The 922,746-nt window shown below is 56.2% G+C and carries 822 protein-coding genes, 15 tRNA genes, 1 other RNA gene and 11 pseudogenes (2 of these 849 running past the window's edge); 497 read left to right on the forward strand and 352 right to left on the reverse strand.

What is annotated here, in order from left to right:
- Nucleotides 1-423 carry the 3' portion of a histidinol-phosphate transaminase gene (hisC, locus tag R1T46_RS10340; RefSeq protein ID WP_317308175.1) on the forward strand. Its footprint begins 633 nt before the window's first position, so 423 of the gene's 1,056 nt are visible here — the last part of the coding sequence; its start codon lies beyond the left edge, outside the window; it ends in the stop codon at nucleotides 421-423.
- Nucleotides 424-457: 34 nt separating this feature from the next.
- On the forward strand, nucleotides 458-1,201 hold the full coding sequence (locus R1T46_RS10345; protein ID WP_317308176.1) for a Nif3-like dinuclear metal center hexameric protein: 744 nt from the start codon (nucleotides 458-460) through the stop codon (nucleotides 1,199-1,201).
- A 3-nt stretch (nucleotides 1,202-1,204) separates the two neighbouring features.
- On the opposite strand, the gene R1T46_RS10350 is transcribed toward R1T46_RS10345, so the two are convergent.
- A complete protein-coding gene (locus tag R1T46_RS10350; protein ID WP_317308177.1) occupies nucleotides 1,205-1,642 on the reverse strand; it encodes a YhcB family protein in 438 nt (145 codons plus the stop codon).
- Between the two features lie 263 nt (nucleotides 1,643-1,905).
- On the opposite strand from R1T46_RS10350, the gene zapE reads away from it, so the two are divergent.
- The 5 genes from zapE (at nucleotide 1,906) to R1T46_RS10375 (ending at nucleotide 10,776) form a co-directional block, all read left to right on the forward strand.
- Nucleotides 1,906-3,003 (forward strand): cell division protein ZapE, encoded by a 1,098-nt coding sequence (gene zapE, locus R1T46_RS10355; protein ID WP_317308295.1) that lies wholly within the window; start codon nucleotides 1,906-1,908, stop codon nucleotides 3,001-3,003.
- A 65-nt stretch (nucleotides 3,004-3,068) separates the two neighbouring features.
- Complete coding sequence (locus R1T46_RS10360; protein ID WP_317308178.1) at nucleotides 3,069-4,253, forward strand: thiolase family protein; 1,185 nt, start codon at nucleotides 3,069-3,071, stop codon at nucleotides 4,251-4,253.
- 242 nt (nucleotides 4,254-4,495) lie between these two features.
- Entirely contained in the window at nucleotides 4,496-6,397 is a 1,902-nt protein-coding gene (locus tag R1T46_RS10365) for a DUF1302 domain-containing protein (RefSeq protein ID WP_317308179.1), read from the forward strand.
- 33 nt (nucleotides 6,398-6,430) lie between these two features.
- Nucleotides 6,431-7,792, forward strand: a complete 1,362-nt coding sequence (locus tag R1T46_RS10370; RefSeq protein WP_317308180.1) for a DUF1329 domain-containing protein — start codon at nucleotides 6,431-6,433, stop codon at nucleotides 7,790-7,792.
- Between the two features lie 287 nt (nucleotides 7,793-8,079).
- A complete protein-coding gene (locus R1T46_RS10375; protein ID WP_317308181.1) occupies nucleotides 8,080-10,776 on the forward strand; it encodes a LuxR C-terminal-related transcriptional regulator in 2,697 nt (898 codons plus the stop codon).
- Nucleotides 10,777-10,804: 28 nt separating this feature from the next.
- On the opposite strand, the gene R1T46_RS10380 is transcribed toward R1T46_RS10375, so the two are convergent.
- The 11 genes from R1T46_RS10380 to pilB form a co-directional block, all read right to left on the reverse strand.
- Entirely contained in the window at nucleotides 10,805-11,701 is an 897-nt protein-coding gene (locus R1T46_RS10380; protein WP_317308182.1) for an acyltransferase, read from the reverse strand.
- Between the two features lie 49 nt (nucleotides 11,702-11,750).
- Nucleotides 11,751-12,677: a glucosaminidase domain-containing protein gene (locus R1T46_RS10385; protein WP_317308183.1), complete on the reverse strand. Its 927-nt coding sequence runs from the start codon at nucleotides 12,675-12,677 to the stop codon at nucleotides 11,751-11,753.
- Nucleotides 12,678-12,755: 78 nt separating this feature from the next.
- Nucleotides 12,756-14,957: a hypothetical protein gene (locus R1T46_RS10390; RefSeq protein WP_317308184.1), complete on the reverse strand. Its 2,202-nt coding sequence runs from the start codon at nucleotides 14,955-14,957 to the stop codon at nucleotides 12,756-12,758.
- Nucleotides 14,958-15,112: 155 nt separating this feature from the next.
- Nucleotides 15,113-15,667 (reverse strand): YfaZ family outer membrane protein, encoded by a 555-nt coding sequence (locus R1T46_RS10395; RefSeq protein ID WP_317308185.1) that lies wholly within the window; start codon nucleotides 15,665-15,667, stop codon nucleotides 15,113-15,115.
- A 101-nt stretch (nucleotides 15,668-15,768) separates the two neighbouring features.
- A complete protein-coding gene (gene yacG / locus R1T46_RS10400) occupies nucleotides 15,769-15,957 on the reverse strand; it encodes a DNA gyrase inhibitor YacG (protein WP_317308186.1) in 189 nt (62 codons plus the stop codon).
- A 20-nt stretch (nucleotides 15,958-15,977) separates the two neighbouring features.
- Nucleotides 15,978-18,338 carry a response regulator gene (locus tag R1T46_RS10405; RefSeq protein WP_407070164.1) on the reverse strand — a complete coding sequence of 787 codons (2,361 nt, stop codon included), beginning with the start codon at nucleotides 18,336-18,338 and terminating at the stop codon, nucleotides 15,978-15,980.
- A gap of 32 nt (nucleotides 18,339-18,370) precedes the next feature.
- Nucleotides 18,371-19,117, reverse strand: a complete 747-nt coding sequence (tsaA, locus tag R1T46_RS10410) for a tRNA (N6-threonylcarbamoyladenosine(37)-N6)-methyltransferase TrmO (RefSeq protein ID WP_317308187.1) — start codon at nucleotides 19,115-19,117, stop codon at nucleotides 18,371-18,373.
- Between the two features lie 5 nt (nucleotides 19,118-19,122).
- The gene (gene coaE, locus R1T46_RS10415; RefSeq protein ID WP_317308188.1) at nucleotides 19,123-19,725 is read right to left on the reverse strand and encodes a dephospho-CoA kinase; all 603 of its coding nucleotides are present in this window, start codon (nucleotides 19,723-19,725) and stop codon (nucleotides 19,123-19,125) included.
- Entirely contained in the window at nucleotides 19,726-20,601 is an 876-nt protein-coding gene (locus tag R1T46_RS10420; protein ID WP_317308189.1) for an A24 family peptidase, read from the reverse strand.
- Between the two features lie 74 nt (nucleotides 20,602-20,675).
- Complete coding sequence (locus tag R1T46_RS10425; RefSeq protein ID WP_317308190.1) at nucleotides 20,676-21,893, reverse strand: type II secretion system F family protein; 1,218 nt, start codon at nucleotides 21,891-21,893, stop codon at nucleotides 20,676-20,678.
- Nucleotides 21,894-21,895: 2 nt separating this feature from the next.
- Complete coding sequence (gene pilB, locus R1T46_RS10430; protein WP_317308191.1) at nucleotides 21,896-23,611, reverse strand: type IV-A pilus assembly ATPase PilB; 1,716 nt, start codon at nucleotides 23,609-23,611, stop codon at nucleotides 21,896-21,898.
- A gap of 310 nt (nucleotides 23,612-23,921) precedes the next feature.
- Between pilB and R1T46_RS10435 the strand changes: the two genes are divergently transcribed.
- The 5 genes from R1T46_RS10435 to R1T46_RS10455 all read left to right on the forward strand — a co-directional run bounded on the left by R1T46_RS10435 (nucleotide 23,922) and on the right by R1T46_RS10455 (nucleotide 30,054).
- Nucleotides 23,922-24,380 (forward strand): pilin, encoded by a 459-nt coding sequence (locus R1T46_RS10435; protein WP_317308192.1) that lies wholly within the window; start codon nucleotides 23,922-23,924, stop codon nucleotides 24,378-24,380.
- 1,209 nt (nucleotides 24,381-25,589) lie between these two features.
- Nucleotides 25,590-26,018 carry a pilin gene (locus R1T46_RS10440; protein WP_317308193.1) on the forward strand — a complete coding sequence of 143 codons (429 nt, stop codon included), beginning with the start codon at nucleotides 25,590-25,592 and terminating at the stop codon, nucleotides 26,016-26,018.
- 45 nt (nucleotides 26,019-26,063) lie between these two features.
- The gene (locus R1T46_RS10445) at nucleotides 26,064-28,034 is read left to right on the forward strand and encodes a hypothetical protein (RefSeq protein WP_317308194.1); all 1,971 of its coding nucleotides are present in this window, start codon (nucleotides 26,064-26,066) and stop codon (nucleotides 28,032-28,034) included.
- A gap of 20 nt (nucleotides 28,035-28,054) precedes the next feature.
- Nucleotides 28,055-28,921: a glycosyltransferase family 2 protein gene (locus R1T46_RS10450; protein ID WP_317308195.1), complete on the forward strand. Its 867-nt coding sequence runs from the start codon at nucleotides 28,055-28,057 to the stop codon at nucleotides 28,919-28,921.
- A 59-nt stretch (nucleotides 28,922-28,980) separates the two neighbouring features.
- Nucleotides 28,981-30,054 carry a UDP-N-acetylglucosamine 2-epimerase gene (locus R1T46_RS10455; protein ID WP_317308196.1) on the forward strand — a complete coding sequence of 358 codons (1,074 nt, stop codon included), beginning with the start codon at nucleotides 28,981-28,983 and terminating at the stop codon, nucleotides 30,052-30,054.
- Here R1T46_RS10455 and R1T46_RS10460 read toward each other — a convergent pair.
- Nucleotides 30,023-31,168 (reverse strand): glycosyltransferase, encoded by a 1,146-nt coding sequence (locus R1T46_RS10460; RefSeq protein ID WP_317308197.1) that lies wholly within the window; start codon nucleotides 31,166-31,168, stop codon nucleotides 30,023-30,025. The two genes, R1T46_RS10455 and R1T46_RS10460, sit on opposite strands and share 32 nt — an antisense overlap.
- 228 nt (nucleotides 31,169-31,396) lie before the next feature.
- On the opposite strand from R1T46_RS10460, the gene asnB reads away from it, so the two are divergent.
- The 12 genes from asnB (at nucleotide 31,397) to R1T46_RS10520 (ending at nucleotide 42,846) form a co-directional block, all read left to right on the forward strand.
- Nucleotides 31,397-33,046, forward strand: a complete 1,650-nt coding sequence (asnB, locus tag R1T46_RS10465; RefSeq protein WP_317308198.1) for an asparagine synthase (glutamine-hydrolyzing) — start codon at nucleotides 31,397-31,399, stop codon at nucleotides 33,044-33,046.
- On the forward strand, nucleotides 33,037-33,453 hold the full coding sequence (locus R1T46_RS10470) for an adenylyltransferase/cytidyltransferase family protein (protein WP_317308199.1): 417 nt from the start codon (nucleotides 33,037-33,039) through the stop codon (nucleotides 33,451-33,453). The genes asnB and R1T46_RS10470 overlap by 10 nt, the downstream gene beginning before the upstream one ends.
- 1 nt (nucleotide 33,454) lies before the next feature.
- Complete coding sequence (locus R1T46_RS10475) at nucleotides 33,455-34,615, forward strand: CDP-glycerol glycerophosphotransferase family protein (protein WP_317308200.1); 1,161 nt, start codon at nucleotides 33,455-33,457, stop codon at nucleotides 34,613-34,615.
- Nucleotides 34,616-34,619: 4 nt separating this feature from the next.
- The gene (locus R1T46_RS10480; protein WP_317308201.1) at nucleotides 34,620-35,816 is read left to right on the forward strand and encodes a glycosyltransferase; all 1,197 of its coding nucleotides are present in this window, start codon (nucleotides 34,620-34,622) and stop codon (nucleotides 35,814-35,816) included.
- Complete coding sequence (locus R1T46_RS10485; RefSeq protein WP_317308202.1) at nucleotides 35,813-37,129, forward strand: oligosaccharide flippase family protein; 1,317 nt, start codon at nucleotides 35,813-35,815, stop codon at nucleotides 37,127-37,129. The genes R1T46_RS10480 and R1T46_RS10485 overlap by 4 nt, the downstream gene beginning before the upstream one ends.
- Nucleotides 37,130-37,399: 270 nt before the next feature.
- A complete protein-coding gene (locus R1T46_RS10490) occupies nucleotides 37,400-38,350 on the forward strand; it encodes a Gfo/Idh/MocA family oxidoreductase (RefSeq protein ID WP_317308203.1) in 951 nt (316 codons plus the stop codon).
- A gap of 75 nt (nucleotides 38,351-38,425) precedes the next feature.
- Nucleotides 38,426-39,001 (forward strand): acyltransferase, encoded by a 576-nt coding sequence (locus R1T46_RS10495; RefSeq protein WP_317308204.1) that lies wholly within the window; start codon nucleotides 38,426-38,428, stop codon nucleotides 38,999-39,001.
- Nucleotides 39,002-39,078: 77 nt separating this feature from the next.
- Entirely contained in the window at nucleotides 39,079-40,158 is a 1,080-nt protein-coding gene (locus R1T46_RS10500) for a DegT/DnrJ/EryC1/StrS aminotransferase family protein (protein WP_317308205.1), read from the forward strand.
- A 108-nt stretch (nucleotides 40,159-40,266) separates the two neighbouring features.
- A complete protein-coding gene (wecB, locus tag R1T46_RS10505) occupies nucleotides 40,267-41,343 on the forward strand; it encodes a non-hydrolyzing UDP-N-acetylglucosamine 2-epimerase (RefSeq protein WP_317308206.1) in 1,077 nt (358 codons plus the stop codon).
- Nucleotides 41,344-41,391: 48 nt separating this feature from the next.
- A complete protein-coding gene (locus tag R1T46_RS10510; protein WP_317308207.1) occupies nucleotides 41,392-41,631 on the forward strand; it encodes a BrnT family toxin in 240 nt (79 codons plus the stop codon).
- Nucleotides 41,615-41,920, forward strand: coding sequence for a BrnA antitoxin family protein (locus tag R1T46_RS10515; RefSeq protein WP_317308208.1), 306 nt, complete (start codon nucleotides 41,615-41,617; stop codon nucleotides 41,918-41,920). The genes R1T46_RS10510 and R1T46_RS10515 overlap by 17 nt, the downstream gene beginning before the upstream one ends.
- A 227-nt stretch (nucleotides 41,921-42,147) precedes the next feature.
- Nucleotides 42,148-42,846, forward strand: a complete 699-nt coding sequence (locus R1T46_RS10520; RefSeq protein ID WP_317308209.1) for a Fic family protein — start codon at nucleotides 42,148-42,150, stop codon at nucleotides 42,844-42,846.
- Nucleotides 42,847-42,938: 92 nt separating this feature from the next.
- Here R1T46_RS10520 and R1T46_RS21625 read toward each other — a convergent pair whose 3' ends face one another.
- Nucleotides 42,939-43,172, reverse strand: a complete 234-nt coding sequence (locus tag R1T46_RS21625) for a hypothetical protein (RefSeq protein WP_407070154.1) — start codon at nucleotides 43,170-43,172, stop codon at nucleotides 42,939-42,941.
- A 132-nt stretch (nucleotides 43,173-43,304) separates the two neighbouring features.
- Here R1T46_RS21625 and R1T46_RS10525 point away from each other — a divergent pair, with 132 nt between their 5' ends.
- The 26 genes from R1T46_RS10525 to R1T46_RS10645 all read left to right on the forward strand — a co-directional run bounded on the left by R1T46_RS10525 (nucleotide 43,305) and on the right by R1T46_RS10645 (nucleotide 70,352).
- Nucleotides 43,305-43,673 carry a type II toxin-antitoxin system ParD family antitoxin gene (locus tag R1T46_RS10525; RefSeq protein ID WP_317308210.1) on the forward strand — a complete coding sequence of 123 codons (369 nt, stop codon included), beginning with the start codon at nucleotides 43,305-43,307 and terminating at the stop codon, nucleotides 43,671-43,673.
- 66 nt (nucleotides 43,674-43,739) lie between these two features.
- Nucleotides 43,740-44,504 carry a 3'(2'),5'-bisphosphate nucleotidase CysQ gene (gene cysQ / locus R1T46_RS10530; protein WP_317308211.1) on the forward strand — a complete coding sequence of 255 codons (765 nt, stop codon included), beginning with the start codon at nucleotides 43,740-43,742 and terminating at the stop codon, nucleotides 44,502-44,504.
- A gap of 84 nt (nucleotides 44,505-44,588) precedes the next feature.
- On the forward strand, nucleotides 44,589-44,864 hold the full coding sequence (locus R1T46_RS10535) for a type II toxin-antitoxin system prevent-host-death family antitoxin (RefSeq protein ID WP_286930017.1): 276 nt from the start codon (nucleotides 44,589-44,591) through the stop codon (nucleotides 44,862-44,864).
- 14 nt (nucleotides 44,865-44,878) lie between these two features.
- Nucleotides 44,879-45,310: a putative toxin-antitoxin system toxin component, PIN family gene (locus tag R1T46_RS10540; RefSeq protein ID WP_317308212.1), complete on the forward strand. Its 432-nt coding sequence runs from the start codon at nucleotides 44,879-44,881 to the stop codon at nucleotides 45,308-45,310.
- A 68-nt stretch (nucleotides 45,311-45,378) separates the two neighbouring features.
- The gene (gene rfaH, locus R1T46_RS10545; protein WP_317308213.1) at nucleotides 45,379-45,870 is read left to right on the forward strand and encodes a transcription/translation regulatory transformer protein RfaH; all 492 of its coding nucleotides are present in this window, start codon (nucleotides 45,379-45,381) and stop codon (nucleotides 45,868-45,870) included.
- Between the two features lie 113 nt (nucleotides 45,871-45,983).
- Nucleotides 45,984-46,745: a Wzz/FepE/Etk N-terminal domain-containing protein gene (locus tag R1T46_RS10550; protein ID WP_317308214.1), complete on the forward strand. Its 762-nt coding sequence runs from the start codon at nucleotides 45,984-45,986 to the stop codon at nucleotides 46,743-46,745.
- Nucleotides 46,746-46,965: 220 nt separating this feature from the next.
- The gene (locus tag R1T46_RS10555) at nucleotides 46,966-48,459 is read left to right on the forward strand and encodes a capsule assembly Wzi family protein (RefSeq protein WP_317308215.1); all 1,494 of its coding nucleotides are present in this window, start codon (nucleotides 46,966-46,968) and stop codon (nucleotides 48,457-48,459) included.
- An 82-nt stretch (nucleotides 48,460-48,541) separates the two neighbouring features.
- Nucleotides 48,542-51,037 carry an SLBB domain-containing protein gene (locus R1T46_RS10560; protein WP_407070153.1) on the forward strand — a complete coding sequence of 832 codons (2,496 nt, stop codon included), beginning with the start codon at nucleotides 48,542-48,544 and terminating at the stop codon, nucleotides 51,035-51,037.
- Nucleotides 51,037-51,993: a Wzz/FepE/Etk N-terminal domain-containing protein gene (locus tag R1T46_RS10565; protein WP_317308217.1), complete on the forward strand. Its 957-nt coding sequence runs from the start codon at nucleotides 51,037-51,039 to the stop codon at nucleotides 51,991-51,993. Before R1T46_RS10560 ends, R1T46_RS10565 begins: the two co-directional genes overlap by 1 nt.
- Before the next feature lie 187 nt (nucleotides 51,994-52,180).
- Nucleotides 52,181-53,437 carry a hypothetical protein gene (locus tag R1T46_RS10570; protein ID WP_317308218.1) on the forward strand — a complete coding sequence of 419 codons (1,257 nt, stop codon included), beginning with the start codon at nucleotides 52,181-52,183 and terminating at the stop codon, nucleotides 53,435-53,437.
- On the forward strand, nucleotides 53,434-54,270 hold the full coding sequence (locus tag R1T46_RS10575) for a polysaccharide pyruvyl transferase family protein (RefSeq protein ID WP_317308219.1): 837 nt from the start codon (nucleotides 53,434-53,436) through the stop codon (nucleotides 54,268-54,270). The genes R1T46_RS10570 and R1T46_RS10575 overlap by 4 nt, the downstream gene beginning before the upstream one ends.
- A complete protein-coding gene (locus R1T46_RS10580; protein WP_317308220.1) occupies nucleotides 54,263-55,180 on the forward strand; it encodes a glycosyltransferase family A protein in 918 nt (305 codons plus the stop codon). The genes R1T46_RS10575 and R1T46_RS10580 overlap by 8 nt, the downstream gene beginning before the upstream one ends.
- Before the next feature lie 18 nt (nucleotides 55,181-55,198).
- On the forward strand, nucleotides 55,199-56,245 hold the full coding sequence (locus tag R1T46_RS21630; protein ID WP_407070152.1) for an EpsG family protein: 1,047 nt from the start codon (nucleotides 55,199-55,201) through the stop codon (nucleotides 56,243-56,245).
- A gap of 396 nt (nucleotides 56,246-56,641) precedes the next feature.
- A complete protein-coding gene (locus tag R1T46_RS10585) occupies nucleotides 56,642-57,919 on the forward strand; it encodes a hypothetical protein (RefSeq protein ID WP_317308221.1) in 1,278 nt (425 codons plus the stop codon).
- Nucleotides 57,916-58,746, forward strand: a complete 831-nt coding sequence (locus R1T46_RS10590) for a glycosyltransferase (protein ID WP_317308222.1) — start codon at nucleotides 57,916-57,918, stop codon at nucleotides 58,744-58,746. The genes R1T46_RS10585 and R1T46_RS10590 overlap by 4 nt, the downstream gene beginning before the upstream one ends.
- A 171-nt stretch (nucleotides 58,747-58,917) precedes the next feature.
- Nucleotides 58,918-59,874, forward strand: a complete 957-nt coding sequence (locus R1T46_RS10595) for an SDR family oxidoreductase (protein ID WP_317308223.1) — start codon at nucleotides 58,918-58,920, stop codon at nucleotides 59,872-59,874.
- A 56-nt stretch (nucleotides 59,875-59,930) separates the two neighbouring features.
- Nucleotides 59,931-60,488 (forward strand): sugar transferase, encoded by a 558-nt coding sequence (locus tag R1T46_RS10600; RefSeq protein WP_317308224.1) that lies wholly within the window; start codon nucleotides 59,931-59,933, stop codon nucleotides 60,486-60,488.
- 35 nt (nucleotides 60,489-60,523) lie between these two features.
- Entirely contained in the window at nucleotides 60,524-61,690 is a 1,167-nt protein-coding gene (locus R1T46_RS10605; protein WP_317308225.1) for a nucleotide sugar dehydrogenase, read from the forward strand.
- A gap of 186 nt (nucleotides 61,691-61,876) precedes the next feature.
- Nucleotides 61,877-63,859 carry a nucleoside-diphosphate sugar epimerase/dehydratase gene (locus R1T46_RS10610; protein ID WP_317308226.1) on the forward strand — a complete coding sequence of 661 codons (1,983 nt, stop codon included), beginning with the start codon at nucleotides 61,877-61,879 and terminating at the stop codon, nucleotides 63,857-63,859.
- A 164-nt stretch (nucleotides 63,860-64,023) separates the two neighbouring features.
- Nucleotides 64,024-64,230 (forward strand): hypothetical protein, encoded by a 207-nt coding sequence (locus R1T46_RS10615; RefSeq protein ID WP_317308227.1) that lies wholly within the window; start codon nucleotides 64,024-64,026, stop codon nucleotides 64,228-64,230.
- Nucleotides 64,221-64,562 (forward strand): type II toxin-antitoxin system PemK/MazF family toxin, encoded by a 342-nt coding sequence (locus R1T46_RS10620; RefSeq protein ID WP_317308228.1) that lies wholly within the window; start codon nucleotides 64,221-64,223, stop codon nucleotides 64,560-64,562. The genes R1T46_RS10615 and R1T46_RS10620 overlap by 10 nt, the downstream gene beginning before the upstream one ends.
- Nucleotides 64,563-64,606: 44 nt before the next feature.
- Nucleotides 64,607-65,227 carry an adenylyl-sulfate kinase gene (gene cysC / locus R1T46_RS10625; protein WP_317308229.1) on the forward strand — a complete coding sequence of 207 codons (621 nt, stop codon included), beginning with the start codon at nucleotides 64,607-64,609 and terminating at the stop codon, nucleotides 65,225-65,227.
- A gap of 6 nt (nucleotides 65,228-65,233) precedes the next feature.
- The gene (locus R1T46_RS10630; protein ID WP_317308230.1) at nucleotides 65,234-67,003 is read left to right on the forward strand and encodes an SLC13 family permease; all 1,770 of its coding nucleotides are present in this window, start codon (nucleotides 65,234-65,236) and stop codon (nucleotides 67,001-67,003) included.
- 54 nt (nucleotides 67,004-67,057) lie between these two features.
- Nucleotides 67,058-68,455 carry an MBL fold metallo-hydrolase gene (locus tag R1T46_RS10635; RefSeq protein ID WP_317308231.1) on the forward strand — a complete coding sequence of 466 codons (1,398 nt, stop codon included), beginning with the start codon at nucleotides 67,058-67,060 and terminating at the stop codon, nucleotides 68,453-68,455.
- Nucleotides 68,456-68,490: 35 nt separating this feature from the next.
- Nucleotides 68,491-69,753, forward strand: a complete 1,263-nt coding sequence (tviB, locus tag R1T46_RS10640; RefSeq protein WP_317308232.1) for a Vi polysaccharide biosynthesis UDP-N-acetylglucosamine C-6 dehydrogenase TviB — start codon at nucleotides 68,491-68,493, stop codon at nucleotides 69,751-69,753.
- A gap of 230 nt (nucleotides 69,754-69,983) precedes the next feature.
- Nucleotides 69,984-70,352, forward strand: coding sequence for a histone-like nucleoid-structuring protein, MvaT/MvaU family (locus R1T46_RS10645; protein WP_317308233.1), 369 nt, complete (start codon nucleotides 69,984-69,986; stop codon nucleotides 70,350-70,352).
- A gap of 50 nt (nucleotides 70,353-70,402) precedes the next feature.
- Here R1T46_RS10645 and R1T46_RS10650 read toward each other — a convergent pair whose 3' ends face one another.
- Nucleotides 70,403-71,368 carry a diguanylate cyclase gene (locus tag R1T46_RS10650; protein ID WP_317308234.1) on the reverse strand — a complete coding sequence of 322 codons (966 nt, stop codon included), beginning with the start codon at nucleotides 71,366-71,368 and terminating at the stop codon, nucleotides 70,403-70,405.
- Nucleotides 71,369-71,370: 2 nt separating this feature from the next.
- The gene (locus tag R1T46_RS10655) at nucleotides 71,371-72,387 is read right to left on the reverse strand and encodes a response regulator (protein WP_317308235.1); all 1,017 of its coding nucleotides are present in this window, start codon (nucleotides 72,385-72,387) and stop codon (nucleotides 71,371-71,373) included.
- A 147-nt stretch (nucleotides 72,388-72,534) separates the two neighbouring features.
- Here R1T46_RS10655 and R1T46_RS10660 point away from each other — a divergent pair, with 147 nt between their 5' ends.
- Nucleotides 72,535-73,395 (forward strand): hypothetical protein, encoded by an 861-nt coding sequence (locus tag R1T46_RS10660; RefSeq protein ID WP_317308236.1) that lies wholly within the window; start codon nucleotides 72,535-72,537, stop codon nucleotides 73,393-73,395.
- Between the two features lie 48 nt (nucleotides 73,396-73,443).
- Nucleotides 73,444-74,889, forward strand: coding sequence for an exodeoxyribonuclease I (sbcB, locus tag R1T46_RS10665; protein ID WP_317308237.1), 1,446 nt, complete (start codon nucleotides 73,444-73,446; stop codon nucleotides 74,887-74,889).
- Nucleotides 74,890-74,961: 72 nt separating this feature from the next.
- Here sbcB and R1T46_RS10670 read toward each other — a convergent pair whose 3' ends face one another.
- The 4 genes from R1T46_RS10670 to R1T46_RS10685 all read right to left on the reverse strand — a co-directional run bounded on the left by R1T46_RS10670 (nucleotide 74,962) and on the right by R1T46_RS10685 (nucleotide 81,259).
- Nucleotides 74,962-78,264, reverse strand: a complete 3,303-nt coding sequence (locus tag R1T46_RS10670; protein ID WP_317308238.1) for an SNF2-related protein — start codon at nucleotides 78,262-78,264, stop codon at nucleotides 74,962-74,964.
- 51 nt (nucleotides 78,265-78,315) lie between these two features.
- Nucleotides 78,316-80,313, reverse strand: a complete 1,998-nt coding sequence (locus R1T46_RS10675; protein ID WP_317308239.1) for a hypothetical protein — start codon at nucleotides 80,311-80,313, stop codon at nucleotides 78,316-78,318.
- 318 nt (nucleotides 80,314-80,631) lie between these two features.
- Nucleotides 80,632-81,018 carry a type II toxin-antitoxin system VapC family toxin gene (locus R1T46_RS10680; protein WP_317308240.1) on the reverse strand — a complete coding sequence of 129 codons (387 nt, stop codon included), beginning with the start codon at nucleotides 81,016-81,018 and terminating at the stop codon, nucleotides 80,632-80,634.
- 1 nt (nucleotide 81,019) lies between these two features.
- Entirely contained in the window at nucleotides 81,020-81,259 is a 240-nt protein-coding gene (locus tag R1T46_RS10685) for a type II toxin-antitoxin system Phd/YefM family antitoxin (protein WP_275704463.1), read from the reverse strand.
- A gap of 125 nt (nucleotides 81,260-81,384) precedes the next feature.
- On the opposite strand from R1T46_RS10685, the gene R1T46_RS10690 reads away from it, so the two are divergent.
- Nucleotides 81,385-82,791, forward strand: a complete 1,407-nt coding sequence (locus R1T46_RS10690) for a plasmid pRiA4b ORF-3 family protein (protein WP_317308241.1) — start codon at nucleotides 81,385-81,387, stop codon at nucleotides 82,789-82,791.
- Between the two features lie 310 nt (nucleotides 82,792-83,101).
- Here R1T46_RS10690 and R1T46_RS10695 read toward each other — a convergent pair whose 3' ends face one another.
- The gene (locus tag R1T46_RS10695; protein ID WP_317308242.1) at nucleotides 83,102-84,952 is read right to left on the reverse strand and encodes a flagellin; all 1,851 of its coding nucleotides are present in this window, start codon (nucleotides 84,950-84,952) and stop codon (nucleotides 83,102-83,104) included.
- 473 nt (nucleotides 84,953-85,425) lie between these two features.
- Between R1T46_RS10695 and R1T46_RS10700 the strand changes: the two genes are divergently transcribed.
- The 6 genes from R1T46_RS10700 (at nucleotide 85,426) to R1T46_RS10725 (ending at nucleotide 92,350) form a co-directional block, all read left to right on the forward strand.
- Nucleotides 85,426-87,009: a flagellin gene (locus tag R1T46_RS10700; protein ID WP_317305293.1), complete on the forward strand. Its 1,584-nt coding sequence runs from the start codon at nucleotides 85,426-85,428 to the stop codon at nucleotides 87,007-87,009.
- A gap of 72 nt (nucleotides 87,010-87,081) precedes the next feature.
- Nucleotides 87,082-87,522, forward strand: a complete 441-nt coding sequence (locus R1T46_RS10705; RefSeq protein WP_317305295.1) for a flagellar protein FlaG — start codon at nucleotides 87,082-87,084, stop codon at nucleotides 87,520-87,522.
- Nucleotides 87,523-87,767: 245 nt separating this feature from the next.
- Nucleotides 87,768-89,759 carry a flagellar filament capping protein FliD gene (gene fliD, locus R1T46_RS10710; protein ID WP_317305296.1) on the forward strand — a complete coding sequence of 664 codons (1,992 nt, stop codon included), beginning with the start codon at nucleotides 87,768-87,770 and terminating at the stop codon, nucleotides 89,757-89,759.
- Nucleotides 89,760-89,848: 89 nt separating this feature from the next.
- Nucleotides 89,849-90,250, forward strand: coding sequence for a flagellar export chaperone FliS (gene fliS / locus R1T46_RS10715; RefSeq protein ID WP_317305297.1), 402 nt, complete (start codon nucleotides 89,849-89,851; stop codon nucleotides 90,248-90,250).
- Nucleotides 90,251-90,265: 15 nt separating this feature from the next.
- The gene (locus tag R1T46_RS10720) at nucleotides 90,266-91,063 is read left to right on the forward strand and encodes a transporter substrate-binding domain-containing protein (protein WP_317305298.1); all 798 of its coding nucleotides are present in this window, start codon (nucleotides 90,266-90,268) and stop codon (nucleotides 91,061-91,063) included.
- A 75-nt stretch (nucleotides 91,064-91,138) separates the two neighbouring features.
- Nucleotides 91,139-92,350 (forward strand): argininosuccinate synthase, encoded by a 1,212-nt coding sequence (locus R1T46_RS10725; protein ID WP_036210071.1) that lies wholly within the window; start codon nucleotides 91,139-91,141, stop codon nucleotides 92,348-92,350.
- A gap of 202 nt (nucleotides 92,351-92,552) precedes the next feature.
- Here the strand turns inward: R1T46_RS10725 and R1T46_RS10730 are convergent, their stop codons facing one another.
- Both R1T46_RS10730 and R1T46_RS10735 read right to left on the reverse strand, forming a co-directional pair.
- The gene (locus tag R1T46_RS10730; protein ID WP_317305300.1) at nucleotides 92,553-92,708 is read right to left on the reverse strand and encodes a hypothetical protein; all 156 of its coding nucleotides are present in this window, start codon (nucleotides 92,706-92,708) and stop codon (nucleotides 92,553-92,555) included.
- A gap of 282 nt (nucleotides 92,709-92,990) precedes the next feature.
- Entirely contained in the window at nucleotides 92,991-93,959 is a 969-nt protein-coding gene (locus R1T46_RS10735) for a response regulator (protein ID WP_317305301.1), read from the reverse strand.
- A gap of 146 nt (nucleotides 93,960-94,105) precedes the next feature.
- On the opposite strand from R1T46_RS10735, the gene R1T46_RS10740 reads away from it, so the two are divergent.
- From R1T46_RS10740 to R1T46_RS10750, 3 genes are read left to right on the forward strand one after another with little or no spacing between them, the layout of a single operon-like run.
- Nucleotides 94,106-94,588: a YajQ family cyclic di-GMP-binding protein gene (locus R1T46_RS10740; protein ID WP_269400033.1), complete on the forward strand. Its 483-nt coding sequence runs from the start codon at nucleotides 94,106-94,108 to the stop codon at nucleotides 94,586-94,588.
- A 39-nt stretch (nucleotides 94,589-94,627) separates the two neighbouring features.
- Nucleotides 94,628-95,989: an AmpG family muropeptide MFS transporter gene (locus R1T46_RS10745; protein WP_410797523.1), complete on the forward strand. Its 1,362-nt coding sequence runs from the start codon at nucleotides 94,628-94,630 to the stop codon at nucleotides 95,987-95,989.
- Nucleotides 95,986-96,297 carry an MGMT family protein gene (locus R1T46_RS10750; RefSeq protein ID WP_317305302.1) on the forward strand — a complete coding sequence of 104 codons (312 nt, stop codon included), beginning with the start codon at nucleotides 95,986-95,988 and terminating at the stop codon, nucleotides 96,295-96,297. Before R1T46_RS10745 ends, R1T46_RS10750 begins: the two co-directional genes overlap by 4 nt.
- 187 nt (nucleotides 96,298-96,484) lie before the next feature.
- Here the strand turns inward: R1T46_RS10750 and R1T46_RS10755 are convergent, their stop codons facing one another.
- Nucleotides 96,485-97,246 carry an SDR family oxidoreductase gene (locus R1T46_RS10755; RefSeq protein WP_317305303.1) on the reverse strand — a complete coding sequence of 254 codons (762 nt, stop codon included), beginning with the start codon at nucleotides 97,244-97,246 and terminating at the stop codon, nucleotides 96,485-96,487.
- Nucleotides 97,247-97,343: 97 nt separating this feature from the next.
- Here R1T46_RS10755 and R1T46_RS10760 point away from each other — a divergent pair, with 97 nt between their 5' ends.
- The 6 genes from R1T46_RS10760 (at nucleotide 97,344) to gspD (ending at nucleotide 103,893) form a co-directional block, all read left to right on the forward strand.
- Complete coding sequence (locus R1T46_RS10760) at nucleotides 97,344-97,931, forward strand: FxsA family protein (RefSeq protein ID WP_317305304.1); 588 nt, start codon at nucleotides 97,344-97,346, stop codon at nucleotides 97,929-97,931.
- 162 nt (nucleotides 97,932-98,093) lie between these two features.
- A complete protein-coding gene (gene groES / locus R1T46_RS10765) occupies nucleotides 98,094-98,381 on the forward strand; it encodes a co-chaperone GroES (RefSeq protein ID WP_007155569.1) in 288 nt (95 codons plus the stop codon).
- 65 nt (nucleotides 98,382-98,446) lie between these two features.
- A complete protein-coding gene (gene groL / locus R1T46_RS10770) occupies nucleotides 98,447-100,099 on the forward strand; it encodes a chaperonin GroEL (protein ID WP_292047545.1) in 1,653 nt (550 codons plus the stop codon).
- A 166-nt stretch (nucleotides 100,100-100,265) separates the two neighbouring features.
- The gene (gspN, locus tag R1T46_RS10775) at nucleotides 100,266-101,060 is read left to right on the forward strand and encodes a type II secretion system protein N (protein ID WP_317305305.1); all 795 of its coding nucleotides are present in this window, start codon (nucleotides 100,266-100,268) and stop codon (nucleotides 101,058-101,060) included.
- Nucleotides 101,061-101,065: 5 nt separating this feature from the next.
- On the forward strand, nucleotides 101,066-101,908 hold the full coding sequence (locus R1T46_RS10780) for a type II secretion system protein N (protein ID WP_317308298.1): 843 nt from the start codon (nucleotides 101,066-101,068) through the stop codon (nucleotides 101,906-101,908).
- A gap of 32 nt (nucleotides 101,909-101,940) precedes the next feature.
- On the forward strand, nucleotides 101,941-103,893 hold the full coding sequence (gene gspD, locus R1T46_RS10785) for a type II secretion system secretin GspD (RefSeq protein WP_317305306.1): 1,953 nt from the start codon (nucleotides 101,941-101,943) through the stop codon (nucleotides 103,891-103,893).
- An 18-nt stretch (nucleotides 103,894-103,911) separates the two neighbouring features.
- Here gspD and R1T46_RS10790 read toward each other — a convergent pair whose 3' ends face one another.
- The 6 genes from R1T46_RS10790 to purE all read right to left on the reverse strand — a co-directional run bounded on the left by R1T46_RS10790 (nucleotide 103,912) and on the right by purE (nucleotide 111,313).
- A complete protein-coding gene (locus tag R1T46_RS10790; RefSeq protein ID WP_317305307.1) occupies nucleotides 103,912-105,888 on the reverse strand; it encodes a M48 family metallopeptidase in 1,977 nt (658 codons plus the stop codon).
- 11 nt (nucleotides 105,889-105,899) lie between these two features.
- Entirely contained in the window at nucleotides 105,900-106,487 is a 588-nt protein-coding gene (locus R1T46_RS10795) for a LemA family protein (RefSeq protein WP_317305308.1), read from the reverse strand.
- Between the two features lie 45 nt (nucleotides 106,488-106,532).
- The gene (locus tag R1T46_RS10800; RefSeq protein ID WP_317305309.1) at nucleotides 106,533-108,593 is read right to left on the reverse strand and encodes a putative bifunctional diguanylate cyclase/phosphodiesterase; all 2,061 of its coding nucleotides are present in this window, start codon (nucleotides 108,591-108,593) and stop codon (nucleotides 106,533-106,535) included.
- Nucleotides 108,594-108,850: 257 nt separating this feature from the next.
- Nucleotides 108,851-109,429, reverse strand: a complete 579-nt coding sequence (gene sodB, locus R1T46_RS10805; protein ID WP_036210113.1) for a superoxide dismutase [Fe] — start codon at nucleotides 109,427-109,429, stop codon at nucleotides 108,851-108,853.
- Nucleotides 109,430-109,527: 98 nt separating this feature from the next.
- Nucleotides 109,528-110,643 (reverse strand): 5-(carboxyamino)imidazole ribonucleotide synthase, encoded by a 1,116-nt coding sequence (locus R1T46_RS10810; RefSeq protein WP_317305310.1) that lies wholly within the window; start codon nucleotides 110,641-110,643, stop codon nucleotides 109,528-109,530.
- Nucleotides 110,644-110,821: 178 nt separating this feature from the next.
- On the reverse strand, nucleotides 110,822-111,313 hold the full coding sequence (gene purE / locus R1T46_RS10815; protein ID WP_317305311.1) for a 5-(carboxyamino)imidazole ribonucleotide mutase: 492 nt from the start codon (nucleotides 111,311-111,313) through the stop codon (nucleotides 110,822-110,824).
- Nucleotides 111,314-111,492: 179 nt separating this feature from the next.
- Here purE and R1T46_RS10820 point away from each other — a divergent pair, with 179 nt between their 5' ends.
- From R1T46_RS10820 to R1T46_RS10845, 6 genes are all read left to right on the forward strand, one after another.
- Nucleotides 111,493-112,452 carry a hypothetical protein gene (locus R1T46_RS10820; RefSeq protein ID WP_317305312.1) on the forward strand — a complete coding sequence of 320 codons (960 nt, stop codon included), beginning with the start codon at nucleotides 111,493-111,495 and terminating at the stop codon, nucleotides 112,450-112,452.
- A gap of 137 nt (nucleotides 112,453-112,589) precedes the next feature.
- Nucleotides 112,590-113,468 (forward strand): DUF2846 domain-containing protein, encoded by an 879-nt coding sequence (locus R1T46_RS10825; protein WP_317305313.1) that lies wholly within the window; start codon nucleotides 112,590-112,592, stop codon nucleotides 113,466-113,468.
- A gap of 87 nt (nucleotides 113,469-113,555) precedes the next feature.
- Complete coding sequence (locus R1T46_RS10830) at nucleotides 113,556-113,834, forward strand: hypothetical protein (protein WP_317305314.1); 279 nt, start codon at nucleotides 113,556-113,558, stop codon at nucleotides 113,832-113,834.
- Between the two features lie 139 nt (nucleotides 113,835-113,973).
- Nucleotides 113,974-114,049 (forward strand) — tRNA-Val (locus R1T46_RS10835).
- Nucleotides 114,050-114,118: 69 nt separating this feature from the next.
- A tRNA-Asp gene (locus tag R1T46_RS10840) sits at nucleotides 114,119-114,195 on the forward strand.
- A gap of 19 nt (nucleotides 114,196-114,214) precedes the next feature.
- A tRNA-Val gene (locus R1T46_RS10845) sits at nucleotides 114,215-114,290 on the forward strand.
- Nucleotides 114,291-114,300: 10 nt separating this feature from the next.
- Here the strand turns inward: R1T46_RS10845 and R1T46_RS10850 are convergent.
- Nucleotides 114,301-115,707, reverse strand: coding sequence for a 3-oxoacyl-ACP reductase (locus R1T46_RS10850; protein WP_317305315.1), 1,407 nt, complete (start codon nucleotides 115,705-115,707; stop codon nucleotides 114,301-114,303).
- 166 nt (nucleotides 115,708-115,873) lie between these two features.
- On the opposite strand from R1T46_RS10850, the gene R1T46_RS10855 reads away from it, so the two are divergent.
- From R1T46_RS10855 to nhaD, 7 genes are all read left to right on the forward strand, one after another.
- Nucleotides 115,874-117,211, forward strand: a complete 1,338-nt coding sequence (locus R1T46_RS10855; RefSeq protein WP_317305316.1) for an acetyl-CoA C-acetyltransferase — start codon at nucleotides 115,874-115,876, stop codon at nucleotides 117,209-117,211.
- Between the two features lie 101 nt (nucleotides 117,212-117,312).
- A tRNA-Met gene (locus R1T46_RS10860) sits at nucleotides 117,313-117,389 on the forward strand.
- A 153-nt stretch (nucleotides 117,390-117,542) separates the two neighbouring features.
- Nucleotides 117,543-117,875 (forward strand): hypothetical protein, encoded by a 333-nt coding sequence (locus R1T46_RS10865; protein WP_317305317.1) that lies wholly within the window; start codon nucleotides 117,543-117,545, stop codon nucleotides 117,873-117,875.
- An 81-nt stretch (nucleotides 117,876-117,956) separates the two neighbouring features.
- Complete coding sequence (locus R1T46_RS10870; protein ID WP_317305318.1) at nucleotides 117,957-118,559, forward strand: CBS domain-containing protein; 603 nt, start codon at nucleotides 117,957-117,959, stop codon at nucleotides 118,557-118,559.
- A gap of 77 nt (nucleotides 118,560-118,636) precedes the next feature.
- On the forward strand, nucleotides 118,637-120,058 hold the full coding sequence (locus R1T46_RS10875) for an acetyl-CoA carboxylase biotin carboxylase subunit (protein ID WP_317305319.1): 1,422 nt from the start codon (nucleotides 118,637-118,639) through the stop codon (nucleotides 120,056-120,058).
- Nucleotides 120,059-120,078: 20 nt separating this feature from the next.
- Nucleotides 120,079-121,875: a sodium-extruding oxaloacetate decarboxylase subunit alpha gene (gene oadA, locus R1T46_RS10880; RefSeq protein WP_317305320.1), complete on the forward strand. Its 1,797-nt coding sequence runs from the start codon at nucleotides 120,079-120,081 to the stop codon at nucleotides 121,873-121,875.
- 237 nt (nucleotides 121,876-122,112) lie between these two features.
- The gene (gene nhaD, locus R1T46_RS10885) at nucleotides 122,113-122,520 is read left to right on the forward strand and encodes a sodium:proton antiporter NhaD (protein ID WP_317305321.1); all 408 of its coding nucleotides are present in this window, start codon (nucleotides 122,113-122,115) and stop codon (nucleotides 122,518-122,520) included.
- On the opposite strand, the gene R1T46_RS10890 is transcribed toward nhaD, so the two are convergent.
- Both R1T46_RS10890 and R1T46_RS10895 read right to left on the reverse strand, forming a co-directional pair.
- Nucleotides 122,510-123,982 (reverse strand): amidase, encoded by a 1,473-nt coding sequence (locus R1T46_RS10890; protein ID WP_317305322.1) that lies wholly within the window; start codon nucleotides 123,980-123,982, stop codon nucleotides 122,510-122,512. The two genes, nhaD and R1T46_RS10890, sit on opposite strands and share 11 nt — an antisense overlap.
- A 39-nt stretch (nucleotides 123,983-124,021) precedes the next feature.
- Nucleotides 124,022-125,029, reverse strand: a complete 1,008-nt coding sequence (locus tag R1T46_RS10895; protein ID WP_317305324.1) for a hypothetical protein — start codon at nucleotides 125,027-125,029, stop codon at nucleotides 124,022-124,024.
- Nucleotides 125,030-125,300: 271 nt separating this feature from the next.
- Between R1T46_RS10895 and R1T46_RS10900 the strand changes: the two genes are divergently transcribed.
- Both R1T46_RS10900 and R1T46_RS10905 read left to right on the forward strand, forming a co-directional pair.
- Complete coding sequence (locus R1T46_RS10900) at nucleotides 125,301-127,019, forward strand: autotransporter assembly complex family protein (RefSeq protein WP_317308299.1); 1,719 nt, start codon at nucleotides 125,301-125,303, stop codon at nucleotides 127,017-127,019.
- Nucleotides 127,016-130,759, forward strand: a complete 3,744-nt coding sequence (locus R1T46_RS10905) for a translocation/assembly module TamB domain-containing protein (protein WP_317305325.1) — start codon at nucleotides 127,016-127,018, stop codon at nucleotides 130,757-130,759. Before R1T46_RS10900 ends, R1T46_RS10905 begins: the two co-directional genes overlap by 4 nt.
- 9 nt (nucleotides 130,760-130,768) lie before the next feature.
- On the opposite strand, the gene R1T46_RS10910 is transcribed toward R1T46_RS10905, so the two are convergent.
- Nucleotides 130,769-131,455, reverse strand: a complete 687-nt coding sequence (locus R1T46_RS10910; protein WP_317305326.1) for an SIMPL domain-containing protein — start codon at nucleotides 131,453-131,455, stop codon at nucleotides 130,769-130,771.
- Between the two features lie 18 nt (nucleotides 131,456-131,473).
- On the opposite strand from R1T46_RS10910, the gene R1T46_RS10915 reads away from it, so the two are divergent.
- Complete coding sequence (locus R1T46_RS10915; RefSeq protein WP_317305327.1) at nucleotides 131,474-131,668, forward strand: hypothetical protein; 195 nt, start codon at nucleotides 131,474-131,476, stop codon at nucleotides 131,666-131,668.
- On the opposite strand, the gene R1T46_RS10920 is transcribed toward R1T46_RS10915, so the two are convergent.
- Together R1T46_RS10920 and R1T46_RS10925 are read right to left on the reverse strand one after the other, a co-directional pair.
- Nucleotides 131,653-132,417, reverse strand: a complete 765-nt coding sequence (locus R1T46_RS10920) for a type 1 glutamine amidotransferase (protein ID WP_317305328.1) — start codon at nucleotides 132,415-132,417, stop codon at nucleotides 131,653-131,655. The two genes, R1T46_RS10915 and R1T46_RS10920, sit on opposite strands and share 16 nt — an antisense overlap.
- The gene (locus R1T46_RS10925) at nucleotides 132,410-133,405 is read right to left on the reverse strand and encodes an amidoligase family protein (RefSeq protein ID WP_317305329.1); all 996 of its coding nucleotides are present in this window, start codon (nucleotides 133,403-133,405) and stop codon (nucleotides 132,410-132,412) included. The genes R1T46_RS10920 and R1T46_RS10925 overlap by 8 nt, the downstream gene beginning before the upstream one ends.
- A gap of 177 nt (nucleotides 133,406-133,582) precedes the next feature.
- Between R1T46_RS10925 and lexA the strand changes: the two genes are divergently transcribed.
- Nucleotides 133,583-134,191, forward strand: a complete 609-nt coding sequence (gene lexA, locus R1T46_RS10930) for a transcriptional repressor LexA (RefSeq protein WP_036204787.1) — start codon at nucleotides 133,583-133,585, stop codon at nucleotides 134,189-134,191.
- An 87-nt stretch (nucleotides 134,192-134,278) separates the two neighbouring features.
- Complete coding sequence (locus tag R1T46_RS10935; protein WP_317305330.1) at nucleotides 134,279-134,767, forward strand: cell division inhibitor SulA; 489 nt, start codon at nucleotides 134,279-134,281, stop codon at nucleotides 134,765-134,767.
- Nucleotides 134,768-134,770: 3 nt separating this feature from the next.
- Here R1T46_RS10935 and R1T46_RS10940 read toward each other — a convergent pair whose 3' ends face one another.
- Complete coding sequence (locus tag R1T46_RS10940; protein ID WP_292047576.1) at nucleotides 134,771-135,031, reverse strand: hypothetical protein; 261 nt, start codon at nucleotides 135,029-135,031, stop codon at nucleotides 134,771-134,773.
- 51 nt (nucleotides 135,032-135,082) lie between these two features.
- The gene (locus R1T46_RS10945) at nucleotides 135,083-135,559 is read right to left on the reverse strand and encodes a DUF6586 family protein (RefSeq protein ID WP_317305331.1); all 477 of its coding nucleotides are present in this window, start codon (nucleotides 135,557-135,559) and stop codon (nucleotides 135,083-135,085) included.
- Between the two features lie 262 nt (nucleotides 135,560-135,821).
- Between R1T46_RS10945 and R1T46_RS10950 the strand changes: the two genes are divergently transcribed.
- From R1T46_RS10950 to flhB, 24 genes are all read left to right on the forward strand, one after another.
- Nucleotides 135,822-137,186, forward strand: coding sequence for a DUF1329 domain-containing protein (locus R1T46_RS10950; RefSeq protein ID WP_317305333.1), 1,365 nt, complete (start codon nucleotides 135,822-135,824; stop codon nucleotides 137,184-137,186).
- Between the two features lie 64 nt (nucleotides 137,187-137,250).
- Nucleotides 137,251-137,577, forward strand: a complete 327-nt coding sequence (locus tag R1T46_RS10955; RefSeq protein ID WP_317305334.1) for an SOS cell division inhibitor — start codon at nucleotides 137,251-137,253, stop codon at nucleotides 137,575-137,577.
- Between the two features lie 71 nt (nucleotides 137,578-137,648).
- Complete coding sequence (locus tag R1T46_RS10960) at nucleotides 137,649-139,100, forward strand: sigma-54 dependent transcriptional regulator (protein WP_317305335.1); 1,452 nt, start codon at nucleotides 137,649-137,651, stop codon at nucleotides 139,098-139,100.
- 225 nt (nucleotides 139,101-139,325) lie between these two features.
- Nucleotides 139,326-140,615: a sensor histidine kinase gene (locus tag R1T46_RS10965; RefSeq protein ID WP_317305337.1), complete on the forward strand. Its 1,290-nt coding sequence runs from the start codon at nucleotides 139,326-139,328 to the stop codon at nucleotides 140,613-140,615.
- A 12-nt stretch (nucleotides 140,616-140,627) separates the two neighbouring features.
- Nucleotides 140,628-142,094 (forward strand): sigma-54 dependent transcriptional regulator, encoded by a 1,467-nt coding sequence (locus tag R1T46_RS10970; RefSeq protein ID WP_317305338.1) that lies wholly within the window; start codon nucleotides 140,628-140,630, stop codon nucleotides 142,092-142,094.
- Nucleotides 142,095-142,873: 779 nt separating this feature from the next.
- The gene (gene ltrA / locus R1T46_RS10975) at nucleotides 142,874-144,151 is read left to right on the forward strand and encodes a group II intron reverse transcriptase/maturase (protein WP_317305339.1); all 1,278 of its coding nucleotides are present in this window, start codon (nucleotides 142,874-142,876) and stop codon (nucleotides 144,149-144,151) included.
- Nucleotides 144,152-144,397: 246 nt separating this feature from the next.
- Nucleotides 144,398-144,766, forward strand: a complete 369-nt coding sequence (fliE, locus tag R1T46_RS10980) for a flagellar hook-basal body complex protein FliE (protein ID WP_036204822.1) — start codon at nucleotides 144,398-144,400, stop codon at nucleotides 144,764-144,766.
- A 15-nt stretch (nucleotides 144,767-144,781) separates the two neighbouring features.
- Nucleotides 144,782-146,482, forward strand: a complete 1,701-nt coding sequence (gene fliF, locus R1T46_RS10985; protein ID WP_317305340.1) for a flagellar basal-body MS-ring/collar protein FliF — start codon at nucleotides 144,782-144,784, stop codon at nucleotides 146,480-146,482.
- Nucleotides 146,475-147,515: a flagellar motor switch protein FliG gene (gene fliG / locus R1T46_RS10990; protein ID WP_300495388.1), complete on the forward strand. Its 1,041-nt coding sequence runs from the start codon at nucleotides 146,475-146,477 to the stop codon at nucleotides 147,513-147,515. Before fliF ends, fliG begins: the two co-directional genes overlap by 8 nt.
- Nucleotides 147,515-148,366, forward strand: coding sequence for a flagellar assembly protein FliH (locus R1T46_RS10995; RefSeq protein WP_317305341.1), 852 nt, complete (start codon nucleotides 147,515-147,517; stop codon nucleotides 148,364-148,366). Before fliG ends, R1T46_RS10995 begins: the two co-directional genes overlap by 1 nt.
- Nucleotides 148,338-149,729, forward strand: a complete 1,392-nt coding sequence (gene fliI, locus R1T46_RS11000) for a flagellar protein export ATPase FliI (protein ID WP_407070130.1) — start codon at nucleotides 148,338-148,340, stop codon at nucleotides 149,727-149,729. Before R1T46_RS10995 ends, fliI begins: the two co-directional genes overlap by 29 nt.
- Nucleotides 149,729-150,169: a flagellar export protein FliJ gene (fliJ, locus tag R1T46_RS11005; protein ID WP_317305343.1), complete on the forward strand. Its 441-nt coding sequence runs from the start codon at nucleotides 149,729-149,731 to the stop codon at nucleotides 150,167-150,169. The genes fliI and fliJ overlap by 1 nt, the downstream gene beginning before the upstream one ends.
- 124 nt (nucleotides 150,170-150,293) lie before the next feature.
- Nucleotides 150,294-150,599: an STAS domain-containing protein gene (locus R1T46_RS11010; protein ID WP_317305344.1), complete on the forward strand. Its 306-nt coding sequence runs from the start codon at nucleotides 150,294-150,296 to the stop codon at nucleotides 150,597-150,599.
- A 32-nt stretch (nucleotides 150,600-150,631) separates the two neighbouring features.
- On the forward strand, nucleotides 150,632-152,398 hold the full coding sequence (locus R1T46_RS11015) for a SpoIIE family protein phosphatase (RefSeq protein ID WP_317305345.1): 1,767 nt from the start codon (nucleotides 150,632-150,634) through the stop codon (nucleotides 152,396-152,398).
- A complete protein-coding gene (locus R1T46_RS11020) occupies nucleotides 152,395-152,739 on the forward strand; it encodes an Hpt domain-containing protein (RefSeq protein ID WP_317305346.1) in 345 nt (114 codons plus the stop codon). The genes R1T46_RS11015 and R1T46_RS11020 overlap by 4 nt, the downstream gene beginning before the upstream one ends.
- A 129-nt stretch (nucleotides 152,740-152,868) precedes the next feature.
- A complete protein-coding gene (locus tag R1T46_RS11025) occupies nucleotides 152,869-154,101 on the forward strand; it encodes a flagellar hook-length control protein FliK (protein ID WP_317305348.1) in 1,233 nt (410 codons plus the stop codon).
- 167 nt (nucleotides 154,102-154,268) lie between these two features.
- Nucleotides 154,269-154,778 carry a flagellar basal body-associated protein FliL gene (gene fliL, locus R1T46_RS11030; protein ID WP_317305349.1) on the forward strand — a complete coding sequence of 170 codons (510 nt, stop codon included), beginning with the start codon at nucleotides 154,269-154,271 and terminating at the stop codon, nucleotides 154,776-154,778.
- Between the two features lie 103 nt (nucleotides 154,779-154,881).
- On the forward strand, nucleotides 154,882-155,880 hold the full coding sequence (gene fliM, locus R1T46_RS11035; protein WP_317305350.1) for a flagellar motor switch protein FliM: 999 nt from the start codon (nucleotides 154,882-154,884) through the stop codon (nucleotides 155,878-155,880).
- Nucleotides 155,873-156,388, forward strand: a complete 516-nt coding sequence (gene fliN / locus R1T46_RS11040; RefSeq protein WP_317305351.1) for a flagellar motor switch protein FliN — start codon at nucleotides 155,873-155,875, stop codon at nucleotides 156,386-156,388. Before fliM ends, fliN begins: the two co-directional genes overlap by 8 nt.
- A 64-nt stretch (nucleotides 156,389-156,452) precedes the next feature.
- Nucleotides 156,453-156,869: a flagellar biosynthetic protein FliO gene (gene fliO / locus R1T46_RS11045; RefSeq protein ID WP_317308300.1), complete on the forward strand. Its 417-nt coding sequence runs from the start codon at nucleotides 156,453-156,455 to the stop codon at nucleotides 156,867-156,869.
- Between the two features lies 1 nt (nucleotide 156,870).
- The gene (gene fliP / locus R1T46_RS11050) at nucleotides 156,871-157,635 is read left to right on the forward strand and encodes a flagellar type III secretion system pore protein FliP (RefSeq protein WP_292047595.1); all 765 of its coding nucleotides are present in this window, start codon (nucleotides 156,871-156,873) and stop codon (nucleotides 157,633-157,635) included.
- 13 nt (nucleotides 157,636-157,648) lie between these two features.
- Nucleotides 157,649-157,918 (forward strand): flagellar biosynthesis protein FliQ, encoded by a 270-nt coding sequence (gene fliQ, locus R1T46_RS11055; protein ID WP_292047596.1) that lies wholly within the window; start codon nucleotides 157,649-157,651, stop codon nucleotides 157,916-157,918.
- Between the two features lie 6 nt (nucleotides 157,919-157,924).
- A complete protein-coding gene (gene fliR, locus R1T46_RS11060) occupies nucleotides 157,925-158,707 on the forward strand; it encodes a flagellar biosynthetic protein FliR (protein ID WP_317305352.1) in 783 nt (260 codons plus the stop codon).
- A gap of 15 nt (nucleotides 158,708-158,722) precedes the next feature.
- The gene (gene flhB / locus R1T46_RS11065; RefSeq protein ID WP_036204851.1) at nucleotides 158,723-159,859 is read left to right on the forward strand and encodes a flagellar biosynthesis protein FlhB; all 1,137 of its coding nucleotides are present in this window, start codon (nucleotides 158,723-158,725) and stop codon (nucleotides 159,857-159,859) included.
- Between the two features lie 391 nt (nucleotides 159,860-160,250).
- Here flhB and R1T46_RS11070 read toward each other — a convergent pair whose 3' ends face one another.
- From R1T46_RS11070 to upp, 3 genes are read right to left on the reverse strand one after another with little or no spacing between them, the layout of a single operon-like run.
- The gene (locus tag R1T46_RS11070; RefSeq protein ID WP_317305353.1) at nucleotides 160,251-161,126 is read right to left on the reverse strand and encodes a class I SAM-dependent methyltransferase; all 876 of its coding nucleotides are present in this window, start codon (nucleotides 161,124-161,126) and stop codon (nucleotides 160,251-160,253) included.
- On the reverse strand, nucleotides 161,107-162,363 hold the full coding sequence (locus tag R1T46_RS11075; RefSeq protein ID WP_317305355.1) for a uracil-xanthine permease family protein: 1,257 nt from the start codon (nucleotides 162,361-162,363) through the stop codon (nucleotides 161,107-161,109). Before R1T46_RS11075 ends, R1T46_RS11070 begins: the two co-directional genes overlap by 20 nt.
- Before the next feature lie 2 nt (nucleotides 162,364-162,365).
- On the reverse strand, nucleotides 162,366-163,004 hold the full coding sequence (gene upp / locus R1T46_RS11080; protein ID WP_317305357.1) for a uracil phosphoribosyltransferase: 639 nt from the start codon (nucleotides 163,002-163,004) through the stop codon (nucleotides 162,366-162,368).
- A gap of 223 nt (nucleotides 163,005-163,227) precedes the next feature.
- On the opposite strand from upp, the gene flhA reads away from it, so the two are divergent.
- From flhA to R1T46_RS11150, 14 genes are all read left to right on the forward strand, one after another.
- The gene (gene flhA / locus R1T46_RS11085; protein ID WP_317305358.1) at nucleotides 163,228-165,402 is read left to right on the forward strand and encodes a flagellar biosynthesis protein FlhA; all 2,175 of its coding nucleotides are present in this window, start codon (nucleotides 163,228-163,230) and stop codon (nucleotides 165,400-165,402) included.
- 59 nt (nucleotides 165,403-165,461) lie between these two features.
- Nucleotides 165,462-166,760, forward strand: a complete 1,299-nt coding sequence (flhF, locus tag R1T46_RS11090) for a flagellar biosynthesis protein FlhF (RefSeq protein ID WP_317305359.1) — start codon at nucleotides 165,462-165,464, stop codon at nucleotides 166,758-166,760.
- 46 nt (nucleotides 166,761-166,806) lie between these two features.
- Nucleotides 166,807-167,619, forward strand: coding sequence for a MinD/ParA family protein (locus R1T46_RS11095; RefSeq protein WP_317305360.1), 813 nt, complete (start codon nucleotides 166,807-166,809; stop codon nucleotides 167,617-167,619).
- A 30-nt stretch (nucleotides 167,620-167,649) separates the two neighbouring features.
- Nucleotides 167,650-168,381 carry an RNA polymerase sigma factor FliA gene (locus R1T46_RS11100; protein WP_317305361.1) on the forward strand — a complete coding sequence of 244 codons (732 nt, stop codon included), beginning with the start codon at nucleotides 167,650-167,652 and terminating at the stop codon, nucleotides 168,379-168,381.
- A gap of 176 nt (nucleotides 168,382-168,557) precedes the next feature.
- Nucleotides 168,558-168,941, forward strand: coding sequence for a chemotaxis response regulator CheY (gene cheY, locus R1T46_RS11105; RefSeq protein ID WP_300495349.1), 384 nt, complete (start codon nucleotides 168,558-168,560; stop codon nucleotides 168,939-168,941).
- Between the two features lie 20 nt (nucleotides 168,942-168,961).
- Nucleotides 168,962-169,750 (forward strand): protein phosphatase CheZ, encoded by a 789-nt coding sequence (locus R1T46_RS11110; RefSeq protein ID WP_317305363.1) that lies wholly within the window; start codon nucleotides 168,962-168,964, stop codon nucleotides 169,748-169,750.
- A 17-nt stretch (nucleotides 169,751-169,767) separates the two neighbouring features.
- Nucleotides 169,768-171,930 (forward strand): chemotaxis protein CheA, encoded by a 2,163-nt coding sequence (locus tag R1T46_RS11115; protein ID WP_317305364.1) that lies wholly within the window; start codon nucleotides 169,768-169,770, stop codon nucleotides 171,928-171,930.
- A gap of 32 nt (nucleotides 171,931-171,962) precedes the next feature.
- On the forward strand, nucleotides 171,963-173,108 hold the full coding sequence (locus R1T46_RS11120; protein ID WP_317305365.1) for a chemotaxis response regulator protein-glutamate methylesterase: 1,146 nt from the start codon (nucleotides 171,963-171,965) through the stop codon (nucleotides 173,106-173,108).
- Complete coding sequence (locus R1T46_RS11125) at nucleotides 173,108-173,845, forward strand: flagellar motor protein (RefSeq protein ID WP_317305366.1); 738 nt, start codon at nucleotides 173,108-173,110, stop codon at nucleotides 173,843-173,845. The genes R1T46_RS11120 and R1T46_RS11125 overlap by 1 nt, the downstream gene beginning before the upstream one ends.
- Before the next feature lie 28 nt (nucleotides 173,846-173,873).
- On the forward strand, nucleotides 173,874-174,656 hold the full coding sequence (gene motD, locus R1T46_RS11130) for a flagellar motor protein MotD (RefSeq protein ID WP_317305367.1): 783 nt from the start codon (nucleotides 173,874-173,876) through the stop codon (nucleotides 174,654-174,656).
- 245 nt (nucleotides 174,657-174,901) lie between these two features.
- Nucleotides 174,902-175,699 carry a ParA family protein gene (locus tag R1T46_RS11135; protein ID WP_317305368.1) on the forward strand — a complete coding sequence of 266 codons (798 nt, stop codon included), beginning with the start codon at nucleotides 174,902-174,904 and terminating at the stop codon, nucleotides 175,697-175,699.
- Nucleotides 175,692-176,480 (forward strand): chemotaxis protein CheW, encoded by a 789-nt coding sequence (locus R1T46_RS11140; RefSeq protein ID WP_317305369.1) that lies wholly within the window; start codon nucleotides 175,692-175,694, stop codon nucleotides 176,478-176,480. The genes R1T46_RS11135 and R1T46_RS11140 overlap by 8 nt, the downstream gene beginning before the upstream one ends.
- A gap of 132 nt (nucleotides 176,481-176,612) precedes the next feature.
- Nucleotides 176,613-177,101, forward strand: coding sequence for a chemotaxis protein CheW (locus R1T46_RS11145; protein ID WP_007153948.1), 489 nt, complete (start codon nucleotides 176,613-176,615; stop codon nucleotides 177,099-177,101).
- Between the two features lie 68 nt (nucleotides 177,102-177,169).
- Entirely contained in the window at nucleotides 177,170-177,562 is a 393-nt protein-coding gene (locus R1T46_RS11150) for a DUF2802 domain-containing protein (RefSeq protein WP_317305370.1), read from the forward strand.
- Nucleotides 177,563-177,579: 17 nt separating this feature from the next.
- On the opposite strand, the gene R1T46_RS11155 is transcribed toward R1T46_RS11150, so the two are convergent.
- A complete protein-coding gene (locus R1T46_RS11155; protein ID WP_317305371.1) occupies nucleotides 177,580-177,882 on the reverse strand; it encodes an EscU/YscU/HrcU family type III secretion system export apparatus switch protein in 303 nt (100 codons plus the stop codon).
- Nucleotides 177,879-179,252, reverse strand: coding sequence for a flagellar hook-length control protein FliK (locus R1T46_RS11160; protein ID WP_317305372.1), 1,374 nt, complete (start codon nucleotides 179,250-179,252; stop codon nucleotides 177,879-177,881). Before R1T46_RS11160 ends, R1T46_RS11155 begins: the two co-directional genes overlap by 4 nt.
- A 109-nt stretch (nucleotides 179,253-179,361) precedes the next feature.
- Here R1T46_RS11160 and ccmA point away from each other — a divergent pair, with 109 nt between their 5' ends.
- From ccmA to ccmI, 9 genes are read left to right on the forward strand one after another with little or no spacing between them, the layout of a single operon-like run.
- The gene (gene ccmA, locus R1T46_RS11165) at nucleotides 179,362-179,988 is read left to right on the forward strand and encodes a cytochrome c biogenesis heme-transporting ATPase CcmA (RefSeq protein WP_317305373.1); all 627 of its coding nucleotides are present in this window, start codon (nucleotides 179,362-179,364) and stop codon (nucleotides 179,986-179,988) included.
- Nucleotides 179,985-180,716, forward strand: a complete 732-nt coding sequence (ccmB, locus tag R1T46_RS11170; protein WP_407070129.1) for a heme exporter protein CcmB — start codon at nucleotides 179,985-179,987, stop codon at nucleotides 180,714-180,716. Before ccmA ends, ccmB begins: the two co-directional genes overlap by 4 nt.
- A gap of 21 nt (nucleotides 180,717-180,737) precedes the next feature.
- Nucleotides 180,738-181,481, forward strand: coding sequence for a heme ABC transporter permease (locus R1T46_RS11175; protein ID WP_317305374.1), 744 nt, complete (start codon nucleotides 180,738-180,740; stop codon nucleotides 181,479-181,481).
- Between the two features lie 4 nt (nucleotides 181,482-181,485).
- Nucleotides 181,486-181,713 (forward strand): heme exporter protein CcmD, encoded by a 228-nt coding sequence (ccmD, locus tag R1T46_RS11180; protein ID WP_317305375.1) that lies wholly within the window; start codon nucleotides 181,486-181,488, stop codon nucleotides 181,711-181,713.
- A 14-nt stretch (nucleotides 181,714-181,727) separates the two neighbouring features.
- Nucleotides 181,728-182,204: a cytochrome c maturation protein CcmE gene (ccmE, locus tag R1T46_RS11185; RefSeq protein WP_317305376.1), complete on the forward strand. Its 477-nt coding sequence runs from the start codon at nucleotides 181,728-181,730 to the stop codon at nucleotides 182,202-182,204.
- Nucleotides 182,205-182,242: 38 nt separating this feature from the next.
- The gene (locus tag R1T46_RS11190; RefSeq protein ID WP_317305377.1) at nucleotides 182,243-184,255 is read left to right on the forward strand and encodes a heme lyase CcmF/NrfE family subunit; all 2,013 of its coding nucleotides are present in this window, start codon (nucleotides 182,243-182,245) and stop codon (nucleotides 184,253-184,255) included.
- Nucleotides 184,252-184,788: a DsbE family thiol:disulfide interchange protein gene (locus R1T46_RS11195; RefSeq protein WP_317305379.1), complete on the forward strand. Its 537-nt coding sequence runs from the start codon at nucleotides 184,252-184,254 to the stop codon at nucleotides 184,786-184,788. The genes R1T46_RS11190 and R1T46_RS11195 overlap by 4 nt, the downstream gene beginning before the upstream one ends.
- Nucleotides 184,788-185,267, forward strand: a complete 480-nt coding sequence (locus tag R1T46_RS11200; protein ID WP_317305380.1) for a cytochrome c-type biogenesis protein — start codon at nucleotides 184,788-184,790, stop codon at nucleotides 185,265-185,267. Before R1T46_RS11195 ends, R1T46_RS11200 begins: the two co-directional genes overlap by 1 nt.
- A gap of 42 nt (nucleotides 185,268-185,309) precedes the next feature.
- Nucleotides 185,310-186,587, forward strand: a complete 1,278-nt coding sequence (gene ccmI / locus R1T46_RS11205; protein ID WP_317305381.1) for a c-type cytochrome biogenesis protein CcmI — start codon at nucleotides 185,310-185,312, stop codon at nucleotides 186,585-186,587.
- A 4-nt stretch (nucleotides 186,588-186,591) separates the two neighbouring features.
- Here the strand turns inward: ccmI and R1T46_RS11210 are convergent, their stop codons facing one another.
- The 6 genes from R1T46_RS11210 to R1T46_RS11235 are packed head-to-tail and all read right to left on the reverse strand — an operon-like array spanning nucleotide 186,592 to nucleotide 193,564.
- Nucleotides 186,592-188,343 carry a BatD family protein gene (locus R1T46_RS11210; protein ID WP_317305382.1) on the reverse strand — a complete coding sequence of 584 codons (1,752 nt, stop codon included), beginning with the start codon at nucleotides 188,341-188,343 and terminating at the stop codon, nucleotides 186,592-186,594.
- A complete protein-coding gene (locus tag R1T46_RS11215; RefSeq protein ID WP_317305383.1) occupies nucleotides 188,337-190,148 on the reverse strand; it encodes a VWA domain-containing protein in 1,812 nt (603 codons plus the stop codon). The genes R1T46_RS11210 and R1T46_RS11215 overlap by 7 nt, the downstream gene beginning before the upstream one ends.
- On the reverse strand, nucleotides 190,141-191,163 hold the full coding sequence (locus tag R1T46_RS11220) for a VWA domain-containing protein (RefSeq protein WP_317305385.1): 1,023 nt from the start codon (nucleotides 191,161-191,163) through the stop codon (nucleotides 190,141-190,143). The genes R1T46_RS11215 and R1T46_RS11220 overlap by 8 nt, the downstream gene beginning before the upstream one ends.
- A complete protein-coding gene (locus R1T46_RS11225) occupies nucleotides 191,157-191,627 on the reverse strand; it encodes a DUF4381 domain-containing protein (RefSeq protein ID WP_317305386.1) in 471 nt (156 codons plus the stop codon). Before R1T46_RS11225 ends, R1T46_RS11220 begins: the two co-directional genes overlap by 7 nt.
- A gap of 19 nt (nucleotides 191,628-191,646) precedes the next feature.
- The gene (locus R1T46_RS11230) at nucleotides 191,647-192,591 is read right to left on the reverse strand and encodes a DUF58 domain-containing protein (RefSeq protein WP_317308302.1); all 945 of its coding nucleotides are present in this window, start codon (nucleotides 192,589-192,591) and stop codon (nucleotides 191,647-191,649) included.
- Nucleotides 192,592-192,601: 10 nt separating this feature from the next.
- Nucleotides 192,602-193,564 carry a MoxR family ATPase gene (locus tag R1T46_RS11235; protein WP_317305387.1) on the reverse strand — a complete coding sequence of 321 codons (963 nt, stop codon included), beginning with the start codon at nucleotides 193,562-193,564 and terminating at the stop codon, nucleotides 192,602-192,604.
- A 144-nt stretch (nucleotides 193,565-193,708) separates the two neighbouring features.
- Here R1T46_RS11235 and R1T46_RS11240 point away from each other — a divergent pair, with 144 nt between their 5' ends.
- The 6 genes from R1T46_RS11240 (at nucleotide 193,709) to R1T46_RS11265 (ending at nucleotide 203,031) form a co-directional block, all read left to right on the forward strand.
- On the forward strand, nucleotides 193,709-198,595 hold the full coding sequence (locus tag R1T46_RS11240) for an NAD-glutamate dehydrogenase (RefSeq protein ID WP_317305388.1): 4,887 nt from the start codon (nucleotides 193,709-193,711) through the stop codon (nucleotides 198,593-198,595).
- Between the two features lie 65 nt (nucleotides 198,596-198,660).
- Nucleotides 198,661-199,338 (forward strand): carbonate dehydratase, encoded by a 678-nt coding sequence (can, locus tag R1T46_RS11245; RefSeq protein WP_292047636.1) that lies wholly within the window; start codon nucleotides 198,661-198,663, stop codon nucleotides 199,336-199,338.
- Nucleotides 199,339-199,462: 124 nt separating this feature from the next.
- Entirely contained in the window at nucleotides 199,463-199,636 is a 174-nt protein-coding gene (locus R1T46_RS11250) for a hypothetical protein (protein ID WP_317305391.1), read from the forward strand.
- Between the two features lie 107 nt (nucleotides 199,637-199,743).
- On the forward strand, nucleotides 199,744-200,790 hold the full coding sequence (locus R1T46_RS11255) for a class I SAM-dependent methyltransferase (RefSeq protein WP_317305393.1): 1,047 nt from the start codon (nucleotides 199,744-199,746) through the stop codon (nucleotides 200,788-200,790).
- 82 nt (nucleotides 200,791-200,872) lie between these two features.
- Nucleotides 200,873-201,724 carry a UDP-2,3-diacylglucosamine diphosphatase gene (locus R1T46_RS11260; RefSeq protein WP_317305395.1) on the forward strand — a complete coding sequence of 284 codons (852 nt, stop codon included), beginning with the start codon at nucleotides 200,873-200,875 and terminating at the stop codon, nucleotides 201,722-201,724.
- A gap of 164 nt (nucleotides 201,725-201,888) precedes the next feature.
- Nucleotides 201,889-203,031, forward strand: coding sequence for a class I SAM-dependent methyltransferase (locus R1T46_RS11265; protein WP_317305398.1), 1,143 nt, complete (start codon nucleotides 201,889-201,891; stop codon nucleotides 203,029-203,031).
- Here the strand turns inward: R1T46_RS11265 and R1T46_RS11270 are convergent.
- Nucleotides 203,010-203,624: a riboflavin synthase subunit alpha gene (locus tag R1T46_RS11270; RefSeq protein WP_317305400.1), complete on the reverse strand. Its 615-nt coding sequence runs from the start codon at nucleotides 203,622-203,624 to the stop codon at nucleotides 203,010-203,012. The genes R1T46_RS11265 and R1T46_RS11270 overlap by 22 nt on opposite strands.
- A gap of 209 nt (nucleotides 203,625-203,833) precedes the next feature.
- On the opposite strand from R1T46_RS11270, the gene R1T46_RS11275 reads away from it, so the two are divergent.
- From R1T46_RS11275 to R1T46_RS11295, 5 genes are all read left to right on the forward strand, one after another.
- Nucleotides 203,834-204,748 carry a hypothetical protein gene (locus R1T46_RS11275; protein WP_317305401.1) on the forward strand — a complete coding sequence of 305 codons (915 nt, stop codon included), beginning with the start codon at nucleotides 203,834-203,836 and terminating at the stop codon, nucleotides 204,746-204,748.
- 61 nt (nucleotides 204,749-204,809) lie between these two features.
- The gene (locus tag R1T46_RS11280) at nucleotides 204,810-205,484 is read left to right on the forward strand and encodes a TetR/AcrR family transcriptional regulator (RefSeq protein ID WP_317305402.1); all 675 of its coding nucleotides are present in this window, start codon (nucleotides 204,810-204,812) and stop codon (nucleotides 205,482-205,484) included.
- A gap of 57 nt (nucleotides 205,485-205,541) precedes the next feature.
- Entirely contained in the window at nucleotides 205,542-206,048 is a 507-nt protein-coding gene (locus R1T46_RS11285) for a L,D-transpeptidase (RefSeq protein WP_292047644.1), read from the forward strand.
- A 32-nt stretch (nucleotides 206,049-206,080) separates the two neighbouring features.
- Nucleotides 206,081-207,334 (forward strand): mechanosensitive ion channel family protein, encoded by a 1,254-nt coding sequence (locus R1T46_RS11290; protein WP_317305403.1) that lies wholly within the window; start codon nucleotides 206,081-206,083, stop codon nucleotides 207,332-207,334.
- Nucleotides 207,335-207,336: 2 nt separating this feature from the next.
- Entirely contained in the window at nucleotides 207,337-208,122 is a 786-nt protein-coding gene (locus tag R1T46_RS11295) for an S-methyl-5'-thioinosine phosphorylase (protein ID WP_317305405.1), read from the forward strand.
- On the opposite strand, the gene R1T46_RS11300 is transcribed toward R1T46_RS11295, so the two are convergent.
- Both R1T46_RS11300 and mfd read right to left on the reverse strand, forming a co-directional pair.
- Nucleotides 208,103-209,014, reverse strand: coding sequence for a CsiV family protein (locus tag R1T46_RS11300; RefSeq protein WP_317305407.1), 912 nt, complete (start codon nucleotides 209,012-209,014; stop codon nucleotides 208,103-208,105). The two genes, R1T46_RS11295 and R1T46_RS11300, sit on opposite strands and share 20 nt — an antisense overlap.
- A 53-nt stretch (nucleotides 209,015-209,067) precedes the next feature.
- Nucleotides 209,068-212,577, reverse strand: coding sequence for a transcription-repair coupling factor (mfd, locus tag R1T46_RS11305; RefSeq protein WP_317305408.1), 3,510 nt, complete (start codon nucleotides 212,575-212,577; stop codon nucleotides 209,068-209,070).
- 259 nt (nucleotides 212,578-212,836) lie between these two features.
- On the opposite strand from mfd, the gene R1T46_RS11310 reads away from it, so the two are divergent.
- The 10 genes from R1T46_RS11310 (at nucleotide 212,837) to sthA (ending at nucleotide 223,313) form a co-directional block, all read left to right on the forward strand.
- Nucleotides 212,837-214,240 carry a glyceraldehyde-3-phosphate dehydrogenase gene (locus R1T46_RS11310; RefSeq protein ID WP_407070131.1) on the forward strand — a complete coding sequence of 468 codons (1,404 nt, stop codon included), beginning with the start codon at nucleotides 212,837-212,839 and terminating at the stop codon, nucleotides 214,238-214,240.
- 345 nt (nucleotides 214,241-214,585) lie between these two features.
- Nucleotides 214,586-215,932 (forward strand): Na(+)-translocating NADH-quinone reductase subunit A, encoded by a 1,347-nt coding sequence (locus R1T46_RS11315; RefSeq protein WP_317305410.1) that lies wholly within the window; start codon nucleotides 214,586-214,588, stop codon nucleotides 215,930-215,932.
- Nucleotides 215,933-215,936: 4 nt separating this feature from the next.
- Nucleotides 215,937-217,142, forward strand: a complete 1,206-nt coding sequence (locus R1T46_RS11320) for an NADH:ubiquinone reductase (Na(+)-transporting) subunit B (protein WP_317305411.1) — start codon at nucleotides 215,937-215,939, stop codon at nucleotides 217,140-217,142.
- A complete protein-coding gene (locus R1T46_RS11325) occupies nucleotides 217,135-217,938 on the forward strand; it encodes a Na(+)-translocating NADH-quinone reductase subunit C (RefSeq protein WP_317305413.1) in 804 nt (267 codons plus the stop codon). The genes R1T46_RS11320 and R1T46_RS11325 overlap by 8 nt, the downstream gene beginning before the upstream one ends.
- Nucleotides 217,939-217,940: 2 nt before the next feature.
- A complete protein-coding gene (locus tag R1T46_RS11330) occupies nucleotides 217,941-218,606 on the forward strand; it encodes an NADH:ubiquinone reductase (Na(+)-transporting) subunit D (protein ID WP_007153910.1) in 666 nt (221 codons plus the stop codon).
- Nucleotides 218,606-219,214, forward strand: coding sequence for an NADH:ubiquinone reductase (Na(+)-transporting) subunit E (nqrE, locus tag R1T46_RS11335; protein WP_007153909.1), 609 nt, complete (start codon nucleotides 218,606-218,608; stop codon nucleotides 219,212-219,214). The genes R1T46_RS11330 and nqrE overlap by 1 nt, the downstream gene beginning before the upstream one ends.
- Nucleotides 219,215-219,251: 37 nt before the next feature.
- Entirely contained in the window at nucleotides 219,252-220,478 is a 1,227-nt protein-coding gene (gene nqrF, locus R1T46_RS11340; RefSeq protein WP_317305415.1) for an NADH:ubiquinone reductase (Na(+)-transporting) subunit F, read from the forward strand.
- A gap of 9 nt (nucleotides 220,479-220,487) precedes the next feature.
- Complete coding sequence (locus tag R1T46_RS11345) at nucleotides 220,488-221,537, forward strand: FAD:protein FMN transferase (protein ID WP_317305416.1); 1,050 nt, start codon at nucleotides 220,488-220,490, stop codon at nucleotides 221,535-221,537.
- Nucleotides 221,538-221,549: 12 nt separating this feature from the next.
- Nucleotides 221,550-221,798, forward strand: coding sequence for a (Na+)-NQR maturation NqrM (gene nqrM, locus R1T46_RS11350; protein ID WP_036204968.1), 249 nt, complete (start codon nucleotides 221,550-221,552; stop codon nucleotides 221,796-221,798).
- A 123-nt stretch (nucleotides 221,799-221,921) separates the two neighbouring features.
- A complete protein-coding gene (sthA, locus tag R1T46_RS11355) occupies nucleotides 221,922-223,313 on the forward strand; it encodes a Si-specific NAD(P)(+) transhydrogenase (RefSeq protein ID WP_317305418.1) in 1,392 nt (463 codons plus the stop codon).
- 92 nt (nucleotides 223,314-223,405) lie between these two features.
- Here the strand turns inward: sthA and R1T46_RS11360 are convergent, their stop codons facing one another.
- The 5 genes from R1T46_RS11360 to dusA all read right to left on the reverse strand — a co-directional run bounded on the left by R1T46_RS11360 (nucleotide 223,406) and on the right by dusA (nucleotide 227,936).
- Entirely contained in the window at nucleotides 223,406-224,206 is an 801-nt protein-coding gene (locus R1T46_RS11360; RefSeq protein WP_317305419.1) for a glycerophosphodiester phosphodiesterase, read from the reverse strand.
- Nucleotides 224,203-225,330, reverse strand: coding sequence for a 3-deoxy-7-phosphoheptulonate synthase (locus tag R1T46_RS11365; RefSeq protein ID WP_317305420.1), 1,128 nt, complete (start codon nucleotides 225,328-225,330; stop codon nucleotides 224,203-224,205). The genes R1T46_RS11360 and R1T46_RS11365 overlap by 4 nt, the downstream gene beginning before the upstream one ends.
- Before the next feature lie 16 nt (nucleotides 225,331-225,346).
- Nucleotides 225,347-225,793: a TerB family tellurite resistance protein gene (locus R1T46_RS11370; RefSeq protein WP_317305421.1), complete on the reverse strand. Its 447-nt coding sequence runs from the start codon at nucleotides 225,791-225,793 to the stop codon at nucleotides 225,347-225,349.
- A 34-nt stretch (nucleotides 225,794-225,827) separates the two neighbouring features.
- A complete protein-coding gene (gene tal, locus R1T46_RS11375) occupies nucleotides 225,828-226,793 on the reverse strand; it encodes a transaldolase (RefSeq protein WP_317305423.1) in 966 nt (321 codons plus the stop codon).
- A gap of 120 nt (nucleotides 226,794-226,913) precedes the next feature.
- Complete coding sequence (dusA, locus tag R1T46_RS11380; RefSeq protein WP_317308303.1) at nucleotides 226,914-227,936, reverse strand: tRNA dihydrouridine(20/20a) synthase DusA; 1,023 nt, start codon at nucleotides 227,934-227,936, stop codon at nucleotides 226,914-226,916.
- 245 nt (nucleotides 227,937-228,181) lie between these two features.
- Between dusA and R1T46_RS11385 the strand changes: the two genes are divergently transcribed.
- The 3 genes from R1T46_RS11385 (at nucleotide 228,182) to R1T46_RS11395 (ending at nucleotide 230,770) form a co-directional block, all read left to right on the forward strand.
- Complete coding sequence (locus tag R1T46_RS11385) at nucleotides 228,182-228,961, forward strand: CLCA_X family protein (RefSeq protein ID WP_317305425.1); 780 nt, start codon at nucleotides 228,182-228,184, stop codon at nucleotides 228,959-228,961.
- A gap of 41 nt (nucleotides 228,962-229,002) precedes the next feature.
- Nucleotides 229,003-229,773: an SDR family oxidoreductase gene (locus R1T46_RS11390; RefSeq protein ID WP_317305426.1), complete on the forward strand. Its 771-nt coding sequence runs from the start codon at nucleotides 229,003-229,005 to the stop codon at nucleotides 229,771-229,773.
- An 82-nt stretch (nucleotides 229,774-229,855) separates the two neighbouring features.
- Nucleotides 229,856-230,770, forward strand: a complete 915-nt coding sequence (locus R1T46_RS11395) for an AEC family transporter (protein WP_317305427.1) — start codon at nucleotides 229,856-229,858, stop codon at nucleotides 230,768-230,770.
- On the opposite strand, the gene R1T46_RS11400 is transcribed toward R1T46_RS11395, so the two are convergent.
- Nucleotides 230,750-231,727, reverse strand: a complete 978-nt coding sequence (locus tag R1T46_RS11400) for a zinc ABC transporter substrate-binding protein (RefSeq protein ID WP_317305428.1) — start codon at nucleotides 231,725-231,727, stop codon at nucleotides 230,750-230,752. The two genes, R1T46_RS11395 and R1T46_RS11400, sit on opposite strands and share 21 nt — an antisense overlap.
- Before the next feature lie 162 nt (nucleotides 231,728-231,889).
- On the opposite strand from R1T46_RS11400, the gene gltX reads away from it, so the two are divergent.
- The 3 genes from gltX (at nucleotide 231,890) to R1T46_RS11415 (ending at nucleotide 233,645) form a co-directional block, all read left to right on the forward strand.
- Complete coding sequence (gene gltX / locus R1T46_RS11405) at nucleotides 231,890-233,374, forward strand: glutamate--tRNA ligase (RefSeq protein ID WP_317305429.1); 1,485 nt, start codon at nucleotides 231,890-231,892, stop codon at nucleotides 233,372-233,374.
- 112 nt (nucleotides 233,375-233,486) lie between these two features.
- Nucleotides 233,487-233,562 (forward strand) — tRNA-Ala (locus R1T46_RS11410).
- A gap of 7 nt (nucleotides 233,563-233,569) precedes the next feature.
- A tRNA-Glu gene (locus R1T46_RS11415) sits at nucleotides 233,570-233,645 on the forward strand.
- Between the two features lie 81 nt (nucleotides 233,646-233,726).
- On the opposite strand, the gene R1T46_RS11420 is transcribed toward R1T46_RS11415, so the two are convergent.
- Complete coding sequence (locus R1T46_RS11420) at nucleotides 233,727-234,578, reverse strand: 6-pyruvoyl trahydropterin synthase family protein (protein ID WP_075194771.1); 852 nt, start codon at nucleotides 234,576-234,578, stop codon at nucleotides 233,727-233,729.
- A 107-nt stretch (nucleotides 234,579-234,685) separates the two neighbouring features.
- Between R1T46_RS11420 and R1T46_RS11425 the strand changes: the two genes are divergently transcribed.
- Nucleotides 234,686-235,297, forward strand: a complete 612-nt coding sequence (locus tag R1T46_RS11425; RefSeq protein ID WP_317305430.1) for a nucleotidyltransferase family protein — start codon at nucleotides 234,686-234,688, stop codon at nucleotides 235,295-235,297.
- On the opposite strand, the gene R1T46_RS11430 is transcribed toward R1T46_RS11425, so the two are convergent.
- From R1T46_RS11430 to R1T46_RS11440, 3 genes are all read right to left on the reverse strand, one after another.
- Complete coding sequence (locus R1T46_RS11430) at nucleotides 235,280-236,377, reverse strand: response regulator (protein ID WP_317305431.1); 1,098 nt, start codon at nucleotides 236,375-236,377, stop codon at nucleotides 235,280-235,282. The genes R1T46_RS11425 and R1T46_RS11430 overlap by 18 nt on opposite strands.
- Nucleotides 236,378-236,426: 49 nt before the next feature.
- Nucleotides 236,427-237,659 (reverse strand): MORN repeat-containing protein, encoded by a 1,233-nt coding sequence (locus R1T46_RS11435; protein WP_317305433.1) that lies wholly within the window; start codon nucleotides 237,657-237,659, stop codon nucleotides 236,427-236,429.
- Nucleotides 237,660-237,818: 159 nt separating this feature from the next.
- Nucleotides 237,819-238,340, reverse strand: a complete 522-nt coding sequence (locus tag R1T46_RS11440) for a hypothetical protein (protein WP_317305435.1) — start codon at nucleotides 238,338-238,340, stop codon at nucleotides 237,819-237,821.
- 98 nt (nucleotides 238,341-238,438) lie between these two features.
- On the opposite strand from R1T46_RS11440, the gene R1T46_RS11445 reads away from it, so the two are divergent.
- Nucleotides 238,439-241,363 (forward strand): insulinase family protein, encoded by a 2,925-nt coding sequence (locus tag R1T46_RS11445; protein ID WP_317305436.1) that lies wholly within the window; start codon nucleotides 238,439-238,441, stop codon nucleotides 241,361-241,363.
- Between the two features lie 75 nt (nucleotides 241,364-241,438).
- On the opposite strand, the gene R1T46_RS11450 is transcribed toward R1T46_RS11445, so the two are convergent.
- A complete protein-coding gene (locus R1T46_RS11450; protein WP_286810919.1) occupies nucleotides 241,439-242,254 on the reverse strand; it encodes a pyruvate, water dikinase regulatory protein in 816 nt (271 codons plus the stop codon).
- A gap of 153 nt (nucleotides 242,255-242,407) precedes the next feature.
- Between R1T46_RS11450 and ppsA the strand changes: the two genes are divergently transcribed.
- Nucleotides 242,408-244,801, forward strand: coding sequence for a phosphoenolpyruvate synthase (ppsA, locus tag R1T46_RS11455; protein WP_410797362.1), 2,394 nt, complete (start codon nucleotides 242,408-242,410; stop codon nucleotides 244,799-244,801).
- A 25-nt stretch (nucleotides 244,802-244,826) separates the two neighbouring features.
- Complete coding sequence (rraA, locus tag R1T46_RS11460) at nucleotides 244,827-245,309, forward strand: ribonuclease E activity regulator RraA (RefSeq protein WP_317305438.1); 483 nt, start codon at nucleotides 244,827-244,829, stop codon at nucleotides 245,307-245,309.
- Nucleotides 245,310-245,373: 64 nt separating this feature from the next.
- Here the strand turns inward: rraA and R1T46_RS11465 are convergent, their stop codons facing one another.
- The 3 genes from R1T46_RS11465 to R1T46_RS11475 all read right to left on the reverse strand — a co-directional run bounded on the left by R1T46_RS11465 (nucleotide 245,374) and on the right by R1T46_RS11475 (nucleotide 246,945).
- Nucleotides 245,374-245,676, reverse strand: a complete 303-nt coding sequence (locus R1T46_RS11465) for a PilZ domain-containing protein (RefSeq protein ID WP_317305439.1) — start codon at nucleotides 245,674-245,676, stop codon at nucleotides 245,374-245,376.
- Between the two features lie 180 nt (nucleotides 245,677-245,856).
- On the reverse strand, nucleotides 245,857-246,528 hold the full coding sequence (locus R1T46_RS11470; RefSeq protein ID WP_317305440.1) for a TIGR04211 family SH3 domain-containing protein: 672 nt from the start codon (nucleotides 246,526-246,528) through the stop codon (nucleotides 245,857-245,859).
- 117 nt (nucleotides 246,529-246,645) lie between these two features.
- Nucleotides 246,646-246,945: a YciI family protein gene (locus tag R1T46_RS11475; RefSeq protein ID WP_317305442.1), complete on the reverse strand. Its 300-nt coding sequence runs from the start codon at nucleotides 246,943-246,945 to the stop codon at nucleotides 246,646-246,648.
- Nucleotides 246,946-247,031: 86 nt separating this feature from the next.
- Between R1T46_RS11475 and R1T46_RS11480 the strand changes: the two genes are divergently transcribed.
- Complete coding sequence (locus R1T46_RS11480; protein WP_317305443.1) at nucleotides 247,032-247,910, forward strand: PHP domain-containing protein; 879 nt, start codon at nucleotides 247,032-247,034, stop codon at nucleotides 247,908-247,910.
- On the opposite strand, the gene R1T46_RS11485 is transcribed toward R1T46_RS11480, so the two are convergent.
- Together R1T46_RS11485 and rne are read right to left on the reverse strand one after the other, a co-directional pair.
- Nucleotides 247,907-248,446 (reverse strand): YecA family protein, encoded by a 540-nt coding sequence (locus R1T46_RS11485; protein ID WP_041333755.1) that lies wholly within the window; start codon nucleotides 248,444-248,446, stop codon nucleotides 247,907-247,909. The two genes, R1T46_RS11480 and R1T46_RS11485, sit on opposite strands and share 4 nt — an antisense overlap.
- Nucleotides 248,447-248,449: 3 nt before the next feature.
- Complete coding sequence (rne, locus tag R1T46_RS11490; protein ID WP_317305444.1) at nucleotides 248,450-251,632, reverse strand: ribonuclease E; 3,183 nt, start codon at nucleotides 251,630-251,632, stop codon at nucleotides 248,450-248,452.
- A gap of 596 nt (nucleotides 251,633-252,228) precedes the next feature.
- Here rne and rluC point away from each other — a divergent pair.
- The 3 genes from rluC to R1T46_RS11505 are packed head-to-tail and all read left to right on the forward strand — an operon-like array spanning nucleotide 252,229 to nucleotide 255,051.
- Nucleotides 252,229-253,278, forward strand: coding sequence for a 23S rRNA pseudouridine(955/2504/2580) synthase RluC (gene rluC / locus R1T46_RS11495; protein WP_317305445.1), 1,050 nt, complete (start codon nucleotides 252,229-252,231; stop codon nucleotides 253,276-253,278).
- 50 nt (nucleotides 253,279-253,328) lie between these two features.
- Nucleotides 253,329-253,976, forward strand: coding sequence for an HAD-IA family hydrolase (locus tag R1T46_RS11500; protein WP_317305446.1), 648 nt, complete (start codon nucleotides 253,329-253,331; stop codon nucleotides 253,974-253,976).
- A gap of 25 nt (nucleotides 253,977-254,001) precedes the next feature.
- The gene (locus tag R1T46_RS11505; RefSeq protein ID WP_317305447.1) at nucleotides 254,002-255,051 is read left to right on the forward strand and encodes a S49 family peptidase; all 1,050 of its coding nucleotides are present in this window, start codon (nucleotides 254,002-254,004) and stop codon (nucleotides 255,049-255,051) included.
- Here R1T46_RS11505 and R1T46_RS11510 read toward each other — a convergent pair.
- Entirely contained in the window at nucleotides 255,018-255,653 is a 636-nt protein-coding gene (locus tag R1T46_RS11510) for a nucleoside triphosphate pyrophosphatase (RefSeq protein ID WP_317305448.1), read from the reverse strand. The genes R1T46_RS11505 and R1T46_RS11510 overlap by 34 nt on opposite strands.
- 151 nt (nucleotides 255,654-255,804) lie before the next feature.
- On the opposite strand from R1T46_RS11510, the gene R1T46_RS11515 reads away from it, so the two are divergent.
- The 13 genes from R1T46_RS11515 to putP all read left to right on the forward strand — a co-directional run bounded on the left by R1T46_RS11515 (nucleotide 255,805) and on the right by putP (nucleotide 269,669).
- Nucleotides 255,805-256,359, forward strand: a complete 555-nt coding sequence (locus R1T46_RS11515) for a YceD family protein (RefSeq protein ID WP_317305449.1) — start codon at nucleotides 255,805-255,807, stop codon at nucleotides 256,357-256,359.
- Nucleotides 256,360-256,430: 71 nt separating this feature from the next.
- Nucleotides 256,431-256,610, forward strand: coding sequence for a 50S ribosomal protein L32 (rpmF, locus tag R1T46_RS11520; protein ID WP_041333767.1), 180 nt, complete (start codon nucleotides 256,431-256,433; stop codon nucleotides 256,608-256,610).
- A gap of 44 nt (nucleotides 256,611-256,654) precedes the next feature.
- Nucleotides 256,655-257,656, forward strand: coding sequence for a phosphate acyltransferase PlsX (gene plsX / locus R1T46_RS11525; RefSeq protein ID WP_317305450.1), 1,002 nt, complete (start codon nucleotides 256,655-256,657; stop codon nucleotides 257,654-257,656).
- Nucleotides 257,657-257,785: 129 nt separating this feature from the next.
- Complete coding sequence (gene fabD, locus R1T46_RS11530; RefSeq protein WP_317305451.1) at nucleotides 257,786-258,721, forward strand: ACP S-malonyltransferase; 936 nt, start codon at nucleotides 257,786-257,788, stop codon at nucleotides 258,719-258,721.
- Nucleotides 258,722-258,737: 16 nt separating this feature from the next.
- Complete coding sequence (gene fabG / locus R1T46_RS11535) at nucleotides 258,738-259,481, forward strand: 3-oxoacyl-ACP reductase FabG (protein ID WP_041333768.1); 744 nt, start codon at nucleotides 258,738-258,740, stop codon at nucleotides 259,479-259,481.
- Nucleotides 259,482-259,613: 132 nt separating this feature from the next.
- Nucleotides 259,614-259,847, forward strand: coding sequence for an acyl carrier protein (acpP, locus tag R1T46_RS11540; protein WP_007154069.1), 234 nt, complete (start codon nucleotides 259,614-259,616; stop codon nucleotides 259,845-259,847).
- Nucleotides 259,848-259,962: 115 nt separating this feature from the next.
- Nucleotides 259,963-261,210: a beta-ketoacyl-ACP synthase II gene (gene fabF / locus R1T46_RS11545; RefSeq protein ID WP_091644337.1), complete on the forward strand. Its 1,248-nt coding sequence runs from the start codon at nucleotides 259,963-259,965 to the stop codon at nucleotides 261,208-261,210.
- Nucleotides 261,211-261,217: 7 nt separating this feature from the next.
- Nucleotides 261,218-262,036, forward strand: a complete 819-nt coding sequence (locus R1T46_RS11550) for an aminotransferase class IV (RefSeq protein WP_091644340.1) — start codon at nucleotides 261,218-261,220, stop codon at nucleotides 262,034-262,036.
- A 4-nt stretch (nucleotides 262,037-262,040) separates the two neighbouring features.
- Complete coding sequence (gene mltG / locus R1T46_RS11555; RefSeq protein ID WP_317305453.1) at nucleotides 262,041-263,108, forward strand: endolytic transglycosylase MltG; 1,068 nt, start codon at nucleotides 262,041-262,043, stop codon at nucleotides 263,106-263,108.
- Nucleotides 263,105-263,737 (forward strand): dTMP kinase, encoded by a 633-nt coding sequence (gene tmk / locus R1T46_RS11560; protein ID WP_091644344.1) that lies wholly within the window; start codon nucleotides 263,105-263,107, stop codon nucleotides 263,735-263,737. Before mltG ends, tmk begins: the two co-directional genes overlap by 4 nt.
- A 67-nt stretch (nucleotides 263,738-263,804) precedes the next feature.
- Complete coding sequence (locus tag R1T46_RS11565; protein ID WP_041333774.1) at nucleotides 263,805-264,584, forward strand: AraC family transcriptional regulator; 780 nt, start codon at nucleotides 263,805-263,807, stop codon at nucleotides 264,582-264,584.
- A gap of 199 nt (nucleotides 264,585-264,783) precedes the next feature.
- Complete coding sequence (putA, locus tag R1T46_RS11570; RefSeq protein WP_317305454.1) at nucleotides 264,784-267,963, forward strand: bifunctional proline dehydrogenase/L-glutamate gamma-semialdehyde dehydrogenase PutA; 3,180 nt, start codon at nucleotides 264,784-264,786, stop codon at nucleotides 267,961-267,963.
- A gap of 215 nt (nucleotides 267,964-268,178) precedes the next feature.
- Nucleotides 268,179-269,669, forward strand: coding sequence for a sodium/proline symporter PutP (gene putP, locus R1T46_RS11575; protein WP_317305455.1), 1,491 nt, complete (start codon nucleotides 268,179-268,181; stop codon nucleotides 269,667-269,669).
- A gap of 293 nt (nucleotides 269,670-269,962) precedes the next feature.
- Here the strand turns inward: putP and acnB are convergent, their stop codons facing one another.
- Nucleotides 269,963-272,557 (reverse strand): bifunctional aconitate hydratase 2/2-methylisocitrate dehydratase, encoded by a 2,595-nt coding sequence (gene acnB / locus R1T46_RS11580; protein WP_317305456.1) that lies wholly within the window; start codon nucleotides 272,555-272,557, stop codon nucleotides 269,963-269,965.
- Nucleotides 272,558-272,773: 216 nt separating this feature from the next.
- On the opposite strand from acnB, the gene R1T46_RS11585 reads away from it, so the two are divergent.
- A complete protein-coding gene (locus R1T46_RS11585) occupies nucleotides 272,774-273,355 on the forward strand; it encodes a tRNA-(ms[2]io[6]A)-hydroxylase (protein WP_317308304.1) in 582 nt (193 codons plus the stop codon).
- A 13-nt stretch (nucleotides 273,356-273,368) separates the two neighbouring features.
- On the opposite strand, the gene R1T46_RS11590 is transcribed toward R1T46_RS11585, so the two are convergent.
- On the reverse strand, nucleotides 273,369-274,304 hold the full coding sequence (locus R1T46_RS11590) for a LysR family transcriptional regulator (protein ID WP_127401590.1): 936 nt from the start codon (nucleotides 274,302-274,304) through the stop codon (nucleotides 273,369-273,371).
- Nucleotides 274,305-274,423: 119 nt separating this feature from the next.
- Here R1T46_RS11590 and R1T46_RS11595 point away from each other — a divergent pair, with 119 nt between their 5' ends.
- The 3 genes from R1T46_RS11595 to R1T46_RS11605 all read left to right on the forward strand — a co-directional run bounded on the left by R1T46_RS11595 (nucleotide 274,424) and on the right by R1T46_RS11605 (nucleotide 276,759).
- A complete protein-coding gene (locus R1T46_RS11595) occupies nucleotides 274,424-275,194 on the forward strand; it encodes a ferredoxin--NADP reductase (protein ID WP_127401588.1) in 771 nt (256 codons plus the stop codon).
- 101 nt (nucleotides 275,195-275,295) lie between these two features.
- Nucleotides 275,296-275,625 (forward strand): DMT family transporter, encoded by a 330-nt coding sequence (locus tag R1T46_RS11600; protein ID WP_127401587.1) that lies wholly within the window; start codon nucleotides 275,296-275,298, stop codon nucleotides 275,623-275,625.
- A gap of 24 nt (nucleotides 275,626-275,649) precedes the next feature.
- Nucleotides 275,650-276,759: a hypothetical protein gene (locus R1T46_RS11605; RefSeq protein WP_317305457.1), complete on the forward strand. Its 1,110-nt coding sequence runs from the start codon at nucleotides 275,650-275,652 to the stop codon at nucleotides 276,757-276,759.
- Here the strand turns inward: R1T46_RS11605 and R1T46_RS11610 are convergent.
- Together R1T46_RS11610 and R1T46_RS11615 are read right to left on the reverse strand one after the other, a co-directional pair.
- The gene (locus R1T46_RS11610) at nucleotides 276,753-277,475 is read right to left on the reverse strand and encodes a DUF2182 domain-containing protein (RefSeq protein ID WP_317305458.1); all 723 of its coding nucleotides are present in this window, start codon (nucleotides 277,473-277,475) and stop codon (nucleotides 276,753-276,755) included. The genes R1T46_RS11605 and R1T46_RS11610 overlap by 7 nt on opposite strands.
- Nucleotides 277,476-277,515: 40 nt before the next feature.
- Nucleotides 277,516-278,121, reverse strand: a complete 606-nt coding sequence (locus tag R1T46_RS11615; protein WP_317305459.1) for a DUF1326 domain-containing protein — start codon at nucleotides 278,119-278,121, stop codon at nucleotides 277,516-277,518.
- A gap of 128 nt (nucleotides 278,122-278,249) precedes the next feature.
- Between R1T46_RS11615 and R1T46_RS11620 the strand changes: the two genes are divergently transcribed.
- Nucleotides 278,250-280,229, forward strand: coding sequence for a winged helix-turn-helix domain-containing protein (locus R1T46_RS11620; protein ID WP_317305460.1), 1,980 nt, complete (start codon nucleotides 278,250-278,252; stop codon nucleotides 280,227-280,229).
- Here R1T46_RS11620 and R1T46_RS11625 read toward each other — a convergent pair.
- Both R1T46_RS11625 and R1T46_RS11630 read right to left on the reverse strand, forming a co-directional pair.
- Nucleotides 280,210-282,006: a glycerophosphodiester phosphodiesterase family protein gene (locus R1T46_RS11625; protein WP_317305461.1), complete on the reverse strand. Its 1,797-nt coding sequence runs from the start codon at nucleotides 282,004-282,006 to the stop codon at nucleotides 280,210-280,212. The two genes, R1T46_RS11620 and R1T46_RS11625, sit on opposite strands and share 20 nt — an antisense overlap.
- Nucleotides 282,007-282,039: 33 nt before the next feature.
- The gene (locus R1T46_RS11630; RefSeq protein WP_317305462.1) at nucleotides 282,040-283,908 is read right to left on the reverse strand and encodes an LTA synthase family protein; all 1,869 of its coding nucleotides are present in this window, start codon (nucleotides 283,906-283,908) and stop codon (nucleotides 282,040-282,042) included.
- A 99-nt stretch (nucleotides 283,909-284,007) separates the two neighbouring features.
- On the opposite strand from R1T46_RS11630, the gene R1T46_RS11635 reads away from it, so the two are divergent.
- From R1T46_RS11635 to R1T46_RS11655, 5 genes are all read left to right on the forward strand, one after another.
- A complete protein-coding gene (locus R1T46_RS11635) occupies nucleotides 284,008-284,889 on the forward strand; it encodes a hypothetical protein (RefSeq protein WP_317305463.1) in 882 nt (293 codons plus the stop codon).
- Nucleotides 284,890-285,149: 260 nt separating this feature from the next.
- Nucleotides 285,150-286,175: an amino acid ABC transporter substrate-binding protein gene (locus R1T46_RS11640; RefSeq protein ID WP_407070128.1), complete on the forward strand. Its 1,026-nt coding sequence runs from the start codon at nucleotides 285,150-285,152 to the stop codon at nucleotides 286,173-286,175.
- Between the two features lie 93 nt (nucleotides 286,176-286,268).
- The gene (locus R1T46_RS11645) at nucleotides 286,269-287,456 is read left to right on the forward strand and encodes an amino acid ABC transporter permease (protein WP_317305464.1); all 1,188 of its coding nucleotides are present in this window, start codon (nucleotides 286,269-286,271) and stop codon (nucleotides 287,454-287,456) included.
- Nucleotides 287,456-288,541 (forward strand): amino acid ABC transporter permease, encoded by a 1,086-nt coding sequence (locus R1T46_RS11650; protein WP_091641431.1) that lies wholly within the window; start codon nucleotides 287,456-287,458, stop codon nucleotides 288,539-288,541. The genes R1T46_RS11645 and R1T46_RS11650 overlap by 1 nt, the downstream gene beginning before the upstream one ends.
- Before the next feature lie 95 nt (nucleotides 288,542-288,636).
- The gene (locus R1T46_RS11655; RefSeq protein ID WP_087149016.1) at nucleotides 288,637-289,347 is read left to right on the forward strand and encodes an amino acid ABC transporter ATP-binding protein; all 711 of its coding nucleotides are present in this window, start codon (nucleotides 288,637-288,639) and stop codon (nucleotides 289,345-289,347) included.
- A gap of 47 nt (nucleotides 289,348-289,394) precedes the next feature.
- Here the strand turns inward: R1T46_RS11655 and R1T46_RS11660 are convergent, their stop codons facing one another.
- Nucleotides 289,395-290,120 (reverse strand): UDP-2,3-diacylglucosamine diphosphatase, encoded by a 726-nt coding sequence (locus tag R1T46_RS11660; RefSeq protein WP_085680119.1) that lies wholly within the window; start codon nucleotides 290,118-290,120, stop codon nucleotides 289,395-289,397.
- On the reverse strand, nucleotides 290,117-290,626 hold the full coding sequence (locus tag R1T46_RS11665) for a peptidylprolyl isomerase (protein ID WP_085680121.1): 510 nt from the start codon (nucleotides 290,624-290,626) through the stop codon (nucleotides 290,117-290,119). The genes R1T46_RS11660 and R1T46_RS11665 overlap by 4 nt, the downstream gene beginning before the upstream one ends.
- 138 nt (nucleotides 290,627-290,764) lie before the next feature.
- Here R1T46_RS11665 and R1T46_RS11670 point away from each other — a divergent pair, with 138 nt between their 5' ends.
- The 3 genes from R1T46_RS11670 (at nucleotide 290,765) to R1T46_RS11680 (ending at nucleotide 296,188) form a co-directional block, all read left to right on the forward strand.
- On the forward strand, nucleotides 290,765-292,441 hold the full coding sequence (locus R1T46_RS11670; protein WP_085680123.1) for a glutamine--tRNA ligase/YqeY domain fusion protein: 1,677 nt from the start codon (nucleotides 290,765-290,767) through the stop codon (nucleotides 292,439-292,441).
- A gap of 40 nt (nucleotides 292,442-292,481) precedes the next feature.
- On the forward strand, nucleotides 292,482-293,864 hold the full coding sequence (cysS, locus tag R1T46_RS11675) for a cysteine--tRNA ligase (RefSeq protein ID WP_317305466.1): 1,383 nt from the start codon (nucleotides 292,482-292,484) through the stop codon (nucleotides 293,862-293,864).
- A 143-nt stretch (nucleotides 293,865-294,007) separates the two neighbouring features.
- Nucleotides 294,008-296,188, forward strand: a complete 2,181-nt coding sequence (locus R1T46_RS11680) for a malate synthase G (RefSeq protein WP_317305467.1) — start codon at nucleotides 294,008-294,010, stop codon at nucleotides 296,186-296,188.
- Nucleotides 296,189-296,242: 54 nt separating this feature from the next.
- Here R1T46_RS11680 and folD read toward each other — a convergent pair whose 3' ends face one another.
- Complete coding sequence (gene folD, locus R1T46_RS11685) at nucleotides 296,243-297,100, reverse strand: bifunctional methylenetetrahydrofolate dehydrogenase/methenyltetrahydrofolate cyclohydrolase FolD (RefSeq protein WP_317305468.1); 858 nt, start codon at nucleotides 297,098-297,100, stop codon at nucleotides 296,243-296,245.
- A 164-nt stretch (nucleotides 297,101-297,264) separates the two neighbouring features.
- On the opposite strand from folD, the gene R1T46_RS11690 reads away from it, so the two are divergent.
- The 11 genes from R1T46_RS11690 (at nucleotide 297,265) to ltrA (R1T46_RS11740) (ending at nucleotide 308,642) form a co-directional block, all read left to right on the forward strand.
- Nucleotides 297,265-297,341 (forward strand) — tRNA-Pro (locus R1T46_RS11690).
- A gap of 50 nt (nucleotides 297,342-297,391) precedes the next feature.
- Nucleotides 297,392-297,468: transfer RNA gene (locus tag R1T46_RS11695), tRNA-Arg, on the forward strand.
- A 94-nt stretch (nucleotides 297,469-297,562) separates the two neighbouring features.
- Nucleotides 297,563-297,638 (forward strand) — tRNA-His (locus R1T46_RS11700).
- A 55-nt stretch (nucleotides 297,639-297,693) separates the two neighbouring features.
- Nucleotides 297,694-297,778 (forward strand) — tRNA-Leu (locus R1T46_RS11705).
- A gap of 316 nt (nucleotides 297,779-298,094) precedes the next feature.
- On the forward strand, nucleotides 298,095-299,399 hold the full coding sequence (gene tig / locus R1T46_RS11710) for a trigger factor (protein WP_317305469.1): 1,305 nt from the start codon (nucleotides 298,095-298,097) through the stop codon (nucleotides 299,397-299,399).
- A 198-nt stretch (nucleotides 299,400-299,597) separates the two neighbouring features.
- Nucleotides 299,598-300,233, forward strand: coding sequence for an ATP-dependent Clp endopeptidase proteolytic subunit ClpP (gene clpP / locus R1T46_RS11715; protein ID WP_036205091.1), 636 nt, complete (start codon nucleotides 299,598-299,600; stop codon nucleotides 300,231-300,233).
- A gap of 77 nt (nucleotides 300,234-300,310) precedes the next feature.
- On the forward strand, nucleotides 300,311-301,594 hold the full coding sequence (gene clpX, locus R1T46_RS11720; RefSeq protein ID WP_007154039.1) for an ATP-dependent Clp protease ATP-binding subunit ClpX: 1,284 nt from the start codon (nucleotides 300,311-300,313) through the stop codon (nucleotides 301,592-301,594).
- 159 nt (nucleotides 301,595-301,753) lie between these two features.
- A complete protein-coding gene (gene lon / locus R1T46_RS11725) occupies nucleotides 301,754-304,171 on the forward strand; it encodes an endopeptidase La (RefSeq protein ID WP_317305470.1) in 2,418 nt (805 codons plus the stop codon).
- Nucleotides 304,172-304,409: 238 nt separating this feature from the next.
- Nucleotides 304,410-304,682, forward strand: coding sequence for an HU family DNA-binding protein (locus R1T46_RS11730; protein WP_036205867.1), 273 nt, complete (start codon nucleotides 304,410-304,412; stop codon nucleotides 304,680-304,682).
- Between the two features lie 173 nt (nucleotides 304,683-304,855).
- Nucleotides 304,856-306,709 carry a SurA N-terminal domain-containing protein gene (locus R1T46_RS11735; RefSeq protein ID WP_317305471.1) on the forward strand — a complete coding sequence of 618 codons (1,854 nt, stop codon included), beginning with the start codon at nucleotides 304,856-304,858 and terminating at the stop codon, nucleotides 306,707-306,709.
- Between the two features lie 541 nt (nucleotides 306,710-307,250).
- Nucleotides 307,251-308,642 (forward strand): group II intron reverse transcriptase/maturase, encoded by a 1,392-nt coding sequence (gene ltrA / locus R1T46_RS11740; protein WP_410797373.1) that lies wholly within the window; start codon nucleotides 307,251-307,253, stop codon nucleotides 308,640-308,642.
- Nucleotides 308,643-308,705: 63 nt separating this feature from the next.
- On the opposite strand, the gene R1T46_RS11745 is transcribed toward ltrA (R1T46_RS11740), so the two are convergent.
- The 4 genes from R1T46_RS11745 to R1T46_RS11760 all read right to left on the reverse strand — a co-directional run bounded on the left by R1T46_RS11745 (nucleotide 308,706) and on the right by R1T46_RS11760 (nucleotide 315,094).
- Entirely contained in the window at nucleotides 308,706-309,137 is a 432-nt protein-coding gene (locus R1T46_RS11745) for a hypothetical protein (protein WP_075196280.1), read from the reverse strand.
- A gap of 76 nt (nucleotides 309,138-309,213) precedes the next feature.
- Entirely contained in the window at nucleotides 309,214-312,372 is a 3,159-nt protein-coding gene (gene pulA, locus R1T46_RS11750; RefSeq protein ID WP_317305473.1) for a pullulanase-type alpha-1,6-glucosidase, read from the reverse strand.
- A gap of 245 nt (nucleotides 312,373-312,617) precedes the next feature.
- Nucleotides 312,618-313,943, reverse strand: a complete 1,326-nt coding sequence (locus R1T46_RS11755; protein WP_317305474.1) for a carbohydrate porin — start codon at nucleotides 313,941-313,943, stop codon at nucleotides 312,618-312,620.
- A gap of 278 nt (nucleotides 313,944-314,221) precedes the next feature.
- On the reverse strand, nucleotides 314,222-315,094 hold the full coding sequence (locus R1T46_RS11760; protein ID WP_036205103.1) for a MurR/RpiR family transcriptional regulator: 873 nt from the start codon (nucleotides 315,092-315,094) through the stop codon (nucleotides 314,222-314,224).
- Nucleotides 315,095-315,308: 214 nt separating this feature from the next.
- Between R1T46_RS11760 and zwf the strand changes: the two genes are divergently transcribed.
- Genes zwf through R1T46_RS11775 form a run of 3 tightly spaced genes read left to right on the forward strand, consistent with a single transcriptional unit; the run spans nucleotide 315,309 to nucleotide 318,175 of the window.
- On the forward strand, nucleotides 315,309-316,784 hold the full coding sequence (gene zwf / locus R1T46_RS11765; RefSeq protein ID WP_041335525.1) for a glucose-6-phosphate dehydrogenase: 1,476 nt from the start codon (nucleotides 315,309-315,311) through the stop codon (nucleotides 316,782-316,784).
- On the forward strand, nucleotides 316,771-317,490 hold the full coding sequence (pgl, locus tag R1T46_RS11770; RefSeq protein WP_407070144.1) for a 6-phosphogluconolactonase: 720 nt from the start codon (nucleotides 316,771-316,773) through the stop codon (nucleotides 317,488-317,490). Before zwf ends, pgl begins: the two co-directional genes overlap by 14 nt.
- A gap of 37 nt (nucleotides 317,491-317,527) precedes the next feature.
- A complete protein-coding gene (locus R1T46_RS11775) occupies nucleotides 317,528-318,175 on the forward strand; it encodes a bifunctional 4-hydroxy-2-oxoglutarate aldolase/2-dehydro-3-deoxy-phosphogluconate aldolase (RefSeq protein ID WP_317305476.1) in 648 nt (215 codons plus the stop codon).
- A 463-nt stretch (nucleotides 318,176-318,638) separates the two neighbouring features.
- Here R1T46_RS11775 and pyk read toward each other — a convergent pair whose 3' ends face one another.
- Nucleotides 318,639-320,087, reverse strand: coding sequence for a pyruvate kinase (gene pyk, locus R1T46_RS11780; RefSeq protein ID WP_317305477.1), 1,449 nt, complete (start codon nucleotides 320,085-320,087; stop codon nucleotides 318,639-318,641).
- A gap of 70 nt (nucleotides 320,088-320,157) precedes the next feature.
- The gene (gene gap / locus R1T46_RS11785) at nucleotides 320,158-321,165 is read right to left on the reverse strand and encodes a type I glyceraldehyde-3-phosphate dehydrogenase (protein WP_317305478.1); all 1,008 of its coding nucleotides are present in this window, start codon (nucleotides 321,163-321,165) and stop codon (nucleotides 320,158-320,160) included.
- A 168-nt stretch (nucleotides 321,166-321,333) separates the two neighbouring features.
- Here gap and edd point away from each other — a divergent pair, with 168 nt between their 5' ends.
- From edd to R1T46_RS11800, 3 genes are read left to right on the forward strand one after another with little or no spacing between them, the layout of a single operon-like run.
- Complete coding sequence (edd, locus tag R1T46_RS11790) at nucleotides 321,334-323,154, forward strand: phosphogluconate dehydratase (RefSeq protein ID WP_317305479.1); 1,821 nt, start codon at nucleotides 321,334-321,336, stop codon at nucleotides 323,152-323,154.
- Entirely contained in the window at nucleotides 323,151-324,116 is a 966-nt protein-coding gene (locus R1T46_RS11795; RefSeq protein ID WP_317305480.1) for a glucokinase, read from the forward strand. The genes edd and R1T46_RS11795 overlap by 4 nt, the downstream gene beginning before the upstream one ends.
- Nucleotides 324,117-324,173: 57 nt before the next feature.
- On the forward strand, nucleotides 324,174-324,770 hold the full coding sequence (locus R1T46_RS11800) for a uracil-DNA glycosylase family protein (RefSeq protein ID WP_317305481.1): 597 nt from the start codon (nucleotides 324,174-324,176) through the stop codon (nucleotides 324,768-324,770).
- Between the two features lie 28 nt (nucleotides 324,771-324,798).
- On the opposite strand, the gene glpD is transcribed toward R1T46_RS11800, so the two are convergent.
- Both glpD and R1T46_RS11810 read right to left on the reverse strand, forming a co-directional pair.
- Complete coding sequence (gene glpD / locus R1T46_RS11805) at nucleotides 324,799-326,328, reverse strand: glycerol-3-phosphate dehydrogenase (protein ID WP_317305482.1); 1,530 nt, start codon at nucleotides 326,326-326,328, stop codon at nucleotides 324,799-324,801.
- A 199-nt stretch (nucleotides 326,329-326,527) separates the two neighbouring features.
- Nucleotides 326,528-327,286: a DeoR/GlpR family transcriptional regulator gene (locus R1T46_RS11810; protein ID WP_317305483.1), complete on the reverse strand. Its 759-nt coding sequence runs from the start codon at nucleotides 327,284-327,286 to the stop codon at nucleotides 326,528-326,530.
- A 221-nt stretch (nucleotides 327,287-327,507) separates the two neighbouring features.
- On the opposite strand from R1T46_RS11810, the gene glpK reads away from it, so the two are divergent.
- Entirely contained in the window at nucleotides 327,508-328,980 is a 1,473-nt protein-coding gene (glpK, locus tag R1T46_RS11815) for a glycerol kinase GlpK (protein ID WP_317305484.1), read from the forward strand.
- Nucleotides 328,981-329,016: 36 nt separating this feature from the next.
- Here the strand turns inward: glpK and R1T46_RS11820 are convergent, their stop codons facing one another.
- Nucleotides 329,017-330,915, reverse strand: a complete 1,899-nt coding sequence (locus R1T46_RS11820) for a sigma-54-dependent Fis family transcriptional regulator (protein WP_317305485.1) — start codon at nucleotides 330,913-330,915, stop codon at nucleotides 329,017-329,019.
- A 344-nt stretch (nucleotides 330,916-331,259) separates the two neighbouring features.
- Here R1T46_RS11820 and R1T46_RS11825 point away from each other — a divergent pair, with 344 nt between their 5' ends.
- From R1T46_RS11825 to R1T46_RS11855, 7 genes are all read left to right on the forward strand, one after another.
- A complete protein-coding gene (locus R1T46_RS11825) occupies nucleotides 331,260-332,354 on the forward strand; it encodes an ABC transporter ATP-binding protein (RefSeq protein WP_317305486.1) in 1,095 nt (364 codons plus the stop codon).
- Nucleotides 332,354-333,457: an ABC transporter ATP-binding protein gene (locus R1T46_RS11830; protein ID WP_317305487.1), complete on the forward strand. Its 1,104-nt coding sequence runs from the start codon at nucleotides 332,354-332,356 to the stop codon at nucleotides 333,455-333,457. Before R1T46_RS11825 ends, R1T46_RS11830 begins: the two co-directional genes overlap by 1 nt.
- The gene (locus R1T46_RS11835) at nucleotides 333,454-334,320 is read left to right on the forward strand and encodes a sugar ABC transporter permease (RefSeq protein ID WP_317305488.1); all 867 of its coding nucleotides are present in this window, start codon (nucleotides 333,454-333,456) and stop codon (nucleotides 334,318-334,320) included. Before R1T46_RS11830 ends, R1T46_RS11835 begins: the two co-directional genes overlap by 4 nt.
- Before the next feature lie 10 nt (nucleotides 334,321-334,330).
- Nucleotides 334,331-335,137, forward strand: coding sequence for a carbohydrate ABC transporter permease (locus tag R1T46_RS11840; RefSeq protein WP_317305489.1), 807 nt, complete (start codon nucleotides 334,331-334,333; stop codon nucleotides 335,135-335,137).
- A gap of 11 nt (nucleotides 335,138-335,148) precedes the next feature.
- Nucleotides 335,149-335,424, forward strand: coding sequence for a DUF2160 domain-containing protein (locus R1T46_RS11845; protein WP_317305490.1), 276 nt, complete (start codon nucleotides 335,149-335,151; stop codon nucleotides 335,422-335,424).
- Nucleotides 335,424-335,549: a hypothetical protein gene (locus R1T46_RS11850; protein ID WP_317305492.1), complete on the forward strand. Its 126-nt coding sequence runs from the start codon at nucleotides 335,424-335,426 to the stop codon at nucleotides 335,547-335,549. The genes R1T46_RS11845 and R1T46_RS11850 overlap by 1 nt, the downstream gene beginning before the upstream one ends.
- A gap of 140 nt (nucleotides 335,550-335,689) precedes the next feature.
- Nucleotides 335,690-337,438: an ABC transporter substrate-binding protein gene (locus R1T46_RS11855; protein ID WP_317305493.1), complete on the forward strand. Its 1,749-nt coding sequence runs from the start codon at nucleotides 335,690-335,692 to the stop codon at nucleotides 337,436-337,438.
- Nucleotides 337,439-337,544: 106 nt separating this feature from the next.
- On the opposite strand, the gene R1T46_RS11860 is transcribed toward R1T46_RS11855, so the two are convergent.
- From R1T46_RS11860 to R1T46_RS11870, 3 genes are all read right to left on the reverse strand, one after another.
- Nucleotides 337,545-338,795: an ABC transporter substrate-binding protein gene (locus tag R1T46_RS11860; protein ID WP_317305494.1), complete on the reverse strand. Its 1,251-nt coding sequence runs from the start codon at nucleotides 338,793-338,795 to the stop codon at nucleotides 337,545-337,547.
- Nucleotides 338,796-338,961: 166 nt separating this feature from the next.
- On the reverse strand, nucleotides 338,962-339,849 hold the full coding sequence (locus R1T46_RS11865; RefSeq protein ID WP_317305495.1) for an aldo/keto reductase: 888 nt from the start codon (nucleotides 339,847-339,849) through the stop codon (nucleotides 338,962-338,964).
- Between the two features lie 2 nt (nucleotides 339,850-339,851).
- Nucleotides 339,852-341,675, reverse strand: coding sequence for an alpha-amylase (locus tag R1T46_RS11870; RefSeq protein WP_317305497.1), 1,824 nt, complete (start codon nucleotides 341,673-341,675; stop codon nucleotides 339,852-339,854).
- A gap of 262 nt (nucleotides 341,676-341,937) precedes the next feature.
- Between R1T46_RS11870 and malE the strand changes: the two genes are divergently transcribed.
- From malE to malG, 3 genes are all read left to right on the forward strand, one after another.
- Nucleotides 341,938-343,137, forward strand: a complete 1,200-nt coding sequence (gene malE, locus R1T46_RS11875) for a maltose/maltodextrin ABC transporter substrate-binding protein MalE (RefSeq protein WP_317305500.1) — start codon at nucleotides 341,938-341,940, stop codon at nucleotides 343,135-343,137.
- 110 nt (nucleotides 343,138-343,247) lie between these two features.
- Entirely contained in the window at nucleotides 343,248-344,741 is a 1,494-nt protein-coding gene (gene malF, locus R1T46_RS11880; RefSeq protein ID WP_317305501.1) for a maltose ABC transporter permease MalF, read from the forward strand.
- 10 nt (nucleotides 344,742-344,751) lie between these two features.
- A complete protein-coding gene (malG, locus tag R1T46_RS11885; RefSeq protein WP_036205165.1) occupies nucleotides 344,752-345,642 on the forward strand; it encodes a maltose ABC transporter permease MalG in 891 nt (296 codons plus the stop codon).
- A 445-nt stretch (nucleotides 345,643-346,087) separates the two neighbouring features.
- Here malG and malK read toward each other — a convergent pair whose 3' ends face one another.
- A complete protein-coding gene (gene malK, locus R1T46_RS11890) occupies nucleotides 346,088-347,203 on the reverse strand; it encodes a maltose/maltodextrin ABC transporter ATP-binding protein MalK (protein ID WP_317305502.1) in 1,116 nt (371 codons plus the stop codon).
- Between the two features lie 36 nt (nucleotides 347,204-347,239).
- Nucleotides 347,240-348,853 carry an alpha-glucosidase family protein gene (locus R1T46_RS11895; protein ID WP_317305503.1) on the reverse strand — a complete coding sequence of 538 codons (1,614 nt, stop codon included), beginning with the start codon at nucleotides 348,851-348,853 and terminating at the stop codon, nucleotides 347,240-347,242.
- Nucleotides 348,854-349,099: 246 nt separating this feature from the next.
- On the opposite strand from R1T46_RS11895, the gene R1T46_RS11900 reads away from it, so the two are divergent.
- The gene (locus tag R1T46_RS11900) at nucleotides 349,100-350,092 is read left to right on the forward strand and encodes an FAD:protein FMN transferase (protein WP_317305504.1); all 993 of its coding nucleotides are present in this window, start codon (nucleotides 349,100-349,102) and stop codon (nucleotides 350,090-350,092) included.
- Between the two features lie 42 nt (nucleotides 350,093-350,134).
- On the opposite strand, the gene R1T46_RS11905 is transcribed toward R1T46_RS11900, so the two are convergent.
- From R1T46_RS11905 to R1T46_RS11915, 3 genes are read right to left on the reverse strand one after another with little or no spacing between them, the layout of a single operon-like run.
- Complete coding sequence (locus R1T46_RS11905) at nucleotides 350,135-351,691, reverse strand: hypothetical protein (protein ID WP_317305505.1); 1,557 nt, start codon at nucleotides 351,689-351,691, stop codon at nucleotides 350,135-350,137.
- A 12-nt stretch (nucleotides 351,692-351,703) separates the two neighbouring features.
- Nucleotides 351,704-352,156, reverse strand: a complete 453-nt coding sequence (locus R1T46_RS11910; RefSeq protein ID WP_317305506.1) for a hypothetical protein — start codon at nucleotides 352,154-352,156, stop codon at nucleotides 351,704-351,706.
- Nucleotides 352,144-352,794 carry a hypothetical protein gene (locus tag R1T46_RS11915; protein WP_317305508.1) on the reverse strand — a complete coding sequence of 217 codons (651 nt, stop codon included), beginning with the start codon at nucleotides 352,792-352,794 and terminating at the stop codon, nucleotides 352,144-352,146. Before R1T46_RS11915 ends, R1T46_RS11910 begins: the two co-directional genes overlap by 13 nt.
- Here R1T46_RS11915 and R1T46_RS11920 point away from each other — a divergent pair.
- The gene (locus tag R1T46_RS11920; RefSeq protein ID WP_041657592.1) at nucleotides 352,793-353,737 is read left to right on the forward strand and encodes an IS5 family transposase; all 945 of its coding nucleotides are present in this window, start codon (nucleotides 352,793-352,795) and stop codon (nucleotides 353,735-353,737) included. The genes R1T46_RS11915 and R1T46_RS11920 overlap by 2 nt on opposite strands.
- A gap of 422 nt (nucleotides 353,738-354,159) precedes the next feature.
- Here R1T46_RS11920 and R1T46_RS11925 read toward each other — a convergent pair whose 3' ends face one another.
- Nucleotides 354,160-354,798, reverse strand: coding sequence for a hypothetical protein (locus R1T46_RS11925; protein WP_317305510.1), 639 nt, complete (start codon nucleotides 354,796-354,798; stop codon nucleotides 354,160-354,162).
- Nucleotides 354,799-355,101: 303 nt separating this feature from the next.
- Entirely contained in the window at nucleotides 355,102-356,472 is a 1,371-nt protein-coding gene (locus R1T46_RS11930; protein ID WP_317305511.1) for a sodium:solute symporter family transporter, read from the reverse strand.
- 134 nt (nucleotides 356,473-356,606) lie between these two features.
- Here R1T46_RS11930 and R1T46_RS11935 point away from each other — a divergent pair, with 134 nt between their 5' ends.
- The gene (locus R1T46_RS11935; protein WP_041334219.1) at nucleotides 356,607-356,927 is read left to right on the forward strand and encodes a TraR/DksA family transcriptional regulator; all 321 of its coding nucleotides are present in this window, start codon (nucleotides 356,607-356,609) and stop codon (nucleotides 356,925-356,927) included.
- 7 nt (nucleotides 356,928-356,934) lie between these two features.
- Here R1T46_RS11935 and malT read toward each other — a convergent pair whose 3' ends face one another.
- Nucleotides 356,935-359,700, reverse strand: a complete 2,766-nt coding sequence (malT, locus tag R1T46_RS11940; protein WP_317305512.1) for an HTH-type transcriptional regulator MalT — start codon at nucleotides 359,698-359,700, stop codon at nucleotides 356,935-356,937.
- Nucleotides 359,701-359,952: 252 nt separating this feature from the next.
- Between malT and R1T46_RS11945 the strand changes: the two genes are divergently transcribed.
- From R1T46_RS11945 to R1T46_RS11960, 4 genes are read left to right on the forward strand one after another with little or no spacing between them, the layout of a single operon-like run.
- A complete protein-coding gene (locus tag R1T46_RS11945; RefSeq protein WP_317305513.1) occupies nucleotides 359,953-360,753 on the forward strand; it encodes a C39 family peptidase in 801 nt (266 codons plus the stop codon).
- Between the two features lie 59 nt (nucleotides 360,754-360,812).
- Nucleotides 360,813-361,823 (forward strand): transporter, encoded by a 1,011-nt coding sequence (locus tag R1T46_RS11950; protein WP_317305514.1) that lies wholly within the window; start codon nucleotides 360,813-360,815, stop codon nucleotides 361,821-361,823.
- A gap of 37 nt (nucleotides 361,824-361,860) precedes the next feature.
- A complete protein-coding gene (locus tag R1T46_RS11955) occupies nucleotides 361,861-363,486 on the forward strand; it encodes an OmpP1/FadL family transporter (protein ID WP_317305517.1) in 1,626 nt (541 codons plus the stop codon).
- 35 nt (nucleotides 363,487-363,521) lie between these two features.
- On the forward strand, nucleotides 363,522-364,571 hold the full coding sequence (locus R1T46_RS11960) for a MalM family protein (RefSeq protein ID WP_317305518.1): 1,050 nt from the start codon (nucleotides 363,522-363,524) through the stop codon (nucleotides 364,569-364,571).
- Between the two features lie 3 nt (nucleotides 364,572-364,574).
- Here the strand turns inward: R1T46_RS11960 and R1T46_RS11965 are convergent, their stop codons facing one another.
- The 4 genes from R1T46_RS11965 to R1T46_RS11980 are packed head-to-tail and all read right to left on the reverse strand — an operon-like array spanning nucleotide 364,575 to nucleotide 366,979.
- Complete coding sequence (locus R1T46_RS11965) at nucleotides 364,575-365,345, reverse strand: polysaccharide deacetylase family protein (RefSeq protein ID WP_317305519.1); 771 nt, start codon at nucleotides 365,343-365,345, stop codon at nucleotides 364,575-364,577.
- Nucleotides 365,284-365,610 carry a hypothetical protein gene (locus tag R1T46_RS11970; RefSeq protein ID WP_317305520.1) on the reverse strand — a complete coding sequence of 109 codons (327 nt, stop codon included), beginning with the start codon at nucleotides 365,608-365,610 and terminating at the stop codon, nucleotides 365,284-365,286. Before R1T46_RS11970 ends, R1T46_RS11965 begins: the two co-directional genes overlap by 62 nt.
- Before the next feature lie 34 nt (nucleotides 365,611-365,644).
- Nucleotides 365,645-366,307 (reverse strand): DNA-J related domain-containing protein, encoded by a 663-nt coding sequence (locus R1T46_RS11975; RefSeq protein ID WP_136633166.1) that lies wholly within the window; start codon nucleotides 366,305-366,307, stop codon nucleotides 365,645-365,647.
- Nucleotides 366,308-366,334: 27 nt separating this feature from the next.
- Nucleotides 366,335-366,979, reverse strand: a complete 645-nt coding sequence (locus R1T46_RS11980) for a TetR/AcrR family transcriptional regulator (protein ID WP_041334226.1) — start codon at nucleotides 366,977-366,979, stop codon at nucleotides 366,335-366,337.
- Nucleotides 366,980-367,053: 74 nt separating this feature from the next.
- On the opposite strand from R1T46_RS11980, the gene ttcA reads away from it, so the two are divergent.
- The gene (gene ttcA / locus R1T46_RS11985; protein ID WP_317305521.1) at nucleotides 367,054-367,965 is read left to right on the forward strand and encodes a tRNA 2-thiocytidine(32) synthetase TtcA; all 912 of its coding nucleotides are present in this window, start codon (nucleotides 367,054-367,056) and stop codon (nucleotides 367,963-367,965) included.
- A gap of 29 nt (nucleotides 367,966-367,994) precedes the next feature.
- Here ttcA and R1T46_RS11990 read toward each other — a convergent pair whose 3' ends face one another.
- The 9 genes from R1T46_RS11990 to ccoN form a co-directional block, all read right to left on the reverse strand.
- Nucleotides 367,995-368,693, reverse strand: a complete 699-nt coding sequence (locus R1T46_RS11990) for a sulfite exporter TauE/SafE family protein (RefSeq protein ID WP_085680187.1) — start codon at nucleotides 368,691-368,693, stop codon at nucleotides 367,995-367,997.
- On the reverse strand, nucleotides 368,693-368,920 hold the full coding sequence (gene ccoS / locus R1T46_RS11995; RefSeq protein WP_041334231.1) for a cbb3-type cytochrome oxidase assembly protein CcoS: 228 nt from the start codon (nucleotides 368,918-368,920) through the stop codon (nucleotides 368,693-368,695). The genes R1T46_RS11990 and ccoS overlap by 1 nt, the downstream gene beginning before the upstream one ends.
- Nucleotides 368,921-368,962: 42 nt before the next feature.
- Nucleotides 368,963-371,410 (reverse strand): heavy metal translocating P-type ATPase, encoded by a 2,448-nt coding sequence (locus R1T46_RS12000; RefSeq protein WP_317305522.1) that lies wholly within the window; start codon nucleotides 371,408-371,410, stop codon nucleotides 368,963-368,965.
- The gene (locus R1T46_RS12005) at nucleotides 371,407-371,937 is read right to left on the reverse strand and encodes a FixH family protein (RefSeq protein WP_227517904.1); all 531 of its coding nucleotides are present in this window, start codon (nucleotides 371,935-371,937) and stop codon (nucleotides 371,407-371,409) included. The genes R1T46_RS12000 and R1T46_RS12005 overlap by 4 nt, the downstream gene beginning before the upstream one ends.
- Nucleotides 371,938-371,966: 29 nt before the next feature.
- A complete protein-coding gene (ccoG, locus tag R1T46_RS12010) occupies nucleotides 371,967-373,400 on the reverse strand; it encodes a cytochrome c oxidase accessory protein CcoG (protein WP_317305523.1) in 1,434 nt (477 codons plus the stop codon).
- Nucleotides 373,401-373,532: 132 nt separating this feature from the next.
- Nucleotides 373,533-374,423 carry a cytochrome-c oxidase, cbb3-type subunit III gene (gene ccoP, locus R1T46_RS12015; RefSeq protein ID WP_228209736.1) on the reverse strand — a complete coding sequence of 297 codons (891 nt, stop codon included), beginning with the start codon at nucleotides 374,421-374,423 and terminating at the stop codon, nucleotides 373,533-373,535.
- Nucleotides 374,420-374,605, reverse strand: coding sequence for a CcoQ/FixQ family Cbb3-type cytochrome c oxidase assembly chaperone (locus tag R1T46_RS12020; RefSeq protein WP_036205261.1), 186 nt, complete (start codon nucleotides 374,603-374,605; stop codon nucleotides 374,420-374,422). The genes ccoP and R1T46_RS12020 overlap by 4 nt, the downstream gene beginning before the upstream one ends.
- Before the next feature lie 5 nt (nucleotides 374,606-374,610).
- Entirely contained in the window at nucleotides 374,611-375,219 is a 609-nt protein-coding gene (ccoO, locus tag R1T46_RS12025; RefSeq protein WP_317305525.1) for a cytochrome-c oxidase, cbb3-type subunit II, read from the reverse strand.
- 15 nt (nucleotides 375,220-375,234) lie between these two features.
- Nucleotides 375,235-376,665, reverse strand: coding sequence for a cytochrome-c oxidase, cbb3-type subunit I (ccoN, locus tag R1T46_RS12030; protein ID WP_007153696.1), 1,431 nt, complete (start codon nucleotides 376,663-376,665; stop codon nucleotides 375,235-375,237).
- Between the two features lie 228 nt (nucleotides 376,666-376,893).
- Between ccoN and R1T46_RS12035 the strand changes: the two genes are divergently transcribed.
- On the forward strand, nucleotides 376,894-377,556 hold the full coding sequence (locus R1T46_RS12035) for an alpha/beta family hydrolase (RefSeq protein ID WP_052479672.1): 663 nt from the start codon (nucleotides 376,894-376,896) through the stop codon (nucleotides 377,554-377,556).
- 1 nt (nucleotide 377,557) lies between these two features.
- On the opposite strand, the gene R1T46_RS12040 is transcribed toward R1T46_RS12035, so the two are convergent.
- Entirely contained in the window at nucleotides 377,558-379,399 is a 1,842-nt protein-coding gene (locus R1T46_RS12040; RefSeq protein ID WP_085680193.1) for a diguanylate cyclase, read from the reverse strand.
- Between the two features lie 112 nt (nucleotides 379,400-379,511).
- Here R1T46_RS12040 and rlmM point away from each other — a divergent pair, with 112 nt between their 5' ends.
- Nucleotides 379,512-380,588, forward strand: a complete 1,077-nt coding sequence (gene rlmM / locus R1T46_RS12045; RefSeq protein ID WP_317305527.1) for a 23S rRNA (cytidine(2498)-2'-O)-methyltransferase RlmM — start codon at nucleotides 379,512-379,514, stop codon at nucleotides 380,586-380,588.
- A 20-nt stretch (nucleotides 380,589-380,608) separates the two neighbouring features.
- On the opposite strand, the gene R1T46_RS12050 is transcribed toward rlmM, so the two are convergent.
- Complete coding sequence (locus R1T46_RS12050) at nucleotides 380,609-380,893, reverse strand: antibiotic biosynthesis monooxygenase family protein (RefSeq protein ID WP_317305528.1); 285 nt, start codon at nucleotides 380,891-380,893, stop codon at nucleotides 380,609-380,611.
- A 92-nt stretch (nucleotides 380,894-380,985) separates the two neighbouring features.
- On the opposite strand from R1T46_RS12050, the gene tusA reads away from it, so the two are divergent.
- A complete protein-coding gene (gene tusA, locus R1T46_RS12055) occupies nucleotides 380,986-381,225 on the forward strand; it encodes a sulfurtransferase TusA (protein ID WP_317305529.1) in 240 nt (79 codons plus the stop codon).
- 10 nt (nucleotides 381,226-381,235) lie between these two features.
- Here the strand turns inward: tusA and dsbD are convergent, their stop codons facing one another.
- A complete protein-coding gene (gene dsbD, locus R1T46_RS12060; protein WP_317305530.1) occupies nucleotides 381,236-383,149 on the reverse strand; it encodes a protein-disulfide reductase DsbD in 1,914 nt (637 codons plus the stop codon).
- Nucleotides 383,150-383,299: 150 nt separating this feature from the next.
- On the opposite strand from dsbD, the gene R1T46_RS12065 reads away from it, so the two are divergent.
- From R1T46_RS12065 to pdxB, 3 genes are read left to right on the forward strand one after another with little or no spacing between them, the layout of a single operon-like run.
- On the forward strand, nucleotides 383,300-383,878 hold the full coding sequence (locus tag R1T46_RS12065; protein ID WP_317305531.1) for an elongation factor P hydroxylase: 579 nt from the start codon (nucleotides 383,300-383,302) through the stop codon (nucleotides 383,876-383,878).
- A 6-nt stretch (nucleotides 383,879-383,884) separates the two neighbouring features.
- A complete protein-coding gene (locus R1T46_RS12070; protein ID WP_041334245.1) occupies nucleotides 383,885-385,171 on the forward strand; it encodes a DEAD/DEAH box helicase in 1,287 nt (428 codons plus the stop codon).
- Nucleotides 385,172-385,190: 19 nt separating this feature from the next.
- A complete protein-coding gene (gene pdxB / locus R1T46_RS12075) occupies nucleotides 385,191-386,345 on the forward strand; it encodes a 4-phosphoerythronate dehydrogenase PdxB (RefSeq protein WP_317305532.1) in 1,155 nt (384 codons plus the stop codon).
- Nucleotides 386,346-386,385: 40 nt separating this feature from the next.
- Here the strand turns inward: pdxB and htpX are convergent, their stop codons facing one another.
- The 3 genes from htpX to R1T46_RS12090 form a co-directional block, all read right to left on the reverse strand.
- Complete coding sequence (gene htpX / locus R1T46_RS12080; protein ID WP_317305533.1) at nucleotides 386,386-387,267, reverse strand: protease HtpX; 882 nt, start codon at nucleotides 387,265-387,267, stop codon at nucleotides 386,386-386,388.
- A gap of 97 nt (nucleotides 387,268-387,364) precedes the next feature.
- Nucleotides 387,365-387,826, reverse strand: coding sequence for a hypothetical protein (locus tag R1T46_RS12085; RefSeq protein ID WP_317305534.1), 462 nt, complete (start codon nucleotides 387,824-387,826; stop codon nucleotides 387,365-387,367).
- Nucleotides 387,827-387,836: 10 nt separating this feature from the next.
- Nucleotides 387,837-389,051, reverse strand: coding sequence for a pyridoxal phosphate-dependent aminotransferase (locus tag R1T46_RS12090; RefSeq protein ID WP_317305535.1), 1,215 nt, complete (start codon nucleotides 389,049-389,051; stop codon nucleotides 387,837-387,839).
- Between the two features lie 240 nt (nucleotides 389,052-389,291).
- On the opposite strand from R1T46_RS12090, the gene R1T46_RS12095 reads away from it, so the two are divergent.
- On the forward strand, nucleotides 389,292-389,777 hold the full coding sequence (locus R1T46_RS12095) for a glutathione peroxidase (protein ID WP_317305536.1): 486 nt from the start codon (nucleotides 389,292-389,294) through the stop codon (nucleotides 389,775-389,777).
- A 3-nt stretch (nucleotides 389,778-389,780) separates the two neighbouring features.
- On the forward strand, nucleotides 389,781-390,251 hold the full coding sequence (locus R1T46_RS12100; protein WP_317305537.1) for a MarR family transcriptional regulator: 471 nt from the start codon (nucleotides 389,781-389,783) through the stop codon (nucleotides 390,249-390,251).
- Here the strand turns inward: R1T46_RS12100 and R1T46_RS12105 are convergent.
- Both R1T46_RS12105 and R1T46_RS12110 read right to left on the reverse strand, forming a co-directional pair.
- Entirely contained in the window at nucleotides 390,211-392,553 is a 2,343-nt protein-coding gene (locus R1T46_RS12105) for an ATP-binding protein (protein WP_407070160.1), read from the reverse strand. The two genes, R1T46_RS12100 and R1T46_RS12105, sit on opposite strands and share 41 nt — an antisense overlap.
- Before the next feature lie 59 nt (nucleotides 392,554-392,612).
- The gene (locus tag R1T46_RS12110; protein ID WP_317305538.1) at nucleotides 392,613-393,386 is read right to left on the reverse strand and encodes a hypothetical protein; all 774 of its coding nucleotides are present in this window, start codon (nucleotides 393,384-393,386) and stop codon (nucleotides 392,613-392,615) included.
- Nucleotides 393,387-393,619: 233 nt separating this feature from the next.
- Here R1T46_RS12110 and R1T46_RS12115 point away from each other — a divergent pair, with 233 nt between their 5' ends.
- The gene (locus tag R1T46_RS12115) at nucleotides 393,620-394,630 is read left to right on the forward strand and encodes a LysR family transcriptional regulator (protein WP_317305539.1); all 1,011 of its coding nucleotides are present in this window, start codon (nucleotides 393,620-393,622) and stop codon (nucleotides 394,628-394,630) included.
- Here R1T46_RS12115 and R1T46_RS12120 read toward each other — a convergent pair.
- The 8 genes from R1T46_RS12120 to R1T46_RS12155 all read right to left on the reverse strand — a co-directional run bounded on the left by R1T46_RS12120 (nucleotide 394,619) and on the right by R1T46_RS12155 (nucleotide 401,688).
- Complete coding sequence (locus R1T46_RS12120; protein WP_317305540.1) at nucleotides 394,619-395,584, reverse strand: GNAT family N-acetyltransferase; 966 nt, start codon at nucleotides 395,582-395,584, stop codon at nucleotides 394,619-394,621. The two genes, R1T46_RS12115 and R1T46_RS12120, sit on opposite strands and share 12 nt — an antisense overlap.
- A 29-nt stretch (nucleotides 395,585-395,613) precedes the next feature.
- The gene (locus R1T46_RS12125; protein WP_317305541.1) at nucleotides 395,614-396,765 is read right to left on the reverse strand and encodes a cupin domain-containing protein; all 1,152 of its coding nucleotides are present in this window, start codon (nucleotides 396,763-396,765) and stop codon (nucleotides 395,614-395,616) included.
- A gap of 3 nt (nucleotides 396,766-396,768) precedes the next feature.
- Complete coding sequence (purB, locus tag R1T46_RS12130) at nucleotides 396,769-398,136, reverse strand: adenylosuccinate lyase (RefSeq protein WP_317305542.1); 1,368 nt, start codon at nucleotides 398,134-398,136, stop codon at nucleotides 396,769-396,771.
- A gap of 79 nt (nucleotides 398,137-398,215) precedes the next feature.
- Nucleotides 398,216-398,860: a high frequency lysogenization protein HflD gene (gene hflD / locus R1T46_RS12135; RefSeq protein WP_199447002.1), complete on the reverse strand. Its 645-nt coding sequence runs from the start codon at nucleotides 398,858-398,860 to the stop codon at nucleotides 398,216-398,218.
- The gene (mnmA, locus tag R1T46_RS12140; protein WP_317305543.1) at nucleotides 398,857-400,017 is read right to left on the reverse strand and encodes a tRNA 2-thiouridine(34) synthase MnmA; all 1,161 of its coding nucleotides are present in this window, start codon (nucleotides 400,015-400,017) and stop codon (nucleotides 398,857-398,859) included. Before mnmA ends, hflD begins: the two co-directional genes overlap by 4 nt.
- 49 nt (nucleotides 400,018-400,066) lie before the next feature.
- Nucleotides 400,067-400,516: an NUDIX hydrolase gene (locus R1T46_RS12145; RefSeq protein ID WP_317305544.1), complete on the reverse strand. Its 450-nt coding sequence runs from the start codon at nucleotides 400,514-400,516 to the stop codon at nucleotides 400,067-400,069.
- Complete coding sequence (locus tag R1T46_RS12150) at nucleotides 400,513-401,154, reverse strand: pseudouridine synthase (RefSeq protein WP_317305545.1); 642 nt, start codon at nucleotides 401,152-401,154, stop codon at nucleotides 400,513-400,515. Before R1T46_RS12150 ends, R1T46_RS12145 begins: the two co-directional genes overlap by 4 nt.
- Nucleotides 401,155-401,364: 210 nt before the next feature.
- Entirely contained in the window at nucleotides 401,365-401,688 is a 324-nt protein-coding gene (locus R1T46_RS12155) for a cold shock domain-containing protein (protein ID WP_317308308.1), read from the reverse strand.
- 316 nt (nucleotides 401,689-402,004) lie between these two features.
- Between R1T46_RS12155 and clpS the strand changes: the two genes are divergently transcribed.
- Together clpS and clpA are read left to right on the forward strand one after the other, a co-directional pair.
- Nucleotides 402,005-402,364 carry an ATP-dependent Clp protease adapter ClpS gene (clpS, locus tag R1T46_RS12160; RefSeq protein WP_317305546.1) on the forward strand — a complete coding sequence of 120 codons (360 nt, stop codon included), beginning with the start codon at nucleotides 402,005-402,007 and terminating at the stop codon, nucleotides 402,362-402,364.
- Nucleotides 402,365-402,382: 18 nt separating this feature from the next.
- The gene (gene clpA / locus R1T46_RS12165) at nucleotides 402,383-404,653 is read left to right on the forward strand and encodes an ATP-dependent Clp protease ATP-binding subunit ClpA (protein WP_317305547.1); all 2,271 of its coding nucleotides are present in this window, start codon (nucleotides 402,383-402,385) and stop codon (nucleotides 404,651-404,653) included.
- Nucleotides 404,654-404,732: 79 nt separating this feature from the next.
- On the opposite strand, the gene infA is transcribed toward clpA, so the two are convergent.
- The 9 genes from infA to R1T46_RS12210 form a co-directional block, all read right to left on the reverse strand.
- Complete coding sequence (gene infA / locus R1T46_RS12170; protein WP_007153725.1) at nucleotides 404,733-404,951, reverse strand: translation initiation factor IF-1; 219 nt, start codon at nucleotides 404,949-404,951, stop codon at nucleotides 404,733-404,735.
- 78 nt (nucleotides 404,952-405,029) lie between these two features.
- Nucleotides 405,030-405,743 (reverse strand): arginyltransferase, encoded by a 714-nt coding sequence (locus tag R1T46_RS12175; protein ID WP_317305548.1) that lies wholly within the window; start codon nucleotides 405,741-405,743, stop codon nucleotides 405,030-405,032.
- Nucleotides 405,744-406,457, reverse strand: a complete 714-nt coding sequence (aat, locus tag R1T46_RS12180) for a leucyl/phenylalanyl-tRNA--protein transferase (protein WP_317305549.1) — start codon at nucleotides 406,455-406,457, stop codon at nucleotides 405,744-405,746. It lies immediately after the preceding gene.
- Between the two features lie 202 nt (nucleotides 406,458-406,659).
- Nucleotides 406,660-407,610 (reverse strand): thioredoxin-disulfide reductase, encoded by a 951-nt coding sequence (gene trxB / locus R1T46_RS12185; protein ID WP_317305550.1) that lies wholly within the window; start codon nucleotides 407,608-407,610, stop codon nucleotides 406,660-406,662.
- A 164-nt stretch (nucleotides 407,611-407,774) separates the two neighbouring features.
- A complete protein-coding gene (locus tag R1T46_RS12190; protein ID WP_317305551.1) occupies nucleotides 407,775-408,686 on the reverse strand; it encodes an AAA family ATPase in 912 nt (303 codons plus the stop codon).
- A 7-nt stretch (nucleotides 408,687-408,693) separates the two neighbouring features.
- Entirely contained in the window at nucleotides 408,694-409,617 is a 924-nt protein-coding gene (locus R1T46_RS12195) for a carbon-nitrogen hydrolase (protein ID WP_317305552.1), read from the reverse strand.
- Nucleotides 409,614-410,648 (reverse strand): agmatine deiminase family protein, encoded by a 1,035-nt coding sequence (locus R1T46_RS12200; RefSeq protein ID WP_317308309.1) that lies wholly within the window; start codon nucleotides 410,646-410,648, stop codon nucleotides 409,614-409,616. Before R1T46_RS12200 ends, R1T46_RS12195 begins: the two co-directional genes overlap by 4 nt.
- Before the next feature lie 92 nt (nucleotides 410,649-410,740).
- Complete coding sequence (locus R1T46_RS12205) at nucleotides 410,741-411,049, reverse strand: hypothetical protein (protein WP_317305553.1); 309 nt, start codon at nucleotides 411,047-411,049, stop codon at nucleotides 410,741-410,743.
- A gap of 156 nt (nucleotides 411,050-411,205) precedes the next feature.
- Entirely contained in the window at nucleotides 411,206-411,793 is a 588-nt protein-coding gene (locus R1T46_RS12210; RefSeq protein ID WP_317305554.1) for a PilZ domain-containing protein, read from the reverse strand.
- Nucleotides 411,794-411,907: 114 nt separating this feature from the next.
- Between R1T46_RS12210 and R1T46_RS12215 the strand changes: the two genes are divergently transcribed.
- Both R1T46_RS12215 and R1T46_RS12220 read left to right on the forward strand, forming a co-directional pair.
- Nucleotides 411,908-413,149 carry a lipoprotein-releasing ABC transporter permease subunit gene (locus tag R1T46_RS12215; RefSeq protein WP_317305555.1) on the forward strand — a complete coding sequence of 414 codons (1,242 nt, stop codon included), beginning with the start codon at nucleotides 411,908-411,910 and terminating at the stop codon, nucleotides 413,147-413,149.
- Nucleotides 413,142-413,852, forward strand: a complete 711-nt coding sequence (locus R1T46_RS12220) for an ABC transporter ATP-binding protein (protein WP_317305556.1) — start codon at nucleotides 413,142-413,144, stop codon at nucleotides 413,850-413,852. Before R1T46_RS12215 ends, R1T46_RS12220 begins: the two co-directional genes overlap by 8 nt.
- Here R1T46_RS12220 and R1T46_RS12225 read toward each other — a convergent pair.
- Nucleotides 413,840-414,412, reverse strand: a complete 573-nt coding sequence (locus R1T46_RS12225; RefSeq protein WP_317305557.1) for a DUF2062 domain-containing protein — start codon at nucleotides 414,410-414,412, stop codon at nucleotides 413,840-413,842. The two genes, R1T46_RS12220 and R1T46_RS12225, sit on opposite strands and share 13 nt — an antisense overlap.
- 95 nt (nucleotides 414,413-414,507) lie before the next feature.
- Between R1T46_RS12225 and R1T46_RS12230 the strand changes: the two genes are divergently transcribed.
- The 9 genes from R1T46_RS12230 (at nucleotide 414,508) to murB (ending at nucleotide 423,333) form a co-directional block, all read left to right on the forward strand.
- Entirely contained in the window at nucleotides 414,508-416,889 is a 2,382-nt protein-coding gene (locus tag R1T46_RS12230; protein WP_317305558.1) for a DNA internalization-related competence protein ComEC/Rec2, read from the forward strand.
- 92 nt (nucleotides 416,890-416,981) lie between these two features.
- Entirely contained in the window at nucleotides 416,982-417,608 is a 627-nt protein-coding gene (locus tag R1T46_RS12235; RefSeq protein ID WP_007155358.1) for a MotA/TolQ/ExbB proton channel family protein, read from the forward strand.
- A 5-nt stretch (nucleotides 417,609-417,613) separates the two neighbouring features.
- On the forward strand, nucleotides 417,614-418,039 hold the full coding sequence (locus R1T46_RS12240; protein ID WP_317305559.1) for a biopolymer transporter ExbD: 426 nt from the start codon (nucleotides 417,614-417,616) through the stop codon (nucleotides 418,037-418,039).
- Nucleotides 418,032-419,807: a lipid A export permease/ATP-binding protein MsbA gene (msbA, locus tag R1T46_RS12245; RefSeq protein ID WP_317305560.1), complete on the forward strand. Its 1,776-nt coding sequence runs from the start codon at nucleotides 418,032-418,034 to the stop codon at nucleotides 419,805-419,807. Before R1T46_RS12240 ends, msbA begins: the two co-directional genes overlap by 8 nt.
- Nucleotides 419,804-420,814 carry a tetraacyldisaccharide 4'-kinase gene (lpxK, locus tag R1T46_RS12250; protein ID WP_317305561.1) on the forward strand — a complete coding sequence of 337 codons (1,011 nt, stop codon included), beginning with the start codon at nucleotides 419,804-419,806 and terminating at the stop codon, nucleotides 420,812-420,814. The genes msbA and lpxK overlap by 4 nt, the downstream gene beginning before the upstream one ends.
- A 10-nt stretch (nucleotides 420,815-420,824) precedes the next feature.
- Nucleotides 420,825-421,013 (forward strand): Trm112 family protein, encoded by a 189-nt coding sequence (locus tag R1T46_RS12255; protein ID WP_286810329.1) that lies wholly within the window; start codon nucleotides 420,825-420,827, stop codon nucleotides 421,011-421,013.
- Nucleotides 421,014-421,025: 12 nt separating this feature from the next.
- Complete coding sequence (gene kdsB, locus R1T46_RS12260; protein WP_317305562.1) at nucleotides 421,026-421,826, forward strand: 3-deoxy-manno-octulosonate cytidylyltransferase; 801 nt, start codon at nucleotides 421,026-421,028, stop codon at nucleotides 421,824-421,826.
- Nucleotides 421,823-422,302 carry a low molecular weight protein-tyrosine-phosphatase gene (locus R1T46_RS12265; RefSeq protein WP_317305563.1) on the forward strand — a complete coding sequence of 160 codons (480 nt, stop codon included), beginning with the start codon at nucleotides 421,823-421,825 and terminating at the stop codon, nucleotides 422,300-422,302. The genes kdsB and R1T46_RS12265 overlap by 4 nt, the downstream gene beginning before the upstream one ends.
- Nucleotides 422,299-423,333 carry a UDP-N-acetylmuramate dehydrogenase gene (murB, locus tag R1T46_RS12270; protein ID WP_317305564.1) on the forward strand — a complete coding sequence of 345 codons (1,035 nt, stop codon included), beginning with the start codon at nucleotides 422,299-422,301 and terminating at the stop codon, nucleotides 423,331-423,333. Before R1T46_RS12265 ends, murB begins: the two co-directional genes overlap by 4 nt.
- 37 nt (nucleotides 423,334-423,370) lie before the next feature.
- Here murB and R1T46_RS12275 read toward each other — a convergent pair whose 3' ends face one another.
- Nucleotides 423,371-425,104 carry a proline--tRNA ligase gene (locus tag R1T46_RS12275; protein WP_317305566.1) on the reverse strand — a complete coding sequence of 578 codons (1,734 nt, stop codon included), beginning with the start codon at nucleotides 425,102-425,104 and terminating at the stop codon, nucleotides 423,371-423,373.
- Between the two features lie 108 nt (nucleotides 425,105-425,212).
- On the opposite strand from R1T46_RS12275, the gene R1T46_RS12280 reads away from it, so the two are divergent.
- Together R1T46_RS12280 and R1T46_RS12285 are read left to right on the forward strand one after the other, a co-directional pair.
- Nucleotides 425,213-425,641, forward strand: a complete 429-nt coding sequence (locus R1T46_RS12280; RefSeq protein ID WP_286810324.1) for a PaaI family thioesterase — start codon at nucleotides 425,213-425,215, stop codon at nucleotides 425,639-425,641.
- A 10-nt stretch (nucleotides 425,642-425,651) separates the two neighbouring features.
- A complete protein-coding gene (locus R1T46_RS12285) occupies nucleotides 425,652-426,266 on the forward strand; it encodes a TetR/AcrR family transcriptional regulator (RefSeq protein WP_286810323.1) in 615 nt (204 codons plus the stop codon).
- A gap of 4 nt (nucleotides 426,267-426,270) precedes the next feature.
- Here the strand turns inward: R1T46_RS12285 and R1T46_RS12290 are convergent, their stop codons facing one another.
- A complete protein-coding gene (locus R1T46_RS12290) occupies nucleotides 426,271-426,768 on the reverse strand; it encodes an Lrp/AsnC family transcriptional regulator (RefSeq protein ID WP_317305567.1) in 498 nt (165 codons plus the stop codon).
- A 146-nt stretch (nucleotides 426,769-426,914) separates the two neighbouring features.
- Between R1T46_RS12290 and leuA the strand changes: the two genes are divergently transcribed.
- Entirely contained in the window at nucleotides 426,915-428,615 is a 1,701-nt protein-coding gene (gene leuA / locus R1T46_RS12295) for a 2-isopropylmalate synthase (protein WP_317305568.1), read from the forward strand.
- A gap of 77 nt (nucleotides 428,616-428,692) precedes the next feature.
- On the opposite strand, the gene R1T46_RS12300 is transcribed toward leuA, so the two are convergent.
- The 3 genes from R1T46_RS12300 to xseA all read right to left on the reverse strand — a co-directional run bounded on the left by R1T46_RS12300 (nucleotide 428,693) and on the right by xseA (nucleotide 432,562).
- On the reverse strand, nucleotides 428,693-428,902 hold the full coding sequence (locus R1T46_RS12300) for a cold-shock protein (protein ID WP_008169155.1): 210 nt from the start codon (nucleotides 428,900-428,902) through the stop codon (nucleotides 428,693-428,695).
- 318 nt (nucleotides 428,903-429,220) lie between these two features.
- Complete coding sequence (locus tag R1T46_RS12305; protein ID WP_317305569.1) at nucleotides 429,221-431,095, reverse strand: propionyl-CoA synthetase; 1,875 nt, start codon at nucleotides 431,093-431,095, stop codon at nucleotides 429,221-429,223.
- A 111-nt stretch (nucleotides 431,096-431,206) separates the two neighbouring features.
- Complete coding sequence (gene xseA / locus R1T46_RS12310; RefSeq protein ID WP_317305570.1) at nucleotides 431,207-432,562, reverse strand: exodeoxyribonuclease VII large subunit; 1,356 nt, start codon at nucleotides 432,560-432,562, stop codon at nucleotides 431,207-431,209.
- A 228-nt stretch (nucleotides 432,563-432,790) separates the two neighbouring features.
- Between xseA and guaB the strand changes: the two genes are divergently transcribed.
- On the forward strand, nucleotides 432,791-434,254 hold the full coding sequence (gene guaB, locus R1T46_RS12315; protein WP_317305571.1) for an IMP dehydrogenase: 1,464 nt from the start codon (nucleotides 432,791-432,793) through the stop codon (nucleotides 434,252-434,254).
- Nucleotides 434,255-434,319: 65 nt separating this feature from the next.
- Entirely contained in the window at nucleotides 434,320-435,897 is a 1,578-nt protein-coding gene (guaA, locus tag R1T46_RS12320) for a glutamine-hydrolyzing GMP synthase (RefSeq protein ID WP_317305572.1), read from the forward strand.
- A 21-nt stretch (nucleotides 435,898-435,918) separates the two neighbouring features.
- On the opposite strand, the gene R1T46_RS12325 is transcribed toward guaA, so the two are convergent.
- Entirely contained in the window at nucleotides 435,919-437,130 is a 1,212-nt protein-coding gene (locus R1T46_RS12325) for a hypothetical protein (RefSeq protein WP_317305574.1), read from the reverse strand.
- A gap of 348 nt (nucleotides 437,131-437,478) precedes the next feature.
- On the opposite strand from R1T46_RS12325, the gene tadA reads away from it, so the two are divergent.
- From tadA to R1T46_RS12345, 4 genes are read left to right on the forward strand one after another with little or no spacing between them, the layout of a single operon-like run.
- On the forward strand, nucleotides 437,479-437,979 hold the full coding sequence (gene tadA, locus R1T46_RS12330) for a tRNA adenosine(34) deaminase TadA (RefSeq protein ID WP_317305575.1): 501 nt from the start codon (nucleotides 437,479-437,481) through the stop codon (nucleotides 437,977-437,979).
- A gap of 9 nt (nucleotides 437,980-437,988) precedes the next feature.
- Complete coding sequence (galE, locus tag R1T46_RS12335; RefSeq protein WP_317305576.1) at nucleotides 437,989-438,972, forward strand: UDP-glucose 4-epimerase GalE; 984 nt, start codon at nucleotides 437,989-437,991, stop codon at nucleotides 438,970-438,972.
- A 50-nt stretch (nucleotides 438,973-439,022) separates the two neighbouring features.
- A complete protein-coding gene (locus tag R1T46_RS12340; protein WP_317305577.1) occupies nucleotides 439,023-440,366 on the forward strand; it encodes a UDP-glucose/GDP-mannose dehydrogenase family protein in 1,344 nt (447 codons plus the stop codon).
- A 1-nt stretch (nucleotide 440,367) separates the two neighbouring features.
- Nucleotides 440,368-440,808, forward strand: a complete 441-nt coding sequence (locus tag R1T46_RS12345) for an HIT domain-containing protein (RefSeq protein ID WP_269399940.1) — start codon at nucleotides 440,368-440,370, stop codon at nucleotides 440,806-440,808.
- Nucleotides 440,809-440,835: 27 nt separating this feature from the next.
- Here R1T46_RS12345 and fabR read toward each other — a convergent pair whose 3' ends face one another.
- Complete coding sequence (fabR, locus tag R1T46_RS12350) at nucleotides 440,836-441,453, reverse strand: HTH-type transcriptional repressor FabR (protein ID WP_075196207.1); 618 nt, start codon at nucleotides 441,451-441,453, stop codon at nucleotides 440,836-440,838.
- 194 nt (nucleotides 441,454-441,647) lie between these two features.
- On the opposite strand from fabR, the gene aspS reads away from it, so the two are divergent.
- The 15 genes from aspS to nadA all read left to right on the forward strand — a co-directional run bounded on the left by aspS (nucleotide 441,648) and on the right by nadA (nucleotide 453,701).
- Entirely contained in the window at nucleotides 441,648-443,453 is a 1,806-nt protein-coding gene (gene aspS, locus R1T46_RS12355) for an aspartate--tRNA ligase (protein WP_317305578.1), read from the forward strand.
- A gap of 53 nt (nucleotides 443,454-443,506) precedes the next feature.
- Complete coding sequence (locus tag R1T46_RS12360) at nucleotides 443,507-444,256, forward strand: YebC/PmpR family DNA-binding transcriptional regulator (RefSeq protein WP_317305580.1); 750 nt, start codon at nucleotides 443,507-443,509, stop codon at nucleotides 444,254-444,256.
- A 9-nt stretch (nucleotides 444,257-444,265) separates the two neighbouring features.
- Nucleotides 444,266-444,796, forward strand: a complete 531-nt coding sequence (gene ruvC, locus R1T46_RS12365) for a crossover junction endodeoxyribonuclease RuvC (RefSeq protein WP_317305581.1) — start codon at nucleotides 444,266-444,268, stop codon at nucleotides 444,794-444,796.
- A 30-nt stretch (nucleotides 444,797-444,826) separates the two neighbouring features.
- Complete coding sequence (ruvA, locus tag R1T46_RS12370; protein WP_317305582.1) at nucleotides 444,827-445,459, forward strand: Holliday junction branch migration protein RuvA; 633 nt, start codon at nucleotides 444,827-444,829, stop codon at nucleotides 445,457-445,459.
- 167 nt (nucleotides 445,460-445,626) lie between these two features.
- Nucleotides 445,627-446,655, forward strand: a complete 1,029-nt coding sequence (gene ruvB / locus R1T46_RS12375; RefSeq protein WP_317305583.1) for a Holliday junction branch migration DNA helicase RuvB — start codon at nucleotides 445,627-445,629, stop codon at nucleotides 446,653-446,655.
- Nucleotides 446,648-447,091 (forward strand): tol-pal system-associated acyl-CoA thioesterase, encoded by a 444-nt coding sequence (ybgC, locus tag R1T46_RS12380; protein ID WP_317305584.1) that lies wholly within the window; start codon nucleotides 446,648-446,650, stop codon nucleotides 447,089-447,091. The genes ruvB and ybgC overlap by 8 nt, the downstream gene beginning before the upstream one ends.
- Nucleotides 447,092-447,105: 14 nt before the next feature.
- Nucleotides 447,106-447,795, forward strand: coding sequence for a protein TolQ (tolQ, locus tag R1T46_RS12385; RefSeq protein ID WP_007152467.1), 690 nt, complete (start codon nucleotides 447,106-447,108; stop codon nucleotides 447,793-447,795).
- Between the two features lie 43 nt (nucleotides 447,796-447,838).
- Complete coding sequence (tolR, locus tag R1T46_RS12390) at nucleotides 447,839-448,285, forward strand: protein TolR (RefSeq protein ID WP_317305586.1); 447 nt, start codon at nucleotides 447,839-447,841, stop codon at nucleotides 448,283-448,285.
- A gap of 21 nt (nucleotides 448,286-448,306) precedes the next feature.
- Nucleotides 448,307-449,338, forward strand: a complete 1,032-nt coding sequence (gene tolA / locus R1T46_RS12395) for a cell envelope integrity protein TolA (RefSeq protein ID WP_317305587.1) — start codon at nucleotides 448,307-448,309, stop codon at nucleotides 449,336-449,338.
- 17 nt (nucleotides 449,339-449,355) lie between these two features.
- A complete protein-coding gene (gene tolB, locus R1T46_RS12400) occupies nucleotides 449,356-450,681 on the forward strand; it encodes a Tol-Pal system beta propeller repeat protein TolB (RefSeq protein ID WP_317305588.1) in 1,326 nt (441 codons plus the stop codon).
- A gap of 73 nt (nucleotides 450,682-450,754) precedes the next feature.
- Nucleotides 450,755-451,333, forward strand: a complete 579-nt coding sequence (gene pal / locus R1T46_RS12405; RefSeq protein WP_317305589.1) for a peptidoglycan-associated lipoprotein Pal — start codon at nucleotides 450,755-450,757, stop codon at nucleotides 451,331-451,333.
- A 12-nt stretch (nucleotides 451,334-451,345) separates the two neighbouring features.
- Nucleotides 451,346-452,122 (forward strand): tol-pal system protein YbgF, encoded by a 777-nt coding sequence (ybgF, locus tag R1T46_RS12410; protein ID WP_317305590.1) that lies wholly within the window; start codon nucleotides 451,346-451,348, stop codon nucleotides 452,120-452,122.
- 85 nt (nucleotides 452,123-452,207) lie between these two features.
- Nucleotides 452,208-452,283, forward strand: a tRNA-Lys gene (locus R1T46_RS12415).
- Between the two features lie 66 nt (nucleotides 452,284-452,349).
- A tRNA-Lys gene (locus R1T46_RS12420) sits at nucleotides 452,350-452,425 on the forward strand.
- A 214-nt stretch (nucleotides 452,426-452,639) separates the two neighbouring features.
- The gene (gene nadA, locus R1T46_RS12425) at nucleotides 452,640-453,701 is read left to right on the forward strand and encodes a quinolinate synthase NadA (protein WP_317305591.1); all 1,062 of its coding nucleotides are present in this window, start codon (nucleotides 452,640-452,642) and stop codon (nucleotides 453,699-453,701) included.
- Nucleotides 453,702-453,703: 2 nt separating this feature from the next.
- Here nadA and R1T46_RS12430 read toward each other — a convergent pair whose 3' ends face one another.
- Nucleotides 453,704-455,182 (reverse strand): M48 family metalloprotease, encoded by a 1,479-nt coding sequence (locus R1T46_RS12430; protein WP_317305592.1) that lies wholly within the window; start codon nucleotides 455,180-455,182, stop codon nucleotides 453,704-453,706.
- A 154-nt stretch (nucleotides 455,183-455,336) separates the two neighbouring features.
- On the opposite strand from R1T46_RS12430, the gene R1T46_RS12435 reads away from it, so the two are divergent.
- Together R1T46_RS12435 and R1T46_RS12440 are read left to right on the forward strand one after the other, a co-directional pair.
- Complete coding sequence (locus R1T46_RS12435) at nucleotides 455,337-455,564, forward strand: sulfurtransferase TusA family protein (protein ID WP_317305593.1); 228 nt, start codon at nucleotides 455,337-455,339, stop codon at nucleotides 455,562-455,564.
- Between the two features lie 30 nt (nucleotides 455,565-455,594).
- On the forward strand, nucleotides 455,595-456,674 hold the full coding sequence (locus R1T46_RS12440; RefSeq protein ID WP_317305594.1) for an AI-2E family transporter: 1,080 nt from the start codon (nucleotides 455,595-455,597) through the stop codon (nucleotides 456,672-456,674).
- On the opposite strand, the gene R1T46_RS12445 is transcribed toward R1T46_RS12440, so the two are convergent.
- Nucleotides 456,671-457,138, reverse strand: a complete 468-nt coding sequence (locus tag R1T46_RS12445; protein WP_317305595.1) for a peroxiredoxin — start codon at nucleotides 457,136-457,138, stop codon at nucleotides 456,671-456,673. The genes R1T46_RS12440 and R1T46_RS12445 overlap by 4 nt on opposite strands.
- Nucleotides 457,139-457,212: 74 nt before the next feature.
- Between R1T46_RS12445 and dapA the strand changes: the two genes are divergently transcribed.
- Genes dapA through R1T46_RS12485 form a run of 8 tightly spaced genes read left to right on the forward strand, consistent with a single transcriptional unit; the run spans nucleotide 457,213 to nucleotide 464,616 of the window.
- Complete coding sequence (gene dapA / locus R1T46_RS12450) at nucleotides 457,213-458,088, forward strand: 4-hydroxy-tetrahydrodipicolinate synthase (RefSeq protein WP_300498271.1); 876 nt, start codon at nucleotides 457,213-457,215, stop codon at nucleotides 458,086-458,088.
- Nucleotides 458,089-458,125: 37 nt separating this feature from the next.
- Nucleotides 458,126-459,223, forward strand: coding sequence for an outer membrane protein assembly factor BamC (bamC, locus tag R1T46_RS12455; protein ID WP_317305596.1), 1,098 nt, complete (start codon nucleotides 458,126-458,128; stop codon nucleotides 459,221-459,223).
- Nucleotides 459,224-459,267: 44 nt separating this feature from the next.
- Entirely contained in the window at nucleotides 459,268-459,981 is a 714-nt protein-coding gene (gene purC, locus R1T46_RS12460; protein WP_041334317.1) for a phosphoribosylaminoimidazolesuccinocarboxamide synthase, read from the forward strand.
- A gap of 35 nt (nucleotides 459,982-460,016) precedes the next feature.
- A complete protein-coding gene (locus R1T46_RS12465; protein ID WP_041334320.1) occupies nucleotides 460,017-460,751 on the forward strand; it encodes a TIGR04219 family outer membrane beta-barrel protein in 735 nt (244 codons plus the stop codon).
- A 19-nt stretch (nucleotides 460,752-460,770) separates the two neighbouring features.
- A complete protein-coding gene (locus tag R1T46_RS12470) occupies nucleotides 460,771-461,778 on the forward strand; it encodes an NAD-dependent epimerase (protein WP_317305597.1) in 1,008 nt (335 codons plus the stop codon).
- Between the two features lie 44 nt (nucleotides 461,779-461,822).
- Nucleotides 461,823-462,821 carry a TRAP transporter substrate-binding protein gene (locus tag R1T46_RS12475; protein WP_317305598.1) on the forward strand — a complete coding sequence of 333 codons (999 nt, stop codon included), beginning with the start codon at nucleotides 461,823-461,825 and terminating at the stop codon, nucleotides 462,819-462,821.
- Nucleotides 462,821-463,360, forward strand: a complete 540-nt coding sequence (locus R1T46_RS12480; RefSeq protein WP_317305600.1) for a TRAP transporter small permease — start codon at nucleotides 462,821-462,823, stop codon at nucleotides 463,358-463,360. The genes R1T46_RS12475 and R1T46_RS12480 overlap by 1 nt, the downstream gene beginning before the upstream one ends.
- On the forward strand, nucleotides 463,357-464,616 hold the full coding sequence (locus tag R1T46_RS12485) for a TRAP transporter large permease (RefSeq protein WP_317305602.1): 1,260 nt from the start codon (nucleotides 463,357-463,359) through the stop codon (nucleotides 464,614-464,616). Before R1T46_RS12480 ends, R1T46_RS12485 begins: the two co-directional genes overlap by 4 nt.
- Nucleotides 464,617-464,692: 76 nt before the next feature.
- On the opposite strand, the gene R1T46_RS12490 is transcribed toward R1T46_RS12485, so the two are convergent.
- The 6 genes from R1T46_RS12490 to R1T46_RS12515 form a co-directional block, all read right to left on the reverse strand.
- Nucleotides 464,693-464,769, reverse strand: a tRNA-Val gene (locus R1T46_RS12490).
- Between the two features lie 55 nt (nucleotides 464,770-464,824).
- Nucleotides 464,825-465,781 (reverse strand): DMT family transporter, encoded by a 957-nt coding sequence (locus tag R1T46_RS12495; RefSeq protein ID WP_317305603.1) that lies wholly within the window; start codon nucleotides 465,779-465,781, stop codon nucleotides 464,825-464,827.
- A gap of 137 nt (nucleotides 465,782-465,918) precedes the next feature.
- Nucleotides 465,919-467,004 (reverse strand): hypothetical protein, encoded by a 1,086-nt coding sequence (locus R1T46_RS12500; protein ID WP_317305604.1) that lies wholly within the window; start codon nucleotides 467,002-467,004, stop codon nucleotides 465,919-465,921.
- A gap of 29 nt (nucleotides 467,005-467,033) precedes the next feature.
- Nucleotides 467,034-467,423, reverse strand: a complete 390-nt coding sequence (locus R1T46_RS12505; protein ID WP_317305606.1) for a hypothetical protein — start codon at nucleotides 467,421-467,423, stop codon at nucleotides 467,034-467,036.
- 98 nt (nucleotides 467,424-467,521) lie between these two features.
- Nucleotides 467,522-468,124, reverse strand: coding sequence for a YceI family protein (locus R1T46_RS12510; RefSeq protein ID WP_317305607.1), 603 nt, complete (start codon nucleotides 468,122-468,124; stop codon nucleotides 467,522-467,524).
- Nucleotides 468,121-468,840 carry a CDP-alcohol phosphatidyltransferase family protein gene (locus R1T46_RS12515; RefSeq protein WP_317305608.1) on the reverse strand — a complete coding sequence of 240 codons (720 nt, stop codon included), beginning with the start codon at nucleotides 468,838-468,840 and terminating at the stop codon, nucleotides 468,121-468,123. Before R1T46_RS12515 ends, R1T46_RS12510 begins: the two co-directional genes overlap by 4 nt.
- 156 nt (nucleotides 468,841-468,996) lie before the next feature.
- Between R1T46_RS12515 and R1T46_RS12520 the strand changes: the two genes are divergently transcribed.
- The 4 genes from R1T46_RS12520 to R1T46_RS12535 are packed head-to-tail and all read left to right on the forward strand — an operon-like array spanning nucleotide 468,997 to nucleotide 473,290.
- Nucleotides 468,997-469,995 (forward strand): zinc-binding alcohol dehydrogenase, encoded by a 999-nt coding sequence (locus R1T46_RS12520; RefSeq protein WP_317305610.1) that lies wholly within the window; start codon nucleotides 468,997-468,999, stop codon nucleotides 469,993-469,995.
- Nucleotides 469,996-470,027: 32 nt separating this feature from the next.
- Nucleotides 470,028-470,426: a 6-carboxytetrahydropterin synthase gene (locus tag R1T46_RS12525; RefSeq protein WP_317305611.1), complete on the forward strand. Its 399-nt coding sequence runs from the start codon at nucleotides 470,028-470,030 to the stop codon at nucleotides 470,424-470,426.
- Entirely contained in the window at nucleotides 470,413-472,359 is a 1,947-nt protein-coding gene (locus tag R1T46_RS12530; RefSeq protein WP_317305612.1) for a glycosyltransferase, read from the forward strand. Before R1T46_RS12525 ends, R1T46_RS12530 begins: the two co-directional genes overlap by 14 nt.
- 1 nt (nucleotide 472,360) lies before the next feature.
- Nucleotides 472,361-473,290 (forward strand): lysylphosphatidylglycerol synthase transmembrane domain-containing protein, encoded by a 930-nt coding sequence (locus R1T46_RS12535; RefSeq protein WP_278367572.1) that lies wholly within the window; start codon nucleotides 472,361-472,363, stop codon nucleotides 473,288-473,290.
- Here the strand turns inward: R1T46_RS12535 and R1T46_RS12540 are convergent.
- Nucleotides 473,265-474,137: a RibD family protein gene (locus R1T46_RS12540; RefSeq protein WP_278367470.1), complete on the reverse strand. Its 873-nt coding sequence runs from the start codon at nucleotides 474,135-474,137 to the stop codon at nucleotides 473,265-473,267. The genes R1T46_RS12535 and R1T46_RS12540 overlap by 26 nt on opposite strands.
- Before the next feature lie 134 nt (nucleotides 474,138-474,271).
- Between R1T46_RS12540 and R1T46_RS12545 the strand changes: the two genes are divergently transcribed.
- On the forward strand, nucleotides 474,272-474,688 hold the full coding sequence (locus tag R1T46_RS12545; RefSeq protein WP_317305613.1) for an XRE family transcriptional regulator: 417 nt from the start codon (nucleotides 474,272-474,274) through the stop codon (nucleotides 474,686-474,688).
- A gap of 4 nt (nucleotides 474,689-474,692) precedes the next feature.
- On the opposite strand, the gene galU is transcribed toward R1T46_RS12545, so the two are convergent.
- Nucleotides 474,693-475,529, reverse strand: coding sequence for a UTP--glucose-1-phosphate uridylyltransferase GalU (galU, locus tag R1T46_RS12550; protein ID WP_041334853.1), 837 nt, complete (start codon nucleotides 475,527-475,529; stop codon nucleotides 474,693-474,695).
- 380 nt (nucleotides 475,530-475,909) lie between these two features.
- Between galU and R1T46_RS12555 the strand changes: the two genes are divergently transcribed.
- The 10 genes from R1T46_RS12555 (at nucleotide 475,910) to prpF (ending at nucleotide 489,444) form a co-directional block, all read left to right on the forward strand.
- Nucleotides 475,910-477,070 (forward strand): ShlB/FhaC/HecB family hemolysin secretion/activation protein, encoded by a 1,161-nt coding sequence (locus R1T46_RS12555; RefSeq protein WP_317305615.1) that lies wholly within the window; start codon nucleotides 475,910-475,912, stop codon nucleotides 477,068-477,070.
- A 136-nt stretch (nucleotides 477,071-477,206) separates the two neighbouring features.
- Nucleotides 477,207-478,760, forward strand: a complete 1,554-nt coding sequence (locus tag R1T46_RS12560) for a glucan biosynthesis protein G (protein WP_317305617.1) — start codon at nucleotides 477,207-477,209, stop codon at nucleotides 478,758-478,760.
- A gap of 15 nt (nucleotides 478,761-478,775) precedes the next feature.
- Nucleotides 478,776-479,033 (forward strand): hypothetical protein, encoded by a 258-nt coding sequence (locus R1T46_RS12565; RefSeq protein WP_317305618.1) that lies wholly within the window; start codon nucleotides 478,776-478,778, stop codon nucleotides 479,031-479,033.
- A complete protein-coding gene (mdoH, locus tag R1T46_RS12570) occupies nucleotides 479,026-481,137 on the forward strand; it encodes a glucans biosynthesis glucosyltransferase MdoH (protein WP_317305619.1) in 2,112 nt (703 codons plus the stop codon). The genes R1T46_RS12565 and mdoH overlap by 8 nt, the downstream gene beginning before the upstream one ends.
- Before the next feature lie 29 nt (nucleotides 481,138-481,166).
- On the forward strand, nucleotides 481,167-482,753 hold the full coding sequence (locus R1T46_RS12575) for a glucan biosynthesis protein (protein WP_317305620.1): 1,587 nt from the start codon (nucleotides 481,167-481,169) through the stop codon (nucleotides 482,751-482,753).
- Nucleotides 482,754-482,881: 128 nt separating this feature from the next.
- Nucleotides 482,882-483,562: a GntR family transcriptional regulator gene (locus R1T46_RS12580; protein WP_317305621.1), complete on the forward strand. Its 681-nt coding sequence runs from the start codon at nucleotides 482,882-482,884 to the stop codon at nucleotides 483,560-483,562.
- 29 nt (nucleotides 483,563-483,591) lie between these two features.
- Nucleotides 483,592-484,479 (forward strand): methylisocitrate lyase, encoded by an 888-nt coding sequence (gene prpB / locus R1T46_RS12585; protein ID WP_317305622.1) that lies wholly within the window; start codon nucleotides 483,592-483,594, stop codon nucleotides 484,477-484,479.
- A 32-nt stretch (nucleotides 484,480-484,511) separates the two neighbouring features.
- The gene (gene prpC, locus R1T46_RS12590; protein ID WP_317305623.1) at nucleotides 484,512-485,642 is read left to right on the forward strand and encodes a 2-methylcitrate synthase; all 1,131 of its coding nucleotides are present in this window, start codon (nucleotides 484,512-484,514) and stop codon (nucleotides 485,640-485,642) included.
- Between the two features lie 29 nt (nucleotides 485,643-485,671).
- Nucleotides 485,672-488,269, forward strand: a complete 2,598-nt coding sequence (gene acnD / locus R1T46_RS12595; RefSeq protein ID WP_317305624.1) for a Fe/S-dependent 2-methylisocitrate dehydratase AcnD — start codon at nucleotides 485,672-485,674, stop codon at nucleotides 488,267-488,269.
- Entirely contained in the window at nucleotides 488,266-489,444 is a 1,179-nt protein-coding gene (prpF, locus tag R1T46_RS12600; protein ID WP_317305625.1) for a 2-methylaconitate cis-trans isomerase PrpF, read from the forward strand. Before acnD ends, prpF begins: the two co-directional genes overlap by 4 nt.
- A 93-nt stretch (nucleotides 489,445-489,537) precedes the next feature.
- On the opposite strand, the gene R1T46_RS12605 is transcribed toward prpF, so the two are convergent.
- Together R1T46_RS12605 and R1T46_RS12610 are read right to left on the reverse strand one after the other, a co-directional pair.
- Nucleotides 489,538-489,792, reverse strand: a complete 255-nt coding sequence (locus R1T46_RS12605; RefSeq protein WP_317305626.1) for a PEP-CTERM sorting domain-containing protein — start codon at nucleotides 489,790-489,792, stop codon at nucleotides 489,538-489,540.
- A 458-nt stretch (nucleotides 489,793-490,250) separates the two neighbouring features.
- Nucleotides 490,251-492,236 carry a PA14 domain-containing protein gene (locus R1T46_RS12610; RefSeq protein ID WP_317305627.1) on the reverse strand — a complete coding sequence of 662 codons (1,986 nt, stop codon included), beginning with the start codon at nucleotides 492,234-492,236 and terminating at the stop codon, nucleotides 490,251-490,253.
- 274 nt (nucleotides 492,237-492,510) lie between these two features.
- Between R1T46_RS12610 and prpD the strand changes: the two genes are divergently transcribed.
- The 13 genes from prpD (at nucleotide 492,511) to R1T46_RS12675 (ending at nucleotide 507,255) form a co-directional block, all read left to right on the forward strand.
- Complete coding sequence (gene prpD, locus R1T46_RS12615; protein ID WP_317305628.1) at nucleotides 492,511-493,995, forward strand: 2-methylcitrate dehydratase; 1,485 nt, start codon at nucleotides 492,511-492,513, stop codon at nucleotides 493,993-493,995.
- A gap of 307 nt (nucleotides 493,996-494,302) precedes the next feature.
- Entirely contained in the window at nucleotides 494,303-494,896 is a 594-nt protein-coding gene (locus R1T46_RS12620) for a PEP-CTERM sorting domain-containing protein (RefSeq protein ID WP_317305629.1), read from the forward strand.
- A gap of 150 nt (nucleotides 494,897-495,046) precedes the next feature.
- Nucleotides 495,047-495,739: a PEP-CTERM sorting domain-containing protein gene (locus R1T46_RS12625; RefSeq protein ID WP_317305630.1), complete on the forward strand. Its 693-nt coding sequence runs from the start codon at nucleotides 495,047-495,049 to the stop codon at nucleotides 495,737-495,739.
- 191 nt (nucleotides 495,740-495,930) lie between these two features.
- Nucleotides 495,931-497,343 (forward strand): TIGR03013 family XrtA/PEP-CTERM system glycosyltransferase, encoded by a 1,413-nt coding sequence (locus R1T46_RS12630; RefSeq protein WP_317305632.1) that lies wholly within the window; start codon nucleotides 495,931-495,933, stop codon nucleotides 497,341-497,343.
- Nucleotides 497,344-497,404: 61 nt separating this feature from the next.
- Nucleotides 497,405-498,049, forward strand: coding sequence for an XrtA/PEP-CTERM system exopolysaccharide export protein (locus tag R1T46_RS12635; RefSeq protein ID WP_317305633.1), 645 nt, complete (start codon nucleotides 497,405-497,407; stop codon nucleotides 498,047-498,049).
- Between the two features lie 60 nt (nucleotides 498,050-498,109).
- Nucleotides 498,110-499,636: an XrtA system polysaccharide chain length determinant gene (locus R1T46_RS12640; protein ID WP_317305634.1), complete on the forward strand. Its 1,527-nt coding sequence runs from the start codon at nucleotides 498,110-498,112 to the stop codon at nucleotides 499,634-499,636.
- Nucleotides 499,636-500,562, forward strand: a complete 927-nt coding sequence (locus R1T46_RS12645; RefSeq protein ID WP_317305635.1) for a polysaccharide biosynthesis protein — start codon at nucleotides 499,636-499,638, stop codon at nucleotides 500,560-500,562. Before R1T46_RS12640 ends, R1T46_RS12645 begins: the two co-directional genes overlap by 1 nt.
- On the forward strand, nucleotides 500,555-501,844 hold the full coding sequence (locus R1T46_RS12650) for an outer membrane beta-barrel protein (RefSeq protein WP_317305636.1): 1,290 nt from the start codon (nucleotides 500,555-500,557) through the stop codon (nucleotides 501,842-501,844). The genes R1T46_RS12645 and R1T46_RS12650 overlap by 8 nt, the downstream gene beginning before the upstream one ends.
- A gap of 46 nt (nucleotides 501,845-501,890) precedes the next feature.
- On the forward strand, nucleotides 501,891-502,751 hold the full coding sequence (locus tag R1T46_RS12655; protein WP_407070159.1) for an XrtA system polysaccharide deacetylase: 861 nt from the start codon (nucleotides 501,891-501,893) through the stop codon (nucleotides 502,749-502,751).
- A gap of 22 nt (nucleotides 502,752-502,773) precedes the next feature.
- Nucleotides 502,774-504,087 (forward strand): FemAB family XrtA/PEP-CTERM system-associated protein, encoded by a 1,314-nt coding sequence (locus tag R1T46_RS12660; RefSeq protein ID WP_317305637.1) that lies wholly within the window; start codon nucleotides 502,774-502,776, stop codon nucleotides 504,085-504,087.
- Nucleotides 504,087-505,061 carry a GNAT family N-acetyltransferase gene (locus R1T46_RS12665; RefSeq protein ID WP_317305638.1) on the forward strand — a complete coding sequence of 325 codons (975 nt, stop codon included), beginning with the start codon at nucleotides 504,087-504,089 and terminating at the stop codon, nucleotides 505,059-505,061. Before R1T46_RS12660 ends, R1T46_RS12665 begins: the two co-directional genes overlap by 1 nt.
- A gap of 6 nt (nucleotides 505,062-505,067) precedes the next feature.
- Entirely contained in the window at nucleotides 505,068-506,189 is a 1,122-nt protein-coding gene (locus tag R1T46_RS12670; RefSeq protein WP_317305639.1) for a glycosyltransferase family 4 protein, read from the forward strand.
- 25 nt (nucleotides 506,190-506,214) lie between these two features.
- Nucleotides 506,215-507,255: a polysaccharide deacetylase family protein gene (locus R1T46_RS12675; RefSeq protein WP_317305640.1), complete on the forward strand. Its 1,041-nt coding sequence runs from the start codon at nucleotides 506,215-506,217 to the stop codon at nucleotides 507,253-507,255.
- On the opposite strand, the gene R1T46_RS12680 is transcribed toward R1T46_RS12675, so the two are convergent.
- Both R1T46_RS12680 and R1T46_RS12685 read right to left on the reverse strand, forming a co-directional pair.
- A complete protein-coding gene (locus R1T46_RS12680; RefSeq protein WP_317305642.1) occupies nucleotides 507,216-508,385 on the reverse strand; it encodes a hypothetical protein in 1,170 nt (389 codons plus the stop codon). The genes R1T46_RS12675 and R1T46_RS12680 overlap by 40 nt on opposite strands.
- An 8-nt stretch (nucleotides 508,386-508,393) precedes the next feature.
- A complete protein-coding gene (locus R1T46_RS12685; RefSeq protein ID WP_317305643.1) occupies nucleotides 508,394-509,569 on the reverse strand; it encodes an ATP-grasp domain-containing protein in 1,176 nt (391 codons plus the stop codon).
- A 129-nt stretch (nucleotides 509,570-509,698) separates the two neighbouring features.
- Here R1T46_RS12685 and R1T46_RS12690 point away from each other — a divergent pair, with 129 nt between their 5' ends.
- The 7 genes from R1T46_RS12690 to R1T46_RS12720 all read left to right on the forward strand — a co-directional run bounded on the left by R1T46_RS12690 (nucleotide 509,699) and on the right by R1T46_RS12720 (nucleotide 518,613).
- Complete coding sequence (locus R1T46_RS12690) at nucleotides 509,699-510,322, forward strand: hypothetical protein (RefSeq protein WP_317305644.1); 624 nt, start codon at nucleotides 509,699-509,701, stop codon at nucleotides 510,320-510,322.
- Entirely contained in the window at nucleotides 510,315-511,616 is a 1,302-nt protein-coding gene (locus R1T46_RS12695; protein ID WP_317305645.1) for an O-antigen ligase family protein, read from the forward strand. The genes R1T46_RS12690 and R1T46_RS12695 overlap by 8 nt, the downstream gene beginning before the upstream one ends.
- A 68-nt stretch (nucleotides 511,617-511,684) precedes the next feature.
- Nucleotides 511,685-512,878 carry a glycosyltransferase family 4 protein gene (locus tag R1T46_RS12700; RefSeq protein WP_317305646.1) on the forward strand — a complete coding sequence of 398 codons (1,194 nt, stop codon included), beginning with the start codon at nucleotides 511,685-511,687 and terminating at the stop codon, nucleotides 512,876-512,878.
- The gene (locus R1T46_RS12705; protein WP_317305647.1) at nucleotides 512,875-514,161 is read left to right on the forward strand and encodes a hypothetical protein; all 1,287 of its coding nucleotides are present in this window, start codon (nucleotides 512,875-512,877) and stop codon (nucleotides 514,159-514,161) included. The genes R1T46_RS12700 and R1T46_RS12705 overlap by 4 nt, the downstream gene beginning before the upstream one ends.
- Before the next feature lie 29 nt (nucleotides 514,162-514,190).
- Nucleotides 514,191-515,960 (forward strand): hypothetical protein, encoded by a 1,770-nt coding sequence (locus R1T46_RS12710; RefSeq protein ID WP_317305648.1) that lies wholly within the window; start codon nucleotides 514,191-514,193, stop codon nucleotides 515,958-515,960.
- Between the two features lie 265 nt (nucleotides 515,961-516,225).
- Nucleotides 516,226-517,710, forward strand: coding sequence for a hypothetical protein (locus R1T46_RS12715; protein ID WP_317305649.1), 1,485 nt, complete (start codon nucleotides 516,226-516,228; stop codon nucleotides 517,708-517,710).
- A 51-nt stretch (nucleotides 517,711-517,761) separates the two neighbouring features.
- Nucleotides 517,762-518,613: a hypothetical protein gene (locus R1T46_RS12720; RefSeq protein WP_317305650.1), complete on the forward strand. Its 852-nt coding sequence runs from the start codon at nucleotides 517,762-517,764 to the stop codon at nucleotides 518,611-518,613.
- Between the two features lie 208 nt (nucleotides 518,614-518,821).
- On the opposite strand, the gene R1T46_RS12725 is transcribed toward R1T46_RS12720, so the two are convergent.
- Both R1T46_RS12725 and R1T46_RS12730 read right to left on the reverse strand, forming a co-directional pair.
- Nucleotides 518,822-519,937 carry a glycosyltransferase gene (locus R1T46_RS12725; RefSeq protein ID WP_317305651.1) on the reverse strand — a complete coding sequence of 372 codons (1,116 nt, stop codon included), beginning with the start codon at nucleotides 519,935-519,937 and terminating at the stop codon, nucleotides 518,822-518,824.
- Complete coding sequence (locus R1T46_RS12730; protein ID WP_317305653.1) at nucleotides 519,934-520,965, reverse strand: polysaccharide deacetylase family protein; 1,032 nt, start codon at nucleotides 520,963-520,965, stop codon at nucleotides 519,934-519,936. The genes R1T46_RS12725 and R1T46_RS12730 overlap by 4 nt, the downstream gene beginning before the upstream one ends.
- A 127-nt stretch (nucleotides 520,966-521,092) precedes the next feature.
- On the opposite strand from R1T46_RS12730, the gene R1T46_RS12735 reads away from it, so the two are divergent.
- Entirely contained in the window at nucleotides 521,093-522,229 is a 1,137-nt protein-coding gene (locus R1T46_RS12735) for a glycosyltransferase family 2 protein (RefSeq protein WP_317305654.1), read from the forward strand.
- A 24-nt stretch (nucleotides 522,230-522,253) separates the two neighbouring features.
- Nucleotides 522,254-523,411: a DegT/DnrJ/EryC1/StrS family aminotransferase gene (locus R1T46_RS12740; protein WP_317305655.1), complete on the forward strand. Its 1,158-nt coding sequence runs from the start codon at nucleotides 522,254-522,256 to the stop codon at nucleotides 523,409-523,411.
- Here R1T46_RS12740 and R1T46_RS12745 read toward each other — a convergent pair.
- From R1T46_RS12745 to R1T46_RS12755, 3 genes are read right to left on the reverse strand one after another with little or no spacing between them, the layout of a single operon-like run.
- Nucleotides 523,402-524,298: a hypothetical protein gene (locus R1T46_RS12745; protein ID WP_317305656.1), complete on the reverse strand. Its 897-nt coding sequence runs from the start codon at nucleotides 524,296-524,298 to the stop codon at nucleotides 523,402-523,404. The two genes, R1T46_RS12740 and R1T46_RS12745, sit on opposite strands and share 10 nt — an antisense overlap.
- Before the next feature lie 19 nt (nucleotides 524,299-524,317).
- Nucleotides 524,318-526,138 carry an ABC transporter ATP-binding protein gene (locus R1T46_RS12750; protein WP_317305657.1) on the reverse strand — a complete coding sequence of 607 codons (1,821 nt, stop codon included), beginning with the start codon at nucleotides 526,136-526,138 and terminating at the stop codon, nucleotides 524,318-524,320.
- Nucleotides 526,135-527,292, reverse strand: coding sequence for a glycosyltransferase family 4 protein (locus tag R1T46_RS12755; protein ID WP_317305658.1), 1,158 nt, complete (start codon nucleotides 527,290-527,292; stop codon nucleotides 526,135-526,137). Before R1T46_RS12755 ends, R1T46_RS12750 begins: the two co-directional genes overlap by 4 nt.
- 703 nt (nucleotides 527,293-527,995) lie before the next feature.
- On the opposite strand from R1T46_RS12755, the gene R1T46_RS12760 reads away from it, so the two are divergent.
- Nucleotides 527,996-528,877 carry a glycosyltransferase family A protein gene (locus R1T46_RS12760; RefSeq protein WP_317305659.1) on the forward strand — a complete coding sequence of 294 codons (882 nt, stop codon included), beginning with the start codon at nucleotides 527,996-527,998 and terminating at the stop codon, nucleotides 528,875-528,877.
- A 246-nt stretch (nucleotides 528,878-529,123) separates the two neighbouring features.
- Nucleotides 529,124-529,240 (forward strand): annotated as a pseudogene (locus R1T46_RS12765) (transposase); the annotation flags it as partial.
- A 231-nt stretch (nucleotides 529,241-529,471) separates the two neighbouring features.
- On the opposite strand, the gene R1T46_RS12770 reads toward R1T46_RS12765, so the two are convergent.
- Nucleotides 529,472-530,488, reverse strand: a complete 1,017-nt coding sequence (locus R1T46_RS12770; RefSeq protein ID WP_317305660.1) for an IS110 family transposase — start codon at nucleotides 530,486-530,488, stop codon at nucleotides 529,472-529,474.
- 334 nt (nucleotides 530,489-530,822) lie between these two features.
- Here R1T46_RS12770 and R1T46_RS12780 point away from each other — a divergent pair.
- Nucleotides 530,823-531,718: pseudogene (locus R1T46_RS12780) on the forward strand (IS3 family transposase); the annotation flags it as partial.
- Nucleotides 531,719-531,854: 136 nt separating this feature from the next.
- Here the strand turns inward: R1T46_RS12780 and R1T46_RS12785 are convergent.
- The 13 genes from R1T46_RS12785 to R1T46_RS12845 form a co-directional block, all read right to left on the reverse strand.
- Nucleotides 531,855-532,676, reverse strand: coding sequence for a TIGR04325 family methyltransferase (locus tag R1T46_RS12785; protein ID WP_317305661.1), 822 nt, complete (start codon nucleotides 532,674-532,676; stop codon nucleotides 531,855-531,857).
- 37 nt (nucleotides 532,677-532,713) lie between these two features.
- A complete protein-coding gene (locus tag R1T46_RS12790; RefSeq protein ID WP_317305662.1) occupies nucleotides 532,714-534,528 on the reverse strand; it encodes a CocE/NonD family hydrolase in 1,815 nt (604 codons plus the stop codon).
- Entirely contained in the window at nucleotides 534,525-535,373 is an 849-nt protein-coding gene (locus R1T46_RS12795; RefSeq protein ID WP_317305663.1) for a serine aminopeptidase domain-containing protein, read from the reverse strand. The genes R1T46_RS12790 and R1T46_RS12795 overlap by 4 nt, the downstream gene beginning before the upstream one ends.
- Complete coding sequence (locus R1T46_RS12800) at nucleotides 535,370-536,113, reverse strand: hypothetical protein (protein ID WP_317305664.1); 744 nt, start codon at nucleotides 536,111-536,113, stop codon at nucleotides 535,370-535,372. Before R1T46_RS12800 ends, R1T46_RS12795 begins: the two co-directional genes overlap by 4 nt.
- A gap of 16 nt (nucleotides 536,114-536,129) precedes the next feature.
- Nucleotides 536,130-540,632 carry an amino acid adenylation domain-containing protein gene (locus R1T46_RS12805; RefSeq protein WP_317305665.1) on the reverse strand — a complete coding sequence of 1,501 codons (4,503 nt, stop codon included), beginning with the start codon at nucleotides 540,630-540,632 and terminating at the stop codon, nucleotides 536,130-536,132.
- A complete protein-coding gene (locus tag R1T46_RS12810) occupies nucleotides 540,629-547,315 on the reverse strand; it encodes a polyketide synthase (RefSeq protein WP_317305666.1) in 6,687 nt (2,228 codons plus the stop codon). The genes R1T46_RS12805 and R1T46_RS12810 overlap by 4 nt, the downstream gene beginning before the upstream one ends.
- Before the next feature lie 295 nt (nucleotides 547,316-547,610).
- Nucleotides 547,611-549,110, reverse strand: a complete 1,500-nt coding sequence (gene xrtA / locus R1T46_RS12815; protein WP_317305667.1) for an exosortase A — start codon at nucleotides 549,108-549,110, stop codon at nucleotides 547,611-547,613.
- A 9-nt stretch (nucleotides 549,111-549,119) separates the two neighbouring features.
- Nucleotides 549,120-551,816 (reverse strand): tetratricopeptide repeat protein, encoded by a 2,697-nt coding sequence (locus R1T46_RS12820; RefSeq protein ID WP_317305668.1) that lies wholly within the window; start codon nucleotides 551,814-551,816, stop codon nucleotides 549,120-549,122.
- A 52-nt stretch (nucleotides 551,817-551,868) separates the two neighbouring features.
- Nucleotides 551,869-553,242: a PEP-CTERM-box response regulator transcription factor gene (gene prsR, locus R1T46_RS12825; protein ID WP_317305669.1), complete on the reverse strand. Its 1,374-nt coding sequence runs from the start codon at nucleotides 553,240-553,242 to the stop codon at nucleotides 551,869-551,871.
- Between the two features lie 121 nt (nucleotides 553,243-553,363).
- Nucleotides 553,364-555,496, reverse strand: a complete 2,133-nt coding sequence (prsK, locus tag R1T46_RS12830; protein WP_317305671.1) for an XrtA/PEP-CTERM system histidine kinase PrsK — start codon at nucleotides 555,494-555,496, stop codon at nucleotides 553,364-553,366.
- Between the two features lie 61 nt (nucleotides 555,497-555,557).
- Entirely contained in the window at nucleotides 555,558-556,505 is a 948-nt protein-coding gene (locus R1T46_RS12835) for an SDR family oxidoreductase (protein WP_317305672.1), read from the reverse strand.
- Complete coding sequence (locus tag R1T46_RS12840) at nucleotides 556,505-557,320, reverse strand: lysophospholipid acyltransferase family protein (RefSeq protein ID WP_317305673.1); 816 nt, start codon at nucleotides 557,318-557,320, stop codon at nucleotides 556,505-556,507. The genes R1T46_RS12835 and R1T46_RS12840 overlap by 1 nt, the downstream gene beginning before the upstream one ends.
- Nucleotides 557,321-557,327: 7 nt before the next feature.
- A complete protein-coding gene (locus R1T46_RS12845) occupies nucleotides 557,328-558,221 on the reverse strand; it encodes a D-hexose-6-phosphate mutarotase (protein WP_317305675.1) in 894 nt (297 codons plus the stop codon).
- Between the two features lie 154 nt (nucleotides 558,222-558,375).
- Between R1T46_RS12845 and R1T46_RS12850 the strand changes: the two genes are divergently transcribed.
- The 21 genes from R1T46_RS12850 (at nucleotide 558,376) to R1T46_RS12950 (ending at nucleotide 577,494) form a co-directional block, all read left to right on the forward strand.
- Complete coding sequence (locus R1T46_RS12850; RefSeq protein ID WP_317305676.1) at nucleotides 558,376-559,068, forward strand: 2OG-Fe(II) oxygenase; 693 nt, start codon at nucleotides 558,376-558,378, stop codon at nucleotides 559,066-559,068.
- Nucleotides 559,069-559,138: 70 nt separating this feature from the next.
- Nucleotides 559,139-559,235, forward strand: an RNA gene (ffs, locus tag R1T46_RS12855) — signal recognition particle sRNA small type.
- Between the two features lie 119 nt (nucleotides 559,236-559,354).
- Complete coding sequence (gene dnaX / locus R1T46_RS12860; RefSeq protein ID WP_317305678.1) at nucleotides 559,355-561,268, forward strand: DNA polymerase III subunit gamma/tau; 1,914 nt, start codon at nucleotides 559,355-559,357, stop codon at nucleotides 561,266-561,268.
- A gap of 59 nt (nucleotides 561,269-561,327) precedes the next feature.
- Entirely contained in the window at nucleotides 561,328-561,651 is a 324-nt protein-coding gene (locus R1T46_RS12865) for a YbaB/EbfC family nucleoid-associated protein (RefSeq protein ID WP_348122286.1), read from the forward strand.
- A 13-nt stretch (nucleotides 561,652-561,664) separates the two neighbouring features.
- Nucleotides 561,665-562,267, forward strand: coding sequence for a recombination mediator RecR (recR, locus tag R1T46_RS12870; RefSeq protein ID WP_317305680.1), 603 nt, complete (start codon nucleotides 561,665-561,667; stop codon nucleotides 562,265-562,267).
- 19 nt (nucleotides 562,268-562,286) lie between these two features.
- Nucleotides 562,287-563,435, forward strand: a complete 1,149-nt coding sequence (locus tag R1T46_RS12875) for a ribonuclease D (RefSeq protein WP_317305681.1) — start codon at nucleotides 562,287-562,289, stop codon at nucleotides 563,433-563,435.
- Nucleotides 563,432-563,725, forward strand: a complete 294-nt coding sequence (locus R1T46_RS12880) for a YcgL domain-containing protein (protein ID WP_317305682.1) — start codon at nucleotides 563,432-563,434, stop codon at nucleotides 563,723-563,725. Before R1T46_RS12875 ends, R1T46_RS12880 begins: the two co-directional genes overlap by 4 nt.
- Nucleotides 563,722-564,168 (forward strand): YcgN family cysteine cluster protein, encoded by a 447-nt coding sequence (locus R1T46_RS12885; RefSeq protein ID WP_317305683.1) that lies wholly within the window; start codon nucleotides 563,722-563,724, stop codon nucleotides 564,166-564,168. Before R1T46_RS12880 ends, R1T46_RS12885 begins: the two co-directional genes overlap by 4 nt.
- Nucleotides 564,168-564,512: a hypothetical protein gene (locus R1T46_RS12890; protein WP_317305684.1), complete on the forward strand. Its 345-nt coding sequence runs from the start codon at nucleotides 564,168-564,170 to the stop codon at nucleotides 564,510-564,512. The genes R1T46_RS12885 and R1T46_RS12890 overlap by 1 nt, the downstream gene beginning before the upstream one ends.
- A 38-nt stretch (nucleotides 564,513-564,550) precedes the next feature.
- Nucleotides 564,551-566,524: a VWA domain-containing protein gene (locus R1T46_RS12895; protein WP_317305685.1), complete on the forward strand. Its 1,974-nt coding sequence runs from the start codon at nucleotides 564,551-564,553 to the stop codon at nucleotides 566,522-566,524.
- Between the two features lie 108 nt (nucleotides 566,525-566,632).
- Nucleotides 566,633-567,475, forward strand: a complete 843-nt coding sequence (locus R1T46_RS12900) for an AAA family ATPase (protein WP_036205447.1) — start codon at nucleotides 566,633-566,635, stop codon at nucleotides 567,473-567,475.
- Nucleotides 567,476-567,497: 22 nt separating this feature from the next.
- Nucleotides 567,498-568,676 (forward strand): VWA domain-containing protein, encoded by a 1,179-nt coding sequence (locus R1T46_RS12905; protein ID WP_317305686.1) that lies wholly within the window; start codon nucleotides 567,498-567,500, stop codon nucleotides 568,674-568,676.
- Between the two features lie 304 nt (nucleotides 568,677-568,980).
- Nucleotides 568,981-569,541, forward strand: a complete 561-nt coding sequence (locus R1T46_RS12910; protein ID WP_317305687.1) for an AraC family transcriptional regulator — start codon at nucleotides 568,981-568,983, stop codon at nucleotides 569,539-569,541.
- 9 nt (nucleotides 569,542-569,550) lie between these two features.
- Nucleotides 569,551-571,194: a hypothetical protein gene (locus R1T46_RS12915; protein WP_317305688.1), complete on the forward strand. Its 1,644-nt coding sequence runs from the start codon at nucleotides 569,551-569,553 to the stop codon at nucleotides 571,192-571,194.
- Nucleotides 571,191-573,995, forward strand: coding sequence for a tetratricopeptide repeat protein (locus tag R1T46_RS12920; protein ID WP_317305689.1), 2,805 nt, complete (start codon nucleotides 571,191-571,193; stop codon nucleotides 573,993-573,995). The genes R1T46_RS12915 and R1T46_RS12920 overlap by 4 nt, the downstream gene beginning before the upstream one ends.
- Nucleotides 573,985-574,452, forward strand: coding sequence for a tetratricopeptide repeat protein (locus R1T46_RS12925; RefSeq protein WP_317305690.1), 468 nt, complete (start codon nucleotides 573,985-573,987; stop codon nucleotides 574,450-574,452). The genes R1T46_RS12920 and R1T46_RS12925 overlap by 11 nt, the downstream gene beginning before the upstream one ends.
- Entirely contained in the window at nucleotides 574,453-574,803 is a 351-nt protein-coding gene (locus tag R1T46_RS12930; RefSeq protein WP_317305691.1) for a hypothetical protein, read from the forward strand.
- A gap of 18 nt (nucleotides 574,804-574,821) precedes the next feature.
- Nucleotides 574,822-575,466, forward strand: a complete 645-nt coding sequence (locus tag R1T46_RS12935; protein WP_317305692.1) for a MotA/TolQ/ExbB proton channel family protein — start codon at nucleotides 574,822-574,824, stop codon at nucleotides 575,464-575,466.
- Nucleotides 575,467-575,481: 15 nt separating this feature from the next.
- Nucleotides 575,482-575,997, forward strand: coding sequence for a biopolymer transporter ExbD (locus R1T46_RS12940; RefSeq protein ID WP_317305693.1), 516 nt, complete (start codon nucleotides 575,482-575,484; stop codon nucleotides 575,995-575,997).
- Nucleotides 575,994-576,488, forward strand: coding sequence for an ExbD/TolR family protein (locus R1T46_RS12945; RefSeq protein ID WP_317305694.1), 495 nt, complete (start codon nucleotides 575,994-575,996; stop codon nucleotides 576,486-576,488). Before R1T46_RS12940 ends, R1T46_RS12945 begins: the two co-directional genes overlap by 4 nt.
- Nucleotides 576,481-577,494: an AgmX/PglI C-terminal domain-containing protein gene (locus R1T46_RS12950; RefSeq protein WP_317305695.1), complete on the forward strand. Its 1,014-nt coding sequence runs from the start codon at nucleotides 576,481-576,483 to the stop codon at nucleotides 577,492-577,494. Before R1T46_RS12945 ends, R1T46_RS12950 begins: the two co-directional genes overlap by 8 nt.
- Nucleotides 577,495-577,513: 19 nt before the next feature.
- Here the strand turns inward: R1T46_RS12950 and R1T46_RS12955 are convergent, their stop codons facing one another.
- Nucleotides 577,514-577,999: a MaoC/PaaZ C-terminal domain-containing protein gene (locus tag R1T46_RS12955; protein WP_317305696.1), complete on the reverse strand. Its 486-nt coding sequence runs from the start codon at nucleotides 577,997-577,999 to the stop codon at nucleotides 577,514-577,516.
- Nucleotides 578,000-578,193: 194 nt separating this feature from the next.
- On the opposite strand from R1T46_RS12955, the gene R1T46_RS12960 reads away from it, so the two are divergent.
- The 3 genes from R1T46_RS12960 (at nucleotide 578,194) to R1T46_RS12970 (ending at nucleotide 585,175) form a co-directional block, all read left to right on the forward strand.
- Complete coding sequence (locus R1T46_RS12960) at nucleotides 578,194-579,870, forward strand: long-chain fatty acid--CoA ligase (protein ID WP_317305697.1); 1,677 nt, start codon at nucleotides 578,194-578,196, stop codon at nucleotides 579,868-579,870.
- A gap of 155 nt (nucleotides 579,871-580,025) precedes the next feature.
- On the forward strand, nucleotides 580,026-583,952 hold the full coding sequence (gene hrpA / locus R1T46_RS12965; protein WP_317305698.1) for an ATP-dependent RNA helicase HrpA: 3,927 nt from the start codon (nucleotides 580,026-580,028) through the stop codon (nucleotides 583,950-583,952).
- Nucleotides 583,953-584,053: 101 nt separating this feature from the next.
- Nucleotides 584,054-585,175 (forward strand): beta-ketoacyl-ACP synthase III, encoded by a 1,122-nt coding sequence (locus R1T46_RS12970; RefSeq protein WP_036205456.1) that lies wholly within the window; start codon nucleotides 584,054-584,056, stop codon nucleotides 585,173-585,175.
- Between the two features lie 24 nt (nucleotides 585,176-585,199).
- On the opposite strand, the gene R1T46_RS12975 is transcribed toward R1T46_RS12970, so the two are convergent.
- Nucleotides 585,200-585,607: an acyl-CoA thioesterase gene (locus R1T46_RS12975; RefSeq protein ID WP_075195252.1), complete on the reverse strand. Its 408-nt coding sequence runs from the start codon at nucleotides 585,605-585,607 to the stop codon at nucleotides 585,200-585,202.
- A 95-nt stretch (nucleotides 585,608-585,702) separates the two neighbouring features.
- Here R1T46_RS12975 and R1T46_RS12980 point away from each other — a divergent pair, with 95 nt between their 5' ends.
- From R1T46_RS12980 to dinG, 5 genes are all read left to right on the forward strand, one after another.
- A complete protein-coding gene (locus tag R1T46_RS12980) occupies nucleotides 585,703-586,494 on the forward strand; it encodes a VacJ family lipoprotein (RefSeq protein WP_041333267.1) in 792 nt (263 codons plus the stop codon).
- A 36-nt stretch (nucleotides 586,495-586,530) separates the two neighbouring features.
- Nucleotides 586,531-588,018 (forward strand): DUF3336 domain-containing protein, encoded by a 1,488-nt coding sequence (locus R1T46_RS12985; protein WP_036205459.1) that lies wholly within the window; start codon nucleotides 586,531-586,533, stop codon nucleotides 588,016-588,018.
- Between the two features lie 98 nt (nucleotides 588,019-588,116).
- Nucleotides 588,117-589,829 (forward strand): AAA family ATPase, encoded by a 1,713-nt coding sequence (locus tag R1T46_RS12990; RefSeq protein ID WP_199480488.1) that lies wholly within the window; start codon nucleotides 588,117-588,119, stop codon nucleotides 589,827-589,829.
- A gap of 1 nt (nucleotide 589,830) precedes the next feature.
- Nucleotides 589,831-590,598, forward strand: a complete 768-nt coding sequence (locus R1T46_RS12995; protein WP_041333270.1) for a general secretion pathway protein GspB — start codon at nucleotides 589,831-589,833, stop codon at nucleotides 590,596-590,598.
- Nucleotides 590,598-592,787, forward strand: a complete 2,190-nt coding sequence (gene dinG / locus R1T46_RS13000; RefSeq protein ID WP_041333272.1) for an ATP-dependent DNA helicase DinG — start codon at nucleotides 590,598-590,600, stop codon at nucleotides 592,785-592,787. Before R1T46_RS12995 ends, dinG begins: the two co-directional genes overlap by 1 nt.
- 291 nt (nucleotides 592,788-593,078) lie before the next feature.
- Here dinG and R1T46_RS13005 read toward each other — a convergent pair whose 3' ends face one another.
- Nucleotides 593,079-595,802, reverse strand: a complete 2,724-nt coding sequence (locus R1T46_RS13005) for a LuxR C-terminal-related transcriptional regulator (RefSeq protein ID WP_317305699.1) — start codon at nucleotides 595,800-595,802, stop codon at nucleotides 593,079-593,081.
- 248 nt (nucleotides 595,803-596,050) lie between these two features.
- Here R1T46_RS13005 and cysB point away from each other — a divergent pair, with 248 nt between their 5' ends.
- Nucleotides 596,051-597,028 (forward strand): HTH-type transcriptional regulator CysB, encoded by a 978-nt coding sequence (gene cysB, locus R1T46_RS13010; RefSeq protein ID WP_317305700.1) that lies wholly within the window; start codon nucleotides 596,051-596,053, stop codon nucleotides 597,026-597,028.
- Nucleotides 597,029-597,042: 14 nt separating this feature from the next.
- Here cysB and R1T46_RS13015 read toward each other — a convergent pair whose 3' ends face one another.
- Nucleotides 597,043-597,765: a phosphoadenylyl-sulfate reductase gene (locus R1T46_RS13015; protein ID WP_007152588.1), complete on the reverse strand. Its 723-nt coding sequence runs from the start codon at nucleotides 597,763-597,765 to the stop codon at nucleotides 597,043-597,045.
- Nucleotides 597,766-597,964: 199 nt separating this feature from the next.
- Between R1T46_RS13015 and thrH the strand changes: the two genes are divergently transcribed.
- The gene (thrH, locus tag R1T46_RS13020) at nucleotides 597,965-598,576 is read left to right on the forward strand and encodes a bifunctional phosphoserine phosphatase/homoserine phosphotransferase ThrH (protein WP_007152589.1); all 612 of its coding nucleotides are present in this window, start codon (nucleotides 597,965-597,967) and stop codon (nucleotides 598,574-598,576) included.
- Between the two features lie 64 nt (nucleotides 598,577-598,640).
- Here thrH and pabB read toward each other — a convergent pair whose 3' ends face one another.
- Nucleotides 598,641-599,939, reverse strand: a complete 1,299-nt coding sequence (gene pabB, locus R1T46_RS13025) for an aminodeoxychorismate synthase component I (RefSeq protein ID WP_317305702.1) — start codon at nucleotides 599,937-599,939, stop codon at nucleotides 598,641-598,643.
- 163 nt (nucleotides 599,940-600,102) lie between these two features.
- Between pabB and R1T46_RS13030 the strand changes: the two genes are divergently transcribed.
- Together R1T46_RS13030 and R1T46_RS13035 are read left to right on the forward strand one after the other, a co-directional pair.
- Nucleotides 600,103-600,660 (forward strand): hypothetical protein, encoded by a 558-nt coding sequence (locus tag R1T46_RS13030; protein WP_144402168.1) that lies wholly within the window; start codon nucleotides 600,103-600,105, stop codon nucleotides 600,658-600,660.
- A gap of 186 nt (nucleotides 600,661-600,846) precedes the next feature.
- Nucleotides 600,847-601,797, forward strand: a complete 951-nt coding sequence (locus tag R1T46_RS13035; protein ID WP_041333282.1) for a DUF6160 family protein — start codon at nucleotides 600,847-600,849, stop codon at nucleotides 601,795-601,797.
- Nucleotides 601,798-601,937: 140 nt separating this feature from the next.
- Here the strand turns inward: R1T46_RS13035 and R1T46_RS13040 are convergent, their stop codons facing one another.
- The gene (locus tag R1T46_RS13040) at nucleotides 601,938-602,570 is read right to left on the reverse strand and encodes a hypothetical protein (protein WP_317305703.1); all 633 of its coding nucleotides are present in this window, start codon (nucleotides 602,568-602,570) and stop codon (nucleotides 601,938-601,940) included.
- 225 nt (nucleotides 602,571-602,795) lie between these two features.
- Here R1T46_RS13040 and R1T46_RS13045 point away from each other — a divergent pair, with 225 nt between their 5' ends.
- From R1T46_RS13045 to R1T46_RS13090, 10 genes are all read left to right on the forward strand, one after another.
- The gene (locus tag R1T46_RS13045; RefSeq protein WP_317305704.1) at nucleotides 602,796-603,839 is read left to right on the forward strand and encodes a DUF58 domain-containing protein; all 1,044 of its coding nucleotides are present in this window, start codon (nucleotides 602,796-602,798) and stop codon (nucleotides 603,837-603,839) included.
- Complete coding sequence (locus tag R1T46_RS13050; protein ID WP_317305706.1) at nucleotides 603,836-605,917, forward strand: transglutaminaseTgpA domain-containing protein; 2,082 nt, start codon at nucleotides 603,836-603,838, stop codon at nucleotides 605,915-605,917. Before R1T46_RS13045 ends, R1T46_RS13050 begins: the two co-directional genes overlap by 4 nt.
- Nucleotides 605,918-605,942: 25 nt before the next feature.
- A complete protein-coding gene (gene holB, locus R1T46_RS13055; RefSeq protein WP_317308311.1) occupies nucleotides 605,943-606,947 on the forward strand; it encodes a DNA polymerase III subunit delta' in 1,005 nt (334 codons plus the stop codon).
- Nucleotides 606,948-607,093: 146 nt separating this feature from the next.
- Complete coding sequence (locus R1T46_RS13060; protein ID WP_007152597.1) at nucleotides 607,094-607,444, forward strand: PilZ domain-containing protein; 351 nt, start codon at nucleotides 607,094-607,096, stop codon at nucleotides 607,442-607,444.
- Nucleotides 607,445-607,452: 8 nt separating this feature from the next.
- The gene (locus R1T46_RS13065; protein WP_317305709.1) at nucleotides 607,453-608,370 is read left to right on the forward strand and encodes an alpha/beta hydrolase; all 918 of its coding nucleotides are present in this window, start codon (nucleotides 607,453-607,455) and stop codon (nucleotides 608,368-608,370) included.
- Entirely contained in the window at nucleotides 608,360-609,262 is a 903-nt protein-coding gene (locus R1T46_RS13070; RefSeq protein WP_317305710.1) for a DUF4892 domain-containing protein, read from the forward strand. The genes R1T46_RS13065 and R1T46_RS13070 overlap by 11 nt, the downstream gene beginning before the upstream one ends.
- The gene (locus R1T46_RS13075; protein WP_317308312.1) at nucleotides 609,262-610,473 is read left to right on the forward strand and encodes a patatin-like phospholipase family protein; all 1,212 of its coding nucleotides are present in this window, start codon (nucleotides 609,262-609,264) and stop codon (nucleotides 610,471-610,473) included. The genes R1T46_RS13070 and R1T46_RS13075 overlap by 1 nt, the downstream gene beginning before the upstream one ends.
- A gap of 94 nt (nucleotides 610,474-610,567) precedes the next feature.
- Nucleotides 610,568-611,452, forward strand: coding sequence for a 50S ribosomal protein L3 N(5)-glutamine methyltransferase (gene prmB, locus R1T46_RS13080; RefSeq protein ID WP_036205478.1), 885 nt, complete (start codon nucleotides 610,568-610,570; stop codon nucleotides 611,450-611,452).
- A 24-nt stretch (nucleotides 611,453-611,476) separates the two neighbouring features.
- Entirely contained in the window at nucleotides 611,477-612,571 is a 1,095-nt protein-coding gene (aroC, locus tag R1T46_RS13085) for a chorismate synthase (RefSeq protein ID WP_036205479.1), read from the forward strand.
- Nucleotides 612,572-613,266: 695 nt separating this feature from the next.
- Nucleotides 613,267-614,025 (forward strand): hypothetical protein, encoded by a 759-nt coding sequence (locus R1T46_RS13090; RefSeq protein WP_317305711.1) that lies wholly within the window; start codon nucleotides 613,267-613,269, stop codon nucleotides 614,023-614,025.
- Between the two features lie 374 nt (nucleotides 614,026-614,399).
- Here R1T46_RS13090 and R1T46_RS13095 read toward each other — a convergent pair whose 3' ends face one another.
- Nucleotides 614,400-615,503, reverse strand: coding sequence for a hypothetical protein (locus R1T46_RS13095; protein WP_317305712.1), 1,104 nt, complete (start codon nucleotides 615,501-615,503; stop codon nucleotides 614,400-614,402).
- A 489-nt stretch (nucleotides 615,504-615,992) separates the two neighbouring features.
- On the opposite strand from R1T46_RS13095, the gene R1T46_RS13100 reads away from it, so the two are divergent.
- Entirely contained in the window at nucleotides 615,993-617,495 is a 1,503-nt protein-coding gene (locus R1T46_RS13100) for an alkaline phosphatase D family protein (protein WP_317305713.1), read from the forward strand.
- A 322-nt stretch (nucleotides 617,496-617,817) separates the two neighbouring features.
- Here the strand turns inward: R1T46_RS13100 and R1T46_RS13105 are convergent, their stop codons facing one another.
- From R1T46_RS13105 to R1T46_RS13145, 9 genes are all read right to left on the reverse strand, one after another.
- Nucleotides 617,818-618,606 carry a hypothetical protein gene (locus R1T46_RS13105; RefSeq protein WP_317305715.1) on the reverse strand — a complete coding sequence of 263 codons (789 nt, stop codon included), beginning with the start codon at nucleotides 618,604-618,606 and terminating at the stop codon, nucleotides 617,818-617,820.
- A gap of 402 nt (nucleotides 618,607-619,008) precedes the next feature.
- A complete protein-coding gene (locus R1T46_RS13110) occupies nucleotides 619,009-619,533 on the reverse strand; it encodes a hypothetical protein (protein ID WP_317305716.1) in 525 nt (174 codons plus the stop codon).
- Nucleotides 619,534-619,625: 92 nt separating this feature from the next.
- Entirely contained in the window at nucleotides 619,626-620,198 is a 573-nt protein-coding gene (locus R1T46_RS13115; protein ID WP_317305717.1) for a hypothetical protein, read from the reverse strand.
- Nucleotides 620,199-620,571: 373 nt separating this feature from the next.
- Nucleotides 620,572-621,171, reverse strand: a complete 600-nt coding sequence (locus R1T46_RS13120; RefSeq protein WP_317305719.1) for a hypothetical protein — start codon at nucleotides 621,169-621,171, stop codon at nucleotides 620,572-620,574.
- A 114-nt stretch (nucleotides 621,172-621,285) separates the two neighbouring features.
- Entirely contained in the window at nucleotides 621,286-621,825 is a 540-nt protein-coding gene (locus R1T46_RS13125; RefSeq protein WP_317305721.1) for a hypothetical protein, read from the reverse strand.
- Between the two features lie 303 nt (nucleotides 621,826-622,128).
- Nucleotides 622,129-622,539 (reverse strand): TetR family transcriptional regulator, encoded by a 411-nt coding sequence (locus R1T46_RS13130; protein ID WP_317305723.1) that lies wholly within the window; start codon nucleotides 622,537-622,539, stop codon nucleotides 622,129-622,131.
- Nucleotides 622,523-624,376, reverse strand: coding sequence for a tyrosine-type recombinase/integrase (locus tag R1T46_RS13135; RefSeq protein ID WP_317305725.1), 1,854 nt, complete (start codon nucleotides 624,374-624,376; stop codon nucleotides 622,523-622,525). Before R1T46_RS13135 ends, R1T46_RS13130 begins: the two co-directional genes overlap by 17 nt.
- Nucleotides 624,373-626,019 (reverse strand): hypothetical protein, encoded by a 1,647-nt coding sequence (locus tag R1T46_RS13140; RefSeq protein WP_317305726.1) that lies wholly within the window; start codon nucleotides 626,017-626,019, stop codon nucleotides 624,373-624,375. Before R1T46_RS13140 ends, R1T46_RS13135 begins: the two co-directional genes overlap by 4 nt.
- The gene (locus tag R1T46_RS13145; RefSeq protein ID WP_317305727.1) at nucleotides 626,016-627,155 is read right to left on the reverse strand and encodes a tyrosine-type recombinase/integrase; all 1,140 of its coding nucleotides are present in this window, start codon (nucleotides 627,153-627,155) and stop codon (nucleotides 626,016-626,018) included. The genes R1T46_RS13140 and R1T46_RS13145 overlap by 4 nt, the downstream gene beginning before the upstream one ends.
- Before the next feature lie 103 nt (nucleotides 627,156-627,258).
- Here R1T46_RS13145 and R1T46_RS13150 point away from each other — a divergent pair, with 103 nt between their 5' ends.
- Entirely contained in the window at nucleotides 627,259-628,398 is a 1,140-nt protein-coding gene (locus R1T46_RS13150) for an MFS transporter (RefSeq protein WP_051946840.1), read from the forward strand.
- Nucleotides 628,399-628,426: 28 nt separating this feature from the next.
- Here R1T46_RS13150 and R1T46_RS13155 read toward each other — a convergent pair whose 3' ends face one another.
- Complete coding sequence (locus R1T46_RS13155; protein ID WP_286811172.1) at nucleotides 628,427-629,293, reverse strand: LysR family transcriptional regulator; 867 nt, start codon at nucleotides 629,291-629,293, stop codon at nucleotides 628,427-628,429.
- Between the two features lie 165 nt (nucleotides 629,294-629,458).
- Here R1T46_RS13155 and leuC point away from each other — a divergent pair, with 165 nt between their 5' ends.
- From leuC to cobA, 20 genes and pseudogenes are all read left to right on the forward strand, one after another.
- Nucleotides 629,459-630,877: a 3-isopropylmalate dehydratase large subunit gene (leuC, locus tag R1T46_RS13160; protein WP_317305728.1), complete on the forward strand. Its 1,419-nt coding sequence runs from the start codon at nucleotides 629,459-629,461 to the stop codon at nucleotides 630,875-630,877.
- A 17-nt stretch (nucleotides 630,878-630,894) separates the two neighbouring features.
- Nucleotides 630,895-631,542 carry a 3-isopropylmalate dehydratase small subunit gene (leuD, locus tag R1T46_RS13165; RefSeq protein ID WP_317305729.1) on the forward strand — a complete coding sequence of 216 codons (648 nt, stop codon included), beginning with the start codon at nucleotides 630,895-630,897 and terminating at the stop codon, nucleotides 631,540-631,542.
- A 44-nt stretch (nucleotides 631,543-631,586) separates the two neighbouring features.
- Entirely contained in the window at nucleotides 631,587-632,660 is a 1,074-nt protein-coding gene (gene leuB / locus R1T46_RS13170; protein WP_317305730.1) for a 3-isopropylmalate dehydrogenase, read from the forward strand.
- Between the two features lie 119 nt (nucleotides 632,661-632,779).
- Nucleotides 632,780-633,895, forward strand: a complete 1,116-nt coding sequence (asd, locus tag R1T46_RS13175) for an aspartate-semialdehyde dehydrogenase (protein WP_317305731.1) — start codon at nucleotides 632,780-632,782, stop codon at nucleotides 633,893-633,895.
- 383 nt (nucleotides 633,896-634,278) lie between these two features.
- On the forward strand, nucleotides 634,279-637,497 hold the full coding sequence (locus R1T46_RS13180; protein WP_317305732.1) for a FimV/HubP family polar landmark protein: 3,219 nt from the start codon (nucleotides 634,279-634,281) through the stop codon (nucleotides 637,495-637,497).
- A 106-nt stretch (nucleotides 637,498-637,603) separates the two neighbouring features.
- Nucleotides 637,604-638,500 carry a tRNA pseudouridine(38-40) synthase TruA gene (gene truA / locus R1T46_RS13185; protein ID WP_317305733.1) on the forward strand — a complete coding sequence of 299 codons (897 nt, stop codon included), beginning with the start codon at nucleotides 637,604-637,606 and terminating at the stop codon, nucleotides 638,498-638,500.
- Nucleotides 638,501-638,507: 7 nt separating this feature from the next.
- Nucleotides 638,508-639,137 carry a phosphoribosylanthranilate isomerase gene (locus R1T46_RS13190; protein ID WP_317305734.1) on the forward strand — a complete coding sequence of 210 codons (630 nt, stop codon included), beginning with the start codon at nucleotides 638,508-638,510 and terminating at the stop codon, nucleotides 639,135-639,137.
- Nucleotides 639,130-640,338, forward strand: coding sequence for a tryptophan synthase subunit beta (gene trpB / locus R1T46_RS13195; protein ID WP_292050214.1), 1,209 nt, complete (start codon nucleotides 639,130-639,132; stop codon nucleotides 640,336-640,338). The genes R1T46_RS13190 and trpB overlap by 8 nt, the downstream gene beginning before the upstream one ends.
- Nucleotides 640,339-640,411: 73 nt before the next feature.
- Nucleotides 640,412-641,224 (forward strand): tryptophan synthase subunit alpha, encoded by an 813-nt coding sequence (gene trpA, locus R1T46_RS13200; RefSeq protein ID WP_036205493.1) that lies wholly within the window; start codon nucleotides 640,412-640,414, stop codon nucleotides 641,222-641,224.
- A gap of 40 nt (nucleotides 641,225-641,264) precedes the next feature.
- A complete protein-coding gene (accD, locus tag R1T46_RS13205; RefSeq protein ID WP_317305735.1) occupies nucleotides 641,265-642,191 on the forward strand; it encodes an acetyl-CoA carboxylase, carboxyltransferase subunit beta in 927 nt (308 codons plus the stop codon).
- Nucleotides 642,175-643,500 (forward strand): bifunctional tetrahydrofolate synthase/dihydrofolate synthase, encoded by a 1,326-nt coding sequence (folC, locus tag R1T46_RS13210; protein WP_317305736.1) that lies wholly within the window; start codon nucleotides 642,175-642,177, stop codon nucleotides 643,498-643,500. The genes accD and folC overlap by 17 nt, the downstream gene beginning before the upstream one ends.
- A gap of 112 nt (nucleotides 643,501-643,612) precedes the next feature.
- Entirely contained in the window at nucleotides 643,613-644,296 is a 684-nt protein-coding gene (locus R1T46_RS13215) for an SPOR domain-containing protein (protein WP_317305737.1), read from the forward strand.
- Between the two features lie 95 nt (nucleotides 644,297-644,391).
- On the forward strand, nucleotides 644,392-644,961 hold the full coding sequence (locus tag R1T46_RS13220) for a CvpA family protein (RefSeq protein WP_292050156.1): 570 nt from the start codon (nucleotides 644,392-644,394) through the stop codon (nucleotides 644,959-644,961).
- A 35-nt stretch (nucleotides 644,962-644,996) separates the two neighbouring features.
- Nucleotides 644,997-646,520, forward strand: a complete 1,524-nt coding sequence (purF, locus tag R1T46_RS13225) for an amidophosphoribosyltransferase (RefSeq protein ID WP_317305738.1) — start codon at nucleotides 644,997-644,999, stop codon at nucleotides 646,518-646,520.
- 29 nt (nucleotides 646,521-646,549) lie between these two features.
- Nucleotides 646,550-647,791 (forward strand): O-succinylhomoserine sulfhydrylase, encoded by a 1,242-nt coding sequence (locus R1T46_RS13230; RefSeq protein WP_317305739.1) that lies wholly within the window; start codon nucleotides 646,550-646,552, stop codon nucleotides 647,789-647,791.
- 6 nt (nucleotides 647,792-647,797) lie between these two features.
- Nucleotides 647,798-650,377 carry a DNA translocase FtsK gene (locus R1T46_RS13235; RefSeq protein WP_317305740.1) on the forward strand — a complete coding sequence of 860 codons (2,580 nt, stop codon included), beginning with the start codon at nucleotides 647,798-647,800 and terminating at the stop codon, nucleotides 650,375-650,377.
- A 12-nt stretch (nucleotides 650,378-650,389) separates the two neighbouring features.
- The gene (lolA, locus tag R1T46_RS13240) at nucleotides 650,390-651,046 is read left to right on the forward strand and encodes an outer membrane lipoprotein chaperone LolA (protein WP_317305741.1); all 657 of its coding nucleotides are present in this window, start codon (nucleotides 650,390-650,392) and stop codon (nucleotides 651,044-651,046) included.
- Nucleotides 651,046-652,389 carry a replication-associated recombination protein A gene (locus tag R1T46_RS13245; RefSeq protein WP_317305742.1) on the forward strand — a complete coding sequence of 448 codons (1,344 nt, stop codon included), beginning with the start codon at nucleotides 651,046-651,048 and terminating at the stop codon, nucleotides 652,387-652,389. The genes lolA and R1T46_RS13245 overlap by 1 nt, the downstream gene beginning before the upstream one ends.
- A 90-nt stretch (nucleotides 652,390-652,479) precedes the next feature.
- Complete coding sequence (gene serS, locus R1T46_RS13250; RefSeq protein WP_317305743.1) at nucleotides 652,480-653,754, forward strand: serine--tRNA ligase; 1,275 nt, start codon at nucleotides 652,480-652,482, stop codon at nucleotides 653,752-653,754.
- Between the two features lie 14 nt (nucleotides 653,755-653,768).
- A pseudogene (gene cobA / locus R1T46_RS13255) lies at nucleotides 653,769-654,590 on the forward strand (uroporphyrinogen-III C-methyltransferase); the annotation flags it as partial.
- A gap of 2 nt (nucleotides 654,591-654,592) precedes the next feature.
- Here cobA and R1T46_RS13260 read toward each other — a convergent pair.
- A complete protein-coding gene (locus R1T46_RS13260) occupies nucleotides 654,593-655,666 on the reverse strand; it encodes a 3-deoxy-7-phosphoheptulonate synthase (RefSeq protein WP_317305744.1) in 1,074 nt (357 codons plus the stop codon).
- Between the two features lie 124 nt (nucleotides 655,667-655,790).
- On the opposite strand from R1T46_RS13260, the gene R1T46_RS13265 reads away from it, so the two are divergent.
- Both R1T46_RS13265 and R1T46_RS13270 read left to right on the forward strand, forming a co-directional pair.
- A complete protein-coding gene (locus tag R1T46_RS13265; protein WP_317305745.1) occupies nucleotides 655,791-657,614 on the forward strand; it encodes a DUF1631 family protein in 1,824 nt (607 codons plus the stop codon).
- A 29-nt stretch (nucleotides 657,615-657,643) separates the two neighbouring features.
- Nucleotides 657,644-658,054 carry a PilZ domain-containing protein gene (locus R1T46_RS13270; protein ID WP_317305746.1) on the forward strand — a complete coding sequence of 137 codons (411 nt, stop codon included), beginning with the start codon at nucleotides 657,644-657,646 and terminating at the stop codon, nucleotides 658,052-658,054.
- Between the two features lie 48 nt (nucleotides 658,055-658,102).
- On the opposite strand, the gene R1T46_RS13275 is transcribed toward R1T46_RS13270, so the two are convergent.
- The 7 genes from R1T46_RS13275 to gloB all read right to left on the reverse strand — a co-directional run bounded on the left by R1T46_RS13275 (nucleotide 658,103) and on the right by gloB (nucleotide 667,276).
- Entirely contained in the window at nucleotides 658,103-658,888 is a 786-nt protein-coding gene (locus tag R1T46_RS13275; protein ID WP_317305748.1) for an enoyl-ACP reductase, read from the reverse strand.
- 105 nt (nucleotides 658,889-658,993) lie between these two features.
- A complete protein-coding gene (locus R1T46_RS13280) occupies nucleotides 658,994-660,583 on the reverse strand; it encodes an ABC transporter ATP-binding protein (RefSeq protein ID WP_317305749.1) in 1,590 nt (529 codons plus the stop codon).
- Nucleotide 660,584: 1 nt separating this feature from the next.
- A complete protein-coding gene (locus R1T46_RS13285; RefSeq protein ID WP_317305750.1) occupies nucleotides 660,585-661,607 on the reverse strand; it encodes an ABC transporter permease in 1,023 nt (340 codons plus the stop codon).
- Nucleotides 661,608-661,609: 2 nt separating this feature from the next.
- Nucleotides 661,610-662,695 carry a microcin C ABC transporter permease YejB gene (locus R1T46_RS13290; RefSeq protein WP_317305751.1) on the reverse strand — a complete coding sequence of 362 codons (1,086 nt, stop codon included), beginning with the start codon at nucleotides 662,693-662,695 and terminating at the stop codon, nucleotides 661,610-661,612.
- Between the two features lie 38 nt (nucleotides 662,696-662,733).
- Entirely contained in the window at nucleotides 662,734-664,503 is a 1,770-nt protein-coding gene (locus tag R1T46_RS13295) for an extracellular solute-binding protein (RefSeq protein ID WP_407070161.1), read from the reverse strand.
- A 79-nt stretch (nucleotides 664,504-664,582) separates the two neighbouring features.
- Nucleotides 664,583-666,307, reverse strand: coding sequence for a LysM peptidoglycan-binding domain-containing protein (locus tag R1T46_RS13300; RefSeq protein ID WP_317305753.1), 1,725 nt, complete (start codon nucleotides 666,305-666,307; stop codon nucleotides 664,583-664,585).
- 174 nt (nucleotides 666,308-666,481) lie between these two features.
- Nucleotides 666,482-667,276 carry a hydroxyacylglutathione hydrolase gene (gene gloB, locus R1T46_RS13305; RefSeq protein WP_317305754.1) on the reverse strand — a complete coding sequence of 265 codons (795 nt, stop codon included), beginning with the start codon at nucleotides 667,274-667,276 and terminating at the stop codon, nucleotides 666,482-666,484.
- A gap of 93 nt (nucleotides 667,277-667,369) precedes the next feature.
- Here gloB and R1T46_RS13310 point away from each other — a divergent pair, with 93 nt between their 5' ends.
- The 4 genes from R1T46_RS13310 to R1T46_RS13325 all read left to right on the forward strand — a co-directional run bounded on the left by R1T46_RS13310 (nucleotide 667,370) and on the right by R1T46_RS13325 (nucleotide 671,342).
- On the forward strand, nucleotides 667,370-668,191 hold the full coding sequence (locus tag R1T46_RS13310) for a class I SAM-dependent methyltransferase (protein ID WP_317305755.1): 822 nt from the start codon (nucleotides 667,370-667,372) through the stop codon (nucleotides 668,189-668,191).
- Nucleotides 668,191-668,637: a ribonuclease HI gene (gene rnhA / locus R1T46_RS13315; protein WP_317305756.1), complete on the forward strand. Its 447-nt coding sequence runs from the start codon at nucleotides 668,191-668,193 to the stop codon at nucleotides 668,635-668,637. The genes R1T46_RS13310 and rnhA overlap by 1 nt, the downstream gene beginning before the upstream one ends.
- A 37-nt stretch (nucleotides 668,638-668,674) precedes the next feature.
- Entirely contained in the window at nucleotides 668,675-669,385 is a 711-nt protein-coding gene (dnaQ, locus tag R1T46_RS13320; RefSeq protein WP_317305757.1) for a DNA polymerase III subunit epsilon, read from the forward strand.
- A gap of 250 nt (nucleotides 669,386-669,635) precedes the next feature.
- A complete protein-coding gene (locus tag R1T46_RS13325; RefSeq protein ID WP_317305758.1) occupies nucleotides 669,636-671,342 on the forward strand; it encodes a chemotaxis protein in 1,707 nt (568 codons plus the stop codon).
- A gap of 91 nt (nucleotides 671,343-671,433) precedes the next feature.
- Here the strand turns inward: R1T46_RS13325 and R1T46_RS13330 are convergent, their stop codons facing one another.
- Entirely contained in the window at nucleotides 671,434-671,748 is a 315-nt protein-coding gene (locus tag R1T46_RS13330) for an SCP2 sterol-binding domain-containing protein (protein WP_007154761.1), read from the reverse strand.
- Nucleotides 671,749-671,979: 231 nt separating this feature from the next.
- Between R1T46_RS13330 and sohB the strand changes: the two genes are divergently transcribed.
- Entirely contained in the window at nucleotides 671,980-673,044 is a 1,065-nt protein-coding gene (sohB, locus tag R1T46_RS13335; RefSeq protein ID WP_317305759.1) for a protease SohB, read from the forward strand.
- A 24-nt stretch (nucleotides 673,045-673,068) separates the two neighbouring features.
- Nucleotides 673,069-674,067, forward strand: a complete 999-nt coding sequence (locus R1T46_RS13340) for a YhdH/YhfP family quinone oxidoreductase (protein WP_317305760.1) — start codon at nucleotides 673,069-673,071, stop codon at nucleotides 674,065-674,067.
- A 223-nt stretch (nucleotides 674,068-674,290) separates the two neighbouring features.
- Here R1T46_RS13340 and R1T46_RS13345 read toward each other — a convergent pair whose 3' ends face one another.
- The 4 genes from R1T46_RS13345 to metH all read right to left on the reverse strand — a co-directional run bounded on the left by R1T46_RS13345 (nucleotide 674,291) and on the right by metH (nucleotide 680,788).
- Nucleotides 674,291-674,794, reverse strand: a complete 504-nt coding sequence (locus tag R1T46_RS13345; protein WP_317305761.1) for a DUF934 domain-containing protein — start codon at nucleotides 674,792-674,794, stop codon at nucleotides 674,291-674,293.
- Nucleotides 674,787-676,439 (reverse strand): nitrite/sulfite reductase, encoded by a 1,653-nt coding sequence (locus R1T46_RS13350; RefSeq protein ID WP_317305762.1) that lies wholly within the window; start codon nucleotides 676,437-676,439, stop codon nucleotides 674,787-674,789. Before R1T46_RS13350 ends, R1T46_RS13345 begins: the two co-directional genes overlap by 8 nt.
- A gap of 331 nt (nucleotides 676,440-676,770) precedes the next feature.
- Nucleotides 676,771-677,037 carry a DUF2970 domain-containing protein gene (locus R1T46_RS13355; protein WP_317305763.1) on the reverse strand — a complete coding sequence of 89 codons (267 nt, stop codon included), beginning with the start codon at nucleotides 677,035-677,037 and terminating at the stop codon, nucleotides 676,771-676,773.
- A 43-nt stretch (nucleotides 677,038-677,080) separates the two neighbouring features.
- Nucleotides 677,081-680,788, reverse strand: a complete 3,708-nt coding sequence (gene metH / locus R1T46_RS13360; protein WP_317305764.1) for a methionine synthase — start codon at nucleotides 680,786-680,788, stop codon at nucleotides 677,081-677,083.
- 185 nt (nucleotides 680,789-680,973) lie between these two features.
- Here metH and nfuA point away from each other — a divergent pair, with 185 nt between their 5' ends.
- The 3 genes from nfuA to R1T46_RS13375 all read left to right on the forward strand — a co-directional run bounded on the left by nfuA (nucleotide 680,974) and on the right by R1T46_RS13375 (nucleotide 683,431).
- A complete protein-coding gene (gene nfuA / locus R1T46_RS13365) occupies nucleotides 680,974-681,561 on the forward strand; it encodes a Fe-S biogenesis protein NfuA (protein WP_317305765.1) in 588 nt (195 codons plus the stop codon).
- A 326-nt stretch (nucleotides 681,562-681,887) separates the two neighbouring features.
- The gene (locus R1T46_RS13370) at nucleotides 681,888-683,054 is read left to right on the forward strand and encodes a hypothetical protein (RefSeq protein ID WP_317305766.1); all 1,167 of its coding nucleotides are present in this window, start codon (nucleotides 681,888-681,890) and stop codon (nucleotides 683,052-683,054) included.
- Nucleotides 683,055-683,101: 47 nt separating this feature from the next.
- Nucleotides 683,102-683,431 carry a hypothetical protein gene (locus R1T46_RS13375; protein ID WP_317305767.1) on the forward strand — a complete coding sequence of 110 codons (330 nt, stop codon included), beginning with the start codon at nucleotides 683,102-683,104 and terminating at the stop codon, nucleotides 683,429-683,431.
- Here the strand turns inward: R1T46_RS13375 and R1T46_RS13380 are convergent.
- The 5 genes from R1T46_RS13380 to R1T46_RS13400 form a co-directional block, all read right to left on the reverse strand.
- Entirely contained in the window at nucleotides 683,426-683,743 is a 318-nt protein-coding gene (locus R1T46_RS13380; protein WP_317305768.1) for a TusE/DsrC/DsvC family sulfur relay protein, read from the reverse strand. The two genes, R1T46_RS13375 and R1T46_RS13380, sit on opposite strands and share 6 nt — an antisense overlap.
- The gene (tusB, locus tag R1T46_RS13385; RefSeq protein ID WP_317305770.1) at nucleotides 683,743-684,024 is read right to left on the reverse strand and encodes a sulfurtransferase complex subunit TusB; all 282 of its coding nucleotides are present in this window, start codon (nucleotides 684,022-684,024) and stop codon (nucleotides 683,743-683,745) included. Before tusB ends, R1T46_RS13380 begins: the two co-directional genes overlap by 1 nt.
- Nucleotides 684,025-684,056: 32 nt before the next feature.
- On the reverse strand, nucleotides 684,057-684,407 hold the full coding sequence (locus R1T46_RS13390) for a DsrE family protein (protein WP_317305772.1): 351 nt from the start codon (nucleotides 684,405-684,407) through the stop codon (nucleotides 684,057-684,059).
- Nucleotides 684,408-684,414: 7 nt separating this feature from the next.
- Nucleotides 684,415-684,831, reverse strand: a complete 417-nt coding sequence (gene tusD / locus R1T46_RS13395; protein WP_317305774.1) for a sulfurtransferase complex subunit TusD — start codon at nucleotides 684,829-684,831, stop codon at nucleotides 684,415-684,417.
- Nucleotides 684,832-684,948: 117 nt separating this feature from the next.
- Nucleotides 684,949-685,644 carry a Bax inhibitor-1/YccA family protein gene (locus R1T46_RS13400; protein ID WP_007152095.1) on the reverse strand — a complete coding sequence of 232 codons (696 nt, stop codon included), beginning with the start codon at nucleotides 685,642-685,644 and terminating at the stop codon, nucleotides 684,949-684,951.
- Between the two features lie 219 nt (nucleotides 685,645-685,863).
- Between R1T46_RS13400 and R1T46_RS13405 the strand changes: the two genes are divergently transcribed.
- Nucleotides 685,864-685,954, forward strand: a tRNA-Ser gene (locus tag R1T46_RS13405).
- A gap of 57 nt (nucleotides 685,955-686,011) precedes the next feature.
- Here the strand turns inward: R1T46_RS13405 and R1T46_RS13410 are convergent.
- From R1T46_RS13410 to R1T46_RS13420, 3 genes are read right to left on the reverse strand one after another with little or no spacing between them, the layout of a single operon-like run.
- The gene (locus R1T46_RS13410) at nucleotides 686,012-686,746 is read right to left on the reverse strand and encodes a 5-oxoprolinase subunit PxpA (protein ID WP_317305775.1); all 735 of its coding nucleotides are present in this window, start codon (nucleotides 686,744-686,746) and stop codon (nucleotides 686,012-686,014) included.
- 1 nt (nucleotide 686,747) lies between these two features.
- Nucleotides 686,748-687,857, reverse strand: coding sequence for a ferrochelatase (gene hemH, locus R1T46_RS13415; RefSeq protein ID WP_317305776.1), 1,110 nt, complete (start codon nucleotides 687,855-687,857; stop codon nucleotides 686,748-686,750).
- Nucleotides 687,858-687,903: 46 nt separating this feature from the next.
- Entirely contained in the window at nucleotides 687,904-688,335 is a 432-nt protein-coding gene (locus R1T46_RS13420) for a TIGR01244 family sulfur transferase (RefSeq protein ID WP_317305777.1), read from the reverse strand.
- A gap of 417 nt (nucleotides 688,336-688,752) precedes the next feature.
- On the opposite strand from R1T46_RS13420, the gene R1T46_RS13425 reads away from it, so the two are divergent.
- Nucleotides 688,753-689,172 (forward strand): phasin family protein, encoded by a 420-nt coding sequence (locus R1T46_RS13425; RefSeq protein ID WP_292050191.1) that lies wholly within the window; start codon nucleotides 688,753-688,755, stop codon nucleotides 689,170-689,172.
- A gap of 22 nt (nucleotides 689,173-689,194) precedes the next feature.
- Here the strand turns inward: R1T46_RS13425 and R1T46_RS13430 are convergent, their stop codons facing one another.
- The 10 genes from R1T46_RS13430 to R1T46_RS13475 all read right to left on the reverse strand — a co-directional run bounded on the left by R1T46_RS13430 (nucleotide 689,195) and on the right by R1T46_RS13475 (nucleotide 697,674).
- Nucleotides 689,195-689,824: a TetR/AcrR family transcriptional regulator gene (locus R1T46_RS13430; RefSeq protein ID WP_317305778.1), complete on the reverse strand. Its 630-nt coding sequence runs from the start codon at nucleotides 689,822-689,824 to the stop codon at nucleotides 689,195-689,197.
- A 22-nt stretch (nucleotides 689,825-689,846) separates the two neighbouring features.
- Nucleotides 689,847-690,659, reverse strand: a complete 813-nt coding sequence (gene xthA / locus R1T46_RS13435) for an exodeoxyribonuclease III (protein WP_317305779.1) — start codon at nucleotides 690,657-690,659, stop codon at nucleotides 689,847-689,849.
- Between the two features lie 107 nt (nucleotides 690,660-690,766).
- Nucleotides 690,767-691,498 carry a hypothetical protein gene (locus R1T46_RS13440; protein WP_317305780.1) on the reverse strand — a complete coding sequence of 244 codons (732 nt, stop codon included), beginning with the start codon at nucleotides 691,496-691,498 and terminating at the stop codon, nucleotides 690,767-690,769.
- Nucleotides 691,495-692,016 carry a DUF2878 domain-containing protein gene (locus R1T46_RS13445; protein WP_317305782.1) on the reverse strand — a complete coding sequence of 174 codons (522 nt, stop codon included), beginning with the start codon at nucleotides 692,014-692,016 and terminating at the stop codon, nucleotides 691,495-691,497. Before R1T46_RS13445 ends, R1T46_RS13440 begins: the two co-directional genes overlap by 4 nt.
- Nucleotides 692,013-693,281 carry a cyclopropane-fatty-acyl-phospholipid synthase family protein gene (locus tag R1T46_RS13450; protein ID WP_317305783.1) on the reverse strand — a complete coding sequence of 423 codons (1,269 nt, stop codon included), beginning with the start codon at nucleotides 693,279-693,281 and terminating at the stop codon, nucleotides 692,013-692,015. Before R1T46_RS13450 ends, R1T46_RS13445 begins: the two co-directional genes overlap by 4 nt.
- Nucleotides 693,269-694,192 carry a DUF1365 domain-containing protein gene (locus R1T46_RS13455; protein ID WP_317305784.1) on the reverse strand — a complete coding sequence of 308 codons (924 nt, stop codon included), beginning with the start codon at nucleotides 694,190-694,192 and terminating at the stop codon, nucleotides 693,269-693,271. The genes R1T46_RS13450 and R1T46_RS13455 overlap by 13 nt, the downstream gene beginning before the upstream one ends.
- Before the next feature lie 2 nt (nucleotides 694,193-694,194).
- Entirely contained in the window at nucleotides 694,195-695,460 is a 1,266-nt protein-coding gene (locus R1T46_RS13460) for an NAD(P)/FAD-dependent oxidoreductase (protein WP_317305785.1), read from the reverse strand.
- Entirely contained in the window at nucleotides 695,457-696,257 is an 801-nt protein-coding gene (locus tag R1T46_RS13465; protein WP_317305786.1) for an SDR family NAD(P)-dependent oxidoreductase, read from the reverse strand. The genes R1T46_RS13460 and R1T46_RS13465 overlap by 4 nt, the downstream gene beginning before the upstream one ends.
- Nucleotides 696,254-696,721 carry a nuclear transport factor 2 family protein gene (locus R1T46_RS13470; protein ID WP_317305787.1) on the reverse strand — a complete coding sequence of 156 codons (468 nt, stop codon included), beginning with the start codon at nucleotides 696,719-696,721 and terminating at the stop codon, nucleotides 696,254-696,256. The genes R1T46_RS13465 and R1T46_RS13470 overlap by 4 nt, the downstream gene beginning before the upstream one ends.
- Nucleotides 696,718-697,674, reverse strand: coding sequence for an acyl-CoA desaturase (locus R1T46_RS13475; RefSeq protein WP_317305788.1), 957 nt, complete (start codon nucleotides 697,672-697,674; stop codon nucleotides 696,718-696,720). Before R1T46_RS13475 ends, R1T46_RS13470 begins: the two co-directional genes overlap by 4 nt.
- 117 nt (nucleotides 697,675-697,791) lie before the next feature.
- Here R1T46_RS13475 and R1T46_RS13480 point away from each other — a divergent pair, with 117 nt between their 5' ends.
- Complete coding sequence (locus tag R1T46_RS13480; RefSeq protein ID WP_317305789.1) at nucleotides 697,792-698,805, forward strand: NAD(P)/FAD-dependent oxidoreductase; 1,014 nt, start codon at nucleotides 697,792-697,794, stop codon at nucleotides 698,803-698,805.
- Nucleotides 698,806-698,812: 7 nt separating this feature from the next.
- On the opposite strand, the gene R1T46_RS13485 is transcribed toward R1T46_RS13480, so the two are convergent.
- Nucleotides 698,813-700,279 carry a phosphohydrolase gene (locus R1T46_RS13485; RefSeq protein WP_317305790.1) on the reverse strand — a complete coding sequence of 489 codons (1,467 nt, stop codon included), beginning with the start codon at nucleotides 700,277-700,279 and terminating at the stop codon, nucleotides 698,813-698,815.
- Nucleotides 700,280-700,393: 114 nt separating this feature from the next.
- On the opposite strand from R1T46_RS13485, the gene R1T46_RS13490 reads away from it, so the two are divergent.
- The 6 genes from R1T46_RS13490 to R1T46_RS13515 all read left to right on the forward strand — a co-directional run bounded on the left by R1T46_RS13490 (nucleotide 700,394) and on the right by R1T46_RS13515 (nucleotide 705,040).
- Nucleotides 700,394-701,602, forward strand: a complete 1,209-nt coding sequence (locus R1T46_RS13490) for a PP2C family protein-serine/threonine phosphatase (RefSeq protein ID WP_317305791.1) — start codon at nucleotides 700,394-700,396, stop codon at nucleotides 701,600-701,602.
- 14 nt (nucleotides 701,603-701,616) lie between these two features.
- Complete coding sequence (locus R1T46_RS13495) at nucleotides 701,617-702,108, forward strand: STAS domain-containing protein (protein WP_292050204.1); 492 nt, start codon at nucleotides 701,617-701,619, stop codon at nucleotides 702,106-702,108.
- A 79-nt stretch (nucleotides 702,109-702,187) separates the two neighbouring features.
- Nucleotides 702,188-703,255 carry an NAD(P)H-dependent glycerol-3-phosphate dehydrogenase gene (locus R1T46_RS13500; protein ID WP_317305793.1) on the forward strand — a complete coding sequence of 356 codons (1,068 nt, stop codon included), beginning with the start codon at nucleotides 702,188-702,190 and terminating at the stop codon, nucleotides 703,253-703,255.
- Nucleotides 703,256-703,281: 26 nt separating this feature from the next.
- On the forward strand, nucleotides 703,282-703,731 hold the full coding sequence (locus R1T46_RS13505; protein ID WP_292050206.1) for a SixA phosphatase family protein: 450 nt from the start codon (nucleotides 703,282-703,284) through the stop codon (nucleotides 703,729-703,731).
- Between the two features lie 74 nt (nucleotides 703,732-703,805).
- Nucleotides 703,806-704,375 carry a DUF1285 domain-containing protein gene (locus R1T46_RS13510; RefSeq protein ID WP_317305794.1) on the forward strand — a complete coding sequence of 190 codons (570 nt, stop codon included), beginning with the start codon at nucleotides 703,806-703,808 and terminating at the stop codon, nucleotides 704,373-704,375.
- Between the two features lie 203 nt (nucleotides 704,376-704,578).
- The gene (locus R1T46_RS13515; RefSeq protein ID WP_317305795.1) at nucleotides 704,579-705,040 is read left to right on the forward strand and encodes a peptidylprolyl isomerase; all 462 of its coding nucleotides are present in this window, start codon (nucleotides 704,579-704,581) and stop codon (nucleotides 705,038-705,040) included.
- Between the two features lie 68 nt (nucleotides 705,041-705,108).
- On the opposite strand, the gene R1T46_RS13520 is transcribed toward R1T46_RS13515, so the two are convergent.
- Nucleotides 705,109-706,761, reverse strand: coding sequence for an electron transfer flavoprotein-ubiquinone oxidoreductase (locus R1T46_RS13520; protein ID WP_317305796.1), 1,653 nt, complete (start codon nucleotides 706,759-706,761; stop codon nucleotides 705,109-705,111).
- A 418-nt stretch (nucleotides 706,762-707,179) separates the two neighbouring features.
- Between R1T46_RS13520 and R1T46_RS13525 the strand changes: the two genes are divergently transcribed.
- Both R1T46_RS13525 and R1T46_RS13530 read left to right on the forward strand, forming a co-directional pair.
- On the forward strand, nucleotides 707,180-707,929 hold the full coding sequence (locus R1T46_RS13525; RefSeq protein ID WP_036207392.1) for an electron transfer flavoprotein subunit beta/FixA family protein: 750 nt from the start codon (nucleotides 707,180-707,182) through the stop codon (nucleotides 707,927-707,929).
- Entirely contained in the window at nucleotides 707,930-708,871 is a 942-nt protein-coding gene (locus R1T46_RS13530; protein ID WP_036207389.1) for an electron transfer flavoprotein subunit alpha/FixB family protein, read from the forward strand.
- A 41-nt stretch (nucleotides 708,872-708,912) separates the two neighbouring features.
- On the opposite strand, the gene R1T46_RS13535 is transcribed toward R1T46_RS13530, so the two are convergent.
- A complete protein-coding gene (locus tag R1T46_RS13535; RefSeq protein WP_036207386.1) occupies nucleotides 708,913-709,377 on the reverse strand; it encodes a hypothetical protein in 465 nt (154 codons plus the stop codon).
- Between the two features lie 8 nt (nucleotides 709,378-709,385).
- Entirely contained in the window at nucleotides 709,386-709,715 is a 330-nt protein-coding gene (locus R1T46_RS13540; RefSeq protein WP_036207383.1) for a hypothetical protein, read from the reverse strand.
- Nucleotides 709,716-709,840: 125 nt separating this feature from the next.
- On the opposite strand from R1T46_RS13540, the gene R1T46_RS13545 reads away from it, so the two are divergent.
- Nucleotides 709,841-710,266 (forward strand): hypothetical protein, encoded by a 426-nt coding sequence (locus R1T46_RS13545; RefSeq protein WP_041333373.1) that lies wholly within the window; start codon nucleotides 709,841-709,843, stop codon nucleotides 710,264-710,266.
- 27 nt (nucleotides 710,267-710,293) lie between these two features.
- Nucleotides 710,294-711,535: a saccharopine dehydrogenase family protein gene (locus tag R1T46_RS13550; protein ID WP_317305798.1), complete on the forward strand. Its 1,242-nt coding sequence runs from the start codon at nucleotides 710,294-710,296 to the stop codon at nucleotides 711,533-711,535.
- A 5-nt stretch (nucleotides 711,536-711,540) separates the two neighbouring features.
- Here R1T46_RS13550 and cydC read toward each other — a convergent pair whose 3' ends face one another.
- The 4 genes from cydC to R1T46_RS13570 are packed head-to-tail and all read right to left on the reverse strand — an operon-like array spanning nucleotide 711,541 to nucleotide 717,255.
- Entirely contained in the window at nucleotides 711,541-713,154 is a 1,614-nt protein-coding gene (gene cydC / locus R1T46_RS13555) for a thiol reductant ABC exporter subunit CydC (protein WP_317305799.1), read from the reverse strand.
- Nucleotides 713,147-714,820 carry a thiol reductant ABC exporter subunit CydD gene (cydD, locus tag R1T46_RS13560; RefSeq protein ID WP_317305800.1) on the reverse strand — a complete coding sequence of 558 codons (1,674 nt, stop codon included), beginning with the start codon at nucleotides 714,818-714,820 and terminating at the stop codon, nucleotides 713,147-713,149. The genes cydC and cydD overlap by 8 nt, the downstream gene beginning before the upstream one ends.
- On the reverse strand, nucleotides 714,821-715,822 hold the full coding sequence (cydB, locus tag R1T46_RS13565; protein ID WP_151982247.1) for a cytochrome d ubiquinol oxidase subunit II: 1,002 nt from the start codon (nucleotides 715,820-715,822) through the stop codon (nucleotides 714,821-714,823).
- 2 nt (nucleotides 715,823-715,824) lie between these two features.
- Nucleotides 715,825-717,255 carry a cytochrome ubiquinol oxidase subunit I gene (locus R1T46_RS13570; RefSeq protein ID WP_317305801.1) on the reverse strand — a complete coding sequence of 477 codons (1,431 nt, stop codon included), beginning with the start codon at nucleotides 717,253-717,255 and terminating at the stop codon, nucleotides 715,825-715,827.
- Nucleotides 717,256-717,436: 181 nt separating this feature from the next.
- Between R1T46_RS13570 and R1T46_RS13575 the strand changes: the two genes are divergently transcribed.
- The 8 genes from R1T46_RS13575 to R1T46_RS13610 all read left to right on the forward strand — a co-directional run bounded on the left by R1T46_RS13575 (nucleotide 717,437) and on the right by R1T46_RS13610 (nucleotide 724,472).
- Nucleotides 717,437-718,069, forward strand: coding sequence for a class I SAM-dependent methyltransferase (locus R1T46_RS13575; RefSeq protein WP_317305803.1), 633 nt, complete (start codon nucleotides 717,437-717,439; stop codon nucleotides 718,067-718,069).
- Between the two features lie 89 nt (nucleotides 718,070-718,158).
- Nucleotides 718,159-718,245, forward strand: a tRNA-Leu gene (locus tag R1T46_RS13580).
- Between the two features lie 194 nt (nucleotides 718,246-718,439).
- Nucleotides 718,440-719,414, forward strand: a complete 975-nt coding sequence (locus R1T46_RS13585; RefSeq protein ID WP_317305805.1) for an ATP-binding protein — start codon at nucleotides 718,440-718,442, stop codon at nucleotides 719,412-719,414.
- Nucleotides 719,415-719,429: 15 nt separating this feature from the next.
- Nucleotides 719,430-721,856 (forward strand): S8 family peptidase, encoded by a 2,427-nt coding sequence (locus tag R1T46_RS13590; RefSeq protein WP_317305807.1) that lies wholly within the window; start codon nucleotides 719,430-719,432, stop codon nucleotides 721,854-721,856.
- Between the two features lie 47 nt (nucleotides 721,857-721,903).
- Complete coding sequence (gene tnpA, locus R1T46_RS13595; protein WP_317305808.1) at nucleotides 721,904-722,191, forward strand: IS66 family insertion sequence element accessory protein TnpA; 288 nt, start codon at nucleotides 721,904-721,906, stop codon at nucleotides 722,189-722,191.
- The gene (tnpB, locus tag R1T46_RS13600) at nucleotides 722,188-722,532 is read left to right on the forward strand and encodes an IS66 family insertion sequence element accessory protein TnpB (protein ID WP_317305809.1); all 345 of its coding nucleotides are present in this window, start codon (nucleotides 722,188-722,190) and stop codon (nucleotides 722,530-722,532) included. The genes tnpA and tnpB overlap by 4 nt, the downstream gene beginning before the upstream one ends.
- Nucleotides 722,486-724,213, forward strand: coding sequence for an IS66 family transposase (gene tnpC / locus R1T46_RS13605; protein ID WP_407070138.1), 1,728 nt, complete (start codon nucleotides 722,486-722,488; stop codon nucleotides 724,211-724,213). Before tnpB ends, tnpC begins: the two co-directional genes overlap by 47 nt.
- Complete coding sequence (locus R1T46_RS13610; RefSeq protein WP_092031717.1) at nucleotides 724,203-724,472, forward strand: hypothetical protein; 270 nt, start codon at nucleotides 724,203-724,205, stop codon at nucleotides 724,470-724,472. Before tnpC ends, R1T46_RS13610 begins: the two co-directional genes overlap by 11 nt.
- 415 nt (nucleotides 724,473-724,887) lie before the next feature.
- Here R1T46_RS13610 and R1T46_RS13615 read toward each other — a convergent pair whose 3' ends face one another.
- The 3 genes from R1T46_RS13615 to R1T46_RS13625 all read right to left on the reverse strand — a co-directional run bounded on the left by R1T46_RS13615 (nucleotide 724,888) and on the right by R1T46_RS13625 (nucleotide 729,544).
- Nucleotides 724,888-727,071 (reverse strand): OsmC domain/YcaO domain-containing protein, encoded by a 2,184-nt coding sequence (locus R1T46_RS13615; protein WP_317305811.1) that lies wholly within the window; start codon nucleotides 727,069-727,071, stop codon nucleotides 724,888-724,890.
- Between the two features lie 129 nt (nucleotides 727,072-727,200).
- Entirely contained in the window at nucleotides 727,201-728,073 is an 873-nt protein-coding gene (locus R1T46_RS13620; RefSeq protein ID WP_126812648.1) for a DMT family transporter, read from the reverse strand.
- A gap of 4 nt (nucleotides 728,074-728,077) precedes the next feature.
- Nucleotides 728,078-729,544: a patatin-like phospholipase family protein gene (locus tag R1T46_RS13625; RefSeq protein ID WP_317305813.1), complete on the reverse strand. Its 1,467-nt coding sequence runs from the start codon at nucleotides 729,542-729,544 to the stop codon at nucleotides 728,078-728,080.
- 40 nt (nucleotides 729,545-729,584) lie between these two features.
- On the opposite strand from R1T46_RS13625, the gene R1T46_RS13630 reads away from it, so the two are divergent.
- Entirely contained in the window at nucleotides 729,585-730,376 is a 792-nt protein-coding gene (locus R1T46_RS13630; RefSeq protein WP_036207584.1) for an enoyl-CoA hydratase, read from the forward strand.
- 5 nt (nucleotides 730,377-730,381) lie between these two features.
- Here R1T46_RS13630 and R1T46_RS13635 read toward each other — a convergent pair whose 3' ends face one another.
- Genes R1T46_RS13635 through R1T46_RS13645 form a run of 3 tightly spaced genes read right to left on the reverse strand, consistent with a single transcriptional unit; the run spans nucleotide 730,382 to nucleotide 732,564 of the window.
- Nucleotides 730,382-730,858 (reverse strand): DUF192 domain-containing protein, encoded by a 477-nt coding sequence (locus tag R1T46_RS13635; protein WP_317305814.1) that lies wholly within the window; start codon nucleotides 730,856-730,858, stop codon nucleotides 730,382-730,384.
- A complete protein-coding gene (locus tag R1T46_RS13640) occupies nucleotides 730,855-731,616 on the reverse strand; it encodes an ABC transporter permease (RefSeq protein WP_036207335.1) in 762 nt (253 codons plus the stop codon). The genes R1T46_RS13635 and R1T46_RS13640 overlap by 4 nt, the downstream gene beginning before the upstream one ends.
- Nucleotides 731,617-731,643: 27 nt before the next feature.
- Nucleotides 731,644-732,564, reverse strand: a complete 921-nt coding sequence (locus R1T46_RS13645) for an ABC transporter ATP-binding protein (RefSeq protein ID WP_041333389.1) — start codon at nucleotides 732,562-732,564, stop codon at nucleotides 731,644-731,646.
- 122 nt (nucleotides 732,565-732,686) lie between these two features.
- On the opposite strand from R1T46_RS13645, the gene R1T46_RS13650 reads away from it, so the two are divergent.
- Together R1T46_RS13650 and R1T46_RS13655 are read left to right on the forward strand one after the other, a co-directional pair.
- Nucleotides 732,687-733,169: a hypothetical protein gene (locus tag R1T46_RS13650; protein ID WP_317305815.1), complete on the forward strand. Its 483-nt coding sequence runs from the start codon at nucleotides 732,687-732,689 to the stop codon at nucleotides 733,167-733,169.
- A 77-nt stretch (nucleotides 733,170-733,246) separates the two neighbouring features.
- The gene (locus R1T46_RS13655) at nucleotides 733,247-733,564 is read left to right on the forward strand and encodes a hypothetical protein (protein ID WP_317305816.1); all 318 of its coding nucleotides are present in this window, start codon (nucleotides 733,247-733,249) and stop codon (nucleotides 733,562-733,564) included.
- Between the two features lie 19 nt (nucleotides 733,565-733,583).
- On the opposite strand, the gene R1T46_RS13660 is transcribed toward R1T46_RS13655, so the two are convergent.
- The gene (locus R1T46_RS13660) at nucleotides 733,584-734,189 is read right to left on the reverse strand and encodes a hypothetical protein (RefSeq protein WP_317305817.1); all 606 of its coding nucleotides are present in this window, start codon (nucleotides 734,187-734,189) and stop codon (nucleotides 733,584-733,586) included.
- A 233-nt stretch (nucleotides 734,190-734,422) separates the two neighbouring features.
- On the opposite strand from R1T46_RS13660, the gene R1T46_RS13665 reads away from it, so the two are divergent.
- A complete protein-coding gene (locus R1T46_RS13665) occupies nucleotides 734,423-735,748 on the forward strand; it encodes an IS1182 family transposase (RefSeq protein ID WP_317305819.1) in 1,326 nt (441 codons plus the stop codon).
- A 187-nt stretch (nucleotides 735,749-735,935) separates the two neighbouring features.
- Here R1T46_RS13665 and R1T46_RS13670 read toward each other — a convergent pair whose 3' ends face one another.
- Genes R1T46_RS13670 through R1T46_RS13680 form a run of 3 tightly spaced genes read right to left on the reverse strand, consistent with a single transcriptional unit; the run spans nucleotide 735,936 to nucleotide 738,947 of the window.
- A complete protein-coding gene (locus R1T46_RS13670; protein WP_317305821.1) occupies nucleotides 735,936-737,402 on the reverse strand; it encodes an ABC transporter permease in 1,467 nt (488 codons plus the stop codon).
- A 25-nt stretch (nucleotides 737,403-737,427) separates the two neighbouring features.
- Nucleotides 737,428-738,078 (reverse strand): phosphonate ABC transporter ATP-binding protein, encoded by a 651-nt coding sequence (locus R1T46_RS13675; RefSeq protein WP_317305823.1) that lies wholly within the window; start codon nucleotides 738,076-738,078, stop codon nucleotides 737,428-737,430.
- Nucleotides 738,078-738,947, reverse strand: a complete 870-nt coding sequence (locus R1T46_RS13680; RefSeq protein WP_317305824.1) for a putative selenate ABC transporter substrate-binding protein — start codon at nucleotides 738,945-738,947, stop codon at nucleotides 738,078-738,080. Before R1T46_RS13680 ends, R1T46_RS13675 begins: the two co-directional genes overlap by 1 nt.
- 176 nt (nucleotides 738,948-739,123) lie before the next feature.
- Between R1T46_RS13680 and senB the strand changes: the two genes are divergently transcribed.
- Nucleotides 739,124-740,101: a selenoneine biosynthesis selenosugar synthase SenB gene (gene senB / locus R1T46_RS13685; RefSeq protein ID WP_317305826.1), complete on the forward strand. Its 978-nt coding sequence runs from the start codon at nucleotides 739,124-739,126 to the stop codon at nucleotides 740,099-740,101.
- Here senB and selD read toward each other — a convergent pair.
- The 5 genes from selD to R1T46_RS13710 all read right to left on the reverse strand — a co-directional run bounded on the left by selD (nucleotide 740,091) and on the right by R1T46_RS13710 (nucleotide 746,422).
- Nucleotides 740,091-742,367, reverse strand: coding sequence for a selenide, water dikinase SelD (gene selD, locus R1T46_RS13690; protein ID WP_317305828.1), 2,277 nt, complete (start codon nucleotides 742,365-742,367; stop codon nucleotides 740,091-740,093). The two genes, senB and selD, sit on opposite strands and share 11 nt — an antisense overlap.
- Nucleotides 742,367-743,137: a helix-hairpin-helix domain-containing protein gene (locus R1T46_RS13695; protein ID WP_317305829.1), complete on the reverse strand. Its 771-nt coding sequence runs from the start codon at nucleotides 743,135-743,137 to the stop codon at nucleotides 742,367-742,369. Before R1T46_RS13695 ends, selD begins: the two co-directional genes overlap by 1 nt.
- Before the next feature lie 47 nt (nucleotides 743,138-743,184).
- Nucleotides 743,185-743,583 (reverse strand): hypothetical protein, encoded by a 399-nt coding sequence (locus tag R1T46_RS13700; RefSeq protein ID WP_317305831.1) that lies wholly within the window; start codon nucleotides 743,581-743,583, stop codon nucleotides 743,185-743,187.
- A gap of 146 nt (nucleotides 743,584-743,729) precedes the next feature.
- Nucleotides 743,730-745,277, reverse strand: a complete 1,548-nt coding sequence (locus tag R1T46_RS13705) for a bifunctional GNAT family N-acetyltransferase/carbon-nitrogen hydrolase family protein (protein ID WP_317305833.1) — start codon at nucleotides 745,275-745,277, stop codon at nucleotides 743,730-743,732.
- 221 nt (nucleotides 745,278-745,498) lie between these two features.
- On the reverse strand, nucleotides 745,499-746,422 hold the full coding sequence (locus tag R1T46_RS13710) for a hypothetical protein (RefSeq protein WP_317305835.1): 924 nt from the start codon (nucleotides 746,420-746,422) through the stop codon (nucleotides 745,499-745,501).
- A gap of 176 nt (nucleotides 746,423-746,598) precedes the next feature.
- Here R1T46_RS13710 and R1T46_RS13715 point away from each other — a divergent pair, with 176 nt between their 5' ends.
- The gene (locus tag R1T46_RS13715) at nucleotides 746,599-747,150 is read left to right on the forward strand and encodes a DUF4442 domain-containing protein (RefSeq protein WP_317305837.1); all 552 of its coding nucleotides are present in this window, start codon (nucleotides 746,599-746,601) and stop codon (nucleotides 747,148-747,150) included.
- A 12-nt stretch (nucleotides 747,151-747,162) separates the two neighbouring features.
- On the opposite strand, the gene recQ is transcribed toward R1T46_RS13715, so the two are convergent.
- Nucleotides 747,163-749,019 (reverse strand): DNA helicase RecQ, encoded by a 1,857-nt coding sequence (gene recQ / locus R1T46_RS13720; protein WP_317305838.1) that lies wholly within the window; start codon nucleotides 749,017-749,019, stop codon nucleotides 747,163-747,165.
- A 178-nt stretch (nucleotides 749,020-749,197) separates the two neighbouring features.
- Between recQ and R1T46_RS13725 the strand changes: the two genes are divergently transcribed.
- On the forward strand, nucleotides 749,198-750,409 hold the full coding sequence (locus tag R1T46_RS13725) for a lysophospholipid acyltransferase family protein (protein WP_317305839.1): 1,212 nt from the start codon (nucleotides 749,198-749,200) through the stop codon (nucleotides 750,407-750,409).
- Nucleotides 750,410-750,424: 15 nt separating this feature from the next.
- Nucleotides 750,425-751,084, forward strand: coding sequence for an alpha/beta hydrolase (locus R1T46_RS13730; RefSeq protein ID WP_317305840.1), 660 nt, complete (start codon nucleotides 750,425-750,427; stop codon nucleotides 751,082-751,084).
- Nucleotides 751,085-751,135: 51 nt separating this feature from the next.
- On the opposite strand, the gene R1T46_RS13735 is transcribed toward R1T46_RS13730, so the two are convergent.
- Complete coding sequence (locus tag R1T46_RS13735; protein WP_317305842.1) at nucleotides 751,136-752,551, reverse strand: TrkH family potassium uptake protein; 1,416 nt, start codon at nucleotides 752,549-752,551, stop codon at nucleotides 751,136-751,138.
- 251 nt (nucleotides 752,552-752,802) lie between these two features.
- On the opposite strand from R1T46_RS13735, the gene R1T46_RS13740 reads away from it, so the two are divergent.
- The 5 genes from R1T46_RS13740 to R1T46_RS13760 all read left to right on the forward strand — a co-directional run bounded on the left by R1T46_RS13740 (nucleotide 752,803) and on the right by R1T46_RS13760 (nucleotide 755,776).
- Nucleotides 752,803-753,348 carry a porin family protein gene (locus tag R1T46_RS13740; RefSeq protein WP_317305844.1) on the forward strand — a complete coding sequence of 182 codons (546 nt, stop codon included), beginning with the start codon at nucleotides 752,803-752,805 and terminating at the stop codon, nucleotides 753,346-753,348.
- A 67-nt stretch (nucleotides 753,349-753,415) separates the two neighbouring features.
- On the forward strand, nucleotides 753,416-753,997 hold the full coding sequence (locus R1T46_RS13745; RefSeq protein ID WP_317305846.1) for an ACP phosphodiesterase: 582 nt from the start codon (nucleotides 753,416-753,418) through the stop codon (nucleotides 753,995-753,997).
- On the forward strand, nucleotides 753,991-754,587 hold the full coding sequence (locus tag R1T46_RS13750) for an ATP-dependent zinc protease (RefSeq protein ID WP_317305847.1): 597 nt from the start codon (nucleotides 753,991-753,993) through the stop codon (nucleotides 754,585-754,587). The genes R1T46_RS13745 and R1T46_RS13750 overlap by 7 nt, the downstream gene beginning before the upstream one ends.
- Before the next feature lie 98 nt (nucleotides 754,588-754,685).
- Entirely contained in the window at nucleotides 754,686-755,087 is a 402-nt protein-coding gene (locus R1T46_RS13755) for an antitoxin Xre-like helix-turn-helix domain-containing protein (protein ID WP_292047256.1), read from the forward strand.
- The gene (locus tag R1T46_RS13760) at nucleotides 755,084-755,776 is read left to right on the forward strand and encodes an RES family NAD+ phosphorylase (RefSeq protein WP_317305849.1); all 693 of its coding nucleotides are present in this window, start codon (nucleotides 755,084-755,086) and stop codon (nucleotides 755,774-755,776) included. Before R1T46_RS13755 ends, R1T46_RS13760 begins: the two co-directional genes overlap by 4 nt.
- Nucleotides 755,777-755,784: 8 nt before the next feature.
- On the opposite strand, the gene R1T46_RS13765 is transcribed toward R1T46_RS13760, so the two are convergent.
- Nucleotides 755,785-756,669 (reverse strand): LysR family transcriptional regulator, encoded by an 885-nt coding sequence (locus R1T46_RS13765; protein ID WP_317305850.1) that lies wholly within the window; start codon nucleotides 756,667-756,669, stop codon nucleotides 755,785-755,787.
- A gap of 103 nt (nucleotides 756,670-756,772) precedes the next feature.
- Here R1T46_RS13765 and R1T46_RS13770 point away from each other — a divergent pair, with 103 nt between their 5' ends.
- From R1T46_RS13770 to R1T46_RS13805, 8 genes are all read left to right on the forward strand, one after another.
- A complete protein-coding gene (locus R1T46_RS13770) occupies nucleotides 756,773-757,015 on the forward strand; it encodes a hypothetical protein (RefSeq protein WP_317305851.1) in 243 nt (80 codons plus the stop codon).
- A gap of 409 nt (nucleotides 757,016-757,424) precedes the next feature.
- Nucleotides 757,425-757,958 (forward strand): YfiR family protein, encoded by a 534-nt coding sequence (locus R1T46_RS13775; RefSeq protein WP_317305852.1) that lies wholly within the window; start codon nucleotides 757,425-757,427, stop codon nucleotides 757,956-757,958.
- Nucleotides 757,955-759,409 (forward strand): ATP-binding protein, encoded by a 1,455-nt coding sequence (locus R1T46_RS13780; protein WP_317305853.1) that lies wholly within the window; start codon nucleotides 757,955-757,957, stop codon nucleotides 759,407-759,409. Before R1T46_RS13775 ends, R1T46_RS13780 begins: the two co-directional genes overlap by 4 nt.
- Nucleotides 759,410-759,433: 24 nt before the next feature.
- A complete protein-coding gene (locus R1T46_RS13785) occupies nucleotides 759,434-759,922 on the forward strand; it encodes a response regulator (protein ID WP_317305855.1) in 489 nt (162 codons plus the stop codon).
- 10 nt (nucleotides 759,923-759,932) lie between these two features.
- Complete coding sequence (locus R1T46_RS13790; protein WP_317305856.1) at nucleotides 759,933-761,624, forward strand: EAL domain-containing protein; 1,692 nt, start codon at nucleotides 759,933-759,935, stop codon at nucleotides 761,622-761,624.
- Nucleotides 761,625-761,680: 56 nt separating this feature from the next.
- Nucleotides 761,681-763,417 (forward strand): thiamine pyrophosphate-binding protein, encoded by a 1,737-nt coding sequence (locus tag R1T46_RS13795; RefSeq protein ID WP_317305857.1) that lies wholly within the window; start codon nucleotides 761,681-761,683, stop codon nucleotides 763,415-763,417.
- A gap of 15 nt (nucleotides 763,418-763,432) precedes the next feature.
- Nucleotides 763,433-764,263, forward strand: coding sequence for a citryl-CoA lyase (locus R1T46_RS13800; RefSeq protein ID WP_317305858.1), 831 nt, complete (start codon nucleotides 763,433-763,435; stop codon nucleotides 764,261-764,263).
- Complete coding sequence (locus R1T46_RS13805; RefSeq protein ID WP_317305859.1) at nucleotides 764,260-765,057, forward strand: hypothetical protein; 798 nt, start codon at nucleotides 764,260-764,262, stop codon at nucleotides 765,055-765,057. Before R1T46_RS13800 ends, R1T46_RS13805 begins: the two co-directional genes overlap by 4 nt.
- A 14-nt stretch (nucleotides 765,058-765,071) precedes the next feature.
- Here R1T46_RS13805 and R1T46_RS13810 read toward each other — a convergent pair whose 3' ends face one another.
- A complete protein-coding gene (locus tag R1T46_RS13810; protein WP_317305860.1) occupies nucleotides 765,072-767,201 on the reverse strand; it encodes a TonB-dependent receptor in 2,130 nt (709 codons plus the stop codon).
- 349 nt (nucleotides 767,202-767,550) lie between these two features.
- Nucleotides 767,551-767,694 (reverse strand): DUF3703 domain-containing protein, encoded by a 144-nt coding sequence (locus R1T46_RS13815; RefSeq protein ID WP_407070145.1) that lies wholly within the window; start codon nucleotides 767,692-767,694, stop codon nucleotides 767,551-767,553.
- A 134-nt stretch (nucleotides 767,695-767,828) separates the two neighbouring features.
- On the opposite strand from R1T46_RS13815, the gene R1T46_RS13820 reads away from it, so the two are divergent.
- Nucleotides 767,829-768,626: a tyrosine-type recombinase/integrase gene (locus R1T46_RS13820; protein ID WP_317305861.1), complete on the forward strand. Its 798-nt coding sequence runs from the start codon at nucleotides 767,829-767,831 to the stop codon at nucleotides 768,624-768,626.
- A 374-nt stretch (nucleotides 768,627-769,000) separates the two neighbouring features.
- Here R1T46_RS13820 and R1T46_RS13825 read toward each other — a convergent pair whose 3' ends face one another.
- Nucleotides 769,001-769,891 carry a LysR family transcriptional regulator gene (locus R1T46_RS13825; protein ID WP_036211945.1) on the reverse strand — a complete coding sequence of 297 codons (891 nt, stop codon included), beginning with the start codon at nucleotides 769,889-769,891 and terminating at the stop codon, nucleotides 769,001-769,003.
- A gap of 182 nt (nucleotides 769,892-770,073) precedes the next feature.
- Here R1T46_RS13825 and R1T46_RS13830 point away from each other — a divergent pair, with 182 nt between their 5' ends.
- Nucleotides 770,074-771,063 carry a zinc-dependent alcohol dehydrogenase family protein gene (locus R1T46_RS13830; RefSeq protein WP_317305862.1) on the forward strand — a complete coding sequence of 330 codons (990 nt, stop codon included), beginning with the start codon at nucleotides 770,074-770,076 and terminating at the stop codon, nucleotides 771,061-771,063.
- 448 nt (nucleotides 771,064-771,511) lie between these two features.
- On the opposite strand, the gene R1T46_RS13835 is transcribed toward R1T46_RS13830, so the two are convergent.
- A complete protein-coding gene (locus R1T46_RS13835) occupies nucleotides 771,512-772,432 on the reverse strand; it encodes a LysR substrate-binding domain-containing protein (protein WP_317305864.1) in 921 nt (306 codons plus the stop codon).
- A 161-nt stretch (nucleotides 772,433-772,593) separates the two neighbouring features.
- On the opposite strand from R1T46_RS13835, the gene ycaC reads away from it, so the two are divergent.
- The 3 genes from ycaC (at nucleotide 772,594) to R1T46_RS13850 (ending at nucleotide 775,014) form a co-directional block, all read left to right on the forward strand.
- Nucleotides 772,594-773,220: an isochorismate family cysteine hydrolase YcaC gene (gene ycaC, locus R1T46_RS13840; protein WP_317305865.1), complete on the forward strand. Its 627-nt coding sequence runs from the start codon at nucleotides 772,594-772,596 to the stop codon at nucleotides 773,218-773,220.
- Nucleotides 773,221-773,297: 77 nt separating this feature from the next.
- Nucleotides 773,298-773,975 (forward strand): hydrolase, encoded by a 678-nt coding sequence (locus R1T46_RS13845; protein WP_317305866.1) that lies wholly within the window; start codon nucleotides 773,298-773,300, stop codon nucleotides 773,973-773,975.
- A gap of 175 nt (nucleotides 773,976-774,150) precedes the next feature.
- Nucleotides 774,151-775,014, forward strand: coding sequence for a pirin family protein (locus R1T46_RS13850; protein WP_317305867.1), 864 nt, complete (start codon nucleotides 774,151-774,153; stop codon nucleotides 775,012-775,014).
- Nucleotides 775,015-775,114: 100 nt separating this feature from the next.
- Here R1T46_RS13850 and R1T46_RS13855 read toward each other — a convergent pair whose 3' ends face one another.
- Genes R1T46_RS13855 through R1T46_RS13865 form a run of 3 tightly spaced genes read right to left on the reverse strand, consistent with a single transcriptional unit; the run spans nucleotide 775,115 to nucleotide 779,895 of the window.
- On the reverse strand, nucleotides 775,115-778,144 hold the full coding sequence (locus tag R1T46_RS13855) for a Tn3 family transposase (protein WP_286811120.1): 3,030 nt from the start codon (nucleotides 778,142-778,144) through the stop codon (nucleotides 775,115-775,117).
- Between the two features lie 7 nt (nucleotides 778,145-778,151).
- Entirely contained in the window at nucleotides 778,152-779,411 is a 1,260-nt protein-coding gene (locus R1T46_RS13860; RefSeq protein WP_317305868.1) for a site-specific integrase, read from the reverse strand.
- On the reverse strand, nucleotides 779,401-779,895 hold the full coding sequence (locus tag R1T46_RS13865) for a hypothetical protein (protein WP_036207242.1): 495 nt from the start codon (nucleotides 779,893-779,895) through the stop codon (nucleotides 779,401-779,403). Before R1T46_RS13865 ends, R1T46_RS13860 begins: the two co-directional genes overlap by 11 nt.
- A gap of 205 nt (nucleotides 779,896-780,100) precedes the next feature.
- Between R1T46_RS13865 and R1T46_RS13870 the strand changes: the two genes are divergently transcribed.
- Nucleotides 780,101-781,087: a DNA-binding protein gene (locus R1T46_RS13870; RefSeq protein ID WP_317305872.1), complete on the forward strand. Its 987-nt coding sequence runs from the start codon at nucleotides 780,101-780,103 to the stop codon at nucleotides 781,085-781,087.
- 140 nt (nucleotides 781,088-781,227) lie between these two features.
- Here R1T46_RS13870 and R1T46_RS13875 read toward each other — a convergent pair whose 3' ends face one another.
- The 26 genes from R1T46_RS13875 to R1T46_RS14000 all read right to left on the reverse strand — a co-directional run bounded on the left by R1T46_RS13875 (nucleotide 781,228) and on the right by R1T46_RS14000 (nucleotide 806,587).
- Nucleotides 781,228-782,622, reverse strand: a complete 1,395-nt coding sequence (locus R1T46_RS13875; protein ID WP_213480007.1) for a diguanylate cyclase domain-containing protein — start codon at nucleotides 782,620-782,622, stop codon at nucleotides 781,228-781,230.
- 588 nt (nucleotides 782,623-783,210) lie between these two features.
- Nucleotides 783,211-783,606 carry an ectoine synthase gene (locus R1T46_RS13880; protein WP_100690089.1) on the reverse strand — a complete coding sequence of 132 codons (396 nt, stop codon included), beginning with the start codon at nucleotides 783,604-783,606 and terminating at the stop codon, nucleotides 783,211-783,213.
- A 169-nt stretch (nucleotides 783,607-783,775) separates the two neighbouring features.
- Complete coding sequence (locus R1T46_RS13885; protein WP_317305873.1) at nucleotides 783,776-784,000, reverse strand: hypothetical protein; 225 nt, start codon at nucleotides 783,998-784,000, stop codon at nucleotides 783,776-783,778.
- Nucleotides 783,987-785,492, reverse strand: a complete 1,506-nt coding sequence (gene istA / locus R1T46_RS13890; RefSeq protein WP_213480004.1) for an IS21 family transposase — start codon at nucleotides 785,490-785,492, stop codon at nucleotides 783,987-783,989. Before istA ends, R1T46_RS13885 begins: the two co-directional genes overlap by 14 nt.
- 432 nt (nucleotides 785,493-785,924) lie before the next feature.
- Nucleotides 785,925-787,121: a phenylacetate--CoA ligase family protein gene (locus R1T46_RS13895; protein WP_213480003.1), complete on the reverse strand. Its 1,197-nt coding sequence runs from the start codon at nucleotides 787,119-787,121 to the stop codon at nucleotides 785,925-785,927.
- A 27-nt stretch (nucleotides 787,122-787,148) separates the two neighbouring features.
- Nucleotides 787,149-787,958, reverse strand: a complete 810-nt coding sequence (locus R1T46_RS13900) for an enoyl-CoA hydratase/isomerase family protein (protein WP_100690113.1) — start codon at nucleotides 787,956-787,958, stop codon at nucleotides 787,149-787,151.
- A 33-nt stretch (nucleotides 787,959-787,991) separates the two neighbouring features.
- Nucleotides 787,992-789,143, reverse strand: coding sequence for an acyl-CoA dehydrogenase family protein (locus R1T46_RS13905; protein WP_228301474.1), 1,152 nt, complete (start codon nucleotides 789,141-789,143; stop codon nucleotides 787,992-787,994).
- On the reverse strand, nucleotides 789,143-790,264 hold the full coding sequence (locus tag R1T46_RS13910) for an acyl-CoA dehydrogenase family protein (RefSeq protein WP_100690112.1): 1,122 nt from the start codon (nucleotides 790,262-790,264) through the stop codon (nucleotides 789,143-789,145). The genes R1T46_RS13905 and R1T46_RS13910 overlap by 1 nt, the downstream gene beginning before the upstream one ends.
- Complete coding sequence (locus R1T46_RS13915) at nucleotides 790,251-790,700, reverse strand: MaoC family dehydratase (RefSeq protein WP_100690111.1); 450 nt, start codon at nucleotides 790,698-790,700, stop codon at nucleotides 790,251-790,253. Before R1T46_RS13915 ends, R1T46_RS13910 begins: the two co-directional genes overlap by 14 nt.
- On the reverse strand, nucleotides 790,697-791,416 hold the full coding sequence (locus R1T46_RS13920; RefSeq protein WP_213480001.1) for a transglutaminase-like domain-containing protein: 720 nt from the start codon (nucleotides 791,414-791,416) through the stop codon (nucleotides 790,697-790,699). Before R1T46_RS13920 ends, R1T46_RS13915 begins: the two co-directional genes overlap by 4 nt.
- 546 nt (nucleotides 791,417-791,962) lie before the next feature.
- Nucleotides 791,963-792,184 carry a hypothetical protein gene (locus tag R1T46_RS13925; protein WP_227521172.1) on the reverse strand — a complete coding sequence of 74 codons (222 nt, stop codon included), beginning with the start codon at nucleotides 792,182-792,184 and terminating at the stop codon, nucleotides 791,963-791,965.
- Nucleotides 792,184-792,282, reverse strand: a complete 99-nt coding sequence (locus R1T46_RS13930; protein ID WP_227521171.1) for a hypothetical protein — start codon at nucleotides 792,280-792,282, stop codon at nucleotides 792,184-792,186. The genes R1T46_RS13925 and R1T46_RS13930 overlap by 1 nt, the downstream gene beginning before the upstream one ends.
- Entirely contained in the window at nucleotides 792,279-792,683 is a 405-nt protein-coding gene (locus R1T46_RS13935) for a transposase (protein ID WP_227521170.1), read from the reverse strand. The genes R1T46_RS13930 and R1T46_RS13935 overlap by 4 nt, the downstream gene beginning before the upstream one ends.
- A gap of 39 nt (nucleotides 792,684-792,722) precedes the next feature.
- Nucleotides 792,723-793,505: an enoyl-CoA hydratase/isomerase family protein gene (locus tag R1T46_RS13940; protein WP_100690109.1), complete on the reverse strand. Its 783-nt coding sequence runs from the start codon at nucleotides 793,503-793,505 to the stop codon at nucleotides 792,723-792,725.
- A gap of 11 nt (nucleotides 793,506-793,516) precedes the next feature.
- Nucleotides 793,517-794,329 (reverse strand): enoyl-CoA hydratase/isomerase family protein, encoded by an 813-nt coding sequence (locus tag R1T46_RS13945; protein ID WP_317305874.1) that lies wholly within the window; start codon nucleotides 794,327-794,329, stop codon nucleotides 793,517-793,519.
- A gap of 59 nt (nucleotides 794,330-794,388) precedes the next feature.
- Nucleotides 794,389-795,639, reverse strand: a complete 1,251-nt coding sequence (locus tag R1T46_RS13950; protein WP_213480000.1) for an ABC transporter substrate-binding protein — start codon at nucleotides 795,637-795,639, stop codon at nucleotides 794,389-794,391.
- A 90-nt stretch (nucleotides 795,640-795,729) separates the two neighbouring features.
- A complete protein-coding gene (locus tag R1T46_RS13955) occupies nucleotides 795,730-796,977 on the reverse strand; it encodes an ABC transporter substrate-binding protein (protein ID WP_213479999.1) in 1,248 nt (415 codons plus the stop codon).
- Nucleotides 796,978-797,197: 220 nt separating this feature from the next.
- Nucleotides 797,198-797,644, reverse strand: a complete 447-nt coding sequence (locus R1T46_RS13960; RefSeq protein WP_213479998.1) for an ABC transporter substrate-binding protein — start codon at nucleotides 797,642-797,644, stop codon at nucleotides 797,198-797,200.
- A gap of 31 nt (nucleotides 797,645-797,675) precedes the next feature.
- A complete protein-coding gene (locus tag R1T46_RS13965; protein WP_198515543.1) occupies nucleotides 797,676-798,494 on the reverse strand; it encodes an ABC transporter ATP-binding protein in 819 nt (272 codons plus the stop codon).
- A gap of 6 nt (nucleotides 798,495-798,500) precedes the next feature.
- Complete coding sequence (locus R1T46_RS13970) at nucleotides 798,501-799,574, reverse strand: branched-chain amino acid ABC transporter permease (RefSeq protein WP_213479997.1); 1,074 nt, start codon at nucleotides 799,572-799,574, stop codon at nucleotides 798,501-798,503.
- 3 nt (nucleotides 799,575-799,577) lie between these two features.
- The gene (locus R1T46_RS13975) at nucleotides 799,578-800,465 is read right to left on the reverse strand and encodes a branched-chain amino acid ABC transporter permease (protein WP_213479996.1); all 888 of its coding nucleotides are present in this window, start codon (nucleotides 800,463-800,465) and stop codon (nucleotides 799,578-799,580) included.
- The gene (locus R1T46_RS13980) at nucleotides 800,466-802,385 is read right to left on the reverse strand and encodes an AMP-dependent synthetase/ligase (protein WP_100690215.1); all 1,920 of its coding nucleotides are present in this window, start codon (nucleotides 802,383-802,385) and stop codon (nucleotides 800,466-800,468) included.
- Nucleotides 802,378-803,184, reverse strand: coding sequence for an ABC transporter ATP-binding protein (locus R1T46_RS13985; protein WP_213479995.1), 807 nt, complete (start codon nucleotides 803,182-803,184; stop codon nucleotides 802,378-802,380). The genes R1T46_RS13980 and R1T46_RS13985 overlap by 8 nt, the downstream gene beginning before the upstream one ends.
- An 81-nt stretch (nucleotides 803,185-803,265) precedes the next feature.
- Nucleotides 803,266-804,120, reverse strand: a complete 855-nt coding sequence (locus R1T46_RS13990; protein WP_100690213.1) for an SDR family oxidoreductase — start codon at nucleotides 804,118-804,120, stop codon at nucleotides 803,266-803,268.
- A 99-nt stretch (nucleotides 804,121-804,219) separates the two neighbouring features.
- Nucleotides 804,220-805,386 (reverse strand): acyl-CoA dehydrogenase family protein, encoded by a 1,167-nt coding sequence (locus R1T46_RS13995; protein WP_213479994.1) that lies wholly within the window; start codon nucleotides 805,384-805,386, stop codon nucleotides 804,220-804,222.
- A complete protein-coding gene (locus R1T46_RS14000; protein WP_317305876.1) occupies nucleotides 805,364-806,587 on the reverse strand; it encodes a CoA transferase in 1,224 nt (407 codons plus the stop codon). The genes R1T46_RS13995 and R1T46_RS14000 overlap by 23 nt, the downstream gene beginning before the upstream one ends.
- A gap of 184 nt (nucleotides 806,588-806,771) precedes the next feature.
- On the opposite strand from R1T46_RS14000, the gene R1T46_RS14005 reads away from it, so the two are divergent.
- Nucleotides 806,772-807,032 carry a hypothetical protein gene (locus R1T46_RS14005; RefSeq protein WP_213480021.1) on the forward strand — a complete coding sequence of 87 codons (261 nt, stop codon included), beginning with the start codon at nucleotides 806,772-806,774 and terminating at the stop codon, nucleotides 807,030-807,032.
- A 61-nt stretch (nucleotides 807,033-807,093) separates the two neighbouring features.
- On the opposite strand, the gene R1T46_RS14010 is transcribed toward R1T46_RS14005, so the two are convergent.
- Genes R1T46_RS14010 through R1T46_RS14030 form a run of 5 tightly spaced genes read right to left on the reverse strand, consistent with a single transcriptional unit; the run spans nucleotide 807,094 to nucleotide 813,296 of the window.
- Nucleotides 807,094-808,260 (reverse strand): acyl-CoA dehydrogenase family protein, encoded by a 1,167-nt coding sequence (locus R1T46_RS14010; protein ID WP_100690210.1) that lies wholly within the window; start codon nucleotides 808,258-808,260, stop codon nucleotides 807,094-807,096.
- Entirely contained in the window at nucleotides 808,257-810,263 is a 2,007-nt protein-coding gene (locus tag R1T46_RS14015; RefSeq protein WP_213479993.1) for an acetyl/propionyl/methylcrotonyl-CoA carboxylase subunit alpha, read from the reverse strand. Before R1T46_RS14015 ends, R1T46_RS14010 begins: the two co-directional genes overlap by 4 nt.
- Nucleotides 810,260-811,054, reverse strand: a complete 795-nt coding sequence (locus R1T46_RS14020; RefSeq protein ID WP_213479992.1) for a crotonase/enoyl-CoA hydratase family protein — start codon at nucleotides 811,052-811,054, stop codon at nucleotides 810,260-810,262. The genes R1T46_RS14015 and R1T46_RS14020 overlap by 4 nt, the downstream gene beginning before the upstream one ends.
- Before the next feature lie 10 nt (nucleotides 811,055-811,064).
- On the reverse strand, nucleotides 811,065-812,663 hold the full coding sequence (locus R1T46_RS14025; protein ID WP_100690207.1) for an acyl-CoA carboxylase subunit beta: 1,599 nt from the start codon (nucleotides 812,661-812,663) through the stop codon (nucleotides 811,065-811,067).
- A gap of 12 nt (nucleotides 812,664-812,675) precedes the next feature.
- Entirely contained in the window at nucleotides 812,676-813,296 is a 621-nt protein-coding gene (locus tag R1T46_RS14030) for a TetR/AcrR family transcriptional regulator (protein WP_100690206.1), read from the reverse strand.
- A 454-nt stretch (nucleotides 813,297-813,750) separates the two neighbouring features.
- Here R1T46_RS14030 and R1T46_RS14035 point away from each other — a divergent pair.
- From R1T46_RS14035 to R1T46_RS14050, 4 genes and pseudogenes are all read left to right on the forward strand, one after another.
- A pseudogene (locus R1T46_RS14035) lies at nucleotides 813,751-814,490 on the forward strand (acyl-CoA dehydrogenase family protein).
- A 10-nt stretch (nucleotides 814,491-814,500) separates the two neighbouring features.
- Complete coding sequence (locus R1T46_RS14040) at nucleotides 814,501-815,355, forward strand: SDR family NAD(P)-dependent oxidoreductase (protein ID WP_100690205.1); 855 nt, start codon at nucleotides 814,501-814,503, stop codon at nucleotides 815,353-815,355.
- 243 nt (nucleotides 815,356-815,598) lie between these two features.
- Nucleotides 815,599-816,081 (forward strand): PaaI family thioesterase, encoded by a 483-nt coding sequence (locus tag R1T46_RS14045; protein WP_100690204.1) that lies wholly within the window; start codon nucleotides 815,599-815,601, stop codon nucleotides 816,079-816,081.
- The gene (locus tag R1T46_RS14050) at nucleotides 816,081-816,482 is read left to right on the forward strand and encodes a PaaI family thioesterase (protein WP_228301471.1); all 402 of its coding nucleotides are present in this window, start codon (nucleotides 816,081-816,083) and stop codon (nucleotides 816,480-816,482) included. The genes R1T46_RS14045 and R1T46_RS14050 overlap by 1 nt, the downstream gene beginning before the upstream one ends.
- 32 nt (nucleotides 816,483-816,514) lie before the next feature.
- Here R1T46_RS14050 and R1T46_RS14055 read toward each other — a convergent pair whose 3' ends face one another.
- Nucleotides 816,515-817,876, reverse strand: coding sequence for a TetR/AcrR family transcriptional regulator (locus R1T46_RS14055; protein ID WP_213479989.1), 1,362 nt, complete (start codon nucleotides 817,874-817,876; stop codon nucleotides 816,515-816,517).
- Between the two features lie 108 nt (nucleotides 817,877-817,984).
- On the opposite strand from R1T46_RS14055, the gene R1T46_RS14060 reads away from it, so the two are divergent.
- The 4 genes from R1T46_RS14060 to R1T46_RS14075 all read left to right on the forward strand — a co-directional run bounded on the left by R1T46_RS14060 (nucleotide 817,985) and on the right by R1T46_RS14075 (nucleotide 822,217).
- The gene (locus R1T46_RS14060; protein WP_062363467.1) at nucleotides 817,985-818,746 is read left to right on the forward strand and encodes a glucose 1-dehydrogenase; all 762 of its coding nucleotides are present in this window, start codon (nucleotides 817,985-817,987) and stop codon (nucleotides 818,744-818,746) included.
- 112 nt (nucleotides 818,747-818,858) lie between these two features.
- Entirely contained in the window at nucleotides 818,859-820,796 is a 1,938-nt protein-coding gene (locus tag R1T46_RS14065; protein ID WP_100690238.1) for an AMP-binding protein, read from the forward strand.
- Entirely contained in the window at nucleotides 820,793-821,647 is an 855-nt protein-coding gene (locus R1T46_RS14070; RefSeq protein ID WP_100690237.1) for an SDR family oxidoreductase, read from the forward strand. The genes R1T46_RS14065 and R1T46_RS14070 overlap by 4 nt, the downstream gene beginning before the upstream one ends.
- 114 nt (nucleotides 821,648-821,761) lie before the next feature.
- On the forward strand, nucleotides 821,762-822,217 hold the full coding sequence (locus R1T46_RS14075) for a PaaI family thioesterase (RefSeq protein ID WP_062363478.1): 456 nt from the start codon (nucleotides 821,762-821,764) through the stop codon (nucleotides 822,215-822,217).
- A 122-nt stretch (nucleotides 822,218-822,339) separates the two neighbouring features.
- On the opposite strand, the gene R1T46_RS14080 is transcribed toward R1T46_RS14075, so the two are convergent.
- Entirely contained in the window at nucleotides 822,340-824,379 is a 2,040-nt protein-coding gene (locus R1T46_RS14080) for an FAD-dependent oxidoreductase (RefSeq protein WP_213479988.1), read from the reverse strand.
- Nucleotides 824,380-824,479: 100 nt separating this feature from the next.
- Here R1T46_RS14080 and R1T46_RS14085 point away from each other — a divergent pair, with 100 nt between their 5' ends.
- The 5 genes from R1T46_RS14085 (at nucleotide 824,480) to R1T46_RS14105 (ending at nucleotide 829,235) form a co-directional block, all read left to right on the forward strand.
- Nucleotides 824,480-825,661, forward strand: coding sequence for an acyl-CoA dehydrogenase family protein (locus tag R1T46_RS14085; RefSeq protein ID WP_100690260.1), 1,182 nt, complete (start codon nucleotides 824,480-824,482; stop codon nucleotides 825,659-825,661).
- Nucleotides 825,658-826,437, forward strand: a complete 780-nt coding sequence (locus R1T46_RS14090) for an enoyl-CoA hydratase/isomerase family protein (RefSeq protein WP_100690259.1) — start codon at nucleotides 825,658-825,660, stop codon at nucleotides 826,435-826,437. Before R1T46_RS14085 ends, R1T46_RS14090 begins: the two co-directional genes overlap by 4 nt.
- A gap of 104 nt (nucleotides 826,438-826,541) precedes the next feature.
- On the forward strand, nucleotides 826,542-827,453 hold the full coding sequence (locus tag R1T46_RS14095) for an alpha/beta fold hydrolase (protein WP_198515546.1): 912 nt from the start codon (nucleotides 826,542-826,544) through the stop codon (nucleotides 827,451-827,453).
- A gap of 202 nt (nucleotides 827,454-827,655) precedes the next feature.
- The gene (locus R1T46_RS14100) at nucleotides 827,656-828,081 is read left to right on the forward strand and encodes a PaaI family thioesterase (RefSeq protein ID WP_100690252.1); all 426 of its coding nucleotides are present in this window, start codon (nucleotides 827,656-827,658) and stop codon (nucleotides 828,079-828,081) included.
- Between the two features lie 677 nt (nucleotides 828,082-828,758).
- Nucleotides 828,759-829,235 carry a hypothetical protein gene (locus R1T46_RS14105; RefSeq protein WP_317305888.1) on the forward strand — a complete coding sequence of 159 codons (477 nt, stop codon included), beginning with the start codon at nucleotides 828,759-828,761 and terminating at the stop codon, nucleotides 829,233-829,235.
- A 159-nt stretch (nucleotides 829,236-829,394) separates the two neighbouring features.
- Here R1T46_RS14105 and R1T46_RS14110 read toward each other — a convergent pair whose 3' ends face one another.
- A complete protein-coding gene (locus R1T46_RS14110; RefSeq protein WP_205475308.1) occupies nucleotides 829,395-829,838 on the reverse strand; it encodes a TetR/AcrR family transcriptional regulator in 444 nt (147 codons plus the stop codon).
- Nucleotides 829,839-830,180: 342 nt separating this feature from the next.
- Between R1T46_RS14110 and R1T46_RS14115 the strand changes: the two genes are divergently transcribed.
- The 8 genes from R1T46_RS14115 to R1T46_RS14150 all read left to right on the forward strand — a co-directional run bounded on the left by R1T46_RS14115 (nucleotide 830,181) and on the right by R1T46_RS14150 (nucleotide 839,723).
- Nucleotides 830,181-830,372 (forward strand): hypothetical protein, encoded by a 192-nt coding sequence (locus R1T46_RS14115; protein WP_062363718.1) that lies wholly within the window; start codon nucleotides 830,181-830,183, stop codon nucleotides 830,370-830,372.
- A gap of 213 nt (nucleotides 830,373-830,585) precedes the next feature.
- The gene (locus R1T46_RS14120; protein ID WP_100690260.1) at nucleotides 830,586-831,767 is read left to right on the forward strand and encodes an acyl-CoA dehydrogenase family protein; all 1,182 of its coding nucleotides are present in this window, start codon (nucleotides 830,586-830,588) and stop codon (nucleotides 831,765-831,767) included.
- The gene (locus tag R1T46_RS14125) at nucleotides 831,764-832,543 is read left to right on the forward strand and encodes an enoyl-CoA hydratase/isomerase family protein (protein ID WP_100690259.1); all 780 of its coding nucleotides are present in this window, start codon (nucleotides 831,764-831,766) and stop codon (nucleotides 832,541-832,543) included. The genes R1T46_RS14120 and R1T46_RS14125 overlap by 4 nt, the downstream gene beginning before the upstream one ends.
- Before the next feature lie 9 nt (nucleotides 832,544-832,552).
- On the forward strand, nucleotides 832,553-833,713 hold the full coding sequence (locus R1T46_RS14130; protein ID WP_062363169.1) for an acyl-CoA dehydrogenase family protein: 1,161 nt from the start codon (nucleotides 832,553-832,555) through the stop codon (nucleotides 833,711-833,713).
- A 33-nt stretch (nucleotides 833,714-833,746) separates the two neighbouring features.
- Complete coding sequence (locus R1T46_RS14135; RefSeq protein WP_100690035.1) at nucleotides 833,747-835,138, forward strand: phenylacetate--CoA ligase family protein; 1,392 nt, start codon at nucleotides 833,747-833,749, stop codon at nucleotides 835,136-835,138.
- Nucleotides 835,135-836,742: an acyl-CoA carboxylase subunit beta gene (locus R1T46_RS14140; RefSeq protein WP_100690034.1), complete on the forward strand. Its 1,608-nt coding sequence runs from the start codon at nucleotides 835,135-835,137 to the stop codon at nucleotides 836,740-836,742. The genes R1T46_RS14135 and R1T46_RS14140 overlap by 4 nt, the downstream gene beginning before the upstream one ends.
- Nucleotides 836,743-836,752: 10 nt before the next feature.
- Nucleotides 836,753-838,759 carry an acetyl/propionyl/methylcrotonyl-CoA carboxylase subunit alpha gene (locus R1T46_RS14145; RefSeq protein ID WP_317305890.1) on the forward strand — a complete coding sequence of 669 codons (2,007 nt, stop codon included), beginning with the start codon at nucleotides 836,753-836,755 and terminating at the stop codon, nucleotides 838,757-838,759.
- 4 nt (nucleotides 838,760-838,763) lie between these two features.
- Complete coding sequence (locus tag R1T46_RS14150) at nucleotides 838,764-839,723, forward strand: hydroxymethylglutaryl-CoA lyase (RefSeq protein ID WP_062363157.1); 960 nt, start codon at nucleotides 838,764-838,766, stop codon at nucleotides 839,721-839,723.
- A gap of 130 nt (nucleotides 839,724-839,853) precedes the next feature.
- Here the strand turns inward: R1T46_RS14150 and R1T46_RS14155 are convergent, their stop codons facing one another.
- The 4 genes from R1T46_RS14155 to R1T46_RS14170 are packed head-to-tail and all read right to left on the reverse strand — an operon-like array spanning nucleotide 839,854 to nucleotide 843,944.
- Nucleotides 839,854-840,684, reverse strand: a complete 831-nt coding sequence (locus R1T46_RS14155; protein WP_062363156.1) for an HpcH/HpaI aldolase/citrate lyase family protein — start codon at nucleotides 840,682-840,684, stop codon at nucleotides 839,854-839,856.
- Between the two features lie 33 nt (nucleotides 840,685-840,717).
- Nucleotides 840,718-841,917, reverse strand: a complete 1,200-nt coding sequence (locus tag R1T46_RS14160) for a CaiB/BaiF CoA transferase family protein (RefSeq protein ID WP_100690032.1) — start codon at nucleotides 841,915-841,917, stop codon at nucleotides 840,718-840,720.
- Nucleotides 841,918-841,943: 26 nt separating this feature from the next.
- Nucleotides 841,944-843,107 carry an acyl-CoA dehydrogenase family protein gene (locus R1T46_RS14165; RefSeq protein ID WP_062363137.1) on the reverse strand — a complete coding sequence of 388 codons (1,164 nt, stop codon included), beginning with the start codon at nucleotides 843,105-843,107 and terminating at the stop codon, nucleotides 841,944-841,946.
- A complete protein-coding gene (locus R1T46_RS14170) occupies nucleotides 843,108-843,944 on the reverse strand; it encodes a MaoC family dehydratase N-terminal domain-containing protein (protein ID WP_213480067.1) in 837 nt (278 codons plus the stop codon).
- A gap of 161 nt (nucleotides 843,945-844,105) precedes the next feature.
- On the opposite strand from R1T46_RS14170, the gene R1T46_RS14175 reads away from it, so the two are divergent.
- Both R1T46_RS14175 and R1T46_RS14180 read left to right on the forward strand, forming a co-directional pair.
- Complete coding sequence (locus tag R1T46_RS14175) at nucleotides 844,106-845,014, forward strand: LysR family transcriptional regulator (RefSeq protein WP_100690031.1); 909 nt, start codon at nucleotides 844,106-844,108, stop codon at nucleotides 845,012-845,014.
- A 340-nt stretch (nucleotides 845,015-845,354) separates the two neighbouring features.
- Entirely contained in the window at nucleotides 845,355-846,038 is a 684-nt protein-coding gene (locus R1T46_RS14180) for a nitroreductase (protein ID WP_317305891.1), read from the forward strand.
- Nucleotides 846,039-846,147: 109 nt separating this feature from the next.
- On the opposite strand, the gene R1T46_RS14185 is transcribed toward R1T46_RS14180, so the two are convergent.
- The 10 genes from R1T46_RS14185 to R1T46_RS14230 all read right to left on the reverse strand — a co-directional run bounded on the left by R1T46_RS14185 (nucleotide 846,148) and on the right by R1T46_RS14230 (nucleotide 858,153).
- Nucleotides 846,148-846,930 (reverse strand): enoyl-CoA hydratase/isomerase family protein, encoded by a 783-nt coding sequence (locus tag R1T46_RS14185; protein ID WP_062362678.1) that lies wholly within the window; start codon nucleotides 846,928-846,930, stop codon nucleotides 846,148-846,150.
- Nucleotides 846,931-846,947: 17 nt separating this feature from the next.
- The gene (locus R1T46_RS14190; protein WP_213480066.1) at nucleotides 846,948-848,039 is read right to left on the reverse strand and encodes an acyl-CoA dehydrogenase family protein; all 1,092 of its coding nucleotides are present in this window, start codon (nucleotides 848,037-848,039) and stop codon (nucleotides 846,948-846,950) included.
- Nucleotides 848,040-848,075: 36 nt separating this feature from the next.
- On the reverse strand, nucleotides 848,076-849,236 hold the full coding sequence (locus R1T46_RS14195) for an acyl-CoA dehydrogenase family protein (RefSeq protein WP_213480065.1): 1,161 nt from the start codon (nucleotides 849,234-849,236) through the stop codon (nucleotides 848,076-848,078).
- A 33-nt stretch (nucleotides 849,237-849,269) separates the two neighbouring features.
- Nucleotides 849,270-850,496, reverse strand: a complete 1,227-nt coding sequence (locus tag R1T46_RS14200) for a CoA transferase (protein WP_062362668.1) — start codon at nucleotides 850,494-850,496, stop codon at nucleotides 849,270-849,272.
- A 68-nt stretch (nucleotides 850,497-850,564) separates the two neighbouring features.
- A complete protein-coding gene (locus R1T46_RS14205; RefSeq protein ID WP_062362665.1) occupies nucleotides 850,565-851,422 on the reverse strand; it encodes a MaoC/PaaZ C-terminal domain-containing protein in 858 nt (285 codons plus the stop codon).
- Between the two features lie 86 nt (nucleotides 851,423-851,508).
- On the reverse strand, nucleotides 851,509-852,429 hold the full coding sequence (locus R1T46_RS14210) for an SDR family NAD(P)-dependent oxidoreductase (protein WP_062362662.1): 921 nt from the start codon (nucleotides 852,427-852,429) through the stop codon (nucleotides 851,509-851,511).
- 92 nt (nucleotides 852,430-852,521) lie between these two features.
- Entirely contained in the window at nucleotides 852,522-854,189 is a 1,668-nt protein-coding gene (locus tag R1T46_RS14215) for an acyl-CoA dehydrogenase family protein (RefSeq protein ID WP_213480064.1), read from the reverse strand.
- A 77-nt stretch (nucleotides 854,190-854,266) separates the two neighbouring features.
- On the reverse strand, nucleotides 854,267-855,466 hold the full coding sequence (locus tag R1T46_RS14220; RefSeq protein ID WP_062362653.1) for an acetyl-CoA acetyltransferase: 1,200 nt from the start codon (nucleotides 855,464-855,466) through the stop codon (nucleotides 854,267-854,269).
- Nucleotides 855,467-855,494: 28 nt separating this feature from the next.
- Complete coding sequence (locus R1T46_RS14225; protein WP_213480063.1) at nucleotides 855,495-856,940, reverse strand: 3-oxoacyl-[acyl-carrier-protein] synthase III C-terminal domain-containing protein; 1,446 nt, start codon at nucleotides 856,938-856,940, stop codon at nucleotides 855,495-855,497.
- A gap of 73 nt (nucleotides 856,941-857,013) precedes the next feature.
- On the reverse strand, nucleotides 857,014-858,153 hold the full coding sequence (locus R1T46_RS14230) for an acyl-CoA dehydrogenase family protein (RefSeq protein ID WP_100690025.1): 1,140 nt from the start codon (nucleotides 858,151-858,153) through the stop codon (nucleotides 857,014-857,016).
- A gap of 532 nt (nucleotides 858,154-858,685) precedes the next feature.
- On the opposite strand from R1T46_RS14230, the gene R1T46_RS14235 reads away from it, so the two are divergent.
- The 3 genes and pseudogenes from R1T46_RS14235 (at nucleotide 858,686) to R1T46_RS14245 (ending at nucleotide 861,030) form a co-directional block, all read left to right on the forward strand.
- Complete coding sequence (locus R1T46_RS14235; protein WP_213480062.1) at nucleotides 858,686-859,690, forward strand: LysR family transcriptional regulator; 1,005 nt, start codon at nucleotides 858,686-858,688, stop codon at nucleotides 859,688-859,690.
- Nucleotides 859,691-860,129: 439 nt separating this feature from the next.
- Nucleotides 860,130-860,343 (forward strand): annotated as a pseudogene (locus R1T46_RS14240) (reverse transcriptase domain-containing protein); the annotation flags it as partial.
- A gap of 228 nt (nucleotides 860,344-860,571) precedes the next feature.
- Nucleotides 860,572-861,030, forward strand: coding sequence for a group II intron maturase-specific domain-containing protein (locus tag R1T46_RS14245; RefSeq protein WP_213480061.1), 459 nt, complete (start codon nucleotides 860,572-860,574; stop codon nucleotides 861,028-861,030).
- Between the two features lie 234 nt (nucleotides 861,031-861,264).
- Here R1T46_RS14245 and R1T46_RS14250 read toward each other — a convergent pair whose 3' ends face one another.
- The 7 genes and pseudogenes from R1T46_RS14250 to R1T46_RS14280 form a co-directional block, all read right to left on the reverse strand.
- Nucleotides 861,265-861,591 (reverse strand): histidine triad nucleotide-binding protein, encoded by a 327-nt coding sequence (locus R1T46_RS14250; protein ID WP_286809947.1) that lies wholly within the window; start codon nucleotides 861,589-861,591, stop codon nucleotides 861,265-861,267.
- Nucleotides 861,592-862,040: 449 nt separating this feature from the next.
- A pseudogene (locus tag R1T46_RS14255) lies at nucleotides 862,041-862,327 on the reverse strand (IS3 family transposase); the annotation flags it as partial.
- Nucleotides 862,328-862,622: 295 nt separating this feature from the next.
- Nucleotides 862,623-862,832, reverse strand: a complete 210-nt coding sequence (locus R1T46_RS14260; protein ID WP_198515525.1) for a TRIC cation channel family protein — start codon at nucleotides 862,830-862,832, stop codon at nucleotides 862,623-862,625.
- A 101-nt stretch (nucleotides 862,833-862,933) separates the two neighbouring features.
- Nucleotides 862,934-864,115 carry an acyl-CoA dehydrogenase gene (locus R1T46_RS14265; RefSeq protein WP_317305892.1) on the reverse strand — a complete coding sequence of 394 codons (1,182 nt, stop codon included), beginning with the start codon at nucleotides 864,113-864,115 and terminating at the stop codon, nucleotides 862,934-862,936.
- A gap of 43 nt (nucleotides 864,116-864,158) precedes the next feature.
- Entirely contained in the window at nucleotides 864,159-865,313 is a 1,155-nt protein-coding gene (locus tag R1T46_RS14270; RefSeq protein ID WP_213480056.1) for an acyl-CoA dehydrogenase family protein, read from the reverse strand.
- A gap of 9 nt (nucleotides 865,314-865,322) precedes the next feature.
- Nucleotides 865,323-866,519, reverse strand: a complete 1,197-nt coding sequence (locus R1T46_RS14275) for an acyl-CoA dehydrogenase family protein (protein ID WP_213480055.1) — start codon at nucleotides 866,517-866,519, stop codon at nucleotides 865,323-865,325.
- A gap of 23 nt (nucleotides 866,520-866,542) precedes the next feature.
- Entirely contained in the window at nucleotides 866,543-867,319 is a 777-nt protein-coding gene (locus tag R1T46_RS14280; protein ID WP_213480054.1) for an enoyl-CoA hydratase, read from the reverse strand.
- 213 nt (nucleotides 867,320-867,532) lie between these two features.
- On the opposite strand from R1T46_RS14280, the gene R1T46_RS14285 reads away from it, so the two are divergent.
- The 5 genes from R1T46_RS14285 (at nucleotide 867,533) to R1T46_RS14305 (ending at nucleotide 872,560) form a co-directional block, all read left to right on the forward strand.
- Complete coding sequence (locus R1T46_RS14285; protein ID WP_213480053.1) at nucleotides 867,533-869,197, forward strand: AMP-binding protein; 1,665 nt, start codon at nucleotides 867,533-867,535, stop codon at nucleotides 869,195-869,197.
- Between the two features lie 35 nt (nucleotides 869,198-869,232).
- Nucleotides 869,233-870,000: an SDR family NAD(P)-dependent oxidoreductase gene (locus R1T46_RS14290; RefSeq protein WP_213480052.1), complete on the forward strand. Its 768-nt coding sequence runs from the start codon at nucleotides 869,233-869,235 to the stop codon at nucleotides 869,998-870,000.
- 32 nt (nucleotides 870,001-870,032) lie between these two features.
- Complete coding sequence (locus R1T46_RS14295) at nucleotides 870,033-870,815, forward strand: enoyl-CoA hydratase-related protein (RefSeq protein ID WP_213480051.1); 783 nt, start codon at nucleotides 870,033-870,035, stop codon at nucleotides 870,813-870,815.
- A 24-nt stretch (nucleotides 870,816-870,839) separates the two neighbouring features.
- Complete coding sequence (gene aliB, locus R1T46_RS14300) at nucleotides 870,840-871,979, forward strand: cyclohexanecarboxyl-CoA dehydrogenase (protein ID WP_213480050.1); 1,140 nt, start codon at nucleotides 870,840-870,842, stop codon at nucleotides 871,977-871,979.
- Between the two features lie 83 nt (nucleotides 871,980-872,062).
- Complete coding sequence (locus R1T46_RS14305) at nucleotides 872,063-872,560, forward strand: MarR family winged helix-turn-helix transcriptional regulator (protein ID WP_213480049.1); 498 nt, start codon at nucleotides 872,063-872,065, stop codon at nucleotides 872,558-872,560.
- 145 nt (nucleotides 872,561-872,705) lie between these two features.
- Here the strand turns inward: R1T46_RS14305 and R1T46_RS21635 are convergent, their stop codons facing one another.
- From R1T46_RS21635 to R1T46_RS14325, 5 genes and pseudogenes are all read right to left on the reverse strand, one after another.
- A complete protein-coding gene (locus tag R1T46_RS21635; protein WP_100690011.1) occupies nucleotides 872,706-872,924 on the reverse strand; it encodes a GGDEF domain-containing protein in 219 nt (72 codons plus the stop codon).
- Nucleotides 872,925-873,954: 1,030 nt separating this feature from the next.
- Entirely contained in the window at nucleotides 873,955-874,080 is a 126-nt protein-coding gene (locus tag R1T46_RS14310) for a hypothetical protein (RefSeq protein WP_266099147.1), read from the reverse strand.
- Between the two features lie 334 nt (nucleotides 874,081-874,414).
- Complete coding sequence (locus R1T46_RS14315; RefSeq protein ID WP_213480047.1) at nucleotides 874,415-875,344, reverse strand: electron transfer flavoprotein subunit alpha/FixB family protein; 930 nt, start codon at nucleotides 875,342-875,344, stop codon at nucleotides 874,415-874,417.
- Nucleotides 875,345-876,094, reverse strand: a complete 750-nt coding sequence (locus R1T46_RS14320; protein WP_213480046.1) for an electron transfer flavoprotein subunit beta/FixA family protein — start codon at nucleotides 876,092-876,094, stop codon at nucleotides 875,345-875,347.
- 30 nt (nucleotides 876,095-876,124) lie between these two features.
- Nucleotides 876,125-877,310: pseudogene (locus tag R1T46_RS14325) on the reverse strand (acetyl-CoA C-acyltransferase).
- A gap of 500 nt (nucleotides 877,311-877,810) precedes the next feature.
- On the opposite strand from R1T46_RS14325, the pseudogene R1T46_RS14330 reads away from it, so the two are divergent.
- From R1T46_RS14330 to R1T46_RS14345, 4 genes and pseudogenes are all read left to right on the forward strand, one after another.
- Nucleotides 877,811-878,811, forward strand: a pseudogene (locus R1T46_RS14330) (ABC transporter permease).
- 181 nt (nucleotides 878,812-878,992) lie between these two features.
- Nucleotides 878,993-879,208 (forward strand): hypothetical protein, encoded by a 216-nt coding sequence (locus R1T46_RS14335; protein WP_317305894.1) that lies wholly within the window; start codon nucleotides 878,993-878,995, stop codon nucleotides 879,206-879,208.
- 88 nt (nucleotides 879,209-879,296) lie between these two features.
- A pseudogene (locus tag R1T46_RS14340) lies at nucleotides 879,297-880,235 on the forward strand (IS5 family transposase); the annotation flags it as partial.
- Between the two features lie 208 nt (nucleotides 880,236-880,443).
- Nucleotides 880,444-880,839, forward strand: coding sequence for an ectoine synthase (locus R1T46_RS14345; protein ID WP_091703156.1), 396 nt, complete (start codon nucleotides 880,444-880,446; stop codon nucleotides 880,837-880,839).
- Between the two features lie 756 nt (nucleotides 880,840-881,595).
- Here R1T46_RS14345 and R1T46_RS14355 read toward each other — a convergent pair.
- From R1T46_RS14355 to R1T46_RS14410, 12 genes are all read right to left on the reverse strand, one after another.
- Entirely contained in the window at nucleotides 881,596-882,681 is a 1,086-nt protein-coding gene (locus R1T46_RS14355; RefSeq protein WP_213480045.1) for an aldo/keto reductase, read from the reverse strand.
- An 84-nt stretch (nucleotides 882,682-882,765) separates the two neighbouring features.
- Nucleotides 882,766-883,572, reverse strand: coding sequence for a dienelactone hydrolase family protein (locus R1T46_RS14360; RefSeq protein ID WP_213480044.1), 807 nt, complete (start codon nucleotides 883,570-883,572; stop codon nucleotides 882,766-882,768).
- Between the two features lie 144 nt (nucleotides 883,573-883,716).
- Nucleotides 883,717-884,283, reverse strand: coding sequence for a TetR/AcrR family transcriptional regulator (locus R1T46_RS14365; RefSeq protein WP_150994175.1), 567 nt, complete (start codon nucleotides 884,281-884,283; stop codon nucleotides 883,717-883,719).
- A 44-nt stretch (nucleotides 884,284-884,327) separates the two neighbouring features.
- Nucleotides 884,328-884,996, reverse strand: a complete 669-nt coding sequence (locus R1T46_RS14370; protein ID WP_213480042.1) for a cupin domain-containing protein — start codon at nucleotides 884,994-884,996, stop codon at nucleotides 884,328-884,330.
- A 62-nt stretch (nucleotides 884,997-885,058) separates the two neighbouring features.
- Complete coding sequence (locus R1T46_RS14375; protein WP_104417610.1) at nucleotides 885,059-885,679, reverse strand: glutathione S-transferase family protein; 621 nt, start codon at nucleotides 885,677-885,679, stop codon at nucleotides 885,059-885,061.
- 229 nt (nucleotides 885,680-885,908) lie between these two features.
- Complete coding sequence (locus tag R1T46_RS14380; RefSeq protein ID WP_213480041.1) at nucleotides 885,909-886,376, reverse strand: GbsR/MarR family transcriptional regulator; 468 nt, start codon at nucleotides 886,374-886,376, stop codon at nucleotides 885,909-885,911.
- Nucleotides 886,360-887,796 (reverse strand): efflux transporter outer membrane subunit, encoded by a 1,437-nt coding sequence (locus R1T46_RS14385; protein WP_213480040.1) that lies wholly within the window; start codon nucleotides 887,794-887,796, stop codon nucleotides 886,360-886,362. The genes R1T46_RS14380 and R1T46_RS14385 overlap by 17 nt, the downstream gene beginning before the upstream one ends.
- Nucleotides 887,786-890,953 carry an efflux RND transporter permease subunit gene (locus tag R1T46_RS14390; protein WP_317305896.1) on the reverse strand — a complete coding sequence of 1,056 codons (3,168 nt, stop codon included), beginning with the start codon at nucleotides 890,951-890,953 and terminating at the stop codon, nucleotides 887,786-887,788. Before R1T46_RS14390 ends, R1T46_RS14385 begins: the two co-directional genes overlap by 11 nt.
- On the reverse strand, nucleotides 890,950-892,182 hold the full coding sequence (locus tag R1T46_RS14395; protein ID WP_407070127.1) for an efflux RND transporter periplasmic adaptor subunit: 1,233 nt from the start codon (nucleotides 892,180-892,182) through the stop codon (nucleotides 890,950-890,952). Before R1T46_RS14395 ends, R1T46_RS14390 begins: the two co-directional genes overlap by 4 nt.
- Before the next feature lie 77 nt (nucleotides 892,183-892,259).
- Nucleotides 892,260-893,258, reverse strand: coding sequence for a lipid A deacylase LpxR family protein (locus R1T46_RS14400; RefSeq protein WP_064227903.1), 999 nt, complete (start codon nucleotides 893,256-893,258; stop codon nucleotides 892,260-892,262).
- A 270-nt stretch (nucleotides 893,259-893,528) separates the two neighbouring features.
- Complete coding sequence (locus R1T46_RS14405) at nucleotides 893,529-893,975, reverse strand: MarR family transcriptional regulator (protein ID WP_064227879.1); 447 nt, start codon at nucleotides 893,973-893,975, stop codon at nucleotides 893,529-893,531.
- 173 nt (nucleotides 893,976-894,148) lie between these two features.
- A complete protein-coding gene (locus tag R1T46_RS14410; RefSeq protein WP_317305897.1) occupies nucleotides 894,149-894,367 on the reverse strand; it encodes a hypothetical protein in 219 nt (72 codons plus the stop codon).
- Between the two features lie 183 nt (nucleotides 894,368-894,550).
- On the opposite strand from R1T46_RS14410, the gene R1T46_RS14415 reads away from it, so the two are divergent.
- Nucleotides 894,551-895,135 carry an antibiotic biosynthesis monooxygenase gene (locus tag R1T46_RS14415; protein ID WP_317305898.1) on the forward strand — a complete coding sequence of 195 codons (585 nt, stop codon included), beginning with the start codon at nucleotides 894,551-894,553 and terminating at the stop codon, nucleotides 895,133-895,135.
- A 139-nt stretch (nucleotides 895,136-895,274) separates the two neighbouring features.
- The gene (locus R1T46_RS14420) at nucleotides 895,275-895,844 is read left to right on the forward strand and encodes an NAD(P)H-dependent oxidoreductase (RefSeq protein WP_317305899.1); all 570 of its coding nucleotides are present in this window, start codon (nucleotides 895,275-895,277) and stop codon (nucleotides 895,842-895,844) included.
- 70 nt (nucleotides 895,845-895,914) lie between these two features.
- On the opposite strand, the gene R1T46_RS14425 is transcribed toward R1T46_RS14420, so the two are convergent.
- The 14 genes and pseudogenes from R1T46_RS14425 to merT form a co-directional block, all read right to left on the reverse strand.
- Nucleotides 895,915-897,630: a protein adenylyltransferase SelO gene (locus R1T46_RS14425; RefSeq protein ID WP_317305900.1), complete on the reverse strand. Its 1,716-nt coding sequence runs from the start codon at nucleotides 897,628-897,630 to the stop codon at nucleotides 895,915-895,917.
- Nucleotides 897,631-897,676: 46 nt separating this feature from the next.
- Nucleotides 897,677-898,087, reverse strand: coding sequence for an ACT domain-containing protein (locus R1T46_RS14430; RefSeq protein ID WP_317305901.1), 411 nt, complete (start codon nucleotides 898,085-898,087; stop codon nucleotides 897,677-897,679).
- Between the two features lie 70 nt (nucleotides 898,088-898,157).
- The gene (locus tag R1T46_RS14435; protein WP_317305902.1) at nucleotides 898,158-898,835 is read right to left on the reverse strand and encodes a LysR substrate-binding domain-containing protein; all 678 of its coding nucleotides are present in this window, start codon (nucleotides 898,833-898,835) and stop codon (nucleotides 898,158-898,160) included.
- A 22-nt stretch (nucleotides 898,836-898,857) separates the two neighbouring features.
- Nucleotides 898,858-901,830 (reverse strand): Tn3 family transposase, encoded by a 2,973-nt coding sequence (locus tag R1T46_RS14440; protein ID WP_273681880.1) that lies wholly within the window; start codon nucleotides 901,828-901,830, stop codon nucleotides 898,858-898,860.
- Nucleotides 901,831-901,911: 81 nt separating this feature from the next.
- Nucleotides 901,912-902,658 carry a sterol desaturase family protein gene (locus R1T46_RS14445; protein WP_218972799.1) on the reverse strand — a complete coding sequence of 249 codons (747 nt, stop codon included), beginning with the start codon at nucleotides 902,656-902,658 and terminating at the stop codon, nucleotides 901,912-901,914.
- 68 nt (nucleotides 902,659-902,726) lie between these two features.
- Nucleotides 902,727-904,028 carry a Glu/Leu/Phe/Val family dehydrogenase gene (locus R1T46_RS14450; protein ID WP_119516124.1) on the reverse strand — a complete coding sequence of 434 codons (1,302 nt, stop codon included), beginning with the start codon at nucleotides 904,026-904,028 and terminating at the stop codon, nucleotides 902,727-902,729.
- An 88-nt stretch (nucleotides 904,029-904,116) separates the two neighbouring features.
- Nucleotides 904,117-904,512 carry a group III truncated hemoglobin gene (locus tag R1T46_RS14455; RefSeq protein ID WP_015077961.1) on the reverse strand — a complete coding sequence of 132 codons (396 nt, stop codon included), beginning with the start codon at nucleotides 904,510-904,512 and terminating at the stop codon, nucleotides 904,117-904,119.
- A 63-nt stretch (nucleotides 904,513-904,575) separates the two neighbouring features.
- The gene (locus R1T46_RS14460) at nucleotides 904,576-904,818 is read right to left on the reverse strand and encodes a mercury resistance system transport protein MerF (RefSeq protein ID WP_348121071.1); all 243 of its coding nucleotides are present in this window, start codon (nucleotides 904,816-904,818) and stop codon (nucleotides 904,576-904,578) included.
- 59 nt (nucleotides 904,819-904,877) lie between these two features.
- Nucleotides 904,878-905,279: a MerR family transcriptional regulator gene (locus tag R1T46_RS14465; RefSeq protein ID WP_273195536.1), complete on the reverse strand. Its 402-nt coding sequence runs from the start codon at nucleotides 905,277-905,279 to the stop codon at nucleotides 904,878-904,880.
- Nucleotide 905,280: 1 nt separating this feature from the next.
- Nucleotides 905,281-905,904, reverse strand: a complete 624-nt coding sequence (merB, locus tag R1T46_RS14470) for an organomercurial lyase MerB (RefSeq protein ID WP_015077958.1) — start codon at nucleotides 905,902-905,904, stop codon at nucleotides 905,281-905,283.
- 13 nt (nucleotides 905,905-905,917) lie between these two features.
- Nucleotides 905,918-907,321 carry a mercury(II) reductase gene (gene merA, locus R1T46_RS14475; RefSeq protein WP_288372397.1) on the reverse strand — a complete coding sequence of 468 codons (1,404 nt, stop codon included), beginning with the start codon at nucleotides 907,319-907,321 and terminating at the stop codon, nucleotides 905,918-905,920.
- Nucleotides 907,322-907,326: 5 nt separating this feature from the next.
- A pseudogene (merF, locus tag R1T46_RS14480) lies at nucleotides 907,327-907,543 on the reverse strand (mercury resistance system transport protein MerF).
- Nucleotides 907,544-907,561: 18 nt separating this feature from the next.
- Entirely contained in the window at nucleotides 907,562-907,858 is a 297-nt protein-coding gene (merP, locus tag R1T46_RS14485) for a mercury resistance system periplasmic binding protein MerP (protein ID WP_023659522.1), read from the reverse strand.
- Nucleotides 907,859-907,895: 37 nt separating this feature from the next.
- Nucleotides 907,896-908,246 (reverse strand): mercuric ion transporter MerT, encoded by a 351-nt coding sequence (gene merT, locus R1T46_RS14490; protein WP_273195526.1) that lies wholly within the window; start codon nucleotides 908,244-908,246, stop codon nucleotides 907,896-907,898.
- A 73-nt stretch (nucleotides 908,247-908,319) separates the two neighbouring features.
- Here merT and merR point away from each other — a divergent pair, with 73 nt between their 5' ends.
- The 4 genes and pseudogenes from merR to dmeF all read left to right on the forward strand — a co-directional run bounded on the left by merR (nucleotide 908,320) and on the right by dmeF (nucleotide 911,218).
- Complete coding sequence (gene merR, locus R1T46_RS14495; protein WP_015077956.1) at nucleotides 908,320-908,748, forward strand: Hg(II)-responsive transcriptional regulator; 429 nt, start codon at nucleotides 908,320-908,322, stop codon at nucleotides 908,746-908,748.
- 213 nt (nucleotides 908,749-908,961) lie between these two features.
- On the forward strand, nucleotides 908,962-909,660 hold the full coding sequence (locus R1T46_RS14500; RefSeq protein ID WP_008295674.1) for an MBL fold metallo-hydrolase: 699 nt from the start codon (nucleotides 908,962-908,964) through the stop codon (nucleotides 909,658-909,660).
- Nucleotides 909,661-909,848: 188 nt separating this feature from the next.
- The gene (locus R1T46_RS14505) at nucleotides 909,849-910,286 is read left to right on the forward strand and encodes a TIGR01244 family sulfur transferase (RefSeq protein WP_008295672.1); all 438 of its coding nucleotides are present in this window, start codon (nucleotides 909,849-909,851) and stop codon (nucleotides 910,284-910,286) included.
- 251 nt (nucleotides 910,287-910,537) lie between these two features.
- Nucleotides 910,538-911,218, forward strand: a pseudogene (gene dmeF, locus R1T46_RS14510) (CDF family Co(II)/Ni(II) efflux transporter DmeF).
- 22 nt (nucleotides 911,219-911,240) lie between these two features.
- Here dmeF and R1T46_RS14515 read toward each other — a convergent pair.
- Nucleotides 911,241-912,230: a site-specific integrase gene (locus R1T46_RS14515; protein ID WP_023659524.1), complete on the reverse strand. Its 990-nt coding sequence runs from the start codon at nucleotides 912,228-912,230 to the stop codon at nucleotides 911,241-911,243.
- 195 nt (nucleotides 912,231-912,425) lie between these two features.
- Here R1T46_RS14515 and R1T46_RS14520 point away from each other — a divergent pair, with 195 nt between their 5' ends.
- Together R1T46_RS14520 and R1T46_RS14525 are read left to right on the forward strand one after the other, a co-directional pair.
- Entirely contained in the window at nucleotides 912,426-913,481 is a 1,056-nt protein-coding gene (locus R1T46_RS14520; protein ID WP_023659525.1) for a DNA-binding protein, read from the forward strand.
- 70 nt (nucleotides 913,482-913,551) lie between these two features.
- Nucleotides 913,552-913,941, forward strand: a complete 390-nt coding sequence (locus tag R1T46_RS14525) for a YkvA family protein (RefSeq protein ID WP_008295667.1) — start codon at nucleotides 913,552-913,554, stop codon at nucleotides 913,939-913,941.
- Nucleotides 913,942-914,019: 78 nt separating this feature from the next.
- On the opposite strand, the gene R1T46_RS14530 is transcribed toward R1T46_RS14525, so the two are convergent.
- On the reverse strand, nucleotides 914,020-914,289 hold the full coding sequence (locus R1T46_RS14530; protein ID WP_317305911.1) for a LysR family transcriptional regulator: 270 nt from the start codon (nucleotides 914,287-914,289) through the stop codon (nucleotides 914,020-914,022).
- Nucleotides 914,290-914,429: 140 nt separating this feature from the next.
- Between R1T46_RS14530 and R1T46_RS14535 the strand changes: the two genes are divergently transcribed.
- Together R1T46_RS14535 and R1T46_RS14540 are read left to right on the forward strand one after the other, a co-directional pair.
- Nucleotides 914,430-915,305, forward strand: coding sequence for a PhzF family phenazine biosynthesis protein (locus R1T46_RS14535; RefSeq protein ID WP_317305912.1), 876 nt, complete (start codon nucleotides 914,430-914,432; stop codon nucleotides 915,303-915,305).
- 173 nt (nucleotides 915,306-915,478) lie between these two features.
- Nucleotides 915,479-915,622 (forward strand): hypothetical protein, encoded by a 144-nt coding sequence (locus R1T46_RS14540; RefSeq protein WP_164732124.1) that lies wholly within the window; start codon nucleotides 915,479-915,481, stop codon nucleotides 915,620-915,622.
- A gap of 126 nt (nucleotides 915,623-915,748) precedes the next feature.
- Here R1T46_RS14540 and R1T46_RS14545 read toward each other — a convergent pair whose 3' ends face one another.
- Nucleotides 915,749-916,318 (reverse strand): pyridoxamine 5'-phosphate oxidase family protein, encoded by a 570-nt coding sequence (locus tag R1T46_RS14545; RefSeq protein WP_317305914.1) that lies wholly within the window; start codon nucleotides 916,316-916,318, stop codon nucleotides 915,749-915,751.
- A 240-nt stretch (nucleotides 916,319-916,558) separates the two neighbouring features.
- Complete coding sequence (locus tag R1T46_RS14550) at nucleotides 916,559-917,599, reverse strand: zinc-binding alcohol dehydrogenase family protein (RefSeq protein ID WP_317305915.1); 1,041 nt, start codon at nucleotides 917,597-917,599, stop codon at nucleotides 916,559-916,561.
- 101 nt (nucleotides 917,600-917,700) lie between these two features.
- Here R1T46_RS14550 and R1T46_RS14555 point away from each other — a divergent pair, with 101 nt between their 5' ends.
- On the forward strand, nucleotides 917,701-918,630 hold the full coding sequence (locus tag R1T46_RS14555; protein WP_317308314.1) for a LysR family transcriptional regulator: 930 nt from the start codon (nucleotides 917,701-917,703) through the stop codon (nucleotides 918,628-918,630).
- On the opposite strand, the gene R1T46_RS14560 is transcribed toward R1T46_RS14555, so the two are convergent.
- The 4 genes from R1T46_RS14560 to R1T46_RS14575 form a co-directional block, all read right to left on the reverse strand.
- Nucleotides 918,627-919,574, reverse strand: a complete 948-nt coding sequence (locus tag R1T46_RS14560; RefSeq protein ID WP_317305916.1) for a LysR family transcriptional regulator — start codon at nucleotides 919,572-919,574, stop codon at nucleotides 918,627-918,629. The two genes, R1T46_RS14555 and R1T46_RS14560, sit on opposite strands and share 4 nt — an antisense overlap.
- Nucleotides 919,575-919,593: 19 nt before the next feature.
- Entirely contained in the window at nucleotides 919,594-919,917 is a 324-nt protein-coding gene (gene trxA / locus R1T46_RS14565) for a thioredoxin (protein WP_007152208.1), read from the reverse strand.
- Nucleotides 919,918-920,035: 118 nt separating this feature from the next.
- Nucleotides 920,036-921,019: a lipid A deacylase LpxR family protein gene (locus R1T46_RS14570; RefSeq protein WP_317305917.1), complete on the reverse strand. Its 984-nt coding sequence runs from the start codon at nucleotides 921,017-921,019 to the stop codon at nucleotides 920,036-920,038.
- Nucleotides 921,020-921,286: 267 nt separating this feature from the next.
- Nucleotides 921,287-922,746, reverse strand: partial view of a class I poly(R)-hydroxyalkanoic acid synthase gene (locus R1T46_RS14575; protein ID WP_317305918.1) — the 3' portion only. It continues 439 nt past the right edge of the window; only the last 1,460 of its 1,899 coding nucleotides appear in the window; the start codon falls outside the window, past its right edge; its stop codon occupies nucleotides 921,287-921,289.

A 922,746-nucleotide genomic window follows, 5' to 3' on the forward strand; every position in this document is an offset into this window, starting at 1 on the left:
CGTTCCCTGGCGGGATTGCGCGTTGGTTTCGCGATTGGAAGTTCGGAGGTTATTGAGGCCCTGAACCGCGTCAAGAACAGCTTTAACTCCTATCCTCTCGACCGCCTGGCCCAGGCGGGCGCCATTGCTGCCTTCGAGGACGAAGACTGGTTCCGTGCCACCTGCGAAGGCGTGATCGGTGAGCGGGGATGGGTGACCTCTGAACTGGAAGCCCTGGGCTTCGATGTGTTGCCCTCGAAGGCCAATTTTATCCTTACGCGCCATCCGGATCACGCCGGCGAGTCCCTGGCGAAGGGGCTGCGGGAACAGGGTGTGATTGTGCGTCACTTCAATAAACCCCGTATTTCGGATTTCCTGCGCATCACCATCGGCACCGCCGACCAGAACAAGCGGTTGATTGAGTGCCTGAAAACGTTGGTGTGACACAACATACTCAAGGCAATATCACGGAGGCTGCATGGCTTCACGCACTGAGATACTCCGCACACTGAACGACTGGCTGGCCCCGGAAAACTTCAAGGACTATTGCCCCAACGGTCTGCAGGTTGAAGGCGCGGAAGAGGTCAACACCATTGTCAGTGGTGTCACTGCTTCCCGTGCGCTCGTGGACGCGGCAATCGACGCGAATGCCGACATGATCCTTGTGCACCATGGCTACTTCTGGAAAGGGGAAGATCAGGCTATCCGTGGCATGAAGCGGGACAGGATCAAGCGCTTGTTGGACCACGACATTAACCTGGTTGCTTACCACCTGCCGCTGGATGATCATCCTGAGTATGGCAACAATCGCCAGTTGGCCGACGTTCTGGGTATTCTTAATCCCCGTCCGTTGGGCGGGCTTGTTTGGCAGGGTGAACTGGAAGCTCCGATGGCGCCGCAAGCGTTCGCAGACCTGATTGGTGAGCGTTTGGCGCGGGCACCGCTCCGGGTTGGAGAGGGGCCGGTACAGATTTCCCGGGTTGGCTGGTGTACTGGCGCGGCACAGGGATTCATTGGCAGCGCATTGGACGCGGGGCTGGACGCCTACATCAGTGGCGAGATCTCAGAGCCGACCACCCATACCGCCCGCGAATGCGGTATCCATTACTATGCAGCAGGGCATCACGCCACAGAGCGCTATGGCGTTCAGGCCCTGGCGCGGGCTCTGGAGAAAACGTTCGGGATAAGTCACCGGTTTATCGACTGCGATAACCCGGTGTAAGCGTCAGGCTTTCTGCTGCTTCTCGGCCAGGCCAAAGTCCTCGGCCAGGGTGCCTTTTTCCTTGGGGTCGCTCTTCGGGGCGTAGTCCCGGGGCGGCTCTGCATTGTCTTCGCTGGCGGCGCCTTCCAGGCGAGCCTTGGCGTTTTCTTTTTCAAGCTCCAGCAGCCAGTCCTCGTCGTTGCAGAGGCGGTTGGCACCTCGCGCCATGTGCTGGTTCACGTCCCGGTAGGTGTCGTTGAAACGGCGCAGCAGGTGCGCGGATTCCATAAAGTGCTCATTAACCTGCGCCTGGTAGCGAGTGTACTCGTTTCTCAGCTCCTCAATCTGCTGTTCCGCCCGGCGCTGCCGCAGGGTGGAGCCTTGACCAGACCGGCCAACCAGAACCCCGATGACAATGCCAACAATCAATGCGGCGATGGCTGCCAGAATCAGGTTTGTCATAAGCTGTGTCATCCTTTTGATGAATAGGAATTCCTTCCTAAAGTATATCGTCTCAAGGCCCTTTCACGCACGAATGCTCAGTGCGCCAATCGTCGTATTGCGTCGTGTGTCGGGCTTGCCCCCCCGCTGCAGCGGTCTCCGGGAGTGCCGAACGTGGCGAATAAAGCCAAAATCGGCCACAATACGCCGCCGTTATGAATGACCATACTTCGGGAAACGCCTTAATGACACCCCAAAAGCGAATCCGTATGACCACTACCCATATGACCCCATGGGAACGATACCAGCAGGACCTTGAGCGGCCCGAGTTTCACAAAGACCCGGCCCAGGAAGATGCGGTCCGCCGTTTGCAGTCACTTTACGACAAACTGGTGGCGGCGGAAAGGGAGCGTGACAAACCGATGGTCAAACTTCGCCTCAAGTTCAGGAAGGGCAAAGAAGATCCGGTGAAGGGTTTGTATTTCTGGGGCGGCGTGGGTCGCGGTAAAACTTACCTCATGGATACGTTCTATGAAGCTCTGCCCTTTGATCGCAAGATGCGAGTGCACTTCCACCGGTTTATGCAGCGTGTTCACAAGGAACTGAAAAGCCTGAAAGGCGAGAAAAACCCGTTGGATATCGTGGCGAAAATGTTTGCGGACGAAACCCGGGTGATCTGCTTTGACGAATTTTTTGTCTCTGACATCGGTGACGCCATGATACTGGCAACGTTGATGGATGGCCTGTTCAGCCGTGGTGTGACCCTGGTCTGTACCTCCAATATCGTGCCTGACGGGCTTTACAAGGATGGCCTGCAGCGTGCCCGCTTCCTGCCCGCCATCGCGCTGGTCAAGAAGCACACCGAAGTGGTGAACGTGGATGGCGGTGTGGATTATCGCCTGAGAACCCTGGAGCAGGCCGAGTTGTACCACTTTCCCCTGGATGAGGACGCCGACAAGAGCCTTCAGAAAAGTTACGACGGGCTTGCGCTTGAGGCGGGCAGCCACAGCCTGGAGTTGGATATCAACGGCCGAAAGCTGACCGCCCTCAGCCACGCCGATGACGTGGTCTGGTTTGATTTCAGGACCCTGTGCGATGGCCCGCGCAGCCAGAACGACTACATCGAGCTGGCGCGGGAGTTTCACGCAGTGATCATCAGCAATGTCCCGGTGCTGGGAAAAGACAAGGACGATCAGGCCCGGCGATTCATAAACATGATTGACGAATTTTACGATCGCAACGTCAAGGTGATCATTTCCGCAGAAGCTTCGATTACGGACCTGTATGCCGGCGGGCGGCTTGGTTTTGAATTTGAACGAACGGAGTCCCGGTTGCTGGAAATGCAATCCAGGGAATACCTCGAGGCACCTCACAAGGCCTGATAGACGTCGGACTAAATGAAGTCCAATCCGATAACGAACTACCCAAACGATAGAGAGATCAAGTAATGAGCACAGACAACGTCGTCATCGTCAGTGGTGTACGCACCCCCATGGGCGGATTCCAGGGCAGCCTGGCCGCGGTTTCCGCACCGGAGCTGGGTGCTATCAGTATTACCGAAGCTATCCGCCGTGCCGGGTTGCAGCCGGCAGACGTGCAGGAAGTGATCATGGGCAATGTCCTGCCGGCAGGGCTCAAGCAAGGGCCGGCTCGCCAGGCCATGCGGCAGGCGGGGCTACCGGACAGCACTGGTGCCACGACGATCAATAAGCTTTGCGGTTCGGGCATGAAAGCCGCCATGTTTGCCCACGATGTGATCAAGGCCGGCACCAACGATATTATGGTTGCCGGTGGCATGGAGAGCATGTCCAACGCACCGTACATCCTACAGGGCGTTCGCGGTGGCTATCGCATGGGGCCAGGCCAGGCGCCTCAGGACCATATGTTCCTGGACGGCCTTGAAGACGCGGAAACCGGTCGGCTGATGGGGGCTTTCGCTCAGGAAATGGCCGACAAGAAAGGCTACACCCGGGAAGAGATGGACGAATACGCGATTACCTCCCTGACCCGAGCCAAGAAAGCCATTGAAGAAGGGCTACTGAAAGACGAAATTATCCCGGTTACCGTCAAGACCCGCAAAGGTGAAGTGGTGGTTGAGGACGACGAGCAGCCCCACAGCGCCAACATCGAAAAGATCCCGAGCCTGCGCCCGGCCTTTGCCAAAGACGGCACTGTTACCGCGGCCAATGCCTCGTCAATATCGGATGGTGCCTCTGCACTGGTGTTGATGCGTGAATCCGAAGCCGAAAAGCGCGGCCTTAAACCCTTGGCGCGGATCGTTGCCCATAGCACCCAGTCCCAGCATCCGGCTGAATTCACCTGCGCTCCGGTGGGTGCCATCGAAACCCTTTTCGCCAAAACCGGCTGGACAAAAGACGACGTGGACCTGTTTGAGATCAACGAAGCCTTCGCCATGGTCGCCATGATGCCCATCCGCGAGCTCGGCCTGGACCCGGAGAAGGTCAACATCCACGGTGGCGCCTGCGCTCAGGGTCACCCTGTCGGTTCCACTGGCTCCCGCCTGCTGGTGACGCTGATGCACTCCCTCAAACACTATGGCAAGAAGAAGGGCGTTGCAGCACTGTGTATTGGTGGTGGCGAGGCGACGGCGATGGCTATTGAAATGCTGTGATTTGGGCCGGCTGGTTGCATCCAAATTTGTTGACTATAGTGAGTCAGTGCGAGGGAAGTCTGCCGCAGAGAGGGGCGTACCAGAGAGGGGCGGAATCGTAAAATCATACTTTTGACTGATCAAAGCGTTCGATGGCGTTAGCTATAGTGCCAACATCACGAGCACTGTGCATGAAGCCTCCAAACATCGTGAACACCAATAATCAGAGCAGCGACTCAGAACAACAATGGAGTAGCCTTCCAATGACAAGAAAAACACATCAATGGCAGCAGTGGACTAAATTGCCGCTGGCCGTAGCAGTTGCAGCCGGAGTATCCGGGCAGGCAGCTGCCTATTCATTTTACGTGGGGGATGTGGAAGCCTCTTTCAACACGACGCTGTCGGCGGGCGTTGGCTGGCGAACCGAGTCACAGGACAGAAGGTTGATTGCCCAGGGTAACCTGGGGCCTGAATACGCTCCCGGTCAGCCCTTGGCCAACATCGGTGCTTCTACCAACAACTATGACGACGGTAACCTCAACTTCGAGAAAGGGGATACCTACTCCAAAATCGTCAAGGGTAACAGCGAACTTTTTCTCAGCTACGATGTGGATAGCGACACGCTTACCCGGATAGGTGGCTTTGCGCGGGGGCGTTACTGGTATGACTTCGAGTTGAAGGATGAGAGCAGAGCGGTTGATCCTGTTGGTCAGCGTCGCGAACTGAACGAAGAGGCCAAAAAATATGCCTCCGGCGGCGAAATTCTTGATGCCTACGTATTTTCCGACTGGTATTTTGGTAATGTGCCGGTCAGCCTGCGCTACGGCAAGCAGGTGTTGAGCTGGGGTGAGAGTACATTTATCCAGGGGGGCATAAATACCATCAACCCGGTTAACGTACCTGCCTTCCGGGCACCAGGCTCCGAACTGAAGGATGCGCTGTTGCCGGTTGAGATGTTTTACGCATCCGCAGGTATTACGGAAAATGTGACTGTTGAGACCTTCGTGCAAGCTGATTGGGAGCCGGTTCGCCCAGATGATTGCGGCACGTTCTTTTCCACAAACGACTTCGCTGCTGACGGTTGTGGTCCAGTTTTGCTAGCAGGTCAGTTGCCTGATTCTCAAGCGGCGGCGCAGGGGTTCATTGCTCCTCGTCTTGCGGACCGTGAGGCAGATTCCAAAGACCAGTTTGGTGTCGCGTTGCGCTGGTATGTGCCAGCCCTGAACGATTCAGAGCTTGGTTTCTACTACATCAAGTACAACAGCCGTCTGCCGTATGTCAGTGGTCTGGTGAACAACCCGTCTTCACCCAGCGGCAGCCAACAGAACGATCCGAATGAGCCGAACTCCACGTTTCCGAGCTACTTTATTGAGTATCCCGAAAACATCAATCTCTATGGTATCAGTATCAACACCACGACCCCGGGTGGTTGGTCTCTGGGTGCTGAATACAGCTTCCGTGATAACGTTCCGCTCCAGTGGAACGCATTTGAGCTGATCTTTGGTGGTTTGCAGCAGCGTGGTCCAAACGGGGAAATTCTAAGCAAGCTGGAAAAACAGCGGCTCGAAGAATCCGGTGGAGCCAATCTGGCTGGAAAGCCTGTTGACGGCTACGACCGGTTCAATGTTTCCCAGGCGCAGTTCACGCTGATCAAGTTCTTCGACCAGGTCATGGGAGCAAGCCGCCTGTCCCTGATCACTGAATTTGGTGCCACCTACGTTCACGATCTTCCGGACGAAGATGAAGCCCGTTACGGTCGCTCAGGCACCTTCGGTATCGGTACGTTGCCGGTGGACGGCTCCAACTTCACGGGTGATTTCTGTGAGGCAGGCGCCAACATCAATACCAACTATTGTAATAACGAGGGCTTTACCACGTCCTTTTCCTGGGGCTACCGTACCCGTCTGGTGTGGAGCTACCTGAACGCGTTCTCTGGCATTAACCTTTCACCACAACTGGCCTGGAGCCACGATGTGCAGGGTTACGCGCCTTCTCCGGGCGGTAACTTCAGCGAAGGCAACAAGGCCATTGGTCTGTCATTGCAGGCTGAATACCAGAACCGTATAACCGGTAATATCGGTTACACAAACTTTTTCGGTGGCAAGCCGTATAACGAGTTGACCGACCGTGATTTCGTGAGTGCGAGCGTTTCCTACTCATTCTGATTCGGCCTGAATTCGTTTAACGAGGTAATTTAAATGAAACTGAACAAGAAGCTACTGGCCACTGGCATCCTGTCTGCAACGTTGATTGCGGGTAACGCCTTTGGCGCGGTTTCCGCACAGGAAGCGGCCAAGCTGGGTGACTCGCTCACGCCAATGGGCGCTGAGAAAGCGGGTAACGGAGGCGCTATTCCGGCCTGGGATGGCGGTCTGACAACGCCTCCGGCGGGCTACAAAAACGATGGTATCTACGTGAACCCGTTCCCGAATGAGGAACCTAAGTTCACCATCAACCAGAGCAACGTTGACCAGTACGCGGAAAATCTCTCCCCTGGCCAGGTTGCGATGATCAAGCGTTATGACGACTACGTCATGCCGGTATACGAGACGCATCGTTCTGCTGCGTACCCGGAACAGGTCATGAAGGATACCGTTGACAACGCTACGACGGTGGAGCTGATCAAGGATGGTAACGGCCTGGGTAATTACCAGACGGCCACTCCATTCCCGATTCCGCAGAATGGTCTGGAAGTGATCTGGAACCACATCACCCGTTATCGTGGTGGCTCGGTCCAGCGTAACGTTGGGCAGGTCACACCAACCGAAGATGGTGCTTTCAGCGTAGTAAAATTCCAGGACGAACTGACATGGAAAACGTACCTGGAAGATTACGAGCCAGGGCAGGACCCGAACGTACTGTTCTACTTCAAGCAGGCCATTACTGCGCCTGCGCGACTGGCCGGTAACGTCCTGCTGGTTCACGAGACTATTGACCAGGTTGAAGAACCGCGTCGTGCATGGGTATACAATGCCGGTCAGCGCCGGGTTCGTCGCGCACCGCAGGTAGCTTATGACGGCCCTGGTACCGCTTCAGACGGCATGCGTACCTCCGACAACTTCGATATGTTCAACGGTGCGCCTGATCGTTACAACTGGGAACTGGTTGGAAAGAAGGAAATGTACATCCCGTACAATTCCTACAAGCTGGTCGACCGTAGCCTGGACTATGACGAGATCATCAAGGCCGGTCATATCAACCAGAATCTGACCCGTTATGAGCTGCATCGTGTCTGGCACGTGCGTGCCACCCTGAAGGATGGTGAGCGTCATATCTACGCCCAGCGTGACTTCTACATTGACGAAGACACATGGCAGGCAGCGGTGATCGATCACTACGATGGTCGTGGAGAACTGTGGCGTGTGGCTGAAGCGCACAGCATGCAGTTCTACGATCAGATCGTGCCCTGGTACGCCATTGAAACTCTTTACGACCTGCTGTCTGGCCGGTATCTGGTCCTGGGGTTGACCAACGAAGAGTCCAACCCGTATGAGTTCGGTGTTGACCGAAGGTCACGTGACTACACGCCTGCTGCACTTCGTCGCGCAGGTACGCGGTAAGTCGTCATTATCCGGGAGTGATCCCGGGTGGCTTAAAAACGGCGGGCCCTGGCCCGCCGTTTTTTTATTAAAGCCTTTGATTTTCCCCGATTGTTGGAAATCTGCCGGTGTTTTGTAACCTTCCCGTCAAATTTTTGCAGCCTACCCCTGATTTGGTTTAACCTCTCCCTACTAATACTAAAGGCGTACCCGATGCAGGGCGCCACAGCAACGACAAAGCAGAGATCACATTTGCCGGAAAAGGGCCCACCGGGCTCATAGATTCCGGGTTTTCAACGGGGCAAAGAGTGAAACCATTCGATGATGGCTGTGCGGCCAACGATGAGTTCCAGTCAACATTAGGCGGTGCTCATCGTGGTGAGTTGATCAGGGATTTGCTGCGCCAGCGGGTACGGATGCCGGAGCCCGTTCCGAATTATCTCAGAAGGCCCGCGCTAACCGAGAAGCTGACTGCCACCATAACGCCGGGGTCAACCCTGCTGCTGGAGGCGCCATCCGGTTTTGGAAAAACCCATGCCCTGAGTGCGGCGTTCCGTGAAACTTCCCGCACCCCTGAAACCCTTCGGTGGCTGGGCCTGACCGGGCAGGAAAACGATGCCGGGCGTCTACTGGCCTTGCTGGAAATTGCGCTGACCCCACCCGGTGCAACCTCCCGGCCGTCCGGGCAACAAAAAGCCTCCAGTAATACGGACGCGCTTGCCCTGTTACTGTCTGACCAGCATTGGAACACCCCGGCCGGCGATAGCGTACTGGTGATCGACAACGTCGGCACGGTGGTCAACCCAGCAGCCATCGCGTTGCTCCAGCAACTCGTTGCCAGCATTCCTCCTGGTCTGGCTTTGGTGATGGTGTCCAGAAAACCGTTGCCCTTTGAAACCCACACGTTTGAACTGGAAGGCCGATTCAACAGAATCGGCACCGACTCCCTCGAGCTGACACGGCTGGAAACCTTCGAGTTTTTCCACACATTGGTCAATCGAAACCAGTTGACCACAGTCGCCGTGGAGCACCTCAATTCGCTAACGGAGGGGTGGATTACGCCGTTGGGGCTGTACCAGCGGGAACTGGAATCCACACCGGAATCGCGATTGCCGATCCAGGAAACGTTCAGTGTGGAGCGTTTCCTCAGGGACGCCGTGCTGATCCACCTGACGCCTGGTCAACAGCGTTCCCTGCGAATCATGGCGGAAATGGAAATCGTGTCGGACGAACTGTTCCTGGCGTTGGCTGATGCAGGGTGTGATCACGCCTTTCGGCCTTCAGCGGCGTCGGAAAGCGGTATTCCCCTGCGCCCATTACCGGGGCGCGGGCGTTGGTACCGCTTGAATCCATTGCTCCATGACTGGTTGCAGACGCCTGCCCTGGACGGGTCGAGGGAGCGTGCCCTGAAGGCCAGCCGCTGGTTCAGCGAGCGCAACCAGTTTCCCGAGGCGCTGCGCTATGCCCTGGTCAGCGGCAACCTCGAAGAGTCGGTCCGGATAGCGTCGGAAGGCTCCGAGGCCTTGTTGATTGGACAGGATACCGCTTCGTTGCTGCGACTCCGCAGGTCGCTGCCAGCGGGGCTGCTGGAACGCAGCGCACGCCTGAAAATTGTCTACGGCTGGGTTCATGCCATTGGTGGCCAGTTCAGCCAGGCAAGAACGTTGATCAACGATCTGGATAACGGAGAGTACCCTGAGCTTGCCGGCCGAATCGACGCGCTCAGGGCCTTTATCCTCCGTGGTGAAGGCAGCGTTGATGAGGCGTTGGCGGTAGCGGACAGGGCCCTGCAGGCGGAAGAACTGTCTACTCAGGGCCAGTTGGTGACGCAACTGGTCAGGTCCAGTGCGTTGTGCGCCGCTGGCAAATTTGGCGATGCCAGGGAAGCCAACCGCATTGCCGCCAGGCTGGCCAGAGAGGCGGGAGACGCAGGCTCGGAGATTCTGGCAGTCTATGCCCACGCGCGGATCGAACTTGGAAAAGGCTCACTGAAGCACGCCGAGCAACTGTTGCGCACTGGCCTGGACACCGCCATGAACGAGTCCTCACGGCCCGCCCGTGTCGGCGAAACGCGCCTGCAGTTGAACCTGGTGATGGTGCTTTGGCATCAGGGGAGGCAAGCGGAAGCGGACCGCCTGCTGGTAACCTGCATCCGCCATGGCGAGCAGACCCGGGATCTTGGGTTGCTACTGGCCATGGCGTTGCGGGTATTGATCTGTCGCACACAGAACCGCATGGACGACGCGTTTGCCTGGATTGGTCGTGCCGAACGCACCATGCAGTCGTGGCAAGTGGATGAATCCGTGTACGTGCCTGTGCTTGAGGCCCTGAAAATCAGCGGGTGGCTGACACTGGGGCAGGCGGACACAGCGGCGCAGGCGATGGAACGGCTCAAACCATGGCGGGAAGTGAATTGTGTGCCAGAAATGTTCCCGATGATGCCGGGCATGCTGCAGTGCCTGCAGGCGCGGATCGAACTGGCACGGGGCGACGACATCAAGGCCGCTGAAACCGTCCGGAACATTCGTGATAATAGCGGTGATACACTGCCGTTCGGGCTGGATATCTATTCCAGGCTTCTGGAAAGCGTCCTTAGTTGGCGCCAGAAGGGCCCCGCCGCTGCCCAGAAAATGCTGGCCTCCACCATGGCCCTGGCGGGAGAGGAGCATTACATCAGCCCCTTCGCCGAGCTCAGGGGAGAGCTTCAGGAGCTGCTCGAGAAAACCTGGCCCCACTTACCGGATACACCGTTTGTTGAAGCGATAGGTACGCTGTACGGGCTCACCGACATGAAAGAGCAGGCGCCTCTCGCGGAACCGATCAGTGATCGGGAGCAGGGGGTTCTTGAGTTGATTGCCCAGGGGCTGTCAAACCAGGACATTGCCGACCGCCTGCACATCTCTCTGCATACGGTGAAAACCCATGCCCGTCGTATCAACGCCAAACTGGAGGTGAAGTCACGCACGCAGGCCATCGTCCGCGCCCGCGAACTGGGGCTGTTGTAGCTGTTGCCATAAGGGAGATCTAAGGTGCTCAGTTGGGCTGTTTCAGCTCGTCTATCAGGGCATCCTTTTCTTCCCAGATCTGGCTCACCCAGCGTTGGAAGTCTGCTCGCGTTTCACGGTTGTTTTCATAGTCCATGCCCAAGAACCGTGGCGGAATTTCCCGCCTTCGTATGTCAACCACAATCCGTTGGACCCGGCCACACAGATAATCCCAAATCCCGGACTTGCCGTTGGGGTACACGATGGTCACATCCAGCATGGTGTGCAGGGATGCGCCCATCGACTCCAGCACGAAGGCCGTGCCACCGGCGCGGGGCCTGAGCAGATGTCTGTGGGGTGAATTCTGGCCCTGGTGTTTGGCCGGCGTGAATCGCGTCCCTTCCATGAAGTTGAAAATGGTCACCGGCGTATAACGGAACTTCTCACAGGCGGCCCGGGTGGCTTCCACATCCCTGCCTTTCAACTCCGGGCGGCTGGCGATCTGCTCCTTGGTGTGGCGCTGCATGAAGGGGAAATCCAGCGCCCACCAGGCCACACCCAGTAAGGGTACCCAGATCAATTGCTGTTTGAGGAAAAATTTCAATAGTGGGATGCGGCTGTTCAGTACGTGTTGGATGGCGGGAATATCGGCCCAGCTCTGATGGTTGCAGGTGACGAAATACCAGTGTTCGTGACTCAGGCCCTCAGCGCCGCGGACATCCCACTCGATGTTGTGAAGCACGTCAGCCAGCACATTGTTGAAGCCAATCCAGACCCATGCGATGCGGTTCAGCACAATGGTGCAGCCTTTGCGAACCGAAGGGGTCGGGATCAACAACTTGATCACGGCAAACACCATCAGGATCGGGAATAACCAAAGGGTGTTAAGAACAATACAAAGCACTGCAAGCACACCTTTGACAGGTGTGGGCAAGAACCTGGACATTGACCGATGTCTCCGGAATGCGAATTAGCTTGGTTGTGTGATGGTGGGGTTAGCCTTCCCCACTGGTTTCGTCATCGCTAGCGGCACCGGGCAAGAGTACCTCTTCCTTGCTTGTCGCAGCCAGTTCGGACAGTTTGCGGGAATCGGATTCCTGAACAATAACCTGGAAGTCCTCATCGTAATAATCCAGATTGTTGTGGCGGATCATACTGCGAATTTCCTCCACATAGTCTTCGCCGCGTTCGGAATAGCCCAGCAAACCGGCGGCAAGACTTGGCCCACTAGCAATATCATCACGGTTACGAGCTTTCAGGCGAATGTCCCTGAGCAACTGGTAGGTCGGATGGCGATTCAGGTTCTGGATGTAAGAGCGCACGGACAGATAAGGTGAGGAGAAACTTGCCACTTCATGGCTGGCGCCCTCAACGCGCCCCCGGGGTACCAGGCCGCAACCCTGCGAGAAACACCATTGTCCGAACAGGTTATTGCCTCTGCGCGCAAAGCGGGAGGTGCCCCAGGCGGATTCATTGGCGGCCTGTGCCAGCACCAGCGACGGTGGGATTACATCAAGACGGTTTCGCAGGCGCCGGAACATGCTTTCGCTGGCGGGCTCTTCATCCACCCTCAGCCGTTCGGCCTGATTTTTCAGCCAGGTCAGTTCCGATTTACTGAGTTCGTCCTTGCTGGCCAGGCTGTCCAGGTACTCACGCTCGATCAGAATGCGTGAGTTTGCCAGCACAATACGTGGGTACAGAAACGAGAAAAACGCGGCCTTCTTCTCGGTGGTATCACGATAGGCGGAGAAATCCGGCAAGTCAGCTCGTGACCAGCCAGGGAGTGAAGGCAGTTTGGCCAGGGCGATATCCGAGTCTTCGTTGTCTCGGTCGTGGTCTGGGTCAGGGGTGTGCAGTGTGCCCCATAAACCAAAAACCACCAGCGGAACTATCAACCACAGCGCCCGGATACCAGAAGACATAAAACCTCTCGTTACAATCGATATGACAGCAATTATAACAGGTTATACGCCGACGTCGCCCGGGTGGTTTGCTGCCCGCTATTCTGGCAGGCGTGTCGCCATGAGCAACCCGAGCACCTCTTCCTGGCCGTCTGTCTGCCTGAGTTGCAGGAAAAACTGGTCCTGATCGCGGGTGAAAAAGCCATCCAGCGTCAGGTTGCCTGCGCTAAACGTGGCTGCTCCACTGTTGCTGGCTATGTACGCCAGGGAGACCGTTCCGGGTGACTGTGCCTGTGGAGTGGAAACGGATTCGGCATCGACTTGATGGATAATGTCGAGTGTCCGGCCCTCGAGACGAGCGCTGCTGGAAGACTCAATGACGAGCAAGGCATTATCGAAATGCGTCAGCCGGTTTCTGGCCTGCTCCATTCCCAGCCCCACGCCTTGAAGGCGGTAGCGCCCTTGGCCGGGCGGTGAGGTATTGGCCTGCTCGGCGGCCACCAGAATTCCGTCACCAATAGCATTGGTGTCCAGGTTGAAGGCCATCAGGGAGCCGTCTGGCGTTGACGCACCGACGGCAATATCCGGCTTCTCATCCAGGCCGGAGGCGCTATCACGGTCCAGATTCAGGCGTCCGTTGCTGACGACACGGTTTCCACTGTTTGGGTCATACACCCGCGACGGGCGCTCACTGATGACCCAGTTGGCATCCCGTTGGCCAGGGTTGTCCGCCGGTACGGAAACCGTGACGGTGCCCGTATTGTCCCTGCGCAGTGTGGTGGTCGCCATGGTCTGGGTGACGTCTGGGCCACTGATCTGCCAGTTCCCAATACCGGACTCCACCACAAAGGGCTCGCTTTCATCGCCCATGCGGGTGGACAGGTAAACCACGTTGTAGTCACGACCGTCCAATGTCTGCCGCTGGAACCCTTCTTTCCTTAGCAGGTTCAGTTCGAACACGGACAGGTAGTGATCTTCCAGTGTGCGTTCTCGTTTCAGCTCGCCGCTTTCGGAACGCAGTTCAATGGCTTTCCCGGCACTGAAATACCCACTAAGGACACGATCGGGCTGCTCGGTGCCGCCGCCGACATAGGCGTCCAGGAAATATGGATTGCGGGTCCAGCCGATGATCCGGGAGCTACTACGGCCGGTGATGCTCTGGTAGAGGGCCCGGCCGGCCAGCAGGCGAATGTCGTCCTCCACAGTCGCGGCACCGGGAGAGGAGGAATGGGTATTGAGATCCCAGGCCGGTCGGTCGAAGAATTCATTACCATCGGCGTGTATCAATGCCCGACGGTCATAGGGGATATCGCTGGCCAGGGACGTAACCCGAATATTGAAGGCGTCGAGGGAGGTTAACGTCATGCCCGGGTAAAGATAGCCGGTGCCGTTCTGGTCGGTAGTGGTTTCCTCGCGCGCGATACGCACGCCCCATTGGCCGGATCCGGCAATACTGGATTCGAGGAATGTCTGCCCCAGCTCCACGCCCCAGAACACCGAATGGTAATTCGCAGAGCTTGCCTCTATCTTGCCGGACGAGCTCTCTCCCAGAAGCGCATAGTCAGCCATGGCGTCGACATACCGGGCGAAGTCTCCTCGTTGCTCAAGCAGGGCGAGTGCGCCGTCGACATCCAGGGTGCCAGGTATGTTGATCTCAAAATCATGGACCTGGTCGGCGAGGGTGGGCCAAACGTATTTGTTCAAACAAAGGTTGCCATTGGCATCGTTCACACAGTCCATGATCTGGGAGAATTCACCAGAGCTGTAGCTGTCGAGGGTGTTGGCCACCAGGAATTCCGAAAACGGATTCACCTTCACATCCCGGTCCTCATCGGCAGCCAGCGATCGCATACGGCTGTTGCCATAGGTGGCTTCGATGACGACATTCGGCCCGATCGGTCGTCCATTTTCAAAACGGACAACCGTCCGCCCACTGTCTTCCCGGCGGGACCGGGTGTCTACAGAGGCGAGCGCGCGGAGGGTCTGGTCGGTTTGGTAAACCCGGATGGTGTCCGGTTCCACTATTCGCAGGTTGCGGCGGGTCAACTCTCCGCCCGGTGCAACCGATTCCGGCACCTCCATGGTGATTCGCACTTCATCTTCTGCCAGGCCGGACGCATTGTTGGAGTCACCGGTGGAGCCGGGTGTGAAGTCGTCGATCGCATTCTTTGTCGGCGGGAAGCTGTTTTCCCGGCCCGCCACGTCGTCGTTGGCGTCGCCACTACCGTCGCAGCCGGCCACCAATGTGAAAGTGGAGAGAGTGAAAACAGCGGCGAATGCCCGTGCAGCTAAGTGAAACATAGGGTTGTCCATGCCTGATAAACGTTCCCGGAGCGTGAGCCAGAAGTCTATCAAGTTGGCAAGGCACAAAGAGTGAGGAAGGGCACGAAAATGGGGAGTGGTAACCCCGCCCTGGTAGGGGCGGGCGGGGTAATGTCGTGAGGGTCAGGGCCGGATCAGAAGAAGATCTTCATACCGGCCATGACGCCTTCATCCAGGTTCAGGTCACCACGACCGTCAAATTCGGTGTTCAGGTAGCGGTAACCGGCAAACAACTCGGCGTTGCGGATAACACGGTAGCTGCCGCGAAGCTCGAGGCTGGTGAGGTCGTCGGAATCGCCAAAGGAAAGGATGCTGGGCGCATAGTGAAGCCCGCCAGTGAACGACAACCCGGGTACGTTGGGCACGTTCACGGTGGCAAAGCCGCCAAGAGCCACGGCGCCGCCGTCCAGCCGATCATCGTCCCAGCCAAAGGCGCGAACACCAATGCCCGCTGTGGTCGGCAGATTGCCAATGGCCGTGCGGCCCTGGGCGTGGAAATCCACGTTGCCGATGTGGCGGCTGCCTTCGTGATAGGTATAGCCGGTGCCTACCTGGAGGTCGGAATTGGTGCCGAAGAAGTTGACCTGGCCCTTGACCGAGTCGTTGGTCAGGCTCAGGTCCACATCGGAGGCGTATACAGGTGCTGCCGCAAGCGACAGAACGATAAGGGGGATTCGGGACGCTTTCATTCTTCGACCTTCTTAATGTTTGAATGTAACCGCCGGAATGTTAACGGTCCGGCTTTGGTGGCTCAACTTAAAACGGGTTAAGGGCGGGTTAATACGGGCGATCAATGGGTGGTTGTGTCGCCGCCCTGGTCCAGATCGTCGGGGGACGCATTTTCTGCAGGAACGCGGTATTCCTCATTGGCCCAGGCGCCCAGATCAATCAGTTTACAGCGTTCGGAACAGAAAGGGCGAAACGCGTTGTTCTCATTCCATTCCACGGACTTCTTACAGGTGGGGCATTCTACGTTCATGGTGGCCTTGTGTCGGGTATTCAGGTGGATGCGGAGGCTTGGCAGTATTGTTCCAGAACCGCCCGCAACATTTCAATATTGACCGGCTTGGCAACAAACGAATCCATACCCGCCTCGCGGCAGCGCTCCTCATCCTTTTCCATGGCGCTTGCCGTCAGCGCCACCACGGGCACCCGGTCGCGGCCGTGGTCCTTCTCCCACTGGCGAAGGCGGCGGGTGGCCTCGAAACCATCCACCCGGGGCATCACGCAGTCCATGAAAATCAGATCGAAGGGGTGCCATTGCCAGAGGCTGGAGGCGGCCTCGCCGTCGTTCGCCGTCATCACATCGCAGCCCAGTTTTTCCAGCAACCGGCGGGTAAGAGTGCGGTTAACCGGGTTGTCTTCCACCAGCAGAACCTTCATGCGCCCGCACGGCAACTCCTGGCGGCGGGTGTTGTCGCTCACCGCCTGCAGCGAGAAACGGGTCAGGAACCGGCGTTCATTCCGGGTGGAGTCCGAAAACAGTTGGTGCAGAATCGGTGTCAGGCACGATTCCCGCAGGGATTTGCTAAGGAAGGCATCGGCGCCGGCCTGGCGGAAATGCTCCGCATCCCCACGCTGGGGGTTGGATGACAGGATCAATAGCCGTGTATGGCCCCATTCCGGATTGCTGCGGATCTGGCGGCACAACAGGTCACTGTCCATATCCGGCACAAACCCGTCCAGCACCAAGGCATCAAAGGGTTCGTGGTTGTCCGAGGCCAGCCGCAACGAGGTCAGCGCCTCGCCGGCGGATTTTACGGCTTCAATATCCAACTCGTGGCGGGACAGCATTTCCAGGGTAATCTTGCGGGACAGTTCGTAGGAGTCCACCACCAGGATGTGTCTGCCGCGGATCATGCTGGTATCCGGTCGGCCGCGGGAGGCGCTTTCCGGCGCTACCTGCAGGGAGAGCTCCATCCAGAACGTAGAACCTTCGCCGGGTTTGCTCTCAAGGTCCAGGGAGCCGTCCATCAACTGAACTAGCTGGCGGCAGATGGTCAGGCCCAGCCCGGCGCCCGGCAGCTGGCGCTGAAAACGCTGGCCGAGTTGCACGTAGGGTTCATACACCAGGGGGATGTCCTCCGGGTTGATCCCCACGCCGGTGTCTTCAACGGCCATTCGCAGGCGCACATTGTTGTCCCGCCGCCCCAGCACCTCAATGCTGATCAGCACGTGGCCGGAATCGGTGAACTTGATGGCGTTGGATGTCATGTTCAGCAGGATCTGCCGCAGTCGCACCGGGTCGCCCTTCAGCGCCCATGGCAGGTTCTCGTCAATCCTCAACTCCAGTGCAAGGCCTTTCTCCCGCGCCCGGGCGCCCAGCATATGCACCAGATCGTTCAGCGTGTCGCGCAGGTCGAATGGAATGTCGTCCAGCACCAGCTTGCCGGCCTCCATACTGGAAATGTCCAGCAGGTCATTGATGATGGCCGACAGCCCCTCAGAGGCATTGAGCAGGGTATGAACGTACTCCCGCTGGTCCTGGTCCAGGGGGGTGTCTGACAAAAGGTTGGCGTAGCCCAGCACGGATTGCAGTGGAATGCGCAGCTCATGGCTAACATTGGCAAGGAACTGGTTCTTGGCGTGGTTCGCCCGCACAGCCTCGTCCCGTTCATCCTGGGACTGAATGGACGTCTGGCGTAGTGAGCGTGTGTCTTCCAGCAGTTGCAGGCGCATGGTGTTGAGTGCCTGTTCCAGCTCGCTCAGTTCGTCCCCCCGCTTGGGGCGCTTGCGGCGAAGCTTCAGCGGTTCAATCAACGCATCCAGGTTCAGCCGGGCAGCATAGTCCGCGATGGTTTCCAGGTGGCGGGAAAGGGTAAGCCGAACAATAACCAGCAGCCCCAGGGTGCCCAACATCACAATCATCGACTGGAACAGCAGCGTGAGCAGTGCCCGGTCCATCAACTCGTTGTAGACCGTTTCCACGGAAGAAGTCACAGTAAGTGTGCCCATCGCTTCCGGGTCGCTGATGGAAGCGCGGCTGAAAACAAGGGGAAACGACTGGGTGATCACCCGGCCATCGGGATAGGTGCCGGTACTGAATTCTTCGCCAGCAGCCGTGATCACTCGGGCGTGCTGGATAACCGGAATGGCCCGCATGTCATCCAGGCTGTTGGCCACCTCGCTGTAGTTCATCAGCCAGAGGTTGTTGCTCATACTGCCGGCAACCAGTTCCGCCGCGCGCTCCTGGGTGCTGCGCAACTCTTCCGTTCTGCGCTCGAACTCGCCAATCATCTGCACGCCCGTGGCAGCCAGCGACAGGATAAGGCTGAACAACAGAACGTAAACCAGCAGCCTGGCAGCCAGTGGCCGTACACCTATTCGTCTGAATAACCGGATCGGAGGCAAGGCACGCATTCCCTGTGTCGAAAAAACAACCGATCTGCAGTTTAACAGACCGTTAGCACTTCGACACGTTCCTGTGATTCATCATGGAAAAAGCGAAAGCGCACATTCAGATCGTACAGATGCGCCCCGTAGATTCGTTCTTCATCCCGGCCTCGCCGGAACGACGGGCGGGGATCATAGCTCACCACGTCTTCTATCAGGCCCCGAAAATCCGGGTACTGTTCCGCTGGCAAGGCCGCGAGCTGTTGCTCGGCCTCATCCAGGAACACCACGGGTAACCGCTCTGTGGGCGCCGAATCGGCCCAGCCCAGTGTGGCATCCGGCACCGAATCCGAGAACGGCAGATAGGGTTTGATATCCAGGATGGGCGTACCGTCAATCAAATCATGGTCACGGATTCGCAACACCAGCCGACCATCCGCATCCCGCATCAGCCCCTCATTGCGTACTACCGACAGCCCCAGGCTGTTAGGGCGAAACGGTGACCGGCTGGCAAATACCCCAATCTTTTTATTGCCACCTAGCCTTGGCGGCCGCACCACGGGGCGCCATTCCGCCCGAATGGCCTCATGAAACTGAAACGTCAGCCATAGGTGGCTCGCCGTCTCCAGCCCTCGAAACGCATCCTCCCGGTCGAATGGTGGCTCAATTACAAGGTCGGCATGTGCATAGCGGGTTAACCCCGGCTGGCGGGGCACACCAAACTTGTCCCGAAAACAGGAGCGGGTGAGGGCAATCGGCGCCAGCGTTAAGGCCTCAGCGGCCGGGCGGGAAGGGTGTCGGCTCATAAACGTCAGCGCCCGAAGGCTGCCAGAAACGTTTGGTGCAATGCTTCAACTTCTTGTTCAACATCGGCCATCGGCAGGTTGTTGTCCACCACGTTATCGGCTTTCTGAAGCCTTTGCTCGCGTGGCATCTGGGCCGCGATGATTCGCTCAACCTGTTCCCGGTCGTTGGTATCCCTGGCCATGGTTCTTTGGACCTGCACATCCACCGGCACATCCACCACCACGATTTTCTCAACCAACTCATGCTGGTCGGTTTCCAGCAACAATGGCGACACCAGCAGCACGTAGGGCAGGGCATAGCTGTCTGGATGCAATTGCCGCATCAGTTCTTCGCGGATTACCGGGTGCAACAGCCCCTCCAGCCAGGCACGCTCCTCCGGCGCATCGAATACGATCCGCCGTAAGGCCGACCGGTCCAGCCCGCCATCCGGCAGCAGAATATCCTGCCCGAAGTGCTCCGCAATCTTCGCAAGCGCCGGTGTTCCGGGCTCGACGACCTCACGGGCAACGTCGTCAGCGTCTACCCAATGTACACCCAAGGCCCCGAACAGCCGTGCAATCGTGGATTTGCCAGAGCCAATCCCGCCGGTAAGGCCTATGACTGCCATTCAGACCCCCAAGTAGGCATACCAGGCCGCCTGAATCTCGGTACCAAACCAGAGGCACAGCAGCCCCGCCGCCGCTAAATAGGGCCCGAACGGAATCGGCACCTCACGCCCGTGCTTGCGGAACACCATCAAACTGATCCCCACAATGGCACCAACGACAGACGACAACAAAATCACCGCTGGCAGCAACTCCCAGCCCAGCCAGGCGCCCAGCGCGGCCAACAACTTGAAATCGCCATGGCCCATGCCTTCCTTGCCCGTTACCAGTTTGAACAGCCAGTACACAGACCAAAGCGACAGATAACCTGCCACCGCGCCCCAGAAGGCACTGCTGAAATCTGTCAACACGCCGAAATAGTTCAGAATCAGCCCCAGCCACATCAGGGGCAGAGTCATGCTGTCTGGCAGCAGCTGGGTGTCAAAATCGATCACCGTCAGCGCGATCAACACCCACACCAGCAACAACGACCAAAGAGCAGCTTCTGTCGGCCCTATGACCAGAACGGTCACCACCGAAAACAGGGCGGTAATCGCTTCAATAATCGGGTAACGCGGCGAAATCCCGGATTTGCAGGAAGCACATTTGCCACCCAAAATCAGGTAACTGATCACCGGGATGTTCTCCCATGCGCGGATCTTGTGGCCACAGGACGGGCAGGTGGAAGCCGGCTTGGAGAGCGTGATCGGCTCATCACTCTTACGCTGCCCATCAGGAAGTTCCAGGAAATCCTCACACTGGCAACGCCAATCCTGCTGCATCATCTTTGGCAGGCGAAGTATCACTACATTAAGGAAGCTACCAATGCAGAGGGAAATAAAGACAACAACGATATAGAGAAGCCAGGGAGTGGCCAGAAACGTATCAAAGGAAACCATCAAAACTCTCAAGTAGCGCCATCAAAGCCCCTCTCCCCTCGCGGGAGAGGGGTTGGGGAGAGGGCGAAGGATAATTAAACCACCTGCCCCATCTGGAAGATCGGCAGGTACATACCGATGATAAGGCCACCCACCAGAACACCCAGAACCGCCATAATCATCGGCTCCATCAGGGCGGTCAGGTTATCAACCATATCGTCAACAACGCCCTCATAATGGTCAGCTACCTTCTCCAGCATCTCATCCAGATTACCGGATTCCTCACCAATAGAAGTCAGCTGTACGGCCATTACCGGAAATACGCCAGTAGTCTTCATGGAGGCCTGAAGCTGCGTGCCGCTGGATACGTCATCCTTGATTTTCATGACGGCATCACGGTAAACCGCGTTACCGGTGGCACCAGCAACCGAATCAAGGGCATCTACCAGGGGAACACCAGAGGCGAAGGTAGTTGAGAGTACCCGGCCAAACTTTGCGACGGCAGACTTATCCAGTATTTCACCAACCACGGGAAGTTTTAGTACATATTTATCAACAAAATCTGAGAACTTCAGTGATTTTTTCTTGGCTTCTTTGAAGAGGAAAACTGAGCCAACTATGCCCAGAAGTACAATAAACCACCATTTTTGCATCCATTCTGATATGCCAATGATGAACTGAGTGAATACAGGCAGGTCCGCGCCAAAGCCCTGGAACAGGCTCTCAAACTGCGGTACCACCTTAACCAGCAAAATAGCCGTTACCACGATCGCAACCACCACAACAGCGATGGGGTAGGTCATGGCCTTCTTGACCTTCTTCTTGAGGGTTTCCGTTTTCTCAAGATACATCGCAATCCGGTCAAGCATTTGCTCCAGCGCACCGGCCTTTTCGCCAGAATCCACCAGGTTGCAGTAAAGGTTGTCGAAATGCTTTGGGTGCCGGCGCAGGGCATTGGCGAAACTGGTACCTGAAGCTACATCGTTCCTGACAGCCGCAATCAAGTCTCTCAGCCCTTGGTTTTCCAAGCCATCGGTAACAATATCGAAGCTCTGTACCAACGGCACGCCCGCCTTCATCATCGTCGCCATCTGCCGGGTAAACATGGCAATATCGAACGGTGTAATCTTCTTGCTGCCGCCAAACAATGGTTTCGGTTTCTTCTTGACCCTGTCCGGAATAATGCCCTGTTTACGCAATTGGGCTTTAACCAACGCAAGGTTGGTACCGGATATCTCGCCCTTGGTTTTGCTGCCCTTGCGGTCTTTGCCTTCCCAGACGAACGCCTGAAGTTTCTGTGCTTTTTCTGCCATGCTTAATCCTTCGTCACGCGATTGGCTTCCTCAAGGCTGGTCACACCCTCAATCACTTTCTTGAGAGCCGACTGCCGCAAATTAGGGAAGCCCTCGGCCAGTGCTTGCTTTGCAATTTTAATCGAACTGGCCTCTTCCATAATCATGTTTGCCAGTTCGTCGGTAACCTTGACCACTTCGTATATCCCAACGCGGCCTTTATATCCTCCATTGCATTTATCACAGCCCTTGGGGCGGTACAACGTGAACCCTGTATCAATTTGTTCTTGTGTGAACCCTTCCGCCAATAGAAGGTCCTTGGGGACGTCGGCAGGTTGTCTGCAAGAGTTACACAGTCGCCGGCCCAGGCGCTGGGCGATGATCAGGCTCACGGACGTGGCAATGTTGAAGGCCGGCACACCCATATTCATCATACGGGTCAACGTTTCTGCCGCGCTGTTAGTGTGAAGGGTTGAAAGTACCAAGTGGCCGGTTTGCGCGGCTTTAATGGCAATATTTGCGGTTTCCAGATCCCGAATCTCACCCACCATGATAATGTCCGGATCCTGACGCAGGAAGGCACGCAGCGCCTCCGCAAAACCCAGGCCTACCTTGTTGTTCACGTTGACCTGGTTAACACCCTCCAGGTTTATCTCCGCCGGGTCTTCTGCGGTGGAAATGTTCCGTTCCGGGGTGTTTAGAATGTTGAGCCCCGTGTAGAGTGAGACCGTCTTACCGGAACCCGTCGGGCCCGTAACCAGTATCATGCCCTGGGGCTGTTCCAGGGCGTCCATATACAGCTTCTTCTGCTCTTCTTCATAGCCAAGCACATCAATGCCCAGTTTAGCCTGGCTCGGGTCGAGAATCCGCAGAACAATTTTTTCACCCCATAGAGTGGGCAGGGTATTCACTCGGAAGTCGATGGCTTTTGTTTTCGACAGCTTCATTTTGATCCGGCCATCTTGAGGCACTCGGCGCTCCGAAATATCCAGTTGCGCCATGATCTTTACACGGGCTGATATCTTTGGTGCCAGCTTGATGGAGGGGCGGGACATCTCCTTGAGAATGCCATCAGTCCGGTAACGCACGCGGTAGGTTTTCTCGTAAGGCTCAAAGTGAACGTCGGACGCACCGCCACGAATGGCATCAAGGAGCATTTTGTTCACATACTTAACAATAGGCGCGTCGTCTACATCTGTGGCAGCGACAACAGCGTCGTCTTCCTGCTCTCCCCCCTCGGTTTCCACGCCTTCAAGATCGGCATCATCCAGATCACCCATGGAGCTGTCTTGAGATTCAAGATATTTGTCTATCGCAGCGCGGAGTTTGGCGTCATCTACCAGAATGGCATCCGTGCTCAAGCCCGTATTGAACTTGATCTCGTCCAGCGCCTGAATGTTGGTCGGATCGGAAACCGCGATGAACAATCGATTTCCCCGTTTGTAGAGCGGCAGTGCATTGTGTTTGCGAATCAACTTTTCGTCGACGACCTTCTCCGGCATCATGTCCGGAAGGAATACCCCAAGGTCCAATACGGAAACGCCAAACTCCATGGCAGCCGAAAAGGCCAGGCCGCCACTGTTTGCCAGTTCGTTCTGTACCAGATAGGTAATAAGCGGAATCTTGTTCTGGGAAGCCTGAATAAAGGCATCTTTAGCCGTCGCCTCTTCCAGAAGACCGTCTTCCACAAATCGTCGGGCAAGCCCCGTCAACGTCACGTTGGAATTGTTAGTAGCCATAAAGGATTTAAGAATGCCGCCTAAGTTGCTGAAATTTTGTCAGGTGTGAATCACTCAGAGTTTAGATGGATGGAGTGGGTTTGGAAAGTCGGTGTTTGAGATAGGAGAGGTGACCAAAAACGTCACTGGTTGACGTTGACAGACATTGTGAGGCGCCTCTTAGATATGTAGTGTGTAAGGTCATGTTACTTCTAGATTGCTGATAGAGATAAGGAAATTGACAAAATGTTGCATTTGGCACGCACCATGCTTGTGACAGTGCAGGCTGCTCCTAACTGGAGTGTGACTGACGAAATTTCGGAGACAAATTATGAAAAAAGTTCAACAGGGTTTTACTTTGATCGAACTGATGATCGTTGTAGCGATCATTGGTATTCTGGCGGCGGTTGCTATTCCGGCTTATCAGGACTACACCATTCGTGCGCAGGTTTCTGAAGGTCTGAGTCTTGCATCCGGTGCGAAGACTGCTATGGCTGAATTTTATAACCAAACTGGGCGCTTCCCGACTGGCACGAATGCCAACGCATCTCTCGGCCTCTCAACTAATACTGATATTGATGGCTCGTACGTATCACAACTTGATGCGGGCACCAACACAGGAGGAGTTATTGAGGTCACGTATGGCAATGATGTGAACACTCAGATCGAGAACGCCGTTCTGGCAATCTCAGCGGTTACTTCGGCCGGTAGTATTCAGTGGACTTGCCGAGACGGTGGTTCTGGCGCTACTTCGCTTGAAGCTAAGTACCTGCCGACTAACTGCCGTTAATGATGGGGTGAAATCACCCAATGAATCCAAGGCCTGCGCGAATGCGGGCCTTTTTTTTGGTGCGCCAGGCATGGCGCGTAGCGCCTTGACGGGCGCTGTTCCGGTACAGGTGGTGCTGGCCGGATGACTTGGGGGTGCAAGTCCCCTGTGGGCCCGGCAAGGGTGTCCACCGCGAGGTGGAATCTGAAGGAAGCCGCAGGCAAAGCACTGGCCCGACGAACAGAAATCGCATTAGGCGGTCGCACCGGGTGAGACGGCCAATATCGTCAAAGCCCGATACTTGCACGGAAGGTACGGACGTAGATGCGGCGGGCATAAGTGTGAAGGTCACGCGTCTTACCCTGGGATCTCTGGTGGTCTGCCGCTGTGCTACTCACCTCGTGAGAGGTGGGGATGGGCCGCCAGAACTCAGCAGAGGCCATAGTAGGTGCGTTACCGCGTACTGAAGGGCTGAACCCACTATGAGTGGATAGTCGGATCTTATCTCTGATTAGAGCTTGCAGATGCCTCAAGCGAGGGCTCGCAACAAACGTGGACGAGGCGGAACCTCGAAGACAGTTGCAGTGCAAATCACTCTGACAGGCGGGAGATCAACGGAACGCAGCTCGCCCAGCAATGGGAGGTGGGAACCGCCGTGGTACGGAACCGTATGCCCGGTGGTGTGAGAGGACGGGGGAGGCGACTCCCCCTCCTACTCGATCGCCCGGTGGTACGAGCGCACTCTTGGAGGAACAAGTCCTCCTGTAAGCTGGGCCATAGCGAACGAAGTGAAGCGCGGTTGCAGAAGAGAGGGATCGAACGTTGGGGGAGCTATGGATCGTGAACCGATGGACAGGAACGGGAGAGCACAGGCATCCCGAAACCGGACGGAAGTGAACCGGAACTGCGCAGCTGTAATTGACCGTCTGAATAGATGTGTGAACGACACCGGCATCATCCTGTTGGCCAAGTCGTAGGTCCCTTGGATATGCCTCTTGACAGGCTGGGGGTGAGGAGCCCTTGAGTCACCGTTGGTAGAATAACAATTGAGATGCCACCAGCAATTTGCTAGGGGTGAAGAAGCTCTGCGATAGTTGCCAGTTTCTGACGTTTGTGGTCAAAAATGGCAATTTGTAGGCAGTGGATGAAATTGTAACACATTGATAATAGGGTATTTGTTTTGGCGCGTGATGTGCTTGACTCGTTGTACTGTGGTAGAAGGATGCAAGCATGTCTAGTATTAAGGGTTTTACGCTTATAGAACTGATGATCGTCATTGTGATCGTTGGGATCCTGTCGGCACTGGCTATTCCGGTTTATCAGAACTATGTAGCACGTGCCCAACTCTCTGAGGCGATGACGATTTCCGGGGGTATTAGAAGTGAGATTGCCAGTACCTTTATGGGGACGACTGGGACCTTTGTCGGAATCGATAGCGGATCAAGCGGTATCCCTGTTGCCGCGGATGTCCAGGGCAGTTACGTTGAGTCAGTCTCTGTTACTGATGGTATTGTTTCAGTTACTCTTGGAAATGAGGTGTCGGGATTTCTGAGCGGTGAAATTCTCACATTAACCCCTACGACAACGCCGGGCGACACAATTATCTGGAGTTGCTCGTTTACTGGCAGCACTCGCTACCTGCCTCAAAGTTGCCCATAATAGACAACTAATTGTTACAACCATATTTTTTCACAGGTATTACGCTTGTCTCTCAGCCGTTACACATCGCCTTTAGCGGCCCTAAGCTGGTCCTTCTTAATTCTGCTTGGCTTTGTAGTCTATTATCCCGGGTTGTACGGAAGCTTTATTTTTGATGACTACCCTAATCTGAAAACCTTAGGGTTATATGGTGGCGTCACCGATTGGGAAACCTTTCATTCATTTGTTTTTGGTGGATTTTCTGGTCCCACCGGCAGGCCAATATCCCTCCTTACTTTTTTGCTGGATGCTAATAATTGGCCAGCAGAGCCGTATGATTTCAAGTACACCAACGTAATGCTTCATCTTTTGAACGGAACGCTTTTGTTTGCGGTGACTCTGCAAATTTTGCGGCTTCGGGAGTCGCTTGCCTATCAGCAATGCATTTGGATCGCTGTGATGGCGGCAGGGCTATGGTTGCTCCATCCATACTTGATTTCAACCACGCTGTACGTGGTTCAACGAATGGCGATGCTATCGGCAACGTTTTGTCTCGTTGGCATCTGTTTGTACCTGTATGGCCGGTATAGATTGACGGTGAGCCCGATAAAAGGGTACGCCTTTATGACGATAGGTGTGGGTTTAGGGACGGTCCTCGCCACATTTTCAAAAGAGAACGGTGCGGCCCTTGCTCTCCTGGTGCTATGCCTTGAAGTGACAGTTGTTAGCGCCAACAGTGAGATTTCGCCACTCAATCGGCTCTGGAAGTGGGCGGTTCTTATCATTCCGTTTATTGCGCTTGGTTTATTATTGTTAAAAGGGCCGGTTACGGGGAGCTGGTTTCAGGATTATGGAACAAGAGATTTTTCACCATACGAACGGGTGCTGACACAATTCAGGGTTGTTTTGTCTTACCTACATAGCTGGTTTGCTCCAAGTTCTTCTGGAGGGCAGATATTCTATGATGATCTCGTGACTAGCCGCGGCTTCTTCACGCCGTTTACGACTATTATCTCTGTTGCGTTGGTCGTTGGCCTGATTAGCATTTCGATCATTAAGCGAAGGGTTTGGGCGGTCACGTCGTTTGCTATGCTTTTCTATTTCGCTTCTCTTGTCATCGAGTCTACAACGATCGGTCTCGAGATGAAATTTGACCACCGCATCTATCTGGGCAGTTCGTTTCTGTTTCTTCCGATTGTATTGTGGGTGTCTCAAAGTCTGAAGCCGTTTTTGAAAACGGCCCTAGGAGTTGCAGTTATCTCTATGATGGCGGGGCTTACATTTTCAGCATCCATGTTGTGGGGAGACTATCAGAAACTAACAATGGTGTGGGCGACTCAAAAGCCTCATTCTGTCCGTTCCCAGACAGAAGCAGCACAAATGTTGTTCTCGCGGGGGCAAGCGCTTGAGTCGAGAGGGCTGCTTAATCAGGCTGCGGAACGGATCCCGGATGATTTCCGATTGCGACTCACGCAGGTGCTAGTTCAGTGTATGGTTGGGGGCGCTAAGCCTGAAGATCTCATGGCAGTGAAGTCACTCTCGGAGTCGGGTCCCTACAGGCACACTGATTTTAACCTTTTAAACAGCCTGTTAACCAACGCATCAAAGGATAGCTGTCAAGGGATAACATTGCAGGACGCGTTGGTAATCACGGAAAAATTACTGAATAGTTCGTCCTATACGTCTCCCAACGCGTTGGCATATGCCCACCTGCATTACTACTATGGATTGGCCTTGCTACAGGCCGGTGAGCGCAAAAAAGGGTTGGTAATGCTCGATAAAGCACTTGAATCCCGCTCGTCCCTGCATATGAGAATGAATATTGCGGCTTATAAGGCCAGTGCCGGACTTTATGAGCAAGCACTGAAGGATGCACGCTTTGTTGCAGAAAGGCTTCAGTCAGGTGAAATAATTGGACGTGCAGCTGTGGAGTCTCCACCTATCGATGAGGTTGAGCATTTTATCCAGGTAGTAGAAGATGACATCGCAGGCAACAAGCTGCCGCCTGAAGACCAAAGCAAGCCTGGGTTACATTAATATCTGAGGTAAACGCGCACATGGAAGCTTCTGTGGTTATCCCCGCAAAGAATGAGTCGGGTTCATTGCCCTTACTGATAGAGAAGTTACTGGCTTTGCCTGACTTGAAAGAAATTGTTGTTGTTGATGATGGTTCAACTGATGGCACGGGTGACATCGCAGAAAAGCTCGGGGCAAAAGTTGTTCGTCACCCCTATTCAAAAGGCAATGGGGCCGCAATCAAGAGCGGAGCAAGAGCTGCATCAGGAGATGCGCTTCTATTTATGGACGCTGATGGACAGCATTCCCCAGAGGATGTTCACCGCTTGTTACAAAAGCTCGATCAAGGGTTTGATATGGTCGTAGGTGCCCGTCAGGTGGGTTCTCAGGCGAGTTTGGGCAGAGGCTTTGCCAACAAATTTTACAATCGGCTGGCGAGCTATATGACGGGACAGAAAATCGAGGACCTGACTTCAGGATTTCGAGCAGTCAGGCGTCAGAAATTTCTAGAGTTTCTATATTTGTTACCAAACGGCTTTTCGTATCCTACGACTTCAACAATGGCGTTTTTTAGGGCAGGTTACACGGTTGGATATATACCCATTGATGCGTCCAAGCGTTTTGGAAAGAGCCATATTAAGCCGATACGAGATGGGGTGCGTTTCCTTTTAATTATTTTTAAAGTCGGCACATTATACTCTCCTCTAAAGATGTTTTTGCCAATCGCGTTTGGTTTGTTCATTTTGGGTGCCGGATACTACGGGTATACCTTTTACTATTTTGGAAGGTTTACGAACATGAGTGCATTGCTTTTCACTACATCACTTACCGTATTTCTGGTCGGATTGGTTTCGGAACAAATTACCGCATTGATGTACTCTGGAAGTGATCAAGATCACCAAGGTTGAAGCGTTAGTTTCCGCAAGCTGCGGTCGTTTGACCATCTCTCCCTCTCCAGGCTTTTCCTATGATCCACATTCTAATTGGCACCAAGGCGCAGCTCATAAAAATGGCGCCAATCATGAAAGCGCTTCAGGAGAGGGGGGTTCCCTATAACTTCATTCATTCAGGTCAGCATCAGGAGACCATGGCTGGCATTCTCGAGGACTTTGGGCTTCCTGAGCCGGATTCATACATCGTAGATGGCCCAGATATAAAAGTTAAGGTTCAGGTGCCTAGATGGCTCTATCGTTGTGAAAAACGGACTAGACGTTTCTCAGACTGCTGGGCTGGTCGTAGTAAAGGTAGCAGGGATATTGTGTTGGTGCATGGCGATACGCTTTCTACTCTGGTAGGGACGCTAGCGGCAAAAAGAATGGGCTTCGAATGTGGCCATGTAGAGAGTGGTCTCAGGTCATTCAACGTTTTCCATCCGTTCCCAGAGGAGTTGGTGCGCCTCATGACTTTCAGGTTGGCGGATGTGCTGTATTGTCCCGATGAGGCTTCAATCAGCAATGTTGGTTCATACGGTAAGAGGATGGTTCATACTCAGGGCAATACCATGTTTGATGCCACACGTCTCGCCATTACAATGCGACGCCAGACTGGCCTTTCTGACTACGGAATTGTCTCAATTCACAGGTACGAAAATATTTTCCGTACTGATCGTTTGAGGTGGATTGTGGAGAGTATCATTGAGATTTCACGTGACCACAAGATTCTTTTTATTATGCATCCACCCACTGAGCAGCGGCTTAGAAGTTCTGGGCTTTATAAGCGTCTTGATGCCGAGCCGGGAATCGAACTTCGAAAGAGATTGAGTTACTTCGAGTTTGCAGGTGTACTGGCTCGGGCGCGATTTCTAGTTACTGACGGAGGTAGTAATCAGGAGGAAAGCAGTTATTTAGGGCTGCCATGCCTCGTAATGCGAAAGGGCACTGAGCGTAAAGAAGGTATTGGCAAAAACGTTGTGCTATCCAACTACTCAAGGGAAATAATCTTAGAATTTTTTGAGCACTTGGAAAAGTATCGCACACCACCTTCCCCATGTCAGGCCAGTCCATCTGAAATTATCGTTGACGATCTCGAGCCATACTACTAGCTTGCTTTGTCATATCATCACAGACTTGAGCCGCTCGGCTCGTCCAGGTATGCTTTTTTCTAAGCTCGACCAATTCCTTTTTCTTTTGTTGTAGTAGCTCAGGCTGTTCTGCCAATTCTTGAAGAAAGTCAGCAATATCCTCTGCGTTTCTGACCCAGCCAAGGCCTTCTGAGTCAACTCTACGAGCAGTTTCATCACCGGAGCTACACAGTATAGGCAGCCCAAAGCCAATTGATTCATAGACTTTAGTTGGTACCGCAAAATCTAGGTAACTATTTTGATACCTTACAATCGTAAAAAGATCACTCTCGCTATATAGTGGTACGAGCTCTTTGCCTGACCGATGAACGATGTTGATTCGATCAGTGAGATAGGCCTGATATACACTGTTCACTTTGATCCATTCTTTTTCTCGGCAGCATATTGTTAGTGATACGGGTGACTCGGTATGTTGAACAGCGATCAGGAGTGGTCTTAGATCGTAGGTAGGTGGTTCGATACCACCTACATAGAATAATTTGAGAGTGCCGGAGTGCTGGGAGTAATCGATAGTTCCCGTGATTTCAGCGCCTGGTGGTAAGCCCCTGATATGGTTAAATTGTTCGATCCAAGGTAATTTCATGCCCATGGCCTCCGAGGGGAGGTACAGCGTGTGTAGATATCTCAGATGCCACCACCAGTCGTACCAGTAAAGGGGGACCGTGATTATACGCCCCCACCATGGGAGCATTTCACGGTAGGATTTGTCTCGCCAATATGCGTCTCTGTAGAACATTGAAACTTGAATGCCGCTTTTGTGGCAGAACGCAAGGAATCGATGGTCGACGAGCGGGTGAAGTGGCAAACGATGACTTTCAGACATCGCGAACGGGACAGTTAGATTCTCCGAATACACGAAATCAAAATGTTCGCCCTTCAGTATCCGTTCCCTGATGGTGTGCATGATTGCTGAGCGAACTTTGGCGTCCCCAGTAACCTCCACCACATCAGCGCCGAGATCTTTGAATGCATTAAGCATCTTGTAGGGACGAACTTGACTTCCGGAAAGGCCGGTATCGGTAATAGGACGAGGATGATGATAGATGATCCTAAGCTGCGAATAATCTCTCGCCATGACGTCCTCTAGTTACTGTGATTTGCGCAAGTTCTTCACGGTCTAAGTAACCCAGAATCCACCCGAAGCCTGTATCTGCCAACAAACAGCAGGAACCGGTTACCGTGCCCGCAGCCACGAGAAAACAGAGGCTCTTAGCTCATCCTTGCGATAATTTTGCTGTGTTGCGGTATTATACTCATAATAGACAATAGCTGTTGATCTGACAAAAAGGATTTAAGGCAACGTGTGCAGTTCACACCCAGCTTTAAGGTCAATTCAGACATACTATCGCATGTTGGGCTAGGGAAGTTCGGTGGTTCCGGTTCGACTTGGTCAGCTTCAATTAAAAAACGACTAGGTATTTGGCTTCCTATGTGTGGAATACTCTTTGAGCAAGATCAACGCGTCATCGATCTGGATTCATTTCGAAAGACCCTTTCTGAAATTAACTGGAGAGGACCCGATAACCAAGGAGTGCTTCAAGCAAATGAACATACCTTTTTGGGGCATTGCAGGCTATCTATAATAGATCCTACCAGTCAATCTGACCAGCCAATGGTTTCCGGGTGCGGCCGGTATACTATCATATTCAATGGTGAGATATATAACTACCGGGAAATCAGAAAGAATCTAGAATTAAACTGTCGTACCAATAGCGATACTGAAGTTATTCTTGAAGGTTATGTGAAGATTGGTTTGAAAATACTGAACTATCTGGATGGAATGTTTGCTTTCGTTATTCACGACAGAATAAGTGATCACTGGATTTGTGCGAGAGACCCATTTGGAATCAAGCCGTTATTTTATTCATCAATGAATGGGCGCACACTGATTTGTTCCGAAGCTTCGCCTATTGCCAGATGTTTTGCCTGTAAAGCTTCTGAATATGCGATTCAGGAATGGCATCTCTTGAGAAGTCCGGTGCCGGGGTATAGTTTTTTTGAGAATATTTACCAACTTCTGCCCGGATACTATATGACGTCTGATCTTAAGTGCAGGTCATATTGGAGTTGGGAGAGAACCATGGAAAAATTCGATGAATCAGAGTTAGAAGGATTATTGATCGATTCAGTGCGCAAGCACGAAATGAGCGATGTCCCTGTGGTAAGCCTTTTAAGTGGCGGGATAGATAGTGCAATTATAACAAAATTGAGCGACGTAAAAAAAAGTTATAGCGTTGGCTTGGTCGATAACAACGAGTTTGAAGGAGCAAGGTTGTCTGCGGCAGAATCTAAAAAGTCGCTGAAAGAGGTCTGTACTACTGCGAATAATCTCGTGCAGAACTGGAGATATTTAACGCGTCTGCGAGGGGAGCCACTAAGCCTTCCCAACGAAGGCCTGATCTACGAAGTCTGTAAAGCAATGGATATCAATGAGAAGGTGGTCCTTACTGGAGAAGGGGCTGACGAATTGTTTTTTGGATATGACCGTATTTTTCGTTGGGCGTCAGGGTGCGCCGAACTATCGGTTCAGAGGTTCCTAAAGCGTTATGGATATTCTGAAGTTAATGCTACTCCACGATTGATGGATTATCTGAAATCGTTGTCTTCGGACAAGACAACTATTGAATTTGTTGAGGATTTCTTTCTTCAGTATCATTTGCCTAATTTACTACGAAGAATGGACTTCTCAGCTATGGCGGCATCTAAGGAAGCCAGAGTTCCTTTTGTAACGAAGGAATTAGTGAGTTATATGTATCGCCAACCGTTGGATTTTCGCTTAAGTAGTAATGAGACTAAAGTACCATTGAGGAATATTTGTAGAAAATTAGGTTTGATAGGTACTTTGAGTAGAAGAAAAGTGGGGTTTGATGCTCGACTATCGAGAGATAATGGAAGAAGGGATAGTTATAGTAGTTTTCAAAATCTTGTGTTAGGAGAATTAGGATGGTTATAGGTTACACTACGGGAGTTTTCGACCTATTTCATGTTGGCCATGTGAATATTTTACGAAATGCTAAAGCTATGTGCGACAGGCTGATTGTTGGGGTGACGATTGACGATTTAGTGTCATACAAAAACAAAAAAGCAATTATTCCTTTTGAAGAAAGAATAGAGATTGTCCGATCTTCGAAGTACGTTGATCTCGCAGTTCCTCAAAATAGCATGGATAAAATGGATGCTTATAATAGATATAAGTTCAACATTATGTTTGTGGGAGATGATTGGTACAAAACAGGTAAATGGGAAGATTACGAGAAGAAACTTATAAACGAAGGTGTAAAGATTATTTATTTTCCATACACGTCCACAACGTCATCGACACTGATCAATGATACACTAAAAAATCTAAGAGAATCGTAAAATGACGGTTTTCGTAAAAAGGCTTTGCGAGGATGCTTTATTTCTTCTAGCAAAATTCGTTGGAATGTGCACAAAGTGGCTTTCTCGCTCAAACTCCGTGATTTTTTCCCAAACTCAAAGGCACGAATATTCTGGGAACTCCCGATATTTCTATGAATTTATAAATGACAGTGCTGATCTTGACGTGAAATGGCTAGTAAGTAAGAGTCGGGTTGGGTCATTAACCGGCCCGAACTTCGTCGCTAGAAATTCATTTTCAGGGATTTGGTGTTTAATTCGCAGTAAGTATGTTGTTGTCAGTCATGGGATAGGTGATTTTGGAGTTTTAAAAGGTATTGCCAGTGAGAGAATTGTTTTAGTTGTATGGCATGGTACTCCGATCAAAAACATTGGGCTTTACGACCCATTTCTGGCCAAGAGTCAGTCGAAAATAAGAAGACTTTTGAGAGAAACGAAGACGTGGGATTTTTTTTTCGTTAATTCTGAAATTGAAAAACACTATATATCCTCTGCGTTTGCTCTGTATCCAGAAAAAGTTTTCGTTACTGGCTCGCCTAGAAATGATATCCTGTTAAGAGCGCCTGAATTAGGGATAGAAGCTAGTAACAAGATACCTGTACTATTATATGCACCAACTTTCCGAGATGATGCTTCTGAGGGCGCTTTTTTTCCCTTCCCAGATGTTTGTTACGAGCATTTAGCGGAGATGTTTTTGAAGGTTGGTGTTCGCGTGCATCTCAGGCCCCACCCTAATGACATGCTTTCTAAACTTCAGGCAAATGAACTGGCCAAGCGATTTCCTTCCACCTTTATCTTTGATCCCTCCAATACGTTTATAGATCAAATTTTATTGTCTAGCGTCGCTTTGATTACTGACTTCTCGTCAATATACTTTGATGCATTACTCATCAAGAAACCCGTTATACTGGTCTCCGGGGATATTTTTAATTATTCAAATAGTCGTGGGTTGGCATATCCTTGGGAGTTCGTATCAGCTGGGCTGAGTGCCGGTACCCTTTCTGATTTTTGCGTGTTGCTAAAACAGGTTTTGACGAGAAGTGATAGCGAAGCGAAGTATGATTATCTTAGGAATGCTTTTTTTGAGCACGTGGATGATTCAAGCAGTAGAAGAATAGCTCAACTCCTCGAACGTGATAGTTAGAACTATGCATATACTTATAATTCCCTCCTGGTACCCCAGCCGAAAAGGCGACGTCAGCGGGATTTTTTTTCGAGACCAGGCGATAGCTCTGCAAAAGGCCGGTTGCAAAGTAGGTGTTTTAACCCTTCAACAGCGATCCTTGGTCGATCTCAAATCCATCCTGACGGGGCGTTATGATGCCTCATATGAGCTAGATAGTGGAGTCCACACATACAGTCAACATACCATGAAGTGGTTTCCAGGGTTTCCAAGTTTGCACGCCCTAATGTGGAGGGTGCTTGGCCTCCGTTTGTTTTCAAAATATGTAAAGGAGCAAGGTTGGCCGGATCTAATACATGTTCATTCTATGGTGAACTCTGGAATCATTGCCAATGCTATTCGGGAAAAGTTCGATATACCCTATGTTGTCACAGAGCATAGTACTGACTTCGCTCGTGGCAAGGTTACTGGCAAAAAGCGTCTTATTATGAAGAAAATAGCTAAAGGTGCCAGCCTTAGGTTTGCAGTAAGTTCGCCGTTCGGTAGGCTATTGACTATTTTTTTTGGCAGTGAGGCTTCAGAGTGGAAAACTGTTCCAAATGCTGTAAATGAAAAATTTTTCCAAGTGTCGGATAGCGTTTTTAACGAAGATGGGTTTATATTCTTAAATATTTGTCTATTAACAGAAAAAAAGGGTGTTGATCTTTTATTGAGAGCTTTTTCCAAGGCATTTAAAGATTTGCCTGATGTAAAGCTCAGAATCGGTGGGGATGGTCCACAGCGAGAGTTTCTGGAACAACTCGCTCAAGATCTTAATATCAGTGATCAAGTCACTTTTTTAGGAATGTTAAGTAGAGATCATGTATATGATGAAATGGGTGCAGCAGACGCGTTCGTTTTAAGTAGTGTATTCGAGACTTTTGGAGTAGTAGTTGCCGAATCTCTTGCAAGAGGTAAACCTGTAATTTCGACTTGTAGCGGAGGGCCGGAGGATATAGTGCAAGAAGATGATGGGATACTTGTACCAGTCAACGATATTGAATCATTGGCAAGTGCAATTTTTAGGCTATATGAACAATATGGCATCTATGATGCTGATAAAATTCGAGTATCTTGTTATCAACGCTTCAGTGAGCAGGCTGTTTCTAGGATTCTGATGTCGCATTATCATAATGTGCTTGAGGGCGGGAATAATAGCTCGTGGCTGGATAGTCATAAATGAAAGGGCTAGGTCTTCGTAAGTTAGCGAATAATGTCTTAAAAACGCTCGCCCGTCAGATCGGCGCAGGGTTGCTTCAGCTTGTTACACTTGTATTAATTGCGAGAATTTACGGTCCAGAGGGTAATGGTGTATATACAGTTGCGCTTATTTTTCCGGCAATGCTAGCTTCGTTTCTGAATCTAGGTATCTCTCCAGCCAACGTATATTATCTTGGAGCAGGTAAGGTATCTCCATCTGTTGCCTGGCGAAGCTCATTTTTAATTTTTTCGGCTATTACCGTTTTGGGCTTATTCGTTGGAAGCTTCATGATAATTGTATTTTCAGAGCAGTGGTTTCCTGGCGTTTCATTCCCGTCGCTCTGGGTGGCTTTGCTAGTTTTTCCTGTCGCATTGCTGCAATCAATAATATCAAGCTTCTTTCAGGGACTTCAAAATTTCAGGAAATTTAATAGTATTTTATTGCTCCAACCATTTTTGACTTTATTAGGCATAGCCTTATTGATGTTTTTGGGTTTTCACGAAATTACTTTGTTGTTGTGTGCTTACCTTTTGGCTTCTATTGTAACATTAATTATCGCACGATTTCTGCTCCAGCCTTATCTTTCCATTACGAACTACCCTGACTTTAATCGATATAGTCTTACAATGCTTAATTATGGGTATAAGGCACATTTGAGCAATATTTTGGCATTTGTTAATTATAAGTCTGATATATTTTTAGTAAATATGTTTCTAGGACCTGCTGGAGCCGGTATATACACGATAGCGGCTCAAATTTCGGAACGTCTTTGGTTGCTTTCTCAGGCCGTAAGTACAGTTTTGTTACCAAGGCTTTCCCAGCTTTCAAGTGACGAATCCAAGCGAAAGCAGCTGACGCCTTTGCTTACTCGTTGGGTGTTGTGGATAACCTGTCTAGGGGGGATATTTTTGGCGACTGTAGCTTACCCGCTAATAGTTTGGGTTTTCGGCGAAGAATTTTCAAGCGCATACTGGGCGCTTGTTCTACTGCTACCCGGTATGATTGCAGGTTCTGCTTCAAGAATACTGGCTAATGACATAGCCGCACGAGGTCGTCCAGAATTAAATATGTATACTTCCTTTATAGTTGTAGTTCTAAATATCGTTGGCAATCTTCTATTGATTCCATTGTTTGGTCTTCTAGGGGCGGCCATTGCAACCTCGCTTGCATATTTTATCAATTTTTTGATGCGATTGATCACGCATCGCTATCTGACGGAAGTGTCCATTCTTTCTAATATTCTAATCAGACGCGATGATATAATGCTTATTCGATCCCTAATGTCCTCTGAGTGATTTACGACCGGCGCTCGAAAGGAGGGTCAAGCTTACGATTAGCTTTGGATTTAGAGCGAGGTGAGCTTAAAGATGCGAAAAGCATCACTTGGTTCGTCGCCAAGCGCCTAGGTACTCTTAAGAAGCTGGATACTGACAAGCTGAAAGCGGAAGAAATCAAGGTCAGTGTTATCTGATTGTTTTTGCCAGCGCTTTCATAGAGTCAGTGGTACTATTAACGCGTATTTTATGTTTATCCGGGGCTCATCCGGGATGGTAAAAGGAACTAGAATGTCAAGTCAATTTGCTCTGATCGGTGCAGCCGGTTACATCGCGCCCCGTCACATGAACGCCATCAAACACACCGGCAATCTTTTGGTGGCCGCTCTGGACAAGAACGACTCGGTTGGCATTATTGACAGCTTTTTCCCCGAATCAGATTTTTTTACCGAGTTTGAACGCTTTGATCGTCATATTGACAAATTGCGAAGAGCGAGCGGTAACCGGGCAGTAGATTACATGTCAATTTGTTCGCCCAACTATCTGCATGATTCCCATGTGCGTTTTGCCTTGCGCTCGGATTCGGATGCAATCTGCGAGAAGCCCCTAGTCCTCAATCCTTGGAATATTGATGGCTTGCTCGACATTGAGAGAGACACTGGCCGCAAGGTTAACACGATATTACAGCTGAGGGTGCACCCATCGATTATTGCATTGCGGGACAAGGTAAAGAACGAACAGCGGCCCAGTAAACATGAAGTGGATCTGACCTACATAACCTCCCGGGGGTGTTGGTACCAGCAATCCTGGAAAGGTGACGAAAGGAAATCCGGTGGTATTGCGACCAATATAGGTGTCCATTTCTATGACATGCTGCACTTTATTTTCGGAGCCCTCCAAGAAAACGTCGTACACCACAGCGATAGTACAACAGCCGCAGGCTATCTGGAGTATGAAAGAGCCCGCGTTCGCTGGTTTCTGTCTGTGGATAGCAAACACGTACCAGAGTATGCCCTTGCAGAAGGCCAGAGAACGTATCGCTCCATTACGGTAGATGGAGAGGAAATTGAATTCTCTGGCGGCTTCGCGGATCTCCATAATCGCAGTTACGAAGAGATTCTTGCGGGCAGAGGGTTTGGGCTTGAGGAAAATCGGGTAGCGATTGAAACTGTTGCAGCCATTCGCAATGCTACTCCTTCAGGCTCAAAAGGTGAGTATCATCCATTCTTGAAGTCTGTATAGAAACGTTCTTCCGCCTGCTGGATAAGACAGAAAAGGGAAGGTGACTAACCGCCCGCCAATGTTGAAGGAGCTGCAATGGCCGTGAAAGTTCATCCCAGTGCGATAGTAGATAAAGGAGCACAGATCGGCGAAGGCTCCCGTATATGGCACTTTGTTCATATATGCGGGGGCGCACAGATTGGTAAAAACGTGTCGATGGGGCAGGGTGTTTTTGTGGGCAATAGAGTCACAATAGATGACAATTGCAGAATCCAGAACAACGTATCTGTTTACGACAACGTTCACCTGGGCGAGGGCGTATTTTGCGGACCAAGCATGGTATTCACCAATGTCTTCAATCCCCGCGCACTCATCGAGCGCAAAGACGAATACCGGGATACGTTGGTAAAAAAGGGTGCCACGCTGGGTGCCAATTGCACTATCGTGTGCGGAGTAACCATCGGTGAATATGCCTTTGTGGGCGCAGGTGCCGTTGTCAATAAAAATGTCCCGGCATATGCTCTGGTGGTGGGTGTGCCTGCCAGACAGATTGGCTGGATGAGCGAGTACGGCGAGCAGTTAGACATACCCTTAGAAGGGCATGCCGAGATAATATGTCCCCATACCGGTGCTTGCTACAAACTTATCGGAAACAAAGTTATTAAAGGGTAGCGTTACTAACTTTCCTACCGTTTGTTTCCATTTCTTTGAGTAAACAGTAGATTCCGCGGCTAATAAGGTCACTCCAAGTGCAGTTCGTCGATCTCGCAGCGCAGCAAGCAAGAATCAAGGACAGAATTGATAACAATATCCAAAAAGTTTTAGCCCACGGTCAGTACATCCTTGGCCCGGAGGTCGAGGAGTTGGAGGAAAAGCTTGCAGCGTTCTGTGGCGCAAAACATTGCATCACAGTGGCTAATGGCACCGATGCTCTGCAGATAGCTCAGATGGCCCTTGGGGTAGGGCCGGATGATGAGGTTGTCGTGCCGGGCTTTAGCTATATAGCCACGGCAGAAACTCCAGCGGTATTGGGTGCGAAACCCAAATACGTGGATATCGATCCACGAACCTACACCATGGACCCTGAAAAGCTGGAAGCCGCTATTACGCCACGCACTAAAGCGATCATTCCGGTTTCCCTATACGGTCAATGTGCTGACATTGGCGTTATTAACGCCATTGCCAAAAAGTACAATCTGCCAGTCATTGAGGATGGTGCACAAAGCTTTGGAGCCACCTATAAGGGCGGAAAGTCCTGCAATCTAAGTACGATTGGCTGTACTAGTTTTTTCCCTTCGAAGCCGCTTGGTTGCTATGGTGACGGCGGTGCGCTATTTACAAACAATGATGAACTGGCGGTTATCTTGCGACAGATTGCCCGTCATGGCCAAGACAGACGTTATCATCACGTTCGCGTGGGCATGAACAGTCGGCTAGATACCCTGCAGGCAGCCATTTTGCTGCCTAAACTGGAAATGCTTGCTGAAGAAATCACGCTGCGGAATCAAGTGGCTGAAAGCTATGCGAGGCTACTGAAGGCCGAGGCCGTCGAGGCAACACCTCATATAGAGGAATTCAATATTTCTGTCTGGGCACAGTACACAATACGGGTGCAGAACCGCGAGTATTTGCAGAAGAAACTAAAAAATGTGGGTATACCCACCGCAGTACATTACCCTATCCCGCTGAACAAGCAGCCTGCGGTAGCTGATGAATCGGCGTACTTACCCGAGGGGGACAGGGCTGCAGCTATGGTTATGAGTTTGCCGATGCATCCTTACATGACCGATGACGACATCGAAATAGTGGTTCGGGCGCTCTTGAAATGAAGGTGTCAGTAGTAAGCTTTTATGGCTTATCCATTGTGGTGCCTCATTCAGATTGAGATTTCGAGCGGCACGCTGAAGTTGAATATTTCGGAATAAAGAGAAGTGTTTATGAAAGTAATGACCATCATTGGCGCTCGGCCCCAATTCATCAAAGCCGCCGTAGTTTCCCGTGCCTTCAAAGAACACCGTCCAGATGTGCAGGAAATTATTGTACACACGGGCCAGCACTACGATGCCAACATGTCCGAAGTGTTCTTTGATGAACTGGAAATCCCTCGGCCTGATCACAACCTTGGTATTGGTGGTGGCACTCATGGACAGAACACCGGACGTATGATCGAAAAGCTCGAAGGCTTAATGATTGAGATTATGCCGGAATGGGTGCTGGTTTATGGGGATACAGACAGTACTCTGGCTGGAGCCTTGGCTGCCTCAAAACTGAATGTTCCCGTGGTACATGTGGAAGCGGGGTTGCGGAGCTTTAATCGAAAAATGCCTGAGGAAATCAACAGGGTTCTAACCGATCATGTTGCAAATTTACTATTTGTACCAACGGAAACCAGTCTCCAGAACCTGCTCAACGAGGGAATTGCAAACGAAAAAATGAAGCTTGTTGGCGACGTAATGTATGACGCCGCTTTGTTTTACAAGAGAAAATCTCGAAAACCGGATTTACCTGAAGGATTGAATATTGAGAGTAACGGGTTTGTTCTTTGTACCATTCACAGGGCAGAAAATACAGATGATCCAAAACGACTAGGCAGCATACTCGAAGGTCTTGGCAATACTGGTCAAACCATTGTGTTACCACTGCATCCCAGAACACGCTCAAAAGTGGCTGATTACGGAATCTGTATTCCCGGGAATGTGTGGGTTATCGAGCCAATAGGTTACCTGGAGATGGTGTGGCTTGAAGTGCATTGCCGGTTGATTGCGACTGACTCTGGCGGTATCCAGAAAGAAGCATACTTTCACGGTAAGCCTTGTTTAACCCTTAGAGACGAAACTGAGTGGGTTGAGCTGGTTGATGAGGGGGTGAACCTGTTGGTTGGTGCCGACGCGAGTAGAATAGTAAGTTGTTTCGATAGCATTCTGAACGTCAGCGTGGGCGGAAAGCCATTATATGGAAACGGTAACTCAGGCGTTCAGATAGCAGAGGCCCTGCTATCTGTGCAACTGGCTTAGTTTACTTTTGTCCAGCTATCTGGCTCTCAGTGCATTTGGCCAGGCAAAATGTCTTGGGGTCTGACTCGCGGTGTTTCTTTGGCTGATGCGGCTTTACTAGAATGGGAATGGGTATGGGCCACCGAGGACGTTCGAGGCGATTATGGTGAGCGACGAATGATTGGGTATGCACCAATTGGTTCTCGTGTTTACTGCGTTGTCTTTACCAAAAGAGGTGAGGCCCGACGAGTAATCAGTCTCAGAAAGGCCAATCGACGAGAAGTGAGGCTTTATGCAGATAAAATCTAAATCGGATCGGGACTTTGAGTTGCCGTCGGATCAGGAAGAGGCAGACATTAACGCCGGCATAGCTGCTGATCCAGACACCCGGGAGCTTACGGACAAGGAGTTTCAGCAACTTCGTCCTATGGGGAGGCCAAAAGCGGAGATCACAAAGGAGCGTATAACCATCCGCCTCTCACCCGACGTTGTTGCCAAATTTCGAGCCACGGGCAGCGGCTGGCAATCTCGTATGGATAAGGCGTTGCGGGAGTACCTGCGAGACCACAATCGGGAAGATATTGAGAGGCTGGGTTAGGCGCTGGGGTCAGACCCTCAAGCTACAGTTCGATTTCATTGAACTCTGGCCATGAAAGCCCGGGTGCGGTTAGCATCAGATCAATATCGGAGTTGTATCGATAGGTCCCTTTGGCCCAGGCGTGAATATCCACCTCGCTCGACAAAATGCACTGGGGTCTGACCCCAACACAGGTTGCTCCTGTGCTAATATCTTCCCTTTCAACAGTCAGTTAACGGCAGCCAGCAATGCAGAAACCAACGGACCGCCACTGGGGAATGCCTCCCAATAAGGCAAAGGCGCTCATGCTCGCCCAGCGGGACGTGTCCGTTTTTGTGTATGACGCCGTGCAACTGGAGGGCATCAATTTTACGCTGCCAGAGGTTCAAACGCTGCTGCAGGGAATCACCATCGGCGGGCACAAGCTGAGTGACCAGCAAATTGCGGTTAATCAGGGCGAGGCCTGGAAGGAGCTCTTCAAGTTGTTGAAGATGGGTAAATTTGAGGTCTCGCAGGCCTGCGCATGCCAGCTTCATGCCATTGCCGCAAAAGAAGAGGCGCTTGAATGGGGGCAATTTCGCACCGGTGGCGTCTTGATAGCGGGAACCGAGTACGAACCCCCAAACGCGAGCGCATTGCCTGCACTGTTTAATCAGATGGTTGAAAACATGGCTGCCTACAAAGACGTTTATGACCAGGCGATCCACGTTTTTCTGACCATGGCCAGGAACCAGTTCTTCTATGACGTCAACAAACGGATGGGGCGCCTGATGATGAATGGACACCTGCTGTCGATGGGCTTCCCGGCGATCAACGTACCAGCAACCCGGCAACTGGAGTTCAACCAACTGATGCTCTGGTTTTATGAAAGCGGTGATATGGGCGAAATGAATCAGTTTATGAGAAGCTGTTTAAACCCAAAAGCAATCAGGATTATGAGGGAATAAATAAGCATGGGGTCAGACCCCAAAACGGGTCTGCATTCGTTCCTGAAATTCCTCAGTTCCAAGTGGCTTGCCAGCAATCGCGGTGTATTGAATCAAATCATCCATGCCCTCCGGGGCAGGGCCGGCCACAAAGGACCGATAGCTTTCAAGGCGCCGATCCGGATCCGGCTGGTAATCCAGGTAGCAAGTAGGGGGCGTGTGAGAGTGCCAGAGCGCTCATGTTTATGGTTGAAGTACTGTGTATAGCGCTGGCCCAGAGCTTTCATGAACCAGGACAGCGCCCGATCCGTTCGCGGTGTCACCAATAGATGGGTGTGATTGCTCATCAAAACCCAGGCATGAATATCCACTTCATGCTCTTGCCGGTATCGGGCAAGAAAGGCTAAGCACAACAATCTGCCCCACCCGGCCACCAATTTCAAGTCGGGGTCAGACCCCAGTGCAGTCTTCCCGACAAAATGTCTTGGGGTCTGACCCTTGATTCGTTGCCTCTGGCCACTTGTATTGAGCTTTCAAATTTGGCAAATATTGGCAATAATTGTCATGTCGAACAAGAGATCGAGGTGACCATGGCTACTATGAATGTTTCATTGCCAGAACCGTTGAAAGAGTGGGTAGAAACTCAAGCCAAATCTGGTCGATATTCCAATACCAGTGACTACGTGCGAGATTTGATAAGAAAAGAGCAGGATCGGGCGGAGAAAATTGAAAATATGCAGCGGCTGATTGATGAAGGGCTGGAAAGTGGCGAGGGCAGCCAGTCAAAGGAGGATCTGCGTAATCGGGCTATGACTGCACTGGGGTCTGACCCCAAATTATTCGTTTGATTGTATCCTCAGGTCTCAGGCAGACTTTGGGGTCTGACCCCATTTGACGCAGGAAGCCGACCCCTCATGCACTACAGCTCCATCCTCCCCGATGTTCTTAAAATTGCCGACGCCGCCAGTGAAAAAGTCCTCAGCATCTACATGACGGACTTCAAGGTAAACTTCAAGGCAGACGAGTCGCCGATTACCGCTGCAGACATCGCCAGCCATCGGGTAATCGTCGAGGGCCTGCGCAATCTCAGCCATGACATTCCCGTGCTCTCGGAGGAGGGCGCCGAGATCCCCTGGAGCGAGCGCAAGCAGTGGCACCGGTTCTGGCTGATTGACCCGATCGACGGCACCAAGGATTTCACCCAACGCACCGGCGAATTCACCGTAAACATCGCATTGATCGAAAACGGCGAGCCTATTCTCGGCGTGGTGACGGCGCCGGCCTTAAAAGAAGCCTACTGGGGCCTGAAAGGCGAGGGCGCCTACAAGCGGGACCGCACCGGTCATGTACGGCGGATCAGCGTCGTGGAGCCCGGTGACACCAAACGCGTTGTTGCCAGCAAGAACCACCTGAACGAAGAAACCAGAGCCTTCATAGACAAGCTGGGCGTCCATGAACTGGTGCAGGCGGGCAGTTCCCTCAAGTTCTGCAAAATCGCCGAAGGCCACGCAGACATTTACCCAAGGCTGGGGCCAACCTGCGAGTGGGATACCGGTGCGGCCCATGCGGTGCTTTCAGCGGCCGGGGGCAAAGTGGAAACGCTGGAGGGCGAGCCCCTGCAGTACGGCAAGGAAAACGTACTGAACCCTCATTTTGTCGCATCCGGTACCTGGTATTGAATGAATAAGCCTATACATGGTAGCTCGTGGTGTTTTTCCTAGACCATGATATGATCAGTATGATCAATATGATTGGAGGTGGGCATGATTACGGAAACCAGCGCTGTTAAATTTCGCCAGAACCTCGGCGAGATGATTAACCAGGTCCAGTATCGACACGATAGTGTTCTGATAAAAAAAGATGGCAAGCCGGTGGCTGCTCTGGTCGATGCGCGCCTGTTTGGGAGAATCAGAAGGATGGAAGCGCGCTTTGAAGCTTTGAGCTCGCGATTGGAAGAGGGATTTGCTGGTATACCTCAGGATGCAGGTATGCGGGAAATCGAAGAAGCGATCGCGAGCGAACGTTCCGCAGACAAATAGGAAAGGGCCCAGGGATGGCATCCATTCAGGTGGTACTCGACACGAATGTCATTATATCCGGTATGGCGTATACAGCCAGCGTGCCGGGAAAGATTATGCAGGCCTGGCGTAGTGGGGCCATAGAGGTTTATCTTTCCGACTATATTCTCGACGAAGTTCGCAGGGTTCTTCCCCGGCTGCGTCACCGGCATGGATTGTCAGATGCGGAAGTTGATGATCTCGTAGATATTCTGTCGTTTCTGGCTGAAGTTATTGAGCCTGTGGAATTGCCGCTTAATACAGTGAGAGACCTGAACGACACGCCAGTGCTAGGAACATTGTTGACCGGTATTGAGCGTCATTCGGTGGACTACCTCGTTACCGGTGATAAGGATCTGCTCGCATTGGCCGAAAGCTATCCGGTTGTTTCACCCTCTGAGTTCTGGAACCGGCATGGTGGTTTGTAAAAGCAATTGATTATCCGGCTCATAGCAGTGCCAGCAACCACGAAACACGCTCCAACCAAGAGGCACCAATGACCTGGTACGCCCTACAACACAAGCCCAGCCAGGGCGACCGCGCCCTGACGCACCTGCAAAATCAGGACATCGCCTGCTTCTACCCCAAAATCACGGTAGAAAAAATCAAGGCGGGCAAGCGCACCAAAAAGCTGGAACCTCTGTTCCCCGGTTACCTGTTCGTGAACCTGGAACACACCGATCCCATGTGGGGGAAACTGCGCTACACGCGAGGAATCCTGCGCATCGTCAGCTTCGCCAACAAACCCGCCGCCATCCGGGATGACGTCATCCAGCACATCAAAGACAGCCTGCACACCGTGGCAGAGCAGGGCGGCATCAAACCCGGCCAGACCGTAGAGCTGGAAGATGGTCCCTTCAAAGGCATCAGCGCCATCTTCCAGGCCTACGACGGCGAAGAACGCGCCATTGTCTTGATCAGCTTCATGCAAAAACAACAAACCGTAAAAGTCTCCCTCTCCACCCTTCACCGCCGTAGGTCGGATTAGCAAAGCGTAATCTAACAATCCATATCTCAAGCCCAAAAGGACCTTTTGTTCACTTCTATTCGTCCTGCAAACGGTCATAATGTCATTAACTCTTAACAAACGATGGTTATGTAATGGTAGAGCCGCCCCAAGGGCCTTCGCGCCCCCAATACGACGACGAAATCAGCCTGGTTGATCTGGCAACGACATTTTTTAAACGCCGACGGGTGTTCTACGTCGTATTCATAATGGTCTCTCTTGTTGGCGTGGCCTACGCATTGTTTGCGCCAGAAAAATACGAGTACGTCACCCTGATGAAGTTGGCTGAAAAGTCGAACGGAAGATACATCGAAGAGCCCGCTAACATCATCGCCGAACTGGACAGCCTCTGGGTGCCGGATCTACAGGCCACCTATCACGCAGAACACAGCAGGAACCTGCCTTTCAAACTAACGGCCAGTAACCCGGAGGATACCGGACTTGTTAGAATCGTTTCCGAAGCCTCGCCCTCCTTGGCAGAGCTTATAGAGAAGAATCATCGGAAGCTGATCGAGCGGCTAAGCTCTGAACAAGGGCAGGCATTGTCTATGCTGCGCAAGAGCCTTGAGAAGCAGGTTGCATCCCTGGATTCGACCATCAAAATGCTCGAAGAAGGGGAGAACACTGGCGATGCAATTGCGTCCGCCGTAGAAAAGCAGCTTTCACTGGAATCAGATCTGGAGTCACTGTCACCCTTTGAGGCGTTGGTGGTTAGCCGGCAAAGTGGAGAAAACTCAGGCCCGTCGCGAAGCTTGATTGTTGTTTTGGCAACCCTGCTCGGGCTAATGGCGGGGGTTTTTACGGCTTTCTTCGCAGAGTTTATCGGGTTGGTGAGGGGGAATATCTCTGAAATGTAACTTTAAACATACATTTCGAAAGTTGTTTAACAATTTTTTACCTCATCCGGGCCTGATATCCGGCATGTCGGGGTTATTGTCTCTTGCGTGTCATATGGGATGCCGTAGAATCCTCACGCTTCCGAAACAGATTCTTCATTAACCGACAGGGATACAGTTGGGATTCAATTGTTCCCTCCATTTATTGGTTCCTGTCCATTTATTAAGCAGTTACAGGTGTATGACCTCAAAACACTGGACCCTGGTCGGTGGGGCGGTAGCGTGCCTGATCACCTCTGCGTATTCTTCAACAGCTTTCGCTGCCCCCTGGCTGGAACCCGGTGACAACCGTGCCCGCTTCGCCCTGCAGAAACTGGCGGACCGGGGCCACCTGAACCGCACCACATCCACCTGGCCGGTGATGATGGGCACCGTACACAGCGGCCTTGGCCGGGAAACCGGCAGCGACTCCCAGGCCGTTGGCGGCCCCCTGGCCTACCTCAAATTCGAAATGGACGAGCAGGGCAAGCAGGGTTGGCGCGCGGAATACGAACTGGGCGCCACCAGTGAGCCGACGTTTGTGAGAGGCTTTCAGGCCGGCCCTCGTGAAACGGCGGAAACAAGCCTCAACGTGCAGTGGCAGGGTGAATCCTGGGCTTTCGGTTTAAAGCCTGCCTTCGCTGCCAACCCGGAAGACGATGAGTCCCTGCGCCTGGACGGCTCCTACCTCGCCGCAACCGCCGGCAACTGGGTGTTTGGCGCCGGCGCCATCGACCGCTGGTGGGGCCCGGGGTGGCAGAGCAGTTTGATCCTTTCCAACAACGCCCGCCCAATGCCCGCCGTCTGGCTGAACCGTAAAGACGCAAGTGAACCAGAAACCAACTGGTTGAAATGGATCGGCCCCTGGCAGTTCACCGTATTTGCCAGCCAGTTGGAAGATGAGCGCGCTGTGCCGGAAGCCAAGATGATTGGCATGCGACTAACGGTAAGGCCCATTGACGGCCTGGATATTGGCTTCTCTCGTGCCATCATGCTTGGTGGCGAAGGCAGGCCGGAAGGCGCCTCCACAATCTGGAATGCCCTGATTGGCCGCGACAATGGCCAACTGGAAGAGAACGACCCCGGCAACCAACTGGCCAGCATCGACGCCCGCTACGGCTTCGCGATTGGCGACCAGGCCATGGGCGTATACGCCCAGATGATGGGTGAAGACGAAGCCGGTGCCTTCCCGGCCCGCAAATCCTGGCTACTGGGCACCGACTGGACCACCCAACTGCTGAGTAGTGACCAGCAATGGTTCGTCGAATACAGCAACACCCTGGCCGACGACTTCCTCGGCAACGCCATGCCCAATATCACCTACGACCATTCTCGCTACCGCACCGGCTATCGTTACAAAGGCCGCAACATGGCCTCTACCTTTGACGGCGACGCAGAAACCCTTACTTTAGGCGTATTCAATTTCTTCCCGGATGGCCGTAACCTCTCTGCCTCCCTGGGTTACCTGGACCTGAACAAAGACGGCGGTAATCGCACTGTCATCACCGATAGCGATATTTTCTATAACGTACCGAGCGGCAACCAGAAAGCCGCCGTGGTATCCGTGGGTTACGGCACACAATTTCTCAACGGCTGGCTGGACCTTACGGCCCAGGCCACCGACAAAAAGATAGAATTCCTGAGCGGCGAAAAAGACCAATGGTCTGTCGGCGCCGCCTGGCGTTATCGCTTTTAGGTAAAGGGTCTGACCCCAAAGGGGTCTGACCCTAAAATATTGACCAGCTCAAACCAATCACCAAACCTGGACCCCAACCCCCGTGAATCCCAACAAGCTTTTATTCACGCTAGCTCTACTGCTACCGGCCTTAACAACCGCCCAATCCATAAGCCAGTCCCAGATTGAACAGTTCAAGAGTATGCCCCGGGCCCAGCAGGAAGCCCTGGCCAGCCAGTACGGGGTGGACCTGGATTCAATCGCCGGCTCATCGGGCCAGCAGAACCAGCGACCACAAAGTGTGAATGTGGTTGAGCCAGTGGACGCCATCTCCGATGAAGAAAGGGAGCGCGCCCAGGAAGAGCAGGAAAACAACGAAGAACAGGACCGCAAGAACGGTGGCTTGAAGCCCTTCGGTTACGACCTGTTCGCCGGCAGCCCCACAACCTTTGCGCCGGTCACGGAAATACCCATTCCCAACGATTACACCCTGGGCCCCGGCGACGTACTGCGGGTACAGCTCTGGGGCAAGGAAAACCAGCAACTGGAACTGCCCGTCTCCCGGGCTGGCACCATCAGCTTTCCGCAGTCCGGCCCGCAAACCATCGCCGGCCTGAGCTTCGATGAAGCCAGGCAGCAAATCAAGAAGCTGGTCTCCGAACAATACATAGGCGTGCAAGCCAGCGTCACCCTGGGTGAGCTGCGCAGTATGAGGGTGTTTGTGCTGGGTGAGGCAAGAAACGCCGGTTCCTACACCGTCAGCTCACTCTCCACCATTACCAACGCACTCTATGTGTCCGGCGGCATCAAACGCACCGGCTCCCTGCGTAAAATCCAACACAAGCGGGACGGCAAGCTGGTCGGCGAACTGGACCTGTACGACCTGCTGCTGGCAGGCGACACCTCCAACGACAACCGTCTGCAACCCGGAGACGTTATCTTCATCCCGCCAGTAGGCGACCGCGTAGGCATAGACGGCGAAGTCTACCGCCCCGCACTCTACGAATTGAAAAACGGCACTAATCTGCAGGAATTGGTGAACCTGGCGGGAGGTCTCACGCCCCAGGCCTATCCGCAATTGGTGCGTATTGAGCGCAACAACGACGATTTTCTGCGCATCATCGCCGAAGCCAACCTCACCACGCTAAAAGGCAAACAAGCGAAGGTTAGGCCCGGTGACCGTATAGAAGTCGCCTCCATCTCCGATATCACTGGCCATTATGTGGAAGTGAAGGGTGCGGCTACTCGCCCCGGAAAGTTCGCCTGGGTACCTGGCATGAGGGTGAGCTCGGTGATCAGTAATCTGGATACGGATCTGGTGCCAGTGGCCGATCAACGGTATGCCGCCATTGTCCGCACCGATCCAAAGACCGATGAAGTATCCGTGTTGAACCTGCGGCTGCGTGACGCCGTTCAGAACCCCGGAAGCGAACAGGACATGCTGCTTGAAGAACAAGACCGCCTACTGATCTTCTCAGACGCCGGCAAGGTGAAAGGCGGCGAAGAAGGCCGCAACTTCACCCGGCAACAGTTGTTCAGCCCGGTACTGCAAAGGCTGAAATCCCAGGCCAAACCCGGCGCACCCGAGCAGACCATCCGCGTAACTGGCCCGGTGCGTTACCCCGGCGAATACCCATTACCCGCCTCAAGGCAGGTGGCAGACGCCATCTACGTAGCCGGCGGCCTGAAGGACTCGGCATCCCTATACACCGCTGAACTGGCACGTTTCGGGGTGGACGACGAAGGCACCGGTAACACCAGGATCCAGAACCTGGACCTGCAGGCCGTCATGGAAGGCCAGGTGTCTGTCAACCTGAAGAGCCGGGACCGCCTGCTGATCAAATCCATACCGGAATTCGCTCAAGCCAAAACCATTGAGCTTAACGGGGAAGTGCGTTACCCCGGCCAATACACCATCCGCGATGGCGAAACTCTTCGCGATGTAATCAAACGCGCAGGCGGTCTCACCGACAACGCCTTCCCCGAAGGTGCCGTATTCACCCGCGAAAAACTCCGCCAACTGGAGACCCAGCGCCTGCGCGAAGCGGAAGAAAGGCTGCAGGGCGATCTGGTAGGCGTACAACTGGAAGGCGACGACTTTGGAGGCAAGAACGCAGAACGTACCCAACAGGTACAAGACCTGTTGGAAGAGGTGCAGGACTCCCGCCCCGTCGGCCGAATGGTGATCAACCTTACATCGGTTGTGGAGAGCGATGACTACCAGCCCATTCGCCTGCAGGATGGTGACACCCTAACCGTGCCAATCATCCCGCAAGCTGTCAGCGTATTTGGCGAAGTTCAGTTCCCGACCAGTCACCTGCACACCAACGGCCTGACCGTGGATGACTACCTGGAACGCAGCGGCGGCCCCACACGACAGGCGGATGAAGAAAGGGTGTATGTAGTGAAGGCCGATGGCTCCGTAATGCTGCCTGAAAAAAGTCGCTGGTTCGGCGGGCGCAGCCAGCAACCGGCGCCGGGTGACACCATTATCGTGCCCATTGATGTGGACAGGCTGAACCAGTTGGAGCTTTGGAGCAATGTGAGCCAGATTGTCTATCAGATGGCGTTGGGTGCGGCGGCAGTGGGGAATCTTTAATGACTCGTTACGAACGTATACCAGAACCGTCTGAGGCCAGGTATCAGCCAGATGACGAGATTGATCTTCGGGAGCTCTTTGCCACCCTGTGGGCCGGTAAATGGATTATTATCCTGATTACCATACTCTTCGCCGCCGCCGGCGTTGCCTATGCGCTTTGTAAACCTGATATTTATCAGTCCAATGCGCTCCTTGCGCCAGCGGATGGAGAGAGTGGTGGTCGACTCGGTGGGCAGCTAGGCAGCCTGGCCAGTCTGGCTGGAGTGAATATCGGCGAGGACGGCTCCAGTAATACCGTTATAGCCAAAGAAGTACTTCAATCAAGAGCCTTTCTGACCGAGTTCATTCGTCGCCATGAGCTCGAAGCCCCAGTTGTGGCAACAAAAGCTTGGAACACCCGGCAAAGCGAGTGGGTATATGACCGAGAGATCTACAACCCCGAAACGGGTGAGTGGGGTACCGGTGAAAACGGAGATAGCTTACAGCCTACAAACTGGGATCTCGTTAAGACGTTCAAAGCAAACCATTTGAGCGTCAGCGAAAATAAAGACAACGGCATGGTCACCGTGAGTGTAAAAAACCTCTCACCCTTGGCAGCGAAACAATGGACCGAATGGTTGGTGAAAGACATCAATGAGCACATGCGCGCCACAGACATTGAAGAAGCGGAAGCAAGCATCAATTATCTTAAAGTTAAGTTGGATGAAACCAAAATAGCGGGAATGCAGCAGGTGTTTTACCAGTTAATAGAACGTGAAACACGGACAGTGATGTTGGCCAATGCACAGCAAGAGTACGTATTCAAAACCGTAGATCCTGCAGTGGTCCCACAAGAAAAAATAGAGCCCAAGCGGATCTTAATAGCAGTATTGGCCGTAGTAATGGGCTGTATGTCCGGCGTGTTGGTCACGTTCATAAAATCATTTTTTTGGCCTGAGAGGCGGAGGTCTATCTAAAGTTGAAGTAGCCTTGTGTTTGATATCGAAACAGATCCAAAGCATCGCTTTCTAACCCTACCTAAGTTAAGCAGGTCCATCTGTTTCCATAAAGGTGGGCTGATATCTAAATATAATAACAGGAAAACATAATTATAAAATATGTTAGGACATTGTCTGCTTGAATGCATCCAGATTCAGTTAAATCATGAAAAAGTTATTCGGAAAAAGTGAACTAGCTGTATATTTTTTAAAGTCTATACAAGCTCTTTCAAGCGTGCTTCTTACGTTTTATATAAGCTGGGCCTATTCATTAGAAGAGGTCGGTAAGTTTTCAGGCATACAAGCTTCTGCAATAGTGCTTGCCACATTGGCGTTAGCTGGAACAAATGAAAGTATTATCTATTTTGTTGCAAAATCAAAAGCAAAGATCGCAAGAAGTTATCTAAAACTATCATGCGCCTATTTCTTGTTGCTGTTATTAGGTGCTGGATTGTTAGGCCATATAGCGCTTTCATATTTTGATTTTACCAGTTTCGACATGCTTTTGGAAATCATTTACTTGGCCCTTCCGTTAGGGGTAATTATGATTATATCTGGATATTGTCGAGGATTAGATAAAGCAGCTAACGCCGCATTTTATGAGATTGGCATAATCGCTTTTCTAACGTTGTTAGCATTATTGCCACTGAACTATATGTTTAGTGAAGTTGATATACTGCTTGTATATACGTCGATCACTTGGATTATGCTTTTTGTGTCAATAATTCAAGTAGCATTTGCAACTGTTGGGGCCGAAAGCAGCGGGTCAAACGAAGGCATTAAGGCTTCAGAATATTTGCTCGGCTCATTACATTTTTCAGTTTTCTCAATTGTAGGGATGTCCACGTCTTACTTTACGATAATGATCTGTTCTGCATTTCTAGATTACGAAGCGGTTGGGCTAATAAAAATTGCTCAACAATTATGTATATTAGTGTCTTTTGTTCTGGTGCTGGGAAATTTCGTTCTTCCCGTAAAGTATTTAAGATTGTATGAGAGCAATAGACTCTTTGAGCTTGAGAGTTTGGCAAGGAAGTCCTCATTAATCATGTTTTGCGTTGGGTCGTTTATAGCTATTATATTGTTTTACTCTTTAGAATATATTTTTTTGGTGTTTTCAGTAAATATCAAAGACGATTCGTTTGTTTGGCTGATGGTTGGTGGGCAGTTAGTTAACGTTGCAAGTGGATCTGTGCTGACACTTCTAAAAATGACTGGTTTTGTACGTGTTGCTTCAATTCTTTCTATTGCGACGGCGATTAGTTATTTTTTAATGCTTGTAATTTTCGTCAGGTTCGATGGAATAGATGGTGTTGGCTATTCTATGCTCGTATTCTTTTTCTTCCAAAATGTAACCGCGTTATATTTGGTGCACAGGTTTATAGGTATTAATCCGGTTTTCTTTTTAAGGAGGGTTGAGTGAAATTAAAAGGAGTAAAAACCAAGGCGCTTGAGTACTTAGAGGAGCTTAGAACTCTAAATTATCCACTTAAACTAAATTATTGCATAGAGCAGAATGCAGGAGATTCATTTAACAAAGACTTTATCGGTGACTATTTTGGTGTCTGTGTAGGTAAAAATACAATGCTAGCCAAAAAGCATTATCTATTCTGTGGCAGCGTCCTTAGCAGATCCAATAATAACAGCATTGTAATAGGTGCTGGTCTGATATCCGATGAAGTTCGATATAAAGGAAGTGCCAGAATCCTCGGGGTACGTGGCGAATTATCGCTAAAAAAAGTTAGGAAGTTTCAGAATATAGATGAGGATATATTTCTTGGTGATCCAGGCAGCATGATAAGAGAAATTGCTCTACTCAATGATGATAGGAGTTTAACTAACTCGGGTAAGAAATATAAGCTAGGGATCATACCGCATTTTGTTGACTATCCGTACGTTCAGCGCAGTTTCTATAATGATCCTTCGGTGTTAGTCATTGACATAAAAAATAGATATGATCTTGTTGCAAAAAAGATCAAAGGTTGTGAGGCAATTGTATCAAGCTCCTTGCATGGCTTGATATTTTCTGATGCTATCGGAGTTCCTAACTCATGGGTATCCATCTCTGATCGCATTGTTGGTGGTGATTTTAAATTTAATGACTATTATTCGGTTTGTGATCTAGGGAAAATAAAAAACACTTGTCGAGACAAAAAGAGCATAATGAACGCTTCAGAAAGGTCTTTTGTTTCGAATCCACTCTTTTATTTCAAAATGAAAAACCTTGTGAATAATGAGTTTTTCAAATATGCCTGATCCTAGTATATCGGTAGTCATTCCCCTTTATAACAAAGAGAAGTATATTTGCAAAAGTTTAGAGTCTGTGTTGAGTCAAACCTATTCTCCTCATGAAGTTATTATCGTAAATGATGGATCAAAAGATAATAGTATTGATGTGTTAACAGACTTTTTGGATAGTCGTTTTTTTGAAAATTGTGTAAAAATAGTAGACCAAAATAATAAAGGAGTGTCTTCGGCTCGAAACTTAGGTGCCAGATATGCAACTGGCGATTACGTCGCATTTCTCGATGCTGATGATATATGGGATCGATCTTTCATCGAAAAGATGGTCCGTTTAATATGCACTCATCGTGGGTTTGCCATCTATTCATGTGGTCATGTTGTCAATAAGTTATCATCAGGGACGTATAGCTACAAATGTTATGGTAAAGAAGTGCAAGAGTTTAGTCGTGAGGCATTTTCACAAGTCATGAGCAGATGCAGTTTGGTCAATAGCTCGAAAGTAATTATCGATAAATCGCTATTTTTTGAGATTGGAGGATTCCCGGAAGGTATAAAATACGGTGAAGATTTATACGTTTGGCTTAGATTAATGCAAAAATATCGATTATGTTATCTACCTGATGCTTTAGTTACGATTAACCAAGACTTTGATCCTGAGCGAGCTAATCGAAATTCGCAAGTCATATATCCTTTAATATATTTCTCGGATGAACGGTCTATGTTGGTCAATTCGGAAAAGATCTATCTTAATAAAATTTTCTTTAGAAGCTTTTTTGTTAAGTTAGCTTCTGGTGATTGTGGGGCTGCACTGCGTACCGTCCACTATTACTCAAAGATCAGAGGTAAACGAGCGTTCCTTTATCTACCACTTGTGTTGTTACCCTCGTTTATTTATAGATATTTCTACAAAATACTTTGGTGACCAGTGATCTCGACTTATATGCCATATTTGGCATTGTTGTTACTTTACTTCTATTTCATTACATTGAGGCTCTTGGTAAAACCGAGCGGATATAGTTTTCTATATCTTTTCGCTTTCTGTCTTGTTGCTTTTTCAGGCCTTAGGCACTCTGTTGGCACTGACTATTGGACATATGTAAATTTCATTGTAGATATTTATAAGGGATACGATAGTTACATGGAGCCTGGTTTTGAGGCTATGGTCCGAATTGTTGGTGAGCCTCGCTTTGTCTTTTTTCTATCTTCATTATTGACAGTCTGTGGGTTCTTTTCGTATTTTAAACTATATCCCCCTGGGGTTGCTATATCCTTGGGGTTGTTCTTTTTGCTACCTATATTTTATTTATCCTCTTTTAATGGAGTGAGGCAGTTTATTGCAGTAGGTATCTTTCTGGCGGCATTAAGGTTTGTTGTTAATCGGCGCCTTGTTTTATATATCTTCGCTATTCTTTTGGCTGGTATATTTCATAAGTCCGCAATTCTTTTGTTGCCGGCTTATTTCGTTCTAAGATCAAGATATCTGCCATTAGTCCTAGTTGTATTTTCATTTTTATTGTTTGAAATGTCATATTTAATTCGTGACTTTACTATAATTTTCGGGTTTTCCGATAAATATTTTGGAGACGGTTTTTCCAATGAAGTTAATTACAAAAGTCTTTTTGTTGTGCCAGTCTATCTTTGGTTTTTAAAGACTTTCGCCCATCTTCGGTGTGAGCTAGTCTTAAAAACTGTGCTTGTTAATATGATGGGTGTTTCATCATTATTAGCGGTCGTTCCGCTTCTCATCGAGATACCTTCAAGTATTGTATTAAGAATGTCTACTTATTTTACTCCTGCGATTCTTCTATTGGTTCCAGTATATTTTTACTCGATTCGCGATAAATTTATAAGGTTTTCGTTTCTGGTATTTATTTACGTTTTCGCGATGCTATATTTTTTTGTTGTTGTGTATTTTCAAGGCCAGCATTATCAATTAGTTCCCTACTGTTTTTCATTTTCTTCAGAACCTTTCTGGGGTTGCCATTAAGCTAGCGATGATCTTATGTTTTTCCCGGTTAGTAGCGTTTGAGAAAAGTCTTTTATTATCGAGATTATTTTTAAAGTTGTTAGCTTTAATCTGCGCTGTAACCTTTAGTTTCGGTCCTTCTCGATATGGGTAGTTTTCTGCATGGTGCGTCTAAACCTTCCTTGCCTATGAATATTGTCTACCAACCAAGCTATCACTTGTGCGAAGATGTTTCAGGAATTTTAGATTTTTCTTCTCTAGATAGTATCAGTACTTGAACGGTGTTTAATATGTAAGTTTAGGTCATGTCTGTTGGAAACTAACTTCTTTTTTTGTTTTTTTAGCATATTGACGCAGTTCTAGTGGCTTTTACATCTATTAAAAATTATTGCATATAATAATATGAGGTAAGGTTCAGTGATTGATACCGAAATAAGTGTTGAAAAAATATCTACGATAGCAAAATATATGATATGCCCAAAGAGCCTTGATTGTGGCAGCTCTATTGAGAGTATGTCTGAACAAGGTCTCTCTGATTTCGAAGAATACGATTATCGGATGGGTTCGGTGTCTTATCAACCCGGAAATAGTGGTGATGTTGATGCCTTGCTGAATGCGATTAAACGATCTCTACAGAAAATCGATTCGTCTAAGCACCCGCTGCTACTTCTAAGTGATGGTAAAGACTCAATGGCCCTAGCGGTGGGTTATTCCAGATTAGGTGAAAGCGTAGAAACTCTCACTTTTTTGCGTCGCGAAGATCATGGGATGAAAGAATACATTACTAAGGTTTGTCGAAAACTTGGGCACCGACCGTATTTTGTTGAAGTTGATCATATATTGAACCAATTTAGCAAGGAAACATTCGTGGGTGCATGTGGTGTAATGGAGTCTCCTGTTCTTGATCAAGGTTTCATGTTTTTTTTGTATGGTTTGAAATCTTTTTTTGGTGAAGGCACTCGGAATGCTGACGAATATGTGGTGATTGACGGGCTAGGTAATGATGAGACTTTTGGTTATTTGCCTTCGTCTAATCAATACCGATCTTTCTTGTTATCTAAGCTTGGCTTGTGGAAGTTAATCCCTACCAATCTCAGAGCGCTTAAATGGTATATTAGATCACCATGCGAGTCTCATGGTGATCTATCGACTCTTGGCTGTATTTTCCCCATTCCGAAGAGTTTTGATCTTAATCAATATTTTTCTAAGGTTAAGAAATCATCAGAGCCAGTTTCCTTTGTGGATTTTAGGGCATTTTCGCGAGGCGCCTTTCATGATCACCAATGCATGATGGGTAAGACTAAAGCCGCTACTACTTATCTGGGCGCTGATGTCGTTTTTCCTTGGATAGATACTGAGTTGGCAAATTTTGTTTTTAATTTACAGATTGAAGATAAATTTGATTTTAGCTCATTAACTAATAAGTTGCTTCTTAGAAAATTGCTTTTAGCAGAGATAGGTTGGGAACAGAGTAAACGTGGTGTCGATTTATACTATGATCTCGAAGAGAAGTGGTTCAAGTCTGAGGTGCTGGCCTCTATTGTCCCATTTGAGTTGATTTCTATTATAGATAGTAACCTTATCCTGCCGAACTATGCAAAAAAAAGAGCCTACCTAGAACTTTTGAATTTATATGGTTTTTGCCTTAACCAAAAGATGACTCACGATGAGATTAAAGAGCTGTTGCTTGGATGAATAAGTTTTCTGTTCTGATGTCGGTTTATTTAAGAGAAGAGCCACACTGGTTAAATCAGGCTTTGCGCAGTATTTTAGAAGAGCAAACTCTTCGCCCTAGTCAGATTGTACTTATATGTGATGGCCCCTTGACCGAGGCTCTTGATTCTATAATCGCTAAATGGGCGGCTATTTCATTAGTCGACTTCGTTGTTCATCGGTTTAAGAATAATTATGGTCTCGGGTATTGCTTGCATGAAGGTCTTAAACTTTGTAAATATGATTTAATAGCAAGGATGGACGCAGATGATATTTCGTTTTCTGGTCGTTTTGAGAAGCAGGCGAACTTCTTAGATAGCCATTCCGATATTGATATTGTTGGTAGTTTCGCAATAGTGATTGATGGTGACGGAAATGAAAAAGAAATTCGGAAGTTGCCGGAGACTTGTCAAGATATTATCTCGTTAATATGGACATGTCCATTGATCCATCCCTCTGTTATGTTTCGGAAGTCTACTGTTGTTCAGGCTGGGTCATACTCTAAGACTCTTAAGCGCCGGCAGGATTACGACTTATGGTTTCGGTGTGCTATCTTGGGTGCCCGTTTTTATAATATACCCGAACCATTGATATACTATAGGATAACCGATAGTACTTATGGTAGAAATAGCTTTTCCGTCGCTTGGACGCAGGCGATTATTGGCTACAGGGGCTGCAGAAAGCTCTCTCTTGGAGCAAAGGCCTATGTAGGTGTTTTTTATCCTTTATTAAAGGCAATTCTTCCTCTTACTTTAAGGAAAAGTTTGGAGAGCTTTGTAAGGAAATTTGATCCTAGAGAAAGAAAGTAGCGACCTTTTCTTACGGAGGTGTTCGCTTTTTCTTATTTTTGGATTAATAAGGCGGTTTATCTATTGTCCAAATTGGATTTTCAACTGATATATGAATATTTTTAAGCCGTCGGATTTTTCTCATATTGGTTTCTGTGTGCATCATTTTCTATATCAAGGAGTTGTCAACTGTTGAGTAACCATACGAATGTGCTGGTAACTGGAGCCTCCGGCTTTGTTGGTAGGTACTTGTCAAAAACACTCTTAATAAGAGAAGATGTTAGCTTAACCGGCGCTGTAAGAGTGGTTGGCCCCTATGATTTTCCAAGTTCAGTTCCGGTCGGTGAGATTAATGAAGAAACAGATTGGTCATTGGCTCTGCCAAATAAACAAGTTGTAGTCCACACTGCGGCCCGGGTTCATATCATGAATGACGAGGTTGCTGATCCAATAAATGCTTTCCGCCAGATAAATGTCGCTGGCACGCTCAACCTTGCACGCCAGTCTGCTGAAGCCGGCGTTCGGCGGTTCCTGTTCCTCAGTTCTATAAAAGTGAATGGTGAAGAAACTCCATTAGGTACGCCATTTACAGCCTCAGATTCCCCCATGCCCAAAGATGATTATGGCACTTCGAAAATGGAAGCGGAGCTAGGTTTGTTGAAGATTTCGCGTGAAACCGGCATGGAGATTGTTATCATACGCCCACCTTTGGTGTACGGGCCGGGTGTTAAGGGTAATTTTGCAACTATGGTAGAGTTGGTAAAGAGAGGTGTTCCGCTACCCTTCGGCTCCATTCGCAACAAACGTTCGTTAGTAGGATTGGATAATTTGGTTGACTTGGTTATTACCTGTATCGACCACCCTGCTGCTGCCAACCAGGTTTTTTTGGCCGGAGACGGAGTCGATCTTTCCACTACAGATCTATTTCGTGGCATTGCCGGGGCTTTGGGCAAAAGTCCACGGTTGATTCCAGTGCCGCCGGGTTTGCTTAAGTTTGGTGCAACTATGTTGGGCAAAAGGGCGGTTGCTCAACGTCTGCTGGGTTCTTTGCAGGTAGATATTTCGAAAGCCCGCGATTTGTTAGGTTGGCGGCCACCGGTATCCGTGGAGGAGGGGCTAGCTTCGGCTGTGCGGGGCAAGGTTGTTTAATCTAAATTTCTGTGTAAGAAGCAGAGATAGTGAGCACTTTATATAGGATGGCATCTGTGATTCGGTTTCTTGATTTCGTGTTTTCCCTGTTTGGACTTGTTTTGGGTTTTCCAGTACTGCTGACGCTGACAGTGATAGGCCTATTTGATACAGGTTCGCCTTTTTTTAGTCAGGAACGGGTAGGTCGTAGTAGAACGCCGTTTACTTTGATTAAGTTCCGCACTATGAATAAGGATACTGCCTCGATCGCCAGTCATCTGGCGAGTGCAGATGCGATTACCTCCTTCGGAAGGCTTCTGCGCCGCACAAAGCTGGATGAATTACCCCAGTTGTGGAATGTGTTAAGGGGAGATATGAGCTTAGTTGGGCCCCGGCCTTGTTTGTTCAGCCAGGAGGAGTTAATTTCCGAAAGGGAGCAGCGTGGGGTTTTTGCCGCTCGCCCTGGCATTACTGGACTTGCGCAGATCAAAGATATTGATATGTCGACACCACAGTTACTTGCGGAAACTGATCAGAAGATGCTTGAAAACCTTACTATGAGTGCTTACTTCAAATACATTTTTATGACAGTTAGCGGTAAAGGGGCTGGTGATCGAGTTCCCGGGAAAGAATAAGTGTTTTCTAATTTGTTTTCTCGGAGTTTTACATTATGAGAATTGCCATCGTTGGCACGGGATATGTTGGCCTTTCTAACGCCATGCTGCTGGCGCAGCATAACGAGGTCGTCGCTCTGGACATCAACCCGGAGAAGGTCGAGTTACTGAACAGTCGCAAGAGCCCGATTATCGACACTGAGATTGAAGACTTTCTGGCCAACAAGGCACTCAACTATAGTGCCACGCTGGATAAAGAGCGGGCGTACAAGGGCGCGGATTATGTGATTATCGCCACACCCACGGATTACGACCCGCAGACCAACTATTTTGACACCAAGTCGGTGGAGTCTGTAATTCGGGATGTGACGGCCATTCATCCGGATGCGGTAATGGTGATCAAATCCACCGTGCCGGTGGGGTACACCAAGGATTTCTGCCAGCGTTTCGAGACCAGGAACATTATCTTTTCGCCAGAGTTTCTGCGCGAAGGCAAGGCGCTGCACGACAATTTGTATCCATCTCGTATTATCGTGGGTGAGCGCTCGGAACGTGCAGAGGTGTTCGCCAACATGCTGAAAGAAGGTGCTATCAAACAGGATGTGCCAGTGTTGTTCACCGACAGCACCGAAGCTGAGGCCATCAAGCTGTTTTCCAACACCTATCTGGCAATGCGCGTTGCGTACTTCAACGAGCTGGACACATACGCTGCCCGCCATGGACTGAACAGCCGCCAGATTATCGATGGCGTTGGCCTGGACCCGCGTATCGGCGATCACTACAACAATCCGTCTTTCGGCTATGGCGGTTACTGCTTGCCCAAAGACACCAAGCAGCTATTGGCCAACTATGAAGACGTCCCCAACAATCTGATCAAGGCCATTGTTGATGCCAACCGAACCCGCAAAGACTTCATCGCCGACGACATCCTGAGCCGCAATCCGAATGTGGTAGGGGTGTACCGCCTGGTGATGAAATCCGGCTCTGACAATTTCCGTGCTTCTGCCATTCAGGGCATCATGAAACGCATCAAGGCCAAGGGCATTGAGGTGATTGTGTATGAACCGGAGCTGGATGAAGGCGAGTTCTACCATTCCCGCGTGATCAGTGACCTGGCGCAGTTCAAACGCGAAGCGGACGTTATTGTTGCTAATCGTCGCAGTGAAAATCTGGCAGATGTCGGTGACAAGGTTTATACCCGCGACTTGTTTGGTAGTGACTGATAACGTTGCCGCGCCTCGATTCCGGGGCTCAAGGGTTTCAAATGTTTAATTCCGCGATTATTGCAACTCCCTCCTATACTCGATACTGGGTTCGTCATTTTTTGAAGAGGGGTAGTTTTCTGATTTGGGCTCTGGTCCGTGGGCAGCTGTTGGGCTTTCCATTCCGTATGGTGAGGGAGATATCTTGTGGACAGGGATAAACGGAATAAACACTCGGGCAGTAATCCTGTTGTTAAGGCCTTTCTGAACCTTCCCCGGTTCCAGAAGCGAGTTGTCTCTGTACTTTCAGATGCGTTTGTTCTGTTTTTTGCCATCTGGGCCGCATTTGCGCTGCGGTTGGAGCAGCACCTGTGGTTGCCAACCCAGGAGCAGTTGACGGTGGCAGCGATTACGGTGGTGTTTACGATTGCGGTGTTCATTCGCCTCGGATTGTATCGGGCGGTCATACGCTATCTCGGGGACAGGGCTTTTCTGACCATCATTTATGGAGTTGTGGCTTCTGCAACTACCCTAATTGTTTTGGGCTATCTGTTGCAGGTGTTCGTGCCCCGTTCTGTGCCCATCATTTATGGTGCCCTGGCTTTCCTGTTCGTGAGTGGTACCCGCCTGGGTGTGCGGATGATCGTGAACCACCCCAAGCAGCGGGCTAAAGAGGCTGTTGCCATTGTGGGTGCTGGTGAAACCGGCATGCAACTGGCGTCGGCGCTGGAGCAGGGTACTGAATACCGGCCGGTAGTGTTTGTGACGTTTGACCGTGCCAACCACAAATCCATGATCAACGGCTTGCCGGTTGTGAGCATTAATCACATTGCCAAGCATATGCCGAAGTACCGTGTGCAGCGGATATTACTGGCACTGGATGAGCATTCACAGATTGACCGCAAGAACCTGCTGAAGCAACTGGAGCCATTGTCGATTCCGGTTCAGACCGTTCCTTCCATGTCGGAACTGGTGGCAGGCCAGGCGCGGATTAACGACATCCGGGATCTGGAGATTGAAGACTTGCTGGGGCGGGACCCGGTTCGGCCGGATTCGGCTGTTGTTGCAAAGAGTCTGTATCAGAAATCGGTGATGGTGACGGGCGCTGGCGGTTCGATTGGTTCCGAGCTGTGCCGTCAGATTATTCGCCATCGCCCGCGCACGCTGGTGCTGTTTGAGCAGTCCGAGTTTTCCCTGTATGCCATTGAGCGGGAGTTGAGTTCCATCAACCAGGTTGAGGGGCTTGGGGTGGAGCTGCATCCGCTGCTTGGTAACGTGAGCCATCGCCGCCGGTGCGAGACTGCGATGCGTGCTTTTGGTGTGGAGACGGTATATCACGCCGCCGCTTACAAGCATGTGCCGCTGGTTGAGCACAATGTGATTGAAGGTGTACAGAACAACGTGTTCGGGACCTGGCACACCGCCGAAGCAGCAATTGCTGCGGGGGTTGAGCGTTTTGTATTGATTTCCACGGACAAGGCGGTTCGCCCCACCAACGTGATGGGAGCCAGCAAGCGGCTGGCGGAGCTGGTGTTGCAGGCGCTGGCGCAGCGGCAGCAGAAGACAGTGTTCTCCATGGTGCGTTTTGGTAACGTGCTCGGCTCTTCCGGTTCCGTGGTGCCGCTGTTCCGGGATCAAATTCGCGATGGTGGCCCGGTTACGGTCACCCACGAGGATATTATCCGTTACTTCATGACCATCCCCGAAGCCAGTCAGTTGGTGCTGCAGGCTGGCAGTATTGGCCTGGGTGGTGAGGTGTTTGTGCTGGATATGGGCGAGCCAGTGAAAATTGCGGACCTGGCCCGCAAGATGATTCACCTAATGGGGCTGGAAGAGAAAACGGAGAGTAATCCGGTTGGCGATATTGAGGTAACGTTTACCGGCCTTCGCCCGGGGGAGAAGCTCTATGAAGAGCTGTTGATTGGTGACGACCCGCAGGGTACCTCACACCCACGGATTATGATGGCGAGGGAGGTGTCCCTGCCCTGGGAGCAGGTTGAAGATTTCCTCAGCCAGCTACAGCGTGCCAGTCAATCCTTCGATTGCGGCGCAATTATCGACGTGCTGAAGAATGCCAAGACGGGCTACGCGCCCAATGGCAACCTGGAGGACCTTGTGTGGTGCAACGGGCAGTCAGACGTGGTGACAACAGATCGCCAGGACGAGAAGGTACGCCGTTTGTCAGTGTAGGTCGAATTAGGCGAAGCCGTAATCCGACAAAACTCGTAGCCTGATGGGTTCCGGGCCGTTTGAGCCTTCGGGTATCGGCAGGCACTTAGAAAGACTATTCAGTCAAAGCACGTTCCAAAGTATATTGTTATGATGGTTCGAAAGTCTTGGTAGCGGAGGGAAGCATGTACGCTGTCGAATTTGAAGCTGATATTCGTGATGGTGTAGTCAAGATACCTGAGGAATACGCCCGCTTAAAAAATACCCATGCACGAATTGTGGTTTTACTCGAGGGTGAAAGCTCGGATTCAGAGCTGCATGCACTTTCAAACCATGCGGCGGGGAATGTTGAAGAATGGAAGGACCCAACAGAGGATGAGGTATGGAGGTAGAGCAGGGAGAGCTTGTGCTATGCGAATTCTATTTTTCAGATCTTGGTGCCAGTAAGCGAAGGCCAGTTATCGTTTTTCGGGATAATCTTCCGTTTGATGATTTTGTTGGCATTCCAGTGAGTAGTAAAATCAACATGCTGCACCACGATGAGTTTTTGCTCGAGTCTGAACATATTGTTGAAGGATCATTGCCGAAAGTTTCAAAGGTTATGGTTCGGAAAACACTAGTTATCTCAAAAAATGTCATCACAAAGAAATACGGAAAGTTAACCCCTGAACGCCTCCATAAGTTGCATGCAGATTTTTGTAGATACTTTGAGTGCTGTGACTGATCGCCAGAATAGATAACGAAGTTCCACAAGCAAGGTTGCTGTTCATGTCTGAAAATATCGTCTGGCATCACCAGAAAGTCACCCGGGCGGACCGGGCCTCCATCAAGAACCAGAGCCCGTGCCTGCTATGGTTTACCGGGCTGAGTGGTTCCGGCAAGTCTACGATCGCGAACGCACTGGATGTAGCGCTGTTTGAGCGTGGCTATCACACCTTCCTGTTGGATGGTGACAATGTGCGCCACGGCCTCAACAAGGACCTCGGATTTTCCGATGAGGGTCGTGTTGAGAACATCCGCCGTATTGGCGAGGTCAGTAAGCTGTTTACGGATGCCGGAGTGATTGTGCTTAGTGCGTTTATTTCTCCTTTTACCACGGACAGACGCTTGGTACGCAACCTGTTCCCGGCGGGTGAGTTCATCGAAGTCTTTATGGATACGCCTCTCCAGACCTGTGAAGAGAGGGACCCCAAAGGTCTCTATGAGAAGGCCCGGGCCGGTAAGATCAAGCACTTTACGGGCATCGACTCCCCCTATGAGGCCCCCGAGCGGCCGGAAGTGCGCCTGGATACGTCGCAGATGTCGGTGGATGATTGTGTGAATCGGCTTATCAGCTACCTGCTTGATCGACAGCTGATTTTCACGTCGTCGCAAGCGACTGGAGCGTAAGCGCCTATGGCGTGGGAAGCCATTGTTACCCTGTTGACACTGTTCTCGGTTCTTGCAGCGCTGGTGATTACACGAGTATCTGCAGATCTGGTGTTGATGTCGGCTCTGGCGTTCCTGCTGATTACGGGTATCCTCGGGCCGGCTGATGCGTTGGCAGGGTTTGCCAACCCCGGCGTGATTACCATCGCAACGCTTTACGTGGTGGCTGCCGGCCTGAAAGAAACCGGGGCCGTCCAGTGGATTGCCCGTCTGCTGCTCGGGCATCCGAAGACCGAAAAAGGTGCGCAGCTACGTATGCTGGCGCCCACCGGTATTCTCAGTGGTTTCATGAATAATACGGCCGTTGTTGCCATGTTCATCCCCGCCATCCAGGACTGGGCCCAGCGCCTGGGTATTCCATCCTCCCGCCTTCTTCTGCCCCTGAGCTATGCCGCTATTCTGGGCGGTACTTGCACGCTGATTGGTACCAGTACCAACCTGGTGGTGGACGGTATGCTGCAAGCGCGCCTGGGGATAAATCTGGGGTTGTTTGAATTGGCCTGGGTTGGCGTGCCCCTGTTGTTGGTGGGCGGTTGCTACCTGGTGTTGGTGGCCTCCCGGATACTGCCGGACCGGGGTGGCATGCGGGAGGAACTGGAGCAGGTTCGGGAATACGGTGTAGAGGTGGAAGTGGATGGCAATGGCCCGTTGGTGGGCAAAACCGTGGCTCAGGCTGGTTTACGGGCGCTCAATTATGGCTACCTGACAGAGATCGATCGGGGAGGCCGGCTGATTACGGCGGTAGAGCCGGACCGCATGCTGCAACCAGAGGATAAGTTGTATTTTGTGGGAGCGCCGGAGTGCGCCAGCGAGCTTCGACGGATTCAAGGTCTGAAGCCTGCCCATGCCAGTATCCAGAAACTGGACCTGGCCAATCATCAGCGCTGTTTGGTGGAGGTGGTCTTAGGGCAGGAATTCACGGCGCTGGGGAAGACAGTACGGGAGAGCCGTTTTCGTACTCGCTTTAACGCCGCGATTCTTTCGATTTCCCGTGAGGGTAACCGGGTGCCGGGAAAACTGGGCGATATCACCTTCCGGATGGGCGACACCTTGTTGCTGGAAGCCAGCCACCAGTTTGTGGAGCAGTATCGCTTCCGCCGGGACTTTCTGTTGGTCAGTGCCCTGAATGATTCCACGCCACCGGATTTCCACAAGGCGCCTCGCGCCCTCGGAATTCTGTTGCTGATGGTCGTGGCCAGTGCCACCGGCTTGTTGCAGATCATCGAGGCTGCGTTCCTGGCCGCGGGCGCGATGATTGTGACGGGCTGCATTACGGCAAGCCGCGCCCGCCGCAGTGTGGATTTGCCGGTGCTGGTGGTGATTGCGGCCTCCTTTGCGCTGGGCAATGCCATGACGGAAACTGGCGGAGCCGAGTGGGTAGCGACCAGCCTGCTGGGCCTGTTCGGCCCCCTGACGCCCTGGCTGGCGCTGGCGTTGGTTTATATCCTTACGGCGGCGTTTACCGAAGCCATCACCAATAACGCGGCGGCGGTGCTGATGTTTCCCATCGCGTTGGCGGTGTCTGAACAATTGGGCGTTCATTTCCTGCCGTTTGCGGTGGCCGTGATGTTCGCCGCTTCTGCCTCGTTTATTACGCCGCTGGGTTATCAGACTAATCTGATGGTTTATGGTCCCGGCCGATATCAGTTCATGGATTACGTGCGTTTGGGCTTTCCATTGAGCCTTCTCGTAGGTTCGACCGCAATTGGTTTAATCCCCCTTGTCTGGGGGTTTTGAGCGGATTGGGGATATACTGACAAAAGCGGTTTATGAACAACAAGGATGTGTTTGATGATCGAGATAAAACACCACGGAGCGGTGACCGGCGTAACCGGCTCCTGCCATGAACTGCTTGTTGGCCGTTCTGGCATTCTGATTGATTGTGGCCTTTTCCAGGGCGACGATTCGAGTAACGGCGCCAATGCCTCGGATCTTTCCATTGATTTTCCCATTGACCACATCCGTGCGTTGGTGGTCACCCATGTACACATCGACCATGTCGGTCGCATTCCCTATCTTCTTGCCGCCGGATTTGAGGGGCCGATTATCTGTTCGGAACCTTCGGCCATTATGTTGCCGGAAATTCTCGAGGATGCCCTGAAGATTGGCTTCACGAGGGACCGGGCGTTGATCGAGCGAGTGCTGGGACTGATTCGATCTCGCCTCGTGCCGGTTCCCTATGGGCAGTGGCATCCTGTGTTTGACGGCGAGGGAGCATCGCTTTCCGTGAGGTTGCAGAGGGCAGGGCATATTCTGGGCTCGGCTTACGTAGAATGCGAAGCCGAGTGTGACGGCGACTTCGAGCGGATTGTGTTCAGTGGAGACCTGGGCGCACCCCATGCGCCGTTATTACCAGAGCCTCAGTCGCCAGAGCGGGCGGACCGGGTGGTGATTGAGAGTACCTACGGTGACAAGGACCATGAGAGCCGGGAAGAACGGCGCTATCGGCTGAAGGCAGTGCTGGAACATGCCCTTGAGGATGGTGGCACGGTGCTGGTGCCTGCCTTTAGCATTGGGCGAGCGCAGGAGTTGCTGTACGAGATTGAAAGCCTGATCCACGAGTTCGGCAGTGATGACGTCGCCCCGGACTTGCCATGGCGGGATCTCGAGATTGTTGTGGACTCGCCGCTGGCCGCTACTTTTACCCGTATCTACCGGGACCTTAAACCCTTCTGGGACGCCGAAGCCACCGAATTGGTCAGCCAGGGTCGGCACCCGCTGTCGTTCGAACAACTCACGGTGATCAACAGCCATGAAGACCACCTCAATGCCGTCGATTACCTGGCAAAATCACATCGCCCCTGCGTGGTGTTGGCCGGTTCCGGTATGTGCGCTGGAGGGCGCGTGGTGAACTACCTTAAGGCGATGTTGGCGGATGAACGCAACGATGTGCTGTTCGTCGGCTATCAGGCCAAGGGCACGCCGGGCAGGGATATTCTCACCTATGGGCCGCGTGGTGGTTGGGTAGAGTTTGACGGCCAGCGTTACGACATTCGTGCCCGGGTTCATCAAGTTGGTGGTTACTCCGCCCACGCAGGGCAATCGGATCTGCTAAGGTTTGTGAGCGGTATTGAGCCGCTACCAACGGAGATCAGGATTGTGCATGGAGATGCGCAAGCCAAAGAATCGTTGAAAGGTCAATTTCATTCCTTGGGATTAACGGGGATAATGATTCCCGGTTTGGCCTGAATCATTCTATATGTCATTAAAGGATTGATGGGATCATGAAGAGAATTGCCGTAATTGGTTTGGGGTATGTTGGTCTGCCCTTGGCAGCAGCGTTTGGCGTAAAGCACGATATTGTCGGCTTTGATATCAATCCGAAGCGAATCGCCGAATTAAAGGACGGTGTCGACTTTACCCGGGAGGTTTCGAAAGAAGAGCTGTCGGCTTCGAAAGGCCTGTCTTTTGCAGATTCCCTGGACGGTATTCGCGCTTGTCAGATCTATATTGTGACAGTTCCTACTCCGATTGATGAATTCAAATCCCCGGATTTAACGCCATTAGTCAAGGCCAGTGAGAGTGTGGGGAAGGTGTTAAAGCGTGGCGATATCGTTATTTACGAGTCCACGGTCTATCCTGGAGCCACCGAAGAAGTGTGCGTCCCCATTCTGGAAAAAGTATCCGGCCTTGTCTTCAATCAGGACTTTCATGCCGGCTACAGCCCGGAGCGAATTAACCCCGGTGATAAAGAGCATCGTATTACCACAATCAAAAAGGTGACTTCGGGCTCTACTCCAGCCATCGCTGATGAAGTGGATGCGCTTTATGCCGGTATTATTACCGCCGGCACTCACAAGGCCAGCTCCATCAAGGTGGCTGAAGCCGCCAAGGTGATTGAAAACACCCAGCGCGATTTGAACATTGCGTTGATGAATGAGTTGTCAATGATTTTTTCCAAGCTTAAAATTGATACTCACGAAGTAATAGCCGCCGCATCGACCAAATGGAATTTCCTCCCGTTCAAGCCGGGGCTGGTTGGCGGGCACTGCATTGGGGTAGACCCGTACTACCTGACCCACAAGGCCCAGGCCATTGGTTATCATCCGGAAATTATCCTGTCTGGACGACGTGTGAACGACAATATGGGCCCGTATGCGGCGTCTGAATTGGTGAAGGCCATGATCAAGGCAGGGCATACTGTTGCCAATGCTCGCGTGTTGATCATGGGCTTTACATTTAAAGAGAATTGCCCGGATTTACGTAATACCCGCGTCATTGATGTCGTTAAAGAGCTATCCGAGTTTGGTTGTCGGGTAGACGTAACGGATTGCTGGGCAAACAATGAAGAGGCTGAACACGAGTACGGCATTACATTGAGCCAGAACCCGGAAAAAGCACAGTACGATGCGGTTCTTCTGGCGGTTCCGCACCGGGAATATGTTGGGCGTTCTTCCCATGATCTGCGCGAATACATGAAAGACAATGGGGTGTTGTTTGACCTGAAAGGCGTGTTGCCTTTAGGTGAAGCAGATTTGCGTTTGTAAATTTCATAGGTATTTAAATAAAACCAGCCTGCGGGCTGGTTTTTTATGGGTTACTTTTTCGTAAATGAATTACTTTGCCATGACTTGATTTATAGATTACTATTTTCAGTGACTTTTGGTCATATCCAAGAATTATCCATTCGAATGTACTGTACTTACTCCTTCGAGCTAATGTCAGCCTTCGAATATCGGCAAGTCAATAGTAGTTACTTAAATAAGGGTTTGTGTCCATGGCAAAGATTAACGATTACTACCAGAAAAAACAGCTTATGGAAAAGCTCTCTGAAGAACTGGCGAAATTGGAGCAGGATCAGGCACTGAAAAGCGAACTTGAGTTTGAAAACAAGGTTCGTGACCTGATGAAGAAGTATGACAAGTCGCCGAAAGATGTTCTCCAGATTCTGGGCGCCATTGATCCGTCCATTTCCGGAGCCAAAACTGACACGTCCACAGGTAGCCGTCCCAAGCGTCCGATGAAGACCTACAAGAACCCGAACACGGGTGAAGTGGTCAAGACACGTGGCGGCAACCACAAAGTATTGAATGAGTGGCGCCAGAAGCATGGGAAAGAAACCGTGCAGAGTTGGCAGCAGGACTGATTTTCCGCCCCCTCTCCCCCTGCCCCTCTCCCGCGAGGGGAGAGGGGAGCTTATGTTCCCTTCCCAAATACCACCACCCGATTTCTTCCTCCTTCCTTAGCCGCATACAACGCCTCATCTGCCTGCTGTAACCATTGCATATGATTCTCCGGCCCATCCGTTAAGGGCGCGATACCGATGCTGACGGTGTACTGAATTGGCGCTACTGTGGTTTGAACGATGCTGTTCTGGATGGCTTCTCTTATGCGCTCGCAAATTACCCTGGCACCTTCAATGTCGGTTTCCGGCAGGATGATGCCGAATTCTTCGCCGCCGTAGCGACCGGGACTGTCGGATTGCCGAAGGCTGTCTTTCATAACTTTGGCGGTGTACTTGATGACTTCGTCTCCGGCGAGGTGGCCGTGGGTATCGTTCACCGCTTTGAAGTGGTCTATGTCGAACATAACCAGGCAGGTATTGTGGCCGTAACGGCGGTACCGTTCGTATTCGGCGTCGAGCAGGTTCTCCCACGTGCCTCGGTTGAGCAGGCCGGTCAGGCGGTCGGTCATGCTCAGCTTGGCGAGTTGCTCGTTAGCGGTTTCCAATGCCCGCTTACTGGTGGCAATGTCGGTGACGTCGTAGACCATCAGGCAGATTTTCTCGACCTGTCCATTCGGCCCGGAGAGAGGGCTGATAGTCAGGTTCTGGAACATGTAGTCTTCGGTGCCGGTGATCGGCCGGGTATTGCGAAAGCGGAATAGGTAGGGCCGCTGTTCCCAGGAGGTGAATGCCCGGGTGTTGAGCATGGCGACTGAATCCACCTTGCGGGTTAGCCAGGCTTTGGGGATGTCCGGGAACACGTCAAACAGAACCTGCTCGCGAATCTTGCTGGCGGTGAGGCCGCTGTGGTGTTCCATAAAGCCGTTCCAGGCCTGCACCCGGAAATCCAGGTCCAGCACCACCAGGCCGACTTCCACCGATTCCAGCATGTCCACCAGCCAGTGGAAGGTGCTTGCTTGTATCTCTTTCATGGCCATGGTTAATCCACCAGGTACTGTAGTCGTTGTTCAAGGAAGGGTACTGAGTCTTCCGTCAGCAGTACCAGCATGTCGCAACGGATGTCCCGGTCTTCCAGTTCATAACTGATTTCAATGCACAGCAGCTTTTCCTGACGGGTGCTGTGGTGTTCCAGAAGATCTCCGATCTGTCGATGTTGTCCCAGGACGGTCGGATGACCAAGGCCGAGCTTGAGGTCTAATTGGTCGCCAATGCCCTTGAGGAAGGCGCCAAACAGGATGCTGGACATGTCCATGAGCACCTCCACCTGGATGCTTTCGGTGTCCATGTCGTCGTAATGGAGCAGTTCGGCCATGTCGTTGAAGCTGGCGTCGGCAAATAACAGAAGGGCTTCACCCGCAATGCCTGCGCCGGTAAATCCCTGGCAGACGGCGGAGTAGTTGCTGTCGGCATGGGCGACGGAGATCGCCATGCTGAGTTCCGAGCGGGCAATCATTTCCACCCGGGGTATGGGCTGTTTGACAAAGACACGCAGCAGTCTTGCCAGCAGGTCGGACGAGCGGCCCATGGCAACGTTGGCGATTTCCTGGAGATAGTCGTTCAGGGTGACCGGGGCGTCTGCTGAAGGGAGGTCAGTGATGGCCTGCTCCTGGTCTTTCTCCAGATCTTCAGCGCGCAAAAAGCCGTAGTCCCGAAGTAGCTGTAAAACCAGGTCAGTGTCCGTGGGTTTTTTAATGAACTCGATGGCGCCGAGCTTACGGACTCGAGCGCGAGCTTCCGGTTGGATATCGCCGGAAACGACGATCGTCAACACCGGGAGATCCTCTTTCAGAATGGCGTCCAACACCTGGTAGCCATCCATCTCCGGCATGTTGAGGTCCAGAAACATCAATTCGCCGGCACCGGCACGGAGTTTTTCCAGGGCATTACGGCCATCGAATGCGAAGGTAACTTCAGCGTTCCAGTTTTTGGGTAGAGCGCGGGCCATTTGTTTTCGGGCAAGTGAGGAGTCATCGCAGATTAGAACGCGAGTGGTCATGGGGGCTCCGTTTTATTTTTTCGCCTCAGTATAGCAGCGCCTGATCCGAATTCTATGCCCTGTGAACTATCTCACTCTATTGGGCCGGTTGCCTGGGATATAGTGCTTCTGCGGTCATAACAAGAATTGATTCAGAGACACGACACTATGAGACAGGATGCTTGTTGGTATGCTGTCCCTCTCACCATATGCCTGGGTATGTCGCCTGTTGCCCTGGCAGAGTTGGAGCCTATTTCCGAACAGGAGATGAGCCAGGTGCAAGGGCAGGCAATGATGACGGTGGATCATGTGGATGGAGTGAACCACCGGTTTACCCGCGTGACACTGGGTGTGGACGCAGAAACCCGGCTGAACGCAGATGGTGTGGTGATGGGCGGGGATGATTCCGGTGCCGATCTCGACATCAAGAATTTCGCGCTCGGCCACTATGTGCGTGACGACACCCGTGTGCAGATTGACGGCAACACCTACAACGTGGACGACGTGGTTCCATTTGAGGGTGTTGAGCCCTATCTCGAACTGGCTGAAAGGGAGGGTCAGCTCTCCGGTTTTCGTTTTGGCCTGAACCAGGCTCGGGGCACGCTTTCTGGTGAGATCGCCAGCTTCAGCGGCAATCTGAACCTGAAAATCAACGATGCCGACGGCAACCCAGTAGACGCCATGCTGTTCGATGATGCCGGAGTGGCCACCAATCACCGGGCAACACAGATAGGCCTGGCGGGTGACGACGGAACCTGCAGCCAATGTGTGCCGCTGACCAATCTATTGTCCATGGATATTGGCGTGGACAATGGCGATGGCACTGTTGGCTTTACGGAAGACCTGTTTCTGGCGTTCCAGCGCGAGTCCGTGGACTGGCAAGACCTGGGCGGTGCAGGCGCTATCCAGGGGCCGGAAGGTGTGTTCCTGAATTTGCCCACCAGCATGACGCTGGACATGCAGACCCTGCAAAACGGCGTTCAGCGGGAGCGCACGCATTACGTGGATCGCGGTACCGGGATGTTTTGATTACACTACCCTGCATTCAATCATTCACGTAATGCAGGAGTTCTCTCGGTGATCCGCTCTTTCTACTGGCACGACTACGAAACCTTTGGTGTCGATCCCTTGCACGATCGTCCGTCCCAGTTTGCCGGTGTGCGTACCGATGCGGACCTGAACATCATCGAAGACCCTCTGATCATCTACTGCGCGCCTGCGGACGACTACGTACCGTCGCCGGAGGCCTGCCTGATCACCGGTATTACTCCGCAAAAGGCGCTGGAAAACGGCTTTCCCGAGGCGGAGTTTATAGCTCAGATCAATGAGGCTTTCAGCCAGCCTGGCACCTGCGCTGTGGGTTACAACAGCCTGCGTTTCGATGACGAAGTATCTCGCCACACCCTGTACCGCAATCTTCGCGATCCCTATGCCCGGGAATGGCAGAACGGCAATTCGCGCTGGGACATCATTGATATGGTGCGCCTGACCTACGCGCTGAGGCCGGAGGGCATCCACTGGCCAAAGAAGGAAGACGGTAGCCCCAGTTTCAAGTTGGAAGAGCTCACGGTCGCCAATGGCATCGCCCATGAAGCCGCTCACGATGCCCTGTCGGACGTGGAGGCCACCATTGCGGTGGCGAAGCTGATCAAGGAGAAGCAGCCCAAGCTGTTTGAGTTTGTACTGCAAAACAAGGACAAGCACTCTGCCCGCGCCATGCTGGATACCGCCAGTATGAAGCCGGTATTCCACATTTCCGCAAAGTACCCGGCCACCCGTGGCTGCTGCGCAATGGTGGCGCCCGTTGCGGATCACCCCAGCAACAAGAACCTGGTGATCGCGTACGACCTGCGCGAAGACCCCAGCGAGCTGATCCACGCCACGCCTGAGCAGATTCGTGAGCGGGTATTTACTTCCCAGGCAGAGCTAGGGGAGGGCGTGAGTCGTTTTCCACTCAAAGGCGTGCAGCTGAACAAGTGCCCGGTACTCGCTCCGGCCACCATGCTGAAGTCCCTCTCTGAAGAACGGCTTGCCGAATTAGAACTCGACGGCGCCAAACTGCGGGAGCACCTGGCCATCCTCCGCAAAGCCCCGGACCTGCCAGCCCGAATTGCCCAGGCCTTCGACCAGCCCCATGAAGGCGACCTGACGGACCCGGATGAACAGCTTTACGCTGGCGGCTTTATCAGCAAAACGGACCGCGAGAAGCTCAACTGGCTATTGCAACAGCCGGTGGAAACCCTGGGAGAGCAGGAAGTACGGTTTGAGGATGGGCGCCTGGAAGAGATGCTGTTTCGCTATCGGGCGAGGAATTACCCTAATACGCTGATCGGTGACGAGATGGAGCGCTGGGAAGAATTCCGCAGTCAGCGCTTGATGAATCCGAAAAAAGGTTGGCGATCACTGGAGGAATTTGGGCATGAACTGCAACGCCTGGCCGCCGATCCGGAGCTCACGCCGGATCGGCGGCACGTTCTGGAGGAGCTTCACCTTTATGGTGAGTCGCTGATTCCTTACGTTTAGCGCCTGCGCTGTAAAAATGGGGTCAGACCCCAAGACATTTCATTGTGCCAAATGTCCGGGGGCCTGACGCCATTATTTTTCGAAAAGCACGGAGATGTCGTCGGCTGTTATTGCGGAGCTGAAGGTGTCTGCGTTGCCGTACAGGCCGTCGGCCAGTTTGCTTTTCCGGGCTTGCAAGGCCTGGATGCGCTCCTCTACCGTGCCTTCGCTAATCAGGCGGTATACGAAGACTGGTTTGTCCTGGCCAATGCGCCAGGCGCGGTCGGTGGCTTGTTGTTCCACTGCGGGGTTCCACCATGGGTCGTAGTGGATCACGCAGTCGGCCGCGGTGAGGTTCAGGCCGGTGCCGCCGGCTTTCAGGCTGATGAGGAAGATCGGGCTTTCGCCGCTCTGGAAGCGTTTGACCGGAGTGGCCCGGTCTCGGGTCTGGCCGGTGAGTTTTTCATAGCGGATTCCCGCGCTCTTGAGGGCGTTCTCAATCAGCGCCAGCATGCTGGTGAACTGGGAGAACAGGATAACCTTCCGGCCTTCTTCCAGCAGTTGTGCCAACATGTCCATCAGGTACTCAAGCTTGGCGGAGCCTGCGGTTTCATCGCCGTTGAGCAGGGCCGGGTGGCAGCAGATTTGTCGGAGTTTCAGCAAGGCATCGAGTATTTCAATCTGACTGCGGGCGGCGCCTTTATCGGCCAGCAGTTTCCGGATGCGTTGGTCCATGGTGGCGCGAACGGTTTCGTATAGGTCCCGCTGCTGGCGGTTCAGCTCCACGTGGCGGACGATTTCGGTTTTCGCTGGCAGCTCTGGTGTCACCTGATCTTTGGTGCGGCGGAGCATGAAGGGGCGAACCCGGCGGCTGAGCTCGGCCCGGCGGGCGCTATCTCCGTTCTCTTCAATGGGCTTGCGGTAGTAATCCCGGAAGGTTTTCTGGTCGGCCAGATAGCCCGGGAGCATCAGATCGAACAGCGCCCAGAGTTCCCCCAGGTGGTTTTCCATGGGCGTGCCGGTGAGCGCAATGCAGTTCTGTGCAGGCAGCCTGCGTGCTGCTTTGGCCATGATGGTGGCCGGGTTTTTCAGGTACTGGGCTTCGTCGAAAAAGGCCAGGCTGTAGCTCTGGTTCTTGTGCTGATCAATATCCCTGTGCAGTAACGGATAGCTGGTGATGACCAGGTCGGCGCTGGCTACCTGGTCAAATAACGGTTTTCGGCGGTTCCCGTGTATTACCAGGCAATTCAGGCCGGGGGTGAACTTTTCCGCTTCCGCTTCCCAGTTGGCAATCAGGGTGGTGGGGCAGACCACTAGCGCAGGTGCATTCAGACGAGCGTTGGATTTTTCAGCCTGAATGCAGGCCAGGGCCTGCAGGGTTTTGCCCAGTCCCATGTCGTCCGCCAGAATGCCGCCCAGGCCATATTCCCGTAGAAACTGCAGCCAGTTCAGGCCGTCCTGCTGATAGTGGCGCAGTTGTGCTTTTACTTCTTTGGGCAGCGGCACCTCGGCCAAGGCCTGGAAGTTGGTCAGTTTTTCGCTCAGGGCGCGCAGTTCGGCACTGCTTTGCCAGTTGGCATCGACCTCCCCCATGACCTGTGCCGCATCCAACTTTGGCAGCTTCAGTGTGCCGTCACTGTCCCGCGCCATCAGGCCCAGAAGGGTTTGCGCCAGTGGCCGGATGCGGTCCGATGGAACCCGGATCAGCGTGCTGCCGTTGTGCAGCCAGAGGGTGTCTGGCAGGGTGTCTTCGTTACCGGCTTCGATGTCCAGATACGCCAGTGCCTGTTGTAGCAGCGGAATCAGATCAAGGCGGGTGCCGTTGTAGTCAATGCCCACTTCCACATCGAACCAGCCGGGCGCGTCGTCATCCGGGCGCAGGTTGCCGTGGAGTTCATCAATGTCAACAACGGGCAGGTCAAAACTGTCGTCCATTTCGATCTGCCAGCCCTCAGTATCTAACTGTGGAAGTTCGAAGGCGATGAAATTGAGCCAGGCTTCCCGGCTGGGCAGCGTGAAATCAAGGAAGGCGCTCTGGGGGAGCGCATTGAGTATGTCGTCGTCAAACTCATCTCCCATGACACCGATCATCTGGAAGTCTGGCAGGCCATGGTGCAGAAAATCTATCTCTTCATCTTCATCCCGAATGATCAGAACAGGTCCTTCGGGCGTTTGCACCAGGATGCGCGCTTCCTGCTCGGCAAACGGTATCCGGTGCTCCTCGTAGCTGAAGACGAGGCGGGCCATCAGCAAGGGCGGCTGGGTGCCCGGTTGCGGGTGTTCAAGACTGTAGAGCTGCAAGATGGGCTGGGGATCGGCCTCGATAATCTCCGGTGCCTGGAAGGATTCCGGCAGTAACGCTCCGGTTTTTTGCATCAGTGGGGACAGATCCGGCAGGGCTTCCTGTAATTGGGCCTCTGTGAGTGGAGGGCACTGCTCCAGTAATGCGGCTGTGTCTGCGTCCAGATTGCTTTGTACCCGGCCGATGCTGTGTGCCTGTTCATCCAGATAATAGGTCGGTGCTGTGTCCAGTAATTGAATGTGTGACGGTAGTTCCTTGCTGACCAACTGCCAGTGGCGGCTCTCGGGTAACTGTAGCCACTCGAAGCCGGTTTCAATGGGCTCTCCCGGTTGCAGCGGCGGGCTGCTGGTGGAGCCGATGAACAGGCGGCCGGTTTGCAGTGCCGCCTCAAGAAAATGAGCACCGCTGGTGCCTTCCAGCACAGGTTCAACCCGGAAAGACGTCGGCAGGGCGTTCAGCCAGGTGAGCGGTGCAATGTCACTTTCCTGCAGGTATTTCGGGCGGTCGTGTTCCAGATTTCGGCGGCCCCAGGGAATGGTTTTGGAACCGGCAGACAATCCCCCTGTTTTGCGTTGCCGCACTTTATTGACGGTTACCGTTGGCCTGCGCTGATGGGGGCCGACATGCAGCAGGTACGCCAGGCATTCGTTACTGTTGCTCCGGGCGGCCTCGCTGGTGAGCTTGCCGATTCGCTCCAGCCAGATTTCGGCTGTGTGCTCGCTGTTTCTGGGCCGGGCCTCCTGTACCTTACTGGCATCCACCATCGCTGCATCGTGATTCGCCTGAAAGATGACAGCGACTGCATGTTTGCATTGGAAACTCACGGGGCAACTGCAGAAAGTGTCGATTTTGTAGGGTGTATAGCGATCAAATCTCACTACCGTCTGATATTGCTGGTAATGGCTGCCAGCGACCTCGGCCCGAAGGACCTGAATGCTCATGCCCTCCACTTCCCGAACCAGATTCTGTACCCGGTTCTGGCTGAAATAGCGTTTTCCACGCTGGATGCTGTTGGTGTCGAAGGTAAGGTTCAGAGTATCGGTGTCAATGAGCATGGTTAGCCGGTTGTCGATATTGGTTGCGGGAGCTGGCAACCTACCTCAATGTTCGGGATTGCTCAAGATGGAGTTGGGCTCAGACCCCAATCAACGCCGCCGCTGAAAATAGACACTCAACCCTTGCCCCATCAGACTCTGCACCTCACTCCCCAGCGCTTCGGCCTGGATCTGCTTCTGCACAGGCTTGGTGGCCAGGCTATGGCAGTCGGTATCCCGGGCCTTGACCAGCTTCCATTCCACCTCGTTACTCACCAGCGCCATTAACTCCTTCAACTGGGCGGTATCCTGTTCACTAAACCACCGGTCGCGGCAGCCGCCCAGGCCGTAGAAGTCGTTTTCAGCGATCAGGGACTGCCATACGGGATCCTGCCGGTTGGTTAGTACCATGCGGCGGAGCTGGCGGAGGGCAGTGCGGGTGGGCTGCAGGCCGTGTTGGGCGATCAAGCGGCGGATCTGTTTGTCGCCGTCGGTCTGTTCGTTGACAGCGGTGTGCATGTGGACGACAGCACCGTTGCCAGTCGCTGAGCTGACCAGTGCCGCCAGGGATACGTCGGTCATGGTTTTTGAGGGCAGACGGTCGACTTCGATCCAGTGCACCTTGTGGTCGTCGGCGACGAATTGCTGGGCGATGGACCAGGGCCAGAACACGATATTGTTGATGCCCATTTCGCCTGAGAGCCGCGTTGCCTTGGCGATGTTGGCCAGGGATTCGTCTACGGCGATTACTTCCACGTCTTTCAGGTAGTGCGCCAGTTCCATGGCGCGCTGGCCGGACTGTGCGCCACACACCATGATCCGCAGTGTTTCCGGCAGTTGTTCGGTATTCATGCCCAGCTCTGTCGCCATCATGGTTTTCAGGCTGGATTCGGTACGGTATGCAAGCTTGGACCAGTTGGGCCATGCCTGGGGTACGTCGGTTTTGTCCAGGCAAAGCTCGGCTGATTTCTCGTCGAAACTCTGTTTGATGGCTTCTTCCGAGGCACGGTTGTAGTAGCTGGCGGCCATCATCCCCTGCATGGCAACCGGCCAGTCCACCAGGTTCCAGCGGCCAAGCTGCACAGCATACTTCTGATGGAACAGAGCGCCGTACATGGCACTGACGATCAGCGAACCGATCATGCCGTCCTGGTGCTCGCCCATGGCAAGCTGGGCGCAAATGCTGTCGTTGATGGCGGAGGCCAGCCGCTCTTCGTCGTCCTCCGCTGTCAGGGCGTAACCGGTGCGATCGGCGTAAACCGCCAGCGCCAGCGCCAGCGGCTGGAGTTCGTCCCGCAGTTCAACGGTTTGTGCCACTTCGGCAATGATCGCCCGGCGCAGCAGGGTGGCCAGCTCTTCCACGGCTGGATCTGGCATCAGGGTTTTTTCCAGTGCCAGGATCAGCAGTTCGTCCTCGCTGGCGGCGTCCAGAGCCACTTGAGCATTCGGGTTTTCCAGATCGTATTGCTGGCGGATGATGGTACCCACGAACCGGCCGATTTCCTGGTGGGGAAGGCCGTCATGACGCAGCAGGAGGATCGCGTCCCTAACCAGTTTGGTATCGACCCTGTTGACATCCAGGTGCTCGGCGCAGGTCAGCATACCGCTATAAATGGACGGCCATTCCAGGCCGGTTTCCAGCAGCTTACGGTAATGCAGGTAAGCCACATCAAACTGGCCCTGCAGTCGCTTGGCATGGGCAACACCGCAGAAAGCGGCGGCGGATTGCCGGTCCATCTCCAGCGCCTGAATGAAATATTGCTCTGCCAGGGCCGGGCGTTCTGATTTGATGGCCCAATAGCCGAGGTTGGTGAACTGCTGCGGTTGGGCCGGGTCCTGGCTGAGGCTGTCTGTGAACAGGGTATGTGCTTTCTGCAGCGCCCCGTCGTCCATTTCCACCCGCCCCAGCAAGCCGAGTGCCCCGGCATTGCCGGGTTCCTGCGCCAGTACTTCGTTCAGGTAGCCGCGGCATTCATAACGTGCCTTGACGCGCTGGACCAGCGACACGGGGCTGTTGGACTCGCCATAAGCCAGATTCGCCTGCAGCAGAAGCCGTGCGATATGAGCCTTTTGTGCATCGGTGGCGTGAACGTTGTGCTGTGCTTGCATGGGACACCTCGTAAAACCCAGCCGCGGCAACCGAGCGGCAATGGTCTGCAGTTTTTTGACGTTTTGCAGTGCTTTGAGGTGGAAGTAGCGAAACCCGTGCCAACCTGTAGGATTAGGCAAAGCCGTAATCCGACATTTTTTGGCCTGATGGATTCTGGGGCTGGCCCGGCGGAGGGGATACCTTTTCTTTGGAAAAAGAACTCGCTGCGCTCAGACACCTTTTTCTGGCAGAAAAGGTACCCCCACCCCCGGGCCGATCAAGTCTTTGGGGTATCCCCCGTAGGTCCAAAATCGGGGTCAGACCCCATTTAATTAGGCCTAAACCAGCCGAACAGGCCCCGGGTAGCGCCCAACTACATCATCAGAGGTAAGCAACAGGAAGCCTTCAGTTTCGGCCTGGGCGACCAGAATGCGATCGAAGGGATCTTTGTGAATGTCGGGCAGGTGGCTGACGGCAAGTGTATGTTGTGATGATATCGGCAATTCCAGATAACCATTGTCTACAAGGCCGCGTCTTAGCAGGTGCGGATCAACATGAAAATCGGTTCGGCCCAGGCTATTCTTTATAACCACTTCCCAGAGACTGGCTGCGCTGAAATACAGCCGGTTTTCCGCATTGCCGATGAGGGTTGCCGCTTCGGGAGAAAGCTTATCCGGCTGGGCCGCTGCCCATAGCAAAATGTGAGTGTCCAGAAGCAGGTTCACTTCAGCCTCCGAACATCTCAACGATTTCGTCCTGGCCCATCCGGTCGAAATCGTCCGGCACTGTGAATTCCCCTGCCATGAAGCCAATCCTTTTCTGCTGGCTTTCCTCGGGAGAATCGAAAGCCGTTACCCGGGCAACCGGCTTTCCCGCTTTGGCGATGATGAATGCTTCGCCCTTGGCGGCCCGGGCAACGAGTTGCGAAAGGCGGGTTTTCGCTTCGTGCATGTTGACGGATTCCATCGTGCACTCCGATTGGTTAGCTAGGTTTGGTTAGTCTATCATTGTTGAGTTCACTGAACTATCACATAATCGGACCAGAAAGTAAGCTGCGACGCATTTTAGCTATTCAAATCTCAGGAACCCCTATGTCTACCGAACCCCAAACCGCCTACCAACTTAAAGTGACCCTCTCCGGGGCCAAGCCGCCGATATGGCGGCGTTTGCTGATTGAGCCTGGCACCACTTTCCAGGACCTTCACCGCATTATTCAGATGGCCATGGGCTGGCAGGCCTCGCACTTGCATTTGTTCGAGGCAGAAGGCGGCATGCTGATTGGCGACCCGGCCGAGGACTTTGATGGCATGATGGAGTTCCGGGATGAGGCCGTTGTGCCGGTGTCCGCTGTGGTGTCAGAAGAAGGGCAGGCGCTGCGTTACGAGTATGACTTCGGCGATGGCTGGGAGCATCAAATCGTGCTTGAAAAGATCGCAGCCGTTGAGGTCGGTAGCGATACACTGCCACGCTGTATCAAGGCCGTGCGCCAATGCCCGCCGGAGGATGTGGGCGGATTGCCGGGCTTCTATGACTTTCTCGAGGCCATGGAAGATATGGCCCATCCCGAACACATCGCCGTTCGCGAGTGGTGCGGCGAATGGTTCGACCCGGACTTTGTCGATCTCGAACAGATTAACGCAGACCTTACCGAACGCGATGACTGGTTCCCGGAGGATCCTGAGCATGGCGCGCCCGCGGCCAGTGATTTTCGGGGTCTGAGCCCGGCCCAGGTGCATGAGTTGTTGCAAAACCCGCTGAACTGCCCCTCGGTTTTCAACCCTCTTTTTAATGCGGAGTCGGTGAACGAACTGCTCGATACCGCACCGGTTATCCGCATGGCCCGGGTGCTGGTGGAGGCGATGAAAGGAAAAGGCATTCGCCTGACTGGCAAAGGCAACCTGCCGCTCAAACACGTGAAGGCAATGATCGACGCAGGTGGGGAATCCGTTGTGGCGCCGATGGCCAGGTATTCACCGATTCGCTCCGAAGAACACGTGCTGGCGGTGATCCTTACCCGCATGTTGCTGGAAATCGCCGGCTATACCAAAAAACAGAAAGGCGTACTCTCCCTCAAGAAAACTGCCGGAACCAGGATGGAGAAAAAAGGCTGGCTGACCGTATACCGGGACCTGTTCTCCACCGTTCTAACTCGGCTCAACTGGGCCTCCATCGACCACTACGAAGGCCTGGATGAAGTGCACTACACCGCACCATTCTGCTTCTGGCTGCTGTCGGAGAAAGGCGGGCAGTGGAGACCAGTGGATGAATACCTGGACGACATGCTCAAAGCCTTTCCCCGGCTCCCGCTTGCCGCCTACCCGGTGGTCTACATGAGCGATGAGGAGCAGGCACGGTCTGCGCTGCGCTCGAGAATGCTGACGCTGTACCAGCTCCTAGGCCTGATCGATCTGGATCCGGAGCATGCACGGTTGCGGGATGAGGGTGAGCAGGTGATGCGGCGGACGGCGTTGTTTGAGGGGCTGTTTCTACGAAATTAATACCACGTTAGCCAGATTTCAGAATTGCCCGGAAAGTAATCTGAAATTCTGTACTGATGCAGTCGTTGACAATTCAGCAGGGAATTGCCGGTGGAGAAGGGGCTCGTTCAATGGGTGAGCTCAGAGCCGCAGCAAAGTATTTAGCCAGGGATGGAGACGCCAATGAATTAAATTCTCAGCAGGAAGGCTGAAGAAGATATTATCTCTATCTTTCACCACGAACGTGGAGGTTGGCTATGAATCCGGGTAGAACTCAAGAACCAAAACGGCCAGGTTTTAATCCCGGCCGTTTTGGTTTCACTAAGCAGGTTTAACCTTGCAACAACTGCAACACCTGTTGTGGCCTTGCGTTTGCCTGGGCCAGGACCGAGAGGCCGGCAGATTGCAGCACCTGTGTGCGGGCCAGTTCGGCTGTTTCGGCCGCGAAGTCCGCATCACGGATTCGGCTATTAGCGGCCGATAGGTTCTCGGATGTTGTACTCAGATTGGCTATGGTGGACTCGAAGCGGTTTTGCAGTGCGCCCAGCTCCGCTCGGAAGCCATTGATTTTGTCGAAGGCATAGTCGATAGCGACCAGGGCCTCTTCGGCGCCTTCCGGGGTTGATATGTTCAGTTCGTCCACGGTGACCGTGTTGTCCTCAACTGTCGCATCGTAATCTTGCTGCAGATCCACCGGGTCGCCGTTGGTGTCGAGAAAGTTCGGAGTGGTGATGGATACTGTGTAAGGTTCCCCAAACTGTGATGAGAAGATGATTTCATCGTTCGCTGAGTTCAGGTTAGCGCGAATGCCGGTGTCGACGGTTTCTGCATTCACTTTTGAAACAACGTCGTTCAGTGAGGTGGCACCTTCGATCAGAATATCCGTGTCATTGAGTTGGACATTGATATCAATTGGGGTCGCAGTTTCAAACTTATCAGCTAGCGTTACATCTTCGGCCGCAGCGATGCTGAAGTTAGGGTCGACGACTTCGTTCACGGTACCGCCATCGCTCGCTGTGGTACTGGAAATGTCATATGTGGTGGCGACGTCGTTTGACAGCTGAATTACAGTCCCATCATTTGTTGCGCCAAGGTCAGTATCGGGAGTAAAACCTGCGGCAGTTAAGCCGGCGTCCACGGCATCCGATAGATCGTCCAATGTGTTTCCGGTACCTGCTGCCAGAGAGAAGGTAACCTCTGTTGTGTTTGAGCTATCGTCAACAACAGTGAAAGAACCCTCGACACCCAAGTCCAGGTTCATAGCACCCGGATCGAATAGTGTAACGTTTGTGGTGCCGCCCGCAGCTGTCGAACCGTCAGTTGTTGAAACGGGTGCGCCCGTTACAGATACTTGGGTGCCCGTATCATCGGAAACATTGATGTCAGCATCGACAGCCGTATTATCGGTATTTGTGAAGACAATGGAGTTGCCATCATCGGAGACTCCGGCACTAATATCTGTCGAGGTTATAGCACCGTTAACGGCAGTTGCCAGTGCTTCGACATTCGCATAGCTGCCTGAGACGTTCACATCCTCACCACCGATAGTGGAATCGAACGTGATCGTGTTCGAGCCATTGAATGCCAGGCTTGAAAGATTAAGTGGTGTTTCCGCCGCTTCGCCCGCTTCCAGTGCTGAGGAAGAAAGACCTGACGTATTGGTGATAACTGACCCGATCTGGCTGCCCCGTGAGTCCAATCCACTCACTCCGATCGTTTCACCAGCGTTAGCGCCCACCTGAAAAGTTTGCTCACCAAAGGTTCCGTCCAGAACTTTCAACCCATTAAAGCTCGTCTGACTCGCCACGCGGTTTATTTCAGCAATTCGCTGCTGGACTTCCTGGTTGAGTGCCTCCCTGTCCGATGTGCTATTGGTGGCATTGGCCGACTGCACGGACAGTTCTCGAATCCGCTGCAAATTGTTGGTCACTTCGTCCAGCGCGCCCTCAGCGGTCTGGGATAGAGAGATGCCGTCGTTCGCGTTACGGGACGCCATGTTGATACCGGTGATCTGAGCTGCAAATCGGGTAGAAATGGCCAGGCCAGCAGCATCGTCTTTCGCCGAGTTGATACGCAGGCCAGATGAAAGCCGCTCCAGCGCCACATTGGCATCGCCCTGTGAAGTATTCAGGTTTCGCTGAGCATTCAGCGAAGCAATATTTGTGTTAATGACCTGAGGCATATCTTTTCTCCCTGCTCAGAGTTGCCGAACCCGGTGCCCGGTCAGATTGGGCGCCTTGCCGGCAGGAATTCAGTAAATTGCCGTTTTGCAGGGAGCCAAGCGAACGGCGTGCCAGTTTTAATATTTAGATTTTAATGCCATGAAATATATGGCGAAAAATGTGATTCAGTAGCTCCTGGATGAGACCATCCTGCCACATTGTCGTCACAGAGGAAGGAAGGCATTTGCCGCTTTTTTGGTCGGTTGGCCCGCTTGCTGGGGTCAGACCCCAGTGCATTTGGCCCTACGAAATGTTCTAGGGTCTGACCCCAAACTTAACGTTTTACATTCCTTTACAAAAACGACAGTTTTTTTTCTAAAGCAACCGCAGGGGGTGCCGTTAAGCATTGCAACAGGGCGGCGCTCCCAACCAAAAAAGAACGGGCGCCACACCTTTTCCATGAAATAACGACACATGTCGAAGGAGAAGCAATATGGCTCTCGGTATCAACACTAACGTAGCCTCACTGTCCGCTCAGAACCAGTTGAGCAGGTCTCAGGGTCAGAATGACCAGGCTCTGGAGCGTCTGTCCTCTGGTCTGCGTATCAACTCTGCTAAAGACGACGCCGCTGGTCTGGCGATTTCCACCCGTTTCAGCTCTCAGATTTCTGGTCTGAACGTTGCCACCCGTAACGCTAACGACGGTATTTCTCTGGCGCAGACTGCAGAAGGCGCTCTGAACGAAATCACCAACAACCTGCAGCGCATTCGTGAGCTGGCAGTTCAGTCTGCTAACTCCACTAACAACACTTCTGACCGTGAAGCGCTCAACGATGAAGTTACGCAGCGCATTGAAGAAATTGATCGGATTGCCAGTCAGACTTCTTTTAACGGCTTGAAGGTGCTGGATGGCTCTTTCAAGGATGCCGGGTTTCAAGTAGGTGCCAACGCTGGCGAGGTTATCAGTCTTGACTTGAGTGATAGCGCCCGTAGCGATTCTATTGGTTCTAAGGCGTCACTAGAGGCAGCTGATTTGAGCGCTACGTTCCAAACTGCGCAAGATGCGGTAGCATCGAGTTCGGGGGCAGTCAGCTTTTCAGCTTCCAGTGTCACTGAAACAGCCAGCTCAGATGCAACTTATAATGTTCAACTGACGGACGCCGATGGCAATGCCCTTCTGACTGGTGCTGAGCAAACAGTTTCTGCTGATGGTGCTTTGTCGAACACTCAGTTGTCGGATGCTATTGCAGGAATGGGGTTTGCTGCTGATGGCGACACCGAGAGCGGTTTCACCATCGACACTGGCGGAGCCACAATTGCTGACGCGGTGGCCAGTGGAACGATAACTTTTACTCGTGAAGACGGTCAGAACTTTGAGTTTGAAGCAGTGACAGGCGGCGCTGGTACATTAAGTGGCGATGCGTTCACGGCCATTGATACATCGTCAGAGTCAAATGGTGAAACCGCGGGTACTGTTGCTGTTGCAGCCGGTACCACCCTTGCCGCTGACGCATTTACCGTTAAAATCGGTGATTCCGAAGCCGTGGACTTGGAAGGCACCTACGAAACCAAGCAAGATTTAGCGGACGCTATTAACTCCAAAGTGAGTGGTGCTTTTGCTCAGGTAGATGCAGAGTCGGGCGCGTTGTCCATTGAGTCAGCAGAAGAAGTTACTATCGGCGGCAGCAATGCTACTCTAATCGGTGCATTTGATGGTGCGCTTGATGCAGATACAGGTGATATGACTGCAGCTGCAACTTCTGGGAGCCTAGACGATATTGATGTTGGAACAGTTGGCGGTGCCAACGATGCGATTCTGCGAGTTGACTCTGCTATTCAGCAAGTAAACGAACAGCGTGGCCAGCTCGGTGCGATTCAAAACCGCTTCGAATCCACCATTGCCAATCTGAGTACTTCTGTAGAGAACCTCAGCGCCTCCAACAGCCGCATTCTGGACGCTGACTTCGCGGCAGAAACCGCCAACCTGGCCAAGTCTCAGGTACTGCAGCAGGCTGGTATTTCGGTACTGGCACAGGCCAACGCACGGCCTCAGCAGGTTCTGTCCCTCCTGCAGTAATCGGGGCATAGCGGTAAAGCCGGGGCTCTCCAGCCCCGGTTTAACGCCGTTTGAGGATAGCGAGGTAAAGCTATGAATGACGTTAACCTGAACAGCCCGGATTTGAAGCTGGTTCGTTCCAGTGAACAGGCTCCGGTAAGGGCAATGTCGTCATCTCAGGCCGAAGGCAGGAATGCCTCAGCCCAAGTTGCTTCTTCATCCGTTGGTCGAGTGGACCGTGCACAGTCTCCTGCCCAGGCTCAGGAACCTTCTAAAGCTGAACGGCTTGAGAAACGAAATGAAGCTCAGAGGGAGCAGTTGGATGACGCGGTGTCGCAGCTGAACGATTTTGTTCAGACCGTCCAGCGGGATCTGCAGTTTGAAGTGGATAACGATCTTGGAAAGACGATCGTGAAAGTGGTTGATCAGTCCACACAGGAAGTGATTCGCCAGATTCCGGATGAGGTTGCATTGAGGTTGGCAGAAAACTTGCAGCAGGATGAACCGCTGACGCTGTTTAACATCAAGGTTTAGGGCTTTGCCGCTTTTGGCTTGATGTAAACGACGGACTTTCAGCACCGCCGCACCCGAGAGGGGCCGGCGGTGTTCTGCGTTTGGAGGGCGGGGTCTTATTCCCCCCCTCTCCCGCGAGGGGCGAGGGGAAGTAAAACGCCAGTTACGTGGGGTTACAAAAAGGTGAGTGAAAAAGGCAAAGTTTTGCCGCCTTTTGCCGATAAACTGATCAGTATCGATTTTCGCCCCCTTGAGGAGGCATGGTTATGGCAAGCATTTCATCGTTGGGTATTGGTTCCGGGGTTCTTACCTCGGATTTGGTAGATCAGTTGGTTGCAGCAGAACGCAAACCGACTGAAACCCGCCTGAACCAACAGGCTCAGCAAACTGAGACGCTATTGTCCGCCTATGGCAAGCTCCGTAGTGCTGTAACCGAGCTACGCCTGCCCATGCGTCAACTCAGCTCACCAGATAACCTGAAGGCCTTTTCTGCATCTTCCTCCAATGGGGATATCGGGGTATCAATCGACAGCACCAAGGCCAGTCGGGGTACTTACAGTGTTGAGGTGACTAGCTTGGCGTCAGCGCAGGCCCTGGCGTCCCAGGCGGTATTTGCAGACCGGGATTCGACCAGCGTTGGCCAGGGAACCCTGAAGCTTTCTGTGGGTGACAAGGTCACCGACGTCACAATTGATAGCAGCAATGATTCGTTGCAGGGATTGGCGAATGCCATCAATGAATCCGACGCTGGTGTTTCTGCCGGTGTAATCGATACCGGTAACGGTTACCAACTGGTGCTTTCAGCTGACGAAACCGGCACCGCCAACTCTGTAAGTATTTCTGTTAGTGGTGATACGGGCGGTACCAATACGGATAACGAGGGACTATCACGGTTCGCGTTCAACGACACCATGGATGCAGATGCTGGCCTGCAACAAACCATTGCCGCCAGCGACGCTGTGATGAAGGTCAACGGCGTTGAAGTTACCCGCTCAACTAATACTTTTGAGAATGTGATCGATGGTTTGACCTTTGATATCACTGCCGAGGGTGCATCGACCATCAAGGTTGAACAGGACTTGGGTGCAGTAGCGGACCGGGTTCAGGGTTTTGTCGACAAGTTCAATGCTCTGCAGTCCACCATCGATAGCCTCGCCGGATTCAATGCTGAAGCAGGACGAGGCAGTGTGCTGACGGGCGATTCCACGGTTCGTAATATCCAGGGCCAGTTGCGCAATATTCTTACCCGTGTCGTTCCGGGAATGGAGAACGCCAGTGTTCGCAGCCTTGCGGATGTTGGGATCACCACTAACTGGGAAACCGGCGGGCTCGAGTTTGACCAGGAAAAGTTCGAGGAGCAGCTCAAGGCCAATCCGGACGATGTTACTGCGCTGTTCGCTGAGCAGGGCAGAGTCTCTGATGGCCAGGTTGAATTTGTGCGCAGTGGTCTTGATACGCAGCCGGGGGAGTACGACATAAACGTGACTCAGGCTGCCACCCGTGGCCAGCTTATGGGTGGTTCTGCGTTGGGCGGCAGTTTCGATATCACCGACACCAATGATGAGCTGACCCTGAATGTAGACGGTAATATTACTGTGAACCTGGCTTTGACCCAGGGAACCTACGCCGACCAGCAAAGCATGCTGGACGAGATTCAGGCCCAGTTGGATTCCAATAATGCATTGAATGCGGCTGGCGTTTCGGTTCAGGCCGGGGTGGATGGTTCAGGTAATCTGAATTTCACTTCCTCCAGCTATGGCAGTGAATCTGGTGTTTCGCTGTCTTCTGCGGAAAATGCCGCGACTTTCGGCCTGGATACCAACACCAGTACTAAGGGGCTGGATGTGGCCGGCACCATTGGTGGCAGAACAGCCGAAGGTGATGGTCAGGTTCTGTTCTTGTCCAGTGGTAACGGGGGTGCTTCCGGGCTGCAGGTCCGGATTATGGGTGACCAGACAGGCGATCGTGGCTCCATCAATTTCATTGAGGGGGTGGGTGAGCGAACGGTAGACCTGGTCAGCAGTATGGTGGGTGTCGGTGGCGCTTTCGAATCACGCACAGACAGCCTTAACAGAGAGTTGGAGCAGATCCAGGAAAGCCGTATCAGGCTGGAAGAGCGGGTCACAGCCTACCAGGAGCGCCTGGTTAGCCAGTTCAGTGCAGCTGATTCGCTGATTTCACAGCTTAACAGCACCCGGGATTACGTCACCCAGCAGTTGGCGGCCTTGGCACCCAACGCGAACAATGGCAACAACTAAAGTTGCTAAATAGATTCGGACTCAGCCATACCAAGGGTATGGTGGCCAACACGGCATAACCGGAAAGCCGGTAAAAAAAGAGGTTGATTATGAACGGTTTACAGGCATACCAACGCGTAAACACCCAAACCAGTATCACCGATGCAGACCCGCACAAGCTGATCCAACTGCTCTATAACGGAGCTCTGGAGCGCATTAATATGGCCAAGGCCCGGATGCAGGCTAGAGACATAGAAGGCAAAGGCAAGCTGATCTCAAAAGCCATTGAAATCATCGGCGGCCTGCGCGGCTTTCTGGATCTCGAGAAAGGCGGTGATCTGGCGGTGCGCCTCGAATCACTCTATGATTACATGGAGCGCAGGTTATTTGAGGCCAACGCCCAAAACGACGTAGCCAAGCTTGATGAAGTAGCAGACCTACTGCGTTCGATTAAAGACGGCTGGGACGGTATCCGCGAAGAAGCGACCTCTCTGCAGCAAACGGCGGTGTGAACACGAGATCTTCTATTGAGAATCATCGGATGGTTGCTGATTGCTGTGTCATTGATGCCCTTGTCAGCAGCATCTGCGGCTGAGAGTGAGCACTCTCTGTCGCCTGGCGAAGCGGTTATCTTTTCCATACCGGATGTTTGGCCCTGGGCCTATGAAGACGATGATGGCAAGTTCAGAGGCGGTCTCGTTGAAGTCGCCCACCGGCTTTCCGAAATCTCCGGGGTGCCAATCTCACCCCAGCTAAGGCCTCTGCGCCGTGCGATTGTTGAGCTTCGCTCAGGGCATGCGAATTTCACCATCCTGTTTCAGAGTCCCGATCTGGACAACGAAGCTATCAATGTAGCCACAATCATCCGTGTCAATATATTGCTGGCCGCGATGGCGGATACGGCCTACCCACTTACGCTTGCGGATTTGAAAGGCATGAAAGTGGCCTATATTCGGGGCACGTATCTTGGCGATGCGTTTGAGCGAGACACGGAAGTTGCAAAAGTGCCGGTGAACGCGATCCGCCAGGCGGTTGAGCTGCTTTCGATGGGAAGAATTTCTGCCATACTGGCCAGCGAACACAACCTCCGGCAAACCCTGTCAGCGGAGGGTCTGAGCCCGAGTATGTTGAGGTACTCGGTGCATGTTCCCGAACAAGTGGGTGCGCTCTATATGTCCCGGGTTTCAAGCTTGCCGGACGTGGCCGTTAAGTTTAAGGCCGCCATTGCGACAATGAACGCGAGCGGGGAGCTCAACAGAATTTTCTATGGCGGAGTCGGAGAGCGCAGCGCTTCGCAGAACGACCTTGCCCGCCCCACCCAATAGCCATTCCCCCCGCTGTCCCGTACAATACGCTCCTTATTTTTGATACATCCATTCTGTTCAGTCTGGAGCAAGGGCATGTCTGATATTAAAAAGGTGGTTCTGGCGTATTCCGGTGGCCTGGATACCTCGGTAATCGTTCGCTGGTTGCAGGATACCTATGAGTGTGAGGTGGTGACGTTCACCGCCGACATCGGCCAGGGCGAGGAAGTTGAGCCGGCGCGTGAGAAAGCGAAAGCGCTGGGCGTGAAGGAAATCTACATTGAGGACCTGCGCGAGGAATTCGTTCGTGACTACGTGTTCCCGATGTTCCGCGCCAACACCATCTACGAAGGGGAGTACCTGCTGGGTACCTCTATCGCGCGTCCGCTGATCTCCCGTCGTTTGATTGAGATTGCCAACGAAACCGGTGCGGACGCTATTTCCCACGGTGCTACCGGCAAGGGCAATGATCAGGTCCGTTTCGAGCTGGGCGCTTACGCGCTGAAGCCGGGTGTGAAGGTGATTGCTCCCTGGCGGGAGTGGGATCTGAATTCCCGTGAGAAGCTGCTGGCCTATTGCGACGAGCGCAATATTCCGGTGGAGAAGAAGAAGGGCAAGAGCCCGTACTCCATGGATGCCAACTTGCTGCATATCTCTTATGAAGGCATCAACCTGGAGGACCCCTGGGCGGAAGCCGAGGAAGATATGTGGCGCTGGAGTGTGTCTCCGGAAGCAGCGCCCGACACGCCTTCCTATATCGAAGTGACCTATGAGAAAGGCGATATCGTGGCGATTGATGGCCAGGCCATGAAGCCTCACGAGGTGCTTGAACACCTGAATAAGGTCGCCGGCGAGAACGGGATTGGTCGTCTGGACATTGTTGAGAACCGTTATGTGGGGATGAAATCCCGCGGTTGTTACGAAACTCCGGGCGGCACCATCATGCTGCGCGCCCACCGTGCGATTGAGTCCATCACCCTGGACCGCGAAGTGGCGCACCTGAAAGACAGCATCATGCCGCGTTATGCGGAGGTGATTTACAACGGTTACTGGTGGTCCCCTGAGCGGGAAGCGCTGCAGGCGCTGATCGACCAGACCCAGACTTATGTAAACGGTACCGTGCGCCTGAAGCTCTACAAGGGCAACGTGGATGTGGTTGGCCGTAAGTCTGACGATTCGCTGTTCGATGAGAAAATTGCGACCTTCGAGGAAGACCAGGGCGCCTACGATCAGAAGGATGCTGAAGGCTTTATCAAGCTGAATGCGCTTCGGTTGAGGATTGCGGCTGGCAAGGGCCGCAAGCTTTAAGGTCTGAATCTGTGCCTGACCAAGGCCGGTACAGGTTCCCAGAAAACGCCCGTGAATACATCCATGTAGGGCTCGGTCGCGCCATCCTTGGCGCTCCACGTTTCTGGGAACCTGTACCGGCCTTGGCCGTTCTGGCCTCGAGTTATAGCGCGTTTAATTGACGGAACTCTCCCGGGGTCTTCCCCGTTTCTGCTTTGAACTTTCACTGTTCACCGTTTATACGTCCGTCGTCGGTTTGGAGAACGGATGGCTCAAGTCCTGCTTTGCGGAACAACGCAGAGGTGTCGATGTTACGGGCATCAGCGGCGCGAACGTATTGTCTGAGGGCTGCTACGGAGGCGGTTCCGAGGGTCTTCATGGTTACGGCAACGTCTTGGGGTTATTGTTGCCATCAGTATAACGGAAGCTGAAAAGAAAAAAGCCAGCTAAGAAGCTGGCTTAAAAACAAGGAAAGAACGAAAGTGCCTGAAAAATTCGTTACTTCTGTGGACTTTCCCCATTTGGCGGCGGAGGTACTACTCGGCTCCTCCGCCATGGGGGATACTGCTTAAATCCACAATTGCAGAATAGGGCTTTCGCTCATGGAAGTCTGTTTGTGATGTGTGTCGCAGTGTTACGTAGCGTAATCCGACACTCCACGTCAGGTTTTCTCCAGCTCCGGTCTCGTCTCGGTAAACCGCCGGGTCTCATACGCATCCACCAAGCCCTGAACCGCCGCACGCTCCATCTCCTGGACCGAGGGGGTGCCGTTTTGGGCATCCGCACTGCAAAGCACTATCCCCGCTTCAACGGAAATATAACCGGCAGTGGTCTTCAGGGCTTTATGGTTGATGCCGTCAAATACGCGGCGAAAGGCTGTTGTGGAGCAATGGTCGCTGTTTGGGAAGTGGGCAATGATTGCGTACTGGTTGTCGCCCACGCGGCACAGGGAATCCATGGGCCGGATCAGGTTGCTTAGGCGTCGGGCGATGCCAACGGCCAGCTCACTCATCACCGAGGGCGCATGCTTGCGCTTGAGTTCCTGCCAGTTACGGATGCCACACAGCACATAGGCAGAGGCGCCGCCACGGGACTCTGCCTGCCGCAGACATTTGCCCAGCTTGTTCCGGGCATAGCGGTTATTGCAGAGACCTGTTTCAAGATCAATGATGTTGCTGCTTTCCAGTTCGCGGTTGTTCTCAATCAACAGGGAATTGGCGCGCAAAAGGGTGTTCTGGCGGTCCGCCATGCGGTCGGCCGCGAAAATTCGTGGAATCAGCTGCTTGGTCATGTCCGACTTGTAGATAAAGTCGTCGACGCCACGGTCGAATGCTTCTGACAGGGCCTCCACACTCTCCCGGGCGGTGAGCAGGATCACGTAGGTATAGTGGTTGTTCTGCTCATCCTGCTGGCGAACCTGATCGGTCAGTTCCAGCCCGTCCATCTCCGGCATCAGCCAGTCGGCAATCAACACACTGACCGGGCGCTGGTCGATAAATTCAAGCGCGGCAGGGGCATTGTTGGCGATTCGTACGTCGCGGTACCCTGCATTACGGAGGGTTCGACCTACCACCATGCTGCTGAATTTGGCATCGTCTACCACGAGGATGGGAAGATCAAGATTCGGCATTGTTATCTACTACTCACCAGTCCATTGTCAGATGCGGTGCCGGCCCGGTCTTGGTATGCTTTGGCACCTTGCGCAATCAGAAGGGCACCAGTATAGCGTTTTGTGCGTGCCCTGACGTGGATAATTGTAAAAAGTGAGAACACATCATGCCCTCTTTTGACATTGTTTCTGAAATCGACATGCACGAAGTGACCAACGCCGTGGACCAGGCCAAGCGCGAGCTGGGCAATCGCTGGGACTTCAAGAACGTGGACGCGGACATCGAACTGGACGACAAAGGCATCACCGTCAGCGCGGAGCAGGAATTCCAGTTGGAGCAGTTAATGGACATGCTGCGAATGGCCTTCGCCAAGCGCAATATCGATTCCCGGGCGCTGTCTGAAGACGGCGAGAGCAAAGCCGGCAAGCTGGTCAAACAGCACCTGCAATTGAAGCAGGGGATCGAAACCGACATGGCCAAGAAGATCGTCAAGATGATCAAGGACGGCAAGCTCAAAGTGCAGGCCAGCATTGAAGGTGACAAGGTGCGGGTGAAAGGGAAAAAACGCGACGACCTGCAGACAGCCATCGCCTTGCTGAAGGAAGCGGAACTGGATATCCCGCTGCAGTTCAACAATTTCCGCGACTGAACCGGGAGCAATACCATCTTATCCGGCAACACCCTGGCACTGCTCAAGGAAACTCTCCACACCTACACGCGCTGGCAGGTTGTCGCGTTGTTGTTTCTCGGTTTTTCGGCCGGCCTGCCATTTCTGCTGGTGTTTTCCACGCTGAACGCAAGGTTGGCGGATGTAGGGGTGGAAACGGCCACCATCGGTTTTTTCAGTTGGCTGGGTATAACCTATTCCATCAAGGTGTTCTGGGCACCGGTGGTAGACCGATTGAAATTGCCACTTCTCGACAGGCTTTTGGGCAAGCGCCGGAGTTGGATATTATTGGCCCAGGCGGGCATCGCAACGGGCCTGTACCTCATGGCCCACGTGGACGCCACCGTGGCCCCGGAGATGATGGCATTCTGCGGTTTGCTGGTGGCTTTTTCATCGGCCACCCAGGATGTGGCCATTGACGCCTACCGGATCGAAATCGCAGAAGAGCGCCTGCAGGCCGCGCTGGCGGCCACCTACATCTTCGGCTACCGGCTGGCTTTGCTGGTCGCCGGGGCCGGAGCCTTGTATCTTGCGGAATTCTGGTCCTGGCAGGTGTCTTACGAAGTCATGGCGCTGCTCGTTGGCGTGGGTATGGCGACGGTACTGATCGTACGTGAGCCTGGGGTCAATCACTTTGCCGCCGCTCAGGACATCGCCGAAAAGATCGAGCACGAAGCCAGCAAACGAACCCATCTGAACCCGCGCCTGGCCAGGTTTGTGGGTTGGTTCTATGCCGCCATCGCCGGACCGTTTCTGGATTTTTTTCGCCGCTACAAAGAGCTGGCAATCCTGATACTGGTCATGGTCGCGGTGTACCGCATTTCTGACATTGCCATGGGGGTTATGGCCAACCCTTTTTACCTGGACTTCATGGGCTTCTCCAAAACCCAGGTGGCCGACGTCACCAAAATCTTCGGCTTCTTCATGACCATCGCCGGTTCGCTGGTGGGCGGCGTTCTCGTAGTTCGATACGGTGTGCGTCGCATCCTGCTGGCCGGCGCCATCATGACCGCAGCCACTAACCTGCTGTTTGTCGTTCTGGCGCAATACCCGCCCAACATCGCCACATTGGCACTGGTGGTTAGCGCCGATAATCTCAGTGGTGGCATCGCCAATGTGGCATTGATAGCGTGGCTGTCCAGCATGACCAGCGCGGCCTTCACCGCCACCCAATACGCCCTGTTCAGCTCCCTGATGACACTGCCCGGAAAATTCATCGGTGGCTTCTCCGGCATCGTCGTGGCCGGATTCGGTTACGCGGAATTTTTCCTGGTCGCCGGCATAATGGGCGTTCCCGCCATACTGCTGGCCATATACATGATGCGCAAAGGCGAACGCCTGGACGCCCTGGCACCGCGGAACGAAGCTGTCGAGTCGTCATGACCGAACCCACCAAAGACCAAAAAATCTGGCAAGTTGTCGCCGCCATCCCCGTCGGCCGGGTCGCCAGCTACGGCCAGGTTGCCAATATGGCTGGTCTGGGCCGACAGGCGCGTTACATTGGCAAGGCCCTGGGTAAGCTGCCTGAAGGGCACGCCATTCCCTGGTACCGCGTGATCCGCAGCAACGGGCAGATTGCGTTTCCGATTGGGAGTGAGGCATTTGAGGTGCAGGCGCAGAGTTTGCGGGAGGAGGGAGTTGTGGTTGTTGATGGCAGGATTTCGATGAAGCAATTCCAGTGGCGCCCGTAACTTCTAGCGTGGTGTAGCTTGGAGTCACGTAGCGATCCCACCAGAAGTCCAGTCGGGCAGGGGGTGATGCCAAATTTTTCTGCCAGAAAAAGATGTTTGAGCAAAGCGAGTTCTTTTTCAAAGAAAAATTTGGCATCACCCCCTAGCCAGCCCCCAATCCCTCCAGGCTAGGGACGCAAGTCAAACGCTAAAGTCGAAGCGCCCCATCAACCTCAATCATCCGCCCCGACATATAGTCATTCTCAAAAATAAACGCCGCCGCAGACGCAATTTCCTCCGGCTTACCCATACGCTTCAAGGGAATACCAGCGGTCATCTTCTCAAGGGCCTCCGGTTTCATCGAAGCCGTCATCTCAGTCTCGATAAAGCCAGGCGCAATCCCCATGCACCGAATGCCATAACGGGCAAGCTCCTTGGCCCACACCGGCACCAACGCCGAAACCCCCGCCTTGGCAGCGGAATAATTGCTCTGGCCCATATTCCCGGCACGGGAAATCGAAGCAATATTGATAATCGCACCCTGATCGCCATTCTTGATCATCTGCGTGGACGCCTCGCGGCCGCACAGGAAAACCCCCGTCAGATTTACATCGATCACCGACTGCCACTGAGACAGCTCCATGCGCTTCTCCACCTGGCCGTCCTTAACCTTCACCATCAGCCCATCCCGAAGGATACCCGCGTTGTTAATCAACCCGTTAAGCTGACCAAAATCCGCCACGATGGCCTCAAACGTCTTCTCAACATCTTCTTCTTTGGCAACGTTGCAAACATAGATTCTGGCGTCTCCCCCAGCTTTTTTACAGGAAGCTGCAGCTTCCTCCAGCTTCTCCGGCATCAGGTCAATCAGCGCCAGGCGTGCGCCTCTTGCGGCCAGGTATTCAGCCATGGCTCGGCCCAGTCCCTGGCCGCCACCGGTAATCGCAATCACGGAATCTTGAAGTTTCATGTTTTGCCCTAAAGTTAACCATTAGCGAAAGCGGCGAGTATATCAGAGGTTTTTACGGTCGCAGCAACCAGACTACTGTTCACTCCGGGAGGCTCATTTGGGCATTTTTCTGTTTCTATTCATTGTTATGCCCATCGTCGAAATGACGATTCTAATCAAAGTCGGCACCATGATTGGCGCCCTGAACACCATTGGCCTCGTTCTCTTGACGGCCATCATTGGTGCCGCCCTGCTGCGGCAACAAGGGTTGGCAACCCTGCTGAAGGCCAATCAGCGCCTCAATAGTGGGGAGTTGCCGGCCAAGGAAGTGGCGGAAGGCCTGATCCTGGCCGTAGGCGGTGCCTTGCTACTGACACCGGGGTTCGTCACTGACACCGTAGGTTTCCTTTGTCTGATTCCCGGTACCCGCCACTGGTTCGCTGCCCAGGCCCTGAAACGGATGGTGGTGGCCGGCCAATCCGGCGGCTTCACATTTACCGGAGGCCAGCAAGGGCCTTTCCAGGGGCAGGGACCCTTTGGGGGTAACGAAGGGCCGTTCGGGCGTCAAAGTCCTTTCGACAGGAACGATGACATTATTGAAGGGGAATACCGCGACGAAACCGAGCGAGACTACGATCGCCTGAACCGGAACACCGATGGCCGAGCGGGTAGTGATCAGGAGGATGATCGACCGAAAAAAAACTGAAAAATTTTTTCGGCGAAGTGTTGAAAACGCACCGGCCACCCCCACATAGGATTCACAAGTTCGCTGCGGGCTAATAACCGCTGTAAAACAGTTGGTTAAAGGCTCCGGCTTTTAACGCAACCATCATTGCCAAACCTAACCTGACATTGGAGATATCGAGCAATGAAAATTCGTCCGCTACACGATCGTGTTGTCGTGCGCCGTAAGGAAGAAGAAGAGAAAACAGCTGGTGGCATCGTGCTGCCGGGTAATGCCAAAGAGAAGCCGTCCCAGGGCGAAGTTATCGCCGTAGGCAATGGCCGTATTCTCGACAATGGCGAAACCCGTGCGCTGGCGGTAAAGGTGGGTGACACCGTAGTCTTTGGCCAGTATGCCGGTAACACCGTAAAGGTTGATGGCGAAGACCTGCTCATCATGAGCGAAAACGACATTTTCGGCGTTCTCGAGTAAGCGCTCGGTTACGCAGCAATCCGATTGAACGATTGAATTGGGTTTAACGAACAGGAATAGATGACATGGCAGCAAAAGACGTTAGATTCGGTGACAGCGCCCGTAAACGCATGGTTCAGGGTGTCAACATCCTGGCGGACGCAGTTAAGGTAACCTTGGGCCCGAAAGGCCGTAACGTGGTTCTGGACAAGTCCTTTGGCGCACCAACCGTCACCAAGGACGGCGTATCCGTCGCCAAGGAAATCGAGCTGAAAGACAAGTTCGAGAACATGGGTGCCCAGATGGTCAAGGAAGTTGCTTCCCAGACCAACGACACTGCTGGTGACGGCACCACCACTGCGACCGTTCTGGCGCAGGCGATCGTAAGGGAAGGCATCAAGGCCGTGACCGCCGGCATGAATCCGATGGATCTCAAGCGTGGCATCGACAAGGCGACCACCGTTGCCGTCCAGGCCATCCGCGACCTGTCCAAGCCTTGCGACGATAGCCGCAATATTGCCCAGGTAGGCACTATCTCTGCCAACGGCGACGAGACTATCGGTCAGCTGATCGCAGACGCGATGGAGAAGGTTGGCAAGGAAGGCGTCATCACCGTTGAGGAAGGTCGTGGCCTGGAAGACGAGCTGGACGTAGTGGAAGGTATGCAGTTCGACCGTGGCTTCCTGTCTCCGTACTTCATCAACAACCAGGAAAACATGTCCACCGAACTGGATGACCCGTACATCCTGCTGGTTGACAAGAAGATCTCCAACATTCGTGAGCTTCTGCCGGTTCTGGAATCTGTGGCCAAGGCTGGTAAGCCTTTGCAGATCATTGCCGAAGACATCGAAGGTGAAGCGCTGGCGACTCTGGTCGTGAACAACATGCGCGGCATTGTGAAAGTAAATGCTGTGAAGGCGCCCGGCTTCGGCGACCGTCGCAAGGAAATGCTGCAGGACATCGCTATCCTGACCGGCGGCACTGTTATTTCCGAAGAAGTCGGCCTGTCTCTGGAAAACACCTCCATTGATGACCTGGGCACTGCCAAGCGTGTCAACGTCACCAAGGAAAACACCACCATTATTGGCGGTGCTGGTGCCCAGGGTGATATCGAAGCCCGCGTTGAGCAGATCCGCAAGCAGATCGAAGACAGCTCTTCCGACTACGACAAGGAAAAGCTCCAGGAGCGCGTGGCCAAGCTGGCTGGCGGTGTAGCCGTCATCAAGGTAGGCGCCGGTTCCGAAGTGGAAATGAAAGAGAAGAAGGCCCGCGTTGAAGACGCTCTGCACTCTACCCGCGCTGCGGTTGAAGAGGGCATTGTGCCAGGCGGCGGTGTTACCCTGATCCGTGCCATTGCGGCACTGGACAAGGTGGATGCCATCAACGAAGAGCAGAAGGCTGGTGTGAACATCCTGCGCCGTGCCATGGAAGCTCCGCTGCGCCAGATCGTGACCAACGCCGGTGGCGAAGCCTCCGTTGTGGTGAACAAGATTCTGGAAGGCGAAGGTTCCTTCGGCTACAACGCGTCTACCGAAGCGTTCGGTGACATGCTCGAAATGGGTATCCTTGATCCCGCCAAAGTGACCCGCTCTGCGCTGCAGGCCGCCGCTTCCGTGGCTTCCCTGATCATCACCACCGAGGCGATGATTGCGGATGAGCCGGAAGAAGAAGGTGCCGGCGGCGGTATGCCGGACATGGGTGGTATGGGCGGAATGGGAGGTATGGGCGGCATGATGTAATGCCAGCCTGACCCGGACCAATTCTCAGTTGTTGAGAAATGGCCCCATAAACCCGAAAAACCCCGCGTTGGTTCACACCGACGCGGGGTTTTTTGTTTTTTTGTCATGAACTTGCGAAATGGCTTTGCTAGACTCGGCAACCGGCCATTCATCTTTGTGACACTGTATGAGCGAAACCCCTGCAAAAGCCTTTCTCAGACCCGGCAAGATGTTACTGCTGGCCTTTGCCGGGGTGCTGATTTATCTGCTGGCGCTGGTGGTTTTTGTGCCGGCTGGATGGCTTTGGCATCAGGCGTCTGCCTATGTTGCTCTTCCACCGGAAGTTCAGGTCAGTCAGGTGTCTGGTAGAGTCTGGTCGGGCGCGGCCGGTGTGGTGGTTGCCGGTTACCCTCTGAGGCTTGAGTGGCAGTTGGGCGCGCCATCTGTTTCGGGATTATCGCTACCTGTCGACTTTTCACTGTCGTCGTCACAGTCTTCCGTGGGTGGCAATGTTAGTCTCGGTTGGCAAGGGGCAGGCACCCTGAACGCCAGTGGTGATCTGGCGGTGGTTGAATTTGAGGACCTGATCCGACGCAGCGGTGGGGCGGTTATTGAAGGCGACGTCACCATTGATCGATTGGTGTTGTCCTGGCAGGACAACCGTGTGACCCAGGCAGATGGTGTGGGTCGTTGGGCAGGAGGCCAGGTGACCTGGCCCATGGGGAATAACGTTGGCCAGGCGGATTTCCCGCCCATGCGGGCGACGATGGACAGTACGGCCGATGGTATTGCGCTGGTCGTTTCAGAGCAGGGTGGGGGTGGCCCGGCAGCCGATGCCGAGATCCGCTGGAACGGCATGATGGAGTTGCGAGTTTATAAACGCATGATCGACCTGGCGGACCAGCCCTGGCCGGCTTCAGCAAGCCCCAGTGATGTCGTGTTCAGGGTCAAACAGCCGTTAATCCCGGGAGGTGCGTTGTGACGGCGATGGCGGCTGTAGCTGGTAGTCGGCGACTTCCCCGGTTGCTGGCCAATTTGTTACTGGTGGGTCTCGTGGTTTATGTTGCGCTGGTACTGGCGCAAACAACATGGCTCATCGCCTGGGACGACCGCCCGGTGGCCATGGCACCCGCCCTGGACAGCAGAGCGACTGTTTCAGGTGGCGGCCGATTACAGCCACTGGCAGCCCATCAGGTGTTTGGCAGGGCAGAGGAACAACCCCGTGTCGCGGAGGTGGTGCGTCGGTCGGCACCGGAAACCAGGCTTAACCTCAGGCTTGAAGGTGTGCTGGTAGCAGAGCGCCCGGAAGACTCGGGTGCTATAGTTGCGGGAAGCAATGGCGTAACAGAGCACTATCGTGTGGGGGACGTTTTACCCGGTAACGCGGAACTGGCGGAAGTGGAGCCGGGCCGGGTGCTGATTCGCAGGAATGGGCAATACGAAACCCTGACGTTTGAAGAACAACTTTCTACGGGCCTGGTTGAGGGCGTGGAGGAACGTTCGGCGTCCTCGCCAGAGCAATTCCTGAGTGAGGCACGTGAACAGCTTGGATCCCAGGGGGTTGCGGCGCTTGCACCATACGGACTGAGTCCGACAGGAGAGGGCGGCACTTCCGGTTATGTGTACGATGGTTCCAGTGCCATGCTCAATGCCGTCAATCTCCAGGCCGGAGATGTGATTACCGCTGTTAACGGGCAGCGCCTGGGCGACCTTGAGCAAGATATGATGCTTTTTGAGAATTGGCGGTCTGAGCCGCAACTGGAAATAGAAATCGAACGGGACGGATCCATTCTGACCGTAAGCTATGCCATACCTGAACAGTGGCGATGAACGGATTTAACGATACAGGACAATAACGCCAGATGCTTAACCACAGATCCAAACTATTCCGGGCCTTTATTCTGGCCCTGCTGATGCCCCTGATGTCTGTAGCTTACGGGCAGGAAACGGAAACCTGGCGACTGAACCTCAAGGACGCGGACATTCGCGCCTTTGTGACCCAAGTGGCGGATATCACCGGCTACAGCTTTGTCGTGGATCCACGGGTGAAGGGTAAGGTGACCGTCCTGTCCAGCGCCCCCATGAACAAGGACGAGATTTACGATCTGTTCCTGGCTGTGTTGCAGGTGCATGGCTTCACCGCGATTCCCGGTGAAGAAGTGATCAAGGTGGTTCAGCAAGTGGACGCAAAGCAATCCGCTGAGTCGCTGGAGCGGTTTACGGAGGTACCCTCAGAGCAGCTGATCACCCGCGTTATCCAGATCGATAACGCCAATGCCCTTGAACTGGTGCCCATCCTGCGGCCGCTCGTGGCCAAGTATGGCCACCTGGCGGGTGTGGCGGCTGCCAACGCGCTGATCGTCAGCGACCACTCTTCCAATATCCGGCGCATCGAACAGATTGTGAGAGAGCTCGACAGCCCGTCCAAATACGAGGTGGAAGTGATCCAGCTTGAAGAGGCCTGGGTGGGTGATATGGTCGAGTTGCTGCAGGAACTGGCCCCGGCGGAATTGGGCCAGGGTGGTGGCGATAATGCCGCTCGCAAGTACAGCGTAACGGCCGATGAACGCAGCAACCGGCTTATCCTTAGGGGTGATGAAACCTTCCGTGACAAGATGCGGGAGCTGATCAGGAAGCTGGACCAGCCCTCAGCCACAGGTGGCACGACCAAGGTCATTCGCCTGAGCCATGCCGACGCGGAGAATCTTACTGAAATTCTCAAGGGCGTGATGGGGGAAGTCGCCAAAGAATCGACCGGTGGTGCAGGTGGCAGCAGCGGAGGTTCGGGAAGTGGACGTAACACCAACTTTTCGGTATTCGCAGATGAAGGGCTGAATGCCCTGGTCGTGCGTGGCGAGCCGTCAATGATGCAGGAAGCCGAGATGATCGTTCAGGCGCTTGACGTGCGCCGGGCTCAGGTGATGATTGAGGCAGCCATTGTCGAGATCAGCGATGAGCTGGGGCAGGACCTGGGCGTTCAATTTGCGCTTGGCAGCGAATCTAGTGGTTCTACACCGGTAGCCGGCTCTAACTTTGAGAACGTCGGCAACAGCCTTGGCGACGTTCTCGGCGCGATTCTATCCGAGTCGCTTATTGAACCTGCTGCCGGCGGTATCACTATTGGCGCCGGTCAGCGTAACGAGGATGGCGTGTCCTGGGGTGTCCTGTTGCAGGCGTTGTCGACCTCGGCGGCGGCAAATCTGCTGTCCACTCCCAGTATCATTACCCTGGATAATCAGGAATCCGAAATCATCGTTGGCCAGAACGTACCCTTCCGGACCGGCCAGTCCACAGTGACCGGCGATGGAACCACCAATCCGTTTACTACCATTGAGCGTCGCGATATCGGCTTGACCTTGAAAGTCACGCCGACCATCAGTGCCGACGGTCTGGTGCGCCTGGTGGTGGAACAATCCACGGAAAGTATCGGTGACAGTATTGAAGCCGCCTCGGACATTATTACCAACAAGCGGGAAATCAAGACTACTGTCCTGGCGGATGATGGCGAGACCATCGTTCTGGGTGGCCTGACGACCGATGACTTGCAGGTGAACAAAAGCAAGGTTCCCCTACTGGGCGACATCCCAGTGTTGGGCCGTCTGTTTTCCTCTGAATCCGAGCGCCGGGTGAAGCGCAATCTCCTGGTGTTCCTGCGCCCGAAGATCATGCTTGGCAAGGCCGACGCCGTTGCCGCCACGGATGAGAAATTCCAGAGCTTATGGGAAATCAATCTCGGTGTGCGCAAGAAGCTGGGACTGCCGGACCCCGAAAGGCCGCCCACGAAAGACTCCCTGTTCCGGCCCCAGTCTAACTGATCGCCCAAGAGGTTGATCTCAGGCCGCCAGTGGCGGCATCGGGCAGTCCAGTTGATCCGCCACCAGGCGGATCAACTCGTATTCCGTGGTCTTGATCTCTCCATCTGCAACCACGCAATGACCGCAGGCATCGAGAATGGCGGGCTTTAGCAGTGGCGACAGGGTGTTCAGCACCAACAGCGCATCGCGCAGATGCTTGATGGATACCGTCTCCAGAAGCTCTGCTTGCTCCCGCCCGGCGGTAAAACCCGCCATCGCCTCAGCGAACAGGCCCTGGCTGTCGATGCCCTGTTGAGCACCGGCCCGTGCCATCAGGCTGAACAACACTCGCAGTTGGCCGGTTACTGTCCGGTAGCCGCGGTGGCGTACCGGAACCACGCGAGCCGAGTCTCCCGCAAGGTGGCGGCGAAGAAAGGTATGCATGGCCAGTTCATAGAGGCTCAGACGGTTGTCTGCCCTGATCAATACCTCCGTACACGACATTAACTGGCTGCGCTCTTCGGGGTCGAGCTTTCTGAGGGCGGGCATGGCCAGTTCCAGCGCCGGAAATCGTATTGCGTCGCCCAGTGTGGTAAGGGCGGGCAGCAGCTTGTGCAACAGGTCGGCGTTGGGCGCAAAGAGGGAGTCGGCGGTGACCAGCGCCAACCGCTTCTGTTGTAAAGGCTCAGGAAGCTGATAAATCAGCAGCGCATAGCACAGCTGAATGGCGCCGGCCCGGGTATAGAGCAAGTTGCGAAACGTTGAAGGCAGCCGGTTGAGGAGGTCCACGGCATAGTCTTCGCTGCGTTTGTTCACGGTACCCACTGAGGTCGAGAGATTCTCCGGTAGCCGGGTATTCAGGGGCGATGTTGCTGCGCCTGTTCCACCCGCGCTGAAGCCGGAAGCCGCACCGTGGGCCGTTGCTGCACTGGCTACGGAGGGTTGGGGAGAGCCCGCGGATCGAAGTGCGTTTGCGGGCTCGCTGTCTCTCAACCGGCTGCGAAGGCGGGCAAACATGCCCGGCTGGATGGCTTCGATGCGCTCCTGCACCGGGGGGTGGGACGCCAGCAATGCCGCGAACTTCATACGTGCGCTTTCGCCAAAACACATGTGGTTCATGTCACTGGCATGGCTGGTGGTGTCCAGGTAGCCTCCTTTTAGCCCAATCTTGAACAGCGCGCCGGCAATGCCCTCGGGGTTACGAGTAAACTGTACCGAGGAGGCATCGGCCAGCATTTCCCGCTGTCGCGATACTGCGGACTGGATCAATCTTCCGAAGAATACGCCCACATAACCAATGACCAGCAGCGCCACGCCTACCAGCCCGAAAACCGCCTGGCCTTTCCGGTCACGAGATGAGTGGCTGGATACATGGGAGCGGTGGAAAGATGCCCTGAGCAGGAAGGCGCCAATCTGTCCGATCATCAGGATGCCGGCCAGGATGGCGATCAAACGTACGTTCAGGCGCATATCGCCGTTTAGGACGTGGCTGAACTCGTGGCCAACCACACCCTGGAGCTCGTCACCGGTGAGTTGTGTCAAGGCCCCATGGGTAACCACCATAACGGCCTCACCGGGCGTATAGCCTGCCACAAAGGCGTTGATGCCGGTTTCGTGATCCATCACATAGAGGTCTGGCACGCTGATGCCGCTGGCGATGGACATTTCTTCCACAATATTACGCAGCCTGCGCTCGTCGGTGTCCTTTGTGGCCGGGTCAATGGCGCGCGCTCCCACCATTTTTGCGACCCGCTCGCCACCACCGGACAGGTCCGCCCAGCGGATCAGGGAGCCAACACCAATCAGGGCAACGACTGCTGCGGCCGTATACAGTCCATGGCGGCTTAACAACCAGTCGGCGAAGGCCAGTCCCGTGAACTCGCTGCGGGTTACCAGGTAACCCACCAGGCACACGGATAGCGTGATGATCACCACGGCCGCCAGAAACAGGACCACCAGAAGGCCGGTGTTCCGACGGGCGCTGGCCTGGCGCTGGAAAAATCCGGGATGTGCCATGACTATCGGTCTCAGAAGGCGATTTTGGGCGCCTGGCGGGCTTCAGGAGACTCCAGTTCCAGCTGAGAGGAAGGTTTGAAAGCGAACAGTCCGGCCACGATGTTGTTAGGGAATTGCTCACGAAAGATGTTGTAGCCCATAACGCCGTCGTTGTAGGCCTGGCGGGCAAAAGAAACCCGATTCTCGGTGCTGGACAGCTCTTCCATCAACTGCTGGATAGTCTCGTTGGCTTTCAGTTCCGGGTAGTTTTCCGCCACGGCGTAAAAGTTGGCGAGGGCTTTGGAGAGCATGTTCTCTGCGCTCCCAAGGCGCTGAATCTTACCGCCGTCCGCTGGGTCACCAGCAGCGTCTTTTTGGGCGCTGACAGCGTTGTTTCGCGCTTCCATCACTTCGGTGAGGGTATTGCGCTCGTGGGAAAGGTAGGCCTTGGCCGATTCAACCAGGTTGGGAATCAAATCATGGCGGCGCTGGAGTTGGACATCTATCTGGGCGAATCCGTTTTTGAACTGGTTTCTCAGTGATACCAAGCGGTTGTAGATAAAAACGATGTAGACAACAACGACGGCAATAACAATCAGACCGATCAGTGTGGTTCCCATGGCGGCTCCTTGCGTTTCTGGTGGCAGGTGATTAAGTGTGGTGGGTCAGGCGTTATTCTCGACAAGTTTGCGATGAAAACCAGCAACAAATGTCTCAAAGTCACTGGGCTTCAGTGGCCTGGAGAAGAAGTAACCCTGTGCCAGCTTGCAGCCCCTTTGCGCAAGATAATACTCCTGCTCCGCAGTCTCGACGCCTTCCGCGACCACGGTCAGGTTCAGGCTCTTGCCGAGGTCAATAATGGTGTTGGCGATACGCGTGTCTTCTTCGTTGACAAGCAGGTCTCGGATGAACTGCTTGTCGATTTTCAGATGCTGGACCGGCATACGTTTAAGGTAGGTCAGGGAAGAGTAGCCGGTGCCAAAATCATCCACAGCAATGCTGATGCCAGCCTTGTGCAGACGTTTCAGTTTCTTTACGGCGTCTTCCAGGTTGGTCATGAAACTGGTTTCGGTCACTTCCAGTTCAAGGCGCCCGGCGGGGATGTTGTGGCGTTTCAGGGTGTCCAGAATGTCGTCCACGATGCTGTTCTGGCGTAGCTGCACAGCTGATAGGTTGATCGCTATACGCAAGGGCATGTCATCGATGGCCCAGCGCGCAGCCTGCCAGCAGGCCTGGTCAAGAACCCACTGGCCAATTTCCACGATGCTGCCATTCATCTCGGCCACCGGTATGAAGTCATCGGGCGGCACAAGCCCCTTTTCCGGATGTTCCCAGCGAATGAGCGCTTCCGCCCCAATGATCCGGCGGGTTTCCAGGTTGATTTGTGGTTGGTAGACCAAGTGGAACTGCTGGTTGTGGAGCGCGATGGAGAGATCCTTTTCCAGCTGTTTGCGTTCACGAATTTCCTGGTCAACGCTGGCAACGTAGAACTGGAAATAATTGTGTCCGCCTTCCTTGGCCAGGGCCATGGTTTGTTCGGCGTTTTGCAGTAACCTGTCGGCTTTACTCGCGTCACCGGGGAACAGGGCGATGCCGAGGGTGGCGGTCATGGTAATCGTCTGGTCATCGAAGACCATTGGGCTGCTAAGCGAAGCCAATATGCGATCGGCAGTGTCGGCCGCCTGGAATCCATCCCTCAACCCCTTTTCCACGACAACAAACTGGTCACTGCCCAGTCGAGCAATGGTAAAACGAGTACCACCGAGCTTCTGAGTGAGACGATCGGCCACGGTTTGCAGGATCATGTCGCCCGTGCGGAAACCGCATTGCTCGTTGATGGACTTGAAGTCATCAATGCCACAACAGATCAGTGACAGGACCAATTTGTCCTCACTGGCGTCTGCAATATCGGCCTGAAGCAACTCCATGAAGGTGTCACGGCTGGGCAGACCTGTCAGCTGATCGTACCTTGATAGCCGTGTCACACGATCTTCTGCTTCCCGGTGGCGGGTCTGGCTGTCGCCAATTGCAACCAGGAGGTTGTTGGTGGCGTTGACCCAAAGGCCCAATTCATCTTTCTGGTGGCCGTGAGGCAGGTGGATCAGGTTGTCGTCGGGGTGATCCGGGTTGACCTGTTTAACAGAGCGTACAATTCGTAGTAGTGGACGCGTCAGCAGTAGATGGAAAACCACAAACAGCACCATTCCGAGAATGACGGCAATAGCGATGCCGGAGGCGAAGGTGATGGACGCACGTTCAAGCCAGGTTCGCGCCGCCGGACCGGTGTCATATTTTAGCTCAAGGTACCCATAAACATTATCGGAGCCAGTGTCTCGGGAAAGCTCTATACGATAGTAACGCTCCGATTCGAAAATTGGGTCGGTAATCTGGCGGGAGGTGCTTTTCTTTAGAGGGCGGTCACGACTGCCGAGAGGTTCGCCATCGGGATGGGTAATACGTGCGACTCGTATCGCTTCCTGAGCAAACAGGCCATCGACCACCTGTTGGGCAAGGTCAGCATCGATACTGAAAACGGCCTGGGTTGATGCGTCCTTGACCAGCGCCATGGTTTGTCGCGCTTGATCGTCGAGAGACTGTGATACCCGTCCCGCATCGAGGATGACCTGTACGGTGCTGACAACAACCCCGCTAATTAACGCCACAGCGAGCACCCACCGCAGAACCCGGTACCCCAGGCGATGTTCTACCTCATAAGAGTTTTGCATGGAGGCCTGTTTGATTTGTTCCAACTGAGTGAGACCCGGTACCGCTCACCTGGGGCAAAGGGGCTCTCGGCTGATATTTTCTTTTTCAAGTATGGTTCAGTTTTCACCTACTGTACCCAGTATCGGCAATTCTTCCAGATAATTCAGGCTATGGGTGTATCAATTTGTAAGATCGTTTGTATCACAGATACGAAAACGCCCGCGAATGTGCGGGCGTTTGTGTGCAGGTTGTGTCCTGCAAGATATCGGAAGCGCTGTTACGCCAGGTTTTCGTTGACGAAATCCCAGTTAACCAGTTTCCAGAACGCTTCCAGATAGTTCGGACGGGAATTGCGATAATCGATGTAGTACGCGTGTTCCCAGACGTCGACCGTCAGTACCGGCTTATCGGCGGTCGTCAGCGGCGTTTCGGCATTGCTGGTATTAACAATGGCAACGCTGCCGTCTGCCTTCTTAACCAGCCAGGTCCAGCCGGAGCCGAAGTTGTTGGCGGCCTTGTCGTTAAACTCTTTCTTGAAGTCTTCGAAAGAGCCAAACGCTTTTTCGATCGCGTCCTTGGCCGCTCCCGTAGGCTCACCACCACCGTTCGGGCTCAGGCAGTGCCAGTAAAAGGTGTGGTTCCAGACTTGGGCAGCGTTGTTGAACAGTGGGCCACTGGCGCTCTTGATAATGTCTTCGAGCGACTTGTTGGCGTTGTCGGTACCTTCGACCAGGCCGTTGAGCTTGGTTACATAGGTGTTGTGGTGCTTGCCGTAATGGTACTCAAGAGTCTCCTGAGAGATGTGTGGTTCCAGTGCGTTCTTTTCGTAGGGCAGTGCGGGAAGTTCAAATGCCATGAGGTCGTTCTCCCTGATTCTCTCTGTTTATGTGCATGTAAGCCATTATTAAATATAGGGGCGCTTGGAGCTATATCAACCCCTTGTGTGCTTCCTGCCTACTGTTCAGACAGGGTACTTTTAAACTCTGGACAACCGGGTAAAAACTGGGCGCAGTTTTTTACCCGCCAGACCAATTCTTCGTAGCTGTCCGCCAGAACGGTCACATGGCCAAGTTTCCGGCCCGGGCGCTCGCCTTTATTGTAGAGGTGTACATGAGCGTAAGGCAGTTCAAGGATTCGTTCAATGTCGCCGTGCTCGGCAATAATATTGATCATGCAACTGACACCGCGAGCGTCGGTGCTTCCCAAGGGGTGGCCGCTCACGGCGCGGATGTGGTTCTCGAACTGGCTGGTCATGGCGCCCTCGATAGTCCAGTGCCCAGAGTTGTGGACCCGCGGTGCCATTTCGTTGGCGACCAGACCATCGGCGGTTTCAAACAGTTCGAGCGTCAGTACGCCGACGTAATCCAGCTCGTTCAGTAGTGCCTTGATGTAACGTTCGGCGTCTTCCTGGATGTGTTTCTCGAGTTTGGGGGCCGGGGCGATGGCGTAGCGCAGAATACCTTCGTGGTGAGAGTTTTCGGATATAGGGTAAAAAGCCAGTTCACCGTCTTCGGCACGAACGGCAATAATGGAAGCTTCGCGGCGAAACTCGACGAATTTTTCGACGATCAGGCGCGGATGACCAATGGATTGCCAGGCCTCTGCTGCGTCTTCCGGTGAACGAAGAACTGCCTGCCCCTTGCCGTCGTAACCTTCGGTGTTGGATTTCGCGACAACCGGACAGCCAAGCGCTTCCGCTGCTTCCTGTAGGGATTCTACGCTGTCCGCAATTCTCCATTTTGGTGTGGGTATGCCTAGCTCGCCGAATAGTGTTTTTTCGGCTTCTCGGTTCTGGCATACCTGAAGCGCACGCGGGCAGGGGTGAACCGGTTTCTCCTTGGCGATTCGCTCTGCTACGTCGACCGGTAGGTGTTCGAATTCGTAGGTAACGCGATCTACACGGGAGATAAAGTCATCCAGATATTGACTATCCCGGTCAATAATCACTTCACCCAGCCCGGCACTGGGATTACCTGACATATCATAGAAAACAAACGTCTTGGCCAACGGGTAGCCAGCCAGAGCCAACATCCGGCCAAGCTGACCGGCCCCTAAAACACCAATTCTCATTCGTTATCTCCTGCCTTTAATTAGGCATCTGCATTAGTTCGGGGGGTGGGTGGGGGATGCTTTCCAAAACTGTGCGGAGCCATGGATGGCGAAGCCCAAGCACCATATGGATGTGCCGCAAGGAGCGTGTTTTGGAAAGCATCCCCCACCCGCTCCTGCACCAGAGTCCGATTCCTGATTATTGATCGCTGGGATCAGGATTATCCAGAATTGTCTGTGTCTGTGTAGCACGAAATTCATCGACCGCTTTACGGACATCGTCCTTGAACGTACCGATAATCTGCGCCGCCAGCAGGCCAGCATTGATGGCACCGGCTTTACCAATTGCCAGGGTGCCAACCGCAATGCCGCCGGGCATTTGTACAATGGAAAGCAGCGAATCAAGACCGTTGAGTGCTTTGGACTGGACTGGAACACCAAGGACCGGCACTGACGTTTGTGAAGCGACCATGCCAGGCAGGTGTGCGGCACCGCCCGCGCCGGCAATGATCACCTTCAGCCCCCGATCAGAGGCCGTCTTGGCATAATCGAACAGTAAATCCGGCGTGCGGTGGGCAGAGACAACCTTCGTCTCGTAAGGCACGCCCAGCTTGTTCAGCATTTCGGCAGCGTGTTCCATGGTGGGCCAGTCAGATTTCGAGCCCATGATGAGTCCTACAAGCGGCTGCATATGCAACAGTCCTGATATGTGAGAAAGCCGGACATTGTATGTAAGGCCCCGTGGCCATGCAAACGGTCGATGGTCAAAGAGCGCATACTGTCCGCTCTCCTGGCCTTCATTTTGCTGAGCCGCAAGGTACGGGTATTATCGTGCTTTATTAACGTTACCGTCCATATACCGGAGCTGTTATGGAACCAATCCGTCCAGATGATGATGAAGTACGTACCGGCGAGCCCGGCAATAACGTGGAAGAGCGCAAAAAACGCGAAGCGCCCGTGCGCGAGTCGGCCGGCAATGGCGGCCCAGACAAGCCTGCAGGAAGAAGCAGGAAAGCGTCTGGCGGTGGTGGTTCGGGTCGCAGCGCAGTGCTGTTGATCGCGTTGTTGATTGTTGCCGGAGCAGCGGGTGCTGGCTGGTATCAACAAGAGCAGCGTATACAAGCGCTGGAAGGGCAGCTGGAGGAGGCTGATTACTGGGCGCGCCAAAGTAAACTGGCGCTGGCACGATTCGAGGGGGAGCTTTCCGAGACGGGCGAGAATCTGCAGGAGAGAGGGCAATCCATTGAAGAGACGCTGGTATCCCACAAGGAACGCCTCAACACGGCTGACAGCGAAATCGCCAAGCTATGGGGGGTGGCTAATGACCGCAACCGCAAGCGTCTGGATGAGCACAAAGCCGAACTCGAATCTTTGCGGGCAGATTTGGACAGCGGCAGCGGCCAGCGGGAAGCATTGTCTGCTTCGTTCAAGAAACTGGACGCAACCGTGTCTTCCCGGTTGGATAAGGTTCAATCGGACCTCGAGCGGCAGCTTACCGCCGTTCGCGAAACTGGACAGGAGAATGCCTCTCGATTGACGAAACTGGACGAATCCCTGGCCGGCATCGACCAGCTGGTGGAGCGCCAGTTGTTACGCTTCGAGCGAGAGCAAAACCTCACCATTGATGGCCTGGAAAGCCGTATTGCAGCGTTGGAAAAGGCCACCAATAACCTGTCCAGCGGCAGTCAGCTGGATGTCGTTCGCAAAGATCTGGCGGGGCTGAAGGAAACCGTTTCTTCGATTGACTCTTCGCGGGCGCAATTGACCTCAAGGCTGGTTCGCCTGTCGGAAGAGGTCAATGATCTACGCTCGCGGATATCCGGCCAATAGAATCGGCACAGCAGGGCAGGGAGGGCCTGCTGTGCTTTGTAACAGTTTGTATTCATCCCTTGCGGTAGCTCTCAGTTCCGCAAGATGGCAGTTGTTATGATCGGGACAACTCGCGAAAGGATGAAGAGTGCACAACAATGACAACCCGATTTCTTTTTCCCGGTTTTCCCCGGCCACTGGCGGCCGTACTCGTGGCTTTGCTATTGGTTTCCGGTGCCGGCTGCACGGTATACCAGTCCATCGGTAAAAGCGTTGGCTCGTTTTTGCACCCGGTATCCGGGCATGACTTTGTCCATATCGGCAATGATGAGTGGGATCGCAGCAATGCGGTTCTCTATTTCTACCGCACCCATTCCCAGTGGGCTGCCGACGAAATTGAGGCGCCAAGCGTTTACATCGACGACCATCACTATTTCAATATTCGAAACGACAGTTTTACCTGGCTTGAAGTTGCCCCCGGGGAGCGGCACATTGCCATCCGCCGGCCGTTGCTGGGGCTTGAGGGGCTGAACTCGTTCAGCCTGAGTCTGATTGCAGACGCCACGCTCAAGGTCGAACCCGGAAGGGTGTATTACCTGCGTTACAACGAATTGCAAGAGCCGGAAACTAACCATCCTGAACTCGCCGAGGACCATCCCCTAAGGTCTGGCGACTTGCAACTGGTGACCCGTGACTACGCCATGCAGGCCAAAGAGATTGTTTCCACGCGTTTTCTGAATAGCGATTTGCTCGCTCCTAACCATGCCGCGACCTCCATTGTTGAGGTGAACGAGGACGCAGACTACGAGCGCAATCTGGTTCTTCTGGAAGAGGAGCGAGCGGCTGAAATTGAGCGCTTGAGAGAGCAGGGGAAGTATGACGAAACGCCTTGGTACTGGCCCTTTGGAGGCGGCCCTACGGTACCTCTTGAAAGCGATCGTCGATTGCGAGAGCTGGATCGCGAGTATGCGGCGTTGGAGCAAGAGCGGGAGCGCCGGGAAGAGGCGGAATCCGGTGACGGTTGGTGGATATTCTAACGTCGCCGATCTGGCGCACCGTGAATTGTTGTTTCCGGTTTCGGTTACTAGACTGTGGGGTGTCCGTATTCAGAAGGTGGCCGGATCATGTCGCTGAGAGATTCATTACAACAAACGTTTCGCCGGCTTTCCGGGGAATTGCTTCCCGAGGCACTGGAAAACGCAGGCCATCGGATAGCTGGCCTTAGAAAGCGCCTTGATCACCTCAACTGCTCGCTGGCGGAACGGGCATTGCCGGCGGATCGAAAGTCGCGTGTCAGTGAACTGTCGCTTGATCACAAGGCGAAGCAGGCAGGGCAGAAAGCCACACGGCTGAAGGCTGTGAAGACGGCAAAGAAAACCGGGGTGACAAACAGGTCTGATTGAAAATCATACGCTTTTTAACAAGTTGCGGGTTTTTTGAGAAAAACCCTGGAAAAAATTTGACACCGCCAGACAAATGCTTAAAATGCGCGTCTCACTTGGTTGAGACAGCAACGCTGACTCACCAGTGTGCTGTGAAAGTGGGCGGTTAGCTCAGCTGGGAGAGCATCGCCCTTACAAGGCGAGGGTCACTGGTTCGATCCCAGTACCGCCCACCACTTTTCAGCATCACCGGGCCACCCCGCCCGGTTTCAGGTCCCTAAGGCCGTTCAGGCCGGGATTGATGCGGAGCGGTAGTTCAGCTGGTTAGAATACCGGCCTGTCACGCCGGGGGTCGCGGGTTCGAGTCCCGTCCGCTCCGCCATTTTTTGTTTCCAGATCCCGGGTGGTTAGCTCAGCTGGGAGAGCATCGCCCTTACAAGGCGAGGGTCACTGGTTCGATCCCAGTACCACCCACCATTTCCCCCTGTTACTTTCCAATCAGCGACTGTCCGCAAACCCGAACAACGTTCCCGTTCACGCCATTTGATGCAGGATTGCAGTACCACGCAATGGCTTCGGCCACGTCGACTGGCAAACCGCCCTGGGACAAGCTGTTCATGCGCCGGCCGGCCTCGCGAATGGTAATCGGCATGGCGGCCGTCATCTGGGTTTCGATGAACCCGGGCGCTATGGCGTTGATGGTCACACCGTTCTTCACCTGTTTTGCCATCGCCTCTACATAGCCGATCACGCCGCACTTGGCGGTGGAGTAATTGGTCTGGCCAAAGTTGCCGGCAATGCCGCTGATGGAAGAAATACAGACAATGCGTCCGTTCTCACGCAGCAGTTCCTGGTGCATCAGCTCTTCGTCGATCAGTTCCTCGGCAGTCAGGTTGACGGCAATGGTCATGTCCCAGAAATGCTCGGGCATGTTGCCCAGGGTTTTGTCACGGGTGATGCCGGCGTTGTGGATGACCAGATCAATGCCTTCGAAATGTTCCTTCACAAAGTCTGCAATCTGTTTTGGCGCTTTCTCATCCGTAATATCACACGCCATCGCCTTACCCTTGATGGGGGCCATAACTTTCTGCAGGTCCTCAAGGGCCGGTGGGATATCCAGGCCAATGACCGTGGCGCCATCCCGCGACAGGGTTTCGGCAATAAACGCGCCAATGCCGCGGGACGCACCGGTTACCAGTGCAATCTTTCCGGCCAGCGGCGCGACAGGGTTGCTGGCGTGAGCGGTCGCTCCCTTACTGATGCGGGTTACCTGGCCAGAGACATAGGCCGATCGGGGCGATAAAAAGAACCGGATGCTGGACTCCAGTTGCTGTTCGGCGCCGGGGGCCATCCACAGTAGGTTCGCGGTAGCCCCTTTCTTGCCGACTTCCTTGCCGACACTGCGCACGAAGCCTTCCAGTGCCTGATGGGCAGCGGCCTTGGCGGGTTGGCGACAGGTGCTTGGGTCCTGGCCTATCACCAGCACTCGACCGTTGCCCGCCAGCTTGCGGATGGTGGGGTGAAAGAAATCGTATACCGCTTTCAGATCGGTGGTGTCTTTCATACCCGTGGCATCAAACACCAGGGCGGAGAATTTACCATCAATGTCTGTGTTCAGAGGCAATGCTTCGGCCTTGTTGCCGCTTTTGGAAGAATCGTTCAGAGTATCCATGGCGCTGGCATGAAAGAGTTTTGCAGCGCTGGCGCCCAGCACCTTTCCAACCGTCGAGACCGCTTTACTACTGTTGGCAGCGCCGATCAGCACGTCGCCCTCAATAAACGGCTGGTCGGCGCGCTTCCAGCGTTTCAGGGGGACCGGGGCGGGCAGCCCCAGGGACTGGGCAGCGGTCTTGCCAAACGCAGTATTGACGAACTTGAGATAACGATCAGACATGGCATTTTCCTTTTGCGAAACGAATATCGGCGTACAGGTTAAAGAATCCGGCCGCTTTTGAATTGACTCAATGCCCTGTTACGGTTGTCAGGGATGCCAATGAGCCGGGCCCGGTTGGCGCTAGACTGCAACGCAACGGATACACTCGTTTAAACAGGACATCATCATGGCACAGGCACCGAAAAGCACCCAAAAGAAAACGTCGACGGCAAAAAAGACCACGGCCGCTAAAAGCGATATCCGCCGGGTTGCCATTATTGGTGGCAACCGGGTTCCTTTTGCCCGCTCCAACACCGCGTATAGCAAGGTCAGTAACCAGGAGCTGCTGACCAGTGCGCTGCGAGGACTGGTTGATCGCTTCGGGCTGCAGGGGCAGCGCCTTGGAGAGGTCGTAGCTGGCGCGGTTATCAAACACTCCAGGGATTTTAATCTGACCCGGGAATCCGCGCTGAGTAGCGGCCTGGCGCCGGAAACGCCCGCCTACGATATCCAGCAGGCCTGCGGTACGGGTCTCGAAGCGGCCATTCTTGTGGCTAACAAGATTGCGTTGGGGCAGATCGAGTGCGGCATCGCTGGCGGCACCGATACTACCTCCGATGCGCCGATCGGTGTAAGTGAGGGCCTGCGGGAGATTCTCCTGGACCTGAATCGCGCAAAGACGGCTGGTGAACGCCTGAAAGTGCTCAGTCGTTTTCGTCCGAGCCATCTGAAGCCGGAAATTCCGCAGAACGGCGAGCCCAGAACGGGGTTGTCCATGGGGGGGCACTGCCAGATCACCGCCCGCGAGTGGTCCATTCCCCGTGACGAGCAGGACAAGCTGGCCTATGAAAGCCATCAGAAGCTGGCGTCCGCCTATGATGAAGGTTTTTTCAAGGACCTGATGACCCCATTGGCGGGCCTGGAAAAAGACAACATTTTGCGCCCGGACACGACCCTTGAAAAACTGGCAACGCTCAAGCCCGTGTTTGATCGTGAGAGCGGGACCATGACCGCCGCCAACAGCACCGCGCTGACGGATGGTGCCTCATGTGTGCTGCTGGCCAGTGAAGAGTGGGCAAAGGCCAACAACATGGAGATCAAGGCGTTCCTGACGTTCTCCGAGGTGGCTGCAGTGGACTTCGTCGACAAGAAGGAGGGCCTGCTGATGGCGCCGACCTACGCTGTGCCACGCATGTTGGAAAAAGCCGGGCTGACGCTGCAGGATTTCGACTTCTACGAAATCCATGAAGCGTTCGCCGCCCAGGTGCTCTCCACCCTGAAGGCCTGGGAAGACCCCGCGTTCTGCAAGGATCGCTTGGGTCTGGAAAAGCCGTTGGGGAGCATTGATCGCGACAAGCTGAACGTGAAGGGCAGCAGCCTTGCAACAGGCCATCCGTTCGCGGCGACCGGTGGGCGTATCGTGGCCACTTTGGCGAAGTTGCTGGAAGAGAAGGGCAGCGGCCGTGGCCTGATCTCCATCTGCGCCGCAGGCGGACAGGGGGTAACGGCCATACTTGAGCGGTAAGTTGGCGAAAAAATTCATTTTTCCCTTTGACAGATGCCGCAGTGCCCCGTACTATTCGCACCTCGTTGATCGGGGCATTACCCGGTCAACCACCAGTTTGATGCGGGGTGGAGCAGTCTGGTAGCTCGTCGGGCTCATAACCCGAAGGTCGTAGGTTCGAATCCTGCCCCCGCTACCATATCAATAAGGGCCGGTCTTTGACCGGCCCTTATTCGTTTCAGGACAAGCTTTTCCCGTATTGGCCACGAAAGCTTGCATTGCCACCATCCCCTGGGGTTATCATTAGCCGTCGCCCCTGCATTAGTTAGGCAACTACTAACACGGTGAAATGATGCCCCGTCGCTCCGAAAACACATTCAGTCTGTCTGGCAACCTCGTTGCGTTGCTGGCACTGATATTTGTTGTCTGGACGTCGGTTACCGTTGCGGTTCCCACCCAGGATGATCACGTTGCCACCACCGTCGCGCTGAGCGATTGGCAAGGCAGTTCCGAATCCTCAGAAGGAGCCTCGTCACCCGGCGATGTGTCGCCGCTGTCGCCCACCTTCGTTTATCCACCGTCGGCGTTGACATCCCGCGCCCTTCACCAGTTGGCCTTTGACGGTCCCCCCAGAAGAATTCTCAGTTACCCAGGCCAGTCACAGGCACCTCCCTCCCAGCTATAGACATTTGAACTGATTCAGGCGCTGCAGCCCTACGTGGGTGCCCCGCGCCTGGAGAAATGGTCTTTAGCCAGGAGAATTGCCATGGGCAATCAATCAAGCGTTCAAGCGTCCCTGTCTGCCGGAGCCAGATATCGGCTTGTTTCACAGGAAGACGAGGACACTCTCACCAATGACGCCGCCGCGTCGGAACTGTTGAAGGACTTCACCAGGCAAGCTCCGGTGATAGCCCGGTCATCGCGGGAGATCCAGGAGGTCAAAAAGACACTGGATGTTTCCGGAGAAACCTTTTGTGTGGTTATCAATCGAAATGATGAGGTGGTCGGGATAGTGACCCTGAAGGACCTGATCGGTTCGTGGCCCATGAGCCTTGCCAACCAGCGTGGAAGTACCATCGCCGACATTGTTGCGCGGGACATCATGCGACCGGTGTGGCGCTTGCCAACGATAGAGCTCGGTAAGCTTCAGGACCTGAAAATTGATGAATTAATCGCCATTTTCAAGGGGCTTCATTCGGACTATCTTTTGGTAATGGACACGGTCGCCGTTGGGGCAGAGGAGCAGGTCATTTGCGGGCTGCTGTCCTCTGACGATCTCAGCCGTCGCCTTGGTATTCGAGTGAACCCCGATCCCGGCCCGGGATCTTTCTCCGATATCGTTCACGCAGTGCGGAAAAACCCCGGGTAAAACGTCGCAACGCTGCAGCCTGCCGTTGCGGGCTGCAGCTTTCTTCCGTTAATGACTATTACTTGAAGGAAGCTTCCATGGCCATTAAGAAAGTGCTCATCGCCAATCGCGGCGAAATTGCCGTTCGCATTGCGCGGGCCTGCAAGGAGTTGGGCATTCGCTCTGTCGCTGTTTATTCAGAGGCGGACCAGTACTCCCTGCACGTCAAGAAAGCGGATGAGTCCTATCAGATCAGCAAGGACCCGCTCAGCGGTTACCTGAATCCCCATCATCTCGTGAACCTGGCGGTCGAGACCGGCTGTGATGCTCTGCACCCGGGTTACGGTTTTCTCTCCGAGAATGCCGAGCTGGCAGCCGTCTGCCAGCAGAGGGGGGTAACGTTTATCGGCCCGTCATCCGAGGCAATCAGTGCCATGGGCGATAAGACTCAGGCTCGCCAGACCGCCATCGCCGCGGGGGTGCCTGTTACACCGGGCTCCAAGGGCAACCTGGATGACGTGGAAGACGCCGTACAACAGGCGGGAGATGTTGGCTATCCGGTTATGCTCAAAGCGACATCCGGTGGTGGTGGCCGGGGCATTCGCCGCTGTGACAATGAGAAGGAACTGCGGCAGAACTACGAGCGGGTGATTTCCGAGGCCACCAAGGCCTTTGGCAGTGCCGAGGTTTTCCTGGAGAAGTGCATCATTGAGCCTCGTCATATCGAAGTACAGGTATTGGCCGACCACCACGGCAATGTGGTGCACCTGTACGAACGTGACTGTTCCATCCAGCGCCGCAACCAGAAACTGATCGAAGTGGCACCATCGCCACAGTTAAGTGAGGAGCAGAGAGAAACCATTGGTAATCTGGCCATTCAGGTCACCCGCCAATGCGGTTATGCGAATGCCGGCACCGTCGAGTTTCTGCTGGATCACGACGACAGCTTCTACTTCATGGAGATGAACACCCGGGTGCAGGTGGAACACACCATCACCGAGGAAATCACCGGCATCGATATCATAAAGGCGCAGATCCGAATTGCGTCCGGCGAGCCGCTGGAGTTTTCCCAGGCCGACATCAGTTATCGCGGTTTCGCCGCCCAATTTCGCATTAACGCGGAAGATCCGAAAAACGGTTTTCTGCCCAGCTTCGGTCGCATCAGTCGCTATTATTCCGCCGGCGGCCCGGGTGTACGCACTGATGCCGCCATGTACACCGGCTACGAGATTCCCCCTTACTACGATTCTATGTGCGCCAAGCTGATTGTGTGGGCGCGGGAATGGCCGGAACTGGTGGCCCGGTCCCGCAGAGCGCTCAGCGACATGGCTATCTACGGGGTACACACCACGATTCCCTACTACCAGCAGATCCTGAACCACCCGGATTTCCAGGCCGGCACGTTTAATACCGGTTTCGTGGAGCGTAATCCGCAGTTGCTGGAGTACAGCGACAAGTCCCGACCGGAATCCATTGCCACAGCCGTTGCCGCCGCCATCGCAGCTCAGGCTGGCCTGTAACACGAATATTGGAGAGCATTATGAGTAAGAGAAAAATTCACATCACCGACGTCATCCTGCGGGATGCCCATCAGTCCCTGATCGCCACGCGTATGCGCACTGAGGATATGCTGCCGGCCTGTGAATGGCTGGATCAGGCCGGTTACTGGTCACTGGAATGCTGGGGCGGCGCCACGTTCGATGCCTGTGTGCGGTTTCTTAAGGAAGACCCATGGGAGCGCCTGCGAACCCTGCGCAAGGCTCTGCCCAACACCCGCCTGCAAATGTTGTTGCGTGGCCAGAATCTGCTCGGGTACCGCCATTACGGCGACGATGTAGTGGAAGCGTTTGTTGAAAAGGCCGCAGAAAACGGCATCGACGTGTTCCGTATTTTTGATGCGCTGAACGACGTGCGCAATCTGGAGGCCAGCATTAAAGCTGTGAAGAAGGCCGGCAAGCATGCCCAGGGTACACTGTGCTATACGGTCAGCCCGGTGCACGATGTGAAAACCTTCCTGGCTCAGGCCGAGACCATGGCAGATATGGGCGCTGACAGTATCGCTATCAAGGATATGGCGGGCCTGCTAACGCCAGCGGTGACCGCCGAGCTGGTCAGCGGACTGAAGAAGAACCTCAAACTGCCGGTGTTCCTGCACTCCCATGCCACCTCCGGCATGGCACCCATGTGCCAATGGGCAGCATTGGAGGCCGGCGTGGATCATATCGATACCGCGCTGTCGGCGTTTGCGGGCGGTACCAGTCATCCTCCGACCGAATCGTTGGTGGCGGCGTTGCACGATGCGGGCTGTGAAACCGGCCTTAACCTTGAGTTGTTGGACAAGGCTACCCAACACTTCCGTGAGGTTCGCAAGAAATACCATCAGTTCGAGAGTGACTACAATGGCGTAGATACTTCCGTACTCCTGTCGCAGGTTCCCGGTGGCATGATGTCCAATCTGGCCAACCAGCTGAAGGAACAGGGCGCCCTCGACCGGATTCAGGAAGTATTCGAGGAAATTCCCCGAGTACGTAAAGACCTGGGATACCCTCCGCTGGTGACGCCCACCTCACAGATCGTCGGCACCCAGGCGGTGATCAATGTGCTGGGCGGCAAGCGCTATGACACCATCACCAATGAGGTGAAGAAATACATGCAGGGCTGGTATGGCAAGGCGCCTGCAGAGGTGGACGCACAGCTGCAACGCCGCGCAGTGGGCGAGGAAGAGTTAATTGAAGAGCGCCCGGCCAACCTGATTCCCAGGGAGTTTTCCGAACTGCGCAAAGAGCTGGGTGATCTCGCCAAGAGCGAGGAAGACGTACTGACCTACGCCATGTTCCCGGACCAGGCTCGAACGTACCTGGAGCAACGCCGCGACGGCACCCTGCAGCCGGAAGCCCTGGAGCCCATCGCCAACGGTAAGACCGGGGGCAGTGTGTCCACTGAGTTCCGGATCACGGTGCACGGTGAAAGCTACGATATCCATGTGACCGGCGCCAACCCGGTGAGCGAGACCGAACGCCGGTTCTATATGACGGTGGACGGCGTGCCCGAGGAAATTCAGTTGGAATCCCAGGGCGAAGCCTCTGAAAATACCCGCAAGGGCGGTCGTGCCAGAGCCACCGGAGAAGGCCAGGTGACCACCACCATGCCGGGCAACATCGTTGATGTGCTGGTGAGCGAGGGTGACGAGGTATCTGCCGGTGACGCGGTGCTGATCATCGAAGCCATGAAAATGGAAACCGAGGTTAAAGCCACCAAGTCTGGTATCGTCAAGGCGGTGAATATCTCGAAAGGCGACCGGGTGGCGCCTGGTGAGAGCCTGATCGAAATCGAATAACCAAATCCCCCGGGACAATCGTCCCGGGCATACCGCGCCGCGGGCGCCAATGGCGAAGTCGAAGAGGCCATACGGCACAACTTCCTGGAATACGCGGAGCTGTTCTTTTTCCTCCTGGTGGCGATGACCTACATCAACGCCATGCTGGAACGGGGGTCTTCGACCAGTTGCGGATATGGCTGCTTGGCAAGGGGTTTGGCTACCGGCGTCTGTTCTGGATCACAGGAATCCTGGCATTTGGTCATCTGCGCTCTGTTCTTGCTGACTATCGCCACCGCCATCAGTTTTCACCAGTTCCTGCACATTCCCCCGGTGTTCGGCATGATGACGGCCACGCTTTACGGTGACCTTGGGCCGACCGCCGCCAACATCATGGTTGGCGTGATCTCAGCGCTGGTGGACAACATTCCGGTGATGTTTGCGGTGCTGACGATGAATCCGGCCATGCCGGATTATCAGTGGTTGCTGGTTACGCTAACGGCCGGGGTTGGTGGCAGCCTCTTGTCCATAGGCTCTGCGGCGGGCGTCGCACTGATGGGGCAGGCCAGGGGGCAGTACACGTTCCTCAGTCACCTGAAATGGACACCGGCGATTGCGCTGGGTTACGGGGCCAGTATCTGGGTGCACTTCCTGGTCAATGGCTGAGGTCTGGCGGCTGCTGGAAGCCGGCAAGTCCGCTGGCTTCCAGCAGCTCTGCGAACCGGATCGTCGTCAGGTCCATCCCTGGCGCACCGATGACCTGCACATTGAACGGCAACCCATCCGCTGTTCTTCCGATAGGTACGGAGGTAGCGGGCAGCCCGAGCAAGGTAGCCAGGGCAATCCAGCAGAACTGGTCCATATACGCCCTGGGCTGACCTGCAACGGTGATCTGCCGCTTGAACACTGGATTGCTGTGATCGTGGCGAATGGCCGTGGTTGGGGTGATCGGCGTTAACAGCACATCGAATTCGTCAAACAGAGTGGTGATTTCGGCCCGCATCTTTTCCCGCATTTCGCTCCAGGCCATCCATTGGTGTACCGGCTGATTCACGCCGCGGCCGTATTCCCCGATAAAGGCCGTAACAGGGCCAAACAGGTGAAGCCAGCGTTCAAGCCGTGAGATCCACATCATTTGCCGGCGTTGGGCCGGTTTCATGGACGTGCTGAGAAGGCTGCCCAGCAAGTTGAAATAGGCAGGCAGGATGTGTTCCAGGTTGAGCAGTTGATGCCGGGCTTCGGCAACCAGTGTTCCCTTGCTTTCAAGTGCCCGCCCGAGTTTTTGGTAGCCGTTCAGTAATTCGTCGTCGATAGGGCACAGCGGGTCTTTCAGCCAAAGGCCCACCCGGGCCTGTTCCAGGGAATGGATAGTGGCGGGTGTCATGGCCAATTGCCAGCTGTTGCGTTCCCGTTCAGCGGGACCGGCCATCACGCTCAACAGCAGTTCCAGATCCTTTGCCGAGCGCGCCAATGGCCCGCCTTCGGCCAGGTCCGGCCGTGACTCTGTGCCCGGTGGCCCTGGAATGTGACCACGGAAGGAGACCAGGGCACGGGAAGGCTTGTGCCCGAAAACGCCGCAGAAATGCGCTGGTGTGCGGATGGAGCCCGCGAGATCACTGCCCACTTCCAACGGTGTCATGCCTGCCGCGAGCGCTGCGGCAGCGCCCCCGGACGAGCCTCCGGGGGTATGGGCCAGGTTGTGGGGATTGTTGGTGACACCGAAGAGCTTGTTGTAACTCTGGAGGTCGGTGGCGTAAATGGGGACGTTGGTCTTCCCCAGGATGATCGCACCGGCGTCTTCCAGGCGCTGGACCACATCGGCGTGTTTCGTCGGGATGTAGTCTTTCAGCGCGGGTGCACCGGCGGTACAGGCCATGCCGGCAACCTCCCAGGTATCCTTCAGGGTCAGTGGCAGGCCGTGAAGTGGTCCAACGGAATCGCCACGCGCCAGAGCTTCGTCAGCCTCCCTTGCTTTCCCGAGAGCGTTTGTTTCGTCCAGTGTCACAACCGCATTTATATCGCCATTACACTGTCGAATCCGGTCCGCGAACGCTTGAGTGACATCAACACTGGTTAGCTTCCCGTTTTTGAGGTCGCTAACAAGTTCTGCAGCTGGTCGATAGTACATTGGGTTCATGGAATCCTCGGTGTTGTTGGCTGAACAGGTTCAGGTCAGTTCGCTACGCCAGTGTTTGACCTTGACTTGGCTTTTGACCGCATCCAGTACTTCAACAATCAGGTTGATCAGGGCCTCGTTGTGTTCGCCGTTTTCGTCTTCGTTATCGGGCGATGGCAGGAATACATTCACGATGTCTTCGATGAACGCGTGATTGGACGCGGAGGCGAGGTCTTCAAGAATCTGGTGAATCACGTTGGCGACGATGTCCCCCACGGCTTCTTCCAGGGTTTCCTGGATGGTGGGCCCGACAACGGGCAGGTATTTCAGCCTCGATAACTCAAGGTTCTGTTTGAGTGCGTTGTCGACGCGGGTTTCCAGGTAGCTTCGCAGGGCGCCGCGATTGGGGATGTACCCTTCACGGGCTGCGTCTGCAACTCGTTGTGATACCCAGTCTGACAGCATTTCCCGCCTCGGGTAGAGGATGTCGTTCTGAATGCGCTCGAACAAGGGTGAGCCCTTGCGAATCTCGTCTTGAGCACCGGTGAGCACTTTGATGACAATGCGGTCGGAGAGCTCTTCCATGAAGGCTTCGTAGTAAAAGTTGAAGAACTGGAAGGCTCGGGTCTGGGTGACGTCAATCACCTTGTACTGGTGCAGTCGGTAGATGATGGAGATAACCCGCAGTATCCGCAGGAAGCGGAAGCTGCCAACGGGGATGCAGCCGATGATGTCGTACCAGTGGATGAACGGATAGAAGTACCAGCGGTCGTAGACTTTGGCCTTGATGGCGTAGCCCCAGCGCACGACGAACTCGGTCAGGAAGATGCTGACGAAGATGAGGTCGTAGAACAGGAAGTTTTCGTGGATGGGGTGGTAGAGCTCTTTGACAAGCGGTGCGTGTTCAGCGAGCAGGTTCTGGACGCCGGTGAGGTTGTAGATGGAGTCGAAGATGATGAAGGCCAGGTTGATAATGAGCAGGCCGAGCATCAGGAAGTCTATGATGAACCAGATGAGTTGGTGGCTGGTTTTCAGGTTTTCTCGATTTATTTTCAGCATTCAGTGATCCGGGACTACCTGATTTTTCGACGCTTTCACACAGGTTAGCTTATTTCAGCTCTGCCGGCGACGATGGAGCGAGGGCATCGGGCATCCACGCCATTGGCATAGAGCGCATTACAGGCAGGCAAGATGGTCAATTGGCATGGATTAAACGGACCGCTACCCGGTACACTCATATACGGTTAATGCGCCTTTTCACCCACTTTCACTGAAGTAACGCTGCTTGATGTGTTCCCACATTAGACTCCTGTTTCTCCGCACTGTCGGGATGGTCTGCCTGGTGATATTGGCAACGCCGGGATTGGTCTGGGCGCAACAGGTGGAGGTGAATGTGGAGGGCGACTATCCACAGCTTCAGGATAATGCGGAAGCCTTTCTGGGTGAGGTTGAGGGGCGCAGCGCTGGAAGCCTGAGGCGATACGCCAGCACCGCCGAAGCGCAAGTGGAAGAGGCACTCCGTGCGCTGGGCTACTATAGCCCGATGATTCAGTGGGAGGTGGTTGAGCAGCCCGGCGATGGCGAAACACCCGCTCGCCTGGTATTGACCGTGCAGCCCGGTGAACCCATTCGCGTTCGTTCCCGACAGGTGTCCATTGAAGGCCCAGCCAGTCGGGATCCCGATTTCGTGGGAACCCTGCCGGAAAAACCAGCAGAGGGGGATGTGCTGAACCACGGCCAGTACAGCACATTGCGCCAGACCATCCAGAACCGAGCCTCCCGACTGGGGTATTTTGATGGCGAGTTCACCACCCGCCGGCTGGAAGTCAACCCAGAACAACGCACGGCAGATATCTCCCTGGTCTTTCGCAGTGGTGTGAGGTATCGCCTTGGGGAAGTGAGTTTCAAGGAAGGGCATGGCTTCGAGGAACAGTTGCTTGAACAGTTCGTGCGCTTTGAGCCCGGTGAGATTTATCACGCCGACAAGGTGGCGAGGCTAAGCGGCGATCTCTCCAACAGCGGCTACTTTTCCGGTGTGGATATCGACGCTTCGCCTGGTAAAGCCGAGGAGGGAGTGATACCCGTATCGGTGGACCTGACCACTCGTCCTCCACGCTCGGTCGCCGCTGGTGTTGGTTTCTCCACGGATGTGGGGCCGCGTTTGAGCGGTAACTGGCGGGAGCACTGGATCAACCCCATGGGCCATCGCCGCGGCGCGCAGACAGAACTTTCGGCGCCGCGCCAAAACGTGGGCGCCTGGTACGAATTGCCCCTTGATCCTCCCATGACCGATTCCATTCGCCTTTCCGCCGGTTATCAGCGGGAGGATATTGAGGACGTGGAGTCTGAGCTGCTTACCCTTGGCCAGCAGTGGAAACACCAGCTCGATAACGGCTGGTTGCAGGTTGCCTCGATCCGCTGGGAAGGTGAGCGTTTTCGCATCGGCAACGACGACCCCGAGCAGAGCAGCCTGTTGCTGCCCGGACTGGGGTATTCGAAACTGCAGGCGGACTCCCCGTTGGATCCATCCCGGGGATATCGTATCCAGTTCGATGTGACCGGCTCCCACCGTGCTGTCATCTCCGACGTGGATATTCTCCATGCCAATGTTCTGGTAAAGGGGCTCTACACCCTGGCGGACAACCACCGCTTCCTGTCCCGGTTCCAGTTTGGTGGCGTGGCCACCAATCGCTTCTCGGATGTGCCGCCGTCATTGCGGTTCTTTGCCGGTGGCGACCAGACGGTGCGGGGGTATGGCTATGAGACGCTGTCACCCCGGAACAGCGAGGACGTGGCCATTGGTGGCCGTTACCTGATGGTAGGCAGTGTCGAGTATCAGTACGAGTTTACCGAAAACTGGCGGGTCGCGGCGTTTGTTGACGAAGGCAACGCCATGGATGACCTGTCGGACCCACTGGCGACGAGTGTCGGCCTGGGCATTCGCTGGATCAGCCCGGTCGGGCCGCTGCGCCTGGACGTCGCCAAAGGCCTGGATCCCGAGTTTGGCGGTGAATGGCGCATTCACTTTTCCATGGGGCCGGAGTTATGAGCGACGAAGCGAAAACTCCAACACCAAAACGGTCAAAACGCCTGAGAAACGGGTTGTTGGTGGCGCTGGCCGTTATTGTCCTGCTACCGCTGTTATTGATTGGGTTGTTGGTGCTGGCGCTGCGCTCGGAAACCGGCACCGCCTGGGTGATTGATCAGGTTCCCGGCCTCGAGGTTGAGCAGGGGCAGGGTTCGTTGCTGGGGCAGTGGCAGGCAGCCTCCCTGACATGGCAGGGCTACGGTGTTGGGCTACAGGTAGAGTCGCCGGTCGTTGACTGGTCGCCCACCTGCCTGTTCAACAAACAGCTCTGTCTGGAGCGGCTTCTGGCAGACAGCATTGATCTGACTCTGCAGCCATCGGGCGAGCCCAAAGAAGACAGCGGTGATATTAGTCTACCCAGCGTCGACCTTCCGTTGGGGCTGGTGGTCCGGGACGTGAACCTTGGCCCCTTGATGCTCAACGATGCCAAGGTCTGGGACCGGCTCCAGCTCAAAGCTCAGGGTTCCGGTTCGGACTGGCATCTGCAGAACCTGGCCTTTGTTCGGGATGATATCAGCATTGATGCCTCCGGCAGGCTCCAGACCCGGGGCGACTGGCCGCTGGATCTGGAGGTTGGCCTGATGCTGCCGCCCCCGTATGGCGCTGATTGGCAATTGGCACTCAATCTGACCGGGAGCGCAGCAGACCTTAGAATAAAGGGCCAGAGCAGCGGTTATCTTGCTGCCACGCTGGCTGGTCGGGTGGCGCCGCTGGACAGCTCCCTGCCGGCGGAACTGACTGTCCGTTCCAGCCGGTTCGTCCCGGCGGAGGGGTTACCGAAAACCCTGGTGCTGACAGACACCGTGGTTGCCTTGAAAGGCAGCCTTGAGAACGGTTTCCGCTCGGACTCCCGCACCGTGCTGCCCGGATCCACAGGCGATATACCCGTGTCATTGAAGGGGTTGGTGACTACAGAGGGCCTCGAAGGGTTGGAGCTCGCGCTGACCGGTCCCGGCACCACGGAGGTCGAGACAGGCCGCCTCCTGGTCACCGGTAACGTAAGCTGGGAGCAAGCGCTTCAGGCAGATGCCAAGGTAAGTCTCAACGCGTTTCCCTGGTACAGCCTGATTCCGGATTTTGAACAGCCGCCGGTCACTTTGCGCCAATTCAATGGCGATGTTCAGTACCAGGGGGGAGCCTATAAGGCGAGCATTGACGCCAGTGTCAGCGGCCCCATGGGCGACGCCGATATGGCGGGGGATCTTGAGGGTGACCTGGAGTCCGTTGCGTTGACGAACCTGCGCGTCAATACTGGCGCGGGTTTCCTCGGCGGCCGTGCGGACGTGGCGTTTGCTGATCAATTGTCCTGGGACGCAAGCCTGACGCTGGACAGCTTTAACCCTGGTTTCTGGCTCCCCGCCTTGGAAGCGAGCCTAAGCGGCGACGTGGATACCAGCGGACGTCTGCAGGAGGAAGGGACGCCTACGCTGCAGGCTCAATGGGACGTTTCCGGAAGTTGGCAGGCCAATGAGGCGCTGATACGGGGCGCGCTGAAAAGTGATGCCGGCAACTGGACATTGTCGGACCTGGAGCTTGAGGTCGGGGACAACCGAGTGACAGGCCAGGGCCGCTGGGGGCAACAGATCGACGGCAACCTGGAGTTGAACCTGCCGGCGCCGGAAACCTTCCTGCCGGGGCTGGCGGGTTCGGTCAATGGTACTGCATCGGTTTCTGGCACCGTGGACCAACCCCAGGGCAAGGTAGCACTAACCGGCACCGACCTGGCATGGCAGGACCAGTTGAGCCTTGCCAGCCTGGACCTGACGGCCTCGCTACGCGAAGGATTCAACATCCAGGCGGATCTTCGGGGAACGGAAGCGCGTTATGGCGAACAGCTATTGGAAGATTTGTCGCTGGCGCTGACGGGAACTCGGGATGATCACCGACTCAGGCTCAATGCCCGCCACAAAGAGGCGGAATTGTCGCTGTTGCTGGCCGGGGATGCCTCGGAAAGCTGGAACGCCTGGGCAGGTGCGCTTGAACAGGGGCAGATAAGTGTGCCCGCCCATAGTCAGCAGTGGACGCTGTCAGAGCCCGCGGCCCTTGAGTATACCGAAGCCGGTAGGCTCACACTGGGGCAGCACTGCTGGCAATGGCAGCAGGCCTCTGTCTGTGCCGAGAACCAGACTCTGCTACCGACTCAAGACATCGCCTACCGCATTGAAAACTTCCCGACCACGGCGTTAGCCCCCCTGTTGCCGGCATCCCTGCGTTGGGACGCAACATTGAACGCTGACCTGCAAATGGTCATGACGGAAGACGGACCAGACGGCCAAGTATCCATCGACGCCGGTTCCGGCGAGTTTGAGGTGCAGGTGAGGGACGAATGGGAGAGTCTGAGCTACAACACCTTCACCACCCGCCTGAGCTTGAAGCCGAACGTCGCGGAGTTGGACCTGCAGTTAGAGGGGCCCGATATTGGTAATCTCTCTGTCGGCATGTCGGTTGACCCGAATAGCGATGCCCGTGATGTCGATGGGCAATTCAGCATCGAAGGCCTGGATATTGCCATGGCCGGTATATTTGCCGGGTTGGAAGTTGTTGAAGGGGAGCTTAACGGCGATGGGACGCTGTCTGGGCCGCTAATGAAGCCGGCGGTGAATGGCGAGCTTGCACTCTCAGGAGGCCACATTGCCGACCCACGATTACCGATTCCACTTGAGGATCTGGTCATTAGCCTTGAACTGAAGGGTTATAGTGCGGATTTGTCCGGGCGCTGGCGCAGTAACGAACGTGGAAGCGGCAATATAGAAGGGGTGTTGGCCTGGGAGGCGGAACCCTCGGTGGAGGTTCGGCTGACCGGTGACCGGTTGCCCTTTAGCTATGAACCGTACGCCCAAGTAGAGCTGGTGCCGGATATCACTATCGCCTACGAAGGTGGCAACCTGTCGGTTTCCGGTAACCTGAACGTACCCCGGGGCACGATCGAAATCCGCGAGCTGCCCGCCCAGGCGGTTTCCGTATCCGAGGATGAGGTCGTCGTCGGCGCCGAAGAAAAGGAAGGTGGCCTACGCGCCCTGAATATGGACGTCACCGTGGTAGTGGGTGAAGATGAAGTGAGTTTCAGTGGCTTTGGTCTGACAGGCAACCTTGAGGGTACGCTGCGTATCGGCAACAACCTGGATACCAGAGGCGCCCTGCAACTGGTTGAAGGGCGCTACGAAGCCTATGGGCAGGAACTTGATCTGCGTCGCGCGAGGCTGGTGTTTGTGGGCCCCCTGTCAGAACCGTATCTGGACATTGAGGCGGTGCGGACCGTGGATAACGTAGTGGCCGGCATCCGGCTCAGTGGCCCGGTCAGTGCGCCTCAGACTGAAGTCTTCTCCGAACCCGAGATGCCCCAGACCGATGCACTTTCTTATGTGATTCTGGGCCGTGCCCCCCAAAGTCGGGGTGACGAGGGCCAGATGAGTCGGGCGGCCATCTCCCTGGGGCTAACCCAGGCCAATAAGGTAACCCAGGGCATTGGCGAGGAATTCGGGATTCGTAACCTGACGCTTGAAGCGGAGGGTTCCGGCGATGAATCGGCTGTGGTGGCAAGCGGCTATCTGACGGACGAGCTGAGCATTCGCTATGGGGTCGGGATCTTCCAGCCGATTACCACCGTAGCGTTGCGCTACGACATCGGTCGGTATTTCTATCTTGAGGCTGCCAGTGGCCTGGCAGCCTCCCTGGATATTTTCTACACCCGAGATTTTTAAGCGGGCGGTTTACTCCAGCTCAAAGGTCGCGCTTACCCGAGCCTCCAGTTCGCGGGAACCGACCTCGGAGACAGCGTCCGAGGTGCCTCGCATTTCCGCCATCATTGGCATCGGGGGTTGGTGGCGGCCATCGACGTTAATGGTCATCACCTCGCCGCACTGTTTGTCCAATTCTCTGGCAACAAAATCGCAGCGTGATTTCGCATCGGCAATGGCGTCCGCCAGGGCCTGTTTACGTAAACCGACTTCATCAGAATGGAAAAACTGATGGGGGCCGACGTTGTAGTCCATACCCAGCGATTGCGCCTGCGCAAGAATCGGGTTGAGCAGCGAGAGGTCGTCGATGGTGAAGCTGACTGTTTGCGAGGCAACGGCCACTCGCCGGGGTTCTTCGTGACGCTCTGGCGATGGAATCGAACGGCTGTAAAGGTTCAATGAGGCGTCGCTGTAGGATTTGAGCTGGCCGCGGAAGTCCTCGATGCTCTCCCGCCACTTCTCCATCTGCTCGTTGACTTCCTCAGTGGCCGTCTCGGGAAGCTTGTGCTCGGCGCGGGCGGTAAACTGCAGCCGTGCGCTGTCTGGCGTATACTTGACTGAGGCCTGACCGCTCAGGCTGACTTCTGCTGCTGATGCGCCCAGGGGAAACACGATCAGGGCCGTGGAGGCCAGCAGGTATCGATGGATGCTGTGGAACATAGTTGGATCTCCATGTTATTGCACGAGAATCAGGTCAGGTTGACGCCCCGGGAGCGCGATATCCTGTTCAGGCTGACCGGGAGCGACCCCCATTATGTGACCACCCGCGCGCAACTGAAAGAGTGGGCAGCCCGTTATTTAACGGCTCTGCCCGACGACGCCCGGGAAATTCGTGAAATCAAGGCTGTGTTACAGCGTTACCTGCCGTTTTGAGCCACATACCCATCGTCTTCCCCGGCTTCGACAGGTTCATCCAGCCGAACCAGTTTCCTGTCCTCCGCAGCCTGTACGAAATGGCTGAAAATCTGCCGGTGGCCGCCGTGATAAAGCAGGTATTCCGGGTGCCATTGGATGCCCATCAACCATTGCCCACGTGTATTCTCGATCGCTTGCACAAACGAGTCGTTGTCCACGGCGACAACGCGTAGATCCGTGCCCAGTTTTTTGATGCTCTGGCTGTGGATGCGGTTCGCGCCAATGACCGGGCTGCGCATCACCTGTCCCAGGCGGCTGTCACTGACGACCCGCACAGTCTGTAGCGGTAACAGTAACGGGCGATGGCGGGTGTTTACACGCAGGGGCGTCACGTTCTGGCATAGCGACCCGCCGCGGAAAATATTGATGAACTGTGCACCACGGCAGATACCCAGTACCGGGATGTTCAGTTCTTCAGCACGGGACAGCAGGCGGACATCGGTTTCGTCACGGCGGAGGTCATAACGAGCGGTCACCTGGGGCGTCTGTCCGTACCGTGAAGGATGCACGTGGGTGCCACCGGAGAGCACAAGGCCGTCGAGCAGCGAGACGTCGACCTTTGACCCCGGGCGAATAAAATGGGTACGCGCGCCATGGAGGCGCAGTGCAAAGGTGATCAGCCGGTGGGCGAGACTGCGACGTGCCGGGCCGCTGATACCAATCGTAAGGCCCGGATGTTCAGGCTTATCTACCGGGCTTTCAGACATAGTTTCCGGACCGAAGCCACTGGTCGGACGTGTCTATCCAGCTGTGGGTCAGGTTGTGGAGGCTCAGTTTGCGACTGTTGCGAAACTCCGTAACCAGTTTTGATAAGTCATCAGCGTTGGCCACCAGTTGTTCCAACACAACCCAGTCATTCCAAACCGTGGAAAAATGCCAGTCAGGGTTATCAATGTCGCAGTCGGGTAGCCGGTAATGCAGTGTTGGCCGGCTTTTGATGCGTTCATCCTCAACGTATTCTGCCAGTAAACCGCTGTTCAGGTGTGCGAACAGCGGGAGAAGGTCCAGAGCCTTGTTCCGGGTAGGGTTGTAATGCAGGTAGTCCCGCATCAATTTCTCCATGTCTGGCGCATAATCCTCGGAAATCAGAAGGTCAATGTAGGTGCTGCTCCATGGCTCAATGTAGCTGGTCAGCTTACGGCTGAAATCAATCTGGTGGCGTGCCTTCAGCCATTCATAGAGAGCAGCGAAGGCCTGTAGGTAGCGAACCAGCGTTGTGGCACTGAGGTCTGGTAGCTCCGGATTCAATTGCAAACCGAAGGCGTAATAGAGCGCCTCCCGGCTGCCCAGTGCGCCGGCTCTGCGAAGCTCATCGCAAAGTGTCTCTATACGTTCCAGCTTACTGAAAGCCAGCGGAGGACTGACGATTTCCAGAGGCACGATTTTCTCGGCGGCTGCGTCGATCACGCTCATGGCTTGACCGCCAAGTTCCCTGACGGACTCGGGAAGACGCTCGTCTGCCAGATCAAGGTCCTTGATCGGGTCTGAATCCAGTTCGATGGTAAAGTCACCGAGTTCCGTTTCAACCTCGGACACATAGCGCGCAACAGATCTTCCAGTGCCTCCCAGCAGTTTTGCGGACAGCGAGACAAGATCTTCGTAACCGAGGCCGGACAACTCAATTTCAACGCCAACTCTGCGTTCCTTGCCGTCATCCGTCTTGAGGATGTCCGGTAACCTACATCTGTTGCTCATTCAAGCGACTCCCTAATTTGGTTGTGATCACCTTAACACAGTCATGCGCCAAGGCGCGGTGGACCGCCATTCAGTCCGGCTTAAGGAAAAATTGCGTTTACAGGGTTTACACTGGATAAAACACTGTATATAGTCAAACCACTGTATATAAAAACAGGGCTAACCGGGGCAACCTAAATGAAGCTGACAGCTAGGCAGACACAGGTACTGGATATTATTCGTCGCTACCTTGACGAGACCGGGTATCCGCCGACCCGTGCAGAAATTGCCGCAGAACTTGGATTTCGTTCTGCCAATGCCGCAGAAGAACATCTGCGGGCGCTGGCCCGAAAGGGAGCGATCGAGATGGTGCCGGGAGCCAGCCGGGGAATACGTCTTCCCGATGTAGAGGCTGACCTTGGTTTGCCGGTGATCGGTCAGGTAGCGGCCGGCAGTCCGATACTGGCACAGGAACATATCGAAGATCATTGCACCCTGCAGCCTGAATTTTTTTCGCCCTCGGCGGATTATTTGCTCAGGGTACGCGGCATGAGTATGAAGGACATTGGCATCCTTGACGGCGACCTGCTGGCGGTGCACCGAACCCACGATGTGCACAACGGCCAGGTGGTTGTGGCGAGGGTGGGTGAGGAAGTCACGGTCAAGCGATTCCGTAAGGAAGGCTCGAAAGTGTATTTGATCGCCGAGAATGAGGAATTTGAACCCATAGAAGTGGATCTGACAGAACAGGAACTCTTCATTGAGGGGCTCGGCGTCGGGGTTATACGGCGCTCGGACCTTCACTGACACCCCCAGGGTGTCCGGACATATCCGGCTGTGTTTCGTTGAGTGTTGAACACCGCGGACGCGGCTTAACGGCAGGTGAGGCTTATCATGGAACAACTCAGCTTTAATCAGAATCTGGCCTATGCTCACGGAGGCGGCAGGTTTGTCGCTTCAGAGGTTGCCGGTATAAGCGGCCGTGATACTGCCAGGGCGCCTACTGCCAGGAGTCGCCCAGCCAAACCGGCAGGCAATGTCACAGAGATCATTCTGCCGGAAGGGCAGGTTGAAAACTTCCAGCTATTGCTGCCTATGCTCACGCAGTTGAATCAGGAAAAGCGTTGGTTAGCCTGGATTGATCCGCCCCAAAGCCTCGTCAGTAAGTGGCAGACCATGCGTGGCATCGTTGCGGGCGAGTTGTTGGTGTTGAGGTCCACTCCAGATTATCCGGCCGGGGAGCTTGCCGAGCGGGCGCTGAGCGCTGGCACCTGTCACGCAGTAGTCATGTGGACGCACAAACTCGGACGTGAAGCGCTCGCATCATTGGAACAGGCTTCGGCCCGGGGTAACAGCCATGGTGTGGTGCTGCGCCAGCGCTGATCGTCAGTGAAGTGTATAGGAGGGCCGGATGTCTTGGGCGTCCGGCTCTTCGTCTTCCCAGTCAATATCATGGGCAACGTTACCGACCGCTTCAATGCCGGCCGCAATCATAGCTTTGGCAACGTTCATGTCCCGGTCTTCCATCATCTCCCTGGCTTCCGTCGAAAATGATATCTGCACCAGCGGTGCACTGTCGTCGTCGATACGGCGAAGCGCATAGTCTCCGTTGCTCAGTTGTACGATTTCGAAAAACGATGGTGACATTAAGCTAGCCTTTCAGTTCATTCCCGTTGGCTTCGGCAACGGCGAGGTTCTTTACCACTCGCTGTGCCGGTCCTCGAGGATATCGATAAAGTGTTTCATCGCGCCCAGAGTGGTTGCCAGGGCCTGTTTTGAGCGATCCGGGCCGGTGTCAGCTGCAACGGCAATCACGTTTTCACTGCTGACCGTTTTTCGCGCCATCGGTGGATTGCCCTGATACCGCTCAAGTTGTTCGAGGTGATTCCACCAACTTCGCCCGTCATTGGCCAACTGATTCAGTTCGGCTATTTCCGGGCTGTGGGTTCCGATCAGCTCACCCAGTGCCTCAAGGTCATCAGGCTGGCTATGTTGGTGCTGATACATTCTGGCGATCATCACCAGCACCAGTTTTCGAGCCCTGAGTGCCAGCTCGATGGTCCCTTGCAATAGCGCTTCTTTCGCTGGAACGCTGTCGCTGTTTTCCAGTTGCCCCAACAGGTTGCGAGCCAGGAATATTTTCTGGGAAACCAATGAGTGCCACTGTGACGCCATGGTAGTACCTGAGGGTGGTTCCACTGCTGTGCGATGAATTAATCGCCTACTATAACATTTTCCTTTGTGAATTTCTCCTCCCCCCGTTGGTTTGGCGGTTTTGACAAGAAACTACAAAGATTCACTTGAAACGATCGTTTGAATTTGGCAAAAAGGCGCCCCGATTGAATAACATACGATCGCCTGTTGTGGTTTCCTGCGTGGATATGCCAAACCGTGGATGACACATGGGTTGATCGTTTACCTTGGAGGTAGATAGGGAATGCGGAACCAATGGGAATGGATCGCAGGTTGTGCAGTGGCATTGTTTGGGTTGTCGGGAATTGCACTGGCAAAGGTCAGTGAATCCGAAGTTGAGCGGTTGGGCAGCGATTTGACGCCAGTTGGAGCTGAACGAAAGGGTAATGCCTCAGGTAGCATTCCGGCTTGGACGGGAGGGCTCACCAAACCGCCCGCTGATTGGAAGCAGGGAGAGGTGGAAATTAACCCGTTCCCCGACGACGAGCCCCTGTTTGTTATCACTGGCGACAATGTGGACCTGTACCGTGACAAGCTCACCGACGGACACATCCGTATGCTTGAGCAATATGGCCCGGGCTTTGTGATGCCGGTGTATCAAACCCGTCGAAGCGCGGCTTTCCCGGAAGATGTGTACGAAAAGTCCCGGGAAAATGCCCGCAGCGCGGAACTTCTGGCCAATGGTAACGGTGTGCGTGACACCATCATGACCAGCCCATTCCCGATTCCAAAGAATGGCCTGGAGGTGATCTGGAACCACATTCTGCGCTATCGCGGGGAGGAGCTGTCGTTTCGTAGCGCTTCAGCGACGCCCCAGGTGAACGGTTCCTATAACCAGGTTGTTAACCAGTACGACTATTTCTTTGCCTACAGCCGCCGCGGTGCGAACCTCGCCGATATTGATAACAAGATTTTTTACCTGAAAACAGACACCATCGCGCCATCCAGTCTCGCGGGCACCATCACTCTGGTTCATGAAACCCTGGATCAGATTCGCTCACCCCGGCTCGCATGGCGATACGATGCCGGCTCAAGGCGACTGCGCCGGTCACCGAACCTGGCCTATGAAACCGATCTTCCGAACTCGTCATCGCTGCGCTCAGTGGACCAGAAAGACATGTACAACGGCGCCCCTAACCAGTACGACTGGGAGCTGAAAGGCAAGCGTGAGATCTTTGTACCTTACAATGCCTACAAGCTTCACGACGCGGATGTCGAGCCGGACGATGTCATTCGGCCCCAGCACATTAACCAGGAATTGGCCCGGTATGAGCTGCATCGGGTATGGGTTGTCGAAGCGAAACTGCGGACCGGTATCAGCCATATATATGCCCGCCGGGTGTTCTACGTCGACGAAGATAGCTGGCAGATTCTTGCGACGGAGGAGTACGACGGCAACGATCAACTCTGGCGAGTGTCCGAAGCTCACAATATCAGCTATTACAGTGAGCCGGTATTCTGGACTACCATGGAGATGACTTACGATCTAAGCGCTCAGCGCTACTACATTGATGGTCTGGATAACGACTTCCCTGCCTACGACTTCGAGCCTGGCTTCCGCGGCAATCAGTTCTCTGCCTCGGCGGCCCGCAGAGCAGCCCGCCGCTGATGGCCGGCAGCCCCGGGCCGGTTGAGGCACGGGGCTGCCGGCCCGTTTTCAAGGAGATGCAATTATGTCGGTACCGGAACAGCTTGAGGCAGTGGATACCCTGGTTGAACACCTGAAGACCGCGCTTGCGGAGAATAACTGGGACGAGCTGTCCCGTCTGAATGGCCTGGTCAAACCAACGATCGAGCCGGTTATGGCGGCCCTTGAGGCCGGCGAGTTGAGCCCTGAGCCGGTCAGGGAGCGGTTGGCAGCTCTGCAGACATTCTGTGACCGTGCCAATATTTCGGCAAATGAAGCCAAGGCGGAAGCTCAGAAAGCGCTCAAAGGGGTGAATCAGAATCGCAGCGCTGCAAAAGCCTATCAAAACGTCTCGTTAAATCGCCCGAAATAGCGTCATAAAATTGACTCGAGCGCACTTACAGTCTTAAATACCGCACAAATCCCCGCAAGAGATTCGTTTGGATGTCGAAGAATAATAAGGTGCTGGTGCTCAGCGAGGACGATGCGAAACGACGTGATATTTCCACCATCCTTGAGTTTATCGGCGAGGAGGGTGTTGTCGTCGGGGCCGATGCTCATTCACTGCTGAGCGGCGGTGACGCCGACGAATTGGAATCCATTACCGTTGCCATCGTCAACGGCGAGGATGATGGCGTGGCCACTGCTATTTCCAAGGTGTGTGCGGCCGCGAAGGGTGTGCCTCTGCTGTTGGTTGGTGACCCCGATTTGGCCGGCCTGTCCGACGACGAGATCAGCCGGGTGATCGCCCGCATGGAATGGCCGCTCAACTATACCAAGTTCGTGGACTCTCTCTACCGTGCGCAGATCTACCGGGATCAGTTTGCACGTTCTCGTGAACGGGGCCAGCAACGTGGTCTGCAGCTTTTCCGCAGTCTTGTCGGCACGAGTCGAACAGTACAATCGGTGCGCCGACTGATGGAGCAGGTGGCCGACAAGGATGTGAGTGTACTGATTACGGGGGAGTCGGGGACCGGTAAAGAGGTGGTGGCGAGAAATCTTCACTATCATTCCCCCCGTCGCGGCAAGCCCTTCGTGCCGGTCAACTGTGGTGCCATTCCGGCAGAACTGCTGGAGAGTGAATTGTTCGGGCACGAGAAGGGCGCATTTACCGGTGCGATCACCTCACGGATCGGTCGGTTTGAAATGGCCGAGGGTGGCACCCTGTTTCTGGACGAGATCGGGGACATGCCGTTGAGCATGCAAGTCAAGATTCTGCGGGTTCTGCAGGAACGGACTTATGAGCGTGTTGGCAGCAGTCGGACCCAGTCAGCCGATGTCAGGGTCATTGCCGCGACCCATAAGCACCTCGAAGACATGATCGAAACGGGCGATTTCCGTGAAGATCTCTATTACCGTCTGAATGTTTTCCCCATCGAAATGCCCGCTTTACGTGATCGGGTGGAAGACATTCCGCTGCTGATCAATGAGTTGATTTCGCGCATGGAAAAGGAAAAGCGCGGCTCTGTCAGACTGAACTCGGCGGCGATCATGAGTCTTTTCCGTCACAATTGGCCGGGGAATGTCCGCGAACTGGCGAATCTGGTGGAGCGGTTGGCGATTATGCACCCTTACGGTGTCATCGGGGTTCAGGAGTTGCCCAAGAAGTTTCGCTACGTGGACGATTACGATGAGAACCGGCCAGTGGAAGACTCCGGAATGCCATCCAGTATCCCTGGGCTGGTGGGGCTGGATGCGCCAGCCCTGCTGCCGGTAAACGGCATCGATCTGAAGGATTACCTGTCCAACCTTGAGAAGCAGTTGATTCAGCAAGCGCTGGATGAAGCCGGGGGAGTGGTGGCTCGGGCGGCCGAGAAGCTGCGGATTCGGCGGACGACACTGGTAGAGAAGGTTCGGAAGTATGGGCTTCGGGATGAGGAGTCCGAGGAAAGCTGATCGATCCCTCTCAAAGTAGGTTTCTGATGGCGTCAAAGGTTTGTAACCTTCGGCGCCATCGTTGTTTCTGGGTGACGGAAATCCGTCATTTTACACTTTCCGTTATATCTTTCTTGTTGAAAAATAAACAAAAATTAAAGTTGGCATGACGCTAGCTTAATCTCGTCCAAACGATCCATCCGATTGGTACGGGCCGGGTTCAAGGCCCGGTCAGAGGGCGAGTGTATGAGTCAGTTGCAATTTGTTGGTTTGTCGTCGGCGAAGGCATCCTCAGCCAGTAAGGAGTCTTCGGCCAATGCGGCGGCTGATGTCAATGACAAGGTGACGGCGCTGTTTCCCGAGCAGGACGATGAAGCCGTGGGTACGGCGCTCGAGCTCTTCAATCAGATGTCGCGGCAGATAACTGACTCCTACCGTACGCTCGAGTCCCGCGTGAACCAGTTGTCCGGTGAGTTGTCGGCAGAGTCCCAGCAGCGCCAGGCGGAGCTGGAGCAGAAAGAGGAGCTGGCGGACCGGCTGTCGACGTTGCTGCATGCGCTCCCGGCAGGGGTTGTGGTACTCGACAGCCAGGGTGTGGTGACGCAGACCAATCCGGCCGCGATCATGCTACTGGGGGAGCCCCTTGATGGAGAGCGGTGGGTGGATGTCATCCGTCGCTGTTTCGCGCCCCGGCGTGATGATGGCCATGAAGTGTCACTCAAGGATGGTCGTCGGGTCAGTATCGAAATTCGTACCATGGAAAACCAGCCTGGGCAGTTGATTCTACTGACGGACCTTACAGAAACCCGCCATCTACAAGCCCAGCTCGCCCATGCCCAGCGTCTTTCCGCCATGGGCAAGATGGTGGCCTCCCTGGCCCATCAAATTCGTACACCGCTCTCAGCTGCGATTCTCTATGGTGGACACCTCAGCCAGGAAGACCTCGACGAAGAGATGCGTCAGCGTTGTGCCTCCCGGTTGATGTCCCGTTTGACGCATCTGGAGCAACAGGTGCGTGACATGCTTATTTTCGCCCGAGGCGAGACGAGGTTGGCTGAGGAGTTGTCTGTCGACACCCTGGTCCAGGCGCTGGCTTCGGCGCTGGAAGGATTGAAACTTCCTGCTGGTGTGTCGGTGGAGTTGAGTAACCAGGTGAGCAGTGCGGCGCTGATGTGCAATCGCGATGCTTTGGTTGGCGCCTGTACCAACCTTGTGAATAACAGTGTGGAGGCAGGGGCAACAGAGATTGAGGTTGCCGTTGTGTCCGTCGAAGACGAGCTTGTGGTTCGCGTGAGCGATAACGGCCCCGGGTTTACCAGGGAGGAGGCAGGTCAATTGCTGGAAGCATTCTATACCACCAAATCCCATGGCACCGGGTTGGGCCTTGCCGTGGTCCAGGCGGTGGTGAAAGCGCACCAGGGTCGGTTTGCGATTGATGCACCTGTCACCGGAGGCGCCGTCGCCATTATTTCCCTGCCATTGGTGCGTTCGTTGTCGACGGCTGACCGTCGGCAGCAGCCACTAAAAACTGACTGATCGGAGGCTACCATGGCCAAAGCCCAAATTCTGATTGTTGAGGATGACCAGGATCTTCGAGAAGCACTGGTTACCACCCTTGAGCTGGCAAAGTTTCGTGTGCGCGAAGCGGCTAATGCGGAGCAGGCCCTGGCACAACTTGCCGAGTCGCCGGTGGATATGGTTGTCAGTGATGTGAACATGCCTGGAATGTCCGGCCACGAATTGCTGCACGAAGTGCAAAGACGGTATCCCGGCCTGCCAACTATGCTGATCACCGCCTATGGTCAGATCAGCCACGCCGTGTCCGCGATGCAGTCCGGTGCTATCGATTACCTGGTCAAACCGTTCGAATCCTCCGTGCTTGTGGATGCTGTGACCAGAGTGGTCGGCGGCGGACGCCAGAAAAATGTCGATCAGCCCGTTGCGGAAGATCCGATTAGTAAGCGGATGTTCCAGCTGGCGGCGAAGGTGGCAGCCAGTGACTCAACGGTGATGATTTCCGGCGAAAGTGGTACCGGTAAAGAGGTGTTGGCGCGCTATATTCACCAGCAGTCTCCCAGGTCTGACCAGGCGTTCGTGGCGATCAACTGCGCGGCAATCCCCGAGAATATGCTGGAGGCCATCCTGTTTGGTCACGAGAAGGGCGCCTTTACCGGTGCGGTTGCATCTTCCCCGGGTAAGTTCGAGCAGGCCAACGGTGGCACCATCCTGCTGGATGAGATTTCGGAAATGGATCTCGGCCTGCAGTCCAAGCTGTTGCGAGTGTTGCAGGAGCGTGAGGTAGAGCGCGTCGGTGGTCGCAAGACCATTGCCCTGGATGTGCGGGTTATCGCCACCACCAACCGGGATCTGTCCGATTACGTGCGGGAAAACAAATTCCGCGAAGACCTGTACTACCGGCTGACGGTCTTCCCCATGCACTGGCAGCCACTGCGCGAACGTACACTGGATATCATGCCGCTGGCGAATGCATTGCTGAAAAACCATTGCCGCAAGATGAAACTGACCGGCGTGACCTTCGCACCTGACGCCAGGGATGCGCTGATGGGTCATCAATGGCCGGGCAACGTTCGCGAGCTGGACAACGCGATACAGCGGGCTCTGGTGTTGCACCAGGGAAACGTCATCCATGCTGGTGACCTTTGCCTGGAGCTCGGCATTACCGGGCGTATGGAAAGCGGCCCCGCTGGCACGACATCTCCGACCTCGCCACACCCGGTCGTGTCCGAATCCGGGGCCGAGTCACCTGATCGGGACGCTCAGGATACCTATGCCGAGGAAAGCCTGTCGGGCCTCGGAGCGCTATCTTCCACGTCACTGGGTGACGAAGTTCGGCAGCGTGAATTCCGGATTATCATCCAAACGTTGAAAAAAGAGCGTGGTCGACGCAACCGGGCGGCGGAGCAGTTGGGTATCAGCCCGCGCACGCTCCGATACAAACTGGCCCAGATGCGCGATGCCGGCATCGATCTGGATGCAGAACTGGCCGCCGCCTGACCACAGCCAACAGGCTCCTTCGTTCGGCACCCAAGGGTGCCGTTTTTTGTTTGCCCGGCGAAGCCGGCAAACCCGGCCATCTGAAAGAAGGTGGCGTCACCCCGACTGAGGGGAAGACAATCCGACTGGCAAGGGCGTCACTGGCCAACGGTGGGGTCTGAAGGAAGCCATAGGAAGTTAACGGTACACAACGCAAGTGAACCTGTTTCGGCAGTCCAGGTGGGTCAGCGTGCAAAATAACGCGAAGCCCGATACTCAGTCAGACCTGGGCTGTGCTTGAGGGTGGCATCGTTAACAGGGAGCCGGTGCAGTAACCGGGGAAGCCTGACACCGAATCCGGCGACGCCGGAGGCTGTGGCGCAAGGCGAAAGCCGAGGCCGCAGTCGGTGCGAGGTGGCAGATGATGCCGTAGTAGTGAGGAAGTTCCGGCCTGAGAAGCCTGGTAACAGCGTGGAGGACAAAACCGGAACGACCGCTGACGGAGGTTCAGCGGACCGGCCAGGGTCAAAAGCTCTGGTCGGATGCGAAGGGCGGAAGTCATTAACGAGAGTGACGGACGACGAGCGAACAGGTGGACGCTGCGCTCACAAGCTGCCCGACGGGGCAGGGACGTGCATTGAGGTGCTGCGGGAACGTAGTGGCTTCGGTGTTCTCCGGGCAAGGGAGTAAAGCGATACCGTGGCGGCAGATTGCCAGAGTGCTAGTACCCGGACGGATTGCTTGAAACAGACCGGCAGCCAGACCGATCCTCGAAGCCGTCACCACAGAGATGAGCAGGCATGAGGAAATACTACAGTCTGTACGGGCAATTGCTGTCAAAACAGCGCCTGTATGAAGCCTTCAGACACATCAAACGCAACAAGGGCGCGGCCGGAATCGATGGGCAGAGCCTGAGTGCGTTTGAGGCGGATCTGGAGGTGGAGCTGTCGTGCCTGTTGCTCGAGCTGAAGGAAAAGCGCTATCGGGCGCAGCCAGTCAGACGCGTAGCCATCGCCAAGGATGACGGCGGTGAGCGTCTGCTGGGCATTCCGACGGTTCGGGACCGGGTGGTGCAACAGGCGTTGCGCAGCATCATCGAACCGATCTTCGAGCCGGACTTCCACCCGTCGAGCTACGGGTACCGTCCGGGACGCAGTGGTCACCATGCCATTGGCAAGGCGGAGCGGTTCATCCGCCGCTACCGTCGTGACTGGGTTGTGGATATGGACCTGTCGAAATGCTTCGACACGTTAAACCACGATCTGATCATCCGCCAGTTCCGCCAACGGATCACGGACGGCAGTGTTCTGTCACTGTTGCGCCAGTGTCTGGAAAGCGGGGTGATGGTGGGGTACCACCTTGAAGACACGGAGCTGGGAAGCCCGCAGGGCGGCGTGATCAGTCCGCTGATTGCGAACGTCTATCTGGACGCCTTCGACCAGTTCATGAAGGCGCGGGGTCACCGGATCGTCCGCTATGCGGACGACATCCTGATCCTGTGCGGTTCACGAGCGGGCGCGGAGAATGCGTTACGGGTGGCCCAAAGCTACCTGGAAGGGAAGCTGAAGCTGACGGTTAACGCCACCAAAACCCACATCGCCCACAGCGATGAGGGGGTGAAGTTCCTGGGCGTGGTGATCCACATGAACTACACCCGCATCCAGGACAAGAAGGTGGTGAAGCTCAAGCAGACGCTGAAAGCGCTGACGAAGCGAAACCGGGGCATCGGGCTTGCGGCGATCATCCGCGAGCTGAACCCGGTGCTACGGGGCTTTGCCAGCTACTTCCGGGTGGCAAACTGCGCGCGGGTGCTGAAGCAGGTGATGAGCTGGTTAAGGCGGCGACTGCGCTGCATCCAGCTCAAGCAGTGGAAGAAGCCGAGCCGGCTGCATCGGAGGCTGAAACAGTTGGGCTACAAGCCCCCGTTCCGGCACATCAAGATGCAAAGCTGGCGCAATGCGGCGTCCCCACTGGCCAGTCTGGCCCTGCCCAACACCTACTTGCACAATGACCTGAAGTTGATGGATCTTACGAAGGTCAAAACCGGCATCACTGTTCCCGAGTTCGGGGTAAGTTAATGGCATGAGCCGTATACGTGGCCCGTATGTACGGTTCTGTGAGAGGGATGAGGCGGTGTCGCCTCACCCTACTCGATGTGCCCTCGTCAAAAGACCGTCACTGCCTTTCGCTTTTCTCTCCATCTGTTCATTAACATTATGAAAATTAAGAAATAATACATGTTGGCCTGTGGTTTGCTTTGACCTGTTCAGATATGTCCAGGTCAATGGCTTGCCTATTTATACGGCGGGCCGGGAGAGTGAATCATGGTTCAGCGTGCTGACATCAACAGTGTCCTTTCAGAAATTCGCAATATGCGCTCGCAGATGATGGAGAATCAGCGGGTTGAACAGGACAACAACATTCGCGGACGGATGGACGGGCCGTCCAAGGTCCAGGAAACCTCCGACACTCCCAAATTCAGCGACATGCTCAGCCAGGCTGTGGGTTCTGTGAACGAACTCCAGCAAACATCCAGTGATATGAAGACGGCGTATGAAATGGGCGATCCGAACATGGATATCTCCCGCGTCATGATCGCGTCTGAAAAAGCATCCATCTCCTTCGAGGCATTGACCCAGGTCCGTAACCGGGTGGTGAAGGCCTACGAAGACATCATGAATATGCCGGTTTGATAGCGGAGCGGACCCATGGCCAGCGTACCTGCTGAAACCTCATCCTCGAACATGCCCGCGGCGCGGGGAGACGATACCGGCGAGAGCCGTAGCGACCTGATTTTCGGCTTCAACCGGTTGAACCTGCTGCGACAGGTGGGCCTGATGGTGGGGCTTGCCGCCAGTGTTGCCCTTGGCGTTGCCGTGGTTCTCTGGGCCCAGGAGCCCAATTACCAGCCTGTGGTGGGGGATATGTCCGGCTACAACCCACAGGATGTCACGACCATTCTAGATGCCAACAACATCGACTACCGTATGGATCCACGCACAGGCGCATTGCTGGTGCCCTCCGATGAGGTCTATAACGCCCGCCTGAAACTTGCAGCAGAGGGCGTGACGGACGAGCAGACCATGGGCTACGAACTGCTGGACCAGGACCGTGGCCTTGGAACCTCCCAGTTTATGGAAACCATCAGTTTCCGCCGTGGCCTGGAAGGCGAGCTGGCACGAACGATTGGCAGCATGCGCACGGTTCGTGCCGCTCGGGTTCATCTGGCGATTCCGGAGCGCTCGGTGTTTGTCCGCGACGCGCGCACGCCGACAGCGTCCGTGTTCCTTGAAGTAATTGCCGGTCGTCGCCTGGAGCAGGAGCAGATTGCCTCGATCGTGAACCTGGTTGCCGGCAGCATTCCGGAAATGAGCAAGGACAATGTGACCGTGGTCGACCAGAGTGGAAACCTGCTCACCGGTCGTGATGATGGCGGTGACAGCCAGCAGATTGAAGACCAGTACGATTACACCTCCCGCGTTGAGGATCGCCTGGCTCGTCGGGTTGCCTCCATGGTCAGGCCGGTGGTGGGCGACGGTCGTTTCCGTGCGGAAGTGACGGCTGATCTCGATTTCTCCTCGGTGGAACAGGCTGAGGAGCTGTTCAATCCCGAACAGCAAGCTGTGCGCAGCGAGCGCCAGATGTCCGAGCGGCGTGCCGGTGGCGGCGCCAGTGGAATCCCCGGCGCCCTGTCCAACCAGCCGCCCGCTCAGCCGACAGTTCCGGAACAGGCAACCGCCGATGACGAGGGCAACGTCCAGGCGCCGCCGGTGAACGTGCGTGAAGAGTCGACCCGAAACTACGAAATGGACCGCACTGTCAGCTATATCCGCCAGGAACTTGGCCGCATAAAACGTTTGTCGGTAGCCTTGGCGGTTGATGATATGAAAGTGGTGGATCCCCAGACCGGCGAAGTCAGCTATGAACCCTGGCCGGAACAGGAACTGCAGCGCCTGACTATGTTGGTGCGTGATGCCGTGGGGTATTCGGCTGCCCGGGGTGACAGTGTTACGGTGATGAATACCGCGTTTGCCGCCGAAGAGCAGATTGAATTCGAAGCACCGGCGTTCTGGGAGCAGCCCTGGTTCTGGGACCTGATGAAGCAGGTGCTCGCAGGCCTGGTCATTCTGGTTTTGGTTCTGGGTCTGTTGCGACCCACCCTGAAAAGTCTGTCTGGCGGCGGCCGCAGCGAACGCAGGGGTGAGTCCGGTAATGACGGCTATGACGGGCTCGATGGCATTGAGGGCGGAGACGCGCTGCGGGAGGCCATGCATTCACAGGACGATCTGCTTTTGCCAGGCGCGACAGACAGCTATGATAGGCAATTGAATGCACTGAAAGGCCTGATTGCGGAAGACCCCGCGCGGGTTTCCCAGGTGATGCGCCAGTGGGTGAATGTCGATGACTGATGAGAACAACCGCCAGCCTGAGTCGCCGCAAAAGCCCCAGCGCAAGATTCCGCGGGTGGAGCAGGCTGCGATCCTGTTGATGTCACTGGGTGAAAACGATGCCGCCGAGGTGCTCAAGCATATGGGGCCGAAAGAGGTCCAGCGGGTTGGCGTGGCCATGGCCCAGATGAAAGATGTCAGCAAGGACGACGTTACCTATGTCCTGAACCAGTTCGTCGAGGCCGTTGGCGGCCAGACCGGCCTGGGGGTTGGCAACGATGATTACATTCGCACCATGCTCACCCAGGCCCTGGGGGACGACAAGGCCTCCAGCCTGATCGACCGTATCCTTATTGGTGGCAACACCACCGGTCTGGATACCCTGAAGTGGATGGAACCTCGTGCGGTGGGCGATATTATCCGCTACGAGCACCCCCAGATTCAGGCCATCGTTATTTCCTACCTTGATCCGGACCAGGCCGCGGAGATCCTCGGCACGCTGGACGACAAGGTGCGCCTGGATGTAATGATGCGGGTAGCTTCTCTGGAAAGTATCCAGCCGCAGGCATTGCAGGAACTCAACGATATCCTCGAGAAGCAGTTCTCCGGTGGCTCCGCTGCCCAGACCAGCCGCATCGGCGGGGTCAAACGGGCGGCTGACATCATGAACTTCATGGATCGCAGCGTTGAAGGCGGCCTGATGGATTCCATCAAGGATATGGATCCGGACCTGGCCTCGACAATCGAGGATTTGATGTTTGTCTTCGATAACCTCAAGGACATTGATGACCGTGGTATCCAGGCGTTGCTGCGGGAAGTGTCTTCCGAGGTGCTGGTCGTCGCGCTCAAGGGCGCTGATGATGCCGTTCAGGAGAAAATCTTCAAGAACATGTCCAAGCGGGCTGCAGAACTTCTGCAGGATGACCTGGAGGCCAAGGGGCCGGTGCGGGTCAGTGAGGTGGAGTCCGCCCAGAAGGACATCATTACCATTGCCCGCCGTATGGCTGAAGCCGGTGAGATCACCCTTGGCGGTGCTGGCGAAGAAATGATGTGATGAAAGATCCCCGTCGCAACCTCGATCGCATTCCCAAGGAAAACCTTACGGCCTACGAGCGTTGGGAGCTTCCGCTGTTGGATGCGCGTGGCAATGAAATCGCGCAGGAAGAAGACCGCGATGTAAAGCCACTGACCGCCGCTGATATCGAGGAGATCCGCCAGGCGGCCCGTGAAGACGGTCATGCGGAAGGCCGTGACGCAGGGTATCAGGCGGGTCTGAGTGAAGGTCGTGAACAGGGACACCGGGAAGGTTTGGAAGCAGGGCTTGCGGAGGGCCGCGAGCAGGGCGCCGAGAAAGGCCTGACGGACACCCGTAAGGAGGTGGATGCCAAACTGGATCGTCTGGAGCATTTGCTTGGCGAATTACTGGAACCTGTCAAGCGTCATGAAGACGAGGTGGAAACCGCATTGGTCAACTTGACCACGGTTCTGGCACGCTCAGTGGTGTTCCGGGAGCTGTCACTGGATTCTTCCCACATTACCGATGTGGTCCGCAAGGCGATGGCTGCGCTGCCATCCACAACGGAAAACGTACGCCTACATATTCACCCGGATGACTATCAATGGGTCAGCGAGGTTGCCGACAGGTTCGAGGCGGCGACATCTATTGTTGAGGATGCTTCTGTTCTCAGGGGAGGTTGCAAGCTGGAAACCCGCCACAGCCTGGTCGACTTCACAGTGGAAAAACGCTTCCAGAAGGCTGTTCAGGGCATGCTGGACCGACAACTGGATACCGAAGTCGCCGGCGAAGGAGAAGAACTGGGCGCCATGATGGGCGACCTTACCGACTTCCGGCACGATGTGCTTGACTCCGACGAGGATGAAGGCCATGACGGCACACCTGGCTGAACGCCTGACACGACTGCAGGATTATTTTACCGAAGACCCCCAGCCGGAACTGTCCGGGCGGCTGACTCGCATGGTAGGCCTTACCCTGGAGTGTGTAGGCTGTCCCATGGTGGTCGGCGACCGCTGCGTTATTACCGGGCAGGGCGCAGGCACTGTGGAAGCGGAAGTGGTGGGCTTCGAAGATGACCGTGTCTATCTTATGCCGCTCACAGCGATAGAGGGGCTGCGTCCTGGCGCCAGGGTAGTGCCGTTGTCCGCGGCCAGTCGGGTGCCTGTCGGGCCGGAACTGCTGGGGCGGGTGGTGAACGGCAACGGTGAGCCGCTGGATGGCAAGGGGCCGCTGCAGGCGGAAGCCCGGGTGTCCCTCAGTGGCGATATTATCAACCCGCTGGACCGTGCGCCCGTGCGTCAGTCCATGGATGTAGGTATCCGGGCCATCAATTCACTGATGACCGTTGGTCAGGGCCAGCGTCTGGGATTGTTTGCCGGCAGCGGCGTCGGTAAGAGTGTGTTGCTGGGCATGATGACCCGCTTCACCAACGCGGATATCACGGTGGTTGGCTTGATCGGCGAACGGGGCCGTGAGGTGAAGGAGTTCATCGAGGATATCCTCGGCGACGAGGGGCTCACCCGTTCTGTCGTCGTTGCCTCCCCCGCAGATGATTCACCGCTGATGCGTCTGCGCGCTGCCATGCTGACCACCCGTATTGCAGAGTATTTCCGTGACCAGGGCAAACGGGTATTGTTGTTGATGGATTCCCTCACCCGTTACGCCCAGGCCCAGAGGGAAATTGCTCTGGCCGTGGGTGAGCCACCGGCCACCAAAGGCTACCCGCCCTCGGTCTTTGCCAAATTGCCGCAACTGGTGGAGCGTACCGGCAATGGCAGGCCCGGTGGTGGCTCCATTACTGCGTTCTATACCGTATTAACGGAGGGCGATGACCAGCAGGATCCTATTGCGGATGCTGCGCGGGCGATTCTGGATGGCCACATTGTGCTGTCACGACGATTAGCCGAGGAAGGCCATTACCCCGCCATTGATGTGGAGGCGTCCATCAGCCGGGTAATGCCGCAGGTTACCGAGACCGAACATTTTGCCCGCGCCCAGCGCTTCAAACAGGTCTACTCCCGCTATCAGCAGGCCAGGGACCTGATCAGTGTCGGGGCCTACGTAAAGGGCTCGGACCCGGAGACCGATTTTGCGATCACCCATATCGGCAACATGGGGCAGTTCCTGCAACAGGGTTTGAGTGAAAGCGCACCTCTGGGGGACAGCATCCAGCAGTTGTTGGCGGTGGTGCCAGAAAGACGCTCGCCTGATCGCTCCAAGACCCCGCCTGTGGCCGACGGAGGTGGTAGGTGATGTTGCGGTCACAACGCCTTGCGGTTGTGCTTGCCCTTGAGGAACGGAAAGAAAAGGCCGCGCTGGAAAAAATGGCGGAGGCCCAGCAGCATCATGAAGCCCAGCGCCAGCAGATCGAAAACCTTGAGCAGTATCAGCAGGAATACCGGGAGCAGATCCGTCGCAGCCAGCAAGGTGTGGTCTCCGTTGCCCGGCTTCAGGGTTGGCAGGCGTTTATCGCCCAACTGGATCAGGTTATCGTGCAGCAACAGAAACTGCTGACGCAGGCGGAAGAACGGCTTCAGGTGTGCCGGGAAGAATGGCAGAATGCCTGGGAGCGGCGCCGGGGCATGGAAAAGTACATAGAAACCTGCCGCCGGCACGAACAGCGTGAGCAGGACCTCAGTGAGCAGAAACAGATGGACGAAGCCGCCGGGCGGATCTTGGCAAGGCGGCGTTGAGAATGTCATGGGAATGCGAACCGCGGATGCAAATTCGGTGTCGTGAGCTATCCTTTACCTCAGGGTGCCCCGGGCACGCCTGTCATTTCCCGTTACCCGGCACGCATACCATGGAGGTTCCGGAATGCCGATTCATACGCATCGCAGTTACGATGGCCAGACCCTGACTATAAAAATTGAAGGGCGTTTCGATTTCAGCACCCATCAGGCGTTTCGCGATGCGTACGAGCACGGCGACGAAAATGTGGACAGCTTTATCGTCGATCTCTCGAACACCACCTACCTCGACAGTTCTGCCCTTGGCATGCTGCTGTTGCTGCGTGACTACGCGGGAGGGGATCGTGCACGGATACGCATCGAAAACTGCAACAGCGATGTGCGTCGTATTTTGTCAATTTCCAATTTTGAACAATTGTTCGCGATTCGCTGAATCATCTGAGGAAGACGTCACGGAGGCCCGACGTGGACGATCCACTCCCAGAAAACCGGCCACTCCGGATTCTCATTGCCGATGACAGCGACAGTGATCGCCTGATTCTCAAAACCCTGTTACGTCGCCTTGGCCACAAGGTTGAAGACGCCGAAAACGGACTGGAAGCAGTCAATATTTTCCGCAAGTCAGCGCCAGACATCGTTCTGCTGGATGCACTGATGCCGGTCATGGACGGGATGGAGGCCGCCCGCCAGATCAAGGTGCTGGCGGGAGAGCAGTTGGTCCCCCTGATTTTCCTTACATCCCTGTCGGACGCCGGCGCGTTGGCTCGTTGTCTGGAGGCTGGCGGTGACGATTTTCTGACCAAACCCTACAATCGCATCATCATTGAAGCCAAGATCAACGCTTTCAATCGCATGCGGCTGATGCATCGTACCCTCAGCCACCACCGGGATCTGATCCGAGAACGCAATAGCAAGCTACTGGAAGAGCAGGAGATTGCCAAGCGGGTGTTTGACAACGTTGCCCATACCGGTTGCCTGGATGCGCCCAATATCCGCTTCCACGCGTCGCCGATGTCAATTTTCAACGGCGACGTGCTGTTTGCCTGTCCGCGTCCGGCTGGCGGCATGCAAATACTGATTGGGGATTTCACCGGTCATGGCCTGCCCGCCGCCATCGGGGCCATGCCTGTGGCGGAAATATTCTATGGCATGACCAGCAAGGGGTTTAGTGGTAGCGATGTACTCAGGGAGATCAACCAGAAGCTGGGTCGGATACTCCCCACCGGCATGTTCTGTTGTGCGGCCATGATCCAGGCGGATTTCCACCTGAACCAGCTGCAGATCTGGAATGGAGGGCTCCCTGACGGAGTGCTACTGAGAAAGGATGGCATGCGTGAAACCGTTGTTTCACGGCACCTGCCCTTGGGCGTAGTCGGTAATGCACGTTTTGACGCGGGTATGGAGGTGTTCCATACCGAACCGGGTGATACCTTGCTGATGATGACAGACGGCGTGATGGAGGCTGAGAATCGGCAGGGAGAGATGTATGGAGAGCAACGCCTTATCCGCTCGCTCGATGAGATGAGCCGGCAGGAGTCGCCATTTGAAACCATTATGTCCGGTATTCGTACCTTCACTGGAAATCAGCCCGAACAGGACGACCTGACGTTGATCACCCTGCGAATGGCGGAAGACGCAGAACTGGCCGGTATCTCCGATCGACTGCCTCAGTCGGCGCTGGAGGGCCCGGCGGAGTGGCGCTGTGTCTACGAGGTTCAGGATCGAACCCTGGGGCAGTTCAGCCCCCTGCCTTTGCTGCTGCACATCTGCATGGAGGTGCCGGGATTACGCCGGAAAAGTGGTGAGATATATACGCTCTTGGCTGAGCTGTACAGCAACGCACTGGAGCACGGTGTGCTTGGCTTGTGCTCGGACTGGAAGGCAACACCCGACGGATTCGGGCATTACTACGCTGAACGTGAGCGGAGGTTGGCTGATGTGGCGGGCCACTTTATACGCTTTACGTTGACCCATACCATGACAGGTCAGGGCGGGCGGTTGGCCATTGTCTGCGAAGATAGTGGCAGTGGCTTTGATTTCAGCAGGACACGTCTGGAGGCCGGCGATGAACGCCGCTATTCAGGCAGGGGGTTGCTGTTGATACAGAAGATTGGGCGTTCCCTGAACTACCGGGAACATGGCACCAAGGCTGAAATTGTATATGATTGGTATTTTTCTGAGGTTGCTGGCCGTGAGGGCAGTACCACCCAACAACCAGGGGGTTGGTCATGACGGACAAACCACACCTTGATGAAGAAGCGTTGGCCGAGTTGCAGGAAGTTATGGAGAATGAGTTCGACATTCTGATTAACACCTACCTCCATGATTCCTCTGACCGTATTGCACATTTGCGGGCGGCACTCGAAAAATCGGACGCCGACGCGTTCGCAAAATCCGCTCACAGCTTTAAAGGCAGTTGCATCAATATTGGGGCTCCTCGATTGGGCGAACTTTGTTTCGAGGCGGAAAAGGCGGGCCGTGACAACCAATTGTCACAGGCCGGAGCAATGCTCGACGATATCGAGAATGAATTCCGACAGGTTGAGGGCACGCTCAAGCGTTTTATTGCGTGACGGGAATGAATGGCATCGCTTTTGCTTTGACACCGTACAGGTACGCTGAAAAGCAGAGTAAGCGTACTGAAAAGGGGTCTGCAGCGTTCAGATACCACCGTCATTCAGTAAAAGCGGCAAGAGGTTGCCATGTCCCAAATGGTTCTTCCCCAGGCTTCCCCACAGGGCCCACAGGCCGATAACGGTTCGAAAAGCATCTCAGGCAACCGGGAAAAAAACGGCGAGAGTCCGTTTGACTCGGTTTCGCGGGCGGAGCAACAGCGGATCGACCGGAAACAGGCTGAAAAGCGTGACCAGGCGCACGCCGCTGACGATGCCCGCAGCGAGAAAGCCGGTCTGAATAACCCTGAAAGCGCGGGTTCTGATGACCTTGAGGAATCGTCAGCCGATACACAGGCTCGCAACGTGGATGCCCAAGGTAACGCGGATACCCAGGGTAAAGGTACGTCATCAAACCCATCCGCCGACGGAGAGGAATCTGACCAGGCCCCGGAAACGCTCTCTCCGCTGTTAACGGATCAGGAGGTTCCGGAGGAGGTCGTTCCCCTGACGTTCTCTGATTTGCAGGCCCTGCTGATGCCGGCGGGGGGCAATACGACGTCCGCGGCAATCGCTAACCCAGGCACGGGCAACGGCGCGATGCCGGGTGTGCAGGCCTTTGCCGGAATGATTGCCGGTTTGCCCGGGAATACCGCAGGCAAACACAGCCTGTCGACGGGTCAGGGAGCGGGGGCAAGTGCCTCTCAGGGGCTGGCATTGACTGAGGCTTTGCTGTCGGGCGTGGGGGCCGAGGGATCCCGTCCTCAGGAAACACCGTCGCTGCAAGGGGCTATACGCTTCCAGTCTGCCGTGGAACTGGCTAATCAACAGATGGCCAACCCCAACGCCGCAAAGCTGCCCGCCGAGGCCACTGCCTTACGGGGATACGCCACCTCCATTGATGTGCCGGTCAATCATGCGGAATGGGGCGACAAGCTCGTTGGCAAACTGACCTGGCTGACGGCCAGGAATATGTCGGTCGCCGAAATACATCTCACTCCGCCTGATATGGGGCCGATGGAAGTCAGGGTTCAGGTTCAGCAGGAACAGGCTCATATTACCGTCCATTCCGCCAACCCGGCCGTGCGAGACCAGCTTGAACAGCATAGCCACCGCCTCAGGGACATGCTGAGTGAGCAGGGGCTATCACTGGACCAGTTTGACGTCAGTGACTCGTCGCAGCAGCAAGCCGGTGAGGATAATGCCGAGGAGGGCAACAGGGGTGACGGACCGGCACTCGCCGATGTCGGTTTGGACGAGCAGGATCTGACGCCTGAATCCCTTGATCTGACCTGGAAAGGCGAAGTTGATATCTTTGCCTGACCTTGGAAGCCCGTCACCCGATGGTCGTCCATGACTCTCCCTTTGCCCATCCTCCCCAGCAACGCTAAACTGCTGTTCCGATAGGGAGGATTGGGCTATCTGGCCCGTCCTTTGCTTAAACCTCTTTATAACCGTTCCGGTTGACGGATTTCTGGCAGATCTACGTTATGGCTGAAAACAATGCGCCCCCTGAGGCGCCGGCAAAAAAAGGCAAGCTCAAGCTGATACTGATGCTGACAGTGGTGCTTGTTCTGGCGGTCGGATTGTCGGTATTAGGTACGATGTGGTTCTTGGGCGGCGGCATCCCAGGCATGGGCGACGCAGAACAGGAAGACAGTGCGGAGCAGGATGAAGTGTTTGTGCCCAGCACCTACACGGTGCTGGAAAAGGCCCTGGTCACGACGGTGCAGGCGGAAGGTCGGCAGCGCTACGCTCAGGTGTACCTGGCTTTCGAGTCTCAGGACCCGGCAGCGCTGGCTGCGGCCGACCGGCACATGCCATTGCTTCGCAGCCAACTGATCGGTGTGCTCGGCGGCCGGGACTTTAATGAGCTACAGACACCGGAGGGCCGGAAGTCGCTGGCCAATGATATGCTGACAACCGTCAACAGCGCGCTTGAACAGGAAGGGGAGCCGCCCTTGCTGGCCGTGCTGTTCAGGAACTTTGTCGTTCAGTAGAGAATGCGTTAGAAATGCATTAGCGATGTACTAGAGACAATCTAGGGCAAGCTAAAGAATGCAACAGCGCCCGGTAGGGCGGACATCACAGGCAGAGAAACGTATGCAGGACTTACTGTCACAGGACGAAATTGACGCGCTCCTCCATGGTGTGGATGACGGCGACATTGATACCTATGATGAAACCGACGAAGCCGGTATCAAGTCCTACGACCTTGCCAGCCAGGACCGCATTGTCCGTGGCAGGATGCCCACGCTGGAAATGATCAACGAGCGTTTCGCCCGCTACACCCGGATCAGCCTGTTCAATCTGTTGCGCCGCAACGCCGATGTGTCCACCGGTGGTGTTCAGATCATGAAGTTCGGCGAGTACATCCATACCCTTTACGTGCCCACCAGCCTCAACCTCTGCAAGGTCCGCCCGCTTCGGGGGACCTCGCTGTTTGTGTTGGACGCCAAACTGGTCTTTAAGCTGGTGGACAACTTCTTCGGTGGGGAAGGCCGACACGCCAAAATCGAGGGCCGCGAATTTACCCCGACGGAAACCCGTATCGTACAGATGGTGCTTGATCAGGTGTTTCATGACATGCGGGAAGCCTGGCATGCGGTGTTGAAGGTGGATTTCGAGTACCTCAGTTCCGAAGTCAACCCGGCCATGGCCAACATCGTCAGCCCCAGTGAGGTGGTGGTTGTGAGCACCTTCCACATTGAGCTTGATGGTGGTGGTGGCGAGCTGCACATGGCGCTGCCGTACTCCATGATTGAACCTATAAGGGATGTGCTGGACGCTGGCGTCCAGAGCGACATTGACGACGTGGATGAACGCTGGGTCAGTGCGCTTCAGGAAGACATCAAGGACGTGAATGTTCCCATTAATACCACGGTTTGCCGCCGACGCATTTCTCTTCGCGATATTGCCAAACTGAAGGAAGGCGACATCATCCCCGTGGAAATTCCCGAGTTACTGACCCTGACTGCCAATGGCATTCCGGTCTACAAAGCCACAATGGGAACCCGTGATGGCAAGCTGGCGCTAAGGATTCATGATCGGGCGACGGCGCCCAAAGTGAAAAAACAACTGAAGGTGGGACGCAATGGCTGACGACGATAAGAAAGACGAGCAGGAACTCAGCGAAGACGAGAAGCTTGCCGCAGAGTGGGAATCCGCCATGGAAGAGTCGGGGGATGCCGACGAAGATGGCCGCGAGGACGAGTGGGCTGCGGCCATGGCAGAGGCTGGAGAAACCGACGACGATGACGGCAGCGAGGACGCCAAAGACAATGTCCGTGCGGCACCCATGGAAGAGTTTCCGGAGGGATCGAACTTTAGCCAGGGTACAGGCCCCGCACCGGACCTGGATGTCATCCTCGATATTCCCGTGACCATTTCCATGGAAGTGGGTAACACCCAGATTCCGATTCGCAACTTGTTGCAGTTGAATCAGGGCTCGGTCATTGAACTGGACCGGCTGGCGGGTGAACCGCTGGACGTGCTGGTCAATGGCACCCTGATTGCCCACGGCGAAGTGGTCATGGTGAACGAAAAGTTCGGTATCCGCCTGACGGACGTCATTAGCCCCGGCGAACGCATCAAGCGGTTGCAGAAATAGTATGGCGCGGATGCATCGGTCAGCTGTCCGTTATGGCCTTACCGGCGTTTTATTGACGCCGGTTATGCCCGTTCTGACGTTCGCCCAGGAACAAGAGGGGCCGTCTGGGGAAGCCGCCACCGCACCGGATACTCTGGTCACCATGCTGACGTTGGGGGTGGGCCTGCTGGCGGTGATCGCCATTATCTTTGGTTGCGCCTGGATTGTAAGGCGCATGAGCGGCATGACGGGTGGCAATACCCGGGCCATCAAGGTGGTCTCGGTGATGCCCATGGGAACGCGTGAGCGGATTTCCCTGATCGAGGTCGGCGGCAAACAGATTCTGATTGGCGTTACGCCATCGGCCATTCGAACGTTGCATGTGTTTGATGAACCGGTGGTCAGTGCCGGTGACCCTGTGCCCAGCGATTTCGCCCGTAAACTCCAGGGCATGATCGGAAAATCCTGGGGCTCCGGTTCTTCATCGAAGGAAGGTTCCTGACATGGGAGTGCATGTGTCCGGGCGCATTCTGGCTTTGCTGACCCTTTTCACGCTTACAGCCTGGGCTCCCGCTGCACTGGCGGATATCCCCGGTATCCCAGCCTTCACCGTAACCCCGGGCGAGGAAGAGGGCGTTCAGGAATACTCCGTTTCCCTGCAGATCCTGGCGCTGATGACGGCGCTGACGTTCCTGCCTGCCATGCTGATGATGATGACATCGTTTACTCGCATCATCGTGGTGTTTGCGATCCTGCGTCAGGCTCTTGGTTTGCAGTCCACACCTTCCAACCAGATTCTGCTAGGTCTAACCCTGTTCCTGACCATCTTCATCATGAAGCCGGTACTGGAAGAGGTGAATGAAGTGGCGCTGCAGCCCTACATGCAGGAAGAGCTTAGCTCTTTGGAGGCGGTGGAGCAGGCCAGTCAGCCCTTCCGGAATTTTATGCTGGCACAGACACGGGAGAGTGACCTGGGATTGTTTATGCGCATCGCGGACGAACAATACGAGACTGCTGAGGATGTCTCCTTCTGGGTACTCTTACCAGCGTTTGTGACCAGTGAGCTCAAAACCGCGTTCCAGATCGGTTTCATTCTGTTTATTCCGTTTCTCATCATCGACATGGTGGTCGCCAGCGTTCTCATGGCCATGGGTATGATGATGCTGTCGCCAATCATTATTTCGCTACCGTTTAAAATCATGCTCTTTGTGCTGGTGGACGGCTGGGCCCTGATCATGGGTACCCTGGCTGCAAGTTACGGGATATAGGGGAAGCAACGCCATGACACCCGAAACCGTTATCGATATTCTGCGTGAAGCTCTGTGGATGATCGTGCTGTTAGCGAGTCTGATTATTGGGCCCGGCCTGGTGATCGGTCTTGTGGTCAGTACCTTCCAGGCGGCCACGCAAATCAACGAACAGACATTGAGTTTTCTGCCTCGCTTGCTGGTTACCCTGATCACCATCATCGTGGCGGGCCCATGGATGTTGACCCAGCTTCTTGATCATGCGAATCGACTGATCACCAATATCCCTTATTTGATTGGCTGACCGCGCATGCCCACGGAAATATCAGCCGACCTGATCAACCAGTGGGTAGGTCAGCACCTGTGGCCGCTGTTCCGGCTGGCCAGTTTCATGATGGTCATTCCCTTTATTGGCACCCAGCTTGTCCCGGCACGGGTTCGCTTGGGGCTCGCTCTTATTATCACCATCCTGGTGGTGCCCATGATCCCGCCAGTGCCTCAGGTGGACGCCTTCAGTGCTGACGGGGTGGTGATCACCTTGCAGCAAATCCTCATTGGTGTGGGGATGGGATTTGCCCTGACGGCCCTGTTCCAGCTGTTTGTTGTTGCCGGACAGATGATTGCCATGCAAATGGGGCTTGGTTTTGCCTCCATGGTTGATCCGGCCAACGGCGTGAGTGTGCCGGTATTGGCGCAGATCTACACCATCACCATTACTCTGCTGTATCTGGCGATGAACGGGCACTTGGTCGCATTCGAAGTCTTTATTGAGAGCTTCCGCACCATCCCCATTGGCCTGGAAGGTCTGGGGCAGGCTGGTGTGTGGCAGCTCGCCCATCGCATCAGTTGGATATTCGTGTCCGCTGTCTTGCTGGCCCTACCTGCTGTCACCGCCGTGTTTATCGTCAATATTTCCTTTGGGGTTATGACACGTGCTGCTCCCCAGATGAACATTTTTGCCCTGGGTTTTCCGATTGGCCTGATTTTTGGATTATTTGCCATATGGGTGCTGCACGCCAATTTTCTGCCACATTTCGAGCAGTACACCCGGGAGACGTTTGAGTTCATGCGAAACCTGCAAGGGCAGCCTTAGTAGCGACGGAAAACCATGGCCGAAGAAAACGACAACAGCCAGGAAAAAACCGAAGAGGCCACCCCCCGAAGGCTTGAGAAAGCCAGGGAGGACGGCCAGACTGCGCGTTCCAAGGAACTGGCGACCATGGCTGTTCTGTTGGCTGGTGCCGGCGGCCTGCTGATGTTTGGCGCGTCAATGGGCGCTTCCCTGGAAAGTATCATGCGCGACAGCTTCGTGTTGGAGCGCTCCGCCATCTTCGACACCCGGCATATGAGCGTCCAGCTGATTGCCTCCACCAAGGAAGCCGCCCTGTCCCTGGCGCCCTTGCTGATCCTCTTGCTCGTCGCTGCAGTCGCAGGCTCGATTGGTATTGGTGGTCTGCTGGTCAGCGGAAAAGCCATCGCCCCCAAGCTTAATAGAATGGACCCTCTCAAAGGTCTCAAGCGCATGTTCTCCATGCGTTCGCTGATTGAACTGGTCAAAGCCATCCTGAAAGTCGGCCTGGTGATGGCGGTAGCGATCCTGATATTGAACCTGCGTACGGATGACCTGCTTAGCATCGCTGAAGAGCCTGCGAGATCGGCCATGGAGCATGTTGTGTGGACCATGGCCTGGAGCTTTTTCATCCTTGCCTGTGCCACCATCGTCATTGCCGCGATCGACGTGCCGTTCCAGATCTTTGATCACCAGAAAAAGCTGCGCATGACCAAGCAGGAAGTGAAAGACGAATACAAGGATACGGAAGGCAAGCCGGAAGTGAAGGGTAAGATCCGTCAGTTGCAGCGTGAGATGGCTCAGCGTCGGATGATGCAGGATGTCCCGGGCGCGGATGTGGTGATCACTAACCCGACGCATTATGCGGTGGCGTTGAAGTACGATCAAAAGAAGATGGCGGCGCCGATTGTGGTGGCGAAAGGGTCGGACGAAACGGCTTTCAAGATCATGGAGATTGCCCGCGAGAACAAGGTGGAGATTCTCCGCACGCCACCTTTGGCGCGGGCGGTTTACCACAACACTGACATCGGGGGTGAAATCCCGGATGGTCTGTACATGGCGATCGCCCAGGTGCTCGCCTATGTGTTCCAGCTTCGTCAATTCCGTAAGGGACGGGGCGAGAAGCCCCAGATGCCGAAGTTTCCGATTCCTTCGGATTTGCGGCGCGACGTTTGAGTTGGGTGCTGGCCTGTTGGTACCTAGCCTGTTGGTTTGGGGGAGGTGGTTCTGCGGGCGGGCTGCCCAAAACACGCTCCTTCGGCACATCCATGTGACGCTTGGACTCCGCCATCCATGGCTCCGTACAGTTTTGGGCAGCCCACCCGCAGAGCCACTTCTTTCATCATAGATATCGCCAAAATCGTCAAAACCTTTCTCGGGTTTCCTATTATTCGACCTTGCCTGCTTGCGATAACGCCGTTGATCGAGGGGGTGTGGGGAAGGGACTCCCAAAAACGTGGAGCGCCATGGATGGCGCGACCGAGCCCTACAGGGATGTATTCACGGGCGTTTTTTGGGAGTCCCTTTCGCACACCCGTTAACGCCAAACCGGAAGGCTAAAAGCAGGTTACACCGAGGCCTCAATAACCCGAACCATAGGATCACGGCGGCTCTCCGGAATTGGGAGTTGGCCGTAGAGGTCAGCAGGGTTGTGGACGGTAACGGAGGGAAAGCCGCAAGCACCGAAGTGCTCAGCCGCTTGTTGGTCGTCCAGGAAATGGAAGCTGACATCACTGCGGGTAACCGTGCTTAGCAGTCCGCCGAGGGATTTCAGGGCACCGCGTAACAGTGGCTGGTTTGGCATCAGGTAGCTTTCGGACAGGTAGACCGATCCCGGGCGCTGTTGCAGCAGTGCAGCCAGGCGTTTCCAGAATTCTGAAATAACCGGCAAGGAGAAATAGCTGGTCAGTCCCTCGGTGACGACAACCACCGGTTCTTTGCTGTCGAACGCTCTCGCGACAATCGCCTCCAGCGTCTGTTCACCGGATTCCGCCAGGATGTCGATGGGCATTACCTGATGGTGGTCGCCCAGGCGACCGGAGGCCAGGAGTCTTGCGGCCTTTTTGGTGGCCATGTCGGGGAGGTCGGCTTCCACCATATGGAGGTGTGGGTGCTTTTCCCGCAAGCGGATGCCTCTTGGAGACATTCCGCAGGCAATTTCCAGAACCTGGGTGACGCCACGCTCAAGGGCCTGTTCGATAAGGTGATCGATGATCAGGTGGCGCTGCATCAGGAAGGTGCGGATGTTGCCACCGATGAGCGTTTTGCTTCCTACCTCGAACGGAGTCATCAGGTGATACAGCCAGCGCCCCTCATCCGTCGCAAGCACGTCGTCGGAGAGACCGTACCGGTGCCATACGGCACCGGTATAGAGAGCGGTAAAGCTGATGCCGGAGCTGCCAGCTGCTTTCATTGGTCGGTTGTCAGTGGGTGTCTTGCTCATGAATCCGTGCGCCCCATGCCTCGCCCTTGCCTGGCAGGATCAGGTTGAGGGCTATGGCAACCACCGCGCAAAGGGCGATGCCCTCCAGGTTACCAATCGCCATGCCACCAATCCCGAAGACCAGAGTGACGGCAACGATGACCAGGTTGCGTGCCTGCGACAGGTCGACCTGGTGCCGGATCAGGGTATTCAGGCCGACAACGGCAATAGAGCCGAACAACAGGCACAGGATACCGCCCATGACCGGCGCCGGGATGGTTTGGAGCGCTGCGCCGAATTTGCCGATGAACGCCAGCACGATGGCAATGCACGCCGCCCAGATCATGACTTTGGGATTGAAGTTCTTGGTCAGCACCACCGCGCCCGTAACCTCTGAATAGGTGGTGTTGGGCGGGCCACCAAGGGCTGAGGCAGCACTGGTGGCAAGGCCGTCGCCTAGCAGGGTGCGGTGCAGGCCGGGTTTCTCAAGGTAGTTTTTGCGGGTGACGGTACCGATGGCGAGGATGTCGCCAATGTGCTCAATGGCTGGTGCGATGGCCACAGGAATCATGAACAGGATGGCTGCCCAGCTGAACTCCGGCGCCACAAAGTTGGGGATGGCGAACCAGGGCGCGTTGGTAATGGGTGACAGGTCCACGATGCCAGCAAAGGCGGAGAGTATGTACCCGACGATAATGCCGAACATGATCGGGATCAGGCGGAAGATTCCGCTGGACCAGACCGCCATAATCACGGTCACGGCCAGGGAGATCATCGCAATCCAGATGGCGGTGTCGTAGGGCACCAGTTGTTGCGCGCCATCACCGGTGCGGCCGGAAGCCATGTGGACAGCCACCGGCGCCAGGCCAAGGCCAATCACCATAATAACCGGGCCGATAACCACGGGAGGCAACAAGCGGGTGATGAAACCGGTACCGCGCAGGCGTACAGCGCCACTCAGGATGATATAAAGGATGCCCGCGGCCATCAGGCCACCGAGTGTTTCCTCAAGGCCGAAGCGACCCTTGGCGGCAATGATCGGGGCGATAAAGGCGAAGGATGAGGCCAGGAAAATGGGAATCTGGCCGCCGGTGACGATGTGGAAAATCAGCGTGCCAATGCCGGCGGTGAACAGCGCAACGTTGGGATCGAGGCCGGTAATCAGGGGCATCAATACCAATGCGCCAAAAGCCACCAGCAGCATTTGTGAGCCGGCGATGGCCTGTTTCCAGACCGGGTCGGTGCTATGGTCCTGCATGGTTAGACGTCCTTCTGCTTGGTGCCGAAGATTTTGTCGCCGGCGTCGCCAAGCCCCGGAAGGATGTAACCTTTCTCATTTAGCCTGTCATCGATTGATGCGGTGTAGATCGACACATCTGGATGTTTCTCCAACACTTTTTTTACGCCTTCTGGTGCTGCAACCAGGACGAGTGCACGAATTTCGGTACTGCCGGCTTTCTTTAGCACGTCGATGGTGGAGATCATGGAGCCACCGGTGGCCAGCATGGGGTCGACGATCATGGCCATGCGCTCATCCAGTTCGCCTACCAGCTTTTCAAGATAGGTGCTGGCTTCCAGGGTTTCTTCGTTGCGCACTTGGCCGACAACGCTGACCCGGGCACCGGGAATCAGGGTGAGTACGCCGTCCAGCATACCCAGGCCGGCCCGAAGGATTGGCACGATGGTGGTTTTCTTGCCCTGGATCTGTTCAATCTCCACCGGCCCGGCCCAGCCTTCAATGGTTTTCTTCTGCAGTGAAAAATCCTTGGTGGCCTCGTACGTCAACAGAGCACCGACTTCCTGAGCGAGCTCCCGGAAATTTTTGGTGCTGATGTCTGAGCGGCGCATCAGGCCGAGTTTATGGCGGATAAGAGGGTGCTTGACCTCGTGAATTGGCATGGGCTCACCTTTGCGTCTGGGTCGATGATGTGATTGGGCGCAGTAAAGACGCCAGCAAATGGCGCAAGGATACCGTATCTTGCCGAGTCCGTCAGGCGTGGTAAAAAGAAAAGCCGTGAGGGCTGGTACGGATCTTGCGAATACCTCGTCAAACGATGCGTCTGCGTCAAAAAAACGACCCGCACACCCCTGCGGTTTACCGCCAATCGGAGAGTTTCCCGGCATGGATCGAGCGCTAGTCTTCAACAATGTCAAATCCCTGACGCGGGGTAATATTGGCATTCCCGTGATGTTGATGGGGTTGCTGGGCATGATGATTCTGCCCATGCCGGCGTTCATGCTGGACGTGTTCTTCACCTTCAACATTACCTTGTCGATCGTGATCCTGCTGGTGTGTGTCTACGCCTTGCGGCCGATGGAGTTTGCATCCTTTCCGACTGTTCTGTTGGTGGCAACACTGTTGAGGTTGGCGCTCAACGTTGCATCCACACGGATTGTTCTGCTCAACGGCCATGAAGGCGGTGATGCGGCCGGTAAGGTGATCGAGTCGTTCGGCGCGGTTCTTATCGGCGGTAACTACGCGGTTGGCCTGGTGGTCTTCGCCATCCTCATGATCATCAACTTCCTGGTGGTCACCAAAGGTGCTGGCCGGGTGTCGGAAGTAAGCGCACGTTTCACCCTGGATGCCATGCCGGGTAAGCAGATGGCCATCGATGCCGATCTCAATGCCGGTCTTATCAACCAGGAAGAAGCCAAGCACCGTCGCTCTGAAATTGCCCAGGAAGCAGACTTCTACGGCTCGATGGACGGCGCCAGTAAATTCGTCAAGGGCGACGCCATCGCCGGCCTGTTGATCCTGGCCATCAACCTGATCGGTGGCATTGCCATCGGTATGCTCCAGCACGGCCTCGATTTTGGTACGGCTACGCAGAACTATGCACTGCTGACCATTGGTGACGGTCTGGTGGCTCAAATTCCGTCACTGCTGCTGTCGACGTCTGCAGCGATCATGGTTACCCGGGTAACGTCCAGCCAGGACATGGGCGGGCAGATACTGCAACAAATGTTCAACGCCCCCAAGGCGCTGGGTATCGCGGCCGTTATTCTCATCATTCTGGGCCTGATTCCTGGCATGCCGCACGTAGCATTCCTCGGTCTGGGGGCGATTGCGGGTGGTATTGCCTGGTACATATGGCAACAGGAACGCCAGACCGTTGAGGAGGATGGTGTGTTCCCGATCCGGGGCGGTGGTGCTCGTCCGGCAGGCCCGGGGCGCGACTTGCCACCTGGCGGTGAGGGCGGTGAACAGAGTGCCCAGCTGCCGCCGCCGGGAGAAACCCGGGAACTCGGATGGGACGATGTGGCCACCGTGGATATCGTCGGCCTGGAGGTGGGCTATCGCCTGATTCCCCTGGTGGATAAATCCCAGGGCGGTCAGCTTCTCAGCCGTATCAAGGGCGTTCGCAAAAAGCTCTCACAGGATCTGGGCTTCCTGATGCCTTCGGTCCATATCCGCGACAACCTCGACCTGATGCCCAATGTCTACCGAATCACCCTGATGGGCGTCACCATTGCCGAGGCAGAAATCCATCCAGACCGTGAACTGGCGATTGACCCAGGTCAGGTGTTCGGCAAGATCGAGGGGATAGAGGGCAAAGACCCCGCCTTTGGTCTGGACGCCAGTTGGATCGAGCCGGATAAAAAAGACCAGGCACAGACCCTCGGTTATACCGTCGTGGACGCCAGTACCGTGGTGGCGACACACCTCAACCAGATCCTTCAGAGACACGCCCACGAACTGCTTGGCCATGAGGAAGCTCAGAAATGGCTGGACCAGCTCGAAAAAGTGTCACCAAAGCTGGCGGAAGAACTGGTACCCACCACCATTTCCATCAGCCTGCTGCTGAAGGTGCTACAGAATCTGCTGAAAGAGGAAGTGCCGATCCGTGACATGCGCTCTATTGCGGAGGCCATTGTGAACGTCCACCCGAAGAGCCAGGACCCGAAACTGCTGACCACGGTTGCTCGCCAGTCACTTCGCCGGATGATTGTCCAGAGTATCTGTGGCAACGACGCGGAGATCCCGGTGATTACTCTGGATCCGGACTTGGAACAGTTATTGCTAAAGTCCATGCAGCAGAGTCAACAATCCGGCGGTCAAGAAGACATCGGGCTGGTGCTGGAGCCAAATATGGTTGAGAAGCTTCAACGGTCGCTCCAGGACAGCGTCCAGCGCCAGGAAATGCTGGGCAAGCCGGCGATTCTCCTGGTTTCCGGGCCCTTGCGCCCGGTACTGGCGAAGTTTGCCAGCTACGGAGTCGAGCGCCTGCATGTACTGTCGTATCAGGAAATTCCGGATAACAAACAGATCACTATTGTCGCATCCGTCGGCCAGTAAAGGCCGCGGCTGGAAAGGCGGAAGACGCTGGGAAGCGTTGACCGAAAGGAGGCATCATTATGAAAGTAAAGCGGTTTTTCGCCAAAAGCATGGCAGAGGCACTGCGTCAGGTGCGGGATCAGATGGGGCCCGATGCCGTGATCCTTTCCAATCGTCGTGTTGATGGCGGCGTCGAAATTGTGACAGCGCTCGATTACGACGAAAACATGGCGCGTCAGCGTCTCGGAGACGCCGCACGGGAAGCCACCAATGGCTCACGGCTAGCCGAGTTGCAGGCGGAACAGCATCGCCGCCTGGAGGACGAACTCGGCCGCTCCCGCGATCGCATTCGTGAAGTGCGTGAAAAGCGTGCGGCGTTTGGTAGGACGAGTGTGGGTGGTGAGTTTGGTGACGCTGGTCTTTCTGAGGAAGCACTCGCCAACGACGATACTGTGGTTGTTGAAGAGCCGTCGACCGCACGTGCTGCCTATTCCGGCGAGCTTGCGCAAATGCGCGCGGAAATCAGTTCCCTCCGTGACTTGGTCAGTGCCCGCAACGGCGGTGAACCCGAACAAACAGCGGTAAACGCAGTACAGCAGAGGCTGTCTGAAAAGTTGCAGGAATTCGGTCTCGGACTGGAGCTTGCCAATTCTCTGTCCCGGCGTCACCGGGCAGGCCGGCTTGAAGATGGTTGGAAACAGTCTCTGAAAATGCTGGCCGCCGGTGTAAAGACTACGCGCACCGAGTGGGCGGAAGAGGGTGGTGTCTATGCTCTGGTGGGACCAACCGGGTCCGGCAAGACGACGACCATCGGCAAGCTGGCCGCACACTACGTTCTGCGCCACGGCCCTGACTCTCTGGCACTGGTCACAACCGATCGCTATCGGGTTGCGGCACACGAGCAATTATTCGTGTTCGGGCGCATACTGAACGTTCCGGTTCGGGTTGTGGATGAAACCCATTCCCTGGACGACATACTGGACGAACTGTCGGACCGGCACCTGGTGTTGATTGATACCGCAGGCCTGACCAGCACCGACAAGGGCTACGAGGAGCAGCTTATGGAGCTGGCTCGCAGTCACCATCGGATTCGAACCCATCTGGTGGTTTCGGCAACCAGTCAGCCGCGCATCATGAAATCCGTCTGGCATTGCTATAAGATGGCAAATCTTACGGGTTGTGTGATGACCAAAATCGATGAAGCACTGACCCTGGGTGAATCGCTGGGATTCGTCATGGAAACGGGATTGCCGGTGGCCTATTACACCGACGGGCAGAAAATCCCGGAAGACTTGCACCACGCTGAGTCCATCCCGCTGGTGCGTTTAGCCGTGGAGAGGCTGAAGAAACTCCAGCAGCAACAGGCAGTCGCTGTTTAAAAACAACACAGCCTGCGGTTAAACGCGGCAAGAGATCAGAGTCAGTATGAGCAGACCACATCCGGTACAGGTTATTGCCGTTTCCGGCGGGAAAGGGGGCGTTGGCAAGAGCAACGTATCAGTAAACCTTGGCATCGCCCTCGCGCAAATGGGGCGTCGGGTGGTACTGCTAGACGCCGATCTTGGTCTTGCCAACATTGACGTGCTTCTGGGTATTACCGCCAACCGCAACATACAGGATGTCATTGCCGGGGATTGCGACTTGCGGGATGTGCTGGTCAATGGACCCGGTGGCATTAAAATCGTGCCTGCCTCCTCGGGGACTCAGCGTATGACTCAGCTTTCCACGCTGGAGCATGCTGGCCTGATCAACGCTTTCAGTGAACTGGGTGACCAGATCGATGTGCTGATTGTTGATACCGCTGCGGGTATTTCCGAATCGGTGGTGAGTTTCCTCCGAGCCTCACAGGAACTATTGCTGGTTGTCTGTGATGAACCTACGTCTATTACCGACGCCTACGCCCTTATAAAGCTCATGAACCGGGATTACGGCACCAACCGCTTCCGTATACTGGCCAACCAGGTCAGGAATGAGCAGGAAGGTCGCCACCTGTTTGAAAAACTGACCCGGGTTACCGAGCGCTTTCTTGATGTGGCACTACAATATGTGGGTATCGTGCCGTATGACGAGGCCGTAAAAAAGGCGGTACAGCGGCAGCGTGCCGTGCTGGATGCCTACCCTCGGGCAAAAGCATCGTTGGCAATCAAGAGCCTTGCGGAGAAAGTGGATAGCTGGCCGCTGCCATCGTCGCCCCGGGGGCATCTGGAATTCTTTGTGGAGCGGCTCGTCGAAGTCTGATTTTGATCCTGTCACTGAATAGCCGGATACATGACATTGGCGAAAGAACTTGGAATCTACAACCGGACGGGTACACGCGGACCTTCCCAGCTCGTTGAGGAACAGGCCCCGCTGGTCAAAAAAATAGCGCTTCATCTCATGGCGCGGCTGCCGGCATCTGTCCAACTGGATGATCTTATGCAGGCAGGCATGATTGGTTTGTTGGAAGCTGCACAGCGATACAGTTCCGACAAGGGGGCTACCTTTGAGACATACGCCGGCATCCGGATCCGCGGGGCCATGGTGGATGAAATTCGCAAGGGTGACTGGGTCCCTCGATCCGTCCACAGGAATTCCCGCCGCATTGCCAAAGCCATCAAGGCTGTCGAGGATCGCCTGGGCCGGGAGGCCCAAGACTCGGAAGTAGCCGAAGAGCTCGGGTTGGACCTCGACGAATACTATTCCTCCCTGAGCGATGCCAACAGTGGTCGACTTTTTAGTCTGGATGAGCTCAATGAATCCGGCGAGCTGCCGATAGAAGAAACAGAAGGCAGCGATAACCCACTGGATGGCTTGGCGTCTGACAACTTCCGCAAGAACCTGGCCACCGCGATTAGTGATCTGCCCGAGCGAGAAAAGCTGGTGCTCAGCCTTTATTACCAGGAAGAGCTGAACCTGAAGGAAATCGGTGCCGTGCTGGGTGTTAGCGAAAGTCGGGTCAGCCAGATTCACAGTCAGGCCGCGCTCCGTCTGCGGGGGCGTCTCACTGGTTGGCAGCACTGAACAGGCCATCGCCCTGTTGAACGGCGTTACCAGGCATTCTTTACTGTAGCCTTTTGGTAACCGGCGCTTTACAACCGGCCCAAAGGCCACACAATAAGCGGTTAAACTACCCGGCCTGCTAGACTGTGAGCCGGGAGCCAAAAACGAATTCCGGGCGTTTTTAACTGGAGGTCCCATTGGACAAGAATATGAAAATCCTGATTGTGGATGACTTCTCCACAATGCGACGGATCATTAAGAACCTGCTTCGTGATCTTGGTTTTACCAATACTGACGAAGCGGACGATGGCAATACCGCACTGCCGATGCTCAAGAGCGGAAAGTACGATTTTCTGGTAACCGATTGGAATATGCCAGGGATGTCCGGGCTCGATCTGCTTAAGGAAGTCCGTGCCGACGATAACCTGAAGACCCTGCCTGTGCTTATGGTGACCGCCGAGGCGAAGCGGGACCAGATCGTCGCCGCTGCGCAGGCCGGCGTGAACGGCTATGTGGTTAAGCCCTTCACGGCAGCCGTACTCAAGGAGAAGATTGAGAAGATCTTCGAACGCATCCAGTAATCAGAGGTCGGACGGCTCCCATGAGCAATAGCAATAAAGACCCACAGGGGCTCGACCCGGAGGTTACGGATAAGCTCCGCAGCCAGGCGGCCGAGTTGGTCGAGCAGGTCAACGCTGGGGAATACGGCCGCGCGATGACCCTGATCAATGAGCTGAGCGAGGTGAGGGACCAGAGCCTGTATCGGGAAGTAGGGCGACTGACTCGCAGCCTCCATGAGGCGATCCGCAACTTCCAGATTGACCCCCGTAACGCTGAACAGTCCGAAGCCCTTTCGAAGATGACCGATGCGTCGGATCGTCTGGAGTACGTGGTTCAGATGACCGGTAAAGCGGCCAACCGGACCATGGACCTGGTTGAGGAGGCCATGCCCAAGGCCAGCGCCCTCCGCGACGAGGCCGCGGAGCTGAGAGACCAGTGGCAGAAATTGCGCCGCCGTGAGATGGCCCCGGCGGAATTCCGTGAGCTCTATGCCCGTATCGATACGTTTTTCGTTACCTTGAACACCGATGCAGGAGCGATGTACGACAATCTGTCGGAGATTCTCCTGGCTCAGGATTTTCAGGACCTCACAGGGCAGGTGATCCAAAAGGTCACCACTCTGGTTAAAGAGGTGGAAGAGCATCTGTTGAGCCTGGTAGTGATGGCGAGCCATGTGGACCAGATGACCGGCACCGTCCATGAACTGGAAGAACAGGAAAAGATATCGGCAGAACAGGGTGTTGGTCCACAGATCAAGGCCGAAGAACGCGAAGATGTAGTATCGGGACAGGACGATGTTGATGATCTTCTGTCCAGTCTCGGTTTCTGAATAAAAGAGGGTAACGCATGGCGTTTGATGCCGATGAAGAGATCCTGCAGGACTTCCTTGTTGAGGCAGGCGAAATACTCGAAAAGCTGTCGGAGCAACTGGTCGACCTGGAGCAAAATCCGGACGACAGCGATCTGCTCAACGCCATCTTCCGGGGTTTCCACACCGTAAAGGGCGGTGCTGGGTTTCTGCAACTCGATGCCCTGGTGAACTGTTGCCATTCCGCGGAAAATGTTTTCGATATCCTGCGTAACCACAAGCGCAAGGTAGATTCCGAATTGATGGACGTGGTGCTGGAAGTCCTGGATCACGTCAATGCCATGTTTGAACAGGTTCGTCATCACGAAGAACCGACGCCAGCTCCCGAGGAGCTGATCGCCGCCCTCGACGCATTGGCGCAACCGGCAGGGGAGTCGCCGTCGGCAAACGCAGCGGTCGCTCGCGAAGAACAGAACGAGAGCAACGAAGCCAGTTCTGGAGACGATGGCGGTGATATTACCGACGACGAATTCGAGCGGTTGCTGGATGCCCTGGAAGAGGAAAAGACCAGCGCTCCAGTTTCCAGTGGCGACGGCAATGAATCTTCAGGCGGTGACGGAGCGAGCGGAGACGACATCTCCGATGATGAATTCGAGGCCCTGCTGGACCAATTGCATGGCAAGGGCCAGTTCTCAGGCCCGCCTGAAACCGGCAAGGCAGCCCCTGACAGCCAGGATGCCTCGGGCGACAAGGTTACCAGTGATGAGGCGAGTGACAGCAAGGGTGGCGACGACCTGATTTCGGACGACGAGTTCGAAAAGTTGCTGGATGACCTGCACGGCAAGGGTGGTAGCCCCACGGCAGAAACTGCCAAGCCGGCCCCTGGGCCTGCTGCAAAGCAGCCGTCGGCCACGTCTCCCAGTGCCATGGCTGACGAGCCCGCGCAACCGGCTGGTAAGCCTGAAAAAGTGCCTGCGGAAAACGGCAAGACGAGTGCAGCACCTGCGATGCCAGCACGGGACGCCAACGCGCCTGTGGCCGAAACCTCTGTACGGGTGGACACCAAGCGCCTGGACGACATCATGAACATGGTGGGTGAACTGGTGCTGGTGCGTAACCGCTTGCAGCGTCTGGGCGCCCAGAGTGAAGACGAGCATATGCACAAGGCGGTCTCCAACCTGGACGTGGTGACCACCGATCTTCAATCCGCTGTGATGGCGACGCGGATGCAGCCCATCAAGAAAGTGTTTGGCCGCTTCCCGAGGGTGGTTCGCGACCTGGCTCGCAGCCTGAAGAAAGAAATCAACCTTGAGATGCACGGAGAAGAGACCGACCTGGACAAAAACCTGGTGGAGGCGCTGTCCGATCCTCTGGTCCATCTTGTTCGCAACTCGGTTGATCACGGTATAGAGGCACCCGATGTTCGTGAAAAGGCGGGCAAGCCTCGCCAGGGCCGTGTAACTCTGTCTGCCGAGCAGGAAGGGGACCACATTCTATTGTCCATCGAAGACGACGGTGCCGGAATGGATCCGGATGTGTTGCGCCGAAAAGCGGTGGAAAAGGGCATCTACGAACAGGATGCTGCCGATCGACTGACCAACAGCGAGTGCTACAACCTGATTTTCTCCGCCGGATTCTCCACCAAGGACCAGATATCCGATGTGTCCGGTCGCGGTGTCGGCATGGACGTGGTGAAAACCAAGATCAGCCAGCTCAACGGGCAACTGAGCGTGGAGTCGGAGCTGGGCAAGGGGTCTCGCATCGTCATCAAGGTGCCGCTGACCCTGGCCATCATGCCTACCTTGATGATCATGCTTGGCGACCAGTCCTTCGCGCTGCCACTGGTGAACGTGGTCGAGATTTTCCATCTGGACCTTAGCAAAAAGAACATAGTGGATGGCCGCGAATGCATTGTGGTTCGAGACAAAGTCTTCCCGTTGTTCCACATCAAGCGATGGCTGGTCAAAGGCGCCGCTGGTCAGCCGGAACCAGAGAATGCTCACGTGGTTATCGTGGCGATGGGAACACGACGCGTCGGTTTTGTGGTGGATCAGTTGATCGGGCAGGAAGAGGTGGTGATCAAGCCCCTGGGCCGGGCCCTTCAGGGAACGCCGGGTATGGCGGGTGCAACCATCACTGGCGACGGCCGAATTGCACTCATTATTGATGTTCCGAGCCTGCTGCAAAACTACGGCAAATAACGTTGCGGCGGGCCCAGGTTTAGGAGAAATGGATGACGGTTTCTGTCCTGGTCGTTGATGATTCAGGTTTTTTCCGCAAGCGACTGACGGAAATCCTGACCGCTTCCGGTCAGATCAAGGTGGTTGGCGTGGCCACCAATGGGCGCGAAGGTGTCGAGCTGGCTGAAAAGCTGAGGCCTGACGTCATCACCATGGACTACGAGATGCCCGTCATGGACGGTATCAGCGCCGTCCGTGAGATCATGAAGCGACATCCGGCGCCGGTATTGATGTTCTCCTCCCTCACCTACGAGGGTGCCCGGGTAACCCTGGATGCCCTTGAGGCAGGTGCCGTTGATTTCCTGCCCAAGAATTTTGAGGAAATTGCCCGAGATTCCAGTCAGCTTCAAAAAATACTCATTGAGCGCGTACTGGATGTCGCTGGCAGCCGCCCTGGTGCAAAACCGTCGGCGCCGCCTCCCACAGCTCCGCCGCCTTCGCCCCGTAGCCCTTCACCGGCAAGGCGCAGCGTCCCCGAGCGGCCGGCGGTACCGGACAGGTCCTCTCGCCCCAGCGCCCCAGAGCCTGAAGCACCGGTCCGTCGTTCGATTCGCCGCGGGCCGGCGAAACACTACAGTGTGGTTGCCATCGGCACATCCACCGGCGGCCCGGTGGCCTTGCAACGTGTACTAATGGCGTTGCCGGCTGGGTTCCCCGCGCCTGTGGTGCTCGTTCAGCATATGCCGGCCAGTTTTACCCCGGCGTTTGCCGAACGGCTGAACAAGCTCTGCCAGATTCAGGTGCGCCAGGCTGAAGACGGCGAAATGCTGAAGCCGGGCGTCGCGCTGCTTGCCCCCGGGGGTAAGCAGATGATGATTGAAAACCGGGGTGGCCAGGGCAGAGTCAGGATTCTTCCCGGAGATGACCGGCTTAACTACAAGCCTTGTGTGGATGTGACGTTCGGCTCCCTGGCCAGGAGTTTTCCCGGCAAGACCCTGGGCCTGATCCTGACGGGCATGGGCTCGGATGGAAAGGAAGGCTGTCGCCTGATGAAGCAGTCAGGCTCCGATATCTGGTCCCAGGACGAAAAAACCTCGGTGATCTACGGTATGCCCATGGCCGTGGCCAAGGCCGGGTTGTCTGACGAAATCCTTGCGCTCGATGACATTGGTTCCCGCCTGGCGGATGGGGTGAGCTGATGGATATTCTCAGCCTGCTGGGCGTCATTCTTGCCTTTGTGGCGATTCTCGGTGGAAACCTGTTGGAAGGCGGCGCCATCAGCTCGCTGTTCAATGGCCCGGCCGCGCTGATCGTCATTGGTGGTACGCTCGCAGCCACCATTCTCCAGACCTCCTGGCCGCTGTTAAAGCGGGCCTTTTCCCAGGTGCGCTGGGTGTTCTTTCCGCCCTATATCAGCCTGGAAGATGGTATCGGCAAGGTCATTGACTGGAGCGTCAAGGCCCGTAAGCAGGGTTTGCTGGGGCTGGAAGGGTTGGCTGAGAAAGAATCTGAACGCTTTGCCCGTAAGGGGCTGCAGCTGCTGGTGGACGGCGCTGAGACAGAAACCATCCGCAGCATCATGGAGGTAGACCTGGAATCCCGCGAACAGCGGGATCTGGAATCCGCCCGGGTGTTCGAGGCCATGGGTGGTTATTCGCCCACCATTGGCATCATTGGCGCGGTGATGGGGCTGATTCAGGTGATGACCAACCTCGAAGACCCCCAGTCACTGGGCAGCGGTATCGCCACCGCGTTTGTGGCCACCATCTACGGTGTAGCACTGGCCAATCTGCTGTTCTTCCCGGTTGCCAACAAGTTGCGCGGCATTCTGCGGGAGCGCACCCGTTATGAGGACATGATGATCGACGGCATCATCGCCATAGCCGAAGGCGAGAACCCTAAATCCATCGAGTTGCGCCTACGGGGCTTCCTGTAGTGCCGGCTCCGGAGCCAGGGGTAAGCTGATGAGACGACGCAGGCAACAGGATGACGACCTTCACAACAAGGAACGCTGGCTGATTTCCTACGCCGACTTCATCACCTTGTTGTTCGCGTTTTTTGTCGTAATGTATTCCGTGTCGTCGGTGAATGAGGGCAAGTACAAGGTATTGTCTGAAACCCTGACCGGCGTCTTCAATGCCCCCCAGCGCTCCTTCCAGCCTATCGAAGTGGGCGACCAGCCCCGGCGCGCGACGCCGCAGGCCGCCGAGGATGTGATTAACCCGCCGGTGACTGAAGCTCCGCAAAACCCCTCCATGAGTGCAGAAGGGCGCACCGAGGCGCTGCGTGCCATGGCGGACCAGTTGGCTTTGGAGTTCGACGAGCTGATCAATCAGGGTGTGGTTACTCTGGAAACCAGCGACGAGTGGTTGGAGCTGAGCCTCCGCAACAGCCTGCTTTTCGGCAGTGGCGATGCCGAGCCCCATTACGATGCCTTCGACGTGGTGGAAAAAATTGCCGCTGTACTCCGCAACCGGGATAACGCTACCCGGGTTGAGGGCTTCACAGATAATCGCCCGATAAACACCGGTGTCTTCCCCTCCAACTGGGAGCTGTCCGCTGCGCGATCAGCGGCGGTTGTGCGCATGTTGTCGATGGAGGGTGTTGAGGCCGAGCGGCTGGCCGCTGTTGGGTACGGCGAGCACCAACCGGTGGCCCGCAACGATACCGAGGAAGGCCGCCGTCGCAATCGACGCGTGGTCCTGTTGATCTCCCGCGACGCCAGTATTCGTGGCGCGATGCGATAACACCTTTCCGATCATCACGTTGCAGAGTCATGGCGGAAGGTGCTATAGGCGAGTTGGCACAATATCTGTATTAGCGTCTGTACATCTTTAGATCCCGGCAAGCTCTTGCCGGATTGTTTTCAAGTTGAACGGATCATGGCCGATAACACGGTAGGCGTGCGACGTTTCCGGAGCGGGTATTTCTGGAGAATCAGTGTGGTGACGAGGTTGGCGATGAATTTTGTGACGGATATGGAGTGCACAGCGTGCGCATCTGGGCAGTAGCCAATCAAAAGGGCGGTGTGGGCAAAACCACATCGGTTGTCGCCCTAGGTGGCCTCTTGGCCGAGAGCGGCAAGCGCGTTCTGGTGGTCGACCTGGACCCTCACGGATCACTGACCAGCTGGTTCGGGTATGACCCGGACACCATTCCCCACAGTGTGTTCGATCTGTTCCAGCACCAGGGTAAAGTACCGGATGGTCTGCCGGCCCAGTTAATTACCGAAACCAGCTGTCCGGGGCTATCCCTGTTGCCGGCCAGCACAGCGCTGGCAACTCTCGAACGGAGAATGGTCGGTGTTGAAGGCATGGGGCTGATTGTATCCCGGGCCCTGACCCAGTTGTGGGGCGATTTCGACTACGTCCTGCTGGACAATACGCCCTCGCTGGGCGTGCTGATGGTGAACGCGCTTGCCGCTGCCCAGCATCTGATTATTCCGGTACAAACCGAATTCCTGGCCATCAAGGGCCTTGAACGGATGCTGCACACGCTCACCATGATCATGCGCTCCCAGAAGAATCAGCTTTCCTACACCATCGTACCGACGCTGTTTGACCGGCGTACGCAAGCCTCGGTGAAGAGCCTTAACCAGTTGCGAAAGACCCACAGCGATACGCTCTGGCGTTTTGCCATTCCAGTGGACACCAAGTTCCGCGATGCCAGCCAGGCGGGGGTCACCCCATCGTCCATGGATGCTGAAACCCATGGTGTCCGGGGATATGCCCGCCTGCTGAGCGATCTACAGGAAATAACACGCTCGGTCGCGGAGCGTCGGCATGGCTGACAAAAAAATGACACAGGTGGCGGACCCTGGCTCTGCCATTGCCAGCTATCTGGACGAACTGCTGCATACGGCGACAGATAGCGCTCTGCGTGAGGAACCGGAACCGCCAAAACCGGTGGCTCGTGAACGCACTCGCATCGCGCCGAAGCCTGCGCCCATTGTGGCTCGTCCGGTCGCGGAGGCGAAGTCTGAGTTGCGAAAGCCGGTAACACCGGCCCCGGTGGCGGAAAAAGCACCGGAGGTGGAGTCGCCCCCGGTTGAGCACAAACAGGCCGCCGATATTCCGTCGCCTCCTGAGGTGGAGCCCCCGGGGCGGCCGGAATGGTCAGACAAACCGTTCGAATGCCTGATCTTCACGGTGGCAGGGCTGCAGCTGGCAGTGCCGTTGATACTGCTCGGCGCCATTCATCGAATAGAAGAGCCGGTGAAGCCGATCCCCGGCAGCCCCCGCTGGTATATGGGCATGCGCCCGGACCAGGACCATAATCTCCGAGTGGTGGATACGGCGGAATGGATCATGGTGGGCCGGGTACCTGCGGACGCACGGGACAACTATCGCTTTGTGATTCGCCTGGACAGCAGTGAGTGGGGGTTGGCCTGTGACGATGTCGCGCAGTCGTTTACCCTGCAACCGGATGAAGTACGCTGGCGCACGGCCCGCAGCAAGCGGCCGTGGCTGGCGGGCACGGTCATTGACCATATGTGTGCGTTGATCGATGTGAAAACCATGGCGGACTTGCTGGTTCGCGCCGAGCGGGAGCACCACCTCGATCTGAGTTAGCAATTTACGGTTACCGAATGAAACCGTGCTCTGCTGGCACGGTTTGTGCCCTTAACTATAGTATTGGGCACTGATGATGAATTTTTGACGATCAGGTTGCCCGCCGGGCGGCCGAACAGGAGACACAAGGCTATGGCATCCCCGAGCGGACAGCAAAATCAGGCCCAGGATGATCAGGTACTGCAGTATGTAACCTTCAGGCTGGATGACGAAACCTATGGTATCGACGTCATGCAGATCCAGGAAGTGTTGCGATACACCGAGATCGCGCCGGTTCCAGGTGCCCCGGATTACGTTTTGGGCATCATCAACCTGCGAGGCAATGTGGTCACCGTTATTGACACCCGTCGTCGCTTTGGCCTGGCGGATGCGGAAGTAACAGATGCAACACGCATTGTGGTGATGGAGTCGTCCAACCAGGTGATGGGTATCCTGGTGGATTCGGTTGCCGAGGTGGTGTACCTGAAAGCCAGTGAAATCGAGACCGCGCCCAACGTGGGGAACGAGGAAAGCGCCAAGTTCATCCAGGGTGTGTGTAACAAGAACGGCGAACTGATCATATTGGTCGAGTTCGACAAGATGTTGTCAGACCACGAATGGGCTGAAATTTCCTCACTGTAATGCCGGCTTTGGCCGGACAGCAGGCTGGATGGGCGCCCCGTGGTTTCAACTAACCGAGGACGTCCATCATGTTTGCAGAAATCTCTTCCCTGGCCCCGTGGCTTCTGACAGCCGCTGCCCTGTGCCTACTGTTCGCCCAGGGTATGGTGCTACGCCGTGAAAACCGAAAACTTCGGGAGCAAATGAAAGAGCGCTGCGAAACCCTTGGCCGCGAGCTCCACGCAACAGCCAGTGGCAGTATGGGGGTTGGGCAGCGAGTGGTCACGTGCGAGCGCCAGCTTCATGAATTGCGCGGCATGCTTGATGAAATGCGCCAGAACGATCCGTTGAGAATTTCCTACGATGAGGCCTCACGGTTAGTGGACCTGGGGGCGGATATCGAGGACCTGATGAATACCTGCGGTATTTCGCGGCCGGAAGCCGAACTGGTATCAGCGCTCCGTAAGCGCCAGGCGGCCTGACCTAAGGGTTTATCCGTCTAATCTTCACGGGGCCGTCCGACGTCCTCTGGCGTACGGCCCTGAAGATTGAAGGCAAAGGCGAGGATTTCAGCCACCACCCGGTAGAGTGTCTCCGGGATTTCGTCGTTCAATTCCAGTCGAGCCAGTATGCTGGCCAGCTCCGGATTTTCGTACAGCGGCACATTATGCTCACGGGCAATGCGGATGATTTCCTCCGCCAGTTCGTGGGTACCGCTCGCCGCAATGACTGGAGCCCGTTCGCCATCGTATTTCAGTGCCACCGCCGCCGGCGAATCTGTTTTCTGATGATCTTTGCTCATACCCGCGTGTCCACCAGCCGGTGCTCAAGACGGGTGTTTGCACCCCTTGGTGTCCCTCGCCGGCACTCCAGGTCCACCACATCCAGGCCGATATCCGAAAGGCCCTTTCGTAATTGTGGCAGATCTTCCCGCACCTGACGCAGCGTGGACTGGTTCTCCGCCCACACCTGCGCAGACACCTGATCCTGCCGCAGTGATACATCAAAATGCAGAGGACCGGCTTCGTCCAGGTCCATGGCCAGTGAAAGACGCCACTCCGTTGCCCGGGGGGTGCCAGAGGTTTTCTGGCCGCTGTCTGCCGGGTCCTGTTCGATTCGCAACTGGGCGATCCGTGGTTCGTTGTTGGGGTTGAGCCAGGGGAGCTCCAGCAGCATGGTTGATACCGGCGTTGGCGCCTCTGCCGTGGTCCGTGTGGAGAGTATCTGGCTGTGTAACTGATTTACGGTAATACGATTGAGCATGCCAGCCAGCAGCCTCAGCATTTGCCCAACCGTTGGTTCTGTAGATCCCTGTGGTGGCGGAGGTGGAAACGTATTGGGAAACTGAAGCGGTGCCTGCACCAGTTCCGGACTTGCCAGCGGTGTAAAGCGGTTGAAGGCGTCGGGGCCGCTCCCCTGTTGTGCGAGCAGGGTGGTAATCACCCGGCCGATAGCCAGCTTGAGATCGGGTAGGGCAGCCTGGGGTGCTCTCGCCAGCCGCGATTCGGCGAACAGCCCGCTTTCCTCAACCCACTGCCGTAACTGGTTGGCCGCACCGGGTTGAGTTCCGGCGCCTGGCGTCAGTGACTGGCTGGAGGGCAGCCGTGATACCAGTTGTTCAATAGCCTGCCTCACCGGTTGGGGCAGTGGCTGTGACGGATTGTTGATGGGTGTTCCAGTGGGCACAACGCTGTCGGGTCTCGCACCGCCGGTGAGCGTTGTCAGAATTCTGGCAAGGCCAGCATCGATGGACTGCTGCCAGGGCAGGCGCTGCGCCAGCGCCCGGGAGATAGTGGTTTCCGGCGTCTGGGCCAGCTTGCCCATCAGTTGCAGTTCATTGCCAGCACGCATGACCTTGACCCAGTCACCGGTTTCCAGGGATGTGTCTCCGATGGCCGCCTGAACGGTCAGCGACTGGCCACGAATCTCCAACAACAATTGCGCGCCGGCGGAGGATTGTCGGTTGATCACGTCTGCCACCCGAGCGAGTGTTGCCTCGCGATTGGCAAGCTTGAGCTGGTCAAGCTGCACGCGGGCGGAAGCCGCGTCCAGCGCCGCCGAAGGTTGTCCGCCGGCTGGCCGCTGAACGATCGGCGCCGGCGACTCGGTTTTGGGTGGTGGTGTGGGGTTACCGTTTGGTAATTTCATTGCCACTGATTTGATGTCAGACAAGAGTATTCCTGAGGCGCTTTCGCTATAATACGCCCCGCCGGTAAGTATTGCCTTTCCGAACGTCTGAACCCGCCGGGTCAGTAATGTGTACACCAGCTCTGGGGCCCCGATGTCTGAGCCGTTACTACAGGCTGTTAATCTGCAGTGTGAGCGTGATGACCGGATACTGTTCCGGGATCTTTCTGTCTCCATACTGCCCGGTACTCTGACCCGTGTCGAGGGGCCTAACGGCTCTGGCAAGACCACGTTGCTTAGAATTCTTGCCGGACTGAACGACAGTTACAGTGGTGACCTGCTCTGGCGGGGAAGGCCTCGTCATACCTACCGGGAAGAATTCCTCCGCAATATGCTCTACCTTGGCCATCGCCCGGGTATCAAGCCGTTGCTTACCCCCATGGAAAATCTCCGCGCCCTGATGGCCGGGCGTCGATATGTGGCCGATAAGATGCTCTGGCAGGCATTGGAAGGCACTGGCCTGGGTGGTTTCCAGAACGTACCCAGTCGTAATCTGTCCGCCGGACAGCAACGTCGGGTGGCGCTTGCCAGGTTACTGGTTGCGGATGAACCCCTGTGGATTCTGGATGAGATATTCACCGCCATTGATGTCCACGGTGTGGCTGCCCTCGAGCGATTGCTGGTGGAGCGGGTAGCCAGTGGCGGCGCGATCGTGGTGACCACACACCACGACCTTAATCTACCGTCGATGCACCGAATTACCCTGGGGGGGAAGTCATGACCATGGCCTCTGAAGCCGGGCTTCCTGTTCGTACACCGAAGGAGTCGGTAAGCGTATTGTCGGCCATGAAAGCGGTATTCTCGCGGGATCTGAAAACCGCCTTTCGCCAGCCCCAGGATCTGCTTAATCCGCTACTGTTTTTCGTCATGGTCGTAACGCTTTTCCCCCTCGGGGTTAGCCCCGAAGTATCATTCCTGCGGGAGGCGGGTAGCGGTATCCTGTGGGTTGCGGCCTTGCTGTCCGTGTTATTGTCGCTGGATCATCTTTTCCGTCATGATTTCGACGACGGCACGCTTGAGCAACTGGTACTGCAGCCCCAGCCGCTGTTTTTACTGGTACTGGCGAAGTCACTGGCCCATTGGGTGCTCACTGGCCTGCCACTGGTGATGCTGGCGCCTGTTCTGGGGGTGATGGTGCATCTTGAGGGGAACTCTGTTGCCATTCTGTGTCTAACGCTGCTGATCGGAACACCGGTCCTCAGCTTGATCGGTTCCATTGGTGCGGCATTGACCCTCGGACTGAGATCGGCAGGCGTGCTCTTGTCCCTGCTGATCATTCCGCTGTACATTCCGGTGCTGATATTCGGCACAGGCACGGTGATGGCTGCGTCTGAGAGCGCGCCGGTGGGTGGACAGCTCGCGTTGATGGGGGCGTTTCTGGTGTTGGCGCTGACACTGGCGCCGTTCGCATCGGCGGCGGCCCTGAGGATCAGTCTGTCCAACAGTTAAAGGTAAAAAGGTAACAACCTGATGTGGCAAATTTTTCACAAGCTGGGGTCGCCAAAATGGTTCTTCGGCATTGCCTCAGCACTGATGCCCTGGCTGCTCGTGGTGGGGGCAGCCCTGTTGTTGACCGGTATTGTCTGGGGGGTGGTGTTTGCGCCACAGGATTACCTGCAGGGTAACAGTTACCGCATCATCTTCATTCACGTACCGTCTGCGTTTCTGGCCCAGTCGGTGTACATCATGATGGCCGTTGCGGCGCTGGTTACCCTGGTTTGGCGTATGAAACTGGCCGATGTTTTCGTCAAGGCCGTGGCACCGGTTGGTGCGGTGCTGACCTTTCTGGCCCTGTTTACCGGCGCGGTGTGGGGGAAACCCACCTGGGGAACCTGGTGGATCTGGGATGCCCGGCTTACCTCGATGCTGATTCTGCTGTTTCTTTATTTTGGGGTGATGGCGCTGGGAGCGGCCATCTCCGATGAGAAATCCTCGGCACGTGCCGTGGCCGTGCTGGTACTGGTGGGGGTGGTCAATATACCGATCATCAAGTATTCCGTGGAGTGGTGGAATACCCTGCACCAGCCAGCGACGTTCAAGCTCACGGAAAAACCGAGTATGCCTGCGGAAATGTGGGTGCCCCTGTTGCTCTCGATATTGGGTCTTTATCTGATATTTGGCTGGCTCGCCTGTCTGCGCATGCAGACCGACATACTGGCGCGTGAAGGCCGCACACGCTGGGTAAAAGAACTGATTCAGGTACGGGAGAATTGACGCAATGGCATTCGACTCATTTGGCGCTTTTCTGGCGATGGGCGGCCACGGCCCATATGTCTGGTCCTGTTATGCGGTGTTTTTCCTGCTGATGGGAGTCATGACGTGGTGGTCGCTGCGTCAGCGGCGGGTCGTGATCGCGCAACAGCGACGCCGCATGGCCCCCATTCCGTCGGCCGACGAGCGCCCAGCGGCGGCCAGCTTTACCCGAATTGAATCTTCACAAGACTGACTGGTAGATCAAACATGCACCCGATCCGAAAAAAACGGCTTATCATTGTCCTTTTTCTCCTTGTCGGGGTGTCGGTGGCCGTGGCCCTGACCACCTACGCGTTGCGGCAGAATATCAACCTGTTTTACGACCCGAGCCAGATTGCCGCCGGCGAAGCGCCGGTGGACGTTCGTATCCGTGCTGGCGGCATGGTGGAAGAAGGATCGGTCGAGCGTGATCCAGAGAGCCTGAAAGTGGAATTCAAGGTGACGGACTTTACGTCGTCGGTATTGGTTGAATACACCGGCATCCTGCCGGACCTGTTTGCTGAAGGGCAGGGCGTTGTCGCGATGGGACGGATGGACGGCAATGGCCGTTTTGTCGCGGACCAGGTGCTGGCAAAGCACGACGAGAATTATATGCCACCGGAAGTGAACGACGCCCTGGAAAAGGCCGCCGGCAAGCGGGCTGCCATGCCTGGGGGAATCGGTGAATCCAGCGCCGGTTACTAGCGTTGCTGGCCCACGTTTAAGAGAGTTGGAGAATCCTAATGTATCCGGAACTCGGACAGATCGCCCTGATACTCGCGCTGTTGCTGGCAGTGCTCCTTTCCGTGGTCCCCCTGGTAGGCTCGGTGACGGGTCGTGACCAGTTGCTGGCCTTCGCCCGGCCGCTGTCAGCGGGCCTGTTCGTCTTCGTTGCCCTGGCCTTTGGTCTCCTGACCCACGCGTTTGTGACCGATGACTTTTCCGTGGCCTATGTCGCCAACAACAGCAATAGCATGCTGCCCTGGTACTACAAATTCAGTGCGGTGTGGGGCGGCCATGAAGGCTCACTGTTGCTTTGGGTGCTGATGCTCGTTGGCTGGACGCTGGCGGTCGCCGTGTTCAGTCGACGCCTGCCGTCGGTGATGGTGTCCCAGGTGTTGTCGGTGCTCGGAATGGTTGCGGTGGGCTTTCTACTGTTTACCATCATGACCTCCAACCCCTTCGATCGTACGCTCCCCAACATCCCAGCCGATGGCGCCGACCTGAATCCGCTGCTGCAGGATTTTGGGCTGATCGTGCATCCACCCATGTTGTACATGGGGTATGTGGGCTTCTCGGTAGCTTTTGCCTTTGCCATTGCCGCGCTGATCAATGGCAAACTGGATGCGGCCTGGGCTCGTTGGTCCCGTCCCTGGACCACAGTGGCCTGGGCTTTCCTTTCCCTGGGCATTGCGCTGGGTAGCTGGTGGGCCTATTACGAGCTGGGTTGGGGCGGCTGGTGGTTCTGGGACCCGGTCGAGAACGCCTCGCTGCTGCCCTGGTTGTCGGGAACGGCGCTGATGCACAGTCTGGCTGTCACCGAGAAGCGCGGCGTATTCAAGAGTTGGACTGTGCTGCTGGCCATCGTAACCTTCGCCCTGAGCTTGCTGGGAACCTTCCTGGTGCGTTCCGGGGTGCTGACCTCTGTCCACGCCTTCGCCTCTGACCCCGATCGGGGGACATTCCTGCTGGCGCTACTGGCGATTACTATTGTTTCGAGCCTGACCCTGTATGCGTTCAGGGCGCCGGTGGTGCATGTGCGCTCCCGTTACGGCAGCCTGTCCCGTGAAATCTTCCTGTTGATGAATAATGTGTTGCTGGTTGCAGCAACCCTGTTGGTGTTGGTGGGGACCCTTTATCCATTGGTCCTGGACTACCTGGACATGGGGCGGCTGTCCATCGGTGAACCCTTCTTCAACCTGACCTTCAGCCCCCTGGGGATTGCTGCCGGCTTGCTATTGGGGGCAGGCATATTCTCCCGCTGGAAGAAAACCGACGGCGGCTGGCTGGGCCGCAAGCTGCTGTGGCCGTTGGCTGTCAGTATGATCGGGACCAGCGCTGTGCTGGTCGGGTACGGCACGTTCGAGCCTTGGGCGTTTGGGGGCCTGTTCTCAGCGATGTGGATTACGGTGGCCACCCTTTGGGATCTCTGGGAAAAGTCGGGGTCACGTAAGGGCCGTCTCCATGGCCTCAGGCGCCAAAGCCGCAGTTACTACGGCATGGTGTTCGGGCATCTGGGGCTAGCCATCACCATGGCGGGTGCGACGGTCGCCTCCAATTACGGCATCGAGCGGGATGTACGCATGTCACCCGGCGACACCGCGATGGTGGGGGATTATCGGATTGCGTTTGCCGAGATAGGTAACCGAAGAGGGCAGAATTTCACCGCGGAATACGGTCGTTTTGAGGTTTACGATTCGGATGGCGGTCTGATATCCACGCTTTACCCGGAGAAACGCCGATACATGGTTCAACGCAACACGATGACCGAGGCCGGTATTGACGGCGGTCTGTTCCGGGATATTTTTGTCGCCATTGGTGAGCGGGTGTCTGATGATGCCTGGGCGATCCGGCTTCAATACAAACCGCTGGTCCGCTGGTTGTGGCTGGGGGCGCTGTTTATGGCCGCTGGCGGCTTCCTGGCCATTTCGGATCGCCGCTATCGCATTCGCGACAAGGTTGCGGAAAACCGTAAGGCCAAGGCACCGAATACAGGCGGTGAGCGCGGCGCAGACCCGGCAGGAGCGGTGTCATGAAGCGGCTGCTGCTGTTCACGCCGTTGATCCTCGCCGTGGTGCTCGGAGTGGTCCTGTTCGCCGGTATTGGTAAGGACCCCAACAAGCTGGAGTCGGCGCTGATCGGCAAACCGGTGCCCGAGTTTTTGTTGACGGATCTCCACAACGAAAGTCGCGAGCTGACTCGTGAGGTTTTTGAAGGGCATGTGTCCCTGCTGAATGTCTGGGGTACCTGGTGCCCGGCCTGCCGAGATGAGCATGGTGATCTGGTCTGGCTGGCGGAAGAGAAAGGCGTGCGTATCGTTGGCCTTAACTATAAGGACAACCGGGATGATGCCCTGGTCTGGCTTGATCGGTTGGGCGACCCGTATCAGGTGTCGATCTACGATCCCCGTGGCAGCCTCGGGTTTGACTTGGGAGTTTATGGCGCGCCGGAAACCTATGTCATTGATGTCGAAGGTATTGTGCGTTACCGCCACGTTGGCGTGGTCAATGAAAAAGTATGGGAGCGGGACATCAAGCCCATCGTCGACCGGTTCAGGGAGAAGATCTGATGTGGCGTCCGGTGTTTGCATGGCTGTTGCTGATGACAATTGCTCCGATGTCGGTGGCGGATGCCCGCGACGTATACGGGTTCGATACGCAGGCGCAGGAGCAGAGGTTCCAGACCCTGATTTCGGAGTTGCGTTGCCCGAAGTGCCAGAACCAGAACATCGCCGATTCCAATGCGCCGATTTCCAAGGATATGCGCGAGGAGGTTTACCGGATGATGTCTGACGGCGCCAGCAACGAGGAAATTGTCGGAGCACTGGTCGACCGCTTTGGTGAATTCGTGCGATACAAGCCGGAGGTGGATAGCCGCACCATCCTGCTGTGGGCAACGCCAGCCATTGTCGTCCTGGGTGGCCTGATGGTGGTGGCCGGGATTGTCATCCGCTCCCGCAGGGCAGGCCAGGACGAGCCGGCCCTGACCGACGAAGAGCGTGCACGGGCATCCAGAATGCTCGATGGCGATGATTCGAGCCGCACCTGATTTCAAACAACACTCTTTCTCAACCGGATTAATGACCGTTCTATGACACAGACCTTCTGGCTGACGGCCGCTGTATTAATCGTACTTGCCCTGGCGTTTGTAGTGGCGCCGTTGTTCCTGCACCGTTCCGGCCGGCGCGCGGAAATGGATCTGCGCAACCAGAACCTGCTGGCATATCGCAGCCGAATGGCGGAACTTGATCGCGAGTTTGACGCCGGCGCGCTGGACGAGGAAAGCTATCAACAACTCCGGGAAGAGCTGGCCGGCAGCATGCTCGATGATGTCCCGGATGCTGAACGTGGCGTTATTGACTCACCGGACCGGGCCAGGGGCGGGAAAAGCGCCATCGTCATTGCGATTGCCAGCCTCGCGGTGATTCCTGCCGCTGCGGTATTCCTGTACGGACAGTGGGGCGCTATGGACGACGTCGAGCAGTTCCGCGCCATGCAGGAAATGATGGCAGCTGACAGCGATCGCGTGGGCCAGATGCAGGAACTGACGGCTCAGCTTCGCGAGCGGTTGGAGGACAATCCGGAGAACACCGATGGCTGGGCCATGCTGGGGCGTAGCTATATGCGCATTGAGCAGTATGAGGACGCAGCGTGGGCCTTCGAACGGCTGGCAAAGAGTATTGAGGATGATGAGAGCGGCAAAGCTGTCGCCTGGGGATTGTCAGCCCAGGCTGCATTTTTCCTGAGCGAGGGTGACCTCAACCCAGCGGTGTCGAACGCCATTGAAAAAGCCAGGTCGCTGAATCCGGACGAGGTCAATTCCCTTGGCCTACTCGGTATCCATGCATTTAGCCAGCAGAACTTTGAGGAGGCGATCCGGTATTGGGAGCGCATCGTGTCGGTGGCGCCCAATCATCCCCAGATTGCCTCCATCCGCCAGGGCATTGAGCAGGCCTATCAGCGCCTGGGTCGGGAGATGCCACAGGAGCAGCCGCCAGAGGTATCCGGGGCCGGCGTGACCGTCCGGGTGGAAATAGACGAAGCATTCCAGGGCGAGATTCCTGACGACACCACCCTATTTGTTCTGGCGCGTCGGGCGAATGTCCAGAGCGGGCCACCGCTGGCTGTGGCACGGCTGAGTGCGGGACAGTTACCGATGGAGATACGATTGGACGACCGCTTCAATATGTCCGCGAATGCAAAGCTGTCGGAGGCGGGTGAAGTGCGCCTGCAAGCGCGGCTGTCGCGCTCTGGCAACGCCAGGCCCCAGGCGGGTGACTGGCAAGGCGAGGTGGATCAGCCGGTGCCGGTGGGTGAAGGCGAAAACGAGCCTGTTACCCTGGTGATCGACACCCAGCTGGTGCAATGATCTGTCACCGGCTGGTGCTCAGGCCCTGCGGGTAGAGCGGCGGCAGCTGATCCCCGGGAGCCGATTCACTGGCGGTTCCACGCACGCGGATCAGCGCTGCCACAAGCCGTTCTCCCTGCCACGGCTCTGACGTGGCCGATTCACCGGGTGTCCCGAATAATCGCTGTTGAAGCTGTTCGATCTCGGCGGCCAGTTCCGTGTCGTCCAGAAAACGGTTCACATCCGTTACGCTTTGGAAGGTGCGTTCCGGATGCCTTTGAGACATCCAGCGCACAAGCCGGTCGGTGGTTTTGGGCGATCCCGCCTGCGCTGCCTCGCACAGATCCCGGAATAGCCCCTTTTCCCGGTTGTCCCCCTGACTCGCCACGACCTTGCCAGCACTGGTGCGGCGCCTGCTGTACCACCAGGCCGCCAGTGTAATCAGCCAGCCCGCCAGGACGGTCAGGGTGGCTAACGGCCAGAATCCGACACCGGATTCCCCGTCAGGCTCATTTGATATCGGGTCATTGTTGGGCTTGGTACCCGCTTCCGAGGCGTCTTCCAGTTTATCGGGCACCGAGTCGATCTGGCCGGGAATCCCCTCAACAACCAGCGTGTGTGCAGGAATAACCGCTACTTTTTCGCTGTCGCTTTCAGTATCCCACCAGGGGATCCGGATTTCGGGCAATGTTAACTTTCCTGGCTGCACCGGTACCAGTGCCGTGGTCTGGGTCAGTGTCGAGGCCAGCCCGTCGGGGCCAGGCGTGGTCGTGCGCTCGGGCTTCTCCGGGTAGGCCCGTATGCTATCGGGTGTCTGTTCCGGGAACGGAGGTAAGGATTCGGCAGGCAGGCCCTCCGCCCTCATGGTGAGGCTTCTGGTGAGATTCTGGCCCGCTGTCAGGTTCTGGTTTCGTGGCAGTCCGGACTGATCCAGCTCCAGCGTGCGGGCGGGCAACCAGGTGTCTCCGCTGAATCCCGCTGGCACACCCTTGACGGTGATATCAAACAGGTTGGCGCTGTCGCGCAGAAACTTCAGTTGGCCCTGCTCATTCCGGGCCTGGCCCTCAAAACGGATGGGTTGCAGGCTGAGTTGTCCCTCCCTCTGGGGAAACAGTGCGTAACGGCGCTCAACCACACGATAGCGAACACCGTCCCGGTAGCGGGTGTACTCGTTCTGCTTGCCCAGCGATTCGACAATGGCATTCGGGTGCTCCGGCTCGGAGAGCTCGCCGCGAATGAGGTTACCGGTGAAAAACAGTTTGATGGTGAACACCAGTTGTTCCTGGACATACACCTCCTCCTTGTCCGCGGCCAGCTCGATAAAGCTGTCCCTCTCGGCGTCGGGCTCCTGATCGGGTGGGGTGCCGCTGATCACCTTGATGGCGACCGGGGCTGAGCGGGCGTCGCGGAAGCTCAGGGATGGAATGGTCAGCTTGCCTGTCTTTTTGGGCGCGAGCTGGTAAGTCCATGTGATCTCGCCCATCATCTCATTGTTGACGGTGCGGATAGAGTATTGCTGATTGCGGGCGAGAATCTCGAAGTCGCCTTCCACCTTTTCGATGTCCGGTTTTGGCAGGTTCGACAAGTCAAAATCGAACAGGTTTCCCAGATTGATATCGATTTTGGTGCTGCCCTTGACGCTCAGGGTAAGCACTTCTCCTTCGTAAAGGCGGGTTCTGTCGGGTTCAGCGATCAGATCATTGGCTGCCATGGCCGGCCCTGCCATGGTGACAAGCAGCAGTATCAGAATAAACGGACCGGTCAGCCGGCTTACCATGGTGTATCGCCCTCGTCAGATGGTGTTTCCCGTTCCTGGTATTGTTGCAGGAATTTGCGCCTCAACAGGCCGCCCGGATTATCGGGCACGCGCCGGAGCCATTGTTCCTGCCCCTGGGTCAGTGGAGAGGTGTCCAGTTCCGCCGGTGCCCTGGATACCTGTCCGTCGGCTTCCGAAGAGTCGGCATCACGCTGGCGGTGTTGATCGCCCTCCGCCTGGTTTTCCTGTTCGTCGCTTTGGCCGTTCTGCTGGCTATCCTGTGGCTCGTTGTTCTGCTGTCCATTCTGTTGATTATCCGGCTGGTTCTGCCCCGCCTGATCTGACGGGTCGCCGTCCTGGTTCTGGGTATCTGACCCATTCTGTGAGTTCTGCTGGTTACCCTGCTGCTGTTGATCGCCCTCCTGGTCTGACGATTCACTGCCGTCCCCGCTTGATTGGCTCTGTTGCTGCTCCAGCAGCTGTTTCACCAGGTCCCGGTTGAACAAGGCGTCTTCATGTCCAGGTTGCTTCGCCAGCACATTCTCGTAGGCCTTGAGGGCTTCTTCCAGCTTGCCGGCACGGGCCAGGGCGTTGCCGCGGTTGTAGCTTGCCCTGGGTGTGTCTTCGCTGGCGAACGTGCCCGCTGCGGACTCATAGTCACCTGAGCGATAGAGTGCGCTACCACGCCACTGGGGATTGTCGAGAACCTTGGCTGCCCGTTCCGGGTCTTCTTCGATCAGCGCGGGCGCACGCTGATCCTCCCGGGACCAAAGGGCGTCCCAGTCCACGGCCATTGCGGGACGAGGGGTGAGGGGCAGAAGTGTTAGCAGTACCGCCACCATGGCACCGCGACGCCAGCCGAGCAATGCCAGTGGTGCGGCCAGCCACAATAGCCAGTAGCCATCATCCTGCCAGCGGTTGACCATCAGGTCGCGCTCGCTGTCTTCCCAGTTGTCCGAGTCGATGGGGCGCAGTTCCAGGGCGCGGATGTCCTCGTCCGTAATGGTCAGGCTATGACTGTCTCCACCATTGCTCTCCGCCAGTTCCGCCATGGCTGAGGGGTCCGCATGGGTAATCACGATGTCGCCGCCGTCACGAATGAACCCTTGGCGCGCCAGTGGTATTGGGCCGCCCTCTGAGGTGCCAACGGTCAGAGTGCTGAGTATGAACCGGCTATCCGTCATGGCGTCGTTGATGCGGGTAAGGTAGCGCTCGTCCACATTGTCTGCAATCAGTAACAGTCGTCCGGTTCCGGGGGCGCCCTGTTCCAGCAGGTCAAGGCCACGTTGTACGCCGAGGTCGGTTCGGTTTCCCGCAGCGGGCATGATCACCGGTTCGAGTACCTCCAACATGCCCTCGATGGTATTGCTGTCATCCGTCAACGGTGTGACCGCATGAGCGTCCGCGGCATAGACCACCAGGGCCGTCAGGCTGCCCTCCCGCGCCTTCAGGATATCGCGAATCTTGCGCTTGGCCATGGTCAGACGGTCGGGTTCTACATCAGTGGCAAGCATCGATAGCGATAAATCCAGTACGATGACGAGACTATCATTCTGCTGTTGCAGTGGCGTGGGCGCTTTGCGCCACGACGGGCCGGCAAGGGCAACGGCAAGCACCATGATGGCGGCAACGACCGGCAACACGGGCGAGCGTTTTTGACCGCCAGCAGTACCAGACTGACTGATCAATGGGCGCAGCAGTTGCGGCGGTATCACGCGGCTCCAGCCACTGTCGCTCTGGCGGACCCGTTTAAACACCAGCGGCAGGACAAGGGCCACAAGAAGTAAAAGTAGCCACAGTGGGCGCAGGAAGTGAAAATCAGCCATGGTTCCCTCCCCGTGCGTTGTTTCTGGTCTCAAGCCGGTTGCTGGCTACTCTGGCGCTCTGGAGTAGCAGCCAGATCAGGACTGCAATCCCGGCGGGCCAGACGTACAGTTCAGTCACCGGTCGATAGTGCTTGCCTTCCAGTTCGATGGGTTCAAGCTGGTTGATACTTTCATAGATCAGTTCCAGTTCAGGCAGGCTGCGGGCCCGGAAGTACTCACCGCCGGTCTGCTGGGCGATTCGCGTCAGCAAACCTTCATCAAGGTCGCGGGATGGGTTGACCCGGCGGGAGCCGAGCAACCCACGCTGAACCATGGTTTCGGCACCAATCCCGATCGTGTAGATGCGTACGCCGGCGGCTTTTGCAATCTCCGCCGCCTTGTCCGGCGCTATCTCACCAGCGGTGTTGGCGCCATCGGTCAGCAGGATCACCACGCGTTGCTCCTGGGGGCGATCACGAAGGCGCTTGACCGCCAGACCAAGGGCGTCGCCGATGGCTGTGGCCCGACCGGCCATGCCGATACCTGCCTCATGCAGCAGCGTGCGAACGGTGGCGAGGTCAAAGGTCAGCGGCGCCTGGATATAGGGTTCCGTACCGAACAACAGCAGTCCCAGGCGGTCACCTTTACGGCGCTGGACAAAGTCATCCAGCACGCGCTTCACCGCCTGTAGTCGATTTATGCTGCGGCCCTGGATAACCATGTCTTGTTCGTCCATTGACGGGGAGATATCCACTGCCAGAAGCAGGTCACGGCCGCTGACTGGCAACTGTACCTGTTCGCCGACGTGTTGGGGGCGTGCCAGGGCCACGACCAGCAGCAGCCAGATCAGCAATAGTGCCAGTTGCTGCCAAAGGGGAGTGTGGCTGCCGCTACGGCTGACGCCCGGCAGGTCCGACAACCAATGCCCGACAGGGAAAACAGGTGCCTCCACAGCCTGAGCACTGCGCTTGCGTAGCCGGATAATCAGGGGCACTAGAGCCAGTAACAGGGCCCATGGAAATGCAAGGCTCAGCATTTCTGGCCTCCCAGCCAAACGCGGGCGAACGCGACAGCATCACTGGTATGGCACTCGGGTGTCGGTTGCCAGCTGCTGTTCACCATGGCTTCTACCACCGGGCGTGAGGCTATGCGATCCTTCGGGCTGGTTTCCAGAAGAAAGCGAACCCAGGGTTCGCCGGACAGGGATTCCGGGAGGCGTTCTGGGTAGCGGATGCGCGCGGCTTGTTTCAGTAAAGCGTTCAGCGCACCGAACCATTGGCTGTTGGGTGTTGCGGCCTGCTCCAGTCTGTTCAATTCTGTGTTGGCGGTTTTCAGCCAGCGGTTTCTGCGCCGTTTCCGTCGGATCAGCAAGAACGCCAGAGTGGCCAGGGCAATAGCAATAGCCATTAGCAACCACCAGCCTGGCGCCGGTGGCCAGAAGCCTCCGGATTGTGGCAGGTGAATGTCTCTGAGCTGGCTCAGTGGGTCCTGTTCCATCATGGGGTCTTTGTGGTTCCTGTCATCCGATGTGCCCTCGGGGGCCAAGCAGTGCCTGCAACGCCAACGCTGGCTGATCGCCGGTCATGACGCTGGCGGGCTGGACACCTGCCGTTCGAAAGCACTCCTCAAGGGCCTCTGTATGCTGGCGAACCTTGTCCGCATAGGCCCTCTGGAAGCGGGGGTTGCTGCTATCGAACCACACCGGTCCGTCTTCGCCAGCAATGGCGAAACGACCGCTTTCAGGCAGCTTCAGTTCCAGCGGGTCTACAACTCTCAGTGCGCTGACAGTGTTGTGACGTGCCAGTGAACCGAGTAGCCGCGACGTTTCAGCGGTAATGGTCAGGAAGTCACTGATGACGAAAATGCGGCTACCGGTATGGGCCACACGGCGCGCTTCCCCTAGGGCGGTATCCAGGGTGGCGTTTTCCACGCCGTCGGCTGCAGTAACATTCGCGTCGCGCGTGCTTCTTTGCTGTCTTGCCACGGTGTCGAGGAACTGCAGTACCGATTTCTTGCGCCGCGCCGGGCGTTGTACGGTAAGTTCGTTGCCGTTGAAAACGATTCCTCCCACCTGGTCGCCAGACCAGAGGGCAAGCCAAGCCAGGATGCCGGCAATTTGAGCACCGCGGACCTGTTTGTAAGCACCGGTGCTGGCGAAAAACAGTGAAGGCCCGAGGTCGCAAAGCAGGAGCACGGGGCGCTCGCGCTCTTCCTCGTAGAGCTTCGTGTGCGGCGACTGCCGTCGGGCGGTCACCCGCCAGTCGATGCTGCGGATATCGTCCCCGGGTTGATACTGGCGCACCTCAGCAAAGGCCATGCCCCGTCCGCGCCGGGGAGAGCGTTGCAAGCCGGCCTGCCGGGATCTTACCGGGCGCGCAGCAGGCAACTTCAATGCGCGGGCATCTGCCTGCAGGCGAATGAGACCGGAAAGGGGAATATGGGTCGCTGGCTCTTCGGGCGTCATGGTCACGGTGTCAGGCTGTTACCGGAACGCGGTCTATCAGGCGCTGGATAATGGCATCTGCAGTCAGGCCTTCGGCTTCGGCTTCGAACGTCAGCAATATACGATGGCGAAGGACGTTGAAGGCAATGTTACGGACATCGTCCGGGCTGACGTAGTCCCGTCCTTCCAGCCAGGCCATGGCCCTGGCGCAGCGATCCAGCGCGATGGTGCCTCGTGGGCTGGCTCCGAAGGCAGTCCAGCGGGCCAGTTCAGGGTCGAGTGACGCCGGGTCACGGGTGGCCAGCACCAGAGCCAGCAGGTATTGCTCGACGGGCTCTGACATATAGATGTCGGAAACCGCATGCCGGGCCTCGAAAACCTGGTCGGCCGTCAGGCGGACTTCAGCGGCCACCTGTCCACGGCGGTAATCGTTGCGCGCAAGGTGAAGAATCTCTCTTTCGGCCACGGCGGATGGATAATCAATCACTACATGCATCAGGAATCGGTCGAGCTGGGCTTCAGGCAGGGGGTAGGTGCCTTCCTGTTCGATAGGGTTCTGGGTGGCCATTACCATGAACAGGCGATCCAGCGGGAAGGTGCGCATGCCGACACTGACCTGGCGTTCGCCCATGGCTTCGAGTAACGCTGACTGTACCTTGGCCGGCGCCCGGTTAATTTCATCGGCCAGCACCAGGTTATGGAAGATCGGGCCATGCTGAAACTCGAACTGTCCCGTTTCGGCACGATAGATCTCACTGCCGGTCACGTCGGATGGCAGCAGGTCCGGGGTGAACTGGATACGGTGAAAGTCGCCTTCGAGGTGATCGGCGAGGGCCTTGATGGCGGTGGTTTTGGCCAGGCCGGGAGCGCCCTCTACCAGCAGGTGGCCATCGGCCAACAGGGCAATCAGCAAACGGTCCACCAGTTTTTCCTGGCCAATAATCCTTTTTGCTAACTGAGACCTGAGCTCTCCAAACGTATGCTGTAATGCCATGGGGGGTGTCCACTCCTACTGCAGAGACGGTTCGCGTAAGTAGATGCCGCAGTTTTCGCATCTGTGGGGCAAAAATCAAGGCTTTGACTATGCTTATGTGACGGTACACCGATTACGTTTATTTCACACTCACAGAGGTCGACTATGAATGCGCTGACGATCGCCAGCAAGGAACAGTTTTTCCAACAGCTGGACGAAGCTTTCGCTGAAAAAATAGCGAAAACCGAAGCGAAAAAGATCAGTGAATTCGCGAAGCAGCATTATGCTCACATTCCTCTTGAAGAACTTATAAGTCGACGATTTTCCGATACCTATGGGGCTATCCTCGCGGCCTGGCAGTTTCTTCAGAAACGGTCCGCCGAGGAAACCCCTGTGTCCGTGTTCAATCCGGACCTCGAAAGTGATGGCTGGCAGTCAACTCATACTGTCATTTTTATTCTTCATCCGAACATGCCGTTTCTAATCGATTCCCTGCGAATTGCCATTAACCAGCGGGAAATCGGTACCCACTCGATTCAGCACTCCATACTTCAGGTGGAGCGGGACACTCAGGGCAAACTGAAAAAACTGCATCCTCCGAAAAAGAAGTCCGCCAATGCCAGCTACGAGGCGTTCATTGTGCTGGAGATTGACCGGCATAGCAGCCCGGAAGACCTGAGATCGCTTGAAGAGGTTCTGCAAACCATTCTTCATGAAGTCCGCATAGCGGTCAGTGACTTTCCGATTGTGACTGAAAAAGTCAATGAAATCAGTCGGGAGCTGGATAATACCACGGCCGGTATTGACGAGGAGGAAAAGGAAGAGGCGAAGGCGTTCCTGGCGTGGCTGGTCAAGGACCACTTCACCTTCCTCGGCTACGACGAATACGATTTCGCCAAGGACAAGAACGGGTTGGTGGTCCGCCGTGTGGAGAATTCCGAACTGGGTATCCTGCGGGTGAATAACGAGCGCCCGGATCGCGTTCGGCTCAATGAACTGCCACAGCGAACCCGGCACGAAATGACCCGCACCGATGATATCTTCATTTTCGCGAAGTCGGCCCAGCGTTCGCGGGTTCACCGTCCGGCCTATCCGGACTACATCGCCGTCAAGAAGTTCAACAGTAAGGGCGAAGTGGTCGGCGAGCGCCGTTTTCTGGGTTTGTATACCTCACGGGTCTACAACGAACGCCCGGATGAGATTCCCCTGCTGCGCCGCAAGTTCCAGACGGTCATGCGGCGTTCGGGGTTCCTGCGCGATGACTATGCGGGTAAGGAGCTGGATCAGATCCTCACGGTGTACCCCCGGGACGAACTGTTCCAGATAGAGCCGGGAGAACTGCTGTCCATCGCCAAGAGCATTCTCTACATCCAGGAACGTCGTCGTATCGAACTGTTCATGCGGGAAGACGTGTATGGCCAGTTCGTGACCTGCCTGGCGTTCTTCCCCAGGGATATTTACAACACGGAGTTGCGCCTTAAAGTCGAGCAGGAGTTGCTGGAGACCTTGGGCGCCGAAGACATCGAATTCGTGACGCATTTTTCCGAGTCGGTTCTGGCGCGGGTGCAGTTCACGATACGGGTGCCCCAGGTGGAAAACCGGCAGCTTCCGATTTCCGAGATTCGCGACAAGGTGATCGGGTTGGCCCAGTCCTGGCGTGATGGCCTTCTGGAAGCGCTGACCGAGGCCTATGGCGAAGAGCAGGGTAACGAGATGTTCCGCGTGTACTCCGGCGGTTTCCCTGCCAGTTACAAAGACATGTTCTCGCCCCGGCGTGCTGCCATTGATCTCGAGCATATATCCGGCGCGGCGGGGGAAAAGCATCTCACCATGAGCTTCTATCGGGCTCTGGAAGAGGATGAAAGCACACTCCACTTCAAACTTTTCTATCCGGATGAGCCGTTGCCACTGTCCGATGTCATGCCGATTTTCGACAATCTCGGGTTCCGGGTGATCGGCGAGCATCCCTTTGAAGTCAGTGACCGGAAAGGGCAGACGGTATGGATACATGACTTCACGCTGCAGGCCCACAGTGGGAAAGTGGTGGATATTCACCGAATCCGTCCCATTTTCGAGGATCTGTTCCGTCGCGTGTGGTACGGCGATGCCGAGAATGACGCTTTCAACCGGCTGCTGCTGTCCTCCTACATGAGCTGGCGGGAGATTGCCCTGCTGCGGACCTACGCCCGCTACATGCGTCAGATCCGTTTTTCCAACAGCCAGACCTTTATCTCCAACACTCTGGTTAACCATGTGGACCTGACGCGGTTGTTGCTGGAATTCTTTGAGGTGCGCTTCAATCCGGAGCGTTATCAGAGCGAGGGCAAAAGTGCGGCCGCGCAACAGAAGCTTGAGATCGAGTTCAACGCCGGGCTTGATGAGGTAGAGAACCTGAGTGAAGATCGGGTCCTACGTCTGTTCCTGGAGCTGATGCAGGCTACCCTGCGTACGAATTATTACCAGCCTGACGGTGAAGGTCATACAAAGCCGTATATCAGTGTGAAATTCGACCCCTCCTGCATTCCGGATATGCCGCTGCCCATGCCCATGTTCGAGATTTTCGTCTACTCACCGCGGGTTGAGGGTGTGCATCTGCGTGGTGGCAAGGTGGCTCGAGGTGGTTTGCGCTGGTCCGATCGTTTCGAGGACTACCGCACCGAGATTCTCGGGCTGGTCAAAGCCCAGCAGGTCAAGAACGCGGTAATCGTACCAGTCGGTGCCAAGGGTGGTTTCGTGGCCAAGCGCCTTCCGGACATGTCGGATCGCGAGGCCTTCCAGGCGGAGGGCATCGAAGCCTATAAGACCTTCATCCGTGGCCTGCTGGACATTACCGACAACCTGGTGGACGCAGGTATTCAGCCTCCAGCCTCAGTGATCCGTCACGATGAGGATGACCATTACCTGGTCGTGGCTGCGGACAAGGGGACTGCAACCTTCTCGGACATCGCCAATGGTCTGGCGGCGGAGTACGGCTTCTGGATGGGGGATGCCTTTGCCTCCGGTGGCAGCAACGGCTATGACCACAAGAAAATGGGCATAACCGCTCGTGGTGCCTGGGTGTCCGTGGAGCGCCATTTCCGCGAGCTGGGCATCAACCCGGCGCTGGATGAGTTCACCGCCATCGGTATCGGTGATATGGCGGGAGACGTATTCGGTAACGGCCTGCTTTCCTCGGAAAAGACAAAGTTGGTCGCCGCCTTCAACCATGTGCACATTTTTATCGACCCGGCGCCGGACGCGGCCAAAAGCTACAAAGAGCGTAAGCGTTTGTTTGAGTTACCACGCTCATCCTGGACTGATTACGACACCAGCCTGATTTCCAAAGGCGGTGGCATCTTCAATCGCAGCGCCAAGTCCATTCCCGTCAGCCCGGAAATGAAAAAATTGCTGGGTATCAAATCCGACCGGGTGCCGCCCAACATGTTGATTACCCACATCCTGAAGGCCCAGGCCGACCTGCTTTGGGTGGGTGGCATTGGGACCTACGTCAAGGGTCACGGCGAGTCCCACGGGGATGTTGGGGACAAGGCCAACGATGCGGTTCGTATTAACGGTTCAGAGCTTCGCTGCAAGATTGTGGGCGAGGGTGGGAACCTGGGCCTGACGCAGTTCGGGCGTATCGAGTTTGCGTTACGCGGCGGCCGGCTCAATACAGACTTCATCGACAACTCCGGTGGTGTGGATTGCTCCGACCACGAAGTGAACATGAAAATCCTCCTGAACCAGGCGGTTGCGATGGGGGATCTGACTGATAAGCAGCGCAACATCATGCTGGAGGAAATGACGGATGATGTGGCCGCCCTGGTGCTCAAGAACAATTATCGGCAGACCCAGGCCATCAGTATTGCCAGTGTGGGGGCCATTACCCGGCTCGAAGAATACCGCCGGCTGATGAACACCATGGAGAGCGAGGGTAAGCTGAATCGCAGCCTGGAGTTCCTGCCCGACGACGAAACCCTGTCCGAGCGCAAGCTGGACAAGAAAGGGTTAACCCGTCCCGAACTGTCCGTGCTGATTTCCTACGTCAAGGGTGACCTGAAGCAAACCCTGATCGACAGCAGCCTGCCGGATGAGCCCTTGTTGGCAGGGGAGATGTACAAGGTGTTTCCTCAGGACCTGACCCGCAAGTTCTCCAAAGAGTTGGGTGAGCACCAATTGCGCCGTGAGATCATTGCGACGCAGATTGCCAACGACATGGTCAACCACATGGGGATCACCTTTGTGGAACGGTTGAAGCAGTCAACCGGCGCCGATGCGGCGTCGATTGCGCTGGCCTGGATCATCGCTCGTGATGTCTTCCGGCTGGACACCTGGTGGGACAAAGTGGAGTACCTGGATTTCTTTATCCCGGCCAAGATTCAGATGGATCTGATGGGCGACCTGATGCGATTGATTCGCCGCGCTGTTCGCTGGCTGCTGCGCAACCGCCGGGCAGACCTGGATATTCAGAGCCACATGGAGCGTTTCGCCGACAGCGTCTGGAAGATCACGGCCGACCTGCCGGATTACCTCGGTGAACAAGCCTGTGCTGATTGGAAAAAACGCCATGACGAACTGGTCGAGTCTGGCTTGCCTGCAGATCTGGCCTCTGTAGCGTCTGGGACCAGCTATCTTTATTCCTCACTCGGTATCATTGAGGCCCGCGAGGCAACAGGAATGCCTTTGAAAACCGTTGCCAACCTCTACTATGATCTCGGCGACAAACTGGATCTGAACTGGTTTGCCAAAGCCATTGCAGCTCTGGTGCCTGCATCTCACTGGCAGGCCCTGGCGAGGGAGAGTTTCCGCGAGGACCTGGATTGGCAACAGAGGGCTCTGACCACCGGTGTGCTCAAGCTGGCTACGAAGCCTGGAGATGTCAGCAGCGCTGTAGACAACTGGATGGCGCGGCACAGCACCATGATCAGCCGTTGGAAATCCATGCTGACGGAACTCAAAGGGGTACGTGAACCGGAGTATGCGATGTTTTCTGTGGCGTTGCGGGAGCTACTGGACCTGGCTCAGACCACCATGCACGAACATCACGATAGCCACCTGACTCAGACCAGTTGATGATTGATTTATGTTGCGGATTGCCGTTCAATTCCGGGCAATGTTGATCATTAGGAGGAGGTTTGATGGGGCAGCTTGATCATTTGCTGGACAAAAACAAGGCTTGGGCTGATGGCATCAAGAGCCAGGACCCTCAGTTTTTTAACCGCCTGTCCAACCAGCAGGCGCCGGAGTACCTCTGGATTGGCTGCGCGGACAGTCGGGTTCCGGCCAACCAGATCGTTGACCTGATGCCCGGTGAGCTGTTTGTGCACCGAAACGTGGCCAATGTGGTGGTGCATACAGACTTCAACTGCCTGTCTGTACTTCAGTTCGCCATTGACGTGCTCAAGGTCAAGCACATTCTCGTCGTCGGTCATTATGGCTGCGGGGGGGTTAAGGCGGCCCTGAACAACGAGGGCTTTGGCGTGATTTCGAACTGGCTTCGGCACGTCCAGGACGTTCGCGACAAACACCAGGGCATCCTCGATGGCCTGGCGACCGATCAGGACCGTGTGGACCGCCTGTGCGAATTGAACGTGGTGGAGCAGGTTGGCCATGTCTGTCAAAACAACATTGTGCAGGAGGCCTGGCGTCGCGGGCAGGCGTTGACCGTGCACGGATTCGTTTACGACGTGGCCGACGGCATCCTTCGGGATATGGGGCTGTCCATCAGCTCCGAGGCCGATCACGAGGCAGTCAAACAAAACAGTATTGATGAACTGGTGTTGAGGCCGGTCCGTGCGGGTCGCCATAAAAATTGACGCAAAAAATGTCAAATTGTGTCAATTATTCGTGACAGGCGTCACTTTCTGACCCGGTACGTCATCACAGTTAACCTCCTGAAGGATTGTTACACTGAATTCGTAACATATCAGGAGGTTAACCATGCGAGAGATCGTTCAAAAAGCGCTCAGTGCCATGAGTCAGCGTAAAACGACGCAGTCCACCCAGGCTCGTCGCCGCACCAGTGAAACGACGCCGCAGCCCGAATTGGCGGAAGATTGGGGCATGTCGCCAGAAGACGCTTTGCGAGCCAACACGGTTGCCCGCTACAAGTAGGAGGCCGGAGCTGTAATCTGCCGGTTTCTGACCGCCCGGGCCAAGACTCAGGGCTCAATTCCGGTTAGAGTATCCCGCCTGATACGAACGCCGGGATACGCTGATCAATGTCTGCATTGCCTAATTCCCACGAAGTCCTGCTCAAGAACCAGAATCTGTTGCGTGGTCGCCTGGCCATTATTGGCGTGGTTGATCCTGCGTTGCTTCCCCTGTTGCCGGGTCGGGGACTGACGATTTCCGAACATTTTGGCAATTACCAACAACTGCTGGCCGTCAGTGACTGGACGGCGGCCTTTGGTTATGACGCTCCGGAGTTGTCACCGGGCATGGCCGATACCCTGGTGGTGTTCCTCCCCAAGGCCCGAGCTGAGTTGTCGGTGAGGCTTGAGTTGGCACTTTGGCTGGCGGCTGAAGGTGCTCGACTGGTCCTGGTGGGCGAAAAGAAAGAAGGTATTGCGGGCGCTGTGAAACAGCTGAAGGAGCTTTCACCTCAAGCATCGAAGGCAGACAGTGCCCGTCACTGCCAGGTCTGGCAAGCCGATAGCCTGCCCAGGCGTCCAGCGTTTGACCTTCAACGTTGGCTTCAGTGGCATCCGGTTGAGTGCGAGGGAGTTGGCTTCAGGGTGGCCGGCTTGCCGGGTATATTCAGTGACGGTGAGCTGGATGATGGTACCGCCATGCTGTTGCAAACCCTCGCTGACTCACCGCTGGAAAAAGGACCCGTGCTGGATTTTGCCTGCGGCGCAGGTGTTATCGGCACCTGGTTGCAGTTGCACCAACGAGCCACGGAGCAGGGCGGTTTTCCGGTCGACGGCGTAGACGTGCAGTTCCAGGCCGTTGCCTGTGCTCGTGCGACCTATCGGGAGGCGGGCGTGGATGGCTTGATTCACGCCTCCGACGGGTTGTCCGGCGTCGACGGCCGCTACGCCGCAGTTGTCACTAATCCGCCATTCCATACCGGTATCCGTACCGATACATCCATGACTGAGCGGTTCCTGCAGGGTGTGGCAAAGCACCTGGAACCCGGCGGTGAGTTGCGCCTGGTGGCGAACACGTTTCTTCCCTATGAAGCACTGATCCGTCGTCATGTCGGGCCGGTCAAGGCGATCGCTGGCGACCGACGCTTCACGGTGTGGAGCGCCCGCCGTCACTGAATTGTCGTCTGGCTGTCATACGGTCGTCATTGCCATCGGACAAGGTATGAATAATCCTTGAGCAGGCCGGTGGGGGAAACCGATGCATCAGTACCGGAGCGTTTTCATTTCCGATGTTCACCTGGGGTCCGCCGATTGTCAGGCGGACTATCTTCTGGATTTTCTCGACAACGTCAGCTGCGAGACCCTGTACTTGGTCGGGGATATCATTGATCTAATCGCCATGCAACGGCGGGTGCACTTCCCGGAAAGCCATCAGGCGGTTGTGAGGCGGTTTATGGCTATTGCCGCTGCCGGCACGCGGGTGGTTTATGTGCCTGGCAATCACGATGAATTTCTGCGGCACTTCTGCGGCCAGACGTTGGCAGGTATCGAGTTGAAGCAAAAAGCCATTCATACGACGGCGGACGGTCGCCGATTCGTGGTCTGCCATGGCGACCAGTTTGATCAGGTGGTGCGCTGCAGCCCCTTGATGCTGCTGGTAGGCGATCGGGCTCATGGCCTTCTGCTGCGCCTGAACCGCTGGTTCAATGCCTGGCGGCGCTTACGCCGCAAGCCATACTGGTCCCTGGCGGCCTGGGTCAAAAGCCGTATCGGCAAGGCGCGGTCATTCATTCGACGCTTCGAACTGGCTGCTCTGACGGCGGCAGAACGCGGACACTATGATGGTTTTATCTGTGGTCACATCCACTCAGCAGGCTTTCTGCGCAGCCAGGAAGGACTCTACTGTAACGACGGTGACTGGGTAGAGCACTGCACGGCGCTGGTGGAGCGGCACGATGGTAAGCTGGATATCCTGCACTGGTCCGAACAGCCGGGCATCCTTGCTTCGGAGCCAGCACAGCCCGCCCCTGAATTCAGCGGCGGCCAGCGCCCCGTCATCGACGTGCTTTCGCCAGCGTTTATCGAAAGCATCAATGCGGCGCCAAAATAGCGGTTTTTTCCGGGAATAAAAAAGCCCCTGGGGTGAGGGGCAAGAAGGTTTGCTACCACAACAAACGGCGCAACCTGAAATCGTTCTGTCAGAGTAGGGTTAATTTCTAGAGTAATCAGCCTAGAATGTCCGCAGTTTTCTGAACGACGATGCGGATGCCTAAAATGACAAGTGAGGTTCTAACATTCAGTGGTGGGCGCTTGCCCCTGAAGCGCCCCGGTGGAGGCCACACCCTTCGGGCCTGGGATGCCGCTGACGAGCAGTTGCTGGAGCAGGTTCTGGAGCGTTGCACGCCGCAGAGCCACCCACGGGTGTTGATCATTGACGACCAGTTTGGGGCTTTGACCCTCGGTCTGGCGCCTTTCTCCCCTGTTTCCTTTGCAGATAGCTGTCTCCTCTCTGAGTCCCTGGTTATTAATGCTCCGGCCGATCTGTCTATTTCGGCACCAAAGAGCTGGCTGGAGCCGCCGGAAGGGCCCTTCGATCTTGTCGTTATGAGGATTCCCCGGCAACTGGACTACCTGGTGTGCCTGTTGCGGTGGGTCAACAGCGTTCTGGCACCCGAAGGCAAGCTGGTTGCCGGTGGCATGATCAAGCATCTGCCGTCACACAGTGCTGATGTGTTCGGGGAACTGGTCAACACCCGGGAAGTCTGTCCCGCGCGCAAAAAAGCGAGGGTGGTGGTTGCCGCCCGGGGTGAGGATACGTTGCGGGACTGGCCGGATTTCTGGCGGGGATACAGGTTGTCGTCCCGGTACGAGCTATCGGGTATGCCAGCGGTGTTCGCCAGAGGAAAGCTGGATATCGGTTCGCGGCTGTTGCTACCGGTCATTGAGCGGAAGATTGCGGATCTCCCCCCTGAAGCACGGGTAATGGATCTGGCTTGCGGAAACGGTGTGCTCGGGCTCACGGCCCTGGACCGTAATCCGGCGCTTGAAATTGCGTTCGCGGACGTTTCCAGTCAGGCGGTTGCCAGCGCACGTCACAATGTCCTGACGGCTTTCCCGGACGCTGTCGCGAGCTTTTACCACAGTGACGGTATTCCGGAGGCGGCTGACCGTTATGATCTGGTGCTGTTAAATCCGCCATTTCACGAAGGCGGTGTGGTCGGTGACCATATCGCGCTTCGACTCTTCAGTCAGGTGGCCCGGCACCTGTCTCCTGGCGGATGCATGTTGTTGGTGGGGAATCGGCACCTGGGTTACCACCGCAGTCTCCGTCACTACTTTGGCCAGGTGCGACAACTTGATGCGGACCCGAAGTTTGTGGTGTTCGAGGCCTCTGTTCAGGAGGGTGGCCGGTCGTAACCCATGCGTGCCAGGGTATCGACAATGGTCTGGGTCTGACTGTCGATCTCGATGTTAACCCGGTCGCCGACAGTCATATCGGCAAAGGTGGTGGCCCGCAGGGTCTCGGGAATCAGGTGAACGTTGAAACGATTATCAGTGACGTCGCCAATGGTCAGGCTGGCTCCGTTGATGGCGATGTAACCTTTGGGAAAGATATAGCGAGCCCATGCCTGCGGCACCTCGAATTCAATCGTGCAGTTGTTCTCGGGGCGGTCGATCGCGACGATATCGGCCGTGGTGTGCACATGGCCGGAGAGAAGGTGCCCGCCGATTTCGTCGCCTATCCGGGCCGCACGTTCGAAATTGATGCGATCCCCTGGCTTCAGCTTTCCCAGGGTGGTCAAGCGCAGCGTTTCCTGCATGGCATCGAAATAGAGGTTTTGACCTTCCTGTCGGGTCACCGTCAGGCAAGTCCCGTCGATGGATACTGACGCACCTATGGTCACGTTGTGAGCCTGATCCTCCGGAAAACGAATGCTAAAGCTGCTCAGACCGGGCACGGCAGAAATCTCGTCAACGATGGCAATACCCTGAACAATGCCTGTAAACATGTCTCAACCTCGACTACTGGTGTCTGTAGCCGTATAGGGCCACACTTGATGGGGGCAAGGATAGCGATCCTGCGGGCCGGTGCCAAGCCATCATGACCGTCTCAGGCATGTCGCCGTGACTCAAGGATCCCGGTCGTTGGCCGATAAACGGTAGGGATAGGATTCGGACGGCGGCAACTGTCCCGGTAATTTATGACGGACTATCAACCATGGCAGAGAACGAAAGTGTACGTCAGAGAACCAGTGATACCGCGCGCGGGGGAGAGCCCTTGCTGCGTAGAGGGCGGCCCGCGGACCCGCACCCGAAAGCGGGTGATGGAGCGCGGTCGGACGACGCTGCCACTGGCGCCGAAATTCCTGCCAACCGACCGGAGCGGGGTGCAACGGCTCCCGCAGGTCGGCTTGAGACTGACGACACTCCAGCGAGCAATGAGGCTGCCGAGGAATCGTCGACGGGTGAGAACCCTCAGAACATCGAAAAAACCCTGGCGGAGTCGCGTCAACGTAAGCTCCGTCTGATGCTACGCCAGTGCGACCGTGTGTTGTTGCTGGATTTCGACTTGTTGGCTCTGCCTGACTGGCCCGACAATTACACCGTTGCAACGGCCCGGCGCAATCGTGACATCTGGCTGTTTGGCGCGTTGCTGGCAGCGGTGGTTTTTCTCAGCGGCCTGACCGGCTTTGTCCCCGCGTGGATTGCTGGTGGTGGCTTCGGTGCCTTTGTGATTATCCTGCTATTGGGGGTGCCGGGTATTCGCCGTCTTTACACGTTACGGTCCTCCTATCTGGACCTCGTCATCCGCCGTAAGAGGCTGCTTCGGGATGCGCGCAAGCATGTCGAACACCTGGAAGGGAAAGAGGGGCTGGTGTGGCAGTGTGCGCGGATGGCCGAATTCAACTCGACGCTCAAAGCAACCCGTTTCAGTGAATTGCTGGCGTTGTCGGAGCGGCGGGTATTGGCTCGAAATCTGACTCGGCGGGAACATATCCGCCTCTATCTGATCTATCTTCTGGAGGCTGAGAAAGCTTATACCAGGGCGCAGCAGGCTTTCTTCGAGGGCCACCAGCAGGCCATTGACCAGGGTTGGTCTTCGGTAGCGGCGGAGCCGGAGGGCAGAACTTGACATAACTTCCGGTCAAACGTATGTTTAAAACAGACGTTTGCTTAGAGGCACTGATAATAAAATGGCTCAGTCTGATACGGTTGACCGAATTCTTGATGCAGCGGAAGAGCTCTTCGCCGAGCGAGGGTTCTCCGAAACTTCCCTTCGCATGATCACCAGTAAGGCTAAGGTAAATCTCGCCGCTGTCAATTACCACTTTGGTTCTAAAAACGCCCTGATCCATGCGGTTTTTGCCCGCTTCCTGACGCCATTCTCCGCCACGCTGGAGGATGCGTTCGACGATCTGGAGGCGAAATGCGACGGCGAACCGCCAACGTTGAACCAGACGCTATGGGCGCTCACTGAAAGCGCAGTACGCATGCCGCAGCGCAATGAAAAAGGTATTTCCATATTCATGCGTTTGCTTGGCCTCGCCTATACGCAGTCCCAGGGCCATCTTCGGAAATTTCTTGAGCAGGAATATAGTCAGCCGTTCAGTCGCTTTATGCGCCTGCTTAAGGAAGCGACGCCGCAATTGTCCGCGGTAGACCGCTACTGGCGCATTCAGTTCATGCTTGGTGCCACAGCGTTTACCATGTCCAGCAGTGATGCCCTGCGGGATATTCTGCAGAACAAGCTGGGTGTGGAAACCACGGTCCAGGAAATTGCAGCACGACTTGTGCCCTTCCTGGCGGCAGGTATGCAGGCTGATGACGCCATGCTGGCACCGCCTGCCCATAAAACCTCGGTTGCCTGAGTCGCTCGCTCTCGGTTAGGCTTCCGGTTGGTTTGTTCGCCGGGAGCCTGACACTGCATGCCAAGTAATCCTGTTTTCTCGCCTGTTCCCGGAATCGAGATCAGTCTCAGCGCGCAAACGCTGACATTGTTTCCGGGGGACTCGTCAACGCCTCTATCCTATCCCGTTTCGACAGCCCTGAAAGGTCCCGGTGAAGGCCAGAGCACTGGATGTACACCCAGAGGGAGGCATTACGTGCGCGCGATGGTGGGTGGTGGTCTTCCATTGAATTCGGTATTCATTGCCCGCCGCCCTACCGGAGAGGTCTATTCCGAAAGACTGGCGCGTCAGTTTCCCGAGCGTGACTGGATTCTGTCCAGGATCATCTGGTTATGTGGGCTTGAGTCCGGGAAAAATCGTGGCGCTGGGGTCGATAGTTTCCGTCGGTTCATATACATTCACGGCACACCGGATACCGAACCCATGGGTGTTCCGCGCTCCCATGGTTGTATACGCATGAGGAATACCGACGTTGCTGAGCTGTACGACCGTGTCTGGCCGGGCATACCCGTCACGATACGATAGGGCCGGCGGTTGTTAACAAACCGAGGGAAACGATGATCGAAGAAGCACCTTCCATACTCAATACCTGGATTCAGGACTGGAATCTGCTGTCAGAGAGTTGGCGAGTGGGTATCGTGGTTTTCGCCCTGGTGGCCGTCACGGCCGTGGTTGCCTACATTGCGAGTTTCATCGTGGGCGCTGTCGAACGTCGTTTCCGGAAGACCGACAACCTCTGGGATGACGCCTTGCTTCACGCCGCGAGGAAGCCGGTGGTGGCGTTTGTCTGGCTGCAGGGCGTGTATTGGGCGGCGGAGGTCGCTCACCTTTACTCGGAAGCCGAAATCTTCTCGGTCAATAAAACCATCTTGCAGATCGGCTTTGTTGTTCTGCTGGTGTGGACGCTGCTTCGGCTGATCAAGCAGGGGGAGCAAATTCTCGCCTCACCCCTGAAAATGAAAAAGCCAATGGATTACACCACGGTCAATGCGGTGAGCAAACTGTCCCGGGCCGTTGTTATCATCACTGCTGTATTGATTGCTATGCAATCCCTTGGCTACAGTTTATCCGGGGTGCTGGCCTTCGGCGGTGTTGGTGGAATCGCTGTGGGTTTTGCCGCCAAGGATTTGCTGGCCAACTTTTTTGGCGGGTTCATCATCCATCTGGACCGGCCATTCAAGGTCGGCGACTGGGTTCGCTCCCCCGATCGGAATATCGAGGGTGTGGTGGAGCACATCGGCTGGCGGCTGACCACGCTGCGTACCTTTGACAAGCGCCCGCTCTACGTACCGAATGCCGCCTTTACGACCATTGCAGTAGAAAACCCTTCGCGCATGCACAACCGCCGTATCTCTGAAACCATTGGTATACGCTACGTGGATGTCAGTGGCATGGCTGAGGTTGTGGCGGACATCCGGTCCATGCTGGCGAACCACGAGGACATCGATCAGGACCAGACCCTGATCGTGAACTTCCTGGCCTTTAACGACTCGTCGCTGGATATCATGGTTTACACCTTTACCAAAACCATCGAATGGGTGAGGTTTCATGAGGTCAAGCAGGACGTACTGCTGAGGATCAGCGAGATCATCGAAAGCCATGGTGCCGAGGTTGCCTTCCCCACCCGTACGCTTCACCTGCCTGACGGTGTGCGTGTCGCGGCGAACGGCAAGCAAGCAAAAGACCGCGGCGATTCGGATTCCTCAAATGAGGCCGTTGATGAAGACGTTGAGCAGGGGCGTGCGCCGGTCTCGGGGAGCGAACACTCCTCGGAAACACGTGGCGATAGCAACCAGGCGGACGGGGACTGATCATGGATGTGAATGGCCGAATCGCCCCTGTCGGGATCATCGGGGGAACCGGGCTCACGACGTTGTCGGGACTGAAGATCACGGGTGAGCGGGTTGTTGATACACCCTGGGGTGAGCCGTCGTCGGTTTTGGTGGACGGGCTCCTTGGGGATCAGCCGGTGGTGTTCCTGTCACGCCACGGAAATCCCCACCGTATTCCTCCGCATCAGGTGAACTATCGCGCCAATCTCCATGCACTCCATAAGGCGGGAGTGCGTACGGTGGTCGGTGTTAACGCCGTTGGCGGGATCCATGCCGATATGGGGCCTGCCCATATCGTGATTCCCGATCAGATCATTGACTACACCTGGGGCAGGGCGAGTACGTTCTTTGAGGGCGAGTTGGAGGAAACCACGCACATTGACTTCACCTTCCCATATTCGGAGTTGGCCCGGGCGCTGTTGATTGATGCAGCTCGTACAGTGGGTTGTCCGTTCTCGGACTTCGGTGTTTACGGTGCAACACAGGGGCCCAGACTGGAGACCGCAGCGGAAGTGCGTCGCCTTGAGCGGGACGGCTGTGACCTTGTCGGTATGACGGGAATGCCAGAAGCGGCTCTGGCGGCGGAACTGAAGATGAATTACGTTTGTCTGGCGCTGGTGGTCAACCGCGCGGCAGGGAAGTCGGATCACATCATAACGATGACTGAGATCGAGGTCGCTATCGACCAGGGCATGTCCGGCGTCAAGCGGATCCTCGAAATCGCCATTGGCGGGCTGGGCGGCGCCCTTACTCCTCAATCTTCTTGAAGAACACCAGCACGCCAATGGTGGGGGAGTCGAGGAAATGGACTTCCTCGCTCCGCATGCGGCGTGTTTCCCGTATCCAGGTGATTAACTCCGCCTTTGGCTGGCTGGCGCTGGAAACCGGCGCCTGATCCGTTCCCGCAACGTCGCCTCCCGTTGCCATTGAGGCCAACGAGTCCGCAGCCTTGTCATTTCCGGGGTCTGACTGGCCCTCGACTGGAGCTTCTTGCTCTGTGCCGTCGTCCATCGGCTGATTGCTACCGCTTGCAGTGTCTTCTGCGTCTGAACCCTGGCTCAGCGTGGTCTGTTGCAATGACAGGGGCTGCCAGTGGTTAAGGTGGGCATCCACGTGGAGATAGCGTTGTCGATCGATGGTGATATGGCCCTCTACTTCGCGGTGCCCGGCATCGGCCAACCAGTCGCCAATAGCGACCCTCAGGGGTTCTCCGTCAAAGTCGGGGGGGAAAGACTGGTACCACCCTGCTGCCAGGAGTATCCGGAAGCGACCACTGTTTTCCAGCCGGTTGGCGGCTGTTTGCAGGTGGAGCTCATTCCGGGGAACCAACTGCCGGGTGGTTTCCACGGTGCCGTTGCGGTCCACGGCCCGAAGTATTTCGTTGATGTCCGGCTTGGGTGGCTCAGGGTTCCGGCTGGCCATTTTCTCGTTGACATTAGCCGGGTCGACAATCCTTTCCAGGATCACGAACTCAGCGCGGTAGTAGTCCTCACGGGGCGGCTGGGTCTGTGACGCAGCGTTATCACGACCTTGTTCTTCGGATGTTGCGCCTGCGGCTGGCCCGGATGATTCTTGGGCCGACACCCAGGGTGACAGGGCCAGTAGGGCCACCAGAAATAGGGCGGGTGTTCCGTACAACGGTTTACCAAGCGTAGGCAAGGGCAATGCTCCAATGTTCCTGTTGATCATCAGGGGGCGCTGAACCGGGTGTGTCAGGAGGCCAGCTGCCCCAGCATGTCGGAAATGCCGTCGAGTTTACCACTGGTTGAGGCATCCTTCAGCCGGAAACGGAAACTGTTGGCGCCTTCCAGCCGATACTGGTCTGGAGAGGATTGCACTTTTTTAACCAGAACCAGCGGGTCCACCGGCGTAGAACTGCCGAATTCCAGCCTGGCCCATTCCTTTCCAGCGTCCACCTTCACGATTCCCAGGGCTTCTGCGTGGATTCGGAGCTCGGACTGCCGAATCAGATTCTTTGCCGGTTCCGGTAATAGTCCGAAGCGGTCGATCATTTCAACCTGAAGTTCTTTTAATCCGTCCTTGTCGTTCACGCTGGCGATGCGCTTGTAGAGCATGAGCCGATTGTGGACATCGGGTAGGTAGTCCTCGGGTATCAGCGCCGGTATGCGAAGGTTCATTTCCGTGCCGTGGCTTAGCGGCAGCTCTGCGTTGGGGGTTCTGCCGTCACGTATTGCCTCCACGGCTTCGTCCAGTAGCTGCATGTAGAGCGTAAAACCAATGCTTTCAATCTGGCCGCTTTGCTCTTCCCCCAGCAGCTCTCCAGCGCCGCGAATCTCGAGATCGTGGGTGGCCAGCATGAAGCCTGCACCCAGGTCCTGTGCCTCCGAGATGGCTTCAAGGCGCTTTTTCGCGTCGGCGGTGATGGACCGGGGTGGTGGTGTCAGCAGATAGGCATAGGCCTGATGGTGAGAGCGCCCGACGCGGCCGCGGAGCTGGTGCAGTTGTGCCAGCCCGAACTTGTCCGCGCGTTCGATGATAATGGTGTTGGCGCTGGGAATGTCGATGCCGGTTTCAATAATCGTGGTGCACACCAGCACGTTGAAGCGCTTGTGATAGAAGTCCGACATGATCTGTTCCAGCTCGCGCTCGCGCATCTGGCCATGGGCAACTCCCACACGTGCTTCCGGGATCAGTTGGCGCAGGTCCTCGGCGGTTTTCTCGATGGTGGCCACATCGTTGTGCAGGAAGTACACCTGGCCGCCACGCAGTACCTCCCGCAGGATGGCTTCCTTGACCATCGCCTCGTCCCGCTGCCGCACAAAGGTTTTTACCGACAGGCGTCGCGCGGGAGGTGTGGCGATGATCGACAGATCCCGTAGGTGCCCCATGGCCATGTTCAGGGTGCGGGGGATCGGCGTGGCTGTCAGGTTCAGCATGTCCACCTCGGCACGCAGGGCTTTCAAGCGTTCCTTCTGTTGGACACCGAACCGGTGTTCTTCATCGATGATCACCAGTCCCAGGTTCTTGAACTTGATGTCACCCTGGAGCAGCTTGTGGGTGCCGATAACAATATCGGCTTTGCCGGCTTCGATGGCGGCCATCGCCTTGGTGGTTTGCCCGCCGCTACGGAAACGGCTGAGCAGCTCGACATGAACGGCGGTATCCGAGAAGCGGTCGCGAAAGGACTCGTAATGTTGCTGAGCAAGCAGGGTGGTCGGCACCAGCACAGCGACCTGCTTGCCGGAGTATGTCGCCATGAAGGCCGCGCGCATGGCGACTTCTGTCTTGCCGAAGCCAACATCGCCACAGACCAGGCGGTCCATGGGTTTTTCACTGACCATGTCCTCGAACACAGCCTCAATGGCCGCCTGCTGGTCCGGGGTTTCCTCAAAGGGGAAACCGGCGGCGAAGGCGCGGTAGGCTTCCTTGGGGTCTTCAAAGGCAAAGCCCTTGCGGGCCTCCCGGCGCGCGTAGACATCCAGTAGTTCCGCTGCAGTATCGCGGATTTTCTCCAGAGCCTTTTGTTTGGCGTTGCTCCAGCGATCCGTGCCCAGCTTGTGCAAAGGCGCGTGATCAGTATCCGAACCGGTATAGCGGGAAATCAGATGCAGGCTGGAAACCGGTACATAGAGTTTCGAGCCGCCGGCGTATTCCAGCATCAGGAATTCGCTGGCTTCGCCTTCAACCGTAATGGTTTCCAGGCCCTGATAGCGGCCAACGCCATGGTCTATATGAACCACCGGCGCGCCAATGCGTAGCTCGGACAGGTCCCGGTAGCCGGCATCGTCCGCCTCGGTTGGTTTCTCCCGGCGCCGCCGCTGCAGCACCCGTTCACCGAAGAGGGCTGTTTCCGTGATCAGAGCGAGGTGATGGTCAGGCAATAGCAACCCATATTCCATGGGTGCGACGGTAATGCCGAGGGTGGCGGACGGGTCGCTGACAAAGGCCTGCCAGTTTTCCAGAGTCGCCAGTTTGAGGCCATGGTCGGCCAGGTTCTCAATCAGCGCCTCACGTCGGCCAGAGGACTCCGCACAGATCAGGACCCGACCGTGGAGCTCATTGATAAAGCGCTTGAGGCGCCCGGCCGGGTCCGCGGCACGGCCATCCATCGCGACATCCGGCATAATGTCGGTCTGGCAATTGCTGCCGCCGGTGGACTCAGTGGCTTCCGTGGTCATTGTTACCCGGGGAAATCCCTTGAGCAGGCCGAACAGCTCGTCCTTCTGGAGGAAGAGTTCTGCTGGCGGCAGGATAGGGCGCATCCGATCGTGGCGACGATCCTCGTAGCGGGCGCGGGTGTCGGCGTCGAAGGCGCCGGCCGCGTCGTTGAGCCCCGACGCCGTGAATACCAGGGTTTCGCCAGGCAGGTAGTCAAACAGCGTTGCTGTCTGTTCGAAGAACAGGGGTAGATAGTACTCGATCCCCGGCGGTGTAATGCTGTGGGTGACGTCCTGGTAGATCGGGGCGTCTTTATCGGCATGGGGAAACTGCTCAAACCACCGGTTACGGAACCCTGATCGGGCTTCTTTGTGCCAGGGAAATTCGTTGGCGGGCAACAGCTCAATGCGTTCAATTCGGTCGATCGAGCGCTGGGTTTCCGGATCAAAGGTTCGCAGTGTTTCAATTTCGTCATCGAACAGGTCGATGCGGTAGGGGCGGGTGGCGCCCATGGGGAAGATGTCCAGGATAGCCCCGCGCACCGCGTACTCGCCGTGTTCATAGACATTATCGGCGTGCCGGTATCCGGCCGATTCCAGCTGCATGCGCCAGTTGTCGATATCCAGTGACTGGCCAACCTCAAGAAGCAGGGTGTTGCCCTGCAGGTAACTGACCGGCGGCAACCGGTGCATCAAGGTGCGGGCCGGCACCACCAGGACACCGTGGTTTGTCGTTGGCAACCGATGCAGGGCCCGGATTCGACGGGAGGTAATGTCCTGGTGTGGCGAAAACAGGTCGTAGGGCAGGGTTTCCCAATCCGGCAGTGACAGCAGCTCGAGGCCGTCCGGTGTAATGGCCGGTTGATCTTCATCGGTGGGCAGGCCCAGGTAGAATCGCATGGACTGCTCGAGGCGGATGGATTCCTCGGTGCTGCGGGTTATTACCAGTGTCAGGCCCTGGTGGGCCCTGGCGCTCTCGCAGATGGCCAGGGCGTCACTGCTGCCATGCAGTTGCCCCCAGATGCGATGATCCGCAGCCTTGACAGGTGCGACCGGCGCGACCAGTGCGGAATGTCTGTCGGGGTGGGCGGCGGCGTGCGTCATGGGCTGGTTCTTTCTCCTGAATACAGTGTGGGGCCTGGGAGCGGTGAGGCGCGTATTCTACCGGCCCGATGTCTCGCTGTCATGACAGCCGGTCGACAGTTACGAAAGGATTAACGGAGTGTATTTGCTGTCTGAGAAATAACGTTGGATAATACTGCCCCAATTTTCAGGTTCCAACTGCAGAGGTTCAAGCGTGAGTCACGAACAGATCAATCAGCACCTGTCTAACTGGACGGAAAGAGAATCCACTGCGGAAGCCATGATTCCGCTGATCGGCCGTCTCTACCGTAAAAACAATGTGGTCACGTCTGTGTATGGCCGGTCCATTATCAACCAGTCGGTCATCGACATCATTCGCGCGCACCGCTTTGTGCGTCAGGTTGAAGACAGCGAGCTGTCTGTTCACAACACCCTGCCGATCCTGCAGGCAATGGACAAGATGGAGCTGGGGCGCGGGCACGTCGATATCGGCAAGCTCGCGGTGAAATTCAAGGAAGAAGGCGGATCTCTTGATGATTTTCTCAAGCGTGAGATTGGCCCGATTATCGGCCAATATCAGACCCAGTCTCAGGAAGATGCCGAAAACGACACCAAAGACGTGGTGCTGTACGGTTTCGGGCGGATCGGGCGGCTGCTGGCCCGGATCATGATCGAGAAGGCCGGTGGCGGTAACAACCTGCGCCTGCGTGCCATCGTGGTTCGTCAGGGTGGGGCAAACAATGACCTCGAAAAGCGCGCCAGCCTGCTGCGCCGCGATTCGGTTCACGGCCCCTTCAACGGTACGATCACTGTGGACGAAGAAAACTCTGCGCTGATCGCCAATGGCAACTTTATCAAGGTGATCTACTCGCCGGGCCCTGATCAGGTGGATTACACCCAATACGGCATTAACAATGCGATTATTATTGACAACACAGGTATCTGGCGCGACGAGGCCGGGCTTGGTCTGCACCTGAAATCCAAGGGGGTCAGCCGGGTTCTGCTGACAGCGCCGGGTAAAGGTGACATCAAGAATATTGTGCACGGGATTAACAACGACTGGATCACCAGTGAAGACCGGATTCTGTCTGCTGCATCCTGTACCACCAACGCCATCACACCGGTGCTCAAGGCCATTTACGATGAGTACGGTGTCGAGGACGGTCACGTCGAGACGGTTCACTCCTACACCAACGACCAGAACCTGATCGACAACTACCACAAGGGTAGTCGTCGTGGTCGCAGTGCCCCGCTAAACATGGTTATTACCGAAACCGGTGCCGCGAAGGCCGTCTCCAAGGCGCTTCCGGAATTGAAGGGCAAGCTTTCCGGTAACGCCATTCGCGTTCCCACTCCGAACGTGTCCATGGCAATCCTGAATCTCAACCTGGAAAAAGACGTAACGGTGGAAGGTGTTAACGAATACCTTCGCGATATGGCGCTGCACTCCGAGTTGCAGAAGCAGATCGACTTCGTCAACTCGCCGGAAGTGGTTTCCACCGATTTCGTCGGTTCCCGCCATGCCGGCATTGTGGATGCGCAGGCCACCATCGCCAATGGCAAGCGCCTGATCCTCTACGTTTGGTATGACAATGAGGCTGGTTACAGCGCCCAGGTGATTCGCGTGGTTAATCAGATGGCGGGTGTTACCTATCCGATCTTCCCGAAGCGGGTTAGAGGCTGACGGGCCCAGAAGTGCTCAGAGGCAGTTAAGAAACCCCGGTCGTTTTCGCGACCGGGGTTTCTTTTTGGGCCCATGTAAACCACTCTCTGATTACGTTAAGGCACAAACTCCGTAGGGTTTCTGGTGGAAATAGTATTCCTTAATCTCTATAATTGGCGCGATTTTGGGTACGTCTGACACCCGCTTCCCATCGCTTTTCCTTAACCGGATGCCTGGCTGTGATTAACGCCGGTGGATCCGTTGCCCTGGCGCCATCATTCGGTTCAGGCCGGATTGGCACAACTGGGCGGCACGCGTCGGGCGTTACAAATCCATCGAATAGTTTCTGATGATTGGATGAGGCTAATGATCAAGATCAAAAAAGGCCTGGATCTTCCCATCAGCGGCGCTCCTGAGCAGACCATTACAGACGGCAAACCCGTTCGCCATGTGGCGTTGATCGGTTTTGACTACGTAGGCATGAAGCCAACGATGGCTGTGAAAGAAGGTGACCGTGTAAAGCGCGGCACGCTGCTGTTTACGGACAAGAAGACCGAGGGCGTTCGTTATACTTCACCGGCAGCCGGTGTGGTCAAGGAAATTAACCGCGGCGAGCGCCGTGTGTTTCAGTCGGTTGTCGTTGAAGTCGACGGCGACGAAGCTGAGACCTTTGCGCGTTACGATGCGTCTGATGTTGCTGGTCTGGAGCGTCAGCAAGTCGTCGATAACCTGGTCGAGTCCGGGTTGTGGACAACCTTCAAGACCCGTCCCTACAGTAAGGTGCCTGCCATTGATACGGCGCCGCATTCCATCTTCGTGTCCGTCATGGACACTAACCCGCTGGCAGCGGATCCCACGGTGATCATTCGTGAAAACGGTGCGGCCTTCGAGCAGGGGCTTAAGATTCTCTCCAAGCTGACCACCGGTAAGGTGTTTGTGGCCGGTAAGCCGGGCTCTGATGTACCGGTTCCGTCTGACGACAGCGTGGAAGTGCAGCAATTTGAGGGTGTTCATCCGGCGGGTAACGTAGGTACTCATATCCATTACCTCGATCCCATTGCCGGGGACAAAGTGGTATGGAGTATCGGCTACCAGGACGTCATTGATATCGCAAAGCTGTTTGAGACCGGCGAGCTGTCGGTGAACCGTATTGTTGCGGTCGGTGGTCCGAAGGCCCTCAAGCCGCGCCTGATTCGTACCCGTGTCGGCGCCAATCTTGATGAACTTCTCGATGGTGAAATTGCCACGGACTGCGAGGTTCGCAAAATTTCCGGCTCTGTGTTCGGTGGTCGTCGTGGTGACGGGCCTTGTAACTACCTCGGTCGCTTCGCCAACCAGATCTCGGTTCTGGAAGAGGGCAACAAACGAGAGTTTATGGGCTGGCTGTCACCGGGAGCCAACAAGTTCTCGGTTATGAACATCTATCTGTCCAAACTGGTCGGCGGAAAGCGGTTCGACATGACGACCACGACCAACGGCAGTGAGCGGGCGATGGTCCCAGTGGGTGTGTACGAAAAGGTCATGCCGCTGGACATTCTGCCGACCCAGTTGTTGCGGTCTTTGATCGTGGGCGACACTGAAATGGCACAAAAACTGGGTGCGTTGGAGCTGGATGAAGAAGATCTGGCGCTGTGTACCTTCGTGTGCCCGGGTAAATACGAGTACGGTCCGATTCTCCGTGAGAACCTGACCAGAATCGAGATCGAGGGCTAAAACGATGGCAATCCGACAGTTTCTCGATGGTATCGAGCATCATTTCGAAAAAGGTGGCAAATACGAGCGCTGGTATGCGCTTTACGAAGCGGTGGATACGATTTTCTATTCGCCGGCGAGCGTGACCTCCACTACCTCTCATGTGCGTGATGGTATTGATCTTAAACGCATCATGATTACGGTCTGGCTGTGTACCTTCCCCGCAATGTTCTTCGGTATGTGGAACATTGGCTTCCAGGCCAACAGCTTCCTGGCTGAGAATCCGGACGCTCTGATGGGTGACGGTGGTCTGCGTACTGCCTTTATCAGTGCCCTGGCCGGCAATAACGCCGCCAGCATCTGGGACAATTTTGTCTACGGCATGGCGTACTTCGTACCCATTTACTTCGTTACCTTCGTGGTGGGTGGTTTCTGGGAAGTGTTGTTCGCCACCGTTCGCCGTCACGAAGTGAACGAAGGCTTCTTCGTAACTTCCGTGCTGTTCGCACTGGTTTGCCCGCCGACCATTCCGCTTTGGCAGGTCGCCCTTGGTATCACTTTTGGTGTAGTCATTGGCAAGGAGGTGTTTGGCGGCACTGGCAAGAACTTCCTGAACCCGGCCCTCACCGGTCGTGCGTTCCTGTACTTTGCTTACCCGGCCCAGATTTCCGGTGACACGGTATGGACAGCGGTCGACGGTTTCAGTGGCGCGACGGCGCTGAGCTGGGCGGCCAGTGGTGGCCTGGAAGCGCTGGAAACGCAGATTGGCTGGATGTCAGCCTTTATGGGCTCGATCCAGGGTTCCATGGGTGAGACCTCTACGCTGGCAGTGTTGATCGGCGGCATTATCCTTCTGGGGATGAAAATCGCGTCCTATCGTATTGTCGGTGGGGTGTTAATCGGCATGATTGCCATGTCGCTGCTGCTGAACGTGATTGGCTCGGATACCAACCCAATGTTTGACGTGCCGGCACACTGGCATCTAGTGATGGGTGGCTTTGCCTTTGGCATGATGTTCATGGCGACCGATCCGGTGTCTGCGGCGATGACCAACACCGGGCGCTGGTGCTTCGGTATCCTGGTCGGCGTGATGACCGTGCTGATTCGCGTCATCAACCCGGCGTTCCCGGAAGGCATCATGCTGGCAATCCTGTTTGCCAACCTCTTTGCACCGCTGATGGACCACTATGTGGTTCAGGCCAACATCAAACGGAGGCTTGCCCGTGGCTAAAGCTAAAGAAACTGTCTCCAGAACGCTGATGGTTGCGCTGGTGCTGAGCGTTGCGTTCTCTGTCGTGGTGTCGACAGCGGCGGTAATGCTTCGACCGGCGCAGGTCCAGAACCAGAATCTGGATATTCGTTCCAACATCCTGGCGGCGGCCGGCATGCTGAAAGAGGGCGCTACGGCTGAAGAAATCGAAGAAACCTTTTCTCGTTTCGACGTTCGGCTGGTCGACCTGGAGTCCGGAGACTATGTTGATTCCGAGGCGGTCGGTGTAAAGGAACCGATGAAGTACGACATGTACAAGGCGGCTTCTGATCCGTCCATGTCTATCGATATTCCTGCATCGGAAGACAAGGCCGGCATCAAGCGCCGCCCGAACGTCGCCAAGATCTACACCCTGAGTGAAAACGGTGAACTGGTCAGGGTAGTGCTTCCGATTCATGGCTACGGTCTGTGGTCCACCCTCTACGGGTTTGTGTCGCTTGAGGGCGATGCCAACACCATTGAGGGCCTGGGGTTCTATGATCACGCCGAAACTCCGGGGCTTGGTGGCGAGGTTGATAACCCTCGCTGGAAAAGCCAGTGGGTTGGCAAGGAAGTGTACGGCGATGAGTTGAAAGAGCCGCAGATTCGCCTGGTCAAGGGTGGCGTGGGCGCTGGTGCATCCGACAAGGAACACAAGGTGGATGCCCTGTCCGGTGCGACCCTGACGAGCCGCGGTGTTGAGCAACTGGTCAACTACTGGATGGGTGACCGGGGCTTCGCACCGTACCTGAAAAAACTTCGTGAAGGGGAGGTCTGATCATGGCAGACGCTTCAGCCAAACAGGTTCTCTTCGAGCCGATATTCAGTAACAACCCTATTGCCCTGCAGATCCTCGGTATCTGCTCGGCACTGGCGGTGACCACCAGCATGAACGTAACCCTGGTTATGTGCATGGCGGTTATCGCGGTAACGGCCTTCTCTAACCTGGCCGTGTCACTGGTTCGCACGCAGATTCCCGGCAGTATCCGGATCATTGTGCAAATGACCATTATCGCCTCCCTGGTTATCGTTGTTGATCAGGTGCTCAAGGCGTATGCCTACGAAATCAGTAAGCAGCTGTCGGTATTCGTTGGTTTGATCATCACCAACTGTATCGTCATGGGCCGTGCTGAAGGTTTCGCCATGAAGAACGGCCCCTGGCTGAGCTTCCTGGATGGCGTTGGTAACGGCATGGGCTATTCCGTTCTGCTTATCTTCGTGGCGTTCTTCCGGGAGCTGCTCGGCGCGGGATCGCTGTTTGGCGTGTCGCTGATGCCGGTCGTCAACGAGGGTGGTTGGTACATTCCCAACGGCCTGTTGCTGCTGCCGCCGAGTGCGTTCTTTATCATCGGCCTGGCGATCTGGGGTCTGCGTACCTGGAAGCCTGAGCAGGTAGAAGAAGCGGACTTCAAAATGTCCCGCCACACGGTTAAGGAGGCCTTCTGATGGAGCATTATATCAGTCTGATCCTGAAGGCCATCTTTGTTGAAAACATGGCGTTGGCCTTCTTCCTGGGGATGTGTACCTTCCTGGCGATCTCCAAGAAGATTGAAGCGGCCGCAGGCCTCGGTATCGCCGTTGTCGTGGTGCTGACGATCACGGTGCCGGTGAACAACCTGCTCTACAACACCATCCTCAGGGAAGGTGCTCTGGACTGGGCGGGTCTACCGAATGTTGATTTGAGCTTCTTGGGCCTGATTACGTACATTGGTGTCATTGCGGCGCTTATCCAGATCATGGAGATGGTTCTGGACAAGTATATGCCGGCTTTGTATGCCGCCCTTGGGGTGTTTCTGCCGCTGATTACCGTGAACTGCGCCATCCTGGGTGCATCACTGTTCATGGTCGAGCGGGACTACACCTTCAGTGAAAGCGTGGTTTACGGATTTGGTGCCGGTGTCGGCTGGGCGTTGGCCATACTCGCATTGGCCGGTATCCGCGAAAAGCTCAAGTACAGCGATGTTCCCGAAGGGCTGCGAGGCCTGGGTATCACCTTCATTACTGTTGGTTTGATGTCCCTCGGCTTTATGTCGTTCTCAGGTATTTCACTGTAACCAACCCGGTGATTCGGTTTAACGAAAAGGCGAGACCATGAATACAGAAATTATTCTCGGCGTGGTCATGTTCACCGTTATCGTGCTGGCCCTTGTCGCGGTCATTCTCGCGGCACGGTCCAGACTCGTAAGCACCGGTGATGTGACCATTGAAGTCAACGACGACCCAGAGCATACGCTGACAACCGAAGCCGGCGGCAAGTTGCTCGGAACCCTGGCCGGAAGTGGCATCTTCCTGTCCTCCGCCTGTGGCGGCGGCGGTACTTGTGCCCAGTGCAAGTGCAAGGTCCTGGAGGGTGGCGGTGCCATGTTGCCCACCGAAAAGACCCACTTCACCAATCGTGAGGAAAAGGAAGGCTGGCGCCTGTCCTGTCAGGTGCCGGTGAAGCAGGACATGAAAGTGGAAGTGCCAGAGGAGTTCTTTGGCGTCAAGAAGTGGGAATGTGAGGTTATCTCCAACCACAACGTGGCGACGTTCATCAAGGAACTGGTGCTGAAGCTTCCCGAAGGCGAGGAAGTCGATTTCCGTGCCGGTGGTTACGTACAGCTTGAGTGTCCTCCCTACGAAATCCCGTTCAAGGATTTCAAGATTGAGGAGGAGTTCCATGAAGATTGGGACAAGCACGATATCTGGCGTTACAAGGCCATCAACAAGGAGGAGACCATCCGCGCTTACTCCATGGCCAACTACCCGGAAGAGAAGGGTGTTCTCAAGTTCAACATCCGTATTGCCACGCCGCCTCCGGGCACGGATCACCTGCCGGGCATCATGTCATCCTACGTCTTCGATCTGAAGGCCGGGGACAAGGTGACTGTTATGGGGCCATTCGGTGAGTTCTTCGCCAAGAAGACCGATGCTGAAATGGTATTCATCGGCGGCGGTGCCGGTATGGCGCCCATGCGTTCCCACATCTTTGACCAGCTCAAGCGCCTGGAATCCAAGCGTAAGATCAGTTTCTGGTACGGCGCACGAAGCGTCCGCGAGATGTTCTACGTCGAGGATTTCGACCAGCTGTCGGAAGAAAACGACAACTTCGAGTGGCATGTGGCGCTATCAGATCCGCAGCCAAACGATAATTGGGAAGGTGAGACAGGCTTCATCCATAACGTGCTCTATGAAAAGTACCTGAAGGAGCACCCGGCTCCAGAGGACTGTGAGTACTATATGTGTGGGCCTCCCATCATGAACGCCTCGTGCATCAAGATGCTCAAAGACCTGGGTGTTGAGGACGAAAACATCATGCTGGATGACTTCGGGGGTTAATCAGCTCACATGACATTCAGCATGTTCCGACCCGTCAGGGTGGTTGTGGCCAGCGCTTTACTGGTGCTGGCCCTGGCCACGCTGGCGGGTTGTTCGTTTGAGGAAGAGGAAAAGGTCTGGGAGATCGCCGGGCCGGTGTTTGGTACCCGTTATCATATCAACGTCGTATTGATGGACAATCCGGAACGGCTGGAAAATCTGGCGCAAGGCATTGAAAAGGTTCTCGAAGGCGTGGACGCGTCGATGTCCACATGGCGTGAAGATTCCGAGCTTTCGCGCTTTAATCGTCTGGACGATCAGTCCGGGTGGGTGGAAATCTCAACGCCGCTCTACGAAGTGCTCGCAACAGCTGATCAGGTTTCCGAACTCACTGATGGCGCCTTTGATGTCACCATCGGTCCGGTGGTCAACCTGTGGGGCTTTGGACCGGATGCCCGTCCAGAGACGATCCCCAGCGACGATGAACTTGCGGCCAGGGTGGCAGCCACCGGGTACGGTAAACTGGACCTTCAGGCTGATCCTCCGGCACTGAGAGCGAGTCCCAATCAATACATCGATCTGTCAGCCATTGCCAAGGGCTACGGCGTGGACGCGGTGGCCCGTTACCTGAAAGATGAAGGTATTTCCGCGTATCTTGTCGAAATAGGTGGCGAAGTTCAGGCTCATGGACATAAGCCGGATGGTGAGGCATGGCGCCTGGCCATTGAGCAGCCGGTTTCGGAGATGCGTGAAGTCAACCGTGTGGTTGCCCTTGACCGACATGCGATGGCAACCTCGGGTGACTATCGTAACTACTACGAATCGGACGGTCGGCGGTTTTCGCATACAATAAACCCCAAGGATGGCCGACCGATCAGCCATACGCTCGCGTCGGTGACGGTCATTTCGGAAGACTGCATGACGGCAGATGCCTTGGCCACGGCCTTTAATGTGATGGGGCATGATCGGGCAAAGGCGCTTGCCACGCGTGAGAACATAGCCGCGTATTTTATTGTGCGGGGTGACCAAGGGTTTGAAACGGACTACACGCCTGCGTTTTCCTCGTTCCTGACACATTGACGGAGAGACCTTATGGGTACTTTTCTGCTGGTCCTGATGATCGTCGTACTGCTGGTGGCAGCGATGTCCGTCGGGGTAATCTTTGGCCGCAAGCCGATTAGTGGCACCTGCGGTGGGATTGGTGCCATGGGTATCAGTAAGTCCTGTGATATCTGTGGTGGTAATACCCAGAAATGTGAAGAAGAAAACGAACGCCTTGCCAACGACGGCAAGTCCGCGGAGGCGCTGACGTATGACGCCTCCCGTTCCGACGACCGCTGATCCGGTCGTCACCAACCTATAACAATCCCGGGAGCTTCTGAAAAGCGCCTGCGCCCTGACAGTGCGCGTCTGCAGGGTCTTTTCAGAGGCTCCCTCACGACGTAGATAAGGAGTCACTGCAGAATGGCAGAACATCATTACGACGTCGTCGTTATCGGCGCGGGCCCTTCGGGAGAAGGTGCAGCGATGAACGCGACGAAACACGGCAAACGTGTCGCAATCATCGAGGACAAGCCCACCGTTGGCGGTAACTGCACCCACTGGGGCACCATTCCTTCCAAAGCGTTACGTCATTCGGTCAAGCAGATCATTACCTTTAACACCAACCAGATGTTTCGTGATATTGGCGAGCCACGCTGGTTTTCTTTTCCCCGTGTCTTACAAAATGCGCAGAAGGTGATCGGTAAACAGGTCAAGCTGAGAACCCAGTTCTACGCACGGAACCGCGTGGATCTGATAAACGGCCGCGCCAGCTTTATCGATAGCAATCGGCTCGAGATACGAGGTAATAAATCCCACGAAATCCTCCACTTCAAGCAGGCCATTGTTGCAACCGGCTCTCGTCCGTATCTTCCACCGGATGTGGACTTCCGTCACCATCGTATCTACAACTCGGATACCATTCTGAATCTGTCCCACACGCCCCGCACACTGATCATTTATGGTGCGGGTGTTATAGGTTCCGAATACGCCTCGATTTTCGCAGGTCTGGGTGTGAAGGTGGACCTGATCAACCCTGGAAGCCGCTTGCTCACGTTCCTGGACGATGAGATTTCGGACGCTCTGAGTTATCACCTGCGCAATAACGGAGTGCTGGTTCGACACAACGAAGAGTATGAGTCGGTCGATGGTGATGACCACGGGGTCGTGCTGTCGCTGAAATCCGGCAAGAAAATCCGTGCGGATGCGTTTCTCTGGTGCAATGGCCGTAGCGGCAATACCGAAAAACTCGGCCTGGACAACATCGGTCTGACTCCCAACGGTCGTGGTCAGTTGGCAGTTGACGACCATTATCGAACCGAGGTGGAGAATGTCTACGCGGCCGGTGATGTGATTGGTTGGCCAAGCCTCGCCAGCGCCGCCTACGATCAGGGCCGCTCTGCATCCTCCGACATAGTGAAGGATGACTATTTCCGGCTGGTATCGGATGTGCCGACGGGTATTTATACCCTGCCGGAGATCAGCTCGGTGGGTAAAACCGAACGGGAGCTTACCGAAGCCAAGGTTCCCTATGAGGTGGGGCAGGCGTTCTTCAAGGACCTGGCGCGGGCCCAGATCACCGGGGACCCGGTGGGCATGCTCAAGATCCTGTTTCACCGCGAATCCCGCCAACTCCTGGGGATTCACTGTTTTGGCGACCAGGCTGCGGAAATCGTTCACATCGGCCAAGCCATCATGAACCAGGAAGGCGAAGCCAACTCCCTGAACTATTTCATCAATACGACCTTTAACTATCCGACCATGGCTGAGGCTTATCGGGTAGCGGCGCTCAACGGCTTGAATCGGATTTTCTGACGAGTTTCTGGCGCAGCCAGGCTGCTTCACAACAACCCGTGCTGTTCCATGATGCCTGAGGCATCTTCGGTTTCAGCACGGGTTTTCTGTTTCTAACTGGTGATCACTGGGCGGGTGCTGTCGCTGTCTTCGGCGTTATCCTGGGGAGTGGGGAGGTGTAGGGCGGATTTCTCGCGATTGTCGAAGAACATCCGCGTGCTTGTAGGATAGTCGGTGATAATGCTATCGACGCCCTTGGCTTCAAGCTGAACCATGTCGTGAATGCGGTTTACCGTCCAGGTGGACACGTGCATACCCCGCCTGTGGGCATCGTCCACGATGGGCCTGGTGCAGATGCGCCAGCCGATACAGAGAAAATCGCAATGCAAGCGGGCTGCGGTATTGACCGGTCTCGGAAACTTCCGGTCCGTTACTAGTCCGATCCGCACCCTACGGTCCCGGCGGCGAGCTTCCTGCAGGAACCAGTTGTCGGAGGAGGTAATGACCACTCGGTTGTAAAGATCGCGACGTTGAATGATTTCTGTCAGGCGATTGCACAGAACGTTCAGTCGGTGACGGTTGTCTTTCTTCACTTCCAGTTGCAGGTGCTCGAAATCCGGAAATTCGTTGAGTAACGCCTCCAGCGTGGGAATGCCTGCTTTCCGCGGCCAGGCTGTGGTGTTGCGCCGGGCGTCCATGTCTGCCAGCTCGGATGCCGTGTAGTTTGCAACGCTGCCTTCCTGTCCGGTGGTGCGATCAACGGTCAGGTCGTGAATGACCATTGGCGTACCGTCTTTTGACAGCACCAGGTCAAGCTCAAAGTGCCGCACACCGTGGCGGTAGGCGTGGGTAAAGCCGGCCAGGGTATTTTCGGGGGCTTCCCCCTTTGCGCCCCTGTGTCCATACACGATCATTCTGGGGAAGATTCCTTCAGACGGTTATAGATTTTCTGGCGTTGCTTCCAGGTGTCGTGGCACAGCTGAATGTCTTCCAGGTACGCCGGTAATTCCCGCATCAGCAGTGCCTGAGGGCCATCCACCAAGGCTTTCTCTGGCTTAGGGTGGAAATCTACCAGTACCATGTTGGCGCCCGCAATTACGCCCTGTGCGGTGGCGTGCATCACATCCAGAACACCGTCCGGTGCGCGTTCGCGGCTGCCGACCGAGTGAGACGGATCCACACATACTGGCATGCGGGTAAGGCGCTTTACCGCTGGCACATGGGCGAAGTCCACCATGTTGCGGTGGGGTTGCCCAGCTTCGGTTTTCATGCCACGCAGGCAGAAGATCACATTGGCGTTGCCTTCGCTGGCCAAATATTCGGCCGCGTTCAGGGATTCATTCAGGGTGATACCGAAGCCACGCTTAAGCAGCACAGGGTATGTACTCTGACGGCCAATGGCTTTGAGCAATTCAAAGTTTTGCGTGTTACGCGTGCCCACCTGCAGCATAACACCGGTGGGGCGGCCCAGTTGCTCCAGGCAGCGGTCGATCTCTTCAATGTGGCTCTCGTGGGTGATCTCCATGGCAATCACCTTGATGCCATGTTTGCCGGCTTTCTCAAATACCCAAGGCAGGCAGCCCTTGCCGTGGCCCTGAAAGGAGTACGGGTTGGTCCGGGGTTTGTAGGCACCCATGCGGGTGCAAACCTGGCCGTTGTCCTCAAGGGCCTGCATCATCTGCTCCACGTGCTCGGGCACGTCAACGGCGCACAGACCTGCAAAAATGTTGAGGTTGGACTGGTCGAAGGTTACGTCGTTGTAGGTGAAGCCACTCTGGCGCCTATCGTCCTTGTGCCGCCCCAGAATCCGGTAGTCGTCGGAGATGCGTATGGCGCGCTCCACGGCAGGCAGGGCCTCGATCTCGTCCTTGTCCAGGGATTTGGTGTCACCCAGCAGGTACACCTCTGTCAGACGCTGCTTGGCACCCTGGACCTCGTGTACCCTGACCGATACCCCTGGCAGGTTCTCCAGAAAATGCATGGTCTGGCAATAGGCTTCGCTGTCCAGCGCGGTATCCGGGTGAAGAATGGCTAACATACTTGCTCCTTGAGAGTCAGTCAGTGCCTTCAGCGCGATGGCGGGCCTGCATGAATTCCCTGTGGTTAAGATGCAGCAGATCGGCCATGCGGCGAATAAGGTGTTCTTCGTACTTGTCTATGCGCCCGTCGGCGAAGGCCACCCGCCAAATGCTCTCGAGTAGTCGCTGTTTCTCCGATTGGTCCAGCTGTTCATTGATCATGCCGGTAAATTCGTAAAGAGAAGTGGCGTCATCCGCGTGGCTGAGCGCATCCTGAAGGATCTCTTCCGCTTCGTCACGGGTGACCTGATGGGCTTCGACAGCGAAGCTGATAATGGTCTTGAGCTCCTCGTCGTCCTGATCGTTGTCGACCCGGGCCAATTGCACCATCAGGGCGGTGGCGGCCACCGCCAGCTGGTGGCTGTCAGGCTGCGTCGGTTCATCTTCGGGTGAGCCAAACAGGCTCTTCAGGCGCTCAATCATGGTGTCTGGGCTCTCCTCCATGGGATTGCTGGCGTCAAGCGGCCTGGGACAGGCGGCGGACGCGGTTCTCAAGTTCTATCTGGTCGTTGGTAAAGCGACGTATGCCATCGGCGAGTTTTTCCGTGGCCATGGCATCTTCGTTGGACTCCCAGCGGAACAGGCGTTCATCAATGTCGCCCGGCCGGTCAGAGCTCTTCGCTCCCTCAGCGGACAGTTGGCGTGTCAGCGCGCCGGGATCGTTCTCCAGTTCCTGAAGTAGGGCTGGGCTGATTGTCAGACGGTCACAACCGGCCAGCATTTCAATTTCGCCAGTGTTGCGGAAACTGGCGCCCATCACCACCGTCTTGTAGCCGTTGGCCTTGTAGTAATTGTAGATGCGGGTAACCGACTGGACACCGGGATCTTCTGCCGCCGGGAAGGCATCACGACCCGTCGCGGCCAGGTGCCAGTCGAGGATACGGCCCACGAACGGCGAGATCAGGAAGGCGCCGGCATCGGCACAGGCAGCGGCCTGGATATAAGAGAAAAGCAGGGTGAGGTTGCAGTGTATACCCTCTTTCTCCAGCTGCTCAGCGGCGCGAATACCTTCCCAAGTGGACGCAATCTTGATCAGCACCCGGCTGGTATCCATGCCGAGGTGGTCATACAGCTCGACCAGGCGACGTGCGCGGGCGAGGGTGGCATCGGTATCGAAGGACAACCGGGCATCCACTTCGGTTGAAACCACGCCAGGTATGCGCCCGAGAATCTGCTTGCCTGCCAGTACGGCCAACATGTCAGTCGCGTAGGTCAGCTGCTCCGCATCGGAACCGCCGTGTTCGCGAGCGGCTGCCACGGCTTCGTCCAGCATCGGGCGGTAGGCATCGGAAGCCGCAGCCTTGAGAAGAAGCGACGGATTGGTGGTGGCGTCTTCCGGCTTCCACTGGGCAATGGCCTCCAGGTCCCCGGTGTCTGCAACCACCGTGGTCATGGCTTTTAGTTGTTCGAGCTTACTGGTCATTCGTCCTGTCATCCTGATCGATTTGTTATTGATCGCCCGTTTGGCGGGCGCTTTGGGTCATACGCCTACAATAACGGGCCGCTCTGACAGGAACAAGGCAGTATTAAGGTAACAAGGTGCTCAGGCTGGCACTACCGTGGTCTCGGCAGGCTCGGGAACTTTCGCCATGGCCCGTTCGATGACTTCAATGCCGGACCCGGGCTTGTGGGCGTTCTCACTGATGTAGCGCCGGAACTGGCGACCCCCGGGCTGCCCGTGGAACAGGCCCATCAGGTGACGAGAGATGTGGCTGAGGTAAACGCCACGGTCCAGTTCACTCTGAATGAATGGTAATACAGCTCGTAATGCTTCGTGCCGTGAAAAAATCGGCATGGGCTGCCCGAAAAACTCGGTATCCACGCCAGCCAGCAGCCAGGGGTTATGGTAGGCCTCGCGCCCGAGCATGACGCCGTCGGTGTGTTCGAGGTGTTCCCGGCATTCGGCAAAGGTCTTGATACCACCGTTAATGATGATCTCAAGATGCGGGTAGCGGGCTTTAAGGCGATAAACCCAGTCGTACTTCAGCGGCGGTATGTCCCGGTTTTCTTTGGGGCTCAGGCCTTCGAGAACGGCAATCCGGGCATGCACGATAAAGGTACGACAACCGGCCTGGGATACCTTCTCGATAAACTCACAAAGGTCGTCCCAGGATTCACGGCCATCAATCCCGATACGGTGTTTGACGGTTACCGGCAGGCTGGTGGCGGCGATCATTGCTTGCACGCCCTCAGCGACTTTATCGGGGTGTGCCATCAGGCAGGCACCGATCATGTTGTTCTGTACCCGGTCGCTGGGGCAGCCCACGTTCAGGTTTACTTCATCAAACCCGTACTGTTCAGCCAGTTTGGCGCAATGGGCCAGTTCCTGCGGATTGCTGCCACCCAGTTGCAGCGCCAGCGGGTATTCCGTCGGATCGTGCCGCAGAAATCGAGCGGTATCACCGTGGATCAGTGCGCCGGTCGTGACCATCTCGGTGTACAGCAGGGTGTGCCGGCTGAGTTGGCGCGCCAGATAGCGATAGTGGCTGGTGGTCCAGTCCATCATCGGGGCCACGCAGAAGCGGCGGGAGGGCTTCAGAGTGGGAGTTTCCTGGGGCGCGTTCATGTTCATTGACTGCTCAGTTATACCGTTCACAAGTGATTCGAGGGGGCACAGTTTATCAGGAAAACGCACCTTTTGGCGTGAGGGGGTGTGCGAAAGGTAGTGTAAACACGGATGTCGCGGCTGGATTCACGAGTCGTTGACGTGGCGATCAATGCGCGACAAAATACTGTATAAATAATCAGTGTTGGGTCGAAGGCATGCTCGATTCAGCCTTTCAAAACTTCAACCAGGCAGGTGGATCCGTCATGACTGGACAAGGCCCGGTATCTTTTGTTGACGTTAGGCGCCGGTTCGAATTTCGGAGCATTGAAGTGGGTCGTTGGGTTGCGCCGCCTGAACGGGACCGGGCGGCAGGCAGGTTCTATGAGGCTTTGTGCGATCTTATGAGTATCCTCCAGGGCCCGGAACATCTGATCTCGTTGCGTGGATCACTGGGGTTGCAGTACGGGATCGGCGGCCGGCCGGGCGTTGCCGCGCACTACATCCCTGCAACCCGGCAATTGGCGCTGGCGAAGAATGCGGGGGCAGGCAGTCTGGCCCACGAATGGTTTCACGCTTTCGATCATTACATGGGGCATAAGGCGTTCCGCGGCCTGGCGAGTGGCGGCTTCGCGTCCAGTGGTTGGCTGGATAGCGCCGACCAGAAGGAACATCCTCTCAACAAACGATTGGGCGCCTGTTTTCAGGCCATCTTGCTGAATGAGGATGGCACCAGCCCCAGTTCGTTGTTTCAGTGCTCGAAGCGGGCGGATACGCAGATGAAGGTGCTTTATTACGCGAGGCCTGAAGAACTCTGTGCCCGGGCATTTGAAGCATTTGTTGAAGACAGCCACCCTCAGAACAGCTTTCTGGTCAGGGGCACAGTATACTCCGACGAGGCCAAGGCAGGCCTTTATCCGGAAGGGCATCAGCGCCAGCGAATTAACGACGCATTTCAGTGTTACTTTATGGCGCTGGGTGCTGCGCTTTACCGCGAGCACGCTGAAGTTGGCCCTGTTGGCCAATCTCTGTCATCTGCTTCCTGAGATCATCCATACCAATTCAATAACAAGGATAGGGTTGCCTCATGAACGACTGCATTTTTATCACTGGTGCTGGCGCCGGTATTGGCCTTGAGACCGCCCGTCTTTTTGCCTCCAAGGGATGGTTTGTCGGTGCTGCGGACCGGGATGAGACGGCCCTGATATCACTTAGGAGTGAGCTGGGGGATGAGCAGTGCAGTACCCACGTTATGGACGTGACGGACGAGACGTCGGTCAGGCAAGGGCTCGCAGAGTTTGCCGGTCGTACGGGAGGCCAGTTAAGGCTGCTTCACAATAATGCTGGCATTCTGAAGGTTGGGCCGTTCGAGGAGATCAGCTTGGCCGCGCATCGGGCCGTGGTAGAGGTTAATGTGATTGGACTGATGACGGTTTTGCACGCCGCGTTTCCGTATCTGAAGGCAACGCCAGGTGCCCAGGTGGTGAATATGAGTTCAGCGTCTGCCGCCTATGGGATTCCGGATTTCGCGTCCTACTCCGCTAGTAAACACGCGGTACGTGCGATGACCGAGGCCCTGGATATTGAATGGGAACCACACGGTATCCGTGTGTGTGATCTGATGCCTCCGTTCGTGAATACCGGCATGGTGCAGCAGAACGAGCAGGGATCCCGTTTATTTGAGCGCCTGGGCGTTAACCTGACTCCGGACGTTGTTGCAGCGCAGGTGTGGGCTCAGGTAGAGCAGCCGCGCCTGCATCGACCGATTTCGATGCAGTTCAAAGCATTGTGGCCCATTGCCAAATCCGCGCCGACCTCAGTGACCCGACGAGTGTTGAGCAAACTCTGGCGTCCGTAGTTGCCTTCCGTGCAAGGCGACAGACGGCTATCTTTGATACTCTTTCATACCTTGTCCATGGAGCGTTCGGGAGAACTGTGTAATGCCGGTCATGATTCAGGCTCTATTGCCGGTGTTTGTGTTGATCCTGTTGGGTTATTTTTTCCGGCGCTGGCATTTTCCAGGGGGCGATTTCTGGCCCCAGGCCGAGCGGTTTACCTATTACGTTCTCTTCCCTGCGATGTTGATCTTCAAGCTGGGCCAGGCTCAGGTGCCAGCGTCAGCTTACGGCGATATTCTCATTCTGATCGTTGCTATGCTGGCGGTCATGACGTTGTTGCTGGTTGCCCTGCAGTGGTTCTGGCGTTGGCCGGGGCCGGTATTTTCTTCGGTATTCCAGGGTAGTCTTCGTTTCAACTCCTATGTTGCCCTGGCAACGGCAGGTATGTTGCTAGGGGATGACGGCCTGTCGCTGATTGCCATTGCCGTAGCAGTGAAAGTGCCGTTGCTGAACCTGCTTTGCATCCTGATGTTTTCCGTGGTGGCGGGGCAGGGTGCGGTGAAACTGAAGCCCGTATTCAAGGCTGTCGTCTCCAACCCACTGATCATTGGCTCGGTGGTTGGGATGTTCTGGAGCTATTTCCAGATTGGCTTCCATCCACTGGTGGCCGGTATTCTCGAGCCATTAAGTGACCTCGCGTTGCCGCTGGGCTTGATGACGGTGGGTGCTGGCCTGCAGCTAAAGGCGCTACGCGGCGCCTCCATGCCATTTCTGGTGTCCTCGGTAGCGAAGCTGGTAGGTTTTCCGCTGCTTACGGCAGGATTGGCCCTGTTGCTGGGCCTGGAAGGGATGATGGTTCAGGTGGCAATACTGCTGGCAGCGCTGCCAACAGCCACTTCTTCTTACATACTGGCGCGCCAACTCGGTGGTGACGCACCCTTGATGGCGGGCATCATCAGTGGCCAGACCTTGCTGGCCATGGTGACTATTCCCCTGCTACTGGGCATCCTCTGGTAAGCACTTGAGCACAGCGTCTGCAAGGCTCTGTTGAAAGACGATGTAGCCGTCTTGATCGGTTTCAATATCGGTGGCGAGTGGGTCCCAGGTACTGAATGTTATGTCCAGACCTTCGGTGATCGAGCGCCACCATTGACGGTTGAACTGAGGCTCGGTCAGCAGGCAGGGTTGATTGGCGTTGCGCAGTTTTTCCTGGACTTCTGCGATGTGGCCGGCACCTGGCGACAGTTCCGGGTTCAGCGTCAGAATCCCCTCCAGGTTCAGGTTGTAGTGCCCCACGAAGCGGGTGAATGCATCGTGGTAGGTGAAGAGATCAATGTCGCGAACGGGGTCCAGGCGTTGAGTGATGGCTGCCTCGGCCTCGGCGATTGCCTGCTCGAAACGCGCCAGATTGGCGTCAAGCACGCTGGTATTGGCGCCTTCCAGGGTTGCGAGTACTCTGTGGACATCCCGCGCCATCTCAACTGCCAGAGCCGGATCCAGCCAAATGTGCGGATCCTCTCCGGAGCCGTGATCGTGGCGATGGTCGTCATGACCGCCTGATTCTTCATGGTCGTTATGGTGGTTATGATGCCCATGTTCGTCATGGTCACCGTGATCGTTGTCTGACTGCACTTCCGGCATGTTATCACCGTGCATGAGTGAGTAAGTGCGGTCCCGGAACTCGCTTCCGCCGAGCAGCCGTGTCAGGAAGGTTTCCATCTCAGGGCCCACCCAGAAAATGGCGTCAGCAGTTTCCAGTGCCCTGCGTTGTGAGGGTTTCATTGAGTAGTTGTGCGGGCTGGCGCCAGGCTGGACCAGTGTGGTGATTTCCACATCGTCAGCGGCTATGGCTCTCACCAGCAGTTCGATGGGCTTGAGGGAGGTGACAACCTGAGTGCCTGCCAGGGTGCTGGCGGATGCCAGGAGCGTGGCTGCACCCAATGCGATGAGGCCTGTAAAGCGGCTAGTGGTCATGTAACTGAGACTCTATAAAATTAATGGTACGTTATAATATAACAATAAAAGCGACGAATGAAGAGGGGGATCGCCTGACCATGCGAAATCCGGCCATGGCCGGTATAATGCGTGGCTTTTAACGCATAGCCTTTTCCAGGCTGACACCATCAGGATGTTTTCATGACCGTACGTACCCGAATCGCACCGTCTCCCACCGGGGATCCCCACGTTGGCACCGCCTTCGTGGCGCTGTTTAACCTGTGCTTTGCCCGTCAGCACGGTGGCCAGTTCATCCTGCGGATTGAAGACACGGATCAGGTTCGCAGTACGCAGGAATCTGAACAGGACATCCTGAATGCCTTGCGTTGGCTTGGGCTGGAGTGGGACGAAGGCCCTGACGTAGGTGGCCCCCATGGCCCTTACAGGCAATCAGAGCGGAAGGACTCGTATCGTCAATACGCGCTGGACCTTGTCACCCAGGGGCATGCGTTTTATTGCTTCCGCACACCGGAAGAGCTGGATGCCATCCGCGAAGAGCGCAAGGCCCAGGGCCTGAATCCGGGTATCAAGGGTGATCTGGAGCTACCGGAAGAAGAGGTCAAGCGTCGCCTGGATGCCGGTGACCCCTATGTTATCCGGATGAAAGTACCGGAAGACGGCGTTTGTGAAATCGACGATATGTTGCGCGGCACCATCGAAATCGACTGGTCCCAGGTAGACAGTCAGATCCTGTTGAAATCCGACGGCATGCCCACCTACCACCTGGCCAATGTGGTTGACGATCACCTGATGGAAATCACCCACGTGTTGCGTGGAGAAGAGTGGATCAACTCTGCGCCCAAGCACAAATTGCTGTACGAATACTTTGGCTGGGACATGCCGGTACTGTGCCACCTGCCGCTACTGCGCAATCCGGATAAGAGCAAGCTGTCCAAGCGCAAGAACCCCACCAGCATCAACTTCTACGAGCGCATGGGATTCCTGCCGGAAGCGGTTACCAACTACCTGGGCCGTATGGGCTGGTCCATGCCGGATGAGCGCGAGAAATTCACCCTGGATGAAATGATCGAAAACTTCGACATCCAGCGTGTTTCCCTGGGCGGCCCGGTTTTCGACGTGGAAAAGCTGCGCTGGCTCAACGGCCAGTGGATTCGTGACGAACTCAGCGACGACCAGTTCGTCGAGCGCATGCGCCACTGGTGGTTCAACGAACAGGCCCTGCGGGATCTGGTGCCTCACATCAAGGGCCGGGCGGAAGTGTTCAGCGATGTGGCGCCCATGGCCTCGTTCATGTTCTCCGGCATGCTCAACCTCAAGCCGGAAGACTTCGATCACAACAAACTGGATGAAGGCCAGGTCAAACGGGTGCTCCAGTTTACCCTGTGGAAACTGGAAGCCCAGCGCCATTGGAGCAAAGAGAATATCTTTGCCGACGTCAAAGCTCTGGCCAAAGCCATGGAGCTGAAGATGGGTGATTTCATGTTCGCCATCTTCGTCGCTGTCGCCGGTACCCCTAACTCCTGGTCCGTTCTGGACTCCATGGCTATCCTTGGTCCGGACATGACCCGGTCTCGCCTGCGCCATGCCCTTGAGATAATGGGTGGATTCTCCAAGAAGGAAACCAAGCGGGTGGAAAAAGAATACGCGGCATTGCTGGCGGAATAACCAATCTGTTGAATTAGTAAGCGACCAGAACAGGGATGTTCACGAAACTGAAAAAACGTTGGAAAAAAGGTTGACGCCCCAAGGGTCGATCCTTAATATACGCAGCCGTTGAGGGGCCATAGCTCAGCTGGGAGAGCGCAACACTGGCAGTGTTGAGGTCAGCGGTTCGATCCCGCTTGGCTCCACCAATTTCTAGTCCCCTTCGTCTAGTGGCCTAGGACTCCGCCCTTTCACGGCGGCAACAGGGGTTCGAACCCCCTAGGGGACGCCAATACGGCTCAACCGGTTTAGTCCGCCGGTAAGCCATCAAAAAAACCGCCTTCGGGCGGTTTTTTTGTGTCTGAAGGAAATGTCAGCGGGACGCTATAGCCCCTTTTCCGACGCCTTCATATGCCTTGACACGAATGGCGTCCTCCGGAAACTCGGACTTCAACTGCCCGGCAATGTGCGCCGCGATGAGCTCCACCGTGGTATCCGAATCCAGCATATAAACCCGGCTTTCCGGCAATGTCAGTGCAAACTCCCCCTGATTGGCCTCGTATTCAAAGGTGACGTACGCCGTGCCATCCTCGGCCACCCAGCGTTGGGTTACGTCCTCCTCGGAGCCCACATAGATATCCTGCCACCGCTTGGCCCATTGGTTCTCAAGATCCCGATCTCTGTGCTCATTGCGGTCGATCCGAATAGGCGAGCGATGCCCATGGGCGATTCGCTGGCAATTACCCATGTGTTTCTTCAGGCCGTGAACATAGTGGTAGTAGGCACCTTCAATCACATCTTCACGCAACGCAATATCCACATCCGTCACGTTTGCCGGCAAGACTGCCCGTAACTCCTGCTCCAACAGCCGGGCAACGGCAGAGGGCACTACACGGTCAGACGACAGCCACACCACCGCTTCGTCCGGGGACCGGTGAAGAATCCGGGTTCCGTCTGTCAGATGCCAGGTGAAACTGTCTGGCTCATCCTCATTCCACTCAAGCCCTTTGTAGGCTCTCGGGATCACCAGTCGGTGGTCCACGCGCTCGTCGATGACCCGTTTGATAGTGCGTTTGACGTTGCTGAAATCAAACACCATACCTTGATCATCCAACTCACCACCGAGTACCACATCCACAATCCAGCTTTCCCCCACCAGTCCCCTGGATGCGTCCAGGTAGGCGAAGTCGATAACCGTCAGATTGTCTACAAAAAGGTGATTCATCGGAGGTGTCCGGCAAGATGAGGTTGATAGATGGGCGGATTCTAGCAAAAATTCGCTAACGCTAGCAGTCTTGCGTGTGGTGCGGGGCAAAAACAAGGAGCAGGTGAGTGAGCCAGGGCAACTCGGATAACCATAATACGTTTGCTGTGCTGGTTCTGGCTGCGGGCGCTTCGCGACGAATGGGCTGTGCAAAGGCCCTGTTGCCGGTGGGTTCAGACACGCTGTTGGGCCATGCCATCGTTCAGGCCCGGCTGCTTGGCGGACCTGTCACGGTGGTCGCTGGTGGCTGGTATCCCCTGGTCCGCTATCGTTGCCGGAGCCAGCCATCGGCCTGGGTGGTCGCCCGGGATTGGCAGGAAGGGATGTCTGCCTCGCTGAAAACCGGTATGGCAAGCCTTGGGCCGCGAGTGAAAGGTGTGTTTGTGGTGCTGCTGGATCAACCACTAATCCCGCCGGATGCGATGCTTGCGCTCGCCAAAGTGGCGCGAATGACCCCGTCCCAGCCCGCTGCTGCCGACCTACAGGGAAAACCGGGGGCACCGGCTTACATTCCCCGACGTTTATGGCCCGAAATCATGGCCCTCGAAGGGGACAGGGGAGCAGCGGCCGTGCTAGCAAGACATGGCGCGACCCGGTTGGCCATGGCCGGCGCCGAGTCGGACGTGGATGTGCCCGAGGACTGGCGTCGCATCAACGGCGAGTTAGCCGAACAGTCCTGATAGCCAGGCGATGCCCACCGCAAAAATGCCAAGGCTGGCGGCCAGGCCGACGGTGTAGATGCGGGAGGTGGCGGAGCGCTGTTGGGCCACGAACAGGTCAATGGTGCGCTGGGCGATATCTTCAGCGGTTTCCCGGGAGATTTCATGGGCCTGTTGGATAGCCTCAGACTGCAAGGTCTGCCAGAACTCGGTATCGATGGTTTGTACGCTGGTAATGTGATCCTTGAGCTCCGCCATGTGGTCACTGGTGAAGCCGGTATTGCGAGAAAGGTCTTTACGCAGATCCGCCAGTTCCCGGCCCAGGTTCAGGTTGACTTCCGCGGCAACATCGTCGCGCAGGTTGCGAGTGCGCTCGTCGATCATCTCTGTCACCGCGTTCAGGCGTTCCTCAATCGCGGCTTCCTGTTTTTTGCCGGACTCGTCCAACACGCGCTTTAGATGGTCGAATTGCTCGTCGAACAGAGAGCTGAGCAACTCGTGCAGGCGGTTGTTAATGTGGGTTTTTACCGCTGAGCGGGCAATCTGTTCGATCAGGTCGCTAGTCAGGGGCACAACCTGAGGGCCGCCGTTGTTACTTGCTTTTAGCCCATCGGCGGGTTCTGGTGATATTTCCAGGGAAGCATCGGAGGGAAGATCCAGGATGTCGTCGTCCAATTCATTTGAGTCAGCATCCAGTTCAGGCGGTTCGGGCAGGTTGCCTTCGGTCACATCACTGTTGAGCTGCTCGAGAACGAGGCTGAGCCCTTCGGTGTGTGGTGGTTTGGTCAGAACGTTGTAAACCCCGAAGTTGCGAGCTTCCTCCATGAAAGACGATGATTTCTTGGAGGTGCACATGATGATGGGGATGGCTGCGGTGTCCGGGTTGCCCTTAATGGCCTTGGCGGCCTCCACACCGTTCATGCCCGGCATAAGGTGATCCATAAAAATCACGTCTGGACGCTGATGGGAGCTCAAAAAGTCCAATGCCTCCTCTGCCGAACCAGCCATGTTCACTTCCATGTCCCGGCCTTCCAGCAGTTTGCTCAGGGCAAATCGAGCCACTTTAGAGTCGTCTACCAGGAGTGCATTCTTGATCGCCATGTCACAACCTCAACCTTTACAGCGTGTGTGTTCATTATCGGGCGGGCGTTTACCAGCCTTCAAGTGTCGGGCATTGGGTGGCCCGGTAGCTTTTCTCCCGATAACAAACACCGGGCTCCTTGGTGCGGGCGGTAAAGACCTCCCCGGCCGCTGTTGTCAGGCGTACCTGTCCGTAAGGTTCGCCGTAACGGAAGGTCGCTTCAATCGAACTGCCATTGGGGTTCAGCAGTAGCCCCCTGCCGTGGAACGAGCCTTCAATATACTGACCTTCGTATTTTTTTCCATCGGCGAAGACTTCATTACCGTTTCCGTGGAACTCGCCGTTGGAGAATTCCCCTTCGTAGTGGCGCCCGTCAGGGTAGGTCAGAGTGCCTTCACCATGGAACTCGTCATCCTTGAAGCCGCCGACATAGAGCATGCCGTCCGATGTGGTCAGCGAGCCATGACCGTTAAGCTTGCCCCCTGACCATTGTCCGGTGAGAATGTCGCCATTGGCCATGGTGAGCGTGCCCTTGCCATCAAATGCGCCGTCCACGAAATGCCCTTCATACCGAAGTCCGTCGGCGGCTTCATAGGTGCCATCGCCGGTTTTAACACCGCCAACCCAGGTGCCGTTCCGGAACTTCACCCTCGTATAGGCTTCCAGCTTGCCCATCAGAGTTTTTTCATTGCCGGCGGCGATTGCCACGGACTGTTGCCAGGGCTTGTAGCCTTCCTTGCGGATGGTGACGTCGTATTTCCCCGGGGTCAGCTCCAGGTCCAGCCGTGTGGCGCCATGGTCCTTACCATTGATGGTGACGTTATCGCCGACGACATTCGAGCGCAGTATCAGCCGCCCGGTGGTAGGAGGCTCCGGTGAATCGCTTAGAGTCTTGGTTTCCGGTATGGCAGACACGGGTTCCGCCATCGCCAGCATCGTGGGGTCTTCCGGCAGGTCGGGAACGGAAAAAGGTTCTGCGTTAATACGGCTGGAAGCGGAAGTGGTCCCGGAGTCTTCGCCTGATGGTTCTCCGGATGCCGCCAGGGCATCGCTCTCCAAAGGCAGTTCGGGGTCGTCTTCCGCTATGTCTTCCCTGGTATCCTGTTGGTACAGTTCGTCCGAACGCCGCGCTTTTACTGGGGTGTCCGTGGCCGCACGGGCAATGGCCTCTTCGGTGTCCGGGGCGGTGGCTACCAGTTTCATATCCCTGGACAAGTCATCGCGGACAGACGCAAAGCCTGCGGTCACCAGAAGCATCAGTGCCAGAGCGTTGACAAACAGGAGGGGCCTGAAATCGACCATGGACAACCTCTCAATTCTGCATTCGTGTGACTGCCAGTGTCCCGCCCGTTTCATTGTCGTTGTTCAACGGGGTTCAGGACTGACACCGCCTCATCTTACCCAGTCGGGGCAATGTCATGTAACACAAAGTCACGGAAGTTCACGAGAATGCAGGACAAATCACACTTTGTCCGGAAGCTGGTCATGGTTGAGCTGTTCCCAGGAGCGCATGTAGACGTCTGCTTCGTATTCGTAAGGGGATTTGAACGGCGTCAACACGAAATCGAACACCAGAAAAAAGAATCCGATTGATGCCCAGGCGATGACCAGCGTGCTCAGGGTATTGGCCTGAATTTCCGGGTTGGCGTCAACGAACCCTTCAAGTAAGGGGATCAGGTCGGATGCCATGACCACCGGATTGAAGCTGGAAAGCACAAACGGCACCCAGAACGCGATAAAAACCGGAAAGAAACCGAAGGACCAGAGCACCCGGCGAATCAGATACATGCCGATGGCGCGCCAGTAACGCTGCCTTATTTCCGGAACGCGGCGCATGCGTTCCAGGTAGCGTCGACGCTCGGCCCAATAGGCGGCCACTTCCGGAGCGTGGATGGCGCGGCGATTGCCGGCGGGCTGTGGGGCGGATCTGGCCGCCTTGGGCGCGGTGTCGGGTGTCTGGATGCCATGGGGGTCATTGGTCATGGAGTCGGGTGCTGCCTTGTGGCTTCGGGTTAGTGCATGATAATAGAAAGTACGTGTTACCCTACAATCCCCATTTAGTTAAAGACAGGACAGTTTGAATGGCTGCAGTGATCGAAAACACCGTCCATCCGGCCTTTGAAAAGCTTCGCAGTCACCGGATCAGCACGCTGAACGTGACGGTCGAGGAATACCGTCACCGCAAAACGGGTGCCCGACACTTGCACTTGGCGGCGGATAACGATGAGAACGTGTTCTTTGTGGCCCTGCGAACCTTCCCCATGGACTCCACCGGTGTTGCTCATATCCTGGAGCATACGGCGCTGTGTGGCAGCGAGCGTTTTCCGGTGCGCGATCCGTTTTTCATGATGATTCGTCGGTCCCTGAATACCTTTATGAATGCCTTTACCAGCAGTGACTGGACGGCATACCCCTTCGCCAGTATGAACCGCAAGGATTTCGACAATCTGTTGACGGTTTATCTGGACTCGGTGTTCTTCTCATCCCTGGATCCGCTGGATTTCGCGCAGGAAGGTCACCGCCTCGAGTTCGATACGCCAGACGATCCGTCCACCGACCTGGTCTACCGTGGTGTGGTCTACAACGAAATGAAGGGCGCCATGAGCGCGCCTACTTCACAGTTGTGGCAGAACCTTTCCAGCCACCTGTTCCCGACCACCACCTATCACTACAACAGCGGCGGTGAGCCGGACCATATTGTGGACCTGAGCTACGACGATTTGCTGCGCTTCTACCGCCATCACTACCATCCCAGCAATGCGATCTTTGCAACCTACGGGGATATTCCGGCCCACGAACATCATGAACGCTTTGAAGAACTGGCCCTCAAGCGATTTGATCAGCTGGACGTAGAGTTGCCGGTGCGGGATGAGAAGCGGATGTTCTCGCCGGTCCGGGTGGATCAGAGTTACGCCGTCAGTGAAGGTGAGGATACCGGCCAGAAGACTCACATCGTGATGGGCTGGCTGTTGGGCCACAGTTTTGACCTGCAGGAGAATCTTGAAGGCCAGTTGTTGGCCAGCGTGTTACTGGAAAACAGTGCGTCGCCCCTGATGCGGGCGCTGGAGACGACCGACATCGGGCAATCGCCATCCCCCATGTGCGGCCTCGAGGACTCCAACCGTGAAATGACCTTTGTGTGTGGCATTGAGGGCAGTGACCCGGACAAGCAGGACGACCTTGAAGCGTTGATCGAACAGACGTTGGCCAAGGTAGTGGAAGAGGGCGTCAGCGAGGATCGCCTGGAAGCCATTCTCCACCAGTTGGAGTTGCACCAGCGCGAGATTGCCGGTGATAGCTTCCCGTACGGTCTGCAGCTGATCATGACCGCGATTTCGCCAATGGTTCATGGCGGTGATCCAGTTGAGCTCCTTGATCTGGAGCCGGTGCTGGCGGATATGCGGGAAAAAATCCGGGATCCTCAATATGTGCCCGGTCTGATCCGCCGCAAGCTACTGGAAAATCCGCACCGCGTGACCCTGACACTGCGCCCGGATGACAAGCTGGAGAGTCGTCGTCAGGCGGCAATTCGCGATGCCCTTGCCCGCCGCAAGGCCTCGTTGACGGACGAAGAAGTACGCCAGATTGTCGAGCGCGCCCAGGCCCTGGAAGAGCGGCAGACTCGGAAAGACGACGATTCCATCTTGCCGAAGGTTGACCTGACCGACGTTCCCCTGCAGTTGCCGGAACCGGAGTCGCGGTTCGCCGGCGACATGCCTGCGACCATTTATGCCCGCGGTACCAATGGCCTGGTGTACGAGCAGGTGATCCTTCCGGTACCGAACCTGACTGAGGAAGAACTGTTGTTGCTGCCGTACTACACCACGCTGATTCCGGAAGTGGGGTGCGGTGACTTGGATTACCTGCAGATGCAGGACCGTATCTCGGCGGAATCCGGTGGCGTCAGTGCGTCTTTCTCCGCCAAGGGAAAAATCAACGATGTTCAGGATCTTGCGGGTTACATCATTTTCAATGGCAAGGCGCTGGCTCGAAACCGCGAGGCGTTGACTCGCCTGCTGAACGATGTCTTTAATGGCGCCCGATTTGATGAGAAGGAACGGGTGCGCGAGCTAATTGCCCAGATTCGCTCCCGCCGCGAGCAGGCGGTTACAGGCAGTGGCCATGCACTGGCCATGGGGGCGGCATCGCAGGGAATCAGTCCGGGTGCGTGGCTGTCGTTCCGTCTTGGTGGTCTGGAGGCTATCCGTGGCGTTAAAGCGCTCGATAAGTCCCTCAGCGATCCTGCTGAGCTAGACAGGTTGTGTGAACGGCTTGCAGCACTGCACGAACGTATTCGGAACCAGTCCCGTCAATTCCTGCTGATCGGTGAGGAAGAGCAACTGGACCCAATGCTAACGGAACTGAAGACCGTTTGGGGAGACTCCGGTGCGGGAGAGAGGGCCGCCTGGAAGATTGAGCCCGTGAGTTACCAAACGCGCCAGGCGTGGCTAACGTCAACCCAGGTGAACTTCTGTGCCAAAGCCTACAGCACGGTTGCTATCGACCACCCTGACGCAGCGGCACTGACCGTGTTGGGCGGTTTCCTGCGCAACGGCTACCTGCACCGGGCCATTCGTGAAAAGGGCGGTGCCTACGGTGGTGGTGCTGGTCAGGACAGCGTGAATGGCACGTTCCGTTTCTTTTCCTACCGCGATCCCCGGTTAGGCGACACGCTGGAGGATTTCGACAACGCCCTGGACTGGCTTCAGACGGAGCAGCACGACCCGCAAGAACTGGAAGAGTCCATTCTCGGCGTGATCGGGCAACTGGATCGCCCACGGTCGCCGGCCGGTGCAGCCCGCCATGCCTTCCACAACCGCCTGTTCGGCCGCACGCCGGAGCAACGTGCGCGTTTCCGGGAGCGCGTGCTGGCGGTGACTCTGGATGATATGAAGCGGGTCGCCCGTGAGTGGCTGAAGCCGGACAGCGCCAGTGTGGCGGTTGTCACCAGCTTCGAAAATCGTGATACCGCTGAAAAACTGGGGCTGGAAATCCAGGAGCTATAAAGCGACTGAAAGCACCTGAAAACGGAAGGCCGACGCTCTTTATGGGAGAGGGCGCCGGCCTTTTTGTTATCTGCTCTATCGGTTCCGTTTAAGCCCGGTGCTGACCATGATGCGCGTAGAGATTTCCTCCACGGAGTACGCTGTCGTGTTGAGGTAAGGAATTCGTTCCCGGCGGTACATCAGCTCAATTTCCTCAATTTCATGCATGCACTGCTTCATAGATGAATAGCGGGAGTTCGGTCTGCGTTCGTTACGGATGGTGGCCAGCCGCTCCGGTTCGATGGTCAGCCCAAAAATTTTTTCCTTGTGGGGGCGCAGCGCGGCCGGCATCTGCTGGTCGTCCAGATCTTCTTCGGTGATGGGATAGTTGGCCGCCTTTACACCGTATTGCAGGGCCAGATACAGGCAGGTGGGTGTCTTGCCGCTACGAGAGGCACCGACGAGAATCAGGTCTGCCTCGTCGTAATGACGCGTACGGGCGCCGTCATCGTTATCCAGCGCGAAATTGACGGCATGGATGCGCCGTTCGTAGCTGCCTTCATTGTTGATGGCGTGCGACTTGCCTACGGTATAGGATGATGACGACCGCAACTCCTGTTCCAATGGATTCAGGAAAGTACCGAAGATATCCACCATGAAACCATTTGCGCCGGCGATGACATCACGAATATCACTATTGACGATGGTGTCGAAAACCAACGGCCGCATGCCATCGGTGTCCTCCGCTTTATTGATACGCTTGACCATCTCCCGGGCTTTGTCAGCGTCATCAATATATGGCACCGTAATGCGTTCAAACTCGATTTTTTCGAATTGTGCCAGAAGGCTGTGCCCCAAGGCTTCGGCGGTCAGGCCGGTGCCATCGGATATAAAGAAAGCGGTTCGTTTCATGGTGTGCGGTCCGGCTCCGTATTTGGCGGCTACCCTAGGTAAATTCCACAGGTTACAGTATCATACACGCCAAGTTCGAGAGCCCGCAGTGGAGAATGCAGTAATTACAGGGTTGAAATCAGCTCCACCTGTCCGGTTTGGCTCTTTGCTACAATGAATCAAGGGAGACACGCTTTGGAAGATTACATTATCTGGTTTGATCACCTGGGAATGTCAGACGTTGACCGGGTCGGGGGAAAGAATGCCTCCCTCGGTGAAATGATCAGTAATCTTGCCAACGCAGGTGTTACCGTTCCGGGTGGCTTCGCTACAACCGCCCATGCCTACCGTGAATTCCTGGCGAAAGACGGTCTTCGTGAGAAGATCGACAACGCTCTGGACGCCCTGGACATCAATGACGTGAACGAGTTGGCGCGAGTCGGCTCCGAAATTCGCCAGTGGATTCTTGATACCCCATTTCCGGACGCGCTGGAGCAGCCGCTTGCAGACGCCTACGCAAAGCTACGCGACGGCAACGACAACCTCGCAGTGGCGGTACGCTCGTCAGCCACTGCGGAAGATCTTCCGGATGCGTCATTCGCTGGTCAGCAGGAGACGTTCCTTAACGTTGTGGGTCTGGAGCAGGTACGGACGTCAGTAAAGGAGGTCTTCGCCTCTCTGTTCAATGACCGCGCCATTTCCTATCGCGTCCATCACGGTTTTGACCACAAACAGGTAGCCTTGTCTGCTGGCATCCAGAAGATGGTGCGCAGTGAGACCGCTGCCAGTGGCGTTATGTTCACCCTGGATACGGAATCCGGTTTCCGGGATGTCGTGTTTATCACCGGCTCCTACGGCCTGGGCGAAACGGTGGTGCAGGGTGCTGTGAACCCCGATGAATTTTACGTTCACAAGCCCACCCTCACAGCGGGTAAGCCTGCCGTTCTGCGCCGCAACCTGGGTAGCAAGGCCATCAAGATGGTTTACCACACTGACCCCGCCGCAGAGCAGTTTGTGGAAACGGTCAAGGTCGAACAGGACGAACGTAATCGCTTCTGCATCACTGACGCGGAAGTGGAAGAATTGGCCAAGCAGGCCATGATCATCGAAAAGCATTACCAGCGCCCGATGGACATCGAGTGGGCGAAAGATGGTGACGACGGCCGTATCTACATTGTGCAGGCCCGTCCGGAAACCGTTAAGAGCCGCGCTTCGGCCAACGTGATGGAGCGCTACCTGCTCAATGAGACCGGTACTATCCTGGTGGAAGGTCGCAGTATCGGCCACAAGATTGGCAGTGGCCCGGTCAAGATCATCACCAGTATCAAGGAAATGGACCGCGTTCAGGCGGGCGATGTTCTTGTTACGGACATGACCGACCCGGACTGGGAACCGGTGATGAAGCGGGCGTCCGCCATTGTCACTGATCGAGGTGGGCGTACCTGCCATGCTGCCATTATCGCGCGGGAGCTTGGTATTCCGGCCGTGGTTGGTTGCGGCGATGCCACGGAAATTCTGAAAGACGGCCAGGAAGTGACGGTGTCCTGCGCCGAAGGCGACACCGGGATGATCTACGAGGGCAGCCTGGATTTCGAGCTGAAGGAGAACACAGTCGACTCCATGCCTGCTATTCCGTTCAAAATCATGATGAACGTGGGTAATCCGGACCGGGCCTTCGACTTCCAGGCACTGCCCAATGAAGGTGTCGGCCTGGCGAGACTCGAGTTCATCATCAACCGCATGATTGGCGTTCACCCGAAGGCGTTGCTGAATTTTGATGGCCTGCCGCGGGATATTCGCCAGACGGTGGAGAAACGGATCTCCGGGTACAGCTCGCCGGTGGACTTCTACGTCGACAAGCTGGTCGAAGGAATATCCACCCTTGCCGCTGCCTTTGCGCCCAAAAAGGTGATTGTGCGGTTGTCCGACTTCAAATCCAATGAATACGCCAACCTGATCGGCGGTACCCTTTACGAGCCCGACGAAGAAAACCCGATGCTGGGCTTCCGTGGCGCTTCCCGGTATATCTCTGAAACCTTCCGCGACTGTTTTGAGCTTGAATGCCGGGCGCTGAAGAAAGTCCGAAATGAAATGGGGCTGACCAACGTTGAGATCATGGTGCCGTTTGTCCGCACTGTGGGGGAAGCTGAGCAGGTAGTGAATCTGTTGGCGGAGAATGGTCTCAAGCGTGGTGATAACGGATTGCGTGTGATCATGATGTGCGAGCTCCCCGCCAACGCCCTGTTGGCCGAACAGTTCCTGGAGCACTTTGATGGCTTCTCGATTGGCTCTAATGACCTGACTCAGCTAACCCTGGGCCTGGATAGAGACTCCGGCATCATCGCCCACCTGTTCGACGAGCGGAATGACGCCGTCAAGGCGTTATTGGCCAGTGCCATCCAGGCCTGCAAGAAGGCCAATAAATACATTGGTATCTGCGGCCAGGGGCCGTCAGATCATCCGGATCTGGCCAAATGGCTGATGGATCAGGGCATTGATTCGGTGTCGCTGAACCCCGACTCGGTACTGGATACCTGGTTCTTCCTTGCTGACGAGAAAATCGACTGACCATTTCGACAAAAGGAGCGTACGCGTGCCTATCGTAACCCCTGATCTGTGTGACGATTACCCCGAAGTCCTGGTGGTAGAGCCGGGTTTCCGCAATTTTGGGGGCGTGGACGCCTTCGGGGGCGAGATCGTGACGGTGAAATGCTTTGAGGACAATTCCATCGTTAAGGAACAGGTTGCCCTGCCGGGTAACGGTCGTGTGATGGTTGTCGATGGTGGCGGATCAAAGCGGGCCGCTCTGCTGGGTGACATGCTGGCCGAGAAAGCGGCGGATAATGGCTGGGCTGGCCTGGTGATCTATGGCTGCATTCGCGATGTCGATGTCATTGGAAAGACAGCTCTGGGAGTGCAGGCGCTGGGTACGCATCCGCGCAAGACCGAGAAGCGTGGAGTGGGTGATCTGGACGTGCCGGTCACCTTCGGAGGCGTGACCTTCCATCCTGGCCATTACATCTATGCCGATAACAACGGTATCGTGGTTTCCGAAAAGCCACTGAAGATCGACTGATACGGCCGTTTGCCCGGTAGTTCCCCCGTACTCTACCGGGCTACATTTCCCTTGACCGCACCGGTCAGCGTTTTACCTTTACAATCTCCATCCCCAGGAGAAACCCATCCCCGTCAGGAACACAGCGCAGCACGCGACAGACCGTTTCGAATGGCGGAAACTGCTCACTGGTGGAGGGTAGAAGGGTGTGGATTTCATCTCCTTCGGCGAACGCCTTTTCCGTATAGAGCTGCATGCCAGTGCCACTGAGATCCCGGCAAATGCCAGGAATCGCGACGCCGTTGCTGTCTGTGAGTTCGATTTCCGAGTTCATCGTCATGCGGTGGAAATCGCGTTTTTCTGAATAGTCCTTCATGGTTTCAGACATCCCGGCACCTCGCGGTTGTTGTTTTGTTAGTTATAAATGCTGAGGGTGGAAGCGTCAAAGAATTCATGGGAATAAAAATTTGAGAAACTCTTATATTTAGTAGTTAAGTCTCAAAAATAACACTACATATAGTTTTTGGCGGAAAACCCTGTCCAACACCTCCCCATGTGGGGAGGTGTTTTACGCCCAGTTGTCCGTTTTCCTTGAAGGCTTGAGCAGCGGGATAACAAGGGCCAGAATCACGCCGAGCAGCACAAGTGCTGCACCCAATAGCATGAAATCGGATTCCTTCTTGGCTTCCAGGCGTTCCTTCTCAGCGGTGAGAACTTCCAGGTCGTTGCGCAGCTTCTGGTTTTCTTCGCGAAGCTCACTATTCCGCCGGTTCAGGTTAATGGAGTCCGAGGCGACTTCCTTGATATTGCGAAGCTCTTCACTGAGCCTTCCTGAGCGAGCCTCCAGGGACTCTTCTGAGCTCCTGAGTTCGTTCCGCTCAGTGGTGACTTCCTCAAGCTGCGTCCTGAGATTGCTCAGTTCACTGCGGGCCTGCTCCAGTTGCCGGTTGGTGGCTTCCAGGCGTTGGCGTGCAATAGGGCTGTCTGTGAGATAGCGTGACACCATCCAGCCTTCGATTCCGTCCGGTGTGCGTACCCGGCTGTACCCTGATTCCGAGGTTTCCAGCAGTTCAAGTGAGGTCCCGCTTCGGACTCCCGAGTGAAGGATGCGGTATTGTGTTCCTTCGCCACTTCGGATCGGTGCGTAGAGCGTATCATCGACATAAACGGTTTTGGCGTATGCTGACGTTGCAGCCACCATCAAAACGATAATGCAGGTAATCAGACGTAATGGCGTCACTGGTTTTATTCCCTGGAACAGCGATTTAAGGCGCAATTTTGTCATAGATGCCGGGCCATACAAGGTGGAGTTCATTACAAAAAACTCATGGTGCCAGGCGCAGACCACCGCGCGGCTTCACGGCAGCACTGCCTTGAAGGGTTTGACGGTGACTTTCTGGTACACACCAGCATCCACATAGGGGTCAGCATCAGCCCACTCCTGGGCCGATGCCAGTGAATCGAACTCGGCTACAACCAGACTGCCGGTGAATCCCGCATCACCGGGTTCCGGTGTGTCCAGGGCCGGGTGGGGGCCCGCGACAAGAAGGCGACCCTGGTCTCTGAGCTGTTTCAGTCGTTCAATGTGGGCAGGACGGGCAGCGGCTCTGAGTGGCAAGCTACCTTCGACATCCTCGCTGATGATGGCGTAGTACATGATAATCTCCGGATATTTACTGACACAGTGTAATAGCTGGCTGGTACACTGCCATGAATGGTATTTACTCTGAATTCGGAAATGATGTGACTATAACTCAAGAAGCTGACTTCTGCATTGATCTGCATTGCCACACGACGGCGTCAGACGGCGCGTTGCCGCCAAGGGAATTGGTCGCACGCGCGCGCGCGAGAGGCGTTACCCACCTCGCCGTGACAGATCACGACACCATTGCCGGGCTTGAAGAAGCATCGGAGGCCGCGAGGGAAACGGGCGTTACTCTGATTGCTGGCACCGAGTTGTCCTGCCTGTGGAAAAGCAACACCATACACATAGTCGGGCTTGATTTTGACATTGACGACGACCGTCTGAAGCAGGCCTTGGAGCGGCAGAATACGAATCGTTGGTCCCGAGCTCGTACCATTACCGACAAGCTTTCGAAGCTGAAAATTGAAAACCTGCTCGAGAAGGCGACGGACAGGGCGGGCGGCGATGTGCCTGGCCGCCCTCATTTTGCCAGGGTGCTGGTCGAAGAGGGGGTGGTAAAGGATATCGCGCAGGCGTTCAAGCGCTACCTTGGTGCCGGCAAGGCGGGCGACGTAAAGGGCTTCTGGCCTGAATTGCCGGAGGTTGTCCGCTGGATTACCGAGGCTGGAGGTGTGGCCGTGCTGGCCCATCCCAGGAAATACAAACTTACGGCGACAAAATTGCGAGCGCTCGTTGCTGACTTCCGTCAGGCGGGTGGTCGGAGTATCGAGGTATCAACGTCGGGGCAGTCCAGTGGCGATCTGGGCTTTTTGGCGGAATTGTGTCGCCGGGAAAACCTGCTTGCCTCCCAGGGCAGCGATTTCCATTTTCCCGGTGCGCCTTGGTGTGAGCTTGGGGTCATCATGAAAATGCCAGACGGGCTTGAGCCTGTCTGGCATCATTTCAAAGAACCGGCAGGGGTTTTCGCAGCGGTTTAATCCGGTGCGTGGAACAGCAGGTATAGGTCGGTCAGCGAGTCGGGGATGGCGTCCGCCATTTGCCGGGACAGCTTCTCGCTGTTGCGGACATTCTGGAAGTCTTCATCCTCGAACAGCCCGGACAGCGTAAGCATCGGCACCAGCAGGTCTGCGGTTTCTTCCTCTCCGGCCTCCAGCCAGGCTTCCTCATTCTCAAGGAAGGTGTCCACGAACCCGGCACACCAGTTTTCCAGTGCGTTCATCGGATCGCCATCTTCAGGTTCCGGCAACTCAAGAGACTGGCCCATGTCCAGTGCGTGTGCCATATCCCTGCCGAGCTGTTCAACGGCTTGTCGGAACGCATCCGGAACCTGGCCGCTGGGCGCCTGTTCAGCGCCCGTGGCCAGTCTGAAGATGTCCTCAGTGCTCAAGGATGTCGGGCCCACCACGCTGGCGCAGACAACCCCGTGCAAACCGAAGAAATCCAGGGCTTCGTCGCCCCAGGGTTCGGCGAAAAGGATGTCTTCCAGCGCTTCGATGTCCGAATCTGATAGCATTCGTCAGTTACTCCCGGCCTTTTTGGCCTCTTCGGCAGCCCGCTGACGCTTACGGACTTCCCTCGGATCATTGTAGGCGCGGCCCGGTGTGACCGGTACATCCACCTGTCCACTCGGCGTTTCTTGCTCGGCAGCGGGCGCGGGCTCAATTGCCTTCTCGTTGGGCTTTTGCTTGCCCTCTGCTTGGGACGTCTCAGCCTTCGGCTCCGCAGGTGGCTTGCTGGTGGCTTCCTGCGATTCTTCAGCCTTACCTGCTGCTACCGGCTCGCTAGCCGGCGGAGGGGTTTCGGGTTGTTCCGCTTTCTCGGCTTGGGGCGTAGACGGCTCGGCGTCAGCAGTACTGTCGGCTTTGGGTTTCGCCTTGGGTTTGGTGTCGGCTTCTGTTGGTTGTGGCTTGGCTTCCGCTTTCTGCTCGGGTGCCTCAACCTCGGCTTCAGCCACGGGCTTCGGGGCTTCTCTTTCCGGAGCCGCCTTTTCAACATTGTCGACCGTCGCATCTGCTTGGGCGGTTTCGACCTTCTTTTCAGCTGGCTTCCTGGGCGACCGGCGTGGTCGGGCAGGGCGTTTCGGCTTCTCCTCAACACTGGTGTCGGCTTCAGATTTCGCCGTCTCATTGCCAGAGGTGTCTGCCTGATCGGTCTTCGCGGTGCCAGACGTTGCCGGCTGCGGCTGCTTTTCAGGCGCTTCACCGGGTTCTGCGCTATCGGCCGCTGGTTCAGCGGGTTTCTCCGCCGATTTTTCCATCGGTGTTTCCGTCGCGCTTTCCGCGGACGTCGCTTCGACAGGTTTTTCAGCCACGTTTTTCGCCGGCTTCGGCTCTGCCGTATTGGCCGCCGCTACGTCCGGTTTTCCTGCTGGTTGAGTGGCAGATTGCTTATCGGTCTGCTCTTCTGGCTGAGTATCCTTCTGATGCTTTTCGCTGCGGGCGGACTTCCGGTCTGCCGGTGTGGACGCCGGGTTATCAGTGGGGGAGCCGTCGCGACTACGATTGCGTCTTGGTTTACGGCGTTTTTCGTCGGAGCCGGACTTTTCGGCGGCAGCACTTTTCTGGGTGCCGGAGTCCTGTTGTTCCTGACGGTCCTTCGGGTCCTTGGCCTGAGACTTGTTGCGCCCCTGTCCGCGTCCCTGGCCCTGGGGTTGGCCGTCTTTGCGGTTGCCATCCCTGCGGTTATCGGCTGTCTTGTCGGCGCTCTTGTCAGCACTTCCTTGCTGGCCCTGACCACTGCGGCCCTGGTCGTCTCCGCGATTGCGGTTTGCACCTCGGTTACGTCCCCGGTTGTCATCGCTGCGGCTGCTGTCGCCGCGATTAGCGCCGGCCTGACGGCGATCAGCACCGCTACGATTGCCGGAACGGTTGTCGTCGCGGGCTACCCTGGATTTGCGACGGTCCTGGCGGTCCTGGGTGCGACGGTCGTCACGGTTCGAGCCGGCGGGCTGTTCCCGTTTCACTGGTGGTTCACCGATGACTTCCTCACCGCTGAAGAAATCCGCTATCTTGCGGCCAAGTTTGCTGAACAGGCCATCACTCTGTTCGGCCGGTGTCTCTTGTGCTGCCTTTTCCGGAGCCGGAGCGGGCGCAACCGGTCGAATGGCTTTCACCGCAGCCTGTTCGCGAACCGGTGGTTGGGCAGCAGGGGCCTCGAAGATTTCCTCTTCCCTTTCACTGTACTCCTGAGCCACCTGGTAGCTCGATACATGCTCCACGCCACTCTCATCGTCACGCATGCGCAGGATTTCGAAGTGCGGTGTTTCCATGTGAGGAGCGGGTACGACCACTACTTCGACTTCCTGCCGAGCCTCGATATCGGCCAACTGTTTGCGCTTCTCGTTCAGCAGGAAAGTGGCGACGGCGACCGGCACCACGGCGCGAACCTGACCGGTCTTTTCCTTGGATGATTCCTCGTAGATCAGGCGCATGATGCTCAGGGCAAGAGACTCGATGCCCCGGATGGTGCCCTGGCCTTCACAGCGAGGGCAGACTTCGCTGCGGGTCTCGCCCAGGGATGGGCGCAAACGTTGGCGCGACATTTCGAGCAGACCAAAGCGGGAAATCTTGCCCACCTGGACCCGGGCGCGGTCGATTTCCAGTGCCTCGCGCATCTTCTGCTCGACTTCGCGCTGGTGCTTGGCCGGGGTCATGTCGATGAAGTCGATCACGATCAATCCGCCCATGTCCCGGAGGCGCAGTTGGCGAGCAATCTCTTCTGCCGCTTCCAGGTTGGTCTGAAGCGCGGTTTCCTCAATGTCGTGGCCTTTGGTGGCACGGGAGGAGTTGATGTCGATAGATACCAGTGCTTCGGTGGGATCGATCACGATGGAGCCACCGGAGGGCAGCTTCACTTCACGCTGGAAGGCGGTCTCGATCTGGCCTTCAATCTGGTAGCGGCTGAACAGGGGGATTTCGTCCTTGTACAGCTTGATCTTGTTTTCGAACGAGGGCATAACCGCACGAACGAAGTTCAATACGTCCTCGTAAACCGTTCCGGAGTCAATCAGCACCTCGCCAATGTCCTGACGAAGATAGTCGCGTACAGCGCGGATAATGACGTTGCTTTCCTGGTGAATCAGGAACGGCGCTTTGCGCTCGCCGGCGGCCTGGGAAATGGCTTCCCAGAACTGGACGAGGTAGTCCAGATCCCATTGCAACTCTTCGGTGGTGCGGCCAATGCCGGCAGTGCGAACAATGATGCCCATGGATTTGGGCACCTGTACATCGTTCATGGCCTCTTTCAGCTGCGCCCGCTCTTCACCTTCGATACGACGGGAAATGCCGCCGGCGCGAGGATTGTTGGGCATGAGCACGAGGTATCGGCCCGCAAGGGAGATGAAGGTGGTGAGGGCGGCACCCTTGTTACCACGCTCTTCCTTGTCCACCTGGATAATGACTTCCTGACCTTCGGCAACCACATCCTTGATGTTGATCTTGCCTTCAATCTGGCCGGGTGATTTCTTGAAATACTCCTTGGAGATTTCTTTGAGAGGAAGGAATCCGTGGCGTTCCGCGCCGAAGTCCACAAAAGCGGCTTCCAGGCTGGGCTCTACACGGGTTATGCGACCCTTGTAGATATTGGCTTTTTTCTGCTCGCGGGAGCTGGACTCGATGTCGAGGTCAAACAGACGCTGGCCGTCAACCAGGGCTACGCGCAACTCTTCGGGATGAGTCGCATTGATTAGCATTCTTTTCATGGAAAGAAATGGTTCCTGTCGTTTGGTTTGGACAGAAAACCTGGGGAATAGCATCAGCGAAGCAGAACTTGCGTGCCGCGGGCCCCTTGTAACAGGGGCAACCCGACGGCCAGACGAATCAGATCCCTGCGGGGAATTTTCCCGGAGTTCCGAGGCCACCGCCGACGGTTCGCCTGCTTGTAGGCAGGAAAGAGTCGCTTTGGGTCAGAGTCTGTTGGCGCATGTTATCCGTTTTCAGGTTCACGCGGGTGCCTGGGTCTCACGTCGTATTCGTATGCTGGACGGCCCGGCCCTGCGTGCTGGTAATGATTCTTCGCGATGTCGCCCAACGGTTTTCCGTACGGTTTCTTGTTCCCCCGGCTTTCGGGCAGTCGCTGTAATCAGCGCCTTCCGTATGGATCCGGGAGGATTTCAATCGCCGAGCCCGGTAATGATTGGGCTTCCGGCGTTCAAACTCTCAAATAGTGTCGGTATACTCCTGCCGCTCCGGCTTCTGGCATACTGGCCAGGCCGTAGACAAACGGCAGAGCACGCCGGAATATAACAGTATTCGCCGGCTCCTTCAATCCCGCAGGGTTTCCAGCGGTAAGGTATCCATGTCCAGATCGACCAGGCAAAAACGTTCCCCTTCCTCACCACGGTCTGTTGGTGATGGCAAGAGTGGCTCTGCGCCCGGCTCCAGAGGCGGTGAGGTCAAGCAGGGTGTGCAAAAGGTGGTTGTTGATGAGGATAATCACGGCCAGCGCGTGGACAATTACCTGATGGCGCAGATCCGAGACGTGCCGCGCAGCATTATTTATCGCATTATCCGCAAGGGTGAGGTGCGGGTGAACAAGGGAAGGGTTAAGCCCGACACCCGTCTGAACACGGGTGATGAGGTGCGCATTCCACCTGTCACCCGCAAGGAAAAGCCGGCGCAGGTTGTTCCGGGGTCCCGGGTTCAGGGAGTCATGCAGGACGCAGTGGTGTTTGAGAATGATCAGATGCTGGTGGTCAATAAGCCATCCGGCATAGCGGTTCACGGCGGTAGCGGGCTGGATTTCGGACTGATCGAAGTCTTGCGGGCAGCGCGGCCGGAAGCCCGGTTTCTGGAGCTTGTACATCGGCTTGACCGGGATACTTCAGGGTTGGTGATGATCGCGAAGAAGCGTTCCGCGTTGCGTTACTTGCAGGACGAATTGCGTCACAAGCGAATTCGCAAGCGTTACCATGCCCTGGTGGCGGGTGACTGGCCTGGATCTGTCAGGAAGGTCAGCCAACCGCTGTTGCGGTTTGAGCTGGGCTCCGGTGAGCGCCGTGTTCGCGTGGATGAGTCGGGAAAGGACTCTCTCACCCGATTTCGGGTGTTGGCGACCTTTTCAGGGTATACGCTGGTTGAGGCTTCACCGGTAACCGGTCGTACCCATCAGATTCGCGTTCACAGTGCCTGGGCCGGTCATCCGATTGCCGGGGATGACAAGTATATGGATGATGTAAGCCTCCGGGCGTTTCGTTCCGCCGGCGGTCAGCGTTTAATGCTCCACGCCCGTGCCCTGGATTTCACGCTGCCCTCCACAGGAGAGCCTGTTCATCTTGAGGCTCCCTATGATGAGGCTTTCAGCGAACTCATGGCCAAACTGGCGGCGCGCCGGAAGGCATCCGAATAATCCGTTGTTCTGTGGCAGGCAAGCAGGATAACCGCATTAAGGTAGTATCAATGGACGTAAAGGTCGTGATTTTTGACTGGGACGGAACGCTGGTGGATTCCGTCGATCATATTGCAGACAGCCTTCACCAGGCAGCCACCGAATTAGGGTATCCGGAACTGGAGCGCGAAGCCTATCGCGATATCATTGGTTTGGGCATGATTGAAGCTCTGGAAAAGCTGTATCCCGGTATAACGCGGGAGGAAATGACCACCATCCGTGAGGGCTATGCCCGTTACTTTTTCGCCAAGGTGACCACGCCCCAGAATGTATTCGAGGGCATGGCGGACGTACTGGCCGATCTGCGCCTGGCTGGGCGCGGCTGTTCGGTGGCCACCGGCAAGAGTCGTCGTGGCCTGGAGGGGGCGCTGGTGTCCAGCGGCCTTGGCCCGAATTTCGATATCACCCGCTGCGCGGATGAAACCCGCTCCAAGCCCGATCCGGCGATGCTCGGAGAGATCATCCGCTTTTACGGCATTGAGCCGGCGGAAGCGGTTATGATTGGCGATACCCGTTACGATCTGGAGATGGCTCAGCGTATCGGTATGCCGTCCATTGGTGTGGAGTGGGGTGTGCATAAACGGGATGTACTGGGGCACTATGCGCCACACGCAATCGTCGATTCGGTCAAAGACCTGCGCGACGTACTTGGCCTCTGAACCGTAACCGCAACAGGAAGTAGCAATGAGCGATTGGGAATCAGACAGGCATCCCGGCTGGGGGAGCGAACCAGAAAACCCGGAGAGCGGGGCGAGCAGATCCGCGGGAAGTCGCCGCAAACCGGCGATGCCACCGGAGTCAGCTCGTGATTGGAAACTGATCGAAAAGCTGGTGATGTCGCTGCAGTCAGAGCAGAGAAAAAGCCGCCGCTGGGGGATATTTTTCAAGCTGCTGACGTTCGGGTATCTCTTTGCCTTGCTGTTGATGATCCAGTTCCCGTTGGGCGGTGCGCTGGAATCCGCTGCCAAGGGAAAGCATACGGCGCTTGTGGAGATCGAGGGCACCATTGCGGCGGATGAGCTCGCCAGTGCCGACAACATCGTGGGTTCCCTGCGCGAAGCGTTCGAGGCGGAAAGCTCAGTGGGTGTGATTTTGCGGATCAACAGTCCGGGCGGCAGTCCGGTCCAGTCTGGTTACGTGTATGACGAAATCGTTCGGTTGAGGAGTGAGTATCCGGATAAGAAAGTGTACGCGGTGATTTCCGATATTGGTGCCTCTGGCGCCTACTATATTGCTGCGGCTGCTGATGAAATATACGCCGACAAGGCGAGCCTGGTGGGTTCCATCGGTGTGGTGGCTGGAGGTTTCGGTTTTACCGAGATTATGGATAAGTTGGGGGTCGACCGGCGCCTGTATACCGCTGGCGAGAACAAGGCTTTTCTGGACCCGTTCTCACCGGAGGAAGAGAAAGAGGTGCAGTTCTGGCAAGACGTTTTGGAAACCACCCACAGCCAGTTTATCGAAAGTGTGCGTAAAGGGCGGGGTGATCGGCTTGCGGATGACGAGCAACTGTTCTCAGGACTGGTCTGGAGTGGCGAGCAAGCACTCGAGCTTGGTCTGATCGATGGCCTTGGCAGCTCCTCCCATGTGGCACGGCAGGTCATCGGCCAGGAGGATCTTGTGGACTATAGTCGCCGTGAATCGCCACTCCAGAATATCGTTGACCAGTTCGGCGTTTCCGTGGGCAGTGGTATTGCCCGCTACTTCGCTGAATCGCGGTTGGAGCTTCGGTGAGAGGCGGGCAGCGGATGCAGCGGGTTGAGCCCCCAGTTTCGAAGCATTTCGGTGAGCGCGATCAATGGCAGGCCGATCAGGCTGTTAGGGTCGCGTCCGTCCAGGCGGCTGAATAAGGCGATGCCCAGGCCTTCCATTTTAAAGCTGCCGGCACAGTCGTAGGGTTTCTCGGTGTGCAGGTAGTTGTTGATTTCGTCCGCGTCGAGTTGGCGAAAGTGGGCGTGAAAGTGTTCGCAGTGGCTCTGTCGCTGCCCAGTACTGGCGTCCACCAGCACCAGACCGGTCAGGAATGAGACGCGCTGACCACTGCTGCGTTCCAGCTGTTGCGCTGCGCGCTCATGAGTTCCCGGTTTGTTCAGTATGGTGCCATCCTCCAGGCATGCGATCTGGTCAGAGCCGATGATCCAGTGTTCCGGGTAGTCACCACAAAGGGCTTCCGCTTTTTTAAGCGCAAGCCGCACGACCAGATGCTCTGCACTCTCATTCATACGCTGCGATTCATCCACGTTCGGCGATGCGGTATGGAATGGCAGTCTTAGCTTCTCCATCAGTTGTCGCCGATAAGGTGAGGATGAGGCAAGCAGAAGCGGGTGTTGTTTCATTGGGGTTCCTTTTATCAGCGCTTGGAGTTGTCCGAGTGGTCCCGGTTGCACTGTTAATATCGTAGAATACACCTATCAGCAGCGTAACCCCTGCCCAAAAGCGCATGAAGTCTTTGACAGCGGGCGGCCAGGTCCCTAAAATTGCGCGCCTATGTCAAAAGCCTCAAGCACCGAGCTGCCCAAAACTGTCGATCCTTACCGGTTGGCAGAGCAAGAAATAGTGTTGGAGGGAGAAATCCCTCTGCAGGCATTGTCTCGTTTTGGTGATTCTGTATTTGGATTTGAGGATGGCGCTGTGTGCCGGGTAAGCCTGTCATTCTCCATGGACGGCGAGCGCCGGCGCATGGTGACAGGTGAGCTGGAAGTACCGGTTACCCTGGAGTGTCAGCGCTGCATGGGGCCCATGCAAAAGACACTGGTCTCCCGCTTTACGTTGGGGTTGGTGACCAGCGACGAGCAGGCCCAACAGTTGCCAAAAGAACTTGAACCGTTTCTGACGGACGATTTCAGCGCGGATTTGTGGTCCTTGACTGAGGACGAGCTGCTGCTGGTTCTGCCTCCGTTTCCGCTCCACGAGCGTGACGAATGTCCCGCTCGAGAAGAGCTGGAAGCCTTTGAGTCGGATGAATCCGTAGACGAGCCGGTCAGGAAGTCTGAAGACAACCCGTTCAGCGTGCTGGCGGATCTCAAGACTAAGAAACATTAATCAGGCGTCGTTTTCTCTGGAAACCGTCGCGAATTTAACGAACACACGTTTATCAGGTCAGGAGCATAATCATGGCTGTACAGAAAAACCGAAAGACCCGCTCAAAGCGCGGTATGCGCCGTTCACACGATGCTCTGAGCACGGCAGCTCTGTCCACTGACACGACAACTGGTGAAGTGCATCGTCGCCACCATGTGTCTCCGGATGGTTTTTACCGTGGCAAGCAGGTAATTGAGGCTAGCGACGAGTAAGCCGTCGCGAGCAAATCCACCCGCCAGTGCGAGATGGAGGAACGGTGAATCCGGTCACCATCGCAATTGACGCCATGAGTGGTGATCGCGGAGCCGACGTTGTGGCCTCCGCTGCACTGGCCGCGGTGAAAGAAAACGAAGCCTTGAGTCTTGTTCTGGTGGGAATCCGGAGTGAGCTCGAGGCTTTGTTGCATCCTGGGCATTCGCGGATTCGTATCGTCGAAGCTGCCGATGTCGTGCGGATGAATGAGCGGCCCTCCCATGCGCTTCGCCACAAACGTAATTCGTCGATGGCCGTGGCGTTGGGGCTTGTCCGCGACGGTGTTGCTCAAGGTTGCGTCAGTGCTGGCAATACCGGCGCGCTCATGGCGTTCGGCCGTTCTGTTATCCGCATGTACCCGGGCATTGAACGCCCTGCAATTGCCAAACTGATTCCGTCGCTTCGGGGGCGTTGCCATGTGCTCGATCTGGGCGCCAACGTGGATTCCACCGCGGAAAACCTCTATCAGTACGCACTGATGGGCTCACTGATGGCGTCGGCGATCTGCAATCAGCCAGAACCTCGAGTCGCTCTGCTTAACGTTGGCGAAGAGGAAATCAAGGGTAATGAGCAAGTGCGGCTTGCCTCTCATATGCTGGCTCAGTGCGATACCATCAACTATATCGGATACATTGAGGGCAGTGATCTGTTCCGTGACGTGGCGGACGTGGTGGTGTGCGACGGTTTTGTCGGGAATATTGCCCTAAAGACGGGTGAGGGCGTTGCCGGTCTGCTGATTGAGCTGCTTGAACAAGCTTTCACGCGAACCTTTTACGGCAAGTGTGTCGGCGTTTTGGCGCGGCCGATCATCGGACGGCTGCTTCGGCTTATGGACCCCTCAAGGCATAACGGTGCCAGTCTCCTTGGCCTCCAAGGGGTGGTGATAAAGAGCCATGGCAACGCCAACGAGCGCGCCATGCTGGCCGCCATACGTCAGGCGGTTCGTGAAGTTGAGCTGGAAGTGCCCAGCCGCATAAACGACCGTCTTGACGACCTGATGATCTGAGCGCTCAAGCCTTAACCTGTCCCTGAGACTAAAGTCTCTCCCCATTTTTGCTAGATTGGCCGGATCGGCCCCCAGGTTGTACTATTGGCTAATCTCCCGTAACCCCTCATTGACGGTAAGATTCCCACTATGAAATCAGCCTTTATTTTTCCCGGACAAGGATCGCAGTCTGTCGGCATGCTGGGAGCAGCTGCCGAGAACTGGCCGATCATAGAAAAAACGTTTTCCGAAGCCTCCGATGTGCTGGGCTATGATCTCTGGCACCTGTGCCAGCATGGACCTGCGGAAGAGCTCAATCAGACCACGGTTACCCAGCCAGCGCTGTTGGCAGCGAGTGTCGCGCTCTGGCGGCAGTGGTTTGTAGCCGGAGGTCAGGCGCCTGACTTTGTCGCCGGGCACAGCCTTGGTGAGTACAGCGCGCTGGTCGCCGCGGAAAGCCTGAACTTCTTTGACGCCATTAAACTGGTGCGCCTGCGTGGGGAGCTCATGCAGGCCGCTGTGCCAGCCGGCGAAGGCAAGATGGCAGCCATTATTGGTCTCGAGGACGACGACGTAACCGCCGCCTGTGCCGAGGCGGCAAGTGGCGATGTGGTGGCCGCCGTCAATTTCAATGCCCCTGGGCAGGTCGTGATTGCAGGTGCTGCTGGGGCGGTTGAACGCGCCATCGAAGCCTGCAAGGCCCGAGGCGCCCGCAAGGCCATGCCATTGCCGGTGAGTGTACCTTCCCACTGTGCCCTGATGAAGGGAGCCGCGGAGGAACTGGCAACCGCGTTGGACGAAGTGACGTTTAACGATGCTGTCATCCCGGTAATACAGAATGTTACCGCTTCTGTCGCCCAGGACAGTGAATCCCTCAAGGCTAATCTGGTCAAGCAGCTATACTCTCCGGTGTTGTGGACCGATACAGTTCGTAAACTGGTGGCAAATGATGTGCGGATCGCTGTAGAGTGCGGCGCCGGTAAGGTCCTTACAGGGCTGGCGAAGCGCATTGACCGTGAATTGTCGGTTTACGGCATTGACGAGCCGGATGCGCTGGCAAAGGCGTCAGAGGCATTTGGACAGTAATAAATAGGAGCAACACATGTCTCTTGAAGGCAAAACAGCGCTGGTAACGGGTGCAACTCGCGGGATCGGAAAGGCCATTGCAAAGGCGCTGGCAGATCAGGGCGCCATGGTGGTCGGTACGGCAACCAGTGAGAATGGCGCCGAGTCGATTTCCGCTGACCTGAAAGCAGCAGGCGCGAAGGGTTTCGGTATCGTAATGAACGTCGCCGACCCGGACAGCATCGAGGCTGGCCTGAAGGAAATCAACGAGAAAGCTGGTGCGCCGGCGATCCTGGTCAACAACGCAGGGATCACTCGTGATAATCTGCTGATGCGGCTGAAGGACGATGACTGGGCGGCCGTGGTGGAAACCAACTTGTCCAGCGTCTACCGGACCAGCAAGGCCGTATTGCGGGGAATGGCCAAGGCGCGATGGGGTCGGGTGATCAATATCAGCTCGGTTGTGGCTGGTATGGGTAACCCAGGACAGGCCAACTATTGCGCTGCCAAGGCCGGAGTTGAGGGTTTTACCCGCAGCCTGGCGAAAGAAATGTCGAACCGGGGCATTACCGCAAATTGTGTAGCGCCCGGATTTATCGATACGGATATGACCCGAAAACTGGACGACAAGCAACGTGAGGCTATGATGGAAGTCATACCTGCCGGTCGTCTGGGTGAGCCGGAAGAAGTGGCTGCGGTGGTTGCCTTCCTGGCGTCGGAGGCCGCTGGTTACGTGACGGGTGAGACGATCCACGTGAACGGTGGTATGTACATGGGATAGTCCCTGAGGGGGCGTGTGCGCAAACCCTTGTCGCACAACATGTTTGAATGGAACCCCTGCTTGTTTGCAGGTATGGTTTAAACTAAACTGGCAGCACTCAAGTTGCTTGGTTGACACAAAAGTGAGGACATTATGAGTACAGTTGAAGAGCGCGTGAAGAAGATCGTTTGTGAGCAGTTGGGCGTTAAAGAGTCCGAAGTTCAGAACACATCTTCTTTTGTAGAGGACCTTGGCGCTGACTCACTGGACACCGTTGAGCTGGTCATGGCACTCGAAGAAGAGTTCGAGACCGAGATTCCCGACGAGGAAGCGGAAAAGCTGGCGAGTGTCCAGGACGCGATCGACTACATCGTCGCGCACACCTGATACTCCGCACGCTTTATACGCCAGGCAAAAGCCGTCCATGTGATTAGACATCGGACGGCTTTTTTATTGGCAGGAATGACAGTTCATGATCAGCAAGAAACTCAGGTGAAGGGGTATGGCTAAACGACGTGTTGTAATCACAGGCATGGGAATGCTCTCGCCACTGGGTAACGATGTGGATTCGTCCTGGGACGGTATTCGTTCCGGTCGCAGCGGCATTGCCGGGATCGACCGCTTTGATACCACCGGATACAACACACGGATCGGCGGTGGCATCAAGAATCTGGATATGGAACCTTACCTGTCCACGAAGGACGCCAGAAAATTGGATGCCTTCATTCATTACGGCCTGATAGCGGCCCAGCAGGCCGTGGACGCCAGTGGCCTTGATGAATACACCGATCTTGATCGTGAAAGGGTTGGGGTTGCCATCGGCTCAGGCATCGGTGGCCTTGAATACATCGAGAAGAACGTGATCACCATGGAGAAGTCCGGGCCGCGAAAGGTGTCTCCGTTCTTCGTGCCAGCCTCCGTAATCAACATGATTTCAGGAAACGTGGCTATCCGCTTTGGCTACAAGGGCCCAAACATCGCGATCGTGACAGCCTGCACGACCGGCACCCATAACATTGGCTATGCGGCGCGCACCATTGCTTACGGTGATGCCGATGTGATGTTGGCTGGCGGTTCGGAAATGGCCACCACCCGAAGCTCAATTGCCGCGTTTTCGGCAGCGCGTGCGTTGTCCACCCGCAATGACGAACCGGAAAAGGCCAGCCGGCCGTGGGATCGAGGCCGGGATGGCTTTGTGCTCAGCGACGGCGCTGGCGTGCTGGTGCTGGAGGATCTCGAGCATGCTAAACGCCGTGGAGCCACCATTCATGGCGAAGTAATCGGTTTCGGTATGAGCGACGATGCGTTCCATATAACCGCTCCCCCTGAAAACGGTGAGGGTGCCGCGCGCTCCATGAAGAATGCGATTCGCGACGCCGGGCTCGGCGCCAACGACATCGACTACATCAATGCCCATGGCACTTCCACGCTCGTAGGGGATCTGGCAGAGGTGTCTGCAGTGAAATCGGTATTTGCCGACCACGCTTACACGCTGGCAGTCAGCAGTACCAAGTCCATGACCGGGCACTTGCTTGGCGCTGCAGGGGCCATTGAGGCGATTTTTTCAGTATTGGCGATCCGGGAGGGTGTGCTGCCGCCGACCATCAACCTTGACGATCCCGATGATGGTTGTGACCTGGATTTTGTAGCCGGCAAGAGCCGCAAGGCAGATGTCCGGGTTGCGTTGTCCAACTCTTTTGGTTTTGGCGGTACAAACGGCACCCTGATTTTCCGTCGTTACGAGGGCTGATCGGGTTGTGTTGAACGTTATTCGTCCCGACGGCAACGGTATTTCCGCGACAGATCGTGGGTTGGCCTACGGCGACGGGTTGTTTGAAACTATCCGCATGCGTGGCCGGCAAGCCCTGCTGCGATCACACCATCTGGATCGTATGGTGGCCGATGCCGGCCGCTTGGGCATTCCGGTCGAGCGTAGTGACCTGGATGCTGAAATTACCCGCTCGGGTTGCGATTTGGCCTCCCGATACGGCAATGACGGCTGGGTGCTGAAGTTGGTCCTCACTCGGGGGAGTGGTGGGCGAGGATACCGGTTGCCTGTCGAATGTGTGCCAAACCTGATTGTTACCTCCTCACCGATGCCCACGCTCCCCGCACCGGGGGGTGTGGTCGCAGCGCTGTCGCAGTTTCCACTCACCGTGAATCCGAGGCTGGCGGGTATCAAGACCCTGAACCGGCTGGAGCAGGTGATGGCAAGCCGTGAGTTCAGTGGCGAGGAATTCGAACTGATCATGGCGAATGCCGACGGGCAGTTGCTTGAGGGGACGCGAACCAACCTTATTGTCAGGATGGAGAGCGAGTGGGTAACTCCGCCGGTTGAGAGCCTTGCGGTGGCAGGTGTCATGCGGCAGTACGCCCTTGAGTGTCTGCGCGCATCCGGCCATACCATCCGGGAGCAGATCATCCAGCCTGCGTTACTGTCGTCACCCGGGCTGCGTGGACTGTATCTCGTTAACAGCGTTGTCGGCATTGTCGCGGTTCGCAGATTGGGCAGCGTTGATTTGCCAGTTGATGATGGGCTTGAGACAATCTGCGACCCTCTGAAAACTTTGGAATAAAAGCTTGTTCAAGAAGTTACTCATCTGTGTGTTCTGTCTCTCCGTCCTGGCGCTTGCCGGGGGTGGTCTCTGGTTATGGCAGGGGCTTCAGACCCTTGAGCAACCTGTAGCGTTGGATGAGCCGGTTCTGTTCAGCGTGCCCTCCGGGAGCGGTTACGGTCAGGTTGCGCGTAAACTCGAAGCGGAAGGCCTTGTGGGCGACAGTCTGTGGCTGAAGATTCATGGTCGTCTTTACCCGGAGCAGGCGCTATTAAAGGCTGGCGAATATGAGTTCACCGATGGCATGACCAGTCTCGACATGATCAATGTGATGGTCGCCGGTGACACCAAACACTGGCAGATTCAGTTTATTGAAGGCTGGACCTTCCGTGACATGCGCGCCGCGCTCGCCAGCAGTGAGCGTCTTGGGCAGGTGACCGCCGACTGGACCGACGAGCGGATCATGGAAGAGATGGGTGCCAACGGGTCGCATCCTGAGGGCCGCTTTTTCCCGGATACCTATCTGTTTACCAGCAGTGAAACCGACCTTGACCTGCTACGCAGGGCCTTTGAGCGAATGGAAGAGGTGCTTGCGACGGAATGGCAGGCTAAGGCTGAAAACCTGCCTTACGATTCTCCCTATGAAGCTCTGATTATGGCGTCGATTGTTGAGCGCGAAACCGGTGCGGTCCATGAGCGAGAAGAAGTCGCCGGTGTCTTTGTCCGGCGCCTGGAGAAAGGTATGAGGTTGCAGACCGATCCTACCGTAATCTATGGGATGGGGGAGAAGTACCAGGGGCGAATCACCCGTAAGGATCTGCGAACCCACACCGACTACAATACCTATCGGATCGACGGGCTGCCGCCCACGCCCATCGCGTTGCCAGGCAGGGAAGCGATTCATGCGGCCCTGAATCCGGCTGAAGGCGACACGCTCTACTTTGTGGCGCGCGGCGATGGCACCCACAAGTTCTCGAAAACCCTGGCGGAACACCAGAAGGCCGTGAGGGCGTTTCAGCTCAACCGCCGTTCAGACTACCGTTCCTCTCCAACTCCGTCTCCAGATACAGCAGCGGAAGAGGGTGACCAATGACCCGACGGGGGCAGTTTATTACCTTTGAAGGTACGGAAGGGGTTGGGAAGTCCACTCAACTGGCGAACGCCGCAAGTACGCTGGACGCGCTTGGTGTTGAATGCGTTGTGACCCGAGAGCCCGGCGGCACCCCGATGGCGGAGTCCATTCGCGAGCTGTTGCTGGCGCCGCGTGATGAGCCCGTGAACGAAACCACCGAGCTGCTCCTGATGTTCGCCGCCAGGGCGCAACACCTCCATACGCGTATTCTTCCTGAATTGGAGGCTGGTCGCTGGGTGCTGTGTGATCGGTTCACCGACGCCACCTTTGCCTATCAGGGGGGAGGGCGTGGTGTGCCCGCCGATCGCATAGCGCTACTGGAAAGCCTGGTGCAGGGTACGGTGCGCCCGGATCACGTTATCCTGCTGGACGCACCGGTGGAAACCGGTATGACCCGTGCCCGCCACAGGGGCGACCTGGACCGGTTCGAACAGGAAGCGGTAGCATTTTTTGAGCGAATACGCGAAACTTATCTCGCTCGCGCCGCCAACGCGCCGGGCCGCTATCACATTGTGGACGCCTCTCAGCCGATTGAGACGGTCAGCGACGAGGTCGCGGGCTTGCTTCGGAATCTGGTGAATCGGGCGTAGTCGTGCAAGTTTGCCGATGATCTGCTTTAATTGAGCTACATTCTCAGGAAATTTCCGGATCGCGGGCATGTTGGACGCACGTTTGCTCAAGCTTCCCACCGCTTCACACCACCATCGTCACGAGCATCACCAGATTGTTGTCGGTGTTCGTGGAGAGGCCGACCTGAGTGTGGACGGAACAGGTTCGCACCTGGACACCTGGCGAGCCTGCCTCGTCCCCACTGAAGCGCGCCATGATTACTGTGGTGACCTGCAGAACCACGTTCTGGTTATCAATCTCGATCCCTACATGCCGGCCATCAATAGTCCGGGCCACAGTGAGTATGAAACGCTCGCGCCCCTGTTTGAGCGGCCGCGGACACTGGTTCTGGACAATAAGCTGCAAGGGCTGGTTCAGTTCGTGGCGGGAGAGTTCGATCGCTCGCCGGATAATCAGGATATGCTGCGGCACATGGGGGCAAGCATCCTGCACTGCATGGCCGAACGCCTGAACGAAGGCAGGGAGGTTCGCCAGAACCGCCATGCCATCAGCCCCGACACGATCCGCCGTTACATCATGGAGAATATTCAGCGCAAGATATCGGTAAGCGACCTTGCCGGTGTGGCCTGCCTGAGTGTCAGCCGCTTCCACGAGATGTTCCGTGACGTGACGGGTATTACCCCCCACCAGTTTCTGCTCCAGACCCGGCTTGACCAGGCCGTGCAATTCCTGACCATGACATCCCTTTCGGTCTCCGAAGTCAGTTACCGAACTGGATTTTCCTCCCAAAGTGCCCTCACCAACGCCCTCAGAAAACACAAGGGTACGACACCCTCCAGGTTGCGTTTTGGTGACAAAGTCGCCTGATTTGTTAAAAAAGCCTCATTTTCGGACGAATTTACAAAAGAATCGTAGGATTTTGTAAGCTTGCAGTCCGTAGTAATACTAACTTAACAGGGTAGCTGATCACGTCACAGCGCAGTTCGGTGTGTGCGCGTTGTTTGACCCAACCATAAAAAGTTCGAGGGGCCCGGCCATTGACGGGAACCGTCGGCGAGGCGCTCAGATGTTCAATGCAAGCAAGGTGCTCGAGCCTGCATTTCAGGAACAGCCAAAGTCGTTCTTCTGGCAAGCGATTACTGCCAACTACGCCGTTGACGAAACACGTTACCTCAAAGAACTGATTCCCCTTGCCCAAAGCAATGCTTCTGAGCATCGAGACGTCGTTGAAACGGCAACGAGCCTGATCAGAAAGGTCCGCGAGCAGGATGACTCGGTCCATATGGTTGATGCACTGCTGCAGGAATACAGCCTTGATACCGAAGAAGGCATTCTGCTGATGTGTCTGGCCGAGGCGTTAATGCGTATCCCCGACAAATACACCGCCGATGCGTTGATTCAGGACAAGCTGTCGGACGCCGACTGGAAGAAGCACGTGGGCCGCAGTGAGTCGACCCTGGTTAACGCTTCCACCTGGGGGCTGCTGCTGACCGGTCGTGTGGTCAAGATGGATAAACGGCTGGATGGCTCCCCGTCCAGTATCTGGAAGCGTCTTATCAAGCGTAGCGGCGAGCCGGTCATTCGGAGTGCGATGTACCAGGCCATGGCCATTATGGGCAAACAGTTCGTACTCGGACGGGATATCGACGAAGCATTGAGGAACGCCCGCGAGTACCGGGAGTTGGGCTACACCTACTCCTTCGACATGCTCGGCGAAGCGGCAATGACCAAGGACGACGCTGACCGTTACCTGAAGGACTACATGGATGCCATTGAGTCCGTGGGAAACGATACCTACCCGAACAGCCGGGCACCGGCGCCCTCGATTTCCATCAAGCTATCCGCCCTGCACCCTCGATACGAGGCTTCCCAGGAAGAGCGGGTTCTGGAAGAGCTCTACACAACGGTCATTGACCTGCTGACGTTTGCGCGGGAAAAGAAGGTGTCCATTACCATCGATGCCGAGGAAATGGATCGGCTGGAAATTTCGCTAAAGCTGTTTGAGAAGGCATTTACGTCACCGGTTGCAAAGGGGTGGGGTGGTTTTGGCCTGGTTGTCCAGGCCTATTCCAAGCGTGCTTTGCCGGTATTGTGCTGGTTGACCAAACTGGCGAAACAGCAGGGTGACGAGATCCCCATTCGCCTGGTCAAAGGGGCCTACTGGGACACCGAGATCAAAATCTGCCAGCAGTTGGGCCTGGAGGGCTACCCCGTATTCACGCGCAAAGAGGCCACCGATACCTCTTATCTGGCGTGTCTGCGTTATTTGCTGAGTGGCTACACCGAAGGAGCGCTGTATCCGCAGCTTGCGAGCCACAACGCCCATACGGTTTCCTCGGTTCTGACCATGGTGAGGAACAAAGGTCGCAGGGTCGAGTTCCAGCGCCTGCACGGTATGGGAGACGCCCTCTACAACAGCATCCTTGAGGACAACAATCTTCCGGTTCGTATCTACGCTCCTGTTGGCGCCCATAAGGAGCTGTTGCCGTATCTGGTACGACGGCTGCTGGAGAATGGTGCGAACTCCTCGTTTGTTCATCGTTTGGTGGACGCGGCCACGCCTATTGAGGCTCTGGTGCAGAATCCGGTTCAGGAACTGCAGGGATACGACTCACTGCCCAACGACCGTATTCCACTGCCCGTCGATATCTTTGGCAACGAGCGGCGCAACTCCAAAGGGATGAATATCCATGTGGCTGCCCATTTGGACCCGTTACTGAACCATCTTGGCCAATGGGCAATGACACGCTGGGAAGCTGCGCCAGTCATTCGTGGCGAAAAGCGCCGGTATGGATCGCAGAGTGATGTCCATGCGCCCTACGATCGTTCCCAGCACGTTGGTCAGGTGTACTGGGCGACCGAAGCCATGGCGGAAGAAGCTCTGGCCGTTGCAACGGAAGGCTTCGCTTCCTGGCGGGAGCGCCCGGCGGAGGATCGCGCCGACTGTCTCGAGCGATACGCCGACTTGATGGAAGTGAATATGCAGGAACTCATGGCGATCTGCTGCCGTGAAGCCGGAAAAACCATTCAGGATGGTATCGACGAGGTGCGCGAAGCCGTCGATTTCTGCCGCTATTATGCCCTCCAGGGCAGATCCCGCTTTGGCAAGGCCATGGCTCTACCTGGCCCTACAGGCGAGAGCAATGAGCTCTACATGGAAGGGCGGGGTGTCTTCCTCTGCATCAGCCCCTGGAACTTCCCCCTGGCTATTTTTACTGGCCAGGTGATGGCGGCGTTGGTGGCAGGGAATGCCGTGATCGCCAAGCCTGCGGAACAGACAAGTCTGGTTGCTCAGCGAGCTTTTGAGCTGATGCTGGAAGCGGGCTTCCCACCCGACGTGATTCAATTTTTACCCGGTGATGGCGCAACAATCGGCGGCAAACTGACCCCGGACCCCAGAATTGCCGGCGTCGCCTTCACCGGCTCTACACAGGTAGCGCACATCCTCAATCGCACTCTGGCGCAGCGTGAAGGGGCGATTGTGCCCCTCATCGCCGAGACCGGCGGACAGAATGCCATGATTGTGGATAGCAGTGCGCTGCCGGAGCAGGTGGTCAGAGATGTCATCCAGTCCGCTTTCGCCAGTGCCGGGCAGCGTTGTTCGGCACTGCGTGTGCTTTATATCCAGAAAGAGGTCGCTGATCGTACAGAAAGCCTGCTGGCGGGCGCGATGCAGGAACTGACTGTCGGTAACCCTGAGCGTCATAGCACCGATATAGGGCCGGTTATTGACCAAAAGGCGCAGGATGACCTGAAAGCCCATCTGACCGAGCTGGGCAACCATGCCAGCTTGGTGTCGCAGTCGCCATTACCGAAGGCCTGCAGCGGGGGCTACTTTATTCCACCGTCCGCCTACGTCATTTCAAGTATCAACGAGTTGAAAGACGAACACTTCGGCCCCGTTCTTCATATAGTCCGCTACACTGCAGAGAAGCTGGACGATGTGATCGATGAAATTAATGCGGCGGGTTATGGGCTTACCCTGGGTATTCACAGCAGAAGTGAGTCCACTGCGGCCTATATCGAGCGACGAGTAAAAGTGGGCAATACCTACGTTAACCGAAACCAGATTGGCGCGGTTGTTGGTGTTCAGCCTTTCGGGGGGAGGGGGCTTTCCGGTACCGGTCCCAAAGCTGGAGGACCGCACTACCTGCTGCGGTTTGCTACGGAGAGAACCCGCACCATCAACACCACGGCGGTGGGTGGAAACGCGTCACTGTTGTCGCTTGGCATTGAAAAGGTTTGATAGGGCGCTTTGCTCACAAGGCAGTGCGGAACGAAAACCTGAACGATAGGAGGTAAGTATTGAGATGGGGAGGCTGGCGTTGTAAGTCGTAGCGCGTTAATTACGTGAGTAGTTTAGGGAATTTAAAAAAACAAAGGGTGCGACTACCGGGTTCACCATGGTAAGCGCGCTAAACGGTCGGAGTTGATTCCGTCCAATTGAACTGGAGGAGTTTCATGGCTATTGGTGTTTGGATCAGTCTATTTGCTTACTTTGCGCTCATGATCGCCATCGGCGTTTATGCCATGCGCAGAGCTACGTCTTCATCCGAAGATTACATGTTGGGTGGGCGAGCCCTCAGTCCAAAGGTGGCAGCCCTGTCGGCTGGTGCTTCGGACATGAGTGGCTGGCTGCTTCTCGGGTTGCCCGGGGCGCTGTTTGCATCGGGCCTGGGTTCGGCCTGGATCGGTATCGGCCTGCTTGTGGGCGCGTTCTTTAACTGGACCCTGGTAGCGCCACGTCTTCGAGAACAAACGGTTCACTATGGTAATGCGATTACCATCCCGTCCTTCCTGGCCAACCGGTTCCCGACACAGGCGCTGTCCCTGCGCACCGTATCCGCCATCGTCATCGTTGTCTTCTTCGCGGTCTACACTGCATCCGGTCTGGTTGCGGGCGGCAAGCTGTTTGAAAGTGCGTTCTCCGGCATCTTTAACTTTGGCGGCTTGAGTGACTATGCCGTTGGTATTGTCATCACGCTGGGTGTGGTACTGGCCTACACCGTGGTCGGCGGCTTCCTGGCAGTAAGCATGACGGACTTCGTACAGGGCTGCATCATGATGCTGGCACTGGTCATCATGCCGGCGGTTGTGCTCTTTGGCGAGGGCGGCGGTGGTTTCGCCCAGGCGTCACAGACACTGAACGAAGTCGACCCCACGCTCCTGTCGTGGACGGAAGGCCTGACGCTCATCGGTTGGCTGTCTGCGGTAACCTGGGGTTTGGGTTATTTCGGTCAGCCACACATCATTGTTCGTTTCATGGCGATCCGTACGCTTGATGAAGTACCGACTGCCCGTAACATCGGCATGTCCTGGATGCTTATCTCCCTGATTGGCGCCGTCTCCCTTGGTGTGTTTGGCCGGGCATACGCGATTCGCAATGGCATGAATATCGAAGATCCGGAAACGATCTTTATCCTGCTCTCGGACCTGCTATTCCATCCGCTGATCACTGGCTTCCTCTACGCGGCACTGCTTGCTGCGGTCATGAGTACCATCTCCAGCCAGCTGCTGGTGTCGTCTTCTTCGCTGACCGAAGACTTCTATCGCCTGTTCCTGCGTAAAGAAGCGACCGACAAGGAATGCGTGGGCGTAGGCCGTGTGTGTGTCGTGCTGGTGGGTCTGGTTGCGGCGGTTATTGCCTCCGACCCGAACTCTCAGGTTCTGGCGCTGGTCAGTAACGCTTGGGCAGGCTTTGGTGCCGCATTTGGTCCGCTGATTATCCTGTCGCTGATGTGGTCCCGCACGAACGGTGCTGGCGCCATCGCAGGCATGGTTGTGGGTGCTGCCACCGTCATGATCTGGATCTCTCTGGGCTGGAACGGTGAGTTCATGGGTGGTCCTGGCGTGTACGAGATCATTCCTGGCTTCATTGCTGCTTTCATTGCCATTATGGTAGTGAGCTCTGTCACTGAAGATGCTGGCGAATACCAGGCCATCACCAGGTAACAAGGCGCGTTTTCAACGTTCCGAGTAAGAAAAGGGGCTCCTTCGGGAGCCCTTTTTTTGTGCGGGAGGGACTGGTTTCTGGGGGGTATATCCAATCAGTCAGGTCGAGCACGGTGTGGGGTGCCTTTTCTGCCGGGGAAAAGGTGTCTGAGCGCAGCGAGTTCTTTTTCCCAGAAGAAAAGGTACCCCGCGGCGGGCTCAGCCCCATCACCAGCAGGCTACTCATGTAAGACCAAAAAAAACGCCAACCCGAAGGCTGGCGTTTCCATGGAGCTAAACCGGAAGGTCAGATCTTAAGCAACGTTCGCTTCAGACGCCTTCTTGGTGTAGTTCTCCATCTGGTCGAAGTTGAGATACTTGTAGATCTCTTTCGACATGCTGTTCAGGTCCTTGGCGTACTCCATGTACTCCGCCGGAGACGGGAGTTTGCCCAGTACCGCACCAACCGCTGCCAGTTCCGCAGAGGTCAGGTACACATTGGCACCATCGCCCAGGCGGTTCGGGAAGTTACGGGTGGAGGTGGACAGCACTGTGGACTTGGCTGCCACGCGGGCCTGGTTACCCATGCACAGGGAGCAGCCCGGCATTTCGGTGCGAACGCCGGCGGTGCCGTAGGTGTTGAAGTAGCCTTCTTCCATCAACTGCGCCTGGTCCATCTTGGTCGGCGGAGACATCCACAGACGGGTCTTCAGCGGCTCCTTGTTCATCTCCAGCAGCTTACCAGCAGCGCGGAAGTGGCCGATGTTGGTCATGCAGGAGCCGATGAACACTTCGTCGACCTTGTCACCGGCGACTTCGGACAGGAACTTGGCGTCGTCCGGGTCGTTCGGGCAGCACACGATCGGCTCTTTGATGTCAGCCAGATCGATTTCCACAACGTGGGAGTACTCAGCGTCTTTGTCGGCACGCATCAGCTTGGGATCGGCAATCCACTCTTCCATCTGCTGGGCGCGACGCTCCAGGGTACGTGGGTCGCCATAACCTTCGGCGATCATCCAGCGCAGCATGGTGATGTTCGAACGCAGATACTCAGCCACGGACTCTTCAGACAGGTTGATCGTACAACCGGCCGCGGAACGCTCGGCTGACGCGTCGGAGAGCTCGAATGCCTGCTCAACGGTCAGGTGCTCAAGGCCTTCGATTTCCAGGATGCGACCGGAGAATTCGTTGATCTTGCCCTTCTTCTCAACGGTCAGCATGCCCTGCTTGATGCCGTACAGCGGGATCGCATGTACCAGATCGCGCAGCGTGATGCCTGGCTGCATTTCGCCCTTGAAGCGAACCAGAACGGATTCCGGCATATCCAGGGGCATAACGCCCGTCGCTGCAGCAAACGCCACCAGACCGGATCCGGCCGGGAAGGAGATACCCATTGGGAAGCGAGTGTGGGAATCACCACCGGTACCGACAGTGTCCGGCAACAGCATGCGGTTCAACCAGGAGTGGATGATGCCATCGCCCGGGCGCAGGGAAACACCGCCGCGGGTGCGGATGAAGTCCGGCATGGTGTGCTGCATTTCCACGTCAACCGGCTTCGGATAGGCGGCGGTGTGACAGAATGACTGCATCACCAGGTCGGCCTGGAAGCCCAGACAGGCCAGGTCTTTCAGCTCATCACGGGTCATCGGACCAGTGGTATCCTGGGAGCCCACGGTAGTCATGTGTGGCTCGCAGTAGGTGCCGGGGCGAACGCCTTTGTCTTCTTCCAGGCCGCAGGCCTTGCCGACCATCTTCTGGCCTAAGGTGAAGCCCTTGGTGCCTTCTTCCGGATCATTCGGCAGACGGAAGATGTCCGTTGCGCCCATACCCAGTGCTGCGCGCGCCTTGGCGGTCAGGCCACGGCCGATGATCAGCGGAATACGTCCGCCGGCCTGAACTTCGTCCAGGATGACCTCTGATTTGAAGCCGAATTCCGAGATGGTTTCACCCGCCTCGTTCAGGATCTTGCCCTCGTAGGGACGGATGTCGATAACGTCGCCCATGTTCAGGTCGTCAACCGGTGCTTCGAAAACCAGGGCGCCAGCGTCTTCCATGGTGTTGAAGAAGATCGGAGCAACCTTGTTACCAATGCACACGCCGCCGGCGCGTTTGTTCGGAACACCCGGAACGTCGTCACCGAAGAACCACAGTACTGAGTTGGTGGCAGACTTACGTGAGGAGCCGGTGCCGACCACGTCACCAACGAAGGCAACAGGCAGTCCTTTGGATTTGATCTCGTCAATCTGGCTCATCGGGCCGGTAACGCCGGGTTCTTCCGGCTTCAGGCCATCACGCTCCATTTTGTAGGCAGCGCGGGCATGCAGCGGGATGTCCGGACGAGACCAGGCGTCGGGAGCCGGTGACAGGTCATCGGTATTGGTTTCGCCGGTAACCTTGAAAACCACCATCTTGGTGCTTTCAGGAACCTTCTTCTTGTTGGTGAACCACTCGGCGTTGGCCCAGGATTCAACCACAGCCTTGGCAACGGCGTTGCCGGCGTCCATCTTTTCCTTCACGTCGTTGAAGGCATCGAACATCAGCAGGGTGCGCTTGAGCTTTTCGCCGGCCTGTTCGGCCAGTTCAGAATCGTCCAGCAGGTCGACCAGGGTCGCGATGTTATAACCGCCCTGCATCATGCCCAGCAGATCAACGGCCTTCGGCTTGTCCAGCAGGGGAGACGTCGCTTCACCCTTAACAATGGCGGTCAGGAAAGCAGCTTTTACATAAGCGGCTTCGTCCACACCCGGAGGAACGCGGTTTTCAAGCAGATAGACCAGCGTATCTTCTTCGCCGGCTGGCGGGTTCTTAAGGAGATCGACCAGAGCGGCAGTCTGCTCGGCGTTCAGAGGCTTTGGGGGAATGCCCAGAGCCTCGCGTTCTGCAACGTGTTCACGATAGGCTTCTAACACGATATGGACCCTCATCAGTTGGAATGTCCCGCGCCGTGGGCGTCGTTGCCTGGCGGGAGTTTTATGGCGAAAAGGCGCTAAGTTGGCGCTGCATTCTATAGGAAACCCCTTATAAAGTTAAGTTGGACTGTGGTCGGATATTATGGGTCGTTGCGGTATACTGCCGCGCCCGAGAACCTGACTTGCTGTAAACAATGACCAAAGCCCTCGAACGAGATTCATGATTTCCTGCCCTGTAGAACACCACAGCGATGGATTGAAAACGCCCTCGCTAATCAGGACCTGATGCTGATTGATCATGCTCATTGTGAGAAAAAAGCAGCGTCCACGGCCCTGAGTTTGATGTATCGCTACGTCGATAACACGGACCTGCTCAACAGGATGTCGCGTCTTGCGCGGGAAGAGTTGCGCCATTTCGAGCAAGTGCTGGCTATCATGAAAAAGCGGGGAGTGAGTTACGGTCACCTGAGCCCGGCTCGATATGCAGCCGGGTTACGGCAGGAAGTACGCACAGAAGATCCCGGTCGGCTGGTGGACGTGCTGATCGTGGGTGCCATTATCGAGGCCCGTTCCTGCGAGCGGTTCGCAGCTCTGGCACCGCATCTGGATGCGACACTGTCGGATTTCTACACCGGACTCCTGAAGTCCGAAGCCCGACACTACCGTGACTACCTGACACTAGCCGAGCACGCCGCAGGGAATTCGGTGGAGGATCGGGTGGCGACCTTCCTCGCGCTGGAGCAACAACTGATTGAGACACCAGACACCGAGTTCCGGTTTCACAGCGGGCCAGTCTGACTGTAACGCGGGATCAAGAGGGTGTCCTGTCGTACAGTAGGCCACGCTCCTCCGGAAGCGGTGGATCCTGAAGTTGCTCGCACAGGTCGATCCAGCGGTCGATGCCGGCGCTCCGATACTTCTGTTTGTGCAGGATGAAATAGAAGGTTCGGTCGAACTGTCGTTCCTCCGGAACCTTCAACGGAACGAGGCTGCCCCGCCTGAATGCATCAGCAAGGCACACCCGTGACAGGCAGCCGATCCCAAGGTTGGCCTCCACCGCCCGTTTGATCGCCTCGGTATGCTCGAGTTCCAGTAGTATGTCCAGGTCTGGAAGCAGGCCGTGCATGCCGCGTTCAAAGGTCTGCCGGGTGCCGGAACCCTGCTCACGCATCACCCAGGTTGCCGAGCGAAGGTCTGCATCCGAAAGCCTGTCCTTCCGGGCAAAGGGGTGGTCCGGGGAACAGAAGACCACCAGCTCGTCGCCTCGCCAGGGTATAACCTCCAGCTCAGAAGATTGCAGTTCACCTTCAATCAGCCCGATGTCGAGTTCGAAATCCTTGACGCGTTGGGCAATGGTGCGGGTGTTGGCTACTTCTAGCGCCACTATCGGGTGGGTAGGGGTATTCATGTATTGGGCCATGACGCCAACAGCCAGATAGTTACCAATAGTGAGGGTAGCCCCGACTTTCAGGGCGCCGACTTCGGTATGCTTGCTGAACGCCTGTTCCAGCTCCCCGGCCTGGGCCAGCAAAGCCTCGACCTTTGGCCGATAGAGACGGCCGAGCTCATTGAGCTGCAGTCGTTTTCCGACCCGGTCAAAGAGCTGGATATCAAACTGGCTCTCCAGTTCTTTCAGGGCGCTACTGGCCGCGGACTGAGACATTGCCAGGGAATCCGCCGCACGGGTGATGTTCTGGAAGTGCGCCGCAGCCAGGAAGACCTCGAGTTGGCGGAAGCTAAACTTCATAATCGATTATTCCGAATAAGGTTATGAAAATATCCCATTTTGTCGATAGGTTACCCTTGGGTTACTATTTACACAATGATTTTTACTTATTTGCTAACGGCTAACGAACGGGCGATACCATGAGCAACCTGAATAAAGAGCGTGTAACAAGTGTTCGTCACTGGAACGACACACTCTTCAGCTTCACCACCACCCGTGATCCGGGGTTCCGGTTCAAGAATGGTCACTTCACAATGATTGGTCTGGAAACCGACGGTAAGCCGCTGATGCGTGCCTACAGTATTGCCAGTGCCAACTATGAAGAGGAGCTGGAGTTCTTCTCAATCAAGGTTCAGGACGGCCCGCTGACGTCACGTCTGCAAAAAATTGAGGTAGGCGATGAGATCATGGTCAGTCGCAAGCCCACCGGTACCCTGATTATGGACAACCTGCTGCCGGGTAAGAATCTTTGGCTGATCAGCACAGGCACCGGCCTGGCACCTTTTATCAGCATCATCAAGGACCCGGAAGTCTATGAGGCCTATGATAAAGTCATCGTGACCCATGGCGTTCGCTACAAGTCCGAGCTGGCGTACCAGTCCGATATTGAGGAGCTGCCGAATAACGAATTCTTCGGCGAAATGGTTGATGGCAAGCTGCTTTACTATCCCACGGTCACCCGTGAGGATTTCCGTAACACCGGGCGGCTGACCGACGCGATGGAAAACGGCAAGCTGACGCAGGACCTGGACCTGCCGGAATTTGATCTGGAAAATGACCGGTTCATGGTGTGCGGCAGTCCCAGCATGTTGAAAGACACCTGCTCCATCCTCAATAACATGGGGTTCAAGGAAGCTCGCCATGGTAACCTCGGCCACTATGTGATCGAGAGGGCCTTCGTGGAGCAGTAAATTCTCCGCGTCGCCAGGGTTAATCCCAATGTCCGCAAAACCCCGAAGTGAGAGCTTCGGGGTTTTTGCATTTTGCGCCAGTCAGAAAGGTGAATTGTGGAATGATTCAGTGGCTATATTTGTCGGTGGCTATCGTTGCGGAGGTCATCGGAACCTCCTTTCTAAAAAGTTCTGAGGGTTTCACCCGTCTGGGGCCGTCGCTGGTTGTGGTGGTGTCCTACATCCTGGCGTTCTACTTCCTGGCGTTGACCCTGAAAACGTTGCCAGTAGGAGTGGCATACGCGGTGTGGGCCGGTGCAGGCGTGGCCTTGATTGCGCTGGCGGGTTATCTGTTTTTCGGGCAGACGCTGGACCCTCCTGCCATCTTCGGCATCGGCCTCATCGTTGCCGGCGTTATGGTAATCAACGTATTCTCAGGCAGTATAGGATGAACGCATTGAGGCAGAGGTGGATGTTTGAAGAAGGCCATGGTGATTCTGGGTATCGCGCTGCTGGTTGCCGCAATCGCCAGTGTCGCCTCCGATCCGGTACCCATTGAGCAGAAACTGATTTCGATCCAGGCCCGGGAGGCATTGCCCGGTTTTGACGATATCGGGGACGAGCCTGTTGACGTCCAGGCCGCCATTCTGGACTTGGGGGACGATCCTCTTTTGCTGCTGAAGGCCCGGGCAGCGCTGATGGCCCACCCTGACATGGCCCGCGCCGTTTTTCCGCTTTATGCGTCAGAGCCGGAATTCCAGGAGGTGTTGCGCACCTATGGAGAAAACGCCCTGCCACCGATTCACTACTTCCTTCGCCAGCCCATCAGCTCCATTGAATGGATGAACAAGGCTGCCCGTCAGTATGAACGCGCCCGGGACTATATCGCTGAGCTCCGCGGCAAGGACCAAAGCGAACAGAAGCCGGAAAAAACGGAGCCTTTGACACCCGAACAGCGGGGCTGGTACGCAGTGAACTTCATCCGCAACGAGGGCCACGATTTTCTCGGGCAGTTCGTGGTGGATGCGAATGGCCAGACCCAATGGGTGCAGACCGAGAGGATCACAGAAGGGCTTGCCCAGTTCTTCACCAGCGGCGTGCGACAGTTGGAGGCGGATTATAGAACTGGAGAGGAAATCTCCGCCAGTGACATAGGCTGGGCATCGGTGGATGTGTTGGTGTTTGCCAGTGCCGTAAAGGTGCTTCGGGCCGGTCGCACGGCGGCAAAGGCGACCCAGGGCGCCAGGCTTTCAACACGCTCAGCGGCATTGGCGGCCCGTATTACTGGCAGCGGGCGGCTGATTCTCCGCAGTGCCCGTTATGCGAAGTGGCCCCTGATCATTGGCGCTGGCTACCTGGTGGTCGCCCACCCCAGCATCATCAACGACTTTTTTGCCGGGGTGGCCGATGTACTGGGTGTCTCCCCGATGATGGTCCAGCTCGCGGGTTGGTTGTTGATCCTTGTGCCGCTGTTCTATCTGGCAAGCTGGTTACTTTGGCCGGCCATCGCGCTGTTGAAGGGGCTACTTGCGCTGCTCTACCGGCTTGCTGGCCGCAAGCCCGGTTATTTTTCCGGCCTTCAGTAGAGGGTTCCCACTAAAAGCCCCCCGACCATCAAAACGGCGCCGGTAATCCGGCTAAACGTTTGCGGCCAGGGCACCAGTTTCTCCGCCAGGAAATAGAGCGCAAGCACTGCCATCCAGGCCAGGTTCATCACTCCGCCGACGAACATGAGCAGCATCAGCACCCAGCAGCAGCCGGTGCAGAAGGCGCCATGGCGGGCCCCCATTGTAAAGGCACCGATTGCTCCGTCGCGCCATTCCGTCATCAGGAAGGTTATGGGTGACTGGCATTTGTTCAAGCAGGCTTGTTTTAGAGAGCTGAACTGGAAAGCCCCAGCGACAACCAGCAGGCAGCCCCCGAGAAGTGGATCCAGATGGCCCATTGCCGAGGTCATCAGGGTGTTGGCGTGCAATACCCATTGAGCCACGGCTGCGATTGCGCCGAAGGCAGCCCAGACGGCAAGGTACCCGGCCATGAAAAGCCAGGTTGGTACTGCGGCCTTCTGGAACTGGCGCCGACGCTGGTGAACCCGGATATAGGTCATGATCATCGGTGCCGCACCCGGAAGCATCATGGCGACCATCATCACCATCCACATGACGGTGCCGAGGCCGAGGAATGACAGACCTGAACCGGCCGCAATAGTCATTGGCATGGCCATATAGGCCCATGCCAATGCGGTCAGGATTCCCAGGGAGGCGCCAATGGCCGCACGCTCCCACGAATGAATCTTAGCCATTGTCAATTCCATCGAAATCACCTCCGGTGTCTCTCCGTTGTCAGGGGCCGGCGTATTCGAATGGGGAGTAGAGCGCTGTCCGCGCGCTCAGATCCAGATCAATGCCGTGATTCTGATGGCGCAAACTCCGGGATTTCGCAACGACCAGTGAGTGGCCCGGAGCTACGGCCAGTGGGTGGTTGTCGATCGTGACCTTGCGTCCATTCTGGCCTTCGATCGCTTTGATATCGGCTTCATAGGACGAGCCGATGGTCAGGTGCCGCCCACTATCATCAACGGAAAACCCGATGGGTTGTCTCTCGACAGCAAGAACGTCTCCGATCATGGAGGCCAGCAGTTCCGGGTGGCCCCCGGCCTTGCCGCCGAAGATATTGCCAAGCGCTTCCTGCTGGTGCTCATCGGCGCGTTGGTCAAGGTACAACACAACTTTCCAGTTGCCTTCTGCCATGGGCCCCGGGGCGTTGAGCGCAAGCGCAATGTTCAGATCATCAAGCGCCACCTCGCCGTAAGCTCCTTTCTTGATGTGCCAGCCGACCAGGGCCGAGCAGTCGCCTTCTGTCGGTGGTTCCAGGTAAATGCATGGGCAAGCGCCTTTGCATGTGCAACTTTCAAGATAGTCACCCTGAATTTGCCATTGGGTGCTCATCGTCGCCTCCTTACTCAAATTGAGGGTTGGTGTGCGGTTACTGCTATTGTCAGTTATAGCCCTGAATAGGTGTTTTGAGGTGATGAGGGGATGAGAATATCGTGAGAATGTAGCGGAGGGAGACGATCATGCCGCAACGGATGTCCGACATAATGGCGGCCCGGGCTCATCGGACGTTTGTAGGGCGCGATACAGAGCTTGGCGCCCTGGAAACCATGTTGATGCCAAAGGGGCCGAGGGTGTTACACGTTCACGGTATCGCCGGCATTGGTAAGTCCGCGTTGCTGGCGCGTTTCGCAACGATCGCCCGGGCCGGGGGAGCAACGGTTATCCTGCTTGATTGTCGCCATGTGGAGCCTACTGAGCAGGGTGTGCTCGGAGCGCTCGCGGAGGCCATTGGTGACACAGGATTGAGTGTTGGGGACATCGCTGATCGGCTGGGAGAGCTGGGCGGCGCTGTTGTATTGGCCTTCGATACCTTTGAAGTGTTCCGGCTTCTGGATACCTGGTTGAGGCAGGTGTTCATTCCGCTATTGCCCGAAAACGTAAGAGTGGTTCTGGTGGGGCGCCAGCCGCCTACCTCAGCCTGGTACGCGAGCCCGGGATGGGGGTGGTTAATGCGGGCTGTTCCGGTTTCCTCGTTGACCGACAAAGAGGCGGAGAACTTCCTGCAGGGCCTGGGCCTGGAGCAGGCGGACATATCCCTGATCGCCCGCTGTACTCATGGCCATCCGTTGGCGTTGAAGCTCGCTGTAGCAGCAGTGAGGGAGGCCTCGCCGGAGCAATGGCCCACAGGTGCGCCTTTACAGCGCGCCCTTGACGAACTCACACAGATTTTTCTTGAGGATGTCGGCGATGAGATTACCAGGCGGGTGCTTGAAGGGGTGGCCGTCGTCCGTCGGGTAACCCTGTCGCTGCTGCAAGCGCTGTTTCCGGACGTGCCGCCCCAGGATGCCTGGGATAGGCTGCGTCGCTTGCCCATTGTGGTTGGCGCCAGCGATGGTCTGTTGATCCACGATGCGGTGCGAGAGGCCATTGCGCGTTCCCTGCACGCGAGTGATCCGGCGCGCTATCTTGAATACCGCCGTACAGCCTGGCGGCAATTGGCGACAGAGGCGGGCGTTGCCGGTGGCGGTGATCTCTGGCGCTACACCGCCGACATGCTGTTCATGATTGAAAACCCAGTGGTGCGGGAAGCGTTCTTCCCGAGTGGCTCCCCCACGTTCGCCGTAGAGCCGGCCCAGACGAATGATGGACCTGCGCTGGAGGATATTACCCGTACCTGGGAGGGAAGTGAGGCCGCCGGAGCTTTGATGGCGTGGTGGCGCCGTTTGCCCCAGGCATTCTCATCGGTCCGGGATGGTGATGGTCGCATTGTAGGTTTCTACGGCAAGCTCCGCTCGGACGAGCTCCAGCCGGCCTGGCTGTTGGACGATCCGGTCGCTGACCAGTGGTATTCCCATCTCAAACAACACCCCATGCCCCGGGATGCCATTGCCCTGTTTTGCCGGCGCTGGTTGAGCATTGATGACGGAGACTCTCCGGGTGACGTACAGGCAGCAGTTTGGCTGGATCTGAAGCGGGCCTACATGGAGCTCAGGCCCAGACTTCGCCGTGTTTACCTGACGGTTCGGGATATAGGTGCCTACGCAGCGGTCGCCCGACGGTTGGGCTTTGACGTGCTGGAAGATTACGCCGTTGTGCTGGATGGCCAACGCTATCATTCTGCCGTGCTCGATTTTGGCCCTGCCTCGGTGGACGGCTGGCTGGCGGATCTCGCGGCTGCAGAGCTTGGCGTTCGGCGCGCGAACGAACTGTTGGACCTGGAGGCCCGGGAACTGGTGCTTGAAACGGGTAGGGTGGCTCTGACGCCACTGGAATTCGGTGTCATGCGTTACCTGAATGCTCGTGAGGGCAAGGCCGTGTCGCGCAGTGAACTGTTGCAGGATGTGTGGGGGACGCGATACGAGGGTGGCAGCAACGTGGTTGACGCGGTGGTTCGCACCTTGCGCAAGAAACTGGGGGATCAGGCTGCCCGGGTCGAAACCGTGTCCGGCGTGGGGTATCGGCTACGGCCCGGTGGGCAGACTAGCGCAGCCAGTTCCTGAGCTTGATCACCAGAAGTTCTGCGTCGGTCAGTGCCTGTCGGCGTTGTAGCAGTTGCGCCAACACAGCCGGTCGGTCGGTAATGATATTATCCACCCCCATGTCGATAAAACGTGACATCGCCTGCGGCGTATTGACCGTCCAGACATGGAGTTCGTTGCCAGCACGGTGGGTGCGCGCCACCGTAGCGGGAGTGACACGGTTCTGTCGCAGGCCCAGTATGTCAAAGTGTTGCTCCCATAGCGGACCAACGATGAATTGTGCCAGCAGGCTGGTTTTCAGCGAAGGCTCCAGTTGTCGCGCTTCGGCCAGGACCCGCCATTCGGCGGCCGCAATCACCGTGTTCTCCACGGCATCCATGCGCTGCAGCATATGGACCACCTCCCTGGTCAGGTCGGGCGTCTCCGGAGCGGGCTTCAGATCGAGGTATAGATGGGCTTGTCCTCTGGTGGTTTCAATGACCTGTTCCAGGGTGGCGATTCGCTCATCGCTGAACGCAGGGCCGAACCACGAACCAGCGTCCCGGGCACGGGCCTCTTCCAGGGTGATATCGGAGATCCTGGCGTTCAGGCCGAAGACACGTCGCATGTCGGTATCGTGCCAAAGCACCGGCACGCCGTCCGCGGTCATGCGGATATCCACTTCAACGTAGTCGGCGCCATCCTCAATGGCTTGTCTTATGGCGCTCATGGTGTTTTCCGGCGCCTTGAAAGCACTGCCACGATGGGCAGTGATGGAAACATCGTCCCGGTGGTCGAAGGATTGCAGGACAAACCAGGCCTGGGTAGCGGCCAGGATGATGATTAAAAGCTCTGCTGACCACGCCAGTGGTGAGGCCCGCCGGGGCAGGGTTTGGGTAGTGCTGTGACGGTGGTGACCTGTCGCCTGCCTGTAAACGCTGTATATCAGCATGCTGTAGGCCGCCATGCCAGCAAAGGCGGCGGTGAGGGTGAACAGGATATAGAGCGCGATCAGGCCCAGGGTGACGGGCATCAGCACGCCCATCCGCTCCGGCAGATTCGTTAAGATCTCGCCTCCCACTGCCTGGAACAACCATGTAACCAAGATGGGAATCAGCGCCAGGCCGACCAGGCCTGCGATGATTGCGCCCATCACAGGCAGTCGCTGGCCGTGGACATAGCGGCTACTCTGTCTGAGAGCGTCGCGCGCACCTCTGCGGTCCAGCAGGAGCAGGGGGACCGACAGGACCCAGCGCAGGTAAAGCCAGCCATTACAGACGGCGATTCCGAGCGCTGCGACACCAGATATGCCCAGGAACCACCAGACTTCGGGGGGCCGTTCCAGCTTCAGATAGTAGATGTCGTGGGGTGCGATCAGCCACTGGTAGCTCACCACTATGGCCAGCAGGAGAGGCGCAGCGATCAGTGCATGGCCGCCCAATTGCAGCAGGGTGAGGGTGAGTAGTTGTTTGAAACGTCGCGCAAGAGCCCACAGCGTCGCAATGGCTATCCGGTATTCGCCGCCTCCGCCGGAGGCGGCAATCCAGGTCATGCCCGCCTGTTGCAGGATTACCAGGAGGGCGGTCAGGGTCGCCGTTGCGCTAATCCATAGTAAGCCGCCAGGGGACACCACAAACTGCACCAGCCCGCCAGTGCTGATGGCGGCGTGACCGGTTATCGGCCGAAGCGCTGTCAGGGCGCTGGAAAAGAGCGGTGCAATGGCGGCCAGAACGAGGCCGGTGAAAAACAGGTAAAAGACCAACAGCGCCCTGCGATGAACGTGCAGGAATGCCAGGGTGTGCAGTGCAAGAATCTTCATTCAGGTAGCCGTTCCCATGTCGAAGTTTCAAGCTCAGGGGTCCTCTGCGGGCTTCATGAGGGCTGCCCTGTTGAACAATGCCGTGCGCTCATCGAACGTCAGGAATGGTTCGGCATTCGTCGCCTCAAGCGTGCCAAACAGCCGCTCCGGATTAAAGCGCCAAGTGGTGCAGTCGGTCATCAGTTCGCTGCAGCTCAGGAGCTGCCCCGACTCCCTCAGGAAATACTTGAGCCCGGTGTAGGTGTCCGCCAACAGCAGGTCGCGTTGCTGTTTCGGTTGCTTGACCATCAGGCTCCGGCCAATCATGTCGCCGGCCTCTGTCCCGAGCCCCGTTGCATCCAGGATGGTGGGTGGAATATCGATTTGCGCCACGATCTGGTCGCGATTGGCGTAGTCTTCGAGTGAATCGCTGTCCGGAGGACGTATCGCCAGAACACCAACGTTGCTGTTCAGAGGCACGGATTCATGATCCTTGCGAATGAATCCGCCGGACTCATCTGATGTGATAATGACTAAAGTGTCGTCAAGAATGCCGTCGGACGCCAGGTCGTCAAGAAACTGATTCAAGGCATCTTCCATGGTTCTCATGGCCTTCTTGCGCGCCTCCTGGGGCTCTGGAGTGATGTCCTCGGCGCTCAATTCATCATCCGGTGGTTGTTGCTCCGGCTCTTTTCCGATTTTAAACGGGTGGTGGGTACCCACGTTCAGCAGGGTGACCATCCACGGGCCGGGCTTCCTATCAAGCTGTCGCAGGCGCTTTGCAACGTTGCTGAAATAGATCGGATCAGGTGGCCCCCAACCTTCCACTTCTTCTTCGGGGCCGTTGAAGATCTTTGCGCCGGTGACGTCGATAAAACCGGCCTGCGGCATGAACTCACCCTTTTGCATATAATCCAACGGTGCGGCTTGCCAATAGGCCGTATGGTAGCCATGGTCCTTCAGGTGTTTGGGCATGCAGTCCACCACAACGCGGCCTTCAGCTACATCAACCATTTTCCGCGATTGCCGGCGGAAGTCCGGGTATTCGCCACACAGGATGGCAAAGGTGCCGCGATCTGTCTGGCGCTCCATGCTCAGCGAATTCCGGTAGATACGAAATCCATGACGGCGCAGGTTTTCTTCAAGGTTGGCCAGGGTAACGGTTGGGTCGAGATCGTGATAGCGGCTCAGGCTTGGGAAATAGCCGCCGGACATACCCTCAATCATGACCAGCAGCACGTTGGGGTGGTCCCTCACAATGGGGGCGGCAACCTGGTGACGAAAAAAGCTCGCCGTCTGCAGGGTTTTCAGGGCTTTTTCAGACCCGTTGAGGTCCTCGTCTTCCGTGGATAGTGTTGGGGCGAGTGGCCCGATGATCGCCCCTGGTATCTGGGCGAAAAAGCTGGCGACAACGTTGTTTGCGGGCGTTGTAAGGCTCTGGAACGACACGCCATAGACCGCGGCCACGAGCACCGCAACCACCACCTGCCCGGTCCTGCCCGCCGGCAGTGCTTCGGTGTCGATACGACGGTGCTGCCAATGAAGAATCCAGGCAAGGGAAAGGTAGACGGGAAGCCAAAGCGCGTGAATGTTGATCAGGCTGCCAGTCACAAAGGTCGGATCAACGCCCTTGCCAATCAGTGACAGCTGGAACAGGGTTCCGTGAACGGTAAGGTGCATGCCGGCAACAAACGTTGCGCATCCCAGGACCACGACCAGAATAACCCTGGAAATGCCTCTGGTGATGCACAGCAAAACAGCGAGAACAAACGCACCGGCCAGGTCGCCGGCAATCATTGCCAGAGGATCGGGAACGACACCGCTTTGCAGCACATAGCTCGCCCTGACAACAACCAGCCAGCAGAAAGCCAAAACCAGTGTCTGGCGGAAATGTCTGGCCATGAGCCCAGAGAAAAATGTCATAGTGTGGTCCGGTATCGAGCGGCGGTTGAGGTCGTCAGCTTTGGCGTGAAAGGCCGGGCGCCAAACAAACAGGTTATCGCTACCGGCTGGAGGCTGGCAATGTCGCGGAACGTTTATGAATCACTGGTAATCGGATGGCTGATCATTTTTACCCTGTCAGGGTGCTCCGATGAAAAGGATCCCCCGCCTGCGGGAGCAGAATCGACAAGCGTGCAGGACCCAAGCGCACCTACGATTACGCTAAGTGACGCTGAACTCGACTGGGTAGGGCAGCAGATTTTTCGAAATGAATGTTCTGCGAAGAAAGCCTGCCTTGTGCACTGGAACAAAGGGGAAGCCTTTCCGTCGCTCGGTATCGGGCATTTTATCTGGTATCCGTCGGCAGTGGAGGGGCGGTTCGTAGAAAGCTTTCCCGCACTGATTCGGTACATGGCCAAGCGTGATGCACCATTGCCCCGCTGGCTTGCACGGCTGGATCCATTTGACGCGCCATGGCCCGACAGGGCCGCTTTTCTCGAGGTGGCTGATTTTGCCCGTGTTGTCGAACTGAGGGAGTTTCTGCTGACGACCCGGGATCTCCAGGCCGGCTTTATTGTCCAGCGGGCCAGTAGCTCCCTGTTACGCATCATACAGGTAGCTCCTGACGCCCAACGAGCACGTGTGAAGCGGCACCTTGAGGAACTGGTCAGCACGTCCGGCGGGGTTTATGCCGTCATTGACTACGTGAACTTCAAGGGGGAGGGGCTGTCCGCCACGGAGCAATACAACGGTGAAGGATGGGGGTTGTTACAGGTCCTTCTTGCCATGAAAGGCGATGACCGGCCGACCCTTGACCAATTCCGAAGCGCAGCCGCTGAAGTATTGACCCGTCGGGCCGGGAACGCCGACGCTCCGATCGAACGAGAGCGCTGGCTGGCGGGCTGGCTCAGTCGTTTGGAAAGCTATCGGGAGCCGGATCATACTTTGGTCGCACCAAAATAATTCCTGAAAACTGGTTCAATTCGCGAACGCCTTCTACTTTATAGGGAAGTGGTTGAGAAATTGCCTGCCCTATGGTCTGTCAGCGCGTGCTGATGTGAGGCATTCGCTGCACAAAGTTGTGGCCCGTAGAGGTTGAAGACGGTATTCGAGGCTGCTTGCTTGATAAAACAAATACTATAAATCAACACGTTGGTATATCTGGCTCGTAAATTGCTCATATTCAGTGCACCTCTAACCAACGGAATTTTGGAGATAAAATAATGAAGAACGCCAAGTCGATTGCCGTCGGCGCAGCTATGCTGTGTGGAGTTTTTACCGCTTCGGTTGCCAGTGCGGCTACGACGCTTGAAAGCGTCAAGGAAAAAGGGCATTTGCAGTGTGGTGTAACAAGTGGTCTTCCGGGGTTTTCACAGCCGGACGACAAAGGTAACTGGACCGGTATAGACGTCGACACCTGTCGTGCCGTAGCCGCTGCGATTTTTGGGGACGCCAAGGCGGTTGAATTCACGCCTTTGACCGCGAAAGAGCGTTTTACCGCACTCCAGTCGGGTGAAATAGACATGCTGTCCCGTAATACCACCTGGACACTTACCCGGGATGCGTCGCTGGGTCTCAACTTCGCCGGTGTTAACTACTACGACGGTCAGGGCTTTCTGGTGAACAAGGGCATTGGCGTGGACGATGCCACCCAACTGGACGGTGCGACTGTCTGTATCCAGGCCGGTACAACCACCGAGCTCAACCTGTCGGACTACTTCCGCGCCAAGGGCATGGAATACAAGCCCATTGTGTTTGACACTTCTGAACAGACGGTCCAGGGCTTTGCGTCCGGTCGTTGTGACGTGCTGACCTCAGACCGTTCACAGCTTGCGGCACTTCGCTCCAAACTGTCCGATCCCGATTCCGCCAAGATCCTTCCCAACACCATCTCCAAGGAGCCTCTTGGACCGGTTGTGCGCCAGGGGGATGACCAGTGGTTCAACATCGTGAAGTGGGTATTGTCTGTGCAAATCAACGCGGAAGAGCTGGGTGTTGCCAGCGACAATGTTGATGACATGATGAAGTCTGACAACCCGAGTATCCAGCGCCTACTGGGCACTGACGGTGATATGGGGGCCAAACTGGGGCTGCCAGCTGACTTTGGTGCCAAGGCCATCAAACAGGTTGGTAACTATGGCGAGATGTACGATCGTAACGTAGGCCCGGACACTCCGCTTGGCCTGGATCGGGGCATCAATGCCCTGTGGACTGAAGGCGGTGTTATGTACGCGCCTCCGGTACGTTAATACCTGAAAGCACCCAGTGGGCGCGCTCCTGATGGAGCCGCCCACCGACATCTGTGATTCGTTTCGTCGCGGGCTAGCTTTCCGGGAACATGCATGAAAAAACAAACCTTTGATTCCAAACCTGCGGGGCCAAAGCCCTGGTACGACCCGCGGGTTCGCGCTATTTTTTTCCAGGTAGTTGCCATTGCCCTCGTCTTCTGGGGTGGCTGGGTTCTTATCGACAATACGCTTTCCAATATGGAAAGCCGTGGCATAAGCACCGGTTTCGGGTTCCTTGATGAATCAGCCGGGTTCGGCATCATCATGAGCCTGGTCCCCTACGACGCCACCATGTCGTACGGTCGAACCTTTTGGGTCGGCCTGACCAATACCCTTCTGGTATCGGCAATGGGTGTGGTGACCGCCACTATCCTCGGTTTCATCATCGGTGTCGCCAGGCTTTCAAGCAACTGGCTGGTTGCCAAAGTCTCACTGGCGTACATCGAAGTGATCCGCAACATCCCTCTGCTGCTGCAGATTTTCTTCTGGTACTTTGCGGTGCTCAGTAGCCTGCCTTCACCGCGACAAAGCGTGGACGTCGGCGGCGCCTTTTTCCTCAACAACCGTGGCCTGTATGTGCCGGAGCCGGTGACTCAGGATGGCTTTGGCCTGGTGTGGGGAGGCATTCTCGCGGCCATTGCAACGGTCATTGGCATTCGTATATGGGCCAAGAAGCGCCAACTGGCGACCGGAGCGATTTTCCCGACGTTCAAGGTGGGCGTGGGAATTCTAGTTCTGGTTCCGATAATGTCGTACCTCCTCGCCGGTCAGCCCCTGGAATGGGATTTTCCAGCGCTGAAGGGCTTCAATTTCGGTGGTGGCATTTCCATCATTCCGGAACTGGCGGCGCTATGGATTGCCTTGTCCCTGTACACCGCCAGCTTCATCGCGGAAATTGTGCGGTCTGGCATCCTCTCGGTCAGCAAGGGGCAGACTGAGGCATCGAAGGCACTGGGCCTTCCGAATGGTCTTACGCTCAGGTTGGTGGTGATTCCCCAGGCGATGCGGGTGATTATCCCGCCGTTGACGAGCCAATATCTTAACCTGGTGAAGAACTCCTCACTCGCCACGGCCATCGGTTACCCCGATCTGGTCGCGGTGTTCATGGGAACCACGCTGAACCAGACCGGCCAGGCCGTGGAAGTTGTGGCCATTACCATGGCTGTTTATCTCACCATCAGCCTGTTGATCTCCCTGTTTATGAATATCTATAACCGGGCTGTAGCGATTAAGGAGCGATGATGGCTGAGTCAACCATGAAGGCGCCGAAAAAACGCATTGATCCTGTCCGGTGGGCGCGGGAGAACCTGTTTTCAAGCTGGCACAACACGATTCTGACCCTGTTGGTGGGCTACCTGATCGTGACCAGCGTGGGTCCCTTGCTCAATTGGGTATTGCTGGATGCGAACTTCCAGGGCAGTGACCCGAGTGACTGTACCGGAGCGGGGGCCTGCTGGCTGTTTATCAATCAGCGGCTTAATTTCTTTATCTACGGGTTCTACCCCGAGGAATTCCAGTGGCGCGTGGACATTATGTTCGGCCTGCTGGCACTGTCTTTCGCGCCTCAGTTCATTGAACGCTTTCCGGGCCGTAAATGGCTGGGGTTGTTCGGACTGACCGGGCTGCCGATTGTCGGCTACTTCCTGGTTCCGGGTGGCGTATTTGGCCTGGAGGAGGTTCAGAGTTCGAAGTGGGGTGGGCTGATGTTGACGCTGATTCTGGCGTATATCGGCATCATTGCCTCGCTGCCGATTGGCACCTTGCTGGCACTGGGACGTCGCTCCGAGATGCCGATCATCCGTGGGCTTTGTGTGGTTTTCATCGAAGTGTGGCGAGCAGTTCCGTTAATCACGGTACTGTTCATGGCCTCGGTGATGCTGCCGTTGTTCCTACCGGAAGGTATGAACTTCGAGAAGCTGGCGCGCGCGCTCATCGGCATCACGCTCTGGCAGTCCGCCTATATGGCGGAGGTCATTCGTGGCGGCCTGCAGGCCATTCCCCGTGGACAGTACGAAGCCGCCAGTGCGCTGGGCCTTGGGTACTGGAAGAAAACGGGACTGATCATCCTGCCCCAGGCGCTCAAGCTCGTTATTCCTGGCATCGTTAACACGTTTATCTCGTTGTTCAAGGACACAACGCTGGTGCTGATTATCGGGCTGTTCGATATTCTCGGCACCGTTCAATCGACGGTTACGGACCCCGCCTGGCAGAACGTGGCTGTGGAGGGGTATGTCTTTGTGGCGTTCTGTTTCTGGGTGTTTTGCTTCGGCATCTCCCGATACAGCCAGAACCTTGAACGCAAACTCGATACCGGTCACAGAACCTGATGGGTAAACCAATGACAGAACAAACGCAAACTCCTGAAACACAATCGTCACCGTCCTCAGACGTTGGCAAGTCCGACATTATTCGGGTGGAGGGCATGCACAAGTGGTACGGCGATTTCCACGTGTTGCAGGACCTCAACCTGACAGTCCGCCACGGTGAGCGGATCGTTATATGTGGCCCATCCGGTTCGGGTAAATCCACGTTCATTCGCTGCATTAACCGATTGGAAGAGCATCAGCAGGGCAAGATCATTGTCGACGACGTGGAACTGACGGACGATGTGCGCCAGATCGACAGCGTCCGGCGAGAGGTTGGCATGGTGTTTCAGCATTTCAACCTGTTCCCGCATTTGACGGTGCTCGAGAACTGCTGCCTGTCACCGATCTGGGTGCGGAAAACGCCGCGCAAGGAAGCCGAGGCCACGGCGATGGAATACCTGGAGCGGGTAAAGATCCCGGACCAGGCCAACAAATTTCCAGGCCAGCTTTCCGGCGGTCAGCAACAGCGGGTGGCTATCGCCAGGGCGCTGTGTATGAAGCCGAAAATCATGCTGTTTGACGAGCCGACGTCCGCGCTGGACCCTGAGATGATCAAGGAGGTGCTGGACGTCATGATTGAACTGGCCGGTAGCGGCATGACCATGTTGTGCGTCACCCATGAAATGGGCTTCGCCAAGACGGTGGCTGACCGGGTGATCTTCATGGACGGCGGTGAAATCGTTGAAGAGGCGCCGCCTCACGATTTCTTCAACAACCCGCAGGAACCCAGAACCCAGAAGTTCCTGAAGCAGATCCTGCAACACTGAACGGCCTGCAACACCGAACGGAAGGAGCCGGGCATCGCCCGGCTCTTTTACAGGGGGTGTTTGGTAAGAACCGGTTCCTTATCCGGCTCTACCTCCAGCCACCAGACGTTCTCGTCCCAGTCTCCCAGCACAATCCGCTTTGCCGGCTTACCGCCTGCCTCCAGCTCGTGAACCGCCGGACGGTGGGTATGGCCGTGGATCAGGCGTTGCACCCCGTGCGCCTCCATTTCCTTCACCACCTCATCCTCGGTGACGTCCATAATGAACTCTTCCTTGCCCTGGTTCTTGGCCATGCTGATTTCCCGTAATTGACGGGCCATCTGCTGACGTTCGGCCAGGGGTCGTTGGAGGATCATCTGCTGCCATTGCGGGTTGCGCATGTTGGCACGAAACTTCTGGTACTCCACATCCGCGGTACACAGACTGTCACCGTGCATCAGCAGGGTGGGCGTGCCGTAAAGGTCCACCACCGTCGGGTCGTCCAGCAAGGTGGCACCGATTCGGTTGCAGTACTCCTCGCCAATCAAAAAGTCCCGGTTTCCGTGCATCAGGAACAACCTGGTGCCCGAGTCGCTGACCGCGCGCAGTGCCGTCGCAATCTGCTCCTGCAGGGGCGTTCGTTCGTCATCGCCAATCCAGGCTTCGAAAAAATCGCCGAGAATGTAGAGTTGCTCCACCCCTCGGGCCTTTTCTTCAAGAAATCCCAGAAATGCAGTGGTGATGTCGGGGCGAGACTCTTCCAGGTGTAAATCTGAGATGAACAGCGTGGTCACGCCGCGCCTCCATCCCCTGTGATCTCGGCTTTCTCGATCACCACGTCCTCAGCTGGCACATCCTGATGGCCTGAGCGCATAGTGGTACGCACAGCGCGAATGGCGTTTACTGTTTCCATGCCTTCCACAACCTTACCGAAAACGCAGTAGCCCCAGCCTTCGGCGTTTTCCGCAGTGTGATCAAGGAAGCCGTTGTTCTCGACGTTGATGAAGAACTGCGCCGTGGCGGAGTGCGGGTCCATGGTTCGGGCCATGGCAACGGTACCCTGCATATTGCTGAGGCCGTTGTTGGCTTCGTTTTGAATGGGCTCGCGGGTCTTTCGCGGGGTCATGCCCGGTTCAAAGCCGCCACCCTGAACCATGAAGTTGCTGATGACACGGTGGAAAATCAGCCCGTCATAGAAGCCGTCACGAACGTACTGTTCGAAGTTTTTGGCGGTCTCGGGGGCATTGTCGTAATCCAGTTCCAGAGTGATGTCACCGTGGGAGGTTTTCAGCAGAATCATCAGGGTTTCCTGTTCAAGTAGGTATTAAAAGCAACGTGGCTGTTATTGTACTGAAGAGTTTGTACGCGTGCATGAGTTAGGCAATGATTTGTGAGTATAATACGCGGTTTCAGATACACACCCTACGATTGAGATTGTATGAGCGCCGAGTCCAAGAAAGCCCATAACTTCATCCAGAGCCTGATCGAAGACGCCGTTGCCAAAGGCGAACACACGGGTAAGGTTGTGACCCGTTTTCCGCCCGAGCCGAACGGTTATCTGCACATCGGCCACGCCAAATCCATTTGCCTGAATTTCGGCATTGCGGAAACCTTTGACGGCGAATGCACGTTGCGGTTTGATGATACTAATCCGGAAAAGGAATCCCAGGAGTACATTGATTCCATCAAGAAGGATGTTCATTGGCTGGGTTGTGAATGGAGCGGAGAGGTTCGCTACGCTTCGGACTATTTTGACGCCATTTACGACTTCGCCGTTGAGCTGATTGAAAAGGGCAAAGCCTATGTGTGCGCGCTGACTGCCGATCAGATGGCCGAGTACCGCGGCACGCTTAAAGAGCCGGGCCAGAACAGCCCCTATCGTGACCGTCCGGTAGAAGAAAACCTTCAGCTGTTCCGCGATATGCGCGCCGGTAAGTATCAGAACGGTGAGCTGGTGTTGCGCGCCAAAATCGATATGACCTCCCCGAACATCAATCTGCGGGACCCGATTCTGTACCGGATTCGCTACGCCGACCATCACCAGACTGGCGATAAATGGTGCATCTATCCGATGTACGACTTCACCCACCCGATTTCCGACGCCATGGAGGGGATTACCCATTCCCTGTGCACCCTGGAATTCGAGGATCATCGCCCGTTGTATGACTGGGTGCTGGACAACATCTCCGCTCCCTGCCAGCCACGGCAGATCGAATTTGCCCGGCTGAACCTCAATTACACCATCACCAGCAAGCGCAAACTCAAGCGTTTGGTGGATGAAGGCTTTGTGGATAGCTGGAATGACCCACGCATGCCCACCATCTCCGGCATGCGCCGCCGTGGTTATACCCCGGAGTCCATCCGTACCTTCTGCGACATGATTGGTGTCAACAAGGCCGGCGGCACCGTGGATATGGGGATGCTCGAGCACGCCATCCGTGAAGACCTGAACACCCGTTCGCCCCGCGCCATGTGTGTAATGCGGCCGTTGAAGGTGACACTGACCAATTACCCGGAAGACAAGACCGAAACCCTGGTGTTGCCGGTTCACCCCCAGAACCCGGACATGGGCGAGCGTGAAGTGACCTGGAGCCAGACTCTGTACATCGACAGGGAAGACTTCGCGGAAGAACCGCCCCGTAAATGGAAGCGTCTTGCTCCGGATCAGGCGGTGCGTCTGCGTGGCGGATACGTCATGACCTGCCGTGAGGTTATCCGTGACGACAGCGGTGAGATTGTTGAACTGAAATGTGAATACGATCCAAATACCCTGGGCGTTAACCCCGAAGGCTACAAACCGAACGGTGTCGTTCATTGGGTGTCGGCCACTGACAGCGTTGAGACGGATATCAATCAATACGACCGCCTGTTCAACCATGAGTCGCCGGACAGTGATAAAGAGACTGACTTTGTGGACCTGATCAACCCGGAATCTCTGGTGGTCCTCAAAGGCGCCAGAGTAGAGAAGAGCTTGGCCCAGCCCCGTACTGATTTGCCATATCAGTTCGAGCGTGAGGGGTATTTTTTCTGCGATCAGGAACTGACTGCGGCAGCAGGACGTCCGGTCTTCAACCGCACAGTGACCCTCCGGGATTCGTGGGGCAAGGGCAAGTAAGTTCGGTGATACATTTATTCAAACTTTTAACGAGCGTAGCGTGATTAGAATCTACAACACCCTTAGTCAGCAGAAGGAAGAGTTCAAACCGATAGAGCCGGGAAAGGTTCGCATGTACGTCTGTGGCATGACGGTGTATGACTACTGTCATCTGGGCCATGCGCGGGTGTTGGTGGCGTTTGATGTGATCACGCGGTACTTGCGTCACAGCGGCTACGATGTCCATTACGTGCGCAACATTACCGACATCGACGACAAAATCCTGCGCCGGGCCGACGAGAATGGCGAAGTTTATAGTGACCTCACCAAGCGCATGATCAAGGCTATGCACGAGGATGAGGCCAAGCTGGGTGTCCTGTCGCCTACCGAAGAGCCGTGCGCGACCGATTACATTAATGACATTGTGGCCATGATCCACAAGCTCGTTTCAAGCGGTCATGCCTATGCCGCTGGCAACGGCGACGTCTATTTCTCCGTCGAGTCGTATTCCGACTACGGCAAGCTCAGCAAGAAAAAGCTTGAGGATCTGGTGGCCGGTGCCCGCGTAGACGTGCAGGAGGCCAAGCGAAGCCCAGCGGATTTTGTACTTTGGAAAGCCGCCAAAGAGGGTGAGGTAAGTTGGCCTTCACCTTGGGGTGACGGCCGGCCGGGCTGGCATATCGAATGCTCTGCCATGTCCAATCGCTGTCTCGGCGAGACCTTCGACATCCACGGCGGTGGGCCGGATTTGTTATTCCCGCACCATGAGAACGAAATTGCCCAGTCCGAGTGCGCCAATGGCCACACATTCGTAAACACCTGGATGCACGCCGGCGCTATTCGGGTGAACAAGGAGAAAATGTCCAAGTCCCTGGGCAATTTCTTTACCATCCGTGAGATCTTTGAGAAGTATGCGCCGGAGGTGGTGCGTTACTTCCTGGTGTCCAGTCATTACCGCAGTCAGGTGGATTACTCGGAAGACAATCTCGCGGAAGCAGGGCGTACGCTCACCCGGCTCTATCATGCCCTGCGTGGTCTGGTACCGGCCAAAAACGTGGCGGAAACGGTACACGACCAGCGCTTTGCTGAGGCCATGAATGACGACTTCAACACCGCAGGAGCCATTGCGGTTCTTCATGCCGTCGCTAATGAAATCAACCTGGACCGCAGGGAAGGGCGCGACGAAAAGGCTAACCAGCAAGCGGCGGTGCTTGTAAGGCTCGGTGGTGTTCTGGGTTTGTTGCAGCAGGACCCGGAAGCCTACTTTCAGGCCGATACTGGCGGCGAGCTCAGTGCAGACGACATTGAGGCGATGATCCAGGCCCGTGCCGATGCGCGAAAGCAGAAAGATTTCGCCGAGGCGGACCGTATAAGGGATGAGTTGGCCGATAAAGGCATTATTCTGGATGACAGTCGCGAAGGCACCAGTTGGCGCAGAGGATGATGTCAACCAAAGGTCGTGTTGTTGGCGCGGGAATGACCTTGTAGGGAAATTCCCGTACAATACCGCCCTCGAATTATAACGGCCCTGGCGGGTAAATCCGTAAAAAGGGCAGGGAATACAGTAACCCACTGAGGCAAACAACGATGACTGAACGCGTACAAGTCGGCGACCTCCAGGTCGCAAAGAACCTGTTCGATTTCGTTAATAACGAAGCAATTCCGGGCACGGGTGTCGACGCTGACAAATTCTGGGCCGAGTTCGACAAGATTGCTCACGAATTGGCTCCCCGTAATAAAGAGCTGCTCGCCAAGCGCGACGACATCCAGGAGAAAATGGACACCTGGAATCGTGACCACAAGGGCCAGAAGCTCGACATGGCCAAGTACAAGTCCTTCCTGAAGGATATCGGCTACCTGGCTGATGAGCCCGGCGACTTCAAGATCTCCACCTCAAACGTGGATCCCGAAGTGGCCACCATGGCTGGTCCCCAGCTTGTGGTTCCGGTGATGAACGCCCGTTTTGCGCTGAACGCTGCCAACGCCCGTTGGGGTAGCCTTTACGACGCACTGTACGGCACCGATGCGATCTCCGAGGAAAACGGCGCCGAAAAAGGCCGTGGCTACAACCCGGTTCGAGGTGCCAAGGTCATTGAATTTGCGCGCAACCTTCTGGACAGTTCCGCTCCGCTGGCTTCTGGCAGCCATAAAAACGCAGCCCAGTATCTGGTTGAGGGTGGCAAGCTGGTGGTCAAGTTGCAGAACGGTGAGTCTACTGGTCTGAAAGACGAGTCCGGCTTTGTGGGTTACACCGGCGCCGCCGATGCACCTACTGGCGTACTGTTGGTCAAGAATGGCATGCACTTCGAGATTCAAATCGATGCCAGCCACCCGATCGGAAAGGATGACGGGGCACATGTAAAAGATGTGCTGATGGAGTCAGCTCTGACCACCATCATGGACTGTGAGGATTCTGTCGCTGCCGTAGATGCGGATGATAAGGCTCTGGCCTACCGCAACTGGTTGGGCCTGATGAAGGGCGATCTGGAAGAAACCTTCGAGAAAAGCGGCCTGCAAACCACCCGCACAATGCACGATGATCGTGCCTACACCAAGCCGGAAGGCGGAGAGCTGGTGCTGAAAGGCCGCAGCTTGATGTTTGTGCGTAACGTAGGTCACCTGATGACCAACCCGGCCATCCTGCTGAAAGACGGCAGTGAAGTGCCTGAGGGGCTGATGGACGGTCTGATGACCTCGCTGATTGCGATTCACGACCTCAAGAGCACGGGCAAGCTTCAGAACAGCACTGCTGGCTCGGTTTACATCGTCAAGCCGAAGATGCACGGTCCTGAAGAAGTGGCGTTTACCAATGAATTTTTCGGTCGCGTTGAAGATGCGCTTGGCCTGCCGGCTTTCACCCTGAAAGTTGGCATTATGGACGAAGAGCGACGCACCACCGTTAACCTCAAGTCCTGCATCCATGCCGCCAGGGAGCGTGCCGTGTTCATCAATACCGGCTTCCTTGACCGCACCGGCGACGAGATCCATACCTCCATGGAATTGGGGCCGTTTATCCGCAAGGGGCCGATGAAGCAGGCTGCCTGGATCCAGGCCTACGAGCAATGGAACGTGGACGTCGGGCTGGAAACCGGTTTCCGTGGTGTTGCCCAGATTGGTAAAGGTATGTGGGCCATGCCGGACCTGATGGCGGGCATGCTGGAAGCCAAGATTGGTCACCCGAAAGCCGGCGCCAATACCGCATGGGTTCCGTCACCAACAGCGGCTACGCTGCATGCCACCCATTACCATCAGGTGAGCGTTGCGGATATCCAGCAAGAGCTGGAAAGCCGCACCCGTGCCAACCTGGATGACATCCTGACCGTGCCCGTGATGGACGATCCGAAATCCTTGTCGGCAGAAGAAATCCAGCAGGAGCTGGACAACAATGCCCAGGGTATCCTCGGCTATGTGGTGCGCTGGATCGACAGCGGTGTCGGCTGCTCCAAGGTTCCCGATATCAACGACGTGGGCCTGATGGAAGACCGTGCAACCCTGCGCATTGCTTCGCAGTTGCTGACCAACTGGCTTTACCACGGCATCTGCACCGAAGAGCAGATCAATGAAACCATGAGGCGCATGGCCGCGGTGGTTGATCGCCAGAACCAGAACGACCCGTCCTACCGCGACATGGCGCCGGAGTTTGAGGGCAGCATTGCCTTCCAGGCTGCCATGGATCTGGTTCTCAAGGGCCGCGAACAGCCAAATGGCTACACGGAGCCGCTTTTGCATGCCTATCGTCTGAAGGCGAAAGAGAAGTACGGTCAGTAATCAGGGCCGGCGATAAAAAAACCCCGCGAATGCGGGGTTTTTTGTGGGGTTAGATCAATCCCTGTGTAACTCGTTCGCTGCATAGAGCGTGTTCTGTAGTAGCGTGGCAATGGTCATGGGCCCGACGCCACCTGGAACCGGGGTGATGTACGCAGCCCGCTCCGAAGCCGCTGCGAAATCCACATCCCCGCTCAGCTTACCGTCTTCCATTCGATTGATGCCCACATCAATGACGGTTGCACCGGGCTTGACCCACTCGCCTTTGATCAGTCCTGGTTTTCCGACCGCGGCAATCAGAATGTCCGCTTCCCGCACAAATTTCTCAAGGTCGTCGGTAAACCGGTGGCATATCGTCACTGTGGCGCCTTTGAGTAGCAGTTCCATCGTCATGGGGCGGCCGACGATATTGGAGGCGCCCACGATTACGGCGTGTTGGCCCTTGTAAGGGGTGTCTACGCTGTCCAGTAGGGTGATGACGCCTGCGGGTGTGCAGGGTCTCAGAGCTGGCTTGCGCTGCATCAGGCGGCCGATGTTGTAGGGGTGGAAGCCGTCCACGTCCTTGTCTGGGCGAATCTTTACCAGAATGGGGTCTGCATCCATATGGTCGGGCAGGGGGAGTTGCACCAGGATGCCGTCCACATCAGGATTCTCGTTGAGCTCGTCAACCAATGCCTCCAGGGCTTCCTGTGACGTGTCTTCCGGAAGGTCGTAGGAGAGCGACATGATGCCCGCCTCATCACAGGCCCTGCGTTTATTGCCTACGTATACGTGCGAGGCCGGGTCATTCCCTACCAGTACCACAGCCAGCCCAGGAGCACGAAGCCCCTGTTGCCTTCGGGCTTCAGTTCCTGCCGCAACTTGTTGTCGAACAGCAGCGGCGATATCTTTTCCGTTGATCAGTTTGGCGCTCATGTCTTTGTCTTGTCGGTTGTGCGAAAATAAAGGCGCAGCATTGTCTCATGCTTGGGCTCCGTCGCCAATCAATGGGCGAAAACCCCAATTGCGTGTTGACGGACCGGTTCGGCGCCGGTAATATGCGCGCCAACTTTGCTGAGGTATCTGTTGTTCAGTTGAGACGGGGTATAGCGCAGTCTGGTAGCGCGCCTGCTTTGGGAGCAGGATGTCGGGAGTTCGAATCTCTCTACCCCGACCACTTTCTGGTCAGTCCAGGATATTGAACAGTCAGGTGGGCGAACGGTTTATGCGCTCGTAGCTCAGCTGGATAGAGCATCGGCCTTCTAAGCCGGTGGTCGCAGGTTCGAGTCCTGCCGGGCGCGCCATACCGCAGACGGTTTGATCCGTCCCGGAGACACCGAATCAGCAAAGTTTACCTGAAGTGCCTGTTGGGGTCTGCCCGGCGGTAGTCTGGATGTGGTGGACGTAGCTCAGTTGGTAGAGCTCAGGATTGTGACTCCTGCGGTCGAGGGTTCGAACCCCTTCGTCCACCCCACTTTCCTGCTTGCAGTGATCAATGGCTCTTTTAGGTTAAGAATTCCGATTTTTTTGCCTCGGTGGTGGAATTGGTAGACACGATAGGTTTAGGTCCTGTTGCCGCAAGGCGTGGGGGTTCAAGTCCCTCCCGAGGTACCAAATCAAAAACCCTCTCAGATAGTCTGAGGGGGTTTTTTTTATGGGTTATAAAAAGTGGTTGGAAAGTGATTCCCGTCGCATTGGAGTGCGCAACCCCCTTTCTTTTTATAGTTTAGTCCCCAAATCTCATTTCAGATGATAGGACGGTGAGGTTGCGTTCCCTGAAACTGCCTGTAACTGGTGGATTCTCTCGGCACGGCAAACCGTGATAAACTACCCGCTTTTAAATTTACGTCCTTTTCAGGGAATTCGTCCTGAAATCGATTTTAGCTTTTATTTTCATTCACATACCGAACCTGTAATTTGAGGATCTTCCATGCAAGTGTCTGTTGAAACGACCTCCAACATCGAACGTCGGATGACAATCGGTGTGCCCGCCCAGGAAATCGACCAGGCGGTTCAGAAACGCCTGCAGGAAACCGCTCGCACGGTAAAGATGAACGGTTTCCGCCCGGGCAAGGTGCCCATGCGTGTGGTGAAGCGTCGTTTTGGTGACAGTGTCCGTCAGGAGATTGTCGGCGAGGTTATGCGCGACAACTACATCAAGGCACTGCAGGAGCAGGACATCAATCCGGCGGGGTGGCCGAAGTTCGAGCCGAAAACCATGGAAGAGGGCAAGGACCTCGAGTTCGTTGCCATTTTCGAAGTATTGCCGGAAGTGGAGCTGGGTGACTTCAGCAAGATCTCCGTGGAAAAGCCGAAAGCCGAGATTGCCGATAAAGACGTCGACACCATGATCGACAACCTGCGTCGCCAGCAGGCCACCATGAAGTCGGTCAAGCGCAAGTCCAAGAACAAGGACGTGGTGCTGATTGATTTTAAAGGCACTGTTGATGGTGAAGAGTTCGAGGGCGGTGCTGCCGAGAACCATAAGCTGACCCTTGGCTCCGGCCAGATGATCCCCGGTTTCGAGAAGGGCATCGTTGGCGGCAAAGCCGGTGAAGAGCTTGAGATCGAAGTGACCTTCCCGGAGGACTACCAGAACGAAGAGCTGGCGGGCAAGCCGGCTAAATTCGACATCAAGATTCACGAGGTTCAGGAGCCGCAGCTTCCGGAGCTGGATGCTGAATTCTTCAAGAAATTTGGTATCGACGCTGAAGACGAAGCCACGTTCCGTGAAGAAGTGCAGAAGAACATGGAGCGTGAGCTCAAGCAGGCGGTCTCCAACAAGGTCAAGAATGACGTGGTTGAAGGGCTTCTTGAAAGCACCGAGCTTGAAGTGCCCGCGTCCCTCGTGGATCAGGAGATCGATCGCCTGCGCCAGGACGCCGTACAGCGGTTCGGCGGCCAGGTAGACTTCCAGCAGTTGCCCAAGGAAATCTTCGACGAGCAGGCCCGCCGTCGTGTGAAAACAGGCCTTCTGTTCCAGGAAGTGGTCAAGCAGAATGACCTTAAGGCAGATGCTGCTAAAGTGGATGAAAAGATCCAGGAAATTGCGTCAACGTATGAACAACCTGAAGAGGTTGTGGCGCATTTCAACAGCAGCCCGGAGCAGAAGCAGCAGATCGAGTCGTCTGTTCTTGAGGATGCGGTTGTTGATCTGATTCTTGGCCAGGCCAAGGTCAAGGAGAAGAAGCTTAAGTACGAAGAGGCTATCCAGGCCGGTCAGCAGCAGCGTTAAAGATGTCCGGGCCATGACAGATTGGCCCTGGCATGCCTGGGAAGTAGAACAGCCGGTACGTCCGGCTGTTTTCATCTTGGCCCGGTGCTGGCACAGTAATAGCTAATACAGTAGCGATAAGAAAAACGAGGCGTAGCTGATTTATAAGCGGTGGCGAAAAAACGCCACTCCATTGTCCAGAAGGAGTTCACGCGCATCATGACGCAGACACCAATTGATGGTCCCGCAATGGTTACCAATTCCGGCCTGGTACCAATCGTTATCGAGCAGACCGCACGAGGCGAACGTTCTTTTGACATCTTTTCCCGTCTGTTAAAAGAGCGGGTAATCTTCCTGGTGGGCCCGGTTGAAGACCATATGGCCAACCTGATTGTGGCTCAGTTGCTGTTCCTGGAGTCCGAGAACCCGGACAAGGACATTCATCTGTACATCAACAGCCCGGGCGGCTCCGTTACTGCGGGTATGTCTATCTACGACACCATGCAGTTCATCAAGCCCGACGTGGCCACGCTGTGTGTGGGTCAAGCTGCCAGCATGGGCGCGTTCCTGCTGGCGGGCGGTGCAGAGGGCAAGCGTGCCTGCCTGCCGAATTCGCGGGTGATGATTCATCAGCCGTTAGGCGGTTACCAGGGTCAGGCAACGGATATTGAGATCCACACACGTGAGATTCTGAAGATCCGCCACACCCTGAATTCCATCCTGGCTCATCACACCGGTCAGAAGCTGGACACCATCGCCAAGGATACGGACCGTGATAATTTCATGGATCCTCAGCAGGCGAAGGACTACGGGCTGATTGATTCTATACTTGATAAGCGTGTACCGAATAAATAATACTGAAGGTAATCGCAACATTCCCTGCTGGCGTATTGAGGTGAGTGCGCCGGCAAACCAAGCTCAGAGGTATTTCAATGGCAGATGAAAGAAACGGCAGGGGCGACGATAACGGCAAGTTGCTGTACTGCTCGTTTTGTGGAAAGAGCCAGCATGAAGTCCGTAAGCTCATTGCAGGGCCCTCGGTGTTCATCTGCGACGAGTGCGTCGATCTGTGCAACGATATTATCCGGGAGGAAATCCAGGAAAATGCACAGGAAGAGGCCAGTGATCGTCTTCCGACACCCGCTGAAATCCGCGACACGCTGAATGAATACGTGATCGGCCAGGACCGGGCCAAGGTGGTGCTATCCGTAGCGGTTTATAACCACTACAAGCGCCTTCGTTATGGTGAGGGCAAAGCCGAGGTAGAACTTGGCAAGAGTAATATTCTGCTGATCGGCCCGACGGGTAGTGGTAAAACCCTGCTTGCGGAAACGCTGGCTCGAATGCTGAATGTTCCCTTCACCATTGCCGATGCGACCACATTGACCGAAGCCGGCTACGTCGGTGAGGACGTCGAGAACATCATCCAGAAGCTTCTGCAGAAATGCGATTATGATGTCGACAAGGCCCAGCGAGGCATCGTGTACATCGACGAAATTGACAAAATTTCCCGCAAGTCTGACAACCCGTCCATTACCCGGGACGTTTCCGGGGAAGGCGTTCAGCAGGCCCTGCTCAAGCTGATTGAGGGAACCGTGGCGTCGGTTCCTCCCCAGGGTGGCCGCAAACACCCACAGCAGGAATTCCTGCAGGTGGACACCGGCAACATGCTGTTTATCTGCGGCGGCGCCTTTGCCGGCCTGGATAAGGTGATCCAGGAGCGCTCAGAGCGCAGCAGTATCGGTTTCTCTGCGCTGGTGAAGAGTCCGGACGACACCAAGAACACGGGCGATATCATAAAGGATGTCGAAACCGAGGACTTGGTCAAGTATGGCCTGATCCCTGAGTTTGTCGGTCGTCTGCCGGTTGTGGCAACTCTGACGGAACTGGATGAAGAAGCGCTTGTCCAGATACTGACTGAGCCCAAGAACGCTCTGACCAAACAGTACCAGAAGCTGTTTGACATGGAAGGCGTGGAACTGGACTTTCGAGAAGACGCGCTGCGGGCTGTCGCTCGCAAGGCCATGGAGCGCAAAACGGGCGCCCGTGGTCTTCGTTCCATCATGGAGGCGACATTGCTGGATACCATGTATCAGATACCGTCTGAGCATGACGTCTCGAAGGTGGTTATCGATGAGAGCGTCATCAGCGGCCAATCCGAGCCCTTCAAAATTTATGCGAGCAGCGACCACGCCAAGGCGGTGCCGGAAGATTGATTCTCCGGTTAGTCGGCGTTTAAAAAGGGCGGAAACGCCCTTTTTTTATGCCTGCACCGGGTCGGGAAATGGTGCCTGGGAGCGTAAAAAGATTGCAATTTTTGCTGTCGCCCCAATGAAGGGTGGTAAGCTGAATCAAACATCGTCAGAGGATTTTCTATGACCCTGATACCTGAAGAGTCCGTGCAAGAATACCCGCTGTTGCCACTGAGAGATGTGGTGGTGTTCCCGCACATGGTGGTGCCGCTGTTTGTGGGTCGAGAGAAGTCCATACAGGCACTGGAAGCGGCCATGGAGGGCAACAAGGAAATCCTGCTGGTGGCCCAGAGAGATGCGTCAACGGACGAACCAGGCCCGGATGATGTGTTTGCCATGGGTACTGTAGCCACGGTATTGCAAATGCTCAGGTTGCCGGATGGCACTGTTAAGGTCCTGGTGGAGGGCAACGCCCGTGCAACCATTACCGGCATCGCTGATGACGAGTATCTCGCCGGTACGGCCATGCTGATGGATGAGGACTCGCTGCCGGCCAAGGAAGAGGAAGTACTGGTCAAAACCCTGATGGACGAGTTCGAGAAGTACGTGAAACTCTCCAGGAAAGTGCCCTCGGAAGTCTCTAATGCGCTGACCGGCATCAATGAGCTTGAGCGCCTCGCAGATACCATGGCGGCTCATCTGGAACTGAAGATTCCCGAGAAGCAGGAACTCCTCGAAGCCCTCGAGATTCGTCAGCGCGTTGACTTGCTTCTGGGCAAGCTGGACGGCGAAATTGATCTGATCGAGGTCGAAAAACGCATCCGCGGCCGCGTCAAGAAACAGATGGAGCGCAGTCAGCGGGAGTACTATCTCAATGAGCAGATGAAGGCCATCCAGAAGGAGATGGGCAGCCTTGGTGAGGGCAACAACGATTTTGAAGAGCTTGAACAGAAGCTGGAAGAAGCCGGCCTGCCCGAAGAAGCTCGCAAGAAAACCGAAGCGGAATTGAACAAGCTCAAAATGATGTCACCGATGTCTGCGGAGGCAACGGTTGTGCGTGGTTACATCGACTGGATGCTTGCCATTCCGTGGAAAAAGCGCAGCCGGGTTCGTCACGACATCGAGAAGGCCCGCGACATTCTGGATGAGGACCACTACGGTCTGGACGAAGTCAAGAAGCGGATTCTGGAGTATTTGGCTGTCCAGAGCCGCGTAAAGAAAGTGAAGGGTCCGGTTCTCTGTCTGGTAGGTCCTCCCGGTGTTGGTAAGACGTCTCTTGGCCAATCGATCGCCCGCGCAACAAATCGCAAGTACACGCGTATGGCGCTGGGTGGCGTCCGTGATGAGGCGGAGATTCGTGGCCATCGCAAAACCTATATCGGGGCTTTGCCGGGCAAGTTGCTGCAGAAGCTGTCCAAGGTGGGGGTGAAGAACCCGCTGTTCCTGTTCGACGAGATCGACAAAATGGGCATGGACCATCGCGGCGACCCGGCATCAGCGTTGCTGGAAGTGCTCGACCCGGAACAGAATCACACCTTCAACGACCATTACCTGGAGGTCGACTACGATCTCTCCGATGTGATGTTTGTGTGCACGTCGAACTCGATGGACATTCCGCCGGCGCTGCTGGACCGCATGGAAATTATCCGTATTCCCGGGTACACCGAGGACGAGAAGGTCAATATTGCGCTGAAGTATCTGTTGCCCAAACAGGTCAAGGCCAATGGCCTGCGGAAAAACGAACTGGACATGCCGGAGCAAACGCTTCGTGACCTGATTCGCTATTACACTCGTGAGGCTGGCGTACGCGGCCTTGAGCGTGAGATCGCCAAGATCTGCCGTAAAGTGGTGCGTGATCATGTTGAAAGCGGTGACAAGGCCTCTGTGACGCTCTCGCCGGAGATGCTGGAAGACTATTCTGGTGTCAAGAAGTTCAAGTATGGCCTGGCCGAAGAGAAGAACCAGGTTGGACAGGTGACGGGTCTTGCCTGGACCCAGGTTGGTGGTGAGCTGCTGACTCTTGAATGTGCACTGACCAAAGGCAAGGGGCGGGTGGTCAAGACCGGCTCCCTGGGCGATGTGATGCAGGAGTCAATCCAGGCTGCCCTGACAGTGGTCAGAAGTCGTGCGTTGGGATTGGGTATCAGTGACGATTTCCATGAAAAACACGATCTGCACGTCCACGTTCCTGAGGGTGCGACGCCAAAAGATGGTCCTAGCGCCGGTATCGGCATGTGCACGGCACTGGTTTCTTCATTGACCCAGATTCCGGTTCGGGCCGATGTGGCGATGACCGGCGAGATCACCCTGAGGGGGCGCGTGCTGGCCATCGGAGGCCTCAAGGAAAAGCTTCTGGCGGCCCATCGAGGCGGCATCAAGACGGTGATTATCCCGGATGAAAATGTTCGAGATCTCAAAGAGATACCGGAGAATATCAAGGAATCACTGGATATCCGACCTGCAAAATGGATTGATGAGGTGCTGGACATTGCACTGGCCTATCCGCCCGAGCCACGTGCGGAAGATTCGTCCTCGAAACCGGGTGCTGGTACTCCCCGTGACGATGACGGCGACGCGGCTGAGCGCATAAATACACATTAAACCCTCGTTGTATTGTTGACATGCGAGAGAGCCCATTGGTATAACTGTTTCGCCGTGAAGCAGCCAATATCAAGGGCTCCCGCGCAGTTAGTGCCTATTCCGAACGCCGGTTAGTAACCGAAAGGAATAAAAATAGTGAAGAATGGAATTCTCTGACCGCTTATGCGATAGTCGGGAACGTCCAGGAAACAACAAACCAACCTATAACATCTTCAACCTGAAATCGAAGGGGTTTAGTGTGAACAAGTCCGAACTGATCGATGCAATTGCAGAATCCGCAGATATCTCCAAAGCCGCTGCTGGCCGTGCTCTGGATGCCATGACCACCTCTATCACCGGTGCCCTTAAAAAAGGCGATCAGGTAACCCTGATTGGTTTTGGTACTTTCTCTGTTAAAGAGCGTGCCGCTCGTACTGGCCGTAACCCGCAGACGGGTGCCGAGATCAAGATCCCGGCCTCCAAAGTGCCTGGGTTCAAGGCAGGTAAGGCCCTGAAAGACTCCGTTAAGTAACGGACTCTTTCATCTGGCAATGTCCGGGGTTCCCGGTCATTGTCGGAGCGGTTGGTCCGGTGGCGATACCGCTGCCAGCCTGCTCCAGATGAATTCAAGGCGCATTCCTGAAAGAATGCGCCTTTTTACGTTAAGAGACCCTCACAGACTTTGATTAGGGATCCGGGAGAGACATGCTTCAAGATATTCGGGAAAATGCCCAGGGCACCATTGCCAAAATCATCATTGGCCTTCTGATTGTTTCACTTTCGATCTGGGGAATGGACGCGATTGTCGGTGGTTTTTCCGGCGAGCCTGAAGTGGCAACGGTCAATGGGGAAGACATCACCGAGAGGGAATTCCTCCGGGTTGTACAGATCGAGAGTCAACGCCGCCTGTCCGAGATGGAGAATCCGGATCCGTCGTTGCTGGATGAAGATCAGGTACGTCAGGATGTTCTCGATGCCCTGATCCAGCAAAAAGTGATGACCCTGAACGCCGAAGACCAGGGGTTGGAACTCTCCGATGCCGATATTGACTCCCTGATCACTCAGATGCCCCAGTTCCAGGTGGACGGTACCTTTAACCGCGACCGGTTTGTCTCTGCGGTCAGGAATATGGGAATGGGCGTTGCCGAGTTCCGCGAAACCATGCGGAAGCAGTATGTGGTTAACCAGATCCGTGCTGGTATCTCTCAAAGCGGCGTAGTGACGGATGAAAATGTGGCCCAGTTGCTGCGCATCCAGAACCAGACCCGTGACTTCCGTGTGACGACGCTCTCTGCAGACGCTGTGAGCGATCAAGTGGAGGTGACCGAGGCCGATGTGGAAGCGTACTACGATGAGAATCAGGACGCCTTCAAGCTGCCTGAGAGCGTGGATGCCAATTACATCGTTCTGTCATTGGCAGCACTTGCCGAAACCATCGATGTCAGTGATGACCAACTGCGAGACTATTATGAACAGCGGTCCTCTGAGTTGGCCCGCGAAGAACGACGTGCCTCACACATCCTGATTGAGGATGGAGAGAACGCTGAAGAGACCATGGCGACGATTCAGGAGCGTCTGACAGGCGGTGAGTCGTTTGCAGCGCTGGCTGAAGAATTCTCTGTGGATACGGTTTCCGCAGAGCAGGGGGGCGATCTGGGTTTTGCTGAGCGCGGTGTCTACGATCCGGCCTTCGAAGAAGCTCTGTTTGCACTTGAAGAAGGGGAAGTATCCGATCCGGTGTCCACCAGCTTCGGTGTTCATCTCATCAAGCTTGAGGACGTGCAGAAAACCGAAGCACCCCCATTGGCAGAGCTGGAAGATCAACTCCGCCGTGAGCTTGCCCAGCGTGAGGCCACCGAGCGTTTTGCCGAAGTTCGCTCAGAGCTTGCGGACCTGGCCTATGCGGCTGACGATCTGTCCGGCCCTGCAGAGGAGCTGGGCCTTGAAGTGCGGGAAAAGAGTGGTATCACCCGGAACGGGGGTGAAGCGCCCTTTGATCACGCGGGTCTGATCCGCCAGTTGTTTTCCGAGGATGTATTGACCGAAGGCTTTAACACCGAGCTCATTGACGTCGGCGATAACATGTCCGTCGTGGCTCGGGTGGGTGAGTACCAGGAAGCACAACAGCAGCCGCTTGAAGAAGTGGCCGATGAAATCCGTGCGGCGCTGACCAGTCAGAAGACTCGCGAAGCGCTCAGCGAGCGTGCTGACGCGATCATCGCTGACCTTGAATCAGGCAAGAACATTGAAGAGTTGGCGCTTGAGGAGTGGCAATCCTATGAGGATCAGCCCAGGAGCAACTCAGAGCTCGGTGGTGCTGTCATGTCCCAGGTGTTTTCACTTCAGCGCCCTGGTGATGGTGGCAATGTCTACGGCTCGGTGGTGTCCAATGACAGCGCGACCATCGTGGCCCTTGATGCGGTTAACGAGGGTGACGTGAACCGGGATGGTGGTGAATTCCGGCAGCTTCGCGGTTTCCTCGCGTCACTTGAGGGGCAGCGCGAGTATCAGGCATATCAGCAGTTCCTCAGGGAGAACGCCGAAATAGAGCGGCCGTAAACAAAAAGGCACCCGTTATCGGGTGCCTTTTTGCACTGCACGAGAGGCCCGGGCAACGTCCCGGGCTTTTTTAGTTGTGCGCCAGGCATGGCGCGTAGCGCCTTGACGGGCGCTGTTCCGGTACAGGTGGTGCTGGCCGGATGACTTGGGGGTGCAAGTCCCCTGTGGACCCGGCAAGGGGAACCACTAGCCGGACGGCAAGGGTGTCCATCGTGAGATGGAATCTGAAGGAAGCCGCAGGCAAAGCACTGGCCTGACGAACAGAAATCGCATATGAGGCGGTCACACCGGGTAAGGCGTCAACTATCGTCAAAGCCCTGTACTTGCACGGAAGGTGTGGACGTAAATGCGGCTGGCATAAGTGTGAAGGTCACGCGTCTTACCCTGGGAAGTCTGGTTCTCTGCCGCTGTGCTACTCACTTCGCGAGAGGTGGGGATGGGGAGCCAGAACTCAGCCGAGGTCATAGTAGGTGCGTTACCGCGTACTGAAGGACCGAACATGGTTGGCCGTTAGTAGACGGTGAGTTCTCGTGATGTGCTTATGAAGACAGAAGCGACCCGGATGGGTCAGGGCATTCAGGAAGGGGTTGGGCGGAACCCGGCAGGTACTGAGGCCCGTGTCGAGGCAGGCGCGGGGGCTCACCCGTGGACGAACGCGGAGCCGAACGCGCTGATGGAGCAGGTGCTTGAGCGCCCGAACCTGATGCGTGCGTATCAGCGGGTGGTGTCCAACAAAGGGGCGGCTGGCGTCGATCAGATGCCGGTAACAGCCCTGAAGGGCCACCTGCAACAGCATTGGCCAACACTGCGCGAGCGGCTGTTGGCCGGAGACTACCATCCTCAACCGGTACGCCGGGTCAGCATCCCCAAGCCGCAAGGCGGGGAACGGATACTGGGTATTCCGACGGTGCAGGATCGCCTGATCCAGCAAGCACTTCACCAAACACTGAGCCCGATGCTGGAGCCGACCTTCTCGGATCACAGCTATGGGTTCCGCCCCGGTCGAAGTGCCCACCAGGCGGTCAAGGCGATGCAGCAACACATCAACGACGGCCACCGCTGGGTGGTCGATCTGGATCTGGCCCAGTTCTTTGACCGGGTCAACCACGATGTGCTGATGAGCCTGCTGGCTTGTCGCATAGCCGACCGGCGGATACTCACCCTGATCCGGCGTTACCTGCAAGCCGGCATGCTCGAAGGAGGACTGGTCAGCCCGAGACGGGAAGGCACGCCGCAAGGCGGCCCCCTGTCGCCCTTGCTCTCTAACGTGCTCCTGACCGAACTGGATCGGGAGCTGGAGCGGCGGGGACACCGGTTCTGCCGCTATGCGGACGACTGCAACATTTACGTCAGCAGCAAAAGATCCGGCGAACGGGTGATGGCCAGTATTACCCACTTCCTGGAAACGCGCTTGCGCCTGAAGGTGAATACGGTGAAAAGCGCCGTGGACCGCCCCTGGCGTCGGAGCTTTCTGGGTTACAGCGTGAGCTGGCATAAACGTCAGGTCCGGTTGAGAGTCGCGCCCAAAAGCCTGAAGGCCTTCATGGCCAAGCTTCGCCCCCTGCTGAAACGGTCACGGGGACAGTCGTTGACGACCACCATCCGGAACCTGAACCCGGTGCTGAGAGGCTGGGCAAATTACTATCGCCTGACCGCCTCGAAGCGTTCGGTCGAAGCCCTGGATGGCTGGATAAGACGGCGGCTTCGCCTGATCCTGTGGCAGCAGTGGAAGCGGACCCGCACGCGGGCCCGCAACCTGGTACGGCTAGGCTTGACTGAGATAAGGGCTTGGAGGAGCGCGACCAATGGTCGTGGACCCTGGTGGAACAGTGGCGCGACTCATATGAACGCGGCCCTGCCTAAGAGGGTATTCGACCGTCTGTCTCTGGTAAGCTTGCTGGATACGATGACTCGGCTTCAGAGCCGACCATGAACCGCCGTGGTACGGAACCGTATGCCCGGTGGTGTGAGAGGACGGGGGAGGTAACTCCCCCTCCTACTCGATGGCCTCGTCGATGTAGATTTCGGGGGTCTCCCCGCGTACATCGAAGTAGAACCCATAGGTACCGGTCTCGGGCGGGGTAAAGCGGAAGTTTTCGAAGACCGCGGAGCAATTAGTCTTTACCGGTTTGTTCAGCTGGACATCTTTGTCTTCTTCCGACAGATAGCCGCAATTGGTGCCTGACGTCCAGTTGGCATCACCAAACTTGAACTCGTAGGGTTGCCCGTCAGCCTTGAGTTCCACTTCCGTGCGATAGAGCCCGTTGTCCACTTTCTTGACCTTGTATTCCGGCAGTGCATCCCACCAGGCAAATTGCCCACGTAGATACAAGGATTTGCTGTAATCGCGTTCACCACCGGTGGTGGCACAACCGGCTGTGATGGCCATAACCGAGGCCAAAGCCAGCGTTGTGAGTTTCCTGTTCATGATTGTCTCCTTTATGGTTGCTGGCCCCATGGGATCTGTTCCTCCACGGGGCCGCCAGGTGCCGTTGTCAGCGGCCTTATCGATTGAATACAGCCACTGACAGGGCGGGTACCGTGAAGGTGCCGTTCGCTGCCGCAGCGGTCTGTTCCGGGGAGGTGTCCGTCATCACTGAGAAGACCTCGTTAAGGCTGGTGTCCAGTGCCTGTTGGGTCCCTGTGCTGTTGATCACCACGACGATCTGATTCACGTCACTGTCCAGATCGGCCAGGCCGTTGTCGGGGCCATCGTCCAGACTGAAGGCGATCACGCCGGGTACCTGACTGGGGCCGGTGTTGTGGAACGACAGCCGTTCACTGACCTGTTCAGCGGTGCGTAGACGGAAGAGCTCGCTTTCGCCACGAACCGTCAACAACTTCTCGACCTGCTCGCGGGTGTAGTCGATCTCGCTTGGCGTTGGGCCGGCCTGGAACTGGCCGATGATCTCGGTGATCAGGTCCCAGTTCGCGCCGTCCTTGTCCTGACGGGGCAGGCCACGATTCCAGGCGGTTTCCTGGTAACTGAAGTCGACTTCATTAAACCAGTCCCCGGAATCGTAACTGTCCCTTTCCATGGATTTGGAACGCAGCAATTCCGAGCCCATATGGATGAAGGGAATGCCCTGGCTGAGAATGGGGACGGAAAGGCTCACCACCTGCATCTGGGCACGTTCCTGAAGCGTGGCGGCGAAATCCGCCTTGTACTGGTTGTTGTCCCAGAGCGTCTGGTTGTCGTGCTTGGAGACGTAGTTGATGATTTCCTGGGGATCGCTGGTATACCCGGCATTCTGACCGTTGTAATCGATCTCTCCGCCGGTTCTGGTGGTGCCATCAGCGGTGACCAGTGAATAGTCGCTCAAGCTGCCGGCAATGCCAACACGGATCCAGTCGCTGATCTGCAGTAGTCGAGTTTTCTCAGCGTCGCTGCCGCTGTTTCGGTCGTTGGGAATGCTGAACAGACCATTGCTGAAGCCCTGGTTGGCGCGCAGTGCGTCGCCGCCATCGAAGGGGGCACCACCACGTACGGCGTCACGCAGGCGGTCGTTGAAGGAGCCGATGCCCGTTCCGGCCATGTTCGGCTGGATGGCGTTGACACCACGAGCGTTATCGGCGACTTCACCGAAGTTCCAGCCCTCACCGTAGAAGTAGGTGTCTGGATCGACTGCAGTTACGGCGGCCAATGCCTTCTCCATATTCGACAGCATGTGATGCCCCATCAGATCGAAGCGGAATCCGGAAATGCCGTACTCCGATGTCCAGGTGACCAGGGAGTCGATCATCAGTTTTTCCATCATCCGGTGCTCGGACGCCGTATTTTCACAGCAGGTTGATTGCTCAACGACACCGGTTTCGGGGTTCTGGCGGTGGTAGTAGCCGGGGACCAGTTTGTCGAGGACCGACTTGTCGGCAAGCCCAGAGGCGTTGGTGTGGTTGTAGACCACATCCAGGACCACGTTCAGGCCCAGATTGGTGGCGGACTGCACCATTTCACGGAATTCCCGTATCCGGGTTACGCCGTTGGCATCGGAGGCATAGCTGCCCTCGGGAACGGTGTAGTGGACGGGGTCATAGCCCCAGTTGAAGCTGTCGAGGCCACGAAAAGTGCCATACAGCGCCTGGGCGTCGCCGGTTGTCGGGTCGAAGGATGCCAGGACCGTGCGGATGGTATCGCCACTGCCGCAGAGGTCCGCATAGTTCGCTGCGGCTTCGTCGGACAGGTCGCACAGTTTGCTGAAGTCGTCGTTGATATTGACCACCTCGGCCGGGTCTTCGTTGATCGTTGCGATATCGAAGGACGGCAGCAGGTGGAGGTGGGTGATGCCAGCGTTCGCCAGGCTTTCCAAGTGGGTGACGCCATCGCTGGTGGATTCCGTAAAGGCGGCGTACTTGCCCCGATTGGCCGCTGCAACGGTTTCGTCGGTGGCGCTGAAATCGCGAATATGGGTTTCATACACCACGACATCCTCGGGTGCCTGCACTGTCGGTGGGGTCAGGCTGTCCCAGTTGGCCGGTTTCAAGTCGCTGTCAGCCAGGTCGACGACCTGCGCATACACCCCATTTTCGGAAAGGCTCAGGGCATAGGGGTCCGATGTCATAGTGGTTTCGATGGCATCGGTACGGGGGTGGTAGACCGTCACTTCATACTGGTAGAACTTACGGTCGACATCGGTGGTATTGCCGGTATGCCTCCAGACACCATTCTCCCGAATCATGTCTACCGGATAGCCGCTCACCATGCTGCCGTCGGCATTGAACACGTGCAGGCGCATGCTCTGGGCGGTTGGGGCCCAAACTGCAAACCCGGTATCGGCGCCGCTAACGGTAGCGCCCAGAGTGCCGTCATAGGCATAGAGATCGTCGAGCACACCCGGGATCTGAAGGCGGGTAGCCGATATCAGCTCATCATTGCCATTGTAGGCGCCGGCAATCAGTTGGCCGCGCAAAGCGTCCATTTTGGTCTGACTGTCTGTGTCCACGCTATAGGCCGGCCAGCCCGCAAGATGGGGGAATGCCTCTTTCAGATCTGGCGAGAGGGTGGTTGCGCTCAGCTCAATAGCGGTGCCCCCGTTCAGAGTTTTATCGGAGTCATCGACAGTGATGCCGGCGCCAGCGTCATATCGAAGTTCGACTCGGGTTGCCGAGGCGGTGTCGGCAAAAACAAGCGTATTGGCATCCAGCCAGTGTGCCTTGGCGCCGTCGACGGCCAGTTCCTCGGCTTCGATCGGGTCGGGGGAGAGCAACTGACTGCCGCTGATCGTGAAGATCCGATTGCCCAGGGCGCCAAAATGCCAGCGTTTATCATTGTCACCCAGGTCTTTCTCATCACCCTTGTGCATGATGAAGTTCATGCAGTCTCCGCCATCGCGCATGGGAATGATGTAATAGGCGCCGTAGGTGTCGTTCACACCACTGGAGGTGTGTGGGTCGGTCCACTCGGTAGGCACGCCTTCCGCCAGGCCATCGCAACCGGCTGCGGTGTCGTTCCAGAGATGGAGCCCCCAGCCGTCGTAGTCGCCGGCGGGGCGTTTGTAATAGAGGATGGCTTCGTTGTCGCCGGGTTCCAGCAGGGCGGTTGAGTCGTCGTTTCCACCGTTGTTGCCGGAATCGGGTGAAGAGTTGCTGCTATCGGAGTTACAGCCGACAAGGGCCAGGGAGAGTGCCAGGGCCCAGCCGCCGGCAACCCGTTTATGGTCAGGCATAACGTGTATCCTTTTGCCATTGTTTTTGTTTGGGGTGTTGCCTGCGAACCGGCAGGACCTGTACGCAAGCGTCACACGGTCATAGTTGCGCGAAGCGATTCGGCACACATCCTTCGGCAACGGACTTTTGCAGGCGTAGTCCGCGGGGCGTACGGGGAGTAGAAAGTAAAGGGAGAGCGCACAAAAAAGGCCGGCTGAAAAGCCGGCCCAAGGAGGTCCAACGAGAGTGTGTGGGGTTTAGAGCCTTACCACCAGGTTTCGATCTGGGCACCGATCTGGATGTCGCCATCGATGCCCTCACTGCGAGCGGCTTCCGCCTGATCGCCAAAGAACGCTGCGGCGTAGGCGCGGATCACCGGGCGTGCCCAGTAACCGGGACCGGCACTCCACTGCTGCGCAATGGCTACCTTCTGCAGATCGGTCTCTTCGTCGTTATAGGGCTGGTGCACGTCCTCGTAGCCAATTTCCAGAGCCGTGCTGGTCACGGAGTTCCAGTTGTAGATCGGGCGAGCAACAACGCTCAGGCGGGTGGGTTCTTCTTCATTGATCGGGCCGTAGGTTTCACCTTTGGAATACAGGGCGGAGTAGCCAAGCTCCCACGGGCCACCGAGTTTGATTACACCATGGTTCAGAACCCGCCAGCTCTTCTCAAGCGTACCGGGGTAGTAGGGCCCATTGAGGCTTGAATTGCCACCCTGGTTATTGAATGCTGCTTCGCCCAGTGAGTCGGTCGCATACTGCAGGACGAACTTGTTAAAGCCGCCCATAAAGCCCGTCGCAAGCTCAACGGTACCAAAGAAACCATCCTCGTCCATGATGTCGGCCGCTTCCTGCTCATCGGTCAGGTCGGCCATGCCATAGATGCCCGCCAGTGTCAGCGTGCTTTCGCCAACCGGGAAGGCGTAGCGCAGGTCCAGCTTGTTGTTCTGAACGATGGTGTTGCTTTCCTGCTTGTCAAAGTTGATCCATGCAGCGGAGAACTGGCCAGCACCGGCCTGAATGTTTTCAACGCCGGCACCGTAGCCGGAGTTGTTAATATAGTACAGGTCCAGCTGGTGCACGTCGTGACGCTTGTAGTAGCGCTTGCCAGCCCAGAGCGTGGCGCCAGGCAGAGATTCGATGACGTTAGTGCCGGACACGTAAAGCTGACGCACCGCTACTTCGCCGCCGCTATAGGGGTTGCCGTTGTTGTGAGTGGTTTCCTCGCCGGCAAAATCGACGCCGTTGACATCGTCGGCGCCGTCAAATGCCTGGTAGTCGTTACCCTGGTTGATGGCTTCGTAGGAAACCATGGAATCGAAGCGGAACGTTTTACCGTCCTGGCTGAAGAGCTGGTCGCCAAAGGCCAGTTCAGCATAAGTGTCGCATTCGTCTGCAAGGCGTCCGACAAAGTGGCCGTTGGCACCGCTACCGAAACAGGTTTGTTCCCCGCCACTGCTGGTGTTGGTGGAAAGGCCTGAGCGGGCGTAACCGTGGAACTCAACGGCGATGGCGGGCGTAGCCATGATGGCAGCTGTGACCGCAGCCGCAAGCGGGAGTTTGTTCGGGAAAAAGCGCTTATTGTTTTGCATCATCTGCATCCTGTGCTTTTTGTCTTTTTTGAATGTCAGGGAAGCGGAAGTTCCGACATCGTGTCGTGGACAGTCAGTTCCGGAACAGGCCTCCGGTTCCCTTGATTGCAGCTTCTGCCAATCAGACATTGGGAAACCGGATTTCATAGTCCTGTAACGGGTGGGGTAGTGCATCCTCCGCCCTGAAGAAAAAGGGGGGTGAGTTTTCAGGGGGAGGAGGGGCGTAGAGGGATGAGATGCTAAATCAGTGGTTTTGCTACCTTTAGACTGTGTGGTGCTCAGGTCGTCGGGAAGCGAGTTGGTTTCAGGCTTTCCTTGATTTTTTTAAGGTGGCCCAGGAAGTCTGCACCGCGCTTGAGAGTCACGCCGGTCGCGAGGATATCGATCACCGTCAGGTGAATAATGCGGGAGGACATCGGCATATAAACCTCAGTGTCTTCCGGCGCGGTTACCTCGATGACCACGGTGCAGACCTCCGCCAGCGGAGAACCGGGCATGGTGATGCCAATAACGGTAGCGCCGTTGGTGCGCGCATGCTGCGCAATCTCGACGGTTTCGCGGGTGCGCCCGGTGTAGGAAATCAGCACGATGACATCGCCCTTGGTGGCCCCCGCGGCAACCATGCGCTGCATCAGGGCGTCATCGTACGACATGACCGGGATATTGAAACGAAAGAACTTATGCTGGGCATCCATGGCAACGGGTGCGGAGCCGCCCATGCCGAAGAAGTTGATCTGCTTGGCCTGGATCAGATAGTCGATAGCCGACGCCAGTGCTTTTGGGTCAAGGGCCTGACGTGCCTTGTCCAGGCTGGCGATGGTGCTGAGCATGATCTTGTCGGAAAACTCTGCGACAGTGTCGTCGGGTTCCACATTCTGGCCAATATACGGTGTGCCAGTGGCAATGCTCTGGGCCAGGCGTATTTTAAAATCAGGAAAGCCGGTGGCTGAAAAGCCGCGACAGAAACGATTAACGGTTGGCTCACTGACGTCTGCTGCCCTTGCCAGAGCGGCAATGCTGTATCGGGTGGCGGCACTTGGGTCGCGAAGAATCGCTTCGGCAACCTTGCGCTCCGATTTATTGAGCGTGTCCAGTCTTAGCTGGATATCTTCGAGCAGGTTGTCATCGCGTTGCGCCTGGTTCGCAGCCATTTGGGATACTCCCTGAATCATCGGCGTTCTTGTGAAAATCCGCGCTGATTATAGCGTGTTTTTGGGAGGTTTGTGGTAGTAAAAGTGTCATTAATTCGAAAATATCCTTGGAAAACGTCATATTTGGTGTCATTATTTGCATAAAATTACTACATTGATGCCTCGAGTCGTGCAGTAGTGCGCTGCTGCATGAAAACAAAGAGAGAAGGAACCGATGGCTGATCCGATAAATACCCGCTGTGACCTGATGATGTTTGGTGCGCTTGGTGACCTGGCGCAACGCAAACTGTTTCCCGCGCTGTATCAGCTTGAGCGTGCGGGGCTGCTCCATAAGGGCACTCGTATTTTAGCAATCGCGAGAAACAAGGCAGACAGCAGCGAGGTTCGCAAGATCCTTCTGGGCAAGTTGAAAGAGCACGTCAAGAAAGTCGAATTTGACGCCGAGGTGGCTGAGCAGTTCCTGCGGCGCGTGGATTACCAGTTCCTCGATTTTGCCAACCCTGATGGCTACGGTGCCCTCAACGACTGGCGCAGCACTGAACCCAGCAACCTGATTGTCTACATGGCGACACCACCAGCCATGTACGGCGAGATTTCGCGTAACCTCAGGGCAAACAACTGCTGTGATCACAACACCCGGGTGGTTGTCGAAAAGCCAATCGGTCACGACCTGGAGTCGTCCAAGGTCATCAACGATGAGTTGGGCGAAGTCTACAACGAAAACCAATTGTTCCGTATCGACCATTATCTGGGTAAGGAAACGGTCCAGAACCTGATCGCGCTGCGATTTGCCAACAACCTCTTTGCCTCGCAGTGGGACCAGAATCATATTTCCCACGTCGAGATATCCGTGGCTGAGAGTGTAGGTATCGAAGGCCGATGGGGCTATTTCGACAAAGCCGGTCAGGTTCGCGATATGGTGCAGAACCACCTTCTTCAACTCCTGTGCCTGATCGCCATGGATCCACCGTCGGACCTGTCTGCAGACAGTATCCGCAATGAGAAGGTGAAAGTGCTGAAGGCGATGCGCCGCATCACTCCGGACATGATGGATACCCATGTGGTGCGCGGGCAGTACACCGCTGGCACCAGTGGCGGAAAGCCCGTGCCTGGCTACCTGGAAGAAGAGGGTGCGGCTCGCGGCAGCAAGACCGAAACCTTCGTGGCCCTGAAAGCCGAGATCGATAACTGGCGCTGGTCCGGCGTGCCGTTCTACATCCGCACGGGCAAGCGCCTGCCGGAAAAGCTGTCGCAGATCATTATTCACTTCAAGCCGGCGCCACACTACATCTTTGATCCGGATCAGAAGCACCTGGCGAACAATAAACTCATCATCCGCTTGCAGCCGGACGAGGGCATGTCCCTGCAAATTCTGACCAAGGACCAGGGTCTGGATAAAGGTATGCGCCTGCGCCAGGGGCCTCTGGAACTGACGTTCTCGGAAACCTTCGAAACCGATCGTATCCCGGACGCCTACGAGCGCCTGCTCTGGGAGGTCATGAAAGGCAATCAGTATCTGTTCGTCCGTCGCGACGAAGTGGAACACGCCTGGCAATGGGTTGACCAGATCATGCGCAATTGGGACGACAGTGGCGTGCCGCCAAAACGTTACGCCGCAGGTACCTGGGGCCCGGTTGCCTCCATCGCCATGATTACCCGTGACGGAAGGAGCTGGTATGAAGATGCGTGACCTGAACCTGCCGGAGTCGGTGGATGCGTATTTTTTTGATACCCCCAACGACACCGCAGTTGCGTTGGCGAATGCGGTCGCGAAGCACCTCTCGGAGCGGCTTCTGATCGCGCCGCGTGCCAGCCTTGTGGTGTCTGGTGGATCAACCCCGATGCCATTTTTCGAGGCCTTGCGGGAAAAGCCGCTGGATTGGGCGCGCATTGATGTATTGCTGGCGGACGAGCGCTGGGTGTCCGAAGACGATAAAGACAGCAATACCCGCCTGGTGCGGGAAAACCTGTTACAGGGCCCCGCCTCGGAAGCCCGATACCTGTCCCTCAAGCAGCCCGGCGATACGCCGGCCGAAGGTTTGGCGGCCGTGGAGTCGGCCCTGGAAGGGCTCCATCTGCCGCTGGATGTGCTGATCCTGGGCATGGGCAACGACGGCCATACCGCGTCACTGTTTCCCGATGCGCCGGAGTTGGATCAAGCCCTTGATACGGATTCGGCGGAAGTCGTGGCTCCGATGACGCCGCCTTCCCAGCCCCAGAAGCGAATTACGCTGACACTGCGGGCCTTGAGCCGCGCGGGTTTCACGGGGATGCACCTGAAAGGGGATGACAAGCTGAAAACCTTGCAGGCTGCCTGCAGTGATATCGGAAATATCCGCGAAATGCCCGTCCGCGCTTTCCTGAAACCGGGGCTGCAGGTTTATTGGAGCGCTTGAAGCTGTTTGCCCGAGATTTGTTATACCGGAGATATGTATGAACCAATTGTCTAATTTTCACCGCGAGCGCGTCCAGGCGGTCTTGAACGCTTCCCCGCTTGTTCCGGTGATTACCATTAACCACCCGGACGAAGCGCTGCCACTTTGCCGCGCCCTGGTTGACGGTGGCATCCGCGTGCTGGAAATCACCCTGCGTACGCCCCACGGCATGAAAGCCATCGAGCAGGTAAGGAAAGCCATCCCCGAAGCCTGGGTAGGGGCCGGAACGGTCACCAGCATTGCCCAATACCGCCAGGTCGAAGCCGCGGGCGCCCAGTTCGTAATCACGCCGGGCGTCACCGAGGCGATTCTGGAGTTCGGTGTTACCTCGGAAGCGCCGTTGCTGCCGGGCATTTCAACGATTTCGGAGCTGATGGTTGGCTACAACCTTGGCTACCGTGAATTCAAGTTCTTCCCAGCCGAAGTCGCCGGCGGTATCCCCGCCCTGAAGGCTTTCTCTGGCCCTTTCCCGGACGTTACCTTCTGCCCGACCGGCGGTATCCGCCGCAACACTGCCAAGGACTATCTGGCCCTTAAGAACGTCTCGGCCGTTGGTGGCACCTGGTTGACCCCTGGTGATGCGGTTGCTTCCGGTGATTGGGGGCAGATTTCTGAGATTGTTCGTGGGAGCCTTGGTGACCTTTGACCTGTGAGTTATCTGCGGGCTGTAGCCTGAGATATCGGGGTGTTCGCGGTTGGTGGCAGGGCCGTTCGGGAAACGCTACGAGCACATCCATGTGCGCTTGGAATTGGCCATCCTTGGCCAATTACATTCCCGAACGGCCCTGCCACCAACCGCTTGTTCCGGTCTCAGAGGTGTCTCCCTGGCTGCTTGAAGTGCTTTGAGTCAATGTTTTGCGTGAAGAAGAGGGAGGCTAGCTTTGGTCATTCCGGCGAATAACGCGTTGTAAACAAGAGTGTGGTCTAGCGATATCCGATTGGTCTAAGCAAGAGGCTGCGGGGCGGGGCTTCCCAAAATGTAATTGGCCAGGGATGGCCAATTCCAAGCGCACATGGATGTGCTCGTAGCGGTTTTGGGAAGCCCCGCCCCGCAGCCTCAAGGCACCAAAACCATCAGGCTACAAAAGACGACACCTCCCAATTCCCGTCTAGCGAATATCAGCCCCAACACGAACAATCTTCATAGTGTTCGTGCCGCCCTGGGCATTCACATAATCGCCCTTGGTAATCACCACCAGGTCACCCTCTTTGACGGCCCCCATCCGAACCAGTTCAGCCACCGCGCGCGAGTTTGTCTGCTCGGGCGGAATCGTCGCCGAATCAAAAGGCACCGTCTGTACGCCTCGGAACATCGTCACCCGATGCTGGGTAGAATGATTGCGCGAGAAGGCAAAAATCGGAAGGCTGGATTTGATGCGCGACATCAGCAGGGGAGTGGCACCGGTTTCCGACATGCAGATAATCGATGTCACACCGTCCAGGTGATTCGCCGCATACATAGCGGACAGCGCGATCGCCTCATCCACATGCTCCATGCTTTCATGGATGCGGTGCTTGGACTGATGCATCGACGGATGCTTTTCTGCGCCCATGCAAATTCGCACCATGGCTTCCACCGCTTCCGTGGGGTAGTCGCCGACCGCCGTTTCTGCAGACAGCATGACCGCGTCGGTGTAATCCATAACCGCGTTCGCCACGTCGGAAACCTCCGCCCGTGTGGGCATCGGGCTCTCGATCATCGATTCCATCATCTGGGTGGCGGTAATCACCACTGTGTTCAGGGCGCGGGCGCGATTGATGATGTGCTTCTGAACGCCCACCAACTCGGCGTCGCCAATCTCAACAGCAAGATCACCCCTGGCCACCATAACCGCGTCCGACGCATCGATGACCGCATCCAGAGCGGCGTTGTCGTGGGCCAGTTCCGCGCGTTCAATCTTGGCAACCAGGCGTGCTTCCGAGCCGGCTTCCTTCAGCAGGCGGCGGGCAACATGCATGTCTTCGGCTGTGCGTACAAACGACACTGCGACATAATCGGCACCCAGGCGGGCGGCGGTTTTGATGTCCTGCTTGTCTTTCTCGGTCAGGGCTTCGGCGGACAGGCCGCCGCCGCGCTTGTTCAGGCCCTTGTTGTTGGACAGGGGGCCGCCGATAAGAACGCGGGAGGAGATGCTGGTGCCGTCGACGGACTCGACCTCCATCTCGATGCGGCCGTCGTCCAGTACCAGGATGTCGCCTGGTTTGACATCTTCGATCAGCTGCTCGTAATCAATGCCGACGCGCTCTTCATTGCCGGCTTCCTTATCCATGCTGGCGTCCAGGATAAACTGTTGGCCGGCCTTGAGGGTCACCTTGTTTTCCGCGAAGCGCGCGATTCGAAGTTTCGGCCCCTGGAGGTCGGCGAGCAGGGCGACAAACCGGCCATTGGTGGCGGCAGATTCCCGCACCCGTCGGGCGCGTTGGATATGGTCCTCTGCGCTGCCATGGGAAAAATTCAATCTCGTAACATCGACACCTGCAGCAATAATGGCCGACAGTGATTCCGGTGAATCGGTGGCGGGGCCGAGAGTGGCGACGATCTTGGTGCGCCTTAGCATGGTTCCAGTTTCCTTTTGTTTTTCCGTGAAGCTTTCCGGTTGTGCTGGACGAAAGGGCGGACGAGCAAAGTTACTGGCTCGCCTTTTTCATCAGCGCCACAGCGTTATCGAGCATCCGGTTGGAGAAGCCCCATTCATTGTCGTACCAGGCCATGACTTTCGCGTGACGGCCCATGGCCCGTGTGTGATTGGCGTCGAAAATGCTGGACAGGGCGTTGTGGTTGAAGTCCACACTAACCAGTTTCTCTGCGTTGTAGCCAAGGACCGGGTTGTTTTCCGCTGCAGCTTTCACGACCTCGTTGATTTCTTCCACGGTGGTGTCGCGGCTGGCAATGAAGCCGAAATCCACCAGGGAAACGTTGATAGTAGGAACCCGCACGGCCAGTCCGTCAAGTTTTCCGGACAGTTCCGGGATCACCTTGCCAATGGCTGCGGCTGCACCGGTTTTTGTCGGGATCATGGACTGGGTGGCCGAGCGCGCGCGATACAGGTCAGAGTGGTAAACGTCGCTCAGTTTCTGGTCATTGGTGTACGAGTGGATCGTGGTCATCAGGCCACTCTCAATGCCAATTTTCCTGTGCAATGCTTCAACAACCGGTGCCAGGCAGTTGGTGGTGCAGGAGGCGTTGGAGATGATGTTGTGTTCGGCGGTGAGAACGTCGTCGTTGACTCCGTAGACAACCATCGCGTCGGCGTCAGAAGAGGGGGCTGAGATAATGACTTTGCGTGCGCCGGCCTTGAGGTGGCCCTCTGCCTTGTCACGGGCGGTAAACAGGCCAGTGCACTCGAAGACCACATCCACATGGTAGTCTTTCCACGGCAGTTCTTCGGGGTTACGGATGGCGGTGATGGCGATGTGGTCACCGTTGACGGAGAGTGACTCGGCATCGTGGTTCACAATGCCGTTGAAGCGACCGTGCACGCTGTCGTATTTGAGCAGGTGAGCGTTGGTTTCGGCGTCACCCAGGTCGTTTATGGCTACCACCTGAATCTGGTTTCGGTAGTCGTTTTCATAAAGTGCGCGGAGAACATTCCGGCCAATGCGACCAAAGCCGTTAATTGCGATACGAATAGTCATGTTCTGACTCCAGATTTGTCTGTTTATTGTTCGTTTGAGTGGGTAATGTAGTAAATATAACAACAAATAATGGAAAAATGAATGGATGACGGGTGAAAATAGCAAAAAAAGAAAGTAAACTTACGGGAATAAAAAAGTAATTAGATAACAAGTTTCAGGAGACCCACTATGCACCCGACCGTAGACGCGGTTACCAAGCGGATTATTGAGCGCAGTCGCGCCACCCGGCAAGATTACCTGGACAGGATGGGAGAGCTCAAAGCCCAGTCACCCCAGCGCAGCACGCTGTCCTGCGGCAACCTGGCTCACGGCTTTGCCGCCTGTAACCAGTCCGATAAAGACACTCTCAAATTCATGAACAAGGCCAATGTGGCCATTGTCTCCGCCTACAACGACATGTTGTCGGCCCACCAACCCTATCAGGACTTTCCGGATGTGATTCGCAAAGCGGCCAACGGAATGGGCTCGGTGGCGCAGTTTGCCGGTGGCACTCCGGCCATGTGTGACGGTGTGACCCAGGGCCAGCCGGGCATGGAGCTGAGCTTGTTTTCGCGCGACACCATCGCCATGAGTGCATCGGTTGCCCTGAGCCACAATATGTTCGATGCGACAATGTTGCTCGGCATCTGTGACAAGATCGTTCCTGGTCTGCTGATTGGGTCGCTTAGCTTTGGTTACCTGCCGACCATCCTGGTGCCGGCCGGACCCATGCCGTCAGGGCTTCCCAATAAAGAGAAGCAGCGTATTCGTCAACTCTATGCCGAGGGCAAGATCGGCAAGGACGAGTTGCTGGAGGCGGAGTCCCAGTCCTACCACAGCCCCGGTACCTGCACTTTTTATGGCACCGCCAACAGCAATCAGCTTCTGGTAGAGGTGATGGGGCTGCACCTGCCAGGGTCGGCCTTCGTAAATCCGGGAACGCCGCTGCGTGAAGCGTTAACCCGCGAGGCGACTGAGCAGGTTATCCGGCTGTCCAAACCCCACGGAGGCACGCTGGGCCTGGGCGATATGGTGGATGAAAAGAGTATCGTGAATGCGCTGGTGGCACTGCTGGTGACTGGTGGCTCCACCAACCACACCATTCACTGGATCGCCATCGCCCGGGCTGCCGGCATCATTATCGACTGGAACGACTACTCCGAGTTGTCATCGGCGGTGCCTTCCATGACGCGTATTTACCCCAACGGCCAGGAGGACGTGAATGCCTTCCACGAAGCCGGGGGAACGCCGTTCCTGATCCGTGAGTTGCTGAGTGCGGGCCTGCTTCACAATGATGTCGAGACAGTTGTGGGGTATGGGTTGGAGCAGTACGCACGTATGCCGGAAATGGAGAATGATAGGCTGGTGTGGAAGCCGGCGCCTGAAAAAAGTACCAAGCCGGATGTACTGAGTACAGCCACGGAACCCTTTGCGCCGGACGGCGGGTTGCGGGTTTTGGATGGCAATCTTGGCCGTGGCGTGATCAAGGTATCGGCCGTTGCGGAGGAGCACCGGGTTGTGAAGGCGCCGGCCGTTGTGTTCAATGACCAGAACGAACTCAAGGCGGCTTTTGATGCGGGTGACCTCAACCGCGATTGCGTTGTAGTGGTTCGGTTTCAGGGCCCGAAAGCCAATGGCATGCCCGAACTGCACAAGCTGACGCCGTACCTTGGTGTGCTTCAGGACCGTGGCTATAAGGTTGCATTGGTAACCGATGGTCGCATGTCCGGAGCGTCCGGTAAGGTGCCGGCAGCCATACACGTCTATCCGGAAGCGGCGAATGGTGGTGAGCTTTGCCGGGTGCGCAATGGCGACGTGATCAACCTCGACGCGGTGTCCGGCACACTGGAAATTGAAGTGTCGGCAGAGGAATTTGCCAGCCGCGAGGCAGAAAAAGCAGACCTGAGCAGTTATCATCACGGCCTGGGCCGGGAACTGTTTGGCTGGATGCGCAAAGCCGCCAGTAACCCGGAAGAGGGCGCCAGCTTTTTCTGGAATCACGACGCATGACCAAAGACAACTACTCGCTGGTAGGAGACATCGGGGGTACCAACGCCAGGTTTGCTCTCGTTCGCCCCGGTGACGTTACCCCTGAGGCTGTTGAAGTCCTTGCCTGCGGGGACTACGACAATGTTGATGCTGCCATCGTTGATTACCTTGCCCGCTGCGGCGTAGGGGAGGTGCAGGATGTCTGTCTTGCGGTAGCATCGCCCGTGCAGGGCACTCAGGTGCGGATGACCAACAACCACTGGCGTTTCGATAGCGAGGAGGTTCGCAGGCGGTTTGGCTGGGGCGCGTTCAAGGTGATCAATGACTTTACCGCCATGGCCCTTGGAGTTCCGCATGTCAGTGCCGATAAGTTGGTCCACGTTTGCGGTGGCCCGGGCAACGCGGCGCGTCCCCGGTTGGTTATCGGCCCGGGCACCGGCCTGGGAGTGTCAGGGTTGGTTCCATTGCAGCACGGATGGGTGCCGCTGGTGACCGAGGGCGGTCACGTGGACTTTGCCCCGACAGACGACACCGAGATGGCTATCCTGCGGATTCTGAAGGCCCGGTTTGGTCGCGTTTCCGTCGAGCGTATTCTGTGTGGTCAGGGTTTGCTGAACCTTTACCAGGCACACGCGGAGATACAGAGCGTGGCCGCCCCCCTGGATGCGCCGGAGAAAATAACCGCCGCCGCGTTGGATCAGTCCGACCTGCTTGCGCGCCATACCTTGCGGCATTTCTGCGAGATTCTTGGGCGTGTTGCCGGCAATGGGGTTCTGACCCTCGGTGGCACCGGAGGCGTTTACCTGTGCGGAGGCATTCTTCCCAGGTTCATCGATTTCTTCCTGGAAAGCCCGTTTCAGAATGGTTTCGAAGACAAGGGACGGATGCGGCCCCTGCTGGAATCGACGCCGGTCTACGTGGTAATGGAGGGGTATACCGGTTTGCTGGGTGCCGCCGAGGCGCTGGCTAACCCGGAAGTGTAATCCAACGATTGTTTCCAGGTTCTACATAGGTCTCTTGTTCTGGAGTGGTTGGCACATATGACCAGTCTTTATTCCCGGATGCCGTTTGAGGAGTTGGTGGCACGCGTGCGCCAGTGTCGGATTTGCGAAGCGCATTTGCCCCTCGAGCCACGCCCGGTAATCCAGATTTCGCAATCTGCCCGTTTACTGGTCGTGGGTCAGGCACCTGGGCGGCGCGTTCACGATACCGGCCTTCCGTTCAATGATCCCAGTGGCGACCGCCTGCGAGCATGGATGGGAGTTGATCGTGACACCTTCTACGATGAGCGGCAGTTGGCGATACTGCCGATGGGGTTCTGTTACCCGGGCACCGGGAAATCAGGCGACCTGCCACCTCGTCCGGAGTGCGCGCCGGCCTGGCGGAATCTGCTGTTGGAACGGTTGGAGAACATACAGCTCACCCTGGTGATCGGGCAATACGCTCATGCCTGGCATCTGCCCGGTCCGAAGGTGTCGGTTACGGATCGAGTGAGGCGTTGGCAGGAAGTGTGGCCGGAGGCGATCCCTCTGCCGCACCCAAGCCCCAGGAATAATCTCTGGTTGCGTCGGAACCCGTGGTTCGAAGAGGAGGTTATTCCGGCGCTACAACGTCGCGTTCGCGACGCACTCGGGTAGCGCCGGGTGACAGTTGGCGTCGGAAGAGTCAGGCGCTGCGGTGGAGGGCAACGGTTTGTGGTTTCGGTGTGGCCTGAGCGGAAAGGTATCTTTCCAGTTCGAGAACCTCTCCTTCAGTGGCATACAGTCCCTGTTTGGTGCGGCGCCAGAGGATATCTTCTGAAGTCATTGCCCATTCGTGCCTGATCAGGTATTCGACTTCACGCTCGTAGAGTGTGCCGGCAAACCGATAGCCCAGGTCCTGAATGGATTTCGCGTCGTCCAGAAAGTCGTAGGCCTTGGTGCCATAGGTGCGGACATAGCGGCTGTAGACCGCCTCGGGAAGCCACCGGTACTCGGCTGACAGGCGGGCCTCGAGGGTGTCGTGATTTTCGAAGTCGCCACCCGGCAAAGTGCCCCTCTTCGTCCATGGGCCGCGGGCCTGGGGAAAGAATTGGCACAATTTGTCCGTCGCTGCTTCCGCGAGTTTGCGGTAGGTCGTAATCTTGCCACCAAACACGGAGATGACCGGCGCCTTGTCCTTTTCCCGGCTGACTTCAAACGAATAATCACGGGAAGCCTTTTTGGCGTCTCCCTCCTCATCGTCCATCAGCGGGCGGACGCCCGAATAGGACCAGACTACATCGTTCTCCGTTAGTTGGCGTTTGAAATGGCCGTTGACGATATCCAGCAGATATTCGGTTTCTTCCGGCGATATCTTCGCTTTCTTCGGGTCGCCTTCATAATCCACGTCGGTGGTGCCCACCAGGGAGAACTCGTCTTCGTAGGGAATGACGAACACAATCCGTTCGTCCTCATTCTGTAGAATGTAGGCCTCGGTCTCCCGGTTCAGGCGGGGCACAACGATATGACTGCCCTTGACCATGCGGATGGTTTTCGGCGCTTTCATGGAAAGACTTTCGCTGAACAGGCTGCTTACCCAAGGGCCAGAAGCATTCACAATCACATTGGCCGTAACGTGGTGGACGCTGTCGTCGTTCATGTCCTGAAGTGATACGTCCCACGAATCCGTTCCGCGCTCGGCGTTGATGCACTTGGTTCTGGTCAGGATGGTGGCGCCACATTCCTGAGCTTTTTTGGCGGTCAGTACCACAAGCCGTGCGTCATCAACCCAGCCGTCTGAGTACTCGAAGCCCTTGGTGATGTCTGACTTGAGCGGGTCTTTCTCATCGAATTTGATCAGGCGCGACCCGGGCAGGATCTCACGTTTGGCGAGGTGATCGTAAAGAAACAGCCCGGTTCGGATCATCCATGCGGGGCGAAGGTGAGGGCGGTGCGGCAGCCGGAAGCGCATTGGCCACATAATGTGAGGAGAATTCCGCAACAGTGACTCTCTCTCTGCAAGGGCTTCACGCACCAATCGAAACTCATAATGCTCCAGGTATCGTAGGCCACCATGGATCAATTTACTGCTGCTGGATGATGTGGCTGAGGCGAGGTCATTCATTTCGCACAGTAGTACCTTGAGGCCGCGCCCTGCGGCATCCATGGCTATGCCTGTGCCGTTAACGCCGCCGCCCACAACGACAACGTCGAACTTGTTGCTCTCCTCGGTCATTTTGTGTCATCTCCTGCCGCCAAAGAAGGGACACTTCCGGCGCGCTTTCCGGTTTTCACAGAAACGTATAAATGTATTATGCGAAAGCAAAATATATTCGTAAAGGAAAATATAGAAAAAAAACGAAAAGACTGAGGCGCAAAAGAGCGGGGGCATTGTCAGGTGGTGACCGTAATTCGGTCAGATCGGTGGGAGGGTTTCAGACCAGGTGCAGTTCAACGTTATTCTCACGCAAAAGCTGGCGGATCTCGACGGGAGGTGGTTCGTCGGTAAACACATGATCCGCCTGGGCAATGCTGCCAAGTCGCACCATGGCATTGCGGCCAAACTTGGAGTGATCCGCCGCCAGCAGCACCTGGCCCGAGTTTTCGATAATGGACTGGGCGACCCGGACTTCCCGATAATCGAAGTCCAGCAGCGAGCCATCGCTATGGATGCCACTGATACCGATAATACCGAAATCCATTTTGAACTGATTGATGAAATCCCGGGTAGCTTCGCCCACGATGCCGCCGTCCCGGTTTCTCACTTCGCCGCCGGCGATGATGATGTGGAAGTCTTCCCTGGCCGAGAGAATGGATGCAACGTGAAGGTTGTTGGTGACCACCTGAAGGTTGCTTTTCTCGAGCAGGGCCTTGGCGATGGTTTCCGTGGTGGTTCCGATGTTGATGAATATGGAGGCGTTGTCGGGAATCATCTCTACCAATGCGTCGGCTATGCGTTCCTTGGCTTCCAGGTCCATGATTTTACGGGCTTGGTAGGCTGTGTTCATCGTGCTTGAATCAATGCCTGCACCGCCATGGTGTCGGCGCAGTTTTTTCTGGCTGGCCAGTTCGTTCAGATCCCGGCGGATGGTTTGCGGCGTCACCTTGAACTGGTCAACCAGTTGCTCGGTTGTCACGAAGCCGTTCTGCTGGATGAGCTCCATGATCAGGTCCTGTCGGCGTCGTTGTGCCATTCAACTCCCTCCGGATAAGCGTTTTTTCTGTAACGAACGAAATAGCGATTTCAAACCTTTTCTCAGTTTAGAGTGTTTTGCGCCTTTGTGCAGCATTCATAAGGGGTTGTGTGGCATGCGAGAGGTCCAGGCATATTTTCGTTTTCATAAATAGTTGGATTTTGTTTTCAAAAAAGTAAAAATACGAACAAATAAGAACACTTTGCCGAGGCAAAACCACTATGACTCAGTACATTCTGTCGATCGACCAGGGGACAACCAGCTCCCGTGCCATCCTGTTTACTCTGGATGGGAACGTCCACACGACGAGCCAACAGGAGTTTCCCCAGCACTTTCCGGCCAGCGGCTGGGTCGAGCACGACCCGGAAGACATATGGCGTACCGTGCAGCAAACCTGCGATGACGTTATGGAGAAGGGGTGTAGCGACAACGATGAGGTCGTCGCTGTCGGTATAGCGAATCAGCGAGAGACCACGGTGCTGTGGGATCGTGCGACGGGTGAGGCGGTCTATCCGGCGATTGTCTGGCAGGACAGAAGGACCGCAGACTGGTGTGAATCACTCAAGAAGCAGAGCCTTGAACCCGCCGTTAACAACAAGACCGGGCTATTGATTGATCCCTATTTCTCGGCAACGAAAATTCGCTGGGTCATGGATAATGTGCCGGGCGTGCGACAGCGGGTGGAGCAAGGGGAGTTGGCATTCGGGACGATTGACAGTTTCCTGCTCTGGCGTCTGACCGGTGGCAAGGAGCACAGAACGGATGCCACCAATGCCAGTCGCACTTTGTTGTTCAATATCCACAATCAGGAATGGGATCAGGAACTGTTGGACCTGTTCGGTATCCCTGAATCACTTTTGCCTCAGGTCATGGATTCGGCAGCGGACTTTGGCCAAATTGTCGGCAGGGGGCGACTCGATGGTACGTCGGTCATGGGCATGGCTGGGGATCAGCAGGCTGCTCTGTTTGGCCAGACGTGTTTTGAAACCGGCATGGCGAAAAGCACCTACGGTACCGGATGTTTCCTGATGCTGAATACCGGCGACAAAGCGTTGACGTCGGAGCATCGTCTGCTCACCACGGTGGCATACCGCCTCAAGGGTAAACCTGTCTACGCCCTGGAGGGCAGCATCTTCATTGCCGGGGCAGCCATCCAGTGGTTGCGAGACGGATTACAGCTCATTCGGGATGCTTGCGAAACTGAGCCCCTGGCAGAGGGCACTCCAGTGGACCACGGTGTCTATCTGGTTCCAGCGTTCACCGGTCTGGGAGCGCCGTACTGGGACCCCAATGCCCGTGGCGCGGTTTTTGGGTTGACCCGCGATACTGGCATCAAGGAAATTGTTACGGCCGGCCTGCAATCGGTTTGTTACCAGACCAAAGATCTCCAGAAAGCGATGGAAAAGGATGGCATCAGGCCCATTACCTTGCGCGTTGACGGTGGCATGGTGGCCAACAACTGGGTGCTGCAATTTCTGGCGGATATTCTTGGAGCCCGGGTCGACAGGCCTGCATTGGTGGAGACCACGGCAGTCGGAGTCGCATACCTGGCCGGCCTCCAGGCCGGTGTGTATAAAACCCTGGACGATCTGAGCAGTATGTGGCGGTGCGACCGGAGCTTCGAGGCCGTGATGAGCAAGGCCCAGCGTGACAAGCTTTACGACGGCTGGGTTGCTGCCGTCCGCAGGCTTTGAGGTGTCGCAGCTGGCCGCGACCTCCCGGGGGACAGACTACCTTACGCCCAGATCCCGAAGTCGCTTGTAAAGGGTGTTGCGGCTGACATCGAGCTCCCGTGCTGCACGGGATACGTTGCCCATACATTGCCGATAGACCACCAGAGTCTGATTCATGGTGTCGTTCCTGGAGTTATCGTTGGCCTGGGGCGACTCGCTGAAGGAGGAGGCGTCGAACACCGGTTTACGCTCCGCTTCTTTCTGGTTTCCATAATCCGCCAGGAAATCCGCCGGCAGATGCCAGAGTTGAACGTCTTCGCCATCGGCGACGGCAATGGCTACGCGGATGATGTTCACCAATTGGCGGATATTGCCTGGCCAGGGGTGGTTTTCCAGTGCCGCCATCACCTCTGTTCCCAGCGTGTCAGACTGGCTGTCGTCTCGATGTTCCCGGTAGATTCTGCGGATCAGCTCACGCCTGTCCACCCGGTCCCTGAGAGGTGGGACCTCAACGCTTAGCCCGTTGATCCGATAGTAGAGGTCGGCCCGAAATTCGCCGTTGTTAATTCGGTGGGAGAGCGGCCGATTGGTTGCCGACACCAGCAGTATGTCCACGGGGATCCGTTCGGTAGAGCCTACTGGTGTGACTTCTCTTTCCTGCAGTACGCGCAACAGTCTGGACTGTGCGGCCAGAGGCATTTCACCGATCTCATCAAGGAACAGAATGCCTTTGTCGGCCTTTCGTATCAGGCCGAGGGAACCTTGAGCGCGGGCGCCCGTAAACGCGCCGGCCTCGTAGCCAAACAGCTCTGATTCGACGAGCTCCGGTGGGATGGCGGCACAGTTGACGGAAACGAGCGGCTGCGAGCACCGTTCGCTCGTTTTGTGCAGGGCCTTGACCATAACTTCCTTGCCAACGCCGGTCTCGCCGCACACCAGTATAGGGATGCCCCGTTGCAAAACTTTGCCCGCCTGATCGACGCAGCGCCGAACCACCGGATCACCGTGCTCGATATCTCCCAGGGAGACTCCGGCAAGACCCTGTACGGATGATCTGGCGTGAGGCGTCGCACGAGCCGGTTTCGCAGTGGCGCTATCGAGTGATGCCGGTCGCTTCAGCAGCCCCGACAGTCGCACCCGTTTCGAGGTTGTGAGCTGGATGGGTGTGTTGTGGGAATGGTTAAGTATCAGATTTCGGTTCTCGATAAACAGTGAGCTCAGGTTTCGGCCGGATAATGACTCGCCGAGTAGTTGGTCGGCCCGCTGGTTGGAGGCGATGACGCGGCCGTTCTGGTCAAGCGCGATCATTCCGGACCACGGGCTGTCGATGTTGTCGGCCGTTGTATTGAGAGTGAGGATAAAATGATCGCGCCCCAGTTGTCTGACGATCAGGCGATTCTCAACCGATTGCGAGAGCAGGCGGACCATTCCTAGAGTATGGGCTTGGGGAAGGTAAGCATCGCTAAAAGCGCTAAGCACGCCCACCAATGTTCGGTCGGTATCAAAGATAGGCGCTGCTGAACTGACAATACTGCGATTCAGTTTGAGAAAATGCTCGTTTCGCTGGACCTGTACGGGCGACCTTGTGGTAATGGCGGTACCAATAGCGTTCGTACCCGCATTGCGCTCGTGCCAACAGGCTCCCGTCCTGAACCATGGACGCAGGTGGCTGTCGGTAATGCGTCGGTCTCCCCAACTCTTGAGTATTTGTGCGTCAGAGTCGGCCAGCAGAATCAGGCAGCGGCTGTTTGACATGATGTTGTTGTAGTAGGGAAGTACTTCCGTTTCAGTCGTGCTGAGCAACGCTTCATAGTCCTTCTCCAGCATTTCCCGAGCCTGCTCATCAAGGCCTGCTGGTTCTGGCTCGCAGTCGTGGTGAAGGCCGTAACCAACACAGCGGTTCCAGGAGTCGGCAATGACGGACCTGTATTCCGCCCTATCGTGTTGTCGTTTCACGCGAATCCTCCGCGTTCCTGAAGTTTCGTTTTGTATTTATAGTGGCTCGAAAGCGTCGTCGGGCGCCGCAACTCTGTTCGCCTCGGTGTTCAATAATGTGCTTATCAGGTGTTCAGGTCAATGTTCAAACTGAACAAAAAGTTTGATAACGAACATTTGTATTTTCAGTAAGGAAATTTTTCAGATTTAAAAAATCAACATAAACAGTAGCATAAGTATTTTGGTGTGATTTCTACCTATATTGGTATGCGCATTGCGTTCGTGTATTCGGAATCGAATTTTCGCCGTTTACTTATTGCAGGTGCCGGCGGATAACGTGCCACAAGAACAATAAAGGGAATCCTATGTCCTTAACGCTGGAGAATCTCTCCCGTGTCGTGGATGGAGTCGATTACATCCGGGACGCGAATATCACGTTTGAGGCAGGTTCGTTTAACGTACTGCTCGGGCGTACACTGGCCGGTAAAACCTCGTTGATGCGCTTGATGGCCGGGCTGGACAGGCCTGATGAAGGCCGGCTCATCTACAATGGCGGCGATGTGACCGGGCAGAGCGTCCAGCAGCGTAATGTCTCCATGATTTACCAGCAGTTCATCAACTACCCCAACCTTACGGTGTACGAAAACATCGCCTCGCCCCTGCGTCTGGCCAAGATGAAGGACAGTGAGATTGACCGTCGGGTAAAAGAAACCGCAAATATGTTGCAGATTGACCCCTTGCTCAAGCGGTATCCGCTTGAGCTCTCTGGAGGTCAGCAGCAGCGCACCGCAATGGCCCGGGCACTGGTCAAGGATGCCACGCTGATCCTGTTCGACGAGCCGCTGGTAAACCTGGACTACAAACTTCGTGAAGAGTTACGCGCGGAGTTGCGGGAACTGTTCCGCGAACGCCAGTGCATTGCCGTTTACGCCACCACCGAAGCCAACGAGGCCCTGGCATTGGGGGGTGTGACGACGCTCCTGAACGAAGGGCGAATCGTTCAGACTGGCCCGGTGATGGATGTTTACCGCAACCCGGTGAACACCCTGGCGGCGCAACTGTTCAGTGAGCCGCCGATGAATATGATCAAGGGCCGGGTGACGGACACGGAAGTGACCTTCGACGAATACTCTCATCATGCGTTGACCCAGGAACTCGCAAGGCTTGAGCCCGGTGATTACTGGTTCGGTATCCGCCCGAGTCACATCGGTTTGGTTCCCAACAATCAAGATGATCTTGAGATGTCCATGGAGGTTGAGCTCAGTGAGATCAGTGGATCTGAAACCTTTATGCACGTGCGGAACCGATACTTCGAGATGGTGATGCAGTTGATGGGAGTGCACCAGTACCACACCGGTTCGCCCATCAAGATCTACCTGCCCATCAACAAACTGTTCGTATTCGATAAAGACGAAAGCCTGGTGCTCACACCGGCGCAGGTCTCAGGAGGGTCGGTCTGATGGCTGAGATTCACTTGAAGTCCCTGGCTCACAGTTACAGCGAAACGCCGGCCGGGCCCGATGACTATGCGATCCGTCAACTGGACCACGTCTGGGAGCGGGGCGGAGCTTATGCGTTGCTCGGCCCGTCCGGGTGCGGCAAGAGTACGATGCTGAACATCATTTCCGGTCTGCTCCAGCCTTCCGAGGGCGACGTCCTGTTCGACGGCAAGCGAGTCAATGAACTGTCTCCTCGCGACCGGAACATTGCCCAGGTTTTCCAGTTTCCGGTGATCTATGACTCCATGACGGTGTTTCAGAACCTGGCGTTTCCGCTCAAAAACACCGGTGTGCCGTCGTCGCAGATCAAGGCCAAGGTGCATGAGATTGCGGAGATCCTGGAGATTGAAAACGAGCTGCACAAGAAGGCCAAAAACCTCTCAGCGGACCAGAAGCAGAAGGTCTCAATGGGACGCGGCCTGGTGCGAGGGGATGTGTCCGCCATCCTGTTTGACGAGCCCCTGACCGTGATTGATCCCCAGCTCAAGTGGAAGTTGCGCCGCAAGCTTAAGCAGATCCACGAGCAGTTTGACATCACCATGGTGTATGTGACCCACGACCAGCTTGAGGCCTCCACCTTTGCCGACAAGATCGCGGTGATGTACGGCGGCCAGATTGTCCAGTTTGGAACGCCAACGGAGCTCTTCGAGCAGCCCAATCATACCTTCGTGGGTTACTTCATTGGCAGCCCAGGTATGAATCTGATTGAGGTTCAGCGGTGTCCCCGCGGTGTCAGCTTCGGCAGCACCGTTATTCCGCTGCGAGCTCATCAGCTAGAGTTATTGCAGCGCCTGACGTCGAACAATCTCAAGGTTGGTATTCGTCCGGAGTTTGTCCAGGCTTCGGATATGCCGGCTGACGATACGTTTGCAGCAGAGGTTCTCGACGTCGAAGACCTGGGAACCTACAAGGTCATGACGGTAAAGCTGGATTCTGAAACATTGAAAGTCCGGTTGACGGAAGATCAGCACTTTGCCGTGGGCGGCCAGGTTCAGCTCAGCTTTCCGGAAAAGTGGCTGAAGCTGTACGTGGACGAGTTTCTGGTAGAGGAGAAGGACCAATGAATAAGGTTCCCAATAATCGTGCCTGGTGGCTCGTACTGCCGGTTTTCATACTTGTGGCGTTTTCTGCGTTGATACCGCTGATGACCGTGGTGAACTATTCGGTCCAGGATATCTTTGGCCCGGGTAACGCTTATTACGTCGGTACCGAGTGGTTTCGCGAAGTGCTTGCGGATGAGCGACTGAGAGAATCCCTGCTCAGGCAGTTCCTGTTTTCCGGCGCGGTGCTGGCCATTCAGATTCCTCTCGGTATCGGCGTGGCACTGATGATGCCCAAGTCCGGCATCAAAGCTTCTCTATGCCTGATCCTTCTGGCGATTCCGCTGCTGATTCCCTGGAACGTGGTGGGGACAATCTGGCAGATCTTCGGTCGTGGTGATATCGGCCTGTTTGGCTGGGGGCTCAATGCGCTGGGCGTAGACTACAACTATACCGGCAGTACGGTGGATGCCTGGCTTACGGTACTGTTGATGGACGTGTGGCACTGGACGCCGTTAGTGGCATTGCTGTGCTACTCGGGGTTGCGTGCGATACCTGAAGCCTTCTATCAGGCCGCCGAGATTGATCGCGCCTCGAAGTGGGCCGTGTTCCGGTACATCCAGTTACCGCGCCTGAAGAGTGTGCTGGTGATCGCGGTACTGCTGCGGTTCATGGACAGCTTCATGATCTACACCGAGCCCTTTGTTCTGACCGGTGGCGGGCCCGGAAGCTCAACAACCTTCCTGAGCCAGACCCTTACCACCATGGCCATCGGCCAGTTCGATATCGGTCGTGCGGCAGCGTTCTCACTGATCTACTTCCTGATCGTGCTGCTGGTGTCCTGGGTGTTCTTTACCGCCATAACTCACCTCGACAAAGAAAAATAAGGAGAGAGTGATGAGCTATTCACGTTCCAAGGGCCTCGGGATGACGCTGTTTATCGTGCTACTGCTGACCCCTATCTACTGGCTCCTGAACATGTCGTTCAAGACCAACCAGGAAATTCTCGGTGGCCTTACGTTATGGCCACAGAATTTCACTCTGGCTAACTACGCCGTGATTTTCTCGGATTCGAGCTGGTACTCCGGTTACATCAACTCGATGATCTACGTGTCCATGAATATGACGATTACATTGTTGGTTGCCTTGCCGGCGGCCTATGCATTCAGTCGCTACAAGTTCGTGGGTGACAAGCACCTGTTCTTCTGGCTGCTGAGCAATCGTATGGCGCCACCGGCCGTGTTCCTGTTGCCGTTCTTCCAGCTGTATTCGTCCGTGGGTCTGTTTGATACCCACATTGCGGTCGCGCTTGCCCATTGCCTGTTCAACGTTCCCCTGGCGGTCTGGATCCTGGAAGGTTTCATGTCGGGAGTGCCTCGGGAGTATGACGAGATGGCCTATATTGATGGCTATAGCTTCCCCAGATTCTTTGTGAAGATCTTCCTGCCGATGATCCGGTCAGGCATTGGTGTCGCTGCTTTCTTTGCGTTCATGTTCTCCTGGGTGGAGTTGCTACTGGCCAGAACCTTGACCTCCGTGGATGCACAACCCATTGGCGCGATCATGACGCGAACGGTGGGGGCAAGTGGTATCGACTGGGGCGTGCTGGCAGCAGCCGGTGTGCTCACCATTATTCCCGGCGTGTTGGTGGTCTGGTTTGTTCGTAACCACATCGCCAAGGGCTTCGCACTGGGTCGGGTATAAGGAGACGGATCATGATTGAATGGATGAACTGGACACCGAGTGTCGCCATTTTCTTCGCTGTTATTGCCTGCATTCTCCTGGTGATGACTGTGTACGAAGTGGTGTCGCCCTGCACTGAGCGAAAAGGATTCCTGCCGATTTCGACAACGCGCGGAGATCGTCTTTTCATAGGATTGCTCTCTGCGGCGTATATACATCTTGCGTTTCTCGCGGTGAGCGACATCACTCTTTGGGTGGCGCTCGCCGTATCGGTGGCATGGCTTCTGGTGCTGTTGCGGTGGGGTTAATGAAGCCAACAGATGTTAGGGAAAAGGCTGTTGATTTTCGTTTGCGGGAGGGCTGGAAAAATCTTGTATCTGTCATTCAAAATGGTTGTAAAGATTTCTTTAACGAACTATTTTCTATTAAATGATCGGAACCGAACATCGTAAGGCCGGCTTCGGCTGGAGTAATGGTTAGAAAGAAGACGCTATATAGAGATAGCCGCAATGGAGAAACGCAGGGGGGTCGTCGCGTTTCCAACAAACCTAAACAAGACGAACGAGGTTGGGTATGTTCAACAACAATAAATATCCGAAAACCCTTCTCCTGAGCGCCGCGATTGGCTCGGTGGGGTTGGGACTCAGTTTTCAGGCGAGTGCAGATCAGTACTCTGATGCCGCCAAGAAATGGGTTAACGAGGCATTCAAGAACTCCACGCTGACCAAAGAAGAGCAGATGAAGGAGATGGAATGGTTCATCCAGGCTGCTGAGCAGTTTCGTGGCATGGACATCAACGTGGTCTCGGAAACCATCGCTACTCATGAATACGAATCCAAGGTGCTTGCTGAAGCATTCAGTGAGATCACCGGCATCAATTTGACTCACACGCTGATCCAGGAAGGCGATGTCATTGAAAAGCTGCAGACACAGATGCAGTCCGGTCGAAACATCTACGATGGCTGGGTCAACGATTCTGACCTGATTGGTACACACTTCCGCTACGGTAAGGTGATGCCCGTAGAGGACATTATGAACGGGGAAGGTAAAGACCTTACCCTGCCGACCCTCGACCTTGATGATTTTATTGGTCTGGATTTTACCACCGGCCCCGACGGCAAGCTTTACCAACTGCCGGATCAGCAGTTTGCCAATCTTTACTGGTTTCGTGCCGACTGGTTCGAGCGGGCTGATCTGAAAAAGCAGTTCAAGGATATCTACGGCTACGAGTTGGGCGTGCCTGTTAACTGGTCCGCCTACGAGGACATCGCCGAATTCTTTTCCGTGCACGTGAAAGAAATCGACGGCGAGCGCGTATACGGTCACATGGATTATGGTAAGAAAGACCCATCACTGGGATGGCGCTTCACTGACGCCTGGTTCTCCATGGCAGGCGCAGGCGACAAGGGGTTGCCAAATGGTCTTCCTGTGGACGAATGGGGCGTCCGCGTGGATGAATGCCACCCTGTAGGCTCAAGCGTCAGTCGTGGCGGCGCGACTAACGGTCCTGCGGCAGTGTATGCAACCACCAAATACGTTGATTGGCTGGATAAGTACGCTCCACCTGAAGCGCAGGGCATGACCTTCTCTGAATCCGGTCCGGTACCGGCCCAAGGCAGCGTTGCCCAGCAGATTTTCTGGTACACCGCCTTTACCGCGAGCATGATCGAAGATGGTCTGCCGGTGGTCAACGAGGATGGCACTCCGAAGTGGCGCATGGCACCGTCTCCCCGTGGTCCCTACTGGGAGGAAGGCATGAAGCTGGGTTATCAGGACGTTGGCTCCTGGACGTTCATGAAGTCCACTCCTGAGAAGCGTCGTCTCGCGGCGTGGTTGTACGCCCAGTTCACGGTATCCAAGACCGTTTCCCTGGAGAAAACCATCGCTGGCCTGACGCCAATCCGTGAATCTGATATCGAATCCGATGCCATGACCGAAATGGCACCCAAGCTCGGTGGCCTCGTTGAATTTTATCGCAGCCCCGCCCGTGTTCAGTGGTCGCCCACAGGCACCAACATCCCGGATTATCCGAAGTTGGCTCAGCTTTGGTGGCAGTACATTGCTCAGGCGGCTAGTGGCGAAGCAACACCGCAGAAAGCACTGGACGGTTTGGCCGAGGCTCAGGACCGTGTGATGGAGCGTCTTGAGCGCGCCAGCGTTATGCCAAATTGCGGCCCGAAGCTTAACGAGAAACGTGATCCGCAGTACTGGCTGGATCAGCCGGGTGCGCCCAAGCAGAAGCTGGACAACGAAAAGCCGCAAGGCAAGACCGTCCGCTACGAAGAGCTGCTGAAGACATGGGAAGAAGCTCGCGAGAGTTGATTCCGGAACCTGCACCGTTACCGGCGTTCAGCCGGTAACTCACTGACTTGCCGTGTCGTGCCGCTGATCTGAGTCCTTCGGGCAGCGGCACGACACGGCTTGCTGACTAGAGTGAGGCTGGCTGTCCGGCTTCCTTCCGTCTGGCCTCCCATTCCTCCCGGGTTTGAGCAGCTTCGTCGCCGGGCATGGAATCAATGATCTCGAAGTAGTCGGCCGAGTACTCGTCTTTCATGATCTGATTGCGGGGCTTCACCCTTACGACGTAGACCGTCTGAATGTTCTGGTGGTCAAACTCCCGCCAGTACTGCTCATCCTTGAGGAAGGTGTAACGGTTGCCCTCCAGGGCACGAATGATCTGACGAGTGTTGGTGACGCCAGTTCGTTCAACGGCATCCTTGTACCGGTAAACAATGCTATAGGAAGATGCTGCTGCGGTGGACGGGCGCATCTCGTAACGGCGCGAGAAGGCTTCTACAAACTCCTTCCCACGATCATAGTTGTACTCGTAGGGAACATTCCATACCCAGGGAGAGCCGCCCACGACGCCTTCCATAATGGTGGGGCCGACCTGGCGGGCCATGCCCAGTGTGAGGTTGGGTACCACAACCTGCATCTTCTTCGTCAAACCCATTTCGTAGGCTACGTTCAGCGCACGCACCATGTCGTCACCGAACAACACCATCATCAGGACTTTGGCGCCGCTTTGCTCCGCCTGTTCCAGGGCCTGGCGAAAATCCGTAATCAACGCGCGAGGAAAGGGCGTTTTTACGCCCTGGTGGGTTTGGGTGTCATTGGTGTTGGTGAATTTTCGCACCGATTCTTCTACTGACCACCCCCACGTGTAGTCTGCCGTTATGTAAAAGTATTCGTCGCCGGCATGCTGGGTGTTGAGATATTGGCTCAAAACCTTGGCCGTCATCCAGGCGTTATAGGGTTCGCGAAACATGTGACGATGACCTGCAGCGCCGGTGGTGGCGTTGGAGTAAGTCAGGGTACCGAAGTAGATATGGTTTCGATCCCTTGCCGCCCTTCCGGAGGCGATGGCAACAGCACTGGACACGCCGCCAAACAGCATTTGCACTCCCTCGCTGTCGATCAGCTCAGCGGTGTTTTGGGCGCCCTTGTCTGGATCACCGGAGGTATTGCGTATCACCAGTTCCACTTCACGCCCCATAATGCCGCCGGCTTTGTTGATTTCATCAACCGCCAGAAAAGCCCCCAGGCGTTGTTGCAGTCCTTGATCCTTGTAGCGGCCGGTCTGAGGATAGTTAAGCCCGATTTTCAGGGTTTCCGCCGCAACGGGAGCCGCCGCCAGCAGGGTCAGTAACAAAGAGAGAAGCAGCTTCTTGCAGAGCATTGGCACAGGCCTCCTTGGTCGCGCCGGGCCGGCAACGCGGGCCCTGATATTGTTGTTGTGGATCAGGACCAGTGTCGCGGCTGTCTGCAAATGCAACAATCGGACTAAGGTGGAAGTTGTGTAACGATTTGTCAGGCGTTGACGGACGTCACAACGCACTTCCGGGTCAGGCAACTGCGGTATTGCGAACCGATTCCAGAAGCCGGTACCAGAGGCCCCGTGGCATAGGGCTTCGAGCGCCATTGAGCGCTGAGTGAATACGCTCGGGATTCATGGAGCCCAGCACGGGTATGGGCGTTCCGGGAATCTGTCGTAACCAGGCGATAGCCAGGCCGGTGTCATCCAGACCGGTTTCTTCCCGAGCCTCTTCCATCAGCTCTGCCGGGATTCGGTCCGCCAGGCCACCACCACCCAGCGGAGACCACGCCAGCCAGCGCAGTCCATCCGCAAGATGAGCTTCAAGGGTGCCATCGAACAACGGATCGGTGTGGGCCAGGGATAACTGGCTTTGATTGCACACCAGCGGTAGCTCGGTGTTCCGGGCCAGCCATCGCCACTGCTCGGGCAGGAAGTTGGAGACGCCGATCTGGTGAATCTTGCCCGCGGACACCGCCGCTTCCAGCACTCGCGCGACGTCCTCGGCCTGCATCAACGGGTCAGGACGGTGAATCAGAAAGGTGTCAATCTGTTCTACCGCCAGTGAGGCGATGGCCTTGTTGATCGCGTTCTCCACATAATCCGCTTCGGCCCGGTAGTGTTTTACCCGCCACTGCGAGGTGTCCCGGTCGGCCGATACAATGCCGGTTTTGGTGATCACGCGCAGGTTTTGGGCCAGGGCCGGGTGAGCCCGTAATGCATCCCCGAACAGCCGTTCGCACTCGCCACCGCCGTAGATGTCGGCATGATCGAACACGTTCAGGCCGTCATCCAACCGCGCCGCAATCCAGTCCGCAAGCCGGGCCGGTTGCGTGAGGCTTGGATGGTCATGGAGCCGCATCATTCCCAGAATCAGGGGGGCTTCCGGTGTGAATCCTGCTGTTTGGGTGTTTGGCACGATTACTCCTTGCCGAAGGCGATAACCACCCGGTCGTCGCCGTGGGTTCTTGAAAAGACGTAGGGTTTGGTACTGAGTTGCTTGTGTTCCCCGGCACCAATCGCCGGGTGGCGTGCCCGGAACTGGCCCAGCTTTGTCCAGTGGGACAGGACCGGCTGTGCCGTGCCATTTTCGATGTCGGTCCAGTTCATGTCCGAACGGGTGCCCTGGTGGCCGTCAGAACCCGTGGGTCCGAAAGCGCGACCGGATTCGTCTCCGTAGAATATCTGACTGGTGCCCGGTGTAAACAGCAAGGCGGCGGCGGCCCGCTTCTGCATCGCCGGCTGGTTGTTGGCAATGCGGCTGAACAGCTGGGTGTCGTGGGATGAGATATAGCTCATGACGTTGAAGGGTTTGTCGCCGTGCATCTTGTCGGAATACTCGCTGTAGATGGGCTCCATGGCGGGCAGGCAAGCTGCGCCGGCCTGGGCTTCCTCCTGCAGGTCGAAGTTGATGACGGCGTCGAATCCGGCATCAAAGTAACTGCTTCGGGTCACCGTATGGGGGAATACCTCCGCGACCATCCAGAATTCCTCCGCTGGCAACGGCTGGCCGGGATTATTGGCGCGATAGGTGTCCAGTGCATCCTGAGCTTTGGTTTTCAGTTGTTTCCAGGCTTCCGGCTCCACGTGCTTGGCGGTGTCCACCCGGAAACCATCAACACCGAACTCGCGCACCCAATCGGTCAGCCAGGTGACCAGATAATCCCGGACGGTGGCGTCTTCAAGCTGTGTGGCGCGGGTGTTTTCCTTGTTCTGCAGGAAAATGGGCAGGTCCACCGCTTTATCGGATTCCGTCTTGAAATCCGGCAGGAAGGCGAGGGAGCCCCGTACCGGATCGATGGAGGCTTTGGGCGGCGTGTCGTAGTCGCCGATGCCGGCGCGAACCCAGTCCTTGCCCCACCAGTTGGCCCAGCCCGGATGATCGTAGTCGATCAACGCATGGTAGGCGTGGAAGTTCTCCCAGGATTCCGGTCGCCAGTCGCCCCATTGTTCGGGCAGGTGCTTTTCGAAGCCTTCGCGCAGCCCGCCAACGTTGAAGGTCTGCATATCCTGAAGGGTGGCGTAGCCCGGGTGGTTCATAACCACGTCCATAACCACGCGGATGCCGCGGGCATGGGCTTCTTCCACCAGGGTGCGGAATTCCTCGCGGGTGCCGAAGTTGGCGTCAGGGCGGGTGAAGTCCAGAGCGTAATAGCCATGGTACCCATAGTGTTGGAAGTCCCCCTGGTCACCACCGCCAACCCAGCCATGAATCTGCTCGAAGGGTGGGGTGACCCAGACAGCATTGACGCCGAGATCCTTCAGATAGTCCAGTTTCTGTGTCAGGCCAGCAAAGTCCCCGCCGTGGAAGGTGCCGATTTCATCCTTGCCGTCGGGCTTGCGGCCGTAGTTCAGGTCGTTGTCGGTGCGGCCATTGGCAAAGCGATCTGTCACGGTAAAGTAGACGGTTGCGCCCGCCCAGGTGAAGCTCTGCTCCGGAGCGTCCACGGCTTCCAGCAGTAACAGGCCTTCGGCGTCCGGGGCCGGGGTGAGGGTGACCTGGCCATTTGTCACCTGTGCCTTGTTGCCACTGTAGTAGTCTCGCACCCAGTCGCCGTCTTTGAAGGCATTGCCGACGGTAACGGTCATCTCTGCCTGGGTGGCGGTGCACATCCCTCTGGTTGAAACTGCGCGGTTGTCCGAGGGTGGGGCGGCTGTCTCGAACTGGCCACCGGCGCAGCCGGCAAGCGAGAGGCACGTCACAAGGCTGGCGGTAAACCTGATTTTTTTCGGGGTCTGGCTCATGCAATGGGCTCCGGTTCCATTTATTGTTGTGGTTATCCAATCAAACCAGACCTGAACGGTGGGTGGTAGACGGAATTCACTACGCCTCACTACTCCCCCGTTCTACGCCTCAGGGAATGAAATCAGGGCTGATGCCAGCAACAGCAAATTGCAACACAGTTCGGTTACTCGCAATAAAAAGATTTGCGTTCAGCCCGCCCGGCCAACCTCGTGTCAGGGCGGACAACAAGAATAAGGCAGGAACAAGCAGAGGAAACACCTGATGAATCGTCGAACTTTTATCCGTAGTTCACTCGCAGCTTCCATTGTTGCAGCAACATTTGGCATGTCCGCACCGGCTCACGCCGAGATCGAGGAAGGCAAGCTCCTGGTCTGGATCAATGGCGACAAAGGCTATGATGGCCTGCAGGAAGTGGGTGACTGGTTTACCGAGGAAACCGGCATCCCCGTTGAAGTGGCTCATCCAGACAGCGCCACTGACAAGTTCCAGCAATCCGCCGCCACGGGCAATGGCCCGGACATCTTTATCTGGGCCCATGACCGTTTCGGCGAATGGGCGCAAAGCGGCATCATTTCCGAGGTCAAGCCGTCACAGCGTGTTATCGATGAAAACTTCGATTTCACCTGGGATGCAGTCACAGTCGACGGCAAAATGTACGGCTATCCCATGGCAGTCGAGTCCATTGGCCTGATTTATAACAAGGATCTGGTGCCTGAGCCGCCAACCGCTTTCGAGGACATTCCCGCTATCCACAAGCAACTGGCGGAAGATGGCAAGCGCGCCATCCTGTGGGACTACAACAACACCTATTTCACCTGGCCAATGATTGCCGCGGCTGGGGGCTACATCTTTGCCCAAAACGAAGATGGCAGCTACGACGTTAAAGATACCGGCGTGAACAATGAGGGCGCGATGAAAGGCGCCAACATGCTCACAACCCTGATTGAAGAGGGCGTTATGCCTCGTGGTGCGGATTACAGCGCCATGGAGTCCAGCTTCAACAAGGGCGAAACCGCCATGATGATTAACGGTCCCTGGGCCTGGGGTAACCTGGAGAAAAGCGACATCAACTTTGGCGTTGCCAAATTGCCCACCATCGATGGCCAGCCCAGCAAACCCATGGTTGGCGTGATGGCGGCCACCCTCAATACGGCCAGCCCCAACAAGGACCTGGCGGTGGAATTCCTTGAGAATTACGCGCTGTCGGTCAAAGGCCTGAAAATGGTGAACAACGACGTTCCCCTGGGCGCGGTCGCCAACAAGGCATTCATGGACGAGCTGTCGTCGAACCCGAACATCGCGGCAACCTTCGAAAACGCCGAGCTCGGTGAACCCATGCCAAGCGTACCCGCCATGGGCGCGTTCTGGTCTTCCATGGGGCCGGCTCTGCAGAACATCACTTCTGGAAGACAATCCGTTGAGGATGCTCTGAACTCCGCAGCGCAGCGCATTACCCGGTAATACCTGTTGTTGTAACTCTGCCGTCGCCGGTTGCGGCGACGGCTTTAAACGGGCTGACTACAATGATAACGGAAACCCTGTCCTCCCCCGGAACCGAAAGCAGACTTCCAATGACCCGAATAATTCTTAAGTGGGGTGCCCTGGCCGCGCTGGTAGGTATGGCGCTCTACCTGATACTGGCACTCTACGCCCAGCAGGAATTCGTGTTCGCGATGCTGTTCTTGGTGCTGACTGCATCAGCGGTATTTGTATTCGTGAGCAAGAAACTCTACGCCCATCGCTATATTTTCCCTGCGGTTGCGGGTATGGGTGTGTTTGTAATTTTCCCGCTGATGTATACCGTTGGTATCGGCTTTACCAACTACAGCGCCAGCAACCTCCTGAGCTTTGAGCAGGTCAAGGACAACCTGATGGACCGGACCTACCAGTCCGATTCCATTCGTTACAACTACGAGCTCTACGATACCGATGCCGGCTATGTGATCTTTCTGGACGGCAAGCACCAGGATCTGGTGTCGGCGCCTCTCGCTCTGGACGGCTCTGATTCCAGCGCCCCCGTGCTACCCGCGTCGGAAAAACCGATGGGTGAGCCTTTAGCGATCCGGGATATTATCCAGCTTCGGACGGAATTGGCCGAACTTGACCTTCTGACTGAAGACGGGCGCGAGCTGAGCATGGCCAGCCTTCGTGCGTTTGCGGCTATCAACGCCCAGTTCACGATGCATGACAATGGCAGCATCACCAACAACCAGACCGACGTGACCTACTTTCCGGACCATGACACTGGTTTCTATCGCAGCGCGGACGGCCAGACGCTGTCACCAGGCTGGACGGTGAACATCGGCTGGGACAACTATCTCAAGGTCGTGTCCGACCCGAGCATTCGCGGGCCGTTCTTTGAGATCTTCGTGTGGACGCTGTCCTTTGCTGTGGCAACAGTGGTGTTTACCTTGGCGCTGGGGCTATTACTTGCCAACCTGCTGCAATGGGATCAGATTCGGGGCAAGGGCTTCTATCGCACTATGCTGATCCTGCCGTACGCGGTGCCGGCGTTTATCTCGATCCTGGTGTTCAAGGGCCTGTTCAACCAGAACTTCGGTGAGATCAACCTGGTACTGGAAGGCCTGTTCGGCATGCGGCCAGACTGGTTCAGTGATCCGGCCCTGGCCCGCACTATGATCCTCATCGTGAATACCTGGCTGGGCTATCCCTACATGATGCTGCTTTGCATGGGCCTGCTTCAGGCCATTCCGCGGGATCTCTACGAGGCCTCCGCCATGGACGGGGCGGGGCCGGTGAACAACCTGTTCAACGTGACCCTGCCGCTTATCATCAAACCGTTGATGCCGCTGTTGATCGCAAGCTTTGCATTCAACTTCAATAACTTCGTCCTGATTGCGCTGTTGACCGGTGGGGCGCCCGATATTATTGGCGCAAGCACGCCTGCGGGTACCACGGACTTGTTGGTGAGCTACACCTACCGCATTGCGTTCCAGGACTCCGGACAGAACTTTGGTCTGGCGGCCGCGATCGCCACAGCCATCTTCCTGGTGGTCGGCGCACTGTCGCTGATCAACTTGAAACTGTCCAAAATAAAAGTATAAGGAGCTACCCATGGCGATGGTTCAACCCCGCTCCACCAAGTATCGCGTTCTGGCATCCCATCTGGGGATGCTGGGGTTCATCGTGATCATCCTGTTCCCGCTGCTGATGGTGATTTCCATCTCGTTCCGCAGCGGCAACTTCGCCTCCGGCAGCCTGCTGCCGGAGAATCCCTCGCTGGAGCATTGGTATCTGGCGCTTGGTATTCCTTATACCGGGGAAGACGGCACGGTGACCCAGCCGCCATTCCCGGTACTGTTGTGGCTCTGGAACTCCATCAAGATCGCAGTGATCTCCTCGGTGATGATCCTGGCCCTCTCGACCACCAGTGCCTACGCCTTCGCCCGCATGCGTTTTGCAGGCAAAGGCTTTGTGCTCAAGTCGATGCTGATTTTCCAGATGTTCCCGCCGGTGCTGTCGCTGGTGGCACTCTACGCTCTGTTTGACCAGATCGGTAACCACGTGAGCTGGCTGGGCTTGAATACCCATGGGGCGGTGATTGTGGCTTCACTCGGTGGCATGGCGTTGCACATATGGACCATCAAGGGCTATTTCGATTCCGTTGACCGCTCCCTGGAAGAGGCTGCCATCGTGGATGGTGCGACCACCTGGCAGGCGTTCCGCTATATCCTGTTGCCGTTGTCGGTTCCGATCCTGGTGGTGGTGTTCATTCTGGCGTTCATCATGACCATCATGGAATACCCCATGGCATCGGTGTTGCTGGTGGATACTGACAAGCTAACCTTGGCTGTAGGTGCCCAGCAGTATCTGTATGAGCAGAACTACCTGTGGGGCGACTTTGCCGCCGCAGCGGTGCTCTCGGGGCTGCCCATCACGCTGATCTTCCTGTACTGCCAGAAATGGATTGTTGGTGGGCTGACGGCCGGCGGCGTCAAGGGTTGATGCCGCTGGTATGAAATAACCGTTCTCCTACGCCGCCACGGACGATCCCGGGCGGCCCTTCCGCGAGCACTGCGTCTTCCTTTTCTGCACTTCGCGACCCGGTCAGGCTAATCCCCCCCCCTACTGACCGGGCTTTTTTGATACCCCTGCCAACTCTCCAACCTAACTCAAGCATTATTTGACCGCTGAACAGTGGCGGAGGGTTTCCCGAAACACGCTGTGAGTACACTCGGCTTACTTTCGGCTGCCACAGAGGTAGCTGGGCAGGCTGGGGGATACTCCTGAAACCGTGCGGAGCCATGGATGGCGGAGCCGAGCGTACAGGGATGTATTCACAGCGTGTTTCAGGAGTATCCCCCAGCCTGATCAGCGGGCGGACAGGAATAGGACAAAAAAAGGGGCCGGTACGTGACGGAACCGGCCCCTGAAAAGGTGTCAGAGCAGATCAAAAATCAATGCAGGGTTCCCGGTAAAGCCGGGGGCAGGCGTTGCCGTCCTCGCGGAACAGGTGGCACTTGATGGGCTTGATGCCCAGGGTGACTTTCGAGCCCTCCTGGACCGGATCGCTGCCGTCGGTGCGCATGGTGATCACGCCATCCACGCCGTTCACGTCCATATGCACCAGGGTCTGATAGCCCAGCCGCTCCACCACGGTGACTTCGCCGTCCAGGTACATATCCGCTTCTTCGTCGTTGCTCAGATGCTCGGGACGGATGCCCACGGTGACGGATTCACCAGCGGTGAGCTCGTGGCCGTTGATGGGCAGTTCCAGGGAGTGTTTTCCGGGCATGGTAACGGTCACGGACTGGCTGCTGGCACTCTCTACGGTGCAGTCGATGAAGTTCATCTTCGGGGAACCGATAAAACCAGCCACGAACCGTGTAGCGGGGTAGTGGTAGAGCTCCATGGGCCTGCCGACCTGAGCGATGGAGCCGTTATCCAGAGCGACAATTTTATCCGCCATGGTCATGGCTTCCACCTGGTCGTGGGTGACGTACACCATGGTGGCGTCCAGGCGCTTGTGCAGCCGGGAGATCTCGATGCGCATCTGCACCCGCAGGGAAGCGTCGAGGTTGGACAGGGGCTCGTCGAACAGGAATACCGTCGGCTCGCGCACGATGGTTCGTCCGATGGCAACCCGCTGGCGCTGACCACCGGACAAATCCTTGGGTTTGCGTTCCAGCAGGTTGTTCAGCTGTAGCAGTTTGGCGGCATCGTTTACGCGACGGTCAATCTCGGCCTTGTCGGTTTTGGCGAGTTTGAGCCCGAATGCCATGTTTTCCGCCACGTTCATGTGGGGGTATAGCGCATAGGACTGGAACACCATGCCCACTTCCCGTTCCTTGGGAGGGAGGTTGTTGACCTTGTCATTGCCAATGTACAGCTCGCCAGATGTGATGTCTTCGAGCCCGGCGATCATTCTCAGTAGGGTGGATTTGCCGCAGCCGGAGGGGCCGACAAACACCACAAATTCACCGTCGTCGATATCCAGGTTCACATTGCGGGTGACCTGGGTTTCGTCATAACTCTTGCAGATGTTTCTTAATGTGACGCTGGCCATAATGTATGTCTTCTTGTTTGATCTGTGAAAGCGGACTCAGAGTGTTGCAATCTCCACACCCCAGGGCTGCAGTTCCAGCTCCCTGTCATTCCAGGAACCGCCGACGAAATCAGGCGCGCCGCTAACCGTCTGGCCCGCGGCCGGAGCTGTGATTCGAACCTGCTGATCGGCCAGGTTCAGGGCGACCAGAAGGGTGGTGCCCTCATAGGTCCGGGTGTAAGCCAGAGTGTTTTCGGGGCTATCCAGAAACTCAATGTCGCCCTTCAGCAGTACAGGTTGCTGTGCACGCCAGCCCAGGAATTTACGGTATGCCTGCAGGATGGAGTTCTCCTGTTCGTGCTGGACGGCAACCGCCGCACCGTAGTGTTCATCATAAACCGGCAGCCACGGGCGTGCATCGGAGAAGCCGCCGTTGGCTTCTTTGTCATGCCAAACCATGGGGGTGCGGCAACCGTCCCGGCCCTTGTATTCGGGCCAGAAATTGATGCCGTAGGGGTCAACCAGGTCTTTGTACTCCAGCTCCGCCTCGGTCAGCCCGAGTTCTTCGCCCTGATAGATGCAGACGCTGCCACGGAGTGTCAGCAGCATCGCCATATAGGCTTTCAACTGTTGGGGCGAACGCGCCTGCCAGCGGGTAGCAACCCGTGAAACATCATGGTTGCCGATGGCCCAGCAGGGCCAGCCGTCGGTCAGTTTTTTCTCGATGGAGTCGACGGTCTTATGGAAGAAGTCGGCTCCATGCTGTTCTGTCAGCAGATCAAAGGAATAGGCCATGTGCAGTTTGTCGCCGCCACTGGTGTATTCCGCCATAGTCTGGAGGGAGTTGTCGTCGCCGATTTCCCCAACGGTGGTGGTGCCAGGGTACTGGTCGAGCAGGGCACGCAGGCGCTGCAGAAAGGCCAGGTTTTCCGGGCGGGTCTTGTCATATTTGTGGAACTGGTAGGCGTACGGATTTTCCTTGCGTACACCGATGGAACCCTCGGCAACGGCGTTGCTGGGCGGGTTGTCCCGCAGTTCCGGATCGTGGAAGCAGAAGTTGATGGCGTCCAGGCGGAAACCGTCAACACCTCTGTCCAGCCAGAACTTTACATCCGAGAGTACCTGTTCAACCACGTCCGGGCAGTGGAAGTTCAGGTCCGGCTGGCTGGTCAGGAAATTGTGCAGGTAGTATTGCTTGCGGCGGCTGTCCCAGGCCCAGGCGGAGCCACCAAAAACAGACAGCCAGTTGTTGGGCGGGGTGCCGTCCGCATTTGGATCGGCCCATACGTACCAGTCTGCTTTCGGGTTGTCGCGGCTGGCGCGGCTTTCCGCAAACCAGCGATGCTGATCGGATGAATGGCTTAACACCTGGTCGATCATGATCTTCAGGTCGCGCTTGTGGGCCTCGGCAATGAGCTCATCGAAATCCTCGATGGTGCCGAAAATCGGGTCTACGCCGCGATAGTCAGACACGTCGTAACCAAAGTCTTTCATCGGCGAGGTAAAGAAGGGTGACAGCCAGATGGCATCCACGTTCAGGCTGGCGATGTAATCAAGTTTCGCAGTAACCCCAGGCAGGTCACCAATGCCATCGCCATTGGAATCGTAGAAGCTGCGTGGATAAACTTGGTAAATGACGGCTCCACGCCACCAGTCCGGGTTCTTCATCATCTTGCCTCGCTTAACACCCTGGCGGTGAAAGATTGTTATTGTGGGAGCGGAGAGCATCCGCTGGAATAGCTTTCATGCATAGTGCGACGATGGTCCCGGTCGTTCATCCTCCTGGCGCACTTTTTGTTGGCGTAGTCGGGGGGATGAGGGGGGCGTAGAGGGGATGAGTCGTCATAGGCTTCAAAGGCAACGATCAAAACACGGTTATCAAAACGAGGGCGGGCGGTGAACAACGGACGGTTGAGTATGCGGGTGGTTGCACAGACGCTGGCGTGGGGTTTGGCCATGCTGCTGACGGTGGCCACGCCGGCCCATGCAGAATGGGTGCGTGTGAGTGGTACGGCAATGACCACCGCCATCGAGATGGAGTTCTGGTCCGAGGATGCGGCCGTGGCCAGTGAGGCCGGAGACGCAGTGCTGGCGATGTTCGACCGGATTGACCACCAGATGAGCCGGTACCGGGAGGATTCGGAACTGTCCCGGGTTAATCGCGAGGCCGCCGACGGCCCGGTGCAGGTGAGCGACAGCCTGTTTACCGTGCTCCAACAGGCTCTGCGTATTTCCGAATTGAGCAACGGCGCCTTCGACATCAGTTTCGGGTCCGTTGGCTACCTGTATGATTTTCGTGCCAGACAACAGCCCTCCGATGAAGAACTGGCGAAGGGGCTGGCAAAGGTGAATTACAAGTCCGTGGTGCTGGACCCCAGCGCCACCACCGTCCGATTTCTTGATGAAGGCATCAGGCTGGACCTGGGGGGCATTGCCAAGGGGTATGCGGTTGATCGCGGTATCGACATCCTCAAGTCCTTCGGCATTCGCCAGGCACGACTGAGCGCCGGCGGTGACCTGCGGCTGCTGGGTGACAAGCGCGGCAAGCCCTGGATAGTCGGTATCCGGGATCCCCGATCTGAATCACGCAACGCCATGGTGCTGCCACTGACCAACGTGGCGGTGTCGACGTCAGGCGATTACGAACGCTTCTTTTTTGACGATAACCACGAGCGTGTCCATCACATTCTCTCGCCAGCGACCGGCAAACCGGTAAAAGGCGTGCAGAGTGTGACCATCCTCGGCGACGACAGCATCACAACCGATGGCTTGTCCACGGCGGTCTTTGTGCTTGGGGCCGCCAAGGGCCTGGAGATGATCAATGAATTGGAGGGCATTGACGCCATCATCATTGATGAGCAGCGTCAAGTGCATTATTCGGACGGATTAATGGCGCCGGAAGGGTCGTGATGCCGGAGGTGTGGCCGGGCCCGCAGGCCCGGCCACATTGGGTTACACGATCGGTTCGAGGGCGATAAGCCGATCCCGGCTTGCCTGATTCCCGAGGCCATGATTGGGGAACCTGTCCTGGTTCTCAAACATGCCTTGTTCCCCGTGCAGCGCCATGTAGTTGAGCAACACCGTCTGCACCAACTGGTTTACGTTATTGGCCGCAGGGCTTGAGGCCGTTTCCACGGAGGCGTCCGAGCGCATAAAGCCAATCTGGTTGGTGAGGGCCGTGGGTTGGCCCGCCGGGCTGTAGACCAGGAAGAACGATGCAGCTGTCTGCTGGTTGTCGCCCGTCCACTCACCTTTACCGCGCCCGGCCATGGACTCGTCCAGTCGGCCATTACTTGATACCGAGCCATCACTGAACACGTACAGCATCAGTGGTGTTTGTGTTCGGTGGGCGTATTCCAGGCAGGCGCCCATGCAGCGGCCTGCCAGGTAGTCCCGGTCCTCTCCCGTGCCCCGCTCGCCGGTGTGGTAGTCGTAGCCACCCAGGGTGACGGTACCGGCGCCGGCATAGCCGTTCTGAACCAGTTTCATAACCGCAGCGGTCTTGCGGATTTCCCGGCCCAGGCGCGAATTTTCGTTGAACTGGGCCTCGGTGAAAATGCCTCCCACGATATCGGTATCCTGAGACGGGTCGATAGAGGACGGGTCGGCAAAGCGCTCGGTCAGGTCCGCGCTTTTGACATAACCGCAGTTGACGAGGTCTTTCACAACATCGTCTCTGGTGACGAGTGTGGTATCGACGTTGTCCAGCTTCTTGCGGCTGATGCGCTGGATGGATTCCATCACTGCGACGGCATCGTCCTGATCCAGAATGGCCGTCAGATCGCCCACGTCCACCAAGCCGGAAACATCGCTCGGGCGGTCAATCTTGGTGGGGCGCACCTGGGGATTGATCAGGCTCATGGGGGCCATGGAGTTGCCGCCGCTCTCGGAGCTCTGCGAGCCCACCAGAGTGAGCAGTTCGCCGTCGGCGCCCGCCTTGCTGATGCCGTACATTGGGTTGTGTGGGTTGTTGCCGGTGTCGTTCTCGGAGCGCGCGGCAATGATGGCACCGTTTATGTTGGCACGAGCCATGGCAGACGTGCTGTGCTGCATACCCCGCAGGAAACCGCTGTCGGAATGGAACGCCAGGCCGAACTCCTGGTTCACGAAGGCGGGGTCATTGGGTAGCATGGTGCCCGGCAACCCCAGCTTGTTGTAGCCAGCCGTGCTCAGGAAGTCGAACTGGCCACCGGATCTGCCGAGCAGAACGTTCGAGCCGGCGATGTTGGCACCGCCCGCCAGGTCAAAGCAGATAAAGGGAATCTTGCCCGCGCCGGCCGAAGCGATACCGCACGATTCCTTCCAGTCCTCAAGGTCCGGAGACAACGCCGCAGCCGCCTGCCGTGGGTTGGCGAACAGGCTGAACACCGATGCACCGCAGAGGGTGGCCGCGCCCGTCATAAAGCCCTGGGCGATGAACTCACGCCGGGTTTTCGGCCTTGCGTGGTCGCTGTGCAGGAGAGGTTGATCCGTCGCCAGTGCACGTTTACGAGAAGGTTTGATATACATGGTCAACGTCCTCTACTGGATCAGTGTCACGGCGCTGCCCAGCACGGCGGCGCAGCTTGCTTTGACAACGGTTTCGGTACGGCCGGCCTCGCAACTACCACCACAGGTGGTGAGGCGTCCCATCAGGGCGTCCAGCTCGGTTTCAATGTCCGCGTCGGCGGGTTGCGTGCTCAGGCTTGTGCCGACGAAGTTTTCCATCAACGGCGTCTTGATGAGCGCCCGACCGGCGTCGTCAAACGCGGTGCCTGCACTCTCACCGAAGTTAAAGCCCGGGAAGAAGGCGGTGCGTCGTGTGGTATCAGACACCAGGACGTCACAGTACTGGATCGCCATCTGGGTAATCGCCATTTGATGGGATGACAGGAAGCCTTCAAGGTCCTCCACCGTCGGCAGCTGTTGCTTGACCGTGGTGAATGTCTCGGCGACGGCTGGCTGGGTGGTTGGAATACCCGTTACCTTCGACATGGACCATTAATTTCCAAGGGAGAAGCGTCTGGTTCTAGTTTTGAGTTAACCTCTGTCGATAGCTTCAGCATCGAAGACCAGAAATGGGGTAAGTGATCACGCAATTTCTCTCTGGCCTCCATTATGTCATCGGGCCTCGCGGCTTTGGTTGAGGGAAGCACCATAGCCACCGAGCTAAGAGCAATATTTGCTGCAATTTGTTTAGCATTTGAGACGCCAGCAGTCTTTCTTGGCGTGAAGTGCGCACCGCTCAGGAATATTGGCACACAACCAGAGTTTATGAACCGTGCCATCTCATTTTCTGATCCCGTGGATACAACCAATTCATTCCTAGTGACTCTATATGTATTCTCCTCCCCTTTTTCCCCTTCCTTAATGAGTTCCACTGACACGGGACCGTCCTCAGGCAGAAGACTGCAGCGAAAGATATCCGGAAAAAGTAGGGAGTTTCTATAGAAAAACTCATCGCTTGCAAGGAGATATTTATTAACTGTCTCTTTTTGCTCAGTGGTTAGCCCACTTAATGGGTCTTCATCCGAGCCTGGATCTCTTGGAGTTAAACTAAGGAGACTCTGAATAAGTCTCAAAATCAGCGATAATATGGCCATCGCCAACCGCATAGGATTCGTTGCCACCATGGATCAGATCACTTTCTCCGAAGCTGAGTACCAGACCAAGAAGCGCAAGACGCGTCGCGAGATCTTTCTGGAACGGATGGACAAGCTGATTCCGTGGAAGCAGTTGGAGAAGAAGGTAGCCCGTTATTACCCCAAGGGTCAGAACGGTCGGCCTCCGTATCCGCTGCCTGCCATGCTTCGAGTTCACTGCATGCAGTTGTTCTATAACCTGAGCGACCCGGCGATGGAAGACGCTCTTTACGAGATCGAATCCATGCGCCACTTCGCTGGCCTGAAGCTGGACCGCTTGCCGGACGAGACCACCATTCTCAACTTCCGGCATTTCCTGGAGCAGCACGGTCTTGGCAAGGCGCTGTTTAAAGAGGTGAATAAACACTTGGAGAAGAACGGCCTGATGCTGCGTGAAGGCAGCATCGTAGATGCCACCATTATTTCTGCTCCAAGCTCCACCAAGAACAGCACTGGCAAGCGCGATCCTGAAATGCACCAGACCAGAAAGGGCAACGAATGGCACTTCGGCATGAAGATGCACATTGGTGTCGACGATACGCTTGGCCTGATTCATAGCATCGATACCACCGCTGCCAACGTGCACGACATCGTGCCCACCGACAAGCTGCTGCACGGTGAAGAGCAACGGGTCTTCGGCGATGCCGGGTACCTTGGCATTCAGAAGCGGGATGAGCATAAGCACCGTGAAAACGTCTCCTGGTTCATTGCCAAACGGCCTGGCACCCGGAAGAAGCTGGATGCTGACAAGCTGAAAGCCGAGAAAATCAAAGCCAGTGTTCGTGCCAAAGTGGAGCATCCCTTCCGGTACATTAAACAGGTCTTCGGTTATAGCAAGGTCCGCTATCGCGGTCTAGCCAAGAACAACAACCGGCTGCATTTGCTGGCCGCGTTCAGCAACCTGCTGATTGGTGAAAAATACATGCTGGCGTAGGGCCAGTGCGCCTGTTTTTCGCCAAAATGGCGGGAATCGGGCAAGAAACACACAACTAACGGGAAAATAGTGTCTGAATCTTCGATTTTTTGCCGGTTAAACCCAAGATCGGCAAATATCAGCAGTTATTCAGACCTTCCCTAAGTTCCGGAATATTTTCTTCATTATTGAGAGTTATCCGATATTTCTTGGAAAACTCAATAACGTACTCAAGTTGGTTTAGAAAATGGATCTTGTCGAAAAGTAACGAGAGCGCAGTGACGTGCCTTTGGTCTGGAATCAAGAATCCAGAACAGAATATCCCTTCGAACGTTGTTATCCTTTTCGACAAGCTCATACTTTAAAATACCTGCTTGCAATTAACGCCTTGAATAAGCCGCCGTTTGGAGCGCCAGTGCAAAACGGTCGGTTTGATTCACTGGTTAGCCTTTATCATAGTTCTCGAATATTCGCCTCTGGTTGGCCTCAAAGCCCTCAAACTCACCAAGGCTGAAACAGCGGCACTCGTCCTTGGTTAGGTAATGAGCAAATATTTCGCCACCAATATAAAGTCTGGCTTCTGCTGGCTTACTCGCCTCGCGTGAACGCTGTTCGTGCATCATTGAGGGGATCACCTCAATCAGGTTTCCCTCAGGGACGTTGCACTCTGGCTTGACCCCAGTTCCGTAAGGTAGCTGTTCCGATTCAAAGTTATTCGTCGAACGGTATGCAAACGAGACAACCTTGTTATCTTCTTCTGATATACCGAACTGATAGACCGTTGTAGTGAGATCTTGATCCAGTGAATATCTTTGACGATAGGTCTCCCATAGGTCTCGTAATCCAATCGGTGTGTGGTAATTGAGATTGCGTATACCACGCACGATCATCCGAGCACTTACGGTGAGAGCCCATTCATTAGAAAGCCCTCCACCGCCTGTTCCGGCAATAATGGTCCTAAGATGCGGTACGTGAGTCGCTTTAGAAGCAAAGCAAAAGGGTTCACCATCCGGAGTAACAGCCAGCGTATCTGTTGCAACCAATATTTGGCTTTCATCGGTGGCAAAAATCAAAGATGACATCCGTATTCGTCCTTGTGGCTAACATCTGTATATGAATCCCCACGACGACTTTTCCAGCGACTCATATTTCTAATCGGATTTCAGTTCAAGCTAGGCAGAAAATACCATCAGGTCAATCAGTTCCAGAAATTATCACCAGAGGTAAAGTGTTGGGGTATTGGTCGTCGCGACTGCTATCCCTATTTCGAGGGCCCGGCTAACCCCATCATCCAAATAGAGTTGACCGGGAATTCGTTGCGGTACCAGAAATCATGGTCTGAACGACCATTTTTCCGGACTCCAAAGAACGGTATACCGGAATACTCAGTGCCTGTTCCGCCCCCAAGCCAGCGTTATCGCCACGCTAACTACAGCGGAAGCGGCCAGGGCACCCAGGAAGGGGGCCAGGGTAGGGATGCCACCGGGGAAGCTCGCCGCTAGAAGACCTGTCGTCAGGCTGCCACCGGTCACCCAACCAGGAACGACGGCGCCCGCCAGGCCAGCAAGGCCGCCGAACACGGCTGCGGTGGTGGTCATTCGCGTCCACAGCCCCATCAATACCGGTATCACTGCCGTCGCGCAGAGCAGGTCGGCGATCAGGAACAATCTCAGTACCGAGACGCCCTGGAGTGCGACTATCACCACGGGAATCATCAGGAGAACGGTTACCCATCGTGCCGATATGATGGAGAGCCCCTGTTTTTCAGTTACTGCCAGGGAGGCCAGGGCGTTCTGGAGTGTGTCCACGGATGAGGCTACTAATGTGAGGGCCAGCACCAGGGCAGGAATGGTCAACCAGGCGGGGGCGCCAGACAGTAGCGCAAAGAAAGGAATGGGTGGAGAACCGAGATCTGCACCGCTCATGGCGGCGGCAATGCCCAGGCCGCCGACCACGGCAACCACGATAATGGTCACCAGGCCGCCCAACAAGGCGCCGCTACGTAATGCCGAGGTATCACGGGCGGACCACAGACGCTGCCAGTAGCCCTGGTGAAACAGGTTGGCGGCGGTTACGGCGATCACCAGTGTCAGGGCAACGCCCAGGGCACTGCCTACTGGCGCGGAGGGGGCGTCAGCCATTTGCAGTTCCGGTAGCCGGTCCATTGCCACGAATCCGACAATGGCCAGTAGCCCGATCAGCAGGAACGCCTGCCACTGGTCCGTGACGATGCTGGCTCGCAGGCCACCCCAGGTGGTGTATATGAGTGTGGCAACGGCAACGCCAAGCACCGCAAGGTTCCCATTCACGCCCGACAACAATGAGGTGATGGCGCCGATGGCGGTGAGTTCGGCGGTGAGGAAACACAGCATGTAGAGCACGGAGATGAGCGACACGTAGCGGCGAACCGATGTGCCATAGCAGGCCTGGGCAAACTCACCAATGCTGCGGCCCTGAGGCAGGTAGCGCCGGATGGCCGGGCCACAGAAAGCAAACACGATAAAGGGCAGGGCGGCGCCGAGGGTGTAACCGGCCAGTGCCACTGGCCCCACCAGGGCGCCGACTTCCGGGGGCGCGAAGAGTATCCAGCCGCCCATGCCCGATGCCAGGAAGGATAGCCCGAGTGCCCGTGCGCCCTGACTGTTGCGGGCCGTCACGAAATCATCCAGGCCGCCATCGGCCAGGCGAGCCCGCAGTCCCAACCAGGTGAACAGAACGAGTGCAGCCGCCAGGGCCGCTACCGTGGTGTAGAGCATGGTGTGTCTCTCCGTTAATCATAAAGCCGGGAATAGTGACATATTCCACGTGGTGCTGCGATTGACTGTCTGTCTTATGCTTTACTGTAGTAAGTCACCATTCGGAATTGAACCGACGGGGGAGGCCCCACCCAATGAGCAATCGCAAATCGGAACTGGAAACCCTGCGTGCTGACCTTAAGGCACGCCTGTCAAAGTATGAAGCCCACCAGCATCGCCAGGGTGGCGCGCTGGAGAAAGACTTCGAAGAACAGGCCGTACAGACCCAGAATGACGAAGTGGTCGATTCGCTGGAGACAGAAACCCGCAACGAGCTGGCCCAGATCGAACACGCCCTTGAACGCCTTGCTGAAGGGCTCGGGGACGAATGTGAAGGGTGCGGCGAAGACATCGATCCACGGCGCCTGCAGGTATTGCCCTACACCACTGTCTGCGTGAAGTGTGCCGAAGACTGAACCGTTATCACTCCCCCTGAATCTTGCTGAGCAGGTCTTTGGCCAGTTCAATGGCCTCTGACCGGTGGCTGATGTTCTGCTTTTGGTAGAGGCTGCGGATGTGCGTCTTCACCGTCGTGGAGGCGACTTTCAGGTGTTCGGCGATCTGGTCATTCGACAGGCCGGCGTGGATCAGGCTGAGTATCTGCCATTCCCGGCGGGTAAGGGGAGATGTGCGGATCAGTTCCGGCACATCCGGCCGGTCGATAATATCCTGAATGATGGCTTCGTCCAGTGAAATCCGGATGGCGCGGCTGAAATCCCGTTGTTGCTGAGCCAACTGGATCAGGCGTTCGGCGCGCTGCAGTTCCATTCCGTCAATCGCTTCATCGTTGATCAGCGCTTTCAGGATCACGATCAATACCTTGCCCATACGCAGGAAGCTGCCAACCGCCCCGGTAGTGCTGGCCAGTTGGAGCGCAGCGACCATGTGCTTCAGGGCGTTCTCGCGATCTTCGGTGTCCCAGTAAAGCAGCGCCAGGGCGATATGGTTGCGGTTGAGGTCGGTTTTGAGCCCCACCTGTTCCGCTACGGCTTGCAGTCCAGTCAGCAGGGGCTGGGCCTTGCTGTACAGCCCCAGGCTCATGTATGCCCGTGCCCGGTTGCGACCGTTGCACTGATTGAAGTGGTTGGTCGCCGTGGTGGGGTCGACGGGCGGGGCGATGGTAAGCCAACGTTGTATGGCTTCCCGGTCCCGAACCGCATCCCAGTAGGCGAGCATGGTGGCATGTGCATTGGCGACCCAGTCCAGATGATAGTCCCCGGAGGCGAGCATTTTCTGCATCTTGGCGATGTAGTCCGCGCACAGGCTTTGTCGGCCCCTGGCGTGGGCCACTTTGGCCAGCGATGTATAGCTTTGCACGTACCAGTGTTCCCCCTGGGCTTCCAGGATCTCGATGCCCTGGAGCGCACACCGCTCAGCGTTTTCCAGATGGTGCCATTCCCACATGATCTGACTGCGGATGCGGAACAGGAATTCCAGTATTGGCAGGTGGTTGAGGTGGTTCTCCTCGGCATACTGGAAGCCCCGTTCCTGGATGTTGTAGGCCTTCTGCAACAAGCCCATGGCAACGCTGATTTCAGACTGCTGACACAGGGCCCAGAGCACGTTCTGGTGGGCCTGGTGTGCCCGGGCGAGGTGTTCGGTTTCCTGCATGCGGGCGAGGGCTTCTTCCAGTTCGCCCTGTACAAACAGAGCCTCCCCAATAACGGAGGCCGCCGCCACGCGGGATGTGGGCAGGAAGCGGGCTTCCTGGTCGATGGCCTCGCGGGCGAGGGCCAGGGCACGTTCCCCATCCCCGTAATTCATGGCGACCTGGGCGCGAATCGCACTGAACTCACCATGTACGGCGCGCTGGGTGTCTTCCGTCATGGATGCTTCCAGGCGGGTTTCCGCAGCCGACAACCAGTTTTCAACTTCGTCAAACTTGTACTGGCCCTGGGCCACCCAGGCCCTGAGCAGTGTCAGTGTCGGATCCTGGGCAATGATATCCTGGGGCAGGGCGTCGAGGCATCGCTGCAGCAGTATAAACTGGCCTTCGGTGAAAAACTTGCGGCCGTGAATGGTCAGTACGCGGGTGATACGGTCCGCATCGTCGGCGGCGATGGCGTGGCGGGCGGCCTCTTCTGCGTGGTCCAGTTCCAACCAGGCGTCACTGGCCCGCTGGTGCAGCTGTTGCCGGTTCTCTTCAGTCGTGCAGCTCAAAAGGTGCTGGAGGTAGACGGAAAACAGTGGATGGTAGCGGAACCACAGGGCGGAATTGTCCACGGGCGTGATAAACAGCCCCATGGACAGAAGGCCGCTGAGCAGGGCCTGGCCGTTGCTGTCGTCCATCACCCGCATGACCATTCGCGCGTTGAAACGGTCCAGTATGCTGGTGCGCAACAGGAATGTTCGCTGCTGTTCCGTCAGCCCCTGCCCAACCAGTTCATCAAAGTAGTCAAAGATGTGCTGGTTGCCGTACTCGAGCTGATCCACAAAATCGTTGAATTCGATGCTGGTCAGTGCGGATGCGGACAGAAGCTGGAGTGCCGACACCCAGCCTTCAACCCGCCTGACAGCCCGCTCGATGCTTTCCCGCGAAATCTCGAACGGCAATCGGCTGTCAAAGTAGCTCTGTGCTTCGTCTGCGCCAAAGGCCAGATCCCGTGAGGTGATCTCGGTCATCCGTCCCTGCATCCTCAGTTGCGCGACGCCAATGGGGGGCACCGTCCGGGTGATCAGGACGAGCGTCAGACAGGCAGGTTGATGCCGCAGCAGGAAGCGCAGCGCGTTGTGGATGACCTCGTTGTCAATCAGGTGATAGTCGTCCAGCACCAGATACAGCGGGTCCCCGTCCAGCCCGTCCAGGGGAAGCTCGGCCAGAAGGTCGGTGAGAAAACTCTCCAGATCGTCGTACCCCTTCTCCTGCAATTTCCGCAGCGTGGCCTTGCAGCTGCCGGGAGCTGCAACCTCAAGTGCCTTGGCCAGATAGCCTGCAAATCGGGCCGGGTCGTTGTCGCCGACCTCCAGGCGATACCAGGCGCTGGTGGCCTCCAGTGCCTCAAGACGGTCCGCCACCGTGGTGGTTTTGCCATAGCCCGCGGGCGCATGCACCAGCAGCAGGCTTACCGGTTCCAGTCCGTGGAGAAGATCGTTGAATTTTTCCCGGTGTAAAAGGGCGGGTGGTGGTTGTGGGCTCTGGTTTTTGGCAGCGATGAACGTCAGTTGTCCCGGATTCAGTGTTGTTGTCATCAGGATCTTCAGTAATTGGTGTCAGACAGTAGCAAGGAATGTGATACCGGCTTTGTGGCTCTGCGTCAACTTCCCGTTGTCGCGATTTGAGGGGCATGAACCAGTTCTCAAAACCGGCAGGGAAGGCCCCTTCTGCTGCGGCAGATTTGAGGCACAGTTATCTTTAAGGCGTTAGCGATTTCGGTATCTTACCGTAACAAGATGTAACTCGGAAAACGTGATGTCTAATAATAACAGGGACTTCGTCTGACTATGCTGCTGGTACTCGCCGGATCCATCCTCTCTTTCACCATGGCCCAGGAGGCGGTCGTCGTGGAGCCTTATGAACAGGGCGCCATTGTGATTGAGCAGGATTTTGATACCAGCCCCATTGAGTTGAGAACCGACACCCGGGTTGAACCCCTCGTCGAGCAGAAGTTCCGTAACATCGTGCGTCAGGCGTATGACTACAGCTGCGGCAGTGCTGCGCTGACCACGGTGCTCAATTATTACCTGGGAAGGAATCTGGGTGAGCGGCAGGTGATGGAGGGATTGCTCCATTACGGCGAGAGTGAGCGCATTGTCCAGCGTCGTGCGTTTTCCATGCTCGATATGAAGCGCCTTGTGACGGCCCTGGGTTATCCGTCCGGTGGGTTTCGCGCCACGATTGACGACCTCATTGACCTTGATCACCCGGCCATCGTTCCCATTCAGTACGCCGGTTTCAAACACTTCGTGGTACTGCGCACCATCCGCGACGGCCGGGTGTATCTGGCCGATCCGGCGGTGGGCAATATCTCCTTCACGCTCGCCCAGTTTGAAGAGAACTGGGACGACAACGTGCTCTTCATTGTGTTCCCCGGCAGTGACAAGCCGCTGGATTACCTGGAGTTGAAAGAGGAGGACCTTCGGTTTGTGGACGACCAGACAATGACGTTGCTGGCGTTGCAGAAGTTGCCCGAATTCCATGAATCCACGGAACGCCGGATCAGAAACATGCTGGAACGCCAGAAGAATAATCCGGACGGCAGCGTTGAGAATACCCGGAAGCAGCTGTTTTACCGGCGCCATTAACGTGCCGGGCGCAAAGCCGGCACACAGGAAACAATACAATTAGAAATAAGGGAGTCAGGATGAATCGTTGGTTAGTGCGAGGTTTTATCCTTTTTTCCGTGACTGGCCTTTTACCAACCATGGCATTGTCGCAGGAAGGAAACGTAGACGAGGCGAGGGAAGCGCTTGCCAGGCAAGAGGGCGATGAGGACTCATCCAAGCAATTGGAGGAAGTGTTCCAGGCAGCCGAGACCAGCTACTCGCTGCAGAAGAAGGGTACCCATTCCCTGAACTATTCGTTCGATTACTCCTACACCGGTGACCAGCGTCTCGACCTGGCGATTACCGATGGTTCGGTGCGTAACCTCGATGTGGTGCCGTCCGCGACTCACAACTTCACCAATGCGTTTTCCTACGACTACGGCCTGCTGGATAACCTGACCGTCGGTGCACGTGTGCCCCTGGTGGTTAAGTACGACACCCAGGATGAACTGAACATCTACGATTTCGGCGATATCTCTGCAACCGCCCGTTGGCAGCCCTTCGCGTACGTTCCAGGCAAGATGTCCACGACGGTTTTCGGCACCTTCACAACCAAGACGGGTGTCAGTCCCTACGAGATTGATATCGACGAGCAGCTGTCCACTGGCAGCGGCTACTACTCGGTTGCCGGCGGCGTTAGTTTCTCAAAGGTGCTGGACCCGGTGGTTGTGTTCGGATCTACCAGCGCCACTTACAATCTGCCTGAAACCGATCTGCAGCAAGTGCGGGGCGCCCGCGTGTTGCAGGAACTTGAGCCGGGCTTCGGGCTCTCCGGCTCCGCCGGCTTCGCCTATTCGCTGTCATACGACATTTCCCTCAGCATCTCCGCTCAGTTGAGTTACAGCGACCAGACCACGCTGACCTTCAGCGACGGCACCCAGGCCGTTGCCCAGGACCAGATGACCGGTTTCCTGAGTATGTCGCTGGGTACCCGCGTGAGTGACACCACCATCGTGAACACCAGCCTTGGTATCGGCCTTACCGAAGACGCACCTGATTTCTCGCTGGGCGTGTCCCTGCCCATCAAATTCTCAGGTCTCAAAGAGTGAGTTCAGCCTCTGACGTTTTACGGGAAGGGAAGATTTCATGGGAATAACCAGCCACAAGAGACAGATTGCCGCTGCTATGATGGCAGCCTCGGTGACCTGTGGTGTCGAGGCGCAGCTGGCACAGAACCTGACCATTCATCCCAAGGCGTTGGCTCTGGGGAACGCCGTGACGGCCGATCCGCCCGGCATTATGGCGATCCATTACAACCCGGCGGGGCTGACCAAGCTGGATGGACGTCAGCTTGAAGTTAACCTGATGAGCGTCTACCTCGACATTGACGCCGATTTCCACGCCCCGGATGGCTACGAGATTTTCGGCATCGATGGCCTGGAAACCGACCCTCTCACCGGCGAACAGCGGGACCCGGTCGCGAACAAGCACAGCCATACCAACAACGTGGCCCTGTATCTTCCGGGATTTGGCATATTGCGGGCGCCGCCTGGCCCCGCCATCGCTCCGTCTGCTGGTATCAGCATTAACCCGCCGGGGTCGAAGCTGACCTTTGGCAACGCCTTCTACTTGCCCCTGGCCGCCGGTTTCTATCGCGAGAAGGACGACCCGGGGCGCTACATGCCGCAGGCAACGGCACTGCAGCGGACAACTTATCTATCGCCAACCGTCGGTTACAAGATCAACGATGAGTGGTCGGTGGGTGCCGGCATCCATTTGTCGCACATGGGGATTGCGGCGGACCAGTACATGCGCGCGCCCAACATGCTGCTGGGTGTCGCCGAGGTGCTCCAGGATGCGTTCAACTGTGAAAGCGGGGATGAACCCCTGCAGCCGTGGCTTGCCCTCTGTGGGGGTAACGTGGGGCCGTGGGACGACATTGGCGCGTTGAGCATCAATGTGCAGGAAACCCTGTCGCCCACCTATGCGCTTGGGGTCATGTGGGAGCCGAACGAGTGGTTCAGCTGGGGGGCAAGCTATACCTCAGAAGCCGACATGAACATGAAGGGTACTTTCGAGATCGAGTACACGGATGATTGGTCTGGCTTCTGGCAGAGTGTGAACGGCTCCGTACTGGGCGCCATCACGTCGGCGATTCTCAGCCTACCTTCCGGTGCTCCAAGGGAAGCGGGTAACGTGTCCATGGATCTGACCTATCCCCAACACTTCCAGACCGGTATCAGTCTCGATGTTCATCCCAAATTGACCGTGAACGTGGATGTGGGGTGGACGGATTACAAACAGTGGGACGCGTTTGTGTTCCGCTTTGACCGCAACCTGGAGTTCCTGAACGCCGCGCGGATTTTGTCACCCCAGAACGCCACTCCCAACACACTGAGGTTGCCTCTCGGTTTTACCGATCAGTGGAACTGGGGTTTTGGGCTGGAGTTCCATGCGTCGTCCCGTCTGGACCTGCGCGCGGGTGTGGAAATCCGGGATTCGGTGATTCCCGATGACCAGCGCCAGATTATGGCGCCGTTCGGCGGTGCAAATCTCTACAGTATTGGTATGGGGTATCGGTGGGATAAGGATACTGAGATCGACATGAACCTGAGCTATCTGCAATCCATAGAAACGATTCCTGCCAACGGCAGTTGTAACCTAAACTGTGACAATATTACCAATATCATCTACAACCCCTACGCGGGGCTGGATGTGAAAACCTCGCTACGGGTTGTCACGGCAGGTCTCAGTTTCCGTACCAAATTCTGACGCAAACGCGTTTACGAACAGGGTGTTTTGCCCCGATGTTGAAATGCCGTTATGTGGTTGTTGCTTGCCTGACGCTGGCGCTGAATGGTTGCCAGTTGTCAGGCTCCGACTCGTCCGGAAGCCGTGAAGGGTATTTCACCTGGGTGGACGAGCAGGGGCGGGTACGGCATTCGCCGATACCGCAGGGCTCCGGTGAAAGTGATGACAGCGAGTACACAGAAGCAACGGATGATCACGGCAGGGCCAGTTCCGCCGAATCATCCACACCTGAAGATGACGCATCTAGCAGGTATCATCAGGAGTACAACCTCGAGAACTACCCCGATGGCAATCAGCTCGAAAAAGACGGTTATGTTCGTCCGGGCGAACCCAAGCCTTATTTCACCTGGCGTGATGCCCAGGGCAACCTTCGTGTCAGCTACTACCAGCCGGATACCCGGACCGCTGTCGTGAAGGGGCGTATCAAGCCGCCGATTCAACTGACGGAGGCCAGTATCCACCAATCGGGAGAAACCGTGGAGTCGCCGGGGCTGCCGGAAGATGCTGACCCCGAAGCCATGGCGGTCCTGGGAATTGATCCCGGAGAGGAAAGTTTTTTCCAGCAATGGGCGGGGCAATGCTGCCAGGCGCTGGAACGGTCGGAGCCTGAGCAATGGCAGGAAGGTCGTGAATTCGGGGTATCCATGGGTGACAACGCCCCCCGCTATTCGTTCAGCACGGGTGAAAGCCGTTACCGTCTGGTCAGACTGCCGCCGGCGGATCAATACACCGATTTCATCCTCCACATCAGGTCGTTCAACCACGACGGAATGTTTGTGCCCTCGGTGGCTTTTCTTGATGCCTCGTTCGCCCCCGTTCGAATCGTGACCGACCTGGTGGCTAGCTATGTGCCTGAATCCTGGTATCAGTACGGCTACCTTCACGCTTACATTCCGGTGTTCCCGAGCCGGGGTGAGCGCTGGATGGTGATTTTCACCCGCGAGGCGGATCTGGCGGGGCAGACGGTTATCGAGGACAAGTACGGCCCCAAGGCCATCCCTCACATCGGTACTGGTGAGCTCAGTCTCTCCCGCGCTGGCGAGTGACGTTCAGTCTTCCGGCTGGCTCAGGTCAAGCCATTGCTGGGACAGCCAATAATAGCTGCCATCGGGTGCCGGATGGGTGCAGTTGTAGCGAAAACGGCGGCTGTTAAAGCTTCTCGGCGCCTTGAGAATGACGTTGTCTCCACCTGATACCTGGAAATCTACGCGCCCCTGGCCGGAGGCAAAGCAACTCAACCGGTCGATGCTGATGGTGTTCGGTACGGTAAACGAGAGGGTAGGCGGATTCTCTGAGATAACGCCGTCCGGCAGTTGGCTGGCATCGACTGGCAGAGCCTTGCTACGTAATTTGTCTTCAAGGCTGTTGAGCTGTCCGTAGGCGTTCGCCACCGGGAATCGGGGCAGACTTGTGGCAGCTGAAGTCTCCCCAATGGCACCGGATTGCTGTCCAAAGCCGAGCCAGCCGCGTGCTTCAATCTTGCGTAATAACGCCTCGTCAAACTCGCCGTAGGGATAGGCAAACATCGGAACGTTGATCCCCAGTTTTTCGGAGAGTGTTTCCTGTGCCCCATCCAGGCTGCGATCGACACGTGCCTCCCAGTCGCTATCGGATTCTCCAGGGCGTTTTGCAAGGTGGCCGTGGTCTTTGCTGTGGTTGGCGATGGTCACGCCGTCGCGATCTCTGACTTCCTGCAACTGATCCCAGGTCATATAGCCATGGCTGCCCACGGCCTCGGTATTGACGAATATGGTGTACTCATACCCCCGCTCTTGCAGGGCTGGCGCTGCCTGTGAGTAGAACGGATTCGTAGGCATCATCAAAGGTGATGGCAACCTGGGACCTGTCGCTCAGCTCACCCGCCAGTGCTGCGCGGGTTCCGGATTCAAGCGGAACGACCTCCAGCCCCAGATCCTCAATCATATCCAGTTGTCCCTGGAACAGGGACACTGACGTACTGGTGGAGGACGGCGTCGAGTCACTGACATGGTGGTACTGAAGCACTACCAGATCGGCATTGGCAGTCAGCGTGAATGCCGTGATGGGCAGGAGAAGGAGAGATCGGGTCATCATTCTTGGTGCCATTGGAGTGTCCTTGAAATCGGGAATTCCGGTGCAATCAGGTCCGAAAGTGTGCCTTGAGCACGGCGAAGGCCTGGTTTAGGTCCTGGATGGTTTCGGTTTCGCCACCCCGGTCCGGATGCGCATGCATAACAGCCCGCCGGAAGCGTTGTTTGACGTCGTCAAAGCCAGGGGGAATGGCATCAAAACCGAGGACGGCTGCGGCTTCACTCGCTTCTGTGGCGGCGGGTCGGTTGCCACTGCGCCCGGCCCAGAAATCGTCCATCATCCGGTTTATGGCGTCTTCCGGCAGCTCGTACTTGGACAGGTCCAGGTAAAAATTCCGCAGTTCGTCCATGCGGTCGGGCACACCTGCGCCTGCCACCACAGAACTTTTGCGAAGTTGAATCACCAGTGGCGAAATGGTCAGGGTTTCTCCGCCGGTGGCGAGCTGATCCCGTAGCCGGTACAGCACATGGAACAGCAGGAAATGAACCGGATAGAGCTTGTCCGGTTCGCCAAAGTTGACCTCGCCAATCAGCTCCCAGGGCGGCTTTTGCAGGGTTTTGATAAGGACCAGCTCGTTGATTCCGGCTGGGTGCCGACGAAGAATATGCTCGGTGGCAACCAGCAGGTGCTGAATCTGAAAATTCAGCGTCTCATTGGGCGCGTCACCATCCAGCGCCTTGGCGCCCTGTGTTGCGGTATCGGGTTGATTCATGCCTCAATGGTAGGCGACAGGGCGCCGTTACGGAAGAGGCATGTCCCGCTCCAACCCCTTCAGGAACAGGTTGGTCGCGAACCGGGTGGCATTCCTGGCTTCGGCCTCGGCCTCGGCGGGCCGATTGTGGGCACGGTAGGCCAGGCGCAAGCTGAGTTCGTAGCCTACCCCGAAGAAAGCGGCGCACAGGTACTCTTCGTCCATCTCCGGCAACAGGCCACGCTCAACGGCGTTCCTGACATCGTCCTCCAGGGAGAGCATGGCAAGCCCGAGAATGTCTGAGCCGAACAGTTCACGGATGGCACGATCGTTACGATGCGCCAGCTCGTAAACCAGTGGGTCGCTGGCGGTGGCCCGGAACAGCGAAAGGTATGCAAAGTAGATGAAGTCTTCAGCGGAATTGGCGGACTTTCGGCATTCGGTAAGGTTGTGATTGAGGCCGCTTAGGAAATCTGTCAGCAGAGCTGCAAAAATGTCCTGTTTGCTGGAAAAATAATTGTAGAAGGTGCCTGCCGCCAGGCCGGTACGGCGTACGATATCGCGGATGGTGGAGTTGTCGTACCCCCGTTCCCGAAAGCACTCCCGCGCCGCGTCAAGAATGGCACTGCGGTTGCGAATACGGTTGAATTCCCGTTTACCGGTGGCTTCCGGTTTTGTGTCTAACATATCCATGTCTGTATCCTGTCCCTGGAACTTTTGCACGCGTATAATCCGACGCTCACTGACCTTATGAACGACGTTTTCCTATGCCCGAAGCAATAACTGCCAACTCCGAAACCGCCCAGACTCCTGAAGCGGAGCGCAAGCAGAAACTGGAACTGAACAAGCTGCAGAAGCGCCTGCGCCGGGAAATGGGGCAGGCGATTGCTGATTTCTCGATGATCAAGGCTGGTGACAAAGTCATGTGCTGCCTGTCTGGCGGCAAGGACTCCTACGCCATGCTCGATATCCTGCTGAATCTCCAGAAAAGCGCGCCGGTGCGCTTTGAGCTGATTGCTGTGAACCTGGATCAGAAGCAGCCCGGCTTCCCGGAAGAAGTGCTGCCTGAGTACCTTTCGGCTCTTGATATTGAGTATCACATCATCGAGAAGGACACCTACAGTATTGTTAAGGAAAAAGTACCGGAAGGGAAGACCACCTGCGGACTTTGTTCCCGCCTACGTCGCGGAATTCTCTATAATTTTGCGGAAGAACACGGCGTTACCAAGATTGCTTTGGGGCACCATCGGGATGACCTGCTGGAAACGCTGTTCCTGAACATGTTCTATGGCGGCAAGCTGAAATCCATGCCGCCGGTTCTGCACAGCGACGACGGCCGGAACACGGTGATTCGCCCGTTGGCATACAGCCGGGAGAAAGACATTGCGCGCTACGCCAGCTTGCGCGAGTTCCCGATCATTCCCTGCAACCTCTGCGGTTCCCAGGAAAACCTGCAGCGTCAGGTGATCAAGGACATGTTCCAGACCTGGGACAAGCAGCACCCGGGGCGCCTGGAAACCATGTTTCGGGCCATGTGTAACGTTGAGCCGTCACACCTCGCCGATACCTCCCTGTACAACTTCCGTGAGGGTCACCGCCATTCCGAGCCGGGCCAAAGTGCCGGGACGGTCGAGCCCCAAACACCCGATTTCGGACGGTTGGACGTGCTTAATATCTGATCGGTTCGAGCGGGTAGTCCAGCCCTTGTCTATCCGTGACCGGTATGCAAAAAGGCAGTGACAGGAAGGGTCCAGATACCGAAACCAATCAGCAGCAGTCCGGCGATCTGCCGAAAGCGTTGGTGTTCCCGCAGTTTTCGGATCCAGGTGGCGGCGTAACCGGTGGCCAGCATGGATGGCAGGGTACCGAGGCCGAAGAACAACATGGTGGTGGCCGCGCTGCCCACCGAGGGTTGCAGGGCAGCCCAGCCCAGGGTGCTGTAGACCAGCCCGCAGGGCAACCAGCCCCAGAGTGCGCCAAGGATGAGCGCCTGGTGGAAATGATGCACCGGGAGCACTCGGGCGGTGAGCGGTGACAGACGTTTCCAGACCGGGGCACCGATGCGTTCCACGTAGCGGATGCCTTGCCACCACTGCCCCATGGACAGTCCCATCAGGATCAGCAGTATCCCTGCCATTGTTCGAAGTATCGGGCCAAGTTGCGTCCAATAGGCCGAGGCGCTGGTGCTCAGCAGCGCGATCAGGGCCGCAATCGCTGCGTAGCTGCCAATCCGCCCGCCATTGAAGGCGAGCAGCATGGCGGTCTGGCGAACACGGAAGCCCCGGCCAACAGGCAGTGCCATGGACAATGACGCGCTGATCCCTCCGCACATACTCAGGCAATGGGTGCTGCCGAGCAGGCCAATCAGGAAGGCGCTGGAATAACTCAGGTAAAGTTCTTCGCCCATCAGGATTTGTGGCTGTCGCCCGGCTCCTCGGCAGAGTTGGAGTTGGCATCCTGCTTGGGTTGTTTGGCGTCGTCCGGGATCATGTCTTTGTCATCGTCATAAAGGATGCGATGGGCCGGTCCATCAAGGTCATCGTATTGGCCGTTCTTGACGGCCCAGGAGAACAGCAGGATGCCTAGTGCCACCAGGATCAGCATGACCGGAACCAGGATCATTACGATTTGCACAGGACTACCTCAGACGTATTGGGTGATTCAGTGTTCACGGTATCAGGACGTTGCTTCGGCGCCAACCGCCGGGGGTTGAGATGCCGGGTTGCCTCGCTGCCTGCCAAGCCGCATGGCATTGAGAACCACCACCAGTGAGCTAATGGACATGCCGATGGCCGCCAGCCAGGGTGGCACCAGGCCTGCTGCTGCCAGCGGCAGGGCGCAGACATTGTAGGCAAGTGCCCAGGCCATGTTCTGGCGGATGACGCGGCGTGTGTCCCGGCCGGCTTTCAGGGCTTCGGACAGTTGCGTTAACTGCCCGCTCAAAAGCACTGCATCGGCCTTGAGTTGGGTCAGATCGGCAGCGCTTCCCATGGCTACGGACACACCCGCACCGGCCATGGAGGGCAGGTCGTTGAGGCCATCACCCACCATCATGATGTGGTGGCCCTGGTCGCGGAGGTTCTCCAGTACACGGAGTTTTTCTTCCGGTGAGGCCTGGCCGATGGCGTCGTCAATGCCGAGTCTGCCCGCTATCTGCTCAACGTGCCCTGAGCGGTCACCGCTGAGCAGTATGGTGCGCAGTCCTGCATTTTGCAGGGCCTGGACGGCCTCTCTTGCATCCGGCCTGGGTTCATCGTCCAGTGTGAATCGGGCCAGCCATTCGTGGATCGTGGCCAGCCATATCTCGATGCCATGGGAGGTGTCGGTTTCGGGCGCCGGGCTACCCACCTTGTCTTCCACAAAACCCCGGTGGCCAATATAGAGAGGAGCCCCGTCTACCTGTCCCGAGAGACCACCGCCCAAGTGGTTTTGTACCTGCCTGGCGGCGTCACTGGGTATCTGGTGGAACACCCTGGCGATCGGGTGTTCCGAATGGTTCTCCAGGCTGGCTGCCAGTTGCCGGCACCGATCCGCATCAAGGTTACCGAAGGTTCGGGTATCCAACAGGCTGAGCTCACCTCGGGTCAGGGTGCCGGTTTTATCGAAAACTACCGTGTCGATGGTGTTCAGAGATTCCAGGGTGTGTCCGCGTGTCGGAAGGAAGCCCAGTTTGCGAAGCCTCATGGTTGCCGACGTTATCGCCGTTGGAGTGGCGAGTGACAGGGCGCAGGGGCAAGTCACTACCAGTACCGAGAGCGTAATGTCGAAAGCATTATCGGCGCCGGCCAGCCACCAGCCAATCCAGATGAGCGGGGCCAGGATCAGCACACGGCTGACAAACACGCCGGCAATTCGGTCGGCCGCCAGCGCAACGGGTGGTTTCTCAGACTGCACCCGATCCAGCACCCGCAAAATGCCGGACAGCCTGGTCTGGGTGCCAGCGCGGCGAACCTCAATGTCCAACGGGTTCTCGCCGTTGATGCTGCCAGCATGGACGGGGTCACCCTCGCTGCGGGTTTCCGGCAGATATTCACCGGTCAACGCTGCTTCGTTAAGGGTGGAGTGCCCGCTGACAATGACGCCGTCAGCGGGCAATGTCTCGCCAGGCCGGATGCGAATAACGTCGCCGGCAGACAGGTCATGGGTGGCGACGATATTACTGCCGTCCTCCTGTATGCGGTTGGCGACCATGGGCTGGAAACCAGCCAGCGCGTTGCCTGTCAGTCCGGCACGGTAACGGGCCTGCATTTCGATGTAGCGACCAAGCTGCAGGAAAAAGGTAAACATGCAGACGGACTCAAAATAGACTTCCTCACCACCAAACACAGTCACCCAGGCGCTGGCAACGTAAGCCAAGCCAATCGCGGTGGCCACCGGCACGTCCATGGTCAGGTGACGGCTGCGAAGATCCCTGAACGCGTTAGTGAAGAACGGACGAGCGCTGTAAAGGACAACGGGGGTGGCGACCAGAAGACTGAACCAGCGGAAAAAACTGACAAACTCTGGCGACAGGTCATTCACCAGTTCGAAATACAGCGGAAAGGCCAGCATCATGCTCTGGAACGAGGCTATCCCCGCGACGGCAAGGCGGATCAATGCGGAGCGATGTTCGGCTTTCAGGGCTTTTTCGGCCTCATCGGCCTGATAGGGGCGGGCACGATAGCCCAATTCATGGACGGCAATCAGTAACTGGCTGAGTTTTGAGTGCTCCGGGTTCCAGACCAGTCGCGCGCGCTGGGTGCTGTGATTGACGGAAAATGACACCACGCCCGGTTGCCTGGCCATGTGGTTTTCCAGCAACCATATGCAAGCGGCGCAGGTGATGCCGCTTACAAGCAGTGTGGCTTCCTGGCCAGCGGTAACGGGAGATACAAACGACTTCTGAACCAGGGGATGGTCCACTTCGAGGATACGGTTCCGTTCGGAATCGCTGAGTGCCTTCGGGGTGACGGCCGGCTCGGTGCGGAACTGGTAGAACCCGGTGAGGCCTTCGGCGCGAATGGTCTCACAGACCGCCTTGCACCCAACGCAGCAGAAGTGTCGCAACGCTCCTTCAAGTTCCAGGGTGATGGGTGGCGTTCCAGTGGCCGGCTCACCACAATGATAACAATCCAAGGGGATCACCCGCGGTCTTCTGTGACCGCACCGAGGCTCAGGGAGCGTTGCGATGGCAGGCTGGACTCACCTTTCAGTCGCCATTGGTTGTCCGGGCCACGCAGGTCAAAGTACCAGCGGCCTTCAATCGGCTGATTCAGGGTGGCGCTGTATAGTCCCTCGCCGATTGCCCGGAATTGTATGGTGCGGTCGTACTCCGACATGGTCGGGTGATACAGGCTCAGTATCAGGTAAGGGTAGTTCGCAGGGCCGTCGGCAGTATCCATGGAGAGAGTGATTTCCCGTTCGCCAAATGTCATATCTGCCGTCAGGCCCAGGTCTTGGGCTTTCTGGTCGCGTGCAATTGCCATGTTGATCCCGCGACCCTCCTTGGAATAGTCGTCGGTTACCATGGAGTTGTCGGTGTTTATCGCGACCGTAATGGCGATGGAGCACCAGATAATGGCGGCGCCGGGAAATATCAGCAGGAACCAGAGCCAGGGTTGCCGGTACCAGGGAACGACGGGTGCGTTTTCATTCATAGTGCTGTCTCTCAAGGCTGGTCTCCCTGGTTGGTGTCAGGGGATCAGCGATTTGGACCGACAAACCGGCTTTCGGTTTCAAGAACGAGCGATTCGTCGGATTGTGATTCAAGCGTGAAGACAATGGCATTGTTGCTTTCCGAGAGTTTCTCGGGCGCGACATCCACCACCGTCGGCAGTGCCCGGTTCTCACTGCTCGCCACCGTCAGGGTGTTCTCGGTCAGCAACCGGATGCCTTCCAGGCCTGAAACCGAGATCGTAAAGGTCTGCGGCACTTCCGACATATTGGCGACTTTGAGAGTGTAGGTATTCTCTACCCGGCCTTCACCATTGAAGCTGAAGAGGGCGCCTCGATCCCTCAGGACATCAAGCTGTGCCGGAACCCGGGTGGCAATTGTGAATACAATCGCGCCAACCATCAGCAGCAATACCAGCCCGTAACCAAAGGTGCGCGGTCTCATCAGCTTCGAGGTTTTGCCTTCCAGTTCGTTTTCAGTGGTATAGCGAATCAGGCCGCGCGGATATTCCATCTTGTCCATGATCTCGTCACACGCATCAATGCACAGCGCGCAGCCAATACACTCGTACTGCAGCCCGTCTCGAATGTCGATGCCGGTAGGGCATACCTGAACACACTGGCCACAGTCGATGCAGTCACCAAGGCCCAGTTCCGAGGGTTCAATGCCTTTCTTGCGCCCGCCGCGGGGCTCCCCCCGGTTGGGATCATAGGACACCACGCGGGTATCGGGGTCGAACATGACGGACTGGAAGCGGGCGTAGGGGCACATATACAGACATACCTGCTCACGCAGCCAGCCGGCGTTCAGGTAGGTGGCGGCCGTAAAGAAGGCGACCCAGAAATAGGCCCAACCGTTGGCCTGCAGGGTGAACAGGTCGGTGATGAGTTCACGGATGGGGTAGAAGTAACCAACAAAGGTCAGGCCGGTGGCGAGCGCAATCAGTAGCCACGCGGAGTGCTTTGCGGATTTTTTGGCGATTTTCTCAGCGGAACGGGGCGCCTTGTCCAGCTTCATCCGCTTATTGCGGCTGCCCTCTATACGCTCCTCCACCCACATGAAGATAAATGTCCAAACGGTTTGGGGGCATGTGTAGCCACACCACACCCGGCCGAACAGCGTGGTGATAAAAAACAGGCCAAATGCGGCGATGATCAGCATACCCGACAGCAGGATAAAATCCTGGGGATAGAACGTGGTTCCGTAGAGGTGGAATTCCCGCGCCGGGAGATCGAAATGAATCAGCGGCTGACCATCCACGGTAAACCAGACGAACAGGAAGTACATGCCCATCAGAGCTGTCAGGCTGACATTCCGGATACGCTGAAAGAAGCCCTTCTTGACCCCTTTGACGTAGATCTTTTTGCGGCTGGCGTATAGCTCGACAGTTCCGGTGTTTTTATTGTTGTCGGAGGTGTCAGAGGATGGGTCAATCTGTTTGACCGGAATCTCACTGCTCATCGTTACCTCCCGATGATGTGGCGCCCTGATTCACAGTGGACTGTGGGGCAGTCGATCTTCTCAAGCCTTGGTCCGCAGGTGGCAGGCCAAGGGTTGAGCAGACCGGGCCGGGACAGAATCCCGGCCGGGTACTCAGTTGGACAGGCTGTAGACGTACGCAGCCAGGATCTGGATCTGATCGTCGGAGAGCCGGTCACCCTGTGCGGGCATCTGGTTCGCACGACCGTTTACCACGGTTTCCTTGATCCACTCGTAGGTGGAGCCGTACAGCCAGGTATTGTCGGTGAGGTTCGGGGCGCCCATAGCCTGGTTGCCCTTGCCGTCCTGACCGTGACAGGCCACGCAGGCCTGTGCAAACACCTGCTCGCCCTTGGCAGCGGCTTCTTCGTCTTTTGCCCGGTCGCTGAAACTGAGCACGTAGTTTACAACCTGATCAACTTGCTCAGAGGTCATGCCCGGCATGGTGCCCTTCGCGGGCATGTTGCCGTTACGCCCCTGGTGCAGGGTGGTCAGGATGGTGTCCGGGTCGCCGCCATACAGCCAGTCGTCATCCGTCAGGTTGGGAAACCCGAGGGAGCCGCGCCCAGCGGAACCGTGGCAGACGGCACAGTTGTTGGCGAACAGCCGCTGGCCCATTTTCATGGCGTCGTCGTTCTCTGCCAGATCGGCCACCGGTGTGTCACCGAACTTGGCGTAGAGCTCGCCGTAACGGGCATCGGCCTGCTGCATTTCGGCCTGCCACTGATTCTCAGCGGTCCATCCCAGTAGACCCTTGTAGTTACCCAGGCCCGGGTACAGGGCGAGATAGCCCAGTGCGAAAACACAGGTCGCTATAAAGAGATAGTACCACCACTTGGGCAGCGGGTTGTCGTATTCCTCAATGCCATCGAACGAATGACCAACGGTTTTGTTGGTTTCAGTATCGGTGGTCTGGCCCTTGCGGGTGGCATACAGAAGCCACCAGCAGCCAAACACGGTACCGAGCACGATCACGCTGATCCAGATGCTCCAGAAGGTACTCATTGCTTTTTCTCCGTTTGTTCCTGTTCAAGAGTACGCTTTTCCACGTCGTCATCCTCGAAGGGCAGGTGGGCCGCCTCGTCGTTGGGCTTCTTCCGGTGGGCGCTGTAGGCCCACCAGATGATGCCAAGGAACATGGCCATAATAACCAGTGAGTGAATGCCGCGTAACTCGTTAATATCCATGGGGATCACCGTTTATCTGAAATCACGGTACCAAGCTGCTGCAGGTACGCCACCAGGGCTTCGATTTCGAATTTGCCCCTGACTTCGTCGGCCGCACCGGCAACCTGCTCGTCGGTATAGGGCACGCCCAGAGTCTGGAGCGTTTCCAGCTTGGACTCGGTGCTGGTGTGATCGATGCGATCCTCGAACAGCCATGGGAAAGCGGGCATGTTGGATTCAGGCACAACGCTGCGGGGATCGTACAGGTGCTGGCGCTGCCAGGCGTCGGAGTAGCGACCACCGACACGCGCCAGGTCAGGACCGGTACGCTTGGAGCCCCACAGGAACGGACGATCGTAGACAAACTCGCCCGCAACGGAGTAGTGGCCGTAGCGCTCGGTTTCAGCGCGGAACGGGCGGATCTGCTGGGTGTGGCAGACGTGACAGCCTTCACGGATATAGATGTCCCGGCCTTCCAGTTCCAGTGCTGACAGGGGCTCAAGGCCTTCAACCGGCTCGTTGGTCTCGTCCAGGAAGAACAGCGGAACCACTTCTGCCAGGAAACCACCACTGATGGTGAAGATGATCAGTACGATCATCAGCCCCAGGTTCTTTTCAACAATTTCGTGTTTCATTGATTCTGTCTCCCGTTACGCCGCTTGCGCTGCTGTATTGTCCTGAGCAACGGCTTCCTTCTGACGCACGGTCATGTATACGTTGTATGCCATCACCAGCATACCGGTCAGGAAAATCACACCGCCAAGGAATCGCACGAAATAGCCTGATTCGGACGCTTCAAGGGCTTCGACAAAACTGTAGGTCAGGGTTCCGTCTTCGTTGACGGCGCGCCACATAAGCCCCTGCATAATACCGTTCACCCACATGGCAACGATGTAGAGTACGGTGCCCACGGTGGCCAGCCAGAAGTGGACGTTGATCAGGCTGACGCTGTACATGGCCTGAAGGCCCCACAGCTTGGGAATCAGGTGATAGATGGCGCCGATACTGATCATGGCAACCCAGCCCAGTGCACCGGAGTGTACGTGGCCAATGGTCCAGTCCGTGTTGTGCGACAGCGCGTTAACCGTCTTGATGGCCATCATCGGGCCTTCAAACGTAGACATGCCATAGAACGACAGAGACACCACGAGGAAGCGGAGGATCGGGTCGGTACGCAGTTTGTGCCAGGCACCCGACAGCGTCATCATACCGTTGATCATGCCGCCCCAGGAGGGTGCAAGCAGGATCAGAGACATTACCATGCCCGCGGTTTGGGCCCAGTCCGGCAGCGCCGAGTAGTGCAGGTGGTGGCCGCCCGCCCATACGTAGGTCGCAATCAGCGCCCAGAAGTGAACGATGGACAGGCGATAAGAGTAGATAGGGCGGTTGGCCTGTTTGGGAACAAAGTAATACATCATCCCCAGGAAGCCAGCGGTCAGGAAGAAACCGACCGCGTTATGGCCCCACCACCACTGCATCATCGCGTCAGTCACGCCTGCGTAGGCGGAGTAGGATTTGAAGGCACCCGCCGGTAAGGCCAGGTTGTTACCGATGTGCAGAATGGCCACGGTCAGGATGAAACCGCCGTAGAACCAGTTGGCCACATAGATGTGGGCAGTGGCGCGCCGCATGATGGTGCCAAAGAAAACCAGTGCGTAGGACACCCAGACAATGGCGATAAGGATATCAATTGGCCACTCGAGTTCCGCGTATTCCTTGGAAGAGGTGAGGCCCATTGGCAGGGTAATGATCGCCGCAACCATCACGGCTTGCCAGCCCCAGAAGGTGAACGCCGCGAGCCCATCGGAGATCAGTCGCGCCTGACAGGTACGCTGAACAACGTAATAGGAGGTGGCAAACAGTGCCGAACCACCAAACCCGAAGATGACGAGGTTTGTGTGGAGCGGCCGTAAACGACCGAAGTGAGTCCAGGAGAAATCCAGGTTCATCGAGGGCCAAACAAGCTGGGATGCGATCAGCACACCCATGCCCATGCCAACAATGCCCCAGACCAACGTCATGATGGCAAACTGTCTCACCACCTTGTAGTTGTATGTCAGGTTAGCATTTACTGTGCTCATAGCCTTACCAATGGGTTTAGAGTGGGGAAAATATGCGGGCGCAAGTATGGAGAAACGATTAGCTGTTTGCAATGACGTAGATCAACTCTGAAACTCTGTCAACTGGGTCTAAATCAGTAACATGGCGAATCTACAAGGGTAATCACGAATGCTCCAAAAGCGGTTTTTGATGTTCGGTTGATGCATTGCTTCCCGGAACACTAATGATAGTCATAATTCGGAGGTTTGGTGAATTCTGTAACCGTATTCAAAACCAGGGCGAAAAGTAGTGTGGCAGCGCCGGTGCTTGTCCTTGCACATGGCGCAGGTGCACCCGCCGATTCGCCGTTCATGGAGCTCCTGGCGGCAGCGCTTTCAGCGCAGGGCGTGACGACCGTCAGGTTTGAGTTCCCCTATATGGAGAAGCGGCGGGAGGATGGTAAAAAGCGGCCACCAGACCGCCAGCCAACACTGCTTGGGCATTTCCGCACGGTCATTGCAGAAACTTGCGCCGGCATCGACGGGCAGGCCGGCGTTTTTGTCGGAGGCAAGTCCATGGGGGGAAGAATGGCCAGCATTCTGGCTGCTGAGCCCGGCATTGACGACGCGGTGCGTGGTGCTGTGTGTTTCGGCTATCCCTTTCATCCTCCTGGCAAAAATGATCGGTGGCGGACGGATCATTTCCAGTCGCTGTGCCGGCCAATACAGATCATTCAGGGAACGCGGGACCCTTTCGGCAAACAGGCAGAGGTTGAGGCGCGTGCACTGGACACCCTGGATAACGTAAATTTGGCGTGGCTGGAAGGTGGAGACCACGATTATCGGCCCCTGGCGCGACAGAGTGAGAGCCGGGAAGACCTGATTCAGCAGGCGGCGGCAGCAGCTGCGAGGTTTATGATCGGGCAGGAATGAGTCAGGAGACCTCGGGCGTCGCTTGCTCAGTCCGGTTTCGACCGCACGCTTTGGCACGATAGAGCGCCTCATCGGCACGCCGGAACAGATCTCGCTCATCATCCCCCTGGGATAACGTGGCGGTACCGGCGCTCATGGTCAGCGTAACCGGTGTGCCATCGTCCGCAGGCACGCGTATCGCAGCGATATCCTCAAGAATCCCTTCACAGACACCCAGAGCGCCATTCGCGTCGGTGCCGGGTAACAGGATGGCGAATTCCTCTCCGCCAAAGCGGATAGCAACATCACGGGGTCGTTTGACGTGGCGCCTGAGAATGTCGGCAATGTGTTGCAGGCAACGATCACCAAACTCGTGCCCCCAGGAGTCGTTGACAGTCTTGAAGTGGTCGGCATCCAATAGAGCAATGGTCAGGGGTTGACCAGTACGTCGGGCTTCGGCACAGAGTTCCGGCAGCAGGTTGTCCATATGACGGCGATTATGGAGCCCGGTCAGAGCGTCATTGAGGCTTAGGGTTGCCAGCTGCCGGTTTGCCTTTTCCAGCTCTCTCATGGCGCTGCGAAGCTGCGCGGTGCGTTCATGCACCTTTAACTCGAGCTCGGTTCTGGCGTTATGCTCTACGTCCAGAAGCTTTTTATTCAATAGCCGCCAACGCTGCACCATGGCGTAATTGAGCAGAATAACCTGCGCTCCAACGGCGGCCTGCATAAAGATTTCCCGCGCCAGGAAGTCAGCCAGGTAACCAAAGGCAGCCATTGAATAGATCAGGGCGCCTGCCAACATGCCAGACCATGCCACTACGTACCACTTGGCGGGAGAATATCCCTGGCGCCAGCGGATGATGCCAATGATAAACAGGCAGGCAATGATCAGCAGTGCAATCCCGGTATTCAATACGATGGATCTGTTGTAGGGCAACAGGAATGCCATGATGAACAGGCCTGCGCTGGTCAGGGCAAGCCCCGTCAACACCTTGTTCGCAATCGTGTTGGTGGGGATTTCGAGGAATGAGCGCCCGAACAGGGTCATGGCCAGCGAACTGATCGACATCAGCATGGGAATCGATGTATTGGCGAAACCGGTACTGTCGGGCCAGAAATACTGGTTGGCGAAACCGCCCATGGCGAACAGGAACAGCCCAAGGGATGCCATGTAAAAGGCGTTGTAGAAGTAGTAGCCGGTGCCGGAACTGAAAAAGAGCAGCAGGTTGAATACCGCAAAGACCAGCAACGCCCCATAGAAGAAGCCGTGCAGGAGGGTAAGGTGGTTGCTTTCCGCGATCGTCGTTTCCGGCGTTTTCAGCGACAGCGGAACGTTCAATGCCCCGCTGCTCTGAATCCGCAAGGTGATGGTTTGGGTTTCGCCAGCGCCGAGCGTGACGGGGAGCAGGAAATACCGGTAATCTATGCCCCGCGAGAGAAAGGGGTGCTGGTCCCCCGTGGTCAAGGCTGGTTCAACGAGTTCGCTGGAGCGCCAGAACGTTACTTCATCCAGCAGTGGGTAATTGAGCTTCAGGTACCAGAGCTTCTGGCTATCGCCGGAATTCCGAACATTGAGGCGAACCCAGTACACCGAATCGGTGTGGCTGAATACCAGATCGTGTCCCCTGGCGGATGTCCATTGAATATCCGCCGGCAGTTCACGGGGGGATTCGGCCCGATGTGCGGGCGTGTCGGGTGCTGCGCTCAGGAAGCAGACATGGTTCATCAGCGCTTCCCGTTGCACCGGATCGATGGCGTCCAGCGCCGGGCAATGAGGTGTCGTTCCCGGATGGGTCGCCAGTGCCAGGTCCGTGACCAGTAATAGCCCGATCAGTGGGAACAGAAAGCGCAGGTACAGCGGCATTAAGGTATTCCTGCCAGCGGAAAGCCCAATAGTGTAGACAAATGCGGGCTGTGTATATGTTAAACAGATTCAAATTTGGGGTTTCTGGTGAGAAGCCCTGTCCAGGTGCCTAATGGAACAACTGATTGCAATTTGTCGTCCCGGGTTCGAGACGGAAGCGGGGCGGGAGTTAACCGACTCGGCTGCCAGCGGCGGGGTCTATGGTTACTTCGAGCCCTCTGTAAACCAGGGGTTTCTGACCTTTCACTGCCCGGGGTCCGGGCAGGTGGAGATACTGGTCCAGCGGCTGTCCATCGACCAGCTGGTGTTTGTCAGGGACTGGTTTGTGGTTTTAGCGGACATAGCCCTGCCCACGTCGGATCGCGTCGGCGCCGTTATTGACGCATTGCGGTCCGTTGATGGGGCGATTCCTGTCTGTGCCCGTATTGAAATTCGTCTTCCCGAAAACAACGCTGACGCAGACCTCGGCAACTTCGCCCGCAAATGGGTTTCCCCACTGTCGAAAGCGCTAAGGGGCGCCGGGTTACTGGGAAAGGATTCGAAAGCTGAGTCGCCGGCACGGCTTGAAGTGTTACTGACGGGATTCGAGCGCGCCATTATCGGATTCAGTCTGGCCCGCAATCGTGCACGTTACGTCAGTGGTATTCCAAGGCTTCGACTGCCCGCGTCCGCTCCCAGTCGATCGGCGCTGAAACTGGAAGAAGCGTGGAAGGTATTCCTGCCCCCGGGCCAGGAACTGGGCTACCTGGGAAGTGGCAAGCAGGCTGTGGACCTGGGCGCTGCTCCCGGTGGCTGGACGTGGCAACTGGTCAGGCAGGGTATGATGGTGAGCGCCGTTGATAACGGGCCCATGAATGCCGAGTTGATGGCTTCCGGGCACGTAGAGCATGTTGAGGCAGATGGTTATCAATGGCGGCCCCGGCGCGGTGTGGACTGGATGGTGTGCGATATCGTCGACCATCCACGCCGAACCTCGGAGATGGTCGTGCATTGGCTGTCTGCCAAGCTTTGCCGCTATACCGTTTTTAATCTGAAACTACCGATGAAAAAACGGTACGACGAGTGGTTAGTGTGCAAGGACATCCTGGAAGAAGGCCTTGCACGGACGGAAATGAACTTCCTGCTGAGGGCCCGTCACCTCTACCACGATCGTGAGGAGATCACCTGTTTCATAGAACGCAGGGACTGAGCGCCTGTGAATAGCGTGCTTTAGCTATGCTGCCACACAGTGATAATCTCGTCCCGGTCCATCATTGGAATCAGCTCCGCCATCAGTTCCCGACGTTCCTCTGAGAGGAGCCAGCGCTGCCAGTCAGCTTCGGAGCGCCAGTTGGAGAGGGTAAGTCGATGGTTGGAGTCGTGGGTATCGACCAGCGTTTCACCGGAAACGAAGCCGGGGGCGCTTACCGCGTTCTGAAGGACCTTGCGGGATCTGTCCTCGTAGGCGGATTCGAGTGTTTCAGCAATATGACGTTCAATCAGCACCCGGATCATTGTTTACCTCGTTTTGTTTTTGACATCTATCTATAAACAATAATTTAGCACGTATTTTTCAAAATTCAGGTGGAATCGCAGGAGGAAGAACATTGGAACAACCGGAACACGATGCAGAGCTGGACGCCCGGGGACTGTTTTGCCCGGAACCCGTCATGCTGCTGCACAACAGAATCGTGGATATCAGTATAGGGGGCGTCTTGAAGGTGGTTGCCACGGACCCGTCAACAACCCGGGATATACCGAGGTTCTGCCAGTTCCTGAATCACGAGTTGGTTTACAGCGCTGAGGACGACCAGGAATTCGTTTACTTTATCCGCCGGGGGGAATGACCGAAGGCCGTCAGGAGCCGCCGGACATGTCCAGTGCGTTTAGATGGCCGAGGAACTGTTCGCGGTCCATTTCGCCCAGTATCCGGGCGGTTTCCAGCTCAGCCCCATCGTTGCCATAGAACAGAATGGCCGGGGGGCCGAACAGCCCCAGTTCTTCAAGCAGTGCCTGCTGGGCGGGCGTGTTGTCCGTCATGTCCAGTTGCAGCAGTGTGTACGGTGACAGCGCCTGGATCACAGAGCCGTTGCTGAAGACGTTACGCTCCATGACCTTGCAGGAGATGCACCAGTCGGCGTAGAAGTCCAGCATGACCGGGGTGCCGTCTCGCTTCGCCTGGGCCAGTTGATTGCGAATATCGGCAGGCGACTCCAACCGAAGGAATTGGGCGTGGGCCATCTGGGGCGCAGAGCCATCAGCAACCGCCGGGTTGGAGGCCGTGAACGGCGCTAAAGGCTTCATCGGGTCGTTGGCGCCGGATACGGCACCGGCCAATAACGCGATGCCGTAGGCAAACATCACCAGGCCCAGACCTTTGCGGGTGCGCTCCCAGCCAGCCTTTGCGGCATCGAAGGCTCCGAGTTGCACGCCGGTAACGGCAATCAGTAAACCCCAGAGTGTCAGCGCCAGCCAGGCCGGGACCAGCCGTTCCACCAACCAGATCGCGACAGCCAGCAGCATGACGCCGTAGAAGGCTTTGACCACGTTCATCCAGGGACCGGTGGAGGGCAACAGCTTACGGCCGCCCACCGCCACGAGTATCAGGGGAATGCCCATGCCAAGCCCAAGGGCGAACAGGGCAACGCCTCCGATGACGGCATCCTGGGTGGTACTGATGTACAGCAAGCTACCAGCAAGCGGTGCCGATACGCAGGGTGAAACGATCAGTGCTGACAGCGCGCCGATGCCGAAGATGCTGATCACGCGGCTTCCGGTCAGGCGATGGCTGGCATCGTTGAGCGGCTCCCGGATAAACCGGGGAAGCTGGATCTCAAACAGGTTGAACATGGAGAGGGCAAATACCACGAACAGTGCCGCGAAAACGCTCAGCACCCACGGCGACTGTAGGTGTGCCTGAAGGTTGAAGCTGGCACCCAGCAACCCGGTAATCACACCCGCTGCGGCATAGGTCAGTGCCATACCCAGGACATAGCTGCCGGAAAGCAGTAGTGCGTGGGCGGTGGTACTGGTGTTGCGACTGGACACCAGTGAGGAAATGATCGGCACCATGGGCAGGACGCAGGGTGTAAAGGTCAGGCCCAGCCCCAGCAGCAAAAACAGGGCCGCGATGACCAAAACAGACTGGTTGGCCAAAAAACCGGCGAGCCCGGTCGCCGTGGATGTATCCGAGGGTGCGTTTGTCGACGATGACTGGGTAGTGCCTGATGACCCCGAAGAGCCGGACATGCCGGCAGGAACGGGGGCGTCGTTGCTTCCGGAGCTGGCGTAGTACAGCGCGTCACGGGTTTGCGGCGGGTAGCATAGACCTGCCTTGGCACAGCCCTGGTAGGTAACCTGAAGCTCCGCCTCGCGGACGCCTTCAGGAAGATTGACCGGGACGCGTGCCTGAACCGGATCGTAGAAGACCGTGACCTTACCGAAGAACTCATCCTCCGTATCGGTACCGGTGTATGAGAAAACGGGCTCTCCCAGGGTGACGCCGTCTGTTTTGCTGCTTACCTGGATGCGGCCTTTGTAGAGGTAGTGTTCAGGGGTGACATCCCATGACAGCACAATAGCGCCGGTATCAACGGTGTAATTGAACGGCAGGGCTTCGTCCACCGGCAGGAAATCGTTGCTGCCGCCGAACAGCGAATTGCCTGCCCCGGACGCGAACAGCGATACGGTGGACAGTGCCAGAAACAGTAAAAAGCGGTTCAGTACCCGATGGGGAGCACTACTGCGTGAGGCTGTGTTGTTGCCGGTCATAGTCAATGGATTACCGTAGCTGGTTCCGGAAATATCTGCGCGGTCTCTGTGCCAGTTGAAACGTTGCATCCCAAGGTTGCAATGGACTCATTTGTCAGGCAAAAGTTCCCTCTGGTATTGAACGGTCTAAAGTCGCACAATAGCCGTCCCATGAAACACGATCCTGATGATCTTATCATGCTGTTCAGTGACCTGTTCCGGGGGGATTACCGGACCGTTCTGGTCAAGGGCAGCGATGAGCCTGAATACCTGCCCGCAACGGCGTCTGGCAATTACGCGCAGATTATCTTTGCTCACGGTTATTATGCCAGTGCTCTGCACGAAATCAGTCATTGGTGTATCGCCGGTGAGCACCGGCGCACACTTCGGGACTTTGGCTACTGGTACTGTCCCGATGGCCGCGACGAGGCGCAGCAGCAAGCGTTCGAAAAGGCTGAAATCAAGCCGCAGGCTCTGGAATGGCTGTTCTCTGCCGCATCGGGCACACGTTTCCACATCAGTGTCGACAATCTCTCCGGTTGCGGGGCATGGGATGAGAGCGCCTTTCGCAGGAATGTGCGGGCGCAGGCAGATTATTACCTTGAGCACGGCATGCCGGCCCGCGCGGGCCTGTTTTTCGAGACGCTCAAGACATTTTATGGAACCGGGGCTGACTTTAACGAAGTCTGGAAGAAAGAGACCAGGCGCCTGATGCCCGACGATTCCGCCACAGACATTGAGGTAGATTGAAACAACATGACATCTGACGCACCCGAAGCCGGCAAAACCTTTTTCAAGGATCTTAACCTTGACCAGCGAGTGCTCGATGCCATCACCGATATCGGTTTTGAGCATTGCACGCCTATCCAGGCCGAGACCCTTCCGTTCACCCTGGCGTGCCAGGACCTGATCGGCCAGGCTCAGACCGGCACCGGAAAAACCGCCGCATTCCTGATTACTGCCATCCAGAGCATGCTGGAAACGCCGATTCCGAAAGAGGACCGGTTCGCCTCGGAACCCAGGGTTCTGGCACTGGCGCCAACTCGTGAACTGGCCATGCAGATCGCCAAGGATGCTGAGCAGCTGTGTGGGTACACGGGGCACAATGTGGTCACTGTGGTAGGCGGCATGAACTACGACAAGCAGCGAGACCAGTTACAGAACGAGATCGTTGACATACTGGTGGCAACCCCGGGCCGGCTGATTGATTTCCTGGGCTCTCAGGACGTTTTTCTCGACCAGCTCGACATCCTGATCCTGGATGAAGCGGACCGGATGCTGGACATGGGCTTTATTCCCGATGTGAAGCGCATTATCCGCAAGTGCACGCCAAAGGAAGAGCGTCAGACCTTGCTGTTCAGCGCCACCTTTAACCAGGACGTCCTCAACCTCGCCTCGATGTGGACCAAAAGTGCGGAATTCGTCGAGATCGAACCGGAACAGAAGACCGCTGAGCGGGTGAAGCAAACTGTCTATCTGGTGGGCGAGGATGAAAAACTGCCGGTGCTGGTCAACTACCTTCAGCGCCCCGAGGTGGAAAAAGCCATCGTCTTTGCGAACCGTCGTGACCAGTGTCGTGACCTGGATGAGGACCTTCGCAACCAGGGCGTAAAGGTCGCGCTGATGTCCGGGGAAATCGCCCAGAACAAGCGGCTGAAGACATTGGAACAGTTCAAGAATGGCAGCATTCAGGTACTGGTTGCCACGGATGTCGCCGGTCGTGGTATCCACGTTGACGGTGTAACCCATGTATTCAACTATAATCTTCCGGATAACGCTGAAGATTACGTTCACCGTATCGGGCGCACCGGTCGGGCGGGGAAGCACGGAGTCTCTGTCAGCTTTGCCAGTGAAGACGATGCTTTTTCACTGCCGGCTATCGAGTCCTACATCAGCCAGAAACTGACCACGGCGGTGCCGGATGAAGCGCTGATGACCGAACTCGCCAAACCGCCGATCACTCGCAAGCGTGGTGGCCGGCGCCCCCAGGGCAACCGCAGCCAGGGTGGACGTGGCGGAAACCAGCGTCAACGCAGGAACTAACAGGTCGGGAAGCAGGATCATGCGGATAGTAGCGGACGAGAACATACCCTTACTGGAATCGTTTTTTGGCGATATCGGCGAGATACGACCAGTGTCCGGGCGCACGATGTCTGCTGCGGATGTTCAGAATGCGGATATCCTGCTGGTGCGTTCAGTCACTCGGGTTAATCAGGCGTTGCTTGAAGGAAGCCGGGTCCGCTTCGTTGGAACCTGTACCATCGGCACTGATCATGTCGACCAGAATTGGCTTGAATCCAGCCGCATCGCGTTTTCGGCGGCTCCCGGCTGCAACGCCAACAGTGTGGTTGAGTACGTGCTGTCAGTGATCTCGCTGCACGCGGAAAAGCGTGGCGTTGTGGATTGGTCAAAACTCAGTGTTGGTATCGTGGGTGCCGGCAATGTGGGTGGAGAGCTTGCACACAAGCTGGACAGGCTCGGTTTCAATGTACGCCTTTGCGACCCGCCAAGGGCGGAACGGGAAGGCGACGAAGGCGAGCAGTATGTCGGTCTTGACGAGGCCATGGCGTGCGACGTGGTAACACTGCACACGCCATTGACCCGCGAGGGAAAGCATGCAACGTTCCATATGTTCGGGCAGGAACGTCTGTCTTCGCTGACTGAAGACCAGTTGCTGATCAATACCAGCCGGGGCGCAGTAATCGACACCTCCGCCTTGCTGGCGCGTCTGGAGGCGCCAAACGCGCCCACAGTGGTACTGGATGTCTTTGAGCATGAGCCCCGGGTTCACGCTGAACTGGTGGAAAAAGTATGGCTTTCCACTCCCCATATCGCAGGCTATAGCCTGGAAGGTAAGGTGCAGGGTAGTGAGATGGTCTACCAGGCCCTGAGCCGTTATATGGGGCTTCCTGCCCGCAAGAAGGCTGGCCAGTTCCTGCCAGAGCCGGCGCTGAACAAACTGTCCTTTACCAGTGCGGCAGAAGAAATGGCGTCAGCCAATATTGCCATACGCTCCTGCTACGATCCGCGCCAGGATGACGCCCGCATGCGATTGGCAATGGCGTTGCCACTGGAAGATCGGGCCCAGGCCTTTGACCGGTTGCGCCGGGATTATCCCGTCCGCCGGGAGTTTTCCAGCCTGAAGATCCAGCTCAAGGGCACCAGTAAATCCATGCAGGATACTTTCCGGGCCCTTGGCTTTAAACTGAAGCTCTGACGTTCCCGGCAACGCGCCTGTTCGCATCTATTCGCACGTATTAAAGTGGCGCGCTCTTCAGAGCCTCGATCCGGCTGTCCAGCGGCGGGTGTGTCATGAACAGGGCGCTGATTCCCGCCCTCGCACCTCGATTAATGCCAAACGCCTGCAGGCTGTCGGGCATTTGATCAGGCACTTCGCTTTCCTGTTTTAGCCGCGCCAAGGCGTTGATCATGGCCCCGCGGCCTGCCAGTTGCGCGCCAGCGATGTCGGCACGGTATTCCCGGCGACGCGAGAACCAGAACACGATGGTGCTGGCAAGGATGCCCAGCACGATTTCCGCCGCGATACTGACCACAAAGAAGCCGATACCGTGCCCGCTCTCGTTCTTGAACACCACGCGGTCAACAAACGAGCCGATCACCCGGGACGCAAAAATCACGAACGTGTTCACCACACCCTGAATCAGCGCCAGGGTTACCATGTCGCCGTTGGCCACGTGACCTATTTCGTGCCCCAGGACCGCCCGAATCTCATCCTGGTTAAAGCGGTGCAGCAGTCCCTCGCTGACGGCTACCAGGGAGTTGTTCTTGTTCCAGCCGGTGGCAAAGGCATTGGATTGTGAGGCTGGGAAAATGGCGACTTCCGGCATACCGATGCCGGCATTTTTCGAAAGCTCGCGAACGGTGTCTACCAGCCAGCGCTCAGCCGGTGTGCGTGGCGACTCGATCACTTTTGCCTTGGTGCTCCACTTCGCCACAGGTTTGGAAATCAGCAGCGATACAATGGCGCCGGCAAAGCCAAACACTGCGGCAAAGGCAAGCAGTGAGCCGTACTGGATCCCGTTCTGGGCGAGGTAGCTGTCAACGCCCAGAAGTTTCAGGGTGAAGCTGGCGACAAGAATGACAGCCAGGTTGGTGGCAAGAAACAGCAGAATACGCATCTTGAATCCCTTGTTGAATCATCGGCCGCAGACCGCGGTTCGTGTCTGGGTATTTATATGTGGCCAGCATGGCCACGTTCAACAGGTTTACGCCAATTTAATGATCGGACCGGTCTCGAAAGAACGTCGCCTGCATAACGCGGCTGATCCTGGCCGAACTGCCGCTTCGAAGGGCGCTGCGCAGCGTGTGAATATGAGTGGAGAAGTCCTCTCGAACGGCCGGTGGCAGGTCCTGGCCGCTGTCGGAGTGGTTTTCCTCATTCAGGTCAGGACTGGCAGGTGAGCTCAGGCGCACGAACGCCTGCTGGGTCAGTACGGCCTGGTCCAGAGCTTCCTGGCGGATGGTATCCACGTAACGGAGCAGGCCTTCCTCGGCCAACCAGAGCAGGGTGCCGAAGCAGGCCATGTGCCGCTTGCTGTGGAGCCCGAACTCGTCTGGTTCGTCAGGGCCGGCAATGTCTTCCACAAACAGGTTCACCCGGCGGGGAAACGCATTATAGAGCTGAACCAGAGCGATTGCGGCGTCCTTGTAGAACTCTTCGATATGAATGTCCGCCATCAAGCCTCCTTCACAACTGGTAGGACGACAGGAAGTGTGCCAAACGCTTCATGGCATCCTCAAGGGCGTCCTCACGAGGCAGGAAGACGACACGCAGGTGTTGCTTGTCGTCGATGTTGAAGGCGGAACCCTGAACCAGGAGGATGCGTTCCTGCAGCAGCAGGTCCAGTACCAGCTTTTCGTCATTGACGATGGGGAAGCGCTTGGGGTCCAGCTTTGGAAACAGATATAGAGCGCCTTTGGGCTTAACACAGCTGACGCCTGGAATATCATTGAGCAGGTTCCAGGCGGTTTCCCGTTGTTCGAACAGGCGACCCCCCGGTGCCACCAGGTCTTCAATCGACTGGTAGCCCCCCAGCGCGGTCTGGATGGCCAGCTGTGCCGGTACATTGGCGCACAAGCGCATGTTGGAGAGCATTTCGATGCCCTCGATCAGGTCCTGCGCGCGGTGTTTGGCGCCGCTGATAATCATCCAGCCGGAACGGTAGCCGGCGGCACGATAGTTCTTGGACAGGCCGTTATAGGTAAAGAACAGTACGTCATCCGCCAGTGACGCGGTGGGGACATGTTCAGTGCCGTCGTACAGGATTTTGTCGTAGATCTCATCTGACAGCACGATCAGGTTGTGCTGCCGCGCCAGTTCCACCACCTGTTCCAGCAATTCGCGGGAGTACACGGCGCCGGTCGGGTTGTTGGGGTTGATAAGCACGATAGCCCGGGTGCGGCGGGTGATTTTCTTGCGGATATCGTCGATATCCGGGAACCAGTCCTGTTGCTCGTCGCAGCGGTAGTGAACCGGCTTGCCACTGGACAGGGTCACGGCGGCCGTCCAGAGCGGGTAGTCAGGGGCCGGGATCAGCACCTCGTCGCCGGTATTGAGCATGGCCTGCATGGACATCACAATCATTTCGCTGACGCCATTGCCCAGGTAGATATCGTCGATATCCACCTTGTTGATGCCCCGTTGTTGGCAATAGTGCATCACCGCCTTACGGGCGGAGAACAACCCTTTTGATTCAACATACCCCTGGGCCAGGGGCATGTTGTGAATAACGTCCTGCTGGATTTCCTCGGGTACGTCCAGTTCGAAAGCCGCTGGGTTGCCGATGTTGAGTTTAAGAACCCGGTGGCCCTCTTCCTCCAGCCGACGGGCTTCACGCAGAACCACGCCACGTATCTCGTAACACACGTTATCCAGCTTGGCGGATTTGAGATAGTTCTGCATAAGCCCGGTAGTTCCTCAGATCAGTAAGGTGACAAGTGCCATGTTTCAAAGACAAGCCTGTATTCTAGCGGAGCAACGGCCGGCGGCAACAGGCCAATTGTGATGAATTGTGGCACAAATGCGGAGATTTAACGCCCAAAGCTCACAGATTCCATGAACTGAGCGTGACAACCGTGGCGGAATCAGTTGTAAATAGGGTTGTGCACAATATAATAGCGAAAAATACAAGGGAGGAATGTAATGAGCACGCAAAGCATCTACGACTTTAACGCGGCCGATATTCGCGGCGAGGAGCATTCCCTGGATGAGTTCCGTGGCAAAGTTCTGTTGATCGTAAACACGGCCAGCAAATGCGGTTTTACCCCTCAGTTCGAGGGTTTGCAGACCCTGTACGTCGAGCTGAAAGAAAAAGGCCTCGAAGTGCTCGGCTTTCCCTGCAACCAGTTCCGGAATCAGGACCCGGCGGACGACAAGGCTATCAGTGAATTCTGTAGCCTTAACTACGGCGTGGACTTTCCCATGTTTGCAAAGATTGACGTCAACGGCCCTAATGCCCATCCGCTGTTTGAGTACCTGAAGCACAGTGCCAAGGGGTTGTTGGGTTCGGAAGCCGTTAAATGGAACTTCACCAAGTTCCTGGTGAATCGTGAGGGTGAAGTGGTGCGTCGTTACCCGCCAACCACCAAGCCGTCTGCCATTCGCGCCGACATTGAAGCGTTACTGTAAACCATGACTGACGAAGACGACGTCCTGGCGCTGGATAATCAGCTCTGTTTTGCACTCTACGCCGCCAACAGGGCAATAACCGCCCGCTACCGTCCGCTGCTGGCGGAACTGAATCTGACCTATCCGCAGTACCTGGTTATGTTGGTGCTGTGGGAAGCAGGGGAGAATGGACAGACGGTCAGGGTGTCTGACCTGGGTAAACGACTGCGTCTGGATTCCGGAACCCTGACGCCGTTGCTTAAACGTCTGGCCGAGCGTGAGCTGGTGACCCGTCTGCGCGATACCACCGATGAACGGGTGGTCAGGGTCGCTCCCACGGAAAATGGGCGTGCCATGCGCCAGCAGGCCCGGGATATTCCCGACCGCCTGCTCTGCGGCACGGGCATTGATCAGGAGCGCATTGTGGAATTGAGGGAAGAGTTGCGATCGGTTCTCAGCCTTTTGGAGGCTGAGGAGGCGCCCAGCGGTCGATAATGGATTTGAGGTCAGCGCGATTGTACGGCTTGGTGATGTAGTCGTTCATGCCAGACTCGAGGCAGTCGTCCCGGTCTCCCTGCATGACGTTGGCGGTGACTGCGATCACCGGCAAACCCTGCCACTCGGGGTTTGCACGAATATTGCGGGTGGCCTCATAACCGTCCATCACCGGCATCTGGCAATCCATCAATACAATATCGAATGCTCCTCCGCTCTGCTGCAAGGCGTCCAGTGCCTGCCTGCCATTTTCGGCCAGGGTGACGGTGTGGCCCAGCTTCTTCAGCATGCCGCTGGCGACCACCTGATTGACCTGATTGTCTTCGACCAGTAAAAGGTTGAGCGCGCGTGACGCGCTGGCTGGCGTGCCGACGGCGGCAGCCATACTACCGGTGGCGTCCTGCTCCAGACCGGCGGCCCTGCAAAGAGCGCGGAACAATTGCTCACGCCTCAGTGGCATCGACAGTATCTGACGATCTTCGGAGGGCTGGGTGGTGCTGTCCCTGTCCACCAGGATAATGCCGGTGCCGGGCCAGGCCGACGCAAGCTGACCTGCGGTTTCGTCGCTTTCGTCGGCGACGATCATCAGGATTCCCTCTCCGCCAGGTGCCGCCTCGCGAAATGGAATGCTCCAGGCTCTCAGTTGATGCTCGATGGGGCCGCGATGTGGATATGCCTGGGGCATGCCCATATCCACACCTATCTGCCGGAGTTGGTCTGGAATGGCAGGTATCGACGGTCTGCTCTCTTGCTCATCATGAACCGGGAGGGGCAGATTAACGGTGAAATGCGTGCCTTCATCTTCCTCGGAGTCTACCAGGATCTGGCCGTGCATCCGTTCCACCAGTTGACGACATAATGTCAGGCCCAGGCCAGTACCACCATAGAGCCGGGTGGTATCGCTGTCCGCCTGAGAGAAGGGTGAGAATATGCGATGCAGTCCTTCCTTGGACATGCCAATGCCGGTGTCAATAACGTCAATGCGCACGTTGCCGTTGTAGCGGGTGGCACGAATTCGAACGCAACCCAACTTAGTGAACTTAATGGCATTGCTGAGCAGGTTGTTGAGGATCTGCCGTGTGCGTGTCGGGTCGCCCAGGAAGGATTCCGGCAGTTCACAATCAATATCCGCCACCACATCAATATTCTTTCGCCTGGCTTGCTGGGCATGCAGCGTCGCGCACTCTTCCACCAGGTTGCGGAGCGAAAACGGGATGTTCTCCAGGCTCAGCTTCCCGGCTTCGACCTTGGATATGTCCAAAATGTCGTTCAATAGGCCGAGCAGGCTCTGGCCTGCGTTGAGCGCAATTTCCAGCCGGTTTCGTTGCGCCTGTTCCATGTCGCCTTCCAGTGCCAGGCCAAGCATCCCGAGAACGCCGTTAAGTGGTGTGCGTATCTCATGGCTCATGCTGGCCAGGAAGTTGGCACGGGCCCTGGCACGGCGTACAGCATCCTCTTTGGCGCGAACCAATGCACGATTGCCTCGCTGCAAGGCTTCATTTTTCTCGGAAATTTCCCGCGTACGGTCTTCCACCTCCTGTTCCAACTGACTGGAGTAGTTCTTCATCGCACTTTCGGCCATCCTGAGCTGTGCGAGGCTGGAATCAATGGTTTCCAGGTGCTGATTAATAACACCAACCATCAGGCCGATTTCATCCTCACGATGATTTTCCGGCACTGGAAGACGGACCTTTTCGGGCGTCTCAGCCTTAACCCGACTAAGAGCGCTGATAACGTTCAGCATGGGCCGGGTCAACACGAAGAAGAAAATGAACAGCAGCGCAGCGGTCAGCACCAGGCTTTTCAGCAGGCCGCTGATGACCGTATAGGCTGCCCGTTGGAGGAACAGCAGGCCGTAGTGGTAGGTATCAATGGTTACCGTGAGACTGCCCAGGGGAAGATCGCTCAGTTGCGGCACCACCAGTTCCTGGCTGAATACGCGGCTGTCGCCGAACAACAGGTCGCTGATCCAACGATAACGTGAATCAGGGCTACTCTGGCTCGCGGCAGCCATGGTTTGGCCATTGTTGTCGATAATGCGGGCGTCGATCGTTGCAGGGTGGCGAAGTAGGCCGTCAAGAAGCTCTTCCGCAAGCCGGATGTCAATGTTATAGGCGATCTGGGAAGCGGGGCTGTGGCTGATTTCGATGAGCGCACGGATCTCCTGCTCCATGGAGTCCCTGGCGCTGAAATAATCGAGAGTGACCTGGACAATGTTGAGCATAAGGCCCAACACCATTGCGATTAAAACGGTGTCACGGGTCAGGCGATAGGATAGCCGCTTTTGGAATGCAGTTGTCACGGCGTTTCACGGTCCCTGTCATAACGTTTCGGTGGTTTTGGCGCGGCGCCAGCCGATGTTTAGTCGTCGTAATCGGCTTTCTTGCGCCACTCATCGTCGTGGAGGAACGTGTCCCATTCCTTGTCCAGGCTGGACGGTCCTGCCGTCGCGGCACTGTGGGCGTCATCTCCCTTCAAGGCCTCCAGTTCCTTGATGCGGGTTCGGAAACTTTTTACGGCTTTTACGGCCATCGGATTGTCCCTGGACTTGCCCATTTCGGTACTGGCCAGATGATAGGCGTGAATAGCCTTTCGAATCTGGTTCTGCTTCACATAATCGCGTGCCTGGAACACATGCAGGTCGGCGTGGGTCTTGTGCACCAGAAACAGGACGAACTTCAGGTTTTTCTTGGCTGTGGCGCTATCGATCTTGCCAGCCTTGTGCATGCCCTCGATCATCTTGAACAGATTCTGCAGCAGCTCCTGGACATAGGTGGACTTTTCCGGGGAATCGATTTTGATCGGAGCGCGTTTGTCTTCGCCGTCCATGACGGACTTTTTGAGCTGTTGTACAGCACTCAGTCGTTCTTCAACGGGCTGATCAGATTTAAGGCCCTGGAGGTCTTTGCAAGCTTCCTCCATCCGCTTGATCAATAACAGTTTTAGGTCAGCGGTGAAATACTGCCCCGGGATCTCGGAGAGCAGGCGGCTGGCTCTGTTGTAGCTGTCTTCCAGGGCCGTTGTTTTGCGAATACGCTCGATACGTGCGCGCTCTCGCATCTGACTGGCCACAATAATAATGATCGAAACAGTAACGACAGCTGCCAGCAGCAGCACAATCATTGTGGTATCCATCTTGTTGCAAACACTCCGGCTAAATGGACAGGCCACTGGCAGCTCCGGCCACAGAAAAAATCCGGAGAAATCCAGCAAGTATACGGAAGATTAGCAGAAAACCCCGGATGATTCCGTTCTGAAATGTGAAAGATTGCAGCTTCATATCAATACGATGAATTGATACCCTGTTAACCATTATTCTAGTGAATAAAAGCCGTTTTTTACGTGTTACTTCCGATAGGGGCCACGTCATGGACATTTCCCGGGTAGACCTCAATCTGCTTGTTTATCTCGATGTACTGTTGAGGGAGCGGAACGTCACCAAAGCCGCCAATCATCTTGGGATTACCCAGCCCGCGATGAGCAACGGTCTGCGCCGACTGCGGGACCTGTTCGGAGACCCGCTGCTGGTTCGTACCAGTGAGGGGATGACCGCAACCGAGCGTGCCACTGAGCTACAGCCACTGGTGCGGAGCATTCTGTCCGATATTGAGCAGGCGGTTCATGAGAAAACCGCGTTCGCGGCTATGGAAAGTCAGCGCGTGTTTCGGATCATGGCCAGTGACTACGCGGAATCCTGCCTGATGCCACGGGTACTTCGCCGGATTCGTCAGGAAGCGCCTCATGTGACTCTGGATGTTCTTACCCCCAGTGACGTGAGCTTCCTCGACGTGGAGCAGGGGCGCCTCGATATGGCGATCAACCGTTTTGACAAGATCCCCCAGTCGTTCCACCAGAAAACGTTGTGGACGGAATACTTTGCCTGTCTGATGAACGCACGGAACCCGATCCTAAAGGAGCCGTTTACCCTCGATACCTACCTGGACGCCAGTCATATCTGGGTCAGCAAGACCGGTTTTGGTGTCGGGGTGGGGGTGAACCCGAAAGACGTCCAGCGCCTTGGGTGGGTGGACGAGGCCTTGTCACTGATGGGCCGAAAACGCCAGATTTCCGTGTTTACGCGGCATTACCAGGTGGCGATGCTGCTGGCGGAGCAGCACGACCTGATCGCAACGCTGCCGTGCCGGGCGGCCTGGTTGCAAAAAGACAACGCCAACCTGGTGGTTAAGGTGCCACCGTTCGAGATACCGCCGTTCGAGCTCAAAATGGCCTGGAGCCCTTTGTTGCAACACAACACGGATCACCAGTGGTTACGTAAGCTGATTGCCGAGGTGGCGGAAGAGGTAGATGCGGAATTTGCCCCGTTCGGAGCACAGTTTGAATCCACCAGGGTGCCCGGTATCCGCCACTCAGAGCGGTAGTTCTCGCAGTTCCAGAGAGCTCTTTCCAGCATCCCACATGCGCTGGAACGACTCAGCCAACTGTTTGACCCGGCCGCTGTTGGCAAACGTTGCAAAGCCTTCCGGCTTGTAGAAGTCATGCCGGTAAACCACGCCCTCGCGGTCCGCGAGCAGGAAGGGCTGGTCGTCCACCGGATAATCCTCGTTCACCAGCCTCAGTTCAATCCGGCTGGGCAGGCGGCGCATCAATTCAACAATCTGGTGACGGCGTTGGACCAGCGGCTTGTCATCGTGAATCAGAAGCCGCACGTCACTGAGCCGATGTCGACGGGCCAGGCCGGATATCAGTTCCCGGAAGCGCAGGCGGTCATAGAGATCATGGTCCAGCACCCGGTCATACAGCCAGATCCGCTGACGCGCCTGGCCAGTCAGGGAGTCGATCAAATCTACCATGGTGCTCTCGCGGTCAAACAGCCAGGCGTCCCGATCTTCACCCAACAACATGGGATTCTCACGGGTTGAATAGGCGTCGTTCACCAGCTTCGGAGCGAGGCAGCGCATGTCGACATGGGGGATTCCGGCGTCGTCGTAGAGGTCGGAACACACGTGAAAGCCCGAGCGTTGGTAGAAGGGGATGGCGTGTTCCTGGGCGGAAAGTTGCAGCTCGGTGAAACGCTCTGCGGCTTCGGAGACAAGATGGCGTAGCAGGACTTCACCCAGACCCTTGCCCCGGTGTGCCGGAAGAATAGCCATGCGGCCGATGTGTGCCGTTTCCTCCAACGTGGAGAACAGGCGGGCGACGCCAACGGGGGTGTTGTCGGGTAATACCATCAGGTAGTGGTCGGCAATTTCGTCGGTGTCGTCCCACTCCAGTTCCGGTGGGACTTTTTGCTCGTCCACGAATACGGACTGGCGGATGTTCCGGACATCGGCCGGCGCCAGTTGCCAGCTGTATTTTCGAACCCGTACGTTCATGCTGCCTTCACCCAGGTTTCAGTCAGATGTCAGTCAAAGTACAGAGAGCCCTGGTTGACGAGTGTGCTCAGAAGACCCTGTATGGCATCGTCACCGGCAAAGCTGGCCAGTGCGCCCATGTCCGGGCGAGCGCTGGCACAAAGAAGGGGTGCCAGGGGCCGTGCGTCGCCCCGAAGCAGGAACTGCTCACCGTCCACGAACAGGGCGGTTTCGTCCTCGAAGTCATGGTAGGCGAAACGTGAGCCCTCGTTCCAGCGCAATGGGTTGCCGGCCGCAATCAACTCGCCCAGCAACTCTGGTGTGACCGGTTCTTCCGCGGGCACAACGATTTCCAGGCTCTTGGGTGCCGTTGAGTACTGGCCGAACCAGAGTGCCAACTGGCGTTGATCACTGAGTTGGTCGCGGATGAGGCGGTCAAGCCGATGGATAACGTCGGGCTTGATGGCGCCGGGGTTGTCCTGGACCTTCAGGTCCGGATCATCCAGATGGTCAGAGGCATCGGAGCGGCTGCACAGGAAGTCGGTGAAGCCTGTCAGTACATCGTCGACCGTAGGTGCGCGGAACCCGATAGACAGGGTAATGCAGTCGTCCTCGGCGACCCCGTGATGACCAACGCCCGGTGGCAGGTACAGCATGTCTCCCGGTGCCAGGGTTACCGTCTCCTCGCCGTCCCAACTGCTCAGGATTCGTAGCGGCGTACCGTCCACGCGCGGCGAGGTGTGGTCACAATGGCCGCCAAAGGTCCAACGACGGTGCCCCTCGGCTTGCAGAAGGAAGACATCGTACTGATCGTAGTGGGGGCCTACGCTGCCACCTTTTGGCGCGTAGCTGGCCATAATGTCATCCAGCCGCCAGTTGGGTATGAAGCGGAATTCATCCAGCAGGTCCGCGAAGTCCGGAACCCAGTGGTCAAGACCTTGAACCAGCAGTGTCCAGTGGCTGTCTGGCAGCTTGCTGAAACGCTCGGGCTCGAAAGGACCGTTGTGCAACTGCCAGGGTTTGCCGTTGTCGTCCTCGATCACAATCCGGGATTCAACAGCGTCCTCACAGGCCAGTCCTGCCAGTTCGTCGGCCGAGACAGGGCACTCAAAGCCCGCAAAGGCCTGGCGGATGACCAGTGGTTTTTTTTGCCAGTAGTCCCGCAGGAACTCCTGGGCGGGCATTCCGCCGGGCAGTTGCATGGTTCAGATATCCCGTGCCTGTTGCGTGGCGTTGCCAATGTAAGAGCCTGGGGTAAGTTCCATCAGTTCCGCCTTGGCGGCATCGGGAATTTCCAGTGACTCCACAAAGGTCTTGATCACATCCGGTGTCATGGCTTTGCCACGGGTCAGCGCCTTCAACTTTTCGTAGGGCTTCTCGATGTTGTACCGGCGCATAACGGTCTGGATCGGCTCCGCCAGCACTTCCCAGGCGTGATCCAGGTCCTCGTCCAGGCGTGCCGGGTTGATTTCCAGCTTGCCCAGGCCTTTCAGGGAGGCCTCGTAGGCAATCAGGCTGTGTGCGAAACCCACGCCGAGGTTGCGCAGAACCGTTGAGTCGGTCAGGTCACGCTGCCAACGGGAAATCGGCAGCTTGGCAGACAGGTGGCTGAACAGGGCGTTGGCGATGCCCAGGTTGCCTTCAGAGTTCTCGAAATCAATTGGATTGACCTTATGGGGCATGGTGGACGAGCCCACTTCGCCTTCCACGGTTTTCTGCTTGAAGTAGCCCAGGGAGATGTAACCCCAGATATCCCGGTCCAGATCGATCAGAATGGTGTTGAATCGAGCAATGGCGTCGTAGAGCTCGGCGATGTAATCGTGGGGTTCAATCTGCGTGGTGTAAGGGTTCCAGTCCAGGCCCAGGCTTTCAATGAATTCCTTGGCGTTCTGGGCCCAGTCGATCGATGGGTAGGCAGACAGGTGGGCATTGTAGTTGCCCACGGCCCCGTTGATCTTGCCCATCAGCTCCACGGCGCGAATCTGTGTCACCTGTCGGCGCAAGCGGTGAACCACGTTGGCCAGTTCCTTGCCGACGGTGGAGGGCGAGGCCGTCTGGCCATGGGTGCGGGACAGCATGGGTTGTTCCGCGTGCTCATGGGCCAACTCTGCCAGCCGGTCAACGATGCGCTCCATGGCTGGCAGCAGGCCGTGGTCCAGACCTTCGCGCAACATCAGGGCATGGGACAGGTTGTTGATGTCCTCGGAGGTGCAGGCAAAATGCACGAACTCAGTAACGGCGTGCAGTTCTGGAACCTCGGCAATCTTTTCCTTGATGAAGTATTCCACCGCCTTTACGTCATGGTTGGTGGTGCGTTCAATGCCCTTGATTCGTTCCGCGTCTGCCAGATTGAACTCTGAAATCATTCGATCCAGAAACTGGTTGGCGTCGGCAGAGAAGGCAGGCACCTCTGTGATGCCGGGGTGGGCCGCCAGTTTCTGCAGCCAGCGGAGCTCAACGGTCACGCGGTTCCTGATCAGGCCATATTCACTGAAAATGTCACGAAAAACGCTGACTTTACTGCCATAGCGTCCATCGACCGGGGAAATGGCGGTCAGGGCGTTGAGTTCCATCGAAAACCTCTCAAGTCATCAAAGATACGGTCAAAAGAAAAACTGGGGGCGCTTATGATACACCAGTGGTGGCCGGGATTCAGTCGTAAACCGAGCGGTTTGCCTTCTCCGCCAACTCCCGGGCGGTCATGATGACCTTGCGGCGAGTGAAGATAAGCTGCCAGCGGCGGCCGCCGGTCTGGTGCCAAAGGACGGCGGAGCGAATGCCGGCCAGTAACAGGGCACGTACCTTGGCCGCATTCTCCTCACGTTGAAGAATCGTGGGCTCACCGCTGACCTGGATACGCTGGCGGAAGGTGCTGATGGTGTCCGTGTAAATCGACGCCACGTTGGCAATCAGGTTGCTGTGGCTGTAGCCGAAATGGCTCGCGGTGTGCCGGGCCTGATCGATCCGACTGCCGACCACATCCAGCATATCGCTGTTTTGACGAAGCTTGGAAGAGAGGTTGATCAGGTTCAGCGCGTAACGCAGCACTTCAATGTCCTGTTGCTTGCTCTGTTGGCTCATTACGCTGGCGAGGGTGGAAAGACCTTCACGCAGATCCTTCAGTTCACCGCCGAACACATCCAGGGTCGTTTCAGGCTGCGTCGCGAACAGCGAACGCAGGCAGGTTTCAAAGCTGGACTCCGCGCACTGCCCGGAATGGGCTATTTGCTGGACCAGAGCAGAGGCCTGGAAGACGCCCGCCAGAGCCAGGGTCTGGTCGTGTATCGATCGGCTCATGCGCCGGCTCCTTCCGCCTTGTTTTCGGTCCCTGTGGGCGCCTGCTCACCGTCACGCCAGGTTTGTTCGATAACGCCGCCACCAAGGCAGACCTCGTCATGGTAAAACACAACCGACTGGCCCGGAGTGACGGCGCGCTGGGCATCGTCAAAGACAATCCTGAACCCGCTGTCCAGGGCTGTCACCGTGCAGTCCTGGTCCGGTTGGCGGTAGCGGGTCTTGGCTTTGCAGCGGAACTCCGCAGCCGGAGCGTCGCCGGCAATCCAGTCTACCGGACCGCTGATCAGTCCGCGGGCGAACAGCAGGGGGTGATGCTTGCCCTGAACGGCAACCAGTACGTTGCGGGACAGGTCTTTCTCCGCGACGTACCAGGGCTCGTCGCCAAACTCACTCAGGCCGCCAATGCCCAGACCCTGACGCTGGCCAATGGTGTGGTACATCAGGCCCTGATGGCGGCCGATCACCTGGCCATCGGGGGTCTCGATATTTCCGGGTTGCGCGGGAATGTACTGTTTGAGGAAATCCCGGAACTTACGCTCCCCGATAAAGCAGATACCGGTGGAGTCTTTCTTGTCGTGGGTGATGAAGCCCTGTTCGGCGGCAATGCGCCGTACTTCCGGTTTTTCAAGCTCGCCCACTGGAAAGAGCGTGCGGGCAATACGTTCGCCGGAGACGGCGTGCAGGAAGTAGCTCTGGTCCTTATTGGGGTCAAGGCCCTTGAGCAGTTCGGCTCCGCCACTTCCGTCGTCCAGAGGACGCTGGCGAGTGTAGTGGCCGGTAGCAATGTAGTCGGCGCCCAGGGTAATGGCGTAATCGAGAAACGCCCGGAACTTCACTTCCTTGTTGCAGAGGATATCGGGATTCGGGGTCCGGCCAGCCTTGTACTCCGACAGGAAGTGCTCGAATACCCGGTCCCAGTATTCCGCCGCGAAGCTGGCGGTGTGCAGCGTAATACCGATGGTTTCGGCCACTGCCTGAGCGTCCGCCAGGTCGGTCATGGCGGTGCAGTATTCGGTGCCGTCATCCTCGTCCCAGTTTTTCATGAACAGGCCTTCCACCTGGTAACCCTGGTCCTTCAGGAGCCAGGCTGCCACGGAAGAGTCTACGCCGCCGGACATGCCGACAATCACTCGGGTATTTTCAGGTGCTTTAGTCATGTCTGGGTCTGTCTGGGTCAAAGGGGCGGATTCTAGCATTTAAGCCAGGTTACGTCTGCGGCTCGACAATGACATCCAGGGGAAAGCGGCGTCCGTTTCGGTAATCTTCTATGCATTGCATGACCAGAGGGCTCCGAAGCTTGTCGGCGTGTGAGCGGATTTCACCGGGTGTTAACCAGTGGGCGGCGATAATGCCGTCGTCCAGTTCATCGGTCACGCGGTTCAGGGCCTTGGCCGAGAAGCAAAACCGGTAATAGGTAACGCCGTTCGCCGGTGCCTTATAGGTGTAGACGCCAAGGAAGTGTTCAGGTGTCACCTCCCAGCCAGTCTCCTCCAGGGTTTCCCGCTGGGCGGCGTCAAGAATTTTTTCGCCTTCCTCTACGTGGCCCGCGGGCTGGTTCAACACCACTTGGCCATGGCTGAGCTCCTCAACCAGCAAAAAACGGCCCTGGTCATCTTCAACAATAACGGCGACTGTGGCGTGGGGTGTCCAGGTCATGGGCGGGGGCGCCTCCGGGGTGGGTGTTTGCGAAATTTCGCCGGCTTCCGCGCCGCATTTCCTGGCGGGGGTGCAGGCGCATGTACGGATGTCGCCCTGTATTCGCCGGGCGCAAGCCCGTCCAGGGTCCAGTCTCCAATACCATAGCGAATCAATCGCAGGGTAGGGAAGCCAACTGCCGCTGTCATGCGACGGACCTGCCGATTCTTACCTTCGGTAATGGTGATCTTAACCCAACTCGTGGGGATTGATGCCCGATGCCGCACTGGCGGGTTTCTGGGCCAGATCTCCGGTGGTGCCATCGTTGATATTTCGGCTGGGCGAGTTTTACCGTCTTTCAGTTCCACGCCTTCGCGCAGCTGTTTCAGCGCCGTTTCGCTGATCTCGCCTTCAACCTGAACCCAATACGTTTTTGGCATTTTCAGTCGCGGAGAGGCGATTCGCTGTTGCAGCTGTCCGTCATCCGTTAGCAGCAGGAGGCCTTCCGAGTCATAGTCAAGCCTGCCGGCAGGGTAGACAGCGGGAATAGTAAGCCAGTCGGCGAGGGTGGCGCGGAGGGTGCCGTCCGTACCGCCTTTCTCGTCGGTAAATTGGCAAAGAACCCGGAACGGTTTGTTGAACAGAATCAGCGTTGCCATCGTGGCAAATGAACCTCGATTTGGGGAATCGAATTTGAAAAGGCGCATTATGCCAGAAGAAAACGAAGGGAGGGGTTACACCCCAGGGCTCGGTACCCCAGGGCCCGGTCGCCCCAACCGGTATCGGAACGACCGAACGTCCGGACGTAGACTGTCTTGCCGGTCATAGCGAGCCGGTGTTGTCTGCCCGGGCTGTGGCAGCGTCAGCATTCAGGCGTTAGCTGCGCGGGGCTGATCCTGGTATCCGCTGTCTTGATCCCGTTCCACGTCGTCATCGCTGCCGGATGCCTTTTCAGAAGAGTTCTCCGGTGAGCTCTGCTTCCGTGGCTGCTCCTCTGGGACAATGTTGACCGCGTGGATCCCCTTGTCGCTAGGCTTTTTATCGAAGGTGACGGCCTGGCCGGCCTTTAAGGTTTTGTAACCTTCCATTTGCACTGAAGAGAAGTGAGCAAACAGATCGTCACTGCAGCCTTCCTCGATAATGAAGCCATAACCCTTGGCATTGTTGAACCACTTTACCTTGCCTCTTGGCATGATGAACTCCCCTGTTCTTTCACTGTCAGTGTCTTTGTTATTGATATTATTACCGAGCGTTTCGCCTTGCACGGATTGCAGCCTGTTACAGGCTTCTTACGCCAATTTACAATATTTTACATTGCTATCGTACTGTTGACCAATATTCGCTCAGAGTCAATAGCAGTTATAGCCGGAATGTATGGTTGAACCGGGGCCGGAGCCTGTATCATGGCGATATTGATAACCAGCGCACGCCCGGTTACCGGAGGTACCTTGAAAACCGGGCGGCAGACAACCATCTTTAAGCAGAGGCACCGATTTCCGGTAAAGAATCATGCGGACTATCCAGAATTCTCTACTAGTATTAAGTCAGGGGGAGGACGAACAACCAGGGCGTCAGGACGATGTCAGCGTTGCTCCCGAGAAGCCCGCCCTCAAGCGCCCCGCGCGCTTCAGGGTTCTGCTTCTGAACGACGATTACACACCCATGGATTTCGTTGTGGATGTGTTGATGACATTCTTCGGTATGAACGAAGAAAAGGCGACGCAGGTGATGCTGCTCGTCCATACGCAGGGAAAGGCTGTATGCGGGGTATATACCCGGGACATCGCGGAAACAAAGGCGGCACAGGTGAACCAGTATTCCTCGGAATGCGAACATCCGCTCCTTTGCGAGATTGAACGTGCGGACTGATAGACCTTGGGGTGGCCCATGCTGAGCAAAGATCTTGAAATTACACTGAATACGGCTTTCAAAAGTGCCCGCGACAAGCGTCATGAGTTCATGACCGTCGAGCATCTTTTGCTGGCCTTGCTCGACAACGAATCGGCAGTGGGCGTCCTGAAAGCATGCGGTGCAGATCTGGCCCGGCTTCAGGAAGAACTCGTAGAGTTTGTGGATTCAACCACACCACTGATCCCCAGCAACGACAGCGAGCGGGAAACGCAACCCACGCTCGGATTCCAGCGCGTGCTTCAGCGTGCTGTTTTTCACGTACAATCCTCTGGCAAGAAGGAGGTGACCGGTGCCAATGTGCTGGTGGCCATCTTCAGTGAGCAGGAGAGCCAGGCAGTTTATGTACTTAAGAAGCAGAGCATCGCCCGCATTGATGTGGTGAACTTTGTTTCCCATGGTATCTCGCGCGTTCAGGGTGCCGAAGATCAGGAGGGCCCCGACCAGGCGTCCCACGATGAAGCCGCTGAAGAAGGTGGCGCGTCACGCCCGCTGGAAAGCTACGCAACCAACCTGAATGATCAGGCACGACAGGGCCGCATTGATCCGCTGATCGGCCGTGAACACGAAGTCGAGCGGGTAGTGCAGATACTGGTTCGTCGTCGCAAGAACAATCCGCTCCTGGTGGGCGAAGCTGGCGTGGGAAAGACTGCGATTGCCGAAGGCCTTGCCAAGCGCATCGTGGATAGCCAGGTGCCGGAGATCATTTCCGATGCAGTGGTCTATTCACTCGACCTTGGTGCTCTGCTGGCTGGTACCAAGTACCGCGGTGATTTCGAGAAGCGGCTGAAGGGGCTGCTGGCGGAATTGAAGAAAGAGAAGCATGCGATTCTGTTCATCGATGAGATTCACACCATCATCGGTGCCGGGTCCGCATCCGGCGGTGTGATGGATGCCTCCAACCTGCTCAAGCCGATGCTGAGTTCAGGGGAAATCCGTTGCATTGGTTCCACGACCTTCCAGGAATTCCGTGGCATTTTCGAGAAGGACAGCGCGCTGGCTCGCCGTTTCCAGAAGATTGATGTGAACGAACCCAGCGTTGAGGATACCTATCAGATCCTCAAGGGGCTGAAGTCCCATTTCGAGAGGCACCATGACCTGAAGTACACCGACCAGGCACTGCGTGTGGCGGCGGAGCTGTCTGAGCGTTACATCACCGACCGTCACCTGCCGGATAAGGCCATTGACGTGATCGACGAAGCCGGTGCTCATCAGCGTCTGCTGGCGGCGTCCAAGCGTAAGAAGACAATCGACGTGTCGGAAATCGAGGACGTGGTGGCCAACATCGCCCGCATTCCTCCGAAGAACGTCTCCACCAGCGACAAGGACCTGCTGCGCAATCTGGAGCGGGATCTCAAGATGGTGGTCTTCGGGCAAGACCCGGCCATCGAATCGTTGTCCACCGCCATCAAGCTGGCCCGTGCCGGCCTGAAGGCGCCGGAGAAGCCGGAAGGTGCCTTCCTGTTTGCCGGCCCCACGGGTGTGGGCAAGACCGAAGTCACCAAGCAACTGGCCAAGGTATTGGGTATTGAGCTGGTGCGCTTCGACATGTCCGAGTATATGGAACGGCATACGGTGTCCCGGTTGATCGGCGCGCCTCCGGGCTATGTCGGGTACGACCAGGGTGGTCTGCTGACGGAATCCGTCAGCAAGCATCCGCATTGCGTGCTGTTGCTGGATGAGATCGAGAAGGCTCATCCGGAGGTCTTTAACTTGCTGCTGCAGGTGATGGATCACGGTACGCTCACGGATAACAACGGTCGTAAGGCAGATTTCCGTCATGTGATCCTGGTGATGACCACTAACGCCGGTGCCGAAAGCATGGCCCGTCGTTCCATTGGCTTCAGCGAGCAGGACCACAGCACGGATGGTATGGAAATCATTTCCAAGACCTTCACGCCGGAGTTCCGCAACCGCCTGGATAGCATTATCCAGTTCGGTGATCTCCAGCCGGCCACCATCACCCACGTGGTGGACAAGTTCCTGACCGAACTTCAGGCACAGCTGGATGAGAAGCATGTGGTGCTCCACGTGGATGACGCCGCGAAAGAGTGGCTGGCAGAGAAGGGCTACGACGTCACTATGGGCGCGCGCCCAATGGCACGTCTGATCCAGGACAAGATCAAGCGCCCCTTGGCGGAACAGATATTGTTCGGTCGGTTGTCAGAACACGGCGGCGATGTCCACATTCACCTCAAGGATGGCGAACTGCAATTTGAGTATGAGGACGAGCCTGCGGAAGCGGTTTAGGAAAGCGGAACCAGGTTTGGCTGTAAGATAAAGAAAGGCCCCGGTGGTGACACCGGGGCCTTTTTACGTCACAAGGCTATCAACGAGCGCGGTAAACGATGCGCCCTTTGCTCAGATCGTACGGGGTCAGCTCCACCTTGACCTTGTCGCCTGTCAGAATGCGGATGTAGTTCTTGCGCATCTTGCCAGAAATGTGAGCGGTCACAATATGGCCGTTTTCGAGTTCAACCCGGAACATGGTGTTTGGAAGCGTATCAACAATAACGCCTTCCATTTCAATAGCATCGGACTTCGCCATTCAGTAAAAACCTCGTAAATTGGCTTGCTGTGATTTTAAATTGCGCAATTCTGCCTGATTTACCGCCATTTGGCAAAATCAGTTAACGTCCATGATGTGCCATTGCCCGTCCTGGAGCGCTTCGATCGGGCGGAATCGTGTTTTGTAATTCATTTTCCGGCATTCTTCGATCCAATAACCCAGATACAGGTGTGGGAGCCCCAGCCGTTTTGCTTCCTCGATCTGCCAGAGCACCGCAAAGGTGCCCAGGCTTCGGCTTTCATAGGCAGGATCAAATACGGTATAGATGGCTGACAGGCCTTCGTCCAGCATGTCCACGGCGGCCAGACCCACCAGGTTGTCTCCGTCCATGATTTCGACAAACCAGGAATCGGTGGCGCCCTCCACCAGGAACGACATGAACTGTTCACGGGAGGGTGGGTACATGTCGCCGTCAGAGTGCCGTTGTTCAATGTAATGCGCGTAGAGGCTGTAATACCGTTCCGAAAAGGTTGCCTTGACCATGCGGCAGCTAAGGTCGGCGTTCTTTTTCATGACCCTGCGCTGGCTGCGGTCTGGCTGGAACTCTTCCACCTTGAGCCTGACAGGGACGCAGGCATTGCAGTTTTCGCAGTGGGGACGATAGTAATGCGAGCCACTTCGACGGAAGCCCAGGGCGGTCAGCTGGCTGTATAACCGCTTGTCCACATGCGCCCTCGGGTCGACGAACATAGTGGTTGCTTCGCGATCTGGCAGGTAACTGCAGTCGTGGGCCGGCGTGGCAAAAAACACCAGGGTCCTGAGATTGCTCATTCACACCTCCGGGCCGGGCCACTGCCACCGGAAGCCCCAGTCGCTGTGGTCCGGACTACTGTCGACGCATGTCCTGAGTATAGATAAAAATTCGCTGCGTGGAATACTTCGTGCACCCATTCGCAATAGGTGGCCGCTTTCCACCTGGCAATCCATGATCCGGTAACCCCAGTCCCGGAGCTGGTTGGCCAGATGGACCATCAATACTTTCGAGGCGTTGGTTTCCAGTGAAAACATGGACTCGCCAAAGAAACAGCGGCCAATGGCCAGGCCGTACATTCCTCCGGCCAGTTCTCCTTTGGGGTTCCATACTTCTATGGAGTGGGCCACACCCTGTTTGTGAAGCTGGCCATAGCTGTCAATCATATCCTGGGTGATCCAGGTGCCTTCGGCACGGGTGTTGGCGCAGAGGCGGATGATGCGGGGGAAGGCCTGATTGGCGGTGATGGTGAAATAACCGCGGTTGAGGGTGCGCCGTAGGCTTCTGGAGACGTGGATTTCTTCCGGGAAAAGGACGCATCTGGGGCTGGGGGACCACCAGAGTATGGGTTGGTCGTCGCTGAACCAGGGGAAGATGCCGTTGCGGTAGGCGAGTTTGAGCCGCTCGGTGGATAGGTCACCGCCCAGCGCCAGCAATCCGTCGGGGTCCTCCAGGGCCTGTTCGGCGGGGGGGAACCAGAGTTGGTCGGGGTCTAGCCAGGGTAGTGACGTCATCTCGGTCCGGAGTTAGTACTCGAGTGTTGGTGGAGTCGGCGAGTGGTCACGGATGTCTGAAACACGCTCGAGCACGTCGGTGTGGCGCTTGGGCTCCGCCATCCATGGCTCCGCACAGTTTCAGACATCCGTAACCACTTGCCTTTTCGGGCCTCGGAGGTGCCTGCCCTGAACCACTTCCGAATAAGTTTCTCGGTTAAACTCAGTCTTGGTCCAGAAACTTTTCGGCGTCAAGTGCTGCCATGCAGCCGAAGCCTGCAGAGGTAACGGCCTGGCGGTAGACGTGGTCGGCTACGTCGCCGGCGGCGAAGACGCCGGGGATGCTGCTCTGAGTGGCCATGCCTTCCAGGCCGGAGCGGATTTTGATGTAGCCGTTTTCCATATCCAGCTGGCCCTGGAACAGGTCGGTGTTGGGTTTGTGGCCGATGGCGATGAACACGCCGGCCAGGTCCATTTCCTGGGTGGCGTCGCCCTTGGTGCTTTTGATGCGCATGCCGGTGACGCCGGTGCCGTCGCCGAGGACTTCGTCCAGGGTGTGGTCCCAGATGATGTTGACGTTGCCGTTTTCGGCTTTTTCGAACAGTTTGTCCTGCAGGATTTTTTCAGCGCGCAGGCTGTCGCGGCGGTGTACCAGGGTGACTTCGTCGGCGATGTTGGAGAGGTACAGCGCTTCTTCAACGGCGGTATTGCCGCCGCCGATGACGGCGACTTTCTGTTTCTTGTAGAAGAAACCGTCGCAGGTGGCGCAGGCGGAGACGCCCTGGCCCTTGAATTTTTCTTCCGAGTCGAGGCCCAGGTACATGGCGGAGGCGCCAGTGGCGATGATCAACCCGTCGCAGGTGTATTCGCCGCTGTCGCCCTTGAGGCGGAAGGGGCGGTTACGCAGGTCGGCTTCGTTGATGGTGTCGTAGACTACCTGGGTCTCGAAGCGCTCCGCGTGTTTGAGCATGCGCTGCATCAGCTCGGGGCCCTGTACGCCATCGTTGTCGCCCGGCCAGTTGTCCACGTCGGTGGTGGTGGTCAACTGTCCGCCCACTTCAATACCGGTGATCAGCGTGGGTTTCAGGTTGGCGCGGGCGGCGTAGACGGCAGCGGTGTAGCCGGCGGGGCCGGAGCCTAGGATGATCAGTCTGGAGTGTTTGGTTTCGCTCATTATGGGTCTCTCGCTAACGAATCTGGACGTGTTGCGCTGGCCGCGTTTTCACGTAATCGGTACGTTGGTCCGGGGGCTGGCCCGGAGGAAAAGGGCAAAAGGCTAACATGAACAGGATAGGTTTCCAGTTGTTTTGCCCAATTCATTCCATTAAGTGATGCTATCTATTCAATGACAGAGACGGAGGTCAGAAGTTGCCTTACTCTCTCCGCGCTCTTTCCGGACTCGCCCTGTTCCAGGCGGTGTTCGGCGACCGCAGGAAATACCGCCTGGATGTCATCCGGTAACACATGGTGGCGACCGTCCATCAGGGCCCATGCCCTTGCGGCGCGCACAAGCCCGAGTCCGGCCCTGGGCGACAGGCCATACAGTAGGCCGGGCATGCGTCGGCTCTGTTCCAGCAGGCGCTGTACGTAGTCCAGCAGTGCCGGGCTGGTGGACACCCGGTTAACGGCGTCCTGAAGGGTTTGCAGGTTTTCCGAAGAAAGCAGTGATTGCAGTCTGTCGGTCATGACCCGGCGGTCTTCACCTTCCAGCAGTTCCCGTTCGGCGCGCGGGTCGGGGTAGCCCAGGCGTATGCGCATCAGGAAACGGTCAAGCTGGGATTCCGGTAACGGGTAGGTGCCGCCCTGCTCGATGGGATTCTGTGTGGCGATAACGAAGAATGGATGGGGCAGGGGGCGGGTTTCGCCCTCGATGGAAACCTGCCGTTCCTCCATGGCTTCCAGCAATGCACTCTGGGTTCTTGGGGAGGCGCGGTTGATCTCATCGGCCAGGACAACCTGCGCGAAGATCGGTCCGGGATGGAACACCAGGCTGCCCGCCTGCTTGTCGTACATGGAGAAGCCAAGCACGTCAGCAGGTAAGAGATCATTGGTAAACTGGATGCGCTGGTAGCTCAGGCCCATGACCTTGGCTAACGCGTGGGACAGGGTGGTTTTGCCCATTCCCGGAATGTCTTCAATCAGCAGGTGGCCCCTGGCCAGCAAGCCGCAGAGCGAAAGCCGTACCTGGTGATCCTTGCCCAGGAGTATGCTGTTTAACTCGCGGATAACCGTATCCGTCAGTTTTTTCATGTAGTGTTCAGTCCCTTACTCGCTTGAGAATGTCGCCATAGGCGTCGATACGCCGATCCCTGAAGTACGGCCAGATGCGCCGAATCGATTCACTGCGAGAGCGGTTAATGGTAGCGAATAATAGGGTTTCGGAATGGTCGTCGGCACGAGCCAGGAACTCTCCCTGGGGCCCGCATATAAAGCTGTTGCCCCAGAAACGAATGCCGTCGGAGCTGCCGGACGGGTCGGGTTCCGTGCCGATGCGGTTTGGCGCGATGACCGGCAGGTTATTGGCAACCGCATGGCCGCGTTGAACGGTTACCCAGGCGTCCAACTGGCGCGCCTGTTCTTCCGGGTCGTCGGTGACATCCCAGCCAATAGCGGTGGGGTAGATCAGTACCTCCGCGCCGGCCAGGGCCATCAGGCGGGCGGCCTCTGGATACCACTGGTCCCAACACACCAGCACACCCAGCCGACCCACTGAGGTGTCGATGGGGGTGAAGCCGTTGCGGCCGTCGTTGAAGCTGGCGTCGCCCGGGGTGAAATAGAATTTTTCGTAAAAGCCGGGGTCGTCGGGAATATGCATCTTGCGGTAGAGGCCGGCGATGCTTCCATCCCGCTCAAAAACAACGGCCGTGTTGTGGTAGACGCCGTTCATTCGCCGTTCGAAGATCGACCCAACGAGGACAATGCCAAGTTCCGCGGCCAGAGCGGATAGTCGACGACTGGTCGGACCGGGAATCGGTTCGGCAAGTTCGAATACCGAGGTATCTTCGGTCTGGCAAAAGTAGAGCGTAGCGTGCAGTTCCTGCAGGACGACGAGTTGGGCGCCGTCAGCTGCCGCCTGGCGAACCAGGCGTTCGCTGGTGGCCAGGCTGGTGTCCTTGTCGGCGCTGCACTGCTGTTGTATCGCGGCAATGGCCAGGTCAGGGGATAGGGGGGAGTGACTCATGCGCCTACAACCCCTGCTGGTATCTGCATGGTGATGCAATGCAGGCTACCTCCCTGTGTAATCAGTGCTCGGCAGTTCACCGGAATCACTTCCCGATCCGGGAAAAGATTCGACAGGGTGGCCACCGCCTCTTCATCTTGCGGCACGCCATAAACCGGCACCAGCACAGCGCCGTTGATGACCAGGAAGTTGGCATAGGTTGCGGGAAGGCGCTCGCCGTCATCGTCATGGATGGCATCCGGCCAGGGCAGCGGGGTCAGGCGGTAGGGTCGGCCGTCAGCCTGGTGGAACTGCTGCAGCTCCTCCTCCATGGCCGCCAGGGCGCTGTAGTGCTCATCGCTGACGTTCGAGCAGGATACGTAACAGATATGGTCCGGTGCGCAAAACCGCGCCAGGGTATCGATATGGCTGTCGGTGTCGTCACCGGCAAGGTAGCCGTGGTTCAGCCAGAGGATGCGCTCGGCGCCCAGCGTCTCCGACAACAGGTGTTCAATGCCCGCCCGATCCATGGATGGATTGCGGGAAGGCGTCAACAGGCATTCGCTGGTGGTCAGCAAGGTGCCGTTACCATCGGACTCGATAGAGCCTCCCTCGAGAACGAAGTCGACTGGTATCAGCGGTGTCGCGCCAAAGCTGCCAAAATTCGACAGGTGGCTATTCAGGGCATTGTCTTTTTCCCAGGGGAATTTTCCACCCCAGGCATTGAACCTGAAATCCAGTAATTCGTGGCCCTCGCCACGGCTAATGGCGATGGGGCCGTGGTCGCGTGCCCAGGTATCGTTGGCCGGGGCAGGGACGGCCACAACGCGGCCGGGAAAGCCATTCTCTTGAGCGAACTGATTAAGCTCCCTTTCCAGCTCCTGCAAACGGAAAACATGCTCGCAGCTGAGTAGTACGTGCTGAAAGCGCAATACGGTCCGTGCGATCTCCATAAACACCGGCTCGACATCGGCGAGGATGTCGCTCCAGTCCGTTCCGGGATGGGGCCAGGTAAGCATGATGGCACTTTGGGGTACCCACTCGGCGGGCATCACAGGTCTGGAAGTCAAGTTGTGAACACCTTATCCAAAAGCCGCCATTCTAACGAACGGGCGGGGTTGCGTCAGGATATGCAGAGGATTTTTTAGCGGCTGGGCTTCAATACCGCATGGATGACCCGGTCAGCTTCAAAGTACACGACGAAATCCCCGTAGTGCCATTGCGATATGGGTGGGTTGCCCACTGGCCCGGACGTGCGTATCGGGTTGCCCCAGCCGTTGCGAACGCTGGACTGGCTCATGCCAGTACGTGGAAGGTTTTCCTGTGCGCCGCGCTCAGCCTGCGACTTCACTGGAACCCGAACCTCTTCCGCCACCGCGGTGGTAAGCGGGGCTACCGCCAGTCCTGAGAGGGCTGCGGCGGCACAAACGGCTTTTATGGTGCGGTTTTTCATCAGTGACTTACTCCCTGGGGTCGTCGTATCCGATTGAACGGGGTTGCCTGGAGAATCTGGAAAGTACCGTGGTGTGTACGCGCCAGACATTGATAAAACGTAATATCCACCAAAGACTAACAAAAGTCAGCCCGAATTCGATGATTTGTGGACCGTTTACTCTTTCTGTCGCTGGCGGATCTGCCATCGCATCACATGGCGGGCAACTTGCTGTCGGTCGCTGTCATGAATGTCAGTAAATTCCGTATGAACCCTGCCACCGCCGCTTTTCTCCGGTACAACGTCGATGACTCGGGCAGTGGCTACGGGCTGAAACAGCTCCGGCGGCAGCGTCATTCTCAGGGCCAGTTGGTCACCGGCGGAAAAACGGTTAGTGGAACTGTGGAACGACAGTCCACCTTCGCTGAGTGTGACATCCTGCCAGTCCTCAGGTTGCAACGGATTTTGCTCAAAGGCCATAATGCGCGCCAACGTATCCAGCTTCCCGTTCAGAGACTTGATCAGAGAGGTCAGCAGGCGGTCACGTTCTGCCAGGTTGGCGAGCTGTGCCCTGACATCCTGATCCAGGCGCCTGAACTCCGAGCGCAGGCTTTCCACGTGATTGCCGTTAAAGGGGTTTTCCTGATTGTCCTCGCCAGGACCCAGCGTTCGGATTTCCAGGCCAATATGGTCACTGATGCGAAAGAAGTCCCTGCGGTCAGAGGGAATATCCAACGGGTTATTGTCGGGTGTCATTTCAGACATCTGGGCTCCATAACACGGTATTATTGTTTCCTGATAGCAGTTTAGCAGCTTCCTGACGGTCCGTATCGCCGCAGGATTTTCGACAGACCAGAAGGCAGCGACAGGCTCCTCCCAATGTTCAGACCCTTATCATTGTATGTCGGCTTGCGGTACACCGCGGCCAAACGACGTAATCACTTCATTTCGTTCATTTCTCTGACGTCCATGATTGGCCTGATGCTGGGCGTGGCGGTCCTCATCATCGTGTTGTCGGTGATGAATGGCTTTGACCGTGAGCTCAAGCAGCGAATTCTGGGCATGGTGCCTCATGCTGTGATCCAGGGTAATCCCGATCTTGATAATTGGCAGCAAGTGGACCGGGAAGTAGAGAAACACCCGTCGGTGATCGCTGCAGCGCCCTTTATTCAGGGTCAGGGTATGGTCACAGGTGGCGGTGACGTTCGCGGCGTCATGCTCAATGGTGTGCTGCCAGAGCAGGAGCGAAGCGTTTCCATCATCGAAAACCATATGATCGAAGGCGGGCTGGACGACCTGAAATCCGGAGAGTTTGGCATCATTATCGGCCGGCAGATGGCCGCCAGCTTGCGCCTGCAACTGGGCGACCGGGTAACCGTAGTGTTGCCGGAAGCCTCGGTAACGCCGGCCGGGGTATTGCCGCGACTGAAGCGATTCACCGTCAAGGGTGTATTCAGTGTCGGGGCCGAACTGGATGGCAACTACACCCTGATTCATATGGATGATGCGTCAAAGCTCATACGCACCGACGGCAAAGCCCAGGGTGTGCGCCTTCTGGTGGACGATCTGTTTCAGGCACCGAAAGTGGCAGAAGAAGTCGCGCGCCAGTTGACCGGCCGCCACTACATATCTGACTGGACCCGAACCCATGGCAATCTGTTCCAGGCCATCCGCATGGAGAAGACCATGATCGGCCTGTTGCTGATGTTCATCGTCGCTGTGGCCGCGTTCAACATTGTATCGACACTGGTAATGGTGGTTACCGACAAGACAGCCGATATCGCCATCCTGCGCACGATGGGCGCAACACCCGGGCGAGTGATGCGGATCTTCATGGTTCAGGGCGCCGTGATTGGCATTACCGGCACCCTGGTAGGCACAGCGCTGGGCATCCTGGGTGCCTACAACATCAGCGGGTTTATTGCCTGGCTGGAGGCCTTCATGGGGCATCAGTTCCTCAGTGCTGACGTCTATTTCATCAGTTATCTTCCGTCCCAGCTGCAGTGGCAGGACGTGTGGATCATCAGTGGTGCCGGCCTCGCCATGAGTCTGTTGGCAACGATCTATCCAGCGTGGAGAGCATCCCGCGTCGACCCGGCGGAGGCCCTGCGATATGAGTAATTCAGCAACCATGAACGACGACAGGTCATTGGTTATCAACTGCGAGAAAGTGACCAGAACCTATAACGAAGGGCCTGGAAAGCTAACGATTTTCTCGGACATTTCGCTTCAGGTATCGGCCGGCGAATCGGTAGGCATTGTTGGCAGCAGTGGTGCTGGCAAAACCACGCTGCTAAACCTGCTCGGGGGGCTGGATAAACCTTCTTCGGGTCATATTGATATCTGCGGGCAGGATATCCACCGGATGAGCGAATCCGGCCGGGCGCGTTTTCGCAACCGTCACCTGGGGTTTGTTTACCAGTTCCATCATCTGTTGCCGGAATTTTCTGCTCTGGAAAACGTCATGATGCCGGGTGCGTTGGGTGGCCGTGGCGTTCGCCAGGCCTCGGAACAGGCAACCGCCATTCTCGAACGTGTCGGGTTAGGCGCGCGTCTGGGGCATAAACCCGGAGAGCTGTCTGGTGGTGAGCGTCAGCGGGTGGCGATTGCTCGCGCCCTGGTGAACGAGCCCGAGTGCGTTTTGATGGATGAGCCCACCGGCAATCTGGATGAGCAGACCGGGGAAAGTGTTCGCGAGCTTATCGAGTCGCTCAGGGATCAGATTGGCATTGCGTTCGTGTTGGTCACCCACGACATGGCCATGGCCAGGAGCCTGGGGCGGGTGCTTCGGCTGGAGCAGGGTGAACTATTTCAGGAGCTTTGATGGGCGTCGGTGCCCGGCTTGGACTCGCGGGCGGCCCGGCGGTGACGGATTCGAAGTAGCTGGCGTTCCCGCCAGTCGCTACGGACCTTGCGCCGCCACAGGAATTGAATGACCAGATAGGCAAGGCAGGCTGAACAGGTGGCTACCAGAAGCGATCCCAGGTAGAGGGGGATGCCGATATCCAGTAGCCGGCCGCTGAGCCACGACCAGGACAACTGGATCTCGAAGTTCAGTACCGGTCTGTCCAGTATCCAGGCTCCGATCTTGTAATTGAAGTAGAACATCGGTGGCATGGTCACCGGGTTGCTGATCCAGACCAGCACCACAGAAAGCGGCAGATTGGCGTTGAACCAGATGGCGAAGAAGGCAGCGGCAACCATCTGGAACGGCATCGGTATAAATGTCAGGAAAATGCCGACCAGGAATGCCCTGGCGACGCTGTGCCGATTGATGTGCCACAAGTTGGGTTCATGAAGGATATCCCCGAGGAAGTGCAGCGACTCCATCGAGCGCACCCTTTCCGGCGTTGGTAGATAGCGTTTCATGAACTTCTTTGGCATTGGGAAGTTCTGCCTGCTCGGGATAATGGTTCCGGGGTATGGCGGCTCCCGGAATTGACCAACTATCAGGAGGACAAGGATTGTCCGGAAGTTTTATGGCCAGGGTTGGCCTCGTGGGCTTCGCCTGCGGCGTTATCTTACTGTATAGCTTGGCGGTCTTGCCACCTTTGCACTGGCTGATGTCCGCCACGCTCATCCTGTTTGTCGCGATACTTCTTGTCAGGCCCCCGCTGTTCAGGGCGGTCGCAGTCTTGCTTGCCGGTGGGATTGTTGGCCTGGCCTGGGCAACAATGCAAGCGGACGGTCGGCAGCAATCGGTGTTACCGCCTGCACTGGAAGGTCAGGAACTGGACGTATCAGGGTATCTTTGTGATGTCCCGTCCGGAGGCAGCTTCGGTAGCGTCCGTTTCGGCTTTTGCGTGACGCAATGGCATCTGCCCGAGGGCGGCAATACCTACCCCTCCGATGAATTGCCGGATCAGCTTCGGCTTGCCTGGTACGGCGATGAGGTCACGAACACGCCCGGTCATCGCATGACGCTGACAGTTGTCCTCAAACGCCCCCATGGAGCCGTAAACCCGAAGGGGTTTCGCTACGAATCCTGGCTGTATCGCAAGGGCTTCGGTGCCACCGGTACCGTTCGCGAGCTTTCCCGCGCAGACCATCTTGAATGCCCGCTTCGTTGTCGCTATCACCGCTGGCGGGGAGAGCTTGTCGACGCTGCCTCGGACAGATTGTCTGACGCTCGCCATTTCCCGTTAATAACCTCCCTGATGATGGGCTACCGCGGGCATATGCAGCCCGAACACTGGGACGTTCTGAAGGCCACCGGAACCATTCACCTGGTCGCCATTTCAGGGCTACACCTGGGGTTGATTGCCGCTGGGGCAGGCTTCCTATGCCGTCGCCTGCTGCTTTGTCTTCCAGAGCGGCAAGTATCGCCTGCGACATTAAGGGTGCTGGTCTTCCTTGTGGTCGCCAGTGCGAGCGTCGGGTATGCGCTTGTGGCCGGGTTTTCCGTGCCAACCAGGCGGGCACTGATTATGGTCATCATCGCCGGGTGGGTTCTCGTTGGCGCCCGGCAAACCGGAGTTTTTACGGGGCTGCTGGCCGCGTTGGTTCTGGTGTTGTTAAGTGATTCGTTTTCGCCCCTGGACCAGGGATTCTGGCTGTCTTTTGGCGCTGTGACGGTCCTGGTAATGCTGTTTGCCCTCCGTGTTGGAAGGGCCGGTTGGCTTGCGGGTCTATGTCTGGCCCAGATGGCCGTGTTTGCCGGGCTCTGGCCGATATTATCCAGCCTGGGGCAGCCTCAGCCGGTGATCGGTCTGGTTGCCAATCTGTTTGCCATTCCCTGGGTATCGCTGGTGGTCATGCCGTTATTGGCCCTTGGAGCTTTTACGCTGGTTTTCCTTCCCGCTGGGGATGCACTGGTGATCGGCGTGTTGGATGGTGTCTTCGGGGTGCTGTGGCAGGGGCTTTCCTGGCTTGCAAGCGTTGATGCTGTGCTGACGGCGCCTGGCCCATTTCAGATTGTGGGGGTTTCTCTGGTGGTGCTGATGGCCTTATTGGTGCCGTTCGGCGGGTTTCGGAAGGCGAGTACCTGTGTTGTGTCGTTGTGGATTGCCATGGTCGTGTTTCGGGGCAACGAGATGGGACAACCGAACGAGACGGTGACCCACCCTGAAATCTGGGTATGGGATGTCGGCCAGGGGCTATCCGTCATGCTTCGTGAACAGGATCAGGTGCTGGTCTACGACACCGGCCCGGCACTGGAAGGTGTTTACTCGTCGGTGGAGTCAGTGCTGATTCCCAATCTGACTGCTCTGGGCGTCCGCCGTATTGATACCCTGGTGATCAGCCACGGTGATGGTGACCACGCCGGGGGGCTGCCGTTGCTGTTCGATCGATTCGAGGTTGGGCGGGTTATTACCGGCGAAACCGGGAGAGTTGCCGACAAGTTGCCGGAGGGTGTAAATGTCAGGCCTTGTTCTGGCCAGGTGGATGTCCGGATGGGCGAATTAGAACTGGCATTCTGGCGGAACCCAGGCAGGATTGAGGGCAATGACGCGTCCTGTGTGCTGACGGTATCGTCGACTGTCCCGTCCGTTGAGGTGGTGTTGCCTGGCGACATAACCCGCCGGGTGGAAGAGGCGTTTATGGCTCGGACCGACAATCTGGGGAATGACGCCGACCACTATCGGGTTGTGCTGGCACCCCACCACGGCAGCAAAACGTCCTCATCGAAATCTTGGGTCGCCCGGATGGTTCCGGATCTTGCCCTGTTCAGCGCCGGCTACCGGCATCGTTTCGGTCATCCCCATGCCGATGTGGTTGAACGTTATCGCTCCGTTGGCAGCGACATTGCCAATACCGCTACCTCCGGCGCAATCAGGCTGGTTCTGGAGCCGGGCGGAGTGTTGACGACAGAGGCCAGGGCAGGGGCCCCCTTCTGGATTCGCAAACCCGAAACTCCCTGAGCGGAGTGTAAAAACCGTGACATTCCGGGTGTGGCCTACACCGGCAGCTATGCTAAAGTAGCGCGGCTTGTAAACAATCAGGGAGACCAAGCGTGTTCGAGCTTTTGAAAGCCGGTGGCATCCTCATGGTGCCGATTCTTGCCTGTTCCATTCTTGCCCTTGCCATCATCCTCGAGCGCTTCTGGACGCTCAGGCCATCCAGGGTAACGCCCCAGCACACCATCAACGAACTGTGGCGGTGGATCAAGAAAAAGGAGCTTAACGGGCGCAAGCTCAAGGCACTGCAGGGGTCGTCTCCCCTGGGTCGGATCCTGGCCGGCGGGCTGATGAATGCCAAACATGGTCGCGAGATCATGAAGGAAAGCATTGAGCACGAGGCGAGTCAGGTCATCCATGAACTGGAACGTTTCCTGAACCCCCTCGGGACTGTTGCGACCATTACGCCTCTTCTGGGTCTGCTCGGGACCGTAATCGGCATGATCAAGGTGTTTGCAGAGATCCAGCTCGCCGGTGTAGGCGATGCCGGTAATCTGGCCGGGGGTATTTCGGAAGCACTGATTACGACGGCTTCCGGCCTGAGCGTGGCGATACCGGCACTGATCTGCCATCGGTACTTTATTCGACGTGTCGATGAGCTGGTTGTCGGTATGGAGCAGGAAGCCATCAAGCTCGTCGAAGTGGTGCATGGCGACCGCGAAATTGACGTGGAAGGAGCCTGAACACTGTGAAGTTCAAGCGTCAGAGAAGTCAGGAAGTCGGGGTAGACCTGACGCCACTGATCGATGTGGTTTTCCTGCTGCTGATATTCTTTATGGTGTCCACCACGTTCACCCGTGAGAGCCACCTCAATATTGAATTGCCGGAAGCCAACGGTGAGCGGTCGGAGTCCGAGGCAGAGTTGATTGATGTGGTCATCAACGCCGAGGGCCAATACATCCTCAACGATCGAACCCTGGTGAATAATCGTCGGGAAACCCTGGAAAGGGCGGTTCGTGAACTGGCACAGGACAACACGTCGCTGCCGTTCATCATCACTGCGGATGCCCGTACCCCTCACGAGTTCGTCGTGCGTGCCATGGATGTGGCGGGTCGTCTTGGTTTTGCCAAACTCAGCATCACCACCGAACGAGAGGCGGAAGGCAGTGAGTGACGCCACTTCGACAGCCGAAGAGTCCCACCAGCCGGCAACCAACTGGGGAACCTACAAACGCCTGTTGGCTTACGTAAAGCCTTTCTGGCTGGCGTTCTCGCTGGCCGTGGTTGGCAACGTCATCTACGCAGCGGCCTCCACCGGCATGGCGGCGGCGATGGAATACGTCATCACCGCGCTGGAAAACCCCACCGACAAGAACCGGATTCTGCTGACGTTGCTGATCGTCGGTGTGTTCGCCTTTCGCGGTGTCGGTACCTTCATGAGCCAGTATTTCATCAGTTACGTCGGGCGCCAGGTTATTAACGCCCTGCGCAAGCAGGTCTTCGACCGTTTGCTGAGCCTGCCGTCCCGCTATTTCGATGAGAATGCTTCCGGTCGGCTGGTTTCGAAGATCACGTACAATGTTGAGCAGGTGGCGGATGCCACCACCAACGCCGTGACCATCACCCTCAGGGAAGGACTTACCATCCTGGGCCTGCTGGGCTTTATGATCTACACAAACTGGAAGTTGACCCTCGTGTTCCTGGCCGTAGGGCCGTTGATTGCCCTGGTGGTCAGTTATGCGAGCAAACGCTTCCGCAAGATCAGCAAACGTATCCAGGGGTCGATGGGTGACATCACCCACGTGGCCTCCGAATCCATCAGTGGTTACCGGGTGGTTCGCACCTTTGGCGGCGAGCACTATGAGCGTGATCGCTTCCGCAAGGTCAGTGAGAAAAACCTGGAGCAGAGCCTGAAGATGGCCTCCACTCAGGCCATCAGCATTCCGATTATCCAGGTGCTGGTGGCGATTGCCATCGCAGCACTGGTGTGGACCATGCTGGCGCCGGAGATCCGTGGAGAAATGAGTACCGGCCAGCTTGTGGCTTTCATTACTGCCGCAACAACCATGGCCAAGCCCATTCGCCAGGTAACCTCCGTCCATGCCAAGATCCAACGTGGCGTTGCCGCTGCCCACGACGTCTTTGGCACCATGGACGAGGAACCGGAACACGATCCGGGTACCTACGCGCCGGAGCGGGTCAACGGCAACATTGAATTTGAGAACGTGTCCTTCCGCTACCGTGACCAGTTGGACGACGTGCTCAAGGACATTTCCCTGAACATACCGGCTGGTCAGAGTGTTGCCCTGGTCGGGCGTTCGGGCAGTGGCAAGTCGACAATGGTCAGTCTTTTGCCGCGTTTCTACGAGTACACCGGTGGAGATATCCGCCTGGACGGCCACTCCCTGAAGGAATTCAGCCTGGAAGCCCTGCGATCACAGATTGCGCTGGTGACCCAGAATGTGGTTCTTTTCAACGATACCATTGCCGCCAACATCGCCTATGGCGACCTCCGCCACTGCAGTCGCGAGCAGATCACTGATGCGGCGGCCAAGGCCCATGCGCTGGAGTTCATCGAGCGTATGCCGGAAGGTCTGGATACCATGATTGGTGACAACGGCGTGATGCTTTCCGGTGGCCAGCGCCAGCGACTGGCCATTGCAAGGGCGCTGCTGAAAAACGCACCGGTGCTGATCCTGGACGAAGCAACATCGGCCCTCGATACGGAATCGGAACGGCACATACAGGAAGCCCTGGAAACCGTCATGCAGGGCCGTACAACGTTGGTCATTGCTCACCGGCTGTCGACGATTGAAAAGGCGGATCGCATCCTGGTGATGGATGGCGGCAGAATTGTCGAGTCCGGTCGCCATGACGAATTACTGGCCCAGGGCGGGGCCTATGCCCAGCTCCACCAGATGCAGTTCAGCGAGCAGGTATGACCACGCTGGTGGAGCGGGTATGGTACAGCGGTAGGCGCCCCCTGTGGCCGTTGTATCCGCTGGTCTGGCTCTACCGCACCATTTCTGAAAGCCGTCGCCGCCGGGCCTGGCAGGCTAGGAACGAACGCATTCCGGTTCCCGTGGTGGTGGTGGGCAATATCACCGCCGGGGGCACAGGAAAATCCCCGTTGACCGCCGCCCTGACCAGTCTGCTAAAGGACCAAGGTTGGCAACCAGTGATCCTGAGCCGTGGCTACGGCGGTAAGTCTGATCACTACCCACTGTTGGTGAACGCTGACACTAACGCCAGGATCGCCGGTGACGAGCCGGTGATGCTGGCCGCGCAATCGGGCTGCCCGGTTGTGGTAGACCCGGACCGCAGGCGGGGTGCCCTATGGGCACTGGAGAAGTCCCTGGGTACCATCATCGTATGTGACGATGGGCTTCAGCACTATCCGCTTCCCCGGGATATCGAACTCGCGGTCTTCGACGCGGCCCGCGGCGTTGGCAACGGCGCCCTGATCCCTGTTGGCCCCTTGCGTGAACCTCTGACGCGGCTGGAATCCGTCGATTTCGTGATCACCAATGGTGGCCTTCTCGACGAGCTCGAGCATGAGCACCAGTTCAACATGACGCTGGCGCCGACTGAGCTGCGAAACCTTGTGACCGGGGAAGTGCTGTCTCCGGAGTGCCTTGAGGGCCGGCGCGTGAGGGCTGTGGCGGGAATCGGTAATCCCGGCCGGTTTTTCGATACACTGATGGCGTTGGGGGCTCAGGTCAGGCCTCTTGCGTTGCCGGACCATCATCGTTTTACGACCGCCGACCTGCACTCCGAAGACGGCGAATGGCTGGTGATGACCGCCAAGGATGCGGTCAAGTGTCGTGGGATTGCCCCGGACAACACCTGGGCCCTGGCTGTCACGGCGAGCCTCCCCGAAGCGTTTGCCGAGGCGTTCGTGGCCCGCGTCAATGACTGCAACCAATCGCTGGATACAATGACATTGTGAGAACCGCACCATGGATAAAAAACTGATGGCCCTGCTGGCCTGCCCGGTATGCAAAGGTGACCTGAAGCTGAACGATGCCAAAACCGAACTTGTCTGCTATCAGGATGCGATGGCCTTTCCGATTCGCGAGGGGATACCGGTGATGCTCGCCGCCGAAGCCCGGACGCTGACGACCGACGAGCGACTCCACAAACGCTGACAGGAAGCCTGTATGTCCTACACCGTCGTTATCCCGGCACGTTATGCCTCCACTCGGTTGCCTGGCAAGCCCTTGGCAGACATTGCCGGCAAGCCGATGATTGAGCATGTCTATGAGCGGGCGTGTGAAAGTCAGGCTGGTCGTGTGGTGATCGCCACCGATGACGAACGCATCGAGGCCGCCTGTGCCGACTTCGGTGCAGAAGTGGTGATGACCTCCGCCAACCATGCCAGCGGTACGGACCGTCTGGAAGAGGTGGCCCGAAAGCTGGGGTTTGGCCCGGACAACCGGGTTGTCAATGTTCAGGGGGATGAGCCCTTGATCCCACCGGAACTGATCGACCAGGTGGCGGAAAACCTCGAAGCCCATCCCGATGCAGCCATCGCCACCCTCTGCGAGCGGATTCCGGACGCAACCAGTGTGTTCAACCCCAATGTTGTGAAAGTGGTGTTCGATAACCGGGGCATGGCCCACTATTTCAGCCGGGCGCCGATTCCCTGGGCCCGGGATGCGTGGCAGGGCAATGGCGACACCACCAGCGCCGCGCGGTCGCTACCGGAAGACAGCAATTACTATCGTCACATTGGTATCTACGGCTACCGCGTCAGCCTCCTGCGGAATTTCGTGACCTGGGCGCCAGCCCCAACCGAAGTCACTGAATCCCTGGAACAGTTGCGGGCACTCTACAATGGCGCCCGCATTCACGTCGAAGAAGCGTGCCGGATGCCACCTGCGGGCGTGGATACTGTCGAGGATCTCGAGCGTCTGCGGCAAATCATGATTACCAGACAAAAGGGGGCAGGACACCCATGAAGCCGGAAGTAAGCGTATTGTTTGTCTGTCTTGGCAACATTTGCCGTTCGCCCAGTGCTGAAGGTGTCTTTCGCCAGGTGGTTCGGCAGTCCGGGTTCGAAGGCCGGATTGCCATCGATTCCTGCGGTACCGGTGACTGGCATGTGGGCAAGGCCCCGGACGGACGCGCCATGGCCGCCGCGGGCAAGCGCGGAATCGATATCAGCGATCTCCGGGCCCGCCAGTTCCAGGCGCCGGATCTGGGCCGGTTCGATTACGTGCTGGTGATGGACCGTCAGAATCTCGCGGATGTCAGGGATATCTGGCAGCGACATGGCGGGACCGAGCCGGCATTGTTTTTGAGATTTGGTCGGTCTGGTGAAGAGGAAGTGCCGGACCCATACTACGGTGGCGATCAGGGTTTCGAACACGTACTTGACCTGATCACCGAGGCTAGTGAAGGCCTTCTTGATCATATCCGGGAGCGGTTGGTGTGACCCATTCCGGGGAGATCAGGGAGAACGTGTCCCTGGGGGCCATGAACAGTCTTGGTATCGAGGCGAGAGCGCGGTACTTTGTGTCGGTAACCTCTGTCAAGGCGCTCCGGAGAGCGCTGGAGTGGGCATCGGAAACGTCGGTTGAACCGCTCCTGCTCGGAGGCGGCAGCAATCTGGTGTTTGCCGGCGATTTCCCGGGGCTGGTGATTCGTATCGCCATCGCCCGCCGGTGCTGGGAGCGGGTAAATGGCGACGAGGCCACATTGGTACTGGGTGCTGGTGAAAACTGGCACGAAAGTGTGTTGTACGCGGCCTCAGCCGGCTACAGGGGCATCGAAAACCTGGCGCTGATTCCCGGCACCGTCGGGGCAGCACCGGTTCAGAACATCGGGGCTTATGGCACTGAGTTGCAGGACACCCTGGTGGATATCCGGGCTCTGGATCGGCACACTGGCAACGAAGTGGTGTTGACCAACAGCCTGTGCCATTTCAGCTATCGCGACAGCGTGTTCAAGCATGAACCCGGGCGTTACGTCATCACTGAGGTTCGTCTACGGTTGGCCCGCACCCGCCCATTTTCACTGGATTACCGTGACCTCCGCGACTATTTCGATGGGCAGGACCCGAACGATCTTGCTCCCCTTGATGTGGCCAATGCCGTCATGGCGGTTCGTCGTCGCAAATTGCCTGATCCGGAACAGCTCCCAAATGCCGGTAGCTTCTTCAAGAACCCGGTAGTACCACTGGAAACCTGGGAATCGCTGAAGCAGAAGCATCCGGAGATCGCTGGCTACCCCGGTGATGACAATGCCAAGGTGGCGGCTGCGTGGCTGATCGACCAGTGTGGCTGGAAGGGGTACCGTAATAGAAGGGTTGGCGTCCATAACCGTCAGGCATTGGTGCTGGTGAACCATTCGCACGGCAGCGGTCAGGACGTGTTGGCATTGGCCAACCGTATCCGGGAGGATGTCGAAGCCCGCTTCGGTATTGCGCTGGAAATGGAACCGGGCGTGATCAGTTCATGCCCATAGGGCAGGCCTGAACCGATCACGCTCGTTGCGCGCTGACCTAAAGGCCGTTGCGCGGGGAGGCACTGATCAGGAAGGGGAGTGCCTCGGCCAGCGGAATGTCCTGCTTGTCTTCGTCACGGCGGCCCTTGTATTCCAGGGTTTCTGCCGTCAGGCCCCGCTCGGACACCACGAACCGGTGAGGAATGCCGATCAACTCCATATCCGCGAACTTCACGCCCGGTCGTTCTTTCCGGTCATCCAGAAGAACATCAAAACCAGCCTGGCGAAGCTGCTCATAGAGCTTTTCGCCGGCAGCCATCACTGCCGGGGATTTTTGGCCGTTCAGTGTCACGATGGCCACCTCAAACGGTGCAATGGCATCGGGCCAGATGATGCCCTTGTCGTCGTGGTTCTGCTCAATAGACGAGGCGACAATCCGGGAGACACCGATACCGTAGCAGCCCATTTCCAGGGTGGCGCTCTTGCCGTTTTCATCCAGTACCGTGGCGTTCATGGCCTTGCTGTATTTGTTGCCCAGCTTGAAAATGTGGCCAACTTCGATGCCGCGCCGGATTTCCAGGGTGCCCTTGCCGTCCGGGCTGGGATCGCCCTCGACCACATCGCGCAGGTCTTCCACGCGGCTCAGTGCTACATCCCGCTCCCAGTTCACACCGGTCAGGTGGTAGCCTTCCTTGTTGGCGCCGCAGACAAAGTCCACCATGTGCGCCGCACTGCGATCGACAATGACCGGCACCGGCAGGGCCACGGGGCCGATGGAGCCGGCCTTGCAGCCGACCATCTGTTCGATTTCCTCGTCGGTGGCCATGGTCAACGGTTCAGCGACACCGGGCAGGTTTTCTGCCTTGATTTCATTAAGGGTGTGATCTCCCCGCAGAATCAGGGCAATCAAACCACTGTGGCCGTTGTCGTCTTCTTCGGCCTTGACCAGCAAGGTCTTGGCGCAGCGACTGGCGTCTACCTTCAGGAACGTGGCAACGGCCTCTATGGTCCGTTGCTCTGGTGTGGCCACCTCCGCCATTTCTTCGGAAGGCGATGAGCGGTCTCCGGCAGGCGCAACGGCTTCGGCTTTCTCAATGTTGGCGGCATAGTCGCTGTCGGTGCTGAACACAATGGCGTCCTCACCGGATGAGGCCAACACATGGAATTCGTGGGACGCGCTTCCGCCGATAGCGCCTGAGTCCGCCTCGACGGGGCGGTAATCCAGACCCAGTCGATTAAAGATGGCGCAGTAGGTGCTATGCATGACCTGATACGTGTCGTTCAATGATTCCGCATTCACATGGAACGAGTAAGCGTCCTTCATGATGAATTCCCGCGCACGCATCACGCCGAACCGGGGACGTCGTTCATCGCGGAACTTGGTCTGGATCTGGTAGAAATTCGCGGGCAATTCCTTGTAGCTTTTCAGCTCGTTGCGGATCAGATCGGTGATGACCTCCTCGTGGGTGGGCCCGAAGCAGAAATCGCGACCATGGCGGTCGTTCATCCGCAGTAGTTCACCGCCATACTGTTCCCAGCGCCCGGACTCCTGCCACAGCTCCGCCGGCTGCACCGCGGGCATCAGGACTTCCTGTGCGCCACTCTTGTCCATTTCCTCGCGCACGATGCGTTCAACCTTGCGAAGCACCCTCAATCCCATTGGCAGCCAGGAGTAGAGGCCGGAGGCCAGTTTTCGGATCATTCCTGCCCGGAGCATCATTTGATGGCTGATGATCTCGGCATCGGCAGGCGTTTCTTTTTGGGTGGCAATCAGGTAGCGGCTTGCTCGCATTGTGTTATCCGTAAGCAGTTGAGAAAGGGTTCTTTATTTATCCTGTCGTGCTCGCTATTGTACGGAGCGATTACCACGAGGTACAGATGGACATTGGGAGAGCAGCGAATGACACTGACCGCAGTAGAAGTCGAGGCCGTTATCCGGGCCGGTGTGCCCATGGCCGAGGATATCGGATTTACCGTCGACGAGGCGCGTGAGGACGGGTTTGCCCGCACCCGCCTGGTGTTCTCGGAACGCCTGATTCGCCCCGGTGGTACGCTGTCTGGGCCGGTGCAAATGGCCCTGGCGGATGCGTCCATGTATGCGGCGGTGATGGCCGCCATTGGCCAGGTTGAAATGGCGGTGACCAGCAACCTGTCGATCAATTTTCTGCATAAGCCGGCACCGGACGACCTGATCGGGGAGGCGAGGGTTCTGCGGATGGGACGCCGCCTTGCTTTTTGCGAAGTGCGCTTGCTCTCAGGGCAGGCAAACGAGGAGAAACTGGTCGCCCATGTAACGGGCAGCTATGCTTTACCGTATAACCGCAACTGAAGCAGGAGATATGACCGAAGAAACCGTGGATATCACGCCTCGTCGTCAGCCCGTTCAGGCCAGAAGCCGAGAGCGCGTGAATAGCATTCTCAGCCATGCGGCAGCGATTTTCCACGAGGTGGGTGTCGACGCCACCAGTATGTCCGCAATTGCCCGTCAGTCAGGCATGTCTCTCGCCTCCCTCTACCGTTACTTTCCCAACAAGGCTGCCATCGTAAAGGCCATTGCAGAAGGGCATGTTGAGCGCATGGAGACGGCGTTGAGGGAGCGCCTCGAGACCCTGGAACTGGTGGATGCCGTGGACGTTCTGATCGACCTGTTCTATGAGTTTTATCGCACCGAACCGGCCTATTCCGTGATCTGGAGCGGGGTGGAATCGATGCCCGAATTGCGGGACCTGGATATCCGCGAGCTATACAGCCATGCCCGTGACCTTGATAACCGCTTGCAGGATGTCTGTCCCCGCATTCCGGAAGATCGTCGCTGGACGGCGAGCCTGATGTTGCCCCGCTCGGCCGGAACCGTTCTCAGGCTGGCGGCGACCCTGCCGGACGATCAGGCCCGTTCGATGGTGAGTGAACTCAAGTGCATGGCTCGGGCCTATCTGGCTGAGCTCATCCGTTAGCGAGTCAGGACAGATACCCCAGAGGCAGGGCCGTGCTGTCAATCACCCGCCTCAACACAAAGCTGGAGTGAACACCACTGACGCCCTGGATGCGGGTGATGCGATTTAGCAGAAAGTGGTGATAGTGATCCATATCCGGCACCACCACCTTGAGCATGTAATCGGCATCCTGGCCAGTAATCAGGTAGCACTCCTGAACTTCCGGGTATTCACCCACTTGCCGCTCGAACGCTGCGAAGCGCTCTGGTGTGTGCCGGTCCATGCCAATGAGTATGATCGCTGTAAGGGATAATCCCAGTTTTTTGTGATCAAGGATCGTTACCTTCCGGACAATAACTCCGGCGTCTTCCAGGGCGCGTACCCTCCGCAGACAAGGGGAGGGCGATAGACCAACCTTGTCCGCCAGTTCCTGGTTCGTCAGTGAACCATCCTGCTGCAACTGCTCGAGGATATTGCGGTCAATCTTGTCGATTTTAATAAGCGACTTGTCAGATGTTGACATAAAATTCCACCCTCGATGAATATTCTGAAATATTATGCCTATTCTGTCTGTCTTGAGGGAAAGAAAGCAATCATTTTCCCCATGTGACGCGTTATCCTGATACACAGTCGATGAATTCCCCATGAGAACAGCAAGGAAACACCCCAATGGCATTTGATCATCGTAAATACGTTGCGTTTACGCCGGTGGCGAAAACCGATCGTCGCTGGCCGGACAAAGTCATCACCACCGCTCCGCGTTTTTGTGCGGTGGATCTTCGGGATGGTAATCAGGCGCTGGTAAAGCCGATGTCAGTAGCCCAGAAGCAGCGGATGTTTGATTTGCTGGTAAAGCTGGGGTTCAAGGAAATTGAGATTGGCTTTCCCGCGGCGAGCCAGCCGGATTTTGACTTCTGTCGCAAGCTTATTGAGGAAGATCGCATTCCCGATGATGTGCACATTCAGGTGCTGACCCAGGCACGGCCGGAATTGATTGAGCGGACCTACGACGCCCTTAAGGGAGCCCGCAAGGCCATCGTGCATGTGTACAACTCAACGTCGACGGTTCAGCGGGAACAGGTATTCGGCATGGACCGTGAAGGCGTGAAAGATATCGCGGTCAATGGCGCGCGAGTCGTCAAGAAAAATGCCGCCAAGTACCCGGACACCGAGTGGACTTTCCAGTATTCGCCGGAGAGCTTCACGGGAACGGAGCTGGATTACGCTGCGGACGTGATCGATGCCGTAAACGACGTATGGCGCCCGGACCAGGGCCAGCCGGTAGTGATCAATCTGCCAGCCACGGTTGAGATGGCGACCCCGAATGTATTTGCGGATCAGATCGAGTGGATCTGCGATAACGTCCGGTATCGCGAGCACATCAGTATCAGTGTTCACACCCACAACGATCGTGGCTGTGCCGTGGCGGCGGCGGAGTTGGCGGTCATGGCCGGTGCCGACCGGGTAGAAGGCACGCTGATGGGCAATGGTGAGCGCACGGGGAATATGGATCTGGTCACCATGGCGATGAACCTGTACTCGCAGGGCGTGGATCCGACACTGGACCTGTCGGGAATGGCCGAGATTACCGATGTGGTTGAAGCCTGTACTGAGATTTCCACCCATCCGCGTCACCCCTACGCCGGTGAGCTTGTGTTTACCGCCTTCTCTGGCAGCCACCAGGATGCCATCCGTAAATGCCTGGCTCGCCGAACTGAAGGCGAAAGCTGGCATGTGGCGTACCTGCCCATCGATCCTCACGACCTCGGTCGCCGTTATGAGGAAGTGGTTCGCATCAACAGCCAGTCTGGCAAGGGCGGGGTGGCTTATGTCCTGGAGCGCGATTACAACATCAGCCTGCCACGGTGGTTGCAGATCGAGTTCAGTAAGCTGGTGCAGCGTGAGGCCGAAACCAATGGCGGTGAGATTGACTCACTGACGATTCATCGGTTGTTCGAAGATCGTTACCTGAAGGTGGCCAAAGCCTGGGAGTTGAGATCCTATGACCTTCACCGGGATGATGAGGGCGTCAATGCCGTCGTGAGTATTGGCGCTGAAACCGGCCCGATCACTCTCAAAGGTCATGGCCTTGGAGCGGTTGAGGCCGTGTCGGCGGCGCTGGAGGCGGAGTACGACGTAACCCTGGCGGTGGAAGCCTACGATGAATTTGCATTGGGTGAAGGTACCAACGCCAATGCACTGGCCTGTATCCGTGTGACTGTGGACGGACAGCATTGCAGTGCGGCCGCTCTGGCCGAAGATACGACTTCGGCTACCTTGCAGGCGCTGTTTTCAGCGATTTCCCAGGTGGTTGAGGCCGGTCGTCGGGATGGGGCCGCCAATAAGGCGTCGGCGGAAGCGGGTGCCTGAAAAAGAAAGAGCCGGCGAATGCCGGCTCTTTCGGATTCCCTGTGCCCGTGAGGGGCATAGGGCGGGGTCGCGTAACCTCAGACCGGGGTTACGTTTTCCGCCTGGGGACCTTTCGGGCCCTGAGTCACGGTAAACTGCACCTGTTGACCTTCGGTCAGGGTGCGGAAGCCGCTTGCGTTGATTGCACTATAGTGAACGAAAACGTCACTGCCACCGTCCTGGGCGATAAAGCCAAAGCCCTTGGACTCGTTAAACCACTTTACGTGGCCTGTTTTTGTATCTGACATTGATCTTTCCTGTATTTCTGAAATTTTGCCCTCACGGGACCATCGGTATCCAGTCGGAGTACCGGCGCTGTAAAAATTCAGAAAGTACTGAGGAAAGGGGCAACGAAGAGCACTGCGGCAGGACGTTGAAACGCATTCACCAAATACCGCTGTATTTTCACAGCAATTTCAGTATAGACCGAGTTGGGAAGGCGTCAACGCTTTTTCTAGCACTTTATCTAAGTTTTTTAAACCGCAAAAACAACGAGTTGTCATAAACTCGTCACCAAACGGGCGCACCGCTGTGGCGCAGGTTCCGATTGGTGACGGGTCCGGTGGTCAGCCTTTGAATTGCTCGCTGATCTCTTCCAGTATAGCAGGATCGTCGATCGTGCTCGGTACTGCATAGTCCTCGCCATCGGCGATCTGGCGGATCACCCGACGCAGGATCTTGCCGGACCGGGTTTTGGGGAGTCGCTCCACCACCAATGCCTTGCGAAAACAGGCAATGGCACCGATTTTCTCGCGAACCATTTCAACCAACTCTTCTTCAAGTTCGTCGTGGTCAATGGTCGCACCATCCTTGATGAGCACGAGCCCCACGGGTATCTGGCCTTTCATGTCATCGTGAGCGCCAACCACGCAGCATTCCGCGATGGCTGGGTGAGCCGCGACAACTTCTTCCATCTCCCCGGTGGACAGCCGGTGGCCTGCGACGTTGATCACGTCGTCCGTTCGACCCATCACGAATACGTATCCGTCTTCATCAACAAATCCTCCATCACCGGAGCTGTAGAAGCCGTCAATGGGGGCCAGGTAGGTGTTACGGAATCGGTCGTCGTCCCCCCAGACCGTGGACATGCAGCCAGGAGGTAGTGGTAGCTTGACGGCTATCTGGCCCTGTTCCCCTGCAGGAACCTGATTGCCTTCCATGTCCACCACCTGAACGTTGAATCCGGGGGACGGAAGCGTGGCGGAGCCGGGTTTCGTCGTCATCATCTCGATGCCCACCGGGTTACAGCAGATTGCCCAGCCGGTTTCGGTTTGCCACCAATGGTCCAGTATTGGCAGGCGGGTATGTTCCTTCAGCCATTCGTAGGTGGGTGGGTCCAGTCGTTCGCCGGCCAGGAAGAGGCGCTTCAGGGAACTGATGTCGTAGCGGGACAGCTGATCAGCCTCAGGGTCTTCCTTGCGGACCGCCCGGAAGGCGGTCGGTGCCGTGAACAACAGATTCACGCCGTGGTCCTGGACCACGCGCCAGAAGGCGCCGGCATCTGGAGTTTTGACCGGCTTGCCCTCGTAAAGAATGGTGGTGCAGCCTGCAAACAAGGGGGCATAAACGATATAGCTGTGCCCGACCACCCAGCCAACGTCCGATGCGGCCCAGTAGACATCTCCCGGGCTGGCGTCGTAAACCAGGTGCATGCTGTAGCGAAGAGCGACGGCATGGCCGCCGTTGTCGCGCACAACGCCCTTGGGTTTACCGGTGGTTCCGGAGGTATAGAGGATGTAGAGCGGGTCGGTGGCCCGGAGAGGCACTGGGTCTGCTGGCTGGGCCTGGCTCACCAGTTCATTCCAGTCAAAATCGCGACCTTCCCGAAGTGCGGCCTGCGCCTGCGAACGCTGAAACACAATGCAACAGTCCGGCTTATGGCTGGCCTGGTCAATGGCTTTGTCCACCAGAGGTTTGTATTCGATGACCTTGCTAATCTCGATACCGCAGGAGGCCGTGATGATGGCTTTGGGCTTGGCATCATCAATCCGAACCGCCAGCTCATGGGATGCAAATCCGCCAAAGACCACGGAATGAATGGCGCCAATTCGGGCGCAGCCCAGCATGGCAATAACGGCTTCCGGAATCATCGGCATATAGAGAATCACCCGGTCGCCCTTGGTGATGCCTCTATCCTGGAGAGCGCCGGCGAAGAGTGCTACCGCAAGGGTGAGCTCATTGAAAGTGTATGAGCGGGTGGTGCCGGTGACTGGAGAATCGTAAATCAGGGCCTTCTGCTCGCCGCGTCCGGCCCGGACGTTGGCATCCAGTGCGACATCGGAGGTGTTAAGGATACCATCGGGAAACCATTGCCCATGGCCGTTATCGGTAGGCTGCCAGATGGTTTTCGGTGCCTCCATCCAGTCAAGGGCAGACGCTTTCTCGCGCCAGAAAGCGTCAGGCTGGTCGATCGACTGCCTGAACTCTGAGTGGTAGTCCATAACATCCACCTCGCATCACTATTGTTGTTGTGTTTGGTATTACCCACAACTTTAGGCGCTTTGAGGTGTAGGACTACTAGACCATAGGCTAAGGTTCTGTCTTTTTGAAAGTTATTGGTTTCCTGAATTGACTGCGGTCACGCTCGCTTCAAGATGCCCACTGGCGACACGGGCGGTGACCCTATCGCCGGGCTTGAGTTCACTGGCCTGGCGAACTATATCCCCGTTTTCCTGCTGAACGATGGCGTACCCCCGGCCCAGGGTCGCCAATGGGCTGACCACATGCAGCGTTTGGGCCAGATGCTCAAGTCGCTCCCGGCGTTGGACGACGGACTGGCCGGCGACGCGGGCCAGTCGTTCGGACAGTTGGCTAACGCTCCTGCGGTTGTCGTCAAGTCGCTTTGCGGGAGATTGCATTCCCAGGCGCTGGCCAAGGTGCTCAGATCGCACCTTTTCCCGTTCGATTCGCTGGCGCATGGCCTTGCCCAGCCGCAGGTCGAGATCATCCATGCGTTGGGCCTTTTCCATCAGTTCACGCCGAGGATCCCTGAGCCTGGCGGAAAGATGCGCCAGTTGAGTCCCCATCCGTTTGAGGGCCCGGCTGGCGGCGCCGGCGAGTCGATGTTCCCGTTCCCTGAGCTGTCGCAGCCAGTCTTGTTGGTCGGGTGATATTTTTTCCGCAGCAGCGGACGGCGTGGGTGCTCGCAGGTCGGCGACAAAGTCAGCAATGGTAACGTCCACTTCATGACCAACCGCACTGACCGTTGGTAGCGGGCATGCTGCGATGGCGCGGGCCACAGCTTCCTCGTTGAAGCACCAGAGATCTTCCAGTGAGCCGCCACCACGACCAATAATCAGCACATCGGCGACGCCGTGCCGGGCTGCCCGATCAATGGCGCGGACAATATCAGCCGTTGCCGCCTGTCCCTGGACAGCGGTGGGGTAGAGGGTAACGGGAATGGCCGGGCATCGTCTGGCAAGTACGGTCAGGATATCGTGAATGGCGGCACCGGTGGGCGATGTCACAACGCCAATGTGACTAGGGGTTGAAGGCAGCGATTTCTTGCGTGCGGCGTCGAACAGGCCTTCCATTTGCAGTTTGCGTTTGAGCTCCTCATAGGCCTGCTGTAGTGCGCCCAGTCCCGCAGGCTCGATATGCTCGACGATGATCTGGAAATCGCCCCGGTTCTCGTAGAGCGTAACCTTGCCACGGATGCGGACCTGCTCGCCTTCCTTCGGAATCTCTTTCACCCGCTGGTTGAAGCCCCGGAACATGGCGCAGCGGATCTGGCATTTGCGATCCTTCAGGGAGAAGTACCAATGGCCAGAAGAGGGGCGGGAGAACCCGGACAATTCGCCCTCAACCCAAACCTGCATAAAGCTGGCTTCCAGCAGATGGCGGGCCTGGTGATTGAGCTCGCTGACACTCAGCGCACGGGGCCGGGAATCCTGGAAACCGTTGTCCAAGGGGGGTGCTCCTTCGTTTCTGTCGGGTCGCGGTATACGCAAAAGCCGAAAATTGGAGAGTAAAAATAGCGAAAATTCAAAAAGATGCAACCCAATAGGTAATCAGCCCCGGTTTACTGTCAACCAAGGCCCATTTATAATAGGTCGATTAAGAATTTTGCACTGCCACAGTCTGCGGGGTGTGGTGTCAGAATTCTCCAATCTAGCATGTTCAAAAGGCGGATCCCAATGCTGCGAATTGCCGAAGAAGCCCTCACCTTTGACGATGTACTGCTCGTTCCAGGACGCTCAGAGGTTCTTCCTCACCAGGTCAGCCTGCAAACCCAGCTGACCAAAGGTATCACCCTGAATATTCCGTTGGTATCGGCGGCTATGGATACCGTGACCGAAGCTGATCTGGCCATCTCCATGGCCCAGGAAGGTGGCATCGGCATTATGCACAAGAGCATGTCTGTTGAGCAGCAGGCTGCGGCCGTCCGCAAGGTCAAAAAATTCGAAAGCGGCGTCGTCAAGGATCCCATTACGGTAACGCCGAACACCACGGTTCGCGAACTGGTGGACATCACCATGGCCAACAACATTTCGGGTCTGCCGGTGGTGGATGGTGTCGATCTGGTGGGTATCGTCACCGGTCGTGATATTCGCTTTGAAAGCCGCCTGGATACGCCTGTCTCTGAAATCATGACCGCCAAGGACAAATTGGTGACGGTGAAAGAGGGCGCCAACCTGGACGACGTGAAAGAGCTGTTGCATCGCCACCGCATTGAAAAAGTTCTGGTCGTGAATGACGACTTCGAATTGCGCGGGCTGATCACCGTCAAGGATATCCAGAAGGCGAAGGACTATCCGCTGGCCTGCAAGGACGAACAGGGTCGTCTTCGAGCTGGCGCAGCCGTCGGCACCGGTGCGGATACGGATGCACGGGTAGCCGCGCTGGTTGAGGCCGGTGTTGACGTGATCGTGGTGGATACAGCCCACGGTCACTCCAAGGGCGTGATTGACCGGGTTCGCTGGATTAAAGAGCATTTTCCGGAGGTTCAGGTGATCGGTGGCAATATAGCCACCTCTGATGCCGCAATCGATCTGGCGGACGCCGGTGCGGATGCGGTCAAGGTGGGTATCGGTCCCGGTTCCATCTGCACCACCCGTATCGTGGCCGGCATTGGCGTGCCTCAGATCACCGCCGTGTCCAATGTGGCAGCCGCCTTGAAAGACCGTGGCGTGCCCTTGATCGCGGATGGTGGCGTTCGCTTCTCTGGCGATATTTCCAAGGCCATTGCAGCCGGAGCCTACAGTGTCATGATTGGCAGCCTGCTGGCCGGTACTGACGAAGCGCCGGGCGAGGTTGAGCTATATCAGGGGCGCAGCTACAAGGCATACCGCGGCATGGGGTCCATTGGTGCCATGGGTCAGGGCTCCAGCGACCGTTACTTCCAGGACGCCAGCAAAGGCATCGAAAAGCTGGTGCCGGAAGGCATTGAAGGTCGCGTTGCCTGCAAGGGCCCAATGCGGAATATTGTGCACCAGTTAATGGGCGGTTTGCGGGCTTCCATGGGTTACACCGGCAGTGCCACCATGGAAGAAATGCGCACCAAGCCTGAATTCGTCCGCATCACCAATGCGGGCATGCGTGAGAGCCACGTCCACGACGTGACCATCACCAAAGAAGCACCTAACTACCGTATCGGCTGACCATTGTCGATTCAGGCGCGGCTCATCCAGTGAGCCGCGCTTTTTCTTTCTGCTCCGAGGATTTCATGGCCCACAACATCCACGATCACCGCATTCTGATTCTCGATTTCGGTTCCCAGTATACCCAGCTGATCGCGCGCCGCGTTCGGGAAATTGGGGTCTATTGTGAGATCAAGGCCTTTGATATTACCGATGAGGAACTGAAAGAGTTCAATCCCAAAGGCATCATTCTCGCGGGCGGTCCAGAGTCAGTGACTCAACTGGGCGGCCCCCGGGCGCCGGAAGGCCTGTTCGAAAAAGGGATTCCGGTTCTGGGCATTTGTTATGGCATGCAGACCATGGCCGAGCAACTGGGTGGCCGTGTTGCCAGTTCCGAGAAGCGGGAATTCGGCTATGCCCAGGTCAAGGTGCGTGCCAAGGGACCTTTGCTGAAAGACATTACAGACCACCTCACGGCAACCGGCGATTCGTTGCTGGACGTGTGGATGAGCCATGGCGACAAGGTTGTGGTGATGCCGGACGGCTTCGAGCTGCTGGCGTCGACGGAGAGCGCGCCGATTTCGGCGATGCAGGATACGTCGCGTAACCTCTACGGCGTCCAGTTCCACCCGGAAGTGACCCATACCCTGCAGGGCAAGCGCATCCTCGAGCACTTCATTCTCAACATCTGCCAGTGCGAGGCTCTGTGGACGCCAGCCAAGATCGTTGACGATGCGGTAGAACAGATCCGTAATCAGGTGGGCAGTGGCAAGGTGCTTCTGGGGCTGTCTGGTGGTGTGGATTCTTCCGTTACCGCCGCGCTGCTTCACAAAGCCATCGGCGACCAGTTGACCTGTGTATTCGTGGACAACGGCCTGCTACGCCTGAACGAAGGCGACCAGGTGATGGATATGTTCGCCAGCAATATGGGTGTTAAGGTCATTCGGGTCGATGCCGAAGACTTGTTCCTGTCCAAGCTGAAGGGTGTCGATGATCCCGAGCAGAAGCGCAAGATCATAGGCAACACCTTTATTGATGTGTTCGACGAAGAAGCGGCCAACATCCGCGATGTGAACTGGCTGGCCCAGGGCACTATCTACCCGGATGTCATCGAATCCGCAGCCTCCAAGACCGGTAAGGCCCATGTCATAAAGTCCCACCATAATGTGGGCGGCCTGCCGGAAACCATGAAAATGAAACTGGTGGAGCCACTGCGGGAGCTGTTCAAGGACGAGGTTCGCCGTATTGGCCTGGAGCTTGGTCTGCCTTACGACATGGTGTATCGCCACCCGTTCCCAGGTCCAGGCCTGGGCGTGCGGATTCTGGGTGAAGTGAAGAAGGAATACGCCGAAATCCTTCGTCGGGCTGACGCTATTTTCCTGGAAGAGTTGCACCGTGCTGACTTTTACCACAAGACCAGTCAGGCATTTGCGGTCTTCCTGCCCGTCAAATCGGTTGGAGTGGTAGGAGACGCACGCCGCTATGAATACGTAGTGGCATTGCGTGCGGTGGAAACCATCGATTTCATGACGGCGCGCTGGGCACACCTACCGTACGATCTGCTGGAAACGGTATCCAATCGCATCATCAATGAAATTGAAGGTGTGTCCCGGGTAACCTACGACGTTTCCTCCAAACCGCCGGCAACCATCGAGTGGGAGTGACCGGTGTGCAGGTTGGGTCGGTCAGTTAATCCTGACCAATCCGACCTGATTGGTGCTGCTTTGATGGATTAGCAGGTTTTCTTCCTCAGTCACCCAGACATTACGAATGATCCCAACTCCCGAGGGAATGGCCCAGCTTTGAAAGGTCTCGGCTTTCGGGTCGAATCTGACGAGCGCATCAGGTCGCATGCCCGATTCGTTGTACCAGATAATGTCGTCGATAACGGCCAATGCGTAAGGATGAGAGTCCGGGCCACTGGGAGAATCCCATTCAGTGATTGCGCCGGTATCCGGATTCAGTCGGCCGATTTTTCCCCTCGTTGAATTGACGTACCAGACGTTGCCTTGGCTATCCAGGTCAAGCCGACGTACTCGGGTTCGTTTATCCGGCAGGTTGTAATAACGGACCTCCATAGTGTTCGGATCCATGGCGCCGATCTTGTTCGTGCCATTGTAGGCAATCCAAACGGTGCCGCTGGAATCTACCTTGATTCCATAGGGCCTTGCTTCGGTATTCACTTCCTTCAACATGCCGGTGTCGGGATCCAGTCGGCCCAGCATGGCCGCGTGCTGAGCCGTGAAATACAGGTTGCCGTTGGGGTGAAATACAGCAGAGTGAGGGTCTTTGGCCTGCGTTTCATATTCAGTGATATTTCCGGTGTCCGGATTAAGCTTTCCAATGGTGGCATTACTGTTTCCGGTGTACCAGATGTTGCCATCCTCATCAGGGACAATGGAGTGTGGCCGGGCTGATGGCGGTAAATTGTATTCTTTCATTTCGCCAGTATCCGGGTTCAGTTTTCCAACCAGGCTTGCCCACATACCTGTCCACCAGATAGAGCCGTCTGGTGCTTCAATCGGGTCCCGAGTGCGTTGCCCAAGGGTAGGTGTTGTCCATTCAGTAATCTCAATGTCGACATTTCCCGGAACCAGAGTTGGTCGCCTGCCGGGGTCTTCCGGAAAGTGTTGGGCCAGATAATTGGCGACCCTGGTGGCCTGCTCATCTTGCAGGTCAATCATGGTGGAGAAAACCCGTCGCCACTCTTCAGGTGAGCTGTAACCAGCTGAGCGTTTGATGGTGGAGACGCCATGGCAGGCTGTGCAGGCGTTCTCGACCAATGCTTTGCCGGCACCTTCGGGTAGTGAAGATTGCGAATTGTTTTGCGCAAGGGAAGCTTGCGTGGTGCCGAGCAGAAGAACGGCTGCAACTGTCAGGGATGCAGGTAGGCTCATGGGAACGACTCCTGTCATTCGGAAAGACCTTTATTGTAATCGTACGTCACCATGTCATGGACACTGTGAGGTAATCAAAGTTCCGGTTTGGCGTGCTTTTACCCTAAGGTAAATGCCAGGCCGATGATGAGAGCTGCTGAATTGGCGGAATTTCAGGTATTCGCGCACTCGTTTCCAACTTTGGTAATATGTTGCCTGGTTGATGATGGTACCAATTATGCCGCCTCAGATATTGTTGCAGCACTCTTTAATCATCCCTCAATAAACCTTTTGTTTTAATAAGTTGCATACCCCGTTTTATTGAACGTTGACGTGGCGAATAGGGGTTCTGTGACCTGGGCAGGCATTATGGCTGGCACTGATGATGATCATTCCTGGATGAAGCGTGCGCTGCAGTTGGCTGGTCAGGCGGCAGCCGCTGGTGAGGTGCCGGTTGGTGCAGTGGTCGTGTTGGATGGACGGGAAATTGGAGCTGGCTATAATGCTCCGATCAGTGGATGCGACCCCACAGCTCATGCTGAAATACGTGCCCTGCGGGACGCGGCAAGGCGCGCGGGCAATTACCGGTTGCCGGGTGCCACGCTTTACGTCACCCTTGAGCCGTGCACCATGTGTGTGGGCGCTATTGTGCATAGCCGTGTCAGTCGTCTTGTATACGGTGCTTCGGAACCGAAAGCGGGCGCTGTTGAATCCGCCCGGAGGACGCTGGAAGAGGAACACCTGAATTGGCGTGTGGAATCTGTCGGTGGTGTTCTTGCGGGGCCATGTAGTGAGATTATCAGTGATTTTTTCGCGCGGAGACGAACAGACATCCGCCGCAGAAGACAATTGTTTTCAGGGAAGGAGTGACGATCGATCATGAAAGTTCTGGTAACCGGCGGAGCCGGCTATATAGGTAGTCATGTCGTAAGGCAGTTGGGCGAAGCCGGACACGACATTGTCATTTTCGATAACCTGTCCACCGGTTACCGCTGGGCGGTCACCTGTGGCGAGCTGGTGGTCGGAGATCTCGGCGATGAACAGGCCATTGCGGACCTTTTCAGCCAGCACCGCTTTGAAGCCGTGCTGCATTTCGCCGCCAATATCGTGGTGCCGGAATCGGTGGAGAATCCCCTCAAGTACTACCGCAACAATACCCGTAACACGCTGAATCTTCTGAAGGCCGTCGAAGATAACCAGGTGCCCTACATGGTGTTTTCATCCACGGCTGCCGTCTACGGTATGCCAGAGGAAACGGTACTGACGGAAGATCTACCGCTTGCTCCGATCAATCCCTATGGCGCCTCCAAGATGATGAGCGAGCGGATGATCATGGATCTGGCTGCCGCATCGTCCCTCAATTACGTGATCCTGCGTTACTTCAACGTAGCTGGGGCCAATCCTGAAGGTTTGCTGGGGCAGGCAACACCTGAAGCTACGCACCTGATCAAGGTTGCGTGTGAATGTGTGACGGGCAAGCGCGATGGTATGAGCGTGTTTGGCACCGACTATGACACCCGTGATGGCACCTGCATCCGCGACTACATCCACGTGGAAGACCTGGCCAAGGCTCATGTGATGGCGTTGGACTACATGGCCGGTGGTGGTGAGTCGCGAGTGTTGAACTGCGGCTACGGGCGTGGGTTTACCGTCCGCGAAGTTATTGATGTCGTCAAGCGCCAGTCAGGCAACGACTTTCCGGTGCAGGAAACCGGCCGTCGGGCAGGGGACCCAGCCGCGCTGATGGCGGACAACTCGCGAATCAAAAAGGTACTGGGCTGGCAGCCGGATTACGATGACCTGGATACCATCGTCGGCACAGCCCTGACCTGGGAAAAGATCTGGCAGGATAAGCAAGCCTGAGGCTGCTTGTCCCCATGCTTTAAACAAATTCAATTTCAGGGTTTTGACGGATGAAAATTACTATTTTCGGGACTGGATACGTCGGGCTTGTGACGGGTGCATGTCTGGCCGACGTGGGCCACCATGTTCTATGCATGGATGTGGATCAGGGCAAGATCGATAAGCTGAAAAACGGTCATATCCCCATTTATGAGCCTGGCCTCGAGTCCATCGTAAAGCATACCGTTGAGGCCGGCCGTCTGGCGTTCACCACCGATACCAAAGAAGCCGTAGCTCACGGTGTGCTGCAGTTCATTGCAGTGGGTACGCCGCCGGATGAAGACGGTTCAGCCGACCTGCAGTATGTGACGGCCGTGGCGCGCGCCATCGGACAGTACATGGACGAGTACAAAGTGGTTGTGGACAAGTCTACTGTGCCGGTTGGTACCGGAGACAGGGTTAAGGCTGCGGTGCGCTCCGAGTTGGACAAGCGCGGGTTAGAGCTCGAATTCGATGTGGTGTCCAATCCCGAGTTTCTGAAGGAAGGGGCGGCCATCACCGATTTCATGAAGCCCGACCGCATCATCGTTGGCACCGACAGTGAGCGGGCCAAGGAGGTGCTGCACGAGGTCTACTACCCATTCAATCGTAGCCACGACCGCATGATCTTCATGGACATCCGGTCTGCGGAACTGACCAAGTATGCAGCCAACTCCATGCTGGCCACCAAGATCAGCTTCATGAACGAGATAGCCAACCTGGCGGAGCGCCTCGGTGCCGATATCGAGAACGTTCGCCGGGGTATCGGTTCTGACCCCCGCATCGGCTACCACTTCATTTATCCCGGTTGCGGTTATGGCGGCTCCTGTTTCCCGAAAGACGTACAGGCGCTGACCCGCACAGCCAGGGACTGTGACTACGATTCCCGCCTGCTGAACGCCGTGGAAGCCGTGAACAACGCCCAGAAGCATGTGTTGTTCGACAAGATCAGTCATTACTTCAATGGCAACCTGAAGGGTAAGGTGGTCGGAATCTGGGGGTTGGCATTCAAGCCCAACACCGACGATATGCGTGAAGCCTCGTCCCGTGCCCTGATGCAGGATCTCTGGAATGCCGGTGCGAGTGTGCAGGCCTTCGATCCTGAAGCGATGGAAGAGACCCAGCGTATCTTCGGCGACCAGCCTGGGCTGACTCTATGCGGAACCAAGGAGCAGGCGCTGAAAGGCGCGGATGTATTGGCCATCTGCACCGAGTGGAAGGAGTTCCGGTCACCGGACTTTGCAGCCATCGCCGCGACGATTAAAGAGCCTGTGGTCTTTGACGGACGTAACCTGTATGAACCCGACATGCTCGAGCGCCACGGTATGATCTACTACGCCATTGGCCGTGGCAGGAATCAGTTCCACGGAGGTTGATATGAGTGGGGCGGAGTCGCCGTTTGTCCTGCACGAGCGTCTGGAAGCTGACACAGTCAGCCTCGGACAGAGCAAGCTGTGTGAAATTCGGCTGATGAACGACAGCAACTGGCCCTGGATCCTTCTGGTGCCCAGGGTTGATGGCGTGCGGGAGATCTATCAGCTGGCTCCGGAGCAACAGCGGCAGCTGCTGGCGGAATCGTCCCTTCTTGGGGAGGGCATGATGGAATTGTTCGGTGGGGATAAGCTCAATGTTGCGGCGTTGGGTAACATGGTGCCGCAACTTCACCTTCATCATATCGTGCGTTTTGAAGGCGATTCCGCCTGGCCTGGTCCTGTCTGGGGCAAGCTTCCGCCGAAGCCCTACAGTGTCAGCGACCTGGCCAGAATAAGCGAACAACTGAAGCCGTTGCTGGGCCGGCTTTCGCAAATAGTGGCGTAGCAATCTCCTCCGCCAAAGCCGAGTGGCTTAGCGTTTATGCCGAGCGATGGTGCGTGATCCAACCAGGATCATCCTGAGCTCGGTTTTCAGTTTGTCCTTCAAGGCTTCCTTTTCCGGTGGTGTTGCGTCAAGCGCCTCGGCGCCCTGATTGAACACCAGTGTCACCATGGCGTCCGCCACCAGTTTCGAGTCTGATAGGGGGCGATTCTCTTCATCCGCGATACGGGCCAGATCTGCCGCCAGTTCGGTCACAAAGTGGTCGATTTCAGCCTTGATGGCAGTGCGGAAGGGTTTTGATACCCCGGTGCTTTCCCGCAGCATCAGACGAAACAGGTTGGAGTTGTTGCCAAGATACTCCATGAAGGTATCCACTGACGTGCTGATGGCGCTGCCGTTCCGTGCAATTCGCTTGCGTGCCTGGCGCATAAGCTGCCGCAGGGCGACACCGCCTTCATCCACCAGGGCAAGCCCCAGCTCGTCGAGTTCGGAAAAGTGCCGGTAGAAAGATGTCGGCGCAATGCCAGCTTCCCTTGCCACTTCCCGCAGGCTCAGGCTGCCGAAGCCCCGGTCCGCGCTTAGTTGAGCAAGGGCAGCATCCATCAGGGCACGGCGAGTGCGGAGTTTCTGTTCGGCTCGGGCTGACAAGGGCGGCTCCATAGGGCGGTAAATAGGGCGGCAAATCGGCCCATTCTAGCGGCCAAACGTTTTACCGTCACCCACGGTGATGGAAGCCTGATTTTCCCGTTCATTGTGTTTATAATAGGCCGCTTTTGCAGTAGGGTCCGCCAGAACCATTTTTGCAAACTTTTACGCACACATCAGATACAACGGGAACCGGTATGCGCAGTCATTATTGCGGTGGAATCAACGAATCTCACATCGATCAGGAAGTTACTCTTTGCGGTTGGGTTCATCGTCGCCGCGATCACGGCGGGGTGATCTTTCTGGACCTTCGCGATCGGGACGGCATTTCCCAGGTCGTGTTCGATCCGGATACCCCAGAGAGCTTCAATCTGGCGGAGAAGGTCCGCAGTGAATTCGTGATCCAGGTGACCGGCCGTGTGCGCCGTCGTCCCGCCGGTACCGAAAACGCCAACATGCCGACTGGGCAGGTCGAACTGCTGGGTAAGCAGTTGTCCATCCTGAATGCCGCTGCAACGCCTCCGTTCCCGCTGGATGAGCATGTGGATGTGGGCGAAGATGTTCGCCTGAAGTATCGCTTTGTAGACCTGCGTCGCCCAGAAATGCTGAACCGACTGCGTTTCCGCTCCAGGGTGACCAGCTATATTCGCAACTTCCTGGACAGCAATGGTTTCATGGATGTCGAAACGCCCATCCTGACCCGAGCCACGCCGGAAGGCGCACGTGACTATCTGGTGCCAAGCCGCACCCATGAGGGCTCCTTCTTCGCGCTTCCCCAGTCCCCGCAACTTTTCAAGCAGTTGCTGATGGTGTCCGGTGTGGATCGCTATTACCAGATCGCCAAGTGTTTCCGTGACGAAGACCTGCGTGCCGACCGTCAGCCCGAGTTCACGCAGATTGACATCGAGGCTTCGTTCATCGACGAGGAGACCTTGATGACCCTGAACGAGAACATGATTCGTTCCCTGTTCAAGGATGTGCTGGAAGTGGATCTGCCGGAGTTCCCGCGCATGCCGTACGCCGAGGCAATGCAGCGCTATGGCAGCGACAAGCCGGATCTGCGTATCCCGCTTGAGCTGGTTGATGTGGGGGATCTGGTTGCGGGCGTTGACTTCAAGGTGTTTGCCGGTCCGGCTAATGACCCCAAGGGCCGCGTAGCAGCGCTACGTGTTCCTAAGGGCGGCGAGCTGACCCGCAAACAGATCGACGACTACACCAAGTACGTGGGTATCTACGGCGCCAAGGGGCTGGCCTACATCAAGGTCAATGATACTTCCAAGGGCGTTGAAGGCCTGCAGTCGCCGATCATCAAATTCCTGGGTGACGACGTTGCACAGGCCGTCATCGAGCGCTCCGGTGCGGAAGATGGCGATATTGTGTTCTTCGGCGCCGATAAGACCAACGTGGTCAACGAAGCCCTGGGCGCGCTTCGCATCAAGGTCGGCCACGACCTGAACATGCTGACGTCCGAGTGGGCGCCGATGTGGGTAGTGGACTTTCCGATGTTCGAGGAAACGTCTGACGGAAGCCTGACCGCGATTCACCATCCGTTCACGGCGCCGTCCTGTTCTGGCGAGGAACTGGAAGCGTCACCGGCGACGGCATTGTCCCGCGCCTACGACATGGTGCTGAATGGCACCGAGCTCGGTGGCGGTTCCATCCGTATTCATGACGAAAAAATGCAGGAAAGTGTGTTCCGTACCCTGGGTATTGAGCACGAAGAAGCGCGGGCCAAGTTCGGGTTCCTGCTGGATGCGCTGAAATACGGTTGCCCTCCCCATGGTGGCCTGGCGTTTGGCCTGGACCGGTTGATCATGCTGATGACAGGCGCCAGCTCCATCCGTGATGTGATTGCGTTCCCCAAAACCCAGAGCGCCACCTGTCTGATGACACAGGCGCCCGGAGAAGTGGACGACAAGCAGTTGCGTGAGCTTCATATCCGCCGCCGCAAGCCCGCGGCCAAGGCCGGCGAAAATAAGGAAGACACCCAGACAGGCGAGTAACGCAATGCCGGAGCACACCCTCGTGTGTGCTCCGCGACTGAACGGAGTTGATTATGGCTGGACACAGTAAATGGGCCAACATCAAGCACCGTAAAGCGGCTCAGGACGCCAAACGCGGTAAGATTTTCACCAAGATCATTCGCGAGTTGACGGTGGCGGCCCGTCAGGGCGGGGGAAACCCGGATGACAATCCGCGATTGCGGGGCGTCATCGACAAGGCCCTGACTGCCAACATGAAGAAGGACACCATCGAGCGCGCCGTTGAGCGGGGCGCCGGGGATGGTGACGACAGCAATTACGAGGAACCGACCTACGAAGGGTACGGTCCTGGTGGCGTTGCGATCTTTGTGGAAGTCATGACGGATAACCGCAACCGCACCGTGGCCGACATTCGTCATGCCCTGAACAAGATGGGCGGCAACCTCGGCACTGATGGTTCGGTAGCGTATCTTTTCAGTAAGCAGGGTATTATCAGCTACAGCCCGGAGATGGACGAAGACCAGCTGATGGAAGCGGCCCTGGTTGCCGGTGCCGAGGACCTGGCGACGCTCGGCGACGGGTCTTTCGAGATAGTCACCGTGCCAGATCAGTTCCTCGACGTTAAACAGTCCCTGGTGGAGTCCGGCCTGATACCCGATAACGCAGAAGTCACTATGGTGCCCTCAACCACCGTAGAGCTGGATGAGGAGGGAGCAGAGCCCATCCTCAAGCTCATCGATATGCTGGAAGACCTGGACGATGTGCAGAATGTCTATCACAACGCCGATATATCGGCGGACGTGATGGAGGCACTCCATCAATAAGGACGCAACGTGTCGATAATCATGGGGGTGGACCCCGGGTCGCGCATTACCGGTTACGGCGTTGTACGGGCTGAAGGCCGTGTGATTGAGTACATTGACAGTGGTTGTATCCGGGTGGGTGAGAAGCCCATGGCGGAACGCCTGCAAACCATCTTCCACAGCCTGGCCACGTTGATTGGTGAGTACCGCCCCGAAGAATTCGCCATTGAGCAGGTGTTCATGGCCCGTAACCCGGATTCAGCGTTGAAGTTGGGGCAGGCCAGAGGAGCTGCGATTGTAGCGGCCGCCAACAGCGGTTTGCCCGTTCACGAGTATTCCGCCCGCCAGGTTAAGCAGGCGGTGGTGGGTAAGGGTGGTGCTGACAAGTCCCAGGTCCAGCATATGGTCCAGGTGTTGCTGGCGCTGTCCCGCAAGCCCCAGGCCGACGCCGCAGATGCCCTGGCGATTGCGCTATGCCACGCCCACATGAGCCAGAGCGTTGCCAGGCTGGCATCTGGCGGTGGCGGAAAAGTGCGCAGTGGCCGGGTCCGAAGACAATAACCGACGCATTGAAGTCCAGGGAGAAACCCGTTGATTGGTCGTATCCGAGGCATCCTGATTGAAAAATCCCCCGCGCAGGCATTGGTGGAATGCGCTGGCCTGGGGTATGAAGTTGATATTCCCTACACCACCTTCTTTAACCTTCCTGAAACTGGCAACGAGCTGGTTCTCCACACCCACTTTGTTGTCCGTGAGGACGCCCAGAGCCTCTACGGCTTCTCTTCACGGCTGGACCGGGACCTGTTCCGTTTGCTGATCAAGGTCAATGGGGTTGGTCCCAAACTTGCTGCGGGGATTCTGTCAGGGTTGGATGCGAATCAGTTTATCCGCTGCGTTGAAGCTCGCGATGCCAATGCCCTCGTCAAGCTTCCTGGTGTTGGCAAGAAAACCGCCGAACGCCTGCTTATTGAAATGACAGATCGTATAGGGCAACTTGAAGGGCAGTTTATACCAGCGTCGCCAAATGCGACGGTTACCTCCGACTCAGCCGACGCGAGCGTTGCTGCAGGTCATGACCCCAGGGACGAGGCGGAAGCCGCCCTGATTGCCCTGGGTTACAAGCCACAGGAGGCGTCGAAGGCCATCAGCAAGGTTGCGGAGGAGGGCATGTCGAGCCAGGAGTTGATTCGGTTGGCGCTACGGGCAATGATTCCTGCCAGTTGATGGGCTGATTAACGGGTTGATTAAAAGAGTGTCATTAATCGCATCCTGGCCCCATATGTGTAGAGAGCGTAACGTGACAGCAAAAGCGCCGTTTGTACAATTGGGGCATAATGAACCCGATACGAGTGTGCAGGCATGTTGTTGATTTCCTCTGAGCGGGTAGTTCAATGATTGAATCGGATCGCCTGATTACAGCCCAGGCCGGACAATACGAGGAAGTGCAGGATCGAGCGATCCGTCCCGGTGTGCTTGCGGACTATGTTGGTCAGCCGGCTGTGCGGGAGCAGATGGAAATCTTCATTTCCGCCGCGCGAGGTCGCCAGGAGGCATTGGATCATGTGCTGATCTTTGGTCCGCCGGGGCTGGGCAAGACCACGCTCGCCAACATCATTGCCAATGAAATGGGTGTGTCCATTAAGACCACATCCGGCCCGGTGTTGGAAAAAGCCGGTGATCTGGCCGCCATGCTGACCAACCTCGAAGAGGGTGATGTCCTCTTCATTGATGAAATTCATCGTCTCAGCGCCGCCGTGGAAGAAGTGCTCTACCCGGCGATGGAAGACTACCAACTGGATATCATGATTGGAGAGGGCCCGGCGGCCCGCTCCATCAAACTGGACCTGCCCCCCTTTACCCTGGTGGGTGCGACGACACGCGCCGGGCTTCTGACGTCGCCGCTGCGGGATCGTTTCGGCATCGTCCAGCGCCTTGAGTTCTATAACACCAAGGATCTGACGGATATTATTCTCCGTTCCGCGCGATTGTCATCGGTCTCTATCGACAACGGCGGTGCTTACGAAATTGCCCGTCGTTCCCGGGGAACACCCCGTATTGCCAACCGCCTGCTACGCAGAGTGCGTGACTTTGCTGAGGTAAAAGCGGATGGCAGCATTAGTGAGTCCATTGCGGACCAGGCACTGAACATGCTGAAAGTGGACGCCCAGGGGTTTGATCACATGGACCGGCGCCTGCTTTTGGCGATGATTGAAAAGTTTGATGGTGGCCCGGTCGGTGTCGAAAGTCTGGCAGCGGCGATCAGTGAAGAACGAGGCACTATCGAAGACGTTCTTGAGCCGTTCCTGATCCAGCAGGGCTTCATGGTGCGAACGCCCCGTGGGCGAATGGTGACGTCGAATGCCTACCAGCATTTCGGCGTCGTGCCATCTGGCCCGGAGCGGGAGGACCTTTTTGACTGAGCGCTATGATTCGTCGGTCGGTTTGTCGGTTCGTGTGTACATCGAGGATACCGACGCCGGCGGTATCGTATACCATGCGAAGTACCTGCATTATATGGAGCGTGCCCGCACGGAGTGGGTTCGTCATAAGGGTGTCGGGCTTCGCGCCGGCCTCGCGGACAACATCAGTTACGTTGTCCAGCGCCTGGCGATCCACTACGGTGCCCCGGCCAGGCTCGACGATGAGTTGCGAGTGACCGCGGAGCCAGTGGCGTTCGGCCGTGTATGGATGGATTTTCGTCAGCAGGTCGTGCGTAGCTCCGATGACAAGATACTGGCATCGGCGGATGTGCGTGTGGCCTGTATTGCACTGGATTCCGGCCGGCCAAGACGCCTTCCGGTAAACATGCTGGAGTTGCTGGAAAGTAGCCTGAAAACCAATTCACAAGTGGAATAATCCAGGAGTAAAAGGTGGAGTCAGAAGTTTCTGTTTGGTATCTCATCGCCAACGCCGGCGTGCTGGTTCAGCTGGTCATGCTGTTGCTTGCCCTGGCGTCCATTATCTCCTGGGCACTGATCTTCCAGCGCCTGAAGGTGTTCCGCAAGGCCAAGCAGGCCCAGTATGCGTTCGAGGAACGGTTCTGGTCCGGAATGGACCTGGGTCAGCTATACCGGGAAGTGAACAGTAATCCGACGCCGTTCTCCGGCATGGAGTCGTTGTTCCGGGCCGGTTTCAAGGAATTTTCCCGTCTGCGCCAGCAAAGCCGTGATGCCGATGCCGTTATGGAAGGTACCCAGCGTGCGATGCGAGTGGCGTTTTCCCGGGAGCAGGAGCGGCTGGAGATGCATTTACCGTTTCTTGCAACCGTGGGTTCTACCAGCCCCTATGTCGGTCTCTTTGGTACGGTCTGGGGCATCATGAACTCGTTTCGGGGGCTGGCTCAGGTTCAGCAAGCGACCCTCGCCACGGTGGCCCCTGGTATTTCCGAGGCTTTGATAGCAACGGCGATGGGCCTGTTTGCGGCCATACCCGCGGTGATTGCCTACAACCGATTCTCCGCTATTTCCGACGCTCTGCTGAAGAACTATGAAACCTTTGCCGATGAGTTTTCGAGCATCCTCCATCGCCGTGTGCATAACAGCGAGCAGTCAGCCGCATGAGGATGGCAGCCAGTAACGGTCAGTCAGTCGGGAGAGCAGAAACATGAAAGGCATGGGAATGATGCCGGCGAGAAGTAGCAAGCCGATGTCTGAAATTAACGTTGTGCCCTACATCGACGTCATGCTGGTGCTGCTGATCATCTTCATGGTGACGGCGCCGATGCTGACACAGGGCGTAAAAGTGGATCTGCCGGAAACCACATCGCAGCCGATCCAGTCTGACAAGAACGTGGAATCCATCGTGGTGTCCGTGGACAGCAATGGTGCGTATTTCATGGATATCGGCGATGAAAGCAGTGACCCGATGTCGCTCGCAGACATTCGCGAACGTATTGCGAAAATCCTGTCCCAGCGTACGGATCGCGAAGTACTTGTTCGGGGTGATGAGCATGTTGAATACGGTACCGTTGTTCGACTGATGGCACAGTTGCAGGCCGCAGGGGCGTCTAATGTCGGATTGATCACCGAAGCGCCATCCATTGATGAGTAGGTACAGAGCAGGCAGGTTTTTGTGAGAGGTCATGAGCGTGATGTAACCAACACGGGCCAGCCCCCCTGGAAGTCGCCCGTTGCTCTGTCAATCCTGCTGCATGGGTTGATTCTGGGCGTGGCTCTGGCGGGTTGGACCTGGACCGATCCCTCGGAGGATCCGCCGCCGCCCAGTATTTCTGCACGCCTGATCACTCCAAACGAGCCTGAGCCCAGCCCGGTGACGGAACCGGTTGATGAGCCGGATCGTGATGAAGAACGCAGGCAGGAGGAAGAGCGGAAGCGTAAGGAAGAAGCCGAACGTCGAAAGGCCGAAGAGGAGCGCGAACGGGAAGAGGCCCGCCGTATCCAGCAGGAGAAAGAGCGCAAGCAGGAACAGCAGCGCCAGGAAGAGGCGGCGAAGCGCGAACGTGAACAGCAGCGCAAAGCGGAAGAGGCTGCCCGCCAGAAGGCTGCGGCGGAAGCCAAGGAGCGTGAACGTCAAAAGGCCGAGGAAGAAAAGCGTCGGCAGGAGGAGGCTGCCCGGAAGGCTGCCGAGGAAAAGCGCCGAGCGGAGGAGCAGCGCCGCAAGGAAGAAGCTGAGCGCAAGGCGAGGGAAGAGCGAGAGCGCCAGGAAGCCGAACGCAAGCGCAAGGAGCGTGAGCGGCGTTTGAAGGAACAGCAACTGGAAGCCATGGCGGAAGAGGCCCAGCAGGAACGCGAGACTGAGGAACGCCGTAAGAGAGAGGCGGCTGCCGCCAAGGCACGCGAGGCGCAGATGCTGTCGGAAAGCCAGAAGTATCAGGCGCTGATTCGTGAACGGTTAAGCCAGGCCTGGTATCCGCCTTCGTCGGCAACGGAGGAGATGACCGCAAGGCTTCAGATCACTTTGCTACCGACTGGTGAACTTGCGTCGGTAAAGCTTGTCTCCTCCAGTGGCAACACGGCATTCGATAATTCGGCGCGGGGCGCGGTTAAGTCGCTGAATCGTTACCCGATTCCCGATGATCGGGACACATTTGAAAAGTATTTTCGCCAGTTTACGATTGAGTTCAATCCTCGGCGGTTGAGATAAGGACAATGGGAAATCAAATGACGAACCGGACCAAAACAGGCACAACCCGTACTGGCATGGCCGCGGCGTGGTTCCTAATGCTGGTAGTGATGACAGCAGGTAACCCGGCAAACGCTGAACTGTTGATACGAATCACCGAGGGTGCGGATTCGGCCATCCCGGTCGCCGTGGTTCCATTTTCCGAAACGGGTCAAATCCCATCTGGCGACAAGGTCAGCAATATCGTCCGTGACGATCTCACCATGAGCGGTGAATTCAAGCCACTGCCACCGGAGAAAATGCTCAGTCTGCCGTCAAAGGGCGACGAGGTTTATTTCCGTGACTGGAGACTTCTGGGGCAGCGTTACGTTCTGGTGGGGCAGTTGACACGTACCGGCGACAAAATTGAAGCCCAGTACGAATTATACGACGTGAACCGGGAGGAGCGGATCCTCGGGGCAACGGCGTCCTCATCGGTGAACAGCACACGGAGTCTCGCCCACCACATTAGTGACAAGGTCTATGAGGCTATTACTGGTGTGCCGGGCGCATTTTCTACCAAGCTGGCCTACGTCACGCTTCAGCGATCCGGTGGCAACGCCCTGTATCGGCTGCAGGTCAGTGACGTGGATGGCAAAAGGGCCAAGGTCAGGCTCGAAAGCGACGAACCGATCTTGTCGCCTGCCTGGTCGCCGGATGGCAAGAGACTTGCCTATGTGTCGTTTGAAACTGGCAAGCCCGCGATTTACATCCATGAGCTTTCATCGGGCAACCGCACGCGGATCGCGGACTTCCGGGGTTTGAACTCAGCGCCCGCGTGGGGTCCGGATGGTCGATCGTTGCTTATGACCCTGTCAAAGGATGGCAATGCCGAAGTCTACAAGATGGATATTCAGAGTCGTTCGCTCAAACGGCTGACCAATCACTGGTCTATTGATACTGAGCCTACCTGGGATCATACGGGTAAAGGTTTCTACTTTACGTCTGATCGTTCCGGTGGGCCGCAGATATACCACAAGTCCAGCGAGGATGCGGAGCCTCGCAGGATTACCTTTGGTAGCCGATACAACGCCCGCCCGCGGCCAGACAATGACGGCAAGTACGTTTATTATGTGCATCAGAGAGACCAGGCGTTTCACATAGCGCGGACGAACTTGCAGACGGAGGAAGAAACGATTCTCACCAGGACCGGGTCCGATGAATCGCCCAGTGTTTCGCCTAATGGCCGGATGCTGATCTATGCAACGAAGCAGGGCGGCGACAGTGTACTAACTGTAATTGCCGCCGATGGCGGAGCGGCCTATAGTCTGCCGGCCTCGGAGGGTGATGTGCGTGAACCGGCATGGTCACCGATCGTCAAGTAAACCGGAACTCCGAACAGAACAGGTTCGTTTGTATAAACGTACAACAGACTCTCAAAAAAGGAAGGAAGTGATTATGAACGTATCAGCTCACCACAAATTATTCGCCATGGTAATGTCTCTTGGTCTGATCGCGGGTTGCAGCAGCACCGGTGAGACCACTGAAGACGGTGCGTACGGTTCCGATGTCTCTGCTGTCGACCAGGAAGGTGGTAGCACTGTTTATGGCGGCGATGACGACGGCGGTGTGTCTTCGTCCGAGATGAGCGAAGAGCAGCGTCGTGAGGCGGAAGCTCGTGCTGCGCGGGCGGAAGAAGCCGCCATGCGCGAAATCACCACTTTCTACTTTGATTTCGATACCTCCGAAATCAAAACCGAAGCCCGCGATGTGCTGGTGGCCCACGCCCGGTTCCTGCAAGCCAATCCGGGTCAGAATGTCCGTATTGAAGGACATGCCGATGAGCGTGGTACCAAAGAATACAACCTTGCACTGGGTGAGCGTCGTGCCAACGCTATCGAGCGTTTTCTGATCGTAAACGGCGCTTCCCGTGGCCAGACGGAAACCATCAGCTATGGTGAAGAGAAGCCAGCCGTGATGAGTTCCGGTGAGAGCGCGTGGGCCCAGAACCGTCGCGTTGAACTTGTTTTCCAGTAACAGGCGAACCCCATGAGACATCTGCTCATGGCGACAGTGATGCTCCCGCTTGCCCTAGGGCAAGCGGGCGGCACGCTGGCGCAATCCGTTTCTCCAGCGTTCCAGGACAATGCCTCTGAGGCTGAACGCAAGGCTGGCAACAGTCAGGCCAATGCGGAACTGTTCTACATGATTCAGCAACTGCAGGGCGAGGTTCGTCGATTGCAGGGGCGGGTGGAAGAACAGCGTAACCTCATTGATCGGCTCACCAAGCAGTCTCGGGATCGCTACATCGACCTTGACCAGCGAATTCTCAAACTCTCTGAAAAGGTCTCGGAAGCACCTGCGACGAGTTCAGAGGGTACGGCTGATTCCGCTGAAACAGCTGAAAATTCTGGGGTGAAAACCAGAATCTACCGGCAGCCTTCCGATAAAGAACGGACGGATTACCAGAAAATCCAGACCCTGATTCATCAGGAAAAGAACTACGACCAGGCCATCAATGGGTTGTACGACTTCATTGATGAGTATGAGGAAGGAGACCTGACGGTCAACGCCTATTATTGGCTGGGCGAGGTGTACCTCGTTGAGGAACAGCTTGAGCAGGCACGGCAGGCGTTCACCATCGTCGCAACCCGTTACGGGGATCACCGCAAGGCTCCGGATGCTGTTTACAAGCTTGGCGTGACCCTGGACCGGCTCGGCGATAAGGAGCAGGCTCGCGGGCGTATGCAAACCGTGATCCGTGACTATCCGAATACCAGTGCCGCTGAGTTGGCGCAGAAGTACCTCGACTCCAATAACGGCTGATCGTGGTCATCGCGAAGAATGTTGAGAAACCTGGGAATTAGGGGTTGATCGGCGCTGAAAAATCATTACTATATGCGCCTCGTTTGGGTCGTTAGCTCAGTTGGTAGAGCAGTTGGCTTTTAACCAATTGGTCGAAGGTTCGAATCCTTCACGACCCACCAAATTACGAACGAGGCGGTGGATTGAGTCGTCGCGTTGTTCCGGTCCGGATTCGGGCCGACAGTTATGGGTCGTTAGCTCAGTTGGTAGAGCAGTTGGCTTTTAACCAATTGGTCGAAGGTTCGAATCCTTCACGACCCACCAATAGAACAGGAAGCCAAAGCGGCTCCTGTCGAAAAAAGAGCCTTCGGGCTCTTTTTTTTTGGGTATACGGTCATACATCTGTGATAGTGGGCGTAGTTAAAAGGGTGCCTATAAATAGCCTTAGCAGAACTCTGTGACAGCAGGGTGTCAGCCCAGTGAAAGTCGTGGCCGAAGTGATATACTTCCGACGTTAACGCAATACAGAGATGCAGTAATGACGCGAGTTGAAGACCGTATTCTCGTTCAGGAACATCTGGCACACCAGGCGGAGCCAAAGACCCTGAGCGACGACGAAAAAGCCAACCTTGAGTCCCGTATTCGTGCAGCGCTGAAAGCGCAGGATGCGGTGCTCGTGGCTCATTACTACACCGATCCCGACATTCAGCGCCTGGCCGAGGAAACCGGCGGCTGTGTTGCCGATTCTCTGGAAATGGCCCGGTTTGGCAACAAGCACAAAGCGTCGACTGTAGTCGTGGCGGGTGTCCGTTTCATGGGTGAAACCGCCAAGATTCTGAACCCGGAAAAGCGGGTGCTGATGCCCACGCTGGAGGCGACTTGCTCACTGGACATTGGCTGCCCTGCGGATGAATTTTCAGCCTTTTGCGACCAGCATCCCGATCGTACCGTGGTGGTCTATGCCAATACCTCTGCAGCGGTGAAAGCAAGGGCGGACTGGGTGGTTACCTCCAGTTGTGCCCAGGCCATTGTGGAGTCGCTGGATGCCCGTGGTGAAAAAATACTCTGGGCTCCGGATAAGCATTTGGGCTACTACGTGCAGAAAACCACCGGTGCGGATGTGTTGCTCTGGGATGGTTCATGCATCGTACATGAAGAGTTCAAGTACCGGGGGCTGGAAGACCTGAAAGCGCTGTATCCAGACGCAGCGGTTCTGGTGCATCCCGAATCGCCCAATGCTGTGGTCGAGATGGCCGATGTTGTCGGTTCGACTTCTCAGCTGATTCATGCGGTCCAGACGCTGCCCAACGAACAATTCATCGTTGCCACTGACAACGGCATTTTCTACAAGATGCAGCAGTTGGCCCCCAACAAGACCCTGATCGAGGCGCCTACTGCCGGAAACGGCGCCACTTGTCGTAGCTGCGCTCATTGCCCGTGGATGGCGATGAACGGCCTCGAGAACCTGCTGTCGGTGATTGAGAACGGCGATCAGGAGGTTCACGTGGATCCGTCATTGCGGGAGGATGCGTTGAGACCGCTTCAGCGAATGCTGGATTTCACCGCCGAGATGAACCTGAAGGCTGCCGGCAACGCCTGACGTCAGCTGCGGCGTTGATTCAGCCGCTCTGACACCTGCGACAATCGTTCGGTCACGATTTGGCGCAACGGCGCTCCAGCGGGGAGCTTCTCCTGGGCCTGGCGCAATTGGCGCTGGGCCGCCTCAAGGTCGCCCATCAGGATATCGTATTCAGCCCTTGCCCGGTGCACCCCAACGATGTTGCGTGCCAACCCTTCGGCTTCTGCCAGCCTCAGCCAGAGATGCTCTTTCTTCGGCAGTTCCCGCGTCAGTCTGTGGAGGTGTTCGGCAGCACGTTCGCCGTTACCCGCCGCAGTCTCCAGGAGAGCGAGCATGTCGGTAATCGGGTAGTTGCCAGGGTTCCTTGAAAGGGCTTCGGAAAGCAGGCTGCGAGCTTCGTTGAGCTTGTCCTGCTCAATCAGCGCCTCCGCGAGTGTAACCTGATAGGTGATGCGTCCCGGTGTTCCCTCTAGCAGCCTTTCAAGCTCAGCAATCGCCTCGCTCTGGTTTCCATCTCGCAGCCATGCGACCGCCAGGCCGTAGCGAATAGCATCCGGCTTTTCGGTATCCGAACGGTTCAGGTAGTCCTTGAAGGTTTCTACAGCGATGTCCGCGGACTTGGCGTAGCGAACCTGCAGCCGGGATCGAACCAGATGGTATTCCTGGGCATCGGCCACATCCCTGCGAGGGTATTGCTCGGCGCGGTTGCGGGTGTCGGATACACGATTCTGCGTCAGTGGGTGGGTGGACAGGTACTCCGGAACCCGGTTTCCCTGCAGGCGGTTCTGTCGCATCATGATTTCGAACATTTCCGGCATCCCTCTCGGGTCCATGCCGGAGCTGGCCAGTATGTCCATACCAACCCGGTCAGCTTCCTGTTCATGAGCCCGGCTATAAGCCAGCATATTCTGCACCGCCAATGCCTGGGTGCCTGCGATGGCGGCAATACCGACATCTGACTGGGTAACCGCTGAGAGGATGATGCCGGCGATCATGCCGGCAATGGTCAACGGGGCGCTGGTTTCCTGTTGCTCCAGACGCCTGGCGAAATGGCGCTGGCTCAGGTGCGCCAGTTCGTGGGCCAGAACCGAGGCAAACTGCTGCTCACTCTCGGCATTCAGGAAGAGGCCGCCATTAACGCCGACGACATTGCCGGGGACTGCAAAGGCATTGATGTCGGGGCTGTCGATGATCGCCAGCGTAAGGTCGCTGCTACTCAGGGGGGCGGAGGGCACCAGGCGATAAATGACCGAATTCAGGTAGTCCTGAACCAGGGCGTCGGTGATCTGGGGAGCGGATCGCCGGATGGACGTCATTACCTGGCGCCCGATATCCGATTCCTGGCGCTCCGAGATCAGCCCGCCACCGGCGCCACCAATGGATGGCAAGGTGCTATCCGACGACTGTGCCGAGGCGTGGCCGACCGTCAGTGAGAACGCCAGGGCAAGGGCGGGTGCCAGGATGCCTGGGCGGTGAATTCGGCGGCGGTTTTTAACAGTCATGAATGGGCGATGTCCGTTGTCATTGGATTCTCTCTGACAGCATTGTGTCACCGAAAGTTCTTTCGGAGTCCGTCTGTTACGATTGAGGTGCAATACAGTATCACTGTGGGCATAATGCCGGCTCCTGTTTTGAACATACGGATGCTTTTTTGCCATGGCTGACCGAACACTGGATGCATCGGGCCTGCGCTGTCCGATGCCGCTATTGAAAACAAAGCTTGAACTCAACAGCATGTCTCCCGGCCAGGAACTTGAAGTTATCGCCACAGACGCCGGTTCTGCAAGGGATATTCCCGCGTTCCTCGAGCTTTCGGCCCATCAGTTGGTCCGTACATCGGAACAGAATGGCTGTTTCACCTTTGTGATAAAGTGCGGCGATTAAGCTCGTAGTAGGGACCCTCCGGAGTCGTTGATGATCAGAATTTTACGTGGTCTTGCCCACAAATACTTTTCAGATGAAGAAGCCGTCATTCTTTTCCTGCTGATACTCGCAGGCGTCATCTTCATCATTTTTTTCGGTTCCATGCTGGCGCCTGCTATTGCTGCGGTCATTGTTGCCTTTATTCTCCAGGGACTGGTCACCAAGCTTAATCGGCTCGGCATTCCGGAAATTGTATCCATCATAGGCGTGTTCTTCGTCTTCCTGGGGCTGTTAATTGGCGTTCTGTTCGGGCTGTTGCCTCTAATCTGGACCCAGGTGACCGGGTTGGCGGGCGAAGCTCCTCGTATTTTCAGAGAGATGCAGTCCTATCTTGAAGTGCTTCCTGAGCAGTATCCAACGCTGATATCCATGGAAGGCATCAACACCATCTATAACCAGGTGACCACCGAAGCCGGTCGCATGACCCAATGGCTGGTGTCGTTTTCACTGGAAAGCATTCCGGATCTGGTAGCGCTGCTCATCTACATGGTGTTACTGCCAATTCTCGTATTCTTCTTTCTCAAGGACCGCCAGGTGCTGCTGGGTGCCATCGCTCGCATGCTGCCGTCCCAGCGTCCGATGATGGTCCGAATATGGCACGAAGTGAATCTTCAGTGTGCCAACTACGTGCGGGGCAAGGCGGTCGAGATACTGATCGTTGGAGGTATCACCTACGTCGCCTTCAAAGTTCTGGGTATGCCTTATGCGGCCCTGCTGTCACTGATGGTGGGTCTGAGCGTGGTGATTCCCTATATCGGTGCAGCGGTGGTCACCATTCCGGTTGCTATGATCGCCCTGTTTGCCTTCGGGTGGGGCAGTCAGTTTATCTGGGTCATGGTGGTATACGGTGTGATCCAGGCGCTGGATGGAAACGTTCTGGTCCCCATCCTGTTCTCGGAAGTGAATAACCTGCACCCCGTTGCCATTATCGTGGCTGTGTTGTTCTTTGGTGGCATCTGGGGGTTGTGGGGGGTGTTCTTTGCTATTCCGCTGGCGACCATGCTCAAGGCGATCTTCTCGGCATGGCCGGTCAAGTACGGGCAGGCAGAGACGTTGCCAAAGGAGTCCTAAAGACTCCTGACGGCTTCCAGCACTTCATCAACGTGGCCCGGTACTTTCACGCTTCGCCACTCCTTGCGAAGAACACCGTTCTTGTCGATCAGGAAGGTGCTGCGGTCAATGCCCATATATTCCTTGCCGTAAAGCTTTTTCAGCTTGATGACATCGAATTGTTGGCAGAGGGCTTCGTCCTTGTCGGAGATCAGGTGGAAGGGAAATGCCTGTTTTTCGCGGAAGTTGTCGTGGGCTTTCAGGCCGTCACGTGATACTCCGAGAATAACCGTATCGAGTGCTTCAAACTGGTCGTGCCGATCGCGGAAATCCTGACCTTCAGTGGTGCATCCAGGGGTGTTGTCCTTGGGGTAGAAATAGATCACCACATTCTTGCCTTTCAGGTCCGATAAACGAATGGTTTGATCTCCGGTAGCCGGGGCCTCAAAATCATCAACAGGACGGTTCAGTTCGGGTGCTGACATGACATCTCCTTTAATTCCCTTGTGTCAGTGGGTGCCCAACATTACCATATCGTTTTTATTCGTACGGAGTTTTTATGATTACGGGGAGCCTTGTCGCACTGGTCACGCCCATGCATTCCGATGGCAGCGTTCATTGGGAGCACCTTGATAAGCTGGTGGACTTTCATCTCGACAACGGAACGCATGGTATCGTGGCCGTTGGAACGACGGGTGAATCCGCCACGTTGGACCCGGAAGAGCACATGCGGGTGGTGGGGCATATCATAAAACGCGTCAATGGCCGCATCCCTGTGATTGCCGGTACGGGCGGCAACAGCACCCGCGAAGCCATAGAGCTGACCGAAGAAGCGCACAAGCTGGGTGCCGATGCCTGCCTGCTTGTAGTTCCGTACTACAACAAACCGACCCAGGAAGGCCTGTATCAGCACTTCAAGACCATAGCCGAGGCTGTCCCGGTCGATCAGATTCTCTACAACGTTCCCGGCCGAACGGCGTGCGACATGTTGAACGAGACCGTAGAGCGCCTGGCGGATATTCCGAACATCATCGGTATCAAGGATGCAACCGGCAATATTCCCCGTGGTGCAGAGCTGGTTGAAGCCGTTAAAGGCCGCCTGGTGGTCTACTCTGGTGACGACGCGACAGCCGCCGGACTGATGCTTGCCGGTGCCAAGGGCAACGTCTCCGTTACCGCCAATGTGGCTCCCAAGGGCATGGCTGCGCTGTGCGAAGCCGCCATCGCCGGCAATGAAAAGGAAACCGAGCGGCTAAATGAGTTACTCATGCCTCTGAACCGCAAACTGTTCCTCGAGGCAAACCCCATCCCGGTCAAATGGGCCCTCTTTCATATGGGCATGATCGGGGAGGGCATCCGCCTTCCGCTCACCCCCCTGAGTGACAGGTTCCACGAAGAAGTGGAAGACGCACTGAAAGCCTCTGGCGTACTCTGAGTCAGGCTGTACCATCTATCGTAACTGGAGTCGCCTGATGGCGTTTAGGTTCAGGACAGAAATCAAAAAAACCGAAAAATGCATCAGGCCCCTGGCGGGCCTGATGTTTGTTATGGCCCTATCAGGCTGTAGCCTTATCGAAGACCGCTCAGAGCGCTATGTCAATGCGCCGGAAGGCACACCTCTGAAACTGCCGGAAACGGCGGATGAAGGTGAGTTTGGTCAGATCATGCCGATACGCGAAGCGACCGCTGCCGACTCGGGTCGCATGTATCGGGGAAGTATACCCACGCCGCCGGATATGACCTCCGATATCCTTGACGAAAATTATCTGGTTGAGGAACTGGATGGACAGATATGGCTGCTGGTGAATGATGTTCCCGGTCGCCTCTGGCCGGCGGTCACCTCCTACATGAATGAGAACGGCCTTGGTGTGGCGTATGACAGTCCCCAGCTTGGCCTGATGCAGAGTGAGCTGGTTAACTTCAGCAAGCAGGCGAGGGGCTTGTTGGGGTTGCCGGACAACCCTGATGGGCCAGAGGCAAAAGTGGTTGTTCAGGCCCGTGTCGCTCCTGGTGTGCGCCGCAAGACCACAGAGGTTCAATTCCGTTCTTTCGAAGTTGCCGATGACCCCAACGAACTGATGGCATGGAGCGGCGGGGACATCCGCAGCCGTGAGCAACTCGACACGAGTCGGAAGCTGCTCGACGACCTGGCCCAGTATTTACGCAATCGGGAAGACAGCAAGTCATACTCTCGTGCGGCCTTGGGCATGGCCAGCGAACCATTGGTCAGGCTGGTATCGGACGATGAAACACCCCGGGAAATTGTGATGAGCCTGGATTACGGCCGAGCCTGGGCGGAAGTGCGGCGAGCGGTGGATGACGCAGGCATACCAGTGATCGACCTGAACCGTGAAGACGGCTATTTCTTTGTGGATTTCCGGCCGGAATCCGAGCGCGAGCCAGGGTGGTTTAGCTGGTTCTCCGACGCCCCGAAACCGGTCCATTCGTTTGATATACGGCTCGAGGAACGCGACGGCGACATTATCGTTTCCACCGCCATCGCCGAGAGTTACGATGGTGAGAATCGCTCGCCCGAGCTGCTTTCAGAACTGTTCGAATACCTTTACTAATGCAAGCAGTGCCTGCACAGAGCGGGCACGTCCGGAGACCTGACATGGAAAAGCGTGAAGAGCTTTACGCGGGCAAGGCCAAATCCGTATACCGTACCGACGACCCCGACCGGTTTGTGATGGTATTTCGCGACGATACGTCGGCGTTTGACGGCGAGAAGAAAGAGCAGCTTAACCGCAAGGGCATGGTGAACAATCGCTTCAATGCGTTCATCATGGAGAAGTTGGAAGCAGCCGGCATTCCCACACACTTTGAAGGCCTGCTTTCGGGCACGGAATCACTGGTCAAGAAGCTGGACATGATCCCTGTGGAATGCGTGGTTCGTAACATCTCGGCGGGCAGTCTGTGCCGTCGTCTGGGTGTCGAGGAAGGGCTGACGCTGAACCCTCCCACCTTTGAATTGTTCCTGAAGAACGACGCCATGCATGACCCCATGGTCAATGAGTCTCTGGCGGTCAGTTTTGGATGGGCGAAAGCCGACGAACTTGCCAGAATGAAAGAACTGACCTATCAGGTGAATGACGTACTGAAGGCGCTGTTTGAGGAAGCCGGCATGCTGCTGGTGGACTACAAGCTGGAATTTGGCCGCTCGGGTGGCCAGATTGTCCTGGGTGACGAATTCAGCCCCGACGGCTGCCGTATCTGGGACAGGGAAAGCCGAAAAAAGATGGATAAGGACCGTTTTCGTCAGGGACTGGGCGATGTGATTGAGACCTACGAAGAAGTTGGTCGTCGTCTCGGTATTCGTTTCGACTGATCAGTCAGGTACAACAACCATAAGACAGGTGCACTATGCGTAAACTGATTTTTGCCATCGGCGGCTCATTGTTCATCGCTGCCCCAGTCGCGATCGCTGATGTGGTCGGGGTGGGTGCCAGTGTCAGTTATTGGGATTCTGACCTCTCGGGTAAAGCCGGCAAAAACAACGACGTGGTCGACGTCGAAAACGACCTCGACCTGGAAAGCGACACCAATGCCAACCTTAGTGCCTACCTGGAGCATCCAGTTCCGGTACTGCCGAATGTTCGGTTGAACTACACTCGTATCGAGCAGAGTGGACGAGGGGAGCTGTCTACCGGGTTTGATTCTGTTCCAGGCGCCGCGGAAGTGGATTCCGATCTGGACCTGAACCAGTTCGACGTCACCCTGTATTACGAAGTGCTCGACAACTGGGCCAATCTGGATCTGGGCGTGACCGCCCGCAACCTGGACGGCGAGCTGATTGTCCGTGAGCAGGCCACCAATGGCCAGGTCAGTAAGACTGAGGTCGACGGCGTGATTCCGATGGGTTACCTGGCTGCCCGCTTTGATCTTCCCTTTACCGGTGTTTCCGTCGGTGGCGAGGCGAACCTCATCAGCTTCGACGGCGATTCCATCTATGACTACAACGCCTACGGTCAATATGAACTGTCGTTGTTGCAACTCCGCGCCGGCTATCGTCAGATCAGCATTGATTACGAAGACAGCGATGACCGCCTGGACATCGACCTCGGTGGCCCGTTTGTGAGTGCCGGGCTGACGTTCTGAAGGAACAGGAGAGAACACGTTGAAAATTCTGGTTACGGGTACGGCGGGCTTCATCGGCTCCCATCTGGCGCATCGGCTGCTTGACAGAGGTGATGACGTAATCGGCGTGGATAACGTCAACGATTACTACGACCCCACCCTGAAGGAAGCACGGCTTGAGCGCCTGACCTGTAAACCGGGATTCACCGAGGTTCGCAAGGACGTGGCCGACCGGCCCGCCATGGAGGCTCTGTTCCGCGAGCACAAGCCAGAACGTGTGGTTCATCTGGCCGCACAGGCGGGCGTGCGGTACTCCCTGGAAAATCCCCACGCCTATATTGACGCCAACCTGGTGGGTTTCACCAACATTCTGGAAGGTTGTCGCCACAACGATGTGAAGCATTTGGTCTACGCCTCCAGCAGCTCGGTGTACGGCGCCAATGAAACCATGCCGTTCTCCATCCACGACAACGTGGACCACCCCTTGAGCCTTTACGCGGCCTCCAAGAAAGCCAACGAGCTGATGGCCCACACCTACAGCCACCTCTACAACATGCCCACCACCGGCCTGCGTTTCTTTACCGTGTATGGCCCCTGGGGGCGCCCGGATATGGCGTTGTTCATCTTTACCAAGAAGATCCTGGCGGGTGAGCCCATTGACGTGTTCAACCATGGGCACCACAGGCGCGACTTCACCTACATTGACGATATTGTGGAAGGCGTTATCCGGACCCTGGACAGCGTTGCCACACCCAACCCGCAGTGGAGCGGCGAAACGCCGGACCCCGGCACCAGCAAGGCGCCGTATCGGCTTTACAACATCGGCAGCAACAACCCGGTGGAACTGTCCCGGTTCATTGAAATTATCGAAGAGCGCGTTGGCAAGAAAGCGGAGAAGAACCTTCTACCTCTGCAGCCCGGTGACGTGCCGGCCACCTACGCCAATGTGGATGACCTGATTGACGATGTGGGCTACAAGCCGTCCACGACAGTGGAAGAGGGTATCGCCAACTTCGTAGACTGGTACAGGGATTTCTACAAGATGTAGCAGGGAGTGAACACACAATAAAAAACCACTAAGGGGAAACGATAATGAATAAACTTGCCCACAGTACCGCAATTCTTGGCCTTGCCATTGGCCTGACCTCTTCGGTCGTTGCCGATGAGTTTTCGGACATGGACCCCGTTACTTTGCGCCTGGCTCACGTCGTCAACGAGCAAGACGGATTCCACATCGCAGCTGTTAAGTTCCAGGAACTGGTCAGTGAGCGCACAGACGGAGCTGTGACCGTCGAAATTTATCCCAATGCTTCGCTCGGCGACGAGCGCACCCTGCTTGAGGGCATGCAAATTGGCACAGTGGATATGGGCGTCATAACCAATGGCCCCGTCGCCAATTTCGTCGGAGAAATGGCAGTATTTGAATTGCCCTTCCTGTTTTCTTCCCCAGAAGAGGCCTATTCAGTGCTTGATGGTCCCATTGGCCAGGAGTTGCTGGACAAGTTGAGCGACGTCAACCTCAAAGGCCTCGCATACGCTGAGCGAGGCTTCCGTAACCTCACTAATAGCGAGCGGCCGGTAAGTCACCCTGATGACATCGACGGTTTGCGAGTACGTGTCATGGAGAATCCAGTTTACGTTGATACGTTCCGTGAATTGGGCGCAAATGCCGTTCCGATGGCCTGGACTGAGGCGCTGACAGCAATGCAACAAGGCACCATTGACGGCCAGGAGAACCCTGTCAACGTCGTGCATTCCTTTAAGCTCAACGAGACGCAAGACTATATGACGATGTCTCGGCACACCTATGCGCCGGCTATATTTGTCATGGGGATGCCAGTGTGGAATCGCCTGCCCGAAGCCGCCCAAGGGGTGATTGAGCAGGCAGCCCAGGAAGCCGCAGAGCATGAGCGCACTGTGAATGCTGAAATGGAGTCAGAGCAGTTGGCAGAGCTTCGAGCATCGGGAATGAAAATCGTAGAAGATCCAGACCTGGCTGCTTTTCAGGCTGCTGTTGCGCCGGTCTATGAGAAGTATGGCGATCAGTTTGGTGATTACCTCGAGCGGATTCGTGAATCCCAGCAGCCATAGTGAAAGGGCCCGACGAAGGTATGTTGGGAATTTTGAAGAAAGTTGAGCGCGCGATCGATGCCATCATGCAGCCCATGGTTTTTGCGGCGATGGTGGCACTGATCGCCGTGATCACGCTGCAGATCGTATCCAGGGTTTTCTTTACCGCTGTGGGCTGGACCGAGGAGGTCGCGAGGTTTCTGCTGGTCTGGATTACGTTTATGGGCGCGACCCTGGCATTTCAGCGCGGTAGACATATTGCTGTTACCTTTCTCGTCGATGCGCTGCCAGGCAGGTTGCGGCAAGTGACACGTATTCTGGCCGTGGCTGTTGCACTGGGCTTCATGATTGCGCTGGTACTTGTTGGCTATCGTTACACGCAGATGCAAAGCTTCCAGACCTCAGCTTCTCTGGGCTGGTCAATGACTTATGTCTACGCGGTTATCCCCGTCTGTGGAGCAGTGATGGGTTGGTGCGCATTAGTTGATTTGGTTGAGCTGTTGTCTGAAGGACCTGACACGGCAAGGACTGGCCCTGATACAAGTGACCCTCCATCGTGACGGGGCTGCTCTTCGCTCTTTTTTTCCTGTTCATGCTCATTGGCGTACCTATTGCCTTATCGATAGGTGCCAGCACAATGGCGGCGCTGTATTTTCAGGGCGTGCCACTGATGGTGGTTACCCAGCAGATGTTTCAGGGGATTAACTCTTTCGCCCTGGTTGCGGTACCCATGTTCATACTGGCCGGTGACCTCATGGCCCAAGGCAAGGTGAGCGAGAAGCTGGTCAGTTTTGCGGACTCGCTGTTTGGGTTTCTGAAAGGCGGGCTTTCTATCGTCGCCGTACTGGCAGGCATGTTCTTTGCGGCTATATCCGGCTCAGGGGCAGCCACCACTGCAGCCGTTGGCTCCAGCCTGGTGCCAGAGCTGCGTAAAAAAGGGTATGACCCGGCGGCAGCGGCCAGTTTGATTGCAGCCAGTGGCACTATTGGTGTGGTCATTCCGCCGTCAGTGCCGATGATTATCTATGCGGTCATTGCTCAGCAATCGGTTTCCAAGCTCTTTTTGAACGGTTTTATTCCCGGTCTCATCATGGGCTTGGGGCTCATGGCTATTGCCATTACCCAAGGTTACCGTCGAAATTACCCGCGAGGAACCGCGTTATCCTTCGCCACCATCTGGGGCACGCTCAAAAGTGCGAGTTGGGGGCTGATGACCCCCGTCATCATTCTAGGGGGTATCTTTTCAGGCGTATTTACGCCCAGCGAAGCGGCAGTGGTTGCGGTCAATTACGCACTGTTAGTCTCGTTGTTTATTTATCGCGATCTCAAGTTGCCGGATATCTACCGGATATTGATTCGTTCAGCCATTACAACCGCAGTTATTATGTTCGTCATTGCCACATCCGCCGTTCTGAGCTGGACACTGTCGAGCTGGCAGGTACCCGGTGCGATTGCTGAGTCCGTCCTATCGCTGTCCACGAACCCGTACATCATTATGCTGCTCGTCGTGGGTATCATCCTGATCACCGGTGTGTTCATTGAGACAGCGAGCGCCCTGATCATTTTGACCCCGGTTCTCCTGCCGCTGGTCGTCCAGCTCGGAATCGATCCAATTCACTTCGGGTTAATAATTGTGGTGGGCCTGGCTATCGGTATGATTACGCCTCCCGTGGCCATCAATCTTTACGTTGCATCCTCTGTCACCGAGTTGCCGCTTGAACGTATTACCCGCGCGATTATTCCTTACCTGCTTGGCCTGATTGCAGTGTTGCTCCTGGTGGTATACGTCCCGATCGTTTTAGGCATTTCGGGTTAAGCGGGGAGCGGTTTGCGAAAGTATCGAGAAGAATATCGAGAAAGGGGGCTGCAGATAACACGTAACGTATTGAAAATGGTAGGACCAGGCAGATTTGAACTGCCGACCTCTGCCATGTCAAGGCAGCGCTCTAACCAACTGAGCTATGGTCCTACGTCCTGCAACGGGAACGAAATATACTGATTCCAATGGACGTGGTCAACCTCTTTCAGGAGGTTTTCCGCTTTCTGGTCCAGCCTTTTACAGCCTTGCTGATCACGCCCCAGCGATTGATGAGCAGCGCGAGGAATATCAGACCGCAACCGGCCATCTGAGGCCCAGACATGCTTTCACTGAACCAGCCGGCGGCGAACAGGGCCACCCAAACAGGCTCCAGTATCATAATTACCACGCCATGGCTGTGGGTGGACAGGCTTTGGGCATAGGTTTGAAGAAGAAAACGTCCAGCGGTACCGACCACGGCGCTGGCGATGATCCACATGGCAAGGATGCCGGAGAAGTTGTTGAGCGTGGGTGTCCAGGGCTCGAGAAATGCGGATTCAACAAGGGTGACGGTCCCTACGATGAGCAGGGCAATGGATGTCAGGGGCAGGGCTGGTACGCGTTGTTTTTCAATGGTTTCGCCCAGACGGTTGATCACGGTGCGCTGATTGGCTGCACGAGTATTCAGAGTGAAGAACAGGGCAAAGATACACGCAGCGACCACGAAGAAAAGCTGCCCGATTTCCGGGCGGAATCCGTTTTTTAGTGATAGCAGCGCCAGGCCGCTAACCGCTACCGGGATGGCAAACCAGGTGCTGACGGGCTGTTCCTCACGGAAAATGAATCGGGCCAGTACCGGCACGACCACCACACCCAGGCTGGTCAGGAAGGCGCCTTCTCCCACATGTGTGGCATGAAACAGCCCCATTACCCAAAAACTCATGGCTATTCCGAACACCAACCCGACACCAACACTGCGCCTGAACTGGTCGGCACTCAATCGCCTCAGTGGCCGCCGCGCGATGAAGGCCAATACGGAACCTGCCAGCAGAAAGCGCATGGCCATGAACAATAATGGGGGCATCAGCAACACGGCTTCTTTTGAAAATATCCAACTGATGGCTGCCATTAAGGTTACAACGACTAATAAAAGATCAGATTTACGGGCATTCGAGAGAGGCATTCACAACCGCCTTGCAGAGGGTAGACTGAGCCCGGCCTATGGCAGGACAGCGGCGGAGTTTATCATGGGCGGGTTAAAATGGCTCTTCCGTGAGCCGGTTAGGTCCTTTCGGGCGGGTGAGCCCTTGATGGGCAGGATCAGTTGTTAAGAGTGTTATAGACCAGTGTCGACATGTCGGTCTGATTCGAGCCCGGTACCTCTATATACCGGTCACCGGAACCCCACCATTGCCACCAGGAGCGCTTGTTGTAGGTGCGACTGGCGAAATCGACACGCAGCCCATTGAGGGTTGTGTCATTCACTACGGGGACCGAAATGTTGCCGGTTTCCGAGCCTAGAACGCCGCTGTGGGAAACACCCTCGTTCATCAGGATCGGAAAGTGGTTGTAGTAGAGGTCTGAAGGGCCATCCTGATTCGATACCTTACCCGCCAGGCTCAAGCTGGAGCTGCAGGAATCGATACCATTACTGGTGGTAGCGCCACAGGCAGAGTGCGTGGGCACAACACCGTCGTCAGTGCCGGCGATGAATGGCTTGGTGATGCCCCCGTACGAAGAACCACCGGCAACAAATCGTAGCCTGGGTACGTTGTTCGGGCTGACCGCCAGGTTGCGCGCGGTATTGGTTTGAAGGTCATTGACAACCCCCAGTTTACCGGGCTCTGGAGTAATACCGGTAAAGGCCCGAACAGCCTGTTTGAGTGGCCAGTTGTACCAGCTGTCGTTGTAGGCAACGTTCAGGGCCAGATCGGCCAGCTCCGTACCGCCGCCGGCACCGGAGTAGTCGATCGCAGCGAGTATTTTCAGCGGCTGCAGTCCGTCGGCCTGAAGCCAGCGTGCCTGGTTTTCCAGAAGATATCGGGTAACCAGGTCACCGGTGGAATGGGAAACCACAATGCAGAAATCGTTGCATAGCCCCTGCTGGCTGATGTCACGTAGCTGCTGATAGGCCTGCTGGGCGATGTTGCCCTCCACACGGCCATCGCTGCCCCAATCTACACGGGCGTCGGAACGGGACAGCCAGAAGGTACGCCAGTAGTCCTCGCCAGCACTTTTTACCTCATTAAGGTTGGCAGGTGGATTGGCCAGGTCTTCCTGCTGGAAGCCGTGAACCAGGATCACGTTGTGGCCCGCAAGCTGGGCGTGGGCGGTGCCGGCGAACAAGCCGCCGGCGATGGCCACCGCAAGGGCGGTCTTACAGGCACTTCTCTTTCTTGTTTTCATAAAGGCTCCGTCTTTGTTTTATTGTTGTATCAGAACTTGTCTGCCAGCCTTTGCAGCAGGGCAGCACGTTGCTCTGATTCGGGGTCACCTGCCGGGCTGTCGGTCAATCCGTCCAGGTCCGGTGGCGAAAACGAGTAGCCATCATCAGGGCCATAGCCATAGTCGGTGCGGTCTCCGGGCGAGGCCGGCAGGCGCCGGATCTGCAGGTTGCGCAGTTCCAGGTTACCGCTAATCTCACGATGGGCGAGCACCGAGCCATGGGCTTTGAGCTCCAGGGTGTCGGTGGTTCCGTCGAGTCTCTTCTCGGCCTGCAGCTGCGCGAGTGCGCGGCCGTTGTGGTAGAGCTGGGCAGAGAGGGCATAGAAGCCGGGGTCTTTGGCGTCGAAATGAACCGGTATGATCAGGTCGTTGTTGGTCACCCGTGGGTCGCCCAGGCCGTCAAACTCTCCCTTCGCGCAAAAAAATGACTCGAATGTGTAACAGAATGTGTTCAGGGTATGATTCCGTTCACACTACCTCATAGCCAGCCGGACTCTTTCACGGCTTCCAGGCCAAACCTGAGGCGAACCTCATCACCCACCAGATCCTGGTCAATGCCGTAGCTCATGCCCCAATTGCTGCGCTTGATGGTGGTTTCGGCAGTGATGCCGAGGGTGTAGTCCTCGTGCCCGATGGGGTATTCGGCGGATTTGTTAAGGGTTACATCAACATCCACCGGGCGGGTTTTGCCTAGAAGGGTCAGGTCACCGGTCACAATGCCGGTGTTGTCCCCGGTATTCTCGAAGCCGGTGATCTCAAAGGTGATATCCGGGAACTTTCCACTGTTGAGGAAATCGTCGTTGCGCAGGTGGCCATCCCGTTTGTCGTGATTGGTGAACACGCTTTTGCTTTTGAACGTCAGTGTCCCGGAGGTGAGCTGTCTGGTCTCCTCGTCGTAGTCAAACTGTCCCTCCACATCCCGGAACATGCCCATCACCGGGGCATAGCCGATGTGGTTCACCTCAAACGACATCGAGAAGTGTTCATCGTCGATAATGTAGGTTTCCGGCTCCGCCATGGCAACCGGGGCTGACAATACCAATGAGGCGGTCAGTACAGCGGTGGATAGGAACGTTTTCATGTCTTTCTCCCTGTTTGATAAAGCCAGCGCAGGTCTGTAAAAAATGAATAACAGAGCAGTACCAGCGCGATAGCGAGTGTGGAGGTTGCGAAACCGGTTGGCGTAATGGGCAGTATGGCAATCATCAGGGTGACTATCTGCCATACGCAGACAGTTTTGCGTCGAAAGCTGTCGGGTAGTGGTCTGTCCATAAAACGGAACCAGTGGCCGGCGACCACAAAGGCGTAACGCATCAGCCCTAACGCCAGAACCCATGGGCCGGCTTTGCTCTGGGCGAGGACAGCAACACACAGCCCGAGGATGAACAGCGCATCCAGTTCCATGTCGAATCGGGCTCCGAACGCTGTTGCTGAGCGCGTGGCCCTGGCGACGGCGCCATCCACACCGTCAAGAATCAACGCCAGTAAACACAATGACCCGTACACCCACAGCCAGTTCCCTAACTCGGAAGTGAACGGCGCCAGGCTGGTGAGGAGTATGACGAGGGCGGCGCGTACCAGGGTTGCCCGGTTGGCCCAACCGAAGTCCTGTTCCGCGGGCCAGAAGTGAATAACAGGCACCGCAATTGCCAGGCAAAGCAACACGGCGAGCGCGTAAAAGCTGGCAGGGGGGTGGAATCCGATGCCAGCGGCGGTCACCATGAGCGCCGTCAGTCCGCCGGACCAGGCAAGATCGGCGGCCAGGGGCAGGCGGAACGTGTGAGTGTGGAAATCCATCATTAAACCCCAGCGTATGATTGAGCGTGCATCCGGTCGAAACAGGGCCTATTGAAAACATCGATGCGCCTGTATGCACTATAGCTGGCAAGGCCGCGTGTACTATAGCCTGCGTATACTATAGTGAGTTACGTGCGCTGTAAGGAAACAGACGATATGACAAACGCATTTTGGGTGACCGGGCCCGGGGAAGGGGCCATTCTCCCAGCAACCTACGATCATTGTTCGGCGGCCGACGCTGACAGTCCAGCGGTGTCTGTGCGAGCGCTATACTCGGGCGTCAGTCGTGGAACCGAGTCATTGGTTTTCAACAACCGTGTGCCACCGTCGGAATACGATTCGATGCGTGCCCCGTTCCAGGAAGGCGATTTTCCCTTCCCGGTCAAATATGGTTATGCCAGCGTAGGTCGTGTTGTTTCGGGCCCCGAGGCCCTGACTGGCCAGTCGGTTTTCTGCCTGTTTCCTCATCAGGAGCACTACCAGGTTCCTGCATCCGCCGTGGTACCTCTTCCATCCGGTCTTCCGGAATCCAGGGCAGTGCTGGCCGCCAACATGGAAACCGCGGTTAACGGCCTGTGGGATGCTTCACCACGAGTGGGAGAGCGGGTCGCAGTGGTTGGCCTTGGCGTCGTTGGTCTGCTGGTTGCGTGGCTTGCCAGCCGCATACCGGGTACCCGGGTTACCGTCGTGGACACCAATCCACAGCGTAAAACGGTTGCGCACACCCTGGGGCTGGATTTCCAGACCCAATGCCGACAGGACGATCATGACTTGGTCATCCACGCCAGCGGCCACCCAACGGGTCTTGAAACCGCTCTTGCGCTGGCGGGACAGGAAGCGCGAATTATTGAGATGAGCTGGTACGGCGAGCAGCCAGTGCCGGTATCCCTGGGCCGGGCATTCCATTCCCGTCGGCTGACGATACGGTCTAGCCAGGTTGGTAACCTGCATCCTGAGCAGCGGCCACGCTGGCGCCATCGGGATCGAATGGTGCTGGCCCTGGAGCTGCTGCGGGATGATGTCCTGGACTGCCTGATCAGCGGCGAAACCACCTTCGAATCGCTGCCGGAGGTTATGCCGGCACTTGCTGGAAACAGAGCTGGCGGAACGGCCTCCGACACTCTCTGTCACCGTATCGTATACCCCGACAATTGACTCCCATCATCCGTATCGAGGACCCAAAACCCATGTTCAGCCTTACCGTCAGAGACCACATGATGATCGCCCACAGCTTTAAGGGTGACATTTTCGGCCCCGCCCAGGGCCTGCATGGCGCCACCTACGTGGTTGATGTCTCCTTCGAGCGGGAAGCCCTCGACAACGACGATCTGATCGTCGATATCGGGCTGGCGTCCGAGGTGTTGTCGTCGGTGATTGCCGAGTTCAACATGAAGAACCTGGACGATATCGAGGAATTTTCCAATCGCAATACCACCACCGAGTTCATGGCGATGACGGTGTTCGACCGACTGGCCGCGGCGATCCGCCAGGGCCGGCTGGGTGAAACCGGCAAAGGCCTGTGTTCGATGAAGGTCACCCTTGGCGAATCCCATATTGCCTGGGCCAGCTACCATGGCGAACTCTGAACCATTAACGTCGGTGTTGTTCGTTGTCCCGGGGGATCCTGAACAGAAAACCGGAGGCTACCGGTACGTTCAGCGTGTTGTCGCAGGGCTCAGGGATAACGGCGTGGATGCCTTTGTTTCCGGGCTCTGTGGCAGCTTCCCGGTGCCAGACCGGATGGCGGAAGCATCCATGAACAGGTTGCTTGCCGCCCTTGCGGATGATTCGGTGGTGGTACTTGATGGCCTGGCCATGGGCGGGCTTCCGGACGTGATCGCCAACCATGCATCCCGTTTGCGGGTTGTGTCGCTGGTCCACCACGCCCTGGCGGATGAAACGGGGCTGACGCAAGAGTTGCAGGATTGGCTTTTCCGGGTAGAGCGTCGGGCGCTGTCAAAGGTGGCCGGGGTAATCACGACCAGTGCCCACACCGCGCACCGACTGAAAGACTACAGCGTACCGGCCACGGCCATCCGCGTGGTTGAGCCGGGCGCCGACACCATTGCCGGTATTGGCGCTGAAACCCAGCCATCAAGAGCCCAGGGCCCCACGATTCATCTGCTCTGTGTGGCCCACCTGTCGCCGCGCAAGGCACAGCACCATCTGGTCGAAGCGTTAAGTGATCTCCGGGACTGTTCATGGCACTGCACCCTGGCAGGCTCGCTGGATCGCGACGAGCACTATGCCCACGAGCTTGGCGGTATCATTGCGAACCTGGGGCTTGAACATCGGATCAGTCTTTTGGGGGAGCTGGACGACCTTGAGCTTGCCGGCGCCTATCGTAACGCGGATGTTTTTGTGCTGCCGTCCGTTTACGAAGGGTATGGAATGGTGATTGATGAGGCGATTGCCGCGGGGTTGCCGGTGATCACCACGGATGGGGGTGCCCTTTCCACCACAGGCCTGCGGCCTGGCGTCCGGCAGTATCAAGCCGGCGATGTCGCAGGGTTGCGGGCGTGCCTGGAAGACTGGCTTACTAACCCCGGCGCGCTTGGCGAGGCGGCTACCCAGGTACAGCAGGCGGCGCGCTCCCTGCGAAGCTGGCAGAGTACCGCCATTGACTTCCAACGGGCACTGGAAGACCTGCTGCCGCCACCGGACCCTACCACCTTCGACAGCGACTGGCTGGCACTGCGTGAGCCGGCAGACCACCTTGCTCGTAACAAGAGGCTGCTCTCGGAGGTGCTGGTTTGGGCGGAACAGGACTATTGTCACCCGGGCGTTCTGAGCGGTCATCACGCACCACCACTGCTGGTGGTGGATCTGGGTACCGGCACTGGCTCCAACGCCCGTTACCTTGTGCCGGCCATGACGGTACCCCAGCGCTGGGTGCTACTGGACCAGGACGAACACCTGCTTGCCCTTGCCGGAGAGAGACTGCAACACCTTGATGTCCCGCTGGAAACCCATGCCTGTCACTTGAACGCCAAGCGGCTTGCCGGGCAGATTCCGGATGGCACCCGGTTGATCACAGCTTCGGCCCTGATAGACCTGATGTCGGAAGACTGGCTAGAGGCATTGGCGGTAGCCGCCACCAGACACAATGCCGGCGTGTTTATCGTTCTGAGTTACGCGGGGAATGTCGAGCTGTCGCCGGCAGACCAGGACGACGACTGGATACGCGAGACCGTCAACGAGCACCAGCACAACGATAAGGGGACTGGTGCCGCGCTGGGGCCATCGGCGACGAATTACCTCAAGCAACAGCTCGAATTGCGGGACTATCAGGTGTCTGTTGCTCCAAGCCCGTGGCGCCTGACGCCTGCTCAAAGTGCACTTCAGCGCGCCTTGCTTGAGGGCTGGCGTGACGCGGTGATGCAACAGTCGCCGAGCGAACGTCAGCGGGCCGAGCGCTGGTTTGGCCTGCGTCTGAAGCAGGCTGATGAGCAGAGCCTGTCAATCCGCGTGGAACATGAAGACTTGTTTGCCCGGCCAGCCAGAGACGGCGTTGCCTGACGTGCGACGCCTGCTCCGAACCCGTTACCTGCGCTGGGGTTTCACCCTGCTGTTGCTATTGGCGACTGGCTACTTCCTGGATCTGGGCGTGCTCTGGCGGGAACTGGCGCAGTTCTCATTACTGTCGTTATTGGCAGCCATGGTGGTATCCGTTGCGCAGGTGGTGCTTTCAGCCTGGCGCTGGCGTTACACCGCCCGGCGACTTGGGTTGGTCTTGCCCATGGCTGTTGCGGTGCGGGAGTACTACCTTGCCACTTTTCTCAATCAGGTGCTTCCTGGCGGGGTGATGGGCGATGTTAATAGGGCCTGGCGTCACAGTCTCGACTCCGGTGCCCGTCTTGCGTCTGCTCATGCTGTCATGATCGAACGATTGTCTGGCCAGCTGGTAATGGTGGCGGTGGCGCTAAGCCTGGGGGGTTGGCTTGCAGGGTCCCGATACGGGATGCTTGAGGCTTTTACCGGCTACGGCGAACGGGCGCTGTTGTTGCTGGCCGTCCTGGTTGCGACAGTGGTATTGATTGCCAGGCTTTGGCAGCGCGGGAAGAGCTACGTCCATGCGCTTCGGCGTGACTTGCACAAGGCTCTGTTGAGGTGGCCGGCTCTGGGTGTCCAGTTGGTATCCTCCGCCGGTGTGGTGGCCAGTTACCTGGCTGTATTTTCGTTGTTGGCTCTGGGAGCGGGTTATTGGGCTGACCCGTACATGGCCCTGGTGCTGGTGTCTCTTTGCAGTCTTCTGCTGCTGGTCATGGCTATTCCGGTTACCGTCGCTGGCTGGGGAATGCGCGAGGGCGCTGCGGCATTGCTCTGGCCTATGGCTGGAATGCCGGCCGAGCAGGGCGTTGCACTCAGTGTCGGCTACGGGTTGGCGGTCCTGTTGTCCAGCCTTCCGGGCGTGCTGTTCGTATTCACTCGCCGACACTCGAGTGGCTGAAATTCAGATCAAACAGCATGTCACTGCCCAGATCCACCATCTGGGCCTTCGGGCGCAGGGCGCTGTCGAGTGTCTTGATTTCCGGCAGTGAAAACGCCGGGCGCCCACTGCCGATGATCATGGGGGCGACCATGACATGCAGCCGGTCGAGCAGGTCCGCATTCAGGAATTCAGACACGGTAAGCCCACCGCCCTCCACAAAAATCTTGCGAAGACCAAAGTCCGCGAGAACCGCGAGTATATGGGCCGGGTCCGTGGTGTCATTCTGCCCGAGGCAGGGCACATCTGTTACGCCGTGGCGGGGTGCCAGCTTATCGCCAGCGTGGTAGTCCCCGGCGACGAGGCGAAGTGTTGGGGATGCTTCATCGCTGAACAAGTGGTGGCTGTCCGGTACCCGATGGTTGCGATCAATCACCACCCGAACCGGATTAATGCCGGACGTCTTGCGAACCGTCAGCCTGGGATTGTCGGTGGATGCAGTTCCGGCGCCGACAATGACCGCTTCCGACACTGCCCGCAAGCGGTGCAGGTGGGTAATGCCATCTTCGCCATTGATGAACTTGGAGGCGCCGGTCACCGTGGCGATACGTCCGTCCAGGCTCTGCCCCATCTGGCCGACAACCCGCGAGCGTGAGCCTTGAGCAACCGGGCAGCACAGCGGCAGGAAAACCGACAGAAGGTCCCGTGCGCCGAGCTCTGCTGGCAGTCGAAGTGCCCATTCGCCGTTCTGGCCAATATCCAGTGCTGGCTTATCACTGCCTGGCAATGAAAGCGTCACATTGCTGCGGTTCACTGCGTCCAGTACCAGCTCCCATGCGGTGTTCTTATCCAGTGCTTTTGCCGCCATACCGAGTTATTTCCGTTGCTAATGGATTCATTATAGGTAGATTGTGTGTAAAGCTATATGTACGTTACATTTCCGGTTTGATTCACCGAAAATGTTATCCGACCACAAGATTAACCTCGGCAGAGAACACTCCTATGCGGTACCTGCAAACCTTTAACCGCCGCCTGCGTCAGATTCGGGAAACCGGGCAGTTGTCGTGCGGGGACGTGGCAGAAATGTGCGGAGTGGACGAGGCACGGGTGGTGAGTTGGGAAGCGACTGATGCGAGGCATCGGGCATGGCCGGGTGTCACCGAGTTACTGGATTTTTGCTTGAAGACGGAAACCCCACTGGAAGACCTGCTGGACCTGGACGATGTCGGGGACACGGGCCAGTTAGAGCTGCCGGGCCTGGCGTTCAGCCAGGGTGATGATCTGTCAACGGCCTTGAAAGAACTCGAGCAGGAAATCAGCCGGATTCAACTATCAGAAGAAGAAATGGAACTGCTGCGCCGGTTTCGGAAAACCTCTGGCGAAAACCGGCGCATGATCCTGCAGATTCTCGGCAAATAGACGCTTACTTACCTTTCTTGTAGATGTTTTCGTAAACGTAGTTGGTCGCTTCCACAAACCCGTCAATGCTGCCGCAGTCAAACCGGCGCCCCTTGAATTTGTAGGCCAGAACACATCCGTTCTTCGCCTGTTCCAGTAGCGCATCCGTAATCTGAACCTCACCATTCTTGCCCGGGGGCGTGCGCTCGATGATGTCGAAGATGTCCGGCGTGAGGATGTAACGCCCAATGATCGCCAGGTTGCTGGGGGCATTTTCCGGGGCGGGTTTCTCGACCATGTCAGTGATGCGATAGAGGCCGTCTTTCATGGACTCGCCTGCAATCACGCCGTATTTGTGGGTCTCATCTTCCGGTACTTCTTCAATGGCCACGATGGAGCAGCGGAACTGGTTGTAAAGCTTGACCATCTGGGCGAGTACACCTTCTTCGGCACCATCGGCCACGCAGAAGTCATCAGCGAGTACGACCGCGAATGGGCTGTCGCCGACAAGGTTGCGACCAGTAAGGATGGCGTGACCGAGACCTTTCATTTCGCTCTGGCGGGTGAAAGCGAACGAGTTGTTGTCGATCAGTTCCCGGATCGAGGTTAACAGGTCTTCCTTGCCCGAACCGGCAATCTGGTGCTCGAGCTCATAGCTGATGTCGAAGTGATCCTCGATGGCCCTTTTACCTCGACCGGTGACGAAACCGAATTCGTGAACGCCCGCTTCAGAGGCTTCCTCAACGCCATATTGAACAAGGGGTTTGTTCACAATGGGCAGGATCTCCTTGGGCATGGCCTTGGTGGCCGGCAGGAAGCGGGTGCCATACCCGGCAACGGGAAAGAGACACTTTTTGATCATAACGTTCGTCCTTATTTCGTTTCGGTCACGGCCTGTTTGAAGTCAGTCGTCCGTGTAGGCTGACTCACGAATTGTGCCAAGTGTAACCAAGTTGGTGTTCCAAATGGAGGTCTCGGTAGCGAAATGTAGAATTTGGTAATAACTGGCACCAGTTATCAATACCTGTCGCTTGTTGAAATCTATAGAAAAAACTTTCAGAGATGTTCGTAATCATCTGTTTTAGATGAAGATTAACTTTGTAAATTTTAGCAACTGGCGATGGATTTAAGGGCTTTAATGCAATACATTCCGCAGTGACGATTTTTTAAGAATAACCGGCACCCATCTCGACAGGCGGCCGGCGCTCACTGGCAGGATCAGAAACATTGAGACATCCCCTGTTGTTCGCACTTATTTGGTGCGTTCTCAGCCAACCTTTGTACGCGGAATCATCGGGTTCCTGGTTGCGTAATGGCTGGAAACCCTACGCCGATAACTTTGAGGGCACCGCGAATGCGTTCCGCGATGAGCGTGAACACTGGCTAAAATCCCGATTGAAGTTTTCCGGCAAAACCTCCCTGAACAGCGACGGAATGGATGGCGACATTGGCGTGTCTGCCGACAGCCTTGTCGGCAGCAGCGATGCTATCGGGTTTCACTATCGCGATGCCCGGTCCCACAAAAACCGCTCAGACGCCAACGCCACGTCGTTTCGGTACCGCTTTCCCGCCGGAGCCAACCAAGTCACCGTGGAAACCGGAAGTTCATATTACAGCCGTGCCATTACCAGTGGTGACAGGCGCTACAACGCCAGTGGCGAATCCAGTGTTGTAGGCGTCGGGGCCAGTCGTCCGCTGTTTTCAAGATTTGGTCTGGCGTTTGATGGTATTGCCCGCCATACCGGGCGGGACAGCCGCGCTCTGGAGAAGGGTAGCCTGGTATCAGAGAGCCGTTACGAACTGTCCTCAGTTGGCGTCAAGGCAAAGGGCGGTCATGAGCTTTGGGGTGGCTTGCAGGCCAGCACTGGTCTTCTGGCGGTGAGCGGTCGCGAGTACAGTGCAACCGATTACCGGTTGAAGGAAGATGTCGGGCGCGAAGACGCGTTCTACAAAGTGGCCATGTCCGCTTCGCTGGAACAGGAGCTCTATCGCTGGCGGTGGCGGATTCACGGCCGTTACCAGTTCGCTGATGAAGATCTTCCGGTGTCGGAGTATCTGACCGTGGCCGGTCCCTCCATGATGGCCGGTTTTAACGGCCAATCCGTGTCGGTTGTTCAGGGTGGCTGGTTGCGCCTGGATACTGCCAGCCCCTCGTGGCAGGTGCCATTTATGGATGGTGTACTTTCCAGCGTGAATTTTGCGGTGTTGCACGGCTGGGTTCCATACTCCGAAACCCAGTCCGACCGCCACGGCCGGGCCAGTGCTGGCCAGGTTTCACTGAAGTTCGAGGGCCGTGCGTTCACGGCCAATGTCAGCGTCGGCCGTATGATTCGTGCCTCCACGACGGCCATGACGATGCCCGAACGCCCGGACGTTCGGTTCTCTCTCACCATGGGTATCTGATTTCTTTCCTAACTCCTCTCTGATGCCTCTCTGGCTCCCTGTGGCCAGCCTGCCTTACGAAGATGTCACTTGAGACGGCGCCCGTCGCAGGTGCTACATTAAAAAGTCGATGGACATTTTTCGAGGTGGGACCTACATGCATTCAGGGAAACGATGGCTGATCGGCCTGGTATTGCCGGGGCTGCTCTACGCCCATGTGGCGGGGGCTCTTGAGTTCAGGGAGATAGTGGACAAGGCCAAAGCAAGGGCTGAAGGTGAGTATCAGCCGCCACCTCCGGTGCCTGGGTTTCTCAGGAACCTGAGCTACCGAGACTACCAATCCATCCGCTTCAATCCGCAGGCCAGCCTTTGGCGCGAGGGACGCTCCCGATTCCAGGTGATGATGGTGCCGCCGGGGAGTTATTACACCCACACGGTCAAGCTGAATGAGGTGGATGCCGACGGCGTCACACCCATCCCGTTTGATAAATCCGGCTTCAGCTTCCCGGACCCGGAACTCGCCAAAAGGGTTCCCGCAGACCTGGGATATTCAGGTTTTAAGCTCACGTACCCGATGGGCAGTGGTGAGGAACAGAACCAGTTTCTGGTCTTTGCCGGCGCCAGCTATTTCCGGGGCGTGGGTGCCGATAACCACTTTGGCCTGTCGGCGCGTGGTATAGCAATTGACACCGGGCTGCCTTCTGGGGAGGAAGTGCCATCGTTTGTTGAATTCTGGCTTGAGCGGCCAGGAGGCGGCAGTGAACGTATGCGGGTTTACGGTCTATTGGATGGCCCAAGCGTCGCCGGCGCCTACCGTTTCGATATTCAGCCCGGCCCGACCACACGTATTGATGTCACTGCTGAGTTGTTCTACCGCAACCCGGTGGATCAACCGGGCCTGGCGCCGCTGACGTCGATGTTCTACTACGGCGAGAATACCGCCAGGCCCCGGGGTGAATGGCGGCCCCAGGTACACGATTCAAGCGGGCTGCTGATTCATGACCAGGGTGCCGGCGAATGGTTGTGGCGACCTCTGAAAAATCCATCTCGCCTCCGGCTCAGTTACCTTCAGGTTGATCGCCTGGCTGGCTTCGGGTTGATGCAGCGGGACACCCAGTTTGACCAGTTTGAGGACGCCGAGGCTCGATATGACAAACGGCCCAGTGCGTGGGTTGCGCCAAGGCAGGGATGGTCGAACGGCGAGGTCGTGCTGGTTGAAATTCCCACCAACGCGGAAACCAACGACAACATCGTTGCCTTCTGGAAACCGAAGGAGCCAGTAAAGCAGGGTGACCACCGGGCGCTAGCCTACAGCCTTCGTTTTGGCGACGAGGACGTATCCGGGCAGAGCACCGGGCGCGCACTGCAAACGTTTGTCGGAGATGGCAACCGCCCTGGAGGTGGCACGGAAGAGGGGGCCTACCGAATCATTGTTGATTTTGCAGGAGGGCCATTGGACGATCTTAAGCCCAATGCTGCCATCGTCAGTAAGGTCAGTGAAGGGAGCGGAAACAGCGACGCCGTTGAGATCATAGAGCATTTTGTTGAATTCGTTGAGGCGGATGGCTCCTGGCGCCTGTCGATGCTGGTTCGCCCCGTCGGTGACAAGGCCCCGGTCCTCCGCGGGCAACTCCTGCTTGATAATGAGCCACTGACCGAGACCTGGACCTATTCTATAAACCCGGATTCCGGGCTTGCACAGAAGCAATAGAGCGGAGATTTGTTCATGCCGGAAACCGTATGCCAGCAGGCGATCGAGAGGGTCATGACTTATCTGCGCGACGATGGCGTGGAGTTGGACGCGGAAACCTGTCGACAGGTGCTGCGTTTGGTTGATAGCGCCATGAAGGACGGTGGTGGGCTGGATTTGCCCGCCCGGTGTATTGAGCTCGTGCCGGACTACTTCAACCGGCCGGGAATGGACATCCCGGCGCCTATTCCACCCCTGATGCGCGGCCACCTGGGGTACTATCCCCATGACTGAGGTCGTTAATGAAGCCCCCCACGAGCGTTCGGGAACCTGGCGCCGCACCGCCACAGTGCGTCGCTTTTTCCTGACATTGTTTGTGGTTGGGCAAACCATTGTTGCCAGTTACTTCCTGCTCTGGATTCTGCCGTATCACGGCGGAACATGGGTAGAGCTCGGCCTGCTTGCGCTTTTTATCCTTCTTTATATGTGGATTGCAGTGGGATTCTGGACGGCCGTGTTTGGTTTCGTACTCAGGCTGATAGGTGGCGATCGTCACAGCCTTCTCAAACGCCATCCGGAGTCGGAACTGGAAAACACGGCGCTGGCCAAAACCGCCATCGTTATGCCGATCTACCACGAGCCCGTGAAATGGACGCTCAGCGGGTTGAAGGCGGTCTATCAGGACATTGAACGGACCGGGCAGCTGGACCGCTTTGAATTTCATATTATCTCCGACAGCAGGGACCCGAACGTCTGGCTCCAGGAACAGGCCGAGTGGCACCGGCTGTGTGAAGAGCTCGGGGCTGGAGGGCGGCTGTTTTATCGTCGTCGGCGCGTCAATCTCAATTTCAAAAGCGGCAACGTTGCGGACTTTTTGCGGCGTTGGGGGCGCCGTTATCGCTATATGGTTGTGCTGGATGCCGACAGCCTGCTAAGTGCGGGAACCATCGTGAAAATGGTGCAACTGATGGAGCGGGAACCCAACGTGGGTATCCTGCAGACCGCACCCACCATTATCAACGGTGAGTCTCTCTTTGCCAGAGTGCAGCAATTCGCGAACCGCCTTTACTCGTCGTTATTCGCTACTGGCCTGGCAGCCATACAGATGGGAGACGCTGCCTTCTGGGGCCACAACGCCATTCTTCGCGTTGAGCCCTTTATGACGCACTGCGGTCTTCGCAAGCTGCGGGGCTTCGGGCTTTTTCGCGGGCCCATCATGAGTCACGATTTCGTCGAAGCGGCCTACATGGGGCGCGCCGGTTATGAGGTGTGGCTTGAGCCTGAGCTTGGCAACAGCTTTGAAGAATCACCGCCCACCATTTCGGATGAACTCTCCCGGGACAATCGCTGGTCCAGAGGCAACCTCCAGCATCTTTGGATCCTGCTGTTCGGGCGGAAGTTGCGCCTGGCCCACCGGATGGCACTGCTTAACGGCATCATGGCGTACCTTGCGTCGCCGCTCTGGTTGGCATTCCTGATTCTGACGACCGTTGAAGCCGTGCAAATGACGGTCGCCAGCATCAATTATTTCCCGGAAGGGCATCAGGGGCTATTCCCCCTATGGCCGGAATGGCGGCCGGAATGGGCTATCGGGCTTGCGTTGAGCACCCTGTCGCTGCTGTTTCTGCCAAAGTTTCTGGCCATCTTTGATGCTGTAATCCACGGCCTTGTGCGGGGCTTCGGAGGCGTCTGGCGGCTGTTTCTGAGTGTGTTGCTGGAAATCGTCGTTTCCGTCCTGCTGGCTCCGGTCCGGATGATGGCCCACAGCCGATACGTCCTTGGGGCTCTTCTCAACGTCTCTTTGTCCTGGGCAGGGCAAAATCGCACAGAAGAAACGACATGGCGGGACGCTTTTCTGACCCAGTTTCCCGGCATGCTCGTGGGGGCTGGCTGGTCCGCCTTCGCCTGGAGTCTGGACCCCATGTTTTTCCTCTGGTCCCTGCCCGTCGCGGTGCCACTTGTGTTGGCGGCCCCGACATCGGTGGTGCTCAGCCGTGTAGGGCTGGGCCGGGCGTTCAGAAAGAAAGGGCTTTTGGTGATTCCGGAAGAGCTTACGCCGGTCGAAGTATTGAACGACGCCAGAAGCGCGAGGGCCCTGGATGATGAGGTCACGGTGATTACCGCTGTGGAGGCCGCCGTGATCCGGCCGAGCCTGAATCAGCTTCATCTGGCCCTGGCGCGCGCTGATCGTCAGCCCAGAAGGGCTGAGTTGCTGGCACCATTGGTACGACGACTCGCCGACAAAGGGCCGGACTCGCTGTCCCGGAACGAACTCAGCCAAGTGTTTCGTGACCGCACAGCGTTGGCGGAACTGCACCGGCTTGCCTGGCGTTCCTCGCCAGACAGTTTCTGGGGACGGCGAATATCCAGTTTGGGCAAGACAAAGCCTCAAGAGTAAAGAGCCTCAACCTAAGACGGGAGCATGACATGGACAGACGCACACTGATCAAAACCTTCGTCAGTCTGGCAGGAGCCCAGGCATTGCCCCTCTCGGCATTGATGTACAGTGGTTCCAGCGTGGCGGGCGAGGTTGGTGAGCCCAAGCCATTCAGTTACGCGTGGCTGAAAGGCCATGCGCGGGCTTTGGCCGGCGAACCCTGGGTGTCACATGAAGGGGAGTTACCCGGTTCCTTGAAGAATCTGTCCTGGGACGATTACCAGGCGATCGGCTTTCGCCCCGAAGAAGCGCTTTGGCGCAACGACGACAATGCGTTCCAGGTGCAGCTCTTCCATCTTGGCCTCTACTTCAAAACCCCGGTGCGCATCCACGAAGTGGAAGATGGCGAGGCTCGGGAGCTGGCGTACAAGCCGGAATACTTCCGATATGAGGGTGAACAACCCCTGGGAACCCTGCCGGAGGATCTTGGCTATGCCGGTTTCCGTGTTCACTTCCACACGGACTACGAGCGCGACCTGGCCGCTTTCCTGGGCGCCAGCTACTTCCGGGCGGTTGGGTCAGAAATGCAATACGGGCTCTCTGCCAGGGGCCTGGCGATCGACACCGCACTGGAAAGCGGGGAAGAGTTCCCGCAGTTTTCGGCCTTCTGGCTGGAGAAACCGAAACCGGGCAGCCAGAACATGGTGGTCTATGCACTTCTGGATTCACCCAGCACGACCGGTGCCTATGCCTTTACGTTGACCCCGGGACGGAACATGGTGATGAGCGTGGATGCGGCGCTATACCCGAGAAAACCCATTCAGCGGGTGGGGGTCGCGCCACTGACCAGTATGTACCAGACCGGTGAGAATGATCGCCGCATGGCCTATGACTGGCGCCCGGAAATTCACGATTCGGACGGTTTGTCGATTCTGAACGGGCAGGGCGAGTGGCTGTGGCGGCCACTGGTCAACCCTCGTTCGATCCGGGTAAATACGTTTGTTGACAATAATCCTCGTGGGTTTGGTTTGTTGCAGCGCGACCGTGGCTTTGCGAATTATCAGGATGACGGCGTGTTCTACGAGAAGCGTCCGAGCACCTGGGTTACGCCCCACGATGACTGGGGCAAGGGTAGCGTGATGCTGGTGGAGATCCCCACCAAGGACGAGACGTTCGACAATATCGTCGCCTTCTGGCATCCCGAGAAGCCCATGGAGCCCGGGCAGGAGTATCTCTATTCCTACACGCTGTCATGGGGAGCCGAGCCGCCGATGGAGCCAGAGGAGCTGGCCACGGTTCAGGCAACGCGTACGGGATTGGGTGGCGTTGTCGGGCAGGAGAGAGAATACTTCTCCTGGCGATTTGCCGTGGACTTTGCCGGCGGCGCGCTGCCGCTGGTGGGAGACGATGCGGAGGTAGAGCCGGTGATAACGGCCAGCCGCGGGGAGGTGGAAATCACGTCTGCACGACCACTGGATTCCATTGGTGGCTATCGGGCTATGTTTGACCTGGTGCCCGACGACTCCCTGGAGCCGATTGACCTGCGCCTTCAGCTCAAGCTCGGCAATCAGGTCCTTACCGAAACCTGGTTGTACCAGTACACGCCGCCTCCCAAGGACGAGCGCACGCTCTATTAGCGTCGCCTCCGGGCGGTGATGGCTGCCTCTCTGTCAACAATAAAGCAGCCAGGTAATCCAGGATTGTTGACAATAATCGAGTTAGGGCGTAGATTTCCGGTAATTCCAGTCACTATTGTTGACAAAATATGCCGGAAGCTATCGCCCAAACCTATACCCGTGCCGATGAAGCCTTCGATTGTCTGCAAACGGCCATCGTGAAGGGCGACCTTGCCCCTGGCGAAAAGATCGGCGAAGTCGAACTCTGCTCCCGTTTCAATCTTACCCGTGGACCGCTGCGCGAGGCGCTTGGCCGTCTTGAATCCCGGGGGTTGCTGGTGCGCCGGCCCCACGCCGGGGTAAAGGTGGTCTCAGTCAGCGCTGATGAACTCATGGAACTCTACCGCATTCGCGAAACCATGGAGGGGCTCGCCGCCCGTCAGGCCGCCGAGCGAATGACCGATCAGGAAATCGCTGACCTGTCCGCCACCCTCGATAGCCATGAGCGAATGATCGAACAGGCCCAGGGTCAGGCCTACTATCAGGCAGAAGGCGACTACGACTTCCATCACCGCATTGCCACCGGCAGTCGCAACACTAAACTCGCGCAAATGCTGTTGGGTGATCTTTACTATATGGTCCGGATGTACCGTTACCGTTTGAGCACGTCATCCGGGCGCCCTCACATGGCGCTGGGGGAGCATCGCAGAATTGTTGAAGCCATCGCTCAGCGTGACGGCGAGCTGGCGGAATTCCTGATGAAACGACACATCCATGCGGCCCGCAGAAACATCGAGAAAAAGATCCAGCAAGGCGATTTAACGATCTAGAACCATCACACCAAATAACGAGGTTACTCATGTCCAAAACACTATCCCCAGGCGCACGCTTCCGCAAAGCCCTGAAAGAAAACCACCCCTTACAGATTGTCGGTACCATCAACGCCTATACTGCCATGATGGCGGAAAAGGTCGGTCACCAGGCCATCTACCTGTCCGGAGGCGGTGTTGCCAATGCTTCCTATGGTTTGCCGGATCTGGGCATGACCACTCTGAACGATGTGGTCGAGGATGTCCGCCGCATCACTGCGGCCACCGACGTCCCGCTGCTGGTAGACATCGATACCGGATGGGGCGGGGCCTTCAACATTGCTCGCACAATCCGTGAAATGGAACGCGCTGGCGCAGCTGCGGTTCATATCGAGGATCAGGTTGCCCAGAAACGCTGTGGTCACCGACCGAACAAGGAAATCGTCTCCCAGGAAGAAATGGTGGATCGCATCAAGGCCGCCGTGGATGCCCGTCAGGACGATGACTTTTTCATCATGGCCCGCACCGACGCGTTCCAGAAAGAAGGCCTGGAAGCGGCCATTGAGCGCGCAAAGGCCTGCATAGAAGCAGGCGCCGACGGCATTTTTGCTGAAGCGGTGACCGAGTTGGAGCACTACAAGGCCTTCTCTGAAGCCTTGGACGTGCCGGTGCTGGCCAATATTACCGAGTTCGGTGCCACGCCGTTGTACAATCGCAAGGAGCTTGCAGATGCCGGCGCCGGTATGGTGCTGTATCCATTGAGTGCCTTTCGCGCCATGAACAAGGCGGCACTGACAGTTTACGAAAACATCCTCGAGAAAGGTGACCAGAAAGACGTGGTTGACCTTATGCAAACGCGGATGGAGTTGTACGATTTCCTGAACTACCACGATTTCGAACAGAAGCTGGACGAGCTGTTCCAGCAGAAAAAGGGTTAATCAAAATCCAAACATTGATGAGGGGGAAAACCATGGCTGAAGCAAAACAACTCGGAGGCGCAGGTCTTCGCGGCCAGGTGGCTGGCGTAACGTCACTGTGTACTGTTGGCCAATCCGGCGCCGGCCTGACCTATCGTGGCTATGACATCAGCGACCTGGCGGACCACGCCCAGTTTGAGGAAGTGGCCTACCTGCTGCTGCGCGGCAAGCTACCTAACCGGCAGGAGCTTGAGGACTACAAGACAAAACTTGTGAGTATGCGTGAACTGCCATACGCCGTGAAATCTGTCCTGGAGCACATTCCCAAAGACGCTCACCCCATGGATGTGATGCGCACCGGCTGCTCAATGCTGGGCAACCTGGAAACGGAGACCGACTTCAGCCAGCAGAACGACAAGATCGACCGCATGCTGGCGCTGTTCCCGGCCATCATCACCTACTGGTACCGCTTCGCCCATGAAGGCGTGCGTATCGATACCGCCAGCGACGTGGATTCCATTGGTGGCCATTTCCTGGAACTGCTTCACGGCAAGAAACCCAGCGAACTGCATGAGCGCGTTATGAACGTGTCGCTGATTCTTTATGCAGAGCATGAGTTCAACGCCTCTACCTTCACGGCTCGTGTGTGTGCTTCCACCCTGTCGGATATCCACAGCTGCGTGACCGGTGCCATTGGTACCCTGCGCGGCCCGCTCCACGGTGGTGCCAATGAGGCGGCCATGGCGCTGATCCAGAAATTCCAGACCCCGGACGAAGCCGAGAAAGGCCTGCTGGGCATGCTGGAGCGCAAAGAGAAGATCATGGGCTTCGGCCATGCGATCTACAGGGAGTCTGATCCCCGCAACGCCATCATCAAGAAATGGTCGGAGGAGCTCGCCAAGGAAGTGGGTGATACCGTTCTGTACCCGGTATCGGTTCGTTGTGAGGAGGTCATGTGGCGCGAGAAGAAGCTGTTCTGCAACGCCGACTTCTTCCATGCCTCCGCCTATCACTTCATGGGTATCCCGACCGAACTGTTTACTCCCATCTTCGTGATGTCGCGAGTGTCTGGTTGGACCGCCCACGTGAAAGAACAGCGTGAAAATAACCGCATCATTCGCCCAAGTGCCGACTACGATGGCCCGGCGGATTCTAAATGGGTGCCGATCGACGAGCGGCCGTAATCCGATAAACCAGAATTTGAGTACCGCCCATGAACACTGATTACCGCAAACCCCTCCCGGGCACCGACCTGGAGTATTTTGACACCCGTCAGGCTGTGGAAGACATCCAGCCTGGCGCCTACGACAAACTGCCGTACACTTCCAAGATCCTGGCAGAGCAGCTGGTTCGTCGTTGTGATCCATCGGCACTGACGGATTCCCTCAAGCAGCTGATCGAACGTAAGCGGGACCTGGATTTCCCCTGGTACCCGGCCCGCGTGGTTTGCCATGACATCCTTGGCCAGACGGCCCTGGTAGATCTGGCTGGCCTGCGCGATGCCATCAAGGAAAAGGGTGGTGATCCGGCGAAAGTCAATCCGGTGGTGCCCACCCAGTTGATCGTGGATCACTCGCTGGCCGTTGAGCACGCCGGTTTCGAGAAAGACGCGTTTGAGAAAAACCGTGCCGTGGAAGACCGTCGCAACGACGACCGCTTCCACTTCATCAACTGGACCAAGACTGCGTTCAAGAATGTGGATGTGATTCCTCCGGGCAACGGCATCATGCACCAGATCAACCTGGAGAAGATGTCGCCGGTGGTTCAGAACCGTGACGGTATTGCGTATCCGGATACCTGCGTGGGAACCGACAGCCACACGCCAATGGTAGATGCCCTTGGTGTTATTTCCGTGGGTGTTGGCGGCCTTGAAGCCGAAAGCGTGATGCTGGGCCGCGCCTCCATGATGCGCCTGCCGGACATCGTGGGTGTGGAGCTCAAGGGCAAGCTGCAACCAGGAATCACAGGTACCGACATGGTGCTGGCTATCACTGAATTCCTGCGTAAAGAAAGGGTGGTAGGTGCCTACCTGGAATTCTACGGCGAAGGCGCCGACAGCCTGACCGTAGGTGACCGGGCCACCATCTCCAACATGACTCCGGAATACGGTGCCACGGCGGCGATGTTCTATATCGACGGCCAGACCATCGATTACCTCAAGCTGACCGGGCGTGAAGACGACCAGGTCGCCCTGGTTGAGACCTACTCCAAAGAGACAGGCCTGTGGGCCGACAGCATGAAAAACGCCGAATACGAGCGAGTGCTGACGTTTGACCTGTCCAATGTGCACCGTACGCTGGCAGGCCCGTCCAACCCCCACGCGCATCTTCCCACCTCCGAACTGGCCGAGCGCGGTGTTGCCGGCAAGTGGGAAAAGGAAGAGGGCAAGATGCCGGACGGCGCGTGCATCATCGCCGCGATTACCAGTTGCACGAACACCAGCAACCCCCGCAATATGGTGGCCGCAGGCCTGATCGCCCGTAATGCCAACAAGCTGGGCCTGACTCGCAAGCCCTGGGTAAAGACTTCCCTGGCGCCGGGCTCCAAGACGGTAAAAATGTATCTGGAAGAAGCCAGCCTGATGTCCGAGCTGGAAGAGCTCGGCTTCGGCGTAGTGGCTTTCGCCTGCACCACCTGCAATGGCATGAGCGGCGCACTGGACCCGAAGATCCAAAAGGAAATTGTTGATCGGGACCTGTATTCCACCGCCGTGCTCTCGGGCAACCGGAACTTTGACGGCCGGATTCACCCCTACGCCAAGCAGGCGTTCCTGGCATCACCGCCACTTGTGGTGGCGTATGCGATTGCAGGTACCATCCGCTTTGACATCGAGAAAGACGCCTTGGGTCACGACAAGGATGGCAACCCCATCACCTTGAAGGACATCTGGCCGGACGATGCGGAAATTGATGCCATCGTGAAGTCCAGCGTGAAGCCGGAGCAGTTCCGCAGCACGTACATCCCGATGTTCGACATCACCCGGGATGCGCACGCCAACACCAACCCGAACTACGACTGGCGCCCCCAGAGCACCTACATTCGCCGCCCGCCGTATTGGGAAGGTGGCATGGTAGGCGAGAAAACCCTGAAGGGTATGCGCCCGCTGGCGGTGTTGCCGGACAACATCACCACCGACCACCTGTCGCCGTCCAACGCGATCCTGATGGACAGCGCAGCCGGTGAATACCTGCATAAAATGGGCGTGCCGGAGGAAGACTTCAACTCCTACGCCACCCATCGGGGCGATCACCTGACGGCACAGCGTGCAACCTTCGCCAACCCGAAGCTGTTCAACGAAATGGTGCGGGACGAGAGCGGCAAGGTGAAGCAGGGCTCCCTGGCGAGGGTTGAGCCGGAAGGCAAGGTCACCCGCATGTGGGAAGCCATCGAAACCTACATGGAACGGAAGCAGCCACTGATCATCATCGCCGGTGCCGACTACGGTCAGGGTTCGTCCCGTGACTGGGCGGCCAAGGGCGTGGCCCTGGCGGGCGTGGAAGCCATCGTGGCCGAAGGCTTTGAGCGCATTCACCGCACCAATCTCGTCGGCATGGGTGTTATGCCTCTGCAGTTCGAGGAAGGCACCACGCGGCAAACCCTGGGTATTGATGGTACCGAAACCTATGATGTAGAGGGTACAGCCGCACCGCGTGCACAACTCACGCTGGTTATCCACCGCAACAACGGCAGCACCGAGCGTGTGCCCGTGATCTGCCGTCTGGATACAGCGGAAGAAGTGTCTATCTATAGTGCTGGTGGTGTGCTTCAGCGCTTTGCCGAGGACTTCCTGCAATCGGAGGGCGCCGCATGACCCACGCGCCCCAGATCAAAGTCCCCGCCACCTATATGCGTGGCGGCACCAGCAAGGGCGTGTTCTTTCGCTTGAAAGATCTGCCCGAGGCGGCACAGGTCCCGGGCAAAGCCCGGGACAACCTCCTGCTGCGTGTGATCGGCAGTCCGGACCCTTACCAGAAGCAGATCGACGGCATGGGTGGTGCCACCTCCAGCACCAGCAAAACCGTGATTCTGGCGGAGCCGACACAACCGGATCACGACGTGGACTACCTCTTTGGCCAAGTATCCATCGACAAGCCTTTTGTTGACTGGAGCGGTAACTGCGGCAACCTGACCGCCGCCGTCGGCGCATTTGCCATCAATGGCGGGTTCGTCGCTCAGGATCGTATTCCGGAGAACGGTATCGCCACGGTTCGCATCTGGCAGGCCAATATCCGGAAAACCATCGTAGCCCGCGTTCCCATCACCAATGGAGAGGTGCAGGAAACCGGTGATTTCGAACTGGACGGCGTGACCTTCCCGGCGGCGGAAGTGCAGGTGGAATTCATGGACCCCGCCGACGGCGAAGGCGAAGGCGCCATGTTCCCCACCGGCAACCTGGTGGATGACCTGAACGTGCCTGGTGTTGGCACCCTCAAGGCCACCATGATCAATGCCGGCATTCCCACCATTTTCCTGAATGCAGACGACATTGGCTACAAGGGCTCGGAGCTGCAGGATGACATCAACGGCAATCCCGAAGCCCTTGCGATGTTTGAAAATATCCGTGCCCACGGTGCCGTCAAAATGGGACTGATTCAGTCCGTGGAAGAGGCCGCCAACCGCCAGCACACGCCCAAGGTAGCGTTTGTGGCCAAGCCGTCTGACTATGTGTCTTCCAGTGGCAAAGCCATCGGGGCAGGGGATGTGGACGTGCTGGTACGGGCTCTTTCCATGGGTAAGCTCCATCACGCAATGATGGGCACGGCCGCCGTTGCTATTGCCACCGCAGCTGCGGTACCGGGGACTCTGGTTAACCTGGCCGCTGGCGGCGGAGACAGAACCTCCGTGACCTTCGGCCACCCATCCGGGACTTTGCAGGTCGGTGCGGAAGCCAGCCAGGCCAACGGCCAGTGGACAGCCACCAAAGCCATCATGAGCCGCAGCGCGCGAGTGCTTATGGAAGGTTGGGTGAGGGTGCCTGGAGATTAGCCAGAATACGGCCTTGTGGAGTCTAACCTGATAGATCGCCTAACCCGGCGCCGAACAACGGGGAGTAGTTCGGCGCCAGGGTAAGTGTGTCGCTTACGCCTTGCGACTACGGCGACGCAGGCCAAAGCCCAGGGCGCCGAGACCCAGCAGTGCCAGCGTACCGGGCTCGGGAACCGGGTTGGTCGGAGTGATCGGGCTACCGGCGTCGAAATCGTTGTTGTCAGTGTCCGACAGGAAACTGAACATGCCTGAGAACAGGCTGCCACCGAAGTCAATCGACATGGTTGTGAACAGGTCGTCGTAGAACACGCCATCGAGAGACAGCTTGTCAGGGTATTCCACGCTCACGGTTGTGCCGTCTGCCAGATTACCCGAGTTGGCGAGCGTGAACGGTTTACCCTGAGCAGAATCCGGGGAACGGAAATTTCCTGCAAAGTGGTATCCAGATCTCGGCTTTAGCAATATAAGGGCCACAGATAACTTTTGATACTAAAAAGTAATTTGTGGATTTAAGATTATTGCTATTTTCATATCGCGTTAAGAAAGTGTACCACAACTCAACGCTAAAGGACTTGACGCTCGCAGTTCAGAGTGTCCGATGTGCTTAGGTGGTTCAACTCCACTAGTTTTAATCCACGGTGGCCAATTGCGCCATTGCGAACCAGCCCCTCTTCTGCTGCGAAAAGGGGCTAGAGGGATCTCGCTGAAAGGTTCGCCATTTCGCTGACCTTGAGTTCTTTGAGTATGCTAAGTGGATAGCAAAGAGCACTACTGGAGTCCACTAGTGCATGGTTTTGTTATTTGGGCTACTGAACCTCCTTGCTTACTATTTCTGAGTTAGCACTTGCTAGGCCGTTCGTATCCATTACTCTGATCGAAAAATACCAGGTACCTGTAGCTAAACCGCCTATCTCCGCACTCGTTTCGGCACCGTCTACCGACACTGTATTGCTTAGATCGGTTGGGGAACTTCCGTAAACTATTTCATAACTGTCGATTTCGCTGAGTGCAATCGAACTTCCATCGACTCGAGTTAATGGTGCTGTCCAGGTTAACGTAGCCGTTGAGGTTGAGGGTTCTGGAGGAATACCTGTGTCACCATTATCAATGGCAGGGCTTTCTGGTGAGGCTAGGGGTTCCAATGTCCAGGGGCTAACATCACTTCGGAAAGCCTCTAAATTAGTGACCCCCTGATTGTTTTTAACAACGGATGCGTCAAATGTCCATGGTGCAAGGCCATTGCGGAGTTCCCATGTATCGGGCAAGTCATCTCCGTCAGTGTCAGTGGTTGCAGGGCTACGCAGATCCGGAGATCTAACGACATCGGTAAGGGTGAGGTTTTCGCCTGTTGAGACGTCCCTGATGAAGAGCTGGGCAACGGCAGCGCCACCTCGCTCATAGTACTCCATCAAAATATTTACGCTCTGCTGAGGCTCTAGAGTTAAAGTGGATGAATAGGTCGTCTCACCTTGGTCTTGCCAGGCAGAAATGACCTGTTCACTATCTAAATAAAGCCTCGCACCGTCGTCGATACCGACGCCAAATGTGTAATCTCTGCTGCCGTCGGAGTGAGGCGCTACAAACTGGCCATACCATCTGGCGCTGAAATTATCATTCGGCTGTCCTTCTGCAAAAGAACCATAACGAGATTCAAACTGAATACTTTGGTCTTGGCGAGCGACCAGAAAACTATCGAAGGTAGTTCCCGCGAAATATTGGCCGACAAAGCCTTGTGTATAGTTTATTTCATCAAACTCACTTTCCGGGAGAGACTGGGCATCGTCCGGGTCAGTTACAGCAAGGTATTCTTCAAGATTGGTAAAACCATCGCCGTCCAGATCCTGTTGAGCGTCAGATTCGTCCAGAGGATCCAGTGAAAGGGCAAACTCGGCGCCGTCAGGAATGCCGTCACCGTCAGTGTCTGGATTGTTCTCGTCGGTCCCCAATAAAAACTCGTCGGCTGCAACTAGCAAGTCGTTGTCGGGATCCGAGGTTGAGTCATTTGGGTCATTCGGGTCTAAACCATGTACCATCTCCCAGTTGTCGTATATTCCATCCTGGTCTTCATCCAGCGGTGGGAATTGTGGGTTGAAAGAAAGACCTTCTGAGCCATCAAGATAGCCGACAGTATATCCCATCCTGAAACTCGATTCGGCACTGGCGCCATCTTCTAAATGAAGAGTCCCGCCAGCATAGCTTGCGATATTCTGTCCAGATATGATTTCACGACCGAATCCGGGGCCTTCCCAAGCAACGCTGAAGTGATCACCACCTGCGCCTTCCTTGTGAATAATTTCGAAATAGTACTTTTCGCCTGTATCGAGTTCGATTGCAGCGGAGGTCTGCGAACTATACTTGTTGTAATTCAACGCACTGGTCCAACCCGGAACTTCCGCAACTTTCGTTTTCTCGGAAGGGTCGGAGGAAGGGCTAAGCCAAAACTCCGTCTCATCATCTCCGCTTACAAAAAAGGTGTACATACCTGGTTCGGAAGGAACAATATATCCCCTGACCAAGCTACCGTAATCATCCCCCCGATCTGTATTTCCCCGAAGCTCGCTAAGCATTTCTGTGAGATCGGGTGAATCAGGAAATGCTTGATCTGAAGTGAGAGCCCCTACTGAAGTGCCTGAAATATTCTCCCAGTAATAGATTTGGACTTCTCCTTGGGTGCTAGACTCCGGAAGCGCAGCGGTAGGAGGGAGTAAATTGGGATCTTGCGGGGGCCAAGTTTGACAACCTTTCATCAACAAAGCCGAGCAAACGAAGATAGCTACCATATAGCGCGGCATTTTTGTTCTCCTCAATGAGAATTGGGGCTGGATAGGAAAAGTATTGATTCGGGGGCATTATCTTGCCACCTCAACGATGGAACGTTTTGGAATGTGAAAGTGAGTCTTAGACTATAGATTTTTACCTATAGTGGTTTTAACCGGCAGAGATTCGATAATCTAGGCTGAACTGCCCAAGAGGTAAGGTGCGTATGGCTTAAGCCTGGAGAATCTGATAGATCGTTTGTGAACTATATTGCTTGAGCAAAATATTCGGAAAAAAGGAATTATTGGTATGGCTGAGAATGTAGCTCTCAACGTACGGCCCGATTACGACGAAGTTTTGCAATCCATAGCTGACTACACCCTCAGCTACCGGATCAAGAGTAAAGAGGCCTGGGATACTGCCCGCAACTGCCTGATGGATACACTGGGCTGCGGCCTGCTGGCATTACGTTTCCCGGAATGTACGAAACACCTTGGCCCACTTGTAGAGGGTACGGTAGTCCCCCACGGAGCCCGCGTTCCCGGCACGCCTTTTCGAATGGACCCGGTGAAAGCCGCCTGGGACATTGGCTGTATTGTCCGCTGGCTCGACTATAACGACACCTGGCTGGCCGCCGAATGGGGTCACCCATCGGACAATCTGGGGGGCATCCTTGCGGTGGCGGATTACCTGTCACAGAAGCGGGTCAGCGAGGGCAAGTCCCCGTTAACGGTGAGGGATGTGCTTGAGGCAATGATCCTGGCCCACGAAATTCAGGGTGTGCTGGCACTCGAGAACTCCTTCAATCGCGTGGGGTTGGACCACGTCGTGCTGGTCAAAGTGGCCTCTACTGCTGTGACTGCAAAATTGATGGGGGCGAACCGGCATCAACTGCTTTCTGCATTGTCCCATGCCTGGGTGGACGGTCAGTCCCTTCGGACCTACCGTCATGCACCGAACGCGGGGTCCCGCAAGTCCTGGGCCGCAGGCGACGCGACTTCCCGGGCAGTGAGACTGGCGGATATCGCCATGCGGGGTGAAATGGGCATTCCAGGCGTGCTCACAGCACCCCAATGGGGGGTTTACGACGTACTGTTCAGTAAAACCAACAAGGACCAGAAGCTAAAACAGGATGACAAGTGTCAGTTTTCTTTACCCCAGCCATTCGGCAGCTATGTGATGGAGAACATCCTGTTCAAGATTTCCTTCCCGGCGGAGTTCCATGCCCAGACTGCAGCGGAGGCTGCGGTCACCATGCATCCGCAGGTTAAGGACCGCCTGGACGAGATCGACCGGATCGTCATCACTACCCACGAATCTGCAATCCGCATCATTTCCAAACAGGGCAAGCTGGCAAACGCGGCAGACAGGGACCACTGCCTTCAGTATATGGCCGCGGTGCCTTTGATCTTTGGCAGCCTCACTGCGGAACACTATGAAGATAGCTTCCACGAAGCAAACCCCGTCATCGATGAGATTCGCGAGAAGATGGAAGTGGTGGAGGACGATAGGTATACCCGGGAATACCTTGAAGCCGATAAGCGCTCCATCGCCAACGCGATTCAGGTGTTTTTTAAAGATGGAACCAGCACGGACAATGTTGCAGTAGAGTACCCCATCGGGCACCGTCGCCGCAGGAAAGAGGGCATCCCGCTGCTGGAAGACAAGTTCCGCAGCAATCTGGCCACGAGGTTTCCAGGCCAGCAGTGCGATCGGATTTTCCGCCTCTGTAAAGAACAGAAGACTCTGGAGGCCACGCCGGTGCACGAATTCGTTGGATTGTTTGTCATCTGAACGCCCTTGGTCGCAGCACCATGGAGTTGGAGGTCGGCATGTCGAAAAACTTTACATCGGTGCTGTAGCGGTTGTGCTAACTCGCTGAAAGTCTGGCGTTTAGCCCGATGGCACGTGGTATGCAAACAGTACTCCACACACTGAGACGATTCTGTCAGCTTGTATGGAGTACTGACTATGAACACGCTAAAAACAATCATGACTGCGGGCCTTCTCCTAGGCGCCTGTTCGTGGGCCGGAGCCGCCCCCATTCTGACGATCAGTGGCCAGGGGGCTGCTGCATCATCTGCGGCAGAGCAAGCCTTCCTTGATTCTGTCCACTCTGGGTATCTCACCGAAACATTTGACGACAACTCGTTCTACACCGCTGGAAGTCAGTTCGAGCACCATCAACTCAACCGTCGGCGTCGGGTCATTCACCAGCGCCGTTTCCGGCACCGGTGGCCTGTGCGATAGCGGAAGTTACAACTGCAACGATGGGCTCGCCGTGTTGAACGCCGGTGCCAGCCCGTTCAGTGGGCGCTACGCCGTATCTTCGGATAACTGGCTCGACAGTATGGACGCCCGCCAGATGGTTATTTCTCCAGCAGCCGGCTTTAACAGTATGGGTTTCTACATAACCGACCCCAACGACGCTGGAGGACGTTTGTCCCTCGGTGGGGTTGATTTCAGCTTTGGTGATATTTTCGGGTCTTCACTGGGCAATGGGCGAATTTTCTACATCAGCCTCTACGACGCAGCAGGCCTGGGGGATGTCAGCATTTTTTCCAACAACCCTGATGACGGCTATGGCATCGATAACGTAACCGTTGCGAACGTTACGGAACCGGGAACGTTGGCGCTTCTGGCATTGGGACTCCTGGGGCTCGGGCTTTCGCGTCGGTCCAGGCGTAATCGTTAACCGCAGGCGCGCTGGGTGTCAGTTAACTTTACGCAATAATTTCTGGCCGGTTATAACGCCCTGTTTTTATTTGCAAAAATAAAGTGGCACGGCAGCTGCATTAGCGAGACGGTAAGAAATGCAAATTAAGATGTAACAAGGAGCAGTAGAATGAAAATGACTTCAAAACTGATTGCAGCAGTAATGCTAGCAGGGACGTTCTCGGTCGCGCAGGCTGGCCCAATGGACGTTTTCGATCTTAAAGATGACAACGGTGATGCGGTATTCATTGACAGCCGGGGAGAAGGTGCGTTCTACGACACTGGTAAAGCTCATGCCCAACTGACAGATACTGACGGAGATAAAGACTCAGCTGGCGCTTTCTTGCTTTTCGAATTTGCGGGTTTTGCGAACATCAACAATTTCGGTATTTATGATCCGAACGACAGTAGCCAAACGCTTCAAGTTTTTTCTGGCACTGACAGCTCTAATCTAAATGAAAATTCCAAGGTGAATTTTGACTTAGATGCGGGAACCGCAAAGACTGCTTACGGAACGGCGAATATAGGATCGACGTTTGGGTTTTACCTTCAGCGTGGCGACAAAATGTTCTACTCCGACGCCGGTCTGAACGGTGGTGTCGACATGACGAAAATCTTTGACGTCACCGAAAGCTTCAACAGCGACTTCAGTAACAGCTCTCTAATCGTTGCCTTCGAAGACCTGATCGACGGTGACTTCGATTATAACGATCTGATCGTTGGTATTTCGGACGTGCAGGCCGTGCCTGAGCCGGGAACGCTTGCTCTGTTTGGTCTTGGCCTGGTGGGCCTGGGAATGACTCGTCGTCGCAAGTCGGCCTGAGTTTTCGTAAACCCTGAAGCACCCTGCCCGATAAAAAGGGTAGGGTGTTTTGCGTTTTCGCACCGCATTGTAAGTCGTCCTTCACTGTACCCGATTGCAGTATCATTAAAATGCAGTAAACTCTGTTCATTGTCAGATCTGCAGCATTGGATGCGCAGACGTATTTACGGTGAACAGCAAAAGGAGTTGGCGTGGCCCACGTCAGATTGTTCAGGCATTACATTCATGTTCCCTTCGTTATCCTGGGCCTTATTGACTTAGTTGTTCTGGCGATCAGCTTTTCGCTTGCTGCTTTTTTCCGCCACTTCGGGGAAGTCTCCTTTTTTCTCGATAGCCTTATATTCCTTCTGCCTTCTGCAATTGTCTTCGGTCTTGTCAACCTTCTGGTTATGATTGCCCTGGGTGTCCACCAGTCCCGGCTTGAGGAAGGGATGTCCGGCATGATGTTGCGGACAATCTTTGCGCTAATCATCGGCGTGCCGGCGTCCAGTGTGATCTATATCCTGGGTAACGACTGGCTCTGGTATCTGGGCTTTACAGACTTGCTGACATCTGCTTCTGTCTTTGGCTTTTTCCTCCTCGGGATAAGTCGATTGGTGTTCTTTGCCATGGCAGGAAAAGATGCGTTCAAGCGGAAGGTTCTGGTTCTGGGGGCCGGCTTCAGGGCAAGGCAGCTTCTTGAGGATCTGACAACACCCTTCAACCGCAAGGGTTTTATTCTTACCGGGTTTGTTTCGTTACCGGATGAGCCGGTTCAGGTAAGCCAGGAAAACCTTCTCCAGCTCCCATCAACGCTCCATCAGTACATACTCAGGCACCCGGTCAAGGAAATTGTGGTCGCTGTGGACGATCGTCGCAAGGGCCTCCCGATGGAAGATCTCCTGGAGTGCAAAATGCTCGGCGTTCGTATTGTCGACGGCGCGAGCTTCTACGAGAGGGAGTCAAGAAAAGTCGCTCTGGAAATGGTGACTCATGGCTGGCTGGTGTTTTCTGACGGATTCAAAGTATCGTCTGTCTATGGTTTTGGCAAGCGTTCACTGGATATTCTGGCAGCTACCACTTTGCTGTTGGCCGGCCTGCCTCTGATGATTCTCACGGCAATAGCCATCAAGATCGAAGATGGACTAAAAGCCCCGATTTTCTACAGTCAGGAGCGTGTAGGTCTAAGTGGCGCCGTTTTCAGGGTTCATAAGTTCCGCTCCATGATCACCGACGCGGAAAAGAATGGTGCCGTCTGGGCCAGTCAGAACGATGCAAGGGTCACTAAGGTAGGGGAGATTATCCGCAAAATTCGGGTTGATGAGTTGCCACAGATCTTCAATGTATTGAACGGCACGATGGCTTTTGTCGGTCCTCGCCCTGAAAGGCCGGTCTTTGTAGAGCAACTGTCGGAAACGATTCCATTCTACAGTGAACGGCACAGAGTCAAGCCCGGTTTGACGGGATGGGCCCAGCTTTGTTTTGCTTATGCTGATAATGAAGAAGACACCCGCGAAAAGCTCCGTTATGACCTTTACTATATAAAGAATCAAAGTCTGTTACTCGATTTGTTGATTATAATTCAGACAGTAGAAGTGGTATTGTTCAAGAAAGGATCAAGGTAGTTTCGGGGCCAGCTTTTCCCGAGACATGGAAACAGGCAAGGAATTGTAGAGAGGACTTAAAATGTCATCGAAGTATTCACTCCTGGGGTTAGTGTTCTCCGTTACCGCAATCGTATTTGCTTCGGGTTGTGCAGGCCCCACAACGTCATCTCCTGAAAAGATCCAGCGCGCTCTGGCTGTTGACACAACCAACAGCGTTGATGAGTACATTCTTGGCGCTACAGACGTGGTGCGGGTTTCCGTTTGGCGAAATGAGGATCTGAGCATTTCGGTCCCTATCAGGCCGGATGGCAAAATATCCGTGCCGCTTGTAGGTGATGTACAGGCCTCCGGCCGTACGCCGGATGCGCTGGCGAATGATATCGAAAGCAAGCTCTCCGCCTATATCAGGGAACCTCAGGTCAGCATCGTTGTCACCAGCATGGGGAGCCACGAATTCACCGACCGGGTTCGCGTAACCGGTGCCGTCCAGCAACCCACGTCTGTTCCGCACCGCGCGGGTATGACCGTTCTTGACATGGTGCTGTCTTCTGGCGGTGTGACCCCGTTTGCGTCCCCGAACAATTCGGTGCTGTATCGGACGCTTGATGGGGAAGTCGTTGCCATTCCGGTAAAGCTGGACGAAATCCTTTCACGTGGGGATATATCGACAAACTATAAATTGCGGCCGGGAGATATCCTGACAGTACCAGAGAGAAGTCTTTAACCCGGTTTGGGTGGAGGCTGTGGTTTTCTGCTGAGCTTTCTGAAATAACGGACTATTGCTATGGCACTTCCGATTAACCAGTTACCGAAAGAGATCGTGCGGGAGGTGCGCTCGCGCAAATGGCTGGCTTTGCTCATGTTCGTTGTGGTCAGCTTTTCGGTGCTGGCAGCAGGTTTCCTGTGGCCTTATAAATACCAGTCTCAGGTCGTTATTTTTGTTGATGACAGAAACATTATCCAACCGCTCATGGAAGGCAGGGCTGTTGCAACAAAAGTCAGCGAAAAGGTGTCCGCTGCCAGGGAACTGCTAGGGTCCAGAAGTGTGCTGGAAGACATTGCCATGGATACCGAGATCTATGGCGAAAACGCCGGCAACATTGGTCCTGAAGCATTGGAAGGCCGCATCAACGGCCTCCGATACAGTATGTCTGTTGTGCCAAGAGGCGATAATTATTTCAGTATCAGTTATTCGTCGTCGTCTCCGCTCAAAACATTCAGGGTAGCTCAGAAACTGGGTCAGGCGTTTATTGAAGAGAATGCCAAGCGAAAGCGTGAAGAAAGCCGATCTGCGTATGATTTTATTGATAAACAGGTCAAGAGCTACGAACAACAGATTGCCGCAGTTGAAAAGCGCCTTAAGCAGTTCCTGTCCGAGAACGTAGATGGGACGGAGGCGGATGCCAATTCGCGGCTGTCGAACCTGCAAAGCCGCCTCGAATTGGCCCAGTTGGAAAAAGAAGAGCTCGAAACCCGTGCCCAGGCGCTTGAGCGGGAACTCAGAGGCGTTGACCGTACGTTAAGGCAGGGGCGGACCGTGGACTCTTACCATGAGAGAATCAACTCCATGGAGGAGCAGCTGGACTCGCTACGGCTTCGTTACCACGACACTTATCCAGATATTGTGATACTCAGAGAGCAACTGCAGGAACTGAGGAAACAAAGGGAGCAGGCACTTGCGGAACAGGATGTTTCCAACGACTCCGGTGGCAATGAAAGTGTACCCAACCCGGTTTATCAAGAAGTTCGGTCCAAGCTGGTGACAACCAATACCGATATCGAAACCGTTGAAACCCGAATCAGTTCCATTCAGCGATTGATTGCAGAACAGAAGCAGCGCATGGAGCGTATCCAGGAAAACAAGGCGCAGTATTCCGAACTCACACGTGACATGGAAGTGAACAAGGAAATCTACAACGATCTTCTGCAACGCCGTGAGAAAGCCCGTGTTTCGATGCATCTGGATATTGAAGGCCAGGGCCTGAATTATAAGATAAACGAAGCTGCGCAATACCCCACAAGCCCGACAGGGCCAAAGTTCTCAATGTTCGCGATGGCGGGCCTGCTTCTCGGTGCAGTCGCACCCTTTGGTGCCATTGCAGGGTTGTTGCAGGTCGACCCGCGTATCCGCTCGAGGGAACAGCTTGAAGATGTTCTGGACATTCCGGTGCTGGAGCATCTTCCTGAAGTGCGTACTCCTTTCGAGAAGCGCCGGGACCGTAAGGTAACCGTGGCAGTTGTGGTGATGGCAATATTGGTTGCCACAGCATACATCGCAGTAGCACTGGCTTCTGTGTTTGGAGTGATTTAATGGCAGATTCCAGAGCAGATCAGGAAAAGAATGCCTCCCCCGAAGACAGCGTGTTGTCTGATTTCGAAAAGTGGAAGTCAGAGAAGATGAACCGGGAAGCTGAGGGCAATGTTGGCTCATCAGCCCCCAACAATGCGCCAGAAGTGCTTAGTCGCGGTGAGGACAGGTTTTCAGAATGGGATGATTCACGGATGCTTGTTCCAAGTTCGCTTGAGCTTGGTGCAGGCAGTGTCGACAAGTACGTCATCAGCAAACAGATCGTCCGCATGCAGGAACCCCGCCGCCTCTCGCCGGATGATCTGGACGAGCGGCGAATCATCTATCCTGAGTCCGGCAATCGGAAACTGGTAAACCACTTCCGTAATCTGCGGACCAAGTTGCTTGAAAAATCAGGCGGCAATAACTTCACCCTTGTCGTCAGTGGAGCAAGGGAAGGCGCCGGTTCCTCTTTTGTCGCCCTCAACCTCGCGGCCGCCTTCGCGTTTGACGAAGCGAAAACGGCTCTGATAATCGACTGCAACCTTCGGGAACCGGCTCTTCATTCCACCCTGGATATCGTCCCTGAGTCGGGTTTGACGGATTTTCTGGATGATCCTGACTACGATATAGCCCGAATCCTATACCCCACAGGTATTCCGAGGCTTCGTCTGATTCCCGCTGGTAGCCGAAGGGAAACGCCTGGTGAATTCTTCACCTCCTTCAGAATGAAGCAGTTTCTGCAGGCTGTTCGCCGCCGTTACCCGGATCGTTTTATCGTGCTGGATACCGCGCCGATTACCGAATCGCCTGACGCGCGGATACTGACCGAACTTTGCGATTACGCCATGCTGGTCATTCCTCACGCAGGCATGACAGCGGACGGTATTGAACAGGCCGCTGGAGCGTTTCACGCTGAGAAGTTTGTGGGAGCTGTTATCAATGGCTAAGTTGATCGGGCCATGGAAGTGCCCGCCATCGATTACCGCTGCCGCCCTGGCTTTTTGTGTGTTACCCAGTCAACCAGTTTTGGCAGAGCCGCTGACGTTGTCGGGTGGCCTGACCAACCGCTACAGCGATAACATAACCCGTGATTCGGATAATGAAATAAGCGATGTGGAAACCAGGGCAAACCTCAGGCTTTCCCACCAGACAGATCCTGGCCAATGTGAAGCGAACACCTATGCGGATCTCGGTTACGGTATCTGGCATGACACAACCTATGATCCGGAAACCTACACAACCCTGGACTTCCAGGGCGACTGTGAACTGACGACAGGCCTGAGATGGGAAGTTGCTGATAACCTGCGGGATGTCACCAGGGACACCCGTGGTAACGATACTCCGGACAACACCACTCGAAAAAACGTGTTTCGCACCGGCCCTGTATACGCGTTGCGGCTGAGCAACGTAGATCAACTGCGCTTTTCCCTGCAGTACGAAGATACGGAATTCGAAGAGCCCGAAGAAACGGACAGTGACCGATATATCGGCTCCGTTGGCTGGAGCCGAATGTTCAGCCCGACCTTCAGCGGTGGTGTCAGTGTGCAAACCAATCAGGCTGAATTTGATACCGGTGCCGAAATCGATACCGATGTGGTCAGTCTCGATTTTTCACAGACCTGGGCGACGACGAGTCTGTCTGGCAGCGTGGGTGTCAGTGAGATTGAAAGCAGCTTTGGTGGAAACTCAACATCGAGCGACGGTCTAGTTGGTGATATTTCGCTTGAGCGGCAAATTAACCCGGTAACAACGTTCTATATCAACGGAAGCAGGGAATTTACCGACCAGACTTCGGACTTTGACATCCGGTTTGACGACTTTGTGTTCGATCTACGGGAAATCAGCGAGGTTGAAGTCACTGCGATTAATACCGGTATAAGGCGACAGTTCAGCGACTCATCGCAACTTAACGTCAACGTGTTTGCAAACCGTTCTGATTACATCCGGGTGGACGAAAAAGAAGACCGGCTGGGCCTGGCGGTAAATTACCAGCGCCCCGTTCTACCATTGCTGACGCTCCAGTCCAGCGCGAGATATCAGTATCAATCGTTTGATGAGGATGATGTCGACGAAGAGACCATCAGCCTGGAAGTGGGTTTGACCTACGAGCTTACCCGTGATCTTGGCATCACCGGCAGGATTGGCCATACATCCGAATCAAGTGACCTCAGCACCAGTGAATACGATGAAAACTGGGTATCACTGGGCCTGGATTACCGCTTTTTCTGACGTGGCATAATTTCAGTATTCATTCTGCACCCGGAGCATTACCGACGTGAGACAGAACGCCTTGACGATTGATGTTGAAGACTATTTCCAGGTGGCTGCGCTTGCGGAGGCCGTCAGCCGCGACGAATGGCCAACCATGGAGTATCGGGTTGAGGCCAACACCGAGCGATTGCTAGAATTGTTTTCCGAGCGGGACGTCAAGGCCACCTTTTTCACACTGGGCTGGGTTGCCGAGCGCTCTCCCGGCCTGGTGAGGAAGATCCAGCAGGCAGGCCACGAAATTGCCAGCCATGGATACAGCCATCAACTGGTCTATACGCAGACCCCCGAGGTGTTCCGGGAGGAGACCCATAAATCGAAGGCAATCCTGGAAGACATCACGGGCGAGCCAATAACCGGCTACAGGGCTGCAAGTTATTCCATCACGGCACAGTCCCGTTGGGCGCTCGATATCCTCTGTGACGAGGGATTTACGTGGGATTCCTCAATTTTCCCAGTACACCACGACCGCTACGGCATGCCGGGAACACCCCATGAACCCTATTTGCTACAAGCGCCCAACGGTAAAACCCTTACCGAATTTCCGTTGTCGACGTGCCCCATCGGAAAATATCGACTGCCCATCGCGGGAGGCGGCTATTTCAGGTTATTTCCGTATTGGCTCAGTCACTGGGGGTTAGGCAAGATCAACCGGGCGGGACAGCCGTTTATTTTCTACCTGCACCCCTGGGAGATCGATACCGGGCAGCCACGGCTGAACGTCAAAGCGTTCTCCCGCTTCCGGCACTACAACAATCTGGATAAGTGCATGCATCGACTGGAACGGCTGCTGGGAGACTTCCGTTTCGGCTCGGTATCGGATGTGCTCTCAGGTATCGACATACCTACCAGGGCCGTCGCCGTCTGACTGTTGTTTTAAGGATAGCGCAATGGGAATGGAGACACCGGTCCCGGATATAAAGGCCTCCAAGGTACGGCTGGAAGAACTCAAGGGCACCAAGGGGAAGCTCAGCCGACTGGTTGGCGAGGCTCGCAAGTCCGGTGAAAGCACCGAAGCGTTAATATCGGAACTGCAGCACGTCTCTGGCGAAATTAAACAGCTCCAGAAGCTCGTCAAGCAGCAACTTAGTGAGGCCCAATCGCCTGCGAAGTGGGCTCCGCAACCGGTCGCCATTCCTCGGGCCATCGGTGATGCCACCGCTGGGCCCTCGATTTCGATAGAACCATGTGATGCATCCGGATTTCACGATGCAGAGGCTTATGTAGCCAGGCACCCCGCAGCGTCCGTCTGGCACAAGCCATCCGTATCAACGTTTATCGACAAAACCTACGGCCATAAAACCCGTTTTCTGTGCGCCTATAACAGTGTGCGGGAAATCGTAGGGGTCCTTCCTGTCGTGCAACTGAACAGCCGCCTGTTCGGTAACTTTCTGGTTTCAATGCCTTACTTCAATTATGGCGGCGTATTGGCAGATCACCCCAGCGCAGCCAAGGGCCTGCTCGACGAAGCAGAGCGTTGGCGGCAGGAACTGTCAGCAAGTCATCTGGAAATGCGTTTCTGCCAGGATAACGAACTGGGGCTTCCTCAACGTACGGACAAGGTCACCTTCTGGCTACCACTGCCCGATAATACCGACGATCTGTGGACCAGCTTCCAGCCCAAGTTGCGGGCACAGATCCGCCGTGGTGAGCGGGAGATAACGGAGTTAAGCATTGGCGGGCCGGAACTGCTGAACGAGTTCTATCGCGTTTTTTCCGTGAATATGCGTGATCTGGGTACACCAGTCTACGGCAGGGACTTTTTCCGAAACCTCCTGCATACCCTGGAGGGGAATGCGTGGCTGGTGGTCGCTCGAATAGACGGGAAGGCTGTTGGCTGCGCCTTTTTGACCGGTTACCAGGGCAGGATGGAGATTCCCTGGGCGTCGACACTGCGCAAGTACAACCATACCAGTATCAATATGGTGATGTATTGGAAGGTGCTTGAGTTCGCGATTCAGCAAGGCTTTGAGGTGTTCGATTTCGGGCGTTGCAGCCACGACGCTGGCACCTATCGCTTCAAGCAGCAGTGGGGCGCGCAGCCCATCAAACTGTACTGGGATTACCTGTTGCCGGAAGGGCAAAAACTCCCGGCACTGAACCCTGGTAATCCCAAATTCCGGTTGATGATTGCAGCCTGGCAGCGCCTGCCCGTCTGGATGGCGAACCTGCTTGGCCCCCACATCGTCAAGGCCCTGCCGTAATGAGCCTGTTCCAGACGAGGGCGTGGCAGAGTGCCTGGTGGGATACCTGGGGGCACCAGGAGGGCTTCCGGCTTGTGAGACCGTGGGACGGAGAGGTATCTGGCCTGTACGAATCCAGATACCGGCTGAAGGGCCTGTTGCCTGTGCGTTCGATACAGTTCGTGGGTACCAGCTCCCGTGAGCTGAGAACACCAAGAACCGAGTACAACCGGTTTTCCACGGACCTGACCGGCCAACCGCTGGTTCAGTCGATAGAGCAGTATCTGAAGGACAGTGACTGGACTGAGGCCGTTTTCAATGACGTGCGCACCGGGTCTGAGGATCTCTCCGCCCTGGTCACAATAGCTGCCACTAACGATTGGGCATTCCGGATTACCGCCGTTGACGATGGGTATGCGATCTCTACCTCGGGGCTGTTCGAGGACTATCTTGCGTCACTCGGGCCCAACAGTCGCTTGAAGCTCTACAATCGCCGCGAGTTATTTGAGTCGCTGGCGACTTCGCGTGAAGAGAACCTCTGGCCAAGGGATCCGGACGCATTCTTCCAGGCACTGAATGGGTTCCACAGAGAGCGTTGGCAGAAAGACTGTGTGACAGAAAAAAGCCTGGCGTTCCATAAGACATTTCTGTCCCGCATCGAGGAGGAAGGCGGGAGACCGATTCTGTCGGCGTTGTTCTGCGGGGAGGACATTGTTTCTTTGCTCTATAACGTCTGGTATCGAGGGGTGGTTTACAACCTCCAGGCAGGCTTTGAGCAGAACTTCCACAAAAAGCTGTCACTTGGCACGTTGCACCTGGGCTACGCCATTGAGGAGGCGTTCAGCGAGTGTGACACGCACCGGTTTGACCTGCTTGCAGGGCAAGGCAAGAAAGAGAATTATAAAACACGGATCGCAACCGAGAGTTATCAGTTCCTCACCGTAATGCTGGTTAAAAGCGCGTTGTTCCGTGCTCTCTACTGGATCAGAGGATAGGAATTCATGGCAGGGACGGATACAAAGACCATTCTGCATCTCATTGATACCACCGGCCCCGGTGGCGCTGAAACCGTTTTCATCAATCTGCTGAAAGAACTTCAGCAAACCCGGTTTCGCAATGTTGTGGTACTGCGAGGCGAGGGGTGGGTGGCGGACCAGGTTCGTGCGGTTGGAATTACGCCCCGTTTCATCAACTCCAAGGGCAGTTTCAATCTCGGTTACATCGGTGGCTTGAGACGCCTGGTGGCTGAAGAGCGCGTTGAGCTGATTCACGCTCACCTGCTGGGCTCAAATGTCTACGGCGCTCTGCTAGCGTTGATCTACAGAAAGCCAATGATTGCCACCTTCCACGGCGCAGTCGATGTTGCGGCGGGAGAGCGATTTCTGCGGGCAAAATTCGGCATTATCGGCTGTGGTGCGTCAGCCATCGTGTGTGTGTCGAAACGGCTGCAGGAAGAACTCGCCGAGCGGAGTTCACTGCCGGCCCGCAAGCTCCACCTGATTTACAATGGCGTCGATCCCGAGCTTTTCTGTAGGGCTCCCGCGTCAGGACTGAAAGAAGAGCTGGGCCTGCCTCCAGAGTCGAATCTGGTGGTTTCAATTGGCAATATCCGCCCCGCCAAAGGCTATGATCACCTGGTCGATGCCGCTGTCAAAATGGTAAATCTGGATCCGAACACCCACTTTGTCGTTGTGGGCCATCAGCGCCCAGCTTTGTTCGAGAAGCTTAAAGAACAGATGGCTGGTTCGGCGCAGCAACCCAGAATTCACTGGCTCGGCTTTCGGCAAGACGTAGTCGACGTTCTTCGGCAGGCAGACATCTTCCTTTTGCCATCTACCTCCGAAGGATTCTCAATCTCCACGGTTGAAGCTATGATGGCTGAAGTGCCTATTATTGCGACACGAAGTGGTGGCCCTGAGGAAATAATCTCCGACGGCAAAACCGGGCTCTTGATACCCATCAGAGATCCCGACGCAATCGTCAGCGCTATTCAGCGTCTCAACAACCGCGAGTTAAGACAGCAGGTAACTGAGCAGGCCCTGAAGAGTGCGAAGACGCGATTCAGCCTTGCGAGTATGTTGCACGCCTATCAGGGACTGTACGAGCGCTACACACAGCGCTGAAATTTTCAATGCAGGGGGCGAGACAATGAAGTCTGTCATTCTGAAGGTCGCAAATCTCGTGGGCGAAACAGGCCTCTATCGGTGGCTATGCCCCGGGCGTGTGCCCGTCTTCATGGTGCATAGGGTCACCAACGGCAATGATGATGTGCCGGGCGAAATGACGGCTGACAGGCTTCGGAGCTATCTTCGCTATCTCTCCCAGCGAGGATACCGGGTGCTGACCATGGATCAGCTCTGGCTATTCCTTGATGAGGGCAGGGCGGTCCCGTCCAAGTCTGTTATGTTTACCATTGATGATGGCTTTGCTGATCACCACGATGTTGCTGCCAGCGTGTTTGATGAGTTTGGTTTCCCGCTGAATTTCTTTGTCATCACCGGCTTGTTGGATATGCAGCTCTGGCCCTGGGATGATCACATAGCGTATGCGGCGAATCTTACCAGCATCCGAGAGGCCAACCTCCGGCTCCCGTCTGGTAGCGAATATTCCGTTAATCTGGCTGAGACCAGCGTAAAACGAACCACCCGCGAGATTCGGAATGCCCTGAAGGTCGTCAATCAGGAACGTATCTATCAGTGGCTACATGCAGAGTTCTACCCAAAATTGGAGGTTGATTTCCCCGACACGATTCCCCCGGAATACCGGCCAATGTCCTGGGACGACGCAAGATCACTGCATGAAAGGGGGCATGGAGTCTATCCCCACACATACTCACACCGTATCCTTTCAGCGCTATCGCTAGAAGAAAAACACCGGGAGATCAACGACGCCCGCCGAAGAATAGAACAGGAACTGAAGTATACACCTGAAGTATTCGCCTATCCGACTGGCCGATTATCGGATTACGATGCCGTCGATATAGAGGAACTGAAACGGACTGGCTTTAAAATGGCATTCAATACGGTGCCGGATTACATCAAACACGGCTATTGCCAATATGAACTCCCCCGGTTTTCCTTGCCCGAAACCACTGGCGACTTCCTCCAGATCGTCAATCGGCTTGAAGCACTAAAAGAGAACGCGCCGATTCAGCCAAGTTTCTGCCGTAACTTTCTCCTTACCCGCTGAACAATGTCCCTCACTGAAGCCCAGGCATACCGAAAGGCCGGTTGTGGGTCTTTCCAATAAAGCAGTGCACCAATACGCCGGCGATGCAACAGCACCACATAGCGGAAGACAATAGAAAACAATCGTTCCTTGTCTTCAAGTCGGGCGATTAAATCCCCGAAGAAATTCCAGTACACGATATTGTTTTTCTGGGGTACAGGCACCATTTCATCGCCGTAGGCTGCCTGAGTACAGGCCAGAATGTTGTTGACTCCACACCGAGTATCAAACCAGTTGCACATTCCCAGTCGCGGGTTAGTTTCAATATAGAAGTAGGAATCGGAATCTCGGTCTTTCTTGAACTCGATCATCGCGGGGCCCGTGTAATTCAGGGCTTTTCCAATTTTTGCGCATTCGTCACGAAGCGTATGGTTGTCTTGGCTAATCGCCAAAGAGGTAACCCCATAGTGAGAGGGCATTGTCCCGAGGCGTTTGAACACGAAGCAAGCGCTGAGCTGTTGATTCTGATCAAAGGTCACATTACACACCCATAGGTGATCGTCGGCCCCCTCAATGATTTCTTGAGCAATAAACCGGTCCAGACGTTGACTGAACTCCATTCTGAACGCATTTAGTTCGGATAGAGAGGCTACAACACGGTTTTTCGACCCCAGCAGTTCATAATCCCGAAAGGTTCGCGGTTTAATAAGCAGGGGAAAAGACTCGGGAAAGTCGGCCTCTAGGCAATAATAGGTTTTCGGAAGGGTAATTCCTCCTTCTTCCATGTATTTGCATTCCAGATATTTGTCGTTTAGAACTGCGGTTGTATCTGAAGAGGGTACGATCAGGTGCTGCCTGGAATAACCCTCCAGTTTTAGCGTACTAAGAAGCTCAGCTCCGAAGTCTGAACAGGCAAACAGAACACCTGCTCCACCTTCGTTTCTGTACAATTGATCAAGAATAAGACGAAGGTCCCCCGAAGAAGGGTTTTTTGGCAAAAGAAAGCGATATTGACTGAATCTACTATAATTGCATAGATCAGCATTGTTGGTCAGCAGGGTATAAGTTTTCAAGCCCGCGAGGGCGGCGGAGCGAACTGCGCCGAGGCCATTCAAACCGTTGGCAAGAATAATAACGTAGGGCTGGTACATGTCTGTCGTCATTTCTTCAGTGCACGGAGGTATTTCTTAAGTTCAAACCAGGCCGGGGAGAGATCATTCCATCGATTGACTTCATGCTGAGTATGGAAGCCTGGCTTTAAAAATCGAAGGGTCTCAAAGATCTTATCCCTTATAGAATAGGTTGATAAGGGCGCTTTGAGTACTAAATATAGCCTATCCAAATCCCCTAGAAGCCATCGTAAGCGGCGATACTTCCAGTCGTCCGTCGGGACTTGTCTACCAGTACTAATCAAGTACAGCAACCAGGGGAAATCAACCCCAGAATCAATTGCGAGTTGCAGTGAGCCCCAGAACCTCGGGTTGATTTCCATCAGGTACCCGATCCCATCCTCAGTGAATCGGAATTCGACCATAGCTACTCCGTGCCAGTGAACGTTCCGCAGAAGCTTTTCAGCTGATATTCTTAATTTTTCATTAATTGCGGAGGATTCACTCAGTACACTGACTCCACCTCCGGGAGGTTTTTCGCGTATCCTGCGGTGAGCAAAATAACGGACAGGTTCGCCGCGATCAAACAATGCGAAAATGCCTTGGCCTTGCCCCTTGATGAAGGTCTGCAGTGCAAACGGAAAGTTGAAGAACGAGTGCTTTTTCAGGGCCGCAAGGGCTTCTTCTTTTGACCAAGCGACAATAACTTGCGTAGAGACTATTGTCTCATCCAACAGGATCTTCGATTTGTATGGTTTCAGTACGACTGGATAATTATTGATGGATCCAAGGGCGTCCAAGCCCTCCTGTACGTCTCGGCATACAAGCGTTTGAGGCGTGGGCACCGCAAGACGCTGCGCCATTGCGAATAGTTCATTCTTGTTTGCTATCTGTTCGACAGCGCCTGTACCCGGGAAGGGCAGAATCACTGGCTCCGGGAGCTCCGTTCGGTACTTCAGTAAAACGTATGTAGTAGCTTCGGTGATGGGTAGTAGAAAGGTGACGCCGAGTTTTTCGATCTGAAACAGGACGCTTTCAAAGAACTGTCTTGGGTTATCAAAAGGATCTGGGTAGTTCAGGCGATGTGAGCAATATTGGGATGACCCTGCCAACGATTCTGGACTTGTCTCACCAACGGCCACCCAAAGACCTTTCGATCCAAGTGATCTGAGGGCTGCTAGAGCAGCACGCTGGTTTCCGTCAAACACTAGAATTCGGTGATCCATTTATAGCAACATCCTGATTTTGTCGCATTTTTGGTTTGTTAGCGTGATTATCCTGCATAAGGGCGGCAAATTCCATGGAAGTGCATTAAAATCAGCTCATGGTAAGATGCTGGCCAACGGGGGCAAATCATGGACAAGAACGCTCAGGATGGGGCATCGACGGTGCTCAACAAGTTATTTGGAGTCATAAAGGGTTACCAAAAGGGAGATTTGACGTTGGACCGTCTGGTTTATGAATGGTTTGGATCGCGAAGTGGCTTTTTAAAGTATATAAAACATTGGTTTTTAGCTCAAATTGGGAGATATCGGGAGTTTACCCTTGAGCCGCCAGAGAGAAATCGTCGAATTGTATTCATATGCGATGGAAATATTTGTAGGAGCCCGCTTGCGGAGGTTTACGCCCGTAGTCTTGGGCGCAAAACAGCTTCATGCGGATTCTGTTGTGCCTATGGCTTTCCCGCCGATCCAAGAGCAGAAAGTTTTGCCAGCTCCCAAGGTCTGTCGCTTAAAGAGCATAGAAGCCAGAATATCACGGATTTTGAATTCCATGAATCGGATTTCGTTGTAGTGATGGAACCCTCTCATCTCAATCGTTTTCATGAACTTTTTGGGAAGAAGTATCCAGTTGTTCTCGCTGGTAACTACTGCAGACATCCAAACCCCTATATCCACGATCCCTATAATTGCTGTGAGCAGTTCTTTGTTCGCTGCGAACAGAGGGTAATAGAGGCGGTACGAGGGATCTGTGGTTAAAAAGCGTAGAATAATAACTGATGAAGATTTCTACTCGCTACGCGTTGGACCTATTTGGCAACATCTCAAAAGTGAGAGTTTTGCGTTTTGGATGGTCTGCGCGTATTTTTTTCTTGAGTACGTTCGTCCTCAGTCAATCTACCCCGTAATAGATATCCTTCCCTGGACGCAGTTGGCGGTAATCGGGGCAATCCTTGGATGCTTCACAGACAAAACGGTTCGCTGGGTATCCTCACCGGTTAATGTCCTGTTAATTATATTTTTTCTGGTAATAATAGCATCTAGCTTTTTCGCCTATTTCCCAGATGTTTCGTATAAAAATATCGACAAATACTATTTGTGGATAATTATTTATTTCATAATAGTGAATATCGTTAATACTCGTCGTCGGTTTTTTATTTTTATATGTATATTTTTGCTAGCATCCTTTAAGCTGTCGCTATCGTTGTCGATAATTTGGGCCAGTCGGGGATTTTCCTTTACGGATTGGGGGTTAATGGGGCCTCCTGGCTTTTTCCAAAATTCAGGTGAGTTAGCGATACAAATGCTCGTCTTTTGGCCTCTAGCGTGGGCATTTGCCCATTTCGTAAAACCACATGTGTCTAGGCGTTGGTATCTCGCTCTTTTGCTTATGCCAATTACAGCCATCATGGTCATTTTGGGCGCCAGCTCACGTGGAGCGCAGCTTGCGCTAATTTTTCAGCTCGTCGTGATGAACTATCGGTATGTATTCAATCCAAAAATTTTTATTTCGGTTGGACTAGCGCTCACTCTTATTTGGAATTTTCTACCTGAAGAGCAAAAACAACGTTTTGAGACGATGGGGGAAGACGGAACCTCGCGGCAGCGTTTGCTCTACTGGGAAAATGGTATTGAAATGATTCAGGAGAATCCAGTTCTTGGTGTTGGTTATTATAATTTTGCGCCCTATTTTGAGCGATACCACCCAGAGGATTTGTTAGTTGAGAGAGCTCAACTTCCGCATAATATATTTATTCAGATTGGAACGGATGCCGGCATGCTGGGTTTAGTTATCTTTCTAAGTTTTATTTTTATGGCATATAGATTGGGAAGACGACTAAAAGCCGAAAACTACGGACTAAAGGCTGAGGACTGCGATAATAGACTAGCGCTAATTGGAACCTGTATGAATCTTTCCATACTCGGTTTTGTAGTTGCAGGCCAGTTTGTTACAGTGGCGTACTATCCGTTTCTGTGGGTCCATCTTGCTCTTGTTGTAGCGCTAAACAACAGCTTAAAAGTGAAAGGAAAGTTGGGACAAGGAAGATCATGAAGATACTCTGGCTATCGCACCTAATACCATACCCTCCTAAAGGCGGTGTGTTACAACGGACCTTCAACATGGTTAAAGAGGTTGGAAAGTATCATGACATCAATCTTTTAGCATTTAACCAAGCAGACTTACTTTCAGCAAGTCTTCCTGAGCATGATGAGCCAATTGATATTGCCACACGCGAATTGCTGAAACATGTAGGTTCCATAAGTGTATTTGATATTCCAGAAGACTCGAATTTCGGAGGCCAATATTTGACAGCATTAAAAGCGTTGTTCCGTGGAAGCGCCTATAATATGGAGTGGCTTAGATCGGAAGAGGTTAGGCGATACATATCGAAGCTTCTTTCAGAATTCTCCTTTGATGTGGTGCATATTGATACCATTAGTCTCTGCGTTTACGCCGACCTTTTTAAGGGACTTCCAATTGTCCTTAACCACCACAATTTTGAATCAGCGATGCTCAGCTCAAGGGCAAGAACGGAAAAGAACATAATAAAGCGCCTCTATTACAGGTATGAGGCTTCGCGGTTACTGAAGAGTGAAATCGAGTACAGTAGGCAGTCGAACCTCAACCTTACCTGCTCCGACGATGATGCTGAGGTTATGGCAGAAAGTATTCCCAACTGTCGGTTTCTCTCTGTTCCGAATGGGGTAAACGTCTCATACTTTTACCCAAATGCGTCAGTCGAAGTATTAGAAAAGAGCATTGTTATTGTCGGTGGACTTTCCTGGTATCCGAATCGCGAAGCAGTGGAGTATTTTATCCGGGAGATCTGGCCGCTGATCAAAGCCCGTATTCCTGACATGAGAGTAGATGTCATTGGTCGGGGACCGACCCGTGAAATGGTAAAGCTTTCTGAAAGCGACAAGTCATTTCATATCCACGGATTTGTTGATGACGTTCGAGACTATCTCTGGAGAGCACACTTCTATCTTTGCCCTATTCGTACTGGTGGCGGCACTAAGCTAAAGATACTGGATGCACTTGCAAGTGGGTGCTGTATTATTGCCGATCCGTTCGCTTGCAAAGGCATCAAGGTTCATAACGGAGCTGAGATTGTATATGCGGAAACACCGAAAGATTATGTGGACGAGATTGTAAATCTTCTTGAGAATAAGGACTATGAGTTGAGTCTAAGAGAAGCGGGTCCTCAACTTATTCGAAATCATTACAGCTATACAAGTATCGGAAAGCGGTATTCAGACGAACTCGACAATTTGATAGCCCGGTCGAGAAAGCTGAACAGGAGTAGTTTATGAACTCAGCGTTAGCTCGAAAGATTTTTGAAGCCGGTGCTAAAGTCAGAAATCCTTCTCTGTTTCGGCAATACGACTATCTGAAATCTACAGAATGGCTTTCTGGAAAGGAACTCGAGCAAATTCAAATTGAGAATGCCGAGAAATTCCTTCGGTTTTGCGGTAAGAATTCGCCGTATTTTCAAAAAATATTCCGAGAATCGAACTTTGCCCCAGAAAAATTTTCAGCCATATCAGATCTTCGTATTTTACCAGAACTGGATAAAGCTACGTTGATCAATGAAAACTCTGCAATTCACGCGAGTAACGTGAATGAAAAGCTTCGACTCGCAGAGACATCCGGAACGTCCGGCGAAGCCCTGGCATTTTACAGAAACGAAAAGTGGGATTCTATAAACCGAGCTGCGCTTATGCGTTCATACGATTGGTATGACGTAAAGCCTTGGGAAAAGAATGGGTATTTATGGGGTTATAATATAAACGCTTCCCAGTCACGGAAGGTTGCTCTTCTGGACGCAATACAGAATAGATTTCGTTTATTTAGATATACTGAGTCCGAGATAAAAAGTTTTTGTCATAAGTTGCATGATTCGAGCTATATATCTGGGTACTCTAGCATGATTCATGAAGTGGCCAAGTGTGTCAATGAGCTTGATTTGGGCCCATTTCCACTAAAAATGGTAAAGGGAACCTCGGAGATGATTCTGGATGCATATCATCCTGAGTCAATGAAAGCATTCGGAAAGAATATAACGAGCGAATATGGAGCCGCTGAGGCAGGTTTAATTGCTTTCGAGTGCCCTGAAGGTGGAATACATGTAAATATAGAGAATGTCATCGTCGAAAAAAATGAAGATGGTGAAGTGCTTGTTACAAACCTTTCGTCTTTCTCGTTTCCTATCATCCGATACAGGTTGGGAGATATAATTACTTTGAGTAATGAGGCGTGTTCCTGCGGTAGGAACCACCCACTCATAAAAGATATCATCGGTAGGAAGGGTGCAAACGTCTATGGCTACCGACAAACCTATCCAGCATTAACGTTTTATTATGTGTTCAAAAATCTAGCTTTAGAAAGTAATATACTTCTCAACTACAAAGCTGTCCAAGAAACTAAAGGGAAAGTTGTTATTTATATTGAAAATAGACACAATCAACGTTATCAAAAGGATATTGATATGCAGCTACGTAGGTACTTTGAGGATGACGTTGAGTTTTCTGTGAGTTACGTGGAACGATTTGTAAATGAGTTGAAGAAAAAGCAGTATTTTGAGACAAGTTTGTAAAATTGTAGCCAAGATACAAGGATCGGGTTATGGCTGTATTCTCCATCGTACCTACCGAAACTTCCACCCCTCACTGGTCGGCTGATGGCCAATATTCTTCTAGAGTAGCGGTTGGCCCACATTATGAAATCCGCTTTGATGGTGAAATTGCGACAAAAATAGACCGGGAGAGATGGATTTTTGTCTGGTATGGCGAGGCAAATACGCAACCAAACTTCGAACGCGTAGTTGATTTGCTCGAATCCGGAGATCATAGCGAGTTGTGGGGTGGGCGAGGGATCCTGATAGCGATCAATAAAATTGAAAGCTGTGTCTATCTTTTCAACGATGGCTATGGTTCGTTTCCGGTTTACTTGGACAACTCAGCTGTGGCAGGCGATGCACTTGTTTCCGATACTCTGCGGAGCTTTGCTGGTCATGGGGTTGACTGGGTTTCGTTCTATCAGTTTCTGAGCTTAGGATATATTTTTGGGCCGTACTCACTTTTCAAAGGCATTTCACGTCTTACTGCAAATAGTGGTTTGAAGATAGAGTTTGGTGGCGATAAAGCAGCAATTTCGCAGTTTTCGTTGAGCAATTTCTGGAGTACTGGCGAAGCCTTACACAGAACAAGCATCGATGATCTGATTGATATCTTCCGCGCTGAAGCGGAAGGGTTTGGCGATACTCAGGTCATGATGTCTGGTGGGTGGGATTCAAGGCTATTGCTTTCTGTTCTTGAGCAAAAGAAGCCGCTTCTATATACCCATGGAGACCTCGAGAGCCGCGAAGTGGCAATCGTTAGAGATATTGCAGAGATGTGCAATCTTGCTCTGGTAGAGCGTGCTTTTTCCCCTGCCGATTTTGGTCCAGACCTAGTGTCGTCGTATTTGAAAAAGAATGACTCCGCAATGTTTACACATTGGCATCAAGCTGGTTTGCATGCCAGGGAAAATAAGCTGATTATAACAGCTGGTACATTTGGCGAAGTCTTAGGCGGTCATTATGGAACTTTAAATACCTTACCTGGTAAAAAGAAATATGCATCTTTGTTGATGCATATGATTGGATTAGGTGCGTTTTTGGATGATGCTCTTCATCTGCACGATCAAGAAACTATATTAGAATATTTGAAAATGTCTAATTATAATGTGTTTTGGTTTCTTGAGAGTGGGCTGGCCGATGAACTTCGTTCTAGAAAAATCATTGAAGAGTCTAATCATCGCTTGGAGTGCGTATTCCAAGGCTATGCAGACCAGGGAATGATAGATGCTCAGGCAATGTTTGAGAGATTTTACACCGAACACCGAGGCGGGCAATATATTAATCTACAACTTACAAATTCTGCGTGTCGGCACAATTTCAGAAATATATTCACAAATAGAGATCTTCTACAATCAATTTCATCAACCTCGTTTTCAAGCCGAGCTCACAATAAAGTCAATAAGGAAATAATAAGAAAACTGAGGCCAGAACTGCTTGATTTTCCAATGGCTGCAACTTTGGCTAATGCCAGGAGACCTCTTTTGATCCAGGAGGGTTCCCGTGGCATTAGGAAACTTGTGGAAAAGAATGATGCCCTAAAATTTGTTTACAGAAGGGTGTCTAGATATGGAGATCGCGGGTTTGGTTGGAATAGTTTCCGTAGCATTGTAAATGAAGATTGGATTATGAATATATCTAATTTTCTATCTAGTGAGCTATGGGATCATTCGGTGCTCAATAAGGCAGCAATGTATAATGGCGCATCAAATATGTATCCTCTTTTTGATATGGTTTCAAAAGCCATAACTTTAAACTATATTATTTCTGAGCATTAAATATTTAGCGACCTATCATTTAATTATTGATCGGTTTAAGTTTATTTTGCTATAAGTGCCCGGCTTTCTATTATTTTTTCATATAAATATTGAGGTACGGTATTAGTAGAAAGTTTAACTAATTTTTTTGTGATCTATCTACAAAATATCTTAATGCCGGGCGATTAATTTCTTAAAGTTAACGTTGCTTAGATTCAAATTTTGATTTTTTTGAGCTAACCTGAAATATGGATACACCGCCTTCGTCAAGGGAAGTCTTACGAACATGATTCTAGAGGTTGAGCGCGCTCCGCGGAGTGCATTTCCCGTATTAGCCTGGGTGGCGAAGTTCGAGTCGGGCAGATCTGACTTTTTGACCGTCTGGTGTGGTGAGTTAGTAGAGAGCGGCTCGGACTTTCTTGTCGAAGGCGTTTGGCCTGGTTCTTTTGAAGACAGAGATTTCGATACGTCCGAACTTTTTTTTGGGAGTGGGCTACGCATGGTTGGAGATGTCGCCCGCTTTGTTAGTTCATGCTCAACAGTTGATCGTCTCTGGTGCCATAGCTACGATGGTGATATCACGATATCTAACTCCCTGCCTTGTTTGCTGAGCACGGCAAAAGTCGATTTGGTTCGAGATGATAACAGTTACGCCAAAGCGGTTGAGACTGTCGTTAAAGGGCGAGACTACCAAAAGACGTTTGCGGTGAGCCGGGGACAATTGACAGTTCACTATTTCCAAAATCTCGAATTATGTGAAGGAACAGTTACCGTCGTCGAAAAAGAGAAGCGAATTGCCCCTTTCCTTACCTTTGATGACTATTCTGAGTTTTTGTTTGGAAGCGCCCAAATGATCGGGGCCAACGCAAGAGACCCTGCAAGGAGTTGGCCTGTAAGCGTTTTGAGCACCATTTCTAGGGGCTATGATAGTCCTGTGGCTTCCTTGCTTGCCAAGCGAGCAGGTGCAGCGAAAGCGTTAACCATTACCTCCGCCCGAAGCATTATTCCTCGTGAAGATTCCGGAGCAAAGATCGCTGCACAAATTGGTTTGTTCTGCGAAGAGTATTCCAGCGGCCGAAAAAATTTCCGTGATGAGCTTTGGTATTGGGCTGCCAATGGAAGCCTTCAGGACATGAACTTTTCTGTATTCGATTACCCGCCGGGGCCGTCTGTGATGTTCACGGGATTTAATGGCGATATGGTTTGGTCGAGGAGTGGCGGGGCTGCACCAAAGGACTATCTCAAGCGAAAGGATTCTACTGGGCTCGGTTTTTGTGAGCATAGGTTGGTGAAAGGCGTTATCCACTGTCCCGTTCCATTCTGGGGTATTCGGCACATTGCAGATATCAAAAGAATTAGTGAGGCCGATGAAATGAAGCCGTGGAGCCTTGGCGGTGACTATGACAGGCCTGTGCCTCGCCGAATTGCTGAAGATGCGGGCATCCCTAGGGCGTTATTCGGGCAGAAGAAGAGTGCCACAACGGTTGACGAGTTGTTGTTAATGCCGATAGGTCATGATCTTGTGGGTGAATACCAAAACTTTCTAAGTCTTCATCACGATAACCTGTATACCGTCCGCTTGCTGTATACATTAAGGGGGCTGGTAGATTTCTGGAGAAGCGTATTTCGGCAGAGGTTTCTGGATTTTTTTGCCCATAATGCCAAGTTTAGGAATAGACCTCGAACGTTCCAGTGGGAGAACTACCTCTTCCCTTGGGCAAATCAATCGTTAAAACCTAGCTATATGTTGGATAAGGATGCCAATGAGTAATCTAAAGGATTGGTTTTTATAAATATACTGTTTACCAATTTGGTGACTAATATGAAAAAGATACTAGCCTTCTCGATAGCATTGTCTACTTTAGGTGCATCATCGGCTCAAGGGTCCACTCTTATAGAAGATGGTTTTGAATCTGGAGATTTCTCAACTAATTCGATGCAGAATGGAGACAGTTTCAGGTGGAGCGCTTCCAATGTGTCAGTGTCGAACGTGACTTCCAGGAGTGGTAGTAACTCAGCCCAGTTCATATTCGGTCCGGACCCTGATGGTGAAGACTCTTGGAGGGAGCTTGGTTTCAGATTTGGGAAACCTGTTTCGGAAATATGGGTAGAATATTGGATATTGTATCCTGACAATTACTACCATCGTTCTCAATCTGGTTCTTCCAATAATAAGTTTTTTCAACTTAACTATAACGGTGCTCCAAAACAGATGTTAACCGTTGAGTCTGCCGTTCAAGGCGGCGGCAATTCAATGATGAGACGGTTCCTGTCTACTACCCAACGACCAGATGGGTCAGTTAATTGGCCTGTTAATGACGACAGTTCGCGCGATTTTATCGGGGGTTCAGGAGAGTTTGCTATTCAAAAAGGTAGCTGGACTAAAATAATGATCCATTATAAATCCGGATCAGACGGAACCAGGAACGATGGTAGAGCTGAAGTTTGGGTCAATGACAAGCTTATTCATGGGCTGGACTGGCCTTTCTGGGAGCCAGACAACGGAGGAATGATTAATGGAGGGTACATTCTAGGTTGGGCAAACTCTGGATTTTCCCAAGCTACTAGGATTTATGTCGATGACTTTAAAATTTACGATGCTCCACCAGATGGTAGCAGCGGCGCACCTTCGAATCCTCCTAGTCCTCCGGCCGAATTCGAGATAGTAAACTGAAAGTAAACACAATGCCGACAGATTACGGCGTAGCTTTAATCTTAGAGGATCTTTTAGGTAGTCAGCGGGTTTTAGTATGTTTTATTACATATTGATATAAAGTTAGCTGATTGGTTATTTGTATTAAAATAAGAGAGGTAAAGAACATGATTGGAGAGACCTTACGTAAGGTTAGTAAACAGTTATGCCTGGTTCACGTGGCGGCAGGTCATTGCTGATATAAGGCTATGTATTTGCATATGTTTTTTTCGAGTTCGAAAACTTGAAGTAGATGGTTGAGGCCAGCTTCAGCCTTCTCTGAGCGATTTTGAAGGGAAGGGGTTAGAATCTCGAGGATGATATCTGCATAACCTTCTGCCTCGTGGCGGTCCACGAGCCAACCGCAGTGGCCATTGTCCAAAACTTCAGGAATGCCGCCGGTGTTGTGTGCAACGACCGGTATTTCTAGGGCGAGAGCTTCCAGCAATGTCATGGGCAATCCCTCGTGGTCGGAGGTCATTAACAGTAAATCTAGCTCTGATAGCGCCTCCATGGACGGATTCATAAAACCCATAAATTTAATGCGATCCGTGACGCCGAGAGTCTTTGCGTAGTTCGTCAACAATTGTTGCAAAGGGCCGTCACCTATAATCACGCCAGTGCACTCAAGGCCGTTCTGATTTAGTAGTGCTATTGTTTGGATAAACAAATCAACCCGTTTTACCGGCACCAATCTGCCGATGATGCCTATCTTCGGGTTTTCGTAGGATAGGTTCCTTTTTCCCGCCCATTGCCTGCGAATGTCGTCAACATCGATAAAGTTAAATATCTTGTGTACTTTGCCCGGGAAAAGAAGTTCTAATTTTTTCTCAAGTTGCGTGGATACCGCAACGACTGCCTGTTGGCGTAATTTACCGAGCACAATGTCAAGCTGGTTTGCGAACCACTTGTGTGGGCGCTTTAGTGATAGCCTGGTTTCGGGGTTGCCATGCACGGTACGAATGGAGCGCGGTGCTCTAGCGAGCTCTTTGCCAAGGATGCCGAGAACATTTTCTTTTGGCCCATGGGTGTGGACTATTTCACTTTCTTGCTCCTTGCAGTGTGCGGAAATTGAGCGTGCGATAGCCCATGGTCCCAGCTTGCTTTCATCGGCCAAGGAAACCGGCATCCCTAGTTCTTTTAGTTTGTCATGGAGTATGCCATCGTTAAAAACGACGGCGGTTGGGGTAATTTGATCAGAAGCCTTCAATGCCCGGCAGAGATTGTAAACCTGGACCTCGGCTCCCGCCCACAAATCACCTGAAACAATGTGGGTGACGACTAGTTTTGAGTTACCTTCGGTCATAAAAGCCCGCGCCCAATCGTGGCCAGTAAGGTCCGGGTACTGTGGCTATTACCGTCGTGGAGGTTAAAGCGATGAAGATCGTAAGGGTTGCACCCGGCCAGGTTCCAGCCGGTTTTGGTGGTGCATGCGGCCTTGTAGGTATCGGAAACCAGGTTTTCGCCCTTGCCGGTTATGTCCCCATTGGGATAACAGAACACCGGTATGGCGGCTTCGCCCAGGGATTTGAGGTCCTGCAGGCAGTCCACGATTTCCTCTTTGAGTGTCTTTTCATCTTTCAGACGGTTCAGGCGGTAATGGTGCCTGGTGTGTGCGCCGTACATCACAAGACCGTTTTGTGCCATTTCAGTCAGTTCAGAGCCGCTGAGAATGGATCTGGAGGTTTCCGTGGGGGCCATATCCGGGTGCGATTTGTAGACCTGTTCAAGGGCGTCAATGATCGTGGCGTCTTCCAGTGATTTTAATCGTGCAATGACGTCGTCGGCTTCCAGAAGGGAAAGTGGGCGATTCCCGCCAGTAGTTGACTCATCAGGCAGGTGAGGTCGCAGCCACTCAAAAGTTGGATCGTTCTCCGGAATGGTTTGTGTAGTCAGCAGGCTGAGCACCTGTTCCGGCCAGAAGGTTTTGCCGGTGTCGATCATTCGGGTGACCAGGAAGATTGTAGCTGGGGCGTTGTGTGCCTTGAGAGTTGGATACGCATGCTGGTAGTTGTCTTGCCAGCCATCGTCGAAGGTGAAGGCAACCGCGAGCCTTGGAAGCGGTTTGCCTTGCCTGTTACGGTCCAACCAGTCGGAAAGGTGGATGGGTTCAGCTCCAAGCTTACGGGCAAACCGGATGTGGTTTTCGAGTGCCTGTGGGCTGGTGACCATGCCCGGTTGCTCGGCGCTACGCTCTGGCGCATCCGCCGGGAGAATTCGATGGTAGGTTAGGATCAGCAGCGTCGACTTTTTCGAGAGGCGAACGCGTAGCCAGCCATAACAGGCCAGCACGGTAAGAGCGCCCGATTTAACAAGGGATCTGAAGAATGCCACGCCTTTGGCCTCCGTCGGCTTCGCCAATGGTTTTGGCTGGTTCGTCCATGTATAGTTTATCGCCATAGAGATTCTGCCAGTAGTGTGCAGAGATGTCATCCACAAGGGTTCACAGGGATTGGGAGCGATGCTGGTTATTCTATTCTGGTTTGCGGCATTTGGAGCACTGTTCAGCTACTTTATTTATCCGTTGATCCTCCGTTTTATGCCCCGTCGCCCGGAATCGGAGCGCGAGCATGCCCAACCCGGGACTCCTCCCGCCGTTTCGTTGATCGTAACAGCCCATAACGAAGCCCATCGAATCAGGGACAAAATTGAGAACTGCCTGGCTCTGGATTACGAAGGCCTGGAAATTATTATTGCCTCGGATGCCTCCAGCGATGAAACCGACCAGATCGTGGGCGAGTACGCGAACCAGGGCGTGAAGCTGGCCCGCGCGGAAGAAAGGAAGGGAAAGGAGCATGCCCAACTGCAGGCGATCAATGCCGCAACTGGGGATATCCTGATCTTTTCGGACGTTGCGACGTCGATTCCTGAAGACGCGATTGGCCGTATGGTGGCTTATTTCAATGATCCCACCGTGGGCGCTGTTTCCAGCGAGGATCGCTTTATCAGCCGGGATGGGAGTGTGGTTGGCGAAGGCGCCTATGTGCGTTACGAGATGTGGTTGCGGGGCCTGGAATCAAAACGGGCAGGGCTTGTGGGGTTGAGCGGTTCTTTCTTTGCGGCCCGCAAGGAGGTATGCCAGGAAAACTGGGATATATATTCCCCCAGTGATTTCAATACGGCCCTGAATAGCGCCCGCAGGGGGCTGGTAGCGGTAACGGCGCCGGACGTCCTTGGATACTATCAGGACGTGGCGGACGCGTCGAAAGAATATCAGCGTAAGGTGCGTACCATTATACGGGGGCTGACGGCGTTGAGCCGGCATCCCGAAGTACTTAATCCGTTCAGGTTCGGCCGCTTTGCGTTTCAGGTATTTGGCCACAAGCTCATGCGCTGGGCCGTTCCCTGGTTTCAGGTGTTGCTGCTGTTGGTCTCTTTTGCTGTTGCGGGAAAAGGCGGGATTTACACGCTGGCGCTGATACTGCAGCTGGCTTTTTACGGATGTGTGGCTGCGGGTCATTTTATGCCTGAGTTGCGGATGCACACCCTCGTGAAGATTCCCTATTTCTTTGTTCAGGTTAATTTGGCTGTTGCCCATGCAACCTTGGGTTTTCTAAATGGACGCAGGATGACGGTATGGACGCCGTCAAAGCGCTAATGGATGGACGTATTTAGGTGGCTTATGATAGGTAAACTTAGGCCCGTTGGCAGCCGGGTGGCTCTTCCTGGTCGTGACGATAGTCTCGCGCTGCCTTGGGAAAAGTTCTACCGGAGCGAGTATATGGGCTCCGGTACTCAGGCTCTCTCCTTTGCCGTCGCTATAGCCATTCAGGGCAAATCGAAGACTCCAGACCCCGAAGTTATTATTCCTGCGTACGGCTGTCCTGACCTTGTTGCTGCAGTTGTTGCCCAGAACGCGAGACCAGTTCTAGTTGATCTGGTGCCAAACTCTCCGTACATGAGCGACGTAGGTATTCGGAAGGCAATTACCTCGTCGACCGTCGCTTTGGTCGCTGTTGGTTTTCTGGGAATGTCAGAGCGTCTCAACCTGCTCGCTGAAATATGCGCTGAAAATAATATACTTCTCATCGAAGACTCGGCGCAGTGTTTTCCTCCTGCTAGCTCCTACAAACCTTTCGCAGATTGTATTGTTCTGAGTTTTGGGAGAGGTAAGCCGATAAATCTAATGGGTGGAGGTGGGTTGCTACTAAGGAGAAGCATGGCGGAGGAAGCAATATCGAATCTTCGTCGTTACCCTGTAAAGGCTTTGACCATTGGAAAAGCCTGGTTTGTTAAGCGGAAAATTTTCAACTTACTCCTGGCGAGGATCCCCTACTATATGTTAGAGAAAATCCCACTGTTAGGAATAGGAGATACCCGCTTTCACAAATTACAGCATCTTTTTAGACTGAGAATCCCAAAAAATTTATTGCTAGCCGGGATCCATAGTTTTTATTCAAGGCCGCAGATTCATTTGCGATATAATACGGAGTTGAAGGTGCTGAATAAATTTGGCTGGCGATGCTTAACGAATGATCTGGATGGAGGCTCGTGGCAGGCTAGCAATCATAGAATGCTTCGATATCCCGTTCTGGCACCCAGCATGGACATGCGTGAGAGAGCCGTGGACGCATTGAACGCAGCCGGGATTGGTGCAAGCCGCTTTTACGGGCAATCCCTTGATCAGGTTGACGGGGTTAGCGAGTGGCTTACGAGGGGCGACTATCCAGTTGCCAAGGATTTTGCGGCGCGTCTCTTTACGCTGCCTACTCACGAGGATGTCAGAAGCGCGGACGTATTTCTTGTAGCTGAAATTCTTTCAGGCCTGCGTCAAGGGTAGGTTGATAGCCCTTTTTCTACTGCCCAATCTATGGAGCAGAACTCGAAGAGATGGTCGACGTAAGCTAAGGCCTGAGATGAAGTCCATAACCCGTTTGTGACATTCGGCCATTTATCCACATCGCGCACATCCACTAAAGACCGCCTATGAAAGCTCGCGATGATGGTCTCGTAGTTAGCGGCTTTCATGGCCATTGCCCTATGGTATCCTCCGCCTCCAAGTAGATATCGATAGTCTCCACCTCGTTTCAGCACTGTAACACCGATGCCTCCTCTTGATAAATCATAGCCATGTTCTTTTATCGAGTCATAAAGAGCGACGGTTCTTCGAAATTCAAGTTCGCCCTTGGATTCCGAAACCGGACCAAAAAACGCCCAACCATCCGAAGGGTAGCTCAGATCTGCACGTCCGTGCTCAGTGTTGTCTTTTCGGTTCCACCAGAGGGTGTCCTGTGTAATCTCTTCTTCGTTGAAAGATGACCATGGTGAGAGGAATATCATATGTGGGGGGAGGTTGTTGAATTTTTCGGGCATGAAGTGGAAACCGAACATGGCTTCTGCTGCGTTTTGTGGACGGCAATGTCTATAAAAGTGATGGAGTTTGCTGTCCGCATAGGTCAAATGTGGATTGGCTTGATATTCAACTATGGTTTCAACAAACGGATGCCAATCTATATGGGATAGCCCCAAGCCGGTAACATGGGTTACTTTTTCAATTGGACAGTGGAACAGCGCCTCCTTACCGCCTTGGCTGAAAAGCAAGGCTTCAATAGGGCAACTAAAAACCTTAGGGATGTCCGATTTGACTTCAATTGCCCGCAGTTCAACTCCTAGTGGTCTGAGAAAACTGTTGATGATTACTTTTGCTCGGCTCTTAATAGTGCGCATATACTAGATACTGATAAGGTTACTGGATTAGAGCGTTGTTTTTTAGTTCAGTTGGGTCGGCATTAATAAGATGTCTGAAGGTTTCTGAGTGATTCGCCAGCTCCTCATAGCTGCCTTCTGACTCGACTTTACCGTTATTGAAGACGAGAATGCTTTCTGCCCGTTCAACCGTTGTCAGGCGGTGGGCAATCATAACTACGGTATGAGTTTTCGCTAAATCAACGATATCTCTCATTATGTTACGTTCCGTAACATTATCTAAGGCACTTGTTGCTTCGTCAAAAATTAGTATAGATGGATTCTTGTATAGTGCTCTTGCAATTCCTATTCGCTGCTTTTGACCCCCACTGAGACGAGCGCCTCTCTCGCCCAATTCGAAGTCAAACTTGCCATCACACTGACAGATGAAATTGTATATGTCAGCAAGCTTGGCGGCTTTTACAAGTTGGTCTTCATCTATTTCATCTGACGGTACACCAAACGCTATATTCTCACGAAAAGATGCATCAAGAATGAATATGTCTTGTGCAACATAGCCGATTTTTTTTCGCCAAGATCTGATGTTTCTTTTATCAAGATTCTCATTCCCTACTTGTACATAACCGCTATCAGGAATTATCAGCCCAAGTAAAATGTCAACCGCTGTGCTTTTACCTGCACCGGATGGGCCAACAAATGCTGTAATAGTGTTTTGTCTAATGCGAAAGTTGCAATGCGATAAAGCTGGTATAGTGCTGCCCGGATAATAGAAGCTGACGTCTTCAAACTTGGTGTCTCCTTCAGGTACCGGATCTGCCCCTAGGTTCTTGAGGCGATTATTGTAGGATTGGCTCCTCTCAATCTCATCATTGATATCGATAACTACAGACGCGTTGGCTTTGATCTGAGAAAAAGATTTGTAAATTTGTTGTGCAGCTGGGAGAAGCTTATACCCCGCCATAGCATAAAGACTGATAATACTTAGAGCCTCGCCCGCAGTGCCTGAGGTCAGTATTATGTATATTGAAAGCCCTAGGATGGCAGAAAATACGACAGTTTCTACAACAAACTTTGGGAGGTCGCCCGCTAATGATATATATGCAGACGCTGATAGACCAGTTCTGGTGATTTCGTCAATTTTGTTTTTGTAGTATGACTCGTTACCTTTGAGCTTTACCTCTTTGATTCCGGCAATGCTCTCATTCAGATATCTGAGCTTCTGTCGATTGAGATTCGTTATAATTCGACCTTTTTGAACTACCTGAGAGCGGATGCTTCTGAAAATAAGAAAGTAAACCGAGCCGACAATAAATGTTGCAATAATGGCAATATTAATATCGATTAAAAGTAATCCTGCAACTATTAGTATGGCGATAAAAAGCTGTGATATCAGCATTAAAAGTGGTTGAACCACCATGTATACCATTCTTGGAATTTCCTGCGTTACCTTGGAGGTAAGCCTGCTACTGTTGTTCATTGCAAAAAAGGTGAAATCGTTGTCCAAGTAAGTATTATAAACAGTTTTCTGTACATGAGCACCAATCGCCATTGAGGTTTTAAATAGCCTCCATAGTGCATAAGAAGAAACGGCATTTCCGATGAGAAGAAGAATCACAACAGAGAACGCGTAGGTGATCATGAACCGAGTAGTAGATTCGAAAGGATAGGAAGAGAACATGAAGGACAAAATATTATTGTTCTCAATGGCGCCAGGGTCACTGATCATTGTAATAAACGGTGCAATCGATGCGATACCAGCGACTTGAAGCACTGCTGCCACTAGAAAGAGAATCTGAAGGAAGGCCAGCTTAACCCGGTTTTCTTTACCTATCAGTTTGAGCAGGGATTTTATTAAAGTCATTGATGTCCCTCTTTGGGCATATGCAAGCTCTCCTGATAACAAAATTCTGTCGACAAGGTTTGTCCTATACGTTCCACTTGTTTTGCTATTGAAAAATTGGTTACCGCCCTCAGCCTGGCCGCCTTCGAATGTCTGTGATGCAGCTTTGGATCATCAAGATATCGCTGCCACAGAGAAGCCAGAATCTCAGAATTGCCTGGTGGGAAGGAGTATCCGCAAACGCCGTCATCAATGGTTTCCTTCAAGCCTTGCAATTCCGAAACAATCAACGGTAGCCCTGAAGACAACATTTCAACGCTGGACATAGTAAAAGAGTCCCAACCTGTCGAGGCAATGGTTCCAATATAAGCAGAGCGCATCAGTTGAGGAACATCTTTACGGTAACCAGCGAAAGTAACATGTTCCAATGCTTGGCTGGATTGGAGCATGCTTTCGTAAGGTTCACTTTGATTACCTTTGTTCCCGCATATAAGAAGATGAAACGGCTCAAGTTTTTTCCTCTTTTCCAGCTCAAGCATCGCATTTATCAATACTCTAACACCTTTTCGTTCCTCCATGTGTCCTGAGTAAAAAATGATCTTTCGAGTTTCCGGGATGTTGAAAAGCCGGTAGGCGGATCGGTCATGAGGATCGGGATAATAGGTGTCAGTGTTTACACCAAGGGGAATCACTGTCGTTCTGGATTTGGGGACTCCTCGACCGTGTGTAGCGGTTCTGAGCATCGCATTGGATTCGAAGATGAAGAAATCTGGTGCGCTACGAGCTTGGAGAATCCACTGGAAGCGTCTCAGGAAAAGCTTCAACCCTGAGTTTATCGAGCTCATACTGGCTCCCCAGTAGGCGACGACCTTTTCAACGTTCATCGCGCGAGCAGCGCGCACAACAGGTGATGGGTAGGGTAGGTCGAAGGCAAGGATTGTGCTTATCTGATACTCTTCAATGATGTTACGCAAGTTCATTGCATCGTTCTCAGAATAGTAGTCTAACTGAAACGCCTGCGGTTCCTTGTCAGCGACTTCCTTGTAAGACCACAGAATATTCTCTTCAGAAAAGCCTGCTTCGGTCGCGGCTTGTTTAAAGGCCTTCTCCAACGAACTGATGGCATAGCCCGTGTCTTGTTTGCAATGAAACATGATAAGTATGGACGTTCGCATCAGTATGTACCTGTTATGCTGTCAAGAGCCGAAACCGTTTGACTTTCGCTCTGATTAGCGTGGCGCGAAGCTTGGCTGCTAGCTCTGTTCTACCTGAAATTCTGGGTTAAAATCTTTGCCAAATTGTGGAGCGCAGGCTATCAGGGTATCGGTATAAATTAAACGGATGCTATGATACTTGCTCAACTTCTTTGAGTCACCAATTGGGCGTCCAAGCGAGTTGTTGGTAACCGACATCGATTGCTAGCTAGAGAGGCCAACTTACTTTGAGCCCTTACTACGGTTTCCAGGTTGTTCTCGAGACGCAGTGTCATCCGATCAGGTGACCAATTTGCGAGCACATGCACGGCTGGAAGCCCCGAAAAACCATCGACTCAAATCAGTTTGTACGTCAGTCACTGGAGCTTGCAGTATGGATCCTTGCTAGGAGTACCTTCACATAGCTTATTAGGCAAAGGGAGATGTGGCAAAGCTATGTGTTTAAGGACAACCAGTATGTTAATCACATTTTTGGGTGTGGAAGTCGAATAGAGCTTGCCGGAATGATAGCGAAAAGATAGTCTTCGAATAAATAATTAATTCAGTGGATATTACTATGAACATTGTTGTACCTGTGAGCGAAAATTTTCTGGGAGTGCTCGAGGCTCAAAGTTAAAGTCTCATATCAGTAAATCCTCCTTGATAAGGTTATCGCGAGAAAAATATGAAAGAGCCGTTGGTTAGCGTCATAATTCCCGCATACAATGCGGCATCGACAATTGGCAGGGCTGTCAAGTCAGTTACGGATCAAACTTTCAATCGTTTAGAAATAATTGTTGTAAATGACGGTTCTACTGATGATATTTTCGAAGCCCTCGAGCCATATCAGGTTCACGTCGTTAACCAATCCAATCAGGGTGCGGCTGCCGCAAGAAACCATGGCGGTAGAGTTGCTAGTGGAGAACTACTCGCATTTCTTGACGCTGATGATTTCTGGCACCCAGATAAGCTGAGAAAGCAGGTGTATGCAATGCAAAAGCATCCCACTGCGAGGTATTGTGTAACTGATAGTTGTAAAGTCTCTTCACTCACTCAGGAAATTACCAATCAATGGAGTAATTCGATAGATAGTTTTGAGTCAGAGCTTATAGAGTTCCCTAGTGTTTTTAAAAATCCGTATTTTGGAACTCCAGGCGTACTAATGCCGAAGGCTCTCTTTGAGTCAACAGGAGGTTTTAATGAGAACCTGACTACAGCTGAGGATGTAGATTTGTGGTTAAGGGCAGCGTATGGCGGCGTTGTTCTAAAAATACCGGAAATATTGTTTTATATTGTTAGGACTAAAAATAGCCTTAGCGGGAGGTTTTTAGATAGAACCTATTGCGATAATATTATTGTCATAGACCAATTCTGCGACAATTACCCTGAATTTTTAGAAGAACATCGTGACGCAGTCAACAGTGCTAGGGCGAGAGTTTTTTGTGACTGGGGTTCAGAAGCGCTATCCAGAGGAGATGTTCCCCTCGCTAAAGAAAAACTGGCACTTTCTATCAAGGCAAAGCTAGGGTTTAGATCTTTATACTTATTTGGAAAGACACTACTTTAATTGATGTGGTTGCAACGTATCCATAATTTTGGAAGCAAATAGTAAGGTTGTGAACCTAAGGTGCACTTCCTTTTGTTTCCTTAGAAGCCTGTCGGCGGGGAGTATCCTCGAATCCTTTTTTTTAAGCTCACGATCATTCTGCCGAGATAGAATTTAAACGTATCGAACTTGGATCGGTAATCCCCCCGAAAAACAGCGGTGTTCATAAGTAGAATTTTCCGTAAGCTATCCGCAGGGAGATTCTGCATGAAGAAGTCACGCTTTTCCGACAGCCAGATCCTGTCGATCCTCAAGCAAGCCGAGAACGGCGTGCCGGTTCCGGAGCTATGCCGTGAGCACGGCATGAGCAATGCGACCTTTTACATCTATGGACTACCTCCCTATTGCAAGCACTTCTGGCATTAGGATCCGAACTGCATACATCTATCCGGCATCAGTTTCTCCGAGAGATAGAGCTGTGCCCAAATGGGGAGTCCGCTCACGTTCGCCTCAACAACTGGACGATCTCAAAGATCAGTATAAAAATCAGGGTCTGAACGTGATGGTTCGACCTTATTGCCATTTTCAGTGCTTTCGCAATTCGTTGACGACGTGCTAGGAGCAGACGTAGTTGGTTTTGTTCCGCAGGATCGACCAAATGATCCTCGCATTTTTATTAGCAACTGCGACCGTTGCCTTATTAAAACCTCGTCGCTCCTTCAGCTGTACAACCCAGTCATTGAATAGGGTTGCATCCGACTGACAGGTTCGCACAACAGACCGAGCACCATGCACCAGGAGTGTTCGAAGATGCTGATCGCCGCGCTTGGTTATATTCATTAGAACGTTTCGATCACCGCTAGAATGCTGCCTCGGAACTAGACCAAGCCAGGCCGCGAAGTGCCTGCCATTCTTGAATTCACGACCGTCGCCGATGGCGGCGACTACAGCGGTTGCGGTTTTGGGGCCAACCCCTTTAATTTTTGAGATGCGCTGACAGGCTTCTGAATCCTTGAATACCGCCTCGATTTCTTTGTCGAAGAACTTGATGCGCTCCTCCAAGCTGATCATGAGGTCATATAATTCACAGATCGTGCGCCTCATTCGAAAGCTCAAGCCATTGGAAGCATCCTCTAAAACTAGCGGAACCGCTCTACGCAACCTGGAAATCGCCTGTCCGATCGGGATGCCTCGATCGAGTAGTAATCCACGAATCTGACAAGCCGTTGCAGTTCGATGGTTCACGATTCGCTGTCGGGCCCGGTGTAGAGCCTGAATATCCTGTTGTTCAACCGACTTTGACGGCACAAACTGCATCGTCGGTTGCATCACGGCAACGGCGATACCTCTGGCATCGTTGAAATCGTTCTTCTGCCCTTTGATAAAGGGTTTCACGTACTGTGGGCTGATCACTTTCACGGAATGACCAAGCTCTTCAAACTGCCTCTGCCAATAGAATGCTCCAGTACACGCCTCGACCCCAATTGTGCAGGGTTCAATCCTGGCGACTACTCGTAAAAGTTCATTGCGTTGCAGGCGTTTCTGGAGGACGACATTTCCGGATTTCGAAAGGCCACACAGCTGAAAGACATTCTTTGCCAAATCAATTCCGAGGTACTGAACAGTGGACATGAGATTGCCTCCGTTGTTTGAGTCGACCTCTTCAGTTTAGGTCGGGAGGTAGTCCATCCCATTAAGTGGCGCGCCAAGTTCGGTGGTATGGATGCGTCCATGATGGCGCGCCTGAAGGAGTTGGAGGACGAGAACCGTCTGTAGTGGTCAACTAATCCCGGACAGTATTTTAAGGTTTTCCTCAGCAGCAACGGGCGAAATGCCGTCGTTGAATGCGTGAGGTCGTCGCCGGTTGTAGTAGCCCATCAGATAGCCACCGACGTCCTTCTTTGCCTCGACCAGGTTGCGATCTTACCACCTAGGTTGGTGTCCGGAATCATTGAACCACTACAGTCGGCTCAAGAAGATGTATGCCGAGGAGCGGCTCAAGTCGGACATCCTCAAGGAAGCCATCGAAAAAAAGTGGTGAAGCCGTCTCGTCGCCGAGAGATGGCACAGCAAGCCGTTGTTGAAAAGCGTGTCAGCATTCGTCTGGCGTGTTGGATGTTTAGCATCAGCGAGACCTGCTACCGCTATCAGCCCAAACTGAGCAGCGAAAACGCCGAGATCGCGGACTGGCTGATACGGCTGACCCACAATCAGCGGAACTGGGGCTTTGGTCTGTGCTTTCTGCATTTGCGCAATGTGAAAGGGTTTGGCTGGAATCATAAGCGGGTGTACCGGATCTACCGGGAGCTGGAACTGAACCTTCGCATCAAGCCCAAGAAGCGCCTGGTGCGGGAAAAGCCGGAGCCTTTGGTCGTGCCTGAAACGATCAACGACAGTTGGTCGATGGACTTCATGCATGATCAGCTCAGTGATGGCCGCAGTTACCGGTTGCTAAACGTAATCGATGACTTCAACCGTGAAGGGCTCGGTATCGAGGTCGACTTCTCGCTACCGGCAGAGCGTGTTATCCGGTCGCTAGAGCAGATCATTGAGTGGCGCGGGAAACCGCGCTCGATCCGCTGTGACAATGGACCCGAGTACATCAGCGGCAAGTTGGGAACCTGGGCCGAAAAACAGGGCATCAAGCTGGCGTTTATCCAGCCGGGCAGGCCCCAGCAGAATGCCTATATCGAGCGCTACAACCGAACCGTACGTTATGACTGGCTGGCTCAGTATCTGTTCGAAAGCACCGAAGCTGTTCAGGATTACGGCACTCGCTGGCTCTGGCACTACAATAATGAACGCCCGAATATGGGACTAGGAGGGATAACCCCTCAACAGAAGTTGGCCATGACGGCCTGAGGTCTACTTTTGAACCCTGCTAAAAATGGGGGGTTACATATCCATGCTCGCCTGCTCCTGCTTAGGGTGGCGTAAAAAAATTATAGGTAGACCGCAAAAGGCCGTCAATTGGCCGGAATGCGGACCGAAGGATTACTCACTTCGGATCACTAAGGGTGAAGTAAAACCCGTGGTAGTGCTCTACTGTTTTCTCCAGATGGTAGGGAATCTCTATTTGGCGTGGGTTTTTCCACCGGTCTACCAATCGGTATCCTGCCTTTTCCATGTCACTCACCAGGTTGGTTTGCGAGCTGATGTGATAGGGCACTTCGCAGACTTCGAGGTATTGCAGTGTCCAGAAGTCTTCCGTCGGGTGGGCGGGCAGGTTGTGGACCAACACATGCTGGGGAAGCCGTTGGAGCTGGCTCACGGTTTCGGCAATGCTGGTGTCCATGTATTGCAGTGTCCCCGCCGTCATGAAGATGTCTACGGCGTCTTCCTCGCCCATGTCGTTACTGTCGATGAAGGCGAGCCGTGTTTCGCCTTTCTGGCTCGCAATCTTACGCCCGGCTTCGACGGCTGCCGGCAACTCAGCGATCACCCACTGGAGAGCGTCGGGGTAAGGGAAGTAGTTCTCAAAGCTGTAGAACCCCTGGCCGATACTTCCGCCCAGTTCCAGTAGCCGTTGGGAAGGCTGCATCAGACGGGAAAGCCAGAACAACAACGGGTAATCGATATCCAGCACCCGTTTGTCCAGTACCGGCATCTCCTGCTCCAGATGCTCCCCCTTGTTCTGGTTGATGACGTCGTACTCGTTGGCCAACTGGTTGATGCCCTGTTGCTGGGCTTCGTGGAAGGAACCGTAAACGCCCCGGTAGGTAATTCCCAGCCGCTTTCTGGCCATGTGGAGGTAGAGGTCGTGACCATATGGCAGCAGTTCGATGCTATTGATGATCCGGTTCTTCAAGGCTTTGTTCACTGTTGTCTCCTTTACGCAACGGATTGCGCCAGTGAGTCTATTCCGATGTTTTTATGGGCAACGCCACGGAGGACGGTGTATCTCCACCAAAGTGAACCCTGTTGGTTGCGACAAACGTATCCGAATCGCTGTATTCGTCTTTACCGGTGTTGAGGTTCCGCGCCAGGCGTGGAAAGTTGCTGCTTGAGATGTGGAACTCAAGCCGGTGTCCTTTCCGGAAGCGATAGGCAATGGGCCTCATTTCCAGCTCAACCCGATAGATGCGGCCCGGTTCAACGGGGCTAGGGTTGTCGATACCGTTACGGTAACGCAGGCGAACAACGCCATCCTGAAGGTTGAAGGCTCTGCCATCCGGGTACTGGTCGACCATTTTGACGGTGAAATCCGTATCCGGCGCGTTGGTCGACACATACAGCACAACGTTGGCGTTGCCGACCAGCTCTATGTCTTCCTCCAGTGGCTCGCTTGAATAGACCAACACGTCCTGGCGTGATTTCAGTGGCCTCTGGTCGAGTGGCCCGGGCTTGTCTTCCGGCCGGTAGGTGCAGCAGATTGGTCCGCCAAGGGTGGGGACGGGGTCCAGTGGATCGTAGGTGAATTCGTCATACACCCTGCCGCTCTGTTCGGGATTTTTGTGCGGGGCTGCCTTTTCCGACAGGCGATTGCCCGGCATGAAATAGAACCTTTGGTCGCTTGAGTCGGCAGGCGGCCACTGCTCGGAGGTATTCCATTGCCCGGAATGGATCGAATAGTACTCAAATGGAGGTGGCAGATCTGCCGGTTTGTCTTTTAACCAGTGATCGAACCAGTCAACGTAGGTTTGCCTGAAATCTTTGCCGGCGTACTCAAACGACATCTCACCGATGGTGACTTCCCCAGGCTTCAGTTTTCCGGCACCGCAATGTACGCCCGGGGCAATCAGAACAGGTTGGTTTTTTGCGCGGGGGTGGCGGGCGTTTTCCGCCATGTGATCGGCGAGTTTGAAGGTATTGTGTGCGGTTTGATCGAACCAGTCATTGATATGCAATGTGGCCACTGAAAACTCGTCGTCCGGGTGGGTGTAACCCTCGTCGTCCCACCAGGTGTCGGTCAGGGAGTGTTTGATAAGGTCGCTGAAGCCGGTTTCGTAGGGAACGACCTTGTCCTCTATCCCGGAAACGGGCAAATAGTCCATGTAGGTACGCATTCGCTCTTCGTAATCGTCGGGGCGTGGGGTTACCTTGAAATCCTTGGCCCCCTCGGCGGTGAACCAGCCCAGGGACGAAGCGAGATTCAATACTCCGTTTTCAAATACACCAAAATAACCGTAGGTCTCCCTGGCCTTGCCGATGGCGCCGCCGGCACCGGAGGCAATCATGGCAATGTGGTTCGGGTGATTGGCCGCGGCAAGTATGATCTGGCTTTCACCGAGGTAGGAGCAGCCAAACGTTCCGATCTTGCCGGTTGACCAGGGTTGATCGACCAGCCAGTCGATGGTGTCGTAGCCATCCTGCTTTGCAGTGTAGTAGGGGCTCTCATAACGCCCCTCCGAGTAAAACCGGCCACGGACATGTTGCACAATCACGGCGTAGTTGTGTCTGACGAAGTGTCGGACGGTGCTGAATTCGATGCCGCCATAGGTGGTGCGAATGTATATAACCGGATGACGTTTGTTTCCAAGCGGCCGGTATACATCTGTTGCGAGCCTCACACCGTCGCGCATGGGAACCATGACGTTGCGGGTCCGTTGCATGTTTTCGCGCATGGGCATGGTGACATCGCCCAGCCATAGCTTTACGTCGTCTGCGCGATAGCCGAGCACAGCAAGGATGGCGATCAGGATCAACGAACTGGTGATCAGGACGAATTTCATTCCGGTTTCAGGGTCTTGAAGTGATCCAGTTGTTTATTGGCCCAGTCTGTGATGGTGCCGATCAGGCGTTGCCGGTGCACTTCAATAGAGAAGATGTGCTTGGCATTGGGCCAGAAGACTTCCTCGATAACGGGTTCAAGGCCTTTGATGCCCATGGCAGAGGTGAATTGGCCAAGTTTGTTGTAGTGGTAAAGGGTTTGGCTGGTAAACACGGCCAACACCCGGCCATCTTTTTCCACAAGGCTCTCGAAGCACTGGTCCATATCGTCTTCATTGGGTTCATCCCGCAAGTCCATGGGGGAACTGAGCAGCGATTGCTCCCCACTGGTGTTCTGTTTTAGCCGGCGGGAGACAATCTTGTGGATATTGAGCCACTTGTTTGGGTTGGTCAGTTTCCGGAACAGTTCCCGTTTCGCGAAACCGGCGTCCTGACGGGACACTGGGTCGAGCAGAATGAGGCCCTTGATGGATGGGTCCTGGGCGCAGAGTTTAATACCGTTGTCGGCACCTGAACACAAGCCGAAGATCAGCAGAGGTCTTGAGCCGTAGAGCTTTTCGAGGGACTTTTTCATGAATGACCAGTCGAGGGCCACTGATTCCCGGTTGGTTATGGTTTCTCGGGCTGGGGAGTCGCCCTTGCCAGAGAGGTCCACCCGCAATGCAATATAACCCAGTTCCGCGAGTTGGCGGCCGAGCAGTACATTCAGGCGGTAGGGCTCCGCCCGGTGGGACAGGCCGGCGTTCAGCAGCACCACAATAGGGCTGTTGAAGGTATCCTCAGGCTCGGAGAGCACGCCAATGCCATGCTGGTGCTCTCCATAGGTGAATATCCGTTCCTTGATCATAAGAACACCCTATCCAGTAAGGCTTCGAGTACCGGCTTCTGGGTGATTACTCCGTCATGGTAATACGGCCAATCGTAGCTGAGGCCAGGGTAGGCGCAGTTGCTTAGTCCTGAGCTTTTGCAGAATTCTGGATCGGTTGAGACAGTGAAGCACAGGTTGGGGTTGTTCAGGGTACTCTCGGGGATACCCAGCTCGCGTATACCGGTGACCAGCCCTGAGGGAAGGTCGAAATTCCTGTACTCTATGTTCTCAAAGGGAACATTGTTCTCGCGTGCCGCTGATAGATGGCGCTGGCGCAGGATGGCATCGATCTCATTCAGCCACTCGACATAGCGATCTCCGGACAGCACAGGATCCCAGAAAATGAACTCTTTTACGGAGGCATGGTCAATTTGTGCCGCCAGTGTTGCACCAAACCGCACGCCCAGTAACACCACATGGTTGGCACCGGAGACGGCAATGGCTTCATCAATCGCTTTGTGGATATCGGACAACCAGACTTCTATCGTTGCCTCCGACAAGAGGCCCTGGGATTCTGCGGTTCCGTAGTAGTCGAAGCGAAACGCATGATTCCCGCGCTCGGAAATAGCCACGGACAACTCAGATAAGGCCCGGTAGGTCCGCCGGTACTCGTCAAACAACGGTGGGCACACAACCACGACTTTTTCTGCATTGGGGTCCGTCGCAGACGAATAGCAGCCGAACAGGCGGCTGTTATCAAAGAAAAAAGGTTCTATCATTGCCCGTTACTTCCCGTCATGACTGAAACAGCTTCCTCCAGAACGGCTTTTTGGCGACCGGTGTTTTTGACTGGCTTGGTTCTGAGGGCACCTCATTGATAAGTCTTTCCAGATCCGCGACAAGTCCCGCAAAGGTCTCCTTGAGCGAATGCACCGTCTGTGAATCAACAGCAGCCTCGTTGTAGTCAAACACGCCAATAAAACCACCAGGCTGGATCCGCACCCAGAATTCCACCGGGTACTCGGTGTTCAGGCGGGGCAGGTCCAACTGCCTGAGTGTCAGGTTCGCAATGGAGGTTGGCCGGTTGCGGATGTCCTGAAAGGCAAAACTGGCCTGGACAAACTCCGGAAACAGCGCCCTCTCGGCAGGCGTATTACTGACGATATCTGCGTAGGTCACCGTCTGATGATTCAGTGTTTCCCTGAGTTGGTCGCCCAGGCTGGCCATGCGTTCCCGGAAGCTGGACGATGGCGCCTGAAGCAAACAGGGAATGGTGGTCACAAAGCTGCCGATCAGGTTGATCACGTCGGCGCGTTGACGGCCGGCCGAGGGCACGCCCAGTACAATACTGTTATCTTTATGCGACCGGGAGATGGTCTCGGCGAACAGGCAGAACAGGATCTCATGGAGTTTGAGCCCGAGTTCATTACCTACCTTTTCCACCATCGCCAGGCTCGCTTCCGGGAAGTTCAGGGTCTCCCGGGCACATTGGTTGGGCTTGGCGCTGTTATCGTTCTCCCGGGCCCCGGATTCCAGGACGCCGGCAAGCTTGGCCCTGTGGTAATCGACATCCTCTGTCGACGCACCTTTTTCAATTGACCACTCAGCGTAATCCCGGAACTCGAACGCCAGCTTGTTGGCTTTTTCCCGTTCCGTATTGCTCTGCACCAGGTAGGCGTCCTCCAGCTCCTTGAGGAAGATATCAAACGACCAGCCATCGAAGACCAGTTGATGTGGCACGAACACGTAGTGGTATCGGGCATCACCCAGCACAAACAGCGTGGAGCGGAACAGCGGCCGGTCGAGCACCTTGAAGGGTGTGAATGCCAGGTCCCGTGAGCGTTTCAACGCCGTTTCCTCGGGGTTATCCTCGCCGGTCAGGTCAACAACATCGAGTACGGGGACCTGCTTCACTGGCAGGATGCCTTGCTGGTAGCGGCCGTCCAACTGGGTAATGGCTGTACGCAGCGCGGTCTGACGCTCGAAAACCTTGACCAGGCTGCGGGTGAACGTATCTATATCCAGATCGCCTTCGAGGAACCAGGACGCGGGCAGGTTGTTGCACACGTTGTCCGGGTAGGACAGTTGCCGTAGCAGTAGCCGGGTCTGTTCGTGGCTCAACAGCCGCCGTTGCGCCGTGGGCAGGTCCGCCGGCGAGTCTTCGTGCCCGGCGGAGGCGGGCGTGCTGTGAGAGACTTTCTCGGCAATTTCACTCAGGCTGAGCCCGACGATGTCTTCCGGGGTCAGTTTGATACCGGTCTGACTTTCTATCCTGCGGATGGCCTGCAGGGCGAGCAATGAGTGCCCGCCCAGGCTGAAGAAGTTGTCCTCACGCACAATCCGGGACTTCGAGTTGAGCACGTCGGACCAGACATCGGCAATCATCTCTTCGGTCTGGTTCGCCAAGGCGGAGGCCTTGAGAATACTGGACTCGCGAAGTTCCGGTTTGGGCAGGCGCCGCCGGTCCATCTTGCCGCTGGGGCTCAGGGGAACGCTGTCGATGGCGATGATGTACTGAGGAATCATATACGCTGGCAGGAGCTTTCTGAGTTCCTTGCGGATGCTCACCACATTGGGCTCGTCTCCGGATTCCGAAACCACACAGCCAACGATGCGGGCGTCGCCCGGGGCCAGTTCCCAGACATACGCGCAGGCGGATTTAACGTCCGCGCAGGCGGCGAGGGCAGACTCAATATCACCCAATTCAATGCGGTAACCGCGAACCTTCACCTGGTCATCCATTCGGCCCAGATGCTGTAGGTTGCCGTCAGGTGCCCACTTGGCAAGGTCACCGGTGGCATACAACCTGCCGTAGGTGGGGTGGTCAACGTACTTTTCGGCGGTAAGTTCGGGCCGGTTGTGGTAACCGGTTGCCAGCCCAACGCCACCGATATACAGCTCACCGGGGCAGGACAGGGGCAACGGGTTCCGTTCCCGGTCAAGAATATGCACCTGTGTGTTGTTAATAGGCTTACCGATGGAGATCAGTCTGTCGGTAAGTCGTAGTGGGTGACAGGTGGACCAGACGGTGGTTTCAGTGGGGCCGTACATATTCCAGAGCTCGTCCAGGCATCCGAGAAGATCCTGCACCAGATCCTGGGGCAGTGGTTCGCCGCCACAGAGGCCCTTCATTCTCAGGCCATCCTTCCGCCAGTCGGTATCCAGCAGCATACGCCAGGTCGCCGGGGTCGCCTGCATGATCGATATCTGGTGATCGAGAATCAGCCGGCGCAGCTTTTCACCGTCCTTTACGCTGTCCTTGTCCGCAATCACGGTAGTGGCGCCCTGCGTCAGAGGCAGCAGGAGCTCCAGGAAGGAGATGTCGAAGGAGAAGGTGGTAACGGCCAACAGCCGGTCGCTGGCCGTGCAACCGGGTTTGTCCGCCATACTCTCAAGGAAGTTGATCAGCGCCCGATGGGGTACCAGCACGCCCTTGGGTTTTCCGGTGGAGCCTGAGGTGTAGATGATATAGGCCGTCTGCCCCGGGTCGATATTCACTGGTGGCAAGTGCGACGATGCCGAACTCTGCTTAACCGCCTCGTTGATATCGACCTTGACCAGATCCAGGCCAGCGATGGCCGCTGGCGTCTGTGGTTCGACGATAACAGCGGAGGCCTCGGAGTCCTCAATCATGTGCTGCAATCGGGCTTCCGGAAAGTCCGGGTCCAGAGGAAGGTAAATGGCCCCCAGCTTGAGAATACCGACAACCGCAGCCAGGGCAGCGTCTGAGCGCTCGACGCATACCGCTACTGTATTGCTGGCCGCGATACCCTGGCTGGCAAGGTTGGCGGCTACGGCATTGCTGCGGTCTTCGAGTTCCTGGTAAGTCCAGCGACGGTCACCGAACGCGCATGCCAAGGCATCCGGTGCGGTGGAGACATGGTGCTTAAGTGCCTCGATGACCGTGCCATGGGTCATGTCACGCTGGGTGTCGTTAGCACGCTGAACCAGGTTTGGTTCCTGTTCTGCCAGGGCAATGCTGCCTACAGCCACCTCTGCATCCGCCGTGGCGGACACCAGGATCCGTTCCAGGGCCTCAAGCCAGGACACGATGGTGGCCTCGCTGAACAGGGCGGTGGAGTAGGTGGCCTCAATGGTGAGGCTGTCGGACGACGGCAGGATGTTCAGAAACATCTCGAAGTTTTCCGCGGCGCGGGGCACCGTTCTGACTTTGCCGTCAACATCGCCGAACTGCATGTGCTCCAGGGGCTGGTCGATGTTGAAGATGGTATTGATCAGCGGGACACGGGTACGGTCAACGTTGATGGCTTCAATAAGCTTGCCGAACGTGAAGTTTGAATGCTCGGTGGCATTGAGCACTTCCGACTTGACCTGCGTGCACAGCTCCGAAAACCGGGTGTTCGGTGTCAGTTGTGTGCGGATTGGCAGCAGGTGCACCATGTGGCCAACCTGTTTCAGGCGGTTCTGTGTGGCCTGGCCTGCAACCGGAAGCCCTACCACGATGTCGTTGCTGGATGTCAGGCGGTGCAGTAGCACAAAATAGCTCGCCAACACCATGTTCACCATGCTGACTTTCATGGCGGCGGCTGCCTTGGGCAGGCGTTTGGCCAGCTCCGGGTCTATCCGGTAATCCAACCGGGTTGCTTCAAAGGTTCGAAAATGGGGCCGCGGGTGATCCAGGGGCAGGTCCAGGTTTGGCGGTACTTCGGCAAAACGATCGATCCAGTAGTCGTTGTCGATATTGCTGATTTCTTTGGAATCCACCATTTCCGCGTAATCGAAGAAGGAGATGTCCGATCCCCCATCGTCCGATTGTGCGCGCTGAGTACCATAGGATTCGGCCAGTTCGGTCAGCATCAGCCCGATGGACCAACCGTCACAGACAATATGATGGGCGGCCAGGACCAGTTCGTGGGTGTTGCTGTCGAGCTTCATCAACCACGCGAACAGGAGAGGGCCTTCCTCGAGGTTCATGGGGGAAATGGCGATGTTCTTCCAAAGGTCTTTAATGGCAGCTTCCTGTTCGCTCGGAGTGCCGCCACTGATGTCCTCCACTTCCAGTTGGAATGTGGAGGTGTCGTGCAGGCAGATTTCCGTGCCGTTCCTGGAAAACGTTGCCCTCAGGATATCGTGCTTTGCGATAAGGTCATCAAAACATTGGCGGAGCAGACTGACATCAAGGTTGCCGGAAAGCTTAACGGATACGGCTTCGTTAAAGGCGGTGTTGGCAACGTCGCTCAGCTGGGCAGAGGCGATGATTTCCCTTTGTGGTCCTGTTGCGGGAGCAACCCGCAACAGTTCACCACCGGCGAACGGATTGAAGCTGGCGGAACTCATGGGCGGCCCACCTCCACATATGCGCCTTTATTGTCGGGGTCTTCAATAAAGTAAGCGGGCTCCCCTTTCTCATTTTTTCCCAGCCTGGCGCCTGCAGGAATGCTGTTGTTGCCACTCAGATACTTCTTGGCCGCCACCTGGTCGCCCTCGAGCAGGCCGTTGACGATGAGGTTCGCCAGGGCCGACTTGAATGCCTGCAGTATTTTCTTCACATCTTCGGCGGAGTGCTGGGTTGTCAGGAAGTTTGGACGGTACTGCTGGATGTGGATGCCGTCGAGCGTCATCGACAGGAACAGTAGGTGCCCCCAGTGAGACGTCGGGGGAACGGAAATGTAGAACAGCGAGGCAAATTCCTCGAAGCTGACGTTGGATTTCAGCTGCTCGATAAAGGCCTTGGCTTCCCTGGCCATGGCGGTGGTTTTTTCTTCCAGCGCCGGATAGATCGAATCGCCGTCTTCCTTGATCTTGGTAAGTACCGCTTTGGCAACTGCCAGGGCCAGCGGGTGCCGCACAAAGGTTCCGGCGAAGAACGTCACACCCTGCTCGGGGATGGAATCATCGCCAAACTCCCAATAGCCGCCGTCCATCGCGTCCAGATACTTGGCTTTGCCGGCGATAATGCCGATGGGATAGCCGCCGCCGATGACCTTGCCGTAGGTCATCATGTCGGCATTGACATCGAAGCGTTTGCGAATACCGCCGGGGCCAACGCGGAAGCCGGTCACTACCTCATCGAGGATCAGCGCGACGCCGTTTTCCTCGGTAATTCTGCGAATTTCCTGGATGTATTCCTTGCTGTGGAACTGGGGCTTCCTGCTTTGCACCGGTTCCACCAGTACAGCGGCGATTTCGTCACCCAGTTTACGGATCTCATCCAGGCTACTCTGCTCGCCCCAGGGCAGCAGTATCATGTTTGAGGTTGCTTCCCTGGGCACCCCTGGTGCGGCGGGAAGAGCCTTGTGGTCTTTACCGACTCGCATGACCACTTCGTCGTGAATGCCGTGGTAGGAGCCTTCGAACGCCACGACCTTGGTGCGACCGGTGACCGTACGGGCGACCCGGAGGGCGCCGACGTTGGCCTCGGAGCCGGTACAGGCAAAGGTGCACCGCTCGTTGCCGGTGAGCTCGCAGAAGAGTTCCGCCACTTCGCCAGCTAGCGGGGATTGCGGTCCGGTTTCCACACCGCGGTCAATCTGGGCCTTGGCGGCGTTGGAAATGAAGTCCGGTGAATGGCCGAACAGGATGGGGCCGAAGCCATTGGAGGTATCAATAAGCTCGTTGCCGTCGATATCCCAGAGTTTCGATCCTTTCGATTCCACCGTGACAATCGGAAAAATCACCTCTTTCCAGCCCGGGTTAAAGCCGGAAACACTTCTTGGATCGGCCAGGTGTTTCCTGTGCTTCTGCGTGTAGCTCTTGGACCCTGCGTATTTTTCCTGGTATTTCGTCATCAACCGGTCGATCCATTCCCGCTGTGCGGAGGTGACTTCGGTATTGGTTTTCTCCCGTGCGATGCGAGTGCCAGGGGTGTGGGCCGGTTTGCTGGGTGTGTCGTCGGCGCTTTCGTTAGCGCTTGCCTGATCCTGATTGGCAACAGCGGGCGTTGGTGAGGCAGCGGCTGGCTGCTGTGTTTGCGGTGCGCTCTGGGGGGCCGGGCTCCCCTGTCTGCCAAGAGCCTGAAGTTGCATCTGCATAATCTGCAACTGGGCGTTTACGATATCCTGTATATGGCCACCGGAAGTGGGCATTGTTGCACTGAAATCAACACCGGAGGGCATGGACACGTGGCCGCCATCAGCAGGCTGGGGCTGACCAACTGTCTCCTGAGACGGTGGTGCAGTCTGGGTGACGACCTCGGGCTCAACCTGGGATGCAATGAACTCCGAGATCAATTCCAGAGAGGTGTGTTCTTCCACAAGATGCCGGAATGTGATCCCGAGTTTAAACTGACGCTCCAATGCAGTCGCGACCTGGGTGAGCAACAACGAATCCAGGCCAACCTCACTGAAGTGTGAGGCCGGGTCTGCGTCGCCCAGGTCATACCCCGACACGTCTTCAATAATGGCCATGACATCGGCGCGGATTTTTTCAGAATGCTGTTTTGAGTCCATTATAACGTCCTGTGTAACCGGGGTTGCCGGATTAGCCAGATGAGACAGTTGCGAAGCTGCCGCCGTTGAAGGGGCGACGCTGTTGGTCATGTTTGTGGAGGCGTTGTTGACCGGGCCGAGCCAGAACGAGTCGTCCGAAAACGCATAGCCCGGGAGCCGTTCCTTGCAAACCGACAGCCCCTCAAAGTAACGGTTCCAGTCCAGGGTATGCCCATCGACCCAGAGTTGGCCAACACTGCGGTAAATGTCGTCTTCTGCGTTCTCGTCGGTGCCCTTGGTGGTGAGAGCGGCATAGGCGTGAATACCTTCAAGCTCCCGGTGGCTATTCGCCAGATTGACCAGGGTATTGCCGGGCCCCACTTCCAGGAGACTGATTCGTTCGCCATCGTTTTCATGACGGAGGCTGAGAGCCTGCAAGGCATTTGAAAACAGCACTGGGTTCCTGAGTTGTTGCGACCAGTAACGGGGCGACATCGCCTCCTCATCCGTCAGCAGCGCGCCCGTCATGGTTGAATAGATAGGGATGGAGGGTGCCTGCCGTTGAATCGTGGATACGAATGCTTCGAACTCGGGAACAATGGGGTCCATCATCGACGAGTGGAACGCATGGCTGGTCTGCAGGATAGTGCTGGCGATCTTCCGCTCGGACAGCTCGGCGGAGATCGCCCTGATGGCCTCCTGCTCGCCCGAGAGCACCATAAGGCCAGGCGCATTCACCGCAGCCACCTCAGCCCGCTGGCCAACCAATTCTTCGATGTCGTCCGGGTTTGACCGCACAATGAGCATTTTTCCGGGCGGCATGCTTTGCATGAGGGCGCCCCGGGTGGCAACCAGCTCTACGGCGTTCTCAAAACTGAAGATGCCTGCAAGGGCAGCGGCGGCGAATTCGCCAATGCTGTGCCCGATTAGAAACGAGGGCGCAACGCCACGTTCTTTCAGGTAGTTTGCCAGTCCGAATTCGAGCAGGAACAGGGCCGGTTGCACGAAGGAAGTCTGGTTGACCAGATTGTCATCGGCGTTCTGGTCGCCTTCGGCGAACAGGATGCCGCGGATGTCCACCCCACTGGTTTTCAGTACGATCCTGCAACCGCGATCAAAGGTATCCCGATAAGAGCCGGAGTTCTCATACAGCCATTTGCCCATATGCCTGGCCTGGGTACCCTGGCCAGAGAACATAAAACCGACACTCTGGTTGGGATTGTTACCGGCCTGGCCCTTGGCGAATGACACCTCCTGGCCGAGATTCTCCAGGGCGGAGGGCAGATCACCGCCGAATACGATCGCCCGATGATCGAAGTGCTTGCGACCATGGATCGAGGTGTGGGACACGTTCGGCAGCAGAGCATTCTTCCGGTTGGCGAAGTAGTCGCAATACCGGGCGATCTGTCGCTCCAGTGACGGCTTGCTCCTCGCCGATAGCAGTATCGGGAAGCGGCGCTCAGAAGTGATCTCTTTAGACAGCTCGGGCGCCTTTTCCGGAACGTATTCCTCCAGGATGACGTGGGCATTGGTACCGCCAACACCTAGAGAGGTCACTGCTGCCCGACGGGGAGAGGGTAGCTTCCAGGCCTCCACCGCCGTATTGACGTAGAAATGGGACTTCTCCAGTTCCAGCTTGGGATTTGCGGTCTGGAAAAACAGCGTGGGCGGTATCTTGTTGTCCCGGACGGCCAGAGTGGATTTAATCAGGCTAGCCAGGCCGGCGGCATGGATGGCGTGCCCGATGTTGGATTTGACAGAGCCAATCGCGCAGGTTTTCTCCCGGGTGTCCTCTGAGGAATAACAGCGCCTCAGTGACAACACCTCGATGGGGTCTCCCAGGGGCGTTGCAGTGCCATGGGTTTCAATGAAGCCAACAGACGAAGGTTCGATCGCGGCGCGGGCGAGGGCATCCTTATACACAGCCACCTGGCCGGCCACACTGGGTGCGGTGAAGCTGGCCTTCTGTTCGCCGTCGTTATTCACCGCATAGCCTTTGATAACGGCGTAGATGGTGTCGCCATCCCGTTCCGCCAGGTCTCGACGTTTCAGGACGATAGCGCCGGCACCGTCGTTGAACGTGGTTCCCGTGGCGTCCTGGTCGAAAGGCCGACAATGGCCGTCTTTCGAGAGCATGCTACCTTCCTGATAGGCATACCCTCGCTTCACTGGCGTCGAGATAGACACACCCGCGGCGATGGCTTGCTCACATTGGCCGTTGTCGATCGCTTCACAGGCCTGTGCCACTGCGACAAGTCCCGTGGAACACGCCGTAAAGACGTTGATACTTGGGCCCTTCAGGTTCAACTTATAGGAGATTCGGGTACTCAGCAGGTCCGGTTCATTGGCAAGGCCACAGTTGAGCACGCCATAGCTGTCGATCACTTCCTTGTTCGGGAGAACATACTGCTGGTAATAACGGGCCCAGTTCATACCGGCGAAGACACCCGTGCGGTAGTGTGTGTCGCCTGGAGGAATGTTCGCGTCTTCAAGGGCATGCCAGCTTAGTTCGAGCAGGATGCGCTGCTGGGGGTCCATCACCCGGGCTTCTATCGGTGAGATACCAAAGAACTTGGCGTCGAAGCGGTCGTAACCCTCGACAATACCCTTGGCTTTTACATACGCGGGATTGGAGCGTTCTTCTGCAGTGACGTCGGGACTCAGCTCGTCGTCGGTAAAGAAACTGACGGTTTCCTTGCCCGCAAGTAGGTTCTGCCAGTATTCATCCAGATTGTTGGCGCCTGGGAAGCGGCATGCCATGCCAATGATGGCAAACTCGTTATTGTTCCTGTCGCCGTGCCGTGCTGATGCTTCAGTTTCACCAGCACTGGAACGGGTTGCAAAGAAATTCGCTTGCTGCTGGATCGTCGGGTGCTCGAACACGAACGTGGCACTTAGCTCAACGTCAAAGGTGCGTTCCAGCAGGGTTGCCAGTTTCAGGGCTTCAAGTGAGGTGCCGCCGGCATCCATGAAATTGTCGGTCTCTTCGACCGGGCGGTCCAGTATGATGTTCCAGCTCTCCTGGATGCGGTCCTTGGTGACTCTGGAGGCCTGCGGGGCCTCTTTTGGCGCCGTCGCGTATGGGTCAGGCAGGCGGGCTTCATCCAGTTTGCCGTTCTTGTTCTTCGGCAGTTCGGACACCTGGATAATAAAGTGGGGAATCATGTAGGCCGGAAAAACCTCACCCAGTGCCTGACGGACGGAATAAGCGCTGACGTCCGATTCTGCCACCAGGTAGGCGGCCAGGCGTTTCTGCCCCTGCGGTCCGATACGGACGACGACCCGGGCCTCGGTGACAAAATCGAGGCTGTTCAACTGATACTCAATTTCTCCCGGCTCGATGCGGTGTCCATCGATTTTGACCTGCTTGTCGATCCTGCCGAGGTAATCGTAGCTGCCGTCTTCATTGAGTTGCGCCAGATCGCCTGTCCTGTAGGCAGTTCGCGACTGGCCATCATTGGTCTTCACCTGAATGAACTTGTCAGCGGTCAGTTCCGGCTTGTTCAGGTAACCCAGCGCAAGGCCATCGCCGAAAGCGATGAGTTCACCGGCCTGATCGGCGCCTTCAATAATGTTCATCTCTTCATCGACAAGGGCGCATTGGGTACCGGGGATGGGAAATCCGATGGGAATGCGCTTGATATCCTCCGGCAGAACCCTGGGTATCGGGAATACAGTGGTGAACGTCGTATTTTCGGTGGGGCCATAACCGTTGAACAGGGCAGTGTCGGGCAGGTTTTCGAGTGCCTTTTTCACGTGTGGTACAGAGAGCGCTTCACCTCCGGTCAGCAACTGTTTGACCGGCTTCAGGTAGCCGGGGTATTCGGATATGAAGGTATTGAACAACGAAGAGGTAAGCCACAGCGTGCTGACGGCACGCTCACGGATAACGTCCCGGATGCGGTTGGGGGTCAGTATATCGGTCTCTGGATGAAGGACGCAGGTGCCGCCATTAAGCAGCGGCCCCCACAGTTCCAGAGTAGAGGCATCGAAGCTGAGCGCCGATAGCTGGAGAAATGTCTGTTCCGGTGAAAAGGATATGAAATCGGTATTGGTGACCAGCCGAAGTATCGCCCGGTCGGGTATCACCACGCCCTTGGGTTCTCCGGTCGAGCCGGAAGTAAACATAACATACGCTGGCTGCTCCCCGTTTTCATGAATAACCGGTGTTTCCATGTCACTTTGTTGGGCGTCAGCGGTATTTATCCATGAAATATCAAGGTGTTTAAGTAAATGACTTCCGGGAGCATTTATACCGAACTTTGCGGAAACAGCTTCGGCGATAAAATGTTGACGCTCTTTGGGGTAATTGGCGTCAATAAATACATAATGAGCACCACAAAGAAGTACACCAAGTAAGTTGGCGCATAAATCCGGATGTCTTTCAGACGGAAGTATGACCGGGGAGCCTTCCTTGACGCCTGCCTTGACCAGGTTGCTGGCAATTGCCCGGGCTTTGTCGAATAATTGGGTGTAGGTAAGTTCTTTCCAGGTCTGGTTGTCTTGCCACGCAACAGCGGTGCGACCGGGGTAGTCCTGAGCAATTTTAATAAAGCGGGAGATGACGGTTTGTTGGTTACTACTGGCGGTCATGACAAAACATCCTGTTTGACAATCGTACCTATCAAATTCAATGAAAGGGAGCGGCGGTTTTTGATAACCTTTTGACATAAACGTCAACGGTTGTTGGCCATTGCCATCCTTCATTATTACAAAAAATATAGCAGCCTTTCTTTTCGATTGAAATGGAATTTGAAACTGCATTCAGTTTCTTTTTCGCCATCTGTATTGGTGGGAATAAATAGGTATTATGAAAGCCCGTAGTCATTGGCTTTGTTGCGTGATTGGAAACCCAAAATACATGCGACCGAAACATGTCACCTTGCGGCTAAAGCCCAGCGCTTTCAAGAAACTGGCCAAACGCGTCCCGTTGTCGGTCACAATCCGCTATGTTGTTGCCCTCGCAGCGCCCTGCGACTGCCCATAGCGCACCTCGGCTGTCGCCGGTGATCTTTTTGAGGGCTCCTGTCACCTTGGCTTTGATCCGTGAGTCCGTGAGGGTGTCACCAATGTCATACCACGACCAGATAATGATCTGTTCTCCGTCTGCGGGGCGCCGGATGATAGTTTCGTTAACGCGTTCGAGGCCCGTTGAATAAGCGGTATTCAATTCATGGGTAGTTTGCGACACCAATGCCCATTCATCGGCGTCGAAAATCCGGTTGCGGTAGTAAATCAGCTCTTTGTTCTGGGTCTGCAGACGATAGCCGATGATTTGCAGTTGCACCTGTTGCAGGTCATCCGATACGTATACGCCACCGATATCGATGTCCGGCTTTTGGTAGTCCGGGTGCCAGATGTTGGCGTGTCGGAGGGGGCCTCGCCACCCGGGTACGGTTTCCGGAAGCGTGGGGTTCCACGCCAGGGCCAGCCGCTCGGTTTTCGCGTGAACGGCGAGCGGCATCAGGGACGGCCATAACAGGAGGAGGGAAGCGATGACTGGCCAGGCAATTGAAGAGCGTATGGGCGTCGCCCGGACTGTTGTGGCCGGCGTATCCTCGGTTTGCTCAGAGGGTTTGTCCAGTTTCGCGGAAATATAGAAAAGGGGAACGAGGGTGAAGATAACAAATATCACCCAGCCGAAGAGCTCGTGGTCTTCGACCAGTGATGTCTCCATGTTGGTGTAATGGCCGGCGGCAATGATGCCGAAGACTCTTATCCAGTTGGCCAGCATGGACAGCAGAGCGGCTATAAGAACGAGCAGGACGGTGGGCGTATGCGAGCGGTAGTGAAGTTGCCCGTAAAAGCTGGCCAGGAAGAGGCCGACCATGAGATATCGAACGCCGCTGCATCCGTTTTCCACCACGAAGGCACCCACCTTCAGGATGATGTAGAACTCCTTTATGGTCGCATCTATATCAGCAATCTGGAGAAAAATTTCGTTAAAGAAAACGGTGATGTGCTGAAGCAGCGGTGATAGGTCATCCCATATCGGCACGCCAAAAATCAGCAGCATGATGGGGCCGCCAGCTGTTTTGAGAAATCCCTTTCCCCAAATTGACCATCCCCAGATAATAATAAGCAGGGGAACCAGCAACAACCGGAACACCCGGATGTCCGCCGCCTGGGATAGCAGCAGGACAACGCTGGCACCGGCCAGCAGGAACAGGGCCAGTGGTGAGGCGTTAACACGGAGTTCTGCCAGGGACTCCCTTCTCAGGTAAAGCAGAAACAGGGTGCCGGCCAGCACCAGAAACCCATGGTTGTATATGATGGAATCGTACCAGAGGCTAAAAAAGGTCTGCCATTCGGCCCAAAGCCCAAAGACGAGCAAAGGTACCGCTAGCAACCACAGGTACTGCCGGGAATAACCTGTAACCGTGTGCATAAATTCCTTTTATCCCTGGCCACCAAATTTTTCCAGCACCTTCCTTGCTGAAGAGTTTTTGCCCACGCTTCGATACGCCTCTGCCAGGTGCAGCGCAATTTCTTCCGACTCTGGCTGTAGCTCATGGGCCTTTTCGAGAATCGGTACACTGGCTTCGTGGTTGCCGGCCTTGAGCATTATCCATCCGTAGGTGTCCGCGACGGCCGCGTTGCCAGGGCTAAGCTCGTAGGCTTGCTTCGCCAGATCGATTGCCCGCTTGTCCCCATTTTCGTGATAGATCCAGGCCAGGTTATTCAGCACCACAACGTTGCCGGGCGCGCTTTCAAGCAGGGTTTCGTAATTCGACCTGGCGCTTTCATACTGACCCTCGGATTGCTGCAGCAGTGCTAGTGTCAGAAGCAGTTGGTTGCTGCCGGGATACGTTTTACGGGCAGACTCAAGGAAAGAGAGTGCTTCCTGTGCTTTGCCGGATCGTTGCAGGTTTGTCGCGTATCCATTTGCGAGCTCGGCGTTGGGTCGCTTGCCGAGGGCAAGTTGGTAGAGTTCAGCCGCTTGTTGGAACTCTTTGCGCCGTTCGAAGTAAGCGGCTTCCGTCACGTAGGGCGCGGCGGATTCCGGGTGTTGCTGTTTGGTCTCCTGAATAATTCTCCGCGCTTCGTCTTCCTCGCCATCGTTGAACGCTTTCTGAGCGGCCTGAAGAGCGATGTCCTGGTTCTCTGGGAACAATGCGCGCGCCCGGTCAAGGAGAGCGGCTGCCCTGGCGGTTTCTCCCGAGCTCTGGAGCGCGGCGGCTGTACTGCTGTAGATGCCTGCAACGAAGGGCGTAGCCGGCGCCGGGGTCGTTTGCTCGTTTCGCTCCAGCAGGGACGCCGTTAAATCGTCCGCTTCCTGCCGATTATTGTCCATGAGGGCTGCCTCAAGCAGGATCAGGCGGGGGCCAGTGGCTTCCGGGTTCTCTTTGAGAATCTCCCGCATGAAACCTGTGGTTTCTTCGCGATCAAGAACGGTCGCCAGCCCCTGAAGTGCCTGGCGGCTATCCGGGGCGAGCCTGACCGCGGCCCGGAACTGCTTCTGCGCTTCCGCTTTATCGTCTTGGGTCAGTGCCAGTCTACCAAGCGCGATCAGCGGTGCCGGTGATTCGGGCGCTTTCTCCCTGGCCTCGTTGAAGTCTGTTTTAGCCGCGTCCACATTGCCTGCGGTGGCTGCGAGGCTTCCCCTGGTCATCAGGGCATTGATACTGTCAGGCGCCTCTTTAATCCACTGGGAGGCGGATTTTACAGCCTCGTCCATATTGCCAGAGCGTGCCTGGGCTTCAATGATGACACTGCGTGCCTGCTCCAGCTCAGGGGCGCTCTCAAGAACCCGGGTTGCCTCGGCAATCGCCCGGTCATGTTCGCCCCGCTGGTTGAGGTAGGTCGCATACCGCAGCCTTAACTGGTGGTTGTCGGGGTTGCTTGCCAGTGCCTTGTCCATAAGCGTCTCGCCGGTTTTCAGGTCGCCACTTGCAAGCGTGGCAATGGCAACCATGGCGAGAGTTTCCGGGTCGGAGTTTTTGTCCTCCAGATTGGAGAGTATGGCTTGGGCGCCTTCTGGATTACGCATTTGCAGCCGCGCGGCGGCCAGCAATTTGCTGGCGGTTTCTGAATTCCCCGCTTCTGCGATGGGGGCCAGCAGCTTTTCAGCATCCTCTACCCGGCCTTGCCTGAACCGGACAAGACCTAGCATCAACGATGTCTGCTCATGATTGGGAGCCTGCGCCAGAACCTCTTCCAGATAGCGCGCGGCCTCATCGAGATCACCCTGTTCCACGGCTGTCTGGGCGGCCATCAGGTTGCTCTTGATCGTACCGGGGGCAGACTTGGCAAGTATTTCTTCGTAGACAAAAGCTTCTGATTGCTTGCCCTGGGCTCTAAGGACGCGAATTAGGGACGAAATCGTGGCGTACTTGCGTTGGGTCATTACATCGTACTGACCGATGTCCTCGAGGGCTCTGATATAGGCATCTTCCGCTTTTTGCCACTCTTCCTGGGAAGCGGCGAGCTCGGCTTTCCAGAGCCATAGTTCTCCATTCGCCCCATCAACTTCTTCCGCCTCGCTGACCAGTGTTCGGGCCTTCGATACGTCACCGTCGGCGAACGCCGTTTTTGAGAGCCCCACCACCGATTCAACTTCCCCAGAGTCTATTTCACGTGCCCTGTTGAACGCAGTGCGGGCTTTTTCAAGTTCGTTGGAGGCCAGGAAGATCCGGCCTTCCAGCAGTGCCGCCTGGGTCTCAATCGGCCGGTCTGGGGAGGTGATGTCATCGAGGGCCGCCAGGGCGTCTTCAAAATCTTCCTGAAGCAGATTGGCTTCTGCGAGGATCAGGCTGGCGCGGTTCCGAACCTTTGTATCGATCTGTTCTGCTGGGAGGCGCTCCAGGATCTGATTCAGGTGCCGTTCGGCATTGGCCGCATCGCCTGCCCTGAGGAGATTGTTGACGATCAGGAAATACGGTTCGATCTTTTCCGGTTGAAGCTCAATCGCGCTCCTGGCTTCCAGTGTGCTTGCCTTGAGTTCACCCTGACGCTGGAAAAAACGTGACTGGTCAATATGACTCAGGTACTGGATGTCGTCCTGGCTCATTTCATTGCTGTCGCCACAGCCGGCGAGAGCGATTGAGATGGCGGCTGAGAGGAGGGTGGCACGTACTGCTGAAACTGGCTTCATGGCCCTATTCCTTTTCCTTATCGGGTCTTGTTCTGGATTCCTTGCCTGCTATTCAGGCACCTGAAGATTCGGGGGATGTTTCAATCCGATATTTATCAGTCAGGTTATACAGCGTTGGCCGGGTTACACCGAGCAGGCGTGAAGCCTGCGCCATATTGAAGCTGCAGGACTGCAGCGCCTGTACAATCGCGGCACGTTCCGCGTTTTCCCTGACCTGCCTGAGATTCAGTTGGCTTTCGGGGCCTTCAAGGTCGCAGTTTAGCTCAAGGTCGGCGGCGGTAACACGTTTGCCGTCGGCCATGATTGTGGCCCGTTTCACCTTATTGATCATTTCACGCACGTTGCCGGGCCATGGGTGGGTCTTGATGGCTTTGATGGCGTCTTCGGTAAAAGCCAGGTTGGGCCGATCCATTTGTTTGCCCAATGACTGCAACAGCGACTGTGCAACAACGAGAGCGTCGCCCTCACGCTCACGAAGTGCAGGGACATCGAGAGTAATTTCACTGATCCGGTAGTAAAGGTCCTCGCGGAACGTCTCCTGGTCGATCAACTGCTGCACGTCCCGGTGAGTTGCGCACACCACGCGGACATCCACCGGAACCGGGTTGACTGAGCCAACCCGATCGACCACACGCTCCTGGAGAAAGCGGAGCAGCTTGGCCTGGAGGGGCATGGGCATGTCACCAATCTCGTCCAGAAACAGGGTGCCGCCATTGGCGCTCTCGATTTTGCCTTTCTTGCTCTGGGTGGCGCCGGTGAAGGACCCCTTTTCAAAGCCAAAGAGCTCGCTTTCAAGGAGGTTTTCAGGAATAGCGGCGCAGTTGATGGCCGCAAAAGGCTTTTCGAAACGGTGGCTCAAGTCATGGAGCGCCCGTGCCAACAGCTCCTTGCCCGTGCCGGTTTCACCCGTGATAAGAGTGGTAACGTCAGTGGGGGCAACTTTTTCAAGGGTACGACAGATCGCAAGCATTTGCGGGCTGGCCGCGACGATACCTTTGATGTTGGTGCCATTACGCTGACGGGCCAGCTCCCGGTTGTCCCGCTCCAGTTCGGCCAATCGCAAAGCACGGTTAACCACGAAGGTCAGAATGTCCGCATCCAGCGGCTTCTGGTAGAAGTCACTGGCCCCCATACCGATGGCTTTGACGGCGTTCTCCTTGTCTTCCCGGCCGGTGACCACAATGATTTTGGTCATGGGGGACAACCGAAGAATTTCCTCAAGCAGTAGAAAGCCTTCCTTCGCGCCACCAGGGTCCGGCGGCAGGCCCAGATCCAGAGTAATGACATCGGGTTCGCTTCGGCGCAGCGCAGTCAGGGCTGATTCCCGGTCGGCCGCAACGCTTACTTCCAGGTCTTCGCTGAAACACCAGCGCATCTGGCTTTGCAAGCCCGGATCATCTTCTACGATTAGCAGTCGTCTACTCACAACGGTTACAAATCCCTTTCTGTAATGGTGACGGTCTTGTGATCAATCCTCTAACTTCTGATTCTTAACCGAAGATTGACACTTTGCAATGATAGTGTTCGGTGCATTTCGATTTCGCCAATTATTTGGCATTCTGCTGCGGCTGTGGGTCGCCGGTAATCAGTCGCTCGGGCTCTTCCGGGGCCGGTTCCGGTTTGAATCGGGCAATCGGGAACCGGATTGAGAAGCAGGAGCCCAGGTCCGGTTCGCTGGTTACATCGATATTGCCCCCAACGTTGCGCACATATTCCCTGGCCTGATAGGCGCCAATGCCCATACCCGTCAGCCCCTTGGTACTCTCGAACGGTTTGAATAACTGGGTCTGGATAAAATCCTCGGTCATGCCGGAACCGGTGTCCTGGATGAACAGCACGACGTTGCCCTTGGCGGTTTTCAGGGTGAGGGTGATTTCGCCATCGGGTGGCGTGGCATCCTGCGCATTCTGAATCAGGTGGCCAAGAATACTGTAGAGTTGCTCCCGATCAGCGTTGATGAAGATTTTTCCGGGATTATCGGCAACCCTCGGTGCAGGCTGGCGACGAGAGTAATGTTCAGACAGCTGACTGACAACCTCCGTCAGGTCGATCACTTCGGTCACCAGGGTTTCGTCCGCCGGCTTGCGGATGTGATCCACCAGATTCGACATTTTGCGCACGGCGTGGTCTGTTGTATGAATCATATCATCGATAAAGGCCGGGTTATCACGGTGCCTGGGGGCGTTCTTCACCAGCAAAGACAACTGTGCAATCAGTGTTTTCAGGTCATGCACCATGAAGGCGGACGCCTTGCTGACCGCCTCAAACTGCATGGCCCTGGAAAGCCGGTTCTGGGCGTCGGTTTGCGCAAGCAGGTTGCAGGTCTGTCGTGCGACGACCTTGATCAGGTCAAAGTTCTCCCAGTTGAGCTCAACACGCGCGTAGGGGTTACCGACCATGGCAATGCCGTATAAATCGTTACTGAGGTACAGGGGAATGACCAGCCAACCATCCGGTGTTTGCGAGATTGGATCCGGAATCTCCAGCAGGTTGTAGCTAACCGGATCTCCGCGATACTCATGTAGGTCGATGATCCATTCCCGTTCCCCGAAAAAGCGGACAAGTTCGGAGTTGGCATCGATGGTCGTGTACTTTGGCGTAACCAGGTTGACGGCGTTTTTCAGGAGGAAGTCGCCCCTTTCCTCTCGTATCCACAGTGCCCCGGCGTTGCTTTCCACCAGGCCCGAAAGAATGCGGATGACCCGTTCGGGCAATGGTGGGCTGTCGCTGAGATCGGCCATTTCCCGGGTCATTCTCAGCCACTCTTCGCGGTAGTCGTATTTGTAATCGAAGAAGTTCTGGCTGATAAATACCATCAGTCGGGAACGCACGCGGCGGGAAACCAGCAGGGTGACGAGGAATACCAGCGCAATGCTGAGGAAGAGTACCTGCAGGGCGTCGCCCCATTCGCCGCCCAGGGTTTTGACGTAGTAGCCGCCCAGTGAGAGAAACAACAAGTAACCACCGGCGAGTATCAGGGCCCCGGCGTGGAAAACCGCTGAGCGGGAGAGTTGGAAATCCACGGGTTGTTTGCGGGTGTTAATCACGTTAACCGCAAACAGAGGCACCAGGGCGGCGTTTAACAGACCCCGGGCGTTCCAGAACGCCTCAGAGACCTGTCCGAAGAGCAGGGCGTCGGCGTACATGAAGAAGTCGAATGCAAACAGGCTGCCCACGGCTATACAAACGTACTTCATGCTGGACCGGCCGAACGACACGGAGTTACGCCATATCTGCTCAATCAGTGATAGTCCGAGTAGCGATAGCGCTATCTGGCCAACCACTTTGGTTTTACCGTCCAGAATGCTGAGCCCGAAGAAATATTCCAGGGCGCCGCTGCCGAGGAGAAGGGAAATCAGGATAAGCGTGGCTGCTGCCAGTACTTTCCGTAGGCGACCGACGAGGTTAGCAGACCTGAACGAATCGCGAAGTAATGCGAACAGGACCGTAATCCAGGCGGCATCACGCAGAAGTTCCAGCAGGTAGCGAATAAAGAAGCTTGGTTCGTTCCAGAGACTTTGGGTAACGAGTGAGCCTGCCCACAGCGTGGTAACCACGGCGGCGAGCAACAAAGAACGATCAATGTCCCGGCGCAGGTATCGGGTGGCAACCAACAGCGATAGCAGCCCAAAGGCGATCGCTGCCGTGGAATGACTGATCAGGCTGAAATTATTCAACATGTTTCGCTTCCTGCGCTATGCGCCACTTCCCATAACGGCACCGAATTCGGTTCTGTGCCGTTCACACCGGCTTTTTGTTCTCCCGGTAGAACCGGAATATCTCTTTTAGCGGGCGCCTGGGAGTGAAATCGAATTCCCTGGCGAACGTCCTGCCGTCGATGACTACAGGATACTTGAAAAAGTGCATCAGGTACGAAGGAAAACTTCGCAGGTTAAGAGTGCGCAGTATCATACGGGGCAGCACGGGGGGAATAGAGGGTATCGGTATACGGGCACAGCCGCAGAGCTTCAGCGCATGTTGGTAGGCCACCCAGTCCTGCGGCGCGACATTGAAAATCCCCCGCTGGGGTTTGTTGTAGGCGAGCACGATGGCATCGGCCATATCATCGATATGGATAAACTGCATCATCGGTGAAAAGCCGGCCAGAACAGGTGCCCGCTCCATACCCAGCAAGGTGCTGATGGAGTTGCGCACGCCCGGACCGACAATGTTGCAGGGTCGCAGAATGGTGATGTTCAGATCCGGGTAGCGCCACAGGTAAATGTTGGCCAGATTCTCCAGTTCCACGGAGTCAATCAGGTCCGCGCTCAGCCCCGCACTTTTCAGCGGAGCTTCCTCGTCAATCAGCGCCGGGTTGTAGGCCACCGCGCCATAGACGTGGAAGGTCGACAGCACCACCACCCTCTTGATGTTGTACTTGTGGCTCAGGTCCAGCAGTTTCTGGGTGCCGAGCACGTTGGCGTTGTAACGGCGCATCCGGGTAAGCTGGCTCGACATGATGCGGCCGAGATGAATGACGCCATCAAACTGGTAACGCCGGAAAAGGTCTTCGAAGGAGCGCTTGTTGAAGTCGATGCAGTAGCTGGGTATGTCGTCGCCCAGATAGACCTGTTCCCGAAAATCCACGGCAACGAGGTTGCAGGTATCCCGAAGGCGGCTGATCACCTGTTGGGCGAGGGCACCGGCTGCACCTGTTACAAGAATCTGGGGCCTGCTTTTTTCTACCATCAGAACAGCCTTTTCCTTTCGCTCAGTCCGGTATCGATCAATTCACTGATCGCCGCCTTAACCTGTTCCACCCGCTCTGTCACCTGTTCTTCTGGAATTTCCAGGTCGTCAAACATCATCGGGTCGCCAAAATTCAGATGGACTTTGGCTGGCAAGACAAACGGCATGGCCACCGGGGCATAGGGAATGCCCAGCCATCGAGCCAGTGGTTTTATGTTGGCGATGGCGGGAATGGTTTCCTCACATCCGACCACGCCTACCGGCACTATGGGTGCCTTGTATTTCATGGCCAGGTGCATGAAGCCGTTACCGAACCGCTTGAGCTTGTACCGGTCCTGATACAGCTTGCCAGACCCGCGAATGCCCTCGGGGAATACTATGACGGCCTCGCCGTTGGCCAGCATCTTGGCGCAATTGGTGGGATCGCCCAAAACAGCGCCAAACTCGTTCAGCAAATTGCCGAGGTAGGGGACCGTCGGAAAAAAACGTTCGATCATTGCCCGGGGAATGCGTGGGTTATTCTCGCGAGAGGCAAGGGCGTAGGCGATCAGAAGTCCATCAACCGGCAACTGCCCGCTGTGATTCGGGACGATCAGCACCGGCCCCTCCGCGGGAATCTTGTCAACACCGGTGGCTTCCACCCGAAAATACTTTTCATAGATCTGGCGGGTCAGGGAGAAACCGTACTTCATCACTTCGTTGTTGTAGCCCCAGGGGTCGTAACCCAGAGAACCGATCGGCTTGCGGATGCGATTGATGTGGTTCTCCAGTTCCGCCGGGATCAACCGGGACTTCAGAATCGATGCTAGACCCATGTGGTTTCTACTCTCTTCCTATCATAACGCCAAGGGTATGACTCTGGCCTGTATTCAGCACGCGGTAGTCACCGAGGGCGTTGGCGCTTTCAACGCACAGCATGGACTGCCAGGCAACGTCGGGGAAATCCGACAATCGCGCCGCCTTCTCCGGCCCCGGATTCCATACAACCGTGGAGTCGCTTCCGATGGCAGTGATGCGACGGTTCCCTGATGGGGTTTCGACGATCAACGGGTTGCCACTTTCATAGATGCGATCGGTTTCGCCCTCGAAACTCACAGGTCCTTGCTGTGTGTGGTAGCTCCAGTCTTTCAGGGAATCCACATATCCGCAGTTTTCGAGGCCTCTGACCAGCGTTCCGGAAATGTCCGGGGTCGGAAGATAGGTGTGAAGTGCCTGGGTAAAGGCCAGGGGCTCCGAGCCCGCATTGGTAGTGGTTAATGCCAGTTGGCATCCGTCTGCAGAGAAGTGGAAGGTCATCAGTAACCGGGCGCGGCCGTTCCAGGCATCGGAAAAGTCACTGTTCGCATCCAGTGACAGGCTGATTTCCACGTCGTGCGCGGTTTCCCTTACATCCTCCAGTTTCCACACTGCCGTGCGGGCGAAACCGTGGGAGCTGGTGGTCAGTAGCCTGCGTCGAACTTCCGGGGGATTTTTCTCGGGCGCGCCAAACCAGGGCCAGCATAGGGGGATACCACCACGGATGGCCACGCCGGGTTCAAAACGCGCGGTGTCGCTCATCCACAGCCAGTCAGGCTCGTTGTGGGCGGCAAAGTGGGTAAGGTGGGCGCCCTGCAGGAAAAGGCGGGCGCGGAACAGGGGGTGGTGTACCTCCATGGCTTCCAGTTGCCCGATGGTTGTCCATCGGGTGAACGACCAGTGCCCGGGTTTTAGTGTCACGTAGTGCCTCGTTACAGCTTTCTGGGTGGTCAATGGGTTGTCGGTCTGAGGTGCCGCGAGAGTTACGGCATGTCCTTATACTCAGGGTAAATTAAAACTGTCCTTACGGCGAGAAACCATCATAAAATCGGCCGACCCCGTCGGAGTTTGATGAATGATTGAACAGATTGCTGCCTCAGTTCCCGAGTCTCGCCAGGCTGGAGTCGATCTTTCGGCGCCGGGAAGCGATCAGTGGCTTGATGACTTGGCCGATGGTCTCACGGAACATGGCTGGATGAGCCAGGATGTGTCGTTGCTGTTGACCCCGTCCCTTTTAGAGGGGCTTCGCAATGAAGTTCGGATACTGGACCGGACCGAGGCATTGCGTAAGGCCGGTGTGGGGCGCGGTCAGGATTTGCTGCAGGACAGATCGGTAAGAAGAGACAAAATTGCGTGGCTGCAGGGGGTGACGCCGGTTCAGGCGGCGTTGTTCGGGTTCTTCGAGTCGGTCAGGCTGGGATTGAACGAGCGACTGTTCCTGGGGCTGAAACGGTTTGAGGCACACTACGCCACCTATCACAACGGTGACTTCTACCGCCGCCATGTGGATAGTTTCCAGGGTAGGGCGTCGCGGGTTGTCAGCCTGGTGCTGTACCTCAATGAGGGTTGGCAGGAAGCCGACGGTGGCGCGTTGCAGATTTTCAATCGTGAAAACGAGAACGAGGTGTGTGGCGTCGTATTACCACTGGCAGGTCGGATGGCGCTGTTCATGAGCGAAGAGATTCCCCATGAGGTGTTACCGGCTCATCGTACCCGTTACAGCGTCGCCTGCTGGTTCCGATGCGATGAAGTGCCGTTGCCATTGTAGTGCCCGAACCCTTTTGCTAATATGCGCGCCGCTTTGAGGGATTTCGCCCCAAAGCCCGTTATGGTGGCTCCATTGGTGCCTCCGCAACGATAAACCGTGAACCCGGTCAGGCCCGGAAGGGAGCAGCCGAAGCGGTGGACTTGTGTGCCGGAGTGTCGCTGGTGGAGTCACCCCCAGATTTCTTGTTCTTACGCCCCGAATATCCACTCTGATTGCTTCTTGTTGTCTTCTTCTAACACCCTCACCGTGCTATGGTTGAACCCATTTTAACGGCAGTTGGCAGAACATGAGCTACCAGGTACTTGCCCGCAAGTGGCGCCCCCGGACATTCGAAGATATGGTCGGCCAGGAGCATGTGCTTCAGGCACTGATCCACGCCCTGGATAACCAGCGGCTGCACCACGCCTATCTGTTTACCGGTACCCGGGGCGTGGGTAAAACCACCATTGGCCGATTGCTGGCCCGGTGCCTGAACTGCGAAACCGGTGTTACCGCCACGCCGTGTGGAACCTGTTCCAGTTGCCAGGAAATCCAGGAAGGGCGGTTTGTTGATTTGATCGAAATCGATGCGGCTTCCCGCACCGGCGTGGACGACATGCGGGAGCTCACCGATAACGTCCAGTACTCGCCAACCCGTGGCCGCTTCAAGGTGTACCTCATTGACGAGGTGCATATGCTGACCAATCAGTCCTTTAACGCCTTCCTCAAAACCCTTGAAGAACCCCCGGAACACGTCAAGTTCCTGCTGGCGACAACGGATCCCCAAAAACTGCCTGTTACCGTGTTATCCCGTTGTCTGCAGTTCAATCTCAAGCGGATGACACCAGAACACATTGCCGGGCACCTGCGCCACGTGCTGACCCAGGAAGGTATTCCTTTCGAGGAACCAGCGCTGTGGCTACTGGCACGTGCTGCGGATGGCAGTATGCGGGACGCCCTGAGCCTGACTGACCAGGCCATAGCCTTCGGTAATCAGACGCTCAGCGGCAGTGATGTCAGCAACATGCTGGGTACGATTGATCAAAGCGATATCGAGAACCTGGTAAACGCACTGGTGGAGGACGACGGCCCCGCGCTGCTGTCCGAGATCAACCGTATTTCCGATTTTGCGCCGGATTACAGTGTGATCCTGGCGGACCTGCTGTCACTGTTCCATCGGGTGACGATGGAGCAGGTGGTGCCGGGCAGTGTCGATAATGCCTTTGGGGACGCCGCGCAGGTGGAGTCCCTGGCGCGCCGGTTGAGCGCGGAAGACGCGCAGCTCTTCTATCAGGCGGCGCTAATGGGCCGTAAGGACCTGGCGGTCACTCCTGATGCCCGCATGGGGTTTGAAATGACTCTGCTGCGAATGCTGGCCTTCCGGCCTGGCACCGACCGCCGTGAACCACCGGTGGTGGCCTCCGGGAGGTCATCGTCAGGGCAGGAGTCCCGGGAAGACCCTGAACCTGGCCCGGCAGCGTCGGAGAAAATTACAGCGGCTGTTGAGCCTGAACAAACGCCTCAACCAGAGCCAGAGCAGCGAGCCGAACCGACGCCCCAGCCCGAGCCTCAACCGGAAACCCAGGAGCCCGCACTGGAATCCCAACCCGCGCCAGAGGAGCCTGATGCTGCCTGGCTGGCAAGTCTGGATGAGGCGGCTGAGTCTGCAGCGGCCGAGGCTGCCAGCGCTGAGGACTATGGTCCCGAATCCGTGGCGCCTGAGTCGGAGTATGCCGAAGCGCCTCAGACCGAAGTGCCCCGGATGGAAACAGCAGAGCCTGCCGAGTCGATTGAGCCCGCCGAACCGGTTGAAGAGCTCGTGGATACTGGCGAATTTGCCTGGGAGCGTGATTTTCGCAGCCTTGGCATTGTCGGCATGCCGGGTAACCTCGCCAGCAATGCGGCTATGACCCGTAACGGTGATGAAATTGTGCTGACCATCGATGAAGGTCACGCACGGTTGTTGAACGCCCGCCACGAAGAAAAGATTCTCGAGGCGTTGAGGAATCGGTTTGGTGCCACCATAACCCTGCGTGTGGAGCAGGGCGATGCGGGTGGCAAAACGCCGGCCGCCTGGGAAGAGCGCCAACGACAGGCGCGCCAGAAGGCGGCGGAAGACTCAATTCGCAATGACCCCGCAGTGCAGTCGATTGTTGAACGATTCGAGGCCCGGGTCGTCGAAAACAGTATCCGGCCGCCGAATCAGGCAAAGTCCGGCTAAGGTCTGCGGTTGGAGCCACATGGTGGCAACTCTTTAAGGCAATTCTGTAGAAGGTGAGCGTGATGAACAATATGGGCGACCTGATGAAAAAGGCCCAGCAGATGCAGGAAGAAATGAAAAAGGCCCAGGAAGAGGCTGCCAAGGCTGAGATGACCGGCGAAGCCGGCGCGGGCCTCGTCAAGGTGACCATGAACGGTCGCCATGATGTGCGGAAAGTGGATATCGATCCGTCCCTGCTGAGCGAAGACAAGGAAATTCTGGAAGACCTGCTGGCAGCTGCTATCAACGACGCTGTGCGCCGTGTTGAGGAAAACCAGAAAGACAAAATGTCCGGCATGATGTCCGGTATGGGTATGCCTCCGGGCTTCAAGATGCCGTTCTGATTGAGGATATCTGATGGCTTTTAGTCCGTTGGTAGACGAACTGGTGGAGTCTCTCCGTTGTCTGCCTGGCGTCGGCCAGAAAACGGCCCAGCGTATGGCCTTCCACCTGCTGGAGCGCGGCCGCTCCGGAGGCTCGCGTCTTTCCGACGCACTGGATCGCGCCATGACCGGTGTGCGCCGCTGCGAAAGCTGCCAGAACTTCGCCGATACGCCTACCTGCAATATCTGCGAAAACTCCGAACGACGGAATGGTACGCTCTGCGTGGTGGAAAGCCCCTCCGACCTCCTCGCCATTGAGCAGGCGGGCGATTATCGCGGCAGCTACTTCGTGCTGATGGGGCACTTGTCACCCATCGACGGTGTGGGCCCCGAGGAAATCGGTGTTGAGCGGCTGCTGCAACGTATTCACGAAGAAGGGGTAACGGAGCTGATCCTTGCGACCAATCCCACCGTGGAAGGTGAGGCGACTGCCCACTACATTGCCGACAGGCTGGATGGCCGCGATATCCTGATTACCCGTCTTGCCCATGGTATCCCGGTGGGGGGCGAGCTGGGTTATGTGGACGGATTTACCCTGACCCATGCCTTCCGTGGCCGAAAACCTCTGACTGATTAAACCTGACCGGGATTATTTTATGGATTCCAACACCCCGGCCGCTTCCGTCCCTGCGGCTCCCGACACGGTTACCTGGATTCGGGAACCGGACGAGCTGGACTGTTGGCTTGCCGAAGGGGAAGGCGAACCGCTGGCACTGGATACCGAGTTTGAACGGGTCAACACCTTCTTCCCGATTCCTGGCCTGGTACAGCTGGGGTTGGGCCCGCGGTTCTGCCTGGTAGACCCGTCCGTTGCAGAGTCTTCTGAGGGCTTTCGCAACGCGCTCACCGATCCGGGCACCCCCAAATTGCTATACGCCATGAGTGAGGACCTGGAATTGTTCCGGCACTGGTTGCAGCTGGAACCGGAGGGCATCCTCGACCTGCAGATCGGCGCCGCACTGGCGGGTGCCGGCTTTTCCGTCGGTTATGCCCGGTTGGTCGAAACCCTGTTCGGTGAGTCCCTGGATAAATCGGCGACGCGCTCGGATTGGGTTTCTCGCCCGCTTTCAGCGGCTCAGGAACGCTACGCTCTGGACGACGTTCGCTTTCTTGTTCCCTTGTATCGCTGGGTGATTACTCGCTTGCAGAAACGGGGCCTTGAAGCGGCATTGGCGGAAGAGTCCACCCGGTTTTCCAGGGAACTGGCAGCCCAGGATAATCCCGACAGCCATTACCTGAAACTGCGAGGCGGCTGGACATTGAGTCGCCAGCAGCAGGGGGTTCTGAAAACCCTGGTGTGTTGGCGGGAACATGAGTCACGCCTCCGGGATAGGCCCCGCAACCGGGTTGTGGCCGATGCACTGCTCATTGCCATCGCCCAGAGACTGCCCCAGTCAGTACGTGAGCTATCGAATATCCAGGGCTTGCCTCCGGCCGTGGTCAGGCGCTACGGGGATGCGATTGTCAACAAGGTGGCGGAGGCATCGACCGCGGACAATTCCGGCATCGATGTTATCGCCGCTCCCCTGAGCCGCCAGGACCAGATGTTCTATAAACAGCTCAAGCGCCTGATGGTGAAAGCGGCGGAGGAGCGTGACGTGCCAGTGGAACTGCTGGCGCCCCGGAAGCGTCTTGAGGCTGTTGTGCAACAACGAAACCTGGCTGCCGGGCTGTTTGATCAGGGCTGGCGCCAAGACATCCTGGCACCGGTACAGGAACAGATTGAGGAACTACTGAAATCATGACTGAAAAGACCTTTGTGTCGGTCTTTCGTAGCAGTAAGAAGCCGGACACCTATATCTACGTTCGACGGGGCCAGGCCTGGGATGACCTGCCGGATAGCCTGCGGGGCATATTCGGCCAGCCAATACATGCCATGGATTTGATCATGACACCGGAGCGGAAGCTTGCCCGAACTTCCGGTCAGCAGGTTCTGGAGGCTATTGCCGACAAGGACTTCTTCCTGCAGATGCCTGAGGAATCCAGCGGCTACGTTGTCGACTTTCGCCGTAAACTGGAGCCCGGTCGGGAATGATCGCAGAGATTCCGTTCTGGCAACGCAAACGTCTCCATGAGATGACCGCCAGGGAATGGGAGTCCCTGTGTGACGGCTGCGGCAAATGTTGTCTGGCCAAGCTGGAAGACGAAGACACCGGCGATGTCTACTACACTGAGCTGGTATGCCGTTACATGGAACAGGACACCTGTCAGTGCAGCGTGTACTCCGAGCGTTTGCAGAAAGTGCCTGCATGCACGGTGCTGACACCGGATACGCTGAGCGACTACCATTGGCTGCCGTATACCTGTGCCTACCGCACACTGGCGGAAGGGCGTGCACTTGCAGACTGGCACCCTTTACGGTCGGGTGACCCCGATACGGTTCACGAAGCGGGTGTATCGGTGCGCAATCGCGTGATCTCGGAAGCCGATGTACCGGAAGACGATTGGGAAGAACACATAATTCACTGGATCCTTTGATGATAGACGCAGAAACAAACCTTGCTTACGGAATATTCTGGGCCCTGTACGCCGTCGCCTTCGTGGTGTTCTTTTACACCATATCCCGTCTGTTTCGGGTAATTCCGGTTTACGCTATCCGCACGCTGTTGCAGGCAGCGTTGATTGTCATACTGCTGACTCCGGTTGAGTCCGGTGAGGTGGCTGGCTGGTGGATGCCGGCCTGGTTGCACGGCGGCTATGAAACCATACTGGGTGACGCCGCCAACGCGGGCCGGGCCTTTGTGAATATGGGCATAGCGTCCATGGTGATGGTGTTGGTGTGGGTTCTTGACCTCGTCAGATACCGGTTGGTTAAACGCTGAGACTTTCCTTGATCACCACCTTGCATGGAGCTGCCCTGATGCGACGTTTAAGCCGCCTGTTTGTCGTCATCCTCATCCTGCCAATCACGGCACTCGCGCAGCAGGCGCCAACCCTGCAGTTGCCTGACAGTGCCGATGTCCGAATTATTGTGGACATCTCCGGCTCCATGAAAACCAACGATCCGAACAACCTGCGTCGCCCGGCTGTGCGTCTGTTGGCGCGTATGCTGCCTGGGCAGGCTAATGCCGGAGTCTGGACCTTTGGTCAGTACGTCAACATGCTGGTGCCCCATGGCAAAGTCACTGATGACTGGCGGGGGCTGGCTGTGGAACGCTCGGACGAGATCAATTCGGTCGCCCTGCGGACCAATCTGGGGGAGGCGATTCAGGTTGCCAGTGATGATTACCTGTTGGGCTCGGAGAGCCTCGACAATACAGACTTCATTCTACTCACCGATGGCAAAGTGGATATATCCGACAACGAGAGCGCCAATGATCGCGAGCGTGAGCGGATTCTGGGGGCATTGCTGGACGACTTGAGCAGCCGTGGTGCCACCCTTCATACCGTCGCGTTGTCTGAGGAGGCAGATCTTGCTCTTCTTGAGAGCCTTGCGGAACGTACGGGAGGCCGCTATGCGCTGGCATCGTCCGCCGATGCACTGACTCTGGCGTTTCTTGAAGCGTTGAACACCGCCGTACCGCAGCAGCAGATTCCCATTGAAGACAACGGCTTCCAGGTGGATGACGGCGTAGAGGAGTTTACCGCGCTGATTTTTCGCGCGGGCGACAAGTCGGCCGCTAACCGGACGCTTGAACTGGTCAGTCCCGGCGGTATCAAGGCAGGGCCGGAGTCTGCCACCGGGGGAATGCGTTGGGTGCGCGAAACGGAGTACGACCTGATCACCGTCACCGATCCTGAGGCGGGCGACTGGACGATCAATGGCGAATTGGGTGAGGGCAGTCGGGTCACTGTCGTCAGCGATCTGCGGATGGTTGTGAGCCCGGTTCCGCCAACGTTCACGGAAAATGAACCAGTATCCCTCCAGGTGGCCTTCTTTGAGGAAGACAGGAAAATCGAAAACCCGGACTTCCTGGGGGTTATCGATGTCAGTGTGTCATTGACCTCGGAGGACGGGCGCAGCGGTAACAAGATGTTGTCTCCGGAGGGGCCGCCGCAGGATGGCGTCTATACGGACGCCATTACACGACTGCCTGATGCCGGCGAATACCAGCTCAGTGTTGTCGCCGACGGCCAGACGTTCTCCCGACGCTTCAGTACCGTTACCCGGTATATTCAGCCCGAGGGCGAGCAAGCCCCAATCGAGGCAGTCGTTTCTGACGGCCCCCCGCAGGAAGCGCCGTTGATAGAGGATGAGTTGTCAGAGGCCTCACCCGCTGCCGAAATTGATCCGCCTGTGTCCAGTTCCGGGCCGATTGATATCAGTCAGGTTGAGAAGCCCGAACCGAAGCCGATTGAGGAACAGCCTGGCGATAAGGAAGAGGCGGAACCGGAAACGCCGGCCTCCGTTGAGGCGGCAAGCGGCATTCCGTTCTGGGTATGGGCCGCTGCCGGCGCCTTGGGTGTAGTGGTTGCCGCCGGGCTGGTATTCCTGTTCGTCAGGCGCAGAAAGGCAGCGCAGGATCAGGGCAACAACGAGGAGCCGCCTCTGGTCGCGGAGGAAGCGCCCGAGGAAGAGGCGGACGCCGCACCCGAACCTGAACAGGCGCCCGAAGACGTACCCGAAGAGATACCTGAGCCAGAGCAGGTGCCGGAACCTGAACCCGAAGAGCTGCCGGAACCTGAAGCAGTGCCGGAACTTCAGCAGGACGAAGCGTTGCCCGAGGACGACATTCCCGTTGCTGATGCGGAGGTGGATGATGGTGAAGACGAATTCGGGCTGGAGGACTTTGATCTTTCCGAATTCGACGATTTGCCAGCCACGGATGAGGAGAGTGAGACCACTGACGATGAGTCTGGAAACGACGAAAAGGATGGCGGAAAGGATCGGTAATTGGCGGTTGATCGAACAGGGCTCTTATCAGAACGGCTCCGGTTCTCTATACTCTGAGTCTGTTTTCAAACAGATGTTTAACCGTTAATAGAACAGGACACTATCAGCATGAAGTTTACCGGTACCGAGAAATATGTTGCTACTGATGACCTGCAGATGGCCGTCAACGCAGCCATAACGCTGCAACGCCCGTTACTGATCAAGGGCGAGCCCGGCACTGGTAAAACTCTCCTGGCCGAAGAAATGGCCGCGTCTCTCGGCCTGCGCCTGATTCCCTGGCACATCAAATCCACCACCAAGGCCCAACAGGGACTGTACGAATACGATGCGGTCTCCCGCCTGCGGGATTCCCAGCTCGGTGACGAGAAAGTCAAGGACATCAGCAACTACATCGTCAAGGGCAAGCTGTGGGAGGCCTTCGAATCCGAGGAGCAGGTGGTACTGCTGATCGATGAGATCGACAAGGCGGATATCGAGTTCCCGAACGATCTTCTGCTGGAACTCGATCGCATGGAATTCTTCGTCTACGAGACACAGCAGTCTGTACGCGCCAAGCATCGGCCCATCATCGTGATCACCAGTAACAACGAAAAGGAACTGCCGGACGCTTTCCTGCGCCGTTGTTTCTTCCACTACATCAGCTTCCCGGACCACGACACCATGAAGAGCATCGTGGATGTGCACTTCCCGGGTCTGCAGCAGCAGGTGGTTCGCGATGCGCTGGAAGTTTTCTTCGACGTTCGCAAGGTACCAGGGCTGAAGAAGAAGCCGTCCACGTCAGAACTGATCGATTGGCTCAAACTGCTGATGGCGGATGAGCTGTCTGCCAAGATGTTGCAGGAGAAGGACACCAGTTCCGCCTTGCCGCCGCTGTACGGCGCGCTGGTGAAAAACGAGCAGGATGTCCACCTGTTGCAGAAGCTGGCCTTCATGGCCCGTCGTCGCAGCTGAAATTCAGCAAGAGCAGCACCCTATGTTGATTGATTTCTTTCTCGAAGTCCGGCGGGCCAAAGTGCCCGCCAGTCTGCGCGAACTCCTCGATCTGCTTGAAGCTCTGCAGAACAGGCTCGCCTTTGCGAATATGGAAGAGTTTTACTACCTGGCCCGTGTCTGCCTGGTCAAGGACGAGCGCCATTTCGATAAATTCGACCGGGCGTTCCAGGCTTATTTCGAGGGCATAGAAAACCTCGATGACCTGATGCAGGCGTTGATCCCGGATGATTGGCTGCGCGCGGAATTTGAAAAGCAGCTGTCGGAAGAGGAAAAGGCCAAAATCGATTCCCTCGGTGGGCTGGAAGAGCTCATCGATACCTTCAAGAAACGCATGGAAGAGCAGAAGGAGCGTCACCAGGGTGGCAACAAGTGGATTGGTACTGGTGGTACCTCACCCTTCGGTGCGAATGGTTACAACCCGGAAGGTTTTCGCATCGGCCAGAATAAGGGGCGTCATGGCCGCGCCGTAAAGGTCTGGGAAAAACGGGAGTTCAAGGACCTCGACGACAGCGTCACTCTCGGCATTCGCAACATCAAGGTGGCCATGCGTCGGCTGCGTAAGTTTGCCCGCCAGGGTGCCGCAGACCAGCTCGACATGGACGATACCATCCGTTCCACCGCCCGGAATGCCGGGTACCTCGACTTGAAGATGGTTCCTGAGCGGCACAATGCGGTCAAGGTTCTGATCTTCTTCGATGTGGGTGGTTCCATGGACCCTCACGTACGGGTTTGCGAGGAGCTGTTTTCGGCTGCCCGGCTCGAATTCAAGCACATGGAGTACTTTTACTTTCATAACTTCATCTATGAAAGCGTGTGGAAAAACAACATCCGCCGGATGAACGAAACAACGAGCACCTGGGACATTCTTCACAAGTACACGCCGGACTACAAAGTGATCTTTGTAGGGGATGCCACCATGGCGCCCTATGAGGTGTCACACCCCGGCGGGTCCATTGAGCACTGGAACGAGGAAGCGGGCGCAACGTGGTTTCAGCGAATTACCGATCACTTCCGTAAGGTGGTGTGGATCAATCCACTGCCAGAGAGTTACTGGGGGATGGGTGGGTCGCTCGGTATGACCCGTCAGCTGGTGAACGACCACATGTATCCCTTGACCATTGAAGGCCTGGAATCGGCCATGAAACAACTGAGCAAATAAAAAAAGCCGATGCGGTTGAGAGCATCGGCTAAGCTCGGCATATCAAACGGGGTGGCCAAAAGGCTGTCCCGCGCTTCTCTCGGAGCAAATCCGGGGCCACTTTAAAATAGTAAATATAAATCAGCTAATTAGAATAAATTCCGTGCATCTCCCTTGAGCGGAATCTTTCCCGGCGTTTCCCTCCTGTCAAAAAATCCGACGGTTTCGGATTTCCAATTGGTGATCTGGATACCGTTCTTGCCTGTTACCAAGTGTTACTCTTTCTGCCAGTTTGTTACAGAACATTGCTGGAGGCAGGAAGCGTATGGTCGCCGGAGCGCAGCAAACAGTACCGGTTGGGGGCCAGGTCAGGGTGGTGTGGCTGGTCATTTTGGTCATGATGGTGGCATCTCAGCTCGTTTTGACGCGTAGCGCTTTTGCCGAGTCGCTGGACCAGGAGATCGACCGCCTGAAAGCCGATGTGGCGGACCTCAGCCAGAGGTTGTACCAACTGGAGGAGAACGTACTCTACCCAGTCGACACGCAAGTGGCAGTTTTCCTGACACTCAGAAATCGGGAGGGATTGGATCTGGACTCGGTGGAACTGTACCTGAACGAAACGCCAGTCGCTTCCCATCTATACACCGAGCAGGAACGTGACTCCCTGAAGCAGGGCGGTGTCCAGCGGCTCTATATCGGTAATCTGCCTCACGGCTCCCATCAAATAAAAGCAGTTCTGACGGCACGCTCAGCGAGTGAGCGCTTTGTTCGCCGGGAAGCGACCCACCAATTCCGGAAGCGGCCCGGCGAATCCCGCATACAGATGATTCTGGATGCCGCAGAGCCAGACTACGAACCAGTGGTTTCGTTTCAGGAATGGAAATAGGGCGGAAGGATGGTCGTGCGCGCTGAGCTTCGGAAAGTTTCCACTCTGTTTGCTCTCAGCCTGGCCACGGCCTTTATCCCGGGGCTGGCATCCGGAGGCAGCGATTTGGCGTCGTTGCGCTCGGGGCTCGCACAATTCGCCCTGGACACACATGACCCGGCTGCAGCATTGCGTTATACCCGGAATGCCACTACTGAAGCCGAGCGCCTGACTCGTGCTAAAGCACTTTTGGTCACAGGGAGCCATCAAGAGGCTGAACGGCTGTTGAAAGAACTGCTCGAAGGACAGTATTACCGGGGCCAGGCGGCGCTGTTGCTGGCGGAAATACCGACGGACCCTGGAGGCAACAAAACCCGGGAATACCTTGAAATCGCTGCGAAGCGGGCCAGTGGCAGTGACCGGCAAAAGGCGCTTTACCGGTTGGCCGAGATTGAGCGGGAGGCGGGGCATACTGATCGGGCCGGGAAAGTGCTGGCGTCCATGGAGCCAGGTTATTGGGCTGCGCTGGGTTACATGAACATTGCGGCTGATTACGGCAGACAGGACCGTAATCCATCGCGAGCGCTGGTGGCGCTTCGAGTGGCACTTGCCATGTCCGAAGAAGACGTTGATAGCCAGCGCAGCCAGGAGCTCAGAAGCCGATTACTGGTTCGCGCCGGCTACCTTGCCTACGACCACGGAGACTACGAAAAGGCCATCGGTTTCCTGGAAAAAATCCCCCTGGAAAGCTACAGCACGTCTCATGGCCTCTACCTTCATGGTCTTGCGCTTTCTGCCAGTGGAAACCAGCGGGCGGCAATGCAGTCCTGGCATCGAGCCAAAAAGTACCCACTGGCTTATCCCGGCGTGGCTAATGCCTGGCTTGGGACGGGTAGGGGATACGACCTTGCCGGTTACCTGGGGCAGGCGGGTGAAGCTTATCTTGCTGCAAACGCTTCCTATGAAAGCGAACGGGTCACACTTCGCAAGCTGGCTGATCAGATTCGTCAGAAGGGGGCGTATCAGGCGTTGGTACTCGATGCCAGGGGCTCTGAGGCTCAATGGTTCCTTGCCGATAACCGCATGCTCACACAGCCCCGTACCGCCTATCTTTTACGTTTCATCGAGCAGCCCGCTGCGCAGGCCGCCGTCAACCGGGTGGCTGAACTGAGGGAGATGAGGCAAACACTGAATCAGCGGGAAGACAGCCTTGCTGTTTTTCGGGAGGCCATCAGTGAGCGTTTGGGGCCCGTGGGGCACGACGTTGGTGGCGCGCCCTTTAACGAAGAGATTGAAGTGCTGGTGCAGCGGTTGGCGAACCTGAAAGCCCGGACTATCTCTCCTGCACAACAAGAGACGCTGAAAGGTATAGCCAGGACATTGGCCGATCTGAAGGCATCCGTTGGCAGGTTTGATGACAGAGTGAAAAAGAAAGATCGTGAACTCAATGAATTGATGGCCCGTACCGATCACGCGCTGGAGCGGATACGGACGGTTCGTCGTACGGCCAATGCGCTTTTCAGCAGGGCGGAGTCGGCACTGGATGAGCTGGCTCTGGCCTATGTTGAAGAGCAGGATCACCGTATGGCGTTTGCGCTGGATCGGACCGAACAGCAGATTGCCCACCTCTACGAGTACCTGGCCCTGGAAAACCTTGAGCGAGGTCAGCCATGAAGACCGTGGTGTCAATTTCCCTGACGATGCTGTTCACAGCGTTCGCGGCGAGCGCCCAGGCACAGGAATCTTTCCGGATAGAACTGGGTCGTGATGGAGAGACCATCGCTGATATGCGTCCGGTTTTCCTGGAATTCCAGTCCCGCCCGATGCCGGCCATATCGCCAACGGAAGTCGCCCGTCGATACCAGCGGTTGTTTGAACACTCTGATGAGCCTGAGGTGCGCATTGATGCACTTAACCGGCTTTCCAATATTCAGACGGTGACTGACGAAGACGTCAGCTTCAGCGAAGAACGCGAGCAACAGGTCTACCGGCAGGCGCTGGAAAGCTACGAATCCATCCTCGACAGGGGCGCCTATCAGGGCCGGCTTGATGAATTGCTGTACCAGATGGCGAAGGCCCATGCCTACACGGGGCAGGCGGAGGAGTCCATTGACCGGTTACGCCAACTGGTTGGTCTGTATCCTTCGTCATCCCTGGTGCCTGAGGCCCGTTTCCGTATTGCCGAGTCAGCGTTTTCAGCGCAGGACTATGCCGAGGCTGAGTCCGAGTACAGCCGTGTGATATCGAGTGACGGCACCGATAGCCTGAAAACCAAGGCCCGATATATGAAGGGCTGGAGCCAGTACAAGCAAGGGCGTTCTGCCCGGACTAGAGCCGCAAAGACCTTTCTGGCGGTACTGGACGGTTTCGGTGAGGATACCAGTGGGTTTCGCCGCATTCCCGCCAGTGACGCTGAACTGGTTGACGACACCTTCAGGATCGTCGCCCTGATGGCGGCGGAAGACCGGGGCGTTGAATCCCTGGCAGGCTGGTTGAACGATGCGGGTGGCAAGGATTTCGGGTATCTGCTGTACGACCGGCTGGCAGATTACTACACCAGTAACCGGCGCTTTGAAGACAGCGTGGCGGTGAACAATGCCTTTGTTCGCGATTTCCAGGCACATAACGCAGTACCAGCCTTTCTGGCCCAGAATGTGGATGTCTGGCGCATGGCTGGGCAAGCCAATCGCGCAAGGGCCGCCAGAGCTGAATATGTCCAGGCATTTTCCGGCGATTCCCGTTATCAGCAGCTTCCCGCAGCGCATCAGGAACGTTGGCAGAATTTCAGCCGGTCACTGGCGGATTATCACTATGATCAGGCCGAAGAGGGGAAAGCGGAAGGTCAGGCGGCATCTTTTCGATTGGCCGGGGATTATTACAGTCAGTTGGCTGGCCGGAACAACCAGAAGAGAGACGTCCTTCGCCTGGCCGGCGATGCGTTCCTGCAGGCCGGCGACCACACTGACGCCTTCGAGCATTACCAGCGCGCGGCTTATGAAGCGGATCATGAGACAAGAGACTATGCGGGGGCAGCGGATGCCGCTTGGGCTGCCATCGTCATTCAGCGTAATGCGCTGGACAGTCGCAATTCGTTTCCCGCAACACTGGACGACCTGGCTGCCGCCGCCGACCGCTTCACGGCTGAGTTTCCCGAAGACAGGCGTCAGCCTGGCCTGATGGCGGATATCGCCAACCGAATGCTCGCAGAGCATCGTTATGCTGACGCCCTTCGATTCGCCGAGTTTGCCGTAGCCCATCCGTCGGTCAGCGCAGCTGAGCGATACAGCTCCTGGGTGGCAGCCGGTAAGGCGAACATGGCGATGGCGTCCTATGGGCTTGCTGAAAATGCCTGGCGTCAATCACTGGCTTTGATTTCAGAGGGACGGTTACAGGAAGCGCGGGCCAACGATACCAACAGTCTGAAACGGCAATTAGCCAGCAGCATCTATTATCAGGGCGAGAAAGCGGCGAGCGAAGGCCGCACTGACGCTGCGGTGGCGCATTTCCAGCGCGTGGAGTCTGCGTTTCCGGGGTCGGAAATTGCAATCAAGGGCCGTTACGACGCTGCGAATACACTTATGAAGGCAGAGCGCTGGCAGGCCGCCGTTAATGAACTGAACCGGTTTCGCACGGATTACCCGCAGCATGACCTGACCCCAACCGTGCGAGAGAAGCTGGTGTTTGCCTATCAGTCATCGGGCCAACTGGTGCGGGCGGCGGATGAAGTCATGCGTGCCGAAGGAGAAGAGCCGCCGTCCTGGGACCAGCGGCTGAGGGCGGCGGAGCTGTATCACAAGGCAGAGGCCCACGAGCGTCGCAATCGCATCTATGTCGAATGGCTGAACCGCGATTCCGCTGCTGTCGATTCCGAGAGCCATATCCATAACCAGACCCTGCGCCAGCGTCTTGTGCTCGATAATGTGGAGCCGCGCCAGTATCGAATCGATCTGGTTGAGCGAGAGCTCGCCAGCCAGTGGCATTCGGAAGACACACTGGCCTGGGCAGGGCGGGCAGCCATCGTGCTTGGTGCAGAGGCGTCTGAGCGGTTTGCCGAAGTTCCGCTACAGATTCCATTGGCCGAATCCCTGGCGCGCAAACAAGCGGCCCTCTCGGCCGCGCGAGAGCGTCTTTCACAGGCCGAGACGCTGGTTGGTGAGAGTGCGCGTTCGGAAATTATGTTCCGCCGGGCAGAGCTGTACCGGGTGATGGCGCAGGATCTCATGGCATCTGAAGCGCCGGCGAACCTGAGCGACCTTGAGGCAACCCAGTATCGGATGTTGCTTGAAGAGGAGGCCTACCCCTTCGAGGAAAAGGCCATTGACCTGCACGCAAGGAATCATCAACGCCTGGCGGAAGGCCTGTTTGATGACTGGGTGGAACGCAGCCTGCAAGTGCTGGCTGACTTGTTTCCCGGCAGGTACGACCGGGAGGTCCGCTGGATGACGTGGAATGAGGAGGTCAACGATGACGCCTGAAACAGCACGCGCGGTTTTGCTTACAGGGTGTCTTGCGTTGCTGGCGGGGTGCGCCAGCCAACCCGGGCCGGAGCCGGTGGTCGTCAACACCGCCGAGGCCAGTGAACTGGCCCGTCAGGCCTGGGAGGCACACCAGCAGGGACGCAAGAAAGACGCCCTTGACCGGTACCGAGAGGCTTTTGATATGAACCCGGGCAACGCCCTCACGGCCAACAACCTGGCGTTGTTGTTGCGAGAGCGGGGACGATTTGAGGAGGCGGTGACGGTGCTGTCGAAGGGACTCAGCCATTCTCCGGACACCGCTGAACTGCATTACAACCTTGCGGTAATCTCAGAGCTGTATCTGCTGGACCTCGACGGCGCACTGACGCATTACCGCCGTTACCGCGAGTTGGCGGGCACCGAGGATAAGCAGGTGGCCGGTTGGATTGCGGACCTGGAACGGAGGCTGGACTGAATGCGCCTTTATCGACGATTGACGGCTGCCAGCCTGATCTTGATGTTTAGTCCGATGATGGCCTTTGCAAATGAGGCGACCAATGCCTCGGGAGCGGTTGCCTCTCGGGCTGCGGATACCACCGTCGCACTGGGGGTGGAGGGAATCAACCGCCATACCGGAGACGATGATCCCGGCGTGCTTTATATCCTGCCCTGGCAGCCGCCGACCTTGCCGAGGCGTTCACGTGCTGAACTGGATGCCGGAAGCGAGGAACTGCTCGAACCCAAGGATCCGCTGACCCTTGAGCGTCACCGGAAATTCCGTGAAACCCTGAATCCATTGTTGGATTCCACTCTTTCCCTGCAGTAGAGAACCGGGAGTCTGAATATGCTGGAAACTGTTGTTCGTTTTTTTCAGGAAGGTGGCCCCTTCATGTACCCGATTGCCATTGTGCTGGCCGTTGGTCTGGCGATTACCGTTGAGCGTTTCATCTATCTCGCTTCGGTGCGCCGCCGGAACCGACTTGCCTTTGAGAAGGGCATATTGCCGCTGCTCAGAAAACGGGATTACCAGCGTGCGATGAAAGCCGCTACAGGTTCTGACAGTGCCATTGCGTCGATCATGAGCGCCGGAATTGGTCGGTTGCTGAACAATCACTCCCGTGAAGATGTTGAGTACGCCATGGAAGAAGGATTGATGGAAGTCTTGCCCCGTCTTGAGAAACGCACCCAATACCTGGCAACCCTTGCCAACATTGCGACTCTCCTCGGCTTGCTGGGCACAATCATCGGCCTCATCGCTGCGTTTACGGCGGTGGCCGCTGCAGATCCGTCCCAGAAGGCGTCGCTGTTATCGGAAAGTATCTCCGTTGCCATGAACACCACGGCGTTTGGCCTGATGTCGGCCATTCCGCTGTTGATGTTTCATGCATTGCTGCAGACCCGTACCAATGAAATCGTCGACAGTTTCGAGATGGCCGGGGTGAAGCTGCTGAACATTATCTCCGAGCAGCCCGCCCCCCAATCCGTCTGAGCCAGGGTTTGTCGCATGAGACGAAAGCATCGCAGGCTTGTCAGCAATCCGGAACTGGATATCACGCCATTCCTGAACCTGATGATTGTATTGGTCCCGGTATTACTGCTGGGCATGGTCTTTAGCCAGATTCGTATGATTGAGCTCGACTTTCCCGGGATGGAGTCGGGCGAGGCACCGCAGGCTGACGAACTGCGGCTGGTGGTGGCGTTGATACCCCAGGGCCTGGAGGTTCTGGACAGTGAGAGAGGCGTAATCCAGACCCTGCCGTTGATTGAGGGTGATCAGGACTTCGGCGGCCTGAGGGAAACTCTCAAACAGATCAAGAGGCGGGTGCCCGAGAAGACTGACATCGTTCTGGAAGTCAGCCCCGACATCGACTACCAGACTCTGGTGACAGCGATGGACACACTCCGCTCCTATCCGGCAGTTGTGGCGGCCAGTGTGGTTGAGGGAGAGCTCTTCCCGGATGTGGCACTGGCAGACGCCCCTGAAAACCGGACGCTATCGGGCAAAGGGGAGGGTGCATGAAAACCTCCCGCCGTGCCCGTCGTATACAGCGTCACTACAGCCGTATGCACCGCCCGGGTGGCCTGAATCTGGTGTCCCTGATGGACATTTTCACGATTCTGGTGTTCTTCCTGATGGTGAACTCGTCTGATGTAAAGGTTATGCAGAACACGGCCGATGTCCCACTGCCGCAATCGACCGCGGACAAGGAGGCGGTTGAAACCCTGATGGTCCAGGTAATTGGCCGGTCCATTCTCGTGCAGGGCCGGGAAGTTGCACGGTTGGATAGTATTGAAACCGGGGACAGCATCGTCGGTGGACTGGCGGATGAGCTTGCCTGGGTGCGTAACCGGAGGGGCCAAGTGCCGGAGCAGGGCCATGAGGTGACCATCATGGCAGGGCGTGCCACCGACTACCGGTTATTGAGAAAGATCATGCAAACCTGCATCGATGAAGACTTCCGGCAGGTCCGGCTGGCCGTTGAGTCGGCGAAGGAGGTCGGCAATGGCTGAGCCTCAGAGTCTTTCTTCCAAAAAGCTCTCTCCCAACAACCTCACCTCCAATCACCTTTCATCCGGGTTGCCATGGGGGGCGGAAAAGGGCGAGAACCGCCGCTTTATGCTGGCATTGTTGGTGATGGTGGCGGTCTTTCTGCCTCCCGCACTGCTTATTCCGGCGCTTCAGCTTCCGGAACGGGATCGCAGTGAGGCGGAGAAGATCCCACCTCAATTGGCACGACTGGTAGAGCAACGCGAGCCGCCAAAGCCGATTCCAGTGCCTGAGGTTGAACCCGAACCCGAGCCGGCCCCTGAACCTGAAGATGAGAGCACAGAATCCAAGGCGGTGGAGCCGGAGTTGGCGGAAGAGGCGCCCCCACCCGAACCTGTGCGCCCGACACCCGCTCCTTCCCAAACGGTCGAGCAGGCACGTGAAACCGCCTCCAGGTCGGGCTTGATGGCAATGCAGGACCAACTCGCCAGTATGCGGGCTCCAGAGCCGGACGCCTTGGACACCCTGGCGGCCAACGTCGATGCCGAGACCGCAAGCGACGAAGGAGGTCTGTTCGGTGTGAAAACTGACTCCGACAAGGCGCTTGCTGGCAGCGGCGGTGTCACCCGGGAAGCCGCGCCTGAAACGGAAGTGGCTGTGGCTGGCCATCAGGTTCGAAACGTGGAGGTGGCGCAGGAAGCAGTACCAGAACCTGCGCCGGAGCCCAGCGGCGGCCCGGGCCAGCGGGGTATGAGCAACATTCGCCAGGTGTTTGACGCCCAGAAGACGTCGCTGTATTCCCTCTACCGGCGTGAGCTGCGACAGGATCCGACGCTGGAAGGAAAGGTTATGCTGGAGTTGGTGATCGAACCGGATGGGTCCGTATCCAGTTGCGAGGTGGTGAGCTCCGAGCTGGGCAATCAAAGCCTGGAGCAACGAATTGCCATGCGTGTGCGCCTGTTCAATTTCGGCGAGGACGATGTGGAACCCAGGACGGTGCGATTCCCCATCGATTTCCTGCCGGGTTAAGTCAGGGGGCTCAGATACGCTAGTGCGCTATGGTGATTTTTGGTAGCTGTGGCTTGCTCAGGGACATCTTCTGGGTAGGGGCAATCACTTTCGCCTCACCGGTGACGACTTTCTCATCGTTCTGGTTGCGGACGTCGCAGGATAGGGTTACGCGGTTTTTGCGCTCCTTTGCCAGTACCGTCAATGTCACCGTCAGGGTGTCGTCCAGCTTTACCGGGCGCTTGAAAGCCAGGCTCTGTTCCAGGTATATGGTGCCGGGGCCTGGCATCACTGTGGCCAGGGCCGCGGAAATCAGCGAGCCGCTCCACATGCCATGGGCAATCCGTTCCTGGAACATGGAGTCGGCGGCGAACTCCGAATCCAGGTGGACCGGGTTTACATCTCCGGATACCGCGGCGAACATCACCAGTTCGTCCTCAGTCAGTGTTTTCACATAGGTTGCCGAGTCGCCTTCCTGGAGTTCGTCGTAAGTGATGTTCTCAAGCGTGTCCAAAGTGTCGCTCATGATGTGCTCCAGTGTTGGGTGTGATTGGGGTGGTGGCTACAACCGCTACAGTTCTGCGTTGAAAACTACCTCATCGTTCACAAAACTGCTATTCTCTCCCGACTTTTCGAGGCTGATACTTTTGTCTGGTTGATTTTTTGACCAAAACGACATCGGTAAACATTATAAGCACAAATGCCAAACAGGAGATGGTGATGGATTTTGAGCAGTTCTATCAGGACAAATACCCCGCTGGCGTGTCCCTTAACGTAGATCTGGATAAATACACTAGCATGGTTGACGTATTTGACCAGGCCGTGAATAAGTACGCTGATCGCCCCGCGTTCAGTGCCGTTGGCGCCACGCTCAGCTATCGTGACCTGGACACCCAGAGCCGGAATTTCGCTGCCTGGCTGCAGAACAAGACTGACCTCAAACCGGGCGACCGGATTGCGGTGCAAATGCCCAACGTGTCCCAGTACCCTGTCGTCGTGTTTGGTGCCATGCGCGCGGGCCTGATCGTGGTGAACACCAACCCGCTGTACACCACTCGCGAAATGGAACACCAGTTCAATGATTCCGGTGCCAAGGCGCTTGTAGTGCTGGCGAACATGGCTCACAACGCCGAGAAAGTGCTTCCCCACACCGGCATCGAGCATGTCATTGTTACCGAAATCGCCGATATGCATTCACCGCTGAAGCGTACGCTGATGAACGCAGCGGTGAAGCACCTGAAGAAAATGGTTCCGGCATTCAGCCTGCCCCAGGCCCATAAACTCCCGGCGGTACTTAGCGCAGGGGCCCGGGAAAAGTTCTCCCCGGTGGAGTGCAAGAAAGACGACATCGCCGTGCTGCAGTACACCGGTGGCACCACTGGTGTGGCCAAGGGCGCGATGCTGACCCACGGCAATCTGGTCGCCAACCTCCTGCAGGTCCGGCCGATGATGGAAGATTCGGTGGAGGAGGGCACGGAAGTGGTTATTGCTCCGCTGCCGCTTTACCACATCTATTCGTTCACCCTGAACTGCGGCATCATGCTTGAGGCTGGTGCGCACAACGTTCTTATCCCGAACCCCCGTGATATCCCCGGATTCGTGAAAGAGCTCAAAAACCATCGCTTCACCGCATTCCTGGGGCTGAACACGCTGTTCGTGGCGTTGTGCAACAACGAAGAATTCAAGGCCCTTGATTTCAGTGCCCTGAAGCTGACGTCGTCCGGCGGCATGGCGCTGACCAGCGACACCGCGAAAATGTGGCAGCGTGTTACTGGGTGTGAAATCAGTGAAGGTTACGGCATGACCGAAACCTCGCCGGTTGTGACCTTCAACCCCAACAGCGCAATCCAGCTTGGTACGATTGGCCTGCCGATTCCCGGTACCCAAGTCAAAACCATCGATGATGACGGCAACGAAACGCCACTCGGCGAGCCTGGCGAACTGTGTGTGAAGGGGCCACAGGTGATGCGTGGATACTGGCAGCGCCCGGAAGACACCCAGAAGTCCTTCACTGATGACGGTTTCCTGAAGACGGGTGACATTGCCCTTATCCAGGAAGACGGCTACATCCGCATCGTTGACCGCAAAAAGGACATGATTATCGTGTCTGGCTTCAATGTCTTCCCCAATGAGATTGAGGACGTGGTCAGTGGTCATCCGAAAGTGGTTGAGTGTGCTGCGGTCGGTGTTCCCGATGACAAGAGTGGGGAGGCGGTGAAGGTCTACCTGGTCGCAACCGCGGAAGGTGTTACCGAAAATGAACTGAAAGAGTTCTGCCGTGAACGCCTGACTGCCTACAAGGTCCCCAAGTCCTTCGTGTTCCGTGATGAACTGCCGAAGACCAACGTCGGCAAGATCCTGCGGCGCGAGCTGCGTGACGAAGCCAACAGCAAGTAACCGGTTCGTGCGGGCGGTTTAATCGCCCCGAACGGACGACGTGAACCCCGCCTCGGCGGGGTTTTTCCGTTTAATGAGGCGCGGGATATCGTTAGACTGTCGCCACGCCCGTAACGAACCGGGTATCCAAGATCCAACAACGGTAAAACGGACCGATGACGCAAGCCCCACCGGAACAGCCCACGACTACGCCAGACGGCAAGGCCGCCGTAAAGGCCATCATGGAGCAGTTGGATGCCTGCAACCAGTTGGAAGCCGCCCGTATTCACAAGTTGGTCGCCCGGAAAAAAGGGCGTCCGGGCCAGAAGGATCTTGAAAAGATGGCGCAATGGCTCGATCGGGGGCAGGCGCGTGTCACGGAACGCCAGGCAATGCATAAGCCGGCCACCTTTCCGTCATCGCTGCCGGTGTCCGAACGGGTCGATGATATCCGTGAGGCTATTGAACAGAACCAGGTGGTGATCATTGCCGGTGAAACGGGGTCTGGTAAGACCACCCAGATTCCCAAGATCTGTATGAACAGCGGTCGCGGGATTCGTGGGCTGATCGGCCACACTCAGCCCCGCCGGATTGCCGCCCGTACCGTAGCCGGTCGTATTGCTGAAGAACTTGGAGAACAGACTGGCGGGCAGGTGGGGTATCAGGTGCGTTTTACCGACACCACGTCGGACCAGTCCCGGGTCAAAGTCATGACCGACGGCATCCTGTTGTCGGAGGTGCAGCACGACCGGTTTCTGGATCGTTACGATACCCTGATTATTGATGAGGCCCACGAACGCAGCCTTAATATCGACTTTCTGATGGGCTACCTGCGGCAACTGTTGCCGAAACGGCCTGATCTGAAGGTCATCATCACCTCCGCCACCATCGAAGTGGAACGCTTTAGCGAGTTCTTTAGTGGCGCGCCGGTCATCGAAGTCAGCGGGCGAACCTATCCGGTAGATGTGCGTTACCGTCCTCTCACTGGCGATGAGGACGATCGGGACCAGGGTTGGACGGATGGCGTGCTGCGTGCGATGGAGGAAATCGAACAGCACGAACGTGCAGAAAAGCAGCCACCGGGCGACGTACTCGTATTCCTGCCCGGCGAGCGGGAAATTCGCAGCCTCAGCAAGGTACTGCGACACGCCGAGCTGCGCCATACCGAAGTTCTACCATTATATTCTCGGCTCAGTAACCAGGAACAGAACCGGATATTCCAGGGCCACCGGGGGCGTCGGATCGTGCTCTCCACCAACGTCGCGGAAACCTCCCTGACCGTGCCCGGCATACGCTATGTCATCGACACCGGCGTGGCCCGTATCAGCCGTTACAGCGTACGTTCCAAAATCCAGCGCCTGCCCATTGAGCCGGTGTCCCAGGCCAGCGCCAACCAGCGTGCCGGGCGCTGTGGCCGGGTTGCTCCGGGGATTTGTTTCCGGCTTTACGAGGAAACCGATTTCATCAACCGGCCCGAGTACACCGACCCGGAGATCCTGCGCACCAACCTGGCCTCGGTTATTCTGCAGATGACCACCTCGGGGCTTGGGGATATCCGCCATTTCCCGTTCCTGGAGCCACCGGACCGTCGCCTGATCAACGATGGCTACAAATTGCTCGAAGAGCTTGGAGCCGTTGATGACAAGCGCCGTCTGACAAACCTTGGCCGCACCATGGCACGCCTGCCGCTGGACCCAAGGCTGGCGCGCATGCTGGTGACCTCCTCGGAACAGGGCAGTCTGGCAGAAACGTTGGTGATCATTGCCGGCCTGAGCGTTCAGGACCCGAGAGAGCGCCCCCAGGACAAACAGCAGGCTGCCGATCAGGCCCACGCGCCGTTCAACGACAAGGAGTCGGATTTCCTGACCTTGTTGAATATCTGGAATTTCTACGAGGAACAGCGCCAGGAACTGTCCCAGAATCAGCTAAAAAAGGTCTGCCAGAAGAGCTTTCTGTCGTGGATGCGGATGCGGGAGTGGCGCGACATTCACCGGCAACTGACGCTGATTTGCCGTGAGCAGAAACTGAAACTGAACAGAGATGCGGCCAGTTACGAGTCTTTGCACAAAGCCATTCTTGCGGGTTTGCTGGGCCAGGTGGCGGTGAAGCTTGAAAAGAAGGAGTATCTGGCCACCCGCAACCGTAAGGTCATGATCTTTCCGGGCTCAAAAGTGTCGAAAACCGGCCCGAAGTGGATTGTGGCGGCGGAAATTGTCGAAACCAGCCGCGTGTTTGCGCGGGTGGTGGCGAAGATTGAGCCGGAGTGGATCGAGCCCCTGGCCGGGCATGTGGTGAAGCATCACTTCTTCGAACCCCACTGGGAACAGAAACGTGGCCAGGTCATGGGCTATGAAAAGGTCAGTCTTTACGGCCTGGACATTATTGCCAAACGCCGTATTCCCTACAGTAAGGTGGACCCGGAGGAGTGTCGCAACCTGTTCATCCGCCGTGCCCTGGTGGAAGGCGACTACCAGTCCAAGGCGCCCTTTATTGCCCGTAACCGCGAACTGTTGGACACCGTTGAAAACCTGGAGCGCAAAACGCGGCGGCGGGACCTGTTGGTTGAGGACGAAGTGCTGGTGGCGTTTTATGACCAGCGGCTGCCAGCGGACATTGTTAGCGGCCGGCATTTTGAAAGCTGGTGGAAGCAGCTGAGTGCTGACCAGCTCCGTGACATGGAATTGACGGAGGCCGATATCCTCCAGCGCCCGGTGGATGAGCAGGCGGGCTCACTGTATCCGGACTACCTGGAGTGGGAAGGGGTGAGATATCCCCTGAGTTATGAGTTCGAGCCCACCAGTGAGCGCGATGGCGTTACGCTCCAGGCACCGGTGATGGCCCTGAAACAGCTTCCGGCGCGGCGGCTTGAATGGCTTGTGCCGGGGCTCTTGAGGGAGAAGTGCATCGCACTGGTCAAAGGCCTTCCGAAGGCGTTGAGGCGCAACTTTGTACCGGTACCGGATTTCGTGGATGCGGCTCTGGAAAACCTTCAGGCTTCAAACGAGCCATTGGCGCTGCAGCTGGGCGAACAGCTCCGGCGAATGACGGGTGTCAGGATTGACGCCGATGCCTGGCCACAGGAGGATCTGCCGAAGCACCTGAGAATGAATCTTCGGGTTGTTGATGATGCGGGCAAGCCCATCGCCGAGGGGCGGGAAACCGAAAAGCTGCAAAGCGAACTGGAAGGGCGGGCAGAAGCTGCGTTGTCTTCGGCAACCCGCAGGGAGCCCTCGACCGAGGCTGCGAGTGCGTCAACGCGATGGGATTTCGGGTCGCTGCCCGAATCTGTCAGGACCGAAAAAGGCGGTATGGAAGTCACCGTATACCCGGCATTGGAAGACACGGGGGATTCCGTGCGCCAGACACGGTTCCTGGACCGGCTTACGGCGGAGGATGCAACTCGCAAAGCGGTGGCGCGACTGATACTGATTCGGCTGGGCAATACGCTGGAGGACATCGAGCGGAAGTTGCCGAACTTCAAGTCATCGGCGTTGATGTTCGCGCCGGTGGGCAAAGCCCGGGTGTTGCTGGATGACCTGTTGCTGGCCACGGCGATGCAGCATTTTGTGCCCGATGACGTACCCCGGGACAACAACGCGTTCGAGAACGCGTTTAACGCCGGGAGGGCGGAATTCGTACCGGCACTTGAGCAGGCTGACGAGCGGCTACACCAGGCCATGACGGGCTATCATGGCGTGATGAAACAGCTCAAGGGCAAAATCAACCTCGCGCTCGCGAACAGTATGGCGGACTTGAAGTTTCAGCTGCAAAATCTTGTGTATCCGGGTTTTATTGTTGCCACGCCGCCGGAATGGCTTGCCCATTTTGGACGCTACTTTGAGGCCGCCAGCATCCGCTTCGAGAAAATGCCCAGGGAGCTCGGGCGGGAGCGGGAGTTCCTGCACACCATGGAGCCGCTCTGGTCCCGCTATGCCAGCAAACGCGATGAGCAGCAACGTCAGGGGGTAAGGGACCCGGAGCTATTGCTCTATCGATGGATGCTTGAGGAATTTCGGGTCTCTTTCTTTGCACAACAGCTGGGCACGGCCGTGCCGGTATCGGTCAAGCGCCTCGACAGGCAGTGGGAGCAGACGCGCGTGTAAGCCGGTCACGTTTGCGGGCAAAACGTTTAGACTGTGTTAGTATTTGGTCAATATTGGTGCAGTTAGATTGTTTGTTTTTACAACTATGACGTGGGGTTAGCGTGATTAGAGCCGTTATCAGCGGGACCGGGTTGTACACACCGCCAGCAACCATTACCAACGAAGAACTGGTGGAGGCATTCAATGCCTTCGTCGAACTTCACAACGCACGTCATGCTGACGATATTGCCAGTGGCGATCTTGAGCCCCTGCAACCGTCTTCGTCCGCTTTTATTGAAAAAGCGTCCGGCATCAAGCGTCGCCACGTGATTGACAAGCAGGGCATACTCGACCCTGAACGGATGTGCCCGAACATACCGGACCGACCCAACGAAGAAGCCTCGGTGCAATGCGAGATGGCGCTGGCAGCCTGCGAAGAGGCTCTCAAACAGGCCGGCAAGACTGCGGCCGATGTTGATGCGGTTATTGTCGCCTGCTCTAACATGCAGCGCCCATACCCGGCTATATCTGTTGAGGTTCAGGACGCGTTGGGCATCGAGGGCTTTGCCTACGACATGAACGTGGCGTGCAGTTCCGCGACCTTTGGGCTGCAGGCGGCGGCAAACGCCGTAGAGAATGGCACGGCCAGGGCGGTGCTGGTGGTTAGTCCGGAAATCTGCTCCGGCCACCTGAATTTCCGTGACCGGGACAGCCACTTCATTTTTGGCGATGCCTGCACCGCCATCCTGGTGGAAAGAGACGCCGATGTTGCGGAAGGGCAGGGTTTTGAGGTTCTTGGAACCAGCCTGCTGACCAAGTACTCCAATAACATTCGCAACAACTTTGGTTTCCTGAATCGGGGAGATAAAGAGGGCATTAACAAGCCGGACAAGCTGTTCGTGCAACAGGGGCGCAAGGTGTTCAAGGAAGTGTCGCCGTTGGTGGCGGAAACGATCCTCAAACAGCTGTCCAGCCTGTCGTTGTCGCCAGATGACCTCAAGCGAATGTGGCTGCACCAGGCCAACCTGAATATGAACCAACTGATCGCCCGCAAGGTGTTGGGGCGCGACGCGGACACGAAAGAGGCGCCGGTCATTCTGGATGAGTACGCCAACACCAGCTCCGCTGGCTCGATCATTGCGTTCCACAAACACAAGGACGACTTTGGCGCTGGTGAACTGGGCGTGATCTGTTCGTTTGGTGCAGGCTATTCCATCGGCAGCGTTGTGGTTCGCCGCCGATAGGGTCTAGGGTGGCGATAGGCGGTCTTAACTGGCCGCCAACGCCCTGAGCTTGTCAGGCAGCGCCATCGACGTGCGTTTGGTGCGGTCAAACCAGACAATTTTCGCATAGCCTTCCGCGTAGAGTGTGCCTGTCTCGGTATCGGTCAGCGTATGATAGGTATCGAGGCTGGTATTGCCGGCTTTGTCGGCGTATGTTCTGACCTCAACCGTTGCCGGATGGGCCAGTTCCTTCAGAAAGGTGGCGCTGGTCTTTATAATGACCGGACCGTCGGGGTCGTTTTCCGCGCCCAGCTCCAGGGACGCCAGCCAGGTGATGCGGGCTTCCTCGAAAAAGCGGAAATAAACCGTATTGTTGGCATGGCCGTATGCGTCCATATCTCCCCAGCGCAAAGGCATGGAGAGTGTGCTAACCAGATTCCCGGGTACTGACATCGGGGCTACTCCTGAAGCAAGGGGTTAATAATAAAAAAGCAGAGCGCCGGTATTTTCGACGAACAGTAACAGTTTTAACAACCTCAGGTCTGACGATGAGAGACATTTTTTTCCGGCACCCAGCAATCGGCGCCCTGATTTTTATCTGCCTGTTTTCAGGCAATGCGGTCGCGCAAACCGTGCAGCCAGTCGATCCTGACATGGCAGAACGAAAGCTTGACGCCCCTCCGAGCGAGGTCGATCCCTATGAGGACTGGAACCGGAAGGTCTATGGCTTCAACGAAACCATCGACAACTGGTTCCTCCGCCCTGTTGCGAAAGGGTACCGCACCGTCATGCCAGGCTTTGCGGACCGTGCTGTCACCAATTTCTTCAACAACCTGACTGAAATACGTAACTTCGCCAACAGTATCTTCCAATTGAAGGGAGAGTCTGCCGTCGTGGCGGCGGGTAGGTTTACCTACAATACGGTTTTTGGTCTGGGCGGGTTGATTGATGTGGCTACCATGTTCGATTTGCCTGAGCGTCCAGAAGACTTTGGCCAGACCTTGGGCTACTGGGGCACGGGCTCTGGACCTTACCTGATGCTGCCGTTTTTGGGGCCTTCGAATCCCCGGGACTTTGGTGGGTTTGTATCCGACAACCTGTTGTTGCCCTCAGCCTGGGACCTGGCTGAAACGCCGGATGTCTATTATGCGAGGGCGCTTCAGATTGTTGATAAGCGTGCCGATCTGATCCCTGCGGAAGGGTTCATCTCAGGTGACGGCTATACGTTCGTGAGAAACGCGTACCTGCAACGGCGGGCTTACCTGATCAATGATGGCAGAACCGTAGACGATCCATTTGCCAGCGATGACGATGAGGATTTGATGCTCGAGGATTTCTGACGCATCGAATCGGCTGGAACAACGGAGGTTTACCAGATGGTTGATGACCGTATCCGGAAATTCCGCAAGATGCTGGCGGAGGCGCCCAATTACGAAGTCTGGAAGGCTGCGGCGCTGGAGCTGGATTTCCTTGAGGGCAATGTGGAGTGGAAAGAGGAGTTTGGCTCCGACCTTTACCATTACGAACTCATCTACGACCGGCTCAGCAACCTCCGCACCTACCGGCATCAGAATGATTTCGAGCGCCTGAAGCGTGCATTGAGAGAAGGGCTTCATCACGACCTGGGCAATATGGGCAATACGGCCCTGTATACCCGTTCTCGGGTTGGCACCAAGCATCTGATCGAGGAGTACATCACCCAGGTGTGCGAATCGCTGGATTTCCTGTGCGACACCAAGGTGCCGGGATTCCCAGTGGCCGAGAAGCTGCAGTTCTTCCGCGATACCCTGACCAGTTATGGCCGCCCGGCTTTGCTGCTCAGCGGCGGTGCCACGCTGGGCATGTTCCATTTCGGCGTTATAAAGGCACTCTGGGAAAAAGGGTTGTTGCCGCAGGTCATTGCCGGCTCCAGCATCGGCGCCATTATCGCTGGCATACTGGGTGTCCACAGCGATGCGGAAATACCGGACATGCTGGTGCCTGAAAACCACGACATGAGGGCCTGGAAATGGCGAGGGCTGTTCAGTGCCATCCGGGGTGACGGCCTGATGGATCAGGAGCAGTTAAAGGCGTGCCTGCGTGCCAATATCGGGGAATACACCTTTGAGGAAGCGTTCCAAAAGACCGGTCGTTCCATCAACGTCAGTGTGTCACCGGTCCAGACCCACCAGAAAGCCCGTTTGTTGTGTGGCTACACGTCACCCTATCTGTTGGTCTGGAGTGCTGTGCTGGCCAGCGCGGCAGTGCCGGGCATCTTCCCGCCGGTACCGCTGATGAAGAAGGACATTCAGGGCAACGTGCTGCCCTACATGTCGCGGCTGAAGTTCGTGGACGGGTCGGTGGTCAGCGACTTGCCCATCGAACGGCTGATGCACCTTTACGACGTGAACTTCACCATTGTCAGCCAGACCAACCCCCATGTGGTGCCTTTTCTGAACCGGCGAGGCCGGGATGAAAAGATCAATGTCGCCAATCTGCCGATGCACCTGCTGAAATCGGAAATCCAGTTCCATGGCCAGGGCCTGTTCGATTATCTGCGAAAACGCGTTCAGCCGGAAATGCTTCGGCAGGTAGCGGGCCAGATGTACACCATTATGGGGCAGCGCTATTCCGGGGATGTCACCATCTCGCCGACGTATCGTCTTCGTGACTACCGTCGCATGTTATCCAACCCTGATCCGGCATGGGTCCGGGAGATGATATTGCAGGGCGAGCGTGCGACCTGGCCCAAGATTTCAATGATTCGCTCCCACGCCAGAATCTCCAAGACCCTGGAGCGATGCATTCGCCGCTTGAAATCCGAACAGCGCCGCTCCACAGCTGAACTGAGACTGGTAAGCAATGCGGATTCCGGCACTTCATGAGATGACAGCCCCGGGAGCCGGGCGGTATGATACCGCGATAGCCGGGGAGCCCGATGGCGGCTCCCGCAAGCTCCGCCTGAGCACCTGACTGGACACGCATGTACTACGATTTCTTCGGTTTTCGGGAGCCCCCGTTTTCGATAGCCCCGGACCCCCGCTATCTGTATCTGAGCGAACGCCATAAAGAAGCGCTGGCGCATCTGATGTATGGCGTGCAGGGGCAGGGCGGTTTTATCGTGATCACTGGAGAAGTCGGCACGGGCAAGACCACTGTCAGCCGTTGCTTCATCGAGAATGTGCCGGATCATGTAGACATTGCACTGATCCTCAATCCCAGATTGTCTGCCCGTGAGCTGTTGTCATCCATCTGCGATGAGCTTGAGATTGCCCATCCGGTCGGATCATCCATCAAGGAACTGGTGGGACTGATCAATGATGACCTGCTCAAGGCCCATGCAGCGGGCCGCCATAAGGTTCTGATGATTGATGAAGCCCAGAACCTGTCCGCCGAAGTGCTTGAACAGCTCCGATTGCTGACCAATCTCGAAACCGCTGAGAAAAAACTACTGCAGATTGTGTTGCTGGGACAACCTGAACTGCAGGAGATTCTGGGGCTACCAGAGCTCCGCCAGTTAAATCAGCGGGTAACGGCCCGTTATCACCTCGACGCCCTGGGTCGAGCAGAGATAGAGGCTTACCTGCGTTACCGGCTCAGCGTGGCAGGCCTCCGGGGCGAGATCTTTACTGATCGCGCGATCCGGGCTTTGTACCGCGCCAGCCATGGTGTACCGAGACTGATTAACCTGATCAGTGACCGTGCATTGCTGGGCGCCTACGCCGAAGGCGAGCACCAGATCACTGCTCCCCATATCCGTAACGCTGCCCGGGAAGTGAACGGCCAGAATCTGCCCAGGCGCGCTGGGCCGTCTCGAAAGTCCCATGCGCTGATGTTGGCTGCAGCCCTGCTGATGGCCATCATCATGACCACGTGGCTGTTCATAGGGCTTCCGGGGAGCGGTGGACCCGAGCCCGATGCTGTCGCCGAAAATCAGGGAACGTCCCTTACTGGCGCCATCGAACGGGTCGAGCTGGATATGCCTGTTGTCGAGTTGTCGGAAAAGCTTCCCGAAGCCAGTGAGCAGACCAGTGACTCACGCGAGGAGGAACCACTGCCCGAATTTGAGTTCCCGGACCAGACCATCTCTTTGCCAGTGGCTTTTCGCGAGCTGTTTGAACTATGGGGGTTGGAATACCGCGCCTCGGAAAGCCCAGTGGCGTGTGAGTTTGCCGAGGGGCAGGGACTGCGTTGCCTGCAGAACAAGGGCGCACGCCGAAGCCTGGAGTTTCTGGACCGGCCGGCGATACTTCAGCTTCGCAACGGCAATGGGGACAGTCACTATGCGGTCCTGAGCGGCCTCCAGGATAATCGCGCCACTATCGAACTCCCGAGTGGTCGCCGGGAGGTCACCTTCTCCAGCCTGGAGCCCTATTGGTTTGGCGAATTTACCGTACTTTGGGAAGCGCCCGGCTACATTTTGGGCGATGCGTCCGGTAGTGCTCAGGGTAATGAAAGGGTGGCCGAGCAGATCTGGATGGGCTCAAGAATGATGGAGCTCGCCAGCCGATACGCCGAAAGCCGGCAGGAAGAGAGCCGCGTCAACCGTATGCCGATCGAAGAGCAGGTCCGCTGGTACCAGCAGCAAAGAGGCCTGACGGTCGATGGCATTGCCGGTGCCATGACCATCATCCAGATGAATAACGACCTGGAATCCGCCGTGCCCCGGCTGACGTCCGGAAGGATGGTGAACTGACATGTCCTATATCCTTGATGCTCTCCGCAAATCCGAAACTGAAAGACGGCAGGGTCGGATTCCGGACCTTGGCCAGCAGGTACAGCTGATCCACAAACCACGGAAAAAATCGATTCCGATTCTGGTGTGGGTTGCGCTGGGGCTGGTGCTCAACGCGGCTGTATTGGCCTGGATCTTCTGGCCCCAGGGGCGTCAGGCTTCCCTGACGGATCAAACAATCCCGTCGGCTGGCGTGGCTGCGCCCGCACCCACACCCACCGTTGAACCGGTTATAGTTGATGACAAGCCGGAACCTGCGGGCCAGGTATCGACGCCCGAACGTGTACAATCGCCGCCGACCCGTGACACGCTCGAGGGTGCTATCGAGATTCCAACACCGGGAGCGAATACCGACTCTCCAGCGGATGCGGTAGCGGAAACCGGTGACGAGAATGAGCGGGAGCGACCCACGGTGATTGTGCCCACGCCGCGAACGCCAAGTGCCGTCAATCCCAGCGAGCGGGACGGTGCCACCGCACAGACGGCGCCGCACCTTGTAGAGCTTCCACTTTCCTTCCAGAAAAGGGTGCCAGACCTGATTTTTAACAGCCATATCTATGCGTCCGAGCCGTCGGCCCGCCGGGTCATGATCAATGACAACTACCTGCGCCCCGGAGAGTCGTTTTCCGGTATCACCGTCGAACGGATTACCGAGGAAGGCGTGGAGCTGAGCATGGATGGCCGTCGCTTCCGGGTGGGTGTGGTTCGCAACTGGGTGAGCCCCGACTGATGGCACTCACCGAGGACGTCAAACAGCAGATTCAGCAGACCTACCGTGACGTGTTGGCCGGCAAGGACATCCGCGCCCGTTACGGCCAGCGCCTGATGATCGCCGAGATCGCCCGCTACATGGGCGAGATCACCGAGAATGACGGCCAGCGCACGTCACCAGCCGGCACCTGCGTGGTGGAGGCGGGCACAGGCACGGGCAAGACCCTGGCCTATTTGATTGCCGCCATTCCGGTGGCCCGTGCCCTTGGCAAGACACTGGTGATATCAACAGCGACCGTTGCCCTGCAGGATCAGATCGTCCACAAAGACCTTCCGGACCTGAAAAAGCACAGCAAACTGGATTTTACCTGGACCCTTGCCAAAGGTCGTGGCCGCTACTTGTGTATGTCTCGTCTCGAAGCTCGTCTGCATGACGAGGGTAACGGCGACAGCGATACCATGCCGCTGTTCCTGCTGGATGGGCCCGGCAAGGAAGAACCCGGCACCCGGGCCTATTTTGAAGACATGCTGGCCAGTTACGGGTCCCGGAAGTGGGACGGTGATCGCGACCATTGGCCGGATCAGATACCCGATGACATCTGGCGCCAGGTCACCACCGACCATCGTCAATGTACCAATCGCCACTGTAGCTATTTCGACAGCTGTGCCTTCTTCGACGCCCGAAAAGACCTCGATGATGCCGACATCGTGGTGGCCAACCACGACCTGGTGCTGGCAGACCTTGCCCTTGGCGGTGGTGCCATTCTGCCGGAGCCGGAAAATGCATTGTTTATCTTTGATGAGGCACATCACCTGCCGGACAAGGCACTGAATCACTTTGCGGCGTCGGTGCCGCTGAATGCCACGCGGCAATGGCTCAAGCAGCTATCCCAGGCACTGGGAAAGATGCAGCCGTTCCTCACGCCCGGCACCCAGGCCGCGAAGACCATCGACAGGATCAGTTCCGCCTCCCGTGAAGTGGATATCTGTCTGACGAGGGTATACGACGAGGCCGAACAGAATACCGGTTGGGAGTTCAATGAGGAGCGACGCTCCGCCCAGTGGCGCTACCCGGAGGGCGAATTGCCCGAGGTGCTTGCCGGCCTGGCGGTGGAAACCCGGGTGGCGACGGCCACCCTGGTTCGCCAGCTTGGTGTGATGGTGGACGAATTACAGACGGCCTTCGATGAACGCAAGGCCAGCGATGTCGACCGCGATACTGCGGAATCCTGGTATCCGGTGATTGGATCGTTCCACAGCCGTGCTGAGGACCAACTGCGGTTGTGGGTCGCGTGGTGTGATAATCCGGGCCAACCGGCCAGTGAGCCGGCAGAAGGTGAGGAATCAGCGCCTGAGCCTAAGAAGCGGTCCGGGCCACCGGCCGCCCGTTGGTCGGTGCGACAGCGCTGGGAACACGCGGAAGACATTACGCTCTACAGTAGCCCGGTGCTGGCGGATAATCTGCTTTATTCCAGGCTCTGGTCGCGGGCCTATGGCGCTGTGTTGACCAGTGCAACCCTGACCGCCCTTGGGCGCTTTGATCGGCTCAAGGCCAGAGCAGGTTTGCCCGAAGCCAGCCGCTTCGTGGTGGTGCCCAGTTCCTTCCGCTATGGCGAAATGGCAACCGTGGAAGTACCGGCCATGACCGCCATGCCCACGGACGATAGCTTTACGGACCAGGTGGTGTCGCGGCTACCGGCCTTGTGGGCCGGGGAGAAGGCGACACTGGTACTGTTTACCTCCAGGCGCCAGATGCAGTTGGTGCGGGATGCCCTGGCGCCGGAATACCCGGATCTGATCACCACTCAGGACGATATGGCCAAGGGCGAGGTCCTGCGCCGCCATTGCAGCCGTGTAGATGAGGGGCTGCCCAGTGTGTTGTTCGGTGTGGCAAGTTTTGCAGAGGGCATTGACCTGCCTGGCAAGTACCTGAGCCATGTGGTGATTACCCGACTGCCGTTTTCGGTACCGGATGATCCCATCGAAGCCAGCCTGGCGGAATGGGTGACGCACCGCGGCGGTAACCCGTTCATGGAAATAACCGTACCCGACGCCTCCATCAAACTGGTGCAGGCCGTTGGTCGCCTGCTACGGACCGAGTCGGACACCGGCCGCGTCACCATCCTTGATCGTCGCATCATCGCCCGTCGATACGGGCAGTTGTTGTTGGACGCCTTACCGCCTTTCCGGCGAATCATAGAGCCCTGATCAATAGAGCCCTGATAAAAAGAGAGCCATAAAAAAAGAGCCAACCCATGTGGGTGGCTCTTATAGAGTGGGTCCTTATCGAACCCGGGCGTCGAAACAACGCGGAACAAGAAGTCTGAAGGCCTGAAGTTTCAGAAATCTTACCGAGGTTTCCCTCAGCGTTGGGAGCATAGTAAGGGAGGAGGGGGCGTATCCGGATCGTCCAAAGGGCGTAGTGGGCGTATAAAATTCGACAAAAGTGTGATGCGCGTCACAAAAGTTGCCCGAAAGACAGCTTCAGTGAGTCAAGAGTCAGGCCAGTAGCCGAAGTTCCCTTGCTCTTGCCAACGCCTCGGTGCGGGATCCGACTGCAAGCTTGCCGTAAAGGTTGCGAATGTGGGCTTTTACGGTGGTAGGCGCCACCCCCATCGTGTTTGCGATGTCCTTGTTGGCGAGGCCCTGATTGATGAGATCCAGCACTTCCAGTTCCCGCTGACTCAGGGGTTCGGGGAGATCTGTGTTGCCCGGGGCCGCCTGCGTATCCCTCTGCGAGTCTTCCGGCTCTGTTTCAGCGGTTTCTGCCTCTGCCAGTTCCGAGAGCATGGCTGTGACCCGGCTGTTCCAGCGGCCCGGCGCCTTGAGAACCGGCAGCGCTCTACACAGCTGGCGGATGGTAGGACTCTCCTCCGCAAGCAGGCGCATGAATCCGGCCTCTGATGCCCGCTGGACGGCCTGGGCCAGCATCTGTTCCGCTTCTATCGTTTTACCTTCGGCGAACAGCGCCTCGCTGTAGACCAACTGGATTTCCACCAGATGGCGGTAGTGCTGATCCTGCTCTGCGCTGAGTCGGAGGGGGGCCAAAGTTGCCATGGCGTCGCTCGGGCGGCCCAGTGCCACCTGAACACGGGCGATGCTGATTTGGTTCTGTTCCCGGTTCAGCGGATTGGTGAACCGGTCAGTGCTCACCTGTTGCACCCATTTTTTCGCCAGATCCAGATGACCGGTGGCGAGATAGCAACGTGCCAGCATGGCAGAACAGGCGGGCGGCTCGAAAACGATATGCTCCCGACGACGCCTTGCCACGCTGGCGGCATCCTCCAGCGCCTCAATAGCCTCCTGGTAACGCCCCTCACTGAAAGCGAGATGCCCGCGCACGTACTGGATAACCACGTGCTGCCCGGGTTCGGTGCCATTGTTGACGTGGTCCAGCAGCGGGGCCAGATAGGAGGCGGCCAACTGGGGCTCGTTGCGTTCCCGGTAGATCTCGATCAGGGCGCTGTTCTGCCAGCATGATATCAACATCGGTTGGCGGGGGTCACTGTGGTGCTGGTCGACCCATTGCCGCACACGGGTACAGGTATCCAACGCCTCGTCGATATCTCCGCGGTTGTACTGAATCCAGGCGAGCAGGCCGCCGCTTGAGAGCACGGTGCTGGGCTTACGCTCCAATTCTCCATAACGCACGGCGGAGGTCAGGGCGTCCTCGGCGGCCGCCAGGTCCCCCTTGCCGTAATAGTCCAGGCCCACTCCGTAATAGGTCACGGACTTCAAGGGTATGCGGGTGTGGTCAATGTCACGCAACACCTGTTGGGTCAGATCGCTGGCGCTCTTATCGTCGCTCTTTGATCGCGCCAGGTAGGAGCGGATTAGCGAAATCTCACTCTGCAGGCCCAGAGCACCTTCCGCATCGGGATGGGAATCGGCCACCTGCTTGTCGAGCATATCTTCCAGTTCGCCCAGGAGAGGCCCCAGCATGTCTACCCGGTTGGCGAAAAACAGCGCCCACACTCTCAGCATCAACAGTTGTGGACTGTCCTGCAGGGTGTTGGTGGGCAGGGAATCCAACCAGCTCAGCACGGGCAGGTGAAAACCGCCGTGGATCAGGTTGTTGCCGTGTTCGGCCAGTACCTTAGCGAGCCAGGGCCAGTCCTGATGCTGGACAATCTGGGAAATTCCTTCCTGAACGTGGCCATGAACCAACAACCAGTGGACCGCTCGCTGCCATTGCTGTTCAGTATCTTCCGGCTTGAACTGTCTCACTCGCTGCAGCAGTGCATCCCGGAACAGGTCGTGGTACCGGAACCATTCATTATGGGTATCCAGCGGAATCAGAAACAGGTTTTCCCGTAGCAGCTGTTCCAACAGGACCTGGCTGTTGGTGGTGCCGCGAACGGCGTCGCAGAGAGAGGCGCACAGCCGGGGACAGCAGGCGGTGTCTAGCAGGAAGTCTCGCACCGGCGCAGGTTGCTGCTCCAGCACCTCGGTTAGCACATAATCACTGATGCGGCGTTCGTCCAGGTCGATGCGTTGGTGGCCAGCTCTGGGGTTCTGATCATCGATGCTGCCGCCCGACAGCGCGGACAATTGCATGGCGGCAACCCAACCCTCGGTTTTGCTGCAGATCCTGCGAATTTCCTGCTCGGAGAGCTCGAGTCCCATGGTGTCGTGGAAAAAGCGCTGGCACTCCTCCTCGGAGAACGCCAGAAGACCCGGGTGTATGTCCTCCACCCAGCGGCGCACCCGCCAGCGTGAGAGTGGCAGGGCCGGTTCCGTGCGGGATGCGAGAGTTACCAGAACACCAGGCGGCAGGTAATCCATAAAATAAGACACCTGGCGCTGCAGTTGTGGGTCGCTGATAAAGTGATAGTCGTCCAGGATAAGCGTCCAGGGCGCTCCATCGGCGGCGAGAACGTTAATCAGCGCGGTAATGGGGCCTTCCAGTTCCTGGAGGCTGCAATGGCTGAGTTGTTGGCGGCATTGCTCCAGACCTACGAGGCCATTGTGTTCAAACGCTCCCACCACGTACTGCCAGAATCGGCGGGGTTCGTCATCATGCTCATCCAGGGATAGCCAGGCAACCGTAGACGGGGACCGGGAACACCATTGGCTGACCAATGTGGTTTTGCCAAAACCCGCTGGCGCCACTACCAGATTCAACCGCTTGGCACCGTCCGGCTGCAGCAGAGTGCTCAGGCGATCCCGTTGTACCGAACGGGGATCCGCGGTTGGTCTGAGAAATTTGGTGGTTAGCAGCATCGTTTCCCTGAATGCCCGTAGTTGGTTCGATTACGGATTGTGTGCTTTGTCACCGTTAAGTCAAGGGCCGCAAAGACAAATGACGCCGTCGTCATGCTGCGTTCTGTGTTTTTTGGTCTAAACTGTGTTGGAAGGGATTCTGTATACTCAATAAGAATGAAAAATCACGTCTTTATGCGTATTCTTCTAATAAGACCAGCGTATACAAGCCCGGCTTACACCGGGCTCCAAGGGGAGCGACAGGGTAGATGAAATTACAACAGTTGCGCTATATCTGGGAAGTTGCGCACCATGATCTCAATGTATCCGCCACTGCCCAGAGCCTTTTCACGTCACAACCGGGAATATCCAAGCAGATCCGCCTTCTGGAAGATGAACTGGGGCTGGAAGTCTTTGCCCGCAGCGGCAAACACCTCACCCGTATTACACCCGGTGGTGAGATTATCATTCGTGAAGCGGGTGAAATACTGCGCCGCGTGGAAGGCATCAAGAAAATCGCACAGGAGTTCAGCAACCAGCGTAAGGGCGACCTGAGTATCGCGACGACCCATACCCAGGCCCGCTATGCGCTGCCGCCCATTATTCAGGGCTTTATCGAGTCCTACCCCGAGGTGTCCCTGCACATGCACCAGGGCACACCCATGCAGATTTCCGAAATGGCCGCCAATGGCGCCGTGGACTTCGCCATCGCCACCGAAGCCATGGAGTTGTTCAACGACCTGATCATGATGCCGTGCTATAAATGGAACCGCAGCATCATCGTGCCAAAGGACCATCCCCTGGCCAGGAACCCCGAACTGACGTTGCCGGACCTTGCCGAGTTCCCGCTGGTCACCTACGTGTTTGGCTTTACCGGCCGTTCGAAGCTGGATGAGGCATTCCAGGCCCACGGGCTGACCCCGAAAGTGGTGTTTACGGCCGCCGATGCAGACGTGATCAAGACATACGTACGGCTGGGCCTTGGGGTTGGGATCATCGCCAGCATGGCGTTTGATGAGCACAATGACCCGGACCTTGTGTGCCTGGACGCCAGTAAACTCTTCCGCCCGAGCGTGACCCGGATCGGCTTCCGTAAGGGAACCTTCCTGCGGGGCTACATGTACGATTTCATCCAGCGATTTGCGCCACATCTGACCCGTGAGCGGGTGGATGAAGCGGTGACTCACCAGGGCAGCAGGGCGGAGATCGAGGAACTGTTCAACGACATCGATCTGCCGACCTACTGACGTTTCTGGAGGGTTTATTCGCGGGCAATCAGGTTCCCGGCGTGTAAGCCACATTCCTTCTGTGTGGCTTCTTCCCACCACCAGCGGCCCTCGCGCTCGTGCTGTCCAGGCAGGATGGGGCGTGTGCAGGGTTCGCAGCCAATGCTGACAAAACCCTTTTCGTGCAGTTTGTTGTAGGGAGCTTCCGTCATCCGGATATAGTCCCAGACTTCCTTCGAGCTCCAGTTTGCCAGCGGGTTAAATTTCACCAGCGTTTTCTCGTCCGTTGAGAAGGCGTCGTCAATCTGCACTACCGGCACGTCATTGCGGGTGCCGGGGCTCTGGTCCTTGCGCTGGCCGGTAATCCACGCATCCACGGTGGCCAGTTTGCGCCGTAACGGATTGACCTTGCGGATGCCGCAGCACTCGCCATGGCCGTCCTCATAGAAACTGAACATACCCTTACGGGTGACCAGGTCCTGTACTTCCGCCGCATCGGGGAACATCACCTCAATGTTAATGCCATAGTGCTCGCGGACCCGATCAATGAATTGATAGGTTTCCGGGTGAAGGCGTGCCGTATCCAGGGTGAATACCTGAAGGTTGTCAGTCAGCTTGTGGGCCAACTCAATCAGTGCGACGTCTTCCGCACCGCTGAAGGAAATGGCAATGTTGTCGTACTTCGCCAGAGCGGCCTTGAGGATAGCCCTGGGGCTCGCGCCTTCAAGCTCGGCCTGTAACTGTGCAATGTCCGTCATTTGAAAGGATCACCTGGAGTGTAAATGTGTGATAAATCTACCATTAACCGATAGCAGTCTGAAGGAATGGGGGAGTATATCGTTATAGCCGCACAGATGTACGATGCATTCCGCCCCGGTTTTTCTTATCATACCGCCTGATTCCAATCCCCGGCGGGAATCGCCGGGCTGACCAGCATTTAACTATCAGGAGACCATTGTGGAACTTGCGTGCCTTGACCTTGAAGGAGTACTGATCCCGGAAATCTGGATCGCGTTTGCGGAAAAAACCGGCATTGAGGAGCTCAAGGCGACCACCCGCGACATTCCTGATTACGACGTGCTTATGCAGCAACGTCTGAAATTGTTGGACCAGCACGGCTATGGCCTGCCGCAGATCCAGGAAGTGATCGGCGAATTGGACCCATTGCCCGGTGCCCGGGAATTCCTGGACTGGCTGCGGGAGCGGTTCCAGGTGGTGATTCTTTCCGACACCTTCTACGAATTCGCCATGCCACTGATGGCCAAGCTGGGCTATCCGGCACTGCTTTGCCACAAGCTGGAAGTGAACGACGAAGGCAGGATCACTGATTACCTGCTGCGCCAGCGTGACCCGAAGCGCCAGTCAGTGCGTGCCTTTCAGCTACTGAACTACCGCGTTATCGCGGCGGGTGATTCCTACAACGACACCACCATGCTGGGCCAGGCGGAAGCGGGCATCCTGTTCCACGCGCCGCAGAACGTGATTGAGGAGTTCCCCCAGTTCCCGGCGGTACATACGTTTGAAGAGCTTAAAGGCGAGTTCCTGAAAGCCAGTGCCATCCATAACTGATTGTGCGGACCCTTGGCCGGGGCAAGCTCTTTGCCCTGGCGTTTCCGCCTTTGCGAGCCACTCTCTACAGCGCTTCCAGAACGTTCATCAGCTTCTGAACTTTGTCCACGGATTCCCGGTATTCATCATCCGGATCTGAATCCGCGACGATGCCACATCCCGCCCAGCAGTGAATCTGCCCGTCCGAATCCGTCATCAGGGTGCGGATGGCAATATTGCTTTCCAGGTTATTGCAGAAATCCCAACGGAAGATCGAGCCGCAGTAGGGCCCGCGACGATGTGGTTCCAGGTCGTCGATAATCTCCATCGCCCTGCGTTTGGGCGCGCCTGTGATCGAGCCGCCCGGGAAGGCAGAGAGAAGGGCTTTTAACGGTGTGGTTCCTGGCTGTAGCCGGCCTTCCACCGTGCTGACCAGTTGATGGACATTTTCATAGCTTTCGATACTGAAAAGCCGGGGCACCGAGACGGAAAACGGCTCGCAGAATCGCGACAGGTCGTTGCGGATCAGGTCCACGATCATCAGGTTTTCGGCCCGGTCCTTTTCAGCAGCGGCCAGGGATTCGGCAATCCGCTGGTCGTTCGCCGGCGAGTTCAGATCCCGGGGCCGGGTACCCTTGATGGGTTTGCTGATGACCCTGTTGCCATCTTCAATACTCAGGAACAGCTCTGGTGAAATGCTGAGGACCTGATAGGAACCAGCGTTGATGTACGCAGCGTGGGGGACCGGAACGGCCTGGCACAAAGCTCGGAACGCTGTGTACGGCTCGCCCTGGTAGCCGCCGGTGTACTTGTTGGACAGGTTGACCTGATAGCAGTCCCCGGCATGGATATAGCTAAGCACCCGGGATACGCCATTGCGGTAGTGTTCGGCGGGTTGGTCGGCTGTAAATCCCGGGCTGATGTGAAAAGGAGTAGGGCGCGTCGGCTTTTCGCCGGTGAGGTTCAGCACCCGTTCACGGGTTCTATCGTCACACTCGGGATGAAAATCGAGCCTGGGCGAATTGGCACCCGAAACATCCAGCGTCAGCTGCCAGAGATAAAGCCCAATATAGCCATAATCCCTCTCACTGGCCTCGCCGGAGAATCCGGGGACCGTGTGGTTGCCAGCCTCGTAAAACAGGGTGCCCATGATGCCGCCTGCCAGTTCCCGGCTCGACGCTTCAGCCAGTCCTGCCCAAGCCTGCTCCAGCACGTCCGTCAGGCGTGAGAACGATAGCGCGTCCTTGGGGACTGGCCAATGTTTCAGCGGGAACGCCGTGACAATCCGCCGTTGCCTGCCGGCGTCGGTGTAGTCGATAAACCCATGTTGGCTGCTGATCTGTGAAACGAGGCGCTCTGCCTCTTCCGCACTTAATGTTTTCACGATGTTACATACTTAACAAAATCTTGCATGGGTTCACGGTAGCCTGTGCGGCAAGTCACCTGACTTCGGGCTCGAAAAGGCTTGGGCCGGTGCATTCTAAACAATAATCCTAAGGGCAGTAACCAGTATGAAGACTTGTAACGGCATTGGTAAGCGATTTGTCTTGGCGATGATCGCCGGATGTGCGATTTCCACCGCGGCGTTGGCGCAGGATGCGATTGATCGGGAAGATCATGTGCTATCCGATGGCAAGCTGGACGACAAAGACCTGGCCGCGGTGGTTGCGGTTGCTCAGAGGCATCTCAGGGAAATGACGGACCAGGTGGTCAATCAGGCGGGCGATGAACTCGAGGAAGCTGGCATCTTTCGTCCGATGGCTTTCATGGTCATGAAGTCTGACAAGGTTCAACAAATGAGATTGGAAGAGGAAGCTGAGCAGGCCCCTGGAAATGTAAAGGTTTTAATGTATCGCGCTGGGCTAAAGGCCATTGCGCGCCGAGGTGAAATTCATGCGGCGGTCATTGCCTACCCAGGAAGCGTTGAAAAAAATGGCGAGACGATCCGAGCAATGGCTCTGGAGCATGAGCATAGGCTTGGAGTTTCTGGAATCAAGCTGATACCGGTCAGATTGGAGGATGGTGAAGCAAGTTTCGGTGAACCGATGTCTCAGGATAAGCCATTTCAGATCTTCTATGATGCAAAAAAGGAGAGTGACGAATGAGCCAAGTGCATGAATTTATAGTGAATAAGTTGCTTTTATTAAGAACTGCTTTGTTTTGTGACAATTTGTGAATGCATTCACGGAACCAGAGTGTAAAACAATCTTAAATGGAGTGGTGAGGTTGAGCCTCACAACAAAGTTAAAAAGTTCAACTGGATAACAATAAGTTCAATCAAGGAGAACAATATGAAAGGCCTGAAGAAACTTGCACTGGCAACAGCCGTTGCCGCTGCGCCCTTCGCCGCTCAAGCCGAGCTGCAGGCGATGGACGACAGCATGATGGGTAACGTCACCGGTCAGGCCGGTGTGACCATTGAGCTGGAAACTCAGGTAAACATTGGTCAGTTTACCTACACGGACGAAGGTACATTCGCCGTAAAGGACATCGCTCTCGGTGGTGCGTTGGCCAGTAGCTCTCAGTCTGCAGCTGACTATGCCGCAGCTACCGGTGCAGGCGCTTTGCTGGACCAACTGAAAATCGACATCGACATCGCTGACGATGGCGACGCTGTCATTCACGTTGGTTCCCTGCAAACCGACGGCAGTGGTAACCCTGTACCCATCGACTGGGGTTTCACCGCTGGATCCATGGAGCTTAACGGTAACGGTGGCGAAAACACCGTTCTGGTTTCGAACATGGACGCCTGGGGTCTCCTCGGTGCTCTGGATATCCGTGTAGATACGGATAACGTTACAGACGGAGCTGGAAACGAAATGGCGGGCACCGGCACCCTTAATTTGGATGCAGCGTTCACCGTTAACGAAATGAGCTTCGATGTTGACTTCCTCGGCGTTGGTGTCCGCGGAATGACCATCAATAGCTCCGAGTCTGGCGGTGAAGTGCTTGGGGCCGCTGGTCTGGCAGCTGTATTCGCGGAAGATCCTACTGCTCCGACCGCTGAAGAGCAGCGCAAGATCGGATTGGCGCAGGCTGGATTTGCAATCATCGGCCTGGACATCTACAAGGGTGACGGTCTCGGTGCTTCCACAGCGACCAACGTACTGCGTGTAGATGTTGATGACGTCCTGATGGACATCAACGTTGCCGAAACCGTTATCGGCGGTGCAAACATCGGTACTATCGGTATCGACAACCTGCACATCAGCAACACCAAGCTGGCTGTATACGGAAAATAAGCTGATCGCATAACACCTCTGGTGTGAACGCCCCGCCCTGCGGGGCGTTTTTTTTTGCCTGCTATAAAGTGCAGGCAAAAAAAGAGCGGTGACTCGCAAGGAGTTACCGCTCTTTGTGTTTCGGACCTGTAGAGATAGTTTTAGCGATCCGGCACCGCTATAGACAGATCAAACCCACCGCCAGGACGGGGTGTTAATGTGATCGGGTCTTCGTTAATGCCATGGGGCACCTGGATCGTATCAATACCCGGCGGGTTGCCTATGGTGAAGTTCAGGTTCTGGCCATCAAACCCAACGCCCAGTTGATCGTTCAGAAAGGTCTGACTGAACGGCTCATCCGGTATCTGGGCCTGCTGCCCGAAGATAATGGGCGGAATGGTGGGGGTGAACTCCGCAGGCGGCTGCGCCCGGGCAAGTTCTTCTTGTGGCAACAGCAAGGCACGACGGAGGAATTCCTCCTCCGCGCTCTCGAGGGCGCCTTTCTTGCCTTCCCGTTCGAAGCGCTCAAGAGCGTCGCGATAGGCTTCCTCTTCCGCTTCCGTTAGCACCGGTTCACCCGGCGAAATGGTCAGCGAGCGGATGATCCGCTGCCGATCGGCGTCGGTTTTCCGCCTTTCCTTTGGAACCACGATGACAGCGGAATCCTTTACATAGGTTTCTACCATCTCATCGGAGGTCAGGGCCTGTACCCCGGCCATCAGCGGGGAGCTAAACGAAACAGCCAGGCTGGCCGTACCAGCCAGAGCGATGTACAAGGGTGTTCGGCGGTTCATGGCGTAGCCTCTTGCCGTGTCCAAACGCGAAATGGAGGCGCTTCCGACACTAAACTGCAGTCAGTATGCTCCTTGGTAGCAGTATTCTTCTCAGAGATTTGGATTTCAAGGCGATTTTGTGGTGTTTGTGATCAGAATCGGACTATTGTCAGTATTCTTCTGTAAAACCACGCAAACGTGTTTATATAACAGGCGTAACCATCCAGTTTTTGTAACAGGACTCTTATGTTGAAGGCATTTCGTTCGCGATGGCAGCGCTGGGTCAACCAGCGGATTCCGCGAGCCGATCAGCGAATATTCGGACAGCGCAATGTTTTTATCCTGCCCACGGGTGCCGGGGTGGTGTTTGCCGGTTTACTGTTGATCATGCTGATTACCGGAATTAACTACCAGAACAGCCTGATATACATGCTCACATTTCTGTTGGGCGCAGTAGTTGTTGCGGCCATGCACCAGACCCACCGCAACCTGTCGGGGCTGGAACTGACACTCATACAGGCCGGTGATGGCTTTGCCGGCGATACGATACCCTTCCGTTTAAGGGCTGTGTCGCCCCGCCATGACTCGCTGGCGATATCCCTGTTCTGCGATGACAGTCAACTCGAAAACCAGCACGTACCAGCCGGGCAGCAGGTGGATATGACCCTGGCCATACCGTCCTATCGTCGTGGCTACCTGCAGCCGGAACGTATCCGCGTGGAAACCCGCTTTCCTTTTGGCCTTTTCAAGGCCTGGTCCTGGCTGCGGCCGGTCACGTCCGGCATTGTCTATCCAAACCCTCTGGCCGCCCCGGATGTGACCAGCACGGTTCAGGACGGAGAGGAGCAATCGAAGGCCCGCTCGACGGATGGCAATGACCATGCCGACATTCGGCCCTGGCGTGAGGGGGATCTGAGCCAGAGGGTTCAGTGGAAACGATACGCCCGTACCGGTGAGATGGTGATTACCGATTGGGAAGGTGAACAGGGCAGCCCCTTCTGGCTTGATTACGACGCTTTCAGGGGCGTGGACCGTGAGCTGCGCCTGGGCTACCTGGCCCATCAGGTGATGGAGCGGGCCCGCAACAACAGCCGGTTCGGGTTGAATCTGCCGGGGCAGGTGATTGAACCGGACACCGGCGCCGCTCACGCCAATCGGTGCCTCAAGGCGCTGGCCATCTTTGGCCTTGAACAACCCCGGGAGGGAGGGCCCTTACCCCACGGTACCCGTTCTGATGAGGTGGGGAATCGGTCCTCCAAGTCGCCGGTTATTGGGGAGGGACGGGCATGATTCGCAGGTTCCTGAGTAACTCCCGTAGCTCAAGCTCGTTGCAGACTGCGAATTTGGTATCCGGTCGCGCGTTGATATGGCTGATTGCAGGGTTTGTGTTGTTACTGGTTCCCCAGTGGGATCGATTGCCGATCTGGCTGGTGGCCAGTTGCGCTGTACTTGCTGGCTGGCGCTGGCTGGCGCAATCCGGGCGGGTCAGGTTACCGGGAAGGTGGATGCGTACCGGGATCATGCTGGTACTGGTGGCTGTTTATATTGCGACGGTTCAGGGGCGCTTCACGGTTGATACCGCCGCGTCGTTTTTTGTGCTGGCGGTGGGACTTAAGTGGCTTGAAACCCGATCGACTCGGGATTTCTATGTGCTGTTTTTTATTCTGGTGTACCTGGCAACCGTGAATTTTCTGTTTCATCAGGAAATTCACTGGAGTGTCATTAATATTACCGGCGTTGCTTTGTTATTGGTTGGGCTGCAGGTGGTCAATGCGCCCGAAATCCCCGGTGCCATAAAAAAGGGATGGCGGCGCTTGGGGCTGATGCTGGTTAAGACCTTGCCGATTGTAGTACTCCTGTTCGTTTTCTTCCCGCGCATGGCACCGCTCTGGAGTGTGCCGCTGGTCTCAGGGGAAGCTCGAACCGGTATCAGCGACACCATGACTCCCGGCGATATTTCCAGCCTCGCCCAGAGCAGTGAGCGAGCCTTTCGCGTCACTTTTGGTGGCGAATTGCCGGCTTACCGGGATCGTTACTGGCGTGGGCTTATCCTGGATCGCCTGGACGGTGATACCTGGCAACAGGGCTTTGCAAAGCCGTTTCGTCGCCCGGGACGGGTTGCCGTGGACGGCGGCGTGGGGCCACTGGAGTCCAACCAGTACGACGTGTTGATGGAGCCGACGGACCAGACCTGGGCCTTTGCTCTGGAAGACTCCTTAGCGGTTTCCAACAACGTCAAGTCGACGGACGAGGGCCTGTTCCGGTTTGACCGGCCGGCTGACAGCGCGGTTCGTTATCGGATGGAGCTGGTCAGGAACCAACCAACGGAGGGCACCAGCGAGGAGCCCGGTAACCTTCAGCGCTATCTGCAATTACCGCAAAGCGGCAACCCGAGGGCAAGGGTGTTTGGGCAGCAACTGGCAGATCAACATGACAACAACCCTCAAGCGGTCGTGCAACAGCTTCTGAACCGCTTTCGGGAGCAGCCCTATTTCTATACCTTGCGCCCACCCGCCATGCCCGTGGACGGCATCGACAGCCTGTTGTTCGATGAAAAACGGGGATTTTGTGCCCATTACGCGGGCGCCACCACGTTTGTGTTGCGAGCGGCAGGCATTCCGGCGCGCGTTGTGGTCGGGTATCAAGGGGGAGAACCTGGAGCCGATGCTGAATACCTGATTGTGCGGCAGTACGATGCCCACGCCTGGGTGGAAGCGTGGTTCCCCGGCCAGGGTTGGGTGCGGGTGGACCCGACAGCTGCCATTGCTCCCGAGCGTATTGAGTTTGGTCTGCGGGAGGCGGTTGCCGAGGAAGGCTCGTTCCTTGAGAACGACTGGACATCGCCACAGCGTTACGGCGATTTGGCGGTGCTGCAGTGGGCCTCCCTGCAACTGGATAAGATCAACTACCACTGGCAGCGGTGGGTTGTCGGTTACCAGGGTCAGTCGCAGATGGACCTGATGTCGCGTTTGCCCGGTGGGATAGGAATGCGGGAGCTTGGCTATATCACCGCGGGCATTGTGGGTATGGCGCTGTTACTGGCGGGTTTGGTTACCGCCTGGCAATACCTCCGAGTCGAAAGCAGGGATCCGCTCGGCCGTCTCGTCAGCCGCTGGTACCGGTTGTGTGACCGTTCGGGAGTGCCGGTACGTCACGGTGAAACGCCCGCCCAACTGGCCTCCAGGCTCGCCCAGGCAAAACCCGCAGCGGCTGGCACGGCAACGGCTTTTGCCCGATTGATCAACAAACATTACTATGGCCGGGATTCCGAAACCGGTCATCATGGCGAACTGGCGAAAATGAAGCGATTGCTGGCCACGATGAAACGACAGGCGGATCGACCGTCAACCAGTTCATCAAAGGGGTGAATACGTGAACGCATCCATAGCAACCATGGCATGGCTTGAAGACGCCTGGAGCCGATTGCTCCAACGCATCGCCGGCAACCGGATGCCCCATGCCCTGATGGTGACGGGCGAGAACGGCGTGGGAAAGCGTCTGTTTGCCAACGCGCTGGCCGGGTTGCTGGTCTGTGAGAAGGCGGATATGGCCGCGGGGTCCCCTTGTGGCATCTGCAAGCAGTGCGAGTTGGTTGCCGCGGGCACCCATCCGGATATCCGAATTTACGCACCGGAAAAATCACGGATGATCAAGATTGATCAGATTCGTGCGCTGTCCGCATTCGCGGTCGGCTCTCCCCAGGTGGCCTCCCGCAAGGTGGCCATTATTGATCGGGCGGACCAGTTGAACATCAATTCCGCCAACGCGTTGCTGAAAACCCTGGAAGAACCCGCCGAAGATGTGGTGCTTCTGCTGCTGCAGGAGAGTGGCAGGCCGGTATTGCCGACGATCCGTTCCCGCTGCCAGAGTTTGCTGATCGCCACGCCGGACGGGGATCAGGCTGCTGGCTGGCTGGCGACGGCGGTCAAAGCGATGGATGGCGACAACAGACCAACGCCGGAGCAATGCGCTAAGGCGCTGGTACTTGCAGCCAATGCGCCGCGGCTGGCCCTGGAATATGCTACCGGAGAGTTTATTAGCCTGCGGGATGAGGCATTGGACAACTTCCGCCATTTCATGAAGGGTCAGCTCACTCTTTCCGAGGCTGCAAAGCCGTTCAAGGCAATGGGGCTTGAAAGTGCTCTATGGCTATTTGAAGGCTGGGCCGGTGACCTGGCCCGCATCAGTGCCGGCGGTCAGCCAAGGGATGCGGAAGCGGCAGACATGTTAACGTTCCTTGCCAGAAACAATCCTTCCTGGCGGGCCCATGAGCTCCTGGATGCGATCCACGAGTCCAGGTCCGCCGGCGTTTACAACGTGAACCCCGAGTTGGAAGCGGGCCGTTTGCTGATTGCATGGCAGAAACTCATGCCGCGCCGCAGACCAGCTACGGGATAAACGGAGCGGCCAAGGGCGCGGCAGGATAGGGCAGTGATTAACAACTACTGCTATGATTGCGGAATATCAGGAGTTTATTGACTCCGGTTGCTATTAATCCGGTTGCTATCGATACAGAGCGATCAATACAGAGAAAGGTGTTTACTATGGGGCCTGGTTTTGGCGCACGCAGTGGCATTCTCACGCTGACCATCAAGGACAAGGCGGTACTCTACGCCGCCTACATGCCTTATATCCGGCAGGGCGGGTTGTTTATTCCCACGCAAAAACAGTATCAATTGGGCGATGAAGTGTTCCTGTTGCTCAACCTGATGGATGAGCCGGAAAAAATCCCCGTGGCGGGCAAGGTGATCTGGATTACCCCGAAGGGTGCCCAGGGCAACCGTGCAGCGGGCATTGGTGTGCAGTTCGATGGTGAAGACGAAACCGCGCGTACCAAAATCGAGTCCTACCTGGCGGGTTCATTGAGCTCGGATCGACCCACCCACACGATGTAAGCGCTTCAATGAATGACACCATTCTGGATACCCCGCCTGATACAACAATGACGTGTCGGGAAATCAACTGGTCCCTTAAACACATCGACCTGGCTGGCCTGCACTGGCCCGCTGCCAAAGCCTCGGAAACCTGGCCGGTGCTGATGATCCACGGCTGGCTGGACAACGCCCTCTCTTTTGCCAGATTAGCCCCGGCGTTGTCAGGCAATCGCGATGTCTACTCCCTCGATATGGCCGGGCACGGGCGTTCCGGACACCGACCTGAAGGCCAAGGTTACCAGTTGATGGATTACGTGGCGGACCTGGCGGAACTGGTTGAGACCCACTTCAAAGACTCGCCGGGAGGGCAGGTTGACCTGGTGGGCCATTCACTCGGCGGGATTGTCAGTGTGCTATACGCAGCGGCGTTTCCGGAACGGGTGCACCGGTTGGTCATGATCGACAGCATAGGGCCGATCAGCCGTAAACCGGATGAGGTGATCGAGCAGATGCGCAAGTCAATCATCAAACGAATGACGGGTTCCGGAAAAGCGGTCGTATACCCTGATATAGAGTTGGCAGCCAAGGCTCGGGAAGGCGGTATGATCCCCTTGTCGCCGGAAGCTGCGAGGATGCTGGTGGCGCGTAGCATGAAATCCTCCGGAGAGGGTTTTGTATGGCAAACCGATCCGCGTTTGCGTCACCCTTCGATGATGATGATGGACGAAGCGCAAGTGAGCGCTTGCCTGAAGAAAGTGGTCACGCCAACGCGTTTCCTGCGTGCGACGCAGGGGCTTCTGGCCAGCCGCCCCGAGCTCGATTCACGCTTGGATGCCATCGCGAACCTGGATGTGGTGGCCGTGCCCGGAGGCCACCATTGCCACCTGGACGGGGATGTTGAGCCCGTCATTGATGCAGTCAGAGGCTTTTTAGACGATGCAGAATAAGCGCTTGTCGCAGTCAGTAGTGTGGGTTGCCGCCATGTTCATGGGGTTTTCGACCATGGTGTCGGCGCAAATGCCACCGCCGGAACCGTTTCCGGAGGCGCGCCTTGATCAGGAAATCAGCATCAAGTCGCCGGGGCACCTGGTGTTGTTCAGCCCGGTTCGTGAGGTGAACAACGAGATCCGTTCCGCGTCCATGGCCCGGCTCCCGGTCAAGGGCGTCGGGCAGTTGTATGAAGTCCAGGGTGGCGCCAACCGTGAAGAGGCTCGCGATCACTATCTAAGGGAATTGCAGGCCCGTGGCGCCCAGATATTGTTTGAATGTTCCGGAAGGAATTGCGGGCGCAGTAACGTCTGGGCCAACCAGATTTTCGATCAATCCAGTCTCTATGGGCGGGACAACAATCAGGACTATCTTGTTGCCGGTTCGGTCGATGAGAACGGCCAGCCGTGGCTGACGCTGGTGTATACGGTTACCCGCGCCAACCAGCGTCAGTTTGTCTGGGTTGAGCATTTGGTCGCCCCTCAGGGAACCGATATTCCCGGCATGGGCAACGAAAGCGCCAGAATCAAGGGGCCGGTAATTGTGCCCTGGCAGGGTGGCATCACCTACCGCTTTGAGTGGAGCGGTGCCGACCGGCGCATCATCAATGACTGGGCTGGCGAAGCTGAAGCCCGAGTAGTGCTGACGGCCTATTCCCAGCTCAAGGATAATGAAACCCTGGAAGCGTCTATGGAACGGGCAGAGGCCGCAGCGCAGTCACTTTCTCAGGTATTGGCCAAAAGTGGTGTTTCCGAAAGCCGCCAGATGATCATTACGGTTGGCCCCACGGTTGTGATACCAAATCCCGACCGTCAAGGTGACCGGGTTGAAGTGATGGTGATTACGAAGTGATGGGGATGAACGGGCCATCCGAGACCGAGCTTCAGGATGAAGAGCAGAAGCCAGCAGACGATATCTCTCAGATTGTCACGAGCACCGGTATATCCGCTGCTCAGTCGACGTCCGAGAAAGGCGATCCCCGGCCGACGGCTCCCGGCAAGGGCAAGACCGTAGCGCTGACTCTTGGCAGTGGCGGGGCCAGGGGCTACGCCCATATAGGCGCGATTGAGATATTGGTGGAAAGGGGCTACGACATTGTCGCTATTTCCGGCTGTTCCATGGGAGCCTTGATCGGGGGCGTGTTTGCAGCCGGCAAGATGAAGGATTACAAGGACTGGGTAACCGGTCTGGGTCAGTTCGATGTGCTGAAGCTGCTGGATGTGACTTTTAGCTCCGTCGGCGCCATTCGTGGAGAAAAGATATTCTCCGTGGTGCGGGAAATGATTGGGAATACCCGAATTGAAGACCTTCCGATCGCCTATACGGCTGTGGCGACGGATCTCCTTGCCCATAAGGAAATCTGGTTTCAGGAAGGGCCGCTGGATCAGGCCATCCGGGCGTCGGTTGCCATACCCAGTGTGGTGACGCCTCTGGTGTTGAATGGCCGCGTGCTGGTGGACGGCGCCTTGCTCAATCCACTGCCGATCATTCCGACCATTTCCTCCCATGCCGATATGATTGTGGCCGTAAACCTCAGTGGCGAAGATGACCGCGGGCGGCGATTGCCGGATGCGGCGTTTGCAAACCCTGACGACGATGATACCGAGGAATGGGTCGAAAAAATCCGTGACAAGGCCTCCCGCTGGTTTGACTGGGATGCCCTGAAGACCTTCAGTACCAAGAAAGAGGGTGGTTCGTCGGCTTCACCGGAAGAGAAAATCAGCAAGGCGGTGGCGAAGAACGAGCACAATAAAAAGACGCCCGCGATAAAATCGGAACCGAAGAAACATCAGGATGATCACGAGACGATTGACTGGGATAAGCTGGGTATTGGTAAGTTCGATGTCATGAACCTGACCGTCGAAACCATGCAAAGCGCCTTGGTACAATACAAGATCGCTGGGTATCCACCCGATTTGCTGGTGAACATTCCCAAGAACGCCAGCCGCAGCTATGACTACCACAAGGCACCGGAACTGATTCAGCTTGGACGGGAACGCATGGCCGCCGCGTTGGACAGATATGAAGAGAATCAGAACAGCTCTGGCCCGATGGCGATATGACCTCTAAACCGCAATTGCGGCGGTGGGCTGCAGCCTGTGCCGGAAAGAGCGTATAATTTGGCGCCTTGATCATTTCCGAACAGGACGAGAGTGCGTGAGTAACCCCATTGATGACCTGCATACCGTCAGAGACTACCTGAGGTACGTTTCTTCTCGCTTTGCCGATTCGCCGCTTTATTTTGGCCACGGCACGGACAACGTGTGGGATGAGTCTGTCCAACTGGTTATGCGCAGCCTCCATTTGCCTCTGGAAAACAATACCCTGTTCCTGGATGCGCGGCTGACCCGTGAAGAACGTGCGCTGATCCTCGATCGCATGCAACGCCGTATTGACGACAGGGTTCCTTTGGCTTATCTGTTGGGTGAAGCCTGGTTTATGGGGCTGCCATTTCATGTGGATGAACGCGTGCTGGTACCGCGCTCACCACTGGGAGAGCTGATTCAAGGCGGGTTGCAACCCTGGCTGGGCAACAAACCCGTGGGCAGGATTCTGGACTTGTGCACTGGCAGTGGTTGTATTGGCATTGCAGCCGCGAGCGTATTCGAGGATGCCGAGGTGGACCTTGCGGATATCTCTACCGACGCCCTCGACGTGGCGGCGGTCAACATCGACTACCACGAGGTCGGTGACCGGGTAAGCACGGTACGGTCCGATGTGTTTGATGGGCTTGAAGGTCGATACGATGTCATCCTCAGCAATCCTCCCTATGTGGACGCCGACGACATCGCAGACATGCCGGCGGAGTATGGCCATGAGCCGGAACTTGGCCTTGCTGCCGGGGGAGATGGGCTGGACATCGCTCATCGGATACTCGCGAGGGCAGCCGACTACCTGAACCCCGGCGGCCTCTTGATTGTTGAGGTCGGGAATAGCTGGGTGGCGTTGCAGGAAGCCTATCCGGATATGCCGTTTACCTGGCTGGAATTTGAGAATGGCGGCGACGGTGTGTTTCTGTTGACTGCTGAAGACCTACATTAAATACCCTGGATAAGATACTGAATCATGTCGGGAAATAGCTTCGGAAAATTGTTTACGGTGACCAGCTTTGGTGAGAGCCACGGGGCTGCGCTCGGGTGCATTATTGATGGTTGCCCTCCGGGGCTTGAGCTGTCCGAGGCTGATATGCAGCGGGATCTGGACCGCCGTAAGCCCGGCACTTCGCGTCATACCACCCAGCGCCGGGAAGCGGACGAAGTGAAGATCCTCTCGGGGGTGTTCGAAGGCAAGACCACCGGCACCCCCATCGGGCTGGTGATCGAGAATACCGATCAGCGCTCAAAGGATTATTCGAAGATCGCGGAGCAGTTCCGTCCTGCCCACGCCGACTATACCTACATGCACAAGTACGGTGTTCGGGATTATCGGGGTGGAGGTCGATCTTCTGCGCGCGAGACAGCGATGCGGGTCGCCGCCGGTGCCGTCGCGCGGAAGTTTCTGGAGCAGCGTCTTGGCATCACGATCCGGGGATATCTCTCCCAGTTGGGACCAATCCGCATTGAGAAGATCGATTGGGATCAGGTTCACCAGAATCCGTTTTTCTGCCCGGATGCCGATAAGGTGCCGGAGATGGAAGCCTATATGGATGCCCTGCGCAAAGAGGGCAATTCCATCGGTGCGCGTATCAATGTGGTCGCGGAGGGCGTTCCTCCCGGCTTGGGTGAGCCGATTTTCGATCGACTGGACGCGGACCTGGCTCATGCGTTGATGAGCATTAACGCGGTGAAGGGCGTTGAGATTGGTGCCGGCTTTGGGTGTGTTGACCAGAAAGGCACGGAGCACCGGGATGAGTTAACCCCGGAAGGGTTCCTGTCGAACCATGCTGGTGGTGTTCTCGGCGGCATTTCGTCGGGGCAGCCGATCCTGGCCAGTATTGCGTTGAAACCGACGTCCAGTTTGCGGTTGCCGGGGCGGAGCATTGATGTTCACGGTGATCCCGTGGAGGTGATTACCACGGGGCGGCATGATCCCTGTGTGGGCATTCGTGCGACGCCGATTGCGGAGGCGATGATGGCCATTGTGTTGATGGATCATTATCTGCGCCATCGTGGTCAGAATGGGGATGTCTCGGTCTCTACCCCGAACATAGGCCAACTCTGACCCCAGCCGCATACACCGGTAGGTCGGATTAGGCGAAGCCGTAATCCGACATTTATCAGATCGTATCAACTCGACTGATAGTACGGTGCACACCACAGCAAGCAAGGCCTCTCAAAACTCGCCGCAAGTACGTCCATGTAGGCTCGGTCGGGCCATCCCTGGCCCTCCACGGTTTTGAGAGGCCCTGCTTGCTGTGGCGGTCGGTCTTCTGTGATATCTCATGGTTTTAGTACTCCAGTAACATGTAACATTTTCTCAAGTGCCTGTTTTTACGAGAAATCAGTAAAGTGACACTTTTTGGTGTTTTCCGAGTAATTTTGAGCTCATTGTAACCTTTCAAGATTCAGGAATCGCGTTGAATATCGTGGGACGGCAGGAGGTTGCCAAACAACTTTTAGGTGGCTGTTCATACCCGGCAGGGGGAAAATTCTCCAAGAGCTTAAACGCGTTCGTAAGGGTCGCAAAGCGAACGTTCAGGGGCCAGTCCTCAGGCCTCTTTTTGAGGGGCGGGAGTGTCATGCGTATTGGGGCAAGTCCACTAGTAATACCTATTCTCCGAGCATTAACTCCAAACCTCTTAAATCAGCATCCTTCAATCCGTCGCAAACATTGGCTGCTCATGGCAATTCCTCCTATGCTCTAATCTGAACTTCACAGAAAGTTATGGTCATATTTTTGAGGGTTAAGGAGGACTTATGCTTGATCAGATAGTAGATTTGCTCAACGACGAAGGGTTGCCCTTGAATTTGCTGTCTGAAGCTATAGGTATATTAGTCACCATTGTGATAATCACGCCTTTAGTTTCCTGGGTTGTTTCAATGAAAAGGAATATCGAGATTCGGAATGAACGTATAAAAATGTGTCCACACCTTAAGAGTGCTTATGAGCCAATTCATGAATCTCTGATGGCTGTTGAAAATAGTGGTGATTCTGATTTTATTGAAGCAGGGTTTGAAGCTGTTAGGCGTAAACTAGCTGGTGAGATGCCTGATGGCCCATATAACCCATCATATGAATTGGCTTTAGGAAATCCTCACCACATATTTAGCACAATAAAAAATAGAGTGGATACACAGATTAAATATATCGATTCGCTGATAAGTCTATTCTCACCTCATTTTCGTACGACAGATGCCTACTCTGCCATGACATATCTAGATGCTCTTCGAGATCCTTCTAGAGAATTGAATATTATTCTGCAAAAAATGCAATGGTTACGTTCGGCAGCAGAGTCGTTTGAAAAATTTGGTGAGCATTTAACCTCAGTAGACGAATCCGAAGAAACTGGTGGCGAAGATGGTGTAGAAATGAGAGAAGAACTAATGAACAATATGCGAGAAAATATCACCAATGAAGTCAACGACATTTTTAGTATGTACAAATCACTCGATAACAGGGCGCAGGCTTGCCAAAAAGCTCTTGATGAACTCATCCTTCAGTTGGAGAAACGCTAAAACTATAAAGCAGCTAACAAACACATCCATCCAATCCAAAAACCGCTCTACGCTTTTTGGCCGGCTGATGTGAGGCGTTTAAGCGACGAATGTGATCTTTGGAGCACTATCTAGGCTATCCTGAGTAGCCCATTTCGGCGCGGCAAAAAGATCCGCTTTCCAATGGAAGCGTAGATCTTTAAAAAGAGGTTACTAATTTTCGCTTTTGTTTAGAGTTTGGGAAGCTCGGCCTGGTCGCAAAGCGAACATTCACATCACGCCGAAATTGGACGCAAAGCGGGCATTCAGATCAGTAGTTAAACGCCCAGCATAGGCTACAAATTTCAAGGTATGCTGCGCCGAGGAAGCCGCCAAGCCTCTCGTCGTCCGAGTTCTTATTGGGCTAACAGCTTTTCGACCTGCATTAAATGTGCGATTCCGTTCTTTTCGAGAATTTGGTCAACGAAAAACCGTTCATACCCTGATTTTTTTATTTTTTTATTTAATCCTATCAATTTTAAGACAACTCCAAGTCCTTCCAATGCAAAATTAAAAGACGAATTAATGCCGTTCTCTTGCGTCAACCTATTAATAAACTTCAAAAACTCCTCACTTGCAGAAAGATTAGCCAATATATTTCCTTCTTTGACTTTAAGGCCATAGTCTTCCGCGTTTTTTATGAACTTTTCTCTGGCAATTAAAAACTCCGTCAGGACTTGCTCCTGGCTTTCTAAACCTGAAAGTCTACTCAAATACTGATGGAAGACCCTCATTCCATTTATACCATAAGCCTTCGACCGGATATCGTTAACAATTTTTGCTAACTCATCCCAAGACTTTTCATTGGGATCATATATCAAATTACCAACCAAAACCGCAAAAGGTTGTGGTGAAAGCAAATCAATCCCATTAAAAGATTCGAAGCTAGTTTTGTCTGAAGAGTCGATTAGTATGTCACCGTCTGGTTCCAAAATAGGCTCGACGCTGAAACCTAGTTTGTTCAGCAAATCAGATAAAACCAATACGCATAAATTCTTTACGCATCTCACACCTCTGCTATCAATATAGGTATCTCCGAAAATAGCTATTGGCTCATCATCGTCGAATAATATTTTTGCTGTAATTTTCAGCCAATCCTCATGACTTGACCATTGCCAGAAATGCGGCTTTCCAACTTTTAGCCTGTAAAGTATATCAGTGCTATTTTTTAATTCGTGTTTGTCGAATCCAGTGCTCGAAAATTTAGAGATCACCGATATCAGAGCATCTGTGAAACGGACTGCTAGATTATTTTGTTCCGGGGTATCCCAAAGTGAGATCAAGTGCTGATCGATTACTGGAAAGCCGTCACCTGGCAAAAAAACCGATTTGCTTGAACAGAATAGAGACTTTCCGCTTGAGTTGTGTATACAGATACATCGCTCAAAGTAAAGAGGACTAAGTTTGTTTGGCTGATAGCAAACAGCTATCCTCTTTGTTTTATCTAGTGATATTTTCATTTTGTTGTCACCAAAACCAATTCAAAAGCCCGACCCGCATTAGAAGAGACAACCGCCGCAACCGCTAAAGCAAATAGTTAGTGGCGCCCAATCGGGGCATCCGATTAACGACGCTAAGCCGGTTTTTTATCTCCCACGCGCCCAGACGTTCTTTACCAATGATTAGAGAATAGAAGGGTCTGTCATGAGAAGCCAACTGTCGCACAAGCTCTCTCGTTGCCCCGAGAATCGAGTACATTTCTTTTTGCGTTAGTTGGTCGCCAAGATTGCCGTCCTCTTCCGTGATAGACCTCATGATTTGGTAACGCAGTCCACGGGCTTCCGCGTCAGAATCAGCATGCCAGACGTCTTCAAGAAATTTGTGGCGTGAAATTTTGGCCGTAAGCTGAAAATGGTTGGAGTAATGAAACGCTAAAGCTTGCACTGTTCCAGCTTGTTGGGCACATTTAATTGAAGCGCAACAATTGTGATCACGGAGGAACACCTCTTATGGCGTCTGTAAAAGAAATAGAACTGGGCCCGATCGTTGGCCATACCACTGTATGCTCCGCCCGGCTCTGGGGCGCCATATCTCCTGATACGGCTGAGAACCTTAATAGCGATAGCGAAAAATTCAACGTTGGCGTTCTTCGCTGGTGGCCTGAAGGTGAACCTGAAAATGCTTTGATAGCGCGCTTTCGATTTAACGGAAACTTCCATTATTCAGGAGCGCTCGAACTGAGCAAGCTGGATCGATCTCCATGCTATGAGTATCAGATGGGTTACGTTGAGGATGAACGCTGCCTCGATGAATTAGAGCAACTGGTGTGGGATGACGTCGTTGTGAGACGGTTTAATACCGCACCCGACAGGCAGGAGATTCTGCATTTTGCCATGGGATCGTGCATGTACCCCAAGTTCATGGCTTTTCGGCGGAGGAACGAAAAACCGCTCTCCCGACTCGACAAAAGAACAGACAAAATTTTCAAGGCGGTTTACCAGAGACATGAGCAAACACCGCTGGATTTCATTCTTCTCCTGGGGGATCAGATTTACGCCGATGCACTCGGCCCCCTCTGGCCAGCAACAAGCGAAGAAAAGTTTCAGCACATTTACAGCAAGGCATTTTCGCAGCCACATTTCAGTAAAGCAGCCAGTCATATTCCGCTATACATGGCGTTCGACGATCATGAAGTTCACAACGACTTCACCGAAGGGCTTGATGAATACAGTCGTAAGCATCCTGAACGTACCGACAATGCCATGAATGCGCTCTACGCGCATCAGCTGATCTACACCCCGGTCTTCGACAAGGTTGTGCCTGAAAACGAATATGTTGCCTACATCAAGGGCCAAGGTGACCATGAGCTTCCTACGCGGCACTGGTATGACATTGATCGCGGTTTCGCCCGGTTTTTCATTTGTGACACTCGGGCACAAAGAGAGCCAAACAAAATGCTCGACAACGAGCAGTTTGGGGCTCTTCTCGAATGGTTGAAAAAGGACCCAGAGAAAATCAAATTCGTGGCCAGCGGCACAACGGTCATTGTCGATGCAGACACTCCAGGCAACGGAAAGCCTGATAACTGGGCCCGTGCGAAACATCAGCGACAGCAACTAATCGATTGTATCGTCGGAGAAGGTATAAAAAATGTGTTTTTTCTGTCTGGAGACGTTCATGCCCATTTTGCGGCCCAACTGACGGTTAACGGTGAGCCTTATCCCGTCTACCAGCTCGTCTCTTCTGGCATTTTCTGGCCGACTCTCTGGCCGATCAGCAGTTTTAAGTGGAAAGAGGAGTGGGTGGATTTTGAAAACATATCCGGAACAGCGCCGGACAAAGCCTACGGACTCAAAGGACCTTTGAAGGATCAGGACTCTAAGAAGGGCTATTTCGAAGGCAACGGGATGGCGTTCGTCAAACTGGATTCAGACCAGTTGCAGTTTACTGTCGTTAACAGAGCTGACTTTCAGGAAATCTTAAAAGTCAGCTTCGATCTACGACTGCGCTAGACTCGGATGGCTCTCAGTAATCGATAAGGCATATGTTGCCGGAGCGCCGGACAAACATTGGCTGATCAAAAACTTGAAACTCAAATACCAATCAAAGCCCAGCCCTGTTATCTGTCGATTGGTCATGCCACCATAATGTGGCTGGAAATTGTCACCATAACTTGTCCGCGCTGGTCGCAAAGCGGACATTCAACTGGCCAGATTTTGAGTCCCGGAATGGATCGGTGATCTACGGCGGTCTCGCCGACGAGCGCCGTCGGGCAATGAATCTACTAGTCTCAGCACGGGGTAGATCGGCCAAGCAAAGTCCTGAGAGATAGGTCTACAGCCTTTTCAACGCTCTCAGGTAGAGTTCGAAATTATAAGAACCGCACCTGACACCGGCAGCGCCTATACTATTCTCGCCGGGCCAAACGAAATTTGTGACATCGCCTGATGGGCCGTATTGACTGCAATCTGAAGCCGCCCAATATCGAACACTGGTTCCAGGATCAACAAAGAGATTTGAGATGGTTCTTGGCGCATCAAGGGTTTGTGCCTTCTCGAGGGAGTAATCCACATCTCGATTATCGAGATCGTAATAAAACTCATCCCCTACCCGGAATAGCGAATACCACTCTGGAATGGTAGGCACCCGTGCGTTCGCGTCATTTGCCAGTCCAAGAGCGCCAGCACCACCGAGATAGTTCACTCTATTAGGCTCTCCATCGCAGCTTTGTGTGCTGTCGTTCCAGGTTTGTCCGCTAACGCATCGGTCCCATTCGAGTCGGTTGACCTCATCGATGATTGACGCACCTCCATTCGTCACGGTGTACCGCGGCGTGACGATTATTTCGTTGCTTGGTTGAGATTCAATGCCGTTCTCGATCTTGGTGAGCCGGAAAAAATACACAGGTTTCAATGAGGGAACGGTCACTGTGACTGGCGGGGTAGCGTCTTGGATTAAGTTTGCCCCCTCATAAACGCCGTAGTTGCCAACCATTTCAACGCTTTCCTGAGCGTAATACAGGTTGTAGGTGGCTCCTCGGTCGCTCCAGTCAAGAGTGATGTCAGTCGATACATAGCTTGCAGACAATTCTGGATCAGAGCCGAAAGCGATGACTGGTTCCAAATCATCTCCTCCAGATGACCCACCGCACGCAGCTAAAATTGGCAAGCACAAGAACACTAGATTTCGGAAATTTATTTTTATTACTCCGGTACCAGCCATAAATAACTCCAAACAACATTGCGAGGGGACCTTTTACAAAACTGAGTTCAGGTAATACCTGATGCAGGAAAACCTTCCTCGCAGTTGCAAATTTCTATTAAGGCCTAGTGTATTTATTTGCAGCGCCTGACGCTAACCATATGGCAGTCATGTTATTGAAATCCCCATTTGGTCGAAGTTTAAAAATATCCTTCGGCCATTAAAACGGTCGCAAATCGGACGTTTGGCTTGGACGATAACGCAGAGCTTTGGAGGCCCAAAACGGTGGGAAAATTGTGCGCCAACAGCCTATTGTTAGCTTTTTTACGGCCAACCATATGTCTCGTCAAACCCTGAATCATTCCGAAGATCCGATATCAGCTCTTCTACAAGCTCGTAGTCTGACGGATACACCAGTTTCATTTTTCCACTTGCCTTCTCGTGCTCTGATTTTCTTAATGGCGCCTGATACTTAGATGCCCAATGCACGAACATAGTGAGCCGCTCAAGAAGGTCGCGTTGAGATTCGGTGAGATCCATATCCAACTTCCATGCAACATCTGAAAGGTCATGCGCAATTTTGTGGAAATGCTTCGGGTCCAACCGGTCTTTGGAAAGATCCGGCTTAGACTTGAATACAAAAGCGCCTTTCAAGGCATTTTCAGCGGATAGGCCAAGAAGTAGCATGGCGCCCTTCATTGCCCCTACTCGACGATAATTATCATGCTCGCTCTGAATCGGTTCTCGATCTGAAAAAACTTCGTAGAGTGCCTTGGAAGCTTCATACATCTCCCACGATTGCCTAAACCAGCTCTCGGGCGTCGACACGCTTTCTTCGAACTCGATCATAGGATCTCCCTGGTTGTAGAGCTAACGCCAGTGGCAATGGGCGACAACGGATAGCAGCGCAGTTGGTCCCGTTGACCACCTAGTTAAACAGGTCAGGACTTTTGCTCCACTTTCTGCATGAATGCTCCAAAGGCCTCATGAGCAGATGATGACGTAGTGTCGGAGAACACTCCCTCAACAAAACTGCGACGCAAGTCCAACCTGACTCCTACTTGCGATGCCTCTAATATGCGTGTGATGAAATCCCTGCTGACAAGGTACCGTTTTGAGGAAACATTACCTCCGGGTACATAAACAGTTGAATACACTCCCGGCTCATAATCGATATTTGTGAGCTCCTCGAGAGCTTTAAAACTCACCACTTCTCCGTCGACATTGAAATGGAGTGACTCGCCACGAGCAAAGCTGTGCGCTCCGTCCACGAACGCCTCAAGAACAATATCGTCGTTTTCCATGGTTGATCGCCAGAGTAGGGAAAGTTTCAAGTCACTACCGCTAAAACCGTCGTTATCTCTATAAACAAAAGCAGGTTCCATGCTTAATTGAGTAGATCCGTCAAAACTGGATTTTTCCTCTGAAATATAGCCCGGCATACCGGGCATTGATGCACAGCCCGACAACACGGCCAGTAAAAATGTGACCAATAAAAATTGTTGATTCCTCACAGAGAGTCCTCTCTTTATAACGTTTAACTCCTGCCAGCATACGCGGCTACGGAATGGAGACGAAGCCGCAATGCAGTACGCGTCGCTTTGCCAGACCTTGATACTGATTGAGCCTTCTCCCCAGTCCCAGCGGTTGCCCGCTAAGCTGGAAGGCGACCAAGCAATACAAGGGTGCCCCTGACCGACCGATGGAACGACCGGTCAGGCTGTGGCCTAAAGCCACATAAGAGAGCCCCGATATGTGTTTGCTGTAAGTGCCTGACAGCTCCGCGAGACTGACGAAGCAGGCGTTCTTGCTCATGGATTTAGGTTGGCCGCTGGCGCGGCCAAAAAAATGACTATTGCCTATTGAATCCGAGAAGGCTCATATGGGTTATCTTTCTTTAAGGTCACCTAGCTGAGTAATCAGGTCGGCTACCTGATACTCCTTCGGGTTGGACACTGCCTCTTTAACCAAGGCAAGGAATTGTTTGTGGGCCTCTTTAGAACCGTGCTTTTTCAATGTTTGTTCAATAGTCTTCCGAAATGAATCAAAATTAAGCTCTGATTCTCTCTGCTGCTCCAGCATACCTTTTTCCCAAGAAAGGGCTGATGCCACTTGGTAAACAGCTGCATCATAGAACTTTTTCTCTTTCTTCAACTGGCCAGCCATCGAGCCGTAGATCTGGCTTTGGTCTACTGCGACCATTTCTTCTGATGGCGCTTGCCCATCTAATCCATCTGTCAGAGCTCGGTTGTATTCCGACCACGCCTCGTCCGATCTTCCTGCTTCATAGAGATATTTTGGCAATCGAAGATAGAAGTTAGCACCATAGGACACCCCCTCAGACTTGGCGTTTTTATATGCTTGCCTCAGGGCTTCAACCGCGCCATCCCACTCCCCAGCTTTTTTCAACTGCGTGGCTTCTTTGAAAAGCTCACCGCTTGTCTTGTTCGCGACCTTAGAGCCAAATATTTTTCCGAGAAGTCCCATGAATACTCCGAATGTTGGTTGCGACTGCGGTGAAAAGATAATGCCGCTCAGCACGCGCGGCTACGGAATGGAGGCGCAGCCGCGATGTAGTAGACGTCGCCATGCCTGGCCTTGTTATACATTTTTTGAAAAGTGCTCCCAAACCGCCGAGCGCCACTCACTCAAATAAGGCAAGCAATTGACCAACAATAAGTCATTTTCTCCACAGAAGTCAGCAAGCAGCTCTGATAATGGATAATCGGCCGAATCCCTACTATGAAGAATGGTGTCTACTGTTTTTTGTGATTTATCCTGAAGTTCCAAAAGCCAAGAATGCCATTCAGGTTCATGCTTCCAGTAGTTGGCCGCCGAGTGGACTAATTTTGCTACCGCGACCCCATTTGTGCTTTTGGGCCCTAATTCTCTAGCGAGGCCAGGGTCAATTTTCACGTCACGTAGAATGTCGAACAGGTATCTCTGCATTGCACAGAAACCCACACCGATTAGGTATTCTCCTTTGTCACACAAACAGTCTATATTCCACACATCAGACTGTTTTATTCGTGCGTTTGTTCTAACCAAGGAGACATCAATGGAGCTCAACAGCTCCGCGAGGTAAGAAAATTCTGCATCCGCAAATTTCATTTGCTCACCATCACGAAGCACAAAGAACACTGCGGACTCCTCAGAATGTATAACAGCAATTGGCAGCGCGTTTTGTCATTTCAGAAATTCGACTGCGTCATGATTACTGACTTTGAACCATCAATCGCGCGGTACATGAATCAAAAAAATATAGCTTAGCCGAGCATGGCCATCTCTGCCATGTGATCATTCAGCGTCTGCAATTTGCCCCGCCAATCACACTGGATGAAATGGCTGTGATTAGTTTGGAGACTCCGGAGGAGAGCCCTGACTCGAATGTTCGCTTTTGTTTAAAAGTGGAAGAAAAAGGTTCCGGCCAAAATCTGTATAGCACTACTCACTCGACTTCCCCCTAAAAACTGTAACGTTTTTACTGTCCAAGATTGCCGAGAGTCGGCGGTTTTCGAGCTCAAGAGTCGCGTTTTTTGAAGCAAGTTCGTTGCGCTGCTCGGTCAGTTCCACGATCTTTTCTCGTAGCTGACGATTCTTAAAACGCTCTTCTTTGAGTTTCTCGTGCTTCTCATCACGTTGCCACTGGATCGCCTTGTTGGCATTGCCCCGGATGCGCTCCATCAAGTCTGGGTAGTCTTTGTGGATCAAGGCTCGACTGACTCCGGCCTCTTCGGCAACAGCGGCCACCGAGACTTTCCTGCCCTTCTCAACGACCTTGGGCTGGCCTTTTTCCAATCGAACAATGGCCAGCCGAATACGCTTGTGAGTGTCTGATTCAGATGGCTTCGACATCAATCACTTGCTCCTTGAGGCGATTGATGTCTACACCGAGATCCGTCAAAACCCTTTCGCAGCGTTCCATGGTGCGCTCGACGGTCTTTGAGCCCGAGTCATCCAGATCGTCGATCTGTTGAAGCTCGATCTGTTGCAGGTAAAGCCCTTCCCAGAACGGTTTATGGCTGTCATCAATACAGCCATGCTCACAGCCCTCGCATTGGCCACCCGCACAGTCCACGCCGGTATCGTTGGTGCACCAAGCGATACCGGTGGACCGCAGGTACACCAGCTCGCTGATAGCCTCAATCATCTCTTTCCGGTCTTTGTAGGTACGCACTTCTTCCGAGCGGCTCCGCATTTGGCGAATATGACCGGCCATGCCACCTGAAAGCGGCGTATCAGGCTCCAACCAGTGACCGACAATGGCCTGACGCTTGCCGTCAAAAGCAGCGTAGATTTCGTCGTAGAGCTCAAGATCCTGGGCCTCGTTCATTGCGTACAGGATGGTCATATCCAGGCTCCAGTGCTTGAAGTGATCCCTTAAATACCGCAGATCGCCCAACTTGTGATGGACAACGTAGTTGGCAAAGGTGCGACGGAACTGATGGGGGGCGAGTTTCCAGTCCATCCCGAGGTTCTTCGCAAACTTCCTAACCCTATGAATCAGAGCGGCACCACTGAGCAAAGTGATCCTATTTTGCTTTGCGCTTGACCTGGTTAGCCCGATGCAACCAGAACAGCTCTGTAAACGCGTCATTTCCTCGTAATCTTCGAAGACTTCGGCCTCCTTCAGAGCCTGCTCAAGCCCAGTCTGTAGGGGTTCCGACAGCCGTTCCAATACTCTCACTGCCTGAATGGCGATCTCGGGACATAACCAAGAGGTTTCGCCCGCATAGGTTTTGTCTGAGCGTGAGCCGAGGAAGTAGAACCGCTCGCCATCTCGAACTTCGCTGTACCACTGATCCCGCCTGATATTGCCGAGTTCATGAGCCCGGATACCTGTCGTAGTCAGAATAATCACGAAACAGCCGTCACGCAGGTCGCATAGTGCCTTGGTCAGTGCACGTAGCCCCTGATCCCAACCTCGGGTTTTCAGGAAGCTAGTCTTCTCTGTGGCTTGATCCGTTCGATTTTCGGAGGAAGGCTGGAAGTCAGCCAGAGCGCACTGATGCTGCAATATGTCTTCAGCTCGACTGAGTAGATATTCGGCGTGTTGAAACAGAGGCCGTAAAATATCATCTGGAATAATGTCGGTCTTGGATTGGCTTGATTTCTTGTGCCCCGACAGCGCAATAGCAGAGCTCTCGGGCCATGGATGATCAAAAGTGCTTGGGGTATCCCTGAGGAATTGCCAGCATCGTTCAACAGCCGATAGCCTGGTCCACTTTGTCTTACTCTCAAACGGCTTTCCAGACTTCTTAACCGAGGTAGCACTGTGGATGTATTGCACATAGCGAGCTGCGACGAGAGGCGTGACCTTCGCCAGGCTGCTGATGTTTTGATCGTTTAACCAGTTCAGCCATGGAACCAACGCATTGAAAGCGTTTTTGATGGAGTTGTTGCTCAGAGAGACCTCCCTCCAGATCAACCGTGCCATGATAATTTTGGCCTCGAATCGCAGTTGCTCCCCGGTTATTCGAGTAAAGTCCAACTTTCGTACGCTGTCTCTTACAGAGCCTGGAGTGTTGGATTTGGGCAACCACCACACTGGATCTTCGTACCGAGAAAGCACGTACAGCACCTTACCGGCTCGATCCGTGGTAATGATGCCGTGTAGCCCTTCACCACGGGGCAGAGCCCGTAGCAAACGTTCACGGTCGGCCAGTACCTCTGCGCCGGCAATCTCGATCATATCGCCATCCTCGCCATGCTCAGGTCCCGCCAGAACGGATGCGGCTGGTGTTTGGCCCTCTCCCGCTGTTTGCTCACAAAAACTGCATCAAAGTGTGGCGCAATCTCTTCGTCGATAAGTCGAACGACTTGCTTGAGGTATTTGGCCCAGCGCTTGCCACCAAAAGTGTCGTAATTGCGCAGGGCTGCCCAGTAGAAGCTGAACAGGCGATAAAGGTCATCGCCAGTCACCACAAAGCTCTTGCATCGGAAGCAGCCCAAGTAGTCTTGACAGGGCTCTCCGTCTTTCGGGGCGCGGTGCCCTCGGCGAACATTCTGACAGGACGCGACGGGGGTTCGATCGCTGGCAATGATCGTCGGCGTGCTGAGCAATTCTTCCACTCGGGCCTCGCCCAAAAAACGCATGTTGGTTTCCGCTTCCGGTGGTGCCTCCCAGTAATGGGCATTGCCAGTTTCCACGGCATGCCGTCCTGTTCTGGCCGTCATCAGAGGGTCTTGGCCCGACATTTCCCAAATGCGGTTCAGCAGCGTCTGACGCAGCCGGCTGACATTCAACGTGAGCGGCTTGCCATCGTCCGTTTGAAGCTGATGCTGGTCAACGAATGCGTTGATGCTGTAATTCAATACGGAGCTCGTCAGTCGGCATGGTTTGTCCACGTACTTGCCGCGAGCTCCCTTGTAGACCAGCAGCCGATTTGGGTCATCGAACTGGGCGCGTGTCGTGGCGTTCCTCGTAACGATCAGATCAATAGCATCGGCGGCATAGAGATGGATACTGGCCATCTCAGGCACTTCCTCAGACTTTCTCAGTGCGACAACGTGCGTGGCGTTACCGCGACGTTTAAAGCTCACTAGCAGCCGCAGGTTGGATTTGAGCGGGTGAGGCTGCACGCAGTCTGTGGTCAGCTCCAGAATGGGCGTCAGGTTCATTCCGGTAGACAGCGCAATGGACAAGACGCATACGGCCAAATCGTATCTACTCAGTGGCTCCGATTGAGCCACAATACGCTCCATGTCTTTGCGCAGCGCCTTTACCAGAAAGCGTTTTTCATTCTTGCTGAGCGCCTTCTGACCCTTTGCTCGCTTGTTGGAATTCGGGAAGGGATTAGCAGGCCAGACCGTTTTCCTATCCACTTCCGGCCAGAACCCGAATCGATGACAGGCTACGAGCAGAGCTTTGGTACTAGCAAAATGGGCTTTTTGCGCACCGTATTTGAGGGGCTCGTTTCTCAGGTACTGGAGAAATTGGGTGATGCTGTCGGCGCTAAGATCCGCCATAGTAAGGCGTTCGCTACTGGCTGTGTGAAGCAACGACAGGAAGGGCGCAAAGGAGCGAAAACCAGTTCTCCAGTAACCCGCAATCGTACTTACACTAAGGATTTTCCCCCTAGTTTTGACGCTCTCAGCGACCAGCTTTTCGATGGTGCATTGGCAGGCCGCCGCAATGTCGTCATATCCCTGACCGTAAAATGGCCCGAAATCAGCGGTTCTTATGCTAGTGGTATTCTCGGGAAAAGCGACGACGGTGTTTGCCGGTTTTGAGGGTCGCGCTTGATCGATGGTGGTGGTTGTCGCCTCAGTCGCAGTTTCGCCAGCCTCCTGAACACCACTCTCATGTCCCTCTAACGTGAAATCCTTTTTCATGCGCAGGCCGCCTCCTTCGCCGTTTCCTCAATTTCTTCCTGATAACTGGTGCGCAGGTCGTCTTCGATATGGTCGAGAAAATGCAGGTATTTTTCCGTCGTCGTGATGCTGCTGTGGCCGAGACGATCTCGGACATAGATCAAGGGATTGAAAGTCGTGCTCTTTCGGGACATCAACGATTTCAGGGTGTGCGTCGCGTAGGTATGACGCAGGATGTGGGGATGGCAGGCGAACGACAGCTTCAATCGGTTCAGTTGATTGTTAAGCGAGGTTCGAAAGCTCCAGGGGGTGCCCTTGGCGGTTACAAAGAGGGTTTTTGAGTCTCTCCCGTGTTTTCGGATCGTTTCGTGACGCTCGTGAATGACGTAATCCCAGAGATCCGCCATCAATGATATCGGCACATGGATCGTCCGTGGTTTGTCTCCCTTGGTGCTCATCTCTTGGGGATCAAGCTCAACCACCACATGACTTCGAGCCAAGATCGACTGGGGCGCAGATATGTAGTGAACTGGAATTGTCAGCAGCTCCTCTTTACGCAAACCCGTCAGCAACGCCAACCGAACGATCAGTCGGAGCGTTTTGTTCTTGATGGTTTTCAGCAGCTCATCGACCTGCTCTTTGTTGAGGACTTTGATCTTGGTTGGCGTGGTTTTCAAAAGCACATCAGGCTTTACGGCATACCCCCCGGACGTGTCTGTGTGTGCTAGGAAACCCTTTGTCTGTCTGACTCTCACCGTTTCAAGGTCATACGGCAACGTGCTTACCCAACCTTGTTTGAGGGCAAACTGATAAAACTTGATCACCAGATGAAGTCGTCGGTTTACCGTAGAGACGCTGAGGTTAAATCGATCAAAAGAAACGTCGCGATACAGGGCTAGCAGGGTTTCGTGATTTCGGTGATCAAGCTCTTTCCAATCAAAACCATTGGCTTCAATGAACTCGAAATAATCACACAGATCCCTTCCAAACGTTTCCCAACTACGTCGGCTTTGCACACTTCCACGTTTCAAGCAGTGATGAACGAGAAATTCCATTCCTTCAACAAAAACATCATGATTGGCTTTGAGAAGAATCGGGAAACCTTCATAGGAATGGCCCCTGATTTCAAACTCTGGCGTAGCAAGAAGGAACTCCACCCTCGGATCTCCAATACTGTAATTTTATTCAGTATAAAGGAGTGGTTTAAGACTACAACAGGAGGGTTACATTATCTGTGGTACAAAACATTGGAGAATTCCTATCTACTGGCGACTATCCAACCTCTACTTCTGGTTTTTCGCTCTCCTCGGCGGTTTGCTGCCGTATTGGTCCCTGTATCTGGAAGGCCGGGGCTTTTCCTACCTTGAGATCGCCACGCTGATGGCGACGATTCAATTGACCAAGATTGTGGCGCCCAGTGTGTGGGGATGGCTGGGGGATCGGACCGGGCAACGGGTGCGGTTGGTTCGGTTTGGTGCCATTACGGGGTCGCTGTTCTTTGCCGGCGTGTTCATGGAGCCGGGGTTCTATGGGCTGTTGCTGGTCATGCTGGCGTTTACGTTCTTCTGGAACGCGATTTTGCCGCTATATGAAGTGATCACGTTGCGGTCGCTGGGAACGCAACGTGAAAAATACGGCAAGGTGCGGTTATGGGGGTCGGTAGGGTTTATTGGCGCGGTGGCGCTGGTGGGCGGGATTCTTGAGCTGATTCCGATCACTCTGTTGCCGTGGCTGTTGTTGCCGGTGTTTGCGGGGATTGCAGTGTCGGCGTTTCTGGTGCCGTCGGAGCGGGGAGAGCGTAAGCCGCCGGCGCCCAAGGGTAGTCTGAAGGCGATTGTGACTCACCCGGCGGTTGTGACGTTCTTTCTGATGAACTTTCTGCTGCAGGTGTCCCACGGGGCGTACTACACGTTTTTCAGTATTCACCTGGAGCAGCACGGGTACGGTAAGTTGGCGATTGGGTTGTTGTGGTCGCTAGGGGTGCTTGCGGAGATTGGGTTGTTCCTGGTGATGCATCGGTTGACCCGCAATTTCACCGTGCGGCAGATTGCGATTGCGGCACTGGCGCTAACGATGATTCGCTGGGTGTTGATCGCGGAAGTGACGGATGTGGTGGCGGTGCTGATTTTCGCGCAGTTGCTGCATGCGGCCTCTTACGGCGCTCTGCACGCTATTTCGGTGCAGTACATTCAGGGTTTCTTCGGGCAGCATCATCACGGCCAGGGGCAGGCGCTCTACAGTGGGTTGACCTTTGGTGCCGGTGGCGCACTGGGGGCGTGGTTGTCGGGGTTTCTGGTGGACGGTTTCAGTACCTCGGCCGCGTTCTGGGGCGGGGCGGCGGCTATGGCCATCGCCATTGTCATCACTTGGCGGGGCCTGAGGCCGCCGCCCGAGCATTGATTGGTGTTGCTGTGGTGTTTAGCGGGTTTTATTGAAGATCTGCTGCGATATCCAGCAGTGCCTGAGCCTGAGGGCTCAACGATCGGCCTTTCAGCCCTACACCGCCGAGAATGCGGCTCACGGAGTGGGGCACAGAAAGCACCGTGAGCGAGGCGTCGACCATACTCACCGGCAGCACGCTCCACCCAAGCCCGACGCTGGCCATCATCTTGATGGTTTCCAGGTAGTTGGTGGGCATCTGGATTTTCAGGGGCAGGCTCGCATCGAGAAACAGTCGGCTGATGGATCGGTAGGTGGCGGTGCCAGCTTCGGGGAGTAGGGCGTCATACCGGGACAGATCCCCGAGCCCCGGGTTGTCCAGCGAGGCCAGTGGATGTTCCGGCGACACCACGAATGCCATGGCATCTTCCCAGCGCACGTGCACATCGAATGCCTGGTCCATGCTCTCGCTCAGGGTCACGAACGCGAGCTCTGCTGTACGTTTACGCATCTGCCCGAAGGCACTTTCAGAATCCATGAACTGCAGTTCCAGAGACACCTCCGGATAATCCCGGTTCAGCCGCCGTAACCAGGCAGGGAGGTGATGCAGTCCGATGTGGTGGCTGGCGATCACTGATAGCTGTCCTGAAACCGATCCCTCTCGGTCCGACAGCGCCTGTCGGGCATTGTGCACTTCGTCCAGAATTCGCCGGGCATGGGGTAGAAGGCGTGCCCCTGCGTCCGTCAATCGGACCTGTCTGTTACTCCGGTCGATCAGCTTCGTTCCCAACTGGTTCTCCAGCGCTGCCAGGCGTTTGCTGATTGCGGGCTGAGTCAGGTGCAGCAGTTCCGCGGCTTCGGAGAATGACTCCTGGTCGACAATGGTGAGGAACGCTTTCAGGGAATTTGCATCCATTGTGGTTGAATCCGTAACTGCAGCTTTTGGTGGAGGTCCCACCAAATCCTAATATGCCACATAGGAATGCACAACATAAAAAACATGAATTGAGGTTATTCAAGGCTTGGCGTTAAAATAGAACCATACTGAAAAAACAGAAACCCCCAGAGAGTGAGAGAGAACATGGCGGGCAAGACCTTATACGACAAATTGTGGGACGACCATCTCGTCAAACAGCGGGATGACGGTTCCGCGTTGATCTACATCGACCGGCACCTGCTGCACGAAGTCACCTCGCCGCAGGCCTTTGAAGGCCTTCGCCTGGCCGGGCGTAAGCCCTGGCGGCTGGACGCCAACCTGGCGACGCCGGACCACAACGTACCCACCACCGACCGTGCCCGAGGCATTGAAGGCATTGTTGACCCGGTATCCCGGATTCAGGTGGAAACTCTGGACAAGAACTGCGACGAGTTCGGCATCCTGGAATTCAAGATCAAGGACCAACGCCAGGGCATCGTGCATGTAATCGGGCCAGAGCAGGGCGCGACACTGCCTGGCATGAGCATTGTCTGTGGTGACTCCCATACCTCCACCCACGGTGCATTCGGCTGTCTGGCCCACGGTATTGGCACGTCAGAGGTGGAACACGTGCTGGCCACCCAGTGCCTGGTTCAGCAGAAAATGAAAAACATGCTGGTGAAGGTGAATGGCAAGCTTGGGCCCGGGGTGACCGGGAAAGACGTTGTCCTCGCCATCATCGGCAAGATTGGCACTGCTGGCGGTACGGGCTGTGCCATTGAGTTTGGCGGCGAGGCGATTCGTGGCCTCTCGATGGAAGCCCGAATGACCATCTGCAACATGTCCATCGAGGCCGGTGCGCGGGTGGGCATGGTCGCGGTTGACCAGACCACCATTGATTACGTCAAAGATCGCCCGTTTGCGCCTAAGGGCGAGATGCGCGAGCAAGCCATTGAATACTGGAAGGCGTTGCACAGCGATGACGATGCAGTGTTCGACAAGGTTGTTGAGCTCGACGGTTCCGAAATCATGCCGCAGGTGAGCTGGGGGACGTCTCCCGAGATGGTCGCCGGCGTTGGCGGCAATGTGCCGGACCCGGATGCGGAAGCCGATCCCATCAAGCGTGAGGGGATTGTCCGTTCCTTGAAGTACATGGGCCTGAAGCCCAACATGCCGATCACTGAGATCAAGCTGGATCGCGTGTTTATTGGCTCCTGTACCAACAGCCGTATTGAGGACCTTCGTGAAGCAGCGGCGGTCGTGAAGGGGCGGAAGGTGTCGTCATCACTCAAGCAGGCGATGGTTGTGCCCGGTTCTGGCCTGGTGAAAGTTCAGGCGGAACAGGAAGGGCTGGACAAGATCTTTATTGAAGCCGGTCTTGAGTGGCGTGATCCGGGCTGCTCCATGTGTCTGGCCATGAACGCCGACAAGCTGGGGCAGGGAGAGCACTGTGCCTCCACCTCCAATCGTAACTTCGAGGGCCGCCAGGGCTTCGGCGGGCGTACCCATCTGGTTAGCCCGGCCATGGCAGCGGCGGCGGCGATCAACGGCCACTTTGTTGATGTCCGCGAGATGATGAACTGATCCACCGGAGACACACCATGCGAGCATTAAAGCAACACCAGGGTATTGTTGCCCCCATGGACCGGTCCAATGTGGATACGGACATGATCATTCCCAAACAGTTTCTGAAATCCATTAAGCGCACCGGCTTCGGGCCGAACCTGTTTGACGAACTGCGTTACATGGATGAGGGCAAGCCGGACCAGGACTGCTCACAGCGGCCTATCAATCCTGATTTCATGCTTAATCAGGATCGCTACAAGAACGCCAGCGTGCTTTTGGCGCGGCGCAACTTTGGCTGTGGCTCCAGCCGCGAGCACGCCCCCTGGGCGCTTGAGGATTTTGGGTTCCACGTTATCATTGCGCCCAGTTTCGCTGATATTTTTTATAACAATTGCTTTAAGAATGGCTTGTTGCCGATTGTTTTGGAAGAAGAAACTGTAAATAAGTTGTTTCATGAAACTGAGGCAGAAGAGGGCTATCAACTGGCGATAGATCTCGAAGCCAAAACCGTTACCACGCCGTCCGGCGAATCGTTCAGCTTTGAGGTCGATGATTTTCGTCGACATTGCCTGCTGAACGGCCTGGACGATATTGGTGTCACGCTTGAAGATGCGGAGGTCATAAAGGCCTACGAAGCGTCGAGACGCGAAACTGCACCCTGGTTATTTGATGCCGGTCGCTGATCCGTCCTGCATTATCACAACGAATCGACCTTCAAGGAATCACTATGTCCCGTTCTATCCTGATGCTCCCTGGCGATGGCATTGGCCCGGAAATTGTTGCCGAAGCGGAAAAGGTTCTGCATAAGATAAACGAGCAATTCGGTCTGGAACTGCACTTCGAGTCCGCCCTGGTTGGCGGTGCCGCCATCGACGAAACGGATACGCCGCTTCCGGACGATACCCTGGACAAGGCTCGTAAGGCGGACGCGATTCTGCTGGGCGCAGTGGGCGGCCCCAAGTGGGATAAGCGCCCCATGGCCAGTCGTCCTGAAAAAGGACTGCTTGGGCTGCGCTCCAACCTTGAGTTGTTCGCCAATCTGCGCCCGGCCATTCTGTACCCCCAGCTTGCTTCTGCGTCTTCGCTGAAACCAGAGGTGGTCTCGGGCCTCGATATCATGATTGTGCGGGAGTTAACCGGCGGCATCTACTTTGGCCAGCCACGGGGCGTCCGCGAACTGGAAAGCGGGGAGCGTCAGGGCTACAACACGTACGCCTATACGGAATCGGAAATTCGTCGTATTGGTCGTGTCGCCTTTGAAGCGGCCCAGCAGCGTGGCAAAAAGCTCTGCTCTGTCGACAAGGCGAACGTGCTGGAAGTGACTGTTCTGTGGCGGGAAATCATGGAAGACCTGCGTCGTGAATACCCGGATGTTGAGCTCTCTCATATGTACGTGGATAACGCCGCCATGCAACTGGTTAAGGCGCCCAAGCAATTTGATGTGATTGTGACTGGCAACATGTTTGGTGATATTCTTTCTGACGAAGCGGCTATGCTGACGGGTTCGATTGGGATGTTGCCCTCTGCGTCTCTGAACTCTGAGAAGCAGGGTATGTACGAGCCCTGTCATGGGTCTGCACCCGATATTGCGGGTAAAGGCATAGCTAATCCGCTGGCTACTATCCTCAGTGGCGCAATGATGTTGCGGTACAGTCTTGGCGAGGATAATGCCGCCGAGGCGATAGAGGCGGCGGTCAGCAAAGTGCTGGATCAGGGCTTGAGAACAGCGGATATCATGTCTGCTGACGGCCGGAAAGTATCGACCCGAGAGATGGGCGATGCCGTTCTGGCGGCACTCTGAGGCCGGCAAGTTTTTGAGACCCGACGGCAGCGCGATGCGGTTGTCGCGGGATCATCCATCCTGTCCCTGCCAGCGATACAGGTAGCGGGCGGGCATAAAACGAGGTTCAAAGGTCGCACATGAAGCGAGTTGGACTTATTGGCTGGCGCGGTATGGTGGGCTCTGTCCTCATGCAGCGCATGCGTGAAGAAAACGATTTTGCAGATATCGAACCGATCTTCTTTACCACCTCCCAGGCTGGAAAACCGGCACCGGACGTAGGCAAAGAGGGTGTGCCTGCGCTGCAGGATGCCTTCGATATCGATACCCTGAAAACGCTGGATGTGGTGGTTACCTGCCAGGGCGGGGATTACACCGGTGCCGTGTACCAGAAACTCCGTGATGCCGGATGGCAGGGGTACTGGATTGACGCCGCTTCCACGCTGCGGATGGTCGATCATTCCGTCATCGTTCTCGACCCGGTCAACCGCAACGTGATTGACGATGCGCTGGCAAAGGGTGTGAAGGACTATGTTGGTGGTAACTGTACTGTCAGCCTGATGATGCTGGCCCTTGGTGGCTTGCTGGAGCAGGACCTGATTGAATGGGTATCTCCCATGACCTATCAGGCGGCATCAGGTTCTGGTGCACAGAACATGCGGGAACTGCTCAATCAGATGGGTGAGCTGAAGGGCAGCGTGAGTGATGGGTTGGCAGATCCGTCTTCGGCTATCCTCGATATTGATCGCAAGGTAACCGAAACCATGCGTTCGGACGGTTTTCCCACCGAGCACTTCGAAGTGCCGCTGGCAGGCAGCCTGATTCCGTTTATCGACAAGCAACTTGATAACGGCATGAGCAAGGAAGAATGGAAAGCGGGCGTCGAGACCAACAAGATTCTCGGTCGCAGCAGCAACCCGATCCCCATCGATGGCATCTGCGTTCGTATCGGTGCCATGCGTTCTCACAGCCAGGCCTTGACCATTAAATTGAAGAAGGACCTTCCGGTTTCCGAGATTGAGTCCATCCTGGCGAAAGCCAACGACTGGGTGAAGGTGATTCCCAATGAGCGCGATGCCACTCTTAGGGAACTTACCCCGGCGAAGGTCACGGGTACTTTGAGTGTTCCTATCGGCCGTATCCGGAAGCTGACCATGGGACCTGAGTATATCTCAGCGTTCACGGTCGGTGACCAGTTGCTGTGGGGCGCCGCGGAACCGCTTAGGCGGATGCTTCGCATACTGCAGGAGCAGTAACTTAGTCCCACAGTGGGCAAGATTATGCCAACTGTGTCCGGTTTCAGAGAACCGGCTGGGGGCGGAGGCTGAAATACGCCTCCGCCCCTGTTATTTTCAGAAGGGTTTTTGCACATGTTTGGGGTCTTGTGGTCTAGACTTTGGCCATTCAGGGATACTGGATCATCGTTCGGTAACAATATGTTCCCGATCATTTATGAAAAAATGGTGCAAGGACTGCGGCTGATTGATTGATAAAAGAGGTTTTATCAACAATACTTGCCGGGCTGTATATTAAAAACTTTACATAATAACGATAGTAATCAAGACGGAAGTCATCCAACCTCGTCCGATTCTGTTTGAAAAAAACAGTAACGAATAACGGAGACTGGTAAGGAAAAAGCATGAAGGTACGCAAGCTTGCGGTTGCTCTGGCTCTGGCGGGAGGGCTCGGTTCTGGCGTCGCACAGGCCCTGGGTCTGGGTGAAATTGAATTACAGTCCTATCTGAATGAGCCTCTGGACGCAGATATCAGTCTGCGTAAAAGCGAGGGCGTTGACCCTGGTGATGTATTTGTAAACATCGCCCCCGATTCAGCCTATGAACGGGTGGGTATCGATCGGAACTATTTCCTTACCAAACTTGATTTCCGCGTCACCACCGCCAGCGATGGCAGTCTGGTGGTGAACGTTTCGTCCCGTGAGCCATTGCGGGAGCCGTACCTCAATTTCCTGCTCGAAGTGACGTGGCCCAATGGGCGGCTGATGCGGGAATACGCGGTGCTGGTTGATCCCCCGGTGTATGCCGAGGAGTCCGGTGTGCAGGAAGAGGTTGCCGCTCCGGCTACCCGTCAGGCTTCAGAGCCAGCGCGCCAACAGCGGGCCAGGTCGACATCCCAGGAGCCCCGGCGCACAACTACCCAGCGTGCGAGGACTCTCGGGCCCACCGGGTCTTCCGATACCCTCTGGAATATTGCTGAGAGCATTCGCCCTGATAGCAGTGTATCCATGCAGCAGGTCATGCTTGCACTCCAGGACCTGAATCCCGACGCGTTTATTGCGGGTAACATCAACCGGCTCAAGCGTGGTGAAGTGCTGCGGGTGCCGGATATCGAACAGATCCGCAGTCGCTCCCGTGCCGAGGCCAACCGGCAGGTGGCTGCGCAAAACGATGCGTTATCGACTCCACAGCGCACCGTGGATGCCACGGATGCTGACGTTGCTTCAGGGCAGAGCGGTGGTGAGCAGGCCGGTGGTGATGAATTGAGGTTGCTGGCAAGCGAAGATAGCAGCACTCGTGATGCCGAAGAAGGTGGTTCTGCTGGCGGTGACGGCGATACGGCCGGCGGCGTGGACGCAGGCTCCGCCGTTGCCATGGAAGAGCTCGAAAGTGCCCGACGAGAAAACGACGAACTGAGTGGTCGGGTTGATGACCTCCAGGACCAAGTGGAAACACTTCAGCGTCTGCTCGAACTGAAAAATACCCAGCTTGCCGAAATGCAGCAAGCTGGAGGCGACAGCGGCGAGCCTGCAGATGGGCCACAGTCGGAGACATCGCCTGAGCAAGTAGCCCAGGGGGATGCAGAGATGTCCTCCGATGGCGACGCTGCTGATATGGTTGAAGAAGACGCGGGTGTTGCGGGCAATGTGGCTGCTGACCAGGAAGCGGCCGATCCAGCAGCAACCGATATGGATGAAGCAACCGTCGCGGAGGCTGAAGAGGGTTCCGACGCACCTGCGATGGGTGGTGATGCTGGCATGACAGAGGACGACGTGGCGTCCGACGGCATGGATGCCGGATCCGCCACTGAGGGAGAGTCCGGTCAGCAGGACGCAGAGGTTGCAGCGCCAGCGTCCGAGCAGCCGGCCAGCGAAGTATCGACATCGCCGGCGGAGCCTGACAAAGGCTTCCCGGACAACATCATTAGCGCGATCACCAACAACCCGATGTATCAGATAGCCCTTGGCGGCGGTTTGGTTGTTCTGTTGCTGTTACTCCTGTTGCTGGCACGTCGCAATGCCAATCGTGAGAAGTCGTTCTACGATCAGCTGAACAGTGAAACGGATGCGGAGGCCGATACCTTCGATCTCACCCTGGATGACGAAGACGTTGGGGAATCGCCGGAAGGTGATCCTCTGGCGGAAGCCGACGCCTACATCGCATATGGCCGCATGGATCAGGCCGCGCAATCTCTGGAAACCGCGATTTCCCGCGAACCCAGCCGAACAGACCTGCGCCTGAAACTACTTGGTGTCTATGCGGATACCCAGGACCGGCAATCCTTTGAGAAGCAGCTTGGTGAGGTTGAGGCCCTGGGCGACGACCAGGCTATCGCCGAAGCGCACGAGATGCGTGCACGTTTGGAAGAGGCTGAATCAATGCCTAGCATTGATGATCTCGAATCGCAGTTGAGATCGGACTCTTTCGATACCGACTCACGTGAAGAGGATCCGGTATTCGATGAATCTGCTTCAGGCCGCTCTGACTCTTCAGCGGGTGATGAGCTTGAGGATGAGTTTGGCAGTCTGGAAACGGACCTCTCTGATCTGGATGAAACCGAAGAGGCCTACTCAGAGGGTTCCGAAAGGGAGCCAGGGCCAGATGATCTGATTGAATACGACCTGTCTGGCATTGAAAGCACGTCTGATAAGGAGGAAGAGGCTGTTGAAGAGACTGAGGGTCAGGCTGACGACGCTTTCGACTTCTCACTTGAGGATGAGTCAATCGAGGAGTTGGAAACGTCCGATGAAAGCGATGATCTGAGTCTTGATTTTTCGGATGAGGAACTGGATTCCGGCAAAGCGCTCGAAGAATCGGATGAGTTCGACTCATTAGGGCTGGATGAGGACGAGCTGGAAACAACCCGCGCTGATGATCGGGCGGACCAGGACTCGGCAGGCGAGGCTCTGGAAGACGGAGACCTGGAGGAAGCGAATCTTGAGGAAGGAGATCTTGAGGAAGGAGATCTTGAGGAAGAGGGAGATCTGGATTCCCTGGACGAGTCCTTCCTGGACGAACTGGATGCCGAGTTGGATAAGGTCGCTGGAGAAGATGAGACGCCTGCCGATGACGAACAAAGCGAACTTGACGACCTCGAGCTTGATGTTTCCGATGAGGACCTTGCGCTGATGGAAGAGTTTGCTGATTCGGGCGATTCCGCCGGTACCGATGCGAGCGACAATCCTCAGGAGGAAGATTCCACGCCTCTGGATGAGGAGCTCGGTCTTGAGGATGGCTTGACTGGCGAGGAGCCTGCGGATCCGGAAGAGACCGTCGCAGGCGTCGAGGAAGTGGAAGACGAGCTTCCCGAGCTCAGCGATGATGACCTTGCTGCCGCCGAGTCCGCGGAGGATGAATCAGGAGAGCCTCCTGTGGCGTCAGATTCCGCGTCCTCAAAGGCTGGTTCCAGTGCGGATGACATCGATGAAGCCGATCTTGGCGACGACGATGACTTCGATTTCCTGACAGGCACCGATGAAGCGTCAACCAAACTTGACCTTGCCAGAGCCTACGTGGAAATGGGCGACGTTGATGGAGCCAGGGATATCCTTGAGGAAGTTTCTCTGGAAGGAAATGAGGAGCAAAAAGCGGAAGCGCAGGATCTCCTTAAAAATCTGTCCTGATTCGATATAATCAGTACAGGGAACGAGAAACGCCGGCTACCGGGCCCGTCCCGGATTTAAGCCGGCGTTTTGTTTTTATTATCAGCTTGCCAATCCGGACACTTCATTGTTTGTTACGCCACAACCACTGACCACTGACAGCGCCATCGGGGCGGGGCGGGTCGCGCTAGCTTTTGAATACGATGGCCGGGGTTTCCACGGCTGGCAATATCAGAAGTCAGGCGTGCGGTCGGTTCAGGGAGAGCTGACCCAGGCAGTTTCAAAGGTTGCTGACCATCCTGTTGAACTCGTTTGCGCGGGCCGTACGGATGCGGGCGTGCACGCCAGTTACCAGATTGCGCATTTCGAGACACCCTCGGTGCGTAACCCCAGGTCCTGGGTCATGGGAATCAACACCTCATTACCGCAAGATATTGCGGTTCATTGGGCGGGTAATGGGGTGGATGACTTCCACGCCCGTTTTTCCGCAACCTATCGCCGGTACCGCTATGTGATCTATAACCATGCGGTAAGGCCGGGCATCCTTCATGGGCAGGTTAGCTGGACGTTTCGCCCCCTGGATGCAGCGCTGATGCATCAGGCTGCCCAGTTTCTTTGCGGTGAGCACGACTTCTCCTCGTTTCGCGCGGCCGGCTGCCAGTCGAGATCCCCCATCCGGTTCCTTGAAGCCATTGATGTAACCCGAAAAGGGAACTTTGTCGTAATAGATGTGCAGGCAAATGCGTTCCTGCATCATATGGTTCGCAATATCGCCGGTGCACTGATGTCCGTGGGTACGGGGAAGCAGCGGCCGGAAGGGATTCGTGAGATACTTGAGGCCAGGGACAGGACGGTTGCAGGTGTAACGGCACCGCCCCATGGGCTTTATCTGGTGGATGTAGGGTACCCGGAAGGGTTCTCTATCCCGGCAGCTCAGTGCGGGCCGGGGTTCGTCGCACCCTGGTTTGACGCCGATGAAAACCGACCACGCAGTCCGACTCACATACACCGAAAACAGCGATAAACGGCTTATGAGAACCCGGGTCAAGATCTGCGGTATCACCCGAAAACAGGACGTTATTGCCGCTGCCAATGCTGGAGCTGATGCCCTGGGCTTCGTGTTCTATGAACCCAGTCCAAGGTATGTGGCACCTGATGCGGCCAGGGAACTGGTTGATGCGGCTCCTCCCTTTGTAACGGCAACGGGGCTGTTCGTTAACCCTGAAGCGTCTTTTGTCCGGGAGGTGCTGTCGCAGGTGCCGCTGGATCTTCTCCAGTTCCATGGCGATGAATCTCCGGAATTTTGCAACAGTTTCGGTGTTCGCTGGATTAAAGCCGTGCGGGTGCGCGAAACTGATGATATCGAACATGCCTTTGAGCATTACCGTAACGCCAGCGGCCTGCTGGTGGATGCATGGGACCCACAGAAATACGGCGGTACCGGGCAGTCCTTTAGCTGGTCATTGATACCGCCCCGGCGCCCATTGCCTCTCATATTGGCCGGCGGCCTGGCTTCTGATAATGTATCCCGCGCTGTTGCGCAGGTGCGCCCCTGGGCCGTCGATGTCAGTGGTGGTGTGGAGAGCAGCAAAGGCATCAAAGACGACGAAAAGATCACTGATTTTATAAACGAGGTTCACCGTGTCGATGAAACTGACTGAAGAAATGCTCAAGGCGCTTCCGGATGCACGGGGTCACTTTGGTGCTTACGGCGGAAGATTTGTCTCCGAAACCCTGTTCGATTCACTAATGACCCTGGAGCGTGAGTACAAAAGGCTAAAGGACGATCCGGAGTTCCAGGCGGAGTTTGATCGGGACCTTGCGCATTATGTTGGCCGGCCCAGCCCGCTGTACTTTGCTGAAAGACTGAGCCGGGAAACCGGTGGTGCACAAATCTGGCTGAAGCGTGAAGATCTCAACCACACGGGCGCGCACAAGGTAAATAACACCATCGGTCAGGCGCTGCTGGCGAGCTTTCTGGGCAAAAAACGGGTCATTGCGGAAACGGGTGCCGGGCAGCATGGCGTTGCCACAGCGACGGTGTGCGCGCGCCTGGGCCTAGAGTGCCACGTGTTCATGGGCGCCGAGGATGTAAAGCGACAGTCCCTGAACGTTTACCGGATGAAACTGCTTGGCGCTGAGGTTCACTCGGTTCAGAGTGGCACCCGTACTCTCAAGGACGCCATGAACGATGCCATGCGTGACTGGGTGGCGAACGTTGACGACACCTTCTACATCATTGGTACGGTTGCCGGGCCTCACCCTTATCCGCTGCTGGTGCGTGATTTCCAGTCAGTCATCGGGCGAGAAACCCGCGAACAGTCCCTGGCCCAGGCGGGTAAACTGCCGGATGCGCTGGTGGCCTGTGTCGGTGGTGGTTCCAACGCCATCGGCATGTTTTATCCGTTCCTGACCGACGAGAGTGTGGAAATGTACGGTGTGGAAGCCGGTGGCCTGGGTATTGAGACCGGAAAACATGCGGCGCCGTTGAGTGCGGGACGTCCGGGTGTGCTTCACGGTAACCGGACGTACCTGATGGAAGACGAGAATGGCCAGATCGCGGGCACCCATTCGGTCAGTGCCGGCCTTGATTACCCGGGCGTCGGGCCTGAGCACAGCTGGCTCAAGGACATTGGCCGCGCCCACTACGTGTCGGTGACCGACGATGAGGCTCTGGATGGCTTCCGGAAGCTGACACGGGTAGAGGGTATTATGCCAGCGCTTGAGACCGCCCATGCGGTGGCCTACGCTATCAAGCTCGCCGCCACGATGGACAAAGACCAGGTGGTAGTGATCAACGTCTCCGGTCGCGGTGACAAGGACATACACACCATCGCTCAACTGGATGGCATCGAGGTTTAAGCAGTGGCCCGGTATCTGACGGCAGGCGCCGGGCCAGTACGGACTGCAGTGCAGGATAATCACAGGAGCAGGCATGAGTCGAATTGAAGGGGTGCTGAAAGCCTTGAAAGGGCAGGGTCGCAAGGCGCTGATTCCGTACATTACCGCTGGCGATCCCCATCCGGATCTCACCGTTGACCTGATGCACACCCTGGTGTCGGCGGGTGCCGATATCATTGAGCTGGGCGTGCCTTTCTCCGACCCAATGGCGGACGGCCCGGTGATTCAACAGGCGTGTGAGAGAGCGCTGGTGCACGGGACGTCATTGCGTCAGGTGCTGGGAATGGTGAAAACGTTCCGTGAGAAAGACAATGCCACACCGGTCGTGCTGATGGGTTACCTCAACCCGATGGAGGCCATGGGTCAGGAGAAATTCGCTGACGCGGCTGTTGATGCGGGGGTTGACGGTATCCTGACGGTGGATTTGCCGCCGGAAGAAGCGGACGAAGTGGCGCCATTGTTTACGGCCCGGAACCTTGACGCGATTTTTCTGTTGGCACCAACCACGACGGACGACCGGATTCGTGCAATCAGTGAGCACAGTTCGGGCTATGTGTACTATGTTTCATTCAAGGGTGTTACGGGTGCCGGTAAGATCGATGTGGATGAAGTGGCCTCGAAGGTTTCCCATATCCACGAACTGACCGCGCTTCCGGTAGGTGTTGGATTTGGTATTCGTGATGCTGCAACAGCGGCAGCGGTCGGCCGGGTATCCGATGGTGTAATTGTCGGCAGTGTACTGGTCGATACAATAGCCCGAAATCAGGCGGATCCTGATCAGCTCAAACGGGCCTTGTCGGATCTGCTCCACCCGATGCGAGAAGCACTGGACAGCCTGGCTTCCTAACAGTCAGGTTCCCGCAGGCATCAAAGGACAGGATGAGATCATGAGTAACTGGCTGGACAAGATCATGCCGAGCAAGATCCGCTCGGAATCCAAACAACGGACCGGTGTTCCTGAAGGTCTGTGGAAGAAATGTCCCAAGTGTGGGGCGTTTTTGTACAAGCCGGAGCTGGATAAGAATCTGGACGTGTGCCCCAAGTGCCAGCATCACCTGAGGATAACTGCCCGCCGTCGCCTGGATGTTTTCCTGGACGCCGACGGCCGCCAGGAAATTGCGGCTGATCTCGAACCTTGGGATCGCCTGAAGTTCAAGGACAGCAAGCGGTACAAGGATCGCTTGAGCCAGAACCAGAAAACCACTGGTGAAAAAGATGCCTTGGTTGCCATGCGTGGTGCCTGCCTGGATATTCCAATGGTAGCGGTGGCCTTTGAATTCAACTTCCTTGGCGGCTCGATGGGTCAGGTCGTGGGTGAAAAGTTCGTTCAGGCGGCCAATGTGTGCCTGGAGGAGCGGATTCCTTTGGTGTGTTTCTCCGCCAGCGGAGGCGCACGGATGCAGGAGGCGATTCTTTCGCTGATGCAGATGTCCAAGACGGCTGCCGTGCTTGAGCGCATGAAGCAGGAGGGTATTCCCTATATCTCGGTCATGACCGACCCGGTATTCGGCGGCGTATCCGCAAGTCTTGCCATGCTGGGAGATCTGAATATTGCAGAGCCCTATGCTCTGATCGGCTTTGCCGGCCCCCGTGTTATCGAGCAAACCGTTCGTGAAAAACTGCCCGAAGGCTTCCAACGCAGCGAGTTCCTGCTGGAGCATGGTGCCATCGATATGATTCTCCATCGCCATCAGATGCGCGAGCGTATTGCTGCCGTGTTGGCCAAGTTTACCGATCTGGACCAGCCAGCCACGGAAGCGCCCATCGAGTTTGAAGTGTCGGAACGACCTGAAACCGATGTCCCCGCAGAATAGTTCCGCCGCCCGGCACCTTCCCGTGCCGGGCGGCGAAGCCACGCTCGATCAGTGGCTTGGTTACCTGGAGTCGATCCACCCTTCTGAAATTGATCTCGGTCTTGACCGGGTACTACTGGTGCTGCGGCGGTTGTTTCGGCGAAATCCGTCCGGGCGAATCATCACCATTGCAGGTACCAATGGAAAGGGCAGTGCGGTAGCGGCCCTTGAGAAGTTGTTAATGGCGTCGGGGCGATCGACCGGAGCCTATACGTCTCCCCACCTCCAGAACTATAACGAGCGGGTACGGATCAATGGGGTGGATGCCAGCGATGACCAGTTGGTTCGTGCTTTTTACCAGGTGGAGGAAGCCCGCCGTGATACCACGCTGACGTATTTCGAGTTCGGAACCCTCGCTGCGTTTGTGTTGTTCCAAGAGGCGGGTGTCGAGGACTGGGTTCTTGAGGTCGGGCTGGGCGGACGCCTGGATGCCGTCAATGTACTGGATCCGGACCTGGCCATTATTACCTCGGTTGATATCGATCACGTTGCCTTCCTCGGAGACAACCGTGAAGTCATCGGTTTTGAGAAGGCGGGCATTCTTCGCCCCGGCATACCCGCTGTTTATGCGGATTTCGATCCACCTGCCTCAGTGTTGCAGCAGACAGCCGCCCAGAAGGTTCAGCTTGAGCGTCAAGGTGAGACCTATCAGTTGGTGCCGTGCGACCCGGGCATAGCACCCGTTGGCAGCGTGTGGCTGGAGCAGGCGCGCTACGGCGACCGGGTATTGCTTCCAGACAACGGGCTTCCCGTCCACAGTCTGGCCGCAGCGGTTGTTGCGATAAGGCAGTTGGCGCCGGAAGTGGCGCCCAGTGCCATTGAGCAGGTTATCGCCCGGCTGACGTTGCCAGGTCGCTATGAAGTGTTGCAGCAGCAACCTACGGTGGTGGTTGATGTCGGCCATAACCCCCACGCCGCCAACTGGCTGGCGGCTCGCATCGGGCGGCGGGAGCCCGGGGCCGGTCGCGTTATTGCTGTATACGCCGCCCTCGCAGACAAGGATGTGGAGGGGGTGGCCGGTGCGATGGCTCCGGTGGTCGATGAGTGGCACCTGGCAGGTCTGGACGTTCATCGTGGGTTGTCCAGCATCGAGCTGGCTGACCGCATTGGCGGACTGCTTCGGCAGCCTGCAGCCACAACCGCTGTCTCGGTCGCTGCAGCTGTGGAGAATGCTCTGGATGGTGCCAGGCCGGAAGATTTGGTGGTGATATTCGGGTCCTTTTATACGGTAGCGCAAGCTCGGGTCACTCTGGTTGAAACGGCGCCTTAAATATCCTTCATTCCGTGGCTGAAGCTTTGAGTTATCCGCATTGGGCGGTTAGTATCGGGCACAGAAAGTCGTCAATGATGGCGGGGCAGGAACAAACAGGGGACAACCTAACGTGGACGGACTGAAACAAAGAATCATCGGGGCTCTTGTACTGGTGTCACTTGCCGTAATCTTTGTGCCGATGATGTTCGATGAGCCACACTCTGAGCGCGAATCCACCACGATCAAGATCCCGGAAGAACCGCCGTTCCCCGAGGTAGATGCGCCCGAGCCAGAACTTTCCGATGCCCCGGCGTACCGGCTTGAGGAAAGCGATGCGTCTGGCGAGTCGGATCAGGCTCCTCAACTGTCAAATGACCAGCCAGCAAGCGATGCCGAGATGGCGAATGCTGAGCCACAGCCAGCCGCTGCTGACCCGGTCGAAGAACTACAGAATCCACCAGAATCCTCTCCTGAACCCTCTCCTGAACCCGCTCCAGAATCGTCACCATCTGACAACGCTGGCTCAGAAGGCTCTGTCGCTGAAACCGATTCGGCGGAGTATGCCCGCTCGCTTGAGGGTGCCTGGGTTGTCCAGTTGGGCAGCTTTGGCAGTGGGGACAACGCCAGGCGGTTGCGTGACGAAGTGCGTGACAAGGGTTACAGCTCTCATCTGCAACAGGTTACGCGCGGTGACACCGAACTGACCCGTGTTTTCAGTGGCCCTTTCGCGGAAAAGGCTGAGGCTGAAAGGGCAAAACAAGCGCTCGACAAAGCCTTTGGTCTCAACAGCCTGGTCACCTCCGGCGGCAAATAACCCGGGCTTCTCCTGTCACTTATGCGCACAGGGCGGTTTGGTCGGGTGACGTTTCCTGATAGAATTCGCGCTTCCTTATTTCCACCGGGTTTTCCATGGATGCGCTGATCTGGATTGACTGGGTCATCATTGCCCTGATAACGGTTTCCACCCTAATCAGCCTGAAGCGTGGCTTTGTAAAAGAAGCGCTCTCGCTGATCACGTGGGTGGGGGCGTTTATCCTTGCCCGTACATTCCACCCTCAGATGCAATCTCTCCTTGAGAGTACCGTTGAAACGCCGCTTGTGCGGCTTGTCGCGGCCTTCGCGATTCTGTTCTTTGGTACCCTTATCGTTGGTGCCATAATCAATAACATGATCGGTCATCTGGTCAGGGCGACTGGCCTTTCCGCCACTGACAGAGTGCTCGGCATGGGATTCGGCCTTTTACGGGGCGTCGTAGTGGTGATTGTCGGGATTGCGCTTACCCGCTACACGCCGCTGTCAGAAGACACCTGGTGGCGTACATCCGTCATGATAGACCGTCTGGCCGTGGTGGAGGATTGGTCAAGAAGAACCCTCGGAGATGAATTTGCCCGCTTTCTCGGGCCGGCAGGCGGGGAAAAGGATAACCCCTCCGGTTCTCAGCAGGAAGACAACGTGGAACCCGCTTCCGCGTCCCGCTAACATTCAGTATTAACGCTTCGGAGATTACCGTATCCATGTGTGGCATTGTCGGCATAGTCAGTACTTCCAACGTGAATCAGTCGCTTTACGACGCGCTGACCGTATTACAACACCGGGGCCAGGATGCAGCGGGAATTGTTACCTTTCAGGATGAGCGCTTTTACCTGCGCAAGGACAACGGGCTGGTGCGCGACGTGTTCCGTACCCGTCACATGCGCCGGTTGGTGGGTAATGTTGGTATCGGCCATGTACGGTATCCCACGGCGGGCAGTTCCAGTTCGGCGGAAGCGCAGCCGTTTTACGTTAACAGCCCCTACGGTATTACCCTGGCCCATAACGGCAACCTGACCAACGCCGACGACCTTAGCCGTGATCTGTTTCGTACCGATCTCCGCCACATCAATACCAACTCTGATTCCGAAGTCCTGTTGAACGTGTTTGCCCATGAGCTTCAGAAGTTGGGTAAACTGGACCCGACCAAGGAAGAGATTTTTGCGGCCGTACGGGCCGTGCACAAACGCTGCCGCGGCGCCTATGCGGTTATCGCCATGATCACCGGATATGGCATCGTCGGTTTCCGAGACCCCAACGGCATTCGCCCGGCCTGTTATGGTGTGCGCAAGACCGAAGAGGGTGAGGAGTACATGATTGCCTCCGAGAGCGTGGCGCTGAGTGCCGCAGGCTTCAAACTGGTGCGAGACATCGCGCCAGGTGAGGCGGTGTACATTGAAACCGATGGCACGCTTTATACTCAGCAGTGCGCTGAGGAAGCCCACCTTTACCCCTGTATATTCGAGCACGTGTATTTTGCGCGGCCGGATTCCATTATCGACAAGGTATCGGTCTACAAGGCGCGGCTGCGGATGGGGGAGACCCTGGCGGAGAAAGTGCTGCGGGAGCGTCCGGACCATGATATCGATGTGGTGATGCCGATACCGGATACCAGTCGCACCTCTGCGATGCAGATGGCGCATCGGCTGGGGGTGAAGTTCCGTGAAGGCTTTATCAAGAATCGCTATATCGGCCGTACCTTTATCATGCCGGGCCAGAAGATGCGGAAGAAGTCCGTGCGCCAGAAGCTGAACCCGATCGATCTCGAGTTCCGGGGTAAGAACGTCATGCTGGTGGACGATTCCATTGTGCGGGGAACCACCTGCAAGGAAATCGTGCAGATGGCCAGAGATGCCGGTGCCCGTAAGGTTTACTTCGCGTCAGCAGCGCCCCCGGTTCGCTACCCCAATGTCTACGGCATTGATATGCCGTCGGTGAACGAGTTGATCGCCCACGACCGAAGTGTTCAGGAGATCGGCGAGCTCATCGGCGCGGACTGGTTGCTGTACCAAAATCTGGATGATCTCATTACCTGTGTAAATGACGTTAATCCGGAGATCGAGGGCTGGGAGTGTTCCGTTTTTACCGGCAATTACGTCACCGGTGATGTGGACGCAGCCTATCTCAATAAACTGGAGGCGGCCCGCAATGACGAGAACATGTCCCAGGCCGGCGCCGGAGATTCTTCCGACAACGGCATTATTGATCTGTATAACGACGAAGACTGACCCAGCATGGCCATAAACAGGAGCTTGTCATGACGTATAGCCGCGAAGAGCATGTTCTGATCCCCGAGTCGGATCTTGAGGGCATGGCGGTGGACACCCTCGCGGTCCGTGCCGGTCAGATCCGTACTGGTCAACTGGAGCACAGCGACGCGATTTTCCCAACGTCGAGTTTCGTCTATGGCAGTGCCGCACAGGCAGCGGCCCGGTTTGGTGGTGAGGAGCCGGGCAATATCTATTCCCGTTTTACCAATCCCACGGTACAGGCGTTTGAATCCCGTATTGCGGCGATGGAAGGCGGTGAGCGTGCTGTAGCGACGTCGTCCGGCATGGCGGCCATCCTGGCGACCTGCATGGCGCTGCTGAAAGCGGGTGATCACGTGATTTGCTCGCGGGGCGTGTTTGGCACCACCAATGTGCTTTTTCAGAAGTACCTGGCGAAGTTCGGTGTGGACACCACCTTTGTGGGCCTGACGGATATGTCGCAATGGCAGGCTGCGGTGCGCCCTGAAACCCGGATGCTGTTCATCGAAACGCCAACGAACCCGTTGTGCGAAGTCGCCGACATGGAGGCACTGTCCGGGTTGGCCCGGGCGAATGACGCCTTGTTCGTCGTGGACAACTGTTTTTGTACACCCGTGCTGCAGCGCCCATTTGAGCATGGTGCCGATATCATCATTCACTCTGCCACCAAGTATCTGGATGGCCAGGGGCGCTGTGTCGGCGGTGTGGTTGTTGGTCCCAACAAGTTGATGGAGGAGGTTTACGGTTTCCTTCGTTCTGCCGGTCCCACCATGAGCCCATTTAACGCATGGGTTTTCCTTAAGGGCCTGGAAACCTTACCAATCCGTATGCGCGCCCATTGTGACAATGCGTTAGAGTTGGCAACGTGGCTTGAAGGGCAGGGCGCGGTGGACCAGGTATTCTATGCCGGTTTGCCTGACCATCCACAGCATGAACTGGCGAAACGCCAGCAAAGCGGGTTTGGTGGTGTCCTTGCCTTTACTGTCAAAGGTGGCCGGGAACAGGCATGGGCGTTCATCGATGCAACCCGGATGATCTCCATTACCGCCAATCTTGGCGACGTAAAAACCACGATTACCCATCCGGCTACAACCACGCACGGCCGCCTGTCCCCCGAAGACAAGCAACAGGCGGGCATTACCGAAAATCTGGTAAGGATCTCGGTGGGTATTGAAGCCATTGAGGATCTCAAGACCGATCTGCAACGCGGGTTTGAGGCTCTTGAAAATTACCGTCAGGGAACTGTCTGAGCATTCATGGCTGAGAGCGTAAAAGCAAAAAAATCCGGTGAGCTGACCGAAAAACAGGAGCGGTTCCGTCGCTTCCTGGCCCAGGGGGCCAGGGAAGGCGCGGTGATCGCCCTAATCGCCCTGTGCATTTACCTGGGAATGGCGCTGGTTACCTTCAGCCTTTCGGACCCTGGTTGGGCCAGCATCGGGCACGACACCAGTGTGCAAAATTACGCAGGCAGAACCGGTGCCTGGTTGGCCAGTCTTCTGCGTGACTTTTTCGGCCACGTCGCCTTTCTGTTTCCCGTAATGATCGCTGGCTATGCGTTAATGCTGATCCGCCGCCGCAATGACTCCATCGACATGCACATGCCGCTGTTCCTGCTGCGGTTCGGCGGTTTCCTGCTGATTCTGCTGTCGGCCACCAGTCTATTGTCGCTCTATTCGGTGTTCGGGCTAGGGGTGACGTCCGGCGGGGTGCTAGGCGCTGCGGTGTCCGAAGCTATGGTGCGCTTTTTCAACCTGCCGGCCACGACCCTGCTGCTCATCGCAATTTTCCTGTTTGCGCTGACGGTCAGCACCGGGCTGTCCTGGTTCTGGTTGATGGATCAGGTTGGCAACCTGACGCTCCGTACCGTTAACAGCACCAAGAATCTGTTCTCCTCTTCCGGCAAGGAAAAGCCCAAGCCAGCGGCTAAAGCCCCGGCCGCGCCCGAACCTGCGAAGAAGCCACCAGAGCCCCCCACGGTGCGGGACAAGGTGGTAACCCAAAAATCTCCTGCGACAGGCAAATCCTGGTGGCGGCGCCTGCTGGGCCTAAGGCCCCGAGCCGATAAAGCCAAAGCATCAACACCCCGCCCGGAGCGAAAAGAGCCGGGCCTGGAAGGAATACTGCCAGTTGATGATGCCGAACCGGCGCGGCTGGAAAGCTTCAGCTCCCAGGATGACACGACACCGGTGGCCAAACCGTCGGCAAAGGGGAATTCCAAGTCTCCCGGGAAATCCCTGAAAATATCTCCGTTCAAGCGGGATGATCAGTCTGCTGGCGGCACCAATGGCGTCAAAAGCAAGCAGGCGTCTCTGCTGGAAGACATTGAAAGCACCATTCCGCCCATTACCCTTCTGGACCCGCCGGAGGAGCACAAGGAAAGGGGCTATTCCGAGGAGTCGCTTCAACACATGTCGCGGTTGCTGGAAGAAAAACTCGCGGATTTCGGCGTTTCCGTGGAAGTGGTCGAGGTTAACCCAGGGCCGGTTATTACCCGGTTTGAGATAAAACCCGCGCCCGGCGTCAAGGTCAGCAAGATTTCCAATCTGGCGAAGGATCTTGCCCGTTCCCTGGCGGTCCTCAGTGTTCGCGTGGTTGAGGTGATTCCGGGCAAGTCGGTAGTGGGGATCGAAATACCGAACGAAGAGCGGGAAATGGTCCGGCTCAGTGAGGTGTTGAACGCCCGGGTGTTCCAGGACTCTTCGTCTGCCTTGACCCTGGCGTTGGGTAACGATATTGGCGGCAATCCAATGGTGGCCAATCTGGCGAAGATGCCCCACCTGCTGGTGGCCGGCACAACCGGTTCCGGCAAGTCGGTGGGCGTCAACGCCATGATACTGAGCATGCTGTTGAAAGCCACTCCCGAAGAAGTTCGTTTCATCATGGTCGACCCCAAGATGCTTGAGTTGAGCATCTATGATGGTATTCCGCATCTGTTGGCGCCGGTGGTCACCGATATGAAAGACGCGGCCAACGCGCTGCGCTGGTGTGTGGCGGAAATGGAGCGCCGGTATCGGCTGTTGGCGAGCCTGGGAGTACGCAACCTGGCTGGCTACAACCGTAAGGTTAGGGATGCAGCCGCAGCAGGTGAACCACTGCTCGATCCGACCTGGAAACCGGATGAGTACCTGGCGGACGACGAGCAGGAACGCCCTGAACTGGAAACCCTGCCGTTCATCGTGGTGGTCATCGACGAATTTGCCGACATGATGATGATCGTCGGCAAGAAGGTCGAGGAGCTTATTGCGCGAATCGCCCAGAAAGCCCGTGCCGCAGGCATCCACCTCGTCCTTGCGACGCAACGGCCATCTGTGGACGTTATCACCGGCTTGATCAAGGCCAACATTCCGACCCGGATGTCGTTCCAGGTGTCGTCCAAGATCGATTCCCGCACGGTACTGGACCAGGGCGGGGCGGAGCAGTTGTTGGGACACGGTGACATGCTCTACCTGCCCCCGGGCTCCGGGCTGCCGGTGCGGGTGCATGGCGCCTTCGTCGACGATGACGAAGTCCACCGCGTTGTCAGTGCCTGGAAGGATCGCGGCGAGCCCGTTTATGTGGACGATGTACTGAACGGGGCCGAAGGCGAGAACCTGCCTGGCGTGCCTAACCTGAGCGAAGGTGGGGGCGACAGTGAGGGAGATGCGCTATTCGATGAGGCGGTTGCCTTTGTCACCGAAGGTAGGCGGGTTTCAATTTCATCCGTACAGCGTAAATTCAAGATCGGCTATAACCGGGCCGCCAACCTGGTCGACGCCATGGAAGCATCCGGTGTGGTCAGCGCAGCCGGGCACAATGGCGCCCGGGAAGTTCTGGCACCACCGCCACCGAGAGATTAGGAGTAGCGATTCATGAGAGTTTCAGCAAAAGCCCTTTGGTTGATCACCGCGTTTTCCGCCCTGATATCGGTGGGCACGCCAGCCATGGCGGAAGATGCCAGTGCAAAGGCCGCAGCGGATCTGTCTGCGTTGCTCAAGAATTACGAATCCTTCCAGTCCGACTTTATTCAGATCGTGGTGAATGAAAATGGCAACCGCGTTCAGGAGAGCCGGGGTTCCCTGAAGGCCAAACGCCCTGGGTTGTTCTACTGGGAAACTCGTGAACCCCATTCCCAGTTTGTCGTTAGCAACGGCGAAACGGTGGAGGTCTATGATCCGGACCTCGAACAGGTCACCATCCACAACCTGGACGAGCGTGTTCAGACAACACCGGCCCTTCTGCTCAGTGGCGAGGTTGATAATCTCAATGAGACCTACCGCGTGTCCTCCCGCTCACCCGGAGAGGGCACCCGCGAGTTCACCCTGGAGCCGCGAAGCGAGGATTCCCTGTTCGTATCCCTGAGACTGACCTTCTATAACGGTGAGCTGCAGGAAATGCGTATGCAGGATTCACTGGCACAACTCAGCGTTCTCAGTTTCGAGGACATTCGCCTGAATGCCCCGGTGGAGGACAATGCGTTTACCCTGAATTACCCTGACAGCGTGGATGTGATCCGGGACGGGGCCTGATGCAGGATAGCCTGTTCGCGGAACCGCAGGGTTTCCGCCCGCTGGCTGCGCGAATGCGCCCGGCGAATCTTGATGAGTACGTCGGCCAGTTACATCTGGTGGGCGAGGGCAAGCCGCTCCGCAGGGCGGTTGAGCAGGGACAGCTCCACTCGATGATTCTGTGGGGCCCTCCGGGTGTCGGTAAGACCACCTTCGCCCGCTTGCTGGCGAACCTCAGTGATCTCAGCTTTGAGACCGTATCGGCCGTTCTCAGTGGTGTTAAGGATATTCGCCTTATCGTGGAGCGGGCGAAAGAACGCAAGCGCAGCGAAGGTCGCGATACCCTGCTGTTTGTCGATGAGGTTCACCGTTTCAATAAAAGCCAGCAGGACGCGTTTCTTCCCCACATTGAAGACGGTACCTTCATCTTTGTCGGTGCCACCACCGAGAACCCTTCTTTTGAACTGAACAGCGCGTTGCTGTCCCGTACTCGCGTCTATGTACTGAAGAACCTTGATGAAGCAGACATTCTGGAACTGCTTGAACGTTCCCTGTCCTCACCGGAGGGGCTGGCAGGGCGATTCACAGTGGAAAACAGCGTCCTGGAATTGATGGCAACCGCGTCGGGCGGCGATGCCAGGCGTGCGCTGAACATTCTGGAAGTGGCAACGGATCTTGCCGAGTCCGATGAAAATGGTGCCGCCAGAATCACCTCTGATCATCTGGAACAGGTCCTGCAAACCAGCCTGAGGCGTTTCGATAAAGGTGGCGACGTTTTCTACGACCAGATATCGGCACTCCACAAGTCCGTGCGGGGCTCCGACCCCGATGGCTCCCTGTACTGGCTATGTCGCATGCTGGATGGCGGTTGTGATCCGCTGTATGTGGCCCGGCGCCTGGCGCGAATTGCCAGCGAGGACATAGGCAATGCCGACCCGAGGGCGCTGCAGATTGCCATGGACGCCTGGGAGGCCCAGGAGCAACTGGGTTCCCCCGAGGGCGAACTGGCGCTTGCTCAGGCAGTTACCTATCTTGCCCTTTCGCCCAAGAGTAACGCGGTCTATTCCGCCTTTAACCAGTGTATGGCCGATATCCGCAAGGACCCGGACTATGAGGTGCCCGTACACCTCCGCAACGCCCCCACCAAACTGTTGAAGTCCATGGGTCATGGTGACGAATACCGTTATGCCCATGACGAGCTGGAAGCATTCGCCGCCGGAGAATCCTATCTCCCCGAGGCCATTTACCAGCGCCGTTACTATGAGCCTGTCCATCGGGGCCTGGAAATCAAACTCGCCGAAAAGCGTGACCGGCTCGACGACTGGAACCGCAACAGCGACCGCAAACGTTACCCGCAACGCTGAAATCCGCCAGCCGCTTTAGCCCGCTGTGGTCATAGCCGGCCGCGCAGGTATAATGCCCAGTTAATCGTGAACAACAGAAACAGGATAATCATGCTCGATCCCAAACGTGTCCGCACCCAGACTGAAGAGATCGCCCGTCGCCTTGCCATCAAGGGGTACGCCTTTGACAAAGCCACTTTCGATCAGCTTGAGGAGCGCCGTCGCGCGATCCAGGTAAAAACGGAAACTTTGCAGGGGGAGCAGAACCGCCGGTCCAAATCCATTGGCAAAGCCAAGGCGGCCGGTGAAGACATCCAACCGTTACTGGACGAAGTGGAAGACCTGAAGAAACAGAAGTCGGAAGCGGAAGACGGGTTGCGGGTACTACAGGAGGAACTGAACGACTTCCTCGCTGGCATACCAAACCTGCCTGACGATACCGTGCCGGCCGGAGACAGCGAAGACGATAACGTTGAGGTTCGTCGCTGGGGCACCCCCAAGCGCTTCGATTTTGAACCAAAGGACCACGTTGCATTGGGAGAAGCGCTGGGCGGCCTGGATTTCGAGACCGCTACTCGGCTGGCCCATTCCCGTTTTGCGGTAATGCGCGGCCCGGTTGCCCGCCTGCATCGGGCGCTTGCCCAGTTCATGATCAACCTTCACACGGACGAGCATGAGTATACGGAAGCCTACGTGCCGTACCTGGTAAACGCAGATACGCTCTTTGGTACAGGCCAGCTTCCCAAGTTCGAGGAAGACCTTTTTCGCATGGACGGGGAGAAGCCTCTTTATCTAATTCCCACGGCGGAGGTTCCGGCTACCAACCTGGTTAGCAATACCATTCTTGATGCGTCCGAACTGCCCCTGAAACTGGTCTGCCACACCCCCTGTTTCCGTAGCGAAGCTGGCTCTTACGGCCGTGATACCCGGGGCATGATCCGCCAGCACCAGTTTGACAAGGTGGAGCTGGTGCAAGTGGTTCGGCCCGAGGAGTCCGAAGCGGCGCTCGAGGCGCTGACCGGGCACGCTGAAAAAGTACTGCAGCTCCTTGAGCTGCCATACCGGTTGGTCGACCTCTGTGGCGGCGACATGGGGTTTGCCGCCGCACGTACCTACGACATCGAAGTCTGGTTGCCGGGCCAGGACAAGTACCGCGAAATATCCTCCTGCTCCAACGCCAGGGATTTTCAGGCACGGCGCATGCATGCACGCTGGCGTAACCCGGAAACCAATAAGCCGGAACCCGTTCATACCTTGAACGGATCGGGGCTTGCCGTTGGCCGTGCGCTGATTGCGGTGATGGAAAATTACCAGCTGGAAGACGGCAGCATCCAGGTTCCCGAGGTCCTTAAACCGTATATGGGAGGCGTAGACAGAATACAATGAGTGACAGACTCGACGATGCACCATGGAAGGGCGTTGGTGCAAAGCCTGCACCAGTTCGGTACCAAAAGAATCCGGTAACGGAAAACCCGAATAACTCCGAAGGGGAGGTCGCACTCGTCGGTGCCGGCCCGGGTGATCCGGAACTGCTGACATTGAAGGCGTGGCGCCTGATCCAGTCAGCGGAAGTGGTGTTATACGACCGCCTGGTGTCGCCGGAAATCCTGTCACTTATTCCCGAATCCGCCGAACGTGTTCATGTGGGTAAGCAGCGTGCTAACCACACCTTGCCTCAGGATCAGATCAACAGCCGCCTGGTGGAGCTCGCCCGCGAGGGACGCAAGGTGGTGAGACTCAAGGGCGGTGACCCCTTTATTTTTGGCCGTGGCGGCGAGGAGATAGAAACCCTCGCAGCGGCCGGTGTGCGCTTCCAGGTGGTGCCCGGGATTACCGCTGCTTCCGGATGCGCCGCCTACGCCGGCATTCCGCTCACCCACCGGGACCATGCCCAGTCGGTACGGTTTGTGACCGGCCACCTTAAGAACGATACCTGCGATTTGCCTTGGAAAGATTTCGTCCAGAACAACCAGACCCTGGTGTTCTACATGGGCCTGGTCGGGCTACCGATTATCTGCCAGCAACTGACTGCGCACGGTATGTCTCCGGAGATGCCGGTGGCGCTCGTTTCAAGAGGGACAACGCCCCACCAGCAGGTTGTGACGGGGGACCTGACAAACATCGTGGAAAGGGTAGAGAAGAATGCCGTGCCTGCCCCCACGCTGGTCATCATCGGCAACGTGGTGACTCTGAGAAGCAGGCTCGACTGGGTCGGGGGCTGAAATCAGCCCCGACGCTTCGGCAGAACGTCCTTCAGTTTTTCCCGCATATCGCGCAGGGCCTTTTCAGTGCTCTCCCAGTCAATACAGGCATCCGTTACGGACACGCCGTATTTAAGATCAGCCAGATTGTCGGGAATCGACTGATTGCCCCAGTTCAGGTTACTTTCCACCATCAAACCCTGGATGGACTGGTTGCCCTCAACGATCTGGTGGGTAATGTCCTGCAGGACCAGTGGCTGGATGGCCGGATCCTTGCTTGAGTTGGCGTGGCTGCAATCCACCATGATCGACTGGCGCAGTTTGGATTTCTCCAATGCCTGCTCACACAGGGCAACGCTGACCGAGTCGTAGTTGGGCTTACCACCGCCGCCGCGCAGAACCACGTGGCCGTAGTTGTTGCCTCGGGTACGGATGACCGCGACTTTGCCCTGCTGGTCAATACCCAGGAAGCTGTGGGGGTGAGAGACCGATTTCATGGCATTAACCGCAACATCCAGGCTGCCGTCGGTACCGTTCTTGAAGCCAATGGCCATGGAAAGGCCGCTGCTCATTTCCCGGTGAGTCTGGGATTCAGTGGTGCGCGCACCAATGGCGGACCAGGAGATCGTATCCTGCAGGTATTGCGGGGAGATAGGGTCCAACGCTTCCGTGGCGGTTGGCAGTCCCAACTCGGAGATGTCGAGAAGCAGACGGCGACCAATGTGCAGGCCCTGTTCGATGTCAAAGGTGTCGTTGAGGTGCGGGTCATTAATCAGACCCTTCCAGCCTACGGTGGTGCGGGGCTTTTCGAAATATACCCGCATGACGATGAGCAGGGTATCGCTGACTTCGTCTGCCAGTTTCTTCAACTTGGCGGCGTATTCCCGGGCAGCTTCGACATCATGAATGGAGCAGGGGCCTACCACCACAAACAGGCGATGGTCCTTGCCGTCCATGATGTCATAGATGGCCTTTCGGCCTTTCTCCACGGTTTCCGCGGCTTTGCCCGAAAGTGGCATCTCCTGCTTGAGCGCTTCAGGGGTAATCAAAGGTTCCTGACTCGCCACATTCAGATTCTCTAGTTTGGTGCCCGACATTCTGTTGTCATCCCCGTCGCATAAAACAAGACTGGCCGGCGCTTAGTTGCGGTAAACCCCGGCGAGTTGGTTATACTGCGTTATTTGATGAACCTTTTCAACGCTTCTGACGCGCGGGGAACGGATGCAGCAGAGCACGCAGAAAAAGCGCAAGGTACTGTCCCGGAAACAGGTCGTGAAGAAGATTGGGGACGTGCTCTCAGGCATTCGTGTACCCGATCTTCCCTATCCTGCTGGCAAGGTTGCTGCAGACACGGCCAGCGACTGGCGGCCACTGTTGCTGTCCTGCTGGACGGAGCAGCGGGATGAGCCCGTTACCCGCGTTATCCGCTCGGTCTCTTTGACCTGGTCGGTCAGGCAGATCAATTCCGCCTATGTGGCGGACCGAATCATGGATGTGTTTCTCCAAACCAGCGGTCTCCATCCCGAACTGGCCCTGCGAATTGCCCGCCTTCGGTTCTTTCTCGCCTGGCGAATGAACCTTGAGGGAGCCGGAGCGCTGAACGATACCATCGTGCACTGGCTTGACAGCCTGCAGGACTGCAGGGGATGGAGTGGTTCCGGCGGGCGCTCAGGGAGAGCCCTGCTGGACCAGTTGGATTCACTGACCATAGCGGTTTCCGGCTGTTTCGATTCCGGGGACGTTGGGCCGGTTGTCGAATTCTGCCGTCAGTGGGAAGAGGATGCGGGAAAGCGCGAACAGCAGAATGAGCGTTTACGTCAGCGGTTGCTGGAAACGGAGCAGGGTGCCGCCCGCCAAAGAAAGGCGGAACAGACGGCGAGGGCAGTGGTGGGCCGAGCCCTTCAGAATCGTCAACTGCCGCAGGCCGTGGTCCGGTTTATCTTTGACCACTGGTTTGCGCTGATCAAGCAGATCGTCTGGCAGGAAGGCACCGAGGGCGACAATTGGCGGCATGCGAGCAAACTGTTGGAATGGCTTGTCTGGATTGGCGATCCGGCACTTTCCGACAAGGACAGGAACCGCCTTTACACGGTGGGGGAACAGATTGGCGACCGGATCAGCGATGTCTGGAATCGCGTCAATGAAAAACCCCTGGATGACGTGGCACTGCAGGGCGTCCAGTCGGTTATGGTGGATCGTCTGAGAGGTGAAACACCCGAGCTGGTTTCCGCATTGCCGGAGGACGATCGTTTCTCATGGGATTCTTCCTGGTTGTCGCTTTCCGCACCGCCTGAAACCGAGTTTGAGCCCTTGCTGGGGAACTGGTTTGTGGAAGGCGAGGGCGCCGCGGAGCGACGTCGGTTTTTCTTCGCCCTGCTGCCGGATACCTGCGAGGTGCTTTGGACCAATGGTGCCGGGGTCAAATTGGGGCTGATGCCCTGGTCAAGGTTCTCCACGGCTCTCGATAGCGGCACCCTCCGACCATTGCCGCCTTTAACCCCCTTTGGGCAGGTACTGGCAGAAACCATTACCTCGTTATCTGTGGTGCTTGCACGTCAGACGTTGCTGCGGGAAGAAGCCGCCAAGGAGGCGAGAGCCCGGGCAGAATCCTTGCGTCGGGAAAAGGCGGAAGCGGAACAATTGCGCCAACAGGAGGAAGCCGCCAGGCAGGCCGAACTCGCGAGGCAGAAAAAAGAGGCGGACGATCGACGCACCGCCGACAAAGAAGCCGAGCAGCAGCGCTTGTTGCTAGAGCGGGAAACCGCTGCGAGGGAACTGGTAGAAGGCATCAAGCTGGGCGGTTGGATCGTCGAGGAAAGCACTGGTGAGGGCAAGGATGCCGTTCGCCTGAAGCTGGCTGTGCGGATCAATGCCTCCCGGAAGTTGGTGTTTGTGGACCGGCTGGGACTTAATCGTCGTGAATTCCTGGTGGATGAGCTCGTGGATCACGTGGTGATGGGCCGGGTACGTGTGCTGGGAAGCTCCGCAGATTTTGATGACGCCCTGTCACGAGTGGTCGGCCGAATCAGGGTTGGTCGAAACTGATCGGATGAAATAGTATCGGATGAATGATCATGAGCGATATTGATTACAGGTTTGGCGACTATGACGACGCTCCGGAAGCCGGGGATAATCGTTCTGAATACCGGCTGACGGCGAGTGCAAGTGTGACCCTGGAGCTTGAATCACCGATTCCGGAGGCCCAAGGTGGTCAGTCTGGACGGACGCTGGTATCACGCACCCGCGATGTCTCCGCCCGTGGAATTCGGTTGACGACCGCAGAACCGGTAATCCGAGGTGCGCTGCTTCCCGCTTGGGTCACCCTGGAGGATGATAATGAGCCGTTCGGTCTGATGGCGGAGGTTGTCTGGTGTCGAGCAAGCACTGAAACCAGTTGGTTGGTGGGGCTTCAGATACTGGAGTCGGATGACACGTCGTATCTGGAGTGGGTGGAAGCCGTCGCAAAGGCGATGTCTGAGGGGTGAATCGCCCCGGCAAGGCCCGCAAGCCCTGCCGGGAAAAAGCGGATAGGTTCAGTCTTCCAACTCGCCCATGCCGGTAATGTTGAAGCCGGCGTCAACGTACATGATTTCACCGGTAATGCCGCTGGCCATGTCGGAACACATGAAAGCAGCGGCGTTACCCACTTCGTCAGTGGTCACGTTGCGGCGAAGCGGTGCCCGCCTGGCGTTTTCGGCCAGCATACGGCGGAAACTCTTGATGCCAGAGGCCGCCAGGGTCCTGATGGGCCCCGCTGAGATGGCATTCACCCGAATACCATCACGCCCCAGGCTGCCGGCCATGTAGCGAACGTTCGCCTCAAGGGAAGCCTTGGCCAGTCCCATGACGTTGTAGTTCTGCAGTACTTTTTCCGCACCCAGGTAGCTAAGGGTCAGCAGGGAGCTGTTTTCATGCATCATCTTGCGACCAGCCTGGGCCAGGGCAACAAAGCTGTAGGAACTGATGTCGTGGGCGATGCGGAAGCCTTCCCGCGTGGTGACGTCCACGTAGTTGCCATCCAGCTCATTGGCCGGGGCGTAACCGACAGAGTGGACAATAATGTCAATGTCGTCCCAGTGCTTGCCGAGTTCGGTGAACACAGCTTCTATTTCGTCATCGCTGGCGACATCGCAGGGGAAAATCAGCGAACTGCCCCAGCCTTCGGCAAATTTCTCTACCCGGGACTTGAGCTTTTCATTCTGGTAGGTGAATGCTAACTCGGCGCCCTGCTTGGCAAAGGCTTCCGCGATGCCATAAGCGATGGAGTGTTTGCTTGCAACGCCGACAATCAGTGCTTTTTTGCCACTGAGTAATCCCATAACGATTCTCCCTGTGTTTCAGTTTAAGGCATTATCCATGAACCGCAGCGGTGCGGGTAACGCTCAATTGGTCGTAGTGATCGGGCGTGGGCCTGTCGCAGCCCTCTATTGGCTGTAGAACAGGGCCGCCCCTAGCAGTTCACGGGTGTAATCGTGCTTTGGTGTATTGAATATCTCGGCGGCATCGCCGTATTCCACGACCCGACCGTCCTTGAGTACCAGCAATTTATGGCTCAGCGCCCGGACCACGGCCAGATCGTGGCTGATAAACACATAGCTTAGACCATATTTGTCCTGTAGATCCCGTAGCAGGTTAATCACCTGCTTTTGCACGGTCCGGTCCAGAGCAGAGGTGGGTTCGTCCAGGATGATGAGCTCGGGCTGCAAAACCAGCGCCCGGGCAATGGCGATGCGTTGGCGCTGGCCACCCGAGAACTCATGGGGATAGCGGTGACGGGCCAGTGGGTCGAGGCCGACGTCTGTGAGCGCCTGTATGACTCTCCGGTCCTGTTCTTCGGGTGTCGCCGGTACGTGTATCTCCAGGCCTTCCCGCACGATCTCGGCGACTGACATCCGCGGGCTAAGGCTGCCGAAGGGATCTTGGAAAACGATCTGGATACGGCTGCGCCATGGCCGGAACTGTTTCTGGTCGAGCTGGCCGAGTTCTTCACCACTGAGCCGAATGCTGCCGCGACTGGAGGTAAGTTTCAGCAGGGCGTGGCCGATGGTGGTCTTGCCGCTTCCGCTTTCACCAACAATACCCAGGGTTTCGCCCTCGGTGAGCGAGAAGCTGACGTCGTCGACCGCCTGAAACCATGACTGAGGCCGACCAAACAGGCTTTTGCGGGTGACGAAGCGAACATCAAGATTGCTCACATCCAGCAGCGACCTGTTGTCGACCATGGTGCCCGACGGCGAGGCAGGAGGCTCTGCGTCCAGCAAGCTTCGGGTATAAGCATGCTGTGGGGCTTTAAACAGCTGCGCTGTCGGTGCCTCCTCGATCAGTTGGCCCTGTTCCATCACCACGACATGGTCTGCGTAGCGCCGCACGATGGACAAGTCGTGGGTAATCAGCAAGATCGCCATACCCAGTTTGTGTTGCAGGTCCTTCAACAACTCCAGTACCTGCTTCTGGACCGTGACGTCGAGTGCTGTTGTGGGCTCGTCTGCGATCAGCAAGTCCGGCTCATTGGCGAGGGCCATGGCAATCATCACCCGCTGCTTCTGACCGCCGGAGAGCTGATGAGGGTAGCTCGTCAATCGCTCCTCAGGCGAGGGGATACCGACCAACTCCAATAGCTCCACGCAACGGGCACGGGCCTGTGGGCCACGCATCCCCTTATGCAGGGCAAGGGTTTCACTGATCTGCTTTTCCACCGTGTGCAGTGGATTGAGCGAGGTCATTGGCTCCTGGAAAATCATGCTGACGTGACGTCCGCGGATCTGTCGAAGGCGCTTCTGACTGGCCTTCAACATGTCCTCTCCCTGGAACAGGATGGCGCCGGACGGATAGCTGGCGTGGCGTTCGTCGAGAAGCCGGAGAATCGACAGGGCGGACACGGACTTCCCGGAACCGCTTTCTCCCACCAGAGCGACAGTTTCACCATTGTCGATGCTCAGCGACAATTGATCCACAGCCTGAATGGTGTCATCAAAACGTATGGACAGATCCCGGATTTCCAGCAGTTGCGACATATCAGTTCTTTCTCGGATCGAAGGCATCACGGACGGCTTCACCGACAAATACCAGCAGCGTCAACATGATGGACAGGGACACAAACGCCGATATACCCAGCCACGGGGCATGAAGGTTGGATTTCCCCTGGGCGATCAGCTCGCCCAGGGAGGGTGACCCGGACGGCAGGCCAAAGCCCAGGAAGTCCAGCGACGTCAGCCCGGTGATCGCGCCGGTCAGGATGAATGGTAGAAAGGTGAGGGTGGCCACCATGGCGTTGGGGAGGATATGGCGGAACATGATCTTGCGGTTACCCAGCCCCAGGGCTCTCGCAGCCTTTACGTATTCGAAATTACGGGCGCGCAGGAATTCCGCGCGAACCACGTCCACCAGCCCCATCCAGCTGAACAACAGCATGATGCCAAGCAGCCACCAGAAATTGGGTTGCACGATGCTGGACAGGATAATCAGCAGGTAGAGCACTGGAAGCCCGGACCACACCTCGATAAACCGCTGCCCCAGCAAATCAACCTTGCCGCCGTAGTAGCCCTGGATAGCACCGACAACCACGCCCACGATGCAGCTGAGAATGGTCAGCACAAGCCCGAACAGGACGGAAATGCGGAAACCATAAATCACCCGCGCGGCCACATCTCGGCCCTGGTCATCGGTGCCGATCCAGTTTTCAGCGCTGGGTGGGGCCGGTGACGGCACCTCAAGGTTATAGTTCGTGGTGTTGTAACTAAAACGAATGGGTGGCCAGATCATCCAGCCGTTTGCCTCGATTTCATTGGCAATAAACGAATCGCGATAGTCGGCTTCGGTGGGCAGAAACCCGCCGAACGTTTCCTCGGGCACACTTTCCACGATCGGAAAGTAAACATCCCCTTTGTAATAAGCGACCAGTGGCACGTCATTCGCAATCACCTCGGCGATGAGCGAGAGCCCAAAAAGGGCCAGGAATAGCCACAGGGACCAGAAACCACGACGGTTGTTGCGGAAGTTGCGAAGCCGCCTTTGCTGGATAGGAGAGAGCGTTACCATGCCTACGACCCCTCTCGGCTTTCGAAATCAATGCGGGGGTCCACCAGAACGTATGTGATATCGCTGATCAGTTTCAGCACCAATCCCATGAGCGTAAAGATATAGAGGGTACCGAATATCACCGGATAATCCCGATTCAACGCCGCCTCAAAGCCCAGTAGTCCAAGGCCATCCAGGGAGAAAATCACTTCAATCAGCAACGCGCCGGTGAAGAATAACGACACAAGCACGCCGGGAAGGCTGGCAATGACAATCAGCATGGCGTTGCGGAACACATGCCCGTAAAGCACCTGTTTCTCTTCCAGACCCTTGGCTCTGGCGGTCACCACATACTGTTTGCTGATCTCATCAAGGAAGGAATTCTTGGTCAGCAGGGTGAGAGTGGCGAAGCCACCGATGACATTGGCCGTAACAGGCAACGCCAGGTGCCAGAAATAATCACCGATTTTCTGGTACCAGTTAAGTTCGTCGAAGTTGGACGACGTCAGCCCCCGTAGCGGAAACCAGTCCAGGTAACTGCCCCCTGCGAACAGGACAATCAACAGTATCGCAAACAGGAAGCCTGGAATGGCGTAGCCCACCACGATGGCAGAACTGCTCCAGACGTCGAATCGCGATCCGTCGGTGACGGCCTTGCGGATACCAAGGGGGATCGAGATCAGGTAGATAATCAGGGTGGACCACAATCCCAGGGAGATGGACACCGGCATTTTGTCCACAATCAGTTCGATCACCGAGCGGTCCCGAAAAAAGGACTCGCCAAAATCAAAGGTGGCATAATCGCCGAGCATTTTCAGGAATCGCTCATGAGCCGGCTTGTCAAAGCCGTACATAACCTCTATCTCTTTGAGAAGCTCGTCCGGCAGGCCTCGGGAACCGCGGCTGTCGCCACTTGATGAGGTCACCTCGCCACCGGTACCGCCACCGCTGGCCCTGGCGAGGGCTCCGCCACCGTGCCCTTCCGTTTCGGCAATCAACTGCTCAACGGGACCGCCGGGGGCGGCCTGAACAATCACGAAGTTGAGCAGCATGATCCCGAGTAGCGTGGGGATAATCAGCGCCAGGCGCCTGAGGATATAACTGCCCATTCAGCGGAACTCCGTCAAGGTTGTGTCAGAGATCTGCGTCATTGGTCAGTGCTTTCTACCCACCAGTTATTGACGTCCACACCGTTTTTGGGAACCGTCTCCGGCCGCTGCAGAAAGGACCAGTAGGCGATCCGATCCTTGGGCAGGTACCAGTTTGGCACCACGTAGTGCCCATGCAGTAGTACCCGGTCCAGCGCACGCGTGCGGTGAACAAGCTCCTCGCGGGTAGGCGCCTGGATGACCAGGTTCACCAAGTCATCCACCACCGGGCTGTCCACCCCCATATAGTTGCGCGAGCCCTTCACGTCGACATTGGAGGAATGCCAGTATTCCCGTTGCTCATTGCCGGGGGAGTCGGACTGACCGATACCCTGGACCGTCATGTCGTAGTCGAACTCACGAAGGCGCTGTATATACTGGTTGGTATCCACCAGGCGTACGGACACATCGATGCCCAGTCTTTCGAGGTTGTTCTTGAAGGGCAGCACCACCCGTTCAAAGGTTTTCTGAAAGATCAGGATCTCGAACGCCAGGGGATTACCGGTTTCCCGGTTCACCATGGTGCCATCCCTGACCTCGTAACCAGCCTCCCGTAATAACGTCAGTGCCGTACGGAGATTATCGCGGAGCCCACCTTTACCCTCTGTCGAAGGCGGCTGATACGCTTCATTGAAAACGTCGTCGGGCAATTGATCGCGATAGGGTTCGAGGATTTCCAGCTCGCGTCCTTCGGGCAGGCCGGACGACGCCAGTTCGCTGTTCTCGAAGTAGCTCGAGGTGCGGGTGTATTGCCCGAAGAAAAGGTTCTTGTTGGCCCATTCAAAGTCGAACGCGTAAGCCAACGCCTCCCGTACACCAGGGTCACTGAAAACCTGGCGGCGGGTGTTCATTGCGAAGGCCTGCATGCCGGCGGGACGGCCATGCTCGACGGCTTCGGTTTTCACCTTGCCGGAGTCGAACTGATTGCCGGTGTAGGCCGTGGCCCAGTTCTTGGCCGAGGACTCAACCCGAAAATCGAAGTTACCGGCACGGAAGGACTCCAGGGCGACGGTGTCATCTTTGTAGTAGTCATAGTGAATCTCATCGAAATTAAACCGTCCCTTGCGCACTCCGATGTTTCTGGCCCAGTAGTCCTCCACCCGTTTGAAGGTGATGGAGCGGCCCGCTTCGAAGTCGCCAATTCGATACGGACCGCTGCCAACGGGCGGTGTCAGACCGTTGTCGCCAAATTCACGATCTTTCCAGTAATGACTTGGAAGAACGGGCAGTTGGCCGAGAATCAGTGGCAGTTCACGGTTGTTGGTGTCACCAAACTCGAAGCGGATAGTCCGCTCATCTTCGATGATTACCTCGGACACGTCTGCATAATAGTTGCGATAGAAAGGATGGCCTTTGGTGGTCAGGACATCGAACGAAAACTTCACGTCCTTCGCGGTAATGGGTTCACCATCTTGGAACCGGGCTTCATCACGCAGATGAAAGGTCACGTAACTGCGGTCTTCCGGGGTTTCAATGGACTCGGCAATCAGGCCATAGGCGGAAAAAGGTTCGTCCGCTGACGGTTCCATCAGCGTATCGTATAGGTATGTGTTAATGCCCGCCGCGGCTACACCGCGAATAACGAAAGGGTTAAAGGTGTCGAATCCATTGGCCACCACGGCCATTCGAAGGACGCCGCCCTTGGGCGCCCCGGGGTTAACGTAGTCAAAGTGCGGGAAACCTTCGGCGTATTGGGTGTTGCCGTGCATGGCAATGCCGTGTCTCGCGTCGGGCTCGGCTGAGGCAGATTGCCATGGAAGTAGAGCCATGGCGGTAACGGTCAAAACACTGATGAGGGATGAGGCTTTCCGTGTTCTTGTCATAGATCTCGCACGTTTCGGTTCAGACTCAGGGGCTGTTTCTTATGTCGACATAGAGTACCAGACTTTGCCCGGGCTGAAGATAACGGGAGGTGTTGAGGTCGTTCCAGCTTGCGATGTCTCTCACATTGACTGCAAAGCGGCTGGCGATGGTTGACAGGGAATCCCCTTTGCGAACCTGATAGCCCACTTTGCGTACCATGCCTTTGCCACGATTGGTGCTGGCCAGCATGGCGGGTTGTTTCGACTTCGACCAGATAACCAGTTTCTTGCCGGGCATCAGTGGATCACCAGGTGCCATGCCATTCCAGGACGCCAGTTGGCGGACGGACACCCGATGCTCGCGGGCAATATCCCAGAAGGTGTCCCCGGAGCGAACTTTGTAGTCAACCCGAGTGCCGTTGGCGTTTTTGCCACTCCGTTCCTGCTTTCTGGCGAGTCGTTCATTGGCGCTCAGGGAATAGGTGCTCGCCTGTTCGGCTGCGGAGGGAATCATCAGCCGTTGGCCGATGCGGATGATGTGACTGTCGAGCTTGTTGACCTGTTGTATCACCGACGGCGTGGTGGAATAGCGTTTGGCAATGGTGCTCAGGGTATCGCCGGATTCCACCTTGTAGTTCCGCCAGGAAACGCGTTTCGCCGGATCCATACCCTTGAGGGCCGTGGCGAAGGTTTCAGCGTGCTCACGGGGGATCAGCAGCCGGTGGGGCCCGTCCGGTGACGTCGCCCAGCGATTGTAAGAGGGGTTGAGCAGGTAAATCTCGTCGATATCGACACCGGCCAGTTCCGCTGCCTGGGCCAGATCGAGCTGTGAACCGGTGTCCACGACTTCAAAGTAGGGCTCGTCGTCCAGCGGAGGCAACTCAATGCCGTAAGCTTGTGGATCATCGAAGATCTTCGCCAGAGCGATCAGTTTTGGGACGTAATGGCGCGTTTCCCGAGGCAGGTCGAGGGACCAGTAATCGGTAGGTTGATTGCGCTTGCGGTTGCGGCGCATGGCGCTGGAAACCGTGCCGCCACCGCTGTTATAGGCCGCAAGCGCCAGCATGTAGTCGCCGTCGAATCGTGTTGCCAGTCTATCAAGGTACGTCAGTGCGGCATCGGTCGCGGCAACGATATCGCGGCGATCGTCATGCCACCAGCTTTGGGTCAGGCCAAAATACTTGCCCGTTGAGGGAATGAATTGCCACAGGCCAGCTGCACGACCGTGGGAGTAGGCAAACGGATCAAAGGCACTCTCCACCACTGGTAGCAGAGCCAGTTCCGTGGGCAGTCCGCGTTTTTCGGCTTCGGACAGAATATAGTGCAGGTAGCGGCTGCCACGATCAACGACTCGATCAATGTAGCGTGGATGCTTTTTGTACCAGTTCAGTTGCGCCTGGACCCTGGGCTCGCTGGCGTCATGATCCAGCTCAAATCCTGCTCGCAGGCGGTGCCACAGGTCGGGCGTAGCATCATTCTCTTCCGCGATCTTCTGGTCGGGCTCGTCCAGCTTTTCCCGGGCGTCTTCCGCGGTTTTCTTGAGCGTTGGGTCGATGGCGTCGTCGAGCTTTGTTCGGGACGCGCGGCCCGTTGGTTCGTCATCAGGTGAGGACTCTATCGCCTCTTTTAACTCGTCGTCACCGGCCGCCACGGTCAGTTTTTCCGAGGCCAGTACGTCACTTGATGAAGACTCTGTAAAAGGATCAAGAGCGCTGCAGCCACTGGCAAGTGCGCCAAGGAGAAACAGGGTGGAGAATCGCGAGACCGTCATATGACTACTTCCGGTGGCTGGTCGAAGCCGGGATGAACTGTATGAAAACCCGGCATATTTAATGAGTTATGACTCAAAAGTTACACGGATTCTATTGGAACGCTTTTCAGGGGGTCAACAAGACTCGCGTTACGTCATTGATAGAAATTGTTACCTACCTTTAGCGCGCTTCCTTTAAAACGTATCCTTGCCGTGCCTTGTGGCTGCGAACACGTCGTTGTCCGATTCGACGGCCAGGCCCGTTTTCTGTGCGTATTGGTGCGCGGCGGCGACTACTGCCTCATCGTCCCAGCGCAGAAACGGGTTCAGTCGCTTCTCTTCGCCGAGGATGGATGGAACGGTGGGCATGCCATCGTCCCGACGTTTCTGGCAGCGGGCCTCGAATTCCCTGAGCGGCTCGTCGTCCGGTAGCCAGTGACGAGCGAATTTGAGGTTGGCGAGAGTGTATTCGTGAGCACAGTATACGGCTGCGTCGTCTGGCAGCCCTCGAAGGCTTTCCAGTGACCGTTTCATTTGCTCCGGAGATCCCTCGAACAAACGTCCGCAACCGCACACAAACAAAGTGTCGCCACAAAACAGGACCGGACGGTCGTTGACGCGCACGTCTGTATAATAGGCAATATGGTCGAGGGTATGCCCGGGAACGCCAAGCACGCTGAATGTGAGCTGTTGCCAGACCACCTCATCCCCGGGGTGCACTTCGCTGGTGGCGCCCTTGAAGGGAGAGTTCGCCGGGCCGATGATCCTGCAGTCGGAGACTGTTCCCGCGAGCTTGCCCACACCGCCCACGTGATCAGGGTGGTGGTGGGTCACCAGGATGGTGTCCAGTTGCAGCCCGTTCTCTGCCAGGAATTCGATGACCGGCTCTGCCTGCCCGGGGTCCACGATCAATGCCTTGCGATCTTCGCTGTTGGACAGGCACCAGATGTAGTTATCATTGAAGGCTGGAATAGCGTTTATGGTCAGCATAGGCTCCACATGTGCGATACGAGTGTGACTGTTATCATAATGTATTAATCCCGGTGTCCCAACACCGGAGAAACAAGCCAGGGGAACACAGCAATGAGCCCAGCAGGTGAAGTTGACTATTCCGCCCGACATGACAGCTTCGAGAGCTGGTTCCAGACGCCCCTGGGCCGTTCGCTATTGGCCGATCAGCGTGCATGCGTTGAACACCATGTTCGCGCCCTCTCTGGCGCGAGGCAGTTGCAGGTTGCCGTCAGTCATCGCCTGCCACTGGCCAGTGGGACGGATTTTGCCCAACGCGTTCTGACGACGCCGAACTGGCAGTCTTCCATTCCCGACGGCGTGGCAGTCTGCGATGCCGACGAGTTGCCTTTTCCCGGTGATTCCATGGATCTGGTGATTCTCCACCACACGGCGGATTTCTCACCGCATCCCCACCACGCACTGCGAGAGGCCTCCAGGGTGCTTAGAGGGGAGGGGATGATGGTTCTGATCGGATTCAATCCGTTTAGTCTCTGGGGCCTGCGGAAACTGGTTTCCAGGCACCATGAAGGCCCCTGGGGTGGTCGTTTTTTGATGAAGGGGCGCATGGAAGACTGGCTCCGACTGCTGGATTTTTCCGTGGAGTCATCGGGTTCGTCGTTTTTCCAGGTTCCGCTTCAACGGGCGGTTCTCGCGGAGCGCAGAGGCTTAATGGAAAGGTTGTGTGGCAACCGTTTCCTGCCGGTGGGGGCTTATTACTGTATCCTTGCCAAAAAGCGCGTTTATTCCAGATTACAACGTCGGCCAGCCTGGCAAGGACAGAAAGTCATCGCCCTGCCAGGAAGGGGTGCAGTGGGGGCATCGCGTGGATACCCGGTGCATCCCGACAAGGGTCGGTGCGCTATATTGAAACACAAGCATATCGAGGAGTATTGATGGCCGGCAAGGTTGTTCTCTATACCGACGGGGCCTGTAAGGGTAACCCTGGGCCAGGAGGCTGGGGCGTTGTTCTGCGGTACGGCGATGCCAACAAGATGTTGCACGGTGGCGAAGCAAATACCACCAACAATCGCATGGAGTTGATGGCCGCGATACAGGGTTTGAAAGCACTCAAGCGCGCCTGCGACGTAGAGCTCTATACCGATTCTCAGTATGTTCGCAAGGGCATCACCGAGTGGATGACGGGCTGGAAGCGAAACGGGTGGAAAACAGCCGCGAAAAAACCGGTCAAGAATGAAGATCTGTGGCGTGAGCTGGACGGCGAGGTGGCTCGCCACAAGGTCAATTGGCACTGGGTGAAGGGGCATTCGGGGAATCCCGACAACGAGTTGGCTGACGAGCTCGCCAATCGCGGTGTGGAAGAACTGGCTAACGCCGGATAACAACGGCGTGACCAATGGGGTAACCAATAGGGAAACCATGAGACAGATTGTACTGGATACGGAAACCACCGGTATCGACCCGACGGAAGGTCACCGGATTATCGAAATTGGCTGCGTTGAGCTGATGGAGCGCCAGATCACCGGTCGGCATTATCACGTCTACATTAACCCTGAGAGGGAAGTGGAGGCGGAAGCGATAACGGTTCACGGCATCACCAACGAGTTTCTGGTGGATAAACCAAAATTCGCCGAAATAGCCGACGAGTTCTTTGAGTTCATAAAAGGCGCCGAGCTGGTTATCCATAACGCGGCGTTCGATATCGGATTCATGGATTCCGAGTTCGCTCGCCTGAAGCCCGTTCGCAGGACGACGGAGCATTGCGGCGTAGTGGATTCCCTCGCCATCGCCCGCAAGAAGCATCCTGGCCAGAAGAACAATCTGGATGCGTTGTGCAAGCGTTACGGGATCGACAACAGCAACCGTGAACTGCACGGCGCATTGCTGGATGCGGAAATCCTTGCCGACGTCTATCTTTTGCTGACAGGCGGTCAAACTGCACTTTCCCTGGATGCCGGCGGTGACGAAGCCGGTGGTGAGGGCGGTATCCGTCGCCTGGCGGATGATCGCAACCCATTGCCGGTACCAAGGGCCAGCGACGACGAGCGTGCCGCCCACGACGAGTTCATGGCGTTGCTGGCAAAACAGGCTGGTGCAACCGTATGGGATAAGCTACCCGCTGAAGAATAAGCAGAGCAGAGCCGGATTTGTTTTGGCAGTGTGAACTGTGTGTCGCGTTGTACGTTTTGTTACATTCCTGCTTTCTTGAGCTACTTGAGTTTTGTGTTATAAGTAATGATAAGTTCGCGAGTTTTCGCGAACTTTTTATTTTAGCCGGGAAGGGTAAATCTGGCTCATAAAGTGATTCTTCAAACAACCGACAAGATCACATTCCAAGAACAGGGCGCGGTAGTTTCCGCATACATTACAGGAAGCGTTTATGGTTCAATCGTCTCTGGCGACGAAATCACAGTCATTTGATCTGGTCAAAAGTGAGATTGAGCAGACCATCAAACAGGCAGAGTCCAGCCTTGAACGCTTTCAGGAAAACCGTGAAAGCGGTGAGGATCTGCAGAACTGTGTGGATTTTCTGAACCAGCTCCGCGGTATTTTCATTCTTGTCGAACTGCGTGCTGGCACCCTCCTGTGCCAGGAAGCCGTCAGTATGGCCAATGATGTTCCCGTTGGCGCCAACGACGACAAGAATATCCTTCTGACGACCCTCAATAGCGCGCTGTTCATTCTGCGCCGTTACGTTGAATATTATCATCAGCAGCGAGCGGATCATCCGGAGTTGTTGCTACCAGTTATCAATGATCTGCGCGAAGCCCGTAAGGAAAAACCTTACCCGGAATCCTGTTTCTTCGATGTGGACGTCAAGGAGCGGCCGGATTTCTGCTCGGGGCTTTCCCTCCAGGCGTTTGATGGTAACGAGGCGGAGTACGAAATATTGGCCCGCCGTATGCGGCTGACGTTCCAGGTTGCACTGCTGGGTGTGCTTCGCGAAAAGAACGATGTGGTCAGCAAGAAACTTTTTGGCCGGGCAGCGCGTGGATTTGCTCGGCTTTGCCAGGGGCAGCCCATGGGGCAGATGTGGTGTCTGGTTGCCATTGTGGCGGATACCATGCTTGATCGTGTCATGGGACTCAGCAAGGCCCGAAAGCGCATGTTCATGCGCATCGAGAAATATTCCCGGGAAGTCGTGTACGTTGGCAAGGTGGCCACGGCCAAGGATGCGCCGGACTCTCTCATTCGTGATCTGGTGTATCTGCTCTATAGGAGTGGATCGGCAAATCCCGAGGTGACCTCTGTACTGTCAGCTTATCGACTGACGCCTGCGGAATTCCCGGACTCCATGCTTGATGCCCATGCCCGTCGACTTTATGGCCCGGGCACCGATGTTCTCAAGTCGTTGTCGACGGCATTGCAGGACGAACTGAATCAGCTCAAGGACAAGCTCGACATTGTTGAGCGTGGCATTGAGCCGGACCTGGCGGAGTTGTCATCCATTGCAGGCGCCCTGGAGCGCCTTGCCAACACGCTGATCATGCTGGACCTCAACCAGTTAGGAGCTATGGCCCGGGGTGAGGCCGCGAAGTTGCGCACCTGGGAGGAAGAGAATCGTCTGCCAGCGGACGATGAACTCTACAAGCTGGCGGATTCCGTATTGGGTATCGAGGATGCCGTGATGCAAATCGTGGTCCGTGGTATTACATCGGAAACCGATGCCCTTGCGGGTGGTCAGCGTACCCGTGAAGAATCCCTTTACCTCCATGAGGCCACCTATGTAGTGGCCGACGAAGCGAAAAGTGCACTGACCCTCGCAAAACGCGCCATAACGGCGTTTATCGAGTCCGACTACGACAAGCTCCACCTCGCCAATCTGCCTGCTACGTTGCACAGTATCTGGGGTGGGCTCCATATGCTGAACGATCCCGGAGCGGCCTCGGTGTTGGAGCGCGTGGCAGCATCCATTCAGGAGCGATTACTGGACGCCAGGGAGGCGCCTCAGGCTCAGGTGCTGGAAGCGCTGGCGGACGCGTTAACGTCCCTCGAGTATTACATCGAGAGCGTTGGCAGGCGGGAAGATCGCAATGCGGACTTGTTGAAACTGGCGGAATCCTCATTGGAGGACGTGGGGCTCTAGCCGTCGCGCGGTTCAAACCCCACAAAAAAACCCTGCCGTGTGTGCAGGGTTTTTTTGTGGGCAGGCAAAGGGCCATTCGCCCGAAGAGCGATCAGCCCATATTAAACAGCTCGCCCAGTTTGGTTGCGAGCATCATGTCGCCCTCAGCGCGCAGCTGACCGGCCATAAATGCCTGCATGCCATCGGTTTCGCCAGATACGATGCCCTGCAGGGTTTCGGAGTTCATGATCAGGGTGACGGAAGGGTCGTCATGGGCGCCTTCGGCCATCTTGCAGGTGCCATCCTTGATAACCAGGTGATAGGTCTTGTCGTCCTCAATGTCGAACTGGAATACCAGATCGAGGCCTTCAGCTGCGTCCGCGTTAAAATTCTGTTCGAGTTTTTCGAATATCTGAGCTACAGACATTATTTTACCCTTATTGATGGTTGTCTTGGCGTGTTGACGGCTTCTGGTTCCTGGCCTTTCGCCTGCATGGAAGCCCGGGTGAGCCGACGTAGCCATTCGACTTTAGGGTCAGACATTACCGGTGTCAAGCTCGATCGAACGCTTGTTTTAATTTGTTATCGGTTCTATGGCTTGTACCTCAGGGCACCTCGGTTACAATCGAGCGCTCAAGAGTAATCCTGGAGAAGCAACTTGGAATTTCTGACAGAGTTCGGTTTGTTTATTGCGAAAACGATCACCCTTGTGGTGGCGCTTCTGGTCATTGTTTCAGTGGTTTTATCCGCTGCCCACAAAGACAAGGACGATCAGGGGAGTGACGGAGAGCTGCGGGTCCGCAAACTCAACGAGAAATACCGTAAGCTGAGGGAGTCACTTCAGGCCAAACTGCGCAGCGATTCGGAACGCAAGGCTTTCGAAAAAGCCCGTAAAAAGGAAGACAAGGCCAAGCAGAAAGCCGAGAAGGCCAAGCGCAAATCCGGCGATGCTGAGGAAAAACCCCGTCCCAAGGTATACGTGTTGGACTTCGACGGCGATATCAAGGCCAGCGATACGGACTCTTTGCGCCGCTCAATCACAGCAGTGCTCAGCGTTGCGGAGCCTGAAACCGATGAAGTGGTGATACGCCTTGAAAGTGGTGGTGGCCTGGTTCACTCATACGGGCTTGCGGCTGCCCAGTTGGACCGTATTCGAGCCAAAGGTATCCGGCTTACGGCCTGCGTCGATAAGGTTGCTGCCAGTGGTGGTTACATGATGGCGTGCGTGGCTGACAGGATTGTCGCGTCGCCGTTTGCGATTCTGGGGTCCATTGGTGTTGTAGCCCAATTGCCCAACTTCCATCGTTTGCTCAAGAAGAACGACGTCGACTTCGAGATTCTGACGGCCGGTGAACACAAGCGCACCATGACCGTTTTCGGCGAAAACACCGATAAAGGAAGAACCAAATTCCTTGAAGACCTTGAGGATACCCACGTGTTGTTCAAGGAATACGTGGGTGAACGCCGCCCGGAACTGGATATTGCCGCCGTTGCAAATGGCGATATCTGGTTTGGCAGCCGCGCCCTGGAGGTCAAGCTGGTGGACGAGATCAAGACCTCCGACGAATATCTCATTGAAGCCTGTGACAAGGCCGACGTAATCTCTGTAGGTTTTCAGCGCAAACGCACGTTGCCGGAAAAGCTTGGCCTGGCCACCAGTGCAGCACTTGAGCACACCGTATGGCGGGTACTGGGCGCGTTCCGCAACCAGAAAATTCAGTAAAGCTACAGTAACGGGAACAGAGTCATGACAAACAACACTGAGTTCAAGGCATGGCGCGTTCAGGAGCAGGGCGGAGAGTTCGCGGGTTCTGAGCAAACGCTGCACGTATCCGATCTGCCCGAAAACGATGTCCTTATTAAAGTCAGTCATTCGTCCCTGAACTACAAGGATGCCTTGTCCGCCTCCGGCAACAAGGGCGTTACACGTAACTTCCCCCACACTCCAGGTATCGATGCTGCCGGGGAAGTGGTGGAAGCCTCGTCCGGCTCCTTTTCGGCCGGTGACCAGGTGCTGGTAACCGGCTATGACCTCGGTATGAACACCGACGGTGGCTTCGGCGAATACATCCGGGTACCGGCCGAGTGGTGTGTGGCAATGCCCAAGGGTTGGAGCGCCCGAACCGCCATGATATACGGCACAGCCGGCCTGACGGCGGGACTGTGCGTACAAAAGTTGTTGACCATGGGTGCCAGGCCCGAGCAGGGCAAAGTCGCTGTCAGTGGTGCCAGTGGCGCTGTCGGCAGCGTAGCGGTTGAGCTGCTTGCTAGCCTCGGCTTCGAAGTAGTGGCTATCAGTGGCAAACAAGACCACGCCGATGCACTCAAAAACCTTGGTGCCACGGAAGTGCTCGGACGCGAAGCTCTGGCAGCCGAAAAGAAGCCAATGCTGAAGCCCGCCTATGCCAATGCTGTAGATACCGTCGGCGGTGGCCCACTGGCGGAATTGCTGAAGCAGATCCACCCAGGCGGCTCCGTCTCTTGCTGCGGCCTGGTCGCCGGGCCACAATTGGAAACCACCGTTCTGCCGTTTATCCTGCGGGGCAACAACCTGCTGGGTGTGGATTCGGTTGAAATTCCGCTGTCGGACAAACAGTCAGTCTGGGACAAATTTGCCGGTGACTGGGCGTGCAAAAAGACAGAGGCTTCGGCGCGGGATATTGGGCGTGGAGAGCTGGATGGCGCTTTGAAGGCGTTCCTGAAAGGGGAGTCGTCCGGGAAGATTGTTCTAGATCATTCCAGGTAAAGAGGTCAGTGCGGGGTTGTCGGATTACGGCTTCGCCTAATCCGACCTACGTTTATCAGTCAGCGGGTGAGTGGCTGGTATAGAAGAGAGGAGGCTTGCTTGCCAAAACTGTGCGGAGCCATGGATGGCGGAGCCCAAGCGTCACATGGATGTGCCGCAAGGAGCGTGTTTTGGGCAATAAGCTTCTTCTCTTCGTACTCCTGAAGTCGGTACCTGGCTAGAGTCAGGAAGCCCGACGACGAAACAACGGCTCGTCCGTATCGGTCGCAGCCTGATACCCCTGGGTAAAGAAGTTCAGGCAACGAGCTGCCTTGTTGATATCCTTATCTGCACGCAGCACATAAGTATCAAAACCGCACCGCTTCATAAACTGCAACTGATCAAGAAGCACATCACCGACCGCACGAAGTTCGTTCCGGTAACTCAGGCGCTCACGAAGCAGCCGCGCGATACTGTAACCGCGGCCATCGCTGAACTTCGGAAAGTTCACCGCAATCACCGGCAGCTCATTCACCACGCCAGCCAGAATCTCCGGCTCGTCATGGCTGTCAAGCCACACACCAATATCATCACGACCTTCAAAGTGTTCTTTTCCCGCCAACCACAGATCGGCCGGAATCAGGGCAGGTTGCTCGGGAACATCCAGAGACTCCCCGTCTGCTGGCCTTGGCACAACAACCCAATCGTCCTGACGGATACTTCCGTCACTGGTGATCACATCAGGCATAAACCCGCTCCTTGAATGGCTCAATGCCGATACGGTGATAGGTATCCAGGAAAGGCTCTTCCGAGGTCCGGTTATCGACGTACACATTAATGATTTTCTGCATCACTTCCGGCATGTCTTCCCGGGCGAAAGAGGGGCCCAGGATCTTGCCAATCGCGGCATCGTGATGGGAGGAGCCGCCCAGGCTAATCTGGTAGAACTCCTGCCCCTTCTTGTCGACGCCAAGGACGCCGATATTGCCCACGTGGTGGTGACCGCAGGCGTTCATGCAGCCGGAAATGTTCAGATCAATGTTGCCGATGTCGTACAGGTAGTCCATATCATCGAACTGGCGCTGAATGGACTCCGCCACGGGAATAGACTTGGCATTCGCCAGGGCGCAGTAATCGCCACCCGGGCAGCAGATAACATCGGTCAGCGTATTCAGGTTCGCAGTGGCAAAGTCCATTGGTGTGATCGCTTGCCAGAGCTCGAACAGTTGATCTTTCCGGACATCCGCCAGAACCACGTTCTGCTGATGCGTCACCCGTACTTCGCCGAAGCTGTACCGGTCTGCCAGGTCGGCAATCTGCTCTAGCTGGCGATCACTGACATCGCCCGGCGGCGTGCCGGTTTTCTTCATGGTCAGCGTTACAATGGCGTAGCCTGGGTTCTTGTGGGTATCCACGTTGTGACTGATCCACTGATCAAACCCGCGGTTCTCGAATCGTTGGGTCGCCAAAGCGTCCTTCACATCCGGAACCCGCTGGTAGTCCGGCTCGGTGAAATACCCTTTGAACTGCTCAATGGCTTCCTGGGTGAGACGCGTAGGGGAGTCCTTGATGTGGGACCATTCCTCTTCCACCTTCGCCGCGAATCCTTCGGGCGTCAGCGCCTTCACCAGAATCTTGATACGGGCCTTGAACTTGTTGTCGCGGCGACCGTATCGGTTGTAGACGCGCAGTACGGCCTCTAGATACGTGAGTAGATCCAGTTCCGGCAGGAAGTCACGGATAACAGGGCCAACCATCGGCGTACGTCCAAGACCACCGCCCACGTGGACACGGAAACCGAGTTCCCCCTGATCATTACGCAACATCTGCAGGCCGATATCATGAACCTGGATAGCGGCACGATCGGACTGTTCAGACGCATTGACGGCCACCTTGAACTTGCGCGGCAAAAAGGCGAATTCCGGGTGGAAGGTGGACCACTGGCGGATGATCTCGCAGTAGGGGCGCGGGTCGGTAATCTCGTCCGCCTGCACACCGGAAAACTGATCCGTGGTGGTGTTGCGGATGCAGTTGCCGCTGGTCTGGTTGGCGTGCATTTCGACTTCCGCCAACTCGGCCAGGATATCCGGTACGTCTTCGATCTCCGGCCAGTTGAGCTGAACGTTCTGGCGGGTTGTAAAGTGCGCATAACCTTTGTCATAGTCACGGGTTATGCGTGCCAGGCGGCGAAGCTGGGCAGAACGGAGCATTCCGTACGGCACCGCGATGCGCAACATCGGGGCAAGACGCTGTACATACAATCCGTTCTGAAGTCGCAGTGGAAGAAACTCGTCTTCGCTCAGCTCGCCAGCCAGTGCTCTCTCGGTCTGGTCACGGAATTGTGCAACGCGCTCGGCAGCCATCTGCCGGTCGTGTTCGTCATAAACATACATAGTGGAACGTCCTGCTGAAACGCTGGAAATACGGCTTTAGTGCCTTTTCTTGCGTGGGAGAATATCACCGTGCCATTATTCTTAAAATGATTATTTCCAAATATGTTTATCGACTAAGGTGATATAGAAAACCAGATATTGCTGGACTGATTACAATTTCCCGCCTAGATTTAAAGAGGCGTGTGCGACAAAACAGACAATAACGACATAGCGAGGAAAGAGTATGAAGAAGACCGCGAGAACAGACAGTCAGGCCGACGCCGTTGCCGCCGTTTTGCTGGTAATGCTGGTTGTTGCCTTCGCCGTAGTCTGGGTATCCGGGCAGTAATCGCTACTGGCCGGCAAGCACCAGCTTGACGACCACCACGAGGGTAACAACGAAGCCGACCGTAAACAGGATTCCGGCGATGATGTACGGCCAGGGACTGTGGCTTGAGAAATCTTCCTCACGGCGCTTGTCGGACTGAACGCCGAGCGCGCCGGCAAGGATGCTCTGCATCACTTTGAAAACCCCCGGTCCTGTTTTTGCTGTCTTTGCCGATTTGGCAGGCTCAGCAGACTTGTCGGGTGAATGCTCGTTTTCGTTTTTATCCGTCATGCTTGGTTTCCGCTGGTGTGTGTAAGGCGGATCCCGGCGGTGGTTATTCCGCCGGGTCGTACGCAAGGCTGGGCGCCAGCCATCGCTCTGCTTCGGCCTTGGATATTCCCTTTCGTGTTGCGTAGTCTTCAACCTGATCCACGCCAATCTTACCCACTGCAAAATACTTTGATTCGGGATGGGAGAAATACCATCCGGAAACGGCCGCGGTCGGGAACATGGCAAAGTGCTCGGTCAGTTCCAGTCCAGCGTTTGCCGGTGCGTCGAGCAGGTCGAACAGAGTGGCCTTTTCCGTGTGATCCGGGCAGGCAGGATAGCCTGGCGCAGGTCGAATGCCCCGGTACCGTTCACGGATCAGGTCGTCATTTCTGAGTGCCTCGTCTTCGGCATAACCCCAGAATTCCTTCCGTACCCGTTCGTGCAGGTGCTCGGCAAAGGCTTCCGCAAGGCGGTCGGCCAGGGCCTTGACCATGATGGCGTTGTAATCGTCGTTGCCATCCTTGAATTCCAGCGAAAACTCCTCCGCGCCAATGCCGGTGGTCACAGCAAAGCCGCCCACGTAGTCTACGGGGCCGTCGCCTTCCGGTGCTACAAAATCCGACAGCGTCATCATCGGCTTGCCTGGTGCCTTGTCATCCTGCTGTCGCAGATGGTGCAGGGTGGTGAGTTCCTTTTCCCGCGTCTCGTCGGTATAGAGCACAATATCGTCGCCGCGGCGGTTGGCGGGCCAGAAGCCGATCGCCGCCTTGGCGGAAACGCGTTTCTCGTCGATCATCTGCTGAAGGATTTTTTGACCGTCATCAAACAGCGTCCTGGCCGCTTCACCCCGCTTTGGATCATCGAAAATGGCGGGGTACTTGCCGGACATGTCCCAGGAAATAAAGAAGGGCGTCCAGTCGATGTAGTCCACCAGTTCTTTCAGGTCATAGGTTTCGAAGGACCGTACACCGGTGAAGGCTGGCTTCGGCGGCTGGTAGTCGTCGAATCGGATTTCCGGGGCGCGTTCCCGGGCTTCCTTCAATGAGACCAGCTTGGTGCGTTCCCCCCGGTTTTTACGGCGCTCACGAATTTCGTCGTACTCCGTGCGCGCACCGTCCACCAATGCGGGTTTGGCGGTCTTGCTCAGTAACTGGGAGGCAACGTTCACGCAGCGCGAGGCGTCGGATACATACAGGGCGATGTCGTTCTTGTACTGGGGTTCGATCTTTACCGCAGTGTGAGCCTTGGAGGTGGTGGCGCCGCCAATCATCAGCGGGATGTTGAAGTCCAGTCGCTGCATTTCCTTGGCAACGTGGACCATTTCATCCAGCGACGGCGTGATCAGGCCACTGAGGCCGATGATGTCGACGTTTTCCTTCTTTGCGACGTCAAGGATCTTGTCGCAGGGCACCATCACGCCGAGGTCGAGAACCTCATAGTTATTGCACTGCAACACCACGCCCACGATGTTCTTGCCGATATCGTGTACGTCGCCTTTGACGGTTGCCATCAGGATCTTGCCCTTGGCTTTCTGGCCTTCGGATTTCTCGGCCTCGATATACGGAATCAGATGGGCCACCGCCTGCTTCATGACGCGGGCGCTCTTGACTACTTGGGGCAGGAACATCTTGCCGTCACCAAAGAGGTCGCCAACCACGCCCATCCCGTCCATCAGAGGGCCTTCAATGACTTCGATCGGGCGTTCGGCACGCTGCCAACAGGCTTCCGTGTCTTCAATGATGTAGTTGGTGATGCCCTTGACGAGGGCGTGCTCCACTCGCTTCTCAACCGGCCACTCGCGCCAGGCCAGATCTTCTTCCTGGGTCTTGCCGCCCTTACTGCGATAGCGCTCGGCAATTTCCAGCAAGCGGTCGGTGGCGTCGTCGCGGCGGTTGAGCACCACGTCTTCAACCAACTCCTTCAACTCCGGATCGATTTCGTCGTAGATCACGAGTTGGCTGGGGTTGACGATGCCCATATTCATGCCGGCCTTGATGGCGTGGTACAGGAATACGGAGTGGATGGCTTCGCGCACGGCATCGTTGCCGCGGAACGAGAACGACACGTTGCTCACGCCGCCGGAAATGGACGCGTGGGGCAGGTTGTCGCGAATCCAGCGGCTGGCGTTGATGAAATCCACCGCGTAGTTGTTGTGTTCCTCGATGCCTGTGGCAATGGCGAAGATGTTGGGGTCGAAAATGATATCGCCGGCAGTGAAGCCGATACCAACGAGGAGATCGTAGGAGCGCTTGCAGATCTCCGTCTTGCGTTCGAAGGTATCCGCCTGGCCGTCCTCATCGAAGGCCATGACCACAACAGCCGCACCGTAGCGCATGCAGTCACGGGCGCGCTTGAGGAACTCCTCCTCGCCTTCCTTCAGGCTGATGGAGTTCACCACCGCCTTGCCCTGTATGCAGCGCAGGCCGGCTTCGATTACCTCCCATTTGGAGGAATCGATCATGATCGGAACGCGGGAGATATCGGGTTCCGACGCTACCAGATTGAGGAACGTCACCATGACGTCCTTCGAATCCAGCATGCCCTCGTCCATGTTGATATCGATGATCTGGGCACCGTTTTCCACCTGATCGCGGGCGACACTGAGGGCCTCTTCGTACTGCTCTTCCTTGATCAACCGCAGGAACCGCTTGGACCCCGTCACGTTGGTGCGCTCACCCACGTTGATGAACAGAGTGTTTTCGTCTCCCGTAAATGGTTCAAGACCGGACAGCCGCAGAGCGGGTTTCTGATCTGGTATTTTTCTGGGCGGGTACTTGGAAACCGCATCCGCAATGGCTTCGATATGGTCGGGGCGTGAGCCACAGCAACCACCAATGATGTTCAGAAACCCGTCACGGGCAAAGCCTTCAATAATCTCCGCCATTTCTTCCGGCGTCTGGTCATACTCGCCGAATTCGTTCGGCAGCCCGGCATTGGGGTGGGCGCTGACGTAGGTCGTTGATTTATTAGCCAACTCTTCCACATAGGGGCGTAGGGCGTCAGCACCGAGGGCGCAGTTCAGACCGACCGAAACAGGCCTGGCGGAGGACACGGAGTTCCAGAACGCCTCGGTAGTCTGGCCCGAAAGGGTGCGGCCGGATGCATCGGTAATGGTGCCGGAAATCATGATTGGCAACTCGATGCCACTGTCGATGAAGTACTGTTGGGTGGCGTAGATCGCGGCTTTGGCGTTCAACGTATCGAAGATGGTTTCGATCAGGATCAGGTCGCTGCCGCCTTGAACGAGGCCTTCCACCGCTTCGTAATAGTTGTCCACCAGGGTCTGGAAATCGACATTGCGATACCCCGGATTGTTAACATCCGGTGAAATGGAGGCAGTGCGTGATGTCGGGCCAACCGCACCCGCCACGAAACGCGGCTTTTCCGGGTTGCGGGCGGTGAATTCGTCCGCAATCTGGCGCGCCAGTTTTGCGGCTTCAACATTCAATTCCTTCGCAATCGATTCGAGACCATAGTCGGCCTGCGACAGCTGGGTGGAATTGAAGGTGTTGGTTTCTATGATGTCAGCGCCGGCCTCAAGATAGTCCGCGTGTATATTGCGGAGCAGGGCGGGCTGGGTCAGGTTCAGCAGGTCATTATTGCCCTGAACCTCACGGTCATAATCGGCAAACCGGTCGCCACGGAACGCTGCCTCGTCCAGTTTCAGGTTCTGGATCATGGTGCCCATGCCACCATCGAGAATGATGATGCGTTCTTTCAGGGCGTTTCCAAGCTGTTCCAGGCGGTCCAGGCGAGAGTTGCGATCGGTCATATCAATTACTTCCGGAAGTCGTTTTTGTCTCAATGGCGCGCGATCATAGCAAAAATGGCGGTTGTCGTCCCACGGCTCGATGATGTTGATCAATGGACCACTTAAAGTCTGACTATTTTACTTGGTCTTTCATGTTGCAGCGATCTCACTTAAAATAAGGGAACACTTTCAAACGGGTTGCAACTATGGCATTGGTTACGGTGACAGATCCCGCTCGGGATTACCTTGCACAACTTATTGAGAAACAGGATGTGGAGGGCATGGGTGTCCGTATTTTTGTAACCCAGCCCGGCACCAAGAACGCCGAGACCTGTCTTGCCTACTGCCCGCCGAACGAAATCGTTCCGACGGACGAGCAGGTTGATCTGGGCAAGTTCACGCTGTTTCTCGATCATAATTCGGTGCCGTTCCTGGAAGAAGCCTTTGTGGACTACTCCAAGGACCAGATGGGCGGGCAGTTGACCATCAAAGCGCCTAACGCCAAGGTGCCCAGCGTTGATGAGAACGCGCCGTTGCCTGACCGCATCCAGTATATCCTGGCGTCGGAAATCAACCCCAACCTTGCGGCTCACGGTGGCGAAGTGTCCCTGGTTGAAGTGGCCGAGGAATCCATTGCCGTCCTGCGGTTTGGCGGGGGTTGCCAGGGCTGCAGCGCGGTGAGTCTCACACTGAAGCAGGGTGTTGAATCGACGCTGAAAGAGCGTGTTCCGGAGATAACGGCTGTCCGCGACGTTACCGATCATACCTACACGGAAAATGCTTATTATCAGTAAGATAAAGCAGATTCTAAAAGTATGACATGAAGCCGGCCAATGCCGGCTTTTTTGTTTTTGTTGCAGGTGTTTGTCAGTCCCTGTTTGTAAGCTCCTGTTTGTCAGTACTATTTGTCAGTACTATGCGTGCCGCGCTATCGTCGTTGCTGTGGCGGCACGGCCAATGTCGAGTAATTCGATTTACTTCATTATCAGTTCCATAATCTGAATCGAACGATGGGTAATATACCCGTCATACAACATTACGGCGCGTCCTCATCACCGTGCCCGCCAATCACACACTGGGGTTTGTCTTGGTTGATGTAGCACTGTTCTCTGTGCCACTCATGGCAGCTGTTGTCGGCTGGTTTACCAATTGGCTGGCGATTCAGATGTCATTCAATCCCATCCAGTTTGTGGGTATCGGCGTTATTGGCTGGCAGGGAGTGATTCCCCGCAAGGCCGAGAAGATGGCCCATATCTGTATTGACCGCACCCTGCAGCAGTTTGGTGATCTGAACGCCGTCTATCAGCAGCTGGAGCCACAACGAATCGTTGAGCAGGTGATTTCCCAGGTAAACCCCCGCATGGACGAATACATTGATGAAGTGATGTATGAAATCCAACCAGTGCTTTGGGACAACCTCCCTCTGTTCATGAAGAGCCGCATTTATCGGTGGGGTCGGGAACAACTACCGTCGAGAATAGAATCCCTGGTGGAGGACTTCGGGGATGATCTCAATGACCTCGTCGACCTGAAGGTATTGCTGAGCCGGGAGCTGAAAACGCATCCGGACCTGATGAACCGGATTTTCAGGGAAGCGGGCTCGGTGGAACTGCGGTCGGTTATCAATCGAGGTGCGATCATTGGCGGCCTGCTGGGCGCTTTACTGGCCCCTGCCTGGGTCCGTTATCCCGAGCCATGGCTGTTGCCGGTCGGTGGCTTTGCAGTGGGGTTCCTGACCAACTGGATTGCCATCAACCTCATTTTCCGCCCGCTCAAACCCCGGCGCTTCCTGTTCTGGCGGTTGCAGGGCCTGTTCCTGCAACGCCAGCCGGAGATCAGCGACGTGTGGGCCAGGTTGGTGGCGGAGGAGCTCATCACCGTTGAGAAAGTCGCTGACGCCATGATCAACGGCAACCGTGGGGACCGTACACGGGCGATTATCCAGAAGCATTTGAGGCCACTGCTGGACAACTCGATGGTCATGAAGCTCGGCGCCCAAGTTACTGTTGGTATGACGGGGTACACCGAACTTAAAAAAGCCATGAACCATAAGGCGGTGCTGGCCACCAGTGATGTCTTCGGGGACCCAGCGTTCAACCGCGAACGGGCACCGGTGGTGGCCGGGGTGCTGGCCGGGCAGATGAAGTCGCTGGCGCCGGCAGAGTTTCAGGATATCCTGCGGCCGGCATTTCGAGAGGAAGAGATTCAACTCATGCTGGTTGGGGGAATATTGGGTTCCCTGGCGGGGGCGCTTCAGTTTTTGATCATGAGCAACGTATTGAGCTAGGCGTCTGGGACACGGTTCCTTGCGCAATGAGCTGACAGGAGGGCAATATGGATTTTGGATGGGCAATCGCGATACAGGCCCTGGCAACAGGATGCGTTGTACTTTCGGTGCTGGCAGGCTTCTGGTTCGGTATTGTGCGACCACATCTTGATCGCAAGGTGGCAGAGCTGATTGATGCGTCGCGGGAGATAGAGCCCAGGGTCAGGCAGGGTGTACGGGAAGGTGTGGAAGAAACCCTTCGGGAATTGCCGGAGAGCACGGCGAAAGAGTCTACACGCCAGTTCCTTCGGTTCGGTTCAGGACTGTTCGAGAATGGCCTCAGTAGTTTTCTGGGTGAGGTGTCTGACCCCGGTAGAAAGCCCCGAAAGGATTCATAGACAGTTCGTCGGCCTTGGCAGGCCGGCTATGCGGCAGGCCGTTTTGGCCGGTGTGCCGGGAAATAGCTGCATCAGGTAAATGCTATTGCCTTTTTCCTCGTCAAACGCCTCCTTGACCGCTTTTACAAACAACCTGTTTGAAGGTGGTGATATTTCATGTTGTTTGTAAAATTTTCTCAGGAATTCGATGATTTCCCAGTGATTTTCGGTTAGTTCGATATTGTCGTCCGCCGCAATTTCACGGGCCACGTCAGGTGACCACTCCCAAGCGTCTTCCAGGAACCCTTCGTTGTTTCTCGTTGGAATCGTCATTACCAGCTGATCACTCTGGTTGCCTCGGTGGTCAGGGCCACCATTGTGTCAAAATCAATCGAGTGTACGTCAAGTCCATCGACGATGATGGCCCTGGCCTGCAGATCAGGGGCCAACGCATAAACGGTACCTTTTAGCGTTGCTTCACGATCCACGAGGGCAAGCACACCTGATTCCGTCAACAACAGGCCATCCTGGTCTGTGATGCTCGACAGGCACGCTCCAAACGCCGGGTGATCCGGCCGCTTGTTGACGATGTGCAGGGTATGGATGGTTGCCATCAATGCGCTCTCCGGGTGTGTGGTTTGGCTATTCAGCTTAGGTTGACCACGTGGGCGTAGTGTTCGAGCAACTCGGCACACAGATCTGTCGTGGTAATGCCCGGCATCATATTCTCTTCGTTGAGGCCATACCGTTCACAGGCCTTATGATCGACCATCAGGGCGGAAACGCCAAAAATGGGTGCAGCTGACAGGTTCTTCTCCACCGATTTCTGCTGCACGGCGTCCGCCTGCTGTGCCTTGCGAAGCCAGTTCACGCCTTCGCCGGTAAACAGCAACGTCACCGGCTGGTCAAACGCGGCAAGGGAAAAGGCCATGTCCAGCGACTCACGGCCGGTCCAGTCGCAATATGGCGCGTGGCTAATGATAACCAACGTCTCCATGTCTAGCTCAACCCCCACTGTGAAAATAGATAACGCGATCAGAATGCGCCACGCTGTCCACCCACTCGCCCAGACCGGCAATGGTGAATGCTGAGGCAAGGTTGTTGGCGGGCAGTTCGTAGCGCTGTTGTTCGCTCTGATCCACAATACCCCGCCGAAGCGCCGACGCAATACAGGCAAAGCCGGCAACATCGTGGCTTCCGAGGAAATCCTGCCACGCCTGCGACCAGTTCACTTCATCCGAGGGTGGGCTGGTCAGTGCCGATGCCAGATGAACGCCATCGCCATAGAGGAATACCCGGTCAATTCGATGGCCGTTTGCCAGCACTGCCCTGGCGAAGGCGAGCGCTGTCTGTGGCGCCTGGGAGGAGTAGGGCGCTCCGGTAATGACCAGGGTGAAGGAGCAGGGTGTGTGCGGGCTCATATGCGCCTGTTTGCCTGTTGGAGTTCAGAGGACAGTTTACCTCATGAATGAAAAAACCCCGACCGGGGCCGGGGTTTTCTGGCAATTACCTGTCACCAGAGTGATATCAGAGTGATATCAGTCGTCGCCACTGAACGCCATCATCAGGTGAAGCAGGCTGACGAACAGGTTGTAGATGGCCACATACAGGCCAACAGTGGCGATGATGTAGTTGCGCTCTCCGCCGTTGATGATCCGGCTGGTTTCAAACAGGATCATGATGGAAGCGAAGATGGTGAAGCCAGCAGACACCGCCAGGTGCAGGATGGAGCTCTGCATGAAGAACGCCAGCAGCATCGCGCCGATCAGCACGAAGGCGCCCGCTGTCAGGAAGCTGGACAGGAAGCTGAAGTCCTTCTTGGTGATAATGGCCGTTGCCGACAGACCCACAAACGCGGTCGCTGTCAGAGCCAGGGCATTCGCGACGATCTGGGAAGCGCCCGCTGCCACCATCTGGCCGATGATCGGGCCGAGGGTGAAGCCCATGAAGCCGGTAAGGGCGAACGTGGTTACGATACCCCAGGGGCTGTTCTTCAGCTTGTAGGTCGCGAACAGAAGGCCGATGTAGCCTACGATCGTGATCAGGAAGCCGGGATGCGTACCGTTCATGTTCAGGAACGCAGTCAGTGCGGAGAATGCCAGAGTCATTCCCAGCAGCATGTAGGTATTGCGCAGCACGTTCATGGCATCTGCGCTGATACCCGTCGCCCGACCTTTTTCTGTGGTCGAATAGGCTCCCTGGTTTTGCTGGACGCCAAATCGTCTGTCTTCCATTGTCTTCTCCGTCTGTGTGTCACAACCGTTTGAATCTAACACTCATCATAATGCCAGATACACAACTTTCAATCATTTACGACAGAAAACGGCCCCATGGATTCCATTAAATAGAATTAATGTAAGATCAAAAGCCAGACGATGTGGCCAGGGCGTTGACAGGAAACGGAATTCCGGTATCATGCTCCCCGCTGTCGCAATGACGGCTGTGGAGAAAACGGTGGGCTGGCAGAGCGGCTGAATGCAGCGGTCTTGAAAACCGCCGAAGGTTAGTAGCCTTCCCGGGGTTCGAATCCCTGGCCCACCGCCACTTTCTCTTCCTTCCCTGATATTTCCCGTATCCTTTCAAACTGTTTCGTTAGTGCTTCTAGTTCGTTGCCAATGCTTTGCGAATCGCCCGAATGCCACTCAGTGCTGCCTCATTGTCACCGTGTACGCACAGGCTGTCGGCCGGCAATGTCAGCCAGTTACCGGATGAACTGTAGACCCCACCGTTTTTAGCGAACGACACCGCCTGATTGACGATCTTGTCTGCAGACTGATGTACGGCCCCTGGAAGGCGACGGGACACCAACTGGCCCTCATCGTCGTAGGCGCGGTCGGCAAAGGCTTCCAGTAGGATGGGAAGGCCGACATAGTCTGCCAGTTTGCGGTGTTGTTCGTGTTTGACCGTTACCGGGAGCATCAGCGGCAAATCCTGCTGGTAGCTTCTAATCGCGGCCATAACGGCTTCCAGGGTGCTCATGTCCCGCATCATGTCGTTGTTCAGGGCACCGTGGGGTTTTACGTAAGACAGTGTCAGGCCCTCGGCCCGACATAGTCCCTGTAGCGCGCCAAGCTGATAGAGGATCAGGGCGTGAATTTCCTCGGGGCTGTGGCTGATGGAGCGGCGGCCAAACCCGGCGAGGTCGTGATAAGAGGGGTGGGCGCCGATCTCTACTCCGTGCTTCGCTGCCAGGGCCACGGTTTTCTGCATGACCGAAGGGTCCCCGGCGTGAAAGCCGCAGGCGACGTTGGCCATATCGATAAGGGGCATCACCTGATCGTCCTGGCCCATACGCCAGGCACCGTAGCTTTCCCCCAAGTCACAGTTCAGTTTCATCTCACAGCTCCCGGCCCGGGTACTGGGCCTGTCTCTGTTCCTCCGCGAGCCTGACCCTCTCTGCCAGTTCTTCGGGTTCATTGCGCGGCACCTGCCAGCCCTGCAGGTTTTCTTCAATCAGCTGCGTCAGGGCGTCGATATGTCCCGGTGTGGCATTGAGGGCCGAAATATAGCTGAAACCCTCGCCGCCGGCTTCCATGAAGTATTCACGGTTTTCCTCGTCAATCTCTTCGATGGTTTCGAGGCAGTCCGCTGAAAAACCGGGGCAGAACACATCTATAGATGTTACGCCTTTTTGGGGCAGTGCTTTAAGGGTTTCGTCGGTATAGGGCTGCAGCCACTCTTCCCGGCCAAAACGTGACTGGAAGGTGGTCAGGTATTCATCCTTTCCGAGGCCAAGCCGTTCTGCCAGCAGGCGGGAAGTCTTGTGGCACTCACAGTGGTACGGGTCGCCGCGCTCAAGGTACTTCAGGGGAACTCCGTGATAGGAGAGGATCAGTTTCTGGTGGCGCCCATGCTTGTCCCAGTGCGCCTGGATATGGCTTGCCATAGCCTCAATGTAAGGTGGGTAGTCCGGGTAGTGGGACACAAACCTCAGATCGGGAAGCCAGCGCCGACGGGTAAAATTATGGGCAATGGCATCGAACGTCGAGGCGGAGGTTGAGGCGGAATACTGGGGATATAGGGGCAATACCAGCAACCGGCGAACCCCCTGCGCCTGCATTTCATCAAGCACCTTGGGGATTCCCGGGTTGCCATATCGCATGGCAAATCCGACCAGAAGGTTGTTGCCGTGTTTCGCCTGCAGTTGTTTGCGAATCGCTTCGGCTTGCCTGGCTGTGTGGATCAACAACGGCGACCCTTCCGGTTGCCACACGCCAGCATAAGCTTTGGCTGACCGGCTGGGACGCAGTCGCAGGATAATGCCGTGGAGTATCAGCCACCAGAGCGGGCGCGACACTTCAACCACCCTGGGATCCCAGAGAAATTCCCCCAGATAGCGACGCAGGGCAGAGGTGGTCGGAGCATCCGGTGTTCCCAGATTGGTGATCAGTACACCGGTTTTTTCGGGATGGTCATGGCGAAAATCGGCAGTACCCTTGTACGGCATGGTTCTGGATCCTGGAAATGATGGGTGTCCGGTCGGAAAAAGTGGCTCAGGAACGTTTTCCTGCCTGCTGGGCCATCCGCGGCGCCAGCCCGCCAACATCGTAACCAGCGTTACGAGCCTTGTTGACGATGTCCCTGGCCGGCTCGGTGCGTGCCGAACTCAATGCCCAGAGCACAGTGCAGCGGGTTCCGGAGCGGCAGAAAGCAAGTACGGGCTTATCCGCCTGACGGATCATCGCATCAAAGCGGTCAACGTCGTTGTCAAAGATATTCCCGGACTCGACGGGCAGATACACCCACTCCATCCCGTTTGCGTGGGCTGCGGCCTCAATGTCGGCCATGCCCGGCTGGCCGGGCTCTTCGGCATCGGGGCGATTGGCGACGAGGGTTTTGAAGCCGAGTTTTGCAGCTTCGCCAACGTCCTCGACGGTTAGCTGGGGCGAGACTGAAATCGTGTCGTCGATACGTCTGATGTCCATAAGCGATCCTTTTGCCGGTCACATATAATGCCTCCGCATAATGCCACAGGACATAGCCGCTGTCAGAGCCCGGGCCATGGGAAATTTTAATTCAGGAGATAAAAAAGCCCGGCACTGGTGGCCGGGCAGAGGCGTGCGAGTAGTATCCATGAAAGACTTCCAGACAAACCGGCATCAGCGGGGACACCGGTACAGTGAAGTATTGACCATATTTTGAACACTTCAAGCCTGCGAGCGATTCGTTTGATCACATTTTTTCATATTGAAAGTGTGCTTATACTAAAGTCGCTCGCTGTGGGCCTTTCAGGCCATTTGGTATCAACCCCGACGTAGAGATATTGGCCTGTTGACTGAAATTCAGTGCCCGCTGTAATACAATAATGAGTCATTGAGAGTCCAACGCCTCCGAGGTTTTGCATGTCTGACGAAAATGAAAACACGCCGGAAAACGACGAGCAGCTGGCGGGTAAAATAAAAGGGTCTGCGCGGCAGATCTGGCTGGCCGGGCTCGGTGCCTACACCAAGGCCGAGGAGGACGCCGGTCGCTTCTTTGAGCGTCTGGTTCAGGAAGGTGAACAGTTGGAGAATAAGACCCGCGGCGTGGTTGAAAAGCACGTACGCTCTGTGGAAGACCGTGTGGACGATGTACGGGAAAAGGCCACTGGCACCTGGGACCGCCTCGAGAACATGTTTGATGAGCGCGTGTCCGGCGCGTTGCGTCGATTGGGTATTCATCGTCGGGACGAAATCGAAGCCATGGAACGCCGGATTCAGGCCCTGGAAGCGGAACTCCAACGCCTCAGGGAGCAGACCGAGGACCGCTCTGAAGAGGAATGATGCTCGCTTCTGGCCGCTGATGTCAGAGGTAGTCCCGGCTCATCAGGTAAATCTGTTCCTTTTCATCCGGGCCCAGGTAGGGCAATAGCAAGTGCATCATCTGGTAAACACCGCGACCCGGGTCCATGGAGTCGCGGTCATCCAGATGCGACAGGCTGTCGAAGCTGCTCCAATAGCAGGCGGTAAGCGTCAACTGGTCGCAGAGCGCATCCAGCTCCCCATCGGTAATCTCCATGACGCCCTGGCGTCGAAAGCTTTCGCAGATGACCCTGAAACCATGGGTTTTCTTCTTCAGTATGCGCCGGAAACGGGTTTGAAGCTGTTCGTATCGGGACAGGACGTTCACAAGGTCCTGATACAGGAATCGGTAGCGGGCGACGGTTTCGAACAGCAGATGGAGGAAAAAACTCTGCTGGTCCAGGCTGATGTCTGCATCTTCCGGTACCGCCAGCAGGTCGTGCATCTCACGCTCATAGCTGGTAAACAGCTCCCCGACAATATCGCCCTTGCTCTTGAAGTGGTAATAGAGATTGCCGGGGCTGATCTCCAATTCGTCCGAAATCAATAGTGTGGTTACATTGGGCTCGCCGATGCTGTTGAACAGCATCAGGCTGGCCTCAAGTATACGGTCGCGGGTTTTCATTTTTTTCATGTCGCGGCCCGGCGAGGTGGGTTCAAAGCGAGAAACGGGCCCACACCGGACAATGGTCCGAAGGCCGCTCCATGGCGCGAATATCGTAGCTGACTCCGGCTTCTTCCGCCCTGGGCAGAAGCGGGTCACTGGCCATGATCAGGTCGATCCTCAGGCCGCGGCGTGGGTCCCTGTCAAAGCCCTTGCTGCGGTAATCAAACCAGCTGAAGGTGTCAGATTCCTCGGGGTGAAGGTGTCGAAACACGTCAGTGAAACCACGGCTTTCGACCTGCCCCAGCCATTCACGCTCTTCCGGAAGAAAGCTGCACTTACCGGTTCTGATCCAGCGCTTGGCGTTGTCGGCACCGATGCCGATGTCCTGGTCCGTGGGGGAGATGTTCATATCGCCCATCACCACAATCTCACCGTTGGCGGCTTTCAGGTCGTCCAGGTAGCGCATCAGGTCCGCGTAGAATTTTTCCTTGGCGGGAAATTTTACCGGGTGGTCTCGGCTTTCGCCCTGGGGAAAATAACCGTTGATCACCGTAAGCTTTCGGCCATTCACCGTGAAATGACCGGTAATCAGCCTGCGCTGGGAATCCTCTCCGTCCCACGGGTAGCCTTTCTGGACGCTGTCCGGCGGCTGGCGGGAAAGAAGCGCAACGCCGTAATGAGTCTTCTGGCCGTGGAAGTGAACGTGGTAGCCGAGCTCCCGAATGGCATCCTCCGGGAACTCCTCGTCGGTCACCTTGGTTTCCTGCAGGCCGATAAAATCCGGTTTCAGGCTATCAATCACGGCCTCAAGCTGGTGCAGCCGCGTGCGGATACTGTTGACGTTGAATGAGACAAACATCATCGGCGGAAACCTTCTGTTTTGCTGTTTTGGCGATTGTCAGGGTGTGTCAGGAAACCGCAAGTCTACCACAACAGGTTGGTGTGTCCGCCTTGGCTGCAAGGACGGATTCAGCGGGTCAGTTCACAATCCGGAGCGGTGTCCACGGCATAGCGGATATGGGCGGTGTAGTTCGAGTCCTTGTCCTTGCGGATATTGGTCAACCCAAGGTAGTCCGTCAGCGCGCCGTTGTCGTTATAGCCCAGGAGGATCGGGTCGACCAGAAAGCTCAGGATTGTGCTGGAGGGCTCTATCAGCACCGTATGCGTGGCGTTGATGCGGTTGTCCTCCGCCGGCTCCAGTACAAAGCCATAGGCTTTGCCCCGTGTGGGCGCCAGAAAGTCGAATTCAATGCGGTCGCCGGATGTGACCTCGGGCCAGTGGTTGCGAACCAGATTGTCGAAGCCCGCATCTGCCACCAATTTCCGGGTGACCTCCACCGTCGAGTTTTCCGTGTCGCCTTCCGGAGTCTGCCACTCGATTTCCAGCGTCGCGTCATCCCGGTTGCGGATCTCCATGACTTCATTGAAACCCGGCTGTCGGAAGGTCATCGCTGGACGCAACGGCGATTGTTCGTAAGACAGTGTCTTTTCAGCAAATGGCTCACCGTTACTGCGAACGTAAGTCACGTTGTGGGAGGCGGGTCGGAAAAGCCCATTGGTGCACTTGCCCGTTACCACATGCCGCTCTTCATAGAGCAGGTTGTCGCCGTTCAACGGCGTCGCCTGGCCGGTAAACCGCATCTCGGCGGCCCCGGCCGACAGGGGCAGGGCGAAGGCGAGCAAAAGGGCACTGGTCCTCATCGTATCAGCTCCGGATAGAGGGCTTTGCGAAGATAGAGAAGGCTCGGGAACACAACCAGCCAGCCCAATGCCAGCGCAGCCAGGGAAAGCGTGAGATTCGGAAGTTGCACGGCGCCCAGCGCGCTGGCGGACCAGTAGGCAAAAGGCCCGGCGATGGGGGCGCACACAAAGGGCAGCCAGGGTTTGCTGCCAATCCATGACAGGGAATGGCTCAGGGTGGTCATGAATATGGCCCAGATGCCGACCAGCCAGACCGGTGTGAGCTGCACGCTGCCAGTGCCATCATCAAGGATGCCGGTCTGGAACCAGAGGCCGTCCAGCACACCGCCCAGAACCGTGCCGGCGCCGATAAACTGCAGTTCGGTGGAGCGGTGCTGGCTGACAAACAGCATATGGAAAACCAATAGCAGGACCACGAAACCGGCAGCCGGCAGGCCCGGATAGAGCACGCACACGAACCAGCCAGCCTGGAACAGGGCGAAGTTCAGGACATTGCGCAGGGTGTCGTTGCGGATCATACGCTCAGGATGTTCTCACGTTTGTTACCTGGCTTGGCGAACAGGATCTGGGAAACCCCAATGGCACGTTCACTGAACCCGGCTTCGCAATAGGCGAAGTAGAAATGCCACAGGCGGCGGAAGGCTTTGTCGTAGCCAAGGCTGTCGAGCGTATCCCGGTTCGCCATGAAGCGCTCGCACCAGTCCCGCAGTGTGCGGGCGTAATGGAAGCCGATATCTTCAGCGTGGGTCATTACCAGGTCGGAGCCCGTGCGAACGGAGTCCAGCATCGCGCCCAAAGAGGGAATGAAACTGCCTGGAAAAATAAATCGTTGAATGAAATCAACGTTCTTCAGGGCGCGTTTGTAGCGTTGCTCGGGCATATTGATGGCCTGCACCAGAGCCAGTCCATCTGGTTTCAACAACCGGCTGATTTGAGAAAAGTAGCTGTCCAGAAATTGCGGGCCGACAGCCTCAATCATTTCGATGGAAACCAGTTTGTCGAATTGGCCTTCCAGGTCGCGGTAGTCGTCAAACAGCAGGGTGACCTGTGCTTCCAGGCCCTCGTCGCTGACCTTTTTCCTCGCCAGTTCGAGCTGCTCGGCGGATATCGTTGTGGTCGTCACATGACAGCCATAATGTTTGGCCGCATGCACGGCGAAACCACCCCAACCGGTGCCGATTTCGATCACCTTGTCGCCCGGTTGCAGGTCCAGTTTGCGGCAGATGGTATCCAGTTTGTGAACCGCCGCTTGCTCCAACGTGGCTTCTGGGCCTGGATAGATGGCGGAGGAATACATCATAGTGGGGTCAAGGAAGGTTTCGAACAGGTCGTTACCGAGATCGTAGTGGGCGCTGATGTTCTTGCGGGAACCTTCCTTCGTATTGCGATTCAGCCAGTGCAGGCCCTTTAGCGCCGGCTTGGTGACCCAGCTGAATCGGTCCTCGAATGCGTTCATCCGATCAACGTTTCGAGTAAAGAACCGCAGCAGGGCCACCAGGTCCGGCGTTGACCAGTCACCTGCGACATAGGCTTCAGCAGCACCCACGCTGCCGCCCGTTAGCAGGTCCTTCCAGGTGCTGTGGTCGTGGATAACCAGCTCCGCCGGAGCGAATCGGCTGTCACTGTCTCCAAAGGTCAGGGTTTCCGCCCCGGCTTCACGAATCGTCAATGTTCCCGCTTCAAGAAGCGAAAGCTGCTGACACACAAGGGCTTTCGCCCACCGGCTGGTGAGCGGCGCCTGGCCAGTGCCAGTGGATTCAAGCGAGGTGTTCAGGTTCTCCATGAGCTTACCTTTCCGGTTGTCTTGTTCTGGGCTGTGGGTTCGGTGACATCCTGGCCTGAGTCTTCTGCGCCGCGCCGGTGCGCCGGGTCGTTTTCAGACAGCTTGTTTGGATGGGTAAAGAATGGCACCCCTTTGAGCTTGAGCTTCAGGGCGTGCCAATAAATACCGCCCACCACCTTCAGCGCTTCCAGTGGAAACTGCCTAAGGCTCCTGTGTAGTTCTTTACGATCCAGGGGGGTGCGTCGGACCACCAACGTGGCATCAAAATGCTTGCGTTCGTCCTGTCTCACACCCATGTGGATTCGAAGTTCAGGGCCGCGGAAACTGAAGGTCCACTGGTAATGCTGATCCATGGGGTTGAAGGGCGATACGTGAAAGCGTTTGCTGAAATCGAAGCGCTCAGTGCGCCAGCCGGCGTTGGTTGGTTTTGCGCCTGTGGTTTCGAGGCAGTACACATGGCGATCTTTCCAGGGTGTATTGGTGATCTGAGCGATGATGACCCGGGGCACGGCTCCATGATCCGGGCGGTCGCCGGCGTTGTAGCAGAAGTAGAAGCTGACTGGATTGAACACATAGCCGAAATAGCGGGGATGGGTAATCAGTTGCACCGCGCCGTCCGGGCGCCATCCCGTCGCCTGCTGTACCTGGTCGCTTACGGCCTGCAGGAGGTTGTCCGTCTCAGGTCGGAAGTAGTCGCGGCGGTACAGGGACAGCCAGTTGAAGCGTTCCAGGGAAAACAGGCGGCTGATATGGGTAACGGATGGCCACTCGCGCAGGTCCAGGGCCAGCATGCCGGTGCTGTAGCTGAATTCGTGGCGTACCGGTGCCTTGCGACGATGCCGAATTGTGCCCTCGAGCCATTGGCTGTGAAGCTGATTGGCGACGATGTTTTCCGGTAGGGCAGCGTTCATGGTTACAGCTCCACTCCCAGAGCCTGGGTAACGCGGAGCGCACTGTTCACACCATCCTCATGAAAGCCATTGAACCAGTAGGCGCCACAGAAGTGGCTGCGGTTGTGGCCACCGATTTCGTCATAGCGTTTCTGGGCAGCCACGGCCTCCAGGGTGAACACGGGGTGTGCGTAGTTGAAGCGTTTTATGATGCGCTCCGGATCAATGTCCTGGCTGCGGTTGAGGGTGACACAGAAGGTTTCCGGTGCCTCATTGAAGTTCTGCAGTATGTTCATGTTGTAGGTAACAGACACAGGCTCGGTGCTGTGTTGCGGTATGAAATAGTTCCACGCCGCCCACGCCCTGCGATTGGACGGCAACACCGAACTGTCGGTATGCAGCACCACATCGTTGCGTTGATAGGTAATGGCCCCAAGAATATCCAGTTCCTCGGCGGAAGGATCGGCGATCATGCCAAGGGCCTGGTCGCTGTGGCAGGCAAACACTACCTGGTCAAAGTGGTGGTGCTCGTTATTGACGGTGACCACCACATGGTCCGGCTCACGGACGACGGAACTGACCGGGCTGTTCAAATGTATGCGTTCGCCCAGGCGTTCCATCATCGCATCGACATAGCGCGCGGAGCCGCCGGAAATGACCCGCCAGGTCGGACGATCGTCTACCGACAACATGCCGTGATTATTGAAAAACTGGAGAAAGAATCGGATGGGGAACTGTTCCAGGACAATCTCCGGCGCCGACCAGATCGCAGCCCCCATGGGTACGATGTAGTATTGCCGGAAGTAACGCGAGTAGCCGTTGCGGTTCAGGTATTCGCCCAGGGTTTCGGTGTCTGCGATGCCGCCAGCGGCCAGGTCTGCCCGGGATTCTTTGTTGAAACGCAGGATCTCCTGGATCATACGAAGAAACGGCAGGTTCAGCAGGTTTCTGCGTTGGGCGAACAGGGTGTTCAGGCTGGTGCCGTTGTACTGCAGCCCGGAGGAGTGACCGTCAACACTGAAACTCATGTCGCTGACCTCCGACGCAACACCCAATCGGTCCATCAGCTTCATGAAATTGGGGTACGTCCAGTCATTGAAAACGATAAAACCGGTGTTGACCGGCCATTCCCGACCACCGGCGGTGACCATCTCTGTGTTGGTGTGGCCTCCGGCATAGTCGCCGGCTTCAAACAGCTCAACATCGTACTTTTCGGATAAGAGCCAGGCCGTGGTAAGGCCGGAGACCCCAGCGCCAATGACTGCAATACGTTGACGTTCGTTACTCATCCATTGGTTTCCTGTTCGTTCCTGCTTTTGTGGCTCATGCTGGCCGCCATGCGATCAATCAACCCCTGGGGCAGGGCGCCCAGGGCTTTCAGTGTCCAGGTGAATCGCTTCGGAAAAGCGATTTCGTTCCGGCCTTTACGCAGTCCGTTGACGATACGGCCCGCGGCGTCTTCCGCTGAGACCAGGAACGGCATAGGAAAATCGTTCCTATCGGTCAGCGGCGTTTTCACAAATCCTGGCGAAACCACCACCACGTCGATGCCTTCGGGCGCCAGATCCGCTCGTAGCGCGTGGGCAAAGTAGGTGAGCGCGGCCTTGGAGGCGCCGTACCCCTCGGCACGGCCGAAGGGAAACCACCACGCCGATGAGCTGACAATCACCAGCGTCGCCGGTTGGCCCTTCGCAACGGTGCGCCGCAGAGCCGGCAAAGCAATATCCAGGCAGCGTGCGGTGCCGACCACGTTGGTGCTGATGTTGTTTTCGATCACAGCGCTGTCGTAGTTGGCGATTTCCAGGTATTCACAGGTGCCGGCGTTGAGGATAGCCATGTTGAGATCGCCGTGGGTTTCCAGGGTAGAGGAAATACCCTGTAGGTCCGCTCGGCTCGTGGTGTCCGCCCGCGCTGCTACAACTCGCTCTGGCGCCAACGCGCTCAAGCCGTCTAACGCCTCCTGTCGCCGGCCGGTGATCACCAAACGGTGCCCCTGGTCTACCAGCGCGCGGGTAACGGCTTCGCCGATCCCTGAACTGGCCCCGGTAATCCAGATGTTGGATGCTGCTCCAAGCCGTTCACTCATCCCGCCTGATTCCTTATCCAACGGATCACGCCACCCATTAACGGAAGGTTCTCGTAGAGCAACTGGCCGATGTCGAAATAATCCCGATGGGAGAGAACGTGCCCCTCACGAATAACCAACTGACTAATGCCTTCCACCGCGACAGGGTTGCCCTTTCGAATACGCTTGTGCCGGAGGTGCATTACCCAGGGAATGCACACATCCTCGCCGTTGACCACGGGCTCGCCGAAGTCGAAGCCGCAGGAAATCACGTTGGCGTAGGCACCGGAAAAGTACTCTGTCAGTTCATCAATACCCCGCACGCTGGTGAACGGATCGGTAAACGTCACGTTTTCGCTGTACACGCTGGACAGATCCGCCATGTTTCCGGCACAGAGGTTATTGAAGAGTTGCGTGAAGCGCCCAAGGGTTTCATGGACGGATGAATTCTGGTTGCCCATTTCGATGATAGAGGCGGTACTCATGAGTGTTTCCTCCTCATGGAATCCAGTTGGCGGGTTTCTTCCTGAATGTGTTCTGGAATAGGGTTCATATCCCAGATGATGCCAAGGCGCGCAAGTAACCACAGTCCATACCAGGTCATATCCACCTCGTACCACCGGAATCCCTGGCGCACGGATTGCGGCCAGCGATGGTGGTTGTTGTGCCAGCCTTCGCCCATGGTGATGAGCGCAAGCCAGACGTTGTTCCTGCTGTCATCAGACGTTTCGAAACGGCGTTTTCCCCAGACATGGGACAGGGAATTGATGGATACCGTGGCGTGGAACAGCAACACCGTCGATATGAAGAAGCCCCAGGTCAGCAGCTGCAAACCATTGGTGCCCAGGCCGGGCGCCCACGCCGCCAGAGCTTCACCCAAGGCATAAATACCGACCGCGGCAGCCGCCGGCACCAGTGAGTCAAACCGATTAAGAAAACGGAGTTCCGGGAATTTCAGCCAATCCTTCACACGGCGCTCGTCCATGGCAAAGCCCGCGTCGCAGGTGAACCAGCCGACATGAGACCACCAGAAACCACCTTGATGCGGCGAATGCAGGTCCTTCTCATCGTCCGAATGCTGGTGATGGTGCCGGTGATGGGCGGCCCACCAAAGCGGGCCTCGCTGGGCCGCGCTGGCGCCAAGAACGCCAAAAAGAAACTGCGCAACACGGCTGGTCTTAAACGTTTTATGGGCAAAGTATCGGTGGTAGAAGCCAGTAATGGCGAACATGCGCACGGCGAAAAAGCCAATTGCAAAGATGACGGCAAAGGTACTGGTGCCCGTGACGATGACCAGCAGACAGGCCAGATGAAGTGCTATAAAGGGAACCACCCTGAGAAAATTGAAAGCCCGCGAATTTGTGTCGAGGTGATCCGAACCCGCAGCGGAGTCGAACCATCTCAGAATGTTTGTCAGCCAGTGTTGCACTCGGGTCATACCCTGATTGCCCTTTCGTTCGTGGTTTAACCTACAAAGCCTGGGCGTTGAAGAATCTCAACCAGACGCTTGACGGGTTCTACGTTCCAACAACCGAATTTGGATGCACGTTATACAATGTTTAACCAAACCGATCAGATGCCTGTTATACGCCGGATTGCCATTGTTGGTTCAGGCATGGCCGGCCTGAGTGCAGCACTTCTGCTTCAGGAGCAGAACCATGAAGTGACGATCTTCGAGAAAAGCCGTGGCCCGGGCGGTCGCATGGCCGCAAAGCGTGTTGCGGGTAGCTCCGTGGACATCGGGGCGCAATACTTTACGATCAGGAATCCTGCGTTCTCCGCCTTCCTGAACCGCTATGCCGAAGGCAGTTTCAGGCCGTGGCCCGGGCGGTTTGGTTACCAGGCCACCTCCGGGCAATGGGAGCCGTTCCCGCAAGAGACCCGCTACGTCGGCGTTCCCCGGATGACCGCCATCACCCGCGGGCTTTCCACCGCTGCAGACGTCCAGGCGCAAACGCGCATTGATAGCCTGGTTCGCCATGGTCAGCAGTGGCTGCTGAACGATACAGGCGGCGAGTCTTATGGTCCCTTTGACGCGGTTATCGTCACGGCACCTCCGGCTCAGGCCCGGGATCTGTTCAGCAACAGTACGCTCACAGCGCTCTCGGACCAGATGCAGCGCCACGTTAGCCATATCCAGCCGTGCTGGGCAACCGCTGTCTATTTTCGGCAGGCGCTGGAGCAGCCCTATGACGGGATGCGGTGCCAGAATCCGATACTCGACTGGATTGCGAATAACACCAGCAAACCGGGCAGAGACGATTCCGGCCAATGGTGGGTTCTCCATGCAACGCCGCAATGGTCCCGGGAGCACGAGAATACCTCGGCGGACAAGGTGTCGGTTGCCATGGTTGAGGCGTTTCAGAAGGTAACCGGTGTTACTGTCTGCCCTGAAGACTGGATTTCGCACCGGTGGCTTTATGCGAAATCCTCGCCGACGGAACAACCCGGCTTTCGCTGGTATGGCGACCAGCGCATCGGGCTGGCCGGGGACTGGCTGAGCGGCGGCCGCGTGGAGGGCGCGTTCAACAGTGCCAGTGGCCTGGTCGCGCATATGCTGGCGGACTAAACCCAACTTACGTGCCGGTCAGTACGGTTGGCCGAACGTAGAAGTGGGTGATGGTACCGTCGCTGAACTTGCTGAAGAAGGCGCTGATATCGGTAATCTTGCGCAGGGAACGGGCACGGTTGATCGGATCACGCACCAGTACCTTGATGCCGTTGAAATTGTCCTGGATGTTGGAGAACCGTGCCCGCATGGAGCAGGTCACAACCTCGCCCGGGTCCAGGTCCAGCTCCCGGGCCAGCCAACGGCTGTGATCCTCGATGCCGGCGGCGGTCAGATCTTCCCGGGTGTCCAGGTGGTTCAGTTTCGCCCGGTCAACAATGCAGCGCGAATAGCTGCCGGGGTTCTTCCGCGCCACTTTGCGGAAAGCCTCCCAGAAAAAGCTGTCTGTCAGTTCTGCGAAGTAGCGCATGTCACTCAGGCAGGTATCCACCCAATCGAATATTTCCGGGTCTTCAAGCACTTCGTTGATCGCTTCCCGCAACAGCCAGTCGAAACCCAGGGCCGTCTTGTGGGCGTAGACCTTGCGGTACATCTGGTGGCGGCTGTAGACGAAGTCCTCCAAGGCGCCAAGACCCTTCTGGGTGATGGCCAGGCCCAGCCAGGGCTCGCGCACGTCCCAGCCGAAGCGCAGGTTGCTCAGCAGGTGGTCAAGGTTGAAACCACCGATGGTGACTGAGGAGTGGAATCCGTCCCGAAGCATGTAGTCGGCCCGGTCGGCGTCGATTTCACCGGAGACTATGGACGACATCAGGTCCATGACCAGCCGGGGGGTGTCGGCCTCGCTTAGAACACCGGAGTCCGCGTCGTTCCCGGCGATGAAATTCCAGAACGTGCGCGCATGACGACAAAAGGCCTCGCTGGGCCGCACATCCGTGGTTTCCATGATGCCGATCACGTCTCTTGGATCGAGGCCGGAGGTCTCAAGGTCAATGGACGACAGCACCTCGTGGGCGACCCTCACGGAATAGTGCTCGTGTTCCAGTTCTTCCGGGCGTTCACTGTGATACACCGAATAGTCGACACCACTCCAAAGGTCATCAAACCGGTCGGGCCGCGACATCAGATCGTGAATTCGCCGCGCCTGGGTGAACTGGTGGGAGAAGCTGGAATGGCCGCTGTCGTGCAGCAGGCAGCCCAGGCGGATGGTCTTGGCCAGGTAGTCAATGGCATCAAGCTGGCTCAGGCTCAGGTCCGTCTGATCGCTAAGCTGGCGTTCCCGCAGGTAGGCGTCGATCATCGAGCGGAACATCCGCGTGCCCACGTGCATCACGCCAATACTGTGAAGGAAGCGTGAGTGGGTCGCCCCCGGGAAAACCAGGCTGAGGATGTCGTTCTGGCAAATGTTGCGCAGGCGCTGGAACAGGGGATGGTCGATAACCTTGATTTCATGCCGGTAAAGCGGAATTCCGCCATGGACTGGGTCCATGATCAGCTTGTCATAAGCCCCGAGCAGGTCATTGACGGCACTTCTCATAGATTACAACCTCCCAAAAACATCAAACATGTCTTGTTATATCACAGGGGCGTGCCAAAATAGGTATCAGAAACCCAATTTCCCGTTTACCGATGGTAGTTTAGGGCAATCACCATGACATCGCGCACCGAGCGCATTCTTATTATCGATTCGGATGAGCGTGCCCGTTCGGAACTGGGGCGGTACCTTGAGGCCAGGGGCTTCTACGTCACCGGTTATCCGGACCTGGCTTCCGCTCGTTCCCTGTTTGACGATAATATCCCGGACATCATTTTTGCCGACCTGTCACCGGACGCCATTGGTGAGCTCGCCGGTAGACTGGAAGACGCGGAAACCTTCACCCCCATCGTTGCCTGCTATTCCACCGCGGATGCGTCCGAAATCGTCAATGCACTGAGAGCGGGTGCAGCCGATATCGTGCTTAAACCCTGTTCCGATGATCGTGGCGCCCTCGACGACGTTATTGGCAAGCTGTTTGATCGGGTGCGTGTGAACCGGCTTAACCAGCTTTATCGTCAGGAACTGGAAGAGGCTAACCGGGACTTGCGGGACGGTATTGCTGAACTGCGCGCCGACCAACGCGCTGGCCGTAAGGTCCAGCTCAGAATGTTGCCGGACCAGGAACAGGCGCTTTCCGGCTTTTCCATCAATCACCTCATCAAGCCCTCCCTGTTTCTCAGCGGGGATTTCCTGGACTACTTCCGAATATCCGAAGACAAGGTGCTGGTTTATATCGCCGATGTGTCTGGCCATGGTGCCAGCTCTGCCTTCGTAACGGTGCTGCTGAAGAATCTGACCAACCGCCTTCAGCGTAATCTCAGGCGTGGCTCGAGTGATGACATCCTGTATCCCGATCGTTTCCTTGAGCGCATTAATTCCGAATTGCTCGATACCGGTTTGGGTAAGCATGTAACGGTGTTCGTCGGCATCATATCGACGTCCGACAAAAGCCTTCGTTATTCGGTGGGAGCTCATTTTCCCATGCCGATCCTTTCCCTGGAGGGCGGCAGAACAGAGTTCCTCGAGGGCAGTGGGTTGCCAGTGGGGCTGTTCGAGACACCGGAGTGGGAGGTTTATGAAGTTCCACTGGACAAGCCGTTCCACCTGATTCTTTTCTCAGACGGTATACTGGAGGTCATCAAGGCCAAAAGCCTTGATGAAAAGGAAAGGACACTACTTGAACTCGTCTCGGGAGGTAGTCACACTATTGCTTCCCTGGGCGAGGCTCTGAATCTCGACGAGATCACAGAGTTACCTGACGATATTGCCATCGTATCAGTAACGGATACCGATACTGATAGCAGTGGCCCGACGTCGAAATAGTGGCAGTGAACTCAATGGCTGGTTACAAGATCCTGCAAGCTGAAAAACAGGGTATTTATGTCCTGAAGTTTATTGGAGAAATCCGGCTGAACCTGTGTTCGACGCTGGACAATCTGGTTGAGTCCATTACCCAGGATCCAGACTTCAAGACGGTGGTTATTGATCTTACTGAAACCGAGATCATCGACAGCACCACCCTGGGGCTGCTTGCCAAGATTGCTATGGCTGCCCAGAAACGCAGCAATTTCCTGCCTACAATGATATCCACCAACCCCGATATAACCCGAATCATCACCTCCATGGGTTTCGACAAGATTTTCATCATTGTTCGTGAGCCTGCGTCCCGTATCGAAGAACTGGAAGAAATCCCCGTACTGCGCGCAAGTGAGCAACAGGTCAGGGATAAGGTGTTGGAGGCCCACCGTGTTCTGATGGGTCTGAACAGCCGTAATCGGGAAGAATTCAAGAACCTGGTGCGCGCCCTGGAATGCGAAGAGCCCGGCTGAACCGGGGTCATTGTCACAGTATTCTCCATTCCTGCCGGCCGTTTACCGGGCCTGAACCATAAAACGAAATGGAACGACTATGCCTGACAAAAATGACCGTGGGCCCACTGAAGCTTCCCGGACCGGCCATGATGTGGCGGTTCTCGGCGGTGGCAGTTTCGGTTCTGCCATGGCCAAAGTGCTCGGAGAGAATGGCCACACCGTTCATTTCTGGATGAGGGACGAAGCCCAGGCGGACGAAATCCGTGATACCGGCATCAACAGCCGCTATATGCCGGGTGTTGCCCTCACGGGTGACATACAGCCTACCACCAGCCTGCCAGAAGCCGTCGGTAACGCTGAAATTGTCTTTGTTGCCATTCCCAGCAAGGCCTTTCGCTCCGTTATTCGTGAAAACGGCTCTGAGTTCCGCGAAGGACAAATCGTTGTCAGCCTGACCAAGGGCATCGAAGAGCACGGCTTCAAGCTGATGAGCGAAATTCTTCAGGAAGAAATCCCGCGTTCCCGCATTGGTGTGCTCAGCGGCCCCAATCTGGCCGGAGAGATTGTCAGTCAGGACCTCACGGCAACCGTTATCGCGGCCAAGGACCCTGATGTGCGCCGCACGGTCCAGGAACTGCTCGGTTGTGAGTATTTGCGGGTATACGCCAATGTGGACGTTTACGGCGTAGAGCTCGCCGGTGCACTGAAGAATATCTACGCCATCGTTGCCGGGCTGGCATCAGCGCGGAACCTGGGCGAGAATGCCAAGGCGATGTTGATTACTCGCGGGCTGGCGGAAATGAGCCGGTTTGCGGTCAGCCTGGGTGCCAACCCCATGACGTTTATGGGGCTGGCAGGGGTAGGGGATCTTATTGTTACCTGTACCTCTCCGAAAAGTAGGAACTACCGTGTCGGTTACGCCGTGGGCAATGGGCAGGCGCTGGATGATGCGGTTGCAGAGTTGGGCCAGGTGGCAGAGGGCATCTACACCCTGAAACTGGTTAAGGAAAAATCCGAGGCGATTGGGATTTACATGCCCCTGGTTCGGGGCCTTTACGAGATTCTTTACGATGGTGCCTCCATCAGCGCAGTGATCAACAGCCTGATGATGTCGGTCCAGAATTCCGACGTGGAGTTCATTCTTCCGCGTACCATCAGCCAATAGAGTTTGAGTTCGCCGGAGGGAAGCCTGTGCACTTGATCGTCATGCGCCATGGTGAGGCCGGTTGGCACACCCTGGATCGGGAGCGTGAGCTGACAGAGTTTGGCCGCCATGGTGTGGCGGATGTCGCTGCTCAGATCGCAGAGTCGCCCTGGCGCCCTGAGTTTATTTGGTGCAGCCCGCTGGTCAGAGCCCGGCAGACCGCTGCCATCGCATCTGAGATTCTCAATTGCCCGGTGACGGAAAAGGATTATATTACGCCAGATGATGATCCCGGCCGCTGTCTTGACGAGTTGATCGAAACCGCTTCGTCTCCGTTATTGCTCGTTTCCCATATGCCCTTTGTTGGCAGTCTCTCGACACTCCTGGTAGATGGCCATCGTAAGGGTATTCCCTTTATGACCGCCCAGGCAGTGGTGCTTGAAATGCCTGTGGCGGGTCCAGGCTGCGCTGACTTGCGGGCACAGTTCCTACCCTGAAATCTCCCATAAGACCTTTAAAATCGTCGCGTCAGCGCCCATAGTTTCGGTAAATCCACACAGGAATAACCTTTATGAGCCAGCAGCCTGAGACAATTGCGCAACAAGTGGAAAGTGCACAGGCTCCCGGAAAAGGCCTGCCACCGCTCGAGACATGGAATCCGGACCTGTCCGGAGACATTGATATTGTAATCGCCCGTGACGGGCAGTGGGTGTACCAGGGTAAGCCCATAGGCCGGGACGCCATTGTTAAGCTGTTCTCGACGATTCTGCGACAGGAAAGTGACGGGTACCATTATCTGGTGACGCCGGTTGAAAAGTGGCGGATCACTGTCGAAGATACGGCCATTCTCGCTCATTCCCTGGAAGTCTCTGGTAGTGGAAAGGAACAGATTTTGTCCGTGACAACCAACACCGGCGAGACACTGGTAATCGGGGACGAGCATCCTTTGCGTGTTAGTGCTTACGAAGGAACCAACGAGCCACGCCCGGTCATCGGTTTACGCCACGGCGTCGAAGCAAGGCTGGTAACGGCTGCTTATTACGACCTGGCCGACCGGGTGACTGAAGAAAGTTCTGGAGAAGATACCGTTATAGGTGTCTGGAGTAGCGGAAATTTCTATAAAATTGCCGATAACGGTTGAATTACCAGTCGTCGTCCCAACTAACTCACGGTAGAAAACGCAGTCTGACACTTGTTAAACTGTCTTTTCGAACTTGTTACCGAGCCTGGCTCTCTAACGAGGCCCGGTGGTCGTAAGTCCCTCTGTGCAGTCTGGCTGTTCAAGATCACTTTCGATTGCCCAAATTTACATCAAACAGTCATTGCGACACGCAAGGAGATCACATGGCCCAACCTCGTGTTGTCACCATCCACTACACGCTCACCAACGACCAGGGAGAAGAGCTGGACTCCTCCCGTGTAGAAGGTCGCGAGCCTCTGTCGTATGTGGAAGGTGCTCAGAACATTATCGGCGGACTGGAAAATGCGCTGAACGAAAAGAACGCTGGCGATCAGGTGAAAGTATCTGTTGAGCCGGGTGAAGGTTACGGCGAAGTCAACGAAGAGCTGGTCCAGCCGGTCCCGCGTTCTGCGTTTGAAGGTGTCGACACCATCGAGCCGGGCATGCAGTTCCAGGCACAGACTCCGGGTGGCCCCCAGGTCGTTCGTGTCGTGGAAGTAGGCGACGAAACCGTCACCATCGATGCCAACCATCCGCTGGCAGGTGAGACCCTGCACTTCGACGTGGAAGTGGTTGAAGCACGCGAAGCAACTGACGAAGAGCAAGAGCACGGTCACGCTCACTGATTTCGTTATAGTTGTTCATAAAAAAACGGCCCCAACTGGGGCCGTTTTTTTTGGCTATCCGGAATTATTTACATGTTCGGATAGTTCGGACCACCACCACCTTCCGGCGTCACCCAGGTAATGTTCTGGGCCGGATCCTTGATGTCGCAGGTTTTGCAGTGAACGCAGTTTTGCGCGTTGATCTGGAACTTCTTGCCACTGCCGTCATCCGCCTCAACCACTTCGTACACGCCGGCAGGGCAGTAGCGCTGCGCGGGCTCATTGTACTTCGGCAGGTTCTCCTGGATGGGGATGTCCGGATTGGACAGCTTCAGGTGAACCGGCTGGTCTTCCTCGTGGTTGGTGTTGGAAATGAACACCGAGGACAGCTTGTCGAAGGTCAGCTTGTTATCCGGCCTCGGATAATCGATCTTTTTCGCCTGATCCGCTGATTTCAGCGTGGCATAGTCCGGAGTCGTGTCGTGGAACGTAAACGGCAGACTGCTCCGAAGAATGTTCTGCTCGAAGTAGGCAATCGCGCCGCCCACGAAGTTACCGAACTTGTGCATGCCCGGGCTAAAGTTGCGCTCGGCATACAGCTCTTTATAGAGCCAACTGTCCTTGAATCGCTCTTCGAAACTGGTGATTTCCTCACCGCTCTTGCCGTCCTTCAACGCCTCGAATACAGCCTCTGCGCCCAGCAGGCCGGACTTCATGGCAGTGTGGGAACCTTTGATCTTGGAGCTGTTCAGGGTACCGGCGTCACAGCCCAGCAACAGGCCGCCCGGGAAGCTCATCTTCGGCAGGGAGTTGAAGCCACCCTTGGTAATGGCACGGGCGCCATAGGCCACTCGCTTGCCGCCTTCCAGGTGTTTCTTGATCTCCGGATGCAGCTTCAGGCGCTGGAACTCGTCGAACGGGCTCATGTGCGGGTTGTTGTAAGACAGGTCAGAGATCAAGCCTACATAAACCTGACCGTTCTCAAGGTGATAAAGGAAGGAGCCACCCGTTGAGCCGGATTCGTTCAGCGGCCAGCCAGTCGTGTGGATGACCAGGCCTGGCTCATGCTTGGCCGGGTCGATGTCCCACAGCTCCTTGATACCGATGCCGTAGTGCTGAGGATCTTTGCCTTCGTCGAGTTTGAAATCGTTGATCAGGCGTTTGCCGAGGTGACCACGGCAGCCTTCGGTAAACAGGGTGTACTTGGCGCGCAGTTCCATGCCCGGCATGTAGCCGTCTTTTTCGGAACCGTCACGGGCCACACCCATGTCGCCGGTGATGATGCCTTTGACCTGGCCATCTTCAACGATGGTTTCGGAAGCGGCAAAACCAGGGTACACCTCAACGCCCAGGCCTTCAGCCTGCTCGGCCAGCCAGCGGCACAGGTTGCCCAGGCTGATGATATAGTTGCCGTGGTTGTGCATGTTCTTGGGCACAAAGGCATTGGGAATCTTGGTGGCGCCTTCCTGGTTCTTCAGCAGGAAAATGTCATCACGGGTGACCGGCGTGTTCAGCGGTGCGCCTTTCTCTTTCCAGTCCGGGAACAGCTCGTTGAGGGCTGTGGGCTCAAATACCGTACCTGCCATGATGTGGGCGCCGATCTCGGACCCTTTCTCAACGACGCAGACGGTCAGTTCCTGCTCGGCTTCCTGGGCCATTTGCATGATACGACAGGCTGCCGAGAGGCCAGCCGGCCCACCGCCGACGATCAGAACATCAAATTCCATCGATTCGCGTTCCACGTTGGTCTCCTCATCTGTTTTATAGTGATGCCAACAGGCAAATTCTTAGGGGCATCATCATACCGGTAAAAGCTCGTATAGACGACTCCCTCAAAGCGAAAGCACCTGTCTTATAAAGCAAAAGGATACCGCAATTGAATAATCAAACAAACGTTTGTTTGAAATTTGGGTCTACCTTTGGCATTGTTTGGTGGCGCTGGGCCAAAACGTGTGTTTTGAATCGTTTTCTAGTATCGTCTCACGCTCAGGTGGAGTCAACCGGTGTTCATTGGCCATTCATACGGCGATGCAACGTCTTGAGGGACTATTGACCCCGGTAGTCTTTGCCTGCAGTATTATGACGCCCTGACAGACAGCAGGTCCTGCAAGATATGTGCTGTTCTCAATTGTAAACTCATCGTAGAAGAACGAGGAATCTATGAAGGTTCTGGTCGCTGTAAAACGAGTAATCGACTACAACGTGAAGGTGCGCGTCAAGCCGGACAACACCGGCGTTGATCTCGCCAACGTCAAGATGGCAATGAACCCATTCTGCGAAATCGCTGTTGAAGAAGCGGTTCGTTTGAAGGAGAAGGGCGTTGCCAGTGAAATCGTGGTGGTATCCATCGGCCCGAAGGCCTGCCAGGAGCAAATTCGTACCGCTCTGGCACTGGGTGCTGACCGGGGTATCCACATCGAAACTGACGAAGAGGTTCAGTCTCTCGAAGCGGCCAAGCTGCTCAAGAGTGTGGTTGAGAAGGAAGAGCCCAAGCTCGTCATTCTCGGCAAACAGTCCATCGATTCCGACAACAACCAGACAGGCCAGATGCTGGCCGCGCTGACCGGTATGGGTCAGGGCACATTCGCGTCTGAAGTGGTTGTCGAAGGCGAGAAGGTCAACGTGACCCGCGAAGTCGACGGCGGCCTGATGACCGTGGCCCTGAACCTGCCGGCGGTTGTGACTACCGATCTTCGCTTGAACGAGCCGCGCTACGCGTCCCTGCCGAACATCATGAAGGCCAAGAAAAAGCCGCTGGATGCCATGAGCCCGGCCGATCTGGGTGTTGAGCTTGCTCCGCGTCTGTCCACCCTGAAGGTTGAGGCCCCGGCTTCCCGTCAGGCGGGTGTGAAGGTCGCTGACGTAGCTGAGCTGGTCGACAAACTGAAGAACGAAGCGAAGGTGATCTAAATGAGCATCCTTGTAATTGCTGAACATGACAACAGCAGCCTGAAGCAGGCTACCCTGAACGTAGTCGCAGCTGCCAAGGCTATTGGCGGCGACATCGACGTGCTGGTTGCCGGTGAGAACTGCGGCGCTGTAGGCGAAGCGGCTGCGAAGGCCGAAGGCGTTAACAAGGTACTGGTTGCCGACAACGCTGCATACGGTCATTTCCTGGGCGAGAACCTGGGTGAGCTGGTTGCCGAAGTGGGCAAGGGCTACAGCCATATCCTGGCCGCTGCCGGCACCACGGGTAAAGACTTCATGCCGCGCGTTGCTGCGCTGCTGGACGTTGCCCAGGTATCTGACATCATGCGTGTGGAGTCCGAAGACACCTTCGTTCGCCCGATTTACGCTGGTAACGCCATTGCCACGGTGAAATCCGCTGACAGCATCAAGGTTATCACCGTACGCCCGACCGCCTTTGATCCGGTGGCTGGTGAAGGTGGCTCCGCCGCCGTTGAGCAGCTGGACGTGGTTAAAGACGCTGGCCTGTCCACCTTTGTCGGCGAAGAGCTGGCCAAGTCTGACCGTCCGGACCTGGGAAGCGCGGGTATCGTGGTTTCCGGTGGCCGTGGCATGCAGAACGGCGACAACTTCAAGATGCTGGAGCAGGTTGCCGATCTGATGGGCGCCGCTGTTGGTGCGTCCCGTGCGGCTGTTGACGCAGGCTTCGTGCCCAACGACATGCAGGTCGGCCAGACCGGTAAGATCGTTGCACCGCAGCTGTACATCGCGGTTGGTATCTCCGGCGCCATCCAGCACCTGGCCGGTATGTCTGACTCCAAGGTGATCGTTGCGATCAACAAGGACGAAGAAGCGCCGATCTTCCAGGTGGCGGATTACGGCCTGGTCGCGGATCTGTTTGAAGCGGTTCCGCAGCTTGAAGAAGAGTTGAAGAAAGTCCTATAACTTTCTGACTCTACTAAAAAAGGCACCCTAGGGTGCCTTTTTTATTGCTCGTCTTTCGGCTTTTTTCGTGCCGTCAGCTGTTTTTCCTTCTTACCGAAAAACAGGGTGTCCGCCAGTATATGCAACGCCTTGTTGGTGGTGTGCACCGAGCGATAGATCTGGTCACTGGTCTGGTCGTGGGTTTCCCGCGCCCGACGGGCGTTTTCGCGGAACTCCTCATTGCTTGAAAAGCGGTCGATCAGGCTGAACGTTGTGGTGGTAATGGCCTTGTGAACCTTCTCTACCGCGCTGGTGCCATTCTTGACGGTTTCCTCCAGCAAGCGGGCCCGGTTTCGGGTTTCCATCAGGTCCATACGGGTTTTCTGGATATGGCTGTTGGCCGAAATCCGTTGGGAGTGAAGGATACGGAGAGTTCGGGTGTTGCGGCTGTGTTGTCGGAACGCAACCGCCATAAGCCCCGTTGAGGTCACAATGGCGCTTAAACTGAGCAGTGATACGATGTCCATGGCGCCTCCTATCGGTATTCGAGCTTCATTTCCACGTCGATTTCCCGTTCGGCCAGTTCCAGTTCGAGCTCTTTCATGACTTCCTGATACACCAGCCGTTTCACCATCACCGGAAGACGGTCTGCCAACATGCGGGCTGACTTCGATTCGCGTTTTGCCAGGGCAATCGGATCTTTTACTCGCAGCGTAAGTATCAGCTCCGGTTCCCGTGTATTATCAGGGCCATAGCTCTCAGCCATCGCCTTGCCAATGGATCTTTGCTGGAGACGTACCTGCCAGAACAGCCAGGCGCTGAGAGTGGCAAGTATGAGGCTCAGTACCAGAAGCAGGGTGTTCAATGGGTTAACCTCCGGGATTCGGGTTTATTGAGTCTGACAGAGTGTGCAGTATCGGTACGATGATTCGATTGGCCGATGCGACGTTTTGTTGCAACCTCCAGGGAAATAAACGAAAGGATAGTGACATGATCTGGTTAAAAGCATTTGTCAGTGGCCTTCTTGCCACCCTGATCTTTCATCAGGGGCTGTTTGCCGTGTTTTATTTCGTGGGAATGGTGCCATCCGCACCCTTTAACATGGCTGCGGTTCCGCCGCTGGGTATTCCCGCTGTTTTCTCGCTGGCTTTCTTTGGCGGGCTTTGGGGAATCGTGCTCTGGGCGATCCTTGGCCGCTTTGGCGGCTTTAAGTTCTGGTTGGGCAATGTAATAGTAGGCGCCATCGGGCCGACAGCCGTCGCCATGCTGGTGGTCTTCCCGCTGAAGGGCATCGCTGTCACCGCCCAGACCTGGGTTGGCGGGCTGATACTGAACGGCTTCTGGGGCCTGGGTGTAGCGCTGTTCCTGGTATTGATGGGTGCAAAAGCGTCGCGGTCGACCGCCACCAATTCATAATTGATCCAAATGGATTAAGGACAACGAATGAGCACAAAGACTGACACCACCTACGACATCGTGGTATTCGGTGCCACCAGCTTCGTGGGGCAGATCCTTACCGGTTACCTGTTGGAATCCTATGGTATCGGCAAAGACGTTCGCTGGGCCATCGCCGGACGCTCAGAAAGCAAGCTGGCCACCCTCAAACAGGGCCTGGGCCCGTCGGCGTCTGAGCTGCCCGTCATTGTGGCAGACGCCGCCGATGAAAGCGCCCTGAAAGCCATGTGTGACCAGACACGCGTGGTGATCTCAACCGTTGGTCCCTATGCTCTGTATGGCGAACCGCTGGTCAAGATTTGCGCCGAAACCGGTACGGATTATTGCGACCTCACCGGTGAAGTGCAGTGGATCCGCAAGATGGTGGACACCTACGAGGACAAAGCCAAGGCCTCCGGGGCCCGCATCGTCCATTGTTGTGGCTTTGACTCGATCCCGTCAGACATGGGTGTCTGGTTCCTGCAGGAAAAAGCCGCGGAAACCCTCGGTGCTCCGTGCCAGGATGTGCGGATGCGGGTCAAAATTGCCAAGGGCGAGTTCTCCGGCGGCACCGTGGCCAGCATGATGAACATCGCCAAGGAAGCGGCCGCCGACCCGAAACTGCGCAAGGAACTGGCTAATCCGTTCTCGATCTGCCCGCCGGAACACCGTTCCAAAACCCGGCAACCGAGCCAGAAAGGCGCAGAGTTCGATAACGACTTCGGTGTCTGGCTGGCACCGTTCGTCATGGGGGCCATCAACACCCGGATAGTCCATCGCTCCAACGCCTTGCAGAACGCTCGTTATGGCAAGGAATTCACCTACGATGAGGCCATGATGACTGGTCGTGGTGTGAAAGGTCGTCTCGCGGCTTACGGAATTACCGGCGCGCTTGGAGGTTTCTTCACCGCGTCTGCGTTCAAGCCAACTCGTTGGGTGGTGGAAAAGTTCGTGCCCAAGCCGGGCGAGGGCCCAAGCCCGGAAGCCCAGAAAAATGGCTTTTACGATCTGCGCTTTGTGGGCAAGACGACCGACGGCAAGATCATCAAGACCAAGGTCACGGGTGACCGCGACCCCGGTTACGGTTCAACCGGCAAGATGCTGGGCGAGGCAGGTATGAGCCTGGCGTTTGATGTACCGGCCGAAAAACAGGGTGGCTTCTGGACACCATCGTCGCTTCTCGATGGCAAGCTCTATGAGCGCCTGACCAGCAAGGCTGGCCTGACCTTCGAAGTACTGGAAACCAGCTGAGGCCGCTAGGCCAGCCGGATGGTACGGTCGGAGGCGGGTAAGGCCTCCGGCGCGTGCCCCAGTGACACCACCGTTTTTCCTGCCAACCACTGCCTCATACCCATCGCAATGTTGTTCCGGGTTTCGGCGTCCACTCCAGTGAACGGTTCGTCCAGAATCAATAGCGGCGCTTTGTTCAACAGAACCCGTGCCAGTGCAATACGCCGGGCTTCACCGCCAGATAACTGGCTACCCATGGAGCCCAGCCAGGTGTTCAGCTGCGCCGGTTCGTGGACAAACCGGTCTGCCATCGCCACCAGCTCCAAAACCCGCCAGAGGTCGGCATCCGTGGCGTCTGGGCGGCCGATCAGCAGGTTCGCTTTCAGGGTGTCATCGAACAGTACGGTTTTCTGTGTCAGATAGGCCAGCGGTAACGCGTGAACATGCCCGACTGCCGGCGTCTCAAGGCCTGCGATGATATCCGCCAGTGAGGATTTTCCCGCACCGGAGTGGCCAATGATTCCCACCCATTCGCCCTTAGCGACCGCCATATCGAAATGACTGAGCACCGGCGCATGGTCGCTGAAACGGATCGTCACACGCTCGAGTTCCAGGGCACAGTCACTGCGATGTGGCTGTTGTTCGTGCGCACCTTGGGAGGGTTCTGGAGCGCAGTCCCGGTTTAGTGCCGCAGCAGAAGCAAGCGTGCCCCCCAGGCGTGCGAATGCATCCGGCAGCATTGAATAGATCTCCTGTAAACCGAGGAGGGCGATTGGCAGCAGCACAACCATCGGGCCGGTAACCGTCCCCGCCTGGAACAGCTCCAGCCCCATCCACAGCGCGAGCACCACCGACAGGTTTACCATGACCTGGGATAGCCCCAGGTTCCAGCCGGTGCGTGTGTCGGAGCGGGCTTCGTTGCGGGTGATCTGTCCCGCCTGGCGCAGGCACAGGGCGGCATGTTTGCCAATGCGTCCTGCGGCGGTGAGCTCCCCGAAGCCTTCAATGTGCTCGATGACGTCCGTTCTTACCCGCTCGCGGGCCGCCGTCTGCTGGTAGACCAGATGCCGGGTGCGCAGGTAAACCAGCAGCGTTGCCACCAAAAATGCCGGTACCAGAACCAGTGCCAGGCCCACGGCCAATTCCCCGCGATACATCAACCACGCGGAGATCAGCAGTATCGCCGTTACCAGAGCAGCAAGGGCCGTAGGTGCGATCAGGCGCAGATACAGCGTGTCCAGGGCATCCACATCATTGGTCAGGCGGGATAGCCATTGCGGGCCGCGTAAACGGGTTCTCCGGTCCCGGCCGGCGGTGGATAAACGCTCGAACAGGGCCACTCGGATATCCGTTAGCAGGCGCAGTACGGTATCGTGGTTGTAGACCCGCTCGGCATACCGCGCCACCGTTCGCGCCACGGCAAAGAAGCGAATGCCACCGCCAGGTACATACAGGTTGATGGACGCTTGCACACCGGCTGCAAGCAGAATCCCGGTGAGCGCCGTGGCGGTAATAAACCAGCCCGACAACGCCAGAAGCCCCATACCTGCAAGCAGAGTGGCCAGTATGAGAAGGCCGCCGGTTACCAGGCGACCGGGGCGACGGAAAATCAATGCCAGCCAGGGGCCAAGCTCACGCATCCGCAACGCCTCCTTCCGTCACCAGCAGGGTACGGTTGGCCAGTGTCAGCAGTGCCTGGTGGTGAGTGGCGAAAACCAGGGTCTTACCGGCCAACGCCAGCTTGTGCAGTGCTTCCAGCACGTATATTTCGCTGTCGCTGTCCAGCCCCGCCGTGGGCTCATCCAGCAGTATCAGGTCGTAACTGGACACAAACACCCGTGCCAGGCTCAAGCGGCGTGCCTGCCCGCCAGAGAGCCCCTGGCCCTCTTCGGTGATAGCACTGTAGATTCCGCGTTCCCGGCCTTTTATCAGGCTTTCCAGGCCAACATGATGCAAGGCCGTTTCTATGGCAATGTCAGTCGCGTCCGGTGTGGTCAGGCGCAGGTTGTCGGCCCAGGTACCATGCACCAGGAAGGGGGACTGCCCCAGCCAGCCAAACGCCTCGTCGCCGGCACGGTCTCCAAACACTGAAATACGCCCCCGGTCTGGTCGCATAAAACCGGCCAGCAGATGCAAGAGCGAGGTTTTACCGCCACCAGAAGGCCCGGTGAGGGCGATGACATCGCCTTTGTTGATCACCAGAGACACGCCGTCCAGAACCGGCCTGGCGGCGGCATCGTAGGCAAGAGCAACATCACGAATGGCCACGATATCGGGAGATTCCGGCTGGTGACGGGGCTCTGCCTGCGGTTGTGGTTTATCAACACTCTGCAACCGATCGACGATTTCAGAACTGGCACCCATCGCCGCAGCGCGATCATGATAATGCTGGGACAATAATCGCAATGGCTGGAAGAACTCCGGGGCGAGCAGCAGGATCAACAGCCCGGAAAACAGTGTCAGGTCGCTGGACGGCCCAAAGGTGATGTACCCCAGCAACCCGAAGCCGATGTAAATGGCCACGACGGCAATGGCCACGGAGGAAAAGAACTCCAGTACCGCCGAAGACAGGAACGCGATCTTGAGGGTTTTCATGGTGATGCGGCGGTATTCATCCGAGCGCTTGCGCAGGGTTTCCGCAGCGGGAGCGGTTTGGCCAAACAACTGCAAAGTGGTCAGCCCCCGAACCTTATCCAGAAACTGGCCGGACAAACGGCCGATGGTCTGGAAATGCTGCTGGTTGAGCTTTTCGGCGCCCATCCCGACCAGTGCCATGAACAATGGTATCAATGGGGCGGACAGCAGGAGGAAGATCCCCGCGAGCCAGTCCAGTGAAAACACCACCACCAGGATCATCAGCGGTACCACCACCGCGAGCATCATCTGGGGCAGGAAACGGGCGAAATACCCATGCAAGGCATCCGTGTGGTCAAGCCATTCCCGCGCCAGGGTGCCGGCGGAGGTCTGGCTCATCGAAACCGGCCCGCTGGCCTGCCAACACCGGTTGATACTATGGCGAACCTCGCTACGCACCTCACGGCTGCAGCGGGCTGCGTAGCGGGCCTGTAACCCCTGAGCCACACCGCGGATCAATATGGCGACAATAGTACCGGTGAACAGCAGCGACAGCTCGGCCACCGGTACCTCATCCACAATACCCTGGTGAACAATGCCCGCCAGGAACGCCATTTGCGCGATGGTCGCGAGGGCCACCACAACGCCAGCCGATACCGTCGCCAGGATCAGCCGCCGGCTGTGGGCGGCAAGTGCCCCCAGCCAACGTTTTGACTCGGCTTGTTCAGCCACCTAGTGGTATCCCTCGCCAGCCCGTACCTTGCCCCGGAACACCCAGTAGGTCCAGGCGGTGTAGACCAGCACAATGGGAATCACGAACAACAGTCCCAGCAGCAGGAACAACTGGGAACCGTACGCCGAAGAGGCATCCCAGAGCGTGTATTCCGGCGGTACCACATAGGGCCAGCGGCTGACGATCAAGCCCAGGTAGGTAAAGATGAACAGCCCGACCGTGGCGACAAACGGCATGCCTTCAAACCGGTTCCGAACTGACCGGAAGATCTGAAAGGCACAGAGCAGGGCGAGCACGGGCAATATCCAGATAATGCTCAGGTTGGAGAACCAGCGGTTTTTCACCGCTTCATCCACAAACGGCGTCCAGACGCTGATCATCGCGAACACGACCAACACACCGATCAGCAGCGGAATGGTGATCCGATACGCCCAGTCCTGCAGGCGGCCCTCGGTTTTCATAATCAGCCAGGTGGAGCCCAGCAACGCGTAGCCGGCCATCAGGCCGAAACCGGTCAGCACCGTGAAGGGGGTCAGCCAATCCAGCGCACCGCCGGTATAGACCCGGTTGGTAATCTCAAAGCCCTGGATATAAGCGCCTACAACGGCGCCTTGCGCAAACGAGGCCACCGTGGAGCCACCGGCGAAGGCCCAGTTCCATAGGTAGCGCGAGGTTTTGGCCTTGAAGCGGAACTCAAACGCCACCCCGCGAAAGATCAGACCGGCCAGCAGCAGGAACACACCGATGTACAGTGCCGGCAGAATGGTGGAGTAGACCAGCGGAAACGCCGCCAACAGACCAGCCCCGCCAAGCACCAGCCAGGTTTCGTTGCCGTCCCAGACCGGTGCTACCGTATTCATCATGGTGTCCCGGTCTTCTTCTTTCGGTGCGAAGGGGAAGAGAATGCCAATACCCAGGTCAAACCCGTCCATTAGCACGTACATGATAATGCCAAAGCCGATAATGAACGCCCAGATCAGGGCCAGATCAAACAGTTCCATAATCAGTGACCTCCCGGGTTCAGTGGCTTGTCATGACCGTTGTCATCAATCTCGAATGGCACATGGGTGGCCGAGAAGGGGCGTTTCGGCCGTTCTGCTTCATAGCCTTCCTCTGCGTCGTTGTCTTCCATGCCCACATACAGCACCCGCATCAGGTAATAGACGCCAGAACTGAACACCAAAGCATAGACCACGATGTAGCCAATCAGTGAGAACAGCGCCATACCGCCGGTCAATGACGGCGTGACCGACTCGCTCTGGTTCATCAGCCCATACACCAGCCACGGTGCGCGGCCAATTTCCGTCACAAACCAGCCGGCCAGTACCGCCACAAAGGGTGTTAGGCTCATAAAGCGCAACCCTTGCAGGAACCATGGGGTTCGCCAGTATCGGCCACCGACCCGCAATACCAGGCCGGCCAGACCAAAGAGGATCATCAGCATGCCCAGGCCAACCATCACCCGGAATGACCAGAACACAATCGCGACCGGCGGCTGCTCGTCCACCGCGACTTCGTTCAGCCCGGGCACTTCGCCGTCCCACTCATGGGTGAGGATCAGACTGGCCAGGCTGGGAATGGCTACCTCGTACCGGTTGGTCTGGTTTTCCTGATCGGGAATCGCGAACAACAGCAGCGGCACATTGCGTGAGGTTTCCCAGTTGCCTTCCATGGCGGCCACCTTCATGGGCTGGTGTTCCAGTGTGTTCAGGCCATGGAAATCCCCGATAACCGCCTGGGTGGGGGCAAGAACCAGAATCAGCCACAGGCTCATGGACAGCGCGCGCCGGTTGGCCTTCACTTCGCGCTTGCGGAGCAGGTACCAGGCACTGACACCTGCCACCACGAAAGAGCCAGTCAGGAACGACGCCACTACCATGTGGGCAAAGCGGTAGGGGAAGGACGGATTGAATATCGCCTCGCTCCAGGAGGTGACAAAGAACACCCCATCCCGGAATTCCGTGCCGGCGGGGGTATGCATCCAACTATTGGCTGACAGGATCCAGAACGACGAAATAAAGGTGCCAGTAGCCACCATCACTGCCGCAAACAGGTGAACTCCGGCAGGCACCTTGTCGCGCCCGAACAGCAGCACACCCAGGAACGCTGCTTCGAGGAAAAAGGCGGTAACCACTTCATAACTCAGCATCGGCCCCAGGAAGTTGGCGGACGCCTGGGCAAAGTTGCTCCAGTTGGTGCCGAACTGGAAGGACATCACAATGCCCGACACCACGCCCATGCCAAACACCACCGCGAACACTTTGGTCCAGAAGGCAGAGAGTTTCACCCAGGAAGGATTGTTGGTTTTAAACGCCAGGCCCTCGAGCACTGCAATGTAGGACGCAAGCCCGATGGTAAACACCGGAAAGATAGCGTGGAAGGACACCACGAACGCAAACTGGATTCGCGACAGAAGGACGGGATCAAGTTCCATGCGGAACCTCCGGACACTACAGTGAACAGAATAAACGAGCTTGGCGCCCGCTTGGCCGCTGCCTTGGCTGGATTGTAGTGTTGTTTTACCGGCAGATAGTAGCCATGCTACCCGTAGCACAGGGAAAACCAAGGGACAGAATGTCGCACCCCTTGATTTAAAACAAGTATAGGAAGGCTCCATGGGTTTCTACGACGAGCGAATACTGCCGCACCTGATCGATTACTCCTGTTCAGTAGGGCAGGTGATGAAACTGCGCAGCCAGGTGGTGCCACAGGCACACGGCACCGTGCTGGAAGTGGGTATGGGCTCGGGCATTAATCTGGAGTTCTACAATCCGGATACCGTTAGCCTCGTCTACGGCCTGGAGCCGTCCGAAGGCATGCGCCGAAAGGCACGGGCAAATCTGGCCAGATCCAGCGTTGCGGTGGAGTGGCTAGACCTACCAGGCGAGCAAATTCCGCTACCAGACAACAGCGTCGACACGGTACTGCTTACTTTCACCCTGTGCACCATACCCGACTGGCGAGCCGCGCTGGATCAAATGATGCGGGTACTCAAGCCCGACGGCGAACTGCTGTTCCTGGAACACGGAGAATCGCCGGACCAGGGCGTGTGCAAATGGCAACACCGCATCACCCCAGGCTGGAAGAAAATCGCCGGCGGTTGCCACCTCAACCGACCGATCGCGGACCTGATTCGGGAAGGGGGGGTTGAGATCACCGAACTGGAAAACCTATACGTGCCCAAGGCCCCGAAATTCGCTGGTTATATCTACAAGGGCAGGGCGCGGAAGCCTTCGCAGCCAGCCTAAAAATACCACTTCCGCAATCCCAATTGCGTTACCGGGCAGGGCCTTATACAATCCTGCCCGTCAAAAGCTGCTTACAAGCCCCTCCGAATGCCCGGATGGTGGAATAGGTAGACACAAGAGACTTAAAATCTCTCGGCCGTAAGGCTGTGCCGGTTCGATTCCGGCTCCGGGCACCAATAAAATCAATGTATTACGGGCGTCGACGATTCCAGTTACCGTCTTGAGCTTTTCGATGTAGACATTATGTAGACACCTTGCACCAATGCTCAGCAAATTCGGACCCATTTAATGGGACAACTCCCTAGATCTTCACTATCATTCCAGCATCTAATTCAGCAAAACGAGCACTAAATACAGAGCGTGTACCGTTATGGCCAGTTCAGAGCACTTAAAAGCATTGGTTAAGTCGCATCTCGAGAATGATGACGAACGCTTTGTGTCCATAGCACTGCAAGTTGCTGCGCATGAAGCTCGTAGCGGCCATGGGAAATTGGCTCAGGAGCTCAGGGATATTGTTCAAAGAGCGAAAAAAAATTCTTTTCGAAAGGCGTCGGTTTCTATAGCTAAAAGTATTTCAGATGAATCAGGCCTTTTAGTTGCTTCTCACCCTAAAAACAGGCTTTCTGACCTGGTCGTTTCGGATAAAGTGAGGTATCAACTGGATCGGATTGTTCGAGAGCAAAGGTTTATGAGCCGACTAAAGGATCATGGACTGCACCCAAGAAGAAGAGTGCTTCTCGTTGGTCCGCCCGGAACGGGGAAGACCTATACGGCGTCTGCGCTTGCCGGTGAACTGGATTACCCGCTATTTCAGGTTAGGCTTGACTCACTTATAACAAAATTTATGGGTGAATCATCGGCAAAACTTCGCCAGGTGTTTGATGCAATATCAAATGTGCGAGGCGTATATTTTTTTGATGAGTTTGATGCTCTCGGTTCGCAGCGCCAAGGCGGGAATGACGTTGGGGAAGCCCGAAGAATATTGAATAGCTTTCTTCAAATGATCGAAGAAGACCACTCCAATAGCCTAATTGTATGCGCGACAAATCACATCGAGGTTCTTGATAGCGCACTTTTTCGGCGTTTCGATGATGTAATCAGGTATGCAATGCCTAGCAAAGATGAAATAGTAAGGTTGTTTAAGGCAAGATTAGCTGGTCATGTCTCGAAAGGTTTCCAGTGGTCGAAGCTCCCCGACCTTTGCGAGGGCCTTAGTAATGCTGAAATTGTTAGGGTGGCAGATGAGGCAGTGAAGGAAACGCTAATATACGGGCATGACAAAATAACTTCTAGCATGTTGAAAGATGCTATAACTGATCGTCGAGAGATGAGAAAATCTATATAAAGTTAGGAGTTGTAAATGCCCAGCATCAAGGATGGACGGCAACATATATTTCTCGGTAGTACTGGCAAACCTGAAAAATACACATATCCTAGGAAGGTAGTTACCGCCAAAAATGTTCCGCAACAAAATCGAAAGGAACAAGCCGCAAGCCTCTCCTCCCAGCTTAATCGTGTAAAAGACTCAAAGCCTGCAATAGAGCGAGAGGCGGAACAGTACGAGCTAGAGTCATCCATCGGCCTTCAAGTTACGTTTGATAGCTTCCCCGGGGTTGAGCTTGCATTCGAGAGTCTAGCTGACTCACGACAAAAACTTGAATTATTAAATGTGCGGTATCATGACGATAAAGTTACCGTTTCCGTTTTTGTTCCCATTGATAAGATCGGCTTTTTTGAGAAAAAGATTAAAGACTACCTAGAGGAACGTAAGGATCGTAAGGGCGGTCCTCGAGATAACAGAACGCTCATAGACGCGATCGAATCTATTAGAGAGTCAGCATTTAACGAACTTTGGAACGACGATGATTCGGTCCTACCAACAGACGGCCAACAGGAAATTTGGTGGGAGATATGGCTGCCTGTTCTAGATGACCGAATGGCTGTAGTCCACGACTTTAGAAAAGTTGCCTTTTCAATTGGGATCGAAGTTTCTGAAAGCACTCTGGAGTTTCCTGAACGAACAGTACTTTTGGTCTACTGCACCAGGTCAAAGTTATCCCAAAGCTCCCTATTAATGAGCAAGATTTCCGAGATTAGGCGAGCTAAAGAAACAGCAGAGTTCTTTGATGCAATGGGCAAAGAAGAGCAAGCGGAATGGGTAACCGAATTACTCGAAAGAACCAAATTTACAAACAATGGAAACAGTCCTTTCATTTGTGTTCTTGATAGCGGTATCAATTCCGGGCATCCATTAATCTCTCCTGTCCTTGATTCCAATGATCGACATGTTATTGATCCCTCATGGATCATTAATGATGAAGACGGCCATGGAACCGGAATGGGCGGCCTCTCTGTATGGGGTGACCTGACGACTGCGCTTGAATCCACAGCGGAGCTCGAGGTGAATTGGCGCCTGGAAGGGGTCAAGCTAATCAGATCGCCCGGGGATAATCAGGGCAGGCACCATGGAGCAATCACAGCGGAAGGCGTTTCACTGCCGGAAATTCAAGCGTTTGATCGAAATCGTATCTATACCATGGCATTGTCTGCTACCGATTCACGGGATAGAGGACGCCCATCGGCTTGGTCAAGCACGATCGATAGCCTTTGCTCTGACTATTTAGGAGAGAATCGGTTTCCCCGACTGATGCTGGTGTGTGCAGGAAACACCGGCGATGACTTAACCGAATTAATGGATTATCCCTCTCATAATGAGTTACAAGATATTCACGACCCAGGCCAAGCCTGGAATGCAATTACAGTGGGCGGCTACACAAGAAAGGTGGTTATTGATGATCCAGGGGCTGATCACTATAAGCCTGTAGCTCCAAATGGAGGCTTAAGCCCGTATAGCACGACATCACTCACCTGGGAAAACTCGATGCCGATAAAGCCTGAGGTTGTTTTCGAGGCTGGCAATGTGGGAAAAGATAAATATAGCTGCGCAGGCCTAAATAGCCTCAAGCTTCTCACTACGCATCACGATATTTCAGAAAGGCACTTCTCAACATTCGAAGCAACAAGCGCTGCAACCGCTTTGGCAGCAAACTTTTCTGCAAGGATTCTGCACGAATATCCAAATCTATGGCCTGAGACTGTAAGGGCGTTGATGATCCATTCTGCCGAATGGACCGATGCAATGAAGGAGCAGTTCACCGACCCAAGGAAGACCGACAAGCATAATGCAAAGCGTTTAGCCCGTTGTGTTGGTTTTGGCGCTCCAAGTGTAAATCGTGCACTTAGTAGCTTAAAGAATTCAGTTGTTATGGTTGTAGAAGATCATATCCAACCATTTGAGAAAAAGAAGGGAAAATCCCCATCAACCAAAGACATGCATTTGCATGAACTGCCGTGGCCGAAAGATCTTTTGACATCTTTGGGTGATACAGAGATTAAGATGACGGTTACGCTGTCGTATTTCGTGGAGCCCAATCCTTCCAGTCGCAATGTCTCAAGTAAATATCGTTATCCGAGCCATCAACTTCGCTTCGATGTGAAGCGCCCAACTGAGTCCACTGATGCATTCAAGGCTAGAATGTCACGCGCAGCTCAAAGTGCTGAACAGGGAAATACAACAGTTGGGAATGGTGATCCCAATTGGCTTCTTGGCGAATTCAGGCATCGTGGCTCAATACATAAAGATGTATGGCGCGGTAGTGCTGTCGAGCTATCAGAGAGAGGGGTAGTTGCGGTTTACCCTGCTATGGGATGGTGGAGAACTAGGACAAAGCTTGAGTCATTCAACAAGAGTAAGCGTTCATTCCACGACGTTCTGCCACCCCGGTGAATTTGTCCCTACAGTAACCTCACATTTTCCAACAATAGGTTACTCCCATGAGAAAGCACCGCACCCCGGAACAATGGCAAGCCCTGGTTGACCAGCAGCATGACAGTGGCCTGTCCGCTCCGCAGTTTTGTAAGCAGGAGAATATCGGCTACGCCAGTTTCTGCAACTGGCGCAAGCGCCTGTCCGATCAGGCGACCGGTGACTCAGCGGATTCCGGCGAAGCCGGTTTTCTGGACCTGTCCTCTCTGATGGGTGCAGCGCAGTCCGGCCCAGGCTGGAACATTGTGCTGAGCTTGGGCAACGGCGTCGAACTGCGGCTGAGCCAGAACGGATGATCGGGCTCGATAGCCAGGCCAGGATCTGGTTGTGCACCGAGCCTACCGACATGCGCAAATCGTTCCGGGGCCTCAGTGCTCTGGTCCGGAATCAGTTGAAGCACGATCCGCTCAGCGGCCAGTATTTTGTCTTCGTCAATCGTCGCAAGACCCAGATGAAGATGTTGTACTTTACCGCCACCGGGTATTGCCTGTGGGCCAAGCGCCTGGAGCAGGGACAGTTCCGGGTGCCATCATCCGCCTCTGGTCAGCGGGCTTTAACCTTGACGGATTTGCAGTTGCTGATTGATGGCATTGAGGTGCAAAAATACCGTCAATTCAAGCGTTTTCGAGGGGTATAAAACGCGGACTTCCGGTATAATATCGGCCATGAATTCAACGGCTTCCATCTCCCAGTCCAACGCACCTTCCTACTCGGCCCTGGCCGAGGAGAATGCGTTGCAGCGCGAGCAGTTGGATGCTCAGGCGGAAGCCATTCGGCAGTTGAAACACCAGTTGGACTGGTTTAAGAAACAGCTGTTCGGCCCCAAATCTGAAAAGCAGGTTTATGATATTCCAGAACAGGATAGCCTGTTCACCTCCGGTGAAGCACCGCTGCCGGAGAAGCCTGCCGAGGAAGAGAGGCGCACCATTAAGGCCTATCAGCGCGGCACCGGCAAGAAGCAGCGGGACGACGATTGTCTGAACGACACCGGCCTGCGCTTTACGGCGGATGTGTCGGTGGAAGTCATTGAGCAATTGCCACCGGAACTGACCGGGCCGGACGCCGACCAGTACGACATCATTGGTACTAAAACGACTTATCGCCTGGCGCAGCGCGCCTCCAGCTATGTGGTGCTCAAGTGTGAGCGCCCGGTGTTCCGGCGTAAAGGCAGTGATAAGCCCATCACCACACCGGCCCCGTTCAACGTGCTGGACAACAGCCTGGCCGATGTCAGCCTGCTGGCCGGGTTGCTGGTGGACAAATTCCAGTTCCACCTGCCGCTGTATCGCCAGCACCAGCGCATTCAACAAGCAGGTATTACCCTCAGCCGCAGCACCCTGACCAACCTGGTGAAGCGTGCCATCGACCTGCTCCGACCCATCGTAGATGCCCAGACCGATAACGTATTGCGCAGCCGGGTGCTGGCGATGGATGAAACGCCCATCAAAGCGGGTCACCAGGGCCGGGCAGGTCCGCAGAAAGGCAAGATGAAAACAGGCTGGTTCTGGCCCCTATACGGTGATGACGACGAAGTGGTGTTTACCTACTCGAACAGTCGGGGCCGACTGCACATCGAGCAGGTTCTGAACGACCAATTCAGTGGCACTCTGATCAGCGATGGTTATGCCGCTTATGCCCGCTATGCCGCGGCCCAGAAAGGTATTACCCATGCTCAATGCTGGGTGCATAGTCGCCGTTGCTTCGTTGAGGCCCAGAAGGACCATCCTGAGAAGGCCACCGAAGCCCTGCAACAGATCGCGAAGCTGTACCAGATTGAAGATACCATGAAGGAAAAGGAACTCACCGGCGAGAAGAAGCGTCAATACCGGCTGGACCATGCGAAGCCGGTCGTCAGCGGCTTCTTCCAATGGTGCCGGGATCAGTTGGCGCAAGGCGGCCTGTTGCCCAGTGAACCGCTAACCAAAGCCCTGAATTACGTGCTCGGTCGGGAAACGAGCCTGACGGTGTTCCTGGAAGATCCGGACGTACAACCCGATACCAACCACCTGGAACGGGCCCTGCGGCCCATTCCAATGGGCAAGAAAAACTGGATGTTTTGCTGGACCGAACTGGGCGCTGAACACCTGGGCATCATCCAGAGCCTGATCAGCACCTGCAAGCTGCACGATATTACCCCGTACATGTACCTGGTGGACGTATTGCAGCGCATCAGCCAGCACCCGGCCCGTGAAGTCAGCGACCTGACGCCCCGACTCTGGAAAACTCGGTTCGCCGAGAACCCGTTACGGGCGCTGATCGACCCACGCCATCCTGACCGACAGAGCAAACAGCCGGAGGCCACCGTCCGTGCGCATTGAGGACATGAGCATCGACCAGTTGCTGGAACTGAACCAGTATATCTGCCAGCGAATTGATGAGCTACAAGAGCAAGAAACCCTGCAAGCCTTGAGTCAATTGCGGGTTGGCCTGAAAGTGACCTTCGAGGGCCGGGAAGGACCGGTGTTGGGGATCGTCACCAAGATCAACCGCAAGAGTGTGATCGTGCTGGGTGAGGATGGCAGGAAGCAGTACAAGGTCTCGCCGGAGTTATTGAGGCCCCTCCGTGACGTGAAGTAGGTCAACTACGTCGTGGAATGAACGCTTACCAACAAGACTGCTAGATACGCTTTAATCATATCAGTCGAAGCACCGGAAGTTGACACCGATATCTATAATGAGATTCAGACCATAATCGATTCGACTGTTGAGACTGAAGTCCGTATTCATAACTGAGCACCTTGCATTGGCGTACAGTTATTGACAGAACTCCAAGGTGGCGGGTGAATCTCACTGCTCAGTTTCTCCCAGGTATAAGCGGTATCAGCAGGCAATGCGTCGATTTCAGCTTGTGTTACTTCCATAATCCGGGTGAGTCGCGAAAGCCGCTCTTGCCAGGCTTCGTTTGAGGTGTCGTGCAGCTCCTTGGTTCGCGTGGGGCGACCTCACGGGCGTCCGATCCGATCCCGGCTCAGGCGCCACATACTTATAGCCTTTACAAACCCGCCTTGGCAGCCCGCGCCGCATGCAACTTCTTATAGCTATCAACCAACCGCTGATGCTTCTCCAGACCTTCCAGCTTCATGCTTGTGGGTGTCAGGCCATGGAAGCGTACTTCGCCGCTGACTGAGCCAACCACGGCGGCCATGGTGTCTTCGCCGAACATGCGCTGCAGATTGGGCAGGTAGTCGGGCAGTTCAAGTTCGTCACTCAGGGTGATTTCCAGAACGGTGTTAACGGCACGGTAGAACAGGTTGCGCTCTACGGTGTTGTCGTTGAACTGCAGGAACATGTCGACAAATTCCTGGGCTTCTTCGTGCCATTGCAGGGCCAGGCAGATCAGCAGTTTCAGTTCCAGAATGGTGAGTTGGCCCCAAATTGTGTTCTCGTCGAACTCGATGCCAATCAGGCTGATGATGGTCATGTAGTTGTCGAGCTGGCTGGCTTCCAGGCGCTCGGCCAGGTCGGCTAGCTGACCATCGCTGAGGGCGTGGAGATTGAGGATATCTTCGCGGTAGTCCAGCGCCATGTTGGTGTTATCCCACACCAGATCCTCTACCGGGTAGACCTCGGAATAGCCGGGCACCAGGATGCGGCATACCGGCGCGCCCAGGTCTTCATGGGTCGCCACGTACACTTCTTTACCAAGGTCTTCCAGAATGCCGAACAGGGTGCTGGCCTCTTCTTCGTTGGTACCGGAGAAGTTCCATTCGCAGAACTCCAGGTCGGATTTGGCGCTGAAGAACCGCCAGGACACCACGCCCGTGGAATCGATAAAGTGCTCGACAAAGTTGTTGGGCTCCGTCACTGCCTGGGTGCTAAAGGTGGGCGCCGGTACGTCGTTGAGGTTTTCAAAGCTGCGGCCCTGCAGCAGTTCGGTCAGGCTGCGTTCCAGCGCCACCTCGAAACTCGGATGCGCGCCGAAAGAGGCGAACACGCCGCCGTTTCGCGGGTTCATCAGTGTCACGCACATAACCGGGAATTGGCCGCCCAGGGAGGCATCTTTCACCAGGATCGGGAAGCCCTGTGCTTCCAGAGCATTGATGCCCTCAACAATGTGCGGGTATTTATCCAGCACACTCTGCGGCACGTCCGGCAGCGCCATTTCCTCTTCAATGATCTGCTTCTTGACGGCGCGCTCGAAGATTTCAGACAGGCACTGTACCTGGGCTTCTGGCAGGGTGTTGCCCGCGCTCATGCCGTTGCTGAGGAACAGGTTCTCGATCAGGTTGGAGGGGAAATACACCGTTTCGCCGTCGGACTGGCGTACGAACGGTAACGACACGATGCCCCGTTCGGTCTTGCCAGAATTGGTGTCGATCAGGTTGGACCCGCAGAGTTCGCCTTCCGGGTTGTAGATGGCCAGACAGTGGTCATCTAGGATGCCGTCGGGCAGCTCGTCGTCCGGCCCTGGTTTGAACCATTTTTCGTTGGGGTAGTGGACGAAATCGCTGTTGGCGATGTCTTCGCCGAAGAACTGGTCGTTGTAGAAGAAATTGCAGCTCAGGCGTTCGATGAATTCACCCAATGCCGAGCATAGAGCGCTTTCCTTGGTAGCACCCTTGCCGTTGGTGAAGCACATCGGGGAGGCGGCATCGCGAATGTGCAGCGACCAAACGTGGGGCACGATGTTGCGCCAGGAGGCGATTTCGATCTTCATGCCCAAGTCCGCCAGTATACCGCTCATGTTGGCGATGGTCTGTTCCAGCGGGAGGTCCTTGCCCTCGATGTAGGTGCTGGTGTCACCTTCCGGGGCCATCAGCAGGGCCTGGGCGTCTTCGTCGAGGTTTTCGACGGTTTCAATCTGGAACTCGGGGCCGGTCTGCACCACTTTTTTCACGGTGCAGCGGTCAATCGAGCGCAGGATGCCCTGGCGGTCCTTGTCGGAAATGTTTTCCGGCAGTTCCACCTCAATTCTGAAAATCTGGTTGTAGCGGTTTTCCGGGTCGACAATGTTGTTCTGCGACAGGCGGATGTTTTCCGTGGGAATGTCCCGCGCCTTGCAGTAAACCCGCACAAAGTACGCCGCACAGAGCGCCGATGACGCCAGGAAATAATCGAACGGGCTGGGGGCCGAGCCGTCGCCTTTGTAGCGAATGGGCTGGTCCGTGACCACGGTGAAATCGTCAAACTTGGCTTCAAGCCTGAGGTTTTCGAGAAAATTAACTTTGATTTCCATGAACAGCGTACCGGGTTTGCAGAATTGAGCGGGCTTTCAAAAGCCGGAAGGCCATTATCCAGTTTTTGCCGCCTGGCGTCTTGGGTGGCTTACAAATCGGCGGGGAATGTCCGTACATCAACGGATGCGTCAGGCCGAACGGGTTTGCCGATACCGTTGTACCTCGATCCAGCCATGGACCATCAGTGCGGAGAAGACAATGGCGCCGCCGATCAGGCTCAGGGTGGTGGGAACCTCGCCGAGGAACAGCCACACCAGGAAAGAGCCCAGTATGGTTTCCAGTAACAGCATCAGGCTGACTTCTGCGGCCGGAATGTAACGCGGGCCAATCTGGATGAGCACGCAGGCCGCCGGCAGGAAGAACAGGCAGAGCAGGGCGATGAATACGGCATCCCTGGGAGAGAGCATCACTGCGCCGCCCGCCAGGGCTGCGACGCCGGCAACGAGCAGCGCGCCGAACATCAGTACAAGGCTCATATCGCTGTCCGGCTTTGAGCGTGCCACGTTGAGATTCAGCGCCAGAGCGGTCGCCGCAACGCCCGCCATAATCAGCCCTAACGGGTCACCACGGCCCCACTCGCCCAGGGCCATCAGGGTGGCGCCCGCCACGCAGACGAGGATGACCACCCAGGTCCGCCACGGCAGGGCTTCTTTCCAGACCAGCCAGGCGATGAGTGCGGCAATGACCGGTGAGGTGTTGAGGATGACCAGTACGTTGCCAGCGGCGGTGTTCTTCATGCCCATCACAAAACCCAGTTGGCTTAACCCGAAGGCGACTGCGCAGAACACCCCTTTCCAGCCGCATCGACGGATCTCCGTCCCCAGGCGGGCGCGATAGCGTACCGAACTGATCACCAGGAAGCTGAATGCAAGCAGCAGCCCGCGCCAGAACAGAAACACCACCGGCTCCACGGAGGTGATTTTCACCAGCAGGGCGTCCGGAACGATGAACAGCACACCCAGTGCGGCAATGGTCAGGCCTTTGAGTCGGGTTGTCTGCAAGCCGCTACTCCGCTGCGTTGTCGTTGGCGGCGCAGGCTTTCTCAAGCCGGGTGATGCAGTCGCTGAAGGTACGGCTGATGCGTGTCTGATCTCGAATCATGGCCATTCTCGGCCAGGTAGCCTGTTCTCCAAGCCGGATGAACATTTCCAGGTCTTCCTTGTTGGGGTTGGACAATATCTTGCGATACAGCAGCGGTTTGAACGGGAACTGTATGTTGATGTCCCCCAAATAGGTCTGCGTGGCCATGGCATGAGCCTGCTCCAGTAAAGGCCGCAGTACCGTTGATGACCAGTTGTTGCGGGTGAGCTGAAGCGTTGTCGCTACCTGGGCGTGCATCAGCGATGCGGCAGCCTGTTTGGCAGAGGCGCCCGGGCCGCGCTGGTGGTGATGGCTGATAAAGGGCAACACGTGGGGATTCGCCTGGCTGACAATGGTGCGATTAACGTTGTGCAGCCGCGCCATGCGCATCAGCGGCAGGTCGCCATGAACGCTGCCGTCGATCCAGCGCTCCGTGGGCATATAGGGCTTGCCCCCGTTGTCACCCCTATCCTTGTCCCTGGCCTGGAGCGTTACCGGCGGATAGATGCCAGGCACGGCACAGGACGCCAGGATGGCGGAATCCACCAGTACCTCCGGTGAGGCCAGGTTGTTCAACAGGCGGGGTTTCTGGCGAGTGCGGGTCGGCGATACGGAGATATTCAGGGTGCGGCCACTTCGTTCAGCCGCTTCCTGAAAGCTGGTACGGCCGATGTTGGTGCGAATGTGGTGGAGCAGCTGGAACTGGTCCATGGCATGACGCTTTCGCCAGATGCGTTTGGGTTCGAGCCAGCGAAAGGCATCCAGGTGGATCTCCCCGGGTTCGTTGAAAAAGCGTTCGAGCTCGCGATTGTTGCGGGTACAGATGGCGCCGGCGACAATCGCCCCCATGCTGGAGCCGGCAATCACGTCGGGAAGCAGGCCTTCCTGCCAAAGTGCGCGGGTGACACCAATATGATAGATACCGAAGGCGGCGCCACCACTCAACATAAGGGCCGGGCGGCCATACACTCGCTCGGCATCCCGGAACAGGCGCAGCTTTTGCTGGTCGGATACGCCCGGCATGGGGTTGTCGCAGAGGAAGTTCATGGAGCGTTCCACTTCATCAAGGAACTCACTGACCAGGACTTTGGTGCCGCTCCAGGCGATGGCGTAAAGGTCAGGGTTGCCAATCTCACCCAGGTGGCGATAAAGGCCTTCCTGCAGTACCCGCGTCAGCGCTCGGGTATCGCCTTTGTCGCGGCAGCGTTTCATGGCCGTGATGTGGTCGCGAATCAGGGCTTCGTGGAGCAGCTCGCAGCCATCCTCTTCCCGCCACGCCAGTGTTCCCTCCAGTTCATCCAGGTTTGTGGCGGTGGCGAGCCAGTGCTTGTAGGAGGAGGCTTCGGTGAGTTGCTTTTCCAGTTCCCGGCGTTGTTTCTTTGTATCTCTCATGGGATAAAGGATACATCAGGAAAACGAAGTAGGGGGCATGATGATCGAGCAAACCGAGGTGTTGGTAAAGAAATACTCCGAAAACGGAATCACCACACTGACGCTGAACCAGCCGGAGCGCCGAAACAGCCTGTCCATGGCCATGCTGGAAGCGCTTTCCGCCGAACTGGAATCTGTTGCGGATGACGTGGACACGCGGGTGGTGGTCATCGCGGCTGCAGGGCAGGTGTTCTGCGCCGGGCACGACCTGCGGGAAATCCGCGAGCAGCTCGACAGCCATGAGTTCCAACTGAAACTGTTCAACCAGTGCAGCAAGGTGATGCAGCAGATTGTGAACCTGCCAAAACCGGTGATTGCCCGTGTGGCTGGCGTGGCGACCGCTGCCGGTTGCCAGCTGGTGGCCAGTTGCGATCTGGCGGTGGCAGCGGATACCGCGCGTTTTGCCACGCCGGGCGTGAACATTGGCCTGTTTTGCTCCACGCCCATGGTGGCGTTGTCCCGCAACGTATCCCGCAAGCAGGCCATGGAAATGCTGTTGACCGGTGAGATGGTCGGTGCGCTGAAGGCGGAACAGATTGGGCTGGTCAACCGTGTGGTGGATGAGCAGGTTCTTGACGAAACCGTTTACCGCCTGGCCGCGACCATTGCCGGCAAATCCGGCCATACCCTGAAGATTGGCAAGGAGGCGTTCTATCAACAACTGGAGATGGGGCTGGCCGAGGCCTACGACTTTACGTCGGAAGTGATGGCAAAGAACCTGCAGGCTGCAGATGCCCACGAAGGCATCTGTGCGTTTCTGGACAAGCGCAAACCGGAATGGAAAGACGAGTAGGGCGGCTAACGGCAGTCTGATGCATTCAGGGAGAGCCGATCTCCCACGCCAATCCCCTGGCTTTCGAAATAGCCCAGGTTCATTTCCAGGGCCCGATAAAACGGGACGCCGGCCTCATAGGTTGGACAGTCCCGGCCCTGGTCCGATGGGCAGGGCACCATAGGGCGAATGGCACCGATGGTGCCGTCACGGTCCAGATAGGCAATATCCAGTGGAATCAGCGTTCGGTACATCCAGAAGCCGTGGTCGGCACGGCGCTGGTTGTTATAGACGAACAGCATGCCGGCGTTTGGGGCCAGTCTCTGCCTGTCCATTAGCCCGCGGCTGCGTTCGGCCGGCGTGCGTGCCACTTCAACGGTAATGGGCACCGCCTGCCCGGCGGAGATCAGGCATGCCTTCTCCACCGGCAGGTCGTCATTGTCCGGGAGTGCTGCCAGGCAACCGGAGAACAGCAGCGCCAGGCAAACCAGCAGGGCTCTCACGAACGCAGCCGGTAGCCGGTCTTGAAGATCCACCACACCGCGACCATGCACGCCGTCAGGAACAGCAGTGTCATACCCACACTGATGCCCACATGCACGTCAGACACGCCGTAGAACGCCCAGCGGAAGCCGCTGATCAGGTACACCACAGGGTTGAAGAGGCTGATGGTCTGCCAGATCTCCGGCAGCATTTCGATGGAGTAGAACGTGCCCCCGAGAAACACCAGTGGTGTCACGATCATCAGCGGAACAATCTGCAGTTTTTCAAACCCGTCCGCCCAGATGCCGATTATGAAACCGAACAGGCTGAAGGTGATGGAGGTAAGCACCAGGAAGGCGAACATCCAGAAAGGGTGGAGCACGTCGTAGTCCACAAACAGTTTGGCGGTAAGCAATATGATGACGCCAAGTATGACTGACTTGGTGGCGGCGGCACCGACGTAGCCGAGAACGACCTCCAGATAGGAGACCGGTGCCGACAGGAGCTCGTAAATCGTGCCGGAGAACTTCGGCATGTAGATGCCAAACGAGGCATTGGAAATGCTCTGCATCAGCAGCGACAGCATCACCAGGCCGGGAATGATGTAGGCACCGTAGCTGATGTTGTCGATGTCGCCCATGCGGCTGCCAATGGCGGAGCCAAACACCACGAAGTACAGAGAGGTGGAGATTACCGGCGAGGCGACACTCTGCATCAGGGTGCGGCGCATGCGGGCCATTTCAAAGTTGTAGATTGCTCGGACACCGTAAAGGTTCATTGCGTTACTCCCGCATACCGGTTGGTTTTATTCATGCACCAGGCCAACAAAAATCTCTTCCAGGGAGCTTTCCCTGGTCTGAAGATCCCGGTATTCGATGCCCAGGTCGCCCAGGGTTCGCAGCAGGCGCGCTACGCCAGCCTGCTCCTGTTGTGAGTCGAAGGTGTAGATCAGCTCGTAGCCATCATCGGAAAGGTCCACCGGCTCCAGCGTGAGTTCACCGGGGATTTTCTCCAGCGGGTTCTGCAGGTGCAGGCGAAGCTCTTTCTTGCCCAGTTTGCTCATCAGCCGGGACTTGTCTTCAACCAGGATGATCTCACCTTGGCGGATAACGCCGATGCGGTCGGCCATCTCCTCGGCTTCTTCGATGTAGTGGGTGGTGAGGATGATGGTGACGCCATTTTCCCGCAGCTTGCGCACCATTTCCCACATGTCCCGGCGCAGCTCCACGTCTACACCGGCGGTGGGCTCATCAAGGAAGAGGATGCGGGGTTCGTGGGACAACGCCTTGGCGATCATCACGCGACGCTTCATGCCGCCAGACAGGGACATGATGCGATTATTGCGTTTGTCCCACAGCGACAGATCTTTCAGGACTTTCTCAATATGGTCCGGTGCAGGCGCCTTGCCGAACAGGCCCCGGCTGAAGGAGACAGCGTCCCAAACGGTCTCGAAGGCGTCGGTGTTGAGCTCCTGGGGAACCAGGCCGATGCTCTCCCGGGCTTTGCGATAATCCTTCACGATGTCGTAGCCGGCGGCGTTCACTTCGCCATCGGAGAGGTTCACAATGCCACAGATAATGCTGATCAGTGTGGTCTTGCCGGCGCCGTTCGGGCCGAGCAGGGCGAAGATCTCTCCCCGTTCGATGTCGAGGTTGATGTCGTTGAGGGCCCTGAAACCATCCGCATAGACTTTGTTGAGGTGCTTGACGGAGATGTCCGGTTGCACTGGCTTGTCCTGTTGGTGGTGAATCAAAGCGCGGTATTTTCTCATGACCGGTGATGATTTAGAAAGCTTTGCCTTGTTAGCGATTATCCCCATAATGCCCGCTTAACCGTGGAGGAGTGGATGTGTTGAAAGCGCTTGTTGCTGTGCTTGCCATTGCTGGCGTCGTTGCGCTGGGCATTTTTGGCCCGCGTTGGTTGATGTCTGAAGATGTCGCCGAGGCCGATCAGGGCGCGGTTGAGTGCGATCTCCTCAATACTACGTGCCACTGGGCACATAAGGGCAAGAGCTGGCATGCGCGGTTGCAAAAAAGCGGTGTTCAGGCCCAGGGCACGGAATACCATTTAACGGTGAAGACCAACGGGAATCAGCCCCGGATGCTGGCTGTGCTGCGGGGCGAGTCCATGTACCTGGGGGAGTATCCGGTTCCCATGACCAAGGCGGGGATGTCGCCCGATGGTGAGGGCCAGCTCTGGGAAGCTCGGTTTACCGCACCTTTCTGCACCACCGACCCTAGCATGACCTGGCGGATCGACCTTCAGGCCGGGATGGATCATGCCTTCTCGATGCCCGTAAAACTGACGTTTGTTGCCAGGGGCCGTGTCTGACGATGGGATGACAGTGTGTCAGGATTGTGTAAAATCAGCGAACCACCATCCACCACACATCGTCCAGGGAAGCGTATATGGATTACGGTGATAGCGTACAGAAAGTTCTGCTAAGAAAGATCCAGAAAGCGGAACAGGATCTGCTTCAGCTCAAACTGGATTATTGCCGTTTCATCTTTGGGCTCAGCCATCGCACCAGGGTCATCAGCAATGGCACCAGCTACGTGGTACGTTCCGTGAATGTGGAGTCGATGGAGCGCCTGGACGACGGGTGCTTTTCCCGGCCAGAGGTGGCTGGCAGCCCTGCCGATAACCCGGATACCACAGACACCGTGAACCTCGGCGTTGACTGGACGCTGGAAGAGTCTGCTACCCGCCCCAAAGCCCGCGGTTGAGCGGGTCCTCCTGTAAACGTCAGATAAAGGCGTTCGACGTAACCGTTGAGTAGAGGCTGTGTTCCTGCGGAACATAGCGATGCCCGCTCCAGTGCTCTGCACCGCTTACACCACTTCTGAAAAAGGCCAACAAGGTCGAACTGCCGGTCATCGTCGACAGCGCCTGGACGGCTTCGGGTTGCCGTATGCCGATTTTTCGGCTGGCCAGCTTGCTGACCAGGTCAAGCAGCGCATCTGAATGCCGTTGCGGTTTTTCACACAGGGCGCAGGCAGCGCCATACAACCAGACGACGGCGTATTCCCGAACCGCCTGGGGCGCGGTTTCCAGAACCAGCCCATGTTCCCGGCAATCCCGGTCCTGAAGACTCAGCAGGATATGCAGTTGGGTGATCAATCCACAGGTGTCTGAAGGAGTTGCGCGGGTTGGTTGTGGAGCGGTAACGGGGCGTTTCTGTTGAGCCTCTGGTAGAGGAGGCTGGGCCGAATGATGGTCACCGGCCACCATTGTCACCACGGACGCCGGCACGAACGGATCGTTCAGGACCAGGGTAAGCATGCGAAAGACCAGTAAAAGCAGCAGCGCAATCAGCCCGACTTCGAACAGCATAATAAAGCTGCCAATCATAGGTGTTCCCTCTTGCTCAAACCCTGTTCAAACCCTGGCCGAGCGGTGTTCCGGTGGAGATTGTTACATTCGTTATCCGAAGTGTAACCAAATGCATCCTGAGCACGAAGGGAAGCAGGGCCAAAAGCGGCGGGAATCCGCGGAACTGTGACGCGGTAGGCAGCTAGGAGTCTGCGCGGCAGGAGCCACCTTCTGGCATAATACGTAAAAATTCTTCAGCACCGGAGAATCCGATGGGAACCACCTTCCGCCCGTATTCGCCTGATCAGGAACTGCTTCTTCCCCCGAGCCTGAACGAGTGGCTGCCCGAAGGGCATCTGGCCTATTTCATCAGCGACGTGGTCGAAGAACTGGATCTTAGTGTCTTCTACGCCCGGTATGAAGGGAGCGGTCGGCGCAACTCGCCGTTCGATCCACGGATGATGCTGAAGGTATTGATTTATGCGTACGCGACCGGCGTGTTTTCATCGCGCAAGATCGCCCGGAAGCTGGAAGAAGATGTTGCCCTTCGGGTCCTGGCGGCTGGCAATTTCCCCAGGCACCGCACGATCTGCGATTTTCGCAAGCAACACTTGGAAGCGTTCAAGGCGGTGTTTATTCAGGTGGTCCGGATCGCCCAGGAAGCGGAACTGGTCACGCTTGGTACGCTGGCGATTGATGGCACCAAGGTCCGGGCCTGCGCCAGTAAGCACAAGGCCATGAGCTATGACCGCATGCGGGAGGAAGAAGCACGTCTGTCAAAAGAGGTTGATGAGCTTTGTGGCCAGGCTCGCCGTGTGGATGAATCGGAAGATCAACAGTTTGGCCCGGATCAGCGGGGCGATGAGTTACCCGAAGAGCTGCAGCACCGTCAGGGGCGGCTGGACAAGATCCGGGCAGCGAAGGAGAAGCTGGAAGCGGATCAAAAAGCGCGAGATGAGGCCAAAGGCCGGCATCCTGACGATGATCGCCGCTCACCCAAGGGTGGCCGGAACTTCAAGAGAGATTATGGGGTTCCGGAGGACAAGGCTCAGAGTAACTTTACCGATCCCCAAAGCCGGATCATGAAAACGAATGATGGGTTCCAACAATGCTATAACGGCCAACTGGCCGTGGATGGCGAGTTCCAGATCATTGTGGCCAACTATCAGGGCAACAACCCCAGTGATAACGGCTGTCTGGTGCTCTTGCTGAACGAGGTAAAAGACACCCTGGGAAGCGAGCCGCAGCAGTGCCTGGCTGATGCCGGTTACCGAAAGGAAGCAGACCTTCAGGCCCTGGAGATGAAAGGAATCAACGGCTATGTCTCGCTACGCCGGGAAGGCAAAAAGAACGCAGACGTCGACGCTACGCGGTATCCGGCGACGGCCCGGATGGCGGAGAAGCTTGCCACAGCCGAGGGGCGAGCAGTTTACGCTCAGCGCAAACACCTGGTTGAGGCGGTGAATGGCTGGATCAAGAATATTCTGGGCTTCCGTCAGTTCAGCTTGCGAGGCCTTCAGGCGGTGCAGGGTGAATGGGATCTTGTCTGTCTGTCGCTCAATCTCAGGCGCATGAGTTCACTGATGAGACTGGCATAAGTCGCTGAGGCAGCCTTTGGCTCACGGTAGGTACAGCTGGGGCCCTGCGATGCCCCTTTTAACCGGTTAACTGGCTGGATCGAAAGCGATGATGGAGCCGATCCGATATCGCGAACACTCATTCCGGCCAGACAATGATCCGGTCTGGCGAAAACGAGGGCTCAAAACGTTTCTGCCGCGCAGACTCCTAGCAGGTGGGCATGGTCTGCAGGGCGAGTTTCCTGCGGATAAAGCGGCCCAGCACATCGACACCGATATTCAGCGATGCGGTGATCAGGATCAGCACCATCGCGCGATCAAACTGGATGTTCTGGATGGCGCTGTCGACATAGAAACCCAGGGTGTAGATGCCCAGTATGCCGAGGATGGCAGTCTCCCGCATGATGATCTCCCAGCGGTAGAACAGGAACGCCAGGAACGAACGATAGACCCTGGGCACCAGTTCATAGGTATATCGATTAAGACCATTCGGCGCATCCGGGCGTAACCGGATGGTGCTGGACTGCCGGCCAATCAGATGGCCGATGATGCCCCCATTGTGCAACGCCAACGCGACGACAGCAGGCAACATGGACGGTCCCCACAGTTGCAAAAGGATATACGCCAGGATGTATTCCGGCGTGGAACGCATGATCACCAGGAAGACATGCCCGGACGTGCGGCGCACTGGCCCTCCGAAGTGAGTGGAAATCAACGGGAAGGCCAGCAGTGCAATGATCCCGGTTGCAACCAGGGCCACCTGGGTCAGGATCACCGTGTTCCAGATGCCCGGCATGGCCTGATTGACAAACATGTCCCCCAGCCACGCGCCCATGCCGCCCCAGCCTTCTTCACCGCGCAGTGGCGACGGCACGATGTCCTGGGTGAAAAACCGACCGACGTTGCTCCAGACAATCGGGAGACCTTCGCCAAGAAAAAACGGAGCGCCAACGATATAAACGGGCAGCAGCTTCGGCTTTACCCAGAGCGGCATGGTGGCTATCAGCACATAGAAAAGGATCAGCATGGCGCCGGCGTCGGAATAGTGGCCTTGTGAAAAGGCCGATTCGAGGTAGAAGCCGAGGGTTGGCAAGCCGACAAAGCCAAGGATGGCACTGGAGCGCAAGCCGCATTCCAGCCGGTATGCGGTGTAGGTTCGCAGTTGCACCCAGCAATCCGGTATTTTGGTGTACAGGAAGGCCGAAACAACGCCCGTACGGGGCGGTAACAGGCGACCGGGCTCGGGGTCGGCTTCTTCCAGGATCTCCGAATAGACCTTGGCGAAAATACCGGCGTAGGGGATAGCGATCGCTAGAACGCCTGTCAGCGGATGGAAGCCGAAAAATTGCAGGAAAATAAGCGCCCAGAAAAGCTCGTGTATTGCCCGCACAAACGCGCACAGGATTCTGACGGGTAGCCAGCGATAAACAAGTGCCAGAAGAAAGCCGCTGATACTGCCGAGAGCGACGCCAACGAAGGCAAAGGCAACCGTCCGAAGCAGGGCGGTTGCCAGCCCTTCGGTACTGAAAAAATCCGGTGTTATCACGCCCAGGAAGAACCGGCCAAGATCTTTCCAGGGATTGGCTGCCGTGATAGCGATATCTGCAAACACCAGGCCTACCAGGGCGATGGCGATAAAGATCAGGCTGGTTTTGACGGTTGGCGAAGACAGCATAGGAGTGGAATCTGGGCCGGTTGAGTCAGTAGAGTGGCGCAATGTCGGCCGGTGTGAGCTTTTCGCTCGGCTCGTCCAGCGCGATCTGCCCGTCCTGGATGCCCACGATACGGGTGCAGTATTCCAGTGCGAGCTCGACATCATGGAGTGCGATAACGCTGGTCTTGAAGCGCTCTCTCAATAACGCCATAACCTGGTGGGCAAGCGGCCCATCCAGGGCAGAGACAGGCTCGTCCGCCAACAAAAGTCCTGACTGCCGGTAAAGGGCACGGGCGATGGCCACGCGCTGGCGCTGTCCGCCGGACAGCGATGCGGTGGGCATCCAGGCTTTCTCGGTCATCCCCAATTCCGACAATAGGCTTTTGACGTCACGGCTGTCCCGGGTAAATGGCCGCACCAGGGTAACCATGTTGTACCAGTTGCCGTGGGCATCGAGGCGGCCCATGTACACGTTGTGGAATACCGGTAACGCGTTGACCAGTCCCAGGTCCTGGGGGACCAATGCTGCCAGGCGCTCCACCTGCTCATAGACAAGACGGATCAGAGTGGATTTTCCGGCGCCGCTGCGGCCCACCAGGCCAACGCGCTCTCCTTCCCTGACACTGAGGGAGAGCGGGCCAATCACCCGCTCTCCACCAAAAGACGCCGTCAGGCCGGATAGATCGAATCCCGACATTAATCGATGATTCCGATCTGCTTTCCAACTACCCGGATCGGCTCGTAAGCGTCATTGGAGACTGGGATGAAACCACTACGGGGAAAGCTTTCAAGCAATTCAGGGTCGTCCATCGCAAGCAGGGCTTCCTGAAGCCGTTTCTGGAACCCTTCACCGAACTGCTCGTTGACATCGCCGCGAACACTCCACTGATAGTTCGGGTACGACGGCGTTGTCCAGATGACCTTCACCGCGTCGGTATCAATGTTGCCGTTTTCCATTTCCTTGTCCCACACTGAGAAGTTGATCGCGCCAACATCGTAGGTGCCCGCCTCTACGAGACGAAGGGTGCGGGTGTGATTGCCACTGAAGCCTACACGGCTGAAGACGTCCTCGGGGCTATCATCAAAGGATTCGCGAATATAGTACTCCGGAATCAGGCGACCGGAGGTTGACCCCTTGGAACCGAAGGTAAATGTCTTCCCCCGGAGTTCGTCGGACAGGGTTTCCATCTCGTCAAGTCCGGTACTTTTGTGGGCAATGAAATGAGTGTAGAACGCTTTGTCTTCCACGCCCTGGGCAATCGCTTCAGAGCCGGGAACCAATTCGCGGGCCTGCACGCCGGAAAGCCCGCCGAACCAGGCCAGCTGGACCTGGTTGTTGCGGAAGGCTGAAACCGCGGCGGCGTAGGATTTGACAGGAATATAGCGAACATCTACGTCCAACTCTCCTGCCAGGTAATCGGCGATACCCGTGAAGCGTTCCACCAGTTTGGTTTCGTCTTCATCGGGAATGGCCGTGAAGACGAGTGTCTGGGCTGAAACGGTTGCTGAAGAGAGTAAGGTCAGTAAGCTGGCGACAGCGAATTTCCGTATCAATTTCAAAGCCATTTGAATTTCCTTGTGTCTGGAGCTGAATTTAGCGGGGTCACATGTCCGGACCGGAAGCCCGAAGCTATCCAGAATACCGTGATTTACTGCAACTCTGAACAGCTATACGATTCTATGAGCCAATCAGGTTAGGGGTATCCGGCAAAAAATGAAAATCTTGATGGAAACCGACACTCATGAAAATCATCCTGAATACCCCGGCGCTACCGGGCTCCAGGGCTGGTAATCGGGCCACGGCGGACCGATGGTGCCGGTTGCTTGAGCAGGCCGGACACCGGGTTTTCGTTGTGACCGAATACAACAACGAGCCCTGCGACCTGTACATTGCCCTGCACGCCTGGAGGAGCCATGAGGCCGTTCTTCGCTTCCGTGACCGTAACCCGGAAACGCCGATAATCGTTGTGCTTACGGGCACGGATATTTACGACCACCAGTACCGCTACCCGGAGCAAACCCTCCATTCCATGGCCCTCGCGGATTGCCTTGTGGGGCTCCACCATCGTGTTGGCCGGGATATTCCCGGGCGTTTCGTGCCAAAGCTGGTGACGGTGCTGCAATCCGCCGACAGGCCCAGTGGCAATGCAGGCGTCGATACCAGGCATTTTGATATTTGTGTTATCGGACACCTGCGCAAGGAGAAAGACCCTCTGAGGGCCGCAATCGCGGCGAGGACACTGCCGCCAGGTTCGGCCATTCGGGTGCTGAATGCAGGCAAGGCTCACAGCCAAGAGTGGGCGCGGCAAGCCATAACCGAACAGGAAGCCAATCCGCGTTTTCAGTGGCTCGGGGAAATTGACAGACCGACCACCCACCAGCTTATGAACCGTTGCCGTGCCATGGTTATCAGCTCGGTGATGGAAGGAGGCGCTAATGTCGTATCCGAAGCCTGTCGTGCCGGGCTGCCGGTTATCGCGTCGGACATCTCCGGCAATATTGGCCTACTGGGTGAAGATTACCCGGGGTATTTCCGCGTAGGCGACGAGGCTGATCTTGCGAAGGTGTTACTGCGGGCGGAACAATCCCCAGAATATCTCAGGGAATTGACCAGCCGCGTCACCGAACTCGCCACTTGTTTTGTTCCTGAATCAGAGCAGGCGGCCCTGCTCACTGCGATTGAGAAGGCCAGGGCCAAAGGCGACCGCCTCAATCCCTGAGCGTGATGGGCTCGATGGGGCCGCTCTCATCCTGTGGCAGCACCCGCCCTATAATGGCGGTGTGGGGGTAGCCCATTGCTTTCAGCTCACTGATACAGGCATCCGCCTGGTCAGCGGGCACGCTGGCCAGCAGCCCACCGGCAGTCTGGGGGTCGAAGATCAGTGGGTAGTGAGGATGGCTGACCCACTTTTCCTGGTCACGAATACCACGCCGCAGACGAATATTGGCCGGCTGCAAGGAACTGAGGATGCCTGCTGCTGCCGTTTCCTCAGCGCCAGGCAAAATCGGTATTGCCGTGAGATCCAGCTCCGCATCAACGCCGGAGGGGCGCGTCATCTCAACCAGATGGCCAAGCAAACCAAAACCGGTTACGTCGGTGCAGGCTCTTGACCCATATCGGCGCAGGCACTGTGCCGCGTCTTTGTTGGACTGCATCATTGAGGCCAGGGCAGAATCAATCCAGCGGCCTTTCGCAGCAAGTTTGGCGTGGGCAGCGAACAGGGTGCCGGTACCGATGGGCTTGGTCAGCAGCAGAACGTCTCCGGCCCGAAGGCCGCCTTTGCTCATGACATCATCCGGATCAATCAACCCGTTGACCGCAAAGCCCAATGCCAGCTCGCGGCCTTCGCCCGTATGGCCACCCACCAACGCGCAGCCGGCTTCATTCAGCACTTCCACGGCGCCGGACATCATCTGGTAAACCACGTCTTCCACCTTGGACTCTATGCCATAGGGCACGGTCGCAACGGCGGTGGCACTCTGAGCTTCGGCGCCCATGGCAAACACGTCGCCCAGGGCGTGATTGGCGGCTACCCGGCCGAACACATAGGGGTCGTCAATAAAGGCGCGGAAGAAATCGACGGTGTGAACCACCGCCTTTCCGGGTGGGACGGTCAGTACGGCGGCGTCGTCTGGCGCGTGTAGCCCAATGAGGATGTCTTCGCGCTCTATTGGTCGCAACTCGCCTAGGGCCCGCGACAGTACGGTACTGCCCACCTTGGCACCGCAGCCACCGCAACGCATGGCCACCGCGGAGATGGCCTGGGATGCTTCCTCGGAGTTTTGTGCGGCGCCGGTGTCGGGCAGGGCGGCATTCTCTTCCATGGCGGGAAGATCATTGAATTTCGCCATGAAACGTTTATCAATGCTGTTTTTCCAGCGCCAGACCCAAGAGCCAGCCAACGACAGGTCGCCCCTGGAGGCCACTGCGAATTTGTCACCGGTACTGATCAGCGCGAGCCATTTTTTCTGCGGCCGGAATGGCTTCGCCGGCTTTCCGAGGGCATGGCGGCGGAGGTTGTCCGCCAGTGGGCGGCCCTGACGAACGGCAAATACGCCGGCTTTTTCCCGGGGGTGATTTACCACGTTGGCAATGTCACCGGCCGCGAAGATATCGTCGTCGGTCTCTGTCTGCAGGGTGTCCGTTACCCGGATAAAGCCACCGTCGTCCAGGGCCAGGCCGGTATCCCGCAGCCACTCGGGGCCGCCGGCACGGGTGACCCAGAGCACTTCATCAACTGCCAGGGTGTCACCGCATTCCGTGGTCAAACGATTGGCCTCTACCTCAGAGACTGCGGATCCCAGGTGAACCTTCACCCCCCGGTTTGCGAGCGTTTCTGCGAATACCGCACGCACCTTGGCGTTGTGGGTGGGCAGGATCTGTTGGTCGGCATCAAACAGATGAAAGTGCAACTGGTCCGGGTCGTGGCCGCGTTTTTCGAGTTCATTTCGTAGCCGGAACTGCATCGCCAGTGTGAGTTCAACTCCACCTGCACCTGCACCGACCACCGCAACGGTCATCGGGCCGTCATGGTTTTCCAGCCGCGACAGCAATGACAGCCAGCGATTATTGAATCCGTTGATAGGTTTGACGGGCACGGCATGTTCAGTTGCGCCGCTGACGTCACCTACCTTGGGAGCGGAGCCGATATTCACCGACAGAATATCGTAAGGCACGTCCGGCCGGGAGCGGCAGATTACCCGCTTTCGACCGCGGTCTATGCCAACAACTTCATCGCGGTAGAGGCGCGCGCCCGCGAATTCGGCCAGTTTGCTCAGGTCGATATGGACGTCGTCGTAGGAATAATGCCCAGCCACGTATCCGGGCAGCATGCCGGAGTAGGGTGTGTGGGTATCCCTGCAGATGAGGGTAAGGCGGACACCAGGCACAGGATTCATGGCAAAGCGCTTGAGAACGCCGACGTGGCTGTGTCCGCCGCCAATCAGGACAATGTCCCGTAAAACAGGCTGTTCGGATTGTTGCATTAAATAACTTTCTTGGCTTCGTCGCTGAAGGTGTTAAAGCCTTTCACGCTTGAAAATGCCTGAAGCTTTTCTTTGTCCGCATCTGACGGATTGGCGATCTGATCAACCGAGGTAATACCGGCGTCCTTCATTTTGCGGGCGGTGGCCGGCCCAATACCTTTAACCTGGGTCAGGTCGCTCTTGTCCTTCGGCTTCGGAGCGCGTTTTGCTGCAGCCGGCTTTGCCGCTGGCTTCTGCGCGGCCGTGGAGGCTTTCTTGGGAGCGGCTTTAGTGGCTGCTGCCGGACTTTTGGCGGCTGTGCTCGCCTTGGGTTTGGCGGCGTTCTTCGCAGTTGCCGTTTTTGGTGCGGCGGGCTTCTTGGCGGCCGGTTTTTTGGCCGCTGCCTTACTGGACGCGGATTTTTTAGGAGCTGACTTGCCTTTGGTGGCAGGCGTCGACTTCTTGGCGACCTGATCCGCGACCTTCTTCGCTTCATCGTTGGCTTCTTTGCTGGCCATGCCAAGACGATCCAGGATGTTGTTTTGCAGATCGTGGAATTCACCGAGGCGCCGTTCAAATTCTTCGTTAAAACGCTTCATTTCACGATCACGAAGTTCATCCACTTCCTTTAATAGCTTGCGGACGGGTTCCTGAATCTGGTTTTGCAGGCTGTCGAACTGCTTGAGGGCGTCGTTGATCAGCTTTTCGATCTGTGATGATGTTTTATCGAACTCTTTGTTCACTTTCTTGACGACTTTATCAACGTTTTGCTTGTTGGCTTTCTTCGCCATGAGGACTCTCTCCTTAAAGTGCGAGTTGATGTAGGGCGTGGGTGGATTCAGGCCAATTGCCGAATGCTGGAGGCGGGCCCCGAGGAACGTCTGGATTTCAGCGTCTGTTTCTTGATTACCACCTCCCGAATGCGCCTGAGCTTTTCGCTCAGGGCAGACGAGCGGTTGTCATTGAGTTCTATGAAATCAACGGAATAGAAGAAATTGCTACAGTGCTTTCTGCGCTCCGTCACAAGGCCGGTGATGCCATCCGCCCTGATGTCGTCAAACGGCATCTCCATCACGAGATCCAGGATAACCGTATCACCGGGGTTGAATATCTTGTCCGTCTTCATCACACATCCGAAGTGATCCAGCCCGAAAAGCGCGGCCTGCACACGCTCTCGGCGGAATAGACCACGCTTGACGTGAAAATGTGCGACAAGATCCGGCAGTGCTTCGTTCATCTAAAAATGATCTCTATAGGCGCCCCGAGGGCGTCCAGATGACACCCCGAGGGGGTATTCCTGAAAGTATATGGTTAAACAATAGCCACACTCTGCCAGTTTGGCAACGTGTTCAGTGTCATACGATAGAGCCCTCAGGCGGTTCATCAACTGTTTTTATCATTTTGGCCCGTTTGTAGCGTGTTGAGCTCGTAAATATCCGTGCGCCGGTCTTTCAGGTTGGTCACAGAGCCTTCATTGCGCACCAGCTTCAGCTTTTCCAGGTCCATATCGGAAAACATGATCATTTCCGTATTCGGCGTGGTTTCCGCCATTACCGCATCGTGGGGGAACGCAAAGTCCGACGGCGAGAATACGGAGGACTGGGCGTACTGCACATCCAGGTTCTCAACCTTCGGAAGGTTACCCACACTACCGGTGATCACCACGTAACACTCATTTTCAATCGCACGCGCCTGGGCACAGTGTCGGACCCGGAGGTAGCCGTTCTTGGTGTCCGTCCAGAACGGCACCAGAATAATATCCACCTCCTCAATGGCAGCCAGGCGCCCCAATTCAGGGAATTCGATGTCGTAACAGATCATGATGGCCACGCGGCCGGCGTCGGTGTCAAACACCTGGAATTTTTCACCGCCCTCGATGACCCAGTCACGGCGTTCGTGGGGCGTGATATGGATCTTGCGCTGCTCATCCACTCGACCGTCGCGGTGGCAAAGATACGACACGTTGTAGACCCGATCATTTTCGAGCAGCGGCATTGAGCCGGTAATGATGTTGATGTTGTAGCTGACTGCCATTTCCGACATCTGGTTTCGGAACTGTTCAGTAAAGCCTGCCAGAAAGCGAATGGCCCGGGTCTGGTCCAATTGGTCGGTCAGGCCCATCAGCGGAGCGTTAAAGAACTCTGGAAACAGCGCGAAATCGCTCTTGTAGTCCGAGAGTGCATCCACAAAGTACTCCACCTGCTCCAGCACTTCTTCCACAGACGTAAACTCACGCATCTGCCATTGAACCGCACCCAAACGCACCTGTGTTTTCTTGACACTGAGTACCGGCGAGGGCGGGGTATAGAGGATGTTCCGCCATTCCAGCAGCGTCGCGTATCCCAGGGATTTTTCGTCTTCCGGCAGGTATTTGTGCATCAGCCGGGTGACCTGGAAGTCGTTGGACAGCTGAAAGCTGAGAATCGGATCGTAAATATCCTTGCGATCCACTCGCTGGATGTATTCTTCCGGGGAATGCTGGTCTGAATACTTGTGATACCCCGGAATCCGCCCACCTGCGAGGATGGCGCGCAGGTTCATGGATCGGCAGAGTTCCTTTCGGGCCTCATACAACCGCCGACCGAGGCGGTAGCCGCGATAATCGGGGTGGATAAATACATCGAGACCGTAAAGCGAGTCGCCCTTGGCGTTGTGCCATATCTTTTCGTTGCGCAGGATCAGGTCGTCGTAGGTATGGGGGTTGCTGAACCGCTCATACTTGACGCAAACCGTGAGGGCCACGGCCACCAGGTCACCGGATTCCTCGATACAGATCTGTCCATCCGGAAACTGCTGCACCAGAGCTTCAATCGTGTCCTCTGGCCAGGCACCGCCAATATCGTCATAAACCCTGTCCATCAGTCGCTGGAGCTGTGGGTAATCGTTACTGGTCAGGTTACGAAGGTTGAGGTGCAGTTCTTCGTGGGCCATATACGGCAGCTCCCGTTAGGTGTGGAAATGACGGCAAGAATTGTTGATTGCCTGGGTATTTTATCAGAGAGCGCTAAAGACTTCTTATTAGATAGAGCTAAGGACTTTGCAGCAAACGCCGAAAACCAGTTTATGAATAATCGGCAGCCGATACGCTGTTTGAATCGGTTGGTCACACACTGAGCCAGAACGTATCACGATTCAGGGTTTGAGTAGGACGCTTATTTTGGCCCGGATAATTTCCGGATTCGCCGTTGGAGTTCGAGGAGGGTGCGGCTGCCAATGGCCTGGGATTCCTCAGTCAGGTAGGGATTCTCCAGGACAAGGACGTTCCGGCTATGCAGGTTCAGCTCATTGATGGTCTGGCCATAGTATTGGTCCAGGTATGCGCCGAAGCTGCCATCGAAAATGGCGCGTTCCATACCCAATTGAAGCCGGTGAGCCGTTTCATGGTCGTGGCGGTTGACGAAGAAGTATGAGGGCATTGGGTAAGCCAATAGCAGGTCGGGTTCGATGACGAAGTCCTGATTGTTTTCAAGCTTCAGATCGAACATGACCTCACTGACACCCCGAGCGAAGCAGTCAAAACGATGATTTTCCAGCATGCGGAAAAGGATTTCGTAACGCGAGTGAGTCACCACATTGACTCCGTTGACCTGCAGAATCGCGGAGTCCGGCCAGTGTGCGCCCTGGCCGATGCGGATGCCGGCTTCCTGCAGGCTGCCGAGACTGCGGATACCCTTGAACCTGGGCAATGATTCCTTAAGCACGACACACACGCGAAGCCCCAGAAGCCCGCCATCAATCGGTATTGGTATCGCCTGCAGGTTCTCTTCCCTCTGGCTCGATGTTGCAACATTTGCGAGGTCGACCAAACCTGATTGCTGTCGCTCAAGTTCACGGATCACCCGGCCCTGGGCCATCTCCGGGGTACGGGTGATTTGATAGGAACCGTATTCCGGAGTCTTGTTCAAGGCGAGGGCGACCAGGGCACGTATGGGCGGGCTGTCGTAATTGCGGTACCACAGACGATATTCCCTTGCCTGTGTTTCTCCAGATGGGTATTCCGAAGACACACCGGTTCCCGGGCAAACCAGAAACAATGCCAGGGCCGTTAGCCAGCCATGCGCACGCCTCACTTTCATTGAAGACATACTCCCGCGTCCATTCGAGTTTCTTGTGGTTGCCCGTTTTGATATCAAAGCAGTTTAGGTGAATTTCCATGTCGGGGAAGGATTTGCCGTAAAAAATCCCAAAAACAGTTGCGATACCTTTCAAACGGTTGCAATCATGGGTGTTAAATCACTAACAGGTAAAAAACATGGCGTTCATCGACAATCTGATAGGTGCAACCGGCCATTGGGTGTCTGAGTCGGACCCTGGGGCGCGAATCACCCATCCGCTGGCATGGCTCCGTAAAACCAGTGGTTACGCGGCCGTTAACCGGATTATTGGCCTATCGATCCCGTTTGCACCACGGAATCGATTCAGTGTTGAGGAGATTCGCCCGGGGTTCGTTAAGGCAAGAATACGCCTGAAAGGCAATAAGAACCACTTTGGCAGCCTCTACGCTGGTGCCTACTTCCTCGTGGCGGAAATTCCCGGTGGCGTGTTGACGTTGTTTGATCTGGGGCCGGCTTATACGCCCATTCTCAAGGAAATGACGCTTCAGTTCCTGCAGCCGGCAAACTCCGACGTGTTTGTGGAGTTCTCACTGGACGCCGCCACGGTGGAAGACATCAAGGCTGAGGCCGATGCAACGGGTAGGGCTGCGTTTGAGCTGCAGGGCACACTGTACGACAGTGAAGGTAACCATGTGGCCACCTCCATGGCCCAATATCGAGTTCGCAAGAAAGGCTTCCAGGCGCAATGAGCTGAGGTCCATTCAGGCGCCGTCCAACTCCCGTAGGGCGGCGAGGAAAGTCTCCCCATATTTTTCGAGCTTTGCCGCACCCACGCCGTTTATCTCAGCCATTTCGGCAAGGCTGTTCGGCTTCTTGTCCAGGATCTCAAACAGCGTGGCATCGTGGAAAATCACGTAGGGTGGCACGCCTTTCTCATCCGCCAGCGATTTGCGACAGGCGCGTAGCGCTTCCCAGCCGGGTTTGTCCGTGATCTGGTCCGCGATCCTGCGGCGGCCGGCCCCTGATGATCCACGGCCACTGGAGGCTTTCACCACGGGATCTTTGCGTAATTGGATGGCAACCTCTCCCTTAAGTAGCGGGCGGCATTGCTCCGTAAGCTGCAACGCTCCGTAGCCTTCCGGGTCAGCCCTGAGGTAACCGTTGGCCACCAACTGACGGAACACGGACTTCCAGTCATTAGCCGACAACTCGGTACCAATGCCGTAGGTGGAAACCGTTTGATGGCCGGACTGCAGGATACGTTCGTTCTCAGAGCCGCGTAACACATCAATTAAATATGTGACCCCGAAACGTTGCCCGGTCCTGAAGACGCAGGATAGCGCCTTCTGAACGGCAACCTTACCGTCCCAGGTTTCCGGTGGGGTCAGGCAGGTATCACAGTTCCCGCAGGGCTGTTCAAGGGTGTCGCCGAAATACCGCAGCAACACCTGTCGCCGACAGCTTGTCACTTCGCACAGGCCTAGCATGGCATCCAGTTTCTGGCGCTCAACCCGTTTGAAGTGGTCATTGCCCATGGAGCTCTCGAGCATCTGTCGCAGTTTGATTACGTCCTGCAGGCCATACACCATCCAGGCGGTCGAAGGCTTTCCGTCACGGCCGGCTCGGCCGGTTTCCTGATAATAGGCTTCCAGGCTTTTGGGCAGGTCCAGGTGGGCGACAAATCGCACGTCGGGCTTGTCGATGCCCATGCCAAAAGCAATGGTGGCCACGATGATCACGCCATCCTCGCGAAGGAAGCGCTCCTGATGCCGCGCACGATCACCCGCATTGAGGCCCGCATGATAGGGCAGAGCGGTGTAGCCTTTGTCACTGAGCAGCTTCGCGGTGCTGTCGACTTTATTGCGGGAGAGGCAATAAACGATGCCACAGTCGCCATCATGTTCCGCTTTAATAAAATCCAGTAATTGTTTGTTAGCGTTGGTTTTTGGGGCAACCCTGTACTGGATATTCGGGCGGTCAAAGCCACTGATAAAATGTCGGGCTTCGGTCAGAGAAAGCCGTTCGGCGATCTCCTTGCGGGTGCGCTCGTCAGCTGTGGCGGTGAGCGCAATGCGGGGTACGTCCGGGAATTCATGAGCCAGCCGGCTTAGCTCCAGGTAGTCGGAGCGGAAGTCGTGCCCCCACTGGGACACACAGTGAGCTTCATCGATGGCAAACAGGGAAATGGATGCGTGATGCAACAGGTCCAGTGTTCGAGGCTGTATGAGCCGTTCCGGAGCACAGTAAAGAAGGTCGAGTTCGCCCGTCATAAGGGCGTTTTCAGTATCCCGGGCCTGTTCGAAATCCATGGTGGAGTTCAGAAACGCGGCCCTAACGCCCAGTTCTTTCAACGCCGCCACCTGATCCTGCATCAGTGCGATCAGCGGTGATATGACGATGGCCGTTCCGGCGCGAACCAGGGCTGGCACCTGATAACAGAGGGATTTGCCGCCGCCGGTGGGCATCAATACCAACGCATCGCCACCATTAACAAGTTCGCGGATAATGTCGCCCTGTAAGGGCCGGAAAGTCTCGTAGCCGAAAACACGATGCAGGACTTCTTCCGGGTCCTGGTCGGAAACACGGGGGCGCTCTGTGCTGAGTTGTGCAAAATCCATGAGTTGGCCAGCGGTTTTGGTTGTCGGTAAACGTTAGGGCGTTAGCTCGGATGTCAGAAAGTGCCGTTCTGGCAGGCGAGCCATCATACCAGAAACCGGCCAGGGAATCGGCGGAGACAAACAAACCTTATAAACGCTACAATGCGCCTTTTTTCTGCACCCAACAAACAGGAACTCCATGCAGGAATTTGACGCCATCCGACCTTACTCGGACGAGGAAACCGGAACCGCCATCAACAATCTGGTACGGGATCCGGAATTTCTGGACATGATTGGCCGCTTCAAATCGCCCACACTGGCCAAATGGGCACCGGCGGTTCTCCGGGTATGGGTCAAGCGCTGGCTGGCCAACCACTTCGGCGGGGTTACTCGTATCGATGATCTCCAGGCGCGATTGTCTGGTTACGTTGGCGAACTGGTTGATCACACAACGACCCGGGTTACCCACAGTGGACTGGAAAATCTGGACAAGCAGACCGCTTACCTGTTCATCTCCAACCACCGCGACATTGTGTTTGACCCGATGGTAGTCAATTACCTGCTGTTTGCGAACGACTTCAACACCACGCGTATTGCCATCGGCGACAACCTGCTGGCGAACCGCGTGTTTGCCGAGATGATGCGGCTGAACAAGAGTTTTGTTGTCCGCCGCAGCATGACCAGTCCGCGTGAAATGCGAGACGCCTACATCATGCTTTCGGCGTTTATAAATCACAGTATTGATAACAACGAGAGCATCTGGATTGCTCAGCGTGAAGGGCGCGCCAAAGACGGGCTGGATTTCACCGATCCCGCCATCGTCAAAATGTTTTATATGAGCCAAAAGAAAAGCGGGTTGGATTTTGGCGAAGCCATGAACCGGCTGCACATCGTTCCAGTCTCTATTGCGTACGAGTATGACCCGTGCGATATGGATAAGGCCCGAGAGCTGGAAACCCGCTCCCGCACGGGGAAGTACATTAAGGCGGAAGGCGAGGATACCGACCAGATTATGCGCGGGCTTACGGGATTCAAGGGGCATGTGCACGTACATTTTGGCGCGCCCATCGCGAATGCCGAAAACACGCCAAAGGAACTGGCTGCCCGGATCGATCGGGAGATGCATGCCAACTATCACTTGCACACGTCCAATCTGGTGGCCTATCAGCAACGGGGCATACACCCTGATTCACACGCCACCAGAGACTCTGTGAGCGATGCGGTCGTGACGGCAGAAGCCTGGTCAGCGGCGGAAATTGAAGCTGCTGAAGCGGAGATGGAGCGTCGACTTGATGCCTGCGACCCGGCGATTCGGCCCTATCTGCTGGATATGTACGCCAACCCGGTGGTGACAGCACTTGAGGCCCACAATGGCAATGGCGCGACGAATACACCAACGGAACAATCCTGATACCCGAGGTATTTTGTGCAAGAACTTCAATATATTGAATTTGAAACCAATCCCCATCCTACTGCTGCCGTTATCTGGCTGCATGGCCTTGGAGCCAGTGGCCATGATTTCGAGCCGGTAGTGCCGGAGTTGGGGTTGCCCGACAATGCAGCTGTTCGGTTCATTTTTCCTCACGCCCCCAACATGCCGGTCACCATTAACGGTGGAATGACGATGCCAGCCTGGTACGACATCAAGGCAATGGATATTGATCGAGTGGTGGACACCGATCAGTTGATGGCCTCGTCAGACGCGGTTGCAAAACTGGTGGACCGGGAAATTGAGCGTGGCGTGAAGAGCGAGAACATTGTGATTGCCGGATTTTCCCAGGGGGGCGCCGTGGCCTACGAGCTTGGGTTGAGCTATCCGAAGCGCCTGGCGGGCATTATTGCCCTGTCAACATACTTTGCCACGGCGAAGACTGTGAAGTGCTCAGAGGCGAATCGTGATATCCCGATCCGGATCTATCATGGCACCTTTGACCCCATGGTACCGGAGGCCCTGGGCCGGCAAAGCGTGGAAAAGCTGCAGGACATGGGGTTTGAACCCACGTATGAGACCTATCCGATGGAACACAGCGTGTGCATGGAAGAGATCGTGGATATCGGTAAGTTCCTTCGCGATAACGTGCTGTAAAGCTCGCCTGCCGTTCGATTGGCGAAGCCTAAGCAGGGCAGGTTGCCTCGCTTAGCTTCGCCAGAACGCTGGTGAAAGCACAATCACCACGCTCAGTATTTCCAGACGCCCCATCAGCATACCCACCGATAGAATCCATTTGGCAAGCTCCGGGAGCGGTGCAAAAGTGCCCGCTGGCCCAATTGTGTCGCCGAGCGCCGGGCCGACGTTGGTCAGCACGGTGAGTGCTCCGGACAGGCTGGTGATAAAGTCCAACTGCAGAGCTGCCAGCGCGACCGTTATGATCAGCAGGCACAACAGAAAGATAAAGGTGTAGGCAATCATCGAAGCGATAATTTCGTCGCTGACCGCGCGGCCATTGTAGTTGCGGGTGAATATGGCCCTGGGATGCAGCAGCCGCATCAGCTGCTCCCTCAGTACGATCAATGAGAGCTGGAAGCGGAACACTTTCATGCCCCCGGCTGTTGAGCCGGAGCACCCGCCGATAAACATCAGAAAGAAAAACAGCACAAACGCAAGTGGGCCCCACGCAGAGTAATCTTCCGAGGCATAGCCTGTTGTTGTGACCACAGACGTGACATTGAAGAGTGTCGACACGTAGCCGTTAACGAGGTCGAACTCCACTGGTGAGACGTACCAGCGGTAAAGAGTCAGTAAGGCAGGTACCACCAGCAGGATGGTCACGAACAGCCGCACCTGCTGATCCCTGAACAGCACGCCGTGCTGGCCATGCATTTCCCGGACAAAAAGAAAGAACGGCATGCTGCCGATCATCATGAACAGGGTGGCTTCCAACAGAATCAGGTTGGAGTCGAACTTGCCCATGGACAAGTCGGATGTGGAGAAGCCACCGGTCGCAATACTCGTCAGGCCATGGTTGAACGCATCAAACAGGCTCATACCGGACAACCAATAGGTCGTTACCGCAAGCACCGAAAACACCACGTAAACCAACAGCAGGCCCCGACTGAGGGTTTTCATTCGCGGCAGGGCCTTGTCAGTCCATTCTGAAGATTCCGTTGCAAAAAGCCGCATGCCGCCCACGCGGAGGAAGGGCAATACGGCAACGAACATGCCGATGATCCCGATGCCACCAATCCATTGCAGTACAGAGCGCCAGAGCAGTAGGTCCTGATCCATGGTGTCCAGGCCGGTAAGCACCGTGGCTCCGGTGGTGGTGATGCCGGATGTGCCTTCGAAAAAGGCCTCGCCGAGGGTGAGCCCCAGATCACTGAGATAGAACGGGAGCGAGGAGAGCAGGGCGATAATAAACCAGCTGGAGACGGTCAGCACGAACATGTAGCGGGGCTTCAGGTCTCTTGGCTGGCGATAGGTCGTGAGGATGCCCAGTAGTCCCGAGCCAAAACATATAGCCGCAGACTCCGCAAACGCCATGGCATTCGGCGATTCAGAAGTTACGAGAAGAAGCACAGGTAAGGTCATGAAAATACTAAGAAGTATAAACATGACGCTCATGATAAAGATTACGGGGTTCAGGTTTCTCAAAGGACGCTCTAGCCGGCTGAACAGAGAGACGGCGTCAGAATACATGCGGCTTGGGGCTTTCGCAAGGTGGAACCCGAAGTGTGTCAGGGTCTTACAGGTACATTAAATCGCTGTAAATTCCGCGTAAATAAGGATCCTGCCGCTGGTGTTTGTCGTCAGCCTGATGCAACTTCGGATTGTGAGTCCGGTTTGGAATCAATAGGAGTATTCAAATGAAAAAGCCAATTGCACTGATGCTTGGTCTTTCCGCAGTACCTCTGATGGCGTTCTCCCAAAGCGCCTCCGCTGATGTCTACAAGTCTGGCGGCGGTAGCCTCTATGCCGGCCTGAACTACAGTTTTATCAATATCGAGAGCGGCGGCGACGACGTTGATGTTGGTACGCTGTCCGCGAAGGTTGGCGGCCTGGTGACGCCCTTTTTCGGGCTTGAAGCCCGCGGTGGTTTTGGTGTGGACGATGATCGTACTGGCGGCGTCGATTACTCGCTGGACAATTTTTTCGGCGGCTACGCCACCCTGAATCTGGCGAACGAATCGCCTGCAACACCCTACGTCATTTTCGGTGTTACCCGAGTTGAAGTGGAAGCGGAGTCGTTCCTGGGTACTACCACCGAGGATGAGTCGGACTTTTCCTATGGCGCTGGTGTGAATGTTGAGCTGTCACCGGAAGTGTCTGGCAACGTGGAATACATGCGTTACTATGACAAGGATGGCTCCACCGTTGACGGCCTGGGCCTGGGCGTTACCTTCAACTTCTGATCGGAGCGCTCTGCAGACAGCAACCTTGGCGGCGGAGGCCTGTTCGCCGCCGTTATTGGGAGTCAGCTTGAATCACCTTGCTCATCTCTTCCTTGCCCCGGATTCCCCCAAGGCTCGTGTGGGCAGCCTGCTGGGGGACTTTGCGCGAGGCATTGTGCCGGACGAACTGCCCCGGGAAGTGAGAGTGGGGCTGCGGCATCACAGGGCAGTGGATGCGTTTACCGACCAGCATTCACAAGTCATTGCCAGCAAGCGGTTATTCTCCCCTCAGCGCCGACGTTTCTCGGGTGTGGCGCTGGATATCCTCTACGATCACTACCTGTTAAGAAACTGGCAATGCTTTAGTCATGTGGATTCCGATACCTTTATCGATCAGGTCTATCGGGAACTCGATGAAAACGCGTCGTTAATGCCTGACAGAATGCAAAGGGTGACTCAGCAGATCGTTCTCCACGACTGGTTCCACTCATACCAGGATATTGACAACATTGGGTATGCTCTGGACCGGGTCGCCAATCGCATACGGTTCAGGAATGCGTTCAGCGGAATCATCGAGGAGATCAAAACCCACGACCAGGAACTCGAACGCAGGTTCCTGAGCTTTTTTCCTGAACTCAAACACTACGCCACAAAGGATTTTGAATGTTGACGGACTCCAAGAGATACGTTGTCGCTGCGCTTTTCGCGTTCCTGATCCCCTCCATCGCCATGGCTGAGAGCAGCAGTAATGAAAACGCTGTGCCAGAGCGACTTGGCTTTGTTGAATGGCTTGTACTCGAGGGCACGGGCCTGCGTATGAAGGCCCGGCTGGATACCGGGGCCAAAACCTCGTCACTGCATGCCGTCAATGTTGAACCGTTCATGAAAGGTGATGAAGAGTGGGTCAGTTTTCAGTTGCCGCTGGCTGATCACCAGGATGAGGACGACGCCGACGGCAAGAATCTGGAAGAGGTAATTCTGGAGTTCAGCCTGCCTGTTGAGCGTACGGTTAAAATCAAGCGCAAGGGCGCACCCTCGCAGCGTCGGTTTGTGGTGGTTATGGATTTCTGTATTGCGGGTACCAGTCACAAGACCGAGTTCTCGCTCACGGACCGTGGGAAATTTTCCTATCCGGCATTGTTGGGTCGACGGTTCATGCGTGACGACAACATCCTGATTGATTCGGCGGACGCCTTCATCGCGAAACAGGACTGCGAGTACAAAAGCCTGGCCGACGTGGCTGAAAAACACGCTGGGTGAATTGCCCGGAGATTCTACGCGTAGACAGTTAGTTTGTTGGAGTCTACAATGATACCATGTGTTCAGTGGGCAAAAGCCCGAAAACAGTGGTGTCTGTTATGAGTAACGCGCAGAAACTCGCAACCGTTGAAAAAAACAACGTCTCCGGCGTTGGCCTGAAGACTGTGTTTAATATTCTGGACCGCTGGGGTTGTTCTGCAGAGCAGGTACAGAAAATCCTCCAGATCTCCCGCCCAGCGTATTACAAGTATCGTAAAGCGCCGGAGCAGGCGAGCCTGACCCATGACCAGATTGAACGTCTCAGTTATCTGGTCAACATTCACGGCTGCCTGCGGATGATCTTCGAGAATCCGAAGAATGTTTACGGCTTTATGGCGCTGAAGAATGACAATCCATACTTCAACGGCAAAAGCCCACTTGAGATTATCAGCACGGGCCAGTTTGCTGCTTTGTATGAAACGTTCAGGCGTATCGATGTATTGCGCGGAGGGCTCTGGTGAGTCAGGAATTGCCGCCAACGATCACACCCGAGAGCATTACCGGGTTCCGCCTGATCAACTCGAGGTTTCCGCCCATCAGTCTGTTTGATGATGTGGCGGATGAAGATGAGTTTGATGCGCTCTACGAACTTCAAGCGCTCACCAACCCCCGTCTTCAAACCGAGTTGGGTAATCTAAACCTGATCCGCAAAGCGGAGATCCCTTTCGGAATTCCTGGCTGCTCCTACGCCACTGGCCCGTTTACCCATGTAAACCCGGAAGGCAGCCGCTTCAGCGATGGCCAGTACGGTGTTCTGTATATGGGGGAGAGCATCGATACAGCGATAGCGGAGGTGGCCTATCACCAGTCACGCTACTGGCAGGGCGTTCACGGTTTGGACTACGACCGGCTGGTGTTCCGGGGGCTTAAGTGCAAGGTAGGGACGATGACCCTGCACGACGCCACGACCCTCTCCTTTGGGAGCGCCATCTACGATGCTGACAGCTACGCGGCTTCACGGAGTTATGGTCGCAGGCTCTACAGGGCAGGGTCGGAAGGGCTTCGGTATCACTCTGTTCGAAAACCCGGCGATACCTGCTGGGGATTATTCACTCCCAGGCACGTCCGCAGTGTTATCCAGGCGGCGCATTTCGAGTTTATCTGGAACGGTGAGAAAATCAGCTCGGTGAATAAGTTCACCAAGGCGTGAAAATACCGTTACGGTTTCCATTCACTTACGATCAAATCGAACAGTGCCCGCAATTCTGAACGTTCATAGTTTCGCACGCCGCATATCAGATTGAGGTTGGTGATCATCTCAGGATCATCAAAAATACGCACCCCTCCTCGGCTCTGTGATTGTTCCGCGAACTCCCGCTCGACAAGCCCAAACCCCATGCCGGATTTGACCATAACCACCGTGGAATACTCGTCGTCGGAACTGGTGGCCGCTTCGGAGAGGCTTGCCTGAGGGCCAAGCAGGTCCTTCATGAAATCAAAAAAGGGGCAGTCCCGGTTGGGCCAGACCCAGGGCAGGCGCCGACGTGACTCGAAGTCGGCCGGTAGGGTGTCGAGCTCCGTATCCGCAGGGCCAACAACGGAAATACGCACTGGCGTGAGTGGCACCACCTTCAACCTCGGGTCCTCGCAGTTCCCATAGACATACCCCAGATCCAGCTCTTCCGAAAGCACTTGCTCGACAATCTGGGTTGACGACCGGGTTTTCATTTCCAGATTGAGATGAGGGAGAGCGTCCGTCTTCCGCCGGAGCACTTCGTCTACGCGAAGGTATTCAGGCGGTGAGTTGAGTCCAAGGCGGAGTGTTGCGTGAGGCATCGAGCGCAAGGAAAGCGCAGTGTTACGTACATCCTCTACGGCGGTAAACACCTGGCGAACGGGCATGAGCAATCGTTCGCCCGCCGCGGTCAGGGACATTCCCTGCTTACTCCGCTCGAACAACTGGACCTCGAACTCGTCTTCAAGCTGGCGCAGGTGTTCACTCACTGCCGATGGGGTTGAATGGCGGCGAGCGGCTGCGCGAGTCAGGTTGGACTCTTCAGCTACCAGGAGAAAGGACTTGAGCCTGTCCAGCTTTATGTTCATATTTTTCGAACACCAGGTTCATATATTGTCGATAGACGACCTAATAAAGCGGGTCGAGAATGGTTTCATTGTAGTCATCGTTCATATTTAAAGGAAGATGGAAATGAAAGCCACTCTCGTCAATCAACCACTCGGACAAGCACCATCGATTGCCTGTGTTCCCTCAAAGAGCACTATTCTGAGACGGGCCATTGCTGCCATCAAACGCTATGCGGGACGTTGGAGTCGCCGGTACCAATTGAGGAAGTCGCTGTATGAAATGGACACGCGACTGATCGAAAAGGACATAGGGCTACCCTATGGCGGCCTTTCAGAGGAAGCGCATAAGCCATTCTGGCGCGATTAGTCACCACACTGAGCCCCTGCACTAGGGCTCAGTGGCACGTCTTCCAGAACGGGCTGTGTGCCTCTCGCACCAGTTCAGCTCTGGTTGTTCCGATGTCCCATGCCAATCGGTCCAATTCTCTCATCGGCATTCCCCGCAGGCGTCTTCTCAGGCGCGTGCGGGTTTTTTGGTTCTCAATATAGCGTTTGAGCCTTCGAAACAGGACTGTGTCGATGTTCATATTCCACCTCCGGTGCTTAATAAAATTCTATTGCTCCGGTGTTGGCGAAACAGACACAGATGGGTGCTATTGGGGGAGTACAGATTTACAATACAGTTGACGCCAGCGAAACGGGTGCTAACCTTCCGTAGGTGCCGGGCTCCCGTATAATTTATTTATCAACATGACTATTCGTTTCGTGGCCAACTTGTGAGGGATCACCTGAAATATCTTGTTTCCCTAGTCCTCAGCCTGTGTCTCAGCCTGGCGTCTGCGCATGCTTCCATACGCTCGGAGTATGAAGTCAAAGCTGCGTTCCTCTATAACTTCACACGCTTTGTTACCTGGTCAAATGGGGCAACCGTTTCGGGGCCTCTTGACGTGTGCATCTATGGTGATGATCCCTTTGGTAATCTGCTTGACCCCTTGCGAGGTCGTAAATCCCAAGGCAGGGAGCTTAAGCTTCGATACCCTAACAAACTGGCCGATATAGTTGGATGCGACGTACTTTTTATAGGCCAGTCTCAGTCCAGAAATGTCGACGAACTGCTTAAAATGGCCCAGAGCCAAAAAGGCGTACTGACGGTTAGTGATCTGCCAGACTTCACACGCAAGGGCGGCATTGTCGGTTACGTGAAACAGGGCAATGTCATTCGCTTTGAAATCAGCCTGAATGCCGCGATGGAAGCAGGCCTGACCATTAACTCCAGGCTTCTGGAGCTAGCGGTGAGGGTCCTACGATGATTGGGCAGTGGCGATACTGGCGACTTAAAACCAAACTGCTTTTCCTCACGCTGTTCACCAGTGCGCTCGGCATTGCCCTGGTCTGTGCGAGCCTCATCTTTGTTGAAAATCAGAATTACCGGAAACAGCTCGAATCTGAGCTACACGTCATAGCCAGCATTCTGGCGGAGCAGTCCGCGGCCGCCCTGGTGTTTGAGGATAACCAACAACTGAGCAATATCATCGCCAGCCTGAAACGTATCGACACCATCCGGCAGGCCTGTGTTTACGACCAGCAGGGGAACGTGATGACTTCCCTGGCAGGGCGGCAGCAGATGCAATGCCCCAAGGCTGGCCCGCAGTTGGAAGTAGGGTTCGTCGGGGACGCGTATCGGTTAATGATGCCCGTCACACTGGACAACGAAGTGGTGGGGCAGCTTTTCCTCGCATCACACCTTGAAGTTTTGCGAGGCCATATCCGGACCTTCGTATTCGTTGCCTCTGGTATTGGTGCGGTAATCCTGATCGCGCTGGTGTTTTTAGCTCTCAGGTTACAGAGAATTGTGTCCGAACCCATTCTCAAGCTTTCAGAGACTGCCGAGCGCATTGCCCAGGACCACGACTATTCCATTCGTGCGCCGGTTTCCGGCACCGACGAACTCGGGCGTCTGGGTAACACCTTCAACGAGATGATCAGCACTATCCAGCAACAGAACCACCGCATCCTGGAGAGTCGCGACAGCCTCGAGCGCATTGTCGAGGCCAGGACCTCCGAGCTGAGCATGGCCAATCGCGAACTGGAGGCTTTCAGTTACTCGGTCTCTCACGACCTCAGGCAGCCCCTGAGAGCCGTTGAAGGGTTTGGGCAGGCCTTGGAGGAGGATTGCGGTGACCAGTTAAATGACATCGGTAAGGATTACCTGAAGCGAATCCGTGCGGCGAGTGTACGGATGGCGGGGCTCATCGATGGGCTACTCATTCTCTCCCGAGTCAGCCGACAATCCATGGAGAACCAGACGATAGACTTGAGTCAACTGCTGGAAGAAATTACGGAAGAACTGCAAGACATCAGTGATGAGGTGCCAACGGAAATTCTCATACAGCCAGGTATGTGGATTGTCGGCGATAGCCGGATGCTGCGTGTTGCGTTCCAGAACCTGCTTGCGAATGCATGGAAATACAGTGCCAAAGAAGAAAAACGGGTCGTCCAAGTGGTGTCTAGAAGGGAAGGGCGCTGGGTCTCTATTGAGGTTCGTGATAACGGTGTCGGCTTCGATATGAGGTACATCGACAAACTGTTCGTGGCATTCAATCGGCTTCATACGCCGTCGGAGTTCGGCGGCACGGGTATTGGTCTTGCGACCGTATATCGTGTGGTTCGCCGACATCATGGTGATATTTCCGCCACGTCGCAATTGGGTGAGGGTGCGAGTTTTGTTGTGAAGTTGCCTGTTGCCGAAGATCAGGGCTAGACTGTAGTCAGGTTTAACCCATTTATGCAATTCGTTGAAAGGGCAAATAAAAACATGGATGGCCACTCAATCCTTGTGGTTGAAGACAACCCGGATGATCAGGTTCTGGCAGTGCGTGCTCTCAAGAGTGCGAGCGAGAACAGCCCAGTTATTGTATTGGAAGACGGGCAGGAAGCCCTTGATTTCCTGTTTGGCGACGATGCCAGGCACCCGTGTAAAGATTTGGATTCGCTCGGTCTTGTTTTGCTTGATGTGAAGCTTCCGAAGGTCAGCGGCCTGGAAGTTCTAAAAGGAATTCGCTCCTCGCCACTCACCAACTGGTTGCCAGTCGTGATGGTTACGTCCTCTGATGAACCGGCAGACCTTTTGGATGCCTACCGTCTGGGAGCCAATAGCTTTATCACCAAGCCGATCAATTATCGGGAGTTTACGGAACAAATGAAGTTGCTTGCCCGCTATTGGCTCTTTGTTAATAAAGTACCCAAGGCGGGTGCGGTTCGCTCGTTTAAATAAGGTAAGGCCATTGACAGACACAGCCAGCCCCCTACGGATGTTGATCGTCGAAGATTCAGAAGACGATGCTCTGCTTCTACTGCGAGAGATGCGCAAAGGAGGCATAGCCCCCTATCATGAATTGGTGGACAGCGAAGACCGTCTATCCTATGCGCTTCGCCGGGGAAAGTGGGATATCGTCATTACCGACCACAACATGCCTGGCTTCTCTTCCTTTCGGGTGTTGGAGCTAACCAAGAAATACTGCAAAGACCTGCCAGTAATCATTGTATCCGGAACCATCGGCGAGGGCGTTGCCGTTACGGCAATGAAAGCCGGTGCGCAGGATTACATCATGAAAGATAACCTTTCCCGTTTGATTCCCGCCATTGACCGGGAAGTACGGGAAGGATTCATGCGCCAGGCCAAGCGTGTTGCGGAAACGGCTCTGGAGCATATGGCCTATCATGATAGCCTTACCGATCTTGTGAACCGTCGGGAGTTTGAACGGAGGCTGGTACAGGCGCTTGAAGACACCCACAAGACTGGCAGCCAGCATGTACTGCTCTATCTCGACCTTGACCAGTTCAAGATCATAAACGATACCTGCGGCCACGTAGCTGGCGATCACTTGCTTAAGCAGGTCGCCGGGCTGCTGTCACATCAAGTTCGCACTGACGACACCCTGGCTCGCCTCGGAGGCGACGAATTCGGAGTGCTGTTGCGAGGTTGTGACGCGGTTCATGCGCAGAAGGTGGCCGAAAAGTTGTGTGAAGAGGTTCACGAATTTAGGTTCGTGTGGCAAAACAAGCCGTTCTCGGTGTCGCTCAGTATCGGGATGGTTGTGATCAACGAACACTACAACAGCGCCGGGGAGCTTCTCAGCCATGCCGATCTGGCGTGCTACGCCGCCAAGGATCGGGGCCGCAACAATGTCCAGCTATACGAAACCAACGACATTGAGATGCAGCAACGCGAGCGGGACATGAACTGGACCAGCCGCATCCAGCAAGCTCTGCAAAACAACAGTTTCTGCCTCTGGCATCAGGAGATGGTTGCCCTTCAGCCAGACGCGTCTGACGGTTTTAGAACTGAATTCCTGGTCCGCTTGAAAGAGGGGGATGATATCGTGCTCCCCGGCGCCTTTATTCCCGCGGCAGAACGCTTCAACCTGATGACAAGGATCGACCGAAAAGTCATCGAACTGGCATTCGAGTACCTTAACCGCACGGGCCTTGGCCATGAGAGCACGGGAACCTTCTTTATCAATTTGTCTGGAAGTTCGTTCAACGAACCGGAACTGTTTCTGTACATCAGCCAATTAGCGGAGCGTTACAAGCTGATCCCGGAGCGTATCTGCTTTGAAATCACTGAAACTTCCGCAATTGCTAATCTAAATGCGACTCAGAGCTTCATCAATTCCGCCAAAAGCAGAGGGTTTAAATTCGCGCTTGATGATTTTGGCGCGGGCATGAGTTCGTTTTCCTATCTGAAAGCCCTGCCAGTGGACTACCTGAAAATTGATGGTGGTTTCGTCCGCAACTTGCTGGACGACCCTATTGATTTATCCATAGTCGACGCATGTAACCGTATCGGTCACTCTGCTGGACTCAAGACGGTTGCCGAGTTCGTAGAGAACGATGAGGTGAAAGCCCGCCTGATTGAACTGGGGCTCGATTACGCCCAAGGGTATGGGATTGCCAAACCTCGACCGCTGGAATAGTTAACCTTCCGTCTTCATTTACACTTCAATGGACGTAACCTCCAAAAGGATTATCAATGCTCGAAAATAGTGACTTGATACTGCGCTATCTGGAGCGTCTAGGTGTTGAATATGTGTTTGGCGTTCCTGGTGGGAGCATTGAGCCATTTTACGATGCGTTGGCAAGAAGTGAACGCCGGGGCGGCATTCGGACCATTACTGCTCGTCACGAATCTGGCGCTGCATTCATGGCAGAAGGTTATGCCCGTGAAACGGGAAAAATAGGCGTTTGTTGTTCCACTGCTGGTCCGGGCGCTACGAACCTTTTAACCGGCGTTGCATCAGCCTACGCGGACGGCATTCCCATTCTTGTCATAACAGCGCAAACAGCTCTGGACAAGTTTGGCCAGGGTTCATTGCAGGAAACGTCTTGCACGGGAATTCATACAGTCGAGATGTTTGCCAGATGTACCCGTTACAACACCCTGGTATCGCATCCCGCGCAACTTGAAACCAAACTTCTCCAGGCTATAAGCCATGCAATGAGCAATCAACCCGGGCCGGCACACCTTGCGATCCCCCTGGATGTGATGCGACATCGGATTCCGGATAACGTGATGGACGGAGAACTGAACGCGTTCACAAACCACAAAGTAGCACCAAATGAAGGGTCTATTCAGTCAGCGTTGACAGAGCTGGATTCAAACAAGAGAGTAACCCTGGTTCTGGGTGAGGGTGCAGCGGAAGCGACTGACGTTCTCGTCCGGATCGCGGAGTCCAGAAGTTGGTTGATGGTTACAACGCCACGCGGGAAGGGCCTGGTAGATAGCTGTCATCCGCTCTACCGGGGCGTATTTGGATTTGCCGGGCACGATAGTGCCTCTGAAGCCCTTAAGATCGACAATGCTGACCGCGTGGTCGCTATAGGTACAGCACTGGATGAGGTGTCTACCTGCGGATGGGATCCTACAACGATACTTTCTGACCGGCTGATTCATATTTCAAATAATCCAGCACACCTAAGCCGCTCTACCATGGCAAAGTTGGTGGTGCTGGGTTCGCCAGAGTTTCTTTTCGAATCGCTGGCAAAAACCTGGGGGGTCGGTTCAAAGAGACGAACCAGCAGCTCCGTATCCATTGATGATTGTCTACCATTTAACACCAGATTTGACGACCCGGATAAGTGTTTCGATTGGTCTGGACGCATAAAGTGTCAAGCACTGATGACCTATATGAGCCGAGTCTGTCCCCAGAGTGCACGGGTTTTAATGGACACCGGGAACAGTTTCCTATGGGGAATTCACTACTGGAATGTCAGGCGTTTCAACGAAATGCCGCCAAAAGTAAATCACTTCCATATTGGGCTTGGCTTTGCAGCCATGGGTTGGGCAATAGGCACCTCGGTTGGCATGGCCGCTGCAAATCGTCAGCATCCGGTGGTCTGTTTCACCGGGGACGGCAGTTACCTCATGTCTGGCCAAGAGCTGACCATAGCGCTCCAGGAAAACCTTAACGTTCTCATGTTCGTTCTCAATGACGCTTCATTGGGTATGGTTAGCCATGGACAGAAGTTAAGTGGGGGAGAGCAGGTAGCAACTCGTCTACCAAGTGTCGATTTTTCAATGATGGCCCGGGCATTGGGGGTCGAATCCTACCGCGCCGAATCGATGGAACAATTAGCGGACCTGGATATAGCAGAGATTTTGTCTCGACCGGGCCCGTGCCTCGTGGACGTCATCGTTGATGGTGACCAAGTACCACCTTTGGGTTCAAGAATGAAAGTATTAACTAGCTCAATACAAACTGACGAGTAGAGTAGGGGAACCGGCGTGTCATCAGATTATGTTTATCACTCAAATTTCTGGCTTGAAGAACCGGAAGAGTCCAATCCGTTCGCTGCGAAGGCCTGCTATTGCCACGGGTACGACGTGTATGGCCAAGTCATCGCGAAGGCAAGCTGGTTTGAATACCTTTTATTGATGTTCAAGGGTGATCGACCGCAGTCTGGCGAAGTCGCATTACTAGAAAAGCTCGCCCTGGTCCTTGCAAACCGGGGCCCCAAAGAGGCTAGTATTCGTGCTGCAATGAATGGCGGCGTTGCAGGAACCAACCACAGCTCGGCACTTATGTCGGCAATGGCGGTTGGGTCCGGTCTCTATGGTGGTTCGCAGGAACTTGAGATCTGTATGCGTTTATGGCGGGAGTGTGAACAGGACGTTGAGCGTTGGAAAGCCCGCCTTCAGGCTCCTCAGGAAGACGAAAGGGCCGATATATGGCCTGCTATCGAGCATCCACCGGGCTTTGATCCCAATGGCGATAACATACCGACGACACTCCTCCAATCGTTGGAGCTTTTGGTTGAGTTCGCTCCAGACGATGGAGCTTTGGCTTGGTTGCAGAACCACCGTGACACTCTGGAGGAGTTCTTCCATTGCCCCATTTCTATCACTTCGGTAGCGGCTGCGGCATTCGTTGATCTGGGGCTGGATAAAGATCAGGGCAGTATGCTTTACCTAATGCTTCGACTGCCAGGTGCGGCTGTTCATGCATTGGAACAACGGAAAATGGGATGGAAAAAGTTCCCATTCTACAGCTCTGCCATTGAACTGGACGACGATCCCGGCCCTTACAACGAGCGTGATCAGGAGGGCAACCAATGAATCATGAGCGACTTTATAAGACCGAAAGCCGTTTGGTAACCCGTATCGGAAAGGCCTTCTTGACAGAACGGGTGGTCATGCATGGGAAAGATCTCCATCATGAGCTTGACCATCTCGAGTGGTTGCATCTGTATATTTACGCCATCCTTGGAAGGGATCCCGGCAAAAACGTTGCGAACATGTTGAACTGTTACTGGGTAGGTAGTAGCTACCCGGATCCATCCATCTGGCCAAACCATGTTGCAGCTCTAGCGGGTTCCGTTCGGACAACGCCATCACTAGGCATGATGGCGGGGTTGAGTATTTCTGAAGCATTTATATATGGCCGTCGACCCGAAGTCCGGGCGCTTGATTTCTTTTACAGGGCAAGCAACTGGTGTGATGAGGATGGAAAACTGGAGGAGTTTGTTGACCATGAGAAAAACCTCGGGCGCATCCTTTTCGGCTACGGACGCCCACTGGCGACAACAGATGAACGTATTGTCTTCACGCTGGACAAGGCAAAAGAATACGGTTTCTCTGAGGGACGCCATTTAAAAATGGCGTTTGCTGTCTACGAACACGTTAACAAGAAGTACGGATATTCAATGAACGTTGCTGCCGTGCACGCAGCTCTGGCTGCGGACATGGGGTTTACTTGTGAGGAGTATCAGCTGATTTTGTCGCCTGGTTTTGTCACGGGAATGGCTCCATGCTTTAAGGATGCGCGAAGTCGGCCAGAGGGCAGCTTCTTCCCGATTCGTTGTGAGAGCATTGTCTACAACGGTGTAGATAAACGAGATTGGGAAGACTAAATTCGAACGACACATCAGAACGTGTAGTAGAGCTCGCCTACGAGTCGACGCCCCGGCATCGGGAAGTCGTTTGGAATGGGCGGTCGCGGATCAGCATAGGGGCTCGGATCTCTTACATCCTCATCGAAGATATTCTTTACGGATAAAGAAAGATCCAGCCCACGCCACAAACCTTTTGTTCGGAGGGTCATGTCCACTGTAGTGGAATCTGGTACAGGTTCGCGTAGGTCCGTTGCAGTCCTTTTTTGTTCACCCACCCAATTCACCTGTGAACTCAAAAACCACTGGGAAGACAAGGACCAATCAGCCCGACCGTATACTTGGTGGTTGGGCGCGTCACCCACGGACTGCCCGTTACGTTCATCTTTAGCGTTCTGATACGCGTAGTTGGCCTTTAGCGACAGATCGTCAGAAACTTGATAAGCCAGCTCGAATTCACCTCCATGTCCGGTCCTCTGGCCGGCATTGCGATATTCAGTCGCAATAAGCCCAGAGATCGGAACAGCGTTGATGAGGTCATCAATTTCATAATAGAAGAGATTCAGAGCATACAAGACGCGCGATGTAACCTGATGAGACATCCCAATCTCGTAGGTATCTATGGTTTCTGCGTCGAGTTTGTTATTTCCCATGAACACAGGGTTATTCGATACATATAGCTCGTTCAATGACGGAGCACGAAAGGCACGACCGTACAAAAGTTTGGTCGTGATCGTGTCGGTCGTGGCCCATATGAGGGCTGCCCGAGGATTAATTGTGCTGCCGAAATCCGAGTAGTCGTCAAATCGTATACCACTGACCAATTGCCAGTTCTGCGCCAGCTTCCACTCGTCTTGAACGAATATGTAATAATTTGTACGATCTTCCTCCGGCATCCAGATCTCACTGGGGTCGCCTGACACATCAACTACATTGCCCTTGGGGCTAAAATCCGGGTTAAAGTTCTTGCGTTCAGTAACCTCATAAAGGTCGGCCCAAAAGGTACCAAAGCCGGTATGTATGCGATGATTCTTGAGGCCTCGATAAACGGCACTCAGATCCAACCGAACCTGATTTTCCTTGTACCCAGGACTACCAATCAAACCATCAGGGAAGTTTCCATCGAATGCGCCTGGCGGGTAGAGCACTATGTCATTTTCAGGCTCTTGAGTAATATTTAAATACGATACCCTGGCCTCCAAATCGAGCCCGTCAGCGATATCGGACCAGCGGTGGCTATAATCGAGGTTTATCCGACGAGACGAGTATTGGCCTTTGGGATCCAATGCTTGAGCTAAGCCTGGGCCAGTGCCGAGATTACTTCTGTCTTGCAAGCCAGCACGCAACGTCCATTGTACATTGCCCATTTCAAAACGGGCATCGACCTGATCTCTCCCGGTATTCACGGGGCCAGGCGCAAGAGAAGCTGAAGTGCCAAAGGTTTCATCAAAGTTTGTTTGCGCATCGCGCTCAATGATGTCGTCCCAGCCATCTGTTGCTTGGTATTCGAGCACTAAGCTATAGCCCAAATCACCCATTTGATGGCCTGATTCTAGCCAACCACCACGCGTCTCGTTGCTACCTAGCCTGCCACCAACCGTTTGTCCCTCAATTGATTGAGGTCCCTTTGTTGTGATGTTGATAACGCCGGAGTACGCGTCTGCACCGTAAAGTGCTGAGCCTGGCCCCCTGATAACCTCAATCCGTTCGATCACCTTCACGGGCATGCCACCCCAGGTGTTGCCCCGGTTCCCGTACATCATAGTGGTGGTCGGAATGCCGTTGATCAGCAAAAGTGCTTGCGCGTTGTTACTTGAGGTTATACCTCGAAAAACATACTTCGGAGAAAATCCCTGATCAGAGTGGTTCACATGAAGCCCAGGCACGGTTTCGAGCACCTGGTCCAGGTCCGTGGTGCCCATAGCCGCGATGTCGTCTGCATTTATCACCGATGTGATCGCAGCAGCCTTATCCAGGGGGGTTTCGGTTCCGGAAGCAATCGAGACAACGCGAATTTGGCCGAGCTCTTCCAGGGAAATGTCCCAAAGAGATTCATCTACTGCAACAACATGGGGGGAAACTGAATAGCAAATAACGGCGGCAATCACCCTGGAAACCATCTTGGGGCGTAGGGTTCTGCTTAGGGGCGATAGACGTTGCTGCATGCGCAATCTCAGCACTTTACTCTTAATATTATTTGAAACGATTCAGTCAATGATTGCACTCCGGGACCTGCTACTGACAAACCCGACGGTTATCTGCCAGGGAAGGCACACTTTTTAGCCAAATGGCGACTAAAAATGCAAGCTGAATAGGAGTTTAGCTGCATTCATCGTATAAGCAAGTATAAGCGGCCCAAGAACTCACACCCGCATTACCTGGCAGGAGGAGGGGGAGCAGGGAACCACCGTTGACCATTTTATACTGCTATCAAATTTCGCACACATGACACGGTCATATTTCTCGCAACATTATGTAAACGACAATCGCAGTTCGGGTGTTTAATTTATCAAGCTACTGACGATTCACTTCGTTAAGCACACGTGCCAGATCTTCAGGCAAAGGCATCGGTGTAAACGCACTGACGTTCGCACGCCCGGTATTTTCAACCGGAACCCATTGCAGAAAAGAGAGAATCGGCCGGTGTGGGTGGGCGATGTGTTAAACCAACAACTTCTACATTTAACATAATATACATTATGCGCAGTATAGTATGCTTGGAAATAACATTATTACGGATTTTATTTGCGCTCCCCCCTTCTATGCCAACGCATTACCAGGAGCCTCCTTAAATGAGTAAAACTGGCCAGGCACGCGTGTTGACGCCCGAACAGTTCGGCCACCTCTTGAGCGTGATCCGGGAACATCGCTATCCTGAAAAGAATACGGCGTTGGTTCAGATCAGCTTCAAGCTCGGGCTGCGAGTCCAGGAAATCGCGCTTTTACAGATCAAAGACGTTGCCGAACTCGGCCCTGACACTTCTGGCCAGTGTTCGTTCAAGCTCAGAGAAATCCTGGCGTTGCCTGCGGCTTACACTAAAGGTGCCGATGCGCTGAGGCGATCCAAATCCACGTACCAGCGGCGTCGAATCAGTTTTAGTGTTCACGATTTTCACCAGCTTGTTCAGCGAATTGAAACCATGGCTAAGGCCGGCGCCGAGATCAAACCGGAGGATTTTTATCCTGAGGTGAACAAGCACCGTGGTAAATCGCGCGATCTTCCGATGAATGACGCAGCACTGAGAACTGCTATAGAAAATTACCTTGCGATCCGTCTGGCAGCAGATCCTTCGGTGAAAAAGACTGATCATCTATTCCTGACTCAAAAAGGAGGCCCTTACTCTCCCAACACTCTCCAGGAACACTTAGCTCTGATGCAGAGGCATTGGGCAGGTATTGAGCGAGCGAGCTCCCACAGTGGCCGGCGGACGTTAATGACAAATATCATTCATGACCAAAAGAAGTCAGTGAAAGTTGCGCAAAAAATCGCTGGCCATGTTTCACCTTCAACGACGCTCATTTATGAAGAACCTCCTGAGGAGTCCATTAAGGAAGCGTTGCAGGATGCCGGGTACAAATATGTTGGTTAGTCCAGCAACTGAATAAACTTTAAAGCGCAGTCGTTATTATTGTTCAAACGCCCCGAATGCCCCCTGGTTTGCGAACCTGACCGTTTAAAATTTTCAGCTCACTTGTCGTGAGTCTTGTGAATAGCGCCGGACACACTGATAGCTGCCCTGCCCCTCCAGATCGACTCATATGACGACTCTGGCGCACCAAACGTGGATTTCATGGCTATCGGGGATGCCTTGGTGACTGAAGAGCGAAGTTGGGTTTGGTCGCAAAGCGAACACGAGGTGATGTCCAATCACAGTCTAGGACTGCCTACTGTAACGGGGTATAAACCCTGCAAGCTGGATTATCGGTCGACCGGCCCAAGGATAATCAAGCCAGATCAATATTATTAACTTCTATCTCCGAATGTCACTACGGAGAAATCCAGGAAGCTGCGTAGTTTGGGAGTCATCCGACGGTCTGGGGTGTATAAAATGTGCAATGGCGACGCAGGCACAGAATATTGACCAAGTAGCCTCACAAGAGTCCCATTTCTCAGCGCCTCCCCGACTAATTCTAGTGGCTGCAGAATTACACCTAGCCCAGCTACGGCGGCCGCCAACAAAGGGTCACCCTGATTAATGGTCAATCGACTTGTAATTGGCACATCTATTCGTCCTTCAGGACCGTCAAAACTCCAGCTCGAACGACCATCAGAATAGCCGAAGCCGAGGCATTCATGTTGCTGGAGATCCCATGGTGTTTTGATGGGGGGCCACCTCTCCAGATAGGACGGGGCGGCACACAGAACCAGCTGATAGGGCACGAGCGGAATTGCCTTGAGGCCACTGTCTGGCAGCACACCGATTCTGAATACGGCATCGTAACCGTCATCAACCACGTCGACCAGTTCGTTCGACAGTGTCAGGTCCTGTGACACCTGGGGGTATTTGACCATGTACTCAAGAAGACGCGGGGACAGGGCATGAATGCCAAAGGTGACGGGGGCGTTGATCCGCAAGCGGCCACTGGGTACGCCACGGGCCTCAGCAGCTAAGCTCTCTGCAGCGTGCATATCTGCCAGGATCATCTTCGCGCGCTGGTAAAATGTCCGGCCGAAATCGGTGAGACTCTGCCTACGTGTCGTGCGATTCAGCAGAGAGACTCCCAGGTGCTGCTCAAGCATCTTCACCTGCTTGCCAACCAGTTGGGGGGACATTTTGAGGTCGTCAGCAGCGGCACTGAAAGATCCCAACTCCACGGCTTTGACAAACGTAGCCATCTGATAGAAGCGATCCATTATAAAACCCATGTTTCTAATCTTGAGCCAACATAGGGCTTTATCCATTGCCTGGCAACCTCTAAATTGTCACTTGCACTATGAGAGCGTACGGAACCAGTGACGAATATATGAGAAATATTCTCACCACACTGCCTGATGTACCCTCTTGCCTGGCCTTAACGACGAAAGAGGTAACCTCAATGGCACGAATTGTAAGAATCCATGAATACGGTGACGCTAGCGTCCTCAAGTTGGAAGAATTGGACGTACATGCACCGGCAGCAGACGAGATCCAAATTGGTGTTAAAGCCATTGGCTTGAACCGCGCCGAAGTCATGTTTCGTAATCACGCTTACCTGCAAGAGGCCGACTTTCCAAGTCGCCTTGGCTACGAGGCCGCAGGCCTTGTAACGGCTGTTGGTAGCGAGGTAACGGATATCAAGGTGGGAGATTCCGTCGCCTTGATTCCCCCATTGGATATTGCCCGCTGGGGTACATACGGAGAATTGGCCAATGTGCCGGCTCACCTTGTGGTCAAGAACCCAGCGCATTTGTCCTTCGAAGAGGCCGCTGCATCCTGGATGCAGTACGTTACGGCCTGGGGCGCCCTTATTGAGCAGGCGCAACTGCAGGAAGGCGACTTTGTTCTAGTCACTGCCGCTTCCAGCAGTGTCGGCTTGGCTGCCTTCCAGATGGCTCGCATGGTCGGCGCTACACCAATAGCGATTACCCGCACCCGTGCAAAGAAACAAGCGCTTCTGGATGCTGGAGCAGCTCATGTCATTGCCAGCGATGAAGAAAATATCGTTGAACAAGTCACGGCATTGACCAACGGGCACGGAGCCCGCGTAGTGTTCGATCCTGTTGGTGGCCCATCTTTCGAGCCGCTCACACAGAGCATGGCCCGAGGCGGCATTCTTCTGCAATATGGTGCGCTGAGCACCGAGCCAACCCCGTTCCCACTGTTTACCGTTTTGGGGAAGAGCCTGACTCTCAAGGGCTACCTTTATGCAGAAATCGTTGCTGACCCCAGCGCTCTCGCGAGAGCCAAAGCGTTTATTCTTGAGGGTTTGGAATCCGGAGCGCTCCGACCACTCATTGCAAAAACCTTTGCGTTGGACGAGATACAGGAAGCACATAGGTTTCTGGAAGCTAATCAGCAGATTGGAAAGATCGTAGTGACGGTTTGACCATTTAAAAGTGAGGCTGGCATCGGCTCCTCGCGAATGAAAGAAGCTTTCAAGGCGAGGGCTGTGTGACCAGCCTCAAATACCAAACAAGACGATGAACATGAAAAATGGCTGTAAGTGGGTGGCTCTGAAATGTTCGCTTTTGTTTAGATGGCGTCCCCTGCCAACAAGGCTTGTTGCTTGGATCCAATTCCTCGGTTCCTGCGAGCCTATTCCGAACTCGGGGTCGGACGACGATTTTAGCACTTTGTGTGGAAACCGAAATGAGCACCCTATTCTCGAATCTACCTTAAGTTTGTTTTGCACTTTGTGTGGATTTTGGTGGGTAAGATACTGATATTTCGTTGCAGAAGTTTAGTACTTTGTGTGGTCGTCTAATGGACGAGCACACAAAGTACTAAATTTCCAAGAAAACCGCTAAACCTGTCGGTCGCCTTGGTAAGGCGGATCAGTTGTCATCTGGCAATCTGAAATCGACCTCGCCCAGTGAGTCAGCCAGAAAATCCAGAAACGCTCTTACAGCCGGAAGCAGTCCCCGGCGCGATGGGAAAACAGCGTGGAAAATACCTCCGCGAGGTCGCCAGTCCGGTAAAATGCTGACGAGGTTGCCGTCAATCAGGTCCTGCCCACCGACGATTAGCGGCATTTTTACCACACCTAAACCACCCACAGCAGCCTTGAGCAACGTAAAGACGTCATCGGTAACCAGGCGTGGCTGGTGGTGAATTTTAACGGATGCACCAGCGGGTCCATCCAGGCACCAGACATGCTGCCCATCCCATTGTTCGAAATCGATACTGGGGAGTTTTGATAGATCATCGGGTGTGATTGTCTTCGGATACTGGGTAACCACCTCCGGCGCAGCCATCAGGCACTGGGGACTTTTGGACAATACTTTCATCGTTAAGTCACTGTCTTCGAGCGGTGGATACCTTACTCGCAAGGCAACATCGAATCCTTCCCTGACAACATCGATCCGCCGGCTTGTTGCTTCCATCTCGATTTTCACTTTCGGATACCGCTGCATAAACCGGACGATCAGCGGCGCCACCAGAAAATAGATGATTCCCGACGGGCAGCTCACCCGTATCGAGCCCACTGGCTCGGAGCGGGAATGATCGATGACTTCCTGTGCCGCATCGGCCTCGACCAGCATTGCCACGCAGTGGCGATAATACTCTTTCCCCAACTCTGTGACGGTGAAGACACGCGGTGAGCGATTGATCAGCCGGGTATCAAGTCGGCTCTCGAGCTCTGCGACGCGCCGGCTCAACTTGGATTTGGGTAACCCAAGTGCCCTGCCCGCCGGCGCAAATCCGCCGTGTTCTACCACCTTTACGAAGTAAAAAAGATCGTTCAGATCCTGCATATGCGATCGTCCTATATATAGGACTATAAGTATAAGAATTGGTGCCTACTAAGGCCACCCTGACTGAACTATCGTTAAATTTATTCCCTTTTCCAGTGCCAGTGGAAGAGGGCCAACGACGACGGTGCGTTGCGCCGTCTTAGCCCAGAAAGGAGAAAGTCATGAGTAAACCCTATGTTCGACTCGATAAAAACGATGCTGCGGTACTGATGGTAGATCATCAGACCGGCCTGCTCTCCTTGGTCCGCGATATTGACCCTGACAAGTTTAAGAACAATGTATTGGCGATGGGTGATCTGGCTCAATACTTTGGGCTTCCAACGATTCTGACAACCAGCTTTGAGACCGGCCCCAACGGTCCATTGGTTCCGGAACTGAAAGAACAGTTTCCCTCTGCCCCTTACATCGCCCGCCCGGGGCAGATTAATGCCTGGGACAATGAGGATTTTGTGAAGGCCGTTAAGGATACAGGCAAGAAGCAACTGATCATCGCCGGCGTCGTTACCGAAGTATGTGTTGCTTTCCCGGCACTCTCGGCGCTGGCCGAAGGCTATGAAGTATTCGTGGTGACGGACGCCTCCGGGACGTTCAACGAACTGACCCGGCACTCCGCCTGGGATCGGATGTCGCAGGCCGGTGCCCAACTGATGACCTGGTTCGGGCTGGCTTGTGAGCTGCACCGTGACTGGCGCAACGATATTGAGGGGCTCGGAGCCCTGTTCTCAAACCACATCCCTGACTACCGAAACCTGATTACCAGTTACAACACTCTGCCTGAGAAGCAATAGCGCAATGACGGGGTATTCGTGTTCTTCCTGCGAATACCTCCCCCAACCCATCGAATCTTGATACAGGGAATATCATCATGACTTCTCCCGAAAACTTTAACGGTCAGCGCCCGGTTATTGATCCAGACGACGCCGTCCTGCTTCTGATTGACCACCAAAGCGGTTTGTTTCAGACCATCGGTGACATGCCCATGACCGAACTTCGAGCTCGTGCCACCGCACTGGCTAAAATTGCCACACTGTCCAAACTGCCCGTAATCACTACGGCATCTGTCCCCCAGGGCCCCAACGGCCCACTGATACCGGAGATTCACGAAAACGCGCCCCATGCGCAATACGTGGCACGCAAAGGTGAAATCAATGCCTGGGATAACCCGGACTTTGTTGCGGCGGTTGAAGCAACCGGTCGCAAAACGCTGATTATTGCAGGGACAATCACTAGCGTGTGCATGGCCTTCCCTGCGATTAGCGCCGTTGCTGAAGGCTATAAAGTCTTCGCGGTCGTCGACGCTTCCGGCACCTACAGCAAGATGGCCCAAGAGATCACCATGGCTCGAGTTGTCCAGGCCGGTGTGGTCCCGATGGACACCGCTGCGGTCGCCTCGGAGCTGCAAAAAACCTGGCATCGTGATGATGCGCAGGCATGGGCGGAAGCCTATACCTATATCTTCCCTGCCTACCAATTGCTCATCGAAAGCTACGCCAGAGCGCAAGAGGTGGTCCAGAACAATGAGGCGCTGGACTCAAACCGATAATGATTGACTGATTCAGTCAAACGGCGCCGTCCGGTCTGGTTGTGTCGGGCGGCGAACGTTCTAGAAATAGAACACTGAGTGCGAATATTGCTATCTATTCAGGGCCCGTACGCTGTTTTATCGTCACATTGATGCTGTAAAAACGTTGGGTCGATGGACCCGTTAGGAGGTCAAAGTGAAAAAGATTCTGACAACGTACGGTCCCCCTCGTGGTCATTGGGTGGGTGATGGCTTTCCGGTTCGTTCGCTCTTCTCCTACGATCGGATGGGCGCCTCGAATATTTCACCGTTTCTGCTACTGGATTACGCCGGGCCATCGGAATTTCCTCCGGCTCAACGTCCTCGGGGGGTTGGTCAACACCCTCATCGAGGCTTTGAGACCGTGACAGTGGTGTACAGCGGTGAGCTGGAACACAGGGATACCTCGGGCGCAGGAGGGCTCATTGGTGAGGGAGACGTTCAGTGGATGACCGCTGGCGGGGGTATCGTTCACGAGGAGTTCCATTCACAACAATTCACTGAGCAAGGTGGTTTGCTGGATATGGTGCAGCTCTGGGTCAACTTACCTGCATCGGCAAAGGACACGCCGGCGGCTTACCAGACGTTGCTCAATAAGGATATCCCTCGCGTGTCCCTGGAAGATGATGGTGGAACGCTGCGAGTCATTGCTGGTGAGTATCTTGAGCATAAAGGACCTGCCAATACATTCACGCCAATCAATGTGTGGGATCTAAGGCTGGAGCCTGGTGCCCGTGTGAATTTGCCGATACCCGAAGGCCACACCACCTTGGTGGCGGTGCTGAACGGTTTAGTTCAAATCAATGACACCGATGTGTTGCGTGAAGCGGAGCTTGCGAACCTGGACAGAGAAGGGCAAGAGATTGTGTTGGAGTCCAATAATGACGCTCGGTTGCTCGTGTTGAGTGGCGAACCCATTGATGAGCCGGTCGTAGGCTATGGACCCTTTGTGATGAATACAGAGGGAGAAATTAAAAAGGCCATGCTCGACTTTCAATCAGGAAAATTCGGCGCTCTCTAGCAAGGGTAAAGAGCATGAACTGGAGGGTTGGCAGACAAACGTGAAAAATTCCCCAGAAACACCCCCAACCCATTGAATTGCCTAATTTTAGGGTAGATTTTTATTCAGCTTCATCCTCAACACTCGTCCGAGCTTTGGACGCTCCCTGAGAGGCAAGTTCAGCCAGTTTCAAATCAAATAGCTGCTGCCCCACCGGTCGCTTCAGATCCAGTGTGTAGTCCCCGAAACGATTGATATGGCGAGTTCGGTACGGCGATAACGCTTTCAAAACATCCTCTGTGATGGCAATTCCTTCTGCGGCCATGTCGCGCAATACCCGACTGAGGGCTTCGACGTTGTGCAGAATGAGCATATTCGCCACCAGGTGGTTGTACTTCACCACTTTTTGCTGCTCATGCCGGAGGTTGGCGGCAATGATGCCCGAGCCACCAAAGAAGCTCCATTTTGCAAACCCGTTAAACTGCTCGTTCTTGTTGGTTGCGGCGTGAATGGTCTGGCGCAGCTCCACATCGTCGATGTAATTGAGCAGGAAGCCGGTGCGCACGACCTTGCCCAGCTCCCGGAAGGCGAAATACAGTTTGTTCTTGCGACTGTAGGTTCCCAACCGTCTCAGTATGGTTGATGCCGTGATTTTACCCAACTTGATGGACACGGCCACTCGCAACATATCCGGCAGATGCCGCTCAATCCGTGCCCAGTCGATATGGCCGTTGAACAGTTCTTCGATATGCGCGTAGCGGAATCGCCGGTCAGGCCGGTAAAAGTTCAGATCCTTGAGGTTCCGGATACGCGGCATCAGCTTGATCCCTAGTAGATAGGACAGCCCAAAAACGGGATAGCTTTGCGCCTGCGTATCACCGTGCAAGGTATCCGGCTGGATATCGCTCCGGTTCTCAAGTAGCCCGTCGAGGATGTATACCGCCTCGTGAACGCCACAGGGGATGAAATGACTGAACAGCGCGATGTAGGTGTCCGAGACGTGGTAGTAACCGATGCCGCCGTAGCCGCCATAGCGGATGTGGTACTCGCTGAGCAGGTTTTGCTCGTAAAGATTCCATTTGGTGCCATCGGCGGCGGCTCGCCGCCCTGTCCCCCAGTATCCGGGCAATTCGTATTTCTTGTACGCGTTGATGACCTTGACGATAGCGCGGTCCAGCCTGTCTTCGGTCACGTGGTTAAGGTTGAGCCAGGCTATCTGGCGGCGGTTCAGCTGTTTGATAGAGTCGGCGGTCTGGGAGGGCCCCAGATTGCAGCCGTAGCAGAAAAGCGTCGCGATGAAGCGTAACCGGGGGTCTTCAACGCGCCCCTCATAGCCTGACAGTGGCCCGAATTCCCGGTGCAGCCCAAGCCAACGCTCCGCATCCACCAGAACGTCGACGATGCTGCGGGTGCCAAGCCGACGTGTGATGTCGTCATCAAGGGCCTGCCAGTTCGTCGGCAGCCCCTGCCTCTGATTCCGCTTGATGACAATGCGACCGTCTTCGATTGTGGCGTGTGTATTGTCCGGAAAGGCGGCGTCCACCGAGCGACTCACTTGGGTTAATTGTTCCTTGAGATGGCCGACCAGCGCCTTCGGTTCCATGGGAAGCTCTACTTCCAGCCCGTACTGGTCAACTTCCTGTTCGTAACCCGACCAGCTCACCAGCTGATCCCGATGGTCGTCGAACCGATCTCCGTGAACAACCGCCAGGTCCGCTGACTTCAGTTCCTGTTTCACCAGATTCAAAACGGCCAACTCAAAATATTTACGGTGAACCGTCAGGCTGTCCGGACGGATGAAAATCAGACGTCGCCACTTATCGAGCGTCCACTTGGTCTGCTGAACGTTTTCGATCAGATCCGGCGCATGGATTCGCAAATCCAGGGTCTCGGCTTTCAGCGAACGGTTTTTTCGGAGCAGCTCAATCAGTTGAATCGACAAGGTGTCGCTGGAGGTGCTTTGAAATGTCAGTATGTCCAGACAGTTGTACAGCAGGCTGCGTTTGGCGCGAAACGGTCGCAACATGAAAGGCAGGTAGTTGTTGCCCGCATAGGCCAGATGTTCCTCGCATTCATCCAGCCACTCCTGGCGCTTGTCGCCGACCACGGCCTGAAGTGATTGCCAGGGGTTGGGCCCGGCTTCCATGGCGGTCAGCACGTCTTTAAAGCAGGACACGAGTCGATCCGTGCGCTGGGTCTGCTCCATTTGATAGGTCAGCAGATTTTGCTGGGCGGTGGTTTCCAGCTGCCTCATCAGCTTGATCAGAAGCTCGGCGGTATCGTCCAGTGCCTGGGCATACTGTTGCCGGATTAGGACGACCGCCAGGGCATAGCGTTTGCGTGCAGGGATTCGGGCCATCTTGGCCACATCTAGTGCTCTTGCTTCATTGGCGAACTGCCTCCGTTTGGTCACGGGAATGGCATGGACACTCGGTAATCGCTCGACGATATCCCTGAGCCACTTGAGGTGTTGCAGGTAGGACCGGATCTCTTTATTGGTCGGCTTGCGAATTTCTCGCTTCAGACGCTGCCAACCGCTGATCTCGATCCCCGGTGGCGACACCAGCAAGTCATTGATCAGTGCCTTTGTATCGTCGGTCAGTTCGCTGACGATGGACCGGTAACAGCGGTCATTCACGGTGGCTCGGGCATCCTTGGCAAGCCGCAATAGCACCGTGAAGCCGGGAATCTCAAAGCGGTGATGCACCAATTCTTCAAGGAGAATGTTGATAATATCAGCCAGCACCTCGCGGGACTCGGCAGCGTTTATGGCTTGGTTTTCGAGCCACAGGCGATCTTTATCGCCCAGAATTCGGCTGCCGACGTAGGCCCGAATCCAATTGATGTGGCGATTACGGGCACTGGATTGGTCATACTGCCTCTGCTGGATCTTGGTCGGCCGTTTTTGAAGGCCAAGACATCTCGCTATGTAGCCACTCAAGTCGGGCGGCAAATCAACCGTCGCGCAGAAAAAACCCTGTTTCTGATAAGCCTTCAGGTGCACCAGCAAAAAGAAGCGTTGTTGAAGTTGTTTAGCACATCGACGCGCCCAGCGTTGCTCGTTCGGGGTGGGCGTGTAAACGGCATCGAGTTCGTGTTGTGGGATATCCGACCGAAACCGTGGATAGGCTGTATCCTGGATCGCACTCATGATCGACTCAATCCCATGTCTGCCCGGTGGCCGGGTCCGTGATCAGTGTCTCCACCCAGCAGGCTTTGTCGGACGCTATACGGTGTATCTCATCGATCAAGTCGTCCATCGTTTCGTCCAGATGCTCATCCGACGTTGCAGGCACCTCGATGCGGTAGTGTCCATCGGTCTGGTGTTCCACCTCGAACGGTTTCAGGCAATGGGCTTCGATCACCGTGCGGGCCTGGTAGTGTTTGCGGCTTCGCGGACGCTGCGGCTCCAGGGTAAGCTGGACGGTCAAGGCCCGTAAGCGCAGTTGGGATGCGCCCGCCAGGCGCGGCTGGCCGACCGAAGACGCCACTTCGGTTGGAATCTGCACCAGGGCCTGCTCGAACGGTGATTTGGCTTCAATGTAACGCAAGGCCGTTTGGGTATCCCGCCAACCGACGTATTCCATCAGCGCTTTGATTTCCCAGCCCGACGCGCTGGCCCAGGTGGCAAAACCGCGCCGTAGTGAATGGCTGCTAAACGCTTCCACGGCGTCAATACCCGCGTCAGACAGTAGCTGGCGTAGCAACGGCACGATGCTGTTCGGGTGCAATGACACGTCCGACAGGTTCCCCCAGCGATCAATCGCCCTGAACAGGGCGCCGCTGGGTTGATCCAGGAAGTCCAGCCAATCCTGACAGGCCTCGACCGGACAGCACTGCCTCAGAGCGGGCACTTTATACAGACGCCCTTCGGCCTGACGATCCCCCTTACTTCTTCGCAGGTACAGGGACATACCGGCACCGGGGGCCAGCGTGATGTCTTCAATGGTTAACCGACAGAGTTTATCGCTGCGAAAGGCGCGCCAGAACCCGAGCAGGACCATCGCCCGGTTACGCAACCAGACCCCGAGACGCCGTGCGTCGTGCTGACGGGCCTGCGCGATCTGCCCGGCCAGCCACTGATCCAATAGCTGGAGCTGGGTGATGGCCAGGGGCTTGGCCTGTTTTTGCCGGTACGGATGTTCTTCGCGAATGCCCTTCAGGACCGTGCGTACCAGCGGGGCTTTGGTCGGGTCTGGGAACCCCTGGTCCCGATGCCAGCGTGCCAGCGCCGCCAGGCGCTGCTTCAGGGTGGCGGCCGACAGCCGCTCGGCATGATCGGCCAGATAGCGAGCGATGCTATCGGCGGTTGCCGGTAAAAACCCGCCCCAGGTCACCTCAAAATGCTCGACTGCGGATCGGTAGCTGCGTCGGGTGTTGTCGCGGGTCGCCGCCCGAACGTACCGATCAATCGTCATTGGGCCCACCCGTCTCGTTCGATGTCGGCAATGCCGCTATTGCTTCTGTTAACCAGCGCTCGACCGACTCGCACACGGCATCGTTGTCCGCGTTTGAAACCATCTTTGTGAACGTCTTGGCCATGGCATCGCGCACCTGTTGATCGAATGGATCGTCGGGATTGGTGATCAGTGAGCCAGACAGCCTGTCCAGCGCAGACCCCGTGGCTGCTCTATCCTGACGGCCTTGAACCCAGCTTTGCGCCTCAGCCAATGAACCGAACTGCTTGTGCTCCACCCAGAAGAAACTGTTTGGAATCGCGATTGAGCGCCCGTCTTTGAGGTAGGCCCTGATCTCCGCGTCAACGTCCGGTAAATAGGCGTCTTCACTTTGCAGACATTCAAGGGCCGCACGAAAGCTTGGTAATGGGGCGGGAAACCGGTTGCGAAAATCAAACGCCCGGAAGGCAAACACCTGATCCAGTGGATCGGCTTGTGTGTGCATGTGTGATCTCCTGCTGCGTGGCCGTCGTCCGAGGCCATATCGTACCGGTCGTGAGTCAGTATAGCCGCTGAAACGGGTATCACAATGGATAACTCTGGATTATCACATGTCTGTACAGCAGTACTTTCCAAGTATCTTTCTGGTGTATATAGTACGTAATTACATAATACGTACAACAGTACGAAATAAACATGAGGACACGATCATGGCCCGAGGCGGCATCACCCAACCCCTGGTCGAGGACGCCCGTAAACGTCTTCTGGCTCGCAATGTTCACCCCTCCATCGACGCCATACGAGCCGAGCTGGGCAACACCGGCTCAAAGACCACCATCAGCAACCACCTGAGAGCGATTGGGGCACGTGAAAGCACCCGTCTGGACGACGAAGCGCTTCTGAGCAACCACGTAACCGACTTGGTAGGCCAACTGGCTCGGCAATTACGCCAGGACGCGCAGGAGACCATTGAGCAGGCCGAACAGCGACACCAGGCCGAGGTGGCCAGCCTGCAGGATGCCTTGACGGCACAGACCGCTGAAACCAGGCAACACCAGGCGCAAAATGCAGTGTTGGCTCAGGCGCGGGATGATTTACAGGCGGAGATCCATGGGCTGCGTGAGGCGCTCTCAAAACTCGAAAGCGATAACCGCGCACAGGCCCAACGCATTGAAAGTTTGACTGAGCAGGTTCAGGACAAGCAACGCCAGGTGAATTCACTCGAAGAAAAACACAACCATGCCCGGCAGGCGCTGGAGCACTATCGCGGCTCCGTGAAAGAGCAGCGCGATCAGGATCAGCGGCGGCATGAGCAGCAGGTCCAGCAAGTCCAGGAAGAGCAACGCCACCTGCAACAAGCCCTGGCCGTGAAACGTGACGAGCAGACCCAGGCCACCCGGGAGATCACCCGGCTGTTCACGGAGGTGACTGAAACTCGAAAGCAGTCGGATCAGTTGGCCCAGCAACTGGGCGAGCGGGAGCGCGAAAATCGTCGTCTGGCCGACAAAACGGTACGGCTAGAGCAGCAAGTCGTGGCGTTACGCCAGCGAAAGGCTGCCCTTGAAAAGCAGCAGCGCGTGAACGACCAACAGAAAGCGAAGTTGCAGCAGCTTGAAACCGAGCTGAGCGTGAAGAATGAGCTGTTGGATCGCTTGAGCGCTGGCAACGACTCCGACCAGGTGAACAGAGTTTCTTGAAATTCCTCCAGACTATGTTTTAAAGCCAACTGCAAGGCTATTGTCGCTCAAGTCTCAGGTGTTTTTCATTGGGGAGCCCGCGTGGTTTGGATGACGGGTTTAGGGCGACGTGTTGTCCGGTCTTTTGTCGTCCATCATGCTTAGCTGTAAAAATAAAAGTCGTTTTTTTTCCTCTGTTTCACGGCATACATGGCCATGTCTGCCCGCTCTACCAGCGTTTCCGCCCCCGCCCCGTCTTCAGGGTACATTGCAATCCCGATGCTGGTTCCGATAGAGACACGAAGGTCGGTGCCCTCAAACGGAAAAGGGGTTTCGAGCGAGTTCAGAAGTTTGCGTGCGACCGTTGCGGCGTCCTTTTTTTCGTCAAGCGAGGGCAACAGGACCGTAAATTCATCACCACCATAGCGGGCAAGGGTATCCCCCTCTCGCAGACAATGTGTCAGACCGGCGGCGACTTTTTGCAACAGCTGATCGCCAACCCCATGCCCGTAGGTATCGTTTACCGCTTTGAAATCGTTCAGGTCGATAAAAAGCACGGCAAGCTTCTGCCCATTACGGCTCGCCTGACTGACAGCCAAGGTAAGTCGGTCCATAAACAGGCTCCTATTCGGCAGCCCGGTCAGTGTATCGTGAGAAGCATGAAACTCCATCAATGCCAGTGTCCGTTTGTGCTCCGTGATGTCCCGCACAATGCCCAAAAAAAGAGGCTTTGCTGGAGGGGGCTTTGCATAAGTTAGCGCGGTGTCGTTCGCCTCGAGCGGAGAGGCAACTGTAATGTCACAATCCAGGTAACCGATCCCTCCATGGTAAGTTTTAAGTTTGATCTCTTGGGTTACTGACTCTCCCACCTCGTTCTTACCAAATAACAGTGGAAGCTTAGCGATGTCACCCTCATGAACGAGCCGAGAAAACGGTTGGCCAATCAGCTCCTCTGTCGGTAATCCCAAGAGACTCTCGGAGTGATGATTCAGATAGTTGATGCACTTGCGCTCATCCAGTGAAAAAACCAGATCCGGAAGATGATCAAGTGTGTGCTTAAAAAAATCGGCCGTTAGCGGGTTAGACCAGCCCGTAGCCGCCTGAGAGCGGGCCTGCCGTCGTTCTAAAACCGTGCCGCCGACAGCCCGAATTAATTCATCTACATCGTAGGGCTTTCTTAGATAATCGCAGGCACCCAGCTTGAATGCTTGCCTGACGATGCGATAGTCGGAATGCCCGCTGATAATGATGACCGGAGCGTCAACGCCCGTTTCTTTCAACCAGGCCATGATCTCTAAACCGCTCTTTCCAGGCATGCGGATATCCAACAAAACCAGATCATAGGCATTCTCTCGTAATCGCTGGCAGACGGCGTCGCCATCCTCGGCACCGTCAACCTCGAACCCCTTGTCACGCAATATCGAGCATAAACTGTTAAGCAACCGCGGCTCATCGTCACCAATGAGCAGCCGCCCCAAATACTCTGAAGTTTCGCCGGTGACGTGGGGAGTTATATCAACGTCATCACTGACGGAGTTTTCGCTGTAGTATTGCAAGATGGACACCAGTATGTCGGAGCAAGGGATTTGCTCCGATGATCAACCCGATAATAATAAACTGTACATTTTGACCTCACTAAAAAGCCTGAAGTCATCATCTCCCGCTTTTGGCCGCAGAGATGAAATGCGTTCATAAATTGCGTGTTAAGAAAGCCCCGATACAGCAACCACGCCCCTGATCTACAGCGGAAAGTCAGTTCGAAGAGACGCACTAAGCGCTTTGGTTCGTTCGCTCGGTAAACCAATGGCTTATTGATCGTCTGCTACAGATGGTTACTTCCGCCGTTGAAATCCCTTCATTTTTGAAAACGCGCTTTACAGCCGCGTGCACGGGCCCATGTCACCATAGGACATTGTTGGACGTGTATGGCTACCTCCTCCGTGGAAACTCTGTTTAACGTACTTGCGTGCTTCCGATAGCGCTTTCACATGCTAGCCGCAGCCATGTTGTGGTCATAGCCCGTCTCATTCTTTACCAGTGCCCAGGCGCAGGCCGGACAAACGTGCCAGTGGTGGCGCCATCAAGATCGGGACTCGCCGGCATGGGTGTGCCAGCGGTCAGATCAGCTGCCCTATCAGGGCGGATCAGTTATCGCCGCTGTCCGGCAGGTAGGCGCCGTCCTCGTCATGAACTTCCTGGCCGGTCACCGGCGGGTTGAAGGCGCAGATCAGGCGCATGTCCTCGGTACCACCGTACAGGGTGTGCTTGTCGTGGTTGTCCAGGGCGTAGAGGGTACCGTCGGTAATCTCGTGAACTTCACCCGTGGCGAGGTCCTTGATGCGCCCGTTACCGGCAACGCAGTAAACGGCTTCCAGGTGGTGCTTGTACCAGAAAGTGTGCTCGGAGCCTGCCTTGATGATGGTTTCGTGGAAGGAAAATCCCATTCCGTCCTTCTTGAGCAGCAGACGGCGGCTGGTCCACTGCTTGTCGCTGACTTCACGCTCGGTACCAATGATGTCCTGAACTTTAACGATTTTCATGGGCGTATCTCATGGTTGGTTGGTCAAAATCGGGTGAAACAACTTTATAGTATAAACATTAGGCATCTATATAGTTCAAGCGGCCCTTTCCTCCCGCCACTGGTTATACCCCTCTAGCGCTTCCCGGCTGTCATTGCCCGGTGTGTCCGCTCCGAACGCCGCGAGAGGCTTAGCGTGCGATATTTTCCGTTTCGTGAGGTGGCCCTATCTTCCGGTTCCGGCGGATACGTTTGTCCTGGCGCTGAGTCATCTCATGTTCGGCAAGCCTGTCCGCGAAGCTCAGATAAGACATCTCGTTGGCTTCTGCCTCAGCCAGCAGATTCGTTAATTCATCAGCGGCTGCGCTCAGACGCAGGCTGCGGTATCGGGCCACGGTTTGCTCAAGCTGGCTCATGGGTCACCCCCTGGCCACTGGAGTGGCCAAGACGGCGGTAAGCACTTAGGTCCAGTGTTTCCTTGGGTTCTGGCAGAGGTTCCGGCTGCCGTTCCCGGAGGACGGCGGCCTGGGCCGCTTCCAGGTAGCTTTGCAGTCGTGTGGCGGTCATGCCGGGGCGCTCTGCCAGCGTCGTGATCAACACGGGATCCACGGGTTCGTGGCGCTTGAGCAAGTCGCGGGCAGCCACCAACTGATCCTTGTAGATCTTGGGCTCGGAGCGTTTGAGCTGCTGGCACAACCGATGCCCGACATCACTGCCGATCCGGGCGCTGATGTCGGCTTCCAGCTTGCTCACGCGCTGGGCATGATCTCGGTAGTGATGGGTGTTCTTGATCACCTTGCCCTTGTCCGTACACAGGCCATGACTGGCGATGACGTCGCCTATGCTCAGGTCGCTGATGTGCAGTTGGCCGCCGGACTCCAGAACGCCCACCCGGGCCTGTTGCCAGGCCATGGGCACGGAGTATTTGTTGGCCTTCCAGGCGATCAGGCCGGTCTTGTCGGCTCTTCGTGTCTCCCGGGCCACAGACTGCACGCACGCCGGTGACAGATAGGCCGCCAGATGTTCTCGTTCATCCTGCTCGAACCGCTCCCGGGGTGGTTCTCCGGTGGTGCCGTGGATGCGGACATTGGCCACACTCTCAACCCAGTCCTGCACGTGCTGACACACGTGTTCCTGGTCCCGGAAGACCTCGCCGTAAAGGCAGTCCTGTTTGACGTATTTTACGCCGGCTTCCACCTTGCCCTTGCTCTCCGGGTCATAGCCTTCGCAGGCATGGATCCGGAACCCGGCGGTGGTGGCATACTCATGGAAACGTTGGTTGAGAGTCAGTTCCCGGTACTGCTCGTTGATCACCACCAGCTTGGTCTGATCGTAAACGCATTCCTCCGGCAGACCGCCAAAGTACCGCAAGGCTTCATCGTGGAGCTGGATAAAGGTCTGGGTGTCCAGAGGGCGGAAGGCCAAGCCCACGTACATCAGCCGCGAGTAGGACAGCACGAACACCACGAAGTGCAGCGTGCGCTCTTCGCCACCGATCAACACACCACGTAACTCGCCAGGGTCCACCTGACACTGAACACCCGGCACATCGTCCAGAATGGGTTCGTAGTAGCGCATCTGGGCCGAGGCCACTTCCTCCTTGAGTGCTCGCACATAACGGCGAATAGAGCGATCTGAGGCCGGTAAGTCGCCGACCTTTGCCTGAAGCTTACGGGCAATCTTGACGGCGCTGAGCTTGGGAAATTGCTTGAGCAAATGCACCAGGTAATCCCGGTGATCGTCGAGGCGCTTGCTCCGTGAGGGATCTGCAAACTGCTCTGTGATCGCATCCACCTCCATCCGCAAATACTTGCGTACCGTGTTCCGGGATAACCCCAGTTCCTGGCTGATGGCGCGGATCGACAGTCCTTTACCGTTATCGTGCAGTGCCTTGATCTTGTGTATCACAACCCACTCCTTCACTGACATGCCCCCGGCCATCGATAAAAGCGGGGGACAGTAGCTGGTTCTGTGGCCTGACGGCCACTCGGAGGTGGGTCAAAATTAATGGCCAGTAGTGGGTCACTTTAATTGGCCACTAACACCAGATCACGCCATTGAGAACAGCAGTTATAGGCTAGTGCTGCGCAATCCATCCGACGATCGGAGCGAGAGCATTTACGTTATGGATCGCGGCGGCAGCCAGCTTGCCCTGTTGATGTGCTCTGGCTAGGCTCTGGCTCCCCATCAACAGCTAGTTCCTTAGATTCTAGGCAAGAGAGACACCTCACCCTGAGCCCTATTCTCGAATTTCTTTGGAGGGTTCAGAACCCTACGTCAACCGGGGCTCCTGCCGCCGGATGATTATTGGTGTTGATCGACGTGAATAAGGGCCAGGACTTAGCCATCCTTCTTGTTCACGATCAGATCTGCCTCCTCCGGCAGATCCTCGATCACATTCACCGCATCAGTGCGAATTCTCGAATGTCGCTTGAAGGCCTCGGCGGCGGCAGCCTCCGCAGTGGCCGCATCGGCGCCATTCTCCAGCACGAGAAAAAGGCGGATAATGTCGCGATCATTTTCACGCGTCACTACGGCCTGCGCGGTCTTGACACCCGGCGTGGCAATGACGACTTCCTCAATGACGCGGGGATAGATGAATATCTCGCGCACCTTCACCGCCGCGCCAACCCGGCCTTGCAGCGTCGAGAGTCGTCGAACGCTTCCATCCGCGTTGTTTTCCAGTGCGAATGCGCTGTCGCCTGTGCCGAACCTGATCATGGACCAAGTCGCATCGCGCGCGGTCACGACAACCTCGCCCGGCTCTTGATGCGCCACCTGCTCACCGCTGACCGGGTCGCAGATCTGCACCACCCTGTCGGGATGAACCACATAGCCTTCGCCGCCATCCTCATAGGCCACCATGCCCAGATCGGCCGTGGCATAGGCGGCCCAGGTCGATACGCCGTAATCGGCTTCGATTCGGCGACGCTTGGCCATCCAGTCGCCCATCTCGCCACCTAGAAATGCCGTCTTCACCTTCCACGCTTCACGGCCATAGTTTTCGATCACCTTCTCCGCCAGCGTCAGGAAGAACGCGGTTGACGCACAGATCGCAGTCACGCCGGTTTCAACGATGACCTGCGCCTGAAGCTCAGTATTTCCGACGCCTCCGGGAATCACTGTCGCTCCGGCTGCCTGGGCCGCTTCGTCAAAAAGGAGACCGGCCGGTACTAGGTGATACATCCAAGTGTTCAGAATGATATCCCCAGCCCCGACACCCGCCGACTTGAACAACATATCCAGACCATGCCCCCCCGCACCAGGCAGAGCGGGTTCGAAAATCGGTCCGGGGGAGACGTAGATGCGCCCGACATCCTTCAGATCGGCGGCGAGAAACCCGCCAAATGGCGGATCATCGCGCTGAATCCTCAAAAGCTCTTCCTTTTTCATCACCGGCAGGCGCGACAGATCCGCCAGTGATGCCACGGCTGCCGGATCAAATCCGGCAGCCGCAAATCGCGACTTCAGTCCTGGAGCTTTCTCGGCCGCCGTAGAATAGGCTTTCGCTATATCCAGGTAGATGTTTTCAGCCATGACCATGCCTCCTTGACCATTCTTTTATTAAAGCGGGCAGTCCTTACGGAAGTTCGGCGCACGCTTTTCGCGGTGCGACAACACCCCTTCCTTAACGTCTTCGCTCATGAAGCCGAGCATTTCAAGTGCAGTCGAGGCATCGAAAATCGGTCCGGCCTGACGCAACCAGTTATTTAGAGAATATTTGGTCCAGCGGATAGCGCTCTGCGAACCGTTAGCTAGCTCAACCGCAGTGTCCAGCGCGATTTTCTGCAATTCGTCATCCTCGACGCACATCGACACCAGACCGATACGCTCGGCCTCTTCACCAGAAACCGGCTTGCAGGTCATCAGGTAATACTTCGCCTTGGCCATCGAGATTAGCAGCGGCCAGATGATTGCCGCTACGTCACCGGCCGCAACGCCCAGGCGCGGGTGGCCATCGACGATCTTTGCCTTTTTACCGGCGATGGAGATGTCCGCCAGGATGCCAACGACGAGACCCGCACCCGCGGCCGGGCCGTTGATGGCGGAAATAATGGGCTTATTGCAGTTGATAATATTGTAGACAAGACCCCTAGCCTCTTTCCACGTCTTCATGATCTCATGGGAATTCCCGATCATGTTTTCGATCAGGCTGAAGTCGCCGCCCGCTGAAAACGCTTTGCCCGCGCCGGTCACGATCACCGCATTAATGTCGGGGTCGCGGTCGATATCGATCCACATATCCGTCATCTGGGTGTGGGTTTCCGCATCGACGGAATTAAAAGACTCGGGCCGGTCAAAGGTGATGCGCAGGACGCGATCCGCCGGATAATCAAATGTGAGCTTGTTGTATTTTGCATAACGGTCCGACATAGTTCTGCTCCTTCGTTGGATGTTAGTTTGGGTTCAACCTGGCAAACCAAGGACGGCCTTGGAAAGAATATTGCGTTGGATCTCGTTCGACCCGCCGTAGATCGTTGTCGGTCGGGCCTTGTAGAAGCTCGCCAGAACGTCCACGCTGACGTTGCCGATCTGAAGCGGACTTATTGTGCCGCCATCGGGGCCGGCAGCCTCGATCATCAGTTCGGTAATGCGCTGAAAGCACTCAGTCACCCAGATCTTCAGCATCGAGACATCCGCACCCAGCGTTTCGCCACGCTTAAGCTGATCCGCGAAACGGGCATAAAGCGCGGCGTGGTCTTCAACGTCGAGCGCGGCTTGGGCAAAGCGGTCACAGAACACTGGATCGTCAAAGGCGCCGCGGCACCGAGCAAAGCTTTCAAGCTGCCCCAGGGCGTTCTGGGCAAGGCTTGGCGAACCTATGAAGATACGCTCGAAACTCAAAAGCGCCTTGGCCATCGTCCAGCCCTTGTTTAGCTCGCCAACGAGGTTCTCGCACGGAGTGCGGGCATTGTCGAAAAAGACCTCGCAAAACTCGTACTCCCCCGCAAGCGTCCGGATCGGACGCACATCGACGCCAGGCTGATCCATCGGGGCCAGGAGAAAGCTGATTCCCTGCTGCTTCTTTGGTGCGCCCGGATCGGTCCGCACCAGCATGAACATATGGGTGGCGTCATGCGCCATCGTGGTCCAGGTCTTCTGTCCGTTGATGACGAAGTCGTCGCCATCGATGCCTGCGCGCGTACGCAGACTGGCCAGATCGGACCCGGCTCCGGGCTCGGAATAGCCCTGACACCAGATGTCCTCGCAGCTGAGGATGCGCGGCAGCCAATAGTCTTTTTGTTGCTGGGTGCCGAACTTGATAATCAGCGGGCCGACCATCTGCACACCCATGTCGCGCCCGCGGTTCACCCCCCAACGCTGCTGCTCTTCGTAAAAGATCAGTAGCTTGGCGGCATTCAGCCCCATGCCGCCATACTCAGCAGGCCAGGCAGGAGCCACCCAACCCTTGGCGTGCAGCTTGCGGTGCCAATGCTCGATCTCCACGAATTTCGGACGGTGCGGCAGATGACGCAGCTCTTCGGGGTATTCCGTTTCAAAGAAATGACGCACTTCCTTGCGGAATTCTGTATCACTCATTGCGTTCCAGTCCGCCATCATGCAGCCCCCTCTTGTTCACGTGCCTTGAACCACATCCGCCTGTGATAGGTGTCGTCGCCCAACCAGGCCGACAGTACCAGCGCCCGGTTCAGATAAAGCCCGATATCGAACTCGTCGGTATAGCCAACTGCCCCGTGCAGCTGAACCGCATCCCGCGTGATCTTCTTTGCGGCCGTGACAGCCCGTGCCTTGGCGCGGCTGGCGAGACGCTTGCGGACCCCCGGATCTGTTTCGTACTGCATCCGGGCCAGAACTTCGCGCACACCCGCCTGTGCAACCTCACGCATGATATTCAGGTCCACGGCGCGATGCTGAAGGATCTGAAAGGAACCGATGGGCTTGTCGAACTGCTCACGGGTCTTGATGTAGTCCAGAGTGATTTCAAAAGCGCGATCACTCAGGCCGACGAGCTCGGCCGCGGCAAGCGCCGTTGTATCGCTGATTGCTTCGCTGAGCGCCTCTGTTACGGCGTTGCCCCGGGCAAGTTCCTCGGCCGGAGTCGCCGAAAACGAAAGCTCACCCATCGCACTACCGTCAGCCTGCAGGCGATTTTCGACGGAACATCCGTTTGTGGTGGCCTCGACCAGGACCAGGACAGGACCATCGTCCCCCCGGGCCACAACAAGGAAACCATGTGATCCGGCCGCGCCGACGACCCAGGCCTTGCTGCCGGTCAGCTTTCCATCTGCGTAGCGGCATGCCGCATCGCCAGGCGCCCCACCCGAGCCACGTTCCTGCCAGGCCACCGGCAGGACAGTGTCACCGCTGATCAGTTGCGCCACCTTCGGATGATCCGGGCAAAGCCGACGCAGAAGGCCAAGGCTCAGCCCGATCGTCATTACCACCGGTTCGGGGGCAATCACGCGGCCGACCTCCTCCGCGATAACACCCCCGGCGGCCAGCCCAATGCCTAGCCCGCCATTCACTTCGGGCACCGCCACACCGAGAACCCCGACCTCGGCCAGTTCGTGGACCATCTCCGGATCCCAGGTGCCACCGGCATCACGCAGTTTTCTGGCCCTCCCGCTTCCGCCAGCCCGTTCAAACAGGGTGCGGGCGCTCTCACGCAGCAATCGAAGGTCGTCCTGGTCGCTGGAAATCATATCAGTCTGTGTCATTTTGTTTTCGCTGGATCATCACGGAGGTGTCAGTTGAAAAAACGATCTCGCCCTTGGGGTTCTTGGCACTGAGCGTATAGTGCAAAACACCTCGGTCGGGCTTGCTTTTGGACGGTGTGACCGAGTTGACCTTCATGTCGATATCGAGGGGTTCATTCGGGCGGACAGGCCGCAGCCAGCGCAGATTGTCGAAACCGATCCCGCCGATATTAGCGACATTAACCATCATTTCCGTCATGACAGGCTTGAACACCTCAAGCATCGTCTGAAAGCCCGAGGCGATCAGGCTGCCATGTAGGGTGGTCGCATAGTCCTCGTCGGTGTGCAGCCGTTGCGGATCCCACTCTTCGGCGAACGCCTTTATAGCAACCTCGCTCATCGGGACGCTGCGAAAGCGAAAGACCTGCCCCGGGTTGAAATCATCAAGGTATTTCAAGAGCCCCCCTCCTCTGAAAAACCGGAATCGTACCCCTTCGAACCCTTGGAGATTCGAACGCGGTTGAACTCTTCCAGTTTCGGGTAGGTTTCCTTGAAGGCCGTCAGGAATTCTCCCATCGGCGCATCGAAATACAGCCCCCGGTCTTTCACATATTCCATGTGCCGGTGGTTCTCTTCATCGAACTCATGGAACAAGGCATCGTGATAGCCGTCGAAGACCAGCGGCTTGACCCCGAATCGTTCACATAGCTCCATATTGAACGCAGGCGTGACCTTGTAAGGCTCACCTTCCAGCCACAATTGAACGTAGCCGTGATAGATGAAGAGGTCGGTCCCCATCAGTTCCTGCAATTTTGGTGTATTCAGGTGGTTGCGCACATCCGCAAACCCCAGAGCGGCGGGGATACCAACGGCACGCAGGCAGGCCGCAAGTAGGATTGCCTTGGGAACGCAAAACGCCGCTTCTGCCCTGGCAACTCGGCTGGCGCGATAGGAGTCTTCATCCAGGGCGAAACAATAAGGATCATAACGGATATTATCGCGAACCGCCTCGAACAGGCGGATTGCCTTGTCGCGTCTGGATGCATCCGGCGGAAGATCACGCAACGCAGAGGACACGAAGTCCTGCACTTCACCGCTATCGCTTTCTATAAAATGCGATGGCATGACATAGCGCTCCGTCTCTGTCGGCAGGTTGTCTTTAGACTTTGCCATTTCCCTTCTCCACTTTCTAACAAATGTTAGAATAATAATTTATAGCCTTCCCGTCAACGAGATTTATTCTGTCTCCTGCACGCCCAAGTCATAATGGGCAGTACCTATCCAACAGCCTTATCCTGAATCACTGACCCTGCACCTCAATACACCCACCGGGGCATGATCTAAGCCAATTGTCGCCGTCGATGTCGAGTTCCGAAGCGAAGGTGGCTCGCGACCAGCCCAGCATCGCGGAAAGCATCTGACCGGTGGCGTTCATGTCGTTGTCGATCGCGCGTTTGACGGGCACAAGCACCTTGACTTATGGTTTCCAAAAGGAAAAGTCTGAATAACCGCCGATTTTCTCCAGCGTCCCCGCTGGAGCCAGCATAGATCGGAAAATTCAGGCGCAACCCTCTATTTGTTTATGTGTTTTTTGCCGTTTCCCGCCATTTTGGCGGAAAACAAGCACAATGGCCCTGCGTCAGCAGGAATCTTCCACCGATCAGCAAGTTACTGCAGGCGGTTTGAATTCTTGTCCAGGCCACGATAGCGGACCTTGTTCTAGCCGAACACCTGCTCGATGCACCGGAACGGATGCTCCGCTTTTGAGCGGATACTGGTTTTGATTTTGTCGGCTTTAACCTTCTCAGCATCCAGCGTTTTCCGTGTACCAAGGCGCTTGGCGATGAACCAGGAGAGATTCTTGCGATGCTTGTGATCGGATCGCCTTTGGATGTCAAGGTAGCCAGCATCACCAAAGACTCGTTGCTCTTCGCTGTGCATTAGAATGCCAGAGGGACGATGTCATGAACGTTGGCAGCGGTGGTGTCGATGCTGAGGATAAGACCCAGCGTGTCGTCGAAGCCGATGTGTATTTTCATCCCGAAGCGCCATTGGTTGCCCTTACGAGTCTGGCGCATTTCCGGATCTCGTTCGCCCTTTCGTTCTTGGAACTGGGCGCGGAATTGATCGTAGCATCAACAATGTAGCCTTCGCGCAACATGAGGCCGTTTTTCTCAAGGTGCTTGTTCACCCCTTGGAACAGGACCTTGCCAAGACCGTGTTGCTCAAGAAAATGACGGAACTTGAGGATCGTGGTTTCGTCCGGTAAGCGCTCTAGCCTCAGACCGGCGAACTGGCGCATGAATTCGATCTCGTAGAAGGCATCTTCCATGGCCGGGTCACTGAGGTTATAGAACAACTGCGTGCAGTCAACGCGCAGCATGGCAGGAAACGGATAAGGAGGTCGCCCGGTCTGGCCCTTGGGGTAATAACGAGCCACCTTAAGTTTTTCAAGTTCTTCGATTTGGATTCGACCGCTTTAGCGGTCTTTGAATTCGGGTTTTCGTTTTTCCGAAAACGCTTTCATCGCCTCGGGAAAGTCGTGCGCGCACAGCAGAACGCTTTGGGTATCGCGCTCGATGTCCAGCGCCTCCAGATAACGACACTCTGCTGAGGCGCGCATCACGCGCTTGGCTGTCTGTACGCCGAACATCGGATGGGGGGCAATCTCGCAAGCGATCTCAAACGCGCGCTCCTCGACCTGTTTTGCCGGAACGCACTCTTCCACGACACGCAGATCCTTAGCGGTGCGCCCGTCAATCTCACGACCTGTGAGAACAAGCATCCGCGCCACACCTGCGCCGGCGCGCTGCTGGAGCAACCAGCTCGACCCTGTGTCCGGACACCCACCGACACGGGCAAAGACCTCGCACAGCCGGGCATCTTCGGCGGCCACGACGATGTCCGCCGACAAGGCCAGGCTCAGACCGGCACCATAGGCGACACCGCAAACAGCCGAAATCAGCGGCTTGCGGAAGAGATAGGCGGCGCGACCCCCGTCGTGAACCTTGTCGACCATTTCGGATGTTGCCCTGGCCCCCTTGGCGATCTCGGCCTGGAAGCCGACAAGATCCCCCCCGCTGCTGAAGTGCTCGCCACCGGTCATGACCACAGCACGGATCGCATCGTCCCGTTCGGCGTCGCGCAGATACGCCACCAATTCCTCGACGAATGCGATGCTGTAAGGGTTGCGTTTCTTTGGCTGAATAAAGCGCAGGATGCCAACCGGGCCATCCCTGTCCAGGCGAATAAGGTCGGTCATTTCAATCTCCTTCAGGTTCCGGTCCAGACCGGTGCGCGCTTTTCGGCAAAAGCCTTTGGGCCTTCGATCGCGTCATTACTGGCATAAACGACCTCATGCAGGCGCTTGCCCTCTTCCAGACCGCCTGCGCAGCCCAGATCCATGGTGGCGCGAACGCTCCCTTTGGCCGCGACGACAGAGAGCGGTGCCGCCTCAGCAACGCGTTTCGCAAGATCGAACGCTCGTGCGCGCACTGCGTCCGGCGTGTCCTCTAGATAATTGGTGAATCCATACTTATGCAGCCGCTCGATGGGCATCAGGGCGCCGGTCAGAACGATTTCCATGAGGATAGGTTGTGGCAGCATCGATAGCGCCGGAGCCGCCCAAGGCGACCCACGCCCGATTTTGACCTCGGTAATGCCGACCTTGGTGCCCTTGAGGCCAACGCGAAGATCGCAGTTCAGGGTCAGCATCATGCCACCTGCCATCAAGGATCCGGTCATGGCGGCAACGATGGGCTTCTTGCAGGCGCGCATCGTTTCATGAAACGGGTCACGCATTTTCGTCAGAATATCGACACCCTCATCCCGCGAAATCTGCATGGCTTCCTTCAAATCCAGCCCGGCGCTGAAGACCCCGCAATCGGCAGAGGTCAATATTGCGACGCGGACACTGTCGTCGGCTTCAATTTTCTCCCAGGCATCGGTCAGCCCATTCGTTGCGGCCACCGACAGCGCGTTTTTACGCTCGGGTCGGTTGATACAGACCGTTGCAATACCGCTTTCAATCGTCACGTCGATAGGGTTCATTAGCCACGCCTCTTCCGCTCGGAAATTTATCGGCATTTATGCCGTCCAACTCCCCCGCGGCTGGAACGCCGCGGGGGAGTTGGACACTTATTCGACTATTTGACGGAGAACGTCGCCGAGTTTTCCTTGACCACATCCCACACCACATCGGTATACCCGGCGCTCCAGTCGGTCAGCGGAACCCAGGTTTCGCCATCCCACTGTTCAATGCGCGTCTTACTGCTGCCGCCATGATCCAGGGGTGTCACCGTTACCGGAGCCATCAGGCCATTGGCATCGAAGTTTTCGATCGACTCATAGCCCGCCTTCATGGCCTCCGGCGTCAGCGGCCATCCGTTCTCCTTGATCGCCAGACGCGCCGCCTCATGCGCCGTTGCCTGGATCGCAAGGCCCATGTTGTAATAAACGTCGCGAACATTAGCTTCGGGGCCACTTCCCTTGCCCTCGGCATAGTAGGTCTCCAGCATCGTCTGGATGATTGGGAAATCCTGCCCGCCGGCAACATTGCTCGCGCGCAGGATGCCCTTGGCCTCTTCCTCGCCGATATTGCGGATATCGACCTCGTTCATCCAGTGAACAGACAGGTAGCGGTCAATCGGGAAGCGGTTGCGGCGCATTTCCCTAGACGCAACCACATGCCCGCCCGCCAGAAGCCAGCTGATCACATAGTCCGGCTTGTCGCGGCGAATCCTGCTCCAGGCACCGGATTGGTCTGTTCCCGGCAGCGGTACCGGATAGAGCTCCAGTTCAAAGCCCTCTTTCTCTGAAAGGGTTTTCAGAATCTCGATCGGCTCCTGACCGAACGGATAATCCAGATAGATGAAGCCAATCTTGGCATTTTCCAGATCGCCGCCCAATTGCTCCTTGATGAAGGCAACGTCGTTGGCCGCCTGCTGCCAGTAGGTTGGACCGACCGGGAAAACCCATTCGAACACCTCACCATCCACCGCATCACCGCGACCCGTAAAGGCTTGCGCCAGGATATTGCCGTCTTTCATGGCACGCGGTAAAGCCGCGTTCGTGACCGGCGTGGACAGAAAGTAGAAGTGGAAAACACCTTCACGCTTGAGCTGCTCATAGCATTCCACGCCACGCTGCGGTTCGTTGCCGTGGTCGCGCACGATGATTTCAACGGGATGGCCCTCGATGCCGCCGTTGTCGTTGGTGTACATCGCGAGATCCCGTGCCGCCTGGGCGACCTGGGGCGAAATGAAGGAATAGGACTTGCTGAGGTCGAAGCAGAGGCCGAATTGGATCGACTCCTCGGCTTGGGCGAATGTAGCTGACGCGCCTGATGCGAGCACCATGGCGAGGGCCACTGCTTTGAGTTGCTTTTTGTATTTCATTTTTCTCTCCTTTTAGATTTAGTGCAGAGCGTTCTTTTCTTGTTCGGACGCTCTGCCCTGCGTGCCACTTTGCCTTCTGCTACCTGACTGTCATTGCCCGTATTTCGCTGAACTTTCCTTGACCACGTTCCACACCACATCGGTATACTCGGCGTTCCAGTCGGTCAACGGAACCCAGGTTTCGCCATCCCACTGTTCAATGCGCGTCTTAGCACCGCCGCCGTGGTCCTGGGGTGTCACGGTTACCGGAGCCATCAGGCCATTGGCATCGAAGTTTTCGATCGACTCATAGCCCGCCTTCATGGCCTCCGGCGTCAGCGGCCATCCGTTCTCCTTGATCGCCAGACGCGCCGCCTCATGCGCCGTTGCCTGGATCGCAAGGCCCATGTTGTAATAAACGTCGCGAACATTAGCTTCGGGGCCACTTCCCTTGCCCTTGGCATAGTAGGTCTCCAGCATCGTCTGGACGATCGGGGTATCCTGCCCGCCAACAACATTGGTCGCGCGCAGGATGCCCTTGGCCTCTTCCTCGCCGATATTGCGGATATCGACCTCGTTCATCCAGTGAACAGACAGGTAGCGGTCAATCGGGAAGCGGTTGCGGCGCATTTCCCTAGACGCAACCACATGCCCGCCCGCCAGAAGCCAGCTGATCACATAGTCCGGCTTGTCGCGGCGAATCCTGCTCCAGGCACCGGATTGGTCTGTTCCCGGCAGCGGTACCGGATAGAGCTCCAGTTCAAAGCCCTCTTTCTCTGAAAGGGTTTTCAGAATCTCGATCGGCTCCTGACCGAACGGATAATCCAGATAGATGAAGCCAATCTTGGCATTTTCCAGATCGCCGCCCAATTGCTCCTTGATGAAGGCAACGTCGTTGGCCGCCTGCTGCCAGTAGGTTGGACCGACCGGGAAAACCCATTCGAACACCTCACCATCCACCGCGTCACCGCGGCCGACAAAGGATTGCATCAGGATATTGCCGTCTTTCATGGCACGCGGTAAAGCCGCGTTCGTGACCGGCGTGGACATGAAGTTGAAAATAAAAACACCATCTCGCTTGAGCTGCTCATAGCATTCCACGCCACGCTGGGGTTCGTTGCCGTGGTCGCGCACGATGATTTCAACGGGATGGCCCTCGATGCCGCCGTTGTCGTTGGCGTACATCGCGAGATCCCGAGCCGCCTGGGCCAGCTGTGGCGTGATGAAGGAATAGGACTTGCTGAGGTCGAAGCAGAGGCCGAATTGGATCGGCTCCTCGGCTTGGGCGAATGTAGCTGCCGCGCCTGATGCGAGCACCATGGCGAGGGCCACTGCTTTGAGTTGCTTTTTGTATTTCATTTTTCTCTCCTTTTCGATTCAGTGCAGAGCGTTCTTTTCTTGTTCGGACGCTCTGCCCTGCGTCCCACCTTGCCTTCTGCTACCTGACTGTCATTGCCCGTATTTCGCGGAACTTTTCTTGACCGGGCCCCGCCCGATCGCGTCCCGGCAGCGGCACGGGGTAGAGCAGGAGCTCAAGCCCCCTTTCTCGGACGGTGTCTGGAGAATCTTGATCGGCTCCCTACCCCCAATAGGTTGGGCCGCCCAGATAGACCCATTCGAAAACAGTGCCGTCCACGGCATCGCCACGCCCTACCAGAGACTGCATGAGAATGCGTTCGTCTTCCATCACGCGCGGCAGGATCGCCAGAGATACCGGCGTCGAGCGCGTATCGAAGCCAAAGTCGCCCTCGCGGCTGAGCCTAGAATAGCACTCGATACCACGCTGCGGTTCGTTGCCGTGGTCACGGACAATAACCTCGACCAGTTCTCCACCAATCCCGCCCTTCATGTTGACAAGCTTCGCCAGATCCATGGCCACCTGCGAAATCTGCGGCAAGGCAAAAGTATAGGCCTTGCTGAGATCGTAGCAGACGCCAACTTTGAATGGCTTCGCCAAAGCCTGAGGGCCGAACATCACGCTGCCTCCGATCAAAAAAGCGGCTAACACCCTAGTAAGTCGTTGCATCTTATTCTCCCAGAGGATTTTCGTGAAAACTTCAGCTCAGCCAACGCTTACGCCGGCTGTAATGCTTGACATTGTGGAAATCGGTGCCTTCCCCGCCGCCAAGATAGAATTCCTGAATGTCGGAATTGGATTTGAGTTCTTCGGCCGTACCATGCATGACGACCCGGCCGTTTTCGATCAGATAGCCTTCCGAAACGATCTCCAGAGCGGCCAGGGCGTTCTGCTCCACAAGCAGGACCGACACGCCCTCCTCTTGGTTAATCTTTTGAAGGATGTCAAAGATCTCGCTCACCAGGAATGGCGCAAGTCCGAGACTCGGCTCATCAAGCATTAGAAGGCTAGGCTGGGTCACAAGCGCGCGGCCAATGGCAAGCATCTGCTGCTCACCGCCTGACAGATAGCCCGACTGCGAATTTCGGCGCTCGGCAAGCCGGGGGAAATAGTTGTATATCTTCTCTTTTTCCACATTTAGCACTGAACGGGACATCCCCAACGGCGCCGCTGCGGTAAGGTTCTCGTCCGGTGTCAAATGTTCAAAAACATGCCGCCCTTCGACGACGTGACAGATGCCCATTCCGACGCGCTTTTGTGCGAGAACTTCGGTAATATCCGTCCCATTAAACTTTATTTCCCCTCGACTGATACGTCCGCGTTCAGCTTTCAAAAGACCACTGATCGCTTTCAAGGTTGTGCTTTTTCCCGCTCCGTTCGAGCCCAGAAGCGCAATCATCTTGCCCTTTGGCACCTGAACCGAAACGCCTTTGATCGCCAGCATAACGTTATCGTACAGCACCTCGACACTGTTCATCGACAAGATGGACTGAGCTTCAACTTTTTCTTGCATCGGCATTTTTATTTACTTCCTTAGCTGATCGAAGGGCCAGACCATCAGATAATCCCTGACGTTGCCGTAGAGCTTTCCCAACCCCAACGGTTCGATCAGGAGAATTATGACGATCAGCGCACCGTAAATGGCATTCGGGATATGGGCGAGCGTTTCATCAGTGACCTGCATGCCTAACCCCCCGCTTGCCGCAACGACAAGACCGTTCACCAGGCCCGGTGCAAGCAGAATCAGGGCAACCCCGAAGTAAGAACCGATAATGCTCGACAGTCCGCCGACAATCACCATCGCAAGCACCTGGATCGACACGCCCACCGAAAACTGTTCCGGCGTGGCCAAGAAGAAGAATGTCGCAACCAGCAAGGCTCCACTGACCCCCGCAATAAACGACGATGTCGCGAAGGCCAGGATCTTGTAGTAGAAACTGTTCACACCCAGAATCGCGGCGGCAAAGTCTTTCTCCCGCACGGCGACCAGCGCACGCCCCAACCCGGTGCGTTTGAGGTTCAACATTAAGATCGTCACCAACACGCACCATCCGAAGCCGACATAGTAATAGCCAACATCAGAGGTTATCTCCTGCCCAAGGAGCGCGAACGTTGGAGACTGGAGCGACGCGTGTGAACCCCCCGAAATAGTTGGTGAATGGTTCAGCACCCAGTCCATTACGAACTGCATCGCGAGGGTAGTGAGCGCGAGATAGAGACCTTTCACCCGCAATGCGGCGAAAGCGAACAGGCTACCAATAACCGATGATGCCAGCCCACCAATGAGAAGGGCGAATTCCCAAGGTACCCCGAAGCGCACGGCGTGGACCGCTGAATACGCTCCGACGGCCATGACAGCCGCGTAGCCCAAATGAAGCTGGCCGGCCCACCCCGTCACCAGGTTCAGGCCCAGAGCGGCCGCCGTCCAGAGCAGCCAGGGCAGCATGTAACTGTTCAGGTAAAGCGACGGTATGATGAACGGTGCCGCCAATCCAAACAGAAGAAAGAATACAGCCAGGTTCCGATCTGCTGGAACCTTGAAGATACGGCTATCTGAAGCGAAACTGTCGTAGTGAACGCCGGAAAGTCGATAAAACATCCCTTACACCCTCTCGATATCGTGGCGGCCGAACAGTCCGTGCGGACGGATCATGACCGTAAGAATTAGGACAGCGGCAACGATGAGTTCACGGCTCCCGCCCCCGACAAACTGATCGAGAAATTCCGCGCCGACGTTTTCAATGATGCCGATAATTACACCCGCAATCACCGCACCCAGAATACTGTCCAGGCCACCAAGAACAGCGACTGTCAGACCTTTGAGAAGCAATATCGACAACGACTGATCGACCCCCTGAATTTCGCCCCAGATCACACCTGCCCCAACAGCCACAAGTGATGCAAGCGCCCAGGACAGTCCGACTCCACGCTCAACCGAAATCCCGACCGACCACGAAGCCATGTAATCATCCGCTATCGCCCGTAATTTGATCCCGGTCCGGGTCCTAAAGAACAGCATAAAGGCGGCGAATAGAGAGAGCGCAACTCCGGCGCCGAGGAGATGGATGCGACTGATGAAGATGTCGCCCATTAACAGTGGTTCATAGCTAATACCCAGGTTCATCGAACTTGACGTCCCACCCCAAATGGCAAGCGTTGTGCCGATGAGGAAAATGTCGATGCCAAGTGTCATCATCAGGATCATGACAACAGGGCGGCCCGCCAGGCGCCTGAGGGCAACGCGCTCAATACCGAAGCCCATGCCGAACATGATGACTGCAGCGAGCGGGATGGCCAGCCACAGCGGCATTCCCGCATCTCTCGACAGCGCAAGAACCACATATGCCCCAAGCATCGTCAGACCGCCCTGCGCCAGATTGGGCACCGAGGATGCCTTATAAATCAGCACAAGACCAATTGCGACAAGCGAATACAGAAGCCCCGTAAGGGCACCGTTAATCGCCAGCTCAGTTAAAAAAATCCAGTCCATTTAAACCTCCCGTACAGGAAGGGTTCTGTCGACCCCCCCGGTTTCGCCAGTTTCGTAAGTCACCTGCGCACTGAAATGGATCTCTTTTGAGCCATCATAGAGTGCAGCGATCACATCAGCGTAGCGTTCCTGCACAACCTTGCGACGCAGTTTCCTTGTCCGGGTAATTTCTCCGTCGTCCGGATCGAACTCCTTCGGCAGGCTGACGAAACGTTTCAGGTGCAGCGGCTCGGGGATAACCTTGTTTACTCGCTCGAAAGCCTCGTGCAGAAGCATGGCCACTTCGTCCCGCTGAGACAAATCGGAATACGACACGTAAGGCACTCCGTTCACCTCGGCCCAGTGTCCCACCGATTCGAAATCCATACAGACCATTGCCGTCAGTTCGTCCATACCGGCACCGACCACTGCGGCATCCTTTATATACGGGCTGAATTTCAGCCGGTTCTCGATATAGTTGGGCACATAGCGTTCACCGCTTGACGTGTGCATGACCTCGGAGACACGCCCCAGCACGACAAGGTGGCCGTTCTCCTCCAGATAGCCAGCGTCGCCGGTATGCAGCCACCCTCCCTCCAGGGCAGCGGCACTCGCATCGGGTTTGTCGAAATACCCCTCGAACACGCTATCCGAGCGCACCAGGATTTCTCCATCCTCCCCGATTTTCACCTCAACGCCCGGCACGGGCTTGCCAACAGTATGCAGGCGTACTTCACTTGGTGACTGAATTGCGTTAATTGCGCTGTTCTCGGTCTGACCGTAAAACTGGCGCAGCTTGATCCCCAGGGCGCGATAAAAGACAAAAGTGTCTTCGCCGATCGCCTCGCCGCCAGTGAACGCATTCTTCAAGCGGCTCATGCCGAACTGGTCCTTGATCGGACCGAAGATGATCGCCTCGCCCAACAGTCGGCCTAACGGCTCCAATGCGCCGCCACTCTTGCCGTTCAGTTTGCGTGTTTCGGCGGCAATGGCCCGATCCATGAAAAAGTGGTACAACCACTTCTTCAACGGCGTTGAATCCTCCATTCCAACCTGGATTGTTGTCAGCATCTGGTCCCAGCTTCGGGGTGCCGCCAGGTAGAAAGTCGGCGCAATTTCGCGCATGTCCCGAACGACCGTTTCCTGCCGCTCCGGCACACTAACGGTGAAGCGCAGAAGCAGCGCGGCCGCGACGGTGATGGCGTAATCGCCCACCCACGCTATCGGCAGATAAGCAAGAATTTCCTCGTTCTCGTCGAAGGCCCCGGCGGCATGACCATTGCGCGCCGCGGCCAGAACGTTCTTCTGGCTCAAAACGATGCCCTTTGGCTTGCCGGTTGTCCCCGACGAATGTAGAAAAATCGCCGGATCTTCGGGCTTGGTCCGATGCGTGAGTTCTTCGCGCCGATGTGGATCGTCGTTGAGGTCGTGCCGACCAACTTCGATCAGATGATCCCAGGACATGAGGCCATCGACCTCATAGAATCCAAGACCGCGCACTTCATCATAAATGATGTGGGCGATGCCTCCAGCGCCTGCTTCCTTCAGCTCAAGGATCTTGTCCACCTGCTCCTGATCTTCCGCAATAGCCGCGACGATCTCGACTTCGCCAAGAAAATGCTGAAGTTCGTCGATCGTCGCTCCCGGATAGGCAGGCATGGCAAAGCCCCCGAGCAGCGCGACCGCAAGCATACCGCAGTAAAGCCGGGCGCGGTTGTCACCCAGGATCAGCACGGCCTTGCCCGGCGCGACACCAAGTTTTTCAAGACCGGCCGCGCACTCAAGAACCTCTTCGGCATACTCAGCCCAAGTGGTTTCCTCCCAGATGCCGCGTTCCTTTTCGCGAAGCGCGATATCTCCTCCGTAGTTTGAAGCGTTCCAGGCCAGCAAAGCGCCGAGTGTGTTGCCTTCCGAAGACTGTATTTTTGCTCCCTCAACCATGAGCCCCTCCGATATATGTCTCGATGACCCGGGGGTCGTTTACAACGTCCCTCGGAAGGCCGCTAGCAATCATCTCACCGTAGTTCAGCGCAAGCATCCGGTCGCAAATGCCGATAATGACATCCATATGGTGCTCGATCAGCAAGACGCTGACGCCCCGTTCGGCCCGCGCGTCCAGAATGAAGCGCGCCATATACCCCTTTTCTTCCTGGTTCATGCCGGCCATCGGCTCGTCGAGAATCAGCATTTTCGGCTCCGCTACCAGAGCCCTCGCAAGCTCGACCCGCTTTTTTAGCCCTATTGGAAGCCCATCGACCAACTCGTGCCGGATGCTCTCAAGTTGCAGAAACTCGATCACCTCCTCGACGATCTCGCGATTCTCGATTTCTTCATGCTGCGCGGCCCACCAATAAAGCGCCGTACGCAAAACGCCTGGTTTCATGTAGATGTGCCGACCGAGCAGGATGTTGTCGAGAACACTCATCCCATTGAACAGAGCGAGGTTCTGGAACGTTCGGGCAATGCCAAGTTTTGCAACTTTGTGGGGTGCTGTGCCCGCGATATCTTTTCCGGCCAGCCGGACAGTTCCCTCGTTTGGCGGGTAAAACCCGGTGATCGCGTTCGTAAGTGTTGTCTTCCCACTTCCATTTGGACCAACGAGGCCAAAAATTTCACCCGGGCGAATAACGAAATCCACGCCTGTGACGGCGACAATGCCGCCGAACCGACGCTCGATCCCGCTGCACTCTAATAGCGCCCCGTCTCCGACATGGGTTGTGGTTTGATTATTTTTAGTCATCTAATCTCCAGTGCCGATTGTTGTTTTATTTGTCGTCATCTAGATATCACAATCAGTTTCGGCGCACATGTCACGCACTCGTCATGCAATCCGAAAGTAGTCCGGCCGACCTGTTGGCCAGGGATCCCCCCACATCTGCTGCCCACCGTCGATGTTAAGCACTTCACCAGTTATGAATTTTCCTGAATTGGCGGCCATATAGGCAACCGCTTCGGCGACATCCCATTCATCCCCTGCGTGCCGCATCGGATTAGAATCCTGAAAGGTTGCCGCGCCATCCTCAGGGTAGCGACTAAACCCGGAGCTCTCACAACAGCCTGGCGCCACGCAATTCACACGAATGTCATGGGGCGCCCACTCCACCGCGACCGATTTGGACAGAAAAATCACCCCTGCCCGAGCCGCGCACGTATGTGCGATGCCGGGCATGCCGCGCCAGATGTCGGCCACGATGTTAACGATCGAACCTGGTTGCTTGTGCTCAACCCAGTGGCGCGCAGTGGATTGCATAACCCACCAGGTACCGTTGAGGTTAGTATCTATGACCGCGCTCCAGCCCTTCGGGGAAAAGTCCAGCGCGGCCTGTGGAAACTGCCCCCCCGCGTTGTTCACCAGAACGTCAATCGAACCGAATTCTTGATTTACCTCACCGACAAACTCCGTGACCTGTTCGGGATCCCGGATGGTCATCGTCCTGGCAAAGACTTTGGCGCCCAAGCTTTCGAGAAATTCCTTGGCCGAAGCCAGCTTTTCCTCGTCGCGTCCATTGATCGCAAGGCTGGCACCCAACCTGGCGAAGAGGGCCGCAATCGCCAGCCCCAAACCACCGCCTGCGCCGCTTACAACAACGGTTTTGCCCGCAAATAAATCACCGGAATACACGGTCGAACGTGTAGCCAAACTCTCTCGTGAAGACCCGAACTGCGACTTACTCATGCTTCCTCCCTTGCCCATTCAGGGTAGCTCTTTTAATCTAACACGCGTTAGAAAATTGTCAAGACGACAATCCTCCCTGCTCCCGCCAATTACTTCTGGTCAGTAAGACTTTGGAAGCCCAAGCGCTTTTTCCGCGATGAAAGACAAAAGCATCTGTGGCGTCACAGGCACGATGCGGAACAGCAGTGCCTCCCTTACCAGACGCTCAACATGATATTCCTTGGCGTACCCGAAGCCGCCAAAGGTAATCTGCGCGGCTTCGGTTGCTTCGACAGCGGCATCTGCGGCCAGAAGCTTGGCTGCGTTCGACTCTACTCCGCACGCCTCTCCCGAATCGTAAAGGGCGGCGGCATGCATCACCATGAGATTGGCGGCTTCCACCCGTGCCCAGGCCTGAGCCAGCGGATGCTGAACGCCCTGATTCTGGCCGATCGGCCGCCCAAAGACCACACGCTCGTTGGCGTATTGCGCCGCACGCGCCAGAGCGTTGCGCGCGATGCCAATGCATTCGCCAGCCACGAGAATGCGCTCGGGGTTCAACCCGTGCAGGATCTGCCGGAAGCCCTTACCTTCTTCTCCGATCAGGTCCTGGGCCGGAATCGGCAGGCCGTCGATAAACACCTCATTCGAGTCGACTGCCTTGCGGCCCATCTTCTCGATTTCACGCACATCCACGAAATTGCGGTCGAGATCCGTATAGAACAAGCTCAGCCCCTCGGTCGGGTCGATCACATCCTCAAGCCGTGTGGTCCTTGCCAGAAGCAACATCTTGTCGGCCACCTGGGCGGTCGAAATCCAAACCTTCTGGCCATGCACGACATACCTGTCACCCTGTCGCACTGCCATGGTTTTCAGCTTCGTAGTATCCAGACCCGTGGTCGGCTCGGTCACGGCGAAACAGGCCTTTTCATCACCGGCAATCAAGGGGGGTAGCATTCGGGCGCGCTGCTCACCGGTTCCGAACTTCACTACCGGGTTGAGGCCAAATATATTCATGTGCACAGTCGAGGCCCCGCTGGCACCACCTCCCGACTCCGCGATCGCCTGCATCATTATGGTCGCCTCGGTAATCCCCAAACCGGCACCGCCGACCGCTTCCGGCATGGCGATTCCAAGCCACCCGCCGTCGGCCATCGCTCTGTGCAGTTCATGAGGAAAATCACCGGTGCGATCCCGCTGCAACCAGTAATCATCGTCAAACTGCGCACATATTCGAAGGATCTGGCTACGAATTTCTTCCTGCTCATTCGTCATCCGAAAAGTCACTACGTATCTCCTGGCCCACAAGCCCTGCCTCATGCAGAGCTGTGATGCGGGCATCGTCAAAACCAAGATCGCGCAGAATCTCGCGGGAATCTGCTCCCGGTGGCCGCCCCAGCCAGCGCAATTCGCCTGGCGTGGTGCTCAGATGCGGGACCGGACCGACGACCTGCGTCTGCTCGCCCGCGACCGACACGATGTCTCCGCGATGGCGTATCTGCTCATTCATCGTGATCTCCTCGACGCTCAGCACCCGTGAGGCAACCGCATCATGGCGGGCGAATTCCGCCTCAACCTCGGCAAGCGTGCGCTGCGTGACGAAATCATTGATGGCATCAAAGACCACGGCCATATGGCGGGACATCAGGCCAAGGGTCGCAAACCGCGGGTCTTCGGCCAGCGCATCTCCGCCCACCGCCCGCAGCAGTCGCTGGGCCGTCTCTGCGCTGCCTGCGGAAACGGTCAGCCACACCCCGTCAGATGTACGGAACATGCCGCCAGGTGCAAAATCCATCGGTTGGCGCAAGCCATTGCGCTGGGGTGAAAGGTTCGCGCCTGTCAGCGCGGGCACCGGATAGTCCATCAACCGAAGCAGCGACTCGAACACCGCAAGATCGACAACCTGGCCGCGTGCAACCCCTTTTTCCCGCGCAAACAAAGCAATCATAATGCCCAAAGCGCCCATCAATCCTGTTGTGCTGTCGGCCGCAGGAAATCCAGGATGCATCGGCGGCCCATCGGCAAAGCCGGTCAGGTGGGCGAGACCGCTCATAGCCTCTGCCGCGCGCCCAAAAGCGGGCACATCCCGCATCGGGCCCTCCTGTCCGTAACCCGACACGCGCAGTACAATCAGATCCGGGTTCCACTCATGTAAAGTGTCCGGCCCGACACCTGCCCGCTCAAGCACGCCGGGTCGGAAATTTTCGACAAGCACATCGGCACCTTCAACCAGCCTGCGCAGGATGTTCCGGCCTTCGTCCGACTTCCAGTCCAGACTCAGAATTTTCTTGTTGCGGCCAAGTGTCTTCCACCAGACGCCGACCCCGTCCTCTGCCTTGGGGCCGAGGTCGCGCATCATGTCCGTCCGGTCGGGCGCCTCGATCTTGATGACATCCGCACCGAAATCAGAGAGCAGAGCTGACGAAAGAGGCCCGGCGATAACGTGGCCAAGCTCGATGATTTTCAGTTGATGAAGTGGGCTGGTCATTCGCTCTCCATGGTATTATTCTAACGTTTGTTAGAATAATACCGGCGCAGAAGACAAACCTCAAGACATGGGGCGAATGGCGAGTGCCCGCCACCAATGAAGCCACTGCCCGGGACGCGAGGGCGCACTATACGCACGAAAGCGCGCAACCTGCAGGAATGTCCCCCGAACGCATGAGGACGACGTGCTGCGTTTTATTGAAGATCCCGCCGCCCCTTCACCAACAATCAGGGGGGGGGGGGAGCGCGACCTGCGGATGACCAAAGTGCAGCAGAAGATCTCAGGTTGTTTTCGCTCCTGGGAGGGCGCCGAGATCTTTTGCCGGATGCGCAGCTTCCTCTCGACCGCGGTCAAGCAGGACCGGTTGGCATACACATTGGAGCAGCTATTTGCTGGTGAATTGCCGGATTTCATGCAACAGAACGACCTGAATCAGGCTGCGTGACCTGAATAGTTGCCAATCATTAATCCTCTGTTTGGCAGATCGTTGATTTTAGGGGTATGGCTCACATACGTTTAGCGACCTCTTCGAGCATGACCTCGCTGGCACCGCCGCCGATGGCCTGAACGCGGGCATCGCGCGACATGCGTTCCACGGGTGTTTCGCGCATGTAGCCCATGCCGCCATGGAACTGAACACAGTCGTAGAGCACACTGTTCACCAGTTCACCACAATAGGCCTTGACCATCGAGACCTCCTTCACGCAATCGCGGCCCGCGGCATCCAGTGCCGCGGCGTGATAGGTAAGCTGCCGCCCCGCCTCGATCCGCGTCTGACAATCCGCCAGCCGCTGGCGCACCGCCTGCTTGTCCCACAGCACGCCGCCGAAGGCCTTGCGCTGCTTGACGTAGTCCACCGTCATGTCGAGCGCGGTCTGCGCCTCGGCGCAGGCCACCGCGCCCAGCACGATCCGCTCGTTCTGGAAGTTCTTCATAACCGAGTAGAAGCCTTTGTTCACCTCGCCCAGCACGTTCTCAGTCGGGATGCGCACATCCTCGAAGATCAGCTCGGCAGTGTCCGAGCACAGCCAGCCGGTCTTGTTCAGCGCCCGGCCAACCGAGAACCCCGGCGTGCCCTTTTCGACCGCAAACATGGTGATCCCGCGCGAGCCCTTGGCGTCGGGGTCGGTCTTAGCACCAACGAAGTAGAGGTCGCCATGCACGCCGTTGGTGATGAACATCTTGGTGCCGTTGAGCACCCAGTCCGAGCCGTCCTGCACGGCACGGCTGCGCATTCCCGCAACATCAGAACCGGCACCCGCTTCGGTTACGGCCACGGCGGCGATCTTTTCGCCCGAAGTGATCGACGGCATCCAGCGCGCCTTCTGCTCGGGCGTGCCGGCATTTTCAAGATGCGGCGAGGCCATATCGGTATGCACCAGAACCGTGGCCGAAAAGCCGCCGAAAGTGGAGCGGCCGACCTCTTCGGCCAACATGACGCTGGACATCACATCCAGTCCTGCGCCGCCAAATTGTGGATCATAGCGCATTCCCAGCACGCCAAGATCACCCATCCGGCGCAGCACGTCGCGCGGCACCATGCCATCCTCTTCCCAGGGCTCGCCGTTGGCCGTCACTTCCGTTTCGATGAACCGGCGCAACTGCGCCCGGATCATCTCAAGGTCTTCGTTGAACGGGCCTGCTGCCGCGCTGATGGGGTCTTGCCTGGTCATCGGGCTTCCTCCTGATCAAGTTTTATAAGTGGCGCCTGCCCGGCGACCGTATCACCCGGTGCGCAATAGATATCGGCAACGATGCCCGAAACTGGGGCGGTCAGGCTTTGCAGAAGTTTCATCGCCTCAAGCACCACCAGCGTGTCACCAGCCGCCACGCGGTCTCCGACGGCAACGCGCAGTTCGTCTACCGCTCCGGGCATCGGCGCAACGAGCGTGTCAGCCCCGCCGGTTTTTCCCGAGGCGGCTTGAAAATATCTGTCCTCCAGCGTTTCAAGGGCAAAACCGGCCAAGCCGTCGAGTGTGGAAAGGTGCACCTGCCAATGATTTTTCGCGCGGCACAGATGGGCAATGTACTCGCGGGGAATGCCGTCGATGCGCGCGGTCAGACGCCCTTCTCCCAGCTTGGCCGCTTCGGTGGCGAGACCAGCACCATCGGGCAATATTATCGATTGTCCATATCCGTTGCTTTCCACCCGGATCGGCTCGTCATCGCCCGAAGCCCAATAATATGCCGCCCCCGGCCGGCCCGCAGGCGCAATCAGACGCCACGCGCCAAGCGTTTGCCACGGGGTGTTGCCATCTTGGGGGGTCAAATGCAGATGCAAAGCCAGCGCCGCCAGCGCGCGGCTTTGCGCATCGGGTTCGGGCGGCCTCCATCCGCCCGGAAACAGCTCGGCCAGTCCCGCAGTATGATGCCGGAGCGCGGCAAAATCCGGATGTGTCAGCAAGGCGCGCTGAAACGCGAGGTTCAGCCCCACCCCGCCCGCGGCGAAGCGATCAATCGCGGCCACGGTTTCGCGGATCGCCTGTGCCCGGTCCGGGGCATGGACGACCAGCTTCGCCAGCATGGAATCGTAATGGTGGCTCACAACCGAGCCTTCGCCGACCCCGGTATCGAGCCGCACACCCGAGGGCGGCACCCAAAGCGTGATCGTGCCGGTTTCGGGCTGGAAATTCCGGGCAGGGTCCTCGGCGGCAATGCGAACTTCGATAGCGTGTCCGTCGAAGCGCAGATCGGATTGCCCAAAGCCCACCGCCTCGCCCCGCGCGATGCGCAATTGCCATTCGACGAGGTCGATTCCGGTGACTGCCTCGGTCACGGGATGCTCGACCTGGAGGCGGGTGTTCATTTCGAGGAAGTAATATTCGGCGCGCTCAGGATCATAGAGATATTCCACCGTTCCGGCAGAGCGGTATCCGATCGCCTGCGCAAGCCGCACGGCCGCGGTGCGCATGTCATCGCGCAGATCGTCGGGCAGGTCCGGGGCCGGGGCCTCTTCGATCAGCTTCTGGTGGTTGCGCTGAAGCGAACAGTCTCGGTCGCCCAGATGCACCACGGTCCCGTGGGTATCACCGAGTATCTGCACTTCGACATGGCGGGCTCGCGCGGCAAACCGTTCCAGGAACACCGCCGGATCGCCGAATGCACCCTGCGCTTCGGCCCGGGTGGAGGCGATCGCCTCGGGCGCGTCGGCCATGTCGGTGACAAGGCGCATTCCGCGCCCGCCGCCGCCGGCGCTGGCCTTGACCAGAAACGGCGTGCCAAGCGCCTTGGCTTCTTGCAGCAGGCGCGTATCAGACTGATCGACGCCGCGATAACCGGGCAGCACCGGCACCCCTGCGGCTTCGGCAGCGGCTTTGGCCTCGATCTTCGATCCCATGCGGGCAATGGCGCGGGCTTCAGGGCCGATGAATACCAACCCCGCCGCTTCGACCGCCGCCGCAAAATCGGCGTTTTCGGACAGAAAGCCATAACCGGGATGCACGGCATCCGCACCGGTGGCGCGTGCGGCCTCAAGGATTGCCGCGACGTTCAGATAGCTGGCAGATGGGGTGGCGGGGCCGATGGAGACGGCGTGATCCGCCTCGACCACAAAGGGCGCATCGCGGTCGGCTTCTGAAAAAACGGCCACCGATTCCAGGCCCAACTTGCGGCACCCGCGCTGGATGCGCCGGGCGATTTCGCCCCGGTTGGCAATCAGGACGCGGATGAAACTCATTTCACCCTCCACGAAGGCACGCTCTTGTTGAGGAAACTATTGATGCCTTCAACGCCTTCCTCGGTTTCCCAGGCATCGGCCAAACGGTCAGCGGTGTAGATCATATCGGTTTCAAGATCGTGGTCCGCGACATAGGCGATCAACGCCTTGGTATCCGCCACCGCACCGGGCGCGGCCTGAAGGTGATCGAGCACTACCCGTTCAACGGCGGCATCCAACGCTTCGGGGACGGCGACTTCGGTCAAAAGGCCAATCCGTTCGGCCCGTGCACTATCGAACAACGCCCCTGACAACATGGTTTCACGCGAATGTACCTTGCCAATGCGAGCGACCACATAGGGCGAGATATTCGCGGGCAACAGCCCCAGCGTGACCTCGGTCAGACCGAACCGCGCCCCTTCTGCGCCGATGGTATAGTCGCAGACCGAAATCATGCCGACCCCGCCACCATAGGCCGGCCCGTTGATCCGCCCGACCAGTGGCTTGGGAAGCGTATCGAGACGGCGCAAAAGCTGCGCAAGCGTTGCGCTTTGTTCGACCCGCTCCGCACGGGTCTTTTCGATATTCGAGGCGAACCAGTTGAAATCCCCCCCGGCGCAGAAGCTCTTGCCGGCACCGGTCAGGACCACGATGCGCACGCTGTCGTCGGAAGCCAGCCGCCCAGCCGCGTCGTAAAGTTCGGCGATCAGCCTGCCGTTCAGAGCATTGTGTTTCTCCGGCCGGTTCAGGGTTATGGTGGCGACGCCACGCACGTCGGTCTCGAGCTGGATGGTTTCATAAATTGTTGTCATGTCATCGGCCTCACATTCTGAATACTGGCGTGTAGCGCCCTGCTTCAGGCACCGAAGAGACAATGGCCAGGCACAGACCCAGTATATCGCGGGTCTGGCCCGGTTCTATCAGCCCGTCATCCCACAGCCGCGAGGTGGCATAGTAAGGGTCGGACTGCTCGGCGTATTGCGCGCGCACCTGTGCCTCGATTTCCGCCATGTCGGCATTCATCTTTTCAGGACCACCGCCCTTCTGGCGACGCAGTTCCAGCATCACGTTGGTTGCGATGTCGGCGGACATGGTGGCAAGTTCCGCCGTGGGCCAGGCAAAGAGGAAATTCGGCGCGAAGCCGCGACCGCACATACCGTAATTGCCCGCGCCATAAGACCCGCCCAGCAGGACCGACAGGCGCGGCACCTTGGCCACGGACATGGCATAGACCAGCTTGGCGCTGTTCTTGGCGATGCCGCCGCGTTCGGCCTCTGTCCCGACCATGAAGCCGGAGATGTTGTGCAAGAACAGAAGCGGGATATTGCGCTGATCGCACATCGAAACAAACTGCGCGCCCTTCAGCGAACTTTCTGACAACAACGCGCCGTTGTTGGCCAGGATCCCCACGCGATAGCCGTGTATGCGCGCGGTGCCACAAACCAGCGTCTCGCCCCAGGCGGGCTTGAATTCTCGGAACCCCCCCCCGTCGATCATACGCAACAGAACCTCGCGCATGTCATAGGGCTGTTTTCGGTCGGCACTGATGACCCCAAGCAGTTCCTCGGGGTCACGCGCTGGCGGTTCGGGGGCCGCGTCGGGATGCAACGGGCGCGTCTGGCCCAACTCGGCCACAATGTCGCGCATCAGCGCGAGCGCGTGATACTCGTCCCCGGCCAGGTGGTCGGACACGCCCGAGACGCGCGAGTGCATCTCGGCGCCCCCCAGCGTTTCGCCATCAACCTCCTCGTTGATCGCCACTTTTACGATCGAGGGGCCGCCCAGATGGATACGCGCATTGCCGCGCACCATGATGACCTCATCCGACAGAGCTGGGATATAGGCGCCACCCGCCGTGCAGCCGCCGAACACTGCCGAGATCTGCGGCAACCCGCTGGCCGACATGTTGGTCTGGCGATAAAAGGAATTGCCGAAATGGCGGGCATCGGGAAACACCCGGTCCTGCTCGGGCAGATATGCGCCGCCGCAATCCACCAGATAAAGGCAGGGCAGCCGGTTGTCCGCCGCGATTTCCTGTGCACGGATGTGTTTTTGCACCGTTTCGTGATAGAAGGAGCCGCCCTTCACCGTGGCGTCATTGGCGATCACCACACAAGGCAGGCCGTGGACGATCCCTATGCCGGTCACAATCCCCGCGCCGGGCACCTCGCCGCCATATTGCCCGTAGGCCGCCAGCGACGACAGCTCCAGAAACGCCGTGCCCGGATCCACCAGCAGGTCGATCCGTTCGCGGACCAAGAGCTTGCCGCGCTTGCGGTGACGCTCGGTCATGTCGGGGCGCCCGCCCGACGTGGCCTTGGCAATCCGCGCGCGTAATGTCTCGACGCGCTGGCTTTGTGCCGCGTAGTTTCGCGCGTAAACTTTTGATGCGGTCAGCACCGTTGTTTCAAGACGAGCCATGTATCAGGTATCCTATCTTTCAAGTATTCCGTTGAGGAACACATCGGCGTAGGTCCGTGATAGCGCCTCTGCGCTGCCGCGGTCCGGATCGAACCATTCAAGTGTGGCGTTCAATGCACCGATCAGCATCAGACGCAGGCGGCGGATATCCACGTCGCGTTGCAGCGCCCCGTTTTTCTGAAGCCGGGACAACAGGGCGTCCCACTCGGCCTCATAGGCACGGCGCGTGGGTAGATTGGCATCGCGGACGGATTGCGGTACCTGCCCGAAAATGCGCACATTGGCCGAAGAATAATCGCTGACCTCCAGGAGCGCGCGCAAATGCGCCCCGATCGCCGCCCTCAAGGCCGCCTCGGCGCCGGTATCCGTAGGCAAGACGGCAATGGCCTGACGCATGCTCTCGTGAACGGCCTCGATACCGGCGTCGAGAACGGCCGCGACGATCTCGTCCTTGGAGCCGAAATGGTAATAGATGCTGCTCGCCTTGATCCCTGCGGCCTCGGCGATTTTTCTGAGCGACACGGCCCCATAGCCTTGTTCGCGGAAAAGCCGCGCCGCAACATTGAGCACGCCATCACGCCCGACGGAGGTGCGCGGCGTATCGCTGACCTTGCTCACTGTGGTATCGGCCATGGAACCCCTTTTTGGTTGGTACATTTTGGTACATCACCTAACTAACGTATGTTAGGTAAATGGCCACCATAAGTCAATTGTCCCGGCCCCGCGGTATCATGCGCCCCAGAAGATCGGGGTTCACCCCAACCTTGATCTCCTTACCATTTCCGAAACTCCCCCGCATCTTCCAACCTTTTGATTAAAACGTCACGTCGCAAAAACTTGCCTTGATATATTTTCTAACATGTGTTTGATTTTAGTCAACACTGCAGATGACATTCTTTCGGGAGAATAAAATATGTCCAGACAGAACCGACCTGCTACGGCTGATCTGGAAGCCATCCGTGCAAACTATTCGCTGGCCAATGAGCAGCGCCAGGTCGCCGATCATGTGGACCGGGTGTCGCGCGAGGTGCTTCACCCACTTCAGCCGCACGAAGAGGGATGGTGCCCGGAAAATCTGTTCCGGCAGATGGGGGAGCTGGTTCGGGCCTTGGGCCTGACCGAGCCCGGCGAGGGGTCTGATACGCTCGACTCGATGCGGACCACGACGAAAAGGGATGGCGACGACTACATCCTGAACGGTACCAAGAGCGATATCACCAACGGACCGATTGCCGATCTGGTGCTAGTCTATGCCAAGACCTCGCCTGAAAAGGGCGCCAAGGGCATTGCCGCCCTCATCGTGAAAACCGACACGTCCGGTTTCAAGGTGGCGCAGAAGCTCAACAAAATGGGGTTTCGCGGCTCGCCTACCGGTGAACTGGTGTTCGAGGATTGCCGCGTGCCGGCCAAAAACATGGTCGGCACGCGCGATGGCGGCGTTGCGGTGACAATGTCGGAACTGGATCTGGAGCGCGCCATCGTCTGCTTCAATGCCATGGGCATCGCGCAATGGGCGCTGGATATTTCCGTTGACTACGCCAGGCGGCGCGCAGCCTGTCGCTGGAGGCGGCGGCCATGTGCGAGGGTCTGGACCAGGGCGAAGGTGGGCGTGGCGAAATTCACAAACTCACTGCGGCAGCGATCTTCAAGGCCGCCGGGGCGACGTCATTCGTGCTGGACAAGGCCATCCAGATCCACGGTGACTTGGGCTACATACGCGATACCGAAGTGAACCGGCTCTACCGGACCGGCCGCGTTCTCGAGGTCGGCGCGGGCACCCAGGAAGTGCGCAAGCCGATCACCTCCAACGAACTTCTGAAAGACTGAGGGGAAAGACATGAGCGAAGAAAAAGCACGGCGTTACGCACCGGATCTCATGGCGGGCCAGGTGGCTCTGGTAACCGGATCGGGCTCGGGGATGGGGCGGGCCACGGCGCTGGAGATGGCCTCTTGCGGAGCTAGGCTGGCCCTGTTTGCGCGCCGCGAAGAGCCGCTGAAGGAGACCGCCGAAATGATTCGCGCGGCGGGTGGTGAGGCTTTGGTCGTGCCCGGCGACACCCGTGACGAGGATAGCATCGAAACCGCGATGGGGCGCATCAAGGATCATTACGGGCAGCTTGACGTTCTGGTGAACAACGCAGGCGGCCAGTATATCGCCGCCGCCCGCGACATCACCAACAAGGGCTTCGAGGCCGTGATCCGCAACAACTTGATCGGATCTTGGCAGGTGACTCGCGCGGCAGCGGATCATTTCATGTATGACAACGGGGGATCGATCGTGTTCGTCACTGCCATTTCAGCGCGCACTGCGCTCACCGGATTTGCTCACACCGTCGCCGCCCGCGCCGGCGTGACCGGCATGATGAAAACGCTGGCTGCCGAATGGGGCGAGTATGGGATCCGCCTGAACTGCGTCGCGCCGGGAACAATCAAGACAGATGCGCTTGGCCGCTATCCAATTCCACCCGAACGGTGGAAAGAGCTGAACCGTTCGGTCCTGAACCGGATGGGCGCGGCCGAGGACATCGGCGGCACGATTATCTTCCTCGCGTCCAGATTGGGGAATTTCATTACCGGCGAAGACGTGTATGTAGACGGTGGGGAAACCCTGCACATGGGTCACGATGCCCGTGACATGATCAACCCCGAAATGTTCGATCAACGCGAACGAGGAGATGGAAAGAATGAGTAACCCCCCGTCCTTCTGAATATCCCCGACAGGATCGCCACGGTCAATGGGGGCGGCTGCGATCTGACGTTCTCGGGCTGCATAGTCGATGCCGCTGAAGCGCCGGAGTTTAACATGGCGCTGGAGGTCGCGGACCATGACTTGCTCATGGAACGGGCCCGCGAACGCGCCGCCGTCATCGCGCTCAAGTCGCCGCGTTTGTCGAAAAACGAAAACCCAACTACGAGACGCTAAAGGAAAGATCCCATGTCTGACATCACACAGAAGAAGATGGAGCAAATCGCGCAGATGTGGAATGCGCGCGGCAAGGGTCTGATTACTCATATGGGGCTCGAGATCGAAGAGGTATCGATCGAAGGCGTTCGGGTCCGGATGCCGTTCAACCCGGACTTTTGCGTCGACAGGGATCAGACCCTGCTTCATGGTGGTATCCTGACGGCCCTTCTGGACAGTGTCTTCGGACTTGCAAACTTTGTGGCCATTGAGGGCGTCAGCACCATGGCCACTCTTGACCTCAGAGTTGATTACCTGCGCCCAGCCCATTCGCGCGCGGATGTTATCGTCCGCGCGCATTGCTTTCGGCAAACCCGCCATATTGCCTTTGATTCAGGCAGCATCTGGTTCGATGGCCACGAGAATGAGGAAATCGCCCGTGGATCCGCCTCGTTTGCCTTAACGCGCGGTGACACCAGCCTGTTTGAAGCGATGACAAGAGGAAAAGCCTCGTGATGAACTTGCAAACCGTCAATGCCAACGTATCCCGGGTGCCGTTCTTCCGATTTCTTAACTTCGAAGTCCAAAGCCTGGACAGCCTCCATGTCGCCGCGGAGATGACCTTTGAATCACGCCATATCGGAAACCCGGTCATGGAGCATTACCACGGCGGCATAATCGCAAGCTTCATGGAAGCCACCGCCGCCATAGCGGTCCACCCCGATTTCGCGGAAGTCCCGGCCAAACCAATCAATCTTACCGTGGATTATCTCAGACCTGCCGTTAGGGGATCGCTGTATGCCCGCGCAAATGTTACCCGCAAAGGAAAGCGCATCGCGAGCGTCAGTGTGATCAGCTGGCAGACGGCCCCGGAGAAACCCATCGCGGAAGGGCTGTACCACTTCCTTTTAGTTTGACCGCAATGTTAGTTTGATCGCAATGGTTGCGATCATTCAACTGCTATTTGTTCGGCGTAAGCGGCGCTCTCCCTGTCGCAGATCCCTTCAAGAAGAAGCTTGATGAGCATGTCAGAAAAATCGGGCAGTGAAAGATACCCTTGTTTCTCCGCCTTGTTCGGATCAAACCACTCCACCGTCCAATTCAAGGCGCCCAACATCACCTGACGCAGGGGCACAATTTTGATATCCGACCTGATGGCACCGTCTTCCTGCGCTTCGCGGAGGATCCTGTCCCAGAGTCGTCCGTACAAATGACGAATTTTCCTGTGTCTCTCCTTGAGATGATTGGGCAGCATGCCGTAGCTTCTGATGTTCGCAGATGTGAATTCGCTTGCCTTGAAGAGAAAATTCAGATGCGTCCGGATTGCAGTCGCGATCCTGGCATGATGGTCATATGGCTCACGATATTCTTCGACCGCGGCGCCGACACCCGATAGCAAATCCCTCAATCCGGCATCCAGAACCTCATCCACGATCGCTTCTTTGGATTTGAAATGGTAATAAACGCTGCCCGCCTTCATATCCGCCTCTGCCATGATCTGCCTTAGCGTGGTCGCCTTGTAACCATTATCCCTGAGCGTGCGTGCTGCCGCCCTCAGGATTTTCGCGCGGGTATGCGCCGCCTTGCCGACCGGTTCAGGAGCCCTGGCAAACATAAAGGATCTGCTCGACTTCTGCCCCTCCGTGTCAGCCCTGTGGCGCACGCACATTCCGTCAAGTAACAGTTTGCTCATACGTTCCGCGAGGGTATGCACCGGATACCGGCCGACATCATACCATTCAACGGTCCAGTTCATTGCGCTCAATATGAACTGGCGGATCGCAGAAACGGAAACGTCACTTCTCAGGCGGCCAGCACGCCTCGCACCTTCCAGAAAACTGCTCCAGGCCTCCGCGTAAGCTGCACGCAACTCACGGTGCGGGGCACGTGCTTTATCCGACAGCATCGGATAGTTCCGGATATTGGCGGAGGTGAAGTCGCTGTCAGTCAATAAATAGGTCAGGTGTGTTTCGATGAGCAAAGCAAACGTCTTGCGAAAATCCTCAGAATTTCTCCTTGCCGAACGGGTAATTTCACGGACCTTCTCGTAAAGTTGCCGCACGCCAAGATCGAGCACCTCGTTCAGAATCTGATCCTTGGACTGAAAATGGTAATAGATGCTTCCCGCTTCTACTCCGGATTCCTGCGCAATGTCGCGCATCGTTGTCGCGTAGAAGCCTTCTTGCCGGAAAAGGCGGCCGGCCGCAGAGAGAACGCACTCGCGCGTTCTCTCTGCTTTGCTCAGCTCATCGTCGGCTTTCCTGATTGCATCAGGCTTTCGTACCAGTCGCTGTAGTCGCTTGGCTGCCACTTTTCAAAGGTGTCCTTTGCAAAAATTCTAAAGGTTGTTAGAATAACTTGTTGGGCACTTAAAATCAATTTCATTTTCAAGGTGTTAGCGGGACAGGAGAATTTCCATATGCGAGGACTGAGCGGAAAACGCGTGATCGTAACCGGCGGCGGCAGCGGCATAGGGCGCGCGGTTTGCGAACGTTTCGGCGAAGAAGGCGCCGAGGTTGCGGTTTTTGACCTGAACGAAGAGGGCGCGCAGGAAACGGCCCGTATCATCCAGGGCTCGGGAGGCAAGGCACAAGCATTCAAGGCGGACATCACCGATCGCGGCCAGGTCGACAAGGCGGTGGCTGAATTCGAGGCCGGAGGCCCGATCGACGTACTGGTTAATAACGCAGGATGGGATGAGATCAAGCCGTTCCTCGATACCGATTCCGGCCTCTGGGAAAAGGTCATCGACATCAACCTTTATGGCCCCTTGAACATGCATCATGCGGTGCTTCCGGGCATGGTCAAAAACGGGGGCGGCCGCGTGGTTAACATTGCCTCCGACGCTGGTCGCGTCGGTTCGTCCGGCGAAGCGGTTTATTCTGCCTGCAAAGGCGGCATCATCTCGTTTACCAAAACGGTAGCACGGGAACTAGCGCGCAAGGGCGTTCAGTTGAACGCTGTTGCGCCCGGGCCGACCGACACGCCGCTGTTCGCCCAGGTTGCTCAGGGCGACGCTGGTGAAAAGATCGCCGAGGGTCTCAAACGGGCCATTCCGATGAAGCGCCTGGCGCAGCCGACAGATTACCCCGGAATCATCTGCTTCCTGTCGTCGGACGACGCCGGCTTCATCACTGGTCAGGTGATTTCGGTCTCAGGTGGCTTGTCGATGCACGGTTGACCGCTGGTGGCAGTGTCTGTCACAAGACCCTGCCACTAAGCTGTGTCCAGAGTTACCCCCCAACTGGGCGCGCCAACGGTGCGACTTTCTCTACGTTGAAGAAAGGTGACAGATGTTTCAGCCAGACTCTGACATTCGGCGTTCAAGTACGCTTGCCGCTTTCCTGGATGACTGCGGCGCGGATAGTTACGAGGATCTAGCCCGACGTGCCAACGTCGAACCGGAGTGGTTCTGGGGCCGAATAATCGATTATGCCGGCATCTGTTTCAACCGGCCCTACACACAGCTTCGCGATATTTCCCAAGGGCCCGAATCGATCCATTGGGCCGTTGGCGGCGATCTGAACCTGACAGAGACATGCCTTGATGCGCGCATCTCGGAGGGGTTGGCGGACAAGACGGCGATCGACTGGGTCGGTGAGGATGGAAGCCGCCGCCGCTGGACCTATGCTGAACTCGCTGCCGAAGCTGCCCGCATCGCTTCGGCCCTTGCCACGCGCGGGGTGAAGCCTGGTCAGGCGATAGGCATCTACATGCCGATGATCCCCGAAATCGCGGCGGCGCTTCTGGGTATTGCCCGGCTGGGCGCCGTGGCGGTGCCGCTGTTCTCGGGCTTCGCGCCGACCGCCATCGTCAGCCGCCTCAAGGATGCCGGGGCGGTGGCCGTGCTGACGGCGGATGCTACGCCCCGGCGCGGCAAGCCCGTCTGGATGGAGGCCGCGATGGCCGAAGCCCTGAAAGATGTGCCTTCGATCCATACCGTGTTCAGCCTGCGGCGGTTTGGTGGTGCGGCGGCCGATCCGGCCCGCGATCTCGACTGGGAGGAGAGTGTCGACAATGCAGACCCGACGCAGCCCGCCCATCCGGTGAAAGCCGACGCGCCGTTGCTCATCGCCTATACCTCGGGCACGACCGGCCGGCCCAAGGGCGTGGTGCACACCCATATCGGTGTGCAGGCCAAGGCTGCGGCGGATTTCCTACTGTGCCTCGACATGAAACGCGATGATCGGCATATGTGGATGACCGACATGGGCTGGGTCATGGGGCCGCTCACGCTTCTGTCGGTACTGCTTTCGGGGGCGACGCTGGTGTTGGCCGAGGGCGCGCCTTCGATGCCCGACGACCCCTTCCGGCTGCTACGCCTCGCCTCGGAGATGGGCGTTACCCACCTTGGCGTTGCACCTACGCTGGTGCGACAGTTCATGACACAGGATCCCGCGCCTCTTTCCGGTTACGATCTTTCGCCCCTGCGCATCGTTGCCTCAACCGGTGAACCTTGGACCAACGACGCCTGGCTCTGGCAACTTGACCATATCTGCCGCCGACGCGCTGTGCCGCTGAACATATCCGGCGGGACCGAGCTGTTCGGGGCCATCCTAACCTCGACCGTTCTACACGAAATCAAGCCCGGCGGATTTTCCGCCCAGGCTCTGGGTGTGGGCGCGAAAGTGCTGCGCGAGGATGGAAGCGAAGCCGCGCCGGGCGAGGTGGGCGAACTAATTGTGAGCCAACTGCCCATGGGCCTGACCCCGGCCATCTGGGGCGACCGGCAGCGATATTTGGAAACCTACTGGTCCACCTTCCCGGGCGTTTGGCGGCACGGCGATTGGGTTCGCCGCGATCCAGACGGCACATGGTATATCCTCGGCCGTTCGGATGACACGTTGAACATTGCCGGCAAGCGTATCGGTCCGCCCGAGATCGAGGCAGCCCTGACCGGCACCGGAGAGGTAGTGGACGCTGCCGCCATCGCCGCGCCCGACGATATCAAGGGCGTGGCGGTGGTCTGCATCTGTGTAGCGGCGCCGGGTGTGACGCCCGATGCGGGCCTCGTCGAACGGCTCAAGGACCAGGTGGGAAAGGTCGTCTCCAAGCCATTCCGCCCGCGCGAGATCCATTTTGTTGAGGCACTGCCCAAGACCCGCAGCATGAAGACGATGCGCCGGATCATTCGCGCGGCTTATCTATGCGAAGATCCGGGCGACCTGTCCTCGATCAGCAATCCCGAAACGATGAAACCCATTGCAGACCTGCGAAAGGAAACGCCATGATAACCGTCTTCGGCGCAACCGGCACGACCGGCGCCCCCCTTGTCGACACCCTCCTGGCCAAGGGCGCGAAACTGCGCGCAGTCACCAGCGATCCGGCCAAAGTCGCCCCCCTCAAGGCCAAGGGATGTGAGACCGTCACCGCCGATTTCTCCGACCCCGCCGCACTGGCAAAGGCATGTGCCGGTGCCGAAAAGATCTATCTCGTGACGCCCGCCCATCTGGACATGCGCCGTTGGAAAGCGAATGTGATCGAAGCGGCAAAGGCCGCGGGCGTGCGCCATGTCGTTCTGGCCACCGGCTTGGGCGCGGCGCCCAAGGCCAAGGTGACCTTTGGAAAGTGGCATTCCGAAACGCAGGAACTGGTAAAGGAAAGCGGGCTTGACTGGACCTTCGTCCAGCCGACCTATTTCATGCAGAACCTACTGTGGCAGGCCGGTAACATTGCGAAGGACGGTGTTTATTACGACGGTCTGGGCGGACCAGTGGCCTGGGTCGACGCCCGCGACATCGCCGATGTCGCCGCAGAGGCGCTGACCGCACCGGGGCACGAAGGCAAGGTCTATGGCCTGACCGGCCCCGAGGCCCTGACAGGTGAGGATATCGCCACTGTTCTGTCCGAGGAGACCGGACGCTCCGTCAACTGCACGCCCCTGTCGGCGGAGGACTCAAAGGCGGCCATGATCGCCGACGAAATGCAGGAAGAGGTCGCCGCAGCCATGGTGGAACTCGCCTCCATTGCCCCAAAGGGCTATCTCGCGGGCATCGAGACCACCGTCAATGACGTACTTGGGCGCCCGGCCCGCCGCTTCCGCGATTTCGTCGCCGAGAATCGGGCTGCTTTCGTCCAGTGAACTGACGGCTGCGCCCGCTCTCCGGTGCGGGACGCCATGTGTTACGACCAACCGCGCAATTGCCACCTGCCTGAATTGGTTATCATTTGATGACGAAAGGAGAGAAGTCAGACCATGCCAAATTTCGAGCCGCGAAACTCTGACTTCGATACGCGCGTGCGCGAGAGTTTCAACCGCCAGAAGGTGATGCGCACGATGGGGATCACCATTGCCGAACTCGCGCCCGGGCGTATCGTTCTGGAGATGGCGCATGATGATGCGCTGACCCAGCAGCATGGGTTTCTGCACGCAGGGATCGTATCGACCGCGCTCGACAGTGCTTGCGGCTATGCGGGTTTTTCGCTGATGCCTCCCGAGGCCGCGGTGCTGACAGCGGAATTCAAGATCAACTTGCTCAATCCGGCGGATGGCGAGCGGTTTCGCTTTGTGGCCGAGGTTGTCAAACCCGGACGAACCCTCACGGTATGCGAGGCGCGCGCCTATGCTATGAAGGGCGAGGACGAAAAGCTCGTCGCCACGATGACCGCCACGCTGATGGCGATGGTGGGGCGGACAGGTGTTGCTGGGTGAGGGCGTGGAGATTCCTCTTCACCCTCTAGTGATTTCCATCGCCGATCGGATTTCCATGGAGATGGCATCACGAACCGCCTGCTGCACCTGCCTATCTCCGGGTTCGGCCTCCCGCCCCCGGTTCAGAGACTTTGCGCCAGACGCACCCCTTCATCGATGGCGCGCAGCGCATCAAGTTCAGCCGCCTCCTTCGCCCCGCCGATCATCGTGACGGTGACGCTGCGCGCAACAAGCTCGTCGACCAAGGCCTGCTCCGGTTCCTGACCGGTACAGAGCACGATCGTGTCAGCGGCGATGACCTTTGGCTCTCCGTTGTCCATGAGGATATGCAACCCCGCGTCGTCGATGCGTTCATAGACCACCCCGACCAAGGCCTCGACTCCGTGCTTGCGAAGGGCATTGCGCAGAATCCAGCCCGTCGAAACCCCAAGGCCCGCGCCCGGTTTCGAGTTCTTTCGCTGAAGCATGACCACCTTGCGGCGCGATGGTTTCAGTGCCAACGGATCGCCTACCAACGCGCCCGACACGGCAAATTTCGGGTCTACGCCCCATGTCTCGCAGAATGCGTCGGGGTTGTGGGCCTCGGCCGGTCCGGTCACGAGGAACTCGGCCACGTCATGGCCGATGCCCCCTGCCCCCATCACCAAGACAGTGTCACCCGCCGCGCGTTCGCCGGACAGGATTTCGGCGTAGGTCGCCACACTGGGATGGTCCGCGCCCGGCAGGTCGGGAATGCGCGGCGTAACACCTGTGGCGATTACCACATGATCGAAGCCGTTCAGATCGTCCAGGCCGGCCCTCTGCCCCAGACGCAACTTGACTCCGTGTTTATTTATCTGACCGGTATAATAGCGCAAGGTTTCGTCGAACTCGTCCTTGCCCGGTGCCGCGCGCGCCAGGTTCAGTTGTCCGCCCAGCTTGTCCTGCGCTTCGAACAGCGTAACGTCGTGGCCCAGCCGTGCCGCCTCGGCGGCCGTGGCCATACCGGCGGCACCGCCGCCGACAACGGCCAACTTGCTTGGTGATTCTGTCGGCGTGTCCCGAAATTCGGTTTCGCGACCCGCCCGTGGATTGACTAGACAGCTCACAGGTCGGCTGGAAAAGATGAAATCCAGACAGGCCTGGTTGCAGGCGATGCAGGTGTTGATCTCGTTTGCGCGGCCCTCGCGCGTTTTTTTCACGAAATGGGGGTCAGCCAAAAAGGGCCGGGCCATTGAGATCATGTCTGCGTCCCCGGAGGTCAGGATGTCCTCTGCAAGCTCCGGCGTGTTGATCCGGTTGGAGGCGACTACCGGGATCGAAACTGCAGCCTTGACGTTGGCCGCCGCCTTGCGCCAGGCGCCGCGCGGAACCGGGTAGGCTATCGTCGGCACGCGCGACTCGTGCCAGCCGATGCCGGTGTTCAGAATGTCGGCCCCCGCCGCCTCGATCTTGCGAGCGAGCGCGGCGATTTCATCGCTGTGCGCGCCGCCCTCGACCAGATCGGCAGCCGAAATGCGATAGATGATAAGGAAGCCAGGTCCGCAGCGTTCACGCACCGCGCGCACGATCTCGACCGGAAAGCGGTGCCGATTCTCGGCGTTTCCGCCCCAGCCGTCTTCACGCTTGTTGGTATGAGTGACGGTGAATTCGTTGATAAGATACCCCTCGGATCCCATAATTTCGACGCCATCGAATCCCGCCGCCTGAGCATTGGCGGCAGCGGAGGCAAAATCCGCAATGGTGCGGCGGATGTCGGCGTCGGTCATTTCACGCGGGACGAAACGGTTGATCGGGGATCGAATCGGTGACGGCGCGACGCAGCCTTCGATCTTTGCGTAGCGCCCGGCATGAAGAAGCTGGGCGCAGATCAGGCTGCCTTCGGCCTGAACCGCTTCGCATATTGGGCGCAAGTGCCGAGCCTGATCGGGGTCATCGATACGCGGACCTTTGGGATCGAATATCCCCTCGGCATTGGGTGAAAACCCGCCCGTGACCAGAATCGCCGCCTCCCCTCGCGCACGCTCCGCGTAGAATGCAATCTGCTTGGCGATACTGTCAGGCTCGGTTTCCAGCCGCGTGTGCATCGACCCCATGATGACCCGGTTTCGCAACGTGCGTCGGCCTGCGCGAATGGGCGAAAGCATGGTCCCGAAGGTTTCCCTCTGCTGCGTGTTTTCCATTGTTGGCATCCTCCATCAAAATCTTCGCTTGACCTGCATTCTAACAGTTGTTAGGTTTTTACCAAAGCATATTTCCGGTCATTGATGACAAGGAGCGCCGATGCAATTCCAGCCAACAGAAGATCAAAAGGCGTTTCGCGAAACCGCGAAGCAATTCGCCACAAAAAAACTGGCACCCGGCTACCAGGAGCGCGCACGCGGCCACGTCCTTGATCGTGCGCTGATAAAGGAAATGGGCGCGCTGGGTCTGATTGCGCCGGATCTGCCTGAGGAATTCGGCGGGCTTGGCGAAAGCTCGGTCACTGCAGGCCTCATTGTCGAAGAGATTGCCTATGCCGATTTCAACGCAAGCTATGTGCAGCTTCTAGGCTCTCTCATGGGAGGGATGGTGGCCAGGCACGCCTCCAGGGAAATCGCGTCAGAGTGGGTGCCCAAGGTTATTTCGGGTGATGCCGTCATCGGCCTGGGCCTGACGGAGCCGCGGGGCGGATCGGATGCGGCGAACCTGACTCTCAGGGCCAAAAAGTCCGGAAACGGCTGGCGGCTGAGCGGCGAAAAGACGTCAATGAGCTTTGCCAGCCAGGCCGACGCAGCCGTCGTTTTCGCGCGCACGGGCGATCCTGACGGGGGCTCCCGCGGCGTCAGTGCCTTTTTTGTCGATCTGAACCAGGACGGCATCAGCCGCACGCATTTTGACGACATCGGCACCAAGCCTGTCGGGCGCGGATCGGTGTTTTTCGACGACGTCTTCGTGCCGGCCGAAAACATGATGGCCGAACAGGATCGCGCCTTTGCCACAATCATGTCGGGATTCGACTATTCCCGCGCACTGATCGGCCTGGAATGTCTGGGCGCGGCGCAGGCCTCGGTGGACGAGACCTGGGCCTATGTCCGGGAACGCGAGGCTTTCGGCGCGCCCATCGTGCAATATCAGGGCGTCAGTTTCCCCCTGGCCGAGGCCGAAACCCAACTGACCATGATGCGCCAGCTTTGCTATTATACGCTGGATTTGCGCGACCGCGGCCTGCCCCACACCGCCGAGGCGGCGATGTGCAAATGGTACTTGCCGAAGACCGCCTGCGAGATTCTTCATCAGTGCCTGATCCTGCATGGGCACTACGGCTATACCACTGACCTGCCCCATCATCAACGTTACAACGACGTTCTCGGCCTGCAGATCGGCGATGGCACCGCGCAAATCCAGAAACTGGTGATTGCCCGCGAAAAGGTCGGGCGGATGGCGCTTCAGTACGACAAGAAGGCAAAGGGAGCGGCAAAATGAGTGGTGTGATCGACGCATTCAATGAGGGCAGCGTCGGCATCATCGAACTGGCACGCCCGGAGAAATTCAATTGCCTGTCACTGGAAGTGCATAATCGGATATCGGACGCGCGCACAAAATTCGAGTCCAATCGGGAAGTGCGGTCGATCCTCATTCGTGCACAGGGTAAGCACTTCTGCACCGGCGCCGATCTCACCGAAGTGAAGGGCAAATTAAACGATCCGGCCGCGCTGGATCATTTCATCGCCTCTGGCATGAAAAACCTCCGCGCGCTCGAGACGAGCACCCTCCCTGTCGTCGTCGCCGTGCAGGGGCTATGTCTGGCCGGCGGGATCGAGCTGATGCTGGCCTGCGACGTGTGCTTTGCCGCCGAGAGCGCGCAATTCGGCGATCAGCATGCGCAATTCGGTCTGATCCCCGGCTGGGGCGGTTCGCAGCGGCTGACACGGTTAATGGGCCAGCGCCGGGCGCTCGACCTGATGTACTCGGCGCGCTGGCTCAAGGCGGACGAGGCCAGGGAGGTCGGTCTGGTCAATTATATTGTTCCAGATGCGGATCTGCATGAGGCCACGTTGGACTATTGCCAGACCATCGGCACCCGCTCGCGCCCTGGTATTGCCGAGATGAAACGGCTGGCCCGCGAAGGTGCAGACATGACGATAGACCAACAGATGCGGCTTGAGCGCGACGCAGCGGTGCGCGCCCTACCCGGCAACGACGTTGCCGAAGGACTTGATGCTTTCGAGGACCGACGCAAGCCGGCTTTTAAGTGCTGAGGAAGAACCATGGATTTCATACTGAACGACGAACAACGCTTACTGGCTACGTCATGCGCGCAAGCATGAATTACCCAAGGACAATTGCGCGGGGGCTGGATTGAATGCGGTTCATGAGAACGCTCCCGACGACCGGCAGTAAGCGAGGCACCGTCCCCCTGCGCCCGCTGGAATTGACCGGAGCGAGCGGCTGGCGGCTGGCGGCCGAAGCCGCTGGCGAGAGCGGCTGGCCGCCCGTCCTCCTGCTCCACGGCGGCGGCCAAACCCGGCATGCCTGGGCCGGCACGGCTCGGCAGCTCGCCGGTGCCGGCTATTTCGCGATCGCCCTCGATGCCCGCGGTCACGGCGACAGCCAGTGGGCGCCGGACGGCGACTACAGTGCCGATGCACTTGTGGCCGATCTCGCGGCCGTTCGTGCCTCGCTGCGCGCGTCACCGGTGCTGGTCGGCGCGTCGATGGGCGGACTCACCTCGTTGCTGGCGGTCGGTGAGGGGCCGCCGGATTTCGCCCGCGCGCTGGTGCTGGTGGACGTCGCCACGCGCCTGGAGCCCGATGGCGTGGCGCGTGTGCTGGACTTCATGCGCGCACACACCGGCGGCTTTGCCAATCTTGAGGAAGCGGCGGAGGCGGTTAGCGCCTACAATCCGCACCGCAAGGCGCGCAACACCACCGGCTTGCGCAAGAACCTGCGCCAGCACAACGACGGGCGCTGGTACTGGCACTGGGATCCTCGCTTCCTCGATCACGCCACCCGTTCCCGCGCCGGCGAGGCACTGGTAAGACAGAAGCGCCGCGAGGCCGCCGCCAGGCGCATCCGCATCCCCACCCTGCTTGTGCGGGGTGGGTCCAGCGACGTACTCAGCCCGGAGGGTGCGCACGAGCTGCAGCAGTTGGTACCGCATGCCGAGCGGTTCGACGTCGAGGACGCCGGTCACATGGTCGCCGGCGACCGCAACGACGTCTTCAGCAACGCGGTCATCGAGTTCCTGCGCCGCAAGCTGCCCGCTGGCGGCTGACGCCTGTCAGCGCAGCGCCGATGCACGGAGCGCACCGGGTGACATTGTGCCCGGGCGAATGGACATCCGACCCGTCAGCGAGGCCGCGCCCGACAGCTGCCTGCGTTTGAACTGGCCATGCGGCAAGCACTGGTGCAGGCACGCCAGTCGGCGTCACTGAAACAATCAACCCGTTGATCAATATCAATAGAGGAACCAGACGATGCCGATTCAGGCCAGTGCGGAAGAGCTACAGTCATTCATGAGAGACCAATTTCCCCAGTCCACCATCGTGGTCGAAAAGGTGGATGAACAGGAAGCGTGGGCACGCCAGCCGGTGGGCGCATCCCACCTGCGTCCCGGCGGCACCGTGTCCGGCCCCACCATGATGGCCGTCGCCGACACCGCCGCCTACATAGTGGTCTTGTCCCATATTGGTATCGTACCGCTCGCGGTCACCAGCAACCTGAACATCAACTTCCTGCGCAAGCCGGAAGCCGGCAAGGCCCTGCTGGCCAAGGGCACTCCTCTCCACCTGGGCCGCCGCTCGGTATTAACCGAGGTGAATATCTATTCGGAAGGCCAGCTGGAAAAGCCGGTAGCCCATGCAGTCGTGACCTACGCCATTCCTTCATCGCGCAGGCGGTAAGGGCATCGCGTCATCGCGTGCCCCCAACGACTTCGCGGCCGACGGCTTCGCCGGAAAGGCAAGTGGAAGCTCAGCCAGAACCGCACTACAGGGCTCGCAATTCCTTTTTCAGGATCTTGCCCACCGGGTTGCGGGGGATGGCGTCGATCAAGCGGGCTCTTGATTATGTAAGAAGCTCAGCAGGCTCACGATCTGACCCAGCGACGGCGGATAATAGACTCATGACACACACTACCGCGTCACGAAACGGTTGGCGGAGCCGCCGGGACGGGGCCGGATACCCTCTCTCGCGGCTCGTTTGACCCGATCTGCGCCAGCAAGGCCGAATTGCGACTGCTTCGATCCAGGCCGTGACCGAGCTCGCTGACCCCGGCCTCCATCTCGGCGAAAGCCTCGGGGAGGGGTTGGCGGTGGTGGCGTGCCCTGGTCCTCCTGGGAAATCCTCCGAGAGAGCCTTCGCGAGAAGGTCAGGGAACAGGCATTATGCGACGAATAGCACAGAACTCGTGAGGATCCGTCAGTGTTCGGGTGGCGATGTTGTGAGAGACCCATTATCGGAGCATCAGGCTTTCTTTAAAACTGTCCGAACCATTGCAGGTCGCTGCGATAGCCTGTCGCCAATCAGCTGATTTTTCAGGCATAGTGTGCCCCAGCCTTCGACACGCTCATGCGGTGACATGACCCTTAACGATATTAACGTCGAGGAGGCCCTGGAGCGGGTCCGGCAGCAGCTCAAGAAAGACCTCATGGTCTCGCAGTCGCTGCGTGCGGCCATCGTTGTGCTGATGCTACGGGTCAAGCTCCGTGTCGATCGTCGGCAACTCCCCAAGGGACGCACTTGCCGCCCAGTCGGCGTCGAAACGCGCCAGGTGCAGGACATCGTGATCCAGGCCGTGGTCACCGAGTACCAGGCTGAGGTCCTCGAAGATGATCAGGGGCAACTCGACGTGGCGCCCTTTCCCGAGGGCGTGACTCGCCCCCTCCAGTATGGCCCGCACCTCAAGGCCCATGGGGTCTATCTTTCCCCGTATCCGCGAGTTGCTGACGTCTCAATGCGGCTTGGCGCTGAGCACCGGCACGCTGTTCGCCTTCAAACAGGAGGCCTACCCGCGGGCCGAGCCGTTTGCCGAGTGGGTTATCCCGGCGCTACGTGAAGCGCCGACCTGCATGCCGATGAGACCGGGATGCAGGTCGGTGGCAAACGCGACTGGCTGCACAGCGCCTCCAACGAGACCCTGACCTGGTTGGCTCCACACCCCAATCGTGGCCAGGAGGCGATGGACGCCATCGGCGTGTTGCCCTTTGAACCTTTTCTAATAGGTTGGGGCATCTCTCCGAAAAATAGGGTGAGGGAGGGGTTTCATGGGACTGGCGAGCCGGCCTATTGAAATAGGCTCTAAATAGGTCAGGTGTGTTTCGATGAGCAAAGCAAACGTCTTGCGAAAATCCTCAGAATTTCTCCTTGCCGAACGGGTAATTTCACGGACCTTCTCGTAAAGTTGCCGCACGCCAAGATCGAGCACCTCGTTCAGAATCTGATCCTTGGACTGAAAATGGTAATAGATGCTTCCCGCTTCTACTCCGGATTCCTGCGCAATGTCGCGCATCGTTGTCGCGTAGAAGCCTTCTTGCCGGAAAAGGCGGCCGGCCGCAGAGAGAACGCACTCGCGCGTTCTCTCTGCTTTGCTCAGCTCATCGTCGGCTTTCCTGATTGCATCAGGCTTTCGTACCAGTCGCTGTAGTCGCTTGGCTGCCACTTTTGAGAGCCGTTTGCGCAGTCTCTAACCCATTGAATTGCCGGCGGCTCCGGCATGGGCGGATTTCTCTTTACCCCACCGCCAGACGCAGGATCAATGACTTACCGGCGCCACCGGCGGGGAGGGCGGAAAATTCACCCCAGGGCGCTCAGGGGGGGGATAAGATGGCCACCAAGGGATCATTGTCGGAGCTGGCCGGGCGCTGCAAGGACTTCAGCGCCGATCCGGGACTCGACGGCACCGAGACCATCGTGCATACCGAAAAGGGCACCCTGCGCTGCGTCTGCCCGGTGACCCAGGAACAACGCGAGCTGGCACTGCGGCTACAACCGCCGCAGTGCCATGGAACGGATCAACAATCGCATCGATCGCCACTTCGGCTTCGAGCAGCACTTCATCCGCGGCCTCGCCAAGATGACCACCCGCGTCGACCTGGCCATCGCGGTGATGATGGCCATGGCGCTCGGTCACATACAACAGGGCCGCCCCAGGCAGATGCGCTCGCTGATCCAGCCGATCCCGGCGACCGGCTAGCACCAGCCTCGCTCACAACCGCGCCGTTTGATCGGGCCAAGCCCCCCCGAGAGCGGCGCTCCCCCCGTCAACGCGCTCGTGACAGCGAGCGCCGGGCTGCGGAAACTTGCTACAGCGCAAATGCCTCATCAAAAAATTCGCTTGACCTGCATTCTAACAGTTGTTAGATTTTTACCAAAGCATATTTCCGGTCATTGATGACAAGGAGCGCCGATGCAATTCCAGCCAACAGAAGATCAAAAGGCGTTTCGCGAAACCGCGAAGCAATTCGCCACAAAAAAACTGGCACCCGGCTACCAGGAGCGCGCACGCGGCCACGTCCTTGATCGTGCGCTGATAAAGGAAATGGGCGCGCTGGGTCTGATTGCGCCGGATCTGCCTGAGGAATTCGGCGGGCTTGGCGAAAGCTCGGTCACTGCAGGCCTCATTGTCGAAGAGATTGCCTATGCCGATTTCAACGCAAGCTATGTGCAGCTTCTAGGCTCTCTCATGGGAGGGATGGTGGCCAGGCACGCCTCCAGGGAAATCGCGTCAGAGTGGGTGCCCAAGGTTATTTCGGGTGATGCCGTCATCGGCCTGGGCCTGACGGAGCCGCGGGGCGGATCGGATGCGGCGAACCTGACTCTCAGGGCCAAAAAGTCCGGAAACGGCTGGCGGCTGAGCGGCGAAAAGACGTCAATGAGCTTTGCCAGCCAGGCCGACGCAGCCGTCGTTTTCGCGCGCACGGGCGATCCTGACGGGGGCTCCCGCGGCGTCAGTGCCTTTTTTGTCGATCTGAACCAGGACGGCATCAGCCGCACGCATTTTGACGACATCGGCACCAAGCCTGTCGGGCGCGGATCGGTGTTTTTCGACGACGTCTTCGTGCCGGCCGAAAACATGATGGCCGAACAGGATCGCGCCTTTGCCACAATCATGTCGGGATTCGACTATTCCCGCGCACTGATCGGCCTGGAATGTCTGGGCGCGGCGCAGGCCTCGGTGGACGAGACCTGGGCCTATGTCCGGGAACGCGAGGCTTTCGGCGCGCCCATCGTGCAATATCAGGGCGTCAGTTTCCCCCTGGCCGAGGCCGAAACCCAACTGACCATGATGCGCCAGCTTTGCTATTATACGCTGGATTTGCGCGACCGCGGCCTGCCCCACACCGCCGAGGCGGCGATGTGCAAATGGTACTTGCCGAAGACCGCCTGCGAGATTCTTCATCAGTGCCTGATCCTGCATGGGCACTACGGCTATACCACTGACCTGCCCCATCATCAACGTTACAACGACGTTCTCGGCCTGCAGATCGGCGATGGCACCGCGCAAATCCAGAAACTGGTGATTGCCCGCGAAAAGGTCGGGCGGATGGCGCTTCAGTACGACAAGAAGGCAAAGGGAGCGGCAAAATGAGTGGTGTGATCGACGCATTCAATGAGGGCAGCGTCGGCATCATCGAACTGGCACGCCCGGAGAAATTCAATTGCCTGTCACTGGAAGTGCATAATCGGATATCGGACGCGCGCACAAAATTCGAGTCCAATCGGGAAGTGCGGTCGATCCTCATTCGTGCACAGGGTAAGCACTTCTGCACCGGCGCCGATCTCACCGAAGTGAAGGGCAAATTAAACGATCCGGCCGCGCTGGATCATTTCATCGCCTCTGGCATGAAAAACCTCCGCGCGCTCGAGACGAGCACCCTCCCTGTCGTCGTCGCCGTGCAGGGGCTATGTCTGGCCGGCGGGATCGAGCTGATGCTGGCCTGCGACGTGTGCTTTGCCGCCGAGAGCGCGCAATTCGGCGATCAGCATGCGCAATTCGGTCTGATCCCCGGCTGGGGCGGTTCGCAGCGGCTGACACGGTTAATGGGCCAGCGCCGGGCGCTCGACCTGATGTACTCGGCGCGCTGGCTCAAGGCGGACGAGGCCAGGGAGGTCGGTCTGGTCAATTATATTGTTCCAGATGCGGATCTGCATGAGGCCACGTTGGACTATTGCCAGACCATCGGCACCCGCTCGCGCCCTGGTATTGCCGAGATGAAACGGCTGGCCCGCGAAGGTGCAGACATGACGATAGACCAACAGATGCGGCTTGAGCGCGACGCAGCGGTGCGCGCCCTACCCGGCAACGACGTTGCCGAAGGACTTGATGCTTTCGAGGACCGACGCAAGCCGGCTTTTAAGTGCTGAGGAAGAACCATGGATTTCATACTGAACGACGAACAACGCTTGATTTACGAATACGGCGGCCAGTTGGCGCAAAAATTTGACAACGCTTACTGGCTACGGCATGCGCGCAAGCATGAATTCCCCAAGGACATGTTCCAACAAATTGCCGATGATGGATTTCTCGGCATCATGGTGCCCGAAGAATATGGCGGCGCCGGGCTTGGCATGACCGAAATGGCCCTGTTCATGGAAGGCACTGCCAATCACGGCATACCGCTTTTGATGATGGTGGTCGGCCCGACCATGTCGCTAGCCCATATCGCCCATCACGGAACCGAGTTTCAAAAGAAAGAGCTTCTTCCGGCTGCCTGCCGTGGCGATATCCAGTTCTGTTTTGCGATCACCGAGCCGGGCGCCGGATCCAACACGATGAAAACCACGACACTCGCAAAGCGCCGGGGCAACCGGTTCAGCCTGTCGGGGGAAAAGACCTTCATTACTGGCGCCGAGGTGTCGGACTACTGTCTGGTGGTAGCTCGGACCAAACCGCACACAGAGGTCAGCCGCAAGACCGACGGATTCACCCTGTTTGCTGTGGACATGAAGAAAAAGGGCGTTGAAAAACAGCGGGTGAAGATCTCGATCCCTCTCCCTGAAGAACAGTGGACCTTGTTTTTCGATGAGGTGGATCTGGGCCCCGAGGATGTGGTCGGCGAGGTGGACGAAGGGTTCTCGATCCTGTTCGATAGCCTCAACCCCGAGCGCATCATTCTGGCCGCACTGTGCTGCGGAATCGGCCGTTTTGCGCTGAACAAGGGTGTGGCCTACGCGTCCGAGCGCAATGTCTTCGGCCAGCCCATCGGCGCGCATCAGGGCGTTCAGCACCCGATGGCTAAGGCGCACACAGCGGTCGAGATGGCCAGCCTGATGACCCATCGGGCGGCATGGGAGTTTGATAACAAACTGTCTGCTGGGGCCTCGTCGAACATGGCGAAATACGCAGCGGCCGAAGCGGGGATCGAGGCTGTGGACGCCGCGCTCCAGGCGCATGGCGGATCGGGCTTTACCGAGGATACGGGGCTTTACGAGATGTATCCGTTGGTGCGGCTACTGCGCACCGCGCCCGTCAACCGCGAGCTGTGCCTTAGTTTCATCGGCGAAAAGGTCATGGGCTTGCCACGATCTTATTGATATTGATCGCCGACTTAGCATGGAGGACAGTATATGCTATTTGGAATGCGCTTCCGGCGGCAAGATGCGGCCGCCAAGGTGAACGACCCCTTCTGGCACGAGATTGAGGGCACGCCTCTCGACGAAGTGCACCGCATTCAGGAGGAGCGGCTGCGCGAGCAGATGGACTATCTCAAGGCGAACTCGACGTTCTACCAGGATAAATTTGCTGCAGCAGGTGTGAGGTTCGAGGAAATCCGCACGATCGAAGATCTGCAGAAACTGCCCTTTACCCATAAGACCGAGATCCGCGAAAGCCTCGCTGCGGAACCACCCTTTGGCAAGCATCGGGCCGCGCCGGTGGCGGACATCATCCAAATGCAGGCCTCATCAGGCACGACGGGTAGCCCGTCCTATGTCGCGCTCACCGAACCCGACGCCGAAATGTGGCACGAGATGACAGCGCGCTGCTTTTTCGCCAACGGCGTGCGGCCGGGCGACATGGTGCTGCACGCATTTTCGCTGGCAAAGGGATTCGTCGGCGGCATCCCGGTGATGCAGGGGCTGCAATACATGGGCGGGATCGACGTGCCAGTCGGGGCAGATGGTGGCGCGGAACGGCTGCTCAGGGCCTGTGCCGACACTCGCCCGCGCTGCGTGGTCGGCGCACCCAACTTCGTTCTACATCTGGCCGAAAAGGCACCCGAAGTGCTTGGTTGCAAGGCCAGTGAACTGGGCATTGAGCGAGTGATTGTCGGTGGCGAACCGGGTGGTGGCATTCCGGCGATCCGCGCCAAGATCGAAGAGGCCTGGGGCGCAAAATGCGCCGAGATGATGGGTGGCACCGATCTGGGCGTGACCTACTGGGCCGAATGCGACGCACGGTCGGGGATGCATATGGTCAACATGGACTATATCATTACCGAGCTGCTCGACCCCGAAAGCGGCCGGATCATTCCCTGGGAGAAAGGCGCCGAGGGCGAGATGGTCTACACCGCGATCGGCCGGCAGGCGAGCCCGCTCGTGCGGTTCCAATCGGGCGATTATATCGAGGTCATCGACACCGAGTGCTCCTGCGGGCGCACCGGTCCCAAGATCCGTTGCACGGGGCGGACTGACGACATGCTGATCGTGCGCGGGGCCAATGTCTTCCCTTCCGCGATAAACAGCGTGATCACCGAAATGGTACCCGAAACAAATGGTGTCATGCGAATCGTGGCGGATTTCGAAGGCCACACCACGCAAGGCGCGTTGAAGGTGATCGTCGAACGCGGTCCTGGTCGCGATCCGGCGGATGATAACACCCTAAAGAAGAGGATCGAGCAGCGCTTACGCGACTCCCTAGTGTTCAAGGCCGATGTTCATCTGGTGGCCCCCGACACCTTCGAGAAACCCGGCGCCGCCAAGGTTGCCTTCGTCCTCAGAGAGTACCCCGACCTGCCATGACTAGAATGAAATCCCTACTCGACACCGGATCCGACGACTTCCGGGAAAACGACACATGTTACCGGGAAAAAGTCGGCGAACTGCATGCCCTTCGGCGACAGCAACGCCTCGGCGGCCCCGAGAGGGCGCGGAAACGCCACGAGAAGAATAACAAGATTCTTCCGCGCGAGCGGGTCGAGAGGCTAATCGATCCGGGCACACCATTCCTGGAGCTCGGCGAGCTTGCCGGGCTCAACAAATATGATAGCGTTCCGCCGGGTGCCGGCATCATCACCGGAATCGGTGTGATCGAGGGGCGCCAGTGCATGATCATCGCCAATGACGCCACGGTCAAAGGCGGCACCTATTTTGGCATGACCTGCCGCAAGCACGTTCGGGCGCAGAAAGTCGCCTGGAAGAACAGGCTGCCGGTGATAACCCTAGTCGATTCCGGGGGCGCTTTTTTGCCGGATCAGGAGAATATCTTCCCGGACGAAGGTCAGTTCGGCTCGATCTTCCACCACCAGGTCGGCATGTCCGGCGATGGCGTGCCGCAGATCGCCGTGGTCATGGGCCCCTGCACTGCAGGTGGTGCCTATATTCCCGCGCTCTGCGACGAGGTGGTAATCGTGCGCGGTCAGGGCTTCATGTATCTGGGCGGGCCGGAACTGACCTTCGCGGCGACCGGCGAAAAAGTCGATGCCGAGACGCTGGGCGGCGGCAAGATGCACTCCTCGGTTTCGGGTGTGACCGACCACCTCGCCGAGGATGACGCGCACGCGCTGGCCATCACCCGCGAAATCGTCAGACACCTGGGCGAAAAGCCTCTGCCTCGCAAGACGCCGAAGCCACCACTCCCCCCGGCCTACCCGGTGGAAGAGATCTACGGCATCGTCAGCCGTGACCCCAAGGTGCCGACTGACAACCGCGAGATCGTCGCACGTCTGCTGGACGACAGCGATTTTCACGAGTTCAAGCCGCTTTACGGCGACACCATGATGACCGGCTGGGGCCGCATCCATGGCCATGAAGTTGGCATTCTCGCCAATACCGGCGTGCTCTTCGTCGAGGCCGCGCTGAAGGCCACGCATTTCATCAATCTCTGCGTCCAGCGCGATATCCCGCTGCTGTTCCTGGCGGATGTGAACGGTTTCATGGTCGGCCGGGAGGTCGAGCAGATGGGCATCGCCAAGGCCGGCGCGAAAATGATCACCGCCATGTCCTCGGCACGAGTGCCGAAGTTCACGATCATCACCGGCGGCTCCTACGGCGCGGGGTACCTGGCCATGCTCGGTCGTCCGTTCCAACCGGACGCAATGTTCGCCTGGCCTACGGGGCGATCGGCAATCATGGGACCCGAACAGGCCGCCAGCGTGCTGGCCCAGGTCCGTGCCCAGATCAATGAACGCGACGGCAAAAGCTGGACGCCCGAGGAGGAGGAAGCCTTCAAGGCCCCCATCCGTAAGGAATACGAGAATTTCCAGGGCGCCTACAATTTCGCCTCGAACCTTTGGATCGATAGTGTGATCGAACCATGCGAAACCCGCGATGTCATGGCGCTCCTGCTGGACGTGACTTCACGCAGGCCCAGAGACAAAACCCATTTCGGCGTGTTCAGGATGTGAGGGGCCAGCCATGAAAATAAAAACACTTCTCATCGCCAATCGCGGCGAAATCGCCTGCCGGATTGCGCGCACCGCGCGGGCCTGCGGCATCACACCCATCGGGGTCCATTCCGATGCCGACAGCAACGCCTTTCATGTCCGGGAGATCGGCCAATCTATCCGCCTGGGTGCTGGTCCCGCATCCGAGAGTTACCTGAAGGTCGATGCCGTCATCGCTGCCGCCAGATCCGTCGGCGCCGATGCGATCCATCCTGGCTACGGCTTTCTGGCCGAAAACCCCAATTTTGCCCGTGCGGTCGAGGCTTCCGGGATGATCTTCATGGGGCCGACGCCCGAAACGCTGGAGCGCTTCGGCGACAAGGCCAGCGCTAAGGCGGCAGCGGTTACCGCCAGCGTTCCAGTGATCCCGGGCACGGAAGGTGCGCAGTCCGACCCTCAGAAAATTGCCGCCGCAGTACGCGAAATGGGTCTGCCGGTGCTGCTCAAGGCGGTCGGTGGCGGCGGCGGGCGCGGGCAGCGGCTTGTGACAGAGGCGGCCACGCTGGAGGAGGACATCGAAGGTGCGCTGCGCGAGGCGAAATCCACCTTCGGCTCGGAGGGCCTTCTGCTGGAACGTTTCCTGCCAGAGGCGCGCCATGTCGAAGTGCAGATCGCGGGCGACGGCAAGGGGCATGTGGTACACTTGTTCGAACGCGACTGTACGCTCCAGCGCCGGCACCAAAAGGTCATCGAAGAGGCCCCTGCCTGGGGTCTGCCGCGTGCGCTTCTGGACAAAATCGGGCAAGACGCGGTGCGACTGGGCGAGACGCTCGACTATCGCGGCCTGGGCACGGTGGAGTTCCTGGTTGCGGGGGACGAGTATTACTTTCTCGAGGTTAACCCCCGGATCCAGGTGGAACACCCCGTCACCGAGGCGATCACCGGCCTGGACCTAGTCTCGCTTCACCTGCGCATTGCCGAAGGTGCGGGCCTTGGTTTCACGCAGGGGAATCTGAAGATCACCGGTCACGCGGTCGAGGCACGGCTTTACGCCGAAGACCCGGCGATGCAATTCGCCCCCTCGACGGGCACGCTGACCACACTGAGCCTGCCCGATGGGTTACGCATCGACAGCGGCGTTAAAGAAGGCGACACGGTCACGCCCTATTACGATCCCATGATCGCCAAGCTGGTCGTTCACGCGCCCGACCGCGAAACAGCATTGGCACGGCTGGCGACGGCTCTGGACCATGTTGCGGTGGAGGGCGTGCAAACCAACCGTGCCTTCCTGTCGGCGCTGGCGCGGAACCCGGAATTCGCGCAGATGCAGGTTCATACGCGCTGGATCGACGGTCGTATCGACGTGTTGACACAGCCACGCACCCTGTCCCGTCCCGAGCTCTGGAAGGCGGCCGCCGCCATTCTCTTCGTGGCAACGCCACGCCGCGATACAGATGCCGACCCCTGGACCAATCGCAACACCTTCACTGGCTGGCGCCTCGGTCTCGGGGACGACGTGCTCGAAGCGGGACAACGCGTGTCGCTCACGGACTCTGCAGGCATATCCGAGGAATTATGCGTCGGCCCCGTCAAACCCGGAGACCGGTACACCGTCCTGTCGGAAAACTACGATGCAATGACACTGGCGGCGCGTGAAATCACGGCGGGCCGCTGGTGCCTGAGCGAGGGCGATACTGTCCTTTTGATCGACGCACGGCGACACGCCGGGGTGATCGAGATGGATACACCCGAGGGCCGCCTGATCTTCCATCCGGCCGCTCCGCTGGATTTCGTCGGCGGCGATGCTGCGGCGGATCGCGCTGTGGCCTCTCCGCTGACCGGGGTGATCGTCGAGATCAACGTGACTGAGGGTCAGTCCGTGGCCGAAGGCGACGTGGTCGCGGTCATGGAATCCATGAAACTTGAAATCTCGATCCGCACTGCCGCAGCCGGTATCGCCAGCAATATATCCGTCTCGAAAGGGGACATGGTCGATCGCGGCCAGGTCATAGCCGAGATCCTGCAATACGAGGAGTGATGAAATGAGCGACTTTCCAAAATTCGTCGAATTTCGTGAGGAAGGCCCGCGCGAGGGTTTTCAGATCGAAAAGAAGATTTATCCTATCGAACAGCGAGTCGAACTGATCGACATGCTCAGCGAGACCGGGTTGAAACGCATTCAGGTCGGCAGCTTTGTCAGCCCGAAATACGTGCCTCAGATGGCCGACACCGGGGAGCTGTTCCAGCGTATCAACCGTAAACCCGGCGTCAAATACACCTCGCTCTGGCTGAACGACAAGGGCTTCCGAAAAGCGATGGCCGCGCATGAGGTCGATATCGACCCGCGTCTGCTGTTCTACCCTTCCGAGGCTTTTGCCCGATCAAATAACAACTGTTCATCCGCCGAAATGCGCGAGAGACAGCGCGACTGGGTCCGGCTTTACAAGGAAGAAGGCTACACGGTTGACGCCGCCTATGTGATGACGGCTTTTGGCTGTAACCTGGACGGCCCCATTCCGCAAGAACGCATCCTCGACGATTTCCGCTTTATCCTGCAACTTTGCGAGGAAGAGCAGATTCCTGTTCCCGTCCTCGTGATGGCCGACACAATGGGCTGGGGCAATCCTGAAGCGGTCAAACGCATGATCGGCGCCCTGCGCGAAATGGCCCCCGACGCGCGGATCGGCATGCACATTCATGACACGCGCGGGCTTGGCGTCGCTAATCTGTATGCCGCGCTGTCGATGGGAGTGGATATGTTCGAGGGCTCTGTCGCCGGGCTTGGCGGCTGTCCGTTCGCGGGTCACGGCCATGCCCGCGCCGCCGGCAATGTCTGCACCGAAGACGCGGTTTTTCTGTGCCACGAGCTTGGCATCGATACCGGGATTGACCTGGACAAGCTGATCGAAGCGGCGCTAAAGGCCGAAGAGATCATCGGCGCACCGCTTATGGGACGGGTCATGCATACCGGCGGTCTCGACAAATTCCGCAAGACAAAATGAGGCGCATTAATAACGCGGGGCAGCGTCTCCTGCCAGACGGGCGGGGCGGCAGGACTGGCCACCAGCGTCCTGTCGCCACCCTCGTCCTGTCTGTCGATAGGTAAGCAATGGCCGGCTTGTCGGGGTCCGGTTATTTGTCGAAACCCCATTCAGCTCGTTCGAGGATGGTTCTAGCCATTGCAATGACCGGGGCATCGACCATCTGGCCATCTACCTTGAACGCCCCGCCACCAGATCGGGCGACCTCCATGACCTTGCGGGCCCATTCAACCTGATCGGGGTCCGGCGAAAATCCGGCTTGCACCGGAGCAATCTGCTGGGGGTGGATGCACAGCATGCCGCCAAACCCCATATTACGGGCCCGGCGCGCACGGGAGAGCACTGCTTCCTCGTCATCGAAAACCGGGAAAACAGTGTCAATGGGTGCCAGCAATCCAGCTGCGCGGGAACTGACCAGCAGCTGATAACGGCACTGATCCATAACCATCTCTGCGGCGCCGGTATTAACTTCGAGGCCGAGGTCATCGCTGAGGTCCAGACCACCGTAGCTCAGTCGCTCAACCTCTGGCACCGCGGCGATTTCGTTGAGGGCAACCAGACCACGTGCTGATTCGATCAGAGGGATGATGCTCTTCCCGGCCCCAGCGACAACCCGGACATCCTCCGCTGATTCGGCCTTTGGCAACATAATGCCGACGACATTGGCGTGGCGTGCACACAGTGCCAGATCCGCCTCGAAGCCCGCAGTGCCCCGGGCATTGATACGCACGAAGATCAGTGCCCCATCGTGGCCACGAAGGAACGCATCCAGAGAGTCGCGCGCGGAGTCCTTGGCAGCCGCAGGAACCGCGTCCTCCAGGTCCACAATGACCGCACCGGCATCGCTTGCGATCGCCTTGGGGATGCGCTCCGGTCGGGAGGCCGGCACGAAGAGCATGGTTTTCAAATCTCTGCCTATCATGGTCAGGTTCCTGTTTTCAGTGTTGCGTTGGCGTCAGATCACGCCATCACGTTCAAATTGGTCGATTCGGTCGGGAGAGTAGCCAAGCTGCTGGAGAATGGCGGCCTTGTGCTCGCCGACGGCTGGCACGCCGGAGACCGCTTCCGGAAAATAGAGTCCAGGGGCCTTCAGTGCAGGTATCGACCCCACCGGAGTTGCCACATCGAGCCAACGATCTCGGGCCGTCAGCTGCGGATGGTGCCAGACATGGGCCATGTCGTTGACTACAGCATTGGCAATACCCGCCTTATCCAGACGGCAGATCACCTCCTCCAGCGTCATTCCCGCAAAGACTTCGGCGATACGTGCGGCAAGCTCCTCCCGGTTTTCCGACCGTCGGGGGTTATCGCGGTAACGCGGGTCCTGCGCCAGCTCCGGGTATTTCAGCACCTGTTCACAGAACGCCCGCCACTCGCGGTCGTTCTGCAACCCCAACATCACCGTTTTGCCATCCCCGACTGGAAACGAGCCGTAGGGGTAAATGGTGGCATGGGAAGCACCCGCTCTCGCCGGGGGTTGTGCCCCATCATAACTGTAATACAGGGGGTAGCCCATCCACTCCACCAGACTCTCCAGCATGGAAACGTCAATGTGAGCTCCTTCTTCCGTCCGCGCGCGCAGTAACAACGCCGACAGAATGGCGTTGCTGGCATACATCCCGGCAGCAATGTCCGCCACCGAGCAACCCGCTTTCACCATGCCACCGGCATCCGGCGTTCCGGTTACTGAGAGGAAGCCGCTCTCGCTCTGGATCAGCAAGTCATAGGCCTTCTTGTCCTGATAGGGGCCACCCTCACCATAACCGGAAATGTCGCAGACAATCAGCTGGGGGTATTGTTGGTGCAGCTGTTCAAATGACAGCCCCATACGAGCAGTGGCGCCGGGCGCGAGGTTTTGCACCAGGATGTCGGCTTCAGCCAGCAACCGGTGAAGAATTTCCTGAGCCGCTGCGCTTTTCAGGTTCAGTGTCAGGCTTTCCTTGGAGCGGTTCACCCACACAAAATGGGAGGACAGTCCGTTGACCCGGTCATCGTAAGCCCGGGCGAAATCACCAGTGCCAGGACGCTCAACCTTGATCACCCGCGCACCCTGCTCCGCCAACTGGCGGGTACACAAAGGCGCGGCAATAGCCTGCTCCAGCGCAATGACCGTTACCCCTTTCAACGGAAGGGGTTTATCATTTTTTTCTGTCACAGCAAGGTTCCCAGAGCTGTCAGATGTCAGAACGACCGGGGCAGCTCCAGCAGATGCTCGGCCACGTAGGACAGGATCAGGTTAGTGGAAATGGGCGCCACCTGGTACAGACGAGTTTCCCGGAACTTCCGCTCCACATCGTATTCATTGGCGAAACCAAACCCGCCATGAGTCTGCAAACACACGTTAGCAGCTTCCCAAGATGCCTCCGCCGCGAGATACTTGGCCATATTGGCGCTGGCACCGGCGTTGCGGCCACTGTCGTATTCCTCACAGGCACGCCAGCGCATCAAATCGGCCGCCTCGACATTGATGTGGGCCTTGGCGATGGGGAACTGAATGCCCTGATTCTTGCCGATTGGTCGGCCGAACACCTCCCGTTCACTGGCGTACTTGCGCGCCTTGTCAATGAACCAGCGACCGTCACCGATGCACTCGGCGGCAATCAGTGCACGTTCGGCATTGAGGCCATCCAGAATATAACGAAAGCCTTTACCTTCCTCTCCAATCAGGTTCTCGGCAGGGATTTCCAGGTTATCGAAGAACAGCTCATTGGTTTCGTGGTTCACCATGTTGGCAATCGGCTGAACCGTCAGCCCATTACCGATAGCATCATGCAGATCCACAATAAAGATCGACATGCCATCGGCCTTACGCTGAACCTCTGCCAGCGGTGTGGTGCGGGCCAGCAGGATCATCAGGTCAGAATGCTGGATGCGGGAGATCCAGACTTTCTGGCCATTCACCACGTACTTGTCGCCCTGACGCACTGCTGTAGTCTTTATTTTGGTGGTATCAGTACCGGTGGTCGGCTCTGTTACCCCCATGGACTGCAGACGCAATTCGCCCGCCGCAATTCTTGGCAGATACTCCTGCTTTTGTGCCTCGCTACCGTGACGCAGCAGCGTAAACATGTTGTACATCTGACCATGGACTGTACCGGAGTTGCCGCCAGCCAGATTGATCTCTTCCAGAATGACTGAAGCCTCAGACACACCAAGACCGGACCCTCCATATTCCTCGGGAATCATCGCGGCCAACCAGCCTGCCCGAGTCATTGCCTCAACAAACTCCTCAGGAAAGGCTTTGCGCTCATCCACGCCACGCCAATAGGCCGCATCGAACTCGGCACACAGGCCACGGACACCCTCACGAATATCCTCATACTTCTGCAGGGATGGACTATTCATCTACCTCTTCTCCTCGAATTCAAGTTCTGCTTCGTGACCCGGGCCGTCTTCGTTAGCGGCCCAGAGTAGTGCCTTGCCTTCATCGGCCAGTCGCCCTTCAACCCGGAACGATTTGTTAACGGTTAAGGGCCGCAACCCTCTATATGAGAGGCGCACTGGCCGCAGATCCGGATTAGAATCGACAAAGGCCTGTACCATTAGCGTCGCAATTAGTGGGCCATGGACAACCAGGTCCAGATAGCCCTCTTCCCTGGTGGTATAGGGGTGATCGTAATGGATCCGGTGGCCATTGAAGGTGACTGCGGAATAGCGGAACAACAACAACGGAGATGGCTTTACCGGCTGACTCCACTGGGCTTCAGCAACCGGCTTGTCCAGCGACAGCCTAGGCGCTGCCGGCGCCTTATAGACAATATCCTGCTCCTCGCTCAAGCACAGCTCACCATTCTGGCGGTACTCATGCTCCACCGTGACGAACAGCAACTTGCCGGAGCGACCATTTTTTTCATTGACCGCCTTGATGCGGGACTCGCGCTGCGCCGGCTGACCGATGATCAGTGGCTGATGGAACTGAACGCGGCCACCGGCCCACATCCGGGTATTACCCTCAGATTTCGGCAGAAAGCCGCCCGGAGCAATATGACCATCCGGCCCTGTCTCGGAAGGTGGTACCGGAATCTGGAAAAACGCCCAGTGCCATAATGGCTCAAGGACATCACCTTCCTGAGACAAAGGGCGGTCCAACATCGCCGCAATACGACCCGCATGCGAGGGATCAAGGCGATCCCGGCAGGACTCCTTCTTGCCAATCCAGTCTTCGGGAGAGCGCGACATCATGGATCCTCTATCAATCTTTATTCTGGTTTTTGAACAATAGTAAGAATGCCGGTATATAAGACTGAAGAGAATTCGTTTTTCCACAAGGGTGCGTTTGGTTTCCATGAACACCCCCATGGTTTAGACTGAGCGTCTCTTTGTTAGCCTGCTGTATCCAAACCATGCACTTTGACATTCCTGATCTTCGCCTGTTTATTCATGTTGCCGAAGCCAATAGCCTGACCGGTGGTGCTCGTCGAGTAAGCCTTTCCACCGCGGCGGCCAGCATGCGAATCAAATCTTTGGAAGGACAGCTTGGCAGCCGACTGTTCTACCGGGACAGTCAGGGCGTTGAACTGACCCCTGCCGGCCATGATCTGCTGGTCCATGCCCGCGCCATCATGCGCCAGGTGGATTACATCAGGGATGAGTTTTCCCGGTATGCGGAAGGGAAATCAGGCCATTTACGCATCTTCGCCAACACCACGGCGGTGAGTGACTTCATGCCGGACGTGCTGGCCCGTTTTCTGGTCAACCGCCCGGGTGTGACCATTGACCTGCAGGAACGGCTGACCCACGACATCATTCGCGGGGTGGTGGACGGCTCAACCGACCTCGGCGTTGTCGCCGGCCCGGTGAACGCGAACAAAAAGCTCGAGATCATTCCATTCAGCGTTGACCGACTGGTGGTGGTCGCCCCGAAAGGCCACGAGCTGGCTACACGCCAGACCCTCTCCTTCCGGGAAACCCTGGAATACCCCCATATCGGTTTGCGAGAAGGCAGCACCCTGTTCGATTTCCTCAAGGACCAGGCCAGCGAAACCGGCTCGACCCTGCAGATGCGGATCCAGGTGTTCGGCTTCGAGTCGGCCTGCCGGATGGTCAGCCGCGGTGTCGGAATCGGCATCCTGCCCCGCTCCATCGCCCGCCGCTATACCGATTTTCTCGACATCGTAACCATCTACCTGGAAGACGACTGGGCGGAACGGGAGCGCAGCCTGATCGTCCGCGAACTGGATGCCTTGCCCAGATGTGGTAAGGAGCTGGTGGAGGAAATACGTTCGCAGATCAGCCTGACGACCCCAGACTGATCATCAGGGAAGTACACCGTCTACACCGTAGCAATCAAGTCTTCAACCGAAACCTGTCTTAGTGCCTTGCCAAATGCTCCCACACCGGTGCGCACCGGAGTAACAATAGCTGCTCGTCGTTGTTGCATGATGGCACCTCTAGAGTTCTGTTCGTCAGGTAAAGAGTCCGCGCTTCAGCCTCACTCAGTGCGCTTGGATTCAGATTATCTGCTCTGCAACTCTTGGCGAATAAGAAATACATTTCCGGCATACTTTTAATAGAAAATATGCTTTTCCCACGCAGTTCTTAAATTGTTATCGTCACTGTAATAACGACTTCAAGAGCACCCCGGAGAACTTTATGGTCATAACCAAACCCAGTGTGCCTGTGATCGATGCCATCACCTCTCGGCGCTCAGTCAGAGGTTATCTGCCCGATCCGGTACCTGCCGGGACGCTTGAACAGGTATTTGAAATAGCCCAGCAGGCACCTTCAAACTGCAACACTCAGCCGTGGAAGGTGTATGTTGCCTCCGGCGAGGTGAAAGACCGGCTGCGGGACCAGTTCCTGGAACGGCTGGACCAGGGCGTGGCAGGCCAACCGGATTTTTCCTACGTATCTACCTTCGAGGGAGAATACCGCCAACGTCAGGTGGATTGTGCGGTCGCGCTTTATAACGAGATGGGGGTTGCCCGGAATGACAAACCCGGCAGACTCCGGGCCGTCCGCCGCAATTTCGAGCTGTTCGATGCCCCGCACATCGCCTTCCTGGGCATGGATCGCAACTTCGGTGCAACCATCTCGCTGGACGTGGGCATCTATGCCCAGACCCTCATGCTGACCATGCATGCCTTTGGCATCAGCAGCTGCGCCATGGGCAGCATGCGAACCTATCCGGATCTGGTGCGGGAAGCGTTCGGGCTCGACGACAGCACCGGCATTCTGCTGGGTATCAGTTTTGGTTATGAAGACCCCGACGTGGATGCCAATCGTACGCGGACCGTGCGCGAGCCGCTGGCCAACTCGGTCGTTTTCCGGGGCTGACAAGCTGCTGCATAGCCCGCCACTGCAGGGCCCGGCCCCCGCCGGGCTATTTCTGGGAAAACCAACAAGCAGGCTGTTTTGGGACCGTGCTCCGGGCATCACCAATTCTTCAGGACCGGGAAAACTGCCCCGGACGCCGCTCTCTGACCGCCGCCAGGCCCTCTCTGTGGTCAGCCGTTTCAGCCAACCACGCCTGTTCGGCGAATTCGTGCTCAAGCCTGGCCTGCAACTCTTCCGCCAGACCCTGACGCAGCGTCGCCCGGGTCGACTCCACCGCCAGGGGCGCACACCGGGCAATTTCGGTGGCTAGCGCTATCGCCTCGTCACGAACCCTGTCCGACGGGACCAGCTTGTCACCAAGGCCATACTCCAGAGCTTCCTCGCCTTTGATCCGCCGACCGGTGAGCAGCATTAACTGCGCCTTCTGCTGGCCGATAAGCCGCGGAAGGGCCAGGCTGATTCCAAACCCCGGATGGATACCAAGCTGGACAAAGTTGGCGGCAAAGCGTGTTTCGGGGCAGACGATCCGGAAATCCGGTACCAGTGACAACCCCAGGCCTCCACCGATGGCTGCACCTTGAATAGCACCCACCACCGGTTTTCGACAATGGAACAATCTCGCAGCGGCCCTATACAGAGTGATCGCGCTGTTATCGCTTTCAGGCTTGAACAGGTCACCCCCGCTGGAAGAAAAATCCGCACCCGCACAGAAAGCCTTACCTCTCGCAGCCAACACAATGGCACGGCAATGATCCTTTTGGTCCAGAGTCTCAAAAGTCTCAGCGAGATGCTCAATCAGCGTTACATTAAAAAAGTTCAGCGGCGGACGGCAAATCTCCACAAGCGCTACATGCTCATGCCACTCAACAATCACATCCTCAAAGGTTTTCATGGTCTCTCCCGATCATGTTATTGGGACACAAGATCCCAGGTACCGCCATCGCCGTGGTTGCTGCCATGGGAGCTGATCCCGGAGGCAACCGCCATTCCCAGACGCCCGGACCAGTAAAATTCCGGGCCAAACTCCTCTCGCCAGCTCCAGACTCTCCGGCTGTATTGCTGCAGCGGGTATTCAAAGCTGAACCCCATGGCACCATGCGCCTGATGCGCATTCCGGGTTACCCTGCCTGCCGCCTCGGAAGCCACTATCTTGGCAGTTGCCAACGGCAGCAGCATATCGGAATCCCCGCTGAACGGAACAGGGTGAGCGGATAGTTTCCGCACAGCCTGCTCCACCGCCGCACCGGTCAGGGCACTCTCCCCGACAATATCGGCTATCTTGTGCTGAATAGCCTGAAACTTGCCCAGGGGGCGGCCAAACTGGTGACGCTCCCTGACATAGCCCACCGTCAAATCCGTAATCTTTTCCAGTGCCCCGGCAATCTGGCAGGCACGGACCAAAGCACAGAACTGCTTCAGACCATCCACCGTCATGCCATCAACAGGTGCGGACAACTGGCCCGGAATTGCCGAATCGAAAATAATCCGGGATCTCGCCTCACCGGCGAGGCTTTCATGATGCTCCATGTCGATCGCAGAAGGGGCAAAGGTGGCGATCCTGACCACTTCCTTTTCCAGTACCGGCACTACAACCACCGTGGCTCCCGGGGCACCGGAGGCTGCCTCCACCACCCCGCTGACTTCCCCCTGTAACAAAGACGGCACCTCATGCCCATCGAAAGCCATTGCTGCCCAGCAGCCGGCGCTGACCGAAAGCCCGCTTTTTGCCAGCAACAGGTTGGCTACCAGGGTATCAGCCAGTGGCACCGGCAAGGCAAAGCTGGCGGCCTGGCGGATCAGGTTGAAGCCAAGAGCCAACGAACCACCAACACCACCGGCGGCCTCTGGTACCCAGGCCAGGGTCAGACCTGACTCAAAAATGGCCTGCCACAGCCGATCGGGTGTTTCGCAATTTTCCGCGCGATTAACAGTCTCTGCGTCGCACTGATCCGCAAACAGGCGATGGGCGGTATCAAGAATAAGCTGATCTGTCTGTTCCATATCGCCTCCGGTGATGACTCCCTTTGGGCCACGCAATCAGTTCAGTCCCACACCTCGGGCGATGATGCCCCGGAGTACCTCGTTGGTGCCCCCCCGCAGGGTAAAGGAGGGCTGGCGCAGCAGGCTATCCGACATCAGGGACTGGAACTCGTCACCATAGCCCTGTTTCATCTGTATCGGCCAAAACTCCCGAAGGCGCTCGATAATGTCCTGCTCCAGCCGGGTGCCCAGGTCCTTGACCAGTGCCGCCTCTATTTCCGGGGAATGTCCCTGGTCGAGTAGTGCCGCGACACCGAGGGACATAGCGCGCAATGCACGGATGCGGGCGAGAATGCTGCCGAAAACTGCAGCCTGGTGTCCGTTCATTCCGGCAGCGCTATGCTGCATCGCCTTTTCCAGTACAATAAAGGTGCTCAGAAAACGCTCCGGTCCCGAACGCTCCAGCGCAAGTTCGCTCGTGACCTGCTTCCAGCCTTCGCCAACCGCGCCCAGTACGGCATCGTCCGGGACGAAGGCACTTTCGAAGTGAGTCTCGTTGAAATGCTCGACCCCGCTCATGTCACGAATTCCCCGCACCGTCACCCCCGGCGAATCCAGCGGGACGAGAAACTGCGTCAGGCCTGCATGGCGCTTGTCCGGGTCGCGCTCACCGGTGCGAGCCAGTACCGTCATGTATTGACAGTGCCGGGCCCCCGATGACCACAATTTGGTGCCCGTGATTTCCCATCCACCCTCTACTCTGGCGGCACGGGTACGCACGGACGCAAGGTCGGAGCCGGATTCCGGTTCACTGAGGCCAAGCGCTACAAAACATTTTCCGGCAGCAATCTGCGGTAAAATGTTTCGTTTCATGTCTTCTGTACCTTTCGCCAGAATAAGCGGCCCGCTCTGGCGATCTGCAATCCAGTGAGCGTGTACGGGAGCGCCTGCCACTAACAGCTCTTCGGTGATCGCATAGCGATGGAGAGCGCTCAGGTCACGCCCGCCATACTGCCGGGGCCACGTAACTCCGATCCAGCCCTTCTGGCCCAGCTTCCGACTGAAGTCCGGGTCTACACCGGCACACCAGCAGTCTGTGACCGGAACAAAGCCACCGCTGCGAACTTCCTCCTTCAGAAAAGCGCGCACTTCCTTACGAAGCTCATCGACACTTTCATCGATTTCAGGAGCAGGAAAACTGAACCGGACACTTTCCACAATGAGCCCCCTTTTAAATGGTTAGCCTGATTATCATTTGTTTGAACTGGCCACGATTTTCTCATCGAAAAGCCGGGCTATCTCGCCTGAAGACAGGCCGAGAGTGTCTGCCAGGATTTCCTCGGTGTGTTCACCAAGTTCTGGCGCGGGCCGTACCGAATCCCGGTCCACGGAGGTAAAGCGCAATGGATGGCCAGGCATCAGGTATTCCCCGATTCCGGGCTGCCCGACCATCTGGAACAATGGGTTATCCACGGAGCAGTCGATATCCTTCTCAACAACTTCCCGGACAGTCTGATACTTACCCCAGCAGGCACCGGCATTGTCCAGTTCCGTGGCCACCTGCTCGAACCGGCGAGCGGCAAACCAGGGGCGGAATATGTCAGTGATACCATCCCGGCCTTTGTAACGGTCGCCCTCTTTTCGGAAGTCGAGGCTCAGGCGCTGCTCCAAGGCCGCAATCTCTGGCCCGGTACCTGTCACGTCTACCAGCGCCCGCCACTGGTTCGGACTCACACCGACAACCATCACGCGCTCACCATCCTGGCACTCAAAGTCATGACCGTAGGTGCCGAAGATGTTATTGCCGATCGCTTCCCTCTCCTCGTCATTGATCATCACCTCGGCGATATAACCGAGGTTACCGAGAGTGGCCAGTGCAACATCCGCCAGCGCTATCCGCACCAGTTGCCCTTGCCCGGTCCGGCTACGATGACGCTCAGCCGCCAGCAGCCCCAGGGCGATCTGTTGCCCCGTAATCACATCCCAGGCGGGCAACGGATTGTTCAGCGGAGGAATCTTCCCACTCTTACCGTTGCCGGTCAGTGACGGGAAACCCACCTTACAGTTAACCGTATAATCAAGTGCCCCGCGACCGTGACGGTCCCCCACAAGATTCAGATAAATCAGGTCTTCCCGGTACTCCTTCAAGCGTTCGTAAGCCATCCACCCCCTGGCCGGGAAATTGGTCAGGAACAGTCCGGCCTCGTCCCCCGGCTGGGTAATCAGCCGTGTCAGCAGTTCCTGGCCTTCAGGCCGCCGGAAGTCCACAGCAATGGAGCGTTTGCCCTTGTTAAGGCTGTGCCAGTACAGGCTCTTGTTATCCGCGGTCACCGGCCAGCGCCGGTAATCGATGCCGCCACCGATGGGGTCAAAACGAATAACGTCCGCACCCAGTTGTGCCAGCGTCATCCCACCGGAGGGCGCGGCCACAAAAGCACTTCCCTCAACGACTCGAAGGCCTGAAAGAATATTCTGCATGAAGCTTGAATCCTGGCTGTAGAAAAATTGCAGTCACCGGGCCACTTTCCTGGCGACCGGACAAATCATCAGCTGACCTCAGCGTAACCGTTATTGACCACCACCAGGTCGCGCCCGGTCACCCGGCAACGGAATGCCACTTCATTACCATTACGCCAGATTTCCGTGCGAATGGTCTCACCCGGATATACAGGCGCGGAGAACCGCAAACGAATCCGCTGTAAGCGGGCCGGATCGTAATCACATTGTGTTTTCAGAATGGCGTGCGTGGCCACACCGAAAGTGCACAGCCCGTGCAGAATCGGAGCTTTGAACCCGGCGGCTCGCGCCACTGCCGGGGAGGCGTGCAGCGGGTTATAGTCGCCGGAAAGTCGGTAGATCAGTGCCGACATGGGCAAGGTCGGGAGGTCGCAGACCAGATCCGGCTCACGCTCCGGAATGGGGTCCGGCTTCGGAGACGCAACTGAAGGGCCACCAAAGCCCCCGTCGCCCCGGGCCATGGTGGTGGTGATCAGGGTACAGAGGTCTTCACCCGTTGCAGTGTCCCTGACGGTACGCTCAGACAGAATCAGCGCCCCTTTGCCCTCACCCTTGTCAATGATTTCGTTGATTTTAGTGGTAGCTTCAACCGTGCCGGATACGGGCAGCGGTTTGTGCATGATCATTTCCTGGCCGGCATGCAGAATCTTCACCCAGTCGATCCCGGTATCCGGCTCCTTCGCCCAGAAACCGGGATAGGCCAGTACGTTGGCCATGCTGGGCATCGCCTTCAGGCCATCTTCGTAGACGAATTTCAGGCAGTCTTCATCGAGGGGATCGATACCCATGCCCACACCAAGCGCGTAAAGGATGGTGTCCTTTTCGGTGTAGGTGTGTTCGAGACGCTCGAACTTGCGATTCATCAGCTTATCGTAATCGATGGCCACCGGGGCGCTCCTTTATTGTGACTGTCCGGGCGGTACAGGTGTCCGGCCCTGCAGGGCCGGATCAATTCTGCAGTGTCAGAGCGGGATCAGAACGGGTCCCAGCTGAATACGTCTGCAGAGCGGCTCAGCGGATAGAAGTCCGCTTCGAAGGCCGGCAGTACGCGGCTCAGTACCGTCTCCGGAGTCCAGCCCTCGGATGTGTGGGCAGAACGGAACGGACGCGGCTGGCTGAACAGGAAGATTTCGTTGTTACGCACGCCGAAGATCTGCCCGCTAACGTTCTTTGCCTGGTCGCTGCACAGGGACACCGCCAGGGTGGCTATTTTGTCCGGGGTCATCTTCTGGATCTTTGCAACCCGGGCTTTCTGTTCCTCACTGTCAGTAGGAATGCTGCCGATCAGCCGGCTCCAGGCGAATGGTGCGATGCAGTTGGAGGTTACTCCGAAGCGCTGCATATCCAGGGCCATGGACTTGGACAGACCAACGATACCCATCTTTGCCGCCGCGTAGTTGGCCTGGCCGAAGTTACCAATCAGGCCGGAAGTGGAGGTCATGTTGACAAAGGTGCCGCTGCCCTGCTCCCGGAAGATGGGAGCTGCAGCACGGCTGACATTGAAAGTACCTTTCAGGTGCACTGCCAGTACTGCGTCAAAATCTTCCTCGGTCATTTTGTGGAAGATCACATCACGCAGATTACCCGCGTTGTTGATGACACCATCGATGCGGCCGAAATGATCAATGGCAGACTGCACGATCTTCTGACCGCCTTCCCAGGAAGTCACGCTGTCAAAGCTGGCGACCGCATCGCCCCCAGCCGCCTTGATCTCATCGACCACTTCCTGTGCGGGGGTGGCATCAGTGCCAGAGCCGTCTGCGCTGCCACCAATGTCGTTAACCACAACCCTGGCGCCACTTTCTGCCAGCATCAGTGCGGTGGCACGGCCGATACCACGACCGGCACCGGTAACTATGATGACCTTGCCTTCCAGCAGTTTTTTATCGCTCATGACACCCTCCTACAGGTCTCTTGTTGTCCGCTCTCTGTCTGGCTTATGGCAGTTCAGAACTGCCGTTCATTCGATTCTGGCGTGACCACCGTTCAGGCATTGGCCACCAGGTTTCTTGCAATCACTTTGAGTGCCAGGGTTTCCTCGGCACCTTCGAAAATCGACAGCACACGGGCATCGACGAAATAACGACTCACTGCAGTTTCTTCGGCATACCCCATACCGCCATGAATCTGCATGGCTTCGCGGGTTACCCACTCCGCTGCGCGACAACTGAACAGCTTGACCAGGCTCGCTTCCATCTGGCCGGCACCCTCGTCCATCATCCGTGCAACGGCATAGCTGAACTGTCGGGATGCGGTCAGCGTGGCCATGATGCGGCCAAGCTTCACCTGGGTAAGCTGGTAGTCACCGACCGGGTTGCCAAAGACTTTGCGCTCACGGGAGTAGCTCAACGCCTTCTCGAAGGCCGCCTGCATGACACCCGTGGCCCGGGCCGCAGTCTGGATACGACCACCCGCAAAACCTGCCATGGTGAAATAGAAACCCTTGCCACGGCCGTTCTCCTCTCCAATCAGGCAATCGGCGGGCACAAAGTAGTCCTCGAAAAACACGTCATAGGAATGCATGCCACGGTAGCCCAGGGTGGCAATTGCCTTGCCCTGAATCACCCCGCCCTCGGGTTGCTGATGACGGAACTCATGACCCGTGGCAGCCGGTTTCTCGACCAGAAACAGACTCAGCCCTTTATGTCCCAGTGCAGGGTCCTTTTCGGTACGGGCCATTGCCAACAGCAGGCTGGCCTTGCCAGCGAACGTGCACCACGTCTTGCTGCCGTTAAGCACCCAGCCGCCTTCGACTGGAGTCGCTTTCAACCCCAGTGATGCCACGTCCGACCCGAAGTTCGGTTCGGTAATTGCAATGGCGCACAACTTCTCGCCGGAGGCGATCTGCGGCAGCCAGGTTTCCTGCTGGGCAACAGTGCCCCCCTGCAACAACGCCTTGGCCGCGATTTCCGGACGGGTAATCAATGAACCTGCGGCGCCCAATGACGCCTTGGAGAGTTCTTCGGTCACCACGATCATGCCCAGGCTGTCGTCTCGATCATCCGGTTGAAGGCCACCAAAGCGCTCCGGAATACTGATTCCGAAACATCCCAGCTCCGCCGCCTGCTTTAGGATTTCATCCGGGATATCCAGATCGTGGCGGTGTATCTTCTCCGCAAGCGGGTCGACAACATCGGCACCGAAGCGAGCAAACATGTCGCGAACCATTTCCTTGTCGTCACTGAGCAGGGTAGGCAGGCGACTGCTACCACGGTCGGCTACAGCCGAGCCGATGCCAGCCAGAAACTCCGCGCTGCCGTACTGGGCACGCAGGACGCTGATGGCACTGTCGTCAAACAGGGCAGACAGTTCCACAACATCCAGACCCAGATCTGTGGCACGGGCCAGCAAACGCTGGAGTGCCGAGGTGACGGCTTCTGAGCTAAAGCCAAGTGCAGCGTCCGTGGCAAGGCTATCGTCATCGCCGACTTTTCGGGCGTAAACGCAGACCTCCCTTGCCGCGGCCAGTTCAGCTGTGCAGAAGGCCAATTCGTAACAACTCAATTGATGCTTATCCAGCAAGTCGCCATCAAGCTTGCCATCGACGATACTGAAGGTTTTGAGATTCTTCAGTCCACGACGGACAAACTGATCAACTGTGTTGATACTGCTGTCTGCAAGTCCCAGGGCTACGGCCTGTTCACCGACACTCATGCGAAACCTTCCTGACTCAATGTATTAGGGCAAACTACCCGGGACAGCCAACTCTGGACTGTCCCGGCTGAACCACCTTACTCGTAGCGACCGATGATCGAGATACTGCAAATATTCTGGTGCGGGAAACCGCCCAGGTTGTGGTTCAGTGCCAACCTCGGATCCTTCAGCTGACGGTCCCCGGCGCGGCCATGGAACTGCAGATAGTTCTCGTAGATCATCCGGAGACCTGAAGCGCCAATTGGGTGGCCAAAGCACTTCAGGCCGCCATCGATCTGGCAGGGAATGCGGCCATCGGCGTCGAAATCACCATTAAGCACATCCCACACCGCTTGACCTTCGTCCGAAAGCTGCAGGTCTTCCATGGTGACCAGCTCGGTGATCGAGAAGCAGTCATGCACTTCGGTCATACTGACTTCGTCCCGGGGCTTGGTGATACCCGCCTCGTCGTAGGCCCGCTGAGCCGCGATGCGGGTGGTCTTCAGGTACGATCCATCCCACTTGCTGAAGCCGGCTTCTTCACCGTTGGAGGCCGCAAGCTGCAGCGCTTTGACAGATACCAGGTCTGCCTTTCCAAGGGCACGGGCAATTTCTGGAGTGCAGACAATCGCACAAGCTGCGCCGTCACTCACACCACAACAGTCAAACAGCCCGATCGGCTCAGCAATGTAAGGAGCATTCATGGCCTGCTCTTCGGTGATCTCGCGCTGCAGGTGGGCCTTGGGGTTCTTGGCCCCATTCGCATGACTCTTCACGGAGACATGGGCCATGGCGCGTTTCAGGTCTCCCTGGTCGACACCGTGCTTGGCACGGTAACCACTGGCGAGCTGCGCGAAAGCGCCTGGCGCAGAAAGGTTGGGCCAGTACATGTCATTCTCCACGCCCCGGGTACGCTGCGGCAGACCGCCGTACCCCACGTCCTTGAGCTTCTCCACACCCAGTGCCAGGGCAATATCACAAGCACCAGAGGCAACGGCGTAAACCGCGCCCCGGAAGGCTTCGGTACCGGTGGCACACATATTCTCAACCTTGGTCACTGGAATATTGGGCAGTCGCAGCGCGATGGACAGCGGCATGGCGCTGGCGCCTACGTTGAAGGCATCGATACCAGCACCGAACCAGGCCATCTCGATCTGGTTCTTGTCGATACCCGCATCCGCCAGACTCTCCTCAAACGCTTCGGACATCAGGTCCGCAGGACTGGCATCCCAGCGCTCACCAAACTTGCTGCAGCCCATTCCAAGGATCACTGCTTTATCTTTGATTCCACTAGCCATTGTTAGTCACCTGTAGTCACTGCGTGAGTTATTGCTGAGCCGGAGTGGCCTTCCAGAAGTACTTCCGGAAGCCACGCTGGTTATCGAACTGCCGGATACGGAAGTGCACGGAAACCTCAACACCGGTATCCATGGTGCCCGACTCAACTTCCGTGAAGTCCATCATCAGGCGACCACCACCCTCAAACTCCACCAGGCCAAAGTACGCCGGCGGATTCCAGTCAAAGGTCAGGCGGTCGGCAGTCCAGGTCATCACGCGACCCTTGACGGCAGACATCGGGTGATCGTCCTGGCTATCTAGGGCACCACACTCAGGGTTAACGCAATATTTTTCCTTGGGAATCTGCACGGTGCCGCAGCTGCGGCACTTGCCACCGATGAATCCGGTGAGCAGGTCCTTGCGACGGTACATGGCCGCCAGATAACTCTGCTTGTCCAGCTCGCCACGCTTGCCGACCTCACGGTCCACGAGATTGTTGAAGTTCAGGAACTTGTTATAATTGGCATCCTCGCGGCGACGAGCCAGAGCACCAGTGAAGCCCGTTTCCGGACGCTTGCCGGCGAGCGCATCAGTTGCACGCAGCAGCACGGCGTCAGCACCCTGCCCGAAACCAGTCAACAGGATCAGGTCACCCGTTTTGGCTTTCTCCAGTGCTTCCGTGAGCAACAGGATCGGATGAGCAACGCCGGTGACGCCCAGATCCTCAATGTGGTTGTCGATCACCGCGTCAGCGGAAATGCCAATCTTTCTGGCGACGGCGCCAGGAGTACGGGCCTGATCGCAGGCCAGAACAAAGTGGGCAATGTCGGATGGCTTCACACCAGCCTTATCCAGGAGCCGTGATACCACCAGCGGAACACTCTTCATGTAACCTTCCTCGCGAATCCAACGCTCTTCCCACTCGTAGTCAATGGTGGAATCTTCACCACGGTAATGGTCTACAAAGTCAGTAACGTAAGTTTCACTACCCAAGTGGTCCGCAATCACACCCTCATTTCCCACCGAAACAGCCGCACCTCCATCGCCCCAAAGCATTTCCGCCCGAGAGCCACACTTGCTGCGACGGTGCTCGGAGGCCACCAGCAGGGCATTTCCCGGGGTCAATCCGGACTCAAGCATGGCGATCAGAGCCGATGTGCCGGCGCGCTGGGAAGCCGCGACATCCATCGTGCGAAGATCGTCGCCCAAATTAAGTGCCTGGCTTACGACCACCGAGTTCTGACGATCCAGAAATGGCAGAGTGGTTGACGCCAGATACAGAGTATTCACGGAACCAGCATCGAGAACGGACAAACAGTCCTGGCCAGCTTCCACAGCCATGGTGAGAGTGTCTTCATCCCAGTTGCAGACACTACGCTCGCCCTTGGCCAGGCCACGCAGGCTGGCATCAAACCAGTCGTTGGCATCAGCAATAGCAGACTTCTGCAGGCGAGTCCGGGGAATGTAGGCACCGTAAGCGGTAATACCAGACATGTGAATTCCTTCCTTATCTTGTTGTGCGACCCCGGCCGCCGAAGGCAGCCGGATTGCCAGATGAATAGTCGAATTACAGGGAGCGGGCGATAACCAGCTTCATGACTTCAGAGGCGCCACCGTAGATACGGCGAACCCGAGCATCGACGAACATGCGTGAGATCGGATACTCACACATGTAACCGTAACCACCAAACAGCTGCAGACACTTGTCGACCACCACACCTTCGTTCTCGGTAGTCCACAGCTTGGCCATGGCGCCCTCTTCCGGGGTCAGCGTGCCGTCAGAACACTTCTTGATGCACTGATCGAGGAAGGCCCAACCCACGTCCAGGTTTGTCTTGATTTCTGCGAGGGTGAACTGCGTATTCTGGAAATCGGCCAAGGCCTGGCCGAACATCTTGCGTTCTTTAACATACTCATTGGTCAGATCAAAGGCGCGCTGCGCTTCCGCCTGAGCACGACAGGCAATAGTGATCCGCTCGCGGGGCAGCTCGCGCATCATCATGGCAAACCCCTCACCTTCCTGGCCAACCAGGTTGGTAACCGGGACACGCACATCCTGGAAGAACATTTCCGAGGTGTCTGCCGCCTTCTGGCCGATCTTGTCCAGGTTACGACCACGCTCAAAACCAGGGCGGTCCGTCTCGACAATAATCATGCTAATTCCTCGAGCGCCCTTGCCAGGATCAGTAACACATGCAAGAAGCACAAAATCAGAATTCTGACCGTTAGTAATGTAGGTCTTCTGGCCATTGATAACGTACTCGTCGCCATCACGAACGGCGGAGGTGCGGATGGCCTTAAGATCACTGCCAGCACCCGGCTCGGTCATTCCAATAGAGGCAATCGTTTCACCAGTAACCATGTTCGGAAGCCACTGCCGCTTCTGATCTTCAGTACCAGCGTTCATGAGGTAGTAAGCAACGATATCGGCACTTACAGAGAACCCCACGCTGGCGCCACCGATGGCATAACCAGTCTCCTCAGAGAGCACCATGTTGTAGAGGAAATCCGCACCCGGTCCGCCATACTCCTCAGGCACACCACAACACAAAAAACCGTTCTCACCCGCTTTGCGCCAAAACGACTTTGGGACAATGCCATCTTTCTCCCACCGCTCGATATTAGGTTCGAGTTCCGTTCGAAAAAAGCGGCGGGCATTTTCACGGAACAGCTCGTGCTCACTGCTAAAGATAGAACGGTTTTGCATAGTTTTCACCCTCCTTATGATTTTTGCCAGAGGTGATCCCGAAGCTTTATCGCCTCTTTCAAGGTTCGGCAAAGCCGCACTTTGCGGAAAACCAGATGCAATCAACTGTATCAGTGAGGAAAAACCACAACAATTATATACTTTTTATATGAATTATCGTTTTTGGGCATACCAAAAGAATGTATTACCAACCAGGCAGCCTCTGATTAACTCCGGATCACCTCTGGCTTGCAGAGCGGTTTACAATCAAGGCCCGACCTTGCAGGAAGGCTGGTTGCCTTTCAAAAGTCGCAACGCAGAGTGTTGATCGCTCTGCAAGCCCCGAAGGGCGATCCCTGAGAGCTGCACCTGCTGCGTTGCCGCTCTTGCCAAGGGCTACGGCCATTGGCTGCGAACCGTGCCTTGCACCTGCAGCTCTCAGGGCTCGCAGAAGCGATTCGGAGTTAATTAGAGTCTCTTTAGGTTTCGCTTGCACAGATGGTATAGAGTAGAGCAAACCAATAATTAATTGTTATAGAAGAGGCCTCCCTCCATGCCCTTCAACCTGAACATAGATTTGCGTCAGCTAAACACCTTTCTGACGGTAGCCGACACCGGCAGCTTCAGCCGCGCATCGGAAAAGCTGTTCGTAGCGCAGCCAGCACTCAGTCGTCAGATTCGCATGCTTGAGGAAGCTCTGAACGTGGAGGTCTTTGTACGCCACGGTAGAGGAGTCGTACTCACCGCCGCGGGAGAACTGCTGTATGAAAGGGCCCGAATCCTGTTGCAAAGCCTTGAGCGAACCCAGGCAGATGTCACGGCAGTTGCCGGTGAAGTGACGGGCCAGGTAATACTCGGCTTGCTCCCAACAGTCACCCATCGTTTTTCTGGCACAATTATTGAGCAGTACCGAAAACGATTTCCTCAGGTGCACCTGGCTGTCAAATCTGCCATGAGTGGCACCTTGCAGCAGATGGTAATGCAGCACCGACTGAACCTAGCAATCAGCTACAACCACAGCAACCATAAGAATCTCCGTTACCGGCCTCTGATTGAAGAACAGCTCTATCTGATCTCGCCAACCGATACACGTATCTCAAAACGCTCGGAGATTACGCTGGATGAAGTGGTTGAATTACCACTGGTAATACCTGAAGAAAAGCATGGGCTCCGAATCTCTATGGAAAAGGAAGCTGCCGAACGCAACAAAACACTTAATCTGGCCATGGAGGTAAGTGCCTGGCCCATGCTGACCGACATGGTTCGTCGGGGTCTGGGCTATACCATTCTCTCCTCAGCTGCGGTTCATGACATGGTTCAGAGAAACGAGGTGGTCGCCATTCCTATTACGTCACCGGAAATAAAGCGAACGCTCTCTATCGTAACCCCAACGGACCTTCCCGCCTCCGTTGCCACCATGAAACTGGCAGAAATCATCATGCAGCAAGTGGCAGAACAGGTCGAAGCCGGTAAATGGAAAGGCAAGTTGTTGTTTAACCCGAAAAAAATCAGCCAGGCGGCTCGCAAAGACGGCGAGATCACAGGAATAAACGAGTAACTTTCGAGCGATCTTCCAAATCGATTTCAGAAGGAAAACATGCCAAAACGGGATATTTATTTTTATTAGTGCACCAGGCATGGCGCGTAGCGCCTTGACGGGCGTTGTTCCGGTTCAGATGGTGCTGGCCGGAGTGCAGTCTTCTTTGGGGCCCGCAAGGGTGTCCATCGCGAGGTGGAATCTGAAGGAAGCTGCAGGCAAAGCACTGGCCCGACGAACAGGAACCGCATGAGGCGGTAACACCGGGCAAGGGGCCATTATTGTAAAACCCAGTATTTGAACGGAAGGTGTGGACGTAGATGCAGCTGGTATAAGTGTGAAGGTCACGCACCTTACGCTGGGAAGTCTGGTTCTCTGCCACTGTGCTACCGGCCCCGAGAGGGTTGGGAATGGAGGGTCAGAACCTGATGCGGGCGTGCATTGACCGGGCCCACAAGGTGTGCTGATGGACCTGCCGGCCTGTCGCATCACCGATCGCCAGGACAGATGGTATCTACCTGCAAGCCGAATGATCGCAGGTGGGCTGGTCAGCCCGAAACGGGAAGGCACGCCGCAAGGTGGACCCATGTCACCCTTGCTCTCCGACGTGCTCTTGACCGAACTGGATCGGAACACTAGAGCGCCGGGGATGCCGGTTCTGCCGCTACGCGGACCATGGTGTGCCACGAAGGAGCCTAGCCGAGCACAAGCTTGCTGCGTATCCATGCTGCATACGAGATGAGGGAGGGGCCTCGGAACCACTGTACAGGCGGAGGCTCCAAACCGCCCACTACTGCTGCCTTTAAGAGAGGTGGTGGGAAGCGAGCTGGGGATAAGGCAGCCCCCCCGGGGCGACTCGACGCAACCTCTATGTCCGAAGCGAACGAGCCGGCCATCGGGTTATGACCAGCATTACCCCCTTCCTGGAAGCTCATCTGCGCCTGACGGTGAACACGGCGAAAAGCGCCGTGGATCTTCCTTGGCGACGGGCCTTCATGGCCAAGCTGAGTCCTCTGCTCAAGCGATCTCACGAGCAATCGCTAACGACGACCATCCGGAAGCTGAACCCGGTACTCAGGAGCTGGGTGAAGTACTATCGTATGACGGCGTCGAAGCGACCGTTTGAAGCACGGAATGGCTGGCTACGGCGGCGACTCCGGTTGATCCTTTGGCTACACTGGAAACGAGCCCGCACACGGCGGCCCCGCGACCTGATGCGGTTAAACCTGACCGAGCCGAGGGCCTGGATGAGTGCCACGAATGGTCGTGGACCCTGGTGGAACAGTGGCGCACCCCACATGAACTTAGCACTGCCAAAGAAGGTGTTCAACGGCCTGTCTTTGGTAAGCTTGCTAATGTAGTTGGCCGCATAACCGGAGTCGTTGGGTAAAGCTGACATACTGCTCGCGGAGACCGGGTATTTCAGTGCCACAAATGTCGCCGCTAGCGAAAAGGCCTGCATGGATCCATTCATTGCCATCAAACGGGAAAAATGCCAACAGCCGCCGTTGGAGCGATTCGCCGAACTGATGCCTATAGCCAAGGAAAGCACGTCAGTCGAGCGCATTATGATGGGGTAGGTCAATCCAGCATGTCTAGTCTGATGGCCAGCCTAGCAAGTGCATATGAAGATGAAACACCACTTGGCCACCGTCCCTGCCGCAGTTGATCGTGGTGCGAAAATTTCCCGACACCCCTTCCCTCTCAGCGACCTTACGCGCCGCCAGAGATAGGTCCCCCATCAACCGGACATCTTCTGGCTCCAGATCGTTCATAGTCGGAATATGTTGCTTTGGAATGATCAAAACATGGGTGGGCGCTTGCGGATTACTGTCGTGAAAAGCTAAAACGCTGTCCGTTTCGAGTACGATATCAGGCTTAATCTCGCCGTCGATCATCTTACAGAAGATACAGTCGCTCATAAGTTTCTTTCCTCCTAAAAGCTGCCTATAAGTACACCACAGAGGGGGAATCGGTTGACTCCGGCTCCAGAGACAAGGATAGCATAAACGTGGAAACTACGTTCCCTATCGCACAATCGCCATCGTAAACAGGATTATAGCGAACAGAAAAACATCTGCCTGGGAATGGACTATGGCGCTAATGGTTGTGATCCTGTATTCAATGACCCATGGTCAGCCCAACGTCCAGCCAATCACGTGAGATCTTGAACGCTGCAAACGATAGAGCTTCAGCCCGTGAGCCCGCCAAATCCGGCGGACCGTGTCCGGACTTGTGTTTGTCATTGCTCTGCCATCGAACGGGTGCTCCAATGCATCACATTGACCGGACAGGATTGTGCCGTCAAACGCACAATCTCCTCGGTAGCAACTCGTACTTTGCGATCGCCACGAGGACGGTCCTGGCGCAGCGGGTAGCTGCGGTTATAGTCCTCGTTCCATTCCGCTAACTTCGCCATTACAGTGGTTGCATCACGAAGATCGATCAGGTAAGGATGGTCCCATTTGAATCTCTCATGAAAGTCTCAGCCATGCCGTTGTCCGTCAGCCATTCCAGCGGTTGCGGAACACGCTTAGACTGGCCGAAGCAATATTCCAGACTTTTCAAAAGTAAGTCCCGAACCTTCTCGACGGTGATGCAAATGGTCATCGCCACGTATCGCCTCAGTTCCCGATTACAGCAGTCCAGGCTGAACGCGGCAAGAAGGGTTACGTTCTCGGCCACGCTCTGACGAAACAAGGTCAGGTGCATAAAAGCAACTACCAGTGAAACGCTGGTATAAAGTTCGCGACGTAGCACCTGCAAAGTCCGGTTACTTGGGATATCCTTGATGGTACCGCTAAAAAAGCTGGTGGTTATGTGCGTGCCATCACCGCCATGTTGTCATAGCCCAGTTTGGGCGCGACATTGCAGCCAATAATCATAAACGCCCCCTGACCTATGGCATCCAAAACAAGAAATAACTGGTGCAGATGCCGCACGAAGAGAGCAATCACGATGGTGACCGGGCCACGGTAATGGTCAGATAGATATTGCGAGGGCGCTGGGTCCAGGTGACCGGGAAGTTACCCAGAAGAAGGTGCCGGACAGTTCCGCCACCAAGGGCCTGGCTGCAATGGCCGGGGAGATTGTGCTGTGCTGATTCGGTTCGGCAGCCTGCAGGAAACAGACGGCTCCGCTGATTCTGGAAGGCATTGGCCACGTGCCATGGGTCGAGTGTCCGACGCTACTTGCCGAGTTATTGCTCAAACATCCGGGCTGACTAAAAGGGGCCAATGCCTATATTGGCCCCTGCACAAAAGATCAGAAGAACGCCTGAAGCCCGGTCTGGGCTCGACCAAGAATCAGGGCGTGCACGTCGTGGGTGCCTTCATAGGTGTTCACCACTTCCAGATTCACCAGGTGTCGCGCCACCCCGAATTCATCACTTATGCCGTTACCCCCGAGCATATCCCTGGCCAGGCGGGCAACATCCAGAGCCTTGCCACAGGAATTGCGCTTCATGATGGAAGTGATCTCGACAGTCGCCGTGCCCTCATCCTTCATCCGACCAAGACGCAGGCAGCCTTGCAGGGCCAGGGTGATGTCGGTCTGCATATCTGCCAGCTTTTTCTGGATCAGTTGATTGGCGGCCAGAGGTCGATTGAACTGTTTTCGATCAAGCACGTATTTACGTGCGGTGTGCCAGCAGTCTTCGGCAGCGCCGAGGGCACCCCAGGAAATACCGTAACGGGCGGAGTTCAGGCAGGTGAACGGCCCCTTCAGCCCCCGCACGTCCGGGAAGGCGTTTTCTTCCGGCACAAAGACGCCGTCCATCACGATTTCACCGGTGATCGAGGCCCGCAACCCTACCTTGCCGTGAATCGCCGGGGCAGTCAGGCCCTCCCAGCCCTTCTCCAGCACAAAGCCGCGAATCGCGCCGTCGTCGTCCTTGGCCCAGACCACGAACACATCAGCGATCGGGCTGTTAGTGATCCACATCTTGGTGCCGGTCAGGCGGTAACCGCCGTCCACCTTGCGGGCGCGGGTCGCCATGTTGCCGGGATCGGAGCCATGGTCTGGTTCGGTCAACCCGAAACACCCAATCCATTCTCCGGAAGCGAGTTTGGGCAGATACTTCTGGCGGGTTTCCTCATTACCGAATTCGTAGATGGGCACCATCACCAGGGATGACTGCACACTCATCATGGACCGGTAACCGGAGTCCACCCGCTCCACCTCCCGAGCGATCAGGCCATAACACACGTAGTTCAGGCCGCTACCGCCGTATTGCTCGGGAATGGTAGATCCCAGCAGGCCGGTCTCGCCCATTTCCCGGAATATCTCCGGATCGGTCTGTTCGTTGCGGAAGGCTTCCAGCACCCGGGGCCGGAGCTTACTTTCGGCAAACTGGCGAGCACTTTCGCGCACCATACGCTCGTCTTCGGTCAGTTGCTGGTCCAGCAGCAGCGGGTCTTCCCAGTTGAAACTTGCTTGGTTGGCCATGTCGGTTGTCTCCGATTGTTGATCTTGTCTTGATGGCGGGTGGTCAAGCCACCTGCTGTGACGCCTGCCGGGGTATCTCCAGCAGGGCCGAATACTGTCCGAGGTGGAAGTCGTCATCCCCGAACTGATGAGTCAGCATCACCATGCGCTTGGCGTGGTGGGCCAATGAATATTCCCAGGTCATACCAATACCGCCGTGCAACTGGACAGACTGCTCGGCAATCAGCTGTGACGCCCGGGCCACGGTGAACTTGGCGGCCGCAAGCCGTCGGCTGCGACTTTCCGAATCCGGGTCGTCTGCCACACAGGCCGCAAGAATGGTCATGGAGCGCGCCAGCTCGAGCTCGCCACGCATTTCAGCCATCCGGTGCTGGAGCGCCTGGAACCGGCCGATTGCGGCACCGAACTGCTGGCGCGTTTTCAGATAGTCCAGAGTCAGCCGGAAGGCCTCCTCCATACTGCCCACCGCCTCGGCGCACTGCGCGGCAACCGCACGGCCACGCTGATAGGCCAGCGCAGGCGCGGCCTTACCCGCCGGCCCGAGCAGGCTGTCCGCCTCAACATAGACATCAGCCAATGCAAGATCACAGGCCCTTGGGCCGTCTATGCAGGGGTAGCCGGTGCGCGAAACACCCTCAGCCGCCGGGTCCAGCAGAAACAGGCTTACGCCTTCACCATCACTCATCCGGGCAGTGACCAGGATGGTGTGGGCAAGCTCGCCGCCGATCACTACCCGCTTGCGGCCGCTCAGACGCCAGCCCCGTTCACAGGGCACCGCCTGGCATTCAATCGCCTCCGGATGGTAGTGGCTACCTGCTTCCTCGTCGGCCACCGTCAACAGACGCTCGCCTGCCGCCACCGCTGGCAGAATCGACTGCCGCTGTTCGGCGGAACCCAGTTGCTCAACCAGGCCGGCAGCATAAATCTGGGAATGCAGGTACGGCTCAAGACACAATCCCCGGCCGAGCTCCTTCATCACCAGCATGGTTTCCACGCCTGTGCCGCCAAAGCCTTCGTACTCGGCAGCAATGGGCACCGAGGTAATGCCCAGTTCCGACAACTGGCGCCAGAACTCCGGACTGTAACCGCGGGGGCTCTGATAAAAAACCTCCCGCTGCTCAAAACTGTAGGTGTTGCGGACCAGACGCTCGACCGTATCCGCCAGTATCTGTTGCTCTTCGTTCAGTTCAAAATTCATGATCCCCTCCTACAGTTCCAGAACCAGCTTGGCGATGATGTTCTTCTGAATTTCGTTGGACCCGCCGTAGATAGACAGCTTGCGCAGATTAAAGTACTGGCTGGCCGGCGACGCGCTGTAATCCTGATACAACGGCTCGCCATGGAAGTCCGGTTCCAGCTCCGGTTCCAGGAACGGCAGCGCGTTCGGCCCGAGTGCCTTGCGCATCAGGTCTGTAATCGCCTGACGGATCTCCGAACCCTGGATCTTCAGCAACGAGCTCTCCGCCTCCGGCACCCCACCATCGCGGGTGGCGGCCAGAATGCGAAGGGTGCTCATCTCCACCGCCATCAGGCGCATTTCCAACTCGGCGATCCGGGCGCGAAAAAGGGGATCGTCAATCCGTGGTTGGCCGGCCACCGTCTCGGCACTGGCAATCTGCTTGAGGTGTGCCAGCGCCGCTTTTGACTGGCCAATACCGGCCTGGCCAGTGCGCTCGTGAGTGAGCAGATACTTGGCACAAGTCCAGCCCTTGTTCTCCTCGCCCACCAGGTTGTCCACCGGCACCCGAACGTTGTCGAAGAACACCTCATTGACCTCATGTTCACCATCGAGGGTGATGATCGGGCGCACGGTAATGCCTGGCGTATCCATGTCGATCAGCAGGAAGGAGATGCCCTCCTGCTTCTTGGCGGAAGGATCGGTGCGAACCAGGCAGAAAATTCGGTTGGCATGTTGGCCCAAGGTGGTCCAGGTCTTTTGACCGTTGACTAGGTAATGATCGCCATCCCTCTCGGCCCGGGCTTTCAGGCTGGCCAGGTCGGAGCCGGCGCCGGGCTCGGAATAGCCCTGGCACCACCAGTCCTCGCTGCGCAGAATCCGCGGCAGGTAAAAATCCTTCTGGGCCTGGGTGCCGAACTTGATGATTACCGGCGCCACCATGTTGACGCCGAACGCCACCAATCTGGGCGCTCCAGCGGCGGCGCACTCCTCGTCAAAAATGTGCTTCTGCACCACAGACCAGCCGGTACCGCCATACTCTTCCGGCCAGTTCACCGCATACCAACCCTTCTGGTTGAGAATCCTCTGCCAGCGCTGATGATCCTCTTTGGCAAGCCGACGGCCCAAACGGACCTTCTCTGCAATGTCGGTCGGAAGGTTCTGTTCCAGAAACGCCCGCACCTCACTGCGGAAAGCCAGCTCTTGGGGGGTGAAATGAATATCCATAGTCGCTCCTGAGCTTTTAAAGGTTACCGGTGCTTCCACTGGGGCTGACGTTTCTCGAGAAAAGCAGTCATACCCTCGTTGCGATCCTCGCTGGAAAAACTGGACCACAGCAGCCGGCGTTCGTATTCAACGCCCGCTCTCAAAGGGGGCTCGAACGCCTGGTTCACAACATCCTTGTTGATCATGGTGGCCATCTGAGAGTAACCGGCGATTTCCGCTGCCACCGCGAGGGCTGTTTCTATCAATTCCCCGGCTGGCACGCCCCGGCTGACCAGGCCGCTGCGTTCAGCTTCCTGCGCATCCATCATCCGACCGGTTAGGCACAGGTCCATGGTCTTGGCCTTGCCAATGGCCCTGGCCAGGCGCTGGGTTCCTCCAGCTCCGGGCAGGGTGCCAATCTTCACTTCCGGCTGGCCGAAACGGGCGTTATCGGCGGCTATCAAGAGGTCACACATCATCGCCAGTTCACAGCCACCGCCGAGTGCCAGCCCCGCCACCGCGGCAATCACCGGCTTTCGGCATCGGGTCACGGTTTCCCAATTGGCGGAGATGAAGCGCTCACGGTAGGCCCGGGAAAAGTCCAGGGCATCGACTTCCGCAATATCCGCGCCGGCGGCAAAGGCCTTCTCGTTGCCGGTAATGACAATGGCGCGGATGGCCTCATCCGCCTCCAGGACTTCCAGAGCAGAGGTCAGCTCGTTCATCAGCGCGTTGTTCAACGCGTTGTAGACCTTTGGTCGGTTGAGTCTGACCAGGGCCACAGCCTCGTGCTTTTCAAGCAATATGTTGCTGTACTCCATAACCATCTCCACTAACAGCATTTTTCTTATTACTTCCTAATGAAAGCTATGGAAGCTTATTTTTCCGATTTCTAGAGGCTACACCCGAATATTTTTTAAGGCAACATGTTGACATATTATTTTGAGAAGGCGTATGTTGTAACTGACAAGGCAACGACCTGCTTATGCGGGCTACCCCCAACAAAAACAAACCGGACACAACAGGTGAATCAGATGGATACAGGCATCACTCTCAATCCGGAACGCCGTACCGCCATGCTGGAAAGCGGCGCCTGGAACGACAAACTCATTACCGACTACCTGGATCAGGCAGTCGCCAGCACCCCGGACCGGGAAGCCATCGTCGGCTACCAGGTCACCAGCGACACCCGCACCGCCCTCACTTATCGGGAACTCAATGACAAAGTCACCCGCATGGCAGCGGGCCTGGTGGCCCTGGGCATCGGGAAAGGTGAGGTGGTGGCCTGCCAGCTACCGAACTGGTGGCAGACCACCGCCCTGCATCTGGCCTGCGTCCGAGTCGGTGCCATTCTCAACCCGCTGATGCCCATCTTCCGGGCGCGAGAACTGCGCTTCATGCTCAAGCATGGCGAGACCAAACTGCTGGTAATTCCAAAGGTCTTTCGTGGCTTTGATTACGAGGCCATGATTGACGGCATTCGCGGGGAGCTGCCGGATCTCGAAACCCTGCTGGTCATCGGCGGAGAGGGCGAGCGCAGCTTTGAACAACGTTTGCTGGAGACGCCATGGGAGGAACAATTCGATACCAAAGCCCTGTTTGCCGAATACCAACCCACCGCCGATGACCCCACCCAACTCCTTTACACTTCTGGCACCACTGGCGAGCCCAAGGGGGTGATGCACACCTCCAATACACTGTTATCCAACGTACGACCCTATTCTGATCGGCTGCATCTGACTTCCGATGACAAGGTTCTGATGGCCTCTCCGGTCGCGCACCAGACCGGCTTCATGTACGGCATCATGATGCCGGTTTACCTGGGGACCACCGCTATCCTTCAGGACATCTGGGACGCCGAGTACGTCTGCAAGGTGATTGCCGCCGAGAAACCGGCCTTCACCATGGCCGCCACGCCGTTCCTGGCAGATCTGGTGAAAACCGCACCCAAGCACGAGGGCGAACTGGACTCTCTGAGGATCTTCGTCTCCGCCGGCGCGCCGATCCCCAGTGCCGTGGTTGAACAAGCTGGCAAGGTGCTGAAGGCAAAGATTGTCTCAGCCTGGGGCATGACCGAAAACGGCGCAGTCACCACGACCTGTCCGGAAGATCCCCCTGAGCGAGCCAGCCAATCCGACGGTAAGCCCCTACCCTACACGGAAGTAAAAGTAACCGACTTTCAGGACAACGAACTGCCGACCGGAGAAGAAGGTAATCTGCTCTTTCGAGGCTGCAGCCTGTTTGTCGGCTATCTCAAGCGACCGGAACTCTATGGCGTGGACGATGAGGGCTGGTTCAGCACCGGCGACCTCGCACGCATCGACAAGGACGGCTACATCCGCATCACCGGTCGCACCAAGGACGTGGTGATTCGCGGTGGCGAGAACATCCCAGTAGTGGAAGTGGAGAACCTGCTCTACAAGTACCCGGGCATTGCTGATGCGGCACTGGTGGGTTGTCCGGACGAACGCCTGGGCGAGCGTCTGTGTGCCTACGTCACCCTCGACGGGAACGCCACCGATCTGACCCTGGACCAGGTCAAGGCCTATCTGACCGAGCAGCAACTGTCCAAAAACTACCTGCCTGAATACCTGGAAGTGATCGAGGCCATGCCTCGCACCGCATCCGGCAAGATCCAGAAATTCAAACTGCGCGAGCAGGCCAGAGATGTTCGCCTGGAGCCGGCCAAGCGCGGTTAATCCCATTGATCTAACAGCTACAGGAGCAAGTCATCATGAGAGGCCTTAACGGAAAAACAGTCATCGTGACCGGCGGCGGGGGCGGCATTGGCCGCGCCGTGTGTCAGCGCTTTGCTGAAGAAGGCAGCCTGGTGGCCGTATTGGACCGTGATGAAAGCGCAGCTCAGGTCACGGCAAGCCTGATTACCGAAGCCGGGGGCAAGGCCCGCGCCTACGCCGCCGACATCACCGACTACTCAGCGATTACTGACACCGTGGCGACCATCGAGAGCGATCTGGGCGTGCCCACGGTGCTGGTAAACAATGCCGGTTTCGACCGCTTCATGCCGTTCCTGAAAACCGAGCCCAAACTCTGGGACCAGCTGATCGCAGTGAACCTCACCGGCGCTCTCAACATGCACCACGTTGTGTTGCCCAAAATGATTGCCGCCGGTGGCGGCAAGGTCATCAACATTGCCTCCGACGCGGCACGGGTCGGCTCCTCCGGCGAGTCCGTCTACGCCGCCTGCAAGGCTGGCCTGGTGGGGTTCAGCAAGACCGTGGCCCGGGAACTGGCCACCAAGAACGTGTGCCTGAACGTGGTCTGCCCCGGCCCCACCGACACCGCACTGCTCAAGGGCGTGGCGGAAACCGCCCCAAATCCGGAGAAGCTACTGGAAGCCTTCCGCAACGCGGTGCCCATGAAGCGCCTGGCCCAACCCGAAGACTACCCCGGCGTCATCGCCCTGCTCGCCAGTGAGGATGCCAATTTCATCACCGGCCAAGTGATCAGTGTATCCGGCGGCCTGACCATGGCCGGCTAAGCCACGAGTTACACGATCAAGGAGAACACACCATGAATTACGAAGACATCCTGTACGACGAAAACAATGGCGTCGCCACCATCACCATTAACCGGCCGGACCGTTACAACGCTTTCCGCGGCCTGACCTGCATGGAGCTGCTGGACGCTTTCAACCGCGCCGGCTGGAACAAGGACATCGGCGTCATCGTGTTCACCGGCGCCGGTGAAAAAGCCTTCTGCACCGGCGGTGACCAGGGCGCCCACGAAGGCCAGTACGACGGCCGCGGTCTGATTGGCCTGCCGGTGGAAGAGCTGCAACGCACCATCCGCGAAGTACCCAAGCCGGTGATCGCCCGGGTCAACGGTTTCGCCATCGGCGGCGGCCAGGTGCTGCACGTGATCTGTGATCTGAGCATTGCCTCGGAAACCGCCGTCTTTGGTCAGGTCGGCCCGAAAGTCGGCTCGGTGGATCCCGGCTTCGGCACCGCTTACCTGGCGCGGGTTGTCGGTGAGAAGCGCGCCCGGGAAATCTGGTACCTGTGCCGCAAGTACAGTGCACAGCAGGCACTGGATTGGGGCCTGGTCAACGCCGTGGTGCCACCGGAGCAGCTGGACCAGGAAGTACAGAAGTGGTGTGAGGAAATCCTGGAGAAGAGCCCCACCGCTCTCACCATCGCCAAGCGCTCGTTCAACGCCGACAGCGACAACATTGCCGGCATCGGCGCCCTCGGCATGCAGGCCCTGAGCCTTTACTACGACACCGAGGAATCCAAAGAAGGCGTGAAGGCCTTCAAGGAAAAGCGTAAGCCAGAATTTCGCAAGTACTACAAGTAACGGCCAGATCGCCCGGAGATCACCATGAATTTCGCATTTAATGAAGAACAGAACGCGATACGCGACGTTGTGGCCCGCTTCAGCGCCGAGGTGCTGGCTCCGGGTTATCGCAAGCGCGACCAGGAAGGGGTTATCGAAAAGGATGTCATCCGCCAGCTCGGCGAGATGGGCCTGCTCGGCGGCGAGCTGCCCGAGGAATTCGGTGGCAGCGGCATGGACTGCGTTACCAGTGGCCTGATCATCGAGGAAATCTCCAAAGGGGATTTCAATGTCGGTTATATCCCGCTGCTGACTTCCCTGAACGGTCAGATCATTGCCAGCCACGCTGCACGGGACCTGGCGAAGGAGTGGCTGCACGGCATGACCAGCGGCCAGAAAGTGGCCTGCATCGCCCTGACCGAACCCCACGGTGGCTCCGACGCCGCCAACCTGCGCCTCAAAGCAGAGAAGAAGGGCGACGTTTACGTGCTCAACGGCGAAAAAACCTCCATCTCCATGGCCGACCAGGCCGACGTAGCGGTGGTGTTTGCTAGAACCGGAACGGTGGAACAACGCGCCTCCGGCATCAGCGCGTTCCTGGTGCCCATGGACACGCCGGGCATCACCACGACCCGTTTTGAGGACAACGGCCAGCGTGCTATCGGTCGCGGCTCGATTTTCTTCGATAACGTGGAAGTGCCCGCCGTCAACATGATGGGCGACGAGGGTAAAGGCTTCAAACAGGTCATGCAGGGCTTTGATTATAGCCGCGCCCTGATTGGCCTGCAGTGCCTGGCCGTCGCGCAACAATCCCTGGAGGAAGCCTGGCAATGGCTGACCGAGCGAACCGCCTTCGGCCAGAACCTGTCCGCGTTCCAGGGTCTGACTCATCCGCTGGCTGAATACCAGACCTATGTTCATGCTGCGCGCATGCAGTGCTACCACGCACTATGGCTCAAGGACAACAACCAGCCCCATAACGCCGAAGCCGCCATGAATAAATGGTGGGGGCCAAAATTGGCCTTTGATGTGGTGAAACAGTGCCTGCTGGCCCACGGTCATACCGGCTGGGGTGAGGACCTGCCGTTTGCCCAAAGGTTACGGGACGTCCTTGGCCTGCAGATTGGTGACGGTACTGCGCAGATCATGAAAAATATCATTGTGCGCGAATACCTTCCCAGGTGATGCGCCCCATGTCCTCCGCGATTCGGGGTGCCGGAGATAGTCTGCCCTGGCCGGAAAACCAGGACAGCTCTAAAGGAGCACAAATGATCGTCAACGAATCCGGAGGCATACCCAACCGGCTGTTTTTTCGCCTGTTCCAGACTGGAAACATTTTGCAGCGCAAGGTTCAGAATGAGATGGGCATCAGTGCTGTGCAATGGGCGGTACTGGGTGCATTGTCTCGAGAAGGATTCGAAGACGGTACCTCATTCCATCAACTGAAAGAGTACCTTTACGTCAGTCGCCAAAGCCTCGATGGCGTCCTCAAACGAATGGAAAGGGATGGGCATGTCACTCGGATACCGGACCCCCAAGACCGCCGGGCTCGACTGGTAGTACTGACCGAATCTGGTCGGACTTTCTGGTACCGACTGCAAGATACTATTGCGGAGTTTTACCGACAGGCCATGCGAGGGATGAGTTTTGACGACGGCGCCAGCCTGCTTCACCTTCTGAAAAAACTTCAGCACGAACTTATTGACGTTTCGCTGGAATCGACCGTCCCAGAACATAATGATACTGAGAATCTCGAAGCCGAATAACGCCCCACTCAGCCCGCTTGACCAAATCATCTTGTTCTCCAAGGCCTCGACCAGTCGCGGTATGAACTTCCTGGCCGCGTCGAAATTCGTATCAGGGAGCAACACCGCAAATTCATCGCCATCGATGTGTGCCGGGAAGTCGCCGCTACGAAGGCCGGACCTGAGAGTACCCCCACGACTTTGAGCACTTTGCCCCCTCTGCGTGGCCGTAGTCATCGTTAATCGGCTTGAAATTTTCCAGATCAATACTGATTAGCGTGAAATGCTGATCGTATCGAGAAAGACGTTTGATGGAGCGTTCAAGCCCTGCCCGAAAGCTCTGGATGTTAGCAATGGACGTGAGAGGATCTGTCCGGGCGGGCAATCACTCCTGATCCAGTGCGTTCCGTAGCCCGACCACAAGGTATCGCTGCTCAGACAATTCCTGATAAATCGCCAGAGTGTAACTTCCGCAGGCCAACCTAATCTGCCGCAGGATAATAACGATGGCGGAAATCTGGCTCCGGATTCCTCTTATAACCGGGATAGGGGGGGCCATGAGGCTACCCCCTTCCCACATCGCCCGGCAAGCGGGTCCGCACCCAACGGTTCGAGGAGTTGAGGTGTCATGAGAGACGCAGCACACTCAACCGGTTGAAATAGGCAATCGTTAGCACACTATGGATCGCAGACGGGCTATTATGCCACCAGCGGCGACTCAAGGCCGCCACCAATTCCGCAAACCCAGGGGCTTGCGCTTACGCAAAAGCTCCCGGTAGGTGGTCTCGACCGAACACGCAGGGTAACTGTGCTTTTAGAGTCGTTGATCTTCAGGCGCAGTTTTCCGTAACAATGTCGCAACAGCCACATCAAACGCTCACCGGCTTTCGGACTGCGAACGTAAACGTTGCGTCGAGTCTCCCTGGGTTACTCCCCCCCCCCCGAGGCGCTCACAGAACCGTATGTGAACCTCTCAGCTGATACGGCTCCTCTTATCCAACCCTATCCATACAACAGCGGCCAGTGCGCAAACAGCCGAGGGTTCTGCCGGGCAATTAGGTCCAGCCAATGGCTGGCCCGCCGGCGATGCCCCCTGAGTCGCTTGAATTTTCGGGTCGCCACTTTTCACGAGACGTCGGTTTATTTGCCGCGGCATCGGATACAGGGCCGACTTGTAAAAGACAGCGTAGTACCTGACCCAACCCCTGATTCGCGCATTGAACATATTCGGAAGTGTCTCTCCAACCTCGGCTCCAGGGCCTGCTTGACCGCCATCTGGGCGATACGATCCGACACTGCTGGGATACCCAGAGGCAGGGTCTTGCCATCGCTCTTCGGGATAACGACCCGCTTGACTGGTGGCGGTAGGTAGCTGTCCGACGCCAAACGATTCCAGAGCTTGTAGAGGTTGTTGATCAGACCCTTTCAAAGTCCTCGATCGACTGACCGTCAACACCTGCCCCGCCTTTGTAGGCCTTGGCTCGCTTGTATGCTTCCCACACCTGACGCTTGGTGATGGGAAAGGGTTTGGCCTGGTTCATGAGCGTCCTCCCCCGCAGGGTTGCGCCCACGTCACAGGCGGGATAAGTCAACCCCTTCGCTCCCGTCCCATTACAGGACGTTCTTCACTACCGCTCGCCCTGCTCGGCAGCGCCAAATATCCGATTCTTGTTCATCGGCTCACGGTTTACGATCTACGCTTCCTCCCCACGGTCGGTCACCCTTCCGCAGTTGCGCTTCATTTCGCTCGCTGTGGCCTGCTCACGGGAGGACTTGCACTCCCAGGAGTGCGCCCATGCCGGGCGCACCAAAAAGCCCCCCCCCCCAAGGAGGGGCACAAAACTAGGCTTTCGCCCATCACCCAACAATGAGGCTTTACAATGCTCGCTGCAGTTCAGGAATCGCTTCGAATAGATCTGCGACTAAGCCATAGTCGGCCACTTGGAAGATCGGAGCTTCCTCGTCCTTGTTGATCGCAACGATCACCTTGGAATCCGACATGCCGGCCAGGTGCTGGATGGCACCGGAGATACCAACGGCGATGTACAGCTGTGGCGCAACGATCTTGCCGGTCTGGCCGACCTGCATGTCGTTGGGTACGAAGCCGGCGTCGACCGCGGCGCGGGACGCACCAACAGCGGCACCTATCAGATCAGCTACCTGCTCCAGCATCTTGAAGTTTTCGCCGTTCTGCATGCCACGGCCACCGGAAACCACGATACCGGCACTTGCCAGGTCAGGACGGTCAGACTTGGCCAGTTCTTCATTAACGAACTGGGACAGGCCTGCGTCTTTTACAACGTCCAGGGCTTCAACCGTGGCGGAGCCACCTTCACCGGCAACCGGATCAAAGGCAGTCGGGCGGACTGTGATCACCTTGATGCTGTCCGTGGATTTGACAGTGGCAATGGCGTTGCCGGCGTAGATCGGGCGAACGAAGGTGTCTTCGGACTCCACACGCATGATGTCGGATACCTGGGCAACGTCCAGCAGCGCAGCAACCCGCGGCATGAAATCCTTGCCAACGGTGCCGGCGGCGGCCAGGATATGACTGTAGCTCTTACCTACCTCGGCAACCAGCTCCCCCAGGTTTTCACCCAGAAAGTGGCCATACACGGCGTTGTCAGCAACCATTACCTTGCTAACGCCATCGGCCTTCGCTGCCGCCTGTCCTACTGCACCGCAGTTCTCGCCGGCAACCAGTACGTCGATATCGCCACCGATGGCCCTGGCAGCAGCCACAACGTTCAGCGTCGCCTGCTTCAGCTCGCTGTTGTCATGTTCAGCAATTACAAGGATGCTCATTCAGATCACCTTCGCTTCGTTCTTCAGTTTGTCCACCAGCTCAGCCACGTCAGCAACCTTCACGCCTGCCTGGCGAGCGGCCGGAGCCTCTACCTTCAGGGTAGAAAGACGCGGAGCAAGCTCAACACCCAGGTCAGCCGGGCTCATGGAGTCCAGCGGCTTCTTCTTGGCCTTCATGATGTTCGGCAGGGAAGCATAACGCGGCTCGTTCAGGCGCAGATCGGTGGTCACCACCGCAGGCAGATTCAGGGCAACGGTCATCAGGCCGCCGTCTACCTCACGGGTAACGTTTACCTTGTCGCCTTCAACAACCACTTCCGAGGCAAAGGTGCCCTGCCCCATACCGGTCAGCGCAGCGAGCATCTGGCCGGTCTGGTTGTTGTCGGAATCGATGGACTGTTTGCCGAGAATGACCAGCTTGGGCTCTTCTTTCTCAACCACGCTCTTGAGCAGCTTGGCCGCTTCGAGAGACTGAACCTCTTCGTCTGTTTCGATGTGGATACCACGGTCGGCACCCAGAGCCAGAGCGGTACGGATTTGCTCCTGGCAGGCCTTCGGGCCGATGGATACCACCACGATTTCGCTGGCAACACCCTTCTCTTTCAGGCGAACCGCTTCTTCAACAGCGATTTCGCAGAATGGGTTCATTGCCATTTTGACGTTGGCGAGATCAACGCCGGTGTTGTCCGGCTTGACGCGCACCTTTACGTTGTAGTCGATAACTCGTTTTACAGCGACCAGAACCTTCATCTCTCACCCTTTTATTTTCTTCAAACACTTTCAATCAGAAGCAATATCCTGACCCACACCCACACACTATTGTGCACAGGGCATATCCTCCGCTGCGCTGCAGCTGGTGAGCGGCAGTCATCAGCAGGCGGGCGCCCGACATGCCTAACGGGTGGCCGAGGGCAATGGCGCCTCCGTTCAGGTTACTCCGGGGGCGTCATCGGCGATCCCTAGCTCACGCAAAATCGCCAGGCCTTGAGCGGCAAAGGCTTCGTTTAGCTCGATCACGTCGATGTCGGCGATGGTGATATTCTGTTTCTCCATCAGTTTTTGTACTGCAGGCACAGGCCCAATAGCCATAGTGCGAGGATCCACACCAGCGGCTGCCATGCCGAGGATCCTCTCCATGGGCTCGAGTCTGTGTTTGCTTTACAGCTGCCTTACTTACGACTAGCATCGCCGCTGCGTCGTCGTTGACGCCGGAGGCCTTGCCGGCGGTCACACAACCGTTTTCTCGAAATGGTGTGGACAGCGAAGCGAGCTTCTCCAGCATGGTGCTGCGGGGATACTCGTCGGTATCAAAGACCAGCGGGTCCTGCTTTCGGCGCGGGATGGACCCCGGTACGATTTCTTGGGCGAACACACCTTGTTGTTGCTCTCGAGTAGCCTTCTGCTGGGAGCGGAAGATGAACAGATTCTGGTCTTCTCGGGAAATGTTGAATTGTTCGGCAACGCTCTCGGCCGTTTCCGGCATAGAATCGATGCCGTACTGTTCCTTCATCTGGGGGTTTACGAAGCGCCAACCGATGTTGGGGTCTTCGATTTTTTGATCCCGAGAGAAGCCTGAGTCCGCCTTGCCTAGGACATAGGGGGCTCGATACATAGATTCCACGCCGCCTGCTAAAACCAGGTCCAACTCACGAGCGCGGACGGCGCGGAAAGCAGTGCCCACAGCGTCCATGCCGGAACCGCATAGCCAGTTGAGGGTGGTACCGGGTACGGAAATGGGCAAAACAGCAAGCAACGCGGACATGCGGGCCACGTTGCGGTTGTCTTCGCCAGTCTGGTTGACGCTGCCCATCATGACTTCGTCGATGGCTACCCAATCCAACTCCGGCGCTTCCTGAAGCACGGCCCTAAGAATATGGGCGGCTAAGTCGTCCGGGCGCACACCGGCAAGAGTGCTGCTGAGGCGGCCGATAGCCGAACGGCGCGGATGGCAAAGAAAGACATTCATTACTTTAAAACCTCATTTAAGCCTGAAATCAGCAGAGCGCGTGTTTTAGAATAAAATGAAGAATAGAAAATAGCAGGGGAGGGAATAACCCTGCAATTAGATAATTTCGATAAAATCTATGCCTTTATTGCATAGATTGGTTGGCAATCGGAAAGTGGCCACTATTTGTCGGAGTCAAACAGAACCTTGTCGAGACTGATCGAGTTTCGCTTGAAAATTCCTGTATCCGGCGGTGCAACCAAAAAAATTGTTCATCGGCCAATGGAGAGTACCGTAAGTGCCTGTTCTTTTTATTGATCATAGGTGATTGCGAGGTCAAGCTTTTACTGAGAAACCATCTGCTAGAGCGTGCCACTCACTGGCTGACCTTACCGCGTGAGGTTACATGTGGGTAGAGTCAACTTCTCCGACGTGCACGCCGCCTTTCTCCCGCTGGCCTTGGCCCCGCCGATCCTGATCGGGCTTGCCTGGGCGCTGCTCAAGAAGCAGGAGCGTTAGCCCTGCATCTTGCCAACGTTGGTTATCTTGGTGTCAAGGAGTTCCGCAGCCTGCTGCGCGACCCGATCATGCTGCTGATTGTCTACGCCTTTACTGTATCGTCTACACCGCGGCCACAGCCATGCCGGAGACTCTCAACAAGGCACCGATCGCAGTCGTGAACGAGGATCGTTCGCCGCTGTCCTGGCGCATCGTCAGCGCCTTATTTCATGCCTGTCAACGGACATCATCAATCAGGCTGAGATGGACACCCGCATGGATGCCGGGCTCGACACCTTTGCCCTGGATATCCCGCCGGAATTCCAGCGCGACCTGCTGATAGGGAAGCGGCCCACGATTCAGCTCAACGTCGATGAGTCAGGCGTTCGCCCGCAGCGGCTATATCCAGACCATCGTGAACGATGAGGTGCGCACCTTCGTTCATCGCTACCGCGAGGTTCCGGAGCTGCCGGTGGACCTGGCGCTGCGGGCGCGCTTCAATCCCCAGCTCAATAAATCCTGGTTCGGTGCTGTCATGCAGGTCACGCCGTTCGAGATCATGAGCAGCAAGGTGTGCGCCATGGCCCTGGTGGTCCTTGCCTCCACCGCCTTCGCACTGACCGCGGTGGTGCAGGGTTGGCTGTCCGTACCGATCCAGGGCTCGCTTTCGCTTTTCCTGGTCGGGGCGGCGTTGCATCTTTTCGCCACCACATCCATGGGGATATTCCTGGGCACCGTCGCCCGCTCCATGCCCCAGTTCGCATTGCTACTCATGCTGGTGCTACTGCCGCTGCAGATGTTTTCGGGCGGTTCGACACCGCGGGAGAGCATGCCGGATGCCGTCCAGTACATCATGCTGGCCACGCCCAACACGCATTTCGTGATGTTGGCCCAGGCGATTCTCTACCGTGGCGCGGGCCTCACAACCGTCTGGCCGCAGTTCCTGGCCATCGCTGTTATCGGGGCCACCCTTTTTGGCTTTGCTCTGACCCGCTTTCGGAGGACGCTTAGCACAATGGGCTGAAGCACGTAACAAAAGCCAGTGTTGACTCGCTGGCGCCACCAGGCTCGTTTTCAAGGAGGTGGTTTCGCCTTCAAGGGGAAACAGGGCCAGTGTCACCGGACATAGGAAACTGACCCTTTACGGTCAAAATTACTGACCCACCTTTGTTTTAATAAGGGCCGACTCGACAGGAGGGCGGCCCATGCTGACAAAGGAAGCCATTATGGAAATCAAGATTTTATCCCGGCAGGGTATGAGTATTCGAGCCATTAGCCGGAAGCTGGGGGGGGGCACGGAATACCGCGCGCAAATACTTGCGGGGAGAGGCTCTGAAGCCCCCGGATCGAAAAGGTCCGGAGCGGCCATTCAAAGCGCCCTGGAGGGGTATGACCAGTGGCGGGAGAAAAGGGCCGCTTGAAATATATAGATGCCTAAGGAGACTCTCAATAAGTCTCAAAATCAGCGATAATATGGCCATCGCCAACTGCAGAGGATTCGTTGCCACCATGGATCAGATCACCTTCTCCGAAGCCGAGTACCAGAACAAAAAGCGCAAGACCCGTCGCGAGATCTTTCTGGAACGGATGGACAAGCTGATTCCCTGGAAGCAGTTGGAAAAGAAGGTAGCCCGTTATTACCCCAAGGGCCAGAACGGTCGGTCTCCGTATCCGCTGCCTGCCATGCTTCGAGTTCACTGCACGCAACTGTTCTATAACCTGAGCGATCCGGCGATGGAAGACGCTCTTTACGAGATCGAATCCATGCGTCACTTCGCTGGCCTGAAGCTGGATCGCTTGCCGGACGAGACGACCATTCTCAACTTCCGGCATTTCCTGGAGCAGCATGGTCTTGGCAAGGCGCTGTTTAACGAGGTGAACAAACACCTGGAGAAAAACGGCCTGATGCTGCGTGAAGGTAGCATTGTAGATGCCACCATTATCTCTGCTCCCAGCTCCACCAAAAACAGCACCGGCAAGCGCGACCCGGAGATGCACCAGACCAGAAAGGGCAACGAATGGCACTTCGGTATGAAGATGCACATTGGTGTCGATGACACACTGGGCCTGATTCATAGCATCGATTCCACTGCTGCCAACGTTCACGACATTGTGCCCACCGACAAGCTGCTGCACGGTGAAGAGCAACGAGTCTTCGGCGATGCCGGGTACCTTGGCATTCAAAAGGGGGATGAGCATAAGCACCGCGAGAACGTCTCCTGGTTCATTGCCAAACGGCCAGGCACCCGGAAGAAGCTGGATGCCGACAAACTGAAAGCCGAAAAAATCAAAGCCAGTGTTCGTGCCAAAGTGGAGCATCCCTTCCGCTACATCAAGCAGATCTTCGGCTACAGCAAAGTCCGCTATCGGGGCCTTGCCAAGCACAACAACCGGCTTCATTTGCTGGCTGCGTTCAGCAACCTGCTGATCGGTGAAAAATACAAGCTGGCGGAAGGCGAGTGCACCTGTTTTCCGTCAAAATGGCGGGAAACAGGCAAGAAACATACAAATAACGGGGAAAAAACGTCTGCAATTCCCGATTTTTGCTGTTTTGAAACAACATCGGCAAAAATCACCGGTTATTCAGACCTTCCCTAATGTTTATACTATAAAGCTGTTTCACCCGATTCTGACCAACCAACCATGAGATACGCCCATGAAAATCGTTAAAGTTCAGGACATCATTGGTACCGAGCGTGAAGTCAGCGACAAGCAGTGGACCAGCCGCCGTCTGCTGCTCAAGAAGGACGGAATGGGATTTTCCTTCCACGAAACCATCATCAAGGCAGGCTCCGAGCACACTTTCTGGTACAAGCACCACCTGGAAGCCGTTTACTGCGTTGCCGGTAACGGGCGCATCAAGGACCTCGCCACGGGTGAAGTTCACGAGATTACCGACGGTACCCTCTACGCCCTGGACAACCACGACAAGCACACCCTGTACGGTGGTACCGAGGACATGCGCCTGATCTGCGCCTTCAACCCGCCGGTGACCGGCCAGGAAGTTCATGACGAGGACGGCGCCTACCTGCCGGACAGCAGCGATAACTGATCCGCCCTGATAGGGCGGCTGATCTGACCGCTGGCACACCCATGCCGGCGAGTCCCGATCTTGGTGGCGCCACCACTGGCACGTTTGTCCGGCCTGCGCCTGGGCACTGGTACATAATGAGACGGGCTATGACCACAACATGGCTGCGGCTAGCATGTGAAGGCGCTATCGGAAGCACACAAGTACGTTACACAGAGTTTCCACAGAGGTAGCCACCACCGCAATTGCATGGCTTTTTGATTGATGGTGCACAACTGGCCGTTCGCAGGCGGTCCAGTCGATTCTCTTGCCCATCTGCACCAGTTCCTGCCGGGGGTTAAGGATGTCTTCGAGGTAGGTTTCCAGCAGATCTCTCTGTCGGCCGGGGCTTAAATTGATGGCTTTGCGCAGCACAGGAAACGGAATTCATGACCTCATTGCAACAGAGTGATCCTGAATCGACAAGTTCCAAAAAGGGCTTTTTCCGGAAATTGCCGAAAAGGCATTTGGACACTTGGCTTAGTCTTGATGTTTATGGACATCTCATCCGAGCTTGTTTACAGCCTCTTGCCGAGATTCATGACTACGCTCGGTGCATCCATGGTCAACATAGGGATCATTGAAGGCTTTGCCGAGACCCAGCAATCGAACAAGACTGGTCTGGGACTGCCCTCGGTATGACCAAGAGCAGTCAAGCATTTGATCTACCTGTGTCATGAGGCTTGCGCCGTATTTTACAGAGAGTCAAGAGGCCTCTGCGCCGGGACTGTGCCAGACCTAATCCTTCTTATGATCCCGGTACCCGGCCATCATTTTCATCATCCAGCCCGGATATTCCTCCGGTATACGGCTCACCTCGTCGAGAGCATTAAGTTCTTCGCCAGACAACCGGATCTGCGCTGCCTGGATATTGGCTTTCAGCTGCTCCGGCCGCTTGGCGCCAACAATGATGCTGGTCACGGGTTTTTGGTGTAACAGCCACGCCAGGGCGATTTGGGCCACGGTAACCGGCTCGCCGTCGATCTGCTTTCCGTCGGCAATCTCCCGCATCACCTTGATGACTTCGCTGCCCCGCTCGCGGTCGACAGGCGGAAAGTCAAACTTGGCACGCCGGTTTTCCTCGGACACGTCCGGCCCCTCATATTTACCGGACAGGTAACCCCCGGCCAGTGGGCTCCACACCATCAGACCGACGTTCTCAGATTCCAGCATCGGAATAATATCTCGCTCCAGGTCGCGACCCACGAGGGTATAGTGGGCCTGCAGGGATATGATCGGGCACAGGTTGCGGGCCTGGCTGATGCCGATGGCTTTCATCACCTGCCAGGCGGCCCAGTTGGACAGACCCACATAGCGCACATGGCCCTGTTGCACCAGGGTGTTCAGTGCCTCCAGGGTCTCCTCGATCGGGGTGGCCGGGTCAAAACCGTGGATCTGGTACAGGTCGATATAGTCCGTTTGCAGCCGCGCCAGGCTCGCCTTGCATTCGCTCATGATGTGGCCCCGGGAAGCACCGCGGGCATTGGGGCCCTCGCCCATCGGACCGAGCACCTTGGTGGCCAACACGACCTCTTCCCGGCGAACGCCGAGGTTCTTCAGGGACTGGCCGACGATGCGCTCGCTGGCGCCGAAACCATAGATGTTGGCGGTATCGATAAAGTTGATCCCCGCCTCCAGGGCGATCTTCACGAGTTCGTCGGCCTGTTCCTGCTGCAACTGGCCGATCAGGCCCCAGATGTCCTCATCGCCGCCGAAGGTCATGGTGCCCAGGCACAGTTCGGATACGAACAGCCCCGAGTTGCCCAGCGACTTATAGTCTGGACGATTGTCTCCATCGAACAGTGGTAAACTCTCAGTTGCCATGTTGCACCTCATCATGCTTTTCGGTTGGTGTTCCAGAATTCACTGTAAATACTGCCGGTTTCGGTTTGTTTGCACTCGCTTGTGTTACTGGGTGAAGATGGCCTTATAGAAACGCATAGCGCCCTCCCAGGAGCGGGCGGCAGCCTCTTCGTCGTAACCAACCGGCATACCAAACTTTTCGGCGATCCTGTCGGCGCCCGGGTTGGTGAATGAGTGCAGCACTCCGGGGAAGCTCACCAGTGTCAGATCGACTTCGGCATCCTGCATCTCTTTGACCAGGCTCGCCACCTGATCCGAGGGGACCAGCTTGTCGGCACCGCCGGTATACACCTGGACCCTGGCTTTTACGGACCCGGGTTCAGCCTGGAGGGGGCTGCCGAGCGCACCGTGGAAGCTGACAACGCCGTCCAGATCGACACCCATGCGCGCCATGTTGAGAACAACGGCACCGCCAAAGCAGTAACCTTGTGCTGCAATTCGGGACCCATCAACACTTTCGTGGTTCTTCAGGATGTCCATCGCCTTCATGAAGCGCGCCTTGACCTGGTCCATGTCCCTGGTGGCTTCCTGCATGAATTTCTGGGCAGTATCGGGATGGTCGGCTTGTTTGCCAGAGCCATACATATCCAGCGCAAACGCTGTATAGCCGGCGGAAGCAAGCCGTTCCGCCTGATTCCGGGCGAATTCATTGTGCCCCCACCATTCATGGACCACCAGAACCCCCGGGCGCTTTTGCCCGAATTCATCATCCCAGGCCATGTAGCCGGTAAAGGTCTCGTCGCCGACTTGATACTCAATGGTTCTGGTTTGCGTTTCTGCCAGTACCTGCGTACTGGCAACAGTGAGTGACAGCGTGGCTGCTGCCAGTGCTGTTTTCAGGGTGCTCATCATCTGTTTGCTCCTTTTCGCTCGTTATGAGTCAATTTGCGTAGCGATTATGTACGGGTAGACATCGACCAAAGCTCACAGGAAATGTCGCCACGTGAGCGAACACGAATTTAATCGCTCGCTCAAAGCGCGATTCCTGTCCCGTCGTTACTGGCAGCGGGCGCGCAGCAGTCGCGTTGCGGCATCAAACACGGCGAGGTCTTCTTCGGTGCGCGCGGCAAGGTGGGCTCCTTCCAGCATCGCCAGGGTCGCCTGCGCTTCATCGGCGGGACCCAGGATGGCCGAGACGGATCCATCCCTGTGCCCCAGCTCAAACGTTGCTGTAATCCACTGCAAGACCATTGCGCGAATGGCGCCGACTCTGGCAATGACAGTGTCGGACAGGCTTTCGCGGCAGGTCGAAAAAGCAATGCACAGGCAGACCGTTTGTCCATCATGTAAGGCCCCGCGGTACAGGGCAATGAGTGCCTTGAGGCGCGCGCCGGCGCTGGCATGGGCTGCATCTATCTCGGTCAGACCCTGCTGCAGACTGGTCTGATAGCGCTCGATCAAGGCTTCGGAGAGCTTCGCCTTGGTGGGGAAATGATAATGGATCGAGGCCTTTCGAATGCCGATGGCCTCAGCCAGATCCGCATAGCTGAACCCGTCAAAGCCCCGTGACCGAACGGTGTGCTCGGCAAGGTCCATCAGGGCTGTTCTGGTATCACGGTTCATGGTTATTCACCTGTTTGCCTTTGCAATCCCGCTATTGCCGGGCCTTATACCCTCGGTGCCCCGGCAAATCGCAGGTGCCCCGTTTTCATCCAGATCTTGGCGCCGCCGTCCCCGGCCGCCACGGACAACCTGTGTCCTTCAGGGAGGCGCAGCCAGTCATGCCTGGCCAGCATCTCGCCATCCCTGGTGACCGAACCTTCGATCACCAGCAGCTCGATTCCGCCGGGCGCCTCAGAGGTCAGTGTCGCCCCCGCATCGAGCTGGCTGTAGGTCACGATCTCACGATCGTCCTCATGCAGCTTTGTGGTGGCAACGCCGCCCACTGGGGCGCCCAGCCCGGCCTCCATATTCTTGCTGAACTGGGTGCGGTCGGCCAGGTCGAACTGCCACAGTTTCACAAATATCGTGCAGCCCGTTTCAGAGCCCGGAATATGTGACGTGGTTGGGGGGTTGCGCACATAGCTGCCCGCTGGGAAGTCACCGTGCTCATCCTGGAACACGCCATCGAGTACGATGAATTCTTCTCCACCGGTGTGGGTATGTGCCGAGAAATGACTCCCCGGCGCATAACGAACGATGGTCGTGGCGCGGGCAACTTCCTCCCCGATCCGGTCCAGCATGCGCCGCTCCACGCCTTTCATGGGCGAGGGCTGCCATTCAATCTGGTCGGAATGCATAACCACCGGTTTGGAGAAATCTGCATTAATCTCCATGATATTCCTCCCTTTTTGGCCTTCATGTTTTCCGCGCTTGCATGAAACCCGAGGGTATCGGATCACCCGGCAATTGAAGGACGGGCTGCGACTTTTGCGCGCCAGGCCTGGAGATTGGTCAGGGACTCGGGAATGTCAACCTTCGCGAAATCCGCAAACCCCAGGCCGGCAAAGGCGGTGATGTCTGCGACCGAGAAGCTGTCGCCTGCGAGAAACTCATTGTCCGCCAGAACGCTGTCAAGGTAGGCCATGGTTGCGCTGGCAATTTCTTTCTGTTTATTACCCCATTCAGCACACTGCCAGGTTTCCAGATCCGGACCAAGCCCCGGGGTCGCGTGATGGAAATAGGCACCCACGGCATTCATCAGACCGTTTTCTGCCCGCAGATTCATCATTGCGATACGGGCACGCTCCGCTGGGGTTGTACCCATAAGGGACGGACCATCAAAGACACCGTCGATATATTCAGTGATGGCATTGCACTGGGCGATGCAGGTGCCGTCGTCAAGTTCCAGCATGGGCACGGTGGCATCCGGGTTTTTCGTCTTGAACGCATCGGAACGGTGCTCCCCACCCATGACATCGACCGGGACGAATTCCACCTTATTCGTTGCGCCTTTTTCTGCCAGGGCGATGCGAACCCGTAGCGGGTTGGGAAAGCCTTCAGTGTCGTAAATTTTCATTGATTACCTCTGTTGGTCATTAAGCATACGACACGTAATTTACCTATCAGTAGGTAGGTGTGCAAGAGACAAATTGACGAGCCTGCTTTGTTTAGAACCGTTGACAAGGCATTCCAAACGGTGAGAACGGTCCAGGCCCTCCTTTCAGTAACACCGACGGGGGTTGCTCTGACATAGCCAGCGTTTCATTCAGGCCCGGATGAAACCCGAGCCTACTCCTTTGAGTTTATTATGTTTTATGGTCTAGGATTTCAGATTTCAGCTGCTTCAGAAGGTCTCTGGAGCTCTCATAATACAGGGTGTAGAACTGATCCAGATCAGCCAGCTTGGCAAGCGTTTGTTCATTGGTAATGGTTGCCTTGGCTTCGGCAATCACCTCCTTTCTGGCCTCGAGCCGTTTTATCTGCCCTTCCACCAAGGCAGCGTAAGGATGGGGACGAATCGCGAAAAAATCCTGGCGTTCACCCGGCATTGTTCGACGTTCAACAATGCCGAGTCTTTCAAGAAAGCACGTATTCGTACTGACGCTCGCCTTACTGACGCGCAACGTATCCACAAGCTGCGATGAGCTGACGGGACCATCCGACACGATAAGTGTCGCCCAAAGTTGGCCAGCGATGCGGGAAAAGCCTTCAGATTGAGCCTGAAGACCGAGGCGCTCAATAAAACGCCTGTCTGAATCAGTCAGTGTTTGCATAATCAGAAGATTGTAACGAACTCTGCCAACCCCCGCCCAGAGCTCGATACAAATTAACCGTTGACTGCAATTGATCACGCCGCGTTTCCACGAGATCAAGTTCGGTTGTAAACAGGCTTCGTTCAGCGTCCAGCACCTCCAGGTAACTGGACGCGCCCCCCTCAAAGCGCAATCGCGCAAGTTTAGTTGTGCTTCGCAGTGCTGCTACCTGCCGGGCCTGCGCTTCCAAGCGATCTTCGGTACCACGCACCCCGGCCATAGCGTCGAGCACCTCCCGAAACGCCACTTGAATGGCCTGACGATACGCAATCAGGGCCTGGCGTTGACGCGCCTCCGCCTGATTGACCAGTGCCTCGGAACGCCCAAAGTCCAGCAACGGGCCGACTAACGAGCCGCCCAACTGCCAAGTGGATGCGGAGCCCTGGAACAAGTCGCCACCGGAGGCACTTCGCAGGCCCAGCAGGCCCTCAAACGAAATCCTGGGCAGGAACGCCGCCCGGGCAACACCGATTTCGGCGTTGGCCGCTATCAACTCCTGTTCGGCTGCCGCAATGTCAGGTCGGCGGACCATCAGATCCGCCGGCCGGCCGGCAGGGACGCTGCCCGGAACATTCATCTCACCAATGGTATCCGCTACGGAAATATCACTCCGTACAATCTGTTGTGGATCTCGCCCCAGAAGCACTGCCAAGGCGTTTCGCTGAAGGGCGTGCTGCTGGCGAAGCCTCGGAAGTTCGGATTCAGCGGCTGCAAGCTCGGCTTCAGCCTGCCGCAGGACCAACTCGTTAACCTCGCCTCCTTCGGACCGGGCCCGTTGCAGGGCGACCGATTCGCGGCGGGATGACACGGTGCGTTCGGTGATGTCGATCTGACGATCAAGCGCACGCAAATTGAAGTAACCATTGGCTACCTCACCAATCACGGCTAGTCGCACGGCCTCGCGATTCGCTGCACTGGCCAGGAGACGCGCCCGGGCTGCTTCGCTGGCATTCGCAAGCCGCCCCCAAAGATCCAGCTCGTACGATAGCACCCCACCGACCTGGATATCGTTGAAGGGTTGACCACCACCAGCGCTGTTGACCACCTCCTCACTCGGCCCCTGGCGCACCGCAGAGCCCTCTACCTCCAGAAGCGGATATTGTTCCGCCTGCTGCCCGGTAAGGCGCGCCCGTGCTTCGGCGACCCTGGCAGCAGCAAGTTGCAGGTCGCTGTTGGCACCAAGCGCCTCTTCAACAAGGGTGACAAGCGCCGGATCGCCAAAGCCACGCCACCAATCCAGGGGGAGTTTCTCGTTCGCCGAAAGTCGTGCGGAAGACCAGTTTTCCGGCACCGACGGCTCGGGCTTCTCAACAATCGGCGCGAGTGAGCAGCCACCAAGTGACAACGCCATCACAGTGGCCAGCAATACCTTAACGGTCATCAGCCACACCTCCGTCTGCACGTCCGGGAGCGGCCGCAGCCGAGTCATCCTGGTCTCTGGAGCCACTCAGAAAATCCGTGATACGGCGGACCACCACATAGAACAGTGGAATAAAGAACGTCGCCAGTATCGTTGCCGAAATCATGCCGCCGAGAACCGCCGTTCCTATCGCAATACGCGTGGTTGCCCCGGCTCCACTGGCGAAAGCAAGCGGCAACACACCCATGCCGAAAGCAACCGATGTCATCAGAATCGGCCTCAAGCGCACTCGCGCCGCTTCCTTGGTTGCCTCAATCAGCTTCATTCCCTGCTCCTCGAGTGTTCGGGCGAACTCCACCAGAAGTATAGCGTTGCGCGCAGTCACACCAACGGTGGTCAGAATGCCAACCTGGAAGAAGACGTCGTTAGGAAGCCCGCGAACCATCGCTGCAAGTACCGCCCCGAGTACGCCCAAGGGCACCGCCAGCATCACGGAAATGGGTATGGTCCAACTTTCGTAGAGCGCGGCGAGCGCCAGAAACACCACCAGTGCCGACAGCGCGTAAAGCAGGGATGCCTGGGCACCAGCCTGGCGCTCCTGATAGGACAGGCCGCTCCAGGCGCCGGCCACACCGTCCGGGAGTTGAGCGATCAAACGTTCGACCTCCGCCATGGCCTCACCGGTACTGTACCCCGGTGCCGGCTCACCCTGAATCTGGCGGGACGGAACACCGTTGAAACGCTCAAGGCGCGGTGAGCCATACTCCCAGCGTCCGTTCGTCACTTCGCTCAACGGGGTCATCTCTCCATCAGCGGCTCGCAGATACCACGCCTCAAAATCCTCAGGCAGCATCCGGAAAGGGGCATCACCCTGAACATAGACTCGCTTGACCCGCCCCTCATGGAGAAAATCGTTAACGTATTGCGAGCCCCAGGTCACCGACAGAAGTCGACTGATCTCGGACAACTCTATGCCAAGGGCCTGTGCCTTTTCGTGATCAATGTCCACTTTGTAGCGGGGATTGTCCGCCAAACCGTTGGGACGCACACTCGTCAGCACGGGGCTTTCGGCCGCCAACTGCAGCAATTGACCTTGCGCTGCCATGAGTGCTTCATGCCCGATGGCACCCCGATCCTGTAAACGCAATTCAAAGCCCAGGGCCTGCCCCAATTCCGGTATCGGTGGCAAATTGAAAGCAAAAGCCCGCCCATCACGCACCAGCCCGGCAAGCGCCCGGTTCGCCCGCTGAATGATCGCGTCGGCGCTTTGCGTCTCGGGATCGCGCTCACTCCATGGCTTGAGATTGACGAACGCCAGTCCCGCGTTCTGCGCCCGGCCAGCGAAGCTGAAACCAGCGATTGTGAAGAGGCCCTGCACCTCATCCTGCTCCATGAAGTAATCTTCGATAACCTCAATGGTATCGATTGTGCGCTGCTGGGTCGCACCGGCGGGCAACTGATACTGCACCACGGCGAACCCCTGGTCTTCCGCGGGCAGGAACCCGCCGGGCAACCGCACAAAGAGAACGGCCACCAGGACGACGATGCCCAGGAACGCCAATGTGTAGAGCCAGGCGTGGCGCGCCGTATGGCCAACCAGCCGGACATAGCCCCGGGTCAGTCGCCCCAGGCCTGCCTCAAACCAGCCGAACAGTTTTTGCAGCAAGGTTCTTTCGTGCGTGGGCTTGAGGATCCGACCACACAGCATGGGGCTCAGAATCAGAGCCACCAGCACCGAAAGCACCATGGCACCAGCAATACTCAGGGAAAACTGCCGATAGATTGCCCCGGTGGAGCCCGGAAAGAAGGCCATCGGGATAAACACCGCAGACAACACCACGCCGATGCCAATCAGCGCGCTGGCTATCTGCCCCATGGACTTGCGCGTCGCCTCCATCGGGCTCAGGCCGTCCTCATGCATCACGCGCTCGACGTTCTCCACCACCACGATGGCGTCATCCACCAGAAGGCCGATTGCCAATACGAGACCGAAGAGAGTGAGCATGTTGATGGAAAAGCCGAAGGCCGCCATGATCGCAAAGGTGCCCAGCAGCACCACCGGGATTGCGATCGCTGGTATCAGGGTAGCCCGCCAACTCTGGAGAAATACGAGCATGACCAGGACCACCAGGGCGATTGCCTCGATGATGGTTGTGACCACCGCGTCGATGGAGGCCTCCACGAAAGGGGCCGTCTGGTAGGGGTACCGAATCTCCACCCCTTCGGGAAAATAGGGCTCGAGCTCCTGGAGCCGCGCTTTAACAGCCTCTGTGACCGCAAGCGAGTTGGCACCCGGCGCCAGATTGATGCCAAGGCCGGCAGCCGGCTCGCCATCGTAGAAAGTGTCAATCTGGACTGCACCGCCGCCCAGCTCAACGCGGGCAACATCCCCCAGGCGCACCCGGGACCCGTCGGGCATACTCTTGAGCAGGATGTTGCGGAACTCTTCGGTTGAGGTGAGCAAGGTCTGGGCGGTGACCGTGGCATTGAGCTGCTGGCCCTCGACTGCGGGCAGCCCGCCGAGCTGACCGGCGGTGACCTGGGCGTTTTGCGCCTCGATGGCGGCGCTCACGTCGGCGACGGTCAGGCCGTAATTGGTCAACGCCGAAGGGTCCAGCCAAACCCGCATCGCATATTCAGAGCCGAAAACCTGCACGCTGCCGATACCGGTTACCCGTCCAATGGGTTCGGCTAACTCGGAGCTGATAAAATCGGCGATATCCAGCTTGCTGAGGCGACCGTCGGTAGAGACGAATGCCATTACCATCAGAAAGCTGGTGCTGGATTTCTCGACGCTGATCCCCTGCTGGCGCACCACTTCCGGGAGTCGGGGTTCCGCCAGTTTGAGCTTGTTCTGTACCTGGACCTGGGCAATGTCCGGATCGGTGCCCGCCGCAAAGGTGAGAGTAACCGTAGCGTGGCCTGAGGAATCCGCTGTCGACCCCATATAGAGCAGATTGTCGAGGCCGGTCATGTCTTGTTCGATGACCTGAACCACCGTATTGGACACGGTGTCCGCCGAGGCGCCAGGATAATCGGCCTGAATTTCCACCGCCGGCGGCGCCACCGACGGGTATCGCTGGACCGGCAAAACAAAGATCGCCATGATACCCGCCAGCATGGCGACAATGGCCAGAACCCAGGAAAAAACGGGCCTGGAAATAAAGAAATTAATCATTGCGCGGGGCCCTCCTCTTTGGAGGCGTTCTTCTTCGGATTATTCGTGCCACTGGCTTGCTGGTTTTGGGTGGGATGTAATGGAATATCTGCGGCAACCGGCTTCACCTTGGCTCCTGGCCGAACCTTCTGCAGACCGGAGACGATGAGACGATCTCCCGGTTCCAACCCCTTCTCCACCAGCCAGAATGCACCAATGGCCCGCTCTGCCTCTAACTGGCGGGCGACAACTTCACCCTCCGGGTTGACCAGCAACGCGGTGGCCTCTCCTTGCGGATTACGGCTCACGCCCTGCTGCGGCGCCAGAATGGCGTTCTCCCGAACTCCCTCACTCAGACGAACGCGCACGTACATTCCAGGCAGAAGGTCTTCGTCCGGATTGGGGAAGACGGCTCTCACCGTGACAGAACTGGTGCTTTGGTTGACGGTTACATCCGTAACGTCAACGCGTCCCTTATGCGGATAGGGGGTGCCGTCTTCGCGCAACAAAACAGTCTCGGCTTCATTTGGGCCGGCCTTAGAAGCCGCGCCCTCCTTCAGAGACGACCGAATTCGAGCCAGTTTTTCGACCGGTAGCTGAATATCGACATACATGGGATCAAGCTGCACAACGCGCGCCAGGATCTGGGGTTGATTGGCGGTCACCAGCGCACCCTCCGTGTACAGTGTCGGGCCAATGCGCCCTGCGATGGGAGCCTTGACCTCGGTATACGCCAGCTCGATACCCGCCGTTTCGAGCATCGCCTCAGATCGGGAGACATCCGCCCGGGCTGCCTCCAAGGCCGATAGCGCTTCATCACGTTGACGCTTGCTGACCGCATTCTTCTCAAACAAGTCTGACGTACGTGCCCACTCCCGCTGCGCCTGTCGCAATTCGGCCTGTGCGCGCTCCAGTTCTGCTTGGGCCCGTTGATGGGCAGCACGGTATCGGTTGGAGTCGATCTGGTAGAGGACCTCACCTGCTTTTACCTGGGCGCCTTGTTCAAACAAGCGCTCCTGCAAAATGCCCGTGACTTGCGGCCTCACCTCCGAGATACGGTAAGCAGCGGTTCTGCCCGGCAGTTCCATTGAAAGATTCACACGCTGCGGCTGCACCTCAACAACGCCGACTTCTGGAGGCGGCGGCGCAGACCGTTCAGCCTTTGTCTGACCGGAGGAGTTGTCACAACCAGCCAGCAAAAGAACCGCCAACCACATGGGCAGCATGCGGGCCCCAAATAGACGCACCATCAAACTCTTCTCTGTTTCCATATAACTAACCTCTGAATGGGCCAAAGACTCAAAAACCGTTCGATCCATGCCTTCGTTTATAACCAGGTAGACAGAACGATCGATCCAAACTGATCGACGCCGTCCTTTTCCTCAAATTCTTCGCTTCGCCACAGGTAGGTGTAAGCGATCTGCCAGCGATCCCAGGTCAATGCCGCACCCACCTGGGCGTCGCCAACCCATTCGCGACTATCAACGGAGTGGCTGTCCTCGAAACTGTTGCCGTCGAGCAGCAGGTTGTGTGCCATATAGCGCCCTTCAACGGCAGCGAAGACGTACCAGCTAAAGCCCTGATCCCGCCGAAAAGAGGATTGCCCGCCTTGTGCAGGAGCGACTGACGGAATGCCGAAACTACGATCAAGCCCCTCTCCCAAACGAAACCCCAGGCCGCCGGAAGCGTAGGTATACAGGTTGCCGAGCGCAAACCCGGCAGACGGCCCATATTCAATGGTCAGCCCAGAGAAGTTTTGCTTCATAAACCAGGCACGTTCATAACCGAAATTGATAACTGGCTCGTTATCAAGCTGGTTATCCCAACCCCTCGGCTTGTCTGCCGCAATAAGTTCATGGAAATTTCGTTGACCCACCTCAGCGCCGGAGGCCGGGCCTACGATGCCCACGTCGATATGCAGGCTGTCTGCCAAACGCAAACCACCGTGTTCCCTTTCGCTTAGTAGCGAAATCCCACCAAACAAAAGGCCGGCATAGGGACGATCATCTTTAATAAGCGCTTCAACCTCTATATCTTCCGGCGTATACATCTGTTGTCCTAGCCGATATGTTGCGCCGGCAAGACTACTGCCAGACCAGCCTGGAATAACGTCCGCAAGACGGCGGCTCCAATGTCGATCAGGGGGCTCAAAAGCCCAGATCACCTCTACGCCGTTGGTATATTGACCATCGCCGCCGGCGGAAAACGCATCATTTTCTACTTTCAGGGACAGCAGGCCTTCAGCGGAAGCTGATGTCACAAGAGAACCCAGCAACAGACCTGAGCACCAATTCCGGTAACGCTTTCTGCAACATCCAGATTTCACTGAAGATTCCTCTGCCAAAGCTGGGTTGAACCGGATGTAAAAGAACTTGCTCCCGGATGCTGACATACCTTCCGTACGGCGACTTTTTGGTCGCCGGCCAGAAATGATGAGACGGCTGTCCGCACAACTTGTTCAATCTGTTCAGTATAAACTAAACGTAACACAAGTAATGATTGACAGCTAGCCGTGATGGAACTGTCCTGTGCCGGTGGAATGTGCGGAACGCTCCAGTTCTAATCTTGTCGCTCGCGCCTGAAAAATGTTTCGGGTTCAGGTATTTTTGAGGTTGGCAGAATTTTCCATAACCCGCTCAAAAACACGCAGGGCGACTTCCAGGTCGGTATTTTCAATGCCTTTCAGCATCTCCTCTCGCAAGACATTCGCCCGCTCATTCAGATCGCTCATAAAGTGCTCACCGGCATTGGTAAGATAAAGCAGCCTGGCGCGCCGATCACGCTCACTGGGCCGGCGCTCAATCAGACCCTGCTCCTCGAGGCTGTCAAGCAGGCGGACCAATGTCGGGTTCTCGATGGTCATCAAGCGGGCTAGCTCCCGCTGGGTCAATCCTCCACCACCACGCTGCAGGCAGATCATGGTGAACCAGCGAGCCTGGGTAACCCCCAGGTCTTTCAGGCGCTCATCCAGCAACTTGCGCCAACGTCTTGCTACCCGGGCATTGGTGAAAGGAAACTGATCTCGAGGGGTTTGTGGGTCCATCTAACTGTCCTGCTATTGACGATTCAGTAACAGTAAATCGCAAGCTAATCATATAGACAAGCGTCAGTTACACATTAGCCAGGTTTGCACCAGATCAATAGGCAACATCACGTGGATTCCGAGGCCAGCTAAGGAACTTCTCCTTCCACTGAGACAGGTAACTCCTCGCTTCTTCAGAGACCGGAGGCCCTCAGCGTATTGTCGCCCTGGCAGACACCCTTGCTGTCTGTCGTGACCGGCGACCGGCTTTTAAAAAGCTGGTGCCGAGCGCTCCACAACACCGTAGCATCTTCACTCGACACCAGCCGGGGCTTCGGCACGGCGTCTTCCAGGCAATCCGCATCCGCTAAGGTCAGTCCCCGGTCGAGTAGAGCCTGCAAGGCCGACAACAAGGCCAAGTTCCGCTTATCGGCCAGAATGGCATGAATTCGGGGGTTGGGTGACCAAAAAACCCGTAGTTCAATAGGTTGGGAGTGTTTTTCGGCTATTTTTCACGTTTGTCTGCCAACCCTCAACTGCTTTTGAGGGGCTGACAGGACGTCGCCCCCAATCAATCAAAGATTGGGAAGCACGCTATGAACGAACAAGAGGCAGACGCCGCCCCAAGCATCCACTATGACTCTGGTCGATCCATCATAATCCGGCACACCGTGAAACCCGGACACCGTGACCACTATGAAACCTGGCTCAGGCAGATTATTGCCGCCGCAGCCCAGTTTTCCGGGCACCAAGGCGTTCATGTGGTACGACCGCCCGAAGGGCATGACACCTTTGAAATCGCGGTGCGCTTCTCTCAACCCGAAGAAGCCGATACTTGGCTGAACTCGGATGTTCGGCGGGAATTGGTATCCGACATCGTTCCGGCGCTGGCCTCTGAAGAACAGGTAGAGATTCAGACCGGCATCGATTACTGGTTCACCCCACCCACGTCAAAAGCCAAACAGCCTACTCGCTGGAAGCAGTGGCTCATTACAACAGCGGTTATTTGGCCACTCACGTTGATCGTACCAATGGTCTTTCAGCCCATATTTGATCAACTTCCAGTGCTTGCGGTATGGGGTGTGCGGCATGGGTTGGTGGCAGCCGCTATCGTGGCACTGGTGGTCTATTTAATCATGCCCCGAGTGGTTCGACTCGTTGCAAACTGGCTATTTCGTTAGTCGACAGCGCTAGGGGCGGAGGTACAGAGCGATTTGCTATGGCAGTTTTGCTGTACGACCAGCGGGAAGATATGGTAAAGACCTGCGGCCTTTCGCACTTGTTTGGACACTAGGAAACATAACACTGAGGGAACTCACTATGACGCTGAAACTTCAAACAATCATCTGCAGCACGCGCCCTGGAAGGGTTGGTCCATCGATCGCTAAATGGTTCGACGAGTTCGCCAATGCCGACGGACGATTTGAGTCCGAGCTTATCGACCTGGCAGACTTTGAACTGCCGGTCTACAACGAACCAAATCATCCGCGGTTACAGAAATACGAGCATGATCATACCAAGGCGTGGTCAAAAAGCGTCGATGCAGCTGATGCGTACGTCTACGTTATCCCCGAGTACAACTATTGCCCTCCCCCTTCCTTCACAAACGCGCTGGATTACGTGTACACCGAGTGGAACTACAAGCCATGCGGCTTCGTGAGCTACGGTGGCGTATCCGGAGGCCTGCGCTCGGCGCAACTCGCAAAACAGTTGGTAACGACACTGAAGATGATGCCAATGATGGAGGGTGTGATGGTTCAAATGCCCTGGAATCTGCTGGATGAAAATAAGGGGTTCCAGGCAAGTGAGCACCACGAAGGTTCCGGGAAAGCGATGCTCGAGGAGTTGGAGAAATGGGCTCGGGCCTTACAGTCGATCCGAAAACGGTAAGACCCTCACCACATTCTGATTGGGGACACTCGTATCGATAAGATTCTTTAGCTCTTTGCGCGGAAAGCGTTCACGACGAGCAACTATAGTGTGACGAGCCACCGACCTCAAAGAGCTCCGGTGGTTTCAGCCTGTAGTATTTGTTCTCTATACTCTCCGTTTGCTCGGCGTATGGCTGAGTCATTACGTCCTGCAGTTCTCTCAGCAACGCGTAGTTCCCCGCTGCCGCTTGCTGATACGCAGGCACAACGAACCACTCCCTCAAACTGTACTTTGGGTTAACGAGCTTCATCCGACTGGATAGCTCCTCACGCGTGGCAGGTTGAATGAGCGATTTCCAATGTATGAGCCACGCTGACCAACGCTTGTCTAGCCCTTCTGGATCTGCAGCATAGGTCGGGCCTTTGTAGAAGCTTTTCTTGAGTGGCTCAATGTCGTCTGGCAACGATGAGAGTTCCCGGAAGAACATCGTGTAATCAACAGGCGTTTGCATCATCAGCGTTGCCAGCTCGCGGAATAAAGCCTCGTCAAACGCGTCGAGTCCGAGTTTGGCCGCCCACATCGTCTCCATTTTCGCCTGCATCACCTTTGGAAAATCACTTTGAATGTCCTCCAGCTGCTGCAGACCGTCTGGATGCTCTGCCAACAAAGGCCGAACAGCCGAACAGAACGAGTGGAAATTGCGTTCGGCCGCTGCTGGTTGGTTGAGGAACGCGAAGTGATTTCCGCCACCAGTCCATGGCTGGTACTGCGGATCAAACACATCGCAGAACCCGAAGGGTCCATAGTCGAGCGTGAAGCCGCCCGCGGCACAGTTATCGCTATTGAAGTTACCCTGGCAGTAGCCAACGCGGATCCAGTTGGCGACAAGCGATGTCAGTCGGCTGCGGAACTCATGTGCAAGTGACACCACTTTTTGGGCCGTGGTCAGTGACCGGTCGATAACGTCATCGTACTCGCGATCAATCAGGTGCAAGACGATCTTCTCGAGCTCCTCCATCGCCTGCGGGTGTTCCTGCTTGCGGGCACGACGACTGAATAGCTCGAGTTGCCCTACCCGGATGAACGACGGTGCAACACGCGTCGAGATGGCCACCGGCTCGGATACAAGAATATCGGGATCTATCGAGCGTGAACCCTCTGAATACCAGGGGCGCCTGACTTTTTCGGTTTTCGACACATACAGACTCAGAGACCGCGACGTGGGCACACCGAGCGCGTGCATATGCTCCTGGGCCAGGAACTCCCGCACACTCGACCGCAGAACCGCCCGGCCGTCTGCGCCGCGGCAGTAGGGCGTGCGCCCTGCCCCTTTCAACTGCATTTCCCAGCGCTGGCCGTTGACGACGGCTTCCAGCACCGAAATCGCGCGACCGTCACCGTATCCGTTTCCGGTCTGGAACGGGCATTGCTGGTAGAACTCGTTGCCGTAAATCGAAAGTGCGTAGCCACACGCCCACCCGACCTTGCTCAAAGGCTCAGGAACATGCGACAAGTCTCCAGAGAACATGCGGAGGAAGTCGCTGGACTGCGCCATGCTGTCGGCGAAACCGAGCTCGTGAAACAGGTTTTTCCCATGCGCGACGTATTCGGGGTTTTCGATTGGCGTGGGATTCACCGGAACATAGTGGCCCGAGAAGACTTGTCGTGGCGCGTGATCAGCTCCGTTTGCTTTCCCTTCAGGGTCGCAGTTGAGCGTGTTCATGAATGAATAGTCTGCCAACGTTGCGAGATCGTCGAGGGTCGCGACCGTTGTGGGCGTTTCCCGGTGACGTCGCGTTATCATAGGGGCTCCTCTGGAGTTGGTTCGAGTATGAGCAACATTGTGACATTTAACCGCTCGGCTGTCTGGCAAGCTCCTTCAGTGCCCTCATGGCCTCATCGATTCTATCGCTGGGCACAAACATATGGTCGTGATAGAACCCCGCGATGACGTTGGTGGTAATGCCCCGTTCCGCAAGCAGGCTTGTGACCACGGATGTGAGCCCCAGAGCTTCAAGACTGGAGTGGCCCTCGAGGGTGATACGACGGAAGACTCTGTAATAGTCCAGGCCCTCGGCTTTGGCCTGCTCAAGAGGAATAACCAGGGTAAGACCTTCCAGTTCGGCAATACTGACAATGGGTTTGAGCTTTTCCAACTCGCCATACGTTGCTTTAGCCACTGTGCAATAGACATAGGACGTCGAATCCAGTGTTGGCGAGAGCTGTTTGATCAAATCCTGGAGGAACTGTGTTCGCATCATCTCTAACTGTCCTTCAGCCGAATGTTGTTGTGGTTAAAATGAAAACTTAGCACTTTCTGTGGTTCTCCACTCACTTCGAACTCACTTTCCCGCTAATCCACGAAACAAACGCACGAACCTTATCGGTACGAAATTTTGCTTCTGGCGCAACGAGGTAGTACTGATATTCCGCCGGCACCGAAATATCTATTGGACACTGAAGCAAGCCTGTTTTAAGAAGGTCGGCGACGAGGCTGTATCGCATTAATGCAATGCCTCGGCCGGCCAGGACTGCTTCTACGAGCGTTGTCCCTTCTGTCACTCGAAGTGTTATGGAGCTGTCAGGTATTTCGATGCCAAGCTCTTCCTGAAACGCCCTCCACGAGCTTTCCATGTCGATTGATTCATCAACAAGCCAGGGTAACCCAGCTAAGCGTTCTGGCGTCACGGGTTCGTTATCGATAAGCCTGCTGTGACATACCGGCAGAAGTTTTTCCTCCAGCAAGGGCTTGGACTGAAGCCCGGGGTAATCACCATTGCCGAAACAGACCGCCAGGTCGACACCATCACCCTGAAAATCGACCAAATGAAGATTGGGCTGCAGGCTTATCCTGATTTGCGGGTAAGCTTTCTGAAACGAATCGATCCGGGGAACAAGCCATCGGCTGGCAAAAGACGGCACCGTTGCCACAGTTAAGTGTACGGGATCAGAATCCGGCGCAAACAGCGCAATGCGAGGGTCGGCAACGATTCTGACGAAATCCTCCAAAATGTGCCTTAACCTATTGTATTTAAATTATTTTGGCGTTGTAGCTCATGGGTGAAACCTGCCGTTCAAAATCAAGCGTATAATCGCCAAATCGGTTGATATGGTCCGTGCGGTATGGGGCCAATCCTTTGAGAATATCGTGATCAATATGATGGCCGCGATCCTTGAGATCTTTAAGGGTTAACGTCATCGACTCCACATTGTGAAGAATGACCAGGTTGGCCACCAAGTGGTTATATTTGATCACCTTCCGTTGCTCGTGGCGGATATTCTCGGCGATCACCCCCTCGCCGCCGAAAAATAGCCATTTTACGAACTGGTTGAACTCCTCCGTTTTGTTCGTCTCCGCATGAATGGTTCGCCGCAACTCCACGCTGCCAATGTAGTCCAGAAGAAAGGTTGTCCGAACTACCCGCCCCAGTTCCCGGAAAGCAAAGTAGAGTTTATTCTTGAGGCTTGCGGTACCTAAACGTCGCAATACCGTGGACGGTGCTATTTTCCCTGCCTTTATCGATAGCGCCACCCGGAGCATGTCGGGCACATGGGTTTCGATCAGTTGCCAGTTAATGGTTTCGCTGAACAAGGCATTGATGTGCTCATACCGTTGGCGTTTGTCAGGCTTGTAGAACACCAGCTGCTTCAGATTCCGGATGCGGGGCATCAGGTTGATACCCAGCAGGTAAGCCAACCCGAAGACGGGCGCACTTTGCGCCTGAGTATCGCCATGCAAGGTGTCAGGCTGGATATCGGAATCGTTTTTGATCAGCCCGTCAAGGATGTAAATGGCCTCATAAACGCCGCAAGGGATGAAGTGGCTGAACAGCGCGATGTATTTGTCGGAGACGTGGTAGTAGCCCACCCCGCCGTAGCCACCGTACCGTATGTGGTATTCCGATAGCAGATTCTGTTCGTACAGATTCCATTTTGTGCCATCGGCGGCAGCCCGCTGGCCAGTTCCCCAGTGTCGCGGCAGCCGGTAGCGGTTGTAGGCATTGATAACCTGCACAATGGCCTGCTCCAAGCGCTCTTCGGTGACGTGCCGCAGGTTGAGCCAGGACACCTGCCGGCGATTAAGTGTCGTGATGGATCGGGCGGTCTGAGTTGGCCCGAGATTGCAGCCATAGCAAAACAAGGTCGAAACAAAGCGGGTACGTGGGTCTTCCAGCTTGCTCTCAAAACCGGAAAGTGGTCCAAAGCGTTTGTGGAGCCCCAGCCATTTTTCGGCTTCCACCAGGATGTCGAGAATATTCTTTTCGGGCAAATTCTGGGATAACTGTTTGTCAATTTCGGCCAGCCCATCGGGAGGCGCTGTGCGACGGTGCTTCCGGATCACCAGCTCTTCACCATTGAAGACGGCGTATTCATTCTCCGGGAAGTTACGGTCAATGCGGTCCGCCGTTTCGCTCAAGCGTGAGCGGGCCTGCGCCACAAAAGCGGCTGGGTCGGATGCGATATCAACCATCGCACTGTAGTCCGCTATTTGGGCATCATAGACACTCCAATCCACGAGCTGATCGCGGTAGTCGCTGTACTGGTCGCTATTCGCGACCGCGAGATCGCCGGAAATCAGTTCACGCTTCACCTGCGTTAGTACGCCCAGCTCGAAATACTTCCGGTAGACCATACCGGGCAGTAGCTGGCTTGACCCGGACCCCAATATGAGACGGCGCCAACGCTCCGGTAGCCAGGACACGTCGACGGGTTGAGTGCTGAGCACAAGGCATTCCTTGCGGCTGTGCCGGTGCTTTTTCAGAGTCGCAATCGCCTCAATCAAGGATTGATCGTGGCTGGTTGCCGTCAGATCCAGTAGTTCAAGGCAATTGAATAGCAGGGGGCGTAACGGGCGATAGGGTTGCAGCATAAACGGGATGAAGTTATTGCCAGCATAGGCCATGTGTTCCTCACACTCGGCCAGTAATTCATCAGGGTCGCTCTGGATGGCAGCCGCCACTCGGGCACCTCGCTCGGAATCCGTCGGCGCTTCCTGAACGGCGGTCAGCACGTCACGCAGTTGAGCGACCAGTTTGTCCATCCGTTTCATGTGATCCAGATGATACTGGTTCAGGTTGGCTTCCGCCTTAGTCTTGATGTTGCGCATCTTGCGGACAAAGATGTCGACGGCATCGTCCATTGCGCGACGCAATTGGGCATGGACCAACAGAATCATCAAGGCATAGCGTTTGGTGCTTTGCATAGCCTTGATGTTGGCCGCGCCAAGCGCTCGTGCTTCCAGTATGAAGTGGTGATACTTGGCGGCTGGAATGTGATCAACAGCGGGCAATCGTTGACACCAGCCCTGAAGCCATTCCAGGTGCTGAAGATACTTCTTCACTTCCGTATTGGTCGGCTTTTTGGGTTCCTGTTTCAGTTTATGCCAACTGGTATGAGATGAATCGTCTGGCACTTGCAGCAGCCGGTCAAATTCCTGTTTTTGCTGCGCCGTCAAACCCGCACTGAGCGTCCGAAAGTAACCTGTATTAACCGTGCTGCGAGCCTGACGCGCGGACCGTTGCAGCGTTGAAAAACCCGGCAGTTCAAAACGCTGGCGCACCAGCTCTTCGATCACCACATTGATAATGTCCGCCAGATCTTGCTTGGTGGTTGCCGCTTCACGCGCCAAGTCCCTCACGATAGCCTTGCCTTCGACGGTAAACGCCTTGATGCCCACCTGTTGACGAATCGCGTCCAACATCCGCTGACGGGCGCCACCATTGCGGTCGTATTCCCTGAGCTGGCTCAATGGGACGGGTAAAAGGTCGTCGCAGGCCAGGATATGCGCTGTGATGGGCCGCGGGACCGTTTTGAGATTCACGAAGTAGCCTAAGCGCTGAACCGTTTTCAGGAGAATTAACAAGGCACCACGAGCAGCCGGTGTTCGGCCGTGCTTTCTGGCAAAGGCACATTCTTTGGCGGTGGGTGTATAGATTTCCGCCAGTTCCTGTTCAGAGACGTCCGCCTTCAATCGCGGATAGGCGGTTTCGTGGAGGCCACTCATGTACGGACCTTTTCTATCAGTGCCCCATGATGAGGTCTTTCCGATTAAATGAAGAACTCCTGATGATAGTGCTTACAATGATCAGGGGCGTCGGTAGGTGCTGCGAAATGGCTGAATCAGCATCTGATCCAACCGGAGGTCCCGCGGCTCTCGAAAATCCTCGATGCCGATGACCATTCCAATATGGCCAGCGGCAGGTTTATCCCGATAGGTGCCAAAAAACCGGTCCCACCAAGGCAAATTAAAACCAAAGTTGCTATTTGTCTCTTCAGGAACAATCGAATGATGCACGCGGTGCATATCCGGCGTGACCACCAACCGTCTCAACTTTTGCTCCAGCCCTTGAGGCAATCGTACGTTTCCGTGGTTGAACATTGAGGTTGCATTGAGAATCACTTCGAAAATCAGTACCGCAATCGCAGGTGCTCCCAGCGCAACCACGACGGTGATTTTAATGGCCATGGAGAGCACAATTTCCAGAGGATGGAAACGCAGGCCCGTCGTTACGTCGAATTCCAAATCCGCATGGTGCATACGATGCAAGCGCCAGAGCCAGGGCACTGCATGAAAGATGCGATGCTGAAAGTAGATTGCGAGATCAAGCGCGATCGTCCCCAAAAGGACTGACAACCAAACTGGCAGATTGGCCAGATTTAGCAGTCCCCACGCCTGCTCATTCGCCATCACCGCAGCTCCGACGGCGGCCACGGGAAACAATAGCCGAACGACCAGGGTGTCCACCACGACCATCAAGAGGTTATGTGGCCACCGCTGCCGGCGAGTGTAGCGCTGGTCGCGACGTGGTGCGGCGGCTTCGGCAAGTATCATTACAAGCAGGATGCCCGTGAAGATCCCAAGCCGGATGACTGCCTCGTGGTCAAGTATGGCTTTACCTCTTATGCTCGGTGATCGTTGAAATAGCCCTGCGTGCCTTGTTGCGCCATGGCATCGGCGATGCGGCCGATGGCCTGTGTATAGGCCGCGGTCCGCAGCGTTGTGTTACCTTCCTCCGCCCGGTCGAAACAGGCGCCGGCCTCGCGGGCCAGGCGTTCGGTGAGGCGCCGATTGACTTCGTCTTCGGACCAGGTATCACCGATACGGTTCTGCACCCATTCCAGATGGCTGACGATCACACCGCCGGCATTGACCAGTACATCCGGTAGCACCTCGACACCGCGTTTGGCTAATTGGTCATCGGCCGCATTACTGACGGGCCCGTTGGCAATTTCCAGGATCGTGGCGGCATTTACGGTCGCGGCATTTTGCTCGGTGACGGCGTCCTCCAGTGCGGCTAGTACCAGTACATCGACATCAAGAGCCAGCAGCTCTTCGTTGGTCAGTTGCTCGACGTCGGCTTCCTGGCAGACCGATTCATCACAGTAAACCATGCCCTTGAGCTCCCGGTTCTTGTGCTTATGGCGCCAGATCGGGTCTGGATCGAGTCCGTCAGCAGCATAGATGGCACCCTGGGAATCCGACAGCGCGACGATCCGATAGCCGCGCTCGCGTGCCAGCCGAGCGAAGTGATAACCGGCATTGCCGAAACCCTGGACCGCCACACGGAGTTCTTCATGCGTTTTACTGCGGCGCTCGGCCCACAGATCAAGCACCTGCAGCGCACCACGCCCGGTGGCCGCGGTGCGACCCCTGGAACCGCCCAGCCCTAAAGGTTTGCCGGTGATGGTGGCCGGTACCTGACGGCGTTCGATCTGGGCAAATTCGTCGGCCATCCAACCCATGATGGTGTCGTTGGTGTTGACATCCGGTGCCGGGATGTCACTGTCCGGCCCGATGAGGTCATGAAAGGCGCGGATATAGCCACGCGACAGACGTTCCAGTTCCAGTCGGGAGAGCGCCTTGGGGTCGACCCGAACACCACCTTTGGCACCGCCGAATGGCAGGTCCACCACCGCGCACTTGATGGTCATCCAGAAGCTCAACGCCGTGACTTCTTCCGCGCTCACGTCCGGATGAAAACGAATGCCCCCCTTGCTTGGTCCGCGAGTGTCGTCGTAGCGTATGCGCCAGGCCGGAAAGAATTGCAAGGTGCCGTCGTCCATGCGGATCGGGATGTTGACCTGCACGCTCTGCTGCGGCTGGGCCAGACGCCTGCGAACGTCATCAGGGACGTCAAGTTGGTTAAAAATCCCGTTCAGGTGACCGTTGTCACCGAAGGCTTGGGCGTTGGAATGACTCATGGTTGTGACTCCTTATCGAACCCGCAAAAGTGTTTTGCGATGTCTTATGATTCAGCTTTCCATTGAAAGTGGGTTGTGCGATCGTCCGTTACGTGTTGATTGGTGAGCGTGTAAGTTGCACAAGATTCCCCGCGATCCGTGTTGCTAATGTCTTGGCGCGGTCTGCGCTCGGCCCTGCGAAATCTTCGTTCACGGTCTCCCGAAACAGCTTCAGCCAGCGTTCGAAGTCATCAATCTGCAAAGGGTGTCGCGCGTGCAACGCCAAGTGGCGGGCGACCATGTTGCGCCGGTAGCCGTCGCGTTCGCCGAGCAGCAGCTTGCACCAGTAGGCGCGGATGTGCGGCAAGTGCGTTTCGAGCTCGATATCTGCCACGTCCACGAACAGCGTGCGCAGGCGATCATCAGCCAGGACCTTCCGGTAGAAGGCATCCAGCAACTCGGCGATGGCCTCGGGCGTGTCGAGATCGCGCGGGGTTGAGTGCATGGCGGTGCTCCTGGCTAAACGGTGATGTACTCGGTAGCTGGCGAGCGTGGGTGTTTGCGCGACTTACGGTTGTGACTCCTTCTCAGACGGGGTATCGCAGCAAGCATCGTACTGCCTCTTGCGCCATAGCGCGTAGACGGTCAGGCCGATGAAAATGGCCAGGGCCGGCAGCAAGACGTAATCCAGATAACCGGTCAGTGCGATACCCACGATTACCCAGTAGTCCCCGAGAAAAACGCCGGCACCCGTTCCGGTCAGCACGATGGCAAGAATCGGCAAATGACAGGGGCAACTCAGCACCGCCAATACCCCCCCACAGGTAACCGGTGAGCGGCCTGGATACCTCGGCCGGTTCGCGCGCCTTATCAGTCATGTCCACGTGCCGCCTTGGTTAGTACTTGGGTGCAGCGATTCAGCGCGGCTCTTTTAACACCAATCGTGTGTTGTATTTGCCGTTCGACGGCTCGGCACTGCCGTTCATCTCCGCTATCCAGCGCCTGTATAAACTCGGTAATCTCGGGTAGACCGAGACCGGCTTCACGACAGGAGCAGATTAACTTCAGCCGTTCCAGGCAGCTGTCATCGAATAAGCGAAAACCAGCTTGGGTAGTACTACAGGCGTACACCAATCGCATATCCAGATAAGTCCGGATCTGATGCACAGACAGGCCACAGAGACGGGCCGCCTCGGAAATGACGTAGCCTTCTGTTTGTGGCCCCGGCCCACGTTCAAGGCTGGGTTTTACCATTCGAGTGTTTACCGTCATGCTAGTGGCTTCTTGCCCTGTCGAGTATAAGGTGCGCAATCCGCTGACCCAGTTCGAAACCTTCCTGAACACTCACAATGTTCGCGTGCGGTTTATCTCGGCACCAGGCCTCCCCGGCCTGTCGAGAGGCAAAGAAGAGGACGTCGCAACAAAAGGCACTTCGAATGTCTCCCTCTGCGGCCACCGATACTAAAGAGATGACCGCGTCCTCCGGCTGGAGCAAAAGCACCCCCTGTGGCGTAACCGTCAAGGTGACCGGTTTGTTGGTATGCGGACAAGGCGATTGAACCTGCGCATGTTCGTCAATGACGATTGGAAACATCAAAGCATCAAGTGCACACCAGGTGTAGAGTGTCTGGTCGTTTACGACAAACGCATGCGGTGTTTCACGCAGTGTGATGCCGTAGCCGATCAGCCGTCCCTGGCCGTCGTACTCGATGGTTCCAGCAGGCAGTTCGTCGAGCACCAACACCACCTCATCAGGTGTCCAGTTGAGCGACTTCGCGAGCCGCTCAATAGTGACCGGTTGTCCCAGGGCAAGCTCGCGCAACAGCGTCACATGAAGCGCGGCTTCCCTTTCTCCGGTCAGACCTAGCCGTTCCACGATTTGACGGATGTCATTCATGGGCGTCGCCATTCTATCCCGCACAACAGGACAGCTGGCTGACGTCTTTGGTAAAGGTCTGGGCACAGAGCTTGAGCCCTTCGACCATCGTCAGGTAGGGAAACAACTCATTCGCAATGTCGTTAACGGTCATGCGTGCGCGTAAGGCCATCACAGCAGTCTGAATCAGTTCACCGGCCTCGCCTGCCACGGCCTGAACACCCAGTAATTGCCCGCTTTCACGCTCCGCGACGATCTTGATGAAGCCCCCGGTATCGAAGTTAACCAGCGCCCGTGGCACGTTATCGAGGGTCAGGGTGCGGCTGTCGGTGTCATATCCCACCGCTGCAGCATCTGCCTCGGACAGGCCTACGGTAGCAACTTGCGGATCAGTAAAAATCACCGCAGGCATGGCGCTGAGGTCGAGGCTGGCGTCACCGCCGGTCATATTGATGGCGGCCCGGCTACCACCGGCGGCGGCCACGTAGACAAACTGGGGCTGGTCGGTGCAATCGCCCGCGGCATAGATGCCCGACGCAGTGGTTTGGAGATGTTTGTCAATCTGGATCGCACCGCCCTCGGTGGCAACGCCGATGGCCTCCAGGTTGAGGTTTTCGGTATTGGGTGTGCGACCACTGGCGACCAGCAGTTGCTCTGCCTGTATCGTGCCGGCGTTGGTCTGCATGGTAAACAGCTGACCGTCGTGGCTCACTTCGCTGGCCTGGGTCTGCTTGAGCACCTCGATGCCCTCACGACGGAAGGCCGCTTCCACGGCTTCACCCACCGCCGGATCTTCCTGTGACAGCACCCGGCTGCGGGCCAGAACCGTGACCTGGCTGCCGAGGCGTGCAAAGGCCTGCGCCAGTTCGATGGCCACCACCGAGGCACCGATTACGACGAGGCGCTCGGGAATGTGATCCAGTTCCAGCGCACTGGTGGAGGTGAGATAGGGAGTTTCGGACAGCCCCGGAACGGGTGGTTCGGCGGGTCTTGCGCCCGTGCCGATAAAGGCCCGGTCAAAGCTCACCGTCTGTTCGCCGCCGGCGTTGAGCGTAACCGTCAGCGTGCGCTCGTCCACGAACCGCGCCTCGCCCTTGAGGACGGTAATCGCGGCATTGTCATTGAGAATATTCTGGTACTTGGACTCGCGCAGTTCCTCCACTCGTCCCTGTTGCTGAGCAAGCAGCGCCGGACGATTCACCACCGGCGCCTGGGCGCTCAGGCCGTCATCAAACGGGCTTTCCTGGCGAAGGTGGGCGATGTGAGCCGCCCGAATCATGATTTTAGAGGGCACACAGCCAATGTTGACGCAGGTTCCGCCAATGGTGCCGCGTTCGATCAGTGTCACCCGGGCACCGCGTTCAGTCGCCTTCAGGGCGGCAGCCATGGCACTACCGCCGCTGCCAATCACAGCAATGTGCAGGTTGTCGTCACTCATAAATGTTACTCCTTAGTTGATGGACTATCGCAGCAGGCGTCGTGTTTCTTCTTGCGCCAGACGGCATAACAGGTCAGGCCAATAAATAAGACCAGTGCGGGCAACAGCACGTAGTCGAGATAACCGGTCAGGGCAGCCAGGCCTAACGTTCCTAGCAAAACCACCAGTATCGGCGTGAAACAGCGCGACCAGCACGGTGCAAATGATGCTCACCCGCAACAAGGTTTGGGGTTCGCATGGTTACTCCTGTTTCGCCTGGGGCTGTTTCAACGTGGACGGGTAACCCGCGTTAGTCGTGGCTTGAGTCAGCGCCTCAACGGAGGTTTTCTCATCGTCGTAGGTAACCGTCGCATCACGTTCCTCATATCGGACATCCACAGCGCTCACGCCGTCGACCCGCTTTAGGGCAGCTTTAACCGTAATCGGGCAGGCCGAACAGGTCATGCCTGGAACGGACAAGGTCACCGTTTGTTGCGCAGCCAGGGCAGGCAGGCTGAACAGCGTAAACAGTACGGCAGCAATCAGGGACTTTTTCATGGTGTAGTGCCTCTCAGTCAACATAGTGGATCAGGTTTCAGTAAAACAGCGGTAAGACGAAGGGGAAAGCCAACGCAGTCAGAATGAGCAGCGCGACGATCCAGAAAACGACCTTGTAGGCCGTGCGCACTTGCGGTACCGCGCAAACATCGCCCGGCTGGCAGGCCCCGACAGGTCGATATATCCGGCGCCAGGCAAAGACCATCGCCACCAGTGCCGCACCGATGAACCAGGGCCGATAGGGTTCCAGGGCGGCCAGGCTGCCGATCCAGGCACCGGAAATGCCCAACGTGATCAAGACCAGGGGGCCAAGACAACAGGCAGACGCCAGAGCAGCGGCAATCCCTCCTGCGATCAGCGAACCGCGACCGGATTTGGACTCTGACATTACGATGGCTCCTTTCTAAAAATGGGTGACTGAGGTAAGGTTACTCCCGTAGTCAGCTACGGAATCAACCCCTATGTCCAAAAAACAACACTCAATGACCATTGGAGCCCTGGCCAAAGCCGCCGGTATGGGAGTGGAAACCATCCGCTATTACCAGCGCCGGGGGTTAGTGGCAGAGCCTGAAAAGCCCTATGGAAGCATCCGCCATTACGACGATCAGGCGTTGGCCCGCCTGCACTTTATTCGAACGGCCCAGTGGCTGGGGTTCAGTCTGGATGAAATCGGAGGGCTGCTGACACTGCAGGACGGTACCCATTGCGATGAAGCACGGGTATTGGGCGAGCAAAAACTAGCCAGTGTGCGGGCGAAAATTTCAAGCCTGCGACGCATCGAGCGTGCGCTGGACGGGTTAGTGCAGGAATGCTGCGCTCAGCGTGGGAATGTTGAATGCCCATTAATCACATCGCTCCAGGATGGGCTTGAAAACTCGGCTTTTACCTGATTAAAGAACAAGACAGTCCGTGAACGAGGCGTACACAAAATTAAGGGCTGAAGGGAGGTACGCTAACCTCACCAACCAAAAAAAGCAGGGCCTCCCGAAGGGCGAGACACTAGGCATGGCGCCCACTCGCCCTGCGATTGACAGCTACCTTTGCTATTATTACATTTAGTTACACCCTTATATCTTTTAGCGTTTTTCGCAAGGTTGAAATTCATGCTGTTCCGTCAGTTCTTCGACAAAACATCCAGCACCTACACCTATCTCATTGCGTCCGGCCGGGGTCGAGAAGCGCTCATCATCGACCCCGTAAAAGAGTCGACGGAGGCCTATCTTGGGTTAATTAATCAACTTGATCTTAAGCTTGTCCGGGCGATTGATACCCACACTCATGCTGACCACGTCACTGCCCTTGGTGATCTGCGTGACGCCACCCAATGCGTCACCATCATGGGTGAATTTACTAACGCGGAATGCGTATCAGAACATGTATCGGAAGGTGATCGAATTGATATCGACGGCATTCGGTTGGAAGCCATTTACACTCCGGGTCACACTGATGAATCCTTCAGTTTTTACTGGAATCAGGGCGACCAGAAGGCGGTATTCACTGGCGATGTGTTATTGATTCGCGGTAGTGGCCGGACTGATTTTCAGGGCGGCGACCCACGCAAGAGCTACGATTCTATCGTTAACAAACTGTTCCGCTTACCTGACGATACGTTGGTATATCCAGCGCATGACTACAAAGGAATGCTGAGCTCCTCCATCTACGAGGAGAAGCATTACAACCCACGTCTGGCGGGCAAATCGGAAGCCGAGTACGCCCGGATCATGAATAATCTTAACTTGCCCGACCCCAAACTGATGGATGTTGCCGTGCCTGCAAATCTGGCATGCGGAAAGCAACCGTGACGTTTGTAAGCATGGATTGTTACCCAATGGCGCAGCACTCTGCATTGAGTACTGAGTCCGGCCTCGATCGTGCCCTGGCGATAGCGATCCTTGCTGGCATTCTCGCCGGTCTCTTTTTGGATAAACCCAGCCGCTATGAGCTGACATAAACTTATTCAGAAGTTCCCTGAAATTAAAGGAGATATTCGATGGATATCAAACAACTTGATGAGCGCTTTAGTGTAACGGCGCAACCTGGTATTGACGATATTGAACAACTGGCAAACGCGGGTTTCCGCACGATTATTGCCAGCAGAGCTCGAAATGAAACGGACGACCAGCCTGATACCCAAACCCTGAAAAACAAGGCAGAGTCCCTGGGCATGACGTGGTACGAAATTCCAGTCGAACCGGGAAAGTACGCCCCTGAGGATATCGAGGCTTTTGCCAGCGCTTTGCAATCATCCACGGACCCGGTTCTCGGCTATTGTCGCACCGGGAAGCGCGCCATCCACTTGTGGGCCTATGCCAAGGCGGCTCACTATCCGATCGCGGACCTGCTCAGCCAAGCCAGCGCAGCCGGCTATGATCTGGAACCACTGCGGGACGATCTTGAGATATATCGGAATCGGATGGGTCAGAAGTGATCGCGAGATCGTCCCGTTAAAACTGGCCTTAAAATGTCAAAATGCCTTGGTGCCATCCGAGGGCTCACGAGCATGACTTTGTCGTTGATGATCGTCACATCTACTGGCCCAAATAAAAAGGACGCGCCACCCACTGGATAACGCGCCCCACAGTGCTTTCCAGGCTCTACAACTCGCCGGTGTGATTCGCCCCAACGGGGTTGCCGAACTCAAACGCATCGAGCTCGCGGTTCAGTTTCGGTACCGGCAAAGTGAATGCGCTGGGAGGGTTCACGGGCGCCGTACTCCTGGCCGGCTTCGCTCTCTTCATGGTGGTTGAGAGCATTGATCGCTTTATCCATCCGGTCACGATTTCGTTCAACGGCGCTATTTTCGTAGCGATCATCGGACTGATCGTCAACGGCGTGTCGGCATAAATTCTTGGCGACCACCATGACCACAGTCATGCCCACCAGGAAGACGATTCACACCACTCTCATGACCATCACGACCACAACCGCCGTGCGGCCTATTTCCACGTGTTGGCCGATGCGCTCACCTCTGTATTGGCCATCGTGGCTCTGCTTGCGGGTAAATACGCCGGGTGGAACTGGATGGACCCGGCAATGGGTATCGTCGGTGCCATTCTCATTACCCGGTGGTCTTGGGGATTATTGAAAGCCACATCGCGCGTGTTACTCGATCAACAGCAAACCGGTATCCAGCAGGGCGTTAAACGAGCGGTAGAATGCGGCGATACGCGCGTGAGTGATCTTCATGTTTGGTCGATTGGGCCTAACTTGTATGCTGCGATTGTCGCGGTCGTTACCCATGACCCTCAGCCGCCCGGTCATTACCGCGATCGTATCCAAACGGATAACGCATCACTTGTGCATGTGACTGTGATAGTCCATACCTGTCCAATGCATTGCGAACTCTCTCAGGATGGGTAGCCAACCACTGTCATACTAAACATTAATCGGAGCCCTCGATCAGGCTAGCAACTTTGGCCAGCAGGGTGCTTGCGGCGTTGTCCGTAAACTGCTGCCCTTCCTCGATGTAGCCCCGCACCGTCCCGTCATGCTTCCAGCCGCCCTGACGCTTGATCTGCGCAAAGTCGACCTTCTCCCGCGCGGCGGCGGTGGATAAACCGCGCCGGAAGCTGTGACTGCTCAGGGTCGGCACGAAGTCCAGGTCGCAGGTTTCCCCGAGCGCCTTCAGGATACGGTTCACTGACCCGCCTGAGAGGGCTTGGGGTTGCAACCGATCCCAGCGATTGACGGCTCGAAAGACGGGTCCTTCGTGAATGCCCGCGCGCTTTAGCCAGTTTTCGAGGGCACTGACCGGGCAGACCGGCCCGTTGCCCCGAGGCAGGGCCCGCTTTAGCCCCTCACCGTGAGGATCCGTTTTCGAGCGCGGCAGAGTCACCACAAGCCCTTCCGGCTCCCACGACAAATCCTCCACTTCAATAGTCACCAACTCACTGCGGCGAAACGCCCCAAAAAAACCGACCTGCAGCAGGGCCCAGTCGCGATGCTTCTTGAGCGAGTCAGGCTGCTGCTGGAGTGTTTGCAGAAAGACGGCAATGTGTTCGAGGCGCAGCGCCCGGGCTTGCCGTTTCGGCCGACCATGGACGCGACGAATCCCTTCCAACGTTTTGCGCACGCCAGGGTCCCGAGCGGGATCACGCAATCCCTGAGTCTGGTGCCAGCGCCCCAGGGCCGTCAGGTAGACATCCAGCGTGCGAGGATTAAGCGCGACTGCCTGGTCGGACAGGTAGGCCGCCAAGGTCGCCGGCTGTGTCGGTAGACGTCCGCCCCAGCGCTCAAAGCTTCGAATGGCCGCACGGTAGGTTCGGCGCGTGTTGTCCGTGGTGGCCATGTGGATGTACCGATTAGCCGAATCGGCTAACAGGGTCTTTTCCGTATTACGTAATGTGGACCTGGTGGTGGGTTTTGGATCCATGATCACTCCAATTCGAGGCGTGCTCTCAAGAGCCGGTGGTGTACCGGTGTTACAGGGGCAGAATAGAGCAGACCACACTCTAACGCACGTTAATACGCTTTAACGTGCGTTATGGGTCTTAAATTAACTTTGTTAATTATCTCATAAATAACGTAATATTACATATCACGTTATATGATAAAAATGAGGCATGTCATGGCCCGCGCCGGAATTACCTACCAGGATGTCGCCAACGCTGCGCAACGCGTCCGCCAACGCGGTGACGAGCCCACTGTCGACCGGGTGCGATCGGAGCTCGGTACCGGCAGTCGCAGCACTCTCGGGCCAATGCTGAAACGTTGGAAAACAGGCAGCGAAGCCGCAGCGGATCTGAACGGACTCCCGGCTGACTTGGTGGCCGCCGTGAAAGCCCTGCATGAGCGAGCTCAATACGCGGCCGATGAACGTATTACGCAGGAGCGCGAAGCGCACCAGACGCTGGAACAGCAATGGCGCACCGAGCTGGAAGAGGTGCGGCAGCGGTGCGAGTCACTGGAAGAGCAACGCTGCGGGCTGGAGAAGGCCAATGAAGCGCTTCGCAACGAAAGCGATGCCCAGGCCCACGCTCTGCAACAGGAACAGCACCGGGCGGCCTCACTCACGTCCAAACTGGAGGCAAGTCAGGAGAAACTCAGTGAGACCACTGCAACCGTCCAAGAGATGAAGCAGGAAAACCGCGATATCCGCAGCCATTTCGAGCACTACCAGCAGGAGATTGCCGAGGATCGCCGTCATGAACGGGACCAGTTCCACAGGACCCAGTCAGGGCTGGAGGGTCAGGTGGATCAGCTGACGCAGCAGCTCCGCTCCAGCGAACAGGACCGCGACACGCTGAGACAACATCGCGACCAAATAAACCAGCGCTATGAGGCCAGTCAGGATCACGCTGAAAACTTGAAAGAAAAGTTGCACGCGAGCCAGGCCGTCATAACACAATGGGCAACGCGAACAGAAACGCTGGAAGCGACAGTCGACCGCCTCCAGCTGGAGCGAGATAGCGACGCCGAACACCGGGAGAAGCTTGGTGCGGCCCTAACGGATTCTGAAAAACATCTCGCGGCCTGCCAGCAGCGGATCTCCGACCTCAGAGAGCGCGTGGCAGCGGCTGACGACCGAAACCAGTTCCTCAACGATCAGAATCGCGAATTACTGCAGGAAAAAGCTGTCCTCCAGGGTCAGTTGAAACAACTACAAACAAGCCTGGCTAAATAGCCCGCTATTGTCTCGGCCTGATCATCCCTGAGAGTTGCGAGTAATGCCAATCGCGCAAGGAGAAGTTTAGATGTCTACCGTGACCTTTGGCAGGCTGCGAGCTGCGGCAAAACGCATTCAGCATGATGCGCTGACGGTTTATTTTGTGGCGCGAGACTCGAATACCCCCATAGTCGTTCGGCTGCTTGCGCTCGCAATCGCAGCGTACGCCATGAGTCCAATTGATCTCATTCCGGACTTCATACCGATCCTGGGCTATCTTGACGACATTATCTTGGTCCCGCTGGGCATCGTCCTTGTCATCAAGCTGACGCCATCGAATGTGATAGAAGCGAGTCGCTCGAAAGCAGCTAAAGTGGCAACCAAGCCGATCAGCCACGTTGCGGCCGCAGTCGTTATTGGCACATGGCTTTTATGTGCCGCGGCTTTTGGCTACTGGGTGTGGGAATACGGCAGGTAACGCATCGTCTGCACGCGATGAAATAGTTAATTTAGGGCTTGTAAAACAGATGGTTAATGCGCTTTTTGGAGGATTTCGTCAGAATCGTTGCCGACCCTCAATGCCTCTTTCCAGTTCCTGAAAGCCCGTTTCCACATACCCTGAAAGCGCCCTGCCTTCGTGCGTCAATCTGACTTCACGGGTTAAACGAACAAAGAGCTTCAAACCAAGAAAATCTTCGAGGCCACGGATGTGGGTGCTGACGGCTGCCTGGGAGATATTCAGAGCCTCCGCTGCGGCCTTGAAGCTCAATTCTCGGGCGGCGTACCGAAATGCCTGCAACGCCCTTAGCGGAGGGAGTCTCTGCATTGGAGTCGCTCTGCTTACGGTTAATTTTTAATTAAGCATAGTCCAATTTTACCCGTTTGTTCCCGGAACCGTCGATTGAAAGAATTCAGGTTGAGCAGGAATACAAATACCATTCTGGAAAAATTAAGGGAGCGACCATCATGAAGATTGAAGTCCCAATTGTAAGTGCATTTGTTGACGGTGATTCCGGCGGAAATCCGGCAGGCGTTGTACTTCACGCAGAGCGGTTCAGCTCTGAGCAAAAACAGAAGATCGCAGCCGCTGTCGGCTTGTCGGAAACGGCATTTGTTTCTCCGTCCGATTCAGCGGATATAAAGCTGGAGTTCTTTACGCCAACCCAGCAGATCGCTCACTGCGGGCACGCGACGATCGCGACATTCAGTTATCTCCGTCAAAACGGCCTGTTGGCACACGATCAGTCATCCAAGGAAACGATTGATGGATGCAGGTCGATAAAGATGGAGGGCGACTCAGCGTATATGGAGCAGAAAGCCCCTCGCTATGAGCCGCTGAACAGTGCGGATCTTCAATTGACGCTTCGGGCACTTGGAATAACCAGCGCTGATCTGATTGCGGGTGCGAAGCCGACACTGGTGAATACAGGCAATAGCTTTGTCGTAATCGGAATTCGGGACGTTGACACTATCAAAGGCCTCCAGCCAGATTTGGCTTTGATTGAGCAGCTGAGTGACGCTCTTGATTTGATTGGGTTTTACGTTTTTTCCTTTGATGGCGTCGGAGATGGACGAGACGCAGGAGCCCGAATGTTCGGGCCCCGATATGGAATTCGGGAAGAGTCTGCAACGGGCATGGCTGCTGGCCCGCTGGCGTGTTACCTACGGGAGTTCCTTGGCATCGACAAGCATGAATTCACGGTTGAGCAGGGTCGCTGGATGTCACCGCCCTCCGCCAGTGTAATCAATGTGCGTCTGCATATTGATTCAGATGGCAAGATCGGACGGCTTTTTGCCGGTGGTCGAGGTGCGCTGAAAGAAGTCACCGAAGTTACTGTTTGATGTTCCGCCTTTCCGTCACCGGAACTGAACGTGTTCATCCGAACCCATCATCGGATGTGATGAGCTGCATATCGCAAGACAATTTTTTCTGCAGCCGGGAAACAGAGAGAATTTCAATCAAGCCAATGAGGCGACGTTGTCTAATCTAATTCTCTTAAAAGGTGGAATATCACATGAACGCAATCAACAAATTCTTTCTCGTTTTTTCTGTACTCGCTTTCTCTGCATTCGCGCAAGCCGAAGGTGTTAGCCAGGGAGATATCGAGCGCGGCAATAATCCTGCAGTTGAAACTGTCGAACTGGGTACTGGCAACTAAGCCGCCCAAAACGACAATGGGCGGTCCTGGTGGCCGCCCACGCACTCTTGATACAAAGCCTTCACTCTTCGATCCAGTTCCTGTATTTCCCGGCCCTGCCCTTGCAGTCAACCCTCTAACGCTGTTTTAGCCTTGATCACCCATCGACTCGATAAAGGCGTCCACCTCCGACTGCGTGTAACGGGGTGTAATGTGTTGCTGACAGTTCCAGTCAAAGGCCTCGACCCGAATGATCATGCCCCTCTCTACTTGGGCTTTATAGCTCTCGTCCTGTAATCGGTCGAGAATTGATGATGGCTCAGGACCAACCAGTGCCATCCTGCCAAGCAGTTTCAGTCTCCGCCGATTCGGGTAGTCCATCAGGAACAATGAAACCCGATCATTGGTAAGCACGTTGCCAGTCGTGACGTACTGGCGGTTGCCCGAGTAGTCCGCAAAACCAATGGTCGACTGGTCGATGACCTTCAAAAATCCGGCTGGCCCGCCCCGATGCTGGATGTAGGGCCAACCGGTTTCACTGACACTGGCAATGTAAAAGCTGTCCCGGGCCTCGATGAACACCCGTTCCCGATCCCTGAGCAGGTTGTTACGGTCGAGTCCGGATTCAATGGACGAGTAACCGGTCCGACTGCCCATTTCCTCTTGGACCTGCTTAACCGTACTGGTAAAAGCGATTTCCGCAAACTTGTGCGCCATGTTGGGCTCCTGAGGTTTTCATAAATCTGTTCTCCCATTTACTACCAGTAACTTTTCAGGCTCAAGTGTTACGTCGTGTCATCATTATTTTAAAACAGACTCAATGTCGCCACGAAGGTGCTGGGTTTGAGAGGAATCCCCACCCTGTTTCAACTGGGAATGCAAAACGTAACGTACTGCTCGAGGCCAGCGTCCAAGTGGTCAAAACAAGGCAATTTTCCAACATCAGCGGAATACCGTTTACTCGAACCCTTCCAGCACTATCTTGCCCACGGCCGTACCGGACTCCAACTCCGAATGCGCCGCACGCAGGTTGTCAGCGTTGATTACCCCGAGATTCTTGCCTGCGGTGGTACGAATGTGGCCCTGATCCACAAGACTCGCTACCGTCTCAAGAAGTTCGTGCTGCACCTGCATGTCATCAGCATTGTGCATAGACCGGGCGAACATGAATTCGATGTGCAGGGACAGGCTTTTCGGTTTGATTTTCATCACGTCCAGAGACGCGGGGTCGTCAATCATGGCAATCCTGCCAAACGGCCTCAGCGCTGCCACATAATCATCGAAGTACTGGTCGGTGGCGTTCAGGCTGGCCACGTGAGTGATCGGGGCAATTTTGCCCTCGGACACCAGTTGTTCGATTTGCGGCAGCAGTGGCTCGCGGTGATTCACGACGAAATCCGCGCCTAGCGATTCGACCCATTGCCGGGACTCGGGCCGGGATGCGGTGGCCACCACGGTGGCACCGGTCAGCGTTTTTGCCAACTGAATCAGGATCGAGCCGACACCGCCGGCCGCGCCAACCACCAGTATCACGTCGTCGGTTGGGCTGATTTCCTCTGGGAGCTGCTGTTCAAGCCCCAGGTGGTCGAAGAGCATTTCCCAGGCGGTTATGGTGGTCAGAGGCAGCGCTGCCGCTTCTGCGTCGTTCAGGCTGGCGGGTTTGCGGCCCACGATGCGCTCGTCAACGATCTGATACTCGGCATTGCTACCCTGCCGTGTAACGTCGCCAGCGTAGTACACCTGGTCGCCTGGCTCGAACAATGATGCTGCCTCTCCCGTTGCAACGACTTCCCCTACGGCATCCCAGCCCAGTACCTTGGTCTCACCAGGCTCCGCTGCAGCCCGTTGACGTACTTTGAAATCAACAGGATTGACGCCGATGGCTCTCACGCGAACCAGGAGGTCCCTTCCCTCGGCCGCCGGCTGAGGTAGTTCCACGTCTTGAAGGGATTTAGGGTCATCAATGGGTAAAGATTCAGTGTATCCAACCGCTTTCATGTTTCTCTCCAGTGTGAGTTGGTAGTGGCCAACAGTGTGATCCCTCTTTACACTAAGAAAAACCGCCTAATCCCATAAACATAATCAAATAATTTTTGAAAATGAACTTTGACGATCTGACCGTTGTGCTCAAAGTGGCCGAATTCCGCAACATCACCGCGGCTGCCACCAGTCTGGATATGCGCGCCGCGACGGCGAGCGCCGCCGTAAAACGTGTGGAGCATGAGTTAGGGGTAGAGCTGTTTGTCCGCTCTACCCGTCAGTTGCGGCTCTCGGCCGCCGGGGAGAAATACCTGCCCCAATGCCGGCAGGCGCTGACACTGATGGATGAGGCCCGACAGAATATTCGCTTTGGCACAGAGACAGTGGCGGGAGAAATTCGGCTATCGGTGTCATCCGATCTGGGTAGAAATCGCGTCGTGCCCTGGATCGACCAATTGATGACATCTCACCCCGGGCTGAGTTTGCGGGTACAGATCACCGACAGCAATGTGGACTTTTTTCGGGATTCGGTTGATATGGCCCTACGGTATGGCTCACCCAGTGACGCCAACCTGTACGGGTTCAAAATCTGTGATGTCCCCCGACTGCTCTGCGCAACACCCGATTACCTGAACCAACAGGGTACCCCCATTCATCCACACGACCTGGCGGGTCACAACGGGCTTTTCTATCAGTTGCAGGACATTCCCTACGACTTGTGGACCTTCAAACGGGATGGTGAGGAATACCGGGTGAAAATGAGAGGCAATCGGGCGTCCAACGACGGCGATCTCGTTCGGCGCTGGTGCATCGCCGGGCATGGTATGGCGGTCAAATCCTGCCTCGATATATCCGATGATCTGCTGTCCGGCCGGGTGATGAACGTCATGCCCGACTACACACCACCGGTATCAGAGCTGTGGCTGATCTGCCCGACTCGACAATCCATCACACCTGCCATGCGCCTGCTGCGGGACCACCTGAAACAGCAGTGTCAAAGCCTTATAAGCGCCATGACTAAACGCGGCATACTGCCAAGCCACGATTAGACCGCCTTCAGGTGCCGGCCACAGGGCGAATTGGTCATGATGTCGTGCCAGCGATCCTGGAGCAGTCTTTCGATATGATTCCTGATCCATATAATCCCCGGTTCTCTATCATGGCGTGCGTGCCAGATGAGGTAGAGGGTGGTTGGGTCCACATCGAAGGGTAGCTCACCCATCCACAACCCGTCGACGAACCCGCAGTCCTGGCTGATCAGCTCAGGAACGGCCACGATGAGATTGGACTCCCTTAACACCTGAGGAACGGACGCAAAATGGTTCATTGTTGCGGCGATACGTCTGCTCTGCCCTTTTTGATCAAGATAACTGTCAACAGAGCCATGGGCGTCACCCGACATGGTGACCAACAGATGCCGGGCTTCCAGAAACTCTTCCATGGTGATTTGCCGACCTGCCAGCGGGTGGTCCGCCCGCATTGCGAGAACAAATCCGCTGTCAAGAAGCCAGGTGCTCCGCAAACTGTAATCGTGCTGGTTTAGCACGCCAATCGCGAGATCAACGTGCGCTGACCTCAGGTCGTCGTAGCTTCCTTCAGGTGTATAGGGTACGGCGTGTACATCTACGCCTGGCGCCTCACGCTCGAGCAACTCAATAAGCTGACGCCAGATCATCTCGACGATGACGTCGGTTACTGCAATGCGAAACGTCCGTCGGGCGGAGGCCGGGTCAAACTGTGTCGCGCTGACGGCGTTTGTCAGCGCGAACATAGGGTCACCCACCTGATCCCAAAGACTGAGCGCATAGGAGGTGGGTTCGATGTTGCGGCCCTTTCGCACAAAGAGCGGATCGTTCCATATCTGCCGCATTCTGGAAATCGCATTCGATACCGCAGGCTGTGTCATGGCCAGGCGATCCGCCGCACGAGTCACTGAACGCTCCGTCATAATGGCATCAAAGATGTACAGCAACTGGAGCTCTTGAGTTTTCATAGTAAGTGTCTCAGCTTAACTATAAGTGCCCTTTAACGAACGTTCTCAACTGGCTGAGGCTCCCCGCCCCGGCATGTTGGGCAATCACATCGCCATCTTGAAACAGGGCCAATGTCGGAATGCCACGGATACGCATTTTTGCAGTAATCTCCGGGCTGTCATCCACGTTGACCTTGGCAACGGTAAGTTGCTCACTGAACTCATCGGCGATATCCTCAAGCAGCGGGGCTACCGTCTTGCAAGGGCCACACCAGGGTGCCCAGAAGTCAACCAGAACTGTCCGGTCGCTCTGAACAACCGCTTCTTCAAAATTCGCATCGGTTACATGAATAATGGTCGTCATAATATCTGCTCCTGAATGGAATTGCTCACTTTCAATACTGGGCCTTCAAATCTGATAGCACTAATTTCAGTGCCATATAGATCCCATTTCTCACAATGATGGGTTTGCATAGAGCCCGTTAGAGCCGCTTACTGAACACCAGCCCACCCCACGCAAGCGTGCGGTTTCCGGTCCCGCTCTTAATTTCGGAGCTCTGGACTCGGAGCACGTAACTCAACTCGGTGCCAGCAACGAAACTATGGGTATACCCCGCCCAGATTTCCGCCAGGAGCACGTTAAGGTCGTTGGCATCCAGTTCGTGGTCGGAGTGCCTGAATTGGCCTTGAAGGAACGCATTATAGGCCCGAGCTTTGACAGACACGCCACCCCAGAAATAATGCTCCCGGCCGCCAGGGGCCGCGACTCCCGGCGCTCGTTCGCCGTAGGCCATAAGCTCAGGGTTGAAACGATTGTCCGGGGAGGAAATCAGCCCGTCCCGAAAAACAAGCGCGGCACCAAACTCAGTCAAATAACCTACCGACCCGAAATACGTGACTTTGAATTGCTGGTCCGGCCGGTTTTTATCCAGATACTGATGATAGGCAGCGGAATATCGGAATGTTGGTTCCCCGCCATTGGAGACCTGATGGTCCCAGCCGTTGGCACGGTCACTTCCTACTACCTTGTGAACCGCATTTTGACCCGATTTGAAAACATCCAGGCCCAGCACTCCGACAGTCATCGAAGTGGTCCACCCGGAATCGTCACTCAGGTTCCTGTAACTATGACTCGACGATAAGTAAACGAGACTGCTGTAAGGACGATCATCCCGATCGATATCCCTCGCCTTTATTTCTTCTGGGGTGAACCCGTAAATGCCAAATTCCAGGGCTGCACTTTCGGGCTCGTTAATATCTGCGCCAATACCAGACAACACGAACCTGTCCAGGTTCTGGCTGATTCCGGAAGCCGGATTTTCCAGGAAATCCTCTGAGTTTGAGGAATAGGTTACGGCCAAACCTGCGGTGTAATCCTGATCGGTTTGGGTGGGTGCAAAAAGATCGTTGTCCGTAGAAAGCGCAATGACAGAATCAGAATCTTCAGCATGAACCGCCGGAGACAAAACCAGGACAGCGAGAAAAAGTACAAGTAGAACGATGGGGCATAGCCAACTCCGAAAGACGACAGGTCGGAAACAAGTTGGCTGCTATTTTTCAATTGAACGCCTTGCGCGACTAATCAGCGCTCGGTATTGAAAACATCATATAATTTGATGAATAGGTGTTTGTACTGCGATGTTTACATCGTTGTCGGCGGGACGTGTTCCATAAAATGATTTAAGTGTGTTTCTTATAGCGTTTGTAGTGATCAACTAATAGCGGACAGCTCACTACCGCTGTCCTTGAATTGATGGCTCCGCTGCGCGCTTGCGAGTTGTACGCTTCTTAGCGGCGACTGCTCTGAGTTTGCGTTGAGGTGGCGCTTTCGGAGCGGGTTCATTGCGCAGATAGGAGCCAGGCGCTGGCTCGATAACTGGCAAAGCGCGCTCACCCGGCGTCCTTGCAGCAACTTCACCGCCACTGAACTGCTCTGCCCAGACAACCCAGTCAGGCCACCAGGATCCTTCGAACTCCTCTGCGCCAGCAAGCCACTCATCCGCCGGCAGATCGGTATTCTCGTTCGTCCGATAGCCGTATTTATGTTTGTACGGCGGGTTGATGATTCCGGCGATATGGCCAGAGCCGCCCAGTACGAAGCGAACTGGCCCACCCAGGTAGTGTGACCCTTTGTAGCAGGACACCCAGGGCGCAATGTGATCCTCAATAGCCGAGGCGAAATAGGCAGGTATTTTTACGTTTCCAAGATCGATCGGCGTTCCTGCAAGGGTTATTCCGCCGGGTTCGCTCAACCGATTCTCAAGATACATGTTACGCAGGTAAAAGCTGTGCATGGCAGCTGGCAGCCGGGTGGAATCCGTATTCCAGTAAAGCAGATCGAAAGGCGGTGTATCGCGGCCAAGCAGGTAGTTATTGATGTAGAAGGACCAGATCAGGGTGTTGGCGCGCAGCATGTTGAAGGCCGCCGACATGGATGTACCCTCGAGATAGCCCTGCTTTTTCATGGCCTTTTCCATCTTGGCGATCATGTCCTCGTCAATGAAGACCTTGATATCTCCAGCGTTGGTAAAGTCCAACAGGCTGTTGAAAAAGGTGGCACTCTTTACCCGATCATCACCGCGCGCTGCGAGCCATGCCAGTGTGCAGCTCAGCAAGGTCCCACCAATACAGTAACCAATTGCATTCACTTCACGCTCACCAGTGGCTTGCTCAATGGCGTCCAATGCAGCCACAGGGCCTTCAAGCATGTAATCCTCGAAGCCATTATTGGCATGTTCCTTCCCGGGGTTAACCCAGGAAATGACGAATACTGTATGGCCCTTTTCGACCCAGTAACGGATAAACGACTTTTTCGCACCCAGATCCAGGATATAGTACTTGTTGATCCACGGGGGCACGACGAGAAGCGGCCGGCGATGCACTGTCTCTGTTGTTGGCCGGTACTGGATCAGTTGCATCAGGTCATTCTGGAAGACCACATCACCTGGCGTATCCGCCAGGTTCTTGCCAACTTCAAAGGCGTCCGGGTCCGTCATTCTGAAGGACAGCTGGCCGTCCGCTTCATCAAGATCTCGTAAAAAGTTGGCGAAGCCGCTAACAAGATTGCGCCCCCGGGTGTTTACCGTTGCCTTGAGGACCTCGGGGTTGGTCAGAACAAAGTTGGTGGGTGCCAGAGCGGAGGTAATCTGGCTGGTAAAAAAACGGACTTTATGGCGATCATGCTCATCAAGCC

Origin of the sequence: Marinobacter salarius, assembly GCF_032922745.1 — a bacterium.
GTDB lineage: Bacteria > Pseudomonadota > Gammaproteobacteria > Pseudomonadales > Oleiphilaceae > Marinobacter.

Coding starts and splice junctions, on each gene's coding strand:
- rpmF (WP_041333767.1), top strand. CDS start 256,431: ATGGCTGTACAGAAAAACCGAAAGACCCGCTCAAAGCGCGGTATGCGC.
- R1T46_RS13545 (WP_041333373.1), top strand. CDS start 709,841: ATGATCTGGTTAAAAGCATTTGTCAGTGGCCTTCTTGCCACCCTGATC.
- R1T46_RS14540 (WP_164732124.1), top strand. CDS start 915,479: ATGAACGCAATCAACAAATTCTTTCTCGTTTTTTCTGTACTCGCTTTC.
- dsbD (WP_317305530.1), bottom strand. CDS start 383,149: ATGACCGGCAACAACACAGCCTCACGCAGTAGTGCTCCCCATCGGGTA.
- R1T46_RS13270 (WP_317305746.1), top strand. CDS start 657,644: ATGAGCGATATTGATTACAGGTTTGGCGACTATGACGACGCTCCGGAA.
- R1T46_RS13715 (WP_317305837.1), top strand. CDS start 746,599: ATGGCGTTCATCGACAATCTGATAGGTGCAACCGGCCATTGGGTGTCT.
- R1T46_RS12880 (WP_317305682.1), top strand. CDS start 563,432: ATGACTGAAAAGACCTTTGTGTCGGTCTTTCGTAGCAGTAAGAAGCCG.
- R1T46_RS13765 (WP_317305850.1), bottom strand. CDS start 756,669: ATGAACATAAAGCTGGACAGGCTCAAGTCCTTTCTCCTGGTAGCTGAA.
- ltrA (WP_410797373.1), top strand. CDS start 307,251: ATGAAGACAGAAGCGACCCGGATGGGTCAGGGCATTCAGGAAGGGGTT.
- R1T46_RS13985 (WP_213479995.1), bottom strand. CDS start 803,184: ATGACTAAAAATAATCAAACCACAACCCATGTCGGAGACGGGGCGCTA.
- R1T46_RS10385 (WP_317308183.1), bottom strand. CDS start 12,677: ATGTCTTCTGGTATCCGGGCGCTGTGGTTGATAGTTCCGCTGGTGGTT.
- tig (WP_317305469.1), top strand. CDS start 298,095: ATGCAAGTGTCTGTTGAAACGACCTCCAACATCGAACGTCGGATGACA.
- R1T46_RS10660 (WP_317308236.1), top strand. CDS start 72,535: ATGAGACAGGATGCTTGTTGGTATGCTGTCCCTCTCACCATATGCCTG.
- rnhA (WP_317305756.1), top strand. CDS start 668,191: ATGGCCGGCAAGGTTGTTCTCTATACCGACGGGGCCTGTAAGGGTAAC.
- R1T46_RS11450 (WP_286810919.1), bottom strand. CDS start 242,254: ATGAAACGAACCGCTTTCTTTATATCCGATGGCACCGGCCTGACCGCC.
- R1T46_RS11945 (WP_317305513.1), top strand. CDS start 359,953: ATGCTGCTGGTACTCGCCGGATCCATCCTCTCTTTCACCATGGCCCAG.
- R1T46_RS13700 (WP_317305831.1), bottom strand. CDS start 743,583: ATGAACGAAGCACTGCCGGATCTTGTCGCACATTTTCACGTCAAGCGT.
- R1T46_RS13795 (WP_317305857.1), top strand. CDS start 761,681: ATGCTCGAAAATAGTGACTTGATACTGCGCTATCTGGAGCGTCTAGGT.
- R1T46_RS12525 (WP_317305611.1), top strand. CDS start 470,028: ATGTTCAGCCTTACCGTCAGAGACCACATGATGATCGCCCACAGCTTT.
- R1T46_RS10830 (WP_317305314.1), top strand. CDS start 113,556: ATGTCGCTGAGAGATTCATTACAACAAACGTTTCGCCGGCTTTCCGGG.
- R1T46_RS14235 (WP_213480062.1), top strand. CDS start 858,686: ATGCCCTTCAACCTGAACATAGATTTGCGTCAGCTAAACACCTTTCTG.
- R1T46_RS13140 (WP_317305726.1), bottom strand. CDS start 626,019: ATGAAAAAGGATTTCACGTTAGAGGGACATGAGAGTGGTGTTCAGGAG.
- fliE (WP_036204822.1), top strand. CDS start 144,398: ATGGTTCAGCGTGCTGACATCAACAGTGTCCTTTCAGAAATTCGCAAT.
- R1T46_RS13090 (WP_317305711.1), top strand. CDS start 613,267: ATGCTTGATCAGATAGTAGATTTGCTCAACGACGAAGGGTTGCCCTTG.
- R1T46_RS13810 (WP_317305860.1), bottom strand. CDS start 767,201: ATGCAGCAACGTCTATCGCCCCTAAGCAGAACCCTACGCCCCAAGATG.
- purC (WP_041334317.1), top strand. CDS start 459,268: ATGGAAAAGCGTGAAGAGCTTTACGCGGGCAAGGCCAAATCCGTATAC.
- R1T46_RS12220 (WP_317305556.1), top strand. CDS start 413,142: ATGAGTAATTCAGCAACCATGAACGACGACAGGTCATTGGTTATCAAC.
- R1T46_RS11845 (WP_317305490.1), top strand. CDS start 335,149: ATGATTGAATGGATGAACTGGACACCGAGTGTCGCCATTTTCTTCGCT.
- R1T46_RS11275 (WP_317305401.1), top strand. CDS start 203,834: ATGGCAGAGAACGAAAGTGTACGTCAGAGAACCAGTGATACCGCGCGC.
- merR (WP_015077956.1), top strand. CDS start 908,320: ATGTCCAAAAAACAACACTCAATGACCATTGGAGCCCTGGCCAAAGCC.
- R1T46_RS11120 (WP_317305365.1), top strand. CDS start 171,963: ATGACGGTTTCTGTCCTGGTCGTTGATGATTCAGGTTTTTTCCGCAAG.
- folD (WP_317305468.1), bottom strand. CDS start 297,100: ATGAGCGCCAAACTGATCAACGGAAAAGATATCGCCGCTGCTGTTCGA.
- R1T46_RS12290 (WP_317305567.1), bottom strand. CDS start 426,768: ATGTCAACATCTGACAAGTCGCTTATTAAAATCGACAAGATTGACCGC.
- R1T46_RS11925 (WP_317305510.1), bottom strand. CDS start 354,798: ATGTCATCTTTGATTTTTGCCACCGATGAAAGCCAAATATTGGTTGCA.
- R1T46_RS14305 (WP_213480049.1), top strand. CDS start 872,063: ATGATCGTCAACGAATCCGGAGGCATACCCAACCGGCTGTTTTTTCGC.
- R1T46_RS12900 (WP_036205447.1), top strand. CDS start 566,633: ATGAAGTTTACCGGTACCGAGAAATATGTTGCTACTGATGACCTGCAG.
- R1T46_RS14150 (WP_062363157.1), top strand. CDS start 838,764: ATGAGCGACTTTCCAAAATTCGTCGAATTTCGTGAGGAAGGCCCGCGC.
- R1T46_RS11645 (WP_317305464.1), top strand. CDS start 286,269: ATGAAAAAACAAACCTTTGATTCCAAACCTGCGGGGCCAAAGCCCTGG.
- acpP (WP_007154069.1), top strand. CDS start 259,614: ATGAGTACAGTTGAAGAGCGCGTGAAGAAGATCGTTTGTGAGCAGTTG.
- upp (WP_317305357.1), bottom strand. CDS start 163,004: ATGCCAATTCACGAGGTCAAGCACCCTCTTATCCGCCATAAACTCGGC.
- R1T46_RS13440 (WP_317305780.1), bottom strand. CDS start 691,498: ATGAGGACCAGTGCCCTTTTGCTCGCCTTCGCCCTGCCCCTGTCGGCC.
- zapE (WP_317308295.1), top strand. CDS start 1,906: ATGACCCCATGGGAACGATACCAGCAGGACCTTGAGCGGCCCGAGTTT.
- R1T46_RS11220 (WP_317305385.1), bottom strand. CDS start 191,163: ATGCTGAGCCTTGCATTTCCATGGGCCCTGTTACTGGCTCTAGTGCCC.
- R1T46_RS14250 (WP_286809947.1), bottom strand. CDS start 861,591: ATGAGCGACTGTATCTTCTGTAAGATGATCGACGGCGAGATTAAGCCT.
- edd (WP_317305479.1), top strand. CDS start 321,334: ATGCACCCGACCGTAGACGCGGTTACCAAGCGGATTATTGAGCGCAGT.
- R1T46_RS13120 (WP_317305719.1), bottom strand. CDS start 621,171: ATGGGACTTCTCGGAAAAATATTTGGCTCTAAGGTCGCGAACAAGACA.
- R1T46_RS11505 (WP_317305447.1), top strand. CDS start 254,002: ATGAGCGATTGGGAATCAGACAGGCATCCCGGCTGGGGGAGCGAACCA.
- R1T46_RS11235 (WP_317305387.1), bottom strand. CDS start 193,564: ATGGCATTACAGCATACGTTTGGAGAGCTCAGGTCTCAGTTAGCAAAA.
- R1T46_RS12145 (WP_317305544.1), bottom strand. CDS start 400,516: ATGACCTGGACACCCCACGCCACAGTCGCCGTTATTGTTGAAGATGAC.
- R1T46_RS14120 (WP_100690260.1), top strand. CDS start 830,586: ATGCAATTCCAGCCAACAGAAGATCAAAAGGCGTTTCGCGAAACCGCG.
- R1T46_RS12360 (WP_317305580.1), top strand. CDS start 443,507: ATGGCTGGACACAGTAAATGGGCCAACATCAAGCACCGTAAAGCGGCT.
- dnaX (WP_317305678.1), top strand. CDS start 559,355: ATGAGCTACCAGGTACTTGCCCGCAAGTGGCGCCCCCGGACATTCGAA.
- R1T46_RS14425 (WP_317305900.1), bottom strand. CDS start 897,630: ATGATAACGCGACGTCACCGGGAAACGCCCACAACGGTCGCGACCCTC.
- flhA (WP_317305358.1), top strand. CDS start 163,228: ATGGATCGAGCGCTAGTCTTCAACAATGTCAAATCCCTGACGCGGGGT.
- nqrF (WP_317305415.1), top strand. CDS start 219,252: ATGAATACAGAAATTATTCTCGGCGTGGTCATGTTCACCGTTATCGTG.
- fliO (WP_317308300.1), top strand. CDS start 156,453: ATGCCCGTTCTGACGTTCGCCCAGGAACAAGAGGGGCCGTCTGGGGAA.
- R1T46_RS12890 (WP_317305684.1), top strand. CDS start 564,168: ATGATAGACGCAGAAACAAACCTTGCTTACGGAATATTCTGGGCCCTG.
- R1T46_RS12430 (WP_317305592.1), bottom strand. CDS start 455,182: ATGACTGTTAAAAACCGCCGCCGAATTCACCGCCCAGGCATCCTGGCA.
- R1T46_RS14025 (WP_100690207.1), bottom strand. CDS start 812,663: ATGGCTCGTCTTGAAACAACGGTGCTGACCGCATCAAAAGTTTACGCG.
- R1T46_RS12770 (WP_317305660.1), bottom strand. CDS start 530,488: ATGTCCACTGTTCAGTACCTCGGAATTGATTTGGCAAAGAATGTCTTT.
- R1T46_RS10470 (WP_317308199.1), top strand. CDS start 33,037: ATGGTTATAGGTTACACTACGGGAGTTTTCGACCTATTTCATGTTGGC.
- R1T46_RS14075 (WP_062363478.1), top strand. CDS start 821,762: ATGCCAAATTTCGAGCCGCGAAACTCTGACTTCGATACGCGCGTGCGC.
- R1T46_RS10580 (WP_317308220.1), top strand. CDS start 54,263: ATGCCTGATCCTAGTATATCGGTAGTCATTCCCCTTTATAACAAAGAG.
- R1T46_RS11395 (WP_317305427.1), top strand. CDS start 229,856: ATGCCGGTCATGATTCAGGCTCTATTGCCGGTGTTTGTGTTGATCCTG.
- R1T46_RS12120 (WP_317305540.1), bottom strand. CDS start 395,584: ATGAACGTACGGGTTCGAAAATACAGCTGGCAACTGGCGCCGGCCGAT.
- ccmD (WP_317305375.1), top strand. CDS start 181,486: ATGGCATTCGACTCATTTGGCGCTTTTCTGGCGATGGGCGGCCACGGC.
- R1T46_RS11935 (WP_041334219.1), top strand. CDS start 356,607: ATGAGCAATCGCAAATCGGAACTGGAAACCCTGCGTGCTGACCTTAAG.
- fliN (WP_317305351.1), top strand. CDS start 155,873: ATGGCTGACGACGATAAGAAAGACGAGCAGGAACTCAGCGAAGACGAG.
- R1T46_RS12665 (WP_317305638.1), top strand. CDS start 504,087: ATGAGCCTGTTCCAGACGAGGGCGTGGCAGAGTGCCTGGTGGGATACC.
- R1T46_RS13660 (WP_317305817.1), bottom strand. CDS start 734,189: ATGATTGGCAGCTTTATTATGCTGTTCGAAGTCGGGCTGATTGCGCTG.
- R1T46_RS12840 (WP_317305673.1), bottom strand. CDS start 557,320: ATGGGTCTAGCATCGATTCTGAAGTCCCGGTTGATCCCGGCGGAACTG.
- R1T46_RS10525 (WP_317308210.1), top strand. CDS start 43,305: ATGTCTTGGGGTCTGACCCTTGATTCGTTGCCTCTGGCCACTTGTATT.
- R1T46_RS13880 (WP_100690089.1), bottom strand. CDS start 783,606: ATGAAAATCGTTAAAGTTCAGGACATCATTGGTACCGAGCGTGAAGTC.
- R1T46_RS11905 (WP_317305505.1), bottom strand. CDS start 351,691: ATGTATATCAAACCTTCTCGTAAACGTGCACTGGCGACGGATCAACCT.
- R1T46_RS12610 (WP_317305627.1), bottom strand. CDS start 492,236: ATGCCGCGCTATATGGTAGCTATCTTCGTTTGCTCGGCTTTGTTGATG.
- R1T46_RS13665 (WP_317305819.1), top strand. CDS start 734,423: ATGGGAACCACCTTCCGCCCGTATTCGCCTGATCAGGAACTGCTTCTT.
- tnpB (WP_317305809.1), top strand. CDS start 722,188: ATGATCGGGCTCGATAGCCAGGCCAGGATCTGGTTGTGCACCGAGCCT.
- R1T46_RS13980 (WP_100690215.1), bottom strand. CDS start 802,385: ATGGTTGAGGGAGCAAAAATACAGTCTTCGGAAGGCAACACACTCGGC.
- R1T46_RS14000 (WP_317305876.1), bottom strand. CDS start 806,587: ATGACCAGCCCACTTCATCAACTGAAAATCATCGAGCTTGGCCACGTT.
- sthA (WP_317305418.1), top strand. CDS start 221,922: ATGGCAGAACATCATTACGACGTCGTCGTTATCGGCGCGGGCCCTTCG.
- rne (WP_317305444.1), bottom strand. CDS start 251,632: ATGAAAAGAATGCTAATCAATGCGACTCATCCCGAAGAGTTGCGCGTA.
- R1T46_RS13510 (WP_317305794.1), top strand. CDS start 703,806: ATGAGCCAGCAGCCTGAGACAATTGCGCAACAAGTGGAAAGTGCACAG.
- aat (WP_317305549.1), bottom strand. CDS start 406,457: ATGACGTCACTACCCTGGCTAGACCCCGACCAACTCTGGTTCCCCCCC.
- R1T46_RS14105 (WP_317305888.1), top strand. CDS start 828,759: ATGACCCTTAACGATATTAACGTCGAGGAGGCCCTGGAGCGGGTCCGG.
- R1T46_RS12940 (WP_317305693.1), top strand. CDS start 575,482: ATGAGACGAAAGCATCGCAGGCTTGTCAGCAATCCGGAACTGGATATC.
- R1T46_RS14100 (WP_100690252.1), top strand. CDS start 827,656: ATGCCGATTCAGGCCAGTGCGGAAGAGCTACAGTCATTCATGAGAGAC.
- R1T46_RS13355 (WP_317305763.1), bottom strand. CDS start 677,037: ATGACGGATAAAAACGAAAACGAGCATTCACCCGACAAGTCTGCTGAG.
- R1T46_RS11475 (WP_317305442.1), bottom strand. CDS start 246,945: ATGTACTACGCCATCATCAGCGAGGATGTCGAAGGTAGCTTGCCACTC.
- R1T46_RS12955 (WP_317305696.1), bottom strand. CDS start 577,999: ATGAGCGACACTTTGGACACGCTTGAGAACATCACTTACGACGAACTC.
- ccoO (WP_317305525.1), bottom strand. CDS start 375,219: ATGAAACACGAAATTGTTGAAAAGAACCTGGGGCTGATGATCGTACTG.
- lon (WP_317305470.1), top strand. CDS start 301,754: ATGACCCTGATACCTGAAGAGTCCGTGCAAGAATACCCGCTGTTGCCA.
- R1T46_RS12200 (WP_317308309.1), bottom strand. CDS start 410,648: ATGCCCGCCGAGTGGGTACCCCAAAGTGCCATCATGCTTACCTGGCCC.
- R1T46_RS11665 (WP_085680121.1), bottom strand. CDS start 290,626: ATGATTCTGCTGAAAACCTCCCACGGTGACATCACTCTGGAACTGGAT.
- R1T46_RS10740 (WP_269400033.1), top strand. CDS start 94,106: ATGCCCTCTTTTGACATTGTTTCTGAAATCGACATGCACGAAGTGACC.
- R1T46_RS13300 (WP_317305753.1), bottom strand. CDS start 666,307: ATGACGGTCTCGCGATTCTCCACCCTGTTTCTCCTTGGCGCACTTGCC.
- tolR (WP_317305586.1), top strand. CDS start 447,839: ATGAAAGGCATGGGAATGATGCCGGCGAGAAGTAGCAAGCCGATGTCT.
- R1T46_RS13640 (WP_036207335.1), bottom strand. CDS start 731,616: ATGAACCTTTACGGTGTCCGAGCAATCTACAACTTTGAAATGGCCCGC.
- R1T46_RS14060 (WP_062363467.1), top strand. CDS start 817,985: ATGCGAGGACTGAGCGGAAAACGCGTGATCGTAACCGGCGGCGGCAGC.
- R1T46_RS14285 (WP_213480053.1), top strand. CDS start 867,533: ATGGATACAGGCATCACTCTCAATCCGGAACGCCGTACCGCCATGCTG.
- prpF (WP_317305625.1), top strand. CDS start 488,266: ATGACCCACGCGCCCCAGATCAAAGTCCCCGCCACCTATATGCGTGGC.
- R1T46_RS10550 (WP_317308214.1), top strand. CDS start 45,984: ATGGTAGAGCCGCCCCAAGGGCCTTCGCGCCCCCAATACGACGACGAA.
- R1T46_RS11290 (WP_317305403.1), top strand. CDS start 206,081: ATGATCGAAGAAGCACCTTCCATACTCAATACCTGGATTCAGGACTGG.
- malK (WP_317305502.1), bottom strand. CDS start 347,203: ATGGCCAGCGTCACATTAAGAAACATCTGCAAGAGTTATGACGAAACC.
- ccoN (WP_007153696.1), bottom strand. CDS start 376,665: ATGAGCACAGTAAATGCTAACCTGACATACAACTACAAGGTGGTGAGA.
- R1T46_RS11125 (WP_317305366.1), top strand. CDS start 173,108: ATGGATATTCTCAGCCTGCTGGGCGTCATTCTTGCCTTTGTGGCGATT.
- R1T46_RS14465 (WP_273195536.1), bottom strand. CDS start 905,279: ATGACGGTAAACACTCGAATGGTAAAACCCAGCCTTGAACGTGGGCCG.
- R1T46_RS11870 (WP_317305497.1), bottom strand. CDS start 341,675: ATGAGCCAGACCCCGAAAAAAATCAGGTTTACCGCCAGCCTTGTGACG.
- R1T46_RS12305 (WP_317305569.1), bottom strand. CDS start 431,095: ATGGACTACCACTCAGAGTTCAGGCAGTCGATCGACCAGCCTGACGCT.
- R1T46_RS13190 (WP_317305734.1), top strand. CDS start 638,508: ATGAGAACCCGGGTCAAGATCTGCGGTATCACCCGAAAACAGGACGTT.
- R1T46_RS10515 (WP_317308208.1), top strand. CDS start 41,615: ATGCAGATAAAATCTAAATCGGATCGGGACTTTGAGTTGCCGTCGGAT.
- R1T46_RS10735 (WP_317305301.1), bottom strand. CDS start 93,959: ATGCCGAATCTTGATCTTCCCATCCTCGTGGTAGACGATGCCAAATTC.
- R1T46_RS13310 (WP_317305755.1), top strand. CDS start 667,370: ATGAGCCCAGCAGGTGAAGTTGACTATTCCGCCCGACATGACAGCTTC.
- R1T46_RS12125 (WP_317305541.1), bottom strand. CDS start 396,765: ATGCAACTGCCCGGCGGAATGCCCGCCCAGGAGTTCCTGCGGGACTAC.
- R1T46_RS10495 (WP_317308204.1), top strand. CDS start 38,426: ATGGCCGTGAAAGTTCATCCCAGTGCGATAGTAGATAAAGGAGCACAG.
- R1T46_RS14555 (WP_317308314.1), top strand. CDS start 917,701: ATGAACTTTGACGATCTGACCGTTGTGCTCAAAGTGGCCGAATTCCGC.
- R1T46_RS10955 (WP_317305334.1), top strand. CDS start 137,251: ATGTCGGTACCGGAACAGCTTGAGGCAGTGGATACCCTGGTTGAACAC.
- R1T46_RS14405 (WP_064227879.1), bottom strand. CDS start 893,975: ATGGACCCACAAACCCCTCGAGATCAGTTTCCTTTCACCAATGCCCGG.
- yacG (WP_317308186.1), bottom strand. CDS start 15,957: ATGAACGTAGAATGCCCCACCTGTAAGAAGTCCGTGGAATGGAATGAG.
- R1T46_RS13535 (WP_036207386.1), bottom strand. CDS start 709,377: ATGGACATCGTATCACTGCTCAGTTTAAGCGCCATTGTGACCTCAACG.
- R1T46_RS13345 (WP_317305761.1), bottom strand. CDS start 674,794: ATGCCTGATGTGATCACCAGTGACGGAAGTATCCGTCAGGACGATTGG.
- R1T46_RS12750 (WP_317305657.1), bottom strand. CDS start 526,138: ATGACTTTAATAAAATCCCTGCTCAAACTGATAGGTAAAGAAAACCGG.
- R1T46_RS10925 (WP_317305329.1), bottom strand. CDS start 133,405: ATGAGCAACAGATGTAGGTTACCGGACATCCTCAAGACGGATGACGGC.
- zwf (WP_041335525.1), top strand. CDS start 315,309: ATGGCTGATCCGATAAATACCCGCTGTGACCTGATGATGTTTGGTGCG.
- R1T46_RS12800 (WP_317305664.1), bottom strand. CDS start 536,113: ATGATAGAACCTTTTTTCTTTGATAACAGCCGCCTGTTCGGCTGCTAT.
- sodB (WP_036210113.1), bottom strand. CDS start 109,429: ATGGCATTTGAACTTCCCGCACTGCCCTACGAAAAGAACGCACTGGAA.
- R1T46_RS13575 (WP_317305803.1), top strand. CDS start 717,437: ATGGGTTTCTACGACGAGCGAATACTGCCGCACCTGATCGATTACTCC.
- R1T46_RS12495 (WP_317305603.1), bottom strand. CDS start 465,781: ATGCCTCTCTCGAATGCCCGTAAATCTGATCTTTTATTAGTCGTTGTA.
- R1T46_RS13710 (WP_317305835.1), bottom strand. CDS start 746,422: ATGAAAGTGAGGCGTGCGCATGGCTGGCTAACGGCCCTGGCATTGTTT.
- R1T46_RS12975 (WP_075195252.1), bottom strand. CDS start 585,607: ATGTCAGTACCCGGGAATCTGGTTAGCACACTCTCCATGCCTTTGCGC.
- gspD (WP_317305306.1), top strand. CDS start 101,941: ATGCTTAACCACAGATCCAAACTATTCCGGGCCTTTATTCTGGCCCTG.
- R1T46_RS14360 (WP_213480044.1), bottom strand. CDS start 883,572: ATGATGAGCACCCTGAAAACAGCACTGGCAGCAGCCACGCTGTCACTC.
- R1T46_RS14310 (WP_266099147.1), bottom strand. CDS start 874,080: ATGAACCAGGCCAAACCCTTTCCCATCACCAAGCGTCAGGTGTGGGAA.
- R1T46_RS11145 (WP_007153948.1), top strand. CDS start 176,613: ATGGCATCCCCGAGCGGACAGCAAAATCAGGCCCAGGATGATCAGGTA.
- R1T46_RS10540 (WP_317308212.1), top strand. CDS start 44,879: ATGGCATCCATTCAGGTGGTACTCGACACGAATGTCATTATATCCGGT.
- R1T46_RS12810 (WP_317305666.1), bottom strand. CDS start 547,315: ATGACCGCCAGTAGTAACCAACAAACCGTCATCTCCCGCTTTATTAAA.
- R1T46_RS11500 (WP_317305446.1), top strand. CDS start 253,329: ATGGACGTAAAGGTCGTGATTTTTGACTGGGACGGAACGCTGGTGGAT.
- R1T46_RS11200 (WP_317305380.1), top strand. CDS start 184,788: ATGTGGCGTCCGGTGTTTGCATGGCTGTTGCTGATGACAATTGCTCCG.
- R1T46_RS12280 (WP_286810324.1), top strand. CDS start 425,213: ATGACACTGACCGCAGTAGAAGTCGAGGCCGTTATCCGGGCCGGTGTG.
- R1T46_RS12255 (WP_286810329.1), top strand. CDS start 420,825: ATGGATAAAAAACTGATGGCCCTGCTGGCCTGCCCGGTATGCAAAGGT.
- R1T46_RS11280 (WP_317305402.1), top strand. CDS start 204,810: ATGGCTCAGTCTGATACGGTTGACCGAATTCTTGATGCAGCGGAAGAG.
- fliQ (WP_292047596.1), top strand. CDS start 157,649: ATGACACCCGAAACCGTTATCGATATTCTGCGTGAAGCTCTGTGGATG.
- R1T46_RS10855 (WP_317305316.1), top strand. CDS start 115,874: ATGGCACAGGCACCGAAAAGCACCCAAAAGAAAACGTCGACGGCAAAA.
- R1T46_RS21625 (WP_407070154.1), bottom strand. CDS start 43,172: ATGAGCAATCACACCCATCTATTGGTGACACCGCGAACGGATCGGGCG.
- ybgF (WP_317305590.1), top strand. CDS start 451,346: ATGAGACATCTGCTCATGGCGACAGTGATGCTCCCGCTTGCCCTAGGG.
- R1T46_RS10960 (WP_317305335.1), top strand. CDS start 137,649: ATGTCGAAGAATAATAAGGTGCTGGTGCTCAGCGAGGACGATGCGAAA.
- acnD (WP_317305624.1), top strand. CDS start 485,672: ATGAACACTGATTACCGCAAACCCCTCCCGGGCACCGACCTGGAGTAT.
- R1T46_RS13420 (WP_317305777.1), bottom strand. CDS start 688,335: ATGGACATCAGACGTATCGACGACACGATTTCAGTCTCGCCCCAGCTA.
- R1T46_RS11320 (WP_317305411.1), top strand. CDS start 215,937: ATGGCAATCCGACAGTTTCTCGATGGTATCGAGCATCATTTCGAAAAA.
- R1T46_RS13475 (WP_317305788.1), bottom strand. CDS start 697,674: ATGACCCGAGTGCAACACTGGCTGACAAACATTCTGAGATGGTTCGAC.
- R1T46_RS13655 (WP_317305816.1), top strand. CDS start 733,247: ATGGATTACGGTGATAGCGTACAGAAAGTTCTGCTAAGAAAGATCCAG.
- R1T46_RS13855 (WP_286811120.1), bottom strand. CDS start 778,144: ATGAGTGCGATCCAGGATACAGCCTATCCACGGTTTCGGTCGGATATC.
- R1T46_RS13065 (WP_317305709.1), top strand. CDS start 607,453: ATGAATGACACCATTCTGGATACCCCGCCTGATACAACAATGACGTGT.
- R1T46_RS10475 (WP_317308200.1), top strand. CDS start 33,455: ATGACGGTTTTCGTAAAAAGGCTTTGCGAGGATGCTTTATTTCTTCTA.
- R1T46_RS14395 (WP_407070127.1), bottom strand. CDS start 892,182: ATGGTGCGTCTATTTGGGGCCCGCATGCTGCCCATGTGGTTGGCGGTT.
- R1T46_RS13070 (WP_317305710.1), top strand. CDS start 608,360: ATGCAGAATAAGCGCTTGTCGCAGTCAGTAGTGTGGGTTGCCGCCATG.
- R1T46_RS12475 (WP_317305598.1), top strand. CDS start 461,823: ATGAATAAACTTGCCCACAGTACCGCAATTCTTGGCCTTGCCATTGGC.
- leuA (WP_317305568.1), top strand. CDS start 426,915: ATGGCATTTGATCATCGTAAATACGTTGCGTTTACGCCGGTGGCGAAA.
- R1T46_RS12510 (WP_317305607.1), bottom strand. CDS start 468,124: ATGAAAACGTTCCTATCCACCGCTGTACTGACCGCCTCATTGGTATTG.
- R1T46_RS11360 (WP_317305419.1), bottom strand. CDS start 224,206: ATGATCGTGTATGGACACAGGGGCGCAAAGGGGGAAGCCCCCGAAAAT.
- gltX (WP_317305429.1), top strand. CDS start 231,890: ATGACCGTACGTACCCGAATCGCACCGTCTCCCACCGGGGATCCCCAC.
- gspN (WP_317305305.1), top strand. CDS start 100,266: ATGAGCGAAACCCCTGCAAAAGCCTTTCTCAGACCCGGCAAGATGTTA.
- R1T46_RS13885 (WP_317305873.1), bottom strand. CDS start 784,000: ATGAGCCAGCTTGAGCAAACCGTGGCCCGATACCGCAGCCTGCGTCTG.
- R1T46_RS10870 (WP_317305318.1), top strand. CDS start 117,957: ATGGGCAATCAATCAAGCGTTCAAGCGTCCCTGTCTGCCGGAGCCAGA.
- R1T46_RS12835 (WP_317305672.1), bottom strand. CDS start 556,505: ATGGTAGAAAAAAGCAGGCCCCAGATTCTTGTAACAGGTGCAGCCGGT.
- R1T46_RS13940 (WP_100690109.1), bottom strand. CDS start 793,505: ATGACCGACCTTATTCGCCTGGACAGGGATGGCCCGGTTGGCATCCTG.
- R1T46_RS11650 (WP_091641431.1), top strand. CDS start 287,456: ATGGCTGAGTCAACCATGAAGGCGCCGAAAAAACGCATTGATCCTGTC.
- hrpA (WP_317305698.1), top strand. CDS start 580,026: ATGACGCAAGCCCCACCGGAACAGCCCACGACTACGCCAGACGGCAAG.
- merA (WP_288372397.1), bottom strand. CDS start 907,321: ATGAGTGACGACAACCTGCACATTGCTGTGATTGGCAGCGGCGGTAGT.
- R1T46_RS12795 (WP_317305663.1), bottom strand. CDS start 535,373: ATGATCAAGGAACGGATATTCACCTATGGAGAGCACCAGCATGGCATT.
- tviB (WP_317308232.1), top strand. CDS start 68,491: ATGAAGAGAATTGCCGTAATTGGTTTGGGGTATGTTGGTCTGCCCTTG.
- kdsB (WP_317305562.1), top strand. CDS start 421,026: ATGTCCTACACCGTCGTTATCCCGGCACGTTATGCCTCCACTCGGTTG.
- R1T46_RS11980 (WP_041334226.1), bottom strand. CDS start 366,979: ATGGATATGTTAGACACAAAACCGGAAGCCACCGGTAAACGGGAATTC.
- R1T46_RS10655 (WP_317308235.1), bottom strand. CDS start 72,387: ATGACCACTCGCGTTCTAATCTGCGATGACTCCTCACTTGCCCGAAAA.
- R1T46_RS13920 (WP_213480001.1), bottom strand. CDS start 791,416: ATGGCAAAGTCTAAAGACAACCTGCCGACAGAGACGGAGCGCTATGTC.
- R1T46_RS14210 (WP_062362662.1), bottom strand. CDS start 852,429: ATGAGCGATAAAAAACTGCTGGAAGGCAAGGTCATCATAGTTACCGGT.
- R1T46_RS12210 (WP_317305554.1), bottom strand. CDS start 411,793: ATGTCTGAAATGACACCCGACAATAACCCGTTGGATATTCCCTCTGAC.
- R1T46_RS12980 (WP_041333267.1), top strand. CDS start 585,703: ATGAGAGACATTTTTTTCCGGCACCCAGCAATCGGCGCCCTGATTTTT.
- R1T46_RS13110 (WP_317305716.1), bottom strand. CDS start 619,533: ATGATCGAGTTCGAAGAAAGCGTGTCGACGCCCGAGAGCTGGTTTAGG.
- R1T46_RS12915 (WP_317305688.1), top strand. CDS start 569,551: ATGGTCGTGCGCGCTGAGCTTCGGAAAGTTTCCACTCTGTTTGCTCTC.
- R1T46_RS14170 (WP_213480067.1), bottom strand. CDS start 843,944: ATGATGTCGCGCTCTCCCGAAGACTGGATTGGCAAGAAGGAGTCCTGC.
- tal (WP_317305423.1), bottom strand. CDS start 226,793: ATGACCAGTAAGCTCGAACAACTAAAAGCCATGACCACGGTGGTTGCA.
- R1T46_RS10690 (WP_317308241.1), top strand. CDS start 81,385: ATGTCTACCGAACCCCAAACCGCCTACCAACTTAAAGTGACCCTCTCC.
- asd (WP_317305731.1), top strand. CDS start 632,780: ATGAAGCGAGTTGGACTTATTGGCTGGCGCGGTATGGTGGGCTCTGTC.
- R1T46_RS12920 (WP_317305689.1), top strand. CDS start 571,191: ATGAAGACCGTGGTGTCAATTTCCCTGACGATGCTGTTCACAGCGTTC.
- R1T46_RS11625 (WP_317305461.1), bottom strand. CDS start 282,006: ATGAAGATTCTTGCACTGCACACCCTGGCATTCCTGCACGTTCATCGC.
- R1T46_RS13625 (WP_317305813.1), bottom strand. CDS start 729,544: ATGAGAGATACAAAGAAACAACGCCGGGAACTGGAAAAGCAACTCACC.
- R1T46_RS13750 (WP_317305847.1), top strand. CDS start 753,991: ATGTTGACGGACTCCAAGAGATACGTTGTCGCTGCGCTTTTCGCGTTC.
- R1T46_RS13930 (WP_227521171.1), bottom strand. CDS start 792,282: ATGAAAATACACATCGGCTTCGACGACACGCTGGGTCTTATCCTCAGC.
- R1T46_RS14225 (WP_213480063.1), bottom strand. CDS start 856,940: ATGTCTGGTATTACCGCTTACGGTGCCTACATTCCCCGGACTCGCCTG.
- R1T46_RS11095 (WP_317305360.1), top strand. CDS start 166,807: ATGAGCAGACCACATCCGGTACAGGTTATTGCCGTTTCCGGCGGGAAA.
- R1T46_RS11285 (WP_292047644.1), top strand. CDS start 205,542: ATGCCAAGTAATCCTGTTTTCTCGCCTGTTCCCGGAATCGAGATCAGT.
- mdoH (WP_317305619.1), top strand. CDS start 479,026: ATGACTGAGGTCGTTAATGAAGCCCCCCACGAGCGTTCGGGAACCTGG.
- R1T46_RS14320 (WP_213480046.1), bottom strand. CDS start 876,094: ATGAAGGTTCTGGTCGCTGTAAAACGAGTTATCGACTACAACGTAAAG.
- aliB (WP_213480050.1), top strand. CDS start 870,840: ATGAATTTCGCATTTAATGAAGAACAGAACGCGATACGCGACGTTGTG.
- R1T46_RS14525 (WP_008295667.1), top strand. CDS start 913,552: ATGTCTACCGTGACCTTTGGCAGGCTGCGAGCTGCGGCAAAACGCATT.
- R1T46_RS13770 (WP_317305851.1), top strand. CDS start 756,773: ATGAAAGCCACTCTCGTCAATCAACCACTCGGACAAGCACCATCGATT.
- R1T46_RS10725 (WP_036210071.1), top strand. CDS start 91,139: ATGTCTGATATTAAAAAGGTGGTTCTGGCGTATTCCGGTGGCCTGGAT.
- R1T46_RS14390 (WP_317305896.1), bottom strand. CDS start 890,953: ATGATTAATTTCTTTATTTCCAGGCCCGTTTTTTCCTGGGTTCTGGCC.
- R1T46_RS10700 (WP_317305293.1), top strand. CDS start 85,426: ATGGCTCTCGGTATCAACACTAACGTAGCCTCACTGTCCGCTCAGAAC.
- pdxB (WP_317305532.1), top strand. CDS start 385,191: ATGCGGATAGTAGCGGACGAGAACATACCCTTACTGGAATCGTTTTTT.
- R1T46_RS12735 (WP_317305654.1), top strand. CDS start 521,093: ATGCTGGTTATTCTATTCTGGTTTGCGGCATTTGGAGCACTGTTCAGC.
- R1T46_RS13830 (WP_317305862.1), top strand. CDS start 770,074: ATGGCACGAATTGTAAGAATCCATGAATACGGTGACGCTAGCGTCCTC.
- R1T46_RS11615 (WP_317305459.1), bottom strand. CDS start 278,121: ATGAGCACCCAATGGCAAATTCAGGGTGACTATCTTGAAAGTTGCACA.
- tnpA (WP_317305808.1), top strand. CDS start 721,904: ATGAGAAAGCACCGCACCCCGGAACAATGGCAAGCCCTGGTTGACCAG.
- R1T46_RS13895 (WP_213480003.1), bottom strand. CDS start 787,121: ATGGCTGAAAACATCTACCTGGATATAGCGAAAGCCTATTCTACGGCG.
- cydB (WP_151982247.1), bottom strand. CDS start 715,822: ATGGAACTGTTTGATCTGGCCCTGATCTGGGCGTTCATTATCGGCTTT.
- R1T46_RS13865 (WP_036207242.1), bottom strand. CDS start 779,895: ATGCACACACAAGCCGATCCACTGGATCAGGTGTTTGCCTTCCGGGCG.
- R1T46_RS11775 (WP_317305476.1), top strand. CDS start 317,528: ATGAACCAATTGTCTAATTTTCACCGCGAGCGCGTCCAGGCGGTCTTG.
- R1T46_RS11850 (WP_317305492.1), top strand. CDS start 335,424: ATGAAGCCAACAGATGTTAGGGAAAAGGCTGTTGATTTTCGTTTGCGG.
- recQ (WP_317305838.1), bottom strand. CDS start 749,019: ATGGATTTTGCACAACTCAGCACAGAGCGCCCCCGTGTTTCCGACCAG.
- R1T46_RS13860 (WP_317305868.1), bottom strand. CDS start 779,411: ATGACGATTGATCGGTACGTTCGGGCGGCGACCCGCGACAACACCCGA.
- R1T46_RS12680 (WP_317305642.1), bottom strand. CDS start 508,385: ATGTACCAGCCCTACGTTATTATTCTTGCCAACGGTTTGAATGGCCTC.
- R1T46_RS11835 (WP_317305488.1), top strand. CDS start 333,454: ATGAATAAGGTTCCCAATAATCGTGCCTGGTGGCTCGTACTGCCGGTT.
- R1T46_RS10890 (WP_317305322.1), bottom strand. CDS start 123,982: ATGTACTATCGACCAGCTGCAGAACTTGTTAGCGACCTCAAAAACGGG.
- R1T46_RS10705 (WP_317305295.1), top strand. CDS start 87,082: ATGAATGACGTTAACCTGAACAGCCCGGATTTGAAGCTGGTTCGTTCC.
- R1T46_RS13380 (WP_317305768.1), bottom strand. CDS start 683,743: ATGACGATTCCAACGAGAAACAACGAAGGGTTCCTGGAAGACGCTTGG.
- R1T46_RS11230 (WP_317308302.1), bottom strand. CDS start 192,591: ATGACGCCCGAAGAGCCAGCGACCCATATTCCCCTTTCCGGTCTCATT.
- R1T46_RS11830 (WP_317305487.1), top strand. CDS start 332,354: ATGGCTGAGATTCACTTGAAGTCCCTGGCTCACAGTTACAGCGAAACG.
- R1T46_RS12625 (WP_317305630.1), top strand. CDS start 495,047: ATGAAAATGACTTCAAAACTGATTGCAGCAGTAATGCTAGCAGGGACG.
- R1T46_RS11900 (WP_317305504.1), top strand. CDS start 349,100: ATGCGGGTGGTTGCACAGACGCTGGCGTGGGGTTTGGCCATGCTGCTG.
- R1T46_RS14550 (WP_317305915.1), bottom strand. CDS start 917,599: ATGAAAGCGGTTGGATACACTGAATCTTTACCCATTGATGACCCTAAA.
- R1T46_RS12445 (WP_317305595.1), bottom strand. CDS start 457,138: ATGTCAGCACCCGAACTGAACCGTCCTGTTGATGATTTTGAGGCCCCG.
- R1T46_RS12660 (WP_317305637.1), top strand. CDS start 502,774: ATGGGAATGGAGACACCGGTCCCGGATATAAAGGCCTCCAAGGTACGG.
- serS (WP_317305743.1), top strand. CDS start 652,480: ATGCTCGATCCCAAACGTGTCCGCACCCAGACTGAAGAGATCGCCCGT.
- fliS (WP_317305297.1), top strand. CDS start 89,849: ATGAACGGTTTACAGGCATACCAACGCGTAAACACCCAAACCAGTATC.
- R1T46_RS11195 (WP_317305379.1), top strand. CDS start 184,252: ATGAAGCGGCTGCTGCTGTTCACGCCGTTGATCCTCGCCGTGGTGCTC.
- R1T46_RS10360 (WP_317308178.1), top strand. CDS start 3,069: ATGAGCACAGACAACGTCGTCATCGTCAGTGGTGTACGCACCCCCATG.
- pulA (WP_317305473.1), bottom strand. CDS start 312,372: ATGCCTGACCATAAACGGGTTGCCGGCGGCTGGGCCCTGGCACTCTCC.
- putP (WP_317305455.1), top strand. CDS start 268,179: ATGGCTATTGGTGTTTGGATCAGTCTATTTGCTTACTTTGCGCTCATG.
- R1T46_RS13340 (WP_317305760.1), top strand. CDS start 673,069: ATGACAAACAACACTGAGTTCAAGGCATGGCGCGTTCAGGAGCAGGGC.
- R1T46_RS14070 (WP_100690237.1), top strand. CDS start 820,793: ATGATAACCGTCTTCGGCGCAACCGGCACGACCGGCGCCCCCCTTGTC.
- R1T46_RS10935 (WP_317305330.1), top strand. CDS start 134,279: ATGGAACAACTCAGCTTTAATCAGAATCTGGCCTATGCTCACGGAGGC.
- ccoG (WP_317305523.1), bottom strand. CDS start 373,400: ATGAGCAGTGAGATTCCGGTCAAACAGATTGACCCATCCTCTGACACC.
- R1T46_RS11075 (WP_317305355.1), bottom strand. CDS start 162,363: ATGCAGGACCATAGCACCGACCCGGTCTGGAAACAGGCCATCGCCGGC.
- putA (WP_317305454.1), top strand. CDS start 264,784: ATGTTCAATGCAAGCAAGGTGCTCGAGCCTGCATTTCAGGAACAGCCA.
- R1T46_RS14450 (WP_119516124.1), bottom strand. CDS start 904,028: ATGAGTCATTCCAACGCCCAAGCCTTCGGTGACAACGGTCACCTGAAC.
- R1T46_RS14505 (WP_008295672.1), top strand. CDS start 909,849: ATGGATATCAAACAACTTGATGAGCGCTTTAGTGTAACGGCGCAACCT.
- R1T46_RS10620 (WP_317308228.1), top strand. CDS start 64,221: ATGGAGGTAGAGCAGGGAGAGCTTGTGCTATGCGAATTCTATTTTTCA.
- tadA (WP_317305575.1), top strand. CDS start 437,479: ATGGCTGGCACTGATGATGATCATTCCTGGATGAAGCGTGCGCTGCAG.
- R1T46_RS10455 (WP_317308196.1), top strand. CDS start 28,981: ATGATCCACATTCTAATTGGCACCAAGGCGCAGCTCATAAAAATGGCG.
- R1T46_RS10590 (WP_317308222.1), top strand. CDS start 57,916: ATGAATAAGTTTTCTGTTCTGATGTCGGTTTATTTAAGAGAAGAGCCA.
- R1T46_RS10630 (WP_317308230.1), top strand. CDS start 65,234: ATGGCGTGGGAAGCCATTGTTACCCTGTTGACACTGTTCTCGGTTCTT.
- R1T46_RS14175 (WP_100690031.1), top strand. CDS start 844,106: ATGCACTTTGACATTCCTGATCTTCGCCTGTTTATTCATGTTGCCGAA.
- R1T46_RS10685 (WP_275704463.1), bottom strand. CDS start 81,259: ATGGAATCCGTCAACATGCACGAAGCGAAAACCCGCCTTTCGCAACTC.
- R1T46_RS11680 (WP_317305467.1), top strand. CDS start 294,008: ATGACTGAACGCGTACAAGTCGGCGACCTCCAGGTCGCAAAGAACCTG.
- R1T46_RS12545 (WP_317305613.1), top strand. CDS start 474,272: ATGCGGTACCTGCAAACCTTTAACCGCCGCCTGCGTCAGATTCGGGAA.
- R1T46_RS11025 (WP_317305348.1), top strand. CDS start 152,869: ATGTCCCAAATGGTTCTTCCCCAGGCTTCCCCACAGGGCCCACAGGCC.
- R1T46_RS13370 (WP_317305766.1), top strand. CDS start 681,888: ATGGCAGCTGTTGTCGGCTGGTTTACCAATTGGCTGGCGATTCAGATG.
- R1T46_RS12020 (WP_036205261.1), bottom strand. CDS start 374,605: ATGGATATTAACGAGTTACGCGGCATTCACTCACTGGTTATTATGGCC.
- cysB (WP_317305700.1), top strand. CDS start 596,051: ATGAAATTACAACAGTTGCGCTATATCTGGGAAGTTGCGCACCATGAT.
- R1T46_RS11330 (WP_007153910.1), top strand. CDS start 217,941: ATGGCAGACGCTTCAGCCAAACAGGTTCTCTTCGAGCCGATATTCAGT.
- pgl (WP_407070144.1), top strand. CDS start 316,771: ATGAAGATGCGTGACCTGAACCTGCCGGAGTCGGTGGATGCGTATTTT.
- R1T46_RS12285 (WP_286810323.1), top strand. CDS start 425,652: ATGACCGAAGAAACCGTGGATATCACGCCTCGTCGTCAGCCCGTTCAG.
- R1T46_RS14345 (WP_091703156.1), top strand. CDS start 880,444: ATGAAAATCGTTAAAGTTCAGGACATCATTGGTACCGAGCGTGAAGTC.
- guaA (WP_317305572.1), top strand. CDS start 434,320: ATGGCCCACAACATCCACGATCACCGCATTCTGATTCTCGATTTCGGT.
- R1T46_RS14200 (WP_062362668.1), bottom strand. CDS start 850,496: ATGCAGAATATTCTTTCAGGCCTTCGAGTCGTTGAGGGAAGTGCTTTT.
- R1T46_RS13275 (WP_317305748.1), bottom strand. CDS start 658,888: ATGGGATTACTCAGTGGCAAAAAAGCACTGATTGTCGGCGTTGCAAGC.
- R1T46_RS12635 (WP_317305633.1), top strand. CDS start 497,405: ATGTCATCGAAGTATTCACTCCTGGGGTTAGTGTTCTCCGTTACCGCA.
- R1T46_RS13040 (WP_317305703.1), bottom strand. CDS start 602,570: ATGAACCGCCGAACACCCTTGTACATCGCTCTGGCTGGTACGGCCAGC.
- R1T46_RS12195 (WP_317305552.1), bottom strand. CDS start 409,617: ATGAGTCACTCCCCCCTATCCCCTGACCTGGCCATTGCCGCGATACAA.
- R1T46_RS10390 (WP_317308184.1), bottom strand. CDS start 14,957: ATGTTTCACTTAGCTGCACGGGCATTCGCCGCTGTTTTCACTCTCTCC.
- R1T46_RS12465 (WP_041334320.1), top strand. CDS start 460,017: ATGCGTAAACTGATTTTTGCCATCGGCGGCTCATTGTTCATCGCTGCC.
- fabF (WP_091644337.1), top strand. CDS start 259,963: ATGGCTAAACGACGTGTTGTAATCACAGGCATGGGAATGCTCTCGCCA.
- trxB (WP_317305550.1), bottom strand. CDS start 407,610: ATGAGCGAAACCAAACACTCCAGACTGATCATCCTAGGCTCCGGCCCC.
- R1T46_RS13735 (WP_317305842.1), bottom strand. CDS start 752,551: ATGTTTATACTTCTTAGTATTTTCATGACCTTACCTGTGCTTCTTCTC.
- R1T46_RS11515 (WP_317305449.1), top strand. CDS start 255,805: ATGTCAAAAGCCTCAAGCACCGAGCTGCCCAAAACTGTCGATCCTTAC.
- dinG (WP_041333272.1), top strand. CDS start 590,598: ATGGCACTCACCGAGGACGTCAAACAGCAGATTCAGCAGACCTACCGT.
- xthA (WP_317305779.1), bottom strand. CDS start 690,659: ATGATGTTTGTCTCATTCAACGTCAACAGTATCCGCACGCGGCTGCAC.
- R1T46_RS10970 (WP_317305338.1), top strand. CDS start 140,628: ATGGCCAAAGCCCAAATTCTGATTGTTGAGGATGACCAGGATCTTCGA.
- R1T46_RS14500 (WP_008295674.1), top strand. CDS start 908,962: ATGCTGTTCCGTCAGTTCTTCGACAAAACATCCAGCACCTACACCTAT.
- purB (WP_317305542.1), bottom strand. CDS start 398,136: ATGGAACTCAACGCCCTGACCGCCATTTCCCCGGTCGATGGACGCTAT.
- leuC (WP_317305728.1), top strand. CDS start 629,459: ATGGCGGGCAAGACCTTATACGACAAATTGTGGGACGACCATCTCGTC.
- R1T46_RS12675 (WP_317305640.1), top strand. CDS start 506,215: ATGAAGTCTGTCATTCTGAAGGTCGCAAATCTCGTGGGCGAAACAGGC.
- bamC (WP_317305596.1), top strand. CDS start 458,126: ATGGCGTTTAGGTTCAGGACAGAAATCAAAAAAACCGAAAAATGCATC.
- R1T46_RS12565 (WP_317305618.1), top strand. CDS start 478,776: ATGCCGGAAACCGTATGCCAGCAGGCGATCGAGAGGGTCATGACTTAT.
- R1T46_RS12885 (WP_317305683.1), top strand. CDS start 563,722: ATGATCGCAGAGATTCCGTTCTGGCAACGCAAACGTCTCCATGAGATG.
- R1T46_RS14520 (WP_023659525.1), top strand. CDS start 912,426: ATGGCCCGCGCCGGAATTACCTACCAGGATGTCGCCAACGCTGCGCAA.
- R1T46_RS10945 (WP_317305331.1), bottom strand. CDS start 135,559: ATGGCGTCACAGTGGCACTCATTGGTTTCCCAGAAAATATTCCTGGCT.
- R1T46_RS13675 (WP_317305823.1), bottom strand. CDS start 738,078: ATGTCGGGATTCGATCTATCCGGCCTGACGGCGTCTTTTGGTGGAGAG.
- R1T46_RS10900 (WP_317308299.1), top strand. CDS start 125,301: ATGGTCTGCCTGGTGATATTGGCAACGCCGGGATTGGTCTGGGCGCAA.
- R1T46_RS11630 (WP_317305462.1), bottom strand. CDS start 283,908: ATGACATTTTTCTCTGGGCTCATGGCCAGACATTTCCGCCAGACACTG.
- R1T46_RS14085 (WP_100690260.1), top strand. CDS start 824,480: ATGCAATTCCAGCCAACAGAAGATCAAAAGGCGTTTCGCGAAACCGCG.
- R1T46_RS11840 (WP_317305489.1), top strand. CDS start 334,331: ATGAGCTATTCACGTTCCAAGGGCCTCGGGATGACGCTGTTTATCGTG.
- selD (WP_317305828.1), bottom strand. CDS start 742,367: ATGCAACAATCCGAACAGCCTGTTTTACGGGACATTGTCCTGATTGGC.
- R1T46_RS11655 (WP_087149016.1), top strand. CDS start 288,637: ATGCACAAGTGGTACGGCGATTTCCACGTGTTGCAGGACCTCAACCTG.
- R1T46_RS14515 (WP_023659524.1), bottom strand. CDS start 912,230: ATGGATCCAAAACCCACCACCAGGTCCACATTACGTAATACGGAAAAG.
- R1T46_RS14280 (WP_213480054.1), bottom strand. CDS start 867,319: ATGGAGTACAGCAACATATTGCTTGAAAAGCACGAGGCTGTGGCCCTG.
- R1T46_RS13550 (WP_317305798.1), top strand. CDS start 710,294: ATGAGCACAAAGACTGACACCACCTACGACATCGTGGTATTCGGTGCC.
- R1T46_RS14135 (WP_100690035.1), top strand. CDS start 833,747: ATGCTATTTGGAATGCGCTTCCGGCGGCAAGATGCGGCCGCCAAGGTG.
- R1T46_RS12950 (WP_317305695.1), top strand. CDS start 576,481: ATGGCTGAGCCTCAGAGTCTTTCTTCCAAAAAGCTCTCTCCCAACAAC.
- R1T46_RS13235 (WP_317305740.1), top strand. CDS start 647,798: ATGGCTGAGAGCGTAAAAGCAAAAAAATCCGGTGAGCTGACCGAAAAA.
- coaE (WP_317308188.1), bottom strand. CDS start 19,725: ATGGCAGTCATAGGCCTTACCGGCGGGATTGGCTCTGGCAAATCCACG.
- R1T46_RS12225 (WP_317305557.1), bottom strand. CDS start 414,412: ATGCCAAAGAAGTTCATGAAACGCTATCTACCAACGCCGGAAAGGGTG.
- R1T46_RS10905 (WP_317305325.1), top strand. CDS start 127,016: ATGAGCGACGAAGCGAAAACTCCAACACCAAAACGGTCAAAACGCCTG.
- R1T46_RS11390 (WP_317305426.1), top strand. CDS start 229,003: ATGAACGACTGCATTTTTATCACTGGTGCTGGCGCCGGTATTGGCCTT.
- ccoP (WP_228209736.1), bottom strand. CDS start 374,423: ATGAGTACCTTCTGGAGCATCTGGATCAGCGTGATCGTGCTCGGTACC.
- prsK (WP_317305671.1), bottom strand. CDS start 555,496: ATGTTGAATAATTTCAGCCTGATCAGTCATTCCACGGCAGCGATCGCC.
- R1T46_RS13350 (WP_317305762.1), bottom strand. CDS start 676,439: ATGTATGTTTATGACGAACACGACCGGCAGATGGCTGCCGAGCGCGTT.
- R1T46_RS13425 (WP_292050191.1), top strand. CDS start 688,753: ATGTCTGACGAAAATGAAAACACGCCGGAAAACGACGAGCAGCTGGCG.
- R1T46_RS13805 (WP_317305859.1), top strand. CDS start 764,260: ATGAATCATGAGCGACTTTATAAGACCGAAAGCCGTTTGGTAACCCGT.
- R1T46_RS11950 (WP_317305514.1), top strand. CDS start 360,813: ATGAATCGTTGGTTAGTGCGAGGTTTTATCCTTTTTTCCGTGACTGGC.
- R1T46_RS12715 (WP_317305649.1), top strand. CDS start 516,226: ATGATTCTAGAGGTTGAGCGCGCTCCGCGGAGTGCATTTCCCGTATTA.
- R1T46_RS14430 (WP_317305901.1), bottom strand. CDS start 898,087: ATGATGCGAACACAGTTCCTCCAGGATTTGATCAAACAGCTCTCGCCA.
- R1T46_RS10510 (WP_317308207.1), top strand. CDS start 41,392: ATGTCTTGGGGTCTGACTCGCGGTGTTTCTTTGGCTGATGCGGCTTTA.
- R1T46_RS14535 (WP_317305912.1), top strand. CDS start 914,430: ATGAAGATTGAAGTCCCAATTGTAAGTGCATTTGTTGACGGTGATTCC.
- galU (WP_041334853.1), bottom strand. CDS start 475,529: ATGATCAAAAAGTGTCTCTTTCCCGTTGCCGGGTATGGCACCCGCTTC.
- R1T46_RS13280 (WP_317305749.1), bottom strand. CDS start 660,583: ATGTCGCAACTGCTGGAAATCCGGGATCTGTCCATACGTTTTGATGAC.
- R1T46_RS10810 (WP_317305310.1), bottom strand. CDS start 110,643: ATGAGAATTGGTGTTTTAGGGGCCGGTCAGCTTGGCCGGATGTTGGCT.
- aspS (WP_317305578.1), top strand. CDS start 441,648: ATGCGCAGTCATTATTGCGGTGGAATCAACGAATCTCACATCGATCAG.
- R1T46_RS11910 (WP_317305506.1), bottom strand. CDS start 352,156: ATGTCGAAGGTAACGGGTATTCCAACCACCCAGCCAGCCGTCGCCGAG.
- R1T46_RS11620 (WP_317305460.1), top strand. CDS start 278,250: ATGCCGCAACGGATGTCCGACATAATGGCGGCCCGGGCTCATCGGACG.
- R1T46_RS14115 (WP_062363718.1), top strand. CDS start 830,181: ATGGAACGGATCAACAATCGCATCGATCGCCACTTCGGCTTCGAGCAG.
- R1T46_RS12640 (WP_317305634.1), top strand. CDS start 498,110: ATGGCACTTCCGATTAACCAGTTACCGAAAGAGATCGTGCGGGAGGTG.
- galE (WP_317305576.1), top strand. CDS start 437,989: ATGAAAGTTCTGGTAACCGGCGGAGCCGGCTATATAGGTAGTCATGTC.
- R1T46_RS10365 (WP_317308179.1), top strand. CDS start 4,496: ATGACAAGAAAAACACATCAATGGCAGCAGTGGACTAAATTGCCGCTG.
- R1T46_RS10940 (WP_292047576.1), bottom strand. CDS start 135,031: ATGTCACCATCGTTTTTCGAAATCGTACAACTGAGCAACGGAGACTAT.
- R1T46_RS10875 (WP_317305319.1), top strand. CDS start 118,637: ATGGCCATTAAGAAAGTGCTCATCGCCAATCGCGGCGAAATTGCCGTT.
- R1T46_RS14140 (WP_100690034.1), top strand. CDS start 835,135: ATGACTAGAATGAAATCCCTACTCGACACCGGATCCGACGACTTCCGG.
- R1T46_RS11430 (WP_317305431.1), bottom strand. CDS start 236,377: ATGGCGATCAAGAATGCACTCCTGGTAGACGACTCTAAAGTGGCTCGA.
- R1T46_RS13695 (WP_317305829.1), bottom strand. CDS start 743,137: ATGGCGAAGAAAGCCAACAAGCAAAACGTTGATAAAGTCGTCAAGAAA.
- R1T46_RS11465 (WP_317305439.1), bottom strand. CDS start 245,676: ATGTCTGAAACCATGAAGGACTATTCAGAAAAACGCGATTTCCACCGC.
- R1T46_RS13910 (WP_100690112.1), bottom strand. CDS start 790,264: ATGACACAGACTGATATGATTTCCAGCGACCAGGACGACCTTCGATTG.
- R1T46_RS10440 (WP_317308193.1), top strand. CDS start 25,590: ATGTCTAGTATTAAGGGTTTTACGCTTATAGAACTGATGATCGTCATT.
- R1T46_RS11635 (WP_317305463.1), top strand. CDS start 284,008: ATGTCGCGGAACGTTTATGAATCACTGGTAATCGGATGGCTGATCATT.
- R1T46_RS13325 (WP_317305758.1), top strand. CDS start 669,636: ATGGTTCAATCGTCTCTGGCGACGAAATCACAGTCATTTGATCTGGTC.
- R1T46_RS10850 (WP_317305315.1), bottom strand. CDS start 115,707: ATGTCTGATCGTTATCTCAAGTTCGTCAATACTGCGTTTGGCAAGACC.
- trpA (WP_036205493.1), top strand. CDS start 640,412: ATGAGTCGAATTGAAGGGGTGCTGAAAGCCTTGAAAGGGCAGGGTCGC.
- groES (WP_007155569.1), top strand. CDS start 98,094: ATGAAAATTCGTCCGCTACACGATCGTGTTGTCGTGCGCCGTAAGGAA.
- R1T46_RS13450 (WP_317305783.1), bottom strand. CDS start 693,281: ATGGAGAACCTGAACACCTCGCTTGAATCCACTGGCACTGGCCAGGCG.
- R1T46_RS13740 (WP_317305844.1), top strand. CDS start 752,803: ATGAAAAAGCCAATTGCACTGATGCTTGGTCTTTCCGCAGTACCTCTG.
- R1T46_RS10780 (WP_317308298.1), top strand. CDS start 101,066: ATGGCGGCTGTAGCTGGTAGTCGGCGACTTCCCCGGTTGCTGGCCAAT.
- R1T46_RS11215 (WP_317305383.1), bottom strand. CDS start 190,148: ATGGCTGATTTTCACTTCCTGCGCCCACTGTGGCTACTTTTACTTCTT.
- glpK (WP_317305484.1), top strand. CDS start 327,508: ATGACTCAGTACATTCTGTCGATCGACCAGGGGACAACCAGCTCCCGT.
- R1T46_RS11760 (WP_036205103.1), bottom strand. CDS start 315,094: ATGGCTGCGAACCAGGCGCAACGCGATGACAACCTGCTCGAAGATATC.
- R1T46_RS14355 (WP_213480045.1), bottom strand. CDS start 882,681: ATGGCAACTGAGAGTTTACCACTGTTCGATGGAGACAATCGTCCAGAC.
- R1T46_RS11115 (WP_317305364.1), top strand. CDS start 169,768: ATGGCGTTTGATGCCGATGAAGAGATCCTGCAGGACTTCCTTGTTGAG.
- R1T46_RS11485 (WP_041333755.1), bottom strand. CDS start 248,446: ATGCTATCAGATTCGGACATCGAAGCGCTGGAAGACATCCTTTTCGCC.
- recR (WP_317305680.1), top strand. CDS start 561,665: ATGGCTTTTAGTCCGTTGGTAGACGAACTGGTGGAGTCTCTCCGTTGT.
- ycaC (WP_317305865.1), top strand. CDS start 772,594: ATGAGTAAACCCTATGTTCGACTCGATAAAAACGATGCTGCGGTACTG.
- R1T46_RS11600 (WP_127401587.1), top strand. CDS start 275,296: ATGATTCAGTGGCTATATTTGTCGGTGGCTATCGTTGCGGAGGTCATC.
- R1T46_RS10345 (WP_317308176.1), top strand. CDS start 458: ATGGCTTCACGCACTGAGATACTCCGCACACTGAACGACTGGCTGGCC.
- R1T46_RS13945 (WP_317305874.1), bottom strand. CDS start 794,329: ATGCCGATAAATTTCCGAGCGGAAGAGGCGTGGCTAATGAACCCTATC.
- R1T46_RS12040 (WP_085680193.1), bottom strand. CDS start 379,399: ATGCCGCTGTACCTGCGCTTTCTGTTCCCACTGATCGGGCTATTACTG.
- fliM (WP_317305350.1), top strand. CDS start 154,882: ATGCAGGACTTACTGTCACAGGACGAAATTGACGCGCTCCTCCATGGT.
- clpA (WP_317305547.1), top strand. CDS start 402,383: ATGCTGAGCAAAGATCTTGAAATTACACTGAATACGGCTTTCAAAAGT.
- nadA (WP_317305591.1), top strand. CDS start 452,640: ATGACGCGAGTTGAAGACCGTATTCTCGTTCAGGAACATCTGGCACAC.
- R1T46_RS13515 (WP_317305795.1), top strand. CDS start 704,579: ATGGCCCAACCTCGTGTTGTCACCATCCACTACACGCTCACCAACGAC.
- R1T46_RS13490 (WP_317305791.1), top strand. CDS start 700,394: ATGACATCGCGCACCGAGCGCATTCTTATTATCGATTCGGATGAGCGT.
- purE (WP_317305311.1), bottom strand. CDS start 111,313: ATGCAGCCGCTTGTAGGACTCATCATGGGCTCGAAATCTGACTGGCCC.
- malF (WP_317305501.1), top strand. CDS start 343,248: ATGACCCGAATAATTCTTAAGTGGGGTGCCCTGGCCGCGCTGGTAGGT.
- oadA (WP_317305320.1), top strand. CDS start 120,079: ATGAGTAAGAGAAAAATTCACATCACCGACGTCATCCTGCGGGATGCC.
- aroC (WP_036205479.1), top strand. CDS start 611,477: ATGTCGGGAAATAGCTTCGGAAAATTGTTTACGGTGACCAGCTTTGGT.
- R1T46_RS10635 (WP_317308231.1), top strand. CDS start 67,058: ATGATCGAGATAAAACACCACGGAGCGGTGACCGGCGTAACCGGCTCC.
- R1T46_RS12990 (WP_199480488.1), top strand. CDS start 588,117: ATGTACTACGATTTCTTCGGTTTTCGGGAGCCCCCGTTTTCGATAGCC.
- R1T46_RS12500 (WP_317305604.1), bottom strand. CDS start 467,004: ATGAAAACAAGAAAGAGAAGTGCCTGTAAGACCGCCCTTGCGGTGGCC.
- accD (WP_317305735.1), top strand. CDS start 641,265: ATGAGTAACTGGCTGGACAAGATCATGCCGAGCAAGATCCGCTCGGAA.
- fliG (WP_300495388.1), top strand. CDS start 146,475: ATGACTGATGAGAACAACCGCCAGCCTGAGTCGCCGCAAAAGCCCCAG.
- R1T46_RS12935 (WP_317305692.1), top strand. CDS start 574,822: ATGCTGGAAACTGTTGTTCGTTTTTTTCAGGAAGGTGGCCCCTTCATG.
- R1T46_RS13135 (WP_317305725.1), bottom strand. CDS start 624,376: ATGATCGAGATTGCCGGCGCAGAGGTACTGGCCGACCGTGAACGTTTG.
- R1T46_RS13075 (WP_317308312.1), top strand. CDS start 609,262: ATGGGGATGAACGGGCCATCCGAGACCGAGCTTCAGGATGAAGAGCAG.
- R1T46_RS12650 (WP_317305636.1), top strand. CDS start 500,555: ATGGCTAAGTTGATCGGGCCATGGAAGTGCCCGCCATCGATTACCGCT.
- R1T46_RS13005 (WP_317305699.1), bottom strand. CDS start 595,802: ATGCTGCTAACCACCAAATTTCTCAGACCAACCGCGGATCCCCGTTCG.
- R1T46_RS13825 (WP_036211945.1), bottom strand. CDS start 769,891: ATGGATCGCTTCTATCAGATGGCTACGTTTGTCAAAGCCGTGGAGTTG.
- R1T46_RS10520 (WP_317308209.1), top strand. CDS start 42,148: ATGCAGAAACCAACGGACCGCCACTGGGGAATGCCTCCCAATAAGGCA.
- cydC (WP_317305799.1), bottom strand. CDS start 713,154: ATGCGTGAGCTTGGCCCCTGGCTGGCATTGATTTTCCGTCGCCCCGGT.
- R1T46_RS14375 (WP_104417610.1), bottom strand. CDS start 885,679: ATGAAAATTTACGACACTGAAGGCTTTCCCAACCCGCTACGGGTTCGC.
- R1T46_RS12755 (WP_317305658.1), bottom strand. CDS start 527,292: ATGCGAACGTCCATACTTATCATGTTTCATTGCAAACAAGACACGGGC.
- R1T46_RS13905 (WP_228301474.1), bottom strand. CDS start 789,143: ATGGCGGACTGGAACGCAATGAGTGATACAGAATTCCGCAAGGAAGTG.
- malT (WP_317305512.1), bottom strand. CDS start 359,700: ATGACAACAACACTGAATCCGGGACAACTGACGTTCATCGCTGCCAAA.
- R1T46_RS12910 (WP_317305687.1), top strand. CDS start 568,981: ATGGTCGCCGGAGCGCAGCAAACAGTACCGGTTGGGGGCCAGGTCAGG.
- R1T46_RS13870 (WP_317305872.1), top strand. CDS start 780,101: ATGGCCCGAGGCGGCATCACCCAACCCCTGGTCGAGGACGCCCGTAAA.
- R1T46_RS11860 (WP_317305494.1), bottom strand. CDS start 338,795: ATGCTCTGCAAGAAGCTGCTTCTCTCTTTGTTACTGACCCTGCTGGCG.
- R1T46_RS13950 (WP_213480000.1), bottom strand. CDS start 795,639: ATGAAATACAAAAAGCAACTCAAAGCAGTGGCCCTCGCCATGGTGCTC.
- R1T46_RS13990 (WP_100690213.1), bottom strand. CDS start 804,120: ATGAGTAAGTCGCAGTTCGGGTCTTCACGAGAGAGTTTGGCTACACGT.
- R1T46_RS14010 (WP_100690210.1), bottom strand. CDS start 808,260: ATGACCAGGCAAGACCCCATCAGCGCGGCAGCAGGCCCGTTCAACGAA.
- R1T46_RS13260 (WP_317305744.1), bottom strand. CDS start 655,666: ATGTCGGGCACCAAACTAGAGAATCTGAATGTGGCGAGTCAGGAACCT.
- R1T46_RS11915 (WP_317305508.1), bottom strand. CDS start 352,794: ATGGTGGCAACGAATCCTATGCGGTTGGCGATGGCCATATTATCGCTG.
- R1T46_RS14130 (WP_062363169.1), top strand. CDS start 832,553: ATGGATTTCATACTGAACGACGAACAACGCTTGATTTACGAATACGGC.
- R1T46_RS13900 (WP_100690113.1), bottom strand. CDS start 787,958: ATGTCGGACCGTTATGCAAAATACAACAAGCTCACATTTGATTATCCG.
- R1T46_RS12115 (WP_317305539.1), top strand. CDS start 393,620: ATGGACATTTCCCGGGTAGACCTCAATCTGCTTGTTTATCTCGATGTA.
- R1T46_RS13430 (WP_317305778.1), bottom strand. CDS start 689,824: ATGAAAAAAATGAAAACCCGCGACCGTATACTTGAGGCCAGCCTGATG.
- R1T46_RS11385 (WP_317305425.1), top strand. CDS start 228,182: ATGACTGGACAAGGCCCGGTATCTTTTGTTGACGTTAGGCGCCGGTTC.
- R1T46_RS12745 (WP_317305656.1), bottom strand. CDS start 524,298: ATGCGCACTATTAAGAGCCGAGCAAAAGTAATCATCAACAGTTTTCTC.
- fliI (WP_407070130.1), top strand. CDS start 148,338: ATGAAGGCCATGACGGCACACCTGGCTGAACGCCTGACACGACTGCAG.
- lexA (WP_036204787.1), top strand. CDS start 133,583: ATGAAGCTGACAGCTAGGCAGACACAGGTACTGGATATTATTCGTCGC.
- R1T46_RS12085 (WP_317305534.1), bottom strand. CDS start 387,826: ATGGCGGACATTCATATCGAAGAGTTCTACAAGGACGCCGCAATCGCT.
- R1T46_RS13220 (WP_292050156.1), top strand. CDS start 644,392: ATGGATGCGCTGATCTGGATTGACTGGGTCATCATTGCCCTGATAACG.
- R1T46_RS12790 (WP_317305662.1), bottom strand. CDS start 534,528: ATGAAATTCGTCCTGATCACCAGTTCGTTGATCCTGATCGCCATCCTT.
- R1T46_RS10675 (WP_317308239.1), bottom strand. CDS start 80,313: ATGCAAGCACAGCACAACGTTCACGCCACCGATGCACAAAAGGCTCAT.
- R1T46_RS12985 (WP_036205459.1), top strand. CDS start 586,531: ATGGTTGATGACCGTATCCGGAAATTCCGCAAGATGCTGGCGGAGGCG.
- R1T46_RS14155 (WP_062363156.1), bottom strand. CDS start 840,684: ATGATAGGCAGAGATTTGAAAACCATGCTCTTCGTGCCGGCCTCCCGA.
- R1T46_RS11975 (WP_136633166.1), bottom strand. CDS start 366,307: ATGAATCAACCCGATACCGCAACACAGGGCGCCAAGGCGCTGGATGGT.
- R1T46_RS14015 (WP_213479993.1), bottom strand. CDS start 810,263: ATGAGTTTCATCCGCGTCCTGATTGCCAACCGGGGCGAAATCGCCCGG.
- metH (WP_317305764.1), bottom strand. CDS start 680,788: ATGACCGATCGCAACTCTCGCCTGGACCGCCTGGAACAGCTTGGAAAC.
- R1T46_RS10995 (WP_317305341.1), top strand. CDS start 147,515: ATGAAAGATCCCCGTCGCAACCTCGATCGCATTCCCAAGGAAAACCTT.
- R1T46_RS13050 (WP_317305706.1), top strand. CDS start 603,836: ATGATTCGCAGGTTCCTGAGTAACTCCCGTAGCTCAAGCTCGTTGCAG.
- R1T46_RS12175 (WP_317305548.1), bottom strand. CDS start 405,743: ATGAGCAATCTCAGGACCCTGGTGTTTTTTGCCACGCCGGCCCACGAC.
- R1T46_RS12345 (WP_269399940.1), top strand. CDS start 440,368: ATGAGTGGGGCGGAGTCGCCGTTTGTCCTGCACGAGCGTCTGGAAGCT.
- R1T46_RS13060 (WP_007152597.1), top strand. CDS start 607,094: ATGGGGCCTGGTTTTGGCGCACGCAGTGGCATTCTCACGCTGACCATC.
- R1T46_RS12205 (WP_317305553.1), bottom strand. CDS start 411,049: ATGAAAAACCGCACCATAAAAGCCGTTTGTGCCGCCGCAGCCCTCTCA.
- R1T46_RS13845 (WP_317305866.1), top strand. CDS start 773,298: ATGACTTCTCCCGAAAACTTTAACGGTCAGCGCCCGGTTATTGATCCA.
- R1T46_RS12070 (WP_041334245.1), top strand. CDS start 383,885: ATGACATCTGACGCACCCGAAGCCGGCAAAACCTTTTTCAAGGATCTT.
- R1T46_RS10795 (WP_317305308.1), bottom strand. CDS start 106,487: ATGGGAACCACACTGATCGGTCTGATTGTTATTGCCGTCGTTGTTGTC.
- R1T46_RS11955 (WP_317305517.1), top strand. CDS start 361,861: ATGGGAATAACCAGCCACAAGAGACAGATTGCCGCTGCTATGATGGCA.
- leuB (WP_317305730.1), top strand. CDS start 631,587: ATGTCCCGTTCTATCCTGATGCTCCCTGGCGATGGCATTGGCCCGGAA.
- R1T46_RS12215 (WP_317305555.1), top strand. CDS start 411,908: ATGTTCAGACCCTTATCATTGTATGTCGGCTTGCGGTACACCGCGGCC.
- R1T46_RS12725 (WP_317305651.1), bottom strand. CDS start 519,937: ATGACCGAAGGTAACTCAAAACTAGTCGTCACCCACATTGTTTCAGGT.
- R1T46_RS11210 (WP_317305382.1), bottom strand. CDS start 188,343: ATGGTAAGCCGGCTGACCGGTCCGTTTATTCTGATACTGCTGCTTGTC.
- ruvB (WP_317305583.1), top strand. CDS start 445,627: ATGATTGAATCGGATCGCCTGATTACAGCCCAGGCCGGACAATACGAG.
- R1T46_RS13470 (WP_317305787.1), bottom strand. CDS start 696,721: ATGAGTACCGCCTCTATCATCGAAATGGGCAACCAGAATTCATCCGTC.
- R1T46_RS11610 (WP_317305458.1), bottom strand. CDS start 277,475: ATGGCTAAGATTCATTCGTGGGAGCGTGCGGCCATTGGCGCCTCCCTG.
- R1T46_RS13375 (WP_317305767.1), top strand. CDS start 683,102: ATGGATTTTGGATGGGCAATCGCGATACAGGCCCTGGCAACAGGATGC.
- R1T46_RS12110 (WP_317305538.1), bottom strand. CDS start 393,386: ATGGATACCACAATGATTGTGCTGCTGCTGGCAGCTGTCGTTACTGTT.
- R1T46_RS12960 (WP_317305697.1), top strand. CDS start 578,194: ATGGATTTTGAGCAGTTCTATCAGGACAAATACCCCGCTGGCGTGTCC.
- R1T46_RS12435 (WP_317305593.1), top strand. CDS start 455,337: ATGGCTGACCGAACACTGGATGCATCGGGCCTGCGCTGTCCGATGCCG.
- R1T46_RS13500 (WP_317305793.1), top strand. CDS start 702,188: ATGCCTGACAAAAATGACCGTGGGCCCACTGAAGCTTCCCGGACCGGC.
- ccmA (WP_317305373.1), top strand. CDS start 179,362: ATGTCTGAGCCGTTACTACAGGCTGTTAATCTGCAGTGTGAGCGTGAT.
- R1T46_RS11155 (WP_317305371.1), bottom strand. CDS start 177,882: ATGAGCAAAGATCATCAGAAAACAGATTCGCCGGCGGCGGTGGCACTG.
- R1T46_RS14380 (WP_213480041.1), bottom strand. CDS start 886,376: ATGCAAACACTGACTGATTCAGACAGGCGTTTTATTGAGCGCCTCGGT.
- R1T46_RS12850 (WP_317305676.1), top strand. CDS start 558,376: ATGATTGAACAGATTGCTGCCTCAGTTCCCGAGTCTCGCCAGGCTGGA.
- R1T46_RS13100 (WP_317305713.1), top strand. CDS start 615,993: ATGGCGTCTGTAAAAGAAATAGAACTGGGCCCGATCGTTGGCCATACC.
- motD (WP_317305367.1), top strand. CDS start 173,874: ATGAGACGACGCAGGCAACAGGATGACGACCTTCACAACAAGGAACGC.
- R1T46_RS14165 (WP_062363137.1), bottom strand. CDS start 843,107: ATGAATAGTCCATCCCTGCAGAAGTATGAGGATATTCGTGAGGGTGTC.
- R1T46_RS13285 (WP_317305750.1), bottom strand. CDS start 661,607: ATGGTAACGCTCTCTCCTATCCAGCAAAGGCGGCTTCGCAACTTCCGC.
- tusD (WP_317305774.1), bottom strand. CDS start 684,831: ATGAGCCCGCACACACCCTGCTCCTTCACCCTGGTCATTACCGGAGCG.
- R1T46_RS12645 (WP_317305635.1), top strand. CDS start 499,636: ATGGCAGATTCCAGAGCAGATCAGGAAAAGAATGCCTCCCCCGAAGAC.
- R1T46_RS12895 (WP_317305685.1), top strand. CDS start 564,551: ATGCGACGTTTAAGCCGCCTGTTTGTCGTCATCCTCATCCTGCCAATC.
- R1T46_RS10895 (WP_317305324.1), bottom strand. CDS start 125,029: ATGCTGAAAATAAATCGAGAAAACCTGAAAACCAGCCACCAACTCATC.
- rlmM (WP_317305527.1), top strand. CDS start 379,512: ATGGAACAACTGATTGCAATTTGTCGTCCCGGGTTCGAGACGGAAGCG.
- R1T46_RS14275 (WP_213480055.1), bottom strand. CDS start 866,519: ATGGATATTCATTTCACCCCCCAAGAGCTGGCTTTCCGCAGTGAGGTG.
- clpX (WP_007154039.1), top strand. CDS start 300,311: ATGGCAGATGAAAGAAACGGCAGGGGCGACGATAACGGCAAGTTGCTG.
- R1T46_RS10730 (WP_317305300.1), bottom strand. CDS start 92,708: ATGAAGACCCTCGGAACCGCCTCCGTAGCAGCCCTCAGACAATACGTT.
- R1T46_RS14370 (WP_213480042.1), bottom strand. CDS start 884,996: ATGGAGATTAATGCAGATTTCTCCAAACCGGTGGTTATGCATTCCGAC.
- R1T46_RS10485 (WP_317308202.1), top strand. CDS start 35,813: ATGAAAGGGCTAGGTCTTCGTAAGTTAGCGAATAATGTCTTAAAAACG.
- R1T46_RS10615 (WP_317308227.1), top strand. CDS start 64,024: ATGTACGCTGTCGAATTTGAAGCTGATATTCGTGATGGTGTAGTCAAG.
- R1T46_RS10920 (WP_317305328.1), bottom strand. CDS start 132,417: ATGTCTGAAAGCCCGGTAGATAAGCCTGAACATCCGGGCCTTACGATT.
- cysQ (WP_317308211.1), top strand. CDS start 43,740: ATGCACTACAGCTCCATCCTCCCCGATGTTCTTAAAATTGCCGACGCC.
- R1T46_RS14190 (WP_213480066.1), bottom strand. CDS start 848,039: ATGGAACAGACAGATCAGCTTATTCTTGATACCGCCCATCGCCTGTTT.
- R1T46_RS13245 (WP_317305742.1), top strand. CDS start 651,046: ATGCAGGATAGCCTGTTCGCGGAACCGCAGGGTTTCCGCCCGCTGGCT.
- R1T46_RS12740 (WP_317305655.1), top strand. CDS start 522,254: ATGATAGGTAAACTTAGGCCCGTTGGCAGCCGGGTGGCTCTTCCTGGT.
- nfuA (WP_317305765.1), top strand. CDS start 680,974: ATGGCATTGGTTACGGTGACAGATCCCGCTCGGGATTACCTTGCACAA.
- R1T46_RS13670 (WP_317305821.1), bottom strand. CDS start 737,402: ATGCTGTCTTCGCCAACCGTCAAAACCAGCCTGATCTTTATCGCCATC.
- ttcA (WP_317305521.1), top strand. CDS start 367,054: ATGCCCGAAGCAATAACTGCCAACTCCGAAACCGCCCAGACTCCTGAA.
- R1T46_RS14220 (WP_062362653.1), bottom strand. CDS start 855,466: ATGGCTAGTGGAATCAAAGATAAAGCAGTGATCCTTGGAATGGGCTGC.
- tolB (WP_317305588.1), top strand. CDS start 449,356: ATGACGAACCGGACCAAAACAGGCACAACCCGTACTGGCATGGCCGCG.
- R1T46_RS14270 (WP_213480056.1), bottom strand. CDS start 865,313: ATGAATTTTGAACTGAACGAAGAGCAACAGATACTGGCGGATACGGTC.
- R1T46_RS11010 (WP_317305344.1), top strand. CDS start 150,294: ATGCCGATTCATACGCATCGCAGTTACGATGGCCAGACCCTGACTATA.
- trxA (WP_007152208.1), bottom strand. CDS start 919,917: ATGACGACCATTATTCATGTAACCGATGCGAATTTTGAAGAAGCGGTT.
- R1T46_RS12190 (WP_317305551.1), bottom strand. CDS start 408,686: ATGAAAAAACTGACGGATACGGTTATCCGCGAGTTAAACAGCATACTC.
- R1T46_RS13925 (WP_227521172.1), bottom strand. CDS start 792,184: ATGCACAGCGAAGAGCAACGAGTCTTTGGTGATGCTGGCTACCTTGAC.
- glpD (WP_317305482.1), bottom strand. CDS start 326,328: ATGACCGAGGAGAGCAACAAGTTCGACGTTGTCGTTGTGGGCGGCGGC.
- leuD (WP_317305729.1), top strand. CDS start 630,895: ATGCGAGCATTAAAGCAACACCAGGGTATTGTTGCCCCCATGGACCGG.
- R1T46_RS13295 (WP_407070161.1), bottom strand. CDS start 664,503: ATGGCTCTACTTCCATGGCAATCTGCCTCAGCCGAGCCCGACGCGAGA.
- hflD (WP_199447002.1), bottom strand. CDS start 398,860: ATGAGCCGATCGATACACGACCAGACCCTGGCTCTGGCGGGCGTCTTC.
- R1T46_RS13290 (WP_317305751.1), bottom strand. CDS start 662,695: ATGGGCAGTTATATCCTCAGGCGCCTGGCGCTGATTATCCCCACGCTA.
- R1T46_RS10450 (WP_317308195.1), top strand. CDS start 28,055: ATGGAAGCTTCTGTGGTTATCCCCGCAAAGAATGAGTCGGGTTCATTG.
- R1T46_RS14335 (WP_317305894.1), top strand. CDS start 878,993: ATGCTGACAAAGGAAGCCATTATGGAAATCAAGATTTTATCCCGGCAG.
- R1T46_RS11100 (WP_317305361.1), top strand. CDS start 167,650: ATGACATTGGCGAAAGAACTTGGAATCTACAACCGGACGGGTACACGC.
- cysC (WP_317308229.1), top strand. CDS start 64,607: ATGTCTGAAAATATCGTCTGGCATCACCAGAAAGTCACCCGGGCGGAC.
- R1T46_RS11640 (WP_407070128.1), top strand. CDS start 285,150: ATGAAGAACGCCAAGTCGATTGCCGTCGGCGCAGCTATGCTGTGTGGA.
- holB (WP_317308311.1), top strand. CDS start 605,943: ATGGCATGGCTTGAAGACGCCTGGAGCCGATTGCTCCAACGCATCGCC.
- gap (WP_317305478.1), bottom strand. CDS start 321,165: ATGACTATTCGTATCGCAATTAACGGCTTTGGTCGCATTGGCCGGAAT.
- tsaA (WP_317308187.1), bottom strand. CDS start 19,117: ATGAGCCGACACCCTTCCCGCCCGGCCGCTGAGGCCTTAACGCTGGCG.
- R1T46_RS14185 (WP_062362678.1), bottom strand. CDS start 846,930: ATGAAAACCTTTGAGGATGTGATTGTTGAGTGGCATGAGCATGTAGCG.
- R1T46_RS11930 (WP_317305511.1), bottom strand. CDS start 356,472: ATGCTCTACACCACGGTAGCGGCCCTGGCGGCTGCACTCGTTCTGTTC.
- R1T46_RS13445 (WP_317305782.1), bottom strand. CDS start 692,016: ATGATCCGCAACGACACCCTGCGCAATGTCCTGAACTTCGCCCTGTTC.
- R1T46_RS12560 (WP_317305617.1), top strand. CDS start 477,207: ATGCATTCAGGGAAACGATGGCTGATCGGCCTGGTATTGCCGGGGCTG.
- fliR (WP_317305352.1), top strand. CDS start 157,925: ATGCCCACGGAAATATCAGCCGACCTGATCAACCAGTGGGTAGGTCAG.
- R1T46_RS10820 (WP_317305312.1), top strand. CDS start 111,493: ATGGAACCAATCCGTCCAGATGATGATGAAGTACGTACCGGCGAGCCC.
- R1T46_RS13180 (WP_317305732.1), top strand. CDS start 634,279: ATGAAGGTACGCAAGCTTGCGGTTGCTCTGGCTCTGGCGGGAGGGCTC.
- R1T46_RS11990 (WP_085680187.1), bottom strand. CDS start 368,693: ATGGGCGAAGAACTTTACCTGAGTTATTCCAGCGCCTTCCTGATTGGC.
- R1T46_RS12930 (WP_317305691.1), top strand. CDS start 574,453: ATGCGCCTTTATCGACGATTGACGGCTGCCAGCCTGATCTTGATGTTT.
- R1T46_RS13485 (WP_317305790.1), bottom strand. CDS start 700,279: ATGAGAAGTGCCGTCAATGACCTGCTCGGGGCTTATGACAAGCTGATC.
- rluC (WP_317305445.1), top strand. CDS start 252,229: ATGTCCAGATCGACCAGGCAAAAACGTTCCCCTTCCTCACCACGGTCT.
- ccmI (WP_317305381.1), top strand. CDS start 185,310: ATGACACAGACCTTCTGGCTGACGGCCGCTGTATTAATCGTACTTGCC.
- R1T46_RS12925 (WP_317305690.1), top strand. CDS start 573,985: ATGACGCCTGAAACAGCACGCGCGGTTTTGCTTACAGGGTGTCTTGCG.
- wecB (WP_317308206.1), top strand. CDS start 40,267: ATGAAAGTAATGACCATCATTGGCGCTCGGCCCCAATTCATCAAAGCC.
- R1T46_RS10370 (WP_317308180.1), top strand. CDS start 6,431: ATGAAACTGAACAAGAAGCTACTGGCCACTGGCATCCTGTCTGCAACG.
- R1T46_RS14030 (WP_100690206.1), bottom strand. CDS start 813,296: ATGGCCGATACCACAGTGAGCAAGGTCAGCGATACGCCGCGCACCTCC.
- R1T46_RS11150 (WP_317305370.1), top strand. CDS start 177,170: ATGTTTGCAGAAATCTCTTCCCTGGCCCCGTGGCTTCTGACAGCCGCT.
- R1T46_RS12690 (WP_317305644.1), top strand. CDS start 509,699: ATGGACAAGAACGCTCAGGATGGGGCATCGACGGTGCTCAACAAGTTA.
- R1T46_RS11240 (WP_317305388.1), top strand. CDS start 193,709: ATGAATGCGCTGACGATCGCCAGCAAGGAACAGTTTTTCCAACAGCTG.
- R1T46_RS14065 (WP_100690238.1), top strand. CDS start 818,859: ATGTTTCAGCCAGACTCTGACATTCGGCGTTCAAGTACGCTTGCCGCT.
- R1T46_RS11810 (WP_317305483.1), bottom strand. CDS start 327,286: ATGGCACAACGACGCCGACAGGACCTGATCATGGAGCTCATCCAGCAG.
- R1T46_RS13820 (WP_317305861.1), top strand. CDS start 767,829: ATGAGTAAAACTGGCCAGGCACGCGTGTTGACGCCCGAACAGTTCGGC.
- lolA (WP_317305741.1), top strand. CDS start 650,390: ATGAGAGTTTCAGCAAAAGCCCTTTGGTTGATCACCGCGTTTTCCGCC.
- R1T46_RS12520 (WP_317305610.1), top strand. CDS start 468,997: ATGACAAACGCATTTTGGGTGACCGGGCCCGGGGAAGGGGCCATTCTC.
- R1T46_RS10380 (WP_317308182.1), bottom strand. CDS start 11,701: ATGTCCAGGTTCTTGCCCACACCTGTCAAAGGTGTGCTTGCAGTGCTT.
- R1T46_RS14095 (WP_198515546.1), top strand. CDS start 826,542: ATGCGGTTCATGAGAACGCTCCCGACGACCGGCAGTAAGCGAGGCACC.
- infA (WP_007153725.1), bottom strand. CDS start 404,951: ATGGCGAAGTCCGATGCTATTGAAATGGAAGGCGTTATTGTTGATACG.
- R1T46_RS11295 (WP_317305405.1), top strand. CDS start 207,337: ATGGATGTGAATGGCCGAATCGCCCCTGTCGGGATCATCGGGGGAACC.
- R1T46_RS10695 (WP_317308242.1), bottom strand. CDS start 84,952: ATGCCTCAGGTCATTAACACAAATATTGCTTCGCTGAATGCTCAGCGA.
- R1T46_RS14415 (WP_317305898.1), top strand. CDS start 894,551: ATGAACGAACAAGAGGCAGACGCCGCCCCAAGCATCCACTATGACTCT.
- R1T46_RS13590 (WP_317305807.1), top strand. CDS start 719,430: ATGCCCAGCATCAAGGATGGACGGCAACATATATTTCTCGGTAGTACT.
- R1T46_RS11265 (WP_317305398.1), top strand. CDS start 201,889: ATGACAAGTGAGGTTCTAACATTCAGTGGTGGGCGCTTGCCCCTGAAG.
- R1T46_RS11140 (WP_317305369.1), top strand. CDS start 175,692: ATGGCTGACAAAAAAATGACACAGGTGGCGGACCCTGGCTCTGCCATT.
- R1T46_RS11595 (WP_127401588.1), top strand. CDS start 274,424: ATGAGCAACCTGAATAAAGAGCGTGTAACAAGTGTTCGTCACTGGAAC.
- R1T46_RS10865 (WP_317305317.1), top strand. CDS start 117,543: ATGCCCCGTCGCTCCGAAAACACATTCAGTCTGTCTGGCAACCTCGTT.
- ltrA (WP_317305339.1), top strand. CDS start 142,874: ATGAGGAAATACTACAGTCTGTACGGGCAATTGCTGTCAAAACAGCGC.
- R1T46_RS11970 (WP_317305520.1), bottom strand. CDS start 365,610: ATGGCACCAAGAATGATGACCCGATCTCTCCTTCTCCTGCCCATCACG.
- R1T46_RS11440 (WP_317305435.1), bottom strand. CDS start 238,340: ATGACCAATGACCCCCATGGCATCCAGACACCCGACACCGCGCCCAAG.
- R1T46_RS12710 (WP_317305648.1), top strand. CDS start 514,191: ATGGCTGTATTCTCCATCGTACCTACCGAAACTTCCACCCCTCACTGG.
- R1T46_RS12820 (WP_317305668.1), bottom strand. CDS start 551,816: ATGAAGCCAGTTTCAGCAGTACGTGCCACCCTCCTCTCAGCCGCCATC.
- pilB (WP_317308191.1), bottom strand. CDS start 23,611: ATGGCTACTAACAATTCCAACGTGACGTTGACGGGGCTTGCCCGACGA.
- R1T46_RS10435 (WP_317308192.1), top strand. CDS start 23,922: ATGAAAAAAGTTCAACAGGGTTTTACTTTGATCGAACTGATGATCGTT.
- R1T46_RS14315 (WP_213480047.1), bottom strand. CDS start 875,344: ATGAGCATCCTTGTAATTGCTGAACATGACAACAGCGAGCTGAAGCAG.
- R1T46_RS14040 (WP_100690205.1), top strand. CDS start 814,501: ATGAGCGAAGAAAAAGCACGGCGTTACGCACCGGATCTCATGGCGGGC.
- R1T46_RS11225 (WP_317305386.1), bottom strand. CDS start 191,627: ATGATGGAACAGGACCCACTGAGCCAGCTCAGAGACATTCACCTGCCA.
- ccmE (WP_317305376.1), top strand. CDS start 181,728: ATGCACCCGATCCGAAAAAAACGGCTTATCATTGTCCTTTTTCTCCTT.
- fabD (WP_317305451.1), top strand. CDS start 257,786: ATGAAATCAGCCTTTATTTTTCCCGGACAAGGATCGCAGTCTGTCGGC.
- R1T46_RS14385 (WP_213480040.1), bottom strand. CDS start 887,796: ATGACCGTTAAGGTATTGCTGGCCACTGTGATGGCGTTGTCACTTGGT.
- fliL (WP_317305349.1), top strand. CDS start 154,269: ATGGCTGAAAACAATGCGCCCCCTGAGGCGCCGGCAAAAAAAGGCAAG.
- R1T46_RS14560 (WP_317305916.1), bottom strand. CDS start 919,574: ATGAAAACTCAAGAGCTCCAGTTGCTGTACATCTTTGATGCCATTATG.
- R1T46_RS11960 (WP_317305518.1), top strand. CDS start 363,522: ATGTTGAAATGCCGTTATGTGGTTGTTGCTTGCCTGACGCTGGCGCTG.
- R1T46_RS10405 (WP_407070164.1), bottom strand. CDS start 18,338: ATGCGTGCCTTGCCTCCGATCCGGTTATTCAGACGAATAGGTGTACGG.
- R1T46_RS14420 (WP_317305899.1), top strand. CDS start 895,275: ATGACGCTGAAACTTCAAACAATCATCTGCAGCACGCGCCCTGGAAGG.
- R1T46_RS14295 (WP_213480051.1), top strand. CDS start 870,033: ATGAATTACGAAGACATCCTGTACGACGAAAACAATGGCGTCGCCACC.
- R1T46_RS11315 (WP_317305410.1), top strand. CDS start 214,586: ATGATCAAGATCAAAAAAGGCCTGGATCTTCCCATCAGCGGCGCTCCT.
- R1T46_RS12945 (WP_317305694.1), top strand. CDS start 575,994: ATGAAAACCTCCCGCCGTGCCCGTCGTATACAGCGTCACTACAGCCGT.
- R1T46_RS12065 (WP_317305531.1), top strand. CDS start 383,300: ATGAAACACGATCCTGATGATCTTATCATGCTGTTCAGTGACCTGTTC.
- R1T46_RS13960 (WP_213479998.1), bottom strand. CDS start 797,644: ATGCAACGACTTACTAGGGTGTTAGCCGCTTTTTTGATCGGAGGCAGC.
- htpX (WP_317305533.1), bottom strand. CDS start 387,267: ATGCGTATTCTGCTGTTTCTTGCCACCAACCTGGCTGTCATTCTTGTC.
- R1T46_RS13785 (WP_317305855.1), top strand. CDS start 759,434: ATGCAATTCGTTGAAAGGGCAAATAAAAACATGGATGGCCACTCAATC.
- R1T46_RS13230 (WP_317305739.1), top strand. CDS start 646,550: ATGACGTATAGCCGCGAAGAGCATGTTCTGATCCCCGAGTCGGATCTT.
- R1T46_RS11920 (WP_041657592.1), top strand. CDS start 352,793: ATGGATCAGATCACTTTCTCCGAAGCTGAGTACCAGACCAAGAAGCGC.
- can (WP_292047636.1), top strand. CDS start 198,661: ATGGGGCAGCTTGATCATTTGCTGGACAAAAACAAGGCTTGGGCTGAT.
- R1T46_RS13965 (WP_198515543.1), bottom strand. CDS start 798,494: ATGCCGATGCAAGAAAAAGTTGAAGCTCAGTCCATCTTGTCGATGAAC.
- R1T46_RS13390 (WP_317305772.1), bottom strand. CDS start 684,407: ATGGAGACGTTGGTTATCATTAGCCACGCGCCATATTGCGACTGGACC.
- R1T46_RS11800 (WP_317305481.1), top strand. CDS start 324,174: ATGACCAGTCTTTATTCCCGGATGCCGTTTGAGGAGTTGGTGGCACGC.
- R1T46_RS12530 (WP_317305612.1), top strand. CDS start 470,413: ATGGCGAACTCTGAACCATTAACGTCGGTGTTGTTCGTTGTCCCGGGG.
- R1T46_RS13330 (WP_007154761.1), bottom strand. CDS start 671,748: ATGTCTGTAGCTCAGATATTCGAAAAACTCGAACAGAATTTTAACGCG.
- R1T46_RS10800 (WP_317305309.1), bottom strand. CDS start 108,593: ATGCAAAACTCTTATGAGGTAGAACATCGCCTGGGGTACCGGGTTCTG.
- R1T46_RS10750 (WP_317305302.1), top strand. CDS start 95,986: ATGACCGAACCCACCAAAGACCAAAAAATCTGGCAAGTTGTCGCCGCC.
- R1T46_RS12095 (WP_317305536.1), top strand. CDS start 389,292: ATGAGCACGCAAAGCATCTACGACTTTAACGCGGCCGATATTCGCGGC.
- R1T46_RS11270 (WP_317305400.1), bottom strand. CDS start 203,624: ATGTTTACAGGCATTGTTCAGGGTATTGCCATCGTTGACGAGATTTCT.
- R1T46_RS12150 (WP_317305545.1), bottom strand. CDS start 401,154: ATGGCAACGCTGATTCTGTTCAACAAACCGTTCCGGGTTCTTTGCCAA.
- R1T46_RS14545 (WP_317305914.1), bottom strand. CDS start 916,318: ATGGCGCACAAGTTTGCGGAAATCGCTTTTACCAGTACGGTTAAGCAG.
- R1T46_RS13970 (WP_213479997.1), bottom strand. CDS start 799,574: ATGTTTTATCGACTTTCCGGCGTTCACTACGACAGTTTCGCTTCAGAT.
- R1T46_RS10420 (WP_317308189.1), bottom strand. CDS start 20,601: ATGGTTTCCTTTGATACGTTTCTGGCCACTCCCTGGCTTCTCTATATC.
- R1T46_RS10910 (WP_317305326.1), bottom strand. CDS start 131,455: ATGTTCCACAGCATCCATCGATACCTGCTGGCCTCCACGGCCCTGATC.
- R1T46_RS14265 (WP_317305892.1), bottom strand. CDS start 864,115: ATGGCCAACCAAGCAAGTTTCAACTGGGAAGACCCGCTGCTGCTGGAC.
- R1T46_RS10555 (WP_317308215.1), top strand. CDS start 46,966: ATGACCTCAAAACACTGGACCCTGGTCGGTGGGGCGGTAGCGTGCCTG.
- R1T46_RS12670 (WP_317305639.1), top strand. CDS start 505,068: ATGGCAGGGACGGATACAAAGACCATTCTGCATCTCATTGATACCACC.
- R1T46_RS13265 (WP_317305745.1), top strand. CDS start 655,791: ATGCAGCAGAGCACGCAGAAAAAGCGCAAGGTACTGTCCCGGAAACAG.
- R1T46_RS14090 (WP_100690259.1), top strand. CDS start 825,658: ATGAGTGGTGTGATCGACGCATTCAATGAGGGCAGCGTCGGCATCATC.
- R1T46_RS10650 (WP_317308234.1), bottom strand. CDS start 71,368: ATGGCCATGAAAGAGATACAAGCAAGCACCTTCCACTGGCTGGTGGAC.
- flhB (WP_036204851.1), top strand. CDS start 158,723: ATGGCCGAAGAAAACGACAACAGCCAGGAAAAAACCGAAGAGGCCACC.
- R1T46_RS12700 (WP_317305646.1), top strand. CDS start 511,685: ATGGTTAAAGAGGTTGGAAAGTATCATGACATCAATCTTTTAGCATTT.
- R1T46_RS13015 (WP_007152588.1), bottom strand. CDS start 597,765: ATGACGGACATTGCACAGTTACAGGCCGAGCTTGAAGGCGCGAGCCCC.
- R1T46_RS14365 (WP_150994175.1), bottom strand. CDS start 884,283: ATGAACCGTGATACCAGAACAGCCCTGATGGACCTTGCCGAGCACACC.
- R1T46_RS12580 (WP_317305621.1), top strand. CDS start 482,882: ATGCCGGAAGCTATCGCCCAAACCTATACCCGTGCCGATGAAGCCTTC.
- R1T46_RS10950 (WP_317305333.1), top strand. CDS start 135,822: ATGCGGAACCAATGGGAATGGATCGCAGGTTGTGCAGTGGCATTGTTT.
- R1T46_RS12090 (WP_317305535.1), bottom strand. CDS start 389,051: ATGCAGAACTATCTCAAATCCGCCAAGCTGGATAACGTGTGTTACGAG.
- R1T46_RS14445 (WP_218972799.1), bottom strand. CDS start 902,658: ATGATACTTGCCGAAGCCGCCGCACCACGTCGCGACCAGCGCTACACT.
- R1T46_RS12155 (WP_317308308.1), bottom strand. CDS start 401,688: ATGCCAAGAGGCAAGGTAAAGTGGTTCAACAATGCCAAGGGTTATGGC.
- R1T46_RS12685 (WP_317305643.1), bottom strand. CDS start 509,569: ATGGATCACCGAATTCTAGTGTTTGACGGAAACCAGCGTGCTGCTCTA.
- R1T46_RS12705 (WP_317305647.1), top strand. CDS start 512,875: ATGAACTCAGCGTTAGCTCGAAAGATTTTTGAAGCCGGTGCTAAAGTC.
- R1T46_RS12300 (WP_008169155.1), bottom strand. CDS start 428,902: ATGTCAGATACAAAAACAGGCCACGTAAAGTGGTTTAACGAGTCCAAG.
- R1T46_RS11400 (WP_317305428.1), bottom strand. CDS start 231,727: ATGACCACTAGCCGCTTTACAGGCCTCATCGCATTGGGTGCAGCCACG.
- R1T46_RS12575 (WP_317305620.1), top strand. CDS start 481,167: ATGGACAGACGCACACTGATCAAAACCTTCGTCAGTCTGGCAGGAGCC.
- R1T46_RS12905 (WP_317305686.1), top strand. CDS start 567,498: ATGTTGATTGATTTCTTTCTCGAAGTCCGGCGGGCCAAAGTGCCCGCC.
- R1T46_RS14245 (WP_213480061.1), top strand. CDS start 860,572: ATGACCAGCATTACCCCCTTCCTGGAAGCTCATCTGCGCCTGACGGTG.
- R1T46_RS10565 (WP_317308217.1), top strand. CDS start 51,037: ATGACTCGTTACGAACGTATACCAGAACCGTCTGAGGCCAGGTATCAG.
- R1T46_RS13570 (WP_317305801.1), bottom strand. CDS start 717,255: ATGGAACTTGATCCCGTCCTTCTGTCGCGAATCCAGTTTGCGTTCGTG.
- R1T46_RS14145 (WP_317305890.1), top strand. CDS start 836,753: ATGAAAATAAAAACACTTCTCATCGCCAATCGCGGCGAAATCGCCTGC.
- R1T46_RS14180 (WP_317305891.1), top strand. CDS start 845,355: ATGGTCATAACCAAACCCAGTGTGCCTGTGATCGATGCCATCACCTCT.
- purF (WP_317305738.1), top strand. CDS start 644,997: ATGTGTGGCATTGTCGGCATAGTCAGTACTTCCAACGTGAATCAGTCG.
- R1T46_RS11735 (WP_317305471.1), top strand. CDS start 304,856: ATGCTTCAAGATATTCGGGAAAATGCCCAGGGCACCATTGCCAAAATC.
- R1T46_RS11445 (WP_317305436.1), top strand. CDS start 238,439: ATGGCTGCAGTGATCGAAAACACCGTCCATCCGGCCTTTGAAAAGCTT.
- R1T46_RS13680 (WP_317305824.1), bottom strand. CDS start 738,947: ATGGCTTTGAAATTGATACGGAAATTCGCTGTCGCCAGCTTACTGACC.
- R1T46_RS11250 (WP_317305391.1), top strand. CDS start 199,463: ATGCGAGAGATCGTTCAAAAAGCGCTCAGTGCCATGAGTCAGCGTAAA.
- R1T46_RS13585 (WP_317305805.1), top strand. CDS start 718,440: ATGGCCAGTTCAGAGCACTTAAAAGCATTGGTTAAGTCGCATCTCGAG.
- gloB (WP_317305754.1), bottom strand. CDS start 667,276: ATGCTGACCATAAACGCTATTCCAGCCTTCAATGATAACTACATCTGG.
- lpxK (WP_317305561.1), top strand. CDS start 419,804: ATGACCACGCTGGTGGAGCGGGTATGGTACAGCGGTAGGCGCCCCCTG.
- R1T46_RS10490 (WP_317308203.1), top strand. CDS start 37,400: ATGTCAAGTCAATTTGCTCTGATCGGTGCAGCCGGTTACATCGCGCCC.
- ppsA (WP_410797362.1), top strand. CDS start 242,408: ATGAATCAAGGGAGACACGCTTTGGAAGATTACATTATCTGGTTTGAT.
- R1T46_RS11755 (WP_317305474.1), bottom strand. CDS start 313,943: ATGCAAAACAATAAGCGCTTTTTCCCGAACAAACTCCCGCTTGCGGCT.
- R1T46_RS10755 (WP_317305303.1), bottom strand. CDS start 97,246: ATGAAACTTCAAGATTCCGTGATTGCGATTACCGGTGGCGGCCAGGGA.
- R1T46_RS12875 (WP_317305681.1), top strand. CDS start 562,287: ATGGATTCCAACACCCCGGCCGCTTCCGTCCCTGCGGCTCCCGACACG.
- R1T46_RS11175 (WP_317305374.1), top strand. CDS start 180,738: ATGTGGCAAATTTTTCACAAGCTGGGGTCGCCAAAATGGTTCTTCGGC.
- folC (WP_317305736.1), top strand. CDS start 642,175: ATGTCCCCGCAGAATAGTTCCGCCGCCCGGCACCTTCCCGTGCCGGGC.
- R1T46_RS11255 (WP_317305393.1), top strand. CDS start 199,744: ATGTCTGCATTGCCTAATTCCCACGAAGTCCTGCTCAAGAACCAGAAT.
- R1T46_RS11590 (WP_127401590.1), bottom strand. CDS start 274,304: ATGAAGTTTAGCTTCCGCCAACTCGAGGTCTTCCTGGCTGCGGCGCAC.
- R1T46_RS13705 (WP_317305833.1), bottom strand. CDS start 745,277: ATGGCCCACGAAGAACTGCACCTCAACCTTCGTAACCTGACCAGTAAC.
- R1T46_RS21630 (WP_407070152.1), top strand. CDS start 55,199: ATGCCATATTTGGCATTGTTGTTACTTTACTTCTATTTCATTACATTG.
- R1T46_RS13525 (WP_036207392.1), top strand. CDS start 707,180: ATGAAGGTTCTGGTCGCTGTAAAACGAGTAATCGACTACAACGTGAAG.
- R1T46_RS13975 (WP_213479996.1), bottom strand. CDS start 800,465: ATGGACTGGATTTTTTTAACTGAGCTGGCGATTAACGGTGCCCTTACG.
- R1T46_RS11825 (WP_317305486.1), top strand. CDS start 331,260: ATGTCCTTAACGCTGGAGAATCTCTCCCGTGTCGTGGATGGAGTCGAT.
- R1T46_RS13835 (WP_317305864.1), bottom strand. CDS start 772,432: ATGCAGGATCTGAACGATCTTTTTTACTTCGTAAAGGTGGTAGAACAC.
- R1T46_RS10480 (WP_317308201.1), top strand. CDS start 34,620: ATGCATATACTTATAATTCCCTCCTGGTACCCCAGCCGAAAAGGCGAC.
- R1T46_RS13465 (WP_317305786.1), bottom strand. CDS start 696,257: ATGAGTGAACGGCTTGGAGCAGCATCCAACATCTGGATTACCGGGGCC.
- R1T46_RS12515 (WP_317305608.1), bottom strand. CDS start 468,840: ATGGATTTCCACACTCACACGTTCCGCCTGCCCCTGGCCGCCGATCTT.
- R1T46_RS11110 (WP_317305363.1), top strand. CDS start 168,962: ATGAGCAATAGCAATAAAGACCCACAGGGGCTCGACCCGGAGGTTACG.
- R1T46_RS13615 (WP_317305811.1), bottom strand. CDS start 727,071: ATGGAAATCAAAGTTAATTTTCTCGAAAACCTCAGGCTTGAAGCCAAG.
- mfd (WP_317305408.1), bottom strand. CDS start 212,577: ATGACGCACGCCGCCGCCCACCCCGACAGACATTCCGCACTGGTCGCG.
- guaB (WP_317305571.1), top strand. CDS start 432,791: ATGCTGCGAATTGCCGAAGAAGCCCTCACCTTTGACGATGTACTGCTC.
- xrtA (WP_317305667.1), bottom strand. CDS start 549,110: ATGCACACGGTTACAGGTTATTCCCGGCAGTACCTGTGGTTGCTAGCG.
- R1T46_RS13755 (WP_292047256.1), top strand. CDS start 754,686: ATGAGTAACGCGCAGAAACTCGCAACCGTTGAAAAAAACAACGTCTCC.
- mnmA (WP_317305543.1), bottom strand. CDS start 400,017: ATGACTAAAGCACCTGAAAATACCCGAGTGATTGTCGGCATGTCCGGC.
- R1T46_RS12275 (WP_317305566.1), bottom strand. CDS start 425,104: ATGCGAGCAAGCCGCTACCTGATTGCCACCCAAAAAGAAACGCCTGCC.
- tusB (WP_317305770.1), bottom strand. CDS start 684,024: ATGGCAACCATCCATACCCTGCACATCGTCAACAAGCGGCCGGATCAC.
- R1T46_RS10395 (WP_317308185.1), bottom strand. CDS start 15,667: ATGAAAGCGTCCCGAATCCCCCTTATCGTTCTGTCGCTTGCGGCAGCA.
- R1T46_RS13155 (WP_286811172.1), bottom strand. CDS start 629,293: ATGGATGCAAATTCCCTGAAAGCGTTCCTCACCATTGTCGACCAGGAG.
- R1T46_RS12050 (WP_317305528.1), bottom strand. CDS start 380,893: ATGATCCGGGTGCTGATTGAACGTCATATTGCTGAAACACTCGAATCC.
- R1T46_RS11855 (WP_317305493.1), top strand. CDS start 335,690: ATGTTCAACAACAATAAATATCCGAAAACCCTTCTCCTGAGCGCCGCG.
- R1T46_RS11965 (WP_317305519.1), bottom strand. CDS start 365,345: ATGATGCCTACGAATCCGTTCTACTCACAGGCAGCGCCAGCCCTGCAA.
- R1T46_RS11310 (WP_407070131.1), top strand. CDS start 212,837: ATGATTCCGCTGATCGGCCGTCTCTACCGTAAAAACAATGTGGTCACG.
- R1T46_RS13460 (WP_317305785.1), bottom strand. CDS start 695,460: ATGAGTAACGAACGTCAACGTATTGCAGTCATTGGCGCTGGGGTCTCC.
- R1T46_RS10825 (WP_317305313.1), top strand. CDS start 112,590: ATGACAACCCGATTTCTTTTTCCCGGTTTTCCCCGGCCACTGGCGGCC.
- R1T46_RS14230 (WP_100690025.1), bottom strand. CDS start 858,153: ATGCAAAACCGTTCTATCTTTAGCAGTGAGCACGAGCTGTTCCGTGAA.
- clpS (WP_317305546.1), top strand. CDS start 402,005: ATGCGGACTATCCAGAATTCTCTACTAGTATTAAGTCAGGGGGAGGAC.
- R1T46_RS14455 (WP_015077961.1), bottom strand. CDS start 904,512: ATGCACTCAACCCCGCGCGATCTCGACACGCCCGAGGCCATCGCCGAG.
- R1T46_RS11895 (WP_317305503.1), bottom strand. CDS start 348,853: ATGATGAAGAACCCGGACTGGTGGCGTGGAGCCGTCATTTACCAAGTT.
- R1T46_RS10790 (WP_317305307.1), bottom strand. CDS start 105,888: ATGGCACATCCCGGATTTTTCCAGCGCCAGGCCAGCGCCCGTCGGAAC.
- pal (WP_317305589.1), top strand. CDS start 450,755: ATGAACGTATCAGCTCACCACAAATTATTCGCCATGGTAATGTCTCTT.
- R1T46_RS10425 (WP_317308190.1), bottom strand. CDS start 21,893: ATGGCAGAAAAAGCACAGAAACTTCAGGCGTTCGTCTGGGAAGGCAAA.
- R1T46_RS13630 (WP_036207584.1), top strand. CDS start 729,585: ATGATCGAGCAAACCGAGGTGTTGGTAAAGAAATACTCCGAAAACGGA.
- R1T46_RS14215 (WP_213480064.1), bottom strand. CDS start 854,189: ATGAGTGTCGGTGAACAGGCCGTAGCCCTGGGACTTGCAGACAGCAGT.
- R1T46_RS12995 (WP_041333270.1), top strand. CDS start 589,831: ATGTCCTATATCCTTGATGCTCTCCGCAAATCCGAAACTGAAAGACGG.
- rfaH (WP_317308213.1), top strand. CDS start 45,379: ATGACCTGGTACGCCCTACAACACAAGCCCAGCCAGGGCGACCGCGCC.
- R1T46_RS10605 (WP_317308225.1), top strand. CDS start 60,524: ATGAGAATTGCCATCGTTGGCACGGGATATGTTGGCCTTTCTAACGCC.
- R1T46_RS11345 (WP_317305416.1), top strand. CDS start 220,488: ATGACATTCAGCATGTTCCGACCCGTCAGGGTGGTTGTGGCCAGCGCT.
- dapA (WP_300498271.1), top strand. CDS start 457,213: ATGATTACGGGGAGCCTTGTCGCACTGGTCACGCCCATGCATTCCGAT.
- R1T46_RS10645 (WP_317308233.1), top strand. CDS start 69,984: ATGGCAAAGATTAACGATTACTACCAGAAAAAACAGCTTATGGAAAAG.
- R1T46_RS10570 (WP_317308218.1), top strand. CDS start 52,181: ATGAAAAAGTTATTCGGAAAAAGTGAACTAGCTGTATATTTTTTAAAG.
- merP (WP_023659522.1), bottom strand. CDS start 907,858: ATGAAAAAGTCCCTGATTGCTGCCGTACTGTTTACGCTGTTCAGCCTG.
- R1T46_RS14045 (WP_100690204.1), top strand. CDS start 815,599: ATGTCTGACATCACACAGAAGAAGATGGAGCAAATCGCGCAGATGTGG.
- R1T46_RS14290 (WP_213480052.1), top strand. CDS start 869,233: ATGAGAGGCCTTAACGGAAAAACAGTCATCGTGACCGGCGGCGGGGGC.
- R1T46_RS13095 (WP_317305712.1), bottom strand. CDS start 615,503: ATGAAAATATCACTAGATAAAACAAAGAGGATAGCTGTTTGCTATCAG.
- ccmB (WP_407070129.1), top strand. CDS start 179,985: ATGACCATGGCCTCTGAAGCCGGGCTTCCTGTTCGTACACCGAAGGAG.
- R1T46_RS13410 (WP_317305775.1), bottom strand. CDS start 686,746: ATGAAACTGAACTGTGACTTGGGGGAAAGCTACGGTGCCTGGCGTATG.
- dnaQ (WP_317305757.1), top strand. CDS start 668,675: ATGAGACAGATTGTACTGGATACGGAAACCACCGGTATCGACCCGACG.
- R1T46_RS11020 (WP_317305346.1), top strand. CDS start 152,395: ATGACGGACAAACCACACCTTGATGAAGAAGCGTTGGCCGAGTTGCAG.
- prpD (WP_317305628.1), top strand. CDS start 492,511: ATGGCTGAGAATGTAGCTCTCAACGTACGGCCCGATTACGACGAAGTT.
- R1T46_RS14530 (WP_317305911.1), bottom strand. CDS start 914,289: ATGCAGAGACTCCCTCCGCTAAGGGCGTTGCAGGCATTTCGGTACGCC.
- fliP (WP_292047595.1), top strand. CDS start 156,871: ATGGGAGTGCATGTGTCCGGGCGCATTCTGGCTTTGCTGACCCTTTTC.
- clpP (WP_036205091.1), top strand. CDS start 299,598: ATGACGCAGACACCAATTGATGGTCCCGCAATGGTTACCAATTCCGGC.
- R1T46_RS11260 (WP_317305395.1), top strand. CDS start 200,873: ATGCATCAGTACCGGAGCGTTTTCATTTCCGATGTTCACCTGGGGTCC.
- R1T46_RS14050 (WP_228301471.1), top strand. CDS start 816,081: ATGAACTTGCAAACCGTCAATGCCAACGTATCCCGGGTGCCGTTCTTC.
- R1T46_RS11510 (WP_317305448.1), bottom strand. CDS start 255,653: ATGAAACAACACCCGCTTCTGCTTGCCTCATCCTCACCTTATCGGCGA.
- R1T46_RS13130 (WP_317305723.1), bottom strand. CDS start 622,539: ATGTCGAAGCCATCTGAATCAGACACTCACAAGCGTATTCGGCTGGCC.
- fliF (WP_317305340.1), top strand. CDS start 144,782: ATGGCCAGCGTACCTGCTGAAACCTCATCCTCGAACATGCCCGCGGCG.
- R1T46_RS14125 (WP_100690259.1), top strand. CDS start 831,764: ATGAGTGGTGTGATCGACGCATTCAATGAGGGCAGCGTCGGCATCATC.
- R1T46_RS11365 (WP_317305420.1), bottom strand. CDS start 225,330: ATGTTAGCCATTCTTCACCCGGATACCGCGCTGGACAGCGAAGCCTAT.
- R1T46_RS12100 (WP_317305537.1), top strand. CDS start 389,781: ATGACTGACGAAGACGACGTCCTGGCGCTGGATAATCAGCTCTGTTTT.
- R1T46_RS13780 (WP_317305853.1), top strand. CDS start 757,955: ATGATTGGGCAGTGGCGATACTGGCGACTTAAAACCAAACTGCTTTTC.
- hemH (WP_317305776.1), bottom strand. CDS start 687,857: ATGCCGTACAAGGGTACTGCCGATTTTCGCCATGACCATCCCGAAAAA.
- nqrE (WP_007153909.1), top strand. CDS start 218,606: ATGGAGCATTATATCAGTCTGATCCTGAAGGCCATCTTTGTTGAAAAC.
- flhF (WP_317305359.1), top strand. CDS start 165,462: ATGAAAGTAAAGCGGTTTTTCGCCAAAAGCATGGCAGAGGCACTGCGT.
- R1T46_RS12265 (WP_317305563.1), top strand. CDS start 421,823: ATGAAGCCGGAAGTAAGCGTATTGTTTGTCTGTCTTGGCAACATTTGC.
- dusA (WP_317308303.1), bottom strand. CDS start 227,936: ATGAACGCGCCCCAGGAAACTCCCACTCTGAAGCCCTCCCGCCGCTTC.
- groL (WP_292047545.1), top strand. CDS start 98,447: ATGGCAGCAAAAGACGTTAGATTCGGTGACAGCGCCCGTAAACGCATG.
- nqrM (WP_036204968.1), top strand. CDS start 221,550: ATGGGTACTTTTCTGCTGGTCCTGATGATCGTCGTACTGCTGGTGGCA.
- R1T46_RS12340 (WP_317305577.1), top strand. CDS start 439,023: ATGAAAATTACTATTTTCGGGACTGGATACGTCGGGCTTGTGACGGGT.
- fliJ (WP_317305343.1), top strand. CDS start 149,729: ATGTTGCGGTCACAACGCCTTGCGGTTGTGCTTGCCCTTGAGGAACGG.
- R1T46_RS13530 (WP_036207389.1), top strand. CDS start 707,930: ATGAGCATCCTTGTAATTGCTGAACATGACAACAGCAGCCTGAAGCAG.
- R1T46_RS13495 (WP_292050204.1), top strand. CDS start 701,617: ATGGCTGGTTACAAGATCCTGCAAGCTGAAAAACAGGGTATTTATGTC.
- malG (WP_036205165.1), top strand. CDS start 344,752: ATGGCGATGGTTCAACCCCGCTCCACCAAGTATCGCGTTCTGGCATCC.
- R1T46_RS10350 (WP_317308177.1), bottom strand. CDS start 1,642: ATGACAAACCTGATTCTGGCAGCCATCGCCGCATTGATTGTTGGCATT.
- prpB (WP_317305622.1), top strand. CDS start 483,592: ATGTCCAAAACACTATCCCCAGGCGCACGCTTCCGCAAAGCCCTGAAA.
- R1T46_RS11795 (WP_317305480.1), top strand. CDS start 323,151: ATGACCAAAGACAACTACTCGCTGGTAGGAGACATCGGGGGTACCAAC.
- malE (WP_317305500.1), top strand. CDS start 341,938: ATGAATCGTCGAACTTTTATCCGTAGTTCACTCGCAGCTTCCATTGTT.
- R1T46_RS11190 (WP_317305377.1), top strand. CDS start 182,243: ATGTATCCGGAACTCGGACAGATCGCCCTGATACTCGCGCTGTTGCTG.
- fliD (WP_317305296.1), top strand. CDS start 87,768: ATGGCAAGCATTTCATCGTTGGGTATTGGTTCCGGGGTTCTTACCTCG.
- merT (WP_273195526.1), bottom strand. CDS start 908,246: ATGTCAGAGTCCAAATCCGGTCGCGGTTCGCTGATCGCAGGAGGGATT.
- R1T46_RS12325 (WP_317305574.1), bottom strand. CDS start 437,130: ATGAGCCTACCTGCATCCCTGACAGTTGCAGCCGTTCTTCTGCTCGGC.
- R1T46_RS13045 (WP_317305704.1), top strand. CDS start 602,796: ATGTTGAAGGCATTTCGTTCGCGATGGCAGCGCTGGGTCAACCAGCGG.
- prpC (WP_317305623.1), top strand. CDS start 484,512: ATGGCTGAAGCAAAACAACTCGGAGGCGCAGGTCTTCGCGGCCAGGTG.
- R1T46_RS10535 (WP_286930017.1), top strand. CDS start 44,589: ATGATTACGGAAACCAGCGCTGTTAAATTTCGCCAGAACCTCGGCGAG.
- R1T46_RS10460 (WP_317308197.1), bottom strand. CDS start 31,168: ATGGCGAGAGATTATTCGCAGCTTAGGATCATCTATCATCATCCTCGT.
- R1T46_RS14440 (WP_273681880.1), bottom strand. CDS start 901,830: ATGAGTGGCCTCCACGAAACCGCCTATCCGCGATTGAAGGCGGACGTC.
- R1T46_RS12230 (WP_317305558.1), top strand. CDS start 414,508: ATGGCCAGGGTTGGCCTCGTGGGCTTCGCCTGCGGCGTTATCTTACTG.
- R1T46_RS12440 (WP_317305594.1), top strand. CDS start 455,595: ATGATCAGAATTTTACGTGGTCTTGCCCACAAATACTTTTCAGATGAA.
- R1T46_RS14080 (WP_213479988.1), bottom strand. CDS start 824,379: ATGGAAAACACGCAGCAGAGGGAAACCTTCGGGACCATGCTTTCGCCC.
- R1T46_RS11670 (WP_085680123.1), top strand. CDS start 290,765: ATGAGCGCCGAGTCCAAGAAAGCCCATAACTTCATCCAGAGCCTGATC.
- R1T46_RS13035 (WP_041333282.1), top strand. CDS start 600,847: ATGAAAGGCCTGAAGAAACTTGCACTGGCAACAGCCGTTGCCGCTGCG.
- merB (WP_015077958.1), bottom strand. CDS start 905,904: ATGAATGACATCCGTCAAATCGTGGAACGGCTAGGTCTGACCGGAGAA.
- R1T46_RS11370 (WP_317305421.1), bottom strand. CDS start 225,793: ATGATTGAGCGCCTGAAGAGCCTGTTTGGCTCACCCGAAGATGAACCG.
- R1T46_RS11745 (WP_075196280.1), bottom strand. CDS start 309,137: ATGAACAGGAAACTCACAACGCTGGCTTTGGCCTCGGTTATGGCCATC.
- R1T46_RS13955 (WP_213479999.1), bottom strand. CDS start 796,977: ATGAAATACAAAAAGCAACTCAAAGCAGTGGCCCTCGCCATGGTGCTC.
- R1T46_RS11435 (WP_317305433.1), bottom strand. CDS start 237,659: ATGGTCGATTTCAGGCCCCTCCTGTTTGTCAACGCTCTGGCACTGATG.
- tmk (WP_091644344.1), top strand. CDS start 263,105: ATGACCCGACGGGGGCAGTTTATTACCTTTGAAGGTACGGAAGGGGTT.
- R1T46_RS12805 (WP_317305665.1), bottom strand. CDS start 540,632: ATGAGTTCCGCCAGCTTCAATCCGTTCGCCGGTGGTGAACTGTTGCGG.
- R1T46_RS13400 (WP_007152095.1), bottom strand. CDS start 685,644: ATGGAAGACAGACGATTTGGCGTCCAGCAAAACCAGGGAGCCTATTCG.
- R1T46_RS13455 (WP_317305784.1), bottom strand. CDS start 694,192: ATGAACGCTGCCCTACCGGAAAACATCGTCGCCAATCAGCTTCACAGC.
- R1T46_RS11565 (WP_041333774.1), top strand. CDS start 263,805: ATGTTGGACGCACGTTTGCTCAAGCTTCCCACCGCTTCACACCACCAT.
- pyk (WP_317305477.1), bottom strand. CDS start 320,087: ATGCTAAGGCGCACCAAGATCGTCGCCACTCTCGGCCCCGCCACCGAT.
- R1T46_RS10965 (WP_317305337.1), top strand. CDS start 139,326: ATGAGTCAGTTGCAATTTGTTGGTTTGTCGTCGGCGAAGGCATCCTCA.
- R1T46_RS14020 (WP_213479992.1), bottom strand. CDS start 811,054: ATGACAACAATTTATGAAACCATCCAGCTCGAGACCGACGTGCGTGGC.
- senB (WP_317305826.1), top strand. CDS start 739,124: ATGAAAATCATCCTGAATACCCCGGCGCTACCGGGCTCCAGGGCTGGT.
- R1T46_RS12760 (WP_317305659.1), top strand. CDS start 527,996: ATGAAAGAGCCGTTGGTTAGCGTCATAATTCCCGCATACAATGCGGCA.
- fabG (WP_041333768.1), top strand. CDS start 258,738: ATGTCTCTTGAAGGCAAAACAGCGCTGGTAACGGGTGCAACTCGCGGG.
- R1T46_RS12540 (WP_278367470.1), bottom strand. CDS start 474,137: ATGGCGGCAAAAGCACTGGATAAGAACACCGCATGGGAGCTGGTACTG.
- R1T46_RS11070 (WP_317305353.1), bottom strand. CDS start 161,126: ATGAGCAAGACACCCACTGACAACCGACCAATGAAAGCAGCTGGCAGC.
- R1T46_RS13480 (WP_317305789.1), top strand. CDS start 697,792: ATGTTTAACCAAACCGATCAGATGCCTGTTATACGCCGGATTGCCATT.
- R1T46_RS12720 (WP_317305650.1), top strand. CDS start 517,762: ATGAAAAAGATACTAGCCTTCTCGATAGCATTGTCTACTTTAGGTGCA.
- R1T46_RS13725 (WP_317305839.1), top strand. CDS start 749,198: ATGCAGGAATTTGACGCCATCCGACCTTACTCGGACGAGGAAACCGGA.
- R1T46_RS11420 (WP_075194771.1), bottom strand. CDS start 234,578: ATGAATCACCTTTTTGTAGACAATCTGACGGTTATCGACTTCGCCTAC.